Below are 881610 nucleotides of genomic sequence, written 5' to 3'. Positions count from 1 at the left end.
GCGCGAACGCGCCGAGCTGCTCGGGCCCGAGGTGGCCCAGTCGGCGCGGCGCACCGGCGCCCGGCTGCGGGCCGGCGCACCAGTGGTCGGCGACCCGGCGGTGCAGGCGATGGAGGGCCCGTGGGCGTTCCATGGCGCCTTCCCGCGCTGGTGCCCGGACTCGCGGCGGCTCTACTGGTGCGACACGCTGGCACCGGCGCTGCGCGTCTTCGACGGCGGCCATGACCACGAGCTGGCGCGCGTGGAAGCGCCCATCACCGGCCTGGTGGTGCACGGCGACGAGTTGCTGCTGGCGCACGAGGCCGGCGTGCTGCGCGTCACGCCCGACGGCGAGTCGGCCCCGCTCACCACCTGGCCGCCCGGCCGCCTGCTGGCGGTGTGCGGCGGCAACGGTGGCGGGCTGTGGGCGGCGTTCGCGGCGGGGGCGAACGGCTGCGTGGTCGGCCAGGTGCAGCCCGGCGGGGCGTTCAGCGCGCAGTGGCACCTGGACGAGCCGGTGCAGGCCCTGGCCTGCCACCCCGGCGCGGACGAGCTCGTTGCCACCGTGCCGGCCAGCGGCAGCCTGCTGCGCCTGCTGCCCGGGTCGGCTCGGGTGCGCCGGCAGGCCGTCTTGCCCGCGGGGTCGGGCCGCGTGAGCGGGCTCGCCGTCGACGCCGAGGGCGGTGCGTGGACGGCGCTGCGCGAGGGCTGGAGCGTGGTGCGCCTCGCGCCCGATGGCGAGCTCGACCGCATCGTCGGGCTGCCGGTGCCGCATCCCACCGACGTCGCGGTCGTGGGCGCGGGCCTGTTCGTCACCACTGCCCGCCAGCCGGTGGCGCTGGACGTGCTGGCGACCGCGCCCTCGTCGGGCCGGCTGCTGGCGGTGTCGCTGCAGGGCTAGGGTCGGCGCGCCGCCGGCGCGGCGGCCAACGCCACCAGCTGGCCACGACGGCCAGGCCGAACAGCGTGTAGCCGGCCGTGAAGACCCAGGGTGGTCCGTCCCAGAACAGCAGGGCCTGCAGCCAGTGCTCCAGGACGCGGCTGTCGTCGACGGGCGCACCGGCCCGCGACCGCAGCCACGCCTCCAGCGTGGTGAGCGGGCACACCAGCCCCAGCCAGGCCTCGGCGACCACCACGGCGATGGTGGCCAGGTGGGCGAGCCGGAACGCGGGTGCATTCACCCACGGCCAGTGGCGCCGGTTGCCGAGCACGACCAGGACCAGGCCGGCGACGACGAACAGCACCACGGCGAGGTGCGCGACCAGCACCGCGTCCGCCAGCAGCTGGTAGGGCCAGGCGAAGGGCATGGCGATCGCCCCGCGAGGGTGGTGTCGGTGCGACGGCGGCGCGACCGGCCGGCCGCGGCCTCAGGCCGCCAGCGCCGGCGCCGCGCGGCGGCCGGTGGCCGTGTGCGCGATCGCGATGACGAAGGGCAGCAGCAGCTCGGGCACCAGGTAGCCGAGCCACACGGCGGCCGGCTCCGGCAGGCCGACCTGGCTGATCGAGAGCAGCCGGCCCAGGCCAGCGCACAGCACGCCCAGCGCCAGCAGGTACACCAGCGTGCCCTGTTGCCGGATGGTGGCGGCGGCCCAGGCACTGATGACGCCGGTGGAGAAATAGACGCCGGCCATGAAGCGGTGCACGTTGTCCAGCCGCGGCGTGGTGTCCGGTTGCCCGAGCACCATCTGCACCGTGCCGCCGACCAGCGCGATGGCGGCGACGAGGAACAGGCAGACCTGGACCACCCGCTGGCTGGCGGGCATCGGCGAGGGCGTGGGCATGGCGTTCTCCTGTGGGGCCGGGAAAGGTCAGCCGGGCAGGTCGGGCTCGACCAGGGTGGCCAGCTGCAGCAGCGATTCCTGCCAGCCGAGGTAGCACATCTCGACCGGGATCATGGCCGGGATGCCTTCCTGTACCACGTCCAGGTCGGTGCCGCAGGACACGGTCTTGAGCGTGACGGTGGTCGTCATCTCGCCCGGCATGTTGGGGTCGTCGAAGGTGTCGGTGTACTGGATGCGCTGCCCCGGCACCAGGTCGAGGTAGCGGCCGCCGAAGGCGTGGCCGTTGCCGCTCTTGAAGTGGCTGAACTTCATCCGGAAGCTGCCGCCCACCTTGGGGTCCATGTGCTCGACGGTGCAGGTGTAGCCGTAGGGCGGCAGCCACTTGGCCATGGCCGCGGGGTCGAGGAAGGCCTTGTAGACGCGCTCGGCGGGTGCGCGCAGGACGCGGTGGAGTCGGACGGTTCCGGTGGGCATGGGGGCGCCTTTCGTGGTGGGTGGGAGGGAACTGCTGGCATTCCCATGACGAGCGAGGATGCTCCGATTCGACGGCTTGGGATCAGGGTAAACCCGATCAGTTGCCGGCCATCCAGGCCGCCACCCGGTTCACGACCTCCGCTTCCATGCCGTTGAAGCCGTGGTACGCGAAGGCCTCGCAGGGGTCCCCGCGCGAGCTGCCGCCGCTGATCGACAGCAGCTGCTTGCGCGGTGCATGGACCAGCTTGTCCACCAGCGTGGCCGCCAGCGGATAGGGGCAGAGCGAACAGCCGTCCTGTTCGTGGTGCACCACCAGCACCGGGATGCGGATGCGCTCCAGCGGCATGGCCGGGACGGCGCGGCCGCGCGGGTCGGTGAGGATGGTCGAGGTGAACACGAGGCCGTCGGGGCCCTCGGGGCCGCTCACCTCGGTGGCCAGGTAGCCGGCCGATTGCGTGCCGCGGCTGGTGCCCACCAGCCACACGGGCACCTTCGCGGTCTCGCGCGTCCACGCGATCACGGCCTTCAGGTCGGCGGCGTGCTCGGGCGTCTGGCGGAAACCCGCGAGGTAGGGCGGCGACTGCCGGTCGGACGGCGCATCGGCGACCACCACGAACAGGCCCTGCGCGGCGAAGTGCTGGCGCGAGCGGACCAGGAAGTTGCCGTCGCCCCGGTTCATCGACCCGTTCGGGAAGATCTGCAGCCCGCCCTGGCCGCCCGGGAGCAGGATGACCGCGGCCTTGGTCGGCGCTGCGGGCGCGAGCACCAGCAGCCGCTGGGTGACGCCGGGCCGCGTCGGGATGTCCACCACCCGGGCCGGGTCCTGCGCCAGGGCGGCGCTGCACACGAGAAAGAGGAGGGCGGCAAGGCAGTGCTGGAGGCGTCGCATGCCCGGCATGCTGGCACGATGCATGCAAGAAGGGAACTGTCCTGAGCCGGACCGTACAGGGTCGCCCCTGATCCCCGGCCGGGGCCCCGCGGCTAGCATGCCGTCCATGCTGCACCTGGCCGCCAACGAGAACCCGCTCGGCATGCCGCACGGCGCGCAGACGGCGGCGCAGCAGGCGCTGGCGGACGCGGGCCGCTATCCCGACGGCAGCGGCGTGCAGCTCAAGGCCGCCCTGTCCGCCCGGCTCGGCGTGGCACCCGAGGGCATCGTGCTGGGCAGCGGCTCGTGCGAGATCCTCACCATGGCCGCCCAGGCCCTGGTGCGGCCGGGCGAAGGCATCGTCTCCTCGCAGTACGGCTTCCTCGTCTACGGGCAGGCCGCCCGCCTGGCCCACGCCGTGCACACGGTGGTGCCGGCGCGCGACTTCGGCCACGACCTGGCCGCCATGGCGCAGGCCATCGACGCCGGCACGCGGCTGGTGTTCATCGCCAACCCGAACAATCCCACCGGCACCTTCCTGGCCGGCGACGAACTGCAGGCGTTCCTGCGTGCGGTGCCGGCGCAGGTGACGGTGCTGCTCGACGAGGCCTACACCGAGTACCTCACGCCGGCGCAGCGCTACGACGCCGTCGGCTGGGTGCGGCAGCTGCCCAACCTGGTGGTCGCCCGCACCTTCTCCAAGGCCTATGGGCTGGCCGGGCTGCGGGTGGGCTACGGCATCGCGCAGCCGGCCCTGGCCGCCCGCTTCGAGCCGGTGCGCCCGCGCTTCAACCTCACCGGGCCGGCACTGGCGGCCGCGGCCGCCGCCCTGGCCGACGACGCCTTCCAGGCGCGCAGCCATGCCCTCAACCTCGCGGGGCGCGAGCAACTGGGGCAGGGCCTGCAGGCGCTGGGGCTGCGCTGCCTGCCCTCGGCCGGCAACTTCGTGATGGTGGAGGCGGGCGATGCCGCCGGCCTGCACCGCGCGCTGCTGGCGCAAGGCATCGCGGTGGCCACGCTCGACGCCTATGGCCTGCCGCGCTGGCTGCGCATCACGGTCGGCCTGCCGGAACAGAACACGCGGGTGCTCGACGCGGTGCGTGCGTTCCAGTCCAGCGCCGCCGCCGCAACCACCTGAGACCGTCCACGACCGCGACAAGGAGAGACCGCCCATGCACCGCCGCCACTTCACCACGCTGGCCGCCGCCACGCTCGCAGTGCCGTTCGCCCGCGCGCAGGAGCGCACCGTGCGCATCCTGGTGGGCTTCCCGCCCGGCGGCTCGGCCGACGTCATCGCGCGCCTCCTGGCCGACCGGATGCGTGCGTCGCTGGGGCAGAACGTCATCGTCGACAACAAGCCCGGGGCAGCCGGCCGCATCGCGCTGGGCGAGGCGAAGAAGGCCGCGCCCGACGGCCAGACCCTGGTGCTGTCGCCCAGCGGCGCACTCGTCATCCAGCCGTGGCTGTACCAGAACCTCGGCTACGACCCGGTCAGGGACTTCACGCCGGTCGCGCGGGTGTGCACGTTCGATTTCGCCGTGACGGTGGGGCCGGCCGCGCCGGCCGGCGACCTGAAGGCGGTGCTGGCCTGGATGAAGGCCAACCCCGGCAAGGCGAACTACGGCACCTCGGGCGCCGGCACCGTGCCGCACTTCGCCGGCCTGCTGATCTCGCAGGCCTCGGGCGTGCCGCTGCTGCACGTGGCCTACCGCGGCGGCGCGCCGGCCGCGCAGGACCTGATCGGCGGCCAGGTGCCGATGATGGTGGACACCGCCTCGGAAACCATCGAGCACCACAAGGCCGGCAAGGTGCGCATCCTGGCCGTGACCGGCGAGCAGCGCAACAAGGCGCTGCCCGACGTGCCGACCCTGCGCGAATCGGGCATTCCGGTGACGGCCGACGCCTTCTTCGGCCTGTACGGTCCGCCCGGCCTGGCGCCCGACGCGCTGGCGCGGCTGGAGAAGGCGGTGGCCGATGCGCTGCGCCTGCCGGACGTGCAGGAGAGGATCGTCGGCTTCGGGCTGGTGCCCAGCTACGCACCGGGCGCGGAGCTGGCGGCAATGCAGGCTGCCCACCTGAAGAAGTGGGAAGCGCCGATCAAGGCATCGGGATTCAAGCCGGAGTAGCGCGCATGAATCGCTCGGGACCGACCGACGGCCGCCCGCCCTCGGAACTGATCGACCAGCGCATCGCCGAACTCGGCGACTGGCGCGGCGACACCCTGGGCCGCATGCGCGCGCTCATCCACGAAGCCGCCCCCGACGTGGTGGAGGAGTGGAAGTGGGGCATCCCGGTCTGGTCGCACGACGGCATCCTGTGCACCGGCGAGACCTACAAGGCCAAGGTGAAACTGACCTTCGCCAAGGGCGCGGCGCTGGACGACCCGACCGGCCTGTTCAACGCCAGCCTCGATGGCAACACCCGGCGCGCGCTCGACATCGGCGAGGGCCAGGACGTCGACGCCGACGCGTTTCGCTCCCTGGTGCGGGCGGCGGTGGCGCTCAATGCCATCGGCACGAAGGCAAGAACCAGGCGGTCGAAATGACGCTTCGCAAGTCGGCCGGCGGCTGCACGTTTTTTAGGCAATGCGTTGCGAAGGCGCATGGAGCCTTGCGCGCCGGCCTGGTGGCCGGTCGGGGGGCAGGGGTGTTATCCACAGAATCTGTGGAGTTGTTGCAGCGCCGCGCAAGCCGTCGCCATGGCGCGCCCTCCTGTGTTCTGGGGATTGACAGGTCTCCGGCCGAGGCATGGAATGCAATCTCAGCAGGTAGGAGATGTTCCCATGTCGCAGCAGGAATCGACCGACGGCAGAAGTGAGCTGGCACTCAGACTCGCGTCCGCGACGTCGCGATGGCGCGACCTGCGGGACCTGCGGGCCGGCATGCGCACCCGCATCGAGTTCGCATCGGCCATGCGCAGCGCGGGCCCCAGCCTTTCCCGCGCTTTCGCCCTGTTCCGCACGCCCCTGGGCTGGTGGCATCCGGCCCGTCCCAGCGCCCCCCAGGCCGCGCGCCTCGCGGCCCATGCGCCCGCCGACCTGCACGCGCGGCCGCCTGCACCACTCGCGGCGGCCACGCCGGCCCCGGGCTGCGGCCGTTCCGGCCACGGCTCCGCCAGCGTGATGGTGTTCCTGGTGCGCGACCGCGACTCCAGCATCCACGACGCCTAGGGCCGCTCCAGCGGCCGGGCGAAACTCAGCTCGTGGCCGTCGGGATCGGTCAGGTGGAAGTAGCGCTCGCCCCAGCTGGCGTCGCGCGGCGGCGCCTGCGGCTGCAGGCCTGCGGCCAGGGCCTGCCGGTACTGCGCGTCGACATCGGCCACGTAGAAGATCACCCGGCCCCACCACGCCCAGTCGCGCTCGCTGCCCTCGGTGGTGACATTGAGGCAGGCATTGCCGGCGCTGAAGCTGGTGAACGCGGCGGAGGCGCCGCCGTAGCGCAGCACGAAGCCCAGGGCCTCGTAGAACCGCACCGAGCGCGCCATGTCGTGCGTGGCCAGCGTCACGGCGCTGATCGCCGTGATCGTGGCCGGGCGCTCGTCGCGCCCGTTCGCGGCCGCAGTCACACGGTGGGCAGGATGTTGCGGTTGACGCCGAAGACGTTCTTCGGGTCGTACTTGTTCTTCAGCGCCACCAGCCGCTCGTAGTTCTCGCCGTAGGCATCGCGCACCCGGTTGCCGGCTTCCTCCTGGGTCAGGAAGTTGACGTACACGCTGCCGGTGGAGAAGGGCACCGCCGCCTGCCACAGGCCGCGTGCCCAGCCGATGCAGGCGTCGTCCTTGGCCGCGTCCGACCAGCGGCCGTGCACGTTCATCACGTACTGGCCGTCACGGTGGTTGTAGGCCATGGCGTTGCGCGGCACGCGGCTCACGGCGCCGCCGAGCTGGGCGCAGGCGATCTCGGTCTGGCCGTCGGGAATGCGGCGCGCATGCTCGACCAGCACGTCGATCAGCCCGTCGGACAGGGTGGCGAAGTCGTGCGACTTCCAGTAGTTGCGCGCACCGGGCGTCAGCAGCGGATCGAGGACGGTCTGCCAGGCGGTGTACGGCATCGGCCCCACGATGTCGGCGATCGGGTGGCCGAACTCGCGCAGCGGCTTGGCCAGGCGTTCGCCTTCGGCGATGTCGCCGTGGTAGCAGATGGCCAGCGCCAGGATCTCCTTGCCGTGCCACTCGGGCGGCAGGAACGGCAGCGGCGGCGCCTGCCGCAGCACGAACCAGCAGACGAACTGGTCGGGCACCTTGGTGACGAACTCGCGCTTGAAACGCAGCACCTCGCTGGCAGCGTCGAGCGGGTGGATGACCAGGCCGGCCAGGACCGTGGGGCCGACCGGGTGCAGCTGGAACTCGAACGAGGTGACCACGCCGAAGTTGCCGCCACCGCCGCGCAGGCCCCAGAACAGGTCGGTGTTCTCGCTCTCGCTGGCGGTGACCAGGTCACCGGCGGCCGTGACGACATCGGCCGACAGCAGGTTGTCGACCGTCAGGCCCAGCGCGCGGCTCAGCCAGCCGAAGCCGCCGCCCAGCGTGAGCCCGGCGACGCCGGTGGTCGAGTTGATGCCCAGTGGCGTGGCCAGCCCGAACGCCTGCGCCTCGCGGTCGAAGTCGCCCAGGGTGGCGCCGGGCTCGACCCGCGCGATGCGCCGGGCCGGATCGATGCGCACCGACTTCATCAGCGACAGGTCGATCTGCAGGCCGCCTTCGCCGACCGCATCGCCGGCGATGTTGTGGCCGCCGCCGCGCACCGCGATGGCCAGGTCGCTGTCGCGCGCGAACTGGATGGCGTGCCGCACGTCGGCGGCGCCGGCACACCGCACCACGATGGCCGGGTGGCGGTCGATCATGCCGTTCCAGATGGTGCGGGCCTGCTCGTAGTCCTCGGAGCCGGGCAGGGCGACACGGCCACGCACGGCCTGCCGCAAGGCGGTGAGGGCGTCCTCGCTGATCGTGACGCGCGCCTGCTCGCCCGACCTGGTGGTGACCTTGGCCATGACCGCTCTCCTGAGTTGGAAGGAAGCTCAGGCTAGGCTGGCCCTCTGGGGTTGTCCAACCCTGTTGCTTCTTGCAATGCGGCTCGCTTGCCCGGCCGTGCCCGCATCGGGGCGACGCTGCAGCCGGGCTGTCGCCCGCGGGGCTAGGGGCCGCGCCGGGTCCGGTCCTCGTCGAAGGCGGCGGCGACGAAGTCGACGACAGCCTTCACCCGCACCGACGACCGGTGCTGCTGCGAGTACACCGCGTAAATGTCTGCATCCGGGCTGCCGTGGTCGGGCAGCACCTGCACCAGCCGGCCACTGGCGAGGTAGCGCTGCACGTCCCATTCGGCGCGCAGCAGGATGCCGTGGCCCTCGAGTGCCCAGCTCACCGCGATGCCGCCGTCGTTGGTCGTCAGGTTGCCGCGGATCTTCACGGTCTGGGCCTGTTCCGCCGCGCGCCCACCGCGCAGCGAGGTGAAGCGCCACTGGCCGTAGGCCTCGTCGCCCTGGCGGATGCCGATGCAGTTGTGCCGGGCGAGATCACGCGGCGTCGCCGGTGCGCCGTGGCGCTTCAGGTAGGCAGGCGACGCGACCAGCACCCGGCGGTTGGGCGCGATGAAGCGCGCGATGCCGCGCGAGTCGGGCGGGTGGCCGAAGCGGAAGCAGACGTCGTAGGCGTCGTCGGTCAGCGCTGGCGGGTTCACCGACAGCTGCAGCTGCACCTCCACCTTGGGGTGCTTGCGCACGAACTGCGACAGCAGCGGCGCGATGTGGCTGCGGCCGAAGCCGAGCGTGGCGTTCACCCGCACCGTTCCCTGCGGCTCCTGCGTCAGGCCGAGCAGCTGCTGCTCCATCGTCTCGATCTCGCCCAGGATGCGGCGCGCGTTCTCCAGGTAGATCTCGCCCTCGGGCGTCAGGCCCATGCGGCGCGTGGTGCGGGTCACGAGCGCGGTGCCCAGGCGCGCTTCGATCTGGCTGAGCCGCTTGCTCACGGCCGGTGTGGTGAGCCCGAGCTCCCGGGCCGCCGCCGTGAGGCTGCCGGAGTGCACGAGCATGGAGAAGAACCCCAGGTCGGCGGGGTGGACGGTCCTGGCCATGTCCGGATTGTCCGGCCGGATTGTTGAATCCAGGGAAACGTCGGCTTGCCCTGGGCGCCGTTTCTTGAATGCGTGGCTTCCTACAGTTGGCCCCACGCATCGACCCGAAGGAGACACGCCTTGACCCACCGCTTCCTCCCGCTCGCCCTCGCCGCCGCCGCCCTGTGCGCCGGCCCGGGCGGCGCCTCCGCCCAGGCCTGGCCCGCCAGGCCCGTCACCATCGTGGTGCCGTTCCCGGCCGGCGGCACGACCGACGTGCTGGCGCGCGCCATCTCCACCAAGCTCGCGGCCGCCATTGGCCAGCCGGTGCTCGTCGACAACAAGCCGGGCGCCGGCGCCACCCTGGGCGCGGCCCTGGTCGCCAAGGCGAACGACGGCGGCCACACGCTGCTGATGGGGGCCGTGCACCACACGGTGGCGACCAGCGTCTACAAGAACCTGAGCTACAGCTTCGAGAAGGACTTCCAGCCCATCACCACCGTCGCGATGGTGCCCAACGTGCTGGTGGTCAGCGCCAAGGCGCCGTACGCGAGCGTGAAGGACCTGGTGGCCGCTGCCAGGGCGAAGGCCGACGGCCTGTCCTACGGCTCCAACGGCAACGGAACGGCCCAGCACATGATCGGCACGCAGTTCCAGGTCGAGACCGCCGCCCGGCTGCTCCATGTCCCGTACAAGGGCAGCGCGCCGCTGACCACCGACCTGCTCGGCGGCCAGGTGAACATGTCCTTCGACACGGTGACGCCGGTGCTGCCCTTCATCAAGGAGGGCAAGCTCAAGGCCCTGGCCGTGACGACGGCCGAGCGCTCGGCGGCGCTGCCCAACGTTCCCACGCTGCAGGAGGCCGGCGTTCCCAACGTGGCCATCGGCACCTGGTTCGGCCTGCTCGCGCCGAACTCGGCCCCGAAGCCGGTGGTGGCCCGGCTCCACGCCGAGGTGCTGAAGATCATCCAGTCGCCCGAGTTCCGCAAGCAGATGGCGGACATCGGCGCCGAGCCGGTGGGCAACAAGCCCGAGGAGATGGGCCGCCAGATCCGCGAGGAAACCGAGAAGTTCGCCGCGCTGGTCAAGGCCGGCAAGGTCACCCTGGAGTAACCGACATGCAGCAAGCAGCAAACCTTGACCGCGGCGCCGCCGCCGCGGACCTCACCCGCCTGATGGCCAAATTCACCTCCTACATCGGCAAGCGCCTGCCGACCGACGTCACGCAGAAGCTCGGTGAGCTGCGCGAGAAGGAGGTCAACTTCCTGGCCAAGGAGGTGTACGAATCGATGCGGCAGAACCAGGAAGCGGCCGACAAGCTCGACCGCCCGAGCTGCCAGGACACCGGCGTCATCCAGTACTTCCTGACCGCCGGCTCCAGGTTCCCCCTGCTGGGCGAGCTCGAGGAGATCCTGGTCGGCGCAACCGAGGGGGCGACCAAGGACGGCCCGTTGCGGCACAACGCGGTCGAGACCTTCGTGGAGAAGAACACCGGCACCAACACCGGCTCGAAGATCCCCTGGCTGGACTGGGAGATCGTGCCCAACGAGGACAGCGTGACCATCGAGGTCTACATGGCCGGCGGCGGCTGCACCCTGCCGGGCGCGGCCAAGGTGCTGATGCCGGGCCAGGGCTACGAGGGCGTGGCGGAGTTCGTGTTCGACGTGATCACCTCGCGCGGGGTCAACGCCTGCCCGCCGCTGCTGGTGGGCGTGGGCGTCTCGACGTCGGCCGAGACCGCCGCGCGGCTGTCGAAGAAGGCCATCCTGCGGCCGGTGACGTCGCGCCATCCCAACCAGAACGCGGCGCTCATGGAGGAGCTGCTGGCCGACGGCCTGAACGAACTGGGCCTGGGCCCGCAGGGGCTGACCGGCAACGCCAGCGTGATGGGCGTGAACATCGAATCGTCGGCGCGCCATCCGTCCACCATCGGCGTGGCCGTGTCCACCGGCTGCTGGGCGCATCGCCGCGGCCGCATCAAGATCAACGCGGACCTGACCTGGGAGGTCCTGTCCCACACCGGATTCAAGCTGTGAAGAAGACGCTCACCACCCCCATCAGGGACGAGGACCTGGAATCGCTGAACGTCGGCGACGTGGTCTACCTCACCGGCACGCTGGTGACCTGCCGCGACGTGGCGCACCGCCGCCTGATCGAACTGGGGCGCGAGCTGCCGGTCGACCTGCAGGGCGGCGCCATCTTCCATGCCGGGCCCATCGTGCGGCAGAAGGACGACGGCGAGTACGAGATGGTCTCGATCGGGCCGACCACCAGCATGCGCATGGAGAAGTTCGAGAAGGAATTCATCCGGCGCACCGGCGTGAAGCTGATCGTCGGCAAGGGCGGCATGGGCCCGGAGACGCAGGAAGGCTGCGTCGAGAACAAGGCGGTGCACGCCATCTTCCCGGGCGGCTGCGCCGTGCTGGCCGCCACCAAGGTCGAGAAGATCGAGGCCGCGGAGTGGACGGACCTGGGCATGCCCGAGACCCTGTGGGTCAACCGGGTGAGGGACTTCGGCCCGCTGATCATCTCCATCGACACCAAGGGCAAGAACCTGATCGAGGAGAACAAGGCGGTCTTCAACGAGAAGAAGAAGCCGATCCTGGAGCGCATCAACCAGCAGGTGCGCTTCATCAAGTAAGGGGCGCAGGCACGGGGCGAACCGGCGGCCGGCTGGTTTTCCCCGGGTTCAAGGTTGGCACGCCCGGTGCTAAGGTGGCAGGACATGCGACTGCTGCTGCTCGAAGACGACGCCATCCTGGGCGACGGCCTGGCCGAGTTCCTGCGCGGCGAAGGCCACGTGGTCGACTGGTTCCAGCGCCTGCGCGACCTGCCGGTCCTGGCCGGCGAGCCGTACGACGTGCTGCTGGTCGACTGGCAGCTGCCCGACGGCTCGGGCCTGGACTGGGTGCGCGGCCTGCGCGCGCGGGGTTTCGCGCTGCCGGTGCTGATGCTCACCGCCCGCGACCTGCTGTCCGACCGCATCCGCGGGCTGGATGGCGGTGCCGACGACTACCTGGTCAAGCCATTTGCACCCGAGGAACTGGCGGCCCGCCTGCGCGTCACGCAGCGGCGCAGCGCCGGCGCCGCCTCGGCCCGGGTGCGGGTTGGGGATGCCGACGTCGACCTGGCCGCGCGCAGCGTGTCGCGCCGTGGCCGCGAGGTGGCGGTCACGCCGCGCGAGTGGCAGGTGCTGGAGGCGCTGGTCGCGCGGCCCGGCCGGGTGGTCACCCGGGGCGACCTCGAGGCCCTGATGCTGGGCTTCGACGGCGAGGTGTCCAGCAACTCGGTCGAGGTGCATGTCTCGCACCTGCGCCGCAAGCTGGGCGCCGACGCGATCGAGACGGTGCGCGGCGTCGGCTACCGGGTGGGTCCGTGAGGCCGTCCAACTCCATCGGCCACCGGCTGTCGCGGGTCGTGCTGCTGGTGTCGCTGGCGTGGTCGCTGGCGGTCTTTGGAGTGGTCTGGGGGGTGGTGCGCTGGCAGATCGACAGCGTGCTGGACGACGCGCTGCAGGAGTCGGCCGAGATCCTGTACGGGCTGCTGCGCGCCAACGAGGACCGGTTCGCCAACGGCACCGGCGGCTCGCTGCAGGCGCCTCCGCACGACGAGCGCCTGGTCTGGCAGCTGGTCGACGCCCAGGGGCGCGTGGCCTGGCGCTCGCATCGCGCCCCGCCGCAGGCGCTGGCGCCGGCCGGCAGCGGCCACTGGACCGACCCGGGGCCGCTGTGGCATGTCTACCGCATCCCGTTCGGCAAGGCGGGCCCGATCGTGATGGTCGCCCAGCCGCAGGAGGCGCGGCGACAGATCAAGTTCGAGGCCGGCCTGGTGACGGCGGCCAGCGCGCTGCTGGTCGGCCTGGCGTGCGCCATCCTGCTGCGCCGGCGCGTGCGCGCCGAGCTGCAGCCCCTGGTGCAGCTGTCGCGCGACGTCGCCGCCTACCAGCCGCTGGCCGATGCGGGCGCGCTGCCGGCGGCCAGCCGCCAGGAGCTGGTGCCCCTGCGCAATGCGATCGTCGGCCTGGGCGAGCGGCTCGCACGGATGGTGGCCAGCGAGCGCGCCTTCAGTGCGCATGCGGCCCATGCGCTGCGCACGCCGCTGGCCGGCCTCGGTGCGCAGCTCGCGCTGGCCCAGCGCGACAGCGAACCGGCGGCCGCGGCCCGCATCGGCCGCGCGCGCGAGGCCGCCGACCGCCTGGCCCGGGTGGTGAGCGCGCTGCTCACCCTGTTCCGCAGCGGCACCGAGCCCGCCTTGCAGCCGATCGACCTGGGCGCCCTGCTGCACGACCTGCCGGTGGCCGGCCTGGCGGTCGAGGTGCGGGGCGTGTGCGTGGCGCGGGCCGACCCGGACCTGCTCGCCGCCGCGCTGCTCAACCTGCTGGACAACTCGGTGCGCCACGGCGCGACCGCCGTGACCGCCACGCTGTTCCGCGACCGCGGCCGGGCGCTGCTGCGCCTGGTGGACGACGGCCCCGGTGTCGACGAGGCGACGCGCGGGCGGCTGGAGACGGCGCTCCGCAGCCAGGACTTCTCCCAGGGCCTGGGCCTGGGGCTGATGCTGGCCAGCCGGGTGGTGGCCGCCCATGGCGGCAGCCTGGTGCTGCTGCCGCCGGCCGGGCCGGGCTTCGGCATCGAACTGTCGTTGCCGGCCGCCTGAGCCGGGCCCGCACCGGCCGGGGCCGGCGGCCGGAATGGTCTTCAGGAGTTCTTCAGACTGCCGGCGCATAGTGCCCCCCAGCCGCCCGACAGGCGCCAGAGGAGCCGACGATGCCTGAACACGACACCCACACGCGCAGTCTCGTGCAGAGTTTCCTGGTGCTGCTGGACGAGCAGCGCCGGCTGGCCATGGTCTACCTGGAGACCGTGAACCGCGGCGGCTCCCGCACGCTGCCGGCCGACCTGGACGATCTGGACTCCCTGGTGGCGTTCGTGGCGCGCGACGTCGAAGCGGTCCGCCGCTTGCTCGCCAACCGCGTTCCCGCCGAGGTGTAGCGGCCGGCCCAGGCCGGCGCCCCGGGTCGCGAGCGCCTGGCTTGCCGCAGGCTCAGGAGGCGAGGGCGCGCATTTCGCGGAACAGGTCGGCCTTGCCTTCGAAGCCGATGCCGGGCAGGTCCGGCAGCGTGACGTAGCTGTTCTCCACCTTCACGCCGTCGGGGAAGCCGCCGAACGGCTGGAACAGGTCCGGGTAGGACTCGTTGCCGCCCAGCCCCAGGCCGGCCGCGATGTTCAGCGACATCTGGTGGCCGCCGTGCGGGATGCAGCGGCTGGCCGACCAGCCATGCTCCTTGAGCATCTCCAGCGTGCGCAGGTACTCCACCAGGCCGTAGCTCAGGGCGCAGTCGAACTGCAGCCAGTCGCGGTCCGGGCGCATGCCGCCGTAGCGGATCAGGTTGCGCGCATCCTGCATGGAGAACAGGTCCTCGCCCGTGGCCATCGGGTTCTTGTAGTAGTTGCGCAGCGTCGCCTGCAGCTCGAAGTCGAGCGGGTCGCCCGGCTCCTCGTACCAGAACAGGTCGTACTGCGACAGGGCCTTGGCGTAGGCGATGGCGGTGTCCAGGTCGAAGCGGCCGTTGGCGTCCACGCACAGCTTCTGGCCGTCCTGCAGCACTTCCATGATGGCGTCGATGCGGCGCAGGTCCTCGTCCAGCGAGGCGCCGCCGATCTTCTTCTTCACCACCGTGTAGCCGCGGTCGATGTAGCTGCGCATCTCGTCCTGCAGCTTCCTGTCGTCCTGGCCGGGGTAGTAGTAGCCGCCGGCGGCGTAGACGAAGATCTTGCGGTTGGGCTTGCCATCACCGTAGCGGTCGGCCAGCAGCTGGAACAGCGGCTTGCCTTCGATCTTGGCCACCGCGTCCCAGATGGCCATGTCCATCGTGCCGATGGCCACCGAGCGCTCGCCATGGCCGCCCGGTTTCTCGTTCGTGAACATCGTGGCCCAGATCTTGTGCGGATCCAGGTTGTCGCCGGTGGCGTCGACCAGCGAGGCGGGGTCGGCTTCGAGGATGCGCGGGATGAAGCGGTCGCGCATCATGCTGCCCTGGCCGTAGCGGCCGTTGGAGTTGAAGCCGTAGCCGATCACCGGCTTGCCGTTGCGGATCACGTCGGTGACGACGGCCACGAGGCTGAGGTTCATCTTGCTAAAGTCGATGTAGGCGTTGCGGATCGACGAACTGATGGGCACGGTCTTTTCACGGATGTCGACAATCTTCATGGCGGGCTGGCGTGTCAGAGGGTTCAGGGGCCTGCATGGTCGCCGTTTGCCCGCACCGGGGCCAATGCTCGTTTTGGCTGCTTCCATGCACCGCACGAACCGCCCATGAACTTCAACTTCACCTGGCTCGAGGACTTCCTGGCGCTGGCCGCCACGGGCAACTTCTCGCGCGCGGCGCAGGACCGGCACAGTTCGCAGCCGGCCTTCAGCCGCCGCGTGCGCGCCCTGGAGGAATGGATCGGCGCGCCGCTGGTGGACCGCAGCACGCAACCGGCCCGGTTGACCGAGGTGGGCGAGTGGTTGCTGGGCGTGGCGCGCGACCTGGTGGAAAGGGCGGCTCGGTTGCCGGGCGAGGCCCAGCAGGTGGCCGAGGCCAGCGCCGGCACCCTGCGCATCGCCAGCACGCATGCCCTGTCGTTCACCTTCCTGCCGCGGTGGCTGCGCAGCCTCGAATCGACGCTGGTGCTGGGCCCGGTCGAACTGACCTCCGACGTGCTCGCCCGGTGCGAGGCGCAGATGCAGGAAGGCAAGGTCCACTTCGTCCTGGCCCATGCCCACGCCAGGGCGCAGGGCGCGCTCGATGCCGGGGCCTTCCTGCATGCCGGCATCGGCGCCGACCAACTGGTCCCGGTGTCCAGGCCGGCCGCCGGCGGCCGGCCGCTGCATCGCCTGGGAACGAAGCCGGCGCCGGGGGGCGTGCCGCTGCTCGCATACACCGACGAGTCGGGCATGGGGCGGGTGGTCCGCTCGGTGCTCGGCCGCCGGCTGGATGCGCTGGCCTGCCAGGCCGTCTTCACCGCCCACCTCGCCTCGGTGCTGCGCTCCATGGCGCTGGACGGCCGCGGCATCGCCTGGCTGCCACGCACCCTGGTGGAGGACGACCTCGCCGCCGGCCGGCTCGTGGCCGCGGCCGACGCCGGCTGGAGCATCGACCTGGAGATCCGCCTGTACCGCCAGCGCGACGCCGTCGGCCGCGCGGCGCAGGCATTCTGGGAGGCCGCGATCCAGGGCGGCGGCCTGGGCACCCGCGCGGCGGCGGGTCCGGTCGCATCCGTGGGCTGACCGCCGGGAAAGGACGAGCATCATGGCCGGGGCAGACCCCTTCGATCTGGAGCGCTTTCGCAGCGCGCAGGAGCCGGTGTGGGAGGCCGTCCGCGTCGAACTGGCGCAGGGCCACAAGACCACCCACTGGATGTGGTTCATCTTCCCCCAGCTGACGGTGCTGGGGCGCAGCGCCACCGCCAGGTTCTATGGCCTCTCCGGCCTGGCCGAGGCGAGGAGCTACCTGGCCGACCCCGTCCTGGGCCCGCGCCTGCTGGAGGCCTGCCGCCTGCTGTCGGGCCTGGCGACCCGCGATGCGCAAGAGGTGTTCGGCAGCATCGACGCGATGAAGCTGCGCTCCAGCCTGACGCTGTTCGCCAGGGCGGCCGCGCACGAGCAGGTCTTCACCGACTGCCTCGCCCAGTACTTCGGCGGAGCCGAAGACCCCCTCACGCTGCAGTACCTGTCGACGGCGTCGTGAGGGTGCGCACGCCTAGCGCCCGACGAGCGCCTGCGGCGTGTTGCGGAATCCGATCGCCAGCCGGTTGTAGGTGTTCATCAGGCCGATGGCCAGGGTGAGGTCGACCAGGTCGCGCTCGTCGAACACGGCACGGGCCGCGTCGTAGTCGCGATCGGGAATGCCGGTCTCGGCCACCCGTGTCACCGACTCCGCCCAGGCCAGCGCGGCGCGCTCCCTGTCGTCGAAGAGAGGTCCCGCTTCCCGCCACGCCTGCAGCAGCGCCAGCCGCTCGGTGGACTCGCCCTTCTCCAGCAGGTCGCGCGTGTGCATGTCCAGGCAGTAGGCGCAGTTGTTGATCTGCGAGACACGCAGGTACACCAGGTCGACCAGGACGGCCGGCAGCCTGCTCTGGGCGACGTAGCCGTACAGGCTGCCGAGGGCCTTGACGCCGGTCGGGGCGATCTGGTTGTAGTCGAGGCGCTTGCTCATGGGGGACTTCTCCTGGGGTGATCGGACGGGCCCGCAAGGGGCCGGGGGGCGATCTTGGAGGAACCCTGGCAGCAGGGGAACTGATGAATCTGCAAGGGCGCCATGCGTGCCGTTCAACGGGCGACCTGGCCGCGTCCGCCCCACGTCCGCCGCCAGGCCGTCAGACACTACAGGTCCCTGACAGCGAGCCGGTCCGTCCCGCGAGACAATCCCCGCTTGCCGCGAGGGGAAGCGTGTCTCTGAAGTCCGGTCTCGAGTCGATCCATGCGCAGGCGCTGGCCACCGCCCGGCGTCCCCTGTTCCGGGAGGGGGCGGCCGAGGCGATCCCGATGGCGATCGGCATCGCCGCCTGGGGGCTGGTGGCGGGGGTGGCGATGGCCAAGACCGGGATGGGCGTGCCGCTCGCCATCTTCATGTCCATCGTCGTGTATGCCGGCTCGGCCCAGATCGCGGCCCTGCCGCTGATCATGTCCGGCGCGCCGATGTGGGTGGTGTGGGCCACCACGCTGTGCGTCAGCCTGCGCTTCGTGGCCTTCAGTTTCCACTTCCGCCCCTACTTCATGCACCTGCCGCGCCGGCAGCGCATCGCCTTCAGCTTCCTGATGGGCGACACGGGCTTCGCCCTGTTCATCCGGCGCTTCCCCGAACCCGCACGCGGCCGCGACCACGAGGAGTACTTCCTGGGCAGCTCCCTGGTGACGTTCGGCGTCTGGCAGCTGTCCATCATCACCGGCATCGTCGCCGGCAGCGGCATCCCGACGTCGTGGGGCCTGGCCTTTGCCGGCACGATGGCCCTGCTGGCGTTGACCTGCACGCAGCTGCGCAAGCCCTCGACATGGGTGGCGGCGGTGGTGGCCGGCAGCGCCGCCATCGCGGCCTATGCACTGCCCCTGAAGCTGAACATCCTGGTTGCCATCGCGGCGGCCGTTGCGGTCGGCGTGCTCGCCGACCATGCGCAGGCCCGGCGCGCGCGAGGCAAGCCATGAGTGCTTTCGAGCTCTTCCTCACGACGGTCGGCATGGCCGTGGTCACGCTGCTGTGCCGCTCGTTCTTCCTGCTGCCCAAGGACGACCTTCCCATGCCGCGCTGGCTGCACGAGGGGTTGCGCTATGCGCCCACCGCCGCCCTGGCCGCCGTCGTGGCGCCGGAACTGGTGCTGACGCAGGGCCACCTGATCGACACCTGGCGTGATCCGCGCATCTTCGGCGCCGTGGCGGGCCTGCTGTTCTACAGCTGGCGCCCCAGCCTGTTCGGCACCATCGTCTGCGGCACAGGCGTCATGCTGGCATTGCGGTTCGGGCTGGGCTGGTAGGGGCGGGCGTAGGATGCACCTCCCGCCACGACTGGGAGAAGCCCCGTGATCGCCAGGAACACGATCTGCCTCTGGTACGACGGCACCGCCCTGGAAGCCGCGCAGTTCTATGCCCGGACGTTCCCGGACAGCGCGGTCGGCGCCGTCCATCGCGCCCCCGCCGACTACCCGTCGGGCAAGCAGGGCGATGTGCTCACGGTCGAGTTCACCGTGATCGGCATCCCGTGCCTCGGCCTCAACGGCGGCCCGGCGTTCCAGCACAACGAGGCGTTCTCGTTCCAGGTCGCCACCGACGACCAGGCCGAGACCGACCGCCTGTGGAATGCGGTCGTGGGCAACGGCGGCCAGGAAAGCGCCTGCGGCTGGTGCAAGGACAAGTGGGGCCTGTCGTGGCAGATCACGCCGCGCGCCCTCATCGCCGCGATCACCGATCCCGACCCCGCCGCCGCCAGGCGCGCCTTCGAGGCGATGATGGAGATGGGCAAGATCGACATCGCCGCGATCGAGGCGGCCCGGCGCGGCTGACGCTCATCGGCAGCCGCCCGCCGTGCGGACGCCCGCATCGCGGCGCGCACGCCCATACTGGAACTTCCGTTCGCCACCCGCCATGACGGCCGGGCTGGCGCGAGCGGCCCTCGCCAGGAGACGCCATGTCCAGCCACGTCTACAAGATGCTCGAACTCACCGGATCCTCGCCCACCGGCATCGAGGATGCCGTCAACAAGGCCATCGCCAAGGCCAGCGAGACCGTGCGCAACCTGCAGTGGTTCGAAGTCGTGGAGACGCGCGGCCACATCCAGGACGGCAAGGTCGCCCACTGGCAGGTGACGGTCAAGGCCGGCTTCACGCTCGAGTGAGCGCGCGCCGGCGGGCGCTAGGAGCCGCGGACGAGGCGCAGCAGGCGCAGCGCTTCCTGCGGCGCGACCTGCGGCTGCCGCACCGTCCAGGCCACGAACTGGTCCGGCCGCACGAGCACGAGGCTGGCCTCGTACCGCGCCGTCTCGCCGGCTGCCGGTTCTTCCACGATGGTCAGTGGCAGCGACAGCTCGCGGGCGGCGTCGTTGAACGCCTGCAGGGTGCCTGGCCCGGCCCCGAGGGCCAGCAGGGTGTAGCCCGGGCCCAGCGCCTCGAACACGTTGCGTCCCGAGACCAGCCTGGCCGGCGCCAGGTGGTGGCCGGCCCGGGCCTCGAAGCGGTGCGAGCCCTGGGCGCTGCTCACCGCGCCGGGCGCACCGCCCACCACCGGAGAGCCTTCGTAGTGTGGCTCGAAGGCATGGACTTCGCCCACCGCGCCCTGGGCGCGCGCTCCCCACGCCTGCTCGAAGGCGGCGCGGTCGCGGCCCGGGTCGAATGTCTCGAGGAACTGCTTGTCGGTCTCGATCGACTTGGCGATGAAGTCGCGGATGGTGGACTGGAACACCGGGCGCCGCTCGGCGTCGTAGGAGTCCAGCAGCCGCTCGCCGCCCCAGCCGCGTAGCGCCGCGGCCAGCTTCCAGCCCAGGTTGCGCGCATCCTCCAGGCCCGAGTTCACGCCGTAGCCGCCATAGGGCGGGTGGCTGTGTGCGGCGTCGCCGGCGATGAAGGCACGGCCCTGGCGGTACGAATCCGCCAGCATGAAGCGCAGGTCCCAGAACCCGATGTGCTCGAACTCGACGTCGAACGGCGCGCCCACGGCCTCGTGCAGGTAGGCAGCGAAGTCGAAGTTCTCCTTCGTCGTGCCCGGCGGGACCGGCGCATGGAAGAACCAGGTGTTGCCCAGGTCGACGCGGCCGAAGAATTTCCAGTAGCCCTTGAGCTCGGGCTGCAGCACGTTGTAGTAGGACTTGCCGGGGTAGCGCGCCAGCAGCTGGTGCAGTTCGCGCGAGCGGAACACGAGCAGGACCATCATGCGGTCATGGTCGGTGCGCGTCTGCGTGAAGCCAGCCTGCTCGCGCACCAGCGAACGGGCGCCGTCGCAGCCGACCACGTAGGCGGCGCGCAGTTCGCGGCGGCTGCCAGCACGATCGGTGATCGTGACCGACACGCCCCCGGCGTCCTGCGCCACGCCCTGGGCGTCCCAGCCATACAGCGTCTGCACGGAGGGCAGTTCGGCGACGCGCTTGCGCAGCACCGCCTCGGTGGCGTACTGCGGCAGCCGTTCGTTGGCCGTGAAGTAGTACTGCTGGACCAGGTCGCGCTGCAGCCAGTCGTAGACGTGCGAGCCCAGCAGGGTGCCGTAGGCGGTCAACCCGCCGATACCGTACTCGGGCGGGATGGTGCGGGCGGCCCGCAGTTCCTTCTCGATGCCCCAGAAGTGGAAGTGCTCCATGGTCCGCTGGGTCAGGTTCTGGCCCTTCGGAATGGGCTGCGGCTGCGGATAGCGCTCCACCACGATGGTGCGGATGCCCCGCTGGCCCAGCTCGATCGCCAGCCCCATGCCCACCGGACCGCCGCCGACGATCACCACTTCGGCGTCGTGCGCGCCGTGACTCGTTTGTTCCGTGCTCATGCTGTCGTTTACTCCGCGGTGATCTTCTGTGCCTTGATCAGGTCGGCCCAGCGCTTGGCGTCCGCCACCATCACCTGGCGGAACTGGTCGGGCGTGCTGTGGGCCGGCGTCATGCCCTGGGTTTCGAACGCCTTGGCCACGGCCGGCAGCGCCAGGATGTCGCGCAGTTCCGTGTTCAGCCGCTCGATGAATGGCTGCGGCGTGCCGGCCGGGGCCAGCACGCCGTACCACATGTCGACGTTCATGTCGCCCAGGTTGAGGCTGTTCAGCGGCGGCACGTCGGGCAGCAGGGGGCTGGACTTCGTGGAGCTGATGGCCAGCGCCTTGAGCTTGCCGGCCTTGACGTGCTGCAGGGCCACGTGGATCGGCAGGAACATCACGTCGATCTGGCCGCCCAGCAGGTCGGTCACCGCGGGCGCGGTGCCCCGGTAGCTGATGTGGGTCAGGGACACCTTGGCCCGGTTCTTCAGGAGTTCCATGGCCAGGTGGTGCGGCGTGCCGGCACCGGGTGAGCCATAGTTGAGTGCACCGGGCTTGGCCTTGGCACGCTCGACCAGGCCCTTGAGCGAGTCGATGCCCGTGCCCGGGTTGGCCACCAGCAGCAGCTGCCCCCAGCTGGTCAGGCTGACCGGCGCCAGGTCCTTGAGCGGGTCGAAGCCCGCCTTCGGGTACAGGGCCATGTTCATCACGAGCGTGTTGACGCTCACGAGCAGGGTGGTGCCGTCGGGCGTCGCGCGGGTGACTTCCTGCGTGCCGATGTTGCCGGAGGCACCGGCCTTGTTTTCCACGAAGAACGGGCGCTTGAGGCGGTCCGACAGCGCCGGGCCGATCTGGCGCGCGATCAGGTCGATGCCGGTGCCGGGCGTGAACGGCACGATGAGGCGCACCGGGGTATCGCTCGAACCCTGGGCGCTGGCCCAGGGGGCCGCGGCCGCGGCCAGGCCGCCCAGCACGAGGTGCCGGCGGCGCAAGGAGGAGGGCGGGGACAGGGTGTCCATGCTCATGTCTCGTGTCCTGGTTGACGGGTAACCGACAATTGAAGCCGGTTGATTGACTTGAATCAAACGGAACATTCTGATGAATCCGTCAGAAAGATTGATCAATGTGAGCAGCCGGCAATTGCTCGCCTTCCTCGAGGTGATCCGCCTGCAGAGCTTCGCCAGGGCTGCCGAGCAGGTCCACCTGTCGCCGTCGGGGATGAGCATGCTGGTCAAGGAGCTCGAGGAGCAGGTCGGCGCGCGCCTGTTCGATCGCACCACGCGATCGGTGACGCTGACCGATGCAGGGCGCCGGTTGCAACCCATCGCCGAAAAGGTCGTCGGCGAACTGCGCGGCGTGCAGGCGGCGCTGGGCGGGACCGACGCGGCGGTGCGCTCCCGCCTGGACGTCGCCGCCACGCCGATGGTGTCGGCCAGCCTGTTGCCGGACGTCATCCGTGCGTTCGGCGAGTCGCATCCCCATGTGCAGATCGCGCTGGCGGACGTCGACGTCAGCGTGGTGCGCCAACGGGCGCTGCAGGGCGAGGCCGACATCGGCCTGGGGTTCTTCGTCAAGCCGGCGGTGGGGCTGCTGCGCCAGCCGTTGTGCAAGTTCCGGCTGATGCGCATCAGCCCGCCGGGCGAAGGCCCTGCCGGCCGCCGGTCCGGCCTGCCGTGGAGCAGTCTCCTGGGGCTGCCGCTGGTCAGCCTGCCGGCGGACAACCCGATCCAGGCCCTCATCGAGAAGGAACTGGCCCGGATCGGGCAGTCACCCGAGGAGCGTCCCCGGATGAACCTGATCGGCACCATCATCGCCATGGTCCGCGCCGGCCGCGGCCATGCGGTCATCCCGTCGTTCGCCGTCGAGGAGTGCGTGCGCCAGGGGCTGGGCGTGACCATGCTGCGCGACCCCGTGGTCCACCTCGAGCTGTACCTGGTGACACGGCGCGGCACGCAGCCGAAGCCGGCCGCGCAGGAATTCGCCGCTGCGCTGAAGCAGGCGGCCGCGCGGCTTCCCGGCTAGCGGCCGGGCGTCAGCGGCGAGCGCCGGTCGACGCGGCCTGCACGCTCTCCCACCAGGAGGCCCACGGCTGCTCGGCCACCAGCGACCGGAGGGCTTCGAGGAAGGATGGCAGCAGCGGGTGCTTGCCGCGGCCGCGGGCCGTGACGGCATGAAAGGCCAGGGCCGATGGCTGGACATCGCGGATGCGGCTCACCCGGACGTTGAAGCCGCCGCAGGCGGCCAGCACGAAGGACGGCAGGATGGACGGGCCGGCGCCCGCCGCCGTCATCCCGATGATGGTCTCGAGGTGATCCATGACCTGCGCAGGGGGCTGGCCCGGGACGCCGGCGTCAGCCTTGCGCCGGTTGATGACCTGCTGGATGCCGCTGTCCCATGGCAGCTCGACGTAAGGCGCCTTCGGGATGGATTCCCAGGACACCCAGCGCGGCTGGGTCTCGCGCCGGTAGCTGCTCGTGCTGGGCGTGAGCAGGATGAAGCCGAAGTGGAACAGCGGATCGCGCTGCAGGTCCAGCGCCTTGCCGCTGAAGATGCCGACACCGCAATCGTGGTCGCCCCGGCGCACGGCGTCCCCGACCTCGTCGCGCGACATGACGGCCAGCCTGAGTTCCACCTGCGGGTTGCGGTCCCGGAAGCGCTGGTAGACCGCCGGCATCAGGGCCGACGAGAACAGCGGGGTCGAGGCGACGGACAACCGCTGGGCCTTCGCGGAATCCGCGTCCCGCAGCCGGGAGGTGGCCGTCTGGAACTCGTCCACGATGCGCCGCGCCGAGGGCAGGAGGTCCTGGCCGGATTCGGTCAGCAGCACCGAGCGCGAGCTCCTGTCGAACAGCCGCTTGCCGAAGTGCGCCTCGAACTCGCGGATCATGAGGCTCAGGCCCGGCTGCGAGATGTGCAGGTGCCTGGCGGCGCGGGTGAACGAGCCCAGCTCCGCGATCATGAGGAAGGCCTCGAACTGGCGGAATGTGACCATCGATAAGCAGCCCTAATCGAGCGTTTTCAAAGATAAATTGGACATATTTTCGCTCGGACCCTAGCATCGATCGGTCCCCTAGGCATCCCCTTCCGAGAGCCCGCATCCTGCCCACAGGAAGCACTCGGAACCGCCCCGGCCCGGCGTCCCACGACCGGCCGCCGCGCGCGGCGAGCGGCCTGGCTGCCGAGGGTTCCTCCACCGACACCGAGAGAAGACGCCATCCCATGAATTCCCGATACCCGGATCGCAAGAGCCTGTCCCACCGGCTGTACACGGCGCTGGTGCTGCCGCTGAAGAACGGCGAGGACATCGACGAGGACGGCCTGCGCCGGCTGGTGCGCTACTACGTGCAGAGCCGCTTCGCCGCGGTCGGCGGGCTGATCGCCAACCCGGAGGCCGGCGAGATCTCCTACCTGACGCGCGAGGAGAAGCGCCGCGTGCTGGAGATCGTGCTGGAAGAGGCGGCCGGCAAGCTGCCGGTGCTGGCCGGGACCTTCGCCTGGACGACCCGCGAGGTGATCGTCACCGCGCAGGACGCCAAGGCGATCGGCGCCGACGGCATCTTCGTCATCCCGCCGGCCGGCTCGATGGACGTGTCGGTCGCGTGGGATGCCACCCGCTATCCCGAGGTATGGCTCGACCAGATCAAGGACCAGGATCGCGCGGTCGACATGCCGATCTTCGCGCACCCGATCGCGAACGTGACCCCGCAGTATGGCCTGGGCCTGCCGCTGGAACCCACGCTCAAGATCTGCCGCGAGGTGCCCAACGTGGTCGGCTGGAAGATGACGTATTCGCCCCAGGGCGCCCGCCTGATCGGCCGTGCGCTGCGCGAGCACGCGCCCGAGGTGGCCGTGCTGCCGTCCAGCGCGCATTTCTTCCACGACTACCTCGCGTCGGGCTGGCAGTTCGACGGCGCGATCAGCGGTTCCTTCAACTACGCGATGGAACCCATGCTGGCGCACATCGAGGCCTTCGGCCGCAACGACCTCGTGGGTGCGCGCGAGATCTGGAACGCCGGCATGGCGCGCCTGCACGAGTACGTCTACTCCGAGCCCGGCCGCCTGCACGTGCGGTACAAGATCGCTGCGTGGCTGCGGGGCCTGCTCGACAGCCCCCTGATGCGCAAGCCCATGCCGTCGCCGCGCGAAGAAGAGATCCGTGCACTGGCGCGCCTGATGTCCGCCAGCGGCATCGAGGTCGTGCGCAAGGACCTCACGCCGCCGGCCCATTGAATGCCCGACCGATGAACACTCGCCGACTCCTGACCCTCGGGGCCACCCTGCTGGTGGCCTTCAGCGCGCTGCCCGTGCAGGCGCAGAGCAGCTTCCCCAACAGGCCCATCCGCCTGGTCGTTCCCTTCCCGCCGGGCGGCTCCACCGACGTCGCGGCGCGTGCGCTGGGCGAGCGGCTGGGCCGCGACCTCGGCCAACCGGTGGTGATCGACAACAAGCCGGGTGCCGGCACCACTGTCGCCGCCGCGTACGTGGCCAGCGCCCCCGCCGACGGCCACACGCTGTACATCACGGGCACGATCACCCACGGCTCCGCGGCTGCGCTGTACGGCAATCTCAAGTACGACCCGGTGAAGTCGTTCGCGCCGGTGGCCCTGGTGACGCAGTCGCCGTTCGTGGTGGTCGTCAACGCCGCCTCGAAGTTCCGCACCATGGCCGACCTGGTCCAGGCCGCGAAGGCCGAGCCGAGCCGCGTCTCCTACGCATCGAGCGGCAACGGGGCCGCTCCGCACCTGGCGACCGAAATGCTGGCCCGCTCCGCGGGCGTGAGCTTCCTGCACGTGCCCTACAAGGGCGTCGGTCCGGCGCTCACGGCGCTGCTGGGCAATGAAGTGCAGTTCACGATCGCGGACGTCGGGGCGGTCCCGCACATCCGCTCCGGCAAGCTGCGCGCCCTCGCGGTGCTCAGCGCCAGCCCCTCCCCACTCATTGCCGGCGTGCCCGGCATGGCCCAGGCCGGCGTCCACGACGTCGACGTGTCCAGCAACCTGGGCATCCTGGCGCCCGCCGGCACGCCCGCCGAGGTCGTGACGGTCCTCAATGCGGCGGTCAACAAGGCGCTGGGCGAGGAGGATCTGCGGGCCCGCCTGGTCACCCTCGGCCAGGAGCCGGCCGGCCGCACGGTGGACGAGTTCGGACGCATCCTCGCGCGCGACGTGGCGAAGTACCGCAACATCGTGAAGGACGTCGGGATCAAGATCGACTGAGTCGTCCGCCTGTTCGGCGTGACGTGAAGTCGTGATGACGCACTAGGCGGCGCCGAACACCAGCAGCAGGTTGTTGGCCGGCATGGCATGCCGCTGTGCCAGCGCGAGCCCGGCACCGCCGGCCGCGGCCACCACGTCGTCCAGCTGCCGCAGGCCCCAGGCGGGGTCGCGCGCCCGCAGGCTCTCGTCGAACGCGAGGTTGCTGGGTGCGGTCGGCACGCCGGTCTCGACGTAGGGCCCGTAGGTGACCAGCACGCCGCCCGGCGCGAGGTGGGCGCCGGCGCCGGCCATGAGGGCGGGGCAGGCGTCCCAGGGCGCGATGTGCAGCATGTTGGCGCAGAAGATCGCATCGAAAGGCTCCGGGAACGGCGGCCAGGGCTGCGTCACGTCGAGCTGCCGGGGTGGCAGCAGGTTGGCCAGCCGCGCCTGCGCGACCCGCTCGGCCAGCAACGGCAGCATGGCCGGGTCGGCCTCGGTCGGCTGCCAGGTCCAGCCGGGCAGGGCCGCGGCAAACCAGGCGGCATGCTGGCCGGTCCCTGCCGCGATCTCCAGGGCCGCGCCGTGCTCGTCGAGGCTGGATCGCAGCCGCGCGAGGATGGGTTCCTTGTTGCGGTCGGCGGCTGGGCTGTTGGGCAGGTCTGGCATGGGTGGACGGGGGGCTCGAAGCGATGGGACCGGGTCCCACTGTAGGTGCCAATTGCACGCCCGGGCCAGCATCGGCCCTATGGCCGCGCTTGCCACGCCAGGGGAGGTCCGGCTACCGTGCGCCCGCAGGAGCAGTACCCCCATGCAAAGCCACCAGAGTCGACCGCTGACCCAGGAATTGGAAGAGATGTACCGGATCGCGGTCCGGGAGCACGGCCCGTTCGCACGATCGGCCCGGCTCATCGGCCAGGCCCTGGCCGAGTGCCGGCAGGAACTGCGCGACGCCAGGGGGCAGGCGCCGGTGCCCGTGCGGGCCGGCAGGACGCAGCGCTCGCGCGAAGGTCCGCGCTAGGCGCCCGCACGCGGGCCGGCGTGGCCGGCCCATGGCGTCACGGCGTGGACCGCCGGCGCCGTCGGGCGGCCGTGGTCGAGGCTGTGGTCGCCGTCGATTCGCGTTCGATGATGCGAAAGCCCACGTCCACCACCGGCGAGGGCACGGCCCTGCCGTTGCAGCGGTCCAGGATCAGCTGCGCGGCGATGCGGCCGATCGCCGCGCCGTCCACGTGCACGCTCGTCAAGGACGGCTGCAGGTGGGCCGAGAAATCGGCGTCGCCGAAGCCGCATACGGCCAGGTCCTGCGGGATGCGCAGCCCGCGGGCCGCGGCCTCGACCAGCACGCCCTGGGCGAGGGCGTCGGAGCTGCAGTAGATGGCCTCGATGCCGGCATCCTGCTCCAGCAGCTGCGCCAGCGCGCGCCGGCCGAGCGCCACGCTGCTGGGCGCGGGCACCGTCGCCGTCGGCACGTCGCGGCCCACCGCCGCCAGGAAGCCCTGGCGCCGTTGCTGGGCGCGGCCGTCGTCGCCGGTGGCCACGGCCAGGCGCTTCCAGCCTTTGGCCAGGAAGTAGCCGGCGACGGCGCTGCCCACCTTCAGGTGCGAGAAGCCAACGGCCATGTCGATCGGCCGCTCGCTCAGGTCCCAGGTCTCCACCACCGGGCTGCCCAGGCTGCGCAGCTGCTCGCGGGCCCGCGCCGAGTGCACCAGCCCGGTGACGACCACGCCGTCCGGGCGCCGGCCCATCAGCGCCGCGATCAGCTTCTCCTCGCGCGCATGGTCGTAGCCGCTCTGGCCGAGGATCAGCTGGTAGCCGTGCTCGTCCAGCGTCTCCGTCAGCGCCTGGACGGTGGGCAGGAACTGCGGCACGGAGATGATGGGCACGAGCCCCGCCACGGTCATGCTGCGCCGCGACTTCAGGCCGCCGGCCAGCAGGTTGGGGATGTAGCCGGTGCGGGCCACCGCATCCTGCACGCGCTCGATGGTGGCCTTCGAGACCAGTGACGGGTTGCCGAGCGCGCGCGACGCCGTGATGAGGGACACACCGGCTTCGCGGGCCACGTCGTGGAGCGTGACGCCCTTGGAGGCAGTGGAGCGGGCCATCGGAGGTGTCGGGGTTGACAGCGGGATTGACAACGATAGCATGGCGTCTCGCAGCGGGCTCACGCCCGCGTTTTCAGACCTGGAATGACAACGTTATCATGAGCATCGACCCTGCTGCCCGGCGCATCGCGCGCATCCGGCTGTCCTCCTGCTACCTGCCCCTCGCGCAACCGATCAGCGACGCGAAGGTGCTCACCGGCCGGCAGAAGCCGATGACCGAAGTGGCGATGCTGTTCGCGGAAATCGAGACCGAGGACGGCCAGCAGGGCCTGGGCATGAGCTACTCCAAGCGTGCCGGCGGCCCCGGCCAGTTCGCCCACGCGCGCGAAATCGCGCCCGCGCTGATCGGCGAGGACGCCAGCGACATCGGGCGCCTGTGGGACAAGCTGTGCTGGGCCGGCGCCTCGGTCGGGCGCAGCGGCCTGGCCACCCAGGCCATCGGTGCCTTCGACGTCGCCCTGTGGGACATGAAGGCGCGCGGCGCCGGCCTCCCGCTGGCCAAGCTGCTGGGCGCCTACCGCGACTCGGTCCCCTGCTACAACACCTCGGGCGGCTTCCTGCACACGCCCACCGAGCAGCTGCTCGTCAACGCCGCCGCCTCGATCGAGCGCGGCATCGGCGGCATCAAGCTCAAGGTCGGGCAGCCGGATGGCCGGCTCGACGTGCGGCGCGTCGAGGCCGTGCGCCAGCACCTGGGCGATGACGTCCCGCTGATGGTCGACGCCAACCAGCAGTGGAACCGCCCGACCGCGCAGCGCATGTGCCGCACCTTCGAGACCTTCAACCTGGTCTGGATCGAGGAACCGCTGGACGCGTACGACCACGAGGGCCACGCCGAACTCGCCCGCCAGTTCGACACGCCCATCGCCACCGGCGAGATGCTGACCAGCGCCGCCGAGCACGGCGACCTGATCCGCCACCGGGCGGCCGACTACCTGATGCCCGATGCGCCGCGCGTGGGCGGCATCACGCCCTACCTGAAGGTGGCTGCCCAGGCCGACCAGGCCGGCCTGCTGCTGGCGCCGCACTTCGCGATGGAGCTGCACATCCACCTGGCCGCCGCCTACCCGCGCGAGGGCTGGGTGGAACACTTCGACTGGCTCGAGCCGCTGTTCAACGAGCGCATCGAGATCCGCGGCGGCCGCATGCAGGTGCCCACCCGGCCGGGACTGGGCCTGACCCTGAGCGAGCAGGCGCGCCACTGGACGCGCGAGCAGGCCGTGTTCGGCGCCGGCGCCTGACGTACCCTTCCCCCTACCAACCAGGAGACAACAACCATGAAGAAACTGATGATCGCCGCGGCCCTGCTGGCGGCCACCCTGGGGGCGCAGGCGCAAGCCTGGCCCGCCGGCAAGACCGTGAACTTCCTCGTGCCGTTCCCGCCCGGCGGCTCCACCGACACAATCGCCCGCACCCTGTCCACCCGGCTGTCCGAGAAGCTGGGCGGCGGCACGTTCGTGGTCCAGAACACGGGCGGCGCCGGCGGCACGCTGGGCGCGGCCGCTGCCAAGCGGGCCGCACCGGACGGGTCCACCATCCTCGTGTCGTCGCTCGGGCCCTTCGTCATCGGGCCGCACCTGGTCAAGGGCGTGCAGTACGACCCGCTGAAGGACTTCGACTACATCACCGTCGCCGTGCAGGCGCCGAACGTGCTGACGGTGCCGGTGTCCTCGCCGCTCAAGTCGGTCCAGGACATGATGGCCCACCTGCGCGCCAACCCCGGCAAGCTGACGTTCGCCTCCGCCGGCAACGGCACGAGCGACCACCTGACGGCCGAACTCTTCTGGCAGGAAACCGGCACCAAGGGCACGCACGTGCCGTACAAGGGCGGTGCCCCGGCCATGCAGGACCTGCTGGGCGGCCAGGTCGATGCCACCTTCATGAACATCAACACCGGCCTGCCGAACATGAAGGCCGGCAAGCTGCGCCCGCTGGCGATCACCAGCACGAAGCGCTCGCCGCTGCTGCCCGACGTGCCCACCATGGAGGAGCTGGGCTTCAAGGGCGTGACCGTCTACTCGTGGCAGGCGGTCGCCGCGCCCAAGGGCCTGCCGGCCGACATCAAGGCCAGGCTGCACGCGGGCATCGTCGCGGTGCTCAACGACCCGCAGGTGCGGCAGCCGCTGCTGGACCTGGGCTTCGAGGTCATCGGCAACACGCCCGAACAGTTCACCGCCTACCAGGCCAGCGAGTTCGCGCGCTGGAAGAAGGTGATCGAGACCGGCAAGATCACCGCCGACTGAGCCGGCGGCCGGCTCACTCCGCCGGAATGCCGGCGTCCTTCACCACCTTGCCCCACTTGGCGAGGTCGGACTTGATCAGGGCGGCGTAGTCCTGCGGCGTGCCGCCCTGGATCTCGATGCCGGCGCCTTCCAGCTTGGCCCGCACGTCGGGCAGCTTCAGCGCCGCATTGATCTCGGCATTGAGCTTGTTGACGATCGCCTTCGGCGTTCCCGCCGGCGCCAGGAAGCCGCCGTTGGTGTTGGCGTCGTAACCCTTGAGGCCCTGCTCGTCCGCGGTGGGCACGTCGGGCAGCGCCGCGGTGCGCTTGAGGGTCGACACCGCGATGGCGCGGGCGTTGCCGGCCTTCACCTGCGACTGGATGGCGCTGATGGAGTCGATGTAGAGCGCGGTGCGGCCGGCCAGCAGGTCCGGGTGCGCCGCCGACGACCCCTTGTACGGCACCAGCAGCATCTCGGTGCCGGCCGCCATGCGGAACATCTCCGCCGCCATCTCCTGCGCGCTGCCGCGACCGGAGGTGGCGACCTTGGCCTTGTCCGGGTTGGCCTTCATCCAGGCCACGAACTCCGGCAGGGTCTTCGCGGGGATCTGCGGGTAGATGGCGAACACGAGCGGCACCACATGGGTGTAGACGATGGGCTCGAAGCTCTTCTCCGGGTCCCAGCCCAGGCTCTTGAACAGGAACTTGTTGGTGTTGTGGCTGCCGCCCACGATGCCGATGGTGTAGCCGTCGGGCGCCGACTTGGCCAGGACCTCGGTGCCGAGGTTGTTCGAGGCGCCGGGCTTGTTCTCCACGATCACGGGCTGCCCCATGGAGGCCGTCAGCTTGTCGCCGACGACGCGGGCGATCAGGTCGATGGCGCCGCCGGGCGGGGCCGGCACGATGATGCGGATCGCGCGGTTCGGGTACGCCTGGGCCGAGGCCAGGGCCGGTGCCAGCGCCAGGGCGGCCGAGGCGGCCAGGATCTTGAACAGGAATCGGTGTTGCATGGTGTCTCCTTGGGTGATGGGGTAACTGCCGACGGTGACCGCCGCGCGCCGCTCAGGTGGTCAGGCTCGCTGCCGGACGTGCGCCGGCCAGGGCCTGGGCGAGGCTGTCGAGCACCATCCGGCCCATGGCGGCGCGGGTCTCCCAGGTGGCGCTGGCGCGGTGGGCCTGCAGGACCACGCGGTCCGACTGGCGCAGGGGCGCGGGCACGTGCGGCTCGTCGACGAACACGTCCAGGCCGGCGCCGGCGATGCGGCCCGCGGCCAGCGCCTGCGCCAGCGCGGCCTCGTCGACCAGCCGGCCACGCGCGACGTTGACCAGGAAGCCGCGCGGGCCGAGAGCGTCCAGCACCGCCGCATCGACGATGCGCTCGGCCCGGTCCGCCGCCGCGCACAGCACCAGCGCGTCGGCGTCGCGCGCCAGCTCGACCAGGTCGGGCACGAACCGGTGCGGCACGTCGTCCATGCGGCGCAGGTCGGTGTAGCTGATGGGGCAGCCGAACGCTGCCGCCCGCGTCGCCACGGCGCGCCCCACGCGACCCATGCCGACGATGCCCACCCGCATGCCGCTGAAGCGGCGGGCGAGCGGCAGGGCGCTGGGCTGGGGATGCAGTTCCCACTGGCCGTCGCGCACGAAGCGGTCGCCCGGGCAGAGGTTGCGGCAGGCAGCGATCAGCAGGCCGATGGCCAGGTCGGCCACGTCCTCGGTGAGGGCGCCCAGCGTGGCGGTCACCGGCAGGCCGCGGGCGCGGCAGTACGCCAGGTCGACGGCGTCGGTGCCGACCCCGTTGACGGCGACGACCTTGAGGGCCGGCAACTGCTCCAGCATCGCGCGCGCGATGCCGGTGTGCCCGCCGGTGACCACGGCTTCGATGGAGGCGCCGTGGTTCCGCAGCCAGCCCTCGCGATCGGCCATCTCGAACGCCTTGTGCACGGTGTAGAGCGATCCGAGCTCGTCGTTGATGGCGGGAACCAGGATCGGGTTGAGTTGCAGGACCTGGTGTTTCATCGGTCGGTTCATCCGGGGCAGGCGAGGGAAGTTGGAGAGGGTTCCGGGAAGCAGGGGCGCATCGTCCCAAAGACTTGATGGAAGCGTCAATATTGACGTATAAAATCAACATCAATTCACTTCCACCCTCCCGATGGCTTCCTGGGTCGCAATGGATGAGGCATGCCGCCTGCTCGGGGTCCGGCCGCAGACGGTCTACGCGTACGTGAGCCGCGGCAAGCTCGAAGTCATGCCCGACCCGGCCGACTCGCGCCGCAGCCTGTACCGCGCCGAGGACATCGCCGCGCTGGCCAGGCGCAAGCAGGCCGGCCGCAAGCACGAGACCCTGGCCGCCAACGCGCTGTTCGGCGCCGAGCCCAGCATCCCGACCGCCTTGTGCACGTTCGTTCGTGGACGCCCGTACTACCGGGGGCAGGACGTCATCGGCCTGGCCCGGTCGGCCACCGTGGAGGAGGTGGCGCAGCTGCTGTGGGGCGCGGTGCAGGCGGTCGACTTCTCGGTCGCGCCGGCCGCCCGCGAGGGCAAGGCGGGGCGGGTGGCCGCCTTCACCGGCCTGGCCGCGTTGGCGGCCACCGGGCATTCCACCCGGGGCCGCCTGACCCGCGTGCTGCACACCGAGGGACAGGGCCTGGTGGGACAGCTGGCGACGGCATTCGGCGCCCGGCCGGGGCGGCAGCCGCTGCACACGCGCTTCGCGCAGGGCTGGCGGCAGCCGGCGGAGGTGGCCGGGCTGCTGCGAACGGCCCTGGTGCTGCTGGTCGACCACGAGCTGACCAGTTCGGCGTTCGCCGCCCGCATCGCGGCGTCGACCGGCGCGTCGCTGCCGGCCTGCCTGCTGGCCGGCCTGACCACGCTGTCCGGACCGCTGCACGGCGACGCCTCCGGTCGCGTGCAGGCGCTGATCGACGAAGTCGAACGCAGCGGCGACGACGAGGTGGTGGCGCGCTATCTGTCGACCGGGTCGCCGCTGGCCGGATTCGGCCACCACCTGTATCCCGACGGCGATCCGCGCGCGGCCGCACTCCTGGCCCTGTTCGAGCCGCCACCGGTGATTGCGCGCTTCATCCGCAACGTGACCCACCACACCGGGTTGCAGCCCAACATCGACGTGGCACTGGCAGCGCTGGTGTCGCACTGCCGCCTGCCTGCCGACGCCGCCTTCGGGCTGTTCGCGACGGCGCGCAGCGTGGGGCTGCTGGCCCACAGCCTGGAGCAACTGGGTACGGCGGAGGTCATTCGCCCGCGCGGGCGCTACGTCGGCCCGTTGCCCGACGCCGGGCCGGGCGCGCGGCCGCCGGCGCCCTGATCCCCTCTGCGACGCCCCGGCGCGAGAATCCCGCGATGCGCCGCCCTGTCGTGTCCCTGGCCTGCCTGCTGCTGCCTGCGGCCGGCCTGGCCCAGGGCCTGTCGCAGGCGCGGCTCCAGGACGACTGCCTGCAGCGGCTGAAGCCCATCATCGGCCGCGACGTGACCGTCCAGGCGGTCGACTTTTCCGCCCTCGGCAACTTCGCCACCTACTACGTGGTGACCTACCGCTTCACCGGCGTCCTGGAGACCGGCCAGCGCACCGCCAGCTGCACCTACCGCCGCGGGGGCGAGTGGGTGAAGGACGACGCCGCGATGCACAAGCTCGCGCGCGACCTCGAGCCGCGCAAGCCGCGCGCGGCGCCGTAGGCCCGCTCAGCGCTCTTCGAGGGGGACGATCAGCGTCGCCGACGCCTTGTGGCGCGATTCCCCATCCACCTCCACGCCGGTGACCAGGCTGGCGCGCCGGGGCAGGTCGAAGCGGGTGCCGAGCATGACCGACGAGAGGGGCTCCTCCGTGTCCCAGCGCACGTGACGGGTGTAGCGCGCTTCCATCCGCGTGTTCGGGAGCACCAGCCACTGGGTGCCCAGGCGCACGCCGGCGCGCGGCTCGAGCCCGCCCGAGGAGGACACGTAGCTGCGTTCGGAGGCGTCGATGCCGGCGCTCCAGCGCGCGCTGCTGGTGGCATGCGTGACCTCGAGATCCCAGCGCCGGCCCTGCGCAGCGGCCGTGCGCGAGCTGGACACCTGGGCGCGGGCGGCGTTGCCGTCGGTGAACTGTTGTTGCAGCTGCAGCGCCTCCCCGCTGCGGATCGGGGTGCGCTCGCCCTGTGCGTCGGCCGCCAGGCCGGCGCCGAGCCGGGCGCGCCAGGTCGCGCCCAGGCCGCCGGCCTCGCGCTCGCGCACCTGCAACTGGCCGTCGAGGACCGGGCTCGGCAGCTCGAAGGTGGTGTCGCCGCGCTGGAAGCGCTGCTCCTCGTTCGGCGACGCACGCACCGTGGTGCGCAGGATGCCGGCCGGGGTGGCGATGGTCCCGTCGAAGCGGCCGGGCGGCGTCGGCGTGTCGAGCGGTCCCTGCCGCTCGTAGCTGAGCTGGACCCCGGGCGCAGGGTCCATCACCGCGCGGTTCGGCGGATCGGCCTGGGCCGCCGTGTGCGCGGCGGCCAGCCCGACGAGCAGAGCCGCGGGCAGGCGATGGAGGAGGGGCAACAGGCTTGGCATGGCTCTTCCTTCGCAAAATGGTAGAGCCATGACCGCCTCGGGCCCGAACGTGACGGCATGAACATGATTCGCCCTGCTGAGCGTGACGCATGTCTCAGCCGTGAGCGTTTTTTCGCCCCCTAGGAACCCAGGACCAGGTTGGCGATGAGGCCGGTGGCGATGGCGGCGAGCACGTAGTCGGTGCCCACCTGGAACCACTGGTAGCCGGCCGGCGGGGCGGCCAGGTGGTGGCCCCGCCAGTTGGTCACCGCATAGTGGTTCTGGCGCAGCGCCGGGGGCAGCCGGTCGCCGCGGTGGAAGGCCGGGGCGCGGGCACGGAAATCGTCGCGGCGCTCGTCGCGCTGGTCGACGCGTGCTTCGCGCAGGTCCCTCTGGGCTTCGCGCAGGTCCTGGTGTGCCTCGCGTGCTTCACGCGGCGTGTCGGCGCGGCGCAGGTCACGCTGGGCGTCGCGGATGTCCTGCCTGGCTTCGCGCGCATCGTGGTTCGCATCGCGCCAGGCGGGCTGGGCGAACGCGAGGGAACTGAAACCCAGAGAGGCGATCGCGAGACTGCAGACGATGGTCTTGGCTTTCATGGCTTGGTGGCTCCGTTGTGGTGCCTCCATGCTCGCGTGGCATTGCAAACCGCCGTTGAACAGCGGGTGCAGCGGGTGCAAAGAGCGCGGCAACCGGACAAGCCCCGGGGCGAGCACGATTTCCCGAAGCGAGCGACAATGCAGGCGTGGCGCATGTCGCGCCGCATCTCTGAACGGAGAAGACCCCATGTTGAAACCCGCAAGTCGTCGCGGGCCAGACGCAAGGCGACTCCAGCCTTCCGTTCCTTGCCTGCAGCCGAGCCGGATTCCCGGCTCGCGCCATCGCACCAGCATCCGCTGGGTGCTCCCTCCCGGCGTCCCGCGCTGACGGCGCTCTCCGCTTGACGAGCGCGCTGCCCGCGCGCGCCTGACGCCTGCTGCGCGAACGATGGTCGTTCGGCGCGGCGACTTCCACCGACCAGGGTTCGCCTAGCCGCGAGCGCTGCACGCCATCGCACGGCCTGTCCGGACGCCCGCCGCACGCGCGGCGCGGCCGCCCTTGGTCCTCGCATGTCCCCAAGGAGGTTCCCCATGCAGTCGCACAACACCCGCCCGCAGTCGTCCTTCCAGTTCGACGGCAAAACCGTGCTCTACGCGCTCGTCTGCGCGCTGGGGCCGTACGTGTCGGCCGCCTTGCTGGTCCTGCTGTGGCAGTTCTGACGCCCATCGATGCCGGCCTGCGCCGGTGTCGGGCCGAGCCCGGAACCGGCCCGCGGGCTGGTTCCATGCCGGGCGCGGGAGCACGGCGCACGACTGCTTACCGCGTGGCTACAGCTGAGTTACACGGGGGCACTAGGATCGCGCCCACCCATGCAGTCCTTCCGCTCTCCTTCCCTTTCCCGTGCCGGCGGCGCCATCGCGCTCGCCCTCGCCATCGCCCCGCTGGGCGGATGTGCGGTGGTCAGCGCGGTCGACACCACGGCCAGTGTCGCCATTTCGGCGGCGGGCCTGGCGGCTGACGCCGCCATCGGCACCGTGCGCCTGACCGGCAAGGCCATCGGCGCGGCAGCCGACATGGCCCTTCCGGACGGCCACGACTAGCGCCCGGCCCGCTACAGTTCCAGGCAGCCGGAGCAGCCCGGGTCGGCACCGTGCCGACAGCGATCCGTCCGTCGGGGGGCCGGCGTCATCACAAGGAGAGTGCGCCCATGGGCCGACTTCGCGAAGCCTGGCGCCGCCTCCTGGCCACGCCCGGCCTGGGGGTGGTGCTGCGGGCCATCCGCAACTACGTCCTGCACCAGAGCGGCAACCAGGCCGGCAGCCTGGCGTTCTCGTGGCTGTTGGCCATGTTCCCGCTCCTGATCCTGGTGTCTGCTTCCGCCGGCTTCATCGGGCAGCCCGGCCAGACAGCAGCACTGGTCGATCAGGTCCTGGACTACGCGCCCCAGGTGGTGCGCGACGCGATGCAGCCGGTCATCCAGCAGGTGCTGGCGCAGCGCAACCAGGCGCTGCTGGCCATCGGCGTGCTGACGACGCTGTGGACGGCCTCGTCGGGCATGCAGGCCATCCGCTCGGCGCTGAACCGTGCCTACGGCATCGAGCGCGGGCTGTCGTTCTGGAAGGCGCGCATCAAGGTCACGGTGTTCACGGTGGTCGCCGGGGCGGGCGTCCTGGCCGCCTTCAGCACGGTGATCGTCATGCCCTACGTGTGGCAGCTGCTGGAAGCCAATACCGACGCGGGGCGGGAGACGCTCTGGCTGCACAACAGCGTGCGCTACGGCGCGGCCTTCCTGGTGCTGGTGGTGGTGTACGCGCTGCTGTACGGTTGGTTGCCCGACATCCGCCAGCGGCTCTACACCGTGTTGCCGGGCGCGCTGGTGGGCGCCGCAATGTGGGTCGCGGCGGCCGCCACCCTGTCCTATACCTTGCGCACGGCAGGCAAGCTGGCGTTGCTCTACGGCAGCTTCGCGGGCGTGGTCGCCACGCTGGTCTTCCTGTACATCAGCGCGACCACCCTGATCTTCGGCGCCGAGATCAACGGCATCCTGCGGGAGGAGGTGGGACCGCCGGGGAAGGAGCCTTCCCGGTAGTGGCACGAGGGAGTGCGCGACCGGATCGTCTGCGTGCGGGGCGTTAGGATCAGCGCCCCCTGTATCCCACGACATCAAACCCGGGTCCCGAGCGATCGAGCCGGGTGTCCACCCGCCTCCCGCCATGGCCGCACCGCTTTCCCAGCCCCACTCCGTCTTCGCCCGGCCCGCCGTGGTGGTCTCGCTGGCCACCCTGTGCTGCCTGCTCTGGGGGAGTGCGTACCCGGCGATCAAGGGCGGCTATGCGCTGCTGCAGATCGCCCCGGACGACCTGGGCGGCAAGATGCTGTTCGCCGGCTGGCGCTTCCTGTTGGCCGGCCTCGTGTTGCTGGCGCTGGCGTGGGCGACCGGGCGGCGGCTGGGCGTGCGTTCCGGGCGCGACGTGGGCGCCTTGTTCGCGCTCGGCGCGACCCAGACGGCCTTGCAGTACGTCTTCTTCTACATCGGGCTGTCCCACACCACGGGCGTGAAGAGCTCGATCCTGAACGCGACCGGCACCTTCTTCAGCGTGCTGCTGGCGCACTTCATCTACCGCCATGAGCGGATCACCCACCGCAAGGCGCTGGGCTGCCTGGTGGGCTTCGCCGGGGTGCTGGTGGTCAACGTCAGCCCGCAGCTGGCCCGGTTCGACGTCACGCTGCTCGGCGAGGGCTTCGTGGTGATCGCCGCCTTCGTGCTGGCCGCCGCCTCCATCTACGGCAAGCGGCTCTCGCAGCGCTTCGACGCCGTGGCCATGACCGGCGCCCAGCTGGCCATCGGCGGTGCCATCCTGCTGCTGGTGGGATGGGCGGCCGGGGGCAGCCTGGCCCATTGGTCCTGGGATGCGGCGGCGTTGATGGCCTACATGGTCCTGCTGTCGGCGGTGGCGTTCTCCCTGTGGACCATCCTGCTCAAGCACAACCCGGTGTCGCTGGTGGCGGTGTTCAACTTCCTCGTCCCGGTCTTCGGCGCGGTGCTCTCGGCCATCTTCCTGGGCGAGTCGGTGCTGGAGTGGAAGAACCTGCTCGCGCTGGTGCTCGTGTGCGCCGGGATCGCAATGGTCACGCGGGCGGTCGGCGCGGCCGCGCGGCCGGCCACGGTAACCGCCCCGTCCCGCGCGGCAGATCATCCCTGAGAAAGGAGCGGACGCCATGGACCCGGTTGCGACCCGCATCGACGCCGACGCGCTGACCGGCATCCTGCAGCGCGCCGGCATCCTGCACGCCGGCCGCGTGCGCGAGGTCGGCGTGCTGGAAGCCAGGGACACCGTGCTGTCCTCGATCGTGCGGCTGCGCGTCGGCTACGACGGCGAAGCCGACGGCGCGCCGGCGTCCCTGGTTCTCAAGACGCAGCTTCCCGAGCGGCTGCAGGCGGGCTGGGATGGCGGCCGGCAGGAGGTCGCGTTCTACCGGGAGGTGGCGCCCGCCACGCCGCCGGGGCTGCTGCCGCGCTGCTTCGATGCGGCGGGCGAGGGCGACGGACAACCCTGGCATCTCCTGCTGGAAGACCTCACGGATACCCACGCCATCGCCACGACCTGGCCCTTGCCGCCCACCGAAGGCCAGTGCCAGCGCATCGTCCGGACGCTGGCCCGGTTCCACGCGGCCTGGTGGGACCATGCGCGCCTCGGCGTGTCGGCCGGGCGCTGGGCGACACCTGCAGACCTCGAAGGCATGCTGTCGTCCTTCGAGGAGCGGTTCGCGTCCTTCCTGGAACGCACCGGCGACCTGGTGACGCCCGAGCGCCGCAGGCTCTACGAGAGGCTGATCGACGCCGGCCCGCGCCTGCACGCGCGCTATGCCACGCACCGGCACATGACCATCGTCCACGGCGACGCCCATGTCTGGAACTGCTTCCTGCCGGCGGGCGAGGGCGGGGGCCGGTTGTTCGACTGGGACGCCTGGCGCGTCGACACCGGAGCCGACGACCTGGCCTACATGATCGCGATGCACTGGTATCCGGAGCGCCGCCGCCTGCTGGAGCATCGCCTTCTGGATGCGTACCACGACACCCTGCTGGCGCACGGCGTGGCCGGCTACGGCCGCAGCGCCCTGGACGACGACTACCGCCTGTCGGTCCTCTGGCTCATCCTGCGGCCCGTCTGGCAGGCCGGCTTCGACGTGCCGCCGCGCATCTGGTGGAACAACTACGAACGCATCCTGCTGGCCGTGGACGACCTCGGTTGCCGAGAGCTGCTGGGGTGATCAGCGGCCGCGCGCCGCCGCATTGCCCGCTACCGCATCCTTCCCGGTCCCCGCTTCCGGAGACCGCGAGCGTGCCTGGATGTACGACAGCACCGCGACGACGTCGTCGCTGCCCAGTTCGACGTTGGGCATGCGGACCTGCTTGTACTTCCTGAACAGGTCGGTCGCGATCGGGTCGCCTTCCGCCAGCACTTTCTCGGGCTCGAGCACGAAGCGGGCAAGCCAGGCGTGGTCGCGGCGTTCGGTCACGCCCAGCAGGTCGGGCCCCACCCGGTCGCCGCCACCGATGGTGTGGCAGGCGCTGCAGCGGCTCTGGAACAGGAACTCCCCCTTGCCGATGTTCAGCGGGCGCGCCTCCGCATAGCTGGCGTCCGGCTTGGCGCTCTTCCAGCCCAGGAAGTTGCCGATGGTCGTGGACAGGAACAGTGGGTTGTCGGTGGCGGAGTTGCGCATCCACATCCCGTTGGCCACGTCACCCACCATCAGGCTGGCGCTGTGGCCATCCTTGCTGACCGCGTCGCTGGCCCGCGACAGGCCCAGCTTGCGGGCGAGCAGCTGGATGTCGGCTTCCTTGCCGGACAGGAACAGCCAGCCCGGTCCCACGCCGAACTTCTGCGCGTAGGCCTTGTTCTCCTTGGGCGTGTCCCAGGGGTCGATGGCGATCGAATAGAAGAAGATGTCCTTGCCCATCCGCTCGCCCAGCAGTTTCTGCACCTGCACCAGGTTGGCGGTCTCCAGCGGGCAGACGTCCTGGCAGCTGGTGTAGAACAGGTTGATCGCGACCGCCTTGCCCTTGAGCAGGTCGTCGTAGAAGCGCACCGTCTTGCCGTCCTGCGTGGTCAGCGCGACGTTGGGGAAGTAGTCCGGTCCGTACGGCGTCGCGGCGGCTGCCGGCGCCGGTCCCGCTCCCGGCCCCCGCACGCCGACCCACAGGCCGGCCGCGGCGGCCAGCAGCACGAGCCCCGCCGCTTTCCACAGCGTGCTGGTCATGGCGACACGTCCGCGATCAAGTGGGGTTCTGGGCCGAGATCCGCACCGGGGTCGTCGTCAGGCCCTTGCTGGCGTTGTAGTTCACGCCAAAGGATGCCATGGCCGACCGTGCCTGCAGGACGTTGCCGTCGGGGGCGAAGGGGAAGCTGACCTCGACCTGTTCGAACGCGGCGAGCGGCCGGCGCACGATGGACTCGCTGGAGACCAGGTAGGCCTTGCCGCTGCGCACGCCCTTGCCGGTGACGTTCTTCATGTCCACGATGATCTCCAGCACCGGCGGCGCGCCGAAGGTGGTGTCGCGGACCACCCTGCCGCTGATCGATGCCTGTCCGCTGAAGACCACGGCCTCCGTGGCCGGGCCGGCCGCCGCGACCGTGCCGGCCGCCTGGGCCGTCACGGCTTTCTGCTGGTCCGCGTCGGCCGCCGCGACCGCGGTGACGACGATGGCCAGCAGGACGGGAACGAGACGCCGATGCAAGGTGTTCATGATTCGCTCCAACGTGGACCGTTCGCGTCGCTACGCGTTCCGCAGGACCTGGGTCGGGTCCCTGAACGTCACGCCCTGTGGCGTCGGGATCGGCGTCGGCAACGCCTTCAGGAAGGGCGCGCCCGCATCGTGGATCTCCCAGCGCAGCAGCATGGCATTGTCCTCGTGCACCGTGTTGTGGCAGTGCTCCATGAACATGCCGCCCCAGTCACGGAACTGCATGGTGATCTTGATGCTGCCACCGGGGCGCAGCCGGTACACATCCTTGCGTCCCCGTTCCCAGGCCGGGACCTTGCTGGCGCTGCCGTCGCGGTCCAGGACCTGGCCTTCCTCGAAGTGGATGTGGATGGGGTGGTCCCAGCCGCCGCCGCCGTTGCGCAGGGTCCAGACCTCCCGCGTCCCGAACTTGGGCGCCGCGGAGATCCGGCCGAAGTCGGCGGCCAGCATGTCCTGGCCATCGACCTTCACGCCCCAGGGCCCGAAGGCCGAGGAGATCGGATCGTTGGTGTTCTTGTTCGCGCCGCGCCCGAACTCGAACACCCGCTCCCGCGACACCGGGATCTTCGACAGGTCCGGGTTCGGGATCATCACGTTCGGCACCTGGCTGCGGTCCGGGCCGGCCAGGGGCACCTTGATGCGGAACTCCAGGAACCTGCCGACGCACGGGTCCGGCGAATTGCCCGAGAGGGCCTCGGACAACCGCAGGTCCTTGGCCACCCGCCGGCCGTCCTGGTGTTCGGCCAGGTTGACCAGGTGGACGGTGCTGCCGAGGGCATAGCGCGAGAAGTCGATCACGATGTCGTAGCGCTCGGCGATGCCGATCTCGTCGAGTTCCGTCAGCACCACCGGGCCGGGCAGCAGGTTGCCGTCGTTGGCGATCTGGATCATCGGCGAGCCGTCGCTCAGCGCCAGCTTGAAGAACCGCGAGACCGAGGCATTGAGGATCCGGAAGCGGTACTTGCGCGGCTCCACGTTGAAGAACGGCTTCCAGGCCAGGTTCACGGTCATCTGGTCGCCCAGGAAGCCGTCGAGGTCGAAGATGTCGAACTGCATCTGGCCGTCGGCGTTCCAGGCCTTGTCGGCCAGCATGATGTTGACGTCGTAATCCAGGTTGCCCCAACTCTTGGCCGACCCGCTGGGCAGGCGCAGGTTGACGCCGTCGTTGATGGCCTCGTTGCCGCGGTCCAGGGCGCTGTAGATGTTGAACATCGCGGCCACGCCCTTGTACACGTTCTGCGAGGTGAAGCTGAACATGTGGTCGTGGAACCAGTGCGTGCTCATCGTCTCGTGCCAGTCGCCGGGAATGAGGTCGACGCCACCGCTGTCGTTCGGGCTGCCCGCCTTGGGGTCGGTGGCGCCCGTGTTGATCGTGCTGAAGCCGGCCAGCACGATCGGCCAGTGGTAGTCGTAGAACTGGCCCGGGAAGAAGTAGGCGCCCGTGAAGCCATCGTTCTCCGCCCCATGGTGGCCGTTGTGCTCATGGGTCGAGATCGTGTGCAGGCCGAAACCGGCGTTGTCCCTGCGGTCGGCACTCAGCCCGTTGTGGTGGCGGAACAGGATGGGTTCGCCGTAGCGGCCCTGGACGAGCTTGGGCGGCACGGTGCCGTTGAAGGTCCAGAACCGGTTCCCGTCCTGGTTGGGGAAGGCGGTATTGAAATATGGCCGGCACTCGGCGTTCACGTCGTCGAAGTCGCAGTTGAGCGACGGCGACGACACCTCGGGCCGGTAGCTGCCCTTCGCGCCGATCCGGCAGGGGGCCTGCGTGACCTCGATCGCGACCTTGGGTGGGAACCGTTCCCAGCCCTGGTGCGCCCAGATCGGCCCCGGCGGACGCCCTTCGATCGGTCCCGTGCCGCCACCCAGGATGGCCGGCACGGGTTGCTGCGTGGTGTTGGCCTCCTTGGTCGGGGCCGGGCTCAGGGCCGACACCGGCAGGCGTGGCAGCACATCGAAGCGCAGCATGGGGAACGTGAAGGGCAGCGCGCCGAACAGCGGGCTGGCCGGCACGCCGGTCGGGATCGCTCCCCAGGAGTTGCGCACGAACGGACTGAGCCCGTGCTTGGCCGCCAGGAACCCGCCGGATGTGAAGATTCCCCATTTGATCAAGTCGCGCCGCGACACCTGTCCGTGCGACAGCGCCTGGATGATCTCGAGCCGGTTGTTTCTTGCCCTTTCGGCTTCCCGCAGCACCGATGCCGAAGCGGACTTGGTGAGGAACATGGTTCACCCCTTGGAGGTTGCCCTTGCCGATCGCCGGACCTTTGCTGGTTCGGAGAGGAAACCCAGTGTGAGCCTCTGCGCGGCAAATCCAAGAGCCATTACGAGCGCTGTGCGCTGTCACGCGCGGACACGGGAGCACGCAGCGCTGTCCCCGCCTCTGGTCATCTGCGCGCGCGCGAACAGCAGCCATGTTCCTGCGCCGTTGGGATGTGGCGTCCTGTGCTGCAACGCGCACAGGGGCCTCCTCATTTGTGAGGAGCACGCTCATCCGCTGCAACGCCGCATGGGCGAAGGCCGCGGGAGCTCAGCAGGACGGTCGAAACTGACGGGTAGCCGACTCGCGGTGCATGCACCGCGGGCGCGGGAATCAACGGCGGTGGGGATTACCCGGGGCGCGGTCGTAGCGGTTCGGCGTGCCGTCGCGATCGGCATCGCCCCAGGGACCGTGACGGTGGCCATGGCCCCAGTGCTGGCGGTTGTCCCAGCGGTCGTAGGCGTTGGGGACGCCGTCGCCGTCGCGATCGCCCCAGGGGCCGCGGCGGGCGTAGACCGGCTGGGCATACACCGGCTGGCCGTACATGGGCTGGGCGTACACGGGCTGCGGCTGCACGTAGACGGGGCGCGGCTGCACCACCACCGGCGGCGGCACGTACACCGGCTGCGGCTGCACGAGCACCGGCGCCGGCTGGACGTAGACGCCCGGACCGGGGATGCCGATGGACACCGACACGTCGGTGCGCGCGTGGGAGGCCGAGGCGGCAACCAGGGCGACCAGACCGATGGCGGTGGCCGCGACACGCTGGGTGAGGATGGAACGGTTCATGGTGGCTCCTGGTGTTGGCATGGAACGGATGGTGGGCGCGCGTCCATGAATGCTTCCTGAACGGATTGCAGATTTCCTGCGCTGCCTCGTTCAGGTGCCATTCATGCAGCCGCCGTTACCTTGCGTCCCACGCCCTCCGGGAGCGACGGCCTGCAGGTCGCCGTCTCGCCGGTGGGCGGCAGTACCATCGTTCCCATCGCCCTTCCACCCGACCGACGTGCGCACCTTCCATCGCCTGATCTGCACTGCCCTGCTGGCCGGAGCGCTGCTGCCTGCCTGGGCCCAGGTGTCCCGCGACCAGGCGGCCGCGCAGGTGCAGCAGCAGACCGGCGGCCGCGTCCTGTCGGTCGACCTGGCCGATGCCGGCGGCCGGCAGGTCTGGCGGGTCAAGGTGGTGACGCCGCGCGGCGATGTCCGGGTCGTGCTGGTCGACGCCGGCACCAGCCGCCGGCCCTGAGGCTGCCGTCATGCGCGTCTTGCTGATCGAGGACGAAGCACCCTTGCGACTGGGCCTGGCCCGGCAACTCGAGGCCGAGGGCTACCGGGTCGACCAGGCGGCCGACGGCGAGGAGGGCCTGTTCCTGGCCACCGAGTACCCGTTCGACCTGGCGATCATCGACCTCGGCCTGCCCAAGCTCAATGGGCTGGCCATCGTGCAGCGCCTGCGCGCCCGGGGCAGCGCCATGCCCATCCTGGTCCTCACCGCACGCGGCACCTGGCAGGACAAGGTGGCGGGCCTGGAGGCCGGCGCCGACGACTACCTGGTCAAGCCGTTCGAATACCCGGAGCTGGCGGCGCGGGTGAAGGCGCTGCTGCGCCGTTCGCTCAAGGCCGTGACCGGCCCGCTGGCGCTGGGGCCGATCAGCATCGACCTGGCGGCGCAGGCGGTGCGCCTGCGCGACCAGCCGCTGGAGCTGACGGCCTTCGAGTACCGGCTGCTGGAGTTCCTGGTGCGCGAACGCGGGCGCGTGGTGCCCAAGCAGGAACTGGCCGACTACCTCTACCCGCACGGCGAGGACCGGGACAGCAACGTGGTCGACGTGCTGCTCGGCCGGCTGCGCCGCAAGCTCGATCCGGACGGCACGCTGGCGCCGATCGAGACGGTGCGCGGGCGCGGCTACCGCTTCACCCTCGGATGACGGCCGGGTATTCGATCCGCGCCCGCCTGCTCCTGGGCGCCGCGCTGGTCCTGGTCGCCTTCATCGCGGGGGCCGGCCTGGCCGTGCAGCGCGCCCATGCCGACAGTGTGCGGGCGGCGCATTTCAGCCGGCTGCAGGGCACCGTGTACCTGCTGCTGGCCCGGGCGGAACTGGACGAGCAGGGCGCGCTGGTGATGCCGCCCACGCTGGCCGAACCGCGCCTGGCGCTGCCGCAATCGGGCCTGTACGCCAGCATCGACAACGTGGCCCGCAAGGAGCAGTGGCGCTCGGCCTCCAGCCTGGGCGTCGACCCGCCGTTCCAGCGCGAGGGCGTGCAGCCGGGGCAATGGCGCATCGGGGCCGTGCAGGCCGGCGGCAAGGCCTACCACGCCGTCAGCTACGGCGTGAACTGGGCCGCCGACGACCGCGAGTCGCCGCTGGTGCTGTCGGTGGTGGAGGACAGCGCGTCCTTCGACCGCGAGGTCGCCGTGTTCGCGCGCACGATGTGGATCTGGCTCGGGGGGGCGGCGGCGCTGCTGCTGCTGGCGCAGCTGCTGCTGCTCGGATGGGGGCTCGCGCCGCTGCGCCGCGTGGCCGTGGAGGTGCGCCGCATCGAGCACGGCGAGCAGGCCCGCATCGAGGGACGCTACCCGGACGAGATCGTCGCCCTGACCGACAACCTGAACACGCTGATCCAGCAGGAACGCGTGCGCCAGGGCCGCTACAAGGAGGCGCTGAGTTTCCTGGCCCACAGCCTCAAGACGCCGCTGGCCGTGCTGCGCAATGCGCTCGCCGAACCCGCCGGCCTGCCGGCCGCGGTGCAGCAGCAGGTCCAGCGCATGGACGACATCGTGCAGCACCAGCTGGGCCGCGCGGCTGCCGGCGGCGCCACCCGGTTCGCGCCGCCGGTGCTGGTGGCCCCGGTGCTGGAACGCATCGCCGGCGCCCTGCGCAAGGTCTACGCGGAGCGGGGGCTCGCCCTCACGGTCGATTGCCCGCCCGACCTGGGCTGGCGCATCGACGAGGGCGACCTGTTCGAGGTGGCCGGCAACGTGATGGACAACGCCGCCAAGTGGGCGCGGACGCGCGTGGCCGCCACGGCAGCGCTGGCGGATGGCCGGCTGCGGCTGGTGGTCGACGACGACGGCCCCGGGTTCAGCGACACGCAATCCATCCTGCAGCTGCACGTGCGGCTGGACGAACGCGTGCCCGGCCACGGCGTGGGCCTGGCGGTGGTCAACGACCTGGTGGCCAGCCACCGCGGCGAGTTGGCGCTGGGCCGCGCCGGCTTGGGCGGCGCCCGGGTGGAGATCACGCTGCCGCCGCCCTGAGGCCGGCCGGGGCGGCTAGCATGGCGGCCTGCAAGAGAGATAGAACCATGGCCCAAGTCACCATCTTCCACAACCCGGCCTGCGGGACCAGCCGCAACACCCTGGCCCTGATCCGGCACGCCGGCATCGAGCCGACGGTCGTCGAGTACCTGAAGACGCCGCCGTCGCGCGAGGAGCTGCGCCAGCTGCTCGCCGAGATGGGCATTCCCGTGCGGGACCTGCTGCGCGAGAAGGGCACGCCGTACGCCGAGCTCGGCCTGGCCGACCCGAAGTGGACCGATGAGCAACTGCTCGAGGTCATCGGCCAGCATCCCATCCTGATGAACCGCCCGGTGGTGCGCACGCCGCTGGGCACCCGGCTGTGCCGCCCGTCCGAGGCGGTGCTGGAACTGCTGCCCGTCGGCCCGCTCGCGCCCTTCACCAAGGAGGACGGGGAAGTGGTCCGCGACCCGGGCCAGCGGCGCGGCTAGACCCCACGCGATCAGCCGCGCGGCCCGCACCATCGCATCTGCTCCGGCCGCGACCGACCCCGACCCAGCATGCCCCTCGCGCCGCGCTACGCGCTGTTCCTGCAACCCCACTACGACGACGTGGCCCTGTCCTGCGGCGGCACGGCCGCGGCCTGGTCGGCCGCCGGCTGCGCGCCCTCCATCGTGACGGTGTTCGCCAGCGAGGTGGTCCACGCGATGGTCGGCGAGCTGGCGGCCCACAAGCACGCGCGCTGGAAGCTGGACGATCCCGACGCGGTGCATGCGAAGCGGCGCGAGGAGGATGCCCGCGCCGCGGCGGTGCTGGGTTGCGGCATCCGCTGGCTGGGGCTGCCCGATGCGATCTACCGCGGCGACCGCTACCCCGACGACGGCGCGCTCTACGGTCCCCTGCATCCGGAAGAGGTCGCATTGGCGACCCACCTGGCCGACGAACTGCTGGAGCTGCCGGAATGGCGGGCCGGCGCCCAGGTGTTCGTGCCGCTGGGCGTGGGCGACCACGTCGACCACCAGCTCGCCTTCGAGGCCGGCCGGCAACTGGCGGCGCGCGGGGTCGAGGTGTGGGCCTACGAGGATCTGCCGTACGGCATCCACACGCCGGCCGCCCTCGACCGCCGGCTGGCGCAGCTCGTGGAGGTGGTGGGGCCGGCGGAAACGGTCACCGTCACCGACACCCTGGAGCGCAAGTTGGCGGCCATCGGCGCCTACGGCTCGCAGGTGCCGGTGATCTTCCGCTTCACCGACGACTACCGGGGCGCCATCTCGGGCCATGCGCGCTCGCTCGGGTCGGGCGGCGCCGCGGCCGAGCGTTTCTGGCGCGTGCGGGGCCAGCCCGGGACCGGGGTCCCGCCGCCGGCTGCCGCTTAGTCCGGCGCGGCGGGCGCGAGCAGCTGGTCGAACTGCCCGCCCAGCTGTTCGGAGGTCAGGCCCGCGTAGAGGTAGGCGTCGGCGCCGGCGCTCAGGCCCACCTCGGTGTGCAGGTCGTCGACGTAGAACGCCGACATGAGGACCACCGGGACGCCGGGGGACTGCGCCTTCAGCTGGCGGCAGACCTCGACGCCGTTGATGTCCGGCAGGTTGACGTCCAGGAGTACCGCATTGCAGGAGTCGGCAAACAGCAGGGCCTCGCTGCCGTCGCTTGCCTCGCGGGTCTTGTAGCCATGCACCTGGAGCAGCCGGACGGACGCGTAGCGGCTGGCGGCGATGTCGTCGACCACGAGGATGGTGTAGTTGCTGCGGTCGAAGGACGGACCGGGCGACTCCCTGGCGTCGTGCGCCATGTGCTGCAGCACGCTCTGGGCGCCGGTGCCCGAGCGCTGGCCTGGCTTGTCTTTCTCCTCGGTCATGATGCTTCGTCTTCCCTGCGGATCGTCCCGCTGTGTCGGCCTGCCGACGAGCGGGGGCCGCATGGCAGCCCCGTTGCTGCCTTCGCGGATTGTCGCACCGAGCGCTCGGCACCACGGTGGTGCGCGACGATGCCGGGCCCAAGGCCTGCACGGCCCAGCAGGATCGATTCGTCAGCCGGGCTCCTCAACGCCAGCCGGCCTGCTCCAGTGCGCGGTTCACCGATGCGGCCAGCAGTTCGTGGCCGCGCGGCGTGGGATGGAAGCCATCGGCGAAGGCCCAGGTGTGCCACCAGCCCGGCGCGAGGTCGGGCTGCGGCGGCGCGGCGTCGAGGGCCGCGTCCGTGCAGGCCTGCGGGAACTCGCCGACCGGCGGGCAGGCCGGGTCCGTCACGTTGGTCAGGCCGAACGCGGCCGGGTTGGCCTCCTGGGCCGTGAAGTCGTCGAAATAGGGCACCAGCGCCACCCGGGTGTCGTCGGCCGCGAGCCGGGACAGCTCGGTGTTGAAGCCGGTGATCCATTGCCGTAGTGCGGCGGTGAAGGCATCGGCCACGGCCGGGCCCTCCGCAGCCGCCAGCTCCGTCGCGTTGGTGCGCAGCCGCGGGGTGAGCGAGATGTCGGGCACGTTGAGCACGGCGACGTGGGCGGCGCCCTTGTCCAGCGTGTTGGCCTTGATGGTCTCCCAGTAGGTCTGCGCCAGGCGCCGCATGTACAGGCCGGCGGCGACCGAGCCACCGTCGGGCTGCGCCAGCGCGGCGTCGATCGCCGAGGCGCTGAGCTGCTGCGACAGCAAGGCCACGAACACGGCCTGGTCGTCGAGCCCGCCGTCGCGCGCATTGAGGTAGGCGTCGGCGAGGTCCGCAGCGTCGTTCGCGCCGGCGTCCACCACGATGAGGTCGCCGGCAGCCCAGGCGCCGCCGTTGGCGCCGACGGCCGTCTCGAGCTGGTTCTGGAGCGAAAGCGGCAGGGCGGTGCCGCCGCGCGTGACGGGGTTGATCACCCGCGAAGCGGCCACGGCGAAGTCGGTGCAGCCGGGGTGGGTCGTGAGGTCGATGACGTTGGTGGTGGAGAAGTAGTTGCACAGGGCGCCGACGCCGAGGCCGGTCGCGACGAGATCGGTGTAGATCGGATAGCCCGCCGCGAGGTTGGCCGCGTTCTGCACCGTGGCCTTCACGCCCAGCGTGCCCACATCCGCCAGGCTGTCGCCGGCGACGACCAGGCGCGTGATCACCGGTGCCGGCGTGGCGGCGGGAGTCGTCGGGGTGGCCGTGCCCGTCGGCGCCGTGCCGCTCGCCGGCGTCGCGCCGCCGCTGGCGCTGGGCGGGGCACTGCTGGCGACGCCGCCGCCGACCCCACCGCCGCCACCGCACGCCGTGGCCAGCACCAGGGCGGCGACGGCGGCGAGGGTCCGCCAGGCGCGGTGGGCGGACGACGTGGTCATGGCGACACCATCTGAGGATGGGATGGTCAGGCGCCGTCCGGCGACTTGGGGTCGCGCAGCGACCGGGTGCCGTTGCCGCCGCCGTGGCCGGCATCGCCACGGTCCAGGAGCAGGGTGACGAGCACGGCGCAGTCGGTGCGCGCCCGCAACGAGTGCTTCTCGCCGCCCGGCAGCAGCAGCAGGTTGCCGGGACGCAGCTGGCGCACGCCGCCCCCCGTCACCACTTCGACTTCGCCTTCCAGGCAGTGGACCGTGCATTCGTCGTCGACGCGGTGCTCGGGCTGGTCCTGGTGGGCGCGCAGGACCATGTGCAGCAGTTGCAGGCGACCGGTCTTGATCAGGCTGGTGCTCACGGCATTGCCGAGGGCCGCGCCCAGGGGGGCGACGTTGACGATGTCCAGCGGTTGGGCGTGGGGCAGGGCCATGGTGGGGTCCGGTCGGGGTGGAGGGGGACGCTGGCTCGTCGGCCGTTCGCGTCCACGTCCGCAGGCTAGGCCGGACCGCGCGCCCGCGCTGTAGTCCGCGGCTGATCGCGTGCCGTCGCGATGGCCTGAAAGGTCGCGCCGGAGGGCTGCCCGGCGGTCGATGCAGGCGTGCCGCGCCCCGGGCGACAATTGCCTGATGAGCACGTTCACCGAGGTTGCCGTCACCGCGTTCCAGCTCGTGGCCAGTGCCGAGCCGCAGCTGCTGGCCATCGTCGGCCGCTCGCTCGCCGTCAGCGGAACCGCGACCGTCATCGGCTGCGCCATCGGCTGCGTGGCCGGGGCCTGGCTGGGCGTGGCGCGCTTCCCGGGCCGGGGCGCCGCGCTGGCCGTGCTGCACACGCTGCTGGCGGTGCCCTCGGTGGTCGTCGGCCTGCTGGTCTATCTGCTGCTCTCGCGGTCGGGGCCGCTGGGGTCGCTGGGCTGGCTGTTCTCGTTCAAGGCCATGGTGCTGGCCCAGGCCCTCCTGGTGCTGCCGGTGGCGGCGGCGCTCACGCGCCAGCTGGTCGACGACGCCGAGCAGGCGCACGGCGAGCAGCTGGCCTCGCTCGGCGCCGGCCGCTGGCTGCGCGGCCTGCTGCTGGTGTGGGACGAGCGCTACGCGATGCTCACGGTCGGCATCGCCTGCTTCGGCCGCGCCATTGCCGAGGTCGGGGCGGTGATGATCGTGGGCGGCAACATCGACGGCTTCACGCGCGTGATGACGACCGCCATCGCGCTGGAAACCAGCAAGGGCGACCTGCCGCTGGCGGTGGCCCTGGGCGTGGTGCTGTTGGGAATCGTGCTCGTGTTGAACGCGGTGCTCGCGCTGCTGCGCCGCTGGCGCCTCACCCAGACCGAGGCCGCCGGCGCGATGGGGGGAGCCGTGGCATGAGCACGCTGCTCCAGCTCACGCAGGCCGACGTCGCGATCGGAGGCCGCCCGGTGCTGCACGGCGTCCAGCTGCAGCTGGCCCGCGGCGACCGGCTGGCCCTGATCGGCGCCAACGGCAGCGGCAAGAGCACCCTGTTGCGGACGCTGCACGGACTGCTGCCGCCGGTGCGCGGCACCTTCACCCGCGACGCCGCAGCGCGCCAGGCCATGGTGTTCCAGCGCCCCTTCCTGCTGCGCACCTCGGTGCAGCGCAACCTGGTGCTGGGCCTGTGGCTGGCCGGGCTGCCGTGGCACGAGGCGGTGCAGCGCGCACCGGCGGCGTTGGCCCGGGTGGGGCTGCAGGAGCTGGCCGGCCGCAACGCCCGCCACCTGTCCGCCGGCCAGCAGCAGCGCGTCGCGCTGGCCCGGGCCTGGTGCCTGCAGCCGGAGGTGCTGTTCCTGGACGAGCCGACCGCCAACCTCGATCCGCCCAGCAAGCGCGAGGTCGAGGCGCTCATGGCCGAGTTCGCGGAGGGCGGCACGACACTGGTCTTCGCCAGCCACAACCTGGGGCAGGTCAAGCGGCTGGCCACCCGCGTGGCCTACCTGGAGCGTGGTCGGGTGCTGGCCGACCTGCCCGTGGCCGAGTTCTTCGACCGCGACCGGCTGGCCGAGGTGTCGCCGGAGGCCGACCTGTTCCTGCGCCTGGAGCACTGAGCGGCCGATGTGATGGGAAATCGTCACAGGCAACCGCAACGAGAGGTGTCGGCGAGCCGCCTCGCGTAGACAACCGACGCATCAGTTACGAATTCCAACGGGGCCATACCGCCCGGTCGCGACCATCCGCCCTCGATCACAACCGAGAGGGATTGGATGAGCAAATCGATGTTCGGCCTGCGGGCCCTGGCCTCGTGCACCGTGGCGGCCGCGCTGGCTGCCTGTGGTGGAGGCGGCGGTGGCGGCACCAGCACGGCCGGATCGGGCGCCCTGAGCGTGGCCCTGACGGATGCCCCCGGCTGCGGCTACGACCATGTGTACGTGACGGTCGACCGGGTGCGCGTGCACCAGGACGGCAGCGCCGCCGACAGCGACGCCGGCTGGCGTGAGATCGTGCTGGCGGCCCCCAGGCGCCTGGACCTGCTGGACCTCACCAACGGCGTGTTCGAGGAACTCGGCCAGACGCAGCTGCCGGCCGGCCGCTACAACCAGGTCCGGCTGGTGCTGCTGGACAACGGTAGCGCGGCGCCGCAGGCCAATGCGGTGCAGCCGACCGGCGGCGCCCTGGTGCCGCTGGCCACGCCGAGCGCGCAGCAGAGCGGCCTGAAGCTGAAGGCGACCTTCGACGTCTCGACCAACCAGACCACCGACCTGGTGCTGGACTTCGACGCCTGCCGCTCGGTCGTGCGCGCCGGCAATTCGGGCAACTACAACCTCAAGCCGGTGCTCACCGTGACGCCGCGTGTGGCCACCGGCATCCTGGGCTACGTCTCGACCACGCTGACGATCGCCGGCACCACGGTGACGGCGCAGCAGGACGGCACCGTGGTCCGCTCCACCGTGCCGGACGCGACCGGCCGGTTCGTGCTCGGCTCGCTGCCGGCCGGCAACTATGACGTGGTGATCGGCTCCGAGGGCCGCAGCACCACGGTGGTGAGCAGCGTGCCGGTGACGGCCACAACCACCGTCGTCAACGGCACCGCGACGGCGATCCTGCCGCCCACCTCGGCCATGCGCCAGGTCACGGGCACGGTCTCGGTGCCGGCCGGAACGGCCACGGCGCTGGTGACCGACGCCACCGTGCGCGCCAGCCAGGCCCTGGCCGGCGGCCCCACGGTCGAGGTCGCGCGGGTGCCGGTCGACGCCACGGCGGCCACCTACGTCCTGCGCGTGCCTGCGGCCGCGCCGGTGAAGGCGCCGTACGCCGCGACCGGCACGCTGGCCTTCGCAGCCGATACCGCGGCGGCGGGCAAGTACCGCGTGCAGGCGGCGGCACCCGGCCGCACGGCGGTGGACCAGGCCGCCGACGTCACGACGACCGACGGGGTGGTGGACCTGACGTTCGCGCCCTGAGGAATGAGGGACGCCGCAGCTGCGGCGTCCCCCGCGACAGGCACGGCAGCACGGCTGCCGTGCTTTTTTTTCGCCCGCCCATCGCGGGGCGGGGTACGGGTGTCCGGATGCCCGTGTATCCGTTTGCGCTTGCGCTCCCACATTCCGGATGCGTGCTTCCGCGCTCCTGCACCGCCGGCGTTTCGCGCTAGGCTCGTGCACATGAACGCCTACATCACCGCCGCGGTGCGCACCGCCGCCGGCCGTCGCAACGGCCGCCTCTCGGGCTGGCACCCGGCCGACCTCGCTGCCGAAGTGCTGGATGCCCTCGTCGAGCGCACCGGCATCGATCCGGCCGCCGTCGACGACGTGCTGCTCGGCTGCGTCAGCCAGGCCGGCGAGCAGTCGACCAACGTGGCCCGCAACGCCGTGCTGGCCTCCCGGCTGCTGCCCGAGTCCGTGCCCGGCACCTCGATCGACCGCCAGTGCGGCTCGTCGCAACAGGCGCTGCAGTTCGCGGCGCAGGCCGTGATGGCCGGCACGCAGGACGTGGTGATCGCGGCCGGCGTCGAGAGCATGTCCCGGGTGCCGATGTTCACGCCCAGCGAGCTGCCGCGCCGCAACGGCATGGGCTTCTACATGAGCCCGCGCATCCAGGCCCGCTATCCCGGCGTGGAGTTCAGCCAGTTCGTGGGCGCCGAGATGATCGCGCGCCGGTACGGGCTGTCGAAGGACCAGCTCGACGCCTATGCGCTCGAGAGCCACCGCCGCGCCCGCGCCGCCACCGAGGCCGGCCTGTTCGCGCCCGAGATCCTGCCGGTTGCCGCCTGGAAGGCCGGCGAGGAAGCAGGCGCGGCCCTGCACACGGTGGATGAGGGCATCCGCTTCGACGCCACGCTGGAGGGCATCGCCGGCGTGAAGCTGCTGCAGGAGGGCGGCCGCCTCAGCGCCGCCACCGCCAGCCAGATCGCCGACGGCGCGGCCGGCGTGATGGTGGTCAGCGAGAAGGCGCTGCAGACCTTCGGCCTGAAGCCGCTGGCGCGCATCCACCACCTCTCGGTGCTGGGGCACGATCCGGTGGTGATGCTGGAGGCCCCGATTCCGGCCACCCAGGCCGCGCTGAAGAAGGCCGGCCTGCGCATCGAGGACATCGACGCCTTCGAGGTCAACGAGGCCTTCGCGTCCGTCCCCCTGGCCTGGCTGCAGGCCACCGGCGCCGACCCGGCCCGCCTGAACGTGCACGGCGGCGCCATCGCCCTGGGCCATCCGCTGGGCGCCTCGGGCGCCAAGCTGATGACGACGTTGTTGAACGTCTTGAACCGGAGGAAAGGTCGCTACGGCCTGCAGACGATGTGTGAGGGAGGAGGGATGGCGAACGTCACTATCGTGGAAGCTCTTCACTAGATTGAAGATCGCGCCCTTTGGGACGATCAAGCCCAAGCAGGGAGCCCCCTCTCCCCATCCCTCTCCCCCGAGGGGGAGAGGGGGCAGATCAGCGGATTTCCAGAGCCAGGGCGGTGGCTGATCTGCTGTGAGGGACGCGCTGTCGATCGGGGGCGAAAAAAATGCCGTGCCTCCTTCAGGAGCACGGCATTTCTCTTGATCGAACGACGAGTCGCGCCGTCCGCGCGGAATAGCATGCAGCGCGGACACTTCTTGACCTCGGATCCGGCTTTGCCGGTCCGAGGTCAACTAATTAGAGAACCACTCTGAAATCGCGCAGCGATTTCAGAGTGAATGTCATGGCTGCCACCAGTTCCCCGAGGCCACGATCATCGGCAGGATCTGCAGTTCGGCGTCGTAGTAGTTCAGCGAGAAGTTGTTCGCGTTGTACGACCACAGCGCGTTCAGGTAGGCCTGGTGGGCGGGGTCGACCATGGCGCCGCACAGCTGCGGGCCGATCATGCCCTTGGGGGTCCAGTTCGGGTACGGGCGCTGCAGCGGGTTGCCGCTCAGTTCGTAGCCGATGGCGGTGCGGGCCGGGTCGCCGCCGGTGTCGGCCTTGAAGAAGTTCATCAGCTTGTTGCACACCGCCTTCCAGCGTGCGTCGCCCGAGACCACGTAGTCGGTGCCCCAGCGCCACGGGTTGCGTTGCGCGTTGGCGAAGTAGTCCATCTCGGTGGCCGTGAAGTCGCCCATGTTGCCCGGCGAGGGGATGGGCGTGCTGGTGTTGGTCTGCACGATGAAGTCGGGCATCAGGCCGGCACTGGGCGAATACACCGTCTGCATGCGGTTGATCAGCCAGTAGCAGCGGTCGATGACCGTGGTGCTCCAGTACGTGTCGCCGGTGGCCTTCGCGAACGCGCGGAAGTGGCTGATCATGTAGTCGGAGGTGCGGCTCACGTCGGCCGTCGCCAGGCCCTTGGTGGTGCCGTCCGGCTTCATGTTGAACGACTTCATCGCGTTGATGGTGTTGATGCCCTCCTGCTTGTAGTTCCAGGCGCCGGTGGAGCCCCACTGGCGGTCGGCCATCAGCAGCGCCATCGCGATGTCCAGGTCGCCGTCCATGGCGTTCCAGCCGCCGCCGGCCGCGTTGCTCGACGCGCCGTTGGCTTCCAGGCGCCAGTCCATCAGCCAGCTGCCGACGCCGGGGATGCTGTAGGCCGGGCGGGCCCGCACGGTCTTGAGCAGGGCGTCGAAGGTGGAGCGGGCATTGGCGTCGTGGCCGGCCATCAGCACCACCACCAGCATCGCGTAGCCCATCGCCTCGGACACCGTGAGGTAGTTGCTGGCGAAGCGCAGCGCCTTGCCGCCCGAGACGGTGGGCACGTCGACGATGCCGTTGGCCTTCCAGCGGTCGTAGCAGCTCTTGATCGCCGCATCCATGGACGCGTTGGAGGCGTTGGTCGGCAGGATGCCGGCCACGTAGGGCACGAGGCGCGAACCGAACGGGTAGTTCGGGCCGCCGGCCGGGGCGGGCGAGGGCGCCGGCGTCGGGGCGGGCGTGGGAGCGGGCGTCGGGGCCGGGGTGGGCGCGGGGGTCGGCGCCGGAGAGGGGGCCGTCCCCGGTGCCGGTGCAGGGGCGGGCGTGGGGGCCGGCGTCGGCGCCGGCGTGACCTTGATCCGCTTCGCCTCGGCTTCGGCATCGACCGCCGTGGAGGCCACGGCCGTGTCGGCGCCGCCACCACCGCCACCGCAGGCGCTGAGCGCCGTCACGGCGGAGAGGGAACCGGTCTGGAGAAAGATGCGTCGCTTCATGTTCAACAACAACATGGGTTAGGGACCTCGTCATCGCGGTTGCGCGCCTCGGCCCGGTGAAGGGGGAGCTGCGGCGGCGCATCGGCTACCTCAGCAGGTGGCCGAATGTAGTAGGAGGTGTCCGACATACCGCTAGGGCGAAGGCCTACGCGCGTAACCAAGTCCCGCGTTTGTCTCAAGGTGCACGTCGCCCCTTGTAAGAGCCGTGCACGCGAATGGCAGAGCTAGTTCACGAATGGCTGGGCTACGCCGACGCGCGATCGTGAAGCCGGTCACGGAATGCACGTCGGTATGGGAATGGATCCCATGTGGACCGGCCCCGCTAGCTGGGCAGTTATTACGTTTGGACGCGAACTCCAACGGCCTGCATGCGCCATCGCCGCGCAACCGCGCCCGAAGCGGTGGGCTCCTACAAGTCAGGCCTGGCCTGGCGCGTTGACTAGAGGCCTACGTCAGGTGGCCCGCAAGGGCCTGTGTTCCGTCCGTCCATCAAGGAGAGATTTCGCATGAACAAGACCCTCATCACCCTCAGTGCCGCCCTCAGCCTGGGCCTCGCCGGCGCCGCGTTCGCGCAGTCGACCGGCAGCAGCGCTGGCTCGACCGGCAGCAGCGCCGCGACCAGCCCTGGCCCGTCGAGCGCGACGACCATGCCGCCGTCGAGCGGCTCCCCCGCTGCCGACGCCAAGGCCGACGCCAAGGCCATGAAGAAGCAGGCCGACGGCGACTACAAGGCCGCCAAGGCCAAGTGCAAGCCCCTCAAGGGCGACGAGCAGAAGGCCTGCACCAAGGACGCCAAGGCGGCCCACGAGAAGGCCGAGGCCGACGTCAAGCGTGCCGAGGCCGACGCCAAGGCCGCCAAGAAGACCTCCAAGTCTTCGTGACGCAGCGGCGCCCCTGTTCGGGTTGACCGGACAGGCGGAGCCAGCCCGGCCGTCCCGGCCGGGCGCCCTGCGGCGCGGCCCTCCGGCCGCGCTGGAGATCCAATCCATCTCTGACCAACGTTCGGGAGCGGCATGCGACAAGCAGCCGCGCCCCGGGCGCGTTCACGTCTCGTCGGCGCTGGCGCAACAAGGATGTCCGCGGGTGATCGTGGGAGGGAGGTCGGACCTGACAAGGACCAGACCGATGACTTCCGTGATCGACCGCACTGCCGCGCGGCCCGCCGCCACCACCTCAGCAGCAGAGACCGGCCTCTCGGGGCCGGGCCGCCGCCGCTTCCTGGCCACCAGCGCCGCGGCCACGGCCGCTGCCTTCGCCGCGCCGAAGGTCTCGGCCCAGCTGACCACCGGCAATCCCCTGCAGCAGGCGCCCGCCAACTGCACGACCGTTCCCGACACGCCGACGCCGGTGCGCCCGGACCCGCAGGACGCCTCGCGCGTCTTCAGCGCGGGAGAGAGCGTGCTGGCCTTCCGCAACCACGGCATGCAGGCCGAGTTCCTGCGCGAGGCGCTGACGCCCCTCGGCGCCCACTACCTGCTGATCCACTTCGATGTTCCGCAGCTCAGCGCGCAGGGCTATTCCGTCGCGCTGGACGGCAGGGTGCGCAACCCGACCCGGCTGAGCCTGGACGACCTGAAGCGCCGGACCCTGATCCAGCAGGTGGTCACGCTCGAGTGCGCCGGGACGGGCCGCTCGACGCTGCACCCGCGCGCCGTCTACGTGCCCTGGTTCAAGGAAGCCCTCGGCCAGTACCAGTGGACGGGAACGCCGCTGCGCCAGATCCTGGAGCAGGCCGGTGTGCTGGACGATGCGGTCGAAGTGCTGTTCACCGGCTGGGACTCCGGCGTCGACCTCGGTGTCGAGCACGCGTTCGAGCGCAGCCTGCCGATCAAGGAAGCCCTGCGCGACGAGGTGATGCTGGCCTGGGAGCACAACGGCGTGCCGCTGCTGCCGCAGCACGGCTTCCCGCTGCGGCTGGTGGTGCCCAGCTGGTACGGCATGGCCAGCGTCAAGTGGCTGCGCGCCATCACGGTGCTGAACCAGCCCTTCCGGGGCGTGCAGCAGTCCAAGGTCTACCGCTACCAGCAGGTCAAGGGGGAAGCCGGCGAACCGGTCACGTTCAAGCGCGTGCACTCGCTCATCACCCCACCCGGGGTGCCGGACCTGATCACCCGCCACCGTTTCCTCGCCCCCGGACCCGTCACCCTGCAGGGCGTGGCGTGGTCGGGCGCCGGCCGCATCACCCGCGTGGAGGTCAGCACCGACGACACGGCGACCTGGCGCGAGGCCCGGCTGGTTCCCGTGTCCGGGGATCGCTTCGCCTGGACGCAATGGCAGATCGACTGGAGCGCCAGTGCCGGCGAGCACATCCTGGCCTGCCGTGCGACCGATGAAGCCGGCGACGTGCAACTGGTCAATCCGGAGAACCGCTGGAACCGCCAGGGCATGGGCGTGAACGGCGTGCAGCGCGTGCACGTGCGCGTGCTGGAGGGCATCGGCTCCGCGCGCGGCCCGGTGCCGTCCGCCGCCCGCGTGGTGGTCCCGGGAGCAGATCCGGTCGAGGTGCCGCAGACGGTCAACGCTCTCGCTGGACGCGGGTCCTGAGCGCGAGGCGCGGCGCCGCGGACGATCCGGTCCGGGCGCCGCAACGCTGGAAGGGATCCGACCGCTCGCCGCCCCATCCGCAACGGCGGTTGTCCGCTGGGCCCCGGCCATGCACACTGCGAAGTCGCCTGACATCGCGGGAGAGTCCATGAGGCCCAAGCGTGCAAGCTGGCTGGTGCGGACGACCGTCACGCTTGCCGCCGTCGTGGCCGTGCTCGTTGCGGCAGGGTGGGCGGTATTGTCGCAGCCACAGTTCGGCGCGCCCCTGGAGGGTGCGCGGCTGGCGCGTGCCCAGGCCAATCCCCAGTACCGCGACGGCCGCTTCGTCAACCTGGAACCGGAGGCGCCCAGCACGACATCGCTGGTCGACTACGCCCTGCGCCAGTTCTCCGGCGAGGAGGTGCGGGAGCCGCCGGCGCCCGTGCCCGTGCTGCCGGTGGACAAGCAGGCGCTGCAGGCAGCCCCACCGGCCAGCGGCCTGCGCGCGTTCTGGATCGGCCATGCCAGCACCTACGTGGAGATCGACGGGCTGCGGATCCTGCTCGACCCGGTGTTCGCCGAGCGGGTCTCGCCGTTGCCCATCGGGCCGCGTCGTTTCCATCCACCCCCGATCGCGCTCGCCGACCTGCCGCCGATCGACGCCGTGCTCATCTCCCACGACCACTATGACCACCTGGACATGGACACGGTGCGCCACCTGGCGCAACGCGGCTCGCGGTTCTTCGTGCCGCTGGGCATCGGCGCCCACCTGGAGCGGTGGGGCGTTCCGTCCCGGCAGGTCGAAGAACTGGAATGGTGGCAGGAGCGTTCGCTGGGAAGCGTGCGCATCGTGTGCACACCGACGCGCCACTACTCCGGCCGCGGCCTGGGCAACCGCAGCACGACCCTCTGGTCGAGCTGGTCGGTGCTGGGGCCGCAGCACCGCTTCTTCTACAGCGGCGACACGGGCTACGGGAAGCTGTTCCAGGACATCGGCGCCCGCCTGGGCCCGTTCGACATGGCCTTCATCAAGATCGGCGCCTACGGCCCCGGCGCCGCGTGGACCGACATCCACATGACGCCCGAGCAGGCCGTGCAGGTCCACCGCGATGTCCGGGGCCGGCGCATGTTTCCCGTCCACTGGTCCACCTTCAACCTCGCCTTCCACGACTGGGATGAACCGATCCGGCGGGCGGTGTCGGCCGCCACCCGCCTGGGCGTCGAGCTGGTGACGCCGCGCGTGGGCGAGGTGGTGGATGCGGACGCGCCGTTCGAGTCGACGCGGTGGTGGCTGGCCGTGCGCTGACGTCGGGCGGCGGGAAGAAAAAAGGCCTGGGAGACCCAGGCCTTTGCACGGGCGTGCCGAAGCTCAGCGCTTGAGCTCGGACTTGTTGGAGATGATGCGGCCGACCAGGCCGTAGTCGATCGCTTCCTCGGCCGAGAGCCAGCGGTCGCGTTCGATGTCCTGCAGCACGCTGTCGAGCGGCTTGCCGGTCTCGCGCGAAATCGTCTGTGCGATGCGCTCGCGCGCCTTGATGATCTCGCGTGCATGGATCGCGATGTCGCTGGCCGGTCCGCCGGCGCCGCCGCTGGGCTGGTGGATCAGGAAGCGGGTGTTGGGCAGGCAGAAGCGGCGCTCGCGCGGCACGGCCAGGTACAGGTGCGTGGCGGCGCTGCCGACCCAGCCGGTGCCGATCATGTTCACCGGGGCCCCGATGAACCGGATGATGTCGTGGATGGCATCGCCCGATTCGAGGTGGCCGCCGGGCGAGCTCACCAGCATGTCGATGGGCCGGTCCGACTCGGCGTCCAGCGCGATGAGGCGGCGCGCGATGTCGGCCGCCGAGCGGTCGCTGACCTCGCCGAAGAGCAGCACGGTGCGCGACTTGAAGGCCTTTTCTTCCAGGAAGGCGTTGCGCGGCTCGGCCGTGGAGGGCGCGCCGGACGCGGGTTCGTCGTGTTCGTGGGGGGTTTCCATCTCGGTTCCTTGCTAATCCAGGCCGACATCATGCACTGGCCCGGGCGCGGCCCGCGGCGGTGCGGATGGAGCCCCCGTGCCGCCAGTGGCCGCTCAGGTCAGCAGGCTGGCGACCACGTTCATCGACAGCGCCAGCAGCGTGGTGTTGAAGAAGAACGACAGCACGCAGTGCAGCGTGCCCACCGGCCGCAGGCTGCGGCCCTGGAACGTGATGTCGGCCGTCTGCGCCGCGGCGCCGATCACGCAGGCGAAGTGGAAGAAGTCGCTGTAGCCCGGGTCCTGGGTGCCGGGGAACTGCAGCGGGTCGGGCCGGTCCCGGTGGCGCGCCAGATAGAAGTCGTGCGCATAGTGCAGTGCGAACAGCACCTGGGTGAAGAACCAGGAGGTGGCCACGGTGACGCCGGCCAGCACCAGGTGCCAGCCGCGACCCGCGTCCTCGTCGAGCGACTTCACCTGCGCCAGCTGGGTGCCGACTGCCAGCATCACGGCCGCCGCGGCCACCACCACCAGGAGCAGGATGGTCGTGCGCCCCTCGTCCTGGGCGACCGCGCGGGACTGGATGAGCTTCGCGTCGTCCACGCCCCGCATCTCGTGCCAGGCCAGGGCCAGGTACAGCAGCGCGCCGGCGTTCCAGCCGACCAGGCAGCGCGCCGAGGTGCCCAGCGTCGCCACCAGCGGACTGGCGGCGTAGACCAGCAGGCCGAACCCGAGCGCGGCGGCCAGCCGGGGCCGCACCCGCAGCGCCCGCCACAGCGGCACGTGCCGACCCAGCCCCAGGCGCTCGGCCGCGGTCGGCTTCGGCGGCGGGCTCTCCATGGAGGCGGGCCGCAAGGGCCCTCAGGCCGGTTCGCAGGCTTCGGGACGGAAGCCGCGGGCGCGGGCGAGCTGGCGGAACTCGCGCTCTCCCATCAGGTAGTCGGCGGCGCGCGTGTCGGGCGGGGCGAACTGCAGGCGCAAGCGGATCTGGGCCTCGTCGCCGGACAACGCACGCTCGACCCGGGCCACCAGCCACCGCTGGCCGCGCCGGTCGAGGTACGCCTGCCCGGCCTCGATGGCACGCGGGGAGCGGTCGGTCGTCGTACTCATGGCGGCCATCATTGCGCGGCGCGCGGCTCGGCCGTTTGGGAAAAGAATCCATTTCCTTGTAGGACGACCCCTGAAAGGACCCCTGGCTCAGTCACTGTTGTCCTACCCGCGATGGCGAACGATGGGGGCGGCTTTGTCAGGGATGGACCGCAGGCGTCGGTTTTTTCCTGCGCGACACTCCGCGTCAAAAGGACCATGGATGCAGTCGCGTGATGGAACCCCGCCCAGTGACGGGCGGTGGGACGGGCAGGAACGCCGCGCCAAGCCGAGGCGCTGGGGCCGCGGCGCGGCTGCTGCCTTCGATCGCATGCGCATGCTGGAGCGACAGAACCCGCAGGTCGACGATCCGGAACCGCCGCTGGAACTCCCGCGCGAACAGCACAAGGAGCGGGAGTGAGGCGGCGGTGCGTCAGCCCGCCGACCAGCGTTCGCGCAGTTCCCGCTTGAGCACCTTGCCGATGTCGCTGCGCGGCAGTTCGGCCAGGTAGCGCAGCCCGGCCAGGCGCTGCGTCTTGCCCACGCGCCCGTTCACCCAGGCCCGCAGGTCCTCGGGCTGCGGTGCTGCGTCGCCCGGCACCACCCAGGCCACCGGTGACTCGCCCCACTCGGGAGACGGCACGCCCACCACGGCCACGTCGGCCACCGCCGGATGCGTGCGCAGCACGGCCTCTAGGTCGCTCGGGTAGATGTTGAAGCCGCCGCTGATCACCATGTCCTTGCGCCGGTCCATCAGCACCAGGAAGCCGTCGGCGTCGAAGCGGCCCACATCGCCGGTGCGGATGTAGCGCCGGCCCTGCTCGTCATGCCACTCGGCCTCGGCGGTCTTGCCCGGCTGGTTGTGGTAGCGGCTCATCATGGCCGGCGAGCGGCCGACGACCTCGCCCAGTTCGCCGGGCGTCACCTCGCGCCCGTCCTCGTCGATGAGGCGGATGTCGTGGCCCTCCGAGGGCCGCCCGACGGTGTGCAGCTTGTGCGGGAAGTCGTGCGCGGCCAGGATGCAGGTGCCGCCGCCTTCGGTCATGCCGTAGTACTCCATCAGGCCACCCGGCCAGCGGCGCAGGATGTCGGCCTTGAGCGCCGCCGCGAACGGCGCGCTGGTGCAGAACTTCATGCTGAACGCCGACAGGTCGTGGCGGTCGAAGTCCGGCCAGGCCATCAGGCGCTGGTACTGCACCGGCACCAGCATGGTGTGGGTGGCGCGCTCGCGCTCGGCGATCGCGAGGTAGGCGCCGGGGTCGAAGCGGCCCTCGGTCAGCACCACCGTGCCCCCGCGCGAGAGCGCCGGGAAGAAGCACACCAGCGTGGTGTTGGAGCACAGCGAGGTGGCCAGCAGCGCCACCGACCGCCCGTCGTAGCGGCCGGCCTCGGCCCGGGCCACGTGGGCCCAGCGCATGCCATGGGGCTGGACGATGCCCTTGGGCGTGCCGGTGGTGCCCGACGAATAGATGATGTTGAACGGCCAGTCCGGCTGCACCGCCACGCGCTGCGACCGGGCGCCGGCGGGCGCCAGCCACCCATCGAGCGGCGGGAAGCCGGGGCTGTTGTCCATCGCGATGCGCGGCACCGCCGTCGCCAGGGCGGGCACCGTGTGGTCGGCGAACAGCAGCCGGGCACCGCTGTCGGCCACCATGCCGGCGAGCTGGTCGGCGGTGGCGCCGGTGGGCAGCGGCGCCACCGCGGCCCCGGCGCGCAGGACGCCCAGGAACAGCGCGGCGTAGGCGATGCTGTTGGCGCCGCTGAGCGCGACGGCCTCGGTCGGCTGCACGCCGTCGCGCTGCAAGGCCGCGGCGATGCGGTCGGCCAGCGCGTCGAGCTCGCCCCAGGCCAGGCGCTGCGTGCCCTGCACCAGGGCCGGGTGGCCAGGGTGGGCGACGGCGTGCTCGCGCACCAGGTCGTCGATGGGCCGGAAGGGCGGCAGGGTGACGGGGGGCGTGGAACCGGAGGAGGTCATGGACGTCGTGCGGGCGCGGCCGGCGGGATGGCCGCGCGGCATTGTGCGCCACGGGTCACGGCCGGCCTGCCGCGCAGGCGACGCGATCGGCGCTGTCGTGGCCGGCCCGACCCAGGCCCGTCATAGCCTGCCCGACTCAGGCCCGTCATGGCCCGCCCGACCCAGTGTCCGTCATGCCGGCCCGACCCATTCCCCGTCATGGCGGTCTTCACCCAGGTCCCGTCATGGCGGGCTTGACCCGCCATCCATCTCCGGGACTTCTCATCACCCGACCAGCAATTCCGGCCGCATGCCGGATCAAGTCCGGCATGACGGCGGCAATGTGGGGCCCGACCGTCTCAGAGGCCGTCGAGCATGCACTGGGTGACGAGCACCACGCCGTTGTCGGTGCGGGCGAAGCGCTGCGCGTCCAGCTGCGGGTCCTCGCCGATCACCATGCCGTCGGGCAGCTCGCAGCCGCGGTCGAGCACCACCTTGGTCAGGCGGCAGCCGCGGCCGATGCTGCAGCCCGGCAGGATGACCGATTCGCGGATGCTGCAATCGGAGTGCACGCGCACGCTGGAGAACAGCACGGCGTGGGTGAGGTCGGAGCCCGACACGATGCAGCCGCCCGAGACCATGACGTTGGCAATCTCGCCGTGCCGGCCGTTCTCGCCCGGCACGAACTTGGCGGGCGGCAGCTGCTCCTGGTGCGTCCACACCGGCCAGTCGCGGTCGTAGATGTTGAGCTCCGGCATGTTCGAGGCAAGGTCCAGGTTGGCGGCCCAGAACGCATCGACCGTGCCCACGTCGCGCCAGTACGGGTCGGCACGCGTGCTCGCCGGCACGCTCGACAGGCCGAGCGGGTGGGCGACGGCCAGGCCCTCGCGCACCAGCCGCGGGATCACGTCCTTGCCGAAGTCGCGGTGCGAGGCCGGGTCGGCGAAGTCCTCCTCCAGCAGCCGGTACAGGTACTCGGCGTCGAAGACGTAGATGCCCATGCTGCCCAGCGCGCGGTCGGGCTTGCCGGGCATGGCCGGCGGGTCGGCGGGCTTCTCGAGGAAGCCGGTGATCTTGCGCTTGTCGTCGATGGCCATCACGCCCAGCGCGGTGGCTTCCATGCGCGGCACCTCGATGCAGCCGACGGTGCACTTGGCGCCCGACTCCACGTGGTCCAGCAGCATCAGCGAGTAGTCCATCTTGTAGATGTGGTCGCCGGCCAGCACCAGCAGGTACTCGGGCCCGTAGGAACGCAGGATGTCGATGTTCTGGTAGATCGCGTCGGCGGTGCCGCGGTACCAGTCGGCCTCGTTGATGCGCTGCTGTGCCGGCAGCAGGTCGAGGAACTCGTTGGCGTCGCCGCGCAGGAAGTTCCAGCCGCGCTGCAGGTGCCGCAGCAGCGAGTGCGACTTGTACTGCGTCAGCACGCCGATGCGGCGGATGCCGGAGTTGATGCAGTTGGACAGCGCGAAGTCGATGATGCGGAACTTGCCGCCGAAGTACACCGCCGGCTTGGCCCGGCGGTCGGTCAGTTCCTGCAGCCGCGAGCCGCGCCCGCCGGCCAGCACCAGCGCGACGGTGCGCTTGGGCAACTGCCTCGCCAGGCTCATCCGCTCCGCGGAATGCGTTTCCGCGGCGGCCGGCTTCAACCCGTTCAGCTGGTCGAGGAGGGCACGGTTCTCACGGGCCATGGTGGAGTCGCCTCATGTCTTGCTCAGGCTGAATCTCCCGCAAGTCGGGTGGCGGCGTTGTAGGACACGGTCGTGAACGCGGACATCCGTAGAAAGAAGGGACACGCTCCCCCTCACCCCGCCCCGCGCGTCCCCCCGTGGCGCCGATCGGCCCGCGGCAGGTCGGCGGCTTCGGCCCACAGCGCCTCGGCCTCGCTCTGCATGCGCGCCAGCATGTCGTCGAGCACGGCCACCTCGTCGCGCGACAGGCCGGCCAGGATGCGGCGGGTGATGCCTTCGACCACCGGCAGCACGCGCGCGTGCAGTTCCCGGCCCTTGTCGCTCAGCGTCAGCAGCGAGTAGCGCCGGTCGCCCGGGCGGGTGGTGCGTTCCACCAGGCCCTTGTCGAGCAGGGTCGTGACGGCCTTGGAGGTCGCCGACTTGTCCAGGTCGGCGCGGCCGGCGAGGTCGGACGACGAGATCGGGCCGCTGTCGTGCAGCAGCGCCAGCATCACCCATTCGCGCCGGGTGATGCCGAACTGGCCCTCGCAGTAGCGCAGCACCATGCCTCCGCCGACCGCTCGCAGGCGGTTGATGCGGTACAGCAGCATGTCGTCGTAGCGGCGCGGGGCGTCGAGGCGGGAGGTCACGATGGGTGGGGGGCGGCTCGGGATTTCCCGGAGGATAGTTTCTTTCAACCACGATGGCGGCCCGCCCAACAATGCGCCGATGGACGATGCCCCGCTGCTGGATGAAGCCGCCGCCCGCCGCGAACTGGCGGCCTGCTACCGACTGTTCGACCACCTCGGCTGGACCGAGGCGATCTTCAACCACCTGACCCTGCGCGTGCCCTCGCCCCAGGGGCAGCCGCACTACCTGATCAATCCGTTCGGGCTGCACTACAGCGAGGTGACCGCGGACAACCTGGTGAAGATCGACGCCGAGGGCAACGACATCGACGGCACCGGCCGCCAGGTGAACCGGGCCGGCTTCGTGATCCACGGTGCCATCCATGCCGCCCGGCCCGACGCCCACTGCGTGATGCACGTCCACACCACGGCGGGCTGCGCCGTGGCGTGCAAGGAGGACGGGCTGCGGCACGACAACTTCTATTCCGCCATGCTGTACGGCGACGTCGGCTACCACGACTACGAGGGCGTGACGACCGGGCTGGCCGAGCGGCCGCGACTGGTGCGCTCGCTCGGCGAGCGCCAGCACCTGATCCTGCGCAACCACGGCCTGCTGGCGGTGGGCGGCACGGTCGCCCAGTGCTTCCAGCGCCTGTGGACCTTGCAGCGTGCCTGCGAGATCCAGCTGGCCAGCGACGCCGGCGCCGGCCCCAACCGGCAGATCCCGGTCGACGTGCTCGAACGCGTGCCGGCCACCCGGCTGGCGATGAGCGACGGCCACAAGGGCGCCAGCATCTCGCAGCAGATGTTCGAGGCCTTGCTGCGCCGGTACGGCATCGAGCGTTGAACCGCGTCATCCCCACCTTCCAGGGAGCTTTCCGAATGACCCACCCGACCCACCCGGGCTTCGATGTCGTGCGCCTCGGCGGCAACATCGGCGCCGAGATCCGCGGCCTGGACCTGCGCAAGCCCATGCCGCGGGCGCAGTTCGAAGCGCTGCACGCGGCCTTCTGCCGGCACGAGGTGCTGGTGTTCCGCGACCAGGACATCTCGCTGGAGGAGCAGATGGCGTTCGGCCAGCTGTTCGGCGAGCTGTCGATCCACCCGTTCAGCCCCAACCTGGACGACAAGCGCGAGGTGATCGTGCTGGACTACTCGGCCGACAACCCGCCGGCGCTGACCGACCAGTGGCATGCCGACGAGACCTTCCGCGCCGCACCGCCGTCGATCACCATCCTGCGCGCCAAGGTGATCCCCGAGTACGGCGGCGACACGCTGTTCGCCAGCATGACGGCTGCCTACACCGGCCTGTCGGAGCGGATGAAGCAGTACATCCACGGGCTGGAAGCCATCCACGACTTCAAGCCCTGGCGGCCCCTGTTCACCAGCTCGGAGGCGCACCAGAAGAAGTTGCGCGAACTGGAGCAGCAGTTCCCCAACCCGTCGCACCCGCTGGTGCGCCTGCATCCGGTGACCGGTCGCCGGGTGCTCAACTGCAATGCGCAGTTCACCGTGAAGATCAAGGGGCTCAAGGACGACGAGAGCCAGATGATCCTGAACTACCTGTACGCGCGGGCCGCCATCCCGGAGTTCCAGCTGCGCGTGAAGTGGCAGCCGAACACGGTGGTGATGTGGGACAACCGCTCGACCCAGCACTACGCGCCGCACGACTACTACCCGCAGCGGCGCACCATGAACCGGGTCACCGTCTGCGGCGAGCCGGTGGTGGGCGTCACCGGTCCCTACACGCCGGAGGAGGGCGTCGCGCCCCTGCCTGATGGCCACCACGTCAAGCCGGTCGTCGCGGGCAAGCGGCCGATCCGCGAGTTCGAGCGCAACCTGTCGAAGGAGGGCGCATGAGCGGCGCGGGCGCGCTGTCGCGCCGCAGCGTGCTGGGCGCGGGCGCGGCCCTGGGCGCCGGCCTGGCGCTGCCCGCCTGGGCGCAGGGCAGCTACCCCGACCGGCCGATCAAGCTGGTGGTGCCGTTCCCGCCCGGCGCGTTGACCGACACGCTGGGCCGGCTGGTGGCCGACCGGCTGCGGCCGGCGCTGAACCAGCCGCTGGTGGTGGAGAACCGCCCGGGCGCCGGCACGCTGCTGGGCGCCAGCGTGGTGGCCAAGTCGCCGCCGGACGGCTACAGCCTGATGGTCGCCACCAGCACCACGCTGGCCATCTCGCCGGCGATGTACGCGGCGCCGCCGGCAGTGCCGTCCGACTTCACCGGCGTGGCCATGATCGGCAGCGTCAGCCTGTTCCTGGTCACGCGCGCCGACCTGAAGGTGGCCTCGGTCGCCGAGCTGGTGGCCGAGATGCGGCGCAACGGCCAGATGAACTTCGGCTCACCGGGCATCGGCACCATGCACCACCTGCTGGTCGAGATGATCAAGGCGCAGGAAAAGGTGAACGCCACCCACGTGCCGTACCAGGGCAGCATGGCCGCGGTGTCCGACCTGCTCACCGGCCGCATCGACTTCATGTTCCTGGATGCCGTGGCGGCGCTGCCGCAGCTGCAGGCCGGCAAGCTCAACGCCATCGGCCTGGCGGCCGGCCGGCGGCTGGCGGCCCTGCCGCAGGTGCCCACCATTGCCGAGACCTTCCCCGCCATCGACCTGCAGGCCTGGCAGACCGTGGCCGCACCCCGCGGCACGCCGACGGCCATCGTCCAGCGGCTCAACACCGAGATCAACAAGGCGCTCGACAGCCCGGAGGGACGAGCGGCCCTGCTGAAGGTCGGCGTCGACGCCAACCCCCTGGGCGTTCAGGCCCTCAACGATCTGATCGCGCGCGACGAGAAACGGCTGGGCGACCTGGTGCGGGCGGCGGGGCTGAAGGCGTCGTAGGCCGTCGAACGCGGACGCGGGAGCGGACAGCCGAACGCGGGATCGGAGTCGGAAGCGGACAGCCGAACGCAGAGGATGCGAAAGACGCAGAAGGCGCGGAAGAGACACGAGTAGGTTTTCCCCGGTTGGGGAGGCCCCGCTGGCGACCCAAACGCCGGTTCCTCCGGGTGTCTTCCGCCCGAACCAGGTTTCTTCTGCATCTGCCGCGCAACTTCTGCGCCTTCTGCGTTCGGCTGTCCGCTTGCGCGCCCGCTCCGGCTCCCCGTTCCGCCATCCGGCAAAATCGCGGCCATGCAGATCACCAAAGACACCGTCGTCACCATGCAGGTGAAGGTGGCCGACGGCCTGGGCCGCCTGGTCGAGAACAGCCGCGAGCCGGTGGCCTACCTCCACGGGGGCTACGGCAACACACTGTCCAAGATCGAGGAGGCGCTCGAGGGGCGCGAGCCGGGCTATGCCGTCACGCTCGACCTCAAGGCCGCCGACGCGTTCGGCGAGCGCGACGAGCGGCTCGTCAGCACCATCCCCAAGAGCGAGTTCCCGCCCGGCATCAAGGTCGGCGGCCAGCTGGAGGGGCGCACCCCGGAGGGCGAGCCCATTCCCTTCACGGTGGTGAAGGTCAAGGGCGACACCGTCCACCTGGACGGCAACCACCCGCTGGCCGGCAAGGACCTGCGCTTCACGCTGAAGGTGACCGGCGTGCGCGCCGCTGCGCCGGAGGAGATCGCGCACGGCCACGCGCACGGGGCCCACGGCGCCCACCACTGAGCGGGCTGTGATGGCCATGAAGTTCCCGCGCATGGCGCCGAACTCGCTGTTCGCGGTGCTGCTGCGCTCGCCGTGGTGGATCAGCTTCGCGGTCGCCGCCGCCGTGGTGGCGCTCACCCAGGCGCTGGTGCCGGTGCCCTACCGCACCCTCGCCAGCCTGGGCGCGTTTCCCTTCGTCGTCATCGGCTGCATCGCGCTGTCGCGGCAGTGGCGCCAGCCGAGCGCGGCGCAGTCGCGTGCCCGGCTGGAGGCCGCCGCGAGCATGAGCTGGCCGGAGTTCGAGGCCGCGCTGCGCGAAGGCTATGCGCGCCAGGGCTGGCAGGTCCAGGCCGCGCGTGGCGCCGCCGACCTGGCGATCGAGAAGGGCGGCCAGCGCATGCTGGTGAGCGCGCGCCGCTGGAAGGCCGCGCGCCAGGGCGCCGACGTGCTGGAGGCGCTGGACAAAGCGGTGCGCGAGCAGGAGGCCCAGCACGGCATCCTGGTCACGCTCGGCGAGCTGAGCCCGCAGGCGCAACGCTTCGCCACCGCCAACGGCATCGACGTGCTGCGGCAGGAACGGCTGGCGGCGCTGTTGCCGAAGTCCTGAGGCGCGATCGCCCATCGGGCTGTGCCAGGTCCCGGAGATGGATGGCGGGTCAAGCCCGCCATGACGAGGTTTGGGTTCGGGCCCGCCAGACGAGGTGGGGCGAGTCCGCCATCACACCGCCTTCGTCATGCCGGACTTGATCCGGCATCCATCCCCGAAACGTTCCATCGGGCGGTGCCAGGTCCCGGAGATGGATGGCGGGTCGAGCCCGCCATGACGAGGTCCGGGTCAAAGCCCGTCACGACGAGAGGTTTGGGTCGAGCCCGCCTAACGAGGACGGAGCGGGGCCGGCGCGCCGCGGCAGGCCTCACCCCGCCCGCGCGTCCTCGCTGAACCACACGCCGTCGGCCAGCATCATCTCGTGGTGCCCGCGGCCGGACGGGATCATGGGGTAGCAGTTCTCCTGCGCGGTCACGCGCACGTCGAGGAAGAAGGGGCCGTCGTGGGCCAGGCACTCGGCCAGGGCGTCGTCGAGCTGGGCCGGGTCGTCGACGCTGCGGGCGCCCCAGCCGAAGGCCTTCGCCAGCGCCACGAAGTCGGGCAGGGCGGCGTTCCAGCTGTGGCTCAGGCGGTTGCCGTGGTTCAGCTGCTGCCACTGGCGCACCATGCCCATGTAGCCGTTGTTCGACAGCACCACCTTGACCGGCGTGCCGTGCTGGGTGGCGGTCGACAGTTCCTGGATGTTCATCAGCACCGAGGCGTCGCCGCTCACGCAGACGACCAGCTTGTCGGGATGCGCGACCTGCGCGCCGATGGCGGCCGGCACGCCGTAGCCCATGGTGCCGGCCCCGCCCGAGGTGAGCCAGCGGCGCGGCTGGTCGAAGCGCAGGTACTGCGCGGCCCACATCTGGTGCTGGCCGACGTCGGTGGAGACGATGGCGTCGCGGCCGGCCAGTTGGGCCTGCAGCGCGGCCACGAGGTGCTGCGGCAGGATGGTGTCGGTGCGTGGCGTGAAGGCCAGGCAGTCGCGCTGGCGCCAGCCGTCGATGCGCTGCCACCAGGCGTCCAGCCGCGCCGCCGGGGGCGCCGGCGGCAGCAGCGCGCGCAGCGCCGCCAGCACCGCGCCGCAGTCGCCGGGCAGGGCGGCATCCACCATCACCACCTTGTCGATGTTGGCCGGGTCGATGTCGATGTGGATCTTGCGCGCGCCGGGGCTGAAGTCGGCCAGCCGGCTGGTCACGCGGTCGTCGAAGCGTGCACCGACGCAGACGATCAGGTCGGCGTGGTGCATGGCCTGGTTGGCCTCCAGCGTGCCGTGCATGCCCAGCATGCCGAGGAAGTGCGGGTCGGAGGCCGGGAAGGCGCCCAGCCCCATCAGGGTGAGCGTGGTCGGCAGGTTCCAGTCGCGGCCGAGCGCGGTGAAGGCGGCGCAGGCCTCGGGGCCGGAGTTGACCAGGCCGCCACCGCCGTAGAGCACCGGGCGCCGCGCCGTCGAGAGCAGGTCGGCGGCCCGTTGCAGCGCCTGTGCCGTCGCGGCATGGGTGCGCGCGGCGCGCCCGGGCAGGGCGCCGGCCGGCACGGACGCGGGCGCCGGCACGGCCACGCGCTGCAGCTGCACGTCCTTGGGCATGTCGATCAGCACCGGCCCGGGCCGCCCGCTCATCGCCAGCTCGACCGCCTTGCGCACCGCCCCGGCCACTTCCTGCGCCCGCTGCGGCTGGTGGTTCCACTTGGTCACAGGGCGCGACATGCCCAGCGCGTCGCTCTCCTGGAAGGCCTGCGTGCCGATGACGGCCGTGGCCACCTGGCCGCTGATGCACAGCACCGGGACCGAGTCGCTGATGGCGTCGAGCAGGCCGCTGATGGTGTTGGCGATGCCCGGGCCCGAGGTGACCAGGACTACGCCCAGCCGGCCGGTGCTGCGCGCGTAGCCCTCGGCCGCGTGCACGGCCGCCTGTTCGTGGCGCACCAGCACGTGGCGCAGCGCCGGCCGCTGGTACAGGGCGTCGTACAGCGGCAGGGCGGCGCCGCCCGGGTAGCCGAACAGCGTGTCGACGCCGCAGGCGAGCAGCGTATCCAGCAGGATCTCGGCGCCGTTGCACTCCGAGGCGGTGCCGCTGGCGGCGCGTTGGAGAAGGTCGTTGGCGGTAGCGGTGTCCATGTGGATGATTTTCGGCATCTGGGCCAGAATGGGCTTCGTTTTTCCGAGGGCTGGACGTGGCAACGCCGAAAAAACAATCGAAGAAGTCCGACAAACCCGATGAATCGACGGGAACCTACGACAAGTTCGACCTGGCCATCCTGCGCGAGCTGCTGGCGGACTCGCGCCGCACCCTGCAGGAGATCGGCGCCGCGGTCAGCCTGTCGCCCACCACGTGCTGGAGCCGCATCAAGCGGCTGGAGGCCGACGGGGTGATCCAGCAGTACAGCATCCGCCTCGACCGGGCCCGGCTGGGCTGGAAGGACACGGTGATCGTGCAGCTCACGCTGGAGAGCCACACCGATGAGACGCTGTACGCCTTCGGCCGCGTGCTGGCGACCATCCCCGAGGTGATGGAGGCCTACCTGGTGTCCGGCGATTACGACTACTACATCCGCATCGCGGTGCGTGACACGCGTGACTATGAGCGGTTGCTGCGCGAGAAGCTCTACAAGATTCCCGGCATCCGGCACAGCAAGTCGAGCTTCGTGCTGCGGGTCCTCAAGGACGCACAGGTGCCGGTGGTGTGAGGGACGCCTGCACCCAGTGCAGCGCCTCGTCGCGGTCGGTGAACGAGCGCAGGTGCAGCCCCGACTTCTGCGCCGCCTTCTCGCTGATGCCGGTGCGCAGGCGCGCCGGCACGACCGCCGCGACCCGCTCCAGCGAGCACAGGCGCTCGGCGGCGTGGGTGCCCAGCTGCAGGTGGTCGGTGAAGCCCAGGTCGACCTCCACGCCCTGCAGGTCGAGCAGGACCCGCGGGTAGCCCTCGCGCCGGGCCAGGCCGCTGGCCAGGTCGACGGCGGCGCAGAGGTCGCCAAGCCCGGCCGGCCCTTCGCAGGCGATGGCCAGGTGCGTGGCGGTGTGGTCGACGGTGATGCGGAAGGGCATTGGGGCCGAAGTCTAGCCATCGCCGGCGGCCATGCCAGCCCTGCCCGAACGCGATGGCCGGCCGCGCCCCGGCACCCACCCCGCGGCACCTTTCCCCTACACTGACCAGCAACCCGCGCCGCAACCCGGCGCGGGCCTCCGTGGAGCCCCCGGCTACCCGCCGGCGGGCACCGCTCTGCAGACCTGATGGCGCGCCACCCGCGCGCGGAGTGATTGCATGGAACGCCAGCCCTTGCGGCTGCACGTGCCGGAGCCTTCGGGCCGTCCCGGCTGTGCGACCGACTTCTCGTACCTCCACGTCTCGGAGGCCGGCGCCGTCCGCAGGCCGCCGATAGACACCACCCACTTCGACACCCAGGACCTCGCGTACGAGCTCGTTCGCGTGCTGGACCGCGACGGCCGTGCCGTCGGGCCGTGGGCGCCGGACATCTCGACCGTCCAGCTGCGCAAGGGGCTGCGCGCGATGATGAAGACGCGCATCTTCGACTCCCGGATGCTGCTGGTGCAGCGCCAGCGCAAGATCTCGTTCTACATGCAGAGCCTGGGCGAGGAGGCGATTGCCTGCGCCCATGCGGCGGCCCTGGACGCCGGCGACATGTGCTTCCCCACCTATCGCCAGCAGGGCCTGCTGCTCTCGCGCGACGACGTCTCGATGGTCGAGCTGATGTGCCAGCTCATGAGCAACTCGGGCGACCCGATGAAGGGCCGCCAGCTGCCGGTGATGTATTCGCTCAAGCGGGCCGGCTTCTTCTCGATCTCGGGCAACCTCGCCACCCAGTTCATCCAGGCGGTGGGCTGGGCGATGGCCTCGGCGATCAAGGGCGACACCCGCATCGCATCGGCCTGGATCGGCGACGGCGCGACGGCCGAGGCCGACTTCCACACCGCGCTCACCTTTGCCCACGTGTACCGCGCGCCGGTGATCCTGAACGTGGTGAACAACCAGTGGGCGATCTCCAGCTTCCAGGCCCTCGCCGGCGGCGAGGCGAGCACCTTCGCGGCGCGCGGGGTCGGCTGCGGCATCGCGTCGCTGCGTGTGGACGGCAACGATTTCCTGGCGGTGTACGCGGCCTCGCAATGGGCCGCCGAGCGCGCCCGCTCCAACCTGGGGCCGACCCTGATCGAGTGGGTGACCTACCGCGCCGGGGCGCACTCGACGTCGGACGACCCGAGCAAGTACCGCCCGGCCGACGACTGGGAGCGCTTCCCGCTCGGCGACCCGATCGCGCGGCTGAAGGCACACCTGGTCGGGCTGGGCGCCTGGACCGAGCAGGAGCACGAGCAGGTGCGGCTCGAACTGGAGGCCGAGGTGGCCGCCGCGCAGAAGGAGGCCGAAAGCCACGGCACCCTGCTGGACGGCCACATCCCGAGCGCCGCGTCGATCTTCGAGGACGTGTACGCCGAGATGCCCGCGCACCTGCGGGCGCAACGCCAGGAGTTGGGGGTCTGAGATGAATGACTACCGAAGCTCCGAATGCGAAGGCGGAACTCCCGTCCGCGAAGGTTCCCGCATCCACCGAGAGGCCACATGCTGACCAAGACACGTGAAGAGCTCCTCGAGAGCGAAGCCGGCGAGAGCAAGCCGATGACGATGATCCAGGCCCTGCGGTCGGCCATGGACGTGATGATGGGGCGCGACGACAACGTGGTGGTCTTCGGCCAGGACGTGGGCTACTTCGGCGGCGTGTTCCGCGTCACCGAGGGCCTGCAGGCCAAGTACGGTAGCAACCGCTGCTTCGACGCCCCGATCAGCGAGGGCGGCATCGTGGGCGCCGCGGTGGGCATGGGAGCCTACGGCCTGCGCCCGGTGGCCGAGATCCAGTTCGCCGACTACTTCTACCCGGCCTCCGACCAGATCGTGTCGGAGGCGGCGCGGCTGCGCTACCGCTCGGCCGGCGACTTCACCTGCCCGATCACCATCCGCATGCCCTGCGGCGGCGGCATCTACGGCGGCCAGACCCACAGCCAGAGCCCGGAGGCGCTGTTCACCCACGTCTGCGGCCTGCGCACCGTGATGCCCAGCAACCCGCTCGATGCCAAGGGGCTGCTGATCTCGGCCATCGAGTGCGACGACCCGGTGATCTTCCTGGAGCCCAAGCGCCTGTACAACGGGCCGTTCGACGGCCACCACGACCGGCCAGTGGTGCCCTGGTCCCGGCATGCGCTGGGCAATGTGCCCGAGGGCTACTACCGGGTGCCGCTGGACAAGGCGTCGGTGTTCCGGTCGGGGTCGCAGGTGACGGTGGTGACCTACGGGACCATGGTGTGGGTGGCCGAGGCCGCCGCCCAGGAGGCCGGCATCGATGCCGAGATCATCGACCTGCGCGCGATCTGGCCGATGGACCTGGAGACCGTGGTGGCGTCGGTGAAGAAGACCGGCCGCTGCGTCGTCGTGCATGAAGCCACCAAGACCAGCGGCTTCGGCGCCGAGCTGTCGGCGCTGGTGCAGGAGCACTGCTTCTACCACCTGGAGGCGCCGATCGAGCGCGTGGCCGGGTGGGACACGCCGTACCCGCACGCCCAGGAGTGGGCGTATTTCCCCGGGCCCGACCGGGTCGGTGCCGCGCTGCGGCGCGTGGTGGAAGGAGGCTGAGCGCCATGGGAATCTACGCAATCAAGATGCCGGACATCGGCGAGGGCATTGCCGAGGTCGAGCTGGTCGAGTGGCGCATCCAGCCCGGCGACGCGGTGCAGGAAGACCAGATCGTCGCCGACGTGATGACCGACAAGGCGACGGTGGAGATCCCGTCGCCGGTGAGCGGTACCGTGCTGGAGCTGGGCGGCAAGCCCGGCGAGCTGATGGCGGTGGGCGCGGAGCTGGTGCGCATCGAGGTGGCGGGCGAGGGGAACGTGAAGGCGGGCGCCCCGGCTGCCCGGGCCGCGGCTGCTGCCCCAGTGCGGGAGACGGCCACCGACGCGGGCGCACACGCTGCGCCGACCGTGGCGGCGAGCAAGGTCGACCAGCCGCCGCGCAGCCCAGTCCCCAACGTTCGCCCGGCGGTAGAGGGCACCATCCAGCCGAGCCCCCCGAAGGCGACGCCCGTTCCGCAGCGCGCCCCCGGCGACAAGCCGATCGCCTCGCCGGCGGTGCGGCGGCGCGCCTGGGAGCTGGGCATCGAGCTGCAGTTCGTGCACGGCAGCGGGCCGGCCGGGCGCATCGAGCACGCCGACCTGGACGTCTACCTGGCGTCGCGCGGCCAGCCGTTGCCGGTCGGCGGCGGTGCCCGGCTGCGCGAGAAGCACGGCGAGCAGCAGGTGCCCGTCATCGGCCTGCGCCGCAAGATCGCGCAGAAGATGCAGGAGGCCAAGCGCCGCATCCCGCACTTCAGCTATGTCGAGGAGATCGACGTCACCGAGCTGGAGGCCCTGCGCGCCAAGCTCAATGCCAGGCACGGCACCACCCGCGGCAAGCTCACCGTGCTGCCCTTCATCGCGCGTGCCGTGGTGCTGGCGGTGGCCGAGTTCCCGCAGATGAACGCCCGCTTCGACGACGATGCCGGCGTGGTCACGCGCCACGAGGCGGTGCACCTGGGCGTGGCCGCGCAGACCGACGCCGGCCTGCTGGTGCCGGTGCTGCGCCACGCGGAAGCGATGGACGTGTGGGCCTGCGCGAAGGAGATCGCGCGGCTGGCCGAGGCGGCGCGCAGCGGCAAGGCCGGCCGCGACGAGCTGGCCGGCTCGACCATCACCATCAGCAGCCTGGGGCCGCTGGGCGGCATCGTCACCACGCCGGTCATCAACCACCCCGAGGTGGCCATCATCGGGGTCAACCGCATCGTCGAGCGGCCGGTGTTCCAGGGCGACGCCGTGGTCCGGCGCTCGCTGATGAACCTGTCGTCCTCGTTCGACCACCGGGTGGTCGACGGCATGGACGCGGCGCAGTTCGTGCAGGCGATCCGCGCGCTGCTCGAGTCCCCGGCGCTGCTGTTCGTGGAGTGATGGCATGAAGACACTGCACAAGAAGCTGCTCGTGCTGGGCGGCGGCCCCGGCGGCTATGTCGCGGCCATCCGCGCCGGCCAGCTCGGCATCCCCACCGTGCTGGTCGAGGGCGAGGCGCTGGGCGGCACCTGCCTGAACGTGGGCTGCATCCCGTCCAAGGCCCTGATCCACCTGGCGCAGGAGTACGCGCAGGCCTGCCGCTTCACCGGCGCCAACGCGCTCGGCATCCGGGTCGAGAACCCGGTGCTGGACCTCGCCCAGGCGCAGCAGTGGAAGGGCGGCATCGTTGGCAAGCTCACCGGTGGGGTCGGCGCGCTGCTGCGCAAGGCCGGCGTCCAGGTGGTGCAGGGCTGGGGCACGGTCGTCGACGGCAAGACGGTGGAGGTGGCCACCCGCGAAGGCGAGCCGGTGCGCATCACTTGCGAGCACCTGCTGCTGGCCACCGGCTCGCAGGCCGTGTCCCTGCCCGACCTGCCGCTGGGCGGGCCGGTGGTCTCGTCGACCGAGGCGCTGGCGCTGGCCGAGCGGCCCAGGCACCTGGTGGTGGTGGGCGCCGGCTACATCGGGCTGGAGCTCGGCATCGCCTGGCGCAAGCTGGGCGCCGAGGTGGCCGTGGTGGAGGCCGCGGCCCGGGTGCTGCCCACCTACGACGAGGAGCTGACCCGGCCGGTGCTGGCGTCGCTGCGCCGGCTGGGGATCACGCTGCACCTGAACTGCACCGCGCAGGGCCTGACCGAGTCACGCGACGGGCTGCGCGTGCGCAGCAGCAATGCCGACGAGTACGCGCTGCCGGCCGACAAGGTGCTGGTGGCCGTCGGCCGCGTGCCCCGCACCGCCGGCTACGGCCTCGAAGGGCTGCAGCTGGACATGGCGGGCCGCGCGGTGAAGGTCGACGAGCAGTGCCGCACCTCGATGCGCAACGTGTGGGCGATCGGCGATCTCACCGGCGAGCCGATGCTGGCGCACCGCGCGATGGCGCAGGGCGAGATGGTGGCCGAACTGGTGGCCGGCCACCGGCGCCGCTTCGCGCCCCAGGCCATCCCGGCGGTGTGCTTCACCGATCCCGAACTGGTGGTCGCCGGCCTGTCGCCCGACGAGGCCGAGGCGCGCGGGCTGGACGTCGTCGTGTCCTCGTTCCCGTTCGCGGCCAACGGCCGGGCGATGAGCCTGGAGGGCACCGAGGGCTTCGTGCGCGTGGTGGCGCGCCAGGACACGCACCAGGTGCTGGGCTGGCAGGCGGTGGGCACCGGCGTGTCGGAGCTGGCGGCGGCGTTCTGCTATGCGATCGAGATGGGCGCCCGGCTGGAAGACGTGGCGGGGATCATCCATGCCCATCCCACCCTGGGCGAGGCGGTGCAGGAGACGGCGCTGCGGGCGCTGGGCCACGCGCTGCACATCTGAGCCGATCCCGTGCCGATCCCGCGCCGCGAGGCGTTGGGTCGGCCCGTCAACGGGCCGTCGGGGTGCTCTCCAGCAGGATCATCCATTCGCTCGGCTGCGCGGCCTTGCGCGCCAGCCGGCTGGTGGTGCGCTCGACCAGCAGGCGGATGGCCTCGGCGGGGTCGGTGCAGGGACCGGCGCCGACCTTGCGCACCGCGAAGTTCGCCTCCCACACGTCGTCGGGCGCGGCGATGCACAGCTTGGCGTAGGCATAGTGGCCCTGCTCGCTGGGCACGGTGTAGCAGGCCAGCCAGTAACCGTGGACGGGACCGGTGATCTGTTCCATCCGACGAGCTTACGGACCGCTGAGCTCTTCAGTAACCCGCCGGGCCTCACCCAAAAGGCTGACAGGAGGAAGTTGTCGTTTTCAGTCTTGCCCAGGCTCGGGTGCGGCCTGGTTCCGGCGATGGAGCCGGGGTGAGCGCGGCATGACGATGGCGTCCCCGTCATGGCGGGCCTCACCCACAATTCATCTCCCGATCGAGGGTCAGGGCTGCGCGTCGGCGGCCACGCGCCGATAGCGCACCTCGTGGCCGTGGATGCGGTCGATGCCCAGGAATTCGTTGCGCGACTCGAAGCGGATCTCGAAGGTCGCGAACGGCAGGTTCAGGCGCGACGGCGGGTTGCCGTTCATGCTCGTGTAGTGGCGCTTGAGGTTGGTGCCGTCGTACAGCCAGGTGCCTTCGTGGATGAAGTCGGTGGCCGCGCCGCCGGCATCCACAACGTGCACCGTCTCCAGGAAGGAGCCGTTCGGCCGCAGGGTGAGCAGGCGGCGCGCCTGCATGCCCTGCTCGGCGGCATCGCGCTGCCAGGTGCCCTGCAGTTGCTGCACCACGTCGGCCGAGGCGAGGTCGGGCGCGGTCGACAGCCCGCCGGGCGCCAGCGCGTCGCAGCGCGACAGCAGCACCGCTGCCGAGAGCAGCGCGAGCATCCAGAGCCGTACCGTGGCCGACATGGCGCCATGATTCCAGAAGCCGCCCGACCGATGTGCAAGCAACTGTCGGGGTAGCTGGGGCCGGGGTTTCCTAGGGCTGCGGGGGCGCGGCGGGCTGAACCGGGGCGGCCGGCGGCGCGGGCGGCTGCAGGGCCGCGCGCAGCTGCTCGCAGGCCGTGGCCAGGCTGCGCTGCAGGCCGCGCTGGTCCTGGCGCAGCCGGGCGCACTCGGCCAGGCAGCGCTCCAGCACCTGGCGCAAGTCCGCCTCGGCCAGCGCCAGCGGTTGCACCGGCAGCCTGGCCGTGCCGGCTTGGCGGGCCGCGGCCAGCAGGCGCTCGAGTGCGAGCACCCAGGCGCGCCGCGCCGGCGGCAGGTCTTCGCGCAGCCGCCGCACGAGGGCGGCGCGCACCGCGACCACCTGCTGGGCGGTGTCGCAAGCCTCCCGCACGGCACGGCCGGCGGCATGCAGCCCGCGCAGCCGCGACCCGAGCTGGTCGGCGGTGCGGGCCAGGAAGCGCAGCTTGTCGATCGAGGCCCGGTCGCCCGGCGTGGGGCGGCGGTTCTTCAGGTCGCTCCAGGCGGCGGCCAGCCAGCCGTCGCCCCGCAGCAGCGCCTCTTCCATCCGCTCCTGTTCCATCTTCAGTTCGACCTGGGCGCGCCGCACGCCGCCGCCGTGTGCCTGCACCCAGGCCTCCAGCTCGCCGGCGAGGGCGTCCACCGGCTCCAGCGCGGCCGCCACGCGCCGGTACAGCGGCGCGAAGTTGTCGAGGTCGGGCGGGTCGTGGGGCGTGCCGTCCACGTGCGTGACCAGGCCGTAGTCCAGCTCGGCCAGCGCGGCGGCCACCACGCGCAGGGCATCGTGCAACCGCTCGGCCTCGCGGCCCCAGGCTCGCACGCCCAGCTCGCCGGAGACCTTCAGCAGGCACTGCGCATGCGGCCCGGCGGCCTTGTGCAGCAGCTGCTCGATCCAGGAGGTGAGCACGCCCGCCGGCTGCGGCTGGCGCACGGCGGCGCCGGTTGCTGGGGCGGCGGGGGCGGGCGGAGCAGGCGCCATGTCAGGGGCGCCTGGCTCGCACGCCGCGCAGGCGGGTGGATGTCTCCATGGATACAAACTGTAACTTGCCAGTTGCATCTGGAGATCAGCCATTCGGCGCGGGAGCGGTGCCGGGCGTCGGATTCCGGGCCGCTGTGCGAGGCGCTCCTCGTTGCAGCAACGAGTGCCCGGACGGGTGGGCGTGACTGAACCCCGCCCTCGGCGCGCGGGCTCAGCCCGCCGGCGCCTGCTCGCACAACATCGCCGCCGCCCGGTCGGCCACGGCCGCGATCTGCGGATCGGCGGCCATGCGCTCCTGCACCGCATCGAGCAGCTGGGTGAACCCGCCATCGAGGGCCAGTTGCGTGCCGAAGGCCTGCAGCAGTGTGGTCTCGAGGTAGATGCGCAGGGCCTTGCGCCGGCGGTCGGGGTCGTCCGGCGGGACAGCGCGGATGCGTTGCAGAGCGGTGGCCGCCAGGCTCTGGGCCGCAGGGCGGGCCTGGGCCGTCGAGGCGGGCTTGGCGTGCACGCCCGGCGTGCTGGCTTCGGCGGGCAGCCAGGTGGAGAGGGCAGGGCCTGAGTCGATGCGGGTCATGGCGGGGCCTCAGTGCAGGCCGCGGGCGTAGGCAGACAACAGCACATGGCCGGCGGCCGCGTCGGCAGGAGGTGGAGAGCCGTCCGCCGGCGGCGCCAGCTTCTGGACGGCCGCCACGACCCGCTCAATGTCGGCCGCCAGGGCCGGCTGGCCTTCGCTGCACGCCAGGCCCAGCCGGAACTCGTCGAGCGCGGCGCCGAAGCCGTCGCGTGCCAGGGCGGCGAAGCCGCGCACGAAGTGGCCGAGCGGCTGCCCCGCCGGCAGGTCCAGCAGCGGCTGCCAGGTGACCAGTGCCGCGCCCGCCCGCTCGGAGCTGAACTGCAGCAGCCCGAGCTGGTAGCGGGCCAGGTGGAAGCCGGGCGCCAGCAGGACTGCGTTGGCGAAGGCGCGCTCCGCGGCTTCAGTGCGCCCCTCGGCCGCGTGCTCGGACGCCATGAGGAAATGGGGCATGCCCTCGGCCGGTGCGACGTCGCTGGCGAGGGCGAACAACTCGATGGCGGCCGCTCCCCTCTGGTCCCGGCTGGCTTGCAGGCCCTGCTCCAGCAGGTCGCGGTAGCGGGTCTCATGGTCCATCGCGGGTCTCCGGTGGGGCGCCGCAGGCGGATGGCCCGCCCGCGGCGCGAAGGTGCTGTTGCTCCTGCCAATCCATCCACCGTCCTGCCCGGCGGTTTAGCCGCTAAACGAGAGGCCCTGCCATCCCGATGTACTGGTCGGCAGGAGCTGCTGGACGCACCTGCGGCAGGCCGCGCCCGTTGCGGCCCATCCCGAACGACCTCACAGGGGGCAGTTGCAATGGTGGCTATCGTCAGCGGAAGCAGCCTGGGACTGGACCTCGGCTCGATGCGAACGCTCGGGCAGCAGGGCGTGCTCGGCTCTGCAAACACCGGCCGCAACGGCGAACAGGCGCTGGTCAACGTCGCCACCGGCAACCTGGTCCTGCAGTCCCGCGACGACCGGCTCATGGCGCGCGGGCCCGAGGCGCTTGCGCTCAGGACGTACAACAGCCAGGGCAGCTTCAACGACGACAACGGCGACAACTGGACCAACGGCACCGCCCCGCAGCCGCTGGTGCTCGCCGGCACCCTCGGCGCGGTGGGCAGCACCCTCACACGCACCGACCGCGACGGTTCGGTCGCCGCATACGCCTGGGACGCCGCCCTCGGCGCCTACCTCACGCGCGAAGGCGGTGGTGCCCACGACACCATCACGCTGATCACCTCCCAGGGCCAGCTCGAATGGCGCGACGGCAGCACCGGCGCCACCCAGCGGTACCAGTCCACGGGAGCGATGCGCCTGCTGTCCAGCCGCGACACGGCGGGTAACGCGCTGGTGTACGGGTACAACGCCGCCGGCCGCCTGGCGAGCGCCACCACCGCCAGCGGCGAGGCCACCTGGTACGACTACGCGGGCAACAACCTCACGCAGGTGCGCTCCGTCACCGCAGGCGGGGCCACCACCACGCGGGTGCGCTACGCCTACGACCAGCTCGGTCGCAAGCTCAGCCAGACCAACGGCAACGGCGAGACGATCCGCTACGCCTACGACCTGCGCGGCAACGTCATCGAGACTCGCCAGCCGCTGGGCCAGCCGGTGCGCGCCGCCTTCGACGCCCAGGGCCGCAAGATCGCGGACTCCGATGCCAATGGCTACGCGGCCACCTGGAGCTACGACTATTTCGGCCTGCTGACCGGCCACACCGACCTGGGCGGCGCGCGTTATTCGTACGGCTACGACATCGCGCGCCAGCTCATCCGGCAAACCAGCACGCGTGGGCAGAATCTCGCGTTCGGCTACGACGCCGCCGGACAGCAGGTCTCCATCACCGACGCCGCCCTGGGCAAGGTGAGCACCTTCGCCTACGACCTGGGCGGACGCCGCATCCGCGAACGGGTGGTGCAGGGCGGGGCGACCTACCAGGACAACCACCTCTCGTTCGACGCCCAGGGCAACCTGCGGGACGTGGCCGACGCACGGGTGCATGTCTCCATGGACTACGACGCGGTGGGCAATCGCACCCGGGTCGCGACATCCGTCAATTACCAGGGCGTGGCGGGCGAGACCACCGAGACGGTGCAGCGCTTCTTCCGCTTCGACGCCATGAACCGCCAGGTCGTCGTCGACGCCGTCGACGCGGCCGGGAACATTGGTCGGCAAGGGCACCTGATCACCTTCGACCGCAATGGCAACCGGACCAGCGACACCTCCTGGAGCGCCGACCGGGTCGCGATCGCCCCCGGCCAGCAGGCCATCACCGGCTATGCGGCCGACGGGGCGGCGCTCTATGCGTCCACGGCGGTGGCATCCACGCGCGGCGAGGGCCTGAGCACGGAACAGTACCGCTATGACGCCCTCGACCGCCTGCAGTCGGTGCAGCGCGACGGTATCCAGGTCGACCTGCGCCTGTTCGACGGCGCCAGCCGGGTCGTGCAGTCGGGCCCCACGGCGACCGTGCCTCCCGCGCTGGCGTCACTGGTCGCCGACGCACTGGCGGCGTCGCCGGCGAGCAGCCGCGACATCCGCATCAACCGCTACGACGCCAACGGCCGGATGCTGCACCAGAAGCTGCTCACTGCCCAGGGCGCGGCCCGGTCCGACACGAGCTGGGACACGGCGGAAACCGTCGGGCCAGCCTTCTCCGTCCAGCGCGCGGAAGGCTACGACGCCGCCGGCAATGCGCGCGGCTACGCGGTGGCGAACTGGGAAGGCGACGGCGGCACGAAGCGCTACACCACCACGCTCGGTCGCCAGGAAGGCTACTTCGCCCAGGCCACCACCGGCTGGTCGACCCAGCTGGTGCAACCCGGCGCCAGCACCCAGCAGTACGACGCCAATGGTTTCCTGGTCGGCTACGTCGACTCGTCCCAGCCCGGCAACAACCGCAGCTTCGTCAATGACGGCGCCGGCCGCGCCCTGTGGGTCAACCAGGCCGGCAACGTGCAGCGCCAGCTGGTCGTCAACGGCGAGGTGCTGGGGGTCTACGGCGTCGGCGTCAACCCCGCCAACCCCGCTTCGGGAGCCGCCAGCAATCCGAACTTCGCCAACCTGGCGGATTTCGACTTCGGCTATGCGCGCATCAGCGCCAGCTACCCGAACGCCAGCCCCGGTGCGTACCAGGTGCGCCCGGGCGACACGCTGCAGAGCATCGCCCAGTCAGCCTACGGCGACGGCCGGCTGTGGTTCCGCATCGCCGAGGCCAATGGCCTCGCTTCGAGCACCGGCCTGAAAGTCGGTCAGTCGCTGAACATCCCGAGCACGGTTGGCACCGCGCGCAACGACGGCACCACCTTCCGCCCTTACGACCCGGCCCGGATGGCGGGCGACATGACGCCCGTCATGGCCATGCCGTCCGGCACCGACGGTTGCGGATCGGCGGGGCAGCTGTTGATGGTGGTGGTGGCGGTGGCGGTGACGATCTATACCAGCGGAGCGGCGGCCGGTTCAGGGCTGTTCGGTGGCGGTGTGCAGGCGGCTGCGAGCAGCGCCGCTACCGCAGTCGGAGCCAGCACCGGAACGGTCGCGGGCAACATGGCAGCGGGCAGTGCCATCCTGGCTGGTGCGGGCGGGGCTGGTGGTCTCGGAGCCGCGATGGTCGGGGCGGCGGCGGGAGGCCTGGCGAGCCAGTTCGTCGGCCTGGCGACCGGCACCATCCAGAGCTTCGATTGGCGGTCCGTCGCCCTGTCGGCCGTCAGTGCCGGTGTCACGCATTCGGTCCCGCTCGGCATGGCGGGGCTCGCCGGACCTCCCGGCACGGTGGCGAGGGCCATGGTGGCGAATGGGCTCACGCAAGGTATCGGCGTGATCGTCGGACTTCAGCAACGGTTCGACTGGCGCAATGTCGCTGCGGCGGGCGTGGGGAGTTTCGTCGGTCAGATCGCCAAGCCAATGACGCTGGATGTCGACAGCGGCTCGGGCGCGCTCGCAGCGCGCACGTTGACCAGCTTTGCCGCAGGAGTGGCGACCGCGATAGCCAAGGGTGGACGCATCACCACGCAGCAGGTTGCCATCGACGCGTTCGGCAATGCCCTCGTCGAGGACCTGGTTCCAACGTCCAGATCCACGCCTCAGGAGGCATTCCGGTCCATCGAGCTCAGGAGGCAGAACGAAGAATCCAGGATGGCCGCGCTGAACATGCTCATCGACCGGGACTGCCAGATCACGCCTGCCCCGCAGTTCAGCAGCCTCATGAGTCCGGCCGGGAGTGCCGATCTCCCCATGTTCTCTGGCCAGGCACTGCCACGGGTCCCCGACGACTTCGACAGGGACATCGCAAACCGGTCCGTCGAATTCGCGAGCATCCAGCCGGGACCGACGATGTATGGGACTGGAACGGCCTCGGGACACTACTACTTGATCGGCCAAGTCGGAGCAGCAGTCGGCATGGACCGGGACCGCTTGTACCGGATCATGAGGTATTCCCAGATGCCCGACCAATTGTCGATCGTGGACGCCTACCGAAACGGTGTCAGGTACATGGCGACCGAGCCCGGGTATGCGCCGCGCGAAGCTGGATTCAAGGTCATGGAGGCCGTGCACGCCCTGAACGGCCGTCCGACCGAAGAGAACGTCCTGACCTTCCAGCGGATCATCAGTGACTACAAGGACGACGACATCGTCGTCGGCATTGCCCTGCACGCCTTGGTCGATTCCATCTTCCATTCGTACTGGCACGAGGAGAAAGGAAAGTTCATCTCGTACACGAGTCCTGGAGGGCACATCAGGCAATTGAGTTACCAGGACTACATTTCCGAAGACCAGGCACTCGACGCCACCAGGCAGGTCATGGTGGCACTGGAGAATGTGAGCGGAACAAGATTGACGACCTCCCAGAAGGTCGCAACACTCAACGGCGTGCAATCCACCGTTCAGGAGGCGCGGGCATTAACAGCGGAGCAGCTCGAGTCGGCTGGCATGTTCGCCTTCTTACGGAGCCCTGAAACACGCGACATCAACTACCGGCTGATCACCGAGCGGTTTCTGGGTGGCGCAGGCGCGTTGCGGGAGGGATTGTTGAGACCGAACGAAATCGAAGGGCCCGGGGGGCGTAACCGATTCACTTACGAATTTACGGTCAATCAAGCGATCGAATTCTTGAGCAGTGGTGGGGTGACGGCATCCATGACTGCAGGAGAAAAATTTCTGCAGGCAAGTCTTGCCGGAATTGACAGATTTATCGAACGATATGGCTACTACGCCAATCGTCAACTGCCAATGTCGCCATTCAGATCGCAGGAGTTGTTCGACACACAGAGTTGGCATGCTGCGAATCTGATCGTGCGAGAGGTCAGTAATCTGGGAAGGAAATGGTCATCGTCTCTGATGCGCTGGGGGACCGCAGTTCAGCTTCAAGTTGGACCGTCTTTGAGGAACTGACCATGCGCTTGTCGACTATTGCGTTCTGTCTGGTGCTTTCTGCCTGTGAGCGAGGCGGCAAATACGATCCGTTGGCGATCGAATCGTTGGATTCAAAAGTAAGAACTGTGCTGGCTGTTGAAGCTAAGCTGAATGAGGGCCACCCGTACGAAGGCGTCAAAGCGCTAACCTTCATCCAAGGTTTGAAGCGCGAAGGGTTTGAGTGCCGGGCTCAGTACCGAGAGCTGGTCAGCTTTAGTCAAACCGCCGAGGCCAAAATCACAACGGTCCCCTGGATCGTGTGTGTCAAGGCACCTGCAATGATTGAACCGTGCTCAGAACTGACGGTCGGGCTTGATTTCCCTACCGAACGAAGTTCCGACCTGCGTTCGCTCGTAAGTAAGCTGGGGTCTTTGGAGACAGCCAAACCGGGCTTTGCTTGCGAAATCAATTCGACGGACGCGGAGGCGAAGAAGAGGATCGCATTGGCGGCAAAGCAGGGTCATCTGATTCCGGTTGACTAATCTGTAGAGCTTGCTGCGAGGCGATATCACCCCCTCAGTCGCGCGATCTGCTCCCGCACCCTCTCCACCGCCGTCCCCCCCACCACCATCCGCGCATTCATCGACCCCTGCAGCGACAGCACGTCGTACACGTCGTTCTCGATCAGCGCGTGGAAGCCCTTAAGCGTCTCCAGCGGTAGTTCCGACAGGTCCACGCCCTTGCCCTGCGCTTCCTTCACCGCGTGCGCCACGATCTCGTGGGCGTCGCGGAAGGGAAGGCCCTTCTTCACCAGGTAGTCCGCCAGGTCGGTGGCGGTGGCGTAGCCCTTGCGGGCGGCGGCTTCCATCGGCTGCGGGTTGACGGTGATGCCGGCCATCATCTCCGCGAAGATGCGCAGCGTGTCCTTCAGCGTGTCGACCGTGTCGAACAGCGGCTCCTTGTCTTCCTGGTTGTCCTTGTTGTAGGCCAGGGGCTGGCCCTTCATCAGGGTCACCAGGCCCATGAGGTGGCCGACCACGCGGCCGGTCTTGCCGCGGGCCAGTTCGGGGACGTCGGGGTTCTTCTTCTGCGGCATGATCGACGAGCCGGTGGTGAAGCGGTCGGCGATGCGGATGAAGCCGAAGTTCTGGCTCATCCACAGGATGAGTTCTTCGGACAACCGGCTGATGTGCACCATGGCCAGCGTGGCGGCGGCGGTGAACTCGATGGCGAAGTCGCGGTCGCTCACTGCGTCGAGCGAGTTCTCGCACAGGCCTTCCATGCCCAGCGCGTTGGCCACGGCCTGGCGGTCCAACGGGTAGCTGGTGCCGGCCAGGGCGGCGGCGCCCAGGGGCAGGCGGTTCACGCGCTTGCGCACGTCGGCCATGCGCTCGCGGTCGCGGCCGAACATCTCCACGTAGGCCAGCATGTGGTGCGCGAAGCTCACGGGCTGCGCCACCTGCAGGTGGGTGAAGCCGGGCATCACCACGTCGACGTTCTTGGCGGCCAGGTCGAGCATGGCCTTCTGCAGTTCCGCCAGCAGGGTGGCGATGGCGTCGATCTCGTCGCGCAGCCACAGGCGCACGTCGGTGGCCACCTGGTCGTTGCGGCTGCGGCCGGTGTGCAGGCGCTTGCCGGCGTCGCCTACCAGCTGCGTCAGGCGCGCTTCGATGTTCAGGTGCACGTCTTCCAGGTCCAGCTTCCACTCGAAGTGGCCGGACTCGATGTCCTGCGTGATCTGCGCCATGCCGCGCTGGATGTCGGCGTGGTCCTGCTTCGAAATGATGCCCTGGGCGGCCAGCATGCCGGCGTGCGCCAGCGAGCCGCGGATGTCGGCCTGCCAGAGGCGCTTGTCGAAGCCCACGCTGGACGTGTAGCGCTTGACCAGGTCGCTCATGGGCTCGGAGAACAGCGCGGACCAGGCCTGGGACTTGTGATCGAGTTGGGACATAGGGCAGCCGGGCGGCACCCGGTCATGGTTGGACCCCGGTGGCGGGGTGGGGGAGTTCACCAATAATCGGGTTAGCCCGACCTTGATGAAAGACTCCCAAATTTTATCGGCCTTCTCCGAGCTGCCCGACGCCGGGCGGGCGGCGGCGCCCATGGCCGGGAGCCAGCGGCCGCTGGTGTTCGATGCCTGCCAGCTGGGCGTGGTGCTGCGCGCGGTGCTGTATGTGGAACTGGTGATGGCCGTCGGCGCCCTGTTCGGGACATCGGGCTGGCAGGAGTGGCTGCTGCGGCTGGCGCTCCTGAGTTTCGCGTCGCTGCCGCCCACCCTGGCCTGGCTGCTGGTGGCCTGCAGCCTCAAGCAGCTGCTGGCGCGGGTGCCGCCGGCCTTGCAGCAAGCCTTCGGCGTGGCCCTGGGCGTCCTGGCGGGGCTGGCGGCCTGCGCCGTGCTGGTTGCCAGCGGGTTGATGGCGGGCGCGCCTTGGGTCGCCGCCGGTGCCGCGGGCGGCCTGCTGGCGGGGGCGCTGGTGGCCGCCCTGGTGCTGCGCGCCAAGGGCCGGATGCCGGCCGAGACCGCGGCACGCCTGTCGGAGCTGCAGGCGCGCATCCGGCCCCATTTCCTCTTCAACACGCTGAACACGGCCATCGCCCTGGTCCGGGAAGACCCGGCCCGGGCCGAAACGGTGCTGGAGGACCTGAGCGACCTCTTCCGGCACGCATTGGCCGAACCCCGCGAGGCTGTCACACTTGACGAGGAGGTGGCTCTCGCGCGACGCTATCTGGCCATCGAGGAAGTGCGGTTCGGCGATCGGCTGAAGGTCGAATGGGACATCGATCCCCGGGCCGGCGAGGCCAAGGTGCCGCCGCTGGTGCTGCAGCCCCTGGTGGAGAACGCGGTCAAGCATGGCGTGGAGCCGAGCACCGCCGGGGCGCAGGTGAAGATCAGCACGCAGCACCGGGGTGGGGTGGTGGTGATCAAGGTGACCAACACGGTGCCGGCGGGGCAGGGGCGTCCGGGGCACGGGCTGGCACAGGACAATGTGCGCGACCGGCTGCACCTGCTGCACGACGTGCAGGTGCAGTTCCGGACGGCGCTGCGGGATGGGGTGTACCAGGTGCGCATCGAGGTACCGGCCTGAGGAAGGCCACAGGGTCGGTTCGGGGCGGGCGCAAGCCCCAACAACGTGGAGGTGCCAATGACGACGGGAAGTCTGCAGGTGCTGGTGGTCGACGACGAGTCGCTTGCGCGGGCTCGCCTGCGCACCTTGCTGTCCGATTGCGCCTCTCCCCCGGCCGTGGTGGCCGGCGAGGCCGCCAACGCCATGGAAGCCATGGAAGCGCTGCGCCGGCATCCCTACGATGCCGTGCTGCTGGACGTGCGCATGCCCGGAGCCGATGGGCTGGCGCTGGCGCAGGCGCTGCGCGGCATGGCCAACGAGCCGGCGGTGGTGTTCGTCACGGCGCATGCAGAGCACGCGGTGGCTGCCTTCGACCTGGAGGCGGTCGACTACCTCACCAAGCCCGTGCGGCTCGAGCGGTTGCAGGTCGCGCTGCAGAAGGTCGGGCGGCTGGTGGCGGCCCGGCGGGGGAATGGGGAGGCCGTCGAGACGCTGGTCATCCAGGATCGTGGAAGAACAGAGCGCGTTCCCTTGTCGGAGGTTCTCTATTTCAAGGCCGAATTGAAGTACATCACGGTCCGTACCTCGGCCAGAAGCTATATCCTTGATGCATCGCTCAGCGAACTCGAGGAGCGCCACGCGGCGCAGTTCCTGCGCATCCACCGCAACGCCCTCGTGGCGCGGCGCGCGGTGCGGGCCCTCGAGAAGCACGACGACCCCGAAGAGGGTGATGGCTGGGCGGTGCGGCTCAACGGCATCGAAGAGCTGCTGGCGGTATCGAGGCGGCAACTCAGCGCGGTCCGGGAGGCGCTGACACGCTAGAGGAACGGGGACTCGGGCAGGTGCGCGACAAAGGTCCCCATGAATGAAGAGCAGCAGGTAGATACAGTCCTCCGGGAGGTTCCCCCGCCCGAGCAGGTCGATCCCACGCAGGCACCCCATGTGGTGCTGCATCCCCACGGCGACCCGCGCAACATCGGCATCATCGTGCTGGCCACCCTGGCCGTGCTGGCCATCCTGAAGTGGGCCGACGCCTTCTTCATCCCGCTCATGCTCGGGTTCGTCTTCTACTACGCGCTGTCCCCCATCGTGGACGGCCTGGTCCGCCTCCGCATCCCGCGCGCGGTGGGCGCGGCCGTGCTCATCCTGGGCATCCTGGGTGGCAGCGGGGCGGCGATCTGGTCGCTGGCCGATGATGCCAACGACCTGATCAACTCGCTGCCGTCGGCCGCGCAACGGCTGCGCGACGTGGTCAACGAGAAGGTCCGCAGGAGCAGCGGGCCACTGGAGCCGATGCAGAAGGCGGCGGCCGAGCTGGCCAAGGCGGCCGAGGATGCGGGCAACAACGGTGCCAAGCCGGCGCCCGCTCCGCGCGGCGTGCAGCGCGTCATCGTGGAGAGGCCGCAGTTCGACCTGCGGGACCACCTGTGGAGCGGCACCATCGGCGTGGCCAGCTTCATCGGGCAACTGACGCTGGTGACCTTCCTCACCTACTTCCTGCTGCTGTCGGGCGACACCTTCCGGCGCAAGCTGGTCAAGATCACCGGGCCCGGGCTGTCGGAGAAGAAGGTCACGGTGCAGGCCCTGGACGAGATCAACGCCCAGATGCAGCGCTACCTGCTGGTGCAGCTGCTGGCCAGCGTGGGCGTGGGCTTCGCCACCGGTGCGGTGTTTGCCATGCTCGGGCTCAAGCACGCGGCCGTCTGGGGCGTGGCGGCCGGGGTGCTGAACCTGGTGCCGTACATCGGCTCCATCCTGGTCACGATCGGGGCGGGCATCGTCGCGTTCATCCAGGGCGGCGACATCGAGCTGCCGCTGATGGTGGTGGGCAGTTCGCTGCTCATCAACACGGTCGAGGGGAACCTGCTCGTGCCGTGGCTCACCAGCAAGGCCAGCCGCATGAACGCCGTGTCGGTCTTCATCGGCGTGCTGTTCTGGGGCTGGTTGTGGGGCGTGTGGGGGTTGCTGCTGGGCATTCCCATCATGATGGTCGTCAAGGCCATCTGCGACCGCGTCGACCACCTCAAGCCCGTCGGTGAACTGCTGGGAACCTGACTTCCGGAGGCCCGCCCATGATGGACCTGCTGACCGACCCCCAGGCCTGGATCGCGCTGTTCACCCTGACGGCGCTGGAGCTGGTGCTGGGCATCGACAACATCGTGTTCATCTCCATCCTGGTGGAGAAACTGCCGGCCGAGCAGCGCGGCACGGCACGGCGCATCGGCCTGTTCATGGCCATGTTCCTGCGGCTGGGGCTGCTGCTGGTGCTGTCCTGGATCATCGGCCTGACGCAGCCGCTGTTCACGCTGCCGCTGGTGGGCCAGGAAATCTCGGGCCGCGACCTCATCCTCATCCTGGGCGGAATGTTCCTCATCTGGAAGAGCACCGGCGAGATCCACGAGTCGCTGCAGGCCGAGGGGGCCGACGGTGAGGCGGGCACCGTGAAAGGGGCGACGTACGGCGCCGTCATCGTCCAGATCATGCTGGTCGACATGGTGTTCTCGCTCGACTCCATCATCACGGCCGTCGGCATGGTCGACGAGCTGGCGGTCATGATGGCCGCGGTGGTCACCTCGGTGGCGATGATGATGGTCTTCGCCGGCGCCATCGGGCGCTTCATCTCCGCCCATCCCACGGTGAAGATGCTGGCCCTGTCGTTCTTGGTGATGGTGGGCATGGTGCTCATCGCCGACGGCTTCGAGCACCACGTGCCCAAGGGCTACGTGTACTTCGCGATGGCGTTCTCGATCGCGGTGGAACTGCTCAACCTGCGCCTGCGCCGCCGCTTGGCACCCGCCGTGCGCCGCGAAGCAGGCCCGACCTGAGCAGTCGTCAGGCAGGCAGCCGCACGGTCAACCCGTGTTGCGCAGGCCGGCGGCGATGCCGTTGATGGAGATGTGGATGCCCGTGCGCACGCGGTCGTCGGACTGTCCGGCCCGGTAGCGGCGCACCAGTTCCACCTGGAGGTGGTGCAGCGGGTCGATGTAGGGGAACCGGTGCCGGATCGAGCGTTGCAGCGCCGGGTTGCCGGCCAGCCGGTGCTTCTCGCCGGTGATCAGCTGCAGGGCGTCGGCGGTGCGTTGCCACTCGGCCTCGATCAGGCCGAAGATGCGCTTGCGCAGCCGCGTGTCGGTCACCAGGCCCGCATAGCGCGAGGCCAGGGCCAGGTCGCCCTTGGCCAGCACCATGTCCATGTTGGACAGCAGCGCCTGGAAGAACGGCCACTGGCGGTGCATGCGTTGCAGCAGGGCGAGCGATTCCTTGCGCGACCGCGCCGGGTCGGCCAGGAAGGCCTCCACGGCGGCCCCGAACCCGTACCACCCGTTCAGCGTCAGCCGGCACTGGCCCCAGCTGAAGCTCCAGGGGATGGCGCGCAGGTCTTCGATGCGCTGGCTCGACTTGCGCGAGGCCGGGCGCGAACCGATGTTCAGCTCGGCGATCTCGCGGATCGGGGTGGCGCCGAAGAAGTAGTCGGTGAAGCCGGGCGTCTCGTACACCAGTGCGCGGTAGGCGCGCATGCTGGCCTGCGACAGGGCTTCGGCCGCCTCGAGGAAGGACTTGGGCGCCGGCTTGGTCGGCTGCAGCAGCGTCGCCTCGAGCGTGGCGGCCACCAGCGTCTCGAGGTTGCGCCGGCCGATCTCCGGGTTGGCGTACTTGGAGCCGATCACCTCGCCCTGCTCGGTCAGGCGGATCTGGCCGCGCACCGTGCCCGGGGGCTGGGCCAGGATGGCCTGGTAGCTCGGGCCGCCGCCGCGGCCCACGGTGCCGCCGCGGCCATGGAACATGCGCAGCCGGATGCGCAGGGGCAGCTCGTCGAACAGCTCCACCAGCGCGATCTCGGCCTGGTACAGCTCCCAGTTGCTGGTGAAGATGCCGCCGTCCTTGTTGCTGTCGCTGTACCCCAGCATGACGTCCTGCTCGGCGCCCGAGCGCTGCACCAGGCGGGCGATGCCGGGCAGCGCGTAGAAGTCGCGCATGATCGGCGCCGCGTTGCGCAGGTCCTCGATGGTCTCGAACAGCGGCACGACGATGAGGTCGGCCACGGCGCCATCGTCGGTGGTTCCGCGCAGCAGGCCGACCTCCTTCTGCAGCAGCAGCACCTCGAGCAGGTCGCTCACCGTTTCGGTGTGGCTGATGATGTAGTGGCGGATCGCCTCGCGGCCGAACTGCGCACGCATGCGCAGCGCCGTCTCGAAGATGGCCAGTTCCTTGCGCGTGTGCTCGGAGTAGGGCGCGCCGATCACCCGCAGCGGCCGCGCGTCGGCCAGCAGGCGCATCAGCAGCTCGCGCCGGGCTTGTTCCGGCAGCCGGGCGTAGTTGGCTTCGACGCGGGCGGTGGACAGCAGTTCGGCGACCACGGCCTCGTGCTGGTCGGAGCTCTGGCGCAGGTCCATCGTGGCCAGGTGGAACCCGAACACTTCCACCGCGCGGATCAGGGGCTGCAGGCGGTGCGCCACCAGGCTCCCCGAGTGGCCGGCGAGCAGCGAGGCCCGGATGGTGCACAGGTCGGCGTGGAACTCCTCCGCCGTGCGGTAGGGGTTGGCGGGCGGCAGCAGGTGGCGCGCCGCGTCGCCGCCGGTCGACTCCTTGAGCGTGGCGGCCAGCCGCGAGTACATGGCCGCGAGCGCGCGCCGGTACGGTTCGTCCTGGCGGTGCAGGTCGCGGTCCGGCGAGGCTTCGGCCAGCTTGCGCATCTCGGGCGAGACGTCCACCAGCATCGCCGAGATCGACAGTTCGCGGCCCAGGAAGTACACCTCGGTGAGGTAGAAGCGCAGCGCCACCTCGCACTGCCGCCGCAGCGCCTGGTCGAGCGTCTCGGCGCTGACGTTGGGGTTGCCGTCGCGGTCGCCGCCGATCCACATGCCCATGCGCAGGAAGCTGCTCACCGGCTGCTGGCCCAGCTCGCGCTCGAGGCCGGCGTACAGCTTGGGGATCTCGCGCAGGAAGGTCGCCTCGTAATACGACAGCGCGTTCTCGATCTCGTCGGTGACCGTGAGGCGGGAAAAGCGCAGCAGGCGCGTCTGCCACAGCTGCATGACACGGGCGCGGATCTGCGCCTCGTTGGCGGCCAGTTCGCGCGGCGCCAGTGCGTCCTTGGGCAGCGCGCGGGCGCGGATCTCGTCGCGCTCGGCCAGCAGCAGCGCGATCTCGCGCTCGGCGTCCAGGATGCTCTTGCGCTGCACCTCGGTCGGGTGCGCAGTAAGCACCGGCGAGAGGTAGCTGTCGGCCAGCGTCTGCGAGATCGTCCTCGGCGCGATGCCGGCCCAGCGCAGGCGCGACAAGGCCACTTCGATGCTGCCTTCTTGGCTGTCGCCGGCCCGCTCGTGCACCAGGCGGCGCCGGATGTGGTGGCGGTCCTCGGCCAGGTTGGCCAGGTGGCTGAAGTACGTGAAGGCGCGGATGACGCTGACCGCCTGGTCGCCACTGAGGGTCTTCAGCAGCGACTTGAGCGCCTGGTCGGCGTCGTGGTCGGCATCGCGCCGGAACGCCACCGACAGCTTGCGGATGCGTTCGACGAGTTCGTATGCATCCACGCCTTCCTGTTCCCGGATCACGTCCCCCAGGATGCGGCCGAGCAGCCGGATGTCCTCGACCAGGGGTCGTTCGTTCTCGCGGGCGCGCCGGGCCGGAGTTTCCGGGGTGGCTGCTGGCATCGGGGAGTCCTCCGGGAATCTGCTTAATTGTTAGGCAAGGCGGATGCTAGCATCGGCCCACTTCAGTTCCGCCAGCAGGTCCGCAGCGTGAGTTCCATCGTCATCGCCACCCGTGAAAGCCGTCTCGCCCTCTGGCAGGCCGAGCATGTGAAAGCGCTGCTCGGCAGCCGGGGCCACGACGTCTCGCTGCTGGGCATGACCACGCGCGGCGACCAGATCCTCGACCGCAGCCTCAGCAAGGTGGGCGGCAAGGGGCTGTTCGTCAAGGAACTGGAAGTCGCACTCGAGGAAGGCCGGGCCGACCTCGCCGTCCACTCCCTCAAGGACGTGCCCATGGACCTGCCGCAGGGCTTCGCGCTGGCCTGCGTCATGCCACGCGAGGACCCGCGCGATGCCCTGGTGTCGCCCCGCTACGACTCGCTGGACGCCCTGCCGCAGGGCGCGGTGGTCGGAACTTCCAGCCTGCGCCGGGTGGTACTGCTGCGGGCGCTGCGCCCGGACCTGCGCATCGAGCCCCTGCGCGGCAACCTCGACACCCGCCTGCGCAAGCTCGACGAGGGGCAGTACGACGCCATCGTGCTGGCAGCCGCCGGGCTGAAGCGCCTGGGCCTGGCCGATCGCATCCGCCGCGTGTTCGAGCCGTCGCAGATGCTGCCGGCGGCCGGTCAAGGGGCGCTGGGCATCGAGATCCGCACCGACCGGGCGGACCTGGCGCAGGCGCTCGCGCCGCTGGCCGACCACGCGACCTGGCTGGCCGTGTCCGCCGAACGGGCGGTGAGCCGCGCGCTGGGGGGCAGTTGCTCGATGCCGCTGGCGGCCTACGCCACCCTGCAGGGCGAGGAGCTCCGCCTGGACGGAGCCTGGGGCGACCCGGACGGCGCCACGGCACTAGTGCGGGCCCAGGCCAGGGGCCGGGTGACGACACTGAACGACGCCGCGGCTCTGGGCACGGAAGTCGCGGAGCGCCTGCGCGCAGGCGGCGCCCACTGACCGCCGCCATGCGGGTGGTCCTGACGCGGCCCGCCCACGAGGCGCACCGCTGGCGTGAGGCGCTGACGGCGCGCGGGTTCCAGGTGCAGTTGCTGCCACTGATCGCCATCGAGCCGCTGCCGACTTCGCCGCAGATCGATGCCGCGCGGCAGGCGCTGGCCCGGTGTGGCGCGGCGATGTTCGTCAGTGCCAATGCCGTGCAGCACTTCCTCGGGGCGGAGGTCCGCTGGCCGGCGACGACCCGGGCCTGGGCCACCGGGGCCGGCACGGCGTCGGCCCTGCAGGCGGCCGGCGTGCCGGTGGACCTGATCGACCGGCCCGCAGCCGATGCTCATCAGTTCGACAGCGAAACGCTCTGGGTCCAAGTGGCGGGGCAGGTCGGGCCGGGGTCGCGGGTGCTGATCGTCCGTGGCGCCGGCGCGGATGGGCAGCCCGGCGGGCGAGACTGGCTGGCGCGCCGCCTTTCCGACGAGGGCGCCATCGTCGAGATCGTCGCTGCCTACCGGCGCGTGCTCCCGTCCTGGACCGATCACGAGCGTGCGGTCGCCCAGGGTGCGGCGCACGACGGCTCGGTCTGGGTGTTCAGCAGCTCGGAAGCCATCGGCAACCTGCGCGCCCTGCTTCCCTCCACCTCCTGGGCGTCGGCCCGGGCCGTCGCCACCCACGAGCGCATCGCGCAGGCGGCGCGCGAGGCCGGATTCGGCGTCGTGAGTCCCTCGCGTCCGACCGAGGATGCCGTGGCTGCTGTCCTAGAATCGTTTCGATGAGTGCCGAGTCCGTCCGTGCCACCGACAACGCGTTGCCCGGTCCGGCACTGGAGCCCATCGCCACCCCCGCGTCGGACGTGCCGCCACCTGCCACCACGACCCGCGTCCCCTCCACCCGCGCGTTCTGGGCGGTCGCCATCGTGGCGCTGCTCGCCCTCGGCGCCAGCGGGCTGCTCTGGCAGAAGCTCTCGACCATCCAGGAGCAGCTGGCGCGCCAGAGCGCGGATGCCGGCAGCCACGCGGTGGAAGCGCGGGCCCTGGCCCGCGAGGCGCAGGAGCTGGCGCGCGACGTCTCCGCGCGGCAGGCGGTCACCGACACCCGCGTGAGCGAAGTGGCGCTGCAGCGCGCGCAGCTCGAGGAGCTCATGCAGAGCCTGTCGCGCTCGCGCGACGAGAACCTGGTGGTCGACATCGAGAGCGCCTTGCGGCTCGCGCAGCAGCAGGCCCAGCTGACGCTCAGCGCCGAGCCGCTGCTGGCCGCCCTGCGCACCGCCGACCAGCGCCTGGCCCGCGGCGCCGAGCCGCGGCTGACACGCGTGCGCGCCGCCATCGCACGCGACATCGAACGCATCCGCACGGCGGCGGTGGCCGACGTGCCCGGCGTGCTGCTGCGCCTGGACGACCTGGCGCGCCAGGTCGATGAACTGCCGCTGCTCAATGCCGTGGGGCCGGCGGCCGCCCGCGCCACGCAGCAGGCCGAGCCGGCGCCGGTGCGCGCCGCGCCCTGGTGGCAGCAGTGGATCGGGGTGCTGCGCGACGAGGCCCGCGCCCTGGTGCGCGTGAGCCGCATCGACCAGCCGGAGGCCGTGCTGGTCGCGCCGGAGCAGGGCTTCTTCCTGCGCGAGAACCTCAAGCTGCGGCTGATGAATGCCCGGCTGGCCCTGCTGGCGCGGCAGACGGATGCCGCCCGGGCCGACCTGGGCACGGCCTCCGCCGCGCTCACCCGGTACTTCGACCCCGCCTCGCGCCGCACCCAGGCGGCTGCCGCGTCGCTGCAGCAGATGCAGTCGCAGCTGCGCGCGGTGGACCTGCCGCGGGTCGACGAGACACTCGCCGCGCTGGCCACGGCCGGCGCCGGCCGCTAGGGACGGCACCGGTGCGGGCTGCCCTCTGGCTCCTGGTGCTGTTCGCCATCGCGGTGGCGATCGCGCTGTTCGCCGGCAACAACCAGGGCACCGTCACGGTGTTCTGGCCGCCGTACCGGGTCGACCTCTCGCTGAACCTGGTGCTGCTGCTGCTGCTGGCCGCGTTCCTGTTCCTGCACGCCGCCCTGCGCGCGCTCGCGGCCCTGTTCGACCTGCCGCGCCAGGCGCTGCGCTGGCGCAACCAGCAGAAGGAGCGCAGCATGCATGCGCTGTTGCTGGACGCCCTGTCGCACCTGCTCGCCGGTCGCTTCATCCGCGCGCGCAAGTCGGCCGAGGCCGCGCTGGTGCAGGAGACCTCGCTCGCGGCGGCGGGGGCGGGCCCGGGCAATGGCCCGCAACTGCGCACCCTGGCCCACCTGCTGGCCGCCGAGAGCGCGCAGTCGCTGCAGGATCGCTCCGGCCGCGAGGAGCACCTCAAGCGGGCGCTCGAACAGAGCGGCGCCCGCGATGCGCAGGAGACGCACGAGGGCGCCCTGATGCGCGCGGCGCGCTGGTCGCTGGACGATCGCGACCCGCAGGCCGCCATGGGCTGGCTCGACGAGCTGCCCAGCGGCGCCGGCCGCCGCACCATCGCCCTGCGCATGAAGCTCAAGGCGGCACGGCTGGCCCGGCGCACCGGCGACGCCCTGGAAACGGCGCGCCTGCTGGCCAAGCACCGCGCCTTTTCGCCCGATGCCGCTGCCAGCCTGGTGCGCGGCCTGGCCATCGACCTGCTGAACGCGGCCCACGAGCCGGCGCAGCTGCAGCGGGCCTGGGCGGAGCTCGAGCCGGCCGAACGCTCGATGCCGGAACTGGCCATCCACGCCGCTCGGCGGCTGGTGCTGCTGGGTGGCGACACGCACCTGGCGCGCGACTGGCTGCTGCCCGTCTGGGAAAAGCAGCATGAGCTCGGCGACAGCCTGAAGGTCAAGCTGGTCGAGGCGCTGGAACTCGGACTGGACTCGATCGACGGTGCCTGGCTGGCCCGCATCGAGGCGGCCCAGCGCGCCAACCCGCGCGACGCCACGCTGCAGTACCTGGCCGGCATGGCGTGCATGCGCCGCCAGCTGTGGGGCAAGGCCCACCAGCTGCTGCGCCAGGCCCTGCTGGCCCTGCAGGATGCCCGCCTGCACCGCAATGCCGCCCGCGCGCTGGCAGAACTGGCCGAGGAGCGGGGCGACGAGGATGCGGCAGCCGTGGCCTGGAAGCAGGCCGCGCAGGACTGAGCGCGCGGCGGCGAAGGGCAGGGCGCGACGCTGCTCGCACCAACGAAAAAGGGGCCTCGCGGCCCCTTTTTGTTTGGCTGCTGCCGTGCTTACTGCAGCGGCGCCGACGGCGGTTGCTGCTCGAACGGCAGCTTCATGTCGGACAGGTCGCGGCGGGTTTCCACCAGCACCAGCGGACCTTCGTCGATCACGACGACGGGCGGGCGCTCACGCGGCACGTGGATCGGCTTCGGCTCGGCAGCGATGGCGGCCCGGACGGCCGCGATCTTGTCCGCGTCGGAGTTGACCCACTGCAGGCCCGAACTGGCCGCCACTTGCGCCAGCTGGTCGATCGGCAGCTGGAACGGCGTGACCTTCGGCAGCCCCTTGGCGGTCGGCGCTTCGACCGGCGCCTGCGCCGGCGCCGCAGCCTGCACGGCGATCGGGGCCACGGCCGGCTGCGCGGGGGCGGCCGGTTGCGGGGCGGCGGCCGGCACCTGCTCGGCTGCCGGCGCGGCGCCTTCGTCGCTCACGAAGCCGGTGGCGTAGCGCGGACGGCGTTCGCCCTGCTCGGCAGCGTCCGCACCCGTGGCGGGCGCGGCGTCGGTCGGCTCCATGCCTTCGGCAGCGGGGGCGTCCTCGCGGCCCGGCCGGTCGCGGCGGTCGCGGCCGTAGCGGTCGCGGGAGCGGCGCGGTTCGCGGCGCTCTTCCCCGTTCAGGCCCGCACCCGCGTCGCCTTCCGGCTGCGCGGCGGCACCGGCGGCGAGGGCGAAGGCGTTGTCCTGGCCTTCGACCACGGCACCTTCGCTCAGTGCCTGCGGCGCGCCTTCGCGCGGACGGCGCTCGCCGCGTTCACGGCGGCCTTCGCCGCGCTCACCACGTTCACCGCGCTCACCGCGCGGCGCACGTTCGCCACGCGGCTGGGCGTCCAGCTCGGCAGGCTGCTCGGCGCCATCCACGGCGGGGCGCTGCTCGTCGGGACGGCGCTCGTCGCGGCGCTCGCGCGGTGGCCGGTCGCCACGTGCCTCGCGCGGCTCCCTCGGCTCGCGGGGCTCCCGCGGTTCGCGCGGCTCCCGCATCTCCCGGCCTTCCCTCGGCTCGCGGGCCTCCCGTGCTTCTCGGGACTCGCGGCCCTCACGCGCTTCGCGCGGTTCGCGATCACCGCGCTCGCCACGCGGTTCGCGGTTCTCGGCCCGCTCGCCACGCGGCTGGCGCTCGCGGCGGCCTTCCTCACCGATGCGCGGCGGCTGGCCTTCCACGCCTTCGGCGGCGGCCCGCTCGCGGCGCGGCTCGCCCTCGCGGCGGCCTTCGCCACCTCGGCCTTCGCCACCGCGACCGCGGCCACGGCCACCACGGCGGCCGTCGCGCTCGCCGCGCTCACCGCGTTCGCCACGGCCTTCGCGGCCTTCACGCCGCTCGCCCTCGGGCTTGGCGACCACTGCCGGCGCTGCTGCCACAGGCGGGGTGGCCGGCGCGGCAGCGGGAGCGAACAGGCTCTTGAACCAGGCGAAGAAGCTGGGCTCGGCCGCAGGCGCTGCGGTCGGGGCCGGCGAGCGGGCGGGCGCACGGTGCGCGGCCGCAGCCGGGGCGGCGGCAGGCGGCGCGGCCTCGACCGGCTTGCGCTCCGGACGCGGCTCGGCGATGGGCGCCGGCACGTCGGGCAGCACGCCCTTGATGATCGGGTCCTGCTTGTTGGAACGCTCCTGCGAACGGCGCGTGACCTCGGTCTTCTCCTCGACGTCCTCGGCCATGTGGTAGCTGGCCTTCAGGTTGTCCAGGCGCGGGTCGTCGTGCTTGAGCCGCTCCAGCTTGTAGTGCGGCGTCTCCAGCGACTTGTTGGGCACCATGATCACGGCGATGCGCTGCTTGAGCTCGATCTTGGCGATCTCGGTGCGCTTCTCGTTGAGCAGGAACGACGCGACTTCCACCGGCACCTGGCAGTGCACGGCGGCGGTGCTGTCCTTCATGGACTCTTCCTGGATGATCCTCAGGATCTGCAGGGCCGAGCTTTCCGTGTCGCGGATGTGGCCGTGGCCGCCGCAGCGCGGGCAGGGGATGGACGCCCCTTCGGACAGGGCCGGGCGCAGCCGCTGGCGGCTCATCTCCATCAGGCCGAACTTGCTGATGGTGCCGAACTGGACGCGGGCGCGGTCCTGGCGGAGCGCATCGCGCAGGCGGTTCTCGACCTCCCGGCGGTTCTTGCTCTCCTCCATGTCGATGAAGTCGATGACGATCAGGCCGCCGAGGTCGCGCAGTCGCATCTGGCGCGCCACCTCGTCGGCGGCCTCCAGGTTGGTGCGGGTGGCCGTCTCCTCGATGTCGCCGCCCTTGATGGCGCGCGCCGAGTTGACGTCGATGGACACCAGGGCTTCGGTGTGGTCGATGACGATCACGCCGCCGGAGGGCAGCTTCACCTCACGGGCGTAGGCCGACTCGATCTGGTGCTCGATCTGGAAGCGCGAGAACAGCGGGGCGTCGTCGCGGTAGCGCTTCACCCGGGCGGCATGCTCGGGCATGACGTGCGCCATGAACTGCTGCGCCTGGTCGTAGATCTCGTCGGTGTCGATCAGGATGTCACCGATGTCGTTGTTGAAGTAGTCGCGGATGCAGCGGATGACCAGCGACGACTCCTGGTAGATCAGGAAGGCGCCCTTGCCGCCCTTGGCGGCCCCGTCGATGGCATTCCAGAGCTTGAGCAGGTAGTTCAGGTCCCACTGCAGTTCGGGCGCGGTGCGGCCGATGCCGGCGGTGCGGGCGATGATGGACATCCCGTTGGGGTACTCCAGCTGGTCCATCGCCTCCTTGAGCTCGGCCCGGTCGTCGCCCTCGATGCGCCGGCTGACGCCGCCGCCGCGCGGGTTGTTGGGCATCAGCACGACGTAGCGGCCAGCTAGAGAAATGAACGTGGTGAGGGCCGCGCCCTTGTTGCCGCGCTCTTCCTTCTCGACCTGGACCAGCAGCTCCTGGCCTTCCCGGATCGCTTCGTTGATGCGGGCCTGGGAGGCCGACACGCCGGGGGCGAAGTACTGCTTGGAGATTTCCTTGAACGGCAGGAAGCCGTGGCGATCCTCGCCGTAGTCGACGAAGCAGGCCTCCAGCGACGGCTCGACGCGCGTGACGACGGCCTTGTAGATGTTGCCCTTGCGCTGTTCGCGCCCTTCGATCTCGATTTCGTAGTCGAGGAGCTTTTGCCCGTCGACGATGGCCAGCCGGCGCTCTTCGGCCTGCGTGGCATTGATCAGCATCCGCTTCATTGCGTCACCTTCTTGTTCTCACACATCACGACCCGACGGTGCGGGTCCACGATGCCGTGCAGACGCGGACGAAAACGAAGCGGAACGGCCGGGGCGGCGCGTGCTGGATCAGCCGGAGGCTAGATCAGCAGGCGTAGCGGCGGCGCGTGGACGAGGGCGAGGCGCAGGGCGGGGTGCGGGGCGGCAGCTGGGGCTGCCACCCGTGGCGCGCGGGCGGTGCGACGGGGCGGCCCCATGCCGACGGCGACAGGCATGAGCCATCGCCAGCAAGCCAGGAGGAGCGCCATCAGCACGGTTGTCTCGCTTGATCCGCTGCCAGCATTGCTCTGGCAGCTTGTATTCCGTTTGGGTTTCGACACGTGTCGGCGGCTTCGCCCGGGTGGCTGCTGCGGCATCTGGGGCTCGCAACCTGCCTGAGGCGTCGTCGGCATCGACCTGCCAGCGTTACCTGGTTTGGGGGCGTGGACTAAACTCCAGCCAAATCAAACACTTACAGCGTCACGCTAGTGAAACGCATTATAGGGGCCGCAGCGGCCGGCACCCAGCCCGCCGTCAAGACCGTCGCGGTGGGTGAGGAATCGGCCGGCCAGCGCCTCGACAACTTCCTGCTGCGCGAGCTCAAGGGGGTTCCCAAGACCCACGTCTACCGGATCATCCGCAGCGGTGAGGTCCGGGTGAACAAGGGGCGGGCGGCCGCCGACACCCGGGTGGAAGCCGGCGACGTGGTGCGGGTGCCGCCGGTGCGGCTGCCCGAGCGCGTCACCGACGCCGCCGCCCGGCCGGCTCCGGCCCGCGAGTTTCCCATCCTGCTCGAGGACGACCACCTGCTGGCCCTGGACAAGCCGGCCGGCGTGGCGGTGCACGGCGGCAGCGGCGTGAGCTTCGGCGTGATCGAGCAGTTGCGCCAGGCGCGGCCGCAGGCCCGGTTCCTGGAACTGGTGCACCGGCTGGACCGCGAGACCTCGGGCGTGCTGCTGGTCGCCAAGCGCCGCTCGGCCCTGACCCGGCTGCAGGACCAGTTCCGCGGCCGCGAGACCGGCAAGACCTACCTGGCGCTGGTCGTGGGGGCCTGGCCGGCCAACAAGAAGGTGATCGACGCCCCCCTGCACAAGTACCTGCTGGCCGGCGACGATGCCGCGGCGGGCGAGCGGCGGGTGAAGGTGGTGGCCAAGGACGACCCGGACGGCATGCGGTCGATCACGCTGGTGAAGGTGTCGCGGCGGCTGGGGGCCTACACGCTGCTGGAAGTCACCATCAAGACCGGGCGCACCCACCAGATCCGCGTGCACCTGGCGTCGCAGGGACATCCCATCGCCGGCGACGACAAGTACGGCGACTTCGACCTGAACAAGGCCCTGCAGCGGCAGGGCCTCAAGCGCATGTTCCTGCATGCGTGGCGATTACAGTTCCAGCATCCGGCCACGGCCGAACCCGTCGCGCTCGAAGCGCCGCTTCCCCCTGACCTCCAGTCGTTCGCCGAACGTCATGCACAGCCCACGGCCGCGCCACTTTGACCTGATTGCCTTCGATTGGGACGGCACCCTGTACGACTCCACGCGCGTCATCGTGCGCTGCATCCAGCAGGCCGTCGTCGAAGTCGGGGGCACCAGGCCCAGCGACAACGCCGCCGCCTACGTCATCGGCATGAGCCTGGCGCAGGCGCTCGCCCGCGCCGCGCCCGACGTGCCGCCCGAGAAGTACCAGGAGCTGGGCGCGCGCTACCGCTTCCACTACCACCAGCACCAGGACGACCTTAGCCTGTTCGACGGCGTGCTGCCGCTGTTGCGGGAGCTGAAGGAGCGGCGCCACCGGCTGGCGGTGGCCACGGGCAAGTCGCGCCGCGGGCTCGACGACGTGCTGGCTTCGGAGGAACTGCACGGCGTGTTCGACGGCTCGCGCACGGCCGACGAGACCGCCGGCAAGCCGCATCCCCTCATGCTGCAGGAGCTGATGCAGGAGTTCGGCACCGAGCCGTCGCGCACGCTCATGATCGGCGACACCACCCACGACCTGGAGATGGCGCGCACCGCCGGCTGCCCGAGCGTGGGCGTGAGCTACGGGGCGCACGAGCCGCAGACCTTCCAGGTCCACGAGCCGTTGCACGTGGCCCATTCGGTGGCCGACCTGCGGGACTGGCTGCTCGCCCACGCGTGACTGCGATGGACGGCATTCCCCTTTGCAACAGCAAGGACCTGGTCGACGGCAGCGTTGCCGTCCCGTTCGACGTGGTCTACGCCGGCCAGACCTGCCGCGCCTTCGCGGTGCGCTGGCAGGGGCAGGTGCACGCCTACCTGAACCGCTGCGCCCACGTGGCGATGGAACTGGACTGGCAGCCCGACCGTTTCTTCGACGACAGCGGGCAATGGTTGCTGTGCTCCACCCATGGCGCCGTGTACCGTCCCGACACCGGTGCCTGTGCCGGCGGGCCGTGCCGGGGCGGGCTGGTGAAGATCGCCCTGACCGAGCTCGACGGTGTGGTCCGCTGGCATACTGCCTTTAACTTGCAACCTGTTGCCTTCTGATTCCCTTCTCCCATGAGCGACCCGCTGACACCCGGTGAACCGCCGGTGCAAGACCCGCTGCCGCCTCCGGCCGCGCCCGCGGCCACGAGCCCCTCCGGCCTGAGGGCGGGCTGGGAACGCGAGACGATGGAGCGCCTGCTGTTCGCCACGCTGGCCGAGCAGCGGCGGGCACGACGCTGGCGCACGTTCACGCGCCTGGCCTGGCTGCTGTTCTTCGCGGCGCTGTTCTGGAACTTCTTCTACCGGGGCGCGCCGAAGGCCGACAAGTCGCTGCCGCACACGGCGGTGGTGGAGATCAAGGGCGAGATCGCCAACGGCGCCGACGCCAGCGCGGAGTTCGTGGTCGCGGCCCTGCGCGCCGCCTTCGAGGACGAGGGCGCCAAGGGCATCGTGCTGCTGATCAACTCGCCCGGCGGCAGCCCGGTGCAGGCCGGCATCATCAACGACGAGATCCGGCGCCTGCGCGCCAAGTACAACAAGCCGGTCTATACGGTGGTCGAGGAGTCGTGCGCCTCGGCGGCGTACTACATCGCCGCCGCCAGCGATCGCATCTACGTGGACAAGGCCAGCATCGTCGGCAGCATCGGCGTGCTGATGGACGGCTTCGGCTTCACCAGCCTGATGGACAAGCTCGGTGTCGAGCGGCGCCTCCTGACCGCGGGCGAGAACAAGGGCTTCCTCGACCCGTTCAGCCCCCAGACCGACAAGCAGCGCGACTACGCGCAGGCCATGCTCGACCAGATCCACAAGCAGTTCATCGACGCCGTCAAGGCCGGCCGCGGCAAGCGTCTGAAGGAGTCGCCGGAGCTGTTCACCGGCCTCTTCTGGACCGGCCAGCAGGCCGTCGAGATGGGCCTGGCCGACCAGATGGCCAACCTCGACTTCGTCGCCCGCGAGGTGATCAAGGCCGAGGAACTGGTCGACTACACGCGCCGCGACAACGTGGCCGAGCGGCTGGCCAAGAAGTTCGGCGCCGCCATCGGCGAGGGCGCGGTGCGCGCCGTGCACGCCGTGCCGGCGATCCGCTAAGCGTCGGCTCCCAGCAGGAACACCGCCGGCCGGTCGGCCGTCACGGGGCAGGGCGCTCGCCTCCACTGGGCCACGGCGTCGGCCCGCACCATGGCATCGGGCAAGGTCAGGCCGCTGGCCACGGCCAGCCGGGTCTGCGGACGCAGGCCATCCAGCAGCGCCTGCCACAGGGCCGGATTGCGGTATGGCGTCTCGATGAACAGCTGGGTCTGGCCGGTGCGCTGGGCCAGCGCCTCCAGCTCGTGCAGGCGCTGCAGCCTCGGCCCGGGTTGCTGCGGCAGGTAGCCGACGAAGGCGAACGACTGCCCGTTCAGGCCGCTGGCCGCCAGTGCCAGCAGCAGCGACACCGGCCCGACCAGGGGGACCACGGTGATGCCGCTCGCATGGGCGGCGCGCACGACCGACGAGCCCGGGTCGGCCACCGCCGGCATGCCAGCCTCGCTCACCAGCCCGACGTCGTGGCCCTCGAGCGCGGGAGCCAGCAGCGGCCGGGCGTCGAAGCCGCCGGCATGGTCGCCCTTCTTGTGCACCTCGCGCGGCAGTTCCACGATCGAGAGCGACTGCAGCGGCTGGGCCAGGGGGTGCACGGCTCCCACCCGCTTGAGGTAGGCGCGGGTGGTCTTGGCGTTCTCGGCGATCCAGTGGCCCAGCCGTGCAGCGACCAGCAGCGTGGCCGTGGGCAGGCTGTCGGCCAGCGGCGCCTGCTCGGCACAGCCGAAGTCGAGCGGCGCCGGCACCAGGTAGAGCTTGCCAGGCATCAGGGCACCTGCAGGCCGGCCGCGCGCAGCATGCGGCAGGTGCGGATCAGCGGCAGGCCGACCAGTGCCGTCGGGTCATCGCTGTCGATCGCGTCCAGCAGGGCGATGCCCAGGGCTTCGCTCCTGGCGCTGCCGGCACAGTCGTACGGTTGTTCCCGCTGCAGGTAACGCTCGATCTCGGCGTCGGTGAGCGGCCGGAAGAGCACCCGCACCGGCGCGATGTCTTCCTGCTGGAAGCTCGTCGCCTGGCAGACCACGGCCAATGCGGTGTGGAAGACCACGGCCCGGCCGCGCATGAGCCGCAGCTGGTCGGTTGCCCGCGCATGGTCGCCTGGCTTGCCCAGCGCCTGGCCGTCGAGGTCGGCGACCTGGTCGGACCCGATGACGATGGCCTGCGGGAAGCGCTGGGCCACGGCCATGGCCTTGGCCAGCGCGAGCCGTCGTGCCAGGGCCTGCGGTGTCTCGCCGGGCCGTGGCGTTTCGTCGACGTCGGGCGCCGCCACCTCGAACGGCAGGCCCAGCCGCTCCAGCAGTTCGCGGCGGTAGCGGGAAGTCGAGCCGAGGACGAGTGCGCGGGGCGTGGCGAGGGCTTCGGGCATGGATCGATTCTCTTACACTGCCTCCGATGAAACGGCAGTTCACTCCCGCGCGGCTGGACGTGCGGGCGTTCGCGGAGGACGGCGCAGCGCTGTCCGGTCACGGGCGCGTCGGCGACTTCACGCGCCTGGCCGGCGAGGCCGCCGGTCGCGGCAACGAACGGCCACTGGCCTGGTCCGCCGAAGGCGAGCTGCGCAATCCGCACCACGTGCATCCGGAGGTCTGGCTGCACCTGAAGGCCGATACGGTCCTGCCCATGACCTGCCAGCGCTGTTTGGAGCCGGTCGACGTGCCGCTCGCTGTCGACCGTTCGTTCCGCTTCGTCGCCGACGAGGAGACCGCCGCCGCCGAGGACGACGAGGCCGAGGAGGACCTGCTCGCGATCAGCCGCACCTTCGACCTGCCGGGGCTGGTCGAGGACGAACTGCTGATGGAGGTGCCGGTCGTGCCGCGCCACGACGTCTGCCCGACGTCCGTGCGGCTGTCGGCCGAGGATCCGGATTTCGAGGCGGCCCGGCCGGAGAATCCGTTCGCCCGCCTGAAGGTCCTGAAGGACGGCGGTTAGCCCCCGCTTGGGCACCGCCGCCGGGTTGTCCTATAATGGAGGGCTTCGCGCTTGCAGGGGTTTCCTCGCGGGCGCGGTTTCACACCCACCCTTCAACCGCCCTGCGCACCAGTTTGCGCGCAGCGCAAGACCCGTCCAGGAGCCCGACATGGCCGTCCAGCAAAACAAGAAGTCCCCCTCCAAGCGGGGCATGCACCGTTCGCACAATGCCCTGACGGTGCCGGGCATCGCCGTGGAGCCCACCACCGGCGAAACCCACCTGCGCCACCACATCAGCCCGACCGGCTTCTACCGCGGCCGCAAGGTGCTCAAGACCAAGAACGACGCCTGATCGCACTCGGCGGTCGTCCGAAGGCCCGGCGCTGCCGTCTGCAGCTCGGGCTTTTTTTCTGCCCGCGCTCCAGGCGACCGGGCGAGCGACCGCACCGGAAGGCTCTACAGTTCTCGCCATGACGACACTCGCCATCGACTGCATGGGAGGCGACCATGGCCTGCGTGTCACGCTGCCCGCGTGCCGCCGCTTCCTGGACGCCCACCCCGACGCCAGCCTGCTGCTCGTGGGGGCCGGCGAGGCCCTGAGCGGCTTCCAGCACCCCCGCGCCACCGTGGTCCACGCGGCCGAGGTGGTGGCGATGGACGACGCGGTCGAGGTCGCGCTGCGCAAGAAGAAGAATTCGTCGATGCGGGTGGCGATCCAGCAGGTCAAGGAAGGCAAGGCGCAGGCCGCCGTGTCGGCCGGCAACACCGGTGCGCTGATGGCGCTGGCGCGCTACCTCCTCAAGACGGTGGACGGCATCGACCGGCCGGCCATCGCCTATCCCCTGCCCAATGCCAAGGGCGGCGCCACCACGGTGCTCGATTTGGGGGCCAACGTCGATTGCAACGAGCAGCACCTGCTGCAGTTCGCGGTGATGGGGTCGGCGCTGGTGTCGGCGCTGAACGGCAAGGAGCAGCCCACGGTGGGCCTGCTGAACATCGGCGAGGAAATCATCAAGGGCAACGAGGTGATCAAGCGGGCCGGCGAACTGCTGCGCTCCGCCGCCGCCGCCGGCGACCTCAATTTCCACGGCAACGTGGAGGGCAACGACATCTTCAAGGGCACCACCGACATCGTGGTGTGCGACGGCTTCGTGGGCAACGTGGCCCTGAAGACCAGCGAGGGCCTGGCCAGCATGATCGGCGGCTTCCTGCGCGAGGAGTTCTCGCGCAACATCTTCACCAAGGTGGCCGCGCTGGCCGTCTATCCGGTGCTGGCGGCCTTCAAGAACCGGGTCGACTACCGCCGCTACAACGGCGCCGCACTGCTGGGCCTGCGAGGCCTGGTCTTCAAGAGCCATGGCTCGGCCGATGACTTTGCGTTCGGCCAGGCCCTGGTGCGGGCGTATGATGCGGCCCGCAACAACTTGCTCGATCGCGTCCAGGCGCGCATCGCCCACGCGAAGCCCCTTCTGGTGGGCCCGTCGCCCGATGCCCAGCCGCTGGAGGCGATCGCTTCCGAATGAGCCGCTATTCGCGAATCACCGGCACCGGCAGCCACTTGCCGCCCCGCCGCGTGACCAACGCCGACCTTGCCACCGAACTGGCAGCCCGTGGTGTCGAGACCTCCGACGACTGGATCGTCGAACGCACCGGCATCCGGGCCCGCCATTTCGCCGCGCCCGACGTCACGTCGAGCGACCTGGGCGCGCACGCCGCCCGCCAGGCCCTCGAGGCCGCGGGGCGCCAGCCGTCCGACATCGACCTGATCATCGTCGCCACCTCGACGCCGGACATGGTGTTCCCGTCGGCGGCGTGCATCCTGCAGAACAAGCTGGGCATGGCCGGCTGCCCGGCGTTCGACGTCCAGGCCGTCTGTAGCGGGTTCGTGTACGCGCTCACGGTCGCCGACGCGATGATCCGCACCGGCTCCGCCACCCGCGCGCTGGTGATCGGTGCCGAGGTGTTCTCGCGCATCCTCGACTTCGAGGACCGCACCACCTGCGTGCTGTTCGGCGACGGCGCCGGCGCCGTGGTCCTGGAGGCGTCGGACACCCCGGGCATCCTGGCCAGCGACCTGCACGCGGACGGCAAGCATGTCGGCATCCTGTGCGTCCCGGGCACCGTCGCCGGCGGCCAGGTGCTCGGCACGCCGTTCCTCAAGATGGATGGCCAGGCGGTGTTCAAGCTGGCCGTGGGGGTGCTGGAAAGCGCTGCCCGCGCGACCCTGGCGAAGGCCGGGCGGACGGAGGCCGACATCGATTGGCTGATCCCGCACCAAGCCAACATCCGCATCATGCAGGGCACGGCCAAGAAGCTGAAGCTGCCGATGGACAAGCTCGTGGTCACGGTCGACCAGCACGGCAACACCTCGGCCGCTTCCATTCCGCTGGCACTCGACGCCGCGGTGCGCGGCGGCAAGATCAAGAAGGGTGACACGCTGATGCTCGAGGGCGTCGGCGGCGGCTTCACCTGGGGCGCGGTGCTGCTGGACTTCTGACCCGGCCGCGCCGCGGGGCGCATCGTCTCCTGCACAACGACAACACATGACACCGTTCGCATTCGTCTTTCCAGGCCAGGGTTCGCAGGCCGTCGGCATGCTCGACGGCTGGGGCGACCACCCGGCCGTGGCCCAGGTCGTGGCGGAAGCCTCCGATGCGCTGGGCGAGGACCTCGGCCGCCTGGTCAAGGAAGGCCCGAAGGAGGCGCTGGCGCTCACCACCAACACCCAGCCGGTGATGCTGGTCGCGGGCATTGCCGCCTATCGCGCGTGGCTGGCCGAAGGCGGACCCGAGCCGGCCGTCGTCGCCGGCCACTCGCTGGGCGAGTACACGGCGCTGGTGGCGGCGGGCGCGCTGCAGCTGAAGGATGCCGCGCCGCTGGTGCGGTTCCGCGCGCAGGCCATGCAGGACGCCGTCCCGGTGGGCACCGGCGCCATGGCGGCGGTGCTCGGGATGGACGCGCAGAAGGTCGTGGAAGGTTGCGCCGAGGCGCAGCGTTCGTTCGGCACCAACAGCCTCGAGGTGGTCGAGGCCGTCAACTTCAACGACCCGGCCCAGACCGTCATCGCGGGCAGCAAGGCCGCGGTGGACAAGGCCTGCGAGGTGCTCAAGGCCCACGGCGCCAAGCGGGCGCTGCCGCTGCCCGTGTCGGCGCCGTTCCACTCCAGCCTGATGAAGCCCGCGGCCGACCGGCTGCGCGAGCGGCTGGCGCAGGTGGCGTTCTCGACCCCTCGCATTCCGGTCGTCAACAACATCGGGGCCAGGGTCGAGACCGACGTCGACCGCATCCGGTCGGCACTGTTCGAGCAGGCGTTCGGGCCGGTGCGCTGGGTCGACTGCGTGCGTGCCATCCAGGCGCGTGGCGTCGGCCTGGTCCTCGAGAGCGGTCCGGGCAAGGTGCTGCAGGGACTGTGCAAGCGCATCGATCCCCAGCTCGCTTCGGGCGCCGTGTACGACCCGGCCTCCCTGGCCGAGGCGAAGGGGATGCTGGCATGAGCGCCGACCAGTTGAAGGGCCAGGTCGCCCTCGTGACGGGCGCCTCGCGCGGCATCGGCGCGGCCATCGCGCGGGAACTGGCCGGGCGCGGCGCGATCGTCGTGGGCACTGCGACGACGGACGACGGTGCCGCGAAGGTCGCGGCGGTCCTGGAGCCCCTGGGCGGCCGCGGCATCCGGCTCGACGTGAATGACGCGGCCGGCGTGGACGCCGCCGTCGATGACATCGTCAAGCAGCACGGCGGCCTGCAGGTGCTGGTGAACAACGCCGGCATCACGCGCGACATGCTCGCCATGCGCCTGAAGGACGACGACTGGGACGCGGTGCTCGACACCAACCTGAAGGCGGTGTTCCGTCTGAGCCGGGCGGTGATGCGCACGATGATGAAGCAGCGCTATGGCCGCATCGTCAGCATCACCTCCGTGGTGGGCGCCGCCGGCAATCCCGGCCAGGCGAACTACGCGGCGGCCAAGGCCGGCGTGGCCGGCATGACCCGGGCCCTGGCGCGCGAACTCGGCAGCCGCGGCATCACCGTCAATTGCGTGGCGCCCGGTTTCATCGAGACCGACATGACCGGCAAGCTGCCGGCGGAGCAGCAGCAGGCATTGCTGGGTCAGATCCCGCTGGGCAAGCTCGGCCGGCCCGACGACATCGCGCACGCGGTCGCCTTCCTGGTGTCCCCGCAGGCGGGCTACGTCACGGGCCAGGAATTGCACGTCAACGGCGGCATGTACATGGCCTGAGCCCGGCGACGGGCCCGCGCGTCGGCGCGCGGCAGCCTGCACAGGAGCGGGCGGCTAAAATCGACGATTCATCCACAAACCCCTTGAGGGAACCCATGAGCGATATCGAAGCACGTGTCAAGAAGATCATCGCCGAGCAACTCGGCGTGGAGGAGTCCCAGGTGACGAACGAAAAGGCGTTCGTGGCGGACCTGGGCGCTGACTCCCTCGACACGGTGGAGCTGGTGATGGCTCTGGAAGACGAATTCGGCATCGAGATCCCCGACGAGGACGCGGAGAAGATCACCACGGTGCAGAACGCGATCGATTACGCCAACGCGCATCAGAAGGCCTGACGGGATGCTGCGCCGCCGAGTCGTCGTCACCGGATTGGGATGCGTGAGCCCGGTCGGCAACACGGTCGCCGAATCCTGGGACAACCTGCTGGCCGGCAAGCCCGGCATCGACTTCATCACGCAGTTCGACCCCGCCAACCTGGCCTGCAGGTTCGCCGGCGAGGTCAAGGGCTTCAACATCGGCGACTACATCCCCGAGAAGGAAGCCCGGCACATGGACCGGTTCATCCATCTCGGGCTGGCTGCGGCATCGCAGGCCATCGCCGACAGCGGGCTCCCCACCGGGCAAGCGCTGGCCGATGAGCTGGCCACGCGCGTGGGCGTGAACATCGGCTCCGGCATCGGCGGGCTGCCGATGATCGAGGAGACGCATTCGGAGCTGGTCAACCGCGGTCCGCGGCGTGTCTCTCCCTTCTTCGTGCCGGCGTCGATCATCAACATGATCTCCGGACACGTCTCGATCAAGTACGGCTTCAAGGGTCCGAACATCGCGGTGGTCACCGCGTGCACCACCGGCCTGCATGCCATCGGCCTGTCGGCCCGCCTCATCGAGGCCGGGGATGCCGACGTCATGGTCGCGGGCGGCGCCGAGTCGTGCGTGTCGCCCCTGGGCGTGGGCGGCTTCGCGGCCGCGCGTGCGCTGTCCACCCGCAACGACGATCCCAAGACCGCCTCGCGGCCCTGGGACAAGGACCGCGACGGCTTCGTGCTGGGCGAGGGCGGCGGCGTGCTGGTGCTCGAGGAATACGAGCACGCCAAGGCACGAGGCGCGAAGATCTACGCCGAACTGGCCGGCTTCGGCATGAGCGGCGATGCCTTCCACATGACGGCACCCGACATCGACGGGCCGCGCCGGGCCATGGTGGGGGCGCTGCGCAATGCCGGCATCAACGCCGACCAGGTGCAGTACCTCAACGCGCACGGCACCTCGACCCCGCTGGGTGACCTCAACGAGACCAACGCCGTCAAGGCGGCGCTGGGCGACCACGCGCGCAAGATCGTGGTCAATTCCACCAAGTCCATGACCGGCCACCTGCTGGGCGGCGCCGGCGGCATCGAGTCGGTGTTCACCGTGCTGACCCTGTACCACCAGAAGAGCCCGCCCACCATCAACATCTTCAACCAGGATCCCGAGTGCGACCTGGACTACTGCGCCAACACGGCGCGGGACCTGAAGATCGACGTGGCGCTGAAGAACAACTTCGGCTTTGGCGGCACCAACGGCACCCTGGTGTTCAAGCGGGCCTGACCCGCGGCGCTCCCCTCACAACGCTTCGCATGCACCACGCCCCATCGGTGAGCTACCCGGTGGGGCGTTCTGCATGGGCGGGCGCCATCCTGGCAGCGACCTGGCTGGCCGGGGCGCTGGCCTGTGCCGCCTGGCTGGCCACCGGCGCTCCCGCCTGGGCACCCCTGGCCGTTGCTGCCGTGCTGCTCGGCACGGCGTCGGTCGCCGCCCGGTCGTGGTGGCAGCAGCCTGCGGGGCTGCTGGCCTGGGACGGTGCGCGCTGGACGCTCGCATCGGGCGCCTCGCCCGCGGTCGATGCGGGCCGGCTGGACGTGGCGCTCGACCTCCAGGGCCTGCTGCTCGTGCGCTGGGCAGCGACGGACCGTGCCCGCTGGTTGTGGCTCGAAAAGGGGCGCCTTCCCACCCGCTGGGACGCCCTGCGGCGTGCGGTATATTCGCCCGCCGAGCCGGACCCCGCGTCCGCGGCGGAGCCCCCTTCCGCCTGACCATGACCAAGACCCCCGCGCCCGCGCCGTCCCCGCAGGACACCGACCAGATGCTGGTGGCCCGCACCGTCGCCGGCGACCAGCGGGCGTACGAGCTGCTGGTCATCAAGTACCAGCGCCGCATCGAGCGCCTGATCGGACGCATGGTGCGCGATGTCGACCTGGTGGAGGACATCGCCCAGGAGACCTTCATCCGGGCCTACCGGGCATTGGCCCAGTTCCGCGGCGAAGCCCAGTTCTACACCTGGCTGTACCGCATTGCCGTCAACACTGCCAAGAAGGCCCTGGTCGACCTCAAGCGCGACCCCCTGGTGTCCGAAAGTGCCCTGCGCGGCGGCGGCGAGGACGATGAAACTTCCCCGGTGGAGAACGAACTAACCAGCGCCGAAACCCCGGAAACGGTGCTGGCGGCCAAGGAGATCGCGGGCGCGGTCAACTCGGCCATGGAAGCCCTCCCGGAGGAATTGCGGCAGGCGGTCACCCTGCGCGAGATCGAAGGGCTGAGCTACGAAGAGATCGCGGAAGCCATGGATTGTCCGATCGGCACGGTGCGTTCGCGGATCTTCCGCGCCCGCGAGGCGATTTCGGCCAAGGTCAAGCCGCTGCTGGAAAACCAGTCGGGCAAGCGCTGGTAAGGCATGTCGAGGTGATGTGATGGACGACAAGATGAACGGCAACGAACGGATTTCCGCCCTCGCCGACGGGCAACTCCAGGGTGAGGCGTTCGCACTGGCAGTCGAGGCAGCCTGCGCCGATCCCGAGGCGCGGGCCACCTGGCATGCGTACCACGTGGTGGGCGACGTGCTGCGCTCGCGCGAGCTGGCGCTGGGTGCGCCGGCGCCCGATTTCGTCGCCCGCCTGTCGGCCCGCCTGGCGCAGGAGCAACCCGGCCTCGCGGCCGACCGGCCGGTCCTGGGCATCCCGATCGACCAGCCGGTGATGCCGGCGGCCGCGAACGACGGCACGTTCCGCTGGAAGCTGGTGGCGGGCGTGGCGTCGATGGCCGCGGTCGCGGCCGTGGGCTGGTCGGTGCTGGGCTCGGCCGGCCCTTCGGCCAGCCAGCCGCAACTGGCGAGCGCATCGAAGCCGGCGCCGGTGGTGGCCGAAGCCACGGTGCTGGCCCGCACGCAGACCGGTGCCCTCATGATCCGCGACCCGCGCCTGGACGAGCTGCTGGCGGCGCACCGCCAGTTCGGCGGCGCATCCGCGCTGCAGATGCCCGCAGGTTTCCTGCGCAACGCCACCTTCGAAGGACCGTCCCGGTAAGCCGCCCGCATGACGCCCACGCCGTACCTGCCCCGATCCGCCGCCTGGCGCCGCTGGCTCGCCCTGCTGGCGCTCGGCACCGCCGGGCTGGCGGCGGCGCAACCCGCTTCCCCTCCTGCTTCCGGGGTGCCGTCCGAGCGCGGCATCAACGAGTGGCTGCTCCGCATGCAGGACGCCTCGCGCCGCAACTACGTCGGCACGTTCGTGGTGTCCTCGGGTGCCGGCGCCATGTCCAGCGCGCGCATCTGGCATGCGGCCGATCCCTCCCAGCAGGTCGAGAGGGTCGAGGTGCTGTCAGGAGCGCCCCGTTCCACCTTCCGCCGCAACGACGAGGTCCTCACCTTTCTGCCCGAGCAGCGGGTGGTGCGCGCCGAGAGGCACGAGTCGCTCGACCTGTTCCCCAACCTGCTCAAGTCCAGCGACACCTCGATCCCCGAGTTCTACCAGGCGCGCCGGGTCGGCACCGAGCGCGTCGCCGGCTTCGATGCCGACGTGGTGCAGCTGGTGCCCAAGGACCAGCTGCGGTTCGGTTACCGGGTCTGGAGCGAGAAGCGGTCCGGCCTGGTGATCAAGCTGCAGACGCTGGATGCCGAGGGCAACGTGCTGGAGCAGGCCGCTTTCTCCGAGCTGCAGCTCGACAGCCCCTTGCGGCCCGAGAAGCTGGTCCAGATGATGAAGACGCCGGTCGGCTGGCGCTTCGAGCGCGCCGAGACGGTCAAGACCAGCCCGGCGGCAGAGGGGTGGGCGATGAAATCGCCCGTCGCCGGATTCAACCCGATGAGCTGCTACAAGCGTCCGGCTCCAGGGCCGGGGCCGGCGCAGGGCGGCATGCAGTGGATCTTCTCCGACGGCCTGGCGTCCGTGTCGCTGTTCCTCGAGCCGTACGACCGCCAGCGCCACCAGCAGGAAGGCATCCTGGCCGCCGGCGCCACGCAGACACTCACCCGTCGCCTGGACGACTGGTGGCTCACCGTGGTCGGCGAGGTGCCGCCGCCGACACTGAAGGCCTTCGCGCAGAGTCTTGAGCGGCGTCGTTGAGCCCCCATGTGCCGGCAGCCGCCGGGTGAAGTGAACCAAAGTGCCCTTGCGGGTTCTGAAGCCGAGCCCCGGCTATCGAGAAAGATGAGGTTGCCGATGATCCGAACCCGTTTCCCCCTCCTGCGCAGCGTCGCCCTGGCCGCGGCTTTCGTCGCCTCCGGCGCGGCCGTGCTGCACGCGCCGCCCGCCGCTGCCCAGTCCGCACCGCAACCACGCACGGGGCTGCCGGACTTCACCGACCTGGTCGAGCAGGTCGGGCCGGCCGTGGTGAACATCCGCACGGTCGAACGGGCTCGCGCCGGCAGCCAGCAGCAGGGGCAGGCCGACGACGAGATGCAGGAGCTCTTCCGCCGCTTCTTCGGCATGCCCATGCCCAACGTGCCGCGTTCGCCGCGCGCGCCCGGCCAGCCGGGCGAGGAACAGCCGCGCGGCGTCGGTTCCGGCTTCATCCTGTCCCAGGATGGTTTCGTCATGACCAACGCCCACGTGGTGGAAGGCGCCGACGAGGTGCTGGTCACGCTGCCGGACAAGCGCGAGTTCAAGGCCAAGATCGTCGGCGCCGACAAGCGCACCGACGTCGCGGTCGTGAAGATCGAGGGCACCGGCCTGCCGTTCGTGAAGATCGGCGACGTGAGCAAGCTCAAGGTGGGTGAATGGGTGATGGCCATCGGCTCGCCGTTCGGCCTGGAGAACACCGTGACGGCCGGCATCGTCAGCGCCAAGGCGCGCGACACCGGCGACTACCTGCCCTTCATCCAGACCGACGTCGCCATCAACCCCGGCAACTCGGGCGGCCCGCTGGTCAACCTGCGCGGCGAGGTGGTCGGCATCAACAGCCAGATCTACTCGCGCTCCGGCGGCTTCATGGGCATCTCGTTCGCGATCCCGATGGACGAGGCCGCGCGGGTGGCCGAGCAGCTGCGCACCACGGGCCGGGTCTCGCGCGGCCGCATCGGCGTGCAGATCGACCAGGTCACCAAGGATGTGGCCGAGTCCATCGGCCTGGGCAAGCCGCAGGGCGCGCTGGTGCGCAGCGTGGAATCAGGCTCGCCCGCCGACAAGGCCGGCGTCGAGGCCGGCGACATCATCACCAAGTTCAACGGCCAGGCGATCGACAAGGCCACCGACCTGCCGCGCCTGGTGGGCAACACCAAGCCGGGCACCCGCTCGACGATCACCGTGTTCCGGCGCGGCGCCATGCGCGACCTGGGCGTGCAGATTGCCGAGTTCGAGCCCGAGAAGCCGCCCGTGCGCAAGGCGCAGGCGCCGGACGACCGGCCCAAGGGCTCGCCGGCGGCCCAGTCGCTCGGTCTGGTCGTGAGCGAACTCACCGACGCCCAGAAGAAGGAGCTGAAGATCAAGGGGGGCGTGAAGGTCGATGCTGTCACCGACCTGGCCCAGCGCTCCGGCATCCGCGAGGGCGACATCATCGTGGCGATCGGCAACACGGAGGTGAACAGCGTGCGCGAGTTCGACGCCACCGTGGCGAAGGTCGACCGCAGCAAGGCCGTCCCGGTGCTCCTGCGGCGAGGCGAACTGGCGACCTACCTGCTGCTGCGGCCCGCCCGCTGACCCGGGGTCGTGGCGGAAAAGCCCCGAACCCGTAGTCGGGCTTGGGGGCTTTCCGGCCGCGAAATGGCCGATTCGCAGGCCTCCAGAAATTTTTTTCCTGACTGGATGAGCTCAACAATGGACGTTGGTGTGCACTGACTCCGAAGGAGCGCACCCCGTCCGATGGATAGAATCTCGCCCCGGATCTGCCGGTTTCATGCATATGGACCGGCCTTCAGTCCACGATGCGGGATGGCCCGGCCAAGTCTCCTGCTGATCCACAGATCGCCCACAACTTGTCCTGCAACCCCCTTTTGAAAACTGTGAACAACCTGTGGATGAATTCCATGTTGCTGGGCGGCAACGAGGCGTTCCCGGCGCCCGGTCGGCTGTACGCCCGGGGCTTTTTGCCTACAATGAAGCTCCAACTATCGCAGTTGCCATAGATTGTTGGTTCAGGGCGCGTCGCCACTCGACGCGCCCTTTTTTCTTGTGCGCTCCGAATTGAATCAATCACTTAAGTGCTCCCGTTGATGAATCACATCAGAAACTTTTCGATCATTGCCCACATCGACCACGGCAAGTCGACGCTGGCGGATCGCCTGATCCAGCGGTGTGGCGGGTTGTCCGATCGGGAGATGGAAGAGCAGGTTCTCGACTCGATGGATCTCGAGAGGGAGCGTGGGATAACCATCAAGGCGCAGACCGCCGCACTGCAGTACACGGCGCGCGATGGACAGGTCTACAACCTCAATCTGATCGACACGCCGGGACACGTCGACTTCTCGTACGAAGTGAGCCGCTCGCTGTCCGCATGCGAGGGCGCGCTGCTCGTCGTCGATGCCAGCCAGGGCGTCGAAGCCCAGACCGTCGCCAACTGCTACACGGCCCTCGACCTCGGTGTCGAGGTGGTGCCGGTGCTGAACAAGATGGACCTGCCGCAGGCGGACCCAGAGAACGCGAAGGCGGAGATCGAGGACGTGATCGGCATCGACGCCTCCGCGGCGATCCCCTGCTCGGCCAAGACCGGCATGGGCATCGACGAGATCCTGGAGGCCATCGTCGCCAAGGTGCCGGCGCCGCGCGGCGTCGCCGACGGCGCCCTGCGCGCCATGATCATCGACAGCTGGTTCGACAGCTACGTCGGCGTGGTCATGCTGGTGCGGGTGGTCGACGGCACGCTGCGCAAGGGCGAGCGGGTCAAGCTGATGGCCACCGGCGCGGTCTACGAGGCCGGCGGCCTGGGCGTCTTCACGCCGTCCAACCAGCCGCGCGAGGCGCTCAACGCCGGCGAGGTGGGCTACATCATCGCGGGCATCAAGGAACTGCAGGCCGCCAAGGTCGGCGACACGATCACCCTGGAGAAGAAGCTGCCGAACAACGCCGGCAGCGCCACCGAGGCCCTGCCGGGGTTCAAGGAGATCCAGCCGCAGGTGTTCGCGGGCCTGTACCCGACGGAGGCGAGCGAGTACGACAGCCTGCGCGACGCACTGGAGAAGCTCAAGCTGAACGACGCCTCGCTGCACTACGAGCCCGAGGTGAGCCAGGCGCTCGGCTTCGGCTTCCGCTGCGGTTTCCTGGGCCTGCTGCACATGGAGATCGTCCAGGAGCGGCTCGAGCGCGAGTTCGACCAGGACCTGATCACCACGGCACCCAGCGTGGTCTACCAGGTGGTGCAGGGCGACGGCGAGGTGATCATGGTGGAGAACCCCGCCAAGATGCCCGACCAGGGCCGCATCCAGGAGGTCCGCGAGCCCATCGTCACGGTGCACCTGTACATGCCCCAGGAGTACGTCGGCCCGGTCATGACGCTGGCCAACCAGAAGCGGGGCGTGCAGATCAACATGGCCTACCACGGGCGCCAGGTGATGCTCACGTACGAGCTGCCGCTGGGCGAGATCGTGCTGGACTTCTTCGACAAGCTGAAGTCGGTGAGCCGGGGCTACGCCTCCATGGACTACGAGTTCAAGGAGTACCGCCCGTCCGACGTGGTGAAGGTCGACATCCTGCTCAACGGCGAGAAGGTCGACGCCCTGTCCATCATCGTCCACCGCACCCAGTCGCAGTACCGGGGCCGGGCCGTGGTGGCCAAGATGCGCGAGATCATCAGCCGCCAGATGTTCGACGTGGCGATCCAGGCCGCCATCGGCGCCAACATCATCGCCCGCGAGACCATCAAGGCGCTGCGCAAGAACGTGCTGGCAAAATGCTACGGGGGCGACATCTCGCGCAAGCGCAAGCTCCTGGAAAAACAAAAAGCAGGCAAGAAACGCATGAAGCAGATCGGTTCGGTCGAAGTGCCCCAGGAGGCTTTCCTCGCCATCCTCCAGGTCGAGGAATGAGCATGCCGACGATCACCGCCGCGGTGCTCGCGGCCTTCGCCGGTTACGCCGTCGCCTGGTACCTCGGCATCGTCGAGGGGAATTTCGCGCTGCTGCTGTTCCTGGCGACGGTGGTCACCGGCCTGTACTGGCTGGCCGAGCGCCTGTACTTCCTGCCGCGCCGCCGCCAGGCCGCCGAGGCGCTGGTCGTGCAGGCCGAGGAGCGCCGCGGCCAGCTGGCCGCCCAGGGCATCACCCAGGTCGACAACGTTGACGTCGCCCAGGGCCGCCAGCGCCTGCTGATGCAGCCGTGGTGGCTGGATTGGACCGCCGGCCTGTTCCCAGTCATCCTGGCCGTGTTCGTGCTGCGCTCGTTCCTGTTCGAGCCGTTCAAGATCCCGTCCGGCTCGATGATCCCGACGCTGCTGGTGGGCGACCTGATCCTGGTGAACAAGTTCGCCTACGGCGTCCGGCTGCCGGTGATCAACACCAAGCTCACGGATGGCACGCCGCCCGCCCGCGGTGATGTCATGGTGTTCCGCTACCCGCCCAAGCCCAGCCTCGACTACATCAAGCGGGTGGTCGGCGTGCCCGGCGACGAAGTGGCGTACTTGAACAAGAAGCTCACCGTCAACGGCCAGCCGGTCTCGAAGGATGCGCTGCCCGACTTCTTCGACGAGGACTCCATGCGCTACTCGCGCCAGTTCCGCGAGGTGCTGGGGCCACGCACGCATGCGATCCTGAACGACGACGAGCGTCCGGCCTTCATTCCGGGCGCCGAGGACTTTCCCTTCAAGGAAAATTGCCGCTACAGTGTCGAGGGGGTGGTCTGCAAGGTGCCCGCAGGGCACTACTTCATGATGGGGGACAACCGGGACAACTCGCTCGACTCGCGGTTCTGGGGCTTCGTGCCCGACCGCAACATCGTCGGCAAGGCGTTCTTCATCTGGATGAATTTCAGCAGCCTCAAACGCATCGGATCGTTCGAGTGAGGTTTTCGCGCAGCGAGGGGGGAAAAAAATGGAGCGCAACTTGAGAAGCCGGCAGGGCGGCATCTCTTTCATCGGCCTGATCTTCGTCATCGCGGTGCTCGCGTGCGTCGGCGTGCTGGTCGCCCAGGCGATCCCCACGATGCTCGAGTACCAGGCGGTGGTCAAGGCCATCGAGAGGTCCAAGGACGGGGCCAACCCGCAGGAAGTGCGGGTCGCCTTCGAGAAGGCCTCGGCGGTCGACGACATCAAGTCGGTCACCCCGAAGGACCTGGAGATCACCAAGCAGGGTGACCGCAACGTCGTGAAGGTCGCCTGGAACAAGGAGATCCACATGTTCGGGCCGGCCTTCCTGCTGCTCAAGTACGCCTACCAGAGCAAGTAGGCGCAAGAGACCGCGTGAATGGCGAAGCCCCCGACCTGGATGCCCTGCAGGCCCGCCTGCGGCACCGCTTCGCCCGCGCCGGCCTGCTGCGGCAGGCCCTGACGCATCGCAGCTTCTCCGCCGAGCACAACGAGCGGCTCGAGTTCCTCGGGGACTCGGTGCTCAACCTGGCCGTGGCGGCCATGCTCTACGAGAAGCTGGCCGACCTGCCCGAAGGCGACCTGTCGCGGGTGCGTGCCAACCTCGTCAAGCAGGACACCCTGTTCCAGCTGGCCGTCGGGCTGGGCCTGGCCAACGTGCTGCGCCTGGGCGAAGGCGAGGCGCGCTCGGGCGGCAGCAAGCGGCCGTCGATCCTGGCCGATGCCCTGGAAGCGGTGATCGGTGCAGTTCACCTTGACGCCGGCTACCCCGCGGCGGAAGCTCTGGTGCGGCGGCTGTTCCAGGACATGCAGATCACGCCCAGCATGCAGGCCGCCGCCAAGGACCCCAAGACCGAACTGCAGGAGTGGCTGCAGGGCCGCAAGATGAAGCTTCCCGTCTACCGCGTTGCCGGCACCCTCGGCGCCGCCCACAAGCAGACCTTCGACGTCGAGTGCGAGATCCCCGAGCTGGGCGTCACCGAGCGCGGCATCGGCGCTTCGCGCCGGGCCGGCGAACAGGCCGCGGCCGCGGCCATGCTGCTGACGCTGAAGGCGAGGACCAAGTGACCGGCGACCATCCCGAGACACCCGCCCCGGCCGTCGGCGACGGCAGCGGCCAGCGTTGCGGCCTGGTCGCCATCGTCGGCAAGCCGAACGTGGGCAAGTCGACACTGCTCAATGCGCTGGTCGGCCAGAAGATCAGCATCACCTCTCGCAAGGCGCAGACCACCCGGCACCGCATCACCGGCATCCGCACCACCGGCACCAGTCAGTTCGTCTTCGTCGACACCCCGGGCTTCCAGACCCGGCACGGCACCGCCCTGAACCGCTCGCTCAACAAGACCGTGCTGGGCGCCGTCGGCGACGTCGACGTGGTGCTGTTCGTGGTCGAGGCCGGCAAGTTCACCCTGGGCGACGCCAAGGTGCTGTCGCTGCTCAAGCCCGGCATCCCGGCCCTGCTGGTGGCCAACAAGCTCGACCAGGTGGGGCGGCGGGGCGACATCGCGCCCTGGCTGCGCGACATGCAGGAGCGCCATGCCTTCGCCGAGTTCGTGCCCATGTCGGCCAGGAACGACAAGGACGTCGAGCGGCTGTTCGCCATCGTCGGCAAGTACCTGCCCGAGCAGCCCTGGTGGTACGGAGAGGACGAACTCACCGACCGCAGCGAGAAGTTCCTGGCCGGCGAGACGGTGCGCGAGAAGCTGTTCCGCCTGACCGGCGAGGAGCTGCCCTACACGTCCACGGTCGTGGTCGACAAGTTCGAGGAAGAGCCGAGCCCGCAGCACGGCCGGTTCGTGCGCATCGCCGCCACCATCGTGGTCGAGCGCGACGGCCACAAGGCCATCATCATCGGCGACAAGGGTGAGCGCCTCAAGCGCATCGGCACCGAGGCCCGCCAGGAGCTGGAGAAGCTGCTGGGCGCCAAGGTCTTCATCGAGCTCTGGGTCAAGGTGCGCTCGGGCTGGGCCGACGACGAAGCCCGGGTGCGCAGCTTTGGCTACGAGTAGGCGGATCTCGGACGAGCCCGCCTTCGTCCTGCACCGCTACGACTGGAGCGAATCCAGCCTCATCCTGGAAGTGTTCTCCCGCCACCACGGCCGCATCGCGCTGGTGGCCAAGGGGGCCAAGCGGCCCAGTTCCAATTTCCGCCCCGTGCTGCTGCCGCTGCAGCCCCTGCGCGTGGCCTTCGGCGGCGACGCCGAGATCCGCGCCCTCAAGGGCGCCGAGTGGGTGGGCGGCCAGGTCATGCCGACTGGCGACGCGCTTCTCTCGGGCTACTACGTCAACGAGCTGCTGCTGCGGCTGCTGGCGCGCGACGACCCGCACCCGCGCCTGTTCGACGCCTATGCCGCAGTGGTCCACGTGCTCGGGTCCGAACACGGCGAGGCGCTGCAGCCGGGCCTGCGGGCCTTCGAGCTGCTGCTGCTGCGCGAGATCGGCCTGCTGCCGTCGCTCGACGCCCAGACCACGACCTTGCAGGACCTGCAGCCGTCGGCACGTTACGCGCTGGTGCCCGAAGGCGGCCTGGTGCTCGCCGGCGCCGACCAGGAACGCGCCAGCCTGGCCGGCGCGCAATGGCAGGACCTGCAGCGGGCGCTGGACGACGAGGCGCCGTATACGGCCACCCTGCGCGCGGTCGCCGGCATGCAGGAACTCAAGCCGCAGCTGCGGCACCTGCTGCACTACCATTGCGGCGTCCCGACCCTGCGCACCCGCCAGCTGATGCTGGACCTGCAAGCCCTATGACCGCCTCGAAGACGGCGTTGTCCGTCAACCTCAACAAGGTCGCCCTGGTGCGCAACACGCGCCACCTCGGCATCCCCAGCGTCGTGCGCGCAGCCTCGCTGTGCCTGCAGGCCGGTGCCCACGGCATCACCGTGCACCCGCGGCCGGACGGCCGGCACATCCGCGGCGACGACGTGCCCGCCCTGAGCGAACTGGTCGGCCACCATCCCGGCACCGAGTTCAACATCGAGGGCAACCCGTTCCACAACCTGATGGAGCACGTGCGCCAGCTGCGTCCCCACCAGGCCACCTTCGTGCCCGACAGCGAAGGCCAGTTCACCAGCGACCACGGCTGGGACTTCCCCGCCGACGCCGAGCGGTTGCGCCCGGTCATCGCCGAGGCGCGTTCGCTGGGGGTGCGGGTCAGCCTGTTCATGGATCCGCGCCCGGACCTCATGGCCGCGGCCCGGGCCGTCGGGGCCGACCGGGTGGAGCTCTACACCGAGACCTATGCGCGCGCCCACGGTGCCCCGAACCGGGCCGAGGTGCTGCGCGGCTTCGCCCAGGCGGCCCAGGCGGCGCTGGACGCCGGCCTGGAGGTCAACGCCGGCCACGACCTCAACCGCGACAACCTCACCGACTTCCTGCGGGCCGTGCCCGGCGTGCAGGAGGTGTCGATCGGCCATGCCTTCGTGGCCGACGCCCTCGAGCTCGGCTACGCCGCGACCGTGAAGGCCTACCTGGCCTGCATCGACGCGGCCTACCGCTGAGAGGGCCGTCCGTGGTCCATGGCATCGGCACCGACATCTGCGACGTGCGCCGCATCCGCGCCTCGCTCGAGCGCCATGGCGAGCGTTTCGCCCGCCGCATCCTGGCCGACGGGGAACTCGCCACCTGGCGTGAGCGCAGCGCCCGCTGGCCGGAGCGCGGGGTCAGTTTCCTGGCCACCCGCTTCTCCGCCAAGGAAGCCTTCAGCAAGGCGGTCGGCCTGGGCATGCGCATGCCGATGACCTGGCGCGCGTGCGAGATCGCCAAGCTGCCCAGCGGCCAGCCGGTGATCGTCTTGCACGGCGAGCTCAAGCGCTGGTTCGAGGCCCAGGGCCTGCGGGCCCACGTCAGCGTCACCGACGAAACCGACTACGCGGCCAGCTACGTGGTCGTCGAGAAACACCCAACGAAATGACCGACCACGCGCCCCTGATCCTGGACATCGCCGGGACCGAGCTCACCGACACCGACCGCCAGCGCCTCGCGCACCCGCTCACCGGCGGCATGATCCTGTTCGCCCGCAACTGGCGCGACCGCGCCCAGCTGACGCGGCTGTGCGCCGACATCAAGGCGGTGCGAGAAGACCTGCTGATCTGCGTCGACCACGAGGGCGGGCGGGTGCAGCGCTTCCGCACCGACGGCTTCACCCACCTGCCGCCGATGCGCGTGCTGGGCGAGCTCTGGATGCGCGACGCGCTGGCCGCCACCAACGCCGCCACGGCGGCCGGCTACGTGCTCGGGGCCGAACTGCGCGCCTGTGGCGTCGACTTCAGCTTCACGCCGGTGCTCGACCTGGACTGGCAAGACGCCGGCGCCGGCGCGTCCCGCAGCGGCGTCATCGGCGACCGCGCCTTCCACGGCGACGCCCGCGTGGTGGCCATGCTGGCCAAGAGCCTGATGCACGGCCTGCTGCAGGCCGGCATGGCCAACTGCGGCAAGCACTTCCCGGGGCACGGGCACGTCCGGGCGGATTCGCACACCGAGATCCCGGTCGACGACCGCCCGCTCAAGGCCATCCTGGCCGACGACGCCGCGCCCTATGGCTGGCTCAACACGACGCTGACCAGCGTCATGCCGGCCCACGTGGTGTACCCCAAGGTCGATGCGCTGCCGGCCGGTTTCTCGCCGCGCTGGCTGCAGGCGGTGCTGCGCGACCGGCTCGGGTTCGCCGGCGCCATCTTCAGCGACGACCTGAGCATGGAGGGCGCGCGCCGCATCGGCGGCAAGACCGTGAGCTACACCGAAGCCGGCGTCGCCGCGCTGCAGGCCGGCTGCGACATGGTGCTGCTGTGCAACCAGTCGACCGGCGACGGGCGGCCGGTCGACGAACTGCTCGACGGCCTGGCCGAGGCCCAGCTGAAGGGCCGCTGGACGCCGCAGCCGGCCAGCGAGCACCGCCGCCTGGCGCTGCTGCCGGTGGGCCCAGTCCCCGAGTGGGACGAGCTGATGGTGCAGCCGCACTACATGCAGGCGCTGCGCACGCTGCCCTGAGGCGCCCTCAGCCCCGGCCTGCCGCGTAGGCCAGGCCGGCGGCCACCCCGCCGAACAGGTCGCCCTCCACCAGCGGCACGCCGGGGAACCCGGCGCGCAGGCGCTGTTGCAGGGGCTGCAGCGCGGACGAGCCACCGGTGAGGTAGATCGCGTCCAGGCGGCCGGGTCCCAGCGCCGCCCGGCGCGTGCACTCCTGGGCGCAGGCCACCACCCGCTCCAGCGGGTCCGCCAGTTCCGCGGTCATCCCGGCGGCATCCAGCATCGCCTCCAGCCCGCGCTCCACCTCGGCGAGGTCGATGCGGGCGCTGCCGCCGGTTTGCGAGCACAGGATCTTGGCCTGCTCGACCTCGCTGGCCAGCCGATGGCCCAGGCGCAGCTTCAGCACCGCCAGCAGCCGGTCGTGCAGGCGGGTGTCGGCGTAGTTCACCCGCAGGCCCTGCACCTGCGCCAGCACCCGGGGCGCGTACTGGAAGTTGATCAGGTGCCAGGTCGCCAGCGCCATGAACACCGGGCTGGGCACCGGCCGGCCCTGCGGGCCCGTGTGGCCGAGCCCGAGCAGCGGCATCACCTGCGCCAGGTTGAGCTTGCGGTCGAAGTCGGTGCCGGCGATGTGCACGCCCGTGGTCGCCAGGATGTCGCTGGTGCGATCGGCCGCCGCCATCCGCTGCGGCCCGAGGCGCACCACCGTGAAGTCGGACGTGCCGCCGCCCACGTCGACCACCAGCACCAGGGCCTCGCGGTCCAGCCGGCGTTCGTGGTCGAAGGCGGCGGCGATCGGTTCGAGCTCGAAGGCGACCTCCTCGAAGCCGGCCGCCAGAGCCGCTTCCTGCAGCGCCGCCTGGGCCTGGCGATCGCGCTCGGGCGAGTCGTCGACGAAGTGCACCGGCCGCCCGAGCAGCACGCGCGGCGACACCTCGCCGACCCGGGCCCGGGCGCGCTGCGCCAGTTCGGCCAGGAAGCGCGCCAGGATCTCCTGGTAGCTCATGTCGCCCCAGCCGATGGCGGTGCGCTCGCGCAGCAGGGCACTGCCCAGCAGGCTCTTGAGCGAGCGCATGAGGCGCCCGTCGACGCCCTGCAGGTACAGGCCGATGGCGTCGCGGCCGAAATGGACCGTGCGGTCCTCGGCGTTGAAGAAGACGGCGGTCGGCAACGTCGTCGCCTCGCCCTCCAGCGTCAGCGGGAAGGCCGCGCCGTCCGCACCCAGCGTGGCGACGGCGCTGTTGGAGGTGCCGAAGTCGATGCCGAGGGTGTGCGGCACCCCCACCGTCACTCGCGCCGCAGCGCCGGGAACAGGATGACGTCGCGGATGCTCGGGCTGTCGGTCAGCAGCATCATCAGGCGGTCGATGCCGATGCCGCAGCCGCCCGTGGGCGGCATGCCGTATTCGAGCGCACGGACGAAGTCGTGGTCGAAGAACATGGCCTCGTCGTCGCCGGATTCCTTGGCGTCCACCTGGGCCGCGAAGCGCGCGGCCTGGTCCTCGGCGTCGTTCAGCTCCGAGAAGCCGTTGCCGAACTCCCGGCCGGTGATGTACAGCTCGAAGCGCTCGGTGACCTCGGGCCGCTCGTCGTTGGCGCGCGCCAGCGGCGAGATCTCGGTCGGGTGTTCCATGATGAAGGTCGGCTGCCAGAGCTTCTCCTCCACCGTCTCCTCGAAGTACAGCACCTGCAGGCTGGCCAGCGAGCGGCCGGCCAGGCGGTTCTTCTCCTCGGTCAGGCCGAGCTTGCGCAGGGCGTTGACCAGCCAGTCGCGGTCGTCGACGCCGGCGCCGGCATCGGTGTGCTTGAGAATGGCCTCGCGGATGGTCAGCCGCTCGAACGGCTGCGACAGGTCGACCGGCTTGCCGCCGTAGCTCAGCTGCAGGGTGCCGACCGCCTTGTGCGCGGCGTCGCGCACCAGCGCCTCGGTGAAGTCCATCAGGTCGCGGTAGTTCCAGTACGCCGCGTAGAACTCCATCATCGTGAACTCGGGGTTGTGGCGCACCGAGATGCCTTCGTTGCGGAAGTTCCGGTTGATCTCGAACACCCGCTCGAAGCCGCCGACCACCAGCCGCTTGAGGAACAGCTCCGGCGCGATGCGCAGGAACATCTCCTGGTCCAGCGCGTTGTGGTGGGTGACGAAGGGGCGCGCGTTGGCCCCGCCCGGGATCGGGTGCAGCATGGGCGTCTCCACCTCCAGGAAGCCGTGCTGCACCATGAACTCGCGGATGCCCGAGACGGCCCTGCTGCGCGCCACGAAACGCTGGCGCGCCTGCTCGTCGGTCATCAGGTCGACGTAGCGCTGGCGGTACTTCACTTCCTGGTCGGCCACGCCGTGGAACTTGTCCGGCATCGGCCGCAGGCTCTTGGTCAGCAGGCGGATCGAGGTGGCGTGCAGCGACAGCTCGCCGGTGCGGGTCTTGAACACCTTGCCTTCGGCGCCCACGATGTCGCCCAGGTCCCAGTGCTTGAAGGCGGCGTAGGCCTCCTCGCCGACGTCGTCGCGCGTGACGTAGACCTGGATGCGTCCGCCCTGGTCCTGCAGCGTGGCGAAGCTGGCCTTGCCCATCACGCGCTTGAGCATCATGCGGCCGGCCACCCGTGCCACCGTGCCTTCGGCCTGCAGCTGCTCGGCTTCCTTGCCACCGTGTTCGGCGTGCAGGGCGCTGGCGGCGGCATTGGGCTTGAAGTCGTTCGGGAACGCGACCCCCTTGCCCTGGCGCTGCGCCTCGCGCAGGGCCTTGAGCTTCTCGCGGCGTTCGGCGATCAGCTGGTTATCGTCGGGCTGGTGGGTGTCGGTCATGGTGGGGGAGGGGGACGCGTGCGGCAAACCCGACATTCTAGTTTTTCGCCCCGGGCGCTCCTGCTGCGCTTCGTATGATCGCCCGCATGTTCCTCCGCGCCGGCGCCCTGTCCCTGGCCCTGCTGCTGGCCAGCCGGCTGCTGGGCGTCGTGCGCGAATCGGCCCAGGCGGCCGCCTTCGGCAGTGGCGGCCTGGCGGACGTCGCGGTCCTGGTGCTCACCCTGCCGGACTGGCTGGCCTCGGTGGTCGCCAGCGGCGCGCTCGCCTATGTGCTGCTGCCGGCCTGGGGCGGCCAGCCGCCGCAGCAGGTTGCGGCGCTGCAACGGCGGGTCGCGACCTGGGCCCTGGTGCTGGGCATCGTGCTGGCGCTGCTGCTGGCGCTGGCGCGCGACGCCGTCCTGGCGGCGCTGGGGGCCGGCATCCCGTCGCACCTGCGTGGCATCGCCGCCGGCGGCCTGGTGTGGAGCGCGGTGGCGATTCCTGCCGCCCTGCTGGCCGCCCTGTGGGCGACGCGGCTGCAGCACGAGCGCGACTTCGTCGGCATGTACGGCGCCAACCTGGTCGTCAACGGCCTGCTGGTGGCCACCATCCTGGTGGCCGGCGCCCATGCCGGTGCCCCGGTCACGGTGCTGGGGATCGGCCTGGTGATCGCCATGGCGGGCCGGCTGCGCTGGCTGGGGCGGCGGCTGCCCGCGGTGCCCTCCGGGGCCGCCGCCCGGATCGACTGGCCCACGCTGCCCGTCTGGGCCTGGGCCTGGCTCAGCGCGGGGCTGCCGCTGGCGCTGCCCTTCGTGGCGCGCTCGGTCGCGTCGCAGGCCGGCGAAGGGGCGCTGGCGGTCTTCAGCTACGCCTGGAAGCTGGTGGAGCTGCCGCTGATCCTGGCGATCCAGCTGGTGGCCTCGCTGGCGTTTCCCGCCATCACCCGGGCGCTGGGGGAGGGCGGGACCGACGGCGCGCCGGTGCGGCGGGCCTTTGCGCTGGCCTGGACGCTGGCCTGTGCGGCGGCAGCGGGGCTGCTGCTGGCAGGGCCGGCCCTGGCCCGGCTGCTGTTTGGCTGGGGACGCATGACGCCCGAGGCGCTGGAGCAGGTCGCCCGCTGGGGTATGGCCGGCGCCTGGGGCCTGCTGCCGCAGGCGCTGACGGCGGTCGCCCTCACGGTGCTGGCGACGCGCCGGCGGATGGCGCCGGCGGTGGTCGGCTATGGCCTGGCGCTGCTGGCGGTCCTGGGCGCCTCGGCGGCGGGCTGGAACGACGGCCTGCGGCTGATGCACCTGCTGAACGCCTGCCAGGCGCTGGTCGCGGCCGTCTGCCTGCTGGCGATCGGGCCCGAGTGCCGTCGCTGGCTGCCGTGGGAGACGCTGGTCTGGGGCGGCGCCGGCCTGACCCTCGCCGCGGGCGTCGCCGCGCTCCTGGGCCACGGCCTGCCGTCGCCGGGCTGGGCCGCGCAACTGGCGGCCGGCGCCGTCGGTGCCGCGCTCGTCCTGCTGCTGGCGGCGTGGCGCAGCGGCGATGTGCGCGAAGCCCTGCGGCGATAATTTCTCCCCCGTGCTCGACCTCCTGCAGATCACCAACGACGTGGCGTTCGCCAGGCGCTGCGACGCGCTCGAGGGCATGCGCCTGTTCGTCGACCTGGAGCGGCTGGGCAAGGCCGAGCGGCAGGCCGGGCGCAACACCTTCATCAGCCAGCACCTGGTGCCCGACGTGGGCCGGATCCGCGAGGCCGCCCGTCGCAGCCGACTCATGGTGCGGGTCAATCCGCTCAACCCCGGCAGCGCCGACGAGATCGAGGCCGTGCTGTCGCAGGGCCCCGACCTGCTGATGCTGCCGATGTTCCACCGCGCTGCCGAGGTACGCGAGTTCGCGGCGCTGGTCGGCGGCCGGGTGCCGTTCACCACGCTGCTGGAAACGGCGGCGGCGCTCGATTCGCTCGCCGAATGGGTCGACACCCCGGGCCTGGAGGAGGTCTACGTCGGCCTCAACGACCTCCACCTGTCGCTCGGGCACCGCTTCATGTTCGAGGCGCTGGGGCAGGGCCTTCTCGACGAGGTGGCGGCTGTCGTCCGCGGCGCCAGGCTGCGCTTCGGGTTCGGCGGCATCGCGCGGCTCGACGAGGGCCTGCTGCCGGGGCGCGACGTGCTGGCCGAGCATCTGCGCCTGGGTTCCCGGGCGGTGATCCTGTCGCGCACCTTCCACCGCGGCGACGGCGGCGACGCCTTCGAGCGCGAAGTGGCGGCGCTGCGCGAGGTCGAAGCGCAGCTCGGGCGCCGGCCGGCCGGCCAGGTCGACGGCGACCGCCGGCGCATCGCCGCCACCATCGCCGCGATCGCGCAAGGCCAGCCGGCGCCGCGATGAAGCGGCTGTTCGACATTCTGGGGGCGCTGGCGGCGCTGGTGGTGCTGTCGCCCATCCTGCTGCTGGCGGCTGCCGCCGTGGCGCTGGAATCGGGTTCCCCGGTGCTGTTCCGGCAGCAGCGCGTGGGCCTGGGCGGCCACACCTTCCAGATGCTCAAGTTCCGCAGCATGGTCCGGGACGCCGCGCGCATCGGTCCCTGGTTTACCAGTGGCGATGATCCCCGCATCACCCGCGTGGGCCGCTTCCTGCGGCGCAGCAGCATCGACGAGCTGCCCCAGCTGCTGAACGTGCTGCGCGGCGACATGAGCCTGGTGGGCCCGCGGCCCGACGTGCCGGCCCAGCAGGCGCTCTACCGGCCCGAGGACTGGGCCCTGCGCTGCAGCGTGCGGCCCGGCATCACCGGGCTGGCGCAGGCCACCATGCGGTCCGAGGCGACGCCCGAGCAGCGCCTGGCCGCCGACCTCGCCTATGCCAGCAACCCGGGACTGGCGAGCGACCTGCGCATCCTGGTGCTGACGCTGGGCCGCCTCACCGGCAAGGGCAGCAACTGATGTGCGGCATCTTCGGTTACTGGCGGCGTGACCGGGCCGGCTTGCCGGCGGCGCAGCTGCAGGCCATGGCGCGCTCGCTGCGGCACCGCGGCCCGGACGACGAAGGCATCTGGCAGCCGCCCGGGCGCGGGGTCGCCCTGGGCAACCGGCGCCTGTCCATCATCGACATCGCCGGCGGCCACCAGCCCTTCGTCTCCGACGACGGCCAGGTCGCCGTGGTGCAGAACGGCGAGATCTTCAACCACGTCGAGCTGGCGGCCGAATTGCGCGCCCAGGGCGTCGTGCTGCGCACCAACTCCGACACCGAGGTGCTGCTGCGGCTGTACGAGCGCGAAGGCATCGGGTTCCTGCGCCGCCTCAACGGCATGTTCGCCATCGCGATCGACGATGCGCGCCAGGACGCGCTGTACCTGGTGCGCGACCGCATCGGCGTCAAGCCGCTCTATGTCGCCGACGACGGCGGCCAAGTGCTGTTCGGCTCCGAGATCAAGGCGTTGCTGCCGGTGCTGCGCGACGGCGGCAGCCGGCCGGCCATCGACCTGGAGGCGATCCACCACTACCTGACGTTCAACTACATCCCGGCGCCGTGGACCATCTGGCAGGGCATCCGCCACGTGATGCCGGGCACCTGGGTGCGGTACACGCGCACCGGCGTGCAGGTGCAGCGCTGGTGGGACCTGTCGTTGCAGCGCGAGCAGGACCACGCGCAGGCCGCCTGGTCCGAGGAATTCCTCGCCATCCTGGACGATGCCACCCGCATCCGCCTGCGCGCCGACGTGCCCTTCGGCGCGTTCCTGTCGGGCGGCGTCGACTCCAGCAGCATCGTCGGCCTGATGGCGCGCCACGTCGACCGGCCGGTGAAGACGTTCTGCATCGGCTTCGCCGACCCGCGCTTCGACGAATCGGCCTACGCGGCCGACGCCGCGCGGCGTTTCGGCTGCGACCACACCGCGGAGATCGCCGAGCTGAACATGCTGGACCGCTGGCCGCAGGTGCTGCACCACCTCGACCAGCCGCACGGCGACGCCTCGTTCATGCCGACATTGCGGGTGAGCGAGCTGGCGGCGCGGCACGTCAAGGTGGTGCTCACCGGCGATGGCGGCGACGAGCTGTTTGCCGGCTACGAGAAATACGCCGACTTCTTCGCGTGGCCCGACGCGGCGCAACTCGGCGACGCAGCCTTCCAGCGCGCCTACTTCGACGCCATCTCGCTGTTCGCCCCGGACGACAAGCTGTCCCTGTACCGCCCCGAGACGGCAGCGGCGCTGGCCGGCATCGACAGTTTCGCGGTGGCCGCGCAGCCCTGGTTCGCCGAGGCGTCGCATTTCGACCGGGTCAACCAGGCGCTCTACCTGGACACGCAGCTGCTCCTGTCGGGCAACAACCTGGTCAAGCCCGACCGCATGGGCATGGCGGTCTCGATCGAGGCCCGCACCCCCTTCCTGGACTGGCGGATGATGGAGTTCGCCTTCCGCTCGCGCGGCCACACCAAGCTGGCGGCCAGCGGGGACAAGAAGCACTGGTACAAGCAGGCCGTCGAGCCCCTGATCGGCACCGAGCTCGCGCACCGCCGCAAGCAGATGTTCACCGTGCCGGTGGGCGAGTGGTTCCGCCGCGACAGCCATCCCTGGTTGCGCGGCCTGTTGCAGGGCAGCGAGCTGCTGCGGCAACTGTTGCGTCCCGAGCGGGTCGAGGCCCTGCTGGACGCCCACCGCGACGGCCGCGCCAACCACACGCGCGAACTGCGGGCGCTGGCGGCGCTGGCCCTGTGGGCCGAACAGGCGGCGGCATGAAGTCGGTCCTGTTCGTCTGCTACGGCAGCGGCCATGTCCGCATGGTGCTGCCGGTGGCGCAGGCGCTGCAGGCCAGCGGGCGGGCGCGCGTGCAGGTGCTGGGGCTCACCACGGCGGCCGCCGCGGTGCGCGAGGCGGGGCTGCCGCTGCTGCAGGTGAAGGAATTCGTGGAGGCGGCGGACGTCCCCGCGCTCGAGCACGGCCGGCGCCTGGCGGCCGGCCTCGGGACGGTGGTCGATCCCGAGGAGACGCAGGCGTACCTCGGCCTGAGCTATGCCGAGCTGGAGGCGGAGCACGGCGCCGAGGAGGCCGCCCGGCGCTATGCGCAGGACGGCCGCCAGGCCTTCCTGCCGCAGCGCCTGCTGGAACGCATCCTGCGGCGCGTGCAGCCCGACCTGGTGGTGGCCACCAACTCACCGCGGGGCGAGCGCGCGGCCATCCTGGCGGCGCGCCGGCTGGGGATCGCGTCGGCCTGCATCGTCGACCTGTTCGCGATCGACGAAGTGCGCTGGATCGGACAGCCGGGCTACGCCGACCGCGTCTGCGTCCTGAACGACCAGGTGCGCGAGTTCCTGTTGCAGGCCGGCCGCCGGCCGCACGAGGTGGTGGCCACCGGCAACCCGGCCTTCGATGCCCTGCTGGACCCCGCCGTGGTCGACGCCGGTCGCGCGCTGCGGCGCCGGCAGGGCTGGGACGGCCGCCGCGTCCTGCTCTGGCCTGCCCAGGATGAGCCGTCGCGGCATCCGTTCGACGGCCGGCCCGGCGACCCCACGCTGCCGGCGCGCGCCCTGCAGCGGCTCATCGACTGGACGCTGGAGCGGCCCGACGCGGTGCTGTGCGTGCGGGCCCGGGCCGGCCAGGCCCTGCCGGCCCTGCCGCCCTCGCCGAGGATCGTCGCCACCGGCCAGGACTGGCCGCTGCACCCGCTGCTGCACGCGGTGGACACCGTGGTCACCCTGACGTCGACGGTGGGCCTGGAAGGCCGCCTGGCCGGGACGAGGCTGGTGCAGGTGCTGGGTTCGGTGTTCGACGATGCCATGCCGCTGGCGCGGTTCGGGCTGGCCGACGCGGCCGTGCCGCTCGCGGGCCTGCCCGACGCGCTGGAGCAGGCCACGCGCGCCGGCCGCCATCCCGCGGTCGGCGCCGGTTCGGCCGCCACCCCCAGGGTCGTGGCCGAACTGCTCGCATTTTTATAATCGACCCTTCGCCGCCATCGCCCCGAGCGCGGCTCTTTCCCTTCATCCATGCCCCTCATTCCCGCCCCCCGGCCGGTGGACCTGTCGGCCTTCGAGGCCACGCAAGACGAGGCGGGCGTCCGCTACGGACTGCCGCGCTACGTGCACTTCTGCAAGCGCTGCGTCATCTCCAACCAGCGCCCGAATTCGGCGGTGGAGTACCAGCACACCAAGGACAGCAAGAAGGCCACCATCGCCTTCGACGACGAGGGCATCTGCGACGCCTGCCGCTTCGCCGGGCAGAAGCAGGCCGGCATCGACTGGAAGCAGCGCGAGGACCAGCTGGCGGCGCTGTGCGACCGCTTCCGCAGCAAGAGCGGCTACGACTGCCTGGTGCCCGGCTCGGGCGGCAAGGACAGCTTCTACGCCTCGCACCTGCTCAAGACCCGGTTCGGCATGCATCCGCTCACCGTCACCTGGGCGCCGCACGTCTACACCGAGTGGGGCTGGCGCAACTTCCAGTCGTGGCTGCACGCCGGCTTCGACAACGAGCTGACCACGCCCAACGGCCGGGTGCACCGCCTGCTGACGCGGCTGGCGGTGGAGAACCTGTTCCACCCGTTCCAGGCCTTCATGTTCGGGCAGAAGTCGCTGGCGCCCAAGATGGCCATCCTGCACGACATCCCGTTCGTCGTGTACGGCGAGAACGAGGCCGAGTACGGCAACCCGATCGGCGACACCAGCAGCGCGCAGCGCGACTGGTCGTACTTCACCGCACAGGACAAGTCGCAGATCTACCTGGGCGGCACCTCGATCCAGAGCCTGTACGACGACTTCGGCCTCGAGGAGCAGGACCTGCTGCCCTACCTGCCGGCCGACCCCGTGCAGATCCGCAGCAAGCAGATCGAGGTGCACTACCTCGGCTACTACCTGAAGTGGCATCCGCAGAGCTGCTACTACTACGCGGTGGAGCACGGCGGCTTCGAGGCCTCGCCCGAGCGCACGCCCGGCACCTACAGCAAGTACAACAGCATCGACGACCGCATCGACGACTTCCACTACTACACGACGTTCGTGAAGTTCGGCATCGGCCGCGCCACCTACGACGCGGCGCAGGAGATCCGCTCGGGCGACATCACGCGCGACGAAGGCGTGGCACTGGTGCGTCGCTACGACGGCGAGTTCCCGCAGCGCTTCGCCGAGGAGATCTTCCGCTACCTCAGCATTCCGGCGAAGGAGTTCCCGCAGGCCTCGAAGATGTTCGAATCGCCGGTCATGGACCGCGCCTACTTCATGCGGCTGGCCGACACGTTCCGCTCGCCGCACCTGTGGAAGCGCGAGGGCAGCGAGTGGAAGCTGCGCCACGCCGTCTGGCAGGGCGCCTGACGAGATGAGCCGCCCGGCCGCTCCGAAGGCTCATGCCACCGCAGCCCATCGGGCGGAGGTGCTGCCGTGAAGCACCTGCGCATCATCGCGCGGCTCGACATCAAGGGCCCCAACCTCATCAAGGGGATCCATCTCGAGGGCCTGCGCGTGGTGGGCGATCCGCACGAGCACGCGCTGCGCTACTACCGGCAGGGCGCCGACGAACTGCTGTTCATCGACAGCGTGGCCAGCCTGTACCAGCGCAACAACCTCTCGGACATCATCAAGCGTGCCGCCGACCGCGTGTACGTGCCCATCACCGTGGGCGGCGGCGTCCGCTCGCTGGACGACGTGTCGACCATGATGCATTCGGGCGCCGACAAGGTGGCCATCAACACGGCGGCCATCGCGCGCCCGCAGCTGCTGACCGAGGTGGCGCGCCGTTACGGCTCGCAGTGCATGGTCCTGGGCGTCGAGGCCAAGCGCATCGCGCCGGGCAAGTGGGAGGCCTATACCGACAACGGCCGGGAACGCACCGGCCGCGACGTGGTCGAGTGGGTGCGCGAGGCGGTGGAGCGCGGCGTCGGCGAGATCCTGCTGACGTCCGTCGACCAGGAAGGCACCCGCAAGGGTTTCGACGTGCCGCTGGTGCAGCAGGTCTGCGATGCGGTGTCGGTACCGGTCACGGCCAGCGGCGGCTTCGGCAAGCCCGAGGACATCGCCGCCATTGCCGCCACCGGTGTCAGTGCCATCGCGGTGGCCGATGCGCTGCACTGGAACCGCATGGCGCTGGCCGAGATCAAGCAGCACGCGGTCGCCGCCGGGCTGGACATCCGCACCGAGGTGCCGTCGCCATGAGCAGCGCAGTGACCGTCATCGACTACGGCATCGGCAACCTGCTGAACGTGCTGCGTGCGCTGGAGCATTGCGGCGCCACGGTCCGGCTGGTCGACAAGGCCTCGCCCGACCTGCGCGACGCCGATCGCCTGGTCCTGCCCGGCGTGGGGGCGTTCGGCGACGGCATGGCCGAACTGCGGGCCCGCGGCCTGGACGACGTCGTGCGCCGGCATGCGCAGTCGGGGCGCCCGTTCCTGGGCATCTGTGTCGGGCTGCAGATGATGTTCGACACCGGCGAGGAGATGGGCGAGCACCAGGGCCTGGGCCTGCTGGCCGGCCGCGTGCGCGCCGTGCCGCCGGTCGACGTGGAAGGCCGGCCGCACCGCATCCCGCACATCGGCTGGCGGCCGCTGCTGCCGGCCGCATCGTGGGACGGTACCCTGCTGGCGGGCGTCGCGCCCGGCGAGCGCGCCTACTTCGTGCACTCGTTTGCGGCTGTTCCGGCCGACTCCGCGGTGCGCCTGGCCGAGGTCGACTACGGCGGCCACCGGCTGTGCGCGGCCGTGCACCAGGACAACCTGTACGGCTGCCAGTTCCACCCGGAGCGCAGCGCCCACGCCGGCCTGGCGATGCTGCAGCGGTTCCTCGCGCCATGACCGCCGGCGGCCGCACCATCGCGACGATCTGCGCCCGTGGCGGCAGCAAGGGCCTGCCGGGCAAGAACATCCGGCCGTTCTCGGGCCGGCCCCTGATCGCCCACACCATCGCGCACGCGCTGGCCTGTCCCGGCATCGAGGGGGTGTACGTCTCCACGGATGACGAGGGCATCGCCGCGGTCGCGCGCGAAGCCGGCGCCACCGTGCCCTACCGGCGCCCCGCCGACCTCGCCACCGACCAGGCGGGCAAGCTGCCGGTGATCGAGCACCTGGTCGCGCACCTGGAGGGCCAGGGCCTGGAGGTGGCCCGCATCGTCGACCTGCAGCCGACCTCGCCACTGCGCGAGCCGTCCGACATCGCGGCCGCGCTGGGTCTCGCCGCAACCGCTGGCGAAGCGGACCTGGTGGTCAGCGTCCGCGCGGCCGGCGACAACCCGTACTTCAACCTGGTGGAGCAGGGCGCCGACGGCCTGGTCCACCTGTCCAAGGGCAACGGCAGCGCGCGGCGCCAGGACACGCCGGCGGTGTACGCCCTCAACGGCTCCATCTACGTCTGGCGACGGCCGGCGCTGGCGCATGCGGCGGTGCACGGCCTGTGGAGCGTGCGCATCGCCGCCTACCCGATGGCGCGATGGAAGTCGGTCGACATCGACGACCTCGAGGATTTCGAGTACGCGCAGTGGCTGCATGCGCGCCATGCGGCGGCGGGCCGGCCATGACGGCGCCGGTGTTCGTCATCGCCGAGGCCGGGGTCAACCACAACGGCGACCTGGGCCTGGCGCGGCGCCTGTGCGAAGCGGCCTGCGACGCCGGTGCCGACGCGGTGAAATTCCAGACCTTCCGCGCCGAGGACCTGGTGGTGCGCGGAGCGCCCACGGCGGCGTACCAGCAGCGCGAGACGGGCGAATCCGACCAGTTCGAGATGCTGCGCAAGCTCGAACTCTCCGAGGCCCAGCACCGCGATCTCAAAGCGCACTGCGACCGGCTGGGCATCGAGTTCTTCTCCACCCCCTTCTCGCTGCCCGCGGTCGACCTGCTGGTGGGGCTGGGGGTGCGGCGGCTGAAGATGCCGTCCGGCGAGCTCACGCACCGCGCGCTGGTCGAGCGGGCGTCGGCGACGCGCCTGCCCCTGCTCATCTCCACCGGCATGGCCACGCTCGACGAGGCGCGCGAGGCGCTCGGCTGGGCGCGGGCGGCGCGCGGCACGCTCGACGGGCTGGCGCTGATGCATTGCACGTCGGCCTATCCGGCCTCCGACGAGGCGCTGAACCTCACGGCCATCCCCGCCATGGCACGCGACCTGGGCGTGCCGGTCGGCTACTCGGACCACAGCCTGGGCATCGAGGCGGCGCTGGCCGCGGTGGCGCTCGGCGCGGTCGCCATCGAAAAGCACCTGACGCTGGACCGCAGCCTGCCGGGCCCGGACCACAGCGCCTCGCTGGAGCCCGCGGCGTTCGGCGAGATGGTGCGGGGGATCCGGCGCATCGAGGCGATGCGCGGCGACGGCGTGAAGGTGCCGCGGCCGGAAGAGCGCGATGCCGCCCGGGTCGCGCGGCGCAGCGTCGTCGCCGCCGTCGACATCCCCGCCGGCAGCGTCGTCGGCGCCGCGATGCTTGCCTGCCGCCGCCCGGCCACCGGCATCGCCCCGGCCGACCAGGACCGGGTCGTCGGCCGGCGCACGCGGGTCGCGCTCGCCGCCGGCACCGTGCTGCAGTGGGACCAGTTGGAGCCATGACGCGGCGCATCGTCTACCTCACCGGCACCCGGGCCGACTTCGGCCTGATGCTGCCGACCCTGCGGCACGCCGCCGCCACCCCCGGCCTGGCCGTGTCGGTTGCGGTGACGGGGCAGCACCTGAGCACCGGCCACGGCCACACCGTGGAGGAGGTGCGCGCCAGCGGCCTGCCGGTCTGCGCCGAACTGCCGCTGGACATGCACACCCGCACCGGCGCCAGCATGGCCACCGGCATCGCCGACTGCCTGCGCGGGGTCACCACCCTGCTCGAACGCGAGCGGCCCGACCTCCTGCTGGTGCTGGGCGATCGGGGCGAGATGCTGGCCGGCGCCATCGCGGCGCTGCACGTCGGCATTCCCTGCGTTCACCTGCACGGCGGCGAGCGCTCCGGCACCGTCGATGAACCGGTGCGCCACGCCATCAGCAAGCTGAGCACCTACCACCTGGTGGCTACGGCGGACGCGCGCGACCGGCTGCTGCGCATGGGCGAGGCGCCGGACCGCATCCACGTGGTCGGGGCGCCGGGGCTGGACGGCATCGAGTCGCTCGCCGAAGCCGACCGCGCCGCCGCCCTGCGGGAGCTGGACCTGCCGGTGGATAGCCGCTTCGTGCTGGCCCTGTTCCACCCGGTCGTGCAGCAGGCGCAGGCCGCCGCGGCCCAGACCCAGGCGTTGCTGCAGGCGCTGGCGCGCATCGGCCTGCCCGTCCTCTGGCTGGACCCGAACGCCGACGCCGGATCGCGCGCCATCCTCGCCGCGCTCGACGCCGGTGCGCTACCGGCCGGATCGCGCCGTGCCGTCCACCTGGAGCGGGCCGCCTTCGTGACCGCCATGCGCCATTGCGACGTGATGGTGGGCAATTCGTCGGCCGGCATCATCGAGGCGGCGAGCTTCGGCACGCCGGTCGTGAACGTGGGCGAACGCCAGCGCCTGCGCCAGCACGGACCGAACGTGGCGGACGTGCCGGCGGAGCCGGCCGCCATCGAGGCGGCGCTGCGCCAGCAGCTCAACCATGGCCGGTGGCCGTGGGACAATCCCTGGGGCGACGGCAAGGCCGCGACGCGCATCGCGGCGCTGCTCGCCAGCCTCCCGCTCGGTGCCCAGGTGCTCGAGAAGACCAACACGGATTGACATGCAGGCCCAGGCTGCGACTCTCGTCATCGTCGGCGCCGGCGGCCATGGCCGCGTGGTCGCCGATGCGGCACTGGCCCAGCAGCGCTGGGCTCGCGTGGTCGCCACCGACCGCAATCCCGCCCGCTCCGTCGGGCAACTGTTGCCCGGCGTGCCCTTGTTGCCATTCGACGAGGCCGCGGCGCTGACCGGCGCGCATGTCCACATCGCCATCGGCGCGGCCGATGCGCGCGAGCGGGAGGCCCGCCTGTTCGGCGACCGGCTCGCGACCGTGATCCATCCCCGCGCGTCGGTGTCCGCTGCCAGCACGATCGAGGCCGGCTGTTTCGTGGCCGCGCAGTCCGTCGTGGCGCCCGGCGCCCGGCTCGGCATGGGGGTGATCGTCAACCACGGCGCCGTGGTCGACCACGACGTGGAGGTCGGCGCCTTCAGCCACGTCGCACCGCTGTCGGCGCTGGGTGGTGGCGTCGTGGTGGGCCGTGGCGTGCTGGTGGGTGCCGGCGCGGCGGTGCTGCCGCTGCGGCGATTGGCCGACGGCGTCGTGCTCGGCGCGGGCGCCGTGGTCCGCGTCGACCTGGTCGAGCCGGGCATCTATGCCGGCGTGCCGGCCCAGAGGGTGCGATGAACGCCGCCGAATTCCGCGCCCTGTGCGTGCCGGCCGCCTGCAACGTCCATGACGCGCTGCAACGGCTCAATGAAACCGGCCGCGGCATCCTGCTGGTGCTGGCGCCCGACGGCACGCTGCGCCGCACGCTGACCGACGGCGACCTGCGTCGCGCGGCGCTGCAGCACGTCGACGAGCACACGGCGGTGGCCGACCTGCCACACGCACCGCCGATCACGCTGGACCACGCCGCGCCGCTGGCGCAGGCGGTCGCCCTGCTCGACCAGCACCAGATCGACCACCTGCCAGTGGTCGACGCCGCCGGCCGCCCGGTCGACATCGTGCTGCGCCGCGAGCTCACCCAGCGCATCTGGCTGTCGTCGCCGCATCTTGGCGACGAAGAGACCACCTTCGTCGAGGAGGCGTTCCGCACCAACTGGATCGCCCCGCTCGGCCCGCATGTCGACGGCTTCGAGCGCGAGCTCGCCGCCGCGTGCGGGGTGGGCCACGCCGCGGCGCTGAGCTCCGGCACGGCCGCCCTGCACCTGGGCCTGCTGCTGCTGGGCGTGCAGCCCGGCGACACGGTGTTCTGTTCCTCGCTCACCTTCGTCGCCAGCTGCAATCCCGTGCTCTATTGCGGCGCCCGGCCGGTGTTCATCGACTCCGAGCCCGGCAGCTGGAACATGTCGCCCGCAGCCCTCGAGCGGGCGTTCGACTGGGCCCGGCGCGAGAACCGGCTGCCGCGCTGCGTGGTGCTGGTGAACCTGTACGGGCAGAGCGCCGACATGGACGCGCTGCTGCCGATCTGCGAACGCCACGGCGTGCCGGTGCTGGAAGACGCGGCCGAGTCGCTGGGCGCCACCTACAAGGGCCGGCCCAGCGGCAGCTTCGGCCGCGTCGGCGTGTACTCGTTCAACGGCAACAAGATCATCACCACCTCGGGTGGCGGCATGCTGGTGTCCGATGACGAGGCGCTCGTGCAGCGCGCCCGCAAGCTGTCGACGCAGGCACGCGAGCCGGCGCCGCACTATGAGCACACCGAGGTCGGCTTCAACTACCGCATGAGCAACGTGCTGGCCGGCATCGGCCGCGGGCAGCTGCGCGTGCTGCCGCAGCGCGTGCAGCAGCGGCGGGCGGTGTTCGAGGCCTACCGCGCGGCGCTGGCCGGTGTCGAGGGCTATGCCTGGATGCCGGAGCCCGCGGGCTCCTTCTCCACCCGCTGGCTCACCTGCCTGGTGCTGCGCGGGGCGGATGCGGCCGCGCGCCGCGACGCCATCCTGCGCCAGCTGGAGCGCCATTCGATCGAAGCCCGCCCGGTCTGGAAGCCCATGCACCTGCAGCCGCTGTACGACGGTGCGCCGTACTTCGCCCACCGCGAGGGCGAGGACGTGTCCGCCGGCCTGTTCGAGGCCGGGCTGTGCCTGCCATCGGGATCCAACCTCACGCCCGAGCAGATCGAGCGCGTCATCGGGCAACTCCACCGGGCCTTCGCGGGCGCCGGGTCCCATGCGCTGGTCTAGGCGCGTCCTGTCCCTGTGCGCCGTCGACCTGGGCCTGGTGCTGCTGGCCTGGTGGGTCGCGTTCTGGCTGCGCTTCAACCTCGACATCCCGGACGAGTTCACCGAGCTCGCGCTCGAGGCCAGTCCCTGGTGCGTGTTCGCCTATGCCGCCGCCTTCCTGGTCACCCGCGTCTGGCGCCATGTCTGGACCTACATCGGCATGCCGGAGCTGCGCCAGCTGGTGCAGGGCATCACCCTGGGCGCGGCGCTCACCGGCGCGGTCGTGATGGCGCTGCGGCTGCCGTTCTTCCCGCGCTCGGTGCTGCTGCTGCAGCCGCTGATCGCCCTGGTGCTGCTGGGCGCGGCGCGCGCCGCCTGGCGCACCCTCGCTGAGCGGCGGCTGGCCGTCACCGGGGCACGCCGCCTGCTGGTGATCGGCTCGCTGCAGGATGCGGCCGATGCCCTGCGCGCCCTGAAAGGCTCGCAGCAGTGGCTGCCGGTCGGCATCCTCAGCCCGATCCCGGCCGAGGTGGGGCGCTCGATCCAGGACGTGCCGGTGGTCGGTGGCATCGACGCCATGCAGCGGGCCAGTGTCGAGGAAGAGGCGAAGACCGCGCTGGTGGCCAGCCCGCCCGGCTCGCCCGAGCGGCGCGCCGCGCTGCTCGGCGCCACCGAGGCCGGGGTGACGTTGCTCACCATGCCGCGTCCCGACGAGTGGCTCAAGACCGAGCGCAGCGGTCCGCGCAAGGTGGAACTCGAGGACCTGCTCGGCCGTGCGCCGGTCGACCTGGACGTCGGCGGCCTGGCCGACCTGCTCTCGGGCCAGGCCGTGCTGGTCACCGGCGCCGGCGGCTCCATCGGGTCGGAGCTGTGCCGGCAGATCGCCCGCTTCGGCGCGGCCAGGCTGGTGTGCGTCGACGTGTCCGAGTACGCCATCTACCAGCTCGAACAGGAACTGCGGGCCAGCCATCCGCAGATGCGCGGCCTGTACTACACCGCCAACGTGCGCGAGCCGCAGCGGCTGGAGGCGATCGCGCGCGAGCACCGGCCAGCCGTGGTGTTCCACGCCGCCGCCTACAAGCACGTGCCCCTGATGGAGCAGCTGAACGAGGTGGAGGCGCTGCGCACCAACGTGGTCGGCACGCTCAATGCGGCGCGGGTGGCGGGGCAGTGCGGCGCCCGGCGCTTCGTGATGATCTCCACCGACAAGGCGGTGAACCCGACCAACGTCATGGGGGCGAGCAAGCGGCTGGCCGAGCTGATGGTGCAGGGCGTGGCGGCCGGCTACCCGGACACGCGGTTCGTGTCGGTGCGGTTCGGCAACGTGCTGGGGTCCAGCGGTTCGGTCGTGCCGCTGTTCACGACCCAGATCGCGCAGGGCGGCCCAGTCACCGTCACGCATCCCGAGATCGTGCGCTACTTCATGACCATCCCCGAAGCCGCGCAGCTGGTGCTGCAGGCCGGGCTGATGGGCCGCTCGGGCCAGATCTTCGTGCTCGACATGGGCGAACCGGTGCGCATCGTCGAACTGGCGCGCCTGCTGATCCGCCTGTCGGGCCACACCGAGCAGGAGATCCCGATCACGTACACCGGCTTGCGGCCGGGCGAGAAGCTGTTCGAGGAACTGCTGGCGGACGACGAGACCACGGAGCCGACGCCGCACGCCAAGCTGCGGGTGGCCAAGGGCGCTGCCAGCCCGCCCGACGTGGACGCGGTGGCGCGCTGGATCGAGGAAGCCGGCCCGGCGCCCGGCGAGCGCGCCCTGCGCGAGTGGCTGCGCGCCCAGGTGCCGGAATACGCGCCGCGCTGACCGCGCCGGCTCAGGCGATCCCGGTGCGGGCGAGGACGTCGCCCACCAGTTCCAGGCGCACCAGCGGGTTGTCCAGTTCCATGAAACGCTGCTTCAGTTGCACCGGCATGGGCAGCAGCTCGCACCAGCGGTTGGCAACCCAGCCGCAATCGTCGAGACGCCAGGGCTGTTGCATCGGCAACTGCTCGGCGGCATCGGGCCGCTCGCGCAACGAGGTGTAGAGCTTCTCCAGCGCCTGGGCGATCGGCTGCAGGTCGGCCGGCACCGGCACGGCGTGGTCGGGCGCCATCTGCTCGATGTCGGCCACCCAGAGGCCGTGCTTGAGCTGCTCGCTGGTGCGGATGCGGAACCGCTGGCCGCCCTGGGCCCGCACCATCAGCAGTCCGGGGCCCGGCTGCTCGAGAGCGGCGATGGTGGCCAGCGTGCCGACCGTTGAAAAGGCCTCCGGGCCGGCACCGGGCTGCCGCACTTCGTGGCCCTGCGTGAGGGCGACGACGCCGAACGGCGCGCCGGCGCGCTGGCAACGCTGGATCATGTCGAGGTAGCGGACCTCGAAGACGCGCAGCGGCAGCACGCCGCCCGGGAAGAGGACCGTGCCGAGCGGGAACAGCGGCAGCGATTGCAGGGTGAGGGCGGAGGCCAAGCGACGATCCGGGAAGTGACGCCGGTATGATCCCACGAGCAAGACTCGGCCGTGGCCATGGGCACTCAAATCCTTTCCTTCCTGCTCGACGTGGTGGCCGGCCTCCTGGGCGGTGCGTGTCTGTTGCGGCTGTACATGCAGCGCCAGAAGGTGCCGTTCGGCAACCCGATCGGCCGCTTCGTGTTCGCCCTCACCGACTGGATCGTGCTGCCGCTGCGCCGGGTGCTGCCCCCGGTCGCACGCTGGGACACGGCGAGCCTGGTGGCCGCCTACCTGATCGAACTGGTGCAGTACCTGATCCTGTGGGCCGTGATCGGCTTCGCGCTGGAGTCGGTGTTCCTGCTGGCGCTGGTCGGGCTGGTGCGGCTGATCCTCTCGGCGCTGACGGCGCTGGTGCTGGTCTACGCCATCCTGTCCTGGGTGCAGAGCGATTCGCTGATGACGGACCTGATCGACCGCCTGGTGGCGCCGCTGCTGCGGCCGTTCCGCCGCGTGATCCCGCTGGTGGGCGGCATCGACCTGTCGCCGCTGGCCCTGCTGGTGCTGCTGCAGGTGCTGTCGATGGTGCTCACCGCTTTGGTCGGGCGGGGCTTCTAGCGGGTCAGATCACCGCGTCGGCGGGCTGGCGCTGCAGCATGGCCAGCAGGTGCGCGACGCGGGTGCGCAGCTCGCGCCGGTCGCAGATGAAGTCGACCGCGCCCTTCTGCTGCAGGAACTCGGCGCGCTGGAAGCCTTCGGGCAGCGTGACGCGCACGGTGGACTCGATGACGCGCGGGCCGGCAAAGCCGATCAGCGCCTTGGGCTCGGCGATGACCACGTCGCCGACGAAGGCGAAACCGGCGCTCACGCCGCCCATGGTGGGATCGGTCAGGACGCTGACGTAGGGCAGGCCCTTCTTCGCCAGCCGCGTCAGGGCGGCATTGGTCTTGGCCATCTGCATCAGCGACAGCAGCCCCTCCTGCATGCGCGCACCACCGGTGGCGGTGAAGCACAGGAACGGCACCTTCTGCTCGATGGCGCTCTCGACGCCGCGCACGAAGCGCTCGCCGACCACGCTGCCCATGCTGCCGCCCATGAAGTCGAATTCGAAGGCCGCCGCCACCAGGCTGATGCCCTGGACGGCGCCGCCCATGACGACCAGGGCATCGGTTTCGCCGGTGTTCTCGAGCGCTTCCTTCAGCCGCTCGGGATAGCGGCGGCTGTCCTTGAACTTCAGCGCGTCGACCGGCAGCACCTCCTGGCCGATCTCCCAGCGGCCTTCGGCGTCCAGGAACGTGTTGAGCCGCGGGCGCGCGCCGATGCGGTGGTGGTGGCTGCAGGTGGGACAGACGTTGAGGTTGTGCTCGAGGTCGGTCTTGTACAGCACCGTCTCGCAGCTGGGGCACTTGACCCACAGGCCCTCGGGCACGCTGCGGCGCTCGGCCGGGTCGGTCGGTTGGATCTTGGGGGGCAGCAGTTTTTCGAGCCAGCTCATGGGGATGGTGCTCCGGGGAAAGCGGGATTCTAGGCGTCGAGCGCCTGGCGGATGCCGCGCAGGAACGTGGCAGCCTCGGCGGCCACCCGGTCGCGCGGCTGGCCCTCGATGAGTTGCAGCAGCCGGGTGCCGATCACCACGGCGTCGGCCACGCGGCCGATGGCACGCGCCGTCTCGGCGTCGCGGATGCCGAAACCCACGCCGACCGGCACCTGCACGTGCTCGCGGATGCGCGGCAGCATCTGCTCGACTGCGCCGGTGTCCAGGTGGCCGGCACCCGTCACGCCCTTGAGCGACACGTAGTAGACGTAGCCGCTGGCGATGCGCGCCACCTGCTGCATGCGCCGCGCGGTCGAGGTGGGCGCCAGCAGGAAGATGAGGTCCAGGCCGGCCGCCTTCAGCTGGGCGGCGAAGTCCTCGCACTCCTCGGGCGGGTAGTCGACGATCAGGACGCCGTCGACGCCGGCCGCGGCCGCGTCGCGGATGAAGGATCCGGGCCCGTGGCGCAGGTCGTAGCGCTCCACCGGGTTGGCGTAGCCCATGAGCACGACCGGCGTGGCTGCATCGCGCTCGCGGAAGGTCCGCACCATGGCCAGCACCTGCGCCGTGCCGATGCCCAGCGCCAGCGCCTGTTCGCCGGCCTTCTGGATGACGGGACCGTCGGCCATGGGGTCCGAGAACGGCACGCCCAGCTCGATCACGTCGGCGCCGGCCGCCACCATGGCGTGCATCAGCTCGGGCGTGATGTCGGCGTAGGGATAGCCGGCCGTGACATAGGGAATGAGCGCCTTGCGCCCGGCCTGCCGCAGGCGCGAGAAGGTGGCGGCGATGCGGCTCATCGCTGCACCTCGACCTTCTGTTCGCCACCCTTGACCGATTGCCCGCGGCAGCTCGGCCGGCAGTAGAAGTCGGCCTTGCCCAGGTCGGCCACGGTGCCGATGTCCTTGTCGCCCCGGCCCGAGAGGTTGACCAGGATGCTGCGGTCCTTGCCCAGCGTCGGGGCCAGTTTCATGGCGTAGGCCACTGCATGGCTGGACTCCAGCGCGGGAATGATGCCCTCGGTGCGGCACAGGTAGTGGAAGGCGTCCAGCGCTTCCTTGTCGGTGATGCCGACGTATTCGGCGCGCCCGATGTCCTTGAGCCAGGCGTGCTCGGGGCCGACGCCGGGGTAGTCGAGGCCGGCGCTGATGCTGTGCGTCTCGGTGATCTGGCCGTCCTCGTCCTGCAGGATGTAGGTGCGGTTGCCGTGCAGCACGCCGGGGCTGCCGCGCTGCAGTGACGCCGAGTGCTTGCCGCTCTCCAGGCCTTCGCCGGCCGCCTCGACGCCGATCAGGCGCGTGCCCTCGTGCGGGATGTAGGGGTGGAAGATGCCCATCGCGTTGCTGCCGCCGCCCACGCAGGCGATCACGGCATCGGGCTGGCGGCCGGTCATCGCGGGCATCTGCTGGAGGCACTCGTTGCCGATGACGCTCTGGAAGTCGCGCACCATCATCGGGTAGGGGTGCGGGCCGGCCACGGTGCCGATGATGTAGAACGTGTTCTCCACGTTGGTCACCCAGTCGCGCATGGCCTCGTTGAGGGCGTCCTTGAGCGTGCGGCTGCCCGACTCGACCGGCACTACCTTGGCGCCCAGCAGGTGCATGCGGTAGACGTTGGGGCTCTGGCGCTTGACGTCTTCGCTGCCCATGTACACCACGCACTCCAGGCCGTAGCGCGCGCAGATGGTGGCCGTGGCCACGCCGTGCTGGCCGGCGCCGGTCTCGGCGATGACGCGCGGCTTGCCCATGCGGCGCGCCAGCATCGCCTGGCCGATGACGTTGTTGATCTTGTGCGCGCCGGTGTGGTTGAGGTCCTCGCGCTTGAGGTAGATCTGCGCGCCGCCCATCTCGCGGCTCATGCGGTCGGCGTGGTAGACCGGCGAGGGCCGGCCGACGAAGTGCGCCAGCTCGGACCTGAATTCGGCCAGGAACTCGGGATCGTTCTGGTAGCGCGCGTAGGCCTCGCGCAGCTGGTCGATGGCGTGGGTCAGTGTCTCACTGACGAAGCTGCCGCCGTAGGGGCCGAAATGGCCGGCTGGGTCAGGTTGCTGATAGGAGGGCATCGGTGGACCTTGCAAGGAGAGCGTCGGCGGCGCGCACGGCCGCGACGAACTGATGGATCTTGTCGGGGTCCTTCACGCCCTTGGCGCGCTCGACCCCGGAACTCACATCAACGGCCAGCGTCCTGCAACGCGGCCGCACCTGCACGATGCCATCGGTCACGTTTGCAGGCGTCAACCCACCAGACAAGACGAGGTGAGCGTTGACGCTTGGTGGAAGACGTGACCAATCGAAGGCCTTGCCGCCGCCGCCGTAGCCCTCGACATGCGCGTCGAGGAGAACGGCCCGGGCTTGTTCGTGACGGGCAGCAAATTCTACCAAGTCGAAGGTGGCGGCCCCGTCGAGCGGGATGCGCGCGGCGCGCATCCACGGGCGCCCGGCGGCGGCCAGCGCGCACTGCTCGGGTGACTCGTCGCCGTGGAACTGGAGCATGGCCGCGGGCACGGCCGCGCAGGCCGCGGCGACCGCGGCCGCGCTCTCGTTGACGAACAGCAGCACCGGCGTGACGAAGGGCGGCAGGCGGGCGGCCAGCTCGGCCGCACGCCCGGCGGTCACATGGCGCGGGCTCGGCGGGTACAGCACGAACCCGACCGCGTCGGCGCCGGCCTGGACGGCGGTGTCGACGTCCTGCTCACGGGTGAGCCCGCAGATCTTAATGCGGGTCCGCTGGCTCGGCTGGGAATGTGGCGCTGGGCTCATGGCAGCCAATCATAGGCAGGGGTGCGCTGCGGCAGGCCCCAGCGGGCGTCGTACACCGGCCCCAGGAAGTACAGGCCGTCGGGCGGGAAGGTCGGTGCGGCCGCGTCCCGGTCGCGCGCCGCCAGCACCTGGTCGATCCACTGCGGCGGCTGCAGGCCCTGGCCCACCAGCAGCAGGCACCCCATGATGTTGCGGATCATGTGGTGCAGGAAGGCGTCGGCCTCGAAATCGAAGCGCCAGTAGGCGCCGCGCCGCGAGATGCCGATGTGGCGCATGGTCTTGACCGGCGAGCGGGCCTGGCAGGCCGACGCACGGAACGAGGTGAAGTCGTGCTGGCCCAGCAGCCGGGCGGCGGCCGCCTCCATCGCCTGCTGGTCGAGCGGGCGGAAGACCCAGCCGGCACGCCCGTTCTCGAGGCTGGGCCGCACGGGCGATTCCAGCAGCACGAAGGCATAGCGGCGGGCGAGGGCGCTGGCGCGGGAATGGAAGGCATCGGGCACCGGCTGCGCCCACTGCACGGCGATGTCGGGCGGCAGGAAGGTGTTGGTGCCGCGCACCCAGGAGAAGGCCTCGCGTTCGAGCGTGGTGTCGAAGTGCACCACCTGCATCAGGCCATGGACGCCGGCATCGGTGCGGCCCGCGCACACGGTGGCGACCGGCTGGACGGCAAACCGCGTGAGCGCGCCTTCGAGGTGGTCCTGCACGGTGCGGCCGGACGGCTGGCTCTGCCAGCCGTCGTAAGCCTGTCCGTGGTAGCTGACGCCGAGAGCCCACCTCATGGGCGCTCCCTGGAAACCCGGGGGATCAGCCGATCTCCGCCAGGAACCGCTGCGCCTTGTTCTTGAGGTCGCCGGACGCTTCGGCGATGACTTCCTGGGCCAGGCTGCGGGCGCCGTCGGCGTCGCCGATGGCGTTGAACTCCTGCGCCAGCGCGAGCTTGGTGGCCAGCGGGTCGTCACCATCAACCGACGACAGGTCCAGCCCGGTGGTGCTGATCTCGCCTTCGACCGTGTCGGCTGCCTCGGCGCGGGCCGGCGCGGCGCCGGGCAGGTCGAGCGACAGGCCGCCGAGGTCGAACTCGAGCATGCCGGAGTCGGCGGCGGGCGCCGGAGTGGCCACCGCCGTAGCCGGCGCAGAGATCGCGGGCAGGTCGAAGTTGAGGCTGTTGTCGGCGGATGCGAGGTCCGGCGCGGGCGTGGCCAGCGGCGCCACGGGCGTGATCACGCTGAAATCCATCGACAGCGGATCGTCGAGCAGCGGCTGGGCCGGCATGGCCTGCGTGGCGACCGCTTCGGCGGCGGGCGGTGCGGCGAACGCCGGCGCCGCGTCGACCGGGTCGTCGAGCGAGAAGTCCAGGTCGAGGTCGACATCGGCCGCGGGCGCCACGGGCTCGGCAGCCTGCTTGGCAGTGGCGGTGAAGGCCGCGGCCGCCGCGGCGCCGGCCACTGCTGCGGCGACCGGTGCTGCCGCCACGGGGGCTGCGCCGGTGGTCACCGGCTGGCCACCCGGCCGATACATCGAGTTGGACGGGTCGAGTTCCTGGCCCAGTTCGCAGATGCGGGCCCATTCGGAGCCTTCGCCGTGGCTCAGGCTGTAGGCCTCGCTGGCCACCTGCTCGAACGCCTTGGCATCGCGCCGCTTGGCGTAGATCTCGAGCAACTTGACGTGGATGGCCACGCGTTGCGGGCTGGTGCGCAGCGCTTCCTTGAGGATCTCCTCGGCCTGCAGGTCGCGGCCGTAGGCCAGGTACACGTCGGCCTCGGCCACCGGGTCGACGTCGCCGGCGGCATCGAGCTGGCTCGGCGAATAGACCATCGACGAACCGGTGGGCGCGCCTTCGGCCGTGTCGACGCGCTGGCCGCCGCTGGCGCCGAAGAACGAGTCGGGCTGCAGGCGGCTCTCGAGGAAGGAACTGTCGACCTGGGTGGCCTTGCGGCGCTGGCGGACCTTCCAGATGCCCACGCCCGCCAGCAGGGCGAGCACGCCGCCCAGGGCGGCGGGGATCAGCGGGTTGTCGAGCAGTTCGTCGACGAAGCTGGGTTCAGGCGGCGGGGGCGGCGGCACGGACGGCTTCTTGCGCGGTGCCGAGGCGGCCGCGGCAGGCTCGGCGGCCGGCGCAGTGGTCGCGGCCAGCGGGGTGGCACTGGCGCCGGCCAGGGGGGCGGAAGCGGCTTGCGCGGCGTCGCTGGCTACAGCGGCGGCAACAGGGGCCACGGGAGCCGGAGCGCTGGCGGCCGGAGCTGAGGCCGCGCTGGCAGCGGCGGCGACCGGTGCGGCAGGGGTGGCCACCGGCAGCGTCACGCCGGTGGCGGGGCCGCTGGCCGGCTTGCCCGGCGCGGCTGCGGTCGCACCCGGCGCGGCGGCTGCGCCGGCCTTGGGTGCGCTGGCGGCACTGCTCAGGTCCTGCAGCTGCTTGATGTTCTGGTTGAGCTCGGCCACGCGCTTGGCCTCGTCCTGCGCGGCGCGCTGGGTGGCGATGGCGTCGGCGGAGCTCCTGGACTGGACGGCACCCTTGGACAGGGTGAGCTTGTCGGGTGCGGAAGCGGCCGGCTTCTTCTCGTCGACCTGGGCCTGCACCTTGCCGCTGGCCTGCCGCTCGGCGCCGCCGGCCGGGGCCGTGGGCACGCCTTCGGCCAGACGCCGGCGGAATTCGTTGAAGTCGCGGCTCTGCGCCACCAGGGTCTGGGTGGCCTCGGCAGGCGGGACCGCCTCGGCCTGGGCCTGCGAGGGCAGGCTGAGGACGGCGCCCGAGCGCAGCCGGTTGATGTTGCCGCCGACGAAGGCGTCCGGGTTGGAGCGCAGCATCGCGACCAGCATCTGGTCGAGCGAGACGGTGGCGGGCTTGTTGCCGGCAGCGATCTTGCCGGCGGTGTCGCCGCCCTGCACGGTGACCTGCTTGCCCTCGCCGGCCGGTGCGGGTGCTGCCGCGGGGGCTGGAGACGGAGCGGCAGCCTGGGCCTGGACCGGCGGCCGGACGGCGGCAACCGGCCGCGCTGCACGCGGGACGGCCGTCACGCCGGCGGCAGGAGCTGCCGCAGAAGGCGTGGCCGGGGCGGGAGCGGCTTGCGCCGTGATCGGGGCCTGCCCCTGGCGCAGGCTCGGCGGATCGAGCAGCAGCGTGAAGTCGCGCGTGATGCGGCCGGACGACCAGCTGGTCTCGACCAGCATGTCGACGAACGGCTCGCTGACGGCGCGCTCGCTCTGCAGGCGCAGGAAGTAGCGGCCGTCGGAGCGGCGCTGCAGCGTGATGCTGACGCCCTGCAACGCGGGGTTGTAGTCGAGCCCGGCCGCGCGGTAGGCCGCCGGCGAGGCCACGGCGGCGCGCAGACTGGCGGCTTCCTCGCCGTTGATCTCGGGCAGGTCGATGTCGGCGAGCAGGCGTTCGCCGAGGGCCGACTGGACGGTGACGCGCCCGAGCGCCAAGGCGTGGGCGTCCGTCGCGGGGAAGCTCAGCGCGGCGGCAACGGACAACGCAACAGCACTGGCTTGCCAGGTCCGGTTCGCGATCGTTGGGGTCCCCACTGCTCGGTTGGCGGGCAGTTTTTTTCTCTTCATGCGGGCGTTCGCCTTGAGAGCGGAATTGCTAAAAGGACCATAGCATCAATGTTTTAGCCGAACAAGCTGAAACCGGCCTGAGGTTCGGGCAGGCCCCGTCAAGCTCGGCGGAAGCACGATCCTTGTTGTGGCTCGACAACGTGCTGTAACCACTCGCTACAGCGCGGAGCCAATGCCGGTCAGGCGTCCAGCAGGATGCGCAGCATGCGGCGCAGCGGCTCGGCCGCGCCCCACAGCAGCTGGTCGCCGATGGTGAAGGCGCCGAGGTACTCGGGGCCCATGGCCATCTTGCGCAGCCGGCCCACCGGGATGCCCAGCGTGCCGGTGACGGCCACGGGGGTCAGGTCCTTCAGCGTGGCCTCGCGGGTGTTCGGCACCACGCGCACCCACTGGTTGTCGGCGGCGATCATGGCCTCGATGTCGGCCAGCGGCACGTCCTTCTTCAGCTTGAAGGTCAGCGCCTGGCTGTGGCAGCGCATGGCGCCCACGCGCACGCAGAAGCCGTCGACCGGCACCGCCGGGGTGGCGAAGCCGGGGCCCTGGCCCAGGATCTTGTTGGTCTCGGCGCCGGCCTTCCATTCCTCGCGCGAGACACCCCAGCCGTCGTCGCCGCGCTGCTTGCCGATGCCCAGGTCCTTGTCGATCCAGGGAATGAGCGAGCCGCCCAGCGGAACGCCGAAGTTCTCGGTCTCCGCCGCGCCCAGGCTCTGCTGGCGGTGCAGCACCTTGCGGTCGATCTCGAGGATGGCCGACTTGGGATCGTCGAGCAGGGCCTTGACCTCGGCATTGAGCGTGCCGAACTGGGTGAGCAGCTCGCGCATGTGCTGGGCGCCGCCGCCCGAGGCCGCCTGATAGGTCATGCTGCTCATCCACTCGACCAGGCCGGCCTTGTAGAGGGCGCCCACGCCCATGAGCATGCAGCTGACGGTGCAGTTGCCGCCGATCCAGTTGCGGCCGCCCTTGGCGAGCGCGTTGCGGATCACCGGCGAGTTGACCGGGTCGAGCACGATGACGGCGTCGTCCTGCATGCGCAGCGTCGACGCGGCGTCGATCCAGTGGCCGGTCCAGCCGGCGGCGCGCAGCTTGGGGAACACCTCGGTGGTGTAGTCGCCGCCCTGGCAGGTGATGACGATGTCGCACTTCCTGAGCGCCTCGATGTCGAACGCGTCCTTCAGGACGGCTTCGTTCTTCGCCTGGGCGGGCGCCTTGCCGCCGGCGTTCGAGGTCGAGAAGAACGCCGGCTCGATGAGGCCGAAGTCGCCTTCGGCCTGCATGCGGTCCATCAGGACCGAACCGACCATGCCGCGCCAGCCGACCAGGCCGACCAGCGGTTGTTGTGCCTTGGAGATTGCCATCGTCATACGCCTTTCGAGTGAATCCTGGTTCCCCGGCTCGTCCGGCCGGGGAGAGGCGCGCGACGAACCGGAGCTGCTAGCTCTTGGTAATGGTCTTTTTGGTGATCGCGGCCACGACGGCATCGCCCATGGCGCGGGTGCCGACCTTCGTGGTGCCTTCGGACCAGATGTCCGCCGTGCGCAGTCCCGACGCGAGCACGGCCTTGACCGCCGCCTCGATGCGATCGGCGGCTTCGGGCTGGTTCAGGGAGTAGCGCAGCATCATGGCGGAGGACAGGATTGTAGCCAACGGATTCGCCACGCCCTTGCCGGCGATGTCCGGCGCACTGCCGTGGCTGGGCTCGTACAGGCCCTGGTTGCCCGCGTTCAGGCTGGCCGAGGGCAGCATGCCGATCGAGCCGGTGAGCATGGCCGCCTCGTCGGACAGGATGTCGCCGAACATGTTGCCGGTGACCACCACGTCGAAGAACTTCGGCTGCTTGACCAGCTGCATCGCCGCGTTGTCCACGTACATGTGGTCCAGCGTGACGTCCGGGTACTCCTTGCCCACTTCGGTCACGACGTCCTTCCACAGCTGGAAGGTCTCGAGCACGTTGGCCTTGTCCACGCTGGTCACGTGCTTGTTGCGCTTGCGGGCGGCCTGGAAGGCGACGTGCGCGATGCGCTCGATCTCCGGGCGGCTGTAGCGCATGGTGTCGAAGGCTTCCTCGGCACCGGGGAAGTGCCCGTCGGTGGCGGTGCGCCGGCCGCGCGGCTGGCCGAAGTAGATGTCGCCGGTGAGCTCGCGCAGGATCAGGATGTCCAGGCCCGCCACCAGCTCGGGCTTCAGGCTCGAGGCGTGCGTGAGCTGCTCGTAGCAGATCGCCGGCCGGAAGTTGGCGAACAGTCCCAGGTGCTTGCGCAGGCCCAGGATGGCCTGCTCGGGCCGGAACTGGCGCTCCAGCTTGTCGAACTTCCAGTCGCCGACGGCGCCGAACAGGATGGCGTCGGCGGCCTTGGCCAGCTTCAACGTGTCCTCGGGCAGGGGGTGGCCCTTGGCCTCGTAGGCGGCGCCGCCGACCAGGGCCGTTTCCATGTCGAGGGGGAGGTCGAGAACCTTCAGGACCTTCACGGCCTCGGCCACGATCTCGGTCCCGATGCCGTCGCCCGGCAGCACTGCAATCTTCATCGTCATCTCGCTAGGTGGGGAAGGGAATCGGCCGGCCCGCCGTCGGCGAGCACGGCCCGGATGCGTTCCAGCAGGGCGCGGTTGGGAACCGCGCGGCCGCTGGCAAGGAACGCGACATTGTCGGCCAGCGTTTCTTCGGGATGGAACACGTAGCTGGTGTTGCCGCCGAGCTGGTCGAGGTAGGAGGCGCTCGCCTGGGCCGGGAACCAGACCAGACGGCCGGCCTGGCGCAACGGCCGGCTCGGCGCGCCGTCCCGGCCGGGCTCGACGGCCAGCAGCCGCACCTCGAGCACGCTCAAGAAGGTCTCGTCGGGGCCCAGCTGGTCGCGGCCGGCCACGAGCAGCGGCATCACCGCCAGCCGCTGGCCGCCGTCGTCGATCCACACCACGTGGCGGTGGTGCGGCGCGTCGGGGTTGGCGATGCGCAGCGGCTCCCACTCGGCCGGCCAGGCCAGCGGGCCGACGGGCTCGAAGCCCAGCAGCCGGTACAGGCGGGTGGCGCGCTCGGGCTGGCGGCGGTCGGCGATGTGCACCAGCTCGTGCGCCAGCAGTTCGGCGTCGCTCACCCGCATTGGCGGCAGCACCTGCGGCAGGAACACGGTGTCGCCGCGGGTGTAGGGCGCGCCGGCGGAATCGGAGCCGTCGGTGCAGACGATGGTCACCGGGTCGGGCAGGCGCAGCGGCAGCTGGCGCAGGCTGTCGGCGACGTCCGCCAGCGCCAGGCTCCAGCGCCGGCGCTGCTCGGGGCCGCACTCGCGCGCCGCGCCGGCCAGCGCCGCCTTGAACTGCTCGAGCGTCACCGGCGCCTGGCCGCGCACCGTGGCGGCGCGCTGGACGTCGCCGGTCGCGGCCATCCAGTCGTCGTCGGCGGCCAGCGCGGCCTTCGCCTCCGCCAGGCCGGCGAAGCGCAGGCTGGCCAGCCCGGGCCGCAGGTCCTGCGCGGCGGCCAGTTGCGCCACCAGCAGGCCGGCCGCGAGCAGCCCGCGCAGCAGGCCGGTGGCGCCCACGGTGGTCAGCCCGGCAGGGTGTGGGCCAGCCAGGGCTTGGTGGCCAGCCGGTTGGCCTCGTAGGCCTTGATCTTGTCGGACTGGCGCAGCGTCAGGCCGATGTCGTCGAGGCCGTTGAGCAGGCAGTACTTGCGGAAGCCCTGCACCTCGAATGCGATCTCCTCGCCCTGCGGCTTGACGACCACCTGGCGCTCCAGGTCGATGGTCAGCTCGTAGCCGGGGAAGGCCAGCGCCTCGTCGAACAGCCTGGCCACCACCGAGTCGGGCAGCACGATGGGCAGCAGCCCGTTCTTGAAGCTGTTGTTGAAGAAGATGTCGGCGAAGCTCGGGGCGATGATCGCCCGGAAGCCGTACTGGTCGAGCGCCCAGGGGGCGTGTTCGCGCGAGGAGCCGCAGCCGAAGTTCTTGCGCGCCAGCAGGATGGACGCGCCCTTGTAGCGCGGCTGGTTCAGCACGAAGTCGGGATTGGGTTTGCGGCTGGCCGGGTCCTGGCCCGGGAAGCCGGGGTCGAGGTAGCGCCACTCGTCGAACAGGTTCTGGCCGAAGCCGGTCTTGTGGATCGACTTCAGGAACTGCTTGGGAATGATGGCGTCGGTGTCGACGTTCTCGCGGTCCATCGGGGCCACCAGGCCCTTGTGCACGGTGAACTTGTTCATGGTTGGTCTGCCCGCGTTACTTCTTGACCGCGTTCTCGATCGCGTTGCCCGCCTTCTGGATGTCCTGGCCGGCGCCGCGGACGGTGTTGCTGCAGCCGGCGAGCGCGAAGCACAGGGCGAGGCAGGTGGCGAGGGTCTTCATCATCAAGGGCTCTCCTTCAGGCGAATTGGCGGACGTCGACGAAATGGCCGTGCACGGCGGCGGCGGCGGCCATGGCGGGACTGACCAGGTGGGTGCGGCCACCGGCACCCTGGCGGCCCTCGAAGTTGCGGTTGCTGGTGGAGGCGCAGCGCTCGCCCGGCTCCAGCCGGTCGGCGTTCATCGCCAGGCACATCGAGCAGCCCGGCTCGCGCCACTCGAAGCCGGCGGCGCGGAAGATCTCGTGCAGGCCCTCGCGCTCGGCCTGTTCCTTCACGACGCCCGAGCCGGGCACGACCATCGCCAGCTTGATGTTCTTCGCGACCTTGCGCCCGAGCTTCTTGACCATGGCCGCGGCCTCGCGCATGTCCTCGATGCGGCTGTTGGTGCACGAGCCGATGAACACCTTGTCGACGAACACGTCGTCCAGCGGCTTGCCCGGCTCCAGGCCCATGTACGTCAGCGCGCGCTCGATCGCGCCGCGCTTGTTGCCGTCCTTTTCCTTGTCGGGGTCGGGCACGCGGCCGTCGATGCCCAGCACCATCTCGGGCGAGGTGCCCCAGGTGACCTGCGGCACGATCTGCGCGGCGTCGAGGTCGACCACGGTGTCGAACTTCGCGTCGGCGTCGGACTGCAGCGTCTTCCAGTAGGCGACGGCCTGGTCCCACTCGACCCCGGTCGGCGACAGCGGCCGGCCCTTGAGGTACTCGATGGTCTTGTCGTCCACCGCCACCATGCCGGCGCGGGCGCCGGCCTCGATGGCCATGTTGCACACCGTCATGCGGCCTTCCATCGACAGCGCGCGGATCGCCGAGCCGCCGAACTCGATGGTGTAGCCGGTGCCGCCGGCGGTGCCGATGCGGCCGATGATGGCCAGCACGATGTCCTTGGCGGTGACGCCGCGGGCCAGCTTGCCCTCCACCCGCACCAGCATGTTCCGGGCCTTCTTGGCCAGCAGCGTCTGCGTGGCCAGCACGTGCTCGACCTCGCTGGTGCCGATGCCGTGCGCCAGCGCGCCGAAGGCCCCGTGGGTGGACGTGTGCGAGTCGCCGCAGACCACCGTCATGCCGGGCAGGGTGGCGCCCTGCTCGGGACCGATGACGTGCACGATGCCCTGGCGCTTGGACAGGAACGGGAAGTAGGCGGCGGCGCCGAACTCCGCGATGTTCTTGTCGAGCGTGGTCACCTGCTCCTTGCTGATCGGGTCGGCGATGCCGTCGTAGCCGAGCTCCCAGCCGGTGGTGGGCGTGTTGTGGTCGGCGGTGGCGACCACCGAGCTGATGCGCCAGACCTTGCGGCCGGCCTGGCGCAGGCCCTCGAAGGCCTGCGGGCTGGTGACTTCATGGACCAGGTGGCGGTCGATGTACAGGACGGCGGTGCCGTCCTCTTCGGTGTGGACGACGTGCTCGTCCCAGATCTTGTCGTAGAGGGTGCGTCCCATGGTCGTGTTCCGGCTGGAGGATCGATTTTATCGATGGGGTGAGTGGGCGCCAACCGACGCGGCTGCGTCCTCGGTGGCGGTGAGGTGGTCGACGAGGAGGCGGGCCGTCACCGGCAGCGCGGCGAAGTCGCGCGCCAGGATCTGGATGTGGCGGGTGGCCCACTCGTCGCGCAGCGGCACGGCGCGCAGCGCGCCGATCTCGCGCAGCAGGTCGAAGGCGCGGTCCGGCACCAGGCCGATGCCCAGGCCGTTGTCGATCATGCGGCACATGGCGTCCAGGCCCGTCACGCGGATGCGCAGCCGCAGCGGCTTGCCGGCCTGGGCCGCGGCGCGCCGCATCGCCAGGTCGATGGCGCTGTTGCCGTGCAGCCCGACCAGGTCATGGTCCAGCAGGTCGGCGAACCAGACGGCCGGCAGCGCGGCCAGCGGGTGGCGGGCCGGCACGACCAGCACCAGCCGGTCCTGCCGGTAGGGGCGGGCCTGCAGGCCGCCGACACCGATCGTCGGGTTGCAGATGCCGATGTCGCATTCGCCCTCGTGCACCGCACGGATGATCTCGGTGCTCACGCGTTCCTCGAGGTCGATCTTCACCTGCTCGTGGCGGGTGGTGAAGACGCCCAGGTCGCCCGGCAGGAACTGCACGATGGCCGAGATGTTGGCGTGGATGCGCACGTGGCCGCGCACGCCTTGTGCGTATTCGCTCAGCTCGCCCTGCATGGTGTCCAGGCTGGACAGCACCGAGCGGGCGTGGTGCAGGAAGGTCTCGCCGGCCGGCGTGAGGTCGACGCCGCGCGCATGCCGGTAGAGCAGCGGGGCGTCCACGGCCGCCTCCAGGTCCGACAGGCGCTTGCTCACCGCCGAGGCCGCGATCGCCTCGCGTTCGGCGGCGCGCCCGATCGAACCGGACTCGCACACCGCCACGAACAGCTGCAGCGAAGTGAGGTCCAGCCGGCGGGCGAAGCTTCGGTCGGAGATGGCCATGAGGGATCGCGAATCGCGAGGGGAAGCGAATTATCCGGCCGCAAACCAGCCCAGGCATCTCGATCGGCGATGGGTGGGGTCGGCATCGGCGCCCGCTGGCCGGCTTCGCCGTTGACGTCCGGCGCCGCGATTGCAAGCATCCCGGGGCACAAGGAGCCCATGGCATGACGCGAGTGATCTGGGCCGGCCTCCTGGTGGCGGGGCTGGCCGTGCCGCTGGCCGCCCAGGATCGCCGCAACTGGTTCGACGCCCCCTTCCTGCGCGTGACCTCGGCGCTGCCCGGCTGCGCCGTGCCGGCCCCGCCGGGCATGACCGAGGCCGAGATGCGTGCCGAAGCGCATGTGCGGGCGCAGCACGGCACCAGCTGCTGGCGGGTGGGCCGCTGCCGGCTGCCGAACTCCTACCTCTACGACAAGGAGCTGCTCCCGCGGGTGGCGCAGTACCTGCAGATGGACGGACGTTTCGACGACACCAGCGTCTGGGTGCTGGGCGAGCGGCGGCTGGTCACGCTGATGGGATGCGTGCGCACGCCCGAGCAGGCCGAGCAGATGGAACGGGCGGTGCTGCTGGTCGACGACGTCATGGGCGTGGTGAACCAGCTCAGCGTCGGGACCGCCGCCGCGCCGCGCTACCGCACGGCGCCCTGATCAGGTGGCCACGGCCATCAGCTGGCGCGGATGTTGTTGTCGCGTGCCACCTGCGTCCACAGCTCGATCTCCTGCGCGATGGTGCGGGCGAATTCCGCCGGGCTGTTGGTGACGGGCTTGATGTCGACCCGCTGCAGGCGGTCGACGACGTCGGGCAGCGCCATGGCGCGCGCGGTCTCCTCCTGCAGCCGGCGGACGATGGCCGCGGGCGTGCCGGCCGGGGCCAGCAGGCCGGTCCAGAAGTTCACCACCAGGTCGACGCCCTGCTCGCGCAGCGTGGGCACGGTGGGGTAGGCGGGCAGGCGCTGCTCGGACGTGACGGCCAGCGCCCGCAGCCGGCCGGCCTTGAGCAGCGCGGCGATGGGACCGGAGTCGATCAGCGTCATCGGCACTTCCTGCGTCATCACGGCGTTGATCGACGGCGCGCTGCCCTGGTAGGGCACGTTCAGCGCCTTCAGCCCCGTGCGCGACTTGAGCAGTTCCATCACCAGCTGGAACGAGGCGGCCGGGTACGAGTAGCTCGGCTTGTTGGCATCGTTCTTCGACCAGGCGACCAGCTCGGCGAGCGTGCGCGCCGGGAAGGCCTCGTGCACCGCGAGGATCAGCGGGAACGATCCGATCATCGAGACCGGTGCCAGGTCCTGCAGCGGCGAGTACGGCAGCTTGGACACCAGCACCGGGTTGAAGACGATCGGGCCGCTGGCCGCCACCAGCAGGGTGTGGCCGTCGGGAGTGGCGCGCGCCACGTATTCGGTGCCGACGATGGCACCGGCGCCGGCCCGGTTCTCCACCACCACCGGCTGGCCCAGCGCCGGTGCGAGCTTTTCGCCCAGCACCCGCGCGAGCAGGTCGTTGCCACCGCCCGGCGCGTACGGCACCACCAGCCGCACCTGCTTGGTCGGCCAGGCCTGGGCGCGCGTGGCCAACGGAACGCCGGCGGCCAGCGCCGCGGCGGCCCCCAGCACGGCGCGCCGGTTCGGATCGTGGTTCGTGGGCATGCAAAAGCCTCCTGCCTGGTTGGCGCGCTCAGATCGGCGCGATGGTGATCGATAGCAGGGCGGCGCGGCCCTCGTCGAGGGCGGCCAGGCACCGCGTGATGGCGCCCTCCAGCTCCTCTGGCGCCTCGACGCGCTCGCCATGCGCGCCGAACGCCTGCGCGACCTGCTCGAACCGGCGCTGGCCGCCGGCCAGCCGCGCGTGGAACTGGTTGAGGCGCGCGGCCGCGCCGTCCGGATGCACCCGCAGCACCGCTTCCTTGACGGCCTGCCAGCCGCCGTTGTCCAGCACCACGGTGAGGATCGGCAGCCGGTACGCCTGGGCGACGGCGTAGACCGAGCTGGGCGTGGAGAAATGGAAGCCGCCGTCGCCCTCGACATGGACGACGCGCGCGCCGGGACGGGCCAGCCTGGCGCCCAGGGCCATGCCGGCGCTGTAGCCGAGGCCGCCGCCGGCGCCGCCCAGCAGCGAGAGCGGCTCGCTGCGCGGGACCTGCTGGAACACGTTCAGCGCATTGCGGATGCCTTCGTTGATGACGATGTCGTCCGGCCGCAGGTGCCGGCCGAGCTGGGCGCACGCCCAGGCCGGGTTGAGCGCACCACGCTGGCCGGGATCGGCGGCCTGGGCCGCCACGCGCTCGAGCCGCGCGCGCCGCTCGCCCTCCCATCCCGCCATGCGCTCGGCCACCCGGCGGTGGAAGGCGTCGTCGGCCAGCGCCAGCACCGCCGCGTGCACGTCGCGGAGGGCCTGCCCGCAGTCGGCCTGCAGGCGCAGGTCGGTCGCGAAGCCCCAGGCCGGGAAGTCCTTCTTCACCGGATCGATGTCGATGTGCAGCCAGCGGGTGTCCTCGCGCGGCCTGGCACTGGGCAGCCACGGCACGTCGACGTCGAGCAGCAGGCCGAGGTCGGTGCCGGCCAGCAGCGGGCCGGCGTCGAAGCCGGCGAAGCACGGCGACTCGCGCGGGATCGACAGCCAGGCCGTGTTGAACTCCACGACCCGGATGCCGCACAGCCGGGCGAGCGCGTCGAGGGCTCCCACGGCCTGCGGGTTGCGCCCCAGGTAGGAGGTGACGGCCAGCGGCTGCCGGGCGGCGATCAGCTCGCGGGCCACGTGGGCCGCAGTCTCGGCCGACAGGCCGCCGGAGCGCACCGGTCCGTAGCGCTCGGCCGGGAAGGAGCGTGCGGCGGCCACCGGGTGGCTGGCCGCCAGCGTCTCGCGCGGCAGCGTCAGGTAGGCCGGGCCCGGCGGGTCGCTGTGCATCACCGTGTGGGCGCGCCGGACCACCTCCTTGGCGACCACGCCGGAGGGCAGGCCGTACTCCCACTTCACGTACGGCCGCACCAGCGACCCGATGTCGAACGGGTCCTGAACGTAGTGCACGTAGGTGTCGCGCGCGCCGGTCAGCTCGCCGTGCAGCGCGAACGGCGCGCGCCCGGCCATCAGCAGCACCGGCAGGCGCGACCGCATCAGGTTGTGCATCCCCATCGCGGCATTGGCCGTGCCCGCGTCGACGTGGACCAGCACGCCCTGGCCGCGGCCGGTGATGGCCGCGTAGCCGCCGGCCATGTGGATCGCAACGTTCTCGTGCGGACAGAGCACGACGTTGGGCGCGGGCCGTCCCTCGGCTTCGCAACGGGCCAGCTCGTCGACCAGCGTGACGTGGTCGGTGCCGAGGTTGCAGAACAGGTGCTCGATGCCCGCTTCGTGCAGGCCTTCGAGGAAGAAGCGGGCGGCAGTGTGCTGGACCGGGTCGGGCATGGTGGTGGCATGCTTACACGACCCGCGGTGGCCCGCGCCGGTGAAAACCCGGCCCGGGCTGTCGCCGCCGCAACGGCCGGCGCCATGCAAAAGGCCCGCACGGGGCGGGCCTTCGGATCCGGTCGGAGGGGATCAGCGCTGCGCGAGCGGCTTGACGTCGCGCTTGGTGGCGCCGGTGAACAGCTGGCGCGGACGGCCGATCTTGTACTCGGGGTCGCCGATCATCTCGTTGAGCTGGGCGATCCAGCCGACCGTGCGGGCCAGGGCGAAGATGCCGGTGAACAGGTTGACCGGGATGCCGATGGCGCGCTGGACGATGCCCGAATAGAAGTCGACGTTCGGGTAGAGCTTGCGCGAGACGAAGTACTCGTCTTCCAGCGCGATCTTCTCGAGCGACATCGCCAGCTTGAACAGCGGGTCGCTGCCCAGGCCCAGCTCGCTGAGCACCTCGTGGCAGGTCTCGCGCATCAGCTTGGCGCGCGGGTCGTAGTTCTTGTACACGCGGTGGCCGAAGCCCATCAGCTTGATGCCGGAGTTCTTGTCCTTGACCTTGCCGACGAACTCGCCGATCTTGGCCACGCCGCCCATGCGCTGGATGTCCTCCAGCATGTTCAGGGCCGCCTCGTTGGCGCCGCCGTGGGCCGGGCCCCACAGGCAGGCGACGCCGGCCGCGATGGCGGCGAACGGGTTGGTGCCCGAGCTGCCGCACAGGCGCACGGTGGAGGTGGACGCGTTCTGCTCGTGGTCGGCGTGCAGGATGAAGATGCGGTCCATGGCGCGCACCAGCACCTCGTTGGGCTCGTACTCCTCGCACGGGGTGGCGAACATCATGCGCATGAAGTTGCCGGTGTAGGACAGCGAGTTCTTCGGGTAGATGTACGGCTGGCCGATGCCGTACTTGTACGCCATGGCCACCAGCGTGGGCATCTTGGCGATCAGGCGGATGGCCGCGATCTCGCGGTGCTCCGGGTTGTTGATGTCGGTGCTGTCGTGATAGAAGGCCGACAGCGCGCCCACCAGGCCGGTCATCACCGCCATCGGGTGGGCGTCGCGGCGGAAGCCGCGCAGGAAGAACTGCATCTGCTCGTTGACCATGGTGTGGTTGGTCACGCGCGAGACGAAGTCGTCCTTCTGGGTCTGGTTGGGCAGCTCGCCGTACAGCAGCAGGTGGCAGGTTTCGAGGAAGTCGCAGTTGGTGGCCAGCTGCTCGATCGGGTAGCCGCGGTACAGCAACTCGCCCTTGTCGCCATCGATGTAGGTGATGGTCGACTGGCACGACGCCGTGGACATGAAGCCCGGGTCGTACGTGAACATGCCGGTCTGCGCGTACAGCTTGCGGATGTCGATGACATCGGGGCCGATGGTGCCCTGGTAGACGGGCAGTTCGACATTGGGGCTGCCGTTGCTGAACGACAGGGTGGCTTTGTTGTCGGCGAGTTTCATGCAGGTTCCTTCGGGTAATGGTGGCCGCCTTCAGCGGCCGCGCAGCTGCTCCAGCAGTTCTTTCACGTCGGGACGATCGAGTTCGCCGGCCGGCTCGCGCCGGCGCAGGAACAGGTCCATCAGGTCATTGTCCGCCAGCTGCATCAGCTCCTCCAGCACGATGCCCTGGTGGGCAGTGAGGCGGTCGCCGTGGCGGGCGAAGAAGCGCTCGAGGAACAGGTCGTTCTCGAGCAGTCCGCGGCGGCAGCGCCAGCGCAGCTTGCCTACCGCGTGGTCGTCGAGGGTGGCCGCCGTCGGCATGGCGCGTCAGATGGCCCGGCGGACCATCAGCTCCTTGATCTTGCCGATGGCGGCCGTCGGGTTCAGGCCCTTCGGGCACACGTCGGTGCAGTTCATGATGGTGTGGCAGCGGAACAGCCGGTACGGGTCTTCCAGGTTGTCCAGCCGCTCGCTGGTGGCCTGGTCGCGGCTGTCGGCGATGAAGCGGTAGGCCTGCAGCAGCCCCGCCGGACCGACGAACTTGTCGGGGTTCCACCAGAAGCTGGGGCAGCTGGTCGAGCAGCTGGCGCACAGGATGCACTCGTACAGGCCGTTGAGCTCCTCGCGCTCCTCGGGCGACTGCAGCCTCTCCTTCTCGGGCGGGATGCTGTCGTTGACGAGGTAGGGCTTGATCGAGTGGTACTGCTTGAAAAAGTCGGTCATGTCCACGATGAGGTCGCGGACCACCGGCAGGCCGGGCAGGGGCTTCAGGACGATGGGGTCCTTCAGCATGCGCATGTTGGTCAGGCAGGCCAGGCCGTTCTTGCCGTTGATGTTCATCGCATCGGAGCCGCACACGCCTTCGCGGCACGAGCGCCGGAACGACAGCGTCGGATCCTGCGCCTTGAGCTTCATCAGCGCGTCGAGGAGCATGCGCTCGTTGCCCTCGAGCGTGATCTCGACCGTCTGCATGTAAGGCTTGGCGTCCTTGTCCGGGTCGTAGCGGTAGATCTGGAAGGTGCGTTTCTGCATGGAGGAATCGACTCGAATGTAGGTCCTGGGAGGATGCGTGGGAGTACGTAGGAGAACCTACGTCAGAACGTCCGCACCTTGGGCGGCACCGACTCGACCGTGAGCGGCTTGAGGTTGACCGGCTTGTAGGTCAGGTTGTTCCCGCTGCTGTGCCAGAGGGTGTGCTTCATCCAGTTGGCATCGTCGCGGCCGAGCGGCGACACCGGGTCGTCGGCGGGCTTCTCGTAGTCGCTCACCGTGTGGGCGCCGCGGCACTCCTTGCGCGCGGCGGCCGAGACCATGGTGGCCTGCGCGCACTCGATCAGGTTCTCCACCTCCAGCGCCTCGATGCGGGCGGTGTTGAAGACCATGGAGTTGTCCTTCAGCGCGATGCCGTTCACGCGCTCGCGGATGGCGGCGATCTTGCGCACGCCCTCGTCCATGCTGGCCTGGGTGCGGAACACGCCGGCGTGCTGCTGCATCGCCGAGCGGATGTCGTTGGCCACGTCCTGCGCGTACTCGCCGCTGCCGGCCGCGTCGAGCCGCGCCAGGCGCTCGAGCGTGCGGTCGGCGGCGTCGGCGGGCAGGTCCTTGTGGTTCTTGTTCTTCGCCGCCCAGTCGACGATGTGGTTGCCGGCCGCGCGGCCGAATACCAGCAGGTCGAGCAGCGAGTTGGTGCCCAGGCGGTTGGCGCCGTGCACGCTGACGCACGAGCACTCGCCCACCGCGTACAGGCCGTTGACCACCTGGTTGTGGCTGTCGGCCGTCTGCACGACCACCTGGCCGTTGACGTTGGTGGGGATGCCGCCCATCTGGTAGTGGATGGTGGGCACCACCGGGATCGGCTCGCGGGTGATGTCGACGTTGGCGAAGTTGATGCCGATCTCGTACACCGAGGGCAGGCGCTTGTGGATGGTGTCCGCCCCGAGGTGGTCGAGCTTGAGCAGCACGTAGTCCTTGTTGGGACCACAGCCACGGCCTTCCTTGATCTCCTGGTCCATCGAGCGCGAGACGAAGTCGCGCGGCGCCAGGTCCTTCAGGGTGGGCGCGTAGCGCTCCATGAAGCGCTCGCCGTTGCTGTTGAGCAGGATCGCGCCTTCGCCGCGGCAGCCTTCGGTCAGCAGCACGCCCGCGCCGGCGACGCCGGTGGGATGGAACTGCCAGAACTCCATGTCCTCCAGCGGGATGCCGGCGCGCGCCGCCATGCCCAGGCCGTCGCCGGTGTTGATGAAGGCGTTGGTGGAGGCCGCGAAGATGCGGCCGGCGCCGCCGGTGGCCAGCAGCGTGGTCTTGGCTTCCAGGATGTGCAGGTCGCCGGTCTCCATCTCGATGGCCGTGACGCCGACCACGTCGCCCTCGGCGTCGCGGATCAGGTCGAGGGCCATCCACTCGACGAAGAAGCTGGTGCGCGCCTTGACGTTCTGCTGGTACAGCGTGTGCAGCATCGCGTGGCCGGTGCGGTCGGCCGCGGCGCAGGCGCGCTGCACCGGCTTCTCGCCGTAGTTGGCGGTGTGGCCGCCGAACGGGCGCTGGTAGATGGTGCCGTCGGGGTTGCGGTCGAACGGCATGCCCATGTGCTCGAGGTCGTAGACCACCTTGGGCGCCTCGCGGCACATGAACTCGATGGCGTCCTGGTCACCCAGCCAGTCGGAGCCCTTGACCGTGTCGTAGAAGTGGTAGTGCCAGTTGTCCTCGGACATGTTGCCGAGCGAGGCACCGATGCCGCCCTGGGCCGCCACCGTGTGCGAGCGGGTCGGGAAGACCTTGGACAGCACCGCGACGTTGAGGCCGGCGCGCGCCAGCTGGAGCGAGGCGCGCATGCCGGAGCCGCCCGCGCCCACGATGACGACGTCGAAGCGACGGCGCGTGATGTTCTTGCTGCTGTAACCCATCTCAGATTCTCCAGAGCACCTGGACCGCCCAGCCGGCACAGCCGGTGAGCCAGACGATGACGAACACCTGGAGCGACAGGCGCATCCAGACCGGCTTGACGTAGTCCATCAGCACGTCGCGCATGCCGACCCAGACATGCCAGAGCAGGGCGACCACGACGGAGAAGGTCAGCACCTTCATCCACTGGGCGGCGAAGATGCCGGCCCACTTGTCGTAGCCGATCGGGCCGCGCGTCAGGAGCACCTGCGCCAGCACGATCACGGTGAACAGCGCCATGAGCACGGCGGTGACGCGCTGGCTGAGCCAGTCGCGCATGCCGTAGTGCGCACCGACGACGGTGCGTTGGGATCCGTAGTTGACTGCCATGGTTCTTCTTGGGAGTGATCAGTAGACGCCGAACAGCTTCAGCCCTAGCACGACGGTCAGCAGGACCGCCAGCACCAGGGTGACCTTGGCAGACGTGCTGCCGAACTGCTTGTTGGTGGCGCTGTGGCTCATGTCCATCCACAGGTGGCGCACGCCGGCGGTGAAGTGGTGCAGGTAGGCCCAGATCAGGGCCAGTGCCACCAGCTTGACGAACCAGCCCGGGACGAAGCCGATGCCGGTGCTGAAGGCGGAGCGGAAGCGGGCGAAGGAGTACTCGGAAGACAGGGACGTGTCGAACATCCAGATGATGAACGGCAGCAGCGCGAACATCAGGACGCCGCTCACGCGGTGCAGGATGGAGACCCAGCCCGGCGCCGGCAGGCGGTAGGTGGGCAGGTCGCGCAGGGCGTTGATGTTCCGGAACTCCGGCCGCTTCTGGGCTACAGGCATGGGATGTGGACTTTCTCTTGGGGTCGCGGGACGCGCTCGTCGTGTTGCCCGTCAGTCCGGGCAACCCAAAATTCTATTGCAATGCAACAACCTGACACGCAGGTTGCGCTAGAGGGCAGGCTCTCAACTCAGGTCATTGCGGTAATGGTGGTTGTCGGTGCGGTAGAGGCCGCGCCGCAGTTCCATCGGCACGTCGTTGTACGTGTAGGCCACGCGTTCCACGCTCAGGAGCGGCGCGCCGGGCGCGACGGCCAGCAGTTCGGCCTGCTGCGCATCGGCGGCGACGGCGCGCAGTTTCTCCTCGGCGCGCACCATGCGCACGCCGAATTCGAGCTCGAACATCGCGTAGGTGGCACCCTGGAAGCTGGCCATGCGGTCGGCGGCCAGTCCCTTGAATGCGGCACCGGGCAGCCACAGGTCTTCCAGGATGGTGGGCACGCCCGAGAACGCCAGCACGCGGCGCACCTGCACCACCGCATCGCCGGCGCGCAGGCCGAGCGGACGAGCCACCTCGGCCGGCGCACGCACGCGCCGGCACTCCAGGATGCGGCGCTCGGCCGGGCCTTCCGCGTCGCGCTCGCCACTGTCGGGCGCCAGCCGCAGGAAGCGGTACTGCACGTGCTGCTCGGCATGGGTGGCCACGAAGGTGCCCTTGCCCTGGCGGCGCACCAGCAGGTTGCCGGCGGCCAGTTCGTCGATCGCCTTGCGCACCGTGCCCTGGCTGACGCGGTAGCGCGCGGCCAGGTCCAGCTCGCTCGGGATCGCCTCGCCGGGCTTCCATTCGCCCGTCTCCAGGCTCTGCAGGATGAGGCCCTTGATCTGCTGGTACAGCGGGCTGAAGGCCGGATGGCCGGGGCCTTCGGCGGCCGGCGCGGCGGCGTCCGGCAGGGGGGTGGCGGGCATGTCGGCGGGGTGCTCGGGAAGGCCGACATGATATCTTATATAAGACATAAGACAAATTGACCGGCCCCTTCGAACGCGGGTACACTCCGCGCCTGTTTTGCGGGGGCTCCGCCCCCGGGGCCGCACGGCCCGCCACAGTGCCGGCGCCTGCCGGCGCAGCACCATCCGCCAACCTTCTTTCGGAGAACCCCCATGAGCAAGAAGCCCGTTCGCGTCGCCGTCACCGGCGCCGCCGGCCAGATCGGTTACGCCCTGCTTTTCCGCATTGCCTCCGGTGAGATGCTGGGCAAGGACCAGCCGGTCATCCTGCAACTGCTCGAGATCCCCGACGAGAAGGCCCAGAAGGCGCTCAAGGGCGTGATGATGGAACTCGACGACTGCGCGTTCCCGCTGCTGGCCGGCATGGAGGCGCACAGCGATCCCATGACCGCGTTCAAGGACACCGACTACGCGCTGCTGGTCGGCTCGCGTCCGCGCGGCCCGGGCATGGAGCGTGCCGAGCTGCTGGCCGTCAACGGCGCCATCTTCACGGCCCAGGGCAAGGCGCTCGACAAGGTCGCCAGCCGCAACGTCAAGGTGCTGGTGGTCGGCAACCCGGCCAACACCAACGCCTACATCGCCATGAAGAGCGCGCCCAGCCTGCCGCGCGAGAACTTCACCGCCATGCTGCGCCTGGACCACAACCGCGCCCTGTCGCAGGTTGCCGCCAAGGCCAAGGTCGCCGTCGCCGACATCGAGAAGCTCACCGTCTGGGGCAACCACTCGCCCACCATGTACGCCGACTACCGCTTCGCCACCGTGGGCGGCAAGGCGGTCAAGGACCTGATCAACGACCAGGCCTGGAACGCCGACGTGTTCCTGCCCACCGTGGGCAAGCGCGGCGCCGCCATCATCGAGGCGCGCGGCCTGTCGTCGGCCGCCTCGGCCGCCAACGCCGCCATCGACCACATGCGCGACTGGGCCCTGGGCACCAACGGCAAGTGGGTCACCATGGGCGTGCCGTCCAACGGCGACTACGGCATCCCCAAGGACGTCATGTTCGGCTTCCCGGTCACCACCGCCAACGGCAAGTACGAGATCGTCAAGGGCCTCGAGATCGACGCCTTCAGCCAGGACCGCATCAACAAGACGCTGAAGGAACTGCAGGACGAGCAGGCCGGCGTCGCCCACCTGGTCTGACAGGCTCCGCGTCCGGCGCCCGGCGCCGGTCGCGGACCCCACAGGCCGCCCCCCGCCCCTCCACGCCCAACCTGCCTTGCATCCCAGAGACATCCTCCTCGGCGCCCAGGCGCGCACCGGCCAGTTGCCCGTTTGCGACCATTACAGCGGCGTCGAGGCGAGGATGCGCAAGAGCCTGCAGACGCAGGCCGAGATGACGCAGGAGTTCGGCGCCTGCGTGTTCGACGTCACCCTCGACTGCGAGGACGGCGCCCCGGTGGGCGGCGAGGCCGAGCATGCGGCGCTGGTCACCGAGCTGGCGCTGGGCGCCGCGCCCGGCGCTCGCGTCGCGGTGCGCGTGCATCCGGTCGACCACCCGGCCTTCGAGGCCGACGTGCAGGCCATCGTCGGCCGCGCCGGCGCCCGCCTGTGCCACGTGATGGTGCCCAAGGTCGAGACCGTCGCCGACATCGACACCGCCGCGCGTGCGCTCGACGCCGCCGGCGCGCCGCAGCTGCCGCTGCAGGCGCTGGTCGAATCGCCGGCCGCCGTCCACCGCGCCTTCGACATCGCCGCCCATCCGCGCGTGCAGTCGCTCAGTTTCGGCCTGATGGACTTCGTCTCGGCGCACGGCGGCGCCATCCCCGAGGAAGGGATGGGCGTGCAGGGCCAGTTCACGCACCCGCTGGTGGTGCGCGCGAAGCTGGAGATCGCCTCCGCCTGCCACGCGCACGGCAAGGTGCCCTCGCACTGCGTGGTCACCGAGTTCAAGGACAAGGCCGCCATGGCCGCGGCCGCGCGCCGCGCCGCCAACGAGTTCGGCTACACCCGGATGTGGAGCATCCACCCGGACCAGATCCGCCCCATCCTGGAAGCGCTGTCGCCCAGCGAGGGAGCCATCGACCAGGCCGTGCGCATGCTGCTGGCCGCCCGCGACGCGGGCTGGGCCCCGATCAGCTTCGACGGCAAGTTGCACGACCGGGCGAGCTACCGGTTCCACTGGCAGGTGCTCGAACGGGCGCACCAGACCGGGCGGCAGCTCCCCACCGAGGCGCAGGCGTGGTTCGCCTGAGCGCCGTTCCCCCCACCGGAGTCCCCATGCAGTACCCCCTGTCCCCCATCCTCCTGGCGCTCGCGCTGGTTGCCGGCGCCCCGGCCCTCGCGCAGACCCAGCCGGCCAAGCCGGCCGAGAAGGCCGCCGCACCGGCCAAGCCCGCCGCCAAGCCCGCGGGCAAGCCGGCCCTGGCCCGCTCGGCCCAGAAGGCGGTGGAGGAGGCGACGCCGATCGACGACGACCCGAGCGTGACGCTCACTCCCTCCGACCTGGACGTCGCCAAGCAGGTGTTCGTCGGTGACATCCCGTGCGAGCTGGGTGCCACCGTGCGGGTGCGGGCCGCCAGGCGCGACGGGATCTTCGTCGTCACCACCAAGGGCTACCGCTTCGTGATGCATCCGGTGGAAAGCCGCACCGGCGCCATCCGCCTCGAGGATGCCAAGCGCGGCGCCATGTGGCTGCAGCTGGGCAACAAGTCCATGCTCATGAGCCAGAAGCTCGGCCAGCGCTTGGCCGACGAGTGCCAGAGCCCGCAGCAGGTCACCATGGCCGACGAGCTGAAGAAGAACCCGCGCCCCAGCATCCTGGACGCCCCCCGGCCCGCCGCATCGGCCCCCGCGGCCGACCCGGCCGCCGCCGCGCCGCCGGCGGGCACGGACCCTGCTTCGCCGCCGCCCGCCGCCCCCAAGACCACCAACTGATCCAGAGACCGACACGGAGAACCGCATGTTGCAAGCCTACGTCGCCCACGTCGCCGAGCGCGCCGCGCTGGGCATCCCGCCCCTGCCGCTCAACGCCCAGCAGACCGCCAGCCTGATCGAACTGCTGAAGAACCCGTCGTCCGGCGAGGCCGAGTTCCTGCTCGACCTCATCACCAACCGGGTGCCCGCCGGCGTCGATGACGCGGCCAAGGTCAAGGCCAGCTACCTGGCGGCCGTGGCGCACGGCACCGAGAAGTGCCTGGTCATCAGCCGTGCCAAGGCCACCGAACTGCTGGGCACCATGCTGGGCGGCTACAACATCAGCCCGCTGATCGACCTGCTCGAGGACGCCGAGGTCGGCGCCGCGGCCGCCGATGCGCTGAAGAAGACGCTGCTGATGTTCGACCAGTTCCACGACGTCAAGGAAAAGGCCGACAAGGGCAACGCCAACGCCAGGGCCGTGCTGCAGAGCTGGGCCGATGCCGAGTGGTTCACCAGCCGCCCGGAAGTGCCCCAGAGCATGCAGCTGACGGTGTTCAAGGTGTCCGGCGAGACCAACACCGACGACCTGTCGCCCGCGCCCGATGCCTGGAGCCGCCCCGACATTCCGCTGCATGCGCTGGCGATGCTGAAGAACCCGCGCCCGGGCATCGTCCCCGACGAGGAGGGCAAGCGCGGCCCCATGAAGCTGCTGCAGGAGCTCAAGGCCAAGGGCCGCCTCATCGCCTACGTGGGCGACGTGGTGGGTACCGGCTCGTCGCGCAAGTCGGCCACCAACAGCGTGCTGTGGTGGACCGGCGAGGACATCCCCTTCGTGCCGAACAAGAAGTTCGGCGGCGTCTGCCTGGGCAGCAAGATCGCCCCGATCTTCTACAACACGATGGAAGACGCCGGCGCGCTGCCGATCGAGCTGGACGTCTCGAAGATGGAGATGGGCGACGCCATCGAGCTGCGCCCCTACGAGGGCAAGGCGCTCAAGAACGGCGAGGTGGTCGCGACCTTCCAGGTCAAGAGCGACGTGCTGTTCGACGAGGTGCGCGCCGGCGGCCGCATTCCCCTGATCGTCGGCCGCGGCCTGACGGCCAAGGCGCGCGAGTCGCTGGGCCTGCCGCCGTCCACCCTGTTCCGCCTGCCCCAGGCCCCCAAGGACAGCGGCAAGGGCTACACGCTGGCGCAGAAGATGGTCGGCCGTGCCTGCGGCCTGCCGGAAGGCAAGGGCATCCGCCCGGGCACCTACTGCGAACCGCGCATGACCTCGGTCGGCTCGCAGGACACCACCGGCCCCATGACCCGCGACGAGCTGAAGGACCTGGCCTGCCTGGGCTTCAGCGCCGACCTGGTGATGCAGTCGTTCTGCCACACCGCCGCCTACCCGAAGCCGGTCGACGTGAAGATGCACCACGAGCTGCCCGACTTCATGGCCACCCGCGGCGGCGTGGCGCTGCGTCCCGGCGACGGCGTCATCCACAGCTGGCTCAACCGCTTCCTGCTGCCCGACACCGTGGGCACCGGCGGCGACTCGCACACCCGCTTCCCGATCGGCATCAGCTTCCCGGCCGGCTCCGGCCTGGTGGCCTTCGCGGCCGCCACCGGCGTCATGCCGCTGGACATGCCCGAGTCGGTGCTGGTGCGCTTCAAGGGCAAAATGCAGCCCGGCGTCACGCTGCGCGACCTGGTCAACGCGATCCCGCTGTATGCCATCAAGCAGGGCCTGCTGACGGTCGCCAAGGCCGGCAAGAAGAACATCTTCTCCGGCCGCATCCTCGAGATCGAGGGCCTGCCCGACCTGAAGGTGGAACAGGCGTTCGAGCTGTCCGACGCATCGGCCGAGCGCTCCGCCGCGGCCTGTACGGTGCACCTGAACAAGGAGCCGATCGTCGAGTACATCAACAGCAACATCACGCTGATGCGCTGGATGATCGCCAACGGCTACGCCGACGGCCGCACGCTGGCCCGCCGCATCGCCGCGCAGGAAGCCTGGCTGAAGAACCCGCAGCTGCTCGAGCGCGATGCCGACGCCGAGTACGCCGCCGTCATCGAGATCGACCTGGCCGACGTGCACGAGCCCATCGTGGCCTGCCCGAACGACCCGGACGACGTGAAGACGCTGTCCGACGTCGCCGGCGCCAAGATCGACGAGGTGTTCATCGGTTCGTGCATGACCAACATCGGCCACTTCCGCGCCGCGTCCAAGCTGCTCGAAGGCAAGCGCGACATCCCGGTCAAGCTGTGGGTGGCGCCGCCGACCAAGATGGACCAGAAGCAGCTGACCGAGGAAGGCCACTACGGCGTGCTCGGCACCGCCGGCGCACGCATGGAGATGCCGGGCTGCTCGCTGTGCATGGGCAACCAGGCGCAGGTGCGCGAGGGTGCGACGGTGATGTCCACCAGCACGCGCAACTTCCCCAACCGGCTGGGCAAGAACACTTTCGTGTACCTCGGCAGCGCCGAGCTGGCCGCCATCTGCTCGCGCCTGGGCCGCATCCCCACGCGCGAGGAGTACATGGCCGACGTCGGCGTGCTCAACGCCCACGGCGACACCATCTACCAGTACATGAACTTCGACCAGATCGACGACTTCCGGAAGGTGGCCGACGCCGTGCCGGCGTGACGGGAGCCTGAGCGCCGGACGCCGGGCGTCCGGCGCCCCACAGGACAAGGGCCGCATGCGCGGCCCTTGTCTTTTTGCGCGTCCGCTCTACACCGCGACTTCCCGGTGCTCGCCCAACTGCGGCTTCTTGCCGCTCACGGCCGCGGCGGCCATCTTGAAGAGCTGCGTGGGCTTGCTCTCCTTCACGTCCCAGTACTCGGCGTGGTCGATGTGCACCTCCACCAGTTCCAGGTCGGGATCGGTGGCGCCGCCCGGGAACCAGGCCTTGGCCATGGGGTTGAACAGGCGCTCGATGGCGTCGCGGTCCTCGCTGATGCGGGCCGTGCCGCTGATCGACACCCAGACATCCTTGTTCGGATCGCCGTACGACAGGCCGACGTTGCCGTCGGCGCGCAGGCGCTGGCCCAGTTCCGTCTTGCGGCTGACGAAGAAGTACAGGATGCCCTTGGGGCCGAGCTCCTTGTTCTGCGTGGTCAGCGGGTGCGCGTGCAGCCCGCCCTCCGGATGGCGGTGGGTCAGCATCCCGAAGCGGATGTCCTTGATCATGTCCCACAGGCGGTCGTGGGCCGATTTCTCCTTGCTCATGCTTGTCCTTTCGTCTTGGTGACGTCGCTTGCCATGGTGGAGCCCGGTGGCCCGGGGCCGGCGTCGGAAGGTGGCACCGGCTGCTGTGGGGCCGCTCCGACAGCGGCCGTGCGGCCCGCCCGGGCCCGCGTCGCGGTTAGCATGCGACGACGATCCCCCCGAGGTGCCCGCATGTTCAAGTCGTTCTTCCTGTCGCGCCGCTGGTGGCCCTGGTCGCTCCTGGGCTCGGCGCTGATCCTGTTCGCCACCTGGTACCGGGTGCAACTCGACGTGCAGATCAACGAATGGTTCGGCACCTTCTACGACCTGCTGCAGAAGGCGCTGGGCAAGCCCGGCGCCATCGGCATGGACGCCTACTGGGGCCAGCTGGCGACGTTCCTGCGCATCGCCATGGTCTACGTCACCATCGCCGTGGTACTGGACTTCTTCGTCAAGCACTACATCTTCCGCTGGCGCCAGGCGATGAACGAGTACTACATGGCGCACTGGGACAAGCTGCGCCACATCGAGGGCGCGGCCCAGCGGGTGCAGGAGGACACGATGCGCTTTGCCGGCATCATGGAAGGCCTGGGCATCGACTTCATGCGCAGCCTGATGGTGCTGTTCGCGTTCGTGCCCATCCTGGCCACCCTCTCGGGCAAGATCACCGAGCTGCCCTGGTTCGGCACCATCCCGTATTCGCTGGTCTGGGTGGCCATCGCCTGGGCGCTGGCGGGCACGCTGCTGCTGGCGCTGGTGGGCATCAAGCTGCCGGGCCTGCAGTTCCAGAACCAGCGCGTCGAGGCGGCCTACCGCAAGGAGCTGGTCTACGGCGAGGACGATCCCGCGCACGCCACGCCGCCGGTCACGCAGCGGCTGTTCGGGGACGTGCGCACCAACTACTTCCGGCTGTTCTTCCACTACCTGTACTTCGACGTGGCGAAGTGGTCGTACATCCAGGCCGGCGTGATGGTTCCCTACATCGCGCTCGGCCCCACGGTGGTCGGCGGCGTCATCACCCTGGGCGTCATGCAGCAGATCGTGCGCGCGTTCGGGCGGGTCGAGAGCGCGTTCCAGTTCCTCGTCCTCAGCTGGAGCACGGTGGTCGAACTGATGTCGGTCTACAAGCGGCTGCGCGCGTTCGAGCAGCAGATCCAGGTGGCCGCCGTGGCGCCGGACGACGCAGCAGCCGTCCGCGTCGGCTGACGCCGGCGCGCAACGCTCAGGGATCACCCTAGCGAAGGGTGGTCGGCGCAGGGCCATCATCCGGCCATGGGCCCGACGGGGCGGGCCCCCGCGAGGCGCCATGAAACTTGCGAAGACAGACCTGGGCCAGCGCGTCCTGAAGGACCGCTCGGTGCCGCTGACGCCCAGGCAGCGCGCGGCCTTCATCCTCTGCGACGGGCGCAACACGGTCGACCAGGTCCTCGCCGCCACGGCCTCGGTCGGCGTCACGCGCGAGGACATCGACCACCTGCTGCAAGAGAACCTGCTCGAGCCGGCGGGGCCCGCACCGGCGGCAGCCACGCCCGCTGCAGCCGCCCCGGTCTCCGACCGGACGGCGCAGCAGCGCTACCAGGAGGCCTACCCGGTTGCCACCCGCCTCACCGCCGGCCTGGGGCTGCGCGGCTTCCGCCTCAACCTGGCGGTGGAAGGCGCGACCAATTTCGAGCAGCTGCGCGAGCTCGCGCCGCGCATCCGCGAAGCCGTGGGCGACAAGGCCTACGCCGACCTCGACCGCGCGCTGAACGCCTGAGCCCGGCTACGCGCCCGCCAGCTGGCGCAGCGCCTGCGCCGACTCCTCGTCCACCGGGAAGAAGGTCTCCAGCGTCAGCTCCTGCACCGTCACGTCGACGGCGGTGCCGAACACGGTGGTCGTGCTCAGGAGCCCGAGCACGCGGCCATCCGGCAGGCGCAGCTGCAAGGGCAGGGCGACCCCGAGGTGTTCGCCCTCCAGCCGCACGTCGGGCGCAACGGCCGCCGGCGGCAGGGCCCGCAGCTCGGCCAGCAGTGCCGCCAGCGCGCCGTCGCCGGTGGCCTGCACCTGCTGGCGCAGGCGCTCGAACAGGTGCTCGCGCCATTGCGCCAGGTTCACGATGCGCGGGGCCAGGCCCTGGGGATGGAGGCTCAGGCGCAGCACGTTGACCGGCGGCTGCAGCAGCGACGCCTCGATGCCGGCCAGCAGGTGGGGCAGCACCCGGTTGTGCGCGACCAGGTTCCAGTGCCGGTCGACGGCCAGCGCCGGCCAGGGCTCGTGGGCCGCCAGGATGCGCTCGACCGCCGCCCGCGCCGGGGCCATGGCGGGATCGCCCAGCGGCCGCTCGCGGTACATGGGCGCGTAGCCGGCCGCCACCAGCATGGCATTGCGCTCGCGCAGCGGCACCTGCAGGCGCTCGGCCAGCCGCAGCACCATCTCGCGGCTCGGCATCGCACGCCCGGTCTCCACGAAGCTGAGATGGCGGGTCGAGATCTCGGCCTCCTCGGCCAGGCCCTGCTGGCTCAGGCGGCGCTGCTGGCGCCACTGGCGCAGGTGGGCGCCGAAGGGCTGGGGACCGGAGCGGTGGGGGAGGGCGGCGGTCAGGCTCATGCATCCATCCTAGGCGCTGGCGCGGGCAGATCCATGACCTCGGACGTCATGGAACCGGCGCGCGCCGGCCGCGAGCATCCGGACACCCCAACCAAGGAGCCTTCCATGTCCGAATCCGCTGCCACCACCTTCCTGCGCCGCGTCCTGTGGGCCGACGCCGCCTCCTGCCTTGCCTGCGCGGCGGCCCAACTGGCCGCGCCCGACCTGCTCGCGGGCCTGTTGGGCCTGCCGCGCGCGCTGCTGCTGGGCACCGGCCTGTTCCTGGCCCTCTACGCCCTGGCGGTCGGTTGGACCGCGGGCCGGCCCCGGTTGCCGCTGCCGCTGGTGGTGGCCTTCGCGGCGGGCAACGTGGGCTGGGCGCTGGCCAGTGCCGCGCTGCTGGCTTCCGGCGCCGTCCGCCCGACCGCCCTGGGGCTGGCGTGGGTGGCGGCCCAGGCCGCCACGGTGCTGGTGCTGGCGGCCCTGCAGGGGCAGGGATGGCGCGCGCTGCGCGCGCCCGTGCCGGCCTGATGCCGGTGCCAGGGGGTGGGCCGCGCCCCTCTTGTATGCTGTCGGCCCCTCTCCCGTCCGACAGCCATGCCCCGCGTCTTCAATTTCTCCCCCGGTCCCGCCACCCTGCCCGAAGCCGTCCTGCGGCAAGCCGCCGACGAGATGCTCGACTGGCGGGGCAGCGGCATGTCGGTCATGGAGATGAGCCACCGTGGCAAGGAGTTCATGGGCATCCATGCCGAGACCGAGGCCACGCTGCGCGAGTTGCTGGCGATCCCCGCCAACTACAAGGTGCTGTTCCTCCAGGGTGGCGCGATCGCGGAGAACGCCATCGTCCCCATGAACCTGATCGGCCGCACCGGCAAGGCCGACTACGTGGTGACCGGCGACTGGTCGGTGCGGTCGCTGACCGAGGCGCGCACCTATGGCCGCGTCGCCGTGGCCGCCAGCAGCGAAGCCACAGGTTTCACATCCATTCCCCCGCGCGACACCTGGACGCTCGATCCCCAGGCGTCCTACGTCCACATCTGCTCGAACGAGACCATCGGCGGCGTGCAGTACCACGGGACCCCCGACACGGGGGGCGTGCCGCTGGTGGCCGACATGTCGTCCGACATCCTGTCGCGCCCCATCGACGTCTCGCGCTACGGCCTGATCTATGCCGGCGCGCAGAAGAACATGGGCCCCTCGGGCGTGACCATCGTGATCGTGCGCGACGACCTGCTGGGCCACGCGCTGCCGATCACGCCGTCGGCCTTCAACTACCAGCTGCAGGCCGAGGCCGACTCCATGCTCAACACGCCGCCCACCTACGCGATCTACATCGCGGGGCTGGTCTACAAGCACGTCCGGTCGCTGGGCGGCATGGCGGCCATGGAAGAGCACAACAAGGCCAAGGCCCGGCTGCTGTACGACTTCCTCGACCAGAGCAGCTACTTCCAGAACCGCGTGGCGCCGGCCGACCGTTCGCTGATGAACGTGCCGTTCCACCTGAAGGATCCCGCCCTCGACGGCGTCTTCCTCGATGGCGCCAGGGCGCGCGGGCTGATCCAGCTGAAGGGCCACCGCATCGTCGGCGGCATGCGGGCCTCGATCTACAACGCGATGTCGCTGGAGGGCGTGCGCGCCCTGGTGGCGTACATGCAGGACTTCGAGCGCGAGCACGGCTGACGGACGGCTGGCTCGACAGCCCACGTCGCCGCACGGGAATGGGTGCCGGCGGCACAATGGGTCCCCCTCGCCGGGCGGGACGCCGCCCCGGCGGCTCCCAGAACGCACATGCAGGAGGACCGATGACGCACGCATTCGATTTCACCCGCAAGACCTTCCAGGCCGGCACCCGCAAGGGCGGCAGCTTCTATTCGCTGCCTGCGCTGGCCGAGGAGTTCCCCTCCGTGCGCCGCCTGCCGGTCTCGATGCGCATCGTGCTCGAGTCCGTGCTGCGCAACTGCGACGGCCTGCGGGTGACGCCGGAGCACGTGCGCCAGGTCGCCAGCTGGAAACCGAATGCCGAGCGCGTCGAGGAGATCCCGTTCGTGGTCGCGCGCGTGGTGCTGCAGGACTTCACCGGCGTGCCCCTGCTGGCCGACCTGGCGGCCATGCGCAGCGCCGCCGCCCGCCTGGGCAAGCCGGCCGCGCGGGTCGAACCGCTGGTGCCGGTCGATCTCGTGGTCGACCACTCGGTGATGGTCGACTACTACGGCACGAAGGACGCCCTCGACCTGAACATGAAGCTCGAATTCCAGCGCAATCGCGAGCGCTACGAGTTCATGAAGTGGGGCATGCAGGCCTTCAAGACCTTCGGCGTCGTGCCGCCCGGTTTCGGCATCGTGCACCAGGTCAACCTGGAGTACCTGGCGCGTGGCGTGCACCGCACGGCCGACGGCATGTACTACCCCGACTCGCTGGTGGGCACCGACAGCCACACCACCATGATCAACGGCGTCGGCGTGGTCGGCTGGGGCGTGGGCGGCATCGAGGCCGAAGCCGCCATGCTGGGGCAGCCGGTCTACATGCTCACGCCCGACGTGGTGGGTTTCGAGCTCACCGGCCGCCTGCGCGAGGGCTGCACCGCCACCGACCTGGTGCTCACGGTCACCGAGATCCTGCGCAGGCACAAGGTGGTGGGAAAGTTCGTCGAGTTCTTCGGCGAGGGCACGCGCACGCTGGCCGTTCCCGACCGCGGCACCATCGCCAACATGGCGCCCGAGTACGGCGCCACCATGGGCTTCTTCCCGGTCGACGAGAAGACCATCGACTACTTCCGCGGCACCGGCCGCAGCAAGGACGAGATCGATGCGCTCGAGGGCTACTTCCGCGCCCAGGGGCTGTTCGGCATCCCGCTGGCCGGCGAGATCGACTACTCGCAGGTCGTGAAGCTGGACCTCGGGCAGGTCACGCCCAGCCTGTCGGGCCCCAAGCGGCCGCAGGACCGCATCGAGCTGGGCAAGGTTGCCGAGCAGTTCCGCGTGCTGTACTCGCGCACGGCGGCCGAGAACGGCTTCAACAAGCCGTCCGAGACCCTGCAGACGCGCCACCTGCTGCACGCCGGCGGCGAGACGCCCGACACCAAGGTGCCGGCCAGCCCGCCGGTCAAGCCGGCGGCGCAGGTGTCCGAGTCCGAGATGGAGTCCAACAAGCCGACGCTGGCCTCGGCCCAGTCGGAGGCGGCCTCGGCACCGTCGGCGCCGCAGCACGTGACCATCGGCAACGGCGACGTGCTCATCGCCGCCATCACCAGCTGCACCAACACCTCCAACCCCGGCGTGCTGCTGGCCGCCGGCCTGCTGGCGAAGAAGGCGGTGCAGGCCGGCATGCGCGTGCAGCCGCACATCAAGACCTCGCTGGCGCCCGGCTCGCGCATCGTGACCGAGTACCTGCGCAAGGCGGGGCTGCTGTCCTACCTGGAGCAGCTGGGGTTCAACGTGGCCGGCTACGGCTGCACCACCTGCATCGGCAACTCGGGCGATCTCGCCTCGGAGATCAACGAGGCGATCGCCAAGAGCGACCTGGTGTGCGCCGCCGTCCTCTCGGGCAACCGCAACTTCGAGGCCCGCATCCACCCCAACATCAAGGCCAACTTCCTGGCCAGCCCGCCGCTGGTGGTGGCCTATGCGCTGGCCGGCACCATGCTGCGCGACCTGATGACCGAGCCGGTGGGCAAGGGCCATGGCGGCAAGGATGTCTGGCTGGGCGACATCTGGCCGTCCAGCGACGAGATCCACCAGCTGATGAAGTACGCCATGGACGGCAAGGCCTACCGGGACAACTACGCCCAGGTGAAGACGGCGCCCGGCGAGCTGTGGCAGGGCATCCGCGGGGTGGAGGGCGAGATCTACGCCTGGCCGCACAGCACCTACATCGCGGAGCCGCCTCTGTTCACGCAGTTCGATCCCCAGCCGCCAGCAAATGACGCGCAGCAGGACTTCTCGGTGCGCCAGGCGCGCATCATGGCCCTGTTCGGCGACTCGATCACCACCGACCACATCTCGCCGGCGGGCTCGATCAAGGAGAGCTCGCCGGCCGGCCAGTGGCTGCTGGCCAACGGCGTGATGAAGCCCGACTTCAACAGCTACGGCGCGCGCCGCGGCAACCACGACGTGATGATGCGCGGCACCTTCGCCAACGTGCGCATCAAGAACCTGATGATCCCGGCGCTGCCCGACGGCTCGCGCGAGGAGGGCGGGCTCACGCTGTACCGCGACGGGCAGGGCGCCACCGAGAAGCTGCCCATCTTCGACGCCGCGATGAAGTACATGGCGCAGGGCCGTCCGACGGTCATCTTCGCCGGCGAGGAGTACGGCACCGGCTCCTCGCGCGACTGGGCGGCCAAGGGCACGCAGTTGCTGGGCATCAAGGCGGTGGTGGCGCGCAGCTTCGAGCGCATCCACCGCAGCAACCTGGTGGGCATGGGCGTGCTGCCGCTGCAGTTCAAGGGCGGCGACACCTGGCAGTCGCTGCAGCTGGACGGCTCGGAGTTCGTCGACGTCATCCCCGACGAGCAGCTGCGCCCGCAGAGCGACGCCCGGGTGGTCATCGTGCGGCCGGACGGCACCCGGCGCGAGATCACCGTCACCCTGCGCATCGACACGGCCATCGAGGTGCAGTACTACCGCCACGGCGGCATCCTGCCTTTTGTCCTCAGGCAGCTGCTCGCTGCCTGAGCACGCAGGCACTCTCCCAGGAATCGCCACGCGACCGCGTGGCGAGGTGCTCAGGCAACTGCTGGCTGCCTGACGATCACGGAGCTGCCGCGCGGGTCTTGGCCACCTGGGCCAGGAACTGCATGGCGAACGCCGCCACGGGCGAGGGCGTGCGGCCGGCCAGGGTGACGATGCCGAGGTTGGCCACGTGCGGCGGCATGTCGTGCGGCAACAGTTCATGGACGAGCTGGTGTTCCAGGTCGTCCGCCAGCTGGTCGCGGGTGGCGACGATGGCCGTGTCGCTGTCCAGGGCGATGCGCCTGAGCAGCTGGATGTCGTCGCATTCCACCGCCACCCACAGCTTCTGCTCCGGCGGCAGCCCCATCAGCCGGCCGAGCCGCAGCAGCGTGTCGCGTGGCAGGCGCCCGGTGGCGATGCCGTAGGGCAGCAGGTCGGCCATCCGCAGCGACTGGCGTGCCAGCAGCGGATGGCCGTGCCGCACGAAGAGGCCGGCGGGCAGCTGGCCGATGCGCTCGACGTGGAACATGCCGTCGCGCGGCACGTCGACGATGTTGGCGACGAAGAAGTCGTGCTCCTCGTGGCGCACGTTGGCCAGCAGGTGGAAGGCATTGCTCACCTGCACGCACACGCCCACGGCCGGGTAGCGGTGGCGCAGCTCGGCCAGCAGCTGCGGAACCAGCGCAGCGGCCGGGAAGGGTCCGCAGCCGAAGGTCATGTCGCCGATGGCGCGTTCGCGGTAGAGCGAGACGTCGCGCTCCAGGTTGCTGGTCTGCTGCAGCAGGCTGCGCGCCCGCTCGACGACGAATGCGCCCGCAGGGGTCGCTCGGGCCTCCAGGGTGCCGCGGTCGAACAGCTTGAGGCCCAGTTCCGCCTCGGCGGCCTGGATGCTGCGGCTGAAGGCGGGCTGGCTCAGATGCACACGTTCCGCGGCGCGGCGGAAATTGCCCTCGTCGGCCAGGACCACGATGTGTTGGAGCCGACGGATGTTCATGGGGGATGCACCCAGCGCATCGACTCTAGCCCAGCATGCATTGGAATCAAAGACGTCAAGTCCGGAAAATCCGCTGCTGAAGAGCCGCCCGACCGCGCGCGGCTCCCATCTTCGGAGCCCGTAGTACCCGTGACCCGCCTTCCTGCCTGCAGCGCGGCCGTCGCCCGCGCCGCCCCTGTCCCCGTCCCCCTGCCCGTCGTCCCGCGGGTTGCCGTCCGCGAAGGCGTCGCCGGTGGCTGACGGCCCGACCCGGCCCACCGCACCCACCGCCCAACCCGACAGCGAAACGGTCACCCGCATCGTGCGCGCGAGCCGTGCGCAGGTGCAGGGGTCGGCGATGGAGCGGCTGTTCGCGGCCCGCCAGCGGGTGCGCGGCGCCGGTGCGATCCCCGGCCTGTGCGGCGCCGTGCTCCACGTGGGCGGCTGGTACGTGCTCTGGCAGGAGGGCCCGCCGGCAGCGATCGAGGCGGCGCTGCGGCCTTCGCGCCGCAGTGCGCTGCACGAGCCGCCCCGCCTGGTCCACCGCAGCACCGGACCGAGGACGCTGCGCGAGGCGCTGGCCATCAGCACCACCCAGTGGGCGGAGGCGCCCGAGCAGTTCGAGCGCCGCATCGAGGCGCTGCGCCAGGTGGCCGCCGACGTCCAGCCGGCCGAGATCTGGCGCGCCCTCAGCGAGCCCTGCAACCTGGGGCCGGTGGGCGACGTGCCGCGCGGCCACTGCTGGGTGGGTTTGCTGGCGTCGGACGACCAGAGCTCGATCGAGATCGCCCGCCGGCTGGCCGAGCGTTGCCGCCGCCCGCTGGTGTACCGGCGCTTCGCCGACGGCGAGCCGGGCAGCAACGACGTCGGCACGGCCTACTTCGACGTGGCGTTCCGCGGCCGCAAGCTGCGCGTCCAGGCGGTGGCGCGCCGGGCCTTCGGCCACGAGCTGGTGCACCACTCGCTGCGGACGCCGGACCGCGTGGCGCTGCTGGTCGGCGACAAGGCCCGGCACGCGATGGAACTGGCCACCGGTGTGGTCGAGTTCCTGCGGCGCGCAACCGGCGCCCCGAGGGTCGACCTGGTGGCCGGCGATGCCGGCGTGCGCAGCAGCGTCGGTGATTTCCTGCGCGCGCACCTGCCCGCCGGCGTGACGCAGCGCGAACCGGTCGGCGATCTCGAGCTGATGAACCTGCTGTTCGGCCCGATGCCCGAGGCCGGTCTCGCCTAGCGGCTGCCGCCGGCCCCTGCGCGGGCACAATCCGCCGCGTGGAACACGATGTCCTGGTCGCGGGCGGAGGGATCGCCGGCCTGGCCGCGGCCCTGGCCGGGCGCGCCGCGGGCTGGCAGGTGCGGCTGTACGAGCAGGCCACCGGGTTCGCCGAGGTGGGCGCCGGCCTGCAGCTGGGACCGAACGCCACCCGCGTGCTGGAGCCCTGGGGCGTGCTGGCGCGCCCGGAACTGCGGCCGTTCGAGCCGCCCCGGCTGTCGGTGCGCGATGCCCTCGACGGCCGTGAACTCGGCTCGTTGCGCCTGGGCGCCACGGCGCGGGAGCGCTACGGGTCCCCCTATCTCACCATCCACCGCGCCGACCTGCTGGCGGCCCTGCTGCAGGCGGCGCGTGATGCGGGCGCCGTGCTGCACACCGGCGCCCGCATCGCCGCGGTCACCAGCGACGCCGATGCCGGCTGGCTGCGATTCGACGACGGCGCCGTGGCGCAGGGCGATGCGGTCGCCGTGGCCGACGGCGTCTGGAGCCGCCTGCGCGAGCAGCTGCTGGGCGACGGCGCGGCGCCGGCCACCGGGCAGGTGGCCTACCGCGCCCTGCTGCCGATGGCGGGGCTGCCCGCGGCGCTGCGTGGCCCGCAGGTCGAGGCCTGGCTCGGGCCGGGCATGCACCTGGTTCGCTATCCGGTGCGCGCCGGCGAGGCGCTGAACGTGGTGGCCTTCCTGGAGGGGCGCGCCGAGGTCGGCTGGGACCATGCCGCGCAGGCCGGTGCCCTGGCCGCCGCGAGCCGCCCGCTCTGCCGCGATCTGCAGGCCCTGCTGGAGGCCGTCGACGACTGGCGGCTGTGGCCGGTGCACGACCGGCCGCCGGTGCGCGATGCCGAGGCCATGGTGCGCGGGCGCGTGGCCCTGCTGGGCGACGCCGCGCATCCGATGCGGCCCTACCTCGCGCAGGGCGCCGGCATGGCGCTGGAAGATGCCGCCGAACTGCAGCGCGTGCTGGCCGCCTGCGACGGCCGGGTCATCGACGTGGCCACCGCGCTGCGCCGCTATGCCCTGGGCCGCTGGGAGCGCTGTGCCCGGGTGCAGCGGCGCGCCGTCCGCAACGGCCGCATCTTCCACGCGGCCGGGCCGCTGCGGCTGGCGCGCAACCTGGCGATGCGCATCGCCGGCGAGCCCCTGCTGGACCTGCCCTGGCTCTACCGCGGCACCTGAGTCACAGGTCGGTGCGCAGCCGCCAGATCTCGGGGAACAGCACCACGTCGAGCATCTGGCGCAGGTAGGGCACGCCCCCGGTGCCGCCGGTGCCGCGCTTGAAGCCGATGATGCGTTCCACCGTGGTGACGTGGCGGAAGCGCCAGAGCCGGAACGCGTCTTCCAGGTCCACCAGTTCCTCGGCGAGCTGGTACAGGTCCCAGTAGGTCTCGGGATCGCGGTAGACGACCAGCCAGGCCTGCTCGACCTCGCGGCTCTCCGGGCGGCGTTGCGTCCAGTCGCGCTCCACGCAGTCCGGCGGGACGGGCAGTCCGCGCCGCGCCAGCAGCCGCAGGGCCTCGTCGTGCAGCGAGGGGGCCTCGAACGCCGCCTGCACCTGTGCCAGCAGGTCGGGGCGGTGCTCGTGCGGCTTGAGCATGGCCGGGTTCTTGTTGCCCAGCGCGAACTCGATGCAGCGGTACTGGGCGCTCTGGAATCCGCTGGAGCTGGCGAGGTAGGGCCGGATGGCGCTGTACTCGGGCGGCGTCATGGTGGCCAGCACGTCCCACGCATGCACCAGCTGCTCCATGATGCGCGAGACGCGGGCCAGCATCTTGAAGGCACTGCCCAGCCGGTCGTTCGCCACCGCCTCGATGGCGGCGCGCAGCTCGTGCAGCATCAGCTTCATCCACAGCTCGCTGGTCTGGTGCTGGATGATGAACAGCATCTCGTTGTGGTCGGGCGAGAGCGGCTTCTGCGCCCCGAGGATGGCGTCCAGCTGCAGGTAGTCGCTGTAGCTCATGGAGGCGCTGAAGTCCAGCTTCGCGCCGTGGTCGTGCGGGTTGCTCATGTCACGGCCTGCTGGCGGTTGAATTCCTCGCGCTGCCACTCGCCGGTTGCGAGCACCTCGCGCAGGTGCTCGACCGCCTGCCACACGTCCTCGAAGCCCAGGTACAGCGGCGTGAAGCCGAAGCGCAGGATGTCGGGCGCGCGGTAGTCGCCGATGACGCCGCGCGCGATCAGCGCCTGCACCAGCGCGTAGGCCCCGGTGTCGCGGGCCAGGCACACCTGCGAGCCGCGGTCGGCGTGCCCGCGCGGCGTCACCAGGCGCAGGCCCGCACCGGCGCAGCGCTGCTCCACCAGCGCGATGAACAGGTCGGTGAGCGCGAGCGACTTGCGGCGCAGCGCCGCCATCCCGCCGAGCGGCAGGCTGGCCTCCAGCGTCTCGAGGCCGCAGCCGAGCGCCGTCATGCTCAGCACCGGCTGCGTGCCGCACAGGTAGCGCGCAATGCCCGGCGCCGGCCGGTACTCGGGCGTGAAGGCGAACGGCGCCTCGTGGCCCCACCAGCCGGCCAGCGGTTGCCAGAAGCGGTCGGCATGGCGCGGATGGACCCAGGCGAAGGCCGGTGCGCCCGGGCCGCCGTTGAGGTACTTGTAGCCGCAGCCGATGGCGAAGTCGGCGTCGGCCGCGTGCAGGTCCACCGGCACCGCGCCGGCGCTGTGGGCCAGGTCCCAGATGGCCAGCGCGCCGGCCGCGTGGGCCCGGGCCGTGACGTCGGCCATGGCGTGCATGGCGCCGGTGCGGTAGTTGACGTGCGTCAGCAGCAGGACGGCCACGCCGGCGTCCAGCGCGGCGGCGATCCCCTCCGCCTCGACCAGGCGCAGTTCGCAGCCGCGCTCGCGGCACAGCGCCTGGGCGATGTACAGGTCGGTCGGGAAGTTGCTGCGCTCGCTCACCACCACCCGGCGCCTGGGCGCGTCCTGGGCGGCCAGCGTGAGGGCGGCGCTCAGCACCTTGTACAGGTTGACCGAGGTGGTGTCGGTGGCCACCACCTCGCCGGCGGCCGCGCCGATCCAGGGCGCGATGCGGTCGCCGATGCGGGCCGGCAGCTCGAACCAGCCGGCGCTGTTCCAGGACCGGATCAGGCCCTCGCCCCATTCGTCCTGCACCGCGCGGGCGACGCGGGCCGCCGTGGCGCGGGGCAGGGGACCGAGCGAGTTGCCGTCCAGGTAGATCACGCCCGCGGGCAGCGCGAACAGGTCGCGCAGGGGGCGCAGCGGGTCGACGGCGTCGAGCGCGCGGCAGTCCTGCAGGCTGGTCATGGCCGGCGCAGCACGGCGCGCACGGGCGAGGCGTCGGCGGTCATCCATTTGAGGGGCAGGGCGATGAGTTCGTAGTCGCCTTCGGGCACGTCGTCGAGCACCAGGTTCTCCAGCACGCGCAGGCCGCGGCGGCGGACCGCCTGGTGGCTGGGCAGGTCCTTGCTGGCGGCGGGGTCGATGCTGGCCGTGTCGATGCCGACCAGCCGCACGCCGGCGTCGGCCAGCCGCTCGATGGTGGCGGCGTCGAAGGCGGCCAGCTCCGGATCCCAGCGGTCGACCGGCATGCGCTCGTAGGTGCGCACCAGCACGCGCGCCGGCAGGCCGTCGGTGGCGTGCGCCAGGTCGTCCCACCGGACCAGGGGGCCGCGGCCGATGGCGTGGATCACGCGGCACGGACCCAGGTAGGCCCCGAGGTCGACGGCGCCGATCGGCTCACCGTGCGGGTCGTAGTGCAGCGGGGCGTCGGCATGGGCGCCCACGTGCGGCGTGGTGGTGATGCTGCTCACGTTGACCGGGCAGCCGGGGCCGATGCGCGCGGACCATTGCTGCGCGTACTGCGTGTCGCCGGGGAACACCGGCGACTGCGCATGCACCGGCGGCGAGATGTCCCAGAGGTGCTCCATGCGGCGAGTGTGGCGCGCGAAAAAAGCGCGTGGTGTCGGTTGCCACCAACACCGCCGAAATTTCCCCGCTGGCTAGATCACCGGCGGCAACGGCGGCAGCCCGTGGCGCACGCGCGCCTTCTCGCAGCCATGGCTGCCGGGCTCGAGCTCGCGGCAGGGATTCGGCCGCCACTCGTAGATGCCGCAGGACGCCTTCTCGCCGACCTTGCCCTGCAACGCGGCGCAACGGATGGGGACGTGGTCGGTGCCGCGCATGCGGCAGGTGCTGCCGTTCACCTCGACCGCCAGGCCGGCCGGCACGTGGCCGCCCATGTCGTCGAGTTCGTAGACGGCGAAGTCGACGCGGTAGCTCGCGCAGCAGGCACCGCACGAAAGACAGGGATGTGGCTCGCTCATGCTGTCAACGGCGCGCCAGGCGCCGCGTTGTGGGGAAACTGGATGTCCATCCAGTCTTTTCGTGAAAGGAATCGACCATGGAATTGCAGACCGCACGCGCCATCCTCGACACGCTGGCGCAGGGCATCCACCCCGTCTCCGGGGAAGTGATGCCCCCCGACAGCCCGTACAACGAGCCGCCCGTCATCCGTGCGCTGTTCACCGTGTCGCAGGCGCTGGAGGCGGCCGCCGATGCGCCGGCGCCGCGGCGCTCGCGCGGCGAGCGGCCCGCCAACACCGGCAAGCCCTGGAGCGCCGAAGACGACGAGCAACTGCGCCTGGGCTTCGACGCCGGCACGCCCACCAAGGCCCTGGCGGCCGCGCTGGGGCGCACGCGCTGGGCCATCGAATCGCGGCTGGTCAAGCTGGGCGCCATCCCGCTCGAACCTGGGGGCGTGCCCATGGGGCCGGCACCGGCGCACTGAAGCGGCCGGGCGTCAGCCCGACACCTTGCCGAGCAGCAGGTACTCCATGAGTGCCTTCTGCACGTGCATCCGGTTCTCGGCCTCGTCCCACACCACCGACTGGGTGCCGTCGATCACCTCGGCGGCCACTTCCTCGCCGCGGTGGGCGGGCAGGCAGTGCATGAACAGGGCGTCGGGGCGGGCCACCTTCATCATGTCCTCGTCGACGCACCAGTCGGCGAAGGCCTTGCGGCGGGCCTCGTTCTCGGCCTCGTAGCCCATGCTGGTCCAGACGTCGGTGGTCACCAGGTCGGCGCCGCGGCAGGCGTCCATCGGGTCCTTGAACACCTTGTAGCTGTCGCGGCTGCGCACGCCGGCCACCGCCTGGTCGACCTCGTAGCCGCTGGGCGTGCTCAGGTGCACGGTGAACCCCAGCAGCTCGGCGGCCTGCAGCCAGGTGTTGGCCATGTTGTTGCCGTCGCCGACCCAGGCGACCACCTTGCCCCGGATGGAGCCGCGGTGCTCCTGGAAGGTGAAGATGTCGGCCAGGATCTGGCAGGGGTGGAATTCGTTGGTCAGGCCGTTGATCACCGGCACGCGCGAGTGCGCCGCGAAGCGCTCGATCTTGTCCTGGCCGAAGGTGCGGATCATCACCAGGTCGACCATGCGGCTGATCACCTTGGCGCTGTCCTCGATCGGCTCGGCGCGGCCCAGCTGGCTGTCGCCGGTGGTCAGGTGCACCACGCTGCCGCCCAGCTGGTACATGCCGGCCTCGAAGCTCACCCGGGTGCGGGTCGAGGCCTTCTCGAAAATCATCGCCAGCGTGCGGTCGGCCAGCGGGTGGTACTTCTCGTAGGCCTTGAACTTGCGCTTGATGACGGCCGCACGCTCGAACAGCCAGGCGTACTCGCCGGCCGTGAGGTCGGTGAACTGCAGGTAGTGCTGGATCGGCATGGTCACTCCGCCAGGAAAGCCCTCACCAGCGGGACCAGGATGTCCAGGCACTCCTGGGCGTCGGCGCGGGTGTAGATCAGGGGCGGCAGCAGGCGCACCACCGTGTCGGCGGTGACGCTGATCAGCAGCCCGGCGTCGGCGGCCCGGTTCACCAGCACCGAGCAGGGGCGATCGAGCTCCATGCCGATCATCAGGCCCTGGCCGCGGATCTCCCGCACGCCCGGCAGGCCGCCGAGTTCGCGCGCCAGCGCCTCGCGGATGAAGCCGCCGATGCTGGCGGCGTTCTCCAGCAGGCCGTCCTCCTCCATGATGCGGATGGTCTCGATGCCCGCCCGCATGGCGAGCGGGTTGCCGCCGAAGGTGGTGCCGTGGTTGCCGGGCTGGAAGATGCCGGCGGCGCGCGGGCCCGCCACCACCGCGCCGATCGGCACGCCCGAACCCAGGCCCTTGGCCAGCGGCATCACGTCCGGCACGATGCCGGCCCACTGGTGGGCGAACCACTTGCCGGTGCGGCCCATGCCGCACTGCACCTCGTCGATCATCAGCAGCCAGTCGTTCTCGTCGCACAGCTTGCGAACCTGCTGCAGGTAGTCGATGCGCATCGGGTTGATGCCGCCCTCGCCCTGGATGGTCTCGAAGAACACCGCCACCACGTCCTTGTTGCCCTGGGTCGCGGCGCGCAGCGCGGCGATGTCGTTGAGCGGCACCCGGATGAAGCCCTCGACCAGCGGCCCGAAGCCCTTCTGCACCTTCTCGTTGCCGGTGGCCGACAGGGTGGCGATGCTGCGGCCGTGGAAAGCCTTCTCGTAGACCACGATCTGCGGCCGCTCGATGCCCTTGTCGTGGCCGAACTTGCGTGCCAGCTTGATCGCGGCCTCGTTGGCCTCCAGCCCGGTGCAGCAGAAGAAGGCGTTGGTCATGCCGGCCAGCTGCGTGAGCTTGGCGGCCAGCTGCTCCTGCCCGGGCACGTGGTAGTAGTTGCTCGAATGGATGAGCTTCGCCACCTGGTCCTGCAGGGCCGGCACCAGCCGGGGGTGGTTGTGGCCCAGCGTGTTGACCGCGATGCCCGCCAGGGCGTCGAGGTAGGACTTGCCGTTGACATCCCACACGCGCACGCCCTGGCCGTGCGACAGGGCCACGGGCACGCGGCCGTAGGTGTTCATCACGTGGGGCGACGCGGGCTCGATCAGGGCCATGGGCTGCTTCTCCTTGGGCTGCGCGCCGTCGGATGCGGCGCGGGAAAAAAAATCGGCTCAACGCGTGAGCCGTTGAGGGCCGATTCTAGGCACACCGCCTGCCCTGCCTGGTTGACGATTGCGCATCACTGCGATGAAGCGGGGCAGGGTGCGGCCGCGGCGGGGAAGGCTGGCTCAACTCTTATATAAGATAGAATACTTGTGCAATGCAGCATGGGCGATCCCCGGCTGCAATGCTCTCCCACACCAGCACCGAATGGTCTCCAGCAGCACCAGAGAAATCCTCATCCTGGGCATCACCCGTGATGGCCGCACCTTCCGGCCGAGCGATTGGGCCGAGCGGCTGGCGGGCGTGATGAGCCCGTTCCGGCCGGGCGGCGCGCAGCCCGGCAGCCACCTCAGCTATTCCCCCTGGTGCGTGCCGCGCACCGCCGAGGGCGTGAAGGCCGTCGTGGTCCACAGCGACCTGCGCGCCCACGACGTCATGGCCTGGGATTTCGTGATGAACTTCGCCCGCGACAACGACCTGCAGGTGCGCGACATCGAAGGCTGAGCGTCCAGGGCCGGCCGCCTCATCCCGGCCTCGCATCCCCACCAATGAAAAAACCGCCCGAAGGCGGTTTTTCACTTTTGCTGGCAGCGCACCCGGTTCAAACGGCGGGCTTCGGGGAAGCCCGGGCGGGTGACCCGGAGGTCAGGCGGCGGCTTGCGCCGTGGCCAGCGACTTGACCTTTGCCGCGAGGCGGCTCTTGTCGCGCGAGGCCTTGTTCTTGTGGAAGATGCCCTTGTCGGCGACGATGTCGACGATGCTCTGGGCCTTCGCGAAGAGGTCGGTCGCCTTGGCCTTGTCGCCAGCGGCGACGGCCTTCTCGACGTTCTTCACGGCGGTGCGGTACTTCGAGCGCAGCGAGGTGTTCGCGGCGTTCAGCTTGACGTCCTGGCGGGCGCGTTTGCGGCCCGACGCCAGGCGCGGGTTCTTCTTCTTGGGTTTGGCAGATGCCATGGTGTGTTCCTTAGGTGTTCGAGGATGATGCCAGCAAAGCCCTCCATTGTAAGCGATCGGGCAGGCTCGGCTGGCTGAGCCGCTTACACTCGGACGGTGAGCCTGTTCAAAGCCGCTTCCACGGTCTCCGCGCTGACGCTGGCCTCTCGCATCACCGGGCTCCTGCGCGACCTGCTGATGGCCGCCTTCTTCGGTGCCAGCGCGCTGACCGACGCGTTCAACGTCGCGTTCCGCATCCCCAACCTGTTCCGGCGCCTGTTCGGCGAGGGAGCCTTCAGCCAGGCCTTCGTGCCGGCGCTGGCGCACACCCGCGAGCAGCGCGGCGAGGAGGTCACCCGGGTCCTGGTCGACCACGTGGCCACCGTGCTGGCCTGGGTGCTCCTGGCCACCTGCGCGCTGGGAGTGCTGGCCGCGCCGCTGCTGGTCTATGCGCTGGCCAGCGGCCTGCAGCAGGAGCCGCGCGCGTTCGAGGCCGGCGTCGTCATGACGCGCTGGATGTTCCCCTACATCGGCTTCATGTCGCTGGTGGCGCTGTCGGCCGGCATCCTCAACACCTGGAAACGTTTTGCCGTGCCGGCCGCGACGCCCGTGCTGCTGAACCTGGCGATGATCCTCGCCGCCTGGTTCGGCGCACCCTGGTTCCGGTCGCTGGGCATCGAGCCGATCTACGCCATGGCGGGCGGCGTGATGGTCGGCGGTGTCCTGCAACTCGCCGTGCAAGTGCCGGCGCTGCGCCGCATCGGCCTGCTGCCGCACATCGGGCTCACCTGGTCGCGGTTGAAGGCCGCCTGGGCCGATCCCGGCGTGCGCCAGATCGTCGGCATGATGGGCCCGGCGCTGCTGGGCGTCAGCGTCGCCCAGATCTCGCTGCTGATCAACACCCAGATCGCCTCGCACCTGCCCAGCGGCAGCGTCACCTGGCTGTTCTATGCCGACCGGCTGATGGAGTTCCCGACCGCCATGCTGGGCGTCGCGCTCGGCGTGGTGCTCATGCCCCAGCTCGCGTCGGCGCGTGGGGCCGGCGACGCCGATCGCTACTCGGCCATGCTCGACTGGGGGCTGCGGCTGGTGGTGCTGCTGGCCATGCCGGCGTCGGTCGCGCTGCTGGTCTTCGCGCAGCCGCTGGTGGCGACCCTGTTCCACTACGGTGCCTTCCGCGACGCCGACGTCCTGCAGGTGTCCGTCGCCCTCGGTGCCTACGGCGTCGGCCTGATGGGGCTGGTCGGCATCAAGGTGCTGGCACCGGGTTTCTATGCCAGCCAGGACATGAAGACGCCCGTGCGCATCGCCGTGGCCGTGCTGGTTCTCACGCAACTGATGAATCTTGCGTTCGTGCCGCTGTTCCGCCATGCCGGACTGGCGCTGTCGATCGGCCTGGGCGCGTTGCTCAATGCGGGCTGGTTGCTGCTGGGCTTGCGTCGGCGCGGCAGCTGGACGCCCTCGCCGGGCTGGTGGCGCTTCCTGCTGCAGGTGGTCGCCGCCACCGTGCTGCTCACGCTGTTCCTCCTCTGGGGCGCGAGCAGCTTCTCCTGGATCGGGCTGCGCGCCGAGCCGCTGCACCGCGCGGCCCTGCTGGCCGGGCTGCTGGTCGCCGCCGCCGCCATCTACTTCGCCGCGCTCTGGGCCGCAGGCTTGCAACTGAGGCAATTCGTCACGCGCTGGTAAAGGCACGCCGGGGTCGCCTTGACGCTGCCGTGCGGGTCCATTACAACGAACCACATGGCGCTGAACCTCGAAGTCCCGAGCACGCTGGACTACTTCCGTACTCTGGTCCAGGACGACGACCATTTCCCGCTGCTCGAGGCAGCCGCCTGCATCGCCCAGGACGAATATCCCGACCTCGACGTCCAGCAGGTCCTCGGCGACGTCGACCAGCTGCTCGCCCGCCTGAAACGCCGCCTGCCGGCCGACGCCGCCCCGCTGCAGCGGCTGCGCGCGCTCAACCAGTTCTTCTTCCGAGACCTCTCGTTCGGCGGCAACGTCAACGACTACTGCGACCCCGACAACAGCTACCTCAACGTCGTGCTGCGCACGCGGCGCGGCATCCAGATCTCGCTGGCCATCCTGTGGATCGAGCTGGCCCAGGGGCTGGGACTGCATGCGCGTGGCGTGTGCTTCCCGGGGCACTTCATGGTCAAGGTGAACCTGCCCAAGGGCCAGGTCGTCATCGATCCGTTCACCGGCCAGTCGCTGTCGCGCGAGGAATTGTCCGAACGCCTCGAGCCGTACAAGCGGCGCAGCGGGCTGATCGACGACTTCGAGGTGCCGCTCGGGCTGTACCTGCAGGCAGCGCCGCCGCGCGACGTCATCGCCCGCATGCTGCGCAACCTCAAGGAGATCCACCGCGCCCAGGAGGACTGGCAGCGGCTCATCGCCGTCCAGGACCGCCTGCTCATCCTGCTGCCGGACGCCTGGGCCGAGTACCGCGACCGCGGCCTCGCGCATGCCGAGCAGGGCCACGCCGCGCTGGCCGTGCTCGACCTCGAGACCTACCTCATCCACGCGCAGGATTCGCTCGACATCGACGCCATCGCCGACCGCGTGGCCGACCTGCGCCGCGCCCAGAACAGCTAGGCCGGCGCGCCCGCGAGGGCCGTCCCGGGGCCCCGGGGTCCGATCACGTCACGCCGGCCGGCGCCGCGCCAGCAGCCCGGCCAGCGCCAGCACGCTGAAGGCGGCGCCGGCCAGGAAGGTGGTGGCCGGCCCCCAGCGGTCCCACAGCCAGCCCGCCAGCGCGCTGGCCACCAGCAGCGCCACGCCACTGGCCAGGTTGAACAGGCCGAAGGCGGTGCCGCGCAGGTGCTCCGGCGCCGTGGCCGCCACCATGGTGGCCAGCAAGCCCTGGGTCATCGCCATGTGCAGGCCCCACAGCACGATCCCGGCCCACAGCAGCGGCCCGGCCCCGGCCGCCGCCAGCAGCAGGTCCGAGACCACCAGCAGCAGCAGGCCGGCGGCGAGCAGCAGGCGCTGGTCGAGCCGGTCGGCCAGGCGGCCGAACGGGTAGGCGCCGGCCGCGTAGACCACGTTCATGGCGATCAGCACCGCGGGCGCCCAGGCGACCGGCAGTCCGCCCTGCTGCGCGCGCAGCACCAGGAAGGCCTCGGAAAAGCGGGCCAGCGTGAACACCGCGCCGACCGCCACCACCCACCAGTAGGCGCCCGACAGCTGGCGCAGGTTGTCGCGCCGGATCGGGTTGGAGCGGCGCGGGCCGCCGCGGGGCTCGGGCTCGCGCACCCCCACCACCAGCAGCGCCACGCACAGCACGGCCGGGATGACCGCGACCCAGAACACGGCCCGGAAGTCGTCCGCCCACAGCAGCATCAGCCCGATCGCCAGCACCGGGCCGAGGAAGGCGCCGACGGTGTCCAGCGACTGGCGCAGGCCGAAGGCGGCGCCGCGCATCGCCGGCGGTGCCAGGTCGGCCACCAGCGCGTCACGCGGCGCGCCCCGGATGCCCTTGCCGATGCGGTCGACCAGGCGGGCCGTCACCACCATCCCGGTGGTGCTGGCCAGTGCGAACAGGGGCTTGGAGAGTGCGCCCAGGCCGTAGCCCAGCAAGGCGAGCGGCTTGCGGCGCCCGAGGTGGTCGGACAGCGCGCCCGAGAAGACCTTGACGATGAGCGCGGTGGCCTCGGCCACGCCTTCGACCAGCCCGACCGCCAGCATGCTGGTGCCCAGCGTGGTGACCATGAAGACCGGCAGCAGGCTGTGGATCAGCTCGGACGAGACGTCCATCAGCAGGCTGACGAAGCCCAGCGCCCAGATGGCGCGGGGCAGGCGGGGGGCGGGGGCGCCGGACCCGGTCCCCATGGGGCCGTCAGGCGACGACGACCGGGGCGCCGTCGCCGCGCGCCGCGATGGCGCCGATCTCGTGCACGGTCTCGCCCTGCGCGCGCAGCGTGGCGGCGGTCGCCTGGGCCTCGGCGGCGGCGACCACCACCACCATGCCGATGCCGTTGTTGAAGGTGCGGTTCATCTCGAAGTCGGAGATGCCGGCCGTCTGCTGCAGCCAGGCGAACAGCTCGCTGCGCGGCCAGCTGCCGGCGCGCAGGTGGGCCGCCGTGCCTTCGGGCAGCACGCGCGGGATGTTCTCCAGCAGGCCGCCGCCGGTGATGTGGGCCAGCGCCTTGATCGGGTGCTGCGCCAGCGCTGCCAGTACCGGCTTGACGTACAGGCGGGTGGGCGCCATCACGGCATCGCGGAACGGCTGCCCGTCCAGCGTGGCGGGCAGGGCGGCGCCGGCCCGCTCGATGCACTTGCGCACCAGGGAGAAGCCGTTCGAATGCACGCCGCTGGAGGCCAGCCCCAGCACCACGTCGCCCGGCCGCACGTCGCGGCCGGTGAGGATCTTCGACTTCTCGACCGCGCCGACGGCAAAGCCGGCCAGGTCGTACTCGCCGGCCGGGTACATGCCGGGCATCTCGGCCGTCTCGCCGCCGATGAGGGCGCAGCCCGACAGCTCGCAGCCGCGCGCGATGCCGCCGACCACGCGGGCGGCCGTGTCCACGTCGAGCTTGCCGCAGGCGAAGTAGTCGAGGAAGAACAGCGGCTCGGCGCCCTGCACCAGCACGTCGTTGACGCTCATGGCCACCAGGTCGATGCCCACCGTGTCGTGCATGCCCCACTCGAACGCGAGCTTGAGCTTGGTGCCCACGCCGTCGGTGCCGCTCACCAGCACCGGCTCCTTGTAGCGCTTGGGCACCTCGAACAGGGCGCCGAAGCCGCCGATGCCGGCCAGCACGCCGTCGCGCATGGTTTTCCTGGCCAGCGGCTTGATGCGCTCGACCAGCGCGTCGCCGGCATCGATGTCGACGCCGGCATCCTTGTACGAGAGGGGAGAGTGGCTCATGGGCGGCAAGGGCAGGCCCTGCAGGGCGCCCGATAGAATTTGAGGGATTTTACCGGCGGCCATCCGCCGTCCCCGCCCCACCGACCCCCCGGATGCAATTCACACCCACCCAGAAACGTGTCGCCACCTGGGCGCTGATCGCGCTGCTGTCAGTGCTGGTGCTGCGGGCGCTGGGGCCGGTGCTGACGCCGTTCGTGGTCGGCTCGGTGCTGGCCTATGCGCTCACGCCGCTGGTCGACCGGCTCGAGGCCCGGGGCCGGCTGCCGCGCGCGGTGGCGGCGGTGGTGGTCGAATTGCTGTTCGTGCTGGCGCTGGTCTCGCTGTTCTTCATGGTGGTGCCCATCCTGGCCAAGGAAATCCCGCTGATGCGCGACCAGCTGCCGGCCCTGTTCGACTGGCTGGATGCCACGGTGCGGCCCTGGCTGGCGCAGTTCGGCATCCACGTCGCGCTGGACGTGGCCAGCCTCAAGGCCCAGATCCTGCGATACCTGGAGGTCAACTACGAGGAGGCCCTGCTGCACCTGCTGTCCTCGCTCAAGGTCGGCGGCAGCCTGGCCTTCACGCTGCTGTTCAACGCGGTCCTGATCCCGGTGGCGCTGTTCTACCTGCTGCTCGACTGGGACCGCTTCGTGGTCCGCGTGCTGGAGCTGGTGCCGCCGCGGGCGCGCCCGGGCGTCGATTCGTTCTCGCACGAGGCCGACCAGGTGCTCGGCCAGTACCTGCGCGGCCAGCTGCTGGTGATGCTGATCATGGCGGTGTTCTATTCGGTCGGCCTCGCGCTGTTCGGCCTCGACCTGGCGCTGCCCATCGGCATCTTCACCGGGCTGGCGATGTTCGTGCCCTACCTGGGCTTCGGCATCGGGCTGGTGCTGGCCCTGCTGGCCGGGCTGCTGCAGTTCGCCTCGGCCAAGGCCCTGGTGATGGTGGCGGTCGTCTACGGCGCCGGGCAGCTGGTGGAGGGCTTCTATTTCACGCCGCGGCTGGTGGGCGAGCGCATCGGGCTGCACCCGCTGGCCGTCATCTTCGCGCTGCTCGCGTTCGCCCAGGTGTTCGGTTTCGTCGGCGTGCTGGTGGCGCTGCCGGCCAGCGCCGTGCTGCTGGTCGCCATCCGGCGCGTGCGATCGGGTTACCTGGCAAGCCGCCTTTACCAAGGATGATGAAGCAGCTCACCCTTCCCATTGCGCTGGCCCGTGCGCCCACGCTGGAGAGCTTTTGCCCGGGCCCCAACGAGCCGACGCTGGCCCACCTGAAGCTGTGGGCCGGCAGCCCGACGCGGTCGCCGGTGCCCACCTACCTGTGGGGGCCGTCGGCCAGCGGCAAGACCCACCTGCTCAAGGCGGTGCTGGAGTCCCTGCGCGAGCAGGGCGCGCGCGTCGGCTGGCTCGATGCCTCGATGCTGGAGCCGCCGTCGTTCGACGAACGCTGGGCGGTGGTGCTGATGGACGACGTCCACCTGTACACCGCGGTGCAGCAGCACGCGGCCTTCGCCTGGTTCGTCAGCTGCCAGGCGCTGCAGCGCGGCGTGCTGGCGGCCGGCGCGCTGCCGCCGGCCGACCTCCAGCTGCGCGAGGACCTGCGCACGCGCCTGGGCTGGGGCCACGTGTTCCAGCTGCAGGTGCTGTCGGACCCGGAACGCCGCGCCGTGCTGCGCCAGGCCGCCGACGCGCGCGGCGTGTTCCTCGGCGACGACGTGATGGATTTCATGCTCACGCGCTTCTCGCGCGACCTGGGCCACCTGATGCAGTTGCTCGACCAGCTGGATGCCTACGCGCTGCAGACCAAGCGCGCCATCACCATCCCGCTGATCAGGTCGATGCTGGAAAACGAATGAAGAGACGGTTCCCCCCGAAGCGGCCTGCGTATGCATAAGAAGCTGAGGCTGGCCCTCTTCGACCTCGACCACACCCTGCTGCCGATCGACTCCGACTACGCCTGGGGCGAGTTCACGCAGGCCATCGGCTGGACCGACCCGGTGGTCTTCAAGCAGCGCAACGACGCCTTCTACGAGCACTACAAGGCCGGCACGCTCGACGTCCACGACTACGTGCGCTTCGCCACCGAGGCCATCCGGCTGCAGGGCCGGGAGGCGGCGCTGGCCGCCCGCGAGCGCTTCATGGCCGAGGTCATCGCGCCGGCGCTGCGGCCCGAGGCGCTGGAGCTGGTGCAGACGCACCAGCGGGCAGGCGACACCGTCGTCATCGCCACCGCCACCAACGAGTTCGTCACCGAACCCATCGCCCGCGCCTTCGGCGTCGAGACGCTCATCGCGGTGCGGCTGGCCCGCGATGGCGACGGCTGGATCACCGGCGAGATCGACGGCGTGCCATCCACCCGCGAGGGCAAGGCGGTGCGCGTCGGGCAGTGGCTGGCCGACCGCGGCCTGGACTGGGCCGGCGTCGAGGCCACCTTCTATTCCGATTCCATGAACGACCTGGCGCTGCTGGAGCAGGTGGACCACCCCGTGGCCACCAACCCCGACGACCGCCTGCGCGCCCTGGCCCGCGAGCGCGGCTGGCGTATCCTGAACCTGTTCTCCCCCCACCCATGATCAAAAAATTCATCGAGTCGCTGCTGGGCGGCGGCGCCGGCCGCAAGCCGAAATTCGGCAAGCGCCAGGAGATCGGACCGCAGGAGCACGGCATCGACCCGTCGCTGGTCGACGAGCGCGCCGTCAACGTGGTGCGCACGCTCAAGGAAGCCGGACACCAGGCCTACATCGTCGGCGGCGCCGTGCGCGACCTGCTGCTGGGCCTGCGTCCCAAGGACTTCGACGTCGCCACCGACGCCACGCCCGAGCAGGTCAAGGGCCTGTTCCGGCGCGCCTTCATCATCGGCCGGCGCTTCCGCATCGTGCACGTCGTCTACGGCCGCGGCCGCGAGCACGAGGTGATCGAGGTCTCGACCTTCCGCGCCTACATGGACAACGCCGCCGCCGAGACGGTGGCCGGCAACGAGAAGACCAGCCGCTCCGAGCTCGCCGGCATGAAGCACGCCGTCGACGCCAGCGGGCGCGTGCTGCGCGACAACGTGTGGGGTCCGCAGGAAGAGGACGCGACCCGGCGCGACTTCACCATCAACGCCATGTACTACGACCCGGAGACCCAGACCCTGGTCGACTACCACGGCGGCATCAAGGACTCCGGCAAGAAGATGCTGCGCATGATCGGCGACCCGGTCTCGCGCTACCGCGAGGACCCGGTGCGCATCATCCGGGCCGTGCGCTTCGCGGCCAAGCTGTCGCCGGTCGGCTTCAAGCTCGAACCCAAGACCGGCGCGGCGCTCAAGCCCGCCCTGGGCCTGCTGGCCGACGTGCCGCAGAGCCGGCTGTTCGACGAGATGCTCAAGCTGCTGCAGACCGGGCATGCGGTCGCCACCATCGAGCAGCTGCGCGGCCTGGAACTGGCCACCGGCATCTACCCGCTGCTCGACCTGGTGGTCGAGCGGGCCGACCAGCCGTTCGTGCGCGCCGCCCTGCAGGACACCGACCGCCGCGTGCAGGAGGGCAAGCCGGTCGCGCCCAGCTTCCTGCTCGCCAGCGTGCTGTGGTCGGACGTGCGCGACGGCTGGGCCGGGCGGCTGGAGCAGAAGCAGCACCCGTTCCCGGCCCTGCAGGACGCGATCGACGACGTCTTCAACGCCCGCATCGGCGACGTCTCCGGTCGCGGCAAGCTGGCCGCCGACATGCGCGAGATCTGGATGATGCAGCCGCGCTTCGAGAAGCGCACCGGCAGCTCGCCGTTCAGCCTGGTGGAGCAGCCGCGCTTTCGCGCCGGCTTCGACTTCATGCGCCTGCGTGCCGATGCCGGCGAGGTCGACGTCGTGCTGGCCGACTGGTGGCAGGAGTTCAGCGTCGCCAGCGACGCCGGGCGCGAGGACCTGCTGGTCCAGGTGCGCCAGGAGCAGCACAAGGGCGCGCGCCGGGTGCGGGTGGTCAAGCCGCAGGAGAAGGCCTCGCCGGCCGAGCGCCCGGCTTCCTCCGGCGAACCGGCGGACGTGGCGCCCGCCGAGGAAGGCGAGCACATCGATGCCGAGCCGGGCGCCGTGCCGGCCAAGCGCCGCCGCCGCCGCCGCAAGCCGGCCGGTGCCGCGGGTGGCGGCGCGGCCGGGGCGGGCGAGCGGCCGGCCGAACCGCCGGCGCAGTGAGCATGGGCCGCGAGCCGGTCGCGGCCTTCGTCGGCCTGGGCGCCAACCTGGGTGACCCTGCCGCGGCGGTGCGCGCGGCGCTCGACGCGCTCGGCCGCCTGCCCGGCACCGCGCTGGTGGGGCGCTCGTCGCTCTACCGCAGCGCGCCGGTCGACGCCTGCGGCCCCGACTTCGTGAATGCCGTCGCCGCGCTGCGCACCACGCTCAGCGCGCCCGCGCTGCTGGCCGCCCTGCAGGCGATCGAGCAGGCGGCCGGCCGCGAAAGGCCCTGGCACCATGCGCCGCGCACGCTCGACCTCGACCTGCTGCTGTACGGGCAGGCGTCGATCGCCAGCCCGGCGCTCACGGTGCCGCACCCGCGCATGCGCCAGCGCGCCTTCGTGCTGCTGCCGCTGGCGGAACTCGCGCCCGATCGTGTCGCGCCCGCCGACCTGGCGGCCGTTACCTCCCAGGTCATTGCCCGCCTTCCCTGAGCGCGCGAGCATGGAGCCACCACAAGGAGGTTCCACATGACAGACACCGGACTCATCGCCCTCGCGTGCGGCCTGATCATCGGCCTGGGCGCCATCGGCGCCTGCCTGGGCATCGGCACCATGGGCGGCCGCTTCATCGAGGGCGCGGTGCGCCAGCCCGAGCTGATGGAACCGCTGCAGGTGAAGATGTTCCTGCTGGCGGGCCTGATCGACGCCAACTTCCTGATCGGCGTCGGGGTGGCGATGATGTTCGTCTTCGCCAACCCGTTCGCGAACTAGGCGCCAGGCGCGACCCGCTTTCAGTCGGCCTTCGCGCCCACCCGGAACACGTTGCCTTCTGGATCTTCCAGCACCACCTGCCAGTCGCCGTAGTACGTGCGGTACGGCGCCTTCACCACCGTCGCGCCGCGCTCGGCTGCCCGCTGCGCGGCGCCGTCGACGGCGGCCGGCGACTCGGCCATGAAGGTCGCGTAGCCGGTGACGGGGGCGGGCCCCCGCTGGTCCGGGCGCCGTTGCCCCAGGCCGAGCAGTTCGTACGCACCGGGCGCATTGAAGCCGATCTCGACGTCGCGTGCCGCCAGTGCGCGGTACAGGGGCGAGCGCAGCTCGGTGCGTTCGGCCAGCTGCAGCACGTCGCGGTAGAAGGCCATCTGCGCTTCGATGTCGCGGCAGAACAGGTTGAAGTTCACCCTCATGCCGGGGTGCCCTCCGCAGGCTTGCCGTAGGTGCGCCGGTACATCTCGGCCAGGTGTTCGCCGGCCGTGCAGGGCGTGAACCGCGGCTGCTCGCCGGCCGGGACGGTGCCGGGCACGGCCTCGATGCGGGCCATGTAGTCCGGCTCGTAGAAGAAGGGGACCGAAAACCGCGGGCGGCCCGACGAGTGCCGGTTGCGCACGCGGTGCGGATTGGAGTGGTACAGGCCGTTGGTCCAGCGCGGGATCATGTCGCCCAGGTTCACGACGAAGCAGCCGTCGATGGGCGTGGCGTCGGCCCAGGTGCCGTCGGGCATGCACACCTCGAGCCCGCCATGTGAATCCTGCGCCAGGATGGTGATGGCGCCCCAGTCGGTGTGCGCGCCGGCGCCGAAGGTGTGCTGGTCCGCGTCGGGCGGATGCGCGGGATAGCGCAGCATCCGCAGGGTGACCATCGGGCTCTCGCTCGTGCCGTCGAAGTAGTCCTCGGGCAGTGCGAGCGACAGCGCCAGCAACTGCATCAGGCGGCGCGCGAGGGCCAGCAGGCTGCGGATGTACGCCTCGCACACCGCGGGCGCCTGCGGCACCTGCGCCGGCCACTGGTTGCCGCCGTAGGTCTGGTAGCCGGCCCTCACGTAGGGATGGTCGGCCGGATACGCCATGCCGCAATAGAAGCTTTCCTTCAGGTCCGGCTTCGCGTCCAGGTCCAGCGTCTGGGCGCCCAGGCGCTCGTAGCCGCGCAGGGTCGGCGAGTTCTTCATGTCCAGCCGTTCGCGCGTGCCCGGCGGCACGTCTTCCAGCAGCTGCCGGGCCAGCTCGAACTGGCGCGCCACCTGCTGCGCGGCGACGCCGTGGTTGCGCACGTAGAAAAAGCCCGAGCCGACGGCGGCTGCGCGCAGCTGGCGTGCCACCTCGGCACTGCGTGGACCGCCCCGGGACAGTGCGCCCTGCAGATCGAGGATGGGGATGCTCATGGGGGCCACTCAGCAAGAACGATACCGGCACTGTAGGAACGAACCTTGCTGTCAAGAAGCACGGATTCGGCACGCTACCGTTCTCGAAGACAGAACGCAAACGGATCGATTCGATGCTTGTCGTGCTGACCGGCGCCTCCTCTAATCATCAATCCCCCTCCTCGACAGCCATGGACACATTCAAGCCGGAACCGACGGGCAACGCCTTCCACGCCCGCGCCGCACTCTCCCGTCGCGCCATCCTGCTCGGCGCCGCCGCCGTCGCCTGCGGCCCGTCGTTCGCCCAGCCGGGCTGGCCGAACAAACCCCTGAAGATCGTCGTGGCCTACCCGCCCGGGGGCAGCGCCGACACGACCGCGCGGCAGATTTCCGAACGCCTCGCGCGGCGGCTGGGCCAGCCGGTGGTCGTCGAGAACCGGCCAGGCGCCGGCGGCCGCCTGGGCGCCCAGTCGGTGGCCCGCTCCGACCCCGACGGCTACACCCTGCTCGTGGGCGCCCCGTCCGAGATGGCGCTCGCGCAGGCGACCGTGCGCGACGTGCCGTACGACACGCTGAAGGACTTCGCTCCGATCACGACGGTCGTGTCCTCCACGCTCATGCTCGTCACCAACACCCAGGTGCCTGCCAACACGCTGGCCGAGTTCATCGCGTACGCGAAGGCCAACCCGGGCAAGATCAACTACGCGTCCTTCGGCAACAACACCACCAACCACCTGTACGGCGAACAGCTCAACTACGTCGCCGGCATCAACTCCACGCACATCCCCTACAAGGGCGGTCCGGCCGCCTGGGCCGACCTCTTCGCCGGCAACGTGCAGTACATGTTCGAGAACGCCTTCGTCGCCATGCCGCAGGTCAAGGCCGGCAAGATGAAGGCGCTCGCCGTCGTCAACAGCCAGCGCCTGGCGTTCGCTCCCAGCATCCCGACGCTGGCAGAAGCCGGCATCCGCAACATGGGCGTGCCGGGCTGGATCGGCCTGTTCGCGCCGGCCCGCACCCCCGCCGCCACCGTCAGCCGCCTGCACGACGAAGTGGTCGCCATCCTGGCCGAGCCCGACATGGCCAGGCAGCTGGAGGAGCGGGGCATGCCGCCGTTCCCGAACACGCCCGAGCAGTTCACCAGGCTGCTGGAAAACGAGATCAACACCTGGAAATCCGTCGTCGCGCGGGCGGGCATCAAGCTCGAATGAACGGCGCACAGGCGCTGCTGCGCACGCTGGTGGCGGCAGGCGTCGACACCTGCTTCGCCAACCCCGGCACGAGCGAGATGCATTTCGTGGCCGGGCTCGACGAGGTGCCCGGCCTGCGGGCGATCCCGGCGCTGGCCGAGGGCGTCGCCACCGGGGCGGCCGACGGCTACGCGCGCATCGCCGGCAAGCCCGCCGCCACGCTGCTGCACTGCGGCCCCGGGCTGGCGAACGGGCTGGCCAACCTGCACAACGCGCGCCGCGCCGGCGTGCCGGTGCTCAACCTCATCGGGGACCAGGCGCACCACCACCGTCCGCTGGATCCGCCCCTGGCCGCCGACACCGAAGCCCTCGCGAAGACAGTGTCGGCGTGGACCCGCACGTCGCTCGACGCGTGCGCCGTCGCGCCCGACGCCGCCAGCGCCGTCGCCGCGGCACGCGCCGGCGGCGGGCGCATCGCCAGCCTGGTCCTTCCGTCCGACGTCTGCTGGGACGAAGGCGCGCAGGTCGCCGCGCCGCAGCCCGTCCCGCCCCGCGCCGGGGTGCCCGACGACCGGCTCGCGCATGCCGCCGCCTGCGCGCTCGAAGGCGAGGGCACGCTGCTCCTGCTGGGGCAGGATGCCTTGCACGGCCCCGGGCTTGCGCTCGCCGCGCGCATCGCCGAGAGGACCGGCGCCCGGCTGCTCGCCGGAGCGACCGTCGCGCGCATGGCGCGCGGCGACGGCACCCCCCGGATCGGGCGCATGCCCTACGCGCCCGAGCCGGCGACCCGGCTGCTGGCCGGCGTGCGCCGCCTGCTGCTGGTCGGCGCGCGCCGGCCCGTGTTCGCGTTCGCCGGGCCCGACGGCCACCAGCGGCCCGAACCGCCCGGCCTGCACGTGGCCCTGGTCGCGGCGCCCGAGGAGGACGTGGTGTGCGCACTCGGCCGCCTGGCCGAGCGCCTGGGATGCGCCGCCACGGTCGATGCCCCGCGGCGCGAGCGGCCGTCACCCGCAGCGGGCGACGTGAGCCCGCAGGCGTTCGCCCGGTCGCTGGGCGCACTGCTGCCGCCCGGCGCGATCGTCGTCGATGAAGGCGTGAGCTTCGGGCGTGCGGTGTTCGACGGCACGCTCGATGCCGCCGCGCACGACTGGTTGCAGCTGACCGGCGGCGCGATCGGCATGGGGCTGCCGGTGGCCACGGGCGCCGCGGTCGCGGGCGCGGGCCGGCGCGTCGTCGTCCTGCAGGCCGACGGGTCCGCGCTGTACAACGTGCAGGCGCTGTGGACGCAGGCGCGCGAGCGGCTGGACGTCACCACCGTCATCTTCTCCAACCGGCGCTACGCCATCCTCCACGACGAGATGCGGCGGGTGCGGGCCACGGCCGGTCCCGCGGCGTCGGCGCTCTTCAGCCTGGGGCAGCCGGACATCCGCTGGGACCAGCTCGCCAACGGCTTCGGCGTCGCCTCCGGCGTGGCGGCGACGATGGACCAGTTCAACGCGCTGTTCGAACGCTCGATGGCCACGGCCGGCCCCTTCCTCATCGAGCTGGCCGTTCCCTAGGGACGCCCGCGGCGCGACCGTAAACTGCCAGCGAGCCGGCCAGGACCGGCCCGGAGTTCCAGCATGGCCGCGCGCGACAGTTTCTTCCCGCTCAAGCACCCGCTGTCCCTGCGCTACTTCCATGAAGTCGCGCGGGCCGGCTCGTTCCGCAAGGCATCCGAGCAGGTCCACATCGCCGCGTCGGCCCTCAACCGGCACGTGAAGTACCTGGAGGAGGAGATGGGCACCTTGCTGTTCGAGCGCGGCAAGGGGCGTGCCGGCCTCAAGCTCACGGCGGCGGGCGAGGTCCTGCTGTACCGCCTCAAGCGGGCGATCGCCGAACTGGGCACCGCCCGCACCGAAGTGAACTCCCTGCTCGGCCTGGACCAGGGGACCGTCAAGATGGGCGTGAACGAAGGCATCTGGCGCGAACTCCTGCCCAGCGTGCTGACGGCCTTCCGCAAGGCGCACCCGGGCATCGTCCACCACGCGGTGGTCGGCGGCTCGCCGCGCCTGGTCGAGCTGCTGCTCGCCGACGAGATCGACCTCGCCCTGGCGTTCAACCCGCGCCCGCACCCGGACCTGACCTTCGCGGTGCGCCACCACGTGCAGGCCTGCGTGATGGTCCGGCGCACCCATCCCCTGGCCAGGCTGCGCACGGTGCGCCTGAGCGACTGCGCCGGCCACGACCTGGTGATGCCGGACGAGAGCCTCGCGTTGCGCGCCACCCTGGACGGCATGTTCGCGCAGGCCGACGTGTCGCCGCGCACGGTGCTGTCCACCAACTCCTACGAGGTGATGCGCAGCGCGGCGGAAGCCGGTGTCGGCATCGCCATCCTCACGCAGCAGCTGTTCCATCCGCAGGGCGCGCGGTCGCCGGTGGTGTTCGTCCCGCTGCGCGATGCCGGCATTCCCGCGCAGGTGATCGCCTGCTGCGTGCGCAAGGGCCGGCCGCTGTCCGCGGCCGCGCGGGCGATGGTGGGCGCCATCGAGCAGGGGCTCGCGCAAGCCGCTCGGCCGGCCGCCCCCCGGGGCTGAATTCGCGTTCTCGGCATGAGAACGCACTGGCGAAAATTCGGCGCTTGCCGCGGACACGGGCGGCTCCTACATTGGCGGCCGACCCATCCCCAACGCCAGCCCTGAAAGGTGTTTGCATGAGAACCGCAGAGCAACAGAACGCGCTGAACACGGCGCGCATCAGCAGCACCGAGCGGCTGCCGCAGATCGACCTGCATCCCTGGCTGTTCGGCGACCGCGCCGCGCGGCTGCAGGTGGCCCGCCGGATCGCCGACGCCTGCGCGCGCTACGGCTTCTTCTACCTGTACCGCCACAACGTGCCGGACGCCTTGCGCCAGGGCGGCTTCGAGGCGGCCGAGCGCTTCTTCGCGATGCCGGTGGACAAGCGCATGGCCTGCCGGCCCACCGCGGCGCGCCAGATCCGCGGCTACCAGCCGCTGGGCGACACCAAGCGCCCCGGCATCCCGGCGGACCTGAAGGAATCGTTCGACATGGGCTTCCCGCTGGCCGCGGACGACCCCGACGTGCTGGCCGGCCTGCCGTTCCATTCGACCAACAGCTGGCCCGCGGACCTGCCCGGCTTCCGGCGCGCGATCGAGGCGCTGTACTTCAGCAAGCTCGAGTGCGGCCGGCACGTGCTGCGCGCGATGGCGCTGGCGCTCGGTGCCGACGAGAACTTCTTCGTGGGCCAGTGCGAGAAGCCCTACACCAACATGCGCCTGGTGCACTACCCGCCGCAGGATCCGCAGCCCGACGCCGGCATCGGCGCGAGCGCGCATTCCGACCGCGGGATCATCACGCTGCTGCTGAACGACTCGAACGGCGGCCTGCACGTGGAGACGGCGAACGGGGACTGGATCGACGCGCCGCCGGATCCGCAAGCCATCATCGTCAACGTCGGCGACCTGATGACACGCTGGAGCAACGGGCGCTTCCGCTCGGCGATCCACCGCGTCGTCAACGAGACCGGCCACGAGCGCTATTCGATCCCGCAGTTCCACCACCCCTCGTACCGTGCGGTGGTGGACCCGGCGCAGTTGCCGGGCGCCGGCACCATCCGGTACGAGCCCGTCGTCGCGGGGGAGTTCGTCGCGCACGGGCTGCAGCGGGACCGCAAGTCCTGGAGCGAGGCGGCGGCGGAAACCGCCCCGGCCGCCTAGCGGAAGCTGCCGCTGCGGTGCTGGCCGACCTCGAACTCGCTGACCGGCGCGGCGCGGTTGCCCCAGGAGGTGCGGATGTGCGTCAGCACCGCGGCGATGTCGGCGTCCGACAGCAGCGTGACGAAGGGCGGCATGCCGAACGGCCGCGGGTTGCCCTCGGTCGAGGGCGCGAACCCGCCGCCCAGCACCACCTGCACCAGGTTGGCCGTCACCGCCATCGTCACCGCGCGGTTGCCGGCCAGCGGCGGGTAGGCGCCGGTGCGTCCCTCGCCGCGTTCGCCGTGGCATTGCGCGCAGTGCTCGCCATAGAGCCGGGTGCCGAGCTCGGCCACCCGCGCGCTGACGGGGGGCGCATCCTCCCCCGGCGGTTCGTCGGTCTGCGGCAGCGTCTTCAGGTACGTGCCCATGGCCAGCGCGTCCTCGGCCGACAGGTGCTGCGTGCTCCCCAGCACGACCTCCGCCATCGGGCCCACCACGGTCGCGTCGTTGGCGACGCCGGTGCGCAGCAGGCGCGCCACGTCCTGCACCGACCATTGCGCCACGCCCGCCTCGTGCGGCGAGGTGAGCGAGGGCGCGTACCAGTCCTGCATCGGGATCACGCCGCCGGACAGGCCGAACACGTCGCTGTTGGCGCCGAGCGCGTTGCGGGTGTTGTGGCAGGCCGAGCAGTGCCCGAGGCCGCGCACCAGGTAGGCGCCGCGGTTCCAGGTCGCCGCCTGCGCCGGCTGGTCCTGCCAGGTGCCGGGGCGGAAGTACAGCGTGCGCCACACGGCGAGCGCGGCCTGGGTGCTGTACGGCCAGCGCAGCTGGTGCGGCGTGTTGGGCCGCGCCACCGGCGGCACGGTGCGCAGGTAGGCGAACATCGCGTCGGCGTCGGCGCGGGTGACCGCGGTGTAGTTGGTGTACGGGAACACCGGGTAGAGCAGGCGGCCGTCACGCGAGCGGCCGTGGTGCAGGGCGCGCCAGAACTCGTCGGCGCTCCAGCGCCCCAGGCCGTGGGCGGGGTCGGCGGTGAGGTTGGTCGCATAGACGGTGCCGAACGGCGTCTCGACCGGCCGGCCGCCGGCCCAGGGCGCGCCGCCGCGATCGGTGTGGCAGGCCATGCAGTTGCCCACCTTGACGAGGTAAGCGCCGCGTTCGGCCGATGGCGGCGCCGTGCCCGCACTGGCGCGGCCCTCGTCCTCGCCGCCGTAGTTCGACCAGCCGACCCAGCCGGCGAACGCCAGCAGCAGCACCGCGACCAGCAGCAGGATGCGCTTCATGGCTGCTGCCTCCCGGCCGGCAGGGCGGCGCTGCCGCATGCGATGGCGGGCGGCTGGGGCAGGCGGTCCACGGCCTTCGGCTGCGCAGGCGCCGGCTGCGATGCCAGCCAGGTGACGGCCGCATTCAGGTCCTCGGGCGAGAGCGCGCGCGCGACCTGCGCCATGCAGTCCGGCGCGTGGGCGCGCCGCTGGCCGGTGCGCCAGGCGCCCAGTTGCGCCTGCAGGTAGTCGGCCGGCAGGCCGAGCAGGCCGGGCGTGTTCGGCTGCACGCCGGTGAGCGCCGCACCGTGGCAGGCCGCGCAGGCCGGCACCTGGCTGGCAGGGACGCCCTCCAGCGCGATGCGGCGCCCGCGTTCGAGCAGTTCGGCGGGCACGCGCGGGGCCGTGGGCGGCGGATACGGCACCTCGAGCGAGGCGAAGTGGCGCGCGATCTGCTGCAGGTAGGCGTCGGACAGCGGGTCGAGCAGCCGCGTCATCGCGCCGTAGTGGCGGCGGCCATCGCGGAAGTTGAGCAGCTGGTTGAAGAGATAGCCCTCGGGCTTGCCCGCGATGCGCGGGTAGTAGCCGTCGGGTCCGGCGCGCCCCTGCAGGCCGTGGCAGACGGTACAGGCCAGCGTGCGCTGGGCCATGGTGTCCTCGAACGGCGCGGCGCTGGCGGCGTGGGCCGCGAACAGCAGCGCGGCAGTGGCAAGGAGGAGGCGGATCGGGTTCACGGGATGCCGATCATGCCCCACGGATTCCCCGGCGGCGCGACGGCGTCCTACAGGTTCACCGCGTGCGCCTGCCTAGAGTGGGACACGACCGCGAGTCCGCCATGAACCGCCCCGACCCCAAGACCCCCGCCTCGGCGCCCGACGTCATGCCGCCGCACGAGCTGCCACCGCCGGGCAGCGAGGACGTGCCCGAGGGCAGCAACACGACCATCCACCGGCCCGACCCGGACGCCGAACGGCATCCCGCCCGCGAGCAGCACAAGCCGCGCGGGCCCTACGTCACCGGCAACGATTGAGCCAAGGGGTCGTCGAGCACCAGGTCGCTGCGCGGATGCGCCACGCACGGCAGGATCCAGCCTTCGCGCCGTTCCTCGGCCAGCACCCCGGGCCAGGCGATGGCGTAGTGGACCCGTCCCGACCGCAACCGCTGGATGCAGGTGCGGCAGGTGCCGTTGCGGCACGAACTGGGCAGCGGCCAGCCGGCGGCTTCGGCCGACTGCAGCAGCGGGCGGTCGGCCCGCGCCTCGAACGCGGGCCCGTCCGGCCCCAGTCGCACCTGCCACGCGCGGGTGCTGCTCTCGTCGTCCTCGTCGTCGCCGGCCATCACCGATCATAGGCATCCCCACCACCGACCCGCACCCCATGGCCTCCAGCTTCTTCGCTCTCCTGGACGACATCGCGACCGTGCTGGACGACGTGTCGCTGCTCACCAAGGTGGCCGCCAAGAAGACCGCGGGGGTCCTGGGCGACGACCTTGCGCTCAACGCGCAGCAGGTCAGCGGCGTCCACGCCGACCGGGAGCTGCCGGTCGTGTGGGCGGTCGCCAAGGGCTCGCTGCGCAACAAGCTGGTGCTGGTGCCGGCCGCCCTTGCCATCAGCGTGGTCGCGCCCTGGGCCGTGCTGCCGCTGCTGATGCTGGGCGGCGCGTACCTCTGTTTCGAGGGCGCCGAGAAGCTCGCGCACCGGTTCCTACACCACGGCGAGGACGCGCAGCGCAAGGCGGCGCTGGAGCAGGGGCTGGCCGATCCCGCCGTCGACGTCCTCGCGCTGGAGAAGGACAAGGTGCGCGGCGCCGTGCGCACCGACTTCATCCTGTCGGCCGAGATCATCGTCATCGCGCTCGGCACGGTGGCGCAGGAGCCGCTGACGACGCAGCTGGCCGTCCTGGCCGGCATCGGCCTGCTCATGACCATCGGCGTCTACGGCCTGGTGGCCGGCATCGTGAAACTCGACGACCTCGGGCTCTGGCTCACGCGCCGGCCCGCGGCGGCGGCGCGGGCCGCCGGCGCCGGTCTGCTGCGGCTGGCGCCCTGGTTGATGAAGGGGCTGTCGCTGGCCGGCACGGCGGCGATGTTCCTGGTCGGCGGCAGCATCCTCGCGCACGGTGTGCCGGGCCTGGAGCACGCGCTGGAGGCCTGGACCGACGGCGCCGGGCCGATGCGGGCCGCCGTGCTGCCGCTGCTCGCGCACGCGGTCGTCGGGCTGCTGGCCGGGGCGCTGGTGCTGGCCGGGGTGGAGGGCGCGCGCCGCCTGCGCGGCCGGCGCGTGCCGGCCTGATCGCGGCGCGTCCTACAGGGCGGCGTGGTGCCTGCTGGCGCCGGCCTGGCGGCGGCGGCGCTAAGGTCCGGCCCCATGGAGTTGTCGTCCGTCCTCGACCTGCTGCAGTGGCCCGCGATGGCGGCCAGCGTGCTGGCCGCCTGGCTGGTCGCATCCAACCACCAGCCACGGCGCAACGCCGGCTTCTGGGTCTTCCTCGCCAGCAACGTGCTGTGGACTGCGTGGGGCTGGCATGACGGCGCGTGGGCCCTCATCGCGCTGCAGGTGGCGCTCGCGGCGTTGAACATCCGCGGCGTGGCCAAGACCGAGCAGCCGCTGTCGCCGGATGGCGACACGCGACCCGTAGCTCGGCCGTAGGCCGTTTCCTACCTTCCGACGGGACCGTGGCGCATAGCGCCGCGTGGCTCGACTGCGCATCATGGGTACAGCAAAAAATGCAGTCGCGCGAGGAGGACACGATGCCGTTGTTGCACACCCTGTGGTCGCCGGACGAACGCACGCCGCGCCACGTAGCCCCGATCCACGATGACGACGAGTCCTGGCTCGGATGGGAATGCGCCTTGCCTGCGCTGCAGGTCGAGGCCTGGGAACCGACCACTACCAGCGCTCGCGACCAAGGGTCAGCCCCGATTGCCTGAGCGGCAAATCGTGACAGTGGCGGTCCTACAGACCGTGCCGTCATCACCTCACTCCATCGCCGCTGCGACGGAACCTAATCTCTGGTCCAGCCGACGCACCGCGCCGGCATCGCATCCATCAAGGAGTTTGAACCATGAGAGCAACCAAGACCACCCTCACCACGCTAGCGGCGGCAGCGGCGCTGGCATTCGGCGGCTATGCGGTCGCCCAGTCGTCCGGTGCTTCCGGCGGCGGCGCCGCTGGCGGCGCCAGCGGTAGCAGCTCCGGCGGCGCCGGCGGCACCCAGGGCACCGGCACGGGTGCGGGCACGGGTGCCAGCACCGGGTCGAGCACCGCTCCGGCAGGCGGCTCGTCTCCGAGCACCATGGGCGCGTCGGGCACCGGCTCGAGCTCGAGCGGCACCGCGGCTGACACGTCCAACACGGGCTCCAGCGCCACCACCCCGAGCGCCTCGGGTTCGTCGGGCTCGTCGTCTTCGATGGGCGCCAGCCCCTCGACCTCGTCGTCCGGCGCCACCAGCCCCAGCACGTCGTCGGGCTCCAGCAGCTCGATGGGTTCGTCCTCGGGTAGCAGCGACACGTCGGGTACCACCGGCGGCCGCGCCGCCCGCACCGACCGCAACTAAGCACCGGTTCCATCCGGCACGAAGGGCGGTCCCACGCGGGGCCGCCCTTTTTCATGTCAGCCCCACCAGGATCGCCGCCATGCCGCACGCACCGCTTCCTTCCCACGCCTGCACGCCGGCGCGTGGAGGCTGGCGGCTGTGGCAGGCCGCGATCCTGGTGGTGGCGCTGATCGGCGGGCTGGCCGCCGGCGAATTCGCCAAGACGCGGCGCGAGGCCGCCGCGACGGCGAACCTGGTGCGCCCGCAATCGGCGCCCGTCGCGACGATGCCGCAGCCGGCGCCGCACCCCGCACCGCACGTCACGCGCCTGGCATCGTTCAACGGCCAGTCGCCCACGCCCGACGTGCGCCACCTGGCCAACTGGATCGTCGATGCTGGCGACCACGAGGGCAAGTCGTTCGTGGTCGTCGACAAGAAGGACGCCCGCGTCTGGCTGTTCGACCCGGACGGCGCGCTGGTGGCGCAGACGCCCGCGCTGCTCGGCGCCGCGGCCGGCGACGACGCGGTGCCCGGCATCGGCGAGAAGCCGCTGGCGCAGGTGCTGCCGCAGGAAAAGACGACGCCGGCCGGCCGCTACGTCGCGGAGCCCGGCGTCAATGCGAGCGGCGAGGACATCATCTGGGTGTCGTACGACCTGGCGGTGTCCATGCACCGCGTGCGCCCGACGGTCAAGGCCGAGCGCCGCCTGCAGCGGCTGGCCTCGGCGACGCCGCGCGACAACCGCATCTCGTTCGGCTGCATCAACCTGCCGCCGGCGTTCTACGAACAGGTGCTGCGACCCGCGGTCCTGCGCACCGGCGCCATCGTCTACGTGCTGCCCGAGACCCGCAGCGCGCATCGGCAATTCGGCTCCTACGACGTGCCTGATCCCGACGAGGCTCTGGCGCTGGCGCCCCCGCCCCGCGTGAAAAAAACACGATCATCCGCATCAACCCATCCTTGGTCGGTGACGACGCCGGCAGCCCGACCGGCCGTCGCTAGCATTCGCGCCCAACCGAGGTCGCCGGCATCGCTGCGCGGCCGCGAGGATGGGGACGCGAATGGAATGGAAAAACAAGACCGTCGCACTGGCCTTCGCATGGGCGATCGCCGGTGCGGCCCTGGCGGGACCGCAGGCGCAGCTGGATGCCCGCTTCGAGCGCGAGCGCCCGTCGGCGGAAGCGCGCGACATGGTGCAGTGGGTGCTGCAGTCCCGGGACGCGGAGGACAAGCCGTTCCTGGTGGTCGACAAGAAGGCGGCGCATCTCTACGTTTTTGAGCCGTCGGGGCGCCTGCGCGCCGCCACCCCGGTCCTGCTGGGGGCGGCGGTCGGCGACTACAGCGCGCCGGGTGTCGGCGACCGGGCCCAGAACGGCGTGCTGCCGTTCGCCGAGCGCACCACGCCCGCCGGCCGTTTCCTCACCCAACCCGGGCGCAACCGCAACGGCGAGCCGGTGGTGTGGTTCGACTACGAGGCCGCGCTGGCCATCCACCGCCTGCGCCCGGGCCGCTCGCACGACGTGCGGGCGGCGCGCCTGGACGCCGGCCGGCCGGACGCGCGCCGGGTCTCGCTCGGCTGCGTGGTGGTGCCGGTCCCGTTCTACCTCGACGTGATCGAGCCCCTGCTGGGCCAGCGCGAGGGCGTTGTCTACGTGCTGCCGGAAACCCAGCAGGCGCGCGACCTGTTCACCCAGCTCTGACGTGACGGCCGAGGCAGGCCGCGCCGGCGCAAAGAAAAAGCCGGGCGGGCCCCGGCTTTCCGGATGGTCGGGAGCGGCGCGCCGGACCGGTGAAGGATGCGTCCTCTCAGATCGATTGCCAGGGGTTCTCGGCCACCAGGCAGCCGCTGATGCGCCAGCTGCGATCCGGCTGCAGTTCGAGCGCGAACAGCGCCAGCCAGGACTTGTCCTCGTCGTCCTTGATCTCGACCATCTGCAGAACGCTGCCGTCCTCTTCCTCGGGCTTGTGGAAGCTCACCGAGGCCGGGCGGTAGACCATGGGGTAGGCACCCCGCACCATCGCAAGGAAGCGTCCGGAGCTGCCGATGGCCTGCTGCACGGACGGCGTGGCGGTCTGGAAGGCGCCATCGGCGTCGTCTTCCTGCAGCGCCGCGATCTGCGCCACGATCACCTCGCGCACCTTGGCCGCTTCCACCTCGGTCAACGGGTTCGCGACGGCACGCACATGGAAGCAGAGCGCTGCAGCCGCCGTCGCGAGCAGCAGCAGGATGCGGTGGGACTGCGTGGCCATGGAAGACTCCGCGAGGTGGTGGATGGGTCCAGCGTAGGCATCCGGCCGGTTGCAAGCTGTAGGCCGACCCCGCGGTACTCCGTCGGACGCCCATTGGGGCAGTCGGGCCGCGCACCACGACGGCGCATCATCCGGCGGGCCGCCCAGGCAGTGGCCCGCCGGGGCCGCTGGACAATGGTTGGTCGTTTCGCGGCAAGCGCGGAGGCCCGATCCCTGTCTCGTAGCGCGGCACCCCGGCGGGCACCGCTGCAGTGTGGGCGGGGCAACGCGGCATTGCCGCAAGCCATCGGCGCGACGGGCTGTAGGCCGGGCGCGCTGCGACCCGACGGTCAACGCCGGGGTGGCTGGGTGGCGCCGGCCTGGCGCAGCTTCTGCAGGATCTGCTCGCGCGTGGCGCGAATCTCGCTTGCGAAGGGGTTGCGGCTGTCGGCGGCCAGCGGCTCGATCAGCGCCAGCGCCTCCTGGTTGCGGCCCTGGTCGGACAGCACCTGGGCCAGGTTGTTGCCGACGATCGCCGAGGCGGGGTGCCGCCGGCGCGCCTCGCCCAGCACCATCGCCGCCTTGGCAAGATCGCCGCGCGCGTGGTACTGGTTGGCCAGGCCGACGGCCGCGGCCTGGTTGTCCGGCCAGCGTTGCAGGGCGGCGGCGAAGCCGGCCATCGCGGCGCGCCCATCGGCGACCCGCGCCATCGCGAGCACCGCGGTCATCCAGGCGTCCTCGGTGGCGGTGGCCGGGATGCGATCCGGCGGCGCGACCACCATGGCCCAGTAGCCGCTGTGCATCCAGCTGCGCTCGAAGGCGCTGAACGCCATTTCCTGGCGGCGCCGGGTGCCCGAGCGCAGGACCACGCTGCCGCTCGGATAGTCGAAGCCGTTCACCACGGCGTAGTGCCAGGTGACGGTGAGCAGGCCCACGTCCTGCAGCACCAGCACCGGGTTGCCCGCGGCCACCTCGCGCAGGAGGTCGGCGTAGCGTGGCGCGAGCAGGTATGACACCCGCCCGTAGCGGCGCGCGGCGGCCAGCATCTCCAGCTGCAGGCTGCCGCGCCGCTCGGGCAGCCAGACCTGGTCGACCAGGGCATCGGGCGTGACGTCGATGCCGCTGGCCGCCAGGACGGTGGCCAGCGCGGCGGGGCCGCATTGGTACTCATCCTGGGGGAAGAAGGGAACGGCCTCGAGCTCGACCGATTGCTGCACGCCCGACGGCCAGCCGGTGCGCAGCTGCAGCGACTGCGGCACCATCTGCGCGCAGCCGGACAGCAGCACGGCCGCGCAGCCCGCGAGCCAGCGCCGGCGCGAGCCCGCGCCGCCACTGGCGGTGGGAGAAGCCGGTGCGGTCGTCATCGGGACGCAAGCATGCCGCAAGGACGCGCGAAGTAGAAGAGGCGAAAGCCGACAAATGGAAGCGCGCTGCGCTCCAGCCCGGCGGTGGCAGCCGACGCCACGTCCCGCGGCGTTCCTACGCAGGGCAACTCGACATGGCGCCTATCGTGGGTTCACCGTTCCGGAATCCCCCATGCTGCTGCGCCCACTCCTTTGCCTGCTCGCCATGCTCACGCTGTCCGCGTGCATGACCCGCGAGGCCCGGCGGGAACTGCCCTGGGACCACGGCGGCTATGCCGATCCGGAGGGCGCGGCCTTCATGGGGTACCACGGGGCGCCGAACCGGCGCACGGACGAACCCGGCAGTTGAGCGGCCACCGCCGCGCAACCCACACAGGCCGCGGTCCCTCACTCGACGGCGCTCGGGTCCTTGCGGATGGTGTCGCGGTCGCGGTGCTGGTGACGGTCGAGCTTGCCGAGCGTGTGGTCCAGCAGGTGGATGAGCCGCTGCGTCGCGCCGCGGAACGCCTCGTCCTGCGACGGCGCGTGGTGGGTGGCGGCGACCGGGTCGCGGCCGGCGATGCGGGCCTCGAGCATGCAGCGCTTGTCGACCGCGCCATTCCTGCTGTTGCTGGTCTCGCGCATCTGGACCTCGACGCGCGTGATGTCCTGGGAGAAGCGCGCCAGCGCCTCGTTGAGATAGTCGGTGGCCCAGCGCTCCAGGGTGTCCTTGTTCTCGACGCCGTTGCTCGTGTTCACCTGCACCTGCATGCTCTTCCTTCGCCAAACGCGTTGCGTGGCGACCAAGTGTGGCGACAAGGCCAGCGGATGGGGTGTAGGACAATGGCGGGCCCTGCGTCAGCCCCCCTTGTCCCAAGCCATGTCCCTGCTGGAAACCATCGAGACCGAAACCGGCCCCAACCCGGTCGCCACCATCATCGTGCTGCACGGGCTGGGCGCCGACGGCAACGATTTCGTGCCCTTTGCCAGCGAGCTGCAGCTGGGACCGGTCGGCCCGGTGCGGTTCGTGTTCCCGCATGCGCCGGTGATGCCGGTCACGATCAACAACGGCTACCGCATGCGGGCCTGGTACGACATCCTCGGCACCGACCTGGTCCGCCGCGAGGACGAGGCCGGCCTGCGCGCCTCGCTCACCGCGGTCGAGGCGCTGCTGGCCCGCGAGGAGGCGCGCGGCATCCGCTCCGACCGCATCGTGCTGGCCGGCTTCTCCCAGGGCTGCGCCATGGCGCTGCTCACCGGCCTGCGCCACCGCGAGCGGCTGGCCGGCATCGTGGGCATGTCGGGCTACCTGCCGCTGGCCGCCACCACCGCGGCCGAGCGCAGCGAGGCGAACGCGCGCACGCCGGTGTTCCTGGCGCACGGCAGCCACGACAACGTGGTCCCGGTGGCACGCGGCCAGGCCTCGTGCGAGCTGCTGCGCGAACTCGGCCACCCGGTTGACTGGCACGAGTACCCGATGGCGCACTCGGTCTGCCTGGAGGAGGTCCAGGACCTCAACGCCTGGCTGCTGAAGGTGCTGGCCCCGGCCTGAATGCCCGAGCGGGCCACGGCGCGTGCTGGTGCAGGCGCCATACCCGGCGCGCGCAGCAGGATTTGCCCAAAGGTGTTAACTTCTGCGCCCCGCCACACACCGGCCGAGACAACCCGATCATGAGACGCACGGCCGCCCGAGCGCGAGTCGCACAGCCGCAGGTGGAACTGCCCCGATGAGCCGCCTGCAATCCTCGCTGGACGCCCTGTCCGCCGACCGCCTGCGCGGCATCCGCCGCGGCATCGAGAAGGAGAGCCTGCGCGCCACGGCCAGCGGCGCGCTGGCCCTCACGCCGCATCCGGCCGGCCTGGGGTCGGCGCTGACGCATCCTTGCATCACCACCGACTACAGCGAGGCGCAGCTCGAACTGATCACCGGCGTGCACGCGACGCCCGAGACCTGCCTGGAGGAGCTGCTGCGCATCCACCAGGCGACGGTGCGCGCGCTGGGCGACGAGATGATGTGGGTGTCGAGCATGCCGTGCAACCTGCCGGCCGACGAGACCATCCCGATCGGCAGCTACGGCCCCTCCAACGTCGGGCGCGCCAAGAGCGTCTACCGCATGGGCCTGGCGCACCGCTACGGCCGGCGCATGCAGACCATCTCGGGCATCCACTACAACTGGTCGCTGCCGGGCGTGTCCAGCGACGGCTATTTCGCGCTGATCCGCAACTTCCGCCGCCACGCCTTCCTGCTGCTGTACCTGTTCGGCGCCTCGCCGGCGGTGTGCTCGTCGTTCGTGGCCGGCCGCCAGCACGACCTGCAACTGCTGGCCGAGGGCACGATGTCGCTGCCGCATGCCACCTCGCTGCGCATGGGGCGGCTGGGCTACCAGAGCGATGCGCAGGCCAGCCTGGCGGTCAGCTACAACGGCCTGGACGGTTATGCCGCCTCGCTGCAGGAGGCGCTGACGCGGCCGTACCCGGCCTACGAGGCGATCGGCATCGTCAACCCGGGCGGCGAGTACAACCAGCTGGCCACCAGCCTGCTGCAGATCGAGAACGAGTTCTACGGCACGATCCGGCCCAAGCGGGTGATCTTCCCGGGCGAGCGGCCGCTGCACGCGCTGCGCGAGCGCGGCGTCGAGTACGTCGAGGTGCGCCTGCTCGACCTCGACCCCTTCGTGCCCATCGGCATCAAGCCGCAGACGTTGCGCTTCCTCGACGTCTTCCTGCTGCAGTGCCTGCTGGCCGACAGCCCGCCCGACACCCCGGCCGAGATCGCGCAGATCGGCCGCAACCAGCACCGCACCGCGGCCCGTGGCCGCGAGCCCGGCCTGCAGCTGGAGCGCGGCAACGGCGAGGTGGCGCTGGCCGACTGGGCCGGCGAGCTGCTGGACGGCTGCGAGCGGACGGCCGCCGCGCTGGACGCGGTGCACGGCACCAGCGACTACGCCGATGCGGTGCGGTCGGCACGGGCCATGCTGCACGATCCCGCCATGCTGCCGTCGGCCCGGGTCCTGGACGTCATGGCGAGCGCACACGGCAATTCCTACACCGCGTTCACGCGGGCCCAGTCGCAGCAGACGCGGGCCAAGCTGCTGGCGCTGCCGTTCAGCGCGGCGCAGCAGGCCCGGTACGACCAGCTGGCCCAGCAGTCGCTGCAGGAGCAGCGCGACATCGAGGCGCGCGACACCATGCCCTTCGAGGTCTACCGGCAGCAGTACATCTCGCCCGAGCGCCTCGGGTTGGGCAAGTTCGCCGTTGCGCCGGACTTGGCAGCCGTCTGACGGCCGCGCAACACTGCTCATCCTTTGTTACACCTCTTCGTGCGTGGAGCGCACGATGCGTCAACGTCGAGCTTAGAGTGGCCGTTGTGAAAACATCCCATTTCGGAGCCGATCCATGCAGACCCGTTCGATGACCCTGGCCGGCCGCGCCCTCGCGGCGGCGTTGGCCTTCACCCTGGCCAGCGGCCCGGTCCTGGCCGACAAGGGCGGCAAGCACGACAAGCACGAGCACAAGCACAAGCACGACCACGACGACGATCACCACGGCCACGACCACGACCGCCGTGACCCGCGCGTGGGCGGCTACTTCGTCGACCACGACCGCGTGGTGGTCCGCACCTACTACGAAACGGAATACCGCGGTGGCAGGCACTGCCCGCCCGGCCTGGCAAAGAAGCACAACGGCTGCATGCCACCCGGCCAGGCCAAGAAGGTCTACATGGTCGGCCAGCCGCTGCCCACGAGCGTGGTCTATTACCCGGTGCCGCAGCCGGTGCTGGTGCAACTGCCGCCGCCGCCCCCGCAGCACAAGTACGTGCGCATCGCCGGCGACATCCTGCTGATCGCGGTCGGCTCGTCCATGGTGGTCGACGCGCTGGGCGACATCACGCGCTGAGCGTTCCCGCTGCGCGACGACAAGCCGGGCGCCGCCCGGCTTTTTTCATGGCGCCGTCGCCTGGGTGGCAGCCGGCCCCGGCCTGCTGGGCTAAAGTGGCCGCCGCACTCAACAAGGAGATCGTCGGGATGGCAGTGGATTTCAGCGGCCGGGTGGCCATCGTCACGGGCGCCGGCGGCGGCCTGGGCCGCGAGCATGCACTGGCACTGGCCGCGCGCGGCGCCCGCGTGCTGGTCAACGACCTGGGCGGCGCGGTCGACGGCTCCGGCGGCTCCACCGGCGCGGCGCAGAAGGTGGTCGACGAGATCCGTGCTGCCGGCGGCGAGGCGCTGGCCAACGCCGCCTCGGTGACCGACTTCGCCGCCGTGCAGGCGATGGTGCAGCAGGCCGTCGACGCCTGGGGCCGGGTGGACGTGCTGGTCAACAACGCCGGCATCCTGCGCGACAAGAGCTTCGCCAAGATGGACCTGGCGGACTTCCGGCTCGTGCTCGACGTCCACCTGATGGGCGCGGTGCATTGCAGCAAGGCCGTGTGGCCGCTGATGCAGGAGAGCCGGTATGGCCGCATCGTCATGACCACCTCGTCCAGCGGCCTGTACGGCAACTTCGGCCAGAGCAACTATGGCGCCGCCAAGCTGGCGCTGGTGGGCCTGATGCAGACGCTGGCGCTGGAAGGCGAGAAGTACGGCATCCGTGTCAACTGCCTGGCGCCCACCGCCACCACGCGCATGACCGAGGAGCTGTTCCCGGCCGACATGCGCGAGGCGTTCGCGCCGCGCAACGTGGTGCCGGCCATGCTGGTGCTGGCGTCCGAGGACGCGCCGACGCGCACGGTGCTGTGCGCCGGTGCCGGCGGCGTGGAGGCCGCCCATGTCACCCTGACCCAGGGCGCCTTCATCGGCACCGGCCCCGGTGCCGACGACCGCCTGGTGGCCTTGCTCGACCAGGTGCGCGACCGCAGCGGCGAGGCGGTGCCCGGCAGCGGCGCGGCGCAGGGCGCCAATGAACTGCGCCTGGCGCGCGCCAACGGCTAGCCGTTGCGCGAGGCGGGGCTCTACAGGGGCCCCGGCAGCGCCTTCAGGCCGATCCAGGCGGCGGCGATCACCGCATTGACGGGCACGCTGAGCGCGCCCGGAACGTAGAACAGCATCGAGAGCGTGGGCGCGTCGAGCAGGCCCTCGAGCACGCCGCCCAGGCCGTAGAAGGCCAGGCCCCAGCCCAGCCAGCGCCACATGTAGGTGGGCAGCCAGCGCGCCTGTTCCCGGTTGTAGCGCCACGCCGCCGCGCGCTCGAAGACGGTCCCGCAGGTCACGTCCCGGAACAACCAGCCGAAGAAGAAGTACTGGTACACAAGGGTGCGGAATTCGGTCTGCTGCACGCGTGCCCCCCGAGACGGTGGAGACCGCAGTGTTGACCCACCGCGGCGGCCGCGGCGTAGGACTTGCCCCAATCCCGCGGTCCGCTGCCGGTGCGGCCGCGGCCAGCTCAGGTGTCGGGTTTCTGGCGCGCGGCCAGCGCGTCGAGTTGCGCCTGCAGCGCGAGGATCTCGCGCCGCGCATTGATGCGTTCGGTGTCGTCGTGGATGCACAGGGTCATGCCCAGGTCCGACGGCGAGAACTTCATGTGCAGCCACATGCCCAGCGGGGGGTAGTACTTCTCGAACTCCACCGAGTGCCCGGCCTGGAGCGCCTTCTCGCACTTCTCCAGGAAGCGGCCGGCCGCCGTCTCGGGGAATTCGACCAGCAGGCTGCGGCCGGCCAGCTGCTGGCGGCGGCGCCGCAGCAGGCGCTCGGCCTCGGCGTTGAGGTAGACGAAGCGCCACTCCTCGTCGAGCAGCACGAAGCCGTCGCTCAGCCGTTCCAGGGTCTGGGTGAAGCGCTCGGCGGTGCGGCGCGCCTCGTCGGCCACCGCGCGGAAGCGGCTGACGTCCTGCATCGCCCCCCGCACGTGGGTGATGCGGCCCTCGGCGTCGCGGTCGGCCTCGCCGAGCGCATGGATCCAGCAGGGTTCGCCGCGCGCGCTGACCAGCTGCAGCTCGAGGTCGAACGGCACGCCGCGCTCCATGCATTGCTCGAAGGCCTGCCGCAGCAGCAGCTGCGATTCGGCCGTGTACAGCGGCAGCACGGACCGGGCGGTCGGGACGAACCCGGCCGGCAGCCCGTGGATGGCCCGGACCTCATCCGACCAGGTCCACGTCATGCCGGCCAGCTCCACGGCCCACGCACCCAGCCGGCCGGCTGCCGCCGCCATGCGCAGCAGGGCCTGCGTCTCCTTCATCTGCTGTTCGGTCATCCAGGCGGCGGGCGTGTCGACGCCCGCGCCCAGGTAGCCGCGGTAGGTGACGCCGCTGGTCCAGTAGGCAGGCGGTGCGTCCTCGACCTCGCGCCGCCCCCACAGCCGGCGCCAGGCGCCCGCCATGCCGGCGGCGATGCCGGTGTCGTCGGGGGCATCGACAGGGTGGGGGGACATGGTGGAGGAGGTGGTCATCGGGCTCTGCGAGCCCGGTACGCAACTGTTGTGCCAGGCCACCGCGGGCCCCGTCCTTCGCCCCCGCTACCCCGTCCTCGTCAGGGGCGACCCCTCCGTCAACGTCCTGGCGGTTCGCCGCCGTTACCCCACCCTCGTCATGGCGGGCTCGACCCGCCATCCATCTCCGGTCCGTTGCACGGCCTGGTCGGCGTTCCGGAGCTGGATGCCGGATCGAGTCCGGCATGACGCAGGCCCCACGAAGTCCGGCGGCCGCCGTGAAGGGGCGGGCGAGCGCTTGAGGCGCGCCGCCTCAGAGCGTCGTGAACATGGCCAGCAGGCCGGCGACCACCAGCGCCAGCCCGCCGGCCTCGGCGGACGACAGCTTCTCGCGCAGCAGGCGGTGCGAGACCAGGTAGCTGAAGACGACCTCGATCAGGCCCAGGGTGCGCACGTTGGCCGCCGTCGTGAGGGCGAAGGCGGTGAACCAGCCGATCGAGGCCAGCGCCCCGGCCGCCCCGGCGACGGTGGAGACCCGCCAGGCGCCCGCGATGGCGCGCAGGGACGCGGGCGCGCGCCACGCCAGCCAGCCGCCCAGCAGCAGCGACTGCGCGGCCTGTGCCCACAGCACGCCCCAGGCGCCGGCCAGCCAGGGCGACACCTGCGGCAGTTCCAGCGCCGCGCCCCGGTAGCCGACCGCCGACATGGCGAAGCCGGCGCCCGAAGCCAGGCCCCAGAGCGCCGCGCTGCCGGCCCAGCTGCGTGCGTCCTGCAGGGCACTGGATTGGCGCGGCAGCGACAGCAGCACCACGCCGACCGTGGCGAGGGCCATGGCCGTCAGCGTCGGCCAGCCGGGCAGTTCGTGCAGGAAGAGGGCACCGAACAGGGCCACCTGCAGCGCGTCGGTCTTGGAGTAGGCCACCCCGATGACGAAGTTGCGCTGCTTCATGGCCGCCAGCAGGCAGGCGGTGGCGGCCAGCTGGCTGATGGCGCCAAGCAGCAGCCAGCCGAAGTAGGCGGCGTGGAAGTGCGGCACGGCGGCGGCGGTGGCCGGCATGGCGTGCAGCAGCAGCACCCAGGCCAGTGCGAACGGCAGCCCGTAGAGGAAGCGGGCCAGGGTCGCGCCCAGCGTGCCGGCCTGTGCAACGAGCGAGCGCTGGGCGGCGTTGCGGGCGGTCTGGACCAGCGCCGCAAAGATCGCGATGGGGACCCAGATCCAGGCGAGGGTGGCGGCGGTAGGCATCGCTGCCGATCATCCCAGAGCGAGGCGCGCGGCCCGGCTCGGACGGGCAGGGGAGGGCTCGCCGGGGACGAGGGCTGGCGGTTCGCCGACGCCACCGCAGCACGTCCTGGCGGCGAGTGGCGGGTCGGCCGGGGGACTTGGGTCCCGCCGGAGGGCGAAATGCCCGGGTCGGGCCGCCACTCGCCGCAGCCCCAGGGAATCGTCATGCCGGGCCTGAGCCGGCATCCATCTCCGGAACGTGAGCCAGGTCGAATCTGGCTCGGGGAGATGGATTGCGGGTCGAGCCCGCAATGACGGGGTAGCCGTCTCAGCCTGGGCAGCTGGGCGCGTCGACGCGCGTGAACGCCTGCCCGCGCACCAGCGCCAGCGGGCCGTCGCCGTCGATCACCTTGAGCTTCCCGCCTTCGAGTTCCAGCACCAGCGCACCGACCCGGGTCGATTCGGTGCGCAGCACGTTGCCCTCCATGCGGCCCTGGATGGTGCGGGCCCGGTCGCGGCGCAGCAGCTCGCCCTCGACCTCCTGGTGCTCCTGCTTCAGGCGCAGGCTGAACTCGTGCAGCGGGCCGGAGCCGCACCACAGGCCGCCGACTTGCGCCGGCACCACCCAGAACAGCACCTTGCTCGACCTGGCCAGCCCGACCTTCTTGTCGGGCACCGCCACCTCGCTGGTGCGGTCGGGTTTCCAGTCGCCCATGTCCCAGTCGTGCGACACGATGCGGGTGCCGGGGCGCAGCTTGAGCAGTTGCGGGCGCAGCTGCAGGTTGACCTGCGGCAGCAGGTACATGGTGACCACGGTCGCGCGCGACAGGTCGGTGCGGAACAGGTCCTGCTCCTCGAACTTCACGCGGTCGGCGACGCCCGCCTCGCGCGCCGAGCGGCGGCTGGCTTCCACCAGCTGCGGGACGATCTCGACCCCGAGGCCGGAGGCGCCGAAGCGCCTGGCGGCCACGATGACAATGCGGCCGTCGCCCGAGCCGAGGTCGATGAGGTGGTCGGCGGGGCCGACGTTCGCCAGGCGCAGCATCTCCAGGGTGACGCTGTCGGGCGAGGTGACGAAGGGCACTTCCTCGACGAGTTGCGCGTGGGCGGCTGCTGCGCACAGGGCGGCGCAGCAGGCGAGCAGGGTGGTGCGGGCGGTGGCCTGGAAGCGGGCGAACGGCTTGGACATGCGGTGACCTTAGCAGCCCCCGGCGACGCGCGGTGTCAGCCCGCGCCGGCGCGCGGGATGCTCGGTCCCGTGCCGGCGCGCGGGGTGCCCCCCCTCTGCCGCGCCGCGGCGCTCACAGCGAGCGCAGGTACAGGTGCAGCGCCTTCACGTCGGTGTCGCTCATGGCCCGCAGCGACTCGAACGGCATCACCTTCACCGCCGTGCCGTCGGCCCGCTTGCCGGTGCGGAACAGCGCCTGCAGCGATTCGGGCGTGGGGTAGGCCGGCAGCGCCGAGCGCTCGCCCGGCCGCAGCGCCGGGGCCGGCGGCCAGTCGGGCGGGCCGCCGGGGATGCGGCCGCCGGCCAGCTGCGGGCCGTGGCAGCCCAGGCACATGTTGGCCACGTAGGCGCCGTGCTGGACGCTGACGGCTTCGGCCACCGGCTGCTGGGGCGGGCGGCCGTGGTCGATCTTCTCGGCCGCGTCCTGGATCCCGCCGAAGCCGTACAGCACGCGCGCCGGCAGCGGCAGGCTGACCTCGGCACCGGTGCCCTGCGTCGGTGGCAGGGCGCGCACGTAGGCCACCAGCGAGCCGAGGTCGTCGTCGGTGAAGCGGTTGTAGTCCTCGCTCGGCATGACGCGCAGCGCGCGGCCGCCTGGCGCCACGCCGTGGCGGATGGCCCGCACCCAGTCCACCGGCTGGTAGGCGGCGACCACCGAACCGGGGCCGGGGCTGATGTTGGGGCCCTTGATGCGCAGGCCCTTGCCGTCGTCGACGAACACCCGGCCGGCGCCGTTGGCACCGTGGCAGTCGACGCAGCCGCGCGAGGCGAACAGGTAGCGGCCGCGCTCGAGCGCCTGCGCGTCGGTGCGCCAGGCGACCGGCTGCGCCCGCACCTCGACGATGCGGGCCGCCTTGCGGTCGGCCAGCTGCAGGCCGATGGCGATGGCGGCCGCCACCAGCAGGACGAGAACGGCGACGGCGATGGCGCCGCGCCTGAGCCAGGGGTTCATGGAGTGCTCCAGGGGTAGAATCGATGAATGGTCTAAATTTGAAGTATTACTGCAAAAATGGATCCTAGCTTCAATCCCGGAACGCCGTCAATGCCGCCGCTTCCGCTGCCGCTCAAGGTCGCGCTGAATGCCTCGCTGGCGGCCGGCCCCAAGCGCGAGCGCACCCAGTCGCTGCTGCTGCAGGCCACGGTCCAGGTGATCGTCCAGCGCGGGCTGGCCGGCACGACGATGCAGCAGGTGGCGCAGGCGGCCGGCATGGCGCCCGGCACGGTCTACAACCACTTCGCCACCCGCGACGAGCTGGTCGGGCGGCTGGCGGTGGTCATCGGCCAGAGCCTGTCGCGCGTGATCGCCGAGAGCTCGGCCGATGTCGAGGACGGCGCCCAGCGCATGGCCATCGGCCAGCGGCGCTACGTGTGGCTGGCGGCCGAGTCGCCGGCCTGGGCGCTGCTGCTGCTCGAGGTGGCGGCCGCGTCCCCCCACCTGCTGCAGACGCTGGAGGTCTACACCCTGGCCGACCTGCGCCTGGGGGTGCGCCAGAAGCGCTTCCAGGTGCCCAGCGAGGCGGCCGCGCTGGACGTCATCAACGGCGTGTGCAGCTCGGCCATGCGGCGCGTCGCCGTGGGCGCCGCGCCGCCACGGCACGACGTCGCCGCGGCCTCGCTGGTGCTGCGCGCCCTGGGCATGGCGCCGGCGGAAGCGCTGGCGGTGGCCCGCCGCCCGCTGCCCGAGCTGCCGATGCCGGCGCCCGCCGCTCCCACGGCCGGCCGTGCCCCCGCCACCGCGCGGGGCCGCAAGCGCTGAGCGGAACCGCAGCGTCCTACAGCGGGCCCACGCCACTGCCGACAGACGACCCCGGCCCGCCCACTAGATTGCGTCCAGGGCGGCCGCGTGGCGCAGCCGCCGGCACGAACCCAAGGAGCAGCGCGATGGCAGGGTCCAAGTCTTCGAGCGGCGGCCGCAGCGGCCGCAGCGGCGCCCCCAGCGGCAGCCGGGGGACCCGGGGCGCGGCCAGCGGCGGCGCGACGCGCGGGGCCGGCAGCGGCAGCGGCGGCAAGATGACCCGCAGCGAAGCCGGCCGCATGGGGGCCGCGGTGAGCAACCAGAACAGCCGGGCACAGAGCGAACGCGCCATGGGCAACAACAACCGCAGCAAGAACCGCTGAGGCGGCGGCGTCCCGGCGGCGTGTGCGCCGGGAGGGCCGATTTCCGTGCGGATGCCCGGCTTTGCCGGGCTTTTCCGTGCCCGGCGGCCGTCCGGCTGGCGCCGCCCCTGGTCCGCGCGACAATGGCTCCAATGTCCTTCGCGCTGCCTTCCAATCCGTCCAACTTCCGCGACCTGGCCGCCAACGTCCTCAGCGTTGCCGTGCGGCCGCATCGCCTGTTCCGCTCCGACCACCTGGGCGCCCTGGACGCCGGCGATGCCCGCCAGATCGAGGCGCTGGGCATCCGGCGCGTGCTCGACTTCCGCGGCGTCGACGAGCGCACGTCGGCCGCCTGCGTGCTGCGGGGCGTGGAGGTCCACTCGCTGGCCATCGAGCCGACCATCGTGCAGGTGCTGGCCGACCTGGTCGAGGGCGGGCACCGCCTGGGCGAGGCCGACGTCGTGCGCCACATGCAGGACACCTACCGCGGCTTCGTGCGCCGCAGCTCGGCCCGCTTCGCCGAGTTCTTCCAGTTGCTGCTGCGGTCCAACGAGCCCACCGTCTTCCACTGCACCGCGGGCAAGGACCGCACCGGCTTCGCTGCCGCCCTGGTCCTGCACACACTGGGCGCGACGCGCGAGGAGATCATGCGCGACTACCTGCTGACGAACGAGCGGCTGAAGCCGTCCACCTACGTGTGGAAGGGCATCGAGCCGCACGTGGCGCGCGTGCTGTGGGGCGTGCGACCGGAGTTCCTGCAGGCCGCCTTCGACGCCGTCGACGAGGACCACGGCGGCCTCGACGCCTACCTGCGGCGCGCGCTCGGCGTGGGCGAGGCGGAACGCGCGCGCCTGCGTTCCCTCTACCTGGCCTGACGCTTCGCGCCGTCGCGCCGGCGCGGGTTCTTCCTACCGCGACCGGCTCGGCCATCCGACAGGCCACGGGCCGTGCCCGTCGCACAGTGCGAGGCAGGAAGCCGGTGCTCCAGCCGGCGCAGTACGCCGTCGTACGAAGGGAGAGGCCATGGCCGTCCACCGCTCGCTCCGGGCATCGCGCCCGCAGGCCCACCGGGCCCACGAGGAGGCCACATGGCCAGGCTGCTCTACCCGCTGATCGGGCTGCCCGCACTGGGCGCGGCCCTGTACGGCGCGGCGCTCGCCTGGCTCTGGTTCCGCCAGGAGAGCCTGCTGTTCGAGCCCGAACGCCTGGCGCCCGACGACGCGCTGGCCACCGATCCCGACACCCGTGAATTCCACGTCGACGTGCCGGGCGCACGCCTGTCGGTCGCGCAACTGAAGCTGCCCGATCCGCGCGGCGTGGTGTTCTACCTGCACGGCAACTCGGGCAACCTGCGCAAGTGGTTCACCAGCCTCGACACCTTCCGGGCGCTGAACTTCGACGTGGTGATGATGGACTACCGCGGTTTCGGCAAGAGCACCGGCCGCATCGAGAGCGAGGCGCAACTGCACGCCGACGTGCGCGCGGTGTGGAACGCCATCGCCGGCCAGTACGCCGGCCGCTGCGTGGTGGTCTCGGGCCAGTCGCTCGGCACCGGGCTGGCGGCCGGGCTGTCGGCCGACCTGTGCGGCGCCGGCACGCCGGCGGACCTGACGCTGCTGATCTCGCCGTACAGCAGCATGCGTGCGCTGGCCGACGAACACTATCCCTGGGTGCCCAGCGGCGTGCTGCGGTACAAGCTGGCCACCGTGGACCACGCCTGCAAGGTGAGCGGCCCGGTGATGCTGGTGCACGGGGACCGCGACGAATTGATCGGCCACCACCACAGCGAGGCGATCCGCAAGGCGCTGCCGCAATGCCAGTTGCTGCTGGTGGAAGGCGCGGGCCACGGCGACGTGCACCAGTTCCCCTCGTTCCGCGAGGGCGTGGCCACCGCGCTCGGTGCGCTGGCCGGCCTGGCCGTGACCGCGGCCGCCACGGCCGCCGGCGGTGTCGCGGCCGCCGGGGCGCAACCGGTCTCCTACGCGGCGTCCGGCCAGGCACCTACAACTGCCCTGTCCTGAGCGGCCGACCATGGCTGCCATGCGGGCCCGCCACGGGCCCGCCCGCGACACGGAAGGAGCAGGCCACCATGCCCAACCAGGAACCATCGAACGACGGTCGCCCGCGCAAGGACGCAGGCCGCCCGTCCCCCGACGTCGACACCGAAAACCAGTCGACGGCGCGCGGCAAGGGCGCGAGCGACGAGCAGGGCGGCGCGCCGCGTGCCGACCAGGGTGACGGACCGGGCAAGGTCGGCCTCTCCAGCGACCGCCAGGCCGGACTCGTCGCGCCCAGCGGGGTGAACGAGCGGGACCACGGCGCGGCCGACGACAAGCCGATGGGTGGCGGCAGCGTCAACTTCGACGACGACGACGACGACGAGGAGCGCCCGCGTGGCAACACGGCCCGCACCGGCGGCACCTGGGACGCGCACGGCGGCGACCGCGGCGAGGTCGGCAAGTCGCCCGGCGCCGGCCTGTCGGACCGCAACGGCCCGAGCGATCCCGGCCGCAAGGACGACCGTTCCCCCACCTGAGCGCCGCCCCGCCGCGCACCGGCAGCGCGGCCGTTGCCTGACCCCGGCTTGCGGCGCCGCCCCACACCGGCGCCGCGCGCCGCCGCCCAGCATGGCTGCATGGCCTTCGCGCTCTGGTCCGTCCTGATCGGGCTGCTCCTCATCGTGCTGGCGCTGGCCGGGACGGTGCTGGCGCGGCTGCCGCTGTCGACCGCGATGCTGTACCTCGCGGTCGGCGTGGCCGTCAGCCCGCTCGGCCTGGGCTGGATCCAGGCCGGCCCGCTGTCGCACACCGTGCTGCTGGAGCGCCTGACCGAAGTCGTGGTGCTGGTGTCGCTGTTCACCGCCGGCCTGAAGCTGAGCCACGGCCTGGGCGATCGGCGCTGGCTGGAGCCGCTGCGCCTGGCCACCACGTCGATGGTGGTGACGATCGCCTGCATCGCCGCGGCCGGCCATTTCCTCCTGGGCCTGTCGGTCGGTGCGGCGGTGCTGCTGGGCGGCCTGCTCGCCCCCACCGACCCGGTGCTGGCCTCCGACGTGCAGGTGCAGGAGCCGGGCGACCAGGACCAGGTGCGCTTCGCGCTCACCGGCGAAGGCGGCCTCAACGACGGCACCGCCTTCCCCTTCGTGATGCTCGGCCTGGGGCTGCTCGGGCTGCACGACCTGGGCGCCTGGGGCTGGCGCTGGATCGCGGTCGACTTCGCGTGGGCGATCGCGGCCGGCATCGGCATCGGCGCCGTCCTGGGCATCGCGACCGGCCGGCTGGTGCTGTACCTGCGGCGCGAGCACAAGGAGGCGGTGGGGCTGGACGACTTCCTGGCGCTCGGCCTGATCGCGCTGGCCTACGGCACCGCGGTGCTCGCCCACGCCTACGGTTTCCTCGCGGTGTTCGCCGCCGGGGTGGCGTTGCGGCGCCTGGTGCAGGAGCAGGGTGAATCGCCGGCGTCCACGCAGCGTGCGGTGGAACAGGCCGCCGCCACGCCCGACCGCCACGTGGCCGACAAGATGGCGGTGGACCGCCGCCACGCCCCCGCCTTCATGGCGCACGCGGTGCTCGGCTTCAACCAGCAGCTCGAACGCATCGGCGAGGTGGCCGTGGTGGTGACCATCGGCAGCCTGCTGTGGGCGGTCGAGTGGCAGCCGGCCGCCTGGTGGTTCGTGCCGCTGCTGCTGCTCGTCATCCGTCCCCTGTCGGTCGCACTCGGCCTGGCCGGCGCCAGGGTCGGGCACACGCGCCGGCTGCTGCTCGGCTGGTTCGGCATCCGCGGCATCGGCTCGCTCTACTACCTGGCCTACGCGATCAACCACGGCCTCGATCCGCAGCTGGCCGCCCGGCTGTCCGGGCTGACGCTGGCGGTCGTGGTCGCCTCCATCGTGCTGCACGGCGTGTCGGTGACGCCGCTCATGGCCGCGTACGAGCGGCGCAGCCGGCGCGGCGACCGCGTACGGCCGGGCTGACGGGCCCGCCGTCCTACAGCAGCGGCAGAGGCGCACTGACAGCCCCGGGCGAGCCGCGCTGCCTACAGTGCGCATCTCGCACTGGACGAGGAGTTTTTCCATGCACCCCGACAAACCCAAGGCACCGCGCGAAGGCCGCCAGCCGGCGCCCCAGCAGCGCGGCACGCCCGACACCGACATGCAGCCGGAGGATGCGGGCACGCCCGAGAGCCAGCCGGCCGCCGCGGGCACGCCCGCCGAGTCCACGCTGAAGCAGCAGGACAAGAACGACACCGAGACCGGCAGCCGGCGCTGAGGCGCCACAGACGGAAGGATCCACGATGACGACGCGAACCGAGGACGCGCTCGACCTGCTCGACGCGGACCACCAGGCGGTGCACAAGCTGTTCCAGGCTTACCGCGCACTGGCGGCGAACGACGCACCGGAGGCGCGCCGCAAGGCGCTGGCCGAGCAGATCTGCATGGAGCTGGTGATCCACGCCAAGCTGGAGGAGGAGCTGTTCTATCCCCCGGTGCGCGAGGCGATCCGCGACGACGACCTGATGGATGAAGCCGAGGTCGAGCACGCCAGCGCCAAGGACCTCATCGTGCAGATCCTGTCGATGGATCCGCACGAGGAGCTGTACGACGCCAAGGTGACCGTGCTGGGCGAGTACATCGACCACCACGTGCGCGAGGAGCGCGAGGAGATGTTCCCCAAGGCGCGGCGCTGCGGTATCGACCTGCTGCGCCTGGGCGAGCGGCTGCGCGAACGCAAGCGCGAACTGCAGGCCGTGCCTGAAGCTCTGCGCGAGGAATTGCTGGTTTCGCTCATGGCCTGAGCCGCGCTGGCCCAGCCGCGGCCAGCAGCCCTGCGTTGTCCTACAGCCATCGACAGTGGCAGACGACAACCTGCTCGCGGGGCCTCCCTAGAGTCAGCCGAAGGGCAGTCGAGGCCGCCCTCTCGCGACCGGGCAGCCACGGCATCCCATTCCCCTCGACTTTCGTCCATCGAGACGCAACCCTCTCAAGGAGTTCCAACAATGAACGTTTCCATCCTCTCCCGGAGCACCACCCTGGCCCTGGTCGCCGCAGCGGCCCTGTCTCTCAGCGCCTGCGGCAAGGGTTCCGAACCGGCCGGTAGCGGCGCCAGCGGCTCGTCCGGCAGCACGGGCAGCAGCACGTCGATGGGCAGCTCCGGCTCGTCGGGCAGCTCCAGCAGCATGGGCGCCTCGGGCGGTTCCGCGGGCTCGGCCGGCGGCAGCACGGGTTCGAGCGGCAGCATGAGCTCGTCGCCCTCCAGCAGCAGCACCACCACCACGACGAAGTGACGGCGCTGCGTTTCCTCGCCGTGGCCGTGGCGCTCGCGGCGGGCCTGGCGGGTTGCCAGAAGGGCGCCGACAGCGGCGCCCCGGCGAGCCCGAACGCGTCCGGCAATCCCGTTCCCGGCACCACCGGGCGCGGCAGCGCCGATGCGGGTGGGCAAGGCCAGTCCGCGCAGCCCGGGGCGGGCCTGCAGGGCGGGCTGGGCGCCAGCAACGGCACCGGCGCCATGGGCGCGGGAGCGTCTCAGGACGCGGCGGCCAAGGGGTCGACCAACCGCACCCCGGGCAACGCCGTCGGCGGTCGCTAGGCCGCGTCCGGCTGTCGCGTGGCGCGTGGCTGCGCCTGCGCGGCGTCAGCCCCTCTCGACCGGCCGCGCCGGGTCACTGCACCATTCGCTCCAACTGCCGGCATAGAGTGCCGGCGGCGGCAGCCCGGCCAGCTCGTAACCGACGGCATTGGGCAGGGCGCTCACGCCGCTGCCGCAGTACATCACCGCCGTCGCCGGATCGCGGCCCTGCAGCAGGGCGTCGAATTCGCGCCGCAGTTGCGCCGCCGGCTTGAAGCGGCCGTCGGCCTCCACGTTCAGTGCCGAGGGCCGGTTCAGCGCGCCCGGGATGCGGCCGGCCACCGGGTCGATCGGCTCGACCTCGCCGCGCCAGCGCGGCGCCACGCGGGCGTCGATCAGCGTCTGGCGGTCGGTGCCCAGCGCGCGCTGGACGTCGGCCGTGGTCGCCAGCCGGCGCAGCGGCTCGCCGAGCGCGAAATTCGACTGGAAGCGCGCCGGCTCCTCGCCGCTGGACACCTCGCCGCCGGCGGCCTGCCAGGCGGCCAGGCCGCCATCGAGCATCGCCACCGCGTCGTGGCCGGCCCACTTGAGCATCCACCACAGGCGGCCGCAGTAGTTGGCGTTCTGGCGGTCGTACACCACGGCCTGCATGTCGTTGGAGAAGCCGACCGAGCACAGCCACATGGCGAATTTCTCGCGGCTGGGCAGCGGGTGCCGGCCACCCGAGGCGGCGTCGGCGTGCGGGTGGCGGCTGCCGTCGGCCTCGACCACGCCTTCATCGGACAGAGCGTGGTCGAGATCCGCATGCACGGCGCCGGCGATGTGCAGTTCCCGGTGCTGCTCCTGGCCGGCGGCCGGGTTCGCCAGTTCGAAGCTGCAGTCGAACACCATCAGCGGTGCGCCGGCTGCTCGCAGCGCCTGGAGTTGCTCGGCGGTGACGAGGGTGGTGTAGGCCATGTCAATGTTCCTCTGCGGGTGCGTTCGGTGCCGCGCGTTCGCGCAGGATGGTGGCGGCGACGCCGCTGGCGACGATCAGCGCCATCCCGATCCATCCCATCGGGGCGATCGTGTCGTGGAACAGGACCACGCTGTAGATCGCGCCGAAGACGATGCCCGAGTATTGCAAACTGGCCACGACCAGCGTGGCGCCATGGCTGTAGGCTCGCGTCATGCACCACTGGCCGAGCGACGCGAACAGGCCCACCGGCAACAGCCATGCCGCGTGCAGCCAGTCCCAGGGCGAGACCCCGGTGAGCGCCACGCCGACGGCGCCGGCCAGCGCGGAGCCGAGCGCGAAGTAGAAGACGGTGCGCGCCTCCGGCTCGCCCAGCTTGCCCAGCGCCATCACCTGCAGGTAGGCAAAGGCCGAGGCCAGGCCCGACAGCAGGCCGACCAGCCCGGCGAAGAGCTGGTCCTTGTCGATGGTGGGGCGCAGCAGCAGCACCACGCCGGCAAAGCCCGCCAGCACCGCCAGCGCCACCGGGCCCTGGCGCAGCATGCTGCCGCTGCGCGGGTTCCAGGTGACCAGCGCGCCGCCGACCAGGAAGGCCGCGATCCACACGCTGCTCAGGTAGTTGAGCGTCATCGCGGTGGCCAGGGGCAGGCCGCCGATGGCATAGAACCACGCGCCCAGCGACAGCACCCCCACCAGGCTGCGCCACGCGTGCATGCCGCCGTGGGCGGTGCGCAGGCTCACGCCCTGCCGGCGCGCGAACAGCCACATGAACAGCATGCCCAGCAGCCCGCGCCAGAACACCAGCTCGGAGGCGTTGAACCAGTCGGAGGCCACCTTCACGCACACCGCCATCGTGGCGAAGGCGAACGAGGCCAGGACCATCCAGAGGGCCTGCATCAGGCCCCCGGCGGCAGCGGGGCCATCAGGCGCGCGGCAGGTGCCCGGCCATGTGCTGGCGGTACCACTCGTGGAAGTGCTGCATGCCGTCCTCCATCGGGCTCTGGTAGGGCCCGACCTCGTTGGTGCCACGCTGCATCAGCGCCTTGCGGCCGGCGTCCATGCGCAGGGCGATCTCGTCGTCCTCGACGCAGGTCTCCATATAAGCCGCCTGCTGGGCCTCCACGAAGCCGCGCTCGAACGCCGCGATCTCCTCGGGGTAGAAGAACTCCACCACGTTGAGCGTCTTCTGCGGCCCGATGGGGTGCAGGGTGGACACGGTGAGCACGTGCGGGTACCACTCCACCATGATGTGCGGGTAGTAGGTGAGCCAGATGGCGCCGTACTTGGGCGGCTCGCCCTCGCGGTAGGCCAGCAGTTCCCGGTGCCAGCGCTCATAGACCGGGCTGCCGGCCCGGCCCAGGCGGTTGGCCACGCCCACCGTCTGCACCGAGTACTGGTCCTTGAACTCCCAGCGCAGGTCCTCGCAGGCGACGAAGCTGCCCAGGCCCGGGTGGAACGGCCCGACGTGGTAGTCCTCGAGGTAGACCTCGATGAAGGTCTTCCAGTTGTAGTTGCACTCGTGCAGTTCGACCCGGTCGAGCACCATGCCGGTGAAGTCGAGGTCGGCCCGCGGGCCCATGCCGGCCAGGTCGGCGGCGATGTCGCGGCCGTTGTCCTCGAACAGCAGGCCGTTCCACTCGCGCAGCTTCCAGTTGTCGAGGTTCAGGCAGGGGTCCTGGGCGAAATGCGGCGCGCCCAGCAGGGTGCCGGCGCGGGTGCCATGGCCGCCGCCGCTGTAGGTCCAGCGGTGTAACGGGCACACGATGTTGCCCCCCGAGCCGGGCTCGGCGCCCAGGTTGCCGCGCCCGCGCAGGATCACCGCCTGGCGGTGGCGGCAGACGTTGGACACCAGCTCCACGCCGCGCGGCGTGCGCAGCAGCGCGCGCCCCTCGCCCTCCTGGGGCAGGGCGTGGAAATCGCCTTTGTTCGGCACCGACAGCTCATGCCCCACATACCGGGGGCCGCCCCGGAAGAGGGCGTCCATCTCGCGTTGGAAGAGCGTGTCGTCGAAGTAGCTGGAAACGGATAGTTGGCTTGTGGCCTGCTGGAACTGAAGACTTAAATCAGACATGAACCTGACCTAGAGACTCCCCCTATGAAGGGGCAGGGAAGCGCTTCATCCGGGGACTGGCGCGAGTGAGGGGCGGGATTGTACCCCCCGGGTCCCCCGACCCCGGCCCCGCCTAGAATCGCTCCTTTGCCTCCAAGATCCCGATGTCCCAGGACCCATCCCAGCCGCCGGCCAGCTACGAGGCGGCGCTCGAGGAACTCGAGCAGCTGCTGCAGGTGATCGAGTCCGGCCAGCTGCCCCTGGAGCAGCTGCTCACGGGATACCGCCGCGGCGCCGAACTGCTCGCGTTCTGCCGCGGCAAGCTCGACGCCGTCGAACAGCAGATCAAGATCCTCGACGAGGGCGCTCTCAAGCCGTGGACGCCGCAGTGACCGCCGCATTCGACCTTCGCTCCTGGAGCGCCGCCCACCTCGACCGCGTCGAATCCGCCTTGTCGCGCTGGGTGGTGGCCGAGGCGCCCGCCGGCCTGGGCGACGCCATGCGCTACGCCGTGCTCGATGGCGGCAAGCGGCTGCGCCCGCTGCTGGTGCTGGCCGGCGCCGAGGCCGTCGGCGGCAACGTCCAGGCCGCCCTGCGGGCCGCCTGCGCCGTCGAGCTGATCCACGCCTACTCGCTGGTGCACGACGACATGCCCTGCATGGACAACGATGTCCTGCGCCGCGGCAAGCCCACCGTGCACGTGCAGTTCGGTCAGGCGCGCGCGCTGCTGGCCGGCGATGCGCTGCAGGCCCTGGCGTTCGAGCTGCTGGCCCCCGACGACGAAGGCATCCCCGCCGGCGTGCAGGCGCGGCTGGTGCGCCTGCTCGCGCGGGCCGCGGGCCACGAGGGCATGGCCGGCGGCCAGGCCATCGACCTGGCCAGCGTGGGACTGGCCCTCACCGAGGACCAGCTGCGGCACATGCACCGCCTGAAGACCGGCGCCTTGCTCCAGGGCAGCGTCCTCATGGGCGCCGCCTGCGGCAGCGCCGATGCGCAGGCGCAGGACGCCCTGCGCCGCTACGGGGCCGCGGTGGGCCTGGCGTTCCAGGTGGTCGACGACATCCTGGACGTCATCGCCGATTCGGCCACCCTCGGCAAGACGGCCGGCAAGGACGCCCAGCAGGACAAGCCGACCTACGTCTCGCTGCTGGGCCTGGACCGTTCGCGCGCCTACGCCGGCGAGTTGCTGGCGCAGGCGCTCGATGCGCTGGCGGCCAGCGGCCTGCGCGACACGCGGGCGCTCGACGCGCTCGCCCGCATGGTCGTCGACCGCGACAACTGAAGATCCCCATGGCTGCCTTGCTCGATTCCATCCAGTCCCCGGCCGACCTGCGCCGCGTGCCGCGCGCCCAGCTCACCCAGCTGGCCGCGGAGCTGCGCGCCTTCGTGCTCGACAGCGTGTCGCGCACCGGCGGCCACCTGAGCTCCAACCTCGGCACGGTCGAACTCACCATCGCGCTGCACTACGTGTTCAACACTCCGCACGACCGGCTGGTGTGGGACGTGGGCCACCAGACCTATCCGCACAAGATCCTCACCGGCCGGCGCGAGCGCATGGGCACGCTGCGCCAGCTCGGGGGGCTGTCGGGGTTCCCGCGCCGCGAGGAGAGCGACTACGACACCTTCGGCACCGCGCACTCGTCGACCAGCATCTCCGCCGCGCTCGGCATGGCGCTGTCGGCGCATCGCAAGGGCGAGGACCGCAAGGCGGTGGCCATCATCGGCGACGGCGCCATGACCGCCGGCATGGCGTTCGAGGCCCTGAACAACGCCGGCGTGTGCGACTGCGACCTGCTGGTGATCCTGAACGACAACGACATGTCGATCAGCCCGCCGGTCGGCGCGCTGAACCGCTACCTGGCGCAGCTGATGAGCGGCCAGTTCTACGCCGCCGCCAAGAACGTCGGCAAGAACGTGCTGAAGGTCGCCCCGCCGCTGTTCGAGCTGGCCAAGCGCATCGAGGAGCACGCCAAGGGCATGGTGGTGCCGGCCACGCTGTTCGAGAAGTTCGGCTTCAACTACATCGGCCCGATCGACGGCCACGACCTCGATTCCCTGGTGCCCACGCTGGAGAACATCCGCCACCTGAAGGGGCCGCAGTTCCTGCACGTGGTGACCAAGAAGGGCCAGGGCTACAAGCTGGCCGAGGCCGACCCGGTGGCCTACCACGGGCCGGGCAAGTTCGATCCCAAGGTGGGCCTGACGGCACCGGCCACGCCCGGCAAGACCACCTTCACCCAGGTGTTCGGCCAGTGGCTGTGCGACATGGCGGCCCAGGACCAGCGGCTGGTGGGCATCACGCCCGCCATGCGCGAGGGCTCCGGGCTGGTCGAATTCGAGAAGCGCTTCCCCGACCGCTACTTCGACGTCGGCATCGCCGAGCAGCACGCCGTCACGTTCGCGGCCGGCATGGCCTGCGAAGGCCTCAAGCCGGTGGTGGCGATCTATTCCACCTTCCTGCAGCGCGGCTACGACCAGCTGGTGCACGACGTGGCGCTGCAGAACCTGCCGGTGGTGTTCGCGCTCGATCGCGCCGGCCTGGTCGGCGCCGACGGCGCCACCCACGCGGGCGCCTACGACATCGCCTTCCTGCGCTGCATCCCGAACGTCGCGGTGGCCTGTCCGGCCGACGAGGACGAGTGCCGCAAGCTGCTCACCACCGCCTTCGAGCAGGACCATCCGGTGGCCGTGCGCTACCCGCGCGGTGCCGGCGCCGGCGTCGCCGTGCAGCCGGGGCTGCAGGCGCTGCCGTACGGCAAGGGCGAGGTGCGGCGCGCGCGCACCGGCGAAGGCGCCGGTATCGCGGTGCTGGCCTTCGGCACCCTGCTGTACCCGGCGCTGCAGGCCGGCGAACGCCTCGATGCCACCGTGGCCAACATGCGCTGGGCCAAGCCGCTGGACACCGCGCTGCTGCTCGACCTGGCGCAGCGCCATGCCGCGCTGGTGACGCTGGAGGAGGGCTGCATCGCGGGCGGCGCCGGCAGCGCGGTGGCCGAGGCCCTGCACGCCGCCGGCATCGACAAGCCGGTGCTGCAACTGGGCCTGCCCGACCTGTTCATCGAGCACGGCGACCCGGCCAAGCTGCTGGCCCTGCAAGGCCTGGACGCCGCCGGCATCGAGGCGTCGATCCGCAAGCGCTACCCCGACCTGGTGCCGCGCACGGCGCCGACGCTGAAGGTCGTCGGGTAACCGGGGCCGCCCGGCCCGGGCGGGCCGCGTTCCGCGCACCGGAGTGCAGCGAGGCATGACGTCCCGCGGGCGCGCTCCGGCATGCGCCCGTTCCCGTCGCTCCGGCATGCGCCCGTTCCCGTCATTGCGGGCTCGACCCGCCATCCATCTCCCGAACGTGGTTCGAGGTGCGGTCTCCTTCCGGGGATGGATGCCGGGTCAAGCCCGGCATGACGACCGATCGGGGGCGAGGCGACTCCTGGAGGAGATGACGGCCTCTGTCATCGCGCACACCGCCCCAAAAAAGAATACTGAAGCTTTCCTGACGGCGCCGGCGAAACAAAAGTATTCGCTGCATTGCGCAAGGGAAAACCCCTGAGTACCAAAGTAGAGCGATTCCTAGAATGACGTCCGACATTCGTTTGTCGCGCTATTCATTCACAGAGGAGTCCCCATGGATCGTCGTTCCCTGATCAAAAACGCGGGCATCGCAGGCGTGCTCGCGGCCGGCGTGGCACCGGCGGTGCATGCCCAGGCTGCCGTGCGCTGGCGCTTGGCCTCCAGCTTCCCCAAGTCGCTGGACACCATCTTCGGGGCGGCCGTCACCTTCGCCGACTCGGTCAAGGCCATGTCGGGCGGCAAGTTCGAGGTCTCGGTGCATGCGGCCGGTGAACTCATGCCGGCGTTCGGCGTGGTCGACGGCGTGCAGGGCGGCTCCATCGAGATGGCGCACACCGCGCCGTACTACTTCTTCGGCAAGGACGAGTGCTTCGCCCTGGGCTGCGCCATCCCCTTCGGCCTGAACAGCCGCCAGATGTCGGCCTGGATGTACGAGGGCAACGGCCTGAAGCTGATGCGCGAGTTCTACGCCAAGTACAACATCATCAACTTCGCCGGCGGCAACACCGGCGCCCAGATGGGCGGCTGGTTCCGCAAGGAAGTCAAGTCGCTCAAGGACGTCAAGGGCCTGAAGTTCCGCATCGGCGGCTTCGGCGGCAAGGTGCTCGAGCGCATCGGCGGCGTGCCGCAGAACATCCCGGGCGGCGAGATCTACCCGGCGCTGGAAAAAGGCACGATCGACGCAGCCGAGTGGGTCGGCCCGTACGACGACCAGAAGCTGGGCTTCGGCAAGATCGCGCCGTACTACTACTACCCCGGCTGGTGGGAAGGCGGCCCGCAGCTCGACTTCTTCATCAACCAGAAGGCGTTCGACTCGCTGTCGGCCGAGAACAAGGCCATCGTGCAGGCCGCGGCCTCGCATGCCCACGTGGTGATGCAGTCGCGCTACGACGCCCTGAACCCCACGGCGCTCAAGCAGCTGGTGGGCGGCGGCGTCAAGCTGCGCCCGTTCCCGGCCGACATGATGTCGGCCGCGTTCAAGGCCGCGATGGACCTGTACGGCGAGCTGAACTCCAAGAACGAGAGCTGGAAGAAGATCTACGCCGACTTCTCCAAGTTCCGCGCCGACCAGAACCTCTGGTTCCGCTTCACCGAAGCGACGTTCGACCGCTTCATGCAGGCGCAAAAACTCTAAGGGCATCCACTTCGACAACGCTGTGCGTTGTCGAAGCGCCCCTGAGGCGAATCAAGGCCGCACGATGTGCGGCTTTTTTCTTTTGTGCCGCGCCTGTCAAGCCGGTAGAAACCCTTCGCTTGCGAACGCCTGACGCCAGCCCCGGCCGTGTCAGTGCATTGCAAGCCTCCTGCGACGCGGCCCCGGATCATGCCGCGGCGTCACATCGACGCCCCATGCCATCCGAACAAGCCAAGCAAGGAGATACCTCCATGGATCGTCGATCCCTCATCCAGCGTGCCGGCATCGCCGGCATCCTCGCCGCCGGCGCCGCGCCGGCCGTCCATGCCCAGCAGGCCATCCGCTGGCGCCTGGCCTCCAGCTTCCCCAAGTCGCTCGACACCATCTACGGCGGGGCCGAGGTGTTCGCTCAGAAGGTCAAGGGCCTGTCGGGCGGCAAGTTCGAGATCTCGGTGCACGCGGCCGGCGAGATCATGCCGGCCTTCGGCGTGGTCGACGGCGTGCAGCAGGGCTCGGTGGAAGCCGCGCACACGGCGCCGTACTACTTCTTCGGCAAGGACGAGACCTTCGCCATCGGCGGCGCCATCCCCTTCGGCCTGAACAGCCGCCAGATGAGCGCATGGACCTTCGAGGGCAACGGCCTGAAGCTGATGCGCGAGTTCTATGCCAGGTACAACATCATCCATTTCGCCTGCGGCAACACCGGCGCGCAGATGGGTGGCTGGTTCCGCAAGGAGATCAAGAGCGTCGCCGACCTCAAGGGCATGAAGATGCGCATCGGCGGCTTCGCCGGCAAGGTGCTCGAGCGCATGGGCGGCGTGCCGCAGAACATCCCCGGCGGCGACATCTACCCGGCGCTGGAGAAGGGCACCATCGACGCGGCCGAGTGGATCGGCCCCTACGACGACCAGAAGCTGGGCTTCAACAAGGTGGCGCCGTTCTACTACTACCCCGGCTGGTGGGAGGGCGGCCTGCAGCTCGACCTGTACATCAACCAGAAGGCCTACGACGCGCTCTCGCCCGAGAACAAGGCCATCGTGGAGGCCGCCTCGGCCTACGCCCACGTGGAGATGCAGGCCAAGTACGACGTCAAGAACCCGACCGCGCTCAAGCAGCTGGTGGGCTCGGGCGCCAAGCTGCGCCCGTTCCCTGCCGATCTGATGGCGGCCGCGTTCAAGACCTCGATGGCGCTCTACGACGAGCTGTCGCAGAAGAACCCCAGCTGGGCCAAGGTGTACGGCGACCTGGCGAAGTTCCGCGCCGACCAGAACCTCTGGTTCCGCTTCACCGAGGCCACCTTCGACCGCTTCATGCAGAGCCAGAAGCTCTGACTTGTTCACGTCGAAAACGCTGCCCGTTGTCGACGTGGTGTCCGATCGGTTGAGGAAGGGCCGGCGAAGCCGGATCCTTCCTCAAGTGGTGTTCGCGCTGCATGCTATTCCGCGCGAACGGTGCCCCTGCGGGGGTGATGGCAATCGCAAACGGGGAACCGTTACGCTTTTTGCATGACAGACGCCGCCGTTGTGCGGCGTTTTTGCTGAAGCTCGTTGGTTCTAGGTATTGAACCGGAGGCGCGGCGCCAGCGTTCTGCAAGCAATGCCGCCGATGCGCTTGCATCATCCGCGCCTATTACAAACAGGAGTACTCCATCCATGGACCGCCGTTCCCTCATCAAGCACGCCGGCATCGCGGGCGTGCTGGCCGCCGGCGCCGCACCGGCCGTGCATGCGCAGGCCGCCATCCGCTGGCGCATGGCCTCGAGCTTTCCGAAGTCGCTCGACACGCTGTTCGGCGGGGCCGAGACCTTCGCCAAGGCCGTCAGGACCATGTCCGGCGGCAAGTTCGAGATCTCGACCCATGCGGCCGGTGAACTGATGCCGGCCTTCGGCGTGGTCGACGGCGTGCAGCAGGGCTCGATCGAGATGGCGCAGACGGCGCCGTACTACTTCTTCGGCAAGGACGAGGCCTTCGCGCTGGGCACCGCCGTGCCCTTCGGGCTGAACAGCCGCCAGATGTCGGCCTGGATGTACGAGGGCAACGGCCTGAAGCTGATGCGCGAGTTCTACGCCAAGTACAGCTTCATCAACCTGCCGGGCGGCAACACCGGCGCGCAGATGGGCGGCTGGTTCCGCAAGGAGATCCGCTCGCAGGCCGACCTCAAGGGCATGAAGTTCCGCATCGCGGGCTTCGCCGGCAAGATCATGGAACGCATGGGCGTGGTGCCCCAGAACATCCCGGGTGGCGAGATCTACACCGCGCTGGAAAAGGGCACCATCGACGCCGCCGAATGGGTCGGCCCCTATGACGACCTGAAGCTCGGCTTCGTGAAGGTCGCGCCCAACTACTACTACCCGGGGTTCTGGGAAGGCTCGGCGCAGATCGACTTCTTCATCAACCAGAAGGCCTGGGACAGCCTGTCGGCCGAGAACAAGGCCATCCTGGAAGCCGCGGCGGCGCAGTCGCACATGGACATGCAGGCCAAGTACGACGCCCGCAATCCGGTCGCGCTCAAGCAGCTGGTGTCGCAGGGCGCCAAGCTGCGTGCCTTCCCGCAGGACATGATGAACGCGGCGTGGAAGAACGCGCAGGCGATCTACGACGAGACCTCGGCCAAGAACGAGAGCTTCAAGAAGATCTACGCCGACATGGCGAAGTTCCGCGCCGACCAGAACCTCTGGTTCCGCTTCACCGAAGCGACGTTCGACCGCTTCATGCAGACCCAGAAGCTCTGAACGGAGCTCGAACGTCCGCACGGCCCTCTGAGCTGGACAGGCTCAGGGGGCCTTGTTCCTGGCCGGGACGTCCTGTGCGGGCCTGGGCTTGGCCTTCGCCAGCGCGAGGAACAGCGCGCTGCCGGAGCACAGCATCGCGCCCAGCTGGAACGGCCCGAGCGGCTCGGCGTGCACGATGGCGCCCGTGACCATCGCCACGATCGGGACCAGCACGGCGGACAGGCCCGCCACCGTGGCCGGCAACAGGCCCACGACGGCGAACCAGGCCGCGTTGCCGATGGCCAGCGGCACCAGGGTGATGTAGCCGATCACGAGCACCGAGGTCCAGGACGGCACGAACCACTGCCCGTGCCCGACCCACAGCGCCACCAGCCCGATGGGCACGGCCGCGACCAGCAACTGCCAGGCGGTGAGCACGAGCGCCGGCGCCGACACGGCGGCGCGCTTGAGCACCACCGTGCCCGCCGCCCAGCCCAGGCCCGCGGCCACCCCGAGCACGAAGCCGGCCGGCGCATCGCGATAGGCCTCGCGGGCCGGGATGGCCAGGAGCAGCACCGCCAGCGCCGCCAGCACCACGGCCAGCCACATGCGCGGGGACGGCCTGTCCCCCAGCAGCAGCCAGGCGATGAGGACGGTCCACACGGGCATGGTGAAGCCCAGGATCGCGGCCTGGCCGGAGGGGATCAGGAGCGCCGAGTACGTGCTGGCGACGTTCCAGACGACGAAGTACAGGACGGACGCCGCCGCGAGCGCGGGCCATTTCGCCCGCGGGATGCGCAGCGACTGGCCACGCAGCCGCGCGAACGCGAGCAGGCCGGCCGCTGCCAGCACCATGCTGACGGAACGGAAGGTCCACACCGAGACCTCCTGCACCGCGAACGGGAACAGTGCCCAGTTCGTCCCCCACACCAGCGTGAGAACGAGGACGAGGGGAAGTGCCTTGTGGGTCATCCCGGCACTGTAGGTGAACGCCGCGGCCGCGCGCCGACCTTGGCGCGCGGGCAGTTAGATTCGAGAGATGGACCACCACGTGCCCCTCATCGCCACCATCGCCGGAGCCCTGGGCCTGGCCCTGCTGTTCGGCTTCGTCGCCGCGCGGCTGAAGCTGCCCGCGCTGGTCGGCTACCTCGTCGCCGGCGTGCTCATCGGCCCGCACACACCGGGCTTCGTCGCCGACGTCCCGCTGGCGGCCCAGCTGGCCGAGATCGGCGTGATGCTGCTGATGTTCGGCGTCGGCCTGCACTTCTCGCTCGACGACCTGCTGGCCGTGCGCAAGCTGGCGGTGCCGGGGGCGATCGTGCAGATGGCCGCGGCCACGGCCCTGGGCGCCGGGCTCGCGAGCTGGTGGGGCTGGGGGCTGCCGTCCGCCATCGTGTTCGGCATCGCCCTGTCGGTCGCGAGCACGGTGGTGCTGCTGCGGGCGCTCGAGGGCCTGGGCCTGCTGGAGAGCTTCAACGGCCGCGCCGCGGTGGGCTGGCTGGTGGTCGAGGACCTGGCCATGGTGCTGGTGCTGGTGCTGCTGCCGGCGCTGGCCACCGCGCTGGGCCCGGACGGCGGGCAGGGCGGTTTCGCGCTGGCACGCACCATCGGCACCACGCTGCTGCAGGTCGCGGCGTTCGTCGCGCTCATGCTGGTGGTGGGCCGCCGCCTGTTCCCCTGGGTGCTGTGGCAGGTGCAGAAGGTCGGCTCGCGCGAGCTGTTCACGCTGTGCGTCGTGGCCGCGGCGGTCAGCATCGCCTTCGGCGCTACCAAGCTGTTCGGCGTCTCGTTCGCCCTCGGCGCGTTCTTCGCCGGCATGGTGCTGCGCGAATCGGAGTTCAGCCACCGCGCGGCGGAAGAGACGCTGCCGCTGCGCGATGCCTTCGCGGTGCTGTTCTTCGTCTCGGTCGGCATGCTGTTCGACCCCCTGGTGCTGATCGAGCAGCCGCTGCGCGTGCTGGCCGTCACCGCCGTGATCGTGGTGGGCAAGTCGGTGGCGGCGGCCCTGGTCGTGCTGCTGCTGCGCTACCCGCTGAACACGGCGCTGACGGTGTCGGCCAGCCTGGCGCAGATCGGCGAGTTCTCGTTCATCCTGGTCAGCCTGGGCGCGTCGCTGCAGCTGCTGCCGCCCGAGGCGCAGAGCCTGGTGGTGGCCGGCGCCATCCTGTCGATCGCGCTCAACCCCTTCGTGTTCCGCGCCGTCGCGCCGGCCCAGCGCTGGCTGCTGGCCCGCTCCGCACTGGCACGCCGGCTCAACGAGCGCGAGGACCCGCTGGCCGAACTGCCCCTGTCCACCGAGGAGCGCTTCCTGGCGCGCCAGGTGGTGCTGGTGGGCTACGGCCGGGTGGGGCGCGAGATCGGCCAGGCGTTGGGCCACGCAGGCGTGCCGTACGTGGTGGCCGAGGAGAACCGCGAGCTGGTGGAGCAGCTGCGCGCCAGCGGCGTGGCGGCCGTGGCGGGCGATGCGGCCGATCCGGCGGTGCTGATCCAGGCCCACGTGGCGCGGGCGCGCCTGCTGGTCATCGCGACGCCGGACACGTTGAACGTGCGCCGCATGGCCGACACGGCGCGCCAGCTCAACCCCGGGATCGAGATCGTGGTGCGCAGCCACAACCAGGCCGAGGCGCGCCTGCTGGAGGCCGAGATGGGCGGCAAGGTCTTCCTGGGCGAGCGCGAGCTGGCGCTGGCCATCGCGCGCCATGTGCTGGAGCGCTTCGACGAAGCCGACAGCAGCAACCGTGGCAGCATGCCGACCGAGCCCGTTACCCAGAAAGGAACCCCATGAAGACACGCGCCGCCGTGGCCTGGCAGGCCGGCCAGCCGCTGACCATCGAGGACGTCGACCTGGAAGGCCCGCGGGCCGGCGAGGTGCTGGTGGAGATCAAGGCCACCGGCATCTGCCACACCGACTACTACACGCTGTCCGGCGCCGACCCCGAGGGCCTGTTCCCTGCCGTGCTGGGTCACGAGGGCGCCGGCGTGGTGGTCGAGGTGGGGGCCGGCGTGACGACGCTCAAGCCCGGTGACCACGTGATCCCGCTCTACACGCCGGAGTGCCGGCAGTGCAAGTTCTGCCTGTCGCGCAAGACCAACCTGTGCCAGCTGATCCGCGGCACCCAGGGCAAGGGCCTGATGCCCGACGGCACCTCGCGCTTCTCCCTGAAGGGCAAGCCGCTGCTGCACTACATGGGCACCTCGACCTTCAGCAACTACACGGTGGCGCCGGAGATCGCGCTGGCCAAGATCCGCCCCGACGCCCCGTTCGACAAGGTCTGCTACATCGGCTGCGGCGTCACCACCGGCGTCGGCGCGGTCATCTGGACCGCCAAGGTGGAAGCCGGCGCCAACGTGGTGGTGTTCGGCCTGGGCGGCATCGGCCTGAACGTGATCCAGGGCGCCCGGATGGTGGGCGCCGACAAGATCATCGGCATCGACCTGAACCCCGCGCGCGAGGCCATGGCGCGCAAGTTCGGGATGACCCATTTCCTGAATCCGAAGGACCATCCGAGCATCGTCGACGCCATCGTGCAGCTCACCGACGGCGGCGCCGACTACAGCTTCGAGTGCATCGGCAACACCGCCACCATGCGGCAGGCGCTGGAGTGCTGCCACAAGGGCTGGGGCCAGAGCATCATCATTGGCGTGGCCGAGGCGGGCGCCGAGATCAGCACGCGGCCGTTCCAGCTGGTGACCGGGCGGCAGTGGAAGGGCTCGGCCTTCGGCGGCGCGCGCGGGCGCACCGACGTGCCGAAGATCGTCGACTGGTACATGGACGGCAAGATCAACATCGACGACCTCATCACCCACACGCTGCGGCTCGAGGACATCAACAAGGGCTTCGAGCTGATGAAGTCGGGCGAATCGATCCGCTCGGTCGTGGTGTACTGAGATGGCGCCGGTCACCACGCTGGAGGCGCATGGCTGCTTTGGCGGCGTCCAGGGCTTCCATGCGCACGACTCGCGGGCGGTGGGCCTGCCGATGCGGTTCGGCGTCTACCTGCCGCCGCAGGCCCAGGCCGGCCCGGTGCCCGTGCTCTATTGCCTGGCCGGCCTCACGTGCAGCGAACAGACCTTCGCCATCAAGGCGGGCGCGCAGCAGCATGCCGCGCGCCACGGGCTCGCACTGGTCACGCCCGACACCAGCCCGCGCGACACCGGCGTCGCCGGGGCCGACGCCGACTGGGACTTCGGCACCGGCGCCGGCTTCTACCTCGACGCCACCCGCGAGCCGTACGCGCGCCACTGGCGCATGGAGAGCTGGCTGCTCGACGAGCTGCCGCAGGTGCTGGCGGCGGCGTTCCCGCTGCGCACCGACGTCGCCGGCGTGCTGGGGCACTCCATGGGCGGCTACGGCGCCCTGACGCTGGCGCTGCGGCACCCGGGCGTCTTCCGCTCGGTGTCGGCGCTGGCCCCGATCTGCGCCCCGGCCGAGGTGCCGTGGGGCCGCAAGGCCTTTGCCGGCTACCTGGGCGAGGACGCGTCGGCCTGGGCCGGCCACGACGCGGTGCAGCTGCTCGCCGGCGGCGCCCGTGCCCCCGGTCCGCTGCTGGTCGACCAGGGGCTGGACGACCCGTTCCTGGCATCCCAGCTGCAGCCCGAGCGGCTGGAGCAGGCCTGCGCCGCCGCCGGGCAGCCGCTCACGCTGCGCCGCCACGCGGGCTACGACCACGGCTACTTCTTCATCGCGTCGGTGATCGGCGACCACCTCGCGCACCATGCCGCCGCCCTGGCGGGTTGAGGCCACCATGCCCGAAGCCACCATCAACACCGGCATCTACAAGCTGTTCCCGTCGCCGCGCAACCGCCACCGCGAGGTGTTCCAGCACGAGGTGTTCGTGCCCCATCCCTACGCGCTCGTCGATCCGCCCAGCTACGGCCCGCAGGGCCGCTGGAGCCTGTTCGCCGCCCACCGCCTGGCCGACGGCAAGAACGGCCAGCTGGTGACCTTCGAGCTGGAGCGCGACGCCGCCACCTTCCAGGCGCGCTTCGTTCCCGACTGAGCCGGGCGCCGGCGGCTCCGAAACTGGACCGCATGCGAACTGGCACAGTGGAGTCCCCATGCACGAGGCCCGAATGCGATGAATGAACCGATCAAGACCGGCGACCGCTGCGAAGTCATCGCCGGCGCCTTGGGGAACCAGGGGCCGAACATCGGCAAGCAGGTGACCGTGGGCCAGCTGCGCGGCGAGCACAGCGAACACGGGCGCATCTGGCGCTGCCACGGCGAGGGGCTGGTCACCGAGTACGGCGCCCTGGGGACCGAGGCCGACTTCGCCCAGTCGTGGCTGCGCAAGCTCCCGCCCGAGGCGGCGCCGCCGCTGGCGAAGGAACGCAGCCTCGAGACCAGCTGACGCGCGGACGGCTCAGCCGCCGTGGAAGCCCTCGAGGAGGTCTTCCTTCGGCTTGTCGGGCTGGATGGTCGACTCGTTGGTGCGTGCCGGCGAATCGAGCAGCCGGCTCTCCTTCTCGTTCTGCTGCAGCCGGGCCTGCGACTCGGGCGGCGGCGTCGGGTTGGCATCGTTGAGATCGTGCATGGTCGGGCTCCTCGCGCTGTGGGGCCGGATGGTGCGGCGCGCCGCGCCGCGGGCCCATCGGTCGATGCGGCGGCTTGCTGTAGGAGTGCACGCACGCTGCGCTGTCCGCAGCCGGGGCGCGCCCTGCGCCTCGTCATTGCGAGTCCCCGCCGACCACGTCATGCCGGGCTCGACCCCCGACCGCGTCATGCCGGGCTTGACCCGGCATCCATCTCCAGGTGTGTCCTCGGCCCGGGGCGTTTTCAGCGCGCCGGGCCGTTGAGGTTCAGGAGATGGATTGCGGGTCGAGCCCGCAATGACGAGCGACTGGGACGGGCTCGAACCCGCATGACGAGGTCGGGGCCTCAGGTGCCGCAGAAGGTCTGGTAGCAGGCCGTCACCGCCGCCGGTGCCGGCTCGGCGTAGAAGGCGTGCTCCGGCCGCTCTGCATACGGATCGCGCAGCGCGGCCAGCAGGCGCTCGAACGGCACCAGGTCGTCCTGTGTTGACGCGGCCGTCAGCGCTTCTTCCACCCGCTGGTTGCGCGGGATGATCCACGGGTTCACGCGCCGCATGCCCTCGGCACGCTGCCCGGGCTGGACGGCGCTGTCTTCGGCGCAACGAGCCTGCCAGCGGGCCAGCCAGTCCTGCGCCGCGGCGGGCTGCGGGAACAGCGCCTGCAGGGCGGACGCGTCGCCGGCCGCCGCGTCGGCCAGCCGCCGCCAGCCTAGGGTGAAGTCGACACCGTGCGCGTGCAGCAGGGCGAGCCAGTCGTTGGCCAGCGCGGTGTCGGCGGCGTCGGCGCCGGCCGCGGCCTCGGCCAGTCCCAGCTTGGCGCGCTGGCCGCGCAGCAGCGCGGCCTGGTACAGGACGGGGAACGCCGAGAGGATCTCGGTCGCGCGGGCCACGGCCCGCTGCAGCGCCGGCTCGTCGTCGCCGTCGGCCAGCAGCGTGAGCAAGGCCTCGGCGAAGCGGGCCAGGTTCCACTGCGCGATCATGGGCTGGTTGCCGTAGGCATAGCGGCCGCCGCTGTCGATCGAGCTGAAGACCGCCCGCGGGTCGTAGGCCTCCATGAACGCGCAGGGGCCGTAGTCGATGGTCTCGCCCGAGATCGTCATGTTGTCGGTGTTCATCACGCCGTGGATGAAGCCGACGTTCATCCACTGGGCAATGAGCGCCGCCTGGCGGCCGGTCACGCGCTCCAGCAGGTCGAAGTAGCGGCCGGGCCGGCCGGCCAGGTCGGGGTCGTGGCGGGCGATGGCGTACTCGGCCAGCTGGCGCAGCTTGTCGCGTTCGTCGCGGGCGGCGTAGAACTGGAACGTGCCCACCCGCAGGTGGCTGGCGGCCACGCGCGCCAGCACCGCGCCCGGCAGGGGCTGCTCGCGGAAGACCGGCTCGCCGGTGGCCGCCACCGCCAGGGCGCGGGTGGTGGGAATGCCCAGGGCGTGCATGGCTTCCCCGATCAGGACCTCGCGCAGCATGGGCCCGACCGCCGCCTTGCCGTCGCCGCCGCGCGAGAACGGCGTGCGGCCCGAGCCTTTGAACGCGATGTCGCGCCGCCGGCCCTCGCGGTCGAAGGTCTCGCCCAGCAGCAGTGCCCGGCCATCGCCCAGCTGGGGCGAGAAGCCGCCGAACTGGTGGCCGGCATAGGCCTGGGCCAGCGGGTGCGCGCCCTCGGGCACGGTGTTGCCGGCGAAGATGGCGGCGCCTTCCTCGCCCTGCAGGGCTTGCGCGTCCAGGCCCAGCTCACCAGCGAGGTCGCGGTTGAGGAACAGGAGGCGCGGTGCCGGCACCTCGGCCGGTTTCCAGGGCACGTAGAAGCCGGGCAGGTCGCGGGCGTAACTGTTGTCGAAGCGGAAGAGGGGCGCAGTGGCGGACGACATCGCGTGAGTTTGACAACTTGTTCGGGAATGTGCCGGCGGCCCCCCGAGAGCCCTGTCGAGTCGCACGTGCGGTGCCTCGTCTGTCCTACAGCCGGCGCGAATGGGAGATCGGAACATGCGGAGCGACGCAATGGGCGTTGCAGGCGCGACAGGCGGGACTCGATGATGGCAGTGACCCAGGTGGTGGATCGGCGGCAACCCAGGCCAGGCGCGCGGCCGGCGCGCCGGCGACGGCGGAGCATGCAGCGATGAGCGCCACGCGTGCCGACGGGCCATTGGGTCCCTACGACCTGTTGCGCGAATTGCGCCACGACGCGAACGGGGCCGCCTGGGAGGCATTCGATCCGCGGCTGCAGCGCCGCGTGGCCTTGCGGACCCTGGCGCCGCGGCCGGACGCCGCTGCGCAGGCGCAGTTCCACGCCGCGATGCAGGCGGCCGCCGGCCTGCAGCATCCCAACATCGTGGCGGTGTACGACTGCGACTGGGCCGACCAGCAGGGCTACGTGGCCACCGAATTCGTCGACGGCGAGAACCTGGCGCAGTACCTGGCCCGCGTGGGCCGGGTGCCGGCCCTGCAGGCGCTGGCCCTGGTCGCGCAACTGCTGTCGGCGCTGGAACTGGCGCATGGCCAGGGGGTGGTGCACGGCGGGATCGATCCCGAGCACGTGCTGGTCACGCGCACCGGCCGCGTGAAGCTGTCCGGCTTCGGGGTGGTGCACCTGGCGCGCGAATGCGCCCAGGTGGACAGCCGCGCCGACGTGGAGTCGGCCGCCGCCATTGCCTACCGGTTGCTCGTCGGCGTGCCGCCGTCGCGCGACGGCGCAGGCGCAGCGATCCCGCCGCGGCGCCTGCGCCCCGATCTGCCGCCGTCCGTCGACGCTGTCTTTGCCAGGGCGCTGGCGGCCGATCCCGGGGCCCGGTTCCAGGATGCCGGGGCACTCTGGGCCGCCCTGCGGGAGGCGTTCGAGCCGCCGCTGTGGTCGCGCCCCGACCGGCCGCCGCATCCCGTCCGGGGCGCGGCGCCAATGGAACCGGTGCCTGCCGAAGCCACGCTGGCTGCCACGGCGCCAGCTGCCCCGGCGCCAGCTGCCCCGGCGCTTGCAGAACCGGCGCCCGCAGACCTGCCGCCCGCAGAACTGGCGCCTGCCGTGCGGCCAGTGGTCGTGCAGCGCGTGTCCACCGTGCCATCGGTGCGGCCACCGCGCCGGCTGCGCACCCAGGTGGCCGTGGCCACCGCCTGCCTGCTCGGCGTGTTCGCGACGGCGACGCTGGTGCTGGTCGGCGAGCTGGCCCCGGCTGCGTCGAGCGCCGAGGCCACGGTCGCGCCGGCCCGGCCGATCGCACATGCCGTCGAGCCCGCCGCCGTCGAGACGATCGCCGCCGCGCCGGCCGCCGGGCCGGTCACCACCGTGGCAGCGGCGCCGTTGCCATCACCTGATGTGCCCTTCGGTCCGCGCGCGTCGCCCGCAGCCGAGGCGGCAGTTCCTGCGCCGCTGGTGGCGGAACGGCAGGACACGCGGACGCAGCCGGCGGCCCCTGTCGCGACGCGCGAGGCCCCGGCGGAACGCCGCGCACCGGTCCCCCGACCTGCCGCCGAGCGCCACGCCAAGGCGCGCCCGGAGCCGGCGCCGGTGCACACCGCTCAGCTGGCGCGTCCGGCGGCGGCCGGCCCCGAGCAGGGCTGCCGCGTGCACCAGCTGGCCCTCACGCGCGAGATCTGCAAGGTGGCGCAGTGCACGACGGCCGAGTTCCGCGGCCATCCGGTCTGCGTGCGCCTGCAGGCCGAGCAGCGCCAGCGCGACCAGGTGGCCGAGCAGGCATTGCGGACGCGCTGAGCCGGCTCGGCCAGGGGCCGTGGGCCCGCCGGGCGCCCGGGCCTCACTCCTCCAGCTTGATGTTGCGGGCGCTGGCCAGCGCGGTCCAGCGCGCGACCTCCGACCGGATGTGATCGCCGAGCTGCTCGGGCGACATCGGCCAGGGGTCGACCGCCTCGCTGGCCAGCTTGTCGGCCAGGTCGGGCGCGCCCAGCACCGCCACCTGGGTGGCGTGCAGGCGCTGGACGATCTCGCGCGGCATGCCGGCCGGTCCCAAGGTGCAGTACCACTGGACGGCGTCGAAGCCCTTGAAGCCGGCCTCTTCCATGGTGGGCACGTCCGGCAGCTGCCCGCTGCGCCGCTTGCCGGTGACCGCCAGGGCGCGCAGCTTGCCCGAGCGCACGTGGGGCAGCGCTGTCGCCACGCTCGGGAACATGGCCTGCGTCTGGCCCGACAGCACGTCGGCGATGGCCGGCGCGGCTCCGCGGTAGGGCACGTGCAGCAGCGAGGTGCCGGTGTCGTGCTTGAACAGCTCCATGGTCAGGTGGGTGAGCGTGCCCAGCCCGGCCGAGCCGTAGCTGAGCTTGCCGCCGCTGCGCCGGGCGAGGTCGATGAACTCCTGCAGCGAGCGGGCCGGCACGCCGGCATGGACCACCAGTACGTTGGGCGAGGCGCCGACCATGCCGATCGGGGTGAAGTCCTTGACCGGGTCGTAGGGCACGCGGCGGGTGGCCGGGTTGGTGCCGTGCGTCGCCACGTAGGCCTGCAGCAGCGTGTAGCCGTCGGGCGCCGCGCGCGCCGTGGTCTGGCAGGCCACCACGCCGCTGCCGCCGCCCTGGTTGTCGACCACGAACGGCTGGCCCAGCAGCCGCGACCAGCGCTCGGTGACCACGCGCGCGATCATGTCGTTGCCGCCGCCGGCCGGCACCGGCACGATGTAGCGGATGGGCCGCGAGGGGTAGGCCTGGGCCCGGGCGAGGGCCGGCAGGGCCAGCGCGGCGCCGGCGGCACGCACGAGCTGTCGTCGTTGCATGGGGACTCCTTCCCGGGGCGGCCCCGGGCGGGCGCGATTGTCCTTCAGGGCCGCACCGGCTGCAGATGGGGTGAACACCCATCGGCAGCCGCCGGCCGGCCGCCCGCTGGGGCTACGCCCCCGGACCGCGGCCCGCGGCGCCGCCGACGCGCAGCGTCACGCCGCCCACCCGTAGCAGCCCGGCCTGCACCTGGCCACAGGGTTGGGGCACCAGGGCCGGCCCGGCGCGGCCGAGCAGCAGGTGGATGATCGCCCGGGCCCGGGCTGGCCCATCGGCAGGCAGGAGGTGGGCGGAGGGGATCACGTGGTGCATGGCGCCGACTGTGGTGCTGCGTTGCTGATCATTCGCTGACTCGCCTCAGCCGTGGGGTCTTGTCCAGCAGGACTCAGACCACCATGGGCGTCACGCCGCCGTCCATGGCCACGATGGCCCCGGTGATGTAGGAGGCCTTGTCGGAGGCCAGGAACACCACGGCATTGGCGATCTCCTGCGGATCGGCCAGGCGCCGCAGCGGGATGCGCGCCGTGTGCTGCGCCAGCACGTCGGCGGGCGAGGCATCGGCCTGGCGCGCGTCCGCCGCCAGCCCTTCGGCCAGCCGCTCGGTCAGCGTCAGGCCGGGGTTGACGGCGTTCACCCGCACCCCGCGCGGCCCGTAGGCCGCGGCCAGCCCGGCGCTGGCCAGCATCAGCGCCGCATTGGCCGAGCCGCCTGCCAGGTGGATGGACGAGGCCATCTTGCCGCCGGCGCCGATGACGTTGACGACCGCGCCGCGGCCGGCCTGGCCCATGCGCTTGATGACCGGATCGATGACGTGCACGTAGGCGAAGAACTTGGCCTGCATGGCGTCGTGCCAGGCCTGCGGCGTGAGCTCGTCGAAGGGCGTGCGGCGCGCGGCGCCGGCGCAGTTGACCAGCACGTCGACCGGTCCGGCCTCGGCGTACACCCGGTCCACCAGCCGGGCGACCGCGTCGGCGTCGCGCACGTCGGTCGCGTAGGCGCGGTGCGCCGGCTGTGCCGCCGGCAGGACGGCCAGTGCTGCGTCGAGCCCGGCCTGCCCGCGCGCCACCAGAGTGACGTGCGCGCCCTCGGCGGCGAACTGGCGTGCACAGGCCAGGCCGATGCCCTTGCTGCCGCCGGTGATGAGGACGTGCCGTCCCGCGAGTCCCAGATCCATGTCGTTCCTCCTGCATCGGCGTTGCCGCCATTTGTCCGCTAGCGTAGCAAGACGCCGGCGGACCGCCGCAAGGAGGGACCACCGGGCCGATGGGTTGGTGCGCGCCGTCGCGGTGGTCCGGCTGGCCCGTTCGCACCATTGCCCGCCGCTTGCGGCGCTGCACGATGACAGGGCCGTGCTGCGCGGCGCATGATGGAACGGCGGCCGGCCGGGAACGGCTGCTGATCGCAACTGGGAGATCGGCATGCGAACAGGACCAGCGCCCCTGCGTCGAGGGGGCGGCGTCCACAAGCCCAAGGCGAAGGCCAAGGCGAGGGCGCAGGCCGCCCTGCGCCCGGCGAGTCGGCCGGCAACGCCCCGTCCCGGCTCCGGGAGCAAGGGCGCCAAGCCCGAGATCGAGCTGCAGTTCCAGGTGCCCCCGGCGGCGTGGGAGCCGCTGGCGCAGGCCATGCAGGGGCCGGATGCGCACGAGCTGGACCTGCAAGCGATCTATTTCGACAGTCCCGAGGGAGCGCTGGCCGCCGCCCGTGTCTCGCTGCGGCTGCGGCGCGAGGGCGACCGCTGGATCCAGACCGCCAAGTCGGCCGGCGCCGGGCCGATGGAGCGGCGCGAGGCGAGCGAGGTCGCGGGCCTGGCCGTCGGCCCGGCGCCGCCGGCGCTGGACCCCGGGCGCCACGACCCCGCGACCCAGGCGCTGCTGCGCAAGGCCTTGGGGCTGGACGCGTCCGACGACTGGCCCGCGCTCGCGCCGGTGTTCCAGGTCGAGGTGCGGCGCCGCGTGCGCCGGCTGGTCGAAGGCGACTCGGTGATCGAGCTGGCCCTCGATGAAGGCATGCTGCGCGCTGCCGGGCGCCGCCGCGAGATCCGCGAGCTGGAGCTGGAGTTGCTCGAAGGCCGGTTCGAGGACCTGTTGCGGCTGGCGCGCCGCTGGCGCGAACGCCACGGGTTGTGGATCGGCAGCGCCAGCAAGGCGCAGCGTGGCTGGCGGCTGGCGCGCGGCGAGCTGTACGGCCCGGCCGTCGGGGCCAAGGCGATCGACTATCCCGCCGACGTGCGCCTGCGTCCCCTGAGCGCCGCCGTGCTGCAAGCCTGCCTGGAGCAGATCCTGGCCAATGCCGGCGAGATCGGCGCCGGCAGCCAGGCCGACGACCACATCCACCAGCTGCGCGTCGGCCTGCGCCGCCTGCGCACCGCGCTGCGCGAGCTGCCCGGGCTGAAGGAGCCGGCGCAGGCCGTCGAAGGCGCGCTGGTCCACGTGTTCCGGCAACTGGGCGAGCGGCGTGACCGCACGCACGTGCTGGCGCAGGTCCAGCCCCGGGTCGAGGCAGCCGGCGGCCCCGCGCTGCGCGTCCCGCCGGGCTTCCACGAGGGCGGCACGCCACCCGACCAGCTGGTGCAGCAGGGCGCCTTCCAGGCTGCCTTGCTGCGCCTGCTGGCGGAGGTCGAGCGGCTGCGCGCCGGTCCGCCCGGCAAGCGCGCCCGCAAGCAGCTGCGCCCCATCCTCGACAAGCTGGCGCACCAGGTCACGCGCGACGGCCGGCGCTTCACCCGCCTGTCGCCCGAGGACCAGCACCGGGTGCGCAAGCGCCTCAAGCGGCTGCGCTACATGACCGAATTCGCGGCCCCGCTGTACGCCGGCCAGCGCGTCGCCGGCTACCTCGAGGTGGTGAAGCCGGCCCAGGAGGCGCTGGGGCAGTACAACGACGAGATCATGGCGCACGACCTGTACGCCGAGCTGGCGGACACCGATGCCGGCGCGCGCTTCGGCGTCGACTGGCTGGCGTCCCGCCGCAAGGGCGAGGCGCGCACCTGCCGGCAGGTGCTGCGGCAGCTCGACGACACCCGTCCCTACTGGTCCAGGCGCGGCTGAGGGCGGGGCGCGTGCTCGGCCCGCTGCCCGAGCACGCGCTGCACGACGGCCACCAGCGGGCCGATCGCCGCCGGAGGAAAAGGCGCCACGCTGCTGACGTTGACCTCGCACAGGACGTAGCGTTCGCCGTCACCGCTGCGCTCGCCCAGCAGGAAGTCGGCATCCCACAGCAACGGCAACTCGTGCCGCGCCACACCCGCGTGCTCGGCCAGCAGGTCCACCCAGCCGTTCTCCAGCCGCCGGCGCAGGTCCTGGAACCGGTCGTCCCCGGGCCCGCTGTACAGCCGGGGACCCGGGGGCGGCGCGATGCCGTCGGGGCCGGCGGGATGCAGCGCGTTGATGGCCTGGTGACCGAAGCCCGCCACCCGGTCGCCAACGAGGTAGGCGCGCACCATGCCCTCGGCCAGCCGCGGCTGCCACGCCTGGTCGACCATGTGGCCGCCGGCAGCGACATGCGGCGCTAGCCGCTGCACCACGGTGTCGAACGCCACCGTCTCGGGCAGGGCGCCGCGCTGCGCATGCTGCAGCGTGTACCGGTCGTCGCCGCGGGCCTCGATGCGCCAGACGCCGATGCCGCTGTGCCCGCGGTGCTGCTTGAGCACCCGCGGGCCGTGCGCCAGCCGTGCCGCCACCTCGGTGCGCAGCGCGTCCTCGCTGTCCACTCGCCAGGCATCGCTGCCGAAGGGAAGGTCGCGCACGGCCAGCAGGATGTCCTTGGTGCCCAGGCGCAGGATGGTGTCCGGGTGCGTGCTGACGAACACGCCGCGCGCCGCGACCTCGCGCAGCAGGGCATCGAGCACGGCGCGCGTGCGCCCGCCCTCGATCGGGTTGTGCCAGACGAGCACGGCCTGCACCTGCAGCAACTGCGTGCGCACCTCGTCGGCGAAGTCGTCGTGGTAGACGGCCGGCCGGGCGGCGACGCCGGCCGCGGCGAAGGCCTCGAACAACGGTGCGAAGCGGCTCTCGCTGGGATCGGCCCGGTCGCGCAGCGCGCGGTCGCCGGGGTAGAGGATGGCCAGGCGCGGTGGTGCGAAGGACGCCGGCGGGATGGAAGGAATGGCTGGCAAGTCGGACTCCCCTCCGGGCGCGAGGCCCGGGATCAGGAGCAGAACTTGGACGCGTGTGCGGCGTCTGCAGCGGGGAGTCTGCCCACGATCCCCGGCGGCCAGTCTAGCGCCGGGGCCACGTGGTGGCGATGCGAACAAGCTCAGCTGTAGGACTTTTCCTGCAGCGCTTCAGCGCCTTCGCCGATGTTGAGTCTGGCGGATGGCGCCCAACATTTCATTCACGATGCCCGCCACGCCTGCCCACCAGGATCCGCTCCAGGACAACTGGCGCCTGGAGGAGCTCACCCCGGACGTGCGGCGACGCCTGTTCGAGCGTGCGCCGCAGCGCACCGGCGTCCTGCGCGACCGGCGCGAAGGCCCGACGCCTCCGCTGCCGCCGCGGTCCACCGAGCACCCGCAGGCCGCCTGCGCCTGGGCGCGTCGCTAGCCCCACACCGTTCCCGCCCGAAGGCCTCGGGCGCCCTGCGTGCGGCGACCACGCGCTAGGCGAGACGCCGGAACCAGAGCAGCGACAGCACGCCCGCCGTCATCGACAGCAGGGCCGCGCCGAGCGAGACCAGCGAGGTCAGCTCGGTCTCGCGCGTGCGGACCTCCATCTCGGAACCGAGCTTCTCGTACACGCTGCGCAGCGACTCGGCCGAACTCGCGTAGTGGTACTCGCCGCCGGTGATGCGGGCCACTTCGCGCAGCGTCGGTTCGTCCAGCCGCAGGTAGATGGGCATGCCGTCGACTGCGGCGGACTCGCCGTCGATGGTGCCCAGGCCCACCACGTCGATGCGCACGCCACGGTCGGCGGCCAACTTGGCCGCCTCCAGGGTGTCGATGCCGGTGGTGCGGCGGCCGTCGCTGAGCAGGATGATGGCGGCCGACCTGTACGAGCCGGGTGCCACCGGCGTGATCGCCTTGGGCGGCGGCTTGTCCTTGTCGTCCAGGCTGCGTCCCTGCATCCGGGGGCTGCCGAAGTTCATGTCGCCGACATCGAGGCCGTGGTCCGGGAACAGCTCCGCCAGGCACAGCACGATGCCGCTGCCGATGGCCGTGCCCATCTGCATCTGGAAGCCGTCGATGGCGGTCAGCAGGGGCTCGCGCTCGCGCGTGGCGCGCTGCGCCACCTGGGTGCTGCCGGCGAAGGTGACCAGGCCCACCTCGATGTGGCGTGGCAGGTCGCGCAGGAACAGCTTGGCGGCCTCCTGCGCGGCGGCCATCCGGGTCGGCTTGACGTCGGTGACGCGCATGCTGAGCGACACGTCCATGGCCAGCATGATGGTCGTGCGGGCCCAGGGCAGCGGCACCCGTGCCACCGGGCGCGCGGCGGCGAACAGCAGTCCCGAGCAGGCGACGAACAGCAGTGCGGGGGGCACGTGGCGGCGCCAGCTGATGCCCGCTGCGGCCGCGCGCACCACCCCGAGGCTGCTGTAGCGCACCGCGAGCTTGTTCCGGCGCCGCAGCAGCCAGACGTACAGCGCCGGCAGCAGCGGAACCGCCAGCAGCAGCCAGAGGTAGTGGGGCCAGAGGAAGAACATCGGTGCGGCCTGGCGATCCCCGTGCGCAACGGCGGACCGGGGGTCCGCGGGCAGCGCGGGGCACGGGTTTTCCCGCGGTGCGGCACGATCGTGCCCCCGAAGCAGGGGTGTTGGCAATGGCCCCCGCGGGGCCGCGGCGGCCGCCGGGTTAGACCCCATCCCAAAGCGCGGGGCCCGGCGCACAGTCCAGGCGTCAGCCCCACCAGGAGACGCCGTGAACCTGCCGAAGATCCTCGTCGCGGGCGCCCTCGCGGCGTTCGCCCTGGCCAGCCAGGCCGCCTTCCCGGACAAGCCGATCCGGATCGTCGTCGCCTTCGCGCCCGGCAGTTCCACCGACGTGGTGGCGCGCTCGCTGGCGCAGAACCTGACCGTGGCCTTCGGGCAGCCGGTGGTGGTGGACAACCGGCCCGGCGCCGGCGGCAACATCGCGACCGTGCAGGTGGCCAAGGCGGCGCCCGACGGCTACACCCTGCTGGTGCATAGCGTCGCCTATGCCATCAACCCATCGATGTTCGGCAGCGCCGGCTACCAGGTGGGCGACCTGGCGGCGGTGGCGATGGCCGGCGTGGCGCCCAACATGCTGTACGTCCATCCCGACGTGAAGGCCGGCAACCTGAAGGAGCTGACGGCGCTGATGAAGAAGGGCGGCATGAGCTATGCCTCCTCGGGCAATGGCACCACCACCCAGCTCGGCGCGGAGCTGCTGTTCCGCAACCTGCTGCAGGTGGACGTGACCCACGTGCCGTTCCAGCCGGCGGCGGCCGCCAACGCCGTGGTCAGCGGCCAGGTGCCGATCGGCTCGACCTCGATGCCGCCGGTGGTGCAGCTGGCCCGGGCCGGCAAGGTGCGGCCGATCGCCGTCACCAGCCTGAAGCGCAGCCCGGCGCTGCCCGAGGTGCCCACCGTGGCCGAGCTGGGCCATCCCGGCTTCGAGGCCAACACCTGGATCGCCCTGTTCGCGCCGGCCGGCACCCCGACCGAAGTGCTGGACCGGCTGAACACCGAAATCAACAAGGTGCTGCTCTACAAGACCCTGACCGAGAATTTCGCGGCGCTGTCGCTGGATGTCGTGCGCATGGACCGCCCGCAGCTGACCAGCTACGTGGCGGCCGAAGCCGCGAAGTGGGGCGGCGTGGTCCGGCGCATCGGCGTGAAGGTCGACTGACGCCCTGTCAGTCGGCCCGGATGTTGTTGGCCTTGACGACCTCGCCCCAGGTCTTGAAGTGGGTGCGCGTCAGCTCGCCCAGCTGCTCCGGCGTGCCGCCGCCGGGCTCGTCGCCGCGTTCCAGGATGCCCTTGGTCACGCCCGGGTCCTTCAGCGCCGTGTTCATCGCCGCGTTGGCCTTCTTCACCACCTCGGCGGGCAGCTTGGGCGGGCCGTACAGGCCGATGAAAGAGACGATGTTGAAGTCCTTCAGGCCCGCTTCGGCGGCGGTGGGCACGTCGGGGAAGGCCGGCACCCGCTTGTCGCTGGTGACCAGCAGCGCGCGCAGCTGGCCCGACTTGATGAAGGGCGCGATGACCGAGGTCGCATCGAACATCGCGTCGAGGCGGCCGGCGATGAGGTCGGTCATGGCCGGGCTGCTGCCCTTGTAGGGCACGTGGTTCATCGGCAGCTTGCCCAGCCGCTCGCGCAGCAGCTCCATCGTCACGTGCGGCAGCGCGCCCACGCCGCCGGTGCCGTAGTCGATGCCCTTGCCGCCCTTGCTCTTGGCCTTGACCACCTCGACGAAGTCGGCATAGGTCTTGACCGCCGACGTGCCCGGCACGGCGAGCACCAGCGCCGACTGCAGCAGCACGCCGATGGGCGTCATCTGGCGGGTGTCGACGATGCCCACCTGGGTGTAGACGTGCGAGGCGATCGTCATCGAGCCGTTGCCCACGTACAGCTTGTAGCCGTCCGGCGGCGCCTTCATCACCTCGACCGCGCCGATGTTGCCGTTCACGCCGGGCTTGTTGTCGATGACCACGGCCTGGCCGAGCGCGGACGTCAGGCCGGCCAGCAGCACGCGGCCGGCGAAGTCGGTCTGGCCCCCGGGCGGAAAACCGATGACGAGGGTGACCGGCTTGGTCGGCCAGGCGGCCTGGGCCCGGGCGGCGCGGGGCGCAAGGGCGCAGGCGCCGAGGGCAGCAGCGCCGGCCAGGACGGAGCGGCGCGAGGTCGCGAGGGGGACGTTCGTCATGCGGGACTCCTTGGATCGCCGGAAAAGAGGCGGCATCCGCAGGCTGGTGCAGCCGTCCCCCGGTGTCAACCGCGACCGGTGGCTGAGGCAGCCATGAACCGCCGGGCTAGTTCGCCGCGCGCCTGCCCAGGGGCGTCATGCCGCCGCGCTGGATGGCACCGGCCGCCTGCTCGGACGCCAGGAACGCGATCAGGCGCCTGGCACCCTCGAGCTGGGTCGAGCCTTCCACCGCGGCCGCCGCGAAGGCCTGGTGCAGCTGGATTTCCTCCGGCAGCACGCCGGCCAGTTCGAGGCCGGGCACGTGCACGATCTCGCTGACCGGCAGGATCGCCAGGTCGGCCTCGCCGGAGGCGACCAGGGCCGCCACTTCCGCGCCGCGCGGCGTGGCCTTCAGCCGCACCTTGTCGGCGATGCCCAGCCGCGGGAACACATCCTTGGCCAGGAAGATGCCGCTGGTGCTGCCCGGCACGGCCACCAGCCGCGCCTGCGTCACCACCTGCTTGAAGGCCTCGACCGTGCGCACGTCGGGCTTGGGGCTGCCGGTGCGCACTGCCATGGCCAGCGGGGTGCGGGCCAGGTCGACATCGGTGCCGGCCACGATGCGCCTGGCGGCCACCAGCTCGTTGAGGCCTTCGCGCGAGAGGATCACGACGTCGGTCGGGACCCCGCGCGCCAGCTGCGCGGCGATGGTCTGGGGCCCGGTGCCCTGCGACGAGCCCGAGCCGGTGGTGACCTGGATGCCGCTGCTGCGCTCGAACTCGGGCAGCAGCTGCTCGTAGGGACCGGAGAAGCCGCCGGAGATCATCACCTTCAGTTGCGCGCTGGCTGCCAGGGGCAGCGCCAGCAGCAGCGCGAAGGCGGCCACGACGCGGGCCTGGGACCAGGGACGCAATGCCATCACGATGTCTCCCGGGATGCGCCGCGGCACGGGCGTCGCCGGGCGCCATTGTTCCCCGGGCAGCCCCCGTTGGGGTTCAGATGACGACGAGCGGCGAGGCTGCCGTGGGCGGAGCGAACAGGGTGTCGAGTTCCGCGAGCTGGGCCGCCGACAGCGGCTGCGACAGGGCGGCGGCGTTCTCCTCCACCCGCGCGGCATTGCCGGTCTTGGGAATGGCGATCACGCCGTCCTGCGCCAGCAGCCAGCCCAGCGCCACCTGCGCCGGCGTGCGGCCGTGCCGGCGCGCGAACGCGACCAGTGCCGGCGCGCGCAGCAGACGCCCTTCGTTGAACGGCGAATAGGCCATCACCGGCAGCCCGCGCTCGCGCAGCCAGGGCCGCAGGTCCCACTCGATGCCGCGTTCGCCGAGGTGGTAGAGCACCTGGTCGGTCTGCGCCGCGGAGCCGCCGGGCGTGCGCCACAGCGCCTGCATGCCGTCGCTGTCGACGTTGCTCACGCCCCAGTGCCGGATCTTGCCGGCCTGCCGCAGCGCCTCGAAGGCCTGCACGGTCTCGGCCAGCGGCACCGAGCCCGGCCAGTGCAGCAGGTACAGGTCGATCGTCTCGACCCGCAGGCGCCGCAGGCTGGCCTCGCAGGCGCGGCCCATGGCGCGCCGCGACGCGTTGTGCGGATAGACCTTGCTGACGAGAAAGACCTCGTCGCGCCGGCCGGCGATGGCCTCGCCCACCAGCTCTTCCGAGCGGCCGTCGCCATACATCTCGGCCGTGTCGACCAGCGTCAGGCCGAGGTCGAGGCCGCGCCGGATGGCCGCGATCTCGGCCTGGCGCCGGCGCGGGTCGTCGCCGATGTGCCAGGTGCCCTGGCCGAGCGCGGGGACGCTTTCGCCGCAGGGCAGCTGGCGGCGCAGCAGGGACGCGGGCGCCGCCATCCGACTCAGCCCTTGGGCTGGGCCGAGACCAGCACCGGCTGCTCGCGGTACAGCTGCGGCAGCGTCGCCTTGAGGTTGGCGATCTTGGGCAGGTCGAACCGCGCGATGTACGGCGAGGTGGGATGCAGCGTGGCGTAGTCCTGGTGGTAGGCCTCGGCCGGGTAGAAGGCGGGCAGGGCAGTGACCTGGGTCACGATGGGCGCCGGGAACACCTTGGCGGCCTCCAGCTGGGCGATGTAGGCCTCGGTCACGCGCTTCTGCTCGGCATCGCGGTAGAACACCGCCGAGCGGTACTGCGAGCCGGTGTCGGGGCCCTGCCGGTTCAGCTGGGTGGGGTCGTGGGCGACCGAGAAGTAGATCTGCAGCAGCGTGCCGTACGTCACCTGCCGCGGGTCGTAGGTGATCTGCACCGCCTCGGCATGGCCGGTGCGGCCGGACCCCACCTGCTGGTAGTGCGCGCTGGCCTGGTCGCCGCCGGCATAGCCCGACACCGCGTTGAGCACGCCCGCCGTGTGCTGGAACACCCCCTGGATGCCCCAGAAGCAGCCGCCGGCGAAGACGGCAGTCGCGGTGGTGCCGCTATCGCGCACATCGGTCGCCGGCGGCGGCAGGCGCACGGCTTTCTCGGCCGCGATGCCCGGCGTGCCGAGGAAGGTCCAGGCGGCGATGGCCAGCGCGGCGAGGGTGAGCAGGATGCGATTCATGGTGTCTCCCGTGAGGTGACGCAGGTGCCGCTCCATTGTGCGGGGCTGACCGGCGCTTCAGGTTGCGGCTGGGAGTGAGTCGACTGTCGGGAGGGGTTCTTACAGGCGACTCAGCTGCGGTGGGGCGAGGGCGGACGTGGGGATAGGGAGCGGGAGCGGGAGCGGGCGGGGGAAGGCGGCGAGCGGCGGTCCGGCTGCGCGCCTGCAGTCCCGGCCGCGCTGGTCGCGCGGCTGCCCCTCCCCGCTTCGCGCTCGCGCAGACCCTCGGCGGCAAAAGCGTGCTGGCGCACCGCGCGCGAAACCGCCTCGGGCCCGCGCTTCTGATGCGCTTCGCCCTCCGGCGGGCCCCAAGGCCCGCAGCCGGACCGCCGCTCGCCGCCGGGGCACGCGGTGCTTGATCGGGGAGTGCGCGATCGCGCGGCTGGGTCGCCACAGGCCATGCTGGGCAAGCCCGGATGGAAAGCGCGCCGCCATCCGCTATCGTCGGCCCCTGGCGCGGCAGGGCCGCAGCCTGGAGACCGTGATGACAGACCAGCCAACCGTCGTGCAGCGCACCGCACCCCTGGAGCAGCGGCTCGAGGCCGTGGAGGCCGCCCTGGCGGCGCGCGGCCTGCCGATCGAGCAGGGCATCGCCGAGTTGAGCCACAAGGCGCAGGAGGAGTGGCTGCCGCGCAATGGCGCGCGCGTGGTGGCCAGGGCCTGGGTGGATCCGGACTTCCGGCGGCGCCTGCTGGCCGATGGCCGCAGCGCGGTGGCCGAGCTCGGCCTGTCGATGCCGCCGCACCACCGCCACCTGGTCGTGCTGGAGAACACGCCCACGGTGCAGAACGTCATCTGCTGCACGCTCTGCTCGTGCACGGCCTTCACCATCATCGGCCTGCCGCCCGACTGGTACAAGGACCTGGAGTACCGGTCCCGCGTGGTGCGCGAGTCGCGCACCGTGCTGCGCGAGATGGGCCTGGACCTGCCGCCCGAGGTGGAGATCCGGGTCTGGGACACCACCGCCGACACGCGCTACATGGTGCTGCCCGAGCAGCCGCCGCACACGCTCGGCTGGCCGCAGGAGAAGCTGGCTGCCCTGGTCACGCGCGACGCCATGATCGGCGTGGCCCGGCTCTGAGGATCGCGCCATGGACGGCATCCACGACCTCGGCGGCAAGCAGGGCTTCGGCCGCGTGCGCTACACCTTGAATGCACCGGCTTTCCATGCGCCCTGGGAGGTGCGGGCCAACGCGCTGTACGGCCAGGCCGTGCGCCTGGGCCTGTTCAACATGGACGAGTACCGGCACGCGATCGAGCGCATGGAGCCGCGCCACTATCTCGGGGCCGGCTACTACGAGCGCGTGCTGACCAGCGTGGTGACGCTCTGCGTCGAGAAGGGGCTGGTCAGCCGGGACGAGCTGGAGCAGCGCGCCGGCGGTGCGGTGCCGCTGGCCGGCCCGATCGCACCGGGGCGCGGCAACCGGCCGGACCGCCAGCGCTTCGCCCCCGGCGACCGCGTGCGCGTGCGCCTCGACCACGTGCCGGGCCACATCCGCATGCCGGGCTACATCCGCGGCAAGTGCGGCGTCGTGGTCGCCGAGTCGCCGGCCTATCCCTTCCCCGATGCGCATGCGCACGGCGTGCCGGCGCAGGACGAGCCCACCTACGACGTGCGCTTCCGCAGCGAGGACCTGTGGCCCCAGGGCGCCGACGCCGCGCTGGTCCATGTGGGCGTGTTCCAGAGCTATCTGGAGCCGGCCTAGGCCCGCCACCCGCCCCCGTCATTTGCGGGCTTGACCCGCAATCCATCCCCCAAGCGCGGATTGGGTGCGGCCCGGCTTCGGAGATGGATGCCGGGTCGAGCCCGGCATGACGACTCTCAGGGGAGCCCGGCGTGCCCCTTCCCCGTCATTGCGGGCTTGACCCGCAATCCATCTCCAAAGCGCGGATCGGGCGCGGCCGGGTTCCGGAGATGGATGCCGGGTCGAGCCCGGCATGACGACTCTCAGGGGAGCCCGCGTGCCCCTTCCCCGTCATTGCGGGCTTGACCCGCAATCCATCTCCCAAGCGCGGATCGGGTGCGGCCGGGTGCCGGCGCTGGATGCCGGGTCGGGCCCGGCATGACGACTCCCGGGTCACGACAGGCCGGCGGGCGGCAGGACGTAGCTGGCGGGCTGCTGGCGCCGGATCAGGAGGTTCTTCACCTCCCACTGCACCGCGGGCTCGAGGTCGCGCAGGTAGCGGATGTCGCCGCCGCTGTGCACCGCGATCGGCACGCCGCCCTCGAACAGCAGCCGGTTGCCCGGCAGCCTCGGCACCTTGTCGCCCGGCGTCAGGATGCCGGCCAGGTTCAGGGGGTCGACGGCCGAGATCGCGACGCGCTCGCGGCCCGGCACCTTGGCCGTCGAGCGCAGCGCCACGGCGGCCTCCGGCAGCGCGAACTGCTCGCCCGCGAAGCCGCTGACGAAGCGGCCGCCGCGCACCTCGCCGCGGGCCTCCAGCCGGCGCAGCACGTAGTACAGCTCGCGCCAGGGCGGCAGGCCCTCCTCGCGCTCGAGCAGCTTGCGGAACACCACCCCATAGCGCCGCAGCAGCACGCGGGCGATGTGCTCGACGTGCGGCGCGGCCAGCGCGCCCGGCGCCTCGGCCACCGGCCGCGACCGGCGCGCGAGCGACCAGCGGCCGGCCTCGTCGATGGGGTCGCGGCCCTTGCGGCGCAGCTTGTTGCGCTTGTCGCCCGGCATTACCAGGGTGCGCAGGCCGGCGAACGAATCGCAGGTGGCTAGGCCGTGCGCGACCAGTTCGGCCAGGCCCTGCTCGACCTGCGTGCCCAGCAGCCGGGCGTCGTGCTGCAGGTCGGCGAAGAAGCTGGCCCCGTGCGCGCGCAGGAGGTCGAGCAGCAGCCGCGCGGTTCCCGACAGCACGGCCTCGTCGACCGCCGCCGCGCCGGCCGCCTGCTGCCAGTGGGCGAGGGCCTCGCGTTCGCACAGCAGCACCGGCGTGCCGCGGATCGGCCCGCAGCGGCGGCCCGCCGCCTCGCCCGGCTCCGCCGGCCGCCACCACGCCACGCGGCCGACGGCGCAGAGCCGGTCCAGCATGGCCGGCGTGTAGTCGTCGACCCGTGCGGCCAGCAGGTCGTCCTCCCAGGCCGCAGCCGGCGCGGCGTGGCCTTCGAGCTGGCGCAGCACGTCGGCCAGGCCGCCTTCGCCCTGGCGCCGGTCGTCGTCCTCGCTGGTGGCGAGCTGGTGCCACCGGAACAGGAACCGCATGAACTGGGCCGGCGGCACCGGCTGGAATTCGGCCCGGCGCCGGTCGCGGGTGCCGCGGTGGATGCGCGCCAGCAGCCGCCGGTCGCACCATTCGGCCGCGCCGGGCGCGGTGAAGGCGCCGCGCATCACCGCGCCTTCGGCCTCCAGCCCAAGCAGCGCCGGCAGCACGGCATCGGCCGGCATCCCGAGCGGCGCGCCCAGCACCTGCGGCGTGACCGGGCCGAGCAGCTCCAGCCGGCCGCGCAGGATCTCGCGCAGCGCGTCCTCGGCCGTGGGCCGGTCGCCCGAGACGGGGGCGATCGGCGGCGACAGCGTGGCCTGTGGAAAAGCGGCGTGGAACTCGTGCAGGCGCTCCGCCGCGACGTACAGCGCCGCGCCGGCCGGCGGCGTCAGGCGCGTCAGGCGGCGCTGCTGCGCCAGCGCCACCGCGAACTCGTGGCAGGCCACCTCCCCGGTGGCGAGGAAGCCGTGCACCACCACGGCGTCATGCAGTTCGTCGGCGTCGCGGATGTCGGGCCGGGCGTCTTCGCGCACCTGCGCAATCACCAGCGGGTCGAGCGTGCCGACGTCGCGTGCCGTCTGCAGGTCCACCAGCGGCCGGCTGGCGACCGCCTTGGTGCGCCGCTCCTCGGCCGCGCCGTCGTCGAGGAAGGCGTAGGGGCGCGCGTTGAGGATGGCGTGTGCGAGCGGCGAGGGCGTCGACAGCTCGCGGGTGGTCACCTCCACCGCGCCGGCCTCGATGCCCGCCAGCAGGCGCAGGAAGCCGTCGGCGTCCATGGTCTCGTGCAGGCAGTCGTGCAGGGTCTGCGCCACCAGCGGGTGGTCGGGGATCTCGCGTTCGCCCACCAGGTTCTCGGCGCAGGCGATCTGGTCCGGGAACACCACCGTCAGCAGGTCCTCGGCGTCCGAGCGCTGGAACTGCGGCGGCACCTTGCGGCCGCCGTTCATGCGGCGCACGGCCAGCGACGCGGTGGCGTTCCAGCGCCAGCGGGTGCCGAACATCGGGGCGTCCAGCAGCGCCTGCACCAGCACGTCGCGCGCAGTGGCCGGCTTCAGGTAGTGGCGCACCTCGTCCAGCGCGAAGCTGTGCGTCGGGCCGAGCGACAGCACGATGCTGTCCTCCAGCGCGCTGGCCTGCAGCTCGAAGTTGAACTTGCGGCACATGCGCTTGCGCAGCGCCAGGCCCCAGGCCCGGTTGATGCGCGATCCATACGGCGAATGGATCACCAGGTGGGTGTCGCCGACCTGGTCGAAGAAGCGTTCCAGCACGATGCGCCGCTGGCTCGGCAGCACGCCGAGCGCGGCCTTCGACGCCGCCAGGTAGAGCGCGAGCTGCTGCGCCGCCGCCTGCGGCAGCTGCAGGTCGCCCTGCAGCCAGCGCTCGCAGGCCGCCACGCCCTCGTCCAGCCGCGCGTCGGCCCCTTCGCACAGCCGCGACACCGCCGCGCAGAGCTCGTCGGTGCGGCCCAGCGACTCGCCGAGCCAGAACGGCATCGAGGGCGGCTGGCCCCGGGCATCCTCGACCAGCACCTTGCCGGTCTCCACCTTGGCGATGCGGTAGGACGCGTTGCCGAGCTGGAAGATGTCGCCCGGCAGGCTCTCGAAGGCGAAGTCCTCGTTGAGCGTGCCGACGCGGTGCCCTTCCGGCTGCAGCACCACGTCGTAGTCGAACTGGTCGGGGATCACGCCGGCATTGGTGACGGCGGCGATGCGCGCGCCGCGCCGCCCGCGCAGCACGCGGTTGACGGCGTCCAGGTGCAGGTAGGCGCCGCGCCGGCCGCGGCGCGTGCTGTAGCCCTCGGCCAGCATCCGCACGACCTGCTCGAAGGTCTGCAGGCTGAGGTCGCGGTACGGCTGCGCGCGCCGCAGGCAGGCATGGAGGGCGTCGAGCGGCCACTCGCGGCTGGCCGTCTCGGCGACGATGTGCTGCGCCAGCGCGTCCAGCGGCTCGTGCGGCACGCGGATCCGGTCGAGTTCGCCGCGCGCCACCGCGTCGAGCAGGGCGGCGCATTCCAGCAGGTCGTCGAGCGCCAGCGGAAACAGCCGCCCCTTGGGCACCGCGCCGATGGCATGCCCCGCGCGGCCGACGCGCTGCACAAAGGCGTTGAGCGAGCGCGGCGAGCCGAGCTGGCACACCAGGTCGATGTCGCCGATGTCGATGCCCAGTTCGAGCGAGCTGGTGGCCACCAGGGCCTTCAGCTCGCCCTGCTTGAGGCGCTGCTCGGCCTGCAGCCGGTGCTCGCGCGCCAGGCTGCCGTGGTGGGCCGTCACGTGCTCGGCGCCCAGCCGCTCGGCGAGGTGGCGCGTCACCCGTTCGGCGATGCGGCGCTGGTTGACGAAGATAAGCGTGGTGCGGTGCTGGTGGACCAGGTCGGCCAGGCGGTCGTACACCTCGTCCCAGACTTCGGTGGCCATCACCGCGGTGAGCGGCGAACGCGGCATCTCGAGTGCGAGGTCGCGCTCGCGCACGTGGCCGGCGTCGATGACCTGCACCGGCTCGTCGCGCTGGCCGACGAGGAAACGGGCCATGGCGTCGAGCGGGCGGACGGTGGCCGACAGGCCGATGCGCACCGGCGGCCGTTCGCACAGCGCCTCCAGCCGCTCCAGCGACAGCATCAGGTGGGCGCCGCGCTTGCTGCCCGCCACCGCATGCAACTCGTCGACGATGACGCTGCGCACCGATCCCAGCATCGCGCGCCCCGACTCCGAGCTGAGCAGGATGAACAGCGATTCCGGCGTCGTCACCAGGATGTGCGGCGGCTTGCGGCGCATGCGGTCGCGTTCGGCGGCGGGCGTGTCGCCGGTGCGCACGGCAGCCCGGATGCCGGGGTCGGGCAGGCCGCGCGCGGCCAGCCCGACCTGGATACCGGCCAGCGGCTCCTGCAGGTTGGTGCGAATGTCGTTGGAGAGCGCCTTCAGCGGCGACACGTACAGCACGTGCACCCGGTCGTCGAGCCCGCCGTCCAGGCCTTCGCGCACCAGCTCGTCGATGGCCGAGAGGAAGGCGGCCAGCGTCTTGCCCGAGCCGGTGGGAGCGGCGATGAGGGCATGGCGGCGTCGCGAGGTGACGGCCCAGGCCCGGGACTGGACCTCGGTCGGGCGGCCGAAGCGGCTCTCCAGCCAGGCCGAGACGGCCGGATGGAAGGGAAGCGCAGACACCCGCCGATTGTCGGCAATCGGGCGCGGCCGGGCAGGGTGCCCGGCCGGAGTCCCTGCGCCGGCGCAGGGCTTGGCCGCACGGCTGGGCCAGGCCCCGCGCAGTACCATGCAGGTCCCAGGGAGAGCAGCGAAGTGCCTTTATCCACACCCGGCGCGCGGCGTGAGATCCACCACCGCGTCATCGACATGCGGGCCTATGCCCGCGAGGACGGCCTGTACGACGTGGAAGCGCGGCTGGTCGACACCAAGCCGTACGCCTTCAAGCGGCCCAGTTCGCCCGAGCCCCTGCCGGCCGGCCAGTCGCTGCACGACATCTGGGTGCGCCTGGTCGTCGACGGCGAGTTCGTCGTGCGCGGCATCGAGGCGGCCTCCGACGTGACGCCCTGGGCCATCTGCAAGCAGGCCGAGTCCACGCTGCAGGTGCTTGTGGGCGAGAAGCTGGCGCGCGGCTGGTCGGCCAAGGTGAAGGAGCGGCTGCGCGGCGCCGCCAGCTGCACCCACCTGATGGAGATGCTGATCCCGCTGGCGACCACCGCGCTGCAGGGCATCCGCGCGCTGCAGATGGAACGCTACCTCCACGCCGAAGGCGACGAGGGCCCGCTCAAGATCGACAGCTGCTACGCCTACGGCCGCGAGCGCGAGGTGGTGCAGCGCCTGTGGCCGCAGCACTACCGGGCGCCGGCGGGCACCGGCAACTGACCGGCGCTCAGCTGCTGGCGGCGGGCGACTTGACCGCTGCCGCAGCCGCGGCGGCCGCCCGCAGCTTGTCCTTCTTGCTCGGCCGCCGGCCCTTGATGCCGCCGGTGCCGTCCGTCGGGCGCGGCGGCGCCGCCGCCTCGGTCGGCTCGAAGCCCGCGACCTGCTCGCGCGGCAGCTGCAGGTGCTGCCGCTTCTCGATCAGGCGCAAGTGGGCCTCGGTGGCCGCGTCCACGAAGCTCACCGCCAGGCCGGCGGCGCCCGCGCGACCGGTGCGGCCGATGCGGTGCACGTAGTCGGTGGGTGAACGCGGCAGGTCGTAGTTCACGACCACGTCCAGCCCGGCGACATCGAGGCCGCGTGCCGCCAGGTCCGTGGTCACCAGCACGTCGAAGCCGCCGGTCCTGAACTGTTCCAGCCGCTCGGCGCGCAGCGACTGGCCCAGGTCGCCGTGCAGCGGCGCGGCAAAGATCCCCCGGTCGTACAGCTTGCGGGCCACGTGGTCGGCCGCATGGCGGGTGGCGACGAACACCAGCACGCGCTGCCAGTGCTCCTGCTGCAGCAGGTGGCGCAGCAGTTCGGTGCGCCGGCCGGGGTCCACCGCCAGCACCCGCTGCAAGATCGCCGGTGCCGAGGCCGCCATCGTGGCCGCCTCCACGCGCAGTGCGTCGCGCAGCAGCCCGTCGGCCAGCGCCTGCACTTCGGGCGGGAAGGTGGCGGAGAACAGCAGGTTCTGGCGTTTGGCGGGCAGCGCGGCGAGCACGCGCTCGCGCTCGGCGGCAAAGCCGTGGTCGAGCAGCCGGTCGGCCTCGTCGAGCACCAGGGCCTGTACGGCGTCCAGGTGCAGGGCGTTGCGGTCCAGCAGGTCCAGCAGCCGGCCAGGCGTGGCGACCACGATGTCGGCGCCGCCGCGCAGGCCCATCATCTGCGGATTGACCGAGACGCCGCCGTGCAGCACCGCGATCCGGGCCCGCTGGGCCGTGGTGGCGCCGAGCCGGCGGAACACGTCGCCGACCTGCGCGGCCAGCTCGCGCGTCGGCACCAGCACCAGCACGCGGACGTGGCGAGGCCCGGGCCGGCGCTGATCGCCGTCCAGGCGCTGCAGCAGCGGCAGCACGAAGGCGGCGGTCTTGCCCGATCCCGTGGGCGCCAGGCCGAGCAGGTCGCGTCCGCGCAGCAAGGCCGGGATGGCCTCGAGCTGGATCGGGGAGGGCGCCGCATAGCCGGCGGCGGTGCAGGCGCGGGCCAGCGCCGACGACAGGCCCAGCGAGGCGAAGCCGGGCGCGCTCATGGCGAGCGGTGCAGCCGGGGTGCCGACAGGGCCTCCACGCTGTCGGCGAGCGCGGCGTCGACATCGCGCCAGCGCCCGGCCAGCCCGGCCGTCGCGATCGCCTTCTCGAGCGCACGCAGGTCCTTGACGCCCGGGGCGACCTTGATCTGCGCGATGGCTGCGGCCGGGTTGCCGGCGCGCAGCAGCGCCAGCACCTTGTCAGGCCAGGAGGAACGGGAGGTCACGGTGTTTTTCCATCGGCGGTTGCGGATTGTGATGGATGGGCGACGGCCGGATGCCGCCACGCGACCCGGACAGCGCGATGATGGGTGCGGGGATCCATCCCCTCGAAGGGCCCATGCGGATCGAGCAACGGTGCGCGGTGGAACTGCTGCGGGCACGCACGGTGCTCGTGAACGGGCTGTTGCAACGATCGCCCGCGTTCGGCCCATCCTGGCCGCATTGGTTCGGCGACGAAACATCGGTGAGCCAGTGCAGCGCCGAGGCCGAGTTCCACATCCTGCAGCTGGCCGCCGCCCTGCGCTTCGCCCGGCGCGAGCTGTTCGTCCAGCACGTGCGCTGGCTGCGGGTGGTGCTCACCCACCGCGGCCTGTCCGACAAGGCCATCCTGCTGTCGCTGGGCTCGCTGGTCGAGCTCGCCCGCGACTGCCTGCCGGCCGGGCTGGCCGGGCCGGCGGCCGAGTACGTGCGCGCAGCCCTGCTGGGCTACCACGCCGAGCGGGATCCGCCGTCGCTGCTGGCCGGTCCGCTGCAGGCCGAGTGCCTGCACGCCCTGCTGGCCGAGGTCCCGGTGGCGCCGGCGCGCCTGCTTGCGGGTGCCGCGCGCGCCGGTCTGGACGGCGACGCCTACGGCCTTTCGGTGCTGGTGCCGGCGCTGCACGAGGTCGGCCGCCTGTGGCAGGTGGACGCGATCGGCCCCGCGCAGGAACAGCAGTGCACGGCACGCGCGGCACAGCTGCTGGAGCACCTGTCGGGCGGCCATCGCCCGGCACCCCGCAGCGGGCGGACCGCCGTCTGCGCCTGCGTCGTCGGCGAGCGGCACGAGCTCGGGCTGCGGATGGTGGCCGGCTTCCTGCGGGCGGCCGGCTGGACGGTCAGCTGCCCGGATCCGCACCAGGACCCGGCGGGCCTATTGCGGGCCGTCATCGGCAGCCGGGCCAGCCTGGTGGCGATCTCGGCCACCATGCTCCAGCACCTGCACGCGCTCGAGTCGGTGATTGCCGCGCTGCGCGCCATGCGCGAGTGCGCCCACGTGCCGGTGCTCGTCGGCGGGCAGGCGTTCGAGACCGACCCGGGCATCTGGCGGGAGATCGGCGCCGACGGCACTGCGGCCGATGCGCGCGAGGCCGTGGTGGTGGCGGACCGCCTGGTGGAGGAGTCGGAATCCGCGGCGGCGGCGGCGGCGCCCTGACCGGTCCGGCGGCCGCGCCATCGCTTGCGGCCGGTCCTTTTCGGGCCTATCGTGATCGGCCGAGTCCGCCGGGGCGACCCGGGCGGGCCGTGCCACCGAGGAGATGCCCATGGTCGATCCCGCCACCGCTCCTTACGCCATCCTGCTCCTGCGGCTGAGCCTGGGGCTCATGTTCCTGGCCCACGCGACGCTGAAATGGAAGGTGTTCACCATCCCGGGCACGATCAAGTATTTCCGGTCGATCGGCCTGCCGGGCTGGCTGGCCTACGTCACGCTCGCCATCGAGTTCGGCGGCGGCTTCGCGCTGATCGTCGGCCTGGCGCCGCGCCTGGTGGCGTTGCTGCTGGTGCCCCTGCTGCTGGGCACCATCGTCACGGTGCACGGGCGCAACGGCTGGCTGTTCACCAACAAGGACGGCGGCTGGGAATTCCCGGCCTTCTGGACGGCGGCGCTGGTGGCCGTGTTCCTGCTCGGCGACGGCGCCGTGGCGGTGCTGCCGTCGTCGGCGTTCGGGCTGTGACGCGCGGTCAGCGAAAGTTGCGGAACGCCTTCAGTTCCGCCACCAGCCGCTCGAATTCGGCGGCCAGCGCCGGATCGGCGGCATAGAACACGGCGAACTTGCCGGGCAGCGTGCGCACGTACAGGCGCGGTGCGATCAGCCAGTCGAGGCCGCGCACGCGAATGAGCTTGGCGTAGGCCAGCTCGCGCAGTTCCATGCGCTTGTTCCAGACCCAGGTCTGGTGCAGTTGCACCGTGTCCAGCGTGGTGACGCTGGTGACCATGCACCACCAGCTCCAGGCCATCATGGCCAGCGCGGCGAGGAACCAGGCCAGGTTGACGTGCAGGCCGCTGCCCAGCTGGCCCTGCGACCACAGGCGCACCGCCCAGGCGGCGCTGCCGGCCACGATGGCGGTGGCCAGCAGCTTGAAGGGGATGGAGAAGGCCGGGCCACGCATCGCGGCGCCCGTGGACGGCAGGAAGCGGAACGGCGGCGGCCCCAGCGATTCGACCGGGGTGGGATCCAAGGCGGGCTACTTCTTGTCGGTCTTGAACAGCTCGTCCATCTTCTTCTGCTCCTCGTCCGACGAGGTGTCGGCGGCGGGCGGGGCGAACGGGTCGCTGGCCGAGGGCTCGGCACCGGAGGCGGCCGGCGCGGCGGGATCGACCGCCGGCTGCTCTGAGTCGGCCGGCATCTCGATCTTGACCTTGTCGAGGTCGACCGCGACTTCCTTGTCGAGGAACATGGTGACCGTCTGCGGCACGAAGATGACCACCAGCACCAGCAGCACCTGCATGATCACCCAGGGGATGGCGCCCAGGTAGATGTCGTTCGACAGCACCGGCTTGTCGATGCGCTTTTCCTTGTACAGGGTGTCGGCGATGCCGCGCAGGTAGAACAGGGCGAAGCCGAACGGCGGGTGCATGAACGAGGTCTGCATGTTCACGCACAGCAGCACGCCGAACCACACCAGGTCGATGCCCATCTTGTCGGCCACCGGCCCCAGCATCGGCAGGATGATGAAGGCGATCTCGAAGAAGTCGAGGAAGAACGCCAGGAAGAAGATGAAGACGTTGACGACGATCAGGAAGCCGACCTGGCCGCCGGGCAGCCCGGTCAGCAGGTGCTCCACCCACTTGGCGCCGTCGACGCCCTGGAACACCATCGAGAACACGCGCGAGCCGATCAGGATGAACACCACCATGGCCGTCAGGCGCATGGTGCCCACCATGGCTTCCCACACCAGCGGGAGCGTCAGGCGGCGGTGGATGGCGGCCAGCACCAGCGCGCCCACGCAGCCCATGGCGCCGGCCTCGGTGGGCGTGGCGATGGCGTAGGTCATGAAGGGCAGGCCGCCCATGGAGCCCAGCACCGCGAAGATCAGCACCGCCGAGGGGATGATGCCGCGCAGGCACTTCATCCACAGATGGAAGCCGGACATGGTGCGGGCTTCCTTGGGGACGCCCGGCACGTAGTGCGGCTTCACCAGGCCGAGGCCGAAGGTGTAGACCGCGAAGATCACCACCTGCAGGATGGAGGGGCCCCAGGCGCCCTTGTACATGTCGCCCACCGAGCGGCCCAGCTGGTCGGCCATGACCACCAGCACCAGCGAGGGCGGCACCAGCTGGGTGATGGTGCCCGAGGCGGCCAGCACGCCGGTGGCGTAGCGCATGTTGTAGCCGTAGCGGATCATCACCGGCAGCGAGATCAGCGCCATCGCGATCACCTGGCCGGCCACGGTGCCGGTGATGGCGCCGAGGATGAAGCCGACGATGATGACCGAGTAGCCCAGGCCGCCGCGCACGGTGCCGAACAGCTGGCCCATCGAGTCCAGCATGTCCTCGGCCAGCCCGCACTTCTCCAGGATGGCGCCCATGAAGGTGAAGAACGGGATCGCCAGCAGCAGGTCGTTGGACAGGATGCCGAACACGTTGATCGGCAGGTTGGCCATGAACACCGGCGGGAACCAGCCCATCTCGATGGCGAAGAAGCCGCTGGCCAGTCCCAGCGCGGCCAGCGAGAAGGCCACCGGGAAGCCGATCAGCATCACGATGACCAGGGCGCCGAACATGAACGGCGCGAAGTTTTCCATCTGCATCGGGGTGTTCCGTCTACTTGTCGTTCTTGGGATGGGCAGCCAGGCGGGCCCCGTTCATTGCACGGGTTTCTCGTAGTGGGTGTCCATCTGGAACTTGCCCTGCAGGTACGCCACGCGCTTGACGATCTCCGACAGGCCCTGCAGCACGATGAGGCCGAAGCCCAGCGGCAGCATCAGCATGGCGGGCCAGCGGATCAGGCCGCCGGCGTTGCTGGACATCTCCTGGGTGACGTACATCCGCACCAGCAGCGGCCACGACAGGTAGGCCATCAGGCTCATGACGGGCAGCAGGAAGAAGATGAGCCCGAACAGGTCGACGTAGACCGGGCCGTTGCCTTTGAGCTTGCCGTAGATCAGGTCGACCCGCACATGCTCGTTGAGCTTCAGGACGATGGGCGCGCCCAGCATGACGATGCCGGCGAACAGGTACCACTGGATCTCGAGCCAGCCGTTCGAGCTGATGTCCAGGCCGTAGCGGATGAAGGCGTTGCCCGCCGAGATCAGGGCCGTCAGCAGCACCGCCAGCGACGCCAGGCGACCGAGCCGGTCGCTGATCCAGTCGACCGCCAGCGCGAGTTTCAGTAGTCCGGACACGGGTACTCCGTAGAAGGAAGTTTCGGCGCGGGGCGCGCGAGTGAGCCCTAAATGCTACGCGGCGGGCGCTGATAGAACACTGACGAGACGGGCCGGGGTTAACCCTAGCTCATCGAGGGCTGGCCGGCGGCGGCGAATAATAAGCGATGGCTCTCGGCCAGGCTCACGCCGCCCCCTCCCACGCGCTCGCCACGGTCCGCACCGCCGCGCCCGAGCTCCTCGGCCTGGCGCTGATGGACGCGCGCAACCAGACGCTCGCGCTGCTGGCGCGCTGGGACGAGGCGCAGGCCGGCAAGGGCATCCGGGTGCCGATGCACCCCGACTTCGAGCTGCCGCAGTGGCTGGCCGGCCACATCGCCTGGTTCGCCGAGTCTTGGATCGTGCGCAACCCGCGCCGCGGCCTGGGCCGCGCCTGCCCGTCGGACGCACCGCGGCTGCCCTCGGTCGAGCCCATGGCCGACCGCTGGTACCAGCCGGTGCTGGCCCCGCACGCCAGCCGCTGGGACATGCCGATCCCGGGCCTGCAGGAGGTGCGCGCCTACCTGCTCGACACGCTGGAGCGCACGCTCGACCTGCTGGAGCGCGCCACCCCCGACGACGACGGCCTGTTCTTCTTCCGCGCCGCGCTGTACCACGAGGACCTGCGCGGCGAGCAGCTGCTGCGGCAGTCGCAGGCGCTCGGCGTGCCGATGCCGCTGAAGCTGCCGCCCGCCGTCGCGTTGCGCGAGCCGCTGCTGATGCCGGCCTCGCGCTGGACGCTGGGGGCGCATGAGGGCGGCTTCGCCTTCGACGTCGAGCTGGGGGCGCACGAGGTGGCGGTGCCCGAGTTCGAGATCGACGCCCAGCCGGTCGCCTGGGAGCAGTACGTCGAGTTCGTCGACGACGGCGGCTACGACCGGCCCGAGCTGTGGCAGCCCGAGGGCTGGGCCTGGCTGCAGGCGCTGGCCGAGCTGGAGGGGCGCCGCGCCCCGCGCCATGTCGAGCAGCTGGGCGGCGGCAGCGGGGCGGTGCTGCAGACCCTGTTCGGCCGCCCGACCCGCATGGCCGGGCCGCAGCCCGCGCTGCACGTGAGCTGGTGGGAGGCCGATGCCTACGCCCGCTGGGCCGGCCGCCGGCTGCCGACCGAGGTCGAGTGGGAGCTGGCCGCGCACCAGGGCGCCGGGCGCGGCTTCCACTGGGGCGAGGTCTGGGAATGGACGGCCGGCACGCTGCGGCCCTGGCCCGGCTTCACGCCGGACGCCTGGACGCGCCACGGCGAGTTCGAGGCCGAGCCGGCGTTCGGCCGCGCGCGGGTGCTGCGCGGCGCCTCGTTCGCCACCCGGTCACGGTTGCGCTGGCCGCGGCGGCGCGCCTGGGCGCTGCCCGGCCGTGACGACCACTTCGTCGGCTTCCGCACCTGCGCCGTCTGACGGCGGCGCGTAGTCCCGGCCTACAGACCCGGCGGCTGGCCCGGCCGCAGCATGGCCGCATGACCGCTCCTGCCAGCACCCGCGCCGTGTGGAAAGGCGCCATCAGCTTCGGGCTGGTGCACATCCCGGTGGTCCTCCACGCCGCCACTGCCGACATCCGCCCCAAGTTCAACCTGATCGACCCCGCCAGCATGAGCCCGGTGGGCAACAAGCAGGTGAGCAAGGCCACCGGCGAGGCCGTGCAGCGCGAGGAACTGGTCAAGGGCATCGAGGTCGAGGACGGCCAGTACGTCGTGCTGTCGAAGGACGAGATCCGCACCGCCCTGCCCAAGACCACCCAGACCATCGAGATCGAGGCCTTCGTCGATGCCGGCGAGATCGCGCCGGCCTATTTCTCCAAGCCGTACCACGTGGCGCCGGCCACGCGCGGGCTCAAGCCGTATGCCCTGCTGCGCGACGTGCTGGCCCGCACCCACAAGGTCGGCGTGGCCAAGATCGTGATGTCGACCAAGCAGCACCTGGCGGCGCTGATGCCGGTCGGCGACGGCCTGGTGCTGGAGCTGCTGCGCTGGTCCGACGAGGTGCGCGATGCGCCGACCTCCACCGGCGACACCGGCGCCGCCGCCGCGCCCAACGAGCGCGAGCTGAAGATGGCCGAGCAGCTGGTCACCGACATGGCCGCGGCCTGGAGCCCCGACCTGTTCCACGACGAGTTCCGCGAGAAGCTGCAGCTGCTGGTGCAGGCCAAGGCGCAGGCCGGCGACGTCGCCACGCTGCAGCCGCTGCCGGGCGAGGAAGCACCGGCCGCCGGCGGCAGCGCCGAGATCCTGGATCTCACCGACCTGCTGCGGCGCAGCCTGCAGGCCAAGACCGGTGCAGCGGCGAAGACGCCCGAGACGCGCGAGGCTGCCACCGAGACGCGCGAGGCTGCCAACGACGAACCGGTGCCGCTGAAGAAGGCGGCGGCGAGCAAGGCCGCCAAGTCGCGCACCGCGGTCAAGCCGGCGCCGAAGGCGGCTCGGGCGACCGCCAAGCCCGTCGCGGCCAAGTCCAAGCGCTAGCGCCGGTCCTTCAGCGGTTGTGCGGCGCCTTGGCGCGCGCGAAGCGCCACCACGGCAGCTGCGTGCGCAGGCTCAGGACCTCGCCGCTGTGCAGCGGCGCATACCCGGGCAACTCGCGCAGCTGTGCCTGCCAGGCCGGCGACGCCAGCCACTCGCGCAGCGCACGGGCCGGCGGCGTCTCCAGCACTGACTTCAGGCACACGAGGTAGTAGTCCTCCTCGAGCAGCGGCACGAAGTCGAGCCCGCGCGCCCGGGCTGCCGCCTCGATCACCAGGCCGGCGTCGGCGCTGCCGGAGGCCACGGCTTCGGCCACCGCGCCGTGCGACGGTTCCACGCGCTCCCAGCCGTCGACCTCCGCCGGCCGCAAGGCGGCTTGCGCCAGCAGGTCCTCGGCCAGCAGCCGGGTGCCGGTGCCCAGTGCCCGGTTGACGAAGCGCGCGCGCCGCAGATCGCCGAAGGTGCGCAGGCCGAGCGGGTTGCCGCGCGCGACGGCCAGGCCCTGCTGCCGGCGCGCGAAGCCGATGATCTTGTGCAGGCCCGGCTGCAGCAGCGGCTGGTAGGTGCGCTGGGCCAGCGAGCCGGGCGCCGGCTGCGGCGGGGTGTGGAAGCCGGCCAGCGTACAGCGGCCCTCGTTCAGCGCGGCGATCGCGTCCACGCTGCCGGTGAAACGGATGTCCAGGTGCAGGCGCGCCGCCTGCGCCGCCAGCCCACGCAGCCGCACCAGCGCATCGTCGTGGCTGGCGTACAGGGTGAGCACGTGCGCCTGGTCGTCGAAGGCGACCGCGAAGGCACGCTCCAGGTCGGCGTGCAGGCTGGCGATCTGCGGCGCCAGCCGGGCCTGTGCCTGCCGCTCGGCCCACAGCAGCTTGTCGCCGAAGACCGTCAGGCGCGCCGGCTGGCCCTTGTCCCAGACGATGAGGCCGCGCCCGAGCGTGTCCTCCCAGCGTTTGAGCTCGCCCCACACGTGGCGGTACGACTGGCCGAGTGCGCGCGCCGCGCCGGTGATCGAGCCGTGCACCCGCACCGCCTGGAGCAGGGCGATCAGCGGGTTGTGCAGGCCCTCGGCCCCGCGTTGCGGGGCCAGGGCGTAGGACAGCTCGACGTGGCGCATGGTCGCGAAGTGTGCGCTATGTCGCGCAATTCATAGGTTGAAGTTCGGATGGCGGTGCGCGCACGCGTGCCTACGATCCGCTCCTGCTTCAACGTCCGCAATCCTTGCCCATGCTCCCCTTCCTGAGCCGCCGCGTCGCGGTCACCGCCCTGCTGTGCCTGTTGTCCGGTGCGGCCGCCGCGCAGTCCGCCATCACCATCGCGTCGACCACCTCGACCGAGCAGTCCGGCCTCTTCGCCCACCTGCTGCCCGCGTTCAAGCAGGCCACCGGCATCGACACCAAGGTGGTGGCCGTCGGCACTGGCCAGGCCATCGACATGGCGCGCCGCGGCGACGCCGACGTGTTGTTCGTGCACGACCAGCCGGCCGAGGAGAAGTTCGTCGCCGAGGGCTACTCCACCCGCCGCTACCCGGTCATGTACAACGACTTCATCCTCGTCGGTCCCAAGGCCGATCCGGCCGGCGCGAAAGGCCGCGACATCGTGGCGGCGCTCAAGAAGCTGGCCGGCGGCAATGTCGCCTTCGTCTCGCGCGGCGACAAGAGCGGCACCCACGCCGCCGAGCTGCGCTACTGGCAGCTGGCCGGCGTGGCGTCCAAGGGCAGCGGCTACAAGGAATGCGGCTGCGGCATGGGCCCGGCGCTGAACATCGCCTCGACCACCGGCGCCTACGTGCTGGCCGACCGCGGCACCTGGCTGAGCTTCAAGAACCGCGGCGACCTGGCGATCCTGGTCGAGGGCGACCAGCGCCTGTTCAACCAGTACGGCGTGATGGTCGTGAACCCCGCGAAGTTCCCGCACCTGAAGGCCGCCGAGGCGCAGAAATTCGCCGACTGGGTGATCTCGCCGGCCGGCCAGTCCACGATCGCCGCCTACAAGATCGGCGGCGAGCAGCTGTTCTTCCCCAACGCCGGGAGCAATTGACCGCCGGCGATCCGGAACGGCTCAGCGCACCAGCCCGGCCGACTTGATCTGGGCCCACACCGGCAGGCCGGGGCGAAGGGCCAGGATGTCGGCCGCGCGGGCGGTGATGCGCGCCAGCAGGGTGTCGGGCCCGCAGGCCAGCTGCACCAGCACCAGCGAGGGATGGGGCGCGCCGGCGATGGCGCGCACCGTGCACGCCAGCACGTTCTGGACGCTGGTGCTGCCCGGCGCGGGCGGGGCCAGCAGCACGCTCACGTCGCGCGCCAGCACGCGCACCCGCACCGGCGCGCCGACAGGCGTGCCGTCGTCGCGCAGCCAGAGCACGCCGCTGGCGATGTCGACCCGCGCCAGGTGCCAGCGCGTGTCGCGCCCGGCGACCTGCCCGTGCAACAGGGCGCCGGCGTCCTCGTCGCGGGCCAGCGGCGCGTCCAGCCGCACCAGGGTGTCGGCCAGCGGACCGCTGGCGACCACCCGGCCGTGGTCCATCAGCACCAGCGTGTCGGCCAGCCGCGCCATCTCGTCGGCCGAGTGGGTGACGTACAGCATCGGGATGCGCAGCTCGTCGCGCAGCGCCTCGAGCCAGGGCAGCACCTCGCGCCGGCGCGCCGGGTCGACCGCGGCCAGCGGCTCGTCCAGCAGCAGCACCTCGGGCTGGGTGGCCAGCGCACGGGCGATGGCCACCCGCTGGCGTTCGCCGCCGGACAGGTTGTCGGGCCGGCGGTCCAGGAGGTGGCCGATGCCCAGCAGGCCCAGCACGGTGTCGAACGCGATCGGCTGCTCGCGCGGGCTGGCGCGGCGCTGCGCGTAGCGCAGGTTCCCGCGCACGTCCAGGTGCGGGAACAGGCTGGCCTCCTGGACGACGTAGCCCACCGGGCGCCGCCAGGCGGGCAGGAACAGCCGGCGCCCATCGTCCTGCCAGTCGTGGCCGGCGATTCGCACCAGGCCGGCGGCGCGCTCCAGGCCGGCGACGCAGCGCAGCACCGTGGTCTTGCCCGAACCGGACGGGCCGTACAGCACGGTGATGCCGCTGCCCGGCAGCGCGAGGTCGACGCCGAGGTGGAACGCTCCGCGGTCGAGCGCGAACTGCAGGCGGGTGTCGCTCATGCGCCGATGCGTGCCGGCCGGCGCGCCAGCAGCGACACGCCCAGCAGCACGGCGAACGAGAAGGCCAGCATGCCGCCGGCCAGCCAGTGCGCCTGCGCGTACTCCAGCGCCTCGACGTGGCCGTAGATCTGCGTCGACACCACGCGCGTCTGCTGCGGGATGTTGCCGCCGATCATCAGCACCACGCCGAACTCGCCGACGGTGTGCGCGAAGCTGAGGATGGCGGCGGTGAGGAATCCCGGCCGCGCCAGCGGCACCGCCACGGTGAGGAAGGCGTCGAGCGGCCGGGCCCGCAGCGTCGCGGCCAGTTCCAGCGGCCGCCGGCCGACGGCTTCGAACGCGTGCTGCAGCGGCTGCACCGCGAACGGCAGCGAGTACAGCACCGAGGCCACCAGCAGGCCGCCGAAGGTGAAGGGCAGCAGGCCCAGGCCGAGCGCCTGGGTGAGCTGGCCACCCCAGCCCTGCGGGCCGAACACCACCAGCAGGTAGAACCCCAGCACCGTGGGTGGCAGCACTAGCGGCAGGGCGACGACGGCGCCGACCACTGCGGCCCAGCGGCCGCGGGCATGCGCCAGCCACCAGGCCAGCGGCGTCGCCAGCAGCAGCAGGATGGCCGTGGTGGCGGTGGCCAGCCGCAGCGTCAGCGCGATGGCCTGCAGGTCGGCGCTGCCCAGGGGCATGGCCTCAGAGCCCGTAGCCGTGGGCGCGGATGATCGCCCGGGCTTCGCTGCCGCGCAGGTAGGCCAGCAGCGCGATCGCCGCCGGGTTGCCCTGGCCGCGCGCCAGCAGCACGGCGTCCTGCTTCAACGGCTCGTGTAGTGCCTCGGGCACCACCCACCAGGAGCCGCTGGTGACGCGGCCGCCGGACATCACCTGCGACAGGGCGACGAAGCCGATCGGCGCATTGCCGGTGCTGACGAACTGGTAGGTCTGCGCGATGCTGTCGCCCTGCACCAGTCGCGGCCGCAGCGAGTCCAGCACGCCCAGCCGCTGCATGACCTGGATCGCGGCCGCGCCGTAGGGCGCCAGCTTGGGGTCGGCGATGGCGACCTTGTCGCCACCGGGCAGCTTGAGCACCTCGCCTCGCGCATCGATCATGTTCGGGTGGGTGCTCCAGAGCACCAGCCGCCCCACCGCGTAGGTGAAGCGCGTGCCCGCGACCGTGGCGCCGTCCTGCTCCAGGCGGGCCGGGGTCTCGTCGTCGGCCGCGAGCAGCACCTGGTAGGGCGCGCCGTTGCGGATCTGCGCGTAGAAGCGGCCGGTGGAGCCGAACGCGGCCACCACCTTGTGCCCCGTGTCGCGCTCGAACGCCACTGCGATCTCCTGCAGCGCGCTGGTGAAGTTGGCGGCGACGGCGACGCTGACCTCGCCCGCGTGCACGAGCGGCGCGGCGGCGAGCAGGAGCAGGGCGAGCAGGCGACGCATGGCTAGCGCTATTCAAGTTGGGAATAACGCCAGTGTAGCCGCGCCCGTTCCCCCGGACAATGCGCACATGCCGCGCCGCCTCGATCTGGATGAAGCCCTGGGCCATGCCGCCACCGACAAGCGGCTGGAAATCCTGCGCCGGGTCGGCGCCAGCGGCTCGATCTCGCAGGCCGCGCGCGAGGTCGGCGTCAGCTACAAGGCTGCCTGGCAGGCGCTGGACATGCTGGCCAACCTGGCCGGCGTGCCGCTGCTGGAGAAGGTGGTCGGCGGCGCCGGCGGCGGCGGCGCCCGCCTCACCCCGGCCGGTGAGCGGCTGCTCCACGCCGGCAGCGAGATGGCGCGCTCGCGCAGCCAGGTGCTGGCCCGGCTGTCCGCGCGCAGCGCCGGGCCGGCGCTGGCCGCGTTGGGCCTGCGCACCAGCATGCGCAACCAGCTGCCGTGCACGGTGGCGCAGGTGCAGGTGCACGGGCCGCTGGTGCGGGTGGTGCTGCAACTGCACGACGGCACGCTGGCCTCGCGCATCACCGCCGAGAGCGCGCAGCTGCTGGGCCTGGAGCCCGGCCTGCCGGTGCTGGCGCTGTGCAAGGCCACCGCCGTCCAGGTGGAGCGCGCCGGCGCCGGACCAACCGGGCCCGCCGTCAACGTGCTGCGCGGCCGGGCCACGCGCGTGGCACGCGGCGACGTGGGCGACGAGGTGGCGGCGCAGCTGGCGGGCGGCGCCGCACTGGTGGGATTCGCCCAGGGCCGCAGCGGACTGCGTGCCGGCAGCCCGGTCGCGCTGCACATGGACGAGGCGGCGGTGGTGCTCGCGCTGGCGAGCTGATCAGCGCTGGCGGCCCAGCTTGCGGTAGACCGTCGCGCGGCTGATGCCCAGCATGCGGGCCGCCGCCATCACGTTGCCGCGGTGCTCCTGCACCGCCTTGCGGATGAGTTCAGCCTCGAGGTCGCGCAGCGGCAGGCGCGCAGGACCGGATGGCGCACGGGCCGGTGCGCGCTCGCCCGGCGCCTGGGCCAGCACCTGCAGGGTGAGGCCGGACCACAGCGGCACTTCCTGCGGGGTGTCCTGGCGCAGGGCATCGAACAGCGACTCCCAGGGCATGGCGAACAGGTCGCAGCAATGCACCCGCGCCCCCTCGGCCAGCCGGCCCAGCATCTGCCGGGCGCCGGGATTGATCGCCACGGCCCAGCCGTCGCCGTCCAGGCACAGCAGGCCGTCCTGGTCGTCGCCGAACCCGCGGCCCGGCCAGTTCAGGCGCAGCAGCAGCGCGTGCGGCTGCGCCAGCGCCAGCGCGTTCTCGATGCTGCGGGCCGCCTGGGCGACCAGGTGCTTGAGCTCGGGGCGCTCGGCCGCGTCGATGCCGGTGAGGTCGAGCATGCCGGCCGTGCGGCCGTCCGGGCCGATGAGTGGCGCGCCGGCGCAGCTGTAGCAGGCGGTGTCGTCGAAGAAATGCTCGCCGCGGTGCAGCCACACCGGCTGCAGCTCGGTGAGCGCGGCGCCGATGGCGGTGGTGCCGACGGCGCGCTCGGACAGGTCGACCCCGATGCGCGTGATGAGCTGGGCGCGCCGGTCGCTGCGGTCGATGGCGCCGTCGACGCCGACCACGGTGCCCTGGGCATCGGTGAGCACGGCGAAGTAGCGGCTGCCCGCGATGGCGCGTGCCAGCCGCGACATGACGGGCCTTGCCGCGCTCAACAGGTCGCGGCTGGACTCTTCGGCGCGCCGCATCGCCTGCGCCGGCAGGACGTCGAAGCCGAGCCGCTGCTGCGGCTGCTGGCCGTTGGACAGGCAGCGCCGCCACGAGCGTTCGATCCAGGCGCGCTCGAACCAGCGGTCGACCAGCACATCGGTCGCCGAGCGGCCTTCGTGCAGCACGGCGCGGCGCGCTTGCTCGATCTCCTTCAGTCGCGGATCGCTGGTAGCCGGCATGGCGTGTCTCCGGGAGTGTCGTGGCGGGCCTGCCCGCAGCATGTCGCGGCCATTGTTCCATTTTGAGAATATCCGGCGCCCCCGGTTCGGTCCTAGGGTTTCGCCTAGGTAGGGTGGGGGGGCACGCTTCAACAATTGCCTCGCACTGAAACCAGGAGACGAAGCATGCAGGTCCAATTCACCGTCAATGGCAAGCCCGCCAGCCTCGACGTGGCACCCAACACGCTGCTGGTGCAGGCCATCCGCGAACACCTGCGCCTGACCGGGACCCACGTGGGCTGCGACACCGCGCAGTGCGGCGCCTGCACCGTGCTGGTCAACGGCCGGGCCGTCAAGTCGTGCAACACGCTGGCGGCGCAGCACCCGGGCGCCGAGATCACCACCATCGAGGGCCTGGCCGCCGCCGACGGCACCATGCACCCGATGCAGGCCGCCTTCAAGGACTGCCACGGCCTGCAGTGCGGCTTCTGCACCCCGGGCATGGTGATGAGCGCCGTCGATCTCTGCAAGAACCATCCGAATGCCGGCGACGCCGAGATCCGCGAACTGCTGGAAGGCAACATCTGCCGCTGCACCGGCTACCAGAACATCGTCAAGGCCGTGAAGCAGGGCGCGGCCGCCATGGCCTCGTCCTGACCGCCCTCGCCGGACCGGCCGGGCGTCCAGCGTCCGGTGGCAACGGCCCGGCGGCTTCCTCGTCCCGATCCACGCCCGACACTCAACGCGACTGGAGTCCACCATGGGTGCTTCCGACTTTTCCAAGCTGCCGCACATCGGCGAGGCGCTGCGCCGCAAGGAGGACTACCGCTTCCTCACCGGCGCCGGCCAATACACCGACGACATCCAGCTGGCCAACATGCGCTACGCGGTGTTCGTGCGCTCGCCGCATGCGCACGCGGCCATCAAGTCCATCGACGTCTCGCGCGCCGAGGCCATGCCCGGCGTGGCCAAGGTGTTCACCGGCAAGGACGTGGAAGGCAAGATGGGCGGGCTGCCCTGCGGCTGGCTGATCACCAGCACCGACGGCCAGCCGATGAAGGAGCCGCCCCATCCCATCCTGGCCCAGGGCAAGGTGCGCTACGTCGGCGACCACGTCGCCATGGTGGTGGCCGACACGGTCGAGCAGGCCAAGAACGCGGCGGAGGCAGTGGAGGTCGACTACGACGTGCTGCCGGCGGTGGTGGACGTGCGCGATGCCGCCAAGGCCACCGCGCTGCACGACGCCGCGCCCGACAACCACTGCTACAAGTGGGCCATCGGCGACAAGGCGCAGGTCGACGCGGCATTCGCCACCGCGGCCCATGTCACCAAGCTGGACCTCACCAACAACCGCCTGGTGCCCAACGCGATCGAGCCGCGTTCGGCCATCGGCAGCTTCAACCGCGCCAGCGACGAGTACACGCTGTACGTCGCCAACCAGAATCCGCACGTCGAGCGCCTGCTCATGACGGCCTTCGTGCTCGGCCTGCCTGAGCACAAGGTGCGCGTCATCGCACCCGACGTGGGTGGCGGCTTCGGCTCCAAGATCTACCTGTACGCCGAGGACGTGGCGCTGACCTGGGCGGCCAAGCAGCTCAACTGCGCCATCAAGTGGACTTGCGAACGCAGCGAGGCCTTCCTGTGCGACGCCCACGGCCGCGATCACGTGAGCCACGCCGAGATGGCGATGGACAAGGACGGCAAGTTCCTGGCGCTTCGCGTGCACACCGACGCCAACCTGGGCGCCTACCTGTCGACGTTCTCGACCTGCGTGCCGACCATCCTGTACGCGACGCTGCTGGCCGGCCAGTACACCACCCCGCAGATCCACGTCGAGGTCGACGCCTGGTTCACCAACACCGCACCGGTCGACGCCTACCGCGGCGCCGGCCGCCCCGAGGCCACCTACCTGCTGGAGCGCCTGGTCACGCGCTGCGCCTGGGAGATGAACCTGGGCCAGGACGAGATCCGCAAGCGCAACTTCATCACCGCCTTCCCCTACCAGACCCCGGTGGCGCTGCAGTACGACACCGGCGACTACCACGCGTGCATGGACAAGGCCAAGGCGCTGGCCGAGGTCGACGGCTTCGCCGCCCGCCGCCAGGCCAGCGAGGCCAAGGGGCTCAAGCGCGGCCTGGGCTACAGCAGCTACATCGAGGCCTGCGGCATCGCGCCGTCCAACATCGCCGGCGCGCTGGGCGCGCGGGCCGGCCTGTTCGAGTGCGGCGAGATCCGCGTCCATCCCACCGGCAGCGTCACGGTGTTCACCGGCTCGCACAGCCACGGCCAGGGCCACGAGACCACCTTCGCCCAGGTCGTCGCCGCCCGCCTGGGCATCCCGGTGGAGAACGTGGACGTGGTGCACGGCGACACCGGCCGGGTGCCGTTCGGCATGGGCACCTACGGCTCGCGCTCCATCAGCGTCGGCGGCGCCGCCATCATGAAGGCGCTCGACAAGATCGAGGCCAAGGCCAAGAAGATCGCGGCCCACCTGATGGAGGCGAGCGACGCCGACATCGAGTTTTCCGGCGGCGAGTTCAAGGTCAAGGGCACCGACAAGAAGATCCCGTTCGGCCAGGTGGCGCTCACCGCCTACGTGCCGCACAACTACCCGCTCGACAAGCTGGAGCCGGGCCTGAACGAGACGGCGTTCTACGACCCGACCAACTTCACCTTCCCCGCCGGCACCTACATCTGCGAGGTCGAGGTCGACCCGCAGACCGGCACGGTGCACATCGACCGCTTCAGCGCGGTGGACGACTTCGGCACCATCATCAATCCCATGATCGTGGAAGGCCAGGTGCACGGCGGCATCGCGCAGGGCCTGGGCCAGGCGCTGATGGAGAACTGCGTGTACGACCGCGAGAGCGGGCAGCTGCTCACCGGCAGCTTCATGGACTACGCCATGCCGCGCGCCGACGACCTGCCGTCGTTCCAGCTCGGGACCCACGCCACCCCCTGCACGCACAACCCGCTGGGCACCAAGGGCTGCGGCGAGGCGGGCGCCATCGGTTCGCCGCCGGCGCTCATCAACGCCGTGCTCGACGCGCTGCGCGACCTCGGCGTCCAGGAACTCGACATGCCCGCCTCTGCGCCGCGGGTCTGGGACGCCATCCAGGGCGCCGCCCGCTGAACCGATCCGAAGGAGACCTCCACCATGTACGCATTCACCTTCGAACGTCCCGCCACGCTGGCCGAGGCCGGCCAGCGGGCCGCCGCCGGCGCCAAGGTCCTGGCCGGTGGCCAGACTCTGCTGGCCTCGATGAAGCTGCGCCTGGCCAGCCCGGAGACGCTGGTCGACCTGGGCGCCGTCAAGGAACTGGCCGGCATCCGCCGCGACGGCGACAAGCTGGTCATCGGCGCCATGGCGCGCCATGCCGAGGTGGCCGCCAGCGCCGAGGTGCGATCCGCCATCCCGGGCCTGGCCGACCTGGCCGGCCACATCGGCGACCGGCAGGTCCGTGCCCTGGGCACCCTGGGCGGCTCGGTCGCCAACAACGACCCCGCGGCCTGCTACCCGGCAGCGGTGCTGGCGCTGGGCGCGACGGTGCAGACCAGCAAGCGCGCGATCGCGGCCGACGACTTCTTCACCGGCCTGTTCGGCACCGCGCTCGACGAGGGTGAGCTCATCACCTCGATCGCGTTCCCGATCCCGAAGAAGGCCGCCTACGTCAAGTTCAAGCAGCCGGCCTCGCGCTTCGCGCTCATCGGCGTCTTCGTCGCGCAGACCGCCAGCGGCGTGCGGGTCGCCGTCACCGGCGGCGGCAACGGGGTGTTCCGCCACCAGGGGCTGGAGGAGGCGCTGTCGCGCAGCTTCACGCCCGAGGCCGCGCAGGGCGTGAAGGTGTCGGCCGATGGGCTGTCGGGCGACCTGCACGCCAGCGCCGCCTACCGCGCCAACCTCATCGGCGTGATGACACAGCGCGCCGTCGCCAAGGCGCTCGGGTAGAGTCGTTCTCCCACCATTGCGCGGGGTGTCCCCGGCGGGCGTGCAGGCGCCCGCCGGGCGGCCCTCGCCACCCGCACGCCCTTGTCTGCCTCGATCGACGCCCTCGTCCAGTCCCTGGAGCAGGCCGGCTACTACGCCGACCGCCGCCTTGCCACTGCCGCCTTCCTGGCCCTGAAGCTGCAGCGGCCCCTGCTGCTGGAGGGCGAGCCCGGCGTCGGCAAGACCGAGCTGGCCAAGGCGCTGGCCACCGCCCTGCAGCGCGAACTGCTGCGGCTGCAGTGCTACGACGGGCTGGAGCTGCGCGAGGCGCTGTACGAGTGGAACTACGCCGCCCAGCTGCTGCACCTGCGCGCCGCCGAGGCCGCGGGCAGCAGCGCGCGGGAGGCCGAACGCGAGGTCTACCAGGAGCGCTTCCTGATCCGCCGCCCGCTGCTGCAGGCGCTGCAGGCGCCGGCGCCCGGCGCGGTGCTGCTGATCGACGAGCTCGACCGTGCCGACGAGCCGTTCGAGGCCTTCCTGCTCGAATACCTGGGCGAGTACCAGGTGAGCATCCCCGAGCTGGGCACGGTGCGCGCCGGCGCGGCGCCGGTCACGGTGCTCACCAGCAACCGCACACGCGACCTGCACGATGCGCTCAAGCGGCGTTGCCTGTACCACTGGCTCGACTACCCGGACCGCGAGCGCGAGCTGGCCATCGTGCGCAACCGCGTGCCCCAGGCCGGCGAGCGGCTGGCGGCCCAGGTGGCGTCCTTCGTCGGCCGCCTGCGCAGCGAGCCGTTCGTCAATGCCTTCCAGCGCGCGCCCGGCATCGCCGAGAGCGTGGAGTGGGCCAAGGCCCTGGTCGCGCTGGACACGCTGGAGCTCGACCCGGAGGTGGTGACCGACACCGCCGGCATCCTGTTCAAGCAGCGCGAGGACGTGGCCGCACTGACGCGTGATTTCGCCGCCGACCTGCTGCGGCCGCAGGACGACGGCGGCCCGGACACCCGGCCATGACCCGGCCGGCGTCGTGGCGGCGGCCGGGCGGGAGGCCGGGCTGACATGCGGCTGGGCGATGCCCGCAGCGGCAAGCTGGCCGCCAACATCGCCGGCTTCGGCCGCGCGCTGCGCCGCGCCGGCGTGCGCGTCGACGCCGCCCGCATCGTGCTGGCCATCGACGCCGCGCAGCTGGTCGGGGTCGAGCGGCGCGACGACCTGGGCGCCGCCCTCGAGGCCGTGATGGTCGGCCGCGAGCAGGACCGGGGCGTGTTCCGCGAGCTGTTCGACGCTTTCTTCCGCGACCCGGGCATGGCGCAGAAGCTGCTGGCCCAGATGCTGCCGCGCGGCGAGGGCCGGGCCGAGCCGGCCAAGCGCCGGCCCCGGGTGCGCGAGGCGCTGGCGCCGCCGAAGGCGCAGCAGCCGCCCGAACTGGCGCGTCCCGACAAGGAGGTGCGTCTCGACGCCGCCATGACGGCCAGCGAGATGCGGCGGCTGCGGCACGCCGACTTCAACGCGCTGTCGGGCGAGGAATACCGGCTGGTCGAGCGCATCGCGCGCGACGTGGCCTTGCCCGTGCCCACGGTGCCGGCCCGCCGCACCCGGCCCGGCGTGCGCGGCGCGCTGCCGCACTGGCCGGGCGCCATGCACGAGGCGTCCCGCACCGGCGGCGAGGTGTTCCGCCTGCCGCGGCGCACGCGCCGGCGCCAGCCGCTGCCGCTGCTGGTGCTGGTGGACGTGTCGGGCTCGATGGAGCGCTACGCGCGGCTGCTGCTGGCCTTCCTGCATGCGGCCACGCGCGACGTGCGGTCGGGCCGCTGCGACGTGTTCGCGTTCGGCACCCACCTCACCGACCTCACGGCCGCGTTCCGCATCGCCGACACCGACGAGATGCTGGCCGCCGCCGGCAGCGCCATCGACGACTTCGCCGGCGGCACCCGGCTGGGCGCCTCGCTGGCGGACCTCCGCTTGCAGCACGCGCGCCGCCTGGTCGGCCGCCGCACGCTGGTGCTGCTGATCACCGACGGGCTGGACACGGGCGAGCCCGACGCGCTGGAGCGCGAGCTGGCCTGGCTGCGGCTGCACTGCCGGCGCTTGTTGTGGCTCAATCCCCTGCTGCGCTTCGCCGGCTACGAGCCGCTGGCGCGCGGCGCCTCGGTGCTGCACCGGCAGGCACACGGGATGCTGGCGGTGCACAACGTCGAGACCCTGGAACAGCTCGCCGCCAGCATCGCGGCCGTGATGGACCGATAGACACAAGCAAGGGAGAACACCATGGACATGCAGGGAAGCCGCGAGTTGCCCGTCAGTCGCCAGCAGGCCTGGGAGGCGCTGAACGACCCCGAGGTGCTGAAGGCCTGCATCCCCGGCTGCGACAAGGTCGAGCCCAACGGCGAGAACCAGTACCTGATCGGCATGTCGGTCAAGGTCGGCCCGGTGTCGGCCAAGTTCACCGGCAAGATCCGCCTCGAGGACGTGAACCCGCCCGCCAGCTACACGCTGCGGTTCGAGGGGCAGGGCGGTGCGGCCGGGTTCGGCAAGGGCTCGGCGCAGGTCGCCCTGGCCGAGCGCGGCAGCGGCTGCGACCTGTCGTACACCGTGAACGCGCAGGTCGGCGGCCGGATCGCCCAGGTCGGGCAGCGCCTGATCGACGGTGTCGCGCGCTCCATGGCCGAGGATTTCTTCCGCCGCTTCGAGCAGGAGCTGCTGCGCCGGCATCCGCCGGCGGCGGCGGCGCCCGAGGCCAGCGCGCCGGCCGCAGGCGCTGCGGCGGCCGCGGGCGCGACCGCGAATGCAACGGCGACGGCGACAGCGACCGCCGCGGGAGCGCCGTCCGGCGGCGTGCCGGCCTGGGCCTGGGTGGTCGGCGCCGTGGTCGTGGTGGCCCTGGGCTACCTGCTGCTGCGCTGACCGGCATGGACAGTCGCGGATTGGGACGGGCGGCGCTGGCCGCGCTGCTGGCGCTGGCGGGGGCGGCCGCGGTGGCGCAGGGCCGGCTGTTCGTGACGTCGGAGAAGGACAACGCCCTGGCGGTGGTCGACCTGGCGCGCGGGGAGACCGTCGCCACCCCGGCGCTGTGCCGCCGCCCTCGCCACGCGCAGCTCGGGCCGGCCCGCCAGCGGCTGTACGTGGCCTGCGGCGACGACGGCCGCATCGTCGCCTGGGACCCGGCGGCCGGCCGGATCGTGGAGCGGCTGGAGGTGGGCGAGGCCCCCGTGATCTTCGACCTCTCGCCCGACGGCCGCACGCTCTACGCCAGCAACCAGGGCGGCGCGACGCTCACTGCGTTCGACCTGGTGGCCGGCAAGAAGCTGTTCGCGGTGAAGGTGGGCGGCGAGCCCGAGGGCGTGAAGGTGTCCGCCGACGGCACGCTGGTGTACGTGACCTCGGAGGTCGCGGGCGTCGTCCATGTGGTCGACGTGGCCGCGCGCCAGGTGGTCCGCACCATCCCGGTCGGCCAGCGGCCGCGCCGGCTCCTGCTGGCCGGCCGCCAGCTGTGGGTGAGCAACGCGCAGGACGCCTCCGCCAGCGTCATCGACACGGCCCGCCACACGGTCGTCTCCACGGTCGCATTCCGGCCACCGGGGATGGGGCGGGAGGACGTGACTCCCGTGGGCATGGCGCTGTCGCCCAACGGCAAGACCGTCTACGTGGCACTCGGCCGCGCCGACCACGTCGCCGTCGTCGATGTGGCCAGGCGCCGGGTGCGCGGCTACGTGCCGGTGGGGCGGCGGCCCTGGGACGTGGCCGTGTCGCGCGACGGCACCCGCCTGTACGTGCCGAACGGCCTGTCCGACGACCTGAGCATCGTCGACGCCAGGGCGATGAAGGCGCTGCGCACGGTACGGGTCGGGCGCGAGCCGCACAGCGTCGTCGTCGACGACTGACGGCGCGCCGACGATGCACCGCGACCACCGGCGGCGCCCAGGAGTCGCGATGCGACGGACGCTGGTGGCAGCGGCGGTGGCGCTGCTCGGGGTGCCAGCGGCGGCGCAGCAGGGCGCACCGGCGACTGCCCCGGCCGAAGGGGAATTGCGGCAAGTGGTGGTGACGCCCGGCCTGGGCATGGCGCGGCCGGCGTTCGACATCCCGGCCTCGGTCGACGTGCTGCCGGGCCCGGTGCTGCGCAATGACACCCTGGGCATCAACCTGTCGGAGTCGCTGGCGCGGGTGCCGGGCATCACGGCCCTCAACCGGCAGAACTACGCGCAGGACATCCAGATCTCCTCGCGCGGCTACGGCGCCCGCTCGACCTTCGGCGTGCGCGGCCTGCGCCTGTACACCGACGGCATCCCGGCCACGGCGCCCGACGGCCAGAGCCAGACCTCGCACTTCGACCTGTTCTCGGCCGACCGGATGGAGGTGCTGCGGGGGCCGTTCTCGGCCCTGCATGGCAACTCGTCGGGGGGCGTCATCAGCCTGTTCACGGCGGACGGCGGCCCGCAGACCGTGGCCGAGATCAGCGGCGCGATCGGCAGCGACAGCATCCGCCGCGTCAACGCCCGGCTGTCCGGCCAGCAGGGCGCGTGGCAGTACTCGCTCAGCGCCACCCATTTCGAGACCGAGGGCGCGCGCGACTGGAGTTCGGCCCAGCGGCGCGGCTTCAACGGCAAGTTCAAGTACAACGCGGGGCCCGACACCACGCTGACGCTGGTGGTCAACCAGCTCGACATGCCCGAGGCGCTGGATCCGCTGGGCCTGACGCGCGCCGAGTTCGAGGCCGACCCGACCCAGGCCAGCCCGGGGGCGCGCCCCTTCCGCACCCGCAAGGCGGTCGACCAGCTGCAGCTGGGGGCGATCCTGGACCACCGGCTGGACGCGGCCAACGCCCTGAAGCTCACCACCTGGCGCGGCCAGCGCGGCACCGAGCAGTACCAGGCCATCCCGCCCGCCACCCAGGTCCCGATCACGCAGCCGGGCGGCGTCATCGACCTGCAGCGCGAGGACCAGGGCCTGGATGCGCAGTGGGTCCACGCCACGCGGCTGGCCGGCGCACCGTTCACCCTGACGGCCGGCGTCTATGCCGACGAGCTGCGCGAGCACCGCCTGGGCTTCCAGAACTTCACCGGCCCGGCCGCGGCGCCGACCGAACTGGGCGTGCGCGGCGCCCTGCGCCGGGACGAGGACAACCGGGCCCGCACGGTCGACCAGTACGTCGAGGGCGTGTGGAGCGGCGAGCGCTTCAGCCTCACGGCGGGCCTGCGCCACTCGAGCATCGTGTTCCGCTCCAGCGACCACTTCATCACCGGCGCCAACGGCGACGACAGCGGCGAGGTGGCCTACGGTGCCACCACGCCGGTGCTGGGCGTGGTCTGGCATGCCAGCGAGACGCTGAACCTGTATGCCTCGGCCGGCCGCGGCTTCGAGACGCCGACCCTGAACGAGCTGGCCAACCGCCCGGGCGGCGGCGGCCTGAACACCGCGCTGCAGCCGGCCGTCAGCCGCCAGTGGGAACTGGGTGCGAAGGCACGGCTGGCCGGGCGCTGGCAGCTGAATGCCGCCGTGTTCGAGGCCCGCACCGCCGACGAGATCGTGGTGCTGAGCAACAGCGGCGGCCGCAGCACCTTCCAGAACGCCGGCCGCACGCGGCGCCATGGCCTCGAGCTGCTGGCCGCCGGCCCTCTGGGCGGCGGCTGGTCCACGGCCCTCGCGGCCACCTGGCTGCAGGCGCGCTACGACAACAGCTTCCTGACCTGCGGGCCGCCGCCGTGCACCACGCCCACCGTGCTGGTGCCGGCCGGCAACCGCATCCCGGGCATCCCGGACCGGACGCTGTTTGCCGAGCTGGCCTGGCAGCACCGGCCCTGGGGCCTGGAGACCGCCGCCGAGGTGCGCCACACCGGCCGCATCGCGGTCGACGACCTCAACACCGACTTCGCCGCCGCCAGCACCATCGTGTCGCTGCGCGCCGCGTTGACACAGCCGGTGGGCCGCTGGACGATGCGGGAATTCCTGCGTGTGGACAATGTGGCCGACCGGCGCTACGCCGGTTCGGTGATCGTGAACGAGGGCAATGGCCGCTACTTCGAACCGGCGCCGGGCCGCACCTGGCTGCTCGGCGTGAACGCCGCCTACACCTTCTGACCCCGGAGCGCTATGGAAAACCTCGATGTCCTGGTCCTGCGGACCCTGCGCGACTGGCGCGTGGCCGGCCAGCGTGCCCTGCTGGCGACCGTGGTGCGCACCTGGGGCTCGTCGCCCCGGCCGGTGGGCTCCATCATGGCGCTGGCCGAGGACGGCTCGGTGGTCGGCTCGGTGTCGGGCGGCTGCATCGAGGACGACCTGATCTACCGCCACACCCAGGCCTATGCCGGCAAGGACGGCCCGCACCGGATCCCATCGGGCCCGCCGACGCTGGTGAAGTACGGCATCACCGCCGACGAGGCGCACCGCTTCGGGCTGCCCTGCGGCGGCACGCTGGAGCTGCTGCTCGAGTACGACCCCGATCCGCAGCCGCTGGAACAGCTGGTGGCGCTGCTCGAGACCGGCCGGCTGACGCGCCGCACGGTCCGCCTGGCCGACGGCGCCGTCACGCTGGAGCCGGCCGACACGCCGTCGGAGCTGGTGGTCGACGACCAGCGCATGGTCAACACCTTCGGGCCCGAGTACCGCATGCTGCTCATCGGCGCCGGCCAGCTGACCGAGTACCTCGCCACCATGGCGCTGTTCAGCGGCTTCGCGGTCACGGTGTGCGACCCGCGCGAGGAATACCGCGGCGCCTTCCACGTGCCCGGCGCCAAGCTCGTCAACGACATGCCCGACGACGTGGTCACCGCGTTCAAGCCCGACCGGCGCAGCTGCGTGGTGGCGCTCACGCACGACCCCAAGCTGGATGACCTGGCGCTGCTGGAGGCGCTGGACACGGAAGCGTTCTATGTCGGCGCCATCGGCAGCCGGCGCAACAACGAGGCGCGGCGCGAGCGGATGATCGAGCACTTCGGCCAGACCGAGGCGTCGCTGGCGCGCCTGCGCGGACCCATCGGCATCTACATCGGCAGCAAGACGCCGCCCGAGATCGCGGTGAGCGTCATGGCCGAGATCCTGGCGGTCAAGAACGGCGTGACCCTGCCGCGCGACATGGACGTGGGCGCCGCCAAGGACCAGCTGGCGGTGCGCGCCAACGACCCCGGCGAACTCGTCTGCGCGACCCGGCCAGGCTAGGGTTATTGCGGGCGCAGTTTGCCCGGCCGTGGACTAGCTTGGATGGTTGCTTCCACCAGGAGGTCTCCATGCGCAACTCAGCCTTGATTCTGTGCCTCGCGCTGGCCGGTGCCGGTTCGGCCTGGGCCCACAACTGCCCCAACGAGATGAAGGCGATCGACGCCAAGCTCGCGACCAAGCCGGCCCTGTCCAAGGAAGATGCCGACAAGGTGGCCAAGCTGCGCGCCGACGGCGAAGCCCAGCACAAGGCGGGCAAGCACACGGAGTCGATGACCTCGCTGGGCGAGGCGAAGAAGCTGCTGGGCATCTGAGCGCCGCCGGCGCCGCAGGCAACGGCCGCCCGCCGGCGGCCTCTGCGTGCGCCGGCGCCTGCCTCAGGTGCGCCAGGGCAGCTCCAGCGGGCTGCCGTCCGGCAACGTGACCGGCACCGGGGTGGCGGAAAACACGGCCGTGCATTCCAGCGTCGCGTCGCCGGTGTTGAAGATCTGGTGCAACACGCCGGCCGGCAGCACCACCGTCTGCCCGGGGCCGAAGGCGTGGCGCTGCCCCTCGATCTCGACCTCGCCTTGCCCGGCCAGGCACAGCACCGCCTCGTCGCAGGGGTGCGAATGCGGCGGTGTCGCACCGCCGGGCACGAGCGATTGCCGCCACAGGCTCAGGGCCGTCAGGCCCTCGGCGCGGCCGCCCCAGGTGGCGTGGCGCACGCCCGGGATGGGGGTGTCGACGGGAGCGGGCTGTTCGATGACGTACATGGCGAATCCTTCCGGGTGAGAGGTGGGTGGCTGGGTCTGGAACCACGCATTGCGCAACGCGTGGGACGCAGTGTGGGGTGCCGGTAGACGGCGAACAAGATGCGGCAGTGCCGGAACATTGAGGGCAGAATGTCGGCAATCCATGAACAGCCTGCAGCAGATCGCCGCCTTCGCCGACACCGCCAAGCACGGCAGCTTTGCCGCCGCGGCACGCGGCACCGGCAGTGCACCGTCGACGCTGGCCAAGGCGGTGGGGCGGCTGGAGGGCCGGCTGGGCGTCAAGCTGTTCCACCGCACCACCCGCCAGGTGAGCCTGACGCCCGATGGCGGGCGGCTGTTCCGGCGCTGCCAGCGCCTGCTGGCCGAGGTCGACGAACTGCAGGCCGAGGCGGCCGGCGTGCGCGAATCGCCCACCGGCACGCTGCGGGTCGACCTGCCCATCGTGCTCGGGCGGCGCGTCATCCTGCCGGTGCTCGCGCGGCTGCGGCGCCAGCACCCCGGCCTGGAGCTGGACGTGCGGCTGCAGGACGGCTACGCCGACCTGGTGAAGGAGGGCATCGACCTGGCGGTGCGCGCCGGCGACCTGAAGGATTCGACGCTGGTCTCGCGCCGCTTCATGGCCCAGGCCATGGTGCTGGTGGCCAGCCCGGCCTACCTGCAGGAGCGGGGCACGCCGCGCCGGCTGGAGCAGCTGGCGCAGCACGACGCCCTGGTGTTCCGCATGCCCACCAGCGGCAAGGACCGGCCCTGGCAGTTCCGCCAGCGCGGCCGCGCGCTGGACGTCCACCCGGCCAGCGGGGTGCGCATCAGCGACGGCGAGGGCCTGGTGCAGGCGGCGCTGCTCGGCATGGGCCTGGCGCAGCTGCCCGACTACTTCGTGCGCGACGAGATCGGCCGCGGCGAGCTGGTGGAGGTGCTGCCGGCACTGCGGCCGGCGCCGATCCCGATCTCCATCGTGTACCCGGGGGCACGGCTGGTGCCGCAGCGGGTGCGGGTGGTGATCGACGCGCTGCTGACGCTCAAGGGATAGGCCAGGCTGCCGTCATGTGCCGGGCTAGGTCCTGAGGGGCGTCGTGCCGGGCCAGCCCCGGCATCCCCCCGGAACGAGGCCGCGCCGGAACCACGTTGGGGAGATGGATTGCGGGTCAAGCCCGCAATGACGGGGAAGGGCATGCCGGCCTCGCCCAGACCGTCGTCATGCCGGGCCAGCCCCGGCATCCAGCTCCGGAACCGGCGCCATCACTTCTCCTTGCCCATCACCAGGTTGGGCAGCACCGTGACGATGTCGGGGAAGACTGTGATCAGCACGATGCACACCACCAGGCAGCCGAAGAAGGGCAGGGCGGCGCGGGCGATGGTGTTGCTGTCCTTGCCGGTCATGTTCTGCAGCACGAACAGGTTGAAGCCCACCGGCGGCGTGACCTCGGCGATCTCGACCAGCAGCACGATGAAGATGCCGAACCAGACCAGGTCGAAGCCGGCCTTCTGGATCATGGGCAGCACCACCGCCGACGTCAGCACGATCATGCTGATGCCATCCAGCGCGGTGCCCAGCACCAGGTAGACCAGCGTCAGCACGCCGATGAGGGCATAGGGCGACAGGTGCATGCCATTGACCCACTCGGCCAGCTCGCGCGGGATGCCGGTGAAGGCCATGGTCTTGGTGAGGAACGCCGCGCCCGCCAGGATGAACATGATCATGCAGCTGGTGCGGGTGGTGCCCATCAGGCCTTCCCAGAAGTTGCTCCAGGTGAGCGAGCCGCCCCACCAGGCGATGGCCAGCGAGCCGGCCACGCCGTAGGCGGCGCATTCGGTGGCGGTAGCCCAGCCCGCCACCAGCACCCAGACGATGAACACGATGAGCGCGGCGCAGGGGATGAGGCTGCCGGACTGGCGGATCTTCTGGGCCCAGCTGGTGGGCGCGTCGGCCGGCGGCACCTGCTCGGGATGGCGCAGGCTCCACCAGATGATGTAGCCGGAGAACAGCGCCATCAGCAGGAAGCCGGGCAGGAAGCCGGCCAGGAAGATGCGGATGATGGAGGCGTCGGCGGCGACGGCGTAGACCACCATGGTGATCGACGGCGGGATCAGGATGCCCAGCGTGCCGGCGGTGGCCAGCGAGCCGAGCGCGATCTTTTCGCTGTAGCCGCGCTTGACCAGCTCGGGCAGCGCCACCTTGCTGATGGTGGCGCAGGTGGCGGCCGACGAGCCCGACACCGAGCCGAAGATGCCGCAGCCCAGAATGGTGGTGTGCATCAAGCGACCCGGCACCTTGTTCAGCCACGGGCGCAGGCCCTCGAACATCTCTTCCGAGAGCCGGGTGCGGAACAGGATCTCGCCCATCCAGATGAACAGGGGCAGGGCGGCGAGTTCCCAGCTGGCGTTGCTCTCCCAGAAGGCGGAGAACAGGTTGTTGCCCGGCGAGGTGTTGGTGAAGAAGGCCTGGCCGACCCAGCCGCAGATGGCCAGGGTCATGGCGATCCACACGCCGCCCGACAGCAGCAGCATCATGACCAGCAGCAGCAGGCCGCCGACGAGGAGGGTGTCCATGGGGAGGGGGCGGCCGGGCCGCTCAGACGTCGGAGGAGAAGTCGCCCTGCGCGTGGCGCTGCTCCACGGCGACGACGAAGGTGGGCTTGCCGCCGCGCAGCACGATGACGAGCTCGTCGACGACGGCGATGAACAGCAGCACCGAGCCGAAGGCGAAGCTGGCCTGCGGGATCCAGATCGGGATGGGCAGCAGGCCCTGAGCGACCTCGTGGAACTGCCAGCTGTCGTAGGTGAAGCGGTTGGCCCACCAGGCCAGGTAGCCGACGGCGACGGAGCCGACGGCCAGGCAGGCGATCTCGAGTGCGCGCCGGGCCCGCGCCGGCACCGAGTCGAGCAGCAGCGTCACGCGCACGAAGTCACCGTGCTTGAAGGCGTGCGCCATGGCGAAGAACGAGGCCGCGGCGCAGAACCACGCCACCACGTCGTTGACCGCACCGGTGCGCACGCCGAACTCGCGCAGCACGCTCTGCCCGATCATCAGCACGCCGATGAGGCCCACGAAAACGGCGCCCACGGCGCCGCATGCGTAGTAGAGGCGGTCGAGGAAGCGCCGCATCGGCTCACTTGGCCTTGCGGAAGGCTTCGACCAGCGCCTTGCCGTCGGGGCCGGCCTTCTTCTCCCAGTCGGCCAGCATGATGGAGCCCACCTGCTTGAGGTCGGACGTCAGCTTGGCCGGCGAGGCCACGATCTTCATGCCCTTCTCGGACAGCGCCTTCTTGTACCAGTCGTTCTTCTCCTCGCTCGACTTCCAGCCGCGCTTCTCGGCCTCGGCGGCCGCCTTGAGCACGGCCTCCTGGGTGGGCTTGTCGAGGGCGTCGAACGCCTTCTGGTTGACGATGACCGCGTTCTTGGGCAGCCAGGCCTGGGTGTCGTACCAGTACTTGATGCTCTCGTAGGTCTTGGAGTCGTAGCCGGTGGAGCCCGAGCTCATGTAGCTGTTGATGACGCCGGTGGCCAGCGCCTGCGACAGTTCGGCGGCCTGGATGGTGACCGGCTGGGCGCCGATCAGCTCGGCGATCTTGGCGGTGGCCGGGCTGTAGGCGCGCCACTTCAGGCCGCGCATGTCGGCCACCGAGGCGAGCTCCTTGTTGGTGTAGATGCCCTGGGGCGGCCAGGCCACGGTGTACAGCAGCTTCATGCCCTGCGCGCCGAGCAACTTGTCGAGGAAGGGCTTCTGGACGGTGGCGAGCTTGCGCGACTCGGCGTAGCTGGTGGCCAGGAAGGGGATGCCGTCGGCGCCGTAGATCGGGTTCTCGTTCTCGAAGTTGACCAGCAGCACCTCGCCGGCAGCGGCCTGGCCGCTCTGCACCGCGCGCTTGATCTCGTTGGCCTTGAACAGCGACGCGTTGGCGTGCACCGTGATCTTGAGCTTGCCGCCGCTGGCCTTCTCGACGTCGTTGGCGAACTGCACCAGGTTCTCGGTGTGGAAGTTCGAGGCCGGGTAGGCGGCGGGCAGGTCCCACTTGGTCTGGGCGAAGGCGCCGCAGGACAGCGTGGCCGCGGCGGTGGCGAGGGCGAACTTGAGTTTCATGGGTGCTCCGGGACAATGCGCCGAATGAACGAGGACGCGAGCATACGTGCAAGTCTCGGGCCAGCGCCACCGGACTTTCCCCCGCCGGTGCTGGGCCTCCTGGCCCTCGACACGCGCTTCCCGCGGCCTCCCGGCGACCTGGGGCGCGGGGACGCCTGGGGCGTCCCGGTGCTGCGGCGGGTGGTGGCGCGCGCCGCGCCGTCGGCCATCGTGCGGCCGGCCGCCGGCGCCGACCTCGACACGGTGCTACCGCCCTTCGTGCAGGCGGCCCGGGAACTGGCGCAGGCCGGCGTGCAGGCCATCACCACCAGCTGCGGCTTCCTCGTGCTCGCCCAGCAGCGCCTGCAGGAGGCGCTGCCGGTGCCGGTCGTCACCTCCAGCCTGCTGCTGCTGCCGCAGTGCCTGCAGCACGAGCGGCGGGTGGGCGTGCTGACCATCGACGATCGCTCGCTGGGAGAGGCGCACCTGCTCGCGGCCGGCGTGCCGCGCGACCGGCTGGCCGACGTGGTGGTGCAGGGCGTCGCGCCCGCGGGGCACTTCGCCTCGTCCATCCTGGGCGACCGCGCCACGCTCGACCTCGCGCGGGCCGCCGGCGACGTCGTGGCCGCTGCCCTCGCGTTGCGGCAACGCGATGCGGGCCTGCGGACCGTCGTGCTGGAGTGCACCAACATGCCGCCGTACCGGCAGGCGGTCGAGGCGGCCACCGGGCTGCGCACGCTGTGCCTGCTGGACCACCCGGTGCTGCGCGCGCTGGCCGGTGCCGCGGGGAGACAATGACCGCATGACCGATGCGCTCGCCGCCCTGCACGCGAACTACCGCCGCCTCGCGCGCTACAACGCCTGGATGAACGAGCGGCTGTACGACGCGGCTGAGGGCCTGCCCGAGGCCGAGCGCCGGCGCGACCGCGGCGCGTTCTTCGGCTCCATCGACGGCACTTTGAACCACCTGCTGTGGGCCGACCGGTTGTGGCTGCGCCGGTTCGCGAGCCAGGGCGTCGCGTTCCCGGCGCTCGCGGACGACCTGCTGGCGCTGCCCGAGGGGGCGAGCTACGGCACGGTGCTGCAGGCCGAGTGGCAGGGCCTGCGCCAGGCGCGGCGCGCCCTGGACGCCGCCATCGTTCGCTGGGTCGACGAGATGCCGCCGGAGTTCCTGCTGCGCACCCTGCGCTACGCCAACACCAAGGGCGTGGTGCGCGAGCAGCCGGCCTGGCAGCCGCTCACCCACTTCTTCAACCACCAGACTCACCACCGCGGCCAGGTGACGACGCTGCTGCTGCAGGCAGGCGTCGATCCCGGCGTGACCGACCTGGTCGCGATGTCCGAGGCCTGAGGGGGCGTCGCCGGACCCTGAAAGCACAAGACCCGCCGAAGCGGGTCTTGCTGCGGGCGCGCGACGGCGCCCTGCGGGGAGAGTGCCTTACTTCTTGGTAGCGCTGGCGGCCGGCTTGGCGGCGTCGGCCTTGGCGGACTTCTCGTCGGCCTTGGCTTCGGCCTTGGCTTCCTTGGCCTTGGCGTCGGCCTTCGATTCCTTCACCTTGGCGTCGGCCTTCGCGTCGGCCTTGGTTTCCATCGCCTTGGCATCGGCCTTGGCTTCCTTCTTCTCGGCCTTGGCTTCGGCCTTCGCATCCTTCTTCTCTTCCTTGGCGGTGGCCTTGGCGTCCTTCTTTTCGTCCTTGGCGGCAGCCTTCTCGTCCTTCGCGGCGGTGGCGGCCGGCTTGTAGGCGGCGCCGCCGACCGTCAGGCCGGCCGAGGACAGGTTTTCGGCGCGCTTGTCACCCACGCCCTTCACGCGGTTGATGAAGTCGTCCCAGCTCTTGAAGTCGCCCTTCTTGCGCTCGGTGACGATGAGCTTGCTGGTGTCGGGACCGATGCCCTTGACGCTGTCGAGTTCGGCTTCCGTGGCCTTGTTGACGTCGACCGCGGCCATCGCGGCGAACGCGAACAACATGGCGAGGACAGCCAGGAATTTCTTGAACATGCAATGCTCCTTTAGGGATGGAACATCTTCAACGCGCCGCTCGGCGGGCGCGTTGACCCTGGCTCAGGCATTGGCCTGCAGCCGGTCCATGTAGCGGGCCACGCCGGTCTGCACGTCGGCGAACACATGGTCGCAACCGGTGGCGCGCAGCGCGGCCAGGTCGGCCTGGGTGTGGCACTGGTACTTGCCGCGCAACGCATCCGGAAACGGGATGTATTCCAGCAGCCCGGCGGCGGCGGCCGACTCGGCCGTGTGGGGCCGGCCGGCCAGTGCCGAGATGACGGCCGTGGCGACGTCGTTGAACGGCTGGGCCCGGCCGGTGCCGAGGTTGAAGATGCCGCGCTGCTCGGGGTGGTCGAGGAACCACAGGTTGACCGCCACCACGTCGTCGATGAAGACGAAGTCGCGCTGCTGCTGGCCCGGGCCGTAGCCGCCGTACTCGCCGAACAGCCGGACCTTGCCCTGCTCGCGGAACTGGTTGAACTGGTGGAAGGCGACGCTGGCCATGCGGCCCTTGTGCTGCTCGCGCGGGCCGTAGACGTTGAAGTAGCGAAAGCCCACCACCTGGCGCGTGGCACCGGCCAGGCCGGGGCCCAGTTCACGGCGCAGGCGCTGGTCGAACAGCAGCTTGGACCAGCCGTAGACGTTGAGCGGCCGCTCGAACTCCGGCGTTTCGGTGAAGCTCGACGAGCCGCCGTAGGTGGCGGCCGACGAGGCGTACAGCAGGCGCGCGCCGCGCTCCTGGCAGGCCCTGAACAGGCCGCAGGACAACGTGTAGTTGTTGTCCATCATGTACTTGCCGTCGGTCTCCATCGTGTCGCTGCAGGCGCCTTCATGGAACACCGCCTCGACGGTGCCGAAGTGCCCGTCGGCGAAGGCGTCGTAGAACAGGTCGGCATCGACGTAGTCGGCAATCCTGAGGTCGGCCAGGTTCCTGAACTTGTCGCCCTGGGTGAGGTCGTCGACCGCGATGATGTCGTCGATGCCGCGGTCGTTCAGGCCCTTGACGATGTTGCTGCCGATGAACCCGGCAGCTCCGGTGACAACGTATCTCGTCATGCGAACAACTCCTCGTACGAGACGGTGGCGGTGCCGAACTTGCCCACCACGATACCCCCGGCGCGGTTGGCGATGGGCACGGCCTCGCGCAGCGGCAGGCCGGCGGCGGCCATCGCGGCCAGGGTGGCGATGACGGTGTCGCCGGCGCCGGTGACGTCGAACACCTCGCGTGCCTGGGCCGGCACGTGCAGCTCGCCCTGGGCGTCGAAGAGGGTCATGCCTTCCTCGCTGCGCGTGACCAGCAGCGCGCCCAGGTCGAGCGAGGTACGCAGGGCCTGGGCCTTGGCGCGCAGCTCGTCCTCGTTGCGCCAGCGGCCCACCACGTCCTGCAGCTCGGCGCGGTTGGGGGTGATGACGCTGGCTCCGCGGTAGCGCTCGTAGTCGGACCCCTTGGGATCGACCAGCACCACCTTCCCGGCGGCGCGGGCGGCCGCGATCATGGCCGGGATGTGGGCCAGGCCGCCCTTGCCGTAGTCGGAGAACAGCACGGCCTGCTGCTGGGCCACCAGGCCGCTGAAGGCCTCGGTCTGCAGCGCCAGCACCTCGTGGTCGGGCTCGTTCTCGAAGTCCATGCGCAGCAGCTGCTGCTGGCGGCCGATGACGCGCAGCTTCACGGTCGTGCGCAGCCCGGGGTCGCGCTTGAGGTGGGTGCGGATGCCGGTGTCCTTCAGCAGCTTTTCGAGGCGATGGCCGGGCTCGTCGTCGCCGACCACGCCCAGGAAGCTGGCCTGTGCGCCCAGCGTGCTGACGTTGTAGGCCACGTTGGCGGCGGCGCCGATGCGCTCTTCCTCGCGCGACACCTTGACCACCGGCACCGGCGCTTCGGGCGAGATGCGCTCGACCGCGCCGTGCCAGTAGCGGTCGAGCATGGCGTCGCCGACCACCAGGACGTGGGCCTTGGACAGTTGTTCCTTCGACGGGTTCATTTGAATTGTCCTGATATCGCCCATGCCACGGCGGCGCAGGCAAGCGGCCACCGTGGAACCGGCTTTGCCGGGCCACTGGTGGCGCCCCCTCGAGGGGGAGGCGGCCGCAGGCCGCTTCGGGGGGGAGTCATAGCTCTTCCACCCGCCGCGGCGGGTAGCTGTCCCAGGCCTGGCAGCCCGGGCATTGCCAGAAATGCTGGTTGGCCTCGAAGCCGCAGGCCGCGCAGCGGTAGCGCACCAGGGGCTTGGACGCGTGTTCCAGCGCGCGTTGCAGGCGCGGATGCACCTGCTCGTCGCCGAGCTTCTCGCCGGCCAGCCACTTGGTGGCCGCGACCAGCGACGGTTCACGTTCGAGGTGCCGCGCGTACCAGGCGCGCGCCTGCTCCGGCTCGAGTGCGACCAGCGCCTCCAGCACGTCGAGCGAGGGCACCTGCTCGTAGCTGGCCCGCAGGATGGCGAGTGCGCGCTCGCCCAGTGCGCGGGCGCCACTGGCGACCGCGCACTGGGCGAGCTGCCGGGCCATCAGCGGCACGGTGGACGGCGAGGCCTCGGCCAGCTGGGCCAGCGTGCCGAAGGCCTGGCCGGCATCGCCGGAGCGGCGCTGCAGCCCGGCCAGTTCCATCGACGGGCGGGCGGCGGCCGGCGCGATGCCCATGGCCTCGCGCACCATGGCCTCGCCCTGGCCGTCGCCGGCCTGCGACGCGAGTTCGCACAGGTAGTGCGCGCGCCGGTTGGCGAAGCTGCCCTGGCCCGAGGCCTCGAGGCGGGCGGCGATCTCGGCGGCGTTCTTCCAGTCGCGCGAGCGCTCGTAGATGGCCAGCAGCGCCAGCAGGGCCTGGCCCTCGAAGGCGCTGCCCTCGAGCTTGCGCAGGGCCTCCTCGGCGCGGTCGAGCAGGCCGGCCTTGAGGAAGTCGAGCGCCAGTGCATGCTGGGCGCGGTGGCGTTCGGCGCGGCTGAGGTCGCCGCGCGAGAGCAGGTGCTCGTGCACGCGCACGGCCCGCTCGTACTCGCCGCGGCGGCGGAACAGGTTGCCCAGCGCGAAGTGCAGCTCGGACGTGTCGGGGTCGCTGCGCACCGCCTCGATGAAGGCGTCAATGGCCTGGTCCTGCTGCTCGTTGAGCAGGTGGTTCAGGCCCTGGAAGTAGGCCTTGGGCGCCTGCCGGTTCTCGATGCGCAGCTGGCGCAGGTCGAGGCGAGAGGCCAGCCAGCCCAGGCCGAAGGCGATGGGAAGGCCCCACAGCAGCCAGCTCAGGTCAAAGTCCATGCGTGCGCGTGTCGAGCATCGAGCTGGGGTGGCCGGTGGCGGCGGCCTGGCGGCGCAGCGCGGCGCGGTGGCGCAGCCAGCGCGGCACCATGCCCAGCGCGCCGACCAGCACGCCGGCGGCGAAGGCGGTGAGCACCACCAGCACCAGCGGGGCGCTCCAGGCCGTGCCGAAGAAGAAGTGCACGGTGGTCGCCTGCTGGTTGTTCAGCGCGAAGGCGAAGAGGGTAAAAAAAATGGCTGCCTTGAGCAGCCACATGAGGTATTTCATCGTGCTCCCCTGCTGGCGGGGATTGTAAGGACGCGGGTCAGCCGCGTCCCTCGAGCTCCTGGGTGCGCTGGTCCACCGCCTCGCGCAGGGCCTTGCCCGGCTTGAAGTGGGGGACGCGCTTTTCCGGAATCTGCACGCTTTCGCCCGATCGCGGGTTGCGCCCCAGCCGCGGCGGCCGCCGGTTGATCGAGAAGCTGCCGAAGCCGCGGATCTCGATGCGGTGGCCACGGACCAGCGCGTCGCCCATGGCGTCGAGGATGGCCTTGACGGCGTACTCGGCGTCGCGGTGCGTGAGCTGGCCGAAGCGGCCGGCCAGTTCTTCGACGAGGTCAGATCGGGTCATGTCGCGTCAGGTTGCAGCGCCGGGCGCCGGGCGTCGGCTGGGGGAGGGCGGGGGACCCGCCCATTCCCTGCCGCGCGCCCGATGCGCCACGGATCACTTCTCCAGCTTGGCCTTGAGCAGGGCGCCCAGGTTGGTGGTGCCGGCGTTCTCGCGCGTCGATTGCTGGCTCAGGTTGGCCATCGCGCCCTGCTCGTCGGCCATGTCCTTGGCCTTGACCGACAGCTGGATGTTGCGCGTCTTGCGGTCGATGTTGACCACCACGGCCGTGACCTCGTCACCTTCCTTGAGCACGTTGCGCGCGTCTTCCACGCGGTCGCGGCTGATCTCGGAGGCACGCAGGTAGCCCACGATCTCGTGGCCCAGGTCGACCTCGGCACCCTTGGGGTCCACGGTCTTGACCTTGCCGCTGACGACCGAGCCCTTGTCGTGCACCGACACGAAGGTGGTGAACGGGTCGGAGTCGAGCTGTTTGATGCCCAGGCTGATGCGCTCGCGGTCGACGTCGACGGCCAGCACGATGGCGTCGACTTCCTGGCCCTTCTTGTAGTTGCGCACGGCGGTCTCGCCGGGCTCGTTCCAGGACAGGTCGGACAGGTGCACCAGGCCGTCGATGCCGGCGGCCAGGCCGACGAACACGCCGAAGTCGGTGATCGACTTGATCGGGCCCTTGACGCGGTCGCCGCGCTTGGTGTTCTGCGCGAATTCCTGCCACGGGTTGGCCTTGCACTGCTTCATGCCCAGGCTGATGCGGCGCTTGTCCTCGTCGATTTCCAGGACCATGACCTCGACTTCGTCGCCCAGCGAGACGATCTTGCTGGGGGCGACGTTCTTGTTGGTCCAGTCCATCTCGGACACGTGCACCAGGCCCTCGATGCCGGGCTCGAGCTCGACGAACGCGCCGTAGTCGGCGATGTTCGTGACCTTGCCGAACATGCGGGTGCCCTGCGGATAGCGGCGCGAGACGCCCATCCAGGGGTCGTCGCCCATCTGCTTGAGGCCCAGCGAGACGCGGTTCTTCTCGGTGTCGAACTTGAGGATCTTGGCCGTGATTTCCTGGCCGGCCTGCACCACCTCGGACGGGTGGCGCACGCGGCGCCAAGCCATGTCGGTGATGTGCAGCAGGCCGTCGATGCCGCCGAGGTCGACGAATGCGCCGTACTCGGTGATGTTCTTGACGACGCCGCGGACGATGGAGCCTTCCTTGAGGGTCTCCATCAGCTTGGCGCGCTCCTCGCCCATCGACGCCTCGACCACCGCGCGGCGGCTGAGCACGACGTTGTTGCGCTTGCGGTCGAGCTTGATGACCTTGAATTCCAGGGTCTTGTTCTCGTACGGCGTGAGGTCCTTGATGGGACGGGTGTCGATCAGCGAGCCGGGCAGGAACGCGCGGATGCCGTTGACGAGGACCGTCAGGCCGCCCTTGACCTTGCCGCTGGTGGTGCCGGTGACGAACTCGCCGGACTCGAGGGCCTTTTCCAGGGCCATCCAGGAAGCCAGGCGCTTGGCCTTGTCGCGCGACAGGATGGTGTCGCCGTAGCCGTTCTCGATGGCGTCGATGGCGACCGAGACGAAGTCACCGACTTCGACCTCGACCTCGCCCTTGTCGTTCTTGAACTCGTCGATCGGCACGTACGCCTCGGACTTGAGGCCGGCGTTGACGACGACGAAGCTGTGCTCGATGCGGACCACCTCGGCGGTGATGACCTCGCCGGCGCGCATTTCGGAGCGGGTCAGCGATTCCTCGAACAGGGCGGCAAAAGATTCAGACATTCAGGTTCCTTGCACGTTCGCCAGGTTTCCAGCGGCACCATTGCCTCTGTTTCTAAGACTGGGACGGCGGTCAGGTGCGGCTTGCGCCGCGGTTGGTTGACGAACCGCACCGCCAGTGCGCTGCTGCGCGAGAGGGGCGTTGCGGACCTTGCGCGGCCCTTGCGGACCGCCTGTTCGCGGCCAGTGACGGCCGCTTCATCGCGACCCGCGAGGGTCGCTTTCAGTTTCTCAGGCCGCCGCGAACGGCTGCCTGGCTTGCCACCAGGCCAGCACCTGGGCAACCGAGTCTTCGACCGATTGCTCCGAGTTGTCCAGCAGGAGGGCATCCTGCGCCGGCTTCAGGGGCGCCACGGCACGCTGGGAGTCGCGTGCGTCGCGCGCCTCGAGGTCGGCGCGAAGGGCATCAAGTGTAACAGGATTGCCCTTTGAAATCAATTGCTTATGACGCCTCTCGGCACGCCGCGCGGCACTGGCGGTGAGGAAGACCTTCATGGGGGCGTCCGGGAAGATCACCGTGCCCATGTCGCGGCCGTCGGCCACCAGGCCGGGGAGGCGCCGGAACGACTGCTGCAGGTCGACCAGGGCCGCGCGCACGGCCGGCAGGGCCGAGACGCGCGAGGCGTTCATGCCGGCTTCCTCGGTGCGGATCGCCTCGGTGACGTCCTGGCCGGCCAGCAGCACGCGGCCGGCGTGGAACCGCACCGGCAGGGTGGCGGCCAGGGTGGCGATGGCAGGCTCGTGCGCGGTGTCCAGCGCCAGCCCGGCGCGCAGTGCCGCCAGCGCGGTGATGCGGTACAGGGCGCCCGAGTCGAGGTAGTGGTAGCCGAGCCGGTTGGCCGTCTCGGCAGCCAGCGTGCCCTTGCCCGAGGCCGTGGGACCGTCGACGCAGATCACCGGCACGCGCGCGGTGGCGGTGCTGGCGACGCCGAACAGGGTCTCGAAGTAGTCGGGGAAGGTCTTGGCGACGCACTGGGGATCGAGGATGCGCACCGGCACGCCGTCCGGGTTGAAGGCGGCGAGCGAGAAGCACATGGCGACCCGGTGGTCGTCGTAGGTGCGGATGGCGGCGGCGCCCCAGCGGGCCGGCGGGGTCACGCGCAGGAAGTCGGTGCCTTCCTCGACCGTGGCACCCAGCTTGCGCAGTTCGGCCGCCATGGCCGCCAGCCGGTCGGTCTCCTTGACGCGCCAGCTGGCGATGTTGCGCAGGGTGGTGGGGCCGTCGGCGTACAGGGCCATCACGGCCAGCGTCATGGCGGCGTCGGGGATGTGGTTGCAGTCCAGGTCGACCGCCTTCAGCGGCCAGGCGCCGCGCGCCACCTCGACCCAGTTCGGCCCGCTGGTGACCCGGGCGCCCATCGCCTCGGCGGCCTCCAGGAAGCGGATGTCGCCCTGGATCGACTGCGAGCCGACGCCCAGGATGCGGATGCCCCGGCCCGGGACCGAGGGGCGGGCGATGGCGCCCAGGGCGGCGAAGTAGCTGGCCGACGAGGCGTCGGCCTCGACGTGGACCTCGCCCGGCGAGCGGTAGCTGCTGCCGGCCGGGATGGTGAAGCGGCGCCAGCCCTCGCGCTGCACGGCGATGCTGAAGCGCGCCAGCAGGTTGAGCGTGATCTCGATGTAGGGCTTGGAGATGAGCTCGCCGACCACCTCGATGACGATATTTCGCTGTGCCGCCAGCGGCAGGGCCATCAGCAGCGCGGTGAGGAACTGGCTGGAGACGTCGCCGCGCACCGGGATCGGCTGGTCGAGCCGAAGGTCTGGTGTTCCCAGCCGCAGCGGCGGGAAGCCTGGCTGGCCGAGGTAGTCGATCCGGCAGCCGAGCTGCCGCAGGGCATCGACCAGGTCGCCGATCGGGCGCTCGTGCATGCGCGGCACGCCGCTCAGCTCGAAGTCGCCTCCCAGGACGGCCAGCGCCGCGGCCAGCGGCCGCATGGCGGTGCCGGCATTGCCGAGGAACAGGCGCGCCTGCCGCACCGGCCCGCGGGCGCCGAAGCCGGTGATCTCGACCGCCGCGCCGCGGTGCACCACCCCGCAGCCGAGCGCGCGCAGGGCGTCGAGCATGACGCGGGTGTCGTCGGAGTCGAGCAGGTCGTGGACGGTGGTGGTGCCGTCGCACAGCGCCGCGAGCAGCAGCACGCGGTTGGAAATGCTCTTGGAGCCCGGGAGGGCCACCTCGCCGCCGGCCGCCTCGAGCGCCGGGATGTCGAGGAAGTCGGTGCTGAACATCCGTCGATTGTCAGGGCTTCTTCGCACCCATGCGCCAGTTGGCGCGCAGGTTGCTGGCCTGGGCGATGAAGCCCTCCAGCGCGTCGGCGTTGCCGGCCTCGACCATCGCTTCCATGGCCTGCAGCGTGCGCTGGAACACCTGCGACTGGGCCAGCAGTTCCTGGCGGTTGGCCAGCAGCACGTCGCGCCAGAGCTTGGGCTCGCCGGCGGCGATGCGGGTGAAGTCGCGGAATCCCGGGCCGGCCAGCTGCAGGAACTCCTGGCCCTGCGGCTGCGAGGCGATGCCGTTGACCAGCGCGAACGCGATCAGGTGCGGCAGGTGGCTGACCGCCGCGAAGGCCGCGTCGTGCGACTCGGGGGTCATGCGCGTGACGTTGCACTGCAGCGCCTCCCAGACCTGGATGGCGCGCTGCAGGTGGCCGGGCAGGGTGCGCTCGATCGGCGTGACGACGACCTGCTTGCCCACGTAGAGGTCGGCGTCGGCGTGGTCGACGCCCGAGGCTTCCTTGCCGGCGATCGGGTGGCAGGGAACGAACGCGCCGATGTTGTCGCGCAGGACGCGACGGGCCGCGTCGATGACGTCGCGCTTGGTCGAGCCGACGTCCATGATCAGCATGTCCTTGCTGACCAGGTGGCGGATGGCCTTGAGCGTGGCCTCGGTGGCCGAGACCGGCACGGCCAGCAGCACGATGTCGGCGCCCGAGACGGCCAGCAGGGCCGAGGGGGCCTCGACGTCGATCACGCCCATGGAGAGGGCGCGCTGGGTCGTCGAGGGCGACTTGCTGTAGCCCACCACGCGCTTGACCAGGCCAGCGCGCTTGAGCGCCAGCGCGAACGAGCCTCCCATGAGGCCGCAGCCGATCAGGCCCAACTGCTCGAACATGCTGTCACTCCGTCCTGGTCGTTGTCGTTGGCGCCATGCTCAATCGGCCACCGGGTACGTGCCCAGGACCTTGTAGAACGCGCACAGCCCGCGCAGGTCGGCCAGGGCGGCCGCCACGTGGGGTTGAGAGGGGTGGCCCTGGACGTCGATGAAGAAGAAATACTCCCACTGGCCCGACTTGGCGGGCCGCGACTCGAAGCGTGTCATCGACACGCCGTGCTGCTTCAGCGGCACCAGGATGTCGTGCACGGCGCCGGGCCGGTTGGGCACCGAGACCACCAGGCTCACGCAGTCGCGTCCCGAGGCCTGGGGCGCGGCCAGCGTCTGCGGCAGGCAGACGATGGCGAAGCGGGTGCGGTTGAACGCCTCGTCCTGCATGGCGTGGGCGGCGATGTGCAGGCCGAACTCGCTGCCGGCCCTCTCGCCCGCGATGCCGGCCCAGGCCGGGTTGGTGGCGGCCAGCCGGGCGCCCTCGGCGTTGCTGGCGACGGCGCGGCGCTCGGCCTGCGGCAGGTGCTTGGACAGCCAGCCCTGGCACTGGGCCAGGGCCTGCGGATGCGCCAGCACGGCCTGGATGCCGTCGAGCGAGGCTTCCTTGCGCAGGAGGTGGTGGCGCACCAGCAGGCTGAGCTCGCCGACGATGTGCAGCGGCGAGCCGAGCAGCAGGTCGAGCGAGCGGGTGACCACACCCTCGGTGCTGTTCTCCACCGGCACCACGCCGAAGTCGGCGGTGCCGGCCGTCGCAGCCTGGAACACCTCGTCGAAGCTCACGCAGGGCACGTGCTCGATGCTGGAGCCGAAGAACTGGACCGCGGCCTGCTCGCTGAAGGTGCCGGCCGGGCCCAGGTAGGCCACGCGCTGCGGGGCCTCCAGTGCGCGGCAGGCCGACATGATCTCGCGCCAGATGGTGGCGACGTTGTCGGCCTTCAGCGGGCCGGGGTTGAGGGACTGCAGGCCGTTGATGACCTGGGCCTCGCGTTCGGGGCGGAACACGGGCGAGCCCTCGGCCCGCTTGAGTTCACCCACCTCGTTGGCCAGGGCCGCTCGGCGGTTCAGTGCCGCCAGCAGTTCGCGGTCGACCGCGTCGATTTCGGTGCGCAGCTGCGCCAGGTCGCGGGGCATGCGATCAGCCCTCCCCGCCGGGCGTGGTGGCATCCAGCGGGTCGGCTTCGCCGGCCGCGGCGTCGTTCTCGACGATGCGCTGCAGGCCGCTGAGCTTGGAACCCTCGTCGAGGCCGATGAGCGTGACGCCCTGGGTGGCCCGGCCGAGTTCGCGGATCTCGCTGACGCGGGTGCGCACCAGCACGCCCTTGTCGGTGATGAGCATGATCTCGTCGTCGGCGTGCACCAGCGTGGCGGCGACCACCTTGCCGTTGCGCTCGCTCTGCTGGATGGCGATCATCCCCTTGGTGCCGCGGCCGTGGCGGGTGTACTCGCCGATCGGCGTGCGCTTGCCGTAGCCGTTCTCGGTGGCGGTGAGCACGCTCTGCTGCTCGTCCTCTGCCACCAGCATGGCGATGACGCTCTGCGTTTCGTCCAGCAGCATGCCGCGCACGCCGCGCGCCGCCCGGCCCATCGGCCGCACGTCGTTCTCGTCGAACCGCACCGCCTTGCCGCCGTCGGAGAACAGCATGACGTCATGCTTGCCGTCGGTGAGTGCCGCGCCGATCAGGTAGTCGCCCTCATCGAGGTCGACGGCGATGATGCCGGCCTTGCGCGGGTTGCTGAACTCGTCGAGCGCCGTCTTCTTCACCGTGCCCATGGACGTGGCCATGAACACATAGTGGTCGGCCGGGAAGCTGCGGAACTCGCCGGTCAGCGGCAGCACCACGTTGATCTTCTCGCCCTCGGCCAGCGGGAACATGTTGACGATGGGCCGGCCGCGCGAGCCGCGCGAGCCCGAGGGCGCCTCCCAGACCTTGAGCCAGTAGAGCCGGCCGCGGTTGGAGAAGCACAGCATCCAGTCGTGCGTGTTGGCGATGAAGAGCTGGTCGATCCAGTCGTCTTCCTTGGTCGCCGTGGCCTGCTTGCCGCGGCCGCCGCGCTTCTGGGCCCGGTACTCCGAGAGCGGCTGGCTCTTGACGTAGCCGAGGTGCGACAGCGTGACCACCATGTCGGTGGGCGTGATCAGGTCCTCGGTGGCGAGGTCCTGCGCGTTGTGCTCGACGATGCTGCGGCGGGCGCCCAGCTTGGTCTGGCCGAACTCCTGCTTCAGGGCGGTGAGTTCCTCGCTGATGATGGTGGACACGCGCTCGGGGCGGGCCAGGATGTCGAGCAGGTCGTCGATCTCGGCCATGACCTCCTTGTACTCGGCCACGATCTTGTCCTGCTCCAGGCCGGTCAGGCGCTGCAGCCGCATCTGCAGGATTTCCTGCGCCTGCGTGTCCGACAGCCGGTACAGGCCGTCGCCGCCCATGCCGTAGGCGCGGTCGAGGCCCTCGGGACGGTAGTCGTCGGCGTTGATGGTGCCGCCGTCGGCCCTGGCGCGGGTGAGCATCTCGCGCACCAGCTGGCTGTCCCAGCTGCGCGACATCAGCTCGGCCTTGGCCACCGGGGGCGTGGGCGACTCACGGATGATGCGGATGAACTCGTCGATGTTGGCCAGCGCGACCGCCAGGCCTTCCAGCACGTGGCCGCGTTCGCGCGCCTTGCGCAGGTTGAACACCGTCCTGCGCGTGACCACCTCGCGGCGGTGCTGCAGGAAGACTTCGACCAGGTCCTTCAGGTTGCACAGGCGGGGCTGGCCGTCGATCAGCGCCACCATGTTGATGCCGAAGGTGTCCTGCAGCTGGGTCTGCTTGTAGAGGTTGTTCAGGACGACCTCGGGCACCTCGCCGCGCTTGAGCTCGATGACCAGCCGCATGCCGGACTTGTCGCTCTCGTCCTGGATGTGGCTGATGCCCTCGATCTTCTTCTCGTGGACCAGCTCGGCCATGCGCTCCTGCAAGGTCTTCTTGTTGACCTGGTAGGGGAGCTCGTCGACGATGATGGCCTGGCGCTGGCCGCGGTCGATGTCCTCGAAGTGGCACTTGGCGCGCATCACCACCTTGCCGCGGCCGGTGCGGTAGCCTTCCTTGACCCCGTTGATGCCGTAGATGATGCCGGCGGTGGGGAAGTCGGGCGCCGGCACGATTTCCATCAGCTCGTCGATGGAGGCGTCGGGGTTCTTCAGCAGGTGCAGGCAGGCGTCCACCACCTCGTTGAGGTTGTGGGGCGGGATGTTGGTGGCCATGCCCACCGCGATGCCGCCCGAGCCGTTGACCAGCAGGTTGGGCAGCTTGCTCGGCAGGACCAGCGGTTCCTTCTCGCTGCCGTCGTAGTTGGGACCGAAATCGACCGTTTCCTTGTCGATGTCGGCGATCATCTCGTGCGCGATCTTGGCCAGCCGGATCTCGGTGTAGCGCATGGCCGCGGCGTTGTCGCCGTCGACCGAGCCGAAGTTGCCCTGGCCGTCGACCAGCATGTGGCGCATCGAGAAGTCCTGCGCCAGCCGGACGATGGTGTCGTAGACCGACTGGTCGCCGTGGGGGTGGTACTTGCCGATGACGTCGCCGACGATACGGGCCGACTTCTTGTACGGCCGGTTCCAGTCGTTGTTCAGCTCGTGCATGGCGTACAGAACACGCCGATGCACGGGTTTCAATCCGTCACGCGCGTCCGGCAGCGCACGGCCCACGATCACGCTCATGGCGTAGTCGAGGTAGCTCCGCCGCATCTCCTCCTCGAGGCTGACGGGCAGGGTTTCTTTGGCGAATTGGGTCATGCAGGAAGGGCTGGCGGCGCGCTGAAACGCGAGATTTTACCGGTCGGCGACCCATGTCGCGAGCCAGCAACAAACGGGGGTAACGCGGTGTTGTCCTACGCCGCGTTCCCAGGGCCCACGGTTGATTGTGTAAGGACGTGTGGCACAATCAATCGGACGTATTCGGTGAATGGTCACTTGAATCGTAGCTTTCACGCAGCGCAACTGCGGCTTTTTCCCCTCAAGAGGAGAACCATGAAGAAACTGAACCAAGTGGCGATGCTGTTTGCAGCTGCGGCGCTCTCGTCGGTCGCCGGCGCGCAAACCGCTCCCGTCGCTGCCGATGGCGGGAGCCGGATCGACAACGTCCAGAACAGCACCCGCGAACTGGTGTTCAAGAACAGCACGCAGGAACTCTGCTGGCGCGATTCCACCTGGACCCCCGCCTCCGCCGCCAAGGGCTGCGATGGTGCCTTGGTTCCCCCGCCCCCGCCGCCGCCCCCGGCCCCGGTTGCCAGCCCGCCCCCGCCGCCGGCCGTCGTGCCGCCGCCGGCCCCGGCTCCGCAGCCGCCCGCCGCGACCAAGGTGACGTACGCCGCCGATGCCTTCTTCGACTTCGACAAGGCCGTGCTGAAGCCGGAAGGCCGCGCCAAGCTCGACGACCTGGTCGGCAAGGTGAAGGACATCAACCTGGAAGTGATCATCGCCGTCGGCCACACCGACTCGGTCGGCGCCGATGCCTACAACCAGAAGCTGTCTGTGAAGCGCGCCGAAGCCGTGAAGGCCTACCTCGTGTCCAAGGGCATCGAGAAGAACCGCGTGTACACCGAAGGCAAGGGCGAGAAGCAGCCTGTCGCCGACAACAAGACCTCCGAAGGCCGCGCCAAGAACCGCCGCGTGGAAATCGAAGTGGTCGGCACCCGCGCCAACAAGTAATCCCCGCCGGGATCACGACAAAGGGCCCCTGCCGGGGCCCTTTTCCTTTTTCGCCGTCCGTAACGGGTGGCGCGCAAGCCACAATCGACGCCCATGACCGAAGGCACCCTCAACGCCGACCCGGCCGAGCTGGCCAAGTTTTCCGAGCTGGCCCATCGCTGGTGGGACACCGAGAGCGAGTTCCGGCCGCTGCACCAGATCAACCCGCTGCGGCTGGCATGGATCGAGGCGCAGGCGCCGCTGGCCGGCCGCCAGGTGCTCGACGTCGGCTGCGGCGGCGGCATCCTGGCCGATTCGATGGCCCGGCGCGGCGCCCATGTCCTGGGCATCGACCTGGCCACCAAGCCCCTGCGCGTGGCGCAACTGCACGCATTGGAGGCCAACACGCCGAATGTGGCTTACCGCGAGGTCAGCGCGGAGACGCTCGCGGCCGAACAGCCGGGCCACTACGACGTGGTGACCTGCATGGAGATGCTGGAACACGTGCCCGACCCATCGTCGGTCGTGCGCGCCTGTGCCACGCTGTGCAAGCCGGGAGGCTCGGTGTTCTTCTCGACCATCCACCGCAATCCCAAGTCGTTCCTGTTCGCCATCGTGGGCGCGGAGTACGTGCTGAACCTCCTGCCGCGCGGGACGCACGAGTACCTGAAGTTCATCCGGCCGTCCGAACTGGCGGCCTACTGCCGCGACGCCGGCCTGCAATGGGACGGCACGCGCGGCCTGGCGTACAACCCGCTGACGCGGCGCTACCGGATGACCGACGACACGTTGGTCAATTACCTCGTCGCGACCCGCAGGACCTGACCATGTTCGAAGGCCTCCGTGCCGTGCTGTTCGATCTGGACGGCACGTTGATCGACAGTGCTCCCGACCTCGGCGCCGCGGCCGACCAGATGCGCGTGGCGCGCGGTCTGCCCTCGCTGCCGCTGGATGTGTACCGGCCCATGGCCGGTGCCGGTGCCCGGGGCATGCTGGGCATCGCGTTCGGCATCACGCCCGATCACGCCGACTTCCCGGCCCTGCGCGAGGAGTTCTTCCGCAGCTACGAACAGCGGATGACCCAGTCGACCTTCGCCTTCCAGGGCGTGCCCGACCTGCTGGCACGGCTCGTCGAGCGCGGACTCGCGTGGGGCGTGGTCACCAACAAATCGATGCGCTTCACCGGTCCGCTGACGGCGGCCATGCCGCTGTTCTCGACGGCCGGCGCCGTCGTCGGCGGCGACAGCACGCCGCATTCGAAACCGCATCCCGAGCCGTTGCTCGAGGCGGCACGCCGCCTGGGCCTTGCGCCCGGGCAGTGCGTGTACGTGGGCGACGACGAGCGCGACATCGTCGCCGGCCGTGCGGCCGGCATGGCGACCGTCGCCGCCACCTATGGCTACCTCGGCGGCAGGCCCGACGTGGGTGCCTGGCGGGCCGACGCCAGTATTTCCACGCCGCTGGCATTGCTGGACCTCTTGAAGCCGGCCCGCGCGGCCTAAAATAGAGGCTCCTGGGGCTGCACTGGTTTCGACGTGGGTTCGGACACGCAGCAGGGCATGTCGAGGTTCAGTCACCTCGTTAATCCGCTGAAACCAAGTAACTGCAAACGACGAACGTTTCGCACTCGCCGCTTAAACACCGGTGAGCCTCACAACAGTTGGCCTATGGGCTGGGCAAGGGGCGCAAGCTCCAGGCTGTGAGGGAATCTTCATAGGCTGGTCCTGATCCGGGTGCCTTGGATCGGGACGAGACAATAGGGCACTGGCGGCCGGTGTAGCGTGCGACTGCGCGACACAGGTGGCGAGATCCAAATCAGATCGCTAAACATGTAGAACTGCGCGGAGAAGGCTTGCGGACGCGGGTTCAATTCCCGCCAGCTCCACCACACTCCCGGCCGCCAGGCACGCCCTGGCGCGCCTTCCTCCCTCAGCCCAGCGCGGCCATTCCGGCCAGCATGGCCGCGCCCGCCGCGCCCACGAATAGGTAGCCGCGCGCCACGGCCGCACCCAGCCGCGCACCCCCGACGGCCCACGACATGGTGGCCTTGCTGACCAGGTTCGCCACCGCGGCCAGCAGCACCGTGATGGACAGGCCGGTCGGCGCCAGCTGGCCCTGCGCGGCCATCTGCAGGCTGGAGATCATCGGCGCGTCGACGTCGACCAGGCCCGACACGAAGGCCACGCCATAGAGTCCGGCGATGCCGAATGCATCGCGGGCCGCACGGGCGATGACCGCGATGGCGGCCAGAGAGGCGCCGAACATCATGGCTGCGCCGAGGTCGAACACCCGCGAGTCCTCTTCCTTCTCGCTGCCGTCGGGAGCGGCCTGGTCGTGGGCGGCCCGGCGCCACCAGAGCCAGGCCAGCAGCAGGCAGACGGCCGCGAGCAGCACCAGCAGCAGTCCCAGCCGCAGCGCGGCCTGCGGCTGCAGCACGGTGACCACGATCGCCATGCGCACGAACATCACGCCGCAGGCGGCCAGGATGGCCGCCGCACCGGCCGCGGCGAGTTCGGGACGGCTGTGCACGGTGCGCGAGAGCGACAGCGTGGCGGCGGTGGAGGAGGCCAACCCGCCGAGCAGGCCGACCCACAGCAACCCCTGCCGGGCGCCGACCATGCGCGTGGCCGCGTGGCCGGCCAGCGAGAGGCTCGCGATCAGGATCACGGCCAGCCAGGTCTTGTACGGGTTGATGGCGGCGTAGGGGCCCATGCCGACGTCGGGCAGCGCCGGCAGCACCGCTGCCGACAGCACGCCCAGCTGCAGCAGGGCGTTCAGTTCGGCCGGTTCGATCAGGCGCAGCCAGCGGTGCAGGACGGCCTTGAGGTCGAGCAGCAGCGCCACCACCACCGCCGCGGCGATGGCCACCATCGGCGAGCCGCTGGCCGCCAGTGCGCCCAGTGCATACGTGACGAAGGCGGCGACGGCACTGGTGATGCTCAGGGTCCCGCCGGCCCGCGAGGCCCTGCCATAGGACACCACGAACAGCAGGGCAATGGCCAGCAGGCCGGCGGCGAACGGCAGCGGGTCGAGATCGAGCCCCAGCAGTCCCCCCAGCAGGCCGATCAGGCCGAAGGTCCGCAGACCCGCCACGCGGCCGCCTTCGGCCAGCTCGCGCTCGCGCCAGCCACGCTCGAGCCCCAGCAGCAGTCCCACCGCCAGCGACGGGGCCAGGGCCTGGGCGGTGGGGATGAAGTCGCTGTTGTCGAACGCCATGGTTGCCTGCCCGTACCGGCGCCGGTGCCTTGTCCCCGGACGGGCGGCTCACGGGCCGCCGAAGGAGCTCTTCGCCTTCAGGCAGTTCGGGTCGCTGGGGACGACGTTCGCCACGCCGATGCTGCCGGGCGACTGCACTTCGCTGACCAGCCACGATTCGTTCGGCCGCAGCACACGGCTGTCCAGGCGCTGCGTCCAGACGCACTTGTCGACGGTGCTGCGGTTGACGACGTAGGTGGCCAGGTAGTCGTAGCCGTAGCCGTACTGCCACCGCGTCTCCATGAACACGCCGGGGTGGCGGTCGAACTGGAAGGAACTCTGCACCGGGGCATAGGCGCACCCCGCCAGCAGGGCGATGCCGGCGGCGAGCAGCGGGGTGAACCGGCCGGGGACTGTCATGGGCTGGCCCTCCGCACGCTGCACAGAGCTGCCGCGCTGGCAGCGACCAGGAACTGCTTGCGCATGGTGTCTCCGTGGCCTCGTCTCCGGGAGGCTGAGTCGAGTATGGAAGCCACCCCGGCTTTGCACATTGGACAAAGGTCCCATCGGTGGGCGCGCGCCCGGACGGCCTCGAATACCGAGGTTCCCACTCTGTCGTTGGACCTTCGTCCAATTGGTGAGATGGATTGAAGTCACGAGGATGGGCCGCAGCCCTCTCCAGCGGGACGACCCGGGCGCCCCTCGACCGCCACCTGTCCCGCCGGGCCGCCAACCATGCAGATGGGAACCCCATGAATGATCCAGCCCGCCGTCTCACCCGCCGCATCGAGCTGTCCGCCAAAGTGGCGGAGCTGATGCAGAAACGGCTCAGGATCGCACAGCAGCAGTTCGTCGAGCGCGCCCGCAAGGCTTACGCAACGGATGGGGCGCCGGTCGCGCCGTCGGCGCAGACACCGTGGGAGTGGTGGAGCAGCGCCACCGCCTACGCCACCGACGTTGCCCAGCGCACGGTGCTGTTCTGGGACACCTTGCGCGAGCGCGGCAACATCTACGTCGAGCGGTCCCGCGCCGGCCTACCGCCGGTGCTGCACTTCGACTACGAGATGGTGATGGACGGGCGGACGCTGGGCAAGCCGGTCAACTACGCCCTGGTGCGCATCGTCCCGCCGGAGGGCGTGAAGGTCGACGCGCGCAAGCGACCGTACGTGATCATCGACCCGCGCGCGGGCCACGGGCCCGGCATCGGCGGCATGAAGGACGACTCGGAGGTGGGCGCCGCCCTGCGCGCGGGCCACCCGGTCTATTTCGTCATCTTCTATCCCAAGCCGGAGCCGGAGCAGACCCTGCTCGACGTGTGCAACACGGAGGCGCTGTTCGTCCACCGGGTGCGCGAGCTGCACCCCGACTCGGAAAAGCCCGCCATCATCGGCAACTGCCAGGGCGGCTGGGCCGCGATGATGCTGGCCTCGTCCAACCCGGACGACACCGGCCCGGTCGTCATCAACGGCGCCCCGATGTCGTACTGGAGCGGCGCCTGGGAGCAGGGCGAGGGCGACAACCCGATGCGCTACTCGGGGGGCCTGCTGGGCGGCACCTGGCTCGCGTCGCTCACCTCCGACCTGGCCGGCGGTACCTTCGACGGTGCCTGGCTGGTGCAGAACTTCGAGGGCCTCAACCCGGCCAATACCTACTGGGACAAGTACTACCACGTGTTCGAGAACGTGGACACCGAGCCGCCGCGCTTCCTGGACTTCGAGCGCTGGTGGGGCGGCTACTACCTGATGAACCGCGAGGAGATCGAGTGGATCACCCGCAACCTGTTCGTCGGCAACAAGCTCTGGTCGGGCGAAGTCGAGACCGGGCGGGGCGGAGTGTTCGACCTGCGGGCAATGAAGGTGCCGATCATCCTGTTCGCCTCCATCGGCGACAACATCACGCCGCCCGAGCAGGCCTTCAACTGGGTGGCCGACGTGTACGGCAGCACCGAGGAGATCAAGGCCCGCGGCCAGGTCATCGTCGGCCTGGTGCACAAGGACGTGGGCCATCTGGGCATCTTCGTGTCCGGGCGGGTGGCGAAGAAGGAGCACACCCAGATCGTCAACGTGATGGAGTCGATCGAGGTGATGCCGCCCGGCCTGTACGCCATGCACATCACCGATCGCAAGGGCGCGGACGGGCAGCCGGCCTACGAGGTGAGCTTCGAGGAGCGACGGCTGGAGGATGTCGTCAAGCATCTGAACCGGATGAAGCGGGCCGACGAGAAGCCCTTCGAGGCGGTGGCGGCCGTGTCCGACTTCAACCAGCGCGCCTACGAGCGGTTCGCGCGCCCGCTGGTGCAGGCCTGGTCGAGCGAGATCGGCGGCGAGGTGCAACGTGCGTTCCATCCGCTGCGCGTCCAGCGCTGGGCCTTCTCCGACCTCAACCCCGCGCTGTGGTGGCTCAAGCCGGCGGCCGAGATGGTGAAGAAGCAGCGCGCGGCGCTGCCGGCCGACCACCCGATGCGCCGCAGCGAGAAGGCGATGGCCGAGCTGACGAGCGCCGCGCTGGACTTCTACCGGGCGGTGCGCGATGCGAGCAGCGAGGCCCGCTTCTTCGAGCTGTACGGCAACATGTTCGGCCTGTACATGGACGACGGGGTACGGAGCGATGCCGAGCCGGGGCCCCAGGATCCGCGGCAGCTTCCCATCGTCAAGGAGGCGCTGGCGTCCATCGACCACGGCGGCTACGCCGAGGCCGCCGCCCGCGCGGCCATCCTGCTCGCGCGCAAGGGCGAGCCCTTGCCGCTGTCGCGGCTGGACCTCAAGAAGGAGCTGATCAGCGACTACAAGGACCTGCTGCCGCCGATGACCCTGGACCAGGCGCGGCGCGTGCGCGGCGAGCAGGAGCTGATCGTGCGCTTCGAGCCCGAGCAGGCGCTGGCGACCCTGCCGCACCTGCTGCACGAGCAGGCCGACCGGGACCGGCTGGTGCGGCTGCTGGAAACCCTGCTGGCCGACCAGCGGGTGCAGAAGATCAAGCCCCAGCCGGAGCAGTTGCAACTCCTGCAGCGCATCCGTGACAGCGTAGGTGCCGGCAACGGCGCGGCCAGGACCCGGCGCCGCCCGAGCCGGGCGCAGCACGGAGCTTCCCGATGAGCCAACACCAAGCCTACGAGCGCCTGCTGGCGCGCGCCCGGACGCTGCCGCCGATCCCGACCGCGGTGGTGCATCCGTGCGACGAGTCGTCGCTGACCGGGGCGGTCAACGCGGCCAGCATGGGACTGATCAAGCCCGTGCTGGTGGGCCCGTCGGCCCGCATTGCGGCGGCGGCGCGCAAGGCGGAGCTGGACATCGCCGGGATCGAGATCGTCGATGCACCGCACAGCCATGCCGCGGCCGTCGAGGCGGTGCGGCTGGTGCGCGAGGGCCGCGTCGAGTGCCTGATGAAGGGCAGCCTGCACACCGACGAGCTGATGGCCGCGGTGGTCTCGCGCGAGGGCGGCCTGCGCACCGCGCGCCGCATCAGCCACTCGTTCGTGATGAACGTCCCCAGCTACGAGCACCCGCTGATCATCTCCGACGCGGCGGTGAACATCGCGCCCACGCTGGAAGAGAAGATCGACATCGTCCAGAACGCCATCGACCTCGCCCATGCGCTGGGGCAGCAGGAGGTGCGGGTCGCCATCCTGTCGGCGATGGAGACGGTCAACCCCAAGATCCCCTCGACCGTCGAGGCGGCCGCCCTGTGCAAGATGGCCGACCGCGGCCAGATCACCGGAGCCGTGCTCGACGGGCCGCTGGCGCTGGACAACGCGATCAACCTGCAGGCGGCGGCGATCAAGAAGATCGACTCGCCGGTCGCCGGCCGCGCCAACGTGCTGATCGTGCCGGACCTGGAGGCGGGCAACATGCTCGCCAAGAGCCTGAGCTTCCTGGCACAGGCCGATGCCGCCGGCATCGTGCTGGGCGCGAAGGTGCCCATCATCCTGACCAGCCGCGCCGACTCGGTGACGACCCGGCTGGCCTCGTGCGCGGTGGCATCGCTGGTGGCGCACGCACGCCGCGAAGCGCTGTCCAAGGCCGTCCAGTAGCGGGCGGGAAGGCCAGCCATGCCCGACGCCATTGCGGTCCTGAACGCCGGCTCGTCCAGCATCAAGTACTCGCTGTTCCTGCTGCGCGGCAAGGAGCTGGACCTCGTTCTGCGCGGCCAGGTCGAGGGGCTGTACACCAGCCCGCGCTTCGTCGCCCTGGATGCGGCCGGCCGGCAGGTGGACGCCAAGTCCTGGGGCGATGGCGTGCAACTGGGGCACGAGGGTGCGCTGGACCACCTCATTCCCCGGGTGCGCGAGCACCTGGGCGCCGACAACCTGGCCGCCATCGGCCACCGGGTCGTCCACGGCGGCATGCATTTCGCCCGGCCGGTGCGCATGGACGAGCGCACCCTGGAGGCGCTGCGGGCCTTCGTGCCGCTGGCACCGCTGCACCAGCCGCACAACCTCGCGGCCATCGAGCTGCTGATGCAGCGCCTGCCGGCCATGCCCCAGGTGGCCTGTTTCGACACCGGGTTCCACCGCGGCAACCCCGAGCTCGCGCAGATGTTCGCGCTGCCCGCCGAGATGCACGCCCAGGGCGTGCGGCGCTACGGCTTCCACGGCCTGTCCTACGAGTACATCGCCTCGGTGCTGCCGCAGGTGGACGCGCGCGTGTCCCGCGGGCGCGCCGTCGTGCTGCACCTGGGCAACGGCTCCAGCATGTGCGCAATGGCCGACGGCCGCAGCGTGGCCAGCACCATGGGCTTCACCGCCGTCGACGGCCTGCCCATGGGAACGCGCTGCGGCTCGCTCGACCCGGGCGTGATCCTGTACCTGATGGACCAGCGCGGCATGGACGTGCGCGCCATCGAGAACCTGGTCTACAAGCAGTCCGGCCTGCTGGGCGTGTCGGGCATCTCTAGTGACATGCGGGCCCTGCTCGACAGCGACGACGTCCGCGCCCGCACCGCGGTCGACCTCTACCTGTACCGCATCCGGCGCGAACTGGGCTCCCTCGTCGCCGCGCTGGGCGGCGTGGACGCGCTGGTCTTCACGGCCGGCATCGGCGAGCACGCGCCGCTGATCCGGCGCCGCGTCTGCGAGGACGCCGCCTGGCTGGGCGTGGCACTGGACGCCACCGCCAACACCCGAGGCGGCCCGCGCATCAGCAAGGAGAGCAGTCGGGTGGCGGCCTACGTGGTGCCGACCAACGAGGAGCTAATGATCGCCCGGCATACCCGCACGCTGCTCGGGGCGGCCGGCGCCGAAGCGGGGGCCGACGCCAGCCGGCACGCGGCGCGCGCGACCCTGCGCGACGGCAGCACCATCACGATCCGGGCCCAGCGTCCGACCGACCGCCAGGGCATGCGCAACGTGCTGGTCGACATGAGCCCGGAGTCGATCCGGCGCCGCTTCTTCGCGCCCCGGCGGTCCTTCAGCGAGGAGGAGGTCCAGCGCTTCCTGGACATCGACTTCGTGCACCACGTGGCGCTGGTGGCGGTGGCCGACGACGCGATCGTCGGCGCCGGCCGCTACATCGTCACCGAGCCCGGCGAGGCCGAGGTGGCCTTCGGCGTCTCCGACCAGTGGCAGGGACGCGGCATGGGCGGGTTGCTGCTGCAGCACCTGGTCGCCATCGCGCGCCAGCACGGCGTGCGCAAGCTGGTGGCCGAGGTGCTGCACGAGAACGTGCCGATGCTGGCGGTGTTCCGTGCCAGCGGCCTGCCGTCCGAGACCCGCCATGAAGGCGGCGTGGTCCACGTGACCATGTCCCTGCAATGAGAACCCACGCACCATGACCGCAGCAACCCACCACCCGGCGCTGGCAGGCAAGAAGGCCCTCGTCGTCGGCATCGCCAACGAGCATTCGATCGCCTATGGCTGCGCCTCGGCCTTCCGCCAACTCGGGGCGGAGCTGGCGATCACCTACGCCAACGAGAAGTCGCGCAGCTACGTGGAGCCGCTGGCGCGCGAACTGCAGGCGCCGATCCTCATGCCCTGCGACGTGTCCCACGCCGGCGAGTTGGAGGCGGTGTTCGAGCGCGTCGCGAAGGACTGGGGCCGCCTGGACATCCTGGTGCATTCCATCGCCTGGGCGCCCAAGGAGGACCTGCAGGGGCCGCTGCACGCGTGCAGTGCCGACGGCTTCGCCAAGGCCATCGACATCTCCTGCCACTCGTTCATCCGCATGGCCCGGCTGGCCGCGCCGCTGATGAAGGAGGGCGGGACCATGATGGCCATGAGCTACCACGGGGCGCAGAAGGTGGTGGCCAACTACAACGTGATGGGACCGGTGAAGGCCGCCCTCGAGGCCAGCTGCCGCTACCTGGCCTACGAGCTGGGGCCGCAGGCCATCCGCGTGCACGCCATCTCGCCCGGGCCGCTGAAGACGCGCGCCGCCTCGGGGCTGAAGGATTTCGAGCTGCTCCTGAACGAAGCCTCGGAGCGGGCGCCGGTGGGCGAGCTGGTGGACATCATGGACGTGGGCTTCGCCTGCGCCTATCTGGCGACGCCGTACGCACGGCGGATCACGGGCGGCACCGTCTACGTCGACGGCGGCATGCACATCATGGGCTGAGGCGAGCAGCACGGACGGCAATCCACCCTTCAGACGAGGAGATTCCCATGCGTCCCCAAGACCACCGACCGCCTGCGCGCCCGCGCGGCTCCCGGCATCGTGCGTTCGCTCCGCTCGTGCTGGCGACGGCGCTGGCCGCGTGCACCACGGTCGGTCCGGAATTCGCCAAGCCGGAAACGCAGGCCAGTGCCCAGTGGTCGGCGGCGGACGAAGCCCTGCTCGACAAGGCCAAGGCCGTCGACGGTGCGTGGTGGCGCAGCTTCAACGACCCCATCCTCAACCAGCTGATCGAAATGGCCTGGCAGCAGAACCTCTCGCTGCGCGCCGCAGGCTTGCGCATCGCGGAGTCGAGAGCCCAGCTGGCCCTGGCCGTCGGACAGCAATACCCGCAGGTGCAGGCCCTCTTCGGCCAGGCGACCGCGGTCGGGCTGAGCCGGGAGGCACCGAACACCGCCAACTTCGACCGCCACTTCACCGAGTTCCAGGCCGGCTTCGACATGGCCTGGGAGATCGACTTCTGGGGCCGCTACAAGAACCTGGCGCGCTCCGAGGAGGCGCGGCTGGTCACCAGCATGGCCGACTACGACACGGCGCTGGTCACCCTCAGCGCGGAGGTCGCCCGCTCGTACGCCCTGATCCGCACCTACGAGGCCCTGATCGCGCTGGCGCAGCGGAACGTCAGGCTGCAGGAGGAGGGCTTCCGCATCGCCGACGTGCGCTACCGCAATGGCGCCACGTCCAACCTGGACGTGCAGCAGGCCCGCACGCTGCTGGAAAGCACCCGGGTGTCGATCCCGCGCTACCAGCTGAGCCTGAGCCTGACGCAGAACGCGCTCAGCACGCTGATCGGGCAGCCGGTGGGACAGGTGCAGGCACTGCTCGGCACGTCGGCCCGCATCCCTGTCGCACCGGCCTCGGTGGGCATCAGCATGCCGGCCGAACTGCTGCGCCGCCGTCCCGACATCCGCGGCGCCGAGTACGCGGCGCTCGCGCAGTCGGCGCGCGTGGGCCTTGCCACCGCCGACCTCTATCCCCGCATCTCCATCTCCGGGACGATCGGCTACCTGTCCACGGGGGGCGGGCTGGACATCAACAGCGGCTTCTACTCGATCGGCCCGCGCATCTACCTGCCGATCCTGAACTACGACCGGACGAAGAACAGCATCCGGGTCGAGGACGCCCGGCTGCAGCAGAGCCTGGTCAACTACGAGGCCGTGGTGCTGCGCGCCCAGCAGGAGGCCGAGGACGGCGTGACGGGCTACGTGCGGTCGCACCAGATCGCGGCCTTCGCGCAGAACTCGGCGGCCTCGGCCCTGCGCTCGTCCGAGCTGGCCTTCATCCAGTACCGCGAGGGCGCGGTCGACTTCCAGCGCGTGCTCGACTCGATGCGGGCGCTGCTGCAGGAGGAGACCACGCTGGCGCAGGCCCAGTCGGACATCGCGACCAACCTGATCTCCCTCTACAAGGCCCTGGGGGGCGGCTGGGAGCCGCACCAGAACCAGCCGTCGATCCCGGAGAAGACCCGGATCGAAATGGAAAAGCGCACCAACTGGGGTGACTTGCTGTCCACGTCCCCCGCCCCCGCACCCGTGACCACGCAGAGTCGTTGAGGAGCAACGCCATGACTAAGTACCGCAACTGGATCATTGCCCTGGTCGTCCTCGTGGCCGCCGGGTTCTTCGGCTGGAAGTACTGGCAGGACCAGCAGGCCGGGAAGCTGCCGCCCGGCATCGCATCCGGCAACGGCCGCATCGAGGCCCGGCTCGCCGACGTCTCGGCCAAGGAGCCGCTGCGGGTCAAGGAGATCAAGGTGCAGGAAGGCGACCTGGTCAAGCCGGGACAGGTCGTGGTGCTGCTGGACACGGTGACGCTGGAGTCGCAGATGGCCGAGTCCAAGGCCCGCGTGGCCGCCGCGCGTGAGCAGATGGCCGTCGTCAACTCCTCCATCGCGCGTCGCAAGGGCGAGATCGAGCTGGCCAACATCGAGGTCGAGCGGGTGCGCCGGATGCTGGCCGAAAACGCCTCCTCGCAGCGTGAGTACGACGTGCGCCGGACGACGGTCGTCACCACCAGGGCGGCACTGGGAGAGGAAATGGCCAAGCTCGAGACCGCCAAGCAGCAGGTCGAGGTCGCGCTGGCCAACGTGCAGACGATCGAGACCCGCATCAAGGACGCCACGCTGGTCTCGCCGGTGCTCGGTCGCGTGCTCTATCGCCTGGCGGAGCCGGGTGAGGTGCTCGGCGCCGGCGGCAAGGCGCTGACGCTGGTGAACCTGGAGGACGTGTACATGGAGATCTTCCTGCCGGCGGCGCAGGCGGCCGCGGTGAAGATCGGCAGCGAGGGCCGCATCGTCCTCGACACCCAGCCGGACCGCTCGGCCGTGGGCGTGGTCAGCTTCGTCTCGCCCGAGGCGCAGTTCACGCCGAAGGAAGTGGAGACCAAGAGCGAACGCGACAAGCTGATGTTCCGCGTCAAGCTGCAGGTGCCCAAGGAACTGGTCGGCCAGTACATCCAGAGCATCAAGACCGGAGTGCGCGGCGTCGGGTACGTCAAGTACACCGACACGGTCGCGTGGCCCACCAACCTGGACACCAACGTGCTGACGGCCAAGGGGCCGCTCGAATCGAACCCCACGTCGGTCCTCGGAGCCTCGCCCACGAAGTAAGTGATCCCGCCCGCAATGTGGCGCGAGCGGGCCGAGGCCGGCCTGGCGCGCTCGAGGAGGAGTTCGCATGTCATCCACGCAGCACGCGCCCGCCGGTCCGGCCGGCAAACCGGTGGTCAGCGTCCATGAGGTGACGCACCACTACGGCAAGGTCAAGGGGCTGGATGCCATCTCCATCGACATCCCGCCCGGGCTGATGGTGGGCATCATCGGCCCCGACGGCGTCGGCAAGTCGACGCTGCTGGCGCTGATGGCCGGCTCCAAGAAGCTGCAGCAGGGGACCATGACGGTCCTGGACGGCGACATCGGGGACGTCCGCCACCGCCGTGCCGCCTGTCCGCGCATTGCCTACATGCCGCAGGGCCTGGGCAAGAACCTGTACTTCGAGCTCAGTGTCGCGGACAACGTCGACTTCATGGCGCAGCTGTTCGGGCTGACCCGCGCGGAGCGTCCGGGGCGCATCAAGCAACTGCTCCATGCGACCGGTCTCGGGCCATTCAACGAGCGTCCCGCCGGCAAGTTGTCGGGTGGCATGAAGCAGAAGGTCGGCCTGTGCGGTGCCCTGGTGCACGACCCCGACCTGCTGATCCTGGACGAACCGACCACCGGCGTCGATCCGCTGTCGCGGCGCCAGTTCTGGAGCCTGATCGACGACATCCGCAAGGACCGCCCGATGATGAGCGTGGTCATCGCGACCGCCTACATGGACGAGGCGCAGCAGTGGGACTGGATCGTCGCGATGGACGACGGCAAGGTGCTGGCGACCGGCACGCCGGCGGAACTCATGTTCCGCACCGGAACGAGCGACCTGGAGAAATGCTTCATCGCGCTGCTCCCCGAGGAAAAGCGCAGGGGGCACACCGAGCTGACGATCCCGCCGCGCCAGGAAGGCACCGAGATCGCGATCGACGCCAAGGGCCTCACGCGGCGGTTCGGCGACTTCGTCGCCGTGAACAACGTCACCCTGTCCATCGAACGCGGCGAGATCTTCGGCTTCCTCGGCTCCAACGGCTGCGGCAAGTCCACCACCATGAAGATGCTCACGGGCCTGTTGCCGCCCACCGAGGGCAGCGCCACGCTGTTCGGCAGCTCGGTCGAGGCGGGCAGCATGGACGTGCGCCGCAAGCTCGGCTACATGACCCAGGCCTTCTCGCTGTACGGCGAGATGACCATCCGCCAGAACCTGGTGCTGCATGCCCGGCTGTACCACCTGCCGCCCGACAAGGCCAAGGCGCGCATCGCCAACCTGGTGGAACGCTTCGGCCTCGAGGACCACCTCGACGCGCTGGCCGAATCGTTGCCCATGGGGCTGCGCCAGCGGCTGTCGCTGGCGGTCGCCGTGCTGCACGAGCCGCAGATCCTGATCCTGGACGAGCCCACCTCCGGCGTCGACCCGGTGGCGCGCGACAGCTTCTGGGAACTGCTGATCGACCTCTCGCGCAACCAGGGCGTGACCATCTTCGTGACGACCCACTTCATGAACGAGGGCATGCGCTGCGACCGCATCTCGCTCATGCATGCAGGCCGGGTGCTGGCCTGCGACGCGCCGGACAAACTGATCCAGGACAAGGGTGCGCCCAGCCTGGAGGAGGCCTTCATCGGCTACATGGAGGACGGGATCGCGGCGGACGCGGCGGCTGCGGCGGCCAAGGGCAAGAGCGGTGGTGCGGGAGCGGGCGCGACGGCGGAGCCGGTATCGGCGGCGCCGGTGGCACTGGCGCCGGCCGGCCACGGCGGCGGCGGCTCCCGGTGGACGCTGCCCCTGACCCGGATGCTGGCCTACACCCGCAATGAGACGGTGCAGATCATGCGCGACCCGGTGCGGCTGTGGTTCGCGTTCTTCGGCTCGGCGGTGCTGATGCTGGTGTGCGGCTTCGGCATCACCACCGACGTCGAGAACATCCGCTACGCGACCTTCGACCAGGACCGCTCGCCCGAGAGCCGGGCGTACATCGAGCAGTTCGAGGCCTCGCGCCGCTACTTCAAGCCGACCGCGGCGGTCGACTCCGATGCCGAAGCGCTGCGGCGCCTGCAGGCGGACGATGCCTCCATGATCCTGGAGGTGCCGCCGAACTTCGGCCGCGAGGTGCGGCGCGGTGCCATGCCGGAGGTGCTGGCCCACGTCGACGGGGCGATGACCTTCCGCGGCGAGACCATCGGCCAGTACGTGCAGGGGGTCAATGCCACGCTGCAGACCGATCCGGGCGCCAACCTGCCACCGTCGCGGCCGCAGAAGTTCACCGCCAAGATCGAGAACCGCTTCATGTACAACCCGACGTTCGAGAGCGTCTATTCGATCGTGCCCAGCGTGCCGGCGCTGCTGCTGCTGCTGATCCCCGCGATCCTGATGACCGTGAGCATCGTGCGCGAGAAGGAACTCGGCTCGATGATCAACTTCTACGTCACCCCCACCGGCAAGCTCGAGTACCTGATCGGCAAGCAGATCCCGTACATCGTGATCGGGATGATCAACTTCCTGATCCTGGCGGCGATGACGGTGTTCGTGTTCGGCGTACCGGTCAAGGGCAACTTCCTGATGCTGCTGTTGTGCACGCTGCTGTACGTGACGGCGACCACCGGCATCGGGATGATGACGTCGACGTTCACCAGCAGCCAGGTGGCGGCGGTGTTCGTGACGGCCATCCTCACCATCGTGCCGACGATCCAGTTCTCGGGCCTGCTGCAGCCGGTGTCCACCCTCGAAGGCAATGCGCGGCGCGTCGGTGAGCTCTGGCCAGCCACCTATTACATGCACTCCAGCCTGGGGGCCTACACCAAGGGGCTGGGGGCCAGCCTGATGGTGGGCGACATCCTGTTCCTGGCCGCCTGCATCCCGGTGTTCCTGCTGGTGAGCTTCATCGGCCTGAGGAAGCAGGAGAAGTAGCCATGACCACCTTGCTGAACATCCTGTGGCTGGGCCTCAAGGAGCTGCGCAGCCTGCTGAGCGACAAGGTGATGGTCATCTTCGTGATCTACGCGTTCACGCTGGCGATCCACGTGCAGGCGACCGGCACCTCCAGCGAGGTGAACAACGCCTCGATCGCCTTCATCGACGAGGACCAGTCGCAGCTGTCCAAGGAGATCATCAACGCCTTCTACCCGCCGCGGTTCCGCCACCCGGTGCTGATCCGGGCCGACGAGATGCAGGACGACATGGACAGGGGCCTGTACATGTTCACGGTGGTGATCCCGCCGCGGTTCGAGCGCGACCTGCGGTCCGGACGCAACCCGTCGGTGCAGGTCAACATCGACGCCACGGCGATGCAGCAGGCGGGCATCGGCGCCGGCTACATCAAGAACATCATCAACGACCGCGTCTCGTCCATCCTCCGGCGTACCGACGTCAACACCGACATGCCGGTGCAGCTGGTCGTGCGCAAGCTGTTCAACCCGAACGCCGTGTCGTCCTGGTTCAAGAGCGTGGTGGCCATCATCAACCAGATCAGCCTGCTGACCGTCATCCTGACCGGGGCGGCGGTGATCCGCGAGCGCGAGCACGGCACGCTCGAGCACCTGCTGGTGATGCCGCTCACTTCGTTCGAGATCGCGATGGCCAAGGTGTGGGCGAACAGCCTGGTGATCCTGGTGGCCACCGCCGCCTCGCTGTTCCTGGTGGTGCAGATGGTGCTGCAGGTGCCGTTCGCGGGGTCCGTGGTGCTCTGGTTCCTGGGCGTGCTGCTCTACCTGTTCTTCGCCACCGCGCTGGGCATCTACCTGGGGACGATCTCGCGCTCGATGGCGCAGTTCGCGCTGCTCATCATCCTGGTGATCGTGGTGCTGATGCTGCTGTCCGGCGGCTCGACGCCGGTGGAGAGCATGCCGGGCTGGCTGCAGACGGCGACCTACTTCCTGCCGGCGCGCCATTTCGTCAGCTTCTCGCAGGTCATCATCTACCGCGGCGGCGGTTTCTGGGCCGTGTGGCAGGAGTTCGCGATGGTGGCGGCCGTCGGGCTCGCCTTCTTCGTGTACAGCCTTGCGCTGTTCCGCAAGTCGATCGCCGTGACGAAGTAGGGGGATGGAAAGGAACTACTTCACGCGTTCGCGCCGGCGATTGCAACCGATTGTCAGTCTGTAACTGCAGGCAAGAGTCTGTCGCGTCCTACATGGATGCGGCGGGCTCCTACACCCGACAGCAACGGTCCTTCCTAGATTGGTCCTCACGGGCGTGCGAGCGTCCGTGTCGAGACCCAGTCAAGGACTGTCATGCATCAATCCCCCCAGAAGCAGCTCGGCGGCCGCCGCGAGAAGTACGTTGCGGCACTGGCCACCGAGGATGACGACGCCGGCCCGGAGCGGCGCCAGCACCGAACCAGCCAGGGCAAGGCACGCAAGTCCCAGTGGCGCGACGACGGCGCACGCGACGAGGTGCGCGGCGCCGGGCGCCAGGCGCGCGCCTAGCGCGGCCGCCGGCGGCGGGCGCGTAGACTTCGCGCCCGATGCAGATCCAGCAGATTCTGTTCACCCAGGGCTTCGGCACCCGGCGCGTCTGCGCCGGGCTGGTCGAACAGGGCCACGTCACGGTCGAGGGGCTCCCCTGCGACGACCCCGGCGCCGGTTTCGAACCGGTCGGCCTGCATTTCACCGTGCAGGGCCGCGCCTGGGAGTACCACGAGAAGGCCTACCTGCTGCTGCACAAGCCGGCTGGCTACGAGTGCTCGGCACGGCCGTCGACCTGGCCGAGCGTGTACACGCTGCTGCCGGCGCCTCTGCGCCAGCGCCCGCAGCGGCAGGCCATGGACGGCGTGCAGGCCGTCGGCCGTCTCGACCAGGACACCACCGGCGCGCTGCTGCTGAGCGATGACGGCGCCTTCATCCACCGGATGAGCTCGCCCAGGCGCCACGTGCCCAAGGTGTACGAGGTTGAGGCCAGGCACGACGTGACGCCGGCCATGGTGGAGCGGCTGCTGGCCGGGGTGGTGCTCGAGGACGATCCGGTGCCGGTGCGCGCGGCAGCCTGCGAGGCCACGGGGGGAACGGGCCTGCGCCTGACGCTCACCGAGGGCAAGTACCACCAGGTCAAGCGCATGGTCGCCGCGGTGGGCAATCGCGTCGAGCGCCTGCACCGCTCGCGCATCGGCGGGCTGGACCTGGGCGGGCTGGCGCCCGGGCAGTGGCGCTGGCTGGCGCCGGACGACCTGGCGCTGCTGCAGCCGGCCGCTAGGGCCGATCGGCCAGGAACGCCGTGACCGCCGCCTCCACCGCGGCCGGCTGGTCGCGGTGCGGGGAATGGCCGCAGGCCGGGATTGCCTGCCAGGTGAAGGGGCCCCGCGTGGGGCCGATCTCGCGCACCTGCCGCAGCGTGCCGTAGGGGTCGTCCTCGCCCTGCAGCGCCAGCACCGGGACGGCGATGCGGCGGCAGTCGGGCCGGATGTCGAACGGCCGGAAGGCCTCGCCCAGCCAGACGTCGTTCCACTGCCAGAAGGCCCCGTCGACATCGGCGTGGTAGCGCGCCAGCCGGTTGCGCAGGTCGCCCTGCCCGAAGGCGTCGCGGGCCTGCGCGATCGACGCCACCGAGACGTCCTCGACGATCACGTGCGGTGCCAGCACGACGCAGCCGGCCAGCGGGAAGCGGCTGGCGTGGAGCAGGGCGATGCTGCCGCCGTCCGAGTGCCCCAGGAGCACCGGGGCCGCGACGCCCAGCGCCTCGAGCAGCCGGGGCAGCACCTCGAACGCCTCGGTGTGCATGTAGTCGGGGGGCAGGCGGCCGGCGCCGCGGACGTCCGGCACCGGGTCGGAGCGGCCGTACCCGCGGCGCGAGTAGACGATGCCGGCCCGCCCGGTCGCGGCGCACAGGCGGGCCGGCCAGTCGCGCCACATCGCCACCGAGCCCAGGCCTTCGTGCAGGAACACGATGGGCGCACGGCCTGCACCGGCCGGACCCGGGATGCGTTCGACCTCCAGGCGCACGCCATTGATCGGGATCAGATCCATCGAAGGGATGTTACGGGAGGGGCTGGACCGCCGACTACACTTGAGCTCTGCCCAGGACCTCTCCGTGAACACGCCCTTGCGTACCCTCGCCATGCTGGCGGCCCTGTCGTGGGCCGCCCTCGGCGCCGCGGCCCAGGCCGCGCCCATCTTCGTTCTCAATTCGCTGGACGCGAGCGTCAGCGTCGTCGACCCCGTGTCCTGGAAGGAGCTGCGGCGCCTGCCCACCGGCAAGGAGCCGCACCACCTGTACATGACGCCCGACGAGAAGTCGGTCATCGTGGCCAATGCGCTGGGCGACTCGCTCACCTTCATCGACCCGCGCAGCGCCGAGATCCAGCGCGTGGTGCGCGGCATCGTCGATCCGTACCACCTGCGGTTCTCGCCCGACATGAAGTGGTTCGTGACGGCCGGCAACCGGCTCAACCACGTCGACATCTACCGCTGGGACGGCAAGGACCTGCAGTTGGCCGCGCGCGTGTCCACCGGCAAGACGCCCAGCCACGTCTGGATCGACGCCCGCAGCACGACGGCCTACGTCAGCATGCAGGACAGCGACGAGCTGGTGGCCATCGACCTGGCCACCCAGAAGCTGAAATGGCGCGTCAAGACCGGCCCGATGCCGGCCGACATCTACGGCACCGCCGACGGCCGCACCCTGCTGGTGGGGCTGACCGGCAGCGACGGCGTCGAGGTGTTCGACGTCAGCGGCGCCGAGCCGCGGTCGGTGCGCCGCATCAAGACAGGGGAGGGCGCGCACGCCTTCCGCGGGGCCGGCGACCGCCGCCACGTCTACCTGAGCAACCGGGTCGCCAACACCATCAGCAAGATCGACCTCCAGAAGCTCGAGGTGGTGGCCAGCTATCCCGCCCCGGGCGGCCCCGACTGCATGGACGTCATCGACGGCGGCAAGCTGCTGCTGGTCACCTCGCGCTGGTCCCGCAAGCTCACGGTGATCGACACCGAGGCGCGCAAGGTGGTTCGCCAGGTGTCCGTGGGCAAGTCGCCGCATGGTGTCTGGACCCTCGACCACGCTGCGCGCTAGCCGCCGGCGCCTGGCGGCCGGCGCGCTGGCGCTGCTGCTGGCCGCGGGTGCGCTGCCAGCCGGCGCGCAGGACTGCGCCAAGCCGCTCTACCTGACCCTGGACACCGGCCACATGGAGGTCGCGCCCCTGGTCGCCGAGGTGCTGCGGCGCCAGCAGGTGCGCGTGACCTTCTTCGTCGCCAACGAACGCACCAAGGCCGGCGACGGCAGCCTGGGCGAGCACTGGGCGCCGTGGTGGAAGGCGCGCGCCGCCGAGGGCCACGAGTTCGCCTCGCACACCTACGACCACGTCTACTGGCGTGCCGACCTGGCCGGCGAGCCGCCCCGCTTCCGGGTGCGGGCGTCCGCCGGGCCGGACGAGGGGCGCGACCAATCCTGGAGCGCCGCGCAGTACTGCGCCGAGATCGGGCGGGCCGCCGACCGGGTGCAGGCGATCACCGGCCGCAAGCCGCTGCCGCTGTTCCGCGCGCCGGGCGGCAAGACGTCTGCCCGGCTGCTGGAGGCCGCGCGGGCCTGCGGCTGGGCGCACGTGGGCTGGTCGACCGCCGGGTTCCTGGGCGATGAACTTCCCAGCGAATCCGTGTCCAATGCACAGTTGCTGGCGCGGGCCCTGCGCGACGTGCGCAGCGGCGACATCCTGCTGGCCCACCTGGGCATCTGGTCCCGCCGGGACCCCTGGGCGCCGGCGGTGCTCGAGCCGCTGCTCGTGGGCCTGAAGGAGCGAGGATTCTGCTTCCGCACGCTGCGCGAGCACCCCAGCTACGCCGGCTGGATCACCCAACGGGAGTCGACGACACGATGAACTGGCTGGCAGACGTCTTCGACGGCGCGCAGCAATGGCTGTACGAGGCGGTGGTGCAACCCGCGCTCTTCACGCTCGGGCTCGGGCAGCTGCTGGAGGACGCCTATGCGGCCACCGGCTGGCTGCTGGTCGGCCTGTTGCAGATCGCCATCCTGCTGCTGGTCTTCGGGCCGCTGCAGCGCTGGCGGCCGGTGGAGCCGGTGACCGACCGGGCCGCCATCCGCACCGACATCCTCTACACCCTGATCCACCGGCTGGGCCTGTTCCGGCTCGGCCTGTTCTTCCTGGTGCAGCCGCTGTTCGACGAGGCGGCCGGCAGCCTGCACCTGGCCGGCATCGCGGGCTGGCATCTCGACAACCTGTGGCCGGGCGTCACCGACGTGCCCTGGATGAGCTTCCTGCTCTACCTGCTGGTGTTCGACCTGGCCGACTACTGGATCCACCGCGGCCAGCACGCCTGGAACTGGTGGTGGAGCCTGCACGCCCTGCACCACTCGCAGCGGCAGATGACGATGTGGAGCGACAACCGCAACCACCTGCTGGACGACATGCTGCGCGACGGCCTGATGGTGGTGCTGGCGCAGGTGATCGGCATCGCGCCGGGACAGTTCGTCGCCATCGTCGCCCTCACCCAGCTGTCCGAGAGCCTGCAGCACGCCAACCTGCGGCTGTCGTTCGGCCGCATCGGCGAGCGCCTGTGGGTCAGCCCGCGCTTCCACCGCCTGCACCACGCCATCGGCCTGGGCCACGAGAGCCGCGGCCGCGGCTCGCTGGGCGGCCACAACTTCGGGGTGCTGCTGCCCTGGTGGGACATGCTGTTCGGCACCGCCAACTTCGAGAACCGCTACGACGCCACCGGCATCCGCGACCAGGTCGAGAAGAACCGCGACTACGGGCGCGGCTTCTGGGCCCAGCAGTGGCTGGGCCTGAAGCGGCTGGTCGGCAGGGCCTGAACGGCATGGGCCTGCTGCTCGATTCGTTCTGGCGCGCGGTCGCCTACTGCCTGCATCCGCGCGTGATCGTGCTGTCGCTGCTGCCGCTGCTGGTGATGGGAGCCGTGGCCCTGGGCCTGGGCTGGCTGTTCTGGGCGCAGGCGGTCGATGCCGTGTTCCGCTGGCTCGAGGCCTCGTCCCTCATCAGCCAGGTGGGCGGCTGGCTGCAGGGCATGGGCCTGGGCAACCTGCGCACGGTGGTCGCCCCGCTGGTCGTCATCTTCCTGGCCACGCCGGTCATCGTCGTCGGCGTGCTGCTGGTGGTGGCGGCGCTCATGACGCCGGCCATGGTGCGGCTGGTGGCGGCGCGCCGGTTCCCGCAGCTGGAGCAGCGCCACGGCGGGTCCATGCTGGCCAGCATCGCCTGGTCGCTGGGATCGACGTTGCTGGCGCTGGTGGCCCTGGTGGCGTCCATTCCGCTGTGGCTCATTCCGCCGCTGGTGCTGCTGCTGCCGCCGCTGATCTGGGGCTGGCTCACCTACCGCGTCATGACCTTCGATGCCCTGGCCGACCACGCCAGTGCCGACGAGCGCCGCGAGGTGCTGCGCCGGCACCGGATGCCGCTGCTGGGCATCGGCATCCTCACCGGCTACCTGGGCGCGGCGCCCGGCATCGTGTGGGCGTCCGGCGCGCTGTTCGCCGCCGCCTTCGTCATCCTGGTGCCGATCGCGATCTGGATCTACACCGTGGTGTTCGCCTTCTCGTCGCTCTGGTTCGCGCACTACTGCCTGGCGGCGCTGGAGCAGCTGCGGGCGGCCGTCCCGCCGCCGCCCGGCCCGGTCGCACCGCCCCCGCTAGCATTGCGGGATGTCCAAGCGCCCTGACTTCGGCCTCGTCATCGTCGGCGACGAGATCCTCTCCGGCAAGCGGTCCGACAAGCACATGCCCAAGGTGATCGAGCTGCTCGCCGCCCGCGGCCTGCAGCTGGCCTGGGCCGAGTACGTGGGCGATTCCCCCGAGCGCATCACGGCCACGCTGCAGCGCGCCTTCGCCGGCGGCGACGTGGTGTTCTCCTGCGGCGGCATCGGCGCCACGCCCGACGACCACACGCGCCAGTGCGCGGCGCGCGCGCTGGGCGTCGATCTCGCCTTGCACCCGCAGGCCGAAGTGCTGATCCGCGAACGCATGCAGGACCTGGCGCGCGAGCAGGGCGTGCCCTACGAGCCCGCCCGGCCCGACAACGTGCACCGCCTCAACATGGGCGTGTTCCCGGCCGGCGCGTCCATCATCCGCAATCCGTACAACAAGATCCCCGGCTTCAGCGTCGGCGACGTGCACTTCGTGCCCGGCTTCCCGGTCATGGCCTGGCCGATGATCGAGTCGGTCCTGGACGACCGCTACGCCCACCTGTTCCGGCGCGGCGACTACGTGGAGCGCTCGGTCATCGTGTTCGGCGCCATGGAGTCCAACCTCACGCCGCTGATGGAACAGGTGGAACGGGCGCACGCCGGCATCAAGGTGTTCAGCCTGCCCAGCGTCGACCACCCGCAATACGGCCGCCACATCGACCTGGGCGTCAAGGGTGCGCCGGCCGCCGCCGCGGCCGCCTATGCCGACCTGCTGGCCGGGCTGCGCCAGCTGGGCGTCGAACTGGGCCCCGAATTGGTGCGCGAAAGCTGAGGCACGATCTTGGTGCGCGGTGAAATTGCACTGTCGCGGTGCATCGACTCATCCGCGCACCTTGAGGCCCCTGCAGGGAACCGAGCCCAACATCGCCGACAATCGCCCGGCCCCGCCGGTTGTGCCATGCACCAGCTTTGGCACAGAACCTGCATCCAAGGATCCGGCTCGAAAACCCCTCTCTCAACAACCATCCAATTGGAGAAACCCTGATGGCAGCCAAGACCGTCGCTGACGTGATGAAGATGGTGAAGGACAACGAAGTCAAGTTCGTCGACTTCCGCTTCACCGACACCCGCGGCAAGGAGCAGCACGTGACCGTGCCCGTCTCCCATTTCGACGAAGACAAGTTCACCAGCGGCCACGCATTCGACGGCTCCTCGGTCGCCGGCTGGAAGGGCATCGAGGCCTCCGACATGCTGCTGATGCCGGACGCCAACACCGCCAACATCGACCCGTTCTTCGAAGAGACCACGCTGCTGCTGTCGTGCGACGTGCTCGAGCCGGGCGATGGCAAGGCCTATGACCGCGACCCGCGTTCGATCGCCAAGCGCGCCGAGGCCTACCTGAAGGCCTCCGGCCTGGGCGACACCGCCTTCTTCGGCCCGGAACCCGAGTTCTTCATCTTCGACGACGTGCGCTGGGGCTCCGGCATGTCCGGCTCGTTCGTCGAGATCGACGAGTACGAGGCGCCCTGGAACACGGGCAAGAAGATCGAAGGCGGCAACAAGGGCCACCGCCCGACCGTCAAGGGCGGCTACTTCCCCGTTCCCCCGGTCGACAGCACGCAGGACATGCGCGCCGAGATGTCGCTCATCCTCGAATCCGTGGGCATCCCGGTCGAGGTGTTCCACCACGAGGTGGCCGGCGCCGGCCAGAACGAGATCGGTACCCGGTTCAGCACGCTGGTCCAGCGCGCCGACTGGAGCCAGCTCCAGAAGTACGTGATCCAGAACGTCGCCAACGCCTACGGCAAGACCGCGACCTTCATGCCCAAGCCCCTGGTGGGCGACAACGGCTCCGGCATGCACGTGCACCAGTCGGTCTGGAAGGACGGCAAGAACCTGTTCGCCGGCGACGGCTACGCGGGCCTGTCCGACTTCGCGCTGTACTACATCGGCGGCATCATCAAGCACGCCCGCGCGCTGAACGCCATCACCAACCCCGGCACGAACAGCTACAAGCGCCTGGTCCCGGGCTTCGAGGCCCCGGTCAAGCTGGCCTACAGCTCGCGCAACCGCTCGGCGTCCATCCGCATCCCGTACGTGGCCAACCCGAAGGGCCGCCGCATCGAGGCGCGCTTCCCGGATCCCCTGATGAACCCGTACCTGGGCTTCGCCGCCATGCTGATGGCCGGCCTGGACGGCGTCGAGAACAAGATCCACCCGGGCGAGGCCGCCACCAAGGACCTGTACCACCTGCCGCCGGAAGAAGACGCGAAGATCCCGACCGTGTGCCACAGCCTCGACCAGGCGCTCGAGTACCTGGACAAGGGCCGTTCGTTCCTGACCAAGGGCGGCGTGTTCACCGACTCCATGATCGATGCCTACATCGAGCTGAAGATGCAGGAAGTCACCCGCTTCCGCATGACGACGCACCCGATCGAGTTCGACATGTACTACAGCCTCTGACGGCTGCCGGCGGGCTGGATATCCAGCCAGTCTGTCGCAGAAAAGGGACGGCCCGCGCCGTCCCTTTTTCGTTTCCGGGCCCGCCCCTTGCCCGGGCACTGCACGGCGCCGTTCCCTCGGCGCGACGCCGCTGTCGCCGGCGCGCCCCCGCGGGCGATTTTCCGTTGCGAATCATGGGGTTGCTTGGACATTCTGATCAGTTCAGCCATACTGGCAGACCGTCTTGCGCCCACCCGTGCAAGGAGCACCTCCCATGAATCCGGCCCTCACCCTCTCGCTCGTCGCCCTGTTTGCCGCCGCGTTGCCGGCCCACGCGCAAAGCCGCATCTGGCGTTGCGGCAACACGTACACGAACGACGCCCATCACGCGCAGGCGCAGGGCTGCAAGCTGGTCGAGGGCGGCAACGTCACCGTCGTGGAGGGCACCCGCGTCAACGGCAACGCCAATGCCGTCCGCGTCGCAACCGCGGTGCCGGCGGCCGGCAGCAACCGCCTCGATTCGGCCGAGCAGAAGGCGCGCGATTCCGACGCCCGCCAGATCCTGGAGGCCGAACTGAAGAAGGCGCAGTCCCGCCAGGCCGAGCTGCAGAAGGAATACAACAACGGCGAGCCCGAGAAGCAGGGTCCCGAGGCGCGCAACTACCAGAAGTACCTCGATCGGGTGGCCGAACTCAAGGCCAGCCTGGCCCGCAACGAGAGCGACATCGCCGGCATCCAGCGCGAGCTGGGCCGCCTGCCCGCGGCCAAGTGACGCCGGGCCGCCGGGCACCCGCCTCCACGCCGCCCCCTTCCGTCCAGGCGCGGTTCCTGGCCTTCGACCTGCTCGCCACGCTGGTGGCGGTGGTCGCCCACGACGGCGCGGTGCTGTTCGCCAACGCCGCCCTCGAGGACGCCCTCGGCACCTCGCGCCGCACCATCGAGGGGTCGAGCTTCCCCGCCTGCTTCACCGAACCGCAGCTGCTGCGCACCGCGCTGGAAGGCGCCGGCAGCAACGAGTTCGCGGCGCTGCGCTACGACGCCTGGCTGCTGCGGCACGGCGCCGAGCCGCTGCCGGTGCACGTGGTGGTGGCCCAGACCGACCGCCCCGGCGAGATCGTCATCGAGTTGCTTCCGCTCGAGCAGCAGGCCCGCCAGGAGCGCGAGGAGCGCCTGATGGACCAGGCGCAGGCGAACAAGGAGCTCATCCGGAACCTGGCGCACGAGATCAAGAACCCGCTGGGCGGCATCCGTGGCGCGGCGCAACTGCTCGAGATGGAGATGCAGTCGCGCGACCTGAAGGAGTACACGCGGGTCATCATCCACGAGGCCGACCGGCTGCAGACCCTGGTCGATCGCCTGCTGGCACCGCACCGCCGTCCCCACGTGGTGGGCGACGTCAACATCCACGAGGTCTGCGAGCGCGTGCGCTCGCTGATCCTGGCCGAGTTCCCGCGCGGGCTGCGGGTCGTGCGCGAGTACGACACCTCGCTGCCGGAATTCCGCGGCGACCGCGAACAGCTGATCCAGGCGGTGCTGAACATCGCCCACAACGCCTGCCAGGCGCTGTCCGAGCGCATGGCGGCGGGCGACGCGGAGCTGGTGTTCCGCACCCGGGTCGCGCGGCAGGTCACTTTCGGCAAGCAACGCTACCGACTGGCACTGGAATTGCATGTCATCGACAACGGGCCTGGCGTGCCCCCGTCCCTGCAGGACCGGATCTTCTACCCGCTGGTATCGGGACGGGAGGGCGGTTCGGGGTTGGGTCTCACGCTCGCGCAGACCTTCGTTCAGCAGCACCATGGGCTGATCGAATGCGACAGTGTCCCGGGGAGGACGGATTTCAAGATCCTCATCCCACTGCCCTAGTTGACGGAATGACCTGAGGTGACCACAAGCTCCATGAAGCCGATCTGGATCGTTGACGATGACCAATCCATTCGCTTCGTGCTGGAGAAAGCGCTGTTGCGAGAAGAGCTGCCCACGCGCAGCTTCACCAATGCCCGCGAGGTGCTGCAGGCCCTCGAGAGCGCCAACGACGAGCAGGGCCCGCAGATCCTGGTGAGCGACATCCGCATGCCCGGTGGCAGCGGCCTGGACCTGCTCTCCAAGGTCAAGGAAAAGCACCCGGGGCTGCCCGTCATCATCATGACGGCCTTCTCCGACCTGGACAGCGCCGTCTCGGCGTTCCAGGGCGGCGCGTTCGAGTACCTGCCCAAGCCGTTCGACCTGCCCAAGGCCATCGAGCTGATCCGGCGCGCGGTGGAGGAGAGCCAGCGCGAGGAGGTGGCCGAGGAGCGCATGGCCGCCACGCCCGAGATGCTGGGCCAGGCGCCCGCCATGCAGGACGTGTTCCGCGCCATCGGCCGGCTGTCCCAGAGCAATGTCACGGTCATGATCACCGGCGAGTCGGGCACCGGCAAGGAGCTGGTGGCGCGCGCGCTGCACAAGCATTCACCCCGTGCCACCGGCCCCTTCGTCGCCATCAACACGGCGGCCATCCCCAAGGACCTGCTGGAGAGCGAGCTGTTCGGCCACGAGCGGGGCGCTTTCACCGGTGCGCAGACCATGCGCCGCGGCCGCTTCGAGCAGGCCGAGGGCGGCACGCTGTTCCTCGACGAGATCGGCGACATGCCGTTCGACCTCCAGACGCGCCTGCTGCGCGTGTTGTCCGACGGGCACTTCTACCGCGTGGGCGGCCACAACGCCGTCAAGGCCAACGTGCGCGTCATCGCGGCCACCCACCAGGACCTGGAGCAGCGCGTCAAGGAAGGCGCGTTCCGGGAGGACCTGTTCCACCGCCTGAACGTCATCCGGCTGCGCCTGCCTGCCCTGCGCGAGCGGCGCGAGGACATCCCGATGCTGGCGCGCCACTTCCTGCAGGCCTCGGCCAAGCAGCTGGGCGTGGAACCCAAGCGCATCTCCGACGCCGCCGTCGTCCGGCTCACCGGCTTCGGTTTCCCCGGCAACGTGCGCCAGCTCGAGAACATCTGCCACTGGCTCACCGTCATGGCGCCCGCGCAGCTGATCGAGCCCAAGGACCTGCCGCCCGAGGTGGCCGGCGCCGCCGAAACCGCGCCGCGCGCCGCCGCCCCGGCCGACCTGGTCCGGCCCGCCGGCGAGGCGCCCGCCCTGGCGCCGGCGAACCTGCCGCCGGCCGGCCCGGCCGGCACCTGGGAGAGCGGCCTGGAGGCCGAGGCCATGGAGCTGCTGGTCGCCGGCCGCCACGACGTCTGGGACGAGCTCACCCGCCGCTTCGAGTCGCGCCTCATCCTGACGGCGCTGGCCAACACCCGCGGCCGCCGCATCGAAGCGGCCCAGAAGCTGGGCATCGGCCGCAACACCATCACGAGAAAGATCCAGGAACTGGGGCTGGAATAGCCGAAAGACCGCAGACCCAGGCAGGAACCCCCACTCCCCATCCCTCTCCCCCGAGGGGGAGGGGGGCAGATCAGTGGGGTTTGGGAGTCAGGACGTTTCCCGCTCCGTGAGGGCGTCCTGCGCCGCGGGGAAGGGCCCGCTCGTCAGCCCAGTTCGATCGTCACCGGCGCGTGGTCGCTGGGCTGCTTCCACTTGCGGGGCGTGCGGTCGATGGTGCAGGCCCGCACCTGCGGCTTGAGGGCTTCGCTCACCAGCACGTGGTCGATGCGCAGGCCGCGGTTCTTCTGGTAGCCCAGCATCCGGTAGTCCCACCAGCTGTAGCTCCTGTCCGGCTGCTCGAACAGGCGGAAGCTGTCGCACAGGCCCAGGCCCAGCAGCTTCTGGAAGTGCTCGCGCTCCTCGCGGGTGTGGTGGATGGTGTCGCGCAGTCCGTCCGGGTCGAACGAGTCGCGGTCTTCGGGGGCGATGTTGAAGTCGCCCAGCAGCACCAGGTGCGGGTGCTGCTGGAGTTCACCGCAGACGTACTGGTTGAGGGCGCCCAGCCAGTTCATCTTGTAGGCGAACTTGTCCGTGCCGGGTGCCTGCCCGTTGACGAAGTAGCCGTTCACCACCCGCAGCGCACCGGACGGGCCGTCCACCGTGGCACTGATCACGCGCGAATGCTCGTCCTCGAAGCCGGCGATGTTCCTCGCGACGTCGCGCAGCTCGGTGCGGCTGAGGACGGCGACGCCGTTGTACGTCTTCTGGCCGAACACCGCGCAGTGCGGGTAGCCGGCGGCGCGGATCGCCTCCAGCGGGAACTTGTCGTCGGTGAGCTTGAGCTCCTGCAGGCACAGCACGTCGACCGGGTTGGCGGCCAGCCAGTCCAGCACGTGCTGCAGGCGCGCGGTGAGCGAATTGACGTTCCAGGTCGTGATCTTCATGCGCGGTTCAGATGTGCAGCAGCGCCAGCGCGCCGATGCCGACACCGATCGCGCCCATGCCGAACATGCCCCACTCGAGCCACTTCTTGCGCGTGAGCAGCGCGATGGCGGCCAGCGCGATCGCCACCTGCAGCGCGGTGGTGGCCTGCGCCCAGCGGTGGTGCTCGTGCATCTGGGCATCGCTCTTCGCATCCCAGGCCTTGGCGTCATCCTCGATCTTGCGCGCCTCGGTCTCGATCTCCTTCTTCTCCTTCTCGTAGCGGTCGATCTTGGCCTGGTACTTGGCCTTGTCCGCCTCCGTGGGAGCGAGGTCGCGCGACACCTCGGCCAGCGACTGCTTCGTGCTCTTGGCCTGGAAGTAGTTCCACTGGTTGGACGCCTCGGTCTTCTTGATCGCGGCGTTGTTCTTGTACAGCCCGGCATTGGCCTGGGTGGCGCCGCCCATGTACGCGAAGATCGCGCCGACCGTGGCGATGACGGCCGTGAACATGGCGACCTGGTTGACCATGCCGCCGGCGCCGTGGCTTTCGGCGGCGTGGTGGGTGGCGTGCTCGAGCTCGTGGTCGTGGGGACCGTGGACGTGGAAACCGGCTCCGGACATGTCAGTGCCCTCCGTGGGTGGCGTGGTGGTAGGTGACGAAACTGTAGGCCAGCCCCGAGGCCGCGACGTGACGGGCGCGGGACACTTCCCGCCAGCCCGGCCCCAGCGTCGGCGCCCGGGCATCGCCGTCGAACGCCTGGTCGATCTCGGTGACTTCCGCCACCTGGGCCAGCGGCTCCGCCTGCGCATACAGCTCGGCGCCGCCGATGACCCAGGCGCGCGGCACATCGTGGCACAGAGCGACCGCCTGCTCGAGCGAAGCGGCCCGTTCGGCCCCGCCGGCGGTCCAATCCGCCTGCCGCGTCACGACGATGTTGCGCCGGCCCGGCAACGGCCGGAACTTCGGCGGCAGCGAATCCCAGGTCTTGCGGCCCATGATCACCGGCGCGCCCAGGGTCACGGCCTTGAAGTGGGCCAGGTCCTCGGGCAGGTGCCAAGGCAGGCCGCCGTCGCGGCCGATCACGCCGTTGGCGGCGCGGGCGTAGATCAGGCCGAGCGTCGCGGTGGTCATCGCATCCCCTGCGCGCGGCGCGCTGCGGTGCCCTGGGCCTTGGCGGCGGCCGGGCTGTTCATACCGCCACGGGCGCCTTGATGGCGCCGTGGCACTGGTACTCCTGCACCTCGAAGTCCTCGAAGCGGTAGTCGAAGATGGAGGCCGGCTTGCGGTGGATCTTGAGCACCGGGTAGGGGAAGGGCTGGCGCGACAGCTGCAGCTGCACCTGCTCGTCGTGGTTGCTGTAGATGTGGCAGTCGCCGCCGGTCCAGATGAAGTCGCCCACGCCCAGGTCGCACTGCTGCGCCATCATGTGGGTGAGCAGGGCGTAGCTGGCGATGTTGAACGGCACGCCCAGGAAGATGTCGGCGCTGCGCTGGTACAGCTGGCACGACAGCTTGCCGTCCGCCACGTAGAACTGGAAGAACGCGTGGCAGGGCGCCAGCGCCATCTTCGGCAGGTCGGCCACGTTCCAGGCGCTGACGATGATGCGGCGCGAATCCGGGTTGGTGCGGATGGTCTTCACCGCCTCGGCGATCTGGTCGATCTGGCCGCCATCCGGCGTGGGCCAGCTGCGCCACTGCACGCCGTACACCGGGCCCAGGTCGCCGTCCTCGCGCGCCCACTCGTCCCAGATCGTGACGCCGCGCTCGCGCAGCCGGTTGTTGTCGCTCGAGCCCTCCAGGAACCACAGCAGCTCGTGGATGATGGACTTCAGGTGGACCTTCTTGGTCGTCACCAGCGGGAAGCCCTCGGCCAGGTCGAACCGCATCTGGTGGCCGAACACGCTGCGCGTGCCGGTGCCGGTTCGATCCTGCTTGGGCGTGCCATGCTCGTGGACATGGCGCATGAAGTCTTCGTACTGGGAGCGGACGGGGCGCGTCATGGCGGCAATTATCCGTGCACCACGCGACCCGGATTGAGGATGCCCTGCGGGTCCAGGGCCTGCTTGACGCTGCGCATCAGGGCCAGGGCCACCGGCGACTTGTAGTGCGGCAGCTTGTCGACCTTGAGCTCGCCGATGCCGTGCTCGGCCGAGATCGAGCCGTTGTAGCGGTGCACCTGGTCGTACACCAGCGTGTTCACCCGGTCCTCGTACTGGCGCAGGAAGGCGGCGTGGTCGCCGCCCTCGGGCGCCTGCACGTTGTAGTGCAGGTTGCCGTCGCCCAGGTGGCCGAAATTCACCAGCCGCACGCCCGGGATCTCGCGCTGCAGGAGGGCGTCGGTTTCCTCGCAGAACGCCGGGATGCGCGAGATCGGCACCGAGATGTCGTGCTTGACGTTCAGGCCTTCGTCGGCCTGCGCCAGCGGAATGCTCTCGCGGATGTGCCAGAGCTGGTGTGCCTGCGCCAGGTTCTCGGCCACCACGGCGTCGGTGCACAGGCCGGCCTCGAAGGCGTCGGCGAGCAGGGCCTCGAAGCGCTCGCGGGCATGGGCTTCCGACTCGCTGTCCGAGTTCTCCAGCAGCACCCCGTAGGGGCTGTCCTGCACGAAGGGCACGCGCAGCTGCGGGTGGTGCTTGTCCACCAGCTGCAGCGCGAAGCGGCCCATCAGCTCGAAACCCGTGAGCCCCGCGGCCAGCCGCTGCTGCGCGAGCGCCAGCAGTTCGACCGCCTTCGCCACGGACGGCACGGCCGCCCAGGCGGTGAGCGTCGCGGCCGGCTTGGGATACAGCTTCAGCGTGGCGGCCGTGATGACGCCCAGCGTGCCCTCGCTGCCGATGAACAGCTGGCGCAGGTCGTAGCCGGTGTTGTCCTTGCGCAGGCCGGTGAGGCCGTCCCACACCTCGCCCGCGGCCGTGACCACCTCCAGCCCCAGGCACAGTTCGCGCGTGTTGCCGTAGCGCAGAACCTGCGTGCCGCCGGCGTTGGTGGCGAGGTTGCCGCCAATGGTGCAGCTGCCTTCCGCGGCCAGGCTGAGCGGGAACATGAAACCGGCCTGGTCGGCAGCCTCCTGCACCGACTGCAGCACGCAGCCGGCGTCCACGGTCATGGTGAGGTTGTCGCGGTCGACGGCACGCACCGTGGCCATGCGCTGCAGGCTCAGCACCACCTGGCGGCCGCTGGCATCCGGCACGCCGCCCACCACCAGGCCGGTGTTGCCGCCCTGGGGCACGATGGAGACGCCGGCCGCCGCGCAGGCGCGCACGACGCCGGCCACTTCCACCGTGCTGCCCGGCCGCACCACGGCCAGCGCCTTGCCGCGCGCGCGCTTGCGCCAGTCCTGCTCCCAGGCGCTCAGGTCGCCCTCGGTGAGCACGTTGGCGGCGCCCACCAGGGCCCGCAGTCGTTCGATCAGCTCGGTCATCGTTTCTTCCTTCCCCAGCCCAGGCGCTGGCGAACGTGCAGCCCGCAGGCGGCGAACAGGAGCAGGCACAGCAGGATTTCCAGGCCGGCCAGCCCGCGGGCGGCGCCGCGTTCGCTCCACGCGCGCACCACGCCCTCGACGAAATACAGCCACACCAGCAGCGACATCCAGCGGTACGTGTACATGCGGTGCCGCAGCAGCCCCGACAGGGCGATGCACAGGGGCAGCACCTTGAGCGCGGTCCACAGGCCGCTGGGCCTGAGGTCGGTGACCGCCAGGTCCCAGGCGACGTCAAAGGCGATCAGCGCCACCAGGCTGCCGACAGCCAGTGCGCGGATGGCCCGCAGCTCGGGCGAGGCCGCCGTTGCGGCAGGAGAGGTGTCGTGCATGGCCGGTGGCATCATAGCGGCCGATGAACGTGGCCCCGCTGCTCGCCGAGCTCTCGCGCTTTCCCTGGCTCTCGACGGCGCGCACGCTGCGCGAACGGTTCCGGGAGGACCGCCTGGGCCTCACCGCCAGCAGCCTCACGTTCACCACCACCATCGCGCTGGTGCCCCTGGTCACGGTGGCCCTGGCGGTGTTCACCGCGTTCCCGATGTTCAGCAAGCTGCAGGGCTCGCTGCAGCAGTGGCTGGTGCAGAGCCTGGTGCCCGACGCCATCGCGCGCCAGGTGCTGGGCTACCTGACGCAGTTCTCGGGCAAGGCCAGCCGGCTGGGCACGCTGGGTTTCACGGTGCTGTTCTTCTCGGCGCTGGCGCTGGTGCTCACCATCGACCGCACCCTGAACAACATCTGGCGGGTGCGCCGGCCGCGCCCGCTGGCGCAACGGGTGCTGGTGTACTGGGCCGTCATGACGCTGGGGCCGCTGCTGCTGGCCGCCAGCCTGAGTTTCACCTCCTACGCGCTGTACGCGTCGCGCGGGCTGGTATCGGGCATCCCGGGCGCGGTGCAGTTCGTCATCGACGTGATGGAGTTCATCCTGCTGGCCGCCGGCCTGTCCAGCCTGTACCACTACGTGCCCAATGCGCCGGTGCGCCACTCGCATGCCATCGCCGGCGGCCTGTTCGCCGCCTTCGGCATCGAGCTGGCCAAGCGGCTGCTGGCCTGGTACCTGGGGGCGGTGCCCACCCTGTCGGTGGTGTACGGCGCCTTCGCCACCGTGCCCATCCTGCTGGTGTGGATCTATCTCGCCTGGATCGTGGTGCTGCTGGGCGCCGTGGTGGCCGCCTACCTGCCCAGCCTGCTGGGGGCGAGCCGGCGGCTGGCCACCGCGCACGGCTGGCAGTTCCAGCTGGCGTTGGAAGTCCTGCAGCACCTGCACCGGGTGCGCGCCAGCGCGCGCCGCGGCCTGTCGATCGACGAACTGGTCACCGCCCTCGGCGTCGACCCGCTGCAGCTCGAACCGGTGCTCGAGACCCTGGTGCAACTCGACTGGGTCGGGCGGCTGAACGAGGTCGACGACGCCGTCGCCATGCGCTACATCCTGCTGGCCGACGTGCAATCGACCGCGCTCGAGCCGCTGCTGCGCCACCTGCTGCTGCCACGCACCGAGGCCAGCGCGCGCCTGTGGGCCAGCGGCGCCTGGAGCGGGCTGTACCTGAAGGACGTGGTGTGACGCGCGCATGACCCTGCCCGCCGCCACCGCGATCCAGCTCGAGGCGGTCGCGGACCGTGCACCCGGCCGGCTGGCCGTGCACGACGAGGAGGGGCCGCTGTCCTATGGCGAGTTCCGCCACCGCGTCGTGCGTTGCGCGCAGCTCCTGGTCTCGATGGGGTTTCGTGCCGGCGACCGGGTCGCCATCGGCGGTCCGGGGCTGGGGCGGCAACTGGCCGTGTCCATCGCCGTCGAGGGGCTGGGGGGAGTCACCGCTTCGTTCGCTGCCGAAGGCGACGCCGCCGCGCCGGCATTGTTCCGGCAGGTGCACTGGGTGATCGCCGGCCTCCCGCAACAGGTCCCCGCGGGCGTGCGCTTCGTTGCGCTCGACGATGCCTTCGTCCAGGCCTGGCGCCAGCCGCTGGCCGCACCGGCAGTCGCCTGGCCCGCACTGGCGCCCGATACGCCGCAGCGCCTGGCCCGCACCTCGGGCTCCTCGGGCGCGCCCAAGTTCCTGCTGCACGACCGCACTGCCTACGAATGGTGGGTGGCGTCGGCCTACTCCAGCTGCCTGCTGGCCCACGGCGCCGACTCGCGCATGCTGCTGCTGTGCCCGCTGGTGGTCGGCGGCGCCTATGCGCGGGCCAGCGCCTGCCTGCGGGTGGGCGCGGCGGTCCTGGCGGGCTACGAACTCGACCTGGACGCACTGCGCCCGACCGCGCTGTTCGGCCTGCCGGCCCACCTGGAGGGCTTCGTGGCCGCGCTGCCGGCGGGGGTGGTGCTGCCATCGCCCATCGCCGCCTGCGTGGTGGGTGGCGCCGTCCCGCGCTGGCTGCGCGACCGGGCCTCGGCCGCCCTCGGTGTCGCCGTGCACAACCGCTATGGCTGCAACGAGGCCGGGCCGATCTGCGAGGCGATCGACGAGGACGGCGTCGGCGCCGTGATGCCGGGCGTGGAGCTGCGCATCCTGGATGACGCCGGGCACGACCTCCCGCCGGGGGAGGTCGGCACCATCGCGCTGCGCACGCCGGCCGTGGCGGGCGGCTACCTGCAGGATCCCGCGGCCAGCGCCCAGGCGTTCCGCGACGGCTGGTACATCACCGGCGATGCCGGCGCGCAGGTGGCGCCGGGCGTCCTGCGCCTGGTCGGCCGCCGCGACGACGTGCTGGTGGTGCGCGGCGTCAAGGTCGCCTGCAGCCTGCTGGAGGAGCGGCTGGCGGGGTTGGCGTCGCTGGCCGCCGCGGCGGTGCTGAGCGTGCAGCTGGATGGCGGCCGCACCACGCTGGGCGTCGCCGTGGTGCTGGCGCCCGGCCGCACGCTCGCGCAGGCCCGGGCCGAGATCGCGCCGGCGCTGGCCGACGTGGCCGGGTTGGGCATCCGCCTCCTGGCGCTGGACGCCTTGCCACGCCTGACCGCCGGCAAGCTCGATCGCGCCGCGCTCTTGCGCCGGTTCGTCGAACGGGCCGGCGCGGCATGACGGCACACCAGTGCACCGCGGCCCAGGTCGGTGCGGTCGCCGCCGCCGAGCCGCAACGCCTGGCCATCCATGACGAGCACGGGCCGGTCAGCTACGGCACCTTCCACCACCGGGTGCTGCGCTGCGCGCAGCGTCTGGCGGCGCTGGGCGTCCGTCCGGGCGACCGGGTGGCGGTCGGCGGCCCGGGCATCGCGCGGCAGCTGGTGGCCTTGCTGGCCGCCGAAGGCCTGGGCGCCGTCACGGCGTCGTTCGGCGCCAGCGGCGATGCCGGCGCGGCCACCGTGTTCCGGCACGTGCAGTGGGTGCTGGCCGGCGAGCGGCAGGAGGTGCCGGCCGGCGTGCGGCTCGTGCCGGTCGATGCGGCCTTCCTGCAGGCGCTGGACCAGCCGCTGGAGGGTCCGCCGCCGCCCTGGGTGGAGACGCCGCCCGAGGCACCGCAGCGCATGGGCCGCACGTCGGGATCGACCGGCGAGCCCAAGATCCTGCAGCACACCCGGGCGGGGCAGGAGTGGTGGATCGACCTGGTGCTCGGCGAAGGCGCTGGCGTGCGGGGCCGCGGCACCCGCCTGCTGTTGCTGGCGCCGCTGGTGGTGGGCGGCGCCTTCCCGCGCGCGGCCGCCTGCCTGCGGGCCGGTGCCGCCATCGTCGGCGGCAGCCATCTCGACCTGGCGGTGCTGCGGCCGACCGCCCTGTATGGCCTGCCGGCCCACCTCGACGCGCTGCTGGCCGCCATGCCGCCGGACACCCGGCTGCCCTGGCGCGTCGAGAGCGAGGTGGTCGGCGGCGTGCTGCCCGCCTGGCTGCGGCAACGCGCCGAAGCCGTGCTGGGCGCGCGGCCGCGCAGCCTGTACGGCTGCGGCGAGGCCGGCCCGGTCTGCGACGACATGGACGAGGACGGCACCGGCACGCTGTGCCCGGGCGCCGACGTCCGCATCCTCGACGACGACGGCCATGCGTTGCCGGCGGGCGCGCAGGGCACGGTCGCCGTGCGCACGCCGGCGCTCGTGGGCGGCTACCTGCAGCGGCCGCAGGAGACCGCGCGCGCCTTCCGCGACGGCTGGTACGTCAGCAACGACGTGGGCCAGCTGGTGGCGCCACGGCGACTGCGGCTGCTCGGGCGGCGCGACGACCTGCTCAGCGTCGGCGGACTGAAGATCGGCGCCGCCGTGCTGGAGGAGCGGCTGGCCCGCCTGCCGTCGCTGGCCGCCGCGGCCGCCTTGTCCGTGCAGCTGGATGGCGGCCGCACCACGCTGGGCATCGCCGTCGTGCTGAGGCCGGGCCGCAGCGTCGCCGAGGCGCAGGCCGAATTGGAGCCGGCGCTGGCCGATGTCGCCGCACTCGGCATCCGGCTGCTCACGGTCGACGCCCTGCCGCGGTTGCCGGGCGGCAAGCTCGATCGCGCCGCCTTGCTGCGCCTGTTCCTGCAGGCCGGGGCGCGGGCATCCCCATGCAGCTGACGGCCTGCACCGCCGACCACCTGCGCAGCCAGGCGCAGCGCAACCCCGGCGCACTGGCGCTGCACGAACGCGGCGTCGACCTGCGCTACGGCGAGCTCGACCTGCTGGTGCGGCGCTGTGCGCGCGAGTTGCGCGCCCTGGGGCTGCGCGCGGGCGAGCGGGTCGCGGTGGGCGGCACCGGGCTGGGCCTGGGGCCGCAACTGGTGGTGCTGCTCGCGGCGGAGAGCCTGGGCTGCGTCACGGCCTCGGTCCTGGGCCCGGATGCCGGCACGGCCGCGGTGCTGGCCCGGGTGCAGCACTGGTTCTCGGACGCCGACTTCCGGGCGCCGGCAGGGGTGACCTTGCACCGGTTCGACCAGGCGTTCGTCCAGCGCTGGCAGGTCGGCCTGCCCGACGAGGGCGGCGGTCCGCTCGACGCTGCCCGGCCGGCCCGGCTGGCGTCGACCTCCGGGTCGAGTGGCGCGGCGCGCTTGCTGGCGCTCTCGCATGCCGTGCTCGACCTGCGCATCCGTACGCTGCTGGAGGTGCCCGGCTGGGATCTCGTCGCCGGCACGCGCCTGCTGGTGCTGGCGCCCCTGGTCGTGAACGCCAGCTACCTGCGCATCTGCGGCTGGCTGCGCCGCGGCGGCGCGGTGCTGGTCGGGAGCGGCGCCGCCATCGGAACGCTTGCGCCCACCCACGTCGCCGGGCTGCCGGCGCAAGTGGCGCGGCTGCTGGACGAGCTGCCGGCTGGTCATGCCGCGCCGCGGCCGGTGGCGGTGAGCACGATCGGCGGTCGCGTGCCGGCGGCGCTGGCAGCCCGGGTGCGCGCCGTGTTCGGCACCGAGGTCGAGAACCGCTACGGCACCAACGAGACCAGCACCGTGTGCGTCGCGATGGACGCGCAGGCGACCGGCCAGCTCGACACGGGCGTGGCGGTGCGCATCCTCGACGACACCGGCCGCGAGGTGGCCGAGGGCCGCGACGGCTTGATCGCCGTGCGCTCGCCCTGCATGGTGACGGGCTACCTGGACGATCCGCAGGCCAGCGCCGCCGCCTTCCGCGATGGCTGGTTCCTCACCGGCGACGTCGGCCGGCTGGTGGCGCCGCGCCTGCTGCAGCTGCTGGGCCGCCACGACGACCTGGTGGTGCTGGGGGGCATCAAGGTGCCGGCCGCGGTGCTGGAAGACGAGTTGCGTCGCCACCCCATCGTGGCCGACTGCGCCGTGGTCGCCTTGCATGGCGACGGCCAGGCGACCCTGGCCGTGGCGGTGGTCCCGCAGCCGCCCACCCTCGGGGCGCGCGAGGTCGCCGGGCGGCTGGCCGGCGCGCTGCCACCAGGACCGGATGCCGGCTGGCGCCTGGTGGTGCTGCCGGCCTTACCCCGCCTTCCGGGCGGCAAGCTCGACCGCCTGCACCTGCTGCGGCAGTTGGCTGCTAGCCGATCGTGAACGGTGCGTGCAGGAAGCCGCGGAAGCGGGCCCGGCCGCCCCGCGTGGGCGGCGCGGCGAGGCGGTAGCCGGGGAAGCGGGCCAGGAAGCGGCCGATCGCCACACGCCCCTCCAGCCGCGCCAGGCTGAGGCCGGCGCACTGGTGGATGCCGAAGCCGAATGCCAGGTGCCGGTTGTCGGCGCGCGCCAGGTCCAGTTCGTCCGGCCGGTCGAACACGGCCGGGTCGCGGTTGGCGGCGCCGATGCACAGGGTCACCAGGGCGCCCTCCTCGAAGCGCGTGCCGCCCACCTCGCAGGCGCGCACGGCGCGCCGGTTGCCCAGCTGGTTGGACGATTCGAAGCGCAGGAACTCGTCGACCGCCGCCGACAGCACCGGCTCGAGCGACACCCCCTGCGGGTCGCGGTCGATGGCGGCCTGCAGGGCGGCCTTCTGCGCGGGCCACTCCTGCAGGGCGACCAGGGCATTGCCGATCAGGTTGGTGGTGGTCTCGTGGCCGGCGTTGAGGATGAAGATGCAGTTTTGCAGCAGCTCGTGTTCGGACAGCTGCTCGCCGCCGTCGCCCTGGATCAGCCGCGTCAGGACGTCGTGCTCGGGGTCGCCCGGCTGGCGCCGGCGCTGCGCGACCAGGCCGCGCAGGTAGTCGAGCATCTCGACCACGGCGCGGTTGCCCGCTTCTTCCTGTGCGGGCGTGAGCCGGGGCTCGAGCGCGCCCAGGATGGCCAGCGACCAGTCGCGCAGCGGTCCGCGCTCGGTGTGCGGCACGCCCAGCAGGTTGCCGATGATCTCCACCGGGATGGCTGCGGCGAAATCCTCCACCAGGTCGCCGCCATCGCGCGCCGCGATGCGGTCGAGCAGGCTGTCGACCAACACGACCAGGCCCGGCTCCATGCCGGCGATGGCACGGCGGGTGAGGGCGCCCATCATCAGGCGCCGCACGCGCGTGTGCAGCGGCGGGTCGTTGAACACCAGGCTGGTGGTGTGGTGCGCCAGCAGGGGCGAGCCTTCGCCGTACTTGGGCGTGAACTCCACCTGCTTGTCGGAGCTGAACGCCTGCGCGTCGCGGTACACCGCCACCAGGTCGGCATGGCGAGTCAGCAGCCAGGAGCCGTCGGGCATGCGCCGCACCGGCTCGTGCGCGCGCAGCGCGGCGTACACCGGATAGGGATTGGCGTAGAAGTCCGGCGGCAGCGCGCGCAGGTCGAAGCCGGCGGCGATCTCCTGCGCGCGCGCCGGGTCCATCGGCGGGGTGACGATCATGGTCCCAGGAAGGCCTTCAGCGCCGCCAACGTCTCCTCCGGCGCTTCGGCCATCTCGTGGTGGCCCACCGGAACCGTGACGACCTCGACCGGCTTGCCGGCGGCACGCGCGGCATCGACCAGCGGCTGTGCCATCCGCGGCATCGTCATCTGGTCGACCGCGCCCAGCACGAACAGGATGGGCGCGCGCACGGCGGCGATGGCGTGCAGGCCGTTGGCGTAGCGGTCGCAGGCCTGGAAGCCGCGGTGGAAGACGTTCACCGCCGGATTGCTGCGCAGCACCCGGCGTCCCAGCGCCATGCTCGATCCGTAGACCCAGACGCCTGCCCCGCCGGGGGGCGCCAGGGTGGAGCGCGAGAACACGCTGACCATGCGCAGCGCCTTCTCCGGCGTCTCGAGCGAGGCCTCGAGCAGCGCCGGCGACACCTTCATCGGGAACGCGGTGCCCACCAGGACCAGGTGGCTCACGCGCTCACCCAGCCGGGCGGCCGCCTCCAGCGCGATCAGCGAGCCCCAGCTGTGGCCCACCAGGGCGGCGCGCTGCACGCCGGCGGCGTCGAGCAGCGCGGCGATGAAGCCGGCCGCCTCCTCGACGCTGGCCGGCGCGTCGCCGCCGCTGCGGCAGTGGCCCGGCAGGTCGACCGCCAGCACGTTCCAGCCGTGGTTGGCCAGGTAGCGCGTCTGCAGGGTCCAGACGCTGTGGTCGTTCAGCACGCCGTGCACGAACACGGCCGTGGGCTTGGCGGCGTCGAAGGGCTTGCCGCCGGTGTAGCAGTAGGCCGGGTGGCCGTTGACGGTGAGCTCCATCGTCAGGCTCCCGCCTTCTCGGCCGCCTTGAGCGCCCGCTTCAGGTCGTCGACCAGGTCGTCGGGATCCTCCAGCCCGATCGACAGCCGGATCGTGCCCTGCGTGATGCCCGCGCCCGCCAGTGCCTCGTCGCTCATGCGGAAGTGCGTGGTGCTGGCCGGGTGGATGACCAGCGAGCGGCAGTCGCCGACGTTGGCCAGGTGGCTGAACAGGCGAAGGGCGTCGATGAAGGCGCGGCCCTGCGCGCGCGTGCCGCGGATGTCGAAGCTGAACACCGAGCCCGCGCCGCGCGGCAGCAGCTTGCGGGCCAGCGCGTGGCTGGGGTGGGATTCGAGCAGCGGATGGCCGACGCGCGACACGAAGGGGTGCTCGGCCAGGAACCGCACCACCGTCTCGGTGTTGCGCACGTGGCGCTCCATGCGCAGCGGCAGCGTCTCGATGCCCTGCAGGATGAGCCAGGCCGTGTGCGGGCTCATGCAGGCGCCGAAGTCGCGCAGGCCCTCGCGGCGGGCGCGCAGCAGAAAGGCGCCCACCGTGGACTCCTCGCTGAACACCATGTTGTGGAAGCCTTCGTAGGGCTGCGTGAGTTCGGCGAAGCGGCCCGAGCGTTCCCAGTCGAAGCTGCCGCCGTCGACCACCACGCCGCCGATGACGGTGCCATGGCCGGACAGGAACTTGGTGGCCGAGTGGTAGACCAGGTCGGCCCCGTGCTCCAGCGGCTTCATCAGCCAGGGCGAGGTGAGGGTGGAGTCGACCAGGAGCGGCACGCCGGCGTCGTGCGCGATGGACGCCACGGTGGGGATGTCCAGCACATCCAGGCCGGGGTTGCCCACCGTCTCGCCGAACAGCAGCCGGGTGTTGGAGCGGATGGCGGCCTTCCAGCCGTCGATGTCGCCCGGCTGGACGAAAGTGGTCTCGATGCCGAAGCGGCGCAGGGTGTAGTGCAGCAGGTTCTGCGAGCCACCGTAGAGCGCGGTGCTGGCGACGATGTGCGAGCCCGAACCCATCAGCGTGGCGATGGACAGGTGCAGCGCGGCCTGGCCGCTGGCCGTGGCGATGGCGCCGATGCCGCCTTCCAGCGCCGCCACCCGCTGCTCGAGCACGGCATTGGTCGGGTTGCTGATGCGAGAGTAGACGTGGCCCGGCCGTTCCAGGTTGAAGAGCGAGGCCGCGTGGTCGCTGGACTCGAAGACGAACGAGGTGGTCAGGTGGATGGGGACGGCGCGGGCGCCGGTCGCGGGGTCCGGCGCGGCGCCGGCGTGCAGGGCCAGCGTGTCGAAGCCGGGATCGGAATGGCCGGGCATGGGGGTCTCCTTGCAGTCCCGTTGTGCTCTGTGCGCGGGATTGTGGGCTATATTCATCCGCAGCGGCCGCGGGCTGCGAACGAGGAGACAGCATGAAGGTCAGCGACATCCTGCGCGTCAAAGGCAACACGCTCTACACGGTCACGCCGGATGAGCCCCTCGCCCGCGCGATCGAGGTGATGGCCGACAAGGACATCGGCTCCCTGGTGGTCATGGAACACGGTGAACTGGTGGGCATGCTCACCTTCCGTGAAGTGATCCAGTGCATCGTGAAGAACGCCGGCGTCGTGGGCGAGAGGCTGGTGCGCAGCGCGATGGACGACCACCCGCTGACCTGCACCTCCGAGACCGAGCTCGACGAGGTGCGCCGCATGATGCTGGAGCGCCATGCGCGCTACATGCCGGTGATGGACAAGCGGATGCTGATGGGCGTGATCAGCTTCTACGACGTCGCCAAGGCGGTGGTCGACAGCCAGAACTTCGAGAACCGCATGCTCAAGGCCTACATCCGCGACTGGCCCAGCGGCGACGACGCGCAGCCGTCCGCGACGCTCTGACGCCTCAGCCGGCTGCCGGCGGCGCCCGCAGCGCCGCCGCCAGGAACGGCACCAGGTACTTGCCGGCCTCGTGCACCGAGGTCCTCGGCGGCTCCTCCCCCAGCTTCCTCGCCAGTGAATCCACGCGCCCGGTTTCCGAGCGCGTGTAGACCATGGCGCCGTACAGGAAGATCAGCCGCATCAGGTATTCCTCGGTCGACAGGTGGGCGCAGGCCTGGCGCAGGGTGCGCGCGAACTTCACGGCTGCCTCGTCGTAGACCGAGGCGATCACGCTGCGCACCTCCGGCGTCGGGTCGGTGGCCAGCCGGCCGGACAGGCGCAGGAAGTGCACCACGTCCTCGCGATCGGTCTTCGATGCCGCGAGGGTGGGGGCGATGAAGGCGTGCAGCAGGTCCTCCAGCGGGGGTTCGCCCTGCGGATGGCGCTCGTCGAGCTCGCGCAGCAGGCGCATCCGTTCGGCGTTGATGCCCGACGCCCAGCGCTCGAAGATGGCCTGCAGCAGCTGGGCCTTGCTGCCGAAGTGGTAGTTCATCAGCGCCAGGTTCACGCCCGCTTCCAGGCAGATGCGGCGCAGCGACACCCCGTTGTAGCCGCTCTCGGCCATCAGGCGCAGCGCCGCGCGCAGGATGCCCTCGCTGGTGGCCGCGCCGCGCGCCTGCCGCCGCTCCTCGGCGCCGGCGCCCTTGCGCACCGCCGCCGTCACCACCCGCTCCCGCGCCGCATGTCCCTGCTCATCGTTTGTCCCGGTTTGACCCGCAGGCCGGATTTTCCTACAGTCTCGCCTTTATTAATTAGACGCTTATTTAAATTCCGATGAGCTCAGCCGCCACCGCTCCGACCTCGACCGGGCCCCTGCTGGCCCGCTTCAAGGACCTCGTTTCCTACCAGTCGCAGCATGCCGACAACGGCATCCCGCGCGAAGTCATGGAGTACCTGGCCGCCAACAAGGTGTTCCCGGTCGTCTGCCCGCCGGGGCTGGTGGGCCGCAACGCGCTGGCGCCGCTGCTCGGCTGGCCGGGCCTGTGCATCACCATCGCCCAGTGCACGCCGCGCCAAGGCCCGGTGGCGCACAACCACACCGGCACGCTGGAAACCTTCTTCTGCCTCGACGGGCGCTTCGACGTCGAATGGGGCAACCGGCTGGAGCACAAGGTGACGCTGGAACCGGGCGACCTGTGCTCGGTGCCGCCCGGCGTCTACCGCACGTTCCGCAACCTCACCGATGGCGAGGCGCGCCTGCTGGTGCTGATCCAGGGCGACGAGAAGATGAGCGACAAGATCGAGATGCCGCGCCGCATCGGCGAGGAAGTGCGCCAGAAGCACGGCGACCGCGTGATGGAACTGCTGGCCGGCATCAACATGCGTTTCCAGGGCGGCGAGGCCAAGGACATCACGCCCGAGCAGATGCAGTCGCGCATCGGCCGGGCGGCGCACCTCGAGCCGCGCGCCGGCGCCCAGGAAACCGTGTTCCCCCTCATGGCCCCGCAGGCGGGCGGCGCGCCGGTGCAGGCCTGGCCCGGCCTGAGCGTCGCGCTGCTGCAGCCGAGCGCCGGCGAAGCCTCGACCGCCACCGTCGACGGCGAGCACGCGCAGTGGGTCATCAACATCGGCGACACCGCCTGCGAGGTGGTGGTCGACGGCCGCACCACGGTGCTCGGCCGCTACGACCTCGTGCGCGTCGAGCCCGGCACCACCCGCACGGTGCGCGGCAGCACCGGCCAGGCCTGCCGCATCCTGCTGGCCACCCAGGGCCGCGACACCATCAGCGCGCAGGCGATCCAGTGAGCGGCCACCCGCGCAAGCTCGGGCGCCGCTCGTTCGCCCTCCTGCTGGCGGCGCTGCCGTTCGCGGCCGCGTCGCAGGACTACCCCACCAAGCCGGTCCGGCTGGTGGTGCCGTACTCGGCCGGGGCCATCACCGACCTCGGCGCGCGCCTGGTGGCCGAGCGCATGTCGCAGATCCTCGGCCAGCAGGTGGTGGTGGACAACCGCGCCGGCGCCGGCACCCGCATCGGCATGCAGCTGGTGGCCAGCGCACCGGCCGACGGCTACACGCTGCTGTTCGCCAACTCGGTGACGCACGGCACCATGCCGGCGATGTCGAAGTCGCTCGCCGTCGACCCGCTGAAGGACTTCGTGCCGGTGGCGCGGGTGTTCACCTACAACTCCATCCTGGTCTGCCATCCGTCCACGCCGGCCACCACCGTGCGCGAGCTGGTCGACTACGCGACGAAGAACCCCGGCAAGCTGACCAACGCCACGGCCGGCCCGGGCACCGGCCATGACCTGATGGGCGGGCTGTTCAACTCGCTCACCGGCGCCAACATGCTGCACGTGCACTACCGCGGCGCGGCGCCCGCGCTGCAGGACGTACTGGCCGGCACGGCCAACTGCATCTACGGCGGCGGCGACGTCAAGCAGTACGTGCAGTCCGGCAAGCTCAAGGCCTTCGCCTCCGGCGGCAGCCAGCGCGATCCCGATTTCCCCAACGTGCCGACGATGGAGGAGGCCGGCGTCAAGGGCTTCAGCATCACCTGGTGGCAGGGCCTGGCGGCGCCGGCCGGCACGCCACCCGCGGTGGTGGCCAGGCTGGCGGCGGCCGCCAACGAAGCGCTGAAATCGCCCGACCTGCTGGCCAAGGCCCGCACCCTCAGCCTCATCCCCGCCGGCAGCACGCCCCAGCAGCTGGGGCAGGTGATGCGCGACGACATGGCCCTGTACGCGAAGATCGTGAAGGACGCCAGGATCGAGCAGCAGGACTGAGCGGCATGCGCATCCTGATCTACGGCGCCGGCGCCATCGGCGGCTACCTGGGCGCGCTGCTCGCGCAGCGCGGCGAGGACGTCACCCTGCTGGCGCGCGGCGCCACCCGCGCGGCGCTCGCCCGCGACGGCCTGCAGGTGACCTGGCACGACGGTCGCAAGCTGTACGTCCATGTGCCCACCTGCGAGCCGGGCCAGCTGCCCGGCCGATTCGACCTGGTCATCGTCACGCTCAAGTCCATGCAGCTGCCCGAGGCGGCTCGCGCCATCGCGGCCGCCGTCACGCCCGACGGGGCCCTGCTGATGGTGCAGAACGGGCTGCCCTGGTGGTACTTCGACCGCGTGCCCTCGCCCTGGGCCGGCACGCAGTTGCGCTCGCTCGACCCCGATGGAGCGCTGGCGGCGACGCTGGACCTGGACCGCGTGGTCGGCGCCGTCATCTACAAGCCGGTCATGGCCACCGCGCCCGGGCAGCTGTTCATCCCGGCGGCGAAGGGCGAGCGCCTCATCGTCGGCGAGGTGGACGACCGCCCGACGCCGCGCCTGCAACGCATCGCCGACCTCGTGGGCGGTGCCGGGCTGCCGGTGGAGATCGCCCCCGACATCCGCGCCGCCAAGTGGGAGAAGCTGCTGGTCAACCTGGTGTGGAACCCGCTGTGCGCGCTCACGCAGTCGCCTTCCGGCTTCATCGCGGCGGCACCGGGCGGCCCCGCGCTGGCGCGCGCCATGATGGCCGAGGGCCTCGCCGTGACGCGCTCCCTGGGCGTCAGCACCGGTTTCGATCCCGATGCCGAACTGCGCCGCGTCGAGGGCAACTTCACGCAGCAGCCCTCGATGCTGCAGGACGTGCGGGCCGGCCGGCCGCTCGAGTGGCAGGCCATCGTCGGCGCGGTGATCGAGACCGCCGCCCTCACCGGCGTGCCCGTGCCCACCCTCACCACCATCGCGGCGTGCGTCGGCGTGCTGGACCAGCGCATCCGCGCGGACGGCGTCGCCTTCTCGCCCATCCCACGGCCCACATCCAACTGATTCGATGAACTGGAACCATGCAAGCGAGGAGGGCGGGCTGCGCAAGCGCCGCTTCTCCGTCCCGGTGGGAGGCCGCCGGGTGCCCGGCGTGCTGTGGACGTCCGGCGCGCAGGGGCCGCGCCCGCTGGTGCTGGTCGGCCACGGCGGCTCCCAGCACAAGGAAGCCGACGCCGTGCTCGACGTGGTGGGCCCGCTGGTGCGCGGCCGCGGCTTCGCGGTGGCCGCCATCGACGGCCCCGTGCATGGCGAGCGCCGGGCCGACGGCGGCCTCGACGGCGCCAAGGTCATCCAGGACTTCCGCGCGCTGTGGAGCGGCGAGTCGCCCTGCATCGACGCGATGGTGGCCGACTGGCGCGCCGCGCTCGACGAACTGGTCCGGCTGCCCGAGATCGACGCTGGCGCGATCGGCTGGTTCGGGATCTCGATGGGAACGGCCTACGGCATCCCCGTCTGCGCGGCCGACACCCGCATCCGCGCCGCGCTGCTGGGCATGTGGGGCACCAGCCATGCGCACGGCGAGCGCCTGCTCGCGGAGGCGCGCAAGGTGCAGTGCCCGGTGCTGTTCCAGCGCAAGGCCGACGACGAGCGTTTCACCCCGGCCGGCCAGGAGCAGCTGTTCGACGCCATCGCCGGTGCCGACAAGGCCCTGCGCGTCCATCCGGGCCGGCACGTGAATCCCGCCGGCGCGCAGCTCGACGAGGGCCTGTCCTTCCTGGCTCGCCACCTGCAGCCGGGAGCAGCGGCATGAAGGCGATCCAGATCCGCCGCACCGGCGGCCCCGAGGTGCTGGAACTGGTGGACCTGCCGACCCCCGAGCCCGGGCCGGGCGAGGTGGTGGTCCAGGCCGATTCCATCGGCGTCGGCATGCCCGACGTGCTGGTGCGCACCGGCCGCTACCCGTGGATGCCGCCCATGCCGGCCGTCATCGGCATCGAGATGGCCGGGCATGTGTCGGCCGTGGGCGCCGGCGTCGACGACCTGCGCGTGGGCGACGCGGTGTTCGCCTCGGCGCGGGAGCTGCCGTTCCGCGGCAACTGCTACGCCGAGTTCCTGCGCGCGCCGGCGCGGGCGCTGTACCGGCTGCCGGCCGGAGTCGATCTCGAGGCGGCCGCCTGCCTGTCGAACTACCAGGTCGCCTGGCACCTGCTGCACAGCGCCACCAACGGCTACCGCTACGACTCGGTGCTGGTGTGGGCGGCGGCCGGCGGCGTGGGCTCGGCGGTGGTGCAGCTCGCGCGGCTGGCGGGCAAGCAGGTCATCGCCCTGGCCGGCAGCGCGGCCAAGTGCGCCTTCGCGCGCGAGCTGGGCGCGCACCACTGCATCGACTACAAGGCCGAGGACATCGGCACGCGCATCGCCGAGCTGACCGGCGGGCGCGGCGTCGACCTCATCCTCGACCCGGTGGGCGGGAGCGGCTTCCACCGCAACTTCCGCTGGGTCGCGCCGCTGGGCCTGGTGGTGAGCTACGGCGTGCTGGAAGGCCGCCCCGATCCGTCGTTCGCCGCCGTCATGCAGGAGCGCTTCGGCGACTCGCTGGGCTTTCGGTACTTCTCCATGCACGTGTTCGACGAGCAGCCGCAGCGCCGCCGCGCGGCCATGGACGACCTCGTGCCGCTGCTGGCGCAGGGCCAGGTCCGCCCGCGCATCTTCCAGCGCCTGCCGCTGGCGCAGGCGCGGCGCGCGCACGAGTTGTTCGACAGCGGCGCCGTGCTCGGCAAGCTGCTGCTCAAGCCCTGAGACCAAGGAGACACCATGCCAACGATCCACCGCCGTGCCATCCTGGCGCTTGCCGCCGGCGCCTGCCTCGCCGGCTCCGCCGCGTACGCCCAGGAGCCGTTCCCGAACCGGCCCATCAAGCTGGTCGTGCCCTACGCGCCCGGCGCCATCACCGACACGGCCGAGCGCATGTCGGCGGTGCTCGGCCAGCAGGTGGTGGTGGACAACCGCGGTGGCGCCGGCACCCGCATCGGCGTGCAGGCCGTCGCCAGCGCCCCGCCCGACGGCTACACGCTGCTGTACGTCAACTCGATCACGCACGGGTCGATGCCGGCGATGTCGAAGTCGCTGGCGTTCGACCCGGTGAAGGACTTCGCGCCGGTGGCACCGCTGTTCTGGTACGCCAACGTCTTCGTCTGCCATCCCTCGGTGCCCGCCAACACCATCCAGGAGCTGGTGGCCTACGCGCGGCAGAACCCGGGCAAGCTGACCAACGCCACCGCGGGGCCGGGCTCGGGCCACGACTTCGCGGGCTCGCTGTTCAACAGCATGACCGGCGCGAATCTGCTGCACGTGCACTACAAGGGCGGCGGCCCGGCGCTGCAGGACGTGCTGGCCGGCCACGTGAGCTGCATCTACGGCGACGGCAACGCCAAGCCGCTGGTCGACGCCGGCAAGCTCAAGGCACTGGCCGCGGCCGGTCCGGCGCGCGACCCGGTGTTCCCGACCGTGCCGACCATGGACGAGGCCGGCGTGAAGGGCTTCAGCCTGCCGATCAACCACGGCATCGCGGCGCCGGCCGGCACGCCGCCGGCGGTGATCGCCCGCCTGAACGCCGCCGCCAACGAGGCGCTGCAGCAGCCGCAGTTGCAGCAGCGGGCGCGCGAGCTGGGGCTGGTGGTGGCGGGTGGCCCGCCGGAGAAGCTGGCCCAGGTGATCCAGGGCGACCTGGCCAAGTTCGCCAGGATCGCCGCCGACGCCCACATCCCGAAGGAGTAGTGGCGCAGGGCCCCGGCCCTCCCGTCAGTCCAGGCTGGAGTGGATGACCTCGCGCACGCGCGGGTAGATCTGCTGGTTCCACTTGCGGCCGCTGAACACGCCGTAGTGGCCCACGCCGGTCTGGATGTGGTGGGTCTTGCGGTAGGGACGGATGCCGGTGCACAGGTCCTGCGCGGCCACGGTCTGGCCGGGCGCGCAGATGTCGTCGCGCTCGCCCTCCACGGTGAGCAGCGCGGTGCGCCGGATGGCGGCCGGGTCCACCCGACGGCCGCGCCACGCCAGCTCGCCGCGCGCCAGGTCGAAGGTCTGGAACACCTTTTCCACCGTCTCCAGGTAGAACTCGGCCGGCAGGTCGTTGACCGCGAGGTACTCGTCGTAGAACGCGCGGATGACATCGGCCTGTTCGGTCTCGCCGGCCACCAGGTGCTGGTAGAGCGCGCGGAACTGCTGCTTGTGGCGCTCGAGGTTCATGGCCATGAACGCCGTCAGCTGCACGAAGCCGGGGTAGACCCGCCGCATCTGGCCGGCATGGGGCAGCGGCACATGGCTGATGAGCTGGGTGTCGAACCAGCGGATGGGCTTGCTCGTGGCGAGCCGGTTGACCGCCGTCGGGTTGACGCGGCAATCGACCGGACCCGCCATCAGCGTGAGCGAACGGGGCGTGGCCTCGCTGCCGTCCTCGGCCAGCAGGGCGGTGGCGGCCAGCGCCGCCACGCAGGGCTGGCACACCGCCACCACGTGCACGCCGGGGCCGATGCGGCCGATGAACCGCATCATGTAGTCGATGTAGTCGTCGAGCCCGAAGCTGCCGTGCCGCAGGTGCACGTCGCGCGCGTTGTGCCAGTCGGTGATGTAGACGTCGTGGTCCTGCAGCAGCGTGCGCGCGGTCTCGCGCAGCAGGGTCGCGAAGTGGCCCGACAGCGGGGCGGCCAGCAGCACCGGCGGCTGGCCCTGGACCCCCGGCTTGCGAAAGCGCAGCAGGGTGCCGAAGGGCAGCCGCAGCACCGTCTCCTCCTGCACCGGCTGCCACTGGCCGGCGACCTCGACACCATCGATGGCGAAGGGCGGCCGGGCATGCGTCAGCCGCAAGCGGGACAGCACATCCCAGGCGGCGGACAGCTTGCGCAGCAGGCTGCCCTCGTCACGCTCGAGCCAGAGTGCCGACGCGCCCCACTGCGCCAGCAGCCTCAACGGGGAGGTGGCGTCGGCGCTCGCTTGGTAGGCGTGGTAGAGCATGCCGGCGCGCACGCAAGTCGCACGCCAGCTGCGTGCACCGCCTTGGCACAAGCCTTGCAGCCCGACGGCACCACTCCGCAGGAGACACGCCATGGCCAAGGCCGTCCTCACGATCACCAGCCGCAACTACGGCGCCTGGGCCCTGCGCGGCTGGCTCATGGCCAGGCTGGCCGGCCTGGAGTTCACCGAGAAGGTCATCCCGCCCGACGACCCGGCCATGAAGGCCGAGATGCTGCTGCTGGCGCCGTCCATGCTGGTGCCCTCGCTGCAGCACGACGGGGTGAAGGTCTGGGACACGCTGGCCATCGGCGAGTACCTGCACGAGATCCGCCCCAAGGCCGGGCTGCTGCCGGCCGACATCAAGGCACGCGCCCATTGCCGGGCCATCTGCGGCGAGATGCACTCGGGCTTCTCGTCCCTGCGCAGCTCGCTGCCGATGAACATCAAGGCGCATTTCCCGGGGTTCAAGGTGTGGTCGCGGGCGCAGGCCGACATCGACCGCGTGCTGGCCATCTGGCGCGAGTGCCTGGCCGCCTCGGGCGGCCCGTTCCTGTTCGGCAAGGCGCCGTGCATGGCCGACGCGATGTACGCCCCCGTGGTCACCCGCTTCGCGACCTACGACATCCCGCTCGACAAGGCCTGCGCGGCCTACAGCAAGCGCATCCTCGACCTGCCGGCGATGCGCGAATGGATCGCGGCCGCCAAGCGCGAGCCGGACGACATCGACGAACTCGATGCCGAGTTCTGAGGGGGAGGGCGCCCGCCCGGGCCGCGCGACGCGCGCTACCGCCAGGGCGTCGGCGGCGGGATGGCGCAGACCGCGTCGACGTCGACGGTGCCGAAGTCGGCCGGCGAGACGATCTCCAGGTATTCCATGTCGGCCGAGTAGTCGAACAGGTAGTGCCGGATGCCCGGGCGCTGGTGCACGCAGTCGCCGGCCTCCACCAGCGTCTCCTGGTCCTCGTACATGAAGCGGGCCCAGCCCTTGAGCATCAGCACGATCTGGAACTGCGCCTCGTGGCGGTGCCAGCCCGTGCCTTGTTCCGGTGCCTGGTTGGCCCGGACGAGGTGGGCGATGACCTTCCCGTGCGTGGCCTCGGCCACCCCCAGGTCGCGGTACTGGAAGAAGTCGCGCAGCCCGTCGCTGCGCCAGGGTGTATCGCCCGGCTTCACGTGAGAGAAGCGGGTGGCGGTTTTCTCCAGCAAGGACGCTCTCCTTCGGTGCGTGGCGGGCCCCGTCCCTCCAGTCATGCAGGAACCGCGCCGCCCCCCGACAGCCTCCCCCAACCTTCGCCCCAGGTCGTCCAGCGGCGACGGCCGCTCGCACCCTTCTGATTACCTGGCGCGGCCGTGGCCAGTTGAAGCTCCGCCCCCTCTCCCCCTCGGGGGAGAGGGTTGGGGTGAGGGGGTTCCCTGCCTGGGCCTTCCTCCCTCCGGGAGAGGGTTGGGGTGAGGGGGTTCCCTGCTTGGGCAACGGGGTTCCCTGCCTCGGGAACGGGGTTATCCCGGAGGGATAATCCCGTGATGAGCGGCAACACCTTCGGCCTCCTGTTCTCGGTCACCAATTTCGGCGAATCCCACGGGCCGGCGATCGGCTGCGTCGTCGATGGCTGTCCCCCCGGGCTGGAGCTGTCGGAGGCGGACATCCAGCCCGACCTCGACCGGCGCAAGCCCGGCACCAGCCGCCACGTCACCCAGCGCCAGGAAGCCGACCAGGTCGAGATCCTGTCGGGGGTGTACGAAGGCCGCACCACCGGCACGCCCATCTGCCTGCTGATCCGCAACACCGACCAGCGCAGCAAGGACTACAGCGCCATCGCGCAGACGTTCCGGCCCGGCCATGCCGACTACACCTACCTGCAGAAGTACGGCGTGCGCGACCCCCGCGGCGGCGGCCGCTCGTCGGCGCGTCTCACGGCCCCCATGGTGGCGGCCGGCGCGATCGCCAAGAAGTGGCTGGCGGCCCAGTACGGCACGCGGGTGCGCGGCTGCATGCAGCAGGTGGGCGAGATCGCGATCGACTTCGAGTCGTGGGAGCACGTGCCGAACAACCCGTTCTTCGCCCCGATGGCCGACGTGTCCGACCTCGAGAGCTACATGGACAGCCTGCGCAAGGCCGGCGACTCGTGCGGCGCACGCATCCGCATCAGCGCCAGCGGCGTGCCGCCGGGCTGGGGCGAGCCGCTGTTCGACCGCCTCGACGCCGACATCGCCCACGCCATGATGGGCATCAATGCGGTCAAGGGCGTGGAGATCGGCGCCGGCTTCGAGAGCGTCGTGCAGCGCGGCACCGTCCACGGCGATTCGCTGTCGCCGCACGGCTTCCGCACCAACAACGCCGGCGGCGTGCTCGGCGGCATCAGCACCGGCCAGGACCTGGAGGTGTCGATCGCCATCAAGCCCACCAGCTCCATCATCAGCCCGCGCGAGACCATCGACATCCGGGGCGAATCGACCGAGGTCATCACCAAGGGCCGCCACGATCCCTGCGTCGGCCTGCGCGCGACCCCCATCGCCGAGGCCATGCTGGCGCTGGTGCTGATCGACCACGCGCTGCGGCACCGGGCGCAGAACGCCGACGTCCAGCCGCCGCTGCGGCCCATTCCCGCCGCCGTCCGCTGAGTCCCATGCCGCCCGGGGAGGTGCCGGCCCGGCGCCAGCTGGCGCCGTTCGCCGCGCTGTCGGCGACCTACTTCGCCCACATCGGCTTCTTCAATCCCTACCTGCCGCTGTGGCTGCAGCACCTGGGGCTGCCCATCGTGGTCATCAGCCTGCTCACGTCGGTGCAGTCGTTCACCCGCGTGTTCGCGCCCTATGCCTGGGGGGCGCTGTCCGACCACACCGGCGAGCGCGTGCGCCTGCTGCGCTGGTCGGCGGCGGTGGCGCTGGCGTGTTCCTGCGGGTTGTGGCTGCCGGGCAGCCCGTGGTGGGTGGGGCTGGTGCTGCTGCTGATGTTCACCCACACCAGCTCGATGATGTCGCTCACCGAGGCGGCCATGGCCCACCTGGTGGCGGGCGACTGGGGCCGCTACGGCCGGGTGCGGCTGTGCGGCTCGGCCGGCTTCATGGTGACGGTGCTCCTGGCCGGCGCCTGGTTCGAGCGCTTCGGCATGGGGCACTTCCCGGGCTGGACGGCCGTGACGCTGCTGGGCGTGCTGGGCTGCACCCTGTGGCTGCCCGATGCCCGGGAGCAGCCGCACGCTGCGACGGCGCGGGGCGCCGAGCCGGTCGGCCCCGTGCTGCGCCGCCCGGTCGTGCGCTGGTTCCTCGCCGCGCTGTTCTTTCACGTCATGGCGCACTACGCCATCTACGGCTTCTTCTCGCTGTACCTGGATGCACGCGGCTATGGCAAGGCGGTGATCGGCGCCTTGTGGGCCGTGTCGGTGCTGGTGGAGATCGGCTGGTTCTTCCTGCAGGGCCGACTCATGCTGGCGACGTCCATGCCGCGCTGGCTGCTGGCGTGCGGCGTGGCCATGGTGGCGCGGATGGCGATCACGGCGGGCGCGGCCGACTGGCTGGCGGCGCTGGTGCTGGCGCAGGTGCTGCACGCTCTCACCTTCGCCACCCACCACACCGCCTGCATCGCGATGGTGACGCGCCATTTCCCGGGCCGCCTGCGCGGGCGTGGCCAGGGGCTGTTCACGCTCATTGGCTACGGGCTGGGCGGCGTGGTCGGGGTGGTGGCAGGCGGAGCCGTCGTGTCGCGGTTCGGCTTCGCCACCATGTTCTGGATGGCCGCTGCTGTCGCGGCGCTGGGCGCCCTGTGCGCCTGGCGCGCGGATCGGCTCGAACGGGCGGAACAGCAGCCTGACGCACTTGTTACGGCTGCGAACTGATCCCCGTACTGCGAAAAAGATAGCAGCCGAGCTTGACGGTGTGAGAGAGTTGCACTCATTGAAGGGTGGTCGCCGCGGTGATTCCGGGCCAACCGCGGATGGGCTGCGGGCGCCGACGGGATTCGCTGGAATCCCGTACCCTTGCATGAGCCATGTCCCGTCCCCACGACCTCTCCCTCGCAGACCGCGCGCCGGCGATGCCGCCGCTCGATGCGGCGGCTGCCCTGGCCGAGACCCTGCGGCAGAGCGAGGACCGGTTGCCGCTCGGTTATTCCGGCGGCATGGGCATCTGGCAGGTCGACCTGGACACCCGGTTGAGCACCTGGTGGCCGGCGATGGAGCAGCTCCACGGCCTGCCGCCCGGGACGCCGCCGCTGGACGAGCAGCGCTACTTCGAGCTCGTGCATCCCGAGGACCGCGACCGCGTGCGGTCCGAGATCGAGAAGGCCCTGGGGCCGGCCGGCTGGCACCGGGTCGAGTACCGGGTGATCTGGCCGGACGGCAACGTGCGCTGGCTCGAAAGCCGGGGCGTGGTGCGCCGCGCCCCCGACGGCCGCGCGCTCTCGATGGCGGGCGTGTGCCTGGACGTGACGCGACGCAAGCAGGCCGAGAGCGACCTGCGCTTCCTGGCCCAGGCCAGCGCCGAACTGGCCGGCGTGGCCGACCACCAGACCACGCTGGACCGCATCGCCCGGCTGGCGGTGCCGCACTTCGCCGACTGGTGTGCGGTCGACCTGCTGCAGCCTGACGGCTCTCTGCGCCGGGTGGCGGCGGCGCATGCCGACCCGACCAAGTCACCGCTCGCGCACGAGCTGCACCGGCGCTTCCCGCCCGACCCGCACAGCGCCAGCGGCACCTGGGCCGTGCTGCGCAGCGGGCAGGGCACGCTGGTGCCGGAGATCGACGACGCCATGCTGGTGGCCGGGACGGACGATCGCGAGCTGCTGGAGATCCTGCGCGAGCTCGGCCTGCGCTCGTACATCGGCGCGCCCTTGTCCGCGCGCGGCCGCACGATGGGCGTGCTGACCTTCATCACCGCGGAATCGCGGCGGCTCTACGGCCCCGACGACCTGGCGCTGGCCGAGGACCTGGCGCGGCGCGCGGCCGTGGCGATCGACAACGCGCAGCTGCTGGCGGCGATGAAGGAGTCCGACCGGGCCAAGGACGTGTTCCTCGCCACGCTGGCGCACGAGCTGCGCAACCCGCTGGCGCCGATCTGGAACGGCCTGTCCCTGATCCGCCGCGCCGGCGGCGACGCCCAGCGCATCGAGCAGGTGGGCGGCATCATCGAGCGCCAGGTCGGGCAGCTGTCGCGGCTGGTCGACGACCTGCTGGACGTCTCGCGCATCGGCACCGGCAAGATCGAGCTGAAGAAGGAAGCCACCAACCTGGTCCACGTGGTCGGTGCGGCGGTGGAGATCAGCCGGCCCCACATCGAGGCGGCACACCACAAGCTGTCGATCACGTTCCCCAACGAGCCCACCGACCTGGTGGCCGACCCGGCGCGCCTGACGCAGGTGTTCTCCAACCTGTTGAACAACGCCGCCAAGTACACCCGCCGCGGCGGCCGCATCGAGGTCATGGTGGAAGCCGAGGCCGAGGAACTGGTGGTGCGGATCAAGGACAACGGCACCGGCATCGCGCCCGAGATGCTGGGCAAGGTGTTCGGCCTGTTCACCCAGGTCACGCAGCCGAGCGAACGCCGCCAGGGTGGCCTGGGCATCGGCCTGTCGCTGGTGGAGGGCCTGGTGCGCCTGCACGGCGGCCGGGTGCAGGCGTTCAGCCCGGGGCTCGACCAGGGCAGTGAGTTCGTGGTGTACCTGCCGCGCGTGCGCCGCGAGCGGCCCGCCGGCGCCCCGGTGCCCGCGAGCGTCGCGCCGGCGCCCACCGCGCCGCCGGCCCGCCGGGTGCTGGTCGTCGACGACAACGAGGACGCCGCCAGCACGGTGGCCGAACTGCTGCAGATGGGCGGCAACGAGGTCGACGTGGCACACGACGGCGCCGGCGCCGTCGCACGGACCGCGGAGTTCCGCCCGCACGTGGTGCTGCTCGACATCGGCCTGCCCGATTTCGACGGCTACGAGGTGGCGCGCCGCATCCGGCGCCTGCAGGGCGTGCGCCAGCCCGTCCTGATCGCCCTGACCGGCTGGGGCCAGCAGCAGGACAAGGACGCTGCCGCCCGCGCCGGCTTCGACCACCACTGGACCAAGCCGGTCGATCCGGCCCGGCTCGAGGAACTGTCCTCGCGCTGACGGCACCCGTCGTCCGTCTCCGACGCATCCGGACCGCGCCGTTCTACAGCGTGCCGGGGCCCTGCTTCCCATCATGGGCGGATCGCAGACCAGGAGTACCCATGGACGACAAACCCACAGCCAGGGACGCGGTGCGCGGCGGCACCGAGGCCGCGGCCGAGAAGCAGCGCGAGATCCAGCGCGAACAGGACCGCAAGGACGAAGCCAAGGCCAAGGGTGGCGGTGGCGGTGGCGAGGCGAAGGCGCCCCGCACCGGCGCGCGCGCGCAGCCGCAGGAGCTGCCGGCGCAGCACATGGCCAAGCCCGGCATCGAGGCCGACATGCAATTGCGGCCGCGCTTTGAGGCGCCCGACTACAAGGGCAGCGGCAAGCTCGAGGGCATGACGGCGCTGGTGACGGGCGGCGACTCCGGCATCGGCCGGGCGGTGGCCGTGCTGTACGCGCGCGAGGGCGCGGACGTCGCCGTTGCCTACCTCAGCTCGCACGAGGACGCCGAGGAAACCCGGCGCTGGATCGAGAAGGAAGGCCGGCGCTGCCTGCTGATCGCGGGGGACGTGAAGGATTCGTCGTTCTGCCGGCAGGCGGTGGAGCGCACCGTGGCCGAGCTGGGCAAGCTCGACATCCTGGTGAACAACGCGGCCTTCCAGGAGCATGCCGATTCGCTGGAGGACCTGACCGACGAGCGCATCGAGGAGACGTTCCGCACCAACATCTTCGGCTACATGGCCATGGCGCGGGCGGCGCTGCCGCACCTGAAGGCCGGCTCGTCCATCATCAACACCGGCTCGGTCACCGGGCTGCGCGGCAGCGGCTCGTTGCTCGACTATTCGGCGACCAAGGGAGCCATCCACGCCTTCACGATGTCGCTGGCCTCCAGCGTCCTGGCCAAGGGGATCCGGGTCAACGCGGTGGCGCCCGGGCCGGTCTGGACGCCGCTGAACCCGGCCGACCAGACGGCCGAGAAGGTGGCCGAGTTCGGCCACTCGACCGACTTCAAGCGACCGGCCCAGCCGGAGGAGCTGTCGCCGGCCTACGTGTTCCTGGCGGCGCCGTGCTGCTCCAGCTACATCACCGGCATCGTGCTGCCGGTCACGGGCTCGGTCGGGGCGGTGTGAGCCGGGGGCCGCCGGCCGCCGGCGGCGCAGGGATCAGCGGACCACGGGGCCGGCGGGCCGGCCGGCCCGCCGCATGCACCAGTCGAGCAGGGCCTCGGTGTCCATGGACTTGTCGAACACCTCGTCGCAGCCGAGGGCGAGGCACTGGTCGCGCACCAGCCCGCTGGCGGTGGCGGTGAGCACCACCACCTGGCGGCCGGGTTCGCGCCCGCGCAGCGCCTTGAGCACGTCGAGCCCGGTGCCGGTCTCGTCGAGCAGGAGGTCGACGATGGCCACGTCCCAGTCGTTGCCCGACTGGGTGAGCCAGGCGATGGCCCCCGCGGCGTTGCCGCTCTGGCCGACCGTGCGGATGCCGGCCAGCTCGGCCAGGGCCTCGACCAGGCTTTCCCGGATGGCGGAGTTGTCTTCGACGATGAATGCCCTGACAGCCAAGCTCCAGCTCTCTCCCGGGCCGTGGGCGCCCGCCAGCCCGGCATCATGGCACGGCCCCGCCAGCCCGCCAACCCAGCCATGAGGGGGATCGACAGGCCGGCGAAGTCAGCCGATGCGCACCTCGATGCGGCGGGGCCGGGCCTCCTCGGCCTTGGGGATGGACAGGCGCAGCACCCCGTCCTTGAGCTGGGCCTCGATGCGGGACGGGTCGAGCTCGCGACTGAGCGTGAACTCGCGCCGGTAGGCGGACGGCTGGACTTCCCCGTGGACGAGTTCCAGGTCCTCGGGGCCGCTGACCTCGGCCGTGCCCTCGACCACGAGGCTGTCGCCGTCGATGTGCACGTGCAGGCGCTCGCGGCTGACGCCGGGCAGGTCGGCCAGCACGGTGATGCCGGCTTCGTCCTCGTACACGTCGACCGGCGGCACCAGGCGGGGCGTGCCGGTGGAGGGGGACAGGCCGGCGGGACGGCCGGCGGCGGTCTGGACGTCGTTGCTCATGGCTGGTTCTCCCTTCAGTTCACTTCGATGCGGCGTGGCCTGGACGATTCGCGCCTGGCCACGCTGATGCGCAGCACGCCGTCGCGGTAGCTGGCCTCGATGCGGGCCGTGTCGGCGTCCTCGGGCAGGCTCACCACGCGCCGGAAGCTGCCGCTGAAGCGTTCCTGGGCGTAGACGCTGGTGCCCTCGCGGTCCTCGGGGCGCTGCGTGACGCGTTCGCCGGCGATCACCAGCAGGCCGCGGTCGGCGGTCACCTGCAGTGCTGCCGGGTCGATGCCGGGTGCCAGCGCCAGGATCTCCAGGCTGTCGGGCGTCGCGCCCACGTTGATGACCGGGAATGCCGAGCCCGCGAGGGCCCGGATGCTGGAGCGTTCCAGCGGGCGGAAGACCTGGTCCAGGACGCTCTGCAGGCGGTTGAGTTCGCCGAAGACGTCCGCGGCAGGCCGGAAGGATGGGTGCAGCATCGTTGCCTCCTTGCTCTGTCGATGGATCGAGGCGCGGCCAGCGCCGCGCGGCAAGGAGGTAGGAGCCGCCGGCGAAGTTTTCAAGACCCGGTGCCGACGACGGCGTCGAACTGTCCGCAGGGCAACGGCACGCAGCGCGGACGCGCTTGCGGACGGGATCGGCTGCCGGTCCCGCCCGACGGATCAGGTCCCTGCGACTTGCGCCGCGCCTGGCAGGTGGACTACTCGTACGCCGCCATCGGCACGCAGGAGCAGAACAGGTTGCGGTCGCCGTAGACGTTGTCGACCCGGCCGATCGGCGGCCAGTACTTGGCGTGCCGGCGCTCGTCGAGCACCGCCGCGGCGACCTCGCGCGGGTAGGCGTGGGTCCACTCGCCCGCGAGCAGGCTGGCGGCCGTGTGGGGCGCGTGCCTGAGCGGGTTGTCGTCCTGCGGCCACTCGCCGCGTTCGACGCGCCGGATCTCCTCGCGGATGGCGACCATGGCGTCGATGAAGCGGTCGATCTCGTCCAGCGTCTCGCTCTCGGTCGGCTCCACCATCAGGGTGCCGGCGACAGGGAACGACAGCGTGGGCGCGTGGAAGCCGTAGTCGATCAGGCGCTTGGCGACGTCCTCGGCGGTGACGCCGCTGCTGTCCTTGAGCGGCCGCAGGTCCAGGATGCACTCGTGCGCCACGTGGCCGTTGGGGCTGGCGTACAGCGTCGGGTAGTGGTCCTTCAGGCGCACGCTGATGTAGTTGGCGGCCAGGATGGCGACCTCGGTGGCCTGGCGCAGGCCTTCGGCGCCCATCATGCGGCAGTACATCCAGCTGATCGGCAGGACGGCCGCGTTGCCCAGCGGCGCCGCCGACACGGCACCGACCGGGTGGCCGCCGTTGCCGCCGGCGGCATGGCCGGGCAGGAACGGCACCAGGTCCTCGACCACGCACACCGGGCCGACGCCGGGGCCGCCGCCGCCGTGCGGGATGCAGAAGGTCTTGTGCAGGTTCAGGTGGCTGACGTCGCCGCCGAACTCGCCCGGCGCCGCCACGCCCACCAGGGCGTTCATGTTGGCGCCGTCGACGTACACCCGGCCGCCGTGCGCGTGCACCAGCTCGCACAGCTCCTTGACCTGGCGCTCGAACACGCCGTGCGTGCTGGGGTAGGTGATCATCACGCAGGCCAGGTCGGCGCTGTGCCGTTCGCACTTGGATCGCAGGTCGGCCAGGTCGACGTTGCCGTTGGCATCGCAGGCGGTCACCACCACCTGCATGCCGACCATCTGCGCGCTGGCCGGGTTGGTGCCGTGGGCCGAGGAGGGGATCAGGCAGACGTTGCGGTGCGCCTCGCCGCGGCTCTCGTGCCAGCCCTTGATGGCCAGCAGGCCGGCGTACTCGCCCTGCGAGCCGGCGTTGGGCTGCAGGCTGATGCCGGCATAGCCGGTCGCCTCGCACAGCCAGGCGCGCAGCTGCGCGTCGAGCTCGGCGTAGCCGGCCAGCTGCTCGCGCGGGGCGAACGGATGCACGTGCGCGAACTCCGGCCAGGTGATGGGGATCATCTCGCTGGTGGCGTTCAGCTTCATGGTGCAGCTGCCCAGCGGGATCATGGTGCGATCGAGCGCGAGGTCCTTGTCGGACAGCGCGCGGATGTAGCGCAGCATGCCCGTCTCGCTGTGGTGCGTGTTGAACACCGGGTGCGTGAGGAAGTCGCTGGTGCGGCGCAGTTCCGGCGGGATCAGCGGCTCGATGCCCTTCTCGAACGCGGCCACCGAGGGCAGGGCCTGGCCGTCCTTCGCGAAGATCGTCCACAGCAGCTCGATGTCGGCGCGCGTCGTGGTCTCGTCCAGCGAGATGCACAGGTACTCGTCCCAGGCCACGCGGATGTTGGCGCCCATGGCGACGGCGCGCGCCGCGATGGCCTGGGCGCGGTCCCTGGCGCGGTACGACAGGGTGTCGAACGCGGTCTGGTGGTGCATGTCGGCGCGCGACCAACCGAGCTGCTCCAGGCCCTGGGCCAGGATGGCGGTGTAGCTGGCCACCCGCTGCGCGATGCGCTTGAGGCCCTGCGGCCCGTGGTAGACGGCGTACATGCTCGCCACCACCGCCGGCAGCACCTGCGCCGTGCAGATGTTGGAGGTGGCCTTCTCGCGCCGGATGTGCTGCTCGCGCGTCTGCAGCGCAAGGCGGTAGGCGGGGTTGCCGTGGCTGTCGACGCTCACGCCCACCAGCCGGCCCGGCAGGGAGCGCTTGAACTCGTCGCGGCAGGCCATGTAGGCGGCGTGCGGGCCGCCGGCGCCCATGGGCATGCCCAGGCGCTGGGTGCTGCCCACCACGATGTCGGCGCCCCATTCACCGGGCGGCACCAGCAGCGTCAGCGCCAGCAGGTCGGCGGCGACGATGGCGGCGGCCTGTTTCGCGTGGATCTTCTGCACCTCGGGGGCCCAGTCCATCACCCAGCCGCTGCTGGCCGGGTACTGGATCAGGGCGGCGAAGAAGTCACCGGCCAGGGCCTGGTCCCATTCCTCGGCGGAGTTCGCCAGCACCACCTCGATGCCCAGCGGCCGGGCCCGCGTGCGCACCACCTCGATGGTCTGGGGATGGCAGTCGCCGGCGATGACGAAGGTGCTGGATTTGCTCTTGACGCTGCGCTTGGCCAGGGTCATCGCCTCGGCCGCCGCCGTGGCCTCGTCGAGCATCGACGCGTTGGCGATCGGCATGGCGGTGAGGTCGCACACCATGGTCTGGAAGTTCACCAGCGCCTCCATGCGGCCCTGCGAGATCTCGGCCTGGTAGGGCGTGTAGGCGGTGTACCAGGCCGGGTTCTCCAGGACGTTGCGCAGGATGACGCCCGGGGTGTAGGTGCCGTAGTAGCCCTGGCCGATGAAGCTCTTGAGCACCCGGTTGCGGTTGGCGATGGTGCGCAGTTCCAGCAGCGCCTGGGCCTCGCTCAGGGGCGCGGGCAAGTGCATCGGCGTGGCACGGGCGATGGAGCGCGGCACGATGCTCTCGATCAGCGCGCGGCGCGAGGCCTCGCCGATGACCGACAGCATGTGGCCCTCGCCGGCCTCGTCGATGCCGATGTGGCGCGGGATGAATTCGGTCGGGTTCTCGAGTTCGCCCAGCGGGCGGGCGGACGGCATCAGCATGGTGGCTCCGGGGTGTCTGGGGAATCGCGGTGGTTGCGGGCTGGTCCCGCCGTGCATCTCGCGCGCAAGGCCGGGCTCGGCCGGTCTCGGGAGATGGATGCCGATGCCGGGGCAGGCCCGGCATCGCGGCTGTCGTCAGGCGTCCTTGGCGAACGCGGTGTAGGCGGTCTCGTCCATCAGGCCGTCGAGCTCGGCGGCGTTGGCCACCTTGACCTTGAAGAACCAGCCCTGGCCCAGCGGATCGCTGTTGGCGAGGGCCGGATCGGCGCGCAGCGCCTCGTTGACCTCCAGCACCTCGCCCGTGACCGGCATGAAGACGTCGGCGGCGGCCTTGACCGACTCGACGACGCCGGCGACCTCGCCCTTGTTGTAGCTGCGGCCGACCTCGGGCAGGTCGACGAACACCACGTCGCCCAGCGCATCCTGCGCATGGACCGTGATGCCGACGATGGCGGATTCGCCGCCCTCCAGCTTCAGCCATTCGTGGTCCTGGGTGTACTTCACGGTCATCACGCTTCTCCTGTCGTCGGTTGGTATTCGGTTTCAGCCGCGGTGGTAGCGCTGCGGCACGAAGGGCATCGCGGCCACGGCCATCGGCACCAGCTTGCCGCGCACCAGCGCGACCAGGCGGGTGCCCGGTGCCGCATGGGCGGCATCCACGTAGGCCATGGCCACCGGCTTGTCGATGCTGGGGCCCAGCAGGCCGCTGGTGACTTCGCCGATGGCGGTGCCGGCCTCGTCCTGCAAGGGGGTGTGCTCGCGCACCGGCACGCGTTCCAGGGCCACCAGGCCCACGCGCTTGCGCGCCACCGGCACCGTGCCATCGAGCTGGCCCAGCACCCTGGCCGCGCCCGGAAAGCCGCCCGCGCGCGCGCCGCCGGTGCGGCGCACCTTTTGCAGCGCCCAGGTGAGCGCCGCCTCGACGGGCGTGGTGGTGGTGTCGATGTCGTTGCCGTACAGGCAGAGGCCGGCTTCCAGGCGCAGCGAGTTGCGCGCACCCAGGCCGATGGGCTTGACCTCGGGCTGGGCGAGCAGGGCGCGCGCCAGGGCCTCGGCCTGGCCGGCGCCGACCGAGATCTCGAAGCCGTCCTCGCCGGTGTAGCCGCTGCGGGTGATGTAGAGATCGCCGCCTTGCCACGCATGGCGCGCGCCGGTCATGAACACGAGCGACTCGACGCCGGGCACGAGGCGCTGCAGCGCGGCGGCGGCCTGCGGCCCCTGCAGGGCGAGCAGGGCGCGCTCGGGCATGGGAATGACGCGGCAGCGGCCGCCGATGCGGGCCTGGATGTGGGCGATGTCGCCGTCCTTGCAGGCCCCGTTGACGATGACGAACAGGTCGTCGCCCCGGTTGACCAGCATCAGGTCGTCGAGGATGGTGCCCTCGTCGCTGAGCAGCAGGCCGTAGCGCTGCCGGTCGACGCCCAGGCCGATGACGTCCACCGGCACCAGCGTCTCGAAGGCGGCTGCGGCGTCGGCACCCTCGAGCCGCAACTGGCCCATGTGCGAGACGTCGAACAGGCCGGCGGCCTGGCGCGTGTGGTGGTGCTCGGCCATCAGGCCGGCCGGGTATTGCACCGGCATGGAATAGCCGGCGAACGGCACCATGCGGGCGCCGAGTTCGAGGTGCAGCGCGTGCAACGGGGTCGTGCGCAGCTCTGGCGGGGCGGTGGCGGACAAGCGGACTCTCCGGTGGATGCAGGGGTCGGTTCGAGCCATGGTATCGACCGTGGCTACCCCAGCTGTCCGCTTTACCTGAGAGATTCACCCCGCGTCGGCGGGGTTTGCTCCTTCGGTGGGCGCCGTTCGCGGGCGCCTCTCTCCAGCCAGGCGACACCCCGTTGCCGGGATGCTTGTCAGTCCTTGGTGCCTGAGCGTTCGGCTGTGCGCCTGCGCCTTCGGCGGCTTCCGGGGCGGAAGCACTCTCCTGACGGCCGCCATTCTAAGGCGATCCGGGACCGCGCCCGGGCTCCCTCACTTGAACCCGAGGGCGTGCGGCAGCCAGGTGCTCAGCGCGGGCAGGAAGGTGATGACCAGCAGGACCACGCCGTGCGCCCACAGGAACGGCATGAGCTCGCGCACCAGCGGGCCCAGCGGCACGCGCGACACGTTGGAGGTGACGAACAGCAGCCCCCCCACCGGCGGCGTGATCATGCCCAGCGTCAGGTTGTAGATGACGACCATCGCGAAGTGCACCGGGTCGATGCCCAGCTTGACGGCCACCGGGGCCAGGATGGGCGCCAAGACCATCACGCCCGGCAGCGGTTCGATGAAGATGCCGAACAGCAGCAGGAACACGTTCACCAGGATGAGGAACGCGGTGGGCGACAGGTGCATCGCCACGATCCAGTCGGCCATCGCCTGCGGCACGGCCTCGATGGTCAGCACCCAGGCGAACGCGGCCGACAGGCCGATGATGATGAGCACCGAGGCCGACAGCAGCGCCGAGCGCGACAGGATGTCGGGCAGCGCCTTCCACTCCAGCGTGCGGTAGACGAACTTGCCGCAGACGAGCGCATAGAACACGGCCACCACCGACGCCTCGGTGGGCGTGAACCAGCCGGCGCGCATGCCGCCCAGGATGACGACGGGCAGCAGCAGGGCGGGCAGGGCGCGCCAGGTGGTGCGCAGGATCTCGGCCAGGGCCGGCGTCTCGCCGTCGCCCTTGTAGTTGCGCTGCTTCGAGACGTGCCAGTTGACCACGCACATGGCGATGGCGATCAGCACGCCGGGCAGCAGGCCGGCGACGAACAGCGAGCCCACCGAGACGTTGTCGTCCTGCAGGGCGTAGATGATCATGATGATCGACGGCGGGATGATCGGCCCCACGATGGCGGTGGACGCCGTGAGCGCCGCCGCGTACGCGCGGTCGTAGCCGGCCTTGTCCATCATGCGGATCAGCATCGAGCCGGGTCCGGCCGCATCGGCCAGCGCCGAGCCGGAGATGCCCGAGAAGAAGGTCAGCGACACCACGTTGGTGTAGCCCAGCCCGCCACGGCGGTGGCCGACGAACTGGCCCGCGAACTTCAGCAGCACCTCGGTGAGCGAGCCGCCGCTCATCAGCTCGGCGGCCAGGATGAAGAACGGCACCGCCATCAGCGGGAAGCTGTCGATGCCGGTGAAGGTCTCCTTCAGCACCACCATCAGCGGGTAGGCGTCGGCGACGACGAGGGCACCGACGGTGGCCAGGGCCAGGGCAAAGGCCACCGGCATGCCGATGGCCAGCAGCACGCAGCCGGAGACGACGAGGATGAGGCTGGCAGACATCAGGAAACCTTCTTGCGGTGCACTGCGGTGGGAGCCGGGCGGTGGCTCATAGCGAGGCGCTCGCGGTGGCGTCGAAGTGGGCGTCGGAGGCGAAGCGGCGCTCCAGCACGTAGTCCTTGACGATCAGCAGCCAGTGCACGACGAGCAGCACGCCGCCGACCAGCATGGCGGCGTAGATGTACGAGAACGGGATCTGGGTGGCGGCGGTGAGCTGGAACTTGGTGCGTTCCATGTACAGCCAGCCGTACCAGACCATGAAGCCGAAGAAGGCGAACAGCAGCACGGCGACGACCGCGCGCAGGCCGACGGCCAGCGGGCGCGGCAGGGCGTCCTGCAGGTTCTCCACCGCGATGTGGCCGCCGTAGCGCAGGACCGGGCCCGCCCCGAGGAAGGTCAGCCAGATCATCATGTGGCGCGACACCTCCTCGGCCCACTCGATGGACTGGCTGGTGGTGTAGCGCAGGGTGACGTTGGTGAAGATGATCACCGACATGGCCGCCAGCAGCAGGATGAGGGCCCAGCGGTTGGCGGCGAGGAACAGGTGTTCGAAGGTCTTCACGATCTCATCAGTGGCTGGCAGGGGCAAAAAAAACCGCCCCTCCGGGGGGCGGGCAGGCGGTGTGGCGCGGGTCAGCGCACGTCCTGGATCTTCTTGATGTTGTCGGCGCCGAATTCCTTGGCGTAGTTCACGTAGGCCGGCTTGAGCGCCTCGCGGAAGGCATTGCCGTCGACGGTGCGGATGACCTTCATGCCGTCCTTCTCGAGCTGGGCGATGCCGTTGGCCTCGTCGTCGTTCACCTTCTTGCGCTGGGCGACGGAACCCTTTTTGGCGGCCTCGGTGAACACCTTCTTGTCGGCGTCGGACAGCTTGCCCCACACCTTGGGCGACAGCAGCAGCAGCGCCGGCGAGTACACGTGGCCGGTGAGCGACAGGTGCTTCTGCACCTGGGCGAACTTGGACGACAGGATGACGGGGATGGGGTTCTCCTGGCCGTCGACCGTGCCCTGCTGCAGGGCGCCGAACAGCTCGGGGAAGGCCATGGGGGTCGGCTGGATGCCGAAGGTCTTGTAGCCCTCCATGTGCACCTTGTTCTCCATGGTGCGCATCTTCAGGCCGGCGGCATCAGCGGGCTTGACGATGTCGCGCTTGCTGTTGGTCATGTGGCGGAAGCCGTTCTCCGTCCAGCCCAGGGCGATGAGGCCCTTGGACGGGAACTTGGTCAGGATGTCCTGGCCGATCGGGCCGTCCATGACCTTGCGCGCGTGGTCGTAGTCGCGGAACAGGAAGGGGATGTCGACGATCTTGACCTCGGGCACGAAGTTGCCCACCGGGCCGGTGGACGTGTTCACCAGGTCCAGGGTGCCGATCTGCACCGCCTCGATCATCTCGCGCTCGCCGCCAAGCGCGGAGCTGGCGAAGTGCTGGCACTTGTAGCGGCCCTGGGTGCCCTTCTCGACCTCGTCGCAGAACACGGTGGAGCCCACGCCGTAATGCGATTCCTTGGTGGTGGCGTAGCCGATCTTCAGCGTGGTGGGCGTCTGCGCGATCGCCGACAGGCTGACCGAGAACGCCACGGCGGCGAGGGCGAACGATGTCTTCAACTTCATTGGGGCTGTCTCCGGGCCGGGGATGAAAAAGGGGCGAGCTTGCACGCTCGGATGAGTTCTCGCCACGGGGGTTCTACCGAGCCTTGACTGGCTGCGGCCGACGTCCCCGCAAGGACAGGCGACAAACTTCGAACGAATGAAACGAACGAACTACATGTTCGGGTAGTTGGGACCGCCGCCGCCTTCGGGCACCACCCACACGATGTTCTGCGTGGGGTCCTTGATGTCGCAGGTCTTGCAGTGCACGCAGTTCTGGGCGTTGATCTGCAGGCGCTCGGCGCCGGTGCCCTCGTCGGTCACGAATTCATACACGCCGGCTGGGCAGTAGCGGCTCTCGGGGCCCGCGAACTTGCGCAGGTTGATGTCCACCGGCACCGAGGCATCCTTGAGCGTCAGGTGCGCCGGCTGGTTCTCCTCGTGATTGGTGTTCGAGATGAACACCGAAGACAGCCGGTCGAAGGTGAGCTTGCCGTCCGGCTTGGGATAGGCGATGGGCTTGCACTCGGCCGCCGGCTTCAGGTAGACGTGGTCGGGCTGCGTGCGGTGCAGCGTCCAGGGCATGTGCCCGCCCAGCAGCTTCTGCTCGATGCCGGTCATCAGCGTGGCCAGGGTGCGGCCCTTCTTGAACCACTGCTTGAAGTTGCGCGCCTTGTTCAGCTCCTCGTGCAGCCAGGACCTCTCGAACGCCTCCGGGTAGGCAGACAGTTCGTCGTGCTGGCGGCCCTCGCCCAGCGCGGCGAAGGCGGCCTCGGCGGCCAGCATGCCGGTCTTGATGGCGGCGTGGCTGCCCTTGATGCGCGAGGCGTTGAGGTAGCCGGCGTCGTCGCCCACCAGCGCGCCGCCCGGGAACACGGTCTTGGGCAGCGACAGGATGCCGCCCACGGTGAGCGCGCGCGCGCCGTAGGCCAGCCGCTTGGCCGGCTGCGCGCCCTCGAAGTACCAGCGGATGTTCGGGTGCGTCTTGAAGCGCTGGAACTCCTCGTAGGGCGACAGGTAGGGGTTGCTGTAGTCCAGCCCGACCACGAAGCCGATGGAGATCTGGTTGTTCTCCATGTGGTACAGCCAGGAGCCGCCGTAGGTCATCTCGTCGAGCGGCCAGCCCGCGCTGTGCAGCGCCAGGCCCGCCTTGTGGCGCTCGGGCGAGATCTCCCAGACTTCCTTGATGCCGATGCTGTAGCTCTGCGGATCCCGGTCTGCGTCGAGCTTGAAACGCGCGATCAGCTGCTTGCCCAGGTGGCCGCGCGAGCCCTCGGCGAACACCGTGTACTTGGCGTGCAGTTCCATGCCGAGCTGGAAGTTCTCGCCCGGCTCGCCGTCCTTGCCCACCCCCATGTTGGCCGTGGCGACGCCGCGCACCGAGCCGTCGTCGCCGTACAGCACCTCGGCGGCGGGGAAGCCGGGGAAGATCTCCACGCCCAGGGCTTCGGCCTGCTGGGCCAGCCAGCGCGTGAGGTTGGCCAGGCTGGCGACGTAGTTGCCGTCATTGTGGAAGTTCTTCGGCAGCATCCAGGTGGGCGTGCGCGTGCCCCCCTTCTCGCTGAGGAACAGGAAGATGTCCTCGGTGACCGGCACCGTGAGCGGAGCACCCTTCTCGCGCCAGTCGGGGAACAGTTCGGTCAGCGCGCGCGGATCGACGATGGCCCCCGAGAGGATGTGGGCGCCCGGCTCCGAGCCCTTCTCCAGCACCACCACCGAGACCTCGCGGCCGGTGTGCATGGCCAGCTGCTTCAGGTGGATGGCGGTGGCGAGGCCGGCGGGGCCCGCGCCGACCACCACCACGTCGTACTCCATGGCTTCGCGCGGTCCGAACTGGGCGAGGATCTCTTCTTGTGTCATGGCTCGGGAGTGTCGTTGCAGGGGCGAGCGGCACCGCGCGAACGCGACGCTGGCGGGACAGCATTCTATGCGTCGGGTCCTGCACAATCTGCACCGTCCATCCCATCGCGTTCCCATCGCCAGCGCATTACCGGCAGGAGAGTCCCCGTGAGCTACAGCATCGACCTTTCGGGCCGCGTCGCCTTCGTGACCGGCGCATCTGGCGGCCTGGGCGCCCAGTTCGCCCGCAGCCTGTCGCGCGCGGGCGCTGCCGTCGTGCTGGCCAGCCGCCGCGTCGAGAAGCTCAAGGCCCTGCGCGCGCAGATCGAGGGCGAGGGCGGCGACGCCCACGTGGTGCAGCTCGACGTCACCGATGTCGACAGCATCCGCTCGGCCGTGGCCCACGCCGAGACCGAGGTCGGGTCGATCGACATCCTGGTCAACAACTCGGGCGTGAGCACCACCCAGCGCCTGCAGGACGTCACCGAGGAGGACTTCGACTTCATCTTCGACACCAACGTGCGCGGCGCCTTCTTCGTCGCGCAGGAGATCGGCAAGCGCATGCTGGCGCGCGCGCGCGGCTCCGCGCCCGGCACCTTCACCGGCGGGCGCATCATCAACATCGCCTCGATGGCGGGGCTGAAGGTGCTGCCGCAGATCGGCGCCTACGCCATGAGCAAGGCGGCGGTGGTGCACATGACCAAGGCCATGGCGCTGGAGTGGGGCCGCTTCGAGATCAACGTCAATGCCATCTGCCCCGGCTACATCGACACCGAGATCAACCACCACCACTGGCAGACCGAGCAGGGCCAGAAGCTGATGCAGATGCTGCCGCGCAAGCGCGTGGGCGACCCGGCCGACCTGGACGCGCTGATCGTGCTGCTGGCCAGCAGCGAGAGCCACTTCATCAACGGCTCGGTGATCGCGGCGGACGACGGCTTCGGCGTCTGACCCGCGCCGGCGCGTGTTCGGCGGCGTGCTGGCCGGCTTGGCGGCCGGCGCCCTCTGGGGCCTCGTCTTCGTGTCGCCGCGCATGGTGCGCGGCTTCTCACCAGTGGACCTCACCGCGGGCCGCTTCCTGGCCTACGGCGTCGTCGCAGCCGCGGTGCTGCTGTGGCGCGCCCGCTCGCGCCCCGCTCCGACGGCCCAGCAGGCGCTCGCTGCCGCCGGCCTGAGCGTGCTGGGCTTCAGCGGCTACTACCTGCTGCTGGTGCTGGCGATCCGCGACGCGGGCACCGAGGTGCCCACCTTGCTGATCGGCACGATTCCCATCTGGGTGATGCTGCTGGGCAAGCCGGGCTCGCTGCGCTGGGCTGCCCTGGTCCCGGGCCTGCTGCTCACGCTGGTCGGGCTGGGCCTGATGATGGGAACGGCGCATGGCGGCAGCGGCGCCGGCGTGCCGCATCCGACGCGCGGCATCGTGCTGGCGCTGGCGGCGACGGCGTGCTGGACGGCCTTCGCCCTGCTCAATGCGGGCTGGCTGAAACGGCACCGGGAGGTGAAAGCCACCGACTGGGCCAACTGGCTGGGCGTAGCGACCGGCGCCGGTGCGCTGCTGCTGTGGGGAGTGGCCGGTTCGCCCGCGGCGGTGCTGGCCGCGCAACCGGACCTGGGCCTGTTCGTCGCCCTGGCCGTCGCCACCGGCCTCGGGTCGGCGTGGCTGGCCACCATCCTGTGGAGCATCGCCAGCCGGCGCCTGCCGGCCAGCCTGTGCGGACAACTGATCGTCAGCGAGACGCTGTTTGCGCTGCTCTATTCTTTCGCCTGGGACGGCCGCTGGCCGACCTGGCTGCAGTTCACCGCCTGCGTGCTGTTCACGCTCGGCATCCTCGTCTCGATCAAGGCCCACCGATGAAACTAGAACTGCCCGCCGCCCGGAAGCTCGTCTTCACCCTGGCGATCCCGATCCGCTGGGGCGACATGGACGCGATGGGGCACGTGAACAACACCGTCTATTTCCGCTACCTCGAGTCGGCGCGCATCGAGTGGTTCCGGTCGCTGGCGTGCGAACCCAACCCGGCCGGCGAGGGCCCGCTGATCGTCAACGCGTTCTGCAACTTCCACAAGCAGCTCGAATACCCGGGCGAGGTGCTGGTGAAGATGTCCGTCAGCGATCCGGGCCGCAGCAGCTTCGAGAGCTGGGCGACCATCGAGCGCATCGACGACCCCGGTGTGGTCTACGCATCGGGCGGCGCGACGACGGTGTGGGTCGATTTCCCGAAGCAGAAGTCGGCGCCACTGCCGGCCTGGTTCCGCCAGCACCTGGAGTAACCCCCTGACCTCGTCCTTGCGGGCTTGACCCGCCATGCCATGGATACCGGGTCAAGACCCGGCATGGCGGCAGTGCGCAGCCAGCCGTGGGCACCGGTGACGGCCTAGGGAAACGCCGGCGGCAGTTCCATCCAGCGCGCCCGCATCACCTCGCGCGCGCGGTCCGGGTAGTCGGTGATCAGGCCGTCGACGCCCCAGCCGATCAGGCGGTCCATGTCGGCAGGCTCGTTGACCGTCCAGGGCACGACCTTCATGCCGGCGTCCTGCGCCTCCTTCAGTGCCTCGCGGGTCAGCGCGCCGGCATTCGGCGACCAGGTGGTGCAGCCGGCCGCCCGGGCCAGCCGCGGCACGCTGTTGCCGTGGTCGGCCAGGCGCAGCCCGGCGGTCCAGCGGCTGTCGGCGGTGCTGTCGACGTTGGCCGTCCTGGCCGTGAGGCAGACGGTCGGGATGCCGGGCGCGCGCTCCTGGACGATGCGCAGGGTGCGCCAGTCGAAGCTCTGGACGGACACCCGCTCGCTCATCCCGGCCGCCCGGATCGCCTGCAGCAGGGCGGTCGCCATGGCGTCCGGCGCCACCGTGTCCTCGGGCCGGTTCGGGTCGATCTTGGTCTCGATGTTGAAGCGCACCGGCGCGCCGCGTTCGGCGGCCAGCGCGAACACCGAGGACAGGGTGGGAATGCGGGCGCCGTCCTGCGGCTGCTGGTGCGGGAAGCTGCGTGCATAGGCGCTGTCGGGCCGGATGCGGCCGACGTCGTAGCCGCCCAGCTGCTGCAGCGTGAGCGATCGGATCGTCGGCCCCGGCCCGGCCAGCCACTGGCCGGTGGCGTCGCGCGCCAGCGAAGGATTGAGGAAGGGATCGTGCGCCACCACCACCACGCCATCGGCCGTCACGCCGACATCCAGCTCCAGCGTGTCGACACCGACGGCCAGCGCCCGTTCGAAGGCGGGCAGGGTGTTCTCCGGCGCCAGGCCGCGTGCGCCGCGATGGCCTTGCAGGTCGAGTGCCTGGGCGGCCGTGCCGAGCAGCAGCAGCGCGGTGGCGACGAGGGCGGTGGGGCGGCAAACAGGCATGCGCGGCATTGTGCCGCGCGGCCTCAGTCGTGCAGCGACGAGAGAAACTGGCGCAGCTCCGGCGTCCTCGGCTGGCCGAACAGGTCCTGCGGCGGGCCCATCTCGTGCACGCGTCCCTGGTGCATGAAGATGACGCGGTCGCTCACCTTGCGGGCGAAACCCATCTCGTGCGTGACCATGAGCAGCGTCATGCCGTCGTCAGCCAGGCTTTCCACCACCCGCAGCACCTCGCCCACCAGCTCGGGGTCGAGCGCGCTGGTGATCTCGTCGCACAGCAGCACCGCCGGCTCCATGGCCAGGGCACGCGCGATGGCCACGCGCTGCTGCTGGCCGCCCGAGAGCTGCTCGGGCATGGCGTCGAACTTCTCGGCCAGGCCGACCCGCTGCAGCAGCTGGCGCGCCTGGGCCTCGGCGGCCGCCTTGCCGGTCTTCTTCACCAGGGTGGGCGCCAGCATGACGTTGCGCCCGACGCTCAGGTGCGGGAACAGGTTGAAGCTCTGGAAGACCATGCCCACGCGCTGGCGCAGCTCGCGCATGGCCAGCGGGCTGTCGTGCAGCAGCTGCTTGCGGTCGACCGTGAGGGCGCCGTCCTGGAACGTCTCGAGGCCGTTGATGCAGCGCAGCAGCGTGCTCTTGCCGGAGCCGCTCTTGCCGATGATGGCGATGACCTCGCCGGGCTGCACCGCCAGGTCGATGCCCTTGAGCACCTCGTTCGTTCCGTAGGACTTGCGCAGCGCGGTGATTTCAACGATGGGCGGCATGCAGCGACCTTTCCAGCGAGCGGGCGTACAGGCTGATCGGCCAGCACAGGAGGAAGTACAGCGCGGCGACGCAGCTGTAGACCACGAAGGGCTTGAGCGTGGCGTTGGTGATCATGGTGCCGGCCTTGGTGATCTCGACGAACCCGATCACCGAGGCGAGGGCGGTGCCCTTGACCACCTGCACCAGGAACCCCACCGTCGGCGGCACCGCGATGCGCAGGGCCTGCGGCAGGATCACGTGGCGCAGCTGCTCGCCGAAATCGAGCGCCAGGCTCTGGGCCGCCTCCCACTGGCCGCGCGGGATGGCGGCGACGCAGCCGCGCCAGATCTCGGCCAGGAAGGCGCTGGTGTACAGCGTCAGCGCCACCGCCGCGGCGGTCCAGGCCGAGACGTTGATGCCGAACAGGGCGATGCCGAAGTAGGCCAGGAACAGCTGCATCAGCAGCGGCGTGCCCTGGAACAGCTGCACGTAGCCGCCGACCGCCCGCACCGCCCAGGGCGACCCACGCAGGCGCGCGACCAGCAGCACCAGGCCGACCAGGCCGCCGCCGACGAAGGCGATGAGCGACAGGCTCACCGTCCAGCGCGCCGCCAGCAGCAGGTTGCGAGCGATGTCCCAGAGGCTGAACTCGGTCACCGGCCGCCCCCGAACAGGAAGCGCGGGCCGGCCCAGTTCAGGAGCCGGCGCACGCCGACCGCCAGCGCGAGATAGATCAGCGTGGCGACGATGAAGGCCTCGAAGGCGCGGAAGTTGCGGCTCTGGATGAGGTTGGCCGCGTAACTCAGTTCCTCGGTGGAGATCTGGCCGCACACGGCCGATCCCAGCATGACGATGATGATCTGGCTGACCAGCGCCGGCCACACCTTGCGCAGGGCCGGTGGCAGCACCACGCGCAGGAACACCTGCACCCGGTTCAGGGCCAGCGACACCGCCGCCTCGATCTGCCCGCGCGGCGTGGCGTCGATGCCGGCGCGGATGATCTCGGTGGCGTAGGCGCCCAGGTTCACCACCATCGCGAGGACCGACGCCGCCTCGGGCGACAGCCGGAAGCCGGCCGCGGGCAGGCCGAAGAAGATGAAGAACAGCTGCACGATGAAGGGCGTGTTGCGCACCAGCTCCACGTAGGTGCCGGCCAGCAGCTTCAGCCACGCCGGACCCTGGCTGCGCGCCCAGGCGCAGGCGACGCCCACCACGACGCCGACCAGCGCCGAGACGGCCGTCAGCGCCAGCGTCCACGCCACCCCCTTCAGGAGCATGGGCCACTGCGACAGCACGGCGGCAAAGTCGAGGGTGATGCGCATGTCAGGACCCGGGTGAGGTGCCGGTCACGAGCCCGTCACTGCGGCAGGTCGCCGGTGGGCCGTCCCAGCCACTTCACCGCCATCTTGTCGAGCTCGCCCGACTTCTTCGCCTCCGCCAGGATCTCGTTGACCCTGGTGCGCAGCTTGTCCTCGCCCTTGCCCACGCCGATGAAGTTGGGCGAGTCCTTCAGCGTGAACTTGAACTCGGTTCCCAGCTGCGGGTGCTTGGCCATCACGGTGCCGGCGGTCTGCGCGCTGGTGGCCACCAGCTGCACCTGGCCGGCGGTGTAGGCCGACACGGTGGCGTTGTTGTCCTCGAAGCGGCGCAGCTCGGTGCTGGGCGGCGCCACCTTGGTGAGTTCCATGTCGTCGACCGAGCCGCGGGTGACGCCGATGGACTTGCCGGCCAGGTCGGCCGGGGCCTTGATGGCCGTGGCCTTGGGCCCGAACACCGCGATGTAGAAGGGCGAGTAGGCCGCGGTGAAGTCGATCACCTTCTCGCGCTCCGGGTTCTTGCCCAGGGTGGAGATCACCAGGTCGGCCTTGCGGGTCTGCAGGTAGGGGATGCGGTTGGCCGTGGTCACGGGCACCAGCTCCACCTTCACGCCGAGCTTGCCGCCGATGTAGGTGGCCATGTCGACGTCCAGGCCCTGGGGCTTGAGGTCTGTGCCGACCGAGCCGTAGGGCGGGAAGTCGGTCGGGACGGCGATTTTGATTTCCCGGGCCTTGAGGATGTCGTCGAGGGCCGTCTGCGCCTGGGCCGTCGCGGCCAGGGCCAGGGCCGCCAGGCCCAGGGTGAATGCGCGCTTGCTGGGAAGCATGGGAGTCTCCGGAAGGGATGTGGCCGCACCGCGCGGCCTGCCAACCCCAGCCATGCAACTCCCGTGCCCGAGCTGGCGGGCGGCGCCGGATCAGTCGAGCCGGGCGCCCGATTTCTTCACCGCGTCGGCCCAGCGCGGCATCTCGGCGGCCAGGAAGCGGCCGAACTCCTCGCTGCCCAGGAAGGCCGGGTCGGCGCCCTGCGACACCATGCGGCTGCGCACCGCGGGGTCGGCCAGCACCTGGCGGAAGGCGTCGCTCAGTTTCGCGGCCACGTCGCGGGGCAGGCCGGCCGGCGCCAGGAAGCCGTAGAAGCCAACCACCTCGAAGTCCTTGATGCCGGCCTCCATGACCGTCGGGATGTCGGGCAGGGCGGGGTTGCGCTCGCGGCTGGTGACGGCCAGCGCGCGCACCTTGCCCTGCTTGTGGTAGCCGGCCGCCTGCGGGATCGATTCGGCCATGAACTGCACCTGGCCGCCCATCAGGTCGGTGAACGCGGGCGCGCTGCCCCGGTAGGGGATGTGGACCATGAACAGGCCGGTGGCGCTCTTGAACATCTCGGGCACCAGGTGGCTGATGCCGCCGTTGCCGGCCGAGCCGTAGTTCACCTGGCCGGGCCGCGCGCGGCTGTAGTCGATGAACTCGCGCAGGGTGCGCACCGGCAGCGCCGGGTTGACCAGCAGCGCCAGCGGCTGCATGGCCGTGCGCGCGATGGGCGTGAAGTCGCGCGTGGTCTGGTAGGGCAGCTTGCCGTACAGGGCCGGGTTGATCACCATCACGCCGGTGTTGGCCAGCATCAGGGTGTAGCCGTCGGGCGCGGCCTTCATCACCTCCTGCGCACCCACCGTGCCGCCGGCGCCGGCCTTGTAGTCGACCAGGACCGGCTGGCCCAGCACGGCCTGCAGCTTGTCGCTCAGCAGGCGGGCGTGCTGGTCGAGCGGGCCGCCGGCAGGAAAGCCGATCACGATGCGGATGGGTTTGTCGGGGAAGGCGGCGTGGGCGAAGCTGCAGGCGGCAGCCAGGGCGCAGGCAGCCAGGCGCTGGAAGAGGGTGGACATGGTGCTCGGTTGGCGGATCGGGTGAGCTGGCGATCATAGGAGCGGCGCCTCGCGTCACCCAGGCGACGCGCGTCGGTGCTTCCCCGATGCCCCCGGCCCACCCGGACCGCTAGGCTGGGGTTCCTTCCCGGAGACGCCTTTGCCTCGCCCCCACCACCGCTTCTGGCCCAAGCGCCTGCCCCATGCCCTGACCCTGCCGAAGACCTCGCTGTGGGACAACCTGGCCACCAGCGCGCGCCGCTTCCCGGACAAGGCGGCGCTGGTGTTCTTCGGCCGCGTGCTCAGCTATGCCCAGCTGCAGGAGCAGGCCGAGCGCCTGGCCGCGCGGCTGCACGCGCTGGGCGTGCGCAAGGGCGACCGCGTGCTGCTGGACATGCAGAACTGCCCGCAGCTGGTGATCGCGCATTTCGCCATCCTGCGCGCCAACGCCGTGGTGGTGCCGGTCAACCCGATGAACCGGGCCGAGGAGCTGAAGCACTACATCACCGACCCCGACGCCCGCGTCGCCATCGTCACCGGCGACGTCGCCGAAGACCTCGCCAAGGCTGATGCGGCTCTGCCGGCGGCCTACCAACTGGCGCACCTCATCGTCACCCAGTACACCGACGCCTTCGACCCGGCCTCGGACGAGGGCACGCCACCGGCTGCCTGGCGCGACTGGCTGCTCGCGCGCCATCCGCTGCCGGCACTGGAACAAGGCCAGGTGCTCGCCTGGACCGAGGCGCTGGCCAACTACCTGCCGTTGCCGGAGCTGGCGGTCGGCCCGGATGACCTGGCCGTGCTGCCCTACACGAGCGGCACCACCGGCCTGCCCAAGGGCTGCATGCATCCGCACCGCAGCCTGATGCACAACGCCATGGCCAGCGCCGCCTGGGGCAATGGAACAGCCGACAACGTGGCCCTGCTGGTGGTGCCCATGTTCCACATCACCGGCATGGTGAGCGTGCTGCACACCGCCATCTGGCTGGCCGGCACCCTGGTGGTGATGCCCCGGTGGGACCGCGACCTGGCTGGCCGCCTGATCTCGCGCTGGAAAGTCACCACCTGGACCAACATCCCCACCATGGTCATCGACCTGCTGGGCAGCCCGCACTTCGACCAGTACGACCTGTCGAGCCTCGTCCACATCGGCGGCGGCGGCGCGGCCATGCCGCAGGCGGTGGCGCAGCGGCTGCTGGAGCAGTTCGGCCTGCGCTATGTCGAGGGGTATGGGCTCACCGAGACCGCGGCGCCCTCGCACAGCAACCCGCACGAGGCGCCCAAGCAGCAGTGCCTGGGCGTCCCGTTCATGAGCTGCGACGCCCGCGTGGTCGATCCCGAGACGCTGCAGGAGATGCCGCCGGGTGAACAGGGCGAGATCGTCATCCATGGGCCGATGGTGTTCGACGGCTACTGGAAGCGCCCCGAAGCCACGGCGGCGGCCTTCATCGAGTTCGAGGGCAAGCGCTTCTTCCGCTCCGGCGACCTCGGACGCATGGACGAGGACGGCTACTTCTTCCTCACCGACCGCCTCAAGCGGATGATCAACGCGTCCGGCTTCAAGGTCTGGCCGGCCGAGGTGGAGGCGCTGATGTTCCGCCACCCGGCCATCCAGGAGGCCTGCGTCATCGCGGCCCGCGACGCCTACCGCGGCGAGACGGTCAAGGCGGTGGTGGTGCTGCGGGCCGCCCACAAGGGGCAGGTGAGCGAGCAGGACATCGTCGACTGGTGCCGCGAGAACATGGCCGTGTACAAGGTGCCGCGGATCGTGCAATTCGTCGACGCATTGCCCAAGAGCGGCAGCGGCAAGGTCATGTGGCGTAGCCTGCAGGAGGCGGAAGCACGACAATGAGCCCACGGGCCGTTCCGGCCCGACCGCGGCAGGAGGAGGACCGATGCCCCGCACCCCCGGACCCAGCACCGCCTGGACCGAGCACGTGGCGCCCGATGAAGCCGAGCGTTTCGAGCGCCATGCCGGCCTGTTGACGCAGTTGCAGGCCGAGCGCTCGGGCCGCTGGGGCCGGGGCCGCGCGCTGCACCGCAAGGCGCTGGCCGTGGCGCACGGCTCGCTCGAGGTGCTGGACGGCCTGCCCGGCTTCGCCCGCCATGGCCTGTTCGCCGAGCCGCGCGACTACGAAGTCCACGTGCGGCTGTCCAACGGCGGCCTCGACCCCGCTGCCGACAGCGTTCCCGACGTGCGCGGGTTGTCATTCCGCGTGTTCGGCGTGCGTGGCGAATCGGCCCTGGGCGGGCCGGCGGTCACCCAGGACTTCACGCTCATCAACCAGGAGAGCTTCGCGTTCGCCCGCAGCGACGAGTTCGTGGCGTTCGTCGTCGCGGCGTCGCAGGGCAATTCGGCGCTGTTCCGGCACGTCCTGGCCCGCTACGGCGTGCTGGGTGCGTCGCGCCAGCTCGGCCGCATGGCCTGGGGGCTGCACCGCCCGTTCAGCGGCTTCGCCACCGAACCGCTGTACAGCGCCCTGCCGATGGCCAATGGCCCCTACGCGGTGCGCGTGCGGCTGTTGCCGTCCGGCGCCAACGGCAAGCCGGCCCCGCGTGCCCGCCGCGACTGGGCCGCCGACTTCTGCGGCCGCCTGGCGCGCCTGCCGCTGCACTGGGACCTGCAGCTGCAGTACTTCGCCAGCGAGGCGCTCACCCCGATCGAGGACGCCTCGGTATCCTGGCCCACGCCCTACACCACGGTGGCGCGCCTGATGCTGCCGGTGCAGGACGCGGCGTCGCAGGAGGCGCAGGCGCTGGCGCGTGCGATCGAGGCCGACAGCTTCGATCCCTGGCAGGCGCTGGCCGAGCACCGGCCGCTGGGCGAGGTGCAGCGCGCCCGCCGCATCGCCTACCACGCGAGCCGGCGCCACCGCGGGAGCGACACCCGCTGACCTGGGGCTTGGGGCTTGGGGCTGGGGGCTGGGGGCTGGGGGCTGGGGGCTGGGGGACGCGCCAGGTGGTGCCTGGCACGGGCTCATGGTGTGCCGGTCGCCGCGTCGCTTCGCTCGCTCTGACAGCGCTGCCTCGAGCGCCGGCCGGGGCTTGCCGGCTCCAACTCACTGCGCGCTACGCGCTCCGTTCAAACAAGGAGCCGGAGTCAGTTCACGATGCGCGCTGGCGCGCGCGCCGCCCCGGCCGTGCCTGAGGCAGCCGTCCCACAAATCGCCCATGCCAGGCACCACCTGGCGCGTGGAGACGATGTGCTCGATCCACGAGGGGCGCGTGCCGGCCCTGCGCCGATCCAGACGGGGCCGTCGGGGCTGCTGCCCGCCAGAGGGCAGGGCGCAGGGCAGGGGGACGCGCCAGGTGGTGCCTGGCACAAGCTCATGGTGTGCCGGTCGCCGCGTCGCTTCGCTCGCTCTGACAGCGCTGCCTCGAGCGCCGGCCGGGGCTTGCCGGCTCCAACTCACTGCGCGCTACGCGCTCCGTTCAAACAAGGAGCCGGAGTCAGTTCACGATGCGCGCTGGCGCGCGCGCCGCCCCGGCCGTGCCTGAGGCAGCCGTCCCACAAATCGCTCATGCCAGGCACCACCTGGCGCGTGGAGACGATGTGCTTGATCCACGAGGGGGCGCGTGCCGGCCCTGCGCCGATCCAGACGGGGCGCCGGGTCCACGGCACCGGACATTGCGCCACTCGCCGGCTGCCCCGGAACATCACGTACTCGACCGCACCGCCTGGCGTGTTCGGTCGGTGAGACGGGCCCTCCTCGATCCACCAAAGCGCCGCCTCCCCCCGAACACCCAAGGTTCAGTTCCGCGACCCCCATCCCACCCCAACCTCTTCCAGGCCCTGTGTAAAACTCCGCGCCAGGAGACAAACACACATGCAAATCAAATCGGTCACGCCCTTCATCCTGCACGTGCCGGTCACGGGCTCGCAGATCGCCGACAGCACGCACACGATCACGCACTGGGGCGTGGTGGGCGCGCGCATCGACACCGACGACGGGCTGTCGGGCTACGGCTTCACCGGCACCCATGCCCACCTGCCGAGCGACCAGCTGATCGCGCGCTGCATCGCCACCTGCCATGCCCCGTTGCTGCTGGGCGAGGATGCGAACGACGTGCAGCGCCTGTGGCTCAAGCTCGCGCGCAACCCGGCACTGCAGTGGGTGGGCCGGGCCGGCATCACCACGCTGGCGCAGGCGGCCATCGACGTCGCCCTCTGGGACCTCAAGGCCAAGGCGGCGCAGGTGCCGCTGTGGAAGCTGCTGGGCGGACAGGTGCGCGACAAGGTCCGGGCCTACAACACCGACATCGGCTGGCTGAGCATCGCCGACGACAAGCTGGTGGACGGCGCCCGCCGGGCGGTCGGCGACGGCTTCACCGGCATCAAGATCAAGGTGGGCTCCACCGTCGAACGCGACCTGCGGCGCCTGGAAGCGGTGCGGCGCGCCATCGGTCCCGATGTGACCCTGGCGGTCGACGGCAACGGCAAGTGGGACCTGTCCACCTGCCTGCGTTTTTGCCGAGGAGCCGAGCCGTTCGACGTCTACTGGTTCGAGGAGCCGCTCTGGTACGACGACGTCAAGGGCCATGCCGAACTGGCGCGCGCCAGCCGCATCCCGGTGGCGCTGGGCGAGCAGCTGTACACGCAGGATGCCTTCGCCGAGTTCTTCCACCAGAACGCCATCCATTGGGTGCAGCCCGACGTCACGCGCATGGGCGGCCTGACCGAGGTGCTGCGCGTGTGCGAGACCGCCCACTCGTACCGCCTGCCGGTGGCGCCGCATGCGGGCGACATGAGCCAGGTGCACGTGCACCTCAACTACGCCCACCCCGCCTGCGCCGTGCTCGAGTACATCCCCTGGATCAAGGACTGCTTCACCGAACCGGCCGAGGTGGTCGACGGCGTCTTCCGCGTGCCCCGCGAGCCCGGCGCGGGCACGACGCCCACGCGCGAGGCCGTGGAGAAGTTCAGCCGGCCCACGGCCTGACGCCATGGAGGAGCGGCCCGCCCCCGACGACCCGCCTCGCCAGCCCTGGCGCGCGCGGCTGTACCGGGTTATCTGGGAGTCGGACACGCCCGCCGGGCGGCTGTTCGACCAGGTCGTCGTCGCCGCCATCCTGGTCAGCGTGGCCATCGTGCTGGCCGACAGCGTGCAGGGCTGGCACCAGAGCTGGCGCCAGGCCTTCACGGCAGCGGAGTGGTTCTTCACGCTGCTGTTCACCGTGGAGTACGTGGCCCGGGTGGCCAGCGTGGAGCGGCCGCTGCGCTACGTGCTGAGCTTCTTCGGCATCGTCGACCTGCTGGCGGTGCTGCCGACCTACCTGGCCCTGTTCGTGCCGGAGCTGCACGCGCTGATCGACGTGCGCATCCTGCGGCTGCTGCGCATCTTCCGGATCTTCCGGCTCACGGCCTACGTCACCGAGTACCAGGTGATGGGGAATGCGCTGTGGGCCACCCGCCGCAAGATCCTGGTGTTCCTGGCGGCGGTGGTGATGATCGACCTGGTGCTCGGCACCCTGATGTATGTCGTCGAGGGGCCGGAGCACGGCTTCAAGGACATCCCGACCTCGGTGTACTGGGCCATCACCACCATGACCACCGTGGGCTTCGGCGACATCACGCCCCGCACCGACCTGGGCCGCACCATCGCCTCGCTCATGATGCTGCTGGGCTGGGGCACGCTGGCCGTCCCCACCGGCATCGTGACGGCGGAGATGACGGCGCGCAGGCATGGCCACGCTCCGCAGGCATCACGCAACTGCGCTGCCTGCGGTGCGTCGGACCATGGGCCGCAAGCGGCCTACTGCCAGCACTGCGGCGCAGCCCTGCCGCCGCCGGCCTGAGCCCCGGTGCCGGCCCTCAGCCGACCATCCGGTGCCACCAGTCGCCGTATTCCTTGTCGGTCGCCAGCACCCACAGCGTGAGCACCACGGCGGCCAGGCCGGTGAAGATGGCGACCTGGACGGCGAGCGCGTTGCCCGCGAAGCCCAGGATCCACGGCGAGGCCATCAGCCAGGCACCGAGTGCGGCGCCGGTCCACTCCTCCCATGCACGGGGCAGCAGGATCGCGCCCAGGGCGGTGGCGGCCAGCAGCAACCCGACCACGACGAAGTTGATCGTCACGACACGGTCCGCCTGCAGGCCGAGCAGCCATGGAGACAGGATCAGCCAGGCACCCAGCACCCCATTGGCCGGGTCTTGCCAGTGTTTCATGTGCGACATACCGGACTCCTTGCGCCGCGAGATGCGGCCCCGGTTGGACCGCGGCGAAGCGCTGCGGTTCCACATGCTGAGGCTCAGCGGTCGACGGTGGCCGGCTCGATAGCGGTGACGACCCGGGCGTAGCGGTTGTGGCTCCAGTACGCGGTGGCCCAGTCGAACAGCACGACCACCCGGTTGCGGAAGCCGATCAGGAAGTAAACGTGGGCGAACAGCCAGAACAGCCACGCTGGGTAGCCGCTGAAGTGCAGGTGGCCCAGGGGCGTGGTGAGGTCCACGACGCCGGCGTTGCGGCCGATGGTGGCCAGGTTGCCGTAGTCGCGGTAGCGGAACGGGCGGGTCGGCCGGCTGGCCAGCCGCTGCAGCAGGTTGGCAGCGGCGCAGCGGCCCATCTGCTTGGCGGCCGGCGAAACGCCCGGCACCGGCGCCGGCTCGCGGCCGGGCACGTGGCTGCGTGCTGCGGCCAGGTCGCCGATGACGCTGATCTCCGGATGGCCGGGCAGGCTCAGGTCGGGCTCGACCACCAGCCGGCCGGCGCGGTCGACCGTGGCGCCCGTGCCTTCGGCCAGCTGGTGCCCCAGCGGCGAGGCGGCGACACCCGCGGCCCAGACGATGCAGCGGCTCTCGATGCGGTAGGGCTCGCCCTGCGCCGGCTGCACCTCCAGGCCCCGTGCATCGATGCCGGTGACGCGGGCGCCGGTGCGCACCTCGACCCCCAGCTTCTCCAGCAGCGCGGCGGCGCGCGCGCTCAGGTCCTCGGGCATGGCCTGCAGCACGCGCGGGCTGCCCTCGACCAGCAGCACCTTCGCGGCGGCCGGGTCGATGCGACGGAACTCGCCCGGCAGGGTGTGGCGCGCGATCTCGGCCATCGTGCCGGCCATCTCGACGCCCGTGGGCCCGCCGCCGATGACGACGAAGGTGAGCCAGCCGGCGCGGCGCGCGGGATCGTCCTCCTTCTCCGCCGCCTCGAAGGCGAGCAGCACCCGGCGCCGGATCTCGAACGCATCGTCCAGCGTCTTCAGGCCCGGGGCATGGGCGGCCCACTCGTCATGGCCGAAGTAGCTGTGGGTGGCCCCGGCAGCCACGACCAGGTGGTCGTAGGGCAGGGCGGCGCCGTCCTTCAGGTGCACCTGGCGCGCGGCCGGGTCGATGCGCGTGGCCTCGCCCAGCAACGTGGTGACGTTGCCCTGCCGGCGGAACAGGTGCCGCACAGGGGCGGCGATGGCCGGCGCCGACAGGCCCGCGGTGGCCACCTGGTAGAGCAGCGGCTGGAACAGGTGGTGGTTGGTGCGATCCAGCAGGACGATGTCGACCGGCGCGTCGTGCAGCGCCCGGACGGCTTCCAGTCCGCCGAAGCCGCAGCCGATGACGACGACGCGGGGGCGCAAGGAGGCCAGGGGCATGGGGACATTATGGGTGTCCCTGCTGCGCGTCCGCCGCAGGTGTGAGAAGCTTTCCGTCCCATGACCGCCGCCCTGCGCCTGTCCGTCCTCGACCAGTCCGTCGCCCGTGCCGGCCGCCCGCACGACGAATCCATCCGCCACACCGTGGCCCTCGCGCAGGCGTGCGAGGCGCTGGGCTACCAGCGCTTCTGGCTCAGCGAACACCATGCCCTGCCCACGCTGGTGGGCACCGCGCCCGAGGTGCTGATGGCCGCCATCGCGGCACGCACGTCGCGCATCCGCATCGGCAGCGCCGGCGTCATGCTGCCGCACTACTCGCCGTTCAAGGTCGCCGAGCAGTTCCGCGTGCTGGATGCGCTGGCGCCCGGCCGCATCGACCTGGGCGTGGGACGCGCGCCGGGCAGCGACCAGCGCACCGCCCGCCTGCTCAACCCCGACCTCGGTGCCGCGGCCAACTTCCCGCAGCAGGTGCTGGAGCTCAAGGCCTGGGTGAATGGCGAGGACCTGCCGCCCGGCCACCCCGGCCAGGGCGTGCGGGCGCTGCCCATGGCGGCGACGGCGCCGCAGCTGTGGATGCTGGGCAGCTCCGGCTACGGCGCGCAGCTGGCCGGGCACTACGGCCTGCCGTACGCCTTCGCCCACTTCATCACCGACGGCGAGGGGTGCAAGTCCGCCCTCGACCTGTATCGCGCCACCTTCCGTCCCGGCGTGCTCGAACGGCCGACCACCGCGGTCTGCCTGTCGGCCCTGGCCGCCGAGACCGAGGAGCAGGCCTGGCACCTGTTCCGCAGCCGCGAGCGGGCCCGCATCGACCGGCGCAGCGGCAAGTTCGGGCCGCTGCTGCCGCCGGCCGAGGCCGCGCGCCCCTACGACCCGGGCGAGCAGGCCGAACTGGCCCTGCTGCGCGAGCGCGCCATCGTCGGCAGCGCCCGGCAGGTGCGCGACAAGCTGCTGGCCCGCGCGGCCCAGTACGAGGTCGACGAGCTGGTCATCGTCACCTGGGCCTGGGACCCGGCCGCGCAGCGCCGGTCCTACGAACTGCTGGCCGGGGCATTCGAGCTGGCCTGAGCCGTCGCACCGGCAACTTTCTTCGACAACGACAAGGAGACACCGATGTTCCGCACCGCCATCGCGGGCAGCCTGCCCAAGCCGGGCTGGCTCGCCGAGACGCAGAAGCTGTGGCCCCAATGGAAGCTGCAGGGCGACGAGCTGCGCCAGGCCAAGGCCGACGCCACCCTGCTGTGGATCAAGGCCCAGGAGGATGCCGGCCTGTCGACGGTGGGCGACGGCGAGCAGTCGCGCCAGCACTTCGTGCACGGCTTCCTCGAGCAGGTCGAGGGGATCGACTTCGAGCACAAGGTGAAGATGGGCATCCGCGACAACCGCTACGACGCGATGGTGCCGCAGGTGGTGGCGCCGCTGCGCCTCAAGGGCCGCGTGCATGCGTTCGAGGCGCAGCTGGCGCGCGCCCACACCGACCGCAAGCTGAAGTTCACGCTGCCCGGCCCCATGACCATCGTCGACACGGTGGCCGACCGCCACTACGGCGACCGCGTGAAGCTGGCCATGGCCTTTGCCGAGCTGTTGAACCAGGAAGCGCTGGCACTGCAGGCCGACGGGGTCGACATCATCCAGTTCGACGAGCCGGCCTTCAACGTGTACATGGACGACGCCGCCACGTGGGGCGTGCAGGCACTGGAGCGCGCCGCCCGGGGCCTGACCTGCACCACGGCCGTCCACATCTGCTACGGCTACGGCATCGAGGCCAACAACCGCTGGAAGGAAACCCTGGGCGAACAGTGGCGCCAGTACGAGAAGGTGTTCCCCGCCCTGGCCGCCAGCTCCATCCAGCAGGTCAGCCTGGAGTGCTACCACTCGCACGTGCCGCCCGAGCTGATGCGGCTGCTGGCCGGCAAGGACGTGATGGTGGGCGTCATCGACGTCGCCAGCGACGTGATCGAGACGCCCGAGCAGGTCGCCGAGACGATCGGCCGGGCCCTGCAGTTCGTGCCGAAGGAGCGCCTCATCGCCTGCACCAACTGCGGCCTGGCACCGATGGGCCGCGAGGTGGCCCTGCGCAAGCTGGAGGCGCTGGCGCGCGGTGCCGAACTGGCACGGCAGAAGTTCGGTTGACGCCATGGCCCACGATCCTTCGCACGACCACGCGCACCCGCACGCCCACGGCGCCGCCGGCGACGCCCCGCGCTGGAAGCACGACGGCGTGCGCGTCGTCCCCGGCAACCAGCTGGACGCCAACACGGCACAGACGCCGGGCATGGACCGCAAGGCGGCGATCAACTTCGCGCGCGTCGGCGCGCAGAAGCTGTGGGCCGGCACGGTCTCCATCCACGCCAATGCCAAGACCGGCGCCCACCACCACGGCCACCTCGAGAGCGTGATCTACGTGGTCAAGGGCCGGGCGCGCATGCGCTGGGGCGAGCACCTCGAGTTCACCGCCGAGGCCGGGCCGGGCGACTTCATCTACGTGCCGCCGTACGTGCCGCACCAGGAGATCAACGCCAGCCCGACCGAGGTGCTGGAGTGCGTGCTGTGCCGCAGCGACGGCGAGGCGGTGGCGGTCAACCTGGAGATCGAGCCGGTCGAGAAGCCCGAGCAGGTGCTCTGGATCGACCCGACGCACCCGCACGGCGGCGTCTAGGCGGCAGGTTCGCGGGCGCGCCGGGACGCGCCCGAATCGATCTGCGGCGCCTCCATGTCGGCCGCGGTGCCGGCCGGCGCCAGGGCATCCAGCGCCCGGGTGCGGTCCACGTGCAGCACGGCATCGAACTGCGAGAACAGCCGGGCGGCCAGATAGTGGCTGCGCCGCTCGGCCTCGGGCAGGTAGACCGCGCCGATCGCGCGTTCCAGCAGCGGCCGGTCGAGCTGGGCGCGTAGCGCCGCATCCGGCAACAGCGCGAACCTGTCCTCGCCGGTGGCATGGAACAGCGCTTCCCAGCTGCCCTCGAGGGCGGGGGGCAGGGCCATCGCGCGGCCGGGCGCGTCCCAGTCGGCCGCGGCCCGCACGCTGCCCTCGCTGGTGGTGAAGCCGAGCAGGAAGGTCTCGCCCGGCCAGCGGCGCCGCGCCAGTTCGCCGACGCTCCATTCGCCCTCGCGCGCCATCGCCGTCGCGCTGGCGTCGCCCAGGTGTGCCGTGTGGCCCCAGACGGCGAGCCGGGCCGGCTCGCCCTGTGCCTGCCCCAGGTGCTCGCCCAGCACCTGCAGGGTGTCCACCATGTGCAGTTCGCGCTGGTTCCAGCAGGACGCGCGCCCGCGGAACATGTCGCGGTAATAGGGCTTGGCCTGCCCGGCCAGGCGGTCGGCCTGCCGGGCATGGAAGAGCGCATCGGGGTCGTCGACGCCAGGCGCCGGCCGGCGCTGCAGTGCGGTGGTCAGCTGCGCCACCACGCCGTCCTCGCGGCTGATGCCGAAGCCGGCTGCGCAGCCGTAGGCCTCCAGGTTCTGCTGGTAGTGGTCCAGGCAGGCGTAGCGCAGCCGGGCCCGGCGGGCGGCATCGGGGTCGACCCGGTCCAGCCAGGCGAGCGTCTCGTGCGCCGGCCCGGACAGGCCGTAGAGGTCCATCGCGTAGAAGCCGGCGCGCTCGCGCGGCGGCCGGCCGGCGTTGACCTCGCGCAGCCACTGGATGAAGTCCAGCATGACGGGGTTGCGCCAGCGCCAGCCCGGGAAGCGCTCGAAGCCGGCCAGCGCCTCCAGGGCCTCGCCGCCGTCCAGGCCGCGCACCCAGCGGTTGACGCGCCAGGCGTCGGGCGCGTCACCCTCGATCACCACCGCCCGGCAGCCGTGCCGACCGATCAGCTCGCGCGTGATGGCGGCGCGCAAGGCCTGGAACTCATGCGTGCCGGTACTGGCCCCGCCCAGCAAGGCCAGCCGGGCTGACCCGATCGCGTCCATGAGTTCGCGGGGCAGGTTCTCGCCGAACGGCAGCAGGCGAGGGCGCAGCACATCGAGCAGGACGGCATCGGGGGCCATGGCGCGATGCGAGGCAATCCGCGTGCCGCCACAGTTCCTGTCGGCGCCTTCCTACGAAGGGGCAGGGTTCTCCGGCAGCAAGCCTTCCTGCACGCCTACAGGCGCTGCGGCCGGCTCGGCCATACAACCGGCTGTCGTCCCCCGATCCCCCATGTCCCCGCGCCACCCCCGCCGTCCCCCCGCCGCGTCGCGCCTGCTCGAAGGCGTGATCGTCGCCACCGTCGCGATCGTCGTGCTGTGCGCCACGTTCGCGACCACGCTGGCCGGATGACACGATGCGCGGGCTGGCCTTCTTCCTCGCCGCGACCGGTTGCGCCGGTGCCCTGGCCCAGGAGGGTCGGTGGGCCAACGAGAGCACCGGCAAGCCCTTGCGCCCCGGCATCTACGGCCGCATCGCGGTCCAGGGCACGCCGCCGCCGGTGATCAACAAGGTGCCGGTGATGGTGCAGCGCGCGACGCTCGACCGGCGCAGCGATCCGGTCTACCTGTACGTGCCGCCGGGCCAGGTGCGGCGCTGGGCCGACCACTGTGCCAAGTGGGACGCCTGCAGCCGGCCCGTCCACTTCGTGCGCATGGACGACAGCCCGAGCCGCTTGGGCGACTGGAAACGCAGCCAGCGCGCGCAGGCGGCGCAGGACTCGCCCGTGCTGCAGGCGCTCAACCGCTTCGTCGGTCCCTGAGCCGCGCGGCTCTTCATTCGCCATCTGCAGCCACCACCTTGTCCAGGACAGTTGCCAGCCGCCGCCGTTGGGCCAGGGGAGGTGACGACAGGCCCCTTCGACCCCGGCTGTCGCAGCAACATGCTGTAATGAATTCAAGGGGCCAAGCGACCCAGCCAAGAAGGATCTCTCCATGCCCATCCCATCCAGCGTGCAGGCCGCGCCCCACACCCTGGCGAGCGGCCCGTGCGCAGCGGCCGCCACGCGCTACGCGCAGGTGCGCGCCCATTCGCTGGCACTCGCCGCCACCCTGACGGCCGAAGACCAGGGCGTGCAGTCCATGCCCGACGCGAGCCCCACCAAGTGGCACCTCGCCCACACCAGCTGGTTCTTCGAGACCGTGGTGCTGGCGGCGCACGTGCCGGGTTACCGCGCCTTCGACCCGGCGTTCGGGCGCCTGTTCAACTCGTACTACGAATCGCTGGGGCCGCGCCACCCGCGGCCGCAGCGCGGCCTGCTCACGCGGCCGTCGCTGGACGAGGTGCACGCCTACCGGGCCCATGTCGACACCGCCATGCAGGCCTTCCTGGCCGGCGCGGCCGGGCCGCAGTGGGAGGCGGCCGCGCCCCTGGTCGAGCTGGGGCTGCAGCATGAGCAGCAGCACCAGGAACTGATCGCCACCGACATCCTGCATGCCTTCTCCTGCAACCCGCTGCTGCCGGCCTGGAAGCCGCAGGACGCGCCCGCGCTGCGGCTGGCCAGCCAGGTCGCGCCGGTGCGCTGGCTCGCGCATCCCGGCGGCACGGTCGACATCGGCCACGCCGGCGAAGGCTTCGCATTCGACAACGAGACGCCGCGCCATGCGGTGCTGCTGCAGCCGTTCGAACTGGCCGACCGGCTCGTCACCTGCGGCGAGTACCTGGCCTTCGTCGAGGAGGGCGGCTATGGAGCGGCCGGCCTGTGGCTGTCCGACGGCTGGGCCGCGGTGCAGGCGCAGGGCTGGCAGGCACCGGCCCACTGGCTGGCCCCGGGCGACCCACGCGCCCCGTCCGACCGCTGGCAGGTGTTCGGCCCGGCCGGCGTGCGTCCGCTCGATGCTGCCGCCCCGGTCACGCAGCTGAGCTTCTACGAGGCCGCCGCCTATGCCGAATGGGCCGGCGCCCGCCTGCCCACCGAGGCCGAGTGGGAGGCGATGTGGGACGAGCCCGGCATCACGCAGATGACGGGCCATGCCTGGCAATGGACCCGCTCGTCCTACGACCCCTATCCCGGGTTCCGGCCGCTGGCCGGCACCGTCGGCGAATACAACGGCAAGTTCATGGTCGGGCAGCTGGTGCTGCGCGGCGGCAGCGCCTACACGCCGCCCGGCCACGCGCGCCGCACCTACCGCAACTTCTTCCCGCCCGCCGCCCGCTGGCAATGTTCGGGCCTGCGCCTGGCGCGGGAGGTGGCACGTTGAGCGCCCGCATCCTCGAGGCCGAGCAACAGCTCTCGGGCCAGGCGCTGGAAGGCAGCGAGTTCCAGCGCGACCTGCAACGCGCGCTGGCGGCACCGCCGCACGCCATCTCGCCCAAGTACTTCTACGACACCGAAGGCTCGCGCCTGTTCGACCGCATCTGCGAGCTGCCCGAGTACTACCCCACCCGCACCGAACGCGCGCTGCTGGCCGAACATGCCGGCGCGATCGCCGCCGTGGCCGGCACCGGCGCCGACCTGGTGGAGTTCGGGGCCGGCTCGTGCAGCAAGGTGCGGCTGCTGCTGCCCGCGCTGCAGCCGCGGCGGTACCTGCCGATCGACATCTCGACCGAGCACCTGGTCGACGCGGCCGTCGGGCTGCGCCGCGAGCACCCCGGCCTGCACGTGCAGCCGGTGGCCGGCGACTACACGGCGGCGCTGCGCCTGCCCGACCCGCTGCCGGGCGCGCGGCGCGTCGGCTTCTTCCCCGGCTCCACCATCGGCAACTTCACGCCCGAGGAAGCGCTGCAGTTCCTGCGCGGTGCCGCCCGGCTGCTGCGCGGCGGCGGCCTGCTGCTGGGGGCCGACCTGGTGAAGGACCCGAACGTCCTGCATGCGGCCTACAACGACGCCCAGGGCGTCACAGCCGCCTTCAACCTGAACCTGCTGGCGCGCGCCAACCGCGAGCTGGGCACCGCGTTCGACCTCGACCGCTTCTGGCACAGCGCGTTCTACAACGCGGCGCAGCAGCGCATCGAGATGCACCTGGTCAGCCGCTGCCGCCAGCAGGTTGCAGTCGACGGCCACAGCTACGTGCTGGAGGCTGGCCAGGCGCTGCACACCGAGAATTCCTATAAATTCAGCATCGAGGGCCTGCGCCGGCTGGCCGTGCAGGCCGGCTTCCGGCCCGGCCCGGCCTGGACCGATCCGGGCAACCTGTTCAGCGTGCACTGGCTGCACGCGCCCGAGTGAACCCATAGGAACTGTTTCGATGAAGGCCAGCTGGAACGGCAAGGTGATCGCCCAGAGCGACGACACGGTGGTGGTCGAAGGCAACCACTACTTCCCCGACAGCGCGCTCGACCGCCGCTACGTCACCTTCTCCAACCACAAGACCACCTGCGCCTGGAAGGGCCAGGCCAGCTACTACTCGCTGCTGGTCGACGGCGAGCTGAACACCGACGCGGTCTGGTACTACCCCGATCCCAAGCCCGAGGCCGAGATGGTGCGAGGCCGCGTCGCCTTCTGGCGAGGCGTGGAGGTGACCGACTAAGCGCGCAAGCGCGCAGTCGGTCATCCCGGCGAACGCCGGGATCTACCGCCCGGATCACCACCGGCATTGACAGCGCCCTGGCCGGTCATCCCGGCGAAGGCCGGGATCCACGACGTCGGTCATCCCTGGCGACGTGGGAGGTCCTTCAGCGCCTTTTGCGTCACTTCTGCGCCGTCTGCGGGCGGGTGTCTGCTCCTTCGCCGCTTCGCCCCCCGCACCCAAAGGGCCTCGGTCGAGCCGTTAAGCTCTCGCGCCATGATCCTGCATCCCCCCTACGCCGCGGCGGGCGAGGCCGCCGCGCTGCTGCGCTCGCGCGGCTACGCCGTGCTCAGCCCGGCCGGAGTGGCCACGCTGGCCGGCTGCGAGCTGGCGCAGCTGGCACAGCTGGCGCCCTCGTGGGACGACCTGCCGCCCGACATCTACCTCAAGGACGGCGGCCGCTACCGGCGCCGCCGCCATTCCTGCTTCGTGGCCGAGGCGGACGGCCTGCGCCAGGTGCCGCACCGCGCGCACTGGCAGCCGGTGGAATACAACGCCCTGCACGGCGGCATGCAGCGCTGGTTCGAGCCGATGCGGCCGGAGGTGGTGGCCACGCCGGCCTGGCAGGGCCTGCTGGCCGGCCTGGGCAGGGTGTGTTCGCAGGCCAAGGGCGGCCAGCCCTGGTCGGTGGAGGCGCACCAGTTCCGTATCGACACCACCGATGGCATCGGGCGGCCGACGCCCGAGGGCGCGCACCGCGACGGCGTCGACGTGGTGGCCGTGTTCCTGGTGGCGCGCGAGGGCGTCAAGGGCGGCGAGACCCGGGTATTCGAGGCCGACGGCCCGGCCGGCCAGCGCTTCACGCTCACCGAGCCGTGGTGCCTGCTGCTGCTGGACGACGAGCGCGTGGTGCACGAGACCACGCCGATCCAGCCGACCGCCCCGGGCGGCCACCGCGACACGCTGGTGCTGACCTACCGGGCGGGCGGGTTCCAGGACGAGGCAGCGGCCGGCGCCTAGTAGTCCCGCACGTCCGCCACCGGATGCGTGCCGAAGTCGACACGGTCCAGGACGGCCAGCACGCGGGCGGCCGCCTCGGCCGGCGTGTCCAGCTGGCCCTTGTCCTTCAAACCCTGGAAGGTGCCGACGTCGGGGAAGCCGCTGGCGTCGGCGCTGCGCAGCTGCACCTGCATGTCGGTGTCGATCACGCCGGGCGCCAGCGAGCAGATGCGGGCGCCGTTCGGGCGCAGGGCCTCCTCGAGCGCGACGACGCGGCTGAAGTGGTCCATGCCGGCCTTGGCGGCGCAGTAGGTGGCCTGCGAGGCCATCGCGCGGCGGCCCAGCCCGGAGGAGATGTTCAGGACCCGGCGCTGGCAGCGCCAGGCGGTGGTGGCCCGCAGGAAGGCGCCGGTCAGCAGCATCGGCGCTTCCAGCCCGACGCGCAGCGCCTGGGCGAGGTCGTCGGCGCCGATCTCGCCCAGCGGCGCGATGCGGGGGATCGCGCCGGCGTTGTTGACCAGGGTCGCGCTGGCCAGCCCGGTCTCGCCGCGGGCGGCGAGCCAGGTCTCGAGCCGGGCGGCCGCGACGTCGGCGCGGGTCAGGTCCTGCGGCCATTGCTCCAGCGTGGCGCCGATGGCAGCGGCAGCGGCGGCCAGCTCGTCGCTCGGCTTGCGGGCGATGCACAGCAGGGCGTGGCCGGCGCCCAGCAACTGCTTGGCGATCGCGAGGCCCAGGCCGCGCGACGCGCCGGTGAGAACGGTGAGGTGGCTTGTCGTGGTCATGCGCCGATTGTCCGCGTCAGGCTGCCACCACGATCGGGAAGCTGGCCTGCAGGCCGTCCGCTCCCGCGCGGAACGGCACCGTGAGCGCCTCGCGGTCGGCCGCCGACAGCCGTCGCCACAGGCCGTCGCTCTCGTTGTGCGGATCGCCCTGCACATACAGCTGCGTGGTCAGCAGCTCGCGGCTGCCCAGTCGCACCTTCACGTGGATGTGGGGCGTGCGCCCGCTGTACGCCACCGGCCGGATGGTGCGGAAGCGCCACTGGCCCTCGCGGTCGGCCAGCACGCGGCCGAAGCCCTGAAAGGCGGGATCGGCGCGGCCGCCGTCGCCCGGATGGTGGTAGTGGCCGTCGCCGTCGCATTGCCAGATCTCCACCGCGGCCCCGGCGAGTGGCCGGCCCTGCACGTCGCTGACGGTGCCGGCCACCCAGGCCGGCTGGCCACCGGCGTAACTCGCGTTGCCGTTGCGCAGCAGGTCGTGGTCGGTGTCGGCCGGCAGCTGCACCGGATAGAACGGGCCTTCGGTCTGCGCCGGCGTGGGCCGGCGCGGCGCCTGTGCGCGCACGCCGAGGTGGAGCACGGGCAGGGCGACCAGGGCGGCGGTGGCAGCGCGGCGGGTGAGGGGGCGGTGGACAGGCATGGCGGTCTCCGGCAGCAACGGCCAGCGTACCCCAGGGCGCCGGTCCGGGGGCTCAGCGGGAGGCCAGTTCCCGGGTCGCCGGTGTCACCTCGCGCGCCGGCCGCACGACCGGGTCCCAGCTGCCGCCGAGCGCCCGGATCAGCGCGACCGTGGACTGGTCCTGGGCAGCACGCACCTGCAGCGCCTGGCGCCGGTTGCGCAGCTCGCTGCGGCGCGCATCCAGCAGGTCGAGCTGGCTGACCAGCCCGTTGCGGTAGCGCGTCTCCGAGATCACGCTGGCGCGCCGCGCCGCATCCACCGCCCGTCCCTGGGCCTGCGACTGCTCGGCCAGCAGCCGCAGCGCGGAGAGCTGGTCCTCGACTTCGCGGAAGGCGCCGAGCACCTGGCCGCGGTAGCCGGCCAGCGCACCGTCCAGCTGCGCCTGCGCGACCTGCAGCTGCGCGTCGCGCCGGCCGCCGTCCAGCAGCGGCACCGACAGCAGCGCGCCGATGCTCCAGGCCCGCGCCGACCACTTGAACAGGTCGCCGAGCTCGGGCGAGGCGAAGCCGCCGTCGGCCGTGAGCGCGATGCGGGGGAACCAGGCCGCCTGGGCGACCCCGACGCGGGCCTGCGCCGCCAGCAGGGAGGCCTGCGCCGCTGCGACGTCGGGGCGGCGGGCCAGCACCGTGCCGGGCACGCCGGGCGGGATCACCGGCAGGGCGGTGGTCCAGGCGGCGCTGTCCAGCCCGAAGCTGGACGCCGGCTCGCCGACCAGGACCGCCAGCGCGTGCTCGACCTCGGCGCGCGCCCGGTCGAGCGCCAGGGCGTCGGCTTCGGTGGCGGCGACTTCGGATTCCACCCGCACCACGTCCAGTTCGGCGACGTCGCCGGCCTGGAAGCGGCGCTGCGTCAGGCGCAACGTGTCGGCGTAGGCGGCGACGGTCTCGCGCACCAGCGCCCGTTCGGCGTCCAGCGCGCGCAGCGCCAGGTAGGCCTGCGCCACCTCGGCCTGCACCAGCAGCTGCGTGCTCTGCAGCAGCGCCGCGCGCGACTGCGCATCCAGCGCCGCCGCGTCCTGCACGCGTGCCAGCCGGCCGAACACGTCGACCTCCCAGGCCAGCGCGGCGCCGGCCTGCACCAGGGTCGCGGGGGTCGCGCCGGCTGGCGTGTTCGCGCCGGCCTCGCGCACCACGCGGCCGGCGGCGGCGACCTGGGGCAGCCGGTCGGCGCGCGCCTCGCGCACCAGCGCGCGGGCCTGCGCCAGGGCGGACGCGGCCAGCTGCACGCTGGTGTTGTGCACGGCCGCCTGCTCGACCAGCCGGTCCAGCACCGGGTCCTGGAAGGTCTTCCACCAGGCGCCGCGGTCCTGCGCCTCGGCCGGCTGCGCGAGCGTCCAGCGCTCGCCGGCCTCCTTGAAGCGGGCCGGTGCCGCCGCTTCGGCGGGCAGGTCGGGCAAGGCGGTCGCGCAGCCGGCCAGCAGCAGGGCGGCGACCAAGGGGATCAAGGCGAACGATCTCGTCATGGCGGTTTCCATTCAGTCCTGGTGGGGCGCGGCGGGCACGGGCCGCGCGGTCGCGCCGCCGGCCGGCCGCAGGGTCCCGGTGTCGGTCGGGGCGGCGCGGTGGTGGCGCAGCGGACGGTTGCCGGCGAGGGCGCGCAGGCCGACGTAGAACACCGGCGTGAGGAACAGTCCGAAGGCGGTGACGCCGAGCATCCCGGCGAACACGGCCACGCCCATGGCCTGGCGCATCTCCGAGCCGGCGCCGGTCGACAGCACCAGCGGCAGCACGCCCATCACGAACGCCAGCGACGTCATCAGGATGGGGCGCAGCCGCAGCCGGCTGGCCTCGATGGCGGCCTGGTACGGCGTGCGGCCGGCGAACTCCAGCTCGCGCGCGAACTCCACGATCAGGATCGCGTTCTTGGCCGACAGCCCGACCAGCACCATCAGGCCGATCTGGGTGAAGACGTTGTTGTCGCCGTGCGAGAGCCACACGCCGGTCATCGCGGCCAGCAGTCCCATGGGCACGATCAGGATGATGGACAGCGGCAGCGTCAGGCTCTCGTACTGCGCGGCCAGCACCAGGAACACCAGCAGGATGGCCAGCGGGAACACGATCACCGCCGAGTTGCCCGCCAGGATCTCCTGGTAGGTCAGGTCGGTCCATTCGAACGCGATGCCCGGCGGCAGCGTCTCGGCGGCGATGCGCTGGATGGCCGCCTGCGCCTGGTGGCTCGAGTAGCCGGGCGCGGCGCCGCCGTTGATGTCGGCGGCCAGGTAGCCGTTGTAGCGCATGGCGCGCTCGGGGCCGTGGCTCTCGCGCACCTTCAGCACCGCCGCCAGCGGCACCATTTCGCCCGAGGCGGCGCGCACCTTGAGCGCGCCGATGTCCTCGGCCCGCGCGCGGTAGGGCGCGTCGGCCTGGACCCGGACCGAGTAGGTGCGCCCGAACTTGTTGAAGTCGTTGACGTACAGGCTGCCCAGGTAGATCTGCATGGTGTCGAAGATGTCCGTCACCGGCACGCCCAGCTGGCGCGCCCGGGTGCGGTCGATGTCGGCCCACAGCTGCGGCACGTTGACCTGCCAGCTGCTGAACAGGCCGGCGAGTTCCGGCGCCTGCGAGGCCTTGGCCATGAACGCCTTCACGGCGCCGTCCATCGCCTCGTAGCCGAGCGACGCCCGGTCCTCCAACTGCAGCTTGAAGCCGCCGGTGGTGCCCAGGCCCTGCACGGGCGGCGGCGGGAACATCACGATGAAGGCGTCCTGGATGCCGGCGAACTGCTGGTTCAGCTGGGCGGCGACCGCGTTGCCGCTCTGGTCGGCGCGGGTGCGCTCGCCGAACGGCTTGAGCATGGCGAACACGATCCCCGAGTTGGAGCTGTTGGTGAAGCCGTTGATCGACAGGCCCGGGAAGGCCAGGGTGCCCTCCACGTTCGGGTTCTTCTGCGCGATCTCGCCCATGCGGCGGATCACCGCGTCGGTGCGGTCCAGGGTGGCGCCGTCGGGCAGCTGGGCGAAGCCGATCAGGTACTGCTTGTCCTGGCCGGGCACGAAGCCGCCCGGCACCGCCTTGAACAGGCCCACCGTCGCCACCACCAGCACCAGGTACGCGCCCAGCATCACCGCCTTGCGTCCGAGCACGCGCCGCACGCCGCCGCCGTAGGCCTGCGAGCCGCGGCCGAACAGCCGGTTGAAGCCGCGGAACAGCCAGCCGAACCAGCGGTCCATGAAGCGGGTGAGGGCGTCGCGCGGCGCGTCGTGGCCGCGCAGCAGCAGGGCCGCGAGCGCCGGCGACAGCGTCAGCGAGTTCACCGCCGAGATCACGGTGGAGATGGCGATGGTCACCGCGAACTGGCGGTAGAACTGGCCGGTCAGGCCGCTGATGAAGGCCAGCGGGACGAACACCGCGACCAGCACCAGCGCGATGGCCACGATCGGGCCCGAGACCTCGCGCATGGCCTGGTAGGTCGCCTCCAGCGGCGACAGCCCGGACTCGATGTTGCGTTCGACGTTCTCGACCACCACGATGGCGTCGTCGACCACGATGCCGATGGCCAGCACCAGCCCGAACAGGCTGAGCGCGTTGATCGAGAAGCCCAGCACGTGCAGCACGGCGAAGGTGCCGACCACCGACACCGGCACCGCCAGCAGCGGGATGATGGAGGCGCGCCAGGTCTGCAGGAACAGGATGACGACCAGCACCACCAGTGCGATCGCCTCCAGCAGGGTGTGGACCACCGAGGTGATCGAGGCCCGCACGAACTGCGTCGGGTCGTAGGCGATGCGGTACTCCACGCCGTCGGGCATGGTGCGGGCGATCTCGTCCATCGTGGCGCGCACCTGGGCCGAGATCTCCAGCGCGTTCGAGCCGGGCGCCTGGAAGACGCCGATGCCCACCGCGGGGTCGTTGTTCAGCAGCGAGCGCAGCGAGTAGTCGGCCGCACCCAGTTCCAGCCGCGCGATGTCGCGCAGCCGGGTGACGGCGCCGTCGGCGCCGGTCTTGACGATGATGTCGCCGAACTCCTCCTCGCTGGCCAGGCGCCCCTGGGCGTTGATCGACAGCTGCACGTCGACCCCGGCCGGACTGGGCGAGGCGCCCACGACGCCGGCCGCGGCCTGCACGTTCTCGCCGCGCACCGCACGCACCACGTCGCCGGCCGACAGGTTGCGCTGCGCCACCTTCTGCGGGTCGAGCCAGATGCGCATGGCGTACTCGCCGCCGCCCCAGATGCCGACCTGGCCGACGCCCTGGATGCGCGCCAGCCGGTCCTTCACGTTCAGGACGGCGTAGTTGCGCAGGTAGTCCATGCCGTAGCGGCCGCTGGGCGACACCAGGTGCACCACCATCGTGATGTCGGGCGCGCTCTTGACGGTGCTCAGCCCCAGGCGCCGCACCTCCTCCGGCAGGCGCGGCTCGGCCTGCGAGACGCGGTTCTGCACCAGCTGCTGCGCCTTGTCGGGATCGGTGCCCAGGCGGAAGGTGACGCTGAGCGTGAGCAGGCCGTCGGTGGTCGCCTGGCTGCTCATGTAGAGCATGCCCTCGGTGCCGTTGATCGCCTCCTCCAGCGGGGTGGCGACGGTCTCGGCGATCACCTTGGGGTTGGCGCCGGGGTAGTTGGCCCGCACCACGATGGTGGGCGGCACGACCTCGGGGTACTCCGAGATCGGCAGCCCGCGCAGGGCCAGGAGGCCAGCCAGGAAGATCAGCAGCGAGAGCACGCCGGCGAAGATCGGCCGGTCGATGAAGAATTTCGAGATGTTCATGGCAGGGCTGCTGTCAGGACTTGGCGGCGACGGTGGCCGCGCCCGCGGGGCGGGCCGTCATCTCCACCGTCTCGGGCTGCACCACGGCGCCGGGGCGCACGCGCTGGAGCCCGTTGACCACGATGCGCTCGCCGCTGCGCAGGCCGCTGCGGACGACGCGCAGGCCGTCGACCGGCGCGCCCAGGGTGACCTCGCGGTACTCGGCCTTGTCGCCGGGGCCGACCACCAGCACGAACTTCTTGTCCTGGTCGGTGCCCACGGCGCGCTCGTTGACCAGCAGCGCACGCACCGCCTGCGGCTGCCCCATGCGGATGCGGGCGAACTGGCCGGGGATCAGGGAGCCGTCCTTGTTGTCGAAGGTCGCGCGCATGCGCACCGTGCCGCTGCGGGCGTCGACCTGGTTGTCGATCAGCTGCAGGCGGCCGGCATGCTGGACATCGGCGCCGAGGGCGGTGGCCATCTGCACCGGAATGCGCTCGATCAGCTGGCGCGCGCTGGAGCCGCTGGGCAGCGTCTTCAGGGCCGCCACCAGGGTCTGCTCGTCGGCCTCGAAGCTGGCGTAGATCGGGCTGACCGACACCAGCGTGGTGAGCACCGGGGCGCCCGGGCCGGCGGCCACCAGGTTGCCCGGCGTCACCTCCAGCTTGCCGATGCGGCCGGCCACCGGCGCGCGCACCTGGGTGTAGCCCAGGTTCAGGCGCGCGGCCTGCGACTGCGCCTGGGCGGCGCGCAGGTTGGCCTCGGCCTCGCGGCGGGCGTTGACCCGCTCGTCCAGCTCGCGGCGGGCGATCGCGCTGTCCTCCCACAGCCGCAGCGCGCGCACGTGCTCGTTGTCGGCGTTGGTCAGGCGCGCCTGGGCGGCGCCGACCTGGGCCTCGGCACGCTCGACCTCGGCGGCGTAGGGGGCCGGATCGATGGTGACCAGCAGGTCGCCCTTGGCCACCAGCGAGCCTTCGCGGAAGTGCACCGACTGCACGGCGCCGGCGACGCGCGAGCGGATGTCGACCCGCTCCACGGCCTCGAGCCGGCCCGAGAACTCGTTCCAGGCCGTGATCTCGGTCTCGTTGACGGTGGCCACCGACACCGGGATGCCGGCGGGCGCGGCGGCCGGTGCGGCGGCCTGGGCCGAGCGTTCCGGCCCGAAGGCCACCAGGGCGGCGGCAGCGGCGGCGCCGAGGCTGGCGACGGCCCACCAGTGGCGGGCGAGGGGGGCAAACTTGTTCTTCATGATCGGGTCCTTGTCGAATTCGGGGTGCAGGCTTCCCTGGCGGGCCGGCGAGCCGGCCTGCCACGGGGCAGGGTCTGGTGGGGGAGCGCGGGGGCGCTAGTGGGGCGGTGCCGGCGCGCGGAAGAACGCGCGCAGGTGCTCGCGCACGGCGCCCGCGCACGGACAGGCGTCGGCCGGTTCGGCCTCCAGCGCGTCGGGCCAGCCGGTGGCCGGCCCCAGCACCTCGCTGCGCACGGCGATGCCGGCGTCGCGCAGCCGGGCGGCGAACGCCAGCGCCTCGTCGCGCATCGGATCGTCCTGGCCGGCCAGGATCAGAGCCGGCGGCAGGCCGGCCAGCCGCTGGGCCCGCGCCGGCACGGCGTAGGGATGCTCGGCGTCCATCGGCCCGCGCAGGTATTGCCGCCAGCCGGCGGTCCACTTGCATTGCACGACGTCGCCCAGCGTCTCGCGCAGCGACGCGGTGGCGGTGCAGGGATCGAGCATGGGCGTCACCAGGATCTGCCCAGCCAGCGGCGGGTGCGAGCGGTCGCGCGCCACCATGGCCACCGCGGCGGCCAGGTTGCCGCCGGCCTCCTCGCCGGCCAGGTACACCGGGGCGCCGCTGCCGCCCAGCCGCGCGCGCTGCCGGTAGAGCGCCTCGAGCGCCGCGTAGCCGGCCTCCACCGCGTCGGGAAAGCGGTGGCCGGGCGCCAGCGGATAGGCCAGCGAGGCGACGACGGCGCCGACCTCGACCAGCAGCTGGGCCATGTGGCCGCCGCTGTCCAGGTCGCCGGTGACGAAGGCCCCGCCGTGGAAATGCAGCACCAGCGGCACCACCGTGCCGCGCGGGCGGGTACCCCACAGCCGCACCGGCAGGGCGACGCCGGGCAGGTCGAGCGCGCGGTGGGGCGCAGGGGAGGGGGACGCAGTGGCAGCCATGGAGTGGAAGATAAGCCTGCGGGTCCTGCGGATAAAGCGGAGCCGGACCACTTCTCTGTTTCCGCCGCGTGAACAATCGCCGCACAAACGACAACCAGGAACGAGGGAATGGACCAGATCCAGTCGATGCGCGTGTTCGCCCGGGTGGTGGAGGCGGGCACGTTCACGCGGGCGGCCGAGTCGCTGGGCCTGCCCAAGGGCACGGTCACGCGGCTGGTGCAGCACCTGGAGGCGCGCCTGAAGGTGCGCCTGCTCAATCGCACCACGCGCCGCGTCACCGTCACGCCCGACGGCGCCGCGTACTACGAGCGCACCTCGCGCCTGCTGAACGACCTCGACGACATCGAGGCCAGCATGTCGAACGCGCGCGTCAACCCCAGCGGGCGGCTGCGGGTGGACGTGGGCACCTCGGTCGCCCGGCTGATCCTCATCCCCGCGCTGCCGGACTTCTACGTGCGCTATCCCGACATCCAGCTCGACCTGGGCGTGAGCGACCGGCCGGTGGACCTGGTGACCGACAACGTCGACTGCGTGATCCGCGGCGGCGAACTGCTGGAGCAGTCGCTGGTGGCGCGCCGGGTGGGCAACATGCCGCTGGTGACGGTGGCTTCGCCCGCCTACCTGCGCCGCCAGGGCACGCCCGCCCATCCGTCCGAGCTGGAGGACCGGCACACCACGGTCAACTACTTCTCGTCGCGCACCGGCCGCCCCTATGCCAACCTGTTCGAGAAGGACGGCGAGACGCTCGAGATCTCCGGGCGCTACCAGCTGTCCGTCAACGAGGCCAACGCGGCGCTGGCGGCCGTGCTCGCCGGACTGGGGGTGGGGCAGATCGGCCTGTTCGGCGCGGCGGAGCACCTCGAGCGCGGCGAGCTGGTGCAGGTGCTGGCCGGGTGGACCCACCCGCCGATCCCGCTGCACATCGTCTATCCGCCCAACCGCCACCTCAGTGCCAAGGTGCGGGCCTTCGTCGAATGGGCGACCGAACTGTTTGCCCGCCATCCGGGCCTGCAGGGCTGAGGATCAGAAGGGCGCCGGACTGGTCCAGTGCGCCGGCGCACCGTCGGCCGGATGGGGCAGGGCGAGCTCGGTGGCGTGCAGCAGCAGGCGTGGCGCGGCGGCGGCGATGCCCTCCGGCGCGTACAGCGCGTCACCCACGATGGGATGGCCGATGGCCTGCAGGTGCACGCGCAGCTGGTGGGTGCGACCGGTGACCGGTTCCAGTTCCAGCCGGCTGGTGCCGGGCAGCGGCCCGGGGCCGAGCAGCTTCCAGCGCGTGACCGCCGGGCGGCCATGCACCGGATCGACCTGCTGGCGCGGCCGGTTCGGCCAGTCGGCGCCGATCGGCAGGTCGATGGCCTGCCAGCCGTCGTCGCCGCCAGGCCGGCCGGCCACCACCGCCTGGTAGCGCTTGCACACGTCGCGCTGCTCGAAGGCCCGGGCCAGCTGCCGCTGCATCGACAGGCCGCGTGCCATCAGCCACAGCCCGGAGGTGGCCATGTCGAGCCGGTGCACCACCAGCGCGTCGGGGTAGAGGGCCTGCACGCGGGTGGCCAGGCAATCCTGCTTGTCGGCACCGCGCCCGGGCACCGACAGCAGGCCGGCGGGCTTGTCGACCACCAGCAGCCGTGCGTCGGCATGCAGCAGCCGCACCGCGCCGCCCGCCCCGGATAATTCGTCGATGTCCAACCTCGCCACCATGCCGTCCTTGCAGGCGATTGTCCTGCTGGTCGCCTCCAACCTGTTCATGACCATGGCCTGGTACGGCCACCTCAAGAACCTGGCGACCAGCCCCTGGTACATCGCCGCGGTGGCGAGCTGGGGCATCGCGCTGGCGGAGTACCTGCTGCAGGTGCCGGCCAACCGCATCGGTTTCCAGCAGGCCGGCCTGTCGGTGGCGCAGCTGAAGATCCTGCAGGAGGTGATCACGCTGTCGGTGTTCGTGCCGTACGCCGTGGTCTACCTCGGCCAGCCCCTCAAGCTCGACTACCTGTGGGCGGCGCTGTGCATGGTGGGCGCGGCCTACTTCATGTTCCGCGCCTGACCGTCCCGGGCGACCGGAAGCCCCGGTTTACACTCGCGCGTTCACCAAACTGCCAAAAAAGACGGGATTTCGCATGCTGTTCGGCAAACTGCTGCCGCGAGAAGGCAACTTCTACGAGATGTTCAACCAGCATGCCACGCGCATCGTGGAGGCGGCACAGGCGTTCGCCCAGCTGGTGGCGAACTACGACGACACCAACCTGCGCGACCGGTACACCCGCGAGGTCGATGCCGCCGAGCGCGCGGCCGACCGCGTCACGCACGACGTGAACCGGCTGATCCACAAGACGTTCATCACGCCGATCGACCGCGACCAGATCCACACGCTGATCAACACCATGGACGACGTGGCCGACCTGCTGCAGGACTCGGCCGAGACCATGGCGCTGTACGACGTGCGCCGCGTCAACGAGGAGATCACCCGCCTCACGGACCTGGCGGTCAAGTGCTGCGAGCGCCTGAAGGAGGCGGTGGCCCTCATCGGCGGGCTGGCCGACGCGCCCACGGCGGAGGCGGCCCTGAAGACCTGCGAGGAGATCGACCGGCTCGAGTCCGACGCCGACCGCGTGATGCGTTCGGCCATGAGCAAGCTGTTCCGCGAGGAACCGGACGTGCGCGAGCTGATCAAGCTCAAGGCCATCTACGAGCTGCTGGAGACGATCACCGACAAGTGCGAGGACGTCGCGAACGTGATCGAGGGCATCGTCCTCGAGCACTCCTGATCGCGGGGATCCTCCGACATGGAACCGGTGCAGGCCACCCTGTGGGTGGTGATCATGCTGGTGGCGCTGGCCCTGGCATTCGACTTCATGAACGGCTTCCACGACGCCGCGAACTCCATCGCGACCGTCGTGTCCACCGGCGTGCTCAAGCCCACGCAGGCGGTGCTGTTCGCGGCGTTCTTCAACATCGTCGCGATCTTCATCTTCCACCTCAGCGTGGCGGCGACCATCGGCAAGGGCATCGTCGAGCCTGGCGTGGTGGACACCCACATCGTGTTCGGCGCGCTGGTGGGGGCCACGGCCTGGAACCTGCTCACCTGGTGGTGGGGCATCCCGAGCAGCTCGTCGCACGCGCTGATCGGCGGCATCGTCGGGGCCGTCATCGCCAAGTCGGGAGCCGGCTCGCTGATCGGCGCCGGCGTGTGGAAAACGGTGCTGTTCATCTTCGTCTCGCCGCTGCTGGGCTTCCTGCTCGGCTCGCTGATGATGGTGGCGGTGTCGCACATCTTCCGGCGCGCCACGCCCTCGCGCATCGACCGCTGGTTCCGGCGCCTGCAGCTGGTGTCGGCCGGCGCGTACAGCCTGGGCCACGGCGGCAACGACGCCCAGAAGACCATCGGCATCATCTGGCTGCTGCTCATCGCCAGCGGGCACGTGGCCGCTGGCCAGAGCGCGCCGCCCACCTGGGTGATCATCGCCTGCTACCTGGCCATCGGCCTGGGCACCATGTTCGGCGGCTGGCGCATCGTCAAGACCATGGGCCAGAAGATCACCAAGCTCAAGCCGGTGGGCGGCTTCTGCGCCGAGACCGGCGGGGCCCTGACGCTGTTCATGGCGACCGCACTGGGCATCCCGGTGTCGACCACCCACACCATCACCGGTGCCATCGTCGGCGTGGGTTCCACCCAGCGGGCCAGCGCGGTGCGCTGGGGCGTGGCCGGCAACATCGTCTGGGCCTGGATCTTCACCATCCCGGCGTCGGCCTTCGTCGCCGCCATCGGGTACTGGGTCAGCCTGCAGGTGTTCTAGGGCGCCTGCGCGCCCCCGGTCAGCGCGAGATCTCGCGCCCGGCCTCGACCTGGTTCTGGAAGTAGCCCTGGAAGCTGATGGCGATGCTGGCCATCAGCACGGCGGCGCCGACCATCAGCGCCAGCACGATGGCCCACACCGTGGCCCACCCGGTCTGGCCGGCCGGGGCGTCGGCGGCCTGGGCCGGGTTGAAGCGTGCGTTCCACTGCTCGGGCTTCTGCAGCCCGTACACGATGGCCGTGAGGCAGCAGCCCGCGAAGGTGAAGCCGAGCACCGGCGTGAGCACCCAGCTGATCGCATCATCCTGGCCCAGCGACCACATGCGCAGCACGCCGTAGCCGCCCACGAGCGTGAGCGCCGGCAGCAGCCAGCCGAGCCAGTCGCGCCAGCCGTGCAGGTAGAAGCGGTGGGCGCCGAAGGTGCCGCCGACGAAGGCCAGCCAGGTCGCCAGGGTCTTGCTCTTCATGCCGCGCCTTCGGCCGGCGTCGAGTCGCCGGCCCCGATCGACTTTTCCATCAGCACGATGTCCAGCCAGCGATCGAACTTCCAGCCGCACGAGGCGATGGTGCCCACCGGCGTGAAGCCGAGCGAGCGGTGCACGCCGACCGAGCCCGTGTTGGCGGAGTCGCCGATCACGGCGATGAGCTTGCGCACGCCGGTCGCCTCGGCCTGGGTCACCAGGGCCGCCAGCAGCTGCTTGCCCAGGCCCTGGCCGGCCGCGTCGGGGTGGAGATAGATCGAGTCCTCGGCCGAGTACCGGTAGGCCGGCCGGGGCTTGAACCACTGGCAGTAGGCGTAGCCCAGGATGCGGCCGGCGTCTTCGGCCACCAGCCAGGGCAGGCCCTTGGCCAGCACGTCGGCGCGCCGGGCGGCCATGTCGGCCTCGGTCGGCGGGGTGGTCTCGAAGGTGCCGGTGCCGTGCAGGACGTGGTGGCCGTAGATGGCGGTGATGGCGGGCAGGTCGGTGTCCCGGCTGGGGCGGATGGTCGGCATGGGGTGGGGTGCTAGAATCGCGGGCTTTCCAGCGTGTCGCTGGCCGGGTGGCCATGTCGCGTGTCTCAACGCTGGGAGATACATCGAGGAGGCGCCGGTTCGGCGCCTGTCTCCACCCGAAGGATAAATCATGGTCGTCATTCGACTCAGCCGCGGCGGTGCCAAGAGCCGTCCGTTCTTCAATATCGTGGTCGCCGACAAGCGCGTGCGCCGCGACGGCCGCTTCATCGAGCGCCTCGGGTTCTACAACCCGATCGCCAAGGCCGGCGAGGAAAGCGTTCGCATCGCCCAGGACCGCCTGACGTACTGGCGCGGTGTCGGCGCCCAGGCTTCGCCCACGGTCGAGCGCCTGCTCAAGCAAGCCGCTGCCAAGGCCCCCGCCGCCGCCGCAGCTGCCTGAGGCCCGCATGTCCGCCGGGCTCGAACCCGCGGAACTGCCCGCGGATGCCGTCGAAGTCGGCCGCATCCACGACGCCTGGGGCATCAAGGGCTGGTTCAAGGTCCTGCCCCACAGCGCTTCCCCGGAAGCGCTTTTTTCTTCCAAGCGCTGGTACCTGCAGCCGTCCGAACGCACGGCCAAGCCGTCCTTCACGGGCACCGTGCTGCTGCGCATCCGCGAAGCGAAGGAGCACGCCGACAGCATCGTCGCCACCGCGCAGGAGGTCGACGACCGCAATGCCGCCGAGGCGCTCAAGGGTGCGCGCATCTTCGTGCCGCGTTCCAGCTTCCCCACCGCCGGTGACGACGAGTACTACTGGGTCGACCTGCTCGGCCTGCGCGTGGTCAACCGCGAGGGCCTCGACCTCGGCGAGGTGCGCGACCTGATGTCCACCGGCCCGCAGACCGTGCTGGTGGTGGGCTACGAGCAGGACGGCCAGCCGGCCGAGCGCATGATCCCGTTCGTCTCCGCCTACGTCGACACCGTCGACCTCGCCGGCAAGCGCATCACCGTCGACTGGCAGCCGGACTACTGAGCCCGGGGGCATGCGCTTCGACGTCATCACCCTCTTTCCCGAGCTGTTCGCGCCGTTCCTGGACAGCGGGGTGACGCGGCGCGCCTACGCCTCGAAGCAGGTCGACGTGCGGCTGTGGAACCTGCGCGACCATGCCGAGGGCAACTACCGCCGCGTCGACGACCGCCCGTTCGGCGGCGGCCCTGGCATGGTGATGCTGGCCGAGCCGCTGGCGCGCTGCCTGGCGGCCATCCGGGCCGACCGCTCAGATGCTGCCCCGCTGGTGCTGTTCTCACCGGTAGGGCAGCGCCTGGACCATGCCGGCGTCGAGGGCTGGTCGGCCGGTAGCGGCGCCATCCTGCTGTGCGGCCGCTACGAGGGCGTCGACCAGCGCTTCATTGAGGCCCATGTCGACGTCGAGCTGAGCCTGGGCGACTTCGTGCTCTCGGGCGGCGAGATCGCAGCCATGGCGCTGCTGGACGCGGTGGCGCGCCTGCAGCCGGGCGTGCTGAACGAGGCCGGCAGCCACGAGGCCGACAGCTTCAACCCCGCCATCGACGGCCTGCTGGACTGCCCGCACTACACCCGGCCGGAGGAGTGGGAGGGGCGCCGCGTGCCGCCCGAGCTGCTGTCCGGCCACCACGCGCAGATCGAGCGCTGGCGCCGCGAGCGCCGGCTGGAGGCCACCGCCCGCCTGCGGCCCGAGCTGCTGGCGGCCGCCCGCGCGGCGGGCCGGCTGACCCCTGCGGACGAGGCCTTCCTGGGCCGCCTGGCCCAGCCGTAGCCGCCGGGCTATAATCTCGGGCTCTTTCGATCCTCTGCCCGCCGCAACCCCGAGGAACGACGTGGTCCACGCCGTTCCTGTCCTTCCGGACACATTCCACCAACAGGCGCCGGCACGATCGCTTGGAACCACCATGAACCTGATCCAGACCCTCGAACAAGAGGAAATCGCCCGCATGGGCAAGAAGATCCCCGAGTTCGCCCCCGGCGACACGGTGATCGTCAGCGTCAACGTCGTCGAAGGCAACCGCAAGCGCGTGCAGGCCTACGAGGGCGTCGTCATCGCCAAGCGCAACCGCGGCCTCAACAGCGGCTTCACGGTGCGCAAGATCTCCAGCGGCGAAGGCGTGGAGCGCACCTTCCAGACCTACAGCCCGCTGATCGCCGGCATCGAGGTCAAGCGCCGCGGCGACGTGCGCCGCGCCAAGCTGTACTACCTGCGCGACCGCAGCGGCAAGTCGGCCCGCATCAAGGAAAAGCTGGCCCACGGCACCCGCACGACGGCCGCCCAGTAACAGCGTCCGCCCTGCGACGAGCCGCCGCCGGCCCTGTGCCGCGGCGGCTTTTTCGTTTTTTCGACCACGCATGCCCATCGATCCCGCCCCCGCCCCGTTGCCGCCCGACCTGGTGCCGCTGTCGAAGCTGCCCAACTTCGACCCGCGCACGGTGCCGGTGGCCGCCATCGACTCGCAACTGCCGCCGGTGCCGCTGCCGCGGCTGCAGGCCGGCGCCCTGCGCGAGCGCTTCCGCTCGCCGCCGCCCTGGCAGCCCGAGGTCCGGGTCGAGCCGCGCTTCACCGACCGCACGCCGGCCGACGCCTCGGTGCTGGTGCCCATCGTGCTGCGCGAGCAGCCGACGGTGCTGCTGACCGAGCGCACCACGCACCTGTCCACCCATTCCGGGCAGATCGCCTTCCCGGGCGGCAAGCGCGACCCCACCGACGCCGACGCGGTGCACACGGCGCTGCGCGAGGCGCACGAGGAGATCGGCCTGGACGGCTCGTTCGTCGAGGTGATCGGGCGGATGGACCCCTACACCACCGGGACCGGCTTCATCGTCACGCCGGTCATCGGCCTGGTGCACGCCGGGGCCCCGCTGGCGCTCAATCCGCATGAGGTGGCCGACGCGTTCGAGGTGCCGCTGGCGTTCCTGATGAACCCGGCGCACCACCGCCGGCACGTGTTCGACGGCGCCGGGGTGCGGCGCGAATGGTTCTCCATGCCCTACACCGACGGCGCGGCCGGCGAGCGCTTCATCTGGGGCGTGACGGCGGCCATCCTGCGCAACTTCTACCGGTTCCTGGCGGCCTGAGGGGGTGCCGGAAAAGCCGGAACGCCACTTATCATCCGCCGCATGAGCCTTTTCCGGCCCGCATGAGCTTCTTCGCCATCCTGTTCGCGCTGCTCCTCGAGCAGGTGCGGCCGCTGGCGCGCCACAACCCCATCCACGGCGCACTGCGCGCCTGGGCCCGCTGGTCCAGCCGCAACCTGGACGCCGGCCGGCCGCACCACGGCTGGATCGCCTGGGGCGTGGCCACCGTCGGGCCGGCCGTGGCGGCGCTGGCCATCCACTGGGCGCTGCTGCTGTTCGTCGGCTGGCCGGCAGCGGTGGTCTGGAGCGTGGCCGTGCTGTACGTCACGCTGGGCTTTCGCCAGTTCAGCCACCACTTCACCGCCATCCGCGACGCGCTCGATGCCGGCGAGGAGGACCGGGCCCGCGAGCTGCTGGCCCAGTGGCAGCAGGTCGATGCGGCCGAGCTGCCGCGGCGCGAGATCGTGCGCCACGTGATCGAGTATTCGGTGCTGGCGGCGCACCGGCACGTGTTCGGCGTGCTGACCTGGTTCTCGGTGCTGGCGGCGTTCGGCTTCGGCCCGGCCGGCGCGGTGCTCTACCGGATGAGCGAGTTCGTGACCCGCTACTGGCGGCACCGCACCAGCCAGCAGGGCCAGCCGGCCAGCGAGGCGCTGCAACTGGCCGCGACCCGGGCCTGGGCCGTCATCGACTGGCTGCCGGCGCGCATCACCGCCATGGCCTTCGCCATCGTGGGCAGCTTCGAGGAGGCCATCGACTGCTGGCGCCACCATGCGCAGCGCTTCCCGAACGACAACGACGGCGTGGTGCTGGCCGCCACCTCGGGCGCGGTCAACGTGCGGCTGGGCGGCGAAGCGCTGCGCTCGGCCTTCGCGCCCAACAGCTCGCAGACGTTCAGCGCCGCCTCGGTCGAGCTGTCCCCGGACGGCGACACCGAGAGCACCCCGGGCCGCGAGGCCGAACCGGCCCACCTGCGCAGCATCGTCGGCCTGGTCTGGCGCTCGGTCGTGCTCTGGATGGTGCTGCTGGCGCTGCTGACGCTGGCCCGGCTGCTGGGCTGAAGACCGCGGACGGGAGTCCGCTGTCAATACCGCGGCGGCTGGCTCAGTTCCTCGAACAGGTCGCCGTAGATACGGTAGCGGTGCGCGGTCACCGGATGCTCGGCTTCGGCGTGCGCCACGGCGGCGATGACGGCGCAGCCCGGCTCGTGGCGGTGGGTGCAGTTGTAGAACTTGCAGTGGCCCACGTGGGGCCGCAGGTCGCGCATCAGGTTGGCCAGCTGCATCGGGTCGATGTGGTGCAGGCCGAATTCCTGGAAGCCGGGCGAATCGATCAGGGCCGTGGTGCGGTCCTCGTCGACCCAGTACCAGGTGGTGCTGGTGGTGGTGTGCTTGCCGGTGTTCAGTGCCCGCGAGATCTCGCCGGTCTGGGCCACCGCGCCGGGCACGAGCAGGTTGATCAGCGTGCTCTTGCCGGCGCCGGACGGGCCCAGCACCAGCGTCGTCTTGCCGCCCAGCTGCGCCATCAGGTGCGCCCGGTCCACCTCGCCCGACAGGCGCAGCGACAGCGGCAGCACGCCGTAGCCCATCTGCTGGTACGGCAGCAGCCGGCTCCAGGCGCGCTCGAACGGATCCACCAGGTCGCTCTTGTTCAGCGCGATGACGGGCGCGATGCGCTCGGCCTCGGCGGCGATCAGGGCGCGGGTGAGCTGGTGCTCGGAGAACTCGGGCTCGGCCGCCACCAGCACCAGCACCTGGTCGAGGTTGGCGGCAAACGACTTGGTGCGGATCTCGTCCTGGCGGTAGAACAGGTTGCGGCGCGGCTCCACCTTCTCGATGGTGCCCTCGTCGTGCGACTGGCGCCACTGCACGCGGTCGCCGACCACGACCTGGGCCTTCTTGCCGCGCGGATGGCAGATGCGGCGCGCGCCGTCGGGCGACTCGACCAGGCAGTGGCGGCCGAAGCTGGCGACGACCACGCCCGGCTGCAGGCCGGGGTTCTCAGACAAGGGCGGCCTTCATGCCGCCAGCAGCCCGTCGACCAGTGCGGCGCAGGCGAAGTCGGTCTCCGACAGGCCCTGCACCGCATGGGTCTGCCAGCGCACCACGCAGCGGTTGTAGTGCACCGACAGGTCCGGGTGGTGGTCCTGCCGGTGGGCGACGAAGGCGACCGCATTCACGAACGCCATCGTCTCGTGGTAGTTGGCGAAGCGGAACTCCCGCTCGATGGCGACATCGGGCCCGTCGCCGGTGAGCCGCCAGTCGGGCAGGGCGCCCAGGCGGGTCACCACCTCGGTGGGCTTGAGCGCGCGGCGCGGCACGCCCGACCAGTCCTTGACGAGCAGCATGGAGCTCATGCCGCCGCTCCCGCCGCCATCCGCGCCAGCCGCTCGGTGGCCGGCGGGTGCGAGTAGTAGAACTTGACGAACAGCGGGTCCGGGGTGAGCGTGGCCGCGTTGTCCTCGTACAGCTTGAGCAGCGCGGTGCGCAGGTCCTGCGGGCCGGTCTGCGCGACGGCGAAGGCGTCGGCCTGGAACTCGTGCCGGCGCGACAGCAGGGCCCCCAGCGGCGAGACGAAGAACGAGAACACCGGCACCGCCAGCAGGAACAGCAGCAGCGCCAGGGCGTCGTTGGCGCCCGTGAGGTTGGGCGCCACCCCCAGGCCGGTGTAGAACCAGGGCTGCGTGGCCAGGAAGCCGAGCACCGCGAAGCCCAGCAGGCTGAACGCGAACAGGCCGACGATGCGCTTGGTGATGTGGCGGTGCTTGAAGTGGCCCAGCTCGTGGGCGAGCACGGCGTCCACCTCGCCGGGCGACAGCTTGGCCAGCAGCGTGTCGAAGAACACCACCCGCTTGGCGGCGCCGAAGCCGGTGAAATAGGCGTTGGCGTGCGCGCTGCGCTTGCTGCCGTCCATGACGAACAGCCCCTTGGCCGCGAAGCCGCAGCGCTGCATCAGGGCCGTCACCCGGGCGCGCAGGGTCTCGTCCTCGAGCGGCTTGAACTTGTTGAACAGTGGCGCGATGACGGTGGGATAGAGCACCAGCAGCAGCAGGTTCAGCGCCATCCAGGCGCCCCAGGCCCACAGCCACCACAGGGTGCCGGCGGCGCCCATCAGCCACAGGATGAGCCACACCGCGGGCAGGCCGATCAGCGCGCCCACCACCAGGCCCTTGAGCGTGTCGGCGATCCACAGCCGCCAGGTCATCTTGTTGAAGCCGAAGCGCTCCTCGACCACGAAGGTCTGGTAGAGCGAGAACGGCAACTCCAGCAGGCCGCCGATGGCGACGAACGCCACCACCAGCGCGAGTTGCTGGGCCATGCCGGCGCCCAGCCAGTCCAGCAGCAGCTGGTTGAGCGCGTGCAGGCCGCCCAGCAGCGTCCATCCCAGCAGCACGGCCGCGCCCCAGGCCATCTCGAGCAGGCCCACGCGGGCCTTCACGATGGTGTAGTCGGCCGCCTTCTGGTGCGACGGCAGGGACACGGTGGCCTGGAAGGCGGCGGGCACGCTGGCGCGGTGGCGCGCCACGTGCCGGATCTGGCGCGTGGCCAGCCAGAACTTCACGCCCAGGCCGGCCAGCAGCACGGCGGCGAACGCGAAGGTCCAGAAAATCGTCAGGGACATGCAACGAGTTTAGGCGACGCGGCGCCGCCGGCCGAGGCCAGCCGGCACTGGGCACAATCGCCACATGACTGAGACGATTGCCGCACAGGCCCCCGCGACCCTGGGAAAGAGCGACCAGAACCTGGTCTGGCTCGACTGCGAGATGACCGGCCTGGACCCCGAGGTCGACCGCATCATCGAGATTGCCGTCGTGGTCACCGGGCCCGACCTGCAGCCGCGCGTCGAGGGCCCGGTGTTCGCCATCCACCAGAGTGACGCCCAGCTCGACAAGATGGACGCCTGGAACAAGGGCACCCACGGCCGCAGCGGCCTGATCGACCGGGTGAAGGCCTCGACGGTCACCGAGGCCGAGGCCGAGCAGGCGCTGCTGGCCTTCGTGGCGGCCTACGTGCCCAGGAACGGCAGCCCGCTGTGCGGCAACACCATCGGCCAGGACCGCCGCTTCCTGGTCAAGTACATGCCCCGGCTGGAGGCGTTCTTCCACTACCGCAACCTCGACGTCAGCACGCTCAAGGAACTGGCCAAGCGCTGGCGGCCCGAGGTCTACGGAAGCTTCCGCAAGCGGCAGGCCCACACGGCACTGGCGGACGTGCACGAATCCATCGACGAACTGGTCCACTACCGCGAGCACTTCCTGAACCTGGGGGCGGGCGCCCGGGCCGGCGTAGGGACATCGCACCCGGGGGACTAGGGGAAAACACCGATCCGTGCGACAATCACTGCTTCCGCGGCGCACCCGTGCCGCAATCCCCCGCATCTCCCTTCATGCACAGGCTCGCTGATTGAGCCACCGGCGCCTCGCGCCGGATGTCGTCTGATGGTTGATGTCCCTTAACCATCACGACGACCGCGTCCCCCGGGCGCGGCCGCATGAGAGTTCCATGACCGACACGTTTGACGTGCAGGGCGACCTGTCGCCTGCCGATTCCCTTTCCTCCTTCGACGCCGCGCCCATCGAGACCACGGACACCGCGACCATCGAGACCACGCCGGTCGTCGACGCGCTGCCCAACGGCTTCGTGAAGCTGGGCCTGGCCCCCGAGCTGATCCGCGCCGTCGAGGACCTCGGCTTCACGCAGCCCACCGCCGTCCAGGCCGAGGCCATCCCGCGCGCCATGCCCACCGCCGAGGCGGGCGCGGCCGCCTTCATCGACCTGATGGTCTCCAGCCAGACCGGCAGCGGCAAGACCGCGGCCTTCCTGCTGCCCGTGCTGCACACGCTGCTCCAGCAGCAGCGTGACGAGCAGGAGCACGAGCGCCTGGAGTTCCAGCGCCTGGCCGACGAGGCCGCCGCGCGCGGCGAGCCCGCGCCCAAGCGCAAGCGCCGCAACCCGACCGACCCGCGCCACTTCCGCGCCGCCACCCCGGGCGCGCTGATCCTGTGCCCCACGCGCGAGCTCGCGCAGCAGGTCGCGCACGACGCCATCGACCTGGTGCGCCATTGCCAGGGCCTGCGCGTCGCCAACGTGGTGGGCGGCATGCCCTACCAGCTGCAGATCGCCCGGCTGCAGAACGCCAACCTGGTGGTGGCCACGCCCGGCCGCCTGCTCGACCTGCAGCGCTCGCAGCAGATCAAGCTCGACCAGGTGCGCTTCCTGGTCGTGGACGAGGCCGACCGCATGCTCGATCTCGGCTTCGCCGACGACCTGGCCGAGGTGAACCAGCTGACCGTGCAGCGCCAGCAGACCATGATGTTCAGCGCCACCTTCGCGCCGCGCATCCAGCAGCTGGCCGCCCGCGTGATGCGCGAGCCGCAGAAGGTGCAGATCGACTCGCCGCAGGAGAAGCACGCCAACATCAAGCAGGTGCTGTTCTGGGCCGACAACGCGCAGCACAAGCGCGCGCTGCTCGACCACTGGCTGCGCGACGCCGGCATCAACCAGGCCATCGTGTTCGCCTCGACCCAGATCGAGTGCGACGGGCTGGCCAACGACCTGCAGCAGGAAGGCTTCTCGGCCGTCGCGCTGCACGGCGCTCTCAGCCAGGGCCTGCGCAACCGCCGCCTGATGGCGCTGCGCAACGGCCAGGTGCAGATCCTGGTGGCCACCGACGTGGCCGCGCGCGGCATCGACGTGCCCACCATCACCCACGTCTTCAACTTCGGCCTGCCGATGAAGAGCGAGGACTACACCCACCGCATCGGCCGCACCGGCCGCGCGGGCCGCGACGGCCTGGCCATCACGTTCGCCGAGTTCCGCGACCGCTTCAAGATCTTCGACATCGAGCACTACACCAAGCAGCCGATCGGCGTCGACGTGATTCCCGGCCTGGAGCCGCAGCAGCGTGCCCCGCGCGCGCCGCAGCGCTTCGAAGGCCAGGGCCGTGGGCGTCCGGGCGGTGCCCCGCGCGGTGGCCCCGCCCGCCGCCCGGGTGGCGAGTACGGCCGCCGGGCCGGCTTCGGCGACTTCGGTGGTGATCGCGGCGATCGCGGCGATCGCGGTGCACCCCGGCGCGAGTCCACGCCGTGGGAGAAACCGGCGCCGGCGTTCGGCAACGGTGCCCCGCGTGGCACCGGCGGCCCGGCCGGCAAGGTCTTCGTGCCGCGCGACGCCAAGAAGCGCGCGTACAAGCCGGCGCGCTGAGCCTCCCCAATGGCGAGCTGGCCGCAGCTCGACCATTGATGCATGATCTCGCCCGTCCCAGCGGGACGGAGGGCTCATGTCTCGTTTACAGCGCGTCGCGGGGCGTCCCGCGATCCGGTTCGCATTCCTGTTCGCATCGCTCGGTGCCTGCGCAGCGGCAGCGCAGGTGCGGTTTCCGCCCCAGCCCACCAGCACGGCCCAGTGCGAATTCGCCATGGAGCAGGCGAAGTCGCAGGCGAACGTCTACGGCAACCGGGCCAGTGAGTACGTCGACCAGTCGAACCAGACCGTCCGGCAGATGCTGGCGGCCTGCAGCGGCCTGGCCGGTAGCGGCAATGGCAGCCACGCGCGCTGTACCGCCCCCTACGATGCCCGCCGCAAGCAGCTGCACGAGCTCACCGAGAAGAACTTCGCCGAGGCGAACCGCATCCGCCGCGAGGCGCATCCGCAGTACATGAACTGCGTCCAGGTCGCCCGCGCGCACGAGCGCCAGGAGCAGGCCAGCCGGGCGGCCGCCGAGGAGCAGCAGCGCCGCGCCCGGGCCGCCTACGAGGAGGCCCAGCGGCAGCAGTACCGCGCCGAGCTGGACCGCGCCCGCGAGCAGCACGAGCGGGAGCAGCAGCGCCAGCGCCTCAGCGCCACGACACCCGTCCCCTCGGTGCCGCCGGCCAACCAGCCGCGGATCGTCATGACGCCCCAGATGGCGGAGCAGGCCCGCGCCGAGGCGCAGGGGGCCCAGCAGCGCCAGCAGCGCGAGCAGGCCCAGGCGCTCGGCGACACCTTCCGGGGCATGGCGGCCGTCCTGGCCTCCCGGCCGGGCAGCACCGGCGTCGTCAACAGCGAGGCCAACGTCGCGGTCAATGCGGCCCGCGGGGGTTCGCCGGTCGCGGGCGCGATCGGCGGCAGCGCCATCGCCGCCGCGGGCGGGCGGGCGGCCGAATCCAACGCCACCTTGCAGCGCAGCCTGCGCGACATGGACACGATCACCGGCAGCCTGCCGGCGGGTTCCGGCAACAGCCGGCCCGCTCCGGCGGCACCGGTCGCGGTCCGGCCCTCGGCCGGCGGTGCGGGAGACAGTGTCCCCGCCGCACCGGTGACGGCCACGACCCCTGCCGCCAGCGGCACCGGCACGGCTCCTGTCGTGGCTGCGACCCGCCCGGCTCCTGCCGTGGCCGCGACCGTTGCGGCGGCCACCGCACCGGCTGGTGCGGCCGCCGGTGGCGCCCCTGCAACCGGCACCCCTGCAACCGCCACCCCCGCGGCAGCCGGCGCCGAGGTGAAGGTCGCCGCGGCGCCGGCGTCGCCCAAGCAGGCCTGCGGCAAGCGGGTGTTCCTGGCCCTGGCGGCGTGCCTGTCGCAGCAGTGCATGAAGCCCGAGTTCGCCCGGCACGCGGAGTGCAAGGCGCCGGAGGCCCCCGTCAACTGACCTGGGCGGCCGCGTGGCGGCCGATCTCCGGCCAGCGGTGGTGGACATAGATCCAGGCCACCAGGCCGATCCCCATCATCAGCAGCGAGGTGATCGCGAGCAGCCGGGTCGAGTGCATGACCAGCGGCGCGATCGCGCCGGCCACGATCCCGTTGGCCGTGGAGCCGATCACGGCCTGCAGCGAGGATGCCAGCCCGCGCCGCTGCGGGTTCAGGTCCAGCGCCAGCAGCGTGACCACCGGCACCATCAGCGACCAGCCGAAGCCGAACACCGCGATCGGCGGCAGCGCCCACCAGGCCTGGGGCGCGAACAGGAGGTTGGCCGCCACGTTCAGCAGCGACACCGCCAGCATCACCACGAAGCCGTGGCGGATCTGCGTCTTGGGCGCGATGCGCCCGGCCAGCCGGCCGCTGGCCCAGGCGCCGCCCATGATCCCGCCGATCGACAGGATGAAGAACCAGAAGAACTGGGTCGGCGCCAGCTGCAGGTGCGTGCCCAGGAACTCGGGCGCCGACAGCACGTAGAGGAACATGCCGTTGAAGGGCACGCCGCTGGCCAGTGCGAGCAGCAGGAAGCGCGGGTTGGCGCCCAGCTGGGCATAGCCGGCCAGCAGGTTGCGCGCCCGGAACGGCTGGCGGTGGTCGTGGTGCAGGGTCTCGGGCAGCAGCCGGGCGTTGGCGGCGAACAGCACCGCGCCGACCGCGGTGAGGAACCAGAAGATGGCGTGCCAGCCGGCATGCACGAACAGCCAGCCGCCGATGATGGGCGCGACCGCCGGCGCCACGCCGAAGTAGATCGTCACCTGGCTCATCACCTTCTGGGCCTGGGCCGGCGGGAACATGTCGCGGATGACCGCGCGCGAGACGACGATGCCGGCGCCGGTCGACAGGCCCTGCAGCGCCCGGAAGGCCACCAGCTGGCCGATGGTCTGCGACAGGGCGCAGCCGGCCGAGGCGAGCGTGAACACCGCCAGCCCCCACAGCACCACTGGCCGCCGGCCGAAGCTGTCGGCCAGCGCACCATGGAAGAGGTTCATGAACGCGAAGCCGAACAGGTAGGCCGACAGCGTCTGCTGCATCTGGACCGGCGTGGCGCCGATCGCGGCGCCGATGCCCGCGAAGGCCGGGATGTAGGTGTCGATCGAGAACGGCCCCAGCATGCCCAGCACCGCCAGCAGCACGGCCAGCGCCCACGCCGGCGCGCGCCAGAGCGTCGCGGCGTCGGGGTTCATGCGGGAAAGGAAGTGGGCGCGCGGCGGGCGGGCGGGACGTTCATGCCGGCATCGTACGGCCGGGCTGGCTCAGGCCGGGACGCCGTCCTCGGCGAACGCGCCCTTGCGCTCCAGGCGCGGCCCGGCCGGGGCCGGCACCGCGGGATCGAAGAACGACTTGTCCAGGTGGCGGCTGAAGCGGGTGAACCAGTTGGTGCGCGGATAGAAGGCGGTGCCGCGGGGGCCGGTCACGCGCACCAGGCCGTCGGACTGCACGACGGCCGAAAAACTGTCGGGGTCGCGGCCGCTGGCGCGCAGCAGGTTGGCCAGCAGGAGGCTCTCGTTCGGGCTGATGTCTTGATTCACCGTGCAATGGTGGCAAGACGGGTGCCTGAGCGGTAGTCGCCGAGGGATGCGACTCGCGTAGGACGCCGCCGCGCCCGCGCCACGGTTGACGTTCCGCACGCACGCACGCCGCCAACCGCGTCCTACGTCGGCCAGGCGCGGCCGTGCCGACCATGGCTTGTCGCAGCAGGAGGTCGCATCATGTGGGACAGGCATGGCCCCGAGGACGTCGGACTGGTGGGAACGCCCTACTTCTGGACCGGCGTGGCCGGAGCCCTGGTCGTCTGGGCGGCCCTGATGGTCGCCTTGTGGTGGTGACGCGCCGCCTGTAGCGGCCCACGATCGCCGGCGCGGGCCCCGTCCCGGGACGTCTCGCGCACCGGCGCAGCCCGACCCGATCGGGGGCGCCCCGGCGGCGCAGCGCCCCTCAGGCCTTGCGGGGCTTCCGACCCGTCACCTTGGTGCCCTTGACCGTCTTCGCGCTCCTGGCCGGGGCCGGCCGCGGCAAGTCGGCGGCGCGTTCCAGCCACTGCAGCGTCTCGACGTGCAGCAGGAAGCGGCGCAGGTAGTCGGTCGACACCTCGCCCATCAGGGCCAGTGACTGCAGCACCAGCCGATGCGAGTTGAGCGGTCCGGCGTTGGCGGGCTGGCGCGAGACCGCCTGTTCCAGCTGGTCCTGGGTGCGGCTGCTCGACCAGGCGCGGCGGAACCGGCGCACGCTGGCCAGCTCGTTCGGCTCCTCGGCGCCGTGCGGTACCGGCATGGCCGGTGCGACCGGCCGCAGGGTGCGGATGTAGGCATTGAGCTGCGCCAGCGGCACGCAGCCAGGCGCCGCCGCCGGCGCGCGACGCGGCGCGGCGGGCGCCGGCGGTCCGGCCGTGGCGACGCGCGCGGCGTAGGCGGACACGGCGGCCTGCAGCCTGGACTGGAGCAGGCGCCGCACCGGCTCGGGCTGGCCGGGCAGGCGGCGCGCCAGCGCCTCCAGCGCATGGAAGCGCGCCGGGTCCAGGCGCCAGGCGCCCGCGCTGCGCCAGGCGGCCAGCGTCGCCTGCAGGGCTGCGTCGGCGTCCTGCGTGTCGGGAGGAGCGGCGGACGTCGATCCGGTCATCGGCTGGCGGCGGCCGGCGCGGCGGGCGCCTGGGCGCCGGCGGTGCGGGGCACCGGCGCCATTTCCACCCGGCGGTTCAGGGCGCGGCCCTCGTCGCTGCGGTTCGTGGCCACCGGCTGCTCGGCCCCGAAGGCGGCGGCGAACACCTGCGACGAGGGCATGCCTTCCTCGATCAGCGCGCGGGTCACGGTCAGGGCGCGCTGCGCCGACAGCTCCAGGTTGTCGGCGAAGCGGCGGTTGTGTTCGGAGACGGGCTTGTCGTCGGTGAACCCGCTCACCATCAGCATCTCGTTGCGCTCGCCCAGGTAGACCCGCAGCGGGTGCACCAAGCTGCGCAGCAGCTGCCGCCCCTCGCCGCGCAGCTGGTCGGAGTTGACCGGGAACAGCACGCTGCCGCTGATGCCGATGCGCCCGTCGTTCAGCGTGACGCGGCCCGAGGCCAGCGGGATCGCCAGCGCCTTCTCCAGCGCGATGCGGCGCTGCTCCTCGATGCGGCGCTTCTCCACCTCGGCCTGCAGGGTGCCGACCAGGTCCATCTGCACCACCAGCAGGCCCACCAGCACCAGCACGAAGGCGCCCACCAGGCCGGACATCAGGTCGCCGAAGACGGCCCAGACGGGCGTGGCCTGCTGGGCGGCTTCGCTGTCCTCCAGCTCCAGCATCAGGCGGTCCCCTCGGCCATCGCCAGCGCCTTGCCGGGCTTGCCCTGCAGCTGCCGCACCTTCTCGACCAGCCCCTGCTGCGAGGCGATGCTCAGGTCGATGACCTCGCGCGCCTGCGCCACGTAGTAGGCCAGCTGCTCGTCGCTGCGGGCCGTCGAGCGGGACAGCGAGGCCTCGATGCGCGCCAGCCCGTCGGTGAGCTTGTCGTTGCTGGCCTGGAACAGCTGCACGCCGGCGCCGAACGCCTCGGCGACGCCGGCCAATTCGAGCGAGCCGGCCGCGATGTGCGCCGCCGCGTCGGCGGCCCGGCCGGCCTGTGCTTCCAGCACCTCGGCGAAGCGCTGGCCGGCCTGCTCCAGCACCGACGCCGCGGAGCCCACCAGCGCCTCGATGGCGGCGCGCTGCTCGCCCGAGGCCTGGTTGACGGCCTGCAGCAGCGTGCCGAGCTGCTCGAGCAGGGCGGTGCGCTCCTGCAGCGCCAGGTTGTCGTGCTCGGCGACCCGGCTCATTTCCAGCCGCAGCTGCGAGATCACGCCGGCGGCGGCCTGCGGCACTTCCGAGGCGGTGTTCAGCAGGCGGGTGATCGGCGCCTCCAGCGCCGCGCCCAGCGTGGCCAGGTGCTGCGCCACGGCGGCCTGCAGCTCGCCGAGCCGGTCCACCGCGGCCTGGCCGCGCGCCGACTCCTCCTGCCGCAGCGCCGCCAGTTCGGTGCGCCACAGGCCCGCGAGCTGGTCCATGCGCTCGCCATGCTGCTCGATCCAGCGCGCCTCGGTGTCGGCGCGCGCGCGCACCAGCTGGCCCGAGTCGTCGAGCAGCCGGGCCGCCTGCGCGGCCTGCTCGCCGGCCTGGCGGGCGATGGCGCCGGCCGTGGCTTCCAGGGCGGCCCCGGCCGCCTGTTGCTGCGCCATGACCTGGTCGCCGACCTGGCGCCACTGGTCTTCCAGGCTGCGGGCCATGGCCTCCAGCGACTGCGTCCAGGCCTGCAACCGCTGCTGCTCGAGCGCGGCCTGGTCGGCCTGGGTGTGCGCGAGCCGGTCGTCGACCGACGCCAGCAGCGCCGTGCTGCGCTGCTCGAAGGTGCTGCTGAAGGCGTCCAGCGCCTCCTGCAATCCTGCCGCCGACGCCTGGCTGCTGCGCGCCTGCTCGTGCAGGGCGGTGGTCCAGGCGTCCGACAGCGAGCGGCCGGTGGCGCCGAACTGCTGCGACAGCGCATCGACCTGCGCCGTGGCGACATCGCCCAGGCGCGCATGGAGCCGCTCGCTGTCCTGCACGATGCGCTGCATGGCCGACTCGACCACCGGGCGGATGCTGTCGCCGGCGGCCTGCGCGCCCGCCGTCAGGCTGTCCCGCAGCGAGGTCCCGACGCGATCGGCCAGTTGCCCATAGGCCAGGGCGGCCTCGCGGTGGAAGTCGCCCTGGCGCGCCAGCAGCTGCTCGTCGAGCTGGCGGCCGCGGGCCTCCAGGCGCTCGGCCAGCCCCTCGAGCTGGACCACCAGCGCCGGCAGGGCGTGGGCCTGCTGCTGCAGCGCGCGGAACGTCTCCTGCCGCTGGTGCACCAGCGAGAACGGCTGGAACACCGTGGCGCTGCGCTGGTCGAGCAGGCGGGCCACCTCCAGCCGCTCGCGCCGCGCCATGGTGGACAACAGGCCCAGCATCGCCGAGGCCGCGACGCCGGCGACCGAGGTGCCGAACGAGAGCCCGAGGCCGCGGATGGGCTCGGCCAGCGCCGAGCGGATGGCCTGCAGGTCGGTCGAGCCTTCCAGCGCGAACACCGCGCCCCTGAAGGTGACCACCATGCCCAGGAAGGTGCCCAGCATGCCCAGCATGACCAGCAGGCCCACCAGGTAGGGCGTGAGGGCGGGGCCGGGCAGGGCGCCGCGCTCGCCCTCGATGCGCTGGCGCACCGCGCCGCGCAGCGTGCCGGGCACGCGCTCCAGCCAGTCGGGCAGCGCGGGCAGCGGTTGCGGGATGTCGGCCAGCGCCGTGGCCAGGGCGGCCGTGCCGGCGCGGAACTGCCGCAGTTCGGCCGCGCCCACCAGGTAGACGGCGCCGATCACGGCGGTCATGGCCAGGGCCAGCCAGCTGCCCGAGCCGACGAAGCCCGAGCCGACCCAGGCGATGGCCAGCAGGCCGACGGCGAAGGCGAGGGCGAAAGATCGTTTGCTCATTCCGGATGCTTCGAGGGGTTGTTCAGTGCGTCGACCAGGCCCGCGACGGGTTCCAGGCGCACATCGAGTTCGGCCAGCAGCGCCTGGCGCCAGTCCTGGCGGAAGGTGTCCAGCCAGGCGCCCGGCTCGGCGTCCTGCGGCTGCGTGCGGCGCAGGTGCTGGAAGCGCCGCTGCAGGTGCGTGCCCACCGAGGGCAGGACCTTCTGTTCGCGGGCGGCCAGCGCCCGTTCCAGCACGGCGTCCAGGGCGGCGAGTTGCCGCAGGCGCGGCGAGGCGCGGCCCAGGACCTGGCGCGCATGGTCGCGAAACGGGGGGATCAGCTGCTCCATGTCGCGCTGCAGCTTCTGGTGGCGCTGCTGGTAGGGCGCCAGGGTGCCGTCGTCCTCCACCGGCTGCGCGACCGCCTGGGCCAGGGTGGCGCGCAGCTTCTGCAGGTCGCCGGCCAGCGTGCCGGCGGCCGGTCCGGCGGCACCGGCCCGCTCGCGCGGGGTCGCCGCCTCGATGGCACGGATCGACTGGTGGGCCGCCTGCAGGCCGATGGCATCGAACGCGTTCAGCCACAGGCCCAGCCGTTCGGCCACGTCCATGCCCGGTGGCTCGGTGTCCACCGGGGTCCATTCGCCGAGCAGGCGGACGAGCCTCGAACTGCTGAAGGTGCTCTGCAAGAAAACGGTCCTTTGCACCGCGGGGCGGAATCCAGGTTTTTCGTGGAGAGTGGGGCGAAGCGCCTGGCGGGCCGGGGTCCCGGCCGGGCCGGCCAGCGGACCAGCCGCGGCGGGGCGCTCCCTGATGAGGCTGCTGCCCGACCCGTATTAGAAACGATCCGGCCCTGCCGCCCGTCGGCGGGCGGTGCCGGCTGTTGCGCCGATCGCCCGGCCCCGTGGCCGATTCCCGCGCCACCAGCGCGACGGTTGCAAATCCGTGCGCTTGTTGCCTGTTGAGGCAGGCCTATTCGGCGCGGATGCCGTTGCGGCGGATCACATTGCCCCAACGGGCATAGTCCTTGTCGACCACGTCGGCCAGCTGCGCCGGGGTGGACGAGGCCGCGTCGAGGCCGGCCTTGGCCAGCACGCCCTTGACGTCGGGCAGCTTCAGGATGGCGTCCAACTCGCCCTGGAGGCGCGCAACCACCGGTGCGGGTGCGCGGGCCGGCAGGAAGAAGGCGTACCACATGTCCACGTTGACGGCCTTGAGGCCCAGCTCCTCGATGGTCGGCACATCGGGCGCCACCGGATGCCGGGCACTGCTGCCGACCGCCAGCGACACCAGCTTGCCGCTGGCCACGAAGCCCTGTGCCACGTGGACCGGCAGGAAACCCACGTTCACCTCGCCCGACAGCAGGTCCTGCACGTAGCCCGACGTCCCCTTGTAGGGCACGTGCAGCATGAACACGCCGGCCTGGCTCTTGAACAGCTCCATCGCCATGTGGTGCGGCGTGCCCACGCCGGGCGAGCCGTAGCTGATGCGGCCCGGCTGCTCCCTGGCCGTGCGCACCAGGTCCTGGAGCGACCTGATGCGGGTCTTCGGGTTGGCCACCAGCATCAGCGTGCCGTAGGCGGCCATCGAGACGGCCGAGAAGTCCTTTACCGGATCGAATGGCACGCCCTTGTAGAGCTGCGACGCGATCAGCATGGTGTTGGCCCCCATCAGTACCGTGTAGCCGTCGGCCGGCGCCTTGGCCACCAGGTCGGCGCCGATGTTGCCGCTGGCGCCGGGCGAGTTCTGCACCACCACCGGCTGGCCCAGCCGTTCGCTCAGCCTGGGCTGGATGGTGCGGGCGATCGTGTCCATGCCGGTGCCGGGCGTGAACGGCACCACGATGCGGATCGGCTGGCCGGGCCAGGCCTGGGCCTGGGCGACCGTCGCCGCGACGGCCAGCAAGCCGGCCATGAATGCATGCAGGAGCCGCGCTGCCATGGGTGATTCCTCCTCGTCGTTGCAGCCCTGCGACCGGGCGTAGGACACGCTCCGGTCGGGCTGCGCGGCATCTTGGGCCGCTGGCAGGCGGGTGTCCATCCGGGCCAAACCCCAGTGACGGAGGCCGGGCGGCGCGTCGCAACCACGGCCTTAGGCGCTTGCTGCCACGGATCAGGCATGCCGTCCGACAGGGCAGGAGCCGGTCCCTTGCCAGCATTGGGGTCATGCTGCTCACGTCCGTGGCCGACATCCGCGTGCTGTGCGAACAGGACTGTCCCGTCGTGGCCATGCTGCGCCCGCGCAGCGGGCCGGAACAGTGGGTGGTGGGACAGCGCTACGAGCTGTGGCCCTGGGTTCCGGCGCGCGAATACCTGGACAGCTACGGCAACCTGTGCCAGCGCTTCGTGATCCCGCGCGGCGAGATGCGGCTGGCGGTCACCTCCGAGGTCGAAGTGGCCGACATGGTGAGCGTCGACGTGCATGCGCCGGCGACGGCGGTCGACCGGCTGCCCGACGACGCGCTGGTGTACCTGCTGCCCAGCCGCTACTGCCCGAGCGACGCCATGGAGGACCAGGCGCGCGAGATCGTCCAGGGGTGCGCGCCCGGCTACCCGCAAGCGTCACGGGTGCGCGACTGGATCCGCGAGACGCTGGCCTACCGATATGGGGTCAGCGATGCCTCCACCGACGCGCTGCGCACGCTGGAGCAGGGCGCCGGCGTCTGCCGCGACTTCGCCCACGTGGGCGTCTCGTTGTGCCGCGCGCTGCGCATGCCGGCGCGCTTCGTCGTCGGCTACCTCCACCAGCTCGACCCCATGGACATGCATGCCTGGTACGAGGTGTTCGTCGGCGACCGCTGGTACACCTTCGACGCCACCCAGGAGCAGCCGCGCGGCGGCCGCATCGTGGTGGCCTGCGGCCGCGATGCGACCGATGTCGCGTTCCTGTCGAGCTTCGGCGCGCTGGAAGTCCAGGACATGACGGTGCGCGTCGAGGCGCGCGAACGGCCGGCGGCCTGAGCGGCGGCGGCCCGCAGCGGCGATCAGTCGCTCTTCTCGACCTTGCGGCCGTCCCCGACCGGGCGGCCGGCCTCGCGGTTGTTGCGCACGCGGGCACGCCAGAGCGCCTCGAAGCGCTCGCGCCAGAACACCACGTTCTGCATGGCCAGGCGCTGGCGCTCTTCGCAGGCACCGCGTTGCATTTCCGTGCGCACCGCCCACACCGCGCCCCGCAGCATGGTCCGGGCCACTTCCAGGGAGCGGGTGTGGTCGTTCATGACTGCAGTAGAAGCCTTCGCCGACCGCCGCGCCGTCCGACAACGGCTCAGGCGGAATGCGCTCCCGTCCTACCTCGGCCGGGCAACGGTCAGGCCTGCAGGAGGCCGACCGCCTTGCGCACCAGCAGGGCGATGTCGGGACCGAGCTGGAACGCCTGGTTGAAGTCGGCCAGGCCGTAGCCCGGGTGCGCCTGCTGGATCGCCGCGGCGGTGGCCGCGGCCTCCTGGGTGCGGCCGGCCAATGCCAGGCAGAACATGGCGATGGCACGGATGTGCACATGGGCGTTGGGGCGCGCGGCGGAGCGCACCGCCCAGTCGGCCGCCTCCTCGAAGCGGCCCAGCCGCAGCAGGGCCAGCGCGCGCGAGGCCAGCATGCCGAACAGCAGCGGGTCGAGGGGACTCAGGGCCCGCGCGTGGTCGGCGGCCTCGATGGCGAGGCCGGCATCGCCCGACTGCGCATGGACGAATCCCAGCGTGTAGTGGCCGAGGGCGAAGCTGGGACTCAGGTCGATGGCGGCGCGCAGCTCGCCCAAGGCCTCGTCGTGCCGGCTCTTCAGCCAGAGGGCACGGCCCAGCGCCCAGTGCGAGGCCGGGTCCTGCTCGTCGGCCATGAGCCCGTCGGCGGCCGCGGCATAGGCCTGCTCGACCGCCGCCGCGCGTTCGCGCCAGCCGAGGAAGGCGTCCTGGAAATGCGTGAACGACAGCCCGGCGTGCGGCCGGGCGAAGGTGGGATCGAGCCGGATGGCGGTCTGGAAGAACTGTCGCGCCTGTTCGTTGTCCTCGCGGTGGAAGCGCACCATGTGCCACAGCCCGCGGTGGTGCGCCTCCCAGGCATTGAGCGAGTTCGGATTCTTGAGGATGGCCCGGTTGCGTTCGGCCACCTCGACCTGGTTGGCGATGGCCACCACGATGCGGTCGCCGATCTCGTCGAGCACGGCGAAGGTGTCGTCCAGCCGGCCGCCGTACTCCTGCGCCCACACCACGCGCGCACTGCGCGTCTCGGTCAGCTGCACGCCCACCGACAGGCGCGCATCGGCGCCGCGGCGCAACCAGCCGGCGGCGACGTAGTCGACGTCCAGGCGGCGGCCGGCATCGCCCGGGTCGACCCGGCGCTCGGCCAGCGCGAACATGGTGCCGTCGGCGATCACGAACAGGCTGCGCAGGCGCGACAGCCGCGCGATGATGTCGCGCGCCATGCCGTCGCCGAGTCCGCCGCGCAGTGCCGGGCCGGGCGTGCGGTCGGAGAACGGCAGGACGGCGAGCGAGGCGCGCCGGGCTGCGGCCGTCGCCACGTCCGTCGCCATGTCCGGCGGCGCGGCCGGCAGCAGCGCGCCGGCGGTGTCAATCGCTGCGCCGGCGGGCTCGCGTGCCTGCCGCGCCTTGGCGGCGCGCCAGGCGTGGCCGATGGGCGCCCAGTCCTGGCCCTCGGCCTCGAACTGGCGCGCCACCGCCGCGAGGTGGTCGTCGCCCTCGCGCAGCCGGCCGCGCAGGGCCAGCGCTTCCAGCAGCCCGGCGTGGGCGCGCCGGTCGAACGGGGCGATGGCCAGCAGGCGTTCCAGCGCGGCCAGCGCCTGGTCGCTGCCGGCCGGCAGCGCCCGCACCCAGTGCTCCAGCAAGGCCGCGTGGCCGGCCCGCAGGCGGCGCCGCTCGGCCACGAGCCAGCCGGTGAACGCCGGGCTGTGCGGCAGCTCCAGGCCCTCGAGGAAATCGTTGCCGCCGAACAGCGCCGCCAGGGCCTCGAGCCGGTCGGCCGATAGCGACGCGACGCCTTCTTGAAGGGCCTGGCCCACCTCGCGCGCGTCGAGGCGGCAGCCGGCCAGGTCGAGCGAGACCGCATCGCCGTCGGCGACGACGCGGGGGCGGCCGGGTTCGTCCAGCACCGCGCGCAGCTTGCTCAGGCACCAGCGCAGCTCACCGCGCGGGTCGCTGGGCAGGTCCCAGAGCAGTTCGCACAGGTGGCTGCGGCGCGCGGGGCGCGCGGCCATCGCCAGGTAGGCCAGCAGGGCGCGGGTCTTGCGCGACGGCGGCAGGGGCAGCGCCACGGCGCCGCGCCGCACCTCCAGGGGGCCGAGCAGCTGTAGCGTCAACCCGATGGCGGTGGGGGATGCGCTAGCCGCCCGGCTGAGTCGTGGCACCGCAATTCCCACGCCGGCTCCCACGCCGGTGTCCACGCGGTCGGCCGACCCTTGCGTGGACGGCCGCAGGGTTCCCGCTTGCCGGCCGCCGCGATCCCCGCGCCACGGGGCACCCACCGATCGTCACGCCACAGGAGCCACGCCATGCACGCATCGTTCGCCACCGCCACCGCCACCATCGCCGGAACCGCCACCGGGCCGGCAGCCGCCGCCACGCCCGACTTCGCCGCCATCAAGGCCCGCCAGAAGGCGGCCTGGGCCTCGGGCGACTATGCCGTGGTCGGTACCACCTTGCAAATCGTCGGCGAGAGCCTGTGCGAGGCGGCCGACCTGCGGGCCGGCCAGCGCGTGCTGGACGTCGCGGCCGGCAACGGCAATGCCACGCTGGCCGCGGCCCGCCGCTGGTGCCACGTGACCTCGACCGACTATGTGCCGGCCCTGCTGGAGCTCGGCCGCGAGCGTGCCGCGGCCGAGCGCCTGCACGGCATCGAGTTCCTCGAGGCCGATGCCGAGGCGCTGCCGTTCGACGACGGCAGCTTCGACGCCGTGCTGTCGACGTTCGGCTGCATGTTCGCGCCCAACCCGCCGCGCGTGGCCGCCGAGATGCTGCGCGCCTGCCGCGCGGGCGGCACGATCGCGATGGCCAACTGGACGCCCGAGGGCTTCATCGGCCAGCTGTTCAAGACCGTCGGCCGGCACGTGCCGCCGCCGGCGGGCGTGAGCTCGCCCGCGCTGTGGGGCGCCCGCGCCACCATCGAGAACCTGTTTGGCGCGCAGGCGCTGCGCATCGCCTGCGAGACGCGCCAGTTCGCGTTCCGCTACCGCTCGCCCGAGCACATGCTGGAGATCTTCCGCGGCTACTACGGGCCGGTGCTGAAGGCGTTCGCGGCGCTGCAGGAGGAGGGCCAGCAAGCGCTGGCGCAGGAGCTGGTGGGCCTGATGAAGCGGTTCGACCGCGGTGGCGGCGACGGGCTGGTGATCCCCAGCGACTACCTCGAGGTCGTCGTCACCCGCCGCTGAAGACCCGGGCGGGGAGGGCGGCTGCTGTCGAGCGTGCCGCCCGGCGGCTGGTCCCACGGCGACGGTCGGGCGACGCATACTGGACCGATGGACGACCTGCCCTCCCTGCCGGCCAAGCTGGCCCGCCTGCGCCATGCCCATCCCGGTGACTTCAACCTGTCGCGCATCGACCCCGCGGCCCAGCCTTGTTCCCGGGGCGGGAAGGCGGCCGACAAGGTCCGGGTCGAGGAGTTGGCGGTCGAGCTCGACGGGCTGCAGAACCGGTTCTGGGCCGACCGGCGGCACCGCCTGCTGGTGGTGCTGCAGGGTTCGGACACCAGCGGCAAGGACGGCACCGTGCGCGGCGTGTTCGGCCGCATGAGCCCGCTGGGGGTGCACGTGGTGTCGTGGAAAGCGCCGCTGGGGCCCGAACGCGAGCGCGACTTCCTGTGGCGCATCCACGCCCAGATGCCGGGCAACGGCGAGATCACCGTGTTCAACCGCAGCCACTACGAGGACGTGCTGGTGCCCGTGGTGGAGGGCGACCTGCGCGGCAAGGCCCTGCAGCGCCGCTACCGCCAGATCAACGACTTCGAACAGATGCTGACCGAGACCGGCACCGTGATCGTCAAGTTCATGCTGCACATTTCGCGCGAGGAGCAGCGCGTGCGCCTGCAGGAACGGCTGGACGACCCCGAGAAGGCCTGGAAATTCGACCCCAAGGACCTCGAGGTGCGCGAGCACTGGGACGACTACCAGCGCGCCTACCGCGACGCCATCAGCGCCACCGGCACGCGGTGGGCGCCGTGGCACGTGGTGCCGGCCGATTCCAAGACCCATCGCAACCTGATGGTCGCGACGGTGCTCAAGGCCACCCTGCAGTCGCTCGACCTGCGCTTCCCGCCGTTGCCCAAGGGGTTGGCGGGGGTGCGGGTGAAGTGACGGACGCGGCCCGCGCCGCGCTCAGCGTCCCGGCGCCGGCCCGCAGGACCCGCCGATCACCAGGTCCCAGTCCAGGATCACGCGCCGGGGCGGCCCGGCCGCGCGGGCGATGCGGTCCATGATCAGTTGCACGGCGACCTGTGCGCTGCGGTGGTAGTCGTAGCGCAGGGCAGTGGCCGGCGGGTACATCAGCTCCAGGGTCTCGGTGGTGCCGATGCCGACGATGGAGAAGTCGCGCGGGACCTCCAGCCCCTTGCCGCGCACCACGTGCAGCGCGCCCGACAGCATCTGGGTGCCCAGCGCGATCAGCGCCGTCGGCGGTGCGGGCCGCTCCAGCAGGCGGGCCATGCAATCGCGTGAGGACTCCAGCCACGACTCGGGCATGAACACCAGCCCGGGGTCGAACGGCAGGCCGGCGGCCGCCAGCGCCTCGCGGTAGCCGCGCAGCTTCTCGCGTCCCGGGGCCAGGTTGGCGCCCGACACGAACAGGGCGATGCGCCGGTGGCCCAGGGTCAGCAGGTAGTGCATGGCCTGCCGCAGGCCGCCGGCGTGGTCCATCAGCACGCTGTCGAAGGCATCGCCCAGGTCGCGCTCGACCACGACCACCGGCAGCGCGGTCTTGCTGAACGGCGATTCCGCCGGGTCCGGGTACTCGAAGCTGGGCGAGGCGATCAGGCCCTCGAGCCGCCGGTTCTCGAAGAAGGCCACCAGCTCGCGGTCGCGTGCCGGCCGCTCGGAGCTGCCCACGAGCAGCGAGTAGCCCGCGGCCTGGGTGAGGCGCTCCACCTCGCTGAGGTGCGCGGCGAGGGCAGGGTTGGCGATGTTGGGCAGCAGGTAGCCGATGGTGCGGCTGCGGCCGGTGCGCAGGTGGCGGGCGGTGAAGTCGGGCTCGTAGCCGAGTTGCTCGACGGCCTGCAGCACGCGCTGGCGCAGCGCCGGGCTGGCGTAGCCGCTGGCGTTGAGCACGCGCGAGACGCTGCCCACGGACACCCCGGCGGCGGCCGCGACGTCGCGCACCGAGGCGCGGTCACTCATGGTTTACCAGCATGAAAACGTTCCACAGGATTGCCCCGCACCGCACCGGCTCCTAGACTGGAATCTCGATGTGAAAACGGTTCCACATTCTCGGCCGTTTGCGAACCCCCGACAAGGAGACATCCCATGCGCGCGCTTCTGCGAGCCCTCATCGCCGCCGCCGCCCTGGCGGCCGCCGTCCTGCCACCGGCCGTGGCACAGGAGTGGCCCAACCGGCCCGTGACCTTCCTGCAGCCCTACGGCCCGGGCACCAACCTCGATGCGATCACGCGCTACCTCTCGGAACGCATGAGCCAGCAGTGGAAGGTGCCGGTGGTCGTCGAGAACAAGGCCGGCGCCAACGGCGTGATCGGCACGGAGCAGGTGGCCCGCTCGACCGGCGATGGCTACACCTGGCTCTTCACCGGCCCCGGCCACTTCACCAACGAGGTGCTGATGGGCAAGGTGCCGTTCGACCCGATCAAGGACTTCAAGCCGGTGGCGCGGCTGGCCAGCGTGATGCTGGTGCTGGTGGTACCGGCGAACTCGCCCTTCCAGTCGGTCAAGGACCTGGTGGAGTTCGCGCGGAAGAACCCCGGCCAGGTGAGCTACGCGTCGGCCGGCAGCGGCAGCGCGCAGCATCTGTCGGCCGCCGCCTTCCAGCAGGCCTCGGGCGCGACCTTCCTGCACGTGCCGTACAAGACGCAGGCCGCCGCGCTCACCGACACGCTGGGCGGCCAGGTGAGCTTCGCGTTCTCCGCCCTCGCGACCGCGCAGGCCCAGCTCAAGGCCGGGCGCATCCGCGCCCTGGCCGTCACCGGCCCGCGCCGCTCGCAGTCGCTGCCCGACCTGCCCACCGTGGCGGAGGCGGGCGTGCCGGGCTACGAGTTCTTCTCGTTCAACGCCGTGTTCGTGCCGGCCGGCACGCCCGACGAGATCGTGCGCAAGTTCTCCGACGCGCTCGGCGCCGCCATCCGCACGCCGCAGTTCGCCGAGATGGCCAAGGCCCAGGGCTTCGAGAGCGACTACGCCGACGCGCAGGCGTGGAGCGCCATCGTGCCGGCCGAGCGCAAGAAGTGGCAGGACCTGATCCGCGTCAGCGGCGCCCGCAATGAATAGGCTGCCGGGCTACGACGCCAGGACGTCGACCATCGACCGCGTGCTGCGCGAGCACGCGCAGCGCTGGGGCGACAAGACCTTCCTGACCTGGCTGCCCACGGGCGCCACCATGAGCTACCGCCAGCTGGACGACCTCACCCTGCGCGTGGGCGCCGGGCTGGCGGTGGCGGGCGTGGCCGCGGGTTCCCACGTCGGCGTGCTGATGAACAACTGCCCCGAGCAGCTGCTGGCCATCCTGGGGCCGGCCCGCGCCGGCTACGTCTCGGTGCCGCTCAACGCGGCGGCCAAGGGCCAGCTGCTCGCCTACTTCCTCGACCACGCCGATTGCACGGCGCTGGTGGTGGAGGAGGCCCTGCTGCCGCGTTTCCTGGAGGCGAGCGCGCAGCTGCCGCGGGTGCGCCACGTGTTCGTGGTCCGGCCCGATCGCGGCGAGCCGCCGCTGCCGCAGGACCCGGTTGCCGCGCCCCCGGGCGTGGTGCTGCGCGAGTTCACGGCCCTGCTGCAAGCCCCGGCCACGCCGCCGGAGGCGCCACCGGCCTTCAGTGCGCTGGCCATGCTGATGTTCACGTCGGGCACGACCGGTCCCTCCAAGGCCATCATGTACACGCACGCCCACTTCATCTACTGGGGCTCGGACGTGGCCTACCACCACGAGTACACGCCCGAGGACATCGCGTACGTCTTCCTGCCGCTGTTTCACGGCAATGCCCTGCTGGGCAGCACGATGGGGTCGCTGATGGCCGGCGCGGCGATCGCGCTGGCGCCGCGCTTTTCGGTCAGCCGGTTCTGGGAGCACGTGCGCTCCAGCGGTGCCACCGTCTTCAATGGGGTCGGCGCGGTCACCAACTTCCTGTGGAAGCAGCCACCGTCGCCCGCCGACCGCGACCACCGGGTCCGGCGTTGCCACCTGGCGCCGGTGCCCGGCTTCGCGCGCGAATTCGAGCAGCGCTTCGGCATGGCCATCATGAGCGCCTTCGGCCTCACCGACTACTGCCTGGGCGCCGCCTACAACACGAAGAGCCGGCGCGACAAGCTGGGCTCGTGCGGGCTGCCGCGCGCGGGGATGGACATCCGCATCGTCGATGAGGACGACTTCGACGTGCCGCCCGGCACGCCGGGCGAGATCGTGATGCGCAACAACAATCCCTGGGGCGCCTCGCTCGGCTACTACAAGCAGGCCGAGGCCACGGCCGCCAGCCGCCGCAACCTGTGGTTCCACACCGGCGACCGCGGCCGCATGGACGAGGACGGGTACGTCTGGTACACCGACCGCATCAAGGACGCGATCCGCCGCCGTGGCGAGAACATCTCGGCCTTCGAGGTGGAGGAGGTGATCCGCACCCATCCCGCGGTGGCCGACGTGGCGGTGTACCCGGTGCGCGCCGAAACCAGCGAGGACGAGGTCGCGGCCACCATCACGCTGCGGCCGGATGCCGCCGCTTCGTTCAGCTACGAGTCGCTGCTGGAGCACTGCAGCCGCAACCTGGCGTACTTCATGGTGCCGCGCTACGTCCAGGTGGCGGCCGACATGCCCGCCACGCTCAGCCAGAAGATCGAGAAATACAAGCTGCGCCGCGCCGCCGAGGCCGACCTGTCGGCCCTCTGGGACCGCGAGCGCGCCGGCATCAGCGTCGCGCGCTGACTTGCAGGAGAACCCCCATGCGCACCAAGCCCCAACCCACCACTTCCATCGCGACTTCGGACGCCCAGCGCATCCTGATCCGCGGCCACGACCTCGTCGAGGACCTCATCGGCCAGGTGAGCTTCACCGAGATGTTCCTGCTGCAGCTCACCGGCCAGCGGCCCTCGGCCGCCCAGGTGCGCGTCCTGGATGCCGTGCTCGTCACGCTGATGGAGCACGGCATCACGCCGAGCGTGATCGCCACCCGGCTGATCTACCACTCCGCCCCCGACGCCCTGCAGGCCGCGGTGGCGGCGGGGCTCTTGGGGGTGGGCACGACGTTCATCGGCACCATGGAAGGCTGCGCCGCGAACCTGGAGGAGATGCTGGCCGCGCCCGAAGGCGTCGAGGCGCGCGCCCGCGCGATCGCTCTGCGCCACAAGGAGGCCGGCAAGGCGGTGCACGGCTTCGGCCATCCCCACCACAAGCCAGACGACCCGCGCACGCCGCGCATGCTGGCCGTGGCCGAGCGCGAAGGCGTTCCGGGCCGCCACCTGGCGGCGCTGCGCACGCTCTCGGCGCAGGTCGACGACGTCTACGGCCGCCACCTCACCATCAACGCGACCGGAGCCTCCGCCGCGCTGCTGGGCGAGATCGGCATCCCGCAGAAGGTGATGCGCGGCGTGGCGGTGGTGAGCCGCTCGGCCGGCCTGGTCGGGCACATCCAGGAGGAAATCACCCGGCCCTCGGCCGTCTACATCTGGGAGACGGTGGACGAGGCGATTCCGTACCGGTGAGAGAGCCGGCCGCTTCCTTCCCGACGCCAAGGTCGCGGGCGTGCGGCTCCGGTCGCAACGACCCTGCGCTGCGTACGTCTCGCCCGTTCGCCTCGACTGCGTGCGGGCGAAAGCGGCTATGATGGGCTTCGCACGACGTTCTCGAGTCGTCAACACCGGTCTCTCCTCCCCTCCCGCCGTTCCACGGCGAGTCGCTGTCGAATCCCCCCGTTGAACTTGCTGGCGTCCGGCTTCGCGCAAGCGGAATGCAAAGCCGCCGCATCACGCCTGCTCCGCGCGAGCAGGTGCCGTCCGTTCTTCCTTCGACACCCTGGAGCAGCCATCACTGACCTTTCCCTTCCCCTTCGCCTCCCCACACATGCAGCCGACGCCCCGCTGGTGCTGGGCAAGTACCTCATCTCACCGCTGATCAAGGTGCTCGAGAACGGCTGGTTCGCTTGCGCCGTGTCGATCCGCTCGGGCAAGGGGCAAAGCTCGACCGATCGCGTGCTCCGGTTCACGCGGCTCTTCCGCGACCACGGTTCGGCCGCCGACTACGCGCGCAGCGAAGGCTCGCAGTGGATCGGCGCGGTGTCGACGGCGTCCCGGCCGGTCTGAACGCGACAGCGCCGGCGACCTGACCTCCCTGCCCGATCGGGAGGTGGAACGGCGGCGCGCTCGCCGGGATGATGGCGGTCCCCTGGTCTGGGCCGATCGGCCGTCTTGTTGCTGCAGGCGCGTCCCGGGGGCTCGCCCACGGATCCAGCCGCAGGAGATGACGCATGAAGGTCCAGCTCCCCACCCTGGTCGCCTCGATGGCGATCGTCCTGGCGACCGCCCAGGCTCATGCCCAGTCGTCGCGATACCCGGACCGGCCGGTGAAGGTCGTCGTCGCCTTCGCACCGGGGGGCAACAACGATGTGCCCGTGCGCATCGTCACCGTGAAGCTGGGCGAGCTGTGGAACGTCCCGGTCATCGTGGACAACCGCGCCGGTGCCGGCGGCATCGTCGGCACGGACTTCGTCGCCAAGGCGGCCGCGGACGGCTACACGCTCCTGAACTGCAACAGCGCGACGCACGGCGCGAATCCGGCGCTGCACAAGAAGCTGCCTTACGACGCCGTCAACAGCTTCTCGGCCGTGGCCCTGATCGGCTCGGCGCCCAACGTCGTCCTGGTGCCCTCCAACTCGCCCATCAGGAGGATGCAGGACCTTCTCGAGCAGGCCAAGGCATCGCCCGGCAAGCTGGCCGTGGGGACGGCCGGCATCGGTTCGACCCAGCACTTCTCGCTCGAGTTGCTCAAGACGATGACCAGCACGACCATCGCCCATCTGCCCTATCGGGGCGGTTCGCTGGCGTTGTCCGATGTCATGGCGGGCCAGGTGCCCGCCGCCATCACCGGTCTGCCGACGGCGCTGTCGGCCATCAAGGCGGGCAAGGTGCGTGCGCTGGCGGTCACCTCGGCCGAGCGATCCAGGCACCTCCCGGACCTGCCGACCGTGGCGGAGTCGGGCGTGGCGGGGTACGACGTGACCACGTGGACGGGACTGTGCGCCCCCGCCGGAACGCCGCGCCCCATCCTCGAGCAGCTGGACGCCGACGTGCGCCGCGCGCTGGATGCGCCCGACACGCGCCAGAAACTCCTGGATGCCGGTGTCGAACCGACCTACGTCCCGGCGGACCGGCTGGCCAGCCTGATCGCCAATGAAGTGGCCCGGTTCTCGAAGATCGTGACAGCTGCGGGCATCGTTCCCGAGCAGTAGTCAGCCATAGCCGGCAAGGCCGCCTCAACGGCCGCCACGCCGCGGATGCACGTGGAAGAAGGGGGCGAGCTGCGAGCCGCCCAGGGCGGCAATCAATCCGTCGGCGAAGGACTGGGCGTGCGCGGCCAGGCTGCTGTGGGGCGACCAGAGCAGGTCGAGGCTCAGGTGCGGGGCGTTGCGGATCGGCTTGGCCACCAGGCCCAACTGCGGCGCGTACAGGGTGCAGAGAGCATCCAGGACGGCGACACAGCCGCCGTCACGGACGAACGCGCAGGCCGTCGAGTAATGCATCACCTCGACCGAGGGGGCGTGGACCGCGCCCGTGTCCTCCAGCAGCCGCGCCGTCGCACCGCCGACGGTGAACTGCCGGCCGAGCGAGACGTAGTTCTCGCGCGCGATGTCGCCGGCCTCCACCGCCTCGCGTCCGGCGAACGGGTGCGCCGCATCGACCACGCAGTAGAGGGGCAGGGCGCAGAGCCGCAAGCAGCCCGGACCGGAGCTGCCCGCTTCGCGGGTGACGATGCCGAAGTCGACGCGCCCCTCGGCCACCATGCTCTCGATTTCCAGCGACATGGCGGTCCGCACGGAGACCAGCGCGGCGGGGAGGCTCTCGCGCAGCTGGCGCACGCCGCCGGGAAGGATGGTCGCCGCGGCGGGCGCGACGCTTCCGATCACCACCCGCTGCGGCGCATCGGCGCGCAGCGATTCGGTCAGGCGTGACACGCTGTCCAGCGCCGCCAGGGCGTTGGCGATCTCGGGCAGCAGGGCGCGGCCCTTGGCGGTGAACGTCAGCCGGCGCTTCTCGCGATCGAACAGCGCGAAGCCGAGCCGCTCCTCCAGTTCCCGCAGCAGTGCGCTGGCTGCGGGCTGGGTCATGGCGATGCGTTCCGCGGCGGCGGTCACGGACCCGGTCCGGCTCACTTCCCACAGGAGCCGCAGCTCGCGCGGCCTCATACCTTGCTTCATATGAAGTCAGTCAGAAAACCAATTTGACGGCCGCGCCGCCGGGCTGGAACACTCACACCGGCCGTCATGGAAGACATTGCAGCAGCGCATCAGAGGAATGGAGACACGATGATCCCGGTGAGACGACGAATCGCGGCAGTGATGCTGCCGGTGGCAGCGGCGCTGGCGGCAGCCGCCTTGCCCATGCAGGCGATGGCCCAGGGCGGCTTCCCGTCGCGGCCGATCCGGCTCGTGGTCGGCGCGCCGCCCGGCGGCGGCCCGGACAACGTGGCGCGCATTCTCGCCCAGGCCATGAACCTGGGCCAGCCGGTCATGGTCGAGAACCGCACCGGGGCCTCGTCGCTGATCGCGGCCGAAGTGGTGGCCAAGGCGCCGGCCGACGGCTACACCGTGCTGATCGCCAGCCAGACCATCCTGGCCGTCGCGCCCATCCTCGCCAAGACCAAGAGCTTCGACCCGCAGAAGGATTTCACCGGTGTCGCCATGATCGGCACCGCGCCGCTGGTGCTGGTGGCCGGGCCGGCGCTGTCCGTCGGGACCGTGCCGGAGATCATCGCCCTGGCCAAGTCCAGGCCGGGCGCGCTGGACTACGGCAACGGCGGCGTGGGCACGACGCCCTACATGGCCGGCGCGCTGTTCTCGGTGATGACGGGCGGCAAGTTGAACAGCATTCCCTACCCCGGCGAGCAGGCGGCCATGACGGACATCATCGCGGGCCGCGTGCCCATGATGTTCGCCAACGCCTCGGCCGCCATGCCCCACGTGCGGTCGGGCCGCCTGCGCGGGATCGCGGTCACCAGCCCGAAGCGCGTCGACATCGCCCAGGGGCTGCCGACGGTGGCCGAGTCGGGCGTTCCCGGTTTCGAGATCGGCACCTGGCTGGGCATCATCGCGCCCGCCGCCACGCCCAGGGACGTCGTCGACAAGCTCAATGCGGAACTGCGCCGCGTGCTCGCCACGCCGCAGGTCAAGGAGAAGCTGCTGGCGCAGGGTTACCTGCTGGAGGACCAGACGCCCGAGCAGTTCAATGCCTACATCCGCCAGGAGTACGCCAAGTGGAGCAAGCTGATCACGGACGCCAACATCAAGGCGGAGTGACCGCTCGATGAAGGACTACAACTACCGCGTGCGTGCGGCCCAGCCGGGCGACAAGCCAGTGCTGGGGGCCTTCCATGGCCGCCCCGGTTTCGAGGTGCCGAAAGACGCCTGCGATTGCCACCTGCACATCTTCGGCCCGCGCGAGCGCTACCCGCTGGCGGACGACCGGACATTCGCCCCGGGGCTGGCGAGCGTCGAGGACGTCGTGGCGCTGCACGACCGCATCGGCATCTCGCGGCTGGTCATCGTCCAGGCCAGTCCGCAGGGCTTCGACAATGCCTGCGTGCTCGATGCCCTGGAACAGCTGCACGGCATGGGCCGGCAGGCGCGCGCCGTGGCAGTGGTCCGCGAGGCCACGCCGGCGAGCGAACTGCAGGCCCTGCATCGCGCCGGCGTGCGAGGCCTGCGGGTCAACCTGCAGTCGTACGGCCGCACCGACCCCCGGGGCGCCGAGCAGGGGATCCGGACCGCGGCGGCGCTCGCCGCCGGCATGGGCTGGCATGTGCAGACCTACACCACGCTGCCGGTCATCGCCGCGCTGCGCGGGGTGATCCGCGAGTTGCCGGTGCCCCTGGTCGTCGACCACTTCGGGCTGGCGGATCCGGCGGCGGGCGAGCACCAGCCCGGGCTGGCCGACCTGCTGGCGCTGGTGCAGGGCGGACACGTGTACGTCAAGCTGTCGGCGCCGTATCGCATCCTCGACCGGGCCGACGGACAGGACGGCCAGTGGCTCGCCCGCGCCCTGATCGACGCCAACCCCGAGCGCATGCTGTGGGGGACCGACTGGCCGCACACCGGGCCGTTTCCGGGCCGGCCGCGGGAGCGCGAGGGAACCGACCCCTTCCATCCGGTGGACGACGGCGCCCAGCTGGACATCTTCGGGCGCTGGACCAGTGCCGCGGAACGCCAGCGCATCCTGGTCGACAACCCCGGCCGGCTGTACGACTTCTGACGCGAAGTCCGTGAGGCGGCCGCGACCCTGCGCGCCTGCCAGCTGACGACACCTGAGCTGCGGGCCCGCGGGGCCTGCGCCGCGCCAGGGTAAACCCGAAGTGAAATCCCAGTATTTGGAAATCTACCGAGTTTTCCAATAGACTGGATTTCGATGGAACTGCAGGACCACGTCGACGACGACCTTCCCGCTGGCGCGGATGAATCGGCGTCCAGCATCGCCAAGGCCGTCGACGTCCTGGCGTTGTTCGGTCCGTCGACGTCCACCTTGCGGGTCGAGCACATCGCCGCGCGTCTGGGCTACACCCGTTCGACCGCCTACCGCTACGTGCGTGAACTCTGCGCCGCCGGCTTGCTCGCATCGCGGCCCGAGGGCCGGTATTCGCTCGGGCCGCGCATCGTCGAACTCGAACGGCTGCTGCGCATCACCGACCCGCTGTACCAGGCTGGCGCGACCGTGCTGGCGCCCTTGCGCGCCGACGACTGCGTGTACCAGTTGCAGGAGCTCTCGCGCGAGGACCAGGTGCTGTGCATCTACAAGAAGGGTCCGGACGAACTGCGGTACGAGGGCAAGTCGTATGTCCTCAACCGGGAGCGCGGCCTGCCGTTTCCGCTCTTCCGGGGCGCGGGTTCGCTGGCCTTGCTGGCGCACCTGTCGCCCGAGCGGATCCGCCGCACCTACCTGTCGAGTGCGGACCAGATCGCGCGTGCGGGGCTGGGCAGGAGCTGGGACGATTTCCGCGCCGCGATGGCGACGGTTCGCAAGCGCGGCTACGCGTTGAGCCGCCGGGCGGATGCGAAACATCTCGTCGGCATTGCCGTGCCCATCCTGCTCGGTGCCGAGCGGCGCGTGATCGGCAGTCTCGACTATGTCATTGCGCGCGGCGACCTGGACGAGGCCGCTGCCAGCGAACTGGCATCCACGATGGCCGCAGTGGCCGCCGACATCGCGCGCGAATACGAGCGCATCAGCAGGAACACGGAGACTTGATGACGCCAGCATCACGGAACGGCAACAGCGTGCGCATCGGCGTGGGCGCCGGCATGGCAGACGACCGCATCGCGCCGGGCGTTCAGCTGCTACAGACGAGCGAACTCGACTACCTCGTCTGCGAATGCCTCGCCGAGCGGACCATCGCGCGCGAGCAGCTCAACCGCCGCCGGGCGCCGGACGGCGGCTACACGCCGATGCTCGAGGAGCGCGTGCGCGCGTTCGCGCCCCTGTGCCGCGACAAGGGCGTGCGCCTGGTGAGCAACATGGGCGCGGCCAATCCGCTGGGGGCGGCGAAGGCGGCGCGCCGCGTCGCCGCCGAAGTGGGTGTCCAGGACCTGCGCTGTGCCGCGGTGACCGGCGACGATGTCACGGAACTGCTGCGCTCGCATCCCGAGCTGCGGCTGCTCGAGGCCGGCGCCCCGCTCGAGACCCTGCTGCCCCGCATGGCGTCGGCCAATGCCTATCTCGGCGCCGACGTCGTGCGCGACGCACTCGCGACCGGGGCCGAGTTCGTCCTCACCGGGCGCGTGGCCGACCCCTCGCTGTTCCTCGGCGTCGCCATGTTCCACCACGGCTGGTCCTACGACGACCTGCCCATGCTCGCTGCCGGCACCATGACCGGTCACCTGCTCGAATGCTCCGTGCAGGTGACGGGCGGCTACTTCGCCGACCCCGGCCGCAAGGACGTGCCGCGCCTGGCCGAACTCGCGTATCCCTTCGCCGACGTCGGACGCGACGGCAGCATCGTGATCGGCAAGCCCGCCGGTTCGGGCGGGCGCCTCGACCGCATGACGTGCACCGAGCAGGCGCTCTACGAGATCCACGATCCGGCCCGCTACATCACCCCCGATTGCGTGCTGGACATCACGGGCCTAGCCTTCGAGGAGCTCGGTCCCGACCAGGTGCGGGTGCGCGGGCAGCGCGCGTCCGCGCGGACCGACACGCTCAAGGTGGTGGTCGGCTACACGGACGGCTGGATCGGCTCCGGCGAGGTCGCCTATGCGGGCATCAACGCGATCGGGCGTGCGCGGCTCGCTGCGGACGTCGTCAAGGAGCGCTTCCGCCTCGACGGCGGCAAGGCCGACGAGATCCAGGTCGACCTGATCGGGATGACGGCCCTGCACGGCGACACGGGCCGGGCGCAGGACCGCCCCGAGCCGTACGAGGTGCGCCTGCGGGTCGCCGCGCGCTGCCCCGACCGCAAGAGCGCGGACCTGATCGGCGACCACGTGCGCCAGCTGAACATGCAAGGCCCGTACGCGGCCGGCGGCCCGGTGAATCTCGGCGCGCGCGAAGTGATCGCCGTCGATGCCGTGCTGATCCCGCGCTCCTGGGTGAAGCCGCAGGTCGTCGTGCTCGGGGGGGACCAGTGATGACGAGCACCCGGGTGCACGACCTCGCCCACGCGCGCTCCGGCGACAAGGGCAACACCTCGAACGTGGCCGTGATCGCTTACGACGACGCCGGCTGGCAGCGGATCCGCCAGCACCTGACGGCGGAACGCGTGATGGCCGCCTATGCGCATCTCGCCCAGGGCCCGGTCACGCGGTACGAGGTGCCGAACCTGCGCGCACTGAACTTCGTGATCGAGAAGGCACTGGCCGGCGGCGTGACGCGTTCGCTGCGCCTGGACCCGCACGGCAAGACACTGAGCGCGATCGTGCTCGGCATCGAACTCCCGGACGACTGAGCAGCACCATGTTTCCACCCGCCGAGATCCTGACCACCGAAGTCTTCGCCCGGCTGCCGCCGGCGTTGCACCAGACCGACCGGCCATCGCAATGGCTGACCGACCGGCACGTGAAGATGCATTCCTTCCTGGAAGGGCCGTCGTTCGACCGCGAGGGCAACCTGTGGTGCGTCGACCTCGCGCACGGCCGGCTGCTGCGCGTGACGCCGGCGGGCGAGTTCGAGGTCATGCTGCAGTACGACGGCGAGCCCAACGGGCTGAAGATCCACCGCGACGGCCGTGTGTTCGTGGCCGACCACCGGCACGGCCTGATGGTGCACGTGCCCGGGTCGGGCCGCATCGACCTCCTGATGGGCAACGTCCGCCGCGAGGGGCTCAAGGGGTTGAACGACCTCTATTTCGCGTCCAATGGCGACCTCTACTTCACCGACCAGGGCGAGAGCGCGCTGGAAGACCCTTCCGGCCGCGTCCTGCGCCTGCGCGCCGACGGCAAGACCGTCGACCTGCTGATGTCCGGGCTCGCGGGGCCGAACGGGCTCGTGCTCGACGAGGCGCGCAAGATCCTGTACGTCGCCGTCACGCGCGAGAACGCCATCTTCAGCCTGCCCATCGAGCCGGACTACGGCGGCATGAAGAAGGCCGGCCGCTTCATCCAGCTGTCCGGTGCCACGGGACCCGACGGCCTGGCTCTCGACGAAGCCGGGAACCTGGTCGTCGTGCACGCGGGGGCAGGAACCGCATGGGTGTTCAGCCGCATCGGCGAGCCGCTGTACCGCATCCGCTCGAACGCCGGCATCCGCACCACCAACGTCGCCTATGGCGGCGACGACCGCCGCACGCTGTACATGACGGAATCCGAACAGGGCGCGATCCTGCGCGTGCGCCTGCCGGTGGCGGGACGTGCCATGTATTCGCACTCGTGACCGGGGGCATCCCCATCCAGGAGACACCATGAAACTGACCCGCCGAATCGCCTGCCTGCTCCTCGCGGCCGGCATCGCGCCGCTCGCCGCCGCGCAGGACTATCCGAACAAGCCGATCCGCCTGATCTCCAACTACGGCGCGGGCAGCTCGATCGACATCATTGCGCGCCTGGTCGCCAAGCCGCTGTCGGAGCAGCTGGGCCAGCCGGTCGTCGTCGAGAACAAGCCGGGCGCCGGCGGCGACCTCGGCACCGACTTCGTGGCCAAGGCGCCGAAGGACGGCTACACGATCGGGTTCGCCTCGCCGGGTCCGCTGGTGTTCAACCCGATGATGCGCAAGAGCATGCCTTTCGCGCCGGGCGACGTGACGCCGGTGATCCTGCTCGCCACGGGTCCGAACGTGGTCCTCGTCAATTCGGACGTGCCGGCCAGGACGCTGTCCGAACTGATCGCCTACATCAAGGCCAACCCGGGCAAGGTGAGCTACGCGTCCGCGGGCAACGGCACGAGCGGGCACCTGGCGGGAGAGCTGTTCCGCTATCTCACCAAGACAGACATCCTGCACGTCCCCTACAAGGGCAACGCCGAAGCCGTGACCGACGTCCTCGCTGGCCGCGTGCAGGTGCTGTTCAGCGGCGTGCCGCCGATCCGCGCGCACGTCGAGAGCGGCAAGCTGCGTGCGATCGCCATTGCGGACGCCAAGCGCGCCAAGCAGCTCCCGGGTGTGCCCACCGTGGCGGAGGCCGGCTTGCCGGGCGCCGAGTCCGGCGCGTGGTACGGCATCCTGGCGCCCGCCGGAACGCCCGGGCCGGTCCTCGATCGCCTCCAGGCAGAGCTCGCGAAGGTGGTGCAGCGTCCCGAGGTCCGCGCGCAATTCGACCAGCTCGGCATCGATGCGTCCGGCCTGTCGCGGGCCGAGTTCGAGAAGATGATCGCCGGCGAATTCGCGCGCTGGAAGCCGCTGTTCGCCAGCACGAAGATCACGGCGGACTGATGGCCGGGACCGTCCTCGTTGTCGGGGCCAGCGGCCTCATCGGAACGGCGGCCGTCGATGCGTTTCTCGATGCCGGCTGGGATGTCGTGGCGGTGTCCCGGCGCAAGCCGGAGGTGTTCAGTACGCGCGCGTTCACGCACCTGCCGGTCGACCTGCAGGACGAGCAAGCCTGCCAGGAAGCGTTCGGGCAGCTCGGCGGCGTCACGCACGTGGTCTACACGGCCGTCTACGAGATGCCGGGGCTCATCCCGGGCTGGACCGACCCGCGGCAGATGGAAACCAACCGGCGGATGCTGCGCAACGTCGTCGAGCCCTTGTCCAGGGTCGCGCGGCTGGAGCACTTCACCTTGCTGCAGGGGACCAAGGCCTACGGCATCCAGCCGACGAAGGTCGGCGACGCGGTCAAGCTGAGCCCGATGCGCATCCCGGCCAGGGAGCGCCATCCGCGCGTGGACCATGCGAACTTCTACTGGCTGCAGGAGGACTACATCCGCGAGAAGGCGGCGCAGGTGGGCTTCGCCTGGACCATCTTCCGGCCGACGATCGTGATCGGGCCGAACGTCGGCGTCGCGATGAACACGATTCCGGTCATCGGCGTCTATGCCGCGCTGTGCCGCGAAGAAGGCGTGCCGTTCGCCTATCCGGGCCACCTGGCCTTCGTGCGCGAAGCCGTGGACGTGCGCCTCATCGCGCGGGCCTGCGTCTGGGCGACCCACACCAAGGCCGCGCACGGCGAGCACTTCAATCTCACCAACGGCGAGGTGTTCGCATGGCGCGACCTGTGGCCTGCGCTGGCCGAGTTCCTGGGCGTCGAGCCCGGCCCCGACCGGCCGGCGAAGCTGGCCGAGCATCTACCCAGCCGCGCGGCCGTGTGGGACCGGATCGTCGACAAGCACGGGCTGCGCAAGCTGTCGATGGCGCAGATCCTCGGCGAGTCGCACCACTCCGCCGACCTGCGGTTCGGCTATGGCCTGAAGGAGCCGCCGCCGCCCGTGTTCGTCAGCACGGTGAAGATCAAGCAGGCCGGTTTCACCGAGACCTTCGACACCGAAGTCGCGGTGAAGCATTGGCTGGGCGTGCTGATGGACCGCCGAATCATCCCGAAGCGGGCGTGATGGCGATCGGCGGGCCGGGGTTGCGCCAGCCGCAGGGCCCGGGGGCGGCTCAGTCCCGCTTCTTCGCGACCTTGCGCACGCACTGCATGAACTCCAGGGTGGTGGTCGTGAGCCGCCGGCCGCGCAGGGTGATCATCCCCACGGGTGGAAGGTCCACGGGCACCTTCACGCGAAGGGTCCGCACCACGCCGAGGCGTTCGAAGTGGCGCCCGACGGATGCCGCCATGAAGGCAACGGCATCGCGTTCGTGCAGGAACGTCAGCTGCGCCAGGAACGAGGCCGTCTCGACAATGTCGACCGGCGGTTGCAGGCCATGCTTGAAGAACTGCTGCTCGAGCTTGACCCGCAACGACGCCCAGGGAGGCGGGACCACGCACGGGTGGTTGGCCAGGCTGGGCCAGGTGACCCGGGCCTGGCCGGCCAGGGGATGGTTCGGCTGCGTGACGGCCACCATGGGTTCCTTGTGGAGCGCCTCGGTCACGAGGTCGGGCGACGCGTAGCCCGGCTCGAGCCGCCCCACGAACAGGTCCACTTCGCCGAGCCTCAGCTTGGGCAGCAACTGGGTGAGGTCGCCTTCTTCCACCAGCACGGTGGCCTGCGCCGCGCTGCGCTTGAGCATTTCCACCGCCGGCCCGACCAGGGTCGGAAGGGACACCACCATCGAGCCCACCCGCGTGCGGCCGGCAGCACCGCTCTGCTCGGCCGAGATTTCATCCCGCGTTCGCTCATAGTCGGCCAGCACGCTGCGTGCGAAGCGAACGAAGGAGAGCCCGGCGGCCGTCGGCTCGGTGCCCCGGGTGGAGCGGTCGAACAGCGTCAGCTCCAGCATGCTCTCGACCTCACCGAGCATGCGGGACACCGCCGGCTGGCTGACCGCCAGGAACTCGGCCGTCCGCCCCAGGTGCCGGAACTGGTCGAGGGCCACCACCAGCTGCAGGTGGCGCAGCTTGATGTTGGACCGGAGCACGCGATCGATCTGGGCCATGCCGCCATCATAGTTAACGCCCGCTGCATGAAGTCATTCGCAATCTGGATTTGTCTGTTATGGAGCCGCCATGAACAATCTTCGCCAGGGCGGCGGTTCGTGCCCTGGCACCTGGGGCCGTGAGCAAGGCCCGGGGGCCCCGACGAAGAACGACAGGAGACGGCACATGAGTTTCGATCGCGCGACGCGGCGTCAGGCCTTCACGTGCCTCGCCGGCGTGGCGCTGGCGGCCAGCGGCCTGGCGCAGGCGCAGACGGCAACCGAGCGCACCCTGCGCATCGTCGTGCCGTTCGCGCCCGGCGGCGGCTCCGACGTCCTGGCCCGCCTGATCCAGCTCAGGCTCGCCGAGAGCCTGAAGATGCCGGTGCTCATCGACAACCGGCCGGGCGCCGGCGGAACGCTCGGCGCGGCGGCGGTGGCGAAGTCCGCGCCGGACGGCAGCGTCGTCCTGCTCGCGGATGCGAGCGTCGCGACGATCTCTCCGTCGCTCTACCAGAAGCTGCCGTACACGGCCCGGGACCTGGTGCCGGTCACGAGCCTGGCGCAGTTCGCCAATGTGCTGGTGGCCCCCACGCGGCTGCCCGCGAACACGCTGGCCGAACTGGTCGCGCAGCAGAAGGCGCGGCCGTCGCCGCTGTCGATCGCATCGAGCGGCAACGGCACCAGCACCCACCTCACCGCGGAACTGTTCAAGGCCGCCACCGGCCTGCCCATCACGCACGTGCCGTACAAGGGCGCCGGCCCGGCGATCAACGACACGGCCGGCGGCCAGGTCGACCTGCTGTTCACCGGCTACGCGACGGTCTCGCAGTTGATCCGGAGCGGCCGGTTGAAGGCGCTGGCCGTGACCTCGCTGCAGCGGTTGCCCGAGTTGCCGCAGGTTCCCACCGTGGCCGAGAGCGGCTTTCCCGGCTTCGAGTCCTGGATTTCGCAGGCCGTCTTCGCCCCCGCCGGAACGCCGCGCGACACGGTCCACAAGCTCCATTCGGCCATCGCCGCCGTGCTTCGCCAACCCGACGTCGTCGAGCGCATGCGGGGCCTGGGGCTGGAGCCGTTCGGCAATCCGCCCGAGGAATTCGCTGCCTGGATCGACGCACAGTCGCGCCTGTGGGCGGGCGTCATCCGCGATGCGAACGTGAAGCCGGATTGATGGGCGCGTTCACGGTCCTCGTCACGGCGCCGGCCCTGGCCGGGGAGGCGCAGCAGATCCTGCGGGAAGCCGGCGCCAGCATCGAGTTCATGCAGGAGCCCATCGACGAGGAAGCGCTGCTGCGCCGCTTTCGTGCCGGCCCCGTCGATGCGGTGGTGCTGCGGGGCTCGCGGCCGTTCACGGCACGCGTGCTCGAGGCGGCGCGCGGCCTGAAGGTGATCGCCAAGAACGGCGCCGGCATCGACAGCGTCGACCTTGCGGCCGCGCAGCGGCTCGACGTGGCGGTGGCGGTCGCCGCCGGTGCCAACGCCGATGCGGTGGCCGAGCACGCGTTGGCCCTCATGCTGTCCCTCGTGCGCGAGCTGCCGGCACTCGACCGCAAGGTCCGGGCGGGCGGCTGGGAGGGAGCGGGCTGGCAGGGGCGCGATTTCCGCGGCTCGGTGGTCGGCATCGTCGGCTACGGAGCGATCGGGCGCGCGACCGCGAACCTGGCCGCAGCCCTCGGCGCACGGGTGGTCGTGCTGCGGCGCTCGGGCGACGCCGATGCCTTCCCGTGCGAGCGCGACCTCGAAGCGTTGCTGCCGCGCGTCGACATCCTGAGCCTGCATTGCCCCCTGACCGACGCGACGCGAGGACTCATCGGGGTTCGCGAACTGGCGCGCATGCAGAAGGGCTCGCTGCTGGTCAACACCGCGCGCGGCGCGGTGGTCGACGAAGCGGCGCTGGTGGAGGCCCTGCGCAGCGGCCATCTCGCCGGCGCGGGCCTCGACACTTTCGCCACCGAGCCGCTGCCCGCCGGCAGCCCACTGCGCGAACTGGCCAACGTGATCCTGACGCCGCACATCGCGGGCGTCACGCGCCAGTCGGCGCTGCGCGTGGCGACCACCACCGCGCGCAACGTGGTCGACGTGATGGCCGGGCGCGCCCTGCCGGCCCACAACCGGATCGCCGGCCCCGTGCAAGCTTCCATACCCACCAGGAGACACCCATGAACCACCAGCTTCCGTCCCGGGCGCGCCGCCGCGTCCTCGCCACCGCGTGTGCGGCGTTCGCACTCGCCGCCGCACCGTGGCAGGCCGCGCAGGCGCAGTCCACCTTCCCGGGCAAGACGATCACCTTCGTCGTGCCGTATCCGGCGGGCGGCGCGAACGACATGCTCGGCCGCCTGATCGGCCAGAAGATGGGCGAGGCCCTGGGCACGACGGCACTCATCGACAACAAGCCCGGCGCGGGCGCGCTGCTGGGTGCCGGCATCGTCGCGCGCGCACCGGCCGACGGCAACACCCTCCTGGTCGGCGGCCTGGCCACGCACGCGGCCAGCCCCAACCTGCTCAAGGCCGACTACGACCCCCTTACGGCCTTCGAGCCGGTCGGCATGATCGGCCGGGCGCCCATCATCGCGATCACGTTCAACGAGTCGCCGTACAAGACGCTCAAGGACGTGGTCGACGCCGCGCGCAAGGATTCGCAGGCCGTGATGTACGGCTCGTCCGGAAACGGCTCGCCGCTGCACCTGGCCGGCGAGCAGTTCATGTCGGTCGCAAAGATCCAGATGACGCACGTGCCCTACAAGGGCGGCAACGCGCACATCATGGATCTCATCGGCGGCCGCGTGCCGGTGATCTTCGACACGGCGACCAACGCCATGCCGCTGGTCAAGTCCGGCAAGGTGCGTGCGCTGGCCGTGGGCATGCCGTCCCGCCTGCCGGACCTGCCGAACGTCCCGACCTTCGCCGAGGCGGGCTTTCCCCAGTTCGAGTTCACCGCCTGGTATGCGCTGTTCGCCCCGGCGAAGACGCCCAAGGACGTCACCGCCAAGCTGTCGGCCGCGCTGGCGCGGTCGCTCAAGCAGCCCGAGGTCGTGAGCAAGCTCGGCGACGTCGGCGTGACCGTGGCCGACGGCGATGCCGCGGCGCTGGCCAGGTTCGTGCCGGTCGAATACGAGCGTGTCGGCCAGTTGATCCGCGTCGCGAAGATCAAGGCCGACTGACGCGCCTGCGGGCGCGCCGTGCCGGCGGCACGCGCGCTCGGCCGTGCCCTCAGCCGCGCAGCAGCGGCTGCAGGTCGGCCGGCACCTGCACCGGCAGTTCCAGCAGCAGGAACGACAGCGTCTTGCCGTGCGAGTCGAGGTTCAGCGCCTCGTTCACCCCGCCGTCGAGCAGGCCGTCGACCACGAAGTTCATCGCCTGCAGCTGGGGCAGCAGGAAGCGCTGCACGCGCTGCGGCGCGCGCCAGCGGAACTGCCGCAGCACCGCCTCTTCGGTGACCTGGCTGGTGAGCAGCGGCCACAACGCCGGCTCCCAGGCGATCACGCTGATGTTGGAGCGGTCGCCCTTGTCGCCGGTGCGGCCATGGGCGAGGCGCCAGAGCGGAAAGCTGTCCATCACTGGTCTCCTTCGCCGGCCAGGTGAAAGGCCGGCGTGACGCGCTCACGCGGCACATAGCACGACAGGTTGTTCAGCCGCGGCGTGAGCGCGGTGCGGACGCCGCCGCCGGCCGCCGGTCCGCAGGTGTACAGCGCCGTGACCTCGCGCACCAGCCGCTGCGCCTCGCGCTTGTCCGGGTGCGCGGCCGCCGCGCGCAGCCGCGCGTCGCGCGGCCCCGTGCCGGAGCCCGGGGAGGGCAGGGCGGCGAGCGTGCGGCCGGCGTCGTCGCCGAACACGCTGCTCACTCCGATCACGTCATAGCGCACAGCCAGGGTCGGCAGGCGCTTGCGCAGCACGTCGGCCGCGAGGCGCGCGCGGTCCGCGGCGCGCGGGCCGGCATAGGAGATCTCGCCCTCGGCCAGCCAGCCGCCATCGTGGAAGACGTTCACCTTGAGCGTCGCCGGCCGCGCGTGGCCGCGCACCCCGCGCAGTGCGACGGTGTTCTCGCCGACCGCCTCGACCTGCGCCTGTGTGATGTCCGCGACCACATCCGGCGTGAGGTACGCCGCCGGGTCGTGCACTTCATAGAGCAGTTGCTCCTTCACCGTGGCGAGGTTCACCATGCCGCCGGTGCCGTCGGCCTTGCCCACGATGCACGAGCCGTCCTCGAACAGCTCCACCACCGGGAACCCCACCGCGTGCAGGTCCGGCACGTCCTTCAGGCCGGGGTCGGCGAAGTAGCCGCCGGTGACCTGGGCGCCGCATTCGAGCAGGTGGCCGGCCATGGTGCCGCCGGCCAGCCGGTCCCAGTCGTCGTCGCGCCAGCCGAAGTGCGCCATCGCCGGTCCGAGTGCGAGCGCGGGGTCGGCGACACGGCCCGCGACGACGATCTGCGCCCCGGCCTGGAACGCATCGGCGATCGGACGGGCACCGAGGTACGCGTTGGCGCTCAGCACCTGCAGGTTGTCCAGTTCCGGACCCGCGTGTTCGCGCAGCAAGGCCGCGTGCTCCGGCGACGAGAGGTCGTCACCCGTGATCACCGCGATGCGCGGCACCGGCAGGCCCAGCCGCCTGGCGAGCGCGTGGATCGCCTGCGCCGCGCCCGGCGGGTTGGCCGCGCCGAAATTGCCGACGATGCCGATGCCATGCTCCAGGCAGCGTGCCAGCACCGGCTCCAGCAGGTCTTCGAGCAGCAGCTCGTAGCCGGCCGACGGATCCTTGCTGCGGCGCAGCTGCGCCAGCGCGAGCGTGCGCTCGGCCAGCGTCTCGAACATCAGGTAGGCACGGGCGCCGGGGCGCTGCCGCAGGCGCGTGACCAGCGTGTCCACGACGGGACCGGCCGCATCCGTCCGGTCGCCGGAAAAGCCGGCGCCGCAGCCGATGAACAAGGGGGGTGGTGCCATGCCTGTCTCCTGGTAGCCGCGAGTAGTCGCGCGCGGAGTCCACCTGGTGCAGCAGCACGCGCCATGCATTGTCCAGGATCTGCTGCTCGACGATGGTGCCCGGCGTCGCGGCTGCGGCGGTCTGTTCGACCGGACCCGCGTCAGTCGCCCACCGGGAATTCCCGCGCCGCGATCGCGCGCAACGCGGCCACGGTGGGATGCGCCGGCTGCGGCCGGTAAGCCAGCGCCAGGCCGATCGGGCGGTCTTCGCGCAGGTCCTCCAGCGCCCGGAAGGCGATCAGTTCGCTGGGCGGCTGCTGCACGACGCCGGGAACCAGCGCGATGCCCAGGCCGGTCTCGACCAGGGTGAGCACGGTGCGCACCTGCACCGCTTCCTGCGCCGCGCGCGGCACGAAGCCGGCCCGCTGGCAGGCCATCATGCACACGCTGCGCATGCCTTCGGCCTGCAGCGCGTCGTACAGGATGAACGGCTCCTGCGCCAGGTCCGCCAGGCGCAGCGACTTCTTCGACGCGAGCCGGTGCCCCCTGGGCAGCGCCGCCACCAGCGTGTCGCGCTGCAGGATCTGGAATTCGGCGCCCATCGGCTTGAGCACCGGCGTCCACAGGAAGCCGGCGTCGATGTCGCCCGTGGCCAGCGCCTGCACGATGCCCATGGACGAGCCTTCGCGCAGTAAAAGTTCCAGTTTCGGCAGTTCGGCGCGCAGGCACGGCACCAGGCGTTGCAGCACGCCATGCGTCGCGGAGCCGGTGAAGCCGATGCGCAGCACGCCGGCGCGGCCGTTCTCGGCCAATGTCGCCATTTCGGCGAAGGCTTCGGCGTGCTGCAGGATCTGCTGCGCCTCGACCAGCACGGCGCGGCCGCTGCGCGACAGCTGCACGCCCTTGGCGTCGCGCTCGAACAGGCGCACGCCCAGTTCCGCTTCCAGTTTCTGGATCGATACGGTCAGCGGCGGCTGTGTCATGTGCAGCAGCTGGGCAGCCTTGCGGTAGTTGAGCGTCTCGGCCAGCACGACGAAGTGCCGGATGCGGCGCAGGTCCAGGGTGCGCAGGGCGGGGGTGGTCACGATTCGATCGAGGTATCACTGCCCGATGAATCGGTATTGGACGGGGGCGATGGCGGCCCCTATCGTCCGAGCGTCGGGCCTGCAGCCCGCCTCATCAGGAGACAACCATGATACGCAACCAGCCGCGCCTCGCCGCGTGGCCGCCCGGGAACGCACCCACGGCGGCGCACAGAACGGAGGGGCTCGCGTGAGCGCCCTCGACTCGTTGCACCTGACGGCGATCCCGCCGGAAGCCGAAGCCCTGCGCGCGCAGGTGCGTGCCTTCCTGCAGGACGCGGTCACCCGGATCCCGGCCCACGTCCGCGCCCGCTCGTGGGGCGGCTACGACAGCAACCTCAGCCGTGAACTGGGCCAGCGCGGCTTCCTCGGCCTGACGCTGCCGAAGGAATACGGCGGCGGCGGACGCACGCCGTTCGACCGGTACGTGGTCGTGGAGGAGTTCCTCAACTTCGGCGCGCCGGTCGGCTCGCACTGGATCGCCGAGCGCCAGAGCGCGCCGCTGATCCTGAAGTACGGCAGCGAGGAGCAGAAGCGCAGCTTCATTCCCGCCATCTGCCGGGGCGAGATGTATTTCTGCATCGGCATGAGCGAGCCGAATGCCGGGTCGGACCTGGCCAGCGTGAAGACGCGCGCCACCCGCAATGACAAGGGCTGGGTGCTCAACGGCCAGAAGATCTGGACCACCAACGCGCACAACTGCCACTGCATGATCGCGCTGGTGCGCACCTCGGGCACGGGCGAGGACCGGCAGAAGGGCCTGTCGCAGGTGATCGTGGACCTGAAGCTGCCCGGCGTGACCGTGCGGCCGATCACCGACCTGTCCGGCGACTCGCACTTCTGCGAGGTGTTCTTCGACAACGTGCAGCTGGCAGCGGATGCCGTGCTGGGGCGCGAAGGTGATGGCTGGGAGCAGGTGATGTCCGAGCTCGCGTTCGAGCGCAGCGGCCCCGAGCGCCTCTTCTCCAGCATCGTGCTGTTCGACGAATGGCTGGCCTACGTGAGGACGCCGCAGGGCCGCACGCCCGAGTCGGTGCGCCTCGCGGGGCGGATCATCGCGCAGCTCGCCCCGTTGCGCGCCATGTCGGTGGCGGTGACCGGCAAGCTGGCACGCGGTGACAGCCCGGTCGTGGAAGCGGCCCTCGTCAAGGACCTGGGCACCGGGGTGGAGCAGTCCATTCCGGCGCTGATCGCGGACGACCTGTTCCGCCGCCCCGCGCACGAGGTTCCGCTGGAGCTGTTGCGCACTTTGAACTACGTTACGCAGGCGGCGCCGTCGTTCTCGCTGCGCGGCGGCACGCGCGACATCCTGCGCGGCATGATCGCCCGCGGCCTCGGCCTGCGCTGAAAGGACTCGAGATGGATGACCTTCTCTCCGATGCCCTGCGGCAGCTGCTGCAGGACCAGTGCACGCCGCAGCTCGTGCGCGCGGTGGAATCCGGGCAGTCGCCCGCCGGCCTGTGGGCCCAGCTGGAGGAATCCGGGTTTGCCGACGCACTGGTGCCCGAGGACCAGGGCGGTGCCGGGCTCGCGCTGTCCGACGTCTTCCCGCTGCTGGCCCTGTGCGGCTCGCAGGCCGTGCCCGTGCCGCTCGCGCACACCATGCTGGCCCGCGCGCTGCTCGCGCAGGCGGGCGTGGACCGACCGCAGGGCAGCATCGCGATCGCCTCGGTGACGTCGCGCCAGGCCGGCGGCGTCCGCTGTGCCTTCACATCCTTCGGCCGCGTGGCCGACTGGGTGCTGACCGCGATCGATGGGGCAACGGTGCTGCTGCCAACGGCGCAGGCGGCGAGCGAGCCCGGCGTCTTTGCGCTGGATGCCAGCCTGCAATGGACCGAGGCGGCGCTGTCGCGCGCACGCCAGGTCCCGGGCGCGCACGACCTGGAGGCCCTGCAGGCCTGCGCGGCGGCGGCGCAGCTGTCGGGCGCCCTCATGGACACCTTCCACCGGACGCTGCAGTACGCCAACGAGCGGCAGCAGTTCGGCCGCCCGATCGGCAAGTTCCAGGCCATCCAGCACCAGCTGAGCGTGATGGCGGAGCACGCGTTCGCAGCGCGGATGGCCGCCCAGATGGGCTGCCACAGTGCCACGGCGGCGCCGGACCGGCTGCGCGTGGCGGTCGCCAAGGCGCGCACCAGCGAGGCCGCGCTGGAGGTGGCGGGGCTGGCGCACTCGATCCATGGGGCGATCGGCTTCACCGCCGAATTCGACCTGCAGCTGTACACGCGCCGCCTGCATGCGTGGCGCCAGGCCGCGGGGTCCGAGTCGTACTGGCAGGAGGTGCTGGGCGAGGAACTGGTGGACCGCCGCGACGGCCTGGCCCTCGACCTGGTGCGCGCCACCACCGATGTTGACTGAGGAGACAGACGAATGGGCTTCCTGAAGAAGACGCGCGAAGGCGCCATCCTGGTCCTGACCATGAGCCAGCCGGAGACGCGCAACGCGCTCACCGGCAACACGGCGGCCGAGGAGTTCGTGGCCACCTGCGCCGAGGTGCAGGCCGACCGCAGCATCCGCGCGGTGATCATCACGGGCGAAGGCCCGGTGTTCAGCAGCGGCGGCAACGTCAAGGACATGCAGAAGTACTTCCAGCAGCAGCTGTCGCCGGAGACGATCCGCGAGGAGTACCGCCAGGGCATCCAGCGCATCCCCAGGGCGCTCTACCACCTGGACGTGCCGGTCATCGCGGCAGTGAACGGCCCCGCCATCGGCGCCGGCTGCGACCTCACGTGCATGTGCGACATCCGCATCGCCAGCGACAAGGCCACGTTCGCCGAGAGCTTCGTCAAGGTCGGCATCGTGCCGGGCGACGGCGGGGCCTGGCTGCTGCCGCGCGCGGTGGGCCTGTCCAAGGCGTCCGAGATGGCGTTCACCGGCGAGGCGCTGGACGCGCAGCAGGCCCTGGACTGCGGGCTCGTGTCGCGCGTCGTCCCGGCCGCGGAGCTGATGGATGCCGCGCTGGCGCTGGCCCGCAGGATCGCCGCCAACCCCGGCGGCGTGCTGCGCATGACCAAGCGGCTGATCCGCGAAGGACAGCAGTCCTCGCTGGAGTCGCTGCTGGAGATCTCTGCCTCCTACCAGGCCATCGCGCACATGGAACCCGACCACCACGAGGCCGTGAAGGCCTTCGTGGAAAAGCGCGCCCCCAAATTCTCCTGAACGGCACACCACCATGCTCCTTTCCCGTCGCATCCTCCTGGGCGCCGCCTCGGCCCTGTTCGCCACCACGGGCGCCTTCGCGCAGGCCTGGCCTGCCAAGCCCATCACCATGGTCGTTCCCTTCCCGCCGGGCGGCCCCACCGACCTGGTGGCGCGGGTGCTGGCCCAGAAGCTGACCGAGCAGCTCGGCCAGAGCGTCGTCGTCGACAACAAGGGCGGCGCCAACGGCAACATCGGCGCGCAGGCCGTGGCGCGCGCGCCCGCCGACGGCTACACCATCCTCTACAACACGTCGTCCATCACGCTGAGCCCGGCGCTGTACAAGAACCTGTCGTACAGCGTCGAGAAGGACTTCGCGCCGGTGGCGCTGACGGCCGTGGTGCCGCTGGCACTGGTGGTGCACCCGGGCGTGCCGGCCAACAACGTCAAGGAGTTCATCGCCTATGCCAAGGCCAACCCCGGCAAGCTGACCTACGGCTCCGCCGGCAACGGCAACGTGACCCACCTGGGCGCGTTCCAGTTCACCCAGGCCAATGGCATCGATGCCGTGCATGCGCCGTTCAAGGGCAGCGCCCCGGCCGACGTGGCGCTGGTCGCGGGCGAGATCCAGTACATGACCGACACGATCAACTCCGTGATGCAGTTCATCAAGGACAAGCGGATCAAGCTGCTGGCGGTCACCAGTGCCAAGCGCATGTCGCTGTTCCCGGACGTGCCCACGCTGGCCGAATCGGGCATGGCCGGCTTCGAGGTCGGCGCCTGGCAGGGCGTGATGGTGCCGGCCGCGACGCCCAAGGCGGTGGTCGACCGCCTGAACGCCGAGATCCTCAAGGCGCTGCAGAACCCCGACCTCAAGGCCAAGCTGGCCGGGCAGGGCGCCGAGCCGCTGGGCTCCACGCCCGCCGAGTACGGCGCCTACGTCAAGAAGGAGATCGCCCGCTGGGCGACCGTCGTGAAGGCCTCCGGAGTGACCATCGAATGAGACTGCCACTGGAAGGCGTGCGCGTGCTCGACCTGAGCGCCGTCGTGCTCGGGCCCTACGCGAGCCAGAACCTCGCCGACTACGGCGCGGACGTCATCAAGATCGAGCCGCCCGAGGGCGACTCCACGCGCAACACCGGCCCCAGCACCGAAGCCGGCATGGCTGCCATCTTCCTCGGCGTCAACCGGGGAAAGCGCAGCATGGTGCTGGACCTGAAGAAGCCCGAAGCCCGCGAGGCGCTGCTGCGCCTGGTCGATACCGCCGACGTGCTGATGCACAGCATCCGGCCGCAGAAGCTCCAGGCGCTGGGGCTGGAGCCCGACGCGCTGATGGCACGTAACCCGCGCCTGGTGTACGTGGGCCTGCACGGCTTCGGCGAGGACGGCCCGTACGGCGGCCGGCCGGCCTACGACGACATCGTCCAGGGCCTGTCGGGTTGTGCCGACCTGATGGACCGGCAGGCGGGCCATCCGCTGTACTTCCCGACGATCGCGGCCGACAAGACCTGCGGCCTGGTGGCCACGCACGCGATCCTGGCGGCCCTGTTCGCGCGCGAGCGCACCGGCAAGGGGTCGTACGTGGAGGTGCCGATGTTCGAGTCGATGGCCGCCTTCAACCTGGTCGAGCACTACTACGGGCACCACTTCGACCCGCCGCTGGCCGCCACCGGCTACCCGCGCGTCCTGGCCACGCACCGCAAGCCCTACCGCACCACCGACGGCTACGTCTGCATGATGGCGTACACCGACGCCCACTGGAAGCGCTTCTTCCTCGAGGCCGGCCGGCCCGACGCCGCGCAGGACCCGCGCTTCACGACCATGGCCGAGCGCACGCGCAACATTGCCGCGCTCTACGAGCTGGCGGCCGAGTGCGTCGCCTCCCGCAGCACGGCCGCGTGGCTCGACGTGTGCAACCGGCTGGAGATTCCCGCCGCGCCGGTCAACCGGCTCGAGGACCTCGAGCACGACGAGCACCTGCAGGCCACAAACTTCTTCCGCACCATCGACGACCCGCGCATGGGCAAGGTGCGCTTCCCGGCGCCTCCGGTGCGGATCGACCGGGAGGCGCTGCCCGTGACGATGGCTCCGCGGCTGGGGGAACACACGAGCGAACTGCTGCGCGAGGTGGGCCTCGATGAAGCCCAGCCCGCCCAGCCGTCCCGGCAAGGAGGTTTCCTGTGAGCGACAAGAACGCACTGCCCCTGCTCGGCCAGGGCTTCCACTGGCAGGACCTGCAGGTGGGCCAGGCCTTCCGCACCTACCGCCGCACCGTCACCGAGGCCGACCTGGTCGGCTTCATCGGCGTGACCGGCATGCTGGAGATGATCTTCATCGAGGCCGAGGGCGCGTCCACCGGCATCGGCGGCCGGCCGGTCCCGGGCGCGCTGACCTATGCCCTGATCGAAGGCTTCATCCTGCAGACGATGATCCAGGGCACCGGGCTGGCCATGCTCGAGCTGACGCAGAAGATCCTGGCGCCGGTGCGGGTCGGCGACACCATCCATGCGGTGGTCACGGTCACCGGCATCCGGCCCACCTCCCAGGGCAACCGCGCCATCGTCGATTCGGACATCGAGGTCTACAACCAGCGCAACGAGCTGGTGATGACGTACACGGCCAAGCGGATGCTGGCGGGGCGGGATTAGACGCCACGATCGTTTGTGCATCCGGAGGCCGCCTTCAGCTCGCGCAGGCCCCGGGTGACCTAGACTGGTGCCAAGGAAGCCGCCATGTCGTTCGAAATCGAAACCGCCGAGTCCGTCGAGAAGGTGCTGCCCGCCGTGCGCGATGTCGCCGCCGAGATGGTCAGGCTGAGGCACCAGATCCATTCCCACCCCGAGCTCGCCTTCGAAGAGCACGTCACCAGCGACCTGGTGGCTGCCCGCCTGTCCGAGTGGGGATACGAGGTGCACCGCGGCCTGGCCGGCACCGGCGTCGTGGGTACGCTGCGGCTGGGCCGGGGCGCGCGCCGCCTGGGCCTGCGCGCCGACATGGACGCGCTGCCGATCCAGGAGGCCACCGGCCTGCCGTACGCCAGCCAGGTGCCCGGCAAGATGCACGCCTGCGGCCACGACGGCCACACCAGCATCCTGCTGGCGGCAGCCCGCGTCATGGCGCGCGAGCGTGATTTCGACGGCACGCTGCACCTGATCTTCCAGCCGGCCGAGGAGGGCCTGGGCGGCGGCCGTCGCATGGTGGAGGAAGGCCTGTTCGAGCGCTTCCCCTGCGACGCCGTCTTCGCGCTGCACAACATGCCGGGCTTTCCGGCCGGCAAGTTCGGCTTCAAGGAAGGCCCGTTCATGGCCTCCTCGGACTCCGTCACGGTGACGGTCACCGGCCGTGGCGGCCACGGCTCCGCACCGCACCTCGCCGCCGACCCGGTGGTGGCCGCGGCCCACATCATCGTGGCGCTGCAGACCATCGTGTCGCGCAACGTGGACCCACGCGAGATGGCGGTGGTGTCGGTCGGCGCCATCCATGGTGGCGATGCGCCGAACGTGATCCCCGGCAGCGTGCTGATGCGGCTGACCGTGCGCGCCTACCGCCCCGAGATCCGCGCCATGCTGCGCGAGCGCATCACCCAGCTGGTGCAGTCGCAGGCGGCCACGCTCGGCGTGACGGCGGAGGTGGACTACCACTGGCGCTATCCCGCCCTGGTCAATGACGTGGAGTCGACGCGTTACGCGCGGCAGGTCGCGCTCGACTGGCTGGGCGAGGACGGCCTGTTGCCCGAGCTGGCGCCTCTCACCGGCAGCGAGGACTTCTCGTTCATGCTCGAGCGCTGCCCGGGCAGCTACCTGATCGTCGGCAACGGCGTGGGCGAGCACCACCGCACCGGCGGCTGCATGGTCCACAACCCGGGCTACGACTTCAACGACGCCATCCTGCCGATCGCGGCCAGCTACTGGGTGCAGCTGGTCCGGCGCTTCCTCGCGCGCCCAGCCTAGCTCTCCGCTTCGTCCTCCCGTGGCGTATCGTCGCAACGGTGATCATCGACCTCATCGACGGGACGTACGAACTGTTCCGCCACTTCTACGGCCTGCGCCGCTTCACCAAGGGCGATGACCGGCCGTTCGGCGCCGTCGTTGGTGTCCTGAATGGAACCCTGCAGCTGATCGAGAACCGCACGACCCACGTCGGCATTGCGACCGACCATGTGATCGAGTCGTTCCGGAACCGGCTCTGGCCGGGGTACAAGACCGGGGAGGGAATCGATCGCGCCTTGCGGGCCCAGTTCGAGCCGCTCGAGGAGGGGCTGGCAGCGATGGGCGTGGTCGTCTGGCCCATGACGGAACTCGAGGCCGATGATGCCCTCGCGAGCGCCGCACACCTGGCCGACCAGGAGCCGGCCGTGCAGAGGGTCCTGATCTGGACCCCCGACAAGGACCTGGCCCAGTGCGTGCGGGGCGACCGGGTGGTCCAGGTCGACCGCAGGGCCAACAAGATCCGCACGGCGAGCGACATCCGGGAGAAGTTCGGCGTTCCACCCGAGCTGATCCCTGACTTCTTGGCGCTGGTGGGGGATGCGGCGGACGGCTACCCCGGCATCCGGGGGATCGGCGCGGTGAGCGCCGCACGGCTACTCAACGAGTACGGTGCCATCGAGGCCTTCCCGGCAACGATCCTGGGCGACGACCTTCAAGCCGCGAAGCTCTTCAAGCGGCTCGCGACCCTCAGGACCGATGCCGCCCTGTTCAGGGACGTGGAGGCGTTGCGGTGGACCGGGCCCACGGCGTCCTTCCGTGCATGGACCGACCGGGTTGGCGCGCCCGGTTTGATGGAGAAGGCGCTCGCCGTGCAGGCGCTCGTCCAGGCGAGACGCCCCGAGTAGCCGTCGCCCGTCGATCAGCAGCCAGGCACCGACACCGCGAATTTCTCCGCCCAGGGGCGCAGCGCGTCCAGGATGCCGGGCGCCAGCACCACGCCGTCGCGCTCCTGCTGCGCCGCCAGCTTCTGGGCCGCCTCACCCGGCAGCCGCACCGGCTGGCCGCCGGGGCGCGGCGGGTTGGTCCGGCACGCTTCGGCGATCCGTTCCATCTGGGCGCGCAGGCCGGGCAGGCCGCCGAAGGCTTGCGGGTCCAGGATCTGCAGGAACACGGTGTTGTTGAACCTGAAGCCGGGCTGGTGCCGGCCGCGGTCGACCAGGCCCGCTGTCAGGGCCTCGACCATCAAGGCCAGGCCATAGCCCTTGTGGCCGGCGTCCTCGCCGCCCAGCGGCATCAGGGTGCCGCCGGCGCCGATCACGGCCGGGTCGTCAGTGGGCCGGCCCTGGCCGTCGAGGAGCCAGGGCCTGGGCAGCCTGCGGCCCTGCTTCTGCAGCCGCACCACCATGTTGTTGGTGGTGATAGAGGTGGAGATGTCGACCAGGATGGGCAGGCCCTCCGTGGGGCACCCCATGGACATGGGGCTGGGCGAGAACAGGCCCGTGCTGCCGCCGAAGGGCGCGACGCTGCCGCCGCCGGGCGCCGAGGAATGCAGGAGCATCACCAGCCCCTGGTCGGTGGCGCGCTGCAGGTAGGCCGACAGGCTGCCGATGTGGTGTGCGTTGCGGATGGCCACCGTGGCCGTGCCGTGGATGCGGGCGCGCGGGATGGCCGCGTCCAGGGCCCGCAGCACCAGCCACTGGCCGGGCAGCTGGCGGCCGTCCCAGGTCAGCGTGGCAGGGCGGTCGGCGACGACCTCGGGCTCGCCGGTGGCGGCCATGGTGCCGTTGCCCAGGTGCTCGAGGTAGGCCGGCAGCAGGTTCAGGCCATGGGTGTCATGGCCCATCAGGTCGGCGGCCACCAGGATGTCGGCGACGTCGCCGGCGCGGTCCGCGGCCAGGCCCGCCGTCTGCAGCAGCTGGGAGGCGAACGCACGCAGCGCGGCGGCGGCGATGCGCGGAGAAGGGGCGAGGGTGGTCATGGCGTTCATGGTCTCACTGGCAATGCGAAAGGCGGGAAGCCGGGATGCACGCGGGGCTGCGCAGCCATTCAGGAACCGAATTCGGCGAGCAGCGCGCCGCGCACCCTGTCGACAAGGTCGTTGCGGCTGGCGCGCCGCCAGGCCAGGTGCAACTCCGCGTGCAGGCCGACGCCGTTCTCGAGTTCGCGGAAGGCGACACCCTCGAAGCGCAGCCGGGTGGCCGACTGCGGCACCAGGGCCACGCCCAGGCCGGCGTCGACCAGCGACACGATGGTGTGGGTGTGGCTGAGCGATTGCACCACCACCGGAGCGATGCCGTCGGCGCGCAGCCGGCCGGCCACCATCTCGTAGAGGTAGCGTGTTTCGGAGGGGCTGTATTCGATGAAGGCCTGGCCCTCCAGCGCCGCCAGCGGCACCGCGCCGGCTCCCGCCAGGGCGTGCCCGGCCGGCATGGCCAGCACCAGGGGTTCACGCAGTAGCACCGCCGATTCGACGAAGCTGCGCGGCGCGAACGGCCGGACCACCGACAGCTCGATGCGGCCGGCGCCCAGGGCCTCGAGCTGGTCGTCCGTCTGCATCTCGCGCAGGGCCAGGTGCACCTCCGGCAGGGCCTGGCGGCAGGCGGCCAGCAGACGGGGCAGCAACGCGAAACTGGCCGGCGGCACGAACCCCAGGGTGACGCAGCCGGCGTCGGCCCGCACGGCGCGCTGGGCCGCCATGGTGGCCGCCTGGGCGCGCCGCAGGATGTCCTCCGCCTCCCGCAGGAAGACGGACCCCGCCGGAGTGAGCCGCACGCTGCCGCCGGCGCGCTCCAGCAGCCGCACGCCCAGCTCGTGCTCCAGCAGCTGGATCTGCCGGGTCAGCGGCGGCTGGGTCATGTGCAGCAGGGCGGCGGCGCGGCCGAAATGCAGTTCGGTGGCGACCGCCACGAAGCAGCGGAGGTGGGACAGCTGGAACACGATTCAGATTTTGGATGGCGCCATCGACGGTTTGGATTGGACGCTGGCGGCGCCCCTGCCTAGAGTCGGCGACTTGTTCCAGGATGTCCTGGCGGGAGGCACGCGTGAGTTCATTCCAAGGCCCGTCGCTGCGCAAGGCGCTCGATGGTATTTCAGGCATCCTCGTCACCCCGTTCGACGCCGACGACCGGCTGGCGCCGGGACCGCTGCGGCCCGTCGTCGACCGCGCCGTCGACGCCGGCGTGCACGTCCTGGTGGCCAACGGCAACACCAGCGAGTTCTACGGCCTGCAGGCCGCCGAGGCCGAGCGCATGGTGCACGTGGCCGCCGACTGCATCGCCGGCCGCGTGCCGCTGCTCGGCGGCGTGGGCCGCAGCGTCCAGGAGGCCTGCGCGCTGGCCAGGGTCTCGCGCCAGGCGGGCGCCGACGCGCTGATGGTGCACCAGCCGCCCGACCCCTTCGTGGCGCCGCGCGGCGTGGTCGACTACGTGCGCCGCATCGCCGAGGCCGCCGACAGCCTGCCGCTGGTGCTGTACCTGCGCAACGACAACATCGGCCTCAAGGCCGTCGAGCAGCTCTGCCGGCTGCCCCAGGTCATTGGCGTCAAGTGGGCTTCGCCCACGCCCCTGGTGCTGGCCGAGGCGATCCGCCGCACCGCCGACCTGAAGCTGGCCTGGGTGGGCGGGCTGGCCGAGGTCTGGGCGCCGCCGCTGTACGCCGTGGGTGCGCGCGGCTTCACCTCGGGCCTGATCAACGTGCTGCCGCAGCGCTCGGTGGCCATCTACGACGCGCTGGAGGCGGCCGACTATCCCCTGGCCATGCGCCTGATCGGCGAGATGCTGCCGTTCGAGGAACTGCGCGCCCAGGAGAACAACGGCGCCAACGTCACGGTCGTGAAGGCGGCCCTGCAGCTGATGGGCAACGACTGCGGCGCCACCCGGCCGCCGTCCGCCTGGCCGCTCACCGATGCCGCGCAGGCCGAGCTGCGCAAGCTGATGGCCGGCTGGAACGCCCTCGCCTGACAGCAGGCGGACCGTTCCGCCCGGACGCGCCGGCTCAGGACTTCCGTGCGGGGTTCGACTGGATGCGCACGACGGCCCGGTCGATGAGCGCCAGCACCGCCTTCTCGGCAGCGGTTGCGTTCCCGCCTTCGATGGCGTCGAGCAGCTTCCGGTGCAGCTTGAGGGCCTGGGGATCGGCGACGCCGTCGGCGGACGCCTGGAAGCTCGTGGCCCAGACGGCGGAGAGGGCCGTCTCCAGCTGCATGATGAAGGCATTGCCGCAGGCGCGGACCACGGCACCATGGAAGCGCAGGTCCGCCTCGATGTAGGCGCCGCGCGCCTTGGCGTCCGCCATCGCGGTGAAGGCATTGCGGATCGCCGCGACGTCCGCCGGCGAGGCCCTCTGGGCCGCGAGCTTGGCGGCCAGCGGCTCGATCGCCTGCCGCAGCTCCATCAGGTCCTCGATCAGCCGCTTGCCGGGCGCGGCGTGCTGCCATTCCAGGACGGACGGGTCGAACAGGTTCCACTGGTCGCGTGGCTGCACGCGCGTGCCGGTGCGTGGACGGATGGACACCAGGCCCTTGGCGGCCAGGCTCTTCATCGCCTCCCGGATGATGAGGCGGCTCGCCCCGTAGGTCTCGGCGAGCTGGGGCTCGGTGGGCAGCTGGCTCCCTTCGGCGAACTGCCCCTTCACGATGCTGCTGCCCAGGGCCTCGACGATCTGGTGGTGGAAGTTCCGTAGCGGGGAGGTCGGCATGGCCCGCAGGATACCTGCGTCGAGCGGGCCGTCGACCATTGATCGAATCATATAATGATTGTACGATCTGACGATGCCCGGCAGCCACTGGCGCCGGTGAACCCAAGAGAAGGAGACCCTCGATGCGAAAGTGCTTGACCCGCCTGGTCCTCGCGGCCGGCTGTGTCCTTGGAATGGTCGGGCCGGCGGCGGCCCAGGAGTTCCCCTCCAGGCCGATCAAGCTGATCGCGCCGGTGCCGCCCGGCGGCTCCGGCGACTTGGTCACGCGGTTGTTCGCCACCGCAGCCGCCAGGGACCTGGGCCAGCAGATCGTCGTCGAGAACCGGCCCGGCGCCACCGGCAACATCGGGACCATCGCGGCCGTCAAGTCGCCGGCGGACGGCTACACCATCTTCCTGTGCAGCATCGGCAACTGCTCGGTCAATTCGAGCCTGTACGCCAAGCCCGGCTTCGACCTGTTCCGGGACATCGCGCCGGTCATCCTGCTGGGGTCGTCCATCAACGTGCTGACGGTGAACAAGGACACCGGCATCACCAGCGTGCAGGAGCTGCTGGCCAAGGCGAAAGCCGGCCCGGTCAGCTATGCGTCGTCCGGTGTCGGCGCATCCAACCATCTCGGCGGCGAGCTGCTGAAGAAGATGACCGGCGTGCCGCTGCTGCATGTCCCCTACAAGGGCTCGGGTCCCGCCATCACGGACCTGATGGGCGGCCAGGTCCAGGTCTTCTTCGACAACGAGCCCTCGATCCTGCCCTTCATCAAGTCCGATCGCATCCGCGCCATCGCCGTCACCGGCACCAAGCGCTCGCCGAACCTGCCCGAGGTCCGGACGATGGAGGAACTGGGCTTCAAGGGCTTCGTCATCGAGCCCTGGTACGGCATCGGCGCGCCGGCCGGCGTGCCGGAGCCCGTGATCAAGCGGCTGAACGCAGCCTTCAACAAGGCCCTGCAGGATCCAGCCCTGCGCAAGACGCTGGCCGAGTCCGGCATCGCCCCGCTCGGCGGCGACGCGTCCGTGCTGGCCCGGCACATCAAGTCCGAACATGACAAGTGGGCGGAGCTGGTCCGCTCGCAGCAGATCACCGCCGACTGACCGCCGTCGACCCATCCCCGCCGAGTTGCCGCCATGAAGATCACCGCCATCGAGACCACGCGACTGAAGTCGCATCCCAACATCCTCTGGGTCGAGATCCACACCGACGCCGGCATCACCGGACTGGGCGAGACCTTCCGCGGCGCGGAAGCCGTCGAGACCTACATCCACAGCATGGCCGCGCCGCTGCTGCGCGGCCAGAACCCGTTGGACATCGAGCGCCTGCACAAGATCCTGCTGCGCGGCTATCTCGGCTTCAACGGCAGCGGCGTCGAGACGCGCGCCGCCTCGGCCATCGACATCGCGCTGTGGGACATCTTCGGCAAGCTGACGGGCCAGCCGGTCTACCAGCTGCTCGGCGGTGCGTGCCACGAGCGCATGCGCACGTACAACACCTGTGCCGGCGCCGACTACAACGCCAAGGCCGTGCAGCGGCGTCTGGTGCAGGCCGGTGCGGGGAAGGCGCGCGGCCGCTACGACGACCAGGTCGCGTTCATCGAGAGCCCCGCCGAACTGGCGCACAGCCTGATCGAGGAGGGCTTCAGTGCCATGAAGATCTGGCCCTTCGACGCCGCCGCGACGGCGACCGACGGGCAGTACGTCAGCGCCGAGTCCATGCGCCAGGGGCTGGAGGTGTTCGAGAAGATCCGGCTGGCCGTCGGTGACAGGATCGAGGTGATGTGCGAACTCCACTCGATGTGGAACGTCACCTCCGCCCTCTCGATCGCGCGCGAGCTGAAGCAGTACCGGCCGTTCTGGGCCGAGGACCCCGTCAAGATGGACAGCCCCGGCGCGCTGGCGGACTACCGGCGCGGCGCGGGCATTCCGGTGTGCGGCAGCGAGACGCTGGCGGCGCAGGGCTCGTTCCGCGACCACCTGGCCGCGCATTCCCTCGACTACGTGATGCTGGACCTGTCCTGGTGCGGCGGTCTCACCGAAGGCCGGAAGATCGCGAGCCTGGCGGATGCCTACCAGAAGCCGATCGCGCCGCACGACTGCACCGGCCCGGTGGTGCTCTGGGCATCGCTGCACCTGGCGCTGGCATCGCCCAACGCCATCTTCCAGGAGGTGGTGCGCGCCTTCCTCGCCACGTTCTACCGCGACCTGGTGACCGAGCTGCCGGTGCTGGAGCAAGGCTTCCTGCTGCGTCCCACGGCACCGGGCCTGGGCACCGAGCTGGCACCGGCCGTCAAGGCCGACCCCGAAGCGGTGATCCGCCGGACCGAGTTGTCGTAAGGCCGCGGCCCGCCGGGGAACGGCGACCCGATCCCGTGAAAGCGTGTGCGAGGCCTCGCCTGACGGGCCGCACAGGTGCAGAATGCAAGAGACCGAATCCTAAGGAAGTCGAATGCTGGCATCCGGGTCCGCATGGAGGGTTCTCGAGGCTGAGCATGCCCGGTTGCGGCATTTGCTCGACGCCATCGTGCGCAGTCTCGACGACGACGCGTGGCAGGACCCGGGGCCGCAATTGGACCTGCTTCGGGCACGGATCCAGGAATTCCAGGACTTCGAAGTCCAGACGCACCGGCCCAAGGGTGTTGTCCTGCTCAGCTCCCTTCGGGGCCGGCTGGCCGAAGCCGACAGGCTGCTCGATGACATCGAGGAAGAGGGCCAGAAGTGCGAAGACCTCCAGGCCCAGGCGGTCACCATGCTCGAGAGCGTCGGGAACGGCGCCGATCCCGATCGGGCCGTCATCGCATCGCTGTTGCGACAGCATTGCGAACGCATGATTCGGCAACTCGATCTGGAGGACACGGCCTTGAAGGCCTACACCGCGCAGTTGCTGACACCGCAAGAATGGTCCCGCGTGGCGTCATCGATTTCGCAGGAGGTTCAAAGAGCGAGGCGTGCCTCATCGCCGGGCAAGAACCAGGGGCGCCGTCCGGAGGGGTGACTGCAAGCCTGCCCCAACGGGCAGGGGTTGATCAAGGCAGGCAAGCTCAAGGCGCTCGCCGTCCTGACCCCCGAGCCGGTTGCTTCGTTGCCCGGCGTCCCGACGGCGGCGTCCCAGGGCTTTCGGGGCTGCAGGTCTCCGCGCCGCAATTCGTCGGCGTGCCAAAGGGGACGCCAGATGACATCGTTGCGCGGATCGGTGCGGCCTTCCGGAGATCGCCCGCAGCCGATAGCTTCCGTAGCCGAGTTCAGTACACCGTCAGGCCGCGGCTGCGGAACTGCCCGCGCACGCGCTCCGTGAGCGCGGCATCGGGCGGCTGGGTATCTTCGAGCGTGTATGCCAGGCCCAGCCGTTGCCATTTGTCGCGACCCATCTGGTGGAAGCGCAGGATCTCGACGCGCTCCGTGCTCTTCAGTGTCGCGCACAGGTCGGCCAGCTTCTCGACGTTGTCCCAGTCGTCGGTGAGGCCGGGCACGAGCACGAATCGTATCCATACCGGCCGCCCCAGGTCGGACAGGCGCCGCGCATAGGCGAGGGTGGGTGCCAGCGGCTGGCGGGTTACGCGTTCGTAGGTGCCGGGATCGCTGGATTTGATGTCCAGCAACTGCAGGTCGACCTCCATGAGGTCCGCGTCGCTCATGCGCTCGCCCAGGCGCCCGGAGGTGTCCAGGCAGGTGTGAAGGCCCAGCTGCCTGCAGCGGCGGAAGATTTCCATCATGAAGGCCCGCTGCACCATCGGCTCGCCGCCGGAGAGCGTGATGCCGCCGCGGCTGATCTTGAGCACTTGCGCGTATCTCCCGATCTGGCGCATCGCGCGTGACACGGTGACGCCTTGTCCGTTGTGCTTGTGCCAGGTGTCCGGGTTGTGGCAGTACTGGCAGCGCAGCAGGCAACCCGTGAGAAACGCGACGAAGCGTAGTCCCGGACCGTCGACGGTGCTGCCCACTTCCCAGGAGTGGACATAGCCCACTAGATCGTCGCTCGCCGGGTCGTCGCCGGTCTGGTCGATTTCGTCGGCAGGATCGATGGCGTCATAAGCGTGTGCCCGGACAGCTGCCGCCGAGCTGCGCGACAGGTGCAGTTCGTAGCGGCTGCCGATCAGCGTCTGCGCCATCGCCAGTTACCCAGGCCTACATGCTGGCGTGGAAGGTCCGGTTGATCACGTCCAGCTGTTGCTCCCGCGACAGCTTGACGAAATTCACCGCGTATCCAGACACCCGGATCGTCAGTTGCGGATAGTTGACCGGGTGCGCCATGGCGTCTTGCAGCGTCTCGCGATTGAGCACGTTGACGTTCACGTGGAAGCCCCCGCTCGAGAAATAGGCGTCCAGCGCGCCGGTTCCGCGCAGTAGCCGCTCCTCATCGCTGCCCAGGGCGGTGGGCACCACGGACATCGTCAGCGAGATGCCATCCTCGGCGTCGTCATAGGGGATCTTGGCCACCGACATCAGCGTTGCCAGCGCGCCGTGGGTGTCTCGGCCGTTGGAAGGGTTGGCCCCGGGCGCGAAGGGCTCGCCCTGGCGGCGGCCGTCGGGCGTGTTGCCCGTGCTCTTGCCGTACACCACGTTGGAGGTGATGGTGAGCACCGATTGCGTATGGACCGCAGCGCGGTAGCTCGGGTATTGGCGGATCTTGCCCATCATCATCGACACCAGCATGCGGGCCAGCTCGTCCGCGCGATCGTCGTTGTTGCCATAGCAGGGAAACTCGCCCTCGACGTCAAAGTCGACGATGAGACCGCCTTCGCCGCGCACCGGCTTCACGCGCGCGTGCTTGATTGCCGAGAGGCTGTCGGCCGCATGCGACAGCCCGGCGATGCCGCAGGCCAGCGTGCGCAGGATGTCGCGGTCGTGCAGCGCCATCTCGATGGCCTCGTAGCAGTACTTGTCGTGCATGTAGTGGATGACGTTGAGCGCGTTCACGTAAATGCGGGCCAGCCAGTCCATCATGGTGTCGAGGCGCTTCATCACCTCCTCATAGCGGAGGACACCGTCCTCGATGGGCGCCAGCTCGGGTCCCACCTGCTCGCCGCTCAATTCATCGCGCCCGCCGTTCAGGGCATACAGCAGCGTCTTGGCCAGGTTGACGCGCGCGCCGAAGAACTGCATCTGCTTGCCCAAGCGCATGGCCGAAACGCAGCAGGCGATGGCGCAGTCGTCGCCCCATTTCGGTCGCATCAGTTCGTCCGACTCGTACTGGATGGCGCTGGTGTCGATCGAGGTCTTGACTGCGAATCTCTTGAAGCCCTCGGGCAGGTGCGGCGACCAGAACACGGTGAGGTTGGGCTCGGGCGCCGGTCCCAGGTTGTGCAGGGTCTGCAGCATTCGGAAGGCCGTTTTGGTGACCAGCGTGCGCCCGTCCTCGCCCATGCCGCCCACCACCTCGGTGACCCAGACGGGATCGCCGGAGAAGAGCTGGTTGTACTCGGGGGCGCGCAGAAAGCGTACCAGCCGCCACTTGATCACCAGGTCGTCGATGATTTCCTGGGCCTGAGATTCGTCGAGCGTGCCGTCGCGCAGGTCGCGCTCGAAATAGATGTCCCAGAAGGTGGACAGCCGCCCGGCCGACATCGCGGCGCCGTTCTGCTGCTTGATCGCGGAGAGATACCCGAAGTAGGTCCACTGCACCGCTTCGCGCGCGTTGCCCGCCGGACCCGAGATGTCGAAGCCGTAGCGCGCGGCCATCTCCTTGAGTTCATGCAGCGAGCGGAGCTGCTCGGCCAGTTCCTCGCGCAGCCGGATCACGTCCTCGGTCGAGTGCAGCGGGTCGAGCTCGCCCTTCTCCCGCTGCTTGTCCGCGACCAGGAAGTCGATGCCATACAGCGCCACGCGCCGGTAGTCGCCGATGATGCGGCCACGGCCGTAGGAATCGGGCAGGCCGGTGACCAGGCCCGAGGAACGCGCCTTCCTGATCTCGGGCGTGTAGGCATCGAAGACGCCGTCGTTATGCGTCTTGCGGTACTTGGTGAAGATCTCCGCGAGACGGGAGTCCGGCTCGTAGCCGTAGGCCTTCAGGCTCCCTTCAACGACGCGCCAGCCGCCGAAGGGCATGATCGCGCGTTTGAGTGGGGCATCGGTCTGCAGGCCGACGATGATTTCGCATTCCCGGTCGATGTAGCCCGGCGCGTGCGCCAGGATGCCGGAGGGAATCTGCGACACGTCCAGCACGCCTTTCTCGCGCTCTTGCGCCAGCAGCGGCAGCAGTTGCTGCCACAAGGCTCGGGTGCGCGGCGTCGCGCCTTGCAGGAAGCTGCCGTCACCTTCGTGCGGGGTGTAGTGGCGCTGGATGAATTCGCGGACGTCGACCTGCTGTCGCCAAGTGCCAGGCGAAAATCCGCGCCAGGGTCCTTCGGTCTGCGTGTTCGCAAGCTTGTAGTCGACGTCCAACATGTGCGCTCCCTGGAATGAGGTGAGCAGGTCGCTGGGATGACCCGAGGCGGCACAACAAGGCTAGGCCCGCGGTGGGAAAGGGTCAAGCGGTCGGGAGTTCACATCGGCTGAGTCGCGCGAGTGAAACTGGGCCTTCGAGTTCGAGCACTTCGGAGCGGCCCGGCAACAAGCCGCCGGTGACACCGTCCCCAGAAGGCGCCAAGCTGCATGGAAGCTTCAGTCGCAACCGGTCCGGCCCTTGTTCGCGTGCCATCTCGGTGGTTCGTGCGCTCTCGTGACTACAGCGTCTCGAACTCGACCGCTTCCTTCACATAGAACAAGTCCTTGATGCCGTCGCGCTTCAACGACGCGATGAACTGGTCTGACTCCTCGTCGCTCAGAATCATCGTGATCACCACCGGCTGATCCGCCAGCTGGAAGAAATAGGGCGGCTCAATGCGCCGGTGGTGCCCGAAGCCGAGTGAAGCCATCATCACCGTCGCGCCGCGGATGCCTTGCGCGCACGCCGACCTGACCACCCATTCCCAGAGCGGCTGGTTCTCATGCCGCTTGTTGCGCCCCGTGTAGAACTCCAGCCGCACTCCGTTCATGGCGTCCCCTTCCGGTATCTGGACGTGTGGAAAGCATCAGCACCTCGCAATCTCAGCAACGGGCGCCGGGGTAGGAGCCTAACCATTGCGCCAATTCCCGGGTATCAGACCTTGGTCCTACCGCAGGGCGGCTTCGGGCGTCGGGGCCAGATCCCGGGCTGCTGAACGAAGCGTTGCTGCATTCATCGAAACCGGTGCATGCGGGCACACTGGACGCTGCTGTGACCGACCGCACGAAACCGTCCGCCATGGCGGGAGCGTGTCCGACGTGCACGTTCAGGGCGTATTGGACCAAAGTCCAATGTCTCCGTAGATGTGCTTCCCGGGGCGGCGCGCAAAATCATCGGTCCTGTCCAGAGGAGTCCAATCATGGCGAAGATGAAGGCAGCCGTCGTCCATTCCTTCCGCCAGCCGCTCGTCATCGAGGAGGTTCCGGTTCCCGAGGTGCCGCGCAACCGCGTGCTGGTGAAGGTGGCGGCATCGGGCGTGTGCCACACCGACCTGCATGCGGCCGACGGCGACTGGCCGGTCAAGCCGTCCTTGCCCTTCATCCCGGGGCACGAGGGCGTGGGCCACGTGTCCGCCGTGGGTGCGGACGTGAAGAACGTGCGAGAGGGCGACCGGGTGGGCGTTCCCTGGCTGCACACCTCGTGCGGGCACTGCGAGTTCTGCATCACCGGCTGGGAGACGCTGTGCGACCAGCAGCAGATGACGGGGTACACCGTCAACGGTGGCTATGCCGACTACGTGCTGGCCGACCCGGGCTACGTCGGCCACCTTCCGTCCAACGTCGGATTCACCGAGATCGCGCCCATCCTGTGTGCCGGCGTCACCGTCTACAAGGGCCTGAAGGCGCTGGATTGCAAGCCGGGCGACTGGGTCGTGATCTCGGGCATCGGCGGGCTCGGCCACGTGGCGGTGCAGTACGCCAAGGCCATGGGCTTGCACGTCGCGGCCGTGGATGTGGGCGACGACAAGCTGGCGCTGGCCCGCAAGCTGGGTGCCGACATGACGGTGAACGCCTCCACGCAGGACCCGGTGCAGGTGATCCAGAAGGAACTGCGCGGTGCGCACGGTGTGCTGGTCACGGCGGTGTCGCGGGCGGCGTTCGGGCAGGCGCTGGGCATGCTGCACAAGCGCGGGACCATGTCCATGGTGGGCCTGCCGCCGGGCGACTTCCCGCTGCCCATCTTCGACATGGTGCTCAATGCCAAGACGGTGCGCGGCTCCATCGTGGGCACGCGCAAGGACCTGCAGGAGGCCATCGCATTCGCGGCTGAGGGCAAGGTCAGGACCGTGTGCAGCACCGATTCGTTGGACAACGTGAACGACGTGCTGAACCGACTGCGCGACGGCCACATCGAGGGCCGGGTCGTGCTGCGAATGACGGCGGAGGCCTGAAGCCCGACGAGTTCAATCCCACCCCATGCGACGAGGGCTGCCATGCTGACCTTCATGTTCGCCACCGGCATCGAGAACAGCGACCCGACCATCGACAACGGCCGCCGGCGTATCGACGAACTCGAGAAGTGCGGCTTCTACCAGCACTGGCGCACCGACTTCGAACTGGTGCAGGACATGGGCATCCGCTTCCTGCGCTACGGGCCGTCGATCCACAACACATGGCTGGGCGACGGCCGCTACGACTGGGCCTTCTCCGACGAGACGCTTGCCGACCTCAAGCGGCGCGACATCGTGCCGATCGTGGACCTCTGCCACTTCGGGGTGCCAGATTGGGTCGGGAATTTTCAGAACCCCGACTTTCCCGGACTTTTCGAAGGCTATGCGCGCGACTTCGCGGCCCGCTACCCGTGGGTGCAGCTCTACACGCCGGTCAACGAAATGTTCATCTGCGCCACCTTCTCCGGCCGGTGGGGGTGGTGGAACGAGCAGATGAACACCGACAGGGGCTTCGTCACCGCGCTCAAGCACCTGGTGAAGGCCAACATCCTTGCGATGCACGCCATCCTGGACGTCCGCGCGGACGCCCTGTTCATCCAGAGCGAATCGTCGGAGCACTTCCATCCCCAGAGCGCGGCCGCCATCCCCCATGCAGACGCCTTCAACGAGCAGCGTTTCCTCTCCCTGGACCTGAACTATGGTGTCGACGTCTCCGCAGGCATGCTGGAGTACCTGATGGACGGAGGGATGACTGCTGAGGAATACCGATTCTTCAGGGTCAGGAACCTGCGGCCCTACTGCATCATGGGCAACGACTACTACAGGACCAACGAGCATCTCGTCTGGCCGGATGGCAGAACCGAGGCCGCCGGCGAGATCTTCGGCTACCACACGATCACGCAGCAATACCATGAGCGCTACCGCCTGCCGGTGATGCACACGGAGACGAACTTGATCCAGGGGCCTGTGGGGGACGAGGCGGTTTCCTGGCTCCACAAGGAGTGGGCTAACGTCCTGCGCATCCGCCGCAGCGGCGTGCCGGTCCTCGGCTTCACCTGGTACTCGCTGACGGACCAAGTCGACTGGGACGTCGCACTCCGGGAAGACCGCGGGACGGTGAATCCGCTGGGACTCTTCGACCTGGACCGCAACATCCGGCCGGTCGGACGCGCTTACAAGGAACTGATCGCCGGCTGGTCGAAGTGGCTGCACGCCCAGAGCATCTGCCTGACGATCCCCGTCTTCAGTCCGTCCCAGCAGGACGACCCACTGGTGATCCAGGAGCGAGCGGAGGCACATGCGAATTGGCTGAGCGGCGGCCGCGCCGCCCGCCCGGAGCTGGCACCTCGGGAGCCGCTCGGTAGCCGCAAGGCGCCAGTGGCGCCGTCCGCGCAGGGCGCCAAGCTGCATTGAAGATTCGATTGCAAACGGCCCGGCTCTTTCAGGGTACCGGTTCCACCTTCTTCCAGCCTGGGCCGGGGTCAAATGTGCTTGTTGCCGCGGCTTTGGTCGCACTTCCTGGCCCGAGATCGCGTTCGTAGATCTGCCCGTCGTGGCTGATCATGAAGCTCATGATCCCGGTGTCCCAGTAGCGCGCAGGCCACGCAAGGATCGCGAAGCCACCCAGCAACTTGTCACGCACCATGTAGTCCAGCGCCCCGCCAACGGCATGCTCCCCCTGCCGCGTCAACAACTTGTAGTGGTAACCGAAATACCCATCCGGACTGGCATTCGGGGGGCCCGCGGCCGCCAATGCTGGCCCTATGGGGCTCGGTGTATGGCCTGGCTTCGTCGGCCAGTACAGCCCGTCACGTCGTCCGGCGCTGCTCTTCAAGCGCTTGGCGTACGTGAGCAAGCCGTCCTCGTCCCGCGGCTGGCTGGCGTAGTCGCGTTGCGCGTCGAAGAGAGCCAGCAGGGTCTTTTGCGCAGCAAGCTCGTTGCGCCCGATTCGTCGCACGCGCATCTCTTCGACTCCCTGAACGGTGTCGAATTGCCACCCCTGCGCAGCCTTGAGTAGTGGAATAGGGAAGGTCCATCCGTCGTCGCCGACGGCGAGGTGGGCCACCTTCCCATCATCATTTCGCACGGCGTGCGAGCGGGCCCAGGCCTGCAGGAATCGGTTGCGGTCCTCGGCGCCTACAGGCGGGATCCACTCACGAAATTGCACACCGAGCATGTTCCGGAGTTCAGCTTCGTCGCCGCTGGAGACCGCCTGCCCGAGGGCTTCCATCGCTGCCTGGGGTGAGTTGAAGTTCTTGTTCGCGTTCGCAGCGGCTGCGGCCAGGACGAGCAAGAGTGCTGGCAGGCCGCGCCTCGCAAGTCGCGCGGCCGCAGATTGTCGTTTCCTGATCGCATCCATGGCGTTGCTCCTCAGCGTCGACCGCCGCCGCCGCGCCCACCACCGCCGCGCGCACCCCCGCCGACACTTGCCCGACTGGCACCACCGCTGCGGCTGGCGCCCGCGGTCGGTCGGTTGGCAGAAGACTGCTGGGTCGTGGCCAGTCCGCGACTGAAATCCCGCTGCGTGGCACTGCCGCCTCCAACCCCCTGGAAGGCATGGTCCGCCCCGCTGAAGCACCGCCCCCAGGCGCCCCGCCAGTCCTTGCATCGCCAGCGATTCCGGCGGAAGCACCACCGCCGAAGTTCCGGGCTGCGCCGCCCTCGCCGGCGCTCCCGCGCCGGCCCGTACCGCCCGGACTGCCGCCAGCGGCGCGGTTGCCGAGGCCGTCGAAGCCGCGGAAGCCGGCACGTCCGTCGGCGCCCCCCACGTTCTTGCCGAACCTTTCGCGCGTCGCGTTGTCGCGATAGGAGACGCCCTTGCGGTGACCGGCATCGTGCTGCCATCGCCCGTTGGCGCCCTGTCCCCGGTTGTGATCGAAGTTGCGATCGATGTTGGCGGCCCGGTTCACGTTGACGTTGACCTCGCCACCGCTCCAGTTGCAGCCACCGAAGATGGCGGCCCCCACCGCGAAGCCGACGCCAAAGGCGATCCCGGCGCCGACGTAGTAGCCGGGATAGTACCCAGGGTAGTAGGCGGGATAGAGCGGCCAGTAGTAGGGCGGATAGGCCGGGTACCCCCAACTGCCGTAGACATAGGTGGGGTCATACGTCGGGACGTAGATCACCTCCGGGTTGGCCGGTTCGATGCGGACGATCGTCTGCTGCGCGCCCCCGGACGGTGCCTGGTCCACGATCACGTTCTGCTGCTCCGTCGTCTTGAGGTTGCCGTTGCCCTGGGCCTTCAGCCGCAGGCGCTGCACGGCGTCCAGCACGTCCTTTTGTTGCGCGAGAAACGCATCACCCAGTTTCTGCGTCCAGTCGAGCCGGTCGTCCATCGGCTCGAGCACCTGCGGAAAGGCCACGAGGGACTTCACGCTGACGTCCCAGGTCTTGTCCGCCACCGCCCGGACGGCCGCTTCTCCCTTCACGCTTGTGTTGGCCTTGACCCAGCGCGCGGCTTGCACGACCTCCAAGGGGTAGGTCGAGGCCATCAGGACCTGCGCAAGGAGCGAGTCCGGGTATAGCGCGATCGGTGCGACAAGCGCCTCGAGTTCCTCGGGCACGAAAGTGGGCGCCGCGTTGACCGTGTTCACAGGACCCGCTGCGGGCGGAGTGCCGCTCATGGGCTGCGCCAGGGCGCTGACTTGACCGGTGACGAGCACCAGGGCCAAGCTTCCGCTGAGGAGCGGAACGCGCATGCAGCGTTGTTTGGGCATCGTTCGGTGCTGGATGGCTTCGATCCGGCACCCAGCGCAGCGAGTTTTTGTCGCGGATCCGTCCCGGGCAATTGGACCAAGAGCCAACCTTCGATGACCCACTCAGTTGTTGAAGGCCGACGGGCGATAGGCCCTAATCCCGCGTATGACCTCCGCGCAGCGTCTCGATGCCGGGGTGCGCGCGCCGCACCACGTCCTGGGGATCCAGGTAGACCCAGTAGAAGCGGTCCATCTTCGGGCCTTCGTTCCAGCGGTAAGTCATGATGTCCCCGTTCCAGCGGGCGACATGCTCGATGCGGGCCGGGCGGCCGTACTCGCGCTCGACGTCGGCCCGCGTCCACTGGCCGATGCCGACGGTGTTGAGGCGGGCCAGGTCGTTCGCGTTGAGCACCTGGCGCAGCGACACCATGCGGCCGTTGCTGTCGAGGTCCACCATGTAGGCGTACTGGCCGGCCGGCTGCAGCGAGTACTGCAAGCGCTCGTTGCCATTGGGCAGCTTCACCACCGCGGTCGGGCGCCCCATGCTGCTGAGCACCTCTTCGCGGCTCGCGCCCGGCTGCAGGTTGTAGCCGGTTGCACAGCCCGCCAGGATCAGCACGCAGACCGTGCCGGCCGTCGCCACCAGGGGTCGCAGGATGCCTGTCATACACGCGCCGGGTTGCGTCTCGCCTCCAGGCATCTTCGCCTTCATCCGGTTCCGCCTCAAGGGCAGTAGGTTCTCGACAGACACGTTGCTCAGCAGGTGGTCCACGCGAACAATAACCTTCACACCGGCTCGCGCGAGTGATCCGACTTCTCGCCCGCAAAGCGGGCCTGAAGGCCCTTCAGGTCGGCTTTAGCGGCAGGCGCCCATGGTTCCGCAGTTGAGCGACCTGGTGCCGATGTGGTTGTTAATCATCATCTGCTGCCGCTGTGCTTCGGCGGCCCAGTGAGGCGAACAGTCCAGGCTGCGCTTCTCCTGCTCCTCGTCCGCCGTGCGCGATCCCCTGCCTGCTTCGGCGCACACGCCGCGGTCGCTCTCCTGGTCAATCGGGATCGAATCGCAGCCCGCGAGGATCGCGGCGCAAAGGATGAGTGTTGCGCGCATGGGTGACCTCCTGGTGGGGTCATAGCCGCCGCGCCAGGCAAGGTCAACCGCTATTGCGGGCGGATACCTCTATTGCGGTCGGGTGGCAAGTGAGTCCACTACCAACTGCTCAGCGCTATCACCAGGGAGCAGAAGCCTCTCGATCTGCTGCCGGACATCGAACACCCGGGCTGACCGTCCCGCGGGGCGGTCCCCGGAGGGCCGCTACGACAGCTGCCGACCGGACATCCTCATCCAGGGCCCGGGGCGCAGCTATTGCCGCGCCATGATGAGCCGAAAGCGTTCCTCCGCCGCCACCAGGTGGTCCGCATCCTGGGTGGCCTTGTCGATGTCGATCTGCACCCACTGGATCTTGCCGTTGAAGGCGTTGTCGCGGTGACCGTAGTCCGGCGACACCGGCTCGCCGAGGTCGCACCCCACCTCCGCGGTTTCATCCATGGAAAAGAACAGCGCGTGGGTCCGCTCGACACGGCCGGAGCCCACCGGCTGGCCGTCGACATACAGCGTCACGGTCGCGCCCTTGCCCATGCCGCCGCCGTCATAGGCGAACTCCATGCGTGCCTGGTGCTTGCCCGCCGGCAGCGGCCCTGCGGCCGTCACCGCGGAATGCTGGACACCGAGGAAGTTGTAGAAGTACCGCAGCTTGCCTTCATGCGCGTACAGCGCCCAGCCGCCCATGCTGCCGCCCTGGGCGACGATCACGCCCCGGGCACCGGCATCGGCGATCTCGAGTTCGGCGGTCACCGAGTGCGCTTTGTTCTTGGTGTTGATGACCGCGTTCTCCTGGATGCGGCGCATGCCCGGGAACAGCAGTTGGGTGGATCCGCGCACGACCGTCGGACGGCCCGCGATGTCGGGATTGGCCCGCTCCGCCTTGCGGTCGTCCAGCGGGAACACGTTGTACTTGCCGGCCTCGAGCTCGAACAGCCGCTGCAGCTCGGCGAGCTTTTGCGGCATCCGCCCAGCCAGGTCGTGCGCCTGCGTCCAGTCCTGGTTGGTGTCGTACAGCTCCCAGACGTCGTCCGCGAGCGGACCCTGCTTTCCGATCACGACCCAGGGCGGATTGCCATGGCGGGTGACGGCCATCCAGCCCTTGTGGAAGATGCCACGGTTGCAGACCATCTCGAAGTACTGGGTCTCGTGCCGCTCTGCCGCCTGCGCGTCGCCGAAGGAGTACAGCATGCTGACCCCGTGCAGCGGCTCCTGCTGCACGCCGTTCACGAAGGTCGGATGCGGCAGGCCGGCAGCTTCCAGCACCGTGGGGGCGACGTCGATCACGTGGTGGAACTGGCTGCGCAGCTCACCCTTCGCCCGGATGCCCCCGGGCCAGTGCACGATCGTTCCGTTGCGGGTGCCGCCGAAGTGCGAGGCGACCTGCTTGGTCCACTGGTAGGGCGTGTTCATGGCATGGGCCCAGCCCACCGCGTAGTGGTTGTTCGCGCGCGGCGTCCCGAAGTCGTCGATGCGCTCCATCAGGAACTCGGGGGTCATCAGGTCGGGCGCTTCGCCCACCGCCTGCTCGTGGAACGAGCCGTTCAACGTGCCTTCGGCGGACGCGCCGTTGTCGCCGATGATGTAGTAGACGAGCGTGTCGTCCAGGACGCGCAGGTCGGCCAGCGCGTCGATCACGCGGCCGGCATGGTAGTCGGCGTGCTCCAGGAAGGCCGCGTAGATCTCCATCTGCCGCGCCAGCACCGGCCTGAGTTTCGGGTCGGTCTCGCTCCACGCCGGAATGCCTTCCGAGCGCGCCGTCAATTCGCAGTCCGCCGGGATCACGCCCAGCTTCTTCTGGCGGGCGAAGGTCTCCTCGCGCACCTGGTCCCACCCCTGGTCGAAGCGGCCCTTGTATCTGGCGATCCACTCCTGGGGGACGTGATGGGGGGCGTGCGTCGCCCCCGGAGCGAAGTAGATGAAGAAAGGCTTATCTGGCGCGAGGGACTTCTGCTGGCGGACCCAGGCGATGGCCTTGTCGGCAATGTCTTCCGTCAGGTGGTACCCGTCCTCGGGTCCGCGGTCTGGCTGCACCGGCACCGTGTCGTCGTAGAGAGCGGGGTAGTACTGGTTGTCCTCGCCGCCGATGAAGCCGTAGAAGTGCTCGAAGCCCGAACCGGTGGGCCAGCGATCGAAGGGACCGATCGGCGACGACTCGAACACCGGCACTTCGTGGCACTTGCCGAACTGCGCCGTCGAATAGCCATTGAGCTTGAGGATCTCCGCCAGCGGCGCGCAGGTATTCGGGCGCATCGAGTTGTAGCCGGGCGCCGAGGTGGCCATCTCGGTGATGCTTCCCATGCCGACGGCGTGGTGGTTGCGCCCCGACAGCATCGCGGCCCGCGAGGGCGAACACAGGGCGGTGGTGTGGAAGCGGTTGTATTTCAGGCCGTTGGCGGCGAGTCGCTCCGCGGTCGGCGTCCTGCACGGCCCGCCGAACGCGCTCGATGCCCCGAAGCCGACGTCGTCCAGCAGGATCACGAGCACGTTGGGCGCTCCCGCGGGCGGCCGCAGCTGGGTGATGGGCGCAAACCTGGTGTCGGGGTCCTTGGCCTCGTAGGTCGTGACGGTGACCGGCTTGCGGTCGGGGATTGGCAGGACGCTGCGCTGGATGGAATCGTTCGCGCTCATTGCTTTGCTCCTGGTCAGGGCTGTCGCGAGACCTGGACCCGCTCGACATCCGGCAAGGGCCAGGACCGGTCCAAGAAGGGCTCCGTCCGCTATTGCTTCGCCATTGCCATGCGCACGAAGTTTTCGGGCGGCACCAAGTGGTCGTGCGAGTCCTCGCCGGCTTCCAGTTGCACCCACTTGATCTGCCCGGTGAATGCGTTGTCGCCGCTGCCGTAGTCCTCGGTCACGTGGGGCAGGCCATCGCGGCCGACGTCGCTGTACACGGAGCCGAAGGCCAGTGGCTCGGTGTGCTCGATCCGGCCCATTCCCGCCTCGGCGCCGTCGATGCACAGCGTGACGTTGCCGCCCTTGCCGATGCCGCCGCCGTCGTAGGCGAACTCCATCCGGACCTGGTGTTCCCCGGCCGGCACGGCGCGCGTGCCCCGGATGTAGCTGCGGGTGATGCCGAAGAGGTTGTAGCAATAGGTCGGTCGGCCTTCCTTGAAGTAGAACGACCAGCCGCCGATGTGGCCGCCGATCTTGAGGATCGCGCCGTTGGCGCCGCCCTCGGGGACCACGACCTGGGCCGTTAGCGACCAGGAGCAGTTGCGCAGGTTCACGATGTGCAGCTCGGTGAATCCGCCCATGCCGGGCAGCAGGACCTGCCGCTTGCCCTCGACCAGGCTCGGTTTGCCGCTGACCTCCGGCAAGAGCCGTTCGAACGAGCGATCGTCCAGCGGCAGCACGTTGTAGCGGGTTGCCTCGATCAGGAACAGGCGCTGCAGTTCGTGCAGCTTGTCCGGCAGCTCGCGCGACAAGTCGTGCGCCTGGGTCGCATCCCTGGCTCCGTCATAGAGCTCCCACTTGTCGTCGTCGAAGGCGATGCCGACGTCGCCCACCGTCTGCCATGGGGTGCGGTGCTTGGTCACCGCCGACCAGCCCTTGTGGTAGATGCCGCGGTTGCCGAAGATCTCGAAGTACTGCGTTTCGTGCCGTTCCGCCGCCTGGCCGTCGGCAAAGCTGTACAGCATGCTGGTGCCGTGCATCGGCTCCTGGCTGATTCCGTTCACCAAGGTCGGCTGCGGAATGCCGGCAGCCTCCAGCACGGTGGGGGCGATGTCGATGACATGGTGGAACTGGTGGCGCAGTTCGCCCTGGGCCCGGACGCCCCGGGGCCAGCGCACGATCGTGCCGTTGCGGGTGCCGCCCCAGTGCGAAGCCACCTGCTTGGTCCACTGGTATGGCGTGCACATGGCGTGCGCCCAGCCCACGGCGTAGTGGGGGGAGGATTCCGGCCCGCCCAGCTGGTCCAGGCGGCTGCGCAGGAACTCCGGCGTCTCGAGTTCGCCCATGCCGTTCAGGCTGATGATCTCGTTGAACGTGCCCTGCAGCGAGCCCTCGGCCGACGCACCGTTGTCGCCGACGATGTAGTAGACCAGCGTGTCGTCCAGGACGCCGAGCTCCTCGAGCGCGTCCACGAGGCGGCCGACGTGGTGGTCCACGTGCTCGAGGAAGCCGGCGTAGTTCTCCATCTGGCGCGCGAGGATGGGCCTCATGTCCTCCGCGGTGTCGTCCCAGGCCGGGATCTCGTCGTGGCGCTGCGTGAGCTGGGCATCGGCCGGGATGACGCCCAGCTCCTTCTGCCGGGCGAAGGTGAGCTCGCGCTGGCGGTCCCAGCCGTGGTCGAACCTGCCCTCGTACTTGTCGGCCCACGCCTTGGGAACATGGTGCGGCGCGTGGGTCGCGCCCGGCGCGAAGTACAGGAAGAACTGCTTGTCGGGTACCAGTGCCTTCTGCTGGCGCACCCAGGCGATGGCCCGGTCGGCCAGGTCCTCCGTGAAGTGGTAGCCGTCCTGCGGCGTGCCCCAGGGGGCGGCGCGCGCGGTGCCCTCCACCAGCGTCGGATACCACTGGTCCGTCTCGCCGCCGATGAAGCCGAAGAAGTGCTCGAAGCCGGAGCCTGTCGGCCAGCGGTCATGGGGACCGGCCGGACTGGTTTCCCAGGTCGGGACCTCGTGGCACTTGCCGAACTGCGCCGTCGCGTAGCCGTTCAGCTTGAGGATCTGCGCCAGTGGTGCGCAGTTGTCAGGTCGCACCGAGGTGTAGCCGGGGGCCGAGGTTGCCATCTCCGTGATTCCGCCCATCCCGACCGAATGGTGATTGCGACCGCTGAGGAGCGCCGCGCGTGTCGGCGAACAGATTGCCGTGGTGTGGAAGCGCGTGTACTTGAGGCCCTGCGCGGCCAGCCGCTCGGCGGTGGGCGTCTGGCAGGGACCTCCGAATGCGCTGGAGGCGCCGAAGCCGACGTCATCGAGCAGGACCACCAGCACGTTGGGCGCGCCGGCCGGGGGCCGCAGCGGCGCGATGGGCGGAAATTTCGCTTCCGGGTCCTTGGCGTCGTAGGCCGTGGGCGTGGGGGACCTGCCGTCGGGGATGGGCAGCACGCTGCGTTGCACGGGGCCGGAACGGGACATGGTCATGCTCCTGGAGTCACCTGGGCGGCGTGTAGGGGGCCGGCGTGCCCATCGGGATCGGCGGCGGCATCAAGGCCGCGGAGTAGCCGGGAGACCCCCGCCACAGGGCCTCGTCGGTGGTGCGGGGGATGCCATACCAATCATCGAATCCCTGATCGTTCGGCAGCCGGCCATTCTCGATTCCGAGGTGCCACTTGCCGTACAGGGCGGTTGCGTAGCCCGCTGCGGAAAGCGATTCGGCCAGGGTCAACTCCCATTGCGTCAGGCCGTCGGGCCCACCGCCAGAAGCCACCGAGTGCGTGCCCGAACGGATCACGTAGCGCCCGGTGAGCATGGCCGAGCGGCTGGGCGTGCGCTGCGGCTCCATGTTCATGTCGGTCAGACGCAGACCCTCGTTCACCAGCCGGTCGATGCGCGGTGTCGGCGCGCCCCGCGTGCCGCCGCCGCCATAGACGTCGAGTTCGCCGTAGCCGAGGTTGTCTACCAGGATGAACAGGATGTTCGGCCGGTCCTCGGCCCGCGCCGGCAACGCCGGCAGGAGGGAGAGGCACAGGAGTAGACGCGAGCGCGCCGACAGCGCGCCCAAGCCTGGTGGGTCGAGGGAGTCTCATGGGCACCCCTGGCGGACGGGCCGAATGGTTGCGCCGTTTCCCGCGCGGCTGGATTGGACCTTGGTCCCATGGCGAGTCCTTGCCTGCTGAACCGCATTCCCTGCGCGCAAGCAGCGCACTGGACACCGTGGATGTGATTGCCGGGTCTCGCAACGGCACCCCGGCAGGGTCGCGAGCGCGTTACTCGAATTACAAGATCCGAACCTGCTTCGATCGACGTCCAGTTTCCGGTCCCGGCGCGGGCCGCGAGGGCGAGACCGGCATCCGGCTGCTGGCCCGGGGCCCGCCTGGCCGGGCCGCTAGTCGGCCCGGATGCCGGCGGACCGCACCAGCGACTGGTAGCGGCGCGCCTCGCCGGCCAGCTGGTCGCGCAGGCGCGCTCCGGTGTGGCCCGTCACCGTCACGCCCTGGGCCGCCAGCTGCGAGCGCAGCGACGGGTCTGCCAGCACGCGGGAGGCGTCGGCCGCCAGCCGGTCCGCCACCGCGGCCGGCGTCGCAGCCGGCGCGAAGAGCACCAGCCACGCGCCGGCCTTGAAGTCCTTGTAGGTCTGCCCCACCGTCGGCACACCGGGCAGGAGCGGATGCGGCGCGTCGCCGGCCACGGCCAGGGCCACCAGGCGGCCGGACTGGATCTGCTGCAGAGCGGGTGCGATGGCGATGAACATCAGGTCGACGTCGCCCGCGAGCACACCCGCGAGGCCGGCCGGCCCGCCGCCATAGGGGATGTGTGTCAGGTGGATCCCGGCGTTCTGCTTGAGCAACTCGGCGGCGAAATGCTGCGGGCTGCCATTGCCCGACGACGCGAAGGTGTACCGGCCTGGCTGGCGACGCGCCGCCTCCACCAGGTCGCGCACGCTGCGCAGGCCGGTGCGCGGGTTGGCCACCAGCACAAAGTCCAGCTCGCCCAGCGACGCGATCGGCAGCAGGTCGCGCGCCGGGTTGTAGGGCAGGGACGCCGAGAGCGCCGGCAGGATGGTGATCGGCCCGTCGCCCGCGGCCAGCAGCGTGTGCCCGTCGGCGGCCGACTTGGCCACCAGGTCGGTGCCGACGATGCCGCCGCCGCCCGGGCGGTTGTCGATCACGACCGGCTGCTTCCAGCCATCGGACAACCGCTGGGCAACCTGCCGCGCGATGAGGTCCAGCGCGCTGCCCGGGTTGTTGTGGACCACGAGGTGGACCGGCTTCGCGGGATACGTGTCGGCCGCTGCAGCGGCGCTGAGGGCGAAAGCGGCGAGGGCCGCGAGCAGGCGGTGGAGGGGGCGGGCCATGGCTGAGGAAGAGAAGGGTCCGCGATTCTGTCCAGCCCCCGGCCGCCCGCCAACGACGGATTGGCAGTTTGCTTATGCACGGATGCCGGCGCGTGTTCCGGGTTCAGGCCGCCACCGGGTCGCGCGGCGTCGTGTCTTCGGCGTCGGTGCGGAACAGGCCGCGGCGCTGCAGGCGCAGCACGACCAGCTTGGAGAACGCATCGAAGACGCCGGGCGGGTAGGGCGGCAGGATATTGACGGTACAGCTGCCGGATGGTCCAGTTCTCGCTCCGCGCCAGGATGGCTCCGGTCGGGCTCGAGTTGGTTGGGTCGCGACAACCAGCGCTATCTCCAGCGGTCCGGCTGACGCCGGTGGCAGCTTGCTAGTGGGGACAGTGGCCGCAGCCACCACTGCAGAGAACTTCACCTCGTGAAGAGTGCGATCAGTCGGCCAACGTGGAATGTCATCAAGCCATCACCGGGCTCGCCAAAGCAAAACGGCGCTACCGAATCAGTAGCGCCGTTTGCTTGCCTGGCGAGGCTGTAAGTGGTGGGTCCTGTAGGATTCGAACCTACGACCTACGGATTAAGAGTCCGCTGCTCTACCAACTGAGCTAAGAACCCACTTCATGCTGCCGCGAAGCGCGACGGCGACGAAACCTGTGTTGTGGCGGAGGGGAGAAGCATTCGATCCGCCTTCCGCCGAAGTGTATCCACCGGACCTTGTCTGACAAGAGCCTGCTTGCTTAAGCCAGCCTGTCGACGTCGGCGAGGACAACGGCGCGAAGTCTACCACACACGAGTTGGCCGACTCCCACCGCTCCTCGACAGCTGCATGCCAAGGATTCGGCTGAGCTGGTGATCCCGAGGGCGTGCTGTCGGCGCCTCGCCGTCAGGCTGCCCGTGACGTCGAACGGATGACCCGTGCCTGTCTAGGACCAAGGTCCACTTCCGACCACCGGAGGGGCTGCCCACCATCGCCGACCGCAGGACCCTCATGACGCTCGCGCAACTGATTCCCCTGGCGATCAGCTTCAGCATGGCGGGCCTGCTGCTGGCCATCGCCCTGGAGACGAGCTTCACCGACCTCGTGTACCTGCTGCGCCGTCCTTCGCTGCTGCTGCGATCGGTGCTGGCGATGAACGTGATCATGCCGCTGTTCGCGATCGCGCTGGCCCTGGTCTTCCTGCAGGAGCTGGAGCGCGCGGTCGTCGTGTCGCTGGTGGCCATGTCGCTGGGTCCGGTGCCGCCCATCCTGCCGGGCAAGGGGCTGAAGGCCGGCGGCCCGCGCTCCTACACCATGGGCCTGGTGTTCCTGTCGGCGGCGCTGTCCATCGTGCTGGTTCCGGCGATGGTGGCCCTGCTCGGGTATGCGTTGCACAAGCCGGTGCGGATCTCGACCGCCACTATCGCCGGGATTGTCGGAACCTGGATGCTGCTGCCGCTGCTGCTGGGCGCGGCGTTGCGCCACGTCGCGCCATCCTTCGCGCAGCGCGCAGCTCGTCCGCTGACCATCGCCTCCAACCTCCTGCTGCTGCTCGCCTGCATTCCCGTGGTGGTGCAGGCCGGGCCGAAGATGCTGGAGCTGGTGGGCAACTTCACCGTGGTGGCCGTGATCGTGTTCACGCTGGCCGGGCTGGGCATCGGCCACATGCTGGGCGGCCCGGATCCTGACGAGCGCACGGTGCTCGCACTGTCCACCTGCACGCGGCACCCGGCGGTCGCCATCGCGGTGCTGCACGCGGAGCCGGACCGTCCCTCCATCCTGGCCGCGCTCCTGCTGATCCTGATCGTCGGCTCGATCGTGAGCGCGCCGTACATGAAGTGGCGTGCGGCCCAGCAGGCCGATGCGCTGCGCGCGAGCAAGCACGCATGAAGAACACCGTGCGCACATGGCTGCAGCTCTGGCTGCTGGTCTTGCTCCTGGCGGCACAGCCCGCGGCGATGGCGCAGTCCGGCGATTCGTTGCCCTCCTGGAACGACGGCGCCGTGAAGCAGGGCATCGAGGCGTTCGTGCGGCAAGCGACCACGGCCAGCTCTGCGGGCTGGGTGCCGGGGGCCGAGCGCATCGCCGTGTTCGACAACGACGGAACGCTGTGGTCCGAGCAGCCCATGTATTTCCAGTTCCTGTTCGCGCTGGACCAGGTGAAGGCGATGGCGCCCGCGCATCCGGAGTGGAAGACGACGGCGCCCTTCGATGCCGTGCTGGCGGGCGACGTGAAGGCGGTGCTCGCCGGCGGGGACAAGGGCATGGCCCAGATCCTGATGGCAACCCACACCGGCATGGACACCGAGCAGTTCAGCCAGTCCGTGAGCGCCTGGGTGGCATCGGCACGGCATCCGCGCAGCGGCCGGCCGTTCACGGACATGGTGTACCAGCCGATGCTGGAACTGCTGGCCCTGCTGCGGGAGAACGGCTTCAAGATCTACATCGTCTCCGGTGGCACGGTGGAATTCATGCGGGCGTGGTCGGAGCGGGTCTACGGCATCCCGCCGGAGCAGGTGATCGGCACCAGCTTCGTGACCCGCTTCGACCGAGGCGCTGACGGCCGCCCCGTGCTGAGGCGTGAGGCGAAGCTCGATTTCCTCGACGACGGCCCGGGCAAGCCCGTGGCGATCCAGAAGTACATCGGTCGCCGGCCGGTGTTCGCCTTCGGCAATTCCGACGGCGACCTGCAGATGCTGCAGTGGACCGCCGCCGGCCCCGGTGCCCGCTTCATGGGCCTGGTGCACCACACCGACGGCGAGCGCGAATGGGCCTACGACCGCGCGTCGTCGATCGGCCGCCTCGACAAAGCGCTGGACGAAGCCACCGCCCGCCGCTGGACGGTGGTGGACATGAAGCGCGACTGGAAGCGCGTGTATCCCTTCCCGTGAGTGCTGCGCCAAGGAACGACATGCCAAGCGACAAGGCCATCAGCGACGCGTACCTCTACCTCCTCGGCCGCCTGCTCGTGCTGCGCCAGCAGCGGCTCGATGTCGAGGAAGGCTTCCGCTGGAACCAGCTGGTGCACCGCAAGCCGGGGGGCGTGGTGTGGCCCAACCCCAACCTCGACGTCGCCTACTCCGAGGCCTGGGTCGTGATCGCCGCGAACGATCCGCTGCGGGTGACGGTGCCGGAGATCCGCGGCCGCTACTACACGGTGCAGTTCCTCAACGGCTGGGGTGAGACGGTCGCCAACATCAACGAGCGCGTGTTTCCGGACCATCCGCACGGCGAGTTCGCCGTCTGCCTGAAGGGCAGCAGCCCCAGCCTGCCGGCCGGCGTCCAGCGGGTCGAGGTGCCGGTCACCGCCATGCGGGTGCTGCTGCGCGTGCAACTGGGCGCGGACTGGGCGGGGGCGGAGTCGCTGCAGCACCAGTTCGAGTTCCGTTCCGCCGGCCTGGCCGTGCCGCCGGTGGTTCCCCCGACGCCGATGTTCGAACTCCGGGCGCTGCCCGGCGTAGAGGCCTTCGATTCGGCGCTGGCCGCACTGGACAGCGAGGCCGACATCAACCCCGGCATGGAACAGCTGCAGGCGGGCACGCGGGCACTCGCGCTGGCGGTGCGCGACCCGGCGCAGCGCCAGCGCGTGGATGCAGCCGTGCGCACGCGCGCCATGGACGACCTCCACAAGGCGATGGCCGTCCTGGGCCACGGCGAGGTCCGCAACCATTGGGTGCTGCCGTCGACCTCCGGCGTGTATGGCGACGACTGGCTGGTGCGCACGCTGATCAATTACGGCGGGATCTGGGCCAACACGCCGCAGGAAGTCGTCTACTACAAGGGCATGGTGGACAACGAGGGCCAACCCCTGAACGGGGACCACGCCTATCGCATGACGTTCACCCGGGACCAGCGACCCGAGAACTTCGCCACGTTCTTCTGGTCCGTGATCGCGGTCGACGCGGTCGAGCGGCGTGTGCTGCCCAATCCGCTCAAGCGCTATCTGCTCAACCCGGAATCCGGCGTGGCAAGTGGCCCCGACGGGTCCCTCACCCTGACCTTCGGTGACCAGCCGCCGGCGGGTGAGCCGCCGTCCAACTGGCTGCCCACGCCCAAGGGCACGCCCTACAGCCTGACTTTCCGCTTCTACCGTGCGAGGGGCGCGGTGGCGGACCGCTGCTACTTCCCGCCGCCCTTGCTCAGGGCTTGACCGCAACCGACAGCACCCAAAGGAGATCGCATGGCCAAGAAGCCCAACATCCTCGTCATCTGGGGCGACGACATCGGGCAGTCCAACCTGAGTTGCTACACGCACGGTCTGATGGGCTACCGCACCCCCAACATCGACCGGATCGCGAAGGAAGGGATGCTGTTCACCGATTCCTACGGCGAGCAGTCCTGCACCGCGGGGCGGTCGTCGTTCATCACGGGGCAGAGCGTGTACCGCACGGGGCTATCGAAGGTGGGCACCCCCGGTGCACCAGTCGGCATGTCCGACAAGATCGTGACCATCGCGGCGCTGCTGAAGGAGCAGGGCTACGCCACCGGCCAGTTCGGCAAGAACCACCTGGGCGACCTGAACCACATGCTGCCCACCAACCACGGCTTCGACGAGTTCTACGGCAACCTGTACCACCTGAACGCCGAGGAAGAGCCGGAGATGGTCGACTACCCGAAGGACCCGGCATTCCACGAGAGGTTCGGGCCGCGCGGCGTGATCCATTCCTGGGCCACCGACAAGGACGACCCGACCGAGCAGCCGCGCTGGGGACGGGTGGGCAAGCAGAAGATCGAGGACACGGGGCCGCTCACCAGGAAGCGCATGGAGACCTGCGACGACGACTTCGTCGCCAAGGCGCAGGCGTTCATCCGCGCCCAGGAGAAGGCCGGCAAGCCCTGGTTCGTGTGGGTCAACACCACGCACATGCACTTCATCACCCACACCAAGGAGTCCAGCCTGGGCCAGGCGGGGCGCTGGCAGTCGCCCTACCACGACACGATGATCGACCACGACCGCAACGTCGGCCAGATGCTCGACCTGCTGGACGAACTGGGGATCGCGAAGGACACCTTCGTCCAGTACTCCACCGACAACGGCCCGCACCGCAACACCTGGCCGGACGCCGGCATGACGCCCTTCCGCAGCGAGAAGAACACCAACTGGGAAGGCGCCTTCCGCATCCCGATGCTGGTGCGCTGGCCGGGCAGGATCGAGGCCGGCTCGGTGTGCAACGGGATCGTGCAGCACCACGACTGGCTGCCCACCTTCCTGGCCATGGCCGGCGCGCCCGAGGTCAAGGAGAAGCTGAAGTCCGGGTACAAGGCGATCGGGCGCACCTACAAGAACCACATCGACGGCTACGACCTGCTGCCCTACCTGATCGGCAAGCAGAAGGAGGCGCCACGCCAGTTCTTCTTCTACATCAGCGACGACGGCGACATCCTGGCCCTGCGCTACGACAACTGGAAGATCGTCTTCATGGAGCAGCGCTGCCAGGGCACCCTGCAGGTCTGGGCCGAGCCGTTCACGCGGCTGCGCGTGCCCAAGATGTTCAACCTGCGCACCGACCCCTACGAGTCCGCGGACGTCACGTCCAACTCGTACTACGACTGGTTTCTCTACCACGGCTACTTCATGTTCGCGGCGCAAGCCGCGGCGGCGAAGTTCGCGGAGACCTTCAAGGACTTCCCGCCGATCCAGCGGCCCAACACCTTCACCATCGACGACGCGATCGCGAAGATGGGGGATTCCGCCGCGGGCAGCAGTTGAGATGCGAGGCGCGATGAGCGCAGTCAGCGACACCGTCGGCACCGCTCAAAATGCGGGTGCCATGGTCTGGGTCCCCGGCGGCGCCTTCCGCATGGGCTCCGACGCGCACTACCCCGAGGAAAAGCCCGTGCACCTGGTGCGGGTCGACGGCTTCTGGATCGACCGCACCCCCGTCACCAATGCGCAGTTCCGCGCCTTCGTCGAGGCGACCGGCCACGTCACCTTCGCCGAGATCGCGCCCGAGGCGAAAGACTATCCCGGCGCGCTGCCGGAGATGCTGCAGCCGGCGTCGCTGGTGTTCACGCCGCCGCGCCACGCGGTGGATCTGCGCGACTTCTCGCAGTGGTGGCAGTTCCGCTTCGGTGCCGACTGGCGCCATCCGCAGGGCCCGGGCAGCAGCATCGACGGCAAGGACGATCATCCCGTGGTGCACGTTGCCTGGTGCGACGTCCAGGCCTACGCGGCCTGGGCCGGCCAGCAGCTGCCGACGGAAGCCGAGTGGGAGTTCGCCTCTCGCGGCGGGCTCGACGGCGCGGAATTCGCCTGGGGCGACGAGTTCACGCCGCAGGGGCGGCACATGGCCAACACCTGGCAGGGCCGCTTTCCGCATGAGAACCTCGGCGTCGACGGCTTCGAGCGCACGTCGCCGGTGGCTGCCTTCCCGCCGAACGGCTACGGGCTGCTGGACATGATCGGCAACGTGTGGGAGTGGACCCAGGACTGGTATGCCGCGGGCCACCCCGACAGCGCGGCGCGGCCCTGCTGCGCCCCCGTGAACCCGCGCGGCGCGAGCGAGCAGGGAAGCTACGACCCGTGCCAGCTGGAGATCCGCATCCCGCGCAAGGTGCTCAAGGGCGGCTCGCACCTGTGCGCGCCCAACTACTGCCGCCGCTACCGGCCCGCCGCGCGGCACGCGCAGCCGGTGGACACCTCCACCAGCCACGTCGGGTTCCGCTGCGTGCGGCGGATGCCGGGCCCGCCGCCATGACCTCGCGCCGGTCGCTGCTGCAGGCGGCGCTGGCCGGCACCGCGCTGCTGGGCGATGCCACGCCGGTGCGGGCGCAGCCGGCGCGCCGGCCCAACATCCTCTTCATGCTCGCGGACAACCTGGGCTACGGCGAGCTGGGCGTCTATGGCGGCGGCAGGACACGCGGCGCGGCCACGCCCCGGATCGACCGGCTGGCCGCTGAAGGCCTGCGCCTGACCAACATGAACATGGAGGCGCAGTGCACGCCCAGCCGCTCGGCCATCCTCACCGGGCGCTACGCCATCCGCTCCGGCACGCACTCCGTGCCCTTCGGCGGCGTCGCCGACGGGCTCACGCAGTGGGAGGTGACGCTGGCCGAGTCGCTCGGCGCCGCCGGGTACGCAAGCGCGCTGTTCGGCAAGTGGCATCTGGGCAGCGAGGAAGGGCGCTTCCCCACCAACCAGGGCTTCGACGAGTGGTACGGCATCCCGCGCACGACCGACGAGGCGATGTGGCCCGGCATGCCCGGCTGGTCGGCCGCCGTCATGCCGCCCGAGCAGATCCTGGAAGGACGCAAGGGCGAGCGGACCCGCCCCGTGCGTGTCTACGACCTGGAGCAGCGCCGCCTGATGGACGCGGAGATCGCGCGCCGCACTGTCGCATTCATGGAGGCACAGGCGCACGCCGGCAAGCCCTTCTTCGCCTACGCCACGCTCACGCAGCCGCACCTGCCCACGCTGCCGCACCCGGAGTTCGCCGGCCGCACCGGCAACGGCGACTGGGCCGACATGCTGGCCGAGATGGATGCCAACGTCGGCCGCATGCTCGACGCGGTCGACCGGCTGGGCCTGCGCGAGAACACCATCGTCCTCTTCGCCAGCGACAACGGCCCCGAGTTCGTGAAACCCTGGGATGGCTGGGCGGGCCCATGGCGCGGCCAGTACTTCACGGCCTGGGAGGGCGGAATCCGCGTGCCCTGCATCGTGCGCTGGCCGGAGCGCGTGCCGGCCGGGCGGGTGAGCGATGCCATCGTGCATGCCGTGGACCTGTTCCCGACCCTCGCGAAGCTCGCGGGCGCTTCGGTGCCGGGCGACCGGCCCATCGACGGCGTGGACCAGTCGCCGCTGCTGCTCGGGCAGGCCGAGGCCTCCGCGCGCGAAGGCATCCTGGTCTTCTGCGCGGAGCGGCTGCAGGCTGTGAAGTGGCGCAACTACAAAGTCCACTTCTACCGGCAGGACACCATGGTGTCGCCGGCGGTAAAGCTGGGCATTCCGCTGCTGTTCAACCTGTACCAGAACCCGCGGGAAGACGAGGACAAGCCCAGCCTGGACAGCTGGGTGGTCGGGCCCGTGCTGAAGCTGGTCGCCGCGTTCGAGGCGAGCCTGAAGGCGCACCCGCTCATTCCCATGGGAACGCCCGATCCCTACAAACCGCCCAGGTGAACCATGCGCGAGTGGCTGGTCTCCCTCACCGAGGCGGCGATCGTGCTGATCGACGGCATCGCCCTGCTGGTCATCTTGTTCGGCACGCTGCAGGCAGTCGTGACAGGGCTGGGGGTGGTGGCGAAGCCAGACGGCCACCTGCGGCGCGACGTCTGGCTGCGCTACGCGCGCTGGCTGGTGGCGGGCCTCACCTTCCAGCTCGCCGCCGACATCGTCGAGACCGCGATCACCGAGGACTGGGAGTCCATCGCCCGGCTGGCTGCCATCGCCGTGATCCGCACCTTCCTCAACTACTTTCTCGAGCGCGACCTCGCGGAGGTGCGCGAGCGGCAGCACGAGAGCGCTCGTCCCACGGAGGCAACATGAAGGAATCCGCCCTGCAACCCGAGGCGCTCGCCCGCGCCTTGAGCCCTGCGCATGCCGACCTGCCCGATGGCGCCGGCGCTCCGGCGCGGCTGGCCAACGAGAAGTACGTCGAATCACTCGCGCGCATCCTCTTCTACTGGGGCTATCCGGCCGTCAACACGTACGGCCGCACCAGCTGCTGGGAGGCGATGAAGGGGGCCGGCCCCGGCGCGACCCTGGGCCTGTTCCCGGGCGCGCCGAAGAACCACACCGGCTATCTCGACGACTACATGTCTGCGCTGCAGCGCAAGGTGGTCACGCCCAACAACGACACCATCTACGGCGCCTGCTTCGCGGACCTCGCCGAGGACAGCGTCGTGCTGCAGACGCCGTCGCAGGTGCCGCCCGGCCACTACTGGACGGTGCAGATGGCCGACCTGTTCACCACGGTCACGCACCAGATCGGCTCCGCCTCACGCACACCGGGCGGCAAGTTCCTGGTGGTCGGGCCGGACTGGCAGGGCGAGAAGCCGCCGGGCTTCCTCGGCGTGCTGCGCTCCCCGACGAACCTCGCCGTCCTGATGTTCCGCTGCTTCGCGGCGCGCACGCCGGAGGCGAAGGCGCAGGCCCGTTCCGTGCTGAACCAGCTGGGCGCCGTGCCCCAGAAGGAGGACAGGCCGGGCCCGCTGCGGTTCGACTGCGAGGCGAGCGCGCGCAACAAGGTCTTTCCGCGAGGACTGACGGCCGACATGCTGGCGGCCGATCCCGACCTGCTGCGGCACCGGCCCGTGAACGCGCTCACGTTCTGGGACGACCTCCAGGTGGCGCTGGACGCGAATCCGCGCGTCAGCACCGACGACGCGCCGATGGCGGCGCAGGCGCGCGTGCTGCTCGCGTTGCGCGCTGTGGACCCGGCCTGGCGCGCGCTGGTCGACCGCACCACGCTGGCGGCGAACGCGGAGCTGCACGAGTCGGCGAAGTACCACCAGGCCGGCGCCGCTGCCGGCAACGGCTGGCAGCGTCAGGAGAATGGCGGCGCCTGGGGCAGCGACTGGTTCGGCCGCGCGCAGGCGGCGGTCATCTACATCTACGTCAACGACTTCCACGAGGCGATCTACTTCATCCGCGGCACCGATGCGCAGGGGGAGCTGCTGCAGGGCCGCTATCGCTACACGGTGACCTTTCCCAAGGGCGCGTTGCCGCCGGTGGACCGCGACCGCGGCGGTTTCTGGTCGCTGACCATGTACGACCAGGACTATTTCATGGTCCCCGACAGTCCCAACGGCCGCCACAACATCGGCACCGTCAACCTCGACGCGAACGAGCTGGCGTTCGCGTCCGACGGTTCGCTGGTGCTGCACCTGTCGCACGCCGAACCGCCCGAGGCGGACGCGCGTGCCAACTGGCTGCCCGCGCCGGCTGGGCAGTTCGCGCTGCTGGTGCGCACCTACGTGCCGACGCCGCCGCTGCTCGACGGCAGCTACCGGCTGCCGGACGTGCAGAAATCGGTCGCCCGAGAGGCATGAGCGACGCGAGTCGCACGCCGCCGGTCGAGCCCGGCAGGGAGGTGGTCCATGGACGTTGACCTGAGATCCCGTGAAGCGCGGACACCGGAGCCCGACGCCAACACCGAGTTGGCGCGGCGCCGCACCGGCATGTCGTTCCAGCGCACGCGCATGAGCGCCGACCGCACGCTCATGTCGGTGATCCGGACGGCGATTTCCCTCATCGGCTTCGGTTTCACCATCTACCAGGTGTTCGAGAAGCTCGAAGCGGCCGGCATGGTCGACGACGCGAACGCCTCGCGCAACTTCGGCCTGGCGTTCGTGCTGGTCGCACTCGTCATGCTGCTGATCGGCATCGTGTACCACGTCGCCTTCATGCTGGGCTTGCGCAGGACCCGCGAGCAGATGACGGCCGAAGGCCTCATCCACGGCGAGAGCGTGTTCCCGCCCTCGTTCACGCTCGTGACGGCCGCGCTGGTGTTCCTGCTCGGCCTCGTGGCCATCACCACCATGCTCGGCTTCGCCACCTTCGGCTGAGCTTCAGCCGCCGAAGTAGTCGGTGAACACCCGCGCGAACAGGGAGGGCTGCTCGAGGTTCATCGAGTGGCCGACAGAGGGGAACAACTCCAGCCGCGCGTTCGGCAGCTTCTGGACCATCACGTCCATGTGATCGCGCGGGATCCAGTAGTCCATCTTGCCGTACAGGATCAGGTGCTCGTGCTTCATCGCTGGCATGCGGGCCGCGAGCGCGCCCGATTCCCATTCGCGGGCCAGGTTCTGCGGCGTGCCGAACCAGACGCCGTCGGACAGCAGCCGCGTCTTCTCCACCAGCAGCCGGAACAGCTCGCGCTGTCCCGCCGACGCGGTGGCGGCGAATTGCGGTGACTGGCCGGCAACCAGGGTTTCCGGCCGGAACAGGGTCGGCGCGGCGCTCGCCAGCCCGGCAAAGCAGACGTCGGTGTCGCCCTTCATCGCGGTGAGCACGTCCACCTGCCCGGGCGCGAGCTGCAGGCCCAGGGGACTCACGGGATCGAGCATCAACACCTTGCCGAACCGATCGGGCGCCGCGTCCAGCATGTAGGAGGCGATGATGCCGCCCGTGGAATGGCAGTACAGGTGACACTTGGCGATGCCCAGGGCGTCGAGCAGGGCGAGGTGGTCGCGCGCATGCACGGACATGGCGTAGTTGGAGAAGTCCGTAGTGGGCTGCGGTTTCTCCGAGTCCCCGCAGCCGCGCCACTCCGCCGTGACGACCCGCAGTTGGTCGGGCAACAGCGGCAGCGCCAGGTCCAGCCAGTTGGCGCAGCCCAGGTTGCCGTGCACGGCGAGCACCACGTTGTCGCCGGTTCCATGCTCCTGGTAGCCCATGGTGAGTGTTTCGGTCTTGATGCGTGGCATCTGCTTCTCCTGGTGCAAGGGCCGGGCGGCTACGGCGCCGCCATCCAGCCGAGGAACTCCGTCATCACGCCGTCGACGAGCGCCTGGTCGGCCTCGATCCGCTCCTCGCGTTCCGCGAGGGGCAGGTTGTCGCCAATCACCTTCAGCAGGCGGATCTGCGTCTGGAGCATGCGCGCGTTCTCCTGCTCGATGCGCGCCAGCGCCATCACGAACGGTGCCGCCGGGTCCGCAGCCTCCGGCACGATGGGCGCGAGGCGGATGCGCGCGAACTGCGCATGTCCCAGAGAGAGGCCGCGGTACGCGGCGTCCGGGCTGAACAGCGGGCCGGGCGCCTGCATCACGCGGCTCCACGCCATCGCCAGCGGCGCCGTGATGCGGCCAGCCTGGACCAGCGCCGCCGGCGTCCCGAGCCATTGCGTGGTGCGGGCGAGCAACGTGATCGCTTCCATCTCGCGGGCCGCCTGGGAGATGAGGAACTGCTGCGCGAGCCCCATTCCCGGCACCCATTGCATCAGCAGGTGGAATGCGAGGTTGCCATTCTTGGCCGCCGTGAGGACCAGCGCGATGCGCGTCTGCACCGGCGCCGTGAACCCGCTTTCTGCCACGCGGTCCCGGGCCCGGTCATAGAGTTCGGGGGCGATCACGGCGCCGCCAATCGCGCGGGCGAGCGGCCGCCGCTGCGCCTCGCCGCGGGACTTGCCGTGGCGCGTACCGGCCGCACAGCTGCCACCTGCACGGCCCGGCGCCAGTCGCCCAGCAGGGGCAGCCACTGCACGCGCGCCTTCGGGTCCTCGGCGGCGGCCCACACGCTCTGGTCGCCCACCCAGCTGCCGTCGCGCACCTGCGCGAGGAAGACCTCGATCTGCCGCATGGTCACCGCGGGCAATTCCAGCGTGAACGCGTGGTATGCGTGCTGCACGATCACGAGGCGCGAGTTGGCGATGCGGGTGCGGATCAGGTCGTGGCACTCGCGCGGCGTGAAGAAGTCGAACTCGCCGTTCAGGAGCAGCGTGGGGACGGCGATCTGGTGCAGGTCCGGCGTGAGCGGCTGGAACGTGACGAAGGACTCCATCAGGTTCTGCATCGCGTAACCGTCGTTGCCGATGTAGCCAGACCTCTTCATCGCCGGGATGCGTTCGCGGTTGGCGGCGATCCAGGCGGAGCTCATGTTCAGCGGGTACAGCATGGTTTGCATGTAGGGGAAGCCCACGTCGATGAGGCCCTGCAGCATGACCGTGCCGAGGAATTCGAGCTGGGGCGTCAGTTCGGCGAAGGTGCTCATGGCCACCAGGCTGTCCAGCCGGTGGCCGTAGCGGATGGCGAAGTCCAGCGCGATCACGCCGCCGAAGGAGATGCCGGCCAGGTGCGTCTTGCGGATGCCCAGCTCGGTGAGCAGGCCATCCAGGAGGTCCGCATGCGCCGCCAGCGGGATGTCGATCACCGGCTTGGAGGAGCGCCCTTGCCCCAGCATGTCGTAGGCCAGCACCCGATAGCCACGCGGCCCGAAGTAGTCGGCGTAGGCGGTCCAGAGGTTCGCGTTCTGGGTCAGCCCGTTGAGGAAGGTGATCACGGGCCCGCGCTCGCCGCCGGCGAGCTGGAAATGAACCTGCGCGTTGTCGATCCGGACGCTGGGCATGGAACCTACGGCGGGAACCGCTCTCGCGGGGCCTGCATCTTGCACCCGAGCCAGGCGTGCACTCATTGGCCTTTGGTCCAACTTGCGCCAGCCGGGCGGCTGCCGCACGCTGCCGTGCCGCCGCGGATGGAGTCCCCGGCCGTCCCGGGTCGAATCGGGGCGGCGGCCAGGAGTGACGTTCATGGGCCGCCTTCTTCCTTCGCTGCCCGGCGTGGTCGCCGGATGCCTGTTTGCACTGGTCGCGGCCCTCGTGCCGCTCGTGCCGGCGCATGCTCAGCAAACCCTCACGCCCCGGTCGGTCGTGGCCGAGCTGGACGGCCTGAAGCAGACCTGGACGCTGCCCAACTTCCGCATCGGCGGCAAGTACGACCTGGCCGATCCCAAGGCGTGGGAGAACGGCGCGCCGGACGGGGTCACGCTCGAATCGCTCGGCGCCGGCCCGGCGCGTACCGCCTACATCGCGGTGGGCACGCCCAAGCGCAACGCGAAGGGCGAGATCGTCAACGCTATCGTCGTGAGCTCGTACTACTCCGGCGACGCCACCGCGATGTACAACAACTGGTACGCGGGGCAGAAGGGCAACGGCTTCTCGGGCGGCGCCCTGGTCGGGCCCGGCCTGCTGTTCGACACCAACCGCTTCTACGTCGTGTTCGTCGACGGCCTGGGCCTGTGGGGTGCCTCCAAGCCCTCGGACGGGCTGGGACGCAAGTTCCCCGTCTACAGCTACTACGACATGGTGCAGCTCAACTACCGGCTGCTGCGCGACCACCTCAAGGTCGGCCATGTCGTGCTCTCCACCGGCGCTTCGATGGGCGGCACCCAGGCCTACTACTGGGGCCTGATGCATCCCGGGATGGTGGCCGCCGTCATGCCCATCGGCGGAGCCACGGCGACGGACGGGGAAGGGCCGGTGGCGGCGTGGACCTTCCAGCTGGCCAAGGCGGCGCTCGAGTCCGACCCCGTGTGGGTGGCGACCAAGGGCGACTACTACAAGCTGCCGAAGGAGCAGCACCCGAACAAGGGGGTCGAGTTCCACTGGTCGATGCTCTCCATCACCGGCTACGACCTGAACTACCGGCAGAGCCAGGGCTGGGATGCCGTCTCCAAGGAAGTCTTCACCTGGGAACCCGACCCGCGCATGGGCAGCAACGCCGGCGCCAACCTGAAGAACCTCGCGAAGCTCTTCGATGGCGTCGACCTCTGGTACCGCGACACGGTCGGCGAGATCCACAACGTCAACAAGCTGCTGCCGCAGATGAAGGCGCGCACCCTGGTCGTGCACGTCGACAACGACCAGTGGCTGATCTCGGACAAGGCACGGGCCGCGGCCCAGGCGATTCCCGGCGGGCAGTACGTGGGGCTGTCCGATCCGACCGCGCACTACGCGGTGTTCAAGGCGCTCAACGTGCTGAAGACCAACCCGATCTTCGACACCTACATGCACGACATCGACGTGCTGCCCGACCAGGGCCTGGTGTGCGAGGCCACGAACTACCGCACGCCCAAGGTGAACATGCAGCCGAGCCCGGACCGTTCCTTCTGGAAGCAGGAGATGGTGTCACCCTTCCCGGTGAAGTACGCGACGGTCAAGGACAAGCGCGGCGTCGCCTGGGAACTGGGCTACATGGACGAATACTGCGGCAAGTCGGCCAACCCGCCGGTGCTGGTGGTCGTGCACGGCAAGGGCGCCTTCGGCGCGCACTATGGCTACCTGATCAAGTACGCCGTCGAACACGGCTACCGCGTGATCGCGCCGGACATGCCGCAGTGGGGAACCTCCGGCCCGGGCAACCTGGACAAGCCGATGACGCGCACGCTCAATGACGTGCGGGATGCCTTCCACGCCCTCATCGTGGGCCGGCTGGGGGTGAAGAAGGCCTTCTACCACGGGCACTCGCTGGGCGGGCAGACGGTGATCGGCTATGCGCTGCGCTACCCCGAGGCGGTGCAGGGACTCGCGCTCGAGGCGCCCGCGGGCCTGGAGGAGTACCAGCGCACCTTCCGCATGGGCGACAAGGACCTGCCGATCTGCGACAAGACCATCGCCTACGACCCGAAGGCCTGGCATGCGGCCTACGACCCGATGGGTCTGGTCGAAGGCGAACTCAAGCGCAGCCCGCAGGGCGTGCGCGACTTCTTCTACTTCAAGAAGCGCGATCCCGCCGGCGGCGCGGTGGCCACCAACACCGGCTACTTCTTCAACGACACCGAGTACGCGCGGCTGCACACCGACCAGCGCGTGGCGATGATCACCGGCAACCGCCGCGAGTTCGAGCAATGGTCGTTCATGTTCATCTACGACCTGTACTCGATCTGCTCCGAGCTGAACGCCGACGACCCGGCTTCGATCTACAAGCAGGTCACGAAGATCAAGGCGCCCATCTTCCTGGCGTTCGGCGCGCAGGAGCCCTTCATCCCCGGGACGGCGCTCAATGGCCTCACGGGGCTGTCCAAGAGCATCATCGTGCCCTTCAAGCAGCGCATGACCGCCGCGGGCAACCCGCCGGTGATCAAGGTGTACCCCGGCGTGGGCCACTTCATCCACACCGACGTGCCGTACGAGTACGCACGCGACACGGTGGACTTCATGAAGCGCGGCCGCGTCGACGCCACGTCGCCCGACGTCATGGAAGCGCTGGAAAACGGCGGTGGGTCGACCACCGCCGCCGCCGAAGCGCCAGCCGGGAAGCCCACCGGTCTCGCCAAGTGAGGTCCGCCATGAACACGACATCCCGCGCGATCCTTCTGGCCGGCGCTGCGCTGTGCGCCTGCTGCCTGCCCGCGCACGGCCAGGCCTTCGACGTGAGCAAGATCCACCAGATCACGCCGCCCTCGTCGATCATGGCGCAGGACGCCAAGAAGCAGTACTACACGATCCCGAACTTCCGCATCGGCGGCAAGTACGACCTGGACGCCGGCCCCGGCTCGTGGCGCAACGGCGCCGCGGGCGGCACGACGCTCGAGTCGCTGGGCGCGCCGCCCCTGAAGGTGGGGTACATCGCCGTGGGAACGCCGCGGCGCAATGCGCAGGGGGAGATCACCAACGCGCTGATCATCAACACCTTCTACTCCGGCGACGCCACCTGGATGTACAACACCTGGTACGAAGGCCAGCCGGCCAACGCCTTCTCCGGCGGCGCCATCGTCGGCCCGGGGCGCACCATCGACACCGAACGCTTCTACGTGGTGTTCCTGGATGCGATCGGCCTCTGGGGCGAGGCCAAGCCGTCGGCGGGCCTGGGCCGCAAGTTCCCGCAGTACAGCTACTTCGACATCGTGCAGGCCAACTACCAATTGCTGCGCGACCACCTGAAGGTGGCCCAGGTGGAGGTGGCCACGGGCGTCTCCATGGGCGCCACGCAAAGCTGGGTGTGGGGCGTCATGTATTCACCGGGCGGGTTCGTGAAGGGCATCATGCCGATCGGCGGCACGACCGCCTCGGACGGCAGCGATCCGGTGGGCCAGTGGACCTTCCGCCTCGGCCAGGCGGCCATCGAGTCCGACCCGGTCTGGCGGGAGACCGGCGGCAACTACTACCACCTGCCCGAGGAGAAGCATCCCAAGAAGGGCCTCGAGTTCATGTGGTCCGCCCTGCAGCTCACGGGCTACACCTTCCCGGTGCGCTCCGGGACGCCCTGGTCCACCTTGCAGAAGGAAGTCTTCTACTGGGACCCCAAGGGCGATGCGGGGCAGACCTACATCAATCGCGTGAAGAACGAGGACCCGGTCGACTACTGGTACCGCAACAACGCCGGCTTCTCCTACAACATCAACAAGGACCTCAAGCGCATCAAGGCGCGCACCCTCGTCGTGCACGTGGACACCGACATGTGGCTGATGGTGGAGAACGCGCGCAAGGCGGCCGAGCAGGTGCCCGGTGCGTTCTTCGCGCATTTCCCCGACCCGGGCGCGCACTACGGCGTGTTCAAGGCGCCCAACATCCTGCGCCCCACCATCCAGGCCTTCATCGAGGACCGCTTCACGACCAGCCTGCCGGGCATCGATGGCGCGGCCGCCGCCGAAGGCAAGCCCGCCGCGGCTGCCGAGGCCAAGCCCGCGGGGCTCGCCAAGTGATTGCCGGGGCCAAGAGAAAGGGCCTTGACGAGCAAGGCAAAAGAAAAAGGCCTTGATAAATCAAGGCCTTGGAAAGATTGTGGTGGAGAGGAGGAGGATCGAACTCCCGACCTTCGCATTGCGAACGCGACGCTCTCCCAGCTGAGCTACCCCCCCACAACGGTCATCATTCTATCCCAACTCGACGCACCGGCCCGGCTCAGCGCATGCCGTTGCGGCTGGCCAGCTCGACGAAGAGGCCCGAATGGTCGAGGTCGGTGAGGCCGTGCTCCAGGCCGGCCGCGTAGAGCTGCTCGAACAGCCGCGTGATGGGGGCGTCGAAGCCGATCTCCTCGGCCGTGGCGAGGGCATTGCGCATGTCCTTGGCCTGCACCGACATCCGGGCCCGGGGCGCGAAGTCGCGCTCGACCATGCGCTGGCCGTGCAGTTGCAGGATGCGGCTGTCGGCGAAGCCGCCGGTGATGGCCTCGCGCACCTTGGCCATGTCGGCGCCGCCCTTGGCGCACAGCAGCAGCGATTCGGCCACGGCGCCGATGGTGATGCCGACGATCATCTGGTTGGCCAGCTTGGTGAGCTGGCCGGTGCCGTGCGGCCCCACGTGCGTGGCGCGCCCGAAGACCTGGAACACCGGGACGGCGCGCTCGAAGTCGGGCGCCTTGCCGCCGACCATGATGACCAGGGTGCCGTTCTCGGCGCCCACGGTGCCGCCGGAGACCGGGGCGTCGAGGCAGTCGACCCCGAGTTCACCCAGCCGGGCCGCGTGGTCGCGGGCCTCGCGCGGCTGGATGGAGGCCATGTCGATGAACAGGCTGCCTCGGCGCATGGCCCGGGCGGCGTCCTGGGCGAACAGGACGTCCTGGACGATGGGGCCGCTCTCGAGCATGCCCACCGTGATCTCGGCGTCGGCGACGGCCTGGGCGGGCGTGTCGCAGACGGTGGCGCCGCTGGCGGCCAGCGGCTGCGCCTTCTCGCGGGTGCGGTTCCAGACCGACACGGTGTGGCCGGCCTCGCACAGGCGGCGGGCCATCGGCAGGCCCATGCGGCCCGTTCCCAGCAATGCAATCTTCATGAATCGTCCTCCCGTGCCTCGCAGGCCGCCGATGATGGGGCGGCCGGTCGAGGGTTGCCTGTCACGCGGCTTTCAGCAGGGGCTTGGCGAACAGCTCTTCCATCTGCTTGCGCACCTGCCAGGCGCGGGTAGAAGTATCCATCGCCACGTCGGCCCAGCTCAGGCTCTGGCCCTTCTTGACTGGCCGCACCACCTTCACGTCGTGGGCCAGCCCGAGCGGCAGGCCGCCCAGGCGCACCGATGTCTCGGCCGGCAGGAGCTTGCCCCAGACCGTGTAGCCGCCTTCGCCATCCAGCATGTCGCCAGGCTGCAGGTCGCGCTTGGCGGTGGCCACCACGTCGGCGTTCCAGCCGGTGGCCACGCCGGTCGGCTCGCCGCGCAGCGCCACCGACGCCACCGACACCCCGACCTCCAGCCCGATCAGGTGCCAGCGCTTGTACAGGGTGAAGTAGCGTCCGCTCGGGTCGGTGTGGGCGTTGTATTCCTCGAAGCAGTTCTTGATGTACTCGGTCTCGGCTTCGACGGTCACCCAGACGCCCATGCGGATGTCGTAGGGGATGGTGCGGCCGTCGGGCTCCAGCGAGGACACCACCTCCACCATGCCCTTGCGTTCGAGCACGCCGCCCTCGCTGCGCGGGCGGGTGACGAAGGGGATGTCCTCGACGCTGGCGGGCGGGTAGAGCAGGCCGTTGCTGGGCACGCCCAGCCCGGTGGCGTTGGCGACCGCGGTGCTTTCGATCGACGGCTTGGAGCCATCGAGGAAGCTGTTGAACATCTTGGGGTTCAGGCCGCCGCGGCTGGCCTGTTCCGGCGTCAGGCCGTAGTAGCCCCACACCGTTTCGGGTGTCGACTCGCAGAAGTGCGGCAGCCACTTGTGCCCGCGGCCGGCCGCCACCACCGGGAAGCCGCAGGTGCGCGCCCAGTCCACCAGGTCGCAGATCAGCGCCGGCTGGTCGCCGAAGGCCAGCGAGTACACGACGCCGGCCTCCTGGGCCTTGCGCGCCAGCAGGGGCCCGCAGAAGGCATCGGCCTCCACCGTGACGTTGACCACGTGCTTGCCGTGCGCGAACGCTTCCAGGCAGTGGTCGACCGCGGCGATCGGGTGGCCGGTGCACTCGACGACGACGTCGATGGCCGGATGGCGCACCAGCGCCTGCCAGTCCTCGCCCACGTGGGTGGTGCCGGCCTTCAGGGCGGCGTCGAGCGAGGCCGCTTCGGCGCGCTGCGGGTCCCAGCCCACGCGGGCCAGGTTGGCGCGGGCGGCCGACGGCGACAGGTCGGCGATGCCCACCAGGTGCACGCCCGGGGTGCGGGGCACCTGGGCCAGGTACATGGAGCCGAACTTGCCGGCGCCGATGAGGCCGATGCGCACGGGCTTGCCGGCGGCGGCGCGTTGCTGGAGCTTGGCGTGGAGGCTCATGCTGGTTCAGGCGGCTTGCTTCATGTCGGCGAAGGGGACGCTGCTGGTCTGCAGCGCGCTGGCGGGCAGGCCGTCCTTCCAGGGCAGGTCCACGGGGTAGGGCCGCTGCAGGCAGTCGTCCGGCAGGCACTCGATCGGCGCGAAGTCGCGGTGCGCGATGTACTCGGGCCGCTTGAAGCGGCGGATGTGGTTGGAGACGGCACACAGGCTCAGGTACACGCTGACGCGGTTCCAGGGCGAGAGGTTGCTGCTGGAGGCATGCACCAGGCAGCTGTGGAACAGGATCATCGAGCCGGCCGGCCCCTTGGGGCTGACGATGCCGCCGTCCTTGCCGCCGGCGCGCTCGACCAGCTGGGCGATCAGGTCGTTGTCGACGGTCCAAAGCGGGTAGCTGGTCGTGGTGAGGTCGTGCTTCGCTTCCACCACGCCCTTCTTGTGGCTGCCCGGGATGAACATCAGCGGGCCGTTGTACTCGTTCACGTCGTCCAGGAAGATGGCGACGTTCATGGCGCGCTCGGTGGGCATCTGGTCGTCGTTGAGCCAGGTGCCGTAGTCCTGGTGCCACTGCCAGACGTCGCCCTCGAAGGCCATCTTGCCGTTGATCTTGAACTGGTGCATGTAGACCTGCTCGTCGAACAGGTCCATCACCGGACGGACCATCCGCGGGTGCCGCGCCAGCCGGGCGAAGGGCTCGCTCACCATGTGGGCCGCGAAGTTGGTGCGCACCGCGTCGCTGCCCTTCTCGCGCACGTTGTAGGCCTCGCGCCGGGCGTACAGGTCCGGCACCGCGTCCCGCAGCGTCTGCGTTTCGGCCGGCGAGAACTGGCCGGGAAAGAACAGGTAGCCCTCGCGGTCGAACTGCGCGAGCTGGTCCTTGGTCAGGTGCATGGCGGTGTCTCCTTCAGGTGGGGGTCTGCTGGGAAGCGGTGCCCAGGACGCCGGCCAGGCGCTGGGCGAGGTTCTCGGCGGCGCGCTGGCCGTGCTGCTGCATCGACTGGGCGGCGCGATCGGCGTCGCCGGCGGCGATGGCGCGGGCGATGGCCTCGTGTTCGTCCCACACGGTCTCGCGCTGGCGTGACTGCTGCAGCACGGCGCCCATCACGCGGCGCAGGTGGCGCCAGTGCTGGTGCGCGCTCTGTGCGATGAGCGGGTTGCCCGAGGCGGCGTAGATCGCATCGTGGAACGCCAGGTCGGCATCGATCATGGCCTTCACGTTGCGGCCGCGCGCCGCCTTGCGCCCGGCCTCCAGCAGCCGGGGATCGAGGCGGTAGCGGGCCTGCGCCGCGAGGCGGGCGGCCAGGGCGTCGAGGGCGCCGCGCACCTGGTAGACGGCCTGGGTCCAGTCGGCATCGAGCGGCGCCACCAGCAGCCCGCGGCCGGGGGCGTCCTGCACGAAGCCGTCTTTCTTCAGCAGCCGCAGCGCCTGCAGCACCGGCTGGCGCGAGACGGCGAGCTGCTGCGCGATCTCTTCCTGGGTGATACGCTGCCCCGGCGCGAGCGATCCCTCGCTGATGGCGTCGAGCAACCGGCGGTAGACCTGGTCGACGAGGTCGGGTGCCGCTTCCAGGCGGACGAGCGTGGGGGTGTTCGGCATTCGGATCAATGAATTCCGTATACAGAATACAGCAAACCCGGAGGAGAGTGAAGATGGCTGGTTTCGATGGCGAGTGGCTCGACCGCATGTACAACAACCGGGCCCTCGTGCCCGAGCACCCGCGGCATTTCCAGCGCTGGGCGCAGGACTCGGCGCAGGCGCGGGACGAGTTGCCCTGCGAGCTCGACCTGCTCTACGGCCGCGGCCCCGGGGAGACGCTCGACGTGTTTCCGGCCCCGGGCGGCAAGGGCGGGGCGCCGGTGGTGTTCTTCATCCATGGCGGCTACTGGCGCTCGCTGGACAAGCGCGAGCACGCGTTCGTCGCGCCGACGTTCGTCCAGCGCGGCGCCTGCGTGGTGCTGCCGAATTACGCGCTGTGCCCGGCGGTGACGATTCCGCAGATCACGGTGCAGATGGTGCGGGCCCTGGCCTGGACCGTGCGCAACGTGGCGCAGTGGGGCGGCGACCCCTCGCGCATCACCGTCATCGGCCATTCGGCCGGCGGGCACCTGGCCGCCATGCTGCTGGCGTGCCTGTGGCAGCAATACGACCCGGCCCTGCCGACCGACGCCGTGACGCGCGCGCTGTCGATCTCGGGCCTGTACGACCTGGAGCCGCTGATGCACACCCCGTCGCTGCAGGCCGACCTGCGCCTGTCGCCGCAGCAGGTACAGCAGGCCAGCCCGGCGCGCCTGCCGCCGCCCGAACGCGGTGCCCTGCACACGGTGGTCGGCGCCGACGAGAGCCCTGAGTTCCTGCGCCACAACGCCCAGATCCGCGAGGCCTGGGGCGACAAGCGCGTGCCGGTCTGCGAGACCCTGCCGGGCCGCAACCACTTCAGCGTGCTGGAGGCGCTGGTGGAGCCCGGGCACCGGCTGAACCAGCTGGCGCTGGATCTGGTGGCTGGCACGTAGCGCGGGCGCCAGCGACAGGGGATGGATGCCGGGTCAAGCCCGGCATGACGACCCGGGGACGAAGCGCGGCGCGATGACGTTCGGGATGCGCGGCATGGCGTCCCTCGGGCGCGACCCCGGCATGCGCGGTTTCCCGCCATTGCGGGCTCGACCCGCAATCCATCTCCCGATCGCGGTTCAGGCGTGGCCTGGTTCAGGAGATGGATGCCGGGTCAAGCCCGGCATGACGGTGATGTGGAGGCGCGGCTGGCTGGAGATCAATGCGGGTCCAGCCCGGTGTGACGACCAGGTGAATTCAGCGGCGCAGGCCGCAAGCGCGCCCCATGCAACCTGGCGCGGCCACCGCGCCTTCAAGCTCCGCGCCCTCTCCCCCCCGGGGGAGAGGGATGGGTGAAGGGGTTCGCTGCCTGGATCCCCATCCCCGTTCCGGGGAGAGGGTTGGGGTGAGGGGGTTCCCTGCCTGGGTCTTTCCCCCCGGGTCTACATCAGGAGATGCTCTCCCGCGTTATCCCCACCCAGAATGACGTAGTTCACTTTCCTGATATCCATCAACTTCTTGCCGCCGGAGTAGCTGATCGAGCTCTGCACGTCTTCCTGCATCTCGCGCAGCGTGGCTTCCAGCTTGCCCTTCACCGGCTCGAGGATGCGCTTGCCCTCGACGTGCTTGTACTCGCCCTTGTTGAAGTCGGACGCGCTGCCGTAGTACTCCTTGAACAGGCGGCCGTCGACTTCGACGGTCTGGCCGGGCGACTCCTCGTGGCCGGCCAGCATGGAGCCGATCATCACCATGGTGGCGCCGAAGCGCACGCTCTTGGCGATGTCGCCGTGCTCGCGGATGCCGCCGTCGGCGATGATGGGCTTGGTGGCCACGCGGGCACACCACTTGAGCGCCGACAGCTGCCAGCCGCCGGTGCCGAAGCCGGTCTTCATGCGGGTGATGCACACCTTGCCCGGGCCGATGCCGACCTTGGTGGCGTCGGCGCCCCAGTTCTCCAGGTCGATGATGGCCTCGGGCGTGCCGACGTTGCCGGCGATGATGAAGGTCGACGGCAGCTTCGCCTTCAGGTGCGTGATCATGTTCTTCACGCTGTCGGCATGGCCGTGCGCGATGTCGATGGTCACGTACTCGGGCACCAGGCCCAGCCGCGCCAGTTCGTCCACCGTGTCGTAGTCGGGCTTCTTCACGCCCAGCGAGATCGACGCGTAGGCGCCGGCCGCGTGCATCTGGCGCACGAAGGCCACGTTGTCGAGGTCGAACCGGTGCATGACGTAGAAGTAGCCGTTCTTCGCCAGCCAGAGGCAGATCGCCTCGTTGACGACGGTCTTCATGTTCGCGGGAACGACCGGGATGCGGAAGCTGCGGCCGCCCAGCTCGACGCTGGCGTCGCATTCGGACCGGCTGTCCACGCGGCACTTGCGCGGGAGCAGCAGGACGTTGTCGTAGTCGAAGATTTCCATGCCAAGCCTCTCGAGGAGTCAGATCGTTGAAGAACGAATGAGCGCTTGGTCTGGGGCCCGGTCCAAAAAAAAACCGGGTCCCAAAATGCTTGGGCCCGGTGCGCAATTCTAGCGTCGACCGTCTCCGCCGGCACATACGGATTCCGAGATGGCCCTGATCACGCCGCGTGCATCTTCCAGCCATCCCACCACCCGCAGCCGGTCGAGGTGTGCGCCCTCCGGGATGTTCATCGGCCGCGATTCCAGGCGGCGGCCACCGGTGCCGGCCGGCCAGGACACCTGCAGGACGTTGCGCACGAGGTTGCGCGCCACCGGCGTGCCTTCGGTGCCCGCCGGCAGGCTCTCCACCAGCGCCAGCCAGCCGGTCCATGGCCCGGGGCCGCCGGCCTTCAGTTCGATGGAGGCGCCGATGTAGCCGTTGAAGGGCAGGCCGTGCGCCACCCGCAGCGCCGCGCTGCGGCCCTGGCGCCGGCCGCGGGCCGTGTCCACCGGCAGCGGCCGGCCGCGTCCCAGCGCCTCCAGCCGGGCCTGCGCCTCGCTGCGGGCGGCGGCGGCCAGCGGTGCGTCCTCGCCCTTGGCGCCGGGCACGATCCAGTCGAGCGCCAGTTCGCCCAGACGGGCCCGCGCGGCGTCGGGAGCGGCCCAGCAGGTGTCGCAGTCGGCCGTGATGAAGCGTTCGAGCAGCGCGGCCGGGGCGGGCCGGCCATCGCTGGAGCAGGACGATTGCGCGCGAACGGCCGAGCCGGCCGCCACCAGCAGCACGAACAGGGCGACGGGACGGGCGAAGGTGGGCATGGGGGCGGCAGCGGCTTCCTACAATGCCGCATGTTCCCAGAAGTCGACGCCTCCCCGCTGCTGCAGCACCTCAACCCCGAGCAGCGGGCCGCCGTCACGCTCCCCAACGAGCACGCGCTCATCCTGGCCGGTGCCGGGTCGGGCAAGACCCGCGTGCTGACCACCCGCATCGCCTGGCTGATGACCACGGGCCAGGTGTCGCCGGGCGGCGTGATGGCGGTCACCTTCACCAACAAGGCCGCCAAGGAGATGATGACCCGGCTGGGCACCATGCTGCCGGTGAACGTGCGCGGCATGTGGATCGGCACCTTCCACGGCCTGTGCAACCGCTTCCTGCGCGCCCACTACAAGCTGGCCAACCTGCCGCAGAGCTTCCAGATCCTGGACACGCAGGACCAGCTGTCGGCCATCAAGCGGCTGATGAAGCAGTTCAACATCGACGAGGAGCGCTTTCCGGCCAAGGAAACCCAGTGGTTCATCGCCGGCTGCAAGGAGGACGGGCTGCGGCCGCAGGCGGTCACCGCGCGCAACGAGGAGGACCGCCGGAAGGTCGAGATCTACCAGCTGTACGAGGAGCAGTGCCAGCGCGAGGGCGTGGTCGACTTCGGCGAGCTGATGCTGCGCAGCTACGAGCTGCTGCGCGACAACGACCCGATCCGCCAGCACTACCAGCGGCGCTTCCGCCACATCCTGATCGACGAGTTCCAGGACACCAACCGGCTGCAGTACGCGTGGATCAAGATCTTCGCAGTCAACCCGGACGGCAGCCCCGGCGCCGGCAATTCGGTGTTCGCCGTCGGCGACGACGACCAGAGCATCTACGCCTTCCGCGGCGCCCGGGTGGGCAACATGGCCGACTTCGTGCGCGAGTTCGACGTGCGGCACCAGATCAAGCTGGAGCAGAACTACCGCAGCTACAGCAACATCCTCGATTCCGCCAACGCCCTGATCAGCCACAACAAGGGCCGGCTGGGCAAGAACCTGCGCACCGACCAGGGCCCCGGCGAGCCGGTGCGCGTGTACGAGTCGCCCACCGACCTGGCCGAGGCGCAGTGGCTGGTCGAGGAGATGCGCCACCTGGTGCGCGACCAGGGGACCGAACCGGGCCTGCGGCGCAGCGAGATCGCGGTGCTGTACCGCAGCAACGCGCAGAGCCGGGTGATCGAGACGGCGCTGTTCAACGCCGGCGTGCCCTACCGCGTGTACGGCGGCCTGCGCTTCTTCGAGCGTGCCGAGATCAAGCACGCGCTGGCCTACCTGCGGCTGCTGGAGAACCCGAACGACGACACCAGCTTCCTGCGGGTGGTCAACTTCCCCCCGCGCGGCATCGGTGCGCGCAGCATCGAGCAGCTGCAGGATGCGGCCCGCGCGGCCGGTTGCTCGCTGCACGACGCTGTCAGCGCCACCACCGGCAAGGCCGGCGCCAACCTGGGCGCGTTCGTGGCCAGGATCGACGTGCTGCGCGAGCAGACGCTGAACCTCAGCCTGCGCGAGATCATCGAGCTGGTGCTGCAGCATTCGGGCCTGGTCGAGCACTACCGGTCGGAGCGCGAAGGCGCCGAGCGCATCGAGAACCTGGAGGAACTGGCCAGCGCCGCCGAGAGCTTCGTCATGCAGGAGGGCTTCGGCCGCGACGCGGTGGCCCTGCCGGTCGACGAGCTGTCGCAGAGCCCCGCCAGCCAGGGCCTGGACCCCAACCAGCCGCTGCTCAACGAGCCCGCGCCCGACTATGTGGCGCCCGACGCGGAAACCGGCGAGACGCTGTCGCCGCTGGCCGCCTTCCTCACCCATGCCGCGCTGGAGTCGGGCGACAACCAGGCCCAGGCCGGCCAGGACGCGGTGCAGCTGATGACCGTGCACTCGGCCAAGGGGCTGGAGTTCGATGCCGTGTTCGTCACCGGCCTGGAGGAGGGGCTGTTCCCCAGCGAGCGCTCCATGTCCGACCACGAGGGGCTGGAGGAGGAGCGGCGGCTGATGTACGTGGCCATCACCCGGGCCCGCAAGCGCCTGTACCTGAGCTATTCGCAGACGCGCCTGCTGCACGGGCAGACCCGCTACAACGTGCGCAGCCGCTTCTTCGACGAGTTGCCGGAAGGCGCGCTCAAGTGGCTGACGCCGAAGAACCAGAACTTCGGCGGATCGGCCTTCGGCTTCGGCACCGGCTACGCCAGCACGCGCGCCGGCAGCGGTGGCGGCTCGTGGAGCCGCGACAGCCGTGACAACCGCGACACCTTCGCCAGCCCGCCGGTCCCGGTGCAGAAGGCGGCACCGTCGCACGGCCTCAAGTCGGGCATGCAGGTGTTCCACACCAAGTTCGGCGAAGGCACGGTGCTGTCCATCGAAGGGCAGGGCGACGATGCCCGCGCGCAGGTGAAGTTCGGCCGCCATGGCGTCAAGTGGCTGGCGCTGGCGGTGGCCAAACTAACGCCGGTGCCCTGACGCGACGGCGCCCCTCCACGGTCGGGTTGGCCGGCCATTGACCCCCGGCGGAGCTGGCGGGACACTGGCCGTCTTCATCCCTGGAGGTGTTCCATGCGCATCCTTCGCCTCGTCCTGTCCTTCCTGCTCCTGGCGGCGGCCAGCCTCACGGCATCGGCGGCCGGCGGCGGTGGCGGCTCCGACCTCGCGGTCGGTCCTTCCACGGCCCAGCGCCTGGCCACGGCCCAGAAGGCCATCGACGCCCAGGACTGGTCGGCCGCCCAGCGCGAACTGACCACGCTGCTGCGGGAGGAGCCGCGCAACCCCGACGCCCACACCCTGATGGGCTACACCATGCGCAAGCGGCCCAATCCCGACCTGGCCAAGGCGTTCCAGCATTACGAGCGGGCCATCGCCCTGGACCCCAAGCACAAGGGCGCGCATGAATACATCGGCGAGGCGTACCTGATGGAGAAGAAGCCGGCCGAGGCCGAGAAGCACCTGGTGCGCCTCGAGCAGATCTGCGGCGGCACGGCCTGCGAGCAGTACCAGGACCTGGCCAAGTCGATCGCCGAATACAAGGCGAAGAACTGACCCGCGCCGGCCCGGCGGCCGGCGCGAGGACCGATCGGTACACTGATCGGTCCTCGCGCAGGAGGCCGACCGCATGAACGCTCCCGACCCCGTCTCGCGCTGGAGCCAGCAGGGCTCCAGCCGGGTGCCTTTCTGGGCCTACACCGACCCCCAGCTGTACCAGCGCGAGCTCGAGCGGATCTTCTACGGCCCGCACTGGTCCTATGTCGGCCTGGAGGTCGAGGTCCCCAAGGTGGGCGACTACCGGCTCAGCTCGGTGGGCGAGCGCCAGGTCATCCTGGTGCGCGACCGCGTGGCGCCGAAGGACCGCGGCACCGACCATGGCATCCGGGTGGTGGAAAACCGCTGCGCGCACCGCGGCGTGCGCTTCTGCCAGCAGCCGCACGGCAATGCCCGCAGCTTCGTCTGCCCGTACCACCAGTGGACCTACAAGCTCAATGGCGAGCTGGCGGGCCTGCCGTTCAAGGACGGCGTCAAGGCGGTGGGCCCCGACGGCGCGGAGTGCGTGCAGGGCGGCATGCCGCCCGACTTCGACGTGCAGGCCCACGGCCTGACCCGGCTGCGGGTGGAGGTGCTGCACGGGCTGGTGTTCGCCACCTTCAGCGAGGCGGCGCCGCCGCTGCGCGACTACCTCGGCCCGGCCATCCTGCCGTGGCTCGATCGCATCTTCCTGGGCCGCCAGCTCACCCTGCTGGGCTACAACCGGCAGCGCATCCCGGGCAACTGGAAGCTGATGATGGAGAACATCAAGGACCCGTACCACCCGGGCCTGCTGCACACCTGGTTCGTCACCTTCGGCCTGTGGCGCGCCGACCAGAAGAGCCGGATGGTGATGGACGAGCACGGCCGGCACGCCGTCATGGTCTCGCGCCGCAACGACGGCGGCGAGAACCGTACCGTGACCGAGGGCGTCACCTCGTTCAAGGCCGGCATGACGCTGCACGATGCGCGGTTGCTCGACGTGGTGCCCGAACCGTGGTGGAAGATCGACGACCCCGCCAACCCGGGCACCGACATCATGCCCACGGTGACCATGATCACGCTGTTCCCCAGCCTGATCGTGCAGCAGCAGGTCAACTCGCTGTCCACGCGCCACATCGTGCCGCGCGGCGAAGGCGGCTTCGACTTCGTGTGGACGCACTTCGGCTTTGCCGACGACAGCCCCGAGATGGCGCGGCGCCGCCTGCGCCAGGCCAACCTGTTCGGGCCCGCGGGCTTCGTGAGCGCCGACGACGGCGAGGTGATCGAGTTCAGCCAGGACGGCTTTCGCCAGTGGGGCGAGGACGGCAGCACGCTGTGCGAGCTGGGTGGCACCGGCACCGGCGGCAGCGAGCACATGGTCACCGAGACGCTGATCCGCAGCATGTACGCCTACTGGCGCCAGGTGATGGGGCAATGAGCGCGCCGGCGCTGGAGAGGCTGCTGCTGCAGCTGGAGGTGGACCAGTTCAATGCCGCCTATGCGGCGGCGCTGGACGAGAAGCGGTTCGACGACTGGCCCGGGTTCTTCCTCGAGGACGGCCGCTACACCGTGCAGGCGCGCGAGAACTTCGACCGCGGCCTGCCGCTGGCGCTGATCGCGCTGGAGAGCCGGGGGATGATGAAGGACCGGGTCTACGGGGTCACGCAGACCATCTACCACCGGCCGTACTACACGCGGCACGTGGTGGGCCCGGCACAGGTGCTGGCCGCGCAGGACGGTGATCCGGGGGGCCTGGTTCGGGCCCAGGCGCACTACGCGGTCTTTCGCACCCGGCCGGGCGATGCGAGCGAGGTCTACAACGTGGGCCGCTACATCGACGAGATGGAGCGCACGCCCGACGGCCTGCGATTGCGCAGCAGGCTCTGCGTGTACGACAGCGAGATGGTGCTCAACTCGCTGATCTATCCGATCTGAAGCAGGGTCGTCATGCGGGCGAGGCCGCACCTGAACCACGATCGGCGGTGGATTGCGGGTCAAGCCCGCAATGACGGGAATAGCGATGTCGGGCTCGGCCCTCGAGTCACGGAATAGCCATGTCGGGCTCATCTCTCGAGTGACGGAATAGCGTATGTCGGCTCATCTCTCGAGTCGTCATGCCGGGCTAGACCCGGCATCCATCTCCCGTCGCAGGGATCGGCAAAGGCCGTATTCAGGGTGAGCGTGGATCCCGGCCTGCGCCGGGATGACGTGCACGCGGCCCGCTGCCGCGGGCCGCTGTGCACGTCACTTCCGGTTCGGGTCGGTGGCGCGGTTGCCGATGTAGGCACCGGCGGCGGCGCCGCCCAGCGTGCCGATCGGGCCACCGCCCACGGCATTGCCCACCACGCCGCCGACGGCGGCGCCACCCACGGTGCCGGCGGTCTGACGGTCCATCGAGCCGCAGCCGGTCAGGGTGATCATCGAGGCGGCGGCCAGGGCCGCGAACAGTTTGGTTGTCATCTCATTCACCTTCAGGTTGGAATGCGACCGCGAAAGGCGCGGTCTGCCTGTGGTTTGATTCTGGAAAGCAGCCCGTCAGGAACCTGTAGGAGGCACCAGACAGGGGCTGTCGGTACCCCCCGCCGCGCCGTGCCAGCGGGCAGGGCGAGTGCTTGACAGCACCCGCTGCCTGGACGGTGCCCCGATCCCTAGAGCGGCCGGTTGCGCGCCAGTGGCGGATTGGCGGCGAAGTAGCGGCTGATGCCGCGCATCAGGGCGTCGGCCAGCTCGTCCTGGTAGGCGTCGCTGCGCAGCTTGGCCTCTTCCTCGGGGTTGCTGATGAAGGCGGTCTCGACCAGCACGCTGGGGATGTCGGGTGCCTTCAGCACCGCGAAGCCGGCCTGTTCGACGTTGCGCTTGTGGAGCCGGCCCACGTTGCCGATCTCGCCCAGCAGCACGCCGGCCAGCTTCAGGCTGTCGCGGATCTGGGCCGCGGTGCTCATGTCGAGCAGGGCGCGGGCCACGTGCGCGTCGGGCGCGCGCACGTTGAGCCCGCCGACGGAATCGGCCTTGTTCTCCTTGTCGGCCATCCACTTGGCGGCGGCGCTGGATGCCGCACCATGGCTGAGGGCGAACACGCTGGCACCGCGCGCCGTCGGCGTGATGAAGGCATCGGCATGGATGCTGACGAACAGGTCGGCCTGCACGCGGCGCGCCTTCTGCACCCGCACGCCCAGTGGGACGAAGAAATCGGCGTCGCGGGTGAGGAAGGCGCGCATCGGGTTGCCGTTGATCGTGGTGGCGTTGATGCGCGCGCGCAGGCGGTGCGCGACCTGCAGCACGATGTCCTTCTCGCGCGTGCCGCCGGGGCCGACGGCGCCGGGATCCTCGCCGCCGTGGCCGGGGTCCAGCGCGATGATGATCAGCCGGTCGGTGCGCGGCTCGCCCGCGATCGCGGCCGTGGCCGGCGCGGGGGGCGGGCGCGCGGCATCGGGGCCGCGCGAAGGCGCGGCGCCGGTCCCCTGTTGCCGGGCGATCAGCTCGCCCAGCGGGTCGGCCGGGGCCGGCGGCGCGGTGCCCGCCTGGACATCCCGCAGGCGCTCGGCGATCAGCGCCTCCAGCGGATCGATCGCCTGCATGGGGTGGAAGTCCAGCACCAGGCGGTGCTGGTAGGCGGCCACCGGCGGCAGCGTGAACACCTGGGGCAGGGCGGGCTGCTTGAGGTCGATCACCAGCCGCACCGTGCCCGGCGTGTTCTGGCCGACGCGGATGCCGGCGATGTAGGGATCATCGGCCTGCACCTTGGCCACCAGCTCGCGCAGCGCCGGGTTGAGCTCGATGCCGTCGATGTCGACCGCCAGCCGGGGCGGGTTGGGCACCAGCACCTGGCGCGAGGCCAGCTGGCCGTCGGATTCGATGGTGACCCGGGTGTAGTCGGGCGCCGGCCACAGGCGCACCGCGACGATGGTGGCGCCCCGTGCGATCTGCGCCGTGCCGAGCAGCAGCACCAGGCTGCCGCCTTGCAGCAGCGGGCGTCGCCTCACGCGAGCAGCTCCCGGCCGAGGGCGGTGCCGGCCTCGATACGCACCTGCCGGCTGCCGTCCGCCTGCAGGGCGATGTGCAGGTCGAGGTCGGCCGGCGGCAGCAGGCCGGCCGCCTTCTCGGGCCACTCGGCCAGCTTGAGCCCGGGGCCGTCGAAGACGTCGCGAAAGCCCGCATCCTCCCACTCGCGCGGGTCGTTGAAGCGGTAGAAGTCGAAGTGCCAGGCCGGGAAGGCGGCGGTCTCGTGCGGCTCGACCACCGCATAGGTGGGACTCTTGATGCGGCCGGCCACGCCCAGCGCCCGCAGCAGGTGCCGCACGAAGGTGGTCTTGCCTGCGCCCAGGTCGCCGTGCAGCGCGAGGAACGCGTGCCCGATCCGGGGGTGCGCCGCCAGCCGGCGGGCGCAGGCGTCGGTGTCCGTCTCGCTCAGCCAGGCCTGCACCAGCCGGGCCTGCGGCGTCGGGGCCTCGGCCCCGGAGGCATGCAGGGCCGACGACGCGGGGTCGGCGACCTCTGCAGGGCCGGTTCCTACAATCGACGGGTGATGTGGCGGGGTGCTCAGATCGACGGTCCTTCGCTGGTGGCTGCCATCGGGGAATGGGGCCGCGAGCTCGGATTCTCCCAAATCGGCGTGTCCGGCGTGGACCTGGCGGACGCCGAGGAGGGCCTTCTGCAGTGGCTGGCCAACGGATTTCACGGCGACATGGGCTACATGGCCGCCCACGGCGTGAAACGCGCGAGGCCGGCGGAACTGGTGCCCGGGACCCTCTCGGTGCTCACGGCCCGGATGGACTACCTGCCCACGGCCACCGCGCCGGGCTGGCAGGCGGTCGAATGGGACCGCCTCGCGCGCCCCGGCGAAGCGGTGGTGTCCCTGTACGCCCGCGGCCGCGACTACCACAAGGTGATGCGCAACCGGCTGCAGAAGCTGGCCGAGCGCATCGCGGCGGAGGTCGGTCCGTTCGGCCACCGGGCCTTCACCGACTCGGCGCCCGTGCTCGAGGCCGAACTGGCGGCGCGCAGCGGCCAGGGCTGGCGCGGCAAGCACACCCTGGTGCTGCGGCGCGACGCCGGCTCGATGTTCTTCCTGGGCGAGATCTACGTCGACCTGGCGCTGCCGCCCACCGAGCCGGCCAGCGCGCACTGCGGCACCTGCAGCGCCTGCATCGACGCCTGCCCCACCGGCGCCATCGTCGGCCCCTACCGGCTGGATGCCCGCCGCTGCATCTCCTACCTCACCATCGAGCACGCCGGCGCGATCCCGGTCGACCTGCGCCCGGCGATCGGCAACCGCATCTACGGCTGCGACGACTGCCAGCTGGCCTGTCCCTGGAACAAGTACGCCCAGCGCAGCCCGCTGCCCGACTTCGACGAACGGGCCGGCCTGGCCGGGGCTCCCCTGGCCGGCCTGCTGCGCTGGACGGAGGCCGACTTCCTGCGCCGTACCGAGGGCAGCGCCATCCGCCGCATCGGCCACGAGCGCTGGCTGCGCAACGTGGCGGTGGCGGCCGGCAACGCGCTGCGGGTGCGCCCGGACGCTGACCTGCGCCGTGCGGTGGAGGCGCTGCTGGCGCATCCCAGCGAGCTGGTGCGCGAGCACGCCGGCTGGGCGCTAGCGCAGGACGCCCAGCGCGAAGCTCAGGCTGGCGATGCCGAGCACGGTCGATAGCGTCACCAGCCCGGCGACGTAGCCGCCGTTGTAGCCCATGCGCGAGGTGAGCACGTAGCAGCTCGCGGCCGTGGGCATGGCCGAGAAGATCAGCAGCACCGACGCCTGGGCCGGCTCCAGCCGCAGCAGCCGCACCAGCGACCAGGCCACCAGCGGGTTGGCCGCATGCCGGATCGCCAGCAGCGACACGGTGAGCAGCTTCGAGCGGGCCAGGCTGCCCAGCCGCATGCCGGCGCCCGCGGCCATCAACCCCAGCGGGATGGAGCTGCCGCCGATGCGCGCCACCGTCGGCTCCAGCCAGCCGGGCACGGCCAGGCCGGCCAGGTTGGCCGTCAGGCCCACCGCGGTGGCGATGATCAGCGGGTTGCGCACCAGCGCCGCCAGGAAGCCTGTCTGGGCGTGGCGCGCCATCGGCCACACGGCGGCGACGTTGAACAGGGGAACGCAGACGCCGATCAGCACCGCGATCAGCTGCACGCCGGCGGCGCCGGCCAGCCGCTCGGACAGCGCCAGCGCGATGTAGGAGTTGAAGCGGAACGCCACCTGGGCGGCGCCCGCGTGCTCGCGCGGGTCGATGCGGCCGCGCAGGCCCGGCAGGTACGGCAGCAGGTAGGCCAGGCCGATGCCGGCCATCCCCAGCAGCAGGCCGGCGGCCATCATGGACGAGGCTTCCCCCAGGTCCAGCGGGCTGCGCACGATGGACTGGAACAGCAGAACCGGAAACAGGAAGTAGTACACCAGGCTGTCCACCTTCTCCCAGACCGAGCGGTCGAGGGCGGTGTAGCGGCACAGCAGGAAGCCGCAGGCGATCAGCGAAAAATCGGGGAACAGCAGGCGGGCGAACTCCACCTGCCGAGTATCGCGCCGGCGGTGTCCGGGTTGACCCTGATGGCTTCCCACAGCTGCCTGCAAGCCTGGCCCCTGTAGCATTGCCCGGTTCAGACAAGCACACCGAACAAGGAGTCAATCCATGCAACGCCGTCACTGGCTCGCCATCGCGAGCGCGACCCTGGCCGCTGCCGCGGCCCCCGCACTGGCCCAGGGGTATCCCAACAAGGTCGTCAAGCTCGTGGTCCCGTTCGCACCCGGCGGCACGACCGACATCGTGGCCCGCGTCATCTCCGAGCCGCTCGGCAAGGCGCTGGGCCAGAGCGTGATCGTGGAGAACAAGGCCGGCGGTGGCGGCGTCATCGGCGCCACCCAGACCGCCCGCGCCACGCCGGACGGCTACGAACTGGGCGTCGCCACCGTGTCGACCACCGCGGCCAACCCGGCGATCAACCCCAAGATCCCGTACAACCCGGTCACCGACTTCACGCCCATCGTGAACATTGCCGCGACGCCCAACGTGATCGCGGTGCACCCCAGCTTCCCGGCCAAGGACTACAAGGGCTTCGTCGCCGAGCTGAAGAAGAACCCTGGCAAGTACTCGTACTCGTCGTCGGGCACCGGCGGCATCGGCCACCTGCAGATGGAGCTGTACAAGAGCCTGTCGGGCACCTTCGTCACCCACATCCCGTACCGCGGCGCCGGCCCGGCCCTGAACGACACCGTGGCCGGCCAGGTGCCGATGATCTTCGACAACCTGCCCTCGGCGCTGCCCTTCATCAAGGAGAACCGGCTGGTGCCCATCGTGGTCGCCGCGCCGCAGCGCCTGAAGGAACTGCCCAACGTGCCGACCTTCAAGGAAGTGGGGCTGGAGCCGGTCAACCGGATGGCCTACTACGGCATCTACGGTCCCAAGGGCCTGCCCAAGGAGGTGGTCGACAAGATCCACGACGGCGTGGTCAAGGCGCTGCAGGATCCCGCCGTGCGCCGCCGCATCGAGGACACCGGCTCCCTGGTCGTGGCCAACAAGCCGGACGAATTCGCTGCCCAGATCAAGGCCGAATACGACGTCTACAAGAAGGTCGTCGACTCGGCCCGCCTGAAGCTCGACTGAGCCCGGGTGGCCGGCGTCGCAGCTGCCCGGAACAAGCCGCCTGCGGGCGGCTTGTTTCCTTCCATCGACGACTTCATCGACGCGCTCTGGCTCGAGGAGGGCCTGGCGGGCAACACGCTGGCGGCCTACCGGCGCGACCTCACGCTCTACGCCCGCTGGCAGCGCGAACGCGGGCGCGCGCTCGAGGCGACCGCCGAGGCCGACCTGCACGCCTACTTCGCCGACCGCCACGCCGGCAGCAAGGCGAGCACGGCCAACCGGCGGCTCACCGTGTTCAAGCGCTACTTCCGCTGGGCGCTGCGCGAGCGGCTGGTCACGGCCGACCCGACGCTGCGGCTGCAGCCGGCCAAGCAGCCGCTGCGCGTGCCCAAGACCCTGAGCGAGGCGCAGGTCGAGGCCCTGCTGGCCGCGCCCGACGTCGACCAGCCGCTCGGCCTGCGTGACCGCACGATGCTGGAGCTGATGTACGCCAGCGGGTTGCGGGTGAGCGAGCTGGTGACGCTGCGCATGCACAACCTCAGCCTGGCCGACAACGTGGTGCGCGTCCTGGGCAAGGGCGGCAAGGAGAGGCTGGTGCCGTTCGGGCAGGTGGCACGCGACTGGATCACCCGCTACCTGGCCGAGGCGCGCGGCGCCATCCTGGGCGGCCAGCAGACCGACGACGTGTTCGTCACCGCCCGCGGCGCCGGCATGACGCGCGCCATGTTCTGGGTGGTGGTGAAGAAGCAGGCGCATGCCGCCGGCATCACCGTGCCGCTGTCGCCGCACACCCTGCGCCATGCCTTCGCCACCCACCTGCTCAACCACGGCGCCGACCTGCGCGCGGTGCAGATGCTGCTGGGGCATGCCGACATCTCCACCACCACCATCTACACCCACGTGGCGCGCGAGCGGCTCAAGCAGCTGCACGCGCACCACCATCCGCGCGGCTGATAAAGTTCCCGCTCCCCCCGAAGAGAGACACCCGTGAAGCGATTCGTCGCCGGCCTCGCGCTGGCAGCCCTCGCCGGCCTGGCCTGCGCCCAGGGCTATCCCGGCAAACCGATCCGCCTGATCGTCGGCTACCCGCCCGGCGGCGGCATCGACTTCGCCGCCCGCACCGTGCAGGTCCCGCTGCAGGAAGCCCTGCGCCAGCAGATCGTGGTCGACTACAAGCCGGGTGCCGGCGGCATGCTGGCCGCCGCCGAACTCACGCGGGCCGCGCCGGACGGCTACACGCTGCTGCTGGCCAACACCGGTCCGTTCGCCATCGCGCCCTACCTGCAGGCCAAGCAGCCTTACGACCCGGTCCGGCAGTTCACCTACATCGGCCAGATCAGCCAGGGCAGCTACGTCGCCGTCACGCGCCCCGACCATCCGGCCCGCGACCTCAAGGAGTGGGTGGCCTGGGCCAAGGGCAATGCCGGCAAGGTGAACTTCGCCTCCGGCGGCGCCGGGACGTCGACCCACCTGAACGGGGAGCTGATGAACCAGGCGACCGGCCTGGACGTCACCCACGTGCCGTACAAGGGCAGTGCGCCGGCCGTGCAGGACCTGATCGGCGGCCAGACGCAGCTGCTGATCGACGCCGGCACCGTCCTGCTGCCGCAGATCAAGGGCGGCAAGCTCAAGGCGCTGGCGGTCACCGGACCGGCGCGCGATCCGCAACTGCCCGACGTCCCCACGGTGCGCGAACTCGGCCTCGGCGCGATGGAGTCGGTCGGCTTCCAGGGGCTGGTGGGCCCCGCCGGCCTGCCGCGCGACGTGGTCGACCGGCTGGCCACCGAACTGGCCAGGGTGCTGGCCCAGCCCGACGTGCGCGCCAAGTTCGCCGCCGCCGGTGCCGAGGTGCACCCCGCCGGCCCCGCCGAGTTCGCCGGCTTCGTCCGGGCCGAGAACGAGAAGTGGGCCAAGCTCATTCGCGAGCGCAAGCTGCAACTGGATTGACCGCATGACCGACGTTTCCCGCCGCCACGCCGTGCAGGCAACCCTCGCCGGCCTGGCTTCCCTGGCCCTGCCGCTGCAAGCCCAGACCACTTGGCCCGGCAAACCCATCCGCCTGGTCGTGGCCTATCCCGCCGGCGGTGTCAGCGACACCGTGGCGCGCGCGCTCGCCGACCGGCTCGGGCCGGCCCTGGGCCAGCCCGTGGTGGTGGAGAACAAGGCGGGCGCCAGCGGCAGCATCGGGCTCGATGCGGTGGCCAAGTCGGCGCCCGACGGCCACGTCATCGGCTTCTCGGCGGTCAGCCCGCTCACGCTGAACCCGCACCTGGGCAAGTCGCCGTTCGACCCGCAACGCGACCTGCGGCCGGTGGTGAGCGTGATGGACTCGCCGGTGCTGCTGCTGGCCACCAGCGCGACCCAGGCGCGCGACCTGCGCGAGCTGCTCGCCGCCTCGAAGGCCAGGCCGGGCAGCGTGCGCTGGGCGACCTCGGGGCCGGCCTCGCTCGGCCACGTGATGCTGGAGCAGCTCAAGGCCGCGGCCAGGGTGGACATCACGCACGTGCCCTACAAGGGCGGCGGCCAGCAGATCACCGATGCCCTGTCGGGGCAGTTCGAGGTGCTGTCGGTCAACGCCGGCCCGGCCATCACGCAGCACGTGAAGGCCGGCAAGCTGCGGCTGCTGGCGGTCGGCGCGCCGGCGCGGCTGGAGAGCTTTCCCGATGCCCCGACGCTGGCCGAACTGGGCTACCCGGCGGCCAACCTCGATTCGCGCTTTGGCCTGTTCGCGCCGGCCGCCGTGCCGGCGGCGGTCGTCGAGCGACTGAATGCCGAGGTGAACAAGGCCCTGGCGGCACCGGACCTGCGGGCCCGGCTGGTGGCCAGCGACAACGTGCCGACCGGCGGCAGCGCCGCGGAGTTCGCGCGCCAGATCGCGCAGGAGTCCGAGAGCAACGCGCGCATCATCCAGGCGGCCGGCATCAAGGCCGAGTGAGGAGGAGTTCCATGCTGCAGTTCGATGCCATCGAAGCCGCCGCCGCCCGCCTGAAGGGCGCGGCCCACCGCACGCCCGTGCTCACCTCGCGCACGCTCGACGGCCTGCTCGGGGCGCAGGCGTTCCTGAAGGCCGAGAACCTGCAGCGCATGGGCGCCTTCAAGTTCCGCGGCGGCTACAACGCGGTCAACTCCCTGACCGACGCCGAGCGGGCACGCGGCGTGGTCGCGTTCTCCTCCGGCAACCATGCGCAGGCGGTGGCGCTGGCGGCCCAGCTGCACGGCTGCCGCGCCACCATCGTCATGCCGCACGACGCGCCGGCGCTCAAGCTGGCCGCCACGCGCGGCTACGGTGCCGAAGTGGTGATCTACGACCGCTACAAGGAAGACCGGGCCGCCATCGCCGCGCGCCTGGTCGACGAGCAGGGCGCCAACCTCATCCCGCCGTTCGACGACCTGCGGGTCATGGCCGGGCAGGGCACGGCGGCGCTCGAACTGGTGCAGGACGTGGGCACGCTCGACGCGCTCATCGTCTGTGCCGGTGGCGGCGGCTTCCTCTCCGGCTGCGCCGTGGCGGCGCGCCACCTGTTGCCCGGCATCCGGCTGTTCGGCGCCGAGCCCGAGCGGGGCGACGACATGCGACAGTCGCTGCGCGCCGGGCGCATCGTGTCGATCGACGTCCCGCGCACCATCTGCGACGGCCAGCAGACCCAGGCGGTCGGCCAGCACACCTTCGCCGTCATCCGCGAGCTGGTCGAGGACGTGCTCACGGTGCCCGACCCGGTCGTCGTCGAGGCGATGCGTTTCGCATTCGAGCGGATGAAGGTCGTGCTGGAGCCGTCGGGCGCCTGTGCGCTGGCGGCCCTGATGCACCACCGCGAGCGCTTCCGCGGCCTGCGTGTCGGCGTCACCCTGTCGGGCGGCAACGTCGGCACCGACCGTTTCATTGCGCTGCTGACCGGCGCCGAGCGCGTGGACTGAGTGGGCGTCGCGCCGTCCGTGCCAGCGCCAGCTCCAGCCACCCGCAGCGCGTGGGTGATGTTGCTGGCCCTGATCGGCGGCTTCGCGCTCAGCCAGGCCTTCCGCACCGTGGCCGCCATCCTGGCGCCGCCGCTGCAGCAGGAATTCGGCTTCACCCCGCGCGAGCTGGGCCTGTTCGCGGGCGCCTTCCACCTGGCCTTCGGCGCGTTGCAGCTGGTGATGGGCATGGGCATCGATGTCTGGGGACCGCGCCGCACCGTGCTGGCCGCGTTCCCGCTGGCCGCGGTCGGGGCGCTGCTGGCTGCCACGGCGCATGACTATGGGCAACTGCTGCTGGCGCAGGTCGTCATCGGCATCGGCTGCGCGCCGGCCTTCCTGGCCTGCACCGTGTTCATCGCCCGGCGCTTCCCGGCCGACCGCTTCGCGGCGGTGTCCGGCGCCGCCATGGGCCTGGGATCGGCCGGCCTGCTGCTCACCGGCACGCCGCTGGCCTGGGTGGTCGAGCAGGTGTCGTGGCGCGCCGGCTTCCTGGTGCTGGCGGGCGGCGCCGCACTGGCCTGGCTGGCGATCCTGCTGGTGGTGCGCGAGGCACCGGCGCCCGGGCCGGCGGCGGCCCGGCCCGGCGTGCTGGGCGCGCTGCGCGGCTACGGGGCCCTGTTCTCGCTGCGCCACACCTGGGGCATCGTGGTGCTGGCCAGCTTCACCTACGCTTCGTTCCTGTCCCTGCGCGGCCTGTGGCTGGGGCCGCTGCTGGTCGACCGGCACGGCTTCACGCTGCTGCAGGCCGGCAACGTGGCCCTGGCCGTGTCGGTCGTCGGCATGCTCGGGCCGCCGCTGTTCGGCCGGCTCGATCCCGGTGACCGGACCCGCCGCCGCTGGATCACCGGCTTCACCCTGCTGGTCGCCGTCCTCTATGGCGTGATCGCCGCCAGCCGCAGCGCGGCCGTGGACGTGGCGCTGAGCCTCGCGATGAGCCTGGTGTCGGGCTACATCGTGCTGCAGTATTCGGACGTGCGTTCAGCCTATCCTGCCGCCATGACCGGACGCGCCATGGCGGTGTTCACCATGGCCATGTTTTTGGGCGTGGGGCTGGTGCAGTGGCTGACCGGGCTGGTCGCCACCGCGGCGCCGGGCCTGGGCCTGGACCGCTATGCGGCCGTGATGGCGGCGATCGCAGGCCTGCTGGCGCTCGCCGCCCTGGCCTTCGTGCTGCTACCCGCTCCCACCCCGAGGACCCTGCACCCATGATCGAACCCCTTCTGCTGGCCGTCGTCCGGGTCTCGACCTTCGTCGGCGGGTTTGCGCTGACGGCGGCCACCGGCTTCTTCTTCGAGCGTGCCGACCGGCTGTTCCTGGTGACGGGCCGGCATGTGTTCGCGGACGAGCCGAGCGGCCACCATCCCGACCGGCTGGAGCTCAGGCTGCACACCGACGCGGTCGACCTCACGCGCACGGCCGTCCTGTCGCTGCCGCTGTACCGGAACGGCATGAGCCTGTGGCGGCAGGCCCGGGACTCGGGCGGGGAGGTCGACGTCGGCGTGCTGGAACTCGATCGTGCCACGCTGCCCCTGGGCACCGTGCTGCGCTCGTTCACGCCGGCCCACCTGCAGGACGAACTGGAGGCGATCGGCCTGGGCGCGCCGCTGCTGATCGTCGGCTACCCGCTGGGCTTCTTCGACACCGTGCACAACCTGGCGGTGGCGCGCGAGGCCGTCGTCGCCTCCGCGTTCGGGGTGCGCTTCCAGGGCCAGGGTTACTTCCTCACCGATGCGCGCATGCACCGCGGGGCGAGCGGCGCGCCGGTGGCGTTGCGCGATCCGGACGGCGATCCGGCCCTGCCCTGGAAGCTGCTGGGCATCCATTCGGCCCGCCTCGACATGCGCACCCGGGAGCAGGGCGTCGACGACACGCTGGGCCTGAACTGCGCCTGGTACGCCGACATCCTGCGCACGCTCACCGCCTGAGGCCTGCCCTAGGCCTGCAGCCAGGCCAGTTCGTCGTCGGAGAAGCCGGCGCGCGAGCGGGCCTCCAGGTTGAACGGCGGGTGCAGGCGCGGCGCCTTGTAGCGCTCCACCAGCACGGGATAGTGCGCTACCGGATCGACACCGTCGCGCTCGCACAGCCAGCGGTACCAATGGTTGCCGATCGCCACGTGGCCGACCTCGTCGCGCAGGATCACGTCCAGGATCTCGACCGCGCGGACGGCGGCCGGCGAGCCGACGGCACGCAGCTTGTCCTGGATCTGCGGCGTGGCGTCCAGACCGCGCGCCTCCAGCGTGCGCGGCACCAGCGCCATGCGCGCCACGACATCGCCGGCGGTCTTCTCGCACATCGACCACAGGTTGTCGTGCGCCGGGAAGTCGCCGTAGCCGTGGCCGAGCGCTGCCAGGTGGTCGCGCAACAGGGTGAAGTGGAACGCCTCTTCCGCGGCCACGCGCAGCCACTGCTCGTGGAAGGCGCGCGGCATGCCGTCGAAGCGCCAGGCGGCGTCCAGCGCCAGGTTGATCGCGTTGAACTCGATGTGCGCGATGGCGTGCAGCAGGGCCGCCAGGCCTTCCGGCTTGAACGGCGAGCGGCGCGGCACCCGTGCCGGATGCACGAGCGCCGGCCGGGCGGGGCGGCCGGGGATCGGCAGGACGGGGGGCGGCGCGGCCGCGGCGATCGGCAGGCCCGCGGCTTGCGGGCGCAGCGCGAGTGCCGCGACGACCTTGGCGGCCGGATCGGCCAGGCACAAGGCGTCCAGCGCCAGCTGGCGGAGCTCCATCCGCCGCATTGTAGGAAGCGGCGGGGCAGTTCCGGCCGCGAACCGCCCGCCGGCCCGCCCGGTGCCTGCCGAGCGTCCTGCCGATGCCCTGTCGACCTGCTGGCCGGACAGCAGGTGTGCAGCAGCGCACACCGGACGCCCTCCCTACAATGCCTTTTTTCTTTGCGCAGGAACGAGATGGCGATCTACGAACTCGATGGCAAGACACCCCGGCTCGGCCGCGGCGCCTGGGTGGCCGAGACGGCCACGGTGATCGGCGATGTGGAGCTGGGCGACGACGCCAGCGTGTGGTTCGGCGCCGTGATCCGCGGCGACAGCGAGCACATCACGGTGGGCGCCCGCACCAACATCCAGGACGGCTCGGTGCTGCACGCCGATCCCGGCAAGCCGCTGGTCATCGGGGCCGGCGTCACCGTGGGCCACCAGGTGATGCTGCACGGCTGCAGCGTCGCCGACGGCGCCCTGATCGGCAACCAGTCCGTCATCCTGAACGGCGCGCGCATCGGCCGCAACAGCATCGTCGGTGCCGGCAGCGTGGTGACCGAGAACAAGGAATTCCCGGACAACTCGCTGATCATCGGCTCGCCGGCGCGCGTGGTGCGCACGCTGGACGACTCGGCGGCCGCCACCATGAAGCGCAACGCCGACCATTACGTGGCCAACGCCGCCCGCTTCGCCAAGGGCTTGAAGAAGGTCGCCTGAGCGCCATCTGGGAGAGCTTTGGGTTCCCGGTTTCCATGTCCGAGCTCCACAAGTTCCTCTTCGATGGCCTGCCCGTGCGCGGCGCACTGGTGCGCCTGGACGACGCCTGGACCGAGATCCTGGCGCGGCGCCATGCCAACAGCGGCACCGGCGCCTGGCCTCCGCCGGTGGCGGAGCTGCTGGGCGAGATGGCCGCGGCCGGCGTGCTGATGCAATCCAACATCAAGTTCAACGGCGCCCTGGTGCTGCAGGTCTTCGGCGACGGCCCGGTGAAGGTGGCGGTGGTCGAGGTGCAGCACGACCTGGCGCTGCGCGCCACGGCCAAGGTGGTGGGCAACGTCGCCGTCTCCGACCGGCTGCCCGACCTGGTGAACGTGCACAACCACGGCCGCTGCGCCATCACGCTCGACCCGCGCGACAAGTTTCCCGGCCAGCAGCCCTACCAGGGCGTGGTGCCGCTGCACGGCGACCGCCGCGAAAAGCTCGACAAGCTGTCGGACGTGCTGCAGCACTACATGCTGCAGTCCGAGCAGCTCGACACCACGCTGGTGCTGGCGGCCGACGGCAAGGTGGCGGCCGGCCTGCTGATCCAGCGCCTGCCGCTGGAAGGCGAGGGCAACCTGCAGGGCTCGATGGTCTCCAGGGCCAACGAGGACGAGATCGGCCTGAACGAGCACTACAACCGCATCGCCATCCTGGCCGCCAGCCTCAAGCGCGAGGAGCTGCTGGAACTGGACGCCGACACCATCCTGCGGCGCCTGTTCTGGGAGGAGAAGGTGCTGCGCTTTCCGCCCCAGCAGCCGCGCTTCGCCTGCACCTGCAGCCGCGACCGGGTGGCCTCGATGATCCGGGGCCTCGGCCAGGAGGAAGCCGACAGCATCCTGGCCGAGCAGGGGCAGATCGAGGTGGGCTGCGACTTCTGCGGCCAGCAGTACCGCTTCGACGCGGTGGATGCCGCGCAGCTGTTCACCTCGCCCGGCGACCAGCCGCCCGTGACGACCTCGGTGCAGTGAGTCAGGCGGCCGGGCGCAGCCCGGTGAACAGCCGGTGCTCGCATTCGGGGTCGCTGCAGCGGTCGCACGCCCATTGCCAGCGGCGTTCACGCTCGGGCAGCGCGGGCCTGCGGTCCAGCAGCTCGAGCACCGGCGCCAGCGCATGGCGCAGCCGCTCCTCGCCGCGGCCGTAGACCACCCGGTAGCCGATGCCGGCCCCGGACAGGGTCGCGCGGACCAGGGCGTCCACCGACTCGCGATCGCGGGGACTGCGCCGCGGGCTGTCCGGCGCCCATGGCAGGTCGAGGCCGGCGACCAGGGTGAGGTCGTAGCTGCGCTGGCGCCCGATCGCGAAGCGGTACAGCTCGCTGTCCTGGTCGAATGCGGCGCCGTGGATCGCCACCATGAGCGCCGTGGTGTCGGCGATGACGATGCCGGCCCCTGCCGCGGCATCGACCTGCCGCTCCTGCTCGCGTGCGATGAGAAGCGGGTCCTCGGGCCGGGCCGCGCGGCCCTGGCGTGCGGACCAGTCTCGCAGCAACTCGGGCACCAGCGTGACCCGCTGGCCCTGTGCGCGCAAGGCCTGGGCCAGGGAGGCGCCGAGGGTCGTCTTGCCGGTGCCCTCGGCCCCGAGCAGGGCGATCCTCACTTGGGCGCGACGATGTTCACGTAGATCTCGTTGGGCTTGACCATGCCCAACTCGAGGCGCGCCTTCTCCTCGACCATTTCCAGGCCTTCCTTGAGGTCGCGCACCTCGGCGGCCAGCCGGTCGTTGGCCTGCTGGGCCTGGGCGTTGGCCGCCTTCTGCTGCTCCAGCTTGCGCTGCATCTCGCCCACGCTGCCCACGCTGCCGCGTCCCACCCACAGCTGCGCGTGGACCACCGCGAGCAGGCCCAGGAGCATGACGGGGACGAGGCGCGAGCCCATGGGCAGGTGCCTGCTAGCGCAGGTTGTAGAAGGCCGAGCGACCCGGGTACTGCGCGATGTCGCCGAGGTCTTCCTCGATGCGCAGCAGCTGGTTGTACTTGGCCATGCGGTCCGAGCGCGACAGCGAGCCGGTCTTGATCTGGCCGGCGTTGGTGCCCACCGCGATGTCGGCGATGGTGCTGTCCTCGGTCTCGCCCGAGCGGTGGCTGATGACGGCCGTGTAGTTGGCGCGCTTGGCCATCTCGATCGCGGCGAAGGTCTCGGTCAGGGTGCCGATCTGGTTGATCTTGATCAGGATCGAGTTGGCGATGTTCTTCTGGATGCCTTCCTGCAGGATCTTGGTGTTGGTGACGAACAGGTCGTCGCCCACCAGCTGCACGCGCTTGCCCAGGCGGTCGGTCAGGTCGCGCCAGCCGGCCCAGTCGCCTTCGGCCATGCCGTCCTCGATGCTGATGATGGGGTACTTGTCGACCCAGCCACCCAGGATCTCGCTCCAGGCGCCGGCTTCCAGCACCTGGCCCTCGGCCTCGACGTGGTACTTGCCGTCACGGAAGAACTCGCTGGCGGCGCAGTCCAGGCCCAGCGCGATCTGCTCGCCGGGCCGGTAGCCGGCGGCCTCGATGGCCTGCAGGATCATGCCGATGGCCGCTTCGTGGTTCTCGACGTTGGGGGCGAAGCCGCCCTCGTCGCCGACGGCGACGCTCATGCCCTTGTCGTTGATGATCTTCTTGAGCGCGTGGAACACCTCGGCGCCGTAGCGCACCGCCTCGCGGAAGCTCGGGGCGCCCACGGGGATGATCATCAGCTCCTGCAGGTCGAGGTTGTTGTTGGCGTGCGCGCCGCCGTTCACCACGTTCATCATCGGCACCGGCAGCATGCAGCCGTTCATGCCGCCGAAGTAGCGGTACAGCGGCAGCCCCGACTCCTCGGCGGCGGCGCGGGCCACCGCCATGGACACGGCCAGCATGGCGTTGGCGCCCAGGCGGCTCTTGTTGTCGGTGCCGTCCAGGTCGATCAGGGTCTTGTCGAGGAAGGCCTGCTCGGAGGCGTCGAGGCCGAGCACCGATTCGGAGATCTCGGTGTTGACGTGCTCGACGGCCTTGAGCACGCCCTTGCCCTGGTAGCGGGCCTTGTCGCCGTCGCGCAGTTCGATCGCCTCGCGCGAGCCGGTGGAGGCGCCGGAGGGCACGGCCGCGCGGCCCATGGTGCCCGATTCCAGCAGCACGTCGCATTCGACGGTGGGATTGCCGCGCGAGTCCAGGATCTCGCGGCCGACGATGTCAACGATGGCGCTCAAGTTCTTTCCTTCGTGAAGTGTTCAGCATTGAGCGCTGGGCGGCTGCCGTCCAACACTCAACACTCAACGCTCGACCTCAGACGGGTGCCGACACCCCTTCGACCAGCACCATGTTGAAGTACTCGGTGGCGCCGGCGCGGTAGCTGCGTGCCTGTACGTACTGCTCGGCGTCGTAGAAGGCCTTGGCCTGCTCGTAGCTGGGAAAGCGCAGCATGGCCACGCGGTGGGGCTTCCAGTCGCCTTCCAGCGTCTCGTGGCGGCCGCCGCGCACCAGGTATTCGCCGCCGTGGGCCTTGACCGCGAGCGGGGCCCGCGCCATGTATTCCTTGTAGCGCTCGGGGTCGGTGATGTTCATCTCGACCAGCATGTAGGCGGGCGTGGACATGGCGGAATCTCCTCAGGCCTGGAAGTCGTCTTCGAGGTAGCCGTTCTTCTTGGTGACCGCATCGAGCGCGACCAGCGTCTCGAGCAGCGCCCTCATGTGCTTGAGCGGCACCGCGTTGGGGCCGTCGGACAGCGCCTGGGCCGGAACCGGATGCGTCTCCATGAACAGGCCGGCGACGCCCACCGCCACCGCGGCGCGCGCCAGCACTGGCACCATCTCGCGCTGGCCGCCCGAACTGGTGCCCTGGCCACCCGGCAGCTGCACCGAGTGGGTGGCATCGAACACGACCGGCGCGCCGGTCTCGCGCATGATGGCCAGCGAGCGCATGTCGCTCACCAGGTTGTTGTAGCCGAAGCTGGCACCGCGTTCGCAGGCCAGGAAGCTGTCCTCGGGCAGGCCCTTCTCGCGCGCGGCGGCGCGGGCCTTGTCGATGACGTTCTTCATGTCGTGCGGCGCCAGGAACTGGCCCTTCTTGATGTTCACCGGCTTGCCCGACTGCGCGACGGCGCGGATGAAGTCGGTCTGGCGGCACAGGAAGGCGGGGGTCTGCAGCATGTCGACCACCTTGGCCACGGCCGGGATCTCCGCCTCGGTGTGCACGTCGGTGAGGACGGGCACCTGCAGCTCCTTCTTGACCTTGGCCAGGATTTCCAGCCCGCGCTCCATGCCCGGGCCGCGGAAGCTTGTGCCCGAGGATCGGTTGGCCTTGTCGTAGCTGCTCTTGAAGATGAACGGGATGCCCAGCTCGGAGGTGATCTCCTTGAGCGTGCCGGCGGTGTCCATCTGCAGCTGCTCGGACTCCACCACACAAGGACCGGAGATCAAGAAAAAGGGCCTGTCCAGGCCCACGTGGAAGTTGCAGACTTGCATGGTCAGGCCACGGCCTTGAGCTTGTTGCCGGCGCCCTGGTGGTCGACCGCGGCCTTCACGAAGGCGTTGAACAGCGGGTGGCCGTCCCAGGGGGTGGACTTGAACTCGGGGTGGAACTGCACGCCCATGAACCAGGGGTGCACGTCCTGCGGGAGCTCGACGATCTCGGTCAGGTGCTCGCGCTGGGTAAGGGCGGAGATCACCAGGCCGGCCTTGCGCAGCTGGTCGAGGTAGTTGACGTTGGCCTCGTAGCGGTGGCGGTGGCGCTCGTTCACCACGTCGCCGTAGATCTTGTGCGCCAGCGTGCCCTTGGCGACGTCGGAGGCCTGGGCCCCCAGCCGCATGGTGCCGCCGAGATCGGAGTTCTCGTCGCGCTTGTTCACGGTGCCGTCGGAGCCGTGCCACTCGGTGATGAGCGCGATGACCGGGTTGGGCGTCTGCGGCTCGAACTCGGTGCTGTTGGCGTCCTGCAGGTTGGCCACGTGGCGGGCGTACTCGATGGTGGCGACCTGCATGCCCAGGCAGATGCCCAGATAGGGCAGGTGGTTCTCGCGGGCGAACCGCGCGGCCTGGATCTTGCCCTCGATGCCGCGCTTGCCGAAGCCGCCCGGCACCAGCACGGCGTCGTACTTGGCCAGCTGCTGCACGTTGCCGGCCTCCAGCGACTCGGAGTCGAGGTAGTCGATCTTCACCCGCACGTGGTTCTTCATGCCGGCGTGGCGCAGCGCCTCGTTGAGCGACTTGTAGCTGTCGGACAGTTCGACGTACTTGCCCACCATGGCGATGGTCACCTCGCCCTGCGGATGCTCGGTCTCGTAGACCAGTTCGTCCCACCGCTTGAGATTGGCCGGCGGCGTGTTCAGGCGCAGCTTGTCGCAGATCAGGCCGTCCAGGCCCTGCTCGTGGAGCATGCGCGGCACCTTGTAGATCGTGTTCACGTCCCACATGGAGATGACGCCCCACTCCGGGACGTTGGTGAACAGCGAGATCTTGGAGCGCTCGTCGTCGGGGATCTTGCGGTCGGCCCGGCACAGCAGGGCATCGGCCGAGATACCGATCTCGCGCAGCTTCTGCACCGTGTGCTGGGTGGGCTTGGTCTTGAGTTCGCCGGCGGCCGCGATCCACGGCACGTAGGTCAGGTGCACGAAGGCGGTCTGGTTGGCGCCCATGCGCAGGCTCATCTGCCGCGCGGCCTCGAGGAACGGCAGCGACTCGATGTCGCCGACCGTGCCGCCGATCTCGACGATGGCCACGTCGACCGCGCCCGGCTCGCCGTAGCGGGCCCCGCGCTTGATGAATTCCTGGATCTCGTTGGTGACGTGCGGGATGACCTGCACCGTCTTGCCGAGGTAGTCGCCGCGGCGTTCCTTCTCGAGCACCGACTGGTAGATCTTGCCGGTGGTGAAGTTGTTCACCTTGCCCATGCGGGTGGTGACGAAGCGTTCGTAGTGGCCCAGGTCCAGGTCGGTTTCGGCACCGTCGTCGGTGACGAACACCTCACCATGCTGGAACGGCGACATCGTGCCGGGATCGACGTTGATGTACGGATCGAGCTTGATGAGGGTGACCTTCAGGCCCCGCGATTCGAGGATCGCAGCGAGGGAGGCTGAGGCGATTCCCTTGCCGAGGGAGGACACCACACCGCCGGTGACGAAGACGAATCTGGTCATGTCGTTCGGAAGGCCGGGCTTCCGGGAGGTGGTAATGCGCGATTATACGGGGCGGGTCGAACGAGGCCATGCCGAATGGGGACGGAACTCCCGTCCGCCTTTTCGGCTTCCTCGGACGTGTGTCCGCTTGCACTTCGCAGTGCCTGTTCGGCTACAGTCCGGCGCATGAACGACCTCGCTGGCAAGCACATCGTCCTCGGGCTGTCCGGCGGCATCGCCTGCTACAAGTCCGCCGAGCTGTGCCGCGCCTTCGTCAAGGAGGGCGCCACGGTGCAGGTCGTGATGACCGAGGCGGCGGAGCAGTTCATCACGCCGGTCACCATGCAGGCCCTGTCGGGGCGCACCGTCTACACCTCGCAGTGGGACGTGCGCGAGCCGAACAACATGCCGCACATCAACCTGTCGCGCGAGGCCGATGCCATCGTCATCGCGCCGTGCAGCGCCGACTTCATGGCGCGGCTGGTGCACGGACGCGCCGACGAACTCCTGAGCCTGCTGTGCCTGGCGCGCCCGATCGAGCGCGTGCCGCTGCTGCTGGCACCGGCGATGAACCGCGAGATGTGGGCCCACCCGGCCACCCAGCGCAACATGGCGCAGCTGGCGCAGGACGGCGCCACCATCCTCGGCGTGGGATCGGGCTTCCAGGCCTGCGGAGAGACCGGCGACGGCCGCATGCTGGAGCCACCCGAGCTGCTGGAGGACATCGTCGCCTTCCTGCAGCCCAAGCCGCTGGCCGGCAAACGGCTGGTGGTGACGGCCGGCCCGACCTTCGAGGCGCTCGATCCGATCCGTGGCATCACCAACCATTCGTCCGGCAAGATGGGCTTTGCCATCGCCCGCGCCGCCCGCGAGGCCGGCGCCGCCGTCACACTGGTCGCCGGGCCCGTGCGCCTTCCCACCCCGCGCGGCGTGCAGCGCATCGACGTCACCTCGGCGCGGCAGATGCTGGCGGCCACGCTGGCGGCCACGGTCGACGCCGACGTCTTCGTCGCCACCGCGGCGGTGGCCGACTGGCGCCCGGCCGAGGAATGCGGGCACAAGATCAAGAAGGACGGCAGCGGGCAGCCGCCCAGCGTCGCCTTCACCGAGAACCCGGACATCCTGGCCACCGTGGCGCAGGGCGAGCGGGCCCGCCGGCGCGCGCTGTTCTGCGTCGGCTTCGCGGCCGAAAGCCACGACCTGCTCGTGCATGCGCAGGCCAAGCGGGCCCGCAAGGGCATCCCGCTGCTGGCCGGCAACATCGGCCCCCTCACGTTCGGGCAGGACGACAACCAGCTGCTGCTGGTCGACGAGCACGGCACGCAGGAACTGCCGCGCGCCCCCAAGCTGGAGCTGGCCCGCTCGCTCGTGGCCGACATCGCGCGCCGCCTTCCCTCCTGGACCGCATGAACATCGACGTCAAGATCCTCGACCCGCGCATGGCGGGCCAGTTGCCCGCCTATGCCACGCCCGGCAGCGCCGGCCTCGACCTGCGCGCCTGCATCGACGCGCACATCGACCTGGGGCCCAATGCCTGGCACCTGGTGCCGACCGGCATCGCCATCTGGATCAAGGACCCCGGCTACGCGGCGCTCATCCTTCCGCGCTCGGGGCTCGGCCACAAGCACGGCATCGTGCTGGGCAACCTGGTCGGGCTCATCGACAGCGACTACCAGGGCCAGCTCATGGTCAGCTGCTGGAACCGCAGCGACACGGCGTTCCGGCTGCAACCCATGGAGCGGCTGGCCCAGCTCGTCATCGTGCCGGTGCTGCAGGCACGCTTCAACATCGTGGATGAGTTCCCCGCCACCCAGCGCGGGGAGGGCGGCTACGGCTCCACCGGCAAGGGCTGAGCCAGCTGCGCCCATCGGGGCGTTCCTACACGGCTTCCCGCCTGATCCTACGGAGTTGCGCGCCGATCACGGCTGCCCAGCCAGCGCGTGACTGCCTGTAATGGATGGAGAGGCGCGCACCCGCGCCCATGCATCCAAAGGAGGTCCCCATGCGCACTTCGAAGCGTTTCCTGCCGGCCGTCGGCGCGACCGCCCTGGCCGCCCTGCTGGCAGCCTGCGGCAGCCCGCCCCAGCAGGCAGGCAGCTACCCGACCGCTCCGTACCCGACGGCGAGCAACTACCCCGCCACGCCGATGCCGGGCCAGACCTATCCCGGCGGCGCGCAGACCATCCCCGCCGTGGAACTTGGCCGTGTCACCGACATCCAGACCGTCGCCATGGGCCAGGCCGGAACGGCCAACCCGAATGCCAGCCGCGATGCGGCCATCGCCGGCGGCGTGATCGGCGCCGTGGTCGGCAACGTCATCGGCAAGAACGTCAACAACGGCCACAACCGCACCGGCACCACGGTGCTGGGCGGCGCGGCCGGGGCGGCCATCGGTAGCAGCGTGGGTGGCCGCAACGACGGCTCGAACACGGCGGCGGCCGGCGCCGGTGCCGGGGCGTACCGGGTCACCGTGCAGACCGACAACGGCTCCCGGCGCATCTACGAGGTGGGAACCCTCGGCGACCTGCGCGTGGGCGACCGCGTGCGGGTCGAGAACGGCGTCATCTACCGGTCCTGACGGCGCGGGGATCCCGGCGCGCGCCGGGATCGCTCCGTTTTTCGGGTTTCATGGGTCCCGGCATTCACCGGGACGACATGACGAGGGGCGCGTAGCGCCCCTTCGGTCCCGGCGTGCGCCGGGACGACATGATGCAGGGGCGCGTTGCGCCCCTTTCATCATGTCGGCTGGACGCGGAAGAAGCTGGAGCCGGTGGTGCCGCGGCCGATCTCTTCCTCCGTCGCCTCGCGCACGCCTTCAACCTTCAGCCGCAGGCGCAGCGCGATGCCGGCGAGCGGATGGTTGCCGTCCAGCACGACGTGCTCGGGATAGATCTCGGTGACCGTGTACAGCACGTCGCGCGGCGCCTCGGGATTGGCGCCGGCCGGCAGGCCCTCGAAGGTCATGCCTTCCTCGAGGTCGGCCGGGAACAGGGAGCGCTGCTCCAGGAACACCAGCTGGTCGTCGTAGTCGCCGAAGGCGTCCTCGGGTTCCAGGTGCAGGTCGAGCCGGTCGCCGGGTTCGTGGCCCTGCAGGGCTTCCTCGATCTTGGCCAGCAGGTCATTGCCGCCGACCAGGAACTCCACCGGCTCGTCGAGCACGTCGAGTTCCTCGCCCAGCGTGTCCTTGAGGGTCCACGTCAGCGCGACGATGCATTGGGGGGTGACTTCCATGGCGGAGAATTGTCGCAGTTCACCCGCCGACCATGGACATCGACACACCCTTGCCCCTGCTGGGCGGGCTGACGCCCGCGCAGTTCATGCGCCGCCACTGGCAGCGCAAGCCGCTGCTGGTTCGCAATGCCGTGCCCGGCATGAAGCCCTTGCTCGACCGCGCCGCCCTGTTCGACCTGGCCGGGCAGGAAGGCGTGGAGTCGCGCCTGGTGTCGCTCGGCCAGCGCGGCTGGCAGCTGCGCCGCGGCCCGTTCACGCGCCGCGCGCTGCCCGCCGCCGCGCAGCCCCGCTGGACCCTGCTGGTGCAGGGCGTCGACCTCCACGTCGAGGCGGCGCACGACCTGCTGCAGCAGTTCGCGTTCGTGCCGCAGGCACGGGTGGACGACCTGATGGCCAGCTGGGCCAGCGACGGCGGCGGCGTCGGCCCGCACTTCGACAGCTACGACGTGTTCCTGCTACAGGCCCAGGGCCGGCGCCGTTGGCGCTGGGGCCGGCAGAAGGACCTGGCGCTGCGCGAGGGCCTGCCGCTGAAGATCCTGGACCGCTTCGAGCCGGAGGACGACCAGGTCCTCGAGCCCGGCGACATGCTGTACCTGCCGCCGCGCTATGCGCACGACGGCATCGCCGAGGGCGAGTGCCAGACCTACTCGATCGGGTTCCGGGCGCCGGCGCGCGGCGCGCTGGCGCGCGAGCTGCTGGAGCGGCTGGCCGACGACGCGGCCGAGGTCGCGGGCGAGGCGCTTTACGCCGATCCCCGGCAGGCCGCCGTGGCCGACGCCGGGCGCATCCCGCCGGAGTTGCGCGCCTTCGCGGCCGACGCCCTGCAGCGGGCCCTGCGCGACCCGCTGGCCATCGACCGCGCGCTGGGCGAGTCGCTCAGCGAGCCCAAGGCCAACGTGTGGTTCGAGGCGGGCCCGGTGCCGCGCCGGCTGCGCGGCATCGTCCTGGACCGCCGCACCCGCATGCTGTACGACGAGCGCCACGTGTTCGTCAACGGCGAGAGCTGGCGCGCCGCCGGCGCCGATGCCCGCCTGATGCGCCGCCTGGCCGACCACCGGCGCCTGGACGCCGCCGATGTCGAGCGGGCCAGCGAGGCCGCGCGCGAGCTGCTGCTGGCGTGGTGCGAGGCGGGCTGGGCCCATGGGGCCACGGCATGACATCCCGGGACCTCCCGCAGGGCCGCTTCGAGGGCCGGGCCGCGTTCGGCGAGCTGGTGCGCTCGGCGCTGGCCTGCGCGGCGCAAGAGGGCTGGCGCGAGATCATCCTCAGCGACGCCAGCTTCGCCGACTGGCCGCTGGGCGAGCGGGCCGTGTCTGAATCGCTGCAGGCATGGTCGACCGGCGGCCGCCGCGTGACGCTGTTGGCGCGGCGCTACGACGAGGTGGTGCGGCGCCATGCGCGCTTCGTCCAGTGGCGCCAGGCCTGGTCGCACATCGTCGAGGCGCGCGGCTGCCCGTCAGCCGACGAGCTGGAGCTGCCCAGTGCCATCTGGAGTCCGTCGTGGGTGATGCAGCGGCTCGACCCGGAGCGCTGCACCGGGTTCAGCGGGGTCGAACCCGAACGCCGGCTTGCCGTGCGCGAGCAGCTGGCCGAGTGGCTGCAGCGCAGCGCGCCGGCGTTCCCGGCGACGACGCTGGGCTTGTGAACACAGCCGCCGGTCCCCCCGGGGAAGCACGGATTGCCGGGACGGTTGCATATAATGTGAGGCTGAGCAGAGGAAAGCTCGATCCAGCTGTTCAGCCTGTTTGCCATTCCGGCCGCCAGGCCTATCCGGAAATTGACCAGTCCTAAAGGAAACCTGAAATGAAGAAATCGCTCGTCCTGGCGACCCTGATGGCGGCCGTGGCCCTCGCCGCTTGCGGCAAGAAGGAAGAGCCGGCGCCCGCGCCCGCCCCGGCCCCCGCTGCTGCCCCCGCTCCGGCTCCGGCCCCCGCCGCCGATCCGGCCGCTGCCGCGTCCGCTCCCGCCGCTGCGTCTTCCGACGCCGCCGCTGGCGCTGCTGCTGCCGCCGCCGCTGCCGCTGGTGGTGCTTCCGCTGCTGCCCCGGCTGCCACTGCTGCCGCTTCCGCCGCCAGCAAGTAAACGGGTCTCCCGTTCACGCGAAAGCCGCCCTCGGGCGGCTTTTTGCTTTGTGTGCCCGCTTCCGCGGACGCGTGTCGCGGGAGTCTCAGGCGTCGAGCCAGCAACTGCCGCTGGGGCCGTCGGCGACGTGGATCTCGACCGCCGCGCCGAGCGCCTGCAGCAGCGCGTCGCGGGCAAGTTCGGGCCGGTTGTTCTGTTCGCTCAGGTGGGCCGCCACGACCTGCCGCAGGCCCCGGGGCAGGATGGCCTGCGCGATGGCGGCCGCATCCTCGTTGGCCAGGTGGCCCCAGTCGCCGCCGACCCGCTTCTTCAGGAACCAGGGGTAGGGGCCGGCCTCCAGCAGGCCGCGGTCGTGGTTGCATTCCAGCAGCAGCGTCGTGCTGCCGGCCAGCTGCTCGATCACGTGCGGCGTGGCATGTCCCAGGTCGGTCAGGACGCCCAGCGTGACGGCGCCGTCGGTGCAGGCCAGTTGCAGCGGCTCGCGGGCGTCGTGCGGAACGGTGAACGGTCGCACCTGCAGCGCGCCGACCTCGATGGCCACGGAGTCGCAGGCCAGTCGCAGCAGGCCGTCGAAGTCGGGCTGTCCCATCCCCAGCCAGGTGCCCTCGCTCATGTAGATCGGGATGCGGTCGCGCATCGCCACCTTGCGCGCACAGCCGATGTGGTCAGCGTGCTCGTGGGTGATGAAGATCGCGTCGATCTGCTCGGCCAGCATGCCGGCCTGCCCGAGGCGCTTGTCGAGCGCCCGAATGCCCAGGCCGCAGTCGACCAGCAGGTGCGTGAGACGGCCTTCGGTGCGCGCCTGCACCACGGTGGCATTGCCCGTGCTGCCGCTGCCCAGGCTCTTGAATCGGATCATCGGCGGCAGGGCAGAAGGCGGGGCGGCCGGGGCCGGCCCCGCTGCGCCCTTACTTCAGGTCGTCGGCGATGACCTGGACGATGCGCTGCGCGTTGGCCGAAGCCTCCGGCGCACCCTGGGCGTTGAGCACCGACACGGTGGTCGATTCGCCCTGGCTCTTGAGCGCGATGCGGTACTTCACCGGCGGCTCCGCCTTCTCGCCGCCCCCGAACAGCTTGCCGAAGAAGCCCGGCTCCTTCTTGTCGGGGTTGGGCGGCACGTAGCGGACGAAATAGGTGCCCTGGCTGCGGTCGCGGTCCTCGACCGTGAAACCGGTGCGATCCAATGCCAGGCCCACGCGGCGCCAGGCGCGGTCGAAGTTCTCGTCGATCTGCACGACCGGCGTGTTCTGCTCGCTGACCACGCGCGAGGTGGTCTTGGGCGTGCCCGTCGCGACCAGGGCCTTGGTCTGCTCCTGCGGAACGCCCAGCTTGACCATCAGCCGGCGCAGGAACTCGGCCTCGAGTTCGGGGTCGGTGGGACGCGGCTGCCAGACGGTGTTCTGCGAGCTGTTGGTCAGCGTCTCCTGCATGCCGCGGTGCGAGATGTAGATCTCGGTGGCGCCGGTGGGCGTGCGCTCCATGCGGGTGCGGAAGCGGTCGCGCTCGCCGCTGCTGTACAGCGAATCGAACACCTTGCCCAGGGAATTGCGGATGAAGTCCTGCGGGATCTTGGCGCGGTTCTCGGCCCAGTCGGTCTCCATGATGCCGAGGTTGGCCTGGTCCAGCACCAGCAGGAAGCCGTTCTCCTGCCAGAAGTCGCGCACCGGCTGCCACAGCTGGTCGGCCGGGCGGTTGACCACCAGCCAGCGCTGGTTGCCGGCGCGCTCGATGCGCACGTCGCCCAGCGTGGTGGCCGCGGTCGGCACGGTGGTGACGGTCTGGCCGACCTGGTAGTTGCTGGCGGACACGGGGCCGCCGGGGACCTGGTAGCGCGAGTCGCGCGTGAGCTGCGTGAGGTCGGGCGGCACGTCCAGCGTGGCACCCTTGGTGGCGCTCTTGTAGTCGATCTTCTCGCCATCCAGCGCCGAGCAGGCGGCGAGGCCCGCACAGGTGGCCAGCACGGCGAGTCTTGCAATACGCATCACGTTGTCGTCCTTGTCATTCGTTCAGGCCAGCAGCCCGGCCTCGCGCAATGCGCCCTCGACCACGGCATGGTTGGCGGGCAGCAGGTCCGTCATCGGCAGGCGCAGCGTCGGGCCGCACAGGCCCATCCGCGCCATCGCCCACTTCACCGGGATCGGGTTGGCTTCCACGAAGAGGTGGCGGTGCAGCGGCAGCAGCCGGTTCTGCAGTTCCATCGCCTGGCGCGCGTCGCCGCGCACGGCGGCCACGCACAGCTCGTGCATGAGGCGCGGCGCCACGTTGGCGGTGACGCTCACGTTGCCCTGGCCGCCGCACAGCATGAGGGCCACGGCGGTGGGGTCGTCGCCCGAGTAGACGGCGAAGCCCTTGGGCACCTCGCGCAGCAGCCATTGCGCGCGCTCGATGTTGCCGGTGGCCTCCTTGATGCCGACGATGCCGGGCACGCGGGCCAGCCGCAGCACCGTGTCGTGCTGCATGTCGGCGACGGTTCGGCCGGGCACGTTGTACAGCACCATCGGCAGGTCGCCCACCGCTTCGGCGATGGCCTTGAAGTGGCGGAACTGGCCTTCCTGGGTCGGCTTGTTGTAGTAGGGCACCACCTGCAGCTGGCAGTCGGCGCCGACCTTCTTGGCGAAGCGCGCCAGCTCGATCGCCTCGGCGGTGGAGTTGGCGCCGCAGCCGGCCATGATGGGCAGGCGCCCGGCGGCCTGCTCGACCGACACGCGGATGATTTCCTGGTGCTCCTCGACGTTCACCGTCGGCGATTCGCCGGTGGTGCCCACCACACCGATGCAGTCGGTGCCTTCGGCGACGTGCCAGTCGATCAGCTTGCGCAGGGTGGGGTAGTCCACGCTGCCGTCGTCGTGCATCGGGGTGGCCAGTGCCACGATGCTGCCGGTGATGGGAGTCATTGTCGGGTTCGTCCGAAAGGGCGGATTCTACCTAGAGCGGGTAGCGGGCCGGTACGTTCCCGACCGGCTCGCGAACCGCGGCGATGCGTTGCACGAAGCGCTCGGGCGCGTCGAGGAAACCGTCCTCGTAGGCCACCACGCGCAGGCCGCGGCAGGCCTCGAGGAGTTCGCCCGGGCGCAGCAGGAAATCGGGCCGGGACGGCTTGCCGACGGTCTCGTTGCCCTGGGCGAACGTCTCGTACAGCAGTACGCCCCCGGGGGCCACGCTGGCGACCAGGGTGGGCAGCAGCGCCCGCCAGAGGTAATGGGTGACGACCACGGCGGCGAACGTCTCGCCCGGCAGGGGCCAGGGGCCGCCCTCGATGTCGGCCTGGATGGCCCGCGCCGTGCCCCGAATGGCCGCGATGGCGTCGGGGTCACGGTCGATGCCGGTGGCCGGATGGCCGAGCTGCGAGAACCAGCGCACGTGGCGTCCATGGCCGCAGGCGACGTCCAGCACGGCGCCGCCGGCCGGCACGAGGTCGCTCCAGCGCCGCACCCACGGCGAGGCCTCCTGGGTTCCATGCGGCATCACCGCGACCCTGCCTCGGCGGCCAGCGCCGCCAGCGCCATGTCCTCGACCTTGCCCGGCGCCAGCAGCTTCAGGAAGCGGCCGAGCTTGCCGCGGGCCGTCATCACCACCTCGCGGCGGCGCTCCAGCAGGCCTTCCAGGATGAGCCGGGCGCAGACGTCGACCGGCATGGCGGCGTCCTCCTTCAGGCCGCTGCGGCCGGCTGGCCGGCCCTGCGCGTTCCAGCCGCGGCGCCGGGTTTCGGTGGCCACCACGCCCGGGTAGGCGATGGTGACCGTCACCCCTGCCGCCTTGAGCTCGGTGCGCAGGGCCTCGAAGAAGCCGGTCATGGCGAACTTGGAGGCGCTGTAGGCGGTGCGCCCCGGCACGCCGACCAGGCCCGCCAGCGACGAGACGGCGACGATGCGCCCGCGCGACGCCTTGAGGTGGGGCAGGGCGGCGTGGGTGCACCAGACGCTGCCCCACAGGTTGATGGCCATCAGGTCCTGGTACCAGTGCAGGTCGTCGGCGCCGACCTCCTCGAACAGGGCGTGGGCCGACACGCCGGCGTTGTTCACCAGCACGTCGATGCCGCCGAACCGCTGCGCGGCCGTGTCCACCAGGGCGCGGCAGTCGGCCTCGCGGCTGACGTCGGTGGGCACCGCCAGCGCCTGCGCGCCCTGGGCCTCGCACTGCGCCGCCACGTCGGCCAGCCGGTCGGCGCTGCGGGCGGCCAGCACCAGGGTGGCGCCCCCGCGCTCGCGCGCGGCCAGCTGGCGCGCCAGTTCGGCACCGATGCCGTCGGAGGCGCCGGTGATCACGTAGATAGTCATCGGAAGGTCAGCGGAAGCAGGCCCAGAGCTGCTCCGACAGCATGACCATGAGTTGCGGCTGGGTGTAGAGGGCAAACACGGCAACGAGCACCGCCACGGCGGCGGCCCAGGGCAGCAGGCGGCGGGCCAGCGGAGCCATGGCGTCAGGCCGGCTGGGCGGCCGGCTGCCGCAGGATGGGCGCCTCGCGCACCGGCAGGTTGACCAGGCAGGCGAACACGCCCAGGGCGATGGAGATCCACCAGACGATGTCGTAGCTGCCGGTGCGGTCGTACAGCAGGCCGCCGAGCCAGACGCCCATGAAGGAGCCGATCTGGTGGCTGAAGAAGACGAAGCCGCCCAGCATGGAGAGGTGGGCGACGCCGAAGATCTGGGCCACCGTGGCATTGGTCGGCGGCACCGTGGACAGCCACAGCAGGCCCATGGTGGCGGCGAACACGTAGACCGACAGCGGCGACAGCGGCGCCCACAGGAAGGCGGCGATGGCCACCGCGCGGGCCAGGTAGATGAAGGCCAGGATCTTGCGCTTGGCCATCCGCTGGCCGAGCGAGCCGGCGATGTAGGTGCCGAAGACGTTGAACAGGCCGATCAGCGCCAGCGCGTAGCTGGCCACCTGGGGCGACAGGCCCTTGTCCTTCAGGTAGCTGGGCATGTGGACGCCGATGAACACGACCTGGAAGCCGCACACGAAGTAGCCGGCCATCAGCAGCTGGAAGCTCGGGTACTTGAACGCCTCGCGCAGCGCCTGGCCGATGGTCTGTTCGCGCCGGGGCGCGTGGGCGCCGCCGAAGCCGGGTTCGCGCAGGCCCAGGGCCAGCGGGGTGACGAGCAGCACCACCGCACCCAGCGCCAGCAGCGACTGCTGCCAGCCGAGGCTGCTGATCAGGAAGCCCTCCACCGGCACCATCAGGAACTGGCCGAACGAACCGGCCGCGGCGGCGACGCCCATCGCCCACGAGCGCCGGGCCGGGTCGACCTGCCGGCCGATGATCCCGTAGACCACTGCGTAGGTCGTGCCGGCCTGGGCGGCGCCGATCAGGACGCCGGCGGTGAGCGAGAACACCAGCGGCGTCGGCGACAGCGCCATGCCCGCCAGCCCCAGCGCATACAGGATGCTGCCGCCCACCAGCACCCGGAAGGCGCCGAACCGGTCGGCCACCATGCCGGCGAAGATGCCGAAGCAGCCCCAGGCCAGGTTCTGGATCGCCAGGGCGAAGGCGAAGGTCTCGCGCGTCCAGCCCTGGGCCTGGGTGATCGGCTGCAGCCAGAGGCCGAAGCCGTGGCGGATGCCCATGGAGAGCGTGACGACGGCGGCGCCGCAGACCAGGACCTGGCGCAGGGAAAGGGGGGCGGAAGGCATCGGTCGATCGTAGCGAATCGACCGCCGGGACGACCGTCGGCGGCCCGGAAACCCCATGAGAGTTCAGGCCCTGATTGATGCGCTTCCAGCATCGATGGCGCCATGCTGGATATCCATACAGGCAAGAATGGGGCTCGGACATACAATCCGCGCTCCATGGCAAGCCGACCGTCCACCGTCCCCGACTACTCCGAAGGATCCATCCGGGTCCTGAAGGGCCTCGAGCCCGTCAAGCAGCGACCGGGCATGTACACCCGCACCGACAACCCGCTGCACATCGTGCAGGAGGTGCTGGACAACGCCGCCGACGAGGCGCTCGCCGGCCACGGCAAGCGCATCCGCGTCACCCTGCACGCCGACGGCTCGGTCAGCGTCGAGGACGACGGCCGCGGCATCCCGTTCGGCCTCCATCCGGAGGAGAAGGCCCCGGTCATCGAGCTGGTGTTCACCCGCCTGCACGCCGGCGGCAAGTTCGACAAGGGCAAGGGCGGCGCCTACAGCTTTTCCGGCGGCCTGCACGGCGTGGGCGTCTCGGTCACCAACGCGCTGGCCAAGCGGCTGGAAGTCACCAGCCACCGTGACGGCCAGGTCGCCAGCATCGTGTTCTCCGGCGGCGACGTCATCGAGGACCTGAAGCTGCGCAAGGCCGGCGAGGGCGACCGCCGCCAGGGCACCACGGTGCGGGTCTGGCCCGACGCCAAGTACTTCGAGTCCAGCCAGCTGCCGCTGGCCGAGCTGGCCCACCTGCTGCGCAGCAAGGCGGTGCTGATGCCCGGCGTGGCGGTCTACCTGGCCAACGAGAAGACCAAGGAGACCCAGAGCTGGCAGTACAAGGGCGGCCTGCGCGACTACCTGATGCAGACCCTGCCGGCCGACCCGGTGATCCCGCTGTTCGAGGGCGAGGGCTACGCCGACAGCAACGAGACCTTTGCCGAGGGCGAGGGCGCGGCCTGGTGCGTGGCGTTCACCGACGAGGGCGCGCCGGTGCGCGAGAGCTACGTCAACCTGATCCCCACCAGCGCCGGCGGCACGCACGAGAGCGGCCTGCGCGACGGCCTGTTCAACGCGGTCAAGAGCTTCATCGAGCTGCACTCGCTGCAGCCCAAGGGCGTCAAGCTGCTGCCGGAGGACGTGTTCGCCCGCGCCTCCTACGTGCTGTCGGCCAAGGTGCTGGATCCGCAGTTCCAGGGCCAGATCAAGGAGCGCCTCAACTCGCGCGACGCCGTGCGGCTGGTCTCCAGCTTCGTGCGGCCGGCGCTGGAGCTGTGGCTCAACCAGCACGTGGACTACGGCCGCAAGCTGGCCGAGCTGGCCATCAAGGCGGCCCAGTCGCGCCAGAAGGCCGGCCAGAAGGTCGAGAAGCGCAAGGGCTCGGGCGTCGCGGTGCTGCCGGGCAAGCTCACCGACTGCGAGAGCAAGGAGATCTCGCACAACGAGGTCTTCCTGGTCGAGGGCGACTCGGCCGGCGGCAGCGCCAAGATGGGCCGCGACAAGGAATGCCAGGCCGTGCTGCCGCTGCGCGGCAAGGTGCTCAACACCTGGGAGGTCGAGCGCGACCGCCTGTTCGCCAACACCGAGATCCACGACATCGCGGTGGCCATCGGCGTCGACCCGCACGGCCCGAACGACACGCCCGACCTGTCCGGCCTGCGCTACGGCAAGGTCTGCATCCTGTCGGACGCCGACGTCGACGGCTCGCACATCCAGGTGCTGCTGCTGACCCTGTTCTTCCGCCACTTCCCCAAGCTGATCGAGACGGGCCACGTGTACGTCGCCCGCCCGCCGCTGTTCCGGGTCGACACGCCGGCGCGCGGCAAGAAGCCGGCCGGCAAGCAGTACGCACTCGACGAGGGCGAGCTGACGGCCATCCTGGACAAGCTGCGCAAGGAGGGCGTCAAGGAGAACGCCTGGACCATCAGCCGCTTCAAGGGCCTGGGCGAGATGAGCGCCGAGCAGCTGTGGGAGACCACGCTCAACCCCGACACGCGCCGCCTGCTGCCGGTCAGCGTCGGCAAGGTCGACCCCGCCGCGACCGAGAACCTGATGATGCGGCTCATGGGCAAGGGCGAGGCCGCCGCCCGCCGCGAGCTGATGGAACTCCACGGCGACGCGGTGGAGATCGATATCTGATGGCCTGGGCGCTGGGCCGGCTCGCCGGCTGCCCCGGGTTCCTCCTGCTGGGGTTCCACCCGCTGCTGCGATGAGCCGCGTCCGCCTGCGCCCCACCATGCAGAGCGATCTCGACTACGTGCTGACGCTCGAGAACGACCCTGCCAACCTGCCGTTCATCATCCCCTGGGAGCGCACCCAGCACGAGGCCGCGATCCGGTTTCCCGATTTCCGGCACTTCATCGTCGAAGCCGGCGAGGGCCTGGACGCGGCCGGCTTCCTCATCCTGATCGGCTGCCGCAGCCGCAACCAGTCGCTCGAACTCAAGCGCATGGTGGTGCAGGCCAAGGGCCAAGGCATCGGCCGCGCCGCCCTGCGGGTGGCCAAGAAGATCGCCTTCGACGACCTGGGAGCGCACCGCTTCTGGCTCGACGTGCGCACCCACAACGTGCGCGCCAAGGGCCTGTACGACACCGAAGGCTTCGTGCAGGAAGGCCTGTTGCGCGAGTCGGTGCGTGGCGCCGACGGCTGGGAGTCGCTGGTCGTGCTGTCGATGCTGCAGGCCGAGTTCGCCGAGCGCCGCGCCGCCGGGCTGGAGCTGCCCGCATGAAGGCGCTGCGCGTCGCGTTCGCCGGCCTGGCGCTGGCCCTTGCCGCGGCCGGTGCCGCGCGGGCCGATGTCTGGGGCTACGTCGACCGCAACGGCGTGGCGCACTTCGCCGCCGAGAAGCTGGACGAGCGCTACGAGCTGTTCTATCGCGGCGGCGAGAGCTACGACACCGCCGACGGCCTGCCGGACCGCACGCCGCGGCCGGTGGCGGTGCCCACCTCGTCGACCTCCCGCCTCATCGCCTACTTCGAGGTGTCGCCGGCCTACAAGCAGGTCAAGCACCACCTGCGCGAGGCCTCGCTCACCCACGGCATCGACTACGAGCTGCTGCAGGCGCTCATCGCCACCGAGTCGGGCTTCGATGCGGCCGCCGTGTCGCCCAAGGGGGCGGTGGGCCTGATGCAGCTCATGCCCGCCACGGCCGAGCGCTACGGCGTCTCCGGCGACCGCCGCATCCCGCTGGACCGGAAGCTGACCGACCCGCTCACCAACATCCGCATCGGCTCGCGCTACCTGCGCTACCTGCTGGACCTGTATCCCGGCAACCTCGAACTCGCCCTGGCCGCCTACAACGCCGGCGAGGGTGCCGTGCAGCGCGCCGGCGGCCGGGTGCCGGGCTTCCGCGAGACCCAGAACTACGTCAAGACCGTGCTGCAGCTGTACACCATGCTCAAGCCGCCGTCGGTAGCCGCCCGGCCGGCGCCGGCCCGGGTGCGGGCCGAGCTGTCGCCCGTGCGCGGCGGCGCCGCCGGCCGCGGCAACCTGCCGCTGGACGCCCGGACCGGGCCGCCCGCCGCCATGGGCGCCGGCCCGATGCCGGAGGCAGGCGCTGCCGCCGGCGACCACCGAGACCTTTCGACGACACCGTGATGGACGACCAAGACGAACTGATCACGCCCGCCGACGGCGGCGACGACACCCAGCTGGACCTGGCCACCTATGCCCAGCGTGCCTACCTCGAATACGCGCTCAGCGTGGTCAAGGGACGGGCGCTGCCCGACGTCTGCGACGGCCAGAAGCCGGTGCAGCGGCGCATCCTCTATTCGATGTGGCGCATGGGCCTGGGCTTCGGCGGCGCGGGCGGGGCCAAGCCGGTCAAGAGCGCCCGCGTGGTGGGCGACGTGCTCGGCCGCTTCCACCCGCACGGCGACCAGGCCGCCTACGACGCGCTGGTGCGCATGGCCCAGGACTTCGCCCAGCGCTACCCGCTGATCGACGGCCAGGGCAACTTCGGCAGCCGCGACGGCGACGGCGCCGCGGCCATGCGCTACACCGAGGCGCGCCTGGCCCGCATCACCAACCTGCTGCTGGAGGAGATCGACGAGGGCACGGTCGACTTCAACCCGAACTACGACGGCAGCACCCAGGAGCCCACCCAGCTGCCGGCGCGGCTGCCGTTCACGCTGCTCAATGGCGCCAGCGGCATCGCGGTCGGCCTGGCCACCGAGATCCCGAGCCACAACCTGCGCGAGATCGCCGACGCCTGCGTGGCGCTGGTCAAGAACCCCAAGCTCACCGACGACGAACTGCTGGCGCTGGTGCCCGGCCCCGACTACCCGGGCGGCGGCCAGATCATCAGCAGCGCGGCCGACATCGCCGAGGCCTACCGCGGCGGCCGCGGCTCGCTCAAGGTGCGCGCGCGCTGGAAGATCGAGGAGCTGGCGCGCGGCCAGTGGCAGCTGGTGGTGCACGAGCTGCCGCCTGGCGTCAGCTCGCAGCGCGTGCTCGAGGAGATCGAGGAGCTCACCAATCCCAAGGTCAAGGCCGGCAAGAAGGCCCTGCTGCAGGACCAGCTGCAACTGAAGCAGACGGTGCTGTCGGTGCTGGACGCGGTGCGCGACGAGTCGAGCAAGGATGCCCCGGTGCGCCTGGTGTTCGAGCCCAAGACCAGCCGGATCGAGCAGTCCGACCTGATCACCACGCTGCTGGCGCACACCAGCCTGGAGACCTCGGCCCCGATCAACCTGACGATGGTCGGCCTGGACGGCCGGCCGGTGCAGAAGTCGCTGCGCCAGATGCTCGCCGAGTGGATCGAGTTCCGCCACCGCACCATCGAGCGGCGCTCGCGCCATCGGCTGGCCAAGGTGCTGGACCGCATCCACATCCTCGAGGGGCGGCAGCTGGTGCTGCTGAACATCGACGAGGTCATCGCCATCATCCGCGCCAGCGACGAGCCCAAGCAGGCGCTGATCGACCGCTTCCGGCTGTCGGAGCGCCAGGCCGAGGACATCCTGGAGATCCGCCTGCGCCAGCTGGCACGGCTGGAGGCGATCCGCATCGAGCAGGAGCTCAAGGAGCTGCGCGAGGAGCAGAAGAAGCTCGACGAGATCCTCGGCAGCCCCGCCACGCTGCGCCGGCTGATGATCAAGGAGATCGAGCAGGACGCCAAGCAGTTCCAGGACGCCCGCCGTACCCTGATCCAGGCCGAGAAGCGCGCCGTGGCCGAAGTGCGCGTGGTCGACGAGCCGGTCACCGTCGTCGTGTCGCAGAAGGGCTGGGTGCGGGCCCGCCAGGGCCACGGCCACGAGGCGGCCAGCTTCGCATTCAAGGCCGGCGACGGGCTGTACGGCACCTTCGAATGCCGCACCGTCGACACCCTGCTGGCCTTCGGCAGCAACGGCCGCGTGTACTCGATCGCGGTCTCCACGCTGCCGGGCGCGCGCGGCGACGGCCAGCCCGTCACCACCTTCATCGACCTGGAGTCGGGCACGCAGGTCGTGCACTACTTCGCCGGGACGCCGCAGGCCTGGCTGCTGCTGGCCACCAGCGGCGGCTATGGCTTCATCGCCACGGTGGAGAACATGGTCTCGCGCCAGCGCGGCGGCAAGACCTTCGTCAGCTGCGCACCCGGCGAGGCGCTGTGCCGGCCTTCGCCGGCCAACGTGCCGCCGCAGGCGCCGGCCAGCCACGTCGCCTGCGTCTCGACGGCGCGCCGCATCCTCACCTTCCCGATCGCCGAGCTGCGCCAGCAGGCCAACGGCGGCCGCGGGCTGCTGCTCATGGACCTGGACGCCAAGGAGACGCTGGCCGGCGCGGCCGCCTACACCCGCAGCGTGGTGATCCGCGGCACGTTCCGCGGCAAGGAGCGTGACGAGACGCTGGAGATCCGGTCGCTGAACAACGCCCTCGGCGCGCGTGGCCGCAAGGGCAAGCCGGGCAACTTCACGTTCGAGCCGACCTCGATCGACCGGGTGGAGTGAGGCGGGGCGCGCGCGGCGCCGCGGCGCGTCAGCAGCCGCGCGCCGCCACGTCCGCGAGCGCTTGCAGGTCCGGCTGCACGCCGATGCCGGGGCCGTCGCCGAGGCGGCAGCCTCCCTCGCGGATGCTGGCCAGCGGTCCCGCCAGGACCGTGCGCAGCGGGTTCGGATTGGCGTCGATCTCGAGCAGGCCGTCGCCGCCCGCCGCGGCCAGCACGTGGGCCGAGGCCAGCAGGCCGACGCCGCCGCCGAGAAAGTGCGGGCAGTAACGCAGGCCCGCCGCCTGCGCCCGGCCGATGACCGGCCAGCAACCGGAGATGCCGCCCCACTTCGCCAGGTCGGGCTGCAGCACCGCCAGCGCGCCCGAGCCGATGGCGGCGTCGAAGGCCGGGTGGCCCAGCACGTTCTCGCCGCCGGCCAGCGGAATCGAGGTGGCGCCGGCCAGCCGCTGCCATTCGGTCCAGGGCCGGTCGGCGCGCAGGGGCTCCTCCAGCCAGCCGAGGCCGAAGCCGTCCAGGCGAGGTGCCATGCGGCAGGCCTCGTCGAGCGTCCAGCCCTGGTTGGCATCGGCCATCAACGGCATCCCGGACCCCAGCATCTCGCGCACGACGGCCAGGTTGCGCAGGTCCCGGTCCTCGCCGAAGCCGACCTTGAGCTTGAAGGCGCGGTAGCCCTCGGCGCGGCGGGCCGCGACCACGTCTTCGGGGCCGTCCGGATTGATCCCGCTCGCGTACACCTGCACGGCATCGTGGCCGCCTCCGAGGTAGCGCCACAGGGGTTGGCCGGCGCGGCGCGCGCACAGGTCCCACAGGGCGAGGTCGATGCCCGCGATGGCCTGGGCCATCGGGCCGTGCTCGCCGGACTGGATGGCCAGCACGGCGGTGCGGTCGGTGAGCCAGGCGAAGGCCTCGGCCGGACCGGTGAAGGCGCGGCTGGTGGCCAGCGGTGCCAGCACGGACTCCAGCAGGCGGGCCCGGTGTTCGGCGCCGCACGACGGGAAGTTGCACCAGATCTCGCCCCAGCCGACCGCCCCGTCGAGATCTTCGGCGCGCACGTACACGGCCGGCCGGTCGTGCATGGTGCCGAACGAGGTGCGCACCGGGGTCTCGATCGGGCAGCGGAAGACGAAGGCCTCGACGCGTGCAAGTTGGACGGGAGCGGCGGGCAGGGGCGCAAGGGTCACGGTTTCAGGTCCATTTCGAGCCGGATCGCATCACCGCGGTAGGTGACGTCGGCCAGGTAGATCACCGTGCCGGCCTCGTCCTTGAAGACGCGGCGCACCTCGGCGACGGGGGCATTCATCGGCAGTTCGAGCAGCCCGGCGACTTCCATGTCGGCGCTCGCGATCGTGAGCACCTGGTGGGCCGTGGCGATGCGCAGGCCCTTCATCGCCGACAGCAGCGGGATCACCGTCTGGCTGCGGAAGGCGGCCGGCGACTTGCGGAAGATGCGCTCGTCCAGCCAGATGTTGATCACGCAATACGGCTTGCCGGCACGCAGGTGCACGCGGCGCATGAAGGCGTAAGAGGGCGCCGCGGTTCCTTCGTCGCCGGCCAGCGGCGGGGAGCCGACCGACTCGTCGATGTTCACGATGCGCGGTTGCGTGTCCTCGTACACCCGCGCCAGCTCGGCGAGCGTGGTGACCACGTTGATGATGCGTTCGCGGCTGGGTGCGCCGGTGACGAAGGTGCCCCGGCCCTGCTGCGGCGACACCAGCCCTTCGCGGGCGAGCACGTCGATGGCCTGCCGCACCGTGACGCGCGCCACACCGAACTCGTCGATGAGCGCCTCCAGCGACGGCAGCCGGTGCCCGTGCGGCCAGGTGCCGCGCGCGATGCGCTGGCGCATCAGGTCGGCCAGCTGCAGGTAGCGGGGCACCGCGCTGTCGAGAAAGCGCGGCGCCGACGGGCCGCCGCGGTCGCGGGTGCTGGCACGGACAGGCGGGCCGGACGCGCGGCCTGCCCGCGAGGGCGCGGTACGCTGCATCGTCAGGGAAAGAACGGAGACGGATCCACGGCCGGAAAGGTACTATGGATAGAACGTTAGGACAACAGGGGCGTTCCCGCACGCCGCCAAGGGCAGATCCATCCGCATGACAACCGTCACCTCCGCCGACCTGGCCGCGCCGGCGCCCGTGCCGCGCGCGCGCCGCCTTCTCGGCCGCGTCGGCCTGGTCCTCGCGCCCTGGCTCCTGATCCTGCTGGCCTGGTACGCCGTCCGCGCCAGCGGCCTGGTCAGTCCCGCGCTGGTCCCCGCGCCGCACGCCGTGCTGGCGAAATTCCTGGAACTCGCGCGCGGCCGGCTGGCCGCCGACATGTGGATGTCGACGCAGCGGGTCTTCCTGGGCGTGGCGCTCGGGGTGTCGCTGGCCGTGCCGGTGGGGTTCTGCCTCGGCTGGTACCGGGGCCTGCGCGGCCTGATCGATCCCGTCATCAATTTCTTCCGCGCACTGCCCCCCATCGCGCTGATCCCGCTGGTGATCGTGTACTTCGGCATCGGCGAGACCGCCAAGACGGTGATCCTGTTCTACGCGTCGTTCTTCGCCGGCGTGATCGTGATGTACGAGGGCATCGCGCAGATCAGCCCGATCTTCATCAAGGTGGCGCGCACTCTGGGCGCCACCGACCTGGAGATCTTCGGCAAGGTGATCGTGCCGCTAACCATCCCGCACATCCTGACCGCGGTGCGCGTCGCCCTGGGCGTGGCCTGGGCCACCCTGGTCGCATCGGAACTGATCGCCGCGCAGCAGGGGCTGGGGGCGCTGATCCAGGACGCGTCGGCCTTCTTCCAGCTCGACACCATCTACGTCGGCATCATCTGCATCGGCTTCATCGCCCTGGCGATGGACCTGGCGCTGCGTGCCGCCACCCGCCGGCTGGTCGCCTGGCAGGACCGCATCGCATGAGCCTCGTCGCACCCCACCCGGATCCCGCCGAGGCCGCCACCGCGCCGGCGCGCATCCGCTTCGAGCATGTCTCGGTCGACTTCCCGACGGCGCGCGGCCCCATGCGCGTGCTCGACGACGTGTCGTTCGACATCCGCAACGGGGAGTTCGTGTCCATCATCGGGCCGTCCGGCTGCGGCAAGACGACCCTGATGAACATCGTCGGCGGCTTCGTGCAGCCGACCCAGGGACGCGTGCTGCTGGATGGCAAGCCGGTCGTGGGGCCCGGGCCCGATCGCGGCGTCATCTTCCAGGAGTACGGCGTCTTCCCCTGGCTGACGGTGCGGCAGAACATCGAGTTCGGCCTGAAGCTGTCGGCCAGCAAGGTGCCGGCGGCGCAGCGCGAGGAGACCGTGACGCGCTACATGCGGCTGATGGGCCTGTCCGATTTCGCCAGCCATTTCCCCAAGCACCTGTCCGGCGGCATGCGGCAGCGCCTGGCGATCGCGCGCGCCTATGCCGTGCGGCCGCAGTTCCTGCTCATGGACGAGCCGTTCGGCGCGCTCGACGCGCAGACCCGCTCGGCCATGCAGGACCTGCTGCTCGAGGTCCTGCAGAGCGAGGGCAAGACGGTGTTGCTGATCACGCATTCGGTGGAGGAGGCCATCTACCTGTCCTCCCGGATCGTGGTCGTCACCGCGCGGCCGGCGCGCATCCGCACCATCATCGACGTGCCGTTCGGCTATCCGCGCGCCGAGGCCGTGCACGAGGATCCGCGCTTCGGCGAGCTGCGCGCCCATATCCGCGACCTGGTCATGCAGGAGTACGCCGCCCAGGCCCGCCAGGCCGTCCGGATGTCCGACTGAGCCCGCCCACCTTTTCCACCCGAGGAGACACCCCATGGCCCTTCAACGCAGGCAACTGATTCGCGCGGCAGCCGCCGCCTCGCTGGGCGCCGCCGCGCTCCCGTCCTTCGCCCAGGCGCGCACCAAGGTGAAGGTGGGCTACCTGCACACGCCGGCCGTCGACGGCCACATCTGGATCGGCCAGCAGACCGGCAGCTTCGCCAAGCAGGGCCTGGACCTGGAGATGGTCAAGTTCACCACCGGGCTGGAGCTGTTCCAGGCCATGATCGGCGGCAGCCTGGACGTGCTGGCCACCGGTGCCGTGCTGTCCAACTTCCCGGCGCGCGGGCAGGGCAAGGCTTTCCTGATGAACAACATCGAGTACGCCACGGCGCAGCTGTGGGTGCGCGAGGATGCCGGCATCAAGACCCTGGCCGACCTCAAGGGCAAGCAGATCTCCACCACCACCGGCACCACCGCCCACGTGTTCCTGGACACCGCCCTGCGCTCGGCCAAGGTGGACCCGAAGGACGTCAAGCTGGTCAACCAGCGGATGACCGAGGCCGTCAGCTCCTTCATCTCGGGCGCGGTTCCGGCCGTCGCGCTGTGGGTGCCGTTCGACTCGGTCATCAAGAAGCAGTTGCCCAACGCGCGCCGCCTGGTGGACGCGTCGGCCTTCTTCCCGCAGGCCGCCATCATGGGCGGCTGGGCCGCGCGCAACGACTTCTACGACAAGAACCAGCCCGTCATCAAGAAGCTGATCGCCGGCTGGGCCGAGGCCAACGCCCTGATCACGGGCAAGCCCGACGAGGCCGCCGAGATGCTGCAGAAGGCGCAGTACCAGGACGTGCCGCTGCCCGACTTCAAGGAGCAGTTCAAGGCGTCCAAGTACTACACCAATGCCGAGTGGCGCACGCGCTACCAGGACGGCACGGTGACGAAGTGGCTGCAGCAGGTGACCGACTTCTTCGTCGCCACCGGGGGCATCCAGAATGCGGTCAAGGCATCCGAGTACTTCGACGCCAAGCCCTTCCTCGACACCGTGCAGGCATGAAGGGTCGCGGGGCCGAGGGGTACGACTACATCGTGGTCGGCGCCGGCTCGGCCGGCTGCGTCCTGGCCAACCGGCTGAGCGCCGACCCGGCCTGCAGGGTGCTGCTGCTCGAGGCAGGCGGCGAGGGCGGCCACTTCTGGCTGCGGCTGCCGATCGGCTACTTCCGCACCATCTACGACCCGCGCTTCTCCTGGCAATTCCCGCTGGAGCCGCAGGAGGCCACCGCCAACCGCGAGATCGTCTGGCCGCGCGGCCGGGTGCTGGGCGGCTCCAGCGCGATCAACGGCCTGCTGTACATCCGCGGCCAGCACGCCGACTTCGACGACTGGGCGCGACTGGGCGCCGCGGGCTGGAGCTACCGCGAGGTGCTGCCGTTCTTCCGCCGGTCCGAGCGCTACCAGGGCGGGGCCAGCGAGTACCACGGCGCCGAGGGCGAACTGTGCGTCTCCGACCTGCGCAATGACCACCCGTACTGCCAGGCCTGGATCGAGGCCGGCGTCGAGGCCGGCCATGGCCGCAATCCCGATTTCAACGGCGCGCGCACCGAGGGACTGGGCGCCTACCAGCTCACGCTGCGCGGCCATTGGCGCTGCGATGCCGCCACCGCCTTCCTCGCGCCCGTGCGCCGGCGGCCCAACCTCACCGTGCGCACCGGCGTGCACGTCACGCGCGTGCGGGTCGAGCGCGGCGCTGCCACCGGCGTCGAGTGGCTGGAGAAGGGCGAGCTGCGAAGCGCGCAGGCCGACCGCGAGGTGCTGCTGGCGACCGGTGCGCTGCAGTCGCCGCAGGTGCTGCAACTGTCCGGCATCGGGCCCGCCGACCTGCTGCGCAGCCACGGGATCGCGGTGCAGGTGGACGCGCCGGAGGTCGGCGCCAACCTGCAGGACCACTACCAGGCCCGCGTCATCGTCAAGCTGCGCCACAGGATGTCGCTCAACGACCAGGTGCGCAACCCGCTCGCACTGGCCGGCATGGGCGCCAGCTGGCTGCTGCGGCAAAGCGGCCCCCTGACCGTGGGGGCCGGGCAGGTCGGCGGCATGGTCTGCAGCGAGCATGCGGAGGGCGGCCGCCCCGACGTGCTGTTCAACGTCATGCCGCTGTCGGTCGACAAGCCGGGCGATCCCCTGCACCGGTTTTCCGGCTTCTCGGCCTCGGCCACCCAGTGCCGGCCGCTCTCGCGCGGGACGGTGCAGGTGCGCTCGCCCGATCCACTGGCCCCGCCGCGCATCGTCTCCAACTACCTCACGCATCCGCATGACATCAAGGTCCTGACGAGCGGGCTGCGGATGCTGCGCGCGATCTACCTGCAGCCGTCCTTCCGCGATCTGGTGACGGACGACGAATACCTGCCCGGCAACGAGTCGCGCAGCGACGCCGATCTCGAGCAGTTCGCGCGCAGCCGCGGCGGCACCGTCTTCCACCCGACCGGCACCTGCCGCATGGGCAGCGACGAACGGGCGGTGGTCGACGCGCAACTGCGGGTGCGCGGGGTCGAGCGGCTGCGGGTGATCGACGCGTCGGTGATGCCCACGATGGTCTCCACCAACACCAATGCCGCCGCCATCATGATCGGCGAGAAGGGCGCCGCCCTGGTGGCGGGCCACTGAGCCGGGACGGACCATGCAGCTGGTGTTCGCCGATTCGGAAGTCGCCGGCATCGACGCCCTGGGCGACGGGCTGCGGGTGCGCTTCGCCGCCGCCGCGGTCGAACCGTCCGGCGGCAGCGGCGAGGCGGGCTACCTGCTCGACTTCGACCTGCTGCTGCAGGGCGCCACCTGGACCGGCGACCCCGCCGCCTGCTTCGGCCGCCTCGTGGACGGCTGGCTCAGCGACTCGGTCTCGCGCCTCACGCGGCTGGAACTGCCGTTCGACGGCCCCGGCCCCTGGGACGCGGTGTTCGTGTTCCCGCACGGCGTGCAGCTGGCGGCGCGGGCGTCGCATGTCACCGCCGTGCCGCGCGGCGACCAGCGTTTCCGGCCGTCCTACGCGTGCTGAGGCACACTCCGGTCATGGCAAGCAAGGACGAGATCGCGAGCTTCATCGCGAAGGAATTCCCGCAGACGCGGGTGCGGCTGGTCGAGGCCGGGGGCATGGCGGCCACCGTGGCGCACGAGGTCGGCCCGGATGAACTGCGCCCCGGCGGCACGGTGTCGGGGCCGGTGATGATGGCTACCGCGGACGTCGCGCTGTACGTCGCCATCCTGGCCGAGATCGGCATCGTGCCGCTCACCGTCACCACCAGCCTGAGCTTCAATTTCATGCGCAAGCCATCGGCCGACCGCCGCATCGTCGGGGTCTGCCGGCTGCTCAAGCTCGGGCGCACGCTGGCCGTCGGCGAGGTGACGCTCTATTCCGAAGGGCTGCCCGAGCCCGTGGCGCACGCCGTGGGCACCTACGCCATCCCGGCCAACCGTTCCTGACCACCGGCCCGGGGAGGGGCCCCGCGATGTACCGACTCCACGGCTTCTGCCAGTCCGGCAACACGTTCAAGGTCGCTTTCCTGCTGCGGGCGCTGGGCCAGCCGTGGGAGCCGGTGTTCGTCGACTTCATGCACGGCGCCACCCGCCGGCCCGACTGGCGCGAGACCGTCAATGCGATGGGCGAGGCGCCGGTGCTGGAAGTGGACGGCCGGCGCCTGGCGCAGTCGGGCGCGATCCTGACCTGGCTGGCCGACCGCCACGGTGCGTTCGGCGGCCGCGACGCCGACGAGCGCTACGAGGTGCTGCGCTGGCTGCTGTTCGACAACCACAAGTTCACCAGCTACTTCGCCACCTACCGCTTCCTGAAGGCGTTCGGCCCGGCCGCGCCCGATCCGGCAGTGATGGCGTGGCTGAAGGGCCGGCTCGACGCCGCCTTCGCCATCGTCGACAAGCACCTGGCCGGCCGCGCCTTCATGGTCGGGGATGCCCCGACCATTGCCGACCTGTCGCTGTCCGGCTACCTGTTCTTCCCGGTCGAGGAGAGCGGCTACCCGGTGGAGGGCGTGTACCCGAACATTGCCGCCTGGGTGCAGCGGCTGAAGGCCGTCCCCGGCTGGGCCGACCCGTACGACGTGCTGCCCGGCGAGCGCCTCGCGCCCAAGTGGTGACCGTCGCCACCGGGATTCCTGGCGCGCTCTTCGCGCCAGGCGCTCCGCTCCCGCCGTTCAGCCCACTTCGGCGATGAGCTCGATCTCGACGCAGGCGCCCATCGGGATCTGGGCCACCCCGAAGGCGCTGCGCGCATGCGCACCGCGATCGCCGAACACCTGGGCGAACAGTTCGCTGGCGCCGTTGGTCACCAGGTGCTGCTCGGTGAACTCCGGCGTGGAGTTCACCAGGCTCATCACCTTGACGATGCGCTTGACCTTGTTCAGGTCGCCCACCGCCGCCTGCAGCGTGCCCATCAGGTCGACCGCGATGGCGCGGGCGGCCGCCTTGCCTTCCTCGGTGCCCATGGTCTTGCCGAGCTGGCCGACCCAGGCCTTGCCGTCGCGCCTGGCAATGTGGCCCGACAGGAACACCAGGTTGCCGGTCTGCACGAAGGGCACGTAGGCCGCGGCCGGGGTGGCGACCGGGGGCAGCGCGATGCCCAGGTCCTTCAGCTTGTCGTAGACGCTCATGGGGTCTCCTCGGGATTGGGGTCGGCGATTGTAGGTGCGCCGCCGGCGTCCGGCAGCGGCGTCACGGTGACCGCAACATCCAGCGTGTGGTGGTGCCCGCCATGGATGACCCCGCGGATCGGCGACACGTCGGCGTAGTCGCGGCCCACTGCCAGCGTCACGTAGTCCTCGCCCGGCGCGCGGTCGTTGGTCGGGTCGAGGTCGGCCCAGCTGCCGGCGCCGTGCTCGCTGGGCAGGTACACCGACACCCAGGCATGGGAGGCGTCGCTGCCGACCAGGCGGGGCCGGCCGGGCGGCGGTTCGGTGAGCAGGTAGCCGCTGACGTAGCGCGCCGGCAGGCCCAGGCTGCGCAGGCAGCCGAGCATGACGTGGGCGAAGTCCTGGCAGACGCCCTTGCGCAGCGCCAGCGCCTCCAGCGCCGGCGTGCTGGCGTCGGTGGCCTGCGAGACGTAGGCGAAGTCGGCGTGGATGCGCGCCGTGAGCTCACGCGCGGCGTCCAGCAGCGGCCGGCCGGCCGGGAAGCTCGGGCGGGCGTAGGCCACCAGGTCGTCATGGCGCGGCACGTAGGGCGAGGGGAACAGGAATTCGGCGGCGGCGTCGTACTCGGCGCCGCGGTGGTAGCGCAGCCGCTCGCGTGCCTGTTCCCAGGGCAGGCTGTCCGCCGGTTCGCGTGGCGCCGCGGTGGCCACCACGCTGTCGGCCACCACCCGCAGCCGCTCGTGCGCGCCCTGCAGGCCGAAGAAGCAGCGCTGGTTGCCGAACACGTCGGTCGACGTGCTGCGCTGCTCCGGTTGCGGATCGATGGTGAGGGAATGGCGCAGCACGCGCTGGCCGTCGCGCTCGGCGGGGCGCAGGTGGGCCACGTGGTGCGCCGTCTTGACGGGCGGGATGTAGTCGTACGTGGTCTCGTGGACGACGTGCAGCAGCATGGGAGGCTCAGGCGCCGACGCTCTCGCGGGCGTCGGACGAGTGGGTGAAGTAGCGGGCGCCCAGGTCGTCGGACAGCTGGAAGGCCGCCGCGACGCACTGGCCCAGCACCTCCTGCAGCCCGGCGTAGCGTTCCTCCCGATCGTGCGCCGACAGGGCTTCCAGCGTCCAGTTGCGCGGGTCGGGCACGGTGAGCGCGATGCCGGGCACCTGGCCGGGCGCGCTGCCCTCCAGGCGTGCCAGGCGCCCGCGCAGGGTCTGCGCCACCCAGCCGAGCGAGCGCGGGTTGTCCCGGTCCAGCACCACCAGGTCGAGCAGGGCCGGGATGTCGTGGCGCTGCTGGTACTGGGCGTGGAAGGTGATGGTGCTGTCGAACAGCGCGACCACGGCCTCGAAGCCGCCCTCGTCGAAGACGGCGCCGGTCTCGAACGCGCAATCCAGGGCCGACGCCAGGAAGCCCAGGCGCTCGAGGTGGCGGCCGGTGGACAGCAGGCGCCAGCCGTCGTCGCGCATCATGCGGTCGGTCTGCGCGCCGGTCATGGCGGCCGTCGCGCCGGACAGCGATTCCAGCAGCCGGATGGCCTCGACGGACGAGTAGTCGCCATCCCGCCAACCCTGCTTGCAGCCGTGCAGGAAGGCCTGCTCGGCGCGGACGAGGACGTTCCACTGCTCCTGCGAGAGCCGGTCGCGCACGGCCGATGCCGCATTGCGCAGGGCGCCCAGGTTGAACGCGACGCTGGTGGCGCCGTCGGTGTCGCCGAGGGTGGCGACCAGCGAGCGCTCGAACACGCGCCGGGCCGCCGTGGCGGCCGGCACGTTGGGCAGCACCAGCCCATGGTCGACCGCCATCTCGCCCAGCCAGGCCAGCAGCGGCTGCGACGACTGGTCCTCGCCGTTGAGGCATTGCAGGGCGAGCCGCGCCAGCCGCGCCGAGTTCTCCGTGCGTTCCGTGTAGCGGCCGAGCCAGAACAGGTTCTCGGCTGCGCGGCTGGTGACCGTGCGGCCGCGGTGCGAGACGTCGACCGCGGGGTGCTCGTGGTGCAGCAGGCTGGTGGTGTCGACCTCGCCCTCGGTGAGCACCCAGGTATCGGCGCTGCTGCCGCCGCGCTGCATGGTGGTGATCTCCAGCGCGGCGCCGGCAGTGCGCGTCAGCCCGCCCGGCAGCACGCGCCAGGAACCGGGCCCGTCGGACACCGCGAACACGCGCAGCATCATCGAGCGCGGCGTGAGGCGCCCGCCGGCCCAGGTGGGCATCTGCGACAGCGGCCGGTAGGCCTGGATGGTGTGGTCGTCGGACTCGCGCACGATGCGCCCGGCCCATTCGTCGAGTTCGCGGCGCGTGAGGTAACGGCCCAGCACCGCGCCCGAGCCCGGGCCGCCGAAGGTCGGCTTGATCACGCCACCGGCCAGTTCCGGCAGTGCGGCCTCCAGGGCCGCCCGCTCGCCGCACCACCAGGTCGGGATGGCGGGCAGGCTCAGTTCCTCGCCGAGCAGTTTGCGCGCCAGGGCCGGCAGGAAGCCGAGCAGGGCGCAGGACTCCAGGAAGGCCGAACCCGGTGCGTTGGCCACGAGCACGTTGCCGGCCCGGATCGCCTGCAGCAGCCCCGGCACGCCCAGGCGCGAATCGGAGCGCAGCTCCAGCGGGTCGAGGAACTCGTCGTCCAGCCGCTTGAGCAGCCCGTGGACAGGTTCCAGACCGCGCAGGGTCTTGAGGTACAGGCGGTCGTCGCGCACGGTGAGGTCGCTGCCCTCGACCAGCGTCAGGCCCAGGTAGCGCGCCAGGTAGGCATGCTCGAAGTAGGTCTCGTTGTAGGGGCCGGGCGTGAGCAGCACGATGCGCGCCTCGCCCGCCGGCACCGGACTCATGGCGCGCAGGCCGTCGACCAGCGCGCGGTAGGTCGCGGCCAGCCGCTGCACCTTCAGCGAACGGAAGGCGGACGGGAACGAGCGCGAGATGATGAGCCGGTTCTCCAGCAGGTAGCCCAGGCCCGAGGGCGCCTGCGTGCGCTGCGACAGCAGCCACCAGCGGCCCTCGGGGTCGCGCGCCAGGTCGAAGGCGGCGATGTGCAGGTAGGTGCCGCCGGCCGGCCGGACGCCGTGCATGGCACGCAGGTAGCCGGGGTGTCCGTGCACCAGTGCGGGCGGCAGCAGGTTGGACGCGAGCAGGCGCTGCGGCCCGTAGACGTCGGCCATGATGCGCTCGAGCAGCCGCACGCGTTGCAGCACGCCGGCCTCGATGCGCTGCCAGCCGTCGGGCGTGACGATGAGCGGGAACAGGTCGAGCGACCAGGGCCGCTGCGGGCCGCCGGCATCGGCGTAGACGTTGTAGGTGATGCCGTTGTCGCGCACCTGCCGCGACAGGCTGAGCATGCGCTGGTCGAGGTCGGCGAAGCCGCCGCCGCCCAGGTGCTCGAAGAAGCGCGACCAGGTGGGCGTCACCGGCTTGCCCTGGCTGCCGGCCGGCCCCGGGACCGACACCGCCCCGCGCAGCTCGTCGAAGTGGCCTGCGGCCGCCGGCGGTGCCAGCGCCGCGGCCAGGCCGGCGGGCGATTCGTCGGCGGCGCCGCCGAACAGGGAGTCGAGGGGCTTGTCCACGGTGGGCCGATTGTCCCATCGGCCGGACCCGCGCCCTGCCGCCGCCGGGCGGCCGGGAGCTGCCTGTTGCCGGTCGGCGACGGCGCGCCCCGGGGTCAGAGCAGCGGGCGCAGCCAGGTGGCCAGGTGTTCGCGCACCTTTTCGGACATCGGTCGCCGCTGCCAGTCCTGGAGCGTGGTGCGGCGGCTGCGGGCCAGGTCGGCCTCGAACACCGCGGTCATGCGGCGGGCGAAGGCGGGGTGGTACACGGTGAGGTTGGCCTCGTCGTTCAGGTGGAACGAGCGCGGGTCGAAGTTGGTCGAGCCGACCGAGGTGAGCAGCCCGTCGACCAGGATCATCTTGCAGTGGAACATGGTCGGCTGGAACTCGTGCAGCTCGACGCCGGCCTCCAGCAGCGGCCCCCACAGGCCGCGCGACGCCCGCCGCACCGTGTCCTGGTCGGTGTGCGGGCCGGGGGTGATGACCCGCACCCGGACCCCGCGGCGCACCGCGGACACCAGCGATTTCACCGCCACCGGGTCGGGCACGAAGTAGGCGCTGGCGATGTCGATGCTGCGGGTGGCCGCGGTGATCGCCAGCAGCACCATCATCAGCATGCGTTCGCTGCCGTCGCTGGGCGAGCTGGCGAACATCTGGGCCGGCTGGTCGCCGGCCGGCTGCAGTTCGGGGAAGTAGTCCGGCCCGTGCAGCACCCGGCCGGTGGTCTTGCTCCAGTTGGCCAGCATCACGCTCTGCATCTGGGCCACCACGGGGCCCTCGACGCGAAAGTGCGAGTCGCGCCAGTGGTCGGGATCCTGGGCGTCGCCGCACCATTGCGGGGCGATGCCCACGCCGCCGGTGAAGCCGATGCGGCCGTCGACGATCAGCAGCTTGCGGTGGGTTCGGTTGTTCATGCGCCCCAGGTGGTACCAGCGCAGCGGGTGGAACATTCGCACCTCCACCCCCTCGTCGCGCATGCGGAACACCAGCTCGCGGTCGACCTTGGTGCTGCCCACCCAGTCGAGCAGCACGTGCACCCGCACGCCCGCCCGCGCGCGCTCGGACAGCGCCTCCGCGAACTGCGTGCCGATCTCGCCCGACCAGTAGATGAAGGTCTCGAACAGCACCGTGCGGCGGGCTTCGCGGATGGCCTGCAGCATCGCCGGGAAGATGCGGTCGCCGTTGACCAGTTCCTGCACCTGGTTGCCCGGGACGATGGCGGGCCCCAGCAGCATGGCCATGGCGCGCTGGAACTGCGGGTCGTCGACCGTGTAGAGGTGGTCGATCTCACGCTGCACGCGCCGTTCGGCCGCACCGAAGTTCACCACGACGAGCGCGAGGGCGAGGGCGGCGACGATGGCCAGCAGGTACAGCACGGCCGGGAGGATGGCAGGACCGCGCCCGGATGAGCGTCGGATGACGCCTCGTCCTGGGGCGGGCGCCGCCTCCCGGCCGGCTCGGGGAGGCCGGCGCCGTCAGCCGCGCGGGGCCGTGCGCAGGTCCAGCGTGAACGGGAACTCGCGGCTGCCGGGCACGTCGACCGTGGCCGGCGGGACGTGCAGCCGGCCCGGCGTGTGGCCCATGCGGAAGAAGCGTGCGAGGCGGCGGCTCTCGGCCTCGTAGGCGTTGACCGGGAAGGTCACGTAGTTGCGCCCGCCCGGGTGTGCCACGTGGTACTGGCAGCCGCCCAGCGAGCGGTTCATCCAGGTGTCGACGATGTCGAAGGTGAGCGGAACATGCACGCCGATGGTGGGATGCAGCGCCGACGGCGGGTTCCAGGCGCGGTAGCGGACGCCGGCGACGAACTCGCCGGTGGTGCCGGTGGGCTGCAGCGGCACCGCCTGGCCGTTGACGGTGACCACGTAGCGGCTCTCGTTGAGGCCGGTGGCGAGCACCTCCAGGCGCTCGAGCGACGAGTCGACATAGCGCACCGTGCCGCCGACCGCGCCTTCCTCGCCCAGCACGTGCCAGGGCTCGAGTGCGCTGCGCAGCGTGAGCTCCACGCCCGCCGCCTGCACCGTGCCCACGAGCGGAAAGCGGAACTCGAAGTGGGGCGCGAACCAGGCATCGTCGAAGTCGTAGCCGGCGCTGCGCATCTCCTGCAGCACGTCGTGGAAGTCGGCCTGCACGAAGCTGGGCAGCAGCCAGCGGTCGTGCAGCTGCGTGCCCCAACGGGTGACGGGGGCCTTGTAGGGCTCGTTCCAGAACCGGGTGATGAGCGCGCGCAGCAGCAGCTGCTGCACGATGCTCATGCGCGCATGCGGCGGCATCTCGAACGCCCTCAGCTCCAGCAGCCCCAGCCGGCCGGTGGCGGAGTCGGGCGAATACAGCTTGTCGATGCAGAACTCGCTGCGGTGGGTGTTGCCCGTGACGTCGACCAGGATGTTGCGCAGGCTGCGGTCGACCAGCCAGGGCGGCATGTGCTGGCCGTGCGCCTGGCGGCTGCGCTCGATCTCGCGCAGCGCCACTTCCAGTTCGTACAGCTGGTCGTTGCGGGCCTCGTCGATGCGCGGCGCCTGGCTGGTGGGGCCGATGAACAGGCCCGAGAACAGGTACGACAGCGAGGGGTGGTTGTGCCAGTACAGCAGCAGGCTGGACAGCAGCTCGGGGCGGCGCAGGAACGGCGAGTCGGCCGGCGTGGCGCCGCCCAGCACGAAGTGGTTGCCGCCCCCGGTGCCGGTGTGGCGGCCGTCGGTCATGAACTTCTCGGCCGACAGGCGGGTCTCGAAGGCGGCCTCGTACAGGAACTCGGTGTGGTCGACCAGCTCGGCCCAGTCGTGGGCCGGATGGATGTTCACCTCGATCACGCCGGGGTCGGGCGTCACCTGCAGGATCTTCAGCCGGTGGTCGCGCGGGGGCGGGTAGCCCTCCAGGACGACCTTCAGGCCCAGCTCCTGCACGGTGCCCTCGATCGCCGCCAGCAGGTCGAGGTAGTCGGCCAGGTCGGTCAGCGGCGGCATGAAGACGTACAGCACGCCGGTCCTGGCGCCCACCGCCTCGGCCTTGGGGCCGTTGGCCCGGCGCGGGTCGCGCACCTCGACGCACAGCGCCGTGCGCGGGACCTCGGGGGCCGACTGGAAGCGGCCGGGGGGCTTGGCGGCGGCCGCCTCGGGCTGCCCCGGTGCGGGGGCGCTGCCGGCGCCGGCGACGCCCCCGCGGGCAATCTGCGGCAGGAGGCGCGCGTCGGCGCGGGCTTCCACCGGGACCTGCACATGCCGGGCCTGCAGGATGTCGGCTGCCGGCAGTGGGTCGCGCGGGGCCATCGGGTCCTGCTCGACGACGTGGGGATAGTCGGCCTTGCTCACCCAGGGCAGGGCGTCCAGCGGCAGCCGGTAGCCCATGGGTGAGTCGCCGGGGATCAGGTACAGGCGCTCGCCGCGCAGGTACCAGGGCCCGGTGGACCACAGGGGACCGCCCGGCCGGCCCTGGTCGCGCGGATGGGCCTGCAGCGGCAGCACGTAGCCGACCACGGTGTCCAGCTTCTGCTCGAACACCCGGCGCAGGCGCACGCGCTCCAGCTCGTCGTCCAGGCGGGCGTCGAACGGGTCGACGTTGACCGGCAGGCGCCGCTCGCGCCACAGGTAATAGAAGGCGTCCTCGTAGCCGGGCTGGATGAACTTGTCGGTGAGGTTCAGGCGCCGTGCCAGCGCGTGCATGAAGCGCCGGGCGTCCTCGCCGGTGTAGGCGTGGGCATCGCGTTCGTCGGCGAACAGGGCCGGGTTCTTCCAGCACGGCTGGCCGTCGGCGCGCCAGCAGATCGACAGCGCCCAGCGCGGCAACTGCTCGCCCGGGTACCACTTGCCCTGGCCGAAGTGCAGGAAGCCGCCGTCGCCGTAGCGGGCCCGCAGCTTGTGCACCAGGGCGGTGGCGTAGCCGCGCTTGGTGGGGCCCAGGGCGTCGGTGTTCCATTCGGCCGCCTCGCGGTCGGCGGTGGCCACGAAGGTGGGCTCGCCGCCCATGGTGAGGCGCACGTCGCCGGCCGCCAGGTCGCGGTCGACCTTGTCGCCCAGCCGCAGCACGTCGCTCCACTGGTCTTCGGTGTAGGGCTTGGTCACGCGCGGCGACTCGTGGATGCGCGTGACCTGCATGTGGTGGCTGAAATCGACCTCGGCCTCGTCCATCAGGCCCTCGATCGGTGCCGCGCCCGAAGGCTGGGGCGTGCAGGCGAGCGGGATGTGGCCCTCCCCTGCGAGCAGGCCGGAGGTGGGGTCGAGGCCGATCCAGCCGGCCCCCGGCAGGTACACCTCGCACCAGGCATGCAGGTCGGTGAAATCGACCGTGGTGCCGCTGGGGCCGTCGAGCGACTTGACGTCGGGCACGAGCTGGATGAGGTAGCCGGAGACGAAGCGCGCCGCCAGGCCCAGGTTGCGCAGCAGCTGCACCAGCAGCCAGCCGGAGTCGCGGCACGAGCCGCTGGCGTTGCGCAGCGTCTGTTCGGGAGTCTGCACCCCCGGCTCCATGCGGATCAGGTAGCGGATGTCGCGCTGCACCTGCTGGTTGAGGCTGACCAGGAAGTCGGTGATGCGGCGCGGCTGGCGGTCGACCTTGTCGATGTACGCGCGCAGCAGCGGCGTGACCGGCTCGCAGGCCAGGTAGGGCGCGAGCTCCTGGGCGACGGCGGGCTCGTACTGGAAGGGGAAGGTTTCCGCGCTCGGCTCGAGGAAGAAGTCGAACGGGTTGTAGACCGCCATCGCGACCACCAGGTCCACCGTGACCTTGAATTCGGTGGTGGGCTCGGGGAACACCAGCCGCGCCTGGTAGTTGGCGAACGGATCCTGCTGCCAGTTGATGAAGTGGTTGGCGGGCTCGACACGCAGCGAATACGACAGGACGGTGCTGCGGCAGTGCGGCGCCGGACGCAGGCGGACCACCTGGGGGCCCAGCCGCACTGGCCTGTCATATCTGTAGTGGGTGACGTGGTTCAGCGCGGCGTGAATGGACATGCGGGGCATCCTAGCAAGACCTGTGCACATCCGATGCGACGCCAAGGCTGGTGCGGTGCGCCTGTGCGCTCCCCCGGTCTGGGGAGGCGCGCCGGGCGCCGCGGTGCGTTGATCGGGGCATGTCCGCCTCGCCGTCCGGCCGCCTCTGGATGCCGCTCCTGGCCGGGGCGGTGCTCGGGCCGGCCCTGCAACTGCAGCAGGCGGCGCTGTGGCCGGTGCCGGCCTATGCGGGGCTGGCGCTGGCGGGCGCGGCCGCTCTGGCGCTGGGCGCCCGCCTGCGCGTGCGGCCACCCGCCCGGATGCTGACCTTGCTGGCCGGCGCGCTGCTGGCGTTCGCCCTGTGCGGCGGGCGTGCCCTGGCATTCCTGCAGGGCGCGCTCGATCCCGCGCTGCAGGGCGCCGACCTGGTGGTGACCGGCACCGTCGCGTCCATGCCGCAGCGCAACGAACTGGGGCAGCGCTTCCGGTTCGAGGTCGAGGCCGCGACCCGCGACGGTGCCACGGTCGTGTTGCCGCGGCGCCTGTCGCTGGCCTGGTACGCGGGCAGCTGGGCGCAGGCCTGGGAGGTGCCCGAGGCCCAGCGCGCCGGACCGCCGCTGCGCGCCGGCGATCGCTGGCGCTTCACGGTCCGGTTGCGGGCCCCGCACGGCAACCTGAATCCGCACGGCTTCGACTACGAGCTGTGGCTGTGGGAGCAGGGGCTTCAGGCGACCGGGGCGGTGCGCGCCGGTCCGGCCGACCCGCCGCCGCGCCACCTGGGGACCGGCTGGGCCCATCCGGTCGAGCGGGCCCGCCAGCGGGTGCGCGACGCCATCCTGGCGCGCGTGGCCGACCCGCGCAGCGCCGGCGTGCTGGCGGCCCTGGTGGTGGGGGACCAGAACGCCATCGACCGTGCCGACTGGGACGTGTTCCGGGCCACCGGCGTGGCCCACCTGATGTCGATCTCGGGCCTGCACGTAACCATGTTCGCGTGGCTGGCGGGGGCGCTGGTCGGCGCCAGCTGGCGGCGCAGCCCCCGCCTGTGCCTGGCCTGGCCGGCCCCGCAGGCGGCGCTGGCCGGCGGGCTGGCGCTGGCGACCGGCTATGCGCTCTTCAGCGGCTGGGGCGTCCCGGCCCAGCGCACGCTGCTGATGCTGGCCAGCGTCGCCTGGCTGCGGTTGTCCGGCCGGCGCTGGCCGTGGCCGGTGACCTGGCTGGCCGCCTGCGCCGTGGTGCTCACGACCGACCCCTGGGCGCTGCTGCAGCCCGGCTTCTGGCTGAGCTTCATCGCCGTCGGCGTCCTGTTCGCCACCGATCGCGGCGCGCTGCCGCAGGCGCCCGGGCTGGCGGCGCGCGCCGCGGGCCTCGTGCGCGAGCAGGCGATCGTCACGCTCGCGCTCGCCCCGCTGACGCTGGTGCTGTTCGGCCAGGTCGCGCTGGCCGGGTTGCTGGCCAACCTGCTGGCCATACCCTGGGTGACGCTGGTGGTCACGCCGCTGGCCATGGCCGGGGTGGCCCTGCCGGTCGCCTGGGACCTGGCGGCCTGGGCCGTCCAGGTCCTGGCCGCGTTCCTGCAGCTGCTGGCGGCGCTGCCGTCCGCGGTCTGGACCAGCCCGGCGCCTCCGGCCTGGGCCGGCGCGGCCGGCGTGCTGGGTGGCCTGCTGCTGGCGATGCGGCTGCCCCCGGCCCTGCGGTCGCTCGGCCTGCCGCTGCTGCTGCCGGTGCTCCTGTGGCAGGCCCCGCGGCCGGCGGCGGGCGAGTTCGAGCTGCTCGCCGCCGACATCGGCCAGGGCAATGCGGTCCTGGTCCGCACCGCCACCCACACCCTGGTGTACGACGCCGGGCCGCGCTACGGCGCCGAAAGCGATGCCGGGCAGCGGGTGCTGGTGCCACTGCTGCGGGCGCTGGGCGAGCAGGTCGACACCCTGGTGCTGAGCCACCGGGACAGCGACCACACCGGCGGCGCAGCGGCGGTGCTGGCGATGCAGCCGCGCGCGGCGGTGCTGGGCTCACTGGAGGCCGGCCATGTCCTGCAGCTGCTGCGGCCGGTGACGCCCTGTGCGGCCGGCCAGGCCTGGCGCTGGGACGGGGTGGCGTTCGAGGTGCTGCACCCGGCCGCCGCCGACCCCGGCGCGCCCGGCCGCACCAACGCCGCCAGCTGCGTGCTGCGGGTGGCCAACGGCCGCCAGGCGGCCCTGCTGGCCGGCGACATCGAGCAGCCCCAGGAGGCGGCCCTGCTGGCGCGCGAAGCCCCGTTGCAGGCGCAGGTGCTGCTGGTGCCCCACCACGGCAGCAAGACCTCGTCGAGCGCCGCCTTCCTGGACCGGGTGGCGCCGCGCTGGGCGCTGGTGCAGGCCGGCTGGCGCAACCGCTTCGGCCACCCGGCGCCGCCGGTGCTGGCCCGCTATGCCGAGCGGCAGGCCGTGGTGGTGAGGACCGACCGCTGCGGCGCCGCCTGGTGGTCGTCGGCCCGGCCGGATGCGGTGCGCTGCGAACGGGAGGAGGCGCGGCGCTACTGGCACCACGCGCCGGCACCGGATTGACCCTCGGATCGGGCCTTGCGCGGCCTGGTTATTGCTATCCTGTGTCCGGAGCAAACACCACGCCATGCAAAAGTTCGACGAGATGTTCCGGCAGCTGCCCGAAGACGGCCCGCTGCAGTTCCAGACCCAGTCCCTGGGCGGAATGAGCCAGACCCAGGTGCAGGGCGTGCGCGACCACTACCAGCGGTACGCCGGCTGGCTGGGGCGGCAGCCGCAGGACGCCCTGCGGGCCCGGCGCGAGGAAGCCGAGATGATCTTCCGGCGCGTGGGCATCACCTTCGCGGTGTACGGCGCCAAGGACGAGGACGGCGCCGGCACCGAGCGCCTGATCCCGTTCGACCTCATCCCGCGCATCATCCCGGCCCACGAGTGGGCGCAGATGGAAAAGGGCCTGGTGCAGCGGGTCACGGCCCTCAACCGCTTCCTGCACGACGTCTACCACGAGCAGGAGATCCTGCAGGCCGGCATCATCCCGGCCGAGCAGGTGCTGAACAACGCCCAGTTCCGCAAGGAGATGATGGGCGTCTACACGCCGCACCACGTCTACTCGCACATCGCCGGCATCGACATCGTGCGCGCGCCCGACGAGAAGGGCGAGGGCGAGTACTACGTGCTGGAGGACAACCTGCGCGTGCCCAGCGGCGTGAGCTACATGCTGGAAGACCGCAAGATGATGATGCGGCTGTTCCCCGACCTGTTCAGCCAGCACCGCGTCGCGCCCGTCGCCCACTACCCCGACCTGCTGCTGGAAACGCTGCGCGCCTCGGCCCAGCCCGGCGCCCCCGATCCCACCGTGGTCGTGCTCACGCCCGGCATGTACAACAGCGCCTACTTCGAGCACGCCTTCCTGGCCCAGCAGATGGGCGTGGAGCTGGTCGAGGGCCAGGACCTGTTCGTCAAGGACCGCTACGTCTACATGCGCACCACCCGCGGCCCGCGCCGGGTGGACGTCATCTACCGCCGGGTGGACGACGACTTCCTCGATCCCGACGTGTTCCGGCCCAACTCCACGCTGGGCACGCGCGGCCTGGTCGACGCCTACCGGGCCGGCAACGTGGCCATCTGCAACGCCATCGGCACCGGGGTGGCCGACGACAAGTCGATCTACCCCTACGTGCCGAAGATGATCGAGTTCTACCTGGGCGAGAAGCCGATCCTGAAGAACGTGCCCACCTCCATGTGCCGCAACCCCGAGGACCTGAAGTACGTGCTGGACAACCTGGACAAGCTGGTCGTCAAGGAAGTGCACGGCGCCGGCGGCTACGGCATGCTGGTCGGGCCGGCCGCCAGCAAGCAGGAGATCGAGGATTTCCGCCGGGCCCTGGTGGCCAACCCGGGCGGCTACATCGCCCAGCCCACCCTGAGCCTGTCGTCCTGCCCCACCTTCGTCGAGAGCGGCATCGCGCCGCGCCACATCGACCTGCGGCCGTTCGTCCTGTCGGGCAAGCAGGTGCAGATGGTGCCCGGCGGCCTCACGCGCGTGGCGCTCAAGGAGGGCTCGCTGGTGGTCAACTCGTCCCAGGGTGGCGGCACCAAGGACACCTGGATCCTGGAGGTCTGAGCATGCTGTCACGCACCGCAGACCACCTGTTCTGGATGGCCCGCTACACGGAGCGGGCCGAAAATACTGCGCGGATGTTGGACGTCAACTACCAGACCTCGCTGCTGCCGCAATCCGCCGCCGTGGCGCAGGTGGGCTGGCAGGGCCTGCTGTCCATCAGCGAGCTGGTGCCGTTGTACGCCAGGAAGCACGGCGAGGTGGAAGCGTCCCGTGTCATCGAGTTCATGGTGCGCGACGAGAACAACCCTTCGTCCATCGTCTCGTGCGTGCGTGCCGCGCGCGAGAATGCCCGTGCCGTGCGGGGCTCGCTGACCACCGAGGCCTGGGAGACGCAGAACCAGACCTGGATCGAGCTCAACCGCATGCTGCGCAGCGGCGAGTTCGAGCGCGATCCCGGCCAGTTCTTCGAGTGGGTGAAGTTCCGCTCGCACCTGTCGCGCGGGGTGACCGTGGGCACCATGCTGATGGACGAGGCGCTGCACTTCATGCGCCTGGGCACGTTCCTGGAGCGGGCCGACAACACCGCGCGGCTGGTCGACGTGAAGTTCCACGCCGTGCAGAGCGACTTCTTCGGCGCCGCCACCGCCCAGGACCAGGAGTACGACTTCTACCACTGGAGCGCCATCCTGCGCAGCGTCTCCGGCTTCGAGATCTACCGCAAGGTGTACCGCGACGTCATCAAGCCCGAACGCGTGGCCGAGCTGCTGATCCTGCGCCCGGACATGCCGCGCTCGCTGCATGCCAGCATGAACGAGGTGGTGTCCAACCTGCACATGGTGGCCAACGACCAGTCGGCCGAGACCGAACGCCGCGCGGGCAAGCTGCGCGCCGACCTGCAGTACGGCAACATCGACGAGATCCTGGCCACCGGCCTGCACGCCTTCCTCACGCAGTTCCTGGATCGCGTGAACGAGCTGGGCGGCCGCATCAGCCGCGACTTCCTGGTGCCGGCCACGATCTGATGCTGGCGCAGGCCGACGCCCTGCTGCGCGCGGGCCGCTTCCAGGAGGCGCAGGGCGCGTTCCGGCAGGCGCTGGCCCAGGACCCCCCATCCCTCGACGCGCGCCTGGGCCTGTCCCAGGCCTGCCTGGGTGCGGGCGACGTCGCGCTGGCCACTGCCTGGTTGAGCGACGCCTGCCGGCTCGCGCCGCGCCGGCCCGAGCCGCTGGTCCGGCTGGCCGAACTGCTGCTTGGCCAGCAGCAGTTCGCGCAGGCGCTGCCGCTGTACCAGCGCCTGTACCACGACATCGGCGCCCGCGACCGGGCGACGCTGCTGCACTACGGCTTCTGCCTCGAACAGGTGGGCGAGGTCGAGGAAGCCATCGTGCTGTACCGCGAAGCCGTCGGGCGCGAGCCCGGCTTCGTCGAGGCGCAGGTGGATCTCGCGGGCGTGCTGTGGCGGGTGGGTGACTACCAGGGGGCGCTCGCGCATGCGCAGGCGGCGGTGGCGCTGGCTCCGGACCATCCCTACGCCGTGCGCATCCTGGGCACCGCGCTGCTCAACCTCGGGCGGCTGGACGAGGCCGAGACTGTGCTGCGGCGGGCCCTGGTGCTCAAGCCCGACCTTGCGCTGGCCCAGGTCGACCTGGCCTTCACGCTGCTGCTGGCCGGGCGCATGCCCGAGGGCTGGGACTGGTACGAGAAGCGCTGGAACGACACCGCGCGGCTGCAGCGGCCGGTCTACTGGCGCGCCGGCTACGAGTGGCAGGGCCCGCAACAGCCGCTCGCCGGCCGCAGCATCCTGGTGTACGGGGAGCAGGGGCTGGGCGACCAGGTGCAGTTCGCGCGCTACCTCCCGCTGCTGCAGGCGCTGGGAGCCACGGTGCTCGCCGCGCTGCGGCCCGAGTTGCTGCCGCTGGTGGAGCGCAGCTTCCCGGGCGTGCGCGGCGTGACGGCCACCTCCGACGTGCAGGCCGACCTGCACGTCGCGCTGCTCGACCTGCCGCAGCGCCTGCGCACCACGCTGGACAGCATCCCGTCGCCGGCCCCCTACCTGCATCCGCCGGCCGAACGCCTGGCGCACTGGCAGCACCGGCTGTCGGCCTGGCCGCAACGGCTGCGGGTCGGACTGGCGTGGGCGGGCTTCGCGGCGCACGTCAACGACCGCAACCGCTCGCTGCCGCTCAGCCTGTTCCGGCCGCTGCTCGAGTCGCAGCAGGTGCAGTGCTTCAGCCTGCAGAAGAGCGCCGCCGGCGCCTACCGCGACATGGCACCGGCGCCGGGCCGGCTGCTGGATCTCACGGCGGAGTGGACCGATTGCAGCGACAGCGCCGCCATGCTCCGGCAGCTCGACCTGGTGATCACCGTCGACAGCGCGGTGGCGCACCTGGCCGGCGCGGTGGGCACGCCGGTGTGGCTGCTCCTGCCGCCCAACCCGGACTTCCGCTGGCTGCTGGATCGGGCCGACAGTCCCTGGTACCGGGGCATGCGCCTGTTCCGCCGCAACTTCGGCGAATCGCGGCAGGACCAGGTCGCCCGCGTGCTGCAGGCCTTGCAGGACCGCCTGGCTGCCTGACTTCGGCGCCGGCGGTCAGCCGGCCGCGCGCAGGCGCTCGAGCGAGCGCTGCAGGTTGGCGCGGGCGCGCGCCTCCAGGGCGTCGTGGAAGGCGGCGGTGGCGTACAGCCGCGGTTGCGCGAGGAACGCCTGGACCAGCGCCAGGCGGCCGGCATTGAAGGCGGCGACATCCAGGTGGCCGTATTCGGCCCGCACTTCCTGCTCGTAGGCATCGAAGCGTGCCGGTGCCGCGCCCAGGATGGCGAGGTCGATGTCCAGCAGCAGTTGCGTGTCGGGGTCGTCGCCGCGCCGGGTGTGGTGGGCGGTCGCCCGCACCAGGTCGGCGATGCGGTCGGCCGCCTCGGCCGGGCAACCGGCGGCCAGCACGCTGTCGTGGGCCCATTGCGCACTGCGCTCCTCGTTGTCGGTGCGCCGCGGGTCGTAGACGGCGTCGTGGAACCAGAGCGCCAGCTCGACTTCGGCGGGGCGCCGGGCCAGCATGGCCGCCGCCTCGAAGTTCGCCAGGCCCTCGCGCAGGTGCTGCAGCGTGTGGTAGCGGCGGTGCGGCTCGCTGTAGGCGGCCAGCAGCTGGTTGAGCAGCCCGCCGTTGGCGGTGCCGGCGCCCAGCTCGCCCCACAGGCGGCGCCACGAGTTCAGGTTCATCTCGCTCATGAGCCGCGCTGCAGGGCCTGGCGCACCTCGCGCCCGAGTTCGATGACGGCCATCGCGTAGTAGCTGGACCAGTTGTAGCGGGTGATCACGTAGAAGTTCTCGGTGCCGGCCACGTAGCTGGGAGGCTCGTTGCCGTTCTGCAGTTCCACCAGCGCGAGCGGGCCGGTGTGCTGCACCGCCGTGTCGTCCAGCAGGGCGCCCCTGGCCAGGAAGCTCGGGACGCTGAACGTCGGCAGGATGTCGGGCGCCAGCAGGCCTTCCATGTCGACCCGCTCGGCATCGAACGTCACCGGGTAGTGGGTGGGCATGCCGGGCTGCCAGCCGTAGCCCTTGAAGTAGCTGGCCACCGAGCCGATGACATCGGCCGGGCTGCGCCAGAGGTCGATGCGGCCGTCGCCGTCGAAGTCGACGGCCCAGCGCGCCCAGCTGCTGGGCATGAACTGCGGCATGCCCATGGCACCGGCGTAGCTGCCCAGGGGCTTGGTCGGGTCGACGCCGGAGCGCTGCTGCAAGGCCAGGAATTCCTCCAGCTCGCCGCGGAAGAACGCGGTGCGCTCGGCGGCACGCGGGTGGGCCGGGGGGAAATCGAACGACAGGGTGGCCAGCGCGTCGAGGACCCGGAAGTTGCCCATCTGCTGGCCATAGATGGATTCGACGCCCACGATGCCGACCACGATCTCGGGCGGCACGCCGTACTCGCGTTCCGCGCGCTCGAGCGCCTCGCGGTTGGCCTGCCAGAAGCGCACGCCGGCCTGGATGCGCACCGCGTCGATGAACCGGCTGCGGTACAGGGTCCAGTTCTTGGGCGTGCCGGCGGGAGGCGGCTGCATCAGCCGCACCACCACCGGCAGCAGCTGCGCCTGCGCGATGGCGGCGCGCGTGCGCCCGCGGTCCAGGCCGCGCCGTTCGGCCAGCTCGTCGGCGAACTGCATGGCGTCGTCGCGTGTCGCGTAGGGCGTGCCCTGGCGGACCGGCGCCGCGCCGTTGCCGGTCTTGCGGGCCGTGGCCTTGGCGGCCAGGGTGGTGGCGGGCAGCAGGAGGAAGGCCGCCACGGCGGCGGCAACGAACAGGGAGACGCGGGTCATCGGGCGGCGGGCCAGGGCAGGCGGTTCAGTTCGCGCTGCAGCGCGGGTAACTCGGTGGGGGGCCGGCGTGCATAGCGCTGCGCCTCCAGGCGCAGCAGCCAGTCTGCCAGCGCCTGCGCCTCGTGGCCGAAACGGTTGGTGACGGCCTGCGCGAGCTGGCGTGGCCCGCCGGCCGGCGGCACCACGACGCCCTCGCGCGCCAGGCGCTGGCGCACGCGCGCCAGCAGCCGCAGCCAGGGGTCCTGGCGGCTGCGCTCCCAGCGCGCCCAGGCTGCGCCGCCCAGGGCCACGGCGACCACGATGGCGATCAGCAGGAACGTCAGGTCCTGCCAGTTCGGCGACTTGAAGCCGAGGTTGCGCAACAGGTCCAGCTGCTTGCTTTGGGTGTAGTTCAGCACCCACTGGTTCCAGCGGTTGTTGACCGCCTCCCAGCCCTCCCGCAGGCTGCCCAGCAGGCCGGGGCTGACGGTGCCCAGCGCCGCCGCGAACACCCCCTGGGGCGGCAGCAGCCGCTGCAGCGAGCCGGTGCGTGACGGCGCGACGTAGGCGGTGGGGTCGACCCGCACCCAGCCGAGGCCGGCCAGCCACACCTCGGCCCACGCATGGGCGTCGCTCTGGCGCACCGTCCACCAGCCGTCGATCGAGTTCAGCTCGCCGCCCTGGTAGCCGGTGACCACCCGGGCCGGGATGTCCATGCCGCGCATGAGCACGACGAACGCCGAGGCGATGTGCTCGCAGAAGCCCTGCTTGCGGTCGAACCAGAATTCGTCGGCGGTGTGCTCGCCGTACACGCCGGGGTCGAGCGTGTAGACGTAGCCGCCGGTGCGCAGCCGCTGCAGCGCCGCATCGACCAGCGCCGGCTTGTTGGCCGCCCCGCCCGGGACCTGCGCGATCAGCTGGCTGGCGAGCTGCAGCGTGCGCGGGTTGAACGACGGCGGCAGCTCGCGGTACTGGATGGGCACGCTGAAGGGACGGGCGTCGGCGGCGGCGCGGTAGGCGACGTGGCTCTCGGCGCTGTAGCGGACCAGGTCGGTGACCGGGCGGCTGGCCACCCATTGCAGCTCGCCGCCGCTGATCGCTTCCAGACCCGCGCCGCTGGGCCGCTCGGTGGCGGCGTCCAGCACCAGCAGCCAAGGCCGGTTGTTCGGCTCCAGCATGACCGCGTAGCGCACCGCGGGGCCCAGGCCCTCTAGCCGCACCGGCGGCAGCAGGCCGGCCGCGTAGGCGCCGATGCGCGGCACGAGCGGGCGCCACACGCGGCCGTCGAAGGAGGACAGGACCGGGCCGCGGAAGTACATCTCCGACGGTGCCGGCAGCGGGCCCTCGAAGCGCACCCGCATCGCGACGCTTTCCTCCAGCGCGAGCTGGGCCACGGTGCCCACCTGCATGGTGGCCGACAGGCCGGTGCGGCCGGTCATGCCGTCGCCGGGGATACCCCACAGCGGGGCAAGGCGCGGGAACAGCATGAACAGCACGGCCATCATGGGCGCGCCCAGCAGCGCCATCCAGCCGGCGGTGCGCGCGGCCTGCAGCAGCGGCGGCCGGCCGACCGGCATGTGGGCGTTGACGAGGGCCGTCAGCAGGCCCAGCAGGCCGACCAGCATCGCTCCCGCCGTCGGCAGCGACTGCGAGAAGAAGAAGTTGGTCAGCATGGTGAAGAAGCCGAGGAAGAACACCACGAAGGCATCGCGCCGGGCGCGCAGCTCCAGCGTCTTCAGGGCCAGCAGCACGACGATGAGCGTCACGCCGGCATCGCGGCCGAGTAGGGTGCGGTGCGACAGCAGCGTGGCGCCGATGGTGGCGGCCAGCAGTGCCAGGACCCAGCCGTTGCCGGGCAGCGGGTCGCCGCGCACCGCCAGCACGCCGCGCCAAGCCAGCACGGCCGCGGTGAGGCCGATGCACCACCAGGGCAGCTGGCCCAGCTGCGGCAGGATCAGCCAGGCGATCACCGCCAGCAGGAACAGCGTGTCGCGCGCCTCGCGCGGCAGGGTCTGCAGCCGCCCTAGCACAGCGCAAGCGCCTCCAGGCAGCGGCGCCGGTGGGCTTCGCCGGCATCGGGCCGCAGCTCGTGCCCGGGCAGGCGCAGCCCGTAGTCGAGCCCCAGCTTGTCGGCCTGGATGACCCAGGCGGCCAGGCGCGCGAGGCGGGCTTCGGCATCCACCGATCCGGCGCGGGCGAAGTCGAGCCAGAGCTCGCGCCGCTGGGCCTGCTGCGTGTCGCGGCTGACCAGCTCATCGCTCTTGGCGGCCTTCTTCCAGACCACCAGCTTCAGCGGGTCGCCGCGCCGGTAGCCGCGCACGCCCTCGAACTCGCCGGTCGACTGCACCCGGGCCGAGCCCGCCGTGCCGGCGCGCGGCTCGCCTTCCGGCAGCGGCGGCGGCACCGCCTCCGGGGTGGGATACACCAGCACCTGGGCCGCGGGCCGCCAGACGGTCCAGACCCGGAAGGTGCCGAGCGGGAAGCGGGTCTCTGCGGTGAGCGGCGGCACCCGGTGCAGGCCGCGGCGCAGCGGCTGGAAGGCGACCGACACCGTCGCGCTGCCCTGGCCGGGCACGTCGATCCAGGCCCAGCGGTCGTCGTGCGCGTCATCCAGCACGGCCAGGCCGATGCCGTAGCGCGTCGACTTGCGCCCGTTGCCCAGCACGATGCGCAGCGGCGCGTGGCTGCCGGCGAACACCGGATCGGGCGCCGCCAGCGTCAGTGTCAGGCCGCGCAGGGTGGCGTGGCTCACGTGCATGCCGACCACGGCGCAGCCGGCCAGCAGGAAGGTGAGCAGGTAACCGAGGTTGAGCTGGTAGTTGATCGAGGCCACCAGCAGCACCAGCAGCGTGGCCACCAGCATCAGCCCCGGGCCCGTCGGCAGGATGTAGACGTTGCGCTGCGTCAGCGTGAGCATGTCCGACAGCGGCAGGCGGGCCTGCCACCACTGGCGAAAACGCTGACGGACCAACTGCACGGGATTGAGCGTCGCGTGTCCGGCGTCCGGCAGTGTGCGCTCGACGCCCAGGGCCGGACGCGGGACGGTGCTCATGGGAGCGGCACCGCCTCCAGCATCGCGCGGACCTGCTCCAGCGGGCCGCGGCCGGCGTCGCCCACCGGCACCAGCCGGTGCGCGATGGTCTGCGGCAGGATGGCCTGCACGTCGTCGGGCGCCACGTAGTCGCGCCCGCTCAGCAGGGCCTGGGCCTTGGCGGCGCGCACCAGCGCGATGCCGGCGCGCGGCGACAGCCCCTGCAGGAACCAGCGGCCCGAGCGGGTGGCCGCGACCAGGTCCTGCACGTAGTTGAGCAGCGGGTCGGCCGTGTGCACCTCCAGCACGCGCCGCTGCAGCCAGTCGAGGTCCAGCGGGGTGAGCAGGCCCTGCATGCCGACCACCATGTCGCGCCGGTCGGCGCCGGACAGCAGCTGGCGCTCGGCCGCCCGGTCGGGGTAGCCCAGCGAGATGCGCATCAGGAACCGGTCGAGCTGCGATTCGGGCAGCGCGAAGGTGCCCAGCTGGTCGTGCGGGTTCTGGGTGGCGATGACGAAGAAGGGCGAGGGCAGGGCGCGGGTCTCGCCCTCGATGGTGACCTGCTTCTCCTCCATCGCCTCCAGCAGCGCGCTCTGGGTTTTGGGGCTGGCGCGGTTGATCTCGTCGGCCAGCAGCACCTGGGCGAAGACGGGGCCGGGGTGGAAGACGAAGGCCTCCTTGCCCCGCTCGTACACCGAGACGCCCGACAGGTCGCTGGGCATCAGGTCGGCCGTGAACTGCACGCGGGAGAAATGCAGGCCGAATGCCCGGGCCAGGGCGTGGGCCAGGGTGGTCTTGCCGACCCCGGGCACGTCCTCGATCAGCAGGTGCCCCCCGGCCAGCAGGCAGGCGACGCAGTCGCGCACCTGGGACGGCTTGCCGACGATCACCGTGTTAAGCTGGTCCAGCAGGCCCTTGAGCTTTTGTTGTGCTTCCATCAGGGCATGACGTTATCCGAATTTTCCGCCCCCCAGCGATGAGTGCGAACAAGACCGGGTATTACTTCCATGCCGCCTGCCGGCGCCATGAAATGGGACCGGGCCACCCCGAGTGCCCGGAACGCCTCGATGCGATCGAGGACCGATTGCTGGTGAGCGGCGTGGCCAACGCGCTCGACCGCCGCGAGGCGCCCGAAGCCTCGCTGGACGACATCGTGCTGGCGCACGACCCGAGGCTGGTCGCGGCCATCGACGGCCTGCGCGAGGAACTCGCCGAGCAGGTCGACGCCGGCGGCAGCCGCTACCGCTTCATCGATCCCGACACCGCGATGAATCCCCACACCTGGGAAGCGGCGCTGCGCGCATCGGGCGCCGTGATCGCCGCCACCGATGCGGTCATGGCCGGCGAACTCCAGAACGCGTTCTGCGCCGTGCGGCCGCCCGGCCACCATGCCTGCCGCAACCGGTCCATGGGCTTCTGCCTCTTCAACCAGGTGGCGGTCGGCGCGCGCTACGCCCTGGAGCGGCATGGCCTGGAGCGCGTGGCCATCGTCGACTTCGACGTGCACCACGGCAACGGCACCGAGGACATCCTGGCCGGCGACGACCGGGTGCTGATGGTGGGCCTGTTCCAGCACCCGTTCTATCCCGGCACCGGCACCCCGCCGCTGGCCGACAACATGGTCAACCTGCCCGTGCCGGCCTACACCAAGGGGGCGGTGGTGCGCGAGATGATCGAGGAAGCGTGGATCCCGCGGCTGGAGGCTTTCCGACCGCAGATGATCTTCTTCAGCGCCGGCTTCGACGCCCACCGCGAGGACGACCTCGGCCAGCTCGGCCTGGTCGAAGCCGACTACGCCTGGATGACCGCGCGCATCAAGGCCATCGCCGACAAGCACGCCCAGGGCCGCATCGTGTCCTCGCTCGAGGGGGGCTACAACCTCAGCGCGCTGGGCCGCAGCGTCGAGGCGCACCTGCGCGTGCTGGCCGACCTCTGATTCCGCAACGCTCCCTGATGTCCGATTCCTCCGCTCCCCTGCTGGAAAGCCGCGATGCCCGCGGCGTGGTGACGCTCACCATGAACCGCCCGGCGACGTTCAACGCGCTGGGCGAGGAAATGCTCGACGCGCTGCAGGCCGCCTTCGATCGCCTGGCCGACGACGCCGGCCTGCGGGCCGTGGTCCTGGCCGGCGCCGGCAAGGCGTTCTGCCCCGGCCACAACCTGAAGGAAATGCTGGCCCGTCCCGAGCTGGCCTATTACCAGCAGCTGTTCGCGCGCTGCAGCCGGGTGATGCTGGCGATCCAGAAGCTGCCGGTGCCGGTGATCGCCCGGGTGCACGGCATCGCCACCGCCGCCGGCTGCCAGCTGGTCGCCCAATGCGACTTGGCGGTGGCCTCCACGGACGCGAAGTTCGCCGTCAGCGGCATCAATGTCGGGCTGTTCTGCTCCAGCCCCAGCGTGCCCCTGGCGCGCAACATGCATCCCAAGCAGGCCATGGAGATGCTGGTCACCGGCGACTTCATCTCGGCCGAGCAGGCCCGCGAGCGCGGGCTGGTGAACCGGGCCGTCGCGCCCGACCAGCTCGACGCCGAGGTCGAATCGCTGCTGGCGAGCATCGTGGCCAAGCCGCGCGAGGCGCTGGCCATCGGCAAGGACCTGTTCTACCGCCAGCGCGAGCTGGGTGTCGAGGCGGCCTACCAGCTGGCCGGGCAGACCATGGCGGTGAACATGGTGGCGCACTGCGCCCAGGAAGGCGTGAGCGCCTTCGCCGAGAAGCGCAAGCCCTCCTGGTCCTGATCCCATGGGTACGTTAGACCAACTGGTCCATGACCTGGGCCATCCGGGGATGCCTGTCGAACTCGCAGTGCTGCTGGGCTGCCTGCTCTCGGCCGGCGGCATCAGCTGGCTGATCGGGCGCCGGCAATCGGCGGAGTCGGTCTGGTTCGGCCGCGCCACGGTGGACGGCCTGCTGTTTCCGCTGCTCGCCCTGGTGCTCACGTACGCGGCGCGCCACGTGGTCGAAATGAGCCAGCCGGTGGTGCTGCTGCGGCTGGCCATCCCGGTGCTGGTGTCGCTGGCCGGGATCCGCTTCCTCGCCCGCGTGCTGACCCTGGCCTTCCCGGCGTCCGGCTTCGCACGCCTGATGGAGCGCCTGTTCTCGTGGCTGGCATGGATCGCCGCCGCCCTGTGGGCCGTGGGCGTGCTGCCCGCGGTGCGCACCGAGCTCGACGAGATCCGCTTCGTCTTCGGCAAGTCGCGCGTCAGCCTGCTCAACATCCTGGACGGCACGCTGGCGGCGGGGGTGGTGCTGATCGCCGCGCTCTGGATCTCGGCCGTGCTGGAGCGCCAGGTGCTGCGCCAGGCGGTGCACGACCTGTCGCTGCGCAAGGTGGCCGCCAACGCGATCCGCGCCGCGCTGCTGCTGGTGGGCGTGCTGTTCGCGCTGTCCACGGCCGGCGTCGACCTCACCGCGCTGTCGGTGCTGGGCGGCGCCATCGGGGTGGGCCTGGGCTTCGGCCTGCAGAAGCTCGCGGCCAACTACGTCAGCGGCTTCGTCATCCTGTTCGAGCGCAGCCTGCGCATCGGCGACACGGTGCGGGTCGACGGCTTCGAGGGCCAGGTCATCGACATCAAGACGCGCTACACGCTGATCCGGGCGCTCAACGGCCGCGAGTCCATCGTGCCGAACGAGAAGCTCATCACCGAGCGCATCGAGAACCTGTCGCTGGCCGACCCCCGGGTGCTGCTGTCCACCGAGGTGGCCGTGGCCTACGACAGCGACGTCGACCAGGTGCAGCGCCTGCTGCAGGAGGCCGCGCTGGCCACCGCGCGCGTGCTGCAGGACCCCGGGCCGGCGGCCCGGCTGGTCAAGTTCGGCGCCGACGGGCTGGAGTTCTCGCTGTTCTTCTGGATCGCCGATCCCGCCAACGGGCAGGGCAACGTGCGCTCGGACGTCAACCTCGAGGTGCTGCGGCGCCTGCGCGCGGCCGGGATCGAGATTCCCTACCCGCAGCGGGAAGTGCGCATCCTCGGTGGTGGCGGGGCGGCCTCGCTGCTCTGACCGGGCCCGCGCTCAGCGCATCAGCGAGGGCAGCCACAGGCTCAGCTGCGGGAAGGCGATCAACAGGCCCAGCATCAGCACCATCACCAGCACGAAGGGCCAGCAGCCGCTGAAGATGGTGCCCAGCCCGACGCGCGGCAGCAGGGCGTTGAGCACGAACAGGTTCATGCCCACCGGCGGCGAGATCAGCCCGATCTGCACGATCATCACGATCAGCACGCCGAACCAGACCGGATCGAACCCCAGGCTGGTGACGATGGGGAAGAACAGCGGGATGGTGAGCAGCACCATGGTGAGCTCCTCCATCACGGTGCCCAGCAGCACGTAGATGGCCATCATGGCCACCACGATCATGGTGGGCGACAGGCCCAGGTGCGTGATCCACTCCTTCAGGTCGCCCGGCATGGTCGTGAAGTTCACGAAGTTGGCGAACAGCGTGGCGGCGATCAGCAGCGTGAACAGCATCGCGGTGGTGCGGGCCGACTCCACCAGCACCTCCCACAGGATGCGCCAGGTGAGCCGGCGGCGGCCGAGCGCGAACAGGAAGGCGCCGGCGGCGCCGAAGCCGGCGCCCTCGGTGGCCGTGAAGAAGCCGCCATAGATGCCGCCCAGCACCACCACCACCAGCACCGCCACACCCCAGATGCCGCGCAGGGCACGCCAGCGCTCGGGCCAGGGGGTGCGCTGGCCGGCCGGGGCGTGCTCGGGGTCGCGCGAGGTCATGACGACGATGGACAGCATCAGTAGCGCCGCCGTCAGCAGGCCGGGAATGACGCCGGCGGCGAACAGCTTGCCGATGTTGGTCTCGGTGATGATCCCGTAGATCACCATGATGGTGGACGGCGGGATCATGATGCCCAGCGTGCCGCCGGCGGCCATGACGCCGGTGGACAGTGCGTCGCTGTAGCCCAGCTTGCGCATCGACGGGTAGGCCACCTTGCTCATGGTGGCCGCGGTCGCGATCGACGATCCGCAGATGGCGCCGAAGCCGGCGCAGGCCGCCACCGTGGCGTGCGCGAGGCCGCCGCGCACGTGGCCGATGAAGGCGTAGGCGGCCTGGAACAGCTCGTGCGCCAGGCCGGCGCGGGCGACGAAGTTGCCCATCAGGATGAACAGCGGGATGACCGACAGCGTGTAGGCGAAGCCGGTCTCGTGGACCACCTGCGCGGTGCTGGCCAGCGCCGGCATCCAGCCGCGGGTGAAGCCGATGCCGGCGAAGCCGACCAGGCCCATGGCGAATGCCAGCGGCACGCGCAGCAGGGCGAGGCCGAAGATGACCGCAAATCCGATCAGGGCTTCGATCACAGCGCCACCCCTTCGCCTTCGGCCCGGTCGACGGGCGCCTGGCCCAGGAGCAGCAGGTGCACGACGCCGGTGGCGCCGCACAGCACCGCCATGCCGTAGATGAAGGGGGCCTTCAGGATCCCGAGCTGCGCGGTGGTCTCGTGGCTGGCCAGGAACTGGTCGCCGGTGCGCCACATCAGCCAGGCGAGCAGCAGCAGGACGACCCCGCACAGCAGGTTCACCACCACCGCCTGCAGGCGGCGCAGCCAGGCCGGCAGGTAGGGATCGAGCGAGTCGAACTCCACGTGCTCGCCGCGCGCCGACACCAGCGGCAGGGCGCCGAAGATGACCACCACCATCAGCAGTTCGGTCAGCTCCAGCGAGCCGGGGATGGAGTTGCTCAGGAACTTGCGCCCGAGGACGTCGAAGAAGGTGAGCGCCATGATGGCGAACAGGGCGGTGCCGGACAGCAGCCCGCACGACAGCTCGAGCAGTTTTTTCATCGAAGGCTATGCACGCGCGATGCTTCAGGCGACGGCGCTTCGCGCGGCGGCGGCGGCGCCCGTCGACGCCGCCGGTGCGACCCGGGCGAAGCTGACCGCCGGATTACTTGGCGGCCTTGGCGATCTCGCCGCGGAACTCCGCCAGCACCTTGTCGGCGTTCTTCAGGCCCTTGGCCTCGGCGTCCTTCACCCACTGGGCCTCCAGCGGGCTGGTCTTGGCCTTCAGGTCGGAGACGAACTTGGCGTCGGCCTTGGCGATCTGCACGTTGTTGGCCTGCATGAGGGCGTAGCCGCGCAGGTCGGCCTTGTCCCAGTGGCGCCCGAAGATGCGGGCCGCCACTTCGCCCGACGCGGCGTCGACCGCCTTCTTGTCGGCGGCTGACAGCTTGTCGTACTTGGCCGGGTTCATCATGAAGACGAACGCGGTGTTGTACAGGCCGCCCGGGAAGGTGGTGGCGTGCTTGATGATCTTGTCGATCTTGAAGGCCTCGATCGATTCGGACGGCAGCAGGGTGCCGTCCATCACGCCGCTGGACAGCAGCTCGTAGTTGTCGGTCGCCGGCTTGAGCGTCACGTTCATGCCGACCAGCTTGGCGATGTCGTTGACGACGCCGCCGCCCACCCGCCACTTCAGGCCCTGCAGGTCCTCGATCTTGACCACCGGCTTCTTGGTGTTGAACACCATGCCCGGGCCGTGCGTGAAGTAGGCCAGCGGCTTCACGCCCTGGTGCTCCTCGCCGAACTGCGGGTACTTGGAGGCCACGCGCTGGAAGGCCACCGAGATCGTCTCCGAACTGTCGCCCAGGAACGGGAACTCGGCCATCTTGGTCAGCACGAAGCGGCCCGGCGTGTAGCCCTGCACCGTGAACGACACGTCGGCCAGCCCGTTCTTGACTGCATCGAGCGTGCCGGGCGGCGCGGACACCGCGCGCGGCAGGATGTTGCACTTGATCTTGCCGCCGGCGTTCTTCTCGACCAGGTCGCACCAGTCCTTCTGTGCCAGGCTCAGCGGGTGGGTGGGCGCCAGCCAGCTCGATGCGGTGAGCACGGTCTGCGCACTAGCGGGGGCGCAGGCCAGGGCAGCAGCGACAGCAGCGCCGGAAAACAGCAGGCGGTTCATGGCAGGACTCCAAGTCTGTGGATGGGGCGCACTGTAAGTGCGGGGTCCCTCGCCACCGTTCATGACTTACCCGGATTCGCCAACCATGCGGTCGGCAATCGTTCCGACCCTGCGGTCATCAATTGTCGGCAGGGAGGCAAACAGCGCCCATTGCACCAAGAGGCATGCCGGATCGACTGCGGCCTCGCCTAAAATCGAACGATCGTTCTTTTTCTTCCCGCCCGACGGTAGGGCGCGGCATAGAATTTCCGGTTTACGTCAACGTCAATCCCAGCAGGAGCATCTCTGATGAAGGTTCTGGTCCCGGTCAAGCGGGTGGTGGACTACAACGTGAAGGTCCGCGTGAAGTCGGACAACACGGGTGTGGACATCGCCAATGTGAAGATGTCGATGAACCCGTTCGACGAGATTGCCGTCGAAGAGGCGGTGCGCCTGAAGGAAAAGGGCGTGGCCACCGAGGTGATCGCGGTCTCCTGCGGCGTGCAGCAGTGCCAGGAGACACTGCGCACGGCGATGGCCATCGGCGCCGACCGGGCCATCCTGGTGCTGACCGACGAGGAACTGCAGCCGCTGGCGGTGGCCAAGCTGCTCAAGGCGCTGGTCGACAAGGAGCAGCCGGGCCTGGTGATCCTGGGCAAGCAGGCCATCGACGATGACTGCAACCAGACCGGCCAGATGCTGGCGGCGCTGGCCGACCTGCCGCAGGCCACCTTCGCGAGCAAGGTGGAAGTGGCCGACGGCAGGGCGAACGTCACGCGTGAAGTGGACGGCGGCCTGGAGACGATCTCCATCGACCTGCCGGCGGTGATCACGACCGACCTGCGCCTGAACGAGCCGCGCTACGTGACGCTGCCCAACATCATGAAGGCCAAGAAGAAGCAGCTCGACACCGTCAAGCCGGAAGACCTGGGCGTGGACGTCAAGCCGCGCCTGAAGACGCTGAAGGTCACCGAGCCGGCCAAGCGCAGCGCCGGCGTGAAGGTGCCCGACGTGGCCACCCTGGTTCAAAAGCTCAAGACGGAAGCGAAGGTGATCTAAATGACGGCCCTGGTGATTGCAGAACACGACAACAAGTCCATCAAGGCCGCGACGCTGAACACCGTCACCGCGGCCAAGGCCTGCGGCGGCGACGTGCACGTGCTGGTGGCCGGCGCCAATGCCGGCGACGCCGCCAAGGCTGCTGCGCAGATCGCTGGCGTGGCCAAGGTGATCCACGCCGATGGCGCGCAGTTCGAGCACGGCCTGGCCGAGAACATGACCGCGCAGGTGCTGGCCATCGCCGGCAGCTACGAGCACATCCTCTTCCCGGCCACCGCCAGCGGCAAGAACATCGCCCCGCGCGTGGCCGCCAAGCTGGACGTCGCACAGATCTCCGACATCACCAAGGTCGATGCCGCCGACACGTTCGAGCGCCCGATCTATGCCGGCAACGCCATCGCCATCGTGCAGAGCGCCGACAAGGTGAAGGTGATCACGGTGCGCACCACCGCCTTCGACCCGGCCGCTGCCACCGGTGGCAGCGCGGCTGTCGAGAGCGCTGCCGGTGCCCCCGACAGCGGCAAGAGCAAGTTCGTGAGCCAGGAGATCGCCAAGAACGATCGCCCCGAACTGACCGCCGCCAAGGTCATCGTCTCTGGCGGCCGCGCGCTCGGCTCCAGCGAGAAGTTCCATGAAGTGCTCGAGCCGCTGGCCGACAAGCTGGGCGCGGCCATCGGTGCCTCGCGCGCGGCCGTGGACGCCGGCTATGCGCCGAACGACTTCCAGGTCGGCCAGACCGGCAAGATCGTCGCGCCCCAGCTGTACGTGGCGGCCGGCATCTCCGGCGCCATCCAGCACCTGGCCGGCATGAAGGACTCCAAGGTGATCGTCGCGATCAACAAGGACCCGGAAGCGCCGATCTTCAGCGTGGCCGACTACGGCCTCGAAGCCGACCTGTTCCAGGCCGTGCCGGAGCTGGTCAAGGCGCTCTGATCGCGCCGACCTCCCCCTCGCGGGGAGGGCGGAAGCGGGTGCCGTCGCGGATGATGCGGCACCCCTTTCCAGACTTCCCCGCTCGGGGAAGGCAGACCCCACAGGAGATTCCCATGAGCTACCGCGCCCCCCTCAAGGACATGCTGTTCGACCTCGAGCACCTGGCGAACATCGGCCAGATCGCGCAGATCCCCGGCTTCGAAGATGCCGGCCTGGAGACGGCGCAGGCCGTCCTGGAGGAGTGCGCGAAGTTCAACGAGGGCGTGCTGGCGCCGCTCAACGTGGACGGCGACAAGAATCCTTCGAGCTGGAAGGATGGCGAGGTCACCACGACGCCCGGCTTCGCCGATGCCTACAAGCAATACGCCGAGGGCGGCTGGCAAGGCCTGCAGCACCCCGCCGACGCCGGCGGCCAGGGCCTGCCCAAGGTCATCGGCGCCGCCTGCGTCGAGATGCTCAACTCCGCCAACCTCAGCTTCGCGCTGTGCCCGCTGCTGACCGACGGCGCCATCGAGGCGCTGCTGACGGCCGGCTCCGACGAGCTCAAGGCCACCTACCTCGAGAAGCTGGTGAGCGGTGAGTGGACCGGCACCATGAACCTCACCGAGCCGCAGGCCGGCAGCGACCTGGCGCTGGTGCGCACCCGTGCCGAGCCGCAGCCCGACGGCTCCTACAAGGTCTTCGGCACCAAGATCTTCATCACCTACGGCGAGCACGACATGGCGGACAACATCGTCCACCTGGTGCTGGCCCGCGTGTCCGGCGCGCCCGAGGGCGTCAAGGGCATCAGCCTGTTCGTCGTGCCCAAGTTCCTGGTCAACAAGGACGGCTCGCGCGGCGCGCGCAACGACGTGCACTGCGTGAGCATCGAGCACAAGATGGGCATCAAGGCCTCGCCCACGGCCGTGCTGCAGTACGGCGACCACGGCGGCGCCATCGGCTACCTGGTGGGCCAGGAGAACCGCGGCCTCGAGTACATGTTCATCATGATGAACGCGGCCCGGTATGCGGTCGGCGTGCAGGGCATCGCCATCGCCGAGCGCGCCTACCAGAAGGCGGTGGCGTACGCGAAGGACCGTGTCCAGTCCCGCCCGGTCGACGGCTCGATCAACGCCAGCGCGGCCATCATCCACCACCCCGACGTCAAGCGCATGCTGATGACGATGCGCGCCCATGTCGAGGGCTGCCGCGCCATGGCGAGCGTGGCGGCGGCGGCGTACGACGCCGCCCACCACCATCCCGACGCGGACGTGCGCCAGCAGAACCAGGCCTTCTACGAGTTCCTGGTGCCGCTGGTGAAGGGCTACAGCACCGAGATGAGCCTGGACGTCACGTCGCTGGGCGTGCAGGTGCACGGCGGCATGGGCTTCATCGAGGAGACCGGCGCGGCCCAGTACTACCGCGACGCCAAGATCCTCACCATCTACGAAGGCACGACCGCCATCCAGGCCAACGACCTGGTGGGCCGCAAGACCGCGCGCGACGGCGGCCAGGTGGCCCGCGCGATCGCCGCCCAGATCGAGAAGACCGAGGCGGACCTGGCCCGCCGCGATTCGGCCGCCGCCCGTGCCGTGCACAAGCGCCTGGTCGCCGCCCGCAAGGCCTTCCTGGACGTGGTGGACTTCGTCGCCGGCCAGACCAAGGCCAGCCCGAACGCGGTGTTCGCCGGCTCCGTGCCCTACCTGCTGCTCGCCGGCAACCTGGTGGCCGGCTGGCAGCTGGCGCGCTCGCTGCTGGCGGCCGAGGACCTGGCCGCCAAGGGACAGGACCGCGCCTTCATGGAGGCCAAGATCGCCACCGCCCGCTTCTACGCCGACCACATCCTGTCGAAGGCCCAGGGCACCCGCGATGCCATCGTCGAGGGCGCCGAGAGCGTGACGGCGCTGCCGGTTGACGCGTACTGACGCAGCATGCCTGCGCGGCGGCAGTCGCGCAGGTTACGCAGGGGACGCGCAAAAGGCCTTACAAGGTCGTTCTTGCGAGGCTGGCGTCCCTGCTGCGACTTCCGCGCCCGTCGCCTTCCCACCCACCGGAGCCCTGATGTCGAAGCTTCCCGCCGCCCTGCAGAACCTCTCGCTGCCCGTGATCGGCTCGCCGCTGTTCATCATCAGCAACCCGAAACTGCTCATCGAGCAATGCAAGGCCGGGATCATCGGGGCGATGCCGGCGCTCAACGCGCGACCGGCATCGCAGCTGGACGAGTGGCTGGCCGAGATCACCGAGACGCTGGCGGCCTACAACCGCGCCAACCCCGGCCGGCCGGCGGCGCCGTTCGCCATCAACCAGATCGTGCACAAGAGCAACGACCGGCTCGAGCACGACATGGAGATGGTGGTGAAGTACAAGGTGCCGGTCGTCATCACCTCGCTGGGCGCGCGCACCGACGTCAACGACGCCATCCATTCCTACGGCGGGGTGGTGCTGCACGACATCATCAACGACTTCTTCGCCCGCAAGGCGATCGAGAAGGGCGCCGACGGCCTGATCGCCGTGGCGGCCGGCGCCGGCGGCCATGCCGGCATCAAGAGCCCGTTCGCGCTGATCCAGGAGATCCGCGAGTGGTTCGACGGCCCGCTGGCCCTCTCGGGCTCGATCGCCACCGGCGGCGCCGTGCTGGCCGCCCAGGCCATGGGCGCCGACTTCGCCTACATCGGCTCGGCCTTCATCGCCACCGACGAGGCCCGTGCGACCGATGCCTACAAGCAGGCCATCGTCGACGGCACCAGCGACGACATCGTCTACTCCAGCCTGTTCACGGGCGTGCACGGCAACTATCTCAAGCCCTCGGTGCGCGCCGCCGGGCTGGACCCGGACAACCTGCCCGAGAGCGACCCCAGCAAGATGAACTTCGGCGGCGGCGAGGGCAGCAAGCCCAAGGCCTGGAAGGAGATCTGGGGCTGCGGCCAGGGCATCGGCGCCGTGCACGAGGTGTTGCCGGCAGCCGAGCTGGTGGCCAAGCTGCGGCACGAGTACGCGCAGGCGAAGGCGCGCCTGCGCTGAACGTCAGTGCGGCGTGTGCGCCGCGTAGCTGAGCGTCGTCGCCCGGCCCCAGAACACGCGGTACATGAACACCGTGTAGACGATGATCGCCGGCAGCGTGATCGCCACGCCGATGAAGATCACCACCAGCGATTCGTGCGCGCTGGCCGCCTGCCAGACCGTCAGCCGGTCGATGACGATGTACGGGTACAGGCTGTAGGCCAGGCCCAGGAAGGCCATCACGAAGATCAGGACGGTGGAGGCGAACAGCACCCAGCCGTAGCCGGCGGCCACGATCCGGGGCCTGGCGGTCACCTGCCAGGCAGCGAAGAACGCCGCCGCGCAGGCCACCGGGATCGGCAGCAGGCCGATCAGCTCCGGCATCGAGAACCACTTGGAGAACACGGTGTGGCTCACCAGCGGCGTGGCGAGCGAGATGCCCACCAGCGCCAGCCCCATCGGCCACAGCACCTTGCGCGCCCAGTCCACGGCGCGCAGCTGCAGCTCGTCCCAGGTCTTCATGATCAGCCACCCGGCGCCCAGCATGGCGTAGGCGGTGGGCAGCGTGAGCGCGATGCCGGCCGCGAAGGCGAGCGACCAGGGGCCGTGGTCGAAGCCGGTGAGGTAGCTGCCCAGCATCCAGCCCTGGGCCATCGCGGCCATCAGCGAGCCGGCCGCGAACAGCGCGTTCCACATGCCCTTGCGCGCGGCGCGCGCCTTGACCCGGAAGTCGAACGACACGCCGCGCAGGATGAGGCCGACCAGCATCACCGCGACCGGCAGGTACAGGTTGGTGAGCACCAGGCTGTGGGCCTTGGGGAACGCCACCAGCAGCACGCCGATCCCCAGCACCAGCCAGGTCTCGTTGGCGTCCCAGAAGGGGCCGATGGAGGACACCATGATGTCCTTCTGGTCGTCGGTCGCGAACGGCAGCAGGATGCCCACGCCCAGGTCGTAGCCGTCGAGCACCACGTAGGCGAGCAGCGACAGGCCCATGACGGCCATGAACAGCAAGGGCAGGACGGTGGGCCAATCGAAGGTCATCGGGGGCTCCTCAGGCCGGGCCGCCGACCGGCAGGGCGGCCTTGGGGCTTAGCGGCGTGTCGGGGGTGGGCATGGCGGGGTGCGTGCTCATGTAGGCCAGCACGAGGACGTAGGCGACGAGCAGGAAGGCGTAGACGGCCAGGTAGGCCAGCAGCGTCGTCAGCACCATGCCCGCCGGGTGCTCGGCCACCACCTGCGCCGTGCGCAGCAGGCCGTAGACGATGAAGGGCTGGCGCCCGATCTCGGTGACGTACCAGCCGGCCAGGGTCGCCAGCCAGCCCGAAAAGGTCATGGCCGTCAGCACCCGCAGCTGCAGCATCGACAGCGGCTGGTCGGCCCCGGCCGAGCGGCGCCGCCGCCACAGGGTCAGCGCGCTCCACCAGGCCACCACCAGCATGAGGACGCCCATGCCCACCATCACGCGGAAGCTCCAGAAGACGGGCGCCACCGGCGGGTGCGTGTCCTTGAACTCGTCCAGTCCCTTCAGTTCGGCGTCCATGTCGTGCGCCAGGATCAGGCTGGCGAGCTTGGGGACGGTGATCGCGTAGTCGGTGCGCCCTTCCTTCTCGTTGGGCAGGCCGAACAGGGTGAGGGGAGCGCTCTTTTCCGTGTGCCAGATGCCCTCGATGGCGGCGATCTTGGCCGGCTGGTGCTCCAGGGTGTTCAGTCCATGCATGTCGCCGGCCACGATCTGCAGCGGCACGGCGATGGCGGCCACCGTGATGGCGGTGCGCAGCGCCCTGGCGCTGCCGCCGTTGTTGGCCTTGCGCAGGAACTGCCAGGCCGACAGGCCCGCGATCAGGAACGAGGCCGTGATGGTCGAGGCCAGCAGCTTGTGGGCGAGCCGGTACGGGAACGAGGGATTGAAGACGATGGCGAGCCAGCTGTCGGCATGCATGACGCCGTCGACGATGCGGTAGCCGGTCGGCGTCTGCATCCACGAGTTCAGGCTCAGGATCCAGAACGCCGACAGCGTGGTGCCACCGGCCACCATCAGCGAGGCGAACAGGTGCACGCGGTCCGACACGCGGCCGCGGCCGAACAGCATGATCCCCAGGAAGGTCGCCTCCAGGAAGAAGGCGGTCAGCACCTCGTAGCCGAGCAGGGGGCCGGCGATGTTGCCGGCGCGCTCCATGAAGCCCGGCCAGTTGGTGCCGAACTGGAAGCTCATGGTGATGCCCGACACCACGCCGAGCGCGAACGACAGCGCGAAGACCTTGGTCCAGAGGAAGTACGCCTCCTCCCAGTGCTGCGCCTCGGCCGCGTCGCGCGCCGCGTTGTTGCGCAGCCTGAAATAGACGAGGAACCAGGCCAGCGCGATGTTGATGGTGGGGAACAGGATGTGGAAGCTGATGTTGGCGGCGAACTGGATGCGAGACAGCACGAGGGCGTCCATGGGGTTCACTCCTTGCGGGGCGCGGCCTTGCCGGTCACGCGGTCCTTGAATTCGAGCACCTTGGTCACCGTCGACCCCATGCCCATGAGTTGCAGGGCGGTCTCCGGCGCGAGCTTCTGCACGTCGTCGAACCACGTCATCAGCCGGTCGATCAGGTCGTGCATCTGGCGCATGCGGGCCTGGGCGTGGCGGTCGGCGTCGTTGGCCGGTTCCTGCAGCAGCGCCATGCGCAGCATCGACAGCGTGGGCTCGATCTCGCGCCGGCGGCGCTCCTCGGCCAGCACCCGGAAGATCTCCCACACGTCGGCCGGCGCCTCGAAGTATTCGCGCCTGTCCCCCGGCTGGTGCTTCAGGCGCACCAGGCGCCACGACTGCAGCTCCTTCAGGCCCATGCTGACGTTGGAGCGCGAGAACTCGAGGGCCTCCGCGATCTCGTCGGCATTCAGTGCCTTCTGGCTGATGAACAGCAGGGCGTAGATCTGCCCCACGGTGCGGTTGATGCCCCAGCGGCTGCCCATCTCGCCGAAATGCGAGACGAACTCACGCGACAGGGGTGGAAGGTGGTCCTGCAGCGGCATGGGCGCGATTGTGGCGCGATCGACCTGAACTTTCAGAAGCTTCTGAAAAATCAGTTAATGCATGAGGGATGTTCGCCGCCCAAAAACTGGATGAAAATACAGTGTCCATGGCCACGCAGCGCATTCCCGTCGACGCGATCAAGGGTCGCGGCACGGCCACGCGCCACCCGCACCGGTTCGAGCGCGACGCCCGCGAGGTGTTCGACGACGGCTGGTCCGACGAGCTGCCGGACGACGCCGATGCACCCGCACCGCCCGCCACCGACGTCACCTGGGAGGAGCCGCGCAGCGTCATCAGCTACAACGAGTCGCCCGACATCTATTTCGACCGCGGGCTCAACCCGTACCGCGGCTGCGAGCACGGCTGCATCTACTGCTACGCACGGCCCACCCACAGCTACCTGAACCTGTCGCCCGGCCTGGACTTCGAGACCCGCATCATCGCCAAGCGCCATGTCGACCAGGTGCTGCGGCGCGAGCTGGCGCGCAAGTCGTACGAGCCGCGCATGCTGGCGATCGGCACCGCGACCGACTGCTACCAGCCGGTCGAGCGCGAGCTGCGCCTCACGCGTTCCGTGCTCGAGGTGCTGTCCGAGACCCACCACCCGTTCTCGCTGGTCACCAAGGCCAGCACGGTGGAACGCGACCTCGACCTGATCGCGCCGATGGCGGCCCGCGGGCTGGCGGCGGTGTACGTGACCATCACCACGCTGGACGCGTCCCTCACGCGCAAGCTGGAGCCGAGGGCGGCGGCGCCGCACCGGCGCCTGCGCACGTTGAAGACCCTGGCGGAAGCAGGCATCCCGTGTGGCGTCAGCCTGGCGCCGCAGATCCCGTTCCTCACCGACGATCTCGAACAGGTGCTGGAAGCGGCCTGGGAGGCCGGCGCGCGCAGCGCCTTCTACCATGTGCTGCGCCTGCCCTGGGAGGTGGCGCCGCTGTTCCGCCAGTGGCTGCAGCACCACTATCCGCAGAGGGCCGACCGCATCATGGCCCGCGTGCACGACATGCGGGGCGGGAAGGACTACGACGCCGACTTCGCCACGCGCATGAAGGGCAGCGGTCCCTGGGCCGACCTGATCGGCCAGCGCTTCCGCAAGGCGGCGGCCCGGCTCGGATTCAACCGCGAGCGGTTCGCGTTCGACACGAGCCAGTTCCAGCCGCCCCGGCTGGATGGCCAGGGCAGCCTGTTCTAGGAGTGTGTGTCAGAGGCTGGGCAGGCCGGCGTGCAGCACCACGCCACCGGCGACCAGCGCTGCCGCCAGCAGCATGCCGCTGACGTTGGTGGCGAGCTGGCTGGGGCCGTCCAGGCGGCGCAGCTGCTGCGCCCACAGCCAGATGACCGGCGCGCCGCCCAGCAGCGCCAGCAGCAATGGAACCTGCCAGCCGAACAGGCTGGTCCAGGCGGGCATGAGCGAGAGCGGGCGCTTGCCGGCCAGGACGGCATCGAGCCCCAGGCCCTGGGTGAACACGCCGGCCGCCGCTGCCGCCGCGACCAGCAGGAGCAGGGTGGCCGCAGGCTTGAACGTGCGGCGCCAGCCAAGCAGGCTCAGCACGAAGCCGGCCGCGCCGATCACGACCAGGGCCACTGTCACCGCCGCCAGCAACTGGTCGTCGGCGCCGCCCAGCGCGTGCCACAGCCAGACGTTGCACGCCACGCCGATCCAGAGGCTGGCGGCCACGATGGCCCAGCCCGGGTGCATCGCGAAGCGCGTCTCGCCCGGGGACAGGATGGACTGCGCGTAATCGGTATGCCGGAACAGCTTCAGGGACATTGCCTCATTTTGAGGCAGTGCCGTGAGGCCGCCAAATCGCGGTGTGGTGCCGGTGGTACAGATGTGCGCAGCGTTGCAGCCCTGGGCCGGCGCCGCCCGTCAGGCCCCTGGCAGGACTGACGGGGGCACGGGCGCTAGGCGCTGAAGAAGTTGCGCAGCTTGTAGCTACGGCCGACAAGCCCTGCGGGCAGTTGTCACCCTCCGCTGCAAACTGCGGCTTTTCGGCCCGCGTGCCGTCGCACGCTATGCGCTGAAGAAGTTGCGCAGTTTGTCGCCCCAGCTTTCCTCGCTGGGTGAGTGCTTGGCGCCGCCGTTGCGCAGCGACTCGTCGAGTTCGCGCAGCAGCTTGCGTTGCGGCTCGGTGAGCTTGACCGGGGTCTCGACCGAGATGTGGCAGTACAGGTCGCCGGGGTAGCTGGAGCGCACCCCCTTGATGCCCTTGCCGCGCAGCCGGAACTGCTTGCCGGCCTGGGTGCCCTCGGGGATGTCGATCGCGGCCTTGCCCGCCAGCGTGGGCACCTCGATCTCGCCGCCCAGCGCCGCCCGGGTGAACGAGATCGGCACCACGCAGTGCAGATCGTCGCCGTCGCGCTCGAAGATCGCGTGCTTCTTCAGCCGGATCTCGATGTACAGGTCGCCCGGCGGGCCGCCGTTGGTGCCCGGCTCGCCGTTGCCGGCGCTGCGGATGCGCATGCCGTCGTCGATGCCGGCGGGAATCTTCACTTCCAGCGTCTTCTGGCGCTTGACCTTGCCCTGGCCGTGGCAGGTGGGGCAGGGCTCGGGAATGATCTTGCCCTGGCCGCGGCAGGTGGGGCAGGTCTGCTGCACCGAGAAGAAGCCCTGGCGCATCTGCACGACGCCCGCCCCGTGGCAGGTGCCGCACTGCTTGGCCTGGGTGCCGGGCTTGGCGCCGCTGCCGTGGCAGGTGTCGCACGAATCCCAGGTCGGGATGCGGATCTGCGCCTCCTTGCCGGCGGCGGCCTCCTCCAGCGAGACCTCCATGGCATAGGACAGGTCGTTGCCCCGGTACACCTGCCGGCCCCCGCGGCCGCCGGCGCCGCGGCCGCCCTGGCCGAAGATGTCGCCGAAGATGTCGCCGAACGCCTCGGCGAAGCCGCCGAAGCCCTCGGCGCCGGCACCCGCGCCGCGCATGTTGGGGTCGACGCCGGCGTGGCCGTACTGGTCGTACGCGCCCCGCTTGTCGGCATCGGACAGCATCTCGTAGGCTTCCTTGGCCTCCTTGAACTTGACCTCTGCGTCCTTGGCGGCGTCCCCCTGGTTGCGGTCCGGGTGGAACTTCATCGCGAGCTTGCGATAAGCCTTCTTGATCTCTTCTTCCGACGCGTTCTTCGGAACGCCGAGCACGTCGTAATAGTCGCGTTTCGTGGCCATCGTGTCGTGTGTTTCTTTCAGCGCAAACGCCGCGTTGGCGGTTCACCAACGCGGCGCGCGTTCATCGGGGCTGGCGCCGCGATCAGCCCTTCTTGACTTCCTTGACCTCCGCGTCGACGACATTGTCGTCGGCCGGCTTGGACGATGCCGGGGCACCTTCGGCCCCCGGCGCGCCGCCCTCGGCGGCGCCACCCGCGGCCGCCTGGGCCGCCTGCGACGCCTGCATGTCGGCGTACATCTTCTCGCCCAGCTTCTGGCTGGCAGTCATGAGCGCGTTGGTCTTTTCCTCGATCTGCGCCTTGTCCTCGCCCTTCAGGGCCTCTTCGGCCTCCTTGAGCGCGGCCTCGATCTTTTCCATCTCGCCGGACTCGAGCTTGTCGCCGTACTCGCCCAGGCTCTTGCGCACGCTGTGCAGCAGCGCCTCGCCCTGGTTGCGCGCCTGCACCAGCTCGAGTTTCTTCTTGTCCTCGGCGGCGTTGAGCTCGGCGTCCTTCACCATCTTCTGGATCTCGTCCTCCGACAGGCCCGAGTTCGCCTTGATGGTGATCTTGTTCTCCTTGCCCGTGCCCTTGTCCTTGGCGCCCACGTGCAGGATGCCGTTGGCGTCGATGTCGAAGCTCACCTCGATCTGGGGCAGGCCACGCGGCGCCGGCGGGATGCCTTCGAGGTTGAACTCGCCCAGCAGCTTGTTGCCGGTGGCCATCTCGCGCTCGCCCTGGTAGACCTTGATCGTCACGGCCGGCTGGTTGTCGTCGGCGGTGGAGAAGGTCTGCGCGAACTTGGTCGGGATGGTCGTGTTCTTGGCGATCATCTTGGTCATCACGCCGCCCAGGGTCTCGATGCCCAGCGACAGCGGGGTGACGTCCAGCAGCAGCACGTCCTTGCGGTCGCCGCCCAGCACCTGGCCCTGGATGGCCGCGCCGACAGCCACGGCCTCGTCGGGGTTGACGTCCTTGCGCGGCTCCTTGCCGAACAGCTCCTTGACCTTGTCCTGCACCTTGGGCATGCGGGTCATGCCGCCCACCAGGATGACGTCGTGGATGTCGCCCACGCTCACGCCGGCGTCCTTGATGGCCGTGCGGCAGGGCGCGATGGTGCGCTCGATCAGCTCGTCGACCAGCGCTTCCAGCTTGGCACGCGACAGCTTGATGTTCAGGTGCTTGGGGCCCGACGCGTCGGCCGTGATGTACGGCAGGTTGATGTCGGTCTGGGCGCCGCTGGACAGCTCGATCTTGGCCTTCTCGGCGGCTTCCTTCAGGCGCTGCAGCGCGAGCACGTCCTTGGACAGGTCGACGCCCTGGTCCTTCTTGAACTCGGCAATGATGTAGTCGATGATGCGCTGGTCGAAGTCCTCGCCGCCCAGGAAGGTGTCGCCGTTGGTGGACAGCACCTCGAACTGGTGCTCGCCGTCGACGTCGGCGATCTCGATGATCGAGATGTCGAAGGTACCGCCGCCCAGGTCGTAGACGGCGATCTTGCGGTCGCCCTTTTCCTGCTTGTCCATGCCGAACGCCAGCGCCGCAGCGGTGGGTTCGTTGATGATGCGCTTGACGTCCAGGCCGGCGATGCGGCCGGCGTCCTTGGTGGCCTGGCGCTGGCTGTCGTTGAAGTAGGCCGGCACCGTGATCACGGCTTCCGTCACCGGCTCGCCCAGGTAGTCCTCGGCGGTCTTCTTCATCTTGCGCAGGATGTCGGCGCTGACCTGCTGGGGCGCGATCTTCTTGTTGCGCACCTCCACCCACGCGTCGCCGTTGTCGGCCTTGGCGATGGCGTAGGGCATGAGGTTGATGTCCTTCTGGACTTCCTTTTCCTCGAACTTGCGGCCGATCAGGCGCTTGATCGCGTACAGGGTGTTGCGCGGGTTGGTGACGGCCTGGCGCTTGGCCGAGGCGCCGACGAGGATCTCGCCGTCTTCCTGGTACGCGACGATGGACGGCGTCGTGCGCGCGCCCTCGCTGTTCTCAATCACCTTGGGCGTGTTGCCCTCCATGACCGAGACGCACGAGTTGGTCGTGCCCAGGTCGATGCCGATGATTTTTCCCATGTTTGTTCTCCTGAGAGTCGAATGATCTTGTGGGTTTACTTGTGGATAACTCGGGCCGTTTCAACCCTGGGTCATTGCGGAGCAGCCACGGTCACCAGGGCCGGGCGCAAGACGCGGTCGGCGATCGAATAGCCCTTCTGCAGGACAGTGACGACCGTGTTGGCCTCCTGCCCGGGAGCCGGGACCATGGAAATGGCCTGGTGCTGGTGCGGGTCGAACTTCGAACCGGCGGCCGGCGCGATCTCGATCACCTTGTTGCGTTCCAGGGCCGACTTGAGCTGGCGCAGCGTGGCTTCGGCGCCTTCGCGGATCTGCTCGGGGGTGGCGTCCTTGTGGGCCAGCCCGGCCTCCAGGCTGTCGGTGACCGGCAGCAGGCTTTCGGCGAAGCTCTCGATGGCGAACTTGCGCGCCTTGGACATCTCGTCGTCGGCCCGGCGGCGGGTGTTCTGCACCTCGGCCTGGGCCCGCAGGAACTGCTCGGACAGCTCGGCGTTCTTGGCCTTGAGCTGCTCGACCTCGGCCAGCGCCTGGCCCAGGTCGGCCTCGTTGGCGGCCGCGGCCGCCTCGCGTTCTTCCGGGCTGAAGTCTTCGGGCCCGGGGGCGCCGTCCAGCGTCGGCTCGATCTTCGTCGTGTCGTCGTTCATCATGGTTCAGGGGGTTGGAGCGCTCAACGGCTGCGTGGAGCGCAAACTGCGCATGCACCTAAGGCCAGCGTAGCCCTTTTCAAGACGTGGGCAAGCTAGAGCGAGGCAAAAAAATGCTGAGCCGGTCCGGAGGGGCTATGCCTGCGCGACCCCCGTCCCCGGCGGCAGGGCTGCAGGCCGGTGGGCAGGCAGCCGTACAGTTGCGATTTTGCCCCGCAGGAGAGCGACATGGCACGCCAGTGGATCGGTTCCGGTTCGCGTTTCGAGGACGAGATCGGCTACGCGCGGGCGGTGGTGGACGGCGACTGGATCTTCGTGTCGGGCACGACCGGCTTCGACTACGCGACCATGACGATCGCCGACGACCCCGCGGCCCAATGCGAACAGTGCCTGCGCAACATCGCAGCCGCGCTGGAACAGGCCGGCGCCTCGCTCGACGACGTGGTGCGCGTCAACTACGTGGTGCCCGATCCGGCCGACTTCCGGCCCTGCTGGCCGGTGCTGCGCCGCCACTTCGGCCGGGCGAGGCCGGCCGCGATGGTGATCACGGCCGGCCTGCTGGACCCGCGGATGAAGATCGAGATCGAGGTGACGGCGCGCCGGCACTCGCCCTGAAGCGGTTGCGCGGGCCGGCTGTCCGCCTCAATGCGCGTCGAGCAGCTCGACGTCGAACTTGAGCGTGGCGTTGGGCGGGATCACGCCGCCGGCGCCGCGCGCGCCGTAGCCGAGCTGCGGCGGAATGATGAGCGTGCGCTTGCCGCCGATCTTCATGCCGGCGACGCCTTCGTCCCAGCCCTTGATCACCATGCCGGCACCGAGCGAGAACGCGAACGGGTCGTTGCGGTCGTGGCTGGAGTCGAACTTGGCGCCCTGCTTGCCGTCGTTGTACAGCCAGCCGGTGTAGTGCACATGCACGTGCTGGCCGGGCTTGGCCTCGCCGCCGGTGCCCGGGGTCGTGTCTTCGTACTGCAGGCCGGAGGGGGTGGTGATCATGCTTGTCCTTCTGGAATGGGGGTGGCCCTGCTCAGCCGAGCAGGCCGCGGCGGGCGAGGTCGCGCATCAGCGCGGCGGTGCCGTAGGTCCAGGGCGCGATGCGGTCGCTGGTGCCCACGCGGTTGGCGAGTGTACCGAGGGACGGGGTGGCCACCGTAACAAGGTCGCCGAGCACGTGGGTGAAGCCCTGGCCGGGGCCATGGCGGTCCTGGGTGGGGGCGAACATGGTGCCGAGAAACACCACGAAGCCGTCGGGGTACTGGTGGTTGGCGCCGCACGCCTGGGCCACCAGGTCGAGCGGGTCGCGGCTGATCTTCGCCAGCGAACTCGACCCTTCCAGCAGGTAGCCGTCGGGCCCGCGCACCTCGGTCGCCAGTTCGCAGCGGCGCACGGTGTCGATGCCGAACCGGCCGTCGAACAGGCGGATGAAGGGCCCGATGGCGCAGCTGCCGTTGTTGTCCTTGGCCTTGCCCAGCAGCAGGGCGCTGTGCCCTCGAAGTCGCGCAGGTTGACGTCGTTGCCCAGCGTCGCGCCCTTCACGCGCCCCCGGCTGTCGACTGCCAGCACGATCTCCGGCTCGGGGTTGTTCCATTCGCTGGCCGGGTGCAGGCCGATCTCGGCGCCGGTGCCCACGGAGCTCATGGGCTGCGACTTGGTGAAGACCTCGGCGTCGGGCCCGATGCCCACCTCCAGGTACTGCGACCACATGCCCTGCGCGATCAGCACGTCCTTCAGCCGGGCCGCTTCCGGCGAGCCGGGCACCACCGCGGACAGGTTCTCGCCGATCACGGCCACGACGGCCTGGCGCACGGCCTCGGCGCGGGACGCATCGCCGCGCGCCTGTTCCTCGATCACCCGTTCGAGCATGGACGACACGAAGGTGACGCCGGCGGCCTTGATCGCCTGCAGGTCGCAGGGCGCGAGCAGCCAGGGCAGCGTGCGGCTGCGCACGTCGCAGGCGCTGTTGGCCAGCACGGCGGCCGTGTCGCCGATGGGCGTGCCGGCGAAGGCGCGCACCGCCGCCGCGGGGTCGTCGAGTTCGAGCAGGTGCGCCATGGTGGGCGCCAGGCGCGAGAGGTCGAACACCTCGTCGGGCGTCACGCGCACGAGCACCGCGCCGAGGCCCTCGACCCAGGCGCGGCCCACGAGCACGGCCTGGTTGGCGTCGACGGGGAGGGTGACGGAAGGATGGAGCTGGGCGTGCAGGTCGTTCATGGGTTGGCCGACGTCTGTTGTCGCTTCTTGCCCTGTGCCGCCGACCACTTGGCGGCGAAAGCGGGCAGTTCGGAGAGGCGCTTGAGCAGGTCGGCGCCGGTGGGCGTGACGCAGTAGCCGTCGGGGCCATGTCCCAGCAGGCCGGCCTCGCGCAGTTCCTTGATGCGGGTGTTGAGCGTGTTCGGCGTGATGCCGCCCACGCTGTCCTGCAGCAGCCGGAAGGTCTGCGGGTGGCCGTCGCGCAGCGCCCAGAGCACGCGGATCGCGTAGCGCGCCTCCAGCAGCGCCAGCAGCTGGTGGATGGCGGCGTTGTCCCTGGAACTCATCTTCTGGTACCCCTCCTCGCGCCGCGCGAATCCGGCGCGGGAGGGGCAGTCTACCCACCCGCCGCTACACAAACAATAGCGGGCGAACCCTCCCTCGCGCCGCCGCCGCGTTAGCATCCCCTCATGTGCTCGAACTACGTGCCCGTCAGCCGGCGCGACCGGCTGCTCACCTTCTTCGGGGTGGCGCGGGACCGCGACGACGAGCCGGTCGACACCTGGCCGCTGGGCCTGGCGCCCTTCATCCGCCTGGCCGAAGACGGATCCGGGTTCGAGCGCGTCGTCGACGACGGCATCTTCGGCCTGCTGCCGGACTTTGCCACCGAGATCGGTTTCGGCCGCCGCACCTACAACGCGCGCAGCGAGACCGTCCACCGGCTTCCGAGCTTCCGCGAGTCGTGGGCGCAGGGGCGCCGCTGCATCATCCCGTGCGAGGCCATCTACGAGCCCAACTGGGAGAGCGGGCAGAGCGTGCGCTGGGCGATCTACCAGGACGGGTTCGTGCCGTTCGGCGTGGCGGGGCTGTACCGGAAGTGGCGCCATCCCGACGGCCGCGAGGTGTTCAGCTTCGCCATGCTCACCGTCAACGCCGATGGCCATCCGGTGATGCAGCGGTTCCACCGTCCCGAGGACGAGAAGCGCATGGTGGTGATCCTCGATCCCGAGGACTACGGCAACTGGCTGACCTGCCGGGTGCAGGACGCGTCGGCCTATTTCCACCGCTGGGACAAGCCGCTCAGGGCCGAGGCGTCGCCGTTGCCGCCGCGTGCGCCCAAGGCCGGCAGCGTGCGCACGGTGCGGCCGCCCAGGCCGCCCGATCCGCAGACCGGCAGCCTGTTCTGACCGCGGTCAGAGCTTCATCGGCTGGGTGGCTTCGAACGACGAGCCGCCATCCTTGCGGAAGGAGGCATCGCGTTCGCCGAGCATGCGCTCGAGTTCGGCGCGGGCGCTGTGGGGAGCGCCGCCGCCGGCGATGCGGGTCGGTCCGCTGATGACGTCGGCGTTGCCCGGCTCGGTGTCCGGCGCGGCGGCGGCCGGGTCCGGGGCGGGGGCCGTCCAGCTGCCCGGATGCGGCAGGGGCGGGCAGACCGAATCGTCCTTGAGGGCGAACTGCCACGACAGGCCCATCAGCCATTGCGAGGCCTGCGGGTCCATCATGAGGATGCGCTTTTCCAGGTTCTGCTGCAGGGCGACGGCATGCACCACCAGCCGCGGGTCCCAGTGCAACACGGACAGCCGCACGTGCACGCCCGGGTCGCGACCGGGGGCGGCAGTGGTCAGGGGATCGGCGCGCACCCAGTCGGCCGGGATGCCGTTGTGCAGCAGGGTGTCGCGGGCCGACACCCGCACCAGTTCCTTGCGGATGGCCTGCGGCGAGTTGGCCGACCCGCGGGTCGACGGGCTGTGGGCGCTGACGGCAGGCTGGCTGGCTCGCGCGGCGACCGACTTCGGCTTCGCGCCGCCCGAACCGAAGATCCGCTGCAGAAACCCCATAGTCTGTCCCTCGCCGAAGGCGTCCTACTTTGATCAATGGAGTATGCGCGCTGGCTGATCCGAAGGCAAAAGCGCTGTGGCTTTCTGGATGCACTCCGCCGCGCCGGTCATCACGATGGCCGAGGGAAGGTCCGCATGCGACGCAGCGCCCGCGCTCCTAGACTGCGCGGCAAACGACACAGGAGACACCCATGCACCTCGCCGCCGCCGCCGGGCCCGCCCGCCGCGCCTTCCTCGCCGTCGCCACTGCGCTTTGCCTCGTCCCGGGCCTCGCGGCGGCGGCCGACTTCCCGGCCCCGCGCGAACAGAGCGCCGTGCTGAAGGACTTCCGCTTCCACACCGGCCAGGTGCTGCCGGAACTGCGCGTCAACTACGTGACGGTGGGGGCGCCCAGCGGCGAGCCGGTGCTGTTGCTGCACGGCACGGCGGGCAATGCGCAGACACTCTTGACCCCGGCTTTCGGTGGAGAACTTTTCGGTTCAGGACGGCCGCTGGATGCCACCAAATACTTCATCATCATTCCCGACGCCATCGGCACCGGCAAGTCGACCAAGCCCTCCGACGGCCTGCGTGCCGCATTCCCCAAGTACAACTACGAGGACATGGTCGATGCGCAGTACCGGCTGGTGAAGGAGGCGCTGGGCATCAAGCACCTGCGCGCCATCATCGGAAATTCCATGGGCGGGATGCACGCCTGGCTGTGGGGCGTGAAGTACCCCGGCGAGATGGACCTGCTGGTGCCCATGGCCTGCCAGCCGACCGAGATGTCCAGCCGCAACTGGATGATGCGCCGGCTGATCGTCGACTCCATCAAGAACGACCCGGACTGGAACGGCGGCAACTACACGAAGCAGCCGCGCAGCGCCCAGTTCGCCTCGGTGTTCTTCGGCGTCGGCACCAGCGGCGGCGACCTGGCGCTGTACAAGGCGGCCCCCACGCGCGAGAAGGCCGACGCGCTGCTCGATGCCCGCCTCAAGGCACCGTTCACCATGGATGCCAACGACGTGCTGTACCAGTGGGAGTCGTCCGGCGACTTCAACGCCTCGCCCGGTCTCGAGCGCATCCGCGCCAACGTGCTGGCAATCAACGCCGCCGACGACGAGCGCAACCCGCCGCAGACCGGCATCATGGAACGCGAGCTCAAGCGGCTGAAGAACGCGCGCTATGTCCTCATCCCCGCCAGCGACCAGACCGCCGGCCACGGCACGACCGGCAACGCGAAGTGGTGGAAGGCCGAGCTGGCCGGCGCGCTGCAATCCCTGTCCAAGCCCTGAGCTGACAGCACCGCGGTAGCGTCCAGGGGCCACGCTCATCCGGCCCCTGGCCTGCCGCGGTCTTTGCGGCAGTGCACAAAAGGGGCCCCCGCGCCCCGGTGCTAAGCTGCCTCCCCCTTTCACGCATCCTCCCGCGAGACATCCATGCCCGGACTGCTTCCCGACGTCGATCCCGACGGCCTGCTCGAGTTCTCGGTCGTCTACACCGACCGTGCCCTGAACCACATGTCCCAGGCGTTCCAGGGCGTCATGAAGGACATCGGCAGCATCCTCAAGGAGGTCTACGGCGCCAAGTCGGCCATCCTGGTGCCGGGCAGCGGCACCTTCGGGATGGAATCCGTGGCGCGCCAGTTCGCGACCGGCAAGGACGTGCTGGTGCTGCGCAACGGCTGGTTCAGCTTCCGCTGGACGCAGATCTTCGACATGGGCGCGATCCCGGCCTCGTCCACCGTGCTCAAGGCGCGCAAGACCGGCAGCGGCCCCACCGCAGCCTGGGTGCCGGCCCCGATCGCCGAAGTCACCGCCGCCATCCGCGAGAAGAAACCCGCGGTCGTGTTCGCGCCCCACGTGGAAACCGCCGCCGGGATGATCCTGCCCGACGACTACCTGCGCGCCGTCGCCGACGCGGTGCATGCGGTCGGCGGCCTGTTCGTGCTGGACTGCATCGCCTCCGGCGCGATGTGGGTCGACATGCAGTCGACCGGCGTCGACGTGCTCATCTCGGCGCCGCAGAAGGGCTGGAGCAGCTCGCCGTGCTGCGCGATGGTGATGCTCAGCGAGCGCGCCCGCACCGCCATCGACGGCACCAGCAGCAACAGCTTCGCCTGCGACCTGAAGAAGTGGCTCCAGCTGATGGAAGCCTACGAGCAGGGCTCGCACATGTACCACGCCACCATGCCCACCGACGCCCTGGTGCGGCTGCGCTCCACCATGCAGGAGACGCGGGCCTACGGCTTCGCCAAGGTGAAGGCCGAGCAGGAAGAGCTGGGCCGCAAGGTGCGGGCGTTGTTCGAAAGCCGCGGCTTCGCCAGCGTCGCGGCCGACGGCTTCAAGGCGCCCGGCGTGGTGGTGAGCTACACCACCGACCCCGACATCCAGAGCGGCAAGAAATTCCTCGCCAAAGGCCTGCAGACCGCCGCCGGCGTGCCCCTGCAGTGCGACGAGGGCAGCGACTTCAAGACTTTCCGCATCGGCCTGTTCGGGCTGGACAAGTGGCACAACGTCGACCGCACGGTGGGCCACCTGGCGGCGGCACTCGACCGGCTGGGCATCCTCGCGCCGGCAAAGGCGGCCTGAACGCAGGGCGTTCCCATGGCGCAGGCGGCTTTCCGTGAAGCCGGCAGCGGCCCCACCGTCGCCTGCTTCCATTCCAACGCCAGCCACGGCGGCCAGTGGCGGTCCCTGATGGACCTGCTGGCCGGCCGCTACCGCGTCGTCGCGATCGATTCCTACGGCTCGGGCAAGTCGCCCGACTGGCCGTCGCCCACCGAGATCACGCTGGCCGACGAGGTCGCGTTCGCCGAACCGATCCTGGCCGGCGCGCCGCCGATCCACCTGGTCGGCCACTCGTACGGTGGTGCCGTGGCGCTGTGCGCCGCGCTGCAGCACCCGGAGCGCTACGCCAGCCTGGTGCTGTACGAGCCGACGCTGTTCGCCCTGGTCGACCGGCTCCATCCCGCGCCCAACGGCACCGAGGGCATCAAGGCCGCGGTGGCGCAGGCGGCCGACTGCCTGGCGCGCGGCGACCAGGACGGCGCCGGCCGCGCCTTCATCGACTACTGGATGGGCGCCGGCAACTGGGACCGCCTGCCGGCCGAGCGACGTGCGCCCATGGCGGCGTCGATCGCCAACGTGCGCCGCTGGGCCCACGCGCTGGTCACCGACCCGGTGTCGCCCGACGCGCTGCGCGCCCTGCATATCCCGGTGCTGCTGCTCACCGGCAACCGCTCGCCGGCCTCGGCCCACGCGGTGGTGCGCGCCCTGCAGGGCCTGTTGCCCGACGTGCGCACCATCGAGTTGCCCGAGCTCGGCCACATGGCGCCGGTGTCGCACCCGCAGCCGGTCAACGCCGAGATCGAACGTTTCCTCGACGGCCTCAGCCGCGGCTAGGGGCGGCCCCCTGGGCAATGTCCCGCGGCCGGATCGCCAGGAAGTCCTTGCGCACCGCCTCGTAGCCCGCCGCCACACCCAGCAGGAACGCATCGGCGCCGTGCGGCGCCAGCAGCTGGATGCCCATGGGCCAGCCGTGCTGCGGATGGAAGCCGGCCGGCACGCTGATGGCCGGCACGCCGGCCAGCGTCGCGTAGATCGTGCATTCCATCCAGCGGTGGTAGGTGTCCATCGCGCGGCCACCGATGCGCTGCGGCCAGCGCTGCTCGACCGGGAACGGCCAGACCTGCGCCACCGGCAGCGCCAGCACGTCCCAGCGCCCGAACAGGCCCTGCAGATGGTGGTGGAAGCGGGTGCGCTGCTGGCTGGCACGCAGCAGGTCGGCGGCCAGGAGGGCATGCGATCCCTCGTGCTCCCACAGCGCCTCCGGCTTGATGGCGTCGCGGGCATCCGGCAGGCGCAGCAGCGCGTCGATGCGCGGCCCCACCAGTGCCCGCCGCCAGGCCAGCCAGCAGTCCCACAGCCGGGCCGGATCGGTGCCGAAGGGCGCCGCGTCCACCGCGGCGCCGGCGCCCGCGAGATGGCCCAGCGCCTCCTGGCAGGCCTCGAGCACGCCGGGCTCGGTGGCGAGGTAGCCGTCCAGGTCGCCCAGCCAGCCGACCCGCAGGCCCCGCAGCGCCGCCGCCGGATCGGCCGGTGGCTCCCAGCGGAAGGTCGATTGCAGCGACAGCGGCGAGCGCGGGTCGTGGCCGGCCTGCACGGCGAGCAGCCGCGCCACGTCGTCCACCGTGCGCCCCATCGGCCCTTCGGTGCCGAGCTGGTCGATCCAGACGTCGGGCCGGGGCACCAGCGGCACCCGTCCCTGGGTCGGGCGCAGGCCGAACACGTGGTTCCAGCCGGCCGGGTTGCGCAGCGAGCCCATGAAGTCGGAGCCGTCGGCCACCGGCAGCAGCCGCTGGGCCAGCGCCACCGCGGCGCCGCCGCTGCTGCCGCCGGCCGACACCGCCGGGTCCCAGGCGTTGCGGGTGGCCCCGAACAGCTCGTTGAAGGTGTGCGAGCCCAGGCCGAGCTCCGGCGTGTTGGTGCGGCCGACCACGATGCACCCGGCCGCCTTCATGCGCGCGGCCAGTACCCCGTCGCTGGACGGCACGTGGCGCGCCAGCAGGCGGCTGCCCTGGGTGGTCGGAAAGCCCGCGACCTGCGCGATGTCCTTGATGGCCTGCGGCATCCCGTGCAGCCAGCCCCGGCTGCGGCCGGCGGCCAGGTCGGCGTCGCACGCATCGGCCTGCGCCAGCAGCGTGTCGTCGGGCGCCAGGCTGACGATGGCGTTGAACGCCGGGTTGACGCGGTGGATGCGATCCAGCGTGGCCTGCATCACCTCGCGGCAGGAGACCTGGCGCGAGTGGATGAGCGTCGAGAGGGCGTGGGCGTCGAGGTCGGTGAGCATGTGCGCGCGGTGGTCCGGCCCATCCTAGTGCGGGCGGGGCGCCCCACGCAGCGGGTTCGCCCTCAGGCGCGCATCGGCAGCGTGGCGCGGCAGCGCGGGAAGTCGGCGCAGCCCCAGAAATCCCGGTCGCCCTTGCGCGCTGTCCGGCTCACCATCTTCTGGCCGCAACTGGCGCAGGTGGGCCGCCAGTACTCGCCTTCGTAGGCGCTCGCCAGCAGCGCCTGCTGCTGCGCCGGCGTGCGCTGGCCGATGAGCGCCAGCAAGCCCTGGCCATCGAGCGTGTGGATGCGGTTCTCGCGCGCGAAGCGCAAGGCCTCGGCCGTGAAGGTCGAGGTCGTGGCGTAGGTTCCGCGCGCCAGCCGGTGCGACGCCATCACGCCCAGGAGTTCGCGCACTTCCTTCACGCCGACCGCCTTGCCGTGCCAGTGCTTGCATTGCACGACCATGGCCGGCCCCTCGGCGTGGCGCGAATGCAGCCAGATGTCGACGCCGCCGTCGGCGCCGTGGGACTGGGTGCGGGCCTCGAAGCCGGCCTGCGCGAACAGCTCGGCGCACAGGGCCTCGAAGCGCCGCCACTCGATGTCGTCGAACACCTGCGCGCTCCACTGGGTGGCGGGTGCGCGGCGCTCGGGTGCCGCCTCGGTCGGCGCCACCATCACGCTGCTGCGCACGAAGTCGGTCGACCTGGGATACCACTCGGGCTCGACCCGGCGCGGCGCGCCGGGCTGGCGCGGACGCAGCGCGTAGCCCACCACGCCGAGCACCAGGCCGACCAGCAGCACCGACCAGGCGGGCGTCGTCAGTTGGCTGGCGAGCGCCGCCACCACCGGGCTGCGCGCGCCCCGCAACGAGACCGACATGGCCAGCAGCAGGGCCGCCAGCGCGCACAGGCTGACGGCCAGGGCGAGCACCTGCCGCGAGGGATGGAGGGCAGGGCGGCTGGAACGGCGGGGCATGGCGGCCCAGTGTAGGAGCGCCACCGGCGCGCGGATGGGCTGACCCGTCAGGCTTGCCGGGCCGGCGCCGAATGCGCGACGGGGTCGAGCCCCGCGTTGCGGGCCGTCAACGCCCGAACAGGCCCACCGCGCCGATGACGATCAGGTAGATCGCGACGATGTAGTTGAGCAGCCGCGGCATGATCAGGATCAGCACGCCGGCCACGAGCGCGGCCACCGGGCCGATCTGGGCAGTGATGTTCATGGGGAGGCTCCCTGGTTGCCCGGCCAAGTGTGGGCCGGTGTCAGCGGGCGCGGGTGCTGAGATGGCTCCTTCGGACCGGGGCCGCAGCAGGCGGCTGGGTCCGCCGCGCCGAACTCAACGGGCCGGCGCGACAGCCGGCCGCGGCATCCGCCACCAGGCGAGCGCGCTGGCGCCGGCGGTCGCGCCCACCGCCAGCACCAGCATCGGATGCGGCGCCAGCGGCAACGCGCCGGCGATCCAGGCCGAGCAGGCGCCGGCCACCATGTGCACCGTCCCGATGGCGGCCGCCGCGATGCCGGCCTGGTGGGGGACGTCCTGCAACACCAGCGAGAACGAGGCCGGAAAGACAACGCCGTGCCCGATGGCATAGAGCGTGAGCCCCAGGATCCACAGCGCCGTGGCCGGCCAGGCCAGCGTGGCCGCCAGCAGCAGCGCACCGGCCGCGACCAGGCCGATGCCCAGGGCGACATGGTGCGCACCTGGGGTGGCGGCCCGGTGCCGCACCCACTGGCTGCCCATGGCGAAGCCCAGGTAGGTGCCCCCCAGCAGCAGGGCGGCCGCACCGGGGCTGAACCCCACGGAGGACTGCAGTGCCGCCGGCCCCAGCGCCGCGATGACGAAAAAAGGTGCCGCGGCGCAGGCGAAGGCCAGCACGGTCCGGCGCACGCCGGCGTGTCGCTGCAGCGCCGCCCAGGCCGCCAGGCTGGGCGGCCGGGTGCCGGGCGGCCGCGTCTCGGGAAAACCGTGCCAGGAGGCCACGAGCGCGATGGTCACCAGCGCGGCACCCAGGCCCAGCGCGGCGCGCCACGACCACAGCTCGGTGGCCGCCCAGGCGAGCGGCGGTGTGATGGCCGGGGCCAGCGCGAACACCATCGACAGCACAGCCATCGCGCGCTGCAGCGACTGGCCGGCGTGAACGTCGCGCAGGCAGGCCCGCGGCACGACCAGTGCGGTCGCCAGTCCCAGGCCGGCCAGCAGGCGGCTGGCCAGCAGCAGCGGCGCCGCATCGGCCAGTGTCCCCAGCAGCGTTGCCACGGTGGCCAGCGCCAGCCCGGCGAGCAGGGTGGGGCGGCGGCCCCAGTGGTCGGCGGCGTTGCCAGCAAGGAACTGGCCGAGGCCCAGCCCCAGCGCGTACAGGCCGACGAGCGCGCCGGCCTGCGCCGGCGGCAGCCGGCTGCCATCGCTGAAGACCGGCTGCAGGCCGACTGCGAGGTTCATCGTGAGGGGCGGCAGCATCGCCACCACCGCGACCTGCGCCGCGGAGGGGGCGCGCACCACCGTCACCCGGTCACTCCACCCGGATGTTGTTGGCCTTGGCGATCCTGGCCCATTTGTCGTACTCGTCGCGCGAGATGCGCGAGAAATCGTCGATGCTGTTGCCCACCGGTTGCAGGCCCAGATCGATCAGCTTGTTCTGCACGTCGGGCTGGCGCAGGACCTTGACGATCTCGGTGTTCATGCGCGCGACGATCTCCTTGGGCGTGCCTGCCGGCATATAGAACCCCTGCCAGCCGTCGCCGTCGTAGCCGGGCAGCAGCTCGGCCACCGTCGGCACGTCGGGCAGCGCCGGGCTGCGCTTGGGGCTGGTGATGGCCAGGGCGCGGGCCTTGCCTCCCTTGACCAGGGGGATGGCGGTGGTCGCGGGATCGAACGCCAGCGGCACCTGGCCGGCGATGACGTCCTGCACCGGCGAGCCCTTGTAGGCCACGTGGACCATCTTGATGCCCGCCATGTTGTTCATCATCTCCATCACCACGTGCGGGCCCGAGCCCACGCCGAGCGAACCATACTCCACCGAGTCGGGCTTGGCCTTGGCTCGGGCGAGCAGGGCCTTGAGCGTGGTGTCCGGCTGGTTCATGCCGGTGATCAGCACGTAGGGCACGCGCGCCACCAGGGTGACGGGCGCGAAATCCTTCTGCACGTCGTACGGCAGCTTGGTGTAGACGGCCGGGTTGATGCCCATGATGGAATTGACCGTCATGAACAGCGTGTAGCCGTCGCCGGGGCTGCGGGCCGCGACTTCGGCGCCGATGATGCCGGCGGCCCCTGCGCGGTTGTCGATGATCAGGGGCTGGCCGAGAGCGCGGCCCAGCGGCTCGGCCAGGATGCGCGAGACAACGTCCGGCGACACGCCGGCGGCGAACGGCACCACCAGCTTGATCGGCTTGTCGGGCCACTTGCCCTGGGCGCGCACGGCGGTGCTGGCGGTCAGGGCGGCGGCACCCAGGGTACCCAGGACGGTGCGGCGGGTGAAGGAAGGCTGGGGCATATGGAAGTCTCCGATTGTTCTTCAGGGAGGTCAGGCGAACGCCACGTCGAGCAGCAGGCCCTCGTAGCGCTGGGGATTCAGCACGTGCGGGTAGTGCCCGCCGGTGGCCAGGCGGGCGTGGCGGGCCCGCGGGTACTGGTTGCGCAGACGGTCGCGCGCGATCGCCGGGATGATGGGGTCGTCGTCGCAGTCGAGGACCACGATGTCGTCGTCGCGCAGCGGCAGCGGGGGGCAGGCCTGCGCCTGCGTCACGCCGGCAAATCGCGCGTGCAGGTTGTCGGGCGACTGTCGCTCGGCCAGCATCTGCAACTGCAGTTGCTGGAGCGGCGCCACCGGCGCCTGTTGCACGCGGCCGAGCCAGGTGCCGTGCAGGTCCGCCGGCGCCACGCGTGCCACCCAGTCCGGGTCGAACAGCGGGTTGCTGGCCAGGTCGGCCGCGTCGACGAAGCCGTTGCCGATGACCAGCTTGCGCACCGCGGACGGGTGCCGCAGCGCAACGAACTGCGCCCAGTAGGCGGCGAACGATGAACCCACCACCACGCAGGGCGGCAGGTGCAGGTGGTCCATCACCGACTTCAGGCCGTCGGCCAGCTTGACCGGGTCGGCTTCGGCGGGGTACGTGACGGCGATCAGGCGCAGCCGCTGTCCGAGCGACAGCAGCGTGCGCACGAACATCGCGCCGTCGCCCACCGAGCCGGGCAGCAGCACCACGGCGGGGCCGGTGCCGGCCGTGTCGAGCCAGCGCCAGGCATGGCCGTCGACGACCAGCGACGACCAGGCGTACCGGCTCTCCAGCCGGTCGATCAGTTCGCGCATGCCGGCCTCAGTACTTGCCGTCGGGCGTCATGAAGCCTTCGGCGATCAGCTTGTCGTGGGCCTCGGGCGAGAACTCGGCCTCGGGCGCGTCGCCGCCGATGACGAACAGCAGCCAATGGGACTGGCCGGGTTCATTGAAGGTGACGTTCTCGAAGCGACGCTGCACGCCGGGCGGGAAGGAGATGACGTCGCGCGGGCCGAGGTCGAAGTGCTCCACCTTGCCGTCCACTTCCCACGAGCAGCGCCAGGTGCCTGTGATCGGCATGAACGTCTCGTTGGTGTCGTGGTTGTGCATCATCGGGCCCTTGCCCGGCGTGGTCTCGCAGAAGCCCATGTTGAAACCTTCGCGGATCTTGATGTGGGCACGCTCGGCAGCCTGGTCGCCCACCGGCGAGACGATGACGGCGCCGTCGCTGCGCTGCGGCGGCTGGAAGCCGATCACGTTGTAAAGCTTGCGCGTGGCGCTGGGATGGCGGCTGTCCGGCAGGCCGCCGTCGTAGCCCTGGATCTCGCTGAAGAGAGCGACGCGCTGGCGCATCTCGTCGCGGGTGACGCGGATCGTGGGGATCTTGGGTTGCATGGTGTCTCGCTGCGTTGTGGACGGGGGCTGGTCCGGGAGTCCGGTGCCACGCTGGCTGCGGACCCTGGGTTGGCCTGGATTACAGTCGCCCGACGCCGCGGCGGCAATTCGCCGCGCCGATAGCCGCTATCCAGATTCCGATCCCCATGCGCCTGCGCGACCTGGACCTCAACCTGCTGGTAGCCCTGGATGCCCTGCTGCGCGAGAAGCACGTCTCACGCGCCGCGGCCGGCCTGGACATGAGCCAGTCGTCGATGAGCCTGGCGCTGTCCAAGCTGCGCGCCCTGTTCGACGACCCGCTGCTGGTGAAGGGGGGCGCCGGCCTGGTGCTCACTGCCCGCGCCGAGGACCTGGCGCCGCGCGTCGAGGAGGCCCTTCGCCAGATCGATAGCCTGATGCACATGCGCCCGGCGTTCGACCCGGCGCAGGCGCGTGACACCATCACCCTCATCGTCACCGACTACATCGACTTCGTGGTGGTTCCCGAGCTGGTCAAGGAGATGGCGGTGCAGGCGCCGCACGTCATCCTGCGCATCGTGGGGCCCAATCCGCGGCGCATCGGCGAGATCTTCAGCAGTGGCGAAGTCGACGTGGCGATCTCGTACTTCCCCGATCCGCCCGGCAGCTTGCGGGTGCGGCCGCTGTTCCACGAGCGCATGGTGGGCGTCGCGCGCCGCGGCCATCCGCTGCTGGCCGCACCCATGGACCTGGATGCGTTCTGCGCGGCCGGCCACGTCACCGTGGAGCCGGGGGCGGCGACCATGTACAACGCCGTGCTCGACTCACAGCTGCAACGCGCCGGCCGCACCCGCCGCGTGATGCTCTCCAAGCCCACCTTCCTGGGCGTGCCGTTCATCGTCGAGCAGACCGACCTGCTCGCGACGCTGCCCGAGCGCGTGTTGCAGCGGTTCCTGGGCATGCTGGCGCTGGAGACTTTCGAGCCCCCGGTGGCGTTGGCGCCGTTCGACATCGTGCTGATGTGGCACGACCGGTCGCACACCAATCCGCTGCACCGCTGGTTCCGCGAGCTGGTGATCGACCTCTGCCGGCGGCGGTTCGGCGGCACCTGAGTTGCGGCGCCGGCGCGACAGCCCGGAATGTCTGGTTACACGGCTCACGCTTGCTCGCCTACGGCCGAGTTTGGTTGCAGTTTCGGCAGGCAGCCCGTCGGCGGCTTGGGCAGCATGGAAGCTCAGCCATTCGTCACGGAGCTCGCCATGCACACCTTGCCTCGCCTGCTGTCGATCGCTTCCATCGCCTTGTTGTCCGCGCCGCCGGCGGGCGCGCAGGACGGCGGCTATCCGGCCCAGAACCAGCCACCGCCGCAGAACCCCGTGTACCGCTGCGCCGGAGCGACCGGCCTGACGTACACCCATGTGCCGTGCGCCGGCGCCCAGCAGCTGGGCACGGGCCGGGTGAGCAAGACCTTCGACCGCCACGCGGTGCCGCCGCAGGACCGTGCGCACCAGATGGCCCGCGCCGCGCTCGATGCCGACACGCGCCAGCAGTGCGAAGCGCTGCAGGGGCACATCCGTGCCGACGAGGTGCGCATGCGCAACAAGGGCTCGATGCCGACCGAGGCGGAGGAGGGCGACCTCGCGATGCTGCGGGTGCGCTACCGCGAACTGCGCTGCTGAACGGGGTCGCCAGCCTGCACCGACATCCAGCGCTCCACGCCCAGCCAGTCGCGCAGCGCCACGGCGCCGCGCGGCGTGAGCTGCAGCGCCCGCGTGCCGGGCGCCTGCAGCAGCCAGCCCATCTGCAGCGTGTGCGAGCACAGCAAGGCGCCCAGGCGGCCGGCCAGGTGCATGCGCCGCTCGCCCCAGTCCAGGCAGGGCCGGCAGGCGGGCCGCTGGCCGGGGCCACGCGCGTGCACCACCTCCGAGCGCAGGCCCAGTCCCTCCAGCACCGGGCCGGCGCGCTCGGTGACCACGGCCGTGTCGTCTTCCACCAGCACCGCACGTTCGTCCACCAGCCGCTGGGCGATCGCCACGGCGATGCGGCCGGCCAGGTGGTCGTAGCAGGTGCGTGCCAGGCGCATCGTCGCGTCGCGCGGGCCGGTGGCCACGCGCGGACGGTCGGGCGCCGACTGCGCCGCCAGCTGCATGACGCTTTCGAGCAGGCGCGCCACCTCGGGCGAAGCCAGCCGGTGGTAGCGGTGCCGGCCCTGCCGGTCCAGCCGCAGCAGGTCGGCCTCGACCAGCAGCGCCAGGTGCCGGCTGGCGGTGGCGGGCGTGATGCCGCCGGCGGCCGCCAGCTCATGCGCGGTGAGGGCCCGCCCGTCCATCAGGGCCAGCAGCATGCCGGTGCGTGCCGGCTCGCCCAGCAGCGCGGCAATGCGGGCGACCTGGTTGGTGTTCATGCGCCCAGTGTGCGGCATGGCCGCGCGCCCATGCTTCGTCGCCCAGCGAAGCATCGCGCACGGCTGAGCCGTCTCCCGTCCGGCCGAGCTGCCCGTGCGACGACGGCCCATTCCGATGGCGGATTGCGCGCCCGTCTGCTCCCGCTCGCCGGGTCTTGCGGCTAGAGTTGGTCGGCACTTCTCCAGCGGCGTTGCTGCCGCCGCAATGCACTTGAAGTTTCTCCCGCGGCCTCGAAACCTCAACCACGTCCTCTGGTGGTTGCTGGCTGCCGTCATCACGCCCCTGCTCCTCGGAACGTTGGCCCTGCTGGCGCTGCAGACCGCGCAGGAGAACCGCACGGCCAGCACCCGCCTGGCGGCGCTGGCCGAGACGCTGGTGGAGGTGACCGACGCCGAGTTCGACCGCGGCCGTGCCCAGCTCGACGTGCTGGCGGCCTCGCCGCAGATCGATCGCCAGGACTGGCAGCAGCTGCGCCTGTTCGCCTCCGAGATCACGCGCCGCGTCCCCGGCAGCGTCATCGTGCTGGTCGGTCCCGACGGCAAGGCCCAGTTCAACACGGCGGTGAACTGGGGCGATGCGCTGCCCAACCTGTGGCAGCTGGGCGAGCAGCGGCTGGAGGTGAACTGGGAGGGGAAGGCCCTGCCCCTGAGTTCGGGCAACCTGTCGCGCCAGGTGTTCCAGACCAACCGGCCGGCCTACAGCGACCTCTACTACGGGGTGAACGTGCACCGCCCGGCGCTGTCGCTGTCCATCCCGGTGCAGCGCGATGGCCAGCCGCGCTATGCGCTGATCTTTTCCTACCCTCCGGCGGTGCTGGAGGACCGCCTGCGCTCGGCCGTTCGCGCACCCGAGATCCGGGCCAGCCTGATCGACCGGCGCGGCGTGGTGGTCGCCACCAACAAGAGTTCGGCCGCCCACCTGGCGGACAAGGCCACGCCCATCGCGATGGAGCCGGACCGCAGCAGCGGCCTGTACCGGGCCACCGGGCGGGACGGCAAGAGCCTGATGGGCGCGTGGGCCCGCTCGCCCACCAACGGGTTCACGGTGCGCGTCTCGCAGGAACATGGCGGGCACGTGTTCCCGACCCGCATCACGTCGCTGGCCTGGGTGCTGCTCCTGCTGGCAGCGATGGCCGTCAGCATCACCCTGGCCGGCATCCTGAGCCGGCGCCTCGCGCGGCCGCTGCGCGAGCTGGGCGAGGACGCCCTGGCCGGCCGGCCGCCGCCGCCGGAGCGCGACACCGGCATCGCCGAACTGGACGTGCTGGCCAAGGCCCTGCGCGAGGGCGCCGTCGCCGAGCAGAAGCGCGTGGAGGAGCGCACGCGCCGCCGCCTGGCCGAGAGCCAGGAGGTCATGCTGCGCCAGGCCGATCGCCAGAAGGACGAATTCCTGGCCACGCTGGCGCACGAACTGCGCAACCCGCTGGCCCCGATCCGCACCGCGGTGGAATTGATCCGGTTGCGGGGCACCGCCGATCCGGTGGTGGAGCGGGCGCGCGCCGCCATCGAGCGCCAGACCCTGCACCTGTCGCACCTGGTGGATGACCTGCTCGACGTCTCGCGCATCACCCTGGGCCGCATCCACCTGCGCCAGGAGCCGGTGAACATGGCGGAGGTGGCCGCGGCCGCCGTCGATGCCCTCAGCGCCACTGCCACCCGCGCGGGCCTGGTGCTGGAGCAGGAGATCGGGCAGCCGCCGCCCTGGGTGCGCGGCGACGTCACCCGCCTCACGCAGTGCGTGGTCAACCTGCTGAACAACGCCGTGAAGTTCACCGCCGCCGGCGGCCGCCTGGGGGTGCGCGTGCATGCGCAGGGCGACCAGGTGCTGGTCGAGGTGCGCGACAGCGGTGTCGGCATCTCGCCCGAGAACCTGGAACGCATCTTCGACCTCTTCGTGCAGGAGCGGCACAGCGGGCACGGCGGCAACACCGGCCTGGGCATCGGCCTGGCGCTCACGCGCCGGCTGGTGGAGCTGCACGGCGGCACCATCCGCGCCGAGAGCAAGGGGCTGGGCCACGGCAGCAGCTTCTGCATCGGGCTGCCGCGCATCGAGGCCCCCCCGGCCATCCAGCCGCCCGCCCCCGAGTCGACGCAGATGAACGGGCAGGGCGGCCGCGTGCTGGTGGTCGACGACAACCGCGATGCGGCCGACACGCTGGGCGAGCTGCTGGGCATGAACGGCTATGCCGTCGTCCTGGCGCACGACGGCGAATCGGCCGTGCGGGTGGTGCGCGAGCAGGAGCCGGAGGTGGTGCTGCTGGACATCGGACTGCCGGACATCGACGGCTACGAGGCCTGCCGCCGCATCCGTGCCAGCACCGACCTGTCGCAGCAACCGTTGCTGATCGCGCTGACCGGCTGGGGCCAGCAGAGCGACCAGCAGGCGGCCAAGACGGCCGGCTTCGACGCCCACCTCACCAAGCCGGTGGCGCCGGGCGACCTGGTGGCGCTGCTGGATGAGAGGTTGGGCAAGGGCCGGGGCCCGCTGGTCCTTCCTCCGGAGGCGGGGCTCAGGCCGGGAGCGTGACCTGCTCCACGACCTGCCCCTTCGCAACGGCCGTCGTCCCCACCAGCAGGTGGACCTGCGTGCCCGGCAACAAGGTGCGCAGGGCCACATCGGGCAGCAGGCACTCCACCGCGACGGGGTCGCTGCCCGGCGCGGCGAGCCACTCGGCCACCGGCCGATCGAACCGGATCGTGAACCCGCGGCGGCCGACCAGCAGCGTGCCGAGATCGTCCACCGGCTCGAGCGAGGCCAGGAAGCCGTCCGGCAGCGGGCCGGGCTCGAGTCGAACCCGCAACTGCGCGACGAACGGTGAGTCCGGATCGAAGTGCGTCGGCGGCGGCGTGCCGGACGGGATCTTGCGCATCAGGAAGCCGACGAAGTTGCCCACCGCGGGCAGCCACATCACCAGCAGCAGCGTGCCGATGTCGCGCAGGGTGGACGGATTGGGCGCTTCGTGCCGGATGATCCCGCCGGCAACGGCCAGGGCGAGCATGATGGCCATCGCGAGCTGGCGACGGGCGGAGGTGGCGACAAGGGGCATCGGGCGATTCTCTGTGGGATGAACGGGAGGACGGCCTGGTCAGTCCCCGCCATCCGTGTCGTCCAGCACCCGCACCTTCACCCCGCGCCCCTTCACCTTGCCGGCGTTCAGGCGCGCCGCCGCCTGCTGGGCGATGCTGCGTTCCACCGCGACGTAGGTGGAGAACTCGTTGACGTCGATCTTGCCGACCTGTTCGCGGGTGTAGCCCAGGTCCTTGGTCAGTGCGCCCAGCACGTCGCCGGGGCGGATCTTTTCCTTGCGCCCGCCCTGGATGTGCAATGTCACCATGGGCGGCACCAGCGGGGCACCGCCGGCCGGTGTCAATTCGTCCAGCGGGTGCCACTCGCTCTCGCGGCCCTGCAACTGCTCGATGCGGCCGACCGCCCCCATCTCGTCCAGGCTGGCCAGGTGGAGGGCGAGGCCGGTCTCGCCGGCGCGGCCGGTGCGGCCGATGCGGTGGATGTGCACCTCGGGGTCGGGCGTGACGTCGACGTTCAGCACGCAGGCCAGGCTGGCGATGTCGAGGCCCCGGGCGGCGACGTCGGTGGCCACCAGCACCGAGCAGCTGCGGTTGGCGAAGCGCACCAGCACCTGGTCGCGCTCGCGCTGCTCCAGGTCGCCGTACAGCGCCAGCGCGCTGAAGCCCTGCGCCTGCAGCGCCTCGACCACCTCGCGGCAGCGCACCTTGGTGTTGCAGAAGGCCAGCGTGCTGGCCGGCCGGAAGTGGTCGAGCAGGCGAGCGATGGCGGGGAGGCGATCGCGGTCGGCGACCTCGTACCAGCGCTGCGCGATGGTGCCGCTGGCGTGCTGCGCCTCGACCTTCACCGTCAGCGGCTCGCGCATGAACTGCGCCGCCAGTTTCGCGATGCCCTCCGGGTAGGTGGCGGAGAACAGCAGCGTCTGGCGCACGGGCGGGCACTGGCTGGCGACCTTGCCGATGTCGTCGACGAAGCCCATGTCCAGCATGCGGTCGGCCTCGTCCAGCACCAGCGTGTTCAGCGCCGCCAGACCGAGGCTGCCGCGCTCCAGGTGGTCCAGCACCCGGCCCGGCGTGCCCACCACGATGTGGGCGCCATGCTCCAGCGTGGCCAGCTGCCCGCGCAGCGGCACGCCGCCGCACAGGGTCACCACCTTGATGTTGTCTTCGGAGCGGGCGAGCCGGCGCACTTCCGTGGTCACCTGGTCGGCCAGCTCGCGGGTGGGGCACAGCACCAGCGACTGCACGGCGAAGCGGCGCGGATTGAGGTTGGCCAGCAGGGTGAGCGCGAAAGCGGCGGTCTTGCCGCTGCCGGTCTTGGCCTGGGCGATCACATCCTTGCCCAGCAGCGCGGTGGGCAGGGCGGCGGCCTGGATCGCCGTCATCTGCAGGTAGCCCAGGCGCTGCAGGTTGTCGAGGGTGGCGGGGGAGAGGGGGAGCGTGTCGAACGAGGCGGAAAGCATGCGGCGATCATGCCCGACGCGAACGGTCGCGCGCGGCCGCGCTGGCTCGTCGGCGCAGGGGCGTCATGGACCGGTTCGGTCAGCCCGTGGCCTGGCTCTGCAGCCGGTGCCGACGGCGAAGGTCGGGCTTGCATCCGACACGCGGCCGGCCATCGCCCGGCAAGATGCGGCCATGCCCCGCCGCATCGAAGACCACGCCCTGCTGGGGGACGGCGAGACCGTGGCCCTGGTCGACCGCAGCGGCGCGATCGACTGGCTCTGCTGGCCGCGCATCGATTCCGAGGCGCTGTTCTGCGCCCTGCTGGGCGACGACGACAACGGCTTCTGGCGCATCGCACCGCTGGACGGCAGCGCGACCGCCACGCGCCAGTATCGCGACGACACGCTGCTGCTGGAGACGCGCTTCGACTGCAGCGAGGGCAGCGTCGAGGTCGTCGACGCGCTGCCGGTGGGCACCGGGCTGCGCCACCTGGTGCGGCTGGTGCGCGGTCTGCGCGGGCGGGTGCGCGTGCGCAGCGAGCTGGCGATCCGCTTCGGCTATGGCCAGACCAAGCCCTGGGTCACGCACGAGGGCGGCGTGCTGTGCGCCGTGGCGGGCGCGCACCGGGTGGTGCTGCGTGGCCCGGTGCCGCACGCGGGCCAGGACTTCCGCAGCTACGCCGACTTCGAGATCGGCGCCGGCGAGGAGGTGGCCTTCGTGCTCACCCATTCGGTCTCGTACGAGGACATCCCGCCGCCGCTGGACGCGCAGCGGGCACTGCAGGAGACCACCGCGTACTGGCGCGGCTGGCTGTCGCGCTGCCAGGTGGGCGGGCCCTGGGTCGCGATGGTGCACCGCTCGCTGCTCACGCTGAAGGCGCTGACCAACGTGCGCACCGGCGGCATGGTGGCCGCCGCCACCACCTCGCTGCCCGAGGCCTGGGGCGGCGCGCGCAACTGGACTACCGTTTCTGCTGGCTGCGCGATTCGACGATGGCGCTGCTGGCCCTGCTGCAGACCGGCTACCAGGACGAGGCGCGCGAGTGGCGCAACTGGCTGCTGCGCGCCTGCGCGGCCTCGCCGGCCGAGATGCAGATCATGTACGGCGTGGCCGGCGAGCGGCTGCTGCCCGAGTGGGAGGCCGACTGGCTGCCCGGCTACGGCGGCGCCCGGCCGGTGCGCATCGGCAATGCCGCCTCGCGCCAGCGCCAGCTGGACATCTACGGCGAGGTGGCCGACGTGCTGCTGCACTCGGTGGCCGCCGGCCTGACGCCCGAGAAGGAAGGGATGCAGCGCGCCCTGGCCGTGATGCGGCACGTGGCCCGCATCTGGCAGGAACCCGACGCCGGCATGTGGGAGGTGCGCGGGCCGCCGCGCCAGTTCACGCATTCGAAGGTGATGGCCTGGGTGGCCATCGACCGCTACGTGCGCCTGGCCGAGATGCAGCAGGCCGACATCGACCTGGCGCCCTGGCGCGCGTTGCGCGACGAGATCCATGCCTGGATCTGCCGGCACTGCCTGGACCCGCAGGCCGGCTGCTTCGTGCAGTTCGCGGGCGGCCGGGACCTGGACGCCGCGCTGCTGATGCTGCCGATCGTGGGTTTCCTGCCGCCGCAGGATCCGCGCATGCTGGCCACCGTGGCGGCGATCGAGCGCGACCTGGTGCGCGACGGCCTGGTGTGCCGCTACATCACCCACCCCGCGGTGGACGGCCTGCCGCCCGGCGAAGGCGTGTTCGTCGCCTGCAGCTTCTGGCTGGTCGACAACCTGGTGCTGCAGGGCCGGCTGCAGGAAGCACGCTCCCTGTACGAGCGCCTGCTGGGCCTGTGCAACGACGTCGGCCTGCTGTCGGAGGAGTACGACCCGGTGGCCCGGCGCATGCTGGGCAACTTCCCGCAGGCCTTCAGCCACATCGGCATCGTCAACTCGGCGCTGAACCTGCAGCGGGCCGAGGGGCCGGCCCGGCAGCGCGCGGAGAAGGCCGCGGAGTAGGGCCGCGGGGTAGGACCGGCGAGCCGGACTCGCCGTGCTGGATGGGCGTGACGGGGGCCGTGACGCAGGTCGGCGGCCGCGATCCGGTCAGTGCGTGTCGACCACGTGCGAAGCCGCCACCGACGCGCCGAGGGGCGTCGGGCCGGCCACGGGCGCCTCCGCCGCCACATGGCCCGGCATCACCAGTCCCTGACGGCCGGCCGCCAGCGCCTCCTCGATGCCGGACAGGATCTGCTCGTGCGCCTGGTAGTGCGCCATGTGGCCCATGCCCGAGACCATGCGCAGGCGCGCCCGCGGCACGGTGGCATGCAGCCGCACCGACTGCTGCGGCGACACGATGCCGTCCTCGGTGCCCGCGACCACGGTCACCGGGGTGCGCAGCGTGGCGTAGTGCGGCCGCAGCGCGCGGGCCTGGGCCACCATGCGGGCGCCGTCTTCGGCCGTGGCCCGTTGCTGCAGCGGGCGCAGCAGCAGCTCGCGCGGCAGCAAGTGCTGGAACTGCTCGGGCACCGGCCACGGGTCGAAGATCGCGCGCAGCGTGGCGCCCAGGGTCGCCCGCGCCGTCCACGCGGAGGTGGTGTAGCGCAGCACGTCGCCCAGGATGGGCACGGCGGCCGGCGCCGTGAGCCAGCGGTCCAGCCGCGGGGTGGGCCAGTAGTAGCCGCTGACCAGCACCAGCCCGGCCACGTCGGCCGGTTCCTGCAGGGCCATGGCCAGCGCCACCTGCGCGCCCAGTGAATGCCCCACGACCACCGGCCGGTGCACGCCCAGCGCCGCGGCGGCCTGGTGCAGCAGGCGCGCCTGCCGCGCCGGCGTCCACGCGTAGCCGCGCGGCCGGTCGCTGTGGCCGAACCCGGGCCGGTCGATCACCAGCACCTGGTACCGCTCGGCCAGCCGGGCGAGCAGGCCGCTGGCCTCGAAGTCGGCGCCGTGCACCAGGTTGCCGTGCACCAGCAGCACCGGCGGCCCCTCGCCGACCAGCCGGTAGTGCAGGCGCGTGCCGTGCACGTACAGCAGGTGGTGCGGTGCATGGTGGTGGCGCTCGGCCTCGCGCGAGGCGTGCTCGACCCAGAGGGCGCTGCCGATGGCGGCCACGGCAGCCAGGGCGCCGTAGCCGAGCGGTGTGAGGCGTGGAAGGTGGTCCATGCGCGCAGCATGGAGAACGGCGCCCCGAGTGCTGTCGGGCCAATTCGGCGGTGCGCGTAGTTCTGCTCTGGCGTGCCCGACGGTCCAGCCGGGATTGCGCCTACTGCTTGTTCTTCAGCTTGCCCTTGGGCATCACCGTGGTCATCGGGGGCATCGGCCGGTCGGAGGTCGAGCCGCCTTCCTTGGGAGGCGTGTGGTCCTTTTTCGGCTTCTTCGCCATCTTCTTGCTGTGTTGGTCACGGTTGGCCATGGTGCGCTCCTTCTCTGGCCCAGCAACTGTACAGCGCGCCACTGCCGATGCGGACTTCGCGTTGCGTCCCGCACACGCACCTTGCTGCATGTGACACCGCGGCCGGTGACCGCGAGGCGGCGACGGGCTAGCCCACGCTCTGCACGCCGACCGTCGCCGTGTCGCGCACGGCCGGCTCGGTGCGCCGCACCAGCGGCATGGTGCGGTCCGACTCCAGCGCCTCGTCGACGCCCGCCAGGATCTGCTCGTGCGCCCGGTAGTGCGCCATGTGGCCGACGCCGTCGACCAGGCGCAGGCGCGCGCGCGGCACGGCCTCATGCAGCTGCACCGACTGCTTGGGCGGCACGATGCGGTCCTGCGTGCCGGCGATCACGGTGACGGGCATGCGCAGCGAGCCGTAGTGCGGCTCCAGCGCGCGGGCCTGGCCGACCATGTGGTTGCCGTCTTCCGCGGTCGCGCGCTGCTGCAGCGGGCGCAGCAGCAGGTCGCGCGGCAGCAGCTGCAAGAAGGACTCGGGCACCGGCTCGGGATCGAACAGCGCACGCAGCGTCGAACCGAAGGTGGCCCGCGCCGTCCACGCCGAGGTCGTGTAGCGCAGCACGTCGCCCAGCACCGGCACCGACACGGGCGCCGCCATCCACCGGTCCAGCCGCAGGTTCGGCCAGTAATAGCCGCTCACGAGCACCAGGCCCGCCACGCTCGCCTGCTGCTGCAGCGCCATCGCCAGCGCCACCTGTGCCCCCAGGGAGTGGCCGACGACCACCGGCCGGTGCACGTCGAGCGCCTCCGCCGCGTCGTGCAGCAGGCGGGCCTGGCGCGCCGGCGTCCACGCGATGCCGCGCGGCCGGTCGCTGAAGCCGAACCCGGGGCGGTCGATCACCAGCACCTGGTGGCGCTCGGCCAGCCGCTCCAGCAGCCCGCTCGCCTCCCAGTCGGCTCCGTGCACCAGGTTGCCGTGCAGCAGCAGCACGGGCGGGCCTTCGCCGACCAGCCGGTAGTGCAGGTGCGTGCCGTGGATGTAGATGTGGTGGTGCGGCGCGTGGAACCGCCGCTCCGCTTCGCGCGTGCGGCGCTCGACCCACAGCGCATTGCCAATGGCCGCCAGGACCACGGAGGCGCCGGCGGCGAGGGGAGTTCGGAGCTTCATGCGCGCAGCATGGTGCAGCCCGGCGCGGTGAGTGTCGGGCTAGCGCGGGTGTGGATGTAGTTCGGCGCTGGCGTGCGGATGAGCTAAAGGCGGATTTGCCTCGCCCGCCATCCGCGCCCTAGCATCGGTGCTCCCATCCCCAGGAGAGCCGCCATGGACGACGAAGTGTTCAACCTCAGCATCCGCAAGTTCCTGAAAGTCGTCGGCGTGAGCTCGCAGCGCGACATCGAGCAGGCGGTGGCCAAGGCGCTGCAGGAAGGACGCATCAGCGGCAACGAGACGCTGCCCGCGACGATGACGCTGGAGGTGCCGGGGTTGAAGTTGAAGGTGGGGTTCGATGGGGAGGTCAGGCTGCAGTAGGCGTTCAAGAGCTCGCCCGGCGGAATGATCTCAGGGCCGCCCCTGCTGACTTCCTGACGTTCTACTTGCCCCAGCTGTCCTTCAATCCCGTCACCCGGTTGAAGACCACCTTCCCCGCTGTCGAGTCGTGATCCTTCCGATCCGCCACGAAGTACCCGTGCCTCTCGAACTGGAACTTCTCATCCCCCTGTGAGCTGCCCAGCGACGGCTCCACATACGCCGTCACCACCTTCAGCGAATCCGGGTTCAGCTCCTCCAGGAAGTCCTTCTCCCCGGTGTCCGGCTGGGCCACCGCGAACAGCCGGTCGTAGAGCCGCACTTCGGCCTTGAGCCCATCGGCGACGCCGACCCAGGTGATGGTGCCCTTGACCTTCACCTTGTCGGCGCCCGGCGTGCCGCTCTTGGTGTCCGGCACCAGCCTGGCCCGGACCTGCACCACGGTGCCCTGGGCGTCCCTGTCGGCGCCGACGCACTCGATCACGTGGCCGTACTTCAGGCGCACCTTGTTGCCCGGGAACAGGCGGAAGAAGCCCTTGGGCGGGGTTTCCTCGTAGTCGGTGCGCTCGATCCACAGCTCCTTGCCGAACATGAAGCTGCGGCGGCCGCGCGATTCGTCGTGCGGATGCACGGGGGCGGAGCAGGGGTCGAGCTGGTCGTCCCCGCCCATCAACTCGCCCCAGTTCTCGATCACCAGCTTCACCGGGTCGAGCACCGCCATGGCGCGGGCGGCCTTGGGGTCGAGGTCGTCGCGCAGGGCGATTTCCAGGGTGCTGTAGTCGATCCAGCTGTCCGCCTTGGTCACGCCGATGCGCTCGGCGAACAGCTGCAGGCTCTCGGGCGTGTAGCCGCGCCGGCGCAGGCCCACGATGGTGGGCAGGCGGGGGTCGTCCCAGCCGCTCACGTGCTTCTCGTCCACCAGCTGCTTGAGCTTGCGCTTGCTGGTGACCACGTAGGTGAGGTTCAGCCGGGCGAACTCGTACTGGCGCGGGTGCGGCTTGTTGACCAGGCCGCCTTCGGCCAAGCGATCGAGCAGCCAGTCGTAGAACGGTCGCTGGTCCTCGAACTCCAGCGTGCACAGGCTGTGGGTGATGTTCTCCAGCGCGTCCTCGATCGGGTGCGCGAAGGTGTACATCGGGTAGATGCACCAGGTGTTGCCGGTGTTGTGGTGCTCCGCATGCTTGATGCGGTAGAGCGCCGGGTCCCGCATGTTGATGTTGGGGCTGGCCATGTCGATCTTGGCGCGCAGCACCGCGGCCCCGTCGGCCAGCTTGCCGTCGCGCATCTCGCGGAACCGGTTGCGGTTCTCGTCGATGCTGCGGCTGCGGAACGGGCTGTCGGTGCCCGGGCGCGAGAAGTCGCCGCGGTTCGCGCGCATCTGCTCGGGCGTCTGCTCGTCCACGTAGGCCAGGCCGGCTTCGACCAGGTACTCCGCCGCGCGGTACATGAAGTCGAAGTAGTCGCTGGCCTGGTAGAGGTGGCTGGTGCCGTGGGCGTCCCAGCTGAACCCGAGCCAGCGCACGGCGTCCTTGATGCCCTCGACGTACTCCATCTCCTCCTTCTCGGGGTTGGTGTCGTCGAAGCGCATGTGGCACACGCCGCCGTATTCGTTGGCGAGGCCGAAATTCAGGCAGATGCTCTTGGCATGGCCCACGTGAAGGTAGCCGTTGGGCTCGGGCGGGAAGCGGGTTCGGATGCGGGCCGGGTCCAGCGGCCCGGACTGTTGTGTTGCCGCATCACCCGGGATGCCGGCCCAATGTCTCTGGCTGTAAATGCCCTGCTCGAGGTCGCGCTCGATGATCTGCCGCAGGAAATTGCTGGGTTTGGCAGCGTCTTTGTCGCCGGTCGGGGTGGTCATAGCCGGTCAATTCTAGGGTTGACCCGGGTTACCCCCGGTATGGCTGGGTTACGTCTGGCAACGGCTTTGACGGAACAGCGGTATCCGAACCTCGATGCTCGGGCGTTCAATATGCACAGAGGCGTCGCACAGCCGCCCCAAGAACATCGTCATAGGAGCAGTAATCATGTCGATCCGCACTTCCCTCTTCAGCAAGGCCGCCGCCCTGGCCGTCGGCCTGACGGCCCTGGTCGCGGCCGGCGCCGCCCAGGCCGGCGGCGGCGTCTCCTGGTCCGTCGGCATCAGTTCCCCCGGCATGGCCGTCGGCGTGGCGCCGGCGCCCGTCTACGTGCAGCCGCAGCCGGTCTATGTGCAGCCGCAGCCGGTGTGGCAGCCCACCACCATCTACTCGGTCCCGCCGGTGATGTACACGCAGCCGGCCGTGGTCTACCCGGCAGGAGCCCTCGTGCAGCCGGTGGTCGTGCAGCAGGCGGTGCCCATCCACCGCGGCCATCACCACCACTACTGGCGCTGAGCGGCTGCGCCGCACCGCCTCGAGCCCGGATCCATTCTCCGTTCTCTCCAAGGTGCCCCCGGAAGCGTTCGGCGCTCGGGGGCTTTTTTCATGGGCGCGTCGCCGGCGCGACCTGGTGAAACCGCCGGGGGCCGCTCATGCCGGCCCCAGCCGGGCGCCGGCGTCAGGCGCGCTGGCGTTCCGGCAGGGCCTGGGCCGTGGGCAGCCTGGACGCGGCCACCGCGGTCGCCGCCAGCGCGCAGACGATCACGGCCCCGGACGGCAGGTCGAACACGGCCGACAGCACCAGCCCCAGCACGTAGCCGATGGCGCCCACGGCATAGCCGAGCACCAGCCGTGCGCGCCCCTGCCGCCGCACGGTGGCGAGCGCCGGCACGATCAGGCTGGTGAACACCAGGTACACACCGACCAGCTGCACGGAAGCGGTGACGGCCACCGCGAAGGCAGCGTAGAAGCCGAAGCGGCCCAGCCGCCGCGTCCAGCCCAGGGCCATGGCGGCCAGCAGCAGCGCCGTCACGATCGCCAGCGCGACCAGGTCCGTGCTGCCCACCCAGAGGATCTGGCCGACCAGCAGGTTCTTCAGGTGTTCGCCGCCGTGCGGATTGCCGGCCAGCAGCAGGATGCCCACGGACGCCGCCAGCACGAACAGCACACCGATGAGCGCTTCCTGCTGCTGCGGCAGCTTGCGCTCGGTCCAGGTGAGCAGGCCGGCGCCCAGCAGTGCCGCACAGACCGCGGCCACCTGCACGGCGAGGCCGTGTTCCGGCAGGCCCAGGGAATCCGCGGCGATCACGCCCAGTCCGGCGATCTGCGCAATGGCGAGGTCGATGAACACGATGCCGCGTTCGAGCACCTGCATGCCCAGCGGAATGTGGGTGGCCAGCACCAGCAGCCCGGCGAGCAGCGCCGGGCCGAGGATGCCCAGGTCGATGGCGCCCCAGCTCATTTGCCGCCGGCCGCCGCCAGCAGGCGCGCGAGCGTGTCGTCGAACAGGCCGAACAGGTCCTTGGCGGCGTCGCTGCCGCCCACCGTGAAGGGGATCTTCACCACGGGAATGCCGGCGTTCTTGCCCAGCCACTCCGAGGGCCGCGGATCCTGGTAGGCGGAATACAGCACCATGCGGGCCGGTGTCGCTTTCAGCGCGGCCAGGACACCTTGCAGGTGGGCGGCGCTCGGCTCGACGCCGGGCTTGGGTTCCAGCACCACCACTTCCTTCATCCCCAGCCAGTCGTACAGGTAGACATAGCCCTTGTGCTGGGACGCCACCGGCAGCCCGCGCAATGGCACCGCCTGCGCGTTCCAGCGCGCGATCGCCTGCTGCCACTTCTGCTGGAAAGCCGCCGCGCGCTCGCCGTACTGCGCGGCGTGGGCGGTGTCCACCTGCTGCAGGCGCGTAGCGAGTGCCGTGGCAACCGCCGCGATATTGCGCGGGTCGGTCTGGATGTGCGGGTTGCCCGCTGCGTGCACGTCGCCCTGGGAGCGGTCCAGGCTGGCAGGGATCTCGAGCTTGCGCACGTAGTCGGCGGCGGCGAAGTTGCCGGCCCGGCCGGGCTGCACGCGGTCGTTGCCTGATTGCTGCAGCAGCACCGGCAGCCAACCGGCTTCCAGCTCGGCCCCGGTGCAGACCACCAGGTCGGCGTTGCGCGTGCGGGCGATCAGGCTGGGCCGGGCCTGGATCTGGTGCGGATCCTGCAGGGAGGTGGTGGCGACGCTGACGTCGACCAGCGATCCCCCGAGCTCCTGCGCCAGTGCGCCCCATTCGGGCTCGCAGGCCAGCACCTTCAGGGCGGCATGGGCTGGCGCAGCGGCCAGCGCCAGCGCCGCGACGGCAGCCGCCAGCAGTTGCTTCATGTGTGTCATCGAGGTCTCCTTCTCAATAGCTGTGCGCGCCGTGCGCGCCCAGGCTCATCTGGTATTGCACCGTCCACTGCCAGTCGGGGTCGCCGGGGCGGGCGCGGTCCTGCGCAGCCTGGAGACGCCAGCGCGAGAACTCGCTGGGACTCCAGTCCAGCATCAGGGTCTGCTTGGTCGGGTTGCCGCTGTCCAGGCCGACGAGGCCGGCGTTGGCGCCGTAGTCGGGCACGCCCGGATTGAGGCGCTCGGTGCGCAGCCCCACGCGCCAGCGCGGCATGAATTGGTAGAGGCCTTGCAGGTACCAGCCCGACTGCGAGGCCCGGAAGTTGCCCGGCGAGGCGAGCCCCGTGGTGTCGACCACGACCGAGCCGTCCCGCGTGCTGTACAGGTATTCGGCCTGCAGCTTGAAGTTCTGGCGCGACGGATTGCCGTTGGGCGCCCACTTCCACACCGCGTCGGCCACCCAGACCCTGGTGTTGCCGGTGAAGGCGTTGGTGATCGGGTTGCCGACGCTGTCGAAGGCGGCCAGGTCCTGGTTGTCGGCGCGGGCGCGCAGGAAGGACAGGCCGGCGCGCCAGCTGTGGCTGTCGCCGATGTCGCCGCCGCTGTGGGCGGAGACGGCGGCCATGCCGGCGCCGTTGCGGTTGGTGTCGGTGCCCGGGAAGCTGCGGCCGCGGCCCAGCTCTGCGCGAATCTCGAAGAACTGATCGGTCGGCGCGAGCCAGGCCAGCTGCACGCCGTCGTCGCCGAACTGCCTGCCCAGCATGGCCTGGTAGGCCAGCGGCGCGTCGACGAAGTCCCAGGTGTGGGCGTGCTGGGCATTCAGGTAGCCGACGCTGGAGAAGAAGCGGCCGGCCTTCAGCGTCAGTCCCTGGCCCAGGGACGTGGTCTGCACGTACGCCTCCTCGACCGACACCTGGTTGTCCGGCGTGAAGGCAATGGCGGCAAAGCCCCGGAACCACGGGTCGATGTTGGCGGTGAGCCCCAGTTCGCTTTCGGCGAGGCTGAAGCCGCGGGTGCCGGGCCCGATCTCGGCGGTCGGCGGCAGCGGGAAGCCGCGGATGCGGTAGTCGGCCGGGTCGCGCGAGGTGTGCGTGTACTGGCCGGACAGGATGAGCGATGCCTCGAGCAGCGGTGGTGGACTGGCGCGCGCGGTCGGCGTGGGCGACGGCGCAGGCACTGCGGGAACGGCCACTGCCGCCGGCACGGCGGGAACGACGACTGCTCCCGGCGCGGCCTGTTGGCTTTGAGCGGGCGCCTGCTGGCTTTGCGCGGCCTGCTCGGCCGCACGCAGGCGCTCTTCCAGCGCACGGATGCGCTGCTCGTATTCGGCCCGCATCGCGTCGAGTTCGCGGCGCAGGCTCTGGGTGTCGGGGGCGGGTTGGGCAGCGGCACTGCCCGCGGCGAGGCAGAGGACCAGCCCTGCCCGGCGCCAAGTGGATTCCATGGAGTGCTCCTTGCACGAATGACAAGCGCACGCGCGGGTTCCGCGCGTGCAACCGGCAATCAGGCGTGCGGGAGCGGTGGGGCGCGGCTGCGATAGGCCGCTATTGCGACGGGGCGCGGGGCGGGGGCAGGTTGGAAGGACGGTTGCGCGAGCGGTGGCGCGGGTGGCAGCGCGGCGGGAGCGGCAGACGCCGGCGCGGCGCCGCCGACCACGGCGGCGACGGCGCAAAGGTCGCACTGGATGGGCAGATGGGCGGGCGCCTGCCGGTCCGATCCCGCGCTGGCAGACTGCAGGTGCAGCAGCGCGTGGGTGGCTGCCGCCCATTGCGCCGCCGGTAGCCACAAGGCCAGCACCAGCAGCCAGCCAAGCGGGTGGCTGCGAAGGGTGCGGCGGAAAGCGGCGAGGGTCACGACCCCCGGAGTTTAGTCAGCGCAGCCAGCCTTGCCGATGAATGTGACCGTGGTCGAGATGCCGGCCGCCCGTCACACCTGTCGTCACTCGTCCTCGCCGCGCAGCGGTGGCTCGGGCGGGAAGGTGGGGTGCAGCAGCTTCTGCCGCTCGATCTGGGCCATCAGGTGCGGGCGGATGCTGTCCAGCCCGTAGCCGCTCTTGCCGCGCCGCGGACCCCAGGCATTGGCCCGCGCCGTCCGTGTCGCCGAAGGGCTGCGCTTGTTTTCAGGATCGCGTTGCGGTGAATCGTCTCGGGCCATGGTGGTGATGCCGCGTCTCCTGCGACATTCATGACACCGTAGGCGCCGTGCGGGCGGGCACTTGCCCGTGTGCACGAGGACCAGTCGTAGGCGGGATCGGACCTGACGGGTTGGTCCTACACGACACCTCCACCAGCCCGACTGAACACGAAGCGACCGCCCAAAAAAGAGCCCCCAGGCTTTGGGCCTGGGGGCAACATGCCAGTCGCGGGACGGAGGGCCGGACCAGCTCACCCCGGAGGAGGAGGGGACTCAGAGGAGTCGGGGTGATTTCCCTGAGGGGTTGGCTGTGCGCATGCCTGCCAGCCCCTGCAATTCCGTGCCCGTAGTAAACCGCAGGCCACTTTCAGGGGCTGTAGGACGGAGCCGCAATTTGTCTCGAATGGAACGCGACCGCAGGGTCGATTGCGCTACTCGACACTGCTGCGCGCTGACAGCCCGCGCGCCATGCACTGACGCCATGGAGGCGGCGCGCTGCCTAAGCTGCCTCGCATGAGCAGCAAGACAGTGGGTGACCAGGTCCTCGAGCGCCTGCAGGCGTGGGGCGTGCGGCGCGTGTTCGGGTATCCGGGCGATGGCATCAACGGCGTGGTCACGGCGTTCCCGCGCGTGCCGGCACTGGAGTTCGTGCAGGCCCGCCACGAGGAGCTCGCGGCCTTCATGGCCTGCGCGCACGCGAAGTTCACCGGCGAGGTGGGCGTGTGCCTGGCCACGTCGGGGCCGGGTGCCATCCACCTCCTCAATGGCCTGTACGACGCCAAGGCCGACCACCAGCCGGTGGTGGCCATCGTCGGGCAGCAGGCGCGCATGGCCATGGGCGGCGACTACCAGCAGGAGGTGGACCTCGCGGCGCTGTTCAAGGACGTCGCGCACGAGTTCGTGCAGACCGCCATGGTGCCGGCCCAGGTGCGGCACCTCATCGACCGTGCCATGCGCATCGCGCGCGACCAGCGCACGGTCACCTGCGTGATCCTGCCCAACGACCTGCAGGAGGCCGCTGCAGTGGAGACGCCGCCGCGCGAACACGGCTCGGTGCACAGCGGCATCGGCGTCACCGGCGAGGCGCAGGTGCCGGATGCGGGCGCGCTGCAGGCCGCCGCCGACGTGCTCAACGCCGGCCAGCGCGTGGCCATCCTGGTGGGCGCCGGCGCGCTGCAGGCGGGCCAGGAGGTCATCGCGCTGGCGGACCGGCTGGGCGCTGGCATCGCCAAGGCGCTGCTCGGCAAGGCCGTCGTGCCGGACGACCTGCCGTTCGTCACCGGCGCCATCGGCCTGCTGGGCACCGAACCGAGCTGGGCGCTCATGCAGGGCTGCGACACGCTGCTGATGGTCGGCACCAGCTTCCCCTATTCGGAATACCTGCCCAAGGAGGGCCAGGCGCGCGCGGTGCAGATCGACCTGGACAACCGGCGCCTGGGCCTGCGCTACCCGACCGAAGTGAACCTGGTGGGCGACAGCCGCAAGACCCTGCAGGCCTTGCTGCCCCTGCTGCAGCCGAAGAGCGACCGGGCGTGGCGCCAGCAGATCGAGGCCGGCGTGGACAAGTGGTGGCGCACCCTGGCCGAGCGAGCCGCCAGCGATGCCGTGCCCATCAATCCGCAACGCGTGTTCCACGAGCTGTCGCCGCGCCTGCCCGACGATGCCATCGTCTGCTGCGATTCGGGCACCAGCGCGGCCTGGTACGCGCGCGACCTGAAGTTCCGCCAGGGGATGATGGGCTCGGTCTCGGGCGGACTGGCGTCGATGGGCTGCGCCTTGCCGTATGCGCTGGCGGCCAAGCTGGCCTATCCCGGCCGGCCGGCGCTCGCGCTGCTGGGCGATGGCGCCATGCAGATGCTTGGCCTGAACGCGCTGGTGACCATCGCCCACCGCTGGAAGCAGTGGGCCGACCCGCGGCTGGTGGTGCTGGTGCTGAACAACGGCGACCTGAACATGGTGACCTGGGAACAGCGCGGCACCACCGGTGCGCCGCGCTTTGACGCCTCGCAGCTGCTGCCCGGGTTCCCGTATGCCGACTACGCCCGGCTGCTCGGCCTGGGCGGCCTGCGGGTCGAGCGGCCCGAGCAGGTGACGCTGGCACTGGAAGAGGCGCTGGGCGCCGACCGACCGGTGGTGCTGGACCTCGTGGTCGACCCCAACGTCCTGCCCATCCCGCCGCACGTCACGCCCAAGCAGGCGAAGGCGTCGATCGGTGCCCTGCTCAAGGGCGACCCGGAGGCGCTGTCGGTGGTGAAGGCGACGGCCAGGGAATGGTGGGCGTCGGTGCGGGGGTGACTGCCGGGCGGAATGCCGCCCTTTGCGTCAGGCCGGGCTCGTCCCCTGTCCTCGTCATGCCGGGCTCGACCCGGCATCCATCTTCAGGCCGCCAACCAGCCACTGCCGTGTTCACGTCCCGGGGCGTGCCAGGTCCTGGGGATGGATTGCGGGTCGAGCCCGCAATGACGAAATCTCCTCGCCCGCAACGACGGCATTCGCTCACCCGCGAGGCCAAGGGGTCGAACCCGGCACAGGGGCAAGCCCGGCATGCCGGGCACCCGTCTACATCGCCCGGAACAGATGCGCGTACAGCCGGCTCACCGGCCACTTCTCCGGCCGGCCGCGCAATTGCAGGTGCAGCTTGCCGGCCTCGTCGCGGGTGACGGTGTCGATGGCGTCGGCGCGCACCACCGTGCCGCGGTGCACCTGCCAGAACGCCTGGGCGTCCAGCTGCGGCACCAGCTCCTTGAGCGGGGTGCGGATCAGGTACTCGTGGGCCGCGGTGAGCACGCGCACGTACTTGTCGGCGGCCTCGAACACCAGCACCTCGTCGACCGGCACCATGCGCAGCGCAGTGCCCACGCTGGCCTGGATGACGCGCAGCGGCGCCGCCGCCGGGGCTCGCGCGGCCAGCAGGTGGCGCAGCTGGTCGACGGCGGCATCGAGGCCGCCGCTGCCGCCGGCGCGCTGGGCCAGCGTCTCCTGCAGCCGCACCACCGTCCGGGCCAGGCGTTCGGCCTGCACCGGCTTGAGCACGTAGTCGATCGCCCGCGCCTCGAAGGCCTGCACCGCGTACTGGTCGTAGGCGGTGACGAACACCAGGGCCGGGAACGGCGCGCCCGCGGGCCAGTCCTCGGCCAGCTCGGTGGCCGCTTCCAGGCCGCCCTGGCCGGGCATGCGGATGTCGAAGAACAGCACGTCGGGCCGCAGCGCCAGCGCCTCGCGCACCGCCGACGCCCCGTCGCCCACCACGCCGGCGACCACCAGCTCGGGCCAGGCGCGTGCCAGTTCGGCCCGCAGGGCCTGGGCCAGCAGGGGTTCGTCCTCGGCGATCAGGGCGGTGGGCGCGGTCATGCGGCGGGCAGGCGGATGGTGGCGCGGGTGCCGCGCGGCTGCGCCGGTTCGAGCGACAGCGTGGCGCGGCTGCCGTGCAGGGTGGCCAGGCGCTCGCGCACCTGCGCCAGGCCGAAGCCGCTGCCGGGCGTGGAGCCGCTCAGGCCGGCGCCGCTGTCGGTGACCTCCAGCACCAGCTGGCCATCGTCGCGCCGCGCCGCCACGGTGAGCCGGCCGCCCCCGACCTGCGGCTCCAGCCCGTGCTGGATGGCGTTTTCCACCAGCGGTTGCAACAGCAGGGTAGGCACGGGCTGCAGCGCCAGGTCGGCGGGCAGCTGCAGGTCGACCTGCAGGCGCTCGCCCATGCGGATGGCCATCAGCGCCAGGTAGTCGCGCAGGCGGTCGAACTCGGCCTGCAGCGGGTGCGTGGTGGCGCGCGACGCGTCGAGCGTGGAGCGCAGGTAGGCGATCATGTGATCGAGCATGTGCTGCGCCCGCGCCGGGTCGACGCCGATCAGCGCCCGCAGGTTGGCCAGCGTGTTGAACAGCATGTGCGGCTCGAGCTGCGTCTCCAGCAGCTTCAGGCGCGCCTCGTTCGCGTGGCGCTGCGCCTCGCCCATGCGGCGCTCCAGGTAGGCACCCCGGTTGCGGCTGTAGAAGTAGTAGCTGCCCGCGATGCCGGCCATGGCCGTGATCAGGATCGAGTTGCGCAGGTCGCGCCCGCGGTCGATCACCAGGCCGGGGGGGTAGAGGCCGAAGGTGCGGCACAGCAGGTCGCCGATGGCGTTGCCGCCGAACCAGCCCAGCACGATGCCCACGAGGACCAGCGCCAGCCCCTGGATGCCGGTCGGCCAGCCGGTCTCGGCCGCGGAGGGCACGAGGTGCCGGCCCAGGTCGACGATCGCCCAGGTGAGCAGCCCGATGGCCAGCGAGTACGCCAGCGGCGGGCCGTAGGGGCGCGTCGGCTCGAACGCGTATTGCAGGGTGGCGACGGCCAGGCAGAAGGCCGCCGTCTGCAGCATGTGCTGCAGCTTGTCGACCCAGTCCAGCCTCATGGCGACGGCCCGCTGTTCTCGCGTTCGAGGCGCTCGCGCTCGCGCCGCACCAGGTATTCGCGCACGCCGCTGCCACGACCCAGCACGAATACCGACACGCCGTGCAGCACCAGGCCCAGGCCCCAGCCCAGGACCGGGAACACCGACCAGGGGCGGGTGCCGAAGCCATGGTGCGACATGCCCAGCATGACGAGGTTGACCAGCACGTACACGGTGGCGTGGATGTACCAGCCCAGCTTGGCGCCGGCACGCTTGCGCGCCAGGCGGTCGATTTCGTCGGGGGTCAGGCGGCGCTCGGGCATCAGCGGGGCATTCTAGGGTTGCGGGGTGGCGAGGCGCCGGGTGAACCAGGCTGCGATGAGGCGGTCGATGGCGGCCATCTGCGTGCGGTCGAACCCGGGCGGGTCGTCCAGCAGCTCGCGTGCGACGTCGCCCAGCCTGTCGAGCGGGGGCAGCGGCGACAGCAGGGCGCCGTGGCCCGCGCCGGGCAGGTCGGCCAGCCACTCGCAGCGGGGCAGGCAGGCGGCCAGGACGGCGCCGCCGTGCAGGCGCGGCGCCAGCCACCGGTCGCCGCCCGCGGTCACCAGCGCCAGCGGCACGCGCGGCCGGGCGAGCGAAGCCGGATCGAAGTCGGCCGCGAAGGGCACGCCGGCCACCACTGCCTGGATGCGCGGGTCGCTGTGTGCCTGCGGGCTCTCGTCGTCGAACCGGCTGCGGATCACGCGCACGGCGACGGCCTGCTTCACCCCGTCGAGCACGTCGCCGTTCAGGCGCGTGAGCAGCCCCACGCAGGCCGGGAAGTCGTCGGCGATATGGGCCTCGCAGTGGTCGCGAAAGCGCGCCGGCGACCAGCGTCCGCCGGCCAGCACCAGGGCCGTGTGGCCGCCCGCCGACATGCCGTACAGGCCGACGCGGTCCAGTTCCAGCAGGGGCGCCAGGCGGGCGTCGCGCCCGACCGCGTCGATGGCCCGCGACACCTCGGCCGGCCGCAGCTTCCAGCTCTCGGGGCCGGGCCGGCCGGGGTCGCGGGCGTTGTCGCCCTGGTGCTCGGGCAGGGCGACGGTGAAGCCGGCATCGACCAGCGCGCGGGCCAGGTCCGTGTGCACCCAGGGATTGCCGCCGGAGCCGTGCGACAGCGCCACCAGCCGGCCGTTGCCGCGCACCGGTGCCCCGTCGACGGCCAGGCGCAGGTGGAAGGGGCCGCGCTGCACCGGCTGGTCGGCGGCGCTGGAGGGATAGAACACGGTCACCGGGCCGTCCCCTTCCGCCGGCGGCAGCTGCAGCACGCCCATGCCGGCCTGGACGGCGGTGGCGCAGGCGGCCAGCAGGCCCGCCAGCAACCGGCGCTGCAGGGCGCGGCTCACCACGGATCCCGGGCGGCCAGGCGGGCCCGCTCCCGTTGCACCAGTTGCGCGTACAGGCCGCTGCCGCCGCCCAGGCCATACACCAGCACGCCGTGCACGGCCAGCCCGATCGACCAGCCGAGCGCGGGGTAGATGGCCCAGCCGCGGCCGCTGGAGGCGGACAGGAACGCCAGCAGCAGGTTGACGGCGACGAAGACGGTGGCGTGGATCATCCAGCCCAGCTTGGCACCGGCACGCCGGCGGGCGAGGCGGTCGAGGTCGTCGTGGTTCAGGGTCGTGTCCATGAGGTTTCTCCTTGGCAGGGTGGATGGATCAGGCGGACGCCGGTGCGACGGCCGGGCGCCGGACGGCCAGGCGCCACAGGCGGGCGGCGCGGCCGACGAACAGGCCGGTGGCCAGGCCGTAGAGGGCCGCCACCGGGAGGGTGAAGCTGGCGTCGCGCACCACCTGGGGCTGCAGCGCCAGCTCGACGCCGACGCTCCACTTCACGAGGAAGATGCCGGCCATCAGCAGCAGCGGCACCACGCTGCCCGGCAGGCGGTACTCGCGGCGGCGGGCGTCGTACACGGCGGCCGCGCGGCCCGGAGCCAGGGCCGCCGTGACCGCGGCCGCGACGCCCAGCCACACGGCCAGCAGCTCGTCCATGTTCGGCGCCGCGCCGAAGGCGCTCACCATGCCGAAGGCCGAGAAGGCGGCCATCGCGACCGGCAGGGTGGAGATGCGCGCCAGGCTGGCGGTGCGGTCGCGCAGCTGGCTGGCGCCGAAGCCGACCAGGGCGGCGAGCAGCCCCCAGACCCAGGTGGGCGTGCCGCGGACGATGGCGATCAGCAGCTGGGGCTGGTGCAGGACGATGGACAGCAGCATGGTGGTCTCCTGGCGTGCGGGTGGAAGGGTTCAGGCCAGCCCGACGCTGGTCCAGAGCAGGCGGCCGAGGTAGCGGTTCGGCAGCAGGGTGAAGGCGCCGGCAACCAGGCAGGCGCCGACGTACAGCCGCTGCATCACGGCGCGATGGCCGGCGACGTTGCCCAGGGCCAGGCGCCGGAACGAGACCACCAGCATCGCCAGCGTCACCGGCACCAGCAGGTGGATGGGGGTGTAGCCGCCCAGGTTGGGCAGCGAACGGTCGCGGATGAACAGCGCCGACACGGCCGCGACCACCATCAGGGTCACCCAGGCGTAGCCGAAGGCGCGGTGCAGCCGGGGGCGTTGCTGGCGGCCGCGGCGCGCCCACAGCGCGACGGGACCGGTGGCCAGCGCGCCCAGCGCGGCGGTCATGTGGACGGCGATGATGGGGGTCAGTTGCATGGCGGGCTCCGGGGCGAAGGTCGATGGAGACGGACTGTGCCGACCGGGCGCCGGGCGCTCCAGCGGCTTGGGACGAACCGCGCCGGCGGGGGAGCGAAGTGCAGGATGGCGGCGCGAACTGCAGGCCGGCTGGGCTGGGGTCAGACGCTCAAGGAGTCGTCATGCCGGGCTTGGCCCGGCATCCATCTCCAGGTGCCAGGCCGTCACAGCCGTGTTCACGTCCCCGGTCGCGCCAGGTCCCGGAGATGGATTGCGGGTCGAGCCCGCAATGACGAAGTGGGGGCGTCCCGGAATTGGGGGTCGTCGCGCAGGCGCGACCCAGAAAGTCGTTCTGCCGGGCTCGACCCTGCAAGTCGTCATGCCGGGCCCGACCCCCAAAAGTCGTCATGCCGGGCTTGACCCGGCATCCATCTCCCGACTGCGGATCGGGCACGAACCACGAACCTCGAGCCGGAGATCGATCGCGGTCGAGCCCCCCATGCCGCGGACGTCCGGCTTGCGGCACCATCCGGCCCTGGCCCCCAGGAGTCCCATGCTGCATCCCCAAGCCCAGGCGCTGTTGCGCCTCATCGAATCCAGAAACATCCCGCCCACCCACACCCTCACGCCCCAGCAGGCGCGCGAGTTCTACCGGGTGCGGCGCGCGGTCACCCAGCCCGAGCCGCCGGACGTGGCGGACGTGCGCGAGCTGCAGGCCAGCGGGCCGGCCGGCGCGATCCCGTTGCGGCTGTACCGGCCGGCGGGCAGCCGCGCGGGCGACGTCGTGCCGGTGCTGGTGTACTTCCACGGCGGCGGCTGGGTGATCGGCGACCTCGACACCCACGACGTGCTCTGCCGCACGCTGGCCAACGGTGCCGGTTGCGCGGTGGTGGCGGTCGACTACCGGCTGGGCCCGGAAAGCCGGTTCCCAGCGGCGATGCACGACTGCGTGGCGGCAACGCAATGGGTGGTGGCGAACGCGGCCGCCCTGCAGGTCGATCCGACCCGGCTGGCGGTGGGCGGCGACAGCGCCGGCGGCAACCTGGCGACCGTGGTGGCACTGGCGGCGCGCGACGGTGGCGGCCCGGCCATCCGCTACCAGCTGCTGATCTACCCGGCGACCGACCAGCGCACCGACTATCCCTCGCGCACGCGCAACGGCAAGGGCTACCTGCTGGAGCAGGAAACGGTGGCCTATTACCACGACCTCTACATTGACGACCCGCGCCATGACCAGGACTGGCGCGCCTCGCCCATCCTGCACCCGGACCTGGCCGGGCTGCCGCCCGCGCTGGTGCTGGTGGCCGGCTACGACCCGCTGCGCGACGAGGGCGTGGCCTACGCGCAGAAGCTCGACGAAGCCGGCAACCGGGCCACGCTCGTGAGCTTCGAGCGCCAGATCCACGGCTTCATCACCATGGGCAAGGTGATCGACGAGGCGAATGCCGCGGTACGGTTGTGCGCCGCCGAACTGCGGGCCGCGCTGGCGTGACTTTTGGCCGTCCGGTCAGGCCGCGTCCAGCTGAGCCCGCCGATAATCCCGCGCTGCTGTCACGAACAAGGAAGAGCGCGTGGATGTCGTCCTGCTGGCCAAGGCCGCGATCATGGGGGTGGTGGAGGGCCTGACGGAGTTCCTGCCGATCTCCAGCACCGGTCACCTCATCCTGGCCGGGGCCCTGCTGGGCGTGAACGACGAGAAGGCCAAGGTCTTCGAGATCGCGATCCAGACCGGCGCCATCCTGGCGGTCATCATCGTCTACTGGCAGAAGATCCGGTCCACGCTGGTGGCGCTGCCCACCCAGGGCCAGGCGCAACGCTTCGCCCTCAACGTCTTCATCGCCTTCCTGCCGGCGGTCGTGCTCGGGCTGCTGCTGGGCAAGGCCATCAAGGCCCACCTGTTCACCCCCGGTGTCGTGGCCACCACCTTCATCGTCGGCGGCCTGGTGATCCTGTGGGCCGAGAAGCGCCAGCAGGCCGCCAGCCGGATCGAGGACGTCGACCAGATGTCGGCGCTGGATGCGCTGAAGGTGGGGCTGGTGCAGTGCCTGGCCATGGTGCCGGGCACCAGCCGCAGCGGCGCCACCATCATCGGCGGCATGCTGCTCGGGCTGTCGCGCAAGGCGGCGACCGACTTCTCGTTCTACCTGGCCATCCCGACGCTGATCGGCGCCGGCGCGTACAGCCTGTACAAGGAGCGCGCGCTGCTCACGGCGGCCGACCTGCCGATGTTCCTGGTGGGGCTGCTGTTCTCGTTCGTGAGTGCCTGGGCCTGCGTGCACTGGCTGCTGCGGTACATCTCCAGCCACCGGTTCACCCCCTTCGCCTGGTACCGCATCGCCTTCGGCCTGCTGGTGCTGCTGACGTCCTCGATGGGCTGGGTGGACTGGCACGACTGACGCGGCCGAGGCGCGCCGTCCTACTTGCTTCATCTGCTCGAACCCGACAGGGACGGCGCGCATTCCACGGCAAGATGCATCCAAGGTGGCGCGTATGTGCGTGCTGCCTGCCCACGATGCCGCAGCAACCTCCCTCGAACCAGCCGGACGCCGGCGACAAGGCTCCTGACGCCCCGCAGCAGGAGCCGCCGCAGCGCGACGCCGACAGCACCTGGGGGCTGGGTTCGGCATCGGCGCTGGACAGCCTGCGCCGGCAGAACTACCGCGGCCGGCGCAGCCAGCAAGGCGACGACAAGCCCAGCTCGCACTGAGCGTGCGATCGGTCCATCGAGGGCTGCCATCGGCAGCCCTTTTTCTTTGGGCCGCCGTGGCAGCCCCTTCGGATCAGGCGGCGCGTTGCCGGAACGGGCGCCAGCGACCCTCCGGCTGCGCCAGCCGGTCGACGACCACCCGCAGCACGTCGGGATGGCTGACCATCCCCAGGTGGCTGGCGGTGACCTCGATGCTTTCGGCCTGTGGCGACTTCTTCTCGATGCAGCCGCGCCAGCTCACCACGCCGTCGCTCTTGCTGAAGACCGAGGTGGTGGGCACCGGCGGGCAGGCGCGCAGCCGCGCCTCCATCTCCGGTGTCAGCTGGGTCGCGCTGCCGTTGATCAGCTTGTAGACGGCGTCGGCGTGGGTGGCGCCGCGCATGGACGCGAACGGCGTGCCCAGCGTGATGACCTGCCGCACGCAGTCCGGCGCGCGTTTGGCCAGTTCCCGCGCGTAGATGCCGCCCAGGCTCCAGCCGACCAGGCTGACCGCGCGGCGGCTGTCCGCACGCCAGCGGCGCACGTCGGCCTCCAGCCCATCGAGCCAGGCGTCGAAGTCGCCCTCGGGCCCGGTGTTGACGCCGCGGCCCCAGCAGTGGGGGGTGAAGCCCGACTCGCCCAGGTAGCGGCGCAGCGGCGAGGTGGTGAAGGGGGCCGCGCCGAGGCCGGGGAACACGACGACGGGATGGCCGTCGCCGACGGCCTGCGCCGCGTCGGAGAACTTGCCGGCGCAAAAATCGAACAGGGCCCGCAGGGGCTCGGTCGCCAGCAGCGACAGGGGCGGCGCCTGGGACCCCGCCAGGGACGACGGGAAGGTCTGTGTGGAAGTCATGGGTGCACTGTGCGCCTTCAACCCATCCACGTCTGTGCGCCGGTGCGGCGCCTGCTTGTAGGACGTCGGGCGTCGCCGGACGCCCGCGTCCTGCGGGCGATTACCTACCGGCGTGCTCCAGCGAACGCAGGGCGGCCTCGATCGCCGCCGCCGTGGCCAGGGGCTGCTCCATGGGGAACAGGTGGCTTCCATCGAGCATCATCACGCGGCCTTCGGTGATCTTCTGCGTCAATGCCAGCCCCACCCGGCGCAATTCCTCCGACTGGCAGCCGCCGATGAAGGCCGCCGGGCAGCGCAGGGGATGGCGGCGCAGGGCCCCCTGGATGTGGTGGGGCAGGGTGTCGTAGATGGTGGTCTCGATGGCGCGGTCGAAGCTCAGCACCCGTTCGCCGTCCTCGTCGTGGGTGCACAGGTTCACGTAGTCGTGCAGCACCTGCTCGTCCCAGTGGGCGAACGCCTTCTTGTGGCGGAAGTGCTCGAAGGCCGCCTGCCGGGTGGGCCAACGGTTCTTGCGCTGGCGGCTGATGCGCCCCGGCGACACGGCGCCCACCAGCTGGGTCTGCTTGGCCGCGCCCAGGGCCGTGGCCTTCCAGCCGCCGATCAGGGGCGAGTCGAGCATCAGGACGCCGCGCGCCAGTTCGGGATGCCGGGTGGCGGCCAGCACGCTCAGGAAGCCGCCCAGCGAATGGCCGACCAGGAAGGCCGGCTCGCCCGCCTTGTCGACTTCGCGCCGGGCGAAGTCGTGCAGCTGCTGCACCAGGTGCGGCCAGTTGTCGGTGACCGGGTAGTCCGGATCGTGGCCGAACTTGTCGGGCGCCTTGACGACGAAGCCGCGCGAGCGCAGCTGCTTGAACAGCACCGTGTAGGTGGCCGCAGGGAAGCTGTTGGCGTGGGAGAAGACGATCAGGGACACCGGCCAGCGAGGGTCAGATCAGCTTTTCTTCCGCCCGCGTGATCTTGCGCAGCGGCTTGTTCTGGCCGTCCGTCACCTTGAGCGGGGTCTCGGTGTGGGCATCGTCCCAGACCGGGTCGTCCAGGCTGTCGAACACCTCGCGCAGCTTCTGGCCCCAGCTGCTGTGCAGCATGCGGTAGTACGGGTTGGCCATGTCGATGCTCACCAGCTTGTCGGACTGGAAGCGGTTGACCTCGTAGACCACCAGGTCGAGCGGGGGGCCGACCGACAGGTTGGACTTCATGGTGGAGTCCATCGACACCAGCGCGCACTTGGCGGCCTCGTCGAGCGGCGTGTCGGGCGTGATCACGCGGTCGAGCACGGGCTTGCCGTACTTGCTCTCGCCGATCTGGAAGTAGGGGGTCTCGGACGTGGCCTCGATGAAGTTGCCGGCCGAGTAGACGTGGAACAGGCGCATGCCCTCGCCCTTGATCTGGCCGCCGAAGATCAGCGAGACGTTGAACTCGACGCCGGCGTACTTGAGCGACTCGGCGTCGCGGTCGTAGACCCGGCGCACCGCCTGCCCCAGCACCCGGGCGGCGTCGAACATGCTGCGGGCGTTCCAGATCGTGATCGGCTCGCTGCCTTCGCCTTCCTTGAGCTGCTCGACCTGCAGGATCTCGCGCACCGACTGCGAGATCGAGAGGTTGCCGGCCGACAGCAGGACCATGAAGCGGTCGCCGGCGCGCTCGTAGACGATCATCTTGCGGAAGGTGCTGATGTGGTCCACGCCCGCGTTGGTGCGCGAGTCGGACAGGAACACCAGCCCGGCGTTGAGCTTGATGCCGACGCAGTAGGTCATGGCGAGGGGTGCCGGCACGGGCCGGGCAGGACGGGGTGGGGCGGGTGGCTCATGACAACTTCTTCTTCAGCGCATACAGCGCATCGAGCGCCTCGCGTGGGGTCATGGTATCCGGGTCCAGCGCGGCCAGGGACGCCTCCACCGGGCTGGGGCCGGCGTCCACGACCTCCGGTGGCGGCGCGAACAGGTCGACCTGCTCGCGCGCCAGCTCCTGCTGCTGCTCCAGCGAGGCCAGCGCATGGCGCGCGTGGTGCACCACGGCGGCCGGCATGCCGGCCAGGCGCGCGACCTGGATGCCGTAGCTGCGGCTGGCCGGGCCGGGCTGGATCTCGTGCAGGAAGACGATGTCGGCGCCCGATTCGGTGGCGCTGACGTGCACGTTCACGGCGCCGTGGTGGCGGGCCGGGAACTCGGTCAGCTCGAAATAGTGGGTCGCGAACAAGGTGTAGGCCTGGGTCTTGTCGTGCAGGTGCGCAGCGATGCCCGACGCCAGCGCCAGGCCGTCGAAGGTGGAGGTGCCGCGGCCGATCTCGTCCATCAGCACCAGGCTGTGCCCGGTGGCCGCATGCAGGATCTGGGCCGCCTCGGTCATCTCCAGCATGAAGGTGGACTGGGCGTTGGCCAGGTCGTCGGCCGCGCCGATGCGGGTGTGGATGGCGTCCATCGGCCCCAGCCGGCAGGCGGCGGCCGGCACGTACGAGCCCATCGCCGCCAGCAGGCAGACCAGCGCCACCTGGCGCATGTAGGTGCTCTTGCCGCCCATGTTGGGGCCGGTGATCACCTGCATGCGCTGGCGCGGGCCCAGCCGGGTGTCGTTGGCGATGAAGGCGCCGCCGCTGGTCTCGGCCAGCCGCGCCTCCACCACCGGATGGCGGCCCTGGACGATCTCGATGCCGGGCTCGCGCGCGAACTGCGGGCGCGACCAGTGCAGCGTGAGCGAGCGCTCGGCCAGCGCGCACAGGGCGTCGAGCGAGGCCAGCGCGCGCGCCAGCCGCGACAGGGTGGGCACGTGTGGCTGCAGGGCGTCGAGCAACTGCTCGTAGAGGAACTTCTCGCGGGCCAGTGCCCTTTCCTGGGCCGACAGTGCCTTGTCCTCGAACGCCTTGAGCTCCGGCGTGATGAAGCGCTCGGCGTTCTTGAGCGTCTGGCGGCGCCGGTAGTCGTCGGGCACCTTGTCCAGCTGGCCCTGGGTGATCTCGATGTAGAAGCCGTGCACCCGGTTGAACTGCACCTTGAGGTTGGCGATGCCGGTGCGGGCCCGCTCGCGCTGCTCCAGGTCGACCAGGAAGCCGTCGGCGTTGGTCTGGATGGCGCGCAGCTCGTCCAGGTCGGCGTCGTGGCCGGCGGCGATGACGCCGCCGTCGCGCACCAGCGCGGCCGGCTCCTCCAGCAGGGCGGCGGCCAGCAGCTCGGCGCAGCCGGGGGGCGGTGCCAGGTCCTGCGCCAGCCGGGCCAGCAGCGGGGTGGCCGGGGCGATGGCGGCGGCGAGCTGGCGCGCCTTGTCGAGTGAGAAGCGCAGGCCCACCAGCTCGCGCGGGCGCACCTGGCGCAGCGCCGTGCGGGCGGTGATGCGCTCGACGTCGCTGGTGCCCTTGAGCTCGGCGCGCAGGCGCTGCCAGGCGCCCTCGCGCAGGTGCTCGATCGAGTCGAGCCGCTCCACGGCCTGGGTGCGGTCGCGGCGCGGCTCCAGCAGCCAGCACTTGAGCAGGCGGCTGCCCATGCCGGTCATGCAGGTGTCCAGCAGGGAGAACAGGGTGGGTGCCTCCTCGCCGCGCAGCGTCTGCACTAGCTCCAGGTTGCGGCGGGTGGTGATCGGCAGGTCGATCAGCTCGTCGTCGCGCTGCACCTGCAGGCCCTGGACGTGGGTGAGGGCGCGGCCCTGGGTGTGCTCGGCATAGGCGAGCAGGGCGGCCGCCGCGGCGTGCGCGTGCACCAGCTCGTCGGCGCCCCAGGCCGCGAGCGTGGCGGCGTTCAGCTGCTCCAGCAGCTTGCGCAGGCCCAGGCCGCTGTCGAACTGGAACGCCGGCCGCTCGGTGAGCGACACGCTGGTGGCAAAGCGCAGTGCCCGCAACCGCTGGCCGAAGGCGGCGGTGACGTCGGTGCTGGCCAGCAGCTCGCTGGGCGCGATGCGGGCCACCCAGGCCTCGAGTTCGTCGCCGGCGCACTCGGCAAGCTGCAGCGCGCCCTGGGTCACCGACAGCCAGGCCAGGCCGCAGCGGTGGCGCGAGCCCTGGTGCACGGCCAGCAGCACGGCCTCGGCCTTGTCGCCGAGCAGCTCGCTGTCGGTGAGCGTGCCGGGCGTGACCACGCGCACCACCTTGCGCTCCACCGGGCCCTTGCTGGCGCCGACGTCGCCGACCTGCTCGCAGATGGCGACCGATTCGCCGAGCTTGATCAGGCGGGCGAGGTAGCCCTCGACGGAATGGAAGGGCACGCCGGCCATGACGACCGGCTGGCCGGCGGAATTGCCGCGGCGGGTCAGCGTGATGTCGAGCAGGCGCGCGGCCTTCTCGGCATCGGCGAAGAACAGCTCGTAGAAGTCGCCCATGCGGTAGAAGACCAGCGTGGACGGGTACCCGGCCTTGATGGCCAGGTACTGCTGCATCATGGGGGTGTGCTGCTCGAGAGCGGGGGAGGGTGCTTCGGCGAGGCCGGACATCCAGCTATTGTCCCCCAGCGCCATGGCAACTCAGCCGTGCAGCCGCCGCGCCGCATGTTCGCTGGCGCACTTGCGTAACAAGTCGCAGATCGCCGCGCGGCCCACCCACAGTGCCACCCGCAGGCGTCCTACAGGGGCGCCACGGCTCACTTGCAACCATGGCTGGACAGGAAACGGCGTCAGGGAGGCGTTCGATGTCCGGCAACAACGAGTTCGTGATGGTCCCCCAGCACCAGATGGTCTACCTGAAGGTGATCTGCAGCGCCGCCAGCCGCGCCGCCGCCAAGGCCCAGGAGGCGGCGGCCGGCGCCCGCCTGGAGCTGGCCGATGCGGTGGCCGAGGGCCTGAACACGGGGCAACTGCAGCACGCCTGGCGGCTGCACCGCGACGCCATCCAGAAGATGAACATCGTGCTGTTCTTCGGCCAGCTGTACGTGGCGGCATTCCGCCGCCGCGCGCCGCGCGGGCCCTTGCTGGCCTGGGACGACGGTTCGCGCTAGCGCGACCGGCGCTGGGCGCTGAGCGGCGCCGGGCGCGCGTCGAACCCGGCGTCGGGCGCGGCATCCTCGCCGAAGGCCGACCGCCCCACGCTCATCCTGGCCCTGGGCAGGAACTGCGGGTAGTCGCGGGCCATCATCGCGAACAGGGCCTCGCGCACCTTGCACCCGAGGTCGAAGCCGGGGCCGGCCGCGCGGGCCGACACCAGCACCCGCAGCTTCAGCGCATGCTCGGTGGCATCCACCGCCACCAGTTGCGCCGTGCGGCCGTCCCATTCCGGCGCCTCCTGCACCACCCGCTTGAGCTCCGCGCGCAGCGGCTCCAGCGGCATGGCGTAGTCGACGAACAGGAACACCGACTGGTGCAGCCGCGAGCTGCTGCGCGTCCAGTTCTGGAACGGGTTCTCGATGAACCACTGCAACGGCACGATGAGGCGCCGTTCGTCCCACAGCGCCAGCACCACGTAGGTGCCGGTGATCTCCTCGACCCGGCCCCATTCGCCGTTGACGATCAGCACGTCGTCCAGCCGCAGCGGCTGCGCCAGTGCCAGCTGCAGGCCCGAGATGAGGTTGCTGAAGACCGGGCGCGCCGCCATGCCGGCGATGATGCCCAGCACGCCGGCCGACGCCAGCAGGCTGGTGCCGACCTGGCGCGCGCCGGGAAAGGTCATGAGCGCCATCGAGATGCCCGCGATCAGCACGATGGTCATCACGGTGCGTGCCAGCACCCGGGCCTGGGTGTGGATGCGACGGGCCTGGATGTTGTCCTCGACGTCCACCGGGTGCCGGCTGATCACGCCGGTGGCGATGCCCTGCACCGCCGCCATCGCCAGCCAGGTGAGCGCGGCGATCAGCAGGATGCCGTTGAGGTGCCGCACGTCGGCGATCAGGAGCAGCGAGTTGGGTGCCAGCTGCCACACCAGCTGCAGCGCGAACAGCGGCAGGGCCGCGCCGGCCGCTCCCTGCACGCTGACCAGCATGGCGTGCAGGATGGGCGCCCCGCGGGTGGCGCGCCGAAGCAGCCCCCCCACGATGGTGTGCACCAGCAGCGCCACCAAGACCGCGCCCAGCGCCAGCAGCGCCGTGGCGGTCCACGGGTCCTCGTGCAGCAACTCGGCCAGCAAGCCGGTCATGACGTTCAAAACGGGGCGTCGTCGGCGGCGTCCCGCGTGTCGGCCGTGGGCGTGCTGTCCGGTGCCACCAGGCTGGGAGCGTTGCGCACCGAGGCCTTCTCGCCGGCGCTGGCGAACTTGCTGTACTTCGACAGCATGCCCACCAGCTGGCCGTACACGCGCGGGTTGCCCGCCACGCATTCCTTCTGGTCCATGAAGTCGGCCTCGCCGGTGAAGTTGCCGATCAGGCCTCCGGCCTCGGTGACCAGCAGCGAGCCGGCCGCCACGTCCCAGGGCGACAGGCCGGTCTCGAAGAAGCCGTCGGTGAAGCCGGCGGCGACGTAGGCCAGGTCGAGCGCGGCCGCGCCGGGGCGGCGCAGGCCGGCCGTGCGCTGCATCACGTCGGCCATCATGCGCAGGTAGTTGTTGAAGTTGTCGCCCGGGCGGAACGGGAAGCCGGTGGAGATGAGGCAGCGCGACAGCTCGGTGCGCTTGGACACCCGGATGCGGCGCTCGTTCATGAACGCGCCGCGGCCACGGGTGGCCGTGAACAGGTCGTTGCGGGTCGGGTCGTAGATGACGGCCTGCTCGACGCGGCCCTTGACCGCCAGCGCGATGCTGACGCAATAGACCGGGAAGCCGTGGATGAAGTTGGTGGTGCCGTCGAGCGGATCGATGATCCAGACGAAGTCGCTGCCCTGCTTGCCATGCTCCCGGCCGCTTTCCTCGGCCAGGATGCCGTGGTCGGGGTAGGCGGTGAGGAGCGTCTCGATGACGGCGGCCTCGCTCGCGTGGTCGACTTCGGTGACGAAGTCGTTCACCTGTTTCTGAGACACGCGGACGGCCTCGATGTCGAGCGCGGCCCGGTTGATGATGGCGCCGGCGGCGCGTGCGGCCTTCGTGGCCACGTTGAGCATGGGGTGCAGGTTGGGCGACATGGGTTGTGCGAAGAGCTTCGCCCGGGTGGGGCGGAAGGCGGGCCGTCGATACGGCCTGCCACGTTAGCCCGATTTTACCGGCCGCCATGTCGGCGGCCGCCCATCGGCGAGAATGCCCGGCCCGTGGTGCCTGCCGCGCCCCGGAATCGTGCACATGCCACCTACCTCATCCGACTCCATCGCCTTCGCCGCCTCCGCCGCCGCGCCGAACCGTTGGCGGGCCTGGCTGGCCCGCCTGCGGCCGGCCCCGGTGGGCATCGACTCGAAGGAACTCGCCCGCGCCGTGGCGGGTGCCGGCATCGGCATCCTGCTGGCCGCCCTCTTCAGCCGCCTGCTGTCCGGCCACGGCGCCGCGACGGCCTGGCTGGTCGCGCCGCTGGGGGCCTCGGCGGTGCTGGTGTTCGCCGTTCCGGCCAGTCCGCTGGCCCAGCCCTGGTCGGTGCTGGGGGGCAACACGCTGGCGGCCCTGGTGGGCATCGCCTGTGCCAACTGGATCCCCGATCCCGCGCTGGCGGCCGCCGTCGCGGTGGCGCTGGCCATCGGCTTGATGATCCGCCTGCGCTGCCTGCACCCGCCGGGCGGCGCCTCGGCGCTGCTGATGGTCCTGACCCACACCACCGACTTCGGCTTCGCGCTGTTCCCGGTGCTGGTCAACTCCGTCCTGCTGGTGCTGGCCGGCATGGCCTACAACAGCCTCACCGGCCGGCCATACCCGCGCGGCGAGGCCGCGGCCCCGCAGGGACCGCACCCGGTGGGCAGCCACTTCACGGCGGCCGATCTCGACAAGGCCCTGGAGCACTACAACCAGGTGCTGGACATCAGCCGCGGCGACCTGCAGGCCCTGCTGGAAGGCGCCGAGATGGCCGCCTACCAGCGCCACCTGGGCGCGCTGCGCTGCGCCGACGTGATGTCGCCCGACCCGATCGCGGTGCAGTTCGGCACCCCGCTGCGCGAGGCCTGGGAGCTGATGCGCCGGCGCCAGGTCAAGGCCCTGCCGGTGACCGACCGGGCCCAGCGCATCGCCGGCATCGTGACCATGGCCGACTTCATGCGGCACGCCGACCTCGACCAGCACGAGGGGCTGGGGGAGCGGCTGCGGGCCCTGCTGCGCGCCAGCGGCATCACCCACACCGACAAGCCCGAGGTGGTGGGCCAGATCATGACGCGCAAGGTGCGCGTGGCCAGCAGCAACCGGCCGATCGCCGAGCTGATTCCGGTGTTCTCGGAAGGCGGGCACCACCACATCCCCATCATCGACGAGGTGGGCAAGCTGGTGGGCATCATCACGCAGACCGACCTGGTGCGCGCCCTCTACCGGGCGGTGCGGCCCTAGCGGCTCGCGAGGGCCGCCGTGCCGACCCGCTTCATCCTCATCGAGCCCAGCCACTCGGGCAACGTCGGCGCGGTCGCGCGGGCCATGAAGGTCATGGGCTTCGACGACCTGGTGCTGGTGGCCCCGCGCTGGGACGACGTGCTCACGCGGCAGGAAGCGGTGGACCGGGCCAGCGGTGCTACCGAGGTGCTGGCGCGCGCGCGCCTGGTCGCCACGCTCGACGAGGCGGTGGACGGCCTCGACGTGCTGTGTGCCACCGCCATGACGCCGCGCGACTTCGGCCCGCCCACGGCCACGCCACGCGAGCACCTGCCGCGGCTGGCCGGCACGGCGCAGGGCGTGGGCTTCCTGTTTGGGTCGGAGCGCTATGGCATGCGCAACGAGGACGTGTACCGCTGCCACGTGGCGCTGACGATTCCCACCGCCCCGGACTACGGCTCGCTGAACCTGGCCGCGGCGGTGCAGGTGATCGCCTACGAATGGCGGCTGGCGCTGGGCGGCTACGGCGTCGAGCCGGCGGCGCCGGCGGCCGCGGCGGCCGACGCGCAGGCGGTGGCCGGCATGCTGGCGCACTGGGAGCAGGCGCTGGTGGCGATCGGCTTCCTCGATCCGCAGGCGCCCAAGAAGCTGATGCCGCGCCTTAACCAGCTATTCAATCGCGCGCAACCGACCCCGGAGGAAATCCACATCCTGCGTGGTGTCGCCAAGGCCATGCTGCAGGCAGCCGGCCGGGGCAAGCCATAGACTGGCCGGCCCCAGAAGCTCATTACCCGACGTCATGTTCCAGCGGCTGCGCTCCGACATCCAGTGCATCCTCGACCGCGATCCCGCCGCGCGCGGGACCTGGGAGGTGTTGACCTGCTATCCCGGCCTGCATGCCCTGGTGCTGCACCGCCTGGCGCACGGGTGCTGGCGGCACGGATTGCGCTGGGCCGGGCGCTTCGTCTCGCAGGTCTCGCGCTGGCTCACCGGCATCGAGATCCATCCGGCGGCGCGCATCGGCAACGGCGTGTTCATCGACCACGGCATGGGCGTCGTGATCGGCGCCACGGCGGAGGTGGGTGACGGCTGCACGATCTACCAGGGCGTGACGCTGGGCGGCACTTCGCTGGTGCGCGGCGCCAAGCGCCACCCGACGCTGGGCCGCAACGTGGTGGTCGGCGCGGGCGCCAAGGTGCTGGGCGGCTTCACAGTCGGCGACGGCGCGGCCATCGGCTCCAACGCCGTCGTCACCAAGCCGGTGCCCGCGGGCGCCACCGCCGTGGGCATCCCGGCGCGCATCATCCAGGCCGAGGACAAGGCCGGCCCCGGCTTCCCGGCCTATGGCGTGACGCTGGCCGACGACCCGGTGTCGCAGGCGATGCGCGGCCTGATCGATAGCGCCGCGTCGCAGGAACACCAGATCCAGTTGCTGTGGCAGGCGCTGGAGACCCTGAGGCAGGAGCGCAAGGACGTCGTGCGGGCCTGAGTGGCCAGGCCGGCGGCTTCAACGCCATCTCGTCATTGCGGGCTACATGCAGCCCGTCATTGCGGGCTTGGCCCGCAATCCATCTCCGACGCGTGGATCGCGCCAGCTCGTGGTGTCGGAGATGGATGCCGGGTCGAGCCCGGCATGACGAGACTTTGGGGTTGAAACCCCGCACGATATCCCCGTCATTACGAGCTACGTGCCCGTCATTGCAGGCTACATGCCCGTCATTGCGGGCTTGACCCGCAATCCATCTCCGGAGCGTGGATCACGCAAGCTCGTGGTGTCGGAGATGGATGCCGGGTCGAGCCCGGCATGACGACGTTCAGGATCGAGCCCCGCATGACGGGGCCTCCGGCACCCGGGACGCGGCACCCGGGAGCCTGTCAGTCCGGACCGGACAGCGCCCGCTCCAGCACCGCCGCGCCCTGCAGGCACAGCGCATCCTGGCGCAGCGGCGCGATCACCTGCACGCCCATCGGCAGGCCATGGACGCCGGTGGCGCCCGGGACCGTGGCGCAGGGGACGTGCAGCAGGGTCCAGGCGCGGTTCCAGGTCGAGGCGCCGGTGGAACCGAACCCCGGTGGCGCCTCGTCGGGGGCCGACGGGCACAGCAGCACGTCGATGCCCTCGAATAGCTCTTCGAGCCGGGCGCGGCCGGCGGCGGCGTCGGCCTGGGCTTGCGCATAGGCGGCGTCGCCCACGCTGCGCGCCCGGGTGAGGTAGTCGCGCAGGATGGGCGACAGCTGCTCGCGGTGCAGCTCGAATTCGTCGGCCAGCGCGCGCGCCGCTTCCCAGCCCTGGACGGCGTCGTGGGCCTGGAACACGGTGCCCAGCCAGGTGGGCAGGGGGATCTCGCGCACCGTCGCACCGGCGGCTTCGAGCCGGCGCCGGGCCGTCTCCAGCGCCTGGCGGGCGCTGGCCGACAGGGGTTCCCAGGGCCATTGCCAGGCGATGCCGAACACGGGCTGGCGCCCGCCGCGTGCCGACCAGTCCTGGCCGGCGATGGCGCCGGCCCAGCGGGTCATGTCGGCGACCGAGCGGGTGAACAGGCCCACGGTGTCGAGCGACCAGGAGAAGGGCTTGAGGCCGGGCGTGGGCAGCGCGCCGTAGGTCGGCTTGAACCCCACCACGCCGCAGTAGGAGGCCGGCCGGATGACCGAGCCGCCGGTCTGCGTGCCCACGGCCAGCGGCACCAGCCCCGCCGCCACGGCGGCCGCGGATCCGGCCGACGAGCCGCCGGGGGTGTGCCCCGCCGCATTGGGATTGCGCGTGGCCGTGGGGTGGAGGAACGCGAACTCGGTGGTGCTGGTCTTGCCCACCACCACGCCGCCGGCGCGCCGGATCGCCTGCACGATGGCGGCGTCGCTGCGCGGCCGGTGGCCGGCGAAGATGGGCGAGCCGTAGCCGGTGGGCAGCGTCGCGGTGTCGAAGATGTCCTTCACGCCCACCGGCAGGCCCTGCAGCGCGCCGCCCTGTGCGAGGGCGCGCTCGAGCTCGTGTTGCACGGCGGCGGCGTCGTGGACGGCGACGAAAGCCTGCAGCTCGCCGTCGCGCGCGGCGATGTCGGCCAGGGTGGCGGCGACGGCGCTCACGCCGGGCGCGGCGCGCGCACCGCCGACTTGGGCCGGAAGGCCTTGCAGACCTCGTCGTGGGTCTCGAGGTAGGGGCCGCCGATCAGGTCGATGCAGTAGGGCACGGCGGCGAAGATGCCGGGCACCAGCTGCTGGCCGCCGGCATCCTTCAGGCCTTCCAGCGTTTCCTGGATCGACTTGGGCTGGCCCGGCAGGTTGAGCACGAGGCTGGAGGCGCGGATCACCGCCACCTGGCGCGAGAGGATGGCCGTCGGCACGAAGCGCAGGCTGATCTGGCGCATCTGCTCGCCGAACCCGGGCATCTCCTTGTCGGCGATGGCCAGCGTGGCCTCGGGGGTGACGTCGCGCCGCGCCGGGCCGGTGCCGCCGGTGGTGAGCACCAGGCTGCAGCCGGCGTCGACCAGTTCCACCAGCGCGGCGCTGATGCGCTCCTTCTCGTCGGGGATGAGGCGCGGCTCGAAGGTGACGGGGTTCTTCAGCGCGCGCGTGAGCCAGTCCTTGAGCGCGGGCAGGCCCTTGTCCTCGTACACGCCGCTGGAGGCGCGGTCGCTGACCGAAACGATGCCGATGCGCACCGGGTCGAAGGTGTCAGTCATGCTGCAGTTGCTCCCTCACGAACTGGAAGATCTCGCGGTAGGCCCGCCCGTGCCGGGGCACCTCGCCGCGCGAGACCTCGTCCTGGCTGGGCTGGCGGTCCTTGCGCGCCTGGCGGATCAGGGCGCGCAGCTGCTGGCTGTCGGTGCCGGGATGCCGGTCGAGCCATTCCTGCAGCGCCTCGTCGCGCGCGATCAGGTCGTCGCGCCAGCGCTCGGCCTCGTGCAGGGCCAGGCTCTCGCTCGCGGATCCCTTGCGCTGCTCCTCGAGTGCGGCGCGCACGGCAGCGAGCTGCTCCTCGTCGAGTTGCCGCATGAGCTTGCCGACGAACTGCATCTGGCGGCGCCGGCCCTCGAAGTTGGTGATGCGGTTGGCTTCGTCGAGCGCATCGACCAGTTTCTCGGACAGCTGCAGGCCCTCGCGCAGGCCCGCACGCAGCGTGAGCAGGTCTTCACCGAGCTTCTGCAGCTCGGTGCTCTCCCGCTTGAGCTCGGTCTTGCTGCTCTCCTGGAAATGCTTCTGTTCGGCCTTCAGCTGCAGGTCGAGTTCGCTGCCTTCGGCGACGAACTGCCCGCGCACGAAATAGCCCTTTTTCGGTTTGCGTGACATGGTGGGGAGGGGGTGGCGCTGCCCGGCTGTGCGAGCGGCCGCAAGTATCATAGCCCCCGCCATGAACCAACCCTCCCACCGCCCCGCCACCGGCTTCTCCTACGACCGCGCCACCTTCGAGCAACTCGTCGACAAGGCCTTGGCCCATGCGAAGAAGCTCGGCGCGACGGATGCCGGAGCCGAGGCCTCGGAAGGCTGCGGCCTGTCGGTGTCGGTACGCAAGGGCGAGCTGGAGAACGTCGAGCGCAACCGCGACAAGTCGCTGGGCGTCACCGTCTACATCGGCCAGCGCCGCGGCAACGCCAGCACGTCCGACTTCTCCGAGGCCGCCATCGAGCAGACCGTGCAGGCCGCCTACGACATCGCGCGCTTCACGGCCGAGGACCCGGTGGCCGGCCTGCCCGATGCACAGGACATCGCCGGCGCGAGCGAGCAGCCCGACCTCGACCTGTTCCACCCCTGGACCATCGACAGCGAAAAGGCCACCGAGATCGCGCTCGCCTGCGAGGCGGCAGCGTTCGCTACCGACAAGCGCATCACCAACAGCGAAGGCGCCGGCGTGTCGGCGCAGCAGAGCCATTTCTTCAGCTCGCACACGCGCGGGTTCCGCGGCGGCTATGCCAGCTCGCGCCATTCGATCTCGGTCGCGCCCATTGCCGGCAAGGGCGGCGGCATGCAGCGCGACGCCTGGTACTCCTCGATGCGCGCCGCCGGCGAGCTGGCCCGGCCCGAGGACGTGGGCCGCTATGCCGCCGAACGCGCGCTGTCGCGACTGAAGTCGCGCAAGATCGCCACCCGCGAGTGCCCGGTGCTGTTCGAGTCGCCGCTGGCCGCCGGCCTGCTGGGCGCCTTCGTGCAGGCCACCAGCGGGGGCTCGCTGTACCGGCGCAGCAGCTTCCTGGTCGATTCCCTGGGCAAGACCATCTTCCCGGACCACATCGACGTGCTGGAGGACCCGCACCTGCAGCGCGGCAAAGGCAGCGCCCCGTTCGACGAGGAGGGCGTGCGCACCAGCGGCCGCAAGGTGGTGGACGCCGGCCGGGTGGAGGGATACTTCCTGTCGAGCTATTCGGCCCGCAAGCTGGGCATGAAGACCACCGGCAACGCCGGCGGTTCGCACAACCTGACCCTCACCTCGCGCCTCACCCAGCCCGGCGACGACCTGGTGGCCATGCTGCGCAAGCTGGGCACCGGCCTGTTCGTGATCGAGCTGATGGGGCAGGGCGTGAACTACGTGACCGGCGACTACTCGCGCGGCGCCAGCGGTTTCTGGGTCGAGAACGGCGAGATCGCCTACCCGGTGCAGGAGATCACCATCGCCGGCAACATGAAGGACATGTTCCTGGGCATCGACGCCGTGGGCGCCGACACCTACAACTACGGCGCCAAGACCGTGGGCTCGATCCTGGTCAACCGGATGAAGGTGGCCGGCTCGTAGCGCGGCGAAGCCGCGCGAGCGCCGGCCATCCCGGCGAATGCCGGGATCCACGGTCACCAAGGCGGAGAAGGAGGGAGCGGACTTCCGTCCGCGCAGGACGCAAAGGTTGCGCGAAGGGCGCGAAAGAACAGCCTGAAGGTTGTCGAGGGGCGCCGGCGCTCCGCGTCTTCACCACATCCCCGTCATTGCGGGCTTGACCCGCAATCCATCTCCCGAACGTGGTCCGGGTGCGCACCAGCGTCCGGAGATGGATGCCGGTCGAGCCCGGCATGACGGCGTTGTGGTGTGTCCTTACCCCGCCAGCGCAGCCTTCACCGCAGCCGACACCTGGCCCATCTCGGCCTTGCCCGCCAGGCGCTGCTTGGCGGCGCCCATGACCTTGCCCATGTCGCCGGGGCCCGTGGCGCCCAGCTCGGCGACGATGGCGCGGACTTCGGTGGCGATCTCGTCGGCCGACAGGCGGGCCGGCAGGTAGGCCTGCAGCACGGTGATCTCGGCGGCTTCCTTGTCGGCCAGCTCCTGGCGGCCGGCCTTCTGGAAGGCCTCGATGCTGTCCTTGCGCTGCTTGATGAGCTTGTCGACGATGCCGACGATCGCCGCGTCGTCGAGGTCGACGCGCTCGTCGACTTCCTTCTGCTTCATCGCGGCGGTCAGCAGGCGGATGGTGCCCAGGCGCTCGGTCTCGCGCGCGCGCATGGCGGCCTTCATGTCCTCGTTGATTCGTTCCTTCAGGGCCATCTCGTTCCTCCGGCAAAAAGAAAAAGCCCGCCGCGAGCGTCCCCGGGGCAGGCTGGCTGGCGACCGCCCGAAGGCGGCGTCGGTCAGTAGAGCTTCTTGGGCAGCTGCATGCTGCGCACGCGCTTGTAGTGGCGCTTGACCGCAGCGGCCTTCTTGCGCTTGCGCTCGGCCGTGGGCTTCTCGTAGAACTCGCGGGCGCGCAGTTCCGTCAGCAGGCCCAGCTTCTCGATGGTGCGCTTGAAGCGGCGCAGTGCCACGTCGAACGGCTCGTTTTCCTTAACACGAATGGTGGTCATGAATCACATGGATCTTGGTGGTGCCGCGAGAAGATCGGGCTCGCAGCTGGGGGTCCCCGACTTACAACGGATCAGGCCGTCGGGGGATGCCGGCAAAGCCGCGGATTATAGCCCTGACCGAAGGCGCGGCCAAGCGGCGGGTTCCATGGGGGCGACGCGGCCGCGCTTTCCGCCGAAAATTGCGCGGTGGCACCCGCAACCACCACCTTCCGGCCCTCCATCACCCGCAATCCGCGCGAGCTGCTCACCGATGCGGCGCGCCTGGTGGCCGCCGGCACCGGCTTCGACGACGTGCTGAGGCGCACCGTCGCAGCCTGCCTGCCGGGCCTGGGCGATTTCGGCTACTTCGACGTCCTGGCCGAGGGGACGGTCCGGCGCACCGCCGCGGCCCACCAGTCGCCCGAGATCGAGCGCCTGCTGGCGGCCAGCCGGTGGTCCCGCCAGGAGAATCCGGAGCTCCTGCTCTGCGCCCTGTGCAGCGGCAGGGCGGCCCTGCACCCCCAGATCGACGAGGCCTGGTATCGCACCGTCGCCCGCGCCGACCAGGGCCAGCTGCAGCTGCTGCGCGAGCTGGGTGCGCGCTCGATGCTCACCGTGCCGATGCGGTGGCAGGGCGAGGTGCTGGGTGCCCTGTCCCTGTTCATGGGCGACTCGGAGCGCCGCCACACCGAGGCCGACCTGGCCCTGGCCGCCGAACTGGTCGAGATGGCGGCCCCGCTGGTCGCCAACGCGCGGCTGCTCGAGCAGCACCTGCGCACCGAGACCGCGCTGCGCCTGAGCGAGGAGCGCCTGCGCACGGCGGTCGGTGCCGGCCAGGTGGGCACCTGGGACTGGGACATCGCGGCCGACCGCACGACCTGGTCCGAGCACATGCACGCCCTGTACGACCTGCCGCGCCGCTTCGAAGGCTCGGGCATCGAGGCCTGGAGCGAGCTGGTGCACCCCGATGACCTGGCGGGCGTGCAGGGCGCCCTGCAGGACGCCCTGCGGGGCGGCCCGGCCTTCGACGTCGAATTCCGCACCCGCCCGCGCGCCGGTCGCCAGCGCTGGATCGCCACCCGTGGCCACGTCGTGCGCAGTGCCGACGGCCGCCCCCTGCGCATGGTGGGCGCCACCACCGACGTCACCGAACGCGTCGAGCTGCTGGCGGCCGAACGGCGGGCCCGCGGCCAGGCCGAGGCGTCGCGGCGCCGCATGGAGCTGCTGGCCTCGGCCGGCGAGCGCATGGCGGTGTCGCTCGAGCCGGAGCAGGCGCTGCTCGCCGTGGCCCGCACCGTGGTGCCCAGCATCGCCGACTGGTGCCGCATCGACCTGCTCGACGACGCCGGCGTGCTGCAGCGCAAGCTGGCCTTCCACAGCGACCCGCAGCGCGCCGCGCAGGCGCTGGAGATCGCCCGCAGCTTCCAGACCCGCCCCGACACGCCGGGCACCATGGCCTGGGTGATCCGCACCGGAGCGCCGTTCCACGGCCACTTCTCCCGGCCACCGGCCAACCCGGACCCCGCGCTGGTGCGCTACGCCGCCGTCTTCGGCATGGGGGCGCAGTTCGTCCTCCCGCTGGTGGCGCACGGCCGCACCATCGGCGCCATGGCCGTGATGCAGGCGGAATCCAAACGCCAGTTCGACGAGGAGGACCGGGCCCTGCTCGTCGAGCTCGGCCGGCGGGCGGCGCTGGCACTGGACAACGCCCGCCTGTTCGGCGAGGCCGAGGCGGCCCGGCGCCAGGCGGAGGCCGCCAACCGCGCCAAGGACGAATTCCTGGCCATGCTGGGCCACGAGCTGCGCAACCCGCTGGCGCCCATTGCCACCGCGCTGGAGCTCATGGCGCGCCGCTCGCCGCAGGTCGCACTGGAGGAGAGGCGGGTCATCGGCCGCCAGGTGAACCACCTGTCGCGCCTGATCGACGACCTGCTCGACGTCTCGCGCATCACCCGCGGCAAGGTGGAACTGCAGCGCGAGGCGATCGACCTGCGTGCCGTGGCTGCCAACGCGCTGGAGATGACCCGGCCGCTGTTCGAGCGGCACGAGCATCCGGTCGATGTGGAACTGCCGCGCGAGCCGGTGACGGTGGAGGGCGACTTCGTGCGGCTGGCGCAGGTGCTGGGCAACCTGCTGGTGAATGCGGCCAAGTTCACCCCGACCGGCGGCCAGGTCGCCGTGCGCGTGCGGCGCGAGGGCCCGACGGCGCTGGTGCAGGTGCAGGACACCGGCTGCGGCATCGACCCGGCGCTGCTGACGGGCGTGTTCGACATGTTCGTGCAGGGCCGCCAGGCGATGGACCGGCGTACCGGCGGCCTCGGGCTGGGGCTGGCCATCGTGCGCAGCCTGGTCGACCTGCACGGCGGCGACGTCCGCGCCCACAGCGACGGCGTCGGGCGCGGCGCCACCTTCACCGTGCGGCTGCCGGTCACCGAGACGGCGGCGGCGCCGGCCCATGCGCCGGCCCATGCCGAGACCGGCCCGGGCAGCGGCCGCATCTTGGTGGTCGACGACAACGTCGATGCCGCCGAGACGCTGGCCGAGCTGCTGCAGTTGCTCGGCTACGAGACCCGCACCGCCGGTGACGCCCAGTCGGCGCTGGCGGCGCTGGCGGCGTTCCGGCCCCAGGTCGCGCTGCTGGACATCGGCCTGCCCGGCATCGACGGCTACGAGCTGGCCGGCATGGTGCGCCAGCGGCCCGAGGGCAGCGGCATCGGGCTGATCGCGCTCACCGGCTACGGCCAGGAGAGCGACCGCGCCCGCGCCCTGGAGGCGGGCTTCGACGACCACCTGGTCAAGCCGGTCCCGATGGACCGCCTCACGGAGCTCATCGCCCGCTACATGGGGTGATTCAGGCGGCGCGGGCCGCCGCCAGTGCCTGCCCGCAGGCCCAGCCGCTGGCCCAGGCCCACTGGAAGTTGTAGCCCCCCAGCCAGCCGGTGACGTCGACCACCTCGCCGATGAAGTACAGGCCGCTCTGGCGCGACTCCATGGTCTGCTGCGACAGCATGCGCGTGTCGATGCCGCCGGCGGTGACCTCGGCCTTGCGATAGCCCTCGGTCCCGGTGGGCAGCAGCTCCCAGCGCGCCAGGCCCTGCGCCAGCGCGCCCAGCGCCTTGTCGGCGGCCTCGTTCACCGGGCGCTGCCAGCCCGGGTCCTGCTGCGTCCAGGCGTCGGCCAGGCGCGCGGGGACGATGGCCGCCAGTTCGTTGGCCAGCAGCTTGCGCGAGCGCAGCTTGGCCTGCGCGAGCAGCTGCGCGACGTCGCTGCCGGGCGCCAGGTCGACGCGGATCGGCGTGCCGGGCGTCCAGTAGCTGGAGATCTGCAGCACCGCGGGACCCGACAGGCCGCGGTGGGTGAAGAGCAGGTCCTCGTCGAATGCCATCGCCGCCTTCTTCTCGCCGGTGGCGATGCGCACCGGCAAGGCCAGGCCGGCGAGTTGCGCGTACGGCTGCCAGGCCTCGCCGCCGAAGGTGAGCGGCACCAGCGCCGGACGCGGCTCTACCAGGTCGAGCCCGAACTGGCGCGCCAGCCGGTGGCCGAAATCGCTGGCGCCGATCTGCGGGATGGACAGGCCGCCGGTGGCCACCACCACGCGCGGGGTGTGGACGGTGCCGCGGTCGGTGTCCACCGCGTAGCGCTCGCCCTCGCGGCGCACGGCCTCGACCCGGCACGGCTGCCAGTGCTCGACCCCGCCGGCGCCGCACTCGGCCAGCAGCAGGCGGATGAAATCCTCCGAGCTGCGGTCGCCGAACAGCTGGCCCTTGTGCTTCTCGTGGAAGGCGATGCCGTGCCGCCGCACCAGGTCGATGAAATCGCCGGCCGTGTAGCGCGAGAGCGCCGAGCGGCAGAACTGCGGGTTGCCACCCAGGAAGTGCCGGTGCGGCGCGCGCGGGTCGAGCTCGCGGTTGGTGAAGTTGCAGCGGCCGCCGCCCGAGATGCGGATCTTCTCGCCGACCTTGGGGGCGTGGTCGACCAGCAGGACCTTGACGCCCAGCTGGCCGGCGACGCCGGCGCAGAACAGGCCGGCCGCGCCGGCGCCGATGACGATGGCGTCGTAGACGCTAGGAGAGTCGCTCACGCGGCGATTGTCGCCGCCGGGCGCGGGGCTCAGGCCGCGCGGACGTGGCTGGTGGTGTCGGCCACCGCGGCGATGCCGCGCAGGACGTCGCCCACCACGATGACCGACGGGCTGGCCAGGTCCTCGCGCTCGATGGTGGCGGCCAGCTCGCCCAGCGTGGTGACGGCGTGGCGCTGCCCGGGCAGCGTGGCGCGCTGGACGATGGCCGCCGGCGTGTTCGCGGGCAGGCCGGTGAGCAGCTGCTCCTGGATGCCGGATGCGCCGCTGACGCCCATGTAGATCACCAGCGTGAGGCGGGCCTGGTGCGCGGCCTGTGCCAGCGCACGCCAGTCCGGGGCGTCGCCGCCGCGCTGGGCGTGGCCGGTGACGAACACCACACCCTGGGCGTGGTCGCGGTGGGTGAGTGCCACGCCCAGCGCGGTGACGGCGGCCAGGCCCGAGGTGATGCCGTTGACCACCTCGACGTGGACACCGGCGGCGCGCAGGTGCTCCACCTCCTCGCCGCCGCGGCCGAAGATGAACGGGTCGCCGCCCTTCAGGCGCACCACGGTCTCGCCCTCGCGCGCGGCCATGACCATCAGGCGTTCGATGAAGGCCTGCGGCGTGCTCTTGCAGCCGCCGCGCTTGCCCACGTGGACGATGCGCGCGCCCGGCCGGGCCAGCGCGACGATCTCCGGGCCGACGAGGTCGTCGACGAGCACCACGGAGGCGGCCTGGATGGCCTTCATGGCCTTGAGCGTCAGCAGCTCCGGGTCGCCGGGACCGGCACCCACCAGCGTCACCTTGCCCTGTGTCGTCGTCATCGCCATGGTCGTGTCTCCTGTCAGGCCTGGGCTGCCAGTCGCAAGATATGTTCCACCTGCAGCTGCAGCGAGGCCGGCACCGGCTGGCGGCCGTCGAGCACGTCGCCGATGTACGCGGCGGTGGCAGCGGGATCGGTGCCCTGCGGCCACCCGGGCAGGTCGGTCAGCGTGCCGCGCCGGCCTTCCTCGAGCGGCACGCGCCGGCCGCGCACGAAGCCGTCCATCTGCGGCAGGCGGCGCGCGTCGGCCACCACCTCGCCCTCGGTGCCGCGCAGCAGCAGGGCGGTGGTGCCCATCAGCTCGTAGACCGCGGCCATCGACACGGCGTATTCCGGATGGGTGTAGCTGCCCACCACCACGGCGGGCCCGTCGCAAGGATTCATCAGCTTGACCAGGCTGTGCGACGAGTTGCGCAGGCCGACGACCCGGCGTACGTCGAGCAGTCGCTTCAGCCCGGGGTGCAGCAGGTGCGTGGGCAGGTACGCGGCTTCGCCGGGCGCGATGGGGCCCACGGTCTCGCGCGCCTGGATGCCCAGCGGCTCCAGCACGTCGGCGACGGCGATGCGGCTGGTCTCGGTCGCGGCGCCGTGGATCAGCACCGGCAGGCCCTGGCGGGCCAGCAGCAGCGCGAGCAGGGGCGTGAGCACCGGCAGCCGGCGCGCCCCGTTGTAGCTGGGCAGGACGACCACGGCGCGCCCGGCCGCCGGCACGCGGTGCAGGCGGGCGTGGGTGGCGTCCAGGAAGCCGGCCATCTCCTGCGGCGTCTCGCCCTTGATGCGCATGGCCAGGCAGAACGCGCCGACCTCGAGGTCGCTGACCGTGCCATCGAGCAGCTGGCCGAACAGGTCGGCCGCCTGGGCGCGGTCGAGCGGACGCGCGCCCTGCTTGCCGCGGCCGATTTCCTTGATGTACTGGCTGATGCCCACGCGGTCGATTGTCCCAGAGCCCTCATGACCTCCGGTTAGACCGATATGCCGGCCGGCGCCGCGGCCCGGACCATGCGGCGCAGCTCGGGCACGCAGGAACCGCAATTGGTGCCGCACCGCAGCTGGTCCTGCAGGCCGGCCAGGCGCTCGTCCTCGTCGCCATTGCACTGCTGCAGGGCCTGCCGGATCTGGTCCTCCCGCACGTTGAAGCAGGTGCAGACCTGGCGCGACGCGGCCTGCACCGCCACCGGCGCCTTGGCGCTGGGGGCCAGCAGCAGGCGGCCGTAGGCCTGCGCCGGCAGCTCGTCCTGCAGCAGGGTGCGGATCCAGGCTTCGGCCCGGGTGTCGCCGGCCAGCAGGATGCCGTCCAGCCGCGCCTCGGCGCCGTTGCGCACCAGCTGGGCCACGCGGCGCTGGCCGTGCTTGGGGTCGTTGTAGCGCAGGCCCTGCAGGCCATCGAGCCCGAGCGCCACCTCGATCCGGTCCAGCACGGTCGCGGGCGGTGCGTCGTGCGCGGCGGCCCGGAACAGCACGCCGCTGCGCTCGCGGCCGAACGGCACGCAGGAGGCGAAGGGGAACAGCGCCATCAGGCCCTTGAGTTCCTCGCGGGCCCGCAGCGCACCGTCCTCCGGCAGCCAGGCCATGGCCAGCAGCGACCAGGGCAGCTCGGCCTTCAGGATCTTCACCGCCGCGTGCTTGAGCTCGGGCTGCTTGGACTGCGGGCAGTAGGCCGAGGTGGTCAATGCGTTGATGCCGGCCAGCGGGGTGCCGGTGCTGGAGCAGCCGGACAAATATTCCTCGCCCCAGTGCATGGCGATGAACGCCTGGCTCAGGCCGAGGCCGGTGTCCGCCTGCGCCGGCACCACGATGGAACCGCGCTTGGAGGTGACGTACACCAGGTCGCCGTCGCGCAGCTGGCGGCGCGCCATGTCCTGCGGGTGCATCTGCACGACCGGCTCGGGCACATGGCCGAACAGGCGTCCCAGCGTGCCGGTGCGGCTCATGCCGTGCCACTGGTCGCGCAGCCGTCCGGTGGTCAGCGAGAACGGGTAGCGCGACTCGCGCGGCTCGGCCAGCGGCTTGTAGACGGTGTCGACGAAGCGGGCCTTGCCGTCGGCGGTGGCGAACCGGCCGTCCTCGTACAGGCGCGCCCGGCCGGCGGTGGCACCGTCGGCGAACGGCCACTGGCGCGGCGCCGCCTCCAGCAGGGCGTAGCTCAGCCCGGTGATGTCGAGGTCGCGGCCACGGGTCGACTCGCGGTGCTCGTTCCACACCGACTCCGGCGTCTCGTACGGGAACAGCGTGGCCGTACGGCCCATCCGCGCCTCCAGCCGGTGCGCGAAGTCGACGCCGATGCGCCAGTCGTGCCGCGCCGCGCCGGCGGCCGGCAGGGCGGGGCGCACGCGGCTGATGCGGCGTTCGCTGTTGGTCACCGTGCCGTCCTTCTCGCCCCAGGTGGTGGCGGGCAGCAGCAGGTCGGCGAAGGCGCAGGTCGAGGTGGTGGCGAAGGCCTCCTGCACCACGACGAACTCGGCGCGCTCCAGGGCGCGGCGCACCGTCGCCTGGTCGGGCATGGATTGCGCGGGATTGGTGCACGCGATCCACAGGGCCCGGATCTCGCCGTCGGCGGCGGCCTGGAACATCTCCACCGCCGTGCGGCCGGGCTTGTCGGGCACCGCCGGCACGCCCCACAGCGCCGCCACTTCGGCGCGGTGCTGCGGGTTGGCCAGGTCGCGGTGCGCCGACAGCAGGTTGGCCAGCCCGCCCACCTCGCGCCCGCCCATGGCGTTGGGCTGGCCGGTGAGGGAGAACGGGCCCGCGCCGGGCTTGCCGATCTGGCCCGTGGCCAGGTGCAGGTTGATCAGCGCGGCGTTCTTGGCGGTGCCGCTGCTGCTCTGGTTCAGTCCCTGGCAGTACAGGCTGAGCGTGGCGTCCGAGGTCGCGAACCAGCGCGCCGCCGTCAGCAGGTCTTCCTTGCGCAGGCCGCACACCTGCGCCACCAGGTCGGGCGTGCAGTCGCGCACCGTGCCCTTGAGGGCATCGAAACCGGTGGTGTGCCGTTCGATCCAGCCGGCATCGGTCCAGCCTTCCCACAGCATGATGTGCAGCAGGCCATTGAACAGCATCACGTCGGTGCCCGGCTGCAGCGGCAGCACCAGGTCGGCGAGCTCGGCGGTGTCGGTGCGGCGCGGGTCGACCACGATCACCTTCATCTGCGGACGGCGCGCCCGGGCTTCCTCGATGCGGCGGTACAGCACCGGGTGCGCCCAGGCCGCGTTGCTGCCGGCGATGAACAGGCAGCCGGCATGGTCGACGTCCTCGTAGCAGGCCGGCGGCGCGTCGGCCCCGAGCGTGAGCTTGTAGCCGGCCACCGCGCTGCTCATGCACAGGCGCGAGTTGGTGTCGATGTTGTTGGTGCCCAGCAGGCCCTTGGCCAGCTTGTTGAAGACGTAGTAGTCCTCCGTCAGCAGCTGGCCGGAGACGTAGAAGCCCACCGCGTCGGGGCCGTGCCGGGCGACGATGCCGGCGATCGTGTCGGCCGCGTGGTCGAGTGCGGCGTCCCAGGACACCGGCTGCGGCGCCTCGCCGCGCTGGCCACGCTGCATCGGCTGCAGCAGGCGGGCCTGGCGCGTGATGGCCGGCGAGGCCGTCAGGTGCAGCGTCGAGCCCTTGGTGCACAGCCGCCCGAAGTTGGCCGGGTGGTCGGGATCGCCGCGCACGCCAGTGACCTGGCCGGCCTGCGACTCGATGACCACTCCACAGCCGACGCCGCAGTAAGGACAGGTGGATTTCGTTTCCGTCACGTCACTCCCCGTGCGGCGCCTGGACCTCGAAGGTCGCGTCGCCGACCGCCCCGCGCGAGGCGGTCGGGCCGGCCCGCGGCGCTGCGAGGTCAAGTGCCCGGGTGGCCAGTTCCCCGGCGTCGAGCAGCACGTTGCCGTCCTCGACGCGGCAGGCGAAGGTGGGCGTGCAGCCCTCGTCGGGCGCCTTGGCGCAACCGTCGTCCAGGCCGATGGTCTGGTTGTGCAGCGGGCAGGCCACGCTGGTGCCGAACACGATGCCCTGCGAGAGCGGCCCGCCCTTGTGCGGGCAGCGGTCGAGCAGGGCGAAGACCTGGTCCTCGCCATTGCGGAACACGGCCACGTCGACGCCGCGCGGCCGGGCCACCCGCCGCGCCCCCAGCACCGGGATGTCGTCCACCCGGCAGATCACGGTCCAGTCGCTCATCTCAGGCCTCCTGCGCCGCGGCATCCAGCTTGCTGAACTGGCGGGTGTCCACCAGGGCCTCGCGCTGCTCGAACCAGGGATCGGGTTCGCCGTCCAGGCTGAACTGCAGGCGCTCCCACAGCGCCTGGCGGCCCTCATGGTCGTCCAGGATCCTGGCCTTCACGTGGTCCAGCCCGACGCGCTGCAGGTAGTGCACCGTGCGCTCCAGGTACCAGCCTTCCTCGCGGTACAGCTGCAGGAAGGCGCCGCTGTACTCCAGCACCTCGGCGCTGGTCCTGACCTTGCAGAAGAACTGGCCGGCTTCGGTCTTGATCCCGCCGTTGCCGCCCACGTACAGCTCCCAGCCGGAATCGACGCCGATCACGCCGACGTCCTTGATGCCCGACTCGGCGCAGTTGCGCGGGCAGCCCGAGACGGCCAGCTTGACCTTGTGCGGCGCGTACATGCGCCACAGGGCGCGCTCCAGGTCCTTGCCCATCTGGGTCGAGTCCTGGGTGCCGAAGCGGCACCACTCGCTGCCCACGCAGGTCTTGACCGTGCGCAGCGCCTTGGCATAGGCATGGCCGGACGGCATGCCGATGTCCTTCCAGACGTTGGACAGGTCCTCCTTCTTCACGCCCAGCAGGTCGATGCGCTGGCCGCCGGTGACCTTGACGGTCGGAATCCTGTACTTGTCGACCACGTCGGCGATGCGGCGCAGTTCGTCCGCGGTGGTCTCGCCGCCCCACATGCGCGGGATCACCGAATAGGTGCCGTCCTTCTGGATGTTGGCGTGGCTGCGCTCGTTGATGTAGCGCGACTGCGGGTCGTCCCGGGCCTCCTTGGGCCAGGTGGAGATCAGGTAGTAGTTGAGGGCCGGCCGGCAGGTCGCGCAGCCGTTGGGCGTGCGCCACTCCAGGAAGCGCATGGTGTCGGGGATGGTGAGCAGCCGGTTGGCGCGGATCGCGTCGCGCACCGCCTGGTGGCCGTGGTCGGTGCAGCCGCACACCGCCTTCTTCTTCGGCGCGGCCGAGTAGTCGCCGCCGGCGGTGAACATGATGATCTGCTCGACCAGCCCGGTGCACGAGCCGCACGAGGCGCTGGCCTTGGTGTGCTTGCGCACGTCGTCCAGCGTGAACAGGCCCTTTTCCTTGATGGCCTTGCAGATCGCGCCCTTGCTGACGCCGTTGCAGCCGCACACCTCGTCGGCGTCGGCCATGGCGGCCGCCCGGTTCTGGCCCTGGTGGCCGGCGTCGCCCAGGTTCGACTCGCCGAACATCAGCCGGTCGCGGATGTCGCCGATCTTGCGGCCCTCGCGCAGCAGCTTGAAGTAGTAGCTGCCGTCCACCGTGTCGCCGTACAGGCAGGCGCCCACCAGCTTGTCGTCCTTGATCACCAGCTTCTTGTAGACGCCGCCGAACGGGTCGCTCATGACGATCTGCTCGGTGCCTTCGCCGCCCATGAACTCGCCGGCGGAGAACAGGTCGATGCCGGTCACCTTCAGCTTGGTGGAGGTGAGCGAGCCGGTGTAGCGGCCGATGCCGAACTGCGCCAGGTGGTTGGCCGCGACCTTGGCCTGCTCGAACAGCGGCGCCACCAGGCCGTAGGCGATGCCGCGGTGGGCCGCGCATTCGCCCACCGAGTAGATCCGGGCATCCGTGACCGTCTGCATGGTGTCGTTCACCACGATGCCGCGGTTGCAGTGCAGGCGCGCCTTCTCGGCCAGCTCGGTGTTGGGGCGGATGCCCACCGCCATCACCACCAGGTCGGCGTCGACCTGGGTGCCGTCCTTGAAGCGGATGCCCGTCACGCGGCCGTCGTCGCCGCCCACCAGCTCCTGGGTCTGGGCGCCGATCAGGAACTTCAGGCCGCGCTCCTCGAGCGACTTCTGCAGCAGCTTGCCGGCCACGTCGTCGAGCTGGCGCTCCATCAGCCAGGGCATCACGTGCACCACGCTCACGTCCATGCCGCGCTTCATCAGCCCGTTGGCCGCCTCCAGGCCCAGCAGGCCGCCGCCGATGACCACCGCCTTGCGGTACTTCGTGGCCGCCTCGATCATGGTGTTGGTGTCGGCGATGTCGCGGTAGGCGATCACGCCCTGCAGGTCCTTGCCGGGCACCGGCAGGATGAAGGGGTTGGAGCCGGTGCACAGCAGCAGGCGGTCGTAGGGCTCCTCGGTGCCGTCGTCGGCCCGCACCACGCGCCGGACGCGGTCGATCTCCACCACCTTGCGGCCGGCGTGGAGCCGGATCCGGTTCTGCTCGTACCACTCCCAGGAGTTCAGCACGATCTCGTCGAGCGTCTGCTCGCCGGCCAGCACCGGCGACAGCAGGATGCGGTTGTAGTTCGGGTGCGGCTCGGCGCCGAACACGGTGATGTCGTACAGCTCGGGCGCGATCTTGAGGAGCTCCTCGATGGTGCGTACGCCGGCCATGCCGTTGCCGATCATCACGAGTTTCATCTTCTTCATGCCTGGACTCCTGGCGGGATGGGAAGGAAGGGGTGTGGGGCCACGGGCAAGGCTACGATCGCCCCATGGCTCTGCAGGTGGACATCGGCTGGCACAGCGCACGCGGCGGGCGCGAGCACAACGAGGACTTCGCCGCCGCGTTGCGGCCGCAGCCGCACGAGGCCGCGCGCGGCCTCATCGCCGCCATCGCCGACGGCGTGTCGGCCGGGGGCGGCGGCCGCGAGGCGGCACAGACCAGCGTGATGGCGCTGCTGCAGGACTGGTTCGGCACGCCCGCGACCTGGGAGACCAGCGCGGCGCTCGACCGCCTGATCGGGGCCCAGAACGCCTGGTTGGCCGCGACCAACCGGCGCCGCGGGGCCGGCGCCATGACGACGCTCACGGCGCTGGTGCTGCGCGGCCAGAGCTGGACGCTGGCGCACGTGGGCGACACGCGCGCCTGGCTGCTGCGCGAGGGCCGCTGCACCCAGCTGACCACCGACCACGTGTTCGACCATCCCGACATGGCCAGCCGCCTCACGCGCGCGCTCGGCCTGGAGGACCACGTGCGGGTCGACTACCTGCAGGGCGAGCTGCAGCGCGGCGACGTGTTCGTGCTGACCAGCGACGGCGTGCACCGGCCGCTGGGCGGTGCGCTGGCGCGCGAGCTGCAACGGGCCGCGGGCGGGGCCCAGGCCACCAGCGAGGTGCTGGTCGAGGCCGCCCTGCGCGCCGGCAGCCGCGACAACGCCAGCGCCCTGGTGATCCGGGTGCAGGACCTGGCGGCCGTGCGCCTGGAGGACGTGCTGGTCGCCGGCCACCTGCCCGCGCCGGCGCGCCTGAAGGTGGGCGACACGCTGGATGCCTACACCGTCACGGCCCTGGTGGCCGACACCGGCGTCCACCGGCTGTACCAGGCGCGCGAGGCCGGCACGCGCGAACTGGTCACCCTGAAGGTGCTGCACGAGGCGCGGGCCGGCGACCCCGAGGAGCGCGCCATGCTGGCCCACGAGATCTGGCTGGGCCTGCGGCTGGCCGAGCAGGTCGGCGCCGGCCGCAGCGGTTTCGTGCGGGTGCGCCAGCCGCGCGAGCCCAGCGCCTTCTACGCGGTCTTCGACTGGCACGGCGGGCAGACCCTGGAGCAGGCCCTGTCGCGCCGCCAGCCGTTCACCGTGGAGGAGGTGGTGCGCAGCACGATCGAGGTGGCGCGGGCCCTGGGCCGGCTGCACCGCCAGGACGTGGTGCACCGGGACATCAAGCCCGGCAACCTGCACCGCGGCGACGACGGCCACTGGCGCGTGCTGGACCTGGGCGTGGCCGTGTCCGGCTTCGAGTCCGAGGCCCGGCGCGACCTGCACGCCGGCACGCCCAGCTACATGAACCCCGAGCAGTGGGAGGAGGGCGCCGGCCCCGCGACCGCGCAGGGCGACCTCTTCGCCCTGGGCGTGACGCTGTACCAGTGGCTCACGGGCCACCTCCCGTACGGCGAGATCGAGCCCTACCAGCGGGCGCGCTATCGGCGCGACCCGCGCCCGCCCAGCCGCCTGCGGCCGGACGTGCCCGTCTGGCTCGACCACGTGGTGCTGCGTGCGGTCGCCCGCGACCCGCGCCAGCGCTTCGAGACCGCCGAGGAACTGGTGCTGGCGCTCGAGCGCGGCGCCTCGCGCCCGGTCGCGGCGCCCGGCCCGACGCCGTACTTCACCCGCGACCCCGCCGGTGTCTGGAAGGCCGCCCTGGTGGCCAGCGTGGCGCTCAACGCGCTGCTGCTGGTCTGGCTGCTGTTCCTGCCGCGGTAGGGTCACGGTGCTGCCCTCTTGGCGCCGGCACGGCCGGCGGCCTTTGCCGATGACGCTCGGACCGGTGCCGCATGCGCTGGCGAGCGCGCACGACCGCCTTTCTCGGCCCAGGTGCGGGTCCAGCGGATCTGCATGATGCGCATCACCACCAGCACCACCACCGCCAGGCCGGCCAGCAGGAAGAAGCCGCCGGCGTAGCTGCCGAGGTATTCGCGGCACAGGCCCATCGAGCCGGGCACCAGCCCGCCGCCGAGGGCGCCGATCTCGCCGATCATGGAACCGGCCACCGCGGTGGTTGCCGGCCAGCGCAGCGGCACCAGCTGGAACAGCGCGCCGTTGCCCGCTCCCAGGGCCGCGAAGCACAGCATCAGCAGCAGCGTGGTGGCGACGAGGGAACCGCCTGACAGCCCGATCAGCACCAGCGATCCGGCCACCACGGCCAGCACCAGCGTGAGCGTGTTCAGGCCGCCCCAGCGGTCGGAGATCCAGCCCCCGACGACGCGCAGGGTGGCGCCCATGAAGGCGGCCAGCATCGTGAGCTGGCCCGCCTGCACCTTGCTGACGCCGAACTGCTCGAAGTAGTAGGAGGGCAGGAAGCTGGTCAGGCCGATGAAGCCGCCGAAGGTGATGCAGTAGATCAGGCTGAACACCCAGCCATCGCGCTCGAACAGGCAGGCCACGTGCTCGCGCAGGCTGGCGTGGGCGGCGACGTCGTCCGGCTCGCGCGCCAGCAGCACCATCACGGCCGCCGGCACCAGGATGGCGCAGGCCGCGACGCCGTACACGGCCTGCCAGCCCAGCCACTGGGCCAGCGGCGGCGCCACCAGCACCGAGACCGCGGTGCCCACGTTGCCGGCGCCCACCAGGCCCATCGCCAGCCCCTTGTGCTGCGGCGGGAAGGAACCGGCGCCCAGCGACAGCGCCACGCCGAAGCTGGCGCCCGCGATGCCCAGCAGCACGCCCATGGCCAGCAGGTCGTCGAAGTTGTGGACGAAGAACAGCCCGAACAGCATGGCCACGCCGACCAGGCCCATCTCGACCAGCGTGGCGTTCTTGCGGCCGATGTACTGGGCCAGCACGCCGAGCGGAAAGCGCATGACGGCGCCGGCGATGATGGGAATCGACAGCATCAGGCCCTGCTGGGACGCGCTGAGCTGGTAGGCCTCGCGGATGAAGGGCGCCATGGCGCCGTTGAGCACCCAGATCGCGCAGGAGAACGCGAAGTAGAGGAAGGCCGCGAACAGCGTGGGAGCGTGGCCGGACTGCAGGAAGGGAGTGCGCTCGTTCATGGTGTGTCTGGTCCCGGAGCCGGCCGGTCGGCGCGACGCCCAGGGGGAGTACAGGACAGCACACGACGATGTGCGCAAGACCGGCGGTACGGTGCACGGTCCGGGTGCAGCGGCACACCCGTTGCCGTTTCCCAAGCAGGGTCCATGCCAGCCGGGAGGCCTGGCGCTTGCACTATGCTCATCCCCCGCTCCGGAATCCGACCGCGTGACCTCCCTGCTGCTGCTCCACACCGCCGATGCCGGCGTGCCCCCGCTCGCCGACGACGCGCGTCGCGCCGGCTTCGACGTGCCGGGCGTGGGCGAATGCGCGAACCTGGTGCGCGAGGCCCTGCGCCTGCAGCCCGATGCGGTGCTGTGCTGGATGCCGCGGCCCGACGACGCTTTCCTGCAGGCCATCGCCACCCTGCAGAGCCAGCAGCGGATGCCGCTGCTGGTGTTCACCGACGATGCCTCGGCCGAACCGATGCAGCGCGCGCTCGACGCCGGTGTGCATGCCTGGGTGGTGCAGGGCTATGCGGCCCGGCGCCTGCGGCCGCTGGTGCAGCTGGCCGTGGCCCGGGCGGCCCACGAGGGCGCGCTCCGCGAGCGCGTGGCCGAGCTGTCCGAGCGGCTGGAGGAGCGCAAGCTGGTCGACCAGGCCAAGGGCATCCTGATGCGTGCCAGCCGGGTGTCCGAGCAGGAGGCTTTCACCCTGCTGCGCAGCGCCTCGATGCAAGGCAACCAGCGGGTGGGCCAGGTGTCGCGCCAGGTGATCGACGCCGCCCGGCTGGCGCAGGCCATCAACCAGGCCGGCCAGCAGCGCATGCTGTCGCAGCGGCTGGTGAAGCTGTATGCGCTGGCCTGCGCCGGCACCGAGGCGGCCGCCGCCAACGCCCTGGTGCGCGAGTCGATCGCCCGCGTCGAGACCAACCTGGCGGGGCTGCAGCAGACCCTGTCGCCCGAGACCTTCGGCGACCTGCTGGAAGCGGCGCAGGCCGGCTGGGGCGCGATGCGCGCGCTGCTGGAGCGGCGTCCCGAGACCGCGGCGCTGGCCGAGCTGGACGATCTCGCCGAGGCCGTGCTCGAGCAGGCCGAGGCACTGGTGTCGGCGCTCGAGTCGTCCGGGCTGGCGCGTACCGTGGGCATCGTCAACATGGCCGGCAAGCAGCGCATGCTGTCGCAGCGCATGGCCAAGCTGGCGCTGCTGGCCGCGCAGCCGGCCCTGGCCGCCGACGTGGGGCCGCGGCTGGAGCTGACCCGGCACGAGGTGGACGGCGGACTGGCGGCGCTGGCGGCCGCGCCGCTCGCCGGCAGCGAGATCGCGCAGCTGCTGGAGCGCGGGCGCACCGGCTGGCAGGCACTGCTGCAGGCCGTGCCGCGGGCCGGCCAGGCCGGCGGCCGCACGGCCCTGGCCGCCACCAGCGAGGAGTTGCTGGACACCTTCGAGCGGCTGACCACGGCCTACCAGCACAGCATCCAGGTCCTGATGGGCTGACCGGCGGGCCGTGTGGCGGGCCGCTAGGCGCGCCTTTCCATGTCGACGACCACCAGCGCCGGCTGGTGGTTCCAGCGCAGCGTGATCACGCAGGGGTGCTTGCGCACCCGCGCCCGCAGGCCGGCATGGCCGCGCAGCTTGGCCGGCACGCTGATGTCCAGGCCCGCACCCAGGCCCTGGCGCGCGTTGCCGGCCAGGGTGTTGGCGATCTCGCCCACCGCGTCCAGCAGGTTGCCCTCGGACAGGTCGTTCTCCTTTTGCAGCAGCAGCAGCTCGCGCAGCAGCTGCGGCGGCATGGAGACGGTGACGTGGCCCTTGTAGCTGCCGGAGAAGGTGACCACGCCATTGAAGTCGTGGCCCTCGACGTCCCCGGTGGCGAGGTAGGCCGAGGTGATCTGGGGCTCCTGGTGCGTGGTCGTCTTGAAGTAGTTCCGCACCGATTCGACGAACAGCTTGAGTTCGGCCTCGTGCAGGGAGTTGTCGGCCATCAGCGGGCCTCCATGACGTCGAGGAGGGCCATCTTCAGTTCGTCGTCCGAGAACGGCTTGCCGACGAAGCCGCGTGCGCCCTTCTTGAGCGCCGCGATGGCGGTGCTCTTGTCGGACAGCGCGCTGACCACCAGGATGTTGAGCTTGGGGTTCAGCCGCAGCAGGTGCTCGATGCACTCGACGCCGTCCATCTCGGGCATCGTGAGGTCCATGGTCACCACGTCGGGCTGGCTGGCGCGGGCGATGCGCACCGCCTCGGCGCCGTTGCGGGCCATGCCCACCAGGGACAGGTCGGCGATGCCGCCCTGCTGCACGACGCGCGAGATGCGCGAACGGATCATGTTGGAGTCGTCGACGATGAGAAGGCGCATGGTCAGGCGAACCGGATCTTGAATTCGGTGTGGCGGCCCGGCGTGGAGCTGAGCGTCAGGCGGGCGCCCAGCTTCTGCACGTTGGCCTGCACGAGGTCCAGGCCGACCCCACGGCCGGCGTGCAGGGACACGTCGGACGCGGTGGAGAACCCGGGGCGGAAGATGTGCGAGACGATCTGGCGGTCGTCGAAGTTCTCGAGCTGGGCGGGGGTGTACCAGCGCAGGTCCAGCAGGCGCTGGCGCACCCGGGGGGCCGACAGCCCGCCGCCGTCGTCACGCACCGACAGGCACCAGTCGGCCTCGCCGCGCACCAGCTGCACCTCGACCTTGCCCTCCTCGGGCTTGCCGGCGGCGCGTCGCTCGGCCGGCGGCTCGACGCCGTGGGCGAGGGCGTTGCGCAGCAGCTGCACCGCGATCTCGCGCACCAGGCCGGCAGCCTCGGGCTCCAGGTCGGCGACGGCACCCATGCGCACCGTCGGCTCCACCTTCTTGCCGCCGGCGGCCGCCACCTCCTGCGCCAGCCGCACCAGGGCGGCATTGCCGGCATCCGCCGCGGCCGGCTCGGCCGCCGCGCGCTGCACGCCGGTCAGGGCCTTGAGGGCGCCGATCTTGGTGAGCAGTTCCTCCAGCGGCAGGGGCAGCGCCACCAGCGCGGCCCCGATGTCGCCGCCGCCGGTCTGGCGCACGCGCGCCAGCTCGGTCTCGAACTGGTGGGCCTGGGCGGCGATGCTGTCCAGGCCCAGGGTGGCGGCGTCGCCCTTGATCGCGTGGACACGACGCGCAGCCTGGTCCAGCCGCTTGAGGATGGCCGCCTCGCCCTGCGTGCCGGAGGTGCCGCGCAGCAGGTCGTTGACTTCCAGCAGGCCGGTCTCGGCGTGCCCGACGAACTGGCGCAGCAGCGCCGGGTCGGCGTCGATGGCCTTGAGCAGCATCCCGAATTCCTTCTGCGAGCGCTGGCGTTCCTCGCCCAGCTTGCGCTCCAGCTCGATGCGGGCGGTGATGTCCTGCACGGTCACCAGCAGGTGGCGCACCGCGCCGCCGACCTGCACCCGGTTGAAGTGGAACGAGAGGTAGCGGCGCGACTCGCGGCCCAGGCGGTTGTGCGTGAGCAGCTCCACCTCCGACAGCGGGTTGATGTCCTGCACCAGCGCTTCCTTGACGTGCGCCGAGAACAGCAGCTCGACGTAGTCGCGGGCGTCGGACAGCGCCTTCTCGGTCACCAGCGGCTGCAGCACGGTGAAGAAGTTGTCGCCGGCGGCCAGCTGGCGGCCGAACAGGCCGTGAGCCGAGGCCGACAGCTGCGAGCCGAGGCGGAAGTCGGGCGTCAGCAGGAACAGGCCCTCGCGCACCGAGGTCAGGATCTCGCGGTTCTCCTCGTTGGCCGATTCGATGGCGGCGTCCGACGTCTGCAGGCGGCGCAGGAACTTGAACAGGATGAAGGCGAAGTTCAGCAGCGCGAGCACGATGCCGCCGGTCTGCACCAGGCGCAGCGTGCTGGCCCGCGAGGCGCCGATCTGCTGCGTCTCGGTGACGAACTCGTTGGCGACATTCAGCAGCGCGATGTTGCTGGCCTGGCTGTAGGCCAGCGCGTCGGCCAGCTGCTGGTCGCCGAAGCCGTCGGCCAGGAGGGGCTGCAGCTTCTGGAAATAGGGCTTCCACAGCGTGTCGACCCGGGCCTCCAGCGCACGGCCCTGCTCGGACGTGACGGCGTCCAGGAACACCGGCTTGCCGTCGCCGCCGGGGATGGTGGCGCCGTGCTTGAAGGCCTCGTGCGACAGGTCGAAGATCTTTGCGCCGGCGCGCAGCTCGGCCAGCGTCTCGGCCTTCATCGGGCGGCCGGCGGCACGGGCGGCGTCGAGCTCGAGCAGGGTGCGCGCGATGCGCTGCGAGACGTAGCGCTGGCGGCCGGCCAGGTTGATGGCGACGGTGTCCTGGTCGATCTTGAACGACGTGTAGAAGTTCAGGACCAGCACGCCGAGGTCGAACAGCAGGAAGAACGCGACCGCGATGATGATCTCGCGGTACTTGCCGAACTGGAAGGCGCGCGTGCCGGTGCGCGCGGGCCGCGGCGCCGTCGCGCCGGGATCGAGGGGAAGGACAGCTGCCATGGGTTCCTGGTGGTTGTTGTGAAGGAGCGGCCCGTGGCGGGCCGCCGCATCTCAGGCGCGCAGCGCCACGTCGGCCTTGGCCAGGCTCTTCATCGAGCGGCCGGCGTGGATGGTCTCGACCTTGCGCTGCTTCTCGTACAGGAAGGTCAGGATCTCCTGGCGGCAGTGGTTGTAGACCTTGTCCTCGGCCAGCGCGATCCGGTTGCGCGGCCGCTCCAGCGGCACCGGCAGGATCTGGCCGATGGTGGCCGACGGGCCGTTGGTCATCATCACCACCCGGTCGGACATCAGCACCGCCTCGTCGACGTCGTGGGTGATCATCAGGACGGTGTTGCCCAGCTCCGACTGGATCCGGATCACCTCGTCCTGCAGGTGGGCGCGGGTCAGCGCGTCGAGCGCGCCGAACGGCTCGTCCAGCAGCAGCACCTTGGGTTCCATCGACAGGGCGCGCGCGATGCCCACCCGCTGCTTCATGCCGCCGGAGATCTCGGAGGGCAGCCGGTCGAGCGCGTGCGTCATGTTCACCATCGCCAGGTTGTGCAGCACCCACTCGCGGCGCTCGGCGGCGGTGCGCGTGCGCCCGAAGATCTTCTCGACCGCGATCTCGACGTTCTGGTAGACCGTCAGCCAGGGCAGCAGCGAGTGGTTCTGGAACACCACCGCGCGGTCCGGGCCCGGGGCGTCGACCTCGCGGTTGTCGACGATGACCCCGCCCGAGCTGGCCCGCAGCAGGCCGGCCACGATGTTCAGCACCGTGGACTTGCCGCAGCCCGAGTGTCCGATGAGGGAGATGTATTCGCCGCGGGCGACGTCGAGGTTGATGTTGCGCAGGACCTGGTTGATGCCGCTGGCGCCGGTGAAGGTCATGTCGACCTGCGAGAGGGAGAGGTAGCCGTTGCTCATGGTGGGGTTCCCTGTCAGCTGGCTGAGGTGCCGCGGGTGACCTTGCGGCCGATGAAGGCGACGATGCGGTCGAGGGTGAAGCCGATCAGGCCCACGTAGACGAGCGCCAGGATGATGTCGCTGATGCGCGAGGAGTTCCAGGCATCCCAGATGAAGAAGCCGATGCCCACCCCGCCGATCAGCATCTCGGCGGCGATGATGGCCAGCCAGGACAGGCCGACCCCGATGCGCAGGCCCGAGAAGATGAAGGGCGCGGCCGCCGGCAGCATGATCTTGCCGAAGTACTCGACGCCGTTCAGGCGGATCACCTTCGCGACGTTGCGGTAGTCCTCCGGGATGTTGCGGATGCCGATCGAGGTGTTGATGATGATCGGCCAGATCGAGGTGATGAAGATCACGAAGATGGCGCTGGGATGGCCGTCGCGGAAGCCGGCCAGCGAGATCGGCAGCCAGGCCAGCGGCGGCACCGTGCGCAGCACCTGGAACAGCGGGTCCAGGCCGCGCAGGGCCCAGGTCGACTGCCCCACCAGCACGCCCAGGCTCACGCCCACCACCACCGCCAGCGAGTAGCCGTAGGCCACGCGCTTGAGGCTGGCCAGCAGCTGCCAGGCGATGCCGACGTCGTTGCCGCCGCGGTCGTAGAACGGGTGCGCGATCAGCTCCCAGGTGTCCTGCACCACCTTGCTGGGCGCCGGCAGGGAGGCGCCGGGCCGCGACCCCAGCATCTGCCAGATGATCAGCAGCACGCCGAGGATCAGCAGCGGCGGCAGCACGTGGGTCATGAAGCCCTGGACGGCCTGGGCGCCCCAGGCGCGCAGCCGGCCCGGCACGGCTGCCGCTGCGGGCAGCCCGATCGTTTCGACGGTGTCGGTGCTCATCGCGTTCTCCTCAGGCCGCCGACTTGATGTTCTTGATCGCCAGGCTGTCGAGGTACTTCTTCGGGTTGGCCGGGTCGAACACCTTGCCGTCGAAGAACTTCTCGACCCCGCGCGAGGTGGAGGTGGGGATGTCCTTCTTGTCCACCCCGAGTTCGGCCGCCGCGGTGCGCCAGATGTCCTCGCGGTTCACCTTGGCGATGAGGGCCTTGGTGTCGATGCTGGGCGGCAGGTAGCCCCAGCGGATGTTCTCGGTCAGGAACCACAGGTCGTGGCTCTGGAACGGGTAGCTGGCCTGGTCCTTCCAGTAGCGCATCTGGAACTTGCTGTTCGCTTCGATGCGGCCGGTGCCGTAGTCGAAGTCGCCCTTGAGCCGGTCGACGATGTCCTCGACGGGCGCGCTGATCCAGCGCCGGCGCGAGCAGATCTCGGCGACCTCGGCGCGGTTCTTCGGGTCCTCGCACCACATCTGGGCTTCCATCACGGCCTTGAGCAGGGCCTTGGTGGCGTTCGGATTGGCCTGCACGTAGTCGGCGCGCATCGCGAACGCCTTCTCCGGGTGGTTCATCCACATCTCGCTGGTGGTCAGCGCCGTGTAGCCGATCTTCTGGTTGATCAACTGGCGGTTCCAGGGCTCGCAGACGCAGAAGGTGTCCATGCTGCCCACCTTCATGTTGGCCACCATCTGTGCGGGCGGCACCACGATGGTGGTGATGTCGCGGTTGGGGTCGACGCCGCCGGCGGCCATCCAGTAGCGGATCCACATGTCGTGGGTGCCGCCGGGGAAGGTCATGGCGGCGTTGACCGGCTTGCCCGACTTCACGCGCTTGGCCAGCAGCGCCTTGCCGAAATCCTTGTTGTCCAGGCCGACCTTCAGGTCCTTGTATTCGTTGGCCACCGAGATGCACTGGCCGCCCAGGTTCAGGCGGGCCAGGATGTTGATCGGCACCTGCACGTTGTTGGCCGTGGTGGCGCCCGTGGTGATCAGGTAGGGCATGGGCGTCAGGATGTGCGCGCCGTCGATGCCGTTGCTCTTCGAGCCCAGCACCAGGTTGTCGCGCGTCGTGCCCCAGGACGACTGCTTCAGGACCTCGACCTCGGTCATGCCGTGCTTCTTGAAGAGGCCCTTTTCGTCGGCCACGAACAGCGGCGCGGCGTCGGTCAGCGCGATGAAGCCCAGCTTGGCGGCCTTCGTCTCGAGGGCGGTTCCCTGCGCCAGGACGTGGCGGGGCCACAGGCCTCCGGCAACGGTGGCGGCACCCAGGGCGGCTGCGCCCCTGAGGACGGCGCGGCGCGTGGAAGGAATCGCTTTGGTCTGCATTGCGTGCTCCAGGAAGTGACGAAGAAGTGGCGAAACAAAAAAAATGGCGCCCATCTCGCGACGGGCCCCTTGGTCGGGGGCACATCGGAAATGGACGCCGTTGTCCAGGATTCGGGAATCGGTTGCGGATACCGCCGTTGGCATCCGTTGCAACCTCACTTGCACGGACCGTGCCAACCTGCTCAGCCAGTGGAGATGCGCTGTGCGCGGCCCTTTCGGGGCATTCGGCCGGGCGCGAAGGGGTGGTGCCGCGCCGTCCGCGGGCGCCCGTGCACGATTTTTGTGCGCTGCAGCAGGGTGCCGCTCAGCGACCGCCCGGCAGCACGTCGGCCAGCGACAGCACCGCGTTGGCCACGTCCAGGATGCGGCGGTTCTGGTTCATGGCCATCTGCCGCAGCGCCTTGTACGCCTCGTCCTCGCTCATCTGGCGGTGCGCCATCAGCAGGCCCTTGGCGCGTTCGATCAGCTTGCGTTCGTTCAGGGTGGCGCGCACGGCATCGAGTTCGTCACTCATGGCCTGCAGCCGGCGCGACTGCTCCTGCACCATGTTGAAGAGCGAGCGCTCCAGCAACGGGCCGAACCGTGCGGCGCCGGCCGCGCCCGGTGCGGCGCCGGTGCTGGTGGAGAGCGCGTCGAGCGTGGCGCGCTGGTCCTGCAGTTCGGCCCGGGCCTGCGCGATGCGCTCGCGGCACAGGTCGCGCAGGTTGACCGCCAGCAGGTCCTCCACGCTGCGCATCGCATCGATGCGGCGGGTGCAGTAGTCGTACCACCGGTTGGCCAGGCCGGCCTCGAGCTCCCGGCGCGCGGTGCAGCCGATGCGCCGCAGGCGTTCGACCTCGGCCAGGACCGTGGAGTCGCGGGCGGCCTGCTCGGCGCGCAGCACCTGCGGGTCGGAGAAGTCGGCGAACACCTGGAAGCAGCCCTGTTGCGACTCGATCAGGTGGCGCCAGTGCTCCTGGCCGGCGGAGTCGATCACGCCGGTGGCGAACGCCCGCGCGCCCAGTGCCCGCTCCTGGCCGGCGAACTCCTTGCCCTGCATGAAATTGAACAGGGCGACCAGGGCGCGCGAGACCTCGGGGTCGGTGGCGGTGTCGGCCGCCTCGAACACCACCGCCAGCAGCCCGGAGATCAGCCGGCCGAAGGCCACGGCGGCTTCCGCCGCGCCCAGGCCCTGGGCGTCGACCCGCTCGCGCAGGCGCGGCAGGCCCTCCAGTCCATGGAGCACCACCGCCACTCGGCTGAACAGGCGCGAGCCGCTGCGGTCGTCGGCCGAGCCGGTGGCCATGCGCTCGAACCGCTCCCGCACCTCGCCCTCGCTGGCCAGGCACTCGGCGACCTGGTGCGCGCGCAGCTCGCCGAACTGCGCGCCGTGCGAGCTCAGGAAGATGCTGGACATGCCGCGCTCGCGCTGCAGTGCATGGATGAAGCGCGCGATGACGCCGACCAGCTCGGCGGTGCGGCCGAGCTGTTCGAGTTCGGCGATCTCGCATTGGCGCGCGGCCAGCAGGAAGTCGGATCCGGATCTCATGGGATCGGGCGTTGCAGCAACAAGCGTGCCGCCAGCTCGGCGGCGGGGCCGCGGAGGGCCTTGGCTACACTCGACCGATGCTGGTGCTGGGGATCGAATCTTCCTGTGACGAGACGGGCGTGGCGCTCGTGGACGCCGGCGGTCCGGGTGTTCCGAAACTGCTCGGTCATGCGCTGCACAGCCAGGTGCAGATGCACCAGGCCTATGGCGGCGTCGTGCCCGAGCTGGCCAGCCGCGACCACATCCGGCGGGTGCTGCCGCTCACGCGCGAGGTGCTGCGCGAGGCCGGGCGCACGCTGGCCGAGGTCGAGACGGTGGCCTTCACCCGCGGCCCGGGCCTGGCGGGCGCGCTGCTGGTCGGCGCCGGCGTGGCCTGCGCGCTGGGCGCGGCCCTCGACCGCCCGGTGCTGGGCGTGCACCACCTGGAGGGCCACCTGCTGTCGCCGTTCCTGGGCGACGATCCGCCGCAATTCCCCTTCGTCGCCCTGCTGGTCTCGGGCGGCCACACGCAGCTGATGCGGGTCGACGGGGTGGGGCGGTACGAGCTGCTGGGCGAGACCATCGACGACGCCGCCGGCGAGGCCTTCGACAAGAGCGCCAAGCTGCTGGGCCTGGGCTATCCGGGCGGGCCGGCGCTGTCGCGGCTGGCCCAGCAGGGCGACCCGGCCGCCTTCGCGCTGCCGCGGCCGCTGCTGCACAGCGGCGACCTCGATTTCTCCTTCGCAGGATTGAAGACCGCGGTGCTGACGCAGGTGCGCAAGCTGGGCGATGGCCTGGAGCCGCGCAAGGCCGACCTGGCCGCCTCGACCGAGGCCGCCATCGTCGACGTGCTGCTGAAGAAATCGCTGGCGGCCCTGCGCGAGACCGGCCTGCAGCGGCTGGTGGTGGCCGGCGGCGTCGGCGCCAACCGCCTGCTGCGCGAGAAGCTCAACGCGGCCTGCGCCCGGCACGGCGTGCGCGTGCACTACCCCGAGCTGGCCCTGTGCACCGACAACGGCGCCATGATCGCCATGGCGGCGGCCATGCGCCTGGCCGCGGGCGTGGCAACGGCCAGCCGCTCGTACGCCTTCGACGTCAAGCCGCGGTGGCCTTTGGCTGAGCTTTAGAACGCGGCAGCGGACTTCCGGCCGCAGAAGGCGCCGAACAAGGAAAAAGGCGCAGAAGAAACCTTGGGAGGTTCTTCTGCGCCTTCTGCGTCCGGGCGTCCGCCCGGGTTGCCGGATTACTTGACTTCGATCTGGCGCGACGTGTTCACCGGCTGCTTCTTGGCCAGGCTCAGCGTCAGGACGCCGTTCTCGAGCTTCGCGCTGGTGGCGTCGACGTCGATCTCCTGGGGCAGCTCGTAGGCGGCCTTGTACTGGCGCTTGGCGTCGGCCTTGGTCTGGATGCGGACCACCGCGCCGTCGATGTCGATCGCGAGGTCTTCGCGGGCGACGCCCGGCAGGTCGAGGGTGACGGTCCAGGCCTTGTCGTCCTGGGTCAGGCCGAAGCCCTGCGACGGGCCATTGCCGAAGAAGGCGTCATTGACGAAACGCTCGAAGCTGCGGTCGAAGGAACGCAGGGCGGGGGCGGTGGCACGGGTGCGAACGACGGGGGCGAGAAACATGGTGGACTCCTTTGAAACCTTACACTGCGCGGCTTTCATTCCATCGATCGCCGCCTGCATCCAACGTGTGCCCGGGCGCCGTGTTTTCAAGAGAAAAATGCATCTGCCAACCCCGCGCCGCCAGGTCTTGAAATCGCTGGCCGCGACGCTACTTGCTCCCGCTTTCGCCCGCGCGCAGGCCCCCGCGGCGCCCGTGAAGCTGGCCATGGTCGAATCCCTCTCGGGCCCGTTCGCCAACACCGGCGAGGCCGTGTACCGCAACCTGCTGTGGGCAGTGGAACGCGTCAACCAGCGTGGCGGCATCAAGCTGCCCGGCGGCGCCCGGCCGCTGGCGCTGGAGCGCTACGACAGCAAGGGCCAGCCCGAGGAGGCACTGGCCGCGCTGCGCTCCGCCATCGATGACGGCGCGCAGGTCGTGCTACAGGGCAATTCCTCGGCGGTGGCGGCGGTGCTGGTCGATGCGGTCGCCAAGCAGAACGAGCGCGATCCCCGGCGTGGCGTGCTGTACCTCAACTACTCGGCGGTGGACCCGGTGCTCACCAACGAGCGCTGCAGCTTCTGGCACTTCCGCTTCGATGCCCATGCCGACATGCGCATGGCGGCGCTGGTGCAGGTGCTGCGCGACGACCAGTCGGTGCGCAGCTGCTACCTCATCGGCCAGGACTACAGCTTCGGCCAGGCGGTGCTGCGCGAGGCGCGCCGCCAGCTGGGCGTGCAGCGGCCGGACGTGCAGATCGTCGGCGACGAACTGCACCCGCTGGGCCGGGTGAAGGACTTCCTGCCCTACGCCGCCAAGATCAAGGCCAGCGGCGCCAGCGCGGTGATCACGGGCAACTGGGGCAACGACCTCACGCTGCTGGTCAAGGCGGCGCGCGAGGTCGGCTACGACGGCAAGTTCTACACCTTCTACGGCAATGCGCTGGGCGCGCCGGCGGCCCTGGGCGAGGCCGGCGTGGGCCGCGTGATCGCGGTGGCCGACTGGCTGCCCAACCTGCCCACGGCGCGCAGCGAGGCGTTCTACCAGAGCTTCCGCCAGCGCTTCCCGCGGCCGCAGGACGACTACGTGCACATGCGCATGCAGCTGATGATCGAGGCGCTGGCCCAGTCCATCGAGAAGGCCGGCTCCACCGCCATCGTGCCGGTCGCCCGGGCGCTGGAGCAGGCCCAGGTGACGCTGGCCGGCCAGGCCGGGACGATGCGCGCGGCCGACCACCAGTTCCAGCAGGCCCTGGTCGTGGGCCAGATGGACCGCGTGGGGGCGCCGGGCGTGCGCTTCGACGTCGAAGGCTCCGGCTACGGCTTCCGCGTCGTGCGCGTCATCGCGCCGCAGAACGCGGAGCTGCCCACCACCTGCCGGATGGTCCGGCCGACCTGAAACACGATCCTGCATTCCCCATGCGCCAAGCCATCCTCAACCTCGAAGAATCCAAGATCCGTGAAGTCGCCAACGCCGGCATGGGACGCGCCGACGTGCTGGCCTTCTGGTTCGGCGAGAGCGACGAGGTCACGCCCGACTTCATCCGCGAGGCGGCCATCGCGTCGATCCGCGACGGCGAGACCTTCTACGCCCACAACCTGGGGCTGCCCGAGCTGCGCGAGGCGGTCTCGGCGTACACCTCGGCCCTGCACGGGCCGGTGGGGCCCGAGCGCATCGCCATCACCTCGGGCGGCGTCAACGCCCTGATGCTGGCGGTGCAGATGCTGGTGGACGCCGGCGACCAGGTCGTGGCCGTCACGCCGGTGTGGCCCAACCTCACCGCGCAGCCGCTGATCCTGGGCGCCGACCTGCGCCGGGTGTCGCTGCAGCCGCGCGAGGGCGCCTGGACGCTCGACCTGCAAAAGCTGCTGGATGCAGTCACGCCCGCCACCCGGCTGCTGATCGTCAACGCGCCCAACAACCCCACCGGCTGGACGCTCACGCGGGCCGAGCAGCAGGCCATCCTGGACCACTGCCGCCGCACGGGAACCTGGATCCTCGCCGACGAGGTGTACGAGCGGCTGTACTACCCCGAGGGCGCCCGCTGCGCGCCCAGCTTCCTGGACATCGCCGGGCCCGACGACCGGCTGGTGGTGGCCCACAGCTTCTCCAAGAGCTTCCTCATGACCGGCTGGCGGCTGGGCTGGCTGGTCATGCCCACCGCGATGACGCATTCCATGGGCAAGCTGATCGAGTTCAACACCTCCTGCGCCAGCGTGTTCACCCAGCGCGGGGCGCTGGCCGCGGTGACGCGCACCGACGAGGTGACCCCGCGCGTGGTGGCCCACCTGCGGGGCTGCCGCGACGTGCTGGTCCCGCGGCTGCAGGCGCTGCCGGGCGTGTCGCTGGCCCTGCCGGACGGCGGCATGTACGCCTTCTTCCAGCTGGCCGGCTTCGGCGACTCGCTTGCCCTGGCCAAGCGGCTGGTGGCCGAGGCGGGGCTGGGCATCGCGCCGGGCAACGCCTTCGCCCCCGAGGCCCAGGGCTGGCTGCGCTGGTGCTTCGCCTCGCGGGACCCGCAGCGGCTGGAGCAGGGGGTCGACCGGCTGGCCGCCTGGCTCGACCGGCAGCCCCGCGCCGGGCGGGCCTGATCGCCCGGTCGTGTACAATCCCACGGTTCTGCGGCCAGCTGGCTGCGGAGCAAGCACGTTGGGGCGGTTCCAGCCCCAACGCAAGTCAATCCTCCGATTCAAGGAACCCCAAGATGTCCGCCCTCAACAAGGCCGAGATCGTCGCGGCGCATGCCCGCGGCACCAATGACACCGGCAGCCCGGAAGTGCAGGTCGCTCTTCTGACCGCCCGCATCAACGAGCTGACGCCCCACTTCAAGACCCATGCCAAGGACCACCACGGCCGCCGTGGCCTGCTGCGCATGGTGAACCGCCGCAAGAGCCTGCTGGCGTACCTGAAGGACAACGACGCCGAGCGCTACACGGCGCTGATCGGCAAGCTCGGCCTGCGCAAGTAAGCCGGGCCGTACAGAACGCAAGGGCGCCTGGGTCGGCAGCGAGCTGGCTCAGGCGCTTTGCACATCGGAGACCCCGGACCGGATACGCGCTGTGTCATTCCACCAACGGCCCTGCCGGCCGCTGATGGAATGGCATCGTGTTCGGCCCGCCTCCACCCTCAACGAGAGACCAAGAGGCAAGCCATGAGCATCTTCAACAAAGTCACCAAGACCTTCCAATGGGGCCAGCACACGGTCACCCTGGAAACCGGTGAGATCGCCCGCCAGGCATCCGGCGCCGTGCTGGTGAACATCGACGACACCGTGGTGCTGGCCACCGTGGTGGGCTCCAAGTCGGCCAAGCCCGGCCAGGACTTCTTCCCGCTCACCGTCGACTACATCGAGAAGACCTACGCCGCCGGCAAGATCCCCGGCAGCTTCTTCAAGCGCGAGGCCAAGCCCAGCGAACTCGAGACGCTCACCAGCCGCCTGATCGACCGCCCGATCCGCCCGCTGTTCCCCGAGGGCTTCTTCAACGAGGTGCACGTGGTCATCCACACCGTCTCGCTGAACCCCGAGGTCGACGCCGACATCGCCGCCATGATCGGCACCAGCGCCGCACTGGCCGTCTCCGGCATCCCGTTCGCGGGCCCGATCGGCGCCGCGCGCGTGGGCTACATCAACAACGAGTACGTGCTCAACCCGGGCCAGACCCAGCGCAAGGACTCGCTCCTCGACCTGGTGGTCGCCGGCACCGAGGCCGCCGTGCTGATGGTCGAGTCCGAGGCGCAGCAGCTGCCCGAGGAAGTGATGCTGGGCGCCGTGGTGTTCGGCCACGAGCAGGGCAAGATCGCCATCAACGCCATCCATGAACTGGTGCGCGACGCCGGCAAGCCGGTCTGGGACTGGCAGGCGCCCGCCAAGGACGAGGCCTTCATCGGCAAGGTCGGCCAGCTGGCCGAGGACAAGCTGCGCGCCGCCTACCAGATCCGCAGCAAGCAGGCCCGCACCCAGGCCCTGCGCGAAACCAGCGCCTCGGTGCTGGCCTCGCTCAAGGAGTCGGGCGCCGACTTCGACCCGATCAAGGTCGAGGGCCTGCTGTTCGACATCGAGGCGCGCATCGTTCGCAGCCAGATCCTGGCCGGCGAGCCGCGCATCGACGGCCGCGACACCCGCACCGTGCGCCCGATCGAGATCCGCAACAGCGTGCTGCCGCGGACCCACGGCTCGGCGCTGTTCACCCGCGGCGAGACCCAGGCCCTGGTGGTCACCACCCTGGGCACCGAGCGCGACGCGCAGCGCATCGACGCGCTGGCCGGCGAGTTCGAGGACCGCTTCCTGTTCCACTACAACATGCCTCCCTTCGCCACCGGCGAAGTGGGCCGCATGGGCTCGACCAAGCGCCGCGAAGTGGGCCACGGCCGCCTGGCCAAGCGGGCGCTGATCGCCTGCCTGCCGAGCAAGGACGAGTTCCCCTACACCATGCGCGTGGTGTCGGAGATCACCGAGTCGAACGGCTCGTCGTCGATGGCGTCGGTGTGCGGCGGCTGCCTGTCGCTGATGGACGCCGGCGTGCCGATGAAGGCCCACGTGGCCGGCATCGCCATGGGCCTGATCAAGGACGGCAACCGCTTCGCCGTGCTGACCGACATCCTGGGCGACGAGGACCACCTCGGCGACATGGACTTCAAGGTGGCCGGCACCACCAACGGCATCACCGCGCTGCAGATGGACATCAAGATCCAGGGCATCACCAAGGAGATCATGCAGGTCGCCCTGGCGCAGGCCAAGGAAGCGCGCATGCACATCCTGGGCAAGATGCAGGAGGCGATGGGCTCGGCCAAGACCGAGATCAGCACCTTCGCGCCCAAGCTGTACACGATGAAGATCAACCCGGAGAAGATCCGCGACGTCATCGGCAAGGGCGGCTCGGTCATCCGCGCGCTGACCGACGAGACCGGCTGCCAGATCAACATCGAGGAAGACGGCACCATCACCATCGCCGCCACCGACGCTGCCAAGGCCGAGGAAGCGAAGAAGCGCATCGAGCAGATCACGGCCGAGGTCGAGATCGGCAAGGTCTACGAAGGCCCGGTCACCAAGATCCTGGACTTCGGCGCGCTGATCAACCTGCTGCCCGGCAAGGACGGCCTGCTGCACATCAGCCAGATCGCCCACGAGCGGGTGGAGAAGGTCACCGACTACCTCAGCGAAGGCCAGGTGGTGCGCGTCAAGGTGCTCGAGACCGACGACAAGGGCCGCGTCAAGCTGTCCATGAAGGCGCTGCTCGACCGTCCGGAAGGCATGGAAGACCAGCCCCCGCGCGAGCGCCGCGAGCGTGGCGACCGCCCGCCGCGCGGCGAGTACCGCGGCGACCGGGGTGAGCGCGGCGACCGTGGCGAGCGTTCGCACGGCGACCGGCCCCCGGCTGGCGACGTCCAGCCCCAGGCCACGCTGACGGATCCGCAGGAGTGATTCCCGGATCCGTCCTCCCGGGCCCGGCCCGGGAGATGGATGGCGGGCGACGCCCGCACTGACAGCAACGAGGAACGCCACCATGAAAGCCGTCGAGATCACCTCCTACGGTGCCCCCGAGGTGTTGCGCCTGGGCGAGCGCCCCGACCCCGTCGCGGGCCCGGGCGAACTGCTCATCCGCGTCGCCGCGAGCGGCGTCAACCGCCCCGACGTCCTGCAGCGCACCGGCAACTACCCGGTGCCGCCTGGCGCCTCCGACCTGCCCGGCCTCGAAGTGGCGGGCGAGGTGGTGGCCGGTGATGCGCAGGCGATGGCGGCCGCCGGCCTGAAGGTGGGCGACCGCGTCTGCGCCCTGGTGGCCGGCGGCGGCTACGCGCAGCTGTGCGTGGCCCCCGTGGCCCAGTGCCTGCCGGTGCCGCGCGGCCTGTCGGACATCGAGGCGGCCTCGCTGCCCGAGACCTTCTTCACCGTCTGGAGCAACGTCTTCGACCGCGGCCGCCTGCAGGCGGGCGAGACCTTCATGGTCCAGGGCGGCACCAGCGGCATCGGCGTCACCGCCATCCAGATGGCCAAGGCCCTGGGTGCGACGGTGTTCGCCACCGCGGGCAGCGACGAGAAGTGCGATGCCTGCCTGCGCCTGGGCGCCGACCACGCCATCAACTACAAGGCGAAGGACTTCGCCGAGGAAGCCAAGCAGCTCACCGGCGGCAAGGGCGTGGACGTCATCCTCGACATGGTGGCCGGCGCCTACGTCGCGCGCGAGGTGCAGTGCCTGGCCGAGGACGGCCGGCTGGTCATCATCGCCGTGCAGGGTGGCAGCAAGAGCGAGGTCAACGCCGGCCTGGTGCTGCGCCGCCGCCTCACCATCACCGGCTCCACGCTGCGGCCGCGGCCGGTGGCCTTCAAGGGTGCCATCGCCAGCTCGCTGCGCGAGAAGGTGTGGCCGCTGCTGGAGTCGGGCCGCATCAAGCCCGTGATCCACGCCACCTTCGCCGCCCAGGACGCTGCGCAGGCGCACACCCTGATGGAATCGAACCAGCACGTCGGCAAGATCGTGCTGACCTGGTCCTGATCGTCGTTGGAAAGCATGACCAAGAAAAAGCTGATCGCCGGCAACTGGAAGATGAACGGCAGCGTCGAAGCCAACGACGCGCTGGTGCGCACCGTCATCGGCGGCCTGCAGGGCGCGACCTGCACCGTCGCGGTGTGCGTGCCGGCGCCGTACCTGGCCCAGCTGCAGATGCTGCGGCACGGCTCGGCGCTGGAATTGGGTGCGCAGGACGTCTCCCGCCACGAGCAGGGCGCCTACACCGGCGAGGTCTCGGCGACCATGCTGAAGGACTTCGGGGTGCGCTACGCCATCGTCGGCCACTCGGAGCGACGCCAGTACCACGGCGAGGACGACCAGCTGGTGGCCGACAAGGCCAAGGCGGCCCTGGCCCACGGCATCACCCCCATCGTTTGCGTCGGCGAGACCCTGGCCGAGCGCGAGGCCGGCCACACCGAGGAGGTGGTGCGGCGCCAGCTGGCCACCGTGATCCACACCAACGGCCACTGCATCACCGAGATCGTGGTCGCCTACGAGCCGGTCTGGGCCATCGGCACCGGCAAGACGGCCACCCCCGAGCAGGCCCAGCAGGTGCATGCCGTGCTGCGCGCGCAGCTGAAGGCCGCCACGCCGCAGGCCGATCGCGTCTGCATCCTGTACGGCGGCAGCATGAACGCGGCCAACGCCGCCAGCCTGCTCGCCCAGCCCGACATCGACGGCGGGCTCATCGGTGGAGCTTCGCTGAAGGCCCCCGATTTCCTGCAGATCATCGCGGCCGCCCGCTGAGCGCGGCCACCCATCCCCACGGAGCGACACAAGAATGCAAGTGCTTTTCACCATCCTGCTGGCCGTCCAGATCCTGGCCGCGCTGGGCATGATCGGCCTCATCCTCATCCAGCACGGCAAGGGCGCCGACATGGGCGCCGCCTTCGGCAGCGGCAGCTCCGGCAGCCTGTTCGGTGCCTCGGGCAGCGCGAACTTCCTGTCGCGCACCACGGCTGTGCTGGCCGCCGTGTTCTTCGTCTGCACGCTGGCGCTGGCCTACCAGAGCAACTACCGCGCCCCGGATTCGGGCAGCGTGCTCGACCGCGCGGTCGTGGTGCCCGCCGCCCCGGCCGCTTCCGGCCCCGCGGCGCAGATCCCCGGCACCTCGGGGCCGGCCAGCGCGCCCGCGGCGGCGGTGCCCGCCGTGCCGGCGTCTGGCGCGGGCCAGATTCCGACGCGCTGAGCGCATCCGCCAGCACCCCGTCAGGGGAAATGCTCGCGATTCGGAGTAAACTCCAAGGCTGCCCGGAAAGCCGAAAAACAAAACAAGCCTCATGCCTGTCCGGGCAGCAACAGACGGCCGTCGTGGTGAAATTGGTAGACACGCTATCTTGAGGGGGTAGTGGCGAAAGCTGTGCGAGTTCGAGTCTCGCCGACGGCACCAGACACAAAGAGCCGCGGGCCACGCCCCGCGGCTCGAAGCGCGGACCCAGGGCCCACATGCAACTCGATCAGTACCTCCCCGTCCTCCTGTTCATCCTGGTGGGCATCGCGGTCGGAGTGCTGCCACAGGTTCTGGGCTACGTCTTCGCCGGCGCGGCGGGCTTCAACAAGCCGGACGCCGCCAAGAACTCCCCCTACGAATGCGGCTTCGAGGCCTTCGAGGACGCGCGCATGAAATTCGACGTGCGCTACTACCTCGTGGCCATCCTGTTCATCCTGTTCGACCTCGAGATCGCCTTCCTGTTTCCGTGGGCCGTCGCGCTCAAGGAAATCGGCGCGGTGGGCTTCTGGTCGATGATGGTCTTCCTGGCCATCCTGGTGGTCGGTTTCGTCTACGAGTGGAAAAAGGGCGCGCTCGACTGGGAATGACCCCGGCGCGCAGGGACTCAGAAATCAATGGCTAACGAAGGCATTCTCGACAAGGGCGTCGTCACGACGACCGTGGACAGCGTCATCAACTGGGCCAAGACCGGCTCGCTGTGGCCCATGACGTTCGGACTCGCTTGCTGCGCGGTGGAGATGATGCACGCGGGCGCCGCCCGCTACGACATCGACCGTTTCGGCATGCTGTTCCGCCCCAGCCCGCGCCAGTCCGACCTCATGATCGTGGCCGGCACGCTGTGCAACAAGATGGCGCCGGCGCTGCGCAAGGTCTACGACCAGATGCCCGAGCCGCGCTGGGTGCTGTCCATGGGCACCTGCGCCAACGGCGGCGGCTACTACCACTACAGCTATTCGGTGGTGCGCGGCTGCGACCGCATCGTGCCGGTCGACGTGTACGTCCCCGGCTGCCCGCCCACGGCGGAGGCACTGCTGTACGGCATCATCCAGCTGCAGCAGAAGATCCGCCGCACGCAGACCATCGCGCGGGCCTGATCGCATGACCGTCTCCACTTCCTACGCGGTCGATCCCGCCGCGCTGCAAGCCACGCTCACCCAGGTGCTCGGCCCGCTGGCCAAGCGAGTCGACCTGCGGCTGGGCGAAGTCACCGTCACGGTCACGGCCGACAACTACCTGGCGGCCGCCCAGCGCCTGCGCGACGACCCGGCCTGCCGGTTCGAGCAACTGATCGACGTCTGCGGTCTCGACTATTCCGACTACGGCAACGGCGGCTGGGACGGCCTGCGCTACGCCGTGGTGTCGCACTTCCTGTCGGTCAGCCTCAACCAGCGCGTGCGCCTGCGCGTGTTCTGTCCCGACGACGAACTGCCGGTGGTGGCGTCGCTCACCGACCTGTGGAGTTCGGCCAACTGGTTCGAGCGCGAAGCGTTCGACCTGTACGGCATCGTGTTCGACGGCCACGCCGACCTGCGCCGCATCCTCACCGACTACGGCTTCATCGGCCACCCGTTCCGCAAGGACTTCCCGGTGTCCGGCCACGTCGAGATGAAGTACGACCCCGAGCGCCAGCGCGTGATCTACCAGCCGGTGACCATCGAGCCGCGCGAGATCACGCCGCGCATCATCCGCGAGGACCACTACGGCGGCATCCAGCCCGGCCGCGGCATGGGTAGCAACAATGGCTGAGATCAAGAACTACACGCTCAACTTCGGCCCGCAGCACCCGGCCGCGCACGGCGTGCTGCGCCTGGTGCTGGAGCTCGACGGCGAGGTCATCCAGCGCGCCGACCCGCACATCGGCCTGCTGCACCGCGCCACCGAGAAGCTGGCCGAGACCCGCACCTTCATCCAGTCGCTGCCCTACATGGACCGGCTGGACTACGTCTCGATGATGTGCAACGAGCACGCGTACTGCCTGGCCATCGAGAAGATGATGGGCATCGAGGTGCCCGAGCGCGCCCAGTACATCCGCGTCATGTTCTCCGAGATCACGCGCCTGCTGAACCACCTGCTGTGGCTCGGTGCGCACGGCCTCGACTGCGGCGCCATGAACATGCTGATCTACTGCTTCCGCGAGCGGGAGGACCTGTTCGACATGTACGAGGCGGTGTCGGGCGCGCGCATGCACGCAGCCTACTTCCGCCCGGGCGGCGTCTACCGGGACCTGCCGGACACCATGCCGCAGTACAAGGCGAGCAAGGTGCGCAACGAGCGCGAGATCAAGCGCATGAACGAGAACCGGCAGGGGACGCTGCTGGACTTCATCGACGACTTCGTGCGCCGCTTCCCGACCTACGTCGACGAGTACGAGACGCTGCTCACCGACAACCGCATCTGGAAGCAGCGCACCGTGGGCATCGGCGTGGTCACGCCCGAGCGCGCCCTGAACCTCGGGTTCACCGGCCCCATGCTGCGCGGCTCGGGCATCGCCTGGGACCTGCGCAAGACGCAGCCCTACGAGGTCTACGACCGGATGGACTTCGACATCCCGCTCGGCAAGACCGGCGACTGCTACGACCGCTACCTGGTGCGCGTGCAGGAGATGCGCGAGGCCAACCGCATCATCAAGCAGTGCGTCGACTGGCTGCGCGTGAACCCGGGTCCCGTGATCACCGACAACCACAAGGTGGCGCCGCCCGACCGCGAATCCATGAAGACCAACATGGAGGAGCTGATCCACCACTTCAAGCTGTTCTCCGAGGGCTTCCGCGTCCCCGAGGGCGAGGCCTATGCCGCGGTGGAGCACCCCAAGGGCGAGTTCGGCATCTACCTCGTGAGCGACGGCGCCAACAAGCCGTACCGCCTGAAGATCCGCGCGCCGGGCTTCCCCCACCTGGCGTCGCTGGACGAGATGGGCAGGGGCCACATGATCGCCGACGCCGTCGCCATCATCGGCACGATGGACATCGTGTTTGGAGAGATCGATCGATGATTTCCGAATCGACCCGGACCCGCTTCGACCGCGAAGTGGCCAAGTACCCGGCCGACCAGAAGCAGTCGGCCGTCATGGCCTGCCTGGCCATCGTGCAGCAGGAGCAGGGCTTCGTCGGCCAGGACGCCGAGAAGGCGGTCGCCGACTATCTCGGCATGCCGCCGATCGCGGTGCACGAGGTCACGACCTTCTACAACATGTACAACCAGGCGCCGGTCGGCAAGTACAAGCTGAACGTGTGCACCAACCTGCCGTGCCAGCTGCGTGACGGCGCCAAGGCGCTGCACCACCTGGAGCACAAGCTGGGCGTGCACATGGGCGAGACCACGCCCGACGGCCTGTTCACGCTGCAGCAGAGCGAGTGCCTGGGCGCCTGCGCCGACTCGCCGGTGATGCTGGTCAACGACCGCACCATGTGCAGCTTCATGAGCAACGACAAGCTCGACCAGCTGGTCGATGGCCTGCGGAAGGCGGGTTGAACGCATGAACGCCCAGCAAGTGCTGTCGCAATTCCAGGCCACCGGGGTGCAGACCTGCTTCCACGGCCGCCACATCAATCCCCAGATCTACGCCGGCATCGACGGCACCAACTGGCGCCTGAAGGACTACGAGGCGCGCGAGGGCTACCAGGCGCTGCGCAAGATCCTCAGCGAGGGCCTCACGCAGGACCAGGTGATCGCCACCGTCAAGGAGTCGGCGCTGCGCGGCCGCGGCGGCGCGGGCTTCCCCACCGGCCTGAAGTGGAGCTTCATGCCGCGCCAGTTCCCGGGGCAGAAGTACCTGGTGTGCAACTCCGACGAGGGCGAACCGGGCACCTGCAAGGACCGCGACATCCTGCAGTTCAACCCGCACATCGTCATCGAGGGGATGATCATCGCGGCCTACGCGATGGGCATCTCGGTGGGCTACAACTACATCCACGGCGAGATCTTCCAGACCTACGACCGCTTCGAGGAAGCGCTCGAGGAGGCGAGGGCGGCCGGCTACCTGGGCAACAACATCCTGGGTTCCAGCTTCTCGTTCCAGCTGCACGCGTCGCACGGCTTCGGCGCCTACATCTGCGGCGAGGAAACGGCGCTGCTCGAGTCGCTGGAAGGCAAGAAGGGCCAGCCGCGCTTCAAGCCGCCGTTCCCGGCGAGCTTCGGCCTGTACGGCAAGCCCACCACCATCAACAACACCGAGACCTTCGCGGCGGTGCCCTGGATCATCCGCAACGGCGGCCAGGCCTTCCTCGACATCGGCAAGCCGAACAACGGCGGCACCAAGATCTACTCGGTCTCGGGTGACGTCGAGATGCCAGGCAACTACGAGATCCCGCTGGGCACGCCGTTCAGCAAGCTGCTCGAGCTGGCCGGCGGCGTGCGCGGCGGCCGCAAGCTCAAGGCCGTCATCCCCGGCGGGTCGTCGGCGCCGGTCCTGCCGGCCGACATCATGATGCAGTGCACGATGGACTACGACTCCATCGCCAAGGCCGGCTCGATGCTGGGCTCGGGCGCGGTCATCGTGATGGACGAGACGCGCGACATGGTCGAGAGCCTGCTGCGCCTGTCGTACTTCTACATGCACGAGTCCTGTGGCCAGTGCACGCCCTGCCGCGAGGGCACCGGCTGGCTGTGGCGCGTGGTCGACCGCATCCACAACGGCCACGGCAAGCCCGCCGACATCGCGCTGCTCAACTCGGTGGCCGACAACATCCAGGGCCGCACCATCTGCGCCCTCGGCGACGCGGCGGCCATGCCGGTGCGCGCCATGATCAAGCACTTCAAGCACGAGTTCGAGGCCAAGATCCAGCGGCCCGACCTGCAGACCTCCGACGGCCGCCAGCCGGTTCCCGCGGGCGCGAGAGGCTGAAAGCAACCCCATGGCTGAAATCACGTTAGACGGGCAGAAGGTCGAGATCGCCGACGGCAGCATGGTCATGCATGCCGCCGAGAAGGCCGGTACCTACATCCCGCACTTCTGCTACCACAAGAAGCTGTCCATCGCGGCCAACTGCCGCATGTGCCTGGTCGACGTGGAGAAGGCGCCCAAGCCGATGCCGGCCTGCGCCACGCCCGTCACCAACGGCATGGTGGTCCACACGCGCAGCGACAAGGCCATCAAGGCGCAGCAGTCGGTGATGGAGTTCCTCCTCATCAACCACCCGCTCGACTGCCCCATCTGCGACCAGGGCGGCGAGTGCCAGCTGCAGGACCTGGCCGTCGGCTACGGCGGCTCCTCCTCGCGCTACGAGGAGGAAAAGCGCGTGGTGCTGCACAAGGACGTCGGCCCGCTGATCTCCATGGAGGAGATGAGCCGCTGCATCCACTGCACCCGCTGCGTGCGCTTCGGCCAGGAAGTGGCCGGCGTGATGGAGCTGGGCATGATCCACCGGGGCGAGCACTCCGAGATCACCACCGTGCTGGGCGACACCGTCGACTCCGAGGTGTCCGGCAACATGATCGACCTGTGCCCGGTCGGCGCGCTCACCAGCAAGCCGTTCCGCTACAGCGCCCGCAACTGGGAGCTGTCGCGCCGCAAGTCGGTGGCCCCGCACGATTCCAGCGGCGCCAACCTCATCGTTCAGGTCAAGAACAACCGCGTGATGCGCGTGCTCCCGCTGGAGAACGAGGCCGTCAACGAGTGCTGGCTGGCCGACCGCGACCGCTTCTCCTACGAGGCCGTCAACGCCGACCAGCGGCTCACCGCGCCCATGGTCAAGCAGGGCGGCGAGTGGAAGACCGTCGACTGGCAGACCGCGCTGGAGTACGTGGCCAACGGCCTCAAGCAGATCAAGGGCGACCACGGCGCGTCCGCCATCGGCCTGCTGGCCAGCCCGCACAGCACCGTCGAGGAGCTGTTCCTGGCCGGCGCCCTGGTGCGCGGCCTGGGCAGCCAGAACATCGACCACCGCTTGCGCCATGCGCAGTTCGCGCCCGCCGAGGGCGTGCGCTGGCTGGGCACCAGCATCGCGTCGCTGTCCGACCTGCAGCGGGTGCTGGTGGTCGGCTCCAACCTGCGCAAGGACCACCCGCTGTTCGCGTTGCGCATCCGCGCCGCTGCGCGCAAGGGCGCCGCGGTCTCGCGCCTGCACGACTCCGAGCACGACTGGGCGATGCCGCTCGCATCCTCGGTTGCCGCACCGGCCGGCCAGTGGGCCCAGGTGCTGGCCGACGTGGCGAGCGCCATCGCCGGCCAGAAGGGCAGCACGGCTCCGGCGGACGGCACCGCGACCGACGCCGCCAAGGCCATCGCCGCCTCGCTGCTGTCGGGCGAGCGCAAGGCCATCCTGCTGGGCAACGCCGCCGCGCACCACGCCAACGCGTCCACGCTGCTCGCGCTGGCGCAGTGGATCGGCGAGGCGACCGGTGCTTCGGTCGGCTACCTCACCGAAGCCGCCAACACCGTCGGCGCCCAGCTGGTCGGCGCGCTGCCGGGGCAGGGCGGCCTGGATGCCGGCCAGATGCTGGCCGGTGGCCTGAAGGCCGCGATCCTGCTGAACACCGAACCCGAGTTCGACTCGGCCGCCGGCGCGCGCGCCGCCGAGGCGCTGGCCAAGTCGGAGATGGTCGTGACGCTGAGCCCGTTCAAGGCCAACCTGGCCTTCAGCGACGTGCTGCTGCCCATCGCGCCCTGGACCGAGACGCCCGGCACCTTCGTCAACGCCGAGGGCCGCGTGCAGTCGTTCCATGCCGTCGTCAAGCCGCTGGGCGAGGCCCGTCCCGCCTGGAAGGTGCTGCGCGTGCTGGGCAACATGCTGGGCCTGCCGAACTTCGGCTACGAGTCCGCCAACGAGGTGCTGGCCGCCGCCCGCGGCGCCGCCGACGTGGACAAGCCCATGGCGCAGGCCGACCTGCTGGTCAATCGCACGTCCGCCCGCATCGACCTGTCGGTGCAGGCCGGCACCCCGGCCACCGCCGCGATCTACCAGCTCGACGGCATCGTGCGCCGCGCCGAGTCGCTGCAGTTCACGGCCGACGGCCAGGCGGCGCTGCCGCAGTCCACGCGCCAGGCCGCCGCCGCGCGCGAGGAGGCCCTCGCATGATCGATTCGATCTACGGCTTCGGCAACGGCCTCATCGGCGCGCCGTGGTGGACAGCCGCGGGCTGGCCGGTGGTCTGGACGCTGATCAAGATCGTGCTGGTGGTCGCTCCGCTCATGGGCGCGGTGGCCTACCTCACGCTCTGGGAGCGCAAGGCCATCGGCTTCACGCAGATCCGCATCGGCCCCAACCGGGTCGGCCCGCTCGGGCTGCTGCAGCCGATCGCCGACGCCTTCAAGCTGCTGACCAAGGAGATCATCCTCCCGACGGTGGCCAACAAGGGGCTGTTCCTGCTCGGCCCCATCATGACCATCATGCCGGCGCTGGCCGCCTGGGTGGTCATCCCGTTCGGCCCGGACATTGCGCTGGCCAACATCAACGCCGGCCTGCTGTTCATCATGGCCATCACTTCGCTGGAGGTGTACGGCGTCATCATCGCCGGCTGGGCATCGAACTCGAAGTACGCCTTCCTGGGTGCGCTGCGGGCCTCGGCCCAGATGGTCAGCTACGAGATCGCCATGGGCTTCGCGCTGGTGGTGGTGCTGATGGTCACCGGCAGCCTGAACATGACCGACGTGGTGATGAGCCAGGCCAAGGGCTACTTCGCCGGCATTGGCCTGACGTTCCTGTCCTGGAACTGGCTGCCGCTGCTGCCAATCTTCGTCGTCTACTTCGTCTCCGGCCTGGCCGAGACCAACCGCCATCCGTTCGACGTGGTGGAAGGCGAGTCCGAGATCGTCGCGGGCCACATGATCGAGTACTCGGGCATGAGCTTCGCCATGTTCTTCCTGGCCGAGTACGCCAACATGTGGCTGGTCTCGATCCTGGCCGTCATCATGTTCCTGGGCGGCTGGCTGCCTCCCATCGACGCGCCGCTGCTGGCGTGGATCCCCGGCTGGATCTGGCTGGGCGTCAAGACCTTCATGGTCGTCACCATGTTCCTGTGGGTCCGCTCGACGTTCCCGCGCTACCGCTACGACCAGATCATGCGCCTGGGCTGGAAGATCTTCATTCCGGTCACGCTGGTCTGGCTCATCGTCGTGGGCGCCTGGATGCAGACCCCGTACAACATCTGGAAATAACGGGCCCGCCATGTCCACGCAAACCCTGCCACGCCCGGCCTCGACGTTCTCGCTCAAGGACTTCCTGTCCAGCTTCATGCTGGTGGAGCTCTTCAAGGGCCTGGCCATCACCGGCAAGTACGCCTTCAGCCGCAAGATCACGGTGCAGTTCCCAGAGGAGAAGACGCCGCTGTCGCCGCGCTTCCGGGGCCTGCACGCGCTGCGCCGCTACGAGACCGGCGAGGAACGCTGCATCGCCTGCAAGCTGTGCGAGGCCGTGTGCCCCGCGCTGGCCATCACCATCGAGAGCGACCAGCGCGCCGACGGCACCCGCCGCACCACCCGCTACGACATCGACCTGACCAAGTGCATCTTCTGCGGCTTCTGCGAGGAGAGCTGCCCGGTCGACTCCATCGTCGAGACCCACGTCCTGGAGTACCACGGCGAGAAGCGCGGCGACCTGTACTTCACCAAGGACATGCTGCTCGCGGTGGGCGACCGCTACGAGGCGGAGATCGCCGAGCGCCGGGCGCAGGACGCCAAGTACCGATGAGACGAGCCGGGCGCCGGGCCGGCGCCGGGCGCGACGACCAGACAACCAAGACGACAGCGATGCCTCCACGCTCAACGCTCCGAAGCTTCCCATGAACATCCAGGCCGGTTTCTTCTACCTCTTCTCGGCGGTGCTGCTGTTCGCGTCGTTCCGTGTCATCACGGCGCGCAACCCGGTGTACGCGGCTCTCTACCTCGTGCTGGCCTTCTTCCAGGCCGCCGCGGTCTGGATGCTGCTGAAGGCCGAATTCCTCGCCATCTCGCTGGTGCTGGTGTACGTGGGCGCGGTCATGGTGCTGTTCCTGTTCGTCGTGATGATGCTGGACATCAACGTCGACAGCCTGCGCACCGGCTTCTGGAAGCATTTCCCGCTGGCCGCGCTGGTCGGCGTGGTCATCGCGCTGGAGATGGCCGCCGTCCTCATGGGGGGCTTCCGGCCCGCCGAGCCCACCAACGGACCGGCCGCCGTCCAGGCCGCCCAGACCGGCGCGGGCGCCCTGGCCCAGGTGTCCAACACCAAGGAACTGGGCAAGCTGCTGTACACCCAGTACCTGTTCCCGCTCGAGGTCGCCGCCGTCATCCTGCTGGTGGCCATCGTCGCCGCCATTGCGCTCACCCTGCGCGAGCGCAAGGACAGCAAGCACATGGATCCGGCCGAGCAGGTCAAGGTGCGCGCCCGCGACCGCCTGCGCGTGGTCAGGATGCCGCCCACGATGGTGGCACCGGTTCCCGAAGCACCCGCCGCGGCGGTGGAGGGCAAGGCATGAGCCTCACGCTGGGTCACTTCCTGTCGCTCGGCGCGATCCTGTTCGCGCTGTCGGTGGTGGGCATCTTCCTGAACCGCCGCAACCTGATCGTGCTGCTGATGGCCATCGAACTGATGCTGCTGGCGGTCAACATGAACTTCGTGGCGTTCTCCTACTACCTGGGCGACATGCACGGCCAGGTGTTCGTGTTCTTCATCCTCACCGTGGCCGCTGCCGAGTCCGCCATCGGCCTCGCAATCCTGGTGCTGCTGTTCCGGAACAAGTCGAACATCAACGTCGAAGAACTGAACACCCTGAAGGGGTGACACAAGAATGAGAACGCGACCTTCCGCGCGGGCGGCACGGCGGGTCAGGAAAGAAACATGAGTCAGACCCTCAACGCATCGACCCTGCTCGTTGTCCCACTGGCCCCGCTGGTGGGCTCCGCGCTGGCCGGCATCCTGGGCACCACCTTCGGCGGCAACTGGATCGGCCGGCGGCTGTCGCACACCTTCACCATCCTGGGCGTGTTCATCGCCATGGTCGTCTCGGCCATGACGCTCAAGAGCGTGGCGCTGGACGGCGCGCGCTTCAACGCGACCATCTACGAGTGGATGGTGGTGGGCGGCCTGAAGATGGAGATCGGCTTCCTGGTCGACGGCCTCACGGCCATGATGATGGTGGTGGTGACCTTCGTGTCGCTGATGGTGCACATCTACACCATCGGGTACATGGAGGAGGACGACGGCTACAACCGCTTCTTCGCCTACATCTCGCTGTTCACGTTCTCGATGCTCATGCTGGTCATGAGCAACAACTTCCTGCAGCTGTTCTTCGGCTGGGAGGCGGTGGGCCTGGTGTCCTACCTGCTCATCGGGTTCTGGTTCAACAAGCCCAGCGCCATCTTCGCCAACATGAAGGCCTTTCTGGTCAACCGGGTCGGCGATTTCGGCTTCATCCTGGGCATCGGCCTCATCGTCGCCTTTGCCGGCACCTTGAGCTATGTCGAGGCCTTCGCCAAGGCGGACGAACTGGCCAAGCTCACCTTCCCCGGCACCAGCTGGATGCTGATCACCGTCATCTGCATCTGCCTGTTCGTCGGCGCCATGGGCAAGAGCGCGCAGTTCCCGCTGCACGTCTGGCTGCCCGACTCGATGGAAGGCCCGACCCCGATCTCGGCGCTGATCCACGCGGCCACGATGGTGACGGCCGGCATCTTCATGGTCGCTCGCATGTCGCCCCTGTTCGAGCTGAGCGACACGGCCCTGTCGGTCATCCTCGTCATCGGCGCCATCACCGCGCTGTTCATGGGCTTCCTGGGCATCATCCAGAACGACATCAAGCGCGTCGTCGCGTATTCCACGCTCTCGCAGCTGGGGTACATGACGGTGGCGCTGGGCGCCTCGGCCTACTCGGTGGCGGTGTTCCACCTGATGACGCACGCCTTCTTCAAGGCGCTGCTGTTCCTGGCCGCCGGCTCAGTCATCATCGGCATGCACCACAACCAGGACATCCGCTGGATGGGCGGCGTGCGCAAGTACATGCCCGTCACCTGGATCACCTCGCTGCTCGGCTCGCTCGCCCTCATCGGCACGCCGCTGTTCGCCGGCTTCTATTCCAAGGACAGCATCATCGAGGCGGTGCACCTGTCCAAGCTGCCGGGCGCGGGCTTCGCCTACTTCGCGGTCATGGCCGGCGTGTTCGTCACGGCCTTCTATTCGTTCCGCATGTACTTCCTGGTCTTCCACGGCAAGGAGCGCTTCGACCAGATCCCGGCCCACGAGCACGACGCGAGCGAGGAGCCCGATCCGCACCACCACCAGGACGAGCACCACGCGCCGCACGAGTCGCCCTGGGTCGTCACCGTGCCGCTGGTGGCGCTGGCCATCCCGTCGGTGCTGGCCGGCTACCTGTTCATCGGGCCGATGCTGTACGGCGACTTCTTCAAGGACGCCATCCTGGTCAACCTGGAGAAGCACCCGGCGCTGGAGGAGATGGCCAAGGAATTCCACGGCCCGCTGGCCATGGCGCTGCACGGCCTGACCTCGCCGGTGTTCTGGCTGGCGGCGGCCGGCGTCGCGCTGGCCTACTACCTGTACATGGTGAACACGGCGCTGCCGGCACGCATCCAGACGATGGTGAGCCCGCTGTACCGGCTGCTCGACAACAAGTACTACATGGACTGGTTCAACGAGAACGTGCTGGCGCGCGGCGCGCGCGGGCTCGGCATCGGGCTGTGGAAGGGCGGCGACCAGGCCGTCATCGACGGCGCGATGGTCAACGGCAGTGCGCACGTGGTCGGCTGGTTCGCCGGCGTCACGCGCCGCCTGCAGTCCGGCTACATCTACCACTACGCGCTGGCCATGATCGTCGGCGTGTTCGTGCTGATGACGTGGTTCGTCTGGCTAGGCCACTAAGGAGAAGAAGAACGTGGGAGTGCTCAGCCTCGCCATCTGGACGCCGATCCTGTTCGGCATCGTGTTGCTTGCCCTGGGGAGGGACGAGCATGCGCGCGCCGTGCGCTGGCTGGCGTTGATCGGCGCCATCGTCAGCTTCCTGGTCACGCTGCCGCTGTACGGCGCGTTCAAGAACGGCACCGCCGAGATGCAGTTCGTCGAAAAGGCGCCCTGGATCGACCGCTTCAACGTCAGCTACCACCTGGGGCTGGACGGCATCTCGTTCTGGTTCGTGCTGCTCACCGCCTTCATCACGGTGGTGGTGGTCATTTCCGCCTGGGAGGTGATCACCGAGCGCGTCAACCAGTACATGGGCGCCTTCCTCATCCTGTCGGGGCTGATGATCGGCGTCTTCTGCGCCCTCGACGCGATGCTGTTCTACGTGTTCTTCGAGGCCACGCTGATCCCGATGTACCTGATCATCGGCATCTGGGGCGGCCCGAGGAAGATCTACGCGGCGTTCAAGTTCTTCCTGTACACGCTGCTGGGATCGCTGCTGATGCTCATCGCGCTGATCTACCTGTACTCCAAGTCGGGTGGCAGCTTCGACATCGCCACCTGGCACAAGCTGCCGCTGGCCGGCACGGTGCAGACGCTGCTGTTCTTCGCCTTCTTCGCCGCCTTCGCCGTGAAGGTGCCGATGTGGCCGGTGCACACCTGGCTGCCCGACGTGCACGTGGAGGCGCCCACCGGCGGCTCGGCGGTGCTGGCCGCCATCATGCTGAAGCTCGGTGCCTACGGCTTCCTGCGCTTTTCCATGCCCATCGCGCCGGACGCCGCGCGCGAGTGGGCCTGGTTCATCATCGCGCTGTCCATCATCGCCGTCATCTACGTCGGCCTGGTCGCGATGGTGCAGAAGGACATGAAGAAGCTGGTGGCCTATTCGTCCGTCGCGCACATGGGCTTCGTCACGCTCGGTTTCTTCATCTTCAGCGACCTGGGCGTCTCCGGCGGCCTGGTGCAGATGATCGCCCACGGCTTCGTCTCGGGCGCCATGTTCCTGTGCATCGGCGTGCTGTACGACCGCGTGCATTCGCGCGAGATCGCCGACTACGGCGGCGTGGTCAACACCATGCCGAACTTCGCCGCGTTCGCGCTGCTGTTCACCATGGCCAACTGCGGCCTGCCCGCCACCGCCGGCTTCGTCGGCGAGTGGATGGTCATCCTGGGCACGGTCAAGGCGAACTTCTGGCTGGGCCTGCTGGCTTCCACCGCCCTGGTCTGGGGCGCCGCCTACAGCCTCTGGATGTACAAGCGCGTGTACCTCGGCCCGGTGGCCAACGACCACGTGCGCGAACTCACCGACATCAATGCCCGCGAGTTCCTGATGCTGGGCCTGCTGGCCGCCGCGGTGCTGGTGATGGGCGTCTATCCGAAGCCGTTCACCGACGTGATGGACGCGTCCGTGGCGAACTTCCTGAAGCAGGTCGCTGCTTCGAAACTGAATTGAGGTCGCGGCCACCATGTTCGACACAACAAGCCTGTTCGTCGTCTCGCCCGAGATCTTCCTGATGGTGATGGCGTGCGTCATCGCCCTGGTCGACCTCGGCGTCCGCTCCCGCCTGCGCACGCTGTCGTACGGCCTGACCCTCGGCACGCTGGCGGTCGTCGCCTACCTGTCGGCCGAATTCGCCATCAACGGCCAGACCGCCTACGCCTTCGGCCACATGGTCGTGAGCGACCCCATGGGCAACTGGCTCAAGTGCTTCGCCTCCCTCGCCATGATGGTGACGCTGGTGTACGGCCGTCCCTACGCGGCCGACCGCGACATGCTGCGTGGCGGCGAGATGTTCACGCTGGCGATGTTCGCGCTGCTGGGCATGTTCGTGATGATCTCGGGCAGCAACTTCCTGATGATCTACCTGGGCCTGGAGCTCATGACGCTGTGCAGCTACGCGCTGGTCGCACTGCGCCGCGACAACGCCACGTCCACCGAGGCCGCCATGAAGTACTTCGTGCTCGGCGCCATGGCCTCCGGCTTCCTGCTGTACGGCATCTCCATGCTGTACGGCGCCACCGGCTCGCTCGACATCAACGAGGTGTTCCGCGTCATCGGCAGCGGCCGCGTGCGCCACCAGGTGCTGGTGTTCGGCCTGGTGTTCATCGTCGCCGGGCTGGCCTTCAAGCTGGGCGCCGCCCCGTTCCACATGTGGATCCCCGACGTGTACCAGGGCGCCCCCACGTCCATCACGCTGATGATCGGCTCGGCGCCGGAGCTGGCCGCGTTCGGTATCGCCATCCGCCTGCTGGTCGAAGGCATGATCCCGCTCGCGCTCGACTGGCAGCAGATGCTGATGCTGCTGGCCGTGGCGTCGCTGCTGGTGGGCAACCTGGCCGCCATCGCGCAGAGCAACCTCAAGCGCATGCTGGCCTACTCGACCATCGCGCAGATGGGCTTCGTGGTGCTGGGCCTGACCGCCGGCGTCGTGAACGGCAACACCGGCAACGCGCAGTTCGCGTACAGCGCGTCGATGTTCTACATCATCACCTACGTGCTCACCACGCTCGGCGCCTTCGGCATCGTGCTGCTGCTGGCGCGCGAGGGCTTCGAGAGCGAGGAGATCGCCGACCTGGCCGGCCTGAACCAGCGCAGCCCGCTGTACGCCGGCATCATGGCCATCTGCATGTTCTCGCTGGCCGGCATCCCGCCGCTGGTGGGCTTCTACGCCAAGCTGGCCGTCCTGCAGGCGCTGGTGGCCAGCGGCGAGCCGCTCTACATCGGCCTGGCGATCTTCGCGGTCCTGGCGTCGCTGATCGGCGCGTTCTACTACCTGCGCGTCGTGAAGGTCATGTACTTCGACTCGCCGATCACGGCCACCACGGTGTCCGCCCCGGCCGACGTGCGCACCGTGCTGTCGATCAACGGCGCGCTGGTGCTGATCCTGGGCCTGGTGCCCGGCGGTCTGATGACGCTGTGCGCCGACGCGATCGTCAAGACGCTCGCCACCTGAGGTGGCGGGGGTGTCGCAGGCCGTCTCGGTCTGGCTGGTGATCGTGGTCGCCGTGGTGGCGGCCAACCTGCCGTTCGTGCTCGACCGGCAACTGCTCGGGGTCTGGCCGTTGCGTGCGCCCAAGCCGCTCGGTGTCCGCGTGCTCGAGCTGGTGGCCTTCTACCTTCTAGTCGGCGGCCTCGGCCTGCTGCTGGAGAACCGCCTCGGGCAGATCGCGCCGCAGGGCTGGGAGTTCTACGCCATCACCGGCGCACTGTTCCTGACGCTCGCCTTCCCCGGTTTCGTCTGGCGCTACCTGTACAAGCGGCGCCATGACTGAACGCCACCTGCACCTGGTCGAGACCACGGTGTCGCAGGAGGAACTGCTGCGCGGCCGCTTCCTGCACGTGGTGCGCGATCACGTCGCGCTGCCCGATGGCCAGCCGGCCACGCGCGAATATGTCGTCCACCCCGGCGCCGTCGTGGTGGTGCCCCTGCTCGACGACGGCCGCGTGGTGCTGGAGCGCCAGCACCGTCACCCGGTGGGGCAGGTGATGATCGAATTCCCGGCCGGCAAGATCGACCCCGGCGAGGACCGCCGTGCGTGCGCGGAGCGCGAACTGCGCGAGGAGACCGGCTACACGGCCCGCGAATGGGCGCACGCCGGCCTGATGCACCCGGTCATCGCGTATTCGACCGAGTTCATCGACATCTGGTTCGCCCGTGGCCTGGTGGCCGGCGAGAGGAGCCTGGACGCCGGCGAATTCCTCGACGTGTTCGCGGCCACGCCGACCGAGCTGCTGCAGTGGTGCCGCGACGGTCGCGTGACGGATGCCAAGACGCTCAGCTGCATGCTGTGGCTGCAGAACGTCCTGTCGGGGTCCTGGTCTTTGAACTGGCGCCCATAATGGACGGGCCATGAAAGTCCTCAACCTCCAGTGCACGCACCTCCATGCCTTCGAAGGCTGGTTCGGCTCGGAAGACGACTTCCAGGACCAACTCGGGCGCGGCCTGGTCGAGTGCCCCTACTGCGGCGACACCGCCATCGCCAAGATGCCGTCGGCCCCGCGCCTGAACCTCGGCGCAGCCCAGCCCCAGCCTGAAGCCCAGCCGCGCCAGGAGGTGGCCACGATGCCCGAGGCAGCCATGCAGGCGGCCTGGCTGAAGATGGTGCGCCACGTGATGGCCAACACCGAGGACGTCGGCGAGCGCTTCGCCGAGGAGGCCCGCCGCATCCACTACGGCGAGACCGAGGAGCGCGGCATCCGCGGCCAGGCCTCGCGCGAGGAAACCGAAGCCCTGCTGGATGAAGGCATCGGCGTGCTGCCGCTGCCGGTGCCCAAGGCCCTGAAGGGGCCGCTGCAGTAGGCCCGACGCGGCCGCGCTAGGGCCGCACCGCCGGCGTTTCCACCGCCATCCCCATGGCCCGCGCGGCCAGGTGCAGTTCGAGTTCCACCATCTCCACGCTGCCGGCGGCCAATGGCTCGGCGCGCACGCCGGTCATGCAGTTGCGGATGCGGCGTGCCAGCGAGCCGGGCGCCTGCCACTCGAGGCGGTAGATGGGATAGCCGGTCGCTTGGCCCTGCGTGATCGGGGCGCCGGCCAGCTTGCCGCCGGCCAGCTGGTCGTGGCAGGTCGCGCACGACAGGTCGAGCTGGCCGATGCGCTGCTGGAACAGGGCGGCGCCGCGGCGCTGGAAGGGCTGCAACCGCTCGTCGGCCGGCGGCGTGATCGGCAGGCCGCGCGACTGCAGGCCCACCAGCGCCTCCAGCGCCAGCAGGTCCTGGTGTTCGGCGGGCCAGGGCAGGGCGCCCTGGTGGCGTTCGCGGCACAGGTTGATGCGGGTGGCCAGGTCCACCGGCCGTCGCAGGGGCTCGTCCCAGGCCGGGTAGCGCGCCGCCACGCCCCGCAGCGACGTCACGTCGCCGTGGCAGGAGGTGCAGGACGCCGAGCGCGGGCCCTCGGGGCGCAACCACAGCTGGCGGCCGTCCTGCACCCACAGCATGGCGGGATTGGCGGCGTCGTCTTGCTGCATCTCCTGCACCGCCACGCCCATGTCGAGGAAGCCGGAGCGCTGCGCGGCAGGCGCCGGCCCTGGCGGTGCGGCCGTGCACCCGACCAGCGCGGCGAGGGCGATGCCGGCCAGATGCAGCCTCACGTGACCTGCAGCTCGCGCCGTTCGACCTGCGCGAAGCCGTTGTCACCCTGCCACTCGAATTCCAGCGTGCCGCTCTCGGTGGCGACGGCGTGGAAGGCCAGGTAGGGATTGGCCGCGATCGCCGGATGGAGCTCGGCCGCGAAGACGACTTCGCCGGCGTAGCGGCAGGTGAAGCGCCGGATGATGTCGCGCGCCACCGCCTGCCCGTCGGCGCCGGCGCGGTAGCCGGTCTCCATCACGTGGGCGATGCTGGCGCGCAGCTCGATCACCTCGCCGCGGCGAGCGCTGGCGGGTACCTGGATCAGGACGCGGGCCATGCCGGGCCTCCGGTGGGCCGACCTTGCGCGGGGCGGCGGGACGACGAAGCGCGGGACGCGGGCGCCATGGTCACGAGCCCTCGATGCAGGCCGCCAGCGCCACGATCACGTCCACCGTGTGGCTCCACAGGCTGCCGTCGGACAGGCGTGCGACGGCGACCAGCTGCTGGCTGGTGGCCAACCGGATGCGGGTGGCCACCACGGCCTTGCCGGCGCGCGGGCCCAGCGTGAACACGGCCACGTCGCGCTGCGGGTTGCGGTCGTTGAAGATGGCCAGCTGCACGACATGGTCGGCGGGCGTCATCGGGCTGTCGACCGAGACGGTGACGGGCACCACGTTGCCGTTGTCGACCAGCGAGGCGATGTCGAACGTCACGCGGCCCGGGCGTACCGGTCGCCCCTGCGCGAAGGCGGCGACGGCCTCCTCCATCTGCTTGCCGGCGGCGTTGCCGAGCGGCTGGGCGAGGGCGGGACGCACCAGCACCAGGGCCGCGCCCGCGCCCAGCAGCGCGCGGCGGCCGTACGAGGTGGAAGGCGTCATGCGGGCGAGCCTAGCGCAAGGTGGACAACCACGCGACGACGTCCTCCACCTGCTGCGCGCTGAGCACGGGTTTGCCCTGCCAGGCGGCGCCGACGCGCGAGAGGTTGGCGGTGCCGTGGAAGGCCGGCATGAAGCTGGCCGGGGTGACACGCCGGGCGTCGACGACGCGCAGCCTCAGTTGCGCCGTGGTGTAGCGCGCGCCGACGCCCGCCAGATCCGGTGCCAGGTTGCCCTGGAAGCGTTCCTCGGGGATCGGCGCCGGATGGCACAGCAGGCACAGCCCCTGCTGGCGGCTGGCGGCGATGGCCCGGCCGCGCGCCGGATCGCCGGGCGCCGCCAGCGGCCGCTCGATGCCGTCGCCGCTCACGGTATAGGGCACCAGGTCCTGCGCCGCCGCGGCGCCGGCCATCAATAGCGCGGCCGTGGCCAGGCCCCGGTGCATCAGGCTTGCTTGAGGCTGTGGTGCTTCAGCGGCAGGTCACGGATGCGCTTGCCGGTGGCCGCGTAGACGGCGTTCAGCACCGCCGGCGCCGCGACCGCGATGGTGGGCTCGCCCACGCCGCCCCAGAAGCCGCCCGAGGGCACGATGACCGTCTCCACCCTCGGCATGTGGCGCATGTGGAGCACCGGGTAGTCGCTGAAGTTGGTCTGCTCGATGCGTCCGTCCTTGAGCGTGCATTCGCCGAACAGGGCCGCCGACAGGCCGTAGGCGAACGAGCCCTCGACCTGGGCCTCGATCTGCTGCGGGTTGACGGCATGGCCAGGGTCGGTGGCGGCCACGATGCGGTGCACCTTGAGCTCGCCCTCGGGGTTGACCGAGACCTCGGCGCAGGCGGCGACGTAGCTGCCGAAGCCCATGGTCTGCGCCAGTCCGCGGAACACCTTCTGCCCGCCGATGTCGGGCGCCGGCGTGTCCCAGCCGACCTTCTGCGCGACGGCGTTGAGCACGGCCAGGTGCTTGGGATGCTGGGCCATGAGCTTGCGGCGCAGGGCCAGCGGATCCTGCTTCGTGGCGGCGGCGATCTCGTCGATGAAGCACTCGAGGTAGATCGTGTTCTGGTTCAGGTTCACGCCGCGCCAGAAACCCGGCGGCACCGGCGGGTTGCGCATCGCATGGTCGATCAGCAGGTGGGGGAAGCCGTAGCCGATCGATGCCTCCGGGCCGGGCGCGTTCAGGCCCTGGAACACCACAGGGTCGCGGCCGCCCTGGATGGACTGCGGCGAGATGCCGGCGACGATGGACTGGCCCGAGATGCGCATGTGCAGCGCGGTGACGTTGCCCTGCGCATCCAGTCCCGCCGTCAGCTTGCACTGCGTGACGGGGTGGTAGCGCCCGTGCGTCATGTCCTCCTCGCGCGTCCACAGCAGCTTGACCGGGGTGCCGGGCATCTCCCTGGCGATCAGCACCGCCTGCCGCACCCAGTCGTGCACGGCGCCGCGCCGGCCGAAGCCGCCGCCCAGGTGGATCTTGTAGACCTCGCACTGGCGCGCCGGCAGGCCGGCCGCCTCCGACGTCGCGGCCAGCGCCGCCTCGCCGTTCTGGGTCGGGGTCCAGACCTCGCAGCGCTCGGGCGTCCAGCGGGCCGTGGAGTTCATCGGTTCCATGGTCGCGTGGTTCTGGTGCGGGTAGGCGTACACCGCCTCGATGCGGCGCGCCGCCGAGGCCAGCGCCGCCCTGGCGTCGCCGTTGCTGTTGCCGACCGCCGCCTCCGGGGCGTCGAGGCCGGCCTTCAGCACCTGCGCCACCGTGGCACTGGACGCCTTGGCATTCGGGCCCTCGTCCCACTCGATCGGCAGCGCGTCGAGCGCGGTCTTGGCGCGCCACCAGGTGTCGGCCACCACGGCGACGGCGCTGTCGCCGACCTGCAGCACCTTCTTCACGCCCGGGCGGCCCGCAACGGCCGCGGCGTTGAAGCTCTTGACCTTGCCGCCGAACACGGGGCAGTCCTTGATCGCCGCGTTCAGCATGCCGGGCAGCTTGAGGTCGGCGCCGTACACCTGGCGGCCTGTGACCTTGTCGACGGTGTCGAGCCGCGCCAGCCGCTTGCCGGCGATCTTCCAGTCCTTCGGGTCCTTCAGCGGCACCTCGGTGGGCGGCTGCAGCTTGCCGGCGGCGGCGGCGACCTTGCCGTAGCTGAGGGTGCGGCCACTGGGCACGTGGGTGATGACGCTGCCGGCAGCGCGGCATTCGGCCACCGGGACCTTCCACTCGGCCGCGGCCGCCTGCACCAGCATCAGCCGGGCGGCGGCGCCGCCCTTGCGGACGTAGTCGTGCGACTCGCGGATGCCGCGGCTGCCGCCGGTGGAGAAATTGCCCCAGGCGCGGTTGCGCGCGAGGTTCTGGCCCGGCGTCGGGTACTCGGTGGTCACCCTGGCCCAGTTGCAGTCGAGTTCTTCGGCGACCAGCTGCGCCAGCCCGGTGAGGCTGCCCTGGCCCATCTCGGAGCGGGCGATGCGGATCACCACGGTGTCGTCGGGCTTGACCACTACCCAGGCGTTGATCTCGGGCGTGGCGTCCTGCGCCAGCGCACCGAACGGCACGTGGAAGCCGATGGCGAGGCCGGCCGACGCGGTGACCTGGAGAAAGCCGCGGCGCTTCATGCCACGCTCCCGTCGCGGTGCTGGATCTGCAGGCCGGCGTTGCGGGTGCTGCCCTGGGCGACGGACTTGATGGCCGCGCGCACCCGGTTGTAGGTGCCGCAGCGGCAGATGTTGCTCATCGCGTCGTCGATGTCGGCATCGGTTGGGTTGGGCTTGGCCTTGAGCAGCGCCGTGGCCGCCATCACCATGCCGCACTGGCAGTAGCCGCACTGCGGCACGTCCAGCGCCACCCAGGCCTTCTGCACCGGGTGCGAGCCGTCCGGCGACAGGCCCTCGATGGTGACGATCTTCTCGTCCGGGCCGATGGTGGAGACCGGCCGCACGCAGCTGCGGGTGGGCACGCCGTCCAGGTGCACGGTGCAGGCGCCGCAGGCCGCGATGCCGCAGCCGTACTTGGTGCCGGTCAGGCCCAGTTGCTCGCGCAGCACCCAGAGCAGCGGGGTGTCCGGCTCGGCCTCGAACTCGCGCGGGGCGCCGTTGACGTGGATTCTTGCCATGCTCTTGGTCTCCTTGGTTGGATCGGCGGGGGCTCAGGCCAGTGCGTCGGCCCACATGGTGCGGGCCCAGTTCCAGGCGTAGACGCCTTCCAGGTCGGTGGGCGCCGGCGACACGCCGCCCGAGCCGGCGACGATGCGCCAGGTCCGGTCGGCGTACTCGTGCACGCTGGCCACGTGGATCACGCGCTTGTCGTCCACGAAGCTGTAGCAGGTGTTGGTGAGCAGCGGCGCGACCGGCGCCTCCCAGCCCAGCAGGCGCGAGACGATGACGGCGGCCGCCACCTTGGCGTGGTTGTTCGCCATGTGCGCACTCTTGGGCATGCCCGAGGCAGCCAGGATGGCATCGCCGAGCACGTGCACGTCGGCCGCCGCGGTCGATTCGAAGCCGAGGTAGTCGACTCCGCACCAGCGGTTGCCCGCCTGGTTGGCCAGGCCGGCCTGCACGGCGACCAGGCCGGCGCGCATCGGCGGCAGGACGTTGAGCACGTCGGCGCGCACGTCGTCCTGCAGGTCGGCCTTGAGCAGGCCCGCGCGTGCGTCCACCGCGGTCACCTTGTGGTTGGGCCGGTACTCGACCAGGCCGGGGTACAGCTCGGCCCAGGCGCGCCGGAACAGGGCCGGCTTGGAGACCACGTCCGGGTTGGCGTCCAGCACCAGCACTTTGCTGCGCGGCTTGGCCTGCCGGAAGTACCACGCGACCTGGCAGGCCCGCTCGTAGGGGCCGGGCGGGCAGCGATAGGGTTGCTCGGGGATGGCGATGGCGTACACGCCGCCGTCGGGCATCGCTTCCAGCTGCCGGCGCAGGGCCAGGGTCTCGGGGCCGGCCTTCCACGCCTGCAGCACGGCGCCGGCGGCGTGCGCGGCCTGCAGGCCGCCGATGCGGTCGAACTGCAGGTCCACGCCCGGCGAGACGACCAGCTTGTCGTAGGCCAGGCTGCGCCCGCCCGCCAGCGTGACGGTCTTGCGCGCCGGGTCGATGCTGCGCACCGTGTCCTGCGCCAGCGCCACGCCGTGGCGCGCGGCCAGGCCGGCGAGCGGCGTGGTGAGCTGGGCCAGCGTGGCGCTGCCGCCCAGCACCAGGTTGGACAGCGGGCACGAGACCAGGTCGGCCTGCGGCTCGACGACGGTCACGTCCACCCGGCCGTCGGAGAACAGGCGCAGGTACTTGGCGGCCGTGGCCCCGCCGTAGCCGCCGCCGACCACCACCACGCGCGGGCGCGTGCCGACCGGGCTGGCGCAACCCGCCAGGGCCGAGAGCGTGGCGGCGCCGGATGCCTGGAGCAGGGTGCGGCGCTGCATCGTCCGGTTCAGCGCGGCTGGCGGGCGAAGTACTCGGCCACCTGCTCCAACTGGGCCTCGGAGTAGCCCTTGCTCAGCTGGGCCATGATGGTCGAGGGCCGCGTGCCGGCGCGGAAGGCGCGCAACTGCGCCAGCATCGCGTCGCTGGGCATGCCGGCCAGCGTGGGCAGCGGCGAGCCGGCGACCGCGCGGCCCTGGGTGCCGTGGCAGTTGGCACAGGTGGCGGCGAGGGTGGCCACCTGCAGCGGCGGGGAGCCCCACGCCGGCGCCGCCGCGAGCACGAGCGCGGCAAGGGACGCGGCGAAGCGAGGGCGGGGCAGGCTCATGCAGGGAGGGTGGGGCGGCCGTTCGTGTTGATCGGTCGCTCAATATAGGGTGGGGGCGCGGCGCCGCGCAAGTGGGAAAACCAAGCGATCCGGCAAGCCCCGGGCCATGCCGATGCGGTGGGGAGCGGCCGGCCGGCGCCGGTGCCTGGGCCGCGTCAGTCCAGCAGCTGCAGCGCCGCCAGCCGGGCGTACACGCCGCCGGCGGCCACCAGCGCCTCGTGCGGGCCCTGTTCGACGATGCGGCCCTGGTCCAGCACCACGATGCGATCGGCCTGCTGCACCGTGGCGAGCCGGTGCGCGATGACCAGGGTGGTGCGGTCGCGCATCGCCGACGCCAGCGCGGCCTGGACCACGCGCTCGCTCTCGGCATCCAGCGCGCTGGTGGCCTCGTCGAGCAGCAGCAGCGGCGGGTTCTTCAGCATCGCGCGGGCGATGGCGATGCGCTGGCGCTGGCCGCCCGACAGGCGCACCCCGCGCTCGCCCAGGAAGGTGGCGTAGCCCTCGGGCAGCTCGCTGATGAATTCGTGCGCGTAGGCGGCGCGGGCGGCGGCCACCACCTCGGCGTCGCTGGCCTCCGGGCGGCCGTAGCGGATGTTCTCCAGGGCGCTGGTGGAGAACACCACGGGCTCCTGGGCCACCAGCCCGATGCGCGAGCGCAGCTCCTGCAGGTCGCGCTGCTGCACCGGCACGCCGTCGATGGCGATGGCGCCGGCCGAGGGGTCGTAGAAGCGCAGCAGGAGCGAGAACACGGTGCTCTTGCCGGCGCCGCTGGGCCCCACCAGCGCCACCGTCTCGCCAGGGGCCACCTCCAGTTCGATGTCGCGCAGCGACGGCTGGGCCGGCCGCGAGGGGTAGTGGAAGGTGACGCCGTGCAGCGCCACCGCGCTGCCGCGTCGGGTGGCTGGCGCCGCCACCGGGTGCAGTGGCGGCGCCACCGGCGAGCGGCTGGCCAGCAGCTCCATCAGGCGCTCGGTGGCACCGGCGGCGCGCAGCAGGTCGCCGTAGACCTCGCCCAGCACCGCCACCGCGCCGGCGAAGATGATCACGTACAGGGCCGCCTGCCCGAGCTGGCCGGCGCTGAGGCTGCCGGCCATCACGGCCTGCGCGCCCTGGTACAGGCCCCACAGCACCAGCGCCGCGTTGGCGATGATGATGAAGGCCACCAGCACGGCGCGGGCCCGGGTGCGCCGCACCCCGGTGCGGAACGCGTGGTCGGTCGCCTCGGCGAAGCGGTGCGCCTCGCGGGCCTCGCCGGTGTAGCTCTGGACCACCGGGATGGCGTTCAGCACTTCGGCCGCGATCGCGCTGGAGTCCGCCACCCGGTCCTGGCTGGCGCGCGAGAGGCGCCGCACGCGCCGCCCGAACAGCGCCGCCGGCACCACCACCAGCAGCACCGCGGCGATCACGAGCGACATCACGTAGGGGTGGGTGTAGACCAGCACCACCAGGGCGCCGGCGCCCATCACCACGTTGCGCAGGCCGAGCGAGAACGACGAGCCGACCACCGTCTGGACCAGGGTGGTGTCGGTGGTCAGGCGCGAGAGCACTTCGCCGGTGCGCGTGGTCTCGAAGAACTCGGGGCTCTGGCGCAGCACGTGGGCGTAGACGGCGCTGCGCAGGTCGGCGGTGACGCGTTCGCCGAGCCAGCTGACGGAATAGAAGCGCGCCGCCGAGAACAGCCCCAGCGCCACGGCGACCCCGAACAGCTCGAAGAAGTGGCCGCGCAGCGCGACCAGCCGCTCGCCGTGGCCGGGCTCCACCAGGCCCTGGTCGATCAGGCCGCGCAGCGCGACGGGGAAGACCAGCGTGGCCGCCGCCGCGAGCACCAGGAACAGCCCGGCCAGCGCAATGCGGCCGCGGTAGGGACGCAGGAAGGGCAGCAGGCCGGAGAGTGCGCGCGGCGATCCGCGGGTAGGAGAAACGGCTGGCATCGGCGCGCAGTGTACTACTTGCCTACTCAAAGGTAGCCTTGACAATGATTGTCTAGGCAACTAATATCGCCGCCATGGAAACCACCAAGCCCAGCTCCCGGCGCGCCGCCAAGGCCGCGGCGGGCGCGGAGACCGAGTTCTACAGCCCGGACGACTACCGGTCGGACGACAGCGTGGCCTACCTCATGCGGCGGCTGATCACGGTCTTCGCGTCGGAGGTGCAGCAGGAGCTCGATCCGCGCGGGCTGACGAACGCGCAATGGGTGCCGATGTACAAGCTGCACCTGGGCCACGGCAGCACCGCGGCCGAACTGGCGCGCGAATGCCAGCTCGATGCCGGCGCCATGACCCGCACGCTCGACCGCCTGGAGGCCAAGGGCCTGCTGCGCCGCGTGCGCTCGTCGCAGGACCGGCGGGTGGTGAACCTCGAGCTCACCGACCAGGGCCGCGAGGCCTCCGGCCACATTCCGCAAGCCCTGTGCAAGGTGCTCAACGCCCACCTGCGTGGCTTCAGCCACGACGAGGTGGAACTGCTCAGGTCGATGCTGCAGCGCATGCTGGACAACGGCATCGGCTGCCAGAAAGACAGGGAGAACACATGACGACCGCCAAGGTGCCGGGCCGCTGGGCCGCCACCATGGCCGCCGTGCTGCTGGCCGGTTGCGCCAGCACCGGCGGCATCGAACCGCAGGCCAGGCTGCGCCGCCCCGAGTCGCTGGGCCTGCCGGCCGCGACGGCTACCGCCGTGCCGGCCCCGGTCGCGCCGCAGTGGTGGGCCGGCTTCGGCGACACCCAGCTCGATCGGCTGGTGGCGCAGGCCCTGGCCGACAACCCCAACCTGAAGGTCGCCCAAGCGCGGCTGGCCCGCGCGCAGTCCGTGCTGGAAGGCGCCCATGCGGCCACCCAGCCGCAGGTGGACGCCTCGCTCGACCTCAAGCGCCAGCTGTTCACCGAGAACGGCCTCTTCCCGCCGCCGCTGGCCGGCTCGGTCCGCAACACGGGCACGCTGCAGCTGGGCGCCAGCTGGGAGCTCGACTTCTTCGGCAAGTACAGCCAGGCGCTGGAAGCGGCGCTGGGCGCCTCGCGCGCCGCGCAGGCGGACGTCGGCGCCGCCCACACGCTGCTCGCGGCCCAGGTCGCGCGCGGCTACTTCCAGCTGGAGCGGCTGAACGACCAGCTGGACGTGGCGCGGCGCACGCTCGCCCAGCGCGAGGAATTCCTGCGGCTGGTGCGCGACCGCGTGCGGGCCGGCCTGGACACCACGCTCGAAGAGCGCCAGGGCGAAGCCGCGATCCCGGACGCCCGCCAGCAGATCGAGGCGCTGGAGGAGCAGGTGCAGCTGACGCGCAACGCGCTCGCCGCCCTGGTCGGCCAGCCGCAGCTGCAGCTGGAACCGCGCCTGCTGGCCGACGCCCGTCCGGTGCCGCTGCCGGCCACCATCCCGGCCGACCTGCTGGCGCGCCGGGCCGACATCACGGCGGCGCGCTGGCGGGTCGAGGCGGCCAGCCACGACGTGGAAAGCGCCAAGGCCTCGTTCTATCCCAACGTCAACCTGTCGGCCTTCGTCGGCCTGTCGAGCGTGGGCCTGGGCCGGCTGGTCGACATGGGCAGCCAGCAATGGGGCGTGGGCCCCGCCGTGCACCTGCCGATCTTCGACGCCGGCCGGCTGCGCGCCAACCTGGGCGGCAGGACGGCCGACCTCGACCTGGCGGTCGAGAGCTACAACGGCGCGGTGCTCGATGCGGTGCGCGACGTCGCCGACCAGCTCGCCTCGGCCCAGTCCATCGAGCGCCAGCAGGCGCAGCAGCGCGAGGGGCAGGTGGCGGCCGAGGGCGCCTACGACATCGCGCTGCAGCGGTACCGTGCCGGCCTGGGCACCTACCTGAACGTGCTGTCCGCCGAAACCGCCGTGCTCGCCCAGCGCCGGCTGGCGGTCGACCTCGCCGCCCGCGCCCTCGACACCCAGGTGCAGCTGATGCGCGCGCTCGGCGGCGGCTTCCAGCCCGACCCCGAGAGCCTGCGGCTCGCCTCCCAGAAGTGAGAACGGATCCCACCATGACCGACATCCAACAAACCGAAGCGGCGCAGGCCGCGCGCAAGTCCACCCGCCGCAAGGGCCTGGCCGTCCTGGGCGCCGCCGTGGCCGTCGGCGGCCTCGGCTGGGGCGGCTACGAATACCTCGTCGCCAGCCACTACGAGTCGACCGACAACGCCTACGTGCAGGGCAACGTGGTGCAGATCACACCGCAGATCGGCGGCACCGTGCTGGCGATCCACGCCGACGACACCGACTTCGTGAAGGCCGGCCAGCCGCTGGTGCGCCTGGACCCGGCCGACGTGGCCGTGGCGCTGCAGCAGGCCGAGGCCAACCTGGCCCAGACCGTGCGCCAGGTGCGCACGCTGTACGCCAACAACGGCGCGCTGGCGGCCCAGGTCGACCTGCGCCAGGCCGACATCGCCAAGGCCCAGGCGGACGTGCAGCGCGCCAACGACGACCTGAACCGCCGCATGGCGCTGACCGGCAACGGGGCGGTGTCCAAGGAAGAGCTGAACCATGCGCAGACGCAGCTGGCCAACGCCAGGAGCGCACTGGCCGCGGCGCAGGCCGCCGTGGTGGCCGCACGCGAGCAGCTCGCCAGCAACCGGGCCCAGACCGACGGCACCAGTGTCGAGCAGCATCCCAGCGTGCTGTCCGCCGCCGCCAAGGTGCGCGAGGCCTGGCTGGCGTCGCAACGCGCGGCCCTGCCGGCGCCGGTGGACGGCTATGTCGCCAAGCGCACCGTGCAGCTCGGCCAGCGGGTGGCCGCCGGCACGCCGCTGATGGCCATCGTGCCGCTGCAGCAGGTCTGGGTGGATGCCAACTTCAAGGAAGTGCAGCTGCGCAGGATCCGCATCGGCCAGCCGGTCACGCTGGTCGCCGACGTCTACGGCAAGAAGGTCGAGTACCGCGGCAAGGTCGAAGGCCTGGGCGTGGGCACCGGCTCGGCGTTCGCGCTGCTGCCGGCCCAGAATGCCACCGGCAACTGGATCAAGGTGGTGCAGCGGGTGCCGGTGCGCATTGCGCTGGAGCCCGGGCAGGTGGCGAAGAATCCGCTGCGCGTGGGCCTGTCGATGGACGCCAGGGTCGACGTGACCCAGCAGGACGGCAAGTCGCTGGCCGACGCGCCGCGTGCCTCGGCCACGGTGCAGACCGCGGTGTTCGAGTCGCAGGACGCGGGGGCCGAGGCCGACGTGCGCCGCATCATCGCCGGCAACCTCGGCCGGGGCGGCTCCGCCAGCGTGGCGGCACAGGCGCCGGCGCAGCACGTTGCCGCCGGCGCCGCCGCGGCGGGCACCGGGAGCCACTGATGGCCGGGGCCGCCGGAGCGCCGCTCGCGCACCCGCCGCTGGAGGGCGCCGCCCGCCTGTGGGGCACGGTGGCGCTGTCGGCGGCGACGTTCATGAACGTGCTGGACACGTCGATCGCCAACGTGTCGTTGCCGGCCATCGCCGGCGACCTGGGCGTGAGCCCGAACCAGGGCACCTGGGTCATCACCAGCTTCGCCGTCGCCAACGCGATCGCCGTGCCGCTCACCGGCTGGCTGTCACAGCGGTTCGGCCAGGTGCGGCTGTTCGTCGCCAGCGTGCTGCTGTTCGTCGCCGCCTCGTGGCTCTGCGGCCTGGCGCCGAACATGACCATGCTGATCGCCTTCCGCGCCCTGCAGGGCTTCGTGGCCGGGCCCATGATCCCGCTGTCGCAGTCGCTGCTGCTGGCCAGCTATCCGCGCGCGCTGGCCGGGCTGGCGATGGCCATGTGGGCCATGACCACGCTGGTGGCGCCGGTGCTGGGGCCGCTGCTCGGGGGCTGGATCACGGACAACATCAACTGGCCGTGGATCTTCTACATCAACATCCCGGTCGGCCTGGTGGCCGCGACGGCGTCCTGGGGCATCTACCGCCAACGCGAGAGCGTGACCCGGCAGCTGCCGATCGACAAGGTCGGCCTGGCGCTGCTGGTGGTGTGGATCGCCGCGCTGCAGATGGTGCTGGACCTGGGCAAGGAGAACGACTGGTTCCACTCGCCGCTGATCGTGGCGCTGACCGTGGTGGCGGTGGTGGGCTTCGCGTTCTTCCTGGTCTGGGAACTCACGGATGAGCACCCGGTGGTGGAGCTGCGCCTGTTCGCGCGGCGCAACTTCTGGGCCGGCACGCTGTCGGTGTCGATCGCCTACGGGCTGTTCTTCGGCAACGTGGTGCTGCTGCCGCTGTGGCTGCAGCAGTTCATGGGCTACACCGCCACCGACGCCGGCATGGTCATGGCGCCGGTGGGCCTGCTGGCGATCGTGCTGTCGCCGCTGGTCGGCAAGACGGTGGCCAAGGTCGACCCGCGCCGCTATGCAACTTTCGCCTTCATCGTGTTCGCGCTGGTGCTGTGGATGCGGTCCCACTTCAACACTTCGGCCGATTTCCGCACCATCCTGGTCCCGACCATCATCCAGGGCGTGGCCATGGCGTTCTTCTTCATCCCGCTGTCGACCATCACCCTGTCAGGATTGACACCCGACCGCATGCCGGCCGCCTCGGGCCTCACCAATTTCGTGCGCATCACGGCCGGCGCGATGGGCACCTCGATCGCGACCACGCTCTGGGAAAGCCGGGCGGCGCTGCACCACACGCACCTGGCCGAGGCAGTCAACCCGTCCAACTCCGCCGTGCAGGCGGCGCTGGGCGGGCTGCAGGCGGGCGGCCTGTCGGCCGAGCAGGCGCTGGCGCAGGTGAACCGGCTCGCGGACCAGCAGGCCTTCACCATGGCCGCGACCGACCTGTTCTGGATCTCGGCGGCGCTGTTCCTGGCGCTCATCCCGCTGGTCTGGCTGACGCGCAGGCCGCAGGGCGCCGGCGCCGGGGCGGATGCAGCGGCCGGTGCCCACTAAGTGCGCATAGGTTTACAAAACTGACGTGATTGCGGCACTCGGCTGTGGAACACTTTGTGCATCTCGGAACGCATTCACGGGAGCGTGTCATGGCGGCGAACATCTGGACTCCGGTGGTTGGATGGTTGGGTGCCATGGGCGCGGCGTTCGCGCTGGCGCTCGCCGCACCAAACGAGAGCGGCGTGCTGGGCAAGCTGCCCACCATGAGTGCGAAGCGCCTTGACCAGACGCACGTGACGTTGCCGCGGCAGCTGCCTTCCGATCGCACCGTCGCCGTCGTCATGTTCCGCAAGGACCAGCGCGAGGAAGCGCAACGCTGGATCGACGGCCTGGGCCTGCACCAGGACTCGAACATCGCCTGGGTGCGGCTGCCGGTCTGGAGCCAGAAAGAGCCGGCCGAGCGCGAACGCATCGAGCAGCACCTGGCGCGCCGCTACCCGTCGCCGTCCGAGCAGGAGCGGCTGCTGCCCCTCTTCATCGACCGCGATGCCTTCGTTCGCGCCGCGGGCCTGGGCTCCACCGACCACGCATCGGTGCTGGTGGTCGACCGCGAGGGCAACGTGCTGGCCAAGGCGCAGGGCCCGTTCGACCAGAAGAAGGCCCAGGCACTGCGCGAGACGGTGCTGGCCCAGTCGGCGTTCTCCGCCTTCTGAGCGCAGCGCGGGCTACAGCCGCAGCCGCTGGGCGTAGCCGGTCATCTCCAGGTAGCCGCGGCCGACGCGGCGCCCGTTGCTGTCCACCAGCTCGGACAGGCCTTCCCAGTAGATCGCGCCGGTCGACGCGCGGCTGTCCAGTTCCTGGCCGTCGACCAGCGCGCGCACCGTGTAGAAGTCAGCCGGCGTGCGCACCATCCACTCGACCGGATAGGTGGCCCCGGACAGCGGGCTGGTCCAGCGCCGCTGCGGCCGGAACTGCGTCTCGCCCGGGCTGGCGATGTAGGTGCTGCCGCCCGGGGAGCGGAACGACCCGCCGTCCCACAGCGGCGAGCCGTTCTTGCGCCGCAGCTGGAAGGCGGTGAGGGCGCTGCCGTCGTCCAGGTTCATGCCGATCCAGTCCCAGCCCACGGCGTCGGGGTGCAGCAGCGCCTCGCTCCATTCGTGATCCAGCCAGCCCTTGCCCTGCACCGCGAAACGCCGTCCCTGCAGCGTCACGGTGCCGCTGGCCGCCAGCTGCGGCTCGCTGTAGTAGTAACTGGCCTGGTCGGGCGAGGGGCCCTTGCGTGACAGGCCGGCCTGCCCCTGCAGCAGCATGGGCTGGGTGGGCGCGAACCGCAGGTCGAGCGAGAAGTCCGGGCCGGGCAGCCGCGCGGTGTAGCGGCCGTCGGCGGCGCGCGTGAGCTCCCAGTCGCGCAGCCGCACGCTGGTGTCGGCACTGCCCGCCCGGGCCACGCCGAAGCCCTCGCGGGCGATGCGCTGGTCGTGCCACAGGCGCCGGCCCTGGACATCGGTGAGCGCCGCATGGGCGAACACCAGCTGCCGGGCCGCGAAGGCGGACTGCAGGCCTTGCGTGCCGTCGATGCGGGTGCGGAAGAAGGTGAGCTGATAGCCGAAGTCGCGCCCGCCGGCGGCGGCGAAGCCGGTGATGTACCACCACTCGGTGCGCAGGTCGGGATGGGCGCCGAAGTCGCGCGGGAACTGCAGCGCCCGCTCGGGCAGCGCGTGGGCCCGGGCCATGGCCAGCGCAGGCAGCGCGGCCAGCAGCGGACGGCGGCCGATCACCAGTCCTCCTTCACCGCCAGGACGGCGTCGCGGCCGGCGGCCGCCCGGCCCGCCAGCCAGGCGGTGAGCGTTCCCGCGGCGACCACCGCCAGGCACAGGGCGAGCAGCCGCAGCCAGGGCACCAGCAGGTCCATGGTCCAGTGGAAGCTCTGCGGATTGACCACGTGCACCAGCACCACGGCCACCGCCAGTCCGAGCGCCAGGCCGGCCAGCGCGCCCACCAGCGTCCAGGCCGCGCCTTCGCCGGCCACCACGGCCAGGATCTGGCGCCGCGTGAGGCCCAGGTGGGCGAGCAGGCCGAACTCCTTGCGCCGGGCCAGCACCTGGGCGCTGAAGCTGGCCGCGACGCCGAACAGCCCGATGCCGATCGCCACCGCCTGCAGCCAGTAGGTGACGGCGAAGCTGCGGTCGAAGATGCGCAGCGACGTGGCGCGGATGTCACGTGCCGACGCGAACTCCAGCAGCGCGCCGGCCGGTCCCGCGGCGCGCCGCAGCGCCTCCTGGACGCGCGCCGGATCGGCGCCCGGCGTCAGCCAGACGACCAGGTCGTTGGCCCGCCGGTCGCCGGTGAGGCGCTCGTAGTCGGCCTGCTCCAGCAGCAGCGCGCCGCTCTGGCGGACGTAGTCGCGCCAGACCCCGGCGACCGTGAAGCGGCTGGCGGCCGCGGCCGGCAGTCCGAGCGCCGCGTCCAGCAGTGGCAGTGGCTGGCCGAGGCGGGCGCCGTACAGGTCGACCATCGCCTCGCTCACGTACACCGGCACCTGCCCGGGCGCCACCGGTGCCAGCGCGCCCACCAGCGGCATGCCGCGCGACGGCTCGCCGATGGCGCGCGCGAGCAGCGCCACGCTGGGCCGCCGTGCATCGGGCTGCAGGGGGCGCACGCGCTGGGTGGCGACGCGCGCGACGCCGGGCAGGGCGGCTGCGGCCCGCACCAGCCCCGGCTCCAGGAACGCGGTCTCGCCGGCGGAGGTGCTGGTGGCCGTGCGCACGTAGAGGTCGGCGGGCAGCACCACGTCCAGCCAGCGCGTGACCGAATCGCGAAAGCTCGCCACCATCACCGTGAGTGCGACGGCCAGGCTGAGCGCCGCGACCACGCCGCTCACGGCCACCGCCGCGGTCTCGCGCACGCGGCGGGCCCGTTCGACGGCCAGCAGCGGCAGCAGCCGGTGGGCGACGGCCGGCGCCAGCCGGTCGTAGAGCACGCCGACGACGGGCGGCAGGGCGGTGATGCCGCCGACCAGCAGCAGGCCGATGGCGAGATAGGCTGCCAGCGGCAGGCCGGCGACCGGCGGCAGCAAGGCCAGGCCACCCGCGAGCACCAGCAGCGCGAGGCCGATCCAGCGGTGACCGCCGTGCGGTGTGCTGGCGCGCAGGCCCTTGAGCGACTGGGCGAGCGGCAGCCGCTCGGCGCTGCGGGCCGGGAACCAGCCGCCGACCATCGCGGCCACCACACCGAGCGCACCGTAGCCGACCGCGGACGGGGTGCTCCACTGCAGGCGCGGCGCCACGCCTTCGAAGTAGCCGCCGCCCAGGTCGCCGCCCAGCAGCCGCAGCGCGAGTTGTGCCAGCAGGGCGCCGAGCGCGACCCCGGCGGCGCTGCCGGCCAGCCCGAGCAGCGCCGATTCGGCCAGCACCAGCTGGCGGCGCCGGCGCGCGTCCAGCCCCAGCACGCCCAGCAGCGCGAACTGCTGCGACCGCCGGGCCACGCTGAGCGACAGCACCGAGAACACCAGGAAGGCTCCGGTGAAAAGGGCCACCAGCGCCAGCACCGTGAGGTTGACCCGGTAGGCACGCGACAGGTTGCTCACGCGCTGGGTCGCGTCACCCGGGGTGGCGGCGACCACGCCCGGCGGCAGCGCCAGCGCCTGCACGAAGGCGTCGCGGTCGGCGCCCGCGCGCAGCTTGACGTCGATGCGCGAGAGCTCGCCGCCGCGGCCGAACAGGTCCTGGGCGGCGGCGATGTCCATCACCGCGAGCGGCGCGCCGGCGGCGGTCACGTGGCCGGCCACCTGCACCTCGCGCAACTGCAGCCCGGCCTGCAGCTGCAGGCGCTCGCCCGCGAGTACGTCGCGGGCGGCCGGGTTGAGGAACACCGTGGCCGGCGCGAACATGGCCATCCGGTCGGCGTCGCGCGCCGACTGGGGCAGGAGCGCGGGCGCGAGCGAGGCGGCCACCAGCGGGTCGAGGCCGACCACGCGCAGGCCGACGCGCGCGCCGGCGCGACCGAAGGCGTTGGTCGCGAATTCCAGCACCGGGCTGGCCAGCTCGACCTGCGGATCGGTCGCGACGCGGCCGAACAGCGCTTCGTCGAAACCGCCCCGGGTGGCGCGCAGCTCCAGGTCGGGCTGGCCGTTGACCGAGCGCACGGCGGCCGAGAACTCGCTCAGCGCCGATGCGTTGATCAGGTGCACGGCCAGCGCCAGTGCCACGCCGAGCATCACGGCCGCCATCGCCGCGGCACCGCGCCAGGGCTGGCGGCGCAGCTCCTGCCAGGAGTAGGTGCGCAGCAGGGCAAGCATGCGGCATTGTGCAGGGCCGCGCACCGGCGCCGCTACGATGCCGCATGCTCCTGGATGTCGCCGCCATCGAACGCGCCACCCTGCAGGCCGTGCCGCCGCAACGACTCATCACGCTCGACGGCTGGCTGGTCGGCCTGGACGATGGCACCGTCGGCCGCGTGCACAGCGCCGTGCCGACGCGGCACGCGCCGGATGTCGGCGATGCGCTGCAGTCTGTGCTCTCCAGCTTTCGCGATGCCGGCCGCCAGCCGGTCCTGCGCATTCCGCGCACCGCTGCGTTCGACGCGATCCGCGCGCGCGTGGGCGAGGCCGGCTTGCAGGCGCGCAAGCCCACGCTCACCATGGCCGGCCCCGTCGCGGGACTCATGGGCCTGCCGGAGACCGCACCGGTCGAGATCACGGATGGGCCGGATGGCGATTGGGCCGGCGTCTTTCTCGGGCCGGGCTTCGATCCGGTCGATGGGGCCAGCCGGCTCGCCATCCTGCGCCGCGGCCGCGCCAACGTCTTTGCCGGCGTTCGAGTCGCGGGAGATCTGGTCGCGGTGGGGTCCGCATGCTTCGCCGAAGGCTGGTGCGGCGTGCATGGCATGCGCACCGTCCCCGCCGCGCGCGGCCGCGGCTGGGCCGGCGCGATCCTCGCCTCCTTCGGCCGGCAGGCGCACCAGCGCGGCGTGGAGTCCGTCTTCCTGCAGGTCGAGCAGGTCAACGTCTCGGCCCAGGCGCTCTACCGCCGCGCCGGGCTGCAGGACGCCTTCCTCTACGACTACTGGAGCCGTTGATGCGCCGCTCGCGGCCCGCGCAACCGACCGGGCACGATGGAAGTCAGGCTTCGGCGCCCAGCTCGGACATCAGCTCTTCCTTCCGGGCCTCGAGCTCGTCGCGCATCGAGACCAGGTCGAGCTTCCGGGCAGCGCGGGCCTTGGGGAACATCTCGTTGCGCTCTTCCTTGACGTGGTGGTCGATGTACTCGCCCAGCACCTTGACCTTGGCCTCGAACTTCTCGTCGGGCTCCGTTGCCGACTCGATCTGGGCGATGAGGTCCTTGGCGGTCTGGTGCTCGACCTCGGCCTCGTCGAGCAGGTCGGTGTCCTTGAGGGCCGCGCGCAGGGCCGGGTAGAAGATCTCTTCCTCGACCTGTGCGTGGACGGTCAGCTCCATGCAGATCTGCTGGGCCAGGTCCATCTTCTTTTGGCCGGCGTTGCGAGCACGCGAGCCCGTCAGTTCCTCGAATTCCTTGAACAGTTTCTTGACGGCGCGGTGGTCTGCGTCGAGCAGGTCGCACGCGTCCTTGCCGGTTCGGGCGGTGGGCATATGGGGGACTCCTGGTGGGAATGGCCCATCTTGGGTTCCGCCCCCAGGGGGCCCCTGTAGGAGAACGTCGGAACAGACCTGCGCCATCGCAGCGCGCGGACTCAGGCACAGGACATCGGGGCGTGGTGTCCACCTACATATGGCTCAGCACGCAGGGAATGTTCCGGTGCGCTGCCGGCCTGCGGCGACGAGCGACGTGGGACTGCTCGTCACATTTCGCGACAGGTGCATAGTATTATCATGTTATTCACCTGTACGGTTGGTTGAATGGTAGTAGACAAGTCAGCGCAAGACAAGGCAGCGGACGAGAAGGCTGCGCGGTTCACCATCCTCATCGATGCGGATAAGAAGAAAGCATTCGACGACCTGTGCGCATCGCAGGACGTGACGTCGTCCCAGATGATCCGGCAGCTGATCAAGGACTACCTCGACCGCCACGGCGTCGATGTGGAACCGGGTCCCCTTCGGACCAAGCGCCTGCGCCGGACCCGTGCGAGCTGAGCTCGCCGGTCCGGATGGGCCAGCGCAGGATGAGGTAGACCGGCTCGATTAGAATCCGATACACATCGCAGCCCAATCGCCCCATGGAGAACAAGACCGCCAGGCTCACGGTCCTCATCGATCCCGCCAGAAAAGCGGCGTTCGAGAAGCTCTGCTATTCGCAGGACATGACCCCGTCGCAGGTGATGCGCAGGCTGATCCGTGAGTGGATGGAGCAGCACGCCCCCATGGCCCCCGCCGCGGCGCGCAAGCCCATCCCGATCCGCGGGCCGGCCCCGCGCAAGCGCGGCTGAGCCTTCAGTCCGCGCCGATCCCGTCGGCGCTCAGGTGCAGCACCCGGTCGGCCCGCGCGGCCGCCGTTGCCGAATGCGTCACCAGCACCAGCGCGGCCTGCCGGGTCCGCGTCTGGGCCACCAGCAGATCCATCACCTGCTCGGCCGTCCTCGGATCGAGGTTGCCGGTCGGCTCGTCGGCCAGCAGCAGAGGCGGTGCATGCACCAGCGCCCGGGCGATGGCCACGCGCTGCAGTTGCCCGCCACTGAGCTGTTGCGGAAGGCGCGCGCCCAGACCGCCGAGCCCCACGTCTTCGAGCATCGCCTCCACCCGCGCCGTGTCCGGACGGCCGCGCAGCAGCAGTGGCAGCCCGACGTTCTGCGCCACGTCCAGGTGCGGCAGGACGTGGAAGGCCTGGAACACGAAGCCCACCCGTTCGCGGCGCAGCAGGGCCCGGCCCGCATCGTCGAGCCCGGCGAGGTCCTGGCCCTCGAACAGGATGCGGCCGGCGTCCCAGGTGTCCAGTCCGGCCAGGCAGTTGAGCAGGGTCGACTTGCCGACGCCCGACTCGCCGACGACGGCCACGAACTCGCCGCGCCGGATGCTGAGGCTGACGTCGCGGAAGACGTGCGTTTCGCCGTAGTGCTTGGCGAGTCCCTCGACCTGGACCAGCGGCGGCAGGCTCAACGGATCACCTCGCGGGCGGCGGCCAGCACGCGCGCCGTCGCATCCGGCGCGTCGCAGGCGATCACCCGCCGCTCCATGCCGCGCAGCCAGGTGAGCTGGCGCTTGGCCAGCTGGCGGGTGGCGGCCACGCCCTGCTCGCGCAGGCGATGCAGCGGCCAGTCCTGGTCCAGGGATTCCCAGGCCTGGCGGTAGCCGACGCAGCGCATGCTGGGCAGCGAAGGTTCGAGGTCGCCGCGTGCCCGCAGGCGCCGCACCTCGTCCAGGAAGCCGGCCGCGAGCATCGCGTCGAAGCGGCGCCCGATGCGCTCGTGCAGCCAGTGGCGGTCGGTCGGCTCGAGCGAGAGCAGGGCGGCCGGGCGCAGGCCCTGGCCGGATCGGCCCTGGTGCAACTCGCTCAGCGGCCGCCCGGTGGCGCGGAACACCTCCAGCGCGCGGCCGATGCGCTGCGAGTCGTTCGGCGCCAGCCGCTGCGCGGTCGGCGGGTCGACCCGCGCCAGTTCCACGTGCAGGGCGGGCCAGCCATGCCGGGCGGCCTCGGCATCGATGGCCGCGCGCAGTTCCGGCTGCGCGGCCGGCAGCGGATCGAGGCCGTCGAACAGCGCCTTGAAATAGAGCATGGTGCCGCCGGCCAGCAGGGCGACGTGGCCGCGCGCGTGGATCTCGCCGACCAGGCGCGTGGCGTCGGCGACGAAGGCGGCGGCGCTGTAGGTCTCGGCGGGATCGCGGATGTCGACCAGGTGGTGGGGCACCGCCGCAAGCTGCTCCGGTGTGGGCTTGGCCGTGCCGATGTCCATGCCGCGGTAGACCAGCGCCGAATCGACGCTCACGATCTCGGCGTCCAGCGCCTGCGCGATGGCCAGCGCGGCGTCCGTCTTGCCGGCCGCCGTGGGGCCGGCAAGGGCAAGCAGGCGGGGAAGGGGGCTTGGGGACACCGGCGCCGAGCCTAGCAGAAGGCCCGGGCCGCGCCGCCGCCGTTCAGCGCAGGCTGAACAGCTGTTCGATCGCCTCGCGGTAGCGCGCCTGGCCGACCAGCATGGTGCTGTGGTGCGAGCCGCCGTCGACCAGCAGGAACTTCTTCTTGCCGGTGGCGGCGTCGAACAGGCGCTGGCCGAGGTCGCTGCGGATCAGGCTGTCGTTGGCGCCGTGCACCACCAGGAGCGGCGAGCCGACCTTGGCCACCTTGTCGATCGACGCGAAGCGCTGGGTGATGAGCGGGCCGACCGGCAGCCAGCCCCACTTGAAGCTGCTGGCGACATCGGGGATGGAGGTGAACGTGCCTTCGACGATCGTGCCCTGCTCGTCGTCGACGCGCGAGGCCAGGTCGATGGCGACGGCGCCGCCCAGCGAGTGGCCGAAGATGTAGCGGGGGCGCCCCGGCCGGTGCTGCGCCAGCCAGTCCCAGGCCGCCTTGGCGTCCTCGTAGGCGGTGTCTTCCGAGGGCAGCCCGGGGCTGCTCTTGCCGAAGCCGCGGTAGTCGATGGCCAGCACGCCGAAACCCATGTCCTGCAGCCGGCGCATGCGGCCGGCCGAGCCGGCGACGTTCCAGCGCGCGCCGTGCAGGTACAGCAGCACCGGCGCGCCGGCGCGCGGCCTGTCGGCCTCCAGCCAGAGGGCGTGAAGGCGCGAGGGTTCGCCGGTGACGCGGGAGGGGAAGTCGATCCAGACGTCGTCCATGCCCTCCGCCTCGCTGGCGCTGCCGCCCCAGGCACGGTCGCTCGGCTGGAAGATCCATTCGCGCTGCTTCTGGTCGAGGCTGGCGCAACCGAGGTTGAAGACGAGGCCCAGGACGACGGCCGTGGCGGCGAGGACTCGTTTGTTCATGCGCAGGAACAGAGTGGAAGCGGTGCGCGAAAGTTCAGTTGGCCGAGGAGGGTAACCCGCCGACGGCACGGGTGGCGCAGGTCCCGCCTCAGCCGTGGGGATACCGGGGCTTTCCCTGAACACGTTGGCATGCAAACACTGCTACGTTACGGGCGCACCAAGGTCCGGGGGTCCGGCCTTTCCCTCCTTCCATTTCCTCCGAGAGTCCCGACCGATGCCTGTTTCCCCATTGATGTCCCGTTCCCGGCAGCCACGCCGCCGCGTCGCCGCCGCCGTCCTGCTCGCCCTGGCCGGCGCGGCGCTGGCCCCGGTGGCGCTGGCGCAGCCGGCTGCCTGGCCCAGCAAGCCGGTCAAGGTGATCGTGCCGTTCGCACCCGGCGGCCCGCCCGACGTCGTGGCCCGCCTGGTGGCGCCCAAGCTGGGCGAACTGCTGGGCCAGCCCATCGTGATCGACAACCGTGGCGGCGCCGGCGGCAACATCGGCACGCAGGCCGTGGCCAAGTCGCCGGCCGACGGCTACACGGTGCTGATGACCTCATCGGCCTTCGCGGTCAACGCCAACTTCCCCGAGTCGGGGTATTCGGCCGAGAAGGACTTCGTGGCCGTCAACCTGGTGGCCCAGCAGCCCAACGTCATCCTGGCCCACCCCAGCGTGCCGGCGAAGACCCTGCCCGAACTGCTGGCCTACGCCAAGGACCGCAAGCTCGCCTTCGCCACCCCGGGCAGCGGCACGACGCCGCACCTCACGGGCGAGAACCTGTTCAACGTCGTCTCCAAGCTCGGCCTGCCCGCCGCGCACTTCCGCGGCGCCGGGCCGGCCGTCGCCGCGCTGCTGGGCGGCGAGCCGCCCATCGGGTCGGCCGCGCTGGCCGCGCCGATGCAGAACATCAAGGCCGGCAAGCTGCACGCCATCGCGGTCTCCAGTGCCAAGCGCCAGCCGCTGCTGCCCGACGTGCCCACGCTGGCCGAGCTGGGCTACCCGGACATGCTCGACTACACCTGGGTCGGTGTCTTCGTGCCCGCCGGCACGCCGCCGGCCATCGTCACCAGGCTCGACGACGCGCTGCAGCGCGTGCTGAAGGATCCGGAGATCCGCCAGCGCATCCAGGCGGTGGCCTTCGAGATCGTCGGCGACCCGCCCGCGCGCACCACCGAGTACGTGAAGGCGGAGGTCGTGCGCTGGGGCAACCTGGTGCACAAGATCGGCATCAAGCCCGAGTGACGGCGCCCCGCCGCGAGGACACACCCATGGCCAAGCTCCGGCACATCGCCCTGTCCGTCCCCGACCCCGAGGCGTCGGCCCGGTTCTACCGCGACGCCTTCGGGCTCGAGATCGTCGGCCAGGCCAATTCGGCCACCGCCACCGGCGTCTACCTGTCCGACGGCACGGTGAGCCTGGCGCTGCTGAAATACCGCACCGACGCCCCGGCCGGCCCGCGCGGCAAGGACTTCGTCGGCCTGCACCACATGGGCTTCATCTGCGAGGACCTCGCGGCCCAGAGCCGGCAGGTGGAGCAGCACGGCGCCACCCTGTTCCAGGACGTGCCCGACGTGCAGTCGACCGAGTACTACGAGAAGAAGTACACCGACAAGGACGGCATCATCTTCGACATCACCCACTCGGGGTGGAAGGGCGCACGCCCCTGAGGCCGGCGGGCCTCAGCGCCCGCGCAGGAACAGCGCGTCGAGTTCGCGCACCGTCAGCTGCCGCCAGGTCGGGCGGCCGTGGTTGCACTGGTCCGAACGCTCGGTGGCCTCCATCTGGCGCAGCAGGCCGTTCATCTCGTCCAGCGTGAGCTTGCGGTTGGCGCGCACCGCGCCGTGGCAGGCCATGGTGGCCAGCAGTTCGTTGCGCGCGCGCTGGACCACCGTGCTGGCCTCGTGCTGCGCCAGTTCGGCCAGCACGCTGCGCGCCAGTTCCACCGCGTCGCCGTGCGCCAGCGTGGTGGGCACGGCCCGCACGGCCAGGGTGCGGGCCGAGAACGGCGTGATCTCCAGGCCCAGCGTTCGCAGCGCATCGGCCGCGCCTTCGGCGGTGGCGATCTCCTGCGGCGTGGCGGCGAAGGTGGCCGGGATCAGCAGCGGCTGGCTGGCCAGCGCCGTCTCGGCGCCGGCCTCGAGCTGGTCCTTGAGCCGCTCGTACACGATGCGCTCGTGGGCCGCATGCATGTCCACCACGATGAGGCCCTGGCGGTTCTCGGCCAGGATGTAGATGCCGTGCAGCTGGGCGATGGCCCGGCCCAGCGGCCAGTCGCCCTCGGGCAGCGCCGGTGCCGCCACGGCCTGCGATGCGGGCGCCGGGGCGAACGCGGCGGGCACCTCGGCGGCCAGCGGCGCGGGAGCCGGCTGCCACAGGGCCGACAGGTCCCGTACCGGCTGGCCCACCGGCGCATCGAACGCCATGCGCGGCTGCGACCAGGCGGGCTGGCCGGTGGGGCGTTGGGGCAGGTCCGGGGGCAACAGCGGTGGCGCCACGTCCAGCGCGGCGGCGCGCGGCGCGGCCAGGGCGGCCTCGACGGCGCGGCGCACCGCCTGGTGTACCTCGCGGCCATCGCGGAAGCGCACCTCGATCTTGGTCGGGTGCACGTTCACGTCGACGCGCGACGGCTCGATGTCCAGGTAGAGCGCGTACACCGGTTGCCGCTGGCCGTGCAGCACGTCTTCGTATGCGCTGCGCGCGGCATGCGTGAGCACCTTGTCGCGGACGTAGCGGCCGTTGACGTAGGCGAACTGGTGGTCGGGGCGCGAGCGGGCGGCATCCGGGATGCCGGCGCGGCCGGTGACGCGCACCGGCCCCACGACCTGGTCGATGGCGACGCTCTGCGCCAGGAAGTCCTCGCCCAGCACGTCGGCCAGGCGCTGGTCGCGGCTGGCGGGCCGCCATTGCTCGACCAGCTTGCCCTCGTGCCAGATCGCGAAGCCGGTCTCGGGCCGGGCCAGCGCGTGGCGGCGCACGGCCTCGATGCAGTGGGCCAGCTCGGTGGCGTCGGTCTTGAGGAACTTGCGGCGCGCCGGCGTGCTGAAGAACAGTTCCTTGACTTCGACCGTGGTGCCGCCGGCGCGCGCGGCCGGCCGCAGTTCGCCGCTGCGGCCATCGAGCAGGAAGGCGCTGGGTTGGCCGGGCGTGCGCGAGAGGATGGACAGCTCGGACACCGAGGCGATGGCGGCCAGCGCCTCGCCGCGAAAGCCCATGGTGGCCACCTGCTCCAGGTCCTGCAGGCTGCCGATCTTGCTGGTGGCGTGCCGGCGCAACGCGATCGGCAATTCATCGCGCGGGATGCCGCCGCCGTCGTCCTCCACCGACACCAGCCGCACCCCGCCGGCCAGCAGCCGGACGGTGACCTGGGTGGCGCCGGCGTCCAGTGCGTTGTCGACCAGCTCGCGCACCACCGAGGCCGGGCGCTCCACCACCTCGCCGGCCGCGATCTGGCTGATCAACTCGTCGGGGAGGTCGCGGATCGGACGACGATGGTCCGGATGGAGCACTGCATTCACGCCCGCGATTCTAAGGAGCGCGCCCGCCCGGGCCGATAATCGCCCGCCATGGAGTACGCGGCTTTCCTGATCGATTTCATCCTGCACGTCGACAAGCACCTGCAGACTTTCGTGGCGACCTACGGCACCTGGGTGTACGCGCTGCTGTTCCTGATCATCTTCGTCGAGACCGGCGTGGTGGTGATGCCGTTCCTGCCGGGCGACTCGCTGCTGTTCGTGGTCGGCGCGATGTGCGGCGTGGGCCTGATGGATCTCGGCACGTCGATCGCGCTGCTGTGGGCCGCGGCCGTGCTGGGCAACCAGAGCAACTACGCCATCGGCCGCCAGGTGGGGCCCAAGGTGTTCCAGTGGGAGCAGTCGCGCTTCTTCAACCGCCGCGCCTTCGACCAGGCCCATGCGTTCTACGAGAAGTACGGCGGCTTCACCATCATCGCGGCGCGCTTCATGCCGTTCCTGCGCACCTTCGCGCCGTTCGTGGCCGGCGTGGCGCGCATGACGCGCAGCAAGTTCACGCTCTACGACGTCACCGGTGGTGGCCTGTGGGTGGGCGGCATCGTCGCCGCCGGCTACTTCTTCGGCAGCGTGCCGTGGGTGAAGGAAAACCTCGACAAGATCATCTGGGCCATGATCCTCATCCCCGGCCTGGTGGTCATCTTCGGCGCCATCCGGGCGCGCCTGAAGCCGGCGCCCTCCGCCTGAGTCCGGCGTGCCCCTGCCGCTGGATCCCCTGTCGCTGAAGCTCTTCATCGCGGTCGTCGAGGAGCAGGGAATCGGCAAGGCGGCCGAACGCGAGCACATCGCCGCCGCCGCCATCAGCAAGCGCATCACCGAACTCGAGGGCACGCTGCGCACCCAGTTGCTGACGCGCAGCCACAAGGGGGTCGAGCCGACCGCGGCCGGCGTCGCGCTGCTGCGGCTGGCGCGCCAGGCACTGCATGCGCTCGACGGCGTCCATGCGCAGATGCTCGACTACGCCACCGGCACGCGCGGCGAGGTGCGGCTGTTCGCCAACATCTCCGCCATCACCGAATTCCTGCCGCAGGACCTGGCCGCGTTCGCCGCCGAGTACCCCGAGGTGCGGCTGCACCTCGAAGAGCGCAACAGCGCCGTCACGGCCCGGGCGGTGGCGGATAACGCGGCCGACGTCGGCATCTGCATCCGTCCGCCGCAGGGGGAGGGCGTCGAGATCCTTCCCTACGAGGTGGACGAGCTGGCCGTGGTGCTGCGCCGCGACCATCCGCTGGCCGCGCACAGGAGCCTGCGGCTGGCCGACCTGCTCGACTGGGATTTCGTCGGCCTGCGCACCGGCAGCGCCATCAACAGCCAGCTGGCCGAGGCGGCCGCCAGCAGCGGCCGGGCGGTCCGGCTGCGGGTCCACGTCACTGGCTACGACGCCCTGTGCCTGATGGTGTCCGCCGGCCTGGGGATCGCCATCGCGCCGACCGGCCTGGTGCGGCTGTTCGTGGAGCGGCTGAACCTGTGCGAAGTGCCGCTCGCCGAGCCGTGGGCCCGCCGCGAGCTGGCGCTCTGCGTGCGCGCCCAGGCCGAGCTCCCGCAGGCGGCCCGGCGCCTGGTCGAGCACCTGCAGCGCTGCGCGCAGCAGCGCCGGCAGTAGTCTTCGCAGTTGGCGATGGCCCCTTGGCCATCCGTTGATGGTGGCGGGCATGGCAGGCCGCCACCATCGCCCCGTTCCCAGAGATCAGAGGAGACAACCCATGCTCATTCCCACCTTCGGCCGCCGCCACGCGCTGGCAGCCCTCGCCCTGGCGCTGGCCGGCGCCAGCCCGTTCGCCGGCGCCCAGCAGTGGCCCGACAAGCCGATCCGCATCGTGGTCGGCTTCGCGCCCGGGGGCTTCACCGACGTCCTGGGCCGACTGATCGGCCAGAAGCTGTCGGACCGCCTGGGCCAGCCGGTGGTGGTCGAGAACAAGCCCGGCGCCGCCGGCACGCTGGGCGCCGACCTGGTCGCCAAGAGCCGGCCCGACGGCTACACCCTGCTGCTGGCGCACAGCAACTCCAATTCGGTGGCGCCGGCGCTGTACCCCAAGCTGCCGTACGACGTCGTCAAGGACTTCACGCCCATCATCCTGGTGGCCAACACGCCGCTGCTGCTCACCGTGACGGCGGGCCTGCCGGCGCGCACCGTCGGCGAGTTCGTGGCCCTGGCCAAGAGCAAGCCGAACGGCCTGAGCTACGCCTCGTCCGGCGGCGGCAGTGCCCAGCACCTGGCCGCCGCCCGCTTGCCACCGGCACCCAGATGACCCACGTGCCGTACAAGGGCAGCGGCCAGGCGATCGTGGACCTGCTGTCGGGGCAGGTCGACCTGAACTTCGAGAGCCCGCCCAACGTCATGGCCCACGCCAGGGCGGGCAAGGTCCGGCTGCTGGCGGTCACCAGCGCCAAGCGCTCGCCGATGCTGCCCGAGGTGCCGACGATGGAGGAGGCGGGCGTGAAGAATGCCGAGATGCAGCAGTGGTTCGCCGTCATGGGCCCGGCGCGGATGCCGGCCGACCTCACCCGGCGCCTGAACAGCGAGATCGCCGCCATCCTGCGGCAACCCGACGTGGCCGAGAAGATCGCCTCGCAGGGTGGCGAGATCCTGGGCGGCTCGCCCGAGGACTTCGCCCGCTTCCTGGCCTCGGACAGCGCCGCCTACGCCCGGCTGGTGAAGGAGGCAGGGATCACCCTGGACTGACATGAGCCTGAAGACTTCCGACCTTTGCGACGCCTGCGAGCAGGCCGAGCCCTGCGCGCTGCCCCTGCGCGGCTGGGGCCGGCGCCGGGCCTTCGCCGGTGCCATCCGCACCATCCGCTGCCACGAGGACATCGCCCTGATGCGCGACCTGGTCAACCAGCCGGGGCAGGGACAGGTGCTGGTGATCGACGGCGGCGGTTCGATGGCACGGGCCATCTTCGGCGACGTGATGGCCGCCGTGGCCAGCCGCAACGGCTGGGCGGGGCTGGTGATCCACGGCGCGATCCGCGATGGCGTCGAGATCGACGCCATGGACATCGGCGTCAAGGCGCTGGGCACCGTTCCCAAGCGCGGCGAGCGCACCGGTCGCGGGGAGGTGGACGTCCCGGTCACGTTCGGCGGCGTCACCTTCGTGCCCGGCCGCCGCCTGGTGGCCGACGAGGACGGCGTCATCCTCCTGCCCGAGGGGCTGACGGAGAGCGACATCCGCACCGACGACGTCGTCGCCGCCACCGCCGCCTACGCGGCCTCCGCCCGGTGACCGCGCGCACCCTGTACCGCCGCATCGTCGACGCGCACACCGTGCGCGGGCTCGGCGAGGGCGGCCAGGTCCTGCTCTACGTCGACCGGCAGGTCCTCAACGAGTACACCAGCCCGCAGGCCTTCGCCGCACTGCACGCGGCCGGCCGCAGCGTCTGGCGCCCGTCCGCCACCATCGCGGTGGTCGACCACGTGAATCCGACCACCCCCGAGCGCAACGCCGGCACCATGGTCATCGCCGACGCCGAACGCTCGCTGCAGGTGCGCACGCTGGCGGCCAACTGCGCGCGGCACGGCATCGAGCTGTACGACATGCTGGATGCGCGCCAGGGCATCGAGCACATCGTGGCCAGCGAGCAGGGCCTGGTCCTGCCGGGCATGGTGATGGCCGCCGGCGACAGCCACACCACCAGCCACGGTGCCATGGGCGCGCTGGCGTTCGGCATCGGCAGCAGCGAGATCGAGCACCTGCTGGCCACCCAGACCCTGACCTACACGGTGCAGAAGACCATGAACGTCGAGGTCGGCGGCCGGCTCGGCTTCGGCGTCAGCGCCAAGGACCTGGTCCTCGAGCTGATCCGGCGGATCGGCGCCGATGGCGCCGGCGGGCACGTGATCGAGTACACCGGGCCGGCGATCCGCGCGCTCGGCGTGGAGGGCCGCCTGACCCTGTGCAACATGAGCGTGGAGGCGGCCGCGCGCGGCGCCATCGTGGCCCCCGACGACGCGCTGTTCGCCTACCTGCACGGCCGCCGCCGCGTCCCCCAGGGTGCCGCGTGGGATCGCGCCGTGGCGGCGTGGCGCACGCTGCGCAGCGACGACGGCGCCGTGTTCGACCGCACCGTCTCGCTCGACGCCGCGTCGATCGCGCCCATGGTCACGTGGGGCACCAGCCCGGACCAGGGCGCCACCATCGATGCCGCCGTTCCCGACCCGGCGGCCGAGCGCGACCCGACCCGGCGACGCGGTGCCGAGCGGGCGCTGGCGTACATGGGGCTGCAGCCGGGCGAGCGGCTGGACGGGCTGGCCATCAGCCACGCCTTCATCGGCTCGTGCACCAACGGCCGCATCGACGACCTGCGCGACGCCGCACGCGTCCTGCGCGGGCGGCGGGTGGCGGCCGGTGTCCGGGCGCTGGTCGTGCCCGGGTCGACCCAGGTGCGCGCCCAGGCCGAGGCGGAAGGCCTGGCCCAGGTGTTCCGCGAGGCCGGTTTCGAATGGCGCCAGGCGGGCTGCTCCATGTGCGTGGCGATGAATGACGACCACCTGGGGGCGGGCGACCGCTGCGCCTCCAGCACCAACCGCAACTTCGAGGGCCGGCAGGGCCCGGGCGCGCGCACCCACCTCATGAGTCCGGCCATGGTGGCCGCGGCCGCCGTCCGCGGCGCGCTCACCGACGTGCGCCGGTTGCTGCCCGCCCAGGAGTGACCATGGAACCGTTCCGAACCCTCACCGGCCCGGCCGCGCCGCTGCCCATGGCCAACCTCGACACCGACCAGATCATGCCCAAGCAGTTCCTGCGCGGCGTCGACCGCGAGAGCGGGCTGGCCGGCGGATTCCTGCACGACCTGCGGTTCGACGAGCAGGGCCGTGCGCGACCGCAGTTCGTCCTGAACCGGGCGCCCTGGACGCAGGCGCGGCTGCTGGTCACCGGCCCGAACTACGGCTGCGGCTCCAGCCGCGAACACGCCGTGTGGGGGATGCTGCAGCTGGGCCTGCGCTGCGTCATCGGCAGCAGTTTCGGCGGCATCTTCGCGGACAACTGCATCCGCAACGGGGTCCCGGCGATCTGCGTTCCGGCCGAGGAGGCCGAGCGCCTGCTCGCGCTGGCCGCCGACCCGCAACGGTGCCAGATGACGGTCGACCTGGAGGCGCAGACGATCACCACCGCGGGCGATGGCTGCATCCTGCCGTTCCGTTTCGATGCGCGGCACCGGTCGATGCTGCTGCGCGGCCTGGACGCGGTGGGCCTGACGCTCGAGATGGCGGACGACATCCGCCGGTTCGAGAGCGGCTACCTGCAGGACGCCGCCACACGCGCGTGAGCAGCGGCGGGCTACTGGCCGGCGGTCAGCTTGTGCACCAGGTCGGCGGTGGTGTTGGCCTTGTACTTGCGCATCAGGCGCGCGCGGTAGATCTCCACCGTGCGGTGGCTGATCGCCAGTGCCTTGCCGATTTCCTTGGAGGTCATGCCCTCCAGCAGCCGCGCCGCCACCTCGCGCTCGCGCGCCGTGAGCTCGGCCTTCACCGGGCGCTGCGAGCTGAGGTCCTCGAACGACCAGATGCCGGACTCGTGCGGCGCATCGCGGTTGAGCGCGCGGCCGGTGACGTGGCACCAGAACACCTCGCCGTTGGCGCGCTTCATGATGCGGTCGTCGGCGTAGTGGCCCTTGGCATTGAGGATCGGGGCCATGCGCGCGCCCAGCCGTTCGTACTCGTCCGGAGTGGGGTACAGCGTCATGAACGACTGGCCGATCAGCAGCTCCCGCGCGAAGCCGAACATCTCGCATAACTGGCGATTGCAGTCGACAATGGCGCGGTTGCGCGACAGGCACAGCCCGACAGGCGCGAGGTCGAAGGCCAGGCGGTAATCGACGTCCATCGGGCCCGTTCCCTAGGCAAAACTACGTAGCAACATAGGTAGTATCGTAGCCGGGTTCGCCGGCACCCCGCCCGGCCAGGTTCCGCGAAGGAGACTCCTCTTGAACAAGCTCTATCCCTCTGCGGCCGCTGCGATCGACGGCGTCGTGCGCAGCGGCCAGCTGCTCGCCGTCGGTGGCTTCGGCCTCTGTGGCATCCCCGAGGCCCTGATCGATGCCGTGCGCGACAGCGGCGCCAAGGACCTCACCGCCATTTCCAACAATGCCGGCGTCGACGACTTCGGCCTGGGCAAGCTGCTGCAGACGCGCCAGATCAGGAAGATGATCTCGTCCTACGTCGGCGAGAACAAGGAGTTCGAGCGCCAGTACCTGGCCGGCGAACTCGAGCTCGAATTCACGCCGCAGGGCACGCTGGCCGAGAAGCTGCGCGCCGGCGGCGCCGGCATCCCGGCCTTCTTCACCAAGACCGGTGTCGGCACCATGGTGGCCGAGGGCAAGGAGCTGCGCGAGTTCGACGGCGAGACCTACGTGATGGAGCGCTCGCTGGTGCCCGACGTGGCGCTGGTCAAGGCCGACGTGGCCGACAAGAGCGGCAACCTGCGCTTCAACCTGACCGCGCGCAACTTCAACCCGGCCGCCGCCATGGCCGGCAAGGTCTGCATCGTCGAGGTGGAGAAGGTCGTCGAGGTCGGCGAGCTGGCCCCCGACGACATCCACCTGCCCGGCATCTACGTGCACCGCATCGTGCTCAACGCCAGCCCCGAGAAGCGCATCGAGAAGCGCACCGTCCGTTCCTAAGGAGAGACCATGCCCTGGACCCAAGACCAGATGGCCGCGCGCGCGGCCCAGGAACTCGAGGACGGCTTCTACGTGAACCTCGGCATCGGCATCCCCACGCTGGTGGCCAACTTCACCGGCGACAAGGAAGTGTGGCTGCAGTCCGAGAACGGCATGCTGGGCATCGGCCCGTTCCCGACCGAGGCCGAGGTCGACCCCGACCTCATCAACGCCGGCAAGCAGACCGTCACCACCATCAAGGGCTCGTCCATCTTCGGCAGCCACGAGAGCTTCGCCATGATCCGTGGCGGCAAGATCAACCTGTCTATCCTGGGCGCCATGCAGGTCAGCGAGCACGGCGACCTGGCCAACTGGATGATCCCCGGCAAGATGGTCAAGGGGATGGGCGGCGCGATGGACCTTGTGGCCGGCGTGCCGCGCGTGATCGTGCTGATGGAGCACGTGGCGCGCAAGAAGGACGGCGGCGAAGACCTGAAGATCCTGCCCAAGTGCACCCTGCCGCTCACCGGCGTGGGCGTGGTCGACCGCATCATCACCGACCTCGCGGTGATGGACGTCACGCCCCAGGGCCTCAAGCTCATCGAGCTGGCGCCCGGCGTCACGTTCGAGCAGGTGCAGGCCAAGACCGGCGTCACGCTGCGCCAGTGACGCCGACGCGGCAGCAGCGCTGCCGCCGGGCTGAAACCCGACACGCGCCGCCACACCGGTAACGTGGCGTGACACGCCATGGAAGGCGGCTGACACCGGCTGCCGTTATCCGCCTGCGCTGAGCCACCCCGGCGCTGCCGACCATGCACCCATGGCGGCCGCCGGCCGCGGGGAGCACCCCATGAACACCCGCTTCGCCTTCGTGGCCCTGGCCTGCTTCGCCGCTGTGCCGGCGATGGCCTGCTACACCGTCTACGACCGCACCAACACCCTGGTCTACAACGCCCAGGTGCCGCCGGTCGACATGACCCAGCCGCTGCGCGAGGCCGTGGATGCGCGCTGGCCGGGCGGCCACATGGTGTTCGGCGACGACGCCGGCTGCCCGCGCCTGAACGAGACGCGGCGGCAGCTCCAGCGGCCCTCGACCACCGGCCGCTCGCCGCTGCTGACCGACGCGGCCACCGCCAAGGCCATGGGGCTGCCGCACACCACGCTCGGCAATGGCGTCGTGGTGGTCCCCGACCGGCCCGACAGCATGCGCCCAGGCGTGGTGGTGACCGATTCGGGCCTGCAGGAATCGGCGACGACGGCGATGGGCGCGGGTCCCACACCGGGCGCGCCCGCCGGTCCGCCACCCAATGGCCTGGCCGATTCCGGACTGGTACCCGCCCCCGTCGTGGGCGCCGGACCCAACCGGCCGCGCGTGTATCCGGGCGACGCGCGGCCCCCGCAGGCGGTGCAACTGCCGGCGCAGGGGGGCCGGCGGTAGTCGCCTCTCATCCGGTGACCACCTTCAGAGTCGTCATGCCGGGCTCGGGCCTGACAACGTCACGCTGACCCCACCCCCCAGAATCGTCATGCCGGGCTTGACCCGGCATCCATCTCCGGAACCAGGTCGCACCCGAACCACGTTCGGGAGATGGATTGCGGGGCAAGCCCGCAATGACGAGATCTGCGGGTCAAGCCCGCAATGACGAGATCTGCGGGTCAAGCCCGCAATGACGCGCCTCCAGAAACAGCCCTGATCAGCGGAACGGCCGGCTCAAATACCGCGAGCCGACCCAGCCGAAGCGCCACGGCACGTCCATGGCCTTGCTGATGCCGATGCGCGGGCCGGCCACGATCGGCGGCGGGTCGGGGGCGGCGAACACCTGGAAGGGCGGACGGTCCAGCCGGTGGCCGTTCATCCCGTGGGCGATGGCCAGGGCCTGGCCGACCCGCCCGGGGCCGGCGCACAGCAGGCGCTCGTCCTGCAGGCCCCGCCGCACGCGCATGGCATCGAGGCCGTGGGTGGGTTCGATGGCGCGGATCAGCACGCCGGCGCCGTGGCCGTCCTCCCGGCAGACGAAGTTCAGGCACCAGTGGATGCCGTACGAGCGGTAGACGTAGGCGCGTCCGGGCGGGCCGAACATGGCCTGGTTGCGCGCGGTCGGGCCGCTGTGGCTGTGCGAGGCCGGATCCTCGCGGTCGTAGGCCTCGGTCTCGACGATGCGGCCGCCCACGCCATCCACCAGCAGCGTCGCGCCGATCAGCGCCTGCGCCACCACCACCGCGTCGCCAGCGAAATCGTGCGGCCCCAGCGCCCTAGGCGTAGGCATCGACCTCGACGTCCGACTCGCCCAGGAAGCCGCCGCTCTGGTGCGCCCACAGCCGGGCATACAGCCCGCCCAGCGCCAGCAGGCTGCGGTGGTCGCCTTCCTCGACGATGCGGCCCTGGTCCATCACCACCAGCCGGTCCATCGCCGCGATGGTCGACAGCCGGTGGGCGATGGCGATCACGGTCTTGCCCTGCATCAGTTCGTCCAGGCTGGCCTGGATGGCCGCCTCCACTTCGGAGTCGAGCGCGCTGGTGGCCTCGTCGAGCAGCAGGATGGGCGCGTCCTTGAGCATCACGCGCGCGATTGCCACCCGCTGCCGCTGGCCGCCCGAGAGCTTCACCCCGCGCTCACCGACATGGGCATCGAAGCCCTGGCGGCCGTGGGGATCGCTGAGGTGCACGATGAACTCGTGCGCGTGGGCGCGGCGCGCGGCCAGTTCCATCTCGGCCTCGCTGGCGCCGGGCCGGCCGTACAGGATGTTGTCGCGCACCGAGCGATGCAGCAGCGAGGTGTCCTGCGTCACCAGGCCGATGTGGGCGCGCAGGCTGTCCTGCGTGACGGCCGCGATGTCCTGGCCGTCGATGACGATGCGGCCACCGTCCAGGTCGTAGAAGCGCAGCAGCAGGTTGACCAGCGTCGACTTGCCGGCGCCCGAGCGGCCGATCAGCCCGATGCGCTCGCCCGGCCGCACCACCAGGTCGAAGGCGTCGATGACCGGGGTGGGCTTGCCGTAGCCGAACCGCACGTCCTCGAAGCGGACCTCGCCGCGCGGCACTTCCAGCGGCCGGGCCTGGGGTGCGTCGACCACGGCGCGCGGCCGGGTGAGGGTGCCGATGCCGTCCTGCACGGTGCCGACGTTCTCGAACAGCGAGGCCATCTCCCACATGATCCAGTGCGACATGCCGCTGATGCGCAGAGCCATCGCCGTCACGGCGGCCACGGCACCGGGTCCCACCTCGCCCTGCGACCACAGCTGCAGCGAGTAGCCGGTCACCGCCAGGATCAGCCCGACCACCAGCGCGTGGTTGACGATCTCGAAGGCGCTCACCAGCCGCATCTGGCGGTAGCCGGTGGCCTGGAACTCCTGCATCGCCTCGCGCGCGAAGCCGGCCTCGCGGTGGGTGTGCGAGAACAGCTTGACGGTGGGGATGTTGGTGTAGGCGTCGGTGATGCGCCCCGTCATCATGGCGCGTGCATCGGCCTGCTTCTTGCCGATGCGCCCCAGGCGCGGCACGAAGTACCAGACCGAGACCGCGTAGCAGGCCAGCCAGCCCAGGAAGGGCAGCATCAGCCGGGGGTCGAAGCCGCCGGCCAGCAGCACCAGCGAGATGAAGTAGACGCCGATGCCGATGATCACCTCGGTGGTGGTGAACACCATCTCGCGCACCGCCAGCGCGGTCTGCATCACCTTGGTGGTGACGCGGCCGGCGAACTCGTCGGCGTAGAACGCCATGCTCTGGCCGAGCATGAGCCGGTGGAAGTTCCAGCGCAGCCGCAGCGGGAAGTTGATGGCCAGCGTCTGGTGCTTGACGATGGTCTGCATCGCGATCAGCACGATGCTGGCCAGCAGCACGCCCGCCAGCAGCCGGAGCATCGGGCCGTGCGCCTGCCACAGGCTGGCCGGCTGGACGCGGCCGAGCCAGTCGACGATCTGGCCCAGCATGGAGAACAGCAGGGCTTCGTAGGCCGACACACTGGCCGACAGCAACGCGAGCCAGCCGATGTAGCCGCGCAGGCCCTCGGTGCAGGCCCAGACGAACGCGACGAAGCGCTTCGGCGGCAGGGCCGGTTCGGCGGCGGGGTAGGGGTGGAGGAGGGCTTCGAAGCGGCGGAACAAGGGGCGCAAGGATGCCACAGGCCTTGCGAAGGCAGGGCCGGCAGTGGCGAATTCGCACAATCGATGGCGGCAGTTTACTGTATAAATGAACAGTAGATTCCGGCTCCCGCTTTCCCTCACCACCCCCCTCCATGCAGCCCGCTGCAGTCCTCGCCATCCCGCACGTCTGGCGCGTCACCGACCTGGCGCGCGAGGAGGCCGTGCTGCCCAGCGGGCATGCGGCCCTCGACGCCCAGCTGCCCGGTGGCGGCTGGCCGCTGGGCTGCCTGGTCGAGTTGCTGCAGGAGAGGCCCGAGGCCCATGCCTGGCAGCTGTTGCTGCCGGTGCTGGCCGCCCGGGTGGCCGACCGGCAGGGGCCGGTCGTGCTGGTCGGCCCTCCGTTCCATCCCTTCGGCCCGGCCCTGGCGGCGCAGGGCCTGCCGGCCGACCGCCTGCTCTGGATCCGCGCCGAGCCGGCCGCGGCCCGCCTCTGGTCGGCCGAGCAGTCGCTGCGCTGCACCGACGTCCAGGCCGTGCTGGCCTGGCTGCCGCAGGTGCGCACGCCCGAGTTGCGCCGGCTGCACCTGGCTGCGCGCCAGCACGGCAAGCTGCTGTTCGTGCTGCGCGGCGTGCAGGCGCGGCTGCACGCCAGTCCGGCGCCCTTGCGGCTGCTGCTGCAGGGCAGCCAGGAGATGGAGGTGCACATCGTCAAGCGGCGCGGCCCGCCGCTCGACGAACCGCTGCACCTGCCCGCGGTGCCGGCACGCCTGCAGGCCCTGCTGGCCTCGCGCCGGCGCACGCCGGTCGAGGTCCCCGCCACCCCCGAACCCAGGAGATCGCATGTTCTGGATCGCCTTGTGTCCCTTCCGTGAGCAGGACCGCCAGCCCTGGACCTGGTGGGCGTTGCGGTTCACGCCGCGCGTCACCCACGTCGACGAGGCCGTGCTGCTCGAGGTGTCCGGCAGCCTGAGGCTGTTCGGCGGCCGCCAGGCCCTGCTGCACCTGTTGCTGCGTTCGCACCCCGACCTGGGCGAGGTGCCGTGGGCCGCGGCATCCACGTCCCTGGTGGCCCTGGCGCTGCTGCGCTGCAAGCAGCGTGGCATCGCCAGGCCGGCCGCGCTGCCCGACGACCTGCCGCTGGAGCTGCTCGGTGCCGCCCTGCCGCACGTGGCCCTGCTCGAACGCACCGGCACCCGCACCTGGGGGCAGGTGCGGGCGATGCCGCGCGGCGGCCTGTCGCGCCGGTTCGGCGCGGACCTGCTGGCGGCCCTGGATTCGGCCTTCGGGGAACGGCCGGAAACCTATCCCTGGCAGGTGCTGCCCGAGGCGTTCGACCTCAACGCCGAACTCGCCGCGCTGGCCAGCACGGCCCCCGAGTTGCTGCTCGGCGCCGAACAGCTGCTGGCCCGCCTGCAGGTCTGGCTGCAGGCGCGCAACCGCGGCGTGCTGGCGCTGGAACTCGAATGGACGCTGGACCTGCGGCGCCTGAACGGCGTGAAGCTGCCGCCCCGGGAACAGCTGCAGGTGCGCACCGCCCAGCCCACCCAGGACATGGCCCACCTGCGCCGGCTGGTGCGCGAGCACCTGGAGCGCGCCACCCTGGCGGCCCCCGCCAACCACCTGCGGCTGCGCTCGCTCGAGACGGTGCCCTGGGCGGGGGCCACCACCAGCCTGCTGCCGCAGGAGCAGGGGCAGGGCGAGAAGCTGCACCAGCTGGTCGAACGCCTGTCGGTGCGCCTGGGCGAGGAGAACGTGGTGGTGCCGGTGCCGCAGGCCGACCACCGGCCCGAATGCAAGCAGGCCTGGAAGCCGGCCCGCGAGGGCAGCAGTGCGCCGGTGGAGGAGCCCGACGCGCTCTATCCGTCCTGGGTCCTGCCGCAGCCGCTGCGCCTGCGCATGCAGGGCGAGACGCCGTGCTTCGGCGGCCCGCTGCGCCGGCTGGCGCGCCTGTACCGGGTCGAGACGGCCTGGTGGGACGGCGCCGGCCCCACCCTGCGCGACTACTTCGTGGCGCGCAGCCCGCGCTCCGGCCTGGTCTGGATCTTTCGCGAGCGGCCCTGCCACCTGGCCGAGGACCTGGCCCAGGCGCGCCAGTTCGCCTGGTACCTGCAGGGGCTGTATGCCTGAGAGCCAGGTCAAGCCCCGGCCGGTGCTCGACGAGGAACACCTGCCGCCCATCCTGGGCACCGGGCCGCAGGTGCTGCCCGGCTACGTGGAACTGCACTGCCTGAGCAACTTCAGCTTCCAGCGCGGTGCCTCGCATCCGCAGGAGCTGGTGCGGCGCGCCTACGACCTGGGCTACGAGGCGCTGGCCCTCACCGACGAATGCTCGGTGGCCGGCGTGGTGCGGGCCTGGTCGGGGCTGAGGGATTACTTCGGCTTCATCGACCGGCTGGAAGAGGCGTTCCCGGCGCAAAAGCGCAAGCGGAAGTTCCAGTTGCTGTGCGGCAGCGAGTTCGATTTCGGCGATGCCCGCCTGGTCGCCATCGCCCGCGACCTGCAGGGCTGGGGCGGCCTGTGCGAATTCATCACGGCGGCCCGGATCGAGGCGCCGAAGGGCACCTACGACGTGGGCTGGGACCGCAGCGACCTGCGCCTGCTGCAAGGCTGCGAGGTGCTGTTCCTGCCCCGGCGCGTGCCGGGCCGGGACCTGGACATGACGGCGCTGTGCAGGCGGCTGCAGCAGTTGCGCGGGCTGTACGGCCCGTCGCTGTGGCTGGCCGTCAACCTGCCGCACCTGCTGGACGACGACCTCTGGCTGGCCCTGCTGGAGGAGGCCGCCGACCGCACCGGCGTGCCGCTGATCGCCACCGGCGACGTGCACATGCACGCCCGCTCGCGCAAGCCCTTGCAGGACGTCATCACGGCGGTGCGCCTGGGCAAGCCGGTGGCCGACTGCGGCCTGGCCCTGCAAGGCAACGCCGAGCGCCACCTGCGCCAGCGCAAGCGCCTGGCCGAGCTGTACCCGGCGCCGCTGCTCGCCCACACGCTGGACGTGCAGCGGCGCTGCCGCTTCGACCTGCAGGAGATCCGCTACGACTACCCGCTGGAGACGGTGCCGCCCGGCATGACCCCCCTCGAGGGCCTGCGCCATCTCACGTACCTGGGCGCCGGCAGGCGCTATCCGGCGGGCATCCCGCAGCGCGTGCGCGACCTGGTCGAGAAGGAGCTGGCCCTCATCGAGCTGTGCCGCTACGAGATGTTCTTCCTCACGGTGCACGACATCGTGGAGTTCGCCAACTCCAGGCGCATCCTGTGCCAGGGCCGCGGCTCGGCGGCCAATTCGGCGGTGTGCTTCTGCCTGGGCATCACCGCGATGGACCCGATGCTGTCGCAGCCGCTGCTGGAGCGCTTCATCAGCGAGAGCCGCAGGAACGAGCCGCCCGACATCGACGTCGACTTCGAGCACGAGCGGCGCGAGGAGGTCATCCAGTACATCTACGGCAAGTACGGCCGCGAGCGGGCCGCCATCGCGGCGGTGGTCATCAGCTACCGCACGCGCAGCGCCATCCGCGACGTCGGCAAGGCGCTGGGCATCGGCGAGCCGCTCATCGACGCCTTCGCCAAGGACCATTTCTGGTTCGACGACCAACTGGCCACCGAGAAGCTGCGCGGCATGGCGGCCGCCTGCGGCGTGCCCCTGGCCGAGCACCAGGCCCGCCTGTGGCTGGAGCTCACGCAGGAGCTCATGGGCTTCCCGCGCCACCTGTCGCAGCACGTGGGCGGCTTCGTGCTCACGCAGACGCGCCTCACGCGGCTGGTGCCGGTGGAGAACGCCAGCATGAAGGACCGCTCCATCATCCAGTGGGACAAGGACGACCTGGAGGACATGGGCCTGATGAAGGTCGACGTGCTGGCGCTGGGCATGCTCACCGCCATCCGGCGCTGCATCGACCTGGTGACGCAGCGGCGCGGGGCGCCGTTCACCCGCTACGACATCCCCGACGGCGACGAGGCCACCTACGCCATGGTCCGCAAGGCCGACACGGTGGGCGTGTTCCAGATCGAGAGCCGGGCCCAGATGTCGATGCTGCCGCGCCTGAAGCCCCGGGAGTTCTACGACCTGGTGGTCGAGGTCGCGATCGTGCGGCCCGGCCCCATCACCGGCGGCATGGTCCATCCCTACCTCAAGGCCCGCGAGCGGCGCGACAAGGGCGAGGCCATCCAGTACGAGCGCTCCAGCCGCGAAACCGGCGAGCCGCGCCTGAAGAAGGCGCTGGAGCGCACGCTGGGGATCCCGATCTTCCAGGAGCAGGTGATGGAGATCTCCATGATCGCGGCCGGCTTCTCGGCCGCCGACGCCGATGCCCTGCGGCGCGCCATGGCGGCCTGGAAGCGCAAGGGCGGGGTCGACAAGTTCGAGGCCCGGCTCAAGGGCGGCATGCTGGCCAACGGCTACAGCGAGGAGTTCGCGCACCGCATCTTCGAGCAGGTCAAGGGCTTCGGCGACTACGGCTTCCCGGAAAGCCATGCCTACAGCTTCGCGCTGCTGGCCTATTCGAGCAGCTGGCTCAAGTGCCACGAGCCGGCCTGCTTCCTGGCCGCCATGCTCAATTCGCAGCCCATGGGGTTCTACGGCCCTTCGCAGCTGATCCAGGATGCGCAGCGCCACGGCATCCAGGTGCTGCAGCCCGACGTGTCGCACAGCGACTGGGACTGCACGCTGGCCGGCGACCTGGCGCGGCCCGCCGTGCGGCTGGGGCTGCGGCTGGTGGGCAGCCTGCGCGAGGAAGCGGCGCGGCGCATCCCGGCCGCGCGCGGGCAGGGCGCCTTCGCCGACACCGAGGACCTGGCCTTGCGGGCCCGGCTGGACGTGCAGGACCTGGCGGCGCTGGCCGCGGCCGACGCGCTGCAGTCGCTGGCCGGCCATCGCCGCCAGCAGGTCTGGGAGGCGGCCGGGCGCCGCCGTGCGCCGGCGCTGCTGGAACAGGCCCCGATCCAGGAGGAGCCGCTGGCGCTGCCGGCCGCGCCGGAAGGCGAGGAGATCGTGTTCGACTACGCCGCCATGGGCCTCACGCTGCGCCGGCATCCGCTGGCGCTGCTGCGCGAGCGGCTGGCCAGGCGGCGCTTCCTGAACGCCGAGCAGCTCGCGGGGCTGCCCAACGGCCGCCGCGTGTCGGCCTGCGGCATGGTCACGGTGCGCCAGCAGCCGGCCACCGCCGGCGGCACGGTCTTCGTGACGCTGGAGGACGAGACCGGCCCGGTCAACGTCATCGTCTGGAAAAGCGTCCGGGAAGACCAGCGCGAGCCGCTGATGCATGCGCGCCTGCTGGCCGTGCACGGCACCTGGCAACGCGACGAGGCCAGCGGCGGGCGGGTCTGCCACCTGCTGGCGGAGCAGCTGGAGGACCTGACGCCGCTGCTGGGGCGGCTGGGCCGGCAGGGCAACCGCAGCCGCGACTTCCACTGAGGCCGGGCGGCTCCTGCTTCGGCGCCGCCGTGGCCCGACCCTGCGCGCCTGCGGCGTCGTCCGACAGGCGATTGCGGCGCGCCGGTCTACACCTGCAGCCATGCTCGAGAAACTGCCCGAAGCCCTGGGCCATGCGCTGCGCGACCGCCGCGCCGGCCTGGACCACCTCGTCTTCAACCGCTGCGGCCTGCGCGCCGGCCACGGCACGCTGCAGGTGTCCAGCCTCGCCTTCGCCGACCATGCCGAGATCCCGGCGCGGTACACGGCCGACGGCGAGGGCGAGTCGCCGCCGCTGCAATGGCTGGGCGTGCCGGCCGGCGCGGCCAGCCTGGTGCTGGTGGTCGAGGATGCCGACGCGCCGACCAGCGAGCCCCTGGTGCATGCCATCGTGGTCGACATCCCGCCCGAAGACGGCGCGCTGCACGAGGGCGCGCTGCAAAGCCCCGGCCACGACGGCGACGAGGTGCATGCCGGCCGCAACTCCTACCTGCGCGCCGGCTGGATCCCGCCCGATCCCCCGCCCGGCCACGGCACGCACCGCTATGCGTTCCAGCTGTTCGCGCTGGCGGCCGGCGAAGCCTTCAGCAGCAAGCCGGGCCGCGACGAGGTCGCGGCGGCAATCCGCGCGCGGGCGGTCGCCAGCGGACTGCTCATCGGCACCTACCACCGCCCGGACGGCAGCATCCGCGCCGGCGAGCCCAAGGCCGCCACGGCGCCGCTCGTGCGATGAGGTGGGGGACTGGGGCAGCCGAGCATTGACGGCGGCGGCGCAGGCCGCTTCCAATGCCCGCTCCACCACAGGAGCGAGACATGAACAAGGCTTTGGGAACCGCGGCGCTCGCCGCCGCGACCGCGATCGCGCTGGCCGGTTGCGCCGGCATGCCGGGTTCGGGCGGCGACTGGCAGACGCTGATCGACGGCGGCAAGGGCATGGAGAACTTCGTCAACCTGGGCACCGCCAACTGGCACGCGGAATCCGATGCCATCGTCGCCGACAACCGCGTCGGCACCGAAGGCACCAACTACCTGACCACCAAGACCGCATACAAGGATTTCCAGATCCGCGCCGAGTTCTGGGTCAACGAGACCGCCAACAGCGGCATCTACATGCGCTGCAGCGACGTGCGGCCGATGACCGACCGCACCTGCCACGAGGCCAACATCTTCGACAAGCGGCCCGACCCGAGCTTCGCCACCGGCGCCATCGTGTGGCTGGCCAAGGCGCCGACCCCGGTGCCCGTGACCGGCGGCAAGTGGAACACCATGGAGGTCACGGCCAAGGGCAAGCGCATGGTCGTGACGCTCAACGGCGTGAAGACCGCCGAGACCGACGAGGCGCGCGAGAACGGCGGCGTCATCGGCCTGCAGTACGCGGGCGGCGTGGTGCGGTACCGCAAGGTGCAGATCAGGCCGCTTTGAGCGCCGCCGCCGGCTCCAGGAAGCCGGCGGTGCGCTCGTAGTGCGCCGTCAGCAGTGCGCGCGCGCGCACCAGGTCGCCCGCCATCGCGGCCTTCGACAGCGCCTCGTGCTCGTCGAGCTCGTTGCGTTGCCGGTAGGCCTTGCGCGCGGCCAGCTGGCGGTAGCGGTAGGCCTGTTCGTACAGCTGCTCGCAGAAGCCCAGGAGCAGCGGCGATTCGCAGCCGGCCAGCAGGGCGCGGTGGAACTGCCGGTGCAGGCGTTCCCATTCCGGGTTCTCCTCGTAGCTGTCGTCCCGCAGCGAGCGCGGCGTGCGCGACAGCCGGTGCATGGCCAGCACCACCGACTCCTCCCAGGCAGGCGACCGGCGCGCGATCGCCTGCTCCAGCGCCAGTGACTCGACGGCGGTGCGGGTGCGCACCAGGTCGCGCAGGCTGGCGTCGCTGGCCTCCGCCACGCTGAAGCCGCGCTGCTCGTGGTGCACCACCCAGCCTTCGCTCGCGAGCCGGTTGAGCGCCTCGCGCAGCGGGCTGGCGCCGACCTCGTAGCGCTCCTTCAGCTGCTGCAGCACCAGCTTGCTGCCCGGCGGCCAGGCGCCGTCCAGCACGTCGGTGCGCAGGCGGTCGTACGCGGTGCGGATCAGGGTGGTGGCTTCAGGCATGAGGGTTTACCCGGTCTGTCGATAGACGGCTTGTGTCTACGATGATTATCGACAAAACAAGCGAATACTCAAGTTTTATCGACATGTCAAAACTAGCCCGCATTTCCATCGACGGCCGCCCGCAATGGGCCGGCTTCCACGACGGCCACCTCGTCTCCCTCGATGCCCAGCTGCCGGCGAACGCCGACATGGCGACGGTCGCCGGCTTTGTCGCCGGCAAGCCCGACCTGTCGAAGGCGCCGCGGCTGGACTCGGCCACGGTCCGCTGGCTCACCCCGGTCGAGCGGCCGGGCAAGGTGATCTGCCTGGGGCTCAACTACGCCGCCCACGCGGCCGAGGGCGGCAATGCCAAGCCCGAGTACCCGGCCTTCTTCTTCCGCGGCGCCACCTCGCTCATCGCCCACGAGGCGCCCCTGGTCCGCCCGCACGTGTCGAACAGCCTCGACTTCGAGGCCGAGCTGGCGGTGGTCATCGGCAACCGCTCGCGTCACCTCAAGCCGGGCAACGCCCTGTCCGCGGTGCTGGGCTATGCCTGCTTCAACGACGGCACGCTGCGCGACTACCAGCGCCGCAGCACGCAGTGGACGATCGGCAAGAACTTCGACGGCACCGGCCCCTTCGGTCCCTGGCTGGTGCCCGCGGCCGACCTGCCGTCCGGCGCCAAGGGCCTGCACATCGAGTCGCGCCTGAACGGGCAGGTGATGCAGAGCGACAACACGTCCAACATGATCGTGTCGGTCGAGGACGCCCTGGTCCTGCTGAGCGAGGTGCTCACGCTGGAGCCGGGCGACGTCATCGCCATGGGCACGCCCTCGGGCGTGGGCTATGCGCGCAAGCCGCCGGTGTGGATGCAGCCGGGCGACCGGATCGAGATCGAGATCGAGGGCGTCGGCCTCCTGGCCAACACCGTCGCGCAGGAGGCCTGAGATGCAGCCGCGCATCACCCGCCTGCCCGACGACTTCCGCTGGCCCGGCGGCCGGCGCCTGGCCGTCATCTTCAACATCGCCTACGAGGCCTGGTCCGATGGCCAGGCGCCCGGCATCGGCCCCATGGGCAACGTGCTCAAGCCCGGCTTCTTCGACACCAACGCCCACTCGTGGGGCTCGTTCGGCCTGGTGCGCGGCATCCAGCGGCTGGTGGGCATCGCCGAGAAGCACCGGGTCAAGACCAGCGTCATGGTCAACGGCGTCATCTGCGAGCGCGACCCGCAGATGGTGCGCAGGCTCGCCGACCTGGGGCACGAGATCGTGAACCACTCGTGGGGCATGGACGTGATCCCGGTCTACTTCGACGAGGCCGGCGAGCGCGCCAACCTGGCGCGCAACCACGACCTGCTGCACAAGACGGCGGGCGTGGCGCCGCTGGGCTGGATCAGCCCGCGCGGCACCGGCAGCCTGAACAGCTCGCGCCTGCTGGCCGAGGCCGGCTACCTGCACCACGGCGACGTGAACGACGACGACCGGCCCTACGTGATGGACTTCGGCGGCAAGCGCATCGTCGGCATCCCGCTGACCATGGACGTCAACGACCTGCCCACCTGCATCCGCTACGGCCAGGGGCCGCGCCACATGCTCGACACGTTCGAGGACACCTTCGCCGCCATGCGCGCCGAGCCGGTACCGCTGATGCTCGACGTGACGGCGCACACCCACGTCATGGGCCGTCCCTCGGGCGCCTGGGTGTACGAGGAGATCATGCGCCGCGTCCTGGCGACCGACGACGTCTGGGTCTGCACGCGCGAGCAGATGGCCCGTCACGTGCTGGCCACCATCCCCGCCTGATGCCGATGCAACGCCGCACGTTCCTCACTGGCGTGGGGGCGGCCGCCATGGCCGCCGCGCCGCTTGCCGCCTGGTCGCAGGCACCGGCCTGGCCGTCCCGGCCGATCCGCCTCGTGGTCGCCTTCGCCCCGGCCGGTCCGGCCGACATCATCGCGCGCCTGATGGCGCAGAAGCTCACCGAGACGCTCGGGCAGCCGGTCGTCGTGGAGAACCGGCCGGGCGCCGGCGGCAGCCTGGCCTCGGGCCAGGTCGCGCGCGCCGAGCCGGACGGCTACACGCTGCTGGTCAACACCAGCTCCTACGCAGTCAATCCCTCGATGCAGCGCAGCCTGGGCTTCGACGCCGAGAAGGACCTGGTACTGGCCTCGGTGGTCGCCTCCAGCCCCAACCTGATCACCCTGGCGCCCGGCCTGAAGGCCCGCACGCTCAAGGAGGTGATGGAGGCGGCCCGGTCCGGCGACTGGAACTACGGCACGGCGGGGGCGGGCACCACGCCGCACCTGACGGCCGAGTACATCTTCAAGGTGCTGGGCAAGGTGCCAGTCACCCACGTGCCGTACCAGGGTGCCGGGCCCGCGCTCAATGCGGCCATGGCCGGCCAGGTCCAGCTCGCGAGCGTGGCCCTGCCGGCGGCGGTCGAACTGGTCAAGGGCGGGCGCGTGCGCGGCCTGGTGGTCACCGGCAGCCGGCGCTCGCGCGTGCTGCCCGACGTGCCGACCGTGGCCGAGTCGGGCTTCCCCGGCTTCGAGGACGTCACCTGGGTCGGCGTGTTCGCGCCCGGCCGCACGCCGGACGCCGTCGTGCAGCGCGTGAACCGCGAGATCGCTCGGCTGCAGCAGGACCACGACTTCCAGGCCAAGCTGGCCGCCACCGGCTTCGAGCCGCAGGGCGGCAGCGTGGCCGAGTCGCGCGAGTACCTGCGCAGCGAACTGGCCAAGTGGGCCCGGGTCGTCAAGGAAACGGGCGCCCAGGCCCTCTGAGCCACACCGGCGCCGAGCTGGGCGAGCAACCTGCCGATGCCCCTGGTCCCGGCGGGCTGAGGTCGGTCACCGGCGGCCGAGCCTGGCGCGCCGCCGTGCACTAGTTCTGGATCGAGAGGGAGCCTCGGCGTAACAGCGCTTACGGTGGGCGATCGCGCCGGGCCGCTGCTACGGTGCCTGTTGTGGACAGACGACCGGAGACACTGATGCAAGCCGCGACCCGGGAACCACCCGACGCACTGCGCGAGAGCGTCGCCACGCTGATGCGCGACGGCATCACCGCGAAGCAGGGGGCTTTCCCGCGCGCGCTGGTGGAGGACCTGCGCGAGGACATGATGACGGCCTTCTGGGAGGCCATCCAGCGCCCCGGCGGCGCCGTCGGGCGCGGTCCGCGGCGCTGGTACGTCGAGGCCCATCCGCAGGCCTTCCGCGGCTTCGTCGACCTGGTCACCCATCCGTGGGTGTGCGCGATGGCCGAGGCCGTGCTCGGGCCGCGGTACGAGATCGTCGAGATCGGCCTGGACGTGCCGTTCCAGGGCGCGCAGTACCAGCCCTGGCACCGCGACTTCCCGTCCCCGCGCGCGACCTACGAGCAGCGCCAGATCACCTCGCTGGCCTTCAACCTCACCGGCGTCGACGTCACGCCCGACATGGGGCCGCTGGAGGTGGCGCATGGCACGCAGTGGGACGATGGCCGTTCGTGGAAGCACGGCATGTTCCCGCCGCCCGAGGCCTGCGGCCGCTATGCCGAGGGCGGCTCGCGCAAATTCCCGCAGGCCGGCGACATCAGCTGCCGCTCGGCGCTCACCCTGCACCGGGGCACCGAGCACCTGTCGCCGATCGCGCGACCGGTGCTGGTGCTGGGATACGACGCACCGGGCGCCGGCCATGCGGCCTTGCACGACCTGATGGTGACGCGGGACTTCCACGCCGCGCTGCCGGCGTCGGTGCGCGACCACCTGGTGTGCCGGGTCGTCGACCAGCTCGAGCCGATCGTGCAGAAGCACGCGATCGAGGGCCTGGTCATGGCGGGCGAGCGCTAGCGATCCGGGGGCGGCGCACGAATTGGGGAGGGTGGACTCCCCTGAAATGAGGAGGGTGACGACCTCGGCAAGGTTTTTTTTCGCTCGAAAACCCGAATTCGCTCCACACGGAAGGGCCGATCCCGGATCATGACCTGGCTGGCGCGGCGAACGCGCCAAGGATGCTCTCCATGTCGATCTGGTCCCTGGGTCTTCACCACGCGACGGCGCCGCTCGATTTCCGCGGCCGGTTCGCGCTGCCCGCCGATCGCCTGGAGCCCATGCTGCGGGACCTGCAGGAGGTCCTGCCCGGTCGGCCCGAGGTCGCGCTGCTGTCCACCTGCAACCGCACCGAGATCTACTGCACCGGCTCGCACGAGGACGTGGCGCCGGCGTTCGGCTGGCTGGCCACCTGCGGCGGCGTTCCGGCGCCGGCCCTGCGCGAGCGCGCCTTCATGCTGCAGGACGGCCAGGCGGCGCGCCATGCCTTCCGCGTCGCCTGCGGCCTCGATTCCATGGTGCTCGGCGAACCCCAGGTGCTGGGGCAGCTGAAGACGGCGGTGCGCATCGCCGAGCGCGCCGGCACGCTGGGCCCGGAGCTCAACCAGCTGTTCCAGCGCTCCTTCGCCGTCGCCAAGGAGGTGCGCAGTGCCACGGACATCGGCTCGCACTCCATCAGCGTCGCCGGGGCCGCCGTGCGGCTGGCCACCCAGCTGTTCGGTTCCCTGCAGGACCGGCGGGTGCTGTTCGTCGGCGCCGGCGAGATGGTGGAACTGGCCGCCACCCATTTCGCGGCCAAAAAGCCCCTGGCCATGGCCGTGGCCAACCGCACGCGCGAGCGCGCCGAGACCCTGGCCGCCCGCTTCGGCGCCAAGGTCGTGCGGTTGTCCGAGGTGGCCGCCCGGCTGCACCGGTTCGACGTGGTCGTCAGCTGCACCGGCGCCCAGGAGCCCCTGGTCAGCGCCGCCGCCGTGCAGCAGGCGATGGCGCGGCGCCGGCAGGCGCCGATGCTGCTGGTCGACCTGGCGGTGCCGCGCGACATCGAGTCGGCGGCCGGATCGGTGCCCCACGTGCACCTGCACGACCTCGACGACCTGTCGCGGATCGTCAGCGCCGGCCGCGCCGGACGCTCGGCCGCCGTGGCGCAGGCCGAAGGCCTCATTGCCGTGGCGGTGGACAGCTTCGAGCAGTGGCTGTCGCAGCGCCACTCGGTGCCCCTGATCCGGCAGCTGCACGCACGTGCCGAGGAGTGGAGGACGCTGGAGCTGGTGCGGGCGCGCCGGCTGCTGGCCCGCAGCGAAGGCATCGAGGCGGTGCTGCAGGCGTTCTCGCGCGGGCTGATGAACAAGGTGCTGCACGGCGCGATCGCCGAGCTCAAGACCGCGGACGTCGAGGCCCACGCACGCGCCCGGTCGGCGGTCCATCAGTTCTTCCTGCGCGATGAGCGCCAGGAGCGCCGGGAGCGGCCGCGATGCTGATCCCGGGAACGCCGGCACCCTGGTTCGTGGCGCGCGCGACGGGCAAGCCGCGCTTCCACATCCACACGATGGGCGGCCACGTTCTCGTGCTGTGCTTCTTCGGCTCGTCGGCCTCACCGGCCAGCGCCCGCGTGCTGCAGGACCTGCACCGCCACGCCGCCGTCTCCGACGACGCCGGGGCCTTCTTCTTCGGCATCAGCACCGACCCGCAGGACGAGGAGCTCGGGCGCGTGCGTGACCAGCTGCCGGGCCTGCGCTACTTCTGGGACTTCGACCGCTCGGTGTCCACGCTGTACCAGGCCGCCGACACCCCCTGCACGGTGATCCTCGACGAGCGCCTGCGCGTGGTCGCGGTGCTCGACCTGCGCCAGGAGCCGGAAACCCACCTCCGGCGCGTCATGGCCGTGGTGCGCAGCCTACGCCAGCCGGCCCCCGGCGCCGCCGACGCCGACGCCGCGTTCGCGCCGGTGCTGGTGGTGCCGCGCGTCTTCGAGCCGGCGCTGTGCGAGGCCCTGATCCGCTACCACGGCGTCACCGGCGGCCAGGAGTCGGGCACCATGCGGGAGGAGGCCGGCCTCACGGTGGAGCATCACGACTACGGCTTCAAGCGCCGCCGCGACCGCAACATCGACGATGCCGCGCTGGGCCGCGCCTGCCAGAGCCGCATCCAGGAGCGGCTGCTGCCGGAAGTCCAGAGGGCGTTCCAGTTCCGGGCCACGCGGATGGAGCGACTGCTGGTGGCCTGCTATGACGCCAGCACGAACGACCATTTCCGCGCCCACCGCGACAACACCACGCGCGGCACGAGCCACCGGCGCTTCGCCGTCTCGGTGGTGCTCAACACCGGCCAGTTTGAAGGCGGCGAGCTGCGCTTTCCCGAATTCGGCAACCGCCTGTATGCGCCGCCGCCGGGCGGAGCCGTGGTGTTCTCCTGCTCGCTGCTGCACGAGGCCACCCCGGTGACCCGCGGCAAGCGCTACGTGTTCCTGCCGTTCCTCTATGACGAGGAGGGCGCCCGCGAGCGGCTGGAGAACCGGCGCTACCTGGCGTCGCGGCAGCCGGCCGCGGACGAAGGCGACGGGGCGCAGCCGCCGCAGGCCGCGGTGGCCCCGTCGCCCGGCCGTCAGTCGTCGAACGCGGCGTCGACTTCCTCGATCTCCAACTTGGCGTAGATCGCGGCGGCGCCGCTGAGGTCCCAGACGGCGGCGCCGTTGCGCACCTTCTCGATGACCTCGTCTTCCTTGCTCATCTTGGCCTGGGCGGCAGCGACGACGCGCGCGGCGTCCTTGCGCGGCACGGCGATGACGCCGTCGCCATCGGCCACGATCAGGTCGCCGGGACACACGTTCACGCCTTCGCACACCACGGGCGCGTTGACGTAGCCGTGGCCGGACTTGTCCGGGTGGATTGGCGAGATGTGGGTCGACCACACCGGGAAGCCCAGCTCGCGCACCTGGTCGATGTCGCGCGCGCTGCCTTGCACCACCACGCCGGCCAGTCCCTTCTTCATCGCGTAGCGGGTGGCCAGGTCGCCCCACTGCGCGCCGGACAGCTCGGCCTGGCAGACCACGACCAGCACGTCGCCGGGCTGGGCCAGGTAGAGCGCGCGGTGCATCATCAGGTTGTCGCCCGGCCAGCAGAACGCCGTGACGGCCGGCCCGGCGATCTTCTGGCCCGGTTGCAGCGGCCGCATGCGGCCTGCCATCAGCGCCGCGCGGCCGGGCGGGCCCATGGCCTCGTGGATGTCGGCGACGGTGATCTCGCGCGCCTTGGCGACGATGTCGGCCGGGACGCGGTTGACCTTGAGGTAGACCTTGGACGGGCTCATGGGCGTCAGGCCTTCGGCACGCAGTAGTCGCCGGCCGCCAGGCGGAAGGTCGTGCGCTTCATCAGGCGCGGCTGGTCCAGCCGCATCTCGTCGCGGCGGTGCATGGTGCAGCCGTTGTCCCACATCAGCAGGTCGCCGTTGTGCACCTTGTGCCGGTAGACCAGCGACGGGTGGCCGCCGGCTTCGAACAGGATGGGCATCACGCGGGCGGCTTCTTCGTCGGACAGGCCTTCGATGGCCACCAGCGTGGTGGGGTCGGCATAGAGCGCCTTGCGGCCGGTGCGCGGGTGCGTGAGCACCAGCGGGTGCTGCGCGTCGGGAAGGCTCAGCATCGCGTTGGCCTTTTCCTTGTCCTTGAGCTCCAGCGCATTGAGCATCGCGTAGCGCTTGGCGTAGCGGTAGGTGCCGTTGCGGCCCTCGATCAGCTGCTGGATGTCCTTGGGCAGGCGGTCCCAGGCGCCGTACTGGTCGGCCCAGTAGATGTCGCCGCCGTCGCGCGGCACTTCGGTGCCGTACAGCATGGCGCCGGTGGCCGGACGGACCTGGTAGGTCTGGTCGGAGTGCCAGTCGACGTCGTCGCCGCCGGCGAAGCCGCCGACGAAGTTGCCGTTGGCGTACTTCAGCGTGCTGAAGTAGATGATCTGTTCCTGGTAGGGCGACTGGATGTCCTTGCGGCCGGTGGTCTCGCACTTGCCGAAGCGCTCGGTGAAGCGCACCAGTTCCGATTCCTCCAGCGACTGGCGGCGGAAGATCATCACCGGCGACTTCTGCCACAGGCCTTTGAGTTCCTCGATCGCATCCGGATCGTCGAGGATGTCCATCACGGGGACGTGCACCTCGGTGGCGAAGGTGCTGTGCAGGGGGGTGGTGCGGATCTTGGGCATGCGGGACCTCATTCGGGTTTCATCTGGGCCGTCTTGATCACGTGGGCGTAGTTGCGGCGCTCCTCGGCCAGCCACGCGTTCAGTTCGGCATTGGTGCGCACGGGGGCGCGTTCGAAGCCCAGGTCGGCCAGGGCTTTCTGGGTCTCGGGCAGGTCGAGGATCTTGCGCATCTCGGCGGCCAGCCTGGCCTGGATGTCGGCGGGCACGCCCTTGGGCGTCATCAGCGCGTTCCAGGCGGCGATGTTGAAGTTGGCCAGGCCCTGTTCGCTCGCGGTCTTCACGCCCGGCATGGAGCCCATGGGCGCGGCGGTGGTCACGGCCAGCGGCTTGATCTTGCCCAGCTGCGTGCGCGTGGCGGCCACGGTGTCGATCAGCACCTGCACGTGGCCACCGAGCACGGCGGTCATCGAGTCGGCCGAGCCCTTGAACTTCACCGCGAACAGCGGCACGTCCCGCTGCTTGAGCATCTCGAACACCAGCTGGCCGGTGACGCTGGGAATGGCGGCGTTCACCTGGCCCGGCTGCTTCCTTGCGAGCGCAATCAGCTCGGTGAGCGAGTTGACCGGGCTGTTCGGGCCGGTGGAGATGGCGAACGGGATCAGCGCCGTCAGCACGATGGCGTCGAAATCCTTGTCGGCATCGAAACCCGTGTTGTCGAACAGCGCCGGGTTCATCGCGTGCGTGCCCGAGGCGCCCATGATCAGCGTGTAGCCGTCCGGGGTGGCGCGCGCCGCGACGGCGGTCCCGATGTTGCCGGACGCGCCGGGCCGGTTCTCGACGAAGAAGCTCTGGCCCATGGCCTGCGTCAGCTTGGTCGCGAAGTAGCGGGTGGCGATGTCGGTGCTCTGGCCCGCGGGGTAGGCCACGATGATCTTCACCGGGCGGTTGGGGTAGTCGGCATGGCCTTGCGCGTGGGCGAGGCCGGCGGTGGCCAGCAGGGGCGCGGCGGCGAGAGCCAGCAGCTGGCGGCGGATGGTCGAGGGCACGGCTTGTCTCCTGTTTCGGCCGCCGACCTTAGCGCCCGCTACGGGGCGCGACGACCGGGAAGTCAGTCGAAGTTTCATGTTTTGAAACTCTTGGTGACTGGCAGGAGGAGCTGGGCCGCACGCTCAGGCGGTCTCGTGCTGGGCTGCCTGCAGCACAGGCGCGGGCGCCGCCTGCGGCGCGGCCGGTTGCCGGTCGGCCGTTGCCGGCCACAGGTAGCCGCGGTGCAGCGAATCGAAGGCGCGGCAGCCGATCTGGGCCAGCACCATGTCGACCTCGTTGCGCACGATCTGCAGCGCACGGTCGATGCCGGCCCGGCCGCCGGCGGCGGCAGCGAACAGGGTGGGGCGGCCGAACAGGGCGGCCTTGGCGCCGAGGCAGCGCGCGATCACGATGTCCGAGCCGCGGCGCACGCCGCTGTCGAGGATGAGCTCCGTGTCGTCGCCGACGGCGGCGCGGATCGCCGGCAGCATCTCCAGCGGCGACGGTGCGGCGTCGAGCTGGCGGCCGCCGTGGTTGGACACCACCAGCGCGTCGGCGCCCAGCCGCGTGGCCTGGCGCGCGTCGTCGGGATGCAGCAGGCCCTTGACGACCAGCGGGCCCGGCCAGGCTTCGCGGATGCGCTGCAGGTGGCCCCACGACACCATGGGGGCGGGCGTCAGCGTGCCGTACAGGTCGGCCACCTGCGCGGCGTTCGCGCCGGCCGGCCCGTAGGGCTGCCAGTTGCGCATCATCGGGATGCCGCCGGTGCGCAGGTAGCGCAGCACCCAGGCCGGATGCGCCAGCGCTTCCAGCACCACGCCGGGCGTCATGCGGAAGGGGCGGCTGAAGCCGTTGCGGCGGTTGCGCTCGCGGTTCGAGTTGACCGGCACGTCGACCGACACCACCAGCACGCGCACGCCGGCGGCGCGCGCCCGGCGCACCAGGTCGGCGTTGATCGCCTCGTCGCGGGTGCAGTACATCTGGAACCAGACGTGCTCGGGCGCGGCGCGCACCACGTCCTCGAGCGACCCGTTGGCGGCGCTGGACAGCAGGAAGGGCACGTTGGCGGCTGCGGCGGCCTGCGCCAGCAACACGTCGGCGTCGGGGCAGAACAGGCCGGCCAGGCCGGTCGGGGAGATGCCGAACGGGCTCGCGTAGCGGCGGCCCAGCAGCACCGTCGACTGGTCGCGCTCGCTCACGTCGACCAGGTAGCGCGGCAGCAGCCGGTATTGCTGGAACGCGTCGCGGTTGCGTTGCAGGCAGTGTTCGTCGTCGGCCCCGCCTTCGATGAAGTCGAAGGCGATGCGCGGAAGCTTGCGGCGCGCAATGGCCCGGAAGTCGTCGAGGTTGATCGCGGAGCGGAAATCCATGGGCCCGAACGTTATCGGTCCCGGCGGCGCCGCCCAAGGGCTGCGCCGGGTGAAGTTTCACATCCTGAACCTTATGCTTCGGCCACGCGCGGGCTGAACAGCAGCCGCGCGGCGTCGGCCTCGAGCTGCCGGGCCATGCGGTCGAGTTCCGGCCGCACGTCCTGCGGGCTGGCCGCCGGGAAGCGTTCCTCGGTGCCGACCAGGCACAGTGCGGCGAACGGCTGGCCGTCGGGTGCGTGCACGGCCACGGCGAAGGCATGGACGCCGCTCACCACGTCGCCCAGGTTGACGCCGAAGCCATGCCGCTGCGACCGCTCGCGCATCGCCGCCAGCGCGTCCAGGCGCACGGCGCCGCGCTTGGCGACCTCCTGCGCGACGTTGTTCTCGAGCACCTCGGCGGCCTCGTCGGGCGGCAGCGCCTGCAGGATGGCGACGCCGCCGACCGAGGTGAAGAGCGGGCGGCGCGTGCCCTGGTCGACCATCAGCCCCGGCACCTTGGCCGGGCCGGCGCGCACGCTGCACACGTACTCGCAGCCGCTGCGCAGCAGCAGCAGTGCGCTGGCGTCGATGCGGCGCACCCAGGCCGCCAGCTGCTTCTCGGCGGCGCCCTGGAAGGCATGCTGGCCGTGCAGCGACAGCCCGAGTTCGTACAGCAGCGGGCCGGGCAGGTAGCGCTTGTCGCCGGGGCGTTGCTGCACCAGCCGCTCGATCACCAGGGCGGCCAGCATGCGGTGCGCCGTTCCCTTGTCGAGGCCGCAGGCGGCGGCGAGGTCGGACAGGCGCCAGCCGATGTCGCCGCGCGTGGCGAGCACGCGCAGCAGCTTGATGCCGCGCGCGAGGCTCTGGGTGCCAGTGGGCATGTCCATGCCCGATTGTCCAGCGATCGGGCAGGGCCCGCATCGAGGCCGACCCTAGCGGCCGGGCTCAGCGCCAGGCGTGGTTGGCGGTGGGGGTGATGACCACCTCGTTCACGCAGGCGCGCGGCGGCATCCGCGCCACCATCTGCACCACCGCCGCCACGTCGTCCGGCTGCAGCATGCGGGCCAGTTCCTGCGGCGTCGGCGGCACCGCGCGGCGCGCCATGATGGGCGTCGCGGTTTCGCCCGGCGACAGCGCGCAGGCGCGGATGCCGTGCCGGTGTTCCTCCATGTTCAGCGTCTGCGTGAGCGCGATCACGGCGCTCTTGGCGGCGTTGTAGGCCGGGCCGGCCTTGCCGGACGGAAAGCGGCCGGCCCAGGACGCGATGTTGATCACCAGGCCCGCGCCCTTCGCTCGCATGCCGGGCAACACCGCGCGGATGCAGTGGTAGGTGCCGGTGACGTTGACGTCGAACACACGCTGCCAGTCGGGAGGTTCGACCTCGGACCAGGCCCGGCGCGCCACGTTCAGGCCGGCCGAGTTGACCAGGATGTCGACGCCGCCGAAGCCGGCTGCGATGTGCTGCGCGGCGGCCTGGACGGCGGCGCCGTCGGTGACATCGGCCGCGACGGCGTGCACCGGTCCGGCCAGGCCTCGCAGCTCGTCGGCCGCGTGTTCCAGGTTGGCCGCGTCCCGCGCGGTGAGCACCACGGTGGCGCCGTCCTGGGCCAGCAGGCGCGCGCTGGCCAGCCCGATGCCGCTGCTGGCACCCGATATCCAGGCCACCTGGCCGTGCAGCGGCCCGCTCATGCCGGCGCCGCCACGACGTCGGGCGTGAAGAAGGTCAGGGGCGGGAATGCGTTCGGGTCGCACACCACGTCGATCAGCGTCGTGACGGCGGACCGCCGGGCCTGCTGCAGGGCCGGCGCCAGTTCGTCGGGATGCGTCACGCGGATGCCGTCGCAGCCGCAGGCGCGGGCGATGGCCGCGTGGTCCACCGGCGCGAAGTCCACCGCGGTGGTGTGGGCCCCGTACTTCACGTTCTCGGCATGCTTCTGGAAGCCGAGGATGCCGTTGTTCAGGACGATCAGCGTCACCCGCAGGCCGCCGCGGGCGGCCGTCTCCAGCTCGGACCAGACGTGGCCGAAGCCGCCGTCGCCGGCCACGCAGAACACCTCGGCATCGGGCCGGGCTACCTTGGCCCCCAGCGCCATGGGGAAGCCCCAGCCCAGGCCGGCCAGCCCGCGCGGCGTGAGGAAGCGCATGCCGGCGCGCCGGCTGGTGAGGTAGTTGCTCGTCCACACCGACGAGTAGCTGGCGTCGGACACCACCAGGCTGTCCGGCGTGAGCACCCGGTCGAGCTCCTGCATCACGCGCTCGGGCCGCACCGGCACGGCGGCGGACCCGACGACGGCCTGGGCCTCGCGGCGGTGCGCGTCGCGGGCGCCGGCGATGCGGCCCTGCAGCGCCGTGCGCTGGCCGGCGCGCACCGACAGGTCGGCGGCGGCCAGTTCGCGCGTGAGTGCCGCCAGCGTCTCGCGGGCGTCGCCCACCAGCCGCAGCGCCTCGTAGTTGCGGCCCACCTCGGTGGGATCGGCATCGAGGTGGATGTAGGTCGCGCCGCGCGGGTACAGCTTCCAGGAGTCGGTGCCGTTCTGGTTGGTGCGCGTGCCCACCAGCAGGACCACGTCGGCCTGCGTCACGAGTTCTCGGTGGTGGCGGGTGGCGCCGTTGCGTCCCATGAAGTAGCCGACCACGCCGATCGAGAGCGGGTGCAGTTCGTCGACCGCGCCCTTGCCCATCACGGTGGTGGCCACCGGCAGGTGGGCGGCCTCCTGCAGGGCCGCCAGCGCGTCGTGCGCGCCGGACAGGTGCACGCCGCCGCCGGCGATCACGAGCGGCGCGCGGGCGCCGGCCAGCAGCGTCGCGGCCTGGCGCAGCGCGTCCGGGGCCGCCACCGGCCGGTCGAGCGGGAAGCGGCCCAGGTTCGCGCGGCGCTGCGCGGGCGGGGCCGCTTCCTGCAGCAGGTCGGCCGGCAGCAGCAGGACCACCGGGCCGGGCCGGCCGGAGCAGGCGGCGACGAACGCCTGGTCGACGTAGTCCTCGACCCGGGAGGCTTCGGTGACGCGCCGGATCCACTTGGCGCAGCCGGCGAACAGCTGCAGGTGGTCCAGGTCCTGGAAGGCATTGCGGTCGGTGTCGGCCCGGTTGACGTCCTGCACCAGCGCGATGAGGGGCACGGACGCCTTGAGGGCCTCGGCCAGCGGCGCCACCAGCAGCGTGGCGGCCGGGCCGTTCTGCGCGGTGACGATGGACGGCCGCAGCGTCAGGCGAGCGTGGGCGTCGGCCATGTAGCCGCCGGCGTTCTCGGTCCGGTACGCCAGCTGCCGGATGCCGGCCTGCTCGCACGCCAGGTGCAGCATCGAGGGCAGGCTCTGGCCGAACACGACCTCCACGCCGTGCCGCTGGAGGGCCTGCGCGATCAGGTGCGCGACGGTGCCCGAGAACTTCAGGCCCGGCGCGAGCAGCGGCGCGGGCAGGGGAGGGTTGGAAGTCATCGCTTGGCGAGCAGGTCGTGCAGTTGGAAGGAATCGGGGACGGCCAGGATCAGGCTCTTGCGCGGGCCGAGCAGTTCGCGCGTGCGGTGGCCTTCACCCGTCAGGTCCTCGGCGAAGAGGGCGTCGCCGGGGCCGAACACCCGGCTGGAGCCGTCGCCCACGGTGAGTTCGGTGGCGCCCCACAGCGTGATGACGAACTGCCGCCGCGGCGGGGTGTGGAAATCCGGCCCGCTGTCCATGAACGACTCGCGGAAGACGAACTGCGTGACCGGGATGGACGCCGTCTTCTGCGAACGCAGGGTGCCGAGCTCGAACAGCGACATCGGCAGCTCGAGGTCCTCGAAATGGGAACGCTGGTCCGCGCCGGTGTAGACGCGGACGACCTTGGTCACGGGCATGGGAACCTCAATCGGCCTTGATGCGGGCCTTGGCGATGACGGTGGCCCACTTGCGCGTCTCGGCGGCGATGTGGGCGGCGAACTGCTCGGGGCTGCTGCCCAGCACCTGGATGCCCTGGCTCTCGAAGCTGCGGCGCACCTCGGCGTCCTGCAGGGCGGCGTTCACCTCGGCCCCGAGCTGCTGCACGATGGCGGCCGGGGTCTGCGCCGGGGCCACCAGGCCGTACCAGCCGGTGGCCTCGAAGCCGGGCAGGGTGTCGGCGAACGGCGGCACGTCGGGCAGCGCCGGCGAGCGCCGCAGGTCGGTGATGCCCAGGGCGACCAGCTTGCCGGTCTTCACGTGGCCCACCACCGAGGGCATGCTGACGATCATCAGCGGCACCTGGTTGCCCAGCACGTCGGTCACGCCGCCGGCGGCGCCCTTGTAGGGCACGTGCACGATGTCCAGGCCCGCCTCCACCTTCAGCAGCTCCATCGCCAGGTGCGCGGTGGAGCCGCTGCCGGGCGACGCATAGCTCAGCTTGCCGGGCTCGGCCCTGGCGCGCTGGATCAGGTCGGCCAGCCGGGCGAACGGCTGCGAGGGATGGGCCACCAGCAGGTTGGCCACGCTGCCGACCAGCGCCACCGGCGCGAAGTCGCGCGCCGTGTCGTAAGGCACGTTGGAATAGAGGCTGGCATTGACGGCCAGCTGGGCCCCGGCGCCGAAGAACAGCGTGTGGCCGTCGGCCCCGGCCTTGGCGACCTGGCTCGCCGCCAGCATGCCGCCCGCACCCGGCTTGTTCTCGATGGTGACCGGCTGGCCCCAGGCGCGCGTGAACCGCTGGCCGATGGAGCGCGCCATCAGGTCGGTGGCGCCCCCGGGCGGGAACGGCACGACCAGGGTGATGGGCCGCGACGGATAGCCGGAGCGCGGGGACTGGGCGAGTGCCGCGCCGGCGGGCAGGGCGCACAGCGCCGCCGCCCGGGCCAGCAGGGCGCGCCGGGACGAACGCGTCATGGGGCTGTCCTCGGCGGCTTGGTCAGCGGGCCGCATCCAGCGCCGGCAACTGCACGCCGCCCTCGGGCACGGGCTGGCGGATCGTGTTCAGGATCAGCGACACGAAGCTGAAGTAGCCGGCAGTGCACAGCACGTCGAGCAGAGCCGGCTCGCCGAACCGCTCCAGCGCCTGCGCGTAGGTGCCGTCGCTCACGTCCTTGTCCTGCAGCAGCTCGCTGATGAAGCGGTGCAGCAGCGCCTGGTCGGCCGTCATGCCCTGGGGCGTGCGGCCCTGCCCGATGGCGTCGATGACGGACTGGTCGACGCCCGCCTCGACGGCCATCTTGCTGTGCGCATGCCACTCGTAGCGCGCCGACCAGAACCGGGCCACCAGCAGGATGACGAACTCGCGCAGGGCGGCCGGCAGCGAGTTCTCGAACCGGATCGAATCGCCCAGCGTGCGCACCCGGTCGGCCAGCCGGGGGTTGCGCAGCAGCGCGTGGAAGGGGCCGCGGATGCCGCCGCGCGGCCCGTCGATGAGGCCCTGGGCGACGAAGCGCTGCTCGGGCGTCATGGCATCCAGCTCCAGCGGCGCGAAGCGCCGTGCGGTGGCGGGGGCGGTCATGCGGGCACCCACGCCATCGGTGCCTGGTAGGCGAAGGCGGTCTTGACGTCGATGACGACCGGCAGCTCGCTGGCCAGCGCCTTGTCGAAGGCGGCGCCGAAGTCCTGCGGCTTGTCGACCGTGAGGCCGACGCAGCCGAAGGCGCGCGCGATGGCGGCGAAGTCGTGTTCCTCGTAGACGTAGCAGTCGGACTTGCGGCCTTCGGCGCGCCCCTCGTAGGCGATGTTGAGGTTGCGCACGCCCTGCGACAGGCAATGGTTGTTGTTCACGACGGTGATGGTCTTGAGGTTGCAGCGCCGCGCCGTCTCCAGCTCGGGCAGGTGGTAGGAGAAGCCGCCGTCGCCGGTGAAGCAGACCACCGGCCGGTCGGGCGCGGCGGCCTTGGCGCCGAGCGAGGCGGGGAAGGACCAGCCCAGCGAGCCGGCGGCGCGCAGGAAGGTCTGGCCCGGATGGCGCAGGTCGACCAGGTTGCCGGCCCACAGCGCCGAGTAGCCGGTGTCGGCCACCACGATGGCGTTGGCGGGCAGCACGCGCGTGAGCTCGCGGCACAGCCGCTGCGGGACCATGGGCGCGTCGTCGCTGGCCAGTTGCGGTTCCACCTCGGCGCGCCAGGCGGCCACGTGCTCGCGGCTGCGGGCCAGCCAGTCGGCGCGCTGGCCCGCGGCGACCGCGCCGGCCAGGGCCAGCAGGCCGGCGCGCACGTCGCACTGCAGGCCCAGCGTGTTGGGGTAGTTGCGGCCGATCTCGGCCGGGTCGAGGTCGATCTGGATGATGGGCGTGCCGGCGCGCGGCATCTTCCAGTTGGCCGTGGTGTGGTCGTTGGTGCTGCTGCCGGCGTAGATCACCAGGTCGGCCTCGGCCACCACGTGGTTGGCGCAGCTGCGGCCATACAGGCCCACCGGGCCGGCGTAGAGCGGGTCGTCCTCGACGATGCACGACTTGGCGTCCAGCGTGGTGACGATGGGCGCCTGCAGCCGCTCGCCGAGCTCGCGCAGGGCCTGCGCCGCGCCGCTGATGGCCACGCCGCGGTCGGCCACGATGACCGGGCGCGCGCTGCCGGCCAGCAGCTGCACCGCCTTCTGCACCGCGGCGGCGTCCGGCGCGGGCCGGTGGGCCGGGTAGCGGGTGTGCGCCTCGTCGACGTCGAGCGCGAAGGGCGCCTCCAGCGGGGTCAGCGCGTCGCCGGTGAGGCCGGCGATGTCCAGGTGCACCGGCCGCGGCGTGCCGGTGGTGGCCTCGCGGAAGGCCTGGCGCACCAGCAGCGGCATCTGCTCGATGGCCTCGATGCGCGCCGAGAACTTGGTGACCGGCTGGAACAGCGGCCCGTGGTCGACTTCCTGGTAGGCGTTGCGGTACTGCATGGGCGCGACGTGGCGGCCGGTGATGGCGATCACCGGCGACTGGCCCAGCCAGGCGTCCTGCATGGAAGCCGCCAGGTTGGCGGCGCCGACCGACTGCGCCATGCAGATGCCGGGCCGCCCGGCGATGCGCGCGTAGCCGTCGGCCATGTAGCCGACGCCCTTCTCGGAGTGGCCGAGCACGCGGACGATGGGCGTGTCTTCCATCTCGGCCAGGGCGCGCCGCAGGACGGCGTCCATGAAGAAGACGTGCGTGACGCCGTACGCCTCGAGGAGGCGCGCGAAGTAGCGCGCGCCCGATGTCGCTTGTGCCATGGGGTGTCCCGGCCTAGTCGGCCTTGATGTTGAACTTGCGCAGGATGTCGCCGTAGCGCTTCACGTCGTCCTGGACCTGGGCGCCGAAGTGCTCCGGCGTGCTGCCGTCGGGCACGTAGCCCGCGACCGCGCCGGCCAGCGTCTGGCGCAGGGCCGGCTGCTGGAGCGCCTTCACCACCTCGGCGTGCAGGCGGTTGACGATGGGGCGCGGCGTCGCCGCCGGGGCGAACAGGCCCATCCAGGTGCCGGAGAACACGAAGTCCTTCACGCCGGCCTCGGCCATGATGGGCACCTCGGGCAGTTCGGGCATGCGCTGCGGCCCGGTGAAGCCCAGCGCCCGCAGCTTGCCCGAGCGGATGAAGGGCATGACGATGCCGGGCGGCATGATCGCCACCTGGGCCTCGCCCGACACCACCGCCTGCAGCGACGGCGCGCTGCCCTTGTAGGGCACGTGCAGCAGCTGGGTGCCGGCGCGCTGGTTGAACAGCTCGGTGGCGATGTGGATGGTGTTGCCCACGCCGGGCGAGCTGTAGGTGAGCTTGCCGGGCGCCTTGCGGTCCAGCGCGATCAGCTCCTGCACCGTGTTGGCCGGCACCGACGGGTGGACGATGAGGACGAAGCCGGTGCCCTGCATCAGGCCGGCCACCGGCGCGAAGTCCTTGATGACGTCGTAGCGCAGGTCCTTGTACATCGTCGCGTTGAGCGCGAACGAGGCGGTGACCGCCAGCAGCGTGTAGCCGTCGGGGGCGGCGCGGGCCACGTACTCGGTGCCGATGACGCCGTTGGCGCCCGCCTTGTTGTCGATGATGATGTTCTGGCCGAGCGGGCCCGACATCACCTGTGCCAGCGGGCGCACGGCCACGTCGAGCGTGCCTCCGGCCGCGAACGGGATGACGATGCGGATCGGCTGGTTGGGGTAGCTGCCCTGGGCGCGCCCGAGGCCGGGCAGGCCCAGGGTCAGCGCGGTGGCGCCGGCCGCCTGCAGCCAGGCGCGCCGGCCGAGGCCCTCATGCGGCTTGCTTGGCTTCATGCTCGACACCGATGGTGAATTTCCAGCCCAGGCTCTGCAGCTTGTCGACCATGCCCTGGCCGTACTTGGCGGCGATGGCTTGCGCCGTCTGCGGCACGCGGTCGACGTCGTCGAATTCGTCGCGCTGGCCCTGGATGATGACCATCAGGTGCGCATCCTGGTCGGAGCGGTTGATGAAGCGGCGCGTGACCCGCGGCGGCACGGCGATCAGGTCCATGTGTTCCAGCATGACCGACTCCTCGCCATGGTCGCCCCACTGGATCTCCCAGCGGCCGGTCATGGCGATGAAGGTCTCGTGCGTGCGGTAGTGCACGTGCAGGCCGGGGCCCTGGCCCGGCGGGCAGGTGGCGATGCCCAGTCGGAACACGCCGGCGTCGCCGCCCTCGACCGCCGGCTTGGGCGACAGCTGTCCGGGCAGGGGGCCGGGCGACATCACGTTGCGGGTGGTCTTGGCCATGATCATCTCGAGCACGTCGGGCGGGATGCCCTTCTCGTCGAGGTGCTTGTTCTTCACGGGCACGACGTCGTGGAAGCGCGCGATGCGCGACTTCATCTCTTCCTGGGTGGGGGTCCAGCGTTCCATGGCTTGTCTCCTGAGGTACTGCCGTGTGAGTCTAAGGAGCAACGCAGCCGATGCCGCCGGGGCCGGCGCGAATAACGATAATTCGCCGCCATGGATAACATCGACATCCGGCTGCTGCGGGCCTTCCTGGTGCTGATGGCGGAGAAGAACGTGTCCACTGCCGCCGAGCACCTGGGCATCAGCCAGCCGGCGGCCAGCCACGCGCTGGCCCGCCTGCGCGTGCTGTTCGACGATCCGCTCCTGCTGCGCTCGCGCGCCGGCATGGTGCCCAGCACCCGGGCACCCGACTTCGAGCAGGGGGTGCGCGAGCTGCTGGCCACCTACGACGGCCTGCTGGGGCTGGCGCGGCCGTTCGATCCGGCGGAGTCGACGCAGTCCTTCGTGGTCAGCGCGCCCGAGTACGCCGAGCGCCTGCTGCTGCCGGGGCTGGCGCGCCGGGCCCGGCAGGAGGCGCCCCACGTGCGCATCGAGGTGCAGACGCCCGACCGCGACCGGGCGCTCGAGCTGCTCGAGACGGGCCGGCTCGACCTGCGGGTGGCCTGGCTGCCGCGGCCGCCGCAGTCGCTGCGGTCGATGCAGCTGTTCCAGGACCGCATCGTGTGCATCGCCGCCGCCGACCACCCGACCGTCAGGGGCAGCATCAGCCTGGAGCAGTTCCTGTCGCTGCCGCATGCGCGGCCGCTGGGCACCGGCCGCACCACCACCGGCCGCATGATCGACGAGGCGGTGGAGCAGCTCGGCCGCCAGCTCAACCTGGCTTTCCTGGTGCAGAACTTCCTGACCATCCCGCTGATGATGGTCGGCACCGACCTGATCGCAACGGTGCCGCTGCGGCTGGCCACGGTGCTGAAGAAGCAGCACCCGCTGCAGATCCTGGAGCCGCCGCTGCGGCTGCCGCGCATCCGCTATGCCGCCTACTGGCACGAGCGCAGCCAGAAGGATCCCGGTCACCGCTGGCTGCGTGGACTGCTGCTGGAATCGGCCCGGTCGCTGGAGCCGTACACGGCCAAGGGCTGAGCCGGCGGCCGGGTCATCCGGGTTGGCGAATTCCTGCTATCGATCCCCGCGCATGGCCCGCGTGCGTGGCGCTGCCTAGACTCGGGCGGCCGCCACGCCTCCCGCGCGCCGATCCAGACAACCACGACGAGACATGACCCTTCCGCCGACCGTGCGCCCCTTTCCTTCCGCCGCTGCCGGAGACCGCCATGGCCGCTGAACCGCAGGACCCGGCGTACGCCGCCGCCGTCGCGCAGGTCGAGGCCGCCGGCCTCAAGGCCGGCGATCCCTCGTCCACGCCGCTGGGCGAGGCGCGCGCGGCGCAGGACCGCTACTTCGCCTTCCTGAACCAGGACCCGCCGGCGGGCCTGAACATCCGCAACCTTTCCATCCCCGGCCCGCACGGCGACATCCCGCTGCGGGTCTACCGTCCCGTGGATGCCCCGGCCGAGCCCCTGCCGGTGCTGGTGTTCCTGCGCGGCTCGGGCTGGTGGGCCGGCGGCCTGGATTCGCACGACCGGGTGATGCGGCTGGGCGCGCTGCGCAGCGGCTGCGCCGTGGTCGGCATCGACTACCGCCGCACGCCCGAGCACCGCCAGCCGACACAGGTGCAGGAGCTGCTGGCCACGCTGCAGTGGCTGCGCGCCGAGGGCGGGCGCCATGGCGTGGACGGCAAGCGGTGCGTGCTGTGGGGCGAATCGGCCGGCGCCACCGTGTCGCTGGTGGCGGCGATGCGGCTGCGCGACGAGGGCGCACCGGCGCCGGCGGGGCTGCTCCTGTTCTACGGCAACTTCGACGGTCCCAAGGCCAACCTGCGGCCGCAGTCGCGCTGGTTCTGGCAGCAGTACCTCGGCAGCGACACGCTCGACCCCGAACCTTCCGCGATCCCGGCCCGCCAGCCGGTCGAGGACCTGCCGCCCGCCTGGCTGGGCGTGGGCAATCTCGACCCGCTGCTCGAGGACACGCTCGCCATGCACGGGCGCATGGCGGCCGCCGGCGTGCGCTGCACGCTGCAGCGCTATCCGGGCCTGCCGCATGCGTTCATGAACTTCACCCGCCTGTTCCCGGGCTCGGTCGACGTGCTGGACGATGCGATCCGCTTCGCAGGCGAGGCGCTCGGCATCCAGCCGCCCGCGGCGCCGCCCGCAACCTGAGGCGGCCCGCGCCGGCAGGCTGACACGCCCGCGCCCCGTCCGGACGGGACGGGTGCGCTGGAACCGGTGGCGGCAATCCCGCAGGGTTTGTCCCCATGCACGGCGGTGGGTCGTTGCCTAGGATTGTCAGACAATCTGGCAATCCGACGAGCATGAACGCCCCGACCCGCGACTGGCTGAAGATCGACGACGGCCCCGTGACCTTGCGTGCGCTGATCGTGCAGAAACTGCGCATGGCCATCACGCGCGGGCACTTCAGCCCGGGTGACCGCCTCATCGAGCGCGAGCTGTGCGAGCGGCTCGACGTCAGCCGCGCCTCGGTGCGCGAGGCATTCCGGCAGCTCGAGGCCGAGGGCCTGGTCGAGGTCGTGACCTATCGCGGCCCGGTCGTGCGCACCATCAGCCAGCAGGAAGCGGGCGAGTTGTACGACCTGCGCGCCGGCGTCGAGGCGCTGTGTGCCCGGTACTTCGCCGAGCGCGGCACCGATGCGGAGACCCTGGCGCTGGAGCGTGCGGCCGAAGCCCTCGGCGTGGCGCTGCGGCGGGGCGACCGCGAGCGCGTGTTCGAGGCCAAGAGCACCTACTACGAGATCTTCACCGACGGCTGCCACAGCGCGTCGGTCAAGGCGACGGCGATGCAGCTGATCGCGCGGCTCAGCTACCTGTGGAGCACCTCGCTCCAGGTCGCGGGACGGGCCGACCAGGGGTCGGCCGAACTCAAGGCCGTCGCCGGCGCGATCCGTCAGCGCGACCCGGCTGCGGCGGAAGAGGCCGCACGGACGTACGTGATGCATGCCCGTGCCACGGGGCTGGCCGCGATGGCCGCACAGGCGGCGGGCCATGCGCCGGGCAAGAAGCCGGCACGGCGCCACCTGCGCGCCGTCGAGGCGAAAGGGAGCGACCGATGAGCGCGGGACGCAGCGTGGCCGCCATGACCATGGCCGAGAAGATGCTCGCGCGTGCCGCGGGCCTGGCGGCGTGCAAGGCCGGCGACATGCTGCAGCCCGAGCCGGACGCCGTGATCGTGCACGACGGCTACGTCGAGTCGCTCTACAAGGAACTCAGCGGGCTGGGCTACCGGCGCATCAGCCGGCCCGAGCGCATGGCCTTCGTGACCGACCACGACGTGATCTACACCACACCGCGCGTCGCCGAGCGCGGCCTCGCCAATCGCCGCATCGCGCGCGAGTGGCGCGTCGGGCACTTCTCCGATGTGGGGCAGAACGGCCATGGCCACCTGTTCCCGATGGAGACCGGCATGGTGCGTCCGGGCCATGTCGTCTTCGCCTACGACCCGCACTGCACCAACTTCGGCGCCATCGGCGCGCTCGCCCTGGGCGTGCTCGGCGAGATCTGCGTGGTGGCGGCCACCGGCACGCTGCTCACGCAGGTGCCGGGGTCGGTCCGCGTCACCCTCACCGGTGCCTGGCGGCCCGGCGTGCATGCGCGCGATCTCGGCTTCGCGCTGTCGCATGCGCTCACCTCGGGCCGTCTCGCGGCTCCGTACGACGGCCGCGTGTTCGAGTTCTGCGGCCCGGCGGTGGAAGCCATGCCGATCGCCAGCCGCGTGGGCCTGTGCAACACGCTCACCGAGATCGGCGCGCTCAGCGTGCTCTTTCCCCCGATGACGCTGGACGGCCGCCCGGTGCCGGAGCTGGCATCGCTGGTGGGCGACGACGACGCGGGCTACGAGGCCGACGTCGGATGGGACCTGTCCGCCCTGGAGCCGCAGGTGGCGCTGCCGGGCGCACCCGACAAGGCGGCACCGCTGGCGTCGGTCGCCGACCAGCGGATCGACCACGCCTACATCGGCTCGTGCGGCTCCGCCATGTACGAGGACTTCAGCGAGGCTGCGGCGTTCCTGCGCGGCCGTTCGCTGGCCCCCGGGGTGCGCATGGTGGTCGTGCCGGGCACGACCCGCATCGCCCGCCGCCTGTCCGACGACGGCGTGCTGCAGGTGTTCCTGGACGCCGGCGCCAGCGTGCTGCCGCCGGGTTGCGGGCCGTGCGCGGGCGGCCGCACCGGACAGCTCGCCGCCGGCGAGGTGTCGATCTCGACGGCGGCCACCAACAGCGCCGGCCGCATGGGGTCGCCCACGTCGCTGGCCTACCTGGCCAGTCCGCTCACCGTGGCTGCCTCGGCCGTGGCCGGCCGCATCACCGCTCCGCACCCCACCGCCTGACGAGGACCACGATGACGATGTCCTGGCGAACCCGCGCCACCGCCCACCGGATTGGCGACGACGTGCCCCATGACGGCGGCGTGATGACGCGGGCCATGATGCAGGCGCGCATCGTCGATCCGGAGCAGCTGATCCCGCATCTGTTCGAGGAGTACCGGCCCGGCTTCATGGCCCGCGTGAAGCCCGGGGACTTCATCGTGGCCGGCCGCAACTTCGGCTGCGGCAAGCCGCACACCAACGGCTACATCGCGCTGCAGGCGCTGGGCATCCGCGTGCTGTGCGAGTCGGCGCCGGCCGGCGTGGCGCGGGCGACGATGAACCTGGGCCTGGCCTGCCTGCACCGCTGCGAGGGCGTGGGCCAGGTGGTGAACGACGGCGACGACATCGAGGTCGACTTCGAGACCGGGCTGCTGGTCAACCACACCACCGGCGAGCGGCGCAGCTATCCGGCCTTGGGTGCCCAGGAGCGGGCGCTGATCGGGCAGGGCGGGCAACAGGGATTCCTGCGGCACTTCCTGCACGAGCACCCGGAGCTCGGCGAGCCCTGGCCCGGACAGGCGCCGGGCGCCACGGATGCCGAAAAGACCGGCTCCCGCACCATCCCCATCGTCCAGGTGAACGCGCCATGACCGACCAGGAGCTGGCCAGCGGCTTCGCGCTGCTGGACGCCGCCACCATCTTCGACTGCAACGAGCGCGCGGGCGACATGGGGCCGGACGTGCACGCGCTGTTCCGCGGCGCGCGCGTCGCCGGACCGGCCTTCACGGTGAAATGCCCGCCCGGCGACCTGACCCCGGTGCGGCGGGCGGTCGACGAGGCGCCCCCCGGGTCCGTGCTCGTGATCGAGTGCGGCGGCCACCCCGAGGCGGCCGTGTGGGGCGGCGCCGGCAGCATCGCCGCCCAGCGCCGCGGATTGGCCGGCGTGGTCACGAACGGGCGCACGCGCGACAGCGCCGAGATCATCGGGCTGGGCTTTTCGGTGTTCTGTGCCGGCACGTCGGTGCGCGGCGCCACCCGCCTGCAGCCGGGCTCGACCGGTGTCGAGGTCACCGTCGGCGGCATCCGCGTGCATCCGGGCGACTTCATCGTCGGCGACGACGACGGCGTGGTCGTGGTCGCCCGGGACCGGGCGGCCGTGGTCCTGGAGCTCGCGCGCAAGAAATCGCAGGCGCAGGCGGCGCGAGAAGACCGGCTGCGTGCCGGGGAGCGCTACGACATCTGAGCCGACGCGGCCGCGCGACGAGACAACGGCCGCGCCCCCACTCCATCCCGACCCACTGACAGGTGAACCATGACGTCCACGATCCCTTTCCCCGCCGCATGCGGCCGTCCGCTCCAGGGCCTGGTCGCGGTCGCCCTGCTGGCGACGGCGGGTTGCGCGCTGGCGCAGGCCTTCCCGACCAAGCCGATCCGGCTCGTGGTGCCCGGTGCGCCCGGCGGCATCACCGACATTGCGGCGCGGGTCGTGGCCAACCGGCTGGCGAGCGAGCTGGGCCAGCCGGTGTACGTGGAGGACAAGGCGGGTGGCGGTGGCCGCATCGGGCCGGCCGAAGTGGCGCGGTCGCCCGCGGACGGCTACACCCTGCTGTATGCCAACTCGGTGGGCAACGCCCTGTTGCCGGCCACGTCGAAGTCGGTGACCTACGACCCGATCACCGACTTCAAGCCGGTGGCGCTCCTGTTCTCGTATGCGACCACGCTGGTGTGCCATCCGTCGGTGCCCGTCAACACGGCCCAGGAGCTGGTCGAGTACGCGAGGAAGAATCCCGGCAAGCTGACCTATGCGTCGGCGGGGCAGGGCAGCGGCAACCACTTCACCGGGGCGCTGTTCAACTCGATGGCCAAGGTGGACACCCTGCACGTGCCCTACAAGGGCAGCGGTCCGGCGCTGCAGGACGTGATCGCCGGCAACGTGAACTGCACCGACCTGGGCGCCGCCAAGCCGTCGGTGGATGCCGGGCGCCTGAAGGCCATCGCGACGACCGGCCTGACGCGCGATCCCCGCTTCCCGAACCTGCCGACGCTGGACGAAAGCGGCCTCAAGGGCTTCGAGATGACCTGGTGGCAAGGCGTGATGGCACCGGCCGGCACGCCGCAGGCCATCGTCGACAAGCTCGAGAAGGCGCTGCGCGCGACGCTCGACGCGCCTGAGGTGAAGGCCAGGACCTATGAAGTGGGCCTGAACACGACGTTCGGCAACGCGGCCGACTTCAACCGGGCCATCGTCAAGGACATGGAGAAGTTCAAGTCCATCGCCAAGGGCGCGGGCATCGTCATGGACGAGTGATGCGCCGGTGCGGCGATCGGGGCGGGGCAGGCCATCCGGCCTCGCGCCGCGGCGGCGAGGCATCCGCGGAATGTCACCGCGCGGCGCCTGACGCGCTGTCGAGCCCGCTTGCCGAGTGGGACGCCCTGGAGACGATCTGCCGGTAGAACTCTTCCTTGAACCGGGCCAGGCCAGCGCGCGGCCGATAAAGCTCGACCGTGATGCGTTCTGCTGGCTCGATGGCAACGATGGTCAGGCGGCCTAGTGCCGCCAGATTGCGGGCCGAGGCGACCGGAACCAGGGCGATGCCCACGCCCGCCTCGACGAGCGCCATCACGGTCTCCACGTTGTCGACCACGGCCTGGATGCGGGGATGCAAACCCAGCCGGCCGAAGATCTTCATCACCGCCAGGCCGTAGCCAACGGACAGCTCGTTCATGATCATCGGCTCGCCCGCGATCTGGGCGATGCTGCAAGTCGCGCCCACCTGCGACAGCGGATGCTGGGGCGGCACGATGAGTGCAAGCTCCACGTCGAACAGGGGCTCCATGGTGAGGCCCAGCGGGATGAAGTCCGGGTCGACGCCCACCGCGAAGCCCATGTCCAGGCGGCCTTCGAACAGGTCGTTGAAGATCGTGCGCGTCGGTGCCGTGTGGATCTCGAGCTGCTTGTCCCGCAGCGCGTCACCCAAGGGAAAAATGCGCTGCACGAGCAAGGGCGCCAGCCCGGAGATCAGTCCGATCTTGATGGTCGCCGTGCTCCCGGCGAGCAGGTTGTTCGCAACATCCTGCAGGTGGACCATTTCGTTGGCGATGCGGGCAGCCTCATGCAGGAAGGTGCGCCCCTTTTCCGTGACTTCGACGCCGCGGCTGGTGCGCAGGAAGAGCGGGAAGCCCAGGCTGTCTTCCAGCTGCTTGACCTGCTCGCTCAGCGCCGGCTGTGACACGTGCAGATGATCTGCGGCCCGCGTGAAGCTGCTGTGCTTGGCCACTTCGAGTGCAGAGCGGATTTTTCTCCACTGCATGTCGGGCACCTCTTGCTTGGTGGAAGGGCATGGTATCGGGTTTGCTGATGGCTTGATCGGAAATCAGTTTTTGCACCGGCCAAACCCGGTCGATATGCTTTGGTCGTGGAAAAAACTCGACCCGATCGCGAGCAGCGCCCTTCCGGCCAGGTGGAGTTCCGCGACATCTCCAAGAGTTACCAGGGCGTGATGGCGGCCGACTGCATCAACCTGAAGATCGGCGCGGGGGAATTCGTTTCCCTCCTCGGACCGAGCGGGTCCGGCAAGACCACGCTTCTGATGCTGCTGGCGGGCTTCATCGAGCCCACCGCGGGGCAGATCTTCGTGGATGGGAAGCGGCTCGACCAGGTGCCTCCCAACCGCCGCAACCAGGGGATCGTGTTCCAGAGCTACGCGCTGTTCCCCAACATGACAGTGCGCGAGAACGTCGCGTTCCCACTCAAGGCGCGCGGCGTTCCTGAAGGGACTGCACGCGAGCTGATCGCGATTGCGTTGAAACGCGTGCGCATGGTGGGATTCGAGAACCGATATCCCTCCCAGCTCAGTGGCGGACAACAGCAGCGCATCGCACTGGCGCGCGCCATCGTGTTCGACCCGCCACTGATCCTGATGGATGAATCGCTCAGCGCGCTCGACCGGAAGTTGCGGCAGGAGATGCGCGTCGAAATCAAGGACCTGCACAGTGAGTTGGGCAAGACGATCATCTACGTGACCCACGACCAGGAGGAGGCCCTGACGATGTCAGATCGGGTCGTGGTCCTGCAGGCGGGCCGCATCGCCCAGATCGGGCATCCCCTCGAGGTCTACGAGGATCCGTGCAATGCGTATGTCGCAGGGTTTGTCGGCGACGCGAACTTCATCGACGGTGTCGTCCAGGGCGACGATGGGAACAGTGTCGACATCGCCGTCCTCGACGGCGTCGTGAGAGCTTGCACGCCCGCGCGCTGGACTGCCGGGCAGCGCGTGCGCGTCCTGGTCCGTCCCGAAGCCGTCCAGATCGAGCCCCATCGGCCGGGCGGAGGCCAGGAGTGCGGCAGGGGTTCGGCACTGGCGGGCGTCGTCTCCCAGATTGCTTTCCTGGGTGACGCCCACCAGTACCACATCGAAGCAGGCGGCCAGAGTCTGATGGCCAAGGTAGCGCGGTCCCGCAAGGGCCAGCATTTTTCGTCGGGCGACAAGGTCGAGATCAGCTTCCATTCGGAAGACCTCCGGGTGTTTGCCCTCGACGCCTAGATCGCATCCATTTCGATAGGAGACACGCAATGCAAACATTTCGAATTGCCCGCTGCCTCGTCGCCCTTCTCGGCGCCGGCGCAGTCTTTGCCGCGGGGGCGCAGCAAAGGACGCTCACGGTCATCACCGGGGGTGGGCTGCAGGGCGAAAGCAACGTCAAGGCCTTCGTGGAGCCCTTCGAGAAGGAGACCGGGATCAAGGTGATCGCCGTCAAGGACCAGGCGACCCTGTCCTCCTTCAAGCTCAAGGTCCAGAGCGGGAACGTCGACTTCGACCTGGCGGCGATGACGCCGCCCAACATCGGCATCCTGGCTCGCGACAACCTGCTCGAGGCGATCGACTACAAGCAGTTCGACAGTGCCCTCATGGACAAGTTGCCGCGCGAGTCGAAGACGCCGTGGGGTGTCCAGAGCTTCAGCTTCGCCTGGGTGCTCGGCTTCTCCGAGGCCAGTTTCCCCGTGGGCAAACCGGCGCCGGAGAGTTGGGCCGATTTCTGGGACGTCAAGAAATTCCCGGGCACGCGCACGCTGGAGGGCGGTACCCTGGGATCGGAAGGGCCCCTGGAAGAGGCGCTGCTCGCCGACGGTGTCCCTGTCGACAAGCTCTATCCGCTGGACATCGACCGGGCGTTTCGCAGCCTGGACAAGATCAAGCCGCACATCCGCAAGTGGTGGAAGGTGGGCAGTGAGCAGATGCAGCTGTTCCAGAGTGGTGGAGCCAACATCGGCATGGGCTACGACGGCCGCTTCACCGCGCTGACGCAAGCCGGCAAGCCGATGCGCATCAGCTGGAACCAGGCCAAGATGAGCGGCATCTACTGGGTCATCCCCAAGGGCGCGAAGAACGTCAAGGAAGCACACAAGTTCATCGAATTTGCGTCGCGACCCGACCGTCAGGCCGCATTTGCGACTCTGACCGGCTACGGCCCTTCGAATCCGGCGGCATTCGACATGATTTCGAAGGAGCTGGCGGCGACGATGGTCTCGTCTCCGGAAAATCGCAAGCGTGCCTACATGGTCAATTTCGACTGGTACGGGCAGGTCGGTGCGGACGGCAAGACGAACAGCGAGCGCATTGCCGAACGCTGGAACGCCTGGATCACCCAGTAAGCACGCGCCGTCGGCCGACACCCGCATCCGGAAACCCACATGACGACCCTGGCCAGAGTCACCGTCCTGCGGCTGGCCGTCGTCCCGGTGCTGCTGTTGCTGCTGCTGTTCTTCTACTACCCGCTGGTCCGGATCGCCGGCCTGAGCGTCCACTTCCCGGCTTTCACGCTGGCGGAGTTCACCGCGGCGCTGAATCCCGTCAACTCCGCGATCGCGCTCAGGACGTTCGTGATCGCGGCCAGCGTCACCGGGCTGTGCCTTCTGATCGGCTATCCCACTGCGGCATTCCTGTCGCAACTGCGGGGGACCGCCAAGAAGGTCGTGATCTTCTGCGTGGTGATGCCGTTTCTCACCAGCCTGCTGGTCCGCAGTTACGCCTGGGTCGTCCTGCTGGGGGACGAAGGGGCCATCAACCGGGCGCTGATGGCGCTGCACCTGATCGACAGGCCGCTGGAGCTGCTTTACAGCAGGGCGGGAATGATGATCGGCATGGTTCATGTCATGTTGCCGATCATGATCCTTCCGGTCTATTCATCCATGCAGGCCATGGATCCCATGCTGTGGCGCGCGGCCCAGGGCCTGGGAAGCGGAAGGATCCGGGCCTTCCTGACGGTGTATTTCCCCCAGACGTTGTCCGGGGTGCGCGGCGGATGCATCCTGGTCTTCATCATCTCGCTGGGCTTCTACATCACTCCCGCCATGCTGGGGCACTCGAGTGACCTGATGCTGGGAAACCTGGTCGCCAACAACGTCGAAAGTTCGCTCAATTTCGGCTTCGCCTCCGCCTTGGCGCTGGTCCTTCTTGGCGGCACGCTGCTGATCTTCCTGGCGCTGGGGGGCGTCTCGCTGCGTGCCAAGGGCGCCAAGCAGGCGGATGACGCAGATGTCCCCGCGCGGGGCTCCGCGCGCTCCCTTTCACGCCTGCTGCCTTCGCAGCTCGCCGACCTGACGCCCGCAGTCGCGCTCAGTGGCCTGCGCTGGCGGCGCCAGAGGGAGCGCGAGCAGGCAAGCGGGGGCCTGAATGGGCGGCACCTGCTGTTCGCCTTCGGCACGCTGGCGTGCATTTACCTGGTCCTGCCCAGTGTGATCGTGGTGATCGCCTCGTTCAACGGCAGGGATACCCTGGCATTCCCGCCCACCGAGTGGTCCCTGCGCTGGTATGAATTCCTCCTGCGCGATGCCGACTGGCGACATGCGGGCCTGGCCAGCCTGAAGATTGCCGGCACCAGCGGGTTGCTGACGGTGCTGCTCGGAACCGCGGCTGCCTACGGCATCGCCCGCCTCAGTCCCCGCAACGAGGGCCGTCTGTTCTACGGCCTGGCCCTGGCGCCGATGGTGGTTCCCACCGTGGTGACGGCGCTCGGCGCGTTCAAGGTGCTGTCCGACCTTGGCCTGTATGGAACCTTGAGCGGCGTGGTGGCCATGCACATCTGCCTGTCCATCCCGCTGGTGGTCGTCGTCATGGTCGCTGCGTTCTCGACATTCGACTACCGGCTGGAAATGGCCTCCCAGAGCCTGGGCGCCAGCCGCTCGATGACATTCAAGCGGGTGATGATGCCCCTGCTGCTGCCATCGCTCCTGACCGCCACTCTGCTGGCGTTCCTGCACTCCTTCGATGAACTGATCATCACGGGACTGATCGCCGGCACGAAGGTCGTGACCATCCCGATCAAGATGTGGGAGAACATCCGAAACCAGGTCGATCCGGTCATCGCTGCAGTGTCCACGCTGTTGATCCTGCTTCCATTTCTCATGCTGCTGCTACAGCGCACACCCAAAGGCGCGCACGCGGTCTCACCGCCTCTGCACGCCTGACCAACCCAACCATCCAGGAGTTCGATCATGACGCCCCTCGAAGTAGTCAAAGCGTGGCAGAAGGGCCAGCGCGAAGATGGCCGTGCGGCCAACCTCAAGTACCTTGCAGACGACGTGCAGTTGCTGCTGCCAGGCATGAATCCGATCGTCGGCAAGGAAGCGGTTTCCAAGAAGTTCGCTGCAGTCGAGGATGCATTCAAGCCCTTGTTCCATTCGACGATCGACGGCCCCTTCACCGTCTGGATTGCCGAGGGCGACCGCGTGGCCCATCGCTTCCGCTGGAACGGTGAGACGCACGACGGGCAGCTTGTCGACCTGTTCGTGTTCAACCTGTACGTGGTGCGCGACGACAAGATCCTCCACTTCGAGGAGCACATGGATACGCTCACGCGCTCGACGTACAACTACGCGAAGAAGTCGACGGACGGCGCGGCTTACGACCCCAACACGCGCGCCTTCAACTACTGATCCGCGCTGTCCCCTCCGCGTCGGCGATGTCGCCGGCCGGCCTGACCACACCCGCAAGAGGCGATCGATCCACCGGAAGCTCCGGTGGGACGCCCCGGGTGTGCCTGGAAATTCTTGAATCTTTGAAGGAGGCCGTCCATGGCTGTTGATGTTGCAAAAGTCGAGATCAAGCACGTGACCGATGCTTCGGGTCTGGAGCAGCACATTCTCTCGGGGCGAATGAAGGCGGATGAAGTCATCGCGGTGATCGGCAAGACCGAGGGCAACGGAGGCGTCAACGACTTCACGCGGATCCTGTCGGACCAGGCGTTTCGAGCGGTCCTCATGAAGCACGGCACGCGAAGCGTCGCGGAAGTCAAGCAGATCCCGATGGTCTGGTCGGGCGGGTGCGATGGCGTCATCACCCCGCACGCGACGGTGTTCGCGCGCAACGCCAAGACCGGCACCAAGGGCAAGGGCAGGCTGGCGATCGGCATTGCGATGAGCAGGACCATCAAGCCCGAGGACATCGGCCGCCTCGCGATGGTCGAGATCGTCGCGGAAGGCGTTCTCGCCGCGATGAAGAACGCCGGCATCACCGATCCGAAGGACGTGCACTACGTCCAGACCAAGACTCCGCTCCTGACGATCGAGACGATCCAGGACGCCGAGCGGCGCGGTCAATCGGTCGTCTGCGACGTGCATGAATCGATGGGTGTTTCGAATGGCACCACCGGCCTTGGCATCGCCGTGGCATTGGGTGAGATCTCGATGCCCAGGGCCGATGAGATCTGCCGCAATCTCGCCCTGTATTCGTCCGTTGCGTCGTGCTCGTCCGGCGTGGAGCTCGACTGCGCCCAGATCGTGCTGATCGGCAACGTCGACGGCGCCGGCGGCCCCTTCCGCATCGGCCACAGCGTGATGAAGGATGCGCTCGACATCGACGGCATCTACGCCGGCATCCGCAATGCGGGGCTGGACCTGCCCGAGCGGGCACGGGCTTCCGACCTGGGCGGCAAGCTCGTCAATTGCTTCATCAAGTGCGAGGCCGACAAGAGCGGCGTGCTGCGTGGGCGGCGCCAGATCATGCTGGACGACTCCGACGTGCACCACCATCGACACAGCAAGGCGGCCGTCGGCGGTGTGGTGGCGGCAGCGATCGGCGATCCGGCGGCGTTCGTTTCCGTCGACGCCATGCACCAGGGACCGCACGGAGGCGGGCCGATGGTCGCCATCGTCGACCTGGGGGAATGACCATGGGCGTCGCCCAACTGGAAAGCGACCTGACCAGGTTGGGGGCGGTCGAGCAGCGCGACCTGGTTCGCGCCCGGAAAGTCAGCCCCGTTGAACTGCTGGACGCGCACCTCGCTGCCATCGCACGCCTCAACCCGGTTCTCAATGCCATCGTCACGCTTTGCACCGAGGAGGCCAGGAAAGCGGCCCGCCAGGCCGAAGACGCGGTGATGCGCGGCGGCGACCTCGGCATCCTGCACGGGTTGCCGGTCGTCATCAAGGACATCACCGAGACGGCCGGAATCCGCACCACCTATGGCTCGCCGCTCTACGCGGATCACGTGCCGGACCACGACGCCGAGGTCGTGGCCCGGCTCAAGCGGGCAGGCGCCATCATCCTGGGGAAATCCAACACACCCGAGTTCGCGGCTGGCGCCAGTACGGTCAATGCAGTCTTCGGCGCGACTCGCAACCCCTGGAATCCGGCCCTCAGCCCGGCTGGGTCGTCGGGCGGTTCGGCCGCCGCCGTTGCCAGCGGCATGGTCCCGCTTGCCCAGGGGACCGATTTCGGCTGCTCCGTCCGGATCCCGGCGGCGTTCTGCGGGATCGTGGGCCTGCGCACGACGCCGGGCCTGATCCCGAACGACCCCATGGCACTGCCCTGGGACCCGGGCCAGGTGCACGGCCCCCTGGCGCGAAAAGCCGAGGACGCCGCGCTGATGCTCGACGCCATGGTCGGCCTCGACCCGTTGTGGCCGATCTCCGTCGCGCCGACATGGCGCAGTGCGCTGGACGAAGTCCGCGGTGCCAACGACATTGCAGGTTTGCGCATCGCCTATGTCTCCGACATCGCCGGAATCGGTGTCGATCCGGAAGTGGAGCGCGTATGCCGCGCAGCAGTGCACCGCCTTGCCGCGGACGGCGCGCGCGTCGACGAGATCGCTTTCTCGGCTGCCGAGGGGCGCGAAGCCTACATGACGCTGCGCGCGGATTGGATGGTCGGCCAGCAGTTCGAGCGGCTGCACCTGCTGGACAAGATGGGGAAGAATCTCGCCGGCAACGTTCGCGACGGCCTGGAGGTGGGTTCGCGCGACATGGCTGCCGCGCAGCAGGTGCGTGCCGGGTTGCTGCGCAAGTTCCGGCAGCTGTTCGGCGACTACGATTTCCTGATCACGCCAGCCGCGCCCGTGGAACCGTTCCCGGTCGAACAAGGATTCCCCGACTCGATCGGCGGCGTGAAGTTGAGCAACTATGTCGACTGGATTGCACCGGCTTACCTGGTGACCCTGATGAGTCTGGTCGGCTGTTCGGTGCCGGCCGGACTGAGCAGGAGCGGGCTTCCCGTCGGGTTGCAGATCATCGGACCGCGTTTTTCCGAGCCGCGCGTGCTGGGACTCGCCCGCCACGTCCAGCAGGTGCTTCCGATCGGGTGGCCACGGGAAGACGTTCGCCGCTAGTCGTTCGACGACCTCCAGCTCGATTCGTCGGGTCGACAGGGGAGGGGCGTTGCGGGGGGCGACTTGCACCCTGCCCGGGCAGTCGGTCGACTGCACACATCTTGCGAAGATGTGGAGCGGGCGATGGGAATCGAACCCACGTCTTGAGCTTGGGAAGCTCAGGTCCTGCCATTGAACGACGCCCGCGGGACAGGCGCGGATTCTACCCAATGGCCGCGCCTGGGCGGCCGTATTTCAGCCGGAGGGGGCGGCCGCCAGTGGCCGCAGCAGCGGCCGAAGGGCCAGCAGGCCGAGGGCGGGACCCAGCGCCAGCCAGGGCAGCACGGCACCCAGGGGCCAGGCGGCCGCGGCCCGCACGAACAGCTCGATGCTGGCCACGGAGATCGCGAAGCCGAGGCAGTTGGTGAACGTCAGCACGCTGCCGACAACTTCCTTCGGCGCGTTGCGGGCGGTGAGGGCAGAGAACTGCGGCGAGTCGCCGACCACGGTGGTGCCCCAGAGCAGCAGCCAGGCCACGAACAGCGGCGCGGGCGCCTGGAGCAGGACCGGCGCGAGCAGGCAGCAGCAGCCGCTGGTGGCCAGCTGCCATTGGGCGATGCGGGCGCTGCCCAGGCGCCGGGCCAGCAGGCCGCCGGCGATGCAGCCCAGCGCGCCGGCGCCGATGGCCCAGAAGGCCAGGGCGCTCACCCGCGTGCCCTGCCAGCGCACCGCGATGATCACCGGCGCCAGCGCGTAGAACGAGTACAGCTCCCACATGTGGCCGAAGTAGCCGAAGACCGAGGCGCGCAGCCGGGGTTCGGACCAGATCGCGGCCAGGGCGCGCGGCGTCACCCGGGTGCCGACGGTGCGCGGCTGGTCGGGCACCAGCCAGGCGGTGGCGATGCCGCCGAGCGCCGCGAACAGCGAGACCGCCAGGATCACCAGCTGCCAGGGCGCCGCCGCGCCGCCGGCGTCGGCGGCGAGCGCGCGCAGGCCGTGCGGCAGCGCCGTTCCCAGCACCAGCGCACCCACCAGCACCCCGAGCGCGGCACCCAGGCCTTCGCGGTACCAGCTGGCGGCGATCTTCATGCCCACCGGGTAGATGCCGGCCAGCAGGAAGCCGACCGCGAACCGCAACGCCACCAGCAGGCCGAACGATGGCGGCACCAGGACCAGGACGGCGTTGCACAGGGCGCCGAGCAGCGAGCAGGCGAGGAACACCCGGGTCGGACGGAAGCGGTCGGCCAGCATCAGCAGCGCGAAGGCCAGCGTGCCGGCGACGAATCCGAGCTGGACGGAGCTGGTCAGCGTGGCCAGCGCCGTGGCCGGCAGCGCCCAGTTGCGCTGCAGGTCCGGCAGGACGGCATTGACGGCGAACCAGAGCGAGGTGCCGGCGAACTGCGACAGGACGATGACGGGCAGCACCCGCCGCGGGACCGGTGTGGACATGGGCAGACCCCAGTGTCGGTGCACGGGCGGCCGGCCGGCAAGCAGAATGTGTCCGCGCACAGCCGTCCACCGAACAATGAGGAGACCAAGATGACGACACCGACGTCCGCGAGGACCCACCGGGCCCACAGGACCCGAAACGTGGCGTGGCGCGCCGGCGCCCGCGCGCTGGCGGCGCTGGCCTGGGTGGCCGGCAGCCTGCTGGCGGCGCCCGCGCAGGCGCAGGCGCCTGCCGTGCCGGCCATGATCAAGATCTGGATCCCGTTCGCCCCCGGCGGCCCGACCGACGTGTTCGGCCGGCTCGCCGCGGACGCACTGCGCACCAACCTCAAGACCACGGTGGTCACCGAGAACCGGCCCGGCGGCAACGGGGCCGTGGCCGTGAACGCCCTGAAGCTGGGGCCGGCCGACGGCTCCAACCTGCTGTTCGTCAGCTCGGGAATGATCACGTTCAGCCCGTTCATCGACAAGTCGATGGCGTACGACCCGCAGCGCGACCTGGTGCCCATCGTCTGCATCGCGCAGACGGACATCGGACTCATCCTCGCCACCAACGTGCAGGCCACCAACCTGCAGGAATTCCTGCAGCTGGCCCGGCGGTCCAACCCGCCCCTGAGCATGGGGTCGGCCGGGCTGGGCAACATCCTGCATGCCTACATCGAGCTGTTCAAGGATGCGACCCGCGTCGACCTGCTGCACGTGCCGTACAAGGGCGCGTCGCCGGCCTTCGCCGACGTGCTGGCCGGCCAGATCTCGGGCATGTTCATCGCCGTCGGGCTGGCCCAGCCGTCGGTGGCGGCGGGCAAGGCCCGGCTCATCGCCACCGTGGGCAAGCGCAGCGAGCTGGCGCCGGGCGTGCCCACCCTCGCCGAGCAGGGCATCCCGGGCGTCGAGATCCTGCCCTGGTTCGCCATCATGGGACCGCGCGGCATGGCGCCCGAGACGGTGGAGCGCATCGCGGCGGCCGTCCGGGCAGCGGCGGGCACCGAGGACTTCAAGAAGCGCCTGTCCGCCGCCGGGGCCAGCCCGCTGGTGGTGTCGGGGCCGGAGTTCACCCGCATGATCGACGCCGAGAGCCAGACCTGGTCGCGGCTGATCACCGAGAAGAAACTGAAGGCCGAATGAGGCCGCACAAGGAGAATGCAGTGACTGCCATGGTTCGCCGGGTCGTGACCGGCCATGACGCGAACGGCAAGGCCATCGTCCTGTCGGACGGGCCTTCGCCCTTCATCCACACCACGCCGCTGCGGCCAGGGTATGTCTCGACCGACATCTTCCGCACGCTGGAGACGCCGGCATCGATCGCTGGCGAGACGGCCGAGACGACCCTCGGCCCGCGCCGCCAGTTGCCGACGCCGCGCGGCTCCGTCATCCGCGTCAACGTTTTCCCGCCCGACCGCGGCAGCCTGGACGGCATGGACGTCACGACATCGAGCCAGCTGTTCGAGTCGCTGGGCAACCCGGCCGGCCACACCTACGCCGCGTCCGGCCGGCATCCGCTGATGCACCGCACCGAGACCATCGACTATGCGATCGTCCTGGACGGCGAGATCACGATGTTGCTCGACGACTCGGAGGTGGTGCTGAGGGCCGGCGACATCCTGGTGCAGTGCGGCACCAACCACGCCTGGTCGAACCGCTCGGACGCGCCGGCCACGGTGGTGTTCGTGCTGATCGACGGCAAGTACGAGGACGACCTGGCGCAGCGGTTGCCGTCCGGGCACGGTTGACGCCGGGGGCGGCGCCCGGCGCGACAGGCCGAGATCGCCCGACGAGTCCGGGCGGGGCGCGCGCTCAGGCCGCCCGGGGACCCAGGGTCGGCCAGCGGTGCGCCCAGGGCTGCGCCGCTTCGAACGCCTCGCCCAGGTCGAGCAGCAAATCGTCGCGCCCGTAGCCGCCCACCAGTTGCATGCCGATCGGCAGGCCTTCGCTCGACGGTTCGCACGGGACCGCGAGCGCCGGCAGCCCCGCGGCGTTGACCCAGCCGGTGTAGACGGCGTGGCCGCGCGGCCCGACCGGCCGGCCGTCGATGACGGGCGGATACGCGTCGGCCTTCGGCCAGGGCAGGGCCGCGGCCGACGGCAGGGCGATCACGTCGACGCGCTCGAACAGCAGCGCCACCTCGCGGCGCAATCGCCGCACCGATTCCACGATGTGCCAGAGCCGGGCGGCGGGCACCCGCTGGCCGAGCGCGGCCATCTCCAGGTACTTGGGCGATGCCTGCGCGGCCCAGTCGGGGTGCTGCTCGAACATCCGGGCCAGGCCGACCTGGCCGATCTGGGGCCAGGCGTCGGTGAAGAAGCCCAGGTCGAGCGGCAGCGCGCCCGTCTCGACCCGGTGCCCGAGCGAGGCCAGCGCCTGGACGCCGCGCTGCACGCTGGCCGCGATCTGCGGATCGAGCGGGGCATCGCCGAAGCGCTCGACGTAGAGGATGCGCAGTGGCACCGGCGGGGGGGCGGTCGTCGCCGCCCACGCCGCGCTGAACGACGACCGATCGGCGGGGTGCGGCCCCCGCATCTGCCCGAACAGCAGCCTCGCATCGGCCACGGTCCGCGCCAATGGCCCGATGACCTCGAAGTCCAGCAGCAGGCTGGGGAAGACGTGTTCGCGCGGCACGGCGCTGAGCGACGGCTTCAGGCCGACCAGGCCGGCGTGCGACGCGGGGCGGCGGATGGACCCGCCCCCGTCCTGGCCGATCGCCAGCGGACCGATGCCCGCGGCCACCGCGGCGACCGCGCCACCGCTGGATCCGCCGGGGGTGAGCGCGCTGTTCCAGGGGTTGCCGGTGACGCCGAAGACCGGGTTGTCGGTGTAGCCCTCGAGCGCGAACTCGGGCACGTTGGTCTTGCCCAGCACCAGCGCGCCGGCCGCGCGGGCGCGCGCGACGGCCAGCTCGTCCTCGCCGGTGCACCAGTCGCGCAGGCCCCGCGTGCCCCAGGTGGTGGGCTGGTCGCGGGTGTAGAGGCTGTCCTTGACCGACAGCGGAATGCCGTCGAGCGGCGACAGCGGCCGGCCGGCGCGGAACCGGGCCGCGGCCGCCGCGGCCTCCTGCAGGAACGCCTCGTCGCGCCGGGCGATCACCGCATTGAGCAGCGGATTCACCTGCTCCAGGCGGGCCAGGCAAGCCCGGGCCACGGCCACCGGCTCGAGGCTGCCGTCGCGGTAGCGCCGCGCCAGTTCGGTGGCGGCCAGCCGCCACAGGTCGCCGTCGTCCGTCATCGGATCACTTGATGCCGACGATGGGGCCGACCACCTGCTTCCAGGTGGCGGAGCACTTGTCGTAGGACTTGTCGCAGACCTCGCTCCAGGTGGGCAGCGAGACCGTCATCAGCGCGTCGTGGATCAGCTTGTTGTCCGCGGCGCTGACCGGCACGTCGGTCATCTTGTACTTCTTGACCGTCTTGCAGGGTTCCTTGCCGACGTTGCAGCGTGCCGCGTCGTCGAACAGCTCCTTCGAATAGGCCCAGACCTCGGTCTCGAACTTCTTGAACGACTCGGTGAGTTTGGCCTTCTGGTCGGCCGGCAGCTTGTTCCACTTGTCCAGGTTCATCGCATAGGCATTCAGCGCGATCTGGAAGCCGATCGGCATGAAGTGCGTGGTGACCTCGGGCCAGCCGGCCGAGTTGGCGGAGCTGGGGCCGGTGATGGCGCAGTCGGTGACGCCGCGCTCCAGCGCCTGCTGCGTCTCGCCGAACGGGATGGTGACCGGGATGCCGCCCAGCTTCTCGATGAACTTGGCCAGCGAGGCGTCGTACACCCGCACCTTCTTGGCCTTCAGGTCGGCCAGGCCGCCGATCGGCACCTTGCAGAACACCACCTGCGGGCCGAACGGGTACACGCCCAGCAGCTTGCCGCCGTAGCGCTCCTGCAGGCGCTTGTCGAATGCCTCGCGGTAGGCGTCGACCACCTTGCGGGCCGTCTCGTAGTCGGTGGACAGGCCGACGATGTCGGGACCGAGGAAGAACGGCTCGTCGCGCGACACCTGCGCCAGGCGCAGCGTGACGATGTCGAACAGGCCCGACTTGAGGACGCGCAGGCCGTCGGCGTCCTTCACCCCGAGCACGTCCATCGGCTTGTAGTCGACGTCGATGGGGGTGCCGGTGTTCTTCGCGAAGTTCTCGAAGAACGGCTGCTCCTTGGTCTGCTGGATCAGGCCGGTGGCCACCAGGTTGCCGGCCGCGCGCAGCTTCAGGTTCTGGGCATGGCCGGCGGTGAGGCCCAGCGCCAGCGCGCAGGACAGGGCGATCTTGAGCAGTTTCATGGGGAGGGGCGTTCCAGGTTGGGAGGGGAGAGGGAGACGGGTGGGGGTCACTTCAGGCCGACGACCGGGCCGATCACCTGCTTCCAGGCGGCGGAGCACTTGTCGTTGACCTTGTCGCAGGCCTCCGACCACAGCGGCAGCGAGACGGTGCGCACGGCGTCGGCCACCACCTTGCGGTCGGCGGCACTGACCGGCACTTCCTTGAGCGCGAACTTCTTGCCGATCCTGCAGGGGTCCTTGCCCACGTTGCAGCGGGCGGCATCGTCCCAGAGCTCGCGCGAGTAGGTCCAGGCGTCGGCCTCGAACTTGCGGAACGCCTCCGCCAGCTTGGTGCGTTGCTCGGGCGGCAACGCGTTCCACTTGGCCAGGTTGATGGCGAACGCGTTGTAGTGCACCTGGAAACCCAGCGGCAGGGTGTGGGTGGTGACCTCGGGCCAGCCGCCCGAGTTGGCCGAGGCCGGGCCGGTGATGGCGCAATCGGTGACGCCGCGCTCCAGCGCCTGCTGCGTCTCGCCGAACGACAGGCTGACCGGGATGCCGCCCAGGCCCTCGACAAACTTGGCCAGCGACTGGTCGCTCACCCGCACCTTCTTGCCCTTGAGGTCGGCCAGGCCGCTGATGGCCGGCTTGCAGAACAGGATCTGCGGGCCGAACGGGTAGGCGGCCAGCAGCTTGGCGTTGTGCTTGGCCTGCAGCCGCTGGTCGAGCGGCTCGCGCCAGGCGTCGAACACCTTGCGCGCGGTGTCGTAGTCGGTGGACAGGCCCACGATGTCGGGCCCGAGCAGCGTCGGGTCGTCTCGCGAGACCGAGGCCAGGCGCAGCATGACGATATCGAACAGTCCCGAGCGGATGATGCGCAGGCCGTCGGCGTCCTTCACGCCCAGCACGTCCATCGGCTTGTAGTCCATCTCGATCGGCAGGCCGGTGGTCTTCGTGAAACTCTCGAAGAAGGGCTGCTCGCGCTGCTGTTGCAGCAGGCCGGCGGCCACCAGGTTGCCGGCCACGCGAAGCTTGACGGGCTCGGCATGGGCCGCCAGGCCGGCCAGCGCGAACGCAGCGGCCGTGACGAGATGGGACAGGCGAAGGGGTTTCATGGCGTCAGCGTCCATACATCAGGTTGGGCAGCCACGTGGCGATGGCCGGGAAGTGGATCAGGATGGCCGTCATGGCGATCATGGCCACGAGGAAGGGCAGGGTGCCCTGGAAGACTTCGTTGATCGAGCCCTCGCCGCGCACCCCCTGGATGACGTAGAGCGTCATGCCGATCGGCGGGCTGAGGAGGGACAGCTCGCACATCAGCACCATGAAGACGCCGAAGAAGATCGGGTCGATGCCGGCGGCCTGGATGATGGGGAACACCACCGGCAGCGTGCCGACCATCATCGGCATGGTCTCCAGCGCCACGCCCAGCAGCACGTACATGACCGCCAGCACCCACAGCAGCAGCAGTGGCGAGACGTCGAGCGACTTGATCAGGCTGGCGAGCGACTGCGGTACGCCCAGCATGGACAGCACGAAGTTCAGGTAGAGCGCGGCCACCAGGATCAGCGCCGTCATCGCGGTCAGGCGCAGCGTCGAGCGGAAGCACTCGTGCAGCATCGGCACGGTGAGCTTGCCGTAGCCCCAGGCGATCGGCAGGCACACGATGACGCCGAGCGCGGCGCTTTCGGTGACGGTGGCCCAGCCGGTGTAGATGCCGCCCATCACGACGCCGAACACCAGCAGCGGGCCGGCCAGGTGCACCGAGTGCTTCAGGCGCTCGCCCCACGGCACGCCGCCTTCGGGTTTGCCGGCCATCGACGGCCGCCAGACGCAGATGGCCAGGATGGTGAGCAGGAACAGCACCGTCATGATGGCGCCCGGCACGATGCCGGCCATGTACAGCCGCGAGGCCGACGTGTTGGTCATCGAGCCGTAGATGATGAAGGCCACGCCCGGCGGGATGAGGTTGCCCAGGCTGGCGCCGGCGGCGATCGAGCCCAGCACCATGCGCTGGTCGTAGCCGCGGTTCTTGAACGACGGCAGCGCCACCGTGGAGATGGTGGCGGCCGTGGCCACCGACGACCCGCTCACCGCGGAGAAGAGTGCCGAGGCGCCGATGTTGGTGTGCAGCAGCCCGCCGGGCAGCCGTTGGAGCCAATCGGCCAGCGACTGGTACATCTTGTCGGTGGCGCCGCCGCGCATCAGGATCTCGCCGAGCAGGATGTACAGCGGGATCGACAGCAGCAGGTAGTCCTCGCCGGCCGCCCAGATCTGCTCGCCCAGCGCGTTGAAGGCCGGCAGCCCGAAGTGGATGACGGCGCCCAGCAGGCCGACCACCAGCATCGTGGTGGCCACGTGGATGCCCACGAACATCAGGCCCAGCATGAGCAGCAGGCCGATCAGGATCTCGACGGGGCTGATCATGCTTTTGCTCCCGCCAGCGGCGCGGCCGTCGCGTCGGTGTCGGCCGAGGGCTGCAGGTGCAGCTCGGTCTCGGCCTCGATCTCCTCCTCCAGCGTCTGCGGGCCGAACTGGCCGTTCAGCTGGCCGTGCTGGCCCGTGACGAACAGCCGCAGGCAGTGCCCGGCGGCCAGCAGGGCCACGACGGCGAACAGCAGGTACCCGAACAGCCACACCACCTGGGGGATCCACATCGGCGTGGCCAGCGGGGTGGCCGCGGTGGACTTCATGTCCACGCTTTCCAGCACCACGTTCAGGCCGCGCCACAGGCACAAGAGGGCCAGCGCGGTGAGCGTGAGCATGGCCAGCAGGTTCAGCACGGCCTGCACGCGCGGCGAGAACTTCGACAGCAGGAAGTCGACCCGGGTGTGGCTGCGCGAGACCAGCGTGTGGGCGAAGCCGATGCTGCCGACCACCGCGTAGGTGTACGAGCCGACCTCGTCGACACCCTGCAGGCTGAAGCCGAGCAGCTTGCGGCCCAGCATCTCGACGCAGGTGACGACCGACAGGCCGATCAGCCACCAGCCGCAGGCGAGGGCGGCGGCGTCGGTGAAGCCGGCCACGGCGCGGCTGGCGGGTCCGGGTGGGAGCAGCGTCTTCATGGCCGGAGCTCCGGCCGGTGGGTGGGGCAGATCATGGTTTCTCCGACTTTGGTTGCTTCGTTGACTCAGTAGCCCAGCGCGCGCGGCAGCGCGGTCACCAGGGGCGGGAACAGCATGCAGGCCACCAGCACGCCGTACATCAGGACGATGAAGGGCCACAGGTTGGCCACCAGCTCGCGCATTCGCACGCCGGTGATGCCGCAGACCACGAACAGCACCACGCCGACCGGCGGGGTGAGCATGCCGATCACCAGGTTGAGCACGAACAGGAAGCCGAAGTGCAGCGGATCGATGCCGTACTGGATGGCGATCGGGTGCAGCAGCGGCACCAGCATGATGTAGGCAGCGTTCGATTCGAGGAACATGCCGACGACGAACAGCAGCACCGCCACCAGCGCCATGTAGGCGAGAGGGCTGTCGGTGAAGCCGCGCAGCAGCACCGACAGCTTCTGCGGCAGCAGGTCCACCGTCATGAGGTAGGTGATGACCGACGCGAACGCGATCAACGCGCCGACCATGGCGGTGGTGATGGCGGCCCGCACCGCGATGCCGGGCAGGTCGGCCACGCGCAGCGTGCGCGTGACGAAGAAGCCCAGCAGGGCCGCGTAGATGACGGCGATCGCCGAGCCTTCGGTGGCCGTGAACGCGCCGCCGACGATGCCGCCGATGACGACCACCGGCATCGCCAGCACGATCAGCGAACGCTTCAGCTCGGCCACCACGGCTGCCAGCCGGAACGGCTCGCCGGTGACGGCCCAGCCGCGGCGGCCGGCGATCCAGGAGCACAGGGCGATGAAGCCGATCGTGATGACCAGCCCCGGCACCACGCCGGCCATGAACATGCCGCCGACCGATACCGACGAGCCGGCCATGAAGGCGTAGACGATCATCGCGCCGCTGGGGGGGATGATGGGCCCGAGGTTGGCGGCCGCCGCCACGATGGCGGTGGCGAAACCGCGGTCGTACACCTTCGTCAGGGACGGCACCAGGGTCGACGACAGGGCGCTGGCATCCGACACGGCCGCGCCCGACACGGTGGCCAGTCCGGCGCCGGCCAGCATGGTGACGTGTGCCAGGCCGCCGCGCACGCGGCCCACCATCGTATTGGCCAGGGCGATCAGCCGCTCCACGATGCCGGCCTTGATCATCAGCTCGCCGGCGAGCATGAAGAACGGGATGGACATCAGGGGGAACGAGTTGACCGCATGCATCATGCGGGTGGGCACCATCGAGAAATCGACGCCGGTCGCCCACAGGGCGCCGAGCGCTGCAACGCCCATCGAGAAGGCGATCGGCAGGCCCAGCATCGCCAGCGCCATGAATCCCAGAACGACGGCCAGGCTCATTCGGCGCTCCCGGTGCGGGCGGCAGGCGGGCCCTGGACGGCGATGCGCAGCAGGTGCAGGGCGGACAGCGCGGCGCCGATGGCCACCGGCACGATGAACCAGCCGACGCTCAGGTCGACCGTGGACATCAGCTCGTCCCACTGCTCGAGGGAGACGCGCACCGCCGCCCAGGCGATCAGCGCCATCAGCACCGTCGCCAGCAGGGCGCCGGCGCGGCGCAGCTGCGCGCCGGCCGCCGCCGGGAGCTTGTCCACCAGCAGGTCGATGCCGATGTGCGAGCCCTCGCGCACGCCCAGCGGGATGGCGAGGAAGACCGACCAGACGAAGCCCAGGCGGCCGATCTCATCGGCCCAGTCGAGCGAGCGGTTCAGGCCATAGCGCAGGGCCACCTGGGCCGAGACGACGACGACCATGGCGGCCATGGCCGCAAGCACAAGGCCGGTGACGGCCCGGTCGGCCAGGCCGAGCAGGCGCAGCGGCCAGGCCGGCGGGTGGGAGGTTGCGAGGGGGAGTGCCTGGTCCATGGTCGTGCCCGGTGCCGGTCAGTGCTTGGCGGCCTCGGCTAGGACCTGGTTGACCAGGTCGGCGCCGGCGCGCTTCTTGACGTCCTCGACCACCGGCAGCGTCGCCTTGCGCATCTCGTCGCGTGCGGCCGGCGTGAGCTCGGTGAACGTCATCCTGCCCTTCAGCTCGGCGAGTCGCTTGCCCTCTTCCTCGGCGGCCAGCTTGCGCTGGAAGGCGATGGTCGTGGTCATGGCCTCGCGCACCGCCTTCTGCTGCTCGGGCTTGAGCTGCTCGAAGGCCTTCTTGCTGGCGACGACGGCGATGAAGTCGAAGAAATGGCCGGTGTTCGACAGCTGCTTCTGCACCTCGCTGTAGCGGCCGGCGGCGATGACCGTGTAGGGGTTCTCCTGGCCGTCCACCACCCGCTGCTCGAGAGCCGAGTACAGCTCCTTGACGTCCATCGCAACCGGATTGGCACCCAACGCGCGGAAAGTGGCCAGGTGGGTCTCGTTGGGCTGCAGCCGGACCTTCAGGCCCTTGAGGTCGGCCATGGACTTGACCGGCCCCTTGCTGTTGGTGACGTGGCGCATGCCCAGCTCCATCCAGCCGAGACTGGTGAATCCCTTGTCCTGCAGCTTCCTGTCGATCGCGGCGCCGACCGGCCCGTCGATGACGCGGAAGGCGGCCTCGCGGTTGGCGAAGACGAACGGCAGGCTGACCGCCTCCAGCTCGGGGACGATGCGGGACAGGAATGCCGCGCCGACCCAGGTGATGGCCAGGGTGCCGGAGCGCACGGCGTCGACGTTCTCCTTGGCGCCGCCCAGCTGCATGGCCGGGAAGACATCGACCTGCAGCTGGTTGTTGGTGAGCCGCGCGACCTCCTTGCGGAACACCTGCTCGACCGCGACGCTGCTGGGATGTTCGCCGGCGAAATTGCCGGCGATCTGCAGCTTCTGCTGGGCCAGCGCCGGCAGCGGCGCGGCGAGCGCCAGGGCGCAGGCGAGCGCCAGGCGGCGCAGGGAGGGGACGGGACGGGTCATGGGCGGGGCTCCTGGGAAGGGTTCGGGGGTCAGCGCGGCGCGTCGAGGCGGCGCGCCAGGGCGGGCGGCAGGCCGCGGTGGGGCTTGGCAGGCGGCATCGCGTAGCTGCCGGCGGTGGCGGCGCCCGGCTGCAGCGCGACGAGCGACTCGGCGTGGCGGATGGCGCTGCTGACGCCGTCGACCACCGGCACGGCGATCTGCCCGGCGACGCTGCGCGCCAGGCCGGCCAGCGGCGCGCCGGCCAGCACGATGACCTCGGCGCCGTCCTCGCGCACGCAGGCGTCGCACAGCTCGAGCAGGCGGTCGCGGTGCTCCTGCTGCACGGAGCCCGGGCCCGACAGCGGCCGGTCGAGGAAGCGCAGGCTGGCCATGCGGTCGGTGAAGCCGTAGGCGTGCACGGTCTCGCGGTACCAGGCAGCGATGCGGCGCGAGATGGCCACGATGGAGAAGCGCCGGCCCAGCAGGTGGGCGCTGGCCAGGGCGGCCTGCGTCATGCCCACCACCGGGATCGGCAGCAGCTCGCGGATGCCGTCGGCGCCGGCGTCGCCGAAGGCCGCCACCACCACGGCGTCGTGGCCCTCGGCATGCTCGGCGGCCAGCTGCAGCGTGGCGTAGGCGCCGACGATGGCTTCCATGCGGGTCTCGATGTAGGCGACGCCGAATGGCGCCGTGAGCACCGTCAGTTCCGTGCCCGGGCTGGCGCTGCGCTGCGCCTCGGCGCGGATCAGCGCCGTGACGTCGTCCGAGATGTTGGGGTTGATGACCAGTAGGCGCATTTCGTCCTCCGGTTGTCAGCGCTTGGGCAGCAGGGTGGGCTGGCCGCAGGGCAGGAAGCGGCCGCGGCCTTCGCGGCCCACCACCTGCCGGCCGTCCCAGACCACCTCGCCGCGGCTGAGCGTCAGCGCGGGCCAGGCCTGCAGCACCATGCCTTCATAGGGGGTGTAGTCGACCGCGTGGTGCAGGGCGGCATTGCGCACCACGTGCTCGTGCTCATCCCAGATCACCAGGTCGGCATCGCTGCCGATGGCGATGGTTCCCTTGCGCGGGTGCAACCCGTAGGCCTTGGCCGGGTTGGTGGCGGTGAGCTCGACGAATTTCTGCAGCGTGATGCGGCCGCCCAGGACACCTTCCGAATAGAGCAGCGGCAGCCGCGTCTCCAGGCCCGGGATGCCGTTCGGGATGTGGCGGAACGGCACCTCGGCGCCGCCCGGCTTCTTGCCCTCGGGCGCGTCGAACTTGAAGGGCGCATGGTCGGACGAGAACACCGTGAACAGCCCGTCGGCCAGGCCGTCCCAGATCACCTGCTGGTTCTCCTTGCCGCGCGGCGGCGGGCTGCAGATGCACTTGGCCCCGTGGTAGCTGTCGTCGATGCCCAGGTCCTCGGCGGTGAGGAACAGGTACTGCGGGCAGGTCTCGGCGAACACCGGCAGGCCGTGCGCGCGTGCCCAGCGGATCTGCTCGACCGCTTCCTTGCCGGACACGTGGACGATGAGGATGGGCACGTCGACCAGCTGCGACAGGGCGATGGCGCGGTGCGTGGCCTCGCGCTCGACCAGCATCGGCCGCGCATGGGCGTGGAAGCGCGGGGCGGTGCGGCCGGCCGCTTCCAGCCGCCTGGTCAGCCACTCGATGCAGTCGGCGTTCTCGGCATGCAGCATGGCCAGCGCGCCGTGGGTGCGGGCGACGTCCAGCACGTCGAGGATCTGGCCGTCGTCCAGCTTGAGGTCGTCGTAGGTCATGTAGACCTTGAACGAGGTGTAGCCCTCGCCGATGAGGGCCGGCAGTTCGGTGGCCAGGACCTCGGGCGTGGGGTCGCTCACGATCAGGTGGAAGGCGTAGTCGATGACCGCGCGCCCTTCGGAGCGCGCGTGGTAGTCGACGACGGCAGCGCGCAGCGACTCGCCCTTGGCCTGCGCGGCGAACGGGATGACGGTCGTGGTGCCGCCGGCCGCGGCCGACCGCGTGCCCGTGCGGAAATCGTCGGCCATGCGGGCCGGCGCTTCCATGGGCTGGTCGAGGTGGCAGTGCGCGTCCACGCCGCCGGGGGTGACGGTGCGGCCCCGCGCGTCGATCTCGGCCTGGCCCTGGGCCAGGCCCTGGCCGAGTTGCACGATGCGGCCGCCGCGGATGCCGATGTCGGTCTCGAACACGTCGCTCGCGGTGGCGGCGCGCGCCTGGCGGATCACCAGGTCGAAGGTTGCGTTGCTCATCGGGCGACCTCGGTGGGCACCAGCGTTGTGCGACAAAAGCATCCAGTTGGTGCAGACATGATTGTCGACAACTTGGAGTGCGCGCAAGCGGTGCCGGCAGGCAGATGAAGGCTGGACATCAGGACTCTCTGTGCAAGTAGCGGGCCAGCAGGACGGGTCGGCCACTGGAATTAGCTGGTGAGACTATCGATCGGTCGCCGCCGTCAGGCGGTCGGTGTTTACACTGATGTCAACAAAATCGCGGTGATTCTGTTCAAATGTTGTGCACCGCCCCCTGGCGCAGCCCTTGCTGGATCCCTCCATGCCCGAACCCATCCGCCTCGGCGTGCTGACGCCTTCGTCCAACACCGCCCTGGAGCCCCTCACCCAGGCGATGCTGGCCGGCCTGCCGGACGCCAGTGCCCATTTCTCCCGCTTCAAGGTCACCGAGATCGCGCTCGATCGGCAGGCCCTGGTGCAGTTCGACGACGCCAGGATCCTGGCCGCGGCCGAGTTGCTGGCCGACGCCAAGGTGCAGGTCATCGGCTGGAGCGGCACGGCCGCCGGCTGGATGGGGTTCGAACAGGACCGCCGGCTGTGCGAGCGCATCACCGCGCTCACCGGCATCCCGGCGACGACGGCGGTGCTCGCGCTGAACGAACTGCTGGCCATCCGCGGGGTGCGCGAACTGGCGCTGGTGACGCCCTACACGGCCGACGTGCAGCAGCGCATCGTCGACAACTACCGCGCGCTGGGCATCGAGATCGTGGCCGAGCGCCACCTGTCGATCCGCGACAACCATGCCTTCGGGCTGGTGCCGCCGGCGCAGCTGCGGCAGATGATCGAGGACGTCGCGCAGGCCAGGCCGCAGGCGATCGCCACCTATTGCACCAACCTGCGCGCCGCGCCGCTCGCCGACGATGTGGAGCGCCGCCTCGGGATTCCGCTGCTGGACACCGTCGCCACCACCGTGTGGGGCATGCTTCGCGCCGCCGGTGCGCCGGCCGCGGCGATCCGGGGCTGGGGAGGCCTGTTCCAATGGACCTGACCCGCGGGCGGCGCGCACCCGTCGATAGAATGCCCGCCGACCCCTCCACCCCGCCTGCCATGCCCGCCACCGCGCGCAAGAGTGCCCCGAGCGCCAAGCGCACCCCCAGCCCCGAGCGGCCCGAACGCGACGCCACGGTCGACGAGATCTACGAGCGCATCTACGTCGCCATCCTGGAGCACCGGTTGCAGCCGGGCATCAAGCTGGGCGAGGAGAAGATGGCGGAGATCTTCGGTGTCAGCCGCGCGCGCATCCGCGAGGTGCTGGCCAGGCTGGCCCACGAGCAGATCGTCGAGCTGTATCCGCAGCGCGGCGCCTATGTGGCCAAGCCGACCCCCGAGCAGGCGCGCGACGTGTTCGAGGCCCGGCGCCTGATCGAGCCCGCCGTGCTCAAGCGGCTGATCGACACGGTAACTGCCGACAAGATCAACCGCCTGCGCCAGCACGCCGAACTGGAGGCCGATGCGCGCCGCCGCAACGACAAGCGCGCCGTCATCCGGCTCTCGGGCGAGTTCCACACCCTGGTCGCGGAACTGGCCGGCAACTCGTCCCTGGCCCGCAGCATGCGCGAGCTGTGCATGCTGACCTGCCTGACGATCTTCCTGTACGACGCGCCCACGGCCCAGAGCTGCCGGCACGACGAGCACAGCCTCATCATCGACGCGCTGGCGAAGAAGGACCGTGCCCGGGCCGAAAAGCTGATGCTGGACCATCTCGACCACATCGAGGGCAGCCTGCAGCTCGAGGACAACGGCGGCGAAGCCGACCTGGTCGAGATCTTCCGCGCGTGAAGGAATAGGCCGCCCGGCCGGCGGCCCTTGCACCGGCGGGAGCCGTCCTCTAGGAGCCGCCCTCGCTCGGGTGGCGCGGCGCCGAAGGCGTCGGGTACATCTGGTCGTTGCCCTGCGATGCGCCGGCGCTCCCCGTGCGGGGACCGCCATCGGTCGGGTACTGCGGCCCGCCGGCGTAGCCAGTGCCCTGGTAGCTGCCGCCGGTGCCGCCCGTGGAGCCGCCACCCTGGTAGCCGCCACCGGCGGAACCGCTGCCGTACCCGCCAGTCGCCACGCCGGCGGCCTGCTCGCGCGCCATCTCACTGCCTGCCTCGGCGGCCCGGGCCAGCCGGGGCGCGTTGTCCTGCGCCGCGGCGTACCACTTGTTCAGGATCTGGCTGGCGGTCTCGCGCCCGCCCAGGCCGAAGGCCAGCCCCAGGCCCAGTGCGATGGCGCCGACGAAGGCCATGAACAGCGTGTTCACCAGCGTGGTCGCGATGCCGATCTGGTTGACGGCGACCACGATCGCGAAGGTCCAGACCAGGGCCGAGGCCACCTTGGCCAGCAGGTTGGCGTTGCTGATGCCGGCTTCGCTGGCGGCACCGCGCACGAGGTTGCTCAAAGCGCGGGCGGCCAGGCCGCCGATCACCAGCACCACCAGGGCCACGACCACGTTGGGCAGCCACAGCAGCAGTTCGCGCAGCACGTCCGACACGGCCGGCAGGCCCAGCGCATCGAAGGCGACCACCAGCGCGATCAGGCGGATGAACCACTTGGCCACCAGCCCGATCATCCCGGCCGGGTCGGTGCCGGTCCCCATCCTCTGCACGAAGTCGCCCAGGCCGGAGCGCCCCGCCAGGTCGTTGAACTTCACCGTGCGCAGCACGGCGGCGATGGCCTTCTCGACCAGTGCCGACAGCAGCCAGCCGACGATGACGATGACGGCAAAGCCGATGATCTTGGGAATCGCGGAGAGGAACATGGCCAGCGCAGCGGCCAGCGATGTCATCAGCGCTGCGCTCCAATCGGTGATTGCTGTGGTCATGGGTGACTCCGGCAGGGGGAAGTGGGGGTATCCATGACTCTCCTGTTGGTGCCGGAGGTGCGAAGTCAGCCGAAGCCCGGGGGCGGTGTAGGAGGGGAGTTCAGCAGGTACCGCGGCTGGGGTACCTGCCCGCGCGGCCAGCCTGGCTCGGCCGTGGCCAGCCACGACGCGTGCGGGGCCTGTCGGGCGAGCGACGGCAGCGGCGTGCATCCGCCCCTAGACTGCCGAGCACTCCCGGAGACCCACAAAAAATGAGCCGCCTTGCCGCCCTGCGTCCAGCCCTGCCATTGCTGCTGGGGGCATCGCTCCTGCTGACCTTCGCGATGGGGCTGCGGCAGAGCCTGGGCATCTTCATGCCCAGCCTCACGCGCGACATCGGCATCCCGGTGGCCGACTTCACGCTCGCCATCGCGGTCCAGAACCTGTCGTGGGGCGTGCTGCAGCCGTTCGCCGGCGCGCTGGCGGTGCGGGTGGGCTACCGGCCGCTGATGCTGGGCGGCGCGGTGGTGTACATCGCCGGGCTGGTCCTGCTGGCCAGCGCCGGCGGCCTGGTGCCGGTGATCGCCGGCGCCGGCCTGTGCATCGGGCTTGCCATGGCCTGCACCGGCCCGGCCATGGCCATGGCGGTCGCCGCGCGCGCCGTGCCGGCGGCGGTGCGCAGCACCGTGCTGGGCATCGTGTCGGCCGCCGGCTCGCTCGGCGCCATGGTCGCCGCGCCGGTCGGCCAGCTGCTGATGCAGCAGCAGGGCTGGCGCATCGGGCTGGTGGGCTTCACGCTGATGGCCCTGGTGATGCTGCCGGCGGCCTGGTTTGCGGGCCGCGGCGATCGCGAGCCGCTGCCCGCTTACGGTGCCGCGGCCGGCGACGAGACTGCTGCGGCGGCGCTGCGCGCAGCCTTCGGCAGCGTGCCCTTCCTGGTCATGGCGGCGGCGTACTTCGTCTGCGGCATGCAGCTGATCTTCCTGACCACGCACCTGCCGGCCTACCTCGAGATCTGCGGCATGGATCCCATGCTCAGCGCGCAGGCGCTGGGCTGCATCGGCGCCTTCAACGTGCTGGGCAGCCTGTTCTTCGGCTGGGCCGGCGGTCGCTGGAACAAGCTGCTGCTGCTCGGCCTGATCTACACCCTGCGCTCGGCCACGCTGGCCTGGTACTTCCTCTCGGTGCCGACGCCGGCCAGCACGCTGTTCTTCGCCTCGGTCATGGGATTCCTCTGGCTGGGGGTGGGGCCGCTGGTGGCCGGCTGGATCGTCGACCGGTTCGGCCTGCGCTGGCAGGCGATGCTGGGCGGGGTGGCCTTCGTCAGCCACCAGGTCGGCAGCTTCGCCGGTGCCTACGGCGGCGGGCTGCTGTTCGACGCGCTGGGCAACTACACCTTGGCCTGGCAGATCGGCGTGGCGGTGGGGCTGGCGGCGGGCATCGCCCAGATCGCGTTCGCGTTCGCGGCCCGCGCGCGGCCGCCCGGGCCCACCCCGGCCGCGGCCTGACCCAAACCTATAATCCACCCCTTCGCGCGCGCGTGCGCGCCGTCACCCGCTTCCGCCCCCATGCCGGAAGCCCCAGCCCATCACCATGACTTCCAAGCAGCCCGTCACCGTCGCCGAGATCCGCAAGACCTTCCTGGACTTCTTCGCCAGCAAGGGCCACACGGTCGTCGATTCCAGCCCGCTCGTGCCGGGCAACGACCCGACGCTGATGTTCACCAACTCGGGCATGGTGCAGTTCAAGGACGTGTTCCTGGGCACCGACAAGCGGCCCTACGTGCGCGCCGCGTCGGTGCAGGCCTGCCTGCGTGCGGGGGGCAAGCACAACGACCTGGAGAACGTGGGCTACACCGCGCGGCACCACACCTTCTTCGAGATGCTGGGCAACTGGAGCTTCGGCGACTACTTCAAGCGCGAGTCGCTCAAGTGGGGCTGGGAACTGCTGACCGAGGTGTACGGGCTGCCCAGGGACAAGCTGCTCGCCACGGTCTACCACGAGGACGACGAGGCCTACGACATCTGGACCCGGGAGATCGGCCTGCCGCCCGAGCGCGTCATCCGCATCGGCGACAACAAGGGCGGCAAGTACAAGAGCGACAACTTCTGGATGATGGCCGACACCGGCCCCTGCGGCCCCTGCTCGGAGATCTTCTACGACCACGGCGAGGGCATTCCCGGCGGCCCGCCCGGCAGCCCCGACGAGGACGGCGACCGCTTCATCGAGATCTGGAACCACGTGTTCATGCAGTTCGACATGCAGCCGGACGGCAGCGTGGTCAGGCTGCCCGCGCCCTGCGTGGACACCGGCATGGGCCTGGAGCGCCTGGCGGCCATCCTGCAGCACGTGCACAGCAACTACGAGATCGACATCTTCGAGAAGCTGATCGCCGCCGCGGCGCGCGAGACCGGCACCAAGGACCTGGCCAATCCGTCGCTGCGCGTCATCGCCGACCACGTGCGCGCCACCGCGTTCCTGGTCAGCGACGGCGTGATTCCGAGCAACGAGGGCCGCGGCTACGTGCAGCGCCGCATCGTGCGCCGCGGCATCCGGCACGGCTACAAGCTGGGCAAGAAGACGCCGTTCTTCCACAAGCTGGTGCCCGACCTGGTGGCGCTGATGGGCGCGGCCTACCCGCGCCTGCAGGCCGAGGGAAAGCGCATCGCCGAGGTGCTGAAGGCCGAGGAGGAGCGTTTCTTCGAGACGCTCGAGAACGGCATGGAGATCCTCGATGCCGCGATCGGCAGCGACGACACGTCCGACGTGCCGGCGCTGCCGGGGCACGACGTCGCCAGTCCCAGGGTGCTGCCGGGCGAGGTCGCCTTCAAGCTGCACGACACCTATGGCTTCCCGCTCGACCTGACGCAGGACGTCTGCCGCGAGCGCGGCGTCACGGTGGACGTCGCCGGCTTCAATGCTGCGATGGAGAAGCAGAAGGCGGCCGGCCGCGCAGCGGGCAAGTTCAAGATGGACCGCGCGCTGGAGTACACCGGCGCGGGCCACCCGTTCACCGGCTACGAGCGGCTGGAAGAGCCGGCCCGGGTCGCGGCCCTGTACCGCGACGGCACGCCGGTGCAGCAGCTGGCCGAAGGCGAGCAGGGCGTCGTGGTGCTGGACACCACGCCCTTCTATGCCGAGAGCGGCGGCCAGGTCGGCGACAGCGGCGTCCTCACCGCCGAGGGCGTGCAGTTCGGCGTCGAGGACACGCAGAAGATCAAGGCCGACGTCTACGGCCACCACGGTTCGATGGCGCAAGGCACGCTCAAGGTCGGCGATGCGGTCACCGCCCGGGTGGACGTCGCGCGCCGCCAGGCCACCATGCGCAACCACAGCGTCACGCACCTGATGCACAAGGCCCTGCGCGAGGTGCTGGGCTCGCACGTGCAGCAGAAGGGCTCGCTGGTCGATGCCGACAAGACGCGGTTCGACTTCACGCACAACGTGCCCGTCACCGACGAGCAGGTGCGCGAGATCGAGAAGCGGGTCAACGCCGAGATCCTGGAGAACCACGCCACGCAGGCACGCGTGATGGACATCGAGTCGGCCAAGGCCACCGGCGCCGTCATGCTGTTCGGCGAGAAGTACGGCGACAGCGTGCGCGTGCTGGACATCGGCAGCAGCCGCGAGCTGTGCGGCGGCACCCACGTGCAGCGCACCGGCGACATCGGCCTGTTCAAGATCGTGGCCGAGGGCGGCGTGGCAGCCGGCATCCGGCGCGTCGAGGCGGTCACCGGCGCCAATGCGCTGGCCTACCTGCAGCAGGTGGAATCGACCGTGCAGAGCGCCGCCGCGGCGCTGAAGACGCCGGCGGCGGAGCTGCAGGCGCGCATCGGCCAGGTGCTGGACCAGGTGCGCTCGCTCGAGAAGGAAGTGGCGCAGCTCAAGGGCAAGCTGGCCTCGTCGCAGGGCGACGAGCTGGTGGCGCAGGCGGTCGACGTCAAGGGCATCAAGGTGCTGGCGGCCACGCTGCAGGGCGCCGACGCCAAGACGCTGCGCGACACCATGGACAAGCTCAAGGACAAGCTCAAGACGGCGGCCATCGTGCTGGCGGCGGTCGACGGCGGCAAGGTCCAGATCGCGGCCGGCGTCACGGCCGACCGCATGGCCACGGTCAAGGCCGGCGAGCTGGTGAACTTCGTCGCCCAGCAGGTGGGCGGCAAGGGCGGCGGCAAGCCCGACCTGGCCATGGCCGGCGGCACCGATGCCAGCAAGCTGGCCGGCGCCCTGCAGTCGGTGCAGGCCTGGGTGGCCGAGAGGGCCTGATCCCGTTGCCGGGGCCGCGGCCCCGGCGCCTCAGCGCACGATGCGGCCGTCGGCGGTGATCGACACCAGGTCGACGGTGCGCACCGAATCGCGGACACCGGCGCGCAGGTTGATGCGGAAGCCGCCGACGTCGTAGTCGGTCATCGCGGCCATGGTCTTCTGCAGCGCCGCCCTGTCCACCCGGCCGCTGCGCCGGACGGCTTCGGCCAGCGTCTTGGCCGCGATGTAGCCCTCCAGGCTCTCGTACGAGGGCGTCTGGTCGCTGTTGTCCAGCGCCTGCAGGTATTCCTTGACGATGGGCACGGTGGTGCTGCGCGGCGAGGGCACGACCTGCGACACCACCACGCCGCCGATCTCCTTGCCCAGTGCAGCGAACAGCGGGTCGATGCCGACCACGGAGAAGTTCATGAACGCGCCGGCGTAGCCGGTCTTGCGCATCCTGCGGATGAAGGCGGCCGTGGTGTTGAACAGCGAGACCTGCAGGATGGCCTGCGGCTGCGCATTGGCCAGCGCGGCCACCGCGGCGTCGACCTTGTCGCTGTTGACCGGCACGAAGGCCGACGCCACCAGCGGCGGCATCTTCAGGTCGGCGATCGCCTGGTTGACGGCCGCCAGGCCGGCGCGGCCCATGGCGTCGTCTTCGCCGACCACCGCCAGGCGGTTCTGGCCGAGCGTGGCGCAGTGGCGCACCATCTTGAAGGCCTCGTCGGCGAGGCTGGGGCGCACGTGGAACACCTGCGTCACCGAGGGATCGCGCAGCGCGTCGGAGGCGGCGAGGGGGGCGAACAGCAGTGCGCCTTCCTGGCGGGCGACGGCGGCCGCGGCATCGCCGCTGCCGGTGCCCACGAACCCGAACAGCAGGTCGGCGCCGCCGGCCAGCAGCTTCTTTGCGTTGGCGGCCGCCTTGGCCGGGTCGTAGCCGTCGTCGACCTGCACCAGCTCGAAGCTCCAGGGTGCGGCCGGGCGGGCATTGGCCGCATCGAAGAACAGCTTGGAGCCGCCGGCGAACGCGAGACCGATCTGGTCGGCCGCGCCGGTGAGCGGGACCGACTGGCCCAGCACGATCCGGTTGCGGCCCGGCTTGCCCTGGGCCCTGGCCAGCAGGGGCAGCGTGGCGGATGCGGCGGCGGCGAGGAGCGTGCGACGGTCGAGCAAGGTGGGCTGGCCTCCTGGCGGAGGCAATGGCAGGTTGGGTGCCACCGCGCTCAGGCGGCGGTGCGGGTGAAGACGAGGTCCCAGACGCCGTGCCCCAGCTTGAGGCCGCGGTTCTCGAACTTGGTCAGGGGCCGGTAGTGCGGCCGCGGCGCGTAGTCGGAGGCGGTGTTGCGCAGGGCGGGCTCGTCGCCCAGCACCTGCAGCATCTGCTGGGCGTAGGGTTCCCAGTCGGTGGCGCAGTGGATGTAGCCGCCGGGAGCGAGCCGGTCGGCCAGCGTCGCCACCAGCGGCGGCTGCACCAGGCGGCGCTTGTTGTGGCGCAGCTTGTGCCACGGGTCGGGAAAGAAGATGTGGACCCCCGCCAGGCTGGCCGGCGCGATCATGTGGGCGAGCACCTCCACCGCGTCGTGGGCGACGATGCGGATGTTGGCCAGGTCCTGCTCGCCGATGCGCTTGAGCAGCGCACCGACGCCGGGTTCGTGGACCTCGCAGCACAGGAAGTTGACCTGCGGCATCAGCGCCGCGATGTGCGCCGTGGCCTCGCCCATGCCGAAGCCGATCTCCAGCACCGTGGGCGCCTCGCGGCCGAAGGCGGCGGCGTAGTCGAGCCGCTCGGGCCGGTACGGCACGATGAAGCTCGGCCCGAGTTCCTCCATCGCGCGCGCCTGGCCAGTGGTGGTGCGGCCGGCGCGGCGCACGAAGCTGCGGATGGTGCGGGGGTGCGGCACGCCCTCGGGCGCGCGCGCGTCGTCGGACGGGCCGTGTTCAGTCACCCGCCGATTGTAGAAAGGGCCAGGCCTGCACCCAGCTGGCGACTGCATCGCCGATCGGGCCGGCGTGTGCAGGAAGGCCCAGAACCGATGCGGCGGCGTGGAGCGTGCGCAACGGATCCGACAGGTCCAGCGCCAGGGCGCCGTTCTGCTTCGACAGCTTCTCGCCGTCGGCACCCAGCACCAGCGGCGTGTGCAGGTACGACGGCGCGGCCAGGCCGAGCGCGCGCTGCAGCAGCAGCTGGCGCGGCGTGTTGTCCGCCAGGTCCTCGCCGCGCACGACGTGCGTGATGCCTTGCGCGTCGTCGTCGACCACCACGGCGAGCTGGTAGGCCCACAGGCCGTCGGCCCGGCGCAGCACGAAGTCGCCCACGGCCCGGGCGACGTCCTGCTGCTGCGCGCCCAGGCGCCGGTCGGTCCAGGCGACCATGCCGTCGGCCACGCGCAGGCGCCAGGCGCGCGCGGGCTTGCCGTGCAGGCCGGTGCGGCAGGTGCCCGGATAGGGCGCCTCCTCGCCGCGAATGCGCGGACGGCCCTGCGCCGCCAGCGCCTGCTCGATGTCCTTGCGCGAGCAGCCGCACGGATAGGCGGCGCCGCGTGCCACCAGTGCGTCGAGCGCGGCCTGGTACAGGTCGCCCCGGCGCGACTGCCAGGTCGGCGGCTCGTCGGGGAGCAGCCCGCAGGTGGCCAGCTGCTGCAGGATGGTGGCGTCCGCGCCGGGCACGCAGCGCGGCGTGTCGATGTCCTCGATGCGCACCAGCCACCGGCCGCCGTGCGCGCGGGCGTCGAGCCAGCTGGCCAGTGCGGCGACCAGCGAGCCGGCGTGCAGCGGCCCGGTGGGCGAGGGGGCGAAGCGGCCGCGATACCCGGGGCTCATGCGCTCACCTCGGCCAGGCCGCTGCCAGGGTGCGGGGCTAGTCGGCCAGTGCGGCCAGCGCCAGCTCCAGGCCGGAGACGAAGGCGTTCTCGACGCGGTGGCCCAGGCACCAGTCGCCGCACAGGCCCAGGCCGATCTTCGCGTCCCACAGGTGCGAGCGCCCGAGCGGCGTGCCGGTCTTGGCGTGGCGCCAGCGCTTGACGTCGGCGTGCGCGGGCTGGGCCCGGATGCCGGTGACCTCGGCGAAGGCCTTGAGCAGCTTGGCGCGCACCCGGTCCACGTCGTCGTCGAAATGCTCGGTCGACCAGGCCGGGCTGGCCTGCACGGTCCAGCGCTCGACCGGCCCGCGGCGCGGCTTGGACGACTCGCGCGCCAGCCAGGCGATGCGGTGGTGGGTGCTCAGGGCCGCGTTCCATTGCGGTCCGAGGTGCGGCAGCCCGGGTTGTGCGGCCTGCGGGAAGGCCAGCATCAGCGTCCAGCAGGGCGCAATGTCGATGGCGGCCAGCTTCTCGACGAACAGCGGCGCCAGCCGGCAGCGCTCCAGCAGCGCGGAGGCCCGCGGCGCGGGGATGGCCAGCAGGACGGCGTCGAAGCCGGAGAAGACGTGCACGCTCTCGTCGGCGCCGGAGGTGCGCAGCTGCCAGCGCTGGGCGTCCAGGGCGTCGCGCTCGATGCCGTCCACCGTGGTGCCGAGTTCGACCGCGCCCGCGGCCAGCAGCGGCTGCGCCCACTGCCGCGGCAGGGCGTCCATGGCCGGGGCGCCGACCCAGTGCGCCTCGGTCGTGGGCAGCGAGGCCTCGGCCACCCGCCCGAGCGGATCGAGCACCCGCACGGCGTTGGCGCTCCAGGGCCGGCTCAAGCCGGGCGCGGTGTCGAGGGCGCCCTGGAAGCGCGCATCGCGGACGGTGAAGTACTGCGCGCCGTGGTCGAAGCTGCCGAACGGCGTCTCGCGGCTGGCCATGCGGCCGCCGACCTTCAGCGCCTTCTCGAACACGGTGACACGGTGGCCGGCCTGGACCAGCGTGCGGGCGCAGGCGATGCCGGCGATCCCGGCGCCCACGATGGCGATGTGGCGGGCGGGCGGAGTGGGGCGGGAGGTCGGCATCGCGGGGATTGTGGCATCAGCCCAGCAGCGGTCCCACATGACGCTCCAACAGCGCAGTGCGCGTGGCCGCGCTGTCCAGTTGCTGAAGCCACCATTGCAGGCCCTTGCCCGGGCCGAGCACACCCCCGTCGCGCCAGGCGTAACCCAGGCGGCTCAGCCGGTTGGGCCGCAGCGTGAACTTGGGCACCAGCCGGCCCGTCTGCAGGAACGGCCGTGCCAGCGGTTCGGGCAGGAACCCCACGCCCAGGCCGCGCAGCTGGGCGTCGAGCTTGGCGCGCATGGTCGGCACGGTGAGCACCTCCTGCCCGGCCATCAGTCCCAGCGTGAGGCCGTCGCCGCGCTGGACCGAGTCGGCCACCGCGACCACGCGGTGGCGCTGCAGTTGCTCGTCGGTCACCGGCTCGGGCAGGGCGGCCACCGGGTGGTGCGGCGCCACGGCGAACACGAACGTCAGGTCGCCCAGCGGCCGGCTGCGCACGCCGGCGGTGTTGTTCGGCTCCAGCGTGATGCCCAGTGCCAGGTCGGCCTGGCCGTTGATGACCGTGTCGAGCGTGCCCGAGAGCACCTCGTCGCGCAGGCGCAGCCGCGTGGTCGGCGCCACCTCCAGGAAAGCCTGGGCCAGCTCCATCACGGTCGAGCAGGACACCACGGTGTCGACCGCGACGGTGAGCTGCGACTCCCAGCCGGTGGCGACGCGGCGCACGCGGTTGGCCACCGCGTCCACCTCGCCCAGCAGCCGCTCGCCTTCCCGGAGCAGTTCGGCGCCGGCCTCGGTGAGCCGGGCCTGGCGCGAGGCGCGGTCGAAGAGCAGGGCATCCAGCGCGTCCTCGACCTGGCGCACGCGGTAGGTCACGGCGCTGGGCACCAGGCCGAGCTCGCGCGCGGCGGCCGCGAAACTCCCGGCCCGGGCCACGGTCTGAAGAAGGGCTAGCGCGTCCGGGGTGAGCACGTCGCGCGGGGTGGGGGTGGCCATGGTGCGTTCAATTTTTTTGAATGATGCCATCAAAGCCGGCTGCTGCCCGACCGTGGGGGCTGCGCCTACATTGCCAGTCATCGACCGGCAACCAAGAAAGGACCTCGCCATGTTGACCGTCCGCCGCTCCCAGGATCGAGGCCATGCCAACCACGGCTGGCTGGACTCCCACCACAGCTTCTCGTTCGCCAACTACTACGACCCGCAGCACATGGGCTGGGGCAACCTGCGCGTCATCAACGAGGACCGCATCGCCCCCGGCACCGGCTTCGGCACCCACGGCCACCGCGACATGGAGATCGTGAGCTACGTGCTGCAGGGCAACCTGGCGCACAAGGACAGCATGGGCAACGTCAAGGGCATCCCGCCCGGCGACGTACAGCGCATGAGCGCCGGCACCGGCGTGCAGCACAGCGAGTTCAACCACGCGCCCGAGCAGGTCACGCATTTCCTGCAGATCTGGATCGAGCCCAACGTCACCGGCATCCCGCCCAGCTACGAGCAGAAGAGCTTCACCGACGCCGACAAGCGCGGCCGGCTGCGCCTGGTGGCCTCGCCGGACGGCGCCGAAGGCTCCGTGCAGCTGCATGCCAGCGCGCGCCTGTACGCCGGCCTGTTCGACGGCGCCGAGACGGCCGAGCTGCAGCTGGCGAGTGGCCGCAAAGGCTACGTGCACCTGGTGCGCGGCGAACTCGAAGTCAACGGCCAGCGGCTGCAGTCCGGCGACGCCGTCCTACTCGAGGACGAGACGCGTGTGCAAGTTCGCAACGGCAAGCAGGGCGAAGTTCTGGTTTTCGACCTCGAACCCTGATCCCGGTTTCCGGTTTTCTCTTCCCACCCGAGCCTGAACAAGGAGTTTCATCATGGCTACCCTGACCCACGGCGCCACCGGCGTCGGCATCACCGACTCGTCCGCCACCGCGCAGAACCTCGCCACCCTCATCGGCCGCGTGCTGCTGGCCTGGCTGTTCGTGCCGGCCGGCTTCAGCAAGATCGTCGGCTTCGCCGGCACGGTCGGCTACATCGCCGCCAAGGGCGTTCCCATGCCGGAGGTCTGCGCGGCGATCGCCATCGCGGCCGAGCTGGGCCTGGGCCTGCTGCTGCTGGTCGGCTGGCGCGCACGCTGGGCGGCGCTGGGCCTGGCGGTCTTCGTGGCCGTGATCACGCCGCTGTTCCACAACTTCTGGGCCGTGCCCGAAGCGCAGCGCATGATGCAGCAACAGGCCTTCTGGAAGAACATGGGCGTGCTCGGCGGCCTGCTGTTCGTCTGGGCCTTCGGTCCCGGCCGCTGGAGCCTCGACGGCGCCCGGCGCTGACGCACCGCCGCCTCGCTGCCGCCCGCGGGCGGCAGCGCCCGTCTCCCTCCACCGAACCTGAAGCCCGGATCGTTTGCCGCCCATGCCCTCCATCGCAGTCGTCTACCACTCCGGCTATGGCCACACCCAGCGCCAGGCCCAGGCCGTGGCCGAGGGTGCCGACGCCCGCCTGATCGCCATCGACGCCGATGGCAACCTGCCCGACGGCGGCTGGGAGCTGCTGGCCGAGGCCGACGCCATCATCTTCGGCGCGCCGACCTACATGGGCGGCCCGAGCTGGCAGTTCAAGAAATTCGCCGATGCCTCGTCCAGGCCCTGGTACAGCGGCGCCTGGAAGAACAAGCTGTTCGCCGGCTTCACGAACAGCGCCAGCACGATCGGCGACAAGACCAGCACGCTCAATTACCTGTTCACGCTGGCCATGCAGCACGGCGGCGTGTGGGTCGGCACCGGCATGATGCCGGCCAACAGCAAGGCCGCCACGCGCGCCGACCTCAACTGGCTGGGCGTGTGGTCGGGCGCGGCGTCGGTGTCGCCCTCGGACGCCTCGCCGGCCGAGATGTTCCCCGGCGACCTGAAGTTCGCCACCGAATTCGGCAAGCGCGTGGCCGAGGCGGCCGCGCGCTGGTCACGCAAATAGGAGGACGCACCATGCCTGCTGCGCTGCAGCTGCTCGGCCATGAGAAGGACCTGGGGGGCGGTTTCAAGGTCCGCCGCCTGCTGCCGGCGGCGCGGCGCCGCAGCGTCGGCCCGTTCGTGTTCTTCGACCACTTCGGTCCGGTGACCGAGGAGCCGGGCACCAACCACGACGTGCGGCCGCATCCGCACATCGGCCTGGCTACGCTCTCCTACCTGTTCGAGGGCGCGATGATGCACCGCGACAGCCTGGGCACGGCGCAGCGCATCGAGCCGGGCGCCATCAACTGGATGAGCGCCGGCCGCGGCATCGTGCACTCCGAACGAAAGCCCGACGACCTGCGCCAGCAGCCCTACGTCAACCATGGCTTGCAGCTGTGGGTGGCGTTGCCGGAGGCGGCCGAGGAGTCCGAGGCGTCGTTCGTGCACACACCCGCGGACGCCATCCCGCAGGTGCAGGCCGACGGCGCCCGGGTGCGCGTGCTGGTCGGCGAGGCGTTCGGCGTCCGCTCGCCGGTGCAGCCCGCCTCGCCGACGCTGTACCTCGACGTCGCGCTGCCGGCAGGCGGCCGCTTCGAGTTGCCCGCCCTCGCGCCCGAGCTCGCCGTCTACCCGGTCGCCGGCGAGTTCTCGCTGGACGGCACGGCCGTGCCGGCGCAGCAGATGCTGGTGCTGGAGCCCGGCGCCCCGGTGCGCATCGCCGCCACCGGCCCCGCGCGCTTCGTCGTCGTGGGCGGCGAGCCGCTGGGCCCGCGCTACATGTACTGGAACTTCGTCTCCAGCAGCAAGGACCGCATCCTGCAGGCCAGCGCCGACTGGGAGGCGGGTCGCTTCGCGGGCGTGCCGGGCGACGACGAGTTCATCCCCTTGCCACCGACGCGGTTTTCGCCGCCTGAGCCGATGTCCTGAATTCGACCATCCGGACCCGAAGGACCTTCGGGTACGGATGTCCGCCTGTCATTCCCTCACCGACGCCAGCCCCGCATCCAGCGCCTCGCGCTCGTCGAACACGAAGCAGCGGCCATGGAAATGGGAGCCGCCGGCTTCCTCGAAGTACTTCAGGATGCCGCCTTCCAGCTGCCACACGTGCTGCAGGCCGGCAGCCTGCATGGCCAGCACGGCCTTTTCGCAGCGGATGCCGCCGGTGCAGAAGCTCACCACCGTCTTGCCTTCCAGCTCGGCGCGGTGCGCCTGCAGCGCGGCCGGGAAGTCGCTGAACTTCTGCAGCCGCCAGTCGATGGCCCCGTCGAAGGTGCCGTAGTCGACCTCGAAGGCATTGCGGGTGTCCAGCGTGACCACCGGCCGGCCCTCGTCGTCGTGGCCCTGGTCGAGCCAGCGCCTGGCCTTGGCCGCGTCGACGGCGGGCGCGCGGCCGGCTTGCGGCGCGATGGCGGGCTGGTTCATGCGGATGATCTCGCGCTTGACCTTGACCAGCAGGCGGCGGAACGGCTGGGCGCGCGACCAGCTGCGCTTGGCCTCCAGGGCCTGCAGTCCGGGCTGCCGGCGCACCAGCGCGAGCAGCGCGTCGACCTGCGGCGCGTGGCCGGCCAGGAACAGGTTGATGCCCTCGTGCGCCAGCAGGATGGTGCCCCGCAGGCCCAATGCCGACGCCTCGGCGTGCAGCAGGTCACGCAGGTGTTGCGGCTCGTCCAGCCGGGCGAATCGATAGCCCGACACATTCAACACGGCGTCCATCCGGGAATTCTACGAAGGGCGGCGCCATGGCCCTTCCTACAATCGGAACCATGTTCGTCCACCTGCGCCTGCACACCGAATTTTCCGTCGTCGACGGCACCAACCGCATCGACGACGTCGTGAAGGCCGCGGCCGCCGATGGCCAACCGGCCCTGGCGATCACCGACCTGAACAACCTGTTCGGGGCCATCAAGTTCTACAAGGCCGCGCGCGGCACGGGCGTGAAGCCGCTGGTCGGCGCCGAGCTGCTGCTGCAGGGCGTCGGCACCGACGAGACGGCGCTGTCGCGCGTGCTCGTGCTGGTGCAGAACCGTGTCGGCTACCTGAACCTGTGCGAGCTGCTGGCACGCGCCTGGACCCGCAACGTGGTGCGGGCGCAGGCCGCCTGCAGGTTCGAGTGGCTGCGCGAGCTGGCCGAAGGCCTGATCCTGCTGTCGGGCGCCCAGGCCGGTCCGGTGGGGCAGGCGCTGGCGCAGGGCGACGAGGCGCGCGCCAGCCAGGTGGCGCTGGAGCTGGCGTCGGTCTTCCCGCACCGCTTCTACGTGGAGATCCAGCGCGCCGGCCGGGCCGACGACGAGCGCCACGTGGCGGCGGCGGTGCAGCTGGCGGCCAACCTCAAGCTGCCGGTGGTCGCGACCCACCCGGTGCAGTTCACCGCGCCGGACGACTACGAGTCGCACGAGGCCCGGGTGTGCATCGCCGAGGGCGAGATCCTGGCCAACCAGCGCCGGGTACGCAAGTTCACGCGCGACCAGTGGTTCAAGCCGTCCGCCGACATGGAGGCGCTGTTCGCCGACGTGCCGTCGGCCGTGGCCAACACGCTGGAGATCGCCAAGCGCTGCAACCTGGTGCTGGAGCTGGGCAAGCCGCGCCTGCCCAACTTCCCGACGCCCAACGGCATGCCGATCGACGAGTACTTCCGCTTCGCCTCGCACGAGGGGCTGAAGGAGCGGATGGCACAGCTGTACCCCGACGCGGCTGCGCGCGACAAGCAGATGGCGCGCTACGTCGAGCGCCTCGAGTTCGAGATCGGCACCATCCTCAAGATGGGGTTCCCGGGCTACTTCCTGATCGTGGGCGACTTCATCAACTGGGCCAAGAACAACGGCTGCCCGGTGGGGCCGGGCCGCGGCTCGGGTGCCGGCTCGCTGGTGGCGTACGCGCTCAAGATCACCGACCTCGACCCGCTGCAGTACAACCTGCTGTTCGAGCGCTTCCTGAACCCCGAGCGGGTGTCGATGCCCGACTTCGACATCGACTTCTGCCAGGGCAACCGCGACCGCGTCATCGAGTACGTCAAGGACAAGTACGGCCGCGAGGCGGTCAGCCAGATCGCCACCTTCGGCACCATGGCCGCGCGCGCGGCCATCCGCGACGTCGGCCGCGTGCTGGACATGAGCTACACGTTCTGCGACGGCATCAGCAAGCTCATTCCCAACAAGCCCGGCACCCACATCACCATCGCCGAGGCCATCCAGCAGGAGCCGATCCTGGCCGAGCGCCTGGACAAGGAAGACGAGGTCAAGACCCTGCTGGCCTTCGCGCAGAAGCTCGAGGGCATGACCCGCAACGTCGGCATGCACGCCGGCGGCGTGCTCATCGCCCCGGGCAAGCTCACCGACTTCACGCCGCTGTACCAGCAGCCGGGCAGTGATTCGGCGGTGAGCCAGTACGACAAGGACGACGTCGAGGCCGCCGGCCTGGTGAAGTTCGACTTCCTGGGCCTGGCCACGCTCACCATCCTGGAGATCGCCCGCGAGTTCATCCGCCAGCGCCACGCCAGCCAGAAGGACTTCACCTTCGAGGCCATCCCGCTGGACGATGCGCCCACCTACCGGCTGTTCGCCGACGGCAAGACCGAGGCGGTGTTCCAGTTCGAATCGCGCGGGATGCAGGGCATGCTGCGTGATGCGCGGCCCACCCGGCTGGAGGACCTGATCGCCCTGAACGCGCTGTACCGGCCGGGCCCGATGGACCTGATCCCCAGCTTCGTGGCGCGCAAGCACGGCCGCGAGACCGTGGAGTACCCGCACCCGCTGGTGGCCAACATGCTCTCGGAGACCTACGGGATCATGGTCTACCAGGAGCAGGTGATGCAGACGGCGCAGATCCTGGGCGGCTACTCGCTCGGCGGCGCCGACCTGCTGCGCCGCGCGATGGGCAAGAAGAAGGCCGAGGAGATGGCCCTGCACCGCGAGACGTTCCGCGCCGGTGCGGCCAAGAACGCCATCCCGCAGGAGAAGGCCGACGAGATCTTCGACCTGATGGAGAAGTTCGCGGGCTACGGCTTCAACAAGTCGCACGCCGCCGCCTACTCGCTGCTGGCCTACCACACGGGCTGGCTGAAGGTGCACTACACGGCCGAGTTCTTCTGCGCGAACATGACCGTGGAAATGGACAACACCGACAAGCTGAAGGTGCTGTTCGAGGACGCGGTGAAGAACTTCGGCCTGTCGTTCGAGCCGCCCGACGTCAACCGCGGCGGCTACCGCTTCGAGCCGGTCACCGACAAGGTCATCCGCTACGGCCTGGGGGCCGTCAAGGGCACGGGCCAGCAGGCCATCGAGGCCATCGTCGCGGCGCGCGAAGGCAAGGGGGCCGGCTCGTCCGGGTCCACGTCCGGCCCCTTCACCAGCCTGTACGACTTCTGCGTGCGGGTCGACCGCACCCGCATCAACAAGCGCACGGTGGAAGCCCTGATCAAGGCCGGCGCCTTCGATGCGCTGCAGATGAACCGGGCTGCGCTGGTGGCCTCGATCGACCGCGCGTTCGACTTCGCCAATGCCGCCGAGGCCAACGCCCACCAGGGCGGCCTGTTCGACATGGGCGATTCGCATGCCGCCAGCACGCAGGAGCCGCCGCTGGTGGAGGCCATGCCCTGGGGCGTGAAGGAGCGGCTGACGTTCGAGAAGACGGCGGTGGGCTTCTACCTGTCGGGCCACCTCTTCGACGAGGTGGCGCTGGAGGTGCGGCGCTTCGTGCGCACCAAGGTCGACGACCTGGTCGACAGCCGCGACCAGCAGCTGCTGGCCGGCATCATCACCGACTTCCGCGTCATCAACGGCCAGCGCGGCAAGCTGGCGCTGTTCAAGCTGGACGACAAGAGCGGCACCATCGAGGCCACCGCCGACGAGGCCGTGATCAACGCCCACCGCAACCTGCTCAAGGACGACGAGCTGGTCATCGTGCAGGCCAAGCTGCAGCCGGACCGCTTCACCGGCGGCTTCCGGCTCTCGATCCAGCAGGCCTGGGACCTGGCGACGGCGCGCTGCCGGTTCGGCAAGTTCCTGCGCGTGGCAGTCAACGGCAAGGCACCCGACATCCAACGCCTGGTGCGCGAGTTCCCGGCCCGGCGCGAGCAGACGGAGCAGGGCGACGTGGTGCGCGGGCTGCCGGTGCGGCTGGCGCTGCGGCGCGACGCGGCGACGGCGGAGCTGCAGCTGGGCGAGCAGGCCCGCTTCTTCCCGACCGACGCGGCGCTGGCCAGCTGGATGGCGCAGGCCGACAACGGGGCGGCGCAGATCGTCTACGACTGAGGTGGCGCCCGCGCGGCGCGAGGAGGGGACAGGCATGATCGATCGACTGGATCGCCGGCAGGCGCTGGGCGCCGTGGGCGTGTTGCTGGCCTGCGGGGCCAAGGCCCAGGCGGCTGTAGGCACGGGCGTGCTGCTGCTGCACGGCAAGACAGGTTCCGCGCAGGAGACCGGCTCGCGGCTGCTGAAGTCCAGGCTGGAAGATGCAGGCCTGCTGGTCGTGGCGACGGACATGCCGTGGTCGAAGCGGCGCTACATCGATGGCGACTGGGACCTGGCGATGCAGGAGATGGCCGGCCTGGCGGCCGAGTTGCGCAAGAAGGGCGCCACGCGCATCGTGGCCATGGGGCACAGCATGGGCGTGCCGGCGGCCATGAGCCATGCCGCGCGCGGCGGCGATGTGCAGGCGCTGGTCCTGCTGGCACCAGGGCATGTCCCGCGCGGGTACTACGACAACCCGAGGTTCGTGTCGGTGCGACAGAGCGTGGACGAGGCGCGCGCGATGGTGGCGGCCGGCAAGGGCGACGAGAAGGCCGGCTTCAACGACAACAACCAGGGCCGGACCCTGTCGGTGCGCACCACCGCCAAGGCCTACCTGTCCTACTTCGACCCGACCGGCGACGCCGAGATGGGGAACACGGCGCCGCGCATCCCGGCGACGGTGCCGGTGCTAACGGTGCTGGGCAGCGCGGACAACTTCACCCCTGCCGCCCGGCGCTACTACGTCGACAGACTGCCTGCCAACCCGCTCACCCGCACCATCGAGGTGGGCGGCGACCACTTCAGCGTGCCGGAGGCGGCGCTGCCGCAGGTGCTGGAGTGGATACTGGCGCTGGATGCCGGCAAGTCCTGAACGGCCACTGCCCCGGCCTCGCTAGTCGCGCGGCCGGAACACCAGCACCACTTCCGGCGGCACGCGGCCGTCGACGTCGCGGGGGAACACCTCGGTGCGGGCCAGGGCGCGCAGCACGGCGTCGTCCCAGGACTTCTGGCCGCTCTCCTTGCGGATCTTCGTGCCGACGATGGTGCCGTCGGGCGCCAGCCGCACCAGCACTTCGGCGCTGGGGTTGCCGGAGATGTCGTCGGAGAACACGATGTTGGGCCGGACCTTGGCCCGGATGCGGCCACCGTAGCTGTCCGACGGGCCGGACGAGCGCAGCGCCAGGCCCTCGGAGCCCGGCACGCCGGTGGCGCCGGCCATGCCCTGGATGCGCTTGAGGTTCTCGGCGCGCTGCTTGGCCAGGCGCTCTTCCTGCTCGCGCTTCTCGCGCGCCACGGTCTGCTCGGCGCGCTTGCGCTCTTCGGCGGCCTTCTTCGCCGCCTCCTCCTTGCGCGCCTCCTCCTGCTTGCGCCGGCGGTCGGCCGCCTCGCGCCGCTCCGCCTCCTCGGCGGCGGCCTTGCGGGCCTGCTCCTGCTGGAGGGCCTTTTCCTGCGCCAGGCGCTCCTTCTCGCGCTCGATCGCGATCTCGGCGTCGCGCTGCTGCGGCGGGGTGGGCGCGGGGGGCGGCGGTGGCGGTGGCGTGGTGTCCACCTTGGGGGTGGGCGGTGTCTCGACCGGCTTGGGCGCGGCCTGCTGGACGGCCGCCGACCAGATCTCGGCCTCGACGGCGACCGTGTTGTCGTCGCGCTTCCAGTGGATGCCCCAGCTGAGCGCCAGCACCAGGACCACGTGTGCCAGCAGGGCCAGGGTGACCGACCGAAGCAGCCCGGGCTCGGGCGGCGGCAGGAATTCGGGGCGACCGGCGGCGGCGTGGAACATGGGTATCAGCGGGCCAGTTGCACCGACAGTCCGACGCGCTGCACGCCCGCGCGCTGCAGGGTGTCCATCACGCGCACCACGGTCTCGTATTTCACGTTGCGGTCGGCGCTGATCACGACGGCGGTGGAGCCGGCCGGCTTGCCGGCCTGGGCGGCGAGCACCGCCGCGGCGAGCTCGGCCGGGCCAATCGACTTGGACTGGTCGCCGGCCTTGAGCACCAGCTTCTCGTCCTTGCCGATCACCACCTCGAACTTCTGGTCGGGCTGGCGGTTGGCCTTGCCCACGCTGGGCAGGTCGATGAGGCTGGGCGTGATGAGCGGGGCCGTGACCATGAAGATGATCAGCAGCACCAGCATGACGTCGATGAACGGGACCATGTTGATCTCGTTGATGGTGCGGCGGCCTCGGCCGCGGGCGGCGACGGCGGGCATGTCAGAGCCTCGAGGCGGCAACGGTCGTCGTCATGGTGCCGGAGCTAGAGTTGCGCTGCAGGATGTTGGAGAACTCCTCGATGAAGGTCTCCAGCTTGATGGCCACCCGGTCGATGTCGCGCGCGAAGCGGTTGTAGGCGACGACGGCGGGAATGGCAGCGAACAGGCCGATCGCGGTGGCGACCAGCGCCTCGGCGATGCCGGGAGCCACGGTCGCCAGCGTCACCTGCTGCAGGCTGGCCAGCCCGGTGAACGCATGCATGATCCCCCAGACGGTGCCGAACAGCCCGACGTAGGGCGACACGGAGCCGACCGAGGCCAGGAACGACAGGTGCGACTCGACCGCGTCGACCTCGCGCTGGTAGCTGGCCCGCATGGCGCGGCGGGCGCCGTCGAGCAGGGTGGCGGGGTCCTGGATGCGGCGTTCACGCAGCTTCTGGTACTCGCGCATGCCGCTGGCGAAGATGCGTTCCATGGGGCCGGCGCGCTTGGCGTTCTGGGCCGCCGCCGAAAACAGCTCGTTGAGGCTGGTGCCGGACCAGAAGTCGCGCTCGAACGCATCGTTGAGCGACCGCACGCGCTTGAGGGCGAACAGCTTGCCGAAGATGGCGGCCCAGCTGGCAATGGAAACGCCCACCAGCAGCAGCATGACGAGCTGGACGACCCAGCTGGCTCCCAGTACCAGTTGCAGGATCGACAGGTCTTGGTTCATCGGTTCAGGGTCTCGAGGATCATGGATGGGATTCTGGCAGGCCTCAGCGTGGAAGCGTCGACCCAGCCGATGCGGATGGTTCCTTCGGCGAGGAGCTCGCCGCCGGGCTGGCGCAGGGCTTGCTGCGACAGGGTCAGGGTGGCCCGGCCTGCCTCTTGGAGCGCGGCCGTGACCAGAAGTTCGTCGTCCAGCCGGGCTGGCTGCAGATAACGCAGCGCGGTGTCGGCGACGATGAACATGCCCCCGGTGGTCTCGCGCAGCCGGCGCTGCTCGATGCCCAGCGAGCGCAGCCATTCGGTGCGGGCGCGCTCGAAGAACTTCAGGTAGTTGGCGTAGAAGACGATGCCGCCGGCATCGGTGTCTTCCCAGTAGATGCGGACCGGGAACGCGAACGCCATCAGGGGGCCATGGCGCGCAGCCGCCGCACCGCCTCGTGCAGGTGCTCCAGGCTGCTCGCGGTGGAGAAGCGGATGAACCGGTGCGTGTCGGCGGTGCCGAAGTCGCGCCCGGGCGTCACGGCGACGTGCGCCTTGTCCATGATCTCGAAGGCCAGCTCCCAGCTGCCGGGCAAACCGAGCCGGTCGCACCAGGCCGAGCAGTCGGCCCAGGCATAGAAGGCGCCGTCGGGCATCACGGGCACCGGCAGGCCGACCGACTCCAGGGCCGGGATGAACCAGTCGCGCCGCTCCTTGAAGGCGGCCCGGCGGCGCTCGTACTCGGCGATGCTGTCGGGCTCGAAGCAGGCCAGGGCGGCGTGCTGGGCGACCGTGCTGGCGCAGATGAAGAGGTTCTGCGCCAATCGCTCCACCACGGGCACCAGCTCCTCGGGCATGACCATCCAGCCCAGGCGCCAGCCGGTCATGTTGAAGTACTTGGAGAAGCTGTTGATGCTGATGACCTGGTCGTCCAGCGCCAGGGCCGACTGGCCGTAGCGGTCGTCGTGCGACAGGCCCAGGTAGATCTCGTCGGTGATGGCGATGCCGCCGCGGGCCCGCACCACGTCCAGGATGCGGCGCAGCTCCTGCGGGTCGATGGACGTGCCGGTGGGGTTGGACGGCGAGGCCAGCAGCACGCCGCGGGTGCGCGGGCCCCAGTGGGTCTCCACCTGCGCCGCCGACAGCTGGAACCGGTCGGCCGCCGTCGTGGGCACCAGCACCGCCGTGCCCTCGGCCGCGCTGACGAAATGCCGGTTGCAGGGATAGCTGGGGTCGGGCATCAGGACTTCGTCGCCGGCCTCGATGAGCGCCAGGCACGCCAGCTGGAGGGCCGCCGACGCGCCGGCCGTCACCACGATGCGCCGTGCCGGGACGTCGAGCCCGAAGCGCTGCCGGTACCAGCCGCTGATGGCGGCCCGCAGCGGCTCCAGTCCGACGGCGTGGGTGTACTGCGTGGCGCCGCCGCGCACGGCGCGTTCGGCTGCTTCCCGCACCAGCGGCGGCGCCGTGAAGTCCGGCTCGCCGATGTTGAGGAACACCATCGGCCGGTCGCTGCGGGCGACGTCGCGGGCCAGCCGGGCGGCGGCCTTGGCCACCTCCATGACGTAGAACGGCTCGATCCTCTCGGCGCGCCGGGCGATCCTCATCCGCGCGCCTTTCCGCTGGCCTTGTCGGCTTCGACCTCGGTGGGCCGCAGTTGCGGCGCCAGGCCATTGAGCACCGCGTTGACGTACTTGTGGCCGTCGGTGCCGCCGAACTCCTTGGCCAGCTCGATGCATTCGTTGAGCACCACGCGCCAGGGCACGTCGGCGGCATGCTGGAACTCCCAGGCGCCGATCCACATGACGGCGTGCTCGATGGGCGAGATCTCGGCCAGCTTGCGGTCCAGCAGCGGCACGATCAGGGCGTCGAGGGCGGCGGCCTGCTCGATGCAGCCGTGCAGCAGGGCGTCGTAGTGCACCGAGTCGGCCTTGTGGAAGCCGGCCAGGTCGCGGGTGAACCGGTCGATGGCGTCAACGTCGTTGCCGCCCACCATGTGCTGGTAGAGCGCCTGCAGTGCGAACTCGCGCGACCGGCTGCGCGCCGACTTGGCCGATGCCTTGCGGGCGCCGGTGGCGGTGCGGCCCGGGGCCTTGGCCGGCAGCCGGGGCGGGGTGGTGGGGTGCTCGTCGCTCATCCGAGGCGCTCCAGCAGGTTGGCCATCTCGACCACGACACGTGCGGCGTCGACGCCCTTGTCGGTCTGGCGGGCGACGGCCTGCTCGAGGTTCTCCGTCGTCAGAATGACGTTGGCCACCGGCAGCTGGTAGTCGAGCGCGATGCGCGTGACACCGGCGGCTGATTCGTTGGCCACCAGCTCAAAGTGGTAGGTCTCGCCGCGGATCACGCAGCCCAGGGCGATGAGGGCGTCGTAGCCACCCTTCTCGGCCATCGCCTGCAGCGCCAGCGGGATCTCCAGCGCGCCGGGCACCAGCACGTGCTCGATGCTGCCGGGCTCGACGCCCAGGCGCACCAGCTCCGACTTGCAGGCCAGCGCCAGGGCGTCGGTGATGGATTCGTTGAACCGGGCCTGCACGACCCCGATGGACAGGCCCTTGCCGTCCAGCCGGTCGGCCTTGCCTTTCTCTGCTCCGAACATGGATGTCCTCAGTGGGAAGTGGGGGCCAGGTGGCCGGCGATTTCCAGGCCGTAGCCCGCCATGCTGGGGAGCCGCCGCGGCGTGCCCAGCAGGGTCATGCGGTGCACGCCGCACTCGCGCAGGATCTGCGCGCCGACGCCGTAGGTGCGCAGGTCCATGCGGCCGCGCTCGGGCGCCTGCGAGGCGCGGGCGGTTCCTTCGAACTGCGCGACCAGCTGGTCGGCCGATTCGCCGCAGTTCAGCAGCACGGCCACGCCCTGGCCGGCGCGGGCGATGTGCTGCAAGCTGGCATCGAGGCTCCAGGAGTGCATGGGGCGCGCGGTCTCCAGCGCGTCGAGCACCGACAGGGGCTCGTGCACGCGGACCGGGACGATGTCGTCGCGCTGCCACTGGCCGACCACCAGCGCCAGGTGCACGGCCTGGCTGGGCTTGTCGCGCCAGGCATGGGCGGTGAAGGTGCCGAAGCTGGTGTGCAGGGGCCGCGAGCCGATCTTCTCGATCAGCGACTCGTGGCGGCTGCGATGCTCGATGAGGTCGGCGATGGTGCCGATCTTCAGGCCATGCTCGGCGGCGAACAGCTGCAGGTCCGGCAGGCGGGCCATGGTGCCGTCGTCCTTCATGATCTCGCAGATGACGGCGGCGGGCGTCAGGCCGGCCATGCCGGCCAGGTCGCAGCCGGCCTCGGTGTGGCCGGCGCGCATGAGCACCCCGCCGTCGACCGCCTGCAGGGGGAAGATGTGCCCGGGCTGCACCAGGTCCTCGGCGCGGGCCTCGCGGGCCACGGCGGCTTGCACGGTGCGCGCCCGGTCGGCCGCCGAGATGCCGGTGGTGACGCCCTCGGCGGCCTCGATGGAGACGGTGAAGGCGGTGCCCATCTTGGTGCCGTTGCGCGCCACCATGGGCGGCAGGCGCAGCCGCTCGCAGCGGTCGCGGGTGAGGGTCAGGCAGATCAGGCCGCGGCCGAACCGGGCCATGAAGTTGACGGCTTCCGGCGTGACGTGGTCGGCGGCCAGCACCAGGTCGCCTTCGTTCTCGCGGTCTTCCTCGTCGACCAGGATCACGATGCGGCCGGCACGGATGTCGGCGACGATGTCCTCCACCGGCGAGATGGCCACGGGGCTGGTGGCGCGGCTCATGCGGGCACCTTGGCGCCGGCCAGCATGCGCTCGACGTAGCGGGCGATGAGGTCGATCTCGAGGTTGACGCGGCTGCCGGTGCGCAGGGCGTGCAGCGCGGTGTTCTCCACCGTGTGCGGGATCAGGTTGATGCTCAATTCGCAGCCTTGTGCCGTGTCGTGCACGGCGTTGACGGTGAGGCTCACGCCGTTGACGGTGACCGAGCCCTTGTAGGCCAGGTACCGGGCCAGGAAGGCCGGCGCGAGGATGCGCAGTTCGTGGCTCTCGCCCACCGGCTCGAAGCGCACCACGGTGCCGATGCCGTCGACGTGGCCGGACACGATGTGGCCGCCCAGGCGGTCGTGCGCGCGCAGTGCCTTCTCCAGGTTGACGGGGCCGGTGTCGCCCAGGCCGCTGGTCTTGTCCAGCGACTCGGCGGAGACATCGACAGTGAAGACGCGGCGGGCCGGGTCGAGCGTGGTGACGGTCATGCAGGCGCCGTTGAGCGCGATGCTGTCCCCCAGGCCCACGTCGTCCAGGTAGCCCGCGGGCGCCTCGACCGTGAGGCGCTTGCCGTGGTGGGAACTGGCCCCGAGGTCGTGGACGGCGGCGATGCGCCCCACGCCGGTGATGATTCCGGTGAACATCCGCGCATTTTCGCAGGTTCGGGTCGGCCGCTCCGGAGCGGGGTTGAATGCGGGAGCGGACACCCGGACGCAGTAGACGCCAGAGGGCGCGAACGGCGCCAAAGAATCCGTTGGATGGATGTCTTTGGGGACTTCCGCGAATTTTGGGGGGTTCTGCGGACGGGAGCCAGCGGCGGCCTCAGAACACGTCCCGGCCGGCCACCCGCGCGATGACGCGCAGGTCGTCGCCGATGCGGTCGGTGGTCAGGAAGCGCAGGGGAAGAGCGGCGTCCAGCGCGGGCAGCGGGCCGAAGCTGGCCACGCCCTGTCCCTGGCCGATCAGCTTGGGGGCCAGGTAGGCCAGCACCTCATCGACCAGGCCTTCGCGCACCAGCGAGCCATTGAGCTTGAAGCCGGCCTCCACGTGCAGTTCGTTGACTTCGCGGCGGGCCAGGTCGCGCAGCATGGCGGCCAGGTCGACCTTGCCACCGGGGCCGGGCAGGGCGATCACCTCGGCGCCCCGGGCCTCCAGTTCCGCGCGGCGCGCCGCATCGGGCTGCGCGGTGTAGACCCACAGCCGGCGCCCGGGCAGGAACAGGCGCGCCGTCGGGGGCAGCTCCAGGCGGCTGTCGACCACGGCGAGGTCGGGTTGGCGCTCGGCCGGCGCCAGCCGCACGTCGAGCCGGGGGTCGTCCTGCAGCACGGTGCCGATGCCCGTGAGCACCGCCGTCGCCCGCGCCCGCCAGGCGTGGCCGTCGGCGCGGGCCGCCTCGCCGGTGATCCACTGGCTGCGGCCATCGTCCAGCGCGGTCTTTCCGTCCAGCGAGGCCGCGACCTTGAGCCGCACCCAGGGCGTGCCGCGCACCATCCGGCTGAAGAACCCCAGGTTCAGCTCCCGGGAGGCCGCGCCGCCGTCGCCGGTCTCGACGGCCACGCCGGCGGCGCGCAGGCGCCCGAAGCCTTGGCCCGCCACCAGCGGATTGGGGTCGGTGCAGCTGGCCACGACGCGGGCGATGCCGGCGGCCACCAGGGCGTCGCAGCACGGGCCGGTGCGGCCGTGGTGGGAGCAGGGCTCCAGCGTGACGTAGGCGGTCGCGCCCCGGACGTCGCGCCCGGCCGCGGCGGCGTCGCGCAGCGCCACGATCTCGGCGTGCGGGCCGCCGGCGCGCTGGGTGTGGCCTTGCCCGAGCACCGCGCCATCGGCTCCCACCAGCACGCAGCCGACGCGCGGATTGGGCTCGGTCAGGCCCACCGCCTGTCCGGCCAGGGCGAGCGCCTGTCGCATCGGGGTCGAAACGTCCATGCGGGCGATTGTCGGCGATGCCACTTGGCCCCCGGGCGGTGCCGGTCGTCGGTCGGAGATGGCGCAGCGGCGCGGCCTCGCTATGGTTCAGCCTGCCGCAATGGAGGGGGAAGGCATGACCAGGATCACGGGGAAGAACAGGCTGCGTGGCTTCACGCTCATCGAGCTGATGATCACCGTGGCCGTCATCGGCATCCTGGCCGCGGTGGCGTTCCCCTCGTACACCAAGTACCTGGCCAAGGGCCGGCGCGCCGCGGCGCAGGCCGTCATGCACAACGTGGGCAGCCGCCAGGAGCAGTACATGCTCAATTCGCGCAGCTACTACCCGAGCCCGGCGGGTTCCTCCACCGACCTGTCCGGCCTGGGCATCACCCTGGGCACCGACGTGTCCGGCTACTACACCATCACCGTCACCTCCGACACGTCGCCGGCCTGGACCGTCACCGCCGCCCCCAGGGCGCCGCAGACGGTCAACGACGCCACCTGCGGCACGCTGACGCTGACCAACGCGGGCGCCAAGGGCGCCTCGGGCGGCTCGACCACCTGCTGGTGACAGCCGCCATGACCCTGCCGTCCACCCTCCCATCCGGTCACCCCCGACAGCGGGGCTTCACGCTCATCGAGCTGATGGTGGTGGTGAGCCTGCTCGCCCTGATGCTGGGCATCGGCATCCCGTCGTTCCGCAACTTCATGGAGACCCAGCGCGTGAAGACGGCCGGGTCCGATTTCGCCACCGCGCTGCTGGTGGCCCGCAGCGAGGCGATCAAGCGCAACACCACGGTGACCATTGCCCCGGTCGGCACCGGCTGGACCACCGGCTGGACCGTGACCGGCGGGGGGGCCACCCTGGCCACCCAGCAGGCGCTCGGCGGCGTGACGGTCACCACCACCCCGGATCCCACGGCCAGCGTCGTGTACCAGGGCAACGGCCGCATCGCCTCCACCCTCACGTTCCAGTTCAGCGGCGGCAACACCAGTTCGGTGCGCTGCGTGTCCATCAACGTGAGCGGAGTGCCCAACACCACCTCCAGGAACTGCTGATGCAATGCCCCACCGCCGCCCGTCGGCGCCAGCAAGGCGCCACCCTGATCGAGGTCCTGGTGTCGCTCATCATCCTGATGGTCGGCCTGCTGGGGCTCATCGGCGTCATGGTCCAGAGCCAGCGCGCCCAGCTCGAGTCCTACCAGCGCGTGCAGGCGCTGCTGCTGGTGCAGGACATGGTGGCGCGCATCGGCACCAACGCCACCGCCGCCGACTGCTACGTCCCGGCCGCCACGGTGGGCACGAGCAGCGCCGTCCTCACGGCCACCCCCGGCTGCGCCCTGCCCAACACCGACGCCCGCCAGGTCCGGGCCCTGAGCGACCTGAACGAGTGGCGCAACCTGCTGCTGGGCAGCGCCGAACTGTCGGGCGCGAACAGCGTCGGCGCCATCCTGGGCGCCCGCGGCTGCATCACCAAGAACGCCACCACCGGCGTGTTCCAGGTCAGCGTGGCGTGGCAGGGCGTGCAGGCCGCGGGGGCGCCGCCGGCCGGCATCACCTGCGGCACCGGCTCCTACGGCACCGACGACGCCCAGCGCCGGGCCGTGAGCGTCACCGTCCTGCCGGGCACCGCGAGCTGAATCCCATGCGACACACCCACCATCACGGCAACCGCCGGCGCGGCCAGCGCGGCCTGACGCTGATCGAGTTCATGGTCTCGATCGCGCTCGGCATGCTGATTGTCGCCGCGCTCGCGACGCTGATCGCCGACCAGAGCAGCAACCGCGCCGAGGTCGAGCGCGCCGGCCGCCTGATCGAGAACGGCCGCTATGCTGTGCGCGCGATGGCCGACGACCTGCAGATGGCCGGCTACTGGGGGGAGCTCACCACCGCGCCGTCGGCGCCCGCGGCGCTTCCCGACCCTTGCAGCACCACCGAGGCGGACGTCGCGTCCGCCATCGCCCTGCACGTGCAGGGCTACAACGTGGGAAGCACGACGACACCCGTCACTTCGGGAACGGTGCCCGGCAACTCCCAGGTGGCGTCCTGCCTGAGCGACGTGGCGCCCAACACCGACATCCTGGTGGTCCGCCACGCCGATCCGGACACCAGCAGCCTGGAAACGGCCGGCGCGCCCGACCTGGCGAAGATGGTGAACGGCCAGCTGTACGTCCAGACCGGCCTGGTGCTGGCCACCAAGTCGTTCGACTCGCGGCTCCATGCCGGCGCCTCGGCCTCCAACTCCACCAATTTCCCCCTCCTGAAGAAGGACCTGACCACGCCGGCCAGCTTCCGCAAGGTCGTGGTGCACATCTATTACATCAGCCAGTGCAGCGTGCAATCGGGCGGCAGCTGCGCCGCCGGTGACGGTGGCAACCCGATCCCGACCCTGAAGATGGTCGAGCTCACGGTGGCCGGCGGCCTCGCCAGCTGGAACACGGTCACCATCGCCGAAGGCATCGAGAACCTGCAGGTGGACTACGGCGTCGACACCGATGCCAACGGCTCCCCCGACGGCACAGACGTCAGCGGTTCGGCGCTGACCAAGGACACCTGGCCCGACGTCATGACCGCCAAGGTCTACCTGCTGGCGCGCAGCACCGACAAGACGCCCGGCTTCACCGACACCAAGACCTATCCCCTCGGCACGGCGGGCACCGTCACGCCTGCCACCGCCGACCAGGGCTACAAGCGGCACGTCTTCGTGCAGTCGGTCCGCCTGGTCAATCCCAGCGCCCGGAGGGTCTCGTGAACCGCCGCCATTCCCAGTCCGGCATGACGCTCGTCGTCGCGCTGGTCATGCTCGTCGTGCTGAGCCTGCTGGTCGTCTCGGCCATCCGCTTCGGCAACATCAACCTGAAGATCGCCGGCAACGCGCAGGCGGAGACCGAGGCCTCGGCCGCCGCCCAGGTGGCGCTGGAAAGCACCGTCACCACGATGGCCGCCGCCACCGACATCAGCGCCATCGCCGCCCAGCCCACGGTGTCCGTCAACACCGGCGGCATGACCTACACGGTGGCCATTACCAAGCCCGGCTGCATCTTCACCAAGAACGTGCCCACCAGCGACCTGGACCCGACCAAGACCAACGACCAGGTGTGCTTCGAGGCGACCGACACCGACAAGCTGGTGACGTCGTCCGGCACGCTCACCACCACGCCGAGCGCCTGCAAGGACCAGCAGTGGGACGTGGCCGCCTCGCTGACCGACGCCAAGTCCGGCGCGCAGGTGTCGATGCTGCAGGGAGCCTCCGTGCGCGTCGGTGCGCAGGTGGAATGTCCATGAACACTGCGGGCACAACCCGCGGGCGGGAGCCGTCATGAAAAAAAGTATGCAAGCCTTCCTGGTCGTCCTGTCGCTGGTGCTGGCGGGCTTCTCCGCCTCGCTGCACGCGGAGGACACCGACATCTACGTCGACAACAGCGGGACGTCGGGCACGCCCAACGTGCTGTTCATCCTGGACAACGGCGCCGATTTCGACGCCACCGCCAGCGGTGCGGGCTGCTCCGCCTACACCGGCACGGCAACCGCCCCGTCGATGGGGGCCAGCAAGTCGGCCGGCATGCTGCAGTGCGCCCTGGTCGACGCCATCAACTCGCTGCCCGACGGGTCCGTCAACATCGGCCTGATGGTGAGCAACGGCAACGGCTACGGTTCAGACACCCGCGCCGGCACCGACAAGGCCTTCCACGAGAAGTGCAACGCCTCCGGCTCCGGCGGCTGCCTGCTGCGCAAGCTGACCCCGATGACGTCGACCACGAACGCGACCTACGGCCGCTCGAACAAGGCCAGCTTCGTCGAGTTCATCAAGACCTGGAACGCCCAGGGCAACAACAGCGACGCCAACAACTTCAGCGTGAAGGTCAACTCGGCCGCCACCGGCACGGCGATGCAGGAGGCCTGGGCCTACTTCAACGGCAAGGTGGGCATGTCGGGCACCGACTACGGCACCTCCCTGCTGTCGGCCGGATGCCAGCGCAACTTCATCATCTACATCGCCAACACCGACAAGACGCCGCCGGCCGAGAATCCCTCGCCCGGCGCCGATGGCGGCACCAGCAACTACTCGATGGCGGATGCGCGGGTCAACGCCAGCACCGCACAGAAGAACAAGATCGCGACGACGGTCGTCTTCGAGCAGTCGACCTGCGGCTCCGCCAGCATGCCGGCCGCCAACAGCGCGAGCGACTGGTCGTCGAACTGGGCCGACGAATGGGCCCGGCTGATGTTCCAGCAGGACGCCGGCAGCAATGTCCAGACCGGCACGCAGAACGTCATCACCTACACCATCGGCATCACCAGCCCGACCTGCCGAAAGGCCGACTACCCGGCCCTGCTGTCGAGCATGGCAAGGTATGGCGGCGGCAAGTATTTCCAGACCAGCGACGCCTCCGGCCTGTCCGAGGCCATCCTGAAGATCCTCAACGAAGTCCAGGCGGTCAACAGCGTGTTCTCGTCGGCCTCGCTGCCGGTGTCGGTGAACGCGCAGGGCACCTACCTGAACCAGATCTTCCTGGGCATGTTCCGCCCCGATGCCGACGGCCTGCCGCGCTGGATGGGCAACCTGAAGCAATACAAGCTGGTGCCCGGCGCCGGCGGCAACCTGGTGATGGGCGACAAGAACGGCAACCCGGCCATCAGCTCGGCCGGCACCGGCTTCCTGTCCCCCACCGCCGTGAGCTACTGGACCACCAAGGACACCAGCACTGCGCCCGATGACACGACCACCGGCGGCTTCTGGGTCAACGACGCCAAGGGCACCCCGGCCAGCACCTACGACTCGCCCGATGGCGAGGTGGTCGAAAAGGGCGGTGTCGCCCAGCAACTGCGCAAGGAGAACCTGACGGCCACCTTCGCCGGCGCGATGGCCAGCGGCACCAACCCGCGCCGCCTCTACACCTACTGCCCGAGCGGGACCAGCTGCAGCAACAACCTGACCGCGGCAGCCAACGAGTTCTCGACCGCCAACGCCGGCATCCCCGCCAATGCGTTCGGCAGCGACAACTCGGTGCGCATTTCCTCCATCTACCGCACCGGCACGACGGCGCTGGTCACCACGTCGGGCCGCCACGGGTTCACCGTCGGATCGACCGTGACGGTCAAGAACGTGGACCAGGCCGCCTACAACGTCACGCAGACGCTGACCGCGACGACCGTGAACAGCTCGACGACGTTCACCATCACCGGCCTTCCGGACACGCCGAGGACTCCGGCCCTCGGCACCTACCAGGTCAGCAAGCAGGGGAGCAACCCGTTCGGTGTCTCCAGCATCACGCGCACCGCGAACACGGCCGCCGGCAGCGCCAGTGCCACCGACACGGTGACCGTCACGACGTCGTCGGCCCACACGTTCAACGCCGGCGACACGGTCCAGTTCAGCAACAACATCACCGGCTACAGTTCCTCGGCTGTCATCACCGCGGTGTCGCCCGACCGACTGTCGTTCTCCTATTCGCTGACCCTGCCCACGGGACTCTCCGCCACGGGAACGGCCGCCTACGTCGCCGGGAACGCCACCCCGATCGCCAGCCTGACGCAATATTCCACGAACGGCCAGAGCGGTAACAACCAGGTCGCCGTCTACACCGTCACGACCGGCGCCAACCACCTACTGCATGACGGCCAGACGGTCACGATCGCCAATACCAAGACGGTGGACGGGACCTACAGCATCACCTATGTCGGTCCGACGCAGTTCCGCATCAGCGCAACGGGCAACACCAACACCAACCTGAATACCAGCCCGACCGTCACGAGGTCGACCGGCACGCAGGCCGTCAACCTGGCCCGGGACAACAACGCCGCCAGCGCCACGATCCGGGTGACCGGGGCACCGTCGAACTTCTTCGCCAATGGCGACACGATCTCGATCGCCTCGACCACGGCCGGATTCACCAGCACCAACGCCACCATCTCGTGCACGGCTCCGTGCACCTCGTTCACCTACTCCGTTCCGCTTCCCGCAACCCCGGCAACCGTGCCCGGCGGCACGACAGTCGGTATCGGCGGCGGCTCGGTCAACGCGATCTCGGTGGCGCGCGACGCGAATGGCCTCGTCACCGTCACGGCGCCGACGAACCCGTTCCTGACCGGGGACATGATCACCGTCGCGGCGGTCAGCGGGCCCTACACTGACGAAAGCGAGTACCTGGGCTCGTACCCGATCACCTGCACCAGTCTGCTGAACTGCACGACGTTCACCTACCAGATCGCCGTCACGCCGGCCCGGCAGGCCACGGGCGCCAACATGCAGGCGTACAGCTCGACCTCGCCGCCCGATCGCGACACCGTCATCAAGTGGGTTCGCGGCCTCGACAGCGAGGGCGACGAGAACGGGCCGGGCAGCGGCATCACGGTGCGCGGTTCGATCCACGGCGACGTGCTGCATTCCCGCCCCCTGGTGGTCAACTACGGCGACACCCGCGGCATCGTGGCCTTCTACGGCGCCAACGACGGCGTGTTCCGCGCCGTCAACGGCAACCAGACCGGCAACATCGGCAACGTGCCGGCCGGTGGCGAGCTGTGGGGGCTGATCCTTCCGGAACACTACGCCTACCTCAACCGGCTGCGCAGGAACTCCCCGGAACTGAAGTTCCCGTCGACGGCCCTGCCGTCGGCGCAGCCGAAGAACTACTTCATCGACGGCCCGACCGGCGCCTACCAGCGGCTCGCCGCCGACGGGACGGTCGCCACGTCCTACCTCTACCTGACGATGCGGCGCGGTGGCCGGTTCATCTATGGCCTGGACGTCAGCCAGCCGCAGTCGCCCCAGCGGCTCTGGACCATCAGCAACACCAGCACCGGCTTCGAGGAACTGGGCCAGACCTGGTCGCGCCCGCGGCTGACGGTGCTGCAGAACTGGGCCAACCCGGTGCTGGTCTTCGGCGGCGGCTATGACCCGGCCCAGGACACCGAGCCGCCCGGCACGTCCACCATGGGTCGCGCCGTCTACATCGTCGATGCCGTCAGCGGTGACCTGGTCTGGAGCGCCACGCCCGGCTGCACCACCTCGGCGACCTGCAAGCAGGTGTCGGGCATGACGCAGCCGATCCCGTCCGACGTCACGTTCGTCGACCGCGACAACGACGGCCGGGTCGACAAGCTGTACGTCGGCGACCTGGGCGGCAACGTGTGGCGCCTGGACGTGAGCAACAGCGACCGCACCCGCTGGTCGGTCACCAAGATCGCCGCCCTGGGCTGCGACAACGGTGCCGCGGCGAACCCGACCTGCCCCATCGTCTCCCCCGACACGGTGGCGCGCGCACCGCGCAAGTTCTTCTTCCCGCCCTCGGTGCTGACCATCAAGGGCCCGGGCGCGACCGGGTCCTACGAGGCGATCTCCATTGCCTCCGGTGACCGCGAGCATCCGCTGAAGAACACGGGCAACGGCTCGTCCTACAACGTGGTCGACCGTTTCTTCATGCTCAAGGACACGGGCACCACGGTCGGCACGCCGGATACCCACGACCTGAACCTGAGCAACCTGTTCAACGCCACCAGCACGAACTGGAACGGGACCCGGGACGGCTTCTACATCACCCTCGCTACGGGCGAGAAGGTGGTCAATGCGCCTCTGACGGTCAATGGCACGGTGTTCTTCTCGACCAACAAGCCGATCGACACCAGCGCCACCTGCGCCGCCAACCTGGGCCAGGCCAAGGCCTACGGCGTCAGCCCCTTCGACGGGTCGGCCGTGAGCAACGTGCTGCAGGGCGGCGGCATGCCCCCCAGCGCGGTGGCCGGCGTGGTGCAGATCACCAAGACCACCAACAACGGCAACGGCAGCACGACCACCACGACCACGAACGAGAAGTTCTGCATCGGCTGCGGCATCGCCGGCGACCAGCTGGGCGGCACGAACAGCACCCCTTGCAACTCGGCACTCGAGAACTGCAACGTGGGCAAGGTGATCCCGAAGAGGTTGAAGCGGACTTACTGGTACAAGAAATAGCCGCAAAGCGGGACGGGGACTGGGGGGCCATGAGGCCCCCTTTTTTTTCGCCCCGTGGCCGGTTCGCTAGCCTGGGGGGCGCCCGGTGAACTGGCGCACAGCCTGGCGGTGACTTGGGGCGACGGGCCGGTGGGGCAGAGTTGCCTTGGCGATGCGCCCGCAGCGCCTAGATTGCGGGCATGGGGAGAACCACACCGCGCTCGGGCAGCGGCCGCGCCTGGCAGGGGCGCAGGCCGCCCGAGCCCGGCTTCACGCTGGTCGAGGTGCTGGCCGTGCTGGCGGTGTCGGCCGTCCTTGCCTCGACCGCCATGCCGTCCCTGCGCGCTCTCGCCGCATCGGTGCGTGTGAGCGCGGCCGCCAACGACCTGCTCGGGGACCTGCTGCTCACCCGCAGCGAGGCCATCCACCGGCGCGGGCGCGTGGTGTCCTGCAAGTCGTCGAACGGGTCATCCTGCGCCGACGCCGGCGGCTGGCAGCAGGGCTGGATCGTGTTCGTGGACGGCGACGACGACGGGCAGCGCGATGCGTCGGAGCCCCTGCTGCAGCGCCAGGGGGCGTTGCCGGCCGACGTGCGCCTCACCGGCAACGGCAGCCTGGCGCGCTACGTGGCCTATGTGGGCAACGGGTCCACGCGGCTGGTGGGCGGCGGTTTCCAGGCCGGCACCCTGACCGTCTGCCGCGAGTCGGCGGGGCCCACGGCGGCCCGGCAGATCGTCATCAACGCCAGCGGCCGCCCGCGCGTGCAGAAGACAACGGTCGGCAGTTGCTGACCAGGTCTAGCGCCGGATCTCGTCGACCACCGTCTTGAATTCGTCGATGTCCTCGAAGCTGCGGTACACGCTGGCAAAGCGCACGTAGCCCACCTTGTCGAGCTTCTTCAGCTCGCGCATCACGAGCTCCCCGATGCGGGCACTTGGGATTTCGCGCAGGCCGAGGTTGAGCAGCTTCTCCTCGATGCGTTCCACCGCGCCGTCGACCTGCTCGGTGCTGACCGGCCGCTTGCGCAGCGCCAGCGTCATGGAACCGAGCAGCTTGGCGCGCTCGTAGTCGATGCGGCGGCCATCCTTCTTGACCACCGCGGGGAAGGTGACGTCGGGCCGCTCGTAGGTGGTGAAGCGCTTCTCGCAGTGGGCGCACTGGCGGCGCCGGCGGATGAAGTCCCCGTCTTCGGCGACGCGCGTCTCCACCACCTGGGTATCGACGTTGCCGCAGAAGGGGCACTTCATCACAGTCTCACTTGCTCACTTGTAGACCGGGAACCGGCGGGTGAGGGCGTTGACCTTCTCGCGCACCGCCGCGATGTTGGCCGGGTCGCGCGGGTTGTCCAGCACGTCGGCGATGAGGTTGGCGGTGATCCGCGCCTCGTCCTCCCGGAACCCGCGGGTGGTCATGGCGGGCGTGCCGATTCGCACGCCGCTGGTGACCATCGGCTTCTCGGGATCGTTGGGGATGGCGTTCTTGTTGATCGTCATGTGCGCGCTGCCCAGCACCGCCTCGGCGTCCTTGCCGGTGATGCCCTTGGCGCGCAGGTCGACCAGCATGACGTGGCTCTCGGTGCGGCCGCTGACGATGCGCAGGCCGCGCTCGACCAGCGTCTCGGCCACCACGCGGGCGTTCTTCACCACCTGCTGCTGGTAGGCCTTGAACTCGGGCTGGAGCGCCTCCTTGAAGGCGACCGCCTTGGCGGCGATGACGTGCATCAGCGGGCCGCCCTGCAGGCCGGGGAAGATGGCGCTGTTGATCGCCTTCTCATGCTGCGACTTCATCAGGATGATGCCGCCGCGCGGGCCGCGCAGGCTCTTGTGGGTGGTGGAAGTCACCACGTCGGCGTGCGGCACCGGGTTGGGGTACTCGCCGGCGGCGATGAGGCCGGCATAGTGGGCCATGTCGACCATGAAGATGGCCCCGACCTCGCGGGCGACCCGGGCGAAGCGCTCGAAGTCGATGCGCAGGGCGTAGGCGGAGGCGCCGGCGATGATCAGCTTGGGCCTGGTCTCGCGCGCCTTGCGCTCCATGGCGTCGTAGTCGATCGCTTCCTGGGCGTCCAGGCCGTAGGAGACCACGTTGAACCACTTGCCGCTCATGTTGAGCGCCATGCCGTGCGTGAGGTGGCCGCCTTCGGCCAGACTCATGCCCATGATGGTGTCGCCGGGCTTGAGGAAGGCCAGGAACACGGCCTCGTTGGCCTGCGCGCCGGAATGGGCCTGCACGTTGGCGGCCTCGGCGCCGAACAGCTGCTTGACGCGGTCGATCGCCAGCTGCTCGGCGATGTCGACGTTCTCGCAGCCGCCGTAATAGCGCTTGCCGGGATAGCCCTCGGCGTACTTGTTGGTGAGCTGCGTGCCCTGGGCCGCCATGACGGCGGGGGAAGCGTAGTTCTCGCTGGCGATCAGCTCGATGTGCTCTTCCTGGCGGCGGTTCTCGGCGACGATGGCCGTCCACAGCTCGGGATCGGCTTGCTCGATGAGGATGTTGCGGTGGTACATGGCGGCAGTCCAGACGTGTGGTCCCTGTGATGCACAAGGGCTGCCCAGGCGAACGGCGGAACACCGGCGACTGCGCCGGCGGCACGCTTCCCAGTGGTGGCCCACGTCAGCGCCAGGGCCCCTGCAGGGCGCCGCGCCTATCGCCAGTCGCGTACCGGGAAGAGTGTAGCCGAGCCCGGAGGTCAGAAAATGGAGGCGACCTTGTCGGCAGCCCGCTCGGGCGCGGCCAGCGGCTCGTCCTTCGCCGGCACCGGGACCACCGTGCGCAGCGTGCCCGGCGGTGCCAGCGGCACGGCGCGGCCGGCGGCCACCTGCTGCAGGCGGGCGTGTTCGGCCATCACCTTGTCGGCGTAGCCGCCGTCCTCGGCCAGCAGGGCGGCGCCGACGTAGAACTTCAGCCCGCCCTGCAGGGAGCCGGCGCGCTGGATGCACTCCTGCAGCACCTTGACACCCACCCGCAGGTTGGTCACGGGGTCGAAGGCCGCCAGCTTGCCGCCGAAGATCTCGTACTTGTCGCTGTGCACGCCGGTCATGACCTGCATCAGGCCCTGGGCGCCCACCGGGCTCTGGGCGAACGGGTTGAAGCCGGATTCCACGGCCATGACCGCCAGGATCAGGGTGGGGTCGAGCTTGGTCTTGCGGCCGACCTCGTAGGCCTCGGCGACCAGGGCGCTCACCGGTTCCGGCGCCACGCGGTACTTCTTGCTCAGCCAATAGGCGACGGCGGCCTGCTGCTTGGGCAGGTCCTTGGGGTTGGCCGCCGTGGCGCGGTCGATGGCGTCCAGCTCGGGCACCATGCCCAGCGCCGCCACCTGCCGGGCCTGCAGCCAGCTCATCAGCTGGGACTCGCCCACCTGCCGCAGGTCCGGCCGGACCGAGAGCATGGCGAGCGCGAACACGACGCTGACGCCGACGAGGGCGAATCCGTTGTGGGTGATCTCGAAGAAGCCCTCGGCGACATCGGATGCGAAGGTTCGCAATGCCTGGGCCACTCGTCCTGACGCTGTCATAGCACGCCTTTCTACGCGCGGGGCTTGCTGGGGGGCGCTCGTTCGAGCGCGCCGTCCATCAAGCTCCTCGTTTGGATTGGGTCGCCATCGAGGCCCCGGGGCTCCCTTGGAGGGACCTGCAACAGGGCGACGACTTTGCCGGGTTCGGCAGCGGTTCGGGTGTCCCCCGCCATGTGGCTGGACGGGACGGGCGGATTCTAGGAGGCTGCCTAATAACGAGTCAAGAATTAAAGAGTTATTTCTTATGCAAAAAATTGCCAATGGAAACACCAATTTACGGCGTTCGGGCCTGCTGAACCGTCGTCCGGCGGCGAATCACCGTGTCAGCCGATGCCCACCCGCTGGATGCCCATCCACCCGCATTGGGCAGGAGCGGCTGATTGAAAACTCGCATTGGCAATGGGATGGCGATTCCTCTAACTTGTCTGGGCTCGAGTGATCGAGCATTGAACCGGTCCCGCCACTCCGGTAGCGGAGCCGGTCCCTCCTGGGGGCAATCTCTTGCTCCCGGTGGCGCCGGGACGATGAGCTCCTGGCGGCACAAGCGACGTCGGCCTCGTGCCGTCGCCAAGCCCGGCAGACCGGCTTCAGGCCCCTGCCGGGCTTTCTCGTTTTTGCGGCCTCGCTGGTGTCATTCGCTTTCGCGGCGAGAATACGGCCCGGCCCCCGCAGACGCGAGGGCGTGTTTTTTTCAGATCCGACCCAAGTGACCGCTACCAGCTCCAAACCTTCCGACACCCAGGCCCTCGACGAGATGACGGGCGGTGCCTTCTCCGCGCCCACCTCGGGCGAGCGCGCCGCGCGCCTGCGTGACTGGCTGGCGGGCAACCCGGGCGGCGAGCAGTTGCAGGAGGTCTACCGGGAACTGAGCGCCCGCGACAAGGGAGCCGCCCGCCTGGTGCGCGCGCGCCTGGACGAGATCAAGCGCAGCAAGGGCCAGGAGGCCATCGCCGCCGAGTGGGCGCAGAAGGCCGAGGGCCTGCTCGGACAGCCGCGCGTGAACATCGCCGACGCCATGGCCTGGCAGCGCGACGCCGCCAAGGCTGGCGCTCCGCTCAGCCGGGAGCCGCTGGCGTCGCTCAAGACGCGCCTGGCCGACCGCGTGAAGGGCATCGAGGACCTGCAGCATCGGGTCCAGGTGCAGCGCGAGGCCGCCGTCCTGCTGGCCCAGCGCATCGAGGTGCTGTCCACCAAGTCGTGGCGCGACGCCCAGGGGGCCGCCGACGCACTGCGGGCCGACGTGCCGGAATGGCAGTCGCAGGCCGACGCCCTGGTGGCCGATTCCAACTGGGCCAGCGTCGACCCCCGTTTCCCGCCCCTGCTGGAAGCCTCGCGCGGGCAGCTGCAGGCCGTGTGGGAGGCGTTCCAGAGCGCGCTCGCCCTGGCCGCCGCGGCCGACGCCGATCCGGCGGCGCCGCTGCCGCCGGTGCCCGTGTGGGCCGATGAACTGCGCGCCGCGCGCGGCGTGCCGGTTGAGGCGCCCGCCGCCAAGCCGGCGCGGCCCAAGGTCGACCCGGAGGTGCGCGCCAAGGCCAACGAGACGGTCGGCGCCGCGCTGGTCAAGCTCGAACAGGAACTGGCGCAGGGCCACGGCAAGGCGACTTCGGGCGCCGCTGCGGCGCTGCGCAATGCCCTGAAGGAACACGGCAAGCTGATCGAGGACAAGCTGGAGAACCAGGCCCATGCGCTGCTCGCCTCGGCGGGCGAGCTCGAGGGCTGGCAGCGCTGGCGTGCCGACCAGCTGCGCCAGGAACTGGTCGCCAAGGCCGAGGGCCTGTTCGAGACCGTCGCCACCGTCCCGGCGGCTGCGCTCGAGCAGCCGGTGGAGCCCGCTGCGGCCCCGGCTCCGGCCCCGGCCGAAGGCCAGCCCGAAGCAAGTGCGGCAGCGGCCGAAGCTGGCACCGCTGGCGACGCGCCGCCCGAGCAGGCCGCGGCGCCGGCACCCGCGCCCGCGCCGGCGCCGGCGCTCGCACCGGCACCCGCACCCGGCCAGCACGTGATCCGCAAGCCGCGCTTCGGCGGCCGCAAGATGCAGGAACAGCTGCGTGCCCTGCGCGAGCAGTGGAAGCAGGTCGACCAGGGCGGGCCGCCCAACCACGCCCTGTGGCGTCGCTTCGACGAGGCCTGCAACGAGGCGCACAAGGTGGTGGAGGCCTGGCTGGACAAGGTCAAGTCCGAGGCGGCCGAACACCGCGCGCACCGCGTGGCCCTGATCGACGAGGTCAAGGCCTGGGCCGGCGCCAATGCCACGGCCGCCGGCGGCGACTGGAAGGGCTTCAACCGCGTCATCCACCAGTTCGAGAACCGCTGGCGCGAGGCGGGCCACCTCAGCGAGAAGGCGTTCGCCGAGCTGCAGCCGCAGTGGAAGCAGGCGATCCAGGCCGCCGAGGCGCCGCTGGCAGCGGCGCAGAAGCAGAGCCTCGAGCGCCGCCACGCGATGATCGACGAGGCCAAGGTGCTGGGCGCCGCGCCGCAATTGCGCATCGATGCCGTCAAGTCGCTGCAGCAGCGCTGGCAGGCCGAGGCCCAGACGGTGCCGCTCGACCGCAAGCAGGAACAGAAGCTGTGGGACGCGTTCCGCAAGCCGATCGACGACGCCTTCCAGCGCAAGACGGAAGATCGCGAGCGTGCGGCCTCGGCCCTGAGCGATCGCGATCGCGCCGTGCTGGAAGCGTCCAAGGCGCTCGAGGCGGCCAACGCCAGCGGCGACGCTCATCGCATCCGCACCGCGATGGCGGCCCTCGATGCTGCGCTGCGCGGCCAGGCAGAAGCCAAGGCCGAGCAGGCACGCGTCGGTGGCCAGAGCGAGCCGTCTGCCGCCACGGCTCCCGCCGGCGACGAAGCGGTGGAGGCCGACCCGGCTGCCGGAGCCGATCCCGCCACCGAAGGCGCCGAGGCCGCGGCTCCTGCCGCACCGCCGAAGCCGTCGCCCAAGCCCGTGGTGGCCATGCGCGGCGACGACCGGCCCGGCATGAAGAAGGCCGAGCCCGCGCAGGCTGGTCGCGGCGGCCGCTTCGGCGACCGCCGGGGTGGCCCGGGCGGTGGCCGTGCACCCGACCCGTTCGGGCGCGACGCCGACCGTGGCCGGGGCCGCTTCGGCGACCGCGCCGCCGAGGACCGTGGCCCGCGCCTGGGTGACGTGGCGTTCCGCGCCCAGCGCGACGCGCTGGACCACGCGCAGCAGACCCTGCGCAAGCTCGCCGCGCAGGCGCACGGCGAGGCGCTGACGCAATTGCTGGCAGCCTGGGAGCAGCGGTCGGCCGAGCAGGTGCCCAGCCAGAGCGAACTGGGCCGTGCCGTGGCGCCGGCGGTGCGCGGCAGCTGGGTCAAGTCGCTGCAGGCGGCTCCGGCCGGCGAGCCGGGCGACGCCCTGCTGCGGCTGGAGATCGCGGCTGAGGCGCCCACCCCGGCCGACCAGATCGCCGCCCGGCGGCAGATGCAGTTGCTGCTGCTCACGCGGCGCAACGACCCGACGCCGGCGCAGACCTGGGGCGAGGACACCGCGCGCGTGCTGGCGTCGCCCTACGACGCCGGCGCCGCCCGCCGCCTGCAGAACGTCCTGAAGGTGCTGCTGAAGTGACGCGGCCGCGCGGTCAGCCGCGCGGACCGAAGAAGCCGTCGAACAGGGTCACCAGGACCGGGAAGTCGACGGCCAGCCGGGCCCGGTTCACGAAATAGGCCTCGCCGGCCACCGCGAAGAATTCGCCCGGGTTCTCAGCACCGTAGGTGTCGAGCCAGGGCGGCTCGCCGGAGAACCGCTCGGCCACCACCACCTGCTCGCGGAAGCGCTCGTATTCGGCGTCCAGGGTCCGCCGCCAGGCTGCACGGGCCTTGGCCGGCAGGGGCGGGCAGCCATCCGGGTCGCCGTCGCGCATGTCGATCTTGTGGATGAACTCGTGCACGACCACGTTGTAGCCGGACTCGGCTGCCGCGCCGGCGCTGCGCACGTCGCTCCAGCTGAGCATCACGGGACCCTGGTCCATGGCCTCGCCGGCCAGCACCTCGTCCCATTCGTGCACGACACCCGCGTCGTCCTGGACGGTGCGGCGCGCCACCACCTGGTCCGGGTGGACCACGATGCCGACGAAATCGTCGTACCAGTCCAGGCCGAGGTGCAGCACCGGCAGCACCGCCTGGGCCGCGATGGCCAGCGCGATGTCATCGGTGATCGCCAGCCCGCCGGCGCCGTGGAATTCCTTCTGCTGCAGGAAGCGCGCGGTGAGCAGGCGCAGGGCGGCATCGTCGACCGGCGTGCCGCGCCGCAGGAACGGGAAGGCGGCGAGCGTGGCCTGCCACTGCTCGTCGGGGATGGGGGGAGGGGGGCGCCGCCGGCGCCACCAGCCGAACATCAGGCGAGGGCCACGCGCCGGGCGCCGCTGGCGGACAGCCGCAGTGCCTCGGCGCGCGGCGGACGCGCCGCCAGGTCCCAGTCGGTCAGCGTGATGCGCTGGTGGCCGCCGTCCAGTGCGTGGTCGCCCGGACGGTGCGTGTGGCCATGCACGAGCGTATCGGCCCGGGCGGCATGCAGCCAGGCCAGCGCGGCGCCCGGGTCGACGTCCGCGTAGGTCCGGCCGGAGCGCTTGCGCTGCTCGCTTTCGGCGCGCAGCGACTGGGCGTAGGCCTGCCGCTCGGCCAGCGGGCGCGCGAGGAATGCTGCCTGCCACGCCGGGGCGCGCACCTGGGCGCGGAAGGCCAGGTACTCGGTGTCGCCCAGGCAGAGCTCGTCGCCGTGGCTGAGCAGCCAGCGCCGGCCGGCCAGTGCGAACACCGTGGGATCGGCCAGCAGCCGCACGCCGGTGGCGCGCGCGAACCCGTCGCCCACCAGGAAATCGCGGTTGCCATGCAGGAAGTAGACGGGACGCTGCAGCACCGCTTCGCGCAACACCGCCGCGCAGCTGGCAGCGAAGGCATCGGCGCCCAGCACGTCGTCGCCGGGCCAGGCCTCGAACAGGTCGCCGAGGATGACCACGGCATCCGCCGGCGTGGCGGCCATGTAGGCGCGCCAGGCGTCGAAGGTGGCCGGTTCGGCCGGATGCAGGTGCAGGTCGGAGATGCAGTCCACCGCACGCCACGAGGGCGCGGCGGGCAGTTCGGCGACCTGCGGCGCGGTCACCTCAGGGCGCGACGGCCTTCTCGATCACCACGTCCTGCTGGGGCACGTCGTCGTGGAAGCCCTTGCGGCCGGTCTTCACGCCCTTGATGCGGTCGACGATGTCGGTGCCGCCGACCACCTTGCCGAACACCGCGTAGCCCCAGCCCTGCGCGCTGGGCGCGGTGTGGTTCAGGAAGGCGTTGTCGGCCACGTTGATGAAGAACTGCGCGGTGGCCGAGTGCGGCGCATTGGTGCGCGCCATGGCCACGGTGTACTTGTCGTTCTTCAGGCCGTTGTTGGCCTCGTTCTCGATCGCGGCATCGGTGGGCTTCTGGCCCATGCCGGGCTCCATGCCGCCGCCCTGGACCATGAAGCCGTCGATGACGCGGTGGAAGATGGTGCCGTCGTAGTGGCCCTTCTTCACGTAGGCCAGGAAGTTGGCGACCGACTTGGGCGCCTTGTCCTGGTCCAGCTCGAGGGTGATGACGCCGTAGCCGGCGATGTGCAGTTCGACCTTGGGATTGCTCATGTTCTGTTGCCTCTCACTTCACGAGGGTTGCGGAGTTGATGACCACGGGGGTGGAGGGCACGTTCTGCAACGGCCCCTTGTTGCCGGTGGGCACCCCCTTGATCTTGTCGACCACGTCCATGCCCTCGACCACCTTGCCGAAGACGGCGTAGCCGTACCCGTCGGGCATGGGAGCGTTGAGGTTGCGGTTGTCGACGACGTTGATGAAGAACTGCGCGGTGGCGGAATTCGGGTTGCCGGTGCGGGCCATCGCCACCGTGCCGCGGTCGTTCTTCAGCTCGGGCCGGGTCTCCAGCGCGATCGGGGCGCGCGTGGCCTTCTGCTGCATGTCGGTGCCGAAGCCGCCGCCCTGGATCATGAAGCCGTCGATGACGCGGTGGAACACGGTGCCGTCGTAGTGCTTCTCGCGCACGTACTGCAGGAAGTTCTCGACCGTCTTGGGGGCCTTGTCCTGGTACAGCGCAAGAACGATGTCGCCGGCACTGGTGCTGAGCTTCACGCGGGGGCCTTCCTGGGCCCAGGCGGGTGCAGCCGCCAGCAGCGCTGCGAAAACGACGCCCACGGCTCGGCGGGTAAGGGCAGGGATCAACCGATCACTCCTTCGAAAAAGATCTTCCATTGCTGCCCCTGTCGCATCCAGTATTGGCGCTTGACGGGGCCGGTGCGGTCGCCCACGGGGACCTCGCCGAAGGTTACCACCATGGTGTCGGCCGAGTCGGTCCAGCGCAGGTACGACAGGTCCTTGAGCTCGAGGTCGCGGCCGCGCGCACGGCCGATTTCCGACTTCAGCTGCGGCAGCCATTCGGCCACGCCCTTGCCGTTGGCCGACATGTCGGGCGTGTAGAACGAAAGCACCCGCGTCAGGTCGCCGGAGGCCTTGGCCGCGCGCCACGCGCCGAGGGTGTCGGCGAAGGACTTGCCTTCGGCCGGCATGCTCTGCGGTGCCACCCAGCGCAGCGAGGGTGCGATGACCACCGGCGTCGAGCGGACCTCGACGGTGCGGATGATGCGATCGAGGTCGGGGTTGGCCAGGACCACGCAGCCGTCGGTGGCCTTGGGCGCCCGCGAGAACTGGCCAGGGGGCGTGCCGTGCAACCAGATGCCGCCACCGGTGCGGCCGCGGCGCGCGTCGTAGGGGTTGGGGTAGTTGATCGGCAGCGCGCCGGAGCCGTAGAAATCCTTCAGCGACTTCGGGTCGAGGTTGCTGGTGACGTAGTAGACGCCCAGCGGGGTGCGCAGGTCGCCTTCCACCGCCTTGTCGGTGCCCAGCTTGCCGACCGAGATGTAGTAGTCGGCCAGCAGCTTCAGGCCCGACGGCGTGTTCTCGAACAGGTACAGGCGCGCGCGCGAGGTATCGACCGCGATGGCGTGCTTGCTGCGCGGCGCCAGCTGCAGGAACTGCGAGGGCACGGCGCCTTCCGGCGGCCGCTCCTTGAGGGCGCGGATGCGCAGCAGCGATTCCTCGCGCAGTTCGCCGAGCAGCTGCGCGCCGGCGGCCGCGGCCCCTTCGGGCACGTCGCCCCAGGCGCGCAGCGGGCGCGCCTGGGCCGCGAGCAGGTCGCCGTGGACGAGGTGGGCCAGCTGGAAGTTCGGGTGGTCGCGCACCAGCGTGTCGGCCTTGGCCAGGGCGGCACGTGCCTGCCCATGGCCGATGAGGCGGTAGATCTCGATCAGGCGCGCCTCGGCCTGGCCGTCACGCGGCGCCGCTGCTGCCGGCGCGGGGGCTGGCTTGCCGTGGTGCCGGCCGTGGGGGAGCGCGGCGGCGGCCGCGGCGAGCCCGCAGCCCAGGCAGGCCGCCAGGACCAGGGGCGCGACCGCTGGGCGCGCCGGCAGGAAGGGGAACGGACGCTTCGACACTGGCCGTGCTGCGCGGATCGCGCGGGCGAGGGTCAGCCGGTGCTCTCGCGGACGATGACCCAGCGATCGCCGACCTTCTGCAGGTCGAGCGTCTTGCGGCTGGTGACGTTCAGGCTGTCGGCGCTGTAGGCCTGCTTGAACCTGGCGACTGCCTTGCTCCCGTTGACGGACACCGACACATCGGACAGCCGCACGCTGATGCGCGACTTGCCGACGATGCGCTGGCGCCGCTCGTCCTCCCAGGCCTTGCGGGACTGGTTGCCGGGCGGATCGAATTCCTTGCTGTAGGCGGCCAGGTAGCCGCCGACGTCCTTGGACGACCAGGCGGTCGCCCAGGCCTGCACGGCCGACTCGACGTCCTTTGTGCCGGCGGCGGCAGCGGGCGCCGCCGTCGTGGCCGGCGCGGCGGCCGGCGTGGCCGCGGGCGCGGCAGCCGGAGCCTTCGCGGTCACGGCGGGTGCGGGAGCAAGCGCCGGGGCCGCCGCTGCTGCGGGAGCGGGTGCAGCTGCCGGCGACTTGGCCGTCGTGGTCGAGGCGGCCGGGACCGGCGCGGCGGCGGCCGGCGTCGCGGGACGCCCGCCCTTGGCAGGCGCGGGGGCGAACAGTTCGCGGATCAGCGCGAGCTTGGGCTGGACCGCCGTGTTGGCGGCGTCGAGCTGCAGCGCCTTGCTGTAGGCCTGGCTGGCCAGCTTGGCGTAGACGTCGCCGAGGTTCTCGTGCGCGGTGGCGTAGCTCGGGTTGGTGCGGATCGCCATCTCGAGGGCGGCCCTGGCCTTGTCGAACTGGCTCTGGCCCGCGTAGAGCACCGCAAGGTTGTTGTACGGCTCGGGCAGCTCGGGGTAGTCCTCGGTGAGCTTGAGGAAGCTGGCGATGGCGTCGTTGGTGCGGCCCGACTCGGTGAGGATGACGCCGCGCAGGAAGCGCATCTGCGGATCGCGCGGCTTGCCGGCCAGGTACTGGTCGGACCTGGCCAGCGCCTCGGCCGTCTTGCCCGAACGCAGCAGCTGGTTGACGTCGGAATAATCGTCGGCATGTGCGAGGCCGGAGACCAGCGCCGCGGCCAGGGCCAGCAGTCGGAGCGTGTGCGGGAAGGTGGGGCGGGCGTGCGACATGGGAGGCCTCGAGAATGCGCGTCAGGCGTGCCCGGCGGGCTATATACTGCGGCCGATTGTAGCCGGGCACCTCGACAAGAAACCCGGTCCCCGTCCCCCGAGAAGCCACCTCTGCGAGCGCCGGACACCGCCGCCGCGCCCCCCACACACGTCATGAGCCTGCGCATCTACAACACACTGACGCGGGCGCTGGAGGACTTCGTTCCCCTCGAGCCCGGCCACGTGCGGATGTACGTCTGCGGCATCACCGTGTACGACCTCTGCCACGTGGGCCACGCCCGCGCCAACGTGGCGTTCGACATCGTCCAGCGCTGGCTGCGCACGCGTGGCCTGCGCGTCACGTTCGTGCGCAACATCACCGACATCGACGACAAGATCATCCGCCGGGCGGTCGAGAACGGCGAGCCGGTGCGCGCTCTCACCCGCCGCATGATCGACGAGATGTACCGCGACTTCGATGCCCTGGGCATCGAACGGCCGACGCACGATCCGCGCGCCACCGACTACGTGCCGCAGATGCTGGACATCGTGCGCAAGCTCGAGGGCAAGGGGCTGGCGTACCGCAGTGGCGGCGACGTCAACTACGCCGTGCGGCGCTTTCCCGGCTACGGCAAGCTGTCGGGCAAGTCGCTCGACGAGCTGCATGCCGGCGAGCGGGTGGCGGTGCTCGAGGGCAAGGACGACCCGCTCGACTTCGTGCTGTGGAAGGCCGCCAAGCCCACCGAGCCGGCCGACGCCCAGTGGCCCAGCGAATACGGCGCCGGGCGGCCGGGCTGGCACATCGAATGCTCGGCGATGGCCTGCAGCCTGCTGGGCGACACCTTCGACATCCACGGCGGCGGCGCCGACCTGACCTTCCCGCACCACGAGAACGAGATCGCGCAGAGCGAGGGCGCCAATGGCGTGCCGCTGGCGCGCTTCTGGATGCACAACGGCTTCGTGAACATCGACAACGAGAAGATGTCGAAGTCGCTGGGCAACTTCTTCACGGTGCGTGACGTCCTGCGCAAGTTCGATGCGCAGACGCTGCGCTTCTTCATCGTCCGCACCCATTACCGCAGCCCGCTGAACTACAGCGACGCCCACCTCGAGGACGCGCGCGGCGCGTTGCGCCGCCTGTACACGGCGCTGGACGCCGTGCCGCCGGCAGCGGTCGAGATCGACTGGTCGGCACCGCATGCGGCCCGGTTCCGCGCGGCGATGAACAACGACTTCGCCACGCCCGAGGCAGTGGCCGTGCTGTTCGAGCTGGCTGCCGAGGTCAACCGCTCGAAGTCGCCGCAGGCGGCCGGGCTGCTCAAGGCCCTCGGCGCCACGCTGGGCATCCTGCAGGGTGACCCGCGCGCCTACCTGCGCGGCGGCACGACGGTCGACGAGGCCCACATCCAGCAGCAGATCGCCGCCCGCGCCGCCGCCAAGCAGGCCAGGGACTTCGCCGCCGCCGACCGCATCCGCGCCGAGCTGCTGGCCCAGGGCATCGTGCTGAAGGATTCGCCGACCGGCACCACCTGGGAGGCGTCCTGATGTCGGACGCCGTCGGCTCCCCGGTCGAATTCGTCAAGCCCGACTACTGGCCCGAGGCCTGCCGGCACCTGGCGCGCAAGGACCGGGTCCTCAAGCGCCTGATCCCGCAGTTCGGTGACGCCTGCCTGCAGTCGCGCGGCGACGCGTTCACCACGCTGGCGCGCAGCATCGTGGGCCAGCAGATCTCGGTGAAGGCGGCGCAGAGCGTCTGGGACCGTTTCGCACGGCTGCCGCGCCGGATGACGCCGGCCAACGTGCTCAAGCTCAAGGTCGACGACATGCGACAGGCCGGCCTGTCGGCGCGCAAGATCGAATACCTGGTCGACCTGGCCCTGCATTTCGATTCGGGCGCGATCCACGCCAATGCCTGGCCCGGGATGGACGACGAGGCCATCATCGCCGAGCTGGTCGGCATCCGCGGCATCGGCCGCTGGACTGCCGAGATGTTCCTCATCTTCCACATGATGCGGCCCAACGTCCTGCCGCTGGACGACGCGGGCCTCATCACCGGCATCAGCCGCAACTATTTCTCGGGCGACCCGGTCAGCCGCAGCGAGGCCCGCGAGGTGGCCGCCGCCTGGCAGCCCTACTGCAGCGTGGCGACTTGGTATATTTGGCGGTCGCTCGACCCGCTGCCCGTCTACTGACCAGCAGCCCCGCACCACAAGGAGCCAACGCCTTGGCCAAGAAGACATTCCTGGATTTCGAGCAGCCCATCGCCGAACTCGAGACCAAGATCGACGAGCTGCGCTACGTCCAGTCCGAATCCGCCGTCGACATCTCGGAAGAGATCGACCAGCTCTCCAAGAAGAGCCAGCAGCTCACCAAGGACATCTACGCGCAGCTCACGCCGTGGCAGATCACCAAGATCGCGCGCCACCCGGAGCGACCGTACACGCTCGACTACGTGGCGGAGATCTTCACCGACTTCATCGAGCTGCACGGTGACCGCCACTTCGCCGACGACCTGTCCATCGTCGGCGGCCTGGCCCGCTTCAACGGCAATCCCTGCATGGTCCTGGGCCACCAGAAGGGCCGCGACACCAAGGAGCGTGCCGCGCGCAACTTCGGCATGAGCCGGCCCGAGGGCTACCGCAAGGCGCTGCGGCTGATGAAGACGGCCGAGAAGTTCAAGCTGCCGGTGTTCACGTTCGTCGACACCCCCGGCGCCTACCCCGGCATCGACGCCGAGGAGCGCGGCCAGTCCGAGGCTATCGGCCGCAACATCTACGAGATGGCCCAGCTCGAGGTGCCCATCATCACGACCGTGATCGGCGAGGGCGGCTCCGGCGGAGCGCTGGCCATCTCGGTGGCCGACCAGGTCCTGATGCTGCAGTACTCCATCTACTCGGTCATCAGCCCCGAGGGCTGCGCCTCCATCCTCTGGAAGACATCGGAGAAGGCGCAGGACGCCGCCGATGCCATGGGCATCACCGCGCACCGCCTCAAGGCCCTGGGCCTGGTCGACAAGATCGTCAACGAGCCCGTGGGCGGCGCGCACCGCGACCACAAGCAGATGGCCGCCTTCCTCAAGCGCGGCCTCAACGACGCCTGGCGGCAGCTGGCCGACTTCAAGCCGCGCGAGCTGCTCGATCGGCGCTATGAGCGGCTGCAAAGCTATGGCCGATTCAGCGACACCAAGGCCGAGGCCCGCTGACCGGCCGGCCAACCCCGCGCTGGCGCCGCTGCAGGCGTTCGATCCCCCGTTCCCCGTCGGTGTCGCCTACAGCGGCGGCGCCGATTCCACGGCCCTGCTGCTGGCGGCGGCCGAGCGCTGGCCCGGTCGCGTGCATGCGCTCCATGTCCACCATGGCCTGCAGGCCGCGGCCGATGCGTTCGAGGCCCGCTGTGCAAGCACCTGCGCCGACGCCGGCGTGCCCCTGCACGTGCAGCGCGTCGATGCCCGCCACCAGCCTGGCGAGAGCCCGGAAGATGCCGCCCGCCGGGCACGCTATGGCGCCCTGGCACAGGCGGCGCGCCAAGCCGGAATCGGTTGCGTGCTGCTCGCCCAGCACGCCGACGACCAGGTCGAGACCGTCCTGCTGGCGCTCAGCCGCGGCGCTGGCCTGCCGGGCCTGGCGGCGATGCCGGTCGACTTCGATCGTGACGGGGTGACCTTCCTGCGCCCGCTGCTGGACACCAGTGGCGCCGCGCTGCGCGAGTGGCTGGCGGCTGCCGGTATCCCCTTCGTCGACGACCCCAGCAACGCCGACACGCGGTTCACGCGCAACCGGATCCGGCACACCGTGTTGCCCGCGATCGCCGCCGCGTTTCCCACCTGGCGCGTGACGTTCGCCCGCTCGGCCCGGCATGCGGCGCAGGCGCAGCGCCTGCTCGACGAGGTGGCCGCGCAGGACCTGGACGCGATGGACGGCTCGCCGTTGCTGGCCCGCCTGCAGGTGCTCTCGCGCGACCGCCAGGCCAACGTGCTGCGGCACTGGCTGCGCGCCTTCCACGACACCGCGGCGAGCGCGGCGCAGCTCGATGAGCTGCTCGACCAGGTGGCGGACTGCACCACCCGCGGCCATGCCGTGCGGCTGCGGGTCGGAACCGGCCACGTCCTGCGGGAGGGACCCCGGTTGCGCTTCGACCCAGCCTGAAGGGGCACGGAACGGATACGGAAGAGGTAGCCGCGCCCGGCGGCGGCTAAAATGCGCGGTTTCCCGTGCGGCCCGACCGGCAGCTTCCGGCTCGGGCTTTTCTACGCATCTTCCATGGCACTGATCGTTCACAAATACGGCGGCACGTCGATGGGCTCGACCGAGCGCATCCGCAACGTCGCCAAGCGGGTCGCCAAGTGGGCGCGCGCCGGCCACCAGATGGTGGTCGTGCCCAGCGCCATGAGCGGCGAGACCAACCGCCTTCTCGGGCTGGCCAAGGAGCTGGCGCCCGCCAAGCCCTCCGACGCCTACCTGCGCGAGCTGGACATGCTGGGCTCCACCGGCGAGCAGGTCTCGGTCGGCTTGCTGGCCATCGCGCTGCAGGCCGAAGGCGTCGAGTCCGTCAGCTACGCCGGCTGGCAGGTGCCGGTGCGCACCAACAGCGCCTACACCAAGGCCCGCATCGAGTCGATCGACGACGCCAGGGTGCGCGCCGACCTGGCCGCCGGCAAGGTGGTGGTCATCACCGGCTTCCAGGGCATGGACGACGGCGGCCACATCACCACACTGGGCCGCGGCGGCAGCGACACGTCGGCGGTGGCGGTGGCAGCGGCCATGCAGGCCGCCGAGTGCCTGATCTACACCGACGTCGACGGCGTCTACACCACCGACCCGCGCGTCGTCCCCGAGGCGCGCCGCCTCGCCACCGTGAGCTTCGAGGAGATGCTGGAGATGGCCTCCATGGGCTCCAAGGTGCTCCAGATCCGCTCGGTCGAGTTCGCCGGCAAGTACCGCGTGCCGCTGCGCGTGCTGTCGAGCTTCACCCCCTGGGACATCCCGATCGAGGAAGAGGCCAAGTCCGGCACCCTGATCACTTTCGAGGAAGACGAACAAATGGAACAAGCCGTCGTTTCCGGCATTGCCTTCAACCGTGACGAGGCCAAGGTCTCGATCCTGGGCGTGCCCGACCGGCCGGGCATCGCCTACAGCATCCTGGGCGCGGTGGCCGACGCCAACATCGAGGTCGACGTCATCATCCAGAACATCTCCAAGGACGGGAAGACCGACTTCAGCTTCACCGTGCACCGCAACGACTACGCGCGCACGATGGACCTGCTCAAGACCAAGGTGCTTCCCAGCCTGGGCACCGATCGCCTGGAGGGCGACACCCGCATCTGCAAGGTGAGCATCGTGGGCATCGGCATGCGCAGCCACGTCGGCATCGCCAGCAAGATGTTCCGGGCGCTGGCCGAGGACGGCATCAACATCCAGATGATCTCCACCAGCGAGATCAAGACCTCGGTGGTCATCGACGAGAAGTACATGGAACTGGCGGTGCGCGCGCTGCATCGCGCGTTCGACCTCGACCAGCCTGCCGCGGGCTGACGCCGGTGGTGGAACTGCCCCATCCGGCCCCGCAGAAAAGGGCAGGGCCTTGGGGCATAATCGCTCTCGCGCTGGAAACGTGACCGAGTGGCCGAAGGTGCTCCCCTGCTAAGGGAGTATGGGGTGTAGAGCCCCATCGAGGGTTCGAATCCCTCCGTTTCCGCCAGCGCAAACAGCAACGGGCCTCGCGGCCCGTTTTGCTTTTCCGGCCCCCTCGGCTGGGCCATTGACATGGCCTCCTCCTGAGCCACACAAACATGTTCTTTTTGGTTGCCGGGCCTGGCTCATCCTGTCCAAGTCCTCTCGGGTCGTAACGGCCTTGCCGCGCTCGGTGCAAGGCCGGCGTTGGCTTGCCGCCCGATGGGTCGCACGCGCATTGCTACAGGCGCAAACACCTTGAAAAGGGGGCAAGCGCCGAGCATCGCCCGATGCCCCAAAACTTCCCCCTCGTCGTGCTGTGCGGCATGGCTCTCGCCAGCGTCCGATCGGAGATGTTGCTCGACCACCTGTTCGCGAGCCTGGCGCGCGGCAAGGGCCTCTGGGTCGTCACAGCCAACCTCGATTTCCTGCGCCGCTTCGTGAAGGACCCGGCAGCGCGCCGCATCTATGCGGACGCCGACGTGCGCGTCGCCGATGGCATGCCGCTGGTGTGGGCCAGCCATCTGCAGGGCACGCCACTGCCAGAGCGGGTGGCCGGCTCCTCGCTCGTGCGGCCGCTGTGCCAGCGTGCGGCCGAGGGCGGCTGGCGCGTGTATCTCCTGGGTGGTGAGGCGGGTGCCGCGCGGGCGGCCGCCGACAAGCTCGTCGCGGAGTTCCCGACGCTGCAGATCGCCGGCCTGAGTTCACCCTGGTTCAGCGCGCGGCCCACCGACGCGGAAGTGGAGCAAGTGGCCGCGACGCTGTCCGAGGCACGGCCCGACCTGGTGCTGGTGGCCCTGGGGTCGCCCAAGCAGGAACTCGTGATCCACAAGCTGCACAAGCGGCTGCCCAATGTCTGCTGGATGGGGGTGGGGATCAGCCTGAGCTTCATCGCCGGCCACCGCAGGCGTGCGCCGCCGCTGATGCAGAAGCTCGGCCTGGAGTGGATGCACCGCCTCGTGCAGGAGCCCAAACGGTTGTTCCGCCGCTATGTGCTCGAAGACCTGCCGTTCGCGGCCGTGCTCTTTCGCCGGGCCATGGCCGACCGCCTCGATGGGGCGCGTGCGGACCGTCAACGCTGATCGGCGCTTCGGCTTCTGCCAATGAAAAAGCCGCCTCGCGGCGGCCTTGTTGGACGGGGCTCATCGCGCCTCAGGAAGCGCGGCGGCTGGCCTTGGTCTGGACGGGGGGCGGGTTGACCGGCTGGCTGGCCGAGATGCCGGCCGAACCATTGGTGCCGGTCGGCCGCGCAAAGGCGGGCGGCAGCTGCAGGCCGTACGAGGCCGCTGTCACCGCGAGGATGACGGGCACGCGCTGGAGCATGGAGCGGGTCTTGCGTTCGTTCATGGGTCTGTCCTCCTTGAACTGCTGGGAGACCGCGAGTATTGACCGGGGTGATGGCAATTCCGTGACCAACGGCTGGCTTCGACGTGACAAATGGTTCAGCTCCGACAAGCTCGTCGGAGGCGTCCGACAGGCTCAGTTCGCGTCGTCGTCGACCGAGGCGCTCCAGCGATCGCCCCAGCCCTGGCGATTGGCCGCATCCAGGTCGCGCCGACCGCGCTTGGTGGGCCGGCCGTGCTCGATGGCCAGCGCGGGCTCCTTGGCATAGTGCCGCTGCTGGGCCGCCGCCTCGCGGGCCTTCAGGCTCTCGGGTGTTTCCTCGTACAGCTGCTGCGCCACCGGCGCCGGGCCACGCACGGACGACAGGCCCCTGACCACCACCGTGCGGGTGACGGCCTCGCGCCGCATGGCCACGGTGTCGCCCACCTTCACCTCGCGCGCCGGCTTGGCCTCCTGGCCGTTCACTTCCACCCGGCCCTTGCCGATCTCCTCGGCCGCCAGGGTGCGCGTCTTGTAGAAGCGCGCGCTCCACAGCCACTTGTCAATGCGCAGTCGGTCCATCGGTCCTGATTGTGGCAAGCGGCAGCCGGACCGTGGCATCGAGCCCGGCGATTCGGCTGCCCACCGTGCGATCCTCGAGCACGATGCTGCCGCCCAGCACCTGGACGATGTCGTGGCAGATCGCCAGGCCCAGTCCGGAGCCGCCGCGCAGGCCGCCGGCTGCGAAGGGCTGGAACAGGCGCTGCCGCACGGCCGGGTCGACGCCCGGGCCCTCGTCGGCGATCGTCAGGGCCGTCCAGCGGCCATCCGTGACCACGCGCACCGCCAGCGAGCCGCCGGCCGGGCTGTGGCGGATGGCGTTGTGCAGCAGGTTGCGCGTGAGCTCGCGCAGCATCCAGTCGTGCGCGCGCACCGGCGCCGCCGTCGTGGCGAGCACGAAGTCCAGGTCCCGCTCCGCCACCAGGGGCGACAGCTCGAGCGCGATCTCCCGCACCACAGCCGCCAGGTCGTGCACGTCGGCGCCCGGCTCGCCGCGCAACTGCTCCACCTTGGCCAGCGACAGCATCTGATTCGCCAGCACCGTGGCCCGGTCGACGGTGGCATTCACCTCCTGCAGCGCCTGCCGCGGCTCGACATCGCCGCGCAGCGCCGATTGCACCTGGGTCTTGAGCACCGCCAGCGGCGTGCGCAGCTGGTGCGCCGTGTCGCGCACGAAGCGCTTCTGGTTGTCCAGCAGCTGGGCCAGCCGCGCCATCAGCCCGTTGGTCGCTTCCACCAGCGGCAGCAGCTCGCGCGGGGCGTCCGGTGCGGCGATCGGCGTCAGGTCGCTCTCCGCGCGTGCCTGCAGGCGGGCCGACAGCTTGCGCACCGGCTTCGTGGCACGCTGGACGACGACCGCCGCCACCAGCGCGATCACCGCCACCAGCAGGGCCTGGTGCCAGAGGGTGTCCAGCAGGATCTCGCGCGCCAGCCGCCGCCGCAGTTCCAGCGTTTCCGCAACCTGCACGACGGCCATGCCGCGGCCGGTGCCGCTTGCCACCGGCTGCAGCAGGACGGCCACGCGCACGGCCTCGCCGCGGAAGCGGTCGTCGTAGAAGTCGACCAGCGCGGCGTAGGGCGGACGCAGCGGCAGCTCGCCGCGCCAGAAGGGAAGGTCGCCGTAGCCCGACACCAGCTCGCCGTGCAGGTCGGACACGCGGTAGAACAGCCGGCTGCGGTTGTCGGCCTCGAACGCCTCGAGGGCGGAGTAGGGCACGGTGGCACGCAGCACGGCCTGGCGGTCGTAGCCGGTGACGTCCAGCTGCTCGCCGATGACCTTGGCCGAGGCGAGCAGGGTGCGGTCGTAGGCCGTGTTCAGCGCGTCCAGCGTCTCGCGGTAGAGGCTGATCGCGTTGGCGGCCACCAGCACCAGCACCGGCCCGAGGATGCCCAGCAGCAGGTAGCGCCGCAGGGAGACGGTCCCGCCCGGTACCGGCGGCATCAGGCGGCCTTGACCAGGTAGCCCAGGCCGCGCAGCGTCATCAGCGTGACCCCCGTGGCGGCCAGCTTCTTGCGCAGCCGGTAGACCACCACCTCCACCGCCTCGACCTGCAGGTCCGGCTCGCCGGGGAACACCAGCTCGAACAGGCGCTCCTTCGCCACCGCATGGCCGGGCCGGGCCATGAGGGCCTGGAGCAGGGCGGCCTCGCGCGGCGTGAGTTCCAGCACGTCGCTGCCGTGGTAGACCGCGCCGCTCAGGCGGTCCAGCCGCAACGCCCCCAGCTGCAGGTCGGCGGCGGGGGCGGCCGGCTCGGCGCGGCGGCGCCCGAGGGCGCGCACGCGGGCTTCGAGCTCGTCGAGGTCGAACGGCTTGGGCAGGTAGTCGTCGGCGCCGGTGTTCAGGCCCAGCACGCGGTCGCCCACGGTGCCGCGGGCGGTGAGGATCAGGACCGGCGTGGCCAGCCCCTGCGCGCGGCCGGCGGCCAGGACCTCCAGGCCGTCCAGTCCGGGCAGGCTGAGATCCAGCACGACGACGTCGAAGGCGCCGGCACGCCAGTGCGCCAGCGCCTCGTGGCCATCGCCGCAGCCGACGATGGCCAGGCCGCGGCGCGACAGGCTGCGTTCGAGCGCCGCGCGCATGGAGGGGTCGTCCTCGACCAGGAGCACTTGCATGGAAGCCCGGCAGGGTAGCGGAAGCGGCGCTCCGTAGTTTCCCCAATGCCTTGGACAGCCGATTGACAGCCCCGCGGCGCATCATCGCGCCGTACCGCAGCATCCGCTTCCAAGGAGACACAGTCCATGCGCCGCGACACCTTCCTCAAGTCCATGGCCGCGCTGGCCGCCGCCGGCGCATTGCCGCTGTCGGCCCGCGCCGCCGCCGCCGTCAAGATGATGATCCCGGCCAACCCGGGGGGCGGCTGGGACACCACCGGCCGGGCGCTGGGCAAGGCCCTGCAGGATGCGAAGGTGGCCGACAGCGTCACCTACGACAACAAGGGCGGCGCCGCCGGGGCGCTGGGCCTGGCGCAGTTCGTCAATTCCGCCAAGGGCGACCCGAACGCCCTGATGGTGATGGGCGCCGTCATGCTGGGCGGCATCATCACCGGCAAGCCGCCGGTTAACCTGTCGCAGGTCACGCCCATCGCGCGCCTGACCAGCGAATACAACGTGTTCGTGCTGCCGTCCAACTCGCCCTTCAAGACGATGGCCGACGTGGTCGCCCAGCTCAAGAAGGACCCGGGCAGCGTCAAGTGGGGCGGCGGCTCGCGAGGCTCCACCGAGCACATCGCCGCGGCCATGATCGCGCAGAAGGTCGGCGTCGATCCGTCCAAGATCAACTACGTCGCCTTCCGCGGGGGCGGCGAGGCCACCGCGGCCATCCTGGGCGGCAACGTCACGGTGGGCGGCAGCGGCTTCAGCGAATTCGCCGAGTACATCAAGTCCGGCAAGATGAAGCCCATCGCGGTCACCTCGGCCAAGCGCCTGAACAACGTGCCCACGCTGAAGGAGCAGGGCATCGACGTCGAGATCGGCAACTGGCGCGGTGTCTATGGCGGCCCCGGCATCACCGATGCGCAGAAGAAGGCCCTGACCGACATGGTGCTGGCCGCCATGAAGACCAAGTCGTGGCAGGAGTCGCTGGAGAAGAACGACTGGACGCCGGCCGTGATGAGCGGCGCCGAGTTCGCCAAGTTCGTCGACGACGAGTTCGCCAGCCTGCGCGCCACCATGGTCAAGTCCGGCATGGTCTGAACGGCGCCTTCCCGCCGGCCGACCACGCCCCAACGCCCGGCCCCGCCGGGCGTTTTCACGAGTTCCGAGGAGACACGATGAGCGACACCCCCGCATCCCCCGCGCTGGCGCAGACCCTGGTCGGCGCCGGCATCGTCCTGCTCGGCGTGGCCCTGGGCGCGGGCGCGATCAGCATCCCGTCCGAGGCCGGCTACGGCGGCGCCGGGCCCAACTTCCTGCCCTGGGTGGTGGCCGTCGTGCTCACCATCTGCGGCATCCTGATCGTGCGTGAGGCGCGCACCGGGGGCTTCCGCGACATGGATGCGCCGTCCGGCGCCGCGCAGGCCTGGTGGCCCGGCATCGCCTGGGTCTCGGCCGGCCTGCTGGCGAATGCCGCCCTCATCACCATCATCGGCTTCATCCTGAGCTGCGGCCTGTGCTACCTGCTGGCCGTGCAGGGGCTGCGCCGCGCAACCGGGCAGCCCGGCGTCAGCCAGCCGCGCACGCTGGCCATCGACGCGTTCACCGGCCTGGCGATCGCGGCGCCGGTGTACTGGATGTTCACCCGGTTCCTGGCCATCAACCTGCCGGGGCTCACCGGCACCGGCTGGCTCTGAAGGAGGCACCCCGTGGACATCCTCAGCGCCCTGCTGCACGGCTTTGCCGTCGCCATCACCCCCGCCAACCTGCTCTGGGCCCTGGTGGGCTGTGCCCTCGGCACCGCCGTCGGCGTGCTGCCCGGCATCGGCCCGGCCGTGGCCGTGGCCATGCTGCTGCCGATCACGGCCAAGGTGGAGATCACCTCGTCGATGATCTTCTTCGCGGGCATCTACTACGGGGCGATGTACGGCGGCTCCACCACCTCCATCCTGCTGAACACGCCGGGCGAGACGGCCAGCATGGTCACCGCGATGGAGGGCAACAAGATGGCCAAGAGCGGGCGCGCCGGCGCGGCGCTCGCCACCGCCGCCATCGGGTCGTTCGTGGCCGGCACCATCGCGACCGTGATCGTCACGTTGTTCGCGCCCTACGTGGCCGACTTCGCTGTGCGGCTGGGCCCGCCCGAGTACTTCCTGCTCATGGTGCTGGCGTTCACCACCGTCAGCGCGGTGCTGGGCAAGAGCACGGTGCGCGGCATGACCTCGCTGTTCATCGGGCTGGCCGTGGGCCTGATCGGCCTGGACCAGATCTCGGGCCAGGCGCGCTACACGTTCGGCGTCGCCGAGCTGCTTGACGGCATCGAGATCGTGCTGGTGGCGGTGGGCCTGTTCGCGGTGGCCGAGGTGCTGTACTTCGGCCTCTACGAGGGCCGGGAGCACGAGACGCAGAACCGCATGAGCCGGGTCTACATGAGCGGCAGCGACTGGAAGCGCTCGATCCCCGCCTGGTTGCGCGGCACCGCCATCGGCACGCCGTTCGGCTGCATCCCGGCCGGCGGCACGGAAATCCCCACCTTCCTCAGCTACGCGGTCGAGAAGAAGCTGGCCAAGGGCGAGCACCGGGCCGAGTTCGGCGGTGCCGGCGCCATCGAGGGCGTGGCCGGCCCGGAGGCGGCCAACAACGCCACCGTCACCGCCGCCATGATCCCGCTGCTGACGCTGGGCATCCCGACCTCCAACACCACCGCCATCCTGCTGGGCGCGTTCCAGAACTACGGCATCCAGCCCGGCCCGCAGCTGTTCACCACCTCGGCCGCGCTGGTCTGGGCCCTGATCGCGTCGCTCTACATCGGCAACGTGATGCTGCTGATCCTGAATCTGCCGCTGGTCAAGCTGTGGGTGCAGCTGCTGAAGATTCCCAAGCCGCAGCTGTACGCCGGCATCCTGATCTTCGCCACCGTGGGCGCCTACGGCATGCGCCAGAGCGCGTTCGACCTGGTGCTGCTATGGGGCATCGGCCTGGCGGGCGTGCTGATGCGCCGCTTCGACTTCCCGACCGCGCCGGTCGTCGTCGGGATGATCCTGGGACCGCTGGCGGAGGCGCAGCTGCGCAACGCCCTGTCGATCGGCGAGGGCAGCGGCCGGGTGTTCCTGGAGCGCCCGATGTCGGTGGCCCTGATGGTCGTCATCGTCGCCGTGCTGGTCCTGCCGCGGCTGCTGAAGGTCCTGTCGGCGCGGCGGGAGGCGGCGGCGGCGGCCTGACGCTGGGCCGTCGCTAAGATGCGGCCCATGCCGCAAGACGACAGCCTGCCGCGCGACGGCCAGAGCATCCTGGAGCTGGCCGCACGGTCGATGTTCGACCTGTTCGCCAATGCGAGCGAGGGCATGCTGCTGGTCGACCGCGACGGCCGGGTGGTCTGGATCAACGAGCAGTACAAGCGGTTCCTGCCGGCCCTGGGCTACCCGCGGGTGGAAGACTTCGTCGGCCATCCGGTGGCCGAGGTGGTGCAGAACACGCAGATGGACCGGGTCATCCGCACCGGCAAGCCCATCCTCATCGACCTGCTGTCGAACAAGGCCGGCACCTTCGTGGTCAGCCGCATCCCGCTGCGCGACGCGGCCGGCCAGGTGATCGGCGCCCTGGGCATCGTGCTGTTCGACCACCCCGAGACGACGCTGCAGCCACTGATCCACAAGTTCGCGAACCTGCAGCGCGACCTCGACGATGCCCGGCGCGAACTGGCCAGCCAGCGCCGCACCAAGTACACGCTGGCCAGCTTCGTCGGCTCCAGCGCGCCGGCGGTCGAGGTCAAGCGGCAGGCGCGGCGCGCGGCCGCGTCGTCCAGCCCGGTGCTGCTGCTGGGCGAGACCGGCACCGGCAAGGAGCTGCTGGCGCATGCCATCCACGCGGCGTCGGCGCGCGCGGACGGCCCGCTGGTCAGCGTCAACATCGCCGCCGTGCCCGACACGCTGCTGGAAGCCGAATTCTTCGGGGTGGCGCCCGGGGCCTACACGGGTGCCGACCGCAAGGGCCGCGACGGCAAGTTCAAGCTGGCCGACGGCGGCACGCTGTTCCTCGACGAGATCGGCGACATGCCCTTGTCGCTGCAGGCCAAGCTGCTGCGGGCGCTGCAGGAGGGCGAGATCGAGCCGCTCGGCTCGAACAAGGTCGTGCCGTTCGATGCGCGCGTGATCGCCGCCACCTCGCGCGACCTCGGCGCGCTGGTGCGGGCCGGGCGGTTCCGCGAGGACCTCTACTACCGCCTCAACGTCCTGCCCATCCGGGTGCCGCCGCTGCGCGAGCGGCGTGCCGACATCCCGGCGCTGCTGGAAGTGCTGGGCGAGGACATGGCCCTGCGCAACGGGACGCCGCCGCCGGAGCTCAGTGCCGACGCCACGGCGCTGCTGGCCGCGCAGGCGTGGCGGGGCAACATCCGCGAGCTGCGCAACGTGGTCGAACAGGCCGTGATGCGCAGCGACTCGCCGCGCATCGAGCCGCAGCACCTGGAGCAGGTCCTGCGGGAGTCCGGGGTGGAGCAGGTCGCACCGGCCGCCACGTCCGGCCCGGCACCGGCGGCACCGTCCGACCGTTTGCGGCCGCTGTCCGAGCAGGTGGCCGAGGTGGAACGGGCCGCGATCGCGGCGGCACTGCTGGCCACCAGCGGCAACAAGGTCGCGGCGGCCCGGATGCTCGGCATCTCGCGCGCCAAGCTCTACGAGAGAATGTCTGATCTCCAGGCAGTTGCCTGAAAACCATACACTCGACCTGGCTGATCTTCAGGCACCCGGCGGATCAGTCGTCGGAGAAGCCTTACAAATCAAGCACTTGCCAGGCTGGCACGGCGCGTGCGAACGCCAGCCCGGGTTCTGCAGTTCCAACAGGAGACAAGCACATGCAACGACGCACCTGGGTCGCATTGGCCGCACTGGCCGCCACGACCTTGTCCTCATCCCTGGCGTTCGCCCAGGGCAAGGACCTCAAGATCGCCCACATCTACAGCCGCACGGGCCCGCTCGAGGCCTACGGCAAGCAGACGCAGGTCGGCCTGTTGATGGGACTGGAGTACGCGACCGGCGGCACCATGGCCGTCAACGGCCGCAAGATCGTCGTCCTCGAGAAGGACGACCAGGGCAAGCCCGACCTGGGCAAGTCGCTCCTGGCCACGGCCTACGCCGACGACAAGGTCGACCTCGCCATCGGGCCCACCTCGTCCGGCGTCGCCCTCGCGATGCTGCCGGTGGCCGAGGAATACAAGAAGATCCTGCTGGTCGAGCCCGCGGTGGCCGACGCCATCACCGGCGAGAAGTGGAACAAGTACATCTTCCGCACCGGCCGCAACAGCTCGCAGGACGCGATCTCCAACGCGGTGGCGGTCGACAAGGACGGCGTGTCCATCGCCATGCTGGCGCAGGACTACGCGTTCGGCCGCGACGGCGTCAAGGCGTTCAAGGAAGCGCTGAAGAAGTCCAAGATCGTCCACGAGGAGTACCTGCCGCCGACGACGACCGACTTCACGGCCGGCCTGCAGCGGCTGATCGCGGCGCTCAAGGACAAGCCGGGCCGCAAGATCATCGAGGTGGTCTGGGCCGGCGGCACGCCGCCCTACAACGCCCTGGCCGACGCCGACCTGAAGAACCGGTTCGGCATCGAGGTGGCCTCGGGCGGCAACATCCTGCCGGCGATGACCTCCTACAAGCGCTTCCCGGGCATGGAAGGCGCCGCGTACTACTACTTCGGCATCCCCAAGAACCCGGCCAACGAGGCCATGGTCGCGATGCACTACAAGCAGTTCAAGTCGCCGCCGGACTTCTTCACCGCGGGCGGCTTCTCGGCCGGCATGGCGGTCGTGGCCGCGCTCAAGAAGACCAACGGCGACACGGGGGCCGACAAGCTCATCACCGCCATGGAAGGCATGAGCTTCGACACGCCCAAGGGCAAGATGACCTTCCGCAAGGAAGACCACCAGGCCATGCAGAGCATGTACCACTTCCGGATCAAGGACGACCCGGCGTTCGCCTGGGGCGTGCCTGAACTCGTGCGCGAGATCAAGCCGGAAGAGATGACCGTCCCGGTCAAGAACAAGCGATAGGGACGTTCACCCGCGCATCGCCGGGCGATTCGCGGGTGCTCTGATCAGTCCATCGAGGCCCGGCAAAGCCGGCTCCTCGGTGCAAGGGGGACGGCGCTGCATGCCATTGCGCGCCGTCCATGGGCCACCCTGCGCGCTCGTTCGCGCTCACCTGCGATTCCATGAGCCGACTCGTCACCGAGAACCTGACCGTTCGCTTCGGCGGCCACGTGGCCGTCAACGGCGTCAGCTGCAGCTTCGAGCCGGGCACGCTCACGGCCATCGTCGGCCCGAACGGCGCCGGCAAGACGACCTACTTCAACCTGATCTCGGGCCAGCTGCCGGCCAGCGCCGGCACCGTGCACCTGGGCGACCGCGACCTGTCGCGCCTGCCGGCCTCGGGACGCACGCGGGCCGGGCTGGGCCGGGCATTCCAGCTCACCAACCTGTTCCCGCGCCTGACCGTGCTGGAGAACGTGCGGCTGGCGGTGCAGGCGGCGCGAGACGGCGCCCACCGGCGCGGCCTGAACCTGTGGAGCGTGTGGAGCGACCACGCCGCGCTGCGCGAGCGGGCCGACGCCATCCTGGCCGACATCGCGCTGAAGGACAAGGAACACGAACTGGTGGCCAACCTGCCGCACGGCGACCAGCGCAAGCTGGAGGTCGCCATGCTGATGGCGCTGGAGCCGCAGGTGTTCATGTTCGACGAGCCCACGGCCGGCATGAACGCCGCCGAGGCGCCCGTCATCCTCGACCTGATCCGCCGGCTGAAGGCGGACCGGACCAAGACGATCCTGCTGGTGGAACACAAGATGGACGTGGTGCGCGAACTGGCCGACCGCATCATCGTGCTGCACAACGGCACGCTGGTGGCGGACGGCGATCCTGCCACCGTGATTGCCTCCCCCATCGTCCAGGAAGCCTATCTGGGCGTGGCGAAGGAGGCCGCATGAACGACAACCTGCTCACCCTCGAAGGGGTGCACACGCACATCGGCGCGTACCACATCCTGCACGGCGTGGACCTGGTGGTGCCGCGCGGCCAGCTCACCATGCTGCTGGGGCGCAATGGCGCCGGCAAGACGACGACGCTGCGCACCATCATGGGCCTGTGGAAGGCCTCGCGCGGCCGCGTGACGCTGGCCGGGCGCGATATCACCGCACTGCCGACGCCGCAGATCGCCGGCCTGGGCGTGGCCTACGTGCCCGAGACCATGGGCATCTTCGCCGACCTCACGGTGCGCGAGAACATGCTGCTGGCCGCGCGTGCGGCGCGCCACGCCAGCCAGATGGACGAGTCCCGGCTGCAGTGGATCTTCTCGCTGTTCCCGGCGGTCGAGAAGTTCTGGAACCACCCGGCGGGCAAGTTGTCGGGCGGGCAGAAGCAGATGCTGGCCGTGTCGCGCGCCATCGTCGAGCCGCGCGAGCTGCTGGTGATCGACGAACCCAGCAAGGGCCTGGCGCCGGCCATCATCAACAACATGATCGACGCCTTCGCCCAGCTGAAGGAGAGCGGCGTCACCATCCTGCTGGTCGAGCAGAACTTCAATTTCGCCAAGAGGCTGGGCGACACCGTCGCCGTGATGGACAACGGCCAGGTCGTGCACGCCGGGTCCATGCAGGCCCTGGCCGACGACGAGGACCTGCAGCAGTCGCTGCTGGGGCTGGCGCTGTGAAAGGGCTGGACCTCGACTGGAAGCCGCTGGCGCTGGTGCCCGTGCTGGCGCTGGCCGTGCTGCCGTTCATCGGCTCCGGCTCGACCTGGGTCACGCTCACCGTGGCCGGCCTGGCGATGGGCATGATCATCTTCATCATCGCCTCCGGCCTGACGCTGGTGTTCGGGCTGATGGACGTGCTCAATTTCGGCCACGGCGTGTTCATCGCGCTCGGCGCCTTCGTCGCCACCAGCGTGCTGGGCAGCATGGGCGACTGGACCGGCTCGGAGAGCCTGTGGCGCAACCTGGTGGCGGTGGTGCCGGCGATGCTGGTGGCGATGGCCGTGGCCGCAGCCATCGGCCTCGCGTTCGAGCGCCTGATCGTGCGGCCGGTCTACGGCAACCACCTCAAGCAGATCCTCATCACCATGGGCGGGATGATCATCGGCGAGGAGCTGATCAAGGTCATCTGGGGCCCGCTGCAGATTCCGCTGCCGCTGCCGCCGGGCATGCGCGGCACGCTTCTGCTGGGCGATGCGGCGGTCGAGAAGTACCGCCTGATCGCCGTGGTGGTGGGCCTGGCGGTCTTCGCCGGCCTGCTGTGGACGCTCACGCGCACCAAGCTCGGCCTGCTGATCCGCGCCGGCGTGCAGGACCGCGAAATGGTCGAGTCGCTCGGCTACCGCATCCACGTGCTGTTCGTCGGCGTGTTCGTGGCCGGCAGCGCTCTGGCCGGCCTGGGCGGCGTCATGTGGGGCCTGTACCAGCAGAACGTGGTGCCGCAGATGGGCGCCCAGGTGAACGTGCTGATCTTCATCGTGCTGATCATCGGCGGGCTGGGATCCACCGGCGGCGCCCTGATCGGGGCCCTGCTGGTCGGCCTGATGGCCAACTACACCGGCTTCCTGGTGCCCAAGGCGGCGCTGTTCTCCAACATCGCGCTCATGCTCGCCGTCCTGCTGTGGCGGCCGCAGGGCGTCTACGCGCTGTCGCGGTGAATCATGAGCCCCCACGCTCCACACGTCGTGTCGTCGCTGCCCTCCGAGGGGGCCCAGGCCTCCCTGGGGGCGGCCCATCGGGAGTCCTGACCATGCTGGCCCGACTCCTCTCCCACGACTTTCCGCGCAGCCGCGTGCTGGCGGTAGTGCTGGTCGCGCTGCTGCTCGCGCTGGCGTTCGCTCCGTTCCTGGTGCCCGGCGTCAAGGCCCTCAACGTCGCCGCCAAGGTGCTGGTGTTCGTGGTGCTGGTGGCGAGCTTCGACCTGCTGCTGGGCTACACCGGCATCGTCAGCTTCGCCCACACCATGTTCTTCGGCATCGGCGCCTACGGCGTGGCGATCGCGTTCACCCGGCTCGGCCCGGGGTGGGGCGCCTTGGGCCTGGGCATCGCCGCGGCGCTCGCGCTGTCGTTCGTGCTGGCCCTGGGCATCGGCCTGTTCTCGCTGCGGGTGCGGGCGATCTTCTTCTCGATGATCACGCTGGCGGTCGCGGCCGCCTTCCAGACGCTGGCGTCCCAGCTGTCGGACATCACCGGCGGCGAGGATGGCCTGACGTTCAAGGTGCCGGAACTGCTGTCGCCCAGCCACGAATTCGCCGCCGAGCCCTTCCTGGGCGTGAGCCTGGACGGCCGCCTGGCCTGCTACTACCTGCTGTTCGTCACGGCGCTCGTGCTGGTGCTGGCGCTGCTGCGCATCGTGAACTCGCCGTTCGGGCGCGTGCTGCAGGCGATCCGCGAGAACGAGTTCCGCGCCGAGGCCATCGGCTACCGGGTGGTGGTCTACCGCACCACCTCGGCCATCCTGTCGGCGCTGTTCGCGACCCTGGCCGGTGCTATGCTGGCCCTCTGGCTGCGCTACAACGGCCCGGACACCTCGCTGTCGTTCGAGGTGATGCTCGACGTGCTGCTGATCGTCGTGATCGGCGGCATGGGCACCATCTACGGCGCGGCGATCGGCTCCGGCCTGTTCGTCGTCGCCCAGAGCTACCTGCAGGATCTGCTGCGGATCGCCAGCGAAGCGGCCGCGGGGCTGCCCTGGCTGGCGGCGTTGCTCTCGCCGGACCGCTGGCTGCTGTGGCTCGGCGTGCTGTTCGTCCTCTCCGTGTACTACTTCCCCACCGGTGTCGTCGGCCGCCTGCGCGCGCTGCAGGCGCCGGCGCGCCCGCGACCGGTTTCCCCCGCCGCGGCCGTTCCGGCCGCATCCACCCGCAAGAAGAGCAAGCAAGGAGACTATGTTGAAAACAGCTGATCCTGGGCGCACCTCGCCGCGCCGCTTCCTTCCCCTGTGCGCCATTGCCGCCGCCGCGGCCCTGGCGGGTTGTGGCGGAGGAGGGGGCTCGTCCTCTTCCGCCCTGGCGTCGGGCGTGCTGGCCAGCACGCCGCGGGCGAATGTGCCGCCGGATGTCGAGTTGCCGGCCAATGCGATGCCGCTGGACGTGACGCAGCACAGCGTCACCCGCTATCCCGCCACCGCGGTCGGGACCGGCTCCACCGCGCAGACGCAGGATCTGTTGACGGGCGGCATCGGCAAGACCGGCCTGGGCGCCGCGGCGGCGCCGGCCTACGCCGATGCGGCCAACCCGACGGCGGCCGAACTCCGCCGCAACGCGCTGTACTCCAACTACCGCGGCATCCTCGACCCGTCGGCGGCGGGCGGCTACGGCACCTTCTACGGCCCCAACGTGGCGACGGACGGCACCGTCACCAGCAACGAGGGCCTCATCCCCGGCGTGGAATACGTCGCCTCGCTGGACGACGGTAGCGGACGCAAGCGCGTCGTCATGGTGGTGCAGATCCCGGACAGCTTCAACCGGGACAAGGCGTGCCTGGTGCTCGGCCCATCGTCCGGATCGCGCGGCGTCTACGGTGCGATCGGCACCGCCGGTGAGTGGGGGCTGAAGCACGGCTGCGCCGTGGCCCTGACGGACGCCGGCAAAGGCGTCGGCCTGCACGATCTGGGCGACGACACGGTGAACCGGATCGATGGCACCCGCGCCACGCGCGCGGCTGCCGGCGCACTGGCGCAATTCGCCGCCAACGTGACCGACGCCGCGCGCGCTGCGTTCAACGCGCTTCTGCCCAACCGCTTCGCGCTCAAGCATGCGCATTCGCAGCAGAACCCCGAGAAGGACTGGGGTAGCGACACGCTGGCGGCGGCGCAGTACGCCTTTTTCGCGCTCAACGACCACCTCGGCAATCGGGGCGGGCCGCGCATGAACAAGTCCAACACTTTGGTGATCGCCGGATCCGCGTCCAACGGCGGCGCCGCCGTCATCCGCGCCGCCGAGCTGGACAAGACCGGCCTGATCGACGGCGTGGTTGCGTCCGAACCCGTCCTGGAGATGCCCACCGCGACCGGCTATGCCATCACGGTCGGCGGCGTGCCGGCCGCCGGCCAGGGAAAGACGCTGGCCGACTACGTGACCTTCGGCAACCTGTACCAGCCGTGCGCGCAGCTGGCTGCGCCCATGGCGGAAATCAGCATCTTCAACCTGATGGCGATCAACGGCATGAACCTGGGGCGAGCCCAGGCACGCTGTGCCAGCCTGGCTGCCAAGGGCCTGGTCAGCGGCGCGACGGTGGCGGCGCAGTCGGCCGACGCCCTCGCCAGGCTGAAGGCCTACGGCTGGACGGCCGAGCACGACCAGATGCACAACAGCTACTGGGGCCTGGGCAACGGTCCCATCCTGTCGGCGATGTACCCGCTGGCCTACGGCCGTTTCTCGGTGCTGGACAACGTGTGCGCCACCAGTTTCGCTGCCGTGAGCCTGGCCGGGGCGCCGATTGCCGCCACTGCGACGGCCAAGGCCCAGAGCTTCGCCACCGCCAACGGCACGGCGAACGGCACGCCCGCGACGCCGGTCTATGACGCCTCGCCGGGTGGCTCGGTGGCGTGGCAGTTCGCGTTCTCGGCCTCCACCGGGACACAGGACTTCGGCCTCGACACGGCGCTGTGCCAGCGGGCGCTGGTGACCGGCACCAACCCCGTGACCGGCGCGGCGCTCACGGCGGTCACCACGCCGACGGCCGCCCAGAGTGCCGCCGTGCGGGCCGGCATTGCGGAGGTGACGGTGAGTGGCGACCTGCGCGGCATCCCGACGCTGATTGCCAGCGGCCGCAGCGACGCCCTGGTGCCCGTGAACAACAACGCCCGGGCCTACACGGCGTTCAATGCCGGCGCCGAGAGGAATTCCAGGCTGAGCTACATCGAGGTCACGAACGGCCAGCACTTCGACACCTTCATCCCGCTGTCCGGCTTCGACACCCGGTTCGT

858 protein-coding genes, 5 tRNA genes, 1 other RNA gene, 4 pseudogenes and 3 riboswitches (2 of these 871 only partly in view) are annotated in these 881610 nt (G+C 70.8%); of the genes and pseudogenes, 472 read left to right on the top strand and 396 right to left on the bottom strand.

The window, feature by feature from the left end:
• On the top strand, window positions 1-880 hold the 3' portion of the coding sequence (locus tag GON04_RS07355) for an IclR family transcriptional regulator domain-containing protein (RefSeq protein ID WP_338050914.1). The gene continues 698 nt to the left of window position 1, outside the view; the window shows 880 of its 1578 coding nt (coding positions 699-1578); the start codon falls outside the window, past its left edge; it ends in the stop codon at window positions 878-880.
• Here GON04_RS07355 and GON04_RS07350 read toward each other — a convergent pair.
• The 4 genes from GON04_RS07350 to GON04_RS07335 form a co-directional block, all read right to left on the bottom strand.
• Complete coding sequence (locus GON04_RS07350) at window positions 792-1286, bottom strand: DUF2784 domain-containing protein (RefSeq protein ID WP_157397275.1); 495 nt, start codon at window positions 1284-1286, stop codon at window positions 792-794. The two genes, GON04_RS07355 and GON04_RS07350, sit on opposite strands and share 89 nt — an antisense overlap.
• Before the next feature lie 60 nt (window positions 1287-1346).
• Window positions 1347-1760: a DUF4345 family protein gene (locus GON04_RS07345; protein ID WP_157397274.1), complete on the bottom strand. Its 414-nt coding sequence runs from the start codon at window positions 1758-1760 to the stop codon at window positions 1347-1349.
• Between the two features lie 27 nt (window positions 1761-1787).
• A complete protein-coding gene (locus GON04_RS07340) occupies window positions 1788-2234 on the bottom strand; it encodes an SRPBCC family protein (protein WP_157397273.1) in 447 nt (148 codons plus the stop codon).
• 97 nt (window positions 2235-2331) lie between these two features.
• A complete protein-coding gene (locus tag GON04_RS07335; protein ID WP_157397272.1) occupies window positions 2332-3123 on the bottom strand; it encodes an alpha/beta hydrolase in 792 nt (263 codons plus the stop codon).
• A 106-nt stretch (window positions 3124-3229) separates the two neighbouring features.
• On the opposite strand from GON04_RS07335, the gene hisC reads away from it, so the two are divergent.
• The 4 genes from hisC (at window position 3230) to GON04_RS07315 (ending at window position 6271) form a co-directional block, all read left to right on the top strand.
• On the top strand, window positions 3230-4240 hold the full coding sequence (hisC, locus tag GON04_RS07330) for a histidinol-phosphate transaminase (RefSeq protein ID WP_157397271.1): 1011 nt from the start codon (window positions 3230-3232) through the stop codon (window positions 4238-4240).
• Window positions 4241-4274: 34 nt separating this feature from the next.
• Window positions 4275-5228 (top strand): Bug family tripartite tricarboxylate transporter substrate binding protein, encoded by a 954-nt coding sequence (locus GON04_RS07325; RefSeq protein WP_157397270.1) that lies wholly within the window; start codon window positions 4275-4277, stop codon window positions 5226-5228.
• Between the two features lie 5 nt (window positions 5229-5233).
• Entirely contained in the window at window positions 5234-5647 is a 414-nt protein-coding gene (locus tag GON04_RS07320; protein WP_157397269.1) for a DUF1801 domain-containing protein, read from the top strand.
• A gap of 237 nt (window positions 5648-5884) precedes the next feature.
• The gene (locus tag GON04_RS07315) at window positions 5885-6271 is read left to right on the top strand and encodes a hypothetical protein (protein ID WP_157397268.1); all 387 of its coding nucleotides are present in this window, start codon (window positions 5885-5887) and stop codon (window positions 6269-6271) included.
• On the opposite strand, the gene GON04_RS07310 is transcribed toward GON04_RS07315, so the two are convergent.
• The 3 genes from GON04_RS07310 to GON04_RS07300 form a co-directional block, all read right to left on the bottom strand.
• On the bottom strand, window positions 6268-6666 hold the full coding sequence (locus tag GON04_RS07310; protein WP_338050913.1) for a VOC family protein: 399 nt from the start codon (window positions 6664-6666) through the stop codon (window positions 6268-6270). The genes GON04_RS07315 and GON04_RS07310 overlap by 4 nt on opposite strands.
• Window positions 6663-8090: an FAD-binding oxidoreductase gene (locus GON04_RS07305; protein ID WP_157397267.1), complete on the bottom strand. Its 1428-nt coding sequence runs from the start codon at window positions 8088-8090 to the stop codon at window positions 6663-6665. Before GON04_RS07305 ends, GON04_RS07310 begins: the two co-directional genes overlap by 4 nt.
• Window positions 8091-8233: 143 nt before the next feature.
• Window positions 8234-9169 (bottom strand): LysR family transcriptional regulator, encoded by a 936-nt coding sequence (locus GON04_RS07300; RefSeq protein ID WP_157397266.1) that lies wholly within the window; start codon window positions 9167-9169, stop codon window positions 8234-8236.
• Between the two features lie 120 nt (window positions 9170-9289).
• Between GON04_RS07300 and GON04_RS07295 the strand changes: the two genes are divergently transcribed.
• The 6 genes from GON04_RS07295 to GON04_RS07270 all read left to right on the top strand — a co-directional run bounded on the left by GON04_RS07295 (window position 9290) and on the right by GON04_RS07270 (window position 14139).
• Entirely contained in the window at window positions 9290-10261 is a 972-nt protein-coding gene (locus GON04_RS07295; protein ID WP_157397265.1) for a tripartite tricarboxylate transporter substrate binding protein, read from the top strand.
• A gap of 5 nt (window positions 10262-10266) precedes the next feature.
• The gene (gene ttdA, locus GON04_RS07290) at window positions 10267-11184 is read left to right on the top strand and encodes a L(+)-tartrate dehydratase subunit alpha (RefSeq protein WP_157397264.1); all 918 of its coding nucleotides are present in this window, start codon (window positions 10267-10269) and stop codon (window positions 11182-11184) included.
• On the top strand, window positions 11181-11789 hold the full coding sequence (gene ttdB / locus GON04_RS07285; protein WP_181653931.1) for a L(+)-tartrate dehydratase subunit beta: 609 nt from the start codon (window positions 11181-11183) through the stop codon (window positions 11787-11789). The genes ttdA and ttdB overlap by 4 nt, the downstream gene beginning before the upstream one ends.
• An 84-nt stretch (window positions 11790-11873) precedes the next feature.
• Window positions 11874-12527, top strand: a complete 654-nt coding sequence (locus tag GON04_RS07280) for a response regulator transcription factor (protein WP_157397263.1) — start codon at window positions 11874-11876, stop codon at window positions 12525-12527.
• Window positions 12524-13804 (top strand): ATP-binding protein, encoded by a 1281-nt coding sequence (locus tag GON04_RS27160; protein ID WP_157397262.1) that lies wholly within the window; start codon window positions 12524-12526, stop codon window positions 13802-13804. Before GON04_RS07280 ends, GON04_RS27160 begins: the two co-directional genes overlap by 4 nt.
• Window positions 13805-13914: 110 nt before the next feature.
• The gene (locus tag GON04_RS07270) at window positions 13915-14139 is read left to right on the top strand and encodes a hypothetical protein (RefSeq protein WP_157397261.1); all 225 of its coding nucleotides are present in this window, start codon (window positions 13915-13917) and stop codon (window positions 14137-14139) included.
• 52 nt (window positions 14140-14191) lie between these two features.
• Here the strand turns inward: GON04_RS07270 and GON04_RS07265 are convergent, their stop codons facing one another.
• A complete protein-coding gene (locus tag GON04_RS07265) occupies window positions 14192-15358 on the bottom strand; it encodes a mandelate racemase/muconate lactonizing enzyme family protein (RefSeq protein ID WP_157397260.1) in 1167 nt (388 codons plus the stop codon).
• Window positions 15359-15463: 105 nt separating this feature from the next.
• Here GON04_RS07265 and GON04_RS07260 point away from each other — a divergent pair, with 105 nt between their 5' ends.
• Complete coding sequence (locus GON04_RS07260) at window positions 15464-16420, top strand: LysR substrate-binding domain-containing protein (protein ID WP_157397259.1); 957 nt, start codon at window positions 15464-15466, stop codon at window positions 16418-16420.
• 22 nt (window positions 16421-16442) lie between these two features.
• On the top strand, window positions 16443-16880 hold the full coding sequence (locus GON04_RS07255; RefSeq protein WP_157397258.1) for a DUF1810 domain-containing protein: 438 nt from the start codon (window positions 16443-16445) through the stop codon (window positions 16878-16880).
• Between the two features lie 12 nt (window positions 16881-16892).
• On the opposite strand, the gene GON04_RS07250 is transcribed toward GON04_RS07255, so the two are convergent.
• Window positions 16893-17348: a carboxymuconolactone decarboxylase family protein gene (locus GON04_RS07250; protein WP_157397257.1), complete on the bottom strand. Its 456-nt coding sequence runs from the start codon at window positions 17346-17348 to the stop codon at window positions 16893-16895.
• Window positions 17349-17581: 233 nt separating this feature from the next.
• Here GON04_RS07250 and GON04_RS07245 point away from each other — a divergent pair, with 233 nt between their 5' ends.
• The 4 genes from GON04_RS07245 to GON04_RS07230 all read left to right on the top strand — a co-directional run bounded on the left by GON04_RS07245 (window position 17582) and on the right by GON04_RS07230 (window position 19517).
• Window positions 17582-18334: an AzlC family ABC transporter permease gene (locus tag GON04_RS07245; protein ID WP_338050911.1), complete on the top strand. Its 753-nt coding sequence runs from the start codon at window positions 17582-17584 to the stop codon at window positions 18332-18334.
• Window positions 18331-18660 carry an AzlD domain-containing protein gene (locus GON04_RS07240; protein WP_157397256.1) on the top strand — a complete coding sequence of 110 codons (330 nt, stop codon included), beginning with the start codon at window positions 18331-18333 and terminating at the stop codon, window positions 18658-18660. The genes GON04_RS07245 and GON04_RS07240 overlap by 4 nt, the downstream gene beginning before the upstream one ends.
• A gap of 45 nt (window positions 18661-18705) precedes the next feature.
• On the top strand, window positions 18706-19185 hold the full coding sequence (locus GON04_RS07235; RefSeq protein ID WP_181653930.1) for a VOC family protein: 480 nt from the start codon (window positions 18706-18708) through the stop codon (window positions 19183-19185).
• A 125-nt stretch (window positions 19186-19310) separates the two neighbouring features.
• Window positions 19311-19517 (top strand): dodecin, encoded by a 207-nt coding sequence (locus tag GON04_RS07230; RefSeq protein ID WP_157397255.1) that lies wholly within the window; start codon window positions 19311-19313, stop codon window positions 19515-19517.
• A gap of 17 nt (window positions 19518-19534) precedes the next feature.
• Here the strand turns inward: GON04_RS07230 and GON04_RS07225 are convergent, their stop codons facing one another.
• Window positions 19535-21148: an FAD-dependent monooxygenase gene (locus GON04_RS07225; protein ID WP_157397254.1), complete on the bottom strand. Its 1614-nt coding sequence runs from the start codon at window positions 21146-21148 to the stop codon at window positions 19535-19537.
• Between the two features lie 8 nt (window positions 21149-21156).
• A complete protein-coding gene (locus GON04_RS07220; protein ID WP_420821525.1) occupies window positions 21157-22152 on the bottom strand; it encodes a tripartite tricarboxylate transporter substrate binding protein in 996 nt (331 codons plus the stop codon).
• Between the two features lie 73 nt (window positions 22153-22225).
• Here GON04_RS07220 and GON04_RS07215 point away from each other — a divergent pair, with 73 nt between their 5' ends.
• Complete coding sequence (locus GON04_RS07215; RefSeq protein ID WP_157397252.1) at window positions 22226-23149, top strand: LysR family transcriptional regulator; 924 nt, start codon at window positions 22226-22228, stop codon at window positions 23147-23149.
• A gap of 10 nt (window positions 23150-23159) precedes the next feature.
• On the opposite strand, the gene GON04_RS07210 is transcribed toward GON04_RS07215, so the two are convergent.
• Window positions 23160-24119: a LysR family transcriptional regulator gene (locus GON04_RS07210; RefSeq protein WP_157397251.1), complete on the bottom strand. Its 960-nt coding sequence runs from the start codon at window positions 24117-24119 to the stop codon at window positions 23160-23162.
• A gap of 227 nt (window positions 24120-24346) precedes the next feature.
• Between GON04_RS07210 and GON04_RS07205 the strand changes: the two genes are divergently transcribed.
• Window positions 24347-25357, top strand: a complete 1011-nt coding sequence (locus tag GON04_RS07205) for a dihydrodipicolinate synthase family protein (protein ID WP_157397250.1) — start codon at window positions 24347-24349, stop codon at window positions 25355-25357.
• 11 nt (window positions 25358-25368) lie between these two features.
• Window positions 25369-26343 carry a Bug family tripartite tricarboxylate transporter substrate binding protein gene (locus GON04_RS07200; protein WP_157397249.1) on the top strand — a complete coding sequence of 325 codons (975 nt, stop codon included), beginning with the start codon at window positions 25369-25371 and terminating at the stop codon, window positions 26341-26343.
• A gap of 42 nt (window positions 26344-26385) precedes the next feature.
• Here GON04_RS07200 and GON04_RS07195 read toward each other — a convergent pair whose 3' ends face one another.
• Window positions 26386-26988 carry a DUF938 domain-containing protein gene (locus GON04_RS07195; RefSeq protein WP_157397248.1) on the bottom strand — a complete coding sequence of 201 codons (603 nt, stop codon included), beginning with the start codon at window positions 26986-26988 and terminating at the stop codon, window positions 26386-26388.
• 142 nt (window positions 26989-27130) lie between these two features.
• On the opposite strand from GON04_RS07195, the gene GON04_RS07190 reads away from it, so the two are divergent.
• Window positions 27131-27340 carry a hypothetical protein gene (locus GON04_RS07190; protein ID WP_157397247.1) on the top strand — a complete coding sequence of 70 codons (210 nt, stop codon included), beginning with the start codon at window positions 27131-27133 and terminating at the stop codon, window positions 27338-27340.
• Between the two features lie 37 nt (window positions 27341-27377).
• Here GON04_RS07190 and GON04_RS07185 read toward each other — a convergent pair whose 3' ends face one another.
• Complete coding sequence (locus GON04_RS07185) at window positions 27378-28424, bottom strand: LacI family DNA-binding transcriptional regulator (protein WP_157397246.1); 1047 nt, start codon at window positions 28422-28424, stop codon at window positions 27378-27380.
• 98 nt (window positions 28425-28522) lie between these two features.
• Between GON04_RS07185 and GON04_RS07180 the strand changes: the two genes are divergently transcribed.
• A complete protein-coding gene (locus GON04_RS07180) occupies window positions 28523-29665 on the top strand; it encodes an L-talarate/galactarate dehydratase (RefSeq protein WP_157397245.1) in 1143 nt (380 codons plus the stop codon).
• 36 nt (window positions 29666-29701) lie between these two features.
• The gene (locus GON04_RS07175) at window positions 29702-30667 is read left to right on the top strand and encodes a Bug family tripartite tricarboxylate transporter substrate binding protein (RefSeq protein WP_157397244.1); all 966 of its coding nucleotides are present in this window, start codon (window positions 29702-29704) and stop codon (window positions 30665-30667) included.
• A gap of 13 nt (window positions 30668-30680) precedes the next feature.
• On the opposite strand, the gene GON04_RS07170 is transcribed toward GON04_RS07175, so the two are convergent.
• Window positions 30681-31655, bottom strand: coding sequence for a Bug family tripartite tricarboxylate transporter substrate binding protein (locus GON04_RS07170; RefSeq protein ID WP_157397243.1), 975 nt, complete (start codon window positions 31653-31655; stop codon window positions 30681-30683).
• A 52-nt stretch (window positions 31656-31707) separates the two neighbouring features.
• On the bottom strand, window positions 31708-32661 hold the full coding sequence (locus GON04_RS07165) for a 2-hydroxyacid dehydrogenase (protein ID WP_157397242.1): 954 nt from the start codon (window positions 32659-32661) through the stop codon (window positions 31708-31710).
• A 151-nt stretch (window positions 32662-32812) separates the two neighbouring features.
• Between GON04_RS07165 and GON04_RS07160 the strand changes: the two genes are divergently transcribed.
• Entirely contained in the window at window positions 32813-33967 is a 1155-nt protein-coding gene (locus GON04_RS07160; protein WP_232532951.1) for a citrate synthase family protein, read from the top strand.
• Between the two features lie 35 nt (window positions 33968-34002).
• Complete coding sequence (locus GON04_RS07155; protein ID WP_157397240.1) at window positions 34003-34335, top strand: hypothetical protein; 333 nt, start codon at window positions 34003-34005, stop codon at window positions 34333-34335.
• A 6-nt stretch (window positions 34336-34341) separates the two neighbouring features.
• Here GON04_RS07155 and GON04_RS07150 read toward each other — a convergent pair whose 3' ends face one another.
• Window positions 34342-35187, bottom strand: a complete 846-nt coding sequence (locus GON04_RS07150; RefSeq protein ID WP_157397239.1) for a hypothetical protein — start codon at window positions 35185-35187, stop codon at window positions 34342-34344.
• A gap of 119 nt (window positions 35188-35306) precedes the next feature.
• On the bottom strand, window positions 35307-35762 hold the full coding sequence (locus GON04_RS07145; RefSeq protein ID WP_157397238.1) for an RcnB family protein: 456 nt from the start codon (window positions 35760-35762) through the stop codon (window positions 35307-35309).
• Between the two features lie 531 nt (window positions 35763-36293).
• Here GON04_RS07145 and GON04_RS27035 point away from each other — a divergent pair.
• The 5 genes from GON04_RS27035 (at window position 36294) to GON04_RS07125 (ending at window position 39975) form a co-directional block, all read left to right on the top strand.
• Window positions 36294-36422 carry a hypothetical protein gene (locus GON04_RS27035; RefSeq protein ID WP_255481816.1) on the top strand — a complete coding sequence of 43 codons (129 nt, stop codon included), beginning with the start codon at window positions 36294-36296 and terminating at the stop codon, window positions 36420-36422.
• Window positions 36423-36572: 150 nt separating this feature from the next.
• Entirely contained in the window at window positions 36573-36803 is a 231-nt protein-coding gene (locus GON04_RS07140; RefSeq protein WP_157397237.1) for a hypothetical protein, read from the top strand.
• A 107-nt stretch (window positions 36804-36910) separates the two neighbouring features.
• The gene (locus GON04_RS07135; RefSeq protein ID WP_157397236.1) at window positions 36911-37792 is read left to right on the top strand and encodes a YihY/virulence factor BrkB family protein; all 882 of its coding nucleotides are present in this window, start codon (window positions 36911-36913) and stop codon (window positions 37790-37792) included.
• A gap of 124 nt (window positions 37793-37916) precedes the next feature.
• Window positions 37917-38906 carry a DMT family transporter gene (locus GON04_RS07130; protein WP_157397235.1) on the top strand — a complete coding sequence of 330 codons (990 nt, stop codon included), beginning with the start codon at window positions 37917-37919 and terminating at the stop codon, window positions 38904-38906.
• A gap of 16 nt (window positions 38907-38922) precedes the next feature.
• Window positions 38923-39975 (top strand): phosphotransferase family protein, encoded by a 1053-nt coding sequence (locus tag GON04_RS07125; protein WP_157397234.1) that lies wholly within the window; start codon window positions 38923-38925, stop codon window positions 39973-39975.
• On the opposite strand, the gene GON04_RS07120 is transcribed toward GON04_RS07125, so the two are convergent.
• From GON04_RS07120 to GON04_RS07105, 4 genes are all read right to left on the bottom strand, one after another.
• The gene (locus GON04_RS07120; RefSeq protein ID WP_157397233.1) at window positions 39976-40965 is read right to left on the bottom strand and encodes an SCO family protein; all 990 of its coding nucleotides are present in this window, start codon (window positions 40963-40965) and stop codon (window positions 39976-39978) included.
• Window positions 40966-40981: 16 nt separating this feature from the next.
• Window positions 40982-41452, bottom strand: coding sequence for a hypothetical protein (locus tag GON04_RS07115; RefSeq protein WP_157397232.1), 471 nt, complete (start codon window positions 41450-41452; stop codon window positions 40982-40984).
• A 30-nt stretch (window positions 41453-41482) separates the two neighbouring features.
• On the bottom strand, window positions 41483-43672 hold the full coding sequence (locus tag GON04_RS07110; RefSeq protein WP_157397231.1) for a multicopper oxidase family protein: 2190 nt from the start codon (window positions 43670-43672) through the stop codon (window positions 41483-41485).
• A 367-nt stretch (window positions 43673-44039) separates the two neighbouring features.
• On the bottom strand, window positions 44040-44495 hold the full coding sequence (locus GON04_RS07105; RefSeq protein ID WP_157397230.1) for a hypothetical protein: 456 nt from the start codon (window positions 44493-44495) through the stop codon (window positions 44040-44042).
• A 217-nt stretch (window positions 44496-44712) separates the two neighbouring features.
• Here GON04_RS07105 and GON04_RS26740 point away from each other — a divergent pair, with 217 nt between their 5' ends.
• The 5 genes from GON04_RS26740 (at window position 44713) to GON04_RS07080 (ending at window position 48320) form a co-directional block, all read left to right on the top strand.
• Window positions 44713-44952 (top strand): PepSY domain-containing protein, encoded by a 240-nt coding sequence (locus GON04_RS26740; protein WP_181653929.1) that lies wholly within the window; start codon window positions 44713-44715, stop codon window positions 44950-44952.
• A gap of 10 nt (window positions 44953-44962) precedes the next feature.
• Window positions 44963-45634: a response regulator transcription factor gene (locus GON04_RS07095; protein ID WP_157397228.1), complete on the top strand. Its 672-nt coding sequence runs from the start codon at window positions 44963-44965 to the stop codon at window positions 45632-45634.
• Window positions 45631-46965 carry an ATP-binding protein gene (locus GON04_RS07090; protein WP_157397227.1) on the top strand — a complete coding sequence of 445 codons (1335 nt, stop codon included), beginning with the start codon at window positions 45631-45633 and terminating at the stop codon, window positions 46963-46965. Before GON04_RS07095 ends, GON04_RS07090 begins: the two co-directional genes overlap by 4 nt.
• Before the next feature lie 47 nt (window positions 46966-47012).
• Window positions 47013-47435 (top strand): arsenate reductase (glutaredoxin), encoded by a 423-nt coding sequence (arsC, locus tag GON04_RS07085; RefSeq protein ID WP_157397226.1) that lies wholly within the window; start codon window positions 47013-47015, stop codon window positions 47433-47435.
• A gap of 69 nt (window positions 47436-47504) precedes the next feature.
• The gene (locus GON04_RS07080) at window positions 47505-48320 is read left to right on the top strand and encodes a PIG-L deacetylase family protein (protein WP_157397225.1); all 816 of its coding nucleotides are present in this window, start codon (window positions 47505-47507) and stop codon (window positions 48318-48320) included.
• Here the strand turns inward: GON04_RS07080 and GON04_RS07075 are convergent.
• The 3 genes from GON04_RS07075 to GON04_RS07065 form a co-directional block, all read right to left on the bottom strand.
• The gene (locus GON04_RS07075; RefSeq protein WP_157397224.1) at window positions 48317-48799 is read right to left on the bottom strand and encodes a response regulator transcription factor; all 483 of its coding nucleotides are present in this window, start codon (window positions 48797-48799) and stop codon (window positions 48317-48319) included. The genes GON04_RS07080 and GON04_RS07075 overlap by 4 nt on opposite strands.
• Window positions 48800-48983: 184 nt before the next feature.
• Window positions 48984-50237 carry an SGNH/GDSL hydrolase family protein gene (locus GON04_RS07070; RefSeq protein WP_157397223.1) on the bottom strand — a complete coding sequence of 418 codons (1254 nt, stop codon included), beginning with the start codon at window positions 50235-50237 and terminating at the stop codon, window positions 48984-48986.
• Between the two features lie 26 nt (window positions 50238-50263).
• The gene (locus tag GON04_RS07065) at window positions 50264-50662 is read right to left on the bottom strand and encodes a cupin domain-containing protein (protein WP_157397222.1); all 399 of its coding nucleotides are present in this window, start codon (window positions 50660-50662) and stop codon (window positions 50264-50266) included.
• Window positions 50663-50858: 196 nt separating this feature from the next.
• Here GON04_RS07065 and GON04_RS07060 point away from each other — a divergent pair, with 196 nt between their 5' ends.
• From GON04_RS07060 to GON04_RS07045, 4 genes are all read left to right on the top strand, one after another.
• Entirely contained in the window at window positions 50859-51593 is a 735-nt protein-coding gene (locus tag GON04_RS07060; protein WP_157397221.1) for an ABC transporter permease, read from the top strand.
• Window positions 51590-52288, top strand: coding sequence for an ATP-binding cassette domain-containing protein (locus GON04_RS07055; protein WP_157397220.1), 699 nt, complete (start codon window positions 51590-51592; stop codon window positions 52286-52288). The genes GON04_RS07060 and GON04_RS07055 overlap by 4 nt, the downstream gene beginning before the upstream one ends.
• Before the next feature lie 156 nt (window positions 52289-52444).
• Window positions 52445-53641: a DUF4382 domain-containing protein gene (locus GON04_RS07050; RefSeq protein WP_232532950.1), complete on the top strand. Its 1197-nt coding sequence runs from the start codon at window positions 52445-52447 to the stop codon at window positions 53639-53641.
• A 201-nt stretch (window positions 53642-53842) separates the two neighbouring features.
• Window positions 53843-55024 (top strand): acetyl-CoA C-acetyltransferase, encoded by a 1182-nt coding sequence (locus tag GON04_RS07045; RefSeq protein ID WP_157397219.1) that lies wholly within the window; start codon window positions 53843-53845, stop codon window positions 55022-55024.
• 336 nt (window positions 55025-55360) lie between these two features.
• Here GON04_RS07045 and GON04_RS07040 read toward each other — a convergent pair whose 3' ends face one another.
• Entirely contained in the window at window positions 55361-56818 is a 1458-nt protein-coding gene (locus GON04_RS07040) for a glycosyl hydrolase family 8 (RefSeq protein WP_157397218.1), read from the bottom strand.
• 506 nt (window positions 56819-57324) lie between these two features.
• On the opposite strand from GON04_RS07040, the gene GON04_RS07035 reads away from it, so the two are divergent.
• From GON04_RS07035 to GON04_RS07025, 3 genes are all read left to right on the top strand, one after another.
• Complete coding sequence (locus tag GON04_RS07035; RefSeq protein ID WP_157397217.1) at window positions 57325-57699, top strand: hypothetical protein; 375 nt, start codon at window positions 57325-57327, stop codon at window positions 57697-57699.
• A gap of 244 nt (window positions 57700-57943) precedes the next feature.
• Window positions 57944-59362 carry a sulfite oxidase gene (locus tag GON04_RS07030; protein ID WP_157397216.1) on the top strand — a complete coding sequence of 473 codons (1419 nt, stop codon included), beginning with the start codon at window positions 57944-57946 and terminating at the stop codon, window positions 59360-59362.
• 148 nt (window positions 59363-59510) lie between these two features.
• The gene (locus GON04_RS07025) at window positions 59511-60647 is read left to right on the top strand and encodes an MBL fold metallo-hydrolase (RefSeq protein WP_157397215.1); all 1137 of its coding nucleotides are present in this window, start codon (window positions 59511-59513) and stop codon (window positions 60645-60647) included.
• A 63-nt stretch (window positions 60648-60710) separates the two neighbouring features.
• On the opposite strand, the gene GON04_RS07020 is transcribed toward GON04_RS07025, so the two are convergent.
• The 3 genes from GON04_RS07020 to GON04_RS07010 form a co-directional block, all read right to left on the bottom strand.
• Complete coding sequence (locus GON04_RS07020) at window positions 60711-61319, bottom strand: ATP-dependent Clp protease proteolytic subunit (protein ID WP_157397214.1); 609 nt, start codon at window positions 61317-61319, stop codon at window positions 60711-60713.
• A 93-nt stretch (window positions 61320-61412) separates the two neighbouring features.
• Window positions 61413-62150: a DUF1345 domain-containing protein gene (locus GON04_RS07015; RefSeq protein WP_232532949.1), complete on the bottom strand. Its 738-nt coding sequence runs from the start codon at window positions 62148-62150 to the stop codon at window positions 61413-61415.
• Between the two features lie 6 nt (window positions 62151-62156).
• Window positions 62157-62405, bottom strand: coding sequence for a hypothetical protein (locus tag GON04_RS07010; RefSeq protein WP_157397212.1), 249 nt, complete (start codon window positions 62403-62405; stop codon window positions 62157-62159).
• Between the two features lie 199 nt (window positions 62406-62604).
• Here GON04_RS07010 and GON04_RS07005 point away from each other — a divergent pair, with 199 nt between their 5' ends.
• Complete coding sequence (locus tag GON04_RS07005) at window positions 62605-62802, top strand: hypothetical protein (RefSeq protein WP_157397211.1); 198 nt, start codon at window positions 62605-62607, stop codon at window positions 62800-62802.
• Window positions 62803-62814: 12 nt separating this feature from the next.
• Here GON04_RS07005 and GON04_RS07000 read toward each other — a convergent pair whose 3' ends face one another.
• From GON04_RS07000 to GON04_RS06990, 3 genes are all read right to left on the bottom strand, one after another.
• Window positions 62815-64356, bottom strand: coding sequence for a class I adenylate-forming enzyme family protein (locus GON04_RS07000; RefSeq protein ID WP_157397210.1), 1542 nt, complete (start codon window positions 64354-64356; stop codon window positions 62815-62817).
• A gap of 338 nt (window positions 64357-64694) precedes the next feature.
• A complete protein-coding gene (glgC, locus tag GON04_RS06995) occupies window positions 64695-65945 on the bottom strand; it encodes a glucose-1-phosphate adenylyltransferase (protein ID WP_157398392.1) in 1251 nt (416 codons plus the stop codon).
• A 194-nt stretch (window positions 65946-66139) separates the two neighbouring features.
• The gene (locus GON04_RS06990) at window positions 66140-66655 is read right to left on the bottom strand and encodes a MarR family winged helix-turn-helix transcriptional regulator (protein WP_338050908.1); all 516 of its coding nucleotides are present in this window, start codon (window positions 66653-66655) and stop codon (window positions 66140-66142) included.
• Between the two features lie 79 nt (window positions 66656-66734).
• Here GON04_RS06990 and GON04_RS06985 point away from each other — a divergent pair, with 79 nt between their 5' ends.
• The 5 genes from GON04_RS06985 (at window position 66735) to GON04_RS06965 (ending at window position 70828) form a co-directional block, all read left to right on the top strand.
• On the top strand, window positions 66735-67481 hold the full coding sequence (locus tag GON04_RS06985) for a class II aldolase/adducin family protein (protein ID WP_157397209.1): 747 nt from the start codon (window positions 66735-66737) through the stop codon (window positions 67479-67481).
• 35 nt (window positions 67482-67516) lie between these two features.
• Complete coding sequence (locus GON04_RS06980; protein WP_157397208.1) at window positions 67517-68494, top strand: TauD/TfdA dioxygenase family protein; 978 nt, start codon at window positions 67517-67519, stop codon at window positions 68492-68494.
• Window positions 68491-69474: a Bug family tripartite tricarboxylate transporter substrate binding protein gene (locus GON04_RS06975; RefSeq protein WP_157397207.1), complete on the top strand. Its 984-nt coding sequence runs from the start codon at window positions 68491-68493 to the stop codon at window positions 69472-69474. The genes GON04_RS06980 and GON04_RS06975 overlap by 4 nt, the downstream gene beginning before the upstream one ends.
• Before the next feature lie 291 nt (window positions 69475-69765).
• Window positions 69766-70242, top strand: a complete 477-nt coding sequence (locus tag GON04_RS06970) for an FKBP-type peptidyl-prolyl cis-trans isomerase (protein WP_157397206.1) — start codon at window positions 69766-69768, stop codon at window positions 70240-70242.
• 10 nt (window positions 70243-70252) lie between these two features.
• Window positions 70253-70828, top strand: a complete 576-nt coding sequence (locus GON04_RS06965) for a restriction endonuclease (RefSeq protein WP_232532948.1) — start codon at window positions 70253-70255, stop codon at window positions 70826-70828.
• A 307-nt stretch (window positions 70829-71135) separates the two neighbouring features.
• Here the strand turns inward: GON04_RS06965 and ilvB are convergent, their stop codons facing one another.
• On the bottom strand, window positions 71136-72929 hold the full coding sequence (gene ilvB, locus GON04_RS06960) for a biosynthetic-type acetolactate synthase large subunit (protein WP_157397205.1): 1794 nt from the start codon (window positions 72927-72929) through the stop codon (window positions 71136-71138).
• 131 nt (window positions 72930-73060) lie between these two features.
• On the opposite strand from ilvB, the gene GON04_RS06955 reads away from it, so the two are divergent.
• Complete coding sequence (locus GON04_RS06955; RefSeq protein ID WP_157398389.1) at window positions 73061-73498, top strand: Lrp/AsnC family transcriptional regulator; 438 nt, start codon at window positions 73061-73063, stop codon at window positions 73496-73498.
• On the opposite strand, the gene GON04_RS06950 is transcribed toward GON04_RS06955, so the two are convergent.
• Window positions 73470-73856, bottom strand: coding sequence for a hypothetical protein (locus GON04_RS06950; protein WP_157397204.1), 387 nt, complete (start codon window positions 73854-73856; stop codon window positions 73470-73472). The two genes, GON04_RS06955 and GON04_RS06950, sit on opposite strands and share 29 nt — an antisense overlap.
• Window positions 73857-74073: 217 nt before the next feature.
• Between GON04_RS06950 and GON04_RS06945 the strand changes: the two genes are divergently transcribed.
• From GON04_RS06945 to lpdA, 4 genes are all read left to right on the top strand, one after another.
• The gene (locus tag GON04_RS06945; RefSeq protein WP_157397203.1) at window positions 74074-75306 is read left to right on the top strand and encodes a 3-methyl-2-oxobutanoate dehydrogenase (2-methylpropanoyl-transferring) subunit alpha; all 1233 of its coding nucleotides are present in this window, start codon (window positions 74074-74076) and stop codon (window positions 75304-75306) included.
• Between the two features lie 135 nt (window positions 75307-75441).
• Complete coding sequence (locus GON04_RS06940) at window positions 75442-76449, top strand: alpha-ketoacid dehydrogenase subunit beta (RefSeq protein ID WP_157398388.1); 1008 nt, start codon at window positions 75442-75444, stop codon at window positions 76447-76449.
• A gap of 5 nt (window positions 76450-76454) precedes the next feature.
• The gene (locus tag GON04_RS06935; RefSeq protein WP_157397202.1) at window positions 76455-77795 is read left to right on the top strand and encodes a dihydrolipoamide acetyltransferase family protein; all 1341 of its coding nucleotides are present in this window, start codon (window positions 76455-76457) and stop codon (window positions 77793-77795) included.
• A gap of 4 nt (window positions 77796-77799) precedes the next feature.
• The gene (lpdA, locus tag GON04_RS06930) at window positions 77800-79197 is read left to right on the top strand and encodes a dihydrolipoyl dehydrogenase (RefSeq protein WP_157397201.1); all 1398 of its coding nucleotides are present in this window, start codon (window positions 77800-77802) and stop codon (window positions 79195-79197) included.
• A 46-nt stretch (window positions 79198-79243) separates the two neighbouring features.
• Here lpdA and GON04_RS06925 read toward each other — a convergent pair whose 3' ends face one another.
• From GON04_RS06925 to GON04_RS06905, 5 genes are all read right to left on the bottom strand, one after another.
• Entirely contained in the window at window positions 79244-79522 is a 279-nt protein-coding gene (locus GON04_RS06925; RefSeq protein ID WP_157397200.1) for a hypothetical protein, read from the bottom strand.
• A 201-nt stretch (window positions 79523-79723) separates the two neighbouring features.
• Window positions 79724-80191 (bottom strand): hypothetical protein, encoded by a 468-nt coding sequence (locus tag GON04_RS06920; protein WP_157397199.1) that lies wholly within the window; start codon window positions 80189-80191, stop codon window positions 79724-79726.
• Between the two features lie 70 nt (window positions 80192-80261).
• Window positions 80262-81224 carry a hypothetical protein gene (locus GON04_RS06915; RefSeq protein ID WP_157397198.1) on the bottom strand — a complete coding sequence of 321 codons (963 nt, stop codon included), beginning with the start codon at window positions 81222-81224 and terminating at the stop codon, window positions 80262-80264.
• A 211-nt stretch (window positions 81225-81435) separates the two neighbouring features.
• Window positions 81436-81798: a hypothetical protein gene (locus GON04_RS06910; protein ID WP_157397197.1), complete on the bottom strand. Its 363-nt coding sequence runs from the start codon at window positions 81796-81798 to the stop codon at window positions 81436-81438.
• A gap of 9 nt (window positions 81799-81807) precedes the next feature.
• A complete protein-coding gene (locus GON04_RS06905; protein WP_157397196.1) occupies window positions 81808-82371 on the bottom strand; it encodes a hypothetical protein in 564 nt (187 codons plus the stop codon).
• 219 nt (window positions 82372-82590) lie between these two features.
• Between GON04_RS06905 and GON04_RS06900 the strand changes: the two genes are divergently transcribed.
• Together GON04_RS06900 and GON04_RS06895 are read left to right on the top strand one after the other, a co-directional pair.
• Window positions 82591-87168, top strand: a complete 4578-nt coding sequence (locus GON04_RS06900; protein WP_157397195.1) for a LysM peptidoglycan-binding domain-containing protein — start codon at window positions 82591-82593, stop codon at window positions 87166-87168.
• Entirely contained in the window at window positions 87099-87671 is a 573-nt protein-coding gene (locus GON04_RS06895) for a hypothetical protein (protein ID WP_157397194.1), read from the top strand. The genes GON04_RS06900 and GON04_RS06895 overlap by 70 nt, the downstream gene beginning before the upstream one ends.
• 26 nt (window positions 87672-87697) lie before the next feature.
• On the opposite strand, the gene argH is transcribed toward GON04_RS06895, so the two are convergent.
• Entirely contained in the window at window positions 87698-89143 is a 1446-nt protein-coding gene (gene argH / locus GON04_RS06890; protein ID WP_370530039.1) for an argininosuccinate lyase, read from the bottom strand.
• 22 nt (window positions 89144-89165) lie between these two features.
• Here argH and GON04_RS06885 point away from each other — a divergent pair, with 22 nt between their 5' ends.
• From GON04_RS06885 to GON04_RS06870, 4 genes are read left to right on the top strand one after another with little or no spacing between them, the layout of a single operon-like run.
• On the top strand, window positions 89166-90215 hold the full coding sequence (locus tag GON04_RS06885) for a sensor histidine kinase (RefSeq protein ID WP_157397192.1): 1050 nt from the start codon (window positions 89166-89168) through the stop codon (window positions 90213-90215).
• Between the two features lie 57 nt (window positions 90216-90272).
• On the top strand, window positions 90273-91016 hold the full coding sequence (locus GON04_RS06880) for a LytR/AlgR family response regulator transcription factor (protein ID WP_157398387.1): 744 nt from the start codon (window positions 90273-90275) through the stop codon (window positions 91014-91016).
• Window positions 91017-91055: 39 nt separating this feature from the next.
• On the top strand, window positions 91056-92249 hold the full coding sequence (locus tag GON04_RS06875; protein ID WP_157397191.1) for an AI-2E family transporter: 1194 nt from the start codon (window positions 91056-91058) through the stop codon (window positions 92247-92249).
• A 17-nt stretch (window positions 92250-92266) separates the two neighbouring features.
• A complete protein-coding gene (locus tag GON04_RS06870) occupies window positions 92267-93019 on the top strand; it encodes a TerC family protein (protein ID WP_157397190.1) in 753 nt (250 codons plus the stop codon).
• A gap of 27 nt (window positions 93020-93046) precedes the next feature.
• Here the strand turns inward: GON04_RS06870 and ppc are convergent, their stop codons facing one another.
• A complete protein-coding gene (ppc, locus tag GON04_RS06865) occupies window positions 93047-95848 on the bottom strand; it encodes a phosphoenolpyruvate carboxylase (protein ID WP_157397189.1) in 2802 nt (933 codons plus the stop codon).
• An 87-nt stretch (window positions 95849-95935) separates the two neighbouring features.
• Between ppc and hemC the strand changes: the two genes are divergently transcribed.
• From hemC to GON04_RS06845, 4 genes are read left to right on the top strand one after another with little or no spacing between them, the layout of a single operon-like run.
• A complete protein-coding gene (gene hemC / locus GON04_RS06860) occupies window positions 95936-96838 on the top strand; it encodes a hydroxymethylbilane synthase (protein WP_181653927.1) in 903 nt (300 codons plus the stop codon).
• A gap of 8 nt (window positions 96839-96846) precedes the next feature.
• Complete coding sequence (locus tag GON04_RS06855; RefSeq protein ID WP_157397187.1) at window positions 96847-97605, top strand: uroporphyrinogen-III synthase; 759 nt, start codon at window positions 96847-96849, stop codon at window positions 97603-97605.
• On the top strand, window positions 97602-98690 hold the full coding sequence (locus GON04_RS06850) for a uroporphyrinogen-III C-methyltransferase (protein ID WP_157397186.1): 1089 nt from the start codon (window positions 97602-97604) through the stop codon (window positions 98688-98690). The genes GON04_RS06855 and GON04_RS06850 overlap by 4 nt, the downstream gene beginning before the upstream one ends.
• Window positions 98691-98701: 11 nt before the next feature.
• A complete protein-coding gene (locus GON04_RS06845; RefSeq protein WP_181653926.1) occupies window positions 98702-99955 on the top strand; it encodes a heme biosynthesis HemY N-terminal domain-containing protein in 1254 nt (417 codons plus the stop codon).
• Window positions 99956-100044: 89 nt separating this feature from the next.
• Here GON04_RS06845 and GON04_RS06840 read toward each other — a convergent pair whose 3' ends face one another.
• A complete protein-coding gene (locus GON04_RS06840) occupies window positions 100045-103188 on the bottom strand; it encodes an Rne/Rng family ribonuclease (protein WP_157397185.1) in 3144 nt (1047 codons plus the stop codon).
• A gap of 506 nt (window positions 103189-103694) precedes the next feature.
• On the opposite strand from GON04_RS06840, the gene GON04_RS06835 reads away from it, so the two are divergent.
• The 4 genes from GON04_RS06835 to GON04_RS06820 are packed head-to-tail and all read left to right on the top strand — an operon-like array spanning window position 103695 to window position 106739.
• Window positions 103695-104702 carry an RluA family pseudouridine synthase gene (locus GON04_RS06835; RefSeq protein ID WP_370530038.1) on the top strand — a complete coding sequence of 336 codons (1008 nt, stop codon included), beginning with the start codon at window positions 103695-103697 and terminating at the stop codon, window positions 104700-104702.
• The gene (locus GON04_RS06830) at window positions 104674-105342 is read left to right on the top strand and encodes an HAD family hydrolase (RefSeq protein WP_157397184.1); all 669 of its coding nucleotides are present in this window, start codon (window positions 104674-104676) and stop codon (window positions 105340-105342) included. Before GON04_RS06835 ends, GON04_RS06830 begins: the two co-directional genes overlap by 29 nt.
• A gap of 5 nt (window positions 105343-105347) precedes the next feature.
• Window positions 105348-105710, top strand: a complete 363-nt coding sequence (locus GON04_RS06825) for a Rieske (2Fe-2S) protein (RefSeq protein WP_157397183.1) — start codon at window positions 105348-105350, stop codon at window positions 105708-105710.
• Between the two features lie 12 nt (window positions 105711-105722).
• Window positions 105723-106739 (top strand): S49 family peptidase, encoded by a 1017-nt coding sequence (locus GON04_RS06820; RefSeq protein ID WP_157397182.1) that lies wholly within the window; start codon window positions 105723-105725, stop codon window positions 106737-106739.
• Here GON04_RS06820 and GON04_RS06815 read toward each other — a convergent pair.
• Together GON04_RS06815 and GON04_RS06810 are read right to left on the bottom strand one after the other, a co-directional pair.
• Window positions 106736-107497, bottom strand: a complete 762-nt coding sequence (locus tag GON04_RS06815; protein WP_157397181.1) for an SAM-dependent methyltransferase — start codon at window positions 107495-107497, stop codon at window positions 106736-106738. The two genes, GON04_RS06820 and GON04_RS06815, sit on opposite strands and share 4 nt — an antisense overlap.
• Entirely contained in the window at window positions 107497-108096 is a 600-nt protein-coding gene (locus tag GON04_RS06810; RefSeq protein ID WP_157397180.1) for a Maf family protein, read from the bottom strand. The genes GON04_RS06815 and GON04_RS06810 overlap by 1 nt, the downstream gene beginning before the upstream one ends.
• A gap of 26 nt (window positions 108097-108122) precedes the next feature.
• On the opposite strand from GON04_RS06810, the gene GON04_RS06805 reads away from it, so the two are divergent.
• From GON04_RS06805 to nagZ, 22 genes are all read left to right on the top strand, one after another.
• Window positions 108123-108659 carry a YceD family protein gene (locus GON04_RS06805; RefSeq protein ID WP_157397179.1) on the top strand — a complete coding sequence of 179 codons (537 nt, stop codon included), beginning with the start codon at window positions 108123-108125 and terminating at the stop codon, window positions 108657-108659.
• 148 nt (window positions 108660-108807) lie between these two features.
• Window positions 108808-108990: a 50S ribosomal protein L32 gene (rpmF, locus tag GON04_RS06800; RefSeq protein WP_027101192.1), complete on the top strand. Its 183-nt coding sequence runs from the start codon at window positions 108808-108810 to the stop codon at window positions 108988-108990.
• 118 nt (window positions 108991-109108) lie between these two features.
• Window positions 109109-110161, top strand: coding sequence for a phosphate acyltransferase PlsX (plsX, locus tag GON04_RS06795; protein ID WP_157397178.1), 1053 nt, complete (start codon window positions 109109-109111; stop codon window positions 110159-110161).
• Entirely contained in the window at window positions 110158-111135 is a 978-nt protein-coding gene (locus GON04_RS06790) for a beta-ketoacyl-ACP synthase III (RefSeq protein ID WP_157397177.1), read from the top strand. Before plsX ends, GON04_RS06790 begins: the two co-directional genes overlap by 4 nt.
• A gap of 46 nt (window positions 111136-111181) precedes the next feature.
• Complete coding sequence (gene fabD, locus GON04_RS06785; protein WP_157397176.1) at window positions 111182-112132, top strand: ACP S-malonyltransferase; 951 nt, start codon at window positions 111182-111184, stop codon at window positions 112130-112132.
• Entirely contained in the window at window positions 112129-112875 is a 747-nt protein-coding gene (fabG, locus tag GON04_RS06780) for a 3-oxoacyl-ACP reductase FabG (RefSeq protein WP_157397175.1), read from the top strand. The genes fabD and fabG overlap by 4 nt, the downstream gene beginning before the upstream one ends.
• A 95-nt stretch (window positions 112876-112970) precedes the next feature.
• Window positions 112971-113210: an acyl carrier protein gene (gene acpP, locus GON04_RS06775; protein WP_013902185.1), complete on the top strand. Its 240-nt coding sequence runs from the start codon at window positions 112971-112973 to the stop codon at window positions 113208-113210.
• Between the two features lie 4 nt (window positions 113211-113214).
• On the top strand, window positions 113215-114459 hold the full coding sequence (gene fabF / locus GON04_RS06770; protein WP_157397174.1) for a beta-ketoacyl-ACP synthase II: 1245 nt from the start codon (window positions 113215-113217) through the stop codon (window positions 114457-114459).
• Window positions 114460-114488: 29 nt separating this feature from the next.
• A complete protein-coding gene (locus GON04_RS06765; RefSeq protein ID WP_157397173.1) occupies window positions 114489-114944 on the top strand; it encodes a hypothetical protein in 456 nt (151 codons plus the stop codon).
• Window positions 114945-114946: 2 nt separating this feature from the next.
• Window positions 114947-115579 (top strand): RNA polymerase sigma factor RpoE, encoded by a 633-nt coding sequence (gene rpoE / locus GON04_RS06760; RefSeq protein ID WP_157397172.1) that lies wholly within the window; start codon window positions 114947-114949, stop codon window positions 115577-115579.
• A gap of 19 nt (window positions 115580-115598) precedes the next feature.
• Window positions 115599-116210 (top strand): sigma-E factor negative regulatory protein, encoded by a 612-nt coding sequence (locus tag GON04_RS06755; RefSeq protein ID WP_157397171.1) that lies wholly within the window; start codon window positions 115599-115601, stop codon window positions 116208-116210.
• Window positions 116211-116219: 9 nt separating this feature from the next.
• A complete protein-coding gene (locus GON04_RS06750; protein ID WP_157397170.1) occupies window positions 116220-117248 on the top strand; it encodes a MucB/RseB C-terminal domain-containing protein in 1029 nt (342 codons plus the stop codon).
• 96 nt (window positions 117249-117344) lie between these two features.
• Complete coding sequence (locus tag GON04_RS06745; protein ID WP_157397169.1) at window positions 117345-118820, top strand: DegQ family serine endoprotease; 1476 nt, start codon at window positions 117345-117347, stop codon at window positions 118818-118820.
• Window positions 118821-119332: 512 nt separating this feature from the next.
• A complete protein-coding gene (gene lepA, locus GON04_RS06740) occupies window positions 119333-121141 on the top strand; it encodes a translation elongation factor 4 (RefSeq protein ID WP_157397168.1) in 1809 nt (602 codons plus the stop codon).
• 2 nt (window positions 121142-121143) lie between these two features.
• Window positions 121144-122112, top strand: a complete 969-nt coding sequence (gene lepB / locus GON04_RS06735) for a signal peptidase I (protein ID WP_157397167.1) — start codon at window positions 121144-121146, stop codon at window positions 122110-122112.
• Between the two features lie 40 nt (window positions 122113-122152).
• Window positions 122153-122494: a DUF4845 domain-containing protein gene (locus GON04_RS06730; RefSeq protein WP_232532947.1), complete on the top strand. Its 342-nt coding sequence runs from the start codon at window positions 122153-122155 to the stop codon at window positions 122492-122494.
• Window positions 122495-122508: 14 nt separating this feature from the next.
• The gene (gene rnc, locus GON04_RS06725; RefSeq protein WP_181653925.1) at window positions 122509-123201 is read left to right on the top strand and encodes a ribonuclease III; all 693 of its coding nucleotides are present in this window, start codon (window positions 122509-122511) and stop codon (window positions 123199-123201) included.
• Window positions 123198-124142: a GTPase Era gene (gene era / locus GON04_RS06720; RefSeq protein ID WP_181653924.1), complete on the top strand. Its 945-nt coding sequence runs from the start codon at window positions 123198-123200 to the stop codon at window positions 124140-124142. The genes rnc and era overlap by 4 nt, the downstream gene beginning before the upstream one ends.
• A complete protein-coding gene (gene recO / locus GON04_RS06715; RefSeq protein ID WP_157397165.1) occupies window positions 124129-124881 on the top strand; it encodes a DNA repair protein RecO in 753 nt (250 codons plus the stop codon). The genes era and recO overlap by 14 nt, the downstream gene beginning before the upstream one ends.
• Entirely contained in the window at window positions 124878-125630 is a 753-nt protein-coding gene (locus tag GON04_RS06710) for a pyridoxine 5'-phosphate synthase (protein WP_157397164.1), read from the top strand. Before recO ends, GON04_RS06710 begins: the two co-directional genes overlap by 4 nt.
• 11 nt (window positions 125631-125641) lie before the next feature.
• The gene (acpS, locus tag GON04_RS06705; protein ID WP_181653923.1) at window positions 125642-126043 is read left to right on the top strand and encodes a holo-ACP synthase; all 402 of its coding nucleotides are present in this window, start codon (window positions 125642-125644) and stop codon (window positions 126041-126043) included.
• Window positions 126040-127119: a beta-N-acetylhexosaminidase gene (gene nagZ / locus GON04_RS06700; RefSeq protein ID WP_157397163.1), complete on the top strand. Its 1080-nt coding sequence runs from the start codon at window positions 126040-126042 to the stop codon at window positions 127117-127119. The genes acpS and nagZ overlap by 4 nt, the downstream gene beginning before the upstream one ends.
• Before the next feature lie 7 nt (window positions 127120-127126).
• On the opposite strand, the gene GON04_RS06695 is transcribed toward nagZ, so the two are convergent.
• Both GON04_RS06695 and lysS read right to left on the bottom strand, forming a co-directional pair.
• Window positions 127127-128377: an Hsp70 family protein gene (locus tag GON04_RS06695; protein WP_338050905.1), complete on the bottom strand. Its 1251-nt coding sequence runs from the start codon at window positions 128375-128377 to the stop codon at window positions 127127-127129.
• A gap of 8 nt (window positions 128378-128385) precedes the next feature.
• A complete protein-coding gene (gene lysS / locus GON04_RS06690) occupies window positions 128386-129936 on the bottom strand; it encodes a lysine--tRNA ligase (RefSeq protein ID WP_157397162.1) in 1551 nt (516 codons plus the stop codon).
• A gap of 50 nt (window positions 129937-129986) precedes the next feature.
• Between lysS and GON04_RS06685 the strand changes: the two genes are divergently transcribed.
• The 14 genes from GON04_RS06685 (at window position 129987) to GON04_RS06620 (ending at window position 145407) form a co-directional block, all read left to right on the top strand.
• Window positions 129987-131435, top strand: a complete 1449-nt coding sequence (locus GON04_RS06685; protein ID WP_157397161.1) for a lipid II flippase MurJ — start codon at window positions 129987-129989, stop codon at window positions 131433-131435.
• 10 nt (window positions 131436-131445) lie between these two features.
• Window positions 131446-132252, top strand: coding sequence for an aldolase/citrate lyase family protein (locus tag GON04_RS06680; protein ID WP_181653921.1), 807 nt, complete (start codon window positions 131446-131448; stop codon window positions 132250-132252).
• Window positions 132249-132803, top strand: a complete 555-nt coding sequence (locus tag GON04_RS06675) for a sugar transferase (RefSeq protein ID WP_157397159.1) — start codon at window positions 132249-132251, stop codon at window positions 132801-132803. The genes GON04_RS06680 and GON04_RS06675 overlap by 4 nt, the downstream gene beginning before the upstream one ends.
• Window positions 132803-134596, top strand: coding sequence for an asparagine synthase (glutamine-hydrolyzing) (gene asnB, locus GON04_RS06670; protein WP_157397158.1), 1794 nt, complete (start codon window positions 132803-132805; stop codon window positions 134594-134596). The genes GON04_RS06675 and asnB overlap by 1 nt, the downstream gene beginning before the upstream one ends.
• Window positions 134593-135792: a UDP-glycosyltransferase gene (locus GON04_RS06665; protein ID WP_157397157.1), complete on the top strand. Its 1200-nt coding sequence runs from the start codon at window positions 134593-134595 to the stop codon at window positions 135790-135792. Before asnB ends, GON04_RS06665 begins: the two co-directional genes overlap by 4 nt.
• A 48-nt stretch (window positions 135793-135840) precedes the next feature.
• Window positions 135841-137157: an N-acetyl sugar amidotransferase gene (locus GON04_RS06660; protein WP_157397156.1), complete on the top strand. Its 1317-nt coding sequence runs from the start codon at window positions 135841-135843 to the stop codon at window positions 137155-137157.
• A gap of 66 nt (window positions 137158-137223) precedes the next feature.
• Window positions 137224-137994 (top strand): HisA/HisF-related TIM barrel protein, encoded by a 771-nt coding sequence (hisF, locus tag GON04_RS06655; RefSeq protein ID WP_181653920.1) that lies wholly within the window; start codon window positions 137224-137226, stop codon window positions 137992-137994.
• Complete coding sequence (gene hisH / locus GON04_RS06650) at window positions 137991-138629, top strand: imidazole glycerol phosphate synthase subunit HisH (protein WP_157397155.1); 639 nt, start codon at window positions 137991-137993, stop codon at window positions 138627-138629. Before hisF ends, hisH begins: the two co-directional genes overlap by 4 nt.
• Window positions 138626-139348: an acylneuraminate cytidylyltransferase family protein gene (locus GON04_RS06645; RefSeq protein WP_157397154.1), complete on the top strand. Its 723-nt coding sequence runs from the start codon at window positions 138626-138628 to the stop codon at window positions 139346-139348. Before hisH ends, GON04_RS06645 begins: the two co-directional genes overlap by 4 nt.
• Window positions 139345-140364: an N-acetylneuraminate synthase family protein gene (locus tag GON04_RS06640; RefSeq protein WP_157397153.1), complete on the top strand. Its 1020-nt coding sequence runs from the start codon at window positions 139345-139347 to the stop codon at window positions 140362-140364. The genes GON04_RS06645 and GON04_RS06640 overlap by 4 nt, the downstream gene beginning before the upstream one ends.
• The gene (gene neuC, locus GON04_RS06635; protein ID WP_157397152.1) at window positions 140361-141494 is read left to right on the top strand and encodes a UDP-N-acetylglucosamine 2-epimerase; all 1134 of its coding nucleotides are present in this window, start codon (window positions 140361-140363) and stop codon (window positions 141492-141494) included. Before GON04_RS06640 ends, neuC begins: the two co-directional genes overlap by 4 nt.
• 1 nt (window position 141495) lies before the next feature.
• Window positions 141496-142119, top strand: a complete 624-nt coding sequence (locus tag GON04_RS06630) for a NeuD/PglB/VioB family sugar acetyltransferase (protein ID WP_157397151.1) — start codon at window positions 141496-141498, stop codon at window positions 142117-142119.
• Entirely contained in the window at window positions 142116-143618 is a 1503-nt protein-coding gene (locus tag GON04_RS06625; RefSeq protein ID WP_157397150.1) for a DegT/DnrJ/EryC1/StrS family aminotransferase, read from the top strand. The genes GON04_RS06630 and GON04_RS06625 overlap by 4 nt, the downstream gene beginning before the upstream one ends.
• On the top strand, window positions 143605-145407 hold the full coding sequence (locus GON04_RS06620; RefSeq protein WP_157397149.1) for a polysaccharide biosynthesis protein: 1803 nt from the start codon (window positions 143605-143607) through the stop codon (window positions 145405-145407). Before GON04_RS06625 ends, GON04_RS06620 begins: the two co-directional genes overlap by 14 nt.
• Before the next feature lie 10 nt (window positions 145408-145417).
• Here GON04_RS06620 and GON04_RS06615 read toward each other — a convergent pair whose 3' ends face one another.
• A complete protein-coding gene (locus GON04_RS06615) occupies window positions 145418-146050 on the bottom strand; it encodes an LON peptidase substrate-binding domain-containing protein (RefSeq protein ID WP_157397148.1) in 633 nt (210 codons plus the stop codon).
• 57 nt (window positions 146051-146107) lie between these two features.
• Between GON04_RS06615 and GON04_RS06610 the strand changes: the two genes are divergently transcribed.
• Window positions 146108-146647 carry a YggT family protein gene (locus GON04_RS06610; protein WP_157397147.1) on the top strand — a complete coding sequence of 180 codons (540 nt, stop codon included), beginning with the start codon at window positions 146108-146110 and terminating at the stop codon, window positions 146645-146647.
• A gap of 4 nt (window positions 146648-146651) precedes the next feature.
• On the opposite strand, the gene accD is transcribed toward GON04_RS06610, so the two are convergent.
• The 13 genes from accD to GON04_RS06545 form a co-directional block, all read right to left on the bottom strand.
• Window positions 146652-147524, bottom strand: coding sequence for an acetyl-CoA carboxylase, carboxyltransferase subunit beta (gene accD, locus GON04_RS06605; RefSeq protein ID WP_157397146.1), 873 nt, complete (start codon window positions 147522-147524; stop codon window positions 146652-146654).
• 29 nt (window positions 147525-147553) lie between these two features.
• Window positions 147554-148363: a tryptophan synthase subunit alpha gene (trpA, locus tag GON04_RS06600; RefSeq protein WP_157397145.1), complete on the bottom strand. Its 810-nt coding sequence runs from the start codon at window positions 148361-148363 to the stop codon at window positions 147554-147556.
• Complete coding sequence (trpB, locus tag GON04_RS06595; RefSeq protein WP_157397144.1) at window positions 148360-149625, bottom strand: tryptophan synthase subunit beta; 1266 nt, start codon at window positions 149623-149625, stop codon at window positions 148360-148362. Before trpB ends, trpA begins: the two co-directional genes overlap by 4 nt.
• The gene (locus tag GON04_RS06590) at window positions 149603-150322 is read right to left on the bottom strand and encodes a phosphoribosylanthranilate isomerase (RefSeq protein ID WP_157397143.1); all 720 of its coding nucleotides are present in this window, start codon (window positions 150320-150322) and stop codon (window positions 149603-149605) included. The genes trpB and GON04_RS06590 overlap by 23 nt, the downstream gene beginning before the upstream one ends.
• A complete protein-coding gene (gene truA / locus GON04_RS06585; RefSeq protein WP_157397142.1) occupies window positions 150319-151101 on the bottom strand; it encodes a tRNA pseudouridine(38-40) synthase TruA in 783 nt (260 codons plus the stop codon). The genes GON04_RS06590 and truA overlap by 4 nt, the downstream gene beginning before the upstream one ends.
• Before the next feature lie 25 nt (window positions 151102-151126).
• The gene (locus GON04_RS06580; RefSeq protein ID WP_338050904.1) at window positions 151127-153793 is read right to left on the bottom strand and encodes a motility hub landmark protein FimV; all 2667 of its coding nucleotides are present in this window, start codon (window positions 153791-153793) and stop codon (window positions 151127-151129) included.
• A gap of 263 nt (window positions 153794-154056) precedes the next feature.
• Entirely contained in the window at window positions 154057-155232 is a 1176-nt protein-coding gene (asd, locus tag GON04_RS06575) for an aspartate-semialdehyde dehydrogenase (RefSeq protein WP_157397140.1), read from the bottom strand.
• 76 nt (window positions 155233-155308) lie between these two features.
• Window positions 155309-156400, bottom strand: coding sequence for a 3-isopropylmalate dehydrogenase (gene leuB / locus GON04_RS06570; RefSeq protein WP_157397139.1), 1092 nt, complete (start codon window positions 156398-156400; stop codon window positions 155309-155311).
• Window positions 156401-156402: 2 nt separating this feature from the next.
• Window positions 156403-157407 carry a hypothetical protein gene (locus GON04_RS06565; RefSeq protein ID WP_157397138.1) on the bottom strand — a complete coding sequence of 335 codons (1005 nt, stop codon included), beginning with the start codon at window positions 157405-157407 and terminating at the stop codon, window positions 156403-156405.
• Between the two features lie 5 nt (window positions 157408-157412).
• Window positions 157413-158063 (bottom strand): 3-isopropylmalate dehydratase small subunit, encoded by a 651-nt coding sequence (gene leuD, locus GON04_RS06560; protein WP_157397137.1) that lies wholly within the window; start codon window positions 158061-158063, stop codon window positions 157413-157415.
• A 16-nt stretch (window positions 158064-158079) separates the two neighbouring features.
• Window positions 158080-158205: an entericidin A/B family lipoprotein gene (locus GON04_RS06555; protein WP_181654035.1), complete on the bottom strand. Its 126-nt coding sequence runs from the start codon at window positions 158203-158205 to the stop codon at window positions 158080-158082.
• A gap of 16 nt (window positions 158206-158221) precedes the next feature.
• Window positions 158222-159643 (bottom strand): 3-isopropylmalate dehydratase large subunit, encoded by a 1422-nt coding sequence (leuC, locus tag GON04_RS06550; protein ID WP_157397135.1) that lies wholly within the window; start codon window positions 159641-159643, stop codon window positions 158222-158224.
• 27 nt (window positions 159644-159670) lie between these two features.
• Window positions 159671-160624: a LysR family transcriptional regulator gene (locus tag GON04_RS06545; protein ID WP_157397134.1), complete on the bottom strand. Its 954-nt coding sequence runs from the start codon at window positions 160622-160624 to the stop codon at window positions 159671-159673.
• 164 nt (window positions 160625-160788) lie between these two features.
• Between GON04_RS06545 and GON04_RS06540 the strand changes: the two genes are divergently transcribed.
• A complete protein-coding gene (locus tag GON04_RS06540; RefSeq protein WP_157397133.1) occupies window positions 160789-161271 on the top strand; it encodes a BON domain-containing protein in 483 nt (160 codons plus the stop codon).
• 17 nt (window positions 161272-161288) lie between these two features.
• On the opposite strand, the gene GON04_RS06535 is transcribed toward GON04_RS06540, so the two are convergent.
• From GON04_RS06535 to GON04_RS06495, 9 genes are all read right to left on the bottom strand, one after another.
• Window positions 161289-162269: a Bug family tripartite tricarboxylate transporter substrate binding protein gene (locus GON04_RS06535; RefSeq protein ID WP_157397132.1), complete on the bottom strand. Its 981-nt coding sequence runs from the start codon at window positions 162267-162269 to the stop codon at window positions 161289-161291.
• 28 nt (window positions 162270-162297) lie between these two features.
• On the bottom strand, window positions 162298-164025 hold the full coding sequence (locus tag GON04_RS06530; RefSeq protein WP_157397131.1) for a thiamine pyrophosphate-requiring protein: 1728 nt from the start codon (window positions 164023-164025) through the stop codon (window positions 162298-162300).
• Between the two features lie 132 nt (window positions 164026-164157).
• The gene (locus GON04_RS06525; RefSeq protein WP_157397130.1) at window positions 164158-165468 is read right to left on the bottom strand and encodes a citrate synthase; all 1311 of its coding nucleotides are present in this window, start codon (window positions 165466-165468) and stop codon (window positions 164158-164160) included.
• Between the two features lie 30 nt (window positions 165469-165498).
• The gene (locus GON04_RS06520) at window positions 165499-165768 is read right to left on the bottom strand and encodes an FAD assembly factor SdhE (RefSeq protein WP_157397129.1); all 270 of its coding nucleotides are present in this window, start codon (window positions 165766-165768) and stop codon (window positions 165499-165501) included.
• 6 nt (window positions 165769-165774) lie between these two features.
• Entirely contained in the window at window positions 165775-166479 is a 705-nt protein-coding gene (locus tag GON04_RS06515) for a succinate dehydrogenase iron-sulfur subunit (protein ID WP_157397128.1), read from the bottom strand.
• Between the two features lie 62 nt (window positions 166480-166541).
• Window positions 166542-168350, bottom strand: a complete 1809-nt coding sequence (gene sdhA / locus GON04_RS06510) for a succinate dehydrogenase flavoprotein subunit (protein ID WP_157397127.1) — start codon at window positions 168348-168350, stop codon at window positions 166542-166544.
• Between the two features lies 1 nt (window position 168351).
• The gene (sdhD, locus tag GON04_RS06505) at window positions 168352-168717 is read right to left on the bottom strand and encodes a succinate dehydrogenase, hydrophobic membrane anchor protein (protein WP_157397126.1); all 366 of its coding nucleotides are present in this window, start codon (window positions 168715-168717) and stop codon (window positions 168352-168354) included.
• An 18-nt stretch (window positions 168718-168735) separates the two neighbouring features.
• Window positions 168736-169167 carry a succinate dehydrogenase, cytochrome b556 subunit gene (gene sdhC / locus GON04_RS06500; RefSeq protein WP_157397125.1) on the bottom strand — a complete coding sequence of 144 codons (432 nt, stop codon included), beginning with the start codon at window positions 169165-169167 and terminating at the stop codon, window positions 168736-168738.
• Window positions 169168-169290: 123 nt separating this feature from the next.
• Window positions 169291-170070: a GntR family transcriptional regulator gene (locus GON04_RS06495; RefSeq protein WP_157397124.1), complete on the bottom strand. Its 780-nt coding sequence runs from the start codon at window positions 170068-170070 to the stop codon at window positions 169291-169293.
• A gap of 192 nt (window positions 170071-170262) precedes the next feature.
• Here GON04_RS06495 and GON04_RS06490 point away from each other — a divergent pair, with 192 nt between their 5' ends.
• The 4 genes from GON04_RS06490 to GON04_RS06475 all read left to right on the top strand — a co-directional run bounded on the left by GON04_RS06490 (window position 170263) and on the right by GON04_RS06475 (window position 175594).
• Window positions 170263-171249, top strand: a complete 987-nt coding sequence (locus GON04_RS06490; RefSeq protein WP_157397123.1) for a malate dehydrogenase — start codon at window positions 170263-170265, stop codon at window positions 171247-171249.
• A 76-nt stretch (window positions 171250-171325) separates the two neighbouring features.
• On the top strand, window positions 171326-172300 hold the full coding sequence (locus GON04_RS06485; protein ID WP_232532946.1) for an HpcH/HpaI aldolase/citrate lyase family protein: 975 nt from the start codon (window positions 171326-171328) through the stop codon (window positions 172298-172300).
• 26 nt (window positions 172301-172326) lie between these two features.
• Window positions 172327-172983 (top strand): hypothetical protein, encoded by a 657-nt coding sequence (locus GON04_RS06480; RefSeq protein WP_157397122.1) that lies wholly within the window; start codon window positions 172327-172329, stop codon window positions 172981-172983.
• 25 nt (window positions 172984-173008) lie between these two features.
• Window positions 173009-175594 carry a bifunctional aconitate hydratase 2/2-methylisocitrate dehydratase gene (locus tag GON04_RS06475; protein ID WP_157397121.1) on the top strand — a complete coding sequence of 862 codons (2586 nt, stop codon included), beginning with the start codon at window positions 173009-173011 and terminating at the stop codon, window positions 175592-175594.
• Window positions 175595-175681: 87 nt separating this feature from the next.
• Here the strand turns inward: GON04_RS06475 and GON04_RS06470 are convergent, their stop codons facing one another.
• The gene (locus GON04_RS06470) at window positions 175682-176179 is read right to left on the bottom strand and encodes a pyridoxamine 5'-phosphate oxidase family protein (protein ID WP_157397120.1); all 498 of its coding nucleotides are present in this window, start codon (window positions 176177-176179) and stop codon (window positions 175682-175684) included.
• Between the two features lie 171 nt (window positions 176180-176350).
• On the opposite strand from GON04_RS06470, the gene sbmA reads away from it, so the two are divergent.
• Window positions 176351-177364 carry a peptide antibiotic transporter SbmA gene (sbmA, locus tag GON04_RS06465; RefSeq protein ID WP_157397119.1) on the top strand — a complete coding sequence of 338 codons (1014 nt, stop codon included), beginning with the start codon at window positions 176351-176353 and terminating at the stop codon, window positions 177362-177364.
• A 100-nt stretch (window positions 177365-177464) separates the two neighbouring features.
• Window positions 177465-177914 (top strand): hypothetical protein, encoded by a 450-nt coding sequence (locus GON04_RS06460; RefSeq protein ID WP_157397118.1) that lies wholly within the window; start codon window positions 177465-177467, stop codon window positions 177912-177914.
• Between the two features lie 6 nt (window positions 177915-177920).
• Here the strand turns inward: GON04_RS06460 and GON04_RS06455 are convergent, their stop codons facing one another.
• Window positions 177921-178745 carry a helix-turn-helix domain-containing protein gene (locus tag GON04_RS06455; protein WP_157397117.1) on the bottom strand — a complete coding sequence of 275 codons (825 nt, stop codon included), beginning with the start codon at window positions 178743-178745 and terminating at the stop codon, window positions 177921-177923.
• A gap of 105 nt (window positions 178746-178850) precedes the next feature.
• Here GON04_RS06455 and GON04_RS06450 point away from each other — a divergent pair, with 105 nt between their 5' ends.
• From GON04_RS06450 to GON04_RS06440, 3 genes are all read left to right on the top strand, one after another.
• Window positions 178851-179255: a hypothetical protein gene (locus GON04_RS06450; RefSeq protein WP_157397116.1), complete on the top strand. Its 405-nt coding sequence runs from the start codon at window positions 178851-178853 to the stop codon at window positions 179253-179255.
• A gap of 66 nt (window positions 179256-179321) precedes the next feature.
• Window positions 179322-180404: a 3-phosphoserine/phosphohydroxythreonine transaminase gene (gene serC, locus GON04_RS06445; RefSeq protein ID WP_157397115.1), complete on the top strand. Its 1083-nt coding sequence runs from the start codon at window positions 179322-179324 to the stop codon at window positions 180402-180404.
• Between the two features lie 122 nt (window positions 180405-180526).
• Window positions 180527-183397, top strand: a complete 2871-nt coding sequence (locus tag GON04_RS06440; RefSeq protein ID WP_157397114.1) for an aconitate hydratase — start codon at window positions 180527-180529, stop codon at window positions 183395-183397.
• Between the two features lie 76 nt (window positions 183398-183473).
• Here GON04_RS06440 and GON04_RS26560 read toward each other — a convergent pair whose 3' ends face one another.
• Window positions 183474-184388, bottom strand: coding sequence for a LysR family transcriptional regulator (locus GON04_RS26560; protein WP_181653919.1), 915 nt, complete (start codon window positions 184386-184388; stop codon window positions 183474-183476).
• A gap of 232 nt (window positions 184389-184620) precedes the next feature.
• Between GON04_RS26560 and GON04_RS26555 the strand changes: the two genes are divergently transcribed.
• Together GON04_RS26555 and GON04_RS06425 are read left to right on the top strand one after the other, a co-directional pair.
• Window positions 184621-185598 (top strand): hypothetical protein, encoded by a 978-nt coding sequence (locus tag GON04_RS26555; protein WP_181653918.1) that lies wholly within the window; start codon window positions 184621-184623, stop codon window positions 185596-185598.
• A gap of 38 nt (window positions 185599-185636) precedes the next feature.
• On the top strand, window positions 185637-186809 hold the full coding sequence (locus GON04_RS06425) for an FAD-dependent monooxygenase (RefSeq protein WP_181653917.1): 1173 nt from the start codon (window positions 185637-185639) through the stop codon (window positions 186807-186809).
• A gap of 1 nt (window position 186810) precedes the next feature.
• Here the strand turns inward: GON04_RS06425 and kynA are convergent, their stop codons facing one another.
• The 4 genes from kynA to GON04_RS06405 all read right to left on the bottom strand — a co-directional run bounded on the left by kynA (window position 186811) and on the right by GON04_RS06405 (window position 189910).
• Window positions 186811-187638: a tryptophan 2,3-dioxygenase gene (kynA, locus tag GON04_RS06420; RefSeq protein ID WP_157397111.1), complete on the bottom strand. Its 828-nt coding sequence runs from the start codon at window positions 187636-187638 to the stop codon at window positions 186811-186813.
• The gene (gene kynU / locus GON04_RS06415) at window positions 187635-188891 is read right to left on the bottom strand and encodes a kynureninase (protein WP_157397110.1); all 1257 of its coding nucleotides are present in this window, start codon (window positions 188889-188891) and stop codon (window positions 187635-187637) included. Before kynU ends, kynA begins: the two co-directional genes overlap by 4 nt.
• Complete coding sequence (kynB, locus tag GON04_RS06410; RefSeq protein ID WP_157397109.1) at window positions 188888-189514, bottom strand: arylformamidase; 627 nt, start codon at window positions 189512-189514, stop codon at window positions 188888-188890. Before kynB ends, kynU begins: the two co-directional genes overlap by 4 nt.
• Window positions 189515-189586: 72 nt before the next feature.
• Window positions 189587-189910: a YkgJ family cysteine cluster protein gene (locus GON04_RS06405; RefSeq protein ID WP_157397108.1), complete on the bottom strand. Its 324-nt coding sequence runs from the start codon at window positions 189908-189910 to the stop codon at window positions 189587-189589.
• Between the two features lie 77 nt (window positions 189911-189987).
• On the opposite strand from GON04_RS06405, the gene GON04_RS06400 reads away from it, so the two are divergent.
• A complete protein-coding gene (locus GON04_RS06400; RefSeq protein WP_157397107.1) occupies window positions 189988-190374 on the top strand; it encodes a hypothetical protein in 387 nt (128 codons plus the stop codon).
• A 12-nt stretch (window positions 190375-190386) separates the two neighbouring features.
• Here the strand turns inward: GON04_RS06400 and argF are convergent, their stop codons facing one another.
• Both argF and GON04_RS06390 read right to left on the bottom strand, forming a co-directional pair.
• Entirely contained in the window at window positions 190387-191307 is a 921-nt protein-coding gene (argF, locus tag GON04_RS06395) for an ornithine carbamoyltransferase (protein WP_157397106.1), read from the bottom strand.
• A gap of 2 nt (window positions 191308-191309) precedes the next feature.
• On the bottom strand, window positions 191310-192503 hold the full coding sequence (locus GON04_RS06390) for an aspartate aminotransferase family protein (protein ID WP_157397105.1): 1194 nt from the start codon (window positions 192501-192503) through the stop codon (window positions 191310-191312).
• A gap of 256 nt (window positions 192504-192759) precedes the next feature.
• Here GON04_RS06390 and GON04_RS06385 point away from each other — a divergent pair, with 256 nt between their 5' ends.
• Entirely contained in the window at window positions 192760-193056 is a 297-nt protein-coding gene (locus tag GON04_RS06385; RefSeq protein ID WP_157397104.1) for a DUF3579 domain-containing protein, read from the top strand.
• A gap of 141 nt (window positions 193057-193197) precedes the next feature.
• Here GON04_RS06385 and rpsT read toward each other — a convergent pair whose 3' ends face one another.
• A complete protein-coding gene (gene rpsT / locus GON04_RS06380) occupies window positions 193198-193506 on the bottom strand; it encodes a 30S ribosomal protein S20 (protein WP_157397103.1) in 309 nt (102 codons plus the stop codon).
• A gap of 96 nt (window positions 193507-193602) precedes the next feature.
• Between rpsT and murJ the strand changes: the two genes are divergently transcribed.
• Both murJ and GON04_RS06370 read left to right on the top strand, forming a co-directional pair.
• Window positions 193603-195171 (top strand): murein biosynthesis integral membrane protein MurJ, encoded by a 1569-nt coding sequence (murJ, locus tag GON04_RS06375; protein ID WP_181653916.1) that lies wholly within the window; start codon window positions 193603-193605, stop codon window positions 195169-195171.
• Between the two features lie 54 nt (window positions 195172-195225).
• On the top strand, window positions 195226-196080 hold the full coding sequence (locus tag GON04_RS06370) for a SirB1 family protein (protein WP_157397102.1): 855 nt from the start codon (window positions 195226-195228) through the stop codon (window positions 196078-196080).
• Between the two features lie 48 nt (window positions 196081-196128).
• Here GON04_RS06370 and GON04_RS06365 read toward each other — a convergent pair whose 3' ends face one another.
• Both GON04_RS06365 and purM read right to left on the bottom strand, forming a co-directional pair.
• Window positions 196129-197316: an MFS transporter gene (locus GON04_RS06365; RefSeq protein WP_157397101.1), complete on the bottom strand. Its 1188-nt coding sequence runs from the start codon at window positions 197314-197316 to the stop codon at window positions 196129-196131.
• A gap of 7 nt (window positions 197317-197323) precedes the next feature.
• A complete protein-coding gene (gene purM, locus GON04_RS06360; RefSeq protein ID WP_157397100.1) occupies window positions 197324-198355 on the bottom strand; it encodes a phosphoribosylformylglycinamidine cyclo-ligase in 1032 nt (343 codons plus the stop codon).
• A gap of 92 nt (window positions 198356-198447) precedes the next feature.
• Here purM and GON04_RS06355 point away from each other — a divergent pair, with 92 nt between their 5' ends.
• The 6 genes from GON04_RS06355 to atpE are packed head-to-tail and all read left to right on the top strand — an operon-like array spanning window position 198448 to window position 203250.
• The gene (locus GON04_RS06355) at window positions 198448-199512 is read left to right on the top strand and encodes an AI-2E family transporter (RefSeq protein WP_157397099.1); all 1065 of its coding nucleotides are present in this window, start codon (window positions 198448-198450) and stop codon (window positions 199510-199512) included.
• Window positions 199512-200186, top strand: coding sequence for a DnaA regulatory inactivator Hda (gene hda / locus GON04_RS06350; RefSeq protein ID WP_157397098.1), 675 nt, complete (start codon window positions 199512-199514; stop codon window positions 200184-200186). Before GON04_RS06355 ends, hda begins: the two co-directional genes overlap by 1 nt.
• A 30-nt stretch (window positions 200187-200216) precedes the next feature.
• Complete coding sequence (locus GON04_RS06345) at window positions 200217-200903, top strand: HAD family hydrolase (RefSeq protein ID WP_157397097.1); 687 nt, start codon at window positions 200217-200219, stop codon at window positions 200901-200903.
• A complete protein-coding gene (pcnB, locus tag GON04_RS06340) occupies window positions 200900-202498 on the top strand; it encodes a polynucleotide adenylyltransferase PcnB (RefSeq protein ID WP_157397096.1) in 1599 nt (532 codons plus the stop codon). Before GON04_RS06345 ends, pcnB begins: the two co-directional genes overlap by 4 nt.
• 2 nt (window positions 202499-202500) lie before the next feature.
• Window positions 202501-202971, top strand: coding sequence for a 2-amino-4-hydroxy-6-hydroxymethyldihydropteridine diphosphokinase (gene folK, locus GON04_RS06335; protein WP_157397095.1), 471 nt, complete (start codon window positions 202501-202503; stop codon window positions 202969-202971).
• Between the two features lie 36 nt (window positions 202972-203007).
• Window positions 203008-203250 carry a F0F1 ATP synthase subunit C gene (gene atpE / locus GON04_RS06330; RefSeq protein WP_157397094.1) on the top strand — a complete coding sequence of 81 codons (243 nt, stop codon included), beginning with the start codon at window positions 203008-203010 and terminating at the stop codon, window positions 203248-203250.
• 20 nt (window positions 203251-203270) lie between these two features.
• Here atpE and GON04_RS06325 read toward each other — a convergent pair whose 3' ends face one another.
• Together GON04_RS06325 and GON04_RS06320 are read right to left on the bottom strand one after the other, a co-directional pair.
• Complete coding sequence (locus tag GON04_RS06325) at window positions 203271-203666, bottom strand: VOC family protein (protein ID WP_157397093.1); 396 nt, start codon at window positions 203664-203666, stop codon at window positions 203271-203273.
• Window positions 203663-204637: an isopenicillin N synthase family dioxygenase gene (locus GON04_RS06320; protein WP_157397092.1), complete on the bottom strand. Its 975-nt coding sequence runs from the start codon at window positions 204635-204637 to the stop codon at window positions 203663-203665. Before GON04_RS06320 ends, GON04_RS06325 begins: the two co-directional genes overlap by 4 nt.
• Window positions 204638-204807: 170 nt before the next feature.
• Here GON04_RS06320 and GON04_RS06315 point away from each other — a divergent pair, with 170 nt between their 5' ends.
• From GON04_RS06315 to GON04_RS06300, 4 genes are all read left to right on the top strand, one after another.
• Window positions 204808-205827, top strand: a complete 1020-nt coding sequence (locus GON04_RS06315; protein ID WP_157397091.1) for a Bug family tripartite tricarboxylate transporter substrate binding protein — start codon at window positions 204808-204810, stop codon at window positions 205825-205827.
• Window positions 205824-207365 (top strand): acetolactate synthase large subunit, encoded by a 1542-nt coding sequence (locus tag GON04_RS06310; protein WP_157397090.1) that lies wholly within the window; start codon window positions 205824-205826, stop codon window positions 207363-207365. The genes GON04_RS06315 and GON04_RS06310 overlap by 4 nt, the downstream gene beginning before the upstream one ends.
• A gap of 63 nt (window positions 207366-207428) precedes the next feature.
• Window positions 207429-208382 (top strand): LysR family transcriptional regulator, encoded by a 954-nt coding sequence (locus tag GON04_RS06305; RefSeq protein ID WP_157397089.1) that lies wholly within the window; start codon window positions 207429-207431, stop codon window positions 208380-208382.
• Window positions 208383-208498: 116 nt separating this feature from the next.
• Window positions 208499-209521 (top strand): isopenicillin N synthase family dioxygenase, encoded by a 1023-nt coding sequence (locus tag GON04_RS06300; protein WP_157397088.1) that lies wholly within the window; start codon window positions 208499-208501, stop codon window positions 209519-209521.
• Here GON04_RS06300 and GON04_RS06295 read toward each other — a convergent pair.
• Together GON04_RS06295 and GON04_RS06290 are read right to left on the bottom strand one after the other, a co-directional pair.
• Window positions 209518-210783 carry a c-type cytochrome gene (locus tag GON04_RS06295; protein ID WP_157397087.1) on the bottom strand — a complete coding sequence of 422 codons (1266 nt, stop codon included), beginning with the start codon at window positions 210781-210783 and terminating at the stop codon, window positions 209518-209520. The two genes, GON04_RS06300 and GON04_RS06295, sit on opposite strands and share 4 nt — an antisense overlap.
• Window positions 210780-211496, bottom strand: a complete 717-nt coding sequence (locus GON04_RS06290) for a c-type cytochrome (RefSeq protein ID WP_338050901.1) — start codon at window positions 211494-211496, stop codon at window positions 210780-210782. Before GON04_RS06290 ends, GON04_RS06295 begins: the two co-directional genes overlap by 4 nt.
• 101 nt (window positions 211497-211597) lie before the next feature.
• On the opposite strand from GON04_RS06290, the gene GON04_RS06285 reads away from it, so the two are divergent.
• Entirely contained in the window at window positions 211598-211792 is a 195-nt protein-coding gene (locus tag GON04_RS06285; RefSeq protein ID WP_157397086.1) for a hypothetical protein, read from the top strand.
• On the opposite strand, the gene GON04_RS06280 is transcribed toward GON04_RS06285, so the two are convergent.
• Window positions 211771-212100: a 2Fe-2S iron-sulfur cluster-binding protein gene (locus tag GON04_RS06280; protein WP_157397085.1), complete on the bottom strand. Its 330-nt coding sequence runs from the start codon at window positions 212098-212100 to the stop codon at window positions 211771-211773. The two genes, GON04_RS06285 and GON04_RS06280, sit on opposite strands and share 22 nt — an antisense overlap.
• 38 nt (window positions 212101-212138) lie before the next feature.
• Between GON04_RS06280 and GON04_RS06275 the strand changes: the two genes are divergently transcribed.
• The gene (locus GON04_RS06275) at window positions 212139-213053 is read left to right on the top strand and encodes a DUF808 domain-containing protein (protein ID WP_157397084.1); all 915 of its coding nucleotides are present in this window, start codon (window positions 212139-212141) and stop codon (window positions 213051-213053) included.
• A 75-nt stretch (window positions 213054-213128) separates the two neighbouring features.
• Entirely contained in the window at window positions 213129-213410 is a 282-nt protein-coding gene (locus GON04_RS06270) for a hypothetical protein (protein ID WP_181653915.1), read from the top strand.
• Window positions 213411-213887: 477 nt separating this feature from the next.
• Here GON04_RS06270 and GON04_RS06265 read toward each other — a convergent pair whose 3' ends face one another.
• The gene (locus tag GON04_RS06265) at window positions 213888-214271 is read right to left on the bottom strand and encodes a hypothetical protein (RefSeq protein ID WP_157397083.1); all 384 of its coding nucleotides are present in this window, start codon (window positions 214269-214271) and stop codon (window positions 213888-213890) included.
• A gap of 206 nt (window positions 214272-214477) precedes the next feature.
• Here GON04_RS06265 and GON04_RS26550 point away from each other — a divergent pair, with 206 nt between their 5' ends.
• Window positions 214478-215575 (top strand): hypothetical protein, encoded by a 1098-nt coding sequence (locus GON04_RS26550; RefSeq protein WP_198349228.1) that lies wholly within the window; start codon window positions 214478-214480, stop codon window positions 215573-215575.
• Entirely contained in the window at window positions 215499-215996 is a 498-nt protein-coding gene (locus GON04_RS06260; RefSeq protein WP_198349225.1) for a L,D-transpeptidase, read from the top strand. Before GON04_RS26550 ends, GON04_RS06260 begins: the two co-directional genes overlap by 77 nt.
• Before the next feature lie 106 nt (window positions 215997-216102).
• On the opposite strand, the gene GON04_RS06255 is transcribed toward GON04_RS06260, so the two are convergent.
• Together GON04_RS06255 and GON04_RS06250 are read right to left on the bottom strand one after the other, a co-directional pair.
• Window positions 216103-216546, bottom strand: coding sequence for a DUF4864 domain-containing protein (locus tag GON04_RS06255; RefSeq protein ID WP_157397081.1), 444 nt, complete (start codon window positions 216544-216546; stop codon window positions 216103-216105).
• A gap of 329 nt (window positions 216547-216875) precedes the next feature.
• Window positions 216876-217889, bottom strand: coding sequence for a PA2778 family cysteine peptidase (locus GON04_RS06250; RefSeq protein ID WP_157397080.1), 1014 nt, complete (start codon window positions 217887-217889; stop codon window positions 216876-216878).
• A 172-nt stretch (window positions 217890-218061) separates the two neighbouring features.
• On the opposite strand from GON04_RS06250, the gene GON04_RS06245 reads away from it, so the two are divergent.
• On the top strand, window positions 218062-218238 hold the full coding sequence (locus GON04_RS06245; protein ID WP_157397079.1) for a hypothetical protein: 177 nt from the start codon (window positions 218062-218064) through the stop codon (window positions 218236-218238).
• Window positions 218239-218276: 38 nt separating this feature from the next.
• Here GON04_RS06245 and GON04_RS06240 read toward each other — a convergent pair whose 3' ends face one another.
• Window positions 218277-218639, bottom strand: a complete 363-nt coding sequence (locus GON04_RS06240; RefSeq protein ID WP_157397078.1) for an HPF/RaiA family ribosome-associated protein — start codon at window positions 218637-218639, stop codon at window positions 218277-218279.
• Between the two features lie 109 nt (window positions 218640-218748).
• On the opposite strand from GON04_RS06240, the gene GON04_RS06235 reads away from it, so the two are divergent.
• The 4 genes from GON04_RS06235 (at window position 218749) to GON04_RS06220 (ending at window position 222799) form a co-directional block, all read left to right on the top strand.
• Window positions 218749-219420: an alpha/beta hydrolase gene (locus tag GON04_RS06235; RefSeq protein WP_157397077.1), complete on the top strand. Its 672-nt coding sequence runs from the start codon at window positions 218749-218751 to the stop codon at window positions 219418-219420.
• Between the two features lie 175 nt (window positions 219421-219595).
• Complete coding sequence (gene gshA, locus GON04_RS06230; RefSeq protein ID WP_157397076.1) at window positions 219596-221149, top strand: glutamate--cysteine ligase; 1554 nt, start codon at window positions 219596-219598, stop codon at window positions 221147-221149.
• 115 nt (window positions 221150-221264) lie between these two features.
• Window positions 221265-221765, top strand: a complete 501-nt coding sequence (locus tag GON04_RS06225) for an RcnB family protein (RefSeq protein ID WP_157397075.1) — start codon at window positions 221265-221267, stop codon at window positions 221763-221765.
• 128 nt (window positions 221766-221893) lie between these two features.
• Window positions 221894-222799, top strand: coding sequence for an SDR family NAD(P)-dependent oxidoreductase (locus GON04_RS06220; RefSeq protein WP_157397074.1), 906 nt, complete (start codon window positions 221894-221896; stop codon window positions 222797-222799).
• A 20-nt stretch (window positions 222800-222819) separates the two neighbouring features.
• Here GON04_RS06220 and GON04_RS06215 read toward each other — a convergent pair whose 3' ends face one another.
• From GON04_RS06215 to GON04_RS06195, 5 genes are all read right to left on the bottom strand, one after another.
• Window positions 222820-223143: a hypothetical protein gene (locus tag GON04_RS06215; protein WP_181653913.1), complete on the bottom strand. Its 324-nt coding sequence runs from the start codon at window positions 223141-223143 to the stop codon at window positions 222820-222822.
• Window positions 223144-223250: 107 nt separating this feature from the next.
• Window positions 223251-224234: a PAS domain-containing protein gene (locus GON04_RS06210; RefSeq protein ID WP_181653912.1), complete on the bottom strand. Its 984-nt coding sequence runs from the start codon at window positions 224232-224234 to the stop codon at window positions 223251-223253.
• A gap of 310 nt (window positions 224235-224544) precedes the next feature.
• Window positions 224545-225474 (bottom strand): DMT family transporter, encoded by a 930-nt coding sequence (locus tag GON04_RS06205; protein ID WP_157397072.1) that lies wholly within the window; start codon window positions 225472-225474, stop codon window positions 224545-224547.
• 307 nt (window positions 225475-225781) lie between these two features.
• On the bottom strand, window positions 225782-226642 hold the full coding sequence (locus tag GON04_RS06200) for an SAM-dependent methyltransferase (RefSeq protein WP_157397071.1): 861 nt from the start codon (window positions 226640-226642) through the stop codon (window positions 225782-225784).
• 112 nt (window positions 226643-226754) lie between these two features.
• The gene (locus GON04_RS06195; protein WP_157397070.1) at window positions 226755-227633 is read right to left on the bottom strand and encodes a c-type cytochrome; all 879 of its coding nucleotides are present in this window, start codon (window positions 227631-227633) and stop codon (window positions 226755-226757) included.
• A gap of 90 nt (window positions 227634-227723) precedes the next feature.
• Here GON04_RS06195 and GON04_RS06190 point away from each other — a divergent pair, with 90 nt between their 5' ends.
• The 8 genes from GON04_RS06190 (at window position 227724) to GON04_RS06155 (ending at window position 233572) form a co-directional block, all read left to right on the top strand.
• Window positions 227724-228437: a TetR/AcrR family transcriptional regulator gene (locus tag GON04_RS06190; RefSeq protein ID WP_157397069.1), complete on the top strand. Its 714-nt coding sequence runs from the start codon at window positions 227724-227726 to the stop codon at window positions 228435-228437.
• A 125-nt stretch (window positions 228438-228562) separates the two neighbouring features.
• Window positions 228563-228799, top strand: coding sequence for a hypothetical protein (locus GON04_RS06185; RefSeq protein WP_157397068.1), 237 nt, complete (start codon window positions 228563-228565; stop codon window positions 228797-228799).
• A 131-nt stretch (window positions 228800-228930) separates the two neighbouring features.
• Entirely contained in the window at window positions 228931-229653 is a 723-nt protein-coding gene (locus GON04_RS06180) for a tyrosine-protein phosphatase (RefSeq protein WP_232532945.1), read from the top strand.
• 213 nt (window positions 229654-229866) lie between these two features.
• Window positions 229867-230799, top strand: a complete 933-nt coding sequence (locus tag GON04_RS06175; protein WP_157397066.1) for an alpha/beta hydrolase — start codon at window positions 229867-229869, stop codon at window positions 230797-230799.
• A gap of 68 nt (window positions 230800-230867) precedes the next feature.
• Window positions 230868-231314, top strand: coding sequence for a chromosomal replication initiator protein DnaA (locus GON04_RS06170; RefSeq protein WP_157397065.1), 447 nt, complete (start codon window positions 230868-230870; stop codon window positions 231312-231314).
• Between the two features lie 99 nt (window positions 231315-231413).
• Window positions 231414-232751 carry a cation:proton antiporter gene (locus tag GON04_RS06165; protein WP_157397064.1) on the top strand — a complete coding sequence of 446 codons (1338 nt, stop codon included), beginning with the start codon at window positions 231414-231416 and terminating at the stop codon, window positions 232749-232751.
• Between the two features lie 100 nt (window positions 232752-232851).
• Window positions 232852-233046 carry a hypothetical protein gene (locus GON04_RS06160; RefSeq protein ID WP_157397063.1) on the top strand — a complete coding sequence of 65 codons (195 nt, stop codon included), beginning with the start codon at window positions 232852-232854 and terminating at the stop codon, window positions 233044-233046.
• A gap of 25 nt (window positions 233047-233071) precedes the next feature.
• Window positions 233072-233572: a hemerythrin domain-containing protein gene (locus GON04_RS06155; RefSeq protein ID WP_157397062.1), complete on the top strand. Its 501-nt coding sequence runs from the start codon at window positions 233072-233074 to the stop codon at window positions 233570-233572.
• A gap of 185 nt (window positions 233573-233757) precedes the next feature.
• Here GON04_RS06155 and GON04_RS06150 read toward each other — a convergent pair whose 3' ends face one another.
• Window positions 233758-234048, bottom strand: a complete 291-nt coding sequence (locus GON04_RS06150; RefSeq protein ID WP_157397061.1) for a hypothetical protein — start codon at window positions 234046-234048, stop codon at window positions 233758-233760.
• 9 nt (window positions 234049-234057) lie between these two features.
• Between GON04_RS06150 and GON04_RS06145 the strand changes: the two genes are divergently transcribed.
• Entirely contained in the window at window positions 234058-234363 is a 306-nt protein-coding gene (locus tag GON04_RS06145; RefSeq protein ID WP_157397060.1) for a hypothetical protein, read from the top strand.
• A gap of 45 nt (window positions 234364-234408) precedes the next feature.
• Here the strand turns inward: GON04_RS06145 and GON04_RS06140 are convergent, their stop codons facing one another.
• From GON04_RS06140 to GON04_RS06130, 3 genes are read right to left on the bottom strand one after another with little or no spacing between them, the layout of a single operon-like run.
• On the bottom strand, window positions 234409-235299 hold the full coding sequence (locus GON04_RS06140; RefSeq protein ID WP_157397059.1) for a sulfurtransferase: 891 nt from the start codon (window positions 235297-235299) through the stop codon (window positions 234409-234411).
• 1 nt (window position 235300) lies between these two features.
• Window positions 235301-236194, bottom strand: a complete 894-nt coding sequence (locus GON04_RS06135) for a DMT family transporter (protein ID WP_157397058.1) — start codon at window positions 236192-236194, stop codon at window positions 235301-235303.
• Between the two features lie 25 nt (window positions 236195-236219).
• Window positions 236220-237368 carry an aromatic ring-hydroxylating oxygenase subunit alpha gene (locus GON04_RS06130; RefSeq protein ID WP_157397057.1) on the bottom strand — a complete coding sequence of 383 codons (1149 nt, stop codon included), beginning with the start codon at window positions 237366-237368 and terminating at the stop codon, window positions 236220-236222.
• 143 nt (window positions 237369-237511) lie between these two features.
• Between GON04_RS06130 and GON04_RS06125 the strand changes: the two genes are divergently transcribed.
• The 6 genes from GON04_RS06125 to GON04_RS06100 all read left to right on the top strand — a co-directional run bounded on the left by GON04_RS06125 (window position 237512) and on the right by GON04_RS06100 (window position 244781).
• A complete protein-coding gene (locus GON04_RS06125) occupies window positions 237512-237739 on the top strand; it encodes an exodeoxyribonuclease VII small subunit (RefSeq protein ID WP_157397056.1) in 228 nt (75 codons plus the stop codon).
• Entirely contained in the window at window positions 237736-238629 is an 894-nt protein-coding gene (locus GON04_RS06120) for a polyprenyl synthetase family protein (protein ID WP_338050900.1), read from the top strand. Before GON04_RS06125 ends, GON04_RS06120 begins: the two co-directional genes overlap by 4 nt.
• An 8-nt stretch (window positions 238630-238637) precedes the next feature.
• Window positions 238638-240536 carry a 1-deoxy-D-xylulose-5-phosphate synthase gene (dxs, locus tag GON04_RS06115; RefSeq protein WP_157397055.1) on the top strand — a complete coding sequence of 633 codons (1899 nt, stop codon included), beginning with the start codon at window positions 238638-238640 and terminating at the stop codon, window positions 240534-240536.
• A 433-nt stretch (window positions 240537-240969) separates the two neighbouring features.
• Window positions 240970-242049 carry a TRAP transporter substrate-binding protein gene (locus tag GON04_RS06110; protein ID WP_157397054.1) on the top strand — a complete coding sequence of 360 codons (1080 nt, stop codon included), beginning with the start codon at window positions 240970-240972 and terminating at the stop codon, window positions 242047-242049.
• A gap of 251 nt (window positions 242050-242300) precedes the next feature.
• Window positions 242301-243380, top strand: coding sequence for a TRAP transporter substrate-binding protein (locus GON04_RS06105; protein ID WP_157397053.1), 1080 nt, complete (start codon window positions 242301-242303; stop codon window positions 243378-243380).
• A 321-nt stretch (window positions 243381-243701) separates the two neighbouring features.
• A complete protein-coding gene (locus GON04_RS06100; RefSeq protein ID WP_157397052.1) occupies window positions 243702-244781 on the top strand; it encodes a TRAP transporter substrate-binding protein in 1080 nt (359 codons plus the stop codon).
• A gap of 42 nt (window positions 244782-244823) precedes the next feature.
• On the opposite strand, the gene GON04_RS06095 is transcribed toward GON04_RS06100, so the two are convergent.
• Window positions 244824-245732 (bottom strand): DMT family transporter, encoded by a 909-nt coding sequence (locus tag GON04_RS06095; RefSeq protein WP_157397051.1) that lies wholly within the window; start codon window positions 245730-245732, stop codon window positions 244824-244826.
• Window positions 245733-245799: 67 nt separating this feature from the next.
• Here GON04_RS06095 and GON04_RS06090 point away from each other — a divergent pair, with 67 nt between their 5' ends.
• The 5 genes from GON04_RS06090 (at window position 245800) to GON04_RS06070 (ending at window position 250111) form a co-directional block, all read left to right on the top strand.
• Window positions 245800-247545: a cation:proton antiporter domain-containing protein gene (locus GON04_RS06090; RefSeq protein ID WP_157397050.1), complete on the top strand. Its 1746-nt coding sequence runs from the start codon at window positions 245800-245802 to the stop codon at window positions 247543-247545.
• A complete protein-coding gene (locus tag GON04_RS06085; protein ID WP_157397049.1) occupies window positions 247542-248648 on the top strand; it encodes an S-(hydroxymethyl)glutathione dehydrogenase/class III alcohol dehydrogenase in 1107 nt (368 codons plus the stop codon). The genes GON04_RS06090 and GON04_RS06085 overlap by 4 nt, the downstream gene beginning before the upstream one ends.
• Before the next feature lies 1 nt (window position 248649).
• Window positions 248650-249498 carry an S-formylglutathione hydrolase gene (fghA, locus tag GON04_RS06080; protein ID WP_157397048.1) on the top strand — a complete coding sequence of 283 codons (849 nt, stop codon included), beginning with the start codon at window positions 248650-248652 and terminating at the stop codon, window positions 249496-249498.
• A 7-nt stretch (window positions 249499-249505) separates the two neighbouring features.
• Entirely contained in the window at window positions 249506-249760 is a 255-nt protein-coding gene (locus GON04_RS06075; protein WP_157397047.1) for a hypothetical protein, read from the top strand.
• A 78-nt stretch (window positions 249761-249838) separates the two neighbouring features.
• Entirely contained in the window at window positions 249839-250111 is a 273-nt protein-coding gene (locus GON04_RS06070; RefSeq protein ID WP_157397046.1) for a hypothetical protein, read from the top strand.
• Window positions 250112-250123: 12 nt separating this feature from the next.
• Here the strand turns inward: GON04_RS06070 and GON04_RS06065 are convergent, their stop codons facing one another.
• Together GON04_RS06065 and GON04_RS06060 are read right to left on the bottom strand one after the other, a co-directional pair.
• Entirely contained in the window at window positions 250124-250294 is a 171-nt protein-coding gene (locus GON04_RS06065) for a hypothetical protein (protein ID WP_157397045.1), read from the bottom strand.
• 344 nt (window positions 250295-250638) lie between these two features.
• Window positions 250639-252156 (bottom strand): protein adenylyltransferase SelO, encoded by a 1518-nt coding sequence (locus tag GON04_RS06060; protein ID WP_157397044.1) that lies wholly within the window; start codon window positions 252154-252156, stop codon window positions 250639-250641.
• A 248-nt stretch (window positions 252157-252404) separates the two neighbouring features.
• On the opposite strand from GON04_RS06060, the gene GON04_RS06055 reads away from it, so the two are divergent.
• On the top strand, window positions 252405-253991 hold the full coding sequence (locus tag GON04_RS06055) for a serine/threonine-protein kinase (RefSeq protein WP_157397043.1): 1587 nt from the start codon (window positions 252405-252407) through the stop codon (window positions 253989-253991).
• A gap of 43 nt (window positions 253992-254034) precedes the next feature.
• Here GON04_RS06055 and GON04_RS06050 read toward each other — a convergent pair whose 3' ends face one another.
• The 3 genes from GON04_RS06050 to GON04_RS06040 form a co-directional block, all read right to left on the bottom strand.
• On the bottom strand, window positions 254035-255003 hold the full coding sequence (locus GON04_RS06050) for a tripartite tricarboxylate transporter substrate binding protein (RefSeq protein WP_157397042.1): 969 nt from the start codon (window positions 255001-255003) through the stop codon (window positions 254035-254037).
• A 112-nt stretch (window positions 255004-255115) separates the two neighbouring features.
• A complete protein-coding gene (locus GON04_RS06045) occupies window positions 255116-255316 on the bottom strand; it encodes a hypothetical protein (protein ID WP_157397041.1) in 201 nt (66 codons plus the stop codon).
• Window positions 255317-255389: 73 nt separating this feature from the next.
• Entirely contained in the window at window positions 255390-256178 is a 789-nt protein-coding gene (locus GON04_RS06040) for an SDR family NAD(P)-dependent oxidoreductase (RefSeq protein ID WP_157397040.1), read from the bottom strand.
• A gap of 244 nt (window positions 256179-256422) precedes the next feature.
• Between GON04_RS06040 and GON04_RS06035 the strand changes: the two genes are divergently transcribed.
• Window positions 256423-258048: a CYTH and CHAD domain-containing protein gene (locus GON04_RS06035; protein ID WP_157397039.1), complete on the top strand. Its 1626-nt coding sequence runs from the start codon at window positions 256423-256425 to the stop codon at window positions 258046-258048.
• On the opposite strand, the gene GON04_RS06030 is transcribed toward GON04_RS06035, so the two are convergent.
• Window positions 258027-259115 carry a Cj0069 family protein gene (locus GON04_RS06030; protein WP_157397038.1) on the bottom strand — a complete coding sequence of 363 codons (1089 nt, stop codon included), beginning with the start codon at window positions 259113-259115 and terminating at the stop codon, window positions 258027-258029. The genes GON04_RS06035 and GON04_RS06030 overlap by 22 nt on opposite strands.
• 223 nt (window positions 259116-259338) lie before the next feature.
• Between GON04_RS06030 and GON04_RS06025 the strand changes: the two genes are divergently transcribed.
• Window positions 259339-259542 (top strand): hypothetical protein, encoded by a 204-nt coding sequence (locus GON04_RS06025; RefSeq protein WP_157397037.1) that lies wholly within the window; start codon window positions 259339-259341, stop codon window positions 259540-259542.
• Between the two features lie 55 nt (window positions 259543-259597).
• Here the strand turns inward: GON04_RS06025 and GON04_RS06020 are convergent, their stop codons facing one another.
• Window positions 259598-260638, bottom strand: a complete 1041-nt coding sequence (locus GON04_RS06020) for a VWA domain-containing protein (protein ID WP_157397036.1) — start codon at window positions 260636-260638, stop codon at window positions 259598-259600.
• Window positions 260639-260852: 214 nt separating this feature from the next.
• Between GON04_RS06020 and GON04_RS06015 the strand changes: the two genes are divergently transcribed.
• Window positions 260853-261803 (top strand): tripartite tricarboxylate transporter substrate-binding protein, encoded by a 951-nt coding sequence (locus GON04_RS06015; protein ID WP_157397035.1) that lies wholly within the window; start codon window positions 260853-260855, stop codon window positions 261801-261803.
• 7 nt (window positions 261804-261810) lie between these two features.
• Here the strand turns inward: GON04_RS06015 and GON04_RS06010 are convergent, their stop codons facing one another.
• The 4 genes from GON04_RS06010 to msrA all read right to left on the bottom strand — a co-directional run bounded on the left by GON04_RS06010 (window position 261811) and on the right by msrA (window position 265351).
• Complete coding sequence (locus GON04_RS06010; RefSeq protein ID WP_157397034.1) at window positions 261811-262821, bottom strand: Bug family tripartite tricarboxylate transporter substrate binding protein; 1011 nt, start codon at window positions 262819-262821, stop codon at window positions 261811-261813.
• A 106-nt stretch (window positions 262822-262927) separates the two neighbouring features.
• Window positions 262928-263719, bottom strand: a complete 792-nt coding sequence (locus tag GON04_RS06005; protein ID WP_157397033.1) for a substrate-binding domain-containing protein — start codon at window positions 263717-263719, stop codon at window positions 262928-262930.
• A gap of 76 nt (window positions 263720-263795) precedes the next feature.
• Entirely contained in the window at window positions 263796-264647 is an 852-nt protein-coding gene (locus GON04_RS06000) for an aldo/keto reductase (RefSeq protein ID WP_181653909.1), read from the bottom strand.
• Between the two features lie 5 nt (window positions 264648-264652).
• Window positions 264653-265351: a peptide-methionine (S)-S-oxide reductase MsrA gene (gene msrA, locus GON04_RS05995; RefSeq protein ID WP_157397032.1), complete on the bottom strand. Its 699-nt coding sequence runs from the start codon at window positions 265349-265351 to the stop codon at window positions 264653-264655.
• A 523-nt stretch (window positions 265352-265874) separates the two neighbouring features.
• Here msrA and GON04_RS05990 point away from each other — a divergent pair.
• Together GON04_RS05990 and nthB are read left to right on the top strand one after the other, a co-directional pair.
• The gene (locus tag GON04_RS05990) at window positions 265875-266471 is read left to right on the top strand and encodes a nitrile hydratase subunit alpha (protein ID WP_157397031.1); all 597 of its coding nucleotides are present in this window, start codon (window positions 265875-265877) and stop codon (window positions 266469-266471) included.
• A gap of 10 nt (window positions 266472-266481) precedes the next feature.
• A complete protein-coding gene (gene nthB / locus GON04_RS05985; RefSeq protein ID WP_157397030.1) occupies window positions 266482-267096 on the top strand; it encodes a nitrile hydratase subunit beta in 615 nt (204 codons plus the stop codon).
• Window positions 267097-267468: 372 nt separating this feature from the next.
• Here the strand turns inward: nthB and GON04_RS05980 are convergent, their stop codons facing one another.
• Window positions 267469-271869, bottom strand: coding sequence for a DEAD/DEAH box helicase (locus GON04_RS05980; protein ID WP_157397029.1), 4401 nt, complete (start codon window positions 271867-271869; stop codon window positions 267469-267471).
• Window positions 271870-271893: 24 nt separating this feature from the next.
• On the opposite strand from GON04_RS05980, the gene GON04_RS05975 reads away from it, so the two are divergent.
• A complete protein-coding gene (locus GON04_RS05975) occupies window positions 271894-272460 on the top strand; it encodes a DUF2889 domain-containing protein (RefSeq protein WP_338050899.1) in 567 nt (188 codons plus the stop codon).
• A 7-nt stretch (window positions 272461-272467) separates the two neighbouring features.
• On the opposite strand, the gene GON04_RS05970 is transcribed toward GON04_RS05975, so the two are convergent.
• On the bottom strand, window positions 272468-273748 hold the full coding sequence (locus tag GON04_RS05970) for a DEAD/DEAH box helicase (protein WP_157397027.1): 1281 nt from the start codon (window positions 273746-273748) through the stop codon (window positions 272468-272470).
• Complete coding sequence (locus tag GON04_RS05965) at window positions 273745-273972, bottom strand: hypothetical protein (protein ID WP_181653908.1); 228 nt, start codon at window positions 273970-273972, stop codon at window positions 273745-273747. Before GON04_RS05965 ends, GON04_RS05970 begins: the two co-directional genes overlap by 4 nt.
• Window positions 273973-274211: 239 nt before the next feature.
• On the opposite strand from GON04_RS05965, the gene GON04_RS27030 reads away from it, so the two are divergent.
• Both GON04_RS27030 and GON04_RS05955 read left to right on the top strand, forming a co-directional pair.
• Window positions 274212-275159 (top strand): cobalamin-dependent protein, encoded by a 948-nt coding sequence (locus GON04_RS27030; protein WP_157397026.1) that lies wholly within the window; start codon window positions 274212-274214, stop codon window positions 275157-275159.
• A 109-nt stretch (window positions 275160-275268) separates the two neighbouring features.
• Window positions 275269-275679, top strand: coding sequence for a DoxX family protein (locus GON04_RS05955; protein ID WP_157397025.1), 411 nt, complete (start codon window positions 275269-275271; stop codon window positions 275677-275679).
• 7 nt (window positions 275680-275686) lie between these two features.
• On the opposite strand, the gene GON04_RS05950 is transcribed toward GON04_RS05955, so the two are convergent.
• Genes GON04_RS05950 through GON04_RS05940 form a run of 3 tightly spaced genes read right to left on the bottom strand, consistent with a single transcriptional unit; the run spans window position 275687 to window position 278350 of the window.
• A complete protein-coding gene (locus GON04_RS05950) occupies window positions 275687-276184 on the bottom strand; it encodes a hypothetical protein (RefSeq protein WP_157397024.1) in 498 nt (165 codons plus the stop codon).
• Between the two features lie 6 nt (window positions 276185-276190).
• On the bottom strand, window positions 276191-277756 hold the full coding sequence (locus GON04_RS05945) for a TRAP transporter large permease (RefSeq protein WP_157397023.1): 1566 nt from the start codon (window positions 277754-277756) through the stop codon (window positions 276191-276193).
• Between the two features lie 54 nt (window positions 277757-277810).
• On the bottom strand, window positions 277811-278350 hold the full coding sequence (locus GON04_RS05940) for a TRAP transporter small permease subunit (RefSeq protein ID WP_181653907.1): 540 nt from the start codon (window positions 278348-278350) through the stop codon (window positions 277811-277813).
• A gap of 146 nt (window positions 278351-278496) precedes the next feature.
• On the opposite strand from GON04_RS05940, the gene GON04_RS05935 reads away from it, so the two are divergent.
• On the top strand, window positions 278497-279759 hold the full coding sequence (locus GON04_RS05935; RefSeq protein ID WP_157397022.1) for an SUMF1/EgtB/PvdO family nonheme iron enzyme: 1263 nt from the start codon (window positions 278497-278499) through the stop codon (window positions 279757-279759).
• Between the two features lie 59 nt (window positions 279760-279818).
• On the top strand, window positions 279819-280820 hold the full coding sequence (gene ku, locus GON04_RS05930; RefSeq protein ID WP_157397021.1) for a non-homologous end joining protein Ku: 1002 nt from the start codon (window positions 279819-279821) through the stop codon (window positions 280818-280820).
• A 10-nt stretch (window positions 280821-280830) separates the two neighbouring features.
• On the opposite strand, the gene GON04_RS05925 is transcribed toward ku, so the two are convergent.
• The gene (locus tag GON04_RS05925; protein ID WP_157397020.1) at window positions 280831-281931 is read right to left on the bottom strand and encodes a substrate-binding domain-containing protein; all 1101 of its coding nucleotides are present in this window, start codon (window positions 281929-281931) and stop codon (window positions 280831-280833) included.
• A 110-nt stretch (window positions 281932-282041) separates the two neighbouring features.
• Here GON04_RS05925 and GON04_RS05920 point away from each other — a divergent pair, with 110 nt between their 5' ends.
• Window positions 282042-282854 carry an ABC transporter substrate-binding protein gene (locus GON04_RS05920; RefSeq protein WP_157397019.1) on the top strand — a complete coding sequence of 271 codons (813 nt, stop codon included), beginning with the start codon at window positions 282042-282044 and terminating at the stop codon, window positions 282852-282854.
• A gap of 21 nt (window positions 282855-282875) precedes the next feature.
• Here the strand turns inward: GON04_RS05920 and modC are convergent, their stop codons facing one another.
• The 3 genes from modC to modA are packed head-to-tail and all read right to left on the bottom strand — an operon-like array spanning window position 282876 to window position 285383.
• Entirely contained in the window at window positions 282876-283958 is a 1083-nt protein-coding gene (gene modC / locus GON04_RS05915; protein WP_157397018.1) for a molybdenum ABC transporter ATP-binding protein, read from the bottom strand.
• Window positions 283955-284638 (bottom strand): molybdate ABC transporter permease subunit, encoded by a 684-nt coding sequence (gene modB, locus GON04_RS05910; RefSeq protein ID WP_157397017.1) that lies wholly within the window; start codon window positions 284636-284638, stop codon window positions 283955-283957. The genes modC and modB overlap by 4 nt, the downstream gene beginning before the upstream one ends.
• A gap of 4 nt (window positions 284639-284642) precedes the next feature.
• Window positions 284643-285383, bottom strand: coding sequence for a molybdate ABC transporter substrate-binding protein (gene modA / locus GON04_RS05905; RefSeq protein ID WP_157397016.1), 741 nt, complete (start codon window positions 285381-285383; stop codon window positions 284643-284645).
• 67 nt (window positions 285384-285450) lie between these two features.
• Between modA and GON04_RS05900 the strand changes: the two genes are divergently transcribed.
• Complete coding sequence (locus GON04_RS05900) at window positions 285451-286206, top strand: TOBE domain-containing protein (protein ID WP_157397015.1); 756 nt, start codon at window positions 285451-285453, stop codon at window positions 286204-286206.
• On the opposite strand, the gene GON04_RS05895 is transcribed toward GON04_RS05900, so the two are convergent.
• On the bottom strand, window positions 286207-287310 hold the full coding sequence (locus tag GON04_RS05895; protein ID WP_232532944.1) for a helix-turn-helix domain-containing protein: 1104 nt from the start codon (window positions 287308-287310) through the stop codon (window positions 286207-286209).
• Between the two features lie 165 nt (window positions 287311-287475).
• Between GON04_RS05895 and GON04_RS05890 the strand changes: the two genes are divergently transcribed.
• From GON04_RS05890 to GON04_RS05845, 10 genes are all read left to right on the top strand, one after another.
• On the top strand, window positions 287476-287946 hold the full coding sequence (locus tag GON04_RS05890) for a (2Fe-2S)-binding protein (RefSeq protein WP_157397013.1): 471 nt from the start codon (window positions 287476-287478) through the stop codon (window positions 287944-287946).
• A 103-nt stretch (window positions 287947-288049) separates the two neighbouring features.
• Window positions 288050-290422: a xanthine dehydrogenase family protein molybdopterin-binding subunit gene (locus GON04_RS05885; protein ID WP_157397012.1), complete on the top strand. Its 2373-nt coding sequence runs from the start codon at window positions 288050-288052 to the stop codon at window positions 290420-290422.
• 24 nt (window positions 290423-290446) lie between these two features.
• Window positions 290447-291238 carry an FAD binding domain-containing protein gene (locus tag GON04_RS05880; RefSeq protein WP_157397011.1) on the top strand — a complete coding sequence of 264 codons (792 nt, stop codon included), beginning with the start codon at window positions 290447-290449 and terminating at the stop codon, window positions 291236-291238.
• Window positions 291239-291319: 81 nt separating this feature from the next.
• A complete protein-coding gene (locus GON04_RS05875) occupies window positions 291320-292234 on the top strand; it encodes an AAA family ATPase (protein WP_157397010.1) in 915 nt (304 codons plus the stop codon).
• 45 nt (window positions 292235-292279) lie between these two features.
• Entirely contained in the window at window positions 292280-293467 is a 1188-nt protein-coding gene (locus tag GON04_RS05870) for a vWA domain-containing protein (RefSeq protein ID WP_157397009.1), read from the top strand.
• A gap of 21 nt (window positions 293468-293488) precedes the next feature.
• Entirely contained in the window at window positions 293489-294124 is a 636-nt protein-coding gene (locus tag GON04_RS05865; RefSeq protein WP_157397008.1) for an SRPBCC family protein, read from the top strand.
• Window positions 294125-294129: 5 nt separating this feature from the next.
• Entirely contained in the window at window positions 294130-295101 is a 972-nt protein-coding gene (locus GON04_RS05860; protein ID WP_157397007.1) for a YVTN family beta-propeller repeat protein, read from the top strand.
• A gap of 49 nt (window positions 295102-295150) precedes the next feature.
• Window positions 295151-297298 carry a TonB-dependent receptor family protein gene (locus GON04_RS05855; protein WP_157397006.1) on the top strand — a complete coding sequence of 716 codons (2148 nt, stop codon included), beginning with the start codon at window positions 295151-295153 and terminating at the stop codon, window positions 297296-297298.
• Window positions 297299-297310: 12 nt separating this feature from the next.
• Complete coding sequence (locus tag GON04_RS05850) at window positions 297311-298375, top strand: XdhC family protein (protein ID WP_157397005.1); 1065 nt, start codon at window positions 297311-297313, stop codon at window positions 298373-298375.
• A gap of 68 nt (window positions 298376-298443) precedes the next feature.
• On the top strand, window positions 298444-298686 hold the full coding sequence (locus GON04_RS05845; protein WP_157397004.1) for a hypothetical protein: 243 nt from the start codon (window positions 298444-298446) through the stop codon (window positions 298684-298686).
• A 63-nt stretch (window positions 298687-298749) separates the two neighbouring features.
• On the opposite strand, the gene GON04_RS05840 is transcribed toward GON04_RS05845, so the two are convergent.
• Window positions 298750-299127: a cupin domain-containing protein gene (locus tag GON04_RS05840; protein ID WP_157397003.1), complete on the bottom strand. Its 378-nt coding sequence runs from the start codon at window positions 299125-299127 to the stop codon at window positions 298750-298752.
• A gap of 142 nt (window positions 299128-299269) precedes the next feature.
• Between GON04_RS05840 and GON04_RS05835 the strand changes: the two genes are divergently transcribed.
• On the top strand, window positions 299270-300157 hold the full coding sequence (locus GON04_RS05835; RefSeq protein WP_157397002.1) for a LysR family transcriptional regulator: 888 nt from the start codon (window positions 299270-299272) through the stop codon (window positions 300155-300157).
• A 209-nt stretch (window positions 300158-300366) separates the two neighbouring features.
• Here the strand turns inward: GON04_RS05835 and GON04_RS05830 are convergent, their stop codons facing one another.
• Genes GON04_RS05830 through GON04_RS05820 form a run of 3 tightly spaced genes read right to left on the bottom strand, consistent with a single transcriptional unit; the run spans window position 300367 to window position 303209 of the window.
• A complete protein-coding gene (locus GON04_RS05830) occupies window positions 300367-301677 on the bottom strand; it encodes a TRAP transporter large permease (protein ID WP_157397001.1) in 1311 nt (436 codons plus the stop codon).
• A 22-nt stretch (window positions 301678-301699) separates the two neighbouring features.
• On the bottom strand, window positions 301700-302233 hold the full coding sequence (locus tag GON04_RS05825; RefSeq protein WP_157397000.1) for a TRAP transporter small permease: 534 nt from the start codon (window positions 302231-302233) through the stop codon (window positions 301700-301702).
• A 4-nt stretch (window positions 302234-302237) separates the two neighbouring features.
• The gene (locus GON04_RS05820; RefSeq protein WP_157396999.1) at window positions 302238-303209 is read right to left on the bottom strand and encodes a TRAP transporter substrate-binding protein; all 972 of its coding nucleotides are present in this window, start codon (window positions 303207-303209) and stop codon (window positions 302238-302240) included.
• An 87-nt stretch (window positions 303210-303296) separates the two neighbouring features.
• Between GON04_RS05820 and GON04_RS05815 the strand changes: the two genes are divergently transcribed.
• On the top strand, window positions 303297-303986 hold the full coding sequence (locus GON04_RS05815) for an aspartate/glutamate racemase family protein (protein WP_181653906.1): 690 nt from the start codon (window positions 303297-303299) through the stop codon (window positions 303984-303986).
• 4 nt (window positions 303987-303990) lie between these two features.
• Window positions 303991-304539, top strand: coding sequence for a DinB family protein (locus GON04_RS05810; protein WP_157396998.1), 549 nt, complete (start codon window positions 303991-303993; stop codon window positions 304537-304539).
• 87 nt (window positions 304540-304626) lie between these two features.
• On the opposite strand, the gene GON04_RS05805 is transcribed toward GON04_RS05810, so the two are convergent.
• The 11 genes from GON04_RS05805 to gyrA form a co-directional block, all read right to left on the bottom strand.
• Entirely contained in the window at window positions 304627-305187 is a 561-nt protein-coding gene (locus tag GON04_RS05805; RefSeq protein ID WP_157396997.1) for a ComEA family DNA-binding protein, read from the bottom strand.
• Between the two features lie 63 nt (window positions 305188-305250).
• On the bottom strand, window positions 305251-306246 hold the full coding sequence (rfaD, locus tag GON04_RS05800) for an ADP-glyceromanno-heptose 6-epimerase (RefSeq protein ID WP_157396996.1): 996 nt from the start codon (window positions 306244-306246) through the stop codon (window positions 305251-305253).
• A complete protein-coding gene (gene rfaE1, locus GON04_RS05795) occupies window positions 306243-307172 on the bottom strand; it encodes a D-glycero-beta-D-manno-heptose-7-phosphate kinase (protein WP_157396995.1) in 930 nt (309 codons plus the stop codon). Before rfaE1 ends, rfaD begins: the two co-directional genes overlap by 4 nt.
• A 127-nt stretch (window positions 307173-307299) precedes the next feature.
• Window positions 307300-308436, bottom strand: coding sequence for a lipopolysaccharide assembly protein LapB (gene lapB, locus GON04_RS05790; protein ID WP_157396994.1), 1137 nt, complete (start codon window positions 308434-308436; stop codon window positions 307300-307302).
• Window positions 308426-308704 carry a LapA family protein gene (locus tag GON04_RS05785; RefSeq protein ID WP_157396993.1) on the bottom strand — a complete coding sequence of 93 codons (279 nt, stop codon included), beginning with the start codon at window positions 308702-308704 and terminating at the stop codon, window positions 308426-308428. Before GON04_RS05785 ends, lapB begins: the two co-directional genes overlap by 11 nt.
• Before the next feature lie 37 nt (window positions 308705-308741).
• Window positions 308742-309047 carry an integration host factor subunit beta gene (locus tag GON04_RS05780; RefSeq protein WP_157396992.1) on the bottom strand — a complete coding sequence of 102 codons (306 nt, stop codon included), beginning with the start codon at window positions 309045-309047 and terminating at the stop codon, window positions 308742-308744.
• 93 nt (window positions 309048-309140) lie between these two features.
• The gene (gene rpsA, locus GON04_RS05775; RefSeq protein ID WP_157396991.1) at window positions 309141-310817 is read right to left on the bottom strand and encodes a 30S ribosomal protein S1; all 1677 of its coding nucleotides are present in this window, start codon (window positions 310815-310817) and stop codon (window positions 309141-309143) included.
• A gap of 228 nt (window positions 310818-311045) precedes the next feature.
• The gene (locus GON04_RS05770; RefSeq protein WP_157396990.1) at window positions 311046-313043 is read right to left on the bottom strand and encodes a bifunctional 3-phosphoshikimate 1-carboxyvinyltransferase/cytidylate kinase; all 1998 of its coding nucleotides are present in this window, start codon (window positions 313041-313043) and stop codon (window positions 311046-311048) included.
• A gap of 10 nt (window positions 313044-313053) precedes the next feature.
• Entirely contained in the window at window positions 313054-313926 is an 873-nt protein-coding gene (locus tag GON04_RS05765; RefSeq protein WP_157396989.1) for a prephenate dehydrogenase, read from the bottom strand.
• Between the two features lie 39 nt (window positions 313927-313965).
• A complete protein-coding gene (gene pheA, locus GON04_RS05760) occupies window positions 313966-315048 on the bottom strand; it encodes a prephenate dehydratase (RefSeq protein ID WP_157396988.1) in 1083 nt (360 codons plus the stop codon).
• 4 nt (window positions 315049-315052) lie between these two features.
• Window positions 315053-317689, bottom strand: coding sequence for a DNA gyrase subunit A (gene gyrA, locus GON04_RS05755; protein WP_157396987.1), 2637 nt, complete (start codon window positions 317687-317689; stop codon window positions 315053-315055).
• Window positions 317690-317923: 234 nt separating this feature from the next.
• Between gyrA and ompA the strand changes: the two genes are divergently transcribed.
• From ompA to ssrA, 4 genes are all read left to right on the top strand, one after another.
• Window positions 317924-318604 (top strand): outer membrane protein OmpA, encoded by a 681-nt coding sequence (ompA, locus tag GON04_RS05750; RefSeq protein ID WP_157396986.1) that lies wholly within the window; start codon window positions 317924-317926, stop codon window positions 318602-318604.
• 93 nt (window positions 318605-318697) lie between these two features.
• Window positions 318698-319408: a bifunctional 2-polyprenyl-6-hydroxyphenol methylase/3-demethylubiquinol 3-O-methyltransferase UbiG gene (ubiG, locus tag GON04_RS05745; RefSeq protein WP_157396985.1), complete on the top strand. Its 711-nt coding sequence runs from the start codon at window positions 318698-318700 to the stop codon at window positions 319406-319408.
• A 2-nt stretch (window positions 319409-319410) separates the two neighbouring features.
• The gene (locus tag GON04_RS05740; protein ID WP_157396984.1) at window positions 319411-320085 is read left to right on the top strand and encodes an HAD-IA family hydrolase; all 675 of its coding nucleotides are present in this window, start codon (window positions 319411-319413) and stop codon (window positions 320083-320085) included.
• Window positions 320086-320098: 13 nt separating this feature from the next.
• Window positions 320099-320471: a transfer-messenger RNA gene (ssrA, locus tag GON04_RS05735) on the top strand.
• Window positions 320472-320512: 41 nt separating this feature from the next.
• Here ssrA and GON04_RS05730 read toward each other — a convergent pair.
• Window positions 320513-321799 (bottom strand): MgtC/SapB family protein, encoded by a 1287-nt coding sequence (locus GON04_RS05730; RefSeq protein ID WP_157396983.1) that lies wholly within the window; start codon window positions 321797-321799, stop codon window positions 320513-320515.
• 48 nt (window positions 321800-321847) lie between these two features.
• Window positions 321848-322198, bottom strand: coding sequence for a hypothetical protein (locus GON04_RS05725; RefSeq protein WP_157396982.1), 351 nt, complete (start codon window positions 322196-322198; stop codon window positions 321848-321850).
• Window positions 322199-322530: 332 nt separating this feature from the next.
• Here GON04_RS05725 and GON04_RS05720 point away from each other — a divergent pair, with 332 nt between their 5' ends.
• The 11 genes and pseudogenes from GON04_RS05720 to GON04_RS05675 all read left to right on the top strand — a co-directional run bounded on the left by GON04_RS05720 (window position 322531) and on the right by GON04_RS05675 (window position 336177).
• The gene (locus tag GON04_RS05720; protein WP_157396981.1) at window positions 322531-324873 is read left to right on the top strand and encodes a DUF3141 domain-containing protein; all 2343 of its coding nucleotides are present in this window, start codon (window positions 322531-322533) and stop codon (window positions 324871-324873) included.
• Window positions 324870-325808, top strand: coding sequence for a phosphate acetyltransferase (locus GON04_RS05715; protein ID WP_157396980.1), 939 nt, complete (start codon window positions 324870-324872; stop codon window positions 325806-325808). Before GON04_RS05720 ends, GON04_RS05715 begins: the two co-directional genes overlap by 4 nt.
• Window positions 325809-325826: 18 nt before the next feature.
• Window positions 325827-326999: pseudogene (locus GON04_RS05710) on the top strand (acetate/propionate family kinase); the annotation flags it as partial.
• On the top strand, window positions 326973-327530 hold the full coding sequence (locus GON04_RS26725; protein ID WP_370530051.1) for a GNAT family N-acetyltransferase: 558 nt from the start codon (window positions 326973-326975) through the stop codon (window positions 327528-327530). The pseudogene GON04_RS05710 and the gene GON04_RS26725, both read left to right, overlap by 27 nt.
• Before the next feature lie 13 nt (window positions 327531-327543).
• The gene (gene fabI / locus GON04_RS05705; protein WP_157396978.1) at window positions 327544-328326 is read left to right on the top strand and encodes an enoyl-ACP reductase FabI; all 783 of its coding nucleotides are present in this window, start codon (window positions 327544-327546) and stop codon (window positions 328324-328326) included.
• A 47-nt stretch (window positions 328327-328373) separates the two neighbouring features.
• Entirely contained in the window at window positions 328374-329936 is a 1563-nt protein-coding gene (locus GON04_RS05700) for an efflux transporter outer membrane subunit (protein ID WP_157396977.1), read from the top strand.
• A gap of 11 nt (window positions 329937-329947) precedes the next feature.
• Complete coding sequence (locus tag GON04_RS05695) at window positions 329948-330991, top strand: HlyD family secretion protein (RefSeq protein ID WP_157396976.1); 1044 nt, start codon at window positions 329948-329950, stop codon at window positions 330989-330991.
• 67 nt (window positions 330992-331058) lie between these two features.
• Complete coding sequence (gene rbbA / locus GON04_RS05690; RefSeq protein ID WP_157396975.1) at window positions 331059-333875, top strand: ribosome-associated ATPase/putative transporter RbbA; 2817 nt, start codon at window positions 331059-331061, stop codon at window positions 333873-333875.
• 2 nt (window positions 333876-333877) lie between these two features.
• Window positions 333878-335002: an ABC transporter permease gene (locus tag GON04_RS05685; protein WP_157396974.1), complete on the top strand. Its 1125-nt coding sequence runs from the start codon at window positions 333878-333880 to the stop codon at window positions 335000-335002.
• Window positions 335003-335194: 192 nt separating this feature from the next.
• The gene (locus tag GON04_RS05680) at window positions 335195-335389 is read left to right on the top strand and encodes a hypothetical protein (RefSeq protein WP_157396973.1); all 195 of its coding nucleotides are present in this window, start codon (window positions 335195-335197) and stop codon (window positions 335387-335389) included.
• 38 nt (window positions 335390-335427) lie between these two features.
• Window positions 335428-336177, top strand: coding sequence for a pseudouridine synthase (locus GON04_RS05675; protein WP_157396972.1), 750 nt, complete (start codon window positions 335428-335430; stop codon window positions 336175-336177).
• Here GON04_RS05675 and GON04_RS05670 read toward each other — a convergent pair.
• Entirely contained in the window at window positions 336149-336922 is a 774-nt protein-coding gene (locus GON04_RS05670; RefSeq protein WP_157396971.1) for an alpha/beta fold hydrolase, read from the bottom strand. The genes GON04_RS05675 and GON04_RS05670 overlap by 29 nt on opposite strands.
• Window positions 336923-337013: 91 nt before the next feature.
• On the opposite strand from GON04_RS05670, the gene GON04_RS05665 reads away from it, so the two are divergent.
• The 9 genes from GON04_RS05665 to ntrC all read left to right on the top strand — a co-directional run bounded on the left by GON04_RS05665 (window position 337014) and on the right by ntrC (window position 346366).
• The gene (locus GON04_RS05665) at window positions 337014-337964 is read left to right on the top strand and encodes a YncE family protein (protein ID WP_232533041.1); all 951 of its coding nucleotides are present in this window, start codon (window positions 337014-337016) and stop codon (window positions 337962-337964) included.
• On the top strand, window positions 337930-338766 hold the full coding sequence (locus tag GON04_RS05660; RefSeq protein ID WP_157396969.1) for a polysaccharide deacetylase family protein: 837 nt from the start codon (window positions 337930-337932) through the stop codon (window positions 338764-338766). The genes GON04_RS05665 and GON04_RS05660 overlap by 35 nt, the downstream gene beginning before the upstream one ends.
• Complete coding sequence (locus tag GON04_RS05655; protein WP_157396968.1) at window positions 338763-339719, top strand: sterol desaturase family protein; 957 nt, start codon at window positions 338763-338765, stop codon at window positions 339717-339719. Before GON04_RS05660 ends, GON04_RS05655 begins: the two co-directional genes overlap by 4 nt.
• A 5-nt stretch (window positions 339720-339724) precedes the next feature.
• Entirely contained in the window at window positions 339725-340582 is an 858-nt protein-coding gene (locus GON04_RS05650) for an EI24 domain-containing protein (protein WP_157396967.1), read from the top strand.
• Window positions 340566-341378 carry a competence/damage-inducible protein A gene (locus GON04_RS05645; protein ID WP_157396966.1) on the top strand — a complete coding sequence of 271 codons (813 nt, stop codon included), beginning with the start codon at window positions 340566-340568 and terminating at the stop codon, window positions 341376-341378. The genes GON04_RS05650 and GON04_RS05645 overlap by 17 nt, the downstream gene beginning before the upstream one ends.
• Before the next feature lie 212 nt (window positions 341379-341590).
• Window positions 341591-343009, top strand: a complete 1419-nt coding sequence (glnA, locus tag GON04_RS05640; protein WP_157396965.1) for a type I glutamate--ammonia ligase — start codon at window positions 341591-341593, stop codon at window positions 343007-343009.
• Between the two features lie 253 nt (window positions 343010-343262).
• Complete coding sequence (locus tag GON04_RS05635) at window positions 343263-343760, top strand: hypothetical protein (RefSeq protein WP_157396964.1); 498 nt, start codon at window positions 343263-343265, stop codon at window positions 343758-343760.
• Window positions 343757-344854 carry a nitrogen regulation protein NR(II) gene (gene glnL, locus GON04_RS05630; protein WP_181653905.1) on the top strand — a complete coding sequence of 366 codons (1098 nt, stop codon included), beginning with the start codon at window positions 343757-343759 and terminating at the stop codon, window positions 344852-344854. The genes GON04_RS05635 and glnL overlap by 4 nt, the downstream gene beginning before the upstream one ends.
• Window positions 344855-344887: 33 nt before the next feature.
• Window positions 344888-346366, top strand: a complete 1479-nt coding sequence (gene ntrC, locus GON04_RS05625; RefSeq protein ID WP_157398367.1) for a nitrogen regulation protein NR(I) — start codon at window positions 344888-344890, stop codon at window positions 346364-346366.
• A gap of 143 nt (window positions 346367-346509) precedes the next feature.
• On the opposite strand, the gene xth is transcribed toward ntrC, so the two are convergent.
• The 6 genes from xth to GON04_RS05595 are packed head-to-tail and all read right to left on the bottom strand — an operon-like array spanning window position 346510 to window position 351079.
• Window positions 346510-347289, bottom strand: a complete 780-nt coding sequence (xth, locus tag GON04_RS05620) for an exodeoxyribonuclease III (protein WP_157396963.1) — start codon at window positions 347287-347289, stop codon at window positions 346510-346512.
• A gap of 7 nt (window positions 347290-347296) precedes the next feature.
• Window positions 347297-347890, bottom strand: coding sequence for a DUF4337 domain-containing protein (locus GON04_RS05615; RefSeq protein WP_157396962.1), 594 nt, complete (start codon window positions 347888-347890; stop codon window positions 347297-347299).
• 1 nt (window position 347891) lies between these two features.
• On the bottom strand, window positions 347892-348401 hold the full coding sequence (locus GON04_RS05610) for a dihydrofolate reductase (protein WP_157396961.1): 510 nt from the start codon (window positions 348399-348401) through the stop codon (window positions 347892-347894).
• A 58-nt stretch (window positions 348402-348459) separates the two neighbouring features.
• Window positions 348460-349269 carry a thymidylate synthase gene (locus GON04_RS05605; protein WP_157396960.1) on the bottom strand — a complete coding sequence of 270 codons (810 nt, stop codon included), beginning with the start codon at window positions 349267-349269 and terminating at the stop codon, window positions 348460-348462.
• Window positions 349270-349277: 8 nt separating this feature from the next.
• Entirely contained in the window at window positions 349278-350690 is a 1413-nt protein-coding gene (locus GON04_RS05600) for an FAD-binding oxidoreductase (protein ID WP_157396959.1), read from the bottom strand.
• A complete protein-coding gene (locus GON04_RS05595) occupies window positions 350687-351079 on the bottom strand; it encodes a DUF2069 domain-containing protein (protein WP_157396958.1) in 393 nt (130 codons plus the stop codon). The genes GON04_RS05600 and GON04_RS05595 overlap by 4 nt, the downstream gene beginning before the upstream one ends.
• Before the next feature lie 23 nt (window positions 351080-351102).
• Here GON04_RS05595 and GON04_RS05590 point away from each other — a divergent pair, with 23 nt between their 5' ends.
• From GON04_RS05590 to GON04_RS05575, 4 genes are read left to right on the top strand one after another with little or no spacing between them, the layout of a single operon-like run.
• Window positions 351103-352305 carry a YihY family inner membrane protein gene (locus GON04_RS05590; protein WP_157396957.1) on the top strand — a complete coding sequence of 401 codons (1203 nt, stop codon included), beginning with the start codon at window positions 351103-351105 and terminating at the stop codon, window positions 352303-352305.
• A 7-nt stretch (window positions 352306-352312) separates the two neighbouring features.
• Window positions 352313-353761 (top strand): class I adenylate-forming enzyme family protein, encoded by a 1449-nt coding sequence (locus GON04_RS05585; protein ID WP_157396956.1) that lies wholly within the window; start codon window positions 352313-352315, stop codon window positions 353759-353761.
• The gene (locus GON04_RS05580; RefSeq protein WP_157396955.1) at window positions 353758-355218 is read left to right on the top strand and encodes an AMP-binding protein; all 1461 of its coding nucleotides are present in this window, start codon (window positions 353758-353760) and stop codon (window positions 355216-355218) included. Before GON04_RS05585 ends, GON04_RS05580 begins: the two co-directional genes overlap by 4 nt.
• A complete protein-coding gene (locus GON04_RS05575; protein ID WP_157396954.1) occupies window positions 355209-356648 on the top strand; it encodes a class I adenylate-forming enzyme family protein in 1440 nt (479 codons plus the stop codon). Before GON04_RS05580 ends, GON04_RS05575 begins: the two co-directional genes overlap by 10 nt.
• Here GON04_RS05575 and GON04_RS05570 read toward each other — a convergent pair.
• Genes GON04_RS05570 through GON04_RS05560 form a run of 3 tightly spaced genes read right to left on the bottom strand, consistent with a single transcriptional unit; the run spans window position 356635 to window position 360016 of the window.
• Complete coding sequence (locus GON04_RS05570) at window positions 356635-357906, bottom strand: cytochrome P450 (RefSeq protein WP_232532943.1); 1272 nt, start codon at window positions 357904-357906, stop codon at window positions 356635-356637. The genes GON04_RS05575 and GON04_RS05570 overlap by 14 nt on opposite strands.
• Window positions 357903-358712: an alpha/beta fold hydrolase gene (locus tag GON04_RS05565; RefSeq protein WP_157396953.1), complete on the bottom strand. Its 810-nt coding sequence runs from the start codon at window positions 358710-358712 to the stop codon at window positions 357903-357905. Before GON04_RS05565 ends, GON04_RS05570 begins: the two co-directional genes overlap by 4 nt.
• A gap of 2 nt (window positions 358713-358714) precedes the next feature.
• Window positions 358715-360016: an O-acetylhomoserine aminocarboxypropyltransferase gene (locus GON04_RS05560; protein ID WP_157396952.1), complete on the bottom strand. Its 1302-nt coding sequence runs from the start codon at window positions 360014-360016 to the stop codon at window positions 358715-358717.
• 92 nt (window positions 360017-360108) lie between these two features.
• Here GON04_RS05560 and GON04_RS05555 point away from each other — a divergent pair, with 92 nt between their 5' ends.
• Window positions 360109-360573 (top strand): CBS domain-containing protein, encoded by a 465-nt coding sequence (locus GON04_RS05555; RefSeq protein ID WP_157396951.1) that lies wholly within the window; start codon window positions 360109-360111, stop codon window positions 360571-360573.
• 4 nt (window positions 360574-360577) lie between these two features.
• On the opposite strand, the gene GON04_RS05550 is transcribed toward GON04_RS05555, so the two are convergent.
• Complete coding sequence (locus GON04_RS05550; RefSeq protein WP_157396950.1) at window positions 360578-361276, bottom strand: TetR family transcriptional regulator; 699 nt, start codon at window positions 361274-361276, stop codon at window positions 360578-360580.
• A gap of 110 nt (window positions 361277-361386) precedes the next feature.
• Here GON04_RS05550 and GON04_RS05545 point away from each other — a divergent pair, with 110 nt between their 5' ends.
• Genes GON04_RS05545 through GON04_RS05520 form a run of 6 tightly spaced genes read left to right on the top strand, consistent with a single transcriptional unit; the run spans window position 361387 to window position 367078 of the window.
• Window positions 361387-362358 (top strand): cupin domain-containing protein, encoded by a 972-nt coding sequence (locus tag GON04_RS05545; protein WP_157396949.1) that lies wholly within the window; start codon window positions 361387-361389, stop codon window positions 362356-362358.
• The gene (locus tag GON04_RS05540) at window positions 362355-363335 is read left to right on the top strand and encodes a tripartite tricarboxylate transporter substrate-binding protein (RefSeq protein WP_157396948.1); all 981 of its coding nucleotides are present in this window, start codon (window positions 362355-362357) and stop codon (window positions 363333-363335) included. The genes GON04_RS05545 and GON04_RS05540 overlap by 4 nt, the downstream gene beginning before the upstream one ends.
• Window positions 363336-363340: 5 nt before the next feature.
• Entirely contained in the window at window positions 363341-364363 is a 1023-nt protein-coding gene (locus GON04_RS05535) for a ketopantoate reductase family protein (RefSeq protein WP_157396947.1), read from the top strand.
• A 4-nt stretch (window positions 364364-364367) separates the two neighbouring features.
• Complete coding sequence (locus tag GON04_RS05530; RefSeq protein WP_157396946.1) at window positions 364368-365111, top strand: alpha/beta hydrolase family protein; 744 nt, start codon at window positions 364368-364370, stop codon at window positions 365109-365111.
• A complete protein-coding gene (locus tag GON04_RS05525) occupies window positions 365108-366100 on the top strand; it encodes a quinone oxidoreductase family protein (protein ID WP_157396945.1) in 993 nt (330 codons plus the stop codon). Before GON04_RS05530 ends, GON04_RS05525 begins: the two co-directional genes overlap by 4 nt.
• A 15-nt stretch (window positions 366101-366115) precedes the next feature.
• Window positions 366116-367078, top strand: a complete 963-nt coding sequence (locus GON04_RS05520; protein WP_157396944.1) for a Bug family tripartite tricarboxylate transporter substrate binding protein — start codon at window positions 366116-366118, stop codon at window positions 367076-367078.
• A 24-nt stretch (window positions 367079-367102) separates the two neighbouring features.
• Here GON04_RS05520 and GON04_RS05515 read toward each other — a convergent pair whose 3' ends face one another.
• Complete coding sequence (locus tag GON04_RS05515) at window positions 367103-368314, bottom strand: polyhydroxyalkanoate depolymerase (RefSeq protein WP_157396943.1); 1212 nt, start codon at window positions 368312-368314, stop codon at window positions 367103-367105.
• Between the two features lie 91 nt (window positions 368315-368405).
• On the opposite strand from GON04_RS05515, the gene GON04_RS05510 reads away from it, so the two are divergent.
• The gene (locus GON04_RS05510; protein WP_157396942.1) at window positions 368406-369062 is read left to right on the top strand and encodes a glutathione S-transferase; all 657 of its coding nucleotides are present in this window, start codon (window positions 368406-368408) and stop codon (window positions 369060-369062) included.
• A gap of 35 nt (window positions 369063-369097) precedes the next feature.
• Here GON04_RS05510 and GON04_RS05505 read toward each other — a convergent pair whose 3' ends face one another.
• The gene (locus tag GON04_RS05505) at window positions 369098-369520 is read right to left on the bottom strand and encodes a cupin domain-containing protein (protein WP_157396941.1); all 423 of its coding nucleotides are present in this window, start codon (window positions 369518-369520) and stop codon (window positions 369098-369100) included.
• Window positions 369521-369838: 318 nt separating this feature from the next.
• On the opposite strand from GON04_RS05505, the gene aroC reads away from it, so the two are divergent.
• The 4 genes from aroC to GON04_RS05485 all read left to right on the top strand — a co-directional run bounded on the left by aroC (window position 369839) and on the right by GON04_RS05485 (window position 375517).
• Window positions 369839-370936 (top strand): chorismate synthase, encoded by a 1098-nt coding sequence (aroC, locus tag GON04_RS05500; protein ID WP_157396940.1) that lies wholly within the window; start codon window positions 369839-369841, stop codon window positions 370934-370936.
• Window positions 370937-370941: 5 nt separating this feature from the next.
• Window positions 370942-372150 carry an MFS transporter gene (locus GON04_RS05495; RefSeq protein ID WP_157396939.1) on the top strand — a complete coding sequence of 403 codons (1209 nt, stop codon included), beginning with the start codon at window positions 370942-370944 and terminating at the stop codon, window positions 372148-372150.
• Between the two features lie 152 nt (window positions 372151-372302).
• Window positions 372303-374402, top strand: a complete 2100-nt coding sequence (locus GON04_RS05490; protein ID WP_157396938.1) for a hybrid sensor histidine kinase/response regulator — start codon at window positions 372303-372305, stop codon at window positions 374400-374402.
• Between the two features lie 101 nt (window positions 374403-374503).
• On the top strand, window positions 374504-375517 hold the full coding sequence (locus tag GON04_RS05485) for an SDR family oxidoreductase (protein ID WP_157396937.1): 1014 nt from the start codon (window positions 374504-374506) through the stop codon (window positions 375515-375517).
• A gap of 33 nt (window positions 375518-375550) precedes the next feature.
• Here GON04_RS05485 and GON04_RS05480 read toward each other — a convergent pair whose 3' ends face one another.
• The 10 genes from GON04_RS05480 to GON04_RS05435 all read right to left on the bottom strand — a co-directional run bounded on the left by GON04_RS05480 (window position 375551) and on the right by GON04_RS05435 (window position 386741).
• On the bottom strand, window positions 375551-375949 hold the full coding sequence (locus tag GON04_RS05480) for a response regulator (RefSeq protein WP_157396936.1): 399 nt from the start codon (window positions 375947-375949) through the stop codon (window positions 375551-375553).
• A 105-nt stretch (window positions 375950-376054) separates the two neighbouring features.
• Window positions 376055-376447, bottom strand: coding sequence for an Hsp20/alpha crystallin family protein (locus GON04_RS05475; protein ID WP_157396935.1), 393 nt, complete (start codon window positions 376445-376447; stop codon window positions 376055-376057).
• 14 nt (window positions 376448-376461) lie between these two features.
• Entirely contained in the window at window positions 376462-376911 is a 450-nt protein-coding gene (locus GON04_RS05470) for an Hsp20/alpha crystallin family protein (RefSeq protein WP_157396934.1), read from the bottom strand.
• Between the two features lie 221 nt (window positions 376912-377132).
• Window positions 377133-380033 carry an aminomethyl-transferring glycine dehydrogenase gene (gene gcvP / locus GON04_RS05465; RefSeq protein ID WP_157396933.1) on the bottom strand — a complete coding sequence of 967 codons (2901 nt, stop codon included), beginning with the start codon at window positions 380031-380033 and terminating at the stop codon, window positions 377133-377135.
• A gap of 135 nt (window positions 380034-380168) precedes the next feature.
• The gene (gene gcvH, locus GON04_RS05460) at window positions 380169-380543 is read right to left on the bottom strand and encodes a glycine cleavage system protein GcvH (RefSeq protein WP_157396932.1); all 375 of its coding nucleotides are present in this window, start codon (window positions 380541-380543) and stop codon (window positions 380169-380171) included.
• Between the two features lie 33 nt (window positions 380544-380576).
• Entirely contained in the window at window positions 380577-381749 is a 1173-nt protein-coding gene (gcvT, locus tag GON04_RS05455) for a glycine cleavage system aminomethyltransferase GcvT (RefSeq protein ID WP_157396931.1), read from the bottom strand.
• A 13-nt stretch (window positions 381750-381762) separates the two neighbouring features.
• Window positions 381763-381866, bottom strand: a riboswitch (glycine riboswitch).
• Window positions 381867-381877: 11 nt separating this feature from the next.
• A riboswitch (glycine riboswitch) is annotated at window positions 381878-381970 on the bottom strand.
• Between the two features lie 34 nt (window positions 381971-382004).
• On the bottom strand, window positions 382005-383297 hold the full coding sequence (locus GON04_RS05450) for a TRAP transporter large permease (protein WP_157396930.1): 1293 nt from the start codon (window positions 383295-383297) through the stop codon (window positions 382005-382007).
• Between the two features lie 46 nt (window positions 383298-383343).
• Entirely contained in the window at window positions 383344-383856 is a 513-nt protein-coding gene (locus tag GON04_RS05445) for a TRAP transporter small permease subunit (protein ID WP_181653904.1), read from the bottom strand.
• A 71-nt stretch (window positions 383857-383927) separates the two neighbouring features.
• Entirely contained in the window at window positions 383928-384905 is a 978-nt protein-coding gene (locus tag GON04_RS05440) for a TRAP transporter substrate-binding protein (protein WP_157396929.1), read from the bottom strand.
• A 150-nt stretch (window positions 384906-385055) separates the two neighbouring features.
• The gene (locus tag GON04_RS05435; protein ID WP_157396928.1) at window positions 385056-386741 is read right to left on the bottom strand and encodes an electron transfer flavoprotein-ubiquinone oxidoreductase; all 1686 of its coding nucleotides are present in this window, start codon (window positions 386739-386741) and stop codon (window positions 385056-385058) included.
• 147 nt (window positions 386742-386888) lie between these two features.
• On the opposite strand from GON04_RS05435, the gene GON04_RS05430 reads away from it, so the two are divergent.
• From GON04_RS05430 to GON04_RS05420, 3 genes are read left to right on the top strand one after another with little or no spacing between them, the layout of a single operon-like run.
• Window positions 386889-387671 carry an SDR family oxidoreductase gene (locus GON04_RS05430; RefSeq protein WP_181653903.1) on the top strand — a complete coding sequence of 261 codons (783 nt, stop codon included), beginning with the start codon at window positions 386889-386891 and terminating at the stop codon, window positions 387669-387671.
• A gap of 13 nt (window positions 387672-387684) precedes the next feature.
• Window positions 387685-388575, top strand: coding sequence for an EamA family transporter (locus GON04_RS05425; protein WP_181653902.1), 891 nt, complete (start codon window positions 387685-387687; stop codon window positions 388573-388575).
• Window positions 388572-388991, top strand: coding sequence for an acyl-CoA thioesterase (locus tag GON04_RS05420; protein WP_157396926.1), 420 nt, complete (start codon window positions 388572-388574; stop codon window positions 388989-388991). The genes GON04_RS05425 and GON04_RS05420 overlap by 4 nt, the downstream gene beginning before the upstream one ends.
• A gap of 104 nt (window positions 388992-389095) precedes the next feature.
• On the opposite strand, the gene GON04_RS05415 is transcribed toward GON04_RS05420, so the two are convergent.
• The 6 genes from GON04_RS05415 to GON04_RS05390 form a co-directional block, all read right to left on the bottom strand.
• Window positions 389096-390061, bottom strand: coding sequence for a glycerophosphodiester phosphodiesterase (locus tag GON04_RS05415; protein WP_157396925.1), 966 nt, complete (start codon window positions 390059-390061; stop codon window positions 389096-389098).
• A gap of 23 nt (window positions 390062-390084) precedes the next feature.
• Window positions 390085-390822 (bottom strand): amino acid ABC transporter ATP-binding protein, encoded by a 738-nt coding sequence (locus tag GON04_RS05410; protein WP_157396924.1) that lies wholly within the window; start codon window positions 390820-390822, stop codon window positions 390085-390087.
• On the bottom strand, window positions 390806-391459 hold the full coding sequence (locus GON04_RS05405; RefSeq protein WP_181653901.1) for an ABC transporter permease subunit: 654 nt from the start codon (window positions 391457-391459) through the stop codon (window positions 390806-390808). The genes GON04_RS05410 and GON04_RS05405 overlap by 17 nt, the downstream gene beginning before the upstream one ends.
• Window positions 391456-392124, bottom strand: a complete 669-nt coding sequence (locus GON04_RS05400; RefSeq protein ID WP_157396923.1) for an amino acid ABC transporter permease — start codon at window positions 392122-392124, stop codon at window positions 391456-391458. The genes GON04_RS05405 and GON04_RS05400 overlap by 4 nt, the downstream gene beginning before the upstream one ends.
• Window positions 392125-392159: 35 nt before the next feature.
• Window positions 392160-392945 (bottom strand): transporter substrate-binding domain-containing protein, encoded by a 786-nt coding sequence (locus GON04_RS05395; RefSeq protein ID WP_157396922.1) that lies wholly within the window; start codon window positions 392943-392945, stop codon window positions 392160-392162.
• Window positions 392946-393035: 90 nt separating this feature from the next.
• Window positions 393036-394001, bottom strand: a complete 966-nt coding sequence (locus GON04_RS05390) for a Bug family tripartite tricarboxylate transporter substrate binding protein (protein ID WP_157396921.1) — start codon at window positions 393999-394001, stop codon at window positions 393036-393038.
• Window positions 394002-394140: 139 nt separating this feature from the next.
• Here GON04_RS05390 and GON04_RS05385 point away from each other — a divergent pair, with 139 nt between their 5' ends.
• The 4 genes from GON04_RS05385 (at window position 394141) to GON04_RS05370 (ending at window position 399776) form a co-directional block, all read left to right on the top strand.
• Entirely contained in the window at window positions 394141-395832 is a 1692-nt protein-coding gene (locus tag GON04_RS05385) for a long-chain fatty acid--CoA ligase (protein ID WP_157396920.1), read from the top strand.
• Window positions 395833-395875: 43 nt separating this feature from the next.
• A complete protein-coding gene (locus GON04_RS05380) occupies window positions 395876-396874 on the top strand; it encodes a catalase family protein (protein ID WP_157396919.1) in 999 nt (332 codons plus the stop codon).
• 933 nt (window positions 396875-397807) lie between these two features.
• Window positions 397808-398920, top strand: coding sequence for a mandelate racemase/muconate lactonizing enzyme family protein (locus GON04_RS05375; RefSeq protein WP_157396918.1), 1113 nt, complete (start codon window positions 397808-397810; stop codon window positions 398918-398920).
• 4 nt (window positions 398921-398924) lie between these two features.
• Window positions 398925-399776, top strand: coding sequence for an ion transporter (locus GON04_RS05370; RefSeq protein ID WP_157396917.1), 852 nt, complete (start codon window positions 398925-398927; stop codon window positions 399774-399776).
• 16 nt (window positions 399777-399792) lie between these two features.
• Here the strand turns inward: GON04_RS05370 and GON04_RS05365 are convergent, their stop codons facing one another.
• Window positions 399793-400146, bottom strand: coding sequence for an SPW repeat protein (locus tag GON04_RS05365; protein ID WP_370530037.1), 354 nt, complete (start codon window positions 400144-400146; stop codon window positions 399793-399795).
• A gap of 83 nt (window positions 400147-400229) precedes the next feature.
• Window positions 400230-401555 (bottom strand): NAD(P)/FAD-dependent oxidoreductase, encoded by a 1326-nt coding sequence (locus GON04_RS05360; protein WP_157396915.1) that lies wholly within the window; start codon window positions 401553-401555, stop codon window positions 400230-400232.
• A 60-nt stretch (window positions 401556-401615) separates the two neighbouring features.
• On the opposite strand from GON04_RS05360, the gene GON04_RS05355 reads away from it, so the two are divergent.
• Genes GON04_RS05355 through GON04_RS05345 form a run of 3 tightly spaced genes read left to right on the top strand, consistent with a single transcriptional unit; the run spans window position 401616 to window position 404214 of the window.
• Window positions 401616-402623: an LLM class flavin-dependent oxidoreductase gene (locus tag GON04_RS05355; RefSeq protein ID WP_232532942.1), complete on the top strand. Its 1008-nt coding sequence runs from the start codon at window positions 401616-401618 to the stop codon at window positions 402621-402623.
• A 45-nt stretch (window positions 402624-402668) separates the two neighbouring features.
• Entirely contained in the window at window positions 402669-403688 is a 1020-nt protein-coding gene (locus GON04_RS05350) for a methionine synthase (RefSeq protein ID WP_157396914.1), read from the top strand.
• Between the two features lie 4 nt (window positions 403689-403692).
• Window positions 403693-404214: a cupin domain-containing protein gene (locus tag GON04_RS05345; protein WP_157396913.1), complete on the top strand. Its 522-nt coding sequence runs from the start codon at window positions 403693-403695 to the stop codon at window positions 404212-404214.
• Here the strand turns inward: GON04_RS05345 and GON04_RS05340 are convergent.
• Window positions 404211-405542 (bottom strand): erythromycin esterase family protein, encoded by a 1332-nt coding sequence (locus GON04_RS05340; protein ID WP_157396912.1) that lies wholly within the window; start codon window positions 405540-405542, stop codon window positions 404211-404213. The two genes, GON04_RS05345 and GON04_RS05340, sit on opposite strands and share 4 nt — an antisense overlap.
• Window positions 405543-405817: 275 nt before the next feature.
• Between GON04_RS05340 and GON04_RS05335 the strand changes: the two genes are divergently transcribed.
• The 5 genes from GON04_RS05335 to GON04_RS05315 all read left to right on the top strand — a co-directional run bounded on the left by GON04_RS05335 (window position 405818) and on the right by GON04_RS05315 (window position 409928).
• A complete protein-coding gene (locus GON04_RS05335; RefSeq protein WP_157396911.1) occupies window positions 405818-406222 on the top strand; it encodes a hypothetical protein in 405 nt (134 codons plus the stop codon).
• A 172-nt stretch (window positions 406223-406394) separates the two neighbouring features.
• On the top strand, window positions 406395-407660 hold the full coding sequence (gene egtB, locus GON04_RS05330; RefSeq protein WP_157396910.1) for an ergothioneine biosynthesis protein EgtB: 1266 nt from the start codon (window positions 406395-406397) through the stop codon (window positions 407658-407660).
• A 44-nt stretch (window positions 407661-407704) separates the two neighbouring features.
• Window positions 407705-408628: an L-histidine N(alpha)-methyltransferase gene (egtD, locus tag GON04_RS05325; protein WP_232533036.1), complete on the top strand. Its 924-nt coding sequence runs from the start codon at window positions 407705-407707 to the stop codon at window positions 408626-408628.
• Between the two features lie 19 nt (window positions 408629-408647).
• Entirely contained in the window at window positions 408648-408929 is a 282-nt protein-coding gene (locus GON04_RS05320; protein WP_157396908.1) for a DUF427 domain-containing protein, read from the top strand.
• 255 nt (window positions 408930-409184) lie between these two features.
• The gene (locus GON04_RS05315; protein WP_157396907.1) at window positions 409185-409928 is read left to right on the top strand and encodes a 2OG-Fe dioxygenase family protein; all 744 of its coding nucleotides are present in this window, start codon (window positions 409185-409187) and stop codon (window positions 409926-409928) included.
• Here the strand turns inward: GON04_RS05315 and GON04_RS05310 are convergent.
• The 6 genes from GON04_RS05310 to GON04_RS05285 all read right to left on the bottom strand — a co-directional run bounded on the left by GON04_RS05310 (window position 409925) and on the right by GON04_RS05285 (window position 418216).
• On the bottom strand, window positions 409925-410689 hold the full coding sequence (locus GON04_RS05310) for an SDR family NAD(P)-dependent oxidoreductase (RefSeq protein WP_157396906.1): 765 nt from the start codon (window positions 410687-410689) through the stop codon (window positions 409925-409927). The genes GON04_RS05315 and GON04_RS05310 overlap by 4 nt on opposite strands.
• 16 nt (window positions 410690-410705) lie before the next feature.
• On the bottom strand, window positions 410706-411326 hold the full coding sequence (locus GON04_RS05305) for a dioxygenase family protein (RefSeq protein WP_181653900.1): 621 nt from the start codon (window positions 411324-411326) through the stop codon (window positions 410706-410708).
• A 52-nt stretch (window positions 411327-411378) separates the two neighbouring features.
• The gene (locus tag GON04_RS05300) at window positions 411379-412827 is read right to left on the bottom strand and encodes an efflux transporter outer membrane subunit (protein WP_157396905.1); all 1449 of its coding nucleotides are present in this window, start codon (window positions 412825-412827) and stop codon (window positions 411379-411381) included.
• Between the two features lie 12 nt (window positions 412828-412839).
• On the bottom strand, window positions 412840-416070 hold the full coding sequence (locus tag GON04_RS05295) for an efflux RND transporter permease subunit (RefSeq protein ID WP_157396904.1): 3231 nt from the start codon (window positions 416068-416070) through the stop codon (window positions 412840-412842).
• Between the two features lie 13 nt (window positions 416071-416083).
• Window positions 416084-417298, bottom strand: coding sequence for an efflux RND transporter periplasmic adaptor subunit (locus GON04_RS05290; protein WP_157396903.1), 1215 nt, complete (start codon window positions 417296-417298; stop codon window positions 416084-416086).
• 96 nt (window positions 417299-417394) lie between these two features.
• Window positions 417395-418216 (bottom strand): alpha/beta hydrolase, encoded by an 822-nt coding sequence (locus GON04_RS05285; RefSeq protein WP_157396902.1) that lies wholly within the window; start codon window positions 418214-418216, stop codon window positions 417395-417397.
• Between the two features lie 108 nt (window positions 418217-418324).
• Here GON04_RS05285 and GON04_RS05280 point away from each other — a divergent pair, with 108 nt between their 5' ends.
• The gene (locus GON04_RS05280) at window positions 418325-419236 is read left to right on the top strand and encodes a LysR family transcriptional regulator (protein ID WP_157396901.1); all 912 of its coding nucleotides are present in this window, start codon (window positions 418325-418327) and stop codon (window positions 419234-419236) included.
• Between the two features lie 3 nt (window positions 419237-419239).
• Here the strand turns inward: GON04_RS05280 and GON04_RS05275 are convergent, their stop codons facing one another.
• A complete protein-coding gene (locus GON04_RS05275) occupies window positions 419240-419917 on the bottom strand; it encodes an RluA family pseudouridine synthase (protein WP_157396900.1) in 678 nt (225 codons plus the stop codon).
• On the opposite strand from GON04_RS05275, the gene GON04_RS05270 reads away from it, so the two are divergent.
• The 3 genes from GON04_RS05270 to GON04_RS05260 all read left to right on the top strand — a co-directional run bounded on the left by GON04_RS05270 (window position 419898) and on the right by GON04_RS05260 (window position 422010).
• Window positions 419898-420260, top strand: coding sequence for a DMT family protein (locus tag GON04_RS05270; protein ID WP_157396899.1), 363 nt, complete (start codon window positions 419898-419900; stop codon window positions 420258-420260). The two genes, GON04_RS05275 and GON04_RS05270, sit on opposite strands and share 20 nt — an antisense overlap.
• 73 nt (window positions 420261-420333) lie before the next feature.
• Complete coding sequence (locus tag GON04_RS05265; protein WP_157396898.1) at window positions 420334-420981, top strand: DUF47 domain-containing protein; 648 nt, start codon at window positions 420334-420336, stop codon at window positions 420979-420981.
• 18 nt (window positions 420982-420999) lie between these two features.
• A complete protein-coding gene (locus tag GON04_RS05260; protein WP_157396897.1) occupies window positions 421000-422010 on the top strand; it encodes an inorganic phosphate transporter in 1011 nt (336 codons plus the stop codon).
• A 19-nt stretch (window positions 422011-422029) separates the two neighbouring features.
• Here GON04_RS05260 and GON04_RS05255 read toward each other — a convergent pair whose 3' ends face one another.
• Window positions 422030-422476 carry a TM2 domain-containing protein gene (locus tag GON04_RS05255; protein ID WP_157396896.1) on the bottom strand — a complete coding sequence of 149 codons (447 nt, stop codon included), beginning with the start codon at window positions 422474-422476 and terminating at the stop codon, window positions 422030-422032.
• Window positions 422473-423003, bottom strand: a complete 531-nt coding sequence (locus GON04_RS05250; protein ID WP_157396895.1) for a GNAT family N-acetyltransferase — start codon at window positions 423001-423003, stop codon at window positions 422473-422475. The genes GON04_RS05255 and GON04_RS05250 overlap by 4 nt, the downstream gene beginning before the upstream one ends.
• 130 nt (window positions 423004-423133) lie before the next feature.
• On the opposite strand from GON04_RS05250, the gene rpsP reads away from it, so the two are divergent.
• From rpsP to GON04_RS05220, 6 genes are all read left to right on the top strand, one after another.
• Entirely contained in the window at window positions 423134-423403 is a 270-nt protein-coding gene (rpsP, locus tag GON04_RS05245; protein WP_157396894.1) for a 30S ribosomal protein S16, read from the top strand.
• A gap of 7 nt (window positions 423404-423410) precedes the next feature.
• Window positions 423411-423977: a ribosome maturation factor RimM gene (gene rimM, locus GON04_RS05240; protein WP_157396893.1), complete on the top strand. Its 567-nt coding sequence runs from the start codon at window positions 423411-423413 to the stop codon at window positions 423975-423977.
• Window positions 423978-423987: 10 nt separating this feature from the next.
• The gene (gene trmD / locus GON04_RS05235; protein WP_157396892.1) at window positions 423988-424740 is read left to right on the top strand and encodes a tRNA (guanosine(37)-N1)-methyltransferase TrmD; all 753 of its coding nucleotides are present in this window, start codon (window positions 423988-423990) and stop codon (window positions 424738-424740) included.
• Between the two features lie 133 nt (window positions 424741-424873).
• A complete protein-coding gene (gene rplS / locus GON04_RS05230) occupies window positions 424874-425254 on the top strand; it encodes a 50S ribosomal protein L19 (protein ID WP_157396891.1) in 381 nt (126 codons plus the stop codon).
• 70 nt (window positions 425255-425324) lie between these two features.
• A complete protein-coding gene (locus tag GON04_RS05225; RefSeq protein WP_181653899.1) occupies window positions 425325-426050 on the top strand; it encodes a CoA pyrophosphatase in 726 nt (241 codons plus the stop codon).
• Between the two features lie 62 nt (window positions 426051-426112).
• On the top strand, window positions 426113-427111 hold the full coding sequence (locus GON04_RS05220) for a CobD/CbiB family protein (RefSeq protein WP_157396890.1): 999 nt from the start codon (window positions 426113-426115) through the stop codon (window positions 427109-427111).
• Window positions 427112-427134: 23 nt separating this feature from the next.
• Here GON04_RS05220 and rsgA read toward each other — a convergent pair whose 3' ends face one another.
• The 3 genes from rsgA to GON04_RS05205 are packed head-to-tail and all read right to left on the bottom strand — an operon-like array spanning window position 427135 to window position 429671.
• Window positions 427135-428058, bottom strand: coding sequence for a ribosome small subunit-dependent GTPase A (gene rsgA, locus GON04_RS05215; protein ID WP_157396889.1), 924 nt, complete (start codon window positions 428056-428058; stop codon window positions 427135-427137).
• A 9-nt stretch (window positions 428059-428067) separates the two neighbouring features.
• Window positions 428068-428406: a 4a-hydroxytetrahydrobiopterin dehydratase gene (locus tag GON04_RS05210; RefSeq protein ID WP_157396888.1), complete on the bottom strand. Its 339-nt coding sequence runs from the start codon at window positions 428404-428406 to the stop codon at window positions 428068-428070.
• Entirely contained in the window at window positions 428403-429671 is a 1269-nt protein-coding gene (locus tag GON04_RS05205) for a M48 family metallopeptidase (RefSeq protein ID WP_157396887.1), read from the bottom strand. Before GON04_RS05205 ends, GON04_RS05210 begins: the two co-directional genes overlap by 4 nt.
• Window positions 429672-429735: 64 nt before the next feature.
• Between GON04_RS05205 and orn the strand changes: the two genes are divergently transcribed.
• The 3 genes from orn (at window position 429736) to GON04_RS05190 (ending at window position 433679) form a co-directional block, all read left to right on the top strand.
• Window positions 429736-430362, top strand: a complete 627-nt coding sequence (gene orn, locus GON04_RS05200) for an oligoribonuclease (protein ID WP_157396886.1) — start codon at window positions 429736-429738, stop codon at window positions 430360-430362.
• 190 nt (window positions 430363-430552) lie between these two features.
• Complete coding sequence (locus GON04_RS05195) at window positions 430553-432253, top strand: DEAD/DEAH box helicase (protein ID WP_157396885.1); 1701 nt, start codon at window positions 430553-430555, stop codon at window positions 432251-432253.
• A gap of 76 nt (window positions 432254-432329) precedes the next feature.
• Window positions 432330-433679 carry a hypothetical protein gene (locus GON04_RS05190; protein WP_157396884.1) on the top strand — a complete coding sequence of 450 codons (1350 nt, stop codon included), beginning with the start codon at window positions 432330-432332 and terminating at the stop codon, window positions 433677-433679.
• Here the strand turns inward: GON04_RS05190 and GON04_RS05185 are convergent.
• The 7 genes from GON04_RS05185 to GON04_RS05155 form a co-directional block, all read right to left on the bottom strand.
• Window positions 433672-434910, bottom strand: a complete 1239-nt coding sequence (locus tag GON04_RS05185) for a multidrug effflux MFS transporter (protein ID WP_157396883.1) — start codon at window positions 434908-434910, stop codon at window positions 433672-433674. The two genes, GON04_RS05190 and GON04_RS05185, sit on opposite strands and share 8 nt — an antisense overlap.
• Window positions 434911-434979: 69 nt before the next feature.
• Complete coding sequence (locus tag GON04_RS05180) at window positions 434980-435255, bottom strand: hypothetical protein (protein WP_157396882.1); 276 nt, start codon at window positions 435253-435255, stop codon at window positions 434980-434982.
• Between the two features lie 406 nt (window positions 435256-435661).
• Window positions 435662-436342, bottom strand: a complete 681-nt coding sequence (locus tag GON04_RS05175; RefSeq protein ID WP_157396881.1) for a DUF2894 domain-containing protein — start codon at window positions 436340-436342, stop codon at window positions 435662-435664.
• Window positions 436339-437004: an OmpA family protein gene (locus GON04_RS05170; protein WP_157396880.1), complete on the bottom strand. Its 666-nt coding sequence runs from the start codon at window positions 437002-437004 to the stop codon at window positions 436339-436341. The genes GON04_RS05175 and GON04_RS05170 overlap by 4 nt, the downstream gene beginning before the upstream one ends.
• Window positions 437004-439172 (bottom strand): DUF802 domain-containing protein, encoded by a 2169-nt coding sequence (locus tag GON04_RS05165; protein ID WP_157396879.1) that lies wholly within the window; start codon window positions 439170-439172, stop codon window positions 437004-437006. The genes GON04_RS05170 and GON04_RS05165 overlap by 1 nt, the downstream gene beginning before the upstream one ends.
• Window positions 439169-439837 (bottom strand): DUF3348 family protein, encoded by a 669-nt coding sequence (locus GON04_RS05160; RefSeq protein ID WP_157396878.1) that lies wholly within the window; start codon window positions 439835-439837, stop codon window positions 439169-439171. Before GON04_RS05160 ends, GON04_RS05165 begins: the two co-directional genes overlap by 4 nt.
• A 283-nt stretch (window positions 439838-440120) precedes the next feature.
• Window positions 440121-441089 carry a tripartite tricarboxylate transporter substrate binding protein gene (locus GON04_RS05155; protein WP_157396877.1) on the bottom strand — a complete coding sequence of 323 codons (969 nt, stop codon included), beginning with the start codon at window positions 441087-441089 and terminating at the stop codon, window positions 440121-440123.
• A gap of 224 nt (window positions 441090-441313) precedes the next feature.
• Here GON04_RS05155 and GON04_RS05150 point away from each other — a divergent pair, with 224 nt between their 5' ends.
• Window positions 441314-442108 carry a transglutaminase-like domain-containing protein gene (locus GON04_RS05150; protein WP_157396876.1) on the top strand — a complete coding sequence of 265 codons (795 nt, stop codon included), beginning with the start codon at window positions 441314-441316 and terminating at the stop codon, window positions 442106-442108.
• Between the two features lie 23 nt (window positions 442109-442131).
• On the opposite strand, the gene GON04_RS05145 is transcribed toward GON04_RS05150, so the two are convergent.
• Window positions 442132-442365: a hypothetical protein gene (locus tag GON04_RS05145; protein WP_157396875.1), complete on the bottom strand. Its 234-nt coding sequence runs from the start codon at window positions 442363-442365 to the stop codon at window positions 442132-442134.
• 89 nt (window positions 442366-442454) lie between these two features.
• Window positions 442455-444452, bottom strand: coding sequence for a transcriptional regulator (locus GON04_RS05140; protein WP_157396874.1), 1998 nt, complete (start codon window positions 444450-444452; stop codon window positions 442455-442457).
• A 192-nt stretch (window positions 444453-444644) separates the two neighbouring features.
• Between GON04_RS05140 and GON04_RS05135 the strand changes: the two genes are divergently transcribed.
• Complete coding sequence (locus GON04_RS05135) at window positions 444645-445520, top strand: class I SAM-dependent methyltransferase (RefSeq protein WP_157396873.1); 876 nt, start codon at window positions 444645-444647, stop codon at window positions 445518-445520.
• An 87-nt stretch (window positions 445521-445607) separates the two neighbouring features.
• Window positions 445608-446441, top strand: coding sequence for a PPK2 family polyphosphate kinase (locus GON04_RS05130; protein WP_157396872.1), 834 nt, complete (start codon window positions 445608-445610; stop codon window positions 446439-446441).
• Window positions 446442-446462: 21 nt separating this feature from the next.
• Here GON04_RS05130 and GON04_RS05125 read toward each other — a convergent pair whose 3' ends face one another.
• Entirely contained in the window at window positions 446463-447476 is a 1014-nt protein-coding gene (locus GON04_RS05125) for a LacI family DNA-binding transcriptional regulator (protein ID WP_157396871.1), read from the bottom strand.
• A 126-nt stretch (window positions 447477-447602) separates the two neighbouring features.
• On the opposite strand from GON04_RS05125, the gene GON04_RS05120 reads away from it, so the two are divergent.
• The 5 genes from GON04_RS05120 to GON04_RS05100 all read left to right on the top strand — a co-directional run bounded on the left by GON04_RS05120 (window position 447603) and on the right by GON04_RS05100 (window position 452734).
• Window positions 447603-448574 (top strand): tripartite tricarboxylate transporter substrate binding protein, encoded by a 972-nt coding sequence (locus GON04_RS05120; protein ID WP_157396870.1) that lies wholly within the window; start codon window positions 447603-447605, stop codon window positions 448572-448574.
• Window positions 448567-450216, top strand: coding sequence for an AMP-binding protein (locus GON04_RS05115; protein WP_157396869.1), 1650 nt, complete (start codon window positions 448567-448569; stop codon window positions 450214-450216). The genes GON04_RS05120 and GON04_RS05115 overlap by 8 nt, the downstream gene beginning before the upstream one ends.
• 17 nt (window positions 450217-450233) lie before the next feature.
• Window positions 450234-450992 carry a citryl-CoA lyase gene (locus tag GON04_RS05110; protein WP_157396868.1) on the top strand — a complete coding sequence of 253 codons (759 nt, stop codon included), beginning with the start codon at window positions 450234-450236 and terminating at the stop codon, window positions 450990-450992.
• Between the two features lie 378 nt (window positions 450993-451370).
• The gene (locus GON04_RS05105; protein WP_338050894.1) at window positions 451371-451589 is read left to right on the top strand and encodes a hypothetical protein; all 219 of its coding nucleotides are present in this window, start codon (window positions 451371-451373) and stop codon (window positions 451587-451589) included.
• A 164-nt stretch (window positions 451590-451753) separates the two neighbouring features.
• The gene (locus GON04_RS05100) at window positions 451754-452734 is read left to right on the top strand and encodes a Bug family tripartite tricarboxylate transporter substrate binding protein (RefSeq protein WP_157396867.1); all 981 of its coding nucleotides are present in this window, start codon (window positions 451754-451756) and stop codon (window positions 452732-452734) included.
• Between the two features lie 24 nt (window positions 452735-452758).
• Here GON04_RS05100 and GON04_RS05095 read toward each other — a convergent pair whose 3' ends face one another.
• The gene (locus GON04_RS05095) at window positions 452759-453688 is read right to left on the bottom strand and encodes a LysR family transcriptional regulator (protein WP_181653898.1); all 930 of its coding nucleotides are present in this window, start codon (window positions 453686-453688) and stop codon (window positions 452759-452761) included.
• A 129-nt stretch (window positions 453689-453817) separates the two neighbouring features.
• On the opposite strand from GON04_RS05095, the gene GON04_RS05090 reads away from it, so the two are divergent.
• The 8 genes from GON04_RS05090 to GON04_RS05055 all read left to right on the top strand — a co-directional run bounded on the left by GON04_RS05090 (window position 453818) and on the right by GON04_RS05055 (window position 461465).
• Window positions 453818-454798, top strand: a complete 981-nt coding sequence (locus GON04_RS05090; RefSeq protein ID WP_157396865.1) for a tripartite tricarboxylate transporter substrate-binding protein — start codon at window positions 453818-453820, stop codon at window positions 454796-454798.
• Between the two features lie 7 nt (window positions 454799-454805).
• A complete protein-coding gene (locus GON04_RS05085; protein WP_157396864.1) occupies window positions 454806-455750 on the top strand; it encodes an amidohydrolase family protein in 945 nt (314 codons plus the stop codon).
• Window positions 455751-455903: 153 nt separating this feature from the next.
• Window positions 455904-456740 carry an IclR family transcriptional regulator gene (locus tag GON04_RS05080; RefSeq protein WP_157396863.1) on the top strand — a complete coding sequence of 279 codons (837 nt, stop codon included), beginning with the start codon at window positions 455904-455906 and terminating at the stop codon, window positions 456738-456740.
• Window positions 456740-458116 carry an acyclic terpene utilization AtuA family protein gene (locus GON04_RS05075; RefSeq protein WP_157396862.1) on the top strand — a complete coding sequence of 459 codons (1377 nt, stop codon included), beginning with the start codon at window positions 456740-456742 and terminating at the stop codon, window positions 458114-458116. The genes GON04_RS05080 and GON04_RS05075 overlap by 1 nt, the downstream gene beginning before the upstream one ends.
• A complete protein-coding gene (locus GON04_RS05070) occupies window positions 458116-458433 on the top strand; it encodes an AtuA-related protein (protein WP_157396861.1) in 318 nt (105 codons plus the stop codon). The genes GON04_RS05075 and GON04_RS05070 overlap by 1 nt, the downstream gene beginning before the upstream one ends.
• 8 nt (window positions 458434-458441) lie before the next feature.
• Complete coding sequence (locus GON04_RS05065) at window positions 458442-459356, top strand: SMP-30/gluconolactonase/LRE family protein (RefSeq protein WP_157396860.1); 915 nt, start codon at window positions 458442-458444, stop codon at window positions 459354-459356.
• Window positions 459357-459384: 28 nt separating this feature from the next.
• Complete coding sequence (locus GON04_RS05060) at window positions 459385-460350, top strand: Bug family tripartite tricarboxylate transporter substrate binding protein (protein ID WP_157396859.1); 966 nt, start codon at window positions 459385-459387, stop codon at window positions 460348-460350.
• On the top strand, window positions 460350-461465 hold the full coding sequence (locus GON04_RS05055; RefSeq protein WP_157396858.1) for an SDR family oxidoreductase: 1116 nt from the start codon (window positions 460350-460352) through the stop codon (window positions 461463-461465). The genes GON04_RS05060 and GON04_RS05055 overlap by 1 nt, the downstream gene beginning before the upstream one ends.
• Before the next feature lie 49 nt (window positions 461466-461514).
• On the opposite strand, the gene GON04_RS05050 is transcribed toward GON04_RS05055, so the two are convergent.
• Window positions 461515-462450, bottom strand: a complete 936-nt coding sequence (locus tag GON04_RS05050) for a LysR substrate-binding domain-containing protein (protein WP_157396857.1) — start codon at window positions 462448-462450, stop codon at window positions 461515-461517.
• Window positions 462451-462616: 166 nt separating this feature from the next.
• Between GON04_RS05050 and GON04_RS05045 the strand changes: the two genes are divergently transcribed.
• From GON04_RS05045 to GON04_RS05035, 3 genes are read left to right on the top strand one after another with little or no spacing between them, the layout of a single operon-like run.
• The gene (locus GON04_RS05045) at window positions 462617-463600 is read left to right on the top strand and encodes a Bug family tripartite tricarboxylate transporter substrate binding protein (RefSeq protein ID WP_157396856.1); all 984 of its coding nucleotides are present in this window, start codon (window positions 462617-462619) and stop codon (window positions 463598-463600) included.
• Window positions 463600-464592 carry an NAD(P)-dependent oxidoreductase gene (locus tag GON04_RS05040; RefSeq protein ID WP_157396855.1) on the top strand — a complete coding sequence of 331 codons (993 nt, stop codon included), beginning with the start codon at window positions 463600-463602 and terminating at the stop codon, window positions 464590-464592. Before GON04_RS05045 ends, GON04_RS05040 begins: the two co-directional genes overlap by 1 nt.
• Window positions 464589-465590, top strand: a complete 1002-nt coding sequence (locus GON04_RS05035) for a Bug family tripartite tricarboxylate transporter substrate binding protein (protein ID WP_157396854.1) — start codon at window positions 464589-464591, stop codon at window positions 465588-465590. Before GON04_RS05040 ends, GON04_RS05035 begins: the two co-directional genes overlap by 4 nt.
• A 49-nt stretch (window positions 465591-465639) precedes the next feature.
• Here GON04_RS05035 and GON04_RS05030 read toward each other — a convergent pair whose 3' ends face one another.
• From GON04_RS05030 to GON04_RS05020, 3 genes are all read right to left on the bottom strand, one after another.
• Window positions 465640-465984, bottom strand: coding sequence for an AtuA-related protein (locus tag GON04_RS05030; RefSeq protein ID WP_157396853.1), 345 nt, complete (start codon window positions 465982-465984; stop codon window positions 465640-465642).
• Window positions 465984-467369 (bottom strand): acyclic terpene utilization AtuA family protein, encoded by a 1386-nt coding sequence (locus GON04_RS05025; protein ID WP_157396852.1) that lies wholly within the window; start codon window positions 467367-467369, stop codon window positions 465984-465986. The genes GON04_RS05030 and GON04_RS05025 overlap by 1 nt, the downstream gene beginning before the upstream one ends.
• A 140-nt stretch (window positions 467370-467509) precedes the next feature.
• Window positions 467510-468433: a LysR family transcriptional regulator gene (locus GON04_RS05020; protein ID WP_338050893.1), complete on the bottom strand. Its 924-nt coding sequence runs from the start codon at window positions 468431-468433 to the stop codon at window positions 467510-467512.
• Between the two features lie 187 nt (window positions 468434-468620).
• Here GON04_RS05020 and GON04_RS05015 point away from each other — a divergent pair, with 187 nt between their 5' ends.
• The 8 genes from GON04_RS05015 (at window position 468621) to GON04_RS04980 (ending at window position 476402) form a co-directional block, all read left to right on the top strand.
• A complete protein-coding gene (locus GON04_RS05015; protein WP_181653897.1) occupies window positions 468621-469778 on the top strand; it encodes an acyl-CoA dehydrogenase family protein in 1158 nt (385 codons plus the stop codon).
• 11 nt (window positions 469779-469789) lie between these two features.
• Window positions 469790-470788 (top strand): acyl-CoA dehydrogenase family protein, encoded by a 999-nt coding sequence (locus tag GON04_RS05010; RefSeq protein WP_157396850.1) that lies wholly within the window; start codon window positions 469790-469792, stop codon window positions 470786-470788.
• A 12-nt stretch (window positions 470789-470800) separates the two neighbouring features.
• Entirely contained in the window at window positions 470801-471589 is a 789-nt protein-coding gene (locus tag GON04_RS05005) for a crotonase/enoyl-CoA hydratase family protein (protein WP_157396849.1), read from the top strand.
• A 13-nt stretch (window positions 471590-471602) separates the two neighbouring features.
• Window positions 471603-472571 carry a Bug family tripartite tricarboxylate transporter substrate binding protein gene (locus tag GON04_RS05000; RefSeq protein WP_157396848.1) on the top strand — a complete coding sequence of 323 codons (969 nt, stop codon included), beginning with the start codon at window positions 471603-471605 and terminating at the stop codon, window positions 472569-472571.
• Complete coding sequence (locus GON04_RS04995) at window positions 472568-473752, top strand: CaiB/BaiF CoA transferase family protein (RefSeq protein ID WP_157396847.1); 1185 nt, start codon at window positions 472568-472570, stop codon at window positions 473750-473752. Before GON04_RS05000 ends, GON04_RS04995 begins: the two co-directional genes overlap by 4 nt.
• Window positions 473749-474216, top strand: coding sequence for an FAS1-like dehydratase domain-containing protein (locus tag GON04_RS04990; protein WP_181653896.1), 468 nt, complete (start codon window positions 473749-473751; stop codon window positions 474214-474216). The genes GON04_RS04995 and GON04_RS04990 overlap by 4 nt, the downstream gene beginning before the upstream one ends.
• Before the next feature lie 84 nt (window positions 474217-474300).
• Complete coding sequence (locus tag GON04_RS04985; protein WP_157396846.1) at window positions 474301-475518, top strand: M20 aminoacylase family protein; 1218 nt, start codon at window positions 474301-474303, stop codon at window positions 475516-475518.
• Window positions 475519-475556: 38 nt separating this feature from the next.
• Window positions 475557-476402 carry a 5'-3' exonuclease H3TH domain-containing protein gene (locus GON04_RS04980; protein ID WP_181653895.1) on the top strand — a complete coding sequence of 282 codons (846 nt, stop codon included), beginning with the start codon at window positions 475557-475559 and terminating at the stop codon, window positions 476400-476402.
• A gap of 14 nt (window positions 476403-476416) precedes the next feature.
• On the opposite strand, the gene GON04_RS04975 is transcribed toward GON04_RS04980, so the two are convergent.
• Window positions 476417-477475 carry an Ldh family oxidoreductase gene (locus GON04_RS04975; RefSeq protein WP_198349222.1) on the bottom strand — a complete coding sequence of 353 codons (1059 nt, stop codon included), beginning with the start codon at window positions 477473-477475 and terminating at the stop codon, window positions 476417-476419.
• A gap of 68 nt (window positions 477476-477543) precedes the next feature.
• Window positions 477544-478434, bottom strand: coding sequence for a LysR substrate-binding domain-containing protein (locus tag GON04_RS04970; protein WP_181653894.1), 891 nt, complete (start codon window positions 478432-478434; stop codon window positions 477544-477546).
• A 104-nt stretch (window positions 478435-478538) separates the two neighbouring features.
• On the opposite strand from GON04_RS04970, the gene GON04_RS04965 reads away from it, so the two are divergent.
• Window positions 478539-479456, top strand: coding sequence for a dihydrodipicolinate synthase family protein (locus GON04_RS04965; RefSeq protein ID WP_338050892.1), 918 nt, complete (start codon window positions 478539-478541; stop codon window positions 479454-479456).
• Between the two features lie 34 nt (window positions 479457-479490).
• Here the strand turns inward: GON04_RS04965 and GON04_RS04960 are convergent, their stop codons facing one another.
• Entirely contained in the window at window positions 479491-480243 is a 753-nt protein-coding gene (locus tag GON04_RS04960; protein WP_232532941.1) for a FadR/GntR family transcriptional regulator, read from the bottom strand.
• A 71-nt stretch (window positions 480244-480314) separates the two neighbouring features.
• Here GON04_RS04960 and GON04_RS04955 point away from each other — a divergent pair, with 71 nt between their 5' ends.
• The 3 genes from GON04_RS04955 (at window position 480315) to GON04_RS04945 (ending at window position 483177) form a co-directional block, all read left to right on the top strand.
• On the top strand, window positions 480315-481283 hold the full coding sequence (locus tag GON04_RS04955) for a Bug family tripartite tricarboxylate transporter substrate binding protein (protein WP_232532940.1): 969 nt from the start codon (window positions 480315-480317) through the stop codon (window positions 481281-481283).
• 33 nt (window positions 481284-481316) lie between these two features.
• Window positions 481317-482519: a mandelate racemase/muconate lactonizing enzyme family protein gene (locus tag GON04_RS04950; RefSeq protein WP_157396842.1), complete on the top strand. Its 1203-nt coding sequence runs from the start codon at window positions 481317-481319 to the stop codon at window positions 482517-482519.
• Window positions 482520-482631: 112 nt separating this feature from the next.
• Window positions 482632-483177 carry a hemerythrin domain-containing protein gene (locus GON04_RS04945; RefSeq protein ID WP_157396841.1) on the top strand — a complete coding sequence of 182 codons (546 nt, stop codon included), beginning with the start codon at window positions 482632-482634 and terminating at the stop codon, window positions 483175-483177.
• Between the two features lie 247 nt (window positions 483178-483424).
• Here the strand turns inward: GON04_RS04945 and pflA are convergent, their stop codons facing one another.
• The 3 genes from pflA to GON04_RS04930 all read right to left on the bottom strand — a co-directional run bounded on the left by pflA (window position 483425) and on the right by GON04_RS04930 (window position 487156).
• Window positions 483425-484291: a pyruvate formate-lyase-activating protein gene (gene pflA, locus GON04_RS04940; protein ID WP_157396840.1), complete on the bottom strand. Its 867-nt coding sequence runs from the start codon at window positions 484289-484291 to the stop codon at window positions 483425-483427.
• Window positions 484292-484307: 16 nt separating this feature from the next.
• On the bottom strand, window positions 484308-486566 hold the full coding sequence (gene pflB / locus GON04_RS04935; protein ID WP_157396839.1) for a formate C-acetyltransferase: 2259 nt from the start codon (window positions 486564-486566) through the stop codon (window positions 484308-484310).
• Window positions 486567-486844: 278 nt separating this feature from the next.
• Window positions 486845-487156 carry a DUF190 domain-containing protein gene (locus tag GON04_RS04930; protein ID WP_157396838.1) on the bottom strand — a complete coding sequence of 104 codons (312 nt, stop codon included), beginning with the start codon at window positions 487154-487156 and terminating at the stop codon, window positions 486845-486847.
• A 369-nt stretch (window positions 487157-487525) separates the two neighbouring features.
• On the opposite strand from GON04_RS04930, the gene adhP reads away from it, so the two are divergent.
• Entirely contained in the window at window positions 487526-488557 is a 1032-nt protein-coding gene (adhP, locus tag GON04_RS04925) for an alcohol dehydrogenase AdhP (protein ID WP_157396837.1), read from the top strand.
• A 42-nt stretch (window positions 488558-488599) separates the two neighbouring features.
• Window positions 488600-489970 (top strand): family 1 glycosylhydrolase, encoded by a 1371-nt coding sequence (locus tag GON04_RS04920; RefSeq protein ID WP_157396836.1) that lies wholly within the window; start codon window positions 488600-488602, stop codon window positions 489968-489970.
• A gap of 28 nt (window positions 489971-489998) precedes the next feature.
• On the opposite strand, the gene GON04_RS04915 is transcribed toward GON04_RS04920, so the two are convergent.
• From GON04_RS04915 to GON04_RS04875, 9 genes and pseudogenes are all read right to left on the bottom strand, one after another.
• The gene (locus GON04_RS04915; RefSeq protein ID WP_157396835.1) at window positions 489999-490916 is read right to left on the bottom strand and encodes a DUF2950 domain-containing protein; all 918 of its coding nucleotides are present in this window, start codon (window positions 490914-490916) and stop codon (window positions 489999-490001) included.
• A gap of 11 nt (window positions 490917-490927) precedes the next feature.
• Window positions 490928-492180, bottom strand: a pseudogene (locus GON04_RS04910) (DUF3300 domain-containing protein).
• Window positions 492181-492406: 226 nt separating this feature from the next.
• The gene (locus GON04_RS04905; RefSeq protein WP_157396834.1) at window positions 492407-492919 is read right to left on the bottom strand and encodes a hypothetical protein; all 513 of its coding nucleotides are present in this window, start codon (window positions 492917-492919) and stop codon (window positions 492407-492409) included.
• Between the two features lie 189 nt (window positions 492920-493108).
• Window positions 493109-493360, bottom strand: coding sequence for a hypothetical protein (locus tag GON04_RS04900; RefSeq protein WP_157396833.1), 252 nt, complete (start codon window positions 493358-493360; stop codon window positions 493109-493111).
• Window positions 493361-493612: 252 nt separating this feature from the next.
• Entirely contained in the window at window positions 493613-495982 is a 2370-nt protein-coding gene (locus GON04_RS04895; protein ID WP_157396832.1) for an arylsulfatase, read from the bottom strand.
• Between the two features lie 89 nt (window positions 495983-496071).
• Window positions 496072-498435, bottom strand: coding sequence for an arylsulfatase (locus tag GON04_RS04890; protein WP_198349221.1), 2364 nt, complete (start codon window positions 498433-498435; stop codon window positions 496072-496074).
• 16 nt (window positions 498436-498451) lie between these two features.
• Complete coding sequence (locus GON04_RS04885; protein ID WP_157396830.1) at window positions 498452-499021, bottom strand: sulfatase-like hydrolase/transferase; 570 nt, start codon at window positions 499019-499021, stop codon at window positions 498452-498454.
• Between the two features lie 324 nt (window positions 499022-499345).
• Window positions 499346-500314 (bottom strand): Bug family tripartite tricarboxylate transporter substrate binding protein, encoded by a 969-nt coding sequence (locus GON04_RS04880; protein ID WP_157396829.1) that lies wholly within the window; start codon window positions 500312-500314, stop codon window positions 499346-499348.
• A 527-nt stretch (window positions 500315-500841) separates the two neighbouring features.
• Window positions 500842-500917, bottom strand: a tRNA-Lys gene (locus tag GON04_RS04875).
• A gap of 373 nt (window positions 500918-501290) precedes the next feature.
• Between GON04_RS04875 and GON04_RS04870 the strand changes: the two genes are divergently transcribed.
• The 9 genes from GON04_RS04870 (at window position 501291) to GON04_RS04830 (ending at window position 510785) form a co-directional block, all read left to right on the top strand.
• Window positions 501291-502169 (top strand): Na+-dependent transporter, encoded by an 879-nt coding sequence (locus tag GON04_RS04870; protein ID WP_157396828.1) that lies wholly within the window; start codon window positions 501291-501293, stop codon window positions 502167-502169.
• Window positions 502166-503170, top strand: coding sequence for an HAD family hydrolase (locus tag GON04_RS04865; protein WP_157396827.1), 1005 nt, complete (start codon window positions 502166-502168; stop codon window positions 503168-503170). The genes GON04_RS04870 and GON04_RS04865 overlap by 4 nt, the downstream gene beginning before the upstream one ends.
• 20 nt (window positions 503171-503190) lie before the next feature.
• Complete coding sequence (locus GON04_RS04860) at window positions 503191-504429, top strand: DUF1214 domain-containing protein (RefSeq protein WP_181653892.1); 1239 nt, start codon at window positions 503191-503193, stop codon at window positions 504427-504429.
• 30 nt (window positions 504430-504459) lie between these two features.
• Window positions 504460-505989 (top strand): arylsulfatase, encoded by a 1530-nt coding sequence (locus tag GON04_RS04855; RefSeq protein WP_157396825.1) that lies wholly within the window; start codon window positions 504460-504462, stop codon window positions 505987-505989.
• A 61-nt stretch (window positions 505990-506050) separates the two neighbouring features.
• The gene (locus GON04_RS04850; RefSeq protein ID WP_232532939.1) at window positions 506051-506977 is read left to right on the top strand and encodes a formylglycine-generating enzyme family protein; all 927 of its coding nucleotides are present in this window, start codon (window positions 506051-506053) and stop codon (window positions 506975-506977) included.
• Complete coding sequence (locus GON04_RS04845) at window positions 506974-508398, top strand: arylsulfatase (protein WP_157396823.1); 1425 nt, start codon at window positions 506974-506976, stop codon at window positions 508396-508398. The genes GON04_RS04850 and GON04_RS04845 overlap by 4 nt, the downstream gene beginning before the upstream one ends.
• 3 nt (window positions 508399-508401) lie before the next feature.
• Entirely contained in the window at window positions 508402-508764 is a 363-nt protein-coding gene (locus GON04_RS04840) for a DUF1622 domain-containing protein (protein ID WP_157396822.1), read from the top strand.
• A complete protein-coding gene (locus GON04_RS04835; RefSeq protein ID WP_157396821.1) occupies window positions 508761-510269 on the top strand; it encodes a DUF1254 domain-containing protein in 1509 nt (502 codons plus the stop codon). Before GON04_RS04840 ends, GON04_RS04835 begins: the two co-directional genes overlap by 4 nt.
• Before the next feature lie 48 nt (window positions 510270-510317).
• A complete protein-coding gene (locus GON04_RS04830; RefSeq protein ID WP_198349218.1) occupies window positions 510318-510785 on the top strand; it encodes a YidH family protein in 468 nt (155 codons plus the stop codon).
• A 3-nt stretch (window positions 510786-510788) separates the two neighbouring features.
• On the opposite strand, the gene GON04_RS04825 is transcribed toward GON04_RS04830, so the two are convergent.
• From GON04_RS04825 to GON04_RS04815, 3 genes are read right to left on the bottom strand one after another with little or no spacing between them, the layout of a single operon-like run.
• The gene (locus GON04_RS04825) at window positions 510789-511646 is read right to left on the bottom strand and encodes an alpha/beta fold hydrolase (RefSeq protein WP_157396820.1); all 858 of its coding nucleotides are present in this window, start codon (window positions 511644-511646) and stop codon (window positions 510789-510791) included.
• Between the two features lie 29 nt (window positions 511647-511675).
• Window positions 511676-512290, bottom strand: a complete 615-nt coding sequence (locus GON04_RS04820) for a hypothetical protein (RefSeq protein WP_157396819.1) — start codon at window positions 512288-512290, stop codon at window positions 511676-511678.
• Window positions 512287-513282, bottom strand: a complete 996-nt coding sequence (locus tag GON04_RS04815) for an alpha/beta fold hydrolase (protein ID WP_157396818.1) — start codon at window positions 513280-513282, stop codon at window positions 512287-512289. Before GON04_RS04815 ends, GON04_RS04820 begins: the two co-directional genes overlap by 4 nt.
• A 181-nt stretch (window positions 513283-513463) precedes the next feature.
• Between GON04_RS04815 and GON04_RS04810 the strand changes: the two genes are divergently transcribed.
• Both GON04_RS04810 and GON04_RS04805 read left to right on the top strand, forming a co-directional pair.
• Window positions 513464-515992, top strand: a complete 2529-nt coding sequence (locus GON04_RS04810) for an alpha/beta hydrolase (protein ID WP_181653891.1) — start codon at window positions 513464-513466, stop codon at window positions 515990-515992.
• An 8-nt stretch (window positions 515993-516000) separates the two neighbouring features.
• Window positions 516001-517356, top strand: coding sequence for an alpha/beta hydrolase (locus tag GON04_RS04805; RefSeq protein WP_157396816.1), 1356 nt, complete (start codon window positions 516001-516003; stop codon window positions 517354-517356).
• 80 nt (window positions 517357-517436) lie between these two features.
• On the opposite strand, the gene GON04_RS04800 is transcribed toward GON04_RS04805, so the two are convergent.
• From GON04_RS04800 to GON04_RS04780, 5 genes are all read right to left on the bottom strand, one after another.
• Window positions 517437-517512 (bottom strand) — tRNA-Ala (locus tag GON04_RS04800).
• 43 nt (window positions 517513-517555) lie between these two features.
• Window positions 517556-518425, bottom strand: coding sequence for an NAD(P)-dependent oxidoreductase (locus GON04_RS04795; protein ID WP_157396815.1), 870 nt, complete (start codon window positions 518423-518425; stop codon window positions 517556-517558).
• A gap of 61 nt (window positions 518426-518486) precedes the next feature.
• Window positions 518487-519845, bottom strand: coding sequence for an NAD(P)H-dependent oxidoreductase (locus GON04_RS04790; protein WP_157396814.1), 1359 nt, complete (start codon window positions 519843-519845; stop codon window positions 518487-518489).
• Between the two features lie 6 nt (window positions 519846-519851).
• Window positions 519852-520733: a phytanoyl-CoA dioxygenase family protein gene (locus tag GON04_RS04785; RefSeq protein ID WP_157396813.1), complete on the bottom strand. Its 882-nt coding sequence runs from the start codon at window positions 520731-520733 to the stop codon at window positions 519852-519854.
• A 13-nt stretch (window positions 520734-520746) separates the two neighbouring features.
• A complete protein-coding gene (locus GON04_RS04780; RefSeq protein WP_157396812.1) occupies window positions 520747-521439 on the bottom strand; it encodes a GntR family transcriptional regulator in 693 nt (230 codons plus the stop codon).
• Window positions 521440-521492: 53 nt separating this feature from the next.
• Here GON04_RS04780 and GON04_RS04775 point away from each other — a divergent pair, with 53 nt between their 5' ends.
• On the top strand, window positions 521493-522353 hold the full coding sequence (locus tag GON04_RS04775) for an alpha/beta hydrolase (protein WP_157396811.1): 861 nt from the start codon (window positions 521493-521495) through the stop codon (window positions 522351-522353).
• A gap of 480 nt (window positions 522354-522833) precedes the next feature.
• Here the strand turns inward: GON04_RS04775 and GON04_RS04770 are convergent, their stop codons facing one another.
• Window positions 522834-523811, bottom strand: a complete 978-nt coding sequence (locus tag GON04_RS04770) for a GMP reductase (RefSeq protein WP_157396810.1) — start codon at window positions 523809-523811, stop codon at window positions 522834-522836.
• A 108-nt stretch (window positions 523812-523919) separates the two neighbouring features.
• On the bottom strand, window positions 523920-524606 hold the full coding sequence (locus GON04_RS04765; protein WP_232532938.1) for a hypothetical protein: 687 nt from the start codon (window positions 524604-524606) through the stop codon (window positions 523920-523922).
• Between the two features lie 30 nt (window positions 524607-524636).
• On the opposite strand from GON04_RS04765, the gene GON04_RS04760 reads away from it, so the two are divergent.
• The 4 genes from GON04_RS04760 to GON04_RS04745 all read left to right on the top strand — a co-directional run bounded on the left by GON04_RS04760 (window position 524637) and on the right by GON04_RS04745 (window position 529514).
• Window positions 524637-527045 (top strand): UvrD-helicase domain-containing protein, encoded by a 2409-nt coding sequence (locus tag GON04_RS04760; RefSeq protein WP_157396809.1) that lies wholly within the window; start codon window positions 524637-524639, stop codon window positions 527043-527045.
• 93 nt (window positions 527046-527138) lie between these two features.
• A complete protein-coding gene (locus tag GON04_RS04755) occupies window positions 527139-527618 on the top strand; it encodes a tetratricopeptide repeat protein (RefSeq protein WP_157396808.1) in 480 nt (159 codons plus the stop codon).
• 73 nt (window positions 527619-527691) lie between these two features.
• Window positions 527692-529017, top strand: coding sequence for an aromatic ring-hydroxylating dioxygenase subunit alpha (locus GON04_RS04750; protein WP_157396807.1), 1326 nt, complete (start codon window positions 527692-527694; stop codon window positions 529015-529017).
• A complete protein-coding gene (locus GON04_RS04745) occupies window positions 529014-529514 on the top strand; it encodes an aromatic-ring-hydroxylating dioxygenase subunit beta (RefSeq protein ID WP_157396806.1) in 501 nt (166 codons plus the stop codon). Before GON04_RS04750 ends, GON04_RS04745 begins: the two co-directional genes overlap by 4 nt.
• A gap of 309 nt (window positions 529515-529823) precedes the next feature.
• Here the strand turns inward: GON04_RS04745 and GON04_RS04740 are convergent, their stop codons facing one another.
• From GON04_RS04740 to tsaE, 3 genes are all read right to left on the bottom strand, one after another.
• Window positions 529824-530039 (bottom strand): glycine zipper 2TM domain-containing protein, encoded by a 216-nt coding sequence (locus GON04_RS04740; RefSeq protein ID WP_157396805.1) that lies wholly within the window; start codon window positions 530037-530039, stop codon window positions 529824-529826.
• A gap of 188 nt (window positions 530040-530227) precedes the next feature.
• Complete coding sequence (locus tag GON04_RS04735; RefSeq protein ID WP_181653890.1) at window positions 530228-531562, bottom strand: N-acetylmuramoyl-L-alanine amidase; 1335 nt, start codon at window positions 531560-531562, stop codon at window positions 530228-530230.
• On the bottom strand, window positions 531559-532002 hold the full coding sequence (gene tsaE / locus GON04_RS04730; protein ID WP_338050891.1) for a tRNA (adenosine(37)-N6)-threonylcarbamoyltransferase complex ATPase subunit type 1 TsaE: 444 nt from the start codon (window positions 532000-532002) through the stop codon (window positions 531559-531561). The genes GON04_RS04735 and tsaE overlap by 4 nt, the downstream gene beginning before the upstream one ends.
• 102 nt (window positions 532003-532104) lie before the next feature.
• On the opposite strand from tsaE, the gene queG reads away from it, so the two are divergent.
• Window positions 532105-533229 carry a tRNA epoxyqueuosine(34) reductase QueG gene (gene queG, locus GON04_RS04725; protein WP_157396804.1) on the top strand — a complete coding sequence of 375 codons (1125 nt, stop codon included), beginning with the start codon at window positions 532105-532107 and terminating at the stop codon, window positions 533227-533229.
• Here queG and GON04_RS04720 read toward each other — a convergent pair.
• The gene (locus GON04_RS04720; RefSeq protein ID WP_338050890.1) at window positions 533173-534078 is read right to left on the bottom strand and encodes an AEC family transporter; all 906 of its coding nucleotides are present in this window, start codon (window positions 534076-534078) and stop codon (window positions 533173-533175) included. The two genes, queG and GON04_RS04720, sit on opposite strands and share 57 nt — an antisense overlap.
• Before the next feature lie 121 nt (window positions 534079-534199).
• On the opposite strand from GON04_RS04720, the gene GON04_RS04715 reads away from it, so the two are divergent.
• From GON04_RS04715 to GON04_RS04685, 7 genes are read left to right on the top strand one after another with little or no spacing between them, the layout of a single operon-like run.
• Window positions 534200-535171: a tripartite tricarboxylate transporter substrate binding protein BugE gene (locus tag GON04_RS04715; protein WP_157396802.1), complete on the top strand. Its 972-nt coding sequence runs from the start codon at window positions 534200-534202 to the stop codon at window positions 535169-535171.
• Window positions 535172-535222: 51 nt separating this feature from the next.
• Window positions 535223-536104: a site-specific tyrosine recombinase XerD gene (gene xerD, locus GON04_RS04710; RefSeq protein ID WP_157396801.1), complete on the top strand. Its 882-nt coding sequence runs from the start codon at window positions 535223-535225 to the stop codon at window positions 536102-536104.
• A 33-nt stretch (window positions 536105-536137) separates the two neighbouring features.
• Window positions 536138-537097, top strand: a complete 960-nt coding sequence (locus GON04_RS04705; RefSeq protein WP_181653889.1) for a tripartite tricarboxylate transporter substrate-binding protein — start codon at window positions 536138-536140, stop codon at window positions 537095-537097.
• Window positions 537098-537101: 4 nt separating this feature from the next.
• Window positions 537102-538085 carry a Bug family tripartite tricarboxylate transporter substrate binding protein gene (locus GON04_RS04700; protein WP_157396800.1) on the top strand — a complete coding sequence of 328 codons (984 nt, stop codon included), beginning with the start codon at window positions 537102-537104 and terminating at the stop codon, window positions 538083-538085.
• Between the two features lie 11 nt (window positions 538086-538096).
• Window positions 538097-539065: a threo-3-hydroxy-L-aspartate ammonia-lyase gene (locus GON04_RS04695; protein ID WP_157396799.1), complete on the top strand. Its 969-nt coding sequence runs from the start codon at window positions 538097-538099 to the stop codon at window positions 539063-539065.
• A gap of 57 nt (window positions 539066-539122) precedes the next feature.
• On the top strand, window positions 539123-540313 hold the full coding sequence (locus GON04_RS04690) for an MFS transporter (protein WP_157396798.1): 1191 nt from the start codon (window positions 539123-539125) through the stop codon (window positions 540311-540313).
• Window positions 540310-541029 (top strand): trypsin-like peptidase domain-containing protein, encoded by a 720-nt coding sequence (locus tag GON04_RS04685; protein ID WP_157396797.1) that lies wholly within the window; start codon window positions 540310-540312, stop codon window positions 541027-541029. Before GON04_RS04690 ends, GON04_RS04685 begins: the two co-directional genes overlap by 4 nt.
• Before the next feature lie 8 nt (window positions 541030-541037).
• Here GON04_RS04685 and GON04_RS04680 read toward each other — a convergent pair whose 3' ends face one another.
• A complete protein-coding gene (locus GON04_RS04680; protein WP_157396796.1) occupies window positions 541038-541829 on the bottom strand; it encodes a ferritin-like domain-containing protein in 792 nt (263 codons plus the stop codon).
• A 177-nt stretch (window positions 541830-542006) separates the two neighbouring features.
• Between GON04_RS04680 and GON04_RS04675 the strand changes: the two genes are divergently transcribed.
• Entirely contained in the window at window positions 542007-542531 is a 525-nt protein-coding gene (locus GON04_RS04675) for a gamma carbonic anhydrase family protein (protein WP_157396795.1), read from the top strand.
• Between the two features lie 35 nt (window positions 542532-542566).
• Window positions 542567-543544 (top strand): Hsp33 family molecular chaperone HslO, encoded by a 978-nt coding sequence (gene hslO / locus GON04_RS04670; protein WP_157396794.1) that lies wholly within the window; start codon window positions 542567-542569, stop codon window positions 543542-543544.
• A gap of 1 nt (window position 543545) precedes the next feature.
• Here the strand turns inward: hslO and GON04_RS04665 are convergent, their stop codons facing one another.
• The 6 genes from GON04_RS04665 to GON04_RS04640 form a co-directional block, all read right to left on the bottom strand.
• Entirely contained in the window at window positions 543546-544172 is a 627-nt protein-coding gene (locus tag GON04_RS04665) for an AAA family ATPase (RefSeq protein ID WP_181653888.1), read from the bottom strand.
• Window positions 544169-544450 (bottom strand): septum formation initiator family protein, encoded by a 282-nt coding sequence (locus GON04_RS04660; protein ID WP_157396793.1) that lies wholly within the window; start codon window positions 544448-544450, stop codon window positions 544169-544171. Before GON04_RS04660 ends, GON04_RS04665 begins: the two co-directional genes overlap by 4 nt.
• A 13-nt stretch (window positions 544451-544463) precedes the next feature.
• Window positions 544464-545747, bottom strand: a complete 1284-nt coding sequence (eno, locus tag GON04_RS04655) for a phosphopyruvate hydratase (RefSeq protein ID WP_157396792.1) — start codon at window positions 545745-545747, stop codon at window positions 544464-544466.
• A 76-nt stretch (window positions 545748-545823) separates the two neighbouring features.
• Window positions 545824-546132 carry a DUF1330 domain-containing protein gene (locus tag GON04_RS04650; RefSeq protein ID WP_157396791.1) on the bottom strand — a complete coding sequence of 103 codons (309 nt, stop codon included), beginning with the start codon at window positions 546130-546132 and terminating at the stop codon, window positions 545824-545826.
• A gap of 12 nt (window positions 546133-546144) precedes the next feature.
• Window positions 546145-547002 (bottom strand): 3-deoxy-8-phosphooctulonate synthase, encoded by an 858-nt coding sequence (gene kdsA / locus GON04_RS04645; RefSeq protein ID WP_157396790.1) that lies wholly within the window; start codon window positions 547000-547002, stop codon window positions 546145-546147.
• A gap of 2 nt (window positions 547003-547004) precedes the next feature.
• The gene (locus tag GON04_RS04640) at window positions 547005-548672 is read right to left on the bottom strand and encodes a CTP synthase (protein ID WP_157396789.1); all 1668 of its coding nucleotides are present in this window, start codon (window positions 548670-548672) and stop codon (window positions 547005-547007) included.
• Between the two features lie 165 nt (window positions 548673-548837).
• Here GON04_RS04640 and coaBC point away from each other — a divergent pair, with 165 nt between their 5' ends.
• The 3 genes from coaBC to GON04_RS04625 all read left to right on the top strand — a co-directional run bounded on the left by coaBC (window position 548838) and on the right by GON04_RS04625 (window position 551229).
• Window positions 548838-550061: a bifunctional phosphopantothenoylcysteine decarboxylase/phosphopantothenate--cysteine ligase CoaBC gene (coaBC, locus tag GON04_RS04635; protein ID WP_157396788.1), complete on the top strand. Its 1224-nt coding sequence runs from the start codon at window positions 548838-548840 to the stop codon at window positions 550059-550061.
• Entirely contained in the window at window positions 550058-550504 is a 447-nt protein-coding gene (dut, locus tag GON04_RS04630) for a dUTP diphosphatase (protein WP_157396787.1), read from the top strand. Before coaBC ends, dut begins: the two co-directional genes overlap by 4 nt.
• 149 nt (window positions 550505-550653) lie before the next feature.
• On the top strand, window positions 550654-551229 hold the full coding sequence (locus tag GON04_RS04625; RefSeq protein ID WP_157396786.1) for a glycine zipper 2TM domain-containing protein: 576 nt from the start codon (window positions 550654-550656) through the stop codon (window positions 551227-551229).
• Between the two features lie 158 nt (window positions 551230-551387).
• Here GON04_RS04625 and GON04_RS04620 read toward each other — a convergent pair whose 3' ends face one another.
• Window positions 551388-551882 (bottom strand): FKBP-type peptidyl-prolyl cis-trans isomerase, encoded by a 495-nt coding sequence (locus tag GON04_RS04620; protein ID WP_157396785.1) that lies wholly within the window; start codon window positions 551880-551882, stop codon window positions 551388-551390.
• 32 nt (window positions 551883-551914) lie between these two features.
• Between GON04_RS04620 and GON04_RS04615 the strand changes: the two genes are divergently transcribed.
• From GON04_RS04615 to GON04_RS26720, 3 genes are all read left to right on the top strand, one after another.
• Complete coding sequence (locus GON04_RS04615) at window positions 551915-553039, top strand: JmjC domain-containing protein (protein WP_157396784.1); 1125 nt, start codon at window positions 551915-551917, stop codon at window positions 553037-553039.
• Window positions 553036-553527 (top strand): hypothetical protein, encoded by a 492-nt coding sequence (locus GON04_RS04610; RefSeq protein ID WP_157396783.1) that lies wholly within the window; start codon window positions 553036-553038, stop codon window positions 553525-553527. Before GON04_RS04615 ends, GON04_RS04610 begins: the two co-directional genes overlap by 4 nt.
• A 158-nt stretch (window positions 553528-553685) precedes the next feature.
• Window positions 553686-553964: a hypothetical protein gene (locus GON04_RS26720; RefSeq protein ID WP_157396782.1), complete on the top strand. Its 279-nt coding sequence runs from the start codon at window positions 553686-553688 to the stop codon at window positions 553962-553964.
• 85 nt (window positions 553965-554049) lie between these two features.
• On the opposite strand, the gene GON04_RS04600 is transcribed toward GON04_RS26720, so the two are convergent.
• The 7 genes from GON04_RS04600 to GON04_RS04575 are packed head-to-tail and all read right to left on the bottom strand — an operon-like array spanning window position 554050 to window position 559599.
• Window positions 554050-554823 (bottom strand): MBL fold metallo-hydrolase, encoded by a 774-nt coding sequence (locus GON04_RS04600; protein ID WP_157396781.1) that lies wholly within the window; start codon window positions 554821-554823, stop codon window positions 554050-554052.
• Between the two features lie 49 nt (window positions 554824-554872).
• Entirely contained in the window at window positions 554873-555946 is a 1074-nt protein-coding gene (bamC, locus tag GON04_RS04595; RefSeq protein ID WP_157396780.1) for an outer membrane protein assembly factor BamC, read from the bottom strand.
• Window positions 555947-555970: 24 nt separating this feature from the next.
• Window positions 555971-556858 carry a 4-hydroxy-tetrahydrodipicolinate synthase gene (dapA, locus tag GON04_RS04590; RefSeq protein ID WP_157396779.1) on the bottom strand — a complete coding sequence of 296 codons (888 nt, stop codon included), beginning with the start codon at window positions 556856-556858 and terminating at the stop codon, window positions 555971-555973.
• Window positions 556859-556889: 31 nt separating this feature from the next.
• Entirely contained in the window at window positions 556890-557429 is a 540-nt protein-coding gene (locus tag GON04_RS04585) for a class I SAM-dependent methyltransferase (protein WP_157396778.1), read from the bottom strand.
• Window positions 557429-558241, bottom strand: coding sequence for an SDR family oxidoreductase (locus GON04_RS04580; protein ID WP_157396777.1), 813 nt, complete (start codon window positions 558239-558241; stop codon window positions 557429-557431). The genes GON04_RS04585 and GON04_RS04580 overlap by 1 nt, the downstream gene beginning before the upstream one ends.
• Window positions 558242-558248: 7 nt before the next feature.
• Entirely contained in the window at window positions 558249-558380 is a 132-nt protein-coding gene (locus GON04_RS27025) for a hypothetical protein (protein WP_255481813.1), read from the bottom strand.
• A 4-nt stretch (window positions 558381-558384) separates the two neighbouring features.
• Window positions 558385-559599: an MFS transporter gene (locus GON04_RS04575; RefSeq protein WP_157396776.1), complete on the bottom strand. Its 1215-nt coding sequence runs from the start codon at window positions 559597-559599 to the stop codon at window positions 558385-558387.
• Window positions 559600-559755: 156 nt separating this feature from the next.
• On the opposite strand from GON04_RS04575, the gene GON04_RS04570 reads away from it, so the two are divergent.
• From GON04_RS04570 to parC, 4 genes are all read left to right on the top strand, one after another.
• The gene (locus GON04_RS04570; RefSeq protein WP_157396775.1) at window positions 559756-561729 is read left to right on the top strand and encodes a DNA topoisomerase IV subunit B; all 1974 of its coding nucleotides are present in this window, start codon (window positions 559756-559758) and stop codon (window positions 561727-561729) included.
• Between the two features lie 70 nt (window positions 561730-561799).
• On the top strand, window positions 561800-562318 hold the full coding sequence (locus GON04_RS04565; RefSeq protein ID WP_157396774.1) for a GNAT family N-acetyltransferase: 519 nt from the start codon (window positions 561800-561802) through the stop codon (window positions 562316-562318).
• Window positions 562315-563187, top strand: a complete 873-nt coding sequence (locus GON04_RS04560) for a lytic transglycosylase domain-containing protein (RefSeq protein WP_157396773.1) — start codon at window positions 562315-562317, stop codon at window positions 563185-563187. Before GON04_RS04565 ends, GON04_RS04560 begins: the two co-directional genes overlap by 4 nt.
• Entirely contained in the window at window positions 563187-565517 is a 2331-nt protein-coding gene (gene parC / locus GON04_RS04555) for a DNA topoisomerase IV subunit A (protein WP_157396772.1), read from the top strand. Before GON04_RS04560 ends, parC begins: the two co-directional genes overlap by 1 nt.
• Before the next feature lie 28 nt (window positions 565518-565545).
• Here parC and GON04_RS04550 read toward each other — a convergent pair whose 3' ends face one another.
• Both GON04_RS04550 and GON04_RS04545 read right to left on the bottom strand, forming a co-directional pair.
• Window positions 565546-566697, bottom strand: coding sequence for a mandelate racemase/muconate lactonizing enzyme family protein (locus tag GON04_RS04550; protein ID WP_338050888.1), 1152 nt, complete (start codon window positions 566695-566697; stop codon window positions 565546-565548).
• Window positions 566694-567500, bottom strand: coding sequence for a GntR family transcriptional regulator (locus GON04_RS04545; protein WP_157396771.1), 807 nt, complete (start codon window positions 567498-567500; stop codon window positions 566694-566696). Before GON04_RS04545 ends, GON04_RS04550 begins: the two co-directional genes overlap by 4 nt.
• A 106-nt stretch (window positions 567501-567606) precedes the next feature.
• Here GON04_RS04545 and GON04_RS04540 point away from each other — a divergent pair, with 106 nt between their 5' ends.
• Genes GON04_RS04540 through GON04_RS04510 form a run of 7 tightly spaced genes read left to right on the top strand, consistent with a single transcriptional unit; the run spans window position 567607 to window position 573385 of the window.
• Window positions 567607-568419, top strand: a complete 813-nt coding sequence (locus GON04_RS04540) for an ABC transporter permease (protein ID WP_157396770.1) — start codon at window positions 567607-567609, stop codon at window positions 568417-568419.
• Complete coding sequence (locus tag GON04_RS04535; protein ID WP_157396769.1) at window positions 568416-569264, top strand: ABC transporter ATP-binding protein; 849 nt, start codon at window positions 568416-568418, stop codon at window positions 569262-569264. The genes GON04_RS04540 and GON04_RS04535 overlap by 4 nt, the downstream gene beginning before the upstream one ends.
• Window positions 569265-569298: 34 nt before the next feature.
• Entirely contained in the window at window positions 569299-570297 is a 999-nt protein-coding gene (locus GON04_RS04530; RefSeq protein WP_157396768.1) for an ABC transporter substrate-binding protein, read from the top strand.
• Window positions 570294-571904, top strand: a complete 1611-nt coding sequence (locus GON04_RS04525; protein WP_157396767.1) for a GMC family oxidoreductase — start codon at window positions 570294-570296, stop codon at window positions 571902-571904. The genes GON04_RS04530 and GON04_RS04525 overlap by 4 nt, the downstream gene beginning before the upstream one ends.
• Before the next feature lie 13 nt (window positions 571905-571917).
• The gene (locus tag GON04_RS04520; RefSeq protein ID WP_157396766.1) at window positions 571918-572292 is read left to right on the top strand and encodes a hypothetical protein; all 375 of its coding nucleotides are present in this window, start codon (window positions 571918-571920) and stop codon (window positions 572290-572292) included.
• Window positions 572293-572306: 14 nt separating this feature from the next.
• The gene (locus GON04_RS04515; protein WP_157396765.1) at window positions 572307-572717 is read left to right on the top strand and encodes a PaaI family thioesterase; all 411 of its coding nucleotides are present in this window, start codon (window positions 572307-572309) and stop codon (window positions 572715-572717) included.
• Between the two features lie 26 nt (window positions 572718-572743).
• Window positions 572744-573385, top strand: a complete 642-nt coding sequence (locus tag GON04_RS04510) for a glutathione S-transferase family protein (RefSeq protein ID WP_157396764.1) — start codon at window positions 572744-572746, stop codon at window positions 573383-573385.
• Between the two features lie 57 nt (window positions 573386-573442).
• On the opposite strand, the gene GON04_RS04505 is transcribed toward GON04_RS04510, so the two are convergent.
• The 5 genes from GON04_RS04505 to GON04_RS04485 form a co-directional block, all read right to left on the bottom strand.
• Complete coding sequence (locus GON04_RS04505; protein WP_157396763.1) at window positions 573443-573898, bottom strand: RidA family protein; 456 nt, start codon at window positions 573896-573898, stop codon at window positions 573443-573445.
• Complete coding sequence (locus GON04_RS04500) at window positions 573895-574827, bottom strand: transglutaminase family protein (RefSeq protein WP_157396762.1); 933 nt, start codon at window positions 574825-574827, stop codon at window positions 573895-573897. The genes GON04_RS04505 and GON04_RS04500 overlap by 4 nt, the downstream gene beginning before the upstream one ends.
• Window positions 574828-574834: 7 nt before the next feature.
• Entirely contained in the window at window positions 574835-577420 is a 2586-nt protein-coding gene (locus GON04_RS04495; RefSeq protein ID WP_181653887.1) for a circularly permuted type 2 ATP-grasp protein, read from the bottom strand.
• 95 nt (window positions 577421-577515) lie between these two features.
• A complete protein-coding gene (gene cls / locus GON04_RS04490) occupies window positions 577516-578775 on the bottom strand; it encodes a cardiolipin synthase (RefSeq protein WP_181653886.1) in 1260 nt (419 codons plus the stop codon).
• Window positions 578776-578874: 99 nt separating this feature from the next.
• On the bottom strand, window positions 578875-582342 hold the full coding sequence (locus tag GON04_RS04485) for a transglutaminase family protein (protein WP_157396761.1): 3468 nt from the start codon (window positions 582340-582342) through the stop codon (window positions 578875-578877).
• Between the two features lie 119 nt (window positions 582343-582461).
• Between GON04_RS04485 and GON04_RS04480 the strand changes: the two genes are divergently transcribed.
• The 4 genes from GON04_RS04480 (at window position 582462) to GON04_RS04465 (ending at window position 588940) form a co-directional block, all read left to right on the top strand.
• The gene (locus GON04_RS04480; protein WP_157396760.1) at window positions 582462-584864 is read left to right on the top strand and encodes a DNA internalization-related competence protein ComEC/Rec2; all 2403 of its coding nucleotides are present in this window, start codon (window positions 582462-582464) and stop codon (window positions 584862-584864) included.
• Between the two features lie 64 nt (window positions 584865-584928).
• On the top strand, window positions 584929-586425 hold the full coding sequence (locus tag GON04_RS04475) for a circularly permuted type 2 ATP-grasp protein (protein ID WP_157396759.1): 1497 nt from the start codon (window positions 584929-584931) through the stop codon (window positions 586423-586425).
• Between the two features lie 2 nt (window positions 586426-586427).
• Window positions 586428-587387, top strand: coding sequence for an alpha-E domain-containing protein (locus GON04_RS04470; RefSeq protein WP_157396758.1), 960 nt, complete (start codon window positions 586428-586430; stop codon window positions 587385-587387).
• A complete protein-coding gene (locus GON04_RS04465) occupies window positions 587387-588940 on the top strand; it encodes a tetratricopeptide repeat protein (RefSeq protein ID WP_157396757.1) in 1554 nt (517 codons plus the stop codon). The genes GON04_RS04470 and GON04_RS04465 overlap by 1 nt, the downstream gene beginning before the upstream one ends.
• A gap of 15 nt (window positions 588941-588955) precedes the next feature.
• Here the strand turns inward: GON04_RS04465 and GON04_RS04460 are convergent, their stop codons facing one another.
• Genes GON04_RS04460 through GON04_RS04440 form a run of 5 tightly spaced genes read right to left on the bottom strand, consistent with a single transcriptional unit; the run spans window position 588956 to window position 594624 of the window.
• The gene (locus tag GON04_RS04460) at window positions 588956-589582 is read right to left on the bottom strand and encodes an HD domain-containing protein (protein ID WP_198349216.1); all 627 of its coding nucleotides are present in this window, start codon (window positions 589580-589582) and stop codon (window positions 588956-588958) included.
• Window positions 589583-589587: 5 nt separating this feature from the next.
• A complete protein-coding gene (mltB, locus tag GON04_RS04455) occupies window positions 589588-590676 on the bottom strand; it encodes a lytic murein transglycosylase B (RefSeq protein ID WP_157396755.1) in 1089 nt (362 codons plus the stop codon).
• On the bottom strand, window positions 590673-592685 hold the full coding sequence (locus GON04_RS04450; protein ID WP_181653885.1) for a transglutaminaseTgpA domain-containing protein: 2013 nt from the start codon (window positions 592683-592685) through the stop codon (window positions 590673-590675). Before GON04_RS04450 ends, mltB begins: the two co-directional genes overlap by 4 nt.
• On the bottom strand, window positions 592679-593707 hold the full coding sequence (locus GON04_RS04445) for a DUF58 domain-containing protein (protein WP_157396754.1): 1029 nt from the start codon (window positions 593705-593707) through the stop codon (window positions 592679-592681). The genes GON04_RS04450 and GON04_RS04445 overlap by 7 nt, the downstream gene beginning before the upstream one ends.
• Window positions 593704-594624, bottom strand: coding sequence for an AAA family ATPase (locus GON04_RS04440; protein ID WP_157396753.1), 921 nt, complete (start codon window positions 594622-594624; stop codon window positions 593704-593706). Before GON04_RS04440 ends, GON04_RS04445 begins: the two co-directional genes overlap by 4 nt.
• A gap of 38 nt (window positions 594625-594662) precedes the next feature.
• Here GON04_RS04440 and GON04_RS04435 point away from each other — a divergent pair, with 38 nt between their 5' ends.
• Genes GON04_RS04435 through GON04_RS04425 form a run of 3 tightly spaced genes read left to right on the top strand, consistent with a single transcriptional unit; the run spans window position 594663 to window position 597686 of the window.
• The gene (locus GON04_RS04435; protein WP_157396752.1) at window positions 594663-595622 is read left to right on the top strand and encodes a histone deacetylase family protein; all 960 of its coding nucleotides are present in this window, start codon (window positions 594663-594665) and stop codon (window positions 595620-595622) included.
• Between the two features lie 17 nt (window positions 595623-595639).
• Window positions 595640-596422 carry an enoyl-CoA hydratase gene (locus GON04_RS04430; protein ID WP_157396751.1) on the top strand — a complete coding sequence of 261 codons (783 nt, stop codon included), beginning with the start codon at window positions 595640-595642 and terminating at the stop codon, window positions 596420-596422.
• 4 nt (window positions 596423-596426) lie between these two features.
• Window positions 596427-597686, top strand: coding sequence for a mechanosensitive ion channel family protein (locus tag GON04_RS04425; RefSeq protein WP_157396750.1), 1260 nt, complete (start codon window positions 596427-596429; stop codon window positions 597684-597686).
• 12 nt (window positions 597687-597698) lie between these two features.
• On the opposite strand, the gene GON04_RS04420 is transcribed toward GON04_RS04425, so the two are convergent.
• The 3 genes from GON04_RS04420 to GON04_RS04410 all read right to left on the bottom strand — a co-directional run bounded on the left by GON04_RS04420 (window position 597699) and on the right by GON04_RS04410 (window position 600593).
• Window positions 597699-598991, bottom strand: coding sequence for a TRAP transporter large permease subunit (locus GON04_RS04420; protein ID WP_181653884.1), 1293 nt, complete (start codon window positions 598989-598991; stop codon window positions 597699-597701).
• On the bottom strand, window positions 598988-599473 hold the full coding sequence (locus GON04_RS04415; RefSeq protein ID WP_157396749.1) for a TRAP transporter small permease: 486 nt from the start codon (window positions 599471-599473) through the stop codon (window positions 598988-598990). The genes GON04_RS04420 and GON04_RS04415 overlap by 4 nt, the downstream gene beginning before the upstream one ends.
• 103 nt (window positions 599474-599576) lie before the next feature.
• Window positions 599577-600593, bottom strand: coding sequence for a TRAP transporter substrate-binding protein (locus tag GON04_RS04410; RefSeq protein ID WP_157396748.1), 1017 nt, complete (start codon window positions 600591-600593; stop codon window positions 599577-599579).
• Between the two features lie 288 nt (window positions 600594-600881).
• Between GON04_RS04410 and GON04_RS04405 the strand changes: the two genes are divergently transcribed.
• The 4 genes from GON04_RS04405 to GON04_RS04390 all read left to right on the top strand — a co-directional run bounded on the left by GON04_RS04405 (window position 600882) and on the right by GON04_RS04390 (window position 605564).
• Window positions 600882-601631: an electron transfer flavoprotein subunit beta/FixA family protein gene (locus GON04_RS04405; RefSeq protein WP_157396747.1), complete on the top strand. Its 750-nt coding sequence runs from the start codon at window positions 600882-600884 to the stop codon at window positions 601629-601631.
• On the top strand, window positions 601632-602564 hold the full coding sequence (locus tag GON04_RS04400) for an electron transfer flavoprotein subunit alpha/FixB family protein (protein ID WP_157396746.1): 933 nt from the start codon (window positions 601632-601634) through the stop codon (window positions 602562-602564).
• A gap of 113 nt (window positions 602565-602677) precedes the next feature.
• Complete coding sequence (locus GON04_RS04395; RefSeq protein WP_157396745.1) at window positions 602678-604468, top strand: acyl-CoA dehydrogenase; 1791 nt, start codon at window positions 602678-602680, stop codon at window positions 604466-604468.
• A gap of 136 nt (window positions 604469-604604) precedes the next feature.
• Window positions 604605-605564 carry an NAD(P)H-dependent flavin oxidoreductase gene (locus tag GON04_RS04390; RefSeq protein ID WP_157396744.1) on the top strand — a complete coding sequence of 320 codons (960 nt, stop codon included), beginning with the start codon at window positions 604605-604607 and terminating at the stop codon, window positions 605562-605564.
• A 3-nt stretch (window positions 605565-605567) separates the two neighbouring features.
• On the opposite strand, the gene GON04_RS04385 is transcribed toward GON04_RS04390, so the two are convergent.
• From GON04_RS04385 to GON04_RS04375, 3 genes are read right to left on the bottom strand one after another with little or no spacing between them, the layout of a single operon-like run.
• On the bottom strand, window positions 605568-606587 hold the full coding sequence (locus GON04_RS04385; protein ID WP_157396743.1) for a cytochrome d ubiquinol oxidase subunit II: 1020 nt from the start codon (window positions 606585-606587) through the stop codon (window positions 605568-605570).
• Between the two features lie 10 nt (window positions 606588-606597).
• The gene (locus GON04_RS04380) at window positions 606598-607983 is read right to left on the bottom strand and encodes a cytochrome ubiquinol oxidase subunit I (protein WP_157396742.1); all 1386 of its coding nucleotides are present in this window, start codon (window positions 607981-607983) and stop codon (window positions 606598-606600) included.
• Window positions 607984-607988: 5 nt separating this feature from the next.
• Entirely contained in the window at window positions 607989-608561 is a 573-nt protein-coding gene (locus GON04_RS04375; RefSeq protein ID WP_157396741.1) for a GbsR/MarR family transcriptional regulator, read from the bottom strand.
• 107 nt (window positions 608562-608668) lie between these two features.
• Between GON04_RS04375 and GON04_RS04370 the strand changes: the two genes are divergently transcribed.
• On the top strand, window positions 608669-609757 hold the full coding sequence (locus tag GON04_RS04370; protein WP_157396740.1) for a PA0069 family radical SAM protein: 1089 nt from the start codon (window positions 608669-608671) through the stop codon (window positions 609755-609757).
• Window positions 609758-609766: 9 nt separating this feature from the next.
• Here the strand turns inward: GON04_RS04370 and GON04_RS04365 are convergent, their stop codons facing one another.
• From GON04_RS04365 to grpE, 4 genes are all read right to left on the bottom strand, one after another.
• Window positions 609767-610336, bottom strand: a complete 570-nt coding sequence (locus GON04_RS04365) for a phosphoethanolamine transferase domain-containing protein (RefSeq protein WP_157396739.1) — start codon at window positions 610334-610336, stop codon at window positions 609767-609769.
• Between the two features lie 243 nt (window positions 610337-610579).
• Entirely contained in the window at window positions 610580-611728 is a 1149-nt protein-coding gene (gene dnaJ / locus GON04_RS04360; protein WP_157396738.1) for a molecular chaperone DnaJ, read from the bottom strand.
• An 82-nt stretch (window positions 611729-611810) separates the two neighbouring features.
• Window positions 611811-613772: a molecular chaperone DnaK gene (gene dnaK, locus GON04_RS04355; RefSeq protein ID WP_157396737.1), complete on the bottom strand. Its 1962-nt coding sequence runs from the start codon at window positions 613770-613772 to the stop codon at window positions 611811-611813.
• A gap of 71 nt (window positions 613773-613843) precedes the next feature.
• Entirely contained in the window at window positions 613844-614416 is a 573-nt protein-coding gene (grpE, locus tag GON04_RS04350) for a nucleotide exchange factor GrpE (RefSeq protein ID WP_157396736.1), read from the bottom strand.
• A 228-nt stretch (window positions 614417-614644) separates the two neighbouring features.
• On the opposite strand from grpE, the gene GON04_RS04345 reads away from it, so the two are divergent.
• Window positions 614645-615031 (top strand): RidA family protein, encoded by a 387-nt coding sequence (locus GON04_RS04345; RefSeq protein WP_157396735.1) that lies wholly within the window; start codon window positions 614645-614647, stop codon window positions 615029-615031.
• A 27-nt stretch (window positions 615032-615058) separates the two neighbouring features.
• On the opposite strand, the gene GON04_RS04340 is transcribed toward GON04_RS04345, so the two are convergent.
• The 3 genes and pseudogenes from GON04_RS04340 to GON04_RS04330 all read right to left on the bottom strand — a co-directional run bounded on the left by GON04_RS04340 (window position 615059) and on the right by GON04_RS04330 (window position 616950).
• Window positions 615059-615409 (bottom strand): FKBP-type peptidyl-prolyl cis-trans isomerase, encoded by a 351-nt coding sequence (locus tag GON04_RS04340; RefSeq protein WP_157396734.1) that lies wholly within the window; start codon window positions 615407-615409, stop codon window positions 615059-615061.
• Between the two features lie 31 nt (window positions 615410-615440).
• Window positions 615441-616624, bottom strand: a pseudogene (locus tag GON04_RS04335) (fumarylacetoacetate hydrolase family protein).
• Entirely contained in the window at window positions 616621-616950 is a 330-nt protein-coding gene (locus GON04_RS04330; protein ID WP_157396733.1) for a winged helix-turn-helix transcriptional regulator, read from the bottom strand. The pseudogene GON04_RS04335 and the gene GON04_RS04330 overlap by 4 nt, the downstream one beginning before the upstream one ends.
• Before the next feature lie 123 nt (window positions 616951-617073).
• On the opposite strand from GON04_RS04330, the gene GON04_RS04325 reads away from it, so the two are divergent.
• Window positions 617074-617790 (top strand): SOS response-associated peptidase, encoded by a 717-nt coding sequence (locus tag GON04_RS04325; RefSeq protein WP_157396732.1) that lies wholly within the window; start codon window positions 617074-617076, stop codon window positions 617788-617790.
• A gap of 6 nt (window positions 617791-617796) precedes the next feature.
• On the opposite strand, the gene GON04_RS04320 is transcribed toward GON04_RS04325, so the two are convergent.
• Window positions 617797-618441, bottom strand: coding sequence for a hypothetical protein (locus GON04_RS04320; protein WP_157396731.1), 645 nt, complete (start codon window positions 618439-618441; stop codon window positions 617797-617799).
• Window positions 618442-618632: 191 nt separating this feature from the next.
• Here GON04_RS04320 and GON04_RS04315 point away from each other — a divergent pair, with 191 nt between their 5' ends.
• The 3 genes from GON04_RS04315 (at window position 618633) to GON04_RS04305 (ending at window position 621824) form a co-directional block, all read left to right on the top strand.
• Complete coding sequence (locus GON04_RS04315) at window positions 618633-619715, top strand: alpha/beta fold hydrolase (protein WP_157396730.1); 1083 nt, start codon at window positions 618633-618635, stop codon at window positions 619713-619715.
• Window positions 619716-619859: 144 nt separating this feature from the next.
• The gene (locus tag GON04_RS04310; RefSeq protein ID WP_157396729.1) at window positions 619860-621011 is read left to right on the top strand and encodes an aminotransferase class V-fold PLP-dependent enzyme; all 1152 of its coding nucleotides are present in this window, start codon (window positions 619860-619862) and stop codon (window positions 621009-621011) included.
• Between the two features lie 15 nt (window positions 621012-621026).
• Entirely contained in the window at window positions 621027-621824 is a 798-nt protein-coding gene (locus GON04_RS04305; RefSeq protein WP_157396728.1) for an alpha/beta fold hydrolase, read from the top strand.
• On the opposite strand, the gene GON04_RS04300 is transcribed toward GON04_RS04305, so the two are convergent.
• The 7 genes from GON04_RS04300 to GON04_RS04270 form a co-directional block, all read right to left on the bottom strand.
• Complete coding sequence (locus GON04_RS04300) at window positions 621811-623271, bottom strand: amidase (RefSeq protein ID WP_157396727.1); 1461 nt, start codon at window positions 623269-623271, stop codon at window positions 621811-621813. The genes GON04_RS04305 and GON04_RS04300 overlap by 14 nt on opposite strands.
• Before the next feature lie 62 nt (window positions 623272-623333).
• Entirely contained in the window at window positions 623334-624227 is an 894-nt protein-coding gene (locus GON04_RS04295) for a restriction endonuclease (RefSeq protein ID WP_157396726.1), read from the bottom strand.
• Between the two features lie 106 nt (window positions 624228-624333).
• On the bottom strand, window positions 624334-624471 hold the full coding sequence (locus tag GON04_RS04290; protein ID WP_157396725.1) for a DUF3096 domain-containing protein: 138 nt from the start codon (window positions 624469-624471) through the stop codon (window positions 624334-624336).
• A gap of 114 nt (window positions 624472-624585) precedes the next feature.
• Entirely contained in the window at window positions 624586-625746 is a 1161-nt protein-coding gene (locus GON04_RS04285; protein ID WP_157396724.1) for an MFS transporter, read from the bottom strand.
• A gap of 13 nt (window positions 625747-625759) precedes the next feature.
• Window positions 625760-626740 (bottom strand): Bug family tripartite tricarboxylate transporter substrate binding protein, encoded by a 981-nt coding sequence (locus GON04_RS04280; protein ID WP_157396723.1) that lies wholly within the window; start codon window positions 626738-626740, stop codon window positions 625760-625762.
• A gap of 30 nt (window positions 626741-626770) precedes the next feature.
• A complete protein-coding gene (locus GON04_RS04275; RefSeq protein WP_157396722.1) occupies window positions 626771-627556 on the bottom strand; it encodes an alpha/beta fold hydrolase in 786 nt (261 codons plus the stop codon).
• A gap of 7 nt (window positions 627557-627563) precedes the next feature.
• Complete coding sequence (locus GON04_RS04270; protein WP_157396721.1) at window positions 627564-628136, bottom strand: cupin domain-containing protein; 573 nt, start codon at window positions 628134-628136, stop codon at window positions 627564-627566.
• A gap of 146 nt (window positions 628137-628282) precedes the next feature.
• On the opposite strand from GON04_RS04270, the gene GON04_RS04265 reads away from it, so the two are divergent.
• On the top strand, window positions 628283-629206 hold the full coding sequence (locus GON04_RS04265; RefSeq protein WP_157396720.1) for a LysR family transcriptional regulator: 924 nt from the start codon (window positions 628283-628285) through the stop codon (window positions 629204-629206).
• 147 nt (window positions 629207-629353) lie between these two features.
• Window positions 629354-629773 carry a hypothetical protein gene (locus GON04_RS04260; RefSeq protein ID WP_157396719.1) on the top strand — a complete coding sequence of 140 codons (420 nt, stop codon included), beginning with the start codon at window positions 629354-629356 and terminating at the stop codon, window positions 629771-629773.
• On the opposite strand, the gene GON04_RS04255 is transcribed toward GON04_RS04260, so the two are convergent.
• Window positions 629752-630498, bottom strand: coding sequence for an ArsR/SmtB family transcription factor (locus GON04_RS04255; protein ID WP_157396718.1), 747 nt, complete (start codon window positions 630496-630498; stop codon window positions 629752-629754). The genes GON04_RS04260 and GON04_RS04255 overlap by 22 nt on opposite strands.
• 211 nt (window positions 630499-630709) lie before the next feature.
• Between GON04_RS04255 and GON04_RS04250 the strand changes: the two genes are divergently transcribed.
• Entirely contained in the window at window positions 630710-633025 is a 2316-nt protein-coding gene (locus GON04_RS04250) for a hybrid sensor histidine kinase/response regulator (protein ID WP_181653883.1), read from the top strand.
• Here the strand turns inward: GON04_RS04250 and GON04_RS04245 are convergent.
• Together GON04_RS04245 and dbpA are read right to left on the bottom strand one after the other, a co-directional pair.
• A complete protein-coding gene (locus tag GON04_RS04245; protein ID WP_157396716.1) occupies window positions 633009-633545 on the bottom strand; it encodes a hypothetical protein in 537 nt (178 codons plus the stop codon). The two genes, GON04_RS04250 and GON04_RS04245, sit on opposite strands and share 17 nt — an antisense overlap.
• A 39-nt stretch (window positions 633546-633584) precedes the next feature.
• Window positions 633585-634985, bottom strand: coding sequence for an ATP-dependent RNA helicase DbpA (gene dbpA, locus GON04_RS04240; RefSeq protein WP_157396715.1), 1401 nt, complete (start codon window positions 634983-634985; stop codon window positions 633585-633587).
• 172 nt (window positions 634986-635157) lie between these two features.
• Between dbpA and GON04_RS27155 the strand changes: the two are divergent.
• Window positions 635158-636956: pseudogene (locus tag GON04_RS27155) on the top strand (glycoside hydrolase family 15 protein).
• An 87-nt stretch (window positions 636957-637043) separates the two neighbouring features.
• On the opposite strand, the gene GON04_RS04230 reads toward GON04_RS27155, so the two are convergent.
• From GON04_RS04230 to GON04_RS04225, 3 genes are all read right to left on the bottom strand, one after another.
• On the bottom strand, window positions 637044-638102 hold the full coding sequence (locus GON04_RS04230; protein WP_157396714.1) for an alpha/beta fold hydrolase: 1059 nt from the start codon (window positions 638100-638102) through the stop codon (window positions 637044-637046).
• A 100-nt stretch (window positions 638103-638202) separates the two neighbouring features.
• Entirely contained in the window at window positions 638203-638352 is a 150-nt protein-coding gene (locus GON04_RS26545; RefSeq protein WP_181653882.1) for a hypothetical protein, read from the bottom strand.
• Between the two features lie 127 nt (window positions 638353-638479).
• Window positions 638480-639499, bottom strand: coding sequence for an alpha/beta fold hydrolase (locus GON04_RS04225; RefSeq protein ID WP_157396713.1), 1020 nt, complete (start codon window positions 639497-639499; stop codon window positions 638480-638482).
• A 153-nt stretch (window positions 639500-639652) separates the two neighbouring features.
• Between GON04_RS04225 and GON04_RS04220 the strand changes: the two genes are divergently transcribed.
• Window positions 639653-639859, top strand: a complete 207-nt coding sequence (locus GON04_RS04220) for a DUF6494 family protein (protein WP_157396712.1) — start codon at window positions 639653-639655, stop codon at window positions 639857-639859.
• A 61-nt stretch (window positions 639860-639920) separates the two neighbouring features.
• Here the strand turns inward: GON04_RS04220 and GON04_RS04215 are convergent, their stop codons facing one another.
• Window positions 639921-641714, bottom strand: a complete 1794-nt coding sequence (locus GON04_RS04215; RefSeq protein ID WP_157396711.1) for a glutamine--tRNA ligase/YqeY domain fusion protein — start codon at window positions 641712-641714, stop codon at window positions 639921-639923.
• 166 nt (window positions 641715-641880) lie between these two features.
• Between GON04_RS04215 and GON04_RS04210 the strand changes: the two genes are divergently transcribed.
• On the top strand, window positions 641881-642228 hold the full coding sequence (locus GON04_RS04210; RefSeq protein ID WP_157396710.1) for a hypothetical protein: 348 nt from the start codon (window positions 641881-641883) through the stop codon (window positions 642226-642228).
• Between the two features lie 163 nt (window positions 642229-642391).
• Here the strand turns inward: GON04_RS04210 and GON04_RS04205 are convergent, their stop codons facing one another.
• The 5 genes from GON04_RS04205 to GON04_RS04190 all read right to left on the bottom strand — a co-directional run bounded on the left by GON04_RS04205 (window position 642392) and on the right by GON04_RS04190 (window position 646239).
• Complete coding sequence (locus GON04_RS04205; RefSeq protein ID WP_157396709.1) at window positions 642392-643174, bottom strand: metal ABC transporter permease; 783 nt, start codon at window positions 643172-643174, stop codon at window positions 642392-642394.
• Window positions 643171-644079: a metal ABC transporter substrate-binding protein gene (locus tag GON04_RS04200; protein WP_198349214.1), complete on the bottom strand. Its 909-nt coding sequence runs from the start codon at window positions 644077-644079 to the stop codon at window positions 643171-643173. The genes GON04_RS04205 and GON04_RS04200 overlap by 4 nt, the downstream gene beginning before the upstream one ends.
• Window positions 644080-644101: 22 nt before the next feature.
• Window positions 644102-645529, bottom strand: coding sequence for a porin family protein (locus GON04_RS04195; protein WP_157396707.1), 1428 nt, complete (start codon window positions 645527-645529; stop codon window positions 644102-644104).
• A gap of 59 nt (window positions 645530-645588) precedes the next feature.
• Window positions 645589-645939: a hypothetical protein gene (locus tag GON04_RS26540; RefSeq protein WP_198349205.1), complete on the bottom strand. Its 351-nt coding sequence runs from the start codon at window positions 645937-645939 to the stop codon at window positions 645589-645591.
• Window positions 645940-646023: 84 nt separating this feature from the next.
• Complete coding sequence (locus GON04_RS04190) at window positions 646024-646239, bottom strand: hypothetical protein (protein WP_157396706.1); 216 nt, start codon at window positions 646237-646239, stop codon at window positions 646024-646026.
• A gap of 492 nt (window positions 646240-646731) precedes the next feature.
• Between GON04_RS04190 and GON04_RS04185 the strand changes: the two genes are divergently transcribed.
• Window positions 646732-648513: a thiamine pyrophosphate-requiring protein gene (locus GON04_RS04185; RefSeq protein WP_157396705.1), complete on the top strand. Its 1782-nt coding sequence runs from the start codon at window positions 646732-646734 to the stop codon at window positions 648511-648513.
• A gap of 264 nt (window positions 648514-648777) precedes the next feature.
• Here GON04_RS04185 and GON04_RS04180 read toward each other — a convergent pair whose 3' ends face one another.
• The 7 genes from GON04_RS04180 to GON04_RS04150 all read right to left on the bottom strand — a co-directional run bounded on the left by GON04_RS04180 (window position 648778) and on the right by GON04_RS04150 (window position 653272).
• Window positions 648778-649569: a LytR/AlgR family response regulator transcription factor gene (locus GON04_RS04180; protein WP_157396704.1), complete on the bottom strand. Its 792-nt coding sequence runs from the start codon at window positions 649567-649569 to the stop codon at window positions 648778-648780.
• The gene (locus GON04_RS04175; RefSeq protein ID WP_157396703.1) at window positions 649566-650603 is read right to left on the bottom strand and encodes a sensor histidine kinase; all 1038 of its coding nucleotides are present in this window, start codon (window positions 650601-650603) and stop codon (window positions 649566-649568) included. The genes GON04_RS04180 and GON04_RS04175 overlap by 4 nt, the downstream gene beginning before the upstream one ends.
• Window positions 650600-650905, bottom strand: coding sequence for a 2TM domain-containing protein (locus GON04_RS04170; RefSeq protein ID WP_157396702.1), 306 nt, complete (start codon window positions 650903-650905; stop codon window positions 650600-650602). Before GON04_RS04170 ends, GON04_RS04175 begins: the two co-directional genes overlap by 4 nt.
• Before the next feature lie 12 nt (window positions 650906-650917).
• Window positions 650918-651895 (bottom strand): alpha/beta hydrolase family protein, encoded by a 978-nt coding sequence (locus tag GON04_RS04165; RefSeq protein ID WP_232533022.1) that lies wholly within the window; start codon window positions 651893-651895, stop codon window positions 650918-650920.
• A 68-nt stretch (window positions 651896-651963) separates the two neighbouring features.
• Window positions 651964-652251 carry a 2TM domain-containing protein gene (locus GON04_RS04160; RefSeq protein ID WP_157396701.1) on the bottom strand — a complete coding sequence of 96 codons (288 nt, stop codon included), beginning with the start codon at window positions 652249-652251 and terminating at the stop codon, window positions 651964-651966.
• A 28-nt stretch (window positions 652252-652279) separates the two neighbouring features.
• Window positions 652280-652831, bottom strand: a complete 552-nt coding sequence (locus GON04_RS04155) for a DUF6622 family protein (RefSeq protein ID WP_157396700.1) — start codon at window positions 652829-652831, stop codon at window positions 652280-652282.
• 30 nt (window positions 652832-652861) lie between these two features.
• A complete protein-coding gene (locus GON04_RS04150) occupies window positions 652862-653272 on the bottom strand; it encodes a DUF2306 domain-containing protein (protein WP_157396699.1) in 411 nt (136 codons plus the stop codon).
• A 532-nt stretch (window positions 653273-653804) separates the two neighbouring features.
• On the opposite strand from GON04_RS04150, the gene GON04_RS04145 reads away from it, so the two are divergent.
• The 3 genes from GON04_RS04145 (at window position 653805) to GON04_RS04135 (ending at window position 655958) form a co-directional block, all read left to right on the top strand.
• A complete protein-coding gene (locus GON04_RS04145) occupies window positions 653805-654743 on the top strand; it encodes an alpha/beta hydrolase (RefSeq protein WP_157396698.1) in 939 nt (312 codons plus the stop codon).
• 79 nt (window positions 654744-654822) lie between these two features.
• Window positions 654823-655647: an undecaprenyl-diphosphate phosphatase gene (locus GON04_RS04140; RefSeq protein WP_181653881.1), complete on the top strand. Its 825-nt coding sequence runs from the start codon at window positions 654823-654825 to the stop codon at window positions 655645-655647.
• A gap of 116 nt (window positions 655648-655763) precedes the next feature.
• Window positions 655764-655958 (top strand): hypothetical protein, encoded by a 195-nt coding sequence (locus GON04_RS04135; RefSeq protein ID WP_157396697.1) that lies wholly within the window; start codon window positions 655764-655766, stop codon window positions 655956-655958.
• Window positions 655959-656031: 73 nt separating this feature from the next.
• Here GON04_RS04135 and GON04_RS04130 read toward each other — a convergent pair whose 3' ends face one another.
• From GON04_RS04130 to mutS, 4 genes are all read right to left on the bottom strand, one after another.
• Window positions 656032-656790: an esterase/lipase family protein gene (locus GON04_RS04130; protein ID WP_157396696.1), complete on the bottom strand. Its 759-nt coding sequence runs from the start codon at window positions 656788-656790 to the stop codon at window positions 656032-656034.
• 100 nt (window positions 656791-656890) lie between these two features.
• Window positions 656891-657703, bottom strand: a complete 813-nt coding sequence (locus GON04_RS04125) for an alpha/beta fold hydrolase (RefSeq protein ID WP_181653880.1) — start codon at window positions 657701-657703, stop codon at window positions 656891-656893.
• 13 nt (window positions 657704-657716) lie between these two features.
• Window positions 657717-658544, bottom strand: coding sequence for a proteasome-type protease (locus GON04_RS04120; protein ID WP_157398341.1), 828 nt, complete (start codon window positions 658542-658544; stop codon window positions 657717-657719).
• A gap of 49 nt (window positions 658545-658593) precedes the next feature.
• On the bottom strand, window positions 658594-661203 hold the full coding sequence (mutS, locus tag GON04_RS04115; protein WP_157396695.1) for a DNA mismatch repair protein MutS: 2610 nt from the start codon (window positions 661201-661203) through the stop codon (window positions 658594-658596).
• A gap of 194 nt (window positions 661204-661397) precedes the next feature.
• Between mutS and GON04_RS04110 the strand changes: the two genes are divergently transcribed.
• Window positions 661398-661703, top strand: coding sequence for a hypothetical protein (locus GON04_RS04110; protein WP_157396694.1), 306 nt, complete (start codon window positions 661398-661400; stop codon window positions 661701-661703).
• Here GON04_RS04110 and GON04_RS04105 read toward each other — a convergent pair.
• Together GON04_RS04105 and GON04_RS04100 are read right to left on the bottom strand one after the other, a co-directional pair.
• Window positions 661700-662833 carry a mechanosensitive ion channel family protein gene (locus GON04_RS04105; RefSeq protein ID WP_157396693.1) on the bottom strand — a complete coding sequence of 378 codons (1134 nt, stop codon included), beginning with the start codon at window positions 662831-662833 and terminating at the stop codon, window positions 661700-661702. The genes GON04_RS04110 and GON04_RS04105 overlap by 4 nt on opposite strands.
• Before the next feature lie 5 nt (window positions 662834-662838).
• Window positions 662839-663750, bottom strand: a complete 912-nt coding sequence (locus GON04_RS04100) for an inositol monophosphatase family protein (RefSeq protein WP_157396692.1) — start codon at window positions 663748-663750, stop codon at window positions 662839-662841.
• A 154-nt stretch (window positions 663751-663904) separates the two neighbouring features.
• On the opposite strand from GON04_RS04100, the gene GON04_RS04095 reads away from it, so the two are divergent.
• From GON04_RS04095 to cysE, 3 genes are read left to right on the top strand one after another with little or no spacing between them, the layout of a single operon-like run.
• Window positions 663905-665083, top strand: coding sequence for an HPP family protein (locus GON04_RS04095; RefSeq protein ID WP_157396691.1), 1179 nt, complete (start codon window positions 663905-663907; stop codon window positions 665081-665083).
• A gap of 18 nt (window positions 665084-665101) precedes the next feature.
• On the top strand, window positions 665102-665827 hold the full coding sequence (locus GON04_RS04090; RefSeq protein WP_181653879.1) for a TrmJ/YjtD family RNA methyltransferase: 726 nt from the start codon (window positions 665102-665104) through the stop codon (window positions 665825-665827).
• Between the two features lie 34 nt (window positions 665828-665861).
• Window positions 665862-666551 (top strand): serine O-acetyltransferase, encoded by a 690-nt coding sequence (gene cysE, locus GON04_RS04085; RefSeq protein ID WP_157396690.1) that lies wholly within the window; start codon window positions 665862-665864, stop codon window positions 666549-666551.
• 386 nt (window positions 666552-666937) lie between these two features.
• Here the strand turns inward: cysE and GON04_RS04080 are convergent, their stop codons facing one another.
• From GON04_RS04080 to yjgA, 3 genes are read right to left on the bottom strand one after another with little or no spacing between them, the layout of a single operon-like run.
• Entirely contained in the window at window positions 666938-668146 is a 1209-nt protein-coding gene (locus tag GON04_RS04080; protein ID WP_338050886.1) for an amidase, read from the bottom strand.
• Window positions 668143-668742 carry a molybdopterin adenylyltransferase gene (gene mog / locus GON04_RS04075; protein ID WP_157396689.1) on the bottom strand — a complete coding sequence of 200 codons (600 nt, stop codon included), beginning with the start codon at window positions 668740-668742 and terminating at the stop codon, window positions 668143-668145. The genes GON04_RS04080 and mog overlap by 4 nt, the downstream gene beginning before the upstream one ends.
• The gene (yjgA, locus tag GON04_RS04070) at window positions 668735-669349 is read right to left on the bottom strand and encodes a ribosome biogenesis factor YjgA (protein ID WP_157396688.1); all 615 of its coding nucleotides are present in this window, start codon (window positions 669347-669349) and stop codon (window positions 668735-668737) included. Before yjgA ends, mog begins: the two co-directional genes overlap by 8 nt.
• A 61-nt stretch (window positions 669350-669410) precedes the next feature.
• Here yjgA and pmbA point away from each other — a divergent pair, with 61 nt between their 5' ends.
• Entirely contained in the window at window positions 669411-670787 is a 1377-nt protein-coding gene (pmbA, locus tag GON04_RS04065) for a metalloprotease PmbA (RefSeq protein ID WP_157396687.1), read from the top strand.
• Window positions 670788-671078: 291 nt separating this feature from the next.
• Here pmbA and GON04_RS04060 read toward each other — a convergent pair whose 3' ends face one another.
• Together GON04_RS04060 and rpsU are read right to left on the bottom strand one after the other, a co-directional pair.
• Entirely contained in the window at window positions 671079-671525 is a 447-nt protein-coding gene (locus GON04_RS04060) for a GatB/YqeY domain-containing protein (RefSeq protein WP_157396686.1), read from the bottom strand.
• An 83-nt stretch (window positions 671526-671608) separates the two neighbouring features.
• Complete coding sequence (gene rpsU / locus GON04_RS04055; RefSeq protein ID WP_012346814.1) at window positions 671609-671821, bottom strand: 30S ribosomal protein S21; 213 nt, start codon at window positions 671819-671821, stop codon at window positions 671609-671611.
• A 186-nt stretch (window positions 671822-672007) separates the two neighbouring features.
• Here rpsU and GON04_RS04050 point away from each other — a divergent pair, with 186 nt between their 5' ends.
• Window positions 672008-674650, top strand: coding sequence for an ATP-binding protein (locus tag GON04_RS04050; protein ID WP_157396685.1), 2643 nt, complete (start codon window positions 672008-672010; stop codon window positions 674648-674650).
• A gap of 1 nt (window position 674651) precedes the next feature.
• Here GON04_RS04050 and GON04_RS04045 read toward each other — a convergent pair whose 3' ends face one another.
• The 6 genes from GON04_RS04045 to nirB are packed head-to-tail and all read right to left on the bottom strand — an operon-like array spanning window position 674652 to window position 683287.
• Window positions 674652-675881 carry an aminoacetone oxidase family FAD-binding enzyme gene (locus GON04_RS04045; RefSeq protein ID WP_181653878.1) on the bottom strand — a complete coding sequence of 410 codons (1230 nt, stop codon included), beginning with the start codon at window positions 675879-675881 and terminating at the stop codon, window positions 674652-674654.
• Between the two features lie 29 nt (window positions 675882-675910).
• The gene (cobA, locus tag GON04_RS04040) at window positions 675911-676684 is read right to left on the bottom strand and encodes a uroporphyrinogen-III C-methyltransferase (protein WP_157398338.1); all 774 of its coding nucleotides are present in this window, start codon (window positions 676682-676684) and stop codon (window positions 675911-675913) included.
• Between the two features lie 20 nt (window positions 676685-676704).
• Window positions 676705-677610 (bottom strand): DNA-binding protein YbiB, encoded by a 906-nt coding sequence (gene ybiB / locus GON04_RS04035; protein WP_181653877.1) that lies wholly within the window; start codon window positions 677608-677610, stop codon window positions 676705-676707.
• Between the two features lie 35 nt (window positions 677611-677645).
• A complete protein-coding gene (locus GON04_RS04030) occupies window positions 677646-680414 on the bottom strand; it encodes a molybdopterin-dependent oxidoreductase (RefSeq protein WP_181653876.1) in 2769 nt (922 codons plus the stop codon).
• A 1-nt stretch (window position 680415) separates the two neighbouring features.
• Entirely contained in the window at window positions 680416-680838 is a 423-nt protein-coding gene (gene nirD, locus GON04_RS04025) for a nitrite reductase small subunit NirD (RefSeq protein WP_157396683.1), read from the bottom strand.
• A gap of 1 nt (window position 680839) precedes the next feature.
• On the bottom strand, window positions 680840-683287 hold the full coding sequence (gene nirB / locus GON04_RS04020; RefSeq protein WP_157396682.1) for a nitrite reductase large subunit NirB: 2448 nt from the start codon (window positions 683285-683287) through the stop codon (window positions 680840-680842).
• 65 nt (window positions 683288-683352) lie between these two features.
• On the opposite strand from nirB, the gene GON04_RS04015 reads away from it, so the two are divergent.
• Entirely contained in the window at window positions 683353-685062 is a 1710-nt protein-coding gene (locus GON04_RS04015) for a bifunctional protein-serine/threonine kinase/phosphatase (protein ID WP_157396681.1), read from the top strand.
• Between the two features lie 2 nt (window positions 685063-685064).
• On the opposite strand, the gene GON04_RS04010 is transcribed toward GON04_RS04015, so the two are convergent.
• Window positions 685065-686351: an MFS transporter gene (locus GON04_RS04010; protein ID WP_157396680.1), complete on the bottom strand. Its 1287-nt coding sequence runs from the start codon at window positions 686349-686351 to the stop codon at window positions 685065-685067.
• Between the two features lie 205 nt (window positions 686352-686556).
• Here GON04_RS04010 and GON04_RS04005 point away from each other — a divergent pair, with 205 nt between their 5' ends.
• Entirely contained in the window at window positions 686557-687825 is a 1269-nt protein-coding gene (locus tag GON04_RS04005) for a type IV pili methyl-accepting chemotaxis transducer N-terminal domain-containing protein (protein ID WP_181653875.1), read from the top strand.
• A 23-nt stretch (window positions 687826-687848) separates the two neighbouring features.
• On the opposite strand, the gene GON04_RS04000 is transcribed toward GON04_RS04005, so the two are convergent.
• The 7 genes from GON04_RS04000 to GON04_RS03970 form a co-directional block, all read right to left on the bottom strand.
• Entirely contained in the window at window positions 687849-688313 is a 465-nt protein-coding gene (locus tag GON04_RS04000; protein ID WP_157396678.1) for a chemotaxis protein CheX, read from the bottom strand.
• Window positions 688313-688684, bottom strand: coding sequence for a response regulator transcription factor (locus tag GON04_RS03995; protein ID WP_157396677.1), 372 nt, complete (start codon window positions 688682-688684; stop codon window positions 688313-688315). Before GON04_RS03995 ends, GON04_RS04000 begins: the two co-directional genes overlap by 1 nt.
• Window positions 688685-688686: 2 nt before the next feature.
• Complete coding sequence (locus tag GON04_RS03990; protein ID WP_157396676.1) at window positions 688687-690792, bottom strand: ATP-binding protein; 2106 nt, start codon at window positions 690790-690792, stop codon at window positions 688687-688689.
• A gap of 51 nt (window positions 690793-690843) precedes the next feature.
• Complete coding sequence (locus GON04_RS03985; protein WP_157396675.1) at window positions 690844-691695, bottom strand: ABC transporter ATP-binding protein; 852 nt, start codon at window positions 691693-691695, stop codon at window positions 690844-690846.
• Between the two features lie 14 nt (window positions 691696-691709).
• A complete protein-coding gene (gene ntrB, locus GON04_RS03980) occupies window positions 691710-692573 on the bottom strand; it encodes a nitrate ABC transporter permease (RefSeq protein WP_157396674.1) in 864 nt (287 codons plus the stop codon).
• A gap of 10 nt (window positions 692574-692583) precedes the next feature.
• Window positions 692584-693891: a CmpA/NrtA family ABC transporter substrate-binding protein gene (locus tag GON04_RS03975; protein ID WP_157396673.1), complete on the bottom strand. Its 1308-nt coding sequence runs from the start codon at window positions 693889-693891 to the stop codon at window positions 692584-692586.
• A 304-nt stretch (window positions 693892-694195) separates the two neighbouring features.
• Window positions 694196-695419, bottom strand: coding sequence for a nitrate regulatory protein (locus GON04_RS03970; RefSeq protein ID WP_157396672.1), 1224 nt, complete (start codon window positions 695417-695419; stop codon window positions 694196-694198).
• 77 nt (window positions 695420-695496) lie between these two features.
• Between GON04_RS03970 and tsaD the strand changes: the two genes are divergently transcribed.
• Window positions 695497-696525 (top strand): tRNA (adenosine(37)-N6)-threonylcarbamoyltransferase complex transferase subunit TsaD, encoded by a 1029-nt coding sequence (gene tsaD / locus GON04_RS03965; RefSeq protein WP_157396671.1) that lies wholly within the window; start codon window positions 695497-695499, stop codon window positions 696523-696525.
• Window positions 696526-696641: 116 nt separating this feature from the next.
• Here tsaD and GON04_RS03960 read toward each other — a convergent pair whose 3' ends face one another.
• Window positions 696642-697025, bottom strand: coding sequence for an Hsp20/alpha crystallin family protein (locus GON04_RS03960; RefSeq protein WP_157396670.1), 384 nt, complete (start codon window positions 697023-697025; stop codon window positions 696642-696644).
• Between the two features lie 97 nt (window positions 697026-697122).
• Between GON04_RS03960 and GON04_RS03955 the strand changes: the two genes are divergently transcribed.
• From GON04_RS03955 to GON04_RS03835, 25 genes are all read left to right on the top strand, one after another.
• Window positions 697123-698400: a branched-chain amino acid ABC transporter substrate-binding protein gene (locus GON04_RS03955; protein WP_181653874.1), complete on the top strand. Its 1278-nt coding sequence runs from the start codon at window positions 697123-697125 to the stop codon at window positions 698398-698400.
• A gap of 20 nt (window positions 698401-698420) precedes the next feature.
• Window positions 698421-699593 (top strand): pyridoxal phosphate-dependent aminotransferase, encoded by a 1173-nt coding sequence (locus GON04_RS03950; RefSeq protein ID WP_157396669.1) that lies wholly within the window; start codon window positions 698421-698423, stop codon window positions 699591-699593.
• Between the two features lie 113 nt (window positions 699594-699706).
• Complete coding sequence (gene rpsO / locus GON04_RS03945) at window positions 699707-699970, top strand: 30S ribosomal protein S15 (RefSeq protein ID WP_157396668.1); 264 nt, start codon at window positions 699707-699709, stop codon at window positions 699968-699970.
• A 183-nt stretch (window positions 699971-700153) separates the two neighbouring features.
• Entirely contained in the window at window positions 700154-702424 is a 2271-nt protein-coding gene (gene pnp, locus GON04_RS03940; RefSeq protein WP_157396667.1) for a polyribonucleotide nucleotidyltransferase, read from the top strand.
• An 82-nt stretch (window positions 702425-702506) separates the two neighbouring features.
• Window positions 702507-703496 (top strand): NAD(P)H-quinone oxidoreductase, encoded by a 990-nt coding sequence (locus GON04_RS03935; protein WP_157396666.1) that lies wholly within the window; start codon window positions 702507-702509, stop codon window positions 703494-703496.
• A 15-nt stretch (window positions 703497-703511) separates the two neighbouring features.
• Window positions 703512-704258 (top strand): triose-phosphate isomerase, encoded by a 747-nt coding sequence (gene tpiA, locus GON04_RS03930; protein ID WP_181653873.1) that lies wholly within the window; start codon window positions 703512-703514, stop codon window positions 704256-704258.
• Window positions 704259-704292: 34 nt separating this feature from the next.
• Window positions 704293-704700 carry a preprotein translocase subunit SecG gene (gene secG / locus GON04_RS03925; protein WP_157396664.1) on the top strand — a complete coding sequence of 136 codons (408 nt, stop codon included), beginning with the start codon at window positions 704293-704295 and terminating at the stop codon, window positions 704698-704700.
• 116 nt (window positions 704701-704816) lie between these two features.
• A tRNA-Leu gene (locus GON04_RS03920) sits at window positions 704817-704901 on the top strand.
• Window positions 704902-704957: 56 nt separating this feature from the next.
• Window positions 704958-705329 carry an NADH-quinone oxidoreductase subunit A gene (locus tag GON04_RS03915; protein WP_157396663.1) on the top strand — a complete coding sequence of 124 codons (372 nt, stop codon included), beginning with the start codon at window positions 704958-704960 and terminating at the stop codon, window positions 705327-705329.
• Window positions 705330-705356: 27 nt separating this feature from the next.
• Window positions 705357-705836 (top strand): NuoB/complex I 20 kDa subunit family protein, encoded by a 480-nt coding sequence (locus GON04_RS03910; RefSeq protein ID WP_027102937.1) that lies wholly within the window; start codon window positions 705357-705359, stop codon window positions 705834-705836.
• A 4-nt stretch (window positions 705837-705840) separates the two neighbouring features.
• Window positions 705841-706488, top strand: a complete 648-nt coding sequence (locus GON04_RS03905; protein WP_157396662.1) for an NADH-quinone oxidoreductase subunit C — start codon at window positions 705841-705843, stop codon at window positions 706486-706488.
• Complete coding sequence (locus GON04_RS03900; RefSeq protein WP_157396661.1) at window positions 706481-707734, top strand: NADH-quinone oxidoreductase subunit D; 1254 nt, start codon at window positions 706481-706483, stop codon at window positions 707732-707734. Before GON04_RS03905 ends, GON04_RS03900 begins: the two co-directional genes overlap by 8 nt.
• Window positions 707731-708213, top strand: coding sequence for an NADH-quinone oxidoreductase subunit NuoE (gene nuoE / locus GON04_RS03895; RefSeq protein WP_157396660.1), 483 nt, complete (start codon window positions 707731-707733; stop codon window positions 708211-708213). The genes GON04_RS03900 and nuoE overlap by 4 nt, the downstream gene beginning before the upstream one ends.
• Before the next feature lie 4 nt (window positions 708214-708217).
• On the top strand, window positions 708218-709585 hold the full coding sequence (nuoF, locus tag GON04_RS03890) for an NADH-quinone oxidoreductase subunit NuoF (protein WP_157396659.1): 1368 nt from the start codon (window positions 708218-708220) through the stop codon (window positions 709583-709585).
• A gap of 10 nt (window positions 709586-709595) precedes the next feature.
• Window positions 709596-711758 (top strand): NADH-quinone oxidoreductase subunit NuoG, encoded by a 2163-nt coding sequence (nuoG, locus tag GON04_RS03885; protein WP_157396658.1) that lies wholly within the window; start codon window positions 709596-709598, stop codon window positions 711756-711758.
• Entirely contained in the window at window positions 711755-712837 is a 1083-nt protein-coding gene (nuoH, locus tag GON04_RS03880; protein ID WP_157396657.1) for an NADH-quinone oxidoreductase subunit NuoH, read from the top strand. Before nuoG ends, nuoH begins: the two co-directional genes overlap by 4 nt.
• 10 nt (window positions 712838-712847) lie before the next feature.
• Entirely contained in the window at window positions 712848-713369 is a 522-nt protein-coding gene (nuoI, locus tag GON04_RS03875) for an NADH-quinone oxidoreductase subunit NuoI (protein ID WP_157396656.1), read from the top strand.
• 91 nt (window positions 713370-713460) lie between these two features.
• The gene (locus GON04_RS03870) at window positions 713461-714135 is read left to right on the top strand and encodes an NADH-quinone oxidoreductase subunit J (RefSeq protein ID WP_157396655.1); all 675 of its coding nucleotides are present in this window, start codon (window positions 713461-713463) and stop codon (window positions 714133-714135) included.
• Window positions 714132-714440 carry an NADH-quinone oxidoreductase subunit NuoK gene (gene nuoK, locus GON04_RS03865; protein WP_157396654.1) on the top strand — a complete coding sequence of 103 codons (309 nt, stop codon included), beginning with the start codon at window positions 714132-714134 and terminating at the stop codon, window positions 714438-714440. The genes GON04_RS03870 and nuoK overlap by 4 nt, the downstream gene beginning before the upstream one ends.
• A gap of 57 nt (window positions 714441-714497) precedes the next feature.
• A complete protein-coding gene (nuoL, locus tag GON04_RS03860; protein WP_157396653.1) occupies window positions 714498-716531 on the top strand; it encodes an NADH-quinone oxidoreductase subunit L in 2034 nt (677 codons plus the stop codon).
• A gap of 13 nt (window positions 716532-716544) precedes the next feature.
• Window positions 716545-718020: an NADH-quinone oxidoreductase subunit M gene (locus GON04_RS03855; protein ID WP_181653872.1), complete on the top strand. Its 1476-nt coding sequence runs from the start codon at window positions 716545-716547 to the stop codon at window positions 718018-718020.
• A 13-nt stretch (window positions 718021-718033) separates the two neighbouring features.
• On the top strand, window positions 718034-719521 hold the full coding sequence (nuoN, locus tag GON04_RS03850; protein ID WP_157396652.1) for an NADH-quinone oxidoreductase subunit NuoN: 1488 nt from the start codon (window positions 718034-718036) through the stop codon (window positions 719519-719521).
• 10 nt (window positions 719522-719531) lie between these two features.
• A complete protein-coding gene (locus tag GON04_RS03845; RefSeq protein ID WP_181653871.1) occupies window positions 719532-719840 on the top strand; it encodes a DUF2818 family protein in 309 nt (102 codons plus the stop codon).
• Window positions 719833-720408, top strand: coding sequence for an NUDIX domain-containing protein (locus tag GON04_RS03840; RefSeq protein WP_157396651.1), 576 nt, complete (start codon window positions 719833-719835; stop codon window positions 720406-720408). The genes GON04_RS03845 and GON04_RS03840 overlap by 8 nt, the downstream gene beginning before the upstream one ends.
• 10 nt (window positions 720409-720418) lie before the next feature.
• A complete protein-coding gene (locus GON04_RS03835; RefSeq protein WP_157396650.1) occupies window positions 720419-720868 on the top strand; it encodes a DUF1178 family protein in 450 nt (149 codons plus the stop codon).
• A gap of 16 nt (window positions 720869-720884) precedes the next feature.
• Here GON04_RS03835 and soxA read toward each other — a convergent pair whose 3' ends face one another.
• From soxA to GON04_RS03790, 9 genes are all read right to left on the bottom strand, one after another.
• Complete coding sequence (gene soxA, locus GON04_RS03830; protein WP_338050884.1) at window positions 720885-721658, bottom strand: sulfur oxidation c-type cytochrome SoxA; 774 nt, start codon at window positions 721656-721658, stop codon at window positions 720885-720887.
• The gene (locus GON04_RS03825; protein ID WP_157396649.1) at window positions 721655-721975 is read right to left on the bottom strand and encodes a thiosulfate oxidation carrier complex protein SoxZ; all 321 of its coding nucleotides are present in this window, start codon (window positions 721973-721975) and stop codon (window positions 721655-721657) included. Before GON04_RS03825 ends, soxA begins: the two co-directional genes overlap by 4 nt.
• 70 nt (window positions 721976-722045) lie before the next feature.
• Window positions 722046-722516 carry a SoxY-related AACIE arm protein gene (locus tag GON04_RS03820; protein WP_157396648.1) on the bottom strand — a complete coding sequence of 157 codons (471 nt, stop codon included), beginning with the start codon at window positions 722514-722516 and terminating at the stop codon, window positions 722046-722048.
• A gap of 10 nt (window positions 722517-722526) precedes the next feature.
• Window positions 722527-722958, bottom strand: coding sequence for a sulfur oxidation c-type cytochrome SoxX (soxX, locus tag GON04_RS03815; protein ID WP_157396647.1), 432 nt, complete (start codon window positions 722956-722958; stop codon window positions 722527-722529).
• Complete coding sequence (locus tag GON04_RS03810) at window positions 722958-725117, bottom strand: xanthine dehydrogenase family protein molybdopterin-binding subunit (protein WP_157396646.1); 2160 nt, start codon at window positions 725115-725117, stop codon at window positions 722958-722960. The genes soxX and GON04_RS03810 overlap by 1 nt, the downstream gene beginning before the upstream one ends.
• Window positions 725114-725614: a (2Fe-2S)-binding protein gene (locus GON04_RS03805; protein WP_157396645.1), complete on the bottom strand. Its 501-nt coding sequence runs from the start codon at window positions 725612-725614 to the stop codon at window positions 725114-725116. Before GON04_RS03805 ends, GON04_RS03810 begins: the two co-directional genes overlap by 4 nt.
• 33 nt (window positions 725615-725647) lie before the next feature.
• Complete coding sequence (locus tag GON04_RS03800; protein WP_157396644.1) at window positions 725648-726913, bottom strand: NAD(P)/FAD-dependent oxidoreductase; 1266 nt, start codon at window positions 726911-726913, stop codon at window positions 725648-725650.
• An 8-nt stretch (window positions 726914-726921) separates the two neighbouring features.
• A complete protein-coding gene (locus GON04_RS03795; RefSeq protein WP_157396643.1) occupies window positions 726922-727239 on the bottom strand; it encodes a c-type cytochrome in 318 nt (105 codons plus the stop codon).
• 155 nt (window positions 727240-727394) lie between these two features.
• On the bottom strand, window positions 727395-729170 hold the full coding sequence (locus GON04_RS03790; RefSeq protein ID WP_157396642.1) for an ABC transporter transmembrane domain-containing protein: 1776 nt from the start codon (window positions 729168-729170) through the stop codon (window positions 727395-727397).
• A gap of 74 nt (window positions 729171-729244) precedes the next feature.
• Between GON04_RS03790 and GON04_RS03785 the strand changes: the two genes are divergently transcribed.
• From GON04_RS03785 to GON04_RS03765, 5 genes are all read left to right on the top strand, one after another.
• A complete protein-coding gene (locus GON04_RS03785) occupies window positions 729245-729772 on the top strand; it encodes a MarR family winged helix-turn-helix transcriptional regulator (protein ID WP_157396641.1) in 528 nt (175 codons plus the stop codon).
• On the top strand, window positions 729769-731211 hold the full coding sequence (locus tag GON04_RS03780; RefSeq protein WP_157396640.1) for an efflux transporter outer membrane subunit: 1443 nt from the start codon (window positions 729769-729771) through the stop codon (window positions 731209-731211). Before GON04_RS03785 ends, GON04_RS03780 begins: the two co-directional genes overlap by 4 nt.
• A gap of 14 nt (window positions 731212-731225) precedes the next feature.
• Window positions 731226-732518 (top strand): HlyD/EmrA/EmrK family protein, encoded by a 1293-nt coding sequence (locus GON04_RS03775; protein ID WP_157396639.1) that lies wholly within the window; start codon window positions 731226-731228, stop codon window positions 732516-732518.
• On the top strand, window positions 732518-734083 hold the full coding sequence (locus tag GON04_RS03770; RefSeq protein ID WP_157396638.1) for a DHA2 family efflux MFS transporter permease subunit: 1566 nt from the start codon (window positions 732518-732520) through the stop codon (window positions 734081-734083). The genes GON04_RS03775 and GON04_RS03770 overlap by 1 nt, the downstream gene beginning before the upstream one ends.
• Window positions 734084-734172: 89 nt before the next feature.
• Entirely contained in the window at window positions 734173-734736 is a 564-nt protein-coding gene (locus GON04_RS03765) for a hypothetical protein (RefSeq protein ID WP_157396637.1), read from the top strand.
• 12 nt (window positions 734737-734748) lie between these two features.
• On the opposite strand, the gene GON04_RS03760 is transcribed toward GON04_RS03765, so the two are convergent.
• Both GON04_RS03760 and GON04_RS03755 read right to left on the bottom strand, forming a co-directional pair.
• Window positions 734749-735756, bottom strand: a complete 1008-nt coding sequence (locus tag GON04_RS03760) for a lipocalin-like domain-containing protein (protein WP_157398332.1) — start codon at window positions 735754-735756, stop codon at window positions 734749-734751.
• 41 nt (window positions 735757-735797) lie between these two features.
• On the bottom strand, window positions 735798-738320 hold the full coding sequence (locus tag GON04_RS03755) for an FtsX-like permease family protein (protein ID WP_157396636.1): 2523 nt from the start codon (window positions 738318-738320) through the stop codon (window positions 735798-735800).
• A gap of 44 nt (window positions 738321-738364) precedes the next feature.
• Here GON04_RS03755 and GON04_RS03750 point away from each other — a divergent pair, with 44 nt between their 5' ends.
• A complete protein-coding gene (locus GON04_RS03750) occupies window positions 738365-739099 on the top strand; it encodes a GNAT family N-acetyltransferase (RefSeq protein ID WP_157396635.1) in 735 nt (244 codons plus the stop codon).
• Window positions 739100-739142: 43 nt separating this feature from the next.
• Here GON04_RS03750 and GON04_RS03745 read toward each other — a convergent pair whose 3' ends face one another.
• Window positions 739143-739631 carry a hemerythrin domain-containing protein gene (locus tag GON04_RS03745; RefSeq protein WP_157396634.1) on the bottom strand — a complete coding sequence of 163 codons (489 nt, stop codon included), beginning with the start codon at window positions 739629-739631 and terminating at the stop codon, window positions 739143-739145.
• 267 nt (window positions 739632-739898) lie between these two features.
• On the opposite strand from GON04_RS03745, the gene GON04_RS03740 reads away from it, so the two are divergent.
• Both GON04_RS03740 and GON04_RS03735 read left to right on the top strand, forming a co-directional pair.
• Window positions 739899-740132, top strand: coding sequence for a ribbon-helix-helix protein, CopG family (locus GON04_RS03740; protein WP_157396633.1), 234 nt, complete (start codon window positions 739899-739901; stop codon window positions 740130-740132).
• Window positions 740133-740215: 83 nt separating this feature from the next.
• Window positions 740216-740425, top strand: a complete 210-nt coding sequence (locus GON04_RS03735; protein ID WP_157396632.1) for a CopG family transcriptional regulator — start codon at window positions 740216-740218, stop codon at window positions 740423-740425.
• Between the two features lie 4 nt (window positions 740426-740429).
• Here the strand turns inward: GON04_RS03735 and GON04_RS03730 are convergent, their stop codons facing one another.
• Genes GON04_RS03730 through GON04_RS03720 form a run of 3 tightly spaced genes read right to left on the bottom strand, consistent with a single transcriptional unit; the run spans window position 740430 to window position 742913 of the window.
• Window positions 740430-741086 (bottom strand): ABC transporter ATP-binding protein, encoded by a 657-nt coding sequence (locus GON04_RS03730; protein ID WP_232533015.1) that lies wholly within the window; start codon window positions 741084-741086, stop codon window positions 740430-740432.
• 2 nt (window positions 741087-741088) lie between these two features.
• A complete protein-coding gene (gene miaA, locus GON04_RS03725; RefSeq protein ID WP_181653870.1) occupies window positions 741089-742024 on the bottom strand; it encodes a tRNA (adenosine(37)-N6)-dimethylallyltransferase MiaA in 936 nt (311 codons plus the stop codon).
• A 43-nt stretch (window positions 742025-742067) separates the two neighbouring features.
• Window positions 742068-742913, bottom strand: coding sequence for an alpha/beta hydrolase (locus tag GON04_RS03720; RefSeq protein ID WP_157396631.1), 846 nt, complete (start codon window positions 742911-742913; stop codon window positions 742068-742070).
• 232 nt (window positions 742914-743145) lie between these two features.
• Between GON04_RS03720 and GON04_RS03715 the strand changes: the two genes are divergently transcribed.
• Complete coding sequence (locus GON04_RS03715; protein WP_157396630.1) at window positions 743146-744135, top strand: Bug family tripartite tricarboxylate transporter substrate binding protein; 990 nt, start codon at window positions 743146-743148, stop codon at window positions 744133-744135.
• Between the two features lie 26 nt (window positions 744136-744161).
• On the top strand, window positions 744162-744560 hold the full coding sequence (locus tag GON04_RS03710; protein ID WP_157396629.1) for a VOC family protein: 399 nt from the start codon (window positions 744162-744164) through the stop codon (window positions 744558-744560).
• 12 nt (window positions 744561-744572) lie between these two features.
• On the opposite strand, the gene mutL is transcribed toward GON04_RS03710, so the two are convergent.
• Window positions 744573-746408 (bottom strand): DNA mismatch repair endonuclease MutL, encoded by a 1836-nt coding sequence (gene mutL, locus GON04_RS03705; RefSeq protein WP_181653869.1) that lies wholly within the window; start codon window positions 746406-746408, stop codon window positions 744573-744575.
• Between the two features lie 48 nt (window positions 746409-746456).
• Here mutL and GON04_RS03700 point away from each other — a divergent pair, with 48 nt between their 5' ends.
• From GON04_RS03700 to leuD (GON04_RS03675), 7 genes are all read left to right on the top strand, one after another.
• The gene (locus GON04_RS03700) at window positions 746457-747107 is read left to right on the top strand and encodes a DedA family protein (RefSeq protein ID WP_157396628.1); all 651 of its coding nucleotides are present in this window, start codon (window positions 746457-746459) and stop codon (window positions 747105-747107) included.
• Window positions 747108-747120: 13 nt separating this feature from the next.
• Complete coding sequence (locus tag GON04_RS03695) at window positions 747121-748023, top strand: LysR family transcriptional regulator (RefSeq protein WP_157398328.1); 903 nt, start codon at window positions 747121-747123, stop codon at window positions 748021-748023.
• 100 nt (window positions 748024-748123) lie between these two features.
• On the top strand, window positions 748124-748669 hold the full coding sequence (locus GON04_RS27020) for a Bug family tripartite tricarboxylate transporter substrate binding protein (RefSeq protein ID WP_255481812.1): 546 nt from the start codon (window positions 748124-748126) through the stop codon (window positions 748667-748669).
• Entirely contained in the window at window positions 748666-749103 is a 438-nt protein-coding gene (locus GON04_RS27015) for a Bug family tripartite tricarboxylate transporter substrate binding protein (protein WP_255481811.1), read from the top strand. Before GON04_RS27020 ends, GON04_RS27015 begins: the two co-directional genes overlap by 4 nt.
• Before the next feature lies 1 nt (window position 749104).
• Window positions 749105-749644 carry a ribonuclease E activity regulator RraA gene (gene rraA, locus GON04_RS03685; protein WP_157396627.1) on the top strand — a complete coding sequence of 180 codons (540 nt, stop codon included), beginning with the start codon at window positions 749105-749107 and terminating at the stop codon, window positions 749642-749644.
• The gene (leuC, locus tag GON04_RS03680) at window positions 749641-751071 is read left to right on the top strand and encodes a 3-isopropylmalate dehydratase large subunit (RefSeq protein ID WP_181653868.1); all 1431 of its coding nucleotides are present in this window, start codon (window positions 749641-749643) and stop codon (window positions 751069-751071) included. The genes rraA and leuC (GON04_RS03680) overlap by 4 nt, the downstream gene beginning before the upstream one ends.
• A 2-nt stretch (window positions 751072-751073) precedes the next feature.
• The gene (gene leuD, locus GON04_RS03675) at window positions 751074-751688 is read left to right on the top strand and encodes a 3-isopropylmalate dehydratase small subunit (protein ID WP_157396626.1); all 615 of its coding nucleotides are present in this window, start codon (window positions 751074-751076) and stop codon (window positions 751686-751688) included.
• A gap of 11 nt (window positions 751689-751699) precedes the next feature.
• On the opposite strand, the gene GON04_RS03670 is transcribed toward leuD (GON04_RS03675), so the two are convergent.
• On the bottom strand, window positions 751700-752245 hold the full coding sequence (locus GON04_RS03670; RefSeq protein ID WP_157396625.1) for a PAS and helix-turn-helix domain-containing protein: 546 nt from the start codon (window positions 752243-752245) through the stop codon (window positions 751700-751702).
• A 100-nt stretch (window positions 752246-752345) separates the two neighbouring features.
• Here GON04_RS03670 and GON04_RS03665 point away from each other — a divergent pair, with 100 nt between their 5' ends.
• The 3 genes from GON04_RS03665 (at window position 752346) to GON04_RS03655 (ending at window position 754458) form a co-directional block, all read left to right on the top strand.
• Complete coding sequence (locus GON04_RS03665) at window positions 752346-753041, top strand: CoA transferase subunit A (protein WP_157396624.1); 696 nt, start codon at window positions 752346-752348, stop codon at window positions 753039-753041.
• Between the two features lie 9 nt (window positions 753042-753050).
• Window positions 753051-753689, top strand: coding sequence for a 3-oxoacid CoA-transferase subunit B (locus GON04_RS03660; RefSeq protein ID WP_157396623.1), 639 nt, complete (start codon window positions 753051-753053; stop codon window positions 753687-753689).
• A gap of 181 nt (window positions 753690-753870) precedes the next feature.
• Complete coding sequence (locus GON04_RS03655; RefSeq protein WP_157396622.1) at window positions 753871-754458, top strand: hypothetical protein; 588 nt, start codon at window positions 753871-753873, stop codon at window positions 754456-754458.
• A 256-nt stretch (window positions 754459-754714) separates the two neighbouring features.
• On the opposite strand, the gene GON04_RS03650 is transcribed toward GON04_RS03655, so the two are convergent.
• Both GON04_RS03650 and GON04_RS03645 read right to left on the bottom strand, forming a co-directional pair.
• Window positions 754715-755287 (bottom strand): DNA-3-methyladenine glycosylase, encoded by a 573-nt coding sequence (locus GON04_RS03650; RefSeq protein ID WP_157396621.1) that lies wholly within the window; start codon window positions 755285-755287, stop codon window positions 754715-754717.
• Window positions 755274-757124: an ABC transporter ATP-binding protein gene (locus GON04_RS03645; protein WP_157398326.1), complete on the bottom strand. Its 1851-nt coding sequence runs from the start codon at window positions 757122-757124 to the stop codon at window positions 755274-755276. The genes GON04_RS03650 and GON04_RS03645 overlap by 14 nt, the downstream gene beginning before the upstream one ends.
• A gap of 131 nt (window positions 757125-757255) precedes the next feature.
• Between GON04_RS03645 and imuA the strand changes: the two genes are divergently transcribed.
• The 5 genes from imuA to GON04_RS03620 all read left to right on the top strand — a co-directional run bounded on the left by imuA (window position 757256) and on the right by GON04_RS03620 (window position 763932).
• The gene (imuA, locus tag GON04_RS03640) at window positions 757256-757975 is read left to right on the top strand and encodes a translesion DNA synthesis-associated protein ImuA (RefSeq protein ID WP_157396620.1); all 720 of its coding nucleotides are present in this window, start codon (window positions 757256-757258) and stop codon (window positions 757973-757975) included.
• A complete protein-coding gene (locus GON04_RS27010; protein WP_181653867.1) occupies window positions 757944-759230 on the top strand; it encodes a Y-family DNA polymerase in 1287 nt (428 codons plus the stop codon). The genes imuA and GON04_RS27010 overlap by 32 nt, the downstream gene beginning before the upstream one ends.
• Window positions 759223-762513 (top strand): error-prone DNA polymerase, encoded by a 3291-nt coding sequence (locus tag GON04_RS03630; protein ID WP_157396619.1) that lies wholly within the window; start codon window positions 759223-759225, stop codon window positions 762511-762513. The genes GON04_RS27010 and GON04_RS03630 overlap by 8 nt, the downstream gene beginning before the upstream one ends.
• A gap of 100 nt (window positions 762514-762613) precedes the next feature.
• Window positions 762614-763243, top strand: coding sequence for a YbhB/YbcL family Raf kinase inhibitor-like protein (locus GON04_RS03625; protein ID WP_157396618.1), 630 nt, complete (start codon window positions 762614-762616; stop codon window positions 763241-763243).
• A gap of 80 nt (window positions 763244-763323) precedes the next feature.
• Window positions 763324-763932 (top strand): 3-keto-disaccharide hydrolase, encoded by a 609-nt coding sequence (locus tag GON04_RS03620; RefSeq protein WP_157396617.1) that lies wholly within the window; start codon window positions 763324-763326, stop codon window positions 763930-763932.
• Here GON04_RS03620 and GON04_RS03615 read toward each other — a convergent pair.
• On the bottom strand, window positions 763919-764590 hold the full coding sequence (locus GON04_RS03615) for a GntR family transcriptional regulator (RefSeq protein WP_157396616.1): 672 nt from the start codon (window positions 764588-764590) through the stop codon (window positions 763919-763921). The two genes, GON04_RS03620 and GON04_RS03615, sit on opposite strands and share 14 nt — an antisense overlap.
• Window positions 764591-764673: 83 nt before the next feature.
• Here GON04_RS03615 and GON04_RS03610 point away from each other — a divergent pair, with 83 nt between their 5' ends.
• From GON04_RS03610 to GON04_RS03585, 6 genes are all read left to right on the top strand, one after another.
• Window positions 764674-765516, top strand: a complete 843-nt coding sequence (locus tag GON04_RS03610) for a fumarylacetoacetate hydrolase family protein (protein WP_157396615.1) — start codon at window positions 764674-764676, stop codon at window positions 765514-765516.
• A gap of 1 nt (window position 765517) precedes the next feature.
• On the top strand, window positions 765518-766372 hold the full coding sequence (locus GON04_RS03605) for a polysaccharide deacetylase family protein (RefSeq protein ID WP_157396614.1): 855 nt from the start codon (window positions 765518-765520) through the stop codon (window positions 766370-766372).
• Window positions 766372-767352 carry a tripartite tricarboxylate transporter substrate binding protein gene (locus GON04_RS03600; protein ID WP_198349203.1) on the top strand — a complete coding sequence of 327 codons (981 nt, stop codon included), beginning with the start codon at window positions 766372-766374 and terminating at the stop codon, window positions 767350-767352. The genes GON04_RS03605 and GON04_RS03600 overlap by 1 nt, the downstream gene beginning before the upstream one ends.
• 206 nt (window positions 767353-767558) lie before the next feature.
• Window positions 767559-768395 (top strand): phytanoyl-CoA dioxygenase family protein, encoded by an 837-nt coding sequence (locus GON04_RS03595; RefSeq protein WP_157396612.1) that lies wholly within the window; start codon window positions 767559-767561, stop codon window positions 768393-768395.
• A gap of 170 nt (window positions 768396-768565) precedes the next feature.
• Window positions 768566-769852, top strand: coding sequence for a glutamyl-tRNA reductase (gene hemA, locus GON04_RS03590; RefSeq protein WP_157396611.1), 1287 nt, complete (start codon window positions 768566-768568; stop codon window positions 769850-769852).
• The gene (locus GON04_RS03585; protein WP_157396610.1) at window positions 769846-771024 is read left to right on the top strand and encodes a 2OG-Fe(II) oxygenase; all 1179 of its coding nucleotides are present in this window, start codon (window positions 769846-769848) and stop codon (window positions 771022-771024) included. Before hemA ends, GON04_RS03585 begins: the two co-directional genes overlap by 7 nt.
• On the opposite strand, the gene GON04_RS03580 is transcribed toward GON04_RS03585, so the two are convergent.
• From GON04_RS03580 to GON04_RS03520, 13 genes are all read right to left on the bottom strand, one after another.
• Window positions 770976-771680 (bottom strand): 4-carboxy-4-hydroxy-2-oxoadipate aldolase/oxaloacetate decarboxylase, encoded by a 705-nt coding sequence (locus GON04_RS03580; RefSeq protein WP_157396609.1) that lies wholly within the window; start codon window positions 771678-771680, stop codon window positions 770976-770978. The genes GON04_RS03585 and GON04_RS03580 overlap by 49 nt on opposite strands.
• Before the next feature lie 5 nt (window positions 771681-771685).
• A complete protein-coding gene (locus GON04_RS03575) occupies window positions 771686-772564 on the bottom strand; it encodes a TauD/TfdA dioxygenase family protein (protein ID WP_157396608.1) in 879 nt (292 codons plus the stop codon).
• Between the two features lie 8 nt (window positions 772565-772572).
• Entirely contained in the window at window positions 772573-773550 is a 978-nt protein-coding gene (locus GON04_RS03570) for a tripartite tricarboxylate transporter substrate-binding protein (protein ID WP_157396607.1), read from the bottom strand.
• A gap of 123 nt (window positions 773551-773673) precedes the next feature.
• Window positions 773674-774900 (bottom strand): alpha-hydroxy acid oxidase, encoded by a 1227-nt coding sequence (locus GON04_RS03565; RefSeq protein ID WP_157396606.1) that lies wholly within the window; start codon window positions 774898-774900, stop codon window positions 773674-773676.
• 71 nt (window positions 774901-774971) lie between these two features.
• Window positions 774972-775766, bottom strand: coding sequence for an IclR family transcriptional regulator (locus GON04_RS03560; protein WP_157396605.1), 795 nt, complete (start codon window positions 775764-775766; stop codon window positions 774972-774974).
• Window positions 775767-775824: 58 nt separating this feature from the next.
• A complete protein-coding gene (locus GON04_RS03555) occupies window positions 775825-776568 on the bottom strand; it encodes an SDR family oxidoreductase (protein WP_157396604.1) in 744 nt (247 codons plus the stop codon).
• A complete protein-coding gene (locus tag GON04_RS03550) occupies window positions 776565-778316 on the bottom strand; it encodes an acetolactate synthase catalytic subunit (protein ID WP_157396603.1) in 1752 nt (583 codons plus the stop codon). The genes GON04_RS03555 and GON04_RS03550 overlap by 4 nt, the downstream gene beginning before the upstream one ends.
• A complete protein-coding gene (locus tag GON04_RS03545) occupies window positions 778313-778708 on the bottom strand; it encodes a cupin domain-containing protein (RefSeq protein WP_181653866.1) in 396 nt (131 codons plus the stop codon). Before GON04_RS03545 ends, GON04_RS03550 begins: the two co-directional genes overlap by 4 nt.
• A gap of 13 nt (window positions 778709-778721) precedes the next feature.
• Window positions 778722-779711 (bottom strand): tripartite tricarboxylate transporter substrate binding protein, encoded by a 990-nt coding sequence (locus tag GON04_RS03540; RefSeq protein ID WP_157396602.1) that lies wholly within the window; start codon window positions 779709-779711, stop codon window positions 778722-778724.
• A 22-nt stretch (window positions 779712-779733) separates the two neighbouring features.
• The gene (locus tag GON04_RS03535; protein WP_157396601.1) at window positions 779734-780315 is read right to left on the bottom strand and encodes a carboxymuconolactone decarboxylase family protein; all 582 of its coding nucleotides are present in this window, start codon (window positions 780313-780315) and stop codon (window positions 779734-779736) included.
• Entirely contained in the window at window positions 780312-781988 is a 1677-nt protein-coding gene (locus tag GON04_RS03530) for a thiamine pyrophosphate-binding protein (RefSeq protein WP_157396600.1), read from the bottom strand. Before GON04_RS03530 ends, GON04_RS03535 begins: the two co-directional genes overlap by 4 nt.
• 13 nt (window positions 781989-782001) lie before the next feature.
• Window positions 782002-783018 carry a Bug family tripartite tricarboxylate transporter substrate binding protein gene (locus GON04_RS03525; protein ID WP_157396599.1) on the bottom strand — a complete coding sequence of 339 codons (1017 nt, stop codon included), beginning with the start codon at window positions 783016-783018 and terminating at the stop codon, window positions 782002-782004.
• Window positions 782996-783601: a cupin domain-containing protein gene (locus tag GON04_RS03520; protein ID WP_157396598.1), complete on the bottom strand. Its 606-nt coding sequence runs from the start codon at window positions 783599-783601 to the stop codon at window positions 782996-782998. The genes GON04_RS03525 and GON04_RS03520 overlap by 23 nt, the downstream gene beginning before the upstream one ends.
• 90 nt (window positions 783602-783691) lie before the next feature.
• Here GON04_RS03520 and GON04_RS03515 point away from each other — a divergent pair, with 90 nt between their 5' ends.
• The 7 genes from GON04_RS03515 to GON04_RS03485 all read left to right on the top strand — a co-directional run bounded on the left by GON04_RS03515 (window position 783692) and on the right by GON04_RS03485 (window position 790220).
• Window positions 783692-784618, top strand: coding sequence for a LysR family transcriptional regulator (locus GON04_RS03515; protein WP_157396597.1), 927 nt, complete (start codon window positions 783692-783694; stop codon window positions 784616-784618).
• Between the two features lie 188 nt (window positions 784619-784806).
• Window positions 784807-785751, top strand: a complete 945-nt coding sequence (locus GON04_RS03510; protein ID WP_157396596.1) for an alpha/beta hydrolase — start codon at window positions 784807-784809, stop codon at window positions 785749-785751.
• A gap of 152 nt (window positions 785752-785903) precedes the next feature.
• Complete coding sequence (locus GON04_RS03505; protein WP_181653865.1) at window positions 785904-786659, top strand: GntR family transcriptional regulator; 756 nt, start codon at window positions 785904-785906, stop codon at window positions 786657-786659.
• Window positions 786656-787933, top strand: a complete 1278-nt coding sequence (locus tag GON04_RS03500; RefSeq protein ID WP_157396594.1) for a 3-isopropylmalate dehydratase large subunit — start codon at window positions 786656-786658, stop codon at window positions 787931-787933. Before GON04_RS03505 ends, GON04_RS03500 begins: the two co-directional genes overlap by 4 nt.
• A 17-nt stretch (window positions 787934-787950) precedes the next feature.
• A complete protein-coding gene (locus GON04_RS03495) occupies window positions 787951-788562 on the top strand; it encodes a 3-isopropylmalate dehydratase small subunit (protein ID WP_181653864.1) in 612 nt (203 codons plus the stop codon).
• Window positions 788559-789155: an RraA family protein gene (locus tag GON04_RS03490; RefSeq protein WP_157396592.1), complete on the top strand. Its 597-nt coding sequence runs from the start codon at window positions 788559-788561 to the stop codon at window positions 789153-789155. The genes GON04_RS03495 and GON04_RS03490 overlap by 4 nt, the downstream gene beginning before the upstream one ends.
• A 69-nt stretch (window positions 789156-789224) precedes the next feature.
• Window positions 789225-790220 (top strand): Bug family tripartite tricarboxylate transporter substrate binding protein, encoded by a 996-nt coding sequence (locus GON04_RS03485; RefSeq protein ID WP_157396591.1) that lies wholly within the window; start codon window positions 789225-789227, stop codon window positions 790218-790220.
• A 73-nt stretch (window positions 790221-790293) separates the two neighbouring features.
• Here the strand turns inward: GON04_RS03485 and GON04_RS03480 are convergent, their stop codons facing one another.
• Complete coding sequence (locus GON04_RS03480) at window positions 790294-791223, bottom strand: LysR family transcriptional regulator (RefSeq protein WP_232533011.1); 930 nt, start codon at window positions 791221-791223, stop codon at window positions 790294-790296.
• A gap of 105 nt (window positions 791224-791328) precedes the next feature.
• Here GON04_RS03480 and GON04_RS03475 point away from each other — a divergent pair, with 105 nt between their 5' ends.
• The 6 genes from GON04_RS03475 (at window position 791329) to GON04_RS03450 (ending at window position 798517) form a co-directional block, all read left to right on the top strand.
• A complete protein-coding gene (locus GON04_RS03475) occupies window positions 791329-792456 on the top strand; it encodes a polyamine ABC transporter ATP-binding protein (RefSeq protein ID WP_157396589.1) in 1128 nt (375 codons plus the stop codon).
• A 29-nt stretch (window positions 792457-792485) separates the two neighbouring features.
• Complete coding sequence (locus tag GON04_RS03470) at window positions 792486-793565, top strand: ABC transporter substrate-binding protein (RefSeq protein ID WP_157396588.1); 1080 nt, start codon at window positions 792486-792488, stop codon at window positions 793563-793565.
• A 39-nt stretch (window positions 793566-793604) separates the two neighbouring features.
• The gene (locus GON04_RS03465; protein WP_157396587.1) at window positions 793605-795380 is read left to right on the top strand and encodes an ABC transporter permease subunit; all 1776 of its coding nucleotides are present in this window, start codon (window positions 793605-793607) and stop codon (window positions 795378-795380) included.
• A gap of 27 nt (window positions 795381-795407) precedes the next feature.
• Window positions 795408-795848, top strand: a complete 441-nt coding sequence (locus tag GON04_RS03460) for a nuclear transport factor 2 family protein (protein WP_157396586.1) — start codon at window positions 795408-795410, stop codon at window positions 795846-795848.
• A gap of 138 nt (window positions 795849-795986) precedes the next feature.
• Window positions 795987-797081 carry a cyanuric acid amidohydrolase gene (atzD, locus tag GON04_RS03455; protein ID WP_157396585.1) on the top strand — a complete coding sequence of 365 codons (1095 nt, stop codon included), beginning with the start codon at window positions 795987-795989 and terminating at the stop codon, window positions 797079-797081.
• A 2-nt stretch (window positions 797082-797083) separates the two neighbouring features.
• A complete protein-coding gene (locus tag GON04_RS03450; protein WP_157396584.1) occupies window positions 797084-798517 on the top strand; it encodes an amidase in 1434 nt (477 codons plus the stop codon).
• A gap of 112 nt (window positions 798518-798629) precedes the next feature.
• Here GON04_RS03450 and GON04_RS03445 read toward each other — a convergent pair.
• Together GON04_RS03445 and GON04_RS03440 are read right to left on the bottom strand one after the other, a co-directional pair.
• A tRNA-Gly gene (locus GON04_RS03445) sits at window positions 798630-798703 on the bottom strand.
• A gap of 48 nt (window positions 798704-798751) precedes the next feature.
• Window positions 798752-799945 carry an MFS transporter gene (locus GON04_RS03440; RefSeq protein WP_157396583.1) on the bottom strand — a complete coding sequence of 398 codons (1194 nt, stop codon included), beginning with the start codon at window positions 799943-799945 and terminating at the stop codon, window positions 798752-798754.
• A 141-nt stretch (window positions 799946-800086) separates the two neighbouring features.
• Here GON04_RS03440 and GON04_RS03435 point away from each other — a divergent pair, with 141 nt between their 5' ends.
• Window positions 800087-801070, top strand: coding sequence for a tripartite tricarboxylate transporter substrate-binding protein (locus tag GON04_RS03435; RefSeq protein WP_157396582.1), 984 nt, complete (start codon window positions 800087-800089; stop codon window positions 801068-801070).
• Window positions 801071-801099: 29 nt separating this feature from the next.
• Window positions 801100-801675 carry a cupin domain-containing protein gene (locus tag GON04_RS03430; RefSeq protein WP_232533008.1) on the top strand — a complete coding sequence of 192 codons (576 nt, stop codon included), beginning with the start codon at window positions 801100-801102 and terminating at the stop codon, window positions 801673-801675.
• 64 nt (window positions 801676-801739) lie between these two features.
• On the opposite strand, the gene GON04_RS03425 is transcribed toward GON04_RS03430, so the two are convergent.
• The 10 genes from GON04_RS03425 to hydA all read right to left on the bottom strand — a co-directional run bounded on the left by GON04_RS03425 (window position 801740) and on the right by hydA (window position 812350).
• Window positions 801740-803164 (bottom strand): amidase, encoded by a 1425-nt coding sequence (locus tag GON04_RS03425; RefSeq protein ID WP_157396580.1) that lies wholly within the window; start codon window positions 803162-803164, stop codon window positions 801740-801742.
• Between the two features lie 4 nt (window positions 803165-803168).
• Window positions 803169-804206: a TRAP transporter substrate-binding protein gene (locus GON04_RS03420; protein ID WP_157396579.1), complete on the bottom strand. Its 1038-nt coding sequence runs from the start codon at window positions 804204-804206 to the stop codon at window positions 803169-803171.
• Window positions 804207-804253: 47 nt separating this feature from the next.
• Window positions 804254-805300 carry a TRAP transporter substrate-binding protein gene (locus GON04_RS03415; protein WP_157396578.1) on the bottom strand — a complete coding sequence of 349 codons (1047 nt, stop codon included), beginning with the start codon at window positions 805298-805300 and terminating at the stop codon, window positions 804254-804256.
• 4 nt (window positions 805301-805304) lie between these two features.
• The gene (locus GON04_RS03410) at window positions 805305-806612 is read right to left on the bottom strand and encodes a TRAP transporter large permease (RefSeq protein ID WP_157396577.1); all 1308 of its coding nucleotides are present in this window, start codon (window positions 806610-806612) and stop codon (window positions 805305-805307) included.
• Window positions 806609-807250, bottom strand: coding sequence for a TRAP transporter small permease subunit (locus GON04_RS03405; RefSeq protein WP_157396576.1), 642 nt, complete (start codon window positions 807248-807250; stop codon window positions 806609-806611). Before GON04_RS03405 ends, GON04_RS03410 begins: the two co-directional genes overlap by 4 nt.
• Before the next feature lie 65 nt (window positions 807251-807315).
• Window positions 807316-808596: a TRAP transporter large permease gene (locus tag GON04_RS03400; RefSeq protein ID WP_157396575.1), complete on the bottom strand. Its 1281-nt coding sequence runs from the start codon at window positions 808594-808596 to the stop codon at window positions 807316-807318.
• Window positions 808593-809120, bottom strand: a complete 528-nt coding sequence (locus GON04_RS03395; protein WP_157396574.1) for a TRAP transporter small permease — start codon at window positions 809118-809120, stop codon at window positions 808593-808595. Before GON04_RS03395 ends, GON04_RS03400 begins: the two co-directional genes overlap by 4 nt.
• An 18-nt stretch (window positions 809121-809138) precedes the next feature.
• Window positions 809139-810140: a TRAP transporter substrate-binding protein gene (locus GON04_RS03390; RefSeq protein WP_157396573.1), complete on the bottom strand. Its 1002-nt coding sequence runs from the start codon at window positions 810138-810140 to the stop codon at window positions 809139-809141.
• Between the two features lie 29 nt (window positions 810141-810169).
• Entirely contained in the window at window positions 810170-810916 is a 747-nt protein-coding gene (locus tag GON04_RS03385; protein ID WP_157396572.1) for an aspartate/glutamate racemase family protein, read from the bottom strand.
• Between the two features lie 15 nt (window positions 810917-810931).
• Window positions 810932-812350: a dihydropyrimidinase gene (gene hydA, locus GON04_RS03380; protein ID WP_157396571.1), complete on the bottom strand. Its 1419-nt coding sequence runs from the start codon at window positions 812348-812350 to the stop codon at window positions 810932-810934.
• A 301-nt stretch (window positions 812351-812651) separates the two neighbouring features.
• Here hydA and GON04_RS03375 point away from each other — a divergent pair, with 301 nt between their 5' ends.
• Together GON04_RS03375 and GON04_RS03370 are read left to right on the top strand one after the other, a co-directional pair.
• Entirely contained in the window at window positions 812652-813377 is a 726-nt protein-coding gene (locus GON04_RS03375) for a maleate cis-trans isomerase family protein (RefSeq protein WP_157396570.1), read from the top strand.
• Between the two features lie 59 nt (window positions 813378-813436).
• On the top strand, window positions 813437-814168 hold the full coding sequence (locus tag GON04_RS03370; protein ID WP_157396569.1) for a GntR family transcriptional regulator: 732 nt from the start codon (window positions 813437-813439) through the stop codon (window positions 814166-814168).
• A gap of 49 nt (window positions 814169-814217) precedes the next feature.
• Here GON04_RS03370 and GON04_RS03365 read toward each other — a convergent pair whose 3' ends face one another.
• Window positions 814218-815192 carry a mechanosensitive ion channel family protein gene (locus tag GON04_RS03365; RefSeq protein WP_157396568.1) on the bottom strand — a complete coding sequence of 325 codons (975 nt, stop codon included), beginning with the start codon at window positions 815190-815192 and terminating at the stop codon, window positions 814218-814220.
• A 251-nt stretch (window positions 815193-815443) separates the two neighbouring features.
• Here GON04_RS03365 and GON04_RS03360 point away from each other — a divergent pair, with 251 nt between their 5' ends.
• Window positions 815444-816679, top strand: a complete 1236-nt coding sequence (locus GON04_RS03360) for an MFS transporter (protein ID WP_157396567.1) — start codon at window positions 815444-815446, stop codon at window positions 816677-816679.
• An 85-nt stretch (window positions 816680-816764) separates the two neighbouring features.
• Window positions 816765-819437: an alanine--tRNA ligase gene (gene alaS / locus GON04_RS03355; RefSeq protein ID WP_157396566.1), complete on the top strand. Its 2673-nt coding sequence runs from the start codon at window positions 816765-816767 to the stop codon at window positions 819435-819437.
• A gap of 30 nt (window positions 819438-819467) precedes the next feature.
• On the opposite strand, the gene GON04_RS03350 is transcribed toward alaS, so the two are convergent.
• The 5 genes from GON04_RS03350 to GON04_RS03330 are packed head-to-tail and all read right to left on the bottom strand — an operon-like array spanning window position 819468 to window position 824317.
• On the bottom strand, window positions 819468-820592 hold the full coding sequence (locus GON04_RS03350) for an ABC transporter substrate-binding protein (RefSeq protein WP_157396565.1): 1125 nt from the start codon (window positions 820590-820592) through the stop codon (window positions 819468-819470).
• Window positions 820593-820642: 50 nt separating this feature from the next.
• Entirely contained in the window at window positions 820643-821365 is a 723-nt protein-coding gene (gene trmB / locus GON04_RS03345; RefSeq protein ID WP_338050882.1) for a tRNA (guanosine(46)-N7)-methyltransferase TrmB, read from the bottom strand.
• The gene (gluQRS, locus tag GON04_RS03340) at window positions 821358-822239 is read right to left on the bottom strand and encodes a tRNA glutamyl-Q(34) synthetase GluQRS (protein ID WP_157396563.1); all 882 of its coding nucleotides are present in this window, start codon (window positions 822237-822239) and stop codon (window positions 821358-821360) included. The genes trmB and gluQRS overlap by 8 nt, the downstream gene beginning before the upstream one ends.
• A 37-nt stretch (window positions 822240-822276) precedes the next feature.
• Complete coding sequence (locus GON04_RS03335; RefSeq protein ID WP_157396562.1) at window positions 822277-823344, bottom strand: NAD(P)/FAD-dependent oxidoreductase; 1068 nt, start codon at window positions 823342-823344, stop codon at window positions 822277-822279.
• A 16-nt stretch (window positions 823345-823360) separates the two neighbouring features.
• On the bottom strand, window positions 823361-824317 hold the full coding sequence (locus tag GON04_RS03330; protein WP_157396561.1) for a LysR family transcriptional regulator: 957 nt from the start codon (window positions 824315-824317) through the stop codon (window positions 823361-823363).
• 109 nt (window positions 824318-824426) lie between these two features.
• Between GON04_RS03330 and GON04_RS03325 the strand changes: the two genes are divergently transcribed.
• From GON04_RS03325 to GON04_RS03310, 4 genes are all read left to right on the top strand, one after another.
• Window positions 824427-825128: a pirin family protein gene (locus GON04_RS03325; RefSeq protein WP_157396560.1), complete on the top strand. Its 702-nt coding sequence runs from the start codon at window positions 824427-824429 to the stop codon at window positions 825126-825128.
• A gap of 52 nt (window positions 825129-825180) precedes the next feature.
• Window positions 825181-825633, top strand: coding sequence for a DoxX family protein (locus tag GON04_RS03320; protein ID WP_157396559.1), 453 nt, complete (start codon window positions 825181-825183; stop codon window positions 825631-825633).
• Window positions 825634-825715: 82 nt separating this feature from the next.
• On the top strand, window positions 825716-826273 hold the full coding sequence (locus GON04_RS03315) for a flavodoxin family protein (protein ID WP_157396558.1): 558 nt from the start codon (window positions 825716-825718) through the stop codon (window positions 826271-826273).
• An 11-nt stretch (window positions 826274-826284) separates the two neighbouring features.
• A complete protein-coding gene (locus tag GON04_RS03310) occupies window positions 826285-827178 on the top strand; it encodes a pirin family protein (protein WP_157396557.1) in 894 nt (297 codons plus the stop codon).
• A gap of 48 nt (window positions 827179-827226) precedes the next feature.
• On the opposite strand, the gene GON04_RS03305 is transcribed toward GON04_RS03310, so the two are convergent.
• Entirely contained in the window at window positions 827227-827964 is a 738-nt protein-coding gene (locus tag GON04_RS03305) for a sulfurtransferase (protein WP_157396556.1), read from the bottom strand.
• Between the two features lie 50 nt (window positions 827965-828014).
• On the opposite strand from GON04_RS03305, the gene dnaE reads away from it, so the two are divergent.
• Both dnaE and GON04_RS03295 read left to right on the top strand, forming a co-directional pair.
• On the top strand, window positions 828015-831500 hold the full coding sequence (dnaE, locus tag GON04_RS03300) for a DNA polymerase III subunit alpha (RefSeq protein ID WP_157396555.1): 3486 nt from the start codon (window positions 828015-828017) through the stop codon (window positions 831498-831500).
• A gap of 34 nt (window positions 831501-831534) precedes the next feature.
• Complete coding sequence (locus GON04_RS03295; RefSeq protein ID WP_157396554.1) at window positions 831535-832350, top strand: alpha/beta hydrolase; 816 nt, start codon at window positions 831535-831537, stop codon at window positions 832348-832350.
• A 21-nt stretch (window positions 832351-832371) separates the two neighbouring features.
• Here the strand turns inward: GON04_RS03295 and tolA are convergent, their stop codons facing one another.
• The 10 genes from tolA to ribD form a co-directional block, all read right to left on the bottom strand.
• Complete coding sequence (gene tolA, locus GON04_RS03290) at window positions 832372-833256, bottom strand: cell envelope integrity protein TolA (protein ID WP_157396553.1); 885 nt, start codon at window positions 833254-833256, stop codon at window positions 832372-832374.
• A gap of 5 nt (window positions 833257-833261) precedes the next feature.
• Window positions 833262-833687: a biopolymer transporter ExbD gene (locus tag GON04_RS03285; protein WP_157396552.1), complete on the bottom strand. Its 426-nt coding sequence runs from the start codon at window positions 833685-833687 to the stop codon at window positions 833262-833264.
• A gap of 1 nt (window position 833688) precedes the next feature.
• Window positions 833689-834399, bottom strand: a complete 711-nt coding sequence (gene tolQ / locus GON04_RS03280) for a protein TolQ (RefSeq protein ID WP_157396551.1) — start codon at window positions 834397-834399, stop codon at window positions 833689-833691.
• On the bottom strand, window positions 834396-834773 hold the full coding sequence (locus GON04_RS03275) for a YbgC/FadM family acyl-CoA thioesterase (RefSeq protein WP_370530050.1): 378 nt from the start codon (window positions 834771-834773) through the stop codon (window positions 834396-834398). Before GON04_RS03275 ends, tolQ begins: the two co-directional genes overlap by 4 nt.
• Window positions 834774-834796: 23 nt before the next feature.
• Window positions 834797-835981 (bottom strand): pyridoxal phosphate-dependent aminotransferase, encoded by a 1185-nt coding sequence (locus GON04_RS03270; RefSeq protein ID WP_157396549.1) that lies wholly within the window; start codon window positions 835979-835981, stop codon window positions 834797-834799.
• Window positions 835978-836511 (bottom strand): transcription antitermination factor NusB, encoded by a 534-nt coding sequence (nusB, locus tag GON04_RS03265; RefSeq protein WP_157396548.1) that lies wholly within the window; start codon window positions 836509-836511, stop codon window positions 835978-835980. The genes GON04_RS03270 and nusB overlap by 4 nt, the downstream gene beginning before the upstream one ends.
• The gene (ribH, locus tag GON04_RS03260; RefSeq protein WP_157396547.1) at window positions 836508-836972 is read right to left on the bottom strand and encodes a 6,7-dimethyl-8-ribityllumazine synthase; all 465 of its coding nucleotides are present in this window, start codon (window positions 836970-836972) and stop codon (window positions 836508-836510) included. The genes nusB and ribH overlap by 4 nt, the downstream gene beginning before the upstream one ends.
• 8 nt (window positions 836973-836980) lie before the next feature.
• Window positions 836981-838108, bottom strand: a complete 1128-nt coding sequence (gene ribBA, locus GON04_RS03255) for a bifunctional 3,4-dihydroxy-2-butanone-4-phosphate synthase/GTP cyclohydrolase II (RefSeq protein WP_157396546.1) — start codon at window positions 838106-838108, stop codon at window positions 836981-836983.
• Window positions 838105-838734, bottom strand: a complete 630-nt coding sequence (locus GON04_RS03250) for a riboflavin synthase (RefSeq protein ID WP_157396545.1) — start codon at window positions 838732-838734, stop codon at window positions 838105-838107. The genes ribBA and GON04_RS03250 overlap by 4 nt, the downstream gene beginning before the upstream one ends.
• 178 nt (window positions 838735-838912) lie before the next feature.
• On the bottom strand, window positions 838913-840016 hold the full coding sequence (gene ribD, locus GON04_RS03245) for a bifunctional diaminohydroxyphosphoribosylaminopyrimidine deaminase/5-amino-6-(5-phosphoribosylamino)uracil reductase RibD (RefSeq protein ID WP_157396544.1): 1104 nt from the start codon (window positions 840014-840016) through the stop codon (window positions 838913-838915).
• Window positions 840017-840131: 115 nt separating this feature from the next.
• On the opposite strand from ribD, the gene GON04_RS03240 reads away from it, so the two are divergent.
• The 7 genes from GON04_RS03240 to GON04_RS03210 all read left to right on the top strand — a co-directional run bounded on the left by GON04_RS03240 (window position 840132) and on the right by GON04_RS03210 (window position 848719).
• Window positions 840132-840569 carry a type IV pilin protein gene (locus GON04_RS03240; protein ID WP_157396543.1) on the top strand — a complete coding sequence of 146 codons (438 nt, stop codon included), beginning with the start codon at window positions 840132-840134 and terminating at the stop codon, window positions 840567-840569.
• A gap of 8 nt (window positions 840570-840577) precedes the next feature.
• Window positions 840578-841057 (top strand): GspH/FimT family pseudopilin, encoded by a 480-nt coding sequence (locus tag GON04_RS03235; protein WP_157398325.1) that lies wholly within the window; start codon window positions 840578-840580, stop codon window positions 841055-841057.
• Window positions 841057-841638: a type IV pilus modification protein PilV gene (pilV, locus tag GON04_RS03230; protein ID WP_157396542.1), complete on the top strand. Its 582-nt coding sequence runs from the start codon at window positions 841057-841059 to the stop codon at window positions 841636-841638. The genes GON04_RS03235 and pilV overlap by 1 nt, the downstream gene beginning before the upstream one ends.
• A gap of 5 nt (window positions 841639-841643) precedes the next feature.
• Window positions 841644-842750: a PilW family protein gene (locus GON04_RS03225; protein WP_157398324.1), complete on the top strand. Its 1107-nt coding sequence runs from the start codon at window positions 841644-841646 to the stop codon at window positions 842748-842750.
• Complete coding sequence (locus tag GON04_RS03220) at window positions 842747-843283, top strand: PilX N-terminal domain-containing pilus assembly protein (protein ID WP_157396541.1); 537 nt, start codon at window positions 842747-842749, stop codon at window positions 843281-843283. Before GON04_RS03225 ends, GON04_RS03220 begins: the two co-directional genes overlap by 4 nt.
• A 34-nt stretch (window positions 843284-843317) precedes the next feature.
• Window positions 843318-847949, top strand: a complete 4632-nt coding sequence (locus GON04_RS03215; protein ID WP_198349198.1) for a PilC/PilY family type IV pilus protein — start codon at window positions 843318-843320, stop codon at window positions 847947-847949.
• A gap of 179 nt (window positions 847950-848128) precedes the next feature.
• On the top strand, window positions 848129-848719 hold the full coding sequence (locus tag GON04_RS03210; RefSeq protein WP_157396539.1) for a GspH/FimT family pseudopilin: 591 nt from the start codon (window positions 848129-848131) through the stop codon (window positions 848717-848719).
• 6 nt (window positions 848720-848725) lie between these two features.
• Here GON04_RS03210 and nrdR read toward each other — a convergent pair whose 3' ends face one another.
• The 3 genes from nrdR to GON04_RS03195 form a co-directional block, all read right to left on the bottom strand.
• Entirely contained in the window at window positions 848726-849175 is a 450-nt protein-coding gene (nrdR, locus tag GON04_RS03205; RefSeq protein ID WP_157396538.1) for a transcriptional regulator NrdR, read from the bottom strand.
• Between the two features lie 15 nt (window positions 849176-849190).
• Window positions 849191-850435, bottom strand: coding sequence for a serine hydroxymethyltransferase (glyA, locus tag GON04_RS03200; RefSeq protein WP_157396537.1), 1245 nt, complete (start codon window positions 850433-850435; stop codon window positions 849191-849193).
• A 35-nt stretch (window positions 850436-850470) separates the two neighbouring features.
• Window positions 850471-850596, bottom strand: a riboswitch (ZMP/ZTP riboswitch).
• A 21-nt stretch (window positions 850597-850617) separates the two neighbouring features.
• Window positions 850618-851445, bottom strand: a complete 828-nt coding sequence (locus tag GON04_RS03195; protein ID WP_157396536.1) for a lytic transglycosylase domain-containing protein — start codon at window positions 851443-851445, stop codon at window positions 850618-850620.
• Between the two features lie 706 nt (window positions 851446-852151).
• Between GON04_RS03195 and GON04_RS03190 the strand changes: the two genes are divergently transcribed.
• Window positions 852152-855025 carry a DUF349 domain-containing protein gene (locus GON04_RS03190; protein WP_370530036.1) on the top strand — a complete coding sequence of 958 codons (2874 nt, stop codon included), beginning with the start codon at window positions 852152-852154 and terminating at the stop codon, window positions 855023-855025.
• A 13-nt stretch (window positions 855026-855038) separates the two neighbouring features.
• On the opposite strand, the gene GON04_RS03185 is transcribed toward GON04_RS03190, so the two are convergent.
• From GON04_RS03185 to GON04_RS03160, 6 genes are read right to left on the bottom strand one after another with little or no spacing between them, the layout of a single operon-like run.
• Window positions 855039-855794: a M90 family metallopeptidase gene (locus GON04_RS03185; RefSeq protein ID WP_157396535.1), complete on the bottom strand. Its 756-nt coding sequence runs from the start codon at window positions 855792-855794 to the stop codon at window positions 855039-855041.
• Complete coding sequence (locus tag GON04_RS03180) at window positions 855794-856558, bottom strand: UDP-2,3-diacylglucosamine diphosphatase (protein WP_181653861.1); 765 nt, start codon at window positions 856556-856558, stop codon at window positions 855794-855796. The genes GON04_RS03185 and GON04_RS03180 overlap by 1 nt, the downstream gene beginning before the upstream one ends.
• Before the next feature lies 1 nt (window position 856559).
• A complete protein-coding gene (locus GON04_RS03175) occupies window positions 856560-857066 on the bottom strand; it encodes a peptidylprolyl isomerase (protein WP_157396534.1) in 507 nt (168 codons plus the stop codon).
• Window positions 857067-857079: 13 nt separating this feature from the next.
• Entirely contained in the window at window positions 857080-857685 is a 606-nt protein-coding gene (locus GON04_RS03170) for a peptidylprolyl isomerase (protein WP_157396533.1), read from the bottom strand.
• Window positions 857652-858923, bottom strand: a complete 1272-nt coding sequence (locus tag GON04_RS03165; protein ID WP_338050881.1) for a L,D-transpeptidase family protein — start codon at window positions 858921-858923, stop codon at window positions 857652-857654. The genes GON04_RS03170 and GON04_RS03165 overlap by 34 nt, the downstream gene beginning before the upstream one ends.
• A gap of 32 nt (window positions 858924-858955) precedes the next feature.
• Window positions 858956-860035, bottom strand: a complete 1080-nt coding sequence (locus GON04_RS03160; protein WP_157396532.1) for a nuclear transport factor 2 family protein — start codon at window positions 860033-860035, stop codon at window positions 858956-858958.
• A 153-nt stretch (window positions 860036-860188) separates the two neighbouring features.
• Between GON04_RS03160 and cysS the strand changes: the two genes are divergently transcribed.
• The 7 genes from cysS (at window position 860189) to GON04_RS03125 (ending at window position 866765) form a co-directional block, all read left to right on the top strand.
• Window positions 860189-861559: a cysteine--tRNA ligase gene (gene cysS / locus GON04_RS03155; RefSeq protein WP_157396531.1), complete on the top strand. Its 1371-nt coding sequence runs from the start codon at window positions 860189-860191 to the stop codon at window positions 861557-861559.
• Window positions 861559-862206 (top strand): DNA-3-methyladenine glycosylase family protein, encoded by a 648-nt coding sequence (locus tag GON04_RS03150; RefSeq protein WP_157396530.1) that lies wholly within the window; start codon window positions 861559-861561, stop codon window positions 862204-862206. Before cysS ends, GON04_RS03150 begins: the two co-directional genes overlap by 1 nt.
• A gap of 32 nt (window positions 862207-862238) precedes the next feature.
• The gene (locus GON04_RS03145; RefSeq protein ID WP_157396529.1) at window positions 862239-863216 is read left to right on the top strand and encodes an acetyl-CoA carboxylase carboxyltransferase subunit alpha; all 978 of its coding nucleotides are present in this window, start codon (window positions 862239-862241) and stop codon (window positions 863214-863216) included.
• On the top strand, window positions 863179-864159 hold the full coding sequence (tilS, locus tag GON04_RS03140) for a tRNA lysidine(34) synthetase TilS (protein ID WP_157396528.1): 981 nt from the start codon (window positions 863179-863181) through the stop codon (window positions 864157-864159). The genes GON04_RS03145 and tilS overlap by 38 nt, the downstream gene beginning before the upstream one ends.
• Window positions 864160-864273: 114 nt before the next feature.
• Window positions 864274-865545, top strand: coding sequence for an aspartate kinase (locus GON04_RS03135; RefSeq protein ID WP_157396527.1), 1272 nt, complete (start codon window positions 864274-864276; stop codon window positions 865543-865545).
• A 73-nt stretch (window positions 865546-865618) separates the two neighbouring features.
• Window positions 865619-865711, top strand: a tRNA-Ser gene (locus GON04_RS03130).
• 262 nt (window positions 865712-865973) lie between these two features.
• Window positions 865974-866765 (top strand): WecB/TagA/CpsF family glycosyltransferase, encoded by a 792-nt coding sequence (locus GON04_RS03125; protein ID WP_157396526.1) that lies wholly within the window; start codon window positions 865974-865976, stop codon window positions 866763-866765.
• Window positions 866766-866835: 70 nt separating this feature from the next.
• On the opposite strand, the gene GON04_RS03120 is transcribed toward GON04_RS03125, so the two are convergent.
• From GON04_RS03120 to GON04_RS03105, 4 genes are all read right to left on the bottom strand, one after another.
• Window positions 866836-867030: a hypothetical protein gene (locus GON04_RS03120; protein ID WP_157396525.1), complete on the bottom strand. Its 195-nt coding sequence runs from the start codon at window positions 867028-867030 to the stop codon at window positions 866836-866838.
• A 132-nt stretch (window positions 867031-867162) separates the two neighbouring features.
• Entirely contained in the window at window positions 867163-867588 is a 426-nt protein-coding gene (locus GON04_RS03115; protein ID WP_157396524.1) for an RNA-binding S4 domain-containing protein, read from the bottom strand.
• Window positions 867569-869008 (bottom strand): sensor histidine kinase, encoded by a 1440-nt coding sequence (locus tag GON04_RS03110; RefSeq protein WP_157396523.1) that lies wholly within the window; start codon window positions 869006-869008, stop codon window positions 867569-867571. Before GON04_RS03110 ends, GON04_RS03115 begins: the two co-directional genes overlap by 20 nt.
• Complete coding sequence (locus GON04_RS03105; RefSeq protein WP_157396522.1) at window positions 869008-869679, bottom strand: response regulator transcription factor; 672 nt, start codon at window positions 869677-869679, stop codon at window positions 869008-869010. The genes GON04_RS03110 and GON04_RS03105 overlap by 1 nt, the downstream gene beginning before the upstream one ends.
• Window positions 869680-869805: 126 nt before the next feature.
• Here GON04_RS03105 and GON04_RS03100 point away from each other — a divergent pair, with 126 nt between their 5' ends.
• The 10 genes from GON04_RS03100 to GON04_RS03055 all read left to right on the top strand — a co-directional run.
• Complete coding sequence (locus GON04_RS03100) at window positions 869806-870759, top strand: Bug family tripartite tricarboxylate transporter substrate binding protein (RefSeq protein WP_157396521.1); 954 nt, start codon at window positions 869806-869808, stop codon at window positions 870757-870759.
• Between the two features lie 77 nt (window positions 870760-870836).
• Window positions 870837-871355: a tripartite tricarboxylate transporter TctB family protein gene (locus GON04_RS03095; RefSeq protein WP_157396520.1), complete on the top strand. Its 519-nt coding sequence runs from the start codon at window positions 870837-870839 to the stop codon at window positions 871353-871355.
• Window positions 871356-871367: 12 nt separating this feature from the next.
• Window positions 871368-872879 (top strand): tripartite tricarboxylate transporter permease, encoded by a 1512-nt coding sequence (locus GON04_RS03090; protein ID WP_181653860.1) that lies wholly within the window; start codon window positions 871368-871370, stop codon window positions 872877-872879.
• A gap of 27 nt (window positions 872880-872906) precedes the next feature.
• The gene (locus GON04_RS03085; RefSeq protein ID WP_157396519.1) at window positions 872907-874367 is read left to right on the top strand and encodes a sigma-54 interaction domain-containing protein; all 1461 of its coding nucleotides are present in this window, start codon (window positions 872907-872909) and stop codon (window positions 874365-874367) included.
• Between the two features lie 143 nt (window positions 874368-874510).
• Window positions 874511-875707 (top strand): substrate-binding domain-containing protein, encoded by a 1197-nt coding sequence (locus GON04_RS03080; RefSeq protein WP_157396518.1) that lies wholly within the window; start codon window positions 874511-874513, stop codon window positions 875705-875707.
• Between the two features lie 161 nt (window positions 875708-875868).
• Window positions 875869-876639 (top strand): ABC transporter ATP-binding protein, encoded by a 771-nt coding sequence (locus GON04_RS03075; protein ID WP_157396517.1) that lies wholly within the window; start codon window positions 875869-875871, stop codon window positions 876637-876639.
• The gene (locus GON04_RS03070) at window positions 876636-877361 is read left to right on the top strand and encodes an ABC transporter ATP-binding protein (RefSeq protein WP_157396516.1); all 726 of its coding nucleotides are present in this window, start codon (window positions 876636-876638) and stop codon (window positions 877359-877361) included. The genes GON04_RS03075 and GON04_RS03070 overlap by 4 nt, the downstream gene beginning before the upstream one ends.
• Complete coding sequence (locus tag GON04_RS03065; RefSeq protein WP_181653859.1) at window positions 877358-878338, top strand: ABC transporter permease subunit; 981 nt, start codon at window positions 877358-877360, stop codon at window positions 878336-878338. Before GON04_RS03070 ends, GON04_RS03065 begins: the two co-directional genes overlap by 4 nt.
• A 92-nt stretch (window positions 878339-878430) precedes the next feature.
• Complete coding sequence (locus tag GON04_RS03060) at window positions 878431-879585, top strand: branched-chain amino acid ABC transporter permease (RefSeq protein ID WP_157396515.1); 1155 nt, start codon at window positions 878431-878433, stop codon at window positions 879583-879585.
• On the top strand, window positions 879569-881610 hold the 5' portion of the coding sequence (locus tag GON04_RS03055; RefSeq protein WP_157396514.1) for a 3-hydroxybutyrate oligomer hydrolase family protein. Its footprint extends 223 nt past the window's final position; only the first 2042 of its 2265 coding nucleotides appear in the window; the start codon lies at window positions 879569-879571; its stop codon lies off the right edge, out of view. The genes GON04_RS03060 and GON04_RS03055 overlap by 17 nt, the downstream gene beginning before the upstream one ends.

The organism is Ramlibacter pinisoli, assembly GCF_009758015.1.
Lineage (GTDB): Bacteria > Pseudomonadota > Gammaproteobacteria > Burkholderiales > Burkholderiaceae_C > Ramlibacter > Ramlibacter pinisoli.
The sequence above is the reverse complement of the archived record's forward strand: the minus strand, read 5'-3'. Positions and strand labels throughout refer to the sequence as shown.

Excerpts from the sequence above, each read along its gene's own strand:
- GON04_RS03185 (WP_157396535.1), bottom strand. The coding sequence starts at position 855,794 with ATGTTCGGCTGGTGGCGCCGGCGGCGCCCCCCTCCCCCCATCCCCGAC.
- GON04_RS05765 (WP_157396989.1), bottom strand. The coding sequence starts at position 313,926 with ATGTTCGAGCAGTTGGGCCTGATCGGCTGCGGCCTCATGGGAGGCTCG.
- GON04_RS05270 (WP_157396899.1), top strand. The coding sequence starts at position 419,898 with ATGTCCAACCTCGCCACCATGCCGTCCTTGCAGGCGATTGTCCTGCTG.
- GON04_RS05450 (WP_157396930.1), bottom strand. The coding sequence starts at position 383,297 with ATGTCTGCCAGCCTCATCCTCGTCGTCTCCGGCTGCGTGCTGCTGGCC.
- arsC (WP_157397226.1), top strand. The coding sequence starts at position 47,013 with ATGGCCCAAGTCACCATCTTCCACAACCCGGCCTGCGGGACCAGCCGC.
- GON04_RS05870 (WP_157397009.1), top strand. The coding sequence starts at position 292,280 with ATGCGGCTGGGCGATGCCCGCAGCGGCAAGCTGGCCGCCAACATCGCC.
- rfaE1 (WP_157396995.1), bottom strand. The coding sequence starts at position 307,172 with ATGAACCCGTCGAAGGAACAACTGTCCAAGGCCCACGTCCTGGTGGTC.
- GON04_RS04120 (WP_157398341.1), bottom strand. The coding sequence starts at position 658,544 with ATGACCTACTGCGTCGGCATCAAGCTCAACGCCGGGCTGGTGTTCCTG.
- rfaD (WP_157396996.1), bottom strand. The coding sequence starts at position 306,246 with ATGACGAGATACGTTGTCACCGGAGCTGCCGGGTTCATCGGCAGCAAC.
- GON04_RS04795 (WP_157396815.1), bottom strand. The coding sequence starts at position 518,425 with ATGAAGATTGCATTGCTGGGAACGGGCCGCATGGGCCTGCCGATGGCC.
- GON04_RS04095 (WP_157396691.1), top strand. The coding sequence starts at position 663,905 with ATGCCACCTACCTCATCCGACTCCATCGCCTTCGCCGCCTCCGCCGCC.
- GON04_RS03215 (WP_198349198.1), top strand. The coding sequence starts at position 843,318 with ATGAAAAAAAGTATGCAAGCCTTCCTGGTCGTCCTGTCGCTGGTGCTG.
- GON04_RS03950 (WP_157396669.1), top strand. The coding sequence starts at position 698,421 with ATGCGCCAAGCCATCCTCAACCTCGAAGAATCCAAGATCCGTGAAGTC.
- GON04_RS03785 (WP_157396641.1), top strand. The coding sequence starts at position 729,245 with ATGGAAACCACCAAGCCCAGCTCCCGGCGCGCCGCCAAGGCCGCGGCG.
- GON04_RS04700 (WP_157396800.1), top strand. The coding sequence starts at position 537,102 with ATGACCGACGTTTCCCGCCGCCACGCCGTGCAGGCAACCCTCGCCGGC.
- GON04_RS04870 (WP_157396828.1), top strand. The coding sequence starts at position 501,291 with ATGACGCTCGCGCAACTGATTCCCCTGGCGATCAGCTTCAGCATGGCG.
- GON04_RS06965 (WP_232532948.1), top strand. The coding sequence starts at position 70,253 with ATGGCCATGAAGTTCCCGCGCATGGCGCCGAACTCGCTGTTCGCGGTG.
- GON04_RS03150 (WP_157396530.1), top strand. The coding sequence starts at position 861,559 with ATGTCGGACGCCGTCGGCTCCCCGGTCGAATTCGTCAAGCCCGACTAC.
- GON04_RS03565 (WP_157396606.1), bottom strand. The coding sequence starts at position 774,900 with ATGGATTTCCGCTCCGCGATCAACCTCGACGACTTCCGGGCCATTGCG.
- GON04_RS04405 (WP_157396747.1), top strand. The coding sequence starts at position 600,882 with ATGAAGGTTCTGGTCCCGGTCAAGCGGGTGGTGGACTACAACGTGAAG.
- GON04_RS06355 (WP_157397099.1), top strand. The coding sequence starts at position 198,448 with ATGCAATTCACACCCACCCAGAAACGTGTCGCCACCTGGGCGCTGATC.
- GON04_RS04340 (WP_157396734.1), bottom strand. The coding sequence starts at position 615,409 with ATGATCACCACCCCCTCCGGCCTGCAGTACGAAGACACGACCCCGGGC.
- cobA (WP_157398338.1), bottom strand. The coding sequence starts at position 676,684 with ATGACGACGACACAGGGCAAGGTGACGCTGGTGGGTGCCGGTCCCGGC.
- cysS (WP_157396531.1), top strand. The coding sequence starts at position 860,189 with ATGAGCCTGCGCATCTACAACACACTGACGCGGGCGCTGGAGGACTTC.
- GON04_RS04930 (WP_157396838.1), bottom strand. The coding sequence starts at position 487,156 with ATGAACGGAGTGCGGCTGGAGTTCTACACGGGGCGCAACAAGCGGCAT.
- GON04_RS06975 (WP_157397207.1), top strand. The coding sequence starts at position 68,491 with ATGAGCGGCGCGGGCGCGCTGTCGCGCCGCAGCGTGCTGGGCGCGGGC.
- GON04_RS04860 (WP_181653892.1), top strand. The coding sequence starts at position 503,191 with ATGCCAAGCGACAAGGCCATCAGCGACGCGTACCTCTACCTCCTCGGC.
- GON04_RS04365 (WP_157396739.1), bottom strand. The coding sequence starts at position 610,336 with ATGTCCCTGAAGCTGTTCCGGCATACCGATTACGCGCAGTCCATCCTG.
- GON04_RS05030 (WP_157396853.1), bottom strand. The coding sequence starts at position 465,984 with ATGGACAGCTTTCCGCTCTGGCGCCTCGCCCATGGCCGCACCGGCGAC.
- pflB (WP_157396839.1), bottom strand. The coding sequence starts at position 486,566 with ATGTTGGACGTCGACTACAAGCTTGCGAACACGCAGACCGAAGGACCC.
- GON04_RS07215 (WP_157397252.1), top strand. The coding sequence starts at position 22,226 with ATGAATCCGTCAGAAAGATTGATCAATGTGAGCAGCCGGCAATTGCTC.
- GON04_RS05945 (WP_157397023.1), bottom strand. The coding sequence starts at position 277,756 with ATGCAGATGGAAAACTTCGCGCCGTTCATGTTCGGCGCCCTGGTCATC.
- GON04_RS05900 (WP_157397015.1), top strand. The coding sequence starts at position 285,451 with ATGCCGCGCCGCCTCGATCTGGATGAAGCCCTGGGCCATGCCGCCACC.
- GON04_RS05865 (WP_157397008.1), top strand. The coding sequence starts at position 293,489 with ATGGACATGCAGGGAAGCCGCGAGTTGCCCGTCAGTCGCCAGCAGGCC.
- hisC (WP_157397271.1), top strand. The coding sequence starts at position 3,230 with ATGCTGCACCTGGCCGCCAACGAGAACCCGCTCGGCATGCCGCACGGC.
- GON04_RS04715 (WP_157396802.1), top strand. The coding sequence starts at position 534,200 with ATGCAACGCCGTCACTGGCTCGCCATCGCGAGCGCGACCCTGGCCGCT.
- GON04_RS04300 (WP_157396727.1), bottom strand. The coding sequence starts at position 623,271 with ATGCTCACCGACCTCGACGCCCACGCCCTCTCGACGCTCATCCACTCG.
- hisH (WP_157397155.1), top strand. The coding sequence starts at position 137,991 with ATGAGCAGCGCAGTGACCGTCATCGACTACGGCATCGGCAACCTGCTG.
- GON04_RS07145 (WP_157397238.1), bottom strand. The coding sequence starts at position 35,762 with ATGAAAGCCAAGACCATCGTCTGCAGTCTCGCGATCGCCTCTCTGGGT.
- GON04_RS04410 (WP_157396748.1), bottom strand. The coding sequence starts at position 600,593 with ATGAACCGCCTGCTGTTTTCCGGCGCTGCTGTCGCTGCTGCCCTGGCC.
- GON04_RS05880 (WP_157397011.1), top strand. The coding sequence starts at position 290,447 with ATGTACGCATTCACCTTCGAACGTCCCGCCACGCTGGCCGAGGCCGGC.
- pcnB (WP_157397096.1), top strand. The coding sequence starts at position 200,900 with ATGATCAAAAAATTCATCGAGTCGCTGCTGGGCGGCGGCGCCGGCCGC.
- GON04_RS06225 (WP_157397075.1), top strand. The coding sequence starts at position 221,265 with ATGCAGACCCGTTCGATGACCCTGGCCGGCCGCGCCCTCGCGGCGGCG.
- GON04_RS07320 (WP_157397269.1), top strand. The coding sequence starts at position 5,234 with ATGAATCGCTCGGGACCGACCGACGGCCGCCCGCCCTCGGAACTGATC.
- GON04_RS05670 (WP_157396971.1), bottom strand. The coding sequence starts at position 336,922 with ATGGATCTGATCCCGATCAATGGCGTGCGCCTGGAGGTCGAACGCATC.
- GON04_RS04015 (WP_157396681.1), top strand. The coding sequence starts at position 683,353 with ATGGCTCTGCAGGTGGACATCGGCTGGCACAGCGCACGCGGCGGGCGC.
- GON04_RS05005 (WP_157396849.1), top strand. The coding sequence starts at position 470,801 with ATGGGCTTCCTGAAGAAGACGCGCGAAGGCGCCATCCTGGTCCTGACC.
- GON04_RS05490 (WP_157396938.1), top strand. The coding sequence starts at position 372,303 with ATGTCCCGTCCCCACGACCTCTCCCTCGCAGACCGCGCGCCGGCGATG.
- GON04_RS03110 (WP_157396523.1), bottom strand. The coding sequence starts at position 869,008 with ATGCCGCCGGTACCGGGCGGGACCGTCTCCCTGCGGCGCTACCTGCTG.
- dxs (WP_157397055.1), top strand. The coding sequence starts at position 238,638 with ATGGCTGCCTTGCTCGATTCCATCCAGTCCCCGGCCGACCTGCGCCGC.
- GON04_RS06970 (WP_157397206.1), top strand. The coding sequence starts at position 69,766 with ATGCAGATCACCAAAGACACCGTCGTCACCATGCAGGTGAAGGTGGCC.
- GON04_RS05035 (WP_157396854.1), top strand. The coding sequence starts at position 464,589 with ATGAACCACCAGCTTCCGTCCCGGGCGCGCCGCCGCGTCCTCGCCACC.
- GON04_RS04835 (WP_157396821.1), top strand. The coding sequence starts at position 508,761 with ATGAAGGAATCCGCCCTGCAACCCGAGGCGCTCGCCCGCGCCTTGAGC.
- GON04_RS04375 (WP_157396741.1), bottom strand. The coding sequence starts at position 608,561 with ATGCCGCTGCAGGACCACCTTCCACCCCTGTCGCGTGAGTTCGTCTCG.
- GON04_RS03495 (WP_181653864.1), top strand. The coding sequence starts at position 787,951 with ATGTCCTGGCGAACCCGCGCCACCGCCCACCGGATTGGCGACGACGTG.
- hda (WP_157397098.1), top strand. The coding sequence starts at position 199,512 with ATGAAGCAGCTCACCCTTCCCATTGCGCTGGCCCGTGCGCCCACGCTG.
- dut (WP_157396787.1), top strand. The coding sequence starts at position 550,058 with ATGAACATCGACGTCAAGATCCTCGACCCGCGCATGGCGGGCCAGTTG.
- GON04_RS06540 (WP_157397133.1), top strand. The coding sequence starts at position 160,789 with ATGACGCGAGTGATCTGGGCCGGCCTCCTGGTGGCGGGGCTGGCCGTG.
- ilvB (WP_157397205.1), bottom strand. The coding sequence starts at position 72,929 with ATGGACACCGCTACCGCCAACGACCTTCTCCAACGCGCCGCCAGCGGC.
- GON04_RS03775 (WP_157396639.1), top strand. The coding sequence starts at position 731,226 with ATGACCGACATCCAACAAACCGAAGCGGCGCAGGCCGCGCGCAAGTCC.
- GON04_RS03710 (WP_157396629.1), top strand. The coding sequence starts at position 744,162 with ATGGCCAAGCTCCGGCACATCGCCCTGTCCGTCCCCGACCCCGAGGCG.
- GON04_RS06275 (WP_157397084.1), top strand. The coding sequence starts at position 212,139 with ATGGCCTCCAGCTTCTTCGCTCTCCTGGACGACATCGCGACCGTGCTG.
- GON04_RS07075 (WP_157397224.1), bottom strand. The coding sequence starts at position 48,799 with ATGACCGAGGAGAAAGACAAGCCAGGCCAGCGCTCGGGCACCGGCGCC.
- GON04_RS05190 (WP_157396884.1), top strand. The coding sequence starts at position 432,330 with ATGTCTCGTTTACAGCGCGTCGCGGGGCGTCCCGCGATCCGGTTCGCA.
- GON04_RS05300 (WP_157396905.1), bottom strand. The coding sequence starts at position 412,827 with ATGACGAGATCGTTCGCCTTGATCCCCTTGGTCGCCGCCCTGCTGCTG.
- GON04_RS05295 (WP_157396904.1), bottom strand. The coding sequence starts at position 416,070 with ATGAACATCTCGAAATTCTTCATCGACCGGCCGATCTTCGCCGGCGTG.
- rpsT (WP_157397103.1), bottom strand. The coding sequence starts at position 193,506 with ATGGCATCTGCCAAACCCAAGAAGAAGAACCCGCGCCTGGCGTCGGGC.
- GON04_RS05730 (WP_157396983.1), bottom strand. The coding sequence starts at position 321,799 with ATGGCGTTCGACAACAGCGACTTCATCCCCACCGCCCAGGCCCTGGCC.
- GON04_RS06530 (WP_157397131.1), bottom strand. The coding sequence starts at position 164,025 with ATGCCCGACCCGGTCCAGCACACTGCCGCCCGCTTCTTCCTCGAAGGC.
- GON04_RS07120 (WP_157397233.1), bottom strand. The coding sequence starts at position 40,965 with ATGACCAGCACGCTGTGGAAAGCGGCGGGGCTCGTGCTGCTGGCCGCC.
- GON04_RS04785 (WP_157396813.1), bottom strand. The coding sequence starts at position 520,733 with ATGCACCTGACCAAGGACCAGCTCGCGCAGTTCGACCGCGAGGGCTAC.
- GON04_RS06400 (WP_157397107.1), top strand. The coding sequence starts at position 189,988 with ATGGAATTGCAGACCGCACGCGCCATCCTCGACACGCTGGCGCAGGGC.
- GON04_RS04895 (WP_157396832.1), bottom strand. The coding sequence starts at position 495,982 with ATGAGCGCGAACGATTCCATCCAGCGCAGCGTCCTGCCAATCCCCGAC.
- GON04_RS06050 (WP_157397042.1), bottom strand. The coding sequence starts at position 255,003 with ATGCAACGACGACAGCTCGTGCGTGCCGCCGGCGCCGCGCTGGCCCTG.
- GON04_RS04315 (WP_157396730.1), top strand. The coding sequence starts at position 618,633 with ATGCACCTCGCCGCCGCCGCCGGGCCCGCCCGCCGCGCCTTCCTCGCC.
- GON04_RS06745 (WP_157397169.1), top strand. The coding sequence starts at position 117,345 with ATGATCCGAACCCGTTTCCCCCTCCTGCGCAGCGTCGCCCTGGCCGCG.
- egtB (WP_157396910.1), top strand. The coding sequence starts at position 406,395 with ATGCCCATCCCATCCAGCGTGCAGGCCGCGCCCCACACCCTGGCGAGC.
- GON04_RS03990 (WP_157396676.1), bottom strand. The coding sequence starts at position 690,792 with ATGGCAGCTGTCCTTCCCCTCGATCCCGGCGCGACGGCGCCGCGGCCC.
- GON04_RS05335 (WP_157396911.1), top strand. The coding sequence starts at position 405,818 with ATGCGCGGGCTGGCCTTCTTCCTCGCCGCGACCGGTTGCGCCGGTGCC.
- GON04_RS06850 (WP_157397186.1), top strand. The coding sequence starts at position 97,602 with ATGAGTGCCGAGTCCGTCCGTGCCACCGACAACGCGTTGCCCGGTCCG.
- alaS (WP_157396566.1), top strand. The coding sequence starts at position 816,765 with ATGACTTCCAAGCAGCCCGTCACCGTCGCCGAGATCCGCAAGACCTTC.
- GON04_RS06175 (WP_157397066.1), top strand. The coding sequence starts at position 229,867 with ATGGCCAGGCTGCTCTACCCGCTGATCGGGCTGCCCGCACTGGGCGCG.
- GON04_RS04195 (WP_157396707.1), bottom strand. The coding sequence starts at position 645,529 with ATGGAATCCACTTGGCGCCGGGCAGGGCTGGTCCTCTGCCTCGCCGCG.
- GON04_RS06610 (WP_157397147.1), top strand. The coding sequence starts at position 146,108 with ATGGGCACTCAAATCCTTTCCTTCCTGCTCGACGTGGTGGCCGGCCTC.
- truA (WP_157397142.1), bottom strand. The coding sequence starts at position 151,101 with ATGAGGTGGGCTCTCGGCGTCAGCTACCACGGACAGGCTTACGACGGC.
- GON04_RS03995 (WP_157396677.1), bottom strand. The coding sequence starts at position 688,684 with ATGCGCCTTCTCATCGTCGACGACTCCAACATGATCCGTTCGCGCATC.
- GON04_RS05470 (WP_157396934.1), bottom strand. The coding sequence starts at position 376,911 with ATGCTGCACCCATCCTTCCGGCCTGCCGCGGACGTCTTCGGCGAACTC.
- GON04_RS04620 (WP_157396785.1), bottom strand. The coding sequence starts at position 551,882 with ATGGAAGTCACCCCCCAATGCATCGTCGCGCTGACGTGGACCCTCAAG.
- GON04_RS04010 (WP_157396680.1), bottom strand. The coding sequence starts at position 686,351 with ATGAACGAGCGCACTCCCTTCCTGCAGTCCGGCCACGCTCCCACGCTG.
- GON04_RS06155 (WP_157397062.1), top strand. The coding sequence starts at position 233,072 with ATGACGACGCGAACCGAGGACGCGCTCGACCTGCTCGACGCGGACCAC.
- GON04_RS04695 (WP_157396799.1), top strand. The coding sequence starts at position 538,097 with ATGCTGCAGTTCGATGCCATCGAAGCCGCCGCCGCCCGCCTGAAGGGC.
- GON04_RS04160 (WP_157396701.1), bottom strand. The coding sequence starts at position 652,251 with ATGGACACGACCCTGAACCACGACGACCTCGACCGCCTCGCCCGCCGG.
- GON04_RS04995 (WP_157396847.1), top strand. The coding sequence starts at position 472,568 with ATGAGACTGCCACTGGAAGGCGTGCGCGTGCTCGACCTGAGCGCCGTC.
- orn (WP_157396886.1), top strand. The coding sequence starts at position 429,736 with ATGACTGAGACGATTGCCGCACAGGCCCCCGCGACCCTGGGAAAGAGC.
- GON04_RS04215 (WP_157396711.1), bottom strand. The coding sequence starts at position 641,714 with ATGACCACCCCGACCGGCGACAAAGACGCTGCCAAACCCAGCAATTTC.
- pheA (WP_157396988.1), bottom strand. The coding sequence starts at position 315,048 with ATGCCCCGCGACCTGGCGCAGCTGCGCACCGAAATCGACGCGGTCGAC.
- GON04_RS05075 (WP_157396862.1), top strand. The coding sequence starts at position 456,740 with ATGACGCCAGCATCACGGAACGGCAACAGCGTGCGCATCGGCGTGGGC.
- GON04_RS06010 (WP_157397034.1), bottom strand. The coding sequence starts at position 262,821 with ATGACGAACGTCCCCCTCGCGACCTCGCGCCGCTCCGTCCTGGCCGGC.
- GON04_RS06130 (WP_157397057.1), bottom strand. The coding sequence starts at position 237,368 with ATGTCTGATTTAAGTCTTCAGTTCCAGCAGGCCACAAGCCAACTATCC.
- GON04_RS05275 (WP_157396900.1), bottom strand. The coding sequence starts at position 419,917 with ATGGTGGCGAGGTTGGACATCGACGAATTATCCGGGGCGGGCGGCGCG.
- GON04_RS03385 (WP_157396572.1), bottom strand. The coding sequence starts at position 810,916 with ATGCGCCTACTGGTCATCAACCCCAACATCTCGGACGACGTCACGGCG.
- GON04_RS05315 (WP_157396907.1), top strand. The coding sequence starts at position 409,185 with ATGATCCTGCATCCCCCCTACGCCGCGGCGGGCGAGGCCGCCGCGCTG.
- GON04_RS05225 (WP_181653899.1), top strand. The coding sequence starts at position 425,325 with ATGCCCATCGATCCCGCCCCCGCCCCGTTGCCGCCCGACCTGGTGCCG.
- GON04_RS06590 (WP_157397143.1), bottom strand. The coding sequence starts at position 150,322 with ATGAGCCCAGCGCCACATTCCCAGCCGAGCCAGCGGACCCGCATTAAG.
- GON04_RS04210 (WP_157396710.1), top strand. The coding sequence starts at position 641,881 with ATGTCGATCCGCACTTCCCTCTTCAGCAAGGCCGCCGCCCTGGCCGTC.
- GON04_RS06630 (WP_157397151.1), top strand. The coding sequence starts at position 141,496 with ATGCAGGCCCAGGCTGCGACTCTCGTCATCGTCGGCGCCGGCGGCCAT.
- GON04_RS03700 (WP_157396628.1), top strand. The coding sequence starts at position 746,457 with ATGGAGTACGCGGCTTTCCTGATCGATTTCATCCTGCACGTCGACAAG.
- GON04_RS04185 (WP_157396705.1), top strand. The coding sequence starts at position 646,732 with ATGAGCAGCAAGACAGTGGGTGACCAGGTCCTCGAGCGCCTGCAGGCG.
- GON04_RS05350 (WP_157396914.1), top strand. The coding sequence starts at position 402,669 with ATGTTCCGCACCGCCATCGCGGGCAGCCTGCCCAAGCCGGGCTGGCTC.
- GON04_RS06950 (WP_157397204.1), bottom strand. The coding sequence starts at position 73,856 with ATGCCCTTCCGCATCACCGTCGACCACACCGCCACGCACCTGGCCATC.
- GON04_RS06210 (WP_181653912.1), bottom strand. The coding sequence starts at position 224,234 with ATGTCCCCCCACCCTGTCGATGCCCCCGACGACACCGGCATCGCCGCC.
- GON04_RS06805 (WP_157397179.1), top strand. The coding sequence starts at position 108,123 with ATGAAACGGCAGTTCACTCCCGCGCGGCTGGACGTGCGGGCGTTCGCG.
- GON04_RS03375 (WP_157396570.1), top strand. The coding sequence starts at position 812,652 with ATGCCCGAACCCATCCGCCTCGGCGTGCTGACGCCTTCGTCCAACACC.
- GON04_RS03735 (WP_157396632.1), top strand. The coding sequence starts at position 740,216 with ATGGAGAACAAGACCGCCAGGCTCACGGTCCTCATCGATCCCGCCAGA.
- GON04_RS03840 (WP_157396651.1), top strand. The coding sequence starts at position 719,833 with ATGACTGAACGCCACCTGCACCTGGTCGAGACCACGGTGTCGCAGGAG.
- GON04_RS06200 (WP_157397071.1), bottom strand. The coding sequence starts at position 226,642 with ATGTCCAAGCCGTTCGCCCGCTTCCAGGCCACCGCCCGCACCACCCTG.
- GON04_RS04920 (WP_157396836.1), top strand. The coding sequence starts at position 488,600 with ATGCTGACCTTCATGTTCGCCACCGGCATCGAGAACAGCGACCCGACC.
- plsX (WP_157397178.1), top strand. The coding sequence starts at position 109,109 with ATGACGACACTCGCCATCGACTGCATGGGAGGCGACCATGGCCTGCGT.
- GON04_RS03210 (WP_157396539.1), top strand. The coding sequence starts at position 848,129 with ATGGGGAGAACCACACCGCGCTCGGGCAGCGGCCGCGCCTGGCAGGGG.
- GON04_RS05255 (WP_157396896.1), bottom strand. The coding sequence starts at position 422,476 with ATGAAGAGCAAGACCCTGGCGACCTGGCTGGCCTTCGTCGGCGGCACC.
- GON04_RS03670 (WP_157396625.1), bottom strand. The coding sequence starts at position 752,245 with ATGGACGTCGATTACCGCCTGGCCTTCGACCTCGCGCCTGTCGGGCTG.
- GON04_RS05925 (WP_157397020.1), bottom strand. The coding sequence starts at position 281,931 with ATGCGCCACGTCGAGCTGTCCTACGCCCTGGCCCCGCAACGCGGGGCC.
- GON04_RS04275 (WP_157396722.1), bottom strand. The coding sequence starts at position 627,556 with ATGCGCGAACTGATCGACCGGCTGGAGAGCCGGTACGCCTGGTCGTCG.
- GON04_RS03285 (WP_157396552.1), bottom strand. The coding sequence starts at position 833,687 with ATGCCCGCCGTCGCCGCCCGCGGCCGAGGCCGCCGCACCATCAACGAG.
- GON04_RS04685 (WP_157396797.1), top strand. The coding sequence starts at position 540,310 with ATGATCGAACCCCTTCTGCTGGCCGTCGTCCGGGTCTCGACCTTCGTC.
- GON04_RS07180 (WP_157397245.1), top strand. The coding sequence starts at position 28,523 with ATGAGCATCGACCCTGCTGCCCGGCGCATCGCGCGCATCCGGCTGTCC.
- GON04_RS05305 (WP_181653900.1), bottom strand. The coding sequence starts at position 411,326 with ATGCCTGTCCACCGCCCCCTCACCCGCCGCGCTGCCACCGCCGCCCTG.
- GON04_RS04130 (WP_157396696.1), bottom strand. The coding sequence starts at position 656,790 with ATGACTTCCACACAGACCTTCCCGTCGTCCCTGGCGGGGTCCCAGGCG.
- GON04_RS03490 (WP_157396592.1), top strand. The coding sequence starts at position 788,559 with ATGACCGACCAGGAGCTGGCCAGCGGCTTCGCGCTGCTGGACGCCGCC.
- GON04_RS07270 (WP_157397261.1), top strand. The coding sequence starts at position 13,915 with ATGCCTGAACACGACACCCACACGCGCAGTCTCGTGCAGAGTTTCCTG.
- GON04_RS03425 (WP_157396580.1), bottom strand. The coding sequence starts at position 803,164 with ATGACGGACGACGGCGACCTGTGGCGGCTGGCCGCCACCGAACTGGCG.
- GON04_RS06620 (WP_157397149.1), top strand. The coding sequence starts at position 143,605 with ATGCGCTGGTCTAGGCGCGTCCTGTCCCTGTGCGCCGTCGACCTGGGC.
- GON04_RS04740 (WP_157396805.1), bottom strand. The coding sequence starts at position 530,039 with ATGACAACCAAACTGTTCGCGGCCCTGGCCGCCGCCTCGATGATCACC.
- GON04_RS03120 (WP_157396525.1), bottom strand. The coding sequence starts at position 867,030 with ATGAACGAACGCAAGACCCGCTCCATGCTCCAGCGCGTGCCCGTCATC.
- GON04_RS05890 (WP_157397013.1), top strand. The coding sequence starts at position 287,476 with ATGCAGGTCCAATTCACCGTCAATGGCAAGCCCGCCAGCCTCGACGTG.
- GON04_RS04400 (WP_157396746.1), top strand. The coding sequence starts at position 601,632 with ATGACGGCCCTGGTGATTGCAGAACACGACAACAAGTCCATCAAGGCC.
- GON04_RS07240 (WP_157397256.1), top strand. The coding sequence starts at position 18,331 with ATGAGTGCTTTCGAGCTCTTCCTCACGACGGTCGGCATGGCCGTGGTC.
- GON04_RS07200 (WP_157397249.1), top strand. The coding sequence starts at position 25,369 with ATGAACACTCGCCGACTCCTGACCCTCGGGGCCACCCTGCTGGTGGCC.
- GON04_RS03135 (WP_157396527.1), top strand. The coding sequence starts at position 864,274 with ATGGCACTGATCGTTCACAAATACGGCGGCACGTCGATGGGCTCGACC.
- GON04_RS05485 (WP_157396937.1), top strand. The coding sequence starts at position 374,504 with ATGGACGACAAACCCACAGCCAGGGACGCGGTGCGCGGCGGCACCGAG.
- GON04_RS06460 (WP_157397118.1), top strand. The coding sequence starts at position 177,465 with ATGAAACTTGCGAAGACAGACCTGGGCCAGCGCGTCCTGAAGGACCGC.
- GON04_RS04915 (WP_157396835.1), bottom strand. The coding sequence starts at position 490,916 with ATGGATGCGATCAGGAAACGACAATCTGCGGCCGCGCGACTTGCGAGG.
- nusB (WP_157396548.1), bottom strand. The coding sequence starts at position 836,511 with ATGAGCGACGAGCACCCCACCACCCCGCCCCGGCTGCCGGCCAAGGCC.
- GON04_RS07350 (WP_157397275.1), bottom strand. The coding sequence starts at position 1,286 with ATGCCCTTCGCCTGGCCCTACCAGCTGCTGGCGGACGCGGTGCTGGTC.
- modC (WP_157397018.1), bottom strand. The coding sequence starts at position 283,958 with ATGAGCGACACCCGCCTGCAGTTCGCGCTCGACCGCGGAGCGTTCCAC.
- GON04_RS05530 (WP_157396946.1), top strand. The coding sequence starts at position 364,368 with ATGAACTGGAACCATGCAAGCGAGGAGGGCGGGCTGCGCAAGCGCCGC.
- GON04_RS06470 (WP_157397120.1), bottom strand. The coding sequence starts at position 176,179 with ATGAGCAAGGAGAAATCGGCCCACGACCGCCTGTGGGACATGATCAAG.
- GON04_RS06055 (WP_157397043.1), top strand. The coding sequence starts at position 252,405 with ATGAGCGCCACGCGTGCCGACGGGCCATTGGGTCCCTACGACCTGTTG.
- GON04_RS07300 (WP_157397266.1), bottom strand. The coding sequence starts at position 9,169 with ATGGCCAGGACCGTCCACCCCGCCGACCTGGGGTTCTTCTCCATGCTC.
- GON04_RS06920 (WP_157397199.1), bottom strand. The coding sequence starts at position 80,191 with ATGTCGGCCACGGTACGGCTCTGGATGCTCGCGCTGCTCTCGGCAGCG.
- dnaE (WP_157396555.1), top strand. The coding sequence starts at position 828,015 with ATGTTCGTCCACCTGCGCCTGCACACCGAATTTTCCGTCGTCGACGGC.
- GON04_RS06945 (WP_157397203.1), top strand. The coding sequence starts at position 74,074 with ATGGAACGCCAGCCCTTGCGGCTGCACGTGCCGGAGCCTTCGGGCCGT.
- GON04_RS06025 (WP_157397037.1), top strand. The coding sequence starts at position 259,339 with ATGCCCGCCACGCCTGCCCACCAGGATCCGCTCCAGGACAACTGGCGC.
- GON04_RS07020 (WP_157397214.1), bottom strand. The coding sequence starts at position 61,319 with ATGGAAACCCCCCACGAACACGACGAACCCGCGTCCGGCGCGCCCTCC.
- GON04_RS03520 (WP_157396598.1), bottom strand. The coding sequence starts at position 783,601 with ATGGAACGCTGGACCCCCACCCAGGAAGAGATGAAGTCGCGCATCGCG.
- sdhA (WP_157397127.1), bottom strand. The coding sequence starts at position 168,350 with ATGGGTTACAGCAGCAAGAACATCACGCGCCGTCGCTTCGACGTCGTC.
- GON04_RS07125 (WP_157397234.1), top strand. The coding sequence starts at position 38,923 with ATGGACCCGGTTGCGACCCGCATCGACGCCGACGCGCTGACCGGCATC.
- nuoE (WP_157396660.1), top strand. The coding sequence starts at position 707,731 with ATGATTTCCGAATCGACCCGGACCCGCTTCGACCGCGAAGTGGCCAAG.
- GON04_RS06165 (WP_157397064.1), top strand. The coding sequence starts at position 231,414 with ATGGCCTTCGCGCTCTGGTCCGTCCTGATCGGGCTGCTCCTCATCGTG.
- GON04_RS04805 (WP_157396816.1), top strand. The coding sequence starts at position 516,001 with ATGAACACGACATCCCGCGCGATCCTTCTGGCCGGCGCTGCGCTGTGC.
- parC (WP_157396772.1), top strand. The coding sequence starts at position 563,187 with ATGGACGACCAAGACGAACTGATCACGCCCGCCGACGGCGGCGACGAC.
- GON04_RS04320 (WP_157396731.1), bottom strand. The coding sequence starts at position 618,441 with ATGGGGTTTCTGCAGCGGATCTTCGGTTCGGGCGGCGCGAAGCCGAAG.
- asd (WP_157397140.1), bottom strand. The coding sequence starts at position 155,232 with ATGGCAATCTCCAAGGCACAACAACCGCTGGTCGGCCTGGTCGGCTGG.
- GON04_RS05055 (WP_157396858.1), top strand. The coding sequence starts at position 460,350 with ATGGCCGGGACCGTCCTCGTTGTCGGGGCCAGCGGCCTCATCGGAACG.
- GON04_RS06085 (WP_157397049.1), top strand. The coding sequence starts at position 247,542 with ATGAAGACACGCGCCGCCGTGGCCTGGCAGGCCGGCCAGCCGCTGACC.
- GON04_RS06100 (WP_157397052.1), top strand. The coding sequence starts at position 243,702 with ATGGACCGCCGTTCCCTCATCAAGCACGCCGGCATCGCGGGCGTGCTG.
- GON04_RS05280 (WP_157396901.1), top strand. The coding sequence starts at position 418,325 with ATGGACCAGATCCAGTCGATGCGCGTGTTCGCCCGGGTGGTGGAGGCG.
- GON04_RS06830 (WP_157397184.1), top strand. The coding sequence starts at position 104,674 with ATGCACAGCCCACGGCCGCGCCACTTTGACCTGATTGCCTTCGATTGG.
- GON04_RS05700 (WP_157396977.1), top strand. The coding sequence starts at position 328,374 with ATGCGTCCCCAAGACCACCGACCGCCTGCGCGCCCGCGCGGCTCCCGG.
- mutS (WP_157396695.1), bottom strand. The coding sequence starts at position 661,203 with ATGTCCGGCCTCGCCGAAGCACCCTCCCCCGCTCTCGAGCAGCACACC.
- GON04_RS03305 (WP_157396556.1), bottom strand. The coding sequence starts at position 827,964 with ATGGACGCCGTGTTGAATGTGTCGGGCTATCGATTCGCCCGGCTGGAC.
- GON04_RS06060 (WP_157397044.1), bottom strand. The coding sequence starts at position 252,156 with ATGTCGTCCGCCACTGCGCCCCTCTTCCGCTTCGACAACAGTTACGCC.
- GON04_RS06300 (WP_157397088.1), top strand. The coding sequence starts at position 208,499 with ATGAGAACCGCAGAGCAACAGAACGCGCTGAACACGGCGCGCATCAGC.
- rraA (WP_157396627.1), top strand. The coding sequence starts at position 749,105 with ATGAGCCTGAAGACTTCCGACCTTTGCGACGCCTGCGAGCAGGCCGAG.
- GON04_RS05220 (WP_157396890.1), top strand. The coding sequence starts at position 426,113 with ATGAGCTTCTTCGCCATCCTGTTCGCGCTGCTCCTCGAGCAGGTGCGG.
- GON04_RS06285 (WP_157397086.1), top strand. The coding sequence starts at position 211,598 with ATGAACCGCCCCGACCCCAAGACCCCCGCCTCGGCGCCCGACGTCATG.
- GON04_RS06045 (WP_157397041.1), bottom strand. The coding sequence starts at position 255,316 with ATGCACCACGTGATCCCCTCCGCCCACCTCCTGCCTGCCGATGGGCCA.
- leuD (WP_157396626.1), top strand. The coding sequence starts at position 751,074 with ATGGAACCGTTCCGAACCCTCACCGGCCCGGCCGCGCCGCTGCCCATG.
- GON04_RS04850 (WP_232532939.1), top strand. The coding sequence starts at position 506,051 with ATGGTCTGGGTCCCCGGCGGCGCCTTCCGCATGGGCTCCGACGCGCAC.
- GON04_RS03440 (WP_157396583.1), bottom strand. The coding sequence starts at position 799,945 with ATGTCCACACCGGTCCCGCGGCGGGTGCTGCCCGTCATCGTCCTGTCG.
- GON04_RS04395 (WP_157396745.1), top strand. The coding sequence starts at position 602,678 with ATGAGCTACCGCGCCCCCCTCAAGGACATGCTGTTCGACCTCGAGCAC.
- GON04_RS05885 (WP_157397012.1), top strand. The coding sequence starts at position 288,050 with ATGGGTGCTTCCGACTTTTCCAAGCTGCCGCACATCGGCGAGGCGCTG.
- fabF (WP_157397174.1), top strand. The coding sequence starts at position 113,215 with ATGCTGCGCCGCCGAGTCGTCGTCACCGGATTGGGATGCGTGAGCCCG.
- GON04_RS06940 (WP_157398388.1), top strand. The coding sequence starts at position 75,442 with ATGACGATGATCCAGGCCCTGCGGTCGGCCATGGACGTGATGATGGGG.
- GON04_RS04810 (WP_181653891.1), top strand. The coding sequence starts at position 513,464 with ATGGGCCGCCTTCTTCCTTCGCTGCCCGGCGTGGTCGCCGGATGCCTG.
- GON04_RS05615 (WP_157396962.1), bottom strand. The coding sequence starts at position 347,890 with ATGTCCGGAGCCGGTTTCCACGTCCACGGTCCCCACGACCACGAGCTC.
- coaBC (WP_157396788.1), top strand. The coding sequence starts at position 548,838 with ATGAACGACCTCGCTGGCAAGCACATCGTCCTCGGGCTGTCCGGCGGC.
- GON04_RS04880 (WP_157396829.1), bottom strand. The coding sequence starts at position 500,314 with ATGGCCCGCCCCCTCCACCGCCTGCTCGCGGCCCTCGCCGCTTTCGCC.
- GON04_RS05660 (WP_157396969.1), top strand. The coding sequence starts at position 337,930 with ATGGTGTCTGGACCCTCGACCACGCTGCGCGCTAGCCGCCGGCGCCTG.
- GON04_RS06325 (WP_157397093.1), bottom strand. The coding sequence starts at position 203,666 with ATGAGGGTGAACTTCAACCTGTTCTGCCGCGACATCGAAGCGCAGATG.
- GON04_RS04460 (WP_198349216.1), bottom strand. The coding sequence starts at position 589,582 with ATGAACCTGAACTCGTGGCGCCGCCTGTGGGGCGAGCTGGGCGCCGGC.
- GON04_RS06180 (WP_232532945.1), top strand. The coding sequence starts at position 228,931 with ATGTCCTTCGCGCTGCCTTCCAATCCGTCCAACTTCCGCGACCTGGCC.
- GON04_RS06925 (WP_157397200.1), bottom strand. The coding sequence starts at position 79,522 with ATGGAACAGATCACCGGTCCCGTCCACGGTTACTGGCTGGCCTGCTAC.
- GON04_RS04960 (WP_232532941.1), bottom strand. The coding sequence starts at position 480,243 with ATGATTCGATCAATGGTCGACGGCCCGCTCGACGCAGGTATCCTGCGG.
- GON04_RS06985 (WP_157397209.1), top strand. The coding sequence starts at position 66,735 with ATGGACGATGCCCCGCTGCTGGATGAAGCCGCCGCCCGCCGCGAACTG.
- GON04_RS05070 (WP_157396861.1), top strand. The coding sequence starts at position 458,116 with ATGACGAGCACCCGGGTGCACGACCTCGCCCACGCGCGCTCCGGCGAC.
- pnp (WP_157396667.1), top strand. The coding sequence starts at position 700,154 with ATGAGCATCTTCAACAAAGTCACCAAGACCTTCCAATGGGGCCAGCAC.
- GON04_RS07155 (WP_157397240.1), top strand. The coding sequence starts at position 34,003 with ATGCGCCGCCCTGTCGTGTCCCTGGCCTGCCTGCTGCTGCCTGCGGCC.
- GON04_RS04750 (WP_157396807.1), top strand. The coding sequence starts at position 527,692 with ATGAACGCTCCCGACCCCGTCTCGCGCTGGAGCCAGCAGGGCTCCAGC.
- rbbA (WP_157396975.1), top strand. The coding sequence starts at position 331,059 with ATGTCATCCACGCAGCACGCGCCCGCCGGTCCGGCCGGCAAACCGGTG.
- GON04_RS05715 (WP_157396980.1), top strand. The coding sequence starts at position 324,870 with ATGAGCCAACACCAAGCCTACGAGCGCCTGCTGGCGCGCGCCCGGACG.
- GON04_RS03540 (WP_157396602.1), bottom strand. The coding sequence starts at position 779,711 with ATGACGCGTTCGTCCCGGCGCGCCCTGCTGGCCCGGGCGGCGGCGCTG.
- GON04_RS04430 (WP_157396751.1), top strand. The coding sequence starts at position 595,640 with ATGTCCGATTCCTCCGCTCCCCTGCTGGAAAGCCGCGATGCCCGCGGC.
- GON04_RS05635 (WP_157396964.1), top strand. The coding sequence starts at position 343,263 with ATGAATCCGGCCCTCACCCTCTCGCTCGTCGCCCTGTTTGCCGCCGCG.
- GON04_RS06900 (WP_157397195.1), top strand. The coding sequence starts at position 82,591 with ATGGTGGCTATCGTCAGCGGAAGCAGCCTGGGACTGGACCTCGGCTCG.
- rpsU (WP_012346814.1), bottom strand. The coding sequence starts at position 671,821 with ATGACCACCATTCGTGTTAAGGAAAACGAGCCGTTCGACGTGGCACTG.
- GON04_RS03315 (WP_157396558.1), top strand. The coding sequence starts at position 825,716 with ATGCCCTCCATCGCAGTCGTCTACCACTCCGGCTATGGCCACACCCAG.
- GON04_RS03060 (WP_157396515.1), top strand. The coding sequence starts at position 878,431 with ATGCTGGCCCGACTCCTCTCCCACGACTTTCCGCGCAGCCGCGTGCTG.
- GON04_RS05205 (WP_157396887.1), bottom strand. The coding sequence starts at position 429,671 with ATGTCCCTGACGATTTTCTGGACCTTCGCGTTCGCCGCCGTGCTGCTG.
- GON04_RS06160 (WP_157397063.1), top strand. The coding sequence starts at position 232,852 with ATGCACCCCGACAAACCCAAGGCACCGCGCGAAGGCCGCCAGCCGGCG.
- GON04_RS04900 (WP_157396833.1), bottom strand. The coding sequence starts at position 493,360 with ATGCGCGCAACACTCATCCTTTGCGCCGCGATCCTCGCGGGCTGCGAT.
- GON04_RS04500 (WP_157396762.1), bottom strand. The coding sequence starts at position 574,827 with ATGCTGCTGCACGTCGTCCACGAGACCACGTACGACTACATCCCGCCC.
- GON04_RS04310 (WP_157396729.1), top strand. The coding sequence starts at position 619,860 with ATGCCCGGACTGCTTCCCGACGTCGATCCCGACGGCCTGCTCGAGTTC.
- GON04_RS06980 (WP_157397208.1), top strand. The coding sequence starts at position 67,517 with ATGACCCACCCGACCCACCCGGGCTTCGATGTCGTGCGCCTCGGCGGC.
- GON04_RS04385 (WP_157396743.1), bottom strand. The coding sequence starts at position 606,587 with ATGACCTTCGATTGGCCCACCGTCCTGCCCTTGCTGTTCATGGCCGTC.
- GON04_RS07205 (WP_157397250.1), top strand. The coding sequence starts at position 24,347 with ATGAATTCCCGATACCCGGATCGCAAGAGCCTGTCCCACCGGCTGTAC.
- GON04_RS04470 (WP_157396758.1), top strand. The coding sequence starts at position 586,428 with ATGCTGTCACGCACCGCAGACCACCTGTTCTGGATGGCCCGCTACACG.
- GON04_RS03595 (WP_157396612.1), top strand. The coding sequence starts at position 767,559 with ATGCAAGCCGCGACCCGGGAACCACCCGACGCACTGCGCGAGAGCGTC.
- GON04_RS04540 (WP_157396770.1), top strand. The coding sequence starts at position 567,607 with ATGACAACCGTCACCTCCGCCGACCTGGCCGCGCCGGCGCCCGTGCCG.
- GON04_RS05415 (WP_157396925.1), bottom strand. The coding sequence starts at position 390,061 with ATGCCTGTTTGCCGCCCCACCGCCCTCGTCGCCACCGCGCTGCTGCTG.
- gshA (WP_157397076.1), top strand. The coding sequence starts at position 219,596 with ATGAGCCGCCTGCAATCCTCGCTGGACGCCCTGTCCGCCGACCGCCTG.
- GON04_RS06645 (WP_157397154.1), top strand. The coding sequence starts at position 138,626 with ATGACCGCCGGCGGCCGCACCATCGCGACGATCTGCGCCCGTGGCGGC.
- GON04_RS05085 (WP_157396864.1), top strand. The coding sequence starts at position 454,806 with ATGAAGGACTACAACTACCGCGTGCGTGCGGCCCAGCCGGGCGACAAG.
- GON04_RS06280 (WP_157397085.1), bottom strand. The coding sequence starts at position 212,100 with ATGGCCGGCGACGACGAGGACGACGAGAGCAGCACCCGCGCGTGGCAG.
- GON04_RS05120 (WP_157396870.1), top strand. The coding sequence starts at position 447,603 with ATGCGCGCGCTTCTGCGAGCCCTCATCGCCGCCGCCGCCCTGGCGGCC.
- GON04_RS06205 (WP_157397072.1), bottom strand. The coding sequence starts at position 225,474 with ATGCCTACCGCCGCCACCCTCGCCTGGATCTGGGTCCCCATCGCGATC.
- GON04_RS04865 (WP_157396827.1), top strand. The coding sequence starts at position 502,166 with ATGAAGAACACCGTGCGCACATGGCTGCAGCTCTGGCTGCTGGTCTTG.
- fabD (WP_157397176.1), top strand. The coding sequence starts at position 111,182 with ATGACACCGTTCGCATTCGTCTTTCCAGGCCAGGGTTCGCAGGCCGTC.
- GON04_RS03975 (WP_157396673.1), bottom strand. The coding sequence starts at position 693,891 with ATGCAGACCAAAGCGATTCCTTCCACGCGCCGCGCCGTCCTCAGGGGC.
- tilS (WP_157396528.1), top strand. The coding sequence starts at position 863,179 with ATGGCCGATTCAGCGACACCAAGGCCGAGGCCCGCTGACCGGCCGGCC.
- GON04_RS05365 (WP_370530037.1), bottom strand. The coding sequence starts at position 400,146 with ATGAAACACTGGCAAGACCCGGCCAATGGGGTGCTGGGTGCCTGGCTG.
- GON04_RS27035 (WP_255481816.1), top strand. The coding sequence starts at position 36,294 with ATGCAGTCGCACAACACCCGCCCGCAGTCGTCCTTCCAGTTCGACGGC.
- GON04_RS27010 (WP_181653867.1), top strand. The coding sequence starts at position 757,944 with ATGTTCTGGATCGCCTTGTGTCCCTTCCGTGAGCAGGACCGCCAGCCC.
- GON04_RS04640 (WP_157396789.1), bottom strand. The coding sequence starts at position 548,672 with ATGACCAGATTCGTCTTCGTCACCGGCGGTGTGGTGTCCTCCCTCGGC.
- GON04_RS27025 (WP_255481813.1), bottom strand. The coding sequence starts at position 558,380 with ATGGCTCCGCTGGCCCGCCGCCTGCTGCCCTGGGCCGCCGCCGTGGCG.
- GON04_RS07265 (WP_157397260.1), bottom strand. The coding sequence starts at position 15,358 with ATGAAGATTGTCGACATCCGTGAAAAGACCGTGCCCATCAGTTCGTCG.
- GON04_RS06020 (WP_157397036.1), bottom strand. The coding sequence starts at position 260,638 with ATGTTCTTCCTCTGGCCCCACTACCTCTGGCTGCTGCTGGCGGTTCCG.
- pmbA (WP_157396687.1), top strand. The coding sequence starts at position 669,411 with ATGAACCAACCCTCCCACCGCCCCGCCACCGGCTTCTCCTACGACCGC.
- GON04_RS07140 (WP_157397237.1), top strand. The coding sequence starts at position 36,573 with ATGCAGTCCTTCCGCTCTCCTTCCCTTTCCCGTGCCGGCGGCGCCATC.
- kynU (WP_157397110.1), bottom strand. The coding sequence starts at position 188,891 with ATGACCAGCCTGCAGGACTGCCGCGCGCTCGACGCCGTCGACCCGCTG.
- GON04_RS05825 (WP_157397000.1), bottom strand. The coding sequence starts at position 302,233 with ATGCGGCGCTTCCTCGACCGCCTCTACTACGCATGCGGCGCCGTGGGC.
- GON04_RS04270 (WP_157396721.1), bottom strand. The coding sequence starts at position 628,136 with ATGCAACCCAAGATCCCCACGATCCGCGTCACCCGCGACGAGATGCGC.
- GON04_RS07035 (WP_157397217.1), top strand. The coding sequence starts at position 57,325 with ATGAACAAGACCCTCATCACCCTCAGTGCCGCCCTCAGCCTGGGCCTC.
- atzD (WP_157396585.1), top strand. The coding sequence starts at position 795,987 with ATGGCTGTTGATGTTGCAAAAGTCGAGATCAAGCACGTGACCGATGCT.
- GON04_RS04760 (WP_157396809.1), top strand. The coding sequence starts at position 524,637 with ATGTTCCCAGAAGTCGACGCCTCCCCGCTGCTGCAGCACCTCAACCCC.
- GON04_RS07080 (WP_157397225.1), top strand. The coding sequence starts at position 47,505 with ATGCCCCTCGCGCCGCGCTACGCGCTGTTCCTGCAACCCCACTACGAC.
- GON04_RS07305 (WP_157397267.1), bottom strand. The coding sequence starts at position 8,090 with ATGGCCAAGGTCACCACCAGGTCGGGCGAGCAGGCGCGCGTCACGATC.
- GON04_RS04505 (WP_157396763.1), bottom strand. The coding sequence starts at position 573,898 with ATGAGCGTCTACGACAAGCTGAAGGACCTGGGCATCGCGCTGCCCCCG.
- GON04_RS07045 (WP_157397219.1), top strand. The coding sequence starts at position 53,843 with ATGAACGCCTACATCACCGCCGCGGTGCGCACCGCCGCCGGCCGTCGC.
- GON04_RS05435 (WP_157396928.1), bottom strand. The coding sequence starts at position 386,741 with ATGACACAAGAAGAGATCCTCGCCCAGTTCGGACCGCGCGAAGCCATG.
- GON04_RS05380 (WP_157396919.1), top strand. The coding sequence starts at position 395,876 with ATGCCCCGCACCCCCGGACCCAGCACCGCCTGGACCGAGCACGTGGCG.
- GON04_RS06660 (WP_157397156.1), top strand. The coding sequence starts at position 135,841 with ATGCCCCTCATTCCCGCCCCCCGGCCGGTGGACCTGTCGGCCTTCGAG.
- GON04_RS03335 (WP_157396562.1), bottom strand. The coding sequence starts at position 823,344 with ATGCCGACCTCCCGCCCCACTCCGCCCGCCCGCCACATCGCCATCGTG.
- GON04_RS04950 (WP_157396842.1), top strand. The coding sequence starts at position 481,317 with ATGAAGATCACCGCCATCGAGACCACGCGACTGAAGTCGCATCCCAAC.
- GON04_RS03240 (WP_157396543.1), top strand. The coding sequence starts at position 840,132 with ATGACCAGGATCACGGGGAAGAACAGGCTGCGTGGCTTCACGCTCATC.
- GON04_RS05510 (WP_157396942.1), top strand. The coding sequence starts at position 368,406 with ATGGCCAAGGCCGTCCTCACGATCACCAGCCGCAACTACGGCGCCTGG.
- GON04_RS05210 (WP_157396888.1), bottom strand. The coding sequence starts at position 428,406 with ATGAGCTCCATGCTGCTCGTCAAGGACTGGTCGGGCGTGCCGCGCCGC.
- GON04_RS06880 (WP_157398387.1), top strand. The coding sequence starts at position 90,273 with ATGACGACGGGAAGTCTGCAGGTGCTGGTGGTCGACGACGAGTCGCTT.
- GON04_RS06110 (WP_157397054.1), top strand. The coding sequence starts at position 240,970 with ATGGATCGTCGTTCCCTGATCAAAAACGCGGGCATCGCAGGCGTGCTC.
- GON04_RS04155 (WP_157396700.1), bottom strand. The coding sequence starts at position 652,831 with ATGCTGCTGTCCATCGTCCTGCACCAGCCCCAGCTGCTGATCGCCATC.
- argF (WP_157397106.1), bottom strand. The coding sequence starts at position 191,307 with ATGCCGATCCAGCACTACCTGCAGTTCACCGACCTCACGGCCGGCGAG.
- GON04_RS05410 (WP_157396924.1), bottom strand. The coding sequence starts at position 390,822 with ATGCCGCCCATCGTTGAAATCACCGCGCTGCGCAAGTCCTACGGAACG.
- imuA (WP_157396620.1), top strand. The coding sequence starts at position 757,256 with ATGCAGCCCGCTGCAGTCCTCGCCATCCCGCACGTCTGGCGCGTCACC.
- GON04_RS04110 (WP_157396694.1), top strand. The coding sequence starts at position 661,398 with ATGTCCGGCAACAACGAGTTCGTGATGGTCCCCCAGCACCAGATGGTC.
- GON04_RS05845 (WP_157397004.1), top strand. The coding sequence starts at position 298,444 with ATGCGCAACTCAGCCTTGATTCTGTGCCTCGCGCTGGCCGGTGCCGGT.
- bamC (WP_157396780.1), bottom strand. The coding sequence starts at position 555,946 with ATGCGTATTGCAAGACTCGCCGTGCTGGCCACCTGTGCGGGCCTCGCC.
- GON04_RS03530 (WP_157396600.1), bottom strand. The coding sequence starts at position 781,988 with ATGGCACAAGCGACATCGGGCGCGCGCTACTTCGCGCGCCTCCTCGAG.
- nuoL (WP_157396653.1), top strand. The coding sequence starts at position 714,498 with ATGAGTCAGACCCTCAACGCATCGACCCTGCTCGTTGTCCCACTGGCC.
- GON04_RS03170 (WP_157396533.1), bottom strand. The coding sequence starts at position 857,685 with ATGGAAGATCTTTTTCGAAGGAGTGATCGGTTGATCCCTGCCCTTACC.
- GON04_RS05575 (WP_157396954.1), top strand. The coding sequence starts at position 355,209 with ATGCAGCTGACGGCCTGCACCGCCGACCACCTGCGCAGCCAGGCGCAG.
- GON04_RS06000 (WP_181653909.1), bottom strand. The coding sequence starts at position 264,647 with ATGGCGGCGCCCGCGTCCCTGCTGCGCCGCCAGCTGCCCTGCGGCGAA.
- GON04_RS06480 (WP_157397122.1), top strand. The coding sequence starts at position 172,327 with ATGCAGTACCCCCTGTCCCCCATCCTCCTGGCGCTCGCGCTGGTTGCC.
- GON04_RS04650 (WP_157396791.1), bottom strand. The coding sequence starts at position 546,132 with ATGTCCACGCCCGCCTACATGCTGGTCGAGATGAACATCACCGACCCC.
- GON04_RS04265 (WP_157396720.1), top strand. The coding sequence starts at position 628,283 with ATGCGCCTGCGCGACCTGGACCTCAACCTGCTGGTAGCCCTGGATGCC.
- rpsP (WP_157396894.1), top strand. The coding sequence starts at position 423,134 with ATGGTCGTCATTCGACTCAGCCGCGGCGGTGCCAAGAGCCGTCCGTTC.
- GON04_RS05100 (WP_157396867.1), top strand. The coding sequence starts at position 451,754 with ATGAAGGTCCAGCTCCCCACCCTGGTCGCCTCGATGGCGATCGTCCTG.
- GON04_RS03615 (WP_157396616.1), bottom strand. The coding sequence starts at position 764,590 with ATGCCTGAAGCCACCACCCTGATCCGCACCGCGTACGACCGCCTGCGC.
- GON04_RS06245 (WP_157397079.1), top strand. The coding sequence starts at position 218,062 with ATGCTGCTGCGCCCACTCCTTTGCCTGCTCGCCATGCTCACGCTGTCC.
- GON04_RS03485 (WP_157396591.1), top strand. The coding sequence starts at position 789,225 with ATGACGTCCACGATCCCTTTCCCCGCCGCATGCGGCCGTCCGCTCCAG.
- GON04_RS05610 (WP_157396961.1), bottom strand. The coding sequence starts at position 348,401 with ATGACCACCGCGACGCTCGGCCTGATCTACGCCCGCGCCGCCAACGGC.
- GON04_RS04615 (WP_157396784.1), top strand. The coding sequence starts at position 551,915 with ATGGACATCGACACACCCTTGCCCCTGCTGGGCGGGCTGACGCCCGCG.
- GON04_RS04945 (WP_157396841.1), top strand. The coding sequence starts at position 482,632 with ATGCTGGCATCCGGGTCCGCATGGAGGGTTCTCGAGGCTGAGCATGCC.
- tpiA (WP_181653873.1), top strand. The coding sequence starts at position 703,512 with ATGACCAAGAAAAAGCTGATCGCCGGCAACTGGAAGATGAACGGCAGC.
- GON04_RS03655 (WP_157396622.1), top strand. The coding sequence starts at position 753,871 with ATGAACACCCGCTTCGCCTTCGTGGCCCTGGCCTGCTTCGCCGCTGTG.
- nuoG (WP_157396658.1), top strand. The coding sequence starts at position 709,596 with ATGGCTGAAATCACGTTAGACGGGCAGAAGGTCGAGATCGCCGACGGC.
- GON04_RS05520 (WP_157396944.1), top strand. The coding sequence starts at position 366,116 with ATGCCAACGATCCACCGCCGTGCCATCCTGGCGCTTGCCGCCGGCGCC.
- nuoF (WP_157396659.1), top strand. The coding sequence starts at position 708,218 with ATGAACGCCCAGCAAGTGCTGTCGCAATTCCAGGCCACCGGGGTGCAG.
- GON04_RS03195 (WP_157396536.1), bottom strand. The coding sequence starts at position 851,445 with ATGACAGCGTCAGGACGAGTGGCCCAGGCATTGCGAACCTTCGCATCC.
- fghA (WP_157397048.1), top strand. The coding sequence starts at position 248,650 with ATGGCGCCGGTCACCACGCTGGAGGCGCATGGCTGCTTTGGCGGCGTC.
- GON04_RS03600 (WP_198349203.1), top strand. The coding sequence starts at position 766,372 with ATGCCGATGCAACGCCGCACGTTCCTCACTGGCGTGGGGGCGGCCGCC.
- GON04_RS26720 (WP_157396782.1), top strand. The coding sequence starts at position 553,686 with ATGAAGAAATCGCTCGTCCTGGCGACCCTGATGGCGGCCGTGGCCCTC.
- GON04_RS05970 (WP_157397027.1), bottom strand. The coding sequence starts at position 273,748 with ATGAGCGCGCCCGGCTTCGCCTCGCTGGGCCTGTCGTCGGCGCTGGCC.
- GON04_RS04580 (WP_157396777.1), bottom strand. The coding sequence starts at position 558,241 with ATGACTATCTACGTGATCACCGGCGCCTCCGACGGCATCGGTGCCGAA.
- GON04_RS04690 (WP_157396798.1), top strand. The coding sequence starts at position 539,123 with ATGTTGCTGGCCCTGATCGGCGGCTTCGCGCTCAGCCAGGCCTTCCGC.
- GON04_RS04435 (WP_157396752.1), top strand. The coding sequence starts at position 594,663 with ATGAGTGCGAACAAGACCGGGTATTACTTCCATGCCGCCTGCCGGCGC.
- purM (WP_157397100.1), bottom strand. The coding sequence starts at position 198,355 with ATGAGCCACTCTCCCCTCTCGTACAAGGATGCCGGCGTCGACATCGAT.
- GON04_RS05545 (WP_157396949.1), top strand. The coding sequence starts at position 361,387 with ATGAGCTCAGCCGCCACCGCTCCGACCTCGACCGGGCCCCTGCTGGCC.
- GON04_RS06090 (WP_157397050.1), top strand. The coding sequence starts at position 245,800 with ATGGACCACCACGTGCCCCTCATCGCCACCATCGCCGGAGCCCTGGGC.
- secG (WP_157396664.1), top strand. The coding sequence starts at position 704,293 with ATGCAAGTGCTTTTCACCATCCTGCTGGCCGTCCAGATCCTGGCCGCG.
- GON04_RS03500 (WP_157396594.1), top strand. The coding sequence starts at position 786,656 with ATGAGCGCGGGACGCAGCGTGGCCGCCATGACCATGGCCGAGAAGATG.
- GON04_RS05555 (WP_157396951.1), top strand. The coding sequence starts at position 360,109 with ATGAAGGTCAGCGACATCCTGCGCGTCAAAGGCAACACGCTCTACACG.
- GON04_RS07095 (WP_157397228.1), top strand. The coding sequence starts at position 44,963 with ATGCGCGTCTTGCTGATCGAGGACGAAGCACCCTTGCGACTGGGCCTG.
- GON04_RS03360 (WP_157396567.1), top strand. The coding sequence starts at position 815,444 with ATGAGCCGCCTTGCCGCCCTGCGTCCAGCCCTGCCATTGCTGCTGGGG.
- GON04_RS06820 (WP_157397182.1), top strand. The coding sequence starts at position 105,723 with ATGAGCGACCCGCTGACACCCGGTGAACCGCCGGTGCAAGACCCGCTG.
- GON04_RS05515 (WP_157396943.1), bottom strand. The coding sequence starts at position 368,314 with ATGCTCTACCACGCCTACCAAGCGAGCGCCGACGCCACCTCCCCGTTG.
- kynB (WP_157397109.1), bottom strand. The coding sequence starts at position 189,514 with ATGGAGCACCTCTGGGACATCTCGCCGCCGGTGCATGCGCAGTCGCCG.
- GON04_RS03630 (WP_157396619.1), top strand. The coding sequence starts at position 759,223 with ATGCCTGAGAGCCAGGTCAAGCCCCGGCCGGTGCTCGACGAGGAACAC.
- GON04_RS04180 (WP_157396704.1), bottom strand. The coding sequence starts at position 649,569 with ATGACCGCGCCCACCGCCCTGATCGCCGAGGACGAACCCCTGCTGGCC.
- GON04_RS05680 (WP_157396973.1), top strand. The coding sequence starts at position 335,195 with ATGCATCAATCCCCCCAGAAGCAGCTCGGCGGCCGCCGCGAGAAGTAC.
- tolA (WP_157396553.1), bottom strand. The coding sequence starts at position 833,256 with ATGTTCCACGCCGCCGCCGGTCGCCCCGAATTCCTGCCGCCGCCCGAG.
- GON04_RS05525 (WP_157396945.1), top strand. The coding sequence starts at position 365,108 with ATGAAGGCGATCCAGATCCGCCGCACCGGCGGCCCCGAGGTGCTGGAA.
- GON04_RS06525 (WP_157397130.1), bottom strand. The coding sequence starts at position 165,468 with ATGAAACTCGCCGACAACAAAGCCACCCTGTCGTTCAGCAACGGCAGC.
- GON04_RS05080 (WP_157396863.1), top strand. The coding sequence starts at position 455,904 with ATGGAACTGCAGGACCACGTCGACGACGACCTTCCCGCTGGCGCGGAT.
- GON04_RS04390 (WP_157396744.1), top strand. The coding sequence starts at position 604,605 with ATGTCGAAGCTTCCCGCCGCCCTGCAGAACCTCTCGCTGCCCGTGATC.
- GON04_RS06075 (WP_157397047.1), top strand. The coding sequence starts at position 249,506 with ATGCCCGAAGCCACCATCAACACCGGCATCTACAAGCTGTTCCCGTCG.
- GON04_RS07280 (WP_157397263.1), top strand. The coding sequence starts at position 11,874 with ATGCGACTGCTGCTGCTCGAAGACGACGCCATCCTGGGCGACGGCCTG.
- GON04_RS05580 (WP_157396955.1), top strand. The coding sequence starts at position 353,758 with ATGACGGCACACCAGTGCACCGCGGCCCAGGTCGGTGCGGTCGCCGCC.
- GON04_RS04100 (WP_157396692.1), bottom strand. The coding sequence starts at position 663,750 with ATGTCGCCCAACCTGCACCCCATGCTCAACGTGGCCACGAAGGCCGCA.
- GON04_RS03915 (WP_157396663.1), top strand. The coding sequence starts at position 704,958 with ATGCAACTCGATCAGTACCTCCCCGTCCTCCTGTTCATCCTGGTGGGC.
- GON04_RS05025 (WP_157396852.1), bottom strand. The coding sequence starts at position 467,369 with ATGGCACCACCCCCCTTGTTCATCGGCTGCGGCGCCGGCTTTTCCGGC.
- GON04_RS03795 (WP_157396643.1), bottom strand. The coding sequence starts at position 727,239 with ATGAGCCTGCCCCGCCCTCGCTTCGCCGCGTCCCTTGCCGCGCTCGTG.
- GON04_RS06310 (WP_157397090.1), top strand. The coding sequence starts at position 205,824 with ATGAACGGCGCACAGGCGCTGCTGCGCACGCTGGTGGCGGCAGGCGTC.
- GON04_RS04370 (WP_157396740.1), top strand. The coding sequence starts at position 608,669 with ATGGCCACGCAGCGCATTCCCGTCGACGCGATCAAGGGTCGCGGCACG.
- GON04_RS03900 (WP_157396661.1), top strand. The coding sequence starts at position 706,481 with ATGGCTGAGATCAAGAACTACACGCTCAACTTCGGCCCGCAGCACCCG.
- folK (WP_157397095.1), top strand. The coding sequence starts at position 202,501 with ATGGGCCGCGAGCCGGTCGCGGCCTTCGTCGGCCTGGGCGCCAACCTG.
- GON04_RS03390 (WP_157396573.1), bottom strand. The coding sequence starts at position 810,140 with ATGACCCGTCCCGTCCCCTCCCTGCGCCGCCTGGCGCTCGCCTGCGCC.
- GON04_RS05250 (WP_157396895.1), bottom strand. The coding sequence starts at position 423,003 with ATGCCGACCATCCGCCCCAGCCGGGACACCGACCTGCCCGCCATCACC.
- GON04_RS03550 (WP_157396603.1), bottom strand. The coding sequence starts at position 778,316 with ATGACTTCCAACCCTCCCCTGCCCGCGCCGCTGCTCGCGCCGGGCCTG.
- GON04_RS04780 (WP_157396812.1), bottom strand. The coding sequence starts at position 521,439 with ATGCCGAACACCCCCACGCTCGTCCGCCTGGAAGCGGCACCCGACCTC.
- GON04_RS07185 (WP_157397246.1), bottom strand. The coding sequence starts at position 28,424 with ATGGCCCGCTCCACTGCCTCCAAGGGCGTCACGCTCCACGACGTGGCC.
- glyA (WP_157396537.1), bottom strand. The coding sequence starts at position 850,435 with ATGTACCACCGCAACATCCTCATCGAGCAAGCCGATCCCGAGCTGTGG.
- serC (WP_157397115.1), top strand. The coding sequence starts at position 179,322 with ATGCCCCGCGTCTTCAATTTCTCCCCCGGTCCCGCCACCCTGCCCGAA.
- GON04_RS07030 (WP_157397216.1), top strand. The coding sequence starts at position 57,944 with ATGACTTCCGTGATCGACCGCACTGCCGCGCGGCCCGCCGCCACCACC.
- GON04_RS06840 (WP_157397185.1), bottom strand. The coding sequence starts at position 103,188 with ATGAAGCGGATGCTGATCAATGCCACGCAGGCCGAAGAGCGCCGGCTG.
- GON04_RS03970 (WP_157396672.1), bottom strand. The coding sequence starts at position 695,419 with ATGAGATCCGGATCCGACTTCCTGCTGGCCGCGCGCCAATGCGAGATC.
- GON04_RS04765 (WP_232532938.1), bottom strand. The coding sequence starts at position 524,606 with ATGCCCACCTTCGCCCGTCCCGTCGCCCTGTTCGTGCTGCTGGTGGCG.
- GON04_RS05165 (WP_157396879.1), bottom strand. The coding sequence starts at position 439,172 with ATGAGCAAACGATCTTTCGCCCTCGCCTTCGCCGTCGGCCTGCTGGCC.
- GON04_RS06545 (WP_157397134.1), bottom strand. The coding sequence starts at position 160,624 with ATGGCCATCTCCGACCGAAGCTTCGCCCGCCGGCTGGACCTCACTTCG.
- gluQRS (WP_157396563.1), bottom strand. The coding sequence starts at position 822,239 with ATGAGCCCCGGGTATCGCGGCCGCTTCGCCCCCTCGCCCACCGGGCCG.
- GON04_RS06475 (WP_157397121.1), top strand. The coding sequence starts at position 173,009 with ATGTTGCAAGCCTACGTCGCCCACGTCGCCGAGCGCGCCGCGCTGGGC.
- GON04_RS06895 (WP_157397194.1), top strand. The coding sequence starts at position 87,099 with ATGGTCATCGTCTCTGATGCGCTGGGGGACCGCAGTTCAGCTTCAAGT.
- queG (WP_157396804.1), top strand. The coding sequence starts at position 532,105 with ATGTGGCGGGGTGCTCAGATCGACGGTCCTTCGCTGGTGGCTGCCATC.
- GON04_RS03415 (WP_157396578.1), bottom strand. The coding sequence starts at position 805,300 with ATGAAACCCCTTCGCCTGTCCCATCTCGTCACGGCCGCTGCGTTCGCG.
- GON04_RS03505 (WP_181653865.1), top strand. The coding sequence starts at position 785,904 with ATGAACGCCCCGACCCGCGACTGGCTGAAGATCGACGACGGCCCCGTG.
- GON04_RS04165 (WP_232533022.1), bottom strand. The coding sequence starts at position 651,895 with ATGGGCGTGCTGCAGCTGCCGCCGGCGGAAGGGGACGGCCCGGTGACC.
- ompA (WP_157396986.1), top strand. The coding sequence starts at position 317,924 with ATGAAGAAACTGAACCAAGTGGCGATGCTGTTTGCAGCTGCGGCGCTC.
- GON04_RS07195 (WP_157397248.1), bottom strand. The coding sequence starts at position 26,988 with ATGCCAGACCTGCCCAACAGCCCAGCCGCCGACCGCAACAAGGAACCC.
- GON04_RS03905 (WP_157396662.1), top strand. The coding sequence starts at position 705,841 with ATGACCGTCTCCACTTCCTACGCGGTCGATCCCGCCGCGCTGCAAGCC.
- GON04_RS05645 (WP_157396966.1), top strand. The coding sequence starts at position 340,566 with ATGTCCAAGCGCCCTGACTTCGGCCTCGTCATCGTCGGCGACGAGATC.
- GON04_RS05310 (WP_157396906.1), bottom strand. The coding sequence starts at position 410,689 with ATGACCACGACAAGCCACCTCACCGTTCTCACCGGCGCGTCGCGCGGC.
- GON04_RS04105 (WP_157396693.1), bottom strand. The coding sequence starts at position 662,833 with ATGACCGGCTTGCTGGCCGAGTTGCTGCACGAGGACCCGTGGACCGCC.
- GON04_RS05650 (WP_157396967.1), top strand. The coding sequence starts at position 339,725 with ATGGGCCTGCTGCTCGATTCGTTCTGGCGCGCGGTCGCCTACTGCCTG.
- GON04_RS03330 (WP_157396561.1), bottom strand. The coding sequence starts at position 824,317 with ATGGCCACCCCCACCCCGCGCGACGTGCTCACCCCGGACGCGCTAGCC.
- dnaJ (WP_157396738.1), bottom strand. The coding sequence starts at position 611,728 with ATGGCCACGAAACGCGACTATTACGACGTGCTCGGCGTTCCGAAGAAC.
- GON04_RS05010 (WP_157396850.1), top strand. The coding sequence starts at position 469,790 with ATGGATGACCTTCTCTCCGATGCCCTGCGGCAGCTGCTGCAGGACCAG.
- GON04_RS03810 (WP_157396646.1), bottom strand. The coding sequence starts at position 725,117 with ATGAAGCGCCGCGGCTTTCTCCAGGTCACCGCGTCGGCCGGCCTCGCC.
- GON04_RS05920 (WP_157397019.1), top strand. The coding sequence starts at position 282,042 with ATGCTCCCCTTCCTGAGCCGCCGCGTCGCGGTCACCGCCCTGCTGTGC.
- GON04_RS07065 (WP_157397222.1), bottom strand. The coding sequence starts at position 50,662 with ATGGCCCTGCCCCACGCCCAACCGCTGGACATCGTCAACGTCGCCCCC.
- GON04_RS07340 (WP_157397273.1), bottom strand. The coding sequence starts at position 2,234 with ATGCCCACCGGAACCGTCCGACTCCACCGCGTCCTGCGCGCACCCGCC.
- yjgA (WP_157396688.1), bottom strand. The coding sequence starts at position 669,349 with ATGTCACGCAAACCGAAAAAGGGCTATTTCGTGCGCGGGCAGTTCGTC.
- GON04_RS04585 (WP_157396778.1), bottom strand. The coding sequence starts at position 557,429 with ATGCCGCATGGAACCCAGGAGGCCTCGCCGTGGGTGCGGCGCTGGAGC.
- GON04_RS05115 (WP_157396869.1), top strand. The coding sequence starts at position 448,567 with ATGAATAGGCTGCCGGGCTACGACGCCAGGACGTCGACCATCGACCGC.
- GON04_RS06035 (WP_157397039.1), top strand. The coding sequence starts at position 256,423 with ATGCGAACAGGACCAGCGCCCCTGCGTCGAGGGGGCGGCGTCCACAAG.
- grpE (WP_157396736.1), bottom strand. The coding sequence starts at position 614,416 with ATGAACGACGACACGACGAAGATCGAGCCGACGCTGGACGGCGCCCCC.
- GON04_RS04325 (WP_157396732.1), top strand. The coding sequence starts at position 617,074 with ATGTGCTCGAACTACGTGCCCGTCAGCCGGCGCGACCGGCTGCTCACC.
- GON04_RS07250 (WP_157397257.1), bottom strand. The coding sequence starts at position 17,348 with ATGAGCAAGCGCCTCGACTACAACCAGATCGCCCCGACCGGCGTCAAG.
- GON04_RS05560 (WP_157396952.1), bottom strand. The coding sequence starts at position 360,016 with ATGCCCGGCCATTCCGATCCCGGCTTCGACACGCTGGCCCTGCACGCC.
- GON04_RS06810 (WP_157397180.1), bottom strand. The coding sequence starts at position 108,096 with ATGCCCGAAGCCCTCGCCACGCCCCGCGCACTCGTCCTCGGCTCGACT.
- GON04_RS06710 (WP_157397164.1), top strand. The coding sequence starts at position 124,878 with ATGACCGCCTCGAAGACGGCGTTGTCCGTCAACCTCAACAAGGTCGCC.
- GON04_RS05285 (WP_157396902.1), bottom strand. The coding sequence starts at position 418,216 with ATGGCTGCCACTGCGTCCCCCTCCCCTGCGCCCCACCGCGCGCTCGAC.
- GON04_RS03480 (WP_232533011.1), bottom strand. The coding sequence starts at position 791,223 with ATGCAGTGGAGAAAAATCCGCTCTGCACTCGAAGTGGCCAAGCACAGC.
- fabG (WP_157397175.1), top strand. The coding sequence starts at position 112,129 with ATGAGCGCCGACCAGTTGAAGGGCCAGGTCGCCCTCGTGACGGGCGCC.
- GON04_RS05740 (WP_157396984.1), top strand. The coding sequence starts at position 319,411 with ATGTTCGAAGGCCTCCGTGCCGTGCTGTTCGATCTGGACGGCACGTTG.
- GON04_RS05400 (WP_157396923.1), bottom strand. The coding sequence starts at position 392,124 with ATGCGCATCACCCTCGACTTTGCCGCCGTGCTGTCGCAGTGGCCCATG.
- GON04_RS27020 (WP_255481812.1), top strand. The coding sequence starts at position 748,124 with ATGCTCATTCCCACCTTCGGCCGCCGCCACGCGCTGGCAGCCCTCGCC.
- GON04_RS06095 (WP_157397051.1), bottom strand. The coding sequence starts at position 245,732 with ATGACCCACAAGGCACTTCCCCTCGTCCTCGTTCTCACGCTGGTGTGG.
- GON04_RS05050 (WP_157396857.1), bottom strand. The coding sequence starts at position 462,450 with ATGGCCCAGATCGATCGCGTGCTCCGGTCCAACATCAAGCTGCGCCAC.
- GON04_RS04260 (WP_157396719.1), top strand. The coding sequence starts at position 629,354 with ATGCACACCTTGCCTCGCCTGCTGTCGATCGCTTCCATCGCCTTGTTG.
- GON04_RS03985 (WP_157396675.1), bottom strand. The coding sequence starts at position 691,695 with ATGAGCAACGGCTACCTCTCCCTCTCGCAGGTCGACATGACCTTCACC.
- modB (WP_157397017.1), bottom strand. The coding sequence starts at position 284,638 with ATGCCCCTGGGCAGCGCCGACCTGCAGGCCATCGCGCTGACGCTGCGG.
- GON04_RS03395 (WP_157396574.1), bottom strand. The coding sequence starts at position 809,120 with ATGGACCAGGCACTCCCCCTCGCAACCTCCCACCCGCCGGCCTGGCCG.
- GON04_RS06885 (WP_157397192.1), top strand. The coding sequence starts at position 89,166 with ATGAAAGACTCCCAAATTTTATCGGCCTTCTCCGAGCTGCCCGACGCC.
- GON04_RS06935 (WP_157397202.1), top strand. The coding sequence starts at position 76,455 with ATGGGAATCTACGCAATCAAGATGCCGGACATCGGCGAGGGCATTGCC.
- nuoN (WP_157396652.1), top strand. The coding sequence starts at position 718,034 with ATGTTCGACACAACAAGCCTGTTCGTCGTCTCGCCCGAGATCTTCCTG.
- GON04_RS04830 (WP_198349218.1), top strand. The coding sequence starts at position 510,318 with ATGGACGTTGACCTGAGATCCCGTGAAGCGCGGACACCGGAGCCCGAC.
- GON04_RS05290 (WP_157396903.1), bottom strand. The coding sequence starts at position 417,298 with ATGAAGAACAAGTTTGCCCCCCTCGCCCGCCACTGGTGGGCCGTCGCC.
- GON04_RS05195 (WP_157396885.1), top strand. The coding sequence starts at position 430,553 with ATGACCGACACGTTTGACGTGCAGGGCGACCTGTCGCCTGCCGATTCC.
- GON04_RS04465 (WP_157396757.1), top strand. The coding sequence starts at position 587,387 with ATGCTGGCGCAGGCCGACGCCCTGCTGCGCGCGGGCCGCTTCCAGGAG.
- GON04_RS04330 (WP_157396733.1), bottom strand. The coding sequence starts at position 616,950 with ATGAGTTCCAGGGACAACGCCGCCATCCACCAGCTGCTGGCGCTGCTG.
- xth (WP_157396963.1), bottom strand. The coding sequence starts at position 347,289 with ATGAAGATCACGACCTGGAACGTCAATTCGCTCACCGCGCGCCTGCAG.
- GON04_RS06555 (WP_181654035.1), bottom strand. The coding sequence starts at position 158,205 with ATGAAGACCCTCGCCACCTGCCTCGCCCTGTGCTTCGCGCTCGCCGGC.
- GON04_RS04230 (WP_157396714.1), bottom strand. The coding sequence starts at position 638,102 with ATGGACCACCTTCCACGCCTCACACCGCTCGGCTACGGCGCCCTGGCT.
- GON04_RS05830 (WP_157397001.1), bottom strand. The coding sequence starts at position 301,677 with ATGGACACCCTCCTCGTCGGCGGCCTGCTGCTGCTGGTCATGATGCTG.
- GON04_RS07010 (WP_157397212.1), bottom strand. The coding sequence starts at position 62,405 with ATGAGTACGACGACCGACCGCTCCCCGCGTGCCATCGAGGCCGGGCAG.
- GON04_RS07135 (WP_157397236.1), top strand. The coding sequence starts at position 36,911 with ATGGGCCGACTTCGCGAAGCCTGGCGCCGCCTCCTGGCCACGCCCGGC.
- GON04_RS04565 (WP_157396774.1), top strand. The coding sequence starts at position 561,800 with ATGAGCCGCGTCCGCCTGCGCCCCACCATGCAGAGCGATCTCGACTAC.
- rplS (WP_157396891.1), top strand. The coding sequence starts at position 424,874 with ATGAACCTGATCCAGACCCTCGAACAAGAGGAAATCGCCCGCATGGGC.
- GON04_RS06295 (WP_157397087.1), bottom strand. The coding sequence starts at position 210,783 with ATGAAGCGCATCCTGCTGCTGGTCGCGGTGCTGCTGCTGGCGTTCGCC.
- gcvT (WP_157396931.1), bottom strand. The coding sequence starts at position 381,749 with ATGGCTCGAACCGACCCCTGCATCCACCGGAGAGTCCGCTTGTCCGCC.
- pflA (WP_157396840.1), bottom strand. The coding sequence starts at position 484,291 with ATGGCGCAGACGCTGATCGGCAGCCGCTACGAACTGCACCTGTCGCGC.
- GON04_RS04815 (WP_157396818.1), bottom strand. The coding sequence starts at position 513,282 with ATGCCCAGCGTCCGGATCGACAACGCGCAGGTTCATTTCCAGCTCGCC.
- GON04_RS06815 (WP_157397181.1), bottom strand. The coding sequence starts at position 107,497 with ATGCCTGGCAAGCTCTACCTGGTGCCGGCGCCGCTCGACTTCGGCTGT.
- GON04_RS05990 (WP_157397031.1), top strand. The coding sequence starts at position 265,875 with ATGACAGACCAGCCAACCGTCGTGCAGCGCACCGCACCCCTGGAGCAG.
- GON04_RS07220 (WP_420821525.1), bottom strand. The coding sequence starts at position 22,152 with ATGAGCATGGACACCCTGTCCCCGCCCTCCTCCTTGCGCCGCCGGCAC.
- GON04_RS07055 (WP_157397220.1), top strand. The coding sequence starts at position 51,590 with ATGAGCACGCTGCTCCAGCTCACGCAGGCCGACGTCGCGATCGGAGGC.
- GON04_RS03620 (WP_157396617.1), top strand. The coding sequence starts at position 763,324 with ATGAACAAGGCTTTGGGAACCGCGGCGCTCGCCGCCGCGACCGCGATC.
- GON04_RS03420 (WP_157396579.1), bottom strand. The coding sequence starts at position 804,206 with ATGAAACTGCTCAAGATCGCCCTGTCCTGCGCGCTGGCGCTGGGCCTC.
- GON04_RS04905 (WP_157396834.1), bottom strand. The coding sequence starts at position 492,919 with ATGACAGGCATCCTGCGACCCCTGGTGGCGACGGCCGGCACGGTCTGC.
- GON04_RS04855 (WP_157396825.1), top strand. The coding sequence starts at position 504,460 with ATGGCCAAGAAGCCCAACATCCTCGTCATCTGGGGCGACGACATCGGG.
- nthB (WP_157397030.1), top strand. The coding sequence starts at position 266,482 with ATGGACGGCATCCACGACCTCGGCGGCAAGCAGGGCTTCGGCCGCGTG.
- GON04_RS03780 (WP_157396640.1), top strand. The coding sequence starts at position 729,769 with ATGACGACCGCCAAGGTGCCGGGCCGCTGGGCCGCCACCATGGCCGCC.
- GON04_RS06640 (WP_157397153.1), top strand. The coding sequence starts at position 139,345 with ATGACGGCGCCGGTGTTCGTCATCGCCGAGGCCGGGGTCAACCACAAC.
- GON04_RS06870 (WP_157397190.1), top strand. The coding sequence starts at position 92,267 with ATGATGGACCTGCTGACCGACCCCCAGGCCTGGATCGCGCTGTTCACC.
- GON04_RS03070 (WP_157396516.1), top strand. The coding sequence starts at position 876,636 with ATGAACGACAACCTGCTCACCCTCGAAGGGGTGCACACGCACATCGGC.
- GON04_RS06070 (WP_157397046.1), top strand. The coding sequence starts at position 249,839 with ATGAATGAACCGATCAAGACCGGCGACCGCTGCGAAGTCATCGCCGGC.
- GON04_RS06240 (WP_157397078.1), bottom strand. The coding sequence starts at position 218,639 with ATGCAGGTGCAGGTGAACACGAGCAACGGCGTCGAGAACAAGGACACC.
- GON04_RS07260 (WP_157397259.1), top strand. The coding sequence starts at position 15,464 with ATGAACTTCAACTTCACCTGGCTCGAGGACTTCCTGGCGCTGGCCGCC.
- GON04_RS05370 (WP_157396917.1), top strand. The coding sequence starts at position 398,925 with ATGGAGGAGCGGCCCGCCCCCGACGACCCGCCTCGCCAGCCCTGGCGC.
- GON04_RS04200 (WP_198349214.1), bottom strand. The coding sequence starts at position 644,079 with ATGAAGCAACTGCTGGCGGCTGCCGTCGCGGCGCTGGCGCTGGCCGCT.
- GON04_RS04190 (WP_157396706.1), bottom strand. The coding sequence starts at position 646,239 with ATGGCCCGAGACGATTCACCGCAACGCGATCCTGAAAACAAGCGCAGC.
- GON04_RS04575 (WP_157396776.1), bottom strand. The coding sequence starts at position 559,599 with ATGCCTTCCGCCCCCCTTTCCCTGCGCCAGGTCCTGGTCTGCGGCGCC.
- GON04_RS03960 (WP_157396670.1), bottom strand. The coding sequence starts at position 697,025 with ATGTTTCTCGCCCCCGTCGTTCGCACCCGTGCCACCGCCCCCGCCCTG.
- GON04_RS06170 (WP_157397065.1), top strand. The coding sequence starts at position 230,868 with ATGCCCAACCAGGAACCATCGAACGACGGTCGCCCGCGCAAGGACGCA.
- GON04_RS06040 (WP_157397040.1), bottom strand. The coding sequence starts at position 256,178 with ATGGATCTGGGACTCGCGGGACGGCACGTCCTCATCACCGGCGGCAGC.
- gcvP (WP_157396933.1), bottom strand. The coding sequence starts at position 380,033 with ATGCTGATGCCGTCCGCCCGCCCGCTGGGCGAACTCGAGAACCCGACC.
- GON04_RS07210 (WP_157397251.1), bottom strand. The coding sequence starts at position 24,119 with ATGGTCACATTCCGCCAGTTCGAGGCCTTCCTCATGATCGCGGAGCTG.
- GON04_RS05675 (WP_157396972.1), top strand. The coding sequence starts at position 335,428 with ATGCAGATCCAGCAGATTCTGTTCACCCAGGGCTTCGGCACCCGGCGC.
- GON04_RS04975 (WP_198349222.1), bottom strand. The coding sequence starts at position 477,475 with ATGACCACCCTCGCCCCTTCTCCGCGCATCGCCGCCGCCGCGCTGCGT.
- GON04_RS06625 (WP_157397150.1), top strand. The coding sequence starts at position 142,116 with ATGAACGCCGCCGAATTCCGCGCCCTGTGCGTGCCGGCCGCCTGCAAC.
- GON04_RS04890 (WP_198349221.1), bottom strand. The coding sequence starts at position 498,435 with ATGTCCCGTTCCGGCCCCGTGCAACGCAGCGTGCTGCCCATCCCCGAC.
- GON04_RS03320 (WP_157396559.1), top strand. The coding sequence starts at position 825,181 with ATGGCTACCCTGACCCACGGCGCCACCGGCGTCGGCATCACCGACTCG.
- GON04_RS03755 (WP_157396636.1), bottom strand. The coding sequence starts at position 738,320 with ATGCTTGCCCTGCTGCGCACCTACTCCTGGCAGGAGCTGCGCCGCCAG.
- gyrA (WP_157396987.1), bottom strand. The coding sequence starts at position 317,689 with ATGACCCAATTCGCCAAAGAAACCCTGCCCGTCAGCCTCGAGGAGGAG.
- GON04_RS04150 (WP_157396699.1), bottom strand. The coding sequence starts at position 653,272 with ATGCAACTGACCCCCATCATCGCCGTCCACATGACCGCCGCGCTGGGC.
- GON04_RS07070 (WP_157397223.1), bottom strand. The coding sequence starts at position 50,237 with ATGACCACGTCGTCCGCCCACCGCGCCTGGCGGACCCTCGCCGCCGTC.
- GON04_RS04380 (WP_157396742.1), bottom strand. The coding sequence starts at position 607,983 with ATGGACGCCCTCGTGCTGTCTCGCATCCAGTTCGCCGCCAACATCAGC.
- soxX (WP_157396647.1), bottom strand. The coding sequence starts at position 722,958 with ATGCACCGGGGCCTGGCCACGGCCGCGCTATTGATGGCCGGCGCCGCG.
- GON04_RS05535 (WP_157396947.1), top strand. The coding sequence starts at position 363,341 with ATGCGCATCCTGATCTACGGCGCCGGCGCCATCGGCGGCTACCTGGGC.
- GON04_RS03370 (WP_157396569.1), top strand. The coding sequence starts at position 813,437 with ATGCCCGCCACCGCGCGCAAGAGTGCCCCGAGCGCCAAGCGCACCCCC.
- GON04_RS03825 (WP_157396649.1), bottom strand. The coding sequence starts at position 721,975 with ATGGCCCGCGTCCTGATCCAGGTACCCGCCAGCGCTCGCCGCGGCGAG.
- GON04_RS04480 (WP_157396760.1), top strand. The coding sequence starts at position 582,462 with ATGTCCGCCTCGCCGTCCGGCCGCCTCTGGATGCCGCTCCTGGCCGGG.
- asnB (WP_157397158.1), top strand. The coding sequence starts at position 132,803 with ATGTGCGGCATCTTCGGTTACTGGCGGCGTGACCGGGCCGGCTTGCCG.
- GON04_RS04445 (WP_157396754.1), bottom strand. The coding sequence starts at position 593,707 with ATGAGCACCGTCCCGCGTCCGGCCCTGGGCGTCGAGCGCACACTGCCG.
- GON04_RS03555 (WP_157396604.1), bottom strand. The coding sequence starts at position 776,568 with ATGAGCGGGCCGCTGCACGGCCAGGTGGCCTGGATATCGGGTGCCAGC.
- lapB (WP_157396994.1), bottom strand. The coding sequence starts at position 308,436 with ATGGACTTTGACCTGAGCTGGCTGCTGTGGGGCCTTCCCATCGCCTTC.
- GON04_RS03650 (WP_157396621.1), bottom strand. The coding sequence starts at position 755,287 with ATGCCTACGCCTAGGGCGCTGGGGCCGCACGATTTCGCTGGCGACGCG.
- fabI (WP_157396978.1), top strand. The coding sequence starts at position 327,544 with ATGACCGCAGCAACCCACCACCCGGCGCTGGCAGGCAAGAAGGCCCTC.
- GON04_RS06755 (WP_157397171.1), top strand. The coding sequence starts at position 115,599 with ATGGACGACAAGATGAACGGCAACGAACGGATTTCCGCCCTCGCCGAC.
- GON04_RS03715 (WP_157396630.1), top strand. The coding sequence starts at position 743,146 with ATGTCCCGTTCCCGGCAGCCACGCCGCCGCGTCGCCGCCGCCGTCCTG.
- GON04_RS05265 (WP_157396898.1), top strand. The coding sequence starts at position 420,334 with ATGCTGTTCGGCAAACTGCTGCCGCGAGAAGGCAACTTCTACGAGATG.
- GON04_RS06490 (WP_157397123.1), top strand. The coding sequence starts at position 170,263 with ATGAGCAAGAAGCCCGTTCGCGTCGCCGTCACCGGCGCCGCCGGCCAG.
- GON04_RS06185 (WP_157397068.1), top strand. The coding sequence starts at position 228,563 with ATGGCAGGGTCCAAGTCTTCGAGCGGCGGCCGCAGCGGCCGCAGCGGC.
- GON04_RS06750 (WP_157397170.1), top strand. The coding sequence starts at position 116,220 with ATGACGCCCACGCCGTACCTGCCCCGATCCGCCGCCTGGCGCCGCTGG.
- GON04_RS07025 (WP_157397215.1), top strand. The coding sequence starts at position 59,511 with ATGAGGCCCAAGCGTGCAAGCTGGCTGGTGCGGACGACCGTCACGCTT.
- GON04_RS04520 (WP_157396766.1), top strand. The coding sequence starts at position 571,918 with ATGCAGCTGGTGTTCGCCGATTCGGAAGTCGCCGGCATCGACGCCCTG.
- GON04_RS04660 (WP_157396793.1), bottom strand. The coding sequence starts at position 544,450 with ATGGGCTCGCGCCTCGTCCCCGTCATGCTCCTGGGCCTGCTCGCGGTG.
- GON04_RS04515 (WP_157396765.1), top strand. The coding sequence starts at position 572,307 with ATGGCAAGCAAGGACGAGATCGCGAGCTTCATCGCGAAGGAATTCCCG.
- GON04_RS03660 (WP_157396623.1), top strand. The coding sequence starts at position 753,051 with ATGCCCTGGACCCAAGACCAGATGGCCGCGCGCGCGGCCCAGGAACTC.
- lpdA (WP_157397201.1), top strand. The coding sequence starts at position 77,800 with ATGAAGACACTGCACAAGAAGCTGCTCGTGCTGGGCGGCGGCCCCGGC.
- GON04_RS03525 (WP_157396599.1), bottom strand. The coding sequence starts at position 783,018 with ATGAAGCCAAGCAAGCCGCATGAGGGCCTCGGCCGGCGCGCCTGGCTG.
- GON04_RS04790 (WP_157396814.1), bottom strand. The coding sequence starts at position 519,845 with ATGAGCCTCCACGCCAAGCTCCAGCAACGCGCCGCCGCCGGCAAGCCC.
- GON04_RS04415 (WP_157396749.1), bottom strand. The coding sequence starts at position 599,473 with ATGAAAAAACTGCTCGAGCTGTCGTGCGGGCTGCTGTCCGGCACCGCC.
- GON04_RS03085 (WP_157396519.1), top strand. The coding sequence starts at position 872,907 with ATGCCGCAAGACGACAGCCTGCCGCGCGACGGCCAGAGCATCCTGGAG.
- GON04_RS05665 (WP_232533041.1), top strand. The coding sequence starts at position 337,014 with ATGCTGGCGGCCCTGTCGTGGGCCGCCCTCGGCGCCGCGGCCCAGGCC.
- GON04_RS07090 (WP_157397227.1), top strand. The coding sequence starts at position 45,631 with ATGACGGCCGGGTATTCGATCCGCGCCCGCCTGCTCCTGGGCGCCGCG.
- GON04_RS03575 (WP_157396608.1), bottom strand. The coding sequence starts at position 772,564 with ATGCCCAAGATCCGCACCACCCCCCTGCACAGCACCTTCGCCACCGAG.
- GON04_RS04135 (WP_157396697.1), top strand. The coding sequence starts at position 655,764 with ATGCCGCAGCAACCTCCCTCGAACCAGCCGGACGCCGGCGACAAGGCT.
- trpA (WP_157397145.1), bottom strand. The coding sequence starts at position 148,363 with ATGAGCCGCATCGCCGCCACCTTCTCGCGCCTGCGGCAGGCCGGGCGC.
- GON04_RS03250 (WP_157396545.1), bottom strand. The coding sequence starts at position 838,734 with ATGTTCACCGGAATCATCACCGGCGTGGGGCGCATCGCCGCCGTCCAC.
- GON04_RS05935 (WP_157397022.1), top strand. The coding sequence starts at position 278,497 with ATGGCTCTCGGCCAGGCTCACGCCGCCCCCTCCCACGCGCTCGCCACG.
- GON04_RS03450 (WP_157396584.1), top strand. The coding sequence starts at position 797,084 with ATGGGCGTCGCCCAACTGGAAAGCGACCTGACCAGGTTGGGGGCGGTC.
- GON04_RS06875 (WP_157397191.1), top strand. The coding sequence starts at position 91,056 with ATGAATGAAGAGCAGCAGGTAGATACAGTCCTCCGGGAGGTTCCCCCG.
- GON04_RS04770 (WP_157396810.1), bottom strand. The coding sequence starts at position 523,811 with ATGGAAATCTTCGACTACGACAACGTCCTGCTGCTCCCGCGCAAGTGC.
- modA (WP_157397016.1), bottom strand. The coding sequence starts at position 285,383 with ATGCGTCGCCTGCTCGCCCTGCTCCTGCTCGCCGCCGCGCCGCTCGTG.
- GON04_RS03935 (WP_157396666.1), top strand. The coding sequence starts at position 702,507 with ATGAAAGCCGTCGAGATCACCTCCTACGGTGCCCCCGAGGTGTTGCGC.
- GON04_RS05835 (WP_157397002.1), top strand. The coding sequence starts at position 299,270 with ATGAACAGCCTGCAGCAGATCGCCGCCTTCGCCGACACCGCCAAGCAC.
- GON04_RS05125 (WP_157396871.1), bottom strand. The coding sequence starts at position 447,476 with ATGAGTGACCGCGCCTCGGTGCGCGACGTCGCGGCCGCCGCCGGGGTG.
- GON04_RS07115 (WP_157397232.1), bottom strand. The coding sequence starts at position 41,452 with ATGAACACCTTGCATCGGCGTCTCGTTCCCGTCCTGCTGGCCATCGTC.
- GON04_RS03770 (WP_157396638.1), top strand. The coding sequence starts at position 732,518 with ATGGCCGGGGCCGCCGGAGCGCCGCTCGCGCACCCGCCGCTGGAGGGC.
- GON04_RS05840 (WP_157397003.1), bottom strand. The coding sequence starts at position 299,127 with ATGTACGTCATCGAACAGCCCGCTCCCGTCGACACCCCCATCCCGGGC.
- GON04_RS07170 (WP_157397243.1), bottom strand. The coding sequence starts at position 31,655 with ATGCAACACCGATTCCTGTTCAAGATCCTGGCCGCCTCGGCCGCCCTG.
- leuC (WP_157397135.1), bottom strand. The coding sequence starts at position 159,643 with ATGGGACGCACCCTCTACGACAAGATCTGGGACGAGCACGTCGTCCAC.
- GON04_RS07040 (WP_157397218.1), bottom strand. The coding sequence starts at position 56,818 with ATGAAGCGACGCATCTTTCTCCAGACCGGTTCCCTCTCCGCCGTGACG.
- GON04_RS06855 (WP_157397187.1), top strand. The coding sequence starts at position 96,847 with ATGCGGGTGGTCCTGACGCGGCCCGCCCACGAGGCGCACCGCTGGCGT.
- GON04_RS07160 (WP_232532951.1), top strand. The coding sequence starts at position 32,813 with ATGGATGAGGCATGCCGCCTGCTCGGGGTCCGGCCGCAGACGGTCTAC.
- GON04_RS06270 (WP_181653915.1), top strand. The coding sequence starts at position 213,129 with ATGGAGTTGTCGTCCGTCCTCGACCTGCTGCAGTGGCCCGCGATGGCG.
- ribH (WP_157396547.1), bottom strand. The coding sequence starts at position 836,972 with ATGTTCGGAGCAGAGAAAGGCAAGGCCGACCGGCTGGACGGCAAGGGC.
- GON04_RS04610 (WP_157396783.1), top strand. The coding sequence starts at position 553,036 with ATGACATCCCGGGACCTCCCGCAGGGCCGCTTCGAGGGCCGGGCCGCG.
- GON04_RS05605 (WP_157396960.1), bottom strand. The coding sequence starts at position 349,269 with ATGACGCGCCCCGTCCGCTCCCAGTACGAAGACTTCATGCGCCATGTC.
- GON04_RS04530 (WP_157396768.1), top strand. The coding sequence starts at position 569,299 with ATGGCCCTTCAACGCAGGCAACTGATTCGCGCGGCAGCCGCCGCCTCG.
- GON04_RS05785 (WP_157396993.1), bottom strand. The coding sequence starts at position 308,704 with ATGAAATACCTCATGTGGCTGCTCAAGGCAGCCATTTTTTTTACCCTC.
- GON04_RS03100 (WP_157396521.1), top strand. The coding sequence starts at position 869,806 with ATGCGCCGCGACACCTTCCTCAAGTCCATGGCCGCGCTGGCCGCCGCC.
- GON04_RS03720 (WP_157396631.1), bottom strand. The coding sequence starts at position 742,913 with ATGAACAAACGAGTCCTCGCCGCCACGGCCGTCGTCCTGGGCCTCGTC.
- GON04_RS06140 (WP_157397059.1), bottom strand. The coding sequence starts at position 235,299 with ATGGCCTACACCACCCTCGTCACCGCCGAGCAACTCCAGGCGCTGCGA.
- GON04_RS07190 (WP_157397247.1), top strand. The coding sequence starts at position 27,131 with ATGCAAAGCCACCAGAGTCGACCGCTGACCCAGGAATTGGAAGAGATG.
- GON04_RS05695 (WP_157396976.1), top strand. The coding sequence starts at position 329,948 with ATGACTAAGTACCGCAACTGGATCATTGCCCTGGTCGTCCTCGTGGCC.
- lepA (WP_157397168.1), top strand. The coding sequence starts at position 119,333 with ATGAATCACATCAGAAACTTTTCGATCATTGCCCACATCGACCACGGC.
- GON04_RS04680 (WP_157396796.1), bottom strand. The coding sequence starts at position 541,829 with ATGGAGCTCCGCCAGCTGGCGCTGGACGCCTTGTGCCTGGCCGATCCG.
- rpoE (WP_157397172.1), top strand. The coding sequence starts at position 114,947 with ATGACCAAGACCCCCGCGCCCGCGCCGTCCCCGCAGGACACCGACCAG.
- GON04_RS03115 (WP_157396524.1), bottom strand. The coding sequence starts at position 867,588 with ATGGACCGACTGCGCATTGACAAGTGGCTGTGGAGCGCGCGCTTCTAC.
- GON04_RS05565 (WP_157396953.1), bottom strand. The coding sequence starts at position 358,712 with ATGGAGCTCACCGTCAACGGCCACCCGGCCTACTGCTACACCGGCGGC.
- GON04_RS06385 (WP_157397104.1), top strand. The coding sequence starts at position 192,760 with ATGGTCTCCAGCAGCACCAGAGAAATCCTCATCCTGGGCATCACCCGT.
- GON04_RS03295 (WP_157396554.1), top strand. The coding sequence starts at position 831,535 with ATGATCGATCGACTGGATCGCCGGCAGGCGCTGGGCGCCGTGGGCGTG.
- GON04_RS05685 (WP_157396974.1), top strand. The coding sequence starts at position 333,878 with ATGACCACCTTGCTGAACATCCTGTGGCTGGGCCTCAAGGAGCTGCGC.
- GON04_RS05600 (WP_157396959.1), bottom strand. The coding sequence starts at position 350,690 with ATGACCGAGCTGATCGAACGACTGCGGGCCCTGGTGGGCGCCGCCAAC.
- acpP (WP_013902185.1), top strand. The coding sequence starts at position 112,971 with ATGAGCGATATCGAAGCACGTGTCAAGAAGATCATCGCCGAGCAACTC.
- GON04_RS05820 (WP_157396999.1), bottom strand. The coding sequence starts at position 303,209 with ATGAAACTCAAGTTCGCCCTCGCCACCGCCGCGGCCACGCTGTCCTGC.
- GON04_RS03510 (WP_157396596.1), top strand. The coding sequence starts at position 784,807 with ATGGCCGCTGAACCGCAGGACCCGGCGTACGCCGCCGCCGTCGCGCAG.
- GON04_RS05170 (WP_157396880.1), bottom strand. The coding sequence starts at position 437,004 with ATGCTGGAGCTGGAGGACAGCGAAGCCGCCCAGCAGGCCACGCCCGTC.
- GON04_RS05770 (WP_157396990.1), bottom strand. The coding sequence starts at position 313,043 with ATGTTCAGCACCGACTTCCTCGACATCCCGGCGCTCGAGGCGGCCGGC.
- GON04_RS05725 (WP_157396982.1), bottom strand. The coding sequence starts at position 322,198 with ATGACAGTCCCCGGCCGGTTCACCCCGCTGCTCGCCGCCGGCATCGCC.
- adhP (WP_157396837.1), top strand. The coding sequence starts at position 487,526 with ATGGCGAAGATGAAGGCAGCCGTCGTCCATTCCTTCCGCCAGCCGCTC.
- GON04_RS03750 (WP_157396635.1), top strand. The coding sequence starts at position 738,365 with ATGCTCCTGGATGTCGCCGCCATCGAACGCGCCACCCTGCAGGCCGTG.
- GON04_RS03760 (WP_157398332.1), bottom strand. The coding sequence starts at position 735,756 with ATGGCCCGGGCCCACGCGCTGCCCGAGCGGGCGCTGCAGTTCCCGCGC.
- GON04_RS05720 (WP_157396981.1), top strand. The coding sequence starts at position 322,531 with ATGAATGATCCAGCCCGCCGTCTCACCCGCCGCATCGAGCTGTCCGCC.
- GON04_RS06515 (WP_157397128.1), bottom strand. The coding sequence starts at position 166,479 with ATGCAGAAACGCACCTTCCAGATCTACCGCTACGACCCGGACAAGGAC.
- GON04_RS06065 (WP_157397045.1), bottom strand. The coding sequence starts at position 250,294 with ATGCACGATCTCAACGATGCCAACCCGACGCCGCCGCCCGAGTCGCAG.
- GON04_RS06825 (WP_157397183.1), top strand. The coding sequence starts at position 105,348 with ATGGACGGCATTCCCCTTTGCAACAGCAAGGACCTGGTCGACGGCAGC.
- GON04_RS04175 (WP_157396703.1), bottom strand. The coding sequence starts at position 650,603 with ATGAGGCTGGACTGGGTCGACAAGCTGCAGCACATGCTGCAGACGGCG.
- GON04_RS03125 (WP_157396526.1), top strand. The coding sequence starts at position 865,974 with ATGCCCCAAAACTTCCCCCTCGTCGTGCTGTGCGGCATGGCTCTCGCC.
- nirD (WP_157396683.1), bottom strand. The coding sequence starts at position 680,838 with ATGAGCGACTGGACCGTGATCTGCCGGGTGGACGACATCCCGGTGCTG.
- GON04_RS05595 (WP_157396958.1), bottom strand. The coding sequence starts at position 351,079 with ATGCACGACACCTCTCCTGCCGCAACGGCGGCCTCGCCCGAGCTGCGG.
- GON04_RS04485 (WP_157396761.1), bottom strand. The coding sequence starts at position 582,342 with ATGTCCATTCACGCCGCGCTGAACCACGTCACCCACTACAGATATGAC.
- GON04_RS04840 (WP_157396822.1), top strand. The coding sequence starts at position 508,402 with ATGCGCGAGTGGCTGGTCTCCCTCACCGAGGCGGCGATCGTGCTGATC.
- GON04_RS05980 (WP_157397029.1), bottom strand. The coding sequence starts at position 271,869 with ATGGTACTGCGCGGGGCCTGGCCCAGCCGTGCGGCCAAGCCCTGCGCC.
- GON04_RS04145 (WP_157396698.1), top strand. The coding sequence starts at position 653,805 with ATGCTGCATCCCCAAGCCCAGGCGCTGTTGCGCCTCATCGAATCCAGA.
- sbmA (WP_157397119.1), top strand. The coding sequence starts at position 176,351 with ATGTTCAAGTCGTTCTTCCTGTCGCGCCGCTGGTGGCCCTGGTCGCTC.
- GON04_RS07105 (WP_157397230.1), bottom strand. The coding sequence starts at position 44,495 with ATGAACCGTTCCATCCTCACCCAGCGTGTCGCGGCCACCGCCATCGGT.
- dbpA (WP_157396715.1), bottom strand. The coding sequence starts at position 634,985 with ATGCTTTCCGCCTCGTTCGACACGCTCCCCCTCTCCCCCGCCACCCTC.
- GON04_RS05155 (WP_157396877.1), bottom strand. The coding sequence starts at position 441,089 with ATGGCAGCGCGGCTCCTGCATGCATTCATGGCCGGCTTGCTGGCCGTC.
- ppc (WP_157397189.1), bottom strand. The coding sequence starts at position 95,848 with ATGCCAGCAGCCACCCCGGAAACTCCGGCCCGGCGCGCCCGCGAGAAC.
- GON04_RS05360 (WP_157396915.1), bottom strand. The coding sequence starts at position 401,555 with ATGCCCCTGGCCTCCTTGCGCCCCCGCGTCGTCGTCATCGGCTGCGGC.
- GON04_RS05110 (WP_157396868.1), top strand. The coding sequence starts at position 450,234 with ATGCGCACCAAGCCCCAACCCACCACTTCCATCGCGACTTCGGACGCC.
- GON04_RS06665 (WP_157397157.1), top strand. The coding sequence starts at position 134,593 with ATGAAGTCGGTCCTGTTCGTCTGCTACGGCAGCGGCCATGTCCGCATG.
- GON04_RS04295 (WP_157396726.1), bottom strand. The coding sequence starts at position 624,227 with ATGCCCCGCCGTTCCAGCCGCCCTGCCCTCCATCCCTCGCGGCAGGTG.
- GON04_RS05855 (WP_157397006.1), top strand. The coding sequence starts at position 295,151 with ATGCGACGGACGCTGGTGGCAGCGGCGGTGGCGCTGCTCGGGGTGCCA.
- hslO (WP_157396794.1), top strand. The coding sequence starts at position 542,567 with ATGTCCGAGCTCCACAAGTTCCTCTTCGATGGCCTGCCCGTGCGCGGC.
- GON04_RS03515 (WP_157396597.1), top strand. The coding sequence starts at position 783,692 with ATGGATAACATCGACATCCGGCTGCTGCGGGCCTTCCTGGTGCTGATG.
- GON04_RS07165 (WP_157397242.1), bottom strand. The coding sequence starts at position 32,661 with ATGAAACACCAGGTCCTGCAACTCAACCCGATCCTGGTTCCCGCCATC.
- GON04_RS03765 (WP_157396637.1), top strand. The coding sequence starts at position 734,173 with ATGGCGGCGAACATCTGGACTCCGGTGGTTGGATGGTTGGGTGCCATG.
- tsaD (WP_157396671.1), top strand. The coding sequence starts at position 695,497 with ATGCTGGTGCTGGGGATCGAATCTTCCTGTGACGAGACGGGCGTGGCG.
- GON04_RS06675 (WP_157397159.1), top strand. The coding sequence starts at position 132,249 with ATGAAGCGGCTGTTCGACATTCTGGGGGCGCTGGCGGCGCTGGTGGTG.
- atpE (WP_157397094.1), top strand. The coding sequence starts at position 203,008 with ATGACAGACACCGGACTCATCGCCCTCGCGTGCGGCCTGATCATCGGC.
- GON04_RS03400 (WP_157396575.1), bottom strand. The coding sequence starts at position 808,596 with ATGAGCCTGGCCGTCGTTCTGGGATTCATGGCGCTGGCGATGCTGGGC.
- GON04_RS06135 (WP_157397058.1), bottom strand. The coding sequence starts at position 236,194 with ATGCAGGCCCTCTGGATGGTCCTGGCCTCGTTCGCCTTCGCCACGATG.
- GON04_RS06765 (WP_157397173.1), top strand. The coding sequence starts at position 114,489 with ATGCACCACGCCCCATCGGTGAGCTACCCGGTGGGGCGTTCTGCATGG.
- GON04_RS03410 (WP_157396577.1), bottom strand. The coding sequence starts at position 806,612 with ATGATCAGCCCCGTCGAGATCCTGATCGGCCTGCTGCTCATGCTGGGC.
- GON04_RS07225 (WP_157397254.1), bottom strand. The coding sequence starts at position 21,148 with ATGAGCACGGAACAAACGAGTCACGGCGCGCACGACGCCGAAGTGGTG.
- GON04_RS06910 (WP_157397197.1), bottom strand. The coding sequence starts at position 81,798 with ATGACCCGCATCGACTCAGGCCCTGCCCTCTCCACCTGGCTGCCCGCC.
- GON04_RS06495 (WP_157397124.1), bottom strand. The coding sequence starts at position 170,070 with ATGCCCGCCACCCCCCTGCCGGACGCCGCCGCGCCGGCCGCCGAAGGC.
- GON04_RS04545 (WP_157396771.1), bottom strand. The coding sequence starts at position 567,500 with ATGCAGCGTACCGCGCCCTCGCGGGCAGGCCGCGCGTCCGGCCCGCCT.
- GON04_RS04060 (WP_157396686.1), bottom strand. The coding sequence starts at position 671,525 with ATGGCCCTGAAGGAACGAATCAACGAGGACATGAAGGCCGCCATGCGC.
- GON04_RS05130 (WP_157396872.1), top strand. The coding sequence starts at position 445,608 with ATGGACGACCTGCCCTCCCTGCCGGCCAAGCTGGCCCGCCTGCGCCAT.
- GON04_RS06905 (WP_157397196.1), bottom strand. The coding sequence starts at position 82,371 with ATGGACCATGAGACCCGCTACCGCGACCTGCTGGAGCAGGGCCTGCAA.
- GON04_RS05475 (WP_157396935.1), bottom strand. The coding sequence starts at position 376,447 with ATGAGCAACGACGTCCAGACCGCCGCCGGCCGTCCCGCCGGCCTGTCC.
- GON04_RS03105 (WP_157396522.1), bottom strand. The coding sequence starts at position 869,679 with ATGCAAGTGCTCCTGGTCGAGGACGACCCCTCCATGCGCGCGGCGCTC.
- nrdR (WP_157396538.1), bottom strand. The coding sequence starts at position 849,175 with ATGAAGTGCCCCTTCTGCGGCAACGTCGATACCCAGGTGGTGGAGACG.
- GON04_RS03560 (WP_157396605.1), bottom strand. The coding sequence starts at position 775,766 with ATGGACATGCCCACTGGCACCCAGAGCCTCGCGCGCGGCATCAAGCTG.
- GON04_RS03790 (WP_157396642.1), bottom strand. The coding sequence starts at position 729,170 with ATGCCAGCCGTTTCTCCTACCCGCGGATCGCCGCGCGCACTCTCCGGC.
- GON04_RS03365 (WP_157396568.1), bottom strand. The coding sequence starts at position 815,192 with ATGACCACAGCAATCACCGATTGGAGCGCAGCGCTGATGACATCGCTG.
- GON04_RS03870 (WP_157396655.1), top strand. The coding sequence starts at position 713,461 with ATGAACATCCAGGCCGGTTTCTTCTACCTCTTCTCGGCGGTGCTGCTG.
- GON04_RS06250 (WP_157397080.1), bottom strand. The coding sequence starts at position 217,889 with ATGACGACCGCACCGGCTTCTCCCACCGCCAGTGGCGGCGCGGGCTCG.
- GON04_RS06305 (WP_157397089.1), top strand. The coding sequence starts at position 207,429 with ATGGCCGCGCGCGACAGTTTCTTCCCGCTCAAGCACCCGCTGTCCCTG.
- leuB (WP_157397139.1), bottom strand. The coding sequence starts at position 156,400 with ATGAAGATTGCAGTGCTGCCGGGCGACGGCATCGGGACCGAGATCGTG.
- GON04_RS06520 (WP_157397129.1), bottom strand. The coding sequence starts at position 165,768 with ATGCCGACGGCGGCCACCCTCGACGACCACGCGGTAGGCAAGCTGCGC.
- ttdA (WP_157397264.1), top strand. The coding sequence starts at position 10,267 with ATGCAGCAAGCAGCAAACCTTGACCGCGGCGCCGCCGCCGCGGACCTC.
- ntrB (WP_157396674.1), bottom strand. The coding sequence starts at position 692,573 with ATGAGCACCGACACCGTCGAAACGATCGGGCTGCCCGCAGCGGCAGCC.
- GON04_RS05150 (WP_157396876.1), top strand. The coding sequence starts at position 441,314 with ATGCTGCTCACGTCCGTGGCCGACATCCGCGTGCTGTGCGAACAGGAC.
- GON04_RS03430 (WP_232533008.1), top strand. The coding sequence starts at position 801,100 with ATGGTTCGCCGGGTCGTGACCGGCCATGACGCGAACGGCAAGGCCATC.
- GON04_RS06450 (WP_157397116.1), top strand. The coding sequence starts at position 178,851 with ATGTCCGAATCCGCTGCCACCACCTTCCTGCGCCGCGTCCTGTGGGCC.
- GON04_RS06390 (WP_157397105.1), bottom strand. The coding sequence starts at position 192,503 with ATGGCCCTGATCGAGCCCGCGTCGCCCCACGTGATGAACACCTACGGC.
- GON04_RS05850 (WP_157397005.1), top strand. The coding sequence starts at position 297,311 with ATGGAAAACCTCGATGTCCTGGTCCTGCGGACCCTGCGCGACTGGCGC.
- nirB (WP_157396682.1), bottom strand. The coding sequence starts at position 683,287 with ATGAAGAAGATGAAACTCGTGATGATCGGCAACGGCATGGCCGGCGTA.
- GON04_RS06535 (WP_157397132.1), bottom strand. The coding sequence starts at position 162,269 with ATGCCCACGAACCACGATCCGAACCGGCGCGCCGTGCTGGGGGCCGCC.
- GON04_RS04535 (WP_157396769.1), top strand. The coding sequence starts at position 568,416 with ATGAGCCTCGTCGCACCCCACCCGGATCCCGCCGAGGCCGCCACCGCG.
- GON04_RS03955 (WP_181653874.1), top strand. The coding sequence starts at position 697,123 with ATGCATCTGCCAACCCCGCGCCGCCAGGTCTTGAAATCGCTGGCCGCG.
- GON04_RS06320 (WP_157397092.1), bottom strand. The coding sequence starts at position 204,637 with ATGAGCATCCCCATCCTCGATCTGCAGGGCGCACTGTCCCGGGGCGGT.
- GON04_RS03470 (WP_157396588.1), top strand. The coding sequence starts at position 792,486 with ATGCAAACATTTCGAATTGCCCGCTGCCTCGTCGCCCTTCTCGGCGCC.
- ribD (WP_157396544.1), bottom strand. The coding sequence starts at position 840,016 with ATGGACGTTTCGACCCCGATGCGACAGGCGCTCGCCCTGGCCGGACAG.
- GON04_RS03580 (WP_157396609.1), bottom strand. The coding sequence starts at position 771,680 with ATGAGCCCGTCCAAGGTCTACCTCAAGGTCAACCGCGTCCCGGCCGAC.
- GON04_RS07050 (WP_232532950.1), top strand. The coding sequence starts at position 52,445 with ATGAGCAAATCGATGTTCGGCCTGCGGGCCCTGGCCTCGTGCACCGTG.
- GON04_RS04745 (WP_157396806.1), top strand. The coding sequence starts at position 529,014 with ATGAGCGCGCCGGCGCTGGAGAGGCTGCTGCTGCAGCTGGAGGTGGAC.
- GON04_RS05955 (WP_157397025.1), top strand. The coding sequence starts at position 275,269 with ATGGTCGATCCCGCCACCGCTCCTTACGCCATCCTGCTCCTGCGGCTG.
- GON04_RS03745 (WP_157396634.1), bottom strand. The coding sequence starts at position 739,631 with ATGCCCACCGCCCGAACCGGCAAGGACGCGTGCGACCTGCTCGACGCA.
- mog (WP_157396689.1), bottom strand. The coding sequence starts at position 668,742 with ATGACTGACACCTTCGACCCGGTGCGCATCGGCATCGTTTCGGTCAGC.
- GON04_RS03080 (WP_157396518.1), top strand. The coding sequence starts at position 874,511 with ATGCAACGACGCACCTGGGTCGCATTGGCCGCACTGGCCGCCACGACC.
- GON04_RS05040 (WP_157396855.1), top strand. The coding sequence starts at position 463,600 with ATGGGCGCGTTCACGGTCCTCGTCACGGCGCCGGCCCTGGCCGGGGAG.
- GON04_RS07005 (WP_157397211.1), top strand. The coding sequence starts at position 62,605 with ATGCAGTCGCGTGATGGAACCCCGCCCAGTGACGGGCGGTGGGACGGG.
- rimM (WP_157396893.1), top strand. The coding sequence starts at position 423,411 with ATGTCCGCCGGGCTCGAACCCGCGGAACTGCCCGCGGATGCCGTCGAA.
- GON04_RS04245 (WP_157396716.1), bottom strand. The coding sequence starts at position 633,545 with ATGCCCCTTGTCGCCACCTCCGCCCGTCGCCAGCTCGCGATGGCCATC.
- GON04_RS05585 (WP_157396956.1), top strand. The coding sequence starts at position 352,313 with ATGACCCTGCCCGCCGCCACCGCGATCCAGCTCGAGGCGGTCGCGGAC.
- GON04_RS26560 (WP_181653919.1), bottom strand. The coding sequence starts at position 184,388 with ATGAACATCCGTCGGCTCCAACACATCGTGGTCCTGGCCGACGAGGGC.
- GON04_RS05590 (WP_157396957.1), top strand. The coding sequence starts at position 351,103 with ATGAACGTGGCCCCGCTGCTCGCCGAGCTCTCGCGCTTTCCCTGGCTC.
- GON04_RS06005 (WP_157397033.1), bottom strand. The coding sequence starts at position 263,719 with ATGGCATTGCGTCCCTGGTCCCAGGCCCGCGTCGTGGCCGCCTTCGCG.
- GON04_RS07130 (WP_157397235.1), top strand. The coding sequence starts at position 37,917 with ATGGCCGCACCGCTTTCCCAGCCCCACTCCGTCTTCGCCCGGCCCGCC.
- GON04_RS04525 (WP_157396767.1), top strand. The coding sequence starts at position 570,294 with ATGAAGGGTCGCGGGGCCGAGGGGTACGACTACATCGTGGTCGGCGCC.
- GON04_RS06235 (WP_157397077.1), top strand. The coding sequence starts at position 218,749 with ATGTCCCTGCTGGAAACCATCGAGACCGAAACCGGCCCCAACCCGGTC.
- GON04_RS07335 (WP_157397272.1), bottom strand. The coding sequence starts at position 3,123 with ATGCGACGCCTCCAGCACTGCCTTGCCGCCCTCCTCTTTCTCGTGTGC.
- GON04_RS05185 (WP_157396883.1), bottom strand. The coding sequence starts at position 434,910 with ATGAACCCCGACGCCGCGACGCTCTGGCGCGCGCCGGCGTGGGCGCTG.
- GON04_RS05135 (WP_157396873.1), top strand. The coding sequence starts at position 444,645 with ATGCACGCATCGTTCGCCACCGCCACCGCCACCATCGCCGGAACCGCC.
- GON04_RS03235 (WP_157398325.1), top strand. The coding sequence starts at position 840,578 with ATGACCCTGCCGTCCACCCTCCCATCCGGTCACCCCCGACAGCGGGGC.
- GON04_RS05395 (WP_157396922.1), bottom strand. The coding sequence starts at position 392,945 with ATGCTTCCCAGCAAGCGCGCATTCACCCTGGGCCTGGCGGCCCTGGCC.
- GON04_RS05375 (WP_157396918.1), top strand. The coding sequence starts at position 397,808 with ATGCAAATCAAATCGGTCACGCCCTTCATCCTGCACGTGCCGGTCACG.
- GON04_RS04440 (WP_157396753.1), bottom strand. The coding sequence starts at position 594,624 with ATGGAAGCACAACAAAAGCTCAAGGGCCTGCTGGACCAGCTTAACACG.
- accD (WP_157397146.1), bottom strand. The coding sequence starts at position 147,524 with ATGAGCTGGCTCGAAAAACTGCTGCCCCCCAAGATCCAACCGACCGAC.
- GON04_RS05390 (WP_157396921.1), bottom strand. The coding sequence starts at position 394,001 with ATGTCCACCCTCTTCCAGCGCCTGGCTGCCTGCGCCCTGGCTGCCGCC.
- GON04_RS06195 (WP_157397070.1), bottom strand. The coding sequence starts at position 227,633 with ATGAACCCCTGGCTCAGGCGCGGCGCCATCGCCGTCGCCGTTCTCGTC.
- GON04_RS05570 (WP_232532943.1), bottom strand. The coding sequence starts at position 357,906 with ATGATCGTCACCCCGCCGATGGACCCGGCGCGCGCGCAGGAGATCGCC.
- kdsA (WP_157396790.1), bottom strand. The coding sequence starts at position 547,002 with ATGCAAGTCTGCAACTTCCACGTGGGCCTGGACAGGCCCTTTTTCTTG.
- GON04_RS05260 (WP_157396897.1), top strand. The coding sequence starts at position 421,000 with ATGGAACCGGTGCAGGCCACCCTGTGGGTGGTGATCATGCTGGTGGCG.
- GON04_RS04570 (WP_157396775.1), top strand. The coding sequence starts at position 559,756 with ATGGCAAGCCGACCGTCCACCGTCCCCGACTACTCCGAAGGATCCATC.
- GON04_RS04675 (WP_157396795.1), top strand. The coding sequence starts at position 542,007 with ATGGCGATCTACGAACTCGATGGCAAGACACCCCGGCTCGGCCGCGGC.
- GON04_RS05320 (WP_157396908.1), top strand. The coding sequence starts at position 408,648 with ATGAAGGCCAGCTGGAACGGCAAGGTGATCGCCCAGAGCGACGACACG.
- GON04_RS03740 (WP_157396633.1), top strand. The coding sequence starts at position 739,899 with ATGGTAGTAGACAAGTCAGCGCAAGACAAGGCAGCGGACGAGAAGGCT.
- kynA (WP_157397111.1), bottom strand. The coding sequence starts at position 187,638 with ATGAGCAACCCGCACGACCACGGCGCGAAGCTGGACTTCAGCGCCTCC.
- GON04_RS06365 (WP_157397101.1), bottom strand. The coding sequence starts at position 197,316 with ATGGGGACCGGGTCCGGCGCCCCCGCCCCCCGCCTGCCCCGCGCCATC.
- GON04_RS03225 (WP_157398324.1), top strand. The coding sequence starts at position 841,644 with ATGCGACACACCCACCATCACGGCAACCGCCGGCGCGGCCAGCGCGGC.
- GON04_RS06105 (WP_157397053.1), top strand. The coding sequence starts at position 242,301 with ATGGATCGTCGATCCCTCATCCAGCGTGCCGGCATCGCCGGCATCCTC.
- GON04_RS04170 (WP_157396702.1), bottom strand. The coding sequence starts at position 650,905 with ATGCCCGAGCGCCGCCTGACCCCCGACGAAATCGACCGCCTGGCGCGC.
- dapA (WP_157396779.1), bottom strand. The coding sequence starts at position 556,858 with ATGACTCCCATCACCGGCAGCATCGTGGCACTGGCCACCCCGATGCAC.
- nuoK (WP_157396654.1), top strand. The coding sequence starts at position 714,132 with ATGAGCCTCACGCTGGGTCACTTCCTGTCGCTCGGCGCGATCCTGTTC.
- sdhC (WP_157397125.1), bottom strand. The coding sequence starts at position 169,167 with ATGCCTGTAGCCCAGAAGCGGCCGGAGTTCCGGAACATCAACGCCCTG.
- GON04_RS06440 (WP_157397114.1), top strand. The coding sequence starts at position 180,527 with ATGACGCACGCATTCGATTTCACCCGCAAGACCTTCCAGGCCGGCACC.
- GON04_RS03160 (WP_157396532.1), bottom strand. The coding sequence starts at position 860,035 with ATGTCGCACGCCCGCCCCACCTTCCCGCACACGCTCCGACTGCTGGCC.
- GON04_RS03095 (WP_157396520.1), top strand. The coding sequence starts at position 870,837 with ATGAGCGACACCCCCGCATCCCCCGCGCTGGCGCAGACCCTGGTCGGC.
- GON04_RS03075 (WP_157396517.1), top strand. The coding sequence starts at position 875,869 with ATGAGCCGACTCGTCACCGAGAACCTGACCGTTCGCTTCGGCGGCCAC.
- GON04_RS03405 (WP_157396576.1), bottom strand. The coding sequence starts at position 807,250 with ATGAAGACGCTGCTCCCACCCGGACCCGCCAGCCGCGCCGTGGCCGGC.
- GON04_RS05000 (WP_157396848.1), top strand. The coding sequence starts at position 471,603 with ATGCTCCTTTCCCGTCGCATCCTCCTGGGCGCCGCCTCGGCCCTGTTC.
- trpB (WP_157397144.1), bottom strand. The coding sequence starts at position 149,625 with ATGCCCTCCTATCAGCAACCTGACCCAGCCGGCCATTTCGGCCCCTAC.
- msrA (WP_157397032.1), bottom strand. The coding sequence starts at position 265,351 with ATGAATCGCATCCTGCTCACCCTCGCCGCGCTGGCCATCGCCGCCTGG.
- rpsO (WP_157396668.1), top strand. The coding sequence starts at position 699,707 with ATGTCCGCCCTCAACAAGGCCGAGATCGTCGCGGCGCATGCCCGCGGC.
- glgC (WP_157398392.1), bottom strand. The coding sequence starts at position 65,945 with ATGAGCCTGGCGAGGCAGTTGCCCAAGCGCACCGTCGCGCTGGTGCTG.
- GON04_RS05440 (WP_157396929.1), bottom strand. The coding sequence starts at position 384,905 with ATGAAGTTGAAGACATCGTTCGCCCTCGCCGCCGTGGCGTTCTCGGTC.
- ubiG (WP_157396985.1), top strand. The coding sequence starts at position 318,698 with ATGACCGAAGGCACCCTCAACGCCGACCCGGCCGAGCTGGCCAAGTTT.
- nagZ (WP_157397163.1), top strand. The coding sequence starts at position 126,040 with ATGACCGACCACGCGCCCCTGATCCTGGACATCGCCGGGACCGAGCTC.
- GON04_RS06405 (WP_157397108.1), bottom strand. The coding sequence starts at position 189,910 with ATGAGCGAGCCACATCCCTGTCTTTCGTGCGGTGCCTGCTGCGCGAGC.
- ku (WP_157397021.1), top strand. The coding sequence starts at position 279,819 with ATGACCGCTCCTGCCAGCACCCGCGCCGTGTGGAAAGGCGCCATCAGC.
- hemA (WP_157396611.1), top strand. The coding sequence starts at position 768,566 with ATGTCGATCTGGTCCCTGGGTCTTCACCACGCGACGGCGCCGCTCGAT.
- nuoI (WP_157396656.1), top strand. The coding sequence starts at position 712,848 with ATGTCCACGCAAACCCTGCCACGCCCGGCCTCGACGTTCTCGCTCAAG.
- cysE (WP_157396690.1), top strand. The coding sequence starts at position 665,862 with ATGTTCCAGCGGCTGCGCTCCGACATCCAGTGCATCCTCGACCGCGAT.
- GON04_RS06345 (WP_157397097.1), top strand. The coding sequence starts at position 200,217 with ATGCATAAGAAGCTGAGGCTGGCCCTCTTCGACCTCGACCACACCCTG.
- GON04_RS04955 (WP_232532940.1), top strand. The coding sequence starts at position 480,315 with ATGCGAAAGTGCTTGACCCGCCTGGTCCTCGCGGCCGGCTGTGTCCTT.
- GON04_RS04220 (WP_157396712.1), top strand. The coding sequence starts at position 639,653 with ATGGACGACGAAGTGTTCAACCTCAGCATCCGCAAGTTCCTGAAAGTC.
- GON04_RS03460 (WP_157396586.1), top strand. The coding sequence starts at position 795,408 with ATGACGCCCCTCGAAGTAGTCAAAGCGTGGCAGAAGGGCCAGCGCGAA.
- GON04_RS04825 (WP_157396820.1), bottom strand. The coding sequence starts at position 511,646 with ATGCCACGCATCAAGACCGAAACACTCACCATGGGCTACCAGGAGCAT.
- GON04_RS06455 (WP_157397117.1), bottom strand. The coding sequence starts at position 178,745 with ATGAGCCTGACCGCCGCCCTCCCCCACCGCTCCGGTCCCCAGCCCTTC.
- dnaK (WP_157396737.1), bottom strand. The coding sequence starts at position 613,772 with ATGGGAAAAATCATCGGCATCGACCTGGGCACGACCAACTCGTGCGTC.
- GON04_RS06220 (WP_157397074.1), top strand. The coding sequence starts at position 221,894 with ATGGCAGTGGATTTCAGCGGCCGGGTGGCCATCGTCACGGGCGCCGGC.
- GON04_RS07345 (WP_157397274.1), bottom strand. The coding sequence starts at position 1,760 with ATGCCCACGCCCTCGCCGATGCCCGCCAGCCAGCGGGTGGTCCAGGTC.
- GON04_RS06685 (WP_157397161.1), top strand. The coding sequence starts at position 129,987 with ATGTTCCTCCGCGCCGGCGCCCTGTCCCTGGCCCTGCTGCTGGCCAGC.
- GON04_RS04000 (WP_157396678.1), bottom strand. The coding sequence starts at position 688,313 with ATGGCCGACAACTCCCTGCACGAGGCCGAACTCAAGCTGTTCGTCGAA.
- ntrC (WP_157398367.1), top strand. The coding sequence starts at position 344,888 with ATGAAGCCGATCTGGATCGTTGACGATGACCAATCCATTCGCTTCGTG.
- ribBA (WP_157396546.1), bottom strand. The coding sequence starts at position 838,108 with ATGAGCCGCGCCACCAGCCCCGTGGCCATCTCGCCGGTGGAGGACATC.
- GON04_RS04290 (WP_157396725.1), bottom strand. The coding sequence starts at position 624,471 with ATGAACATCACTGCCCAGATCGGCCCGGTGGCCGCGCTCGTGGCCGGC.
- nuoH (WP_157396657.1), top strand. The coding sequence starts at position 711,755 with ATGATCGATTCGATCTACGGCTTCGGCAACGGCCTCATCGGCGCGCCG.
- GON04_RS05495 (WP_157396939.1), top strand. The coding sequence starts at position 370,942 with ATGCCGCCCGGGGAGGTGCCGGCCCGGCGCCAGCTGGCGCCGTTCGCC.
- tolQ (WP_157396551.1), bottom strand. The coding sequence starts at position 834,399 with ATGAACCAAGACCTGTCGATCCTGCAACTGGTACTGGGAGCCAGCTGG.
- GON04_RS03625 (WP_157396618.1), top strand. The coding sequence starts at position 762,614 with ATGCTCGAGAAACTGCCCGAAGCCCTGGGCCATGCGCTGCGCGACCGC.
- neuC (WP_157397152.1), top strand. The coding sequence starts at position 140,361 with ATGACGCGGCGCATCGTCTACCTCACCGGCACCCGGGCCGACTTCGGC.
- GON04_RS03465 (WP_157396587.1), top strand. The coding sequence starts at position 793,605 with ATGACGACCCTGGCCAGAGTCACCGTCCTGCGGCTGGCCGTCGTCCCG.
- GON04_RS04560 (WP_157396773.1), top strand. The coding sequence starts at position 562,315 with ATGAAGGCGCTGCGCGTCGCGTTCGCCGGCCTGGCGCTGGCCCTTGCC.
- GON04_RS07060 (WP_157397221.1), top strand. The coding sequence starts at position 50,859 with ATGAGCACGTTCACCGAGGTTGCCGTCACCGCGTTCCAGCTCGTGGCC.
- GON04_RS03800 (WP_157396644.1), bottom strand. The coding sequence starts at position 726,913 with ATGCAGCGCCGCACCCTGCTCCAGGCATCCGGCGCCGCCACGCTCTCG.
- GON04_RS04345 (WP_157396735.1), top strand. The coding sequence starts at position 614,645 with ATGGCACGCCAGTGGATCGGTTCCGGTTCGCGTTTCGAGGACGAGATC.
- GON04_RS04280 (WP_157396723.1), bottom strand. The coding sequence starts at position 626,740 with ATGCCCCAGCCTTCCTTCACCCGCCGCACCGTCCTGGGTACCCTGGGT.
- GON04_RS07255 (WP_157397258.1), top strand. The coding sequence starts at position 16,443 with ATGGCCGGGGCAGACCCCTTCGATCTGGAGCGCTTTCGCAGCGCGCAG.
- GON04_RS04225 (WP_157396713.1), bottom strand. The coding sequence starts at position 639,499 with ATGAAGCTCCGAACTCCCCTCGCCGCCGGCGCCTCCGTGGTCCTGGCG.
- GON04_RS06125 (WP_157397056.1), top strand. The coding sequence starts at position 237,512 with ATGTCCCAGGACCCATCCCAGCCGCCGGCCAGCTACGAGGCGGCGCTC.
- lysS (WP_157397162.1), bottom strand. The coding sequence starts at position 129,936 with ATGTCGGGTTTGCCGCACGCGTCCCCCTCCCCCACCATGACCGACACC.
- GON04_RS04510 (WP_157396764.1), top strand. The coding sequence starts at position 572,744 with ATGTACCGACTCCACGGCTTCTGCCAGTCCGGCAACACGTTCAAGGTC.
- gcvH (WP_157396932.1), bottom strand. The coding sequence starts at position 380,543 with ATGACCGTGAAGTACACCCAGGACCACGAATGGCTGAAGCTGGAGGGC.
- GON04_RS04255 (WP_157396718.1), bottom strand. The coding sequence starts at position 630,498 with ATGAACACCAACCAGGTCGCCCGCATTGCCGCGCTGCTGGGCGAGCCG.
- GON04_RS05810 (WP_157396998.1), top strand. The coding sequence starts at position 303,991 with ATGACCGATGCGCTCGCCGCCCTGCACGCGAACTACCGCCGCCTCGCG.
- trmD (WP_157396892.1), top strand. The coding sequence starts at position 423,988 with ATGCGCTTCGACGTCATCACCCTCTTTCCCGAGCTGTTCGCGCCGTTC.
- GON04_RS03605 (WP_157396614.1), top strand. The coding sequence starts at position 765,518 with ATGCAGCCGCGCATCACCCGCCTGCCCGACGACTTCCGCTGGCCCGGC.
- GON04_RS03310 (WP_157396557.1), top strand. The coding sequence starts at position 826,285 with ATGCCTGCTGCGCTGCAGCTGCTCGGCCATGAGAAGGACCTGGGGGGC.
- GON04_RS05340 (WP_157396912.1), bottom strand. The coding sequence starts at position 405,542 with ATGGCCCCCGATGCCGTCCTGCTCGATGTGCTGCGCCCTCGCCTGCTG.
- leuD (WP_157397137.1), bottom strand. The coding sequence starts at position 158,063 with ATGAACAAGTTCACCGTGCACAAGGGCCTGGTGGCCCCGATGGACCGC.
- GON04_RS04205 (WP_157396709.1), bottom strand. The coding sequence starts at position 643,174 with ATGAGCTGGGGCGCCATCGACCTGGGCATCCTCGGCCCGGCGCTGCTC.
- GON04_RS03910 (WP_027102937.1), top strand. The coding sequence starts at position 705,357 with ATGGCTAACGAAGGCATTCTCGACAAGGGCGTCGTCACGACGACCGTG.
- GON04_RS04755 (WP_157396808.1), top strand. The coding sequence starts at position 527,139 with ATGCGCATCCTTCGCCTCGTCCTGTCCTTCCTGCTCCTGGCGGCGGCC.
- GON04_RS05895 (WP_232532944.1), bottom strand. The coding sequence starts at position 287,310 with ATGCCGGCTACCAGCGATCCGCGACTGAAGGAGATCGAGCAAGCGCGC.
- GON04_RS06370 (WP_157397102.1), top strand. The coding sequence starts at position 195,226 with ATGGCGCTGAACCTCGAAGTCCCGAGCACGCTGGACTACTTCCGTACT.
- rpsA (WP_157396991.1), bottom strand. The coding sequence starts at position 310,817 with ATGTCTGAATCTTTTGCCGCCCTGTTCGAGGAATCGCTGACCCGCTCC.
- GON04_RS05420 (WP_157396926.1), top strand. The coding sequence starts at position 388,572 with ATGAAACTAGAACTGCCCGCCGCCCGGAAGCTCGTCTTCACCCTGGCG.
- GON04_RS04845 (WP_157396823.1), top strand. The coding sequence starts at position 506,974 with ATGACCTCGCGCCGGTCGCTGCTGCAGGCGGCGCTGGCCGGCACCGCG.
- aroC (WP_157396940.1), top strand. The coding sequence starts at position 369,839 with ATGAGCGGCAACACCTTCGGCCTCCTGTTCTCGGTCACCAATTTCGGC.
- GON04_RS06190 (WP_157397069.1), top strand. The coding sequence starts at position 227,724 with ATGCCGCCGCTTCCGCTGCCGCTCAAGGTCGCGCTGAATGCCTCGCTG.
- GON04_RS05060 (WP_157396859.1), top strand. The coding sequence starts at position 459,385 with ATGAAACTGACCCGCCGAATCGCCTGCCTGCTCCTCGCGGCCGGCATC.
- sdhD (WP_157397126.1), bottom strand. The coding sequence starts at position 168,717 with ATGGCAGTCAACTACGGATCCCAACGCACCGTCGTCGGTGCGCACTAC.
- GON04_RS04625 (WP_157396786.1), top strand. The coding sequence starts at position 550,654 with ATGCGCACTTCGAAGCGTTTCCTGCCGGCCGTCGGCGCGACCGCCCTG.
- GON04_RS04305 (WP_157396728.1), top strand. The coding sequence starts at position 621,027 with ATGGCGCAGGCGGCTTTCCGTGAAGCCGGCAGCGGCCCCACCGTCGCC.
- GON04_RS04775 (WP_157396811.1), top strand. The coding sequence starts at position 521,493 with ATGGCTGGTTTCGATGGCGAGTGGCTCGACCGCATGTACAACAACCGG.
- glnA (WP_157396965.1), top strand. The coding sequence starts at position 341,591 with ATGGCAGCCAAGACCGTCGCTGACGTGATGAAGATGGTGAAGGACAAC.
- lepB (WP_157397167.1), top strand. The coding sequence starts at position 121,144 with ATGCCGACGATCACCGCCGCGGTGCTCGCGGCCTTCGCCGGTTACGCC.
- GON04_RS06915 (WP_157397198.1), bottom strand. The coding sequence starts at position 81,224 with ATGGCGCCTGCTCCGCCCGCCCCCGCCGCCCCAGCAACCGGCGCCGCC.
- GON04_RS06790 (WP_157397177.1), top strand. The coding sequence starts at position 110,158 with ATGAGCCGCTATTCGCGAATCACCGGCACCGGCAGCCACTTGCCGCCC.
- GON04_RS05860 (WP_157397007.1), top strand. The coding sequence starts at position 294,130 with ATGGACAGTCGCGGATTGGGACGGGCGGCGCTGGCCGCGCTGCTGGCG.
- pilV (WP_157396542.1), top strand. The coding sequence starts at position 841,057 with ATGCAATGCCCCACCGCCGCCCGTCGGCGCCAGCAAGGCGCCACCCTG.
- GON04_RS07000 (WP_157397210.1), bottom strand. The coding sequence starts at position 64,356 with ATGACCTCCTCCGGTTCCACGCCCCCCGTCACCCTGCCGCCCTTCCGG.
- GON04_RS07315 (WP_157397268.1), top strand. The coding sequence starts at position 5,885 with ATGTCGCAGCAGGAATCGACCGACGGCAGAAGTGAGCTGGCACTCAGA.
- GON04_RS07325 (WP_157397270.1), top strand. The coding sequence starts at position 4,275 with ATGCACCGCCGCCACTTCACCACGCTGGCCGCCGCCACGCTCGCAGTG.
- GON04_RS04985 (WP_157396846.1), top strand. The coding sequence starts at position 474,301 with ATGTCGTTCGAAATCGAAACCGCCGAGTCCGTCGAGAAGGTGCTGCCC.
- GON04_RS05175 (WP_157396881.1), bottom strand. The coding sequence starts at position 436,342 with ATGACCGGATCGACGTCCGCCGCTCCTCCCGACACGCAGGACGCCGAC.
- GON04_RS07110 (WP_157397231.1), bottom strand. The coding sequence starts at position 43,672 with ATGTTCCTCACCAAGTCCGCTTCGGCATCGGTGCTGCGGGAAGCCGAA.
- GON04_RS03610 (WP_157396615.1), top strand. The coding sequence starts at position 764,674 with ATGTCAAAACTAGCCCGCATTTCCATCGACGGCCGCCCGCAATGGGCC.
- GON04_RS05655 (WP_157396968.1), top strand. The coding sequence starts at position 338,763 with ATGAACTGGCTGGCAGACGTCTTCGACGGCGCGCAGCAATGGCTGTAC.
- GON04_RS03820 (WP_157396648.1), bottom strand. The coding sequence starts at position 722,516 with ATGACGCCTTCCACCTCGTACGGCCGCCGCGCGCTGCTGGGCGCGGGC.
- GON04_RS03325 (WP_157396560.1), top strand. The coding sequence starts at position 824,427 with ATGTTGACCGTCCGCCGCTCCCAGGATCGAGGCCATGCCAACCACGGC.
- GON04_RS05805 (WP_157396997.1), bottom strand. The coding sequence starts at position 305,187 with ATGTTCAAGAAATTCCTGGCTGTCCTCGCCATGTTGTTCGCGTTCGCC.
- GON04_RS05145 (WP_157396875.1), bottom strand. The coding sequence starts at position 442,365 with ATGAACGACCACACCCGCTCCCTGGAAGTGGCCCGGACCATGCTGCGG.
- GON04_RS03805 (WP_157396645.1), bottom strand. The coding sequence starts at position 725,614 with ATGGCAAGAATCCACGTCAACGGCGCCCCGCGCGAGTTCGAGGCCGAG.
- GON04_RS05045 (WP_157396856.1), top strand. The coding sequence starts at position 462,617 with ATGAGTTTCGATCGCGCGACGCGGCGTCAGGCCTTCACGTGCCTCGCC.
- rpmF (WP_027101192.1), top strand. The coding sequence starts at position 108,808 with ATGGCCGTCCAGCAAAACAAGAAGTCCCCCTCCAAGCGGGGCATGCAC.
- GON04_RS05065 (WP_157396860.1), top strand. The coding sequence starts at position 458,442 with ATGTTTCCACCCGCCGAGATCCTGACCACCGAAGTCTTCGCCCGGCTG.
- GON04_RS07230 (WP_157397255.1), top strand. The coding sequence starts at position 19,311 with ATGTCCAGCCACGTCTACAAGATGCTCGAACTCACCGGATCCTCGCCC.
- GON04_RS26545 (WP_181653882.1), bottom strand. The coding sequence starts at position 638,352 with ATGGCCAACCGTGACCAACACAGCAAGAAGATGGCGAAGAAGCCGAAA.
- GON04_RS03835 (WP_157396650.1), top strand. The coding sequence starts at position 720,419 with ATGAAAGTCCTCAACCTCCAGTGCACGCACCTCCATGCCTTCGAAGGC.
- GON04_RS07175 (WP_157397244.1), top strand. The coding sequence starts at position 29,702 with ATGAAGAAACTGATGATCGCCGCGGCCCTGCTGGCGGCCACCCTGGGG.
- GON04_RS04600 (WP_157396781.1), bottom strand. The coding sequence starts at position 554,823 with ATGATCCGATTCAAGAGCCTGGGCAGCGGCAGCACGGGCAATGCCACC.
- GON04_RS03175 (WP_157396534.1), bottom strand. The coding sequence starts at position 857,066 with ATGAGCAATCCCAAGGTCGAACTGCACATCGCCGGCTACGGCGTCATC.
- GON04_RS05355 (WP_232532942.1), top strand. The coding sequence starts at position 401,616 with ATGACCGCCGCCCTGCGCCTGTCCGTCCTCGACCAGTCCGTCGCCCGT.
- hydA (WP_157396571.1), bottom strand. The coding sequence starts at position 812,350 with ATGAGCAACGCAACCTTCGACCTGGTGATCCGCCAGGCGCGCGCCGCC.
- GON04_RS04425 (WP_157396750.1), top strand. The coding sequence starts at position 596,427 with ATGGGTACGTTAGACCAACTGGTCCATGACCTGGGCCATCCGGGGATG.
- GON04_RS03535 (WP_157396601.1), bottom strand. The coding sequence starts at position 780,315 with ATGACCGCCCCCGCCACCGCACGGCGCTTCGCGCCGCTGGAGCTGGAT.
- GON04_RS03585 (WP_157396610.1), top strand. The coding sequence starts at position 769,846 with ATGCTGATCCCGGGAACGCCGGCACCCTGGTTCGTGGCGCGCGCGACG.
- GON04_RS05095 (WP_181653898.1), bottom strand. The coding sequence starts at position 453,688 with ATGAGGCCGCGCGAGCTGCGGCTCCTGTGGGAAGTGAGCCGGACCGGG.
- GON04_RS05345 (WP_157396913.1), top strand. The coding sequence starts at position 403,693 with ATGGCCCACGATCCTTCGCACGACCACGCGCACCCGCACGCCCACGGC.
- GON04_RS05780 (WP_157396992.1), bottom strand. The coding sequence starts at position 309,047 with ATGACCCGATCTGACCTCGTCGAAGAACTGGCCGGCCGCTTCGGCCAG.
- GON04_RS04475 (WP_157396759.1), top strand. The coding sequence starts at position 584,929 with ATGCAAAAGTTCGACGAGATGTTCCGGCAGCTGCCCGAAGACGGCCCG.
- GON04_RS06315 (WP_157397091.1), top strand. The coding sequence starts at position 204,808 with ATGGACACATTCAAGCCGGAACCGACGGGCAACGCCTTCCACGCCCGC.
- GON04_RS27015 (WP_255481811.1), top strand. The coding sequence starts at position 748,666 with ATGACCCACGTGCCGTACAAGGGCAGCGGCCAGGCGATCGTGGACCTG.
- GON04_RS03270 (WP_157396549.1), bottom strand. The coding sequence starts at position 835,981 with ATGAGGATCGCCCGGCGCGCCGAGAGGATCGAGCCGTTCTACGTCATG.
- GON04_RS07150 (WP_157397239.1), bottom strand. The coding sequence starts at position 35,187 with ATGCCAAGCCTGTTGCCCCTCCTCCATCGCCTGCCCGCGGCTCTGCTC.
- mltB (WP_157396755.1), bottom strand. The coding sequence starts at position 590,676 with ATGACCCGCGTCTCCCTGTTCGTTGCCGCCGCCGTGGCGGCCTTCCTC.
- GON04_RS06255 (WP_157397081.1), bottom strand. The coding sequence starts at position 216,546 with ATGGCCACGCAGTCCCACCGCATCCTGCTGCTGCTCGCGACGGCGGCT.